This is a genomic window from Paenibacillus sp. FSL R10-2771 (genome assembly GCF_038000205.1).
In the GTDB taxonomy this organism is placed as follows: domain Bacteria; phylum Bacillota; class Bacilli; order Paenibacillales; family Paenibacillaceae; genus Paenibacillus_AQ; species Paenibacillus_AQ phytohabitans.
Genome location: NZ_JBBOBM010000001.1, coordinates 1,441,788 through 2,364,533 on the forward strand (window position 1 = coordinate 1,441,788; position 922,746 = coordinate 2,364,533).

General features: G+C 51.3%; 768 protein-coding genes, 4 pseudogenes, 4 riboswitches and 1 other annotated feature (2 of these 777 running past the window's edge). Of the genes and pseudogenes, 587 read left to right on the forward strand and 185 right to left on the reverse strand.

The features are described from left to right. The 5 genes from NSU14_RS06175 to NSU14_RS06195 all read left to right on the forward strand — a co-directional run. Positions 1-294: the 3' end of a carbohydrate ABC transporter permease gene (locus NSU14_RS06175; protein WP_042139075.1), read on the forward strand. The gene continues 576 nt to the left of window position 1, outside the view; the window shows 294 of its 870 coding nt (coding positions 577-870); its start codon lies beyond the left edge, outside the window; it ends in the stop codon at positions 292-294. A 61-nt stretch (positions 295-355) separates the two neighbouring features. Beyond that, a complete protein-coding gene (locus NSU14_RS06180) occupies positions 356-1,936 on the forward strand; it encodes an ABC transporter substrate-binding protein (RefSeq protein WP_042139074.1) in 1,581 nt (526 codons plus the stop codon). A 112-nt stretch (positions 1,937-2,048) separates the two neighbouring features. Beyond that, the gene (locus NSU14_RS06185; RefSeq protein WP_042139072.1) at positions 2,049-4,712 is read left to right on the forward strand and encodes a glycosylhydrolase-like jelly roll fold domain-containing protein; all 2,664 of its coding nucleotides are present in this window, start codon (positions 2,049-2,051) and stop codon (positions 4,710-4,712) included. A gap of 33 nt (positions 4,713-4,745) precedes the next feature. Further along, on the forward strand, positions 4,746-6,323 hold the full coding sequence (locus tag NSU14_RS06190; RefSeq protein WP_042139071.1) for a glycoside hydrolase family 43 protein: 1,578 nt from the start codon (positions 4,746-4,748) through the stop codon (positions 6,321-6,323). A gap of 5 nt (positions 6,324-6,328) precedes the next feature. Then, a complete protein-coding gene (locus tag NSU14_RS06195) occupies positions 6,329-7,672 on the forward strand; it encodes a GH1 family beta-glucosidase (protein WP_042141469.1) in 1,344 nt (447 codons plus the stop codon). Between the two features lie 297 nt (positions 7,673-7,969). Here NSU14_RS06195 and NSU14_RS06200 read toward each other — a convergent pair whose 3' ends face one another. Further along, on the reverse strand, positions 7,970-9,301 hold the full coding sequence (locus tag NSU14_RS06200; protein ID WP_076243824.1) for an ATP-binding protein: 1,332 nt from the start codon (positions 9,299-9,301) through the stop codon (positions 7,970-7,972). Next, a complete protein-coding gene (locus NSU14_RS06205) occupies positions 9,298-10,011 on the reverse strand; it encodes a LytR/AlgR family response regulator transcription factor (protein WP_076243823.1) in 714 nt (237 codons plus the stop codon). Before NSU14_RS06205 ends, NSU14_RS06200 begins: the two co-directional genes overlap by 4 nt. A gap of 245 nt (positions 10,012-10,256) precedes the next feature. Here NSU14_RS06205 and NSU14_RS06210 point away from each other — a divergent pair, with 245 nt between their 5' ends. The 12 genes from NSU14_RS06210 to NSU14_RS06265 all read left to right on the forward strand — a co-directional run bounded on the left by NSU14_RS06210 (position 10,257) and on the right by NSU14_RS06265 (position 27,986). Further along, positions 10,257-10,874 carry a hypothetical protein gene (locus NSU14_RS06210; protein ID WP_042139067.1) on the forward strand — a complete coding sequence of 206 codons (618 nt, stop codon included), beginning with the start codon at positions 10,257-10,259 and terminating at the stop codon, positions 10,872-10,874. Positions 10,875-10,907: 33 nt separating this feature from the next. Further along, positions 10,908-13,856, forward strand: coding sequence for a glycoside hydrolase family 3 protein (locus NSU14_RS06215; protein WP_076243822.1), 2,949 nt, complete (start codon positions 10,908-10,910; stop codon positions 13,854-13,856). Between the two features lies 1 nt (position 13,857). Next, the gene (locus NSU14_RS06220) at positions 13,858-14,280 is read left to right on the forward strand and encodes a hypothetical protein (RefSeq protein ID WP_076243821.1); all 423 of its coding nucleotides are present in this window, start codon (positions 13,858-13,860) and stop codon (positions 14,278-14,280) included. Positions 14,281-14,299: 19 nt separating this feature from the next. Continuing rightward, positions 14,300-16,699 (forward strand): glycoside hydrolase family 2 protein, encoded by a 2,400-nt coding sequence (locus NSU14_RS06225; RefSeq protein WP_340943511.1) that lies wholly within the window; start codon positions 14,300-14,302, stop codon positions 16,697-16,699. Beyond that, positions 16,686-17,282 (forward strand): hypothetical protein, encoded by a 597-nt coding sequence (locus NSU14_RS06230; RefSeq protein WP_340943513.1) that lies wholly within the window; start codon positions 16,686-16,688, stop codon positions 17,280-17,282. The genes NSU14_RS06225 and NSU14_RS06230 overlap by 14 nt, the downstream gene beginning before the upstream one ends. A 26-nt stretch (positions 17,283-17,308) precedes the next feature. Beyond that, the gene (locus tag NSU14_RS06235; RefSeq protein WP_340943516.1) at positions 17,309-18,325 is read left to right on the forward strand and encodes a glycosyltransferase family 2 protein; all 1,017 of its coding nucleotides are present in this window, start codon (positions 17,309-17,311) and stop codon (positions 18,323-18,325) included. Between the two features lie 86 nt (positions 18,326-18,411). Further along, positions 18,412-19,518 carry a UDP-galactopyranose mutase gene (gene glf / locus NSU14_RS06240; RefSeq protein WP_340943519.1) on the forward strand — a complete coding sequence of 369 codons (1,107 nt, stop codon included), beginning with the start codon at positions 18,412-18,414 and terminating at the stop codon, positions 19,516-19,518. Then, a complete protein-coding gene (locus NSU14_RS06245; protein WP_042139061.1) occupies positions 19,515-21,902 on the forward strand; it encodes a beta-glucosidase in 2,388 nt (795 codons plus the stop codon). Before glf ends, NSU14_RS06245 begins: the two co-directional genes overlap by 4 nt. Before the next feature lie 700 nt (positions 21,903-22,602). Further along, on the forward strand, positions 22,603-24,189 hold the full coding sequence (locus NSU14_RS06250) for an acyl CoA:acetate/3-ketoacid CoA transferase (RefSeq protein ID WP_340943523.1): 1,587 nt from the start codon (positions 22,603-22,605) through the stop codon (positions 24,187-24,189). A 40-nt stretch (positions 24,190-24,229) separates the two neighbouring features. Next, positions 24,230-25,468, forward strand: a complete 1,239-nt coding sequence (locus tag NSU14_RS06255) for an L-lactate MFS transporter (RefSeq protein WP_042139059.1) — start codon at positions 24,230-24,232, stop codon at positions 25,466-25,468. 66 nt (positions 25,469-25,534) lie between these two features. Further along, complete coding sequence (locus NSU14_RS06260) at positions 25,535-26,494, forward strand: DUF561 domain-containing protein (RefSeq protein WP_340943526.1); 960 nt, start codon at positions 25,535-25,537, stop codon at positions 26,492-26,494. Positions 26,495-26,651: 157 nt separating this feature from the next. Continuing rightward, positions 26,652-27,986 carry a sigma-54 interaction domain-containing protein gene (locus NSU14_RS06265; protein ID WP_340948904.1) on the forward strand — a complete coding sequence of 445 codons (1,335 nt, stop codon included), beginning with the start codon at positions 26,652-26,654 and terminating at the stop codon, positions 27,984-27,986. Between the two features lie 59 nt (positions 27,987-28,045). Here NSU14_RS06265 and NSU14_RS06270 read toward each other — a convergent pair whose 3' ends face one another. Together NSU14_RS06270 and NSU14_RS06275 are read right to left on the reverse strand one after the other, a co-directional pair. Then, entirely contained in the window at positions 28,046-29,311 is a 1,266-nt protein-coding gene (locus tag NSU14_RS06270) for an MFS transporter (RefSeq protein ID WP_340943528.1), read from the reverse strand. 48 nt (positions 29,312-29,359) lie between these two features. Further along, positions 29,360-30,271, reverse strand: a complete 912-nt coding sequence (locus NSU14_RS06275; RefSeq protein WP_042139055.1) for a LacI family DNA-binding transcriptional regulator — start codon at positions 30,269-30,271, stop codon at positions 29,360-29,362. A 198-nt stretch (positions 30,272-30,469) separates the two neighbouring features. Between NSU14_RS06275 and NSU14_RS06280 the strand changes: the two genes are divergently transcribed. The 8 genes from NSU14_RS06280 (at position 30,470) to NSU14_RS06315 (ending at position 41,231) form a co-directional block, all read left to right on the forward strand. Continuing rightward, positions 30,470-31,612: a DUF1611 domain-containing protein gene (locus tag NSU14_RS06280; RefSeq protein WP_340943531.1), complete on the forward strand. Its 1,143-nt coding sequence runs from the start codon at positions 30,470-30,472 to the stop codon at positions 31,610-31,612. A 20-nt stretch (positions 31,613-31,632) separates the two neighbouring features. Further along, on the forward strand, positions 31,633-32,772 hold the full coding sequence (locus NSU14_RS06285; RefSeq protein WP_340943533.1) for a DUF1611 domain-containing protein: 1,140 nt from the start codon (positions 31,633-31,635) through the stop codon (positions 32,770-32,772). A gap of 2 nt (positions 32,773-32,774) precedes the next feature. Beyond that, positions 32,775-34,835, forward strand: a complete 2,061-nt coding sequence (locus tag NSU14_RS06290; protein ID WP_340943535.1) for an alpha-amylase family glycosyl hydrolase — start codon at positions 32,775-32,777, stop codon at positions 34,833-34,835. Next, positions 34,828-35,262: a hypothetical protein gene (locus NSU14_RS06295; protein WP_340943538.1), complete on the forward strand. Its 435-nt coding sequence runs from the start codon at positions 34,828-34,830 to the stop codon at positions 35,260-35,262. The genes NSU14_RS06290 and NSU14_RS06295 overlap by 8 nt, the downstream gene beginning before the upstream one ends. 21 nt (positions 35,263-35,283) lie before the next feature. Continuing rightward, positions 35,284-36,462: a glycosyltransferase family 4 protein gene (locus NSU14_RS06300; RefSeq protein WP_340943539.1), complete on the forward strand. Its 1,179-nt coding sequence runs from the start codon at positions 35,284-35,286 to the stop codon at positions 36,460-36,462. 18 nt (positions 36,463-36,480) lie between these two features. Next, positions 36,481-37,719, forward strand: a complete 1,239-nt coding sequence (locus NSU14_RS06305) for a Coenzyme F420 hydrogenase/dehydrogenase, beta subunit C-terminal domain (protein ID WP_340943541.1) — start codon at positions 36,481-36,483, stop codon at positions 37,717-37,719. Beyond that, a complete protein-coding gene (gene aroA, locus NSU14_RS06310; RefSeq protein WP_340943545.1) occupies positions 37,676-39,046 on the forward strand; it encodes a 3-phosphoshikimate 1-carboxyvinyltransferase in 1,371 nt (456 codons plus the stop codon). The genes NSU14_RS06305 and aroA overlap by 44 nt, the downstream gene beginning before the upstream one ends. Before the next feature lie 76 nt (positions 39,047-39,122). Continuing rightward, a complete protein-coding gene (locus NSU14_RS06315; protein WP_340943547.1) occupies positions 39,123-41,231 on the forward strand; it encodes a serine hydrolase in 2,109 nt (702 codons plus the stop codon). A 193-nt stretch (positions 41,232-41,424) separates the two neighbouring features. Here NSU14_RS06315 and NSU14_RS06320 read toward each other — a convergent pair whose 3' ends face one another. Then, positions 41,425-43,410 carry a beta-galactosidase gene (locus NSU14_RS06320; protein WP_340943550.1) on the reverse strand — a complete coding sequence of 662 codons (1,986 nt, stop codon included), beginning with the start codon at positions 43,408-43,410 and terminating at the stop codon, positions 41,425-41,427. A 116-nt stretch (positions 43,411-43,526) separates the two neighbouring features. Between NSU14_RS06320 and NSU14_RS06325 the strand changes: the two genes are divergently transcribed. Together NSU14_RS06325 and NSU14_RS35940 are read left to right on the forward strand one after the other, a co-directional pair. Continuing rightward, positions 43,527-44,369 (forward strand): helix-turn-helix transcriptional regulator, encoded by an 843-nt coding sequence (locus tag NSU14_RS06325; RefSeq protein WP_340943554.1) that lies wholly within the window; start codon positions 43,527-43,529, stop codon positions 44,367-44,369. 18 nt (positions 44,370-44,387) lie between these two features. Next, a complete protein-coding gene (locus tag NSU14_RS35940; protein WP_445670083.1) occupies positions 44,388-44,531 on the forward strand; it encodes a PTS glucose transporter subunit IIA in 144 nt (47 codons plus the stop codon). Between the two features lie 72 nt (positions 44,532-44,603). On the opposite strand, the gene NSU14_RS06330 is transcribed toward NSU14_RS35940, so the two are convergent. After that, complete coding sequence (locus tag NSU14_RS06330) at positions 44,604-46,694, reverse strand: RICIN domain-containing protein (protein ID WP_340943556.1); 2,091 nt, start codon at positions 46,692-46,694, stop codon at positions 44,604-44,606. 401 nt (positions 46,695-47,095) lie between these two features. Between NSU14_RS06330 and NSU14_RS06335 the strand changes: the two genes are divergently transcribed. The 5 genes from NSU14_RS06335 (at position 47,096) to NSU14_RS06355 (ending at position 54,137) form a co-directional block, all read left to right on the forward strand. Then, complete coding sequence (locus tag NSU14_RS06335; protein WP_340943558.1) at positions 47,096-47,989, forward strand: ABC transporter permease; 894 nt, start codon at positions 47,096-47,098, stop codon at positions 47,987-47,989. A gap of 2 nt (positions 47,990-47,991) precedes the next feature. Continuing rightward, complete coding sequence (locus tag NSU14_RS06340) at positions 47,992-48,888, forward strand: carbohydrate ABC transporter permease (RefSeq protein ID WP_340943562.1); 897 nt, start codon at positions 47,992-47,994, stop codon at positions 48,886-48,888. Between the two features lie 61 nt (positions 48,889-48,949). Next, complete coding sequence (locus tag NSU14_RS06345; RefSeq protein WP_340943564.1) at positions 48,950-50,653, forward strand: extracellular solute-binding protein; 1,704 nt, start codon at positions 48,950-48,952, stop codon at positions 50,651-50,653. Between the two features lie 132 nt (positions 50,654-50,785). Next, positions 50,786-52,549, forward strand: a complete 1,764-nt coding sequence (locus NSU14_RS06350; protein WP_340943566.1) for a cache domain-containing sensor histidine kinase — start codon at positions 50,786-50,788, stop codon at positions 52,547-52,549. Next, a complete protein-coding gene (locus tag NSU14_RS06355) occupies positions 52,524-54,137 on the forward strand; it encodes a response regulator (RefSeq protein ID WP_340943568.1) in 1,614 nt (537 codons plus the stop codon). Before NSU14_RS06350 ends, NSU14_RS06355 begins: the two co-directional genes overlap by 26 nt. A gap of 38 nt (positions 54,138-54,175) precedes the next feature. Here the strand turns inward: NSU14_RS06355 and NSU14_RS06360 are convergent, their stop codons facing one another. Then, positions 54,176-54,709 (reverse strand): cupin domain-containing protein, encoded by a 534-nt coding sequence (locus tag NSU14_RS06360; protein ID WP_340943571.1) that lies wholly within the window; start codon positions 54,707-54,709, stop codon positions 54,176-54,178. 188 nt (positions 54,710-54,897) lie between these two features. Between NSU14_RS06360 and NSU14_RS06365 the strand changes: the two genes are divergently transcribed. Then, positions 54,898-56,061 (forward strand): hypothetical protein, encoded by a 1,164-nt coding sequence (locus NSU14_RS06365; protein ID WP_340943573.1) that lies wholly within the window; start codon positions 54,898-54,900, stop codon positions 56,059-56,061. Between the two features lie 60 nt (positions 56,062-56,121). Here the strand turns inward: NSU14_RS06365 and NSU14_RS06370 are convergent, their stop codons facing one another. From NSU14_RS06370 to NSU14_RS06380, 3 genes are all read right to left on the reverse strand, one after another. Further along, on the reverse strand, positions 56,122-58,161 hold the full coding sequence (locus NSU14_RS06370; protein WP_340943574.1) for a serine hydrolase domain-containing protein: 2,040 nt from the start codon (positions 58,159-58,161) through the stop codon (positions 56,122-56,124). 123 nt (positions 58,162-58,284) lie between these two features. After that, positions 58,285-59,583 (reverse strand): ATP-binding protein, encoded by a 1,299-nt coding sequence (locus NSU14_RS06375; RefSeq protein ID WP_340943576.1) that lies wholly within the window; start codon positions 59,581-59,583, stop codon positions 58,285-58,287. Then, a complete protein-coding gene (locus tag NSU14_RS06380) occupies positions 59,570-60,325 on the reverse strand; it encodes a LytR/AlgR family response regulator transcription factor (protein ID WP_336103282.1) in 756 nt (251 codons plus the stop codon). Before NSU14_RS06380 ends, NSU14_RS06375 begins: the two co-directional genes overlap by 14 nt. A 196-nt stretch (positions 60,326-60,521) precedes the next feature. Here NSU14_RS06380 and NSU14_RS06385 point away from each other — a divergent pair, with 196 nt between their 5' ends. Further along, on the forward strand, positions 60,522-61,208 hold the full coding sequence (locus NSU14_RS06385) for a hypothetical protein (RefSeq protein ID WP_340943581.1): 687 nt from the start codon (positions 60,522-60,524) through the stop codon (positions 61,206-61,208). Positions 61,209-61,401: 193 nt separating this feature from the next. Here NSU14_RS06385 and NSU14_RS06390 read toward each other — a convergent pair whose 3' ends face one another. Further along, positions 61,402-62,355 (reverse strand): aldo/keto reductase, encoded by a 954-nt coding sequence (locus NSU14_RS06390; protein ID WP_340943584.1) that lies wholly within the window; start codon positions 62,353-62,355, stop codon positions 61,402-61,404. Positions 62,356-62,513: 158 nt separating this feature from the next. Between NSU14_RS06390 and NSU14_RS06395 the strand changes: the two genes are divergently transcribed. The 18 genes from NSU14_RS06395 (at position 62,514) to NSU14_RS06480 (ending at position 87,268) form a co-directional block, all read left to right on the forward strand. After that, on the forward strand, positions 62,514-63,179 hold the full coding sequence (locus NSU14_RS06395; protein ID WP_042139044.1) for a TetR/AcrR family transcriptional regulator: 666 nt from the start codon (positions 62,514-62,516) through the stop codon (positions 63,177-63,179). Between the two features lie 241 nt (positions 63,180-63,420). Continuing rightward, complete coding sequence (locus NSU14_RS06400; RefSeq protein ID WP_340943587.1) at positions 63,421-64,581, forward strand: iron-containing alcohol dehydrogenase; 1,161 nt, start codon at positions 63,421-63,423, stop codon at positions 64,579-64,581. A 74-nt stretch (positions 64,582-64,655) separates the two neighbouring features. Next, entirely contained in the window at positions 64,656-66,407 is a 1,752-nt protein-coding gene (locus tag NSU14_RS06405; RefSeq protein ID WP_340943589.1) for a PrpR N-terminal domain-containing protein, read from the forward strand. A 72-nt stretch (positions 66,408-66,479) separates the two neighbouring features. After that, a complete protein-coding gene (locus NSU14_RS06410; protein ID WP_340943592.1) occupies positions 66,480-67,844 on the forward strand; it encodes a four-carbon acid sugar kinase family protein in 1,365 nt (454 codons plus the stop codon). A gap of 4 nt (positions 67,845-67,848) precedes the next feature. Beyond that, a complete protein-coding gene (gene pdxA, locus NSU14_RS06415; RefSeq protein WP_340948905.1) occupies positions 67,849-68,853 on the forward strand; it encodes a 4-hydroxythreonine-4-phosphate dehydrogenase PdxA in 1,005 nt (334 codons plus the stop codon). Positions 68,854-68,905: 52 nt separating this feature from the next. Next, positions 68,906-69,823, forward strand: a complete 918-nt coding sequence (gene dapA / locus NSU14_RS06420) for a 4-hydroxy-tetrahydrodipicolinate synthase (protein WP_340943594.1) — start codon at positions 68,906-68,908, stop codon at positions 69,821-69,823. A 183-nt stretch (positions 69,824-70,006) separates the two neighbouring features. Further along, positions 70,007-71,578, forward strand: coding sequence for an extracellular solute-binding protein (locus NSU14_RS06425; protein ID WP_042139039.1), 1,572 nt, complete (start codon positions 70,007-70,009; stop codon positions 71,576-71,578). A 155-nt stretch (positions 71,579-71,733) separates the two neighbouring features. Next, the gene (locus NSU14_RS06430) at positions 71,734-72,627 is read left to right on the forward strand and encodes an ABC transporter permease (protein ID WP_218639446.1); all 894 of its coding nucleotides are present in this window, start codon (positions 71,734-71,736) and stop codon (positions 72,625-72,627) included. Positions 72,628-72,639: 12 nt separating this feature from the next. Next, complete coding sequence (locus NSU14_RS06435) at positions 72,640-73,515, forward strand: carbohydrate ABC transporter permease (protein ID WP_052421997.1); 876 nt, start codon at positions 72,640-72,642, stop codon at positions 73,513-73,515. A gap of 87 nt (positions 73,516-73,602) precedes the next feature. Continuing rightward, positions 73,603-74,715 (forward strand): sialidase family protein, encoded by a 1,113-nt coding sequence (locus NSU14_RS06440; protein ID WP_042141464.1) that lies wholly within the window; start codon positions 73,603-73,605, stop codon positions 74,713-74,715. 152 nt (positions 74,716-74,867) lie between these two features. Then, positions 74,868-75,722 carry an AraC family transcriptional regulator gene (locus NSU14_RS06445; protein ID WP_340943601.1) on the forward strand — a complete coding sequence of 285 codons (855 nt, stop codon included), beginning with the start codon at positions 74,868-74,870 and terminating at the stop codon, positions 75,720-75,722. A gap of 32 nt (positions 75,723-75,754) precedes the next feature. Next, positions 75,755-76,717, forward strand: coding sequence for a carbohydrate kinase family protein (locus NSU14_RS06450; RefSeq protein WP_340943603.1), 963 nt, complete (start codon positions 75,755-75,757; stop codon positions 76,715-76,717). A 13-nt stretch (positions 76,718-76,730) separates the two neighbouring features. Then, entirely contained in the window at positions 76,731-78,200 is a 1,470-nt protein-coding gene (gene gtfA, locus NSU14_RS06455) for a sucrose phosphorylase (protein ID WP_340943606.1), read from the forward strand. A gap of 1,183 nt (positions 78,201-79,383) precedes the next feature. Further along, positions 79,384-81,600, forward strand: a complete 2,217-nt coding sequence (locus NSU14_RS06460; protein ID WP_340943608.1) for a helix-turn-helix domain-containing protein — start codon at positions 79,384-79,386, stop codon at positions 81,598-81,600. A gap of 623 nt (positions 81,601-82,223) precedes the next feature. Beyond that, positions 82,224-83,189, forward strand: coding sequence for an ABC transporter permease (locus NSU14_RS06465; protein ID WP_042139033.1), 966 nt, complete (start codon positions 82,224-82,226; stop codon positions 83,187-83,189). Positions 83,190-83,210: 21 nt separating this feature from the next. Further along, on the forward strand, positions 83,211-84,083 hold the full coding sequence (locus NSU14_RS06470) for a carbohydrate ABC transporter permease (RefSeq protein WP_231575194.1): 873 nt from the start codon (positions 83,211-83,213) through the stop codon (positions 84,081-84,083). A gap of 80 nt (positions 84,084-84,163) precedes the next feature. After that, positions 84,164-85,735, forward strand: coding sequence for an extracellular solute-binding protein (locus tag NSU14_RS06475; RefSeq protein ID WP_340943610.1), 1,572 nt, complete (start codon positions 84,164-84,166; stop codon positions 85,733-85,735). Between the two features lie 9 nt (positions 85,736-85,744). Further along, the gene (locus tag NSU14_RS06480; protein WP_340943613.1) at positions 85,745-87,268 is read left to right on the forward strand and encodes a glycosyl hydrolase family 28 protein; all 1,524 of its coding nucleotides are present in this window, start codon (positions 85,745-85,747) and stop codon (positions 87,266-87,268) included. A gap of 393 nt (positions 87,269-87,661) precedes the next feature. On the opposite strand, the gene NSU14_RS06485 is transcribed toward NSU14_RS06480, so the two are convergent. Then, complete coding sequence (locus NSU14_RS06485) at positions 87,662-89,743, reverse strand: RICIN domain-containing protein (RefSeq protein WP_336103355.1); 2,082 nt, start codon at positions 89,741-89,743, stop codon at positions 87,662-87,664. A 290-nt stretch (positions 89,744-90,033) separates the two neighbouring features. Here NSU14_RS06485 and NSU14_RS06490 point away from each other — a divergent pair, with 290 nt between their 5' ends. Beyond that, positions 90,034-96,051, forward strand: coding sequence for an S-layer homology domain-containing protein (locus NSU14_RS06490; RefSeq protein ID WP_340943617.1), 6,018 nt, complete (start codon positions 90,034-90,036; stop codon positions 96,049-96,051). Between the two features lie 172 nt (positions 96,052-96,223). After that, the gene (locus NSU14_RS06495; protein WP_340943618.1) at positions 96,224-98,287 is read left to right on the forward strand and encodes an S-layer homology domain-containing protein; all 2,064 of its coding nucleotides are present in this window, start codon (positions 96,224-96,226) and stop codon (positions 98,285-98,287) included. A 126-nt stretch (positions 98,288-98,413) separates the two neighbouring features. On the opposite strand, the gene NSU14_RS06500 is transcribed toward NSU14_RS06495, so the two are convergent. Continuing rightward, a complete protein-coding gene (locus NSU14_RS06500; protein WP_340943620.1) occupies positions 98,414-99,196 on the reverse strand; it encodes a class I SAM-dependent methyltransferase in 783 nt (260 codons plus the stop codon). 273 nt (positions 99,197-99,469) lie between these two features. After that, positions 99,470-100,432: a hypothetical protein gene (locus NSU14_RS06505; protein WP_340943623.1), complete on the reverse strand. Its 963-nt coding sequence runs from the start codon at positions 100,430-100,432 to the stop codon at positions 99,470-99,472. A gap of 179 nt (positions 100,433-100,611) precedes the next feature. Between NSU14_RS06505 and NSU14_RS06510 the strand changes: the two genes are divergently transcribed. Then, complete coding sequence (locus NSU14_RS06510; RefSeq protein WP_340943624.1) at positions 100,612-103,311, forward strand: response regulator; 2,700 nt, start codon at positions 100,612-100,614, stop codon at positions 103,309-103,311. Between the two features lie 126 nt (positions 103,312-103,437). After that, positions 103,438-103,716 carry an ATP-binding protein gene (locus tag NSU14_RS06515; RefSeq protein WP_336103359.1) on the forward strand — a complete coding sequence of 93 codons (279 nt, stop codon included), beginning with the start codon at positions 103,438-103,440 and terminating at the stop codon, positions 103,714-103,716. A gap of 230 nt (positions 103,717-103,946) precedes the next feature. Here the strand turns inward: NSU14_RS06515 and NSU14_RS06520 are convergent, their stop codons facing one another. After that, the gene (locus NSU14_RS06520) at positions 103,947-104,171 is read right to left on the reverse strand and encodes a hypothetical protein (RefSeq protein ID WP_336103360.1); all 225 of its coding nucleotides are present in this window, start codon (positions 104,169-104,171) and stop codon (positions 103,947-103,949) included. 192 nt (positions 104,172-104,363) lie between these two features. Here NSU14_RS06520 and NSU14_RS06525 point away from each other — a divergent pair, with 192 nt between their 5' ends. From NSU14_RS06525 to NSU14_RS06565, 9 genes are all read left to right on the forward strand, one after another. Beyond that, positions 104,364-104,996 (forward strand): universal stress protein, encoded by a 633-nt coding sequence (locus NSU14_RS06525; protein ID WP_340943629.1) that lies wholly within the window; start codon positions 104,364-104,366, stop codon positions 104,994-104,996. Between the two features lie 45 nt (positions 104,997-105,041). Continuing rightward, positions 105,042-107,894, forward strand: a complete 2,853-nt coding sequence (locus tag NSU14_RS06530; protein WP_340948906.1) for a Na+/H+ antiporter subunit A — start codon at positions 105,042-105,044, stop codon at positions 107,892-107,894. Then, the gene (locus NSU14_RS06535; RefSeq protein ID WP_042139027.1) at positions 107,882-108,214 is read left to right on the forward strand and encodes a Na(+)/H(+) antiporter subunit C; all 333 of its coding nucleotides are present in this window, start codon (positions 107,882-107,884) and stop codon (positions 108,212-108,214) included. Before NSU14_RS06530 ends, NSU14_RS06535 begins: the two co-directional genes overlap by 13 nt. Then, positions 108,211-109,686, forward strand: coding sequence for a Na+/H+ antiporter subunit D (locus NSU14_RS06540; RefSeq protein ID WP_042139026.1), 1,476 nt, complete (start codon positions 108,211-108,213; stop codon positions 109,684-109,686). Before NSU14_RS06535 ends, NSU14_RS06540 begins: the two co-directional genes overlap by 4 nt. 5 nt (positions 109,687-109,691) lie before the next feature. After that, the gene (locus tag NSU14_RS06545) at positions 109,692-110,174 is read left to right on the forward strand and encodes a Na+/H+ antiporter subunit E (protein ID WP_076244458.1); all 483 of its coding nucleotides are present in this window, start codon (positions 109,692-109,694) and stop codon (positions 110,172-110,174) included. After that, entirely contained in the window at positions 110,174-110,467 is a 294-nt protein-coding gene (locus NSU14_RS06550; protein ID WP_042139024.1) for a Na(+)/H(+) antiporter subunit F1, read from the forward strand. The genes NSU14_RS06545 and NSU14_RS06550 overlap by 1 nt, the downstream gene beginning before the upstream one ends. Then, positions 110,457-110,816: a monovalent cation/H(+) antiporter subunit G gene (mnhG, locus tag NSU14_RS06555; protein ID WP_340943639.1), complete on the forward strand. Its 360-nt coding sequence runs from the start codon at positions 110,457-110,459 to the stop codon at positions 110,814-110,816. Before NSU14_RS06550 ends, mnhG begins: the two co-directional genes overlap by 11 nt. Further along, a riboswitch (cyclic di-AMP (ydaO/yuaA leader) is annotated at positions 110,815-110,948 on the forward strand. It overlaps the preceding gene by 2 nt. Positions 110,949-110,955: 7 nt before the next feature. Next, positions 110,956-111,315: an alpha/beta fold hydrolase gene (locus NSU14_RS06560; RefSeq protein ID WP_336103364.1), complete on the forward strand. Its 360-nt coding sequence runs from the start codon at positions 110,956-110,958 to the stop codon at positions 111,313-111,315. A gap of 385 nt (positions 111,316-111,700) precedes the next feature. After that, on the forward strand, positions 111,701-112,102 hold the full coding sequence (locus NSU14_RS06565) for a MerR family transcriptional regulator (protein ID WP_042139022.1): 402 nt from the start codon (positions 111,701-111,703) through the stop codon (positions 112,100-112,102). 162 nt (positions 112,103-112,264) lie between these two features. On the opposite strand, the gene NSU14_RS06570 is transcribed toward NSU14_RS06565, so the two are convergent. Beyond that, on the reverse strand, positions 112,265-113,452 hold the full coding sequence (locus NSU14_RS06570) for a histidine kinase (protein ID WP_081970093.1): 1,188 nt from the start codon (positions 113,450-113,452) through the stop codon (positions 112,265-112,267). A gap of 903 nt (positions 113,453-114,355) precedes the next feature. Here NSU14_RS06570 and NSU14_RS06575 point away from each other — a divergent pair. The 3 genes and pseudogenes from NSU14_RS06575 to NSU14_RS06585 form a co-directional block, all read left to right on the forward strand. Further along, a pseudogene (locus tag NSU14_RS06575) lies at positions 114,356-115,024 on the forward strand (glycoside hydrolase family 43 protein); the annotation flags it as partial. Positions 115,025-115,297: 273 nt separating this feature from the next. Further along, positions 115,298-116,254 carry a glycoside hydrolase family 43 protein gene (locus NSU14_RS06580; protein ID WP_042141453.1) on the forward strand — a complete coding sequence of 319 codons (957 nt, stop codon included), beginning with the start codon at positions 115,298-115,300 and terminating at the stop codon, positions 116,252-116,254. Between the two features lie 200 nt (positions 116,255-116,454). Further along, a complete protein-coding gene (locus tag NSU14_RS06585) occupies positions 116,455-118,032 on the forward strand; it encodes an alpha-L-rhamnosidase-related protein (RefSeq protein WP_340943643.1) in 1,578 nt (525 codons plus the stop codon). Between the two features lie 57 nt (positions 118,033-118,089). Here the strand turns inward: NSU14_RS06585 and NSU14_RS06590 are convergent, their stop codons facing one another. From NSU14_RS06590 to NSU14_RS06600, 3 genes are read right to left on the reverse strand one after another with little or no spacing between them, the layout of a single operon-like run. Beyond that, positions 118,090-119,082 carry an AraC family transcriptional regulator gene (locus NSU14_RS06590; protein ID WP_340943645.1) on the reverse strand — a complete coding sequence of 331 codons (993 nt, stop codon included), beginning with the start codon at positions 119,080-119,082 and terminating at the stop codon, positions 118,090-118,092. After that, positions 119,063-120,643: a response regulator gene (locus NSU14_RS06595; protein WP_340943646.1), complete on the reverse strand. Its 1,581-nt coding sequence runs from the start codon at positions 120,641-120,643 to the stop codon at positions 119,063-119,065. Before NSU14_RS06595 ends, NSU14_RS06590 begins: the two co-directional genes overlap by 20 nt. A 20-nt stretch (positions 120,644-120,663) precedes the next feature. Continuing rightward, a complete protein-coding gene (locus NSU14_RS06600) occupies positions 120,664-122,457 on the reverse strand; it encodes a cache domain-containing sensor histidine kinase (RefSeq protein WP_042139015.1) in 1,794 nt (597 codons plus the stop codon). Positions 122,458-122,607: 150 nt separating this feature from the next. Between NSU14_RS06600 and NSU14_RS06605 the strand changes: the two genes are divergently transcribed. The 9 genes from NSU14_RS06605 to NSU14_RS06645 all read left to right on the forward strand — a co-directional run bounded on the left by NSU14_RS06605 (position 122,608) and on the right by NSU14_RS06645 (position 131,692). Further along, the gene (locus NSU14_RS06605) at positions 122,608-123,990 is read left to right on the forward strand and encodes an ABC transporter substrate-binding protein (protein WP_340943651.1); all 1,383 of its coding nucleotides are present in this window, start codon (positions 122,608-122,610) and stop codon (positions 123,988-123,990) included. A gap of 81 nt (positions 123,991-124,071) precedes the next feature. Then, positions 124,072-124,953: a carbohydrate ABC transporter permease gene (locus tag NSU14_RS06610; protein WP_336103370.1), complete on the forward strand. Its 882-nt coding sequence runs from the start codon at positions 124,072-124,074 to the stop codon at positions 124,951-124,953. Then, complete coding sequence (locus tag NSU14_RS06615; protein ID WP_336103371.1) at positions 124,950-125,852, forward strand: carbohydrate ABC transporter permease; 903 nt, start codon at positions 124,950-124,952, stop codon at positions 125,850-125,852. The genes NSU14_RS06610 and NSU14_RS06615 overlap by 4 nt, the downstream gene beginning before the upstream one ends. Positions 125,853-126,007: 155 nt before the next feature. Beyond that, on the forward strand, positions 126,008-128,200 hold the full coding sequence (locus NSU14_RS06620) for an MMPL family transporter (RefSeq protein ID WP_340943655.1): 2,193 nt from the start codon (positions 126,008-126,010) through the stop codon (positions 128,198-128,200). 138 nt (positions 128,201-128,338) lie between these two features. Beyond that, on the forward strand, positions 128,339-129,538 hold the full coding sequence (locus NSU14_RS06625) for a sensor histidine kinase (protein WP_042139010.1): 1,200 nt from the start codon (positions 128,339-128,341) through the stop codon (positions 129,536-129,538). After that, positions 129,535-130,188, forward strand: coding sequence for a response regulator (locus NSU14_RS06630; protein WP_042139009.1), 654 nt, complete (start codon positions 129,535-129,537; stop codon positions 130,186-130,188). The genes NSU14_RS06625 and NSU14_RS06630 overlap by 4 nt, the downstream gene beginning before the upstream one ends. Before the next feature lie 156 nt (positions 130,189-130,344). Continuing rightward, positions 130,345-131,106 carry an SDR family oxidoreductase gene (locus NSU14_RS06635; RefSeq protein WP_042139008.1) on the forward strand — a complete coding sequence of 254 codons (762 nt, stop codon included), beginning with the start codon at positions 130,345-130,347 and terminating at the stop codon, positions 131,104-131,106. Positions 131,107-131,153: 47 nt separating this feature from the next. After that, entirely contained in the window at positions 131,154-131,297 is a 144-nt protein-coding gene (locus tag NSU14_RS06640) for a hypothetical protein (protein WP_340943659.1), read from the forward strand. Positions 131,298-131,440: 143 nt separating this feature from the next. After that, complete coding sequence (locus NSU14_RS06645; protein WP_340943661.1) at positions 131,441-131,692, forward strand: hypothetical protein; 252 nt, start codon at positions 131,441-131,443, stop codon at positions 131,690-131,692. Between the two features lie 68 nt (positions 131,693-131,760). Here NSU14_RS06645 and NSU14_RS06650 read toward each other — a convergent pair whose 3' ends face one another. The 4 genes from NSU14_RS06650 to NSU14_RS06665 all read right to left on the reverse strand — a co-directional run bounded on the left by NSU14_RS06650 (position 131,761) and on the right by NSU14_RS06665 (position 138,995). Continuing rightward, positions 131,761-133,422 (reverse strand): ribonuclease J, encoded by a 1,662-nt coding sequence (locus NSU14_RS06650; RefSeq protein WP_231575193.1) that lies wholly within the window; start codon positions 133,420-133,422, stop codon positions 131,761-131,763. Positions 133,423-133,556: 134 nt separating this feature from the next. Further along, complete coding sequence (locus tag NSU14_RS06655; protein WP_340943663.1) at positions 133,557-135,443, reverse strand: PAS domain S-box protein; 1,887 nt, start codon at positions 135,441-135,443, stop codon at positions 133,557-133,559. Between the two features lie 155 nt (positions 135,444-135,598). After that, entirely contained in the window at positions 135,599-137,206 is a 1,608-nt protein-coding gene (locus NSU14_RS06660) for a response regulator transcription factor (protein ID WP_340943666.1), read from the reverse strand. Between the two features lies 1 nt (position 137,207). Continuing rightward, positions 137,208-138,995, reverse strand: coding sequence for a sensor histidine kinase (locus NSU14_RS06665; protein WP_340943668.1), 1,788 nt, complete (start codon positions 138,993-138,995; stop codon positions 137,208-137,210). 192 nt (positions 138,996-139,187) lie between these two features. Here NSU14_RS06665 and NSU14_RS06670 point away from each other — a divergent pair, with 192 nt between their 5' ends. From NSU14_RS06670 to uidA, 4 genes are read left to right on the forward strand one after another with little or no spacing between them, the layout of a single operon-like run. Next, positions 139,188-140,132, forward strand: a complete 945-nt coding sequence (locus NSU14_RS06670) for a carbohydrate ABC transporter permease (RefSeq protein ID WP_340943669.1) — start codon at positions 139,188-139,190, stop codon at positions 140,130-140,132. Between the two features lie 11 nt (positions 140,133-140,143). After that, complete coding sequence (locus NSU14_RS06675) at positions 140,144-140,974, forward strand: carbohydrate ABC transporter permease (RefSeq protein WP_042139001.1); 831 nt, start codon at positions 140,144-140,146, stop codon at positions 140,972-140,974. 28 nt (positions 140,975-141,002) lie between these two features. Beyond that, complete coding sequence (locus NSU14_RS06680) at positions 141,003-142,346, forward strand: ABC transporter substrate-binding protein (RefSeq protein ID WP_336103375.1); 1,344 nt, start codon at positions 141,003-141,005, stop codon at positions 142,344-142,346. 32 nt (positions 142,347-142,378) lie between these two features. Continuing rightward, on the forward strand, positions 142,379-144,178 hold the full coding sequence (gene uidA, locus NSU14_RS06685) for a beta-glucuronidase (protein WP_340943672.1): 1,800 nt from the start codon (positions 142,379-142,381) through the stop codon (positions 144,176-144,178). Between the two features lie 96 nt (positions 144,179-144,274). Here uidA and NSU14_RS06690 read toward each other — a convergent pair whose 3' ends face one another. The 4 genes from NSU14_RS06690 to NSU14_RS06705 all read right to left on the reverse strand — a co-directional run bounded on the left by NSU14_RS06690 (position 144,275) and on the right by NSU14_RS06705 (position 150,453). Then, entirely contained in the window at positions 144,275-145,156 is an 882-nt protein-coding gene (locus tag NSU14_RS06690; RefSeq protein ID WP_039297582.1) for a carbohydrate ABC transporter permease, read from the reverse strand. A 12-nt stretch (positions 145,157-145,168) separates the two neighbouring features. Beyond that, positions 145,169-146,125 (reverse strand): ABC transporter permease, encoded by a 957-nt coding sequence (locus tag NSU14_RS06695; protein ID WP_081970090.1) that lies wholly within the window; start codon positions 146,123-146,125, stop codon positions 145,169-145,171. 71 nt (positions 146,126-146,196) lie between these two features. Further along, on the reverse strand, positions 146,197-147,789 hold the full coding sequence (locus NSU14_RS06700) for an extracellular solute-binding protein (protein WP_340943674.1): 1,593 nt from the start codon (positions 147,787-147,789) through the stop codon (positions 146,197-146,199). 288 nt (positions 147,790-148,077) lie between these two features. Then, complete coding sequence (locus NSU14_RS06705) at positions 148,078-150,453, reverse strand: helix-turn-helix domain-containing protein (protein ID WP_340943677.1); 2,376 nt, start codon at positions 150,451-150,453, stop codon at positions 148,078-148,080. A 320-nt stretch (positions 150,454-150,773) separates the two neighbouring features. Between NSU14_RS06705 and NSU14_RS06710 the strand changes: the two genes are divergently transcribed. The 7 genes from NSU14_RS06710 to NSU14_RS06740 all read left to right on the forward strand — a co-directional run bounded on the left by NSU14_RS06710 (position 150,774) and on the right by NSU14_RS06740 (position 158,779). Then, positions 150,774-150,959: a hypothetical protein gene (locus tag NSU14_RS06710; RefSeq protein WP_340943679.1), complete on the forward strand. Its 186-nt coding sequence runs from the start codon at positions 150,774-150,776 to the stop codon at positions 150,957-150,959. A 67-nt stretch (positions 150,960-151,026) separates the two neighbouring features. Continuing rightward, positions 151,027-152,568, forward strand: a complete 1,542-nt coding sequence (locus NSU14_RS06715) for a sensor histidine kinase (protein WP_340943681.1) — start codon at positions 151,027-151,029, stop codon at positions 152,566-152,568. Continuing rightward, positions 152,561-153,826 (forward strand): response regulator, encoded by a 1,266-nt coding sequence (locus tag NSU14_RS06720; RefSeq protein WP_042138995.1) that lies wholly within the window; start codon positions 152,561-152,563, stop codon positions 153,824-153,826. The genes NSU14_RS06715 and NSU14_RS06720 overlap by 8 nt, the downstream gene beginning before the upstream one ends. Before the next feature lie 99 nt (positions 153,827-153,925). Continuing rightward, on the forward strand, positions 153,926-154,873 hold the full coding sequence (locus tag NSU14_RS06725) for a carbohydrate ABC transporter permease (RefSeq protein ID WP_042138994.1): 948 nt from the start codon (positions 153,926-153,928) through the stop codon (positions 154,871-154,873). Next, on the forward strand, positions 154,866-155,705 hold the full coding sequence (locus tag NSU14_RS06730; protein ID WP_042138993.1) for a carbohydrate ABC transporter permease: 840 nt from the start codon (positions 154,866-154,868) through the stop codon (positions 155,703-155,705). Before NSU14_RS06725 ends, NSU14_RS06730 begins: the two co-directional genes overlap by 8 nt. A 95-nt stretch (positions 155,706-155,800) precedes the next feature. Continuing rightward, a complete protein-coding gene (locus tag NSU14_RS06735) occupies positions 155,801-157,153 on the forward strand; it encodes an ABC transporter substrate-binding protein (RefSeq protein ID WP_083705550.1) in 1,353 nt (450 codons plus the stop codon). 42 nt (positions 157,154-157,195) lie between these two features. Then, on the forward strand, positions 157,196-158,779 hold the full coding sequence (locus tag NSU14_RS06740; protein WP_076244499.1) for a glycoside hydrolase family 43 protein: 1,584 nt from the start codon (positions 157,196-157,198) through the stop codon (positions 158,777-158,779). Here NSU14_RS06740 and NSU14_RS06745 read toward each other — a convergent pair. Further along, a complete protein-coding gene (locus tag NSU14_RS06745; RefSeq protein ID WP_340943690.1) occupies positions 158,776-159,804 on the reverse strand; it encodes an alpha/beta fold hydrolase in 1,029 nt (342 codons plus the stop codon). The genes NSU14_RS06740 and NSU14_RS06745 overlap by 4 nt on opposite strands. A 227-nt stretch (positions 159,805-160,031) precedes the next feature. On the opposite strand from NSU14_RS06745, the gene NSU14_RS06750 reads away from it, so the two are divergent. The 12 genes from NSU14_RS06750 (at position 160,032) to NSU14_RS06805 (ending at position 175,962) form a co-directional block, all read left to right on the forward strand. Beyond that, entirely contained in the window at positions 160,032-160,178 is a 147-nt protein-coding gene (locus NSU14_RS06750; protein WP_340943693.1) for a lmo0937 family membrane protein, read from the forward strand. Between the two features lie 210 nt (positions 160,179-160,388). Next, complete coding sequence (locus NSU14_RS06755) at positions 160,389-160,952, forward strand: 5' nucleotidase, NT5C type (protein WP_042138991.1); 564 nt, start codon at positions 160,389-160,391, stop codon at positions 160,950-160,952. A gap of 1,054 nt (positions 160,953-162,006) precedes the next feature. Continuing rightward, positions 162,007-164,115 (forward strand): cellulase family glycosylhydrolase, encoded by a 2,109-nt coding sequence (locus NSU14_RS06760; RefSeq protein WP_445670084.1) that lies wholly within the window; start codon positions 162,007-162,009, stop codon positions 164,113-164,115. Between the two features lie 438 nt (positions 164,116-164,553). After that, positions 164,554-166,455, forward strand: coding sequence for a cache domain-containing sensor histidine kinase (locus tag NSU14_RS06765; protein ID WP_336103381.1), 1,902 nt, complete (start codon positions 164,554-164,556; stop codon positions 166,453-166,455). Between the two features lie 32 nt (positions 166,456-166,487). Continuing rightward, entirely contained in the window at positions 166,488-167,747 is a 1,260-nt protein-coding gene (locus NSU14_RS06770; RefSeq protein ID WP_042141448.1) for an ABC transporter substrate-binding protein, read from the forward strand. A gap of 117 nt (positions 167,748-167,864) precedes the next feature. After that, positions 167,865-168,632 carry a response regulator transcription factor gene (locus NSU14_RS06775; RefSeq protein WP_042138988.1) on the forward strand — a complete coding sequence of 256 codons (768 nt, stop codon included), beginning with the start codon at positions 167,865-167,867 and terminating at the stop codon, positions 168,630-168,632. A 318-nt stretch (positions 168,633-168,950) separates the two neighbouring features. Then, positions 168,951-170,321: an ABC transporter substrate-binding protein gene (locus tag NSU14_RS06780; protein WP_340943699.1), complete on the forward strand. Its 1,371-nt coding sequence runs from the start codon at positions 168,951-168,953 to the stop codon at positions 170,319-170,321. A gap of 130 nt (positions 170,322-170,451) precedes the next feature. Then, the gene (locus NSU14_RS06785) at positions 170,452-171,333 is read left to right on the forward strand and encodes a carbohydrate ABC transporter permease (protein ID WP_042138986.1); all 882 of its coding nucleotides are present in this window, start codon (positions 170,452-170,454) and stop codon (positions 171,331-171,333) included. Positions 171,334-171,336: 3 nt separating this feature from the next. Next, positions 171,337-172,170, forward strand: a complete 834-nt coding sequence (locus NSU14_RS06790; RefSeq protein WP_042138985.1) for a carbohydrate ABC transporter permease — start codon at positions 171,337-171,339, stop codon at positions 172,168-172,170. A 65-nt stretch (positions 172,171-172,235) separates the two neighbouring features. After that, positions 172,236-173,219 (forward strand): glycoside hydrolase family 130 protein, encoded by a 984-nt coding sequence (locus tag NSU14_RS06795; protein WP_197074406.1) that lies wholly within the window; start codon positions 172,236-172,238, stop codon positions 173,217-173,219. Between the two features lie 28 nt (positions 173,220-173,247). Further along, entirely contained in the window at positions 173,248-174,210 is a 963-nt protein-coding gene (locus NSU14_RS06800; protein WP_340943703.1) for an acetylxylan esterase, read from the forward strand. A 162-nt stretch (positions 174,211-174,372) separates the two neighbouring features. Continuing rightward, positions 174,373-175,962, forward strand: a complete 1,590-nt coding sequence (locus NSU14_RS06805; protein WP_076244512.1) for a sensor domain-containing diguanylate cyclase — start codon at positions 174,373-174,375, stop codon at positions 175,960-175,962. Positions 175,963-176,052: 90 nt separating this feature from the next. On the opposite strand, the gene NSU14_RS06810 is transcribed toward NSU14_RS06805, so the two are convergent. The 3 genes from NSU14_RS06810 to NSU14_RS06820 form a co-directional block, all read right to left on the reverse strand. Continuing rightward, on the reverse strand, positions 176,053-177,819 hold the full coding sequence (locus tag NSU14_RS06810; RefSeq protein WP_218639449.1) for an ABC transporter ATP-binding protein: 1,767 nt from the start codon (positions 177,817-177,819) through the stop codon (positions 176,053-176,055). Continuing rightward, positions 177,819-179,576, reverse strand: coding sequence for an ABC transporter ATP-binding protein (locus NSU14_RS06815; RefSeq protein WP_042138979.1), 1,758 nt, complete (start codon positions 179,574-179,576; stop codon positions 177,819-177,821). Before NSU14_RS06815 ends, NSU14_RS06810 begins: the two co-directional genes overlap by 1 nt. Positions 179,577-180,127: 551 nt before the next feature. Further along, positions 180,128-180,685 carry an SMI1/KNR4 family protein gene (locus tag NSU14_RS06820; protein ID WP_042138977.1) on the reverse strand — a complete coding sequence of 186 codons (558 nt, stop codon included), beginning with the start codon at positions 180,683-180,685 and terminating at the stop codon, positions 180,128-180,130. A gap of 200 nt (positions 180,686-180,885) precedes the next feature. On the opposite strand from NSU14_RS06820, the gene NSU14_RS06825 reads away from it, so the two are divergent. Further along, positions 180,886-181,950, forward strand: a complete 1,065-nt coding sequence (locus tag NSU14_RS06825; protein ID WP_042238254.1) for a suppressor of fused domain protein — start codon at positions 180,886-180,888, stop codon at positions 181,948-181,950. Positions 181,951-182,023: 73 nt separating this feature from the next. Here NSU14_RS06825 and NSU14_RS06830 read toward each other — a convergent pair whose 3' ends face one another. Together NSU14_RS06830 and NSU14_RS06835 are read right to left on the reverse strand one after the other, a co-directional pair. Beyond that, complete coding sequence (locus NSU14_RS06830) at positions 182,024-183,094, reverse strand: sensor histidine kinase (protein WP_197072965.1); 1,071 nt, start codon at positions 183,092-183,094, stop codon at positions 182,024-182,026. After that, a complete protein-coding gene (locus tag NSU14_RS06835; RefSeq protein WP_340943707.1) occupies positions 183,091-183,762 on the reverse strand; it encodes a response regulator transcription factor in 672 nt (223 codons plus the stop codon). The genes NSU14_RS06830 and NSU14_RS06835 overlap by 4 nt, the downstream gene beginning before the upstream one ends. 177 nt (positions 183,763-183,939) lie before the next feature. On the opposite strand from NSU14_RS06835, the gene NSU14_RS06840 reads away from it, so the two are divergent. Further along, positions 183,940-185,046 carry an AI-2E family transporter gene (locus NSU14_RS06840; protein WP_042138974.1) on the forward strand — a complete coding sequence of 369 codons (1,107 nt, stop codon included), beginning with the start codon at positions 183,940-183,942 and terminating at the stop codon, positions 185,044-185,046. Positions 185,047-185,331: 285 nt separating this feature from the next. On the opposite strand, the gene NSU14_RS06845 is transcribed toward NSU14_RS06840, so the two are convergent. Next, entirely contained in the window at positions 185,332-186,147 is an 816-nt protein-coding gene (locus tag NSU14_RS06845; RefSeq protein WP_340943710.1) for a helix-turn-helix transcriptional regulator, read from the reverse strand. A gap of 132 nt (positions 186,148-186,279) precedes the next feature. On the opposite strand from NSU14_RS06845, the gene NSU14_RS06850 reads away from it, so the two are divergent. Beyond that, positions 186,280-189,903, forward strand: coding sequence for a glycosyl hydrolase 115 family protein (locus tag NSU14_RS06850; RefSeq protein ID WP_340943712.1), 3,624 nt, complete (start codon positions 186,280-186,282; stop codon positions 189,901-189,903). A 1,099-nt stretch (positions 189,904-191,002) separates the two neighbouring features. Here NSU14_RS06850 and NSU14_RS06855 read toward each other — a convergent pair. The 3 genes from NSU14_RS06855 to NSU14_RS06865 are packed head-to-tail and all read right to left on the reverse strand — an operon-like array spanning position 191,003 to position 193,185. Next, positions 191,003-191,746 (reverse strand): amino acid ABC transporter ATP-binding protein, encoded by a 744-nt coding sequence (locus NSU14_RS06855; RefSeq protein WP_340943715.1) that lies wholly within the window; start codon positions 191,744-191,746, stop codon positions 191,003-191,005. Between the two features lie 15 nt (positions 191,747-191,761). After that, a complete protein-coding gene (locus NSU14_RS06860; protein ID WP_042138968.1) occupies positions 191,762-192,421 on the reverse strand; it encodes an amino acid ABC transporter permease in 660 nt (219 codons plus the stop codon). Positions 192,422-192,450: 29 nt separating this feature from the next. Then, positions 192,451-193,185: an amino acid ABC transporter substrate-binding protein gene (locus NSU14_RS06865; protein ID WP_371916279.1), complete on the reverse strand. Its 735-nt coding sequence runs from the start codon at positions 193,183-193,185 to the stop codon at positions 192,451-192,453. A 294-nt stretch (positions 193,186-193,479) separates the two neighbouring features. Between NSU14_RS06865 and NSU14_RS06870 the strand changes: the two genes are divergently transcribed. After that, on the forward strand, positions 193,480-194,520 hold the full coding sequence (locus NSU14_RS06870) for a GNAT family N-acetyltransferase (protein ID WP_340943717.1): 1,041 nt from the start codon (positions 193,480-193,482) through the stop codon (positions 194,518-194,520). 26 nt (positions 194,521-194,546) lie between these two features. Here NSU14_RS06870 and NSU14_RS06875 read toward each other — a convergent pair whose 3' ends face one another. Beyond that, the gene (locus tag NSU14_RS06875) at positions 194,547-196,169 is read right to left on the reverse strand and encodes a response regulator (RefSeq protein WP_340943720.1); all 1,623 of its coding nucleotides are present in this window, start codon (positions 196,167-196,169) and stop codon (positions 194,547-194,549) included. Then, a complete protein-coding gene (locus NSU14_RS06880; RefSeq protein ID WP_340943722.1) occupies positions 196,162-197,994 on the reverse strand; it encodes a cache domain-containing sensor histidine kinase in 1,833 nt (610 codons plus the stop codon). The genes NSU14_RS06875 and NSU14_RS06880 overlap by 8 nt, the downstream gene beginning before the upstream one ends. Positions 197,995-198,309: 315 nt before the next feature. Between NSU14_RS06880 and NSU14_RS06885 the strand changes: the two genes are divergently transcribed. The 8 genes from NSU14_RS06885 (at position 198,310) to NSU14_RS06920 (ending at position 208,172) form a co-directional block, all read left to right on the forward strand. After that, positions 198,310-199,659, forward strand: coding sequence for an ABC transporter substrate-binding protein (locus NSU14_RS06885; protein WP_197072964.1), 1,350 nt, complete (start codon positions 198,310-198,312; stop codon positions 199,657-199,659). Positions 199,660-199,996: 337 nt separating this feature from the next. Continuing rightward, positions 199,997-200,872: a carbohydrate ABC transporter permease gene (locus NSU14_RS06890; RefSeq protein WP_042138964.1), complete on the forward strand. Its 876-nt coding sequence runs from the start codon at positions 199,997-199,999 to the stop codon at positions 200,870-200,872. 20 nt (positions 200,873-200,892) lie between these two features. Then, a complete protein-coding gene (locus tag NSU14_RS06895) occupies positions 200,893-201,717 on the forward strand; it encodes a carbohydrate ABC transporter permease (protein WP_039308352.1) in 825 nt (274 codons plus the stop codon). A 52-nt stretch (positions 201,718-201,769) separates the two neighbouring features. Next, positions 201,770-204,028, forward strand: a complete 2,259-nt coding sequence (locus NSU14_RS06900) for a glycoside hydrolase family 65 protein (protein ID WP_340943725.1) — start codon at positions 201,770-201,772, stop codon at positions 204,026-204,028. Then, complete coding sequence (gene pgmB / locus NSU14_RS06905; protein ID WP_340943728.1) at positions 204,006-204,713, forward strand: beta-phosphoglucomutase; 708 nt, start codon at positions 204,006-204,008, stop codon at positions 204,711-204,713. The genes NSU14_RS06900 and pgmB (NSU14_RS06905) overlap by 23 nt, the downstream gene beginning before the upstream one ends. Further along, positions 204,706-206,052 carry a DUF4432 family protein gene (locus tag NSU14_RS06910; protein WP_340943730.1) on the forward strand — a complete coding sequence of 449 codons (1,347 nt, stop codon included), beginning with the start codon at positions 204,706-204,708 and terminating at the stop codon, positions 206,050-206,052. Before pgmB (NSU14_RS06905) ends, NSU14_RS06910 begins: the two co-directional genes overlap by 8 nt. Positions 206,053-206,919: 867 nt before the next feature. After that, positions 206,920-207,234, forward strand: a complete 315-nt coding sequence (locus NSU14_RS06915) for a helix-turn-helix domain-containing protein (RefSeq protein WP_052421685.1) — start codon at positions 206,920-206,922, stop codon at positions 207,232-207,234. Between the two features lie 5 nt (positions 207,235-207,239). Then, on the forward strand, positions 207,240-208,172 hold the full coding sequence (locus NSU14_RS06920; protein ID WP_336103406.1) for an IS3 family transposase: 933 nt from the start codon (positions 207,240-207,242) through the stop codon (positions 208,170-208,172). A 370-nt stretch (positions 208,173-208,542) separates the two neighbouring features. On the opposite strand, the gene NSU14_RS06925 is transcribed toward NSU14_RS06920, so the two are convergent. After that, positions 208,543-214,128, reverse strand: a complete 5,586-nt coding sequence (locus NSU14_RS06925; RefSeq protein ID WP_340943732.1) for a CBM35 domain-containing protein — start codon at positions 214,126-214,128, stop codon at positions 208,543-208,545. A gap of 378 nt (positions 214,129-214,506) precedes the next feature. Here NSU14_RS06925 and NSU14_RS06930 point away from each other — a divergent pair, with 378 nt between their 5' ends. Both NSU14_RS06930 and NSU14_RS06935 read left to right on the forward strand, forming a co-directional pair. After that, positions 214,507-214,902, forward strand: coding sequence for a copper amine oxidase N-terminal domain-containing protein (locus NSU14_RS06930; RefSeq protein ID WP_340948907.1), 396 nt, complete (start codon positions 214,507-214,509; stop codon positions 214,900-214,902). Between the two features lie 424 nt (positions 214,903-215,326). Then, positions 215,327-215,929 carry a hypothetical protein gene (locus NSU14_RS06935; protein ID WP_340943734.1) on the forward strand — a complete coding sequence of 201 codons (603 nt, stop codon included), beginning with the start codon at positions 215,327-215,329 and terminating at the stop codon, positions 215,927-215,929. Positions 215,930-216,041: 112 nt separating this feature from the next. On the opposite strand, the gene NSU14_RS06940 is transcribed toward NSU14_RS06935, so the two are convergent. The 3 genes from NSU14_RS06940 to NSU14_RS06945 form a co-directional block, all read right to left on the reverse strand. After that, positions 216,042-216,608 carry a lysozyme gene (locus NSU14_RS06940; protein ID WP_340943736.1) on the reverse strand — a complete coding sequence of 189 codons (567 nt, stop codon included), beginning with the start codon at positions 216,606-216,608 and terminating at the stop codon, positions 216,042-216,044. Between the two features lie 148 nt (positions 216,609-216,756). Continuing rightward, on the reverse strand, positions 216,757-216,954 hold the full coding sequence (locus tag NSU14_RS35945; protein WP_418793968.1) for a helix-turn-helix domain-containing protein: 198 nt from the start codon (positions 216,952-216,954) through the stop codon (positions 216,757-216,759). Positions 216,955-217,018: 64 nt separating this feature from the next. Further along, positions 217,019-217,414 carry a sigma-70 family RNA polymerase sigma factor gene (locus NSU14_RS06945; RefSeq protein WP_340943737.1) on the reverse strand — a complete coding sequence of 132 codons (396 nt, stop codon included), beginning with the start codon at positions 217,412-217,414 and terminating at the stop codon, positions 217,019-217,021. Positions 217,415-218,104: 690 nt separating this feature from the next. Between NSU14_RS06945 and NSU14_RS06950 the strand changes: the two genes are divergently transcribed. Beyond that, positions 218,105-218,881, forward strand: a complete 777-nt coding sequence (locus tag NSU14_RS06950) for an NAD-dependent epimerase/dehydratase family protein (RefSeq protein ID WP_042138959.1) — start codon at positions 218,105-218,107, stop codon at positions 218,879-218,881. Positions 218,882-218,936: 55 nt separating this feature from the next. On the opposite strand, the gene NSU14_RS06955 is transcribed toward NSU14_RS06950, so the two are convergent. After that, on the reverse strand, positions 218,937-219,527 hold the full coding sequence (locus NSU14_RS06955; RefSeq protein WP_340943741.1) for a hypothetical protein: 591 nt from the start codon (positions 219,525-219,527) through the stop codon (positions 218,937-218,939). A 136-nt stretch (positions 219,528-219,663) separates the two neighbouring features. Here NSU14_RS06955 and NSU14_RS06960 point away from each other — a divergent pair, with 136 nt between their 5' ends. After that, positions 219,664-220,206 carry a thiol-activated cytolysin C-terminal domain-containing protein gene (locus NSU14_RS06960; RefSeq protein WP_340943743.1) on the forward strand — a complete coding sequence of 181 codons (543 nt, stop codon included), beginning with the start codon at positions 219,664-219,666 and terminating at the stop codon, positions 220,204-220,206. 309 nt (positions 220,207-220,515) lie between these two features. On the opposite strand, the gene NSU14_RS06965 is transcribed toward NSU14_RS06960, so the two are convergent. Both NSU14_RS06965 and NSU14_RS06970 read right to left on the reverse strand, forming a co-directional pair. Then, positions 220,516-221,187, reverse strand: coding sequence for an SOS response-associated peptidase (locus NSU14_RS06965; RefSeq protein WP_340943745.1), 672 nt, complete (start codon positions 221,185-221,187; stop codon positions 220,516-220,518). Between the two features lie 102 nt (positions 221,188-221,289). Next, entirely contained in the window at positions 221,290-221,931 is a 642-nt protein-coding gene (locus NSU14_RS06970) for a pectate lyase (RefSeq protein WP_445670085.1), read from the reverse strand. Positions 221,932-222,196: 265 nt separating this feature from the next. Here NSU14_RS06970 and NSU14_RS06975 point away from each other — a divergent pair, with 265 nt between their 5' ends. Next, entirely contained in the window at positions 222,197-222,880 is a 684-nt protein-coding gene (locus NSU14_RS06975; protein ID WP_076244547.1) for a GDSL-type esterase/lipase family protein, read from the forward strand. 68 nt (positions 222,881-222,948) lie between these two features. Here the strand turns inward: NSU14_RS06975 and NSU14_RS06980 are convergent, their stop codons facing one another. The 3 genes from NSU14_RS06980 to NSU14_RS06990 all read right to left on the reverse strand — a co-directional run bounded on the left by NSU14_RS06980 (position 222,949) and on the right by NSU14_RS06990 (position 226,231). Then, positions 222,949-224,148 carry an MFS transporter gene (locus NSU14_RS06980; protein WP_076244688.1) on the reverse strand — a complete coding sequence of 400 codons (1,200 nt, stop codon included), beginning with the start codon at positions 224,146-224,148 and terminating at the stop codon, positions 222,949-222,951. An 89-nt stretch (positions 224,149-224,237) separates the two neighbouring features. Next, the gene (locus NSU14_RS06985) at positions 224,238-225,269 is read right to left on the reverse strand and encodes an ROK family protein (RefSeq protein ID WP_340943752.1); all 1,032 of its coding nucleotides are present in this window, start codon (positions 225,267-225,269) and stop codon (positions 224,238-224,240) included. Positions 225,270-225,397: 128 nt separating this feature from the next. Continuing rightward, positions 225,398-226,231, reverse strand: coding sequence for a helix-turn-helix transcriptional regulator (locus NSU14_RS06990; RefSeq protein ID WP_042138949.1), 834 nt, complete (start codon positions 226,229-226,231; stop codon positions 225,398-225,400). A gap of 175 nt (positions 226,232-226,406) precedes the next feature. On the opposite strand from NSU14_RS06990, the gene NSU14_RS06995 reads away from it, so the two are divergent. The 5 genes from NSU14_RS06995 to treR all read left to right on the forward strand — a co-directional run bounded on the left by NSU14_RS06995 (position 226,407) and on the right by treR (position 233,619). Continuing rightward, positions 226,407-227,066: a ThuA domain-containing protein gene (locus tag NSU14_RS06995; RefSeq protein WP_042138948.1), complete on the forward strand. Its 660-nt coding sequence runs from the start codon at positions 226,407-226,409 to the stop codon at positions 227,064-227,066. A gap of 23 nt (positions 227,067-227,089) precedes the next feature. Beyond that, positions 227,090-228,193, forward strand: coding sequence for a Gfo/Idh/MocA family protein (locus NSU14_RS07000; RefSeq protein WP_340943754.1), 1,104 nt, complete (start codon positions 227,090-227,092; stop codon positions 228,191-228,193). Positions 228,194-229,120: 927 nt separating this feature from the next. Beyond that, positions 229,121-230,833 (forward strand): alpha,alpha-phosphotrehalase, encoded by a 1,713-nt coding sequence (treC, locus tag NSU14_RS07005; protein WP_445670000.1) that lies wholly within the window; start codon positions 229,121-229,123, stop codon positions 230,831-230,833. 11 nt (positions 230,834-230,844) lie between these two features. Then, the gene (gene treP / locus NSU14_RS07010; protein ID WP_340943757.1) at positions 230,845-232,827 is read left to right on the forward strand and encodes a PTS system trehalose-specific EIIBC component; all 1,983 of its coding nucleotides are present in this window, start codon (positions 230,845-230,847) and stop codon (positions 232,825-232,827) included. Positions 232,828-232,899: 72 nt separating this feature from the next. After that, positions 232,900-233,619 carry a trehalose operon repressor gene (gene treR / locus NSU14_RS07015; protein WP_042138944.1) on the forward strand — a complete coding sequence of 240 codons (720 nt, stop codon included), beginning with the start codon at positions 232,900-232,902 and terminating at the stop codon, positions 233,617-233,619. Positions 233,620-233,637: 18 nt separating this feature from the next. Here treR and NSU14_RS07020 read toward each other — a convergent pair whose 3' ends face one another. The 4 genes from NSU14_RS07020 to NSU14_RS07035 all read right to left on the reverse strand — a co-directional run bounded on the left by NSU14_RS07020 (position 233,638) and on the right by NSU14_RS07035 (position 237,478). Beyond that, positions 233,638-234,705, reverse strand: a complete 1,068-nt coding sequence (locus NSU14_RS07020) for a sensor histidine kinase (RefSeq protein WP_052421985.1) — start codon at positions 234,703-234,705, stop codon at positions 233,638-233,640. Beyond that, positions 234,706-235,404 (reverse strand): response regulator transcription factor, encoded by a 699-nt coding sequence (locus tag NSU14_RS07025; RefSeq protein ID WP_039302528.1) that lies wholly within the window; start codon positions 235,402-235,404, stop codon positions 234,706-234,708. A 402-nt stretch (positions 235,405-235,806) separates the two neighbouring features. Next, positions 235,807-236,562 (reverse strand): ABC transporter permease, encoded by a 756-nt coding sequence (locus NSU14_RS07030; RefSeq protein ID WP_340943760.1) that lies wholly within the window; start codon positions 236,560-236,562, stop codon positions 235,807-235,809. Then, positions 236,540-237,478, reverse strand: a complete 939-nt coding sequence (locus NSU14_RS07035; RefSeq protein ID WP_042138942.1) for an ATP-binding cassette domain-containing protein — start codon at positions 237,476-237,478, stop codon at positions 236,540-236,542. The genes NSU14_RS07030 and NSU14_RS07035 overlap by 23 nt, the downstream gene beginning before the upstream one ends. A gap of 331 nt (positions 237,479-237,809) precedes the next feature. On the opposite strand from NSU14_RS07035, the gene NSU14_RS07040 reads away from it, so the two are divergent. The 14 genes from NSU14_RS07040 (at position 237,810) to NSU14_RS07105 (ending at position 265,949) form a co-directional block, all read left to right on the forward strand. Next, on the forward strand, positions 237,810-239,330 hold the full coding sequence (locus NSU14_RS07040) for a glycoside hydrolase family 43 protein (RefSeq protein ID WP_340943764.1): 1,521 nt from the start codon (positions 237,810-237,812) through the stop codon (positions 239,328-239,330). Next, positions 239,327-240,328, forward strand: a complete 1,002-nt coding sequence (locus tag NSU14_RS07045) for a glycoside hydrolase family 43 protein (RefSeq protein ID WP_340943766.1) — start codon at positions 239,327-239,329, stop codon at positions 240,326-240,328. Before NSU14_RS07040 ends, NSU14_RS07045 begins: the two co-directional genes overlap by 4 nt. 755 nt (positions 240,329-241,083) lie before the next feature. After that, positions 241,084-246,123, forward strand: a complete 5,040-nt coding sequence (locus tag NSU14_RS07050) for an endo-beta-N-acetylglucosaminidase (RefSeq protein ID WP_340943769.1) — start codon at positions 241,084-241,086, stop codon at positions 246,121-246,123. Between the two features lie 202 nt (positions 246,124-246,325). Beyond that, the gene (locus NSU14_RS07055; protein WP_042138939.1) at positions 246,326-248,152 is read left to right on the forward strand and encodes a cache domain-containing sensor histidine kinase; all 1,827 of its coding nucleotides are present in this window, start codon (positions 246,326-246,328) and stop codon (positions 248,150-248,152) included. After that, complete coding sequence (locus tag NSU14_RS07060) at positions 248,145-249,662, forward strand: response regulator transcription factor (RefSeq protein ID WP_042138938.1); 1,518 nt, start codon at positions 248,145-248,147, stop codon at positions 249,660-249,662. The genes NSU14_RS07055 and NSU14_RS07060 overlap by 8 nt, the downstream gene beginning before the upstream one ends. A gap of 195 nt (positions 249,663-249,857) precedes the next feature. Further along, positions 249,858-251,363, forward strand: coding sequence for an ABC transporter substrate-binding protein (locus NSU14_RS07065; protein WP_042138937.1), 1,506 nt, complete (start codon positions 249,858-249,860; stop codon positions 251,361-251,363). 90 nt (positions 251,364-251,453) lie between these two features. Then, complete coding sequence (locus NSU14_RS07070) at positions 251,454-252,380, forward strand: ABC transporter permease (RefSeq protein WP_042138936.1); 927 nt, start codon at positions 251,454-251,456, stop codon at positions 252,378-252,380. Between the two features lie 29 nt (positions 252,381-252,409). Then, positions 252,410-253,333, forward strand: coding sequence for a carbohydrate ABC transporter permease (locus NSU14_RS07075; RefSeq protein ID WP_042138935.1), 924 nt, complete (start codon positions 252,410-252,412; stop codon positions 253,331-253,333). A gap of 33 nt (positions 253,334-253,366) precedes the next feature. Next, positions 253,367-255,661 (forward strand): glycoside hydrolase family 3 N-terminal domain-containing protein, encoded by a 2,295-nt coding sequence (locus NSU14_RS07080; RefSeq protein ID WP_076244691.1) that lies wholly within the window; start codon positions 253,367-253,369, stop codon positions 255,659-255,661. Positions 255,662-255,663: 2 nt separating this feature from the next. Further along, positions 255,664-258,876 carry an alpha-mannosidase gene (locus tag NSU14_RS07085; RefSeq protein ID WP_340943773.1) on the forward strand — a complete coding sequence of 1,071 codons (3,213 nt, stop codon included), beginning with the start codon at positions 255,664-255,666 and terminating at the stop codon, positions 258,874-258,876. Positions 258,877-259,131: 255 nt separating this feature from the next. Then, on the forward strand, positions 259,132-260,451 hold the full coding sequence (locus NSU14_RS07090) for a glycoside hydrolase family 125 protein (protein ID WP_042138934.1): 1,320 nt from the start codon (positions 259,132-259,134) through the stop codon (positions 260,449-260,451). Between the two features lie 82 nt (positions 260,452-260,533). Beyond that, positions 260,534-261,532, forward strand: coding sequence for a glycoside hydrolase family 130 protein (locus NSU14_RS07095; RefSeq protein ID WP_042138933.1), 999 nt, complete (start codon positions 260,534-260,536; stop codon positions 261,530-261,532). A 5-nt stretch (positions 261,533-261,537) separates the two neighbouring features. Then, positions 261,538-264,378 (forward strand): alpha-mannosidase, encoded by a 2,841-nt coding sequence (locus NSU14_RS07100; RefSeq protein ID WP_336099993.1) that lies wholly within the window; start codon positions 261,538-261,540, stop codon positions 264,376-264,378. A 65-nt stretch (positions 264,379-264,443) separates the two neighbouring features. Further along, positions 264,444-265,949, forward strand: coding sequence for a beta-N-acetylhexosaminidase (locus NSU14_RS07105; RefSeq protein WP_340943780.1), 1,506 nt, complete (start codon positions 264,444-264,446; stop codon positions 265,947-265,949). Between the two features lie 411 nt (positions 265,950-266,360). Here the strand turns inward: NSU14_RS07105 and NSU14_RS07110 are convergent, their stop codons facing one another. Then, positions 266,361-266,939 carry an NAD(P)H oxidoreductase gene (locus NSU14_RS07110; protein WP_340943781.1) on the reverse strand — a complete coding sequence of 193 codons (579 nt, stop codon included), beginning with the start codon at positions 266,937-266,939 and terminating at the stop codon, positions 266,361-266,363. Positions 266,940-267,141: 202 nt separating this feature from the next. On the opposite strand from NSU14_RS07110, the gene NSU14_RS07115 reads away from it, so the two are divergent. The 8 genes from NSU14_RS07115 (at position 267,142) to NSU14_RS07150 (ending at position 273,439) form a co-directional block, all read left to right on the forward strand. After that, positions 267,142-267,513, forward strand: a complete 372-nt coding sequence (locus NSU14_RS07115) for a winged helix-turn-helix transcriptional regulator (RefSeq protein ID WP_340943784.1) — start codon at positions 267,142-267,144, stop codon at positions 267,511-267,513. A 194-nt stretch (positions 267,514-267,707) separates the two neighbouring features. After that, positions 267,708-268,412, forward strand: coding sequence for a hypothetical protein (locus tag NSU14_RS07120; protein ID WP_336099998.1), 705 nt, complete (start codon positions 267,708-267,710; stop codon positions 268,410-268,412). A gap of 23 nt (positions 268,413-268,435) precedes the next feature. Next, the gene (locus NSU14_RS07125; RefSeq protein ID WP_336099999.1) at positions 268,436-269,152 is read left to right on the forward strand and encodes a CD3324 family protein; all 717 of its coding nucleotides are present in this window, start codon (positions 268,436-268,438) and stop codon (positions 269,150-269,152) included. Positions 269,153-269,191: 39 nt separating this feature from the next. After that, positions 269,192-270,118 carry a phosphotransferase family protein gene (locus NSU14_RS07130; RefSeq protein ID WP_336100000.1) on the forward strand — a complete coding sequence of 309 codons (927 nt, stop codon included), beginning with the start codon at positions 269,192-269,194 and terminating at the stop codon, positions 270,116-270,118. Between the two features lie 73 nt (positions 270,119-270,191). After that, entirely contained in the window at positions 270,192-270,566 is a 375-nt protein-coding gene (locus NSU14_RS07135) for a hypothetical protein (RefSeq protein WP_042138925.1), read from the forward strand. A 281-nt stretch (positions 270,567-270,847) separates the two neighbouring features. Then, the gene (locus NSU14_RS07140; RefSeq protein WP_336100002.1) at positions 270,848-271,447 is read left to right on the forward strand and encodes a TetR family transcriptional regulator; all 600 of its coding nucleotides are present in this window, start codon (positions 270,848-270,850) and stop codon (positions 271,445-271,447) included. Next, positions 271,429-272,883 (forward strand): cardiolipin synthase, encoded by a 1,455-nt coding sequence (gene cls, locus NSU14_RS07145; RefSeq protein WP_340943792.1) that lies wholly within the window; start codon positions 271,429-271,431, stop codon positions 272,881-272,883. Before NSU14_RS07140 ends, cls begins: the two co-directional genes overlap by 19 nt. Positions 272,884-273,295: 412 nt before the next feature. Next, entirely contained in the window at positions 273,296-273,439 is a 144-nt protein-coding gene (locus NSU14_RS07150) for a hypothetical protein (RefSeq protein ID WP_336100004.1), read from the forward strand. A 242-nt stretch (positions 273,440-273,681) separates the two neighbouring features. Here NSU14_RS07150 and NSU14_RS07155 read toward each other — a convergent pair whose 3' ends face one another. Then, positions 273,682-276,135: an MMPL family transporter gene (locus tag NSU14_RS07155; RefSeq protein WP_340943795.1), complete on the reverse strand. Its 2,454-nt coding sequence runs from the start codon at positions 276,133-276,135 to the stop codon at positions 273,682-273,684. A 35-nt stretch (positions 276,136-276,170) separates the two neighbouring features. Beyond that, positions 276,171-276,788 (reverse strand): TetR/AcrR family transcriptional regulator, encoded by a 618-nt coding sequence (locus NSU14_RS07160; RefSeq protein ID WP_336100009.1) that lies wholly within the window; start codon positions 276,786-276,788, stop codon positions 276,171-276,173. 263 nt (positions 276,789-277,051) lie between these two features. Here NSU14_RS07160 and NSU14_RS07165 point away from each other — a divergent pair, with 263 nt between their 5' ends. Next, complete coding sequence (locus NSU14_RS07165) at positions 277,052-277,183, forward strand: hypothetical protein (protein ID WP_336100011.1); 132 nt, start codon at positions 277,052-277,054, stop codon at positions 277,181-277,183. Between the two features lie 257 nt (positions 277,184-277,440). On the opposite strand, the gene NSU14_RS07170 is transcribed toward NSU14_RS07165, so the two are convergent. Together NSU14_RS07170 and NSU14_RS07175 are read right to left on the reverse strand one after the other, a co-directional pair. Continuing rightward, positions 277,441-279,735, reverse strand: coding sequence for an alpha-galactosidase (locus NSU14_RS07170; RefSeq protein WP_340943798.1), 2,295 nt, complete (start codon positions 279,733-279,735; stop codon positions 277,441-277,443). A gap of 104 nt (positions 279,736-279,839) precedes the next feature. Further along, the gene (locus NSU14_RS07175) at positions 279,840-280,826 is read right to left on the reverse strand and encodes a LacI family DNA-binding transcriptional regulator (protein WP_076244599.1); all 987 of its coding nucleotides are present in this window, start codon (positions 280,824-280,826) and stop codon (positions 279,840-279,842) included. A 192-nt stretch (positions 280,827-281,018) separates the two neighbouring features. Between NSU14_RS07175 and NSU14_RS07180 the strand changes: the two genes are divergently transcribed. The 5 genes from NSU14_RS07180 (at position 281,019) to NSU14_RS07200 (ending at position 287,728) form a co-directional block, all read left to right on the forward strand. Next, positions 281,019-282,851 carry a sensor histidine kinase gene (locus tag NSU14_RS07180; protein ID WP_231575187.1) on the forward strand — a complete coding sequence of 611 codons (1,833 nt, stop codon included), beginning with the start codon at positions 281,019-281,021 and terminating at the stop codon, positions 282,849-282,851. Then, positions 282,829-283,941: a response regulator gene (locus NSU14_RS07185; protein WP_042138915.1), complete on the forward strand. Its 1,113-nt coding sequence runs from the start codon at positions 282,829-282,831 to the stop codon at positions 283,939-283,941. The genes NSU14_RS07180 and NSU14_RS07185 overlap by 23 nt, the downstream gene beginning before the upstream one ends. A gap of 655 nt (positions 283,942-284,596) precedes the next feature. Next, on the forward strand, positions 284,597-285,916 hold the full coding sequence (locus NSU14_RS07190) for an ABC transporter substrate-binding protein (protein ID WP_042138914.1): 1,320 nt from the start codon (positions 284,597-284,599) through the stop codon (positions 285,914-285,916). Between the two features lie 72 nt (positions 285,917-285,988). Continuing rightward, entirely contained in the window at positions 285,989-286,867 is an 879-nt protein-coding gene (locus NSU14_RS07195; protein WP_042138913.1) for a carbohydrate ABC transporter permease, read from the forward strand. 15 nt (positions 286,868-286,882) lie between these two features. Next, the gene (locus NSU14_RS07200; RefSeq protein WP_042138912.1) at positions 286,883-287,728 is read left to right on the forward strand and encodes a carbohydrate ABC transporter permease; all 846 of its coding nucleotides are present in this window, start codon (positions 286,883-286,885) and stop codon (positions 287,726-287,728) included. A gap of 106 nt (positions 287,729-287,834) precedes the next feature. Here NSU14_RS07200 and NSU14_RS07205 read toward each other — a convergent pair whose 3' ends face one another. Both NSU14_RS07205 and NSU14_RS07210 read right to left on the reverse strand, forming a co-directional pair. Continuing rightward, positions 287,835-289,466 (reverse strand): helix-turn-helix domain-containing protein, encoded by a 1,632-nt coding sequence (locus NSU14_RS07205; RefSeq protein ID WP_336100019.1) that lies wholly within the window; start codon positions 289,464-289,466, stop codon positions 287,835-287,837. Positions 289,467-289,998: 532 nt separating this feature from the next. Further along, positions 289,999-291,777 carry a sensor histidine kinase gene (locus tag NSU14_RS07210; RefSeq protein WP_340943806.1) on the reverse strand — a complete coding sequence of 593 codons (1,779 nt, stop codon included), beginning with the start codon at positions 291,775-291,777 and terminating at the stop codon, positions 289,999-290,001. A gap of 274 nt (positions 291,778-292,051) precedes the next feature. On the opposite strand from NSU14_RS07210, the gene NSU14_RS07215 reads away from it, so the two are divergent. The 4 genes from NSU14_RS07215 (at position 292,052) to NSU14_RS07230 (ending at position 302,170) form a co-directional block, all read left to right on the forward strand. Continuing rightward, on the forward strand, positions 292,052-293,395 hold the full coding sequence (locus NSU14_RS07215; protein WP_076244606.1) for an ABC transporter substrate-binding protein: 1,344 nt from the start codon (positions 292,052-292,054) through the stop codon (positions 293,393-293,395). Between the two features lie 169 nt (positions 293,396-293,564). Continuing rightward, positions 293,565-294,455 (forward strand): carbohydrate ABC transporter permease, encoded by an 891-nt coding sequence (locus NSU14_RS07220; RefSeq protein ID WP_231575186.1) that lies wholly within the window; start codon positions 293,565-293,567, stop codon positions 294,453-294,455. A gap of 15 nt (positions 294,456-294,470) precedes the next feature. Next, a complete protein-coding gene (locus NSU14_RS07225) occupies positions 294,471-295,310 on the forward strand; it encodes a carbohydrate ABC transporter permease (RefSeq protein WP_081970085.1) in 840 nt (279 codons plus the stop codon). 152 nt (positions 295,311-295,462) lie between these two features. Then, the gene (locus NSU14_RS07230; protein WP_340943809.1) at positions 295,463-302,170 is read left to right on the forward strand and encodes an immunoglobulin-like domain-containing protein; all 6,708 of its coding nucleotides are present in this window, start codon (positions 295,463-295,465) and stop codon (positions 302,168-302,170) included. 579 nt (positions 302,171-302,749) lie between these two features. On the opposite strand, the gene NSU14_RS07235 is transcribed toward NSU14_RS07230, so the two are convergent. Next, on the reverse strand, positions 302,750-303,586 hold the full coding sequence (locus NSU14_RS07235; protein ID WP_340943812.1) for a helix-turn-helix domain-containing protein: 837 nt from the start codon (positions 303,584-303,586) through the stop codon (positions 302,750-302,752). A 121-nt stretch (positions 303,587-303,707) separates the two neighbouring features. On the opposite strand from NSU14_RS07235, the gene NSU14_RS07240 reads away from it, so the two are divergent. From NSU14_RS07240 to NSU14_RS07260, 5 genes are all read left to right on the forward strand, one after another. Continuing rightward, a complete protein-coding gene (locus tag NSU14_RS07240) occupies positions 303,708-304,850 on the forward strand; it encodes a DUF2264 domain-containing protein (protein WP_042138908.1) in 1,143 nt (380 codons plus the stop codon). A 78-nt stretch (positions 304,851-304,928) separates the two neighbouring features. Next, positions 304,929-306,743 (forward strand): heparinase II/III family protein, encoded by a 1,815-nt coding sequence (locus tag NSU14_RS07245; RefSeq protein WP_340943814.1) that lies wholly within the window; start codon positions 304,929-304,931, stop codon positions 306,741-306,743. A 264-nt stretch (positions 306,744-307,007) separates the two neighbouring features. Further along, entirely contained in the window at positions 307,008-307,412 is a 405-nt protein-coding gene (locus NSU14_RS07250) for a hypothetical protein (RefSeq protein WP_340943817.1), read from the forward strand. Continuing rightward, positions 307,409-308,545, forward strand: coding sequence for a glycoside hydrolase family 88 protein (locus NSU14_RS07255; protein ID WP_042138905.1), 1,137 nt, complete (start codon positions 307,409-307,411; stop codon positions 308,543-308,545). The genes NSU14_RS07250 and NSU14_RS07255 overlap by 4 nt, the downstream gene beginning before the upstream one ends. A 6-nt stretch (positions 308,546-308,551) precedes the next feature. Beyond that, positions 308,552-310,450: a DUF2264 domain-containing protein gene (locus tag NSU14_RS07260; RefSeq protein WP_340943819.1), complete on the forward strand. Its 1,899-nt coding sequence runs from the start codon at positions 308,552-308,554 to the stop codon at positions 310,448-310,450. Between the two features lie 284 nt (positions 310,451-310,734). Here the strand turns inward: NSU14_RS07260 and NSU14_RS07265 are convergent, their stop codons facing one another. Together NSU14_RS07265 and NSU14_RS07270 are read right to left on the reverse strand one after the other, a co-directional pair. Beyond that, on the reverse strand, positions 310,735-310,857 hold the full coding sequence (locus NSU14_RS07265) for a transposase (RefSeq protein WP_076244614.1): 123 nt from the start codon (positions 310,855-310,857) through the stop codon (positions 310,735-310,737). Beyond that, entirely contained in the window at positions 310,848-311,015 is a 168-nt protein-coding gene (locus NSU14_RS07270) for a winged helix-turn-helix domain-containing protein (RefSeq protein WP_246354365.1), read from the reverse strand. The genes NSU14_RS07265 and NSU14_RS07270 overlap by 10 nt, the downstream gene beginning before the upstream one ends. Before the next feature lie 148 nt (positions 311,016-311,163). Here NSU14_RS07270 and NSU14_RS07275 point away from each other — a divergent pair, with 148 nt between their 5' ends. Continuing rightward, a complete protein-coding gene (locus NSU14_RS07275; protein WP_156118682.1) occupies positions 311,164-311,313 on the forward strand; it encodes a hypothetical protein in 150 nt (49 codons plus the stop codon). Between the two features lie 410 nt (positions 311,314-311,723). Here NSU14_RS07275 and NSU14_RS07280 read toward each other — a convergent pair whose 3' ends face one another. Continuing rightward, entirely contained in the window at positions 311,724-312,230 is a 507-nt protein-coding gene (locus NSU14_RS07280) for a hypothetical protein (RefSeq protein ID WP_042138904.1), read from the reverse strand. Positions 312,231-312,510: 280 nt separating this feature from the next. Continuing rightward, positions 312,511-313,392, reverse strand: coding sequence for an SDR family NAD(P)-dependent oxidoreductase (locus NSU14_RS07285; RefSeq protein WP_340943829.1), 882 nt, complete (start codon positions 313,390-313,392; stop codon positions 312,511-312,513). Positions 313,393-313,508: 116 nt separating this feature from the next. Between NSU14_RS07285 and NSU14_RS07290 the strand changes: the two genes are divergently transcribed. Together NSU14_RS07290 and NSU14_RS07295 are read left to right on the forward strand one after the other, a co-directional pair. Further along, a complete protein-coding gene (locus NSU14_RS07290; protein ID WP_340943831.1) occupies positions 313,509-314,021 on the forward strand; it encodes a MarR family winged helix-turn-helix transcriptional regulator in 513 nt (170 codons plus the stop codon). 131 nt (positions 314,022-314,152) lie between these two features. Continuing rightward, positions 314,153-316,996 (forward strand): glycosyl hydrolase 115 family protein, encoded by a 2,844-nt coding sequence (locus NSU14_RS07295; protein ID WP_340943835.1) that lies wholly within the window; start codon positions 314,153-314,155, stop codon positions 316,994-316,996. Between the two features lie 37 nt (positions 316,997-317,033). On the opposite strand, the gene NSU14_RS07300 is transcribed toward NSU14_RS07295, so the two are convergent. Continuing rightward, complete coding sequence (locus NSU14_RS07300; RefSeq protein WP_340948909.1) at positions 317,034-318,623, reverse strand: response regulator transcription factor; 1,590 nt, start codon at positions 318,621-318,623, stop codon at positions 317,034-317,036. Positions 318,624-318,783: 160 nt separating this feature from the next. Then, a complete protein-coding gene (locus NSU14_RS07305; protein ID WP_340943838.1) occupies positions 318,784-320,565 on the reverse strand; it encodes a sensor histidine kinase in 1,782 nt (593 codons plus the stop codon). 209 nt (positions 320,566-320,774) lie between these two features. On the opposite strand from NSU14_RS07305, the gene NSU14_RS07310 reads away from it, so the two are divergent. The 5 genes from NSU14_RS07310 (at position 320,775) to NSU14_RS07330 (ending at position 327,495) form a co-directional block, all read left to right on the forward strand. Beyond that, positions 320,775-322,121, forward strand: coding sequence for an ABC transporter substrate-binding protein (locus tag NSU14_RS07310; protein WP_340943839.1), 1,347 nt, complete (start codon positions 320,775-320,777; stop codon positions 322,119-322,121). A 77-nt stretch (positions 322,122-322,198) separates the two neighbouring features. Beyond that, on the forward strand, positions 322,199-323,089 hold the full coding sequence (locus NSU14_RS07315; protein ID WP_039306468.1) for a carbohydrate ABC transporter permease: 891 nt from the start codon (positions 322,199-322,201) through the stop codon (positions 323,087-323,089). 12 nt (positions 323,090-323,101) lie between these two features. Continuing rightward, positions 323,102-323,926, forward strand: coding sequence for a carbohydrate ABC transporter permease (locus tag NSU14_RS07320; protein WP_042138900.1), 825 nt, complete (start codon positions 323,102-323,104; stop codon positions 323,924-323,926). Between the two features lie 151 nt (positions 323,927-324,077). After that, positions 324,078-326,087 (forward strand): beta-galactosidase, encoded by a 2,010-nt coding sequence (locus NSU14_RS07325; protein WP_340943841.1) that lies wholly within the window; start codon positions 324,078-324,080, stop codon positions 326,085-326,087. Positions 326,088-326,157: 70 nt separating this feature from the next. Then, entirely contained in the window at positions 326,158-327,495 is a 1,338-nt protein-coding gene (locus tag NSU14_RS07330; protein ID WP_340943845.1) for a glycoside hydrolase family 30 protein, read from the forward strand. A gap of 27 nt (positions 327,496-327,522) precedes the next feature. Here the strand turns inward: NSU14_RS07330 and NSU14_RS07335 are convergent, their stop codons facing one another. Then, positions 327,523-328,302 carry a helix-turn-helix domain-containing protein gene (locus tag NSU14_RS07335; RefSeq protein WP_052421981.1) on the reverse strand — a complete coding sequence of 260 codons (780 nt, stop codon included), beginning with the start codon at positions 328,300-328,302 and terminating at the stop codon, positions 327,523-327,525. Positions 328,303-328,717: 415 nt separating this feature from the next. Here NSU14_RS07335 and NSU14_RS07340 point away from each other — a divergent pair, with 415 nt between their 5' ends. Beyond that, on the forward strand, positions 328,718-329,365 hold the full coding sequence (locus NSU14_RS07340; RefSeq protein WP_042138897.1) for a FusB/FusC family EF-G-binding protein: 648 nt from the start codon (positions 328,718-328,720) through the stop codon (positions 329,363-329,365). Between the two features lie 83 nt (positions 329,366-329,448). Here NSU14_RS07340 and NSU14_RS07345 read toward each other — a convergent pair whose 3' ends face one another. The 4 genes from NSU14_RS07345 to NSU14_RS07360 form a co-directional block, all read right to left on the reverse strand. Then, the gene (locus NSU14_RS07345) at positions 329,449-329,871 is read right to left on the reverse strand and encodes a DUF4362 domain-containing protein (protein ID WP_052421980.1); all 423 of its coding nucleotides are present in this window, start codon (positions 329,869-329,871) and stop codon (positions 329,449-329,451) included. Positions 329,872-329,963: 92 nt separating this feature from the next. Further along, on the reverse strand, positions 329,964-330,581 hold the full coding sequence (locus NSU14_RS07350; protein WP_042138896.1) for a hypothetical protein: 618 nt from the start codon (positions 330,579-330,581) through the stop codon (positions 329,964-329,966). An 11-nt stretch (positions 330,582-330,592) separates the two neighbouring features. After that, a complete protein-coding gene (locus NSU14_RS07355) occupies positions 330,593-331,114 on the reverse strand; it encodes a matrixin family metalloprotease (RefSeq protein ID WP_042138895.1) in 522 nt (173 codons plus the stop codon). A 242-nt stretch (positions 331,115-331,356) separates the two neighbouring features. Further along, positions 331,357-332,703 carry an MFS transporter gene (locus NSU14_RS07360; protein ID WP_340943853.1) on the reverse strand — a complete coding sequence of 449 codons (1,347 nt, stop codon included), beginning with the start codon at positions 332,701-332,703 and terminating at the stop codon, positions 331,357-331,359. 175 nt (positions 332,704-332,878) lie between these two features. Between NSU14_RS07360 and NSU14_RS07365 the strand changes: the two genes are divergently transcribed. Then, positions 332,879-334,090, forward strand: a complete 1,212-nt coding sequence (locus NSU14_RS07365; protein WP_340943855.1) for a helix-turn-helix domain-containing protein — start codon at positions 332,879-332,881, stop codon at positions 334,088-334,090. Between the two features lie 264 nt (positions 334,091-334,354). On the opposite strand, the gene NSU14_RS07370 is transcribed toward NSU14_RS07365, so the two are convergent. The 5 genes from NSU14_RS07370 to NSU14_RS07390 form a co-directional block, all read right to left on the reverse strand. Next, positions 334,355-336,106: an ABC transporter substrate-binding protein gene (locus tag NSU14_RS07370; protein ID WP_042138892.1), complete on the reverse strand. Its 1,752-nt coding sequence runs from the start codon at positions 336,104-336,106 to the stop codon at positions 334,355-334,357. A gap of 76 nt (positions 336,107-336,182) precedes the next feature. Beyond that, entirely contained in the window at positions 336,183-337,085 is a 903-nt protein-coding gene (locus NSU14_RS07375; protein ID WP_039306448.1) for a carbohydrate ABC transporter permease, read from the reverse strand. Between the two features lie 9 nt (positions 337,086-337,094). After that, positions 337,095-338,051, reverse strand: a complete 957-nt coding sequence (locus NSU14_RS07380; RefSeq protein ID WP_039306445.1) for an ABC transporter permease — start codon at positions 338,049-338,051, stop codon at positions 337,095-337,097. An 87-nt stretch (positions 338,052-338,138) separates the two neighbouring features. Next, positions 338,139-339,743 (reverse strand): response regulator transcription factor, encoded by a 1,605-nt coding sequence (locus NSU14_RS07385; protein WP_340943864.1) that lies wholly within the window; start codon positions 339,741-339,743, stop codon positions 338,139-338,141. Further along, positions 339,736-341,526: a cache domain-containing sensor histidine kinase gene (locus NSU14_RS07390; protein ID WP_052421979.1), complete on the reverse strand. Its 1,791-nt coding sequence runs from the start codon at positions 341,524-341,526 to the stop codon at positions 339,736-339,738. The genes NSU14_RS07385 and NSU14_RS07390 overlap by 8 nt, the downstream gene beginning before the upstream one ends. A gap of 424 nt (positions 341,527-341,950) precedes the next feature. Here NSU14_RS07390 and NSU14_RS07395 point away from each other — a divergent pair, with 424 nt between their 5' ends. Next, a complete protein-coding gene (locus NSU14_RS07395) occupies positions 341,951-345,511 on the forward strand; it encodes a DUF5695 domain-containing protein (protein WP_340943868.1) in 3,561 nt (1,186 codons plus the stop codon). 127 nt (positions 345,512-345,638) lie between these two features. On the opposite strand, the gene NSU14_RS07400 is transcribed toward NSU14_RS07395, so the two are convergent. Continuing rightward, positions 345,639-346,529, reverse strand: coding sequence for an AraC family transcriptional regulator (locus NSU14_RS07400; RefSeq protein WP_171721139.1), 891 nt, complete (start codon positions 346,527-346,529; stop codon positions 345,639-345,641). A 170-nt stretch (positions 346,530-346,699) separates the two neighbouring features. On the opposite strand from NSU14_RS07400, the gene NSU14_RS07405 reads away from it, so the two are divergent. From NSU14_RS07405 to NSU14_RS35950, 6 genes are all read left to right on the forward strand, one after another. After that, positions 346,700-348,664 carry a glycoside hydrolase family 127 protein gene (locus NSU14_RS07405; protein WP_340943875.1) on the forward strand — a complete coding sequence of 655 codons (1,965 nt, stop codon included), beginning with the start codon at positions 346,700-346,702 and terminating at the stop codon, positions 348,662-348,664. Between the two features lie 543 nt (positions 348,665-349,207). Further along, positions 349,208-349,771 carry a TetR/AcrR family transcriptional regulator C-terminal ligand-binding domain-containing protein gene (locus NSU14_RS07410; protein WP_156118680.1) on the forward strand — a complete coding sequence of 188 codons (564 nt, stop codon included), beginning with the start codon at positions 349,208-349,210 and terminating at the stop codon, positions 349,769-349,771. 32 nt (positions 349,772-349,803) lie between these two features. Next, entirely contained in the window at positions 349,804-351,036 is a 1,233-nt protein-coding gene (locus NSU14_RS07415; protein WP_340943879.1) for an MFS transporter, read from the forward strand. A 219-nt stretch (positions 351,037-351,255) separates the two neighbouring features. Beyond that, positions 351,256-352,635, forward strand: coding sequence for an MFS transporter (locus NSU14_RS07420; protein WP_340948910.1), 1,380 nt, complete (start codon positions 351,256-351,258; stop codon positions 352,633-352,635). Then, entirely contained in the window at positions 352,604-353,182 is a 579-nt protein-coding gene (locus NSU14_RS07425; RefSeq protein WP_076244649.1) for a TetR/AcrR family transcriptional regulator, read from the forward strand. The genes NSU14_RS07420 and NSU14_RS07425 overlap by 32 nt, the downstream gene beginning before the upstream one ends. Before the next feature lie 157 nt (positions 353,183-353,339). Beyond that, positions 353,340-353,534 carry a DUF6199 family natural product biosynthesis protein gene (locus NSU14_RS35950; RefSeq protein WP_039306418.1) on the forward strand — a complete coding sequence of 65 codons (195 nt, stop codon included), beginning with the start codon at positions 353,340-353,342 and terminating at the stop codon, positions 353,532-353,534. Between the two features lie 383 nt (positions 353,535-353,917). Here the strand turns inward: NSU14_RS35950 and NSU14_RS07430 are convergent, their stop codons facing one another. Next, the gene (locus NSU14_RS07430) at positions 353,918-354,808 is read right to left on the reverse strand and encodes a hypothetical protein (RefSeq protein ID WP_076244651.1); all 891 of its coding nucleotides are present in this window, start codon (positions 354,806-354,808) and stop codon (positions 353,918-353,920) included. Between the two features lie 486 nt (positions 354,809-355,294). Between NSU14_RS07430 and NSU14_RS07435 the strand changes: the two genes are divergently transcribed. The 16 genes from NSU14_RS07435 to NSU14_RS07510 all read left to right on the forward strand — a co-directional run bounded on the left by NSU14_RS07435 (position 355,295) and on the right by NSU14_RS07510 (position 375,636). Further along, positions 355,295-357,205: a sensor histidine kinase gene (locus NSU14_RS07435; protein ID WP_076244653.1), complete on the forward strand. Its 1,911-nt coding sequence runs from the start codon at positions 355,295-355,297 to the stop codon at positions 357,203-357,205. After that, positions 357,202-358,779, forward strand: a complete 1,578-nt coding sequence (locus NSU14_RS07440; RefSeq protein WP_340943885.1) for a response regulator transcription factor — start codon at positions 357,202-357,204, stop codon at positions 358,777-358,779. The genes NSU14_RS07435 and NSU14_RS07440 overlap by 4 nt, the downstream gene beginning before the upstream one ends. Positions 358,780-358,909: 130 nt before the next feature. Further along, positions 358,910-360,676 carry an EndoU domain-containing protein gene (locus NSU14_RS07445; protein WP_340943889.1) on the forward strand — a complete coding sequence of 589 codons (1,767 nt, stop codon included), beginning with the start codon at positions 358,910-358,912 and terminating at the stop codon, positions 360,674-360,676. Between the two features lie 29 nt (positions 360,677-360,705). After that, positions 360,706-361,119: a hypothetical protein gene (locus NSU14_RS07450; protein WP_336101494.1), complete on the forward strand. Its 414-nt coding sequence runs from the start codon at positions 360,706-360,708 to the stop codon at positions 361,117-361,119. Between the two features lie 355 nt (positions 361,120-361,474). Further along, on the forward strand, positions 361,475-362,785 hold the full coding sequence (locus tag NSU14_RS07455; protein ID WP_336101493.1) for an S-layer homology domain-containing protein: 1,311 nt from the start codon (positions 361,475-361,477) through the stop codon (positions 362,783-362,785). Positions 362,786-362,797: 12 nt separating this feature from the next. Beyond that, positions 362,798-366,073, forward strand: coding sequence for a DUF5704 domain-containing protein (locus NSU14_RS07460; RefSeq protein ID WP_340943896.1), 3,276 nt, complete (start codon positions 362,798-362,800; stop codon positions 366,071-366,073). Positions 366,074-366,111: 38 nt separating this feature from the next. Continuing rightward, positions 366,112-368,109: a hypothetical protein gene (locus tag NSU14_RS07465; protein ID WP_340943897.1), complete on the forward strand. Its 1,998-nt coding sequence runs from the start codon at positions 366,112-366,114 to the stop codon at positions 368,107-368,109. A gap of 48 nt (positions 368,110-368,157) precedes the next feature. Beyond that, positions 368,158-368,739 (forward strand): hypothetical protein, encoded by a 582-nt coding sequence (locus NSU14_RS07470; RefSeq protein WP_144026241.1) that lies wholly within the window; start codon positions 368,158-368,160, stop codon positions 368,737-368,739. Positions 368,740-369,077: 338 nt separating this feature from the next. Further along, the gene (locus NSU14_RS07475) at positions 369,078-369,161 is read left to right on the forward strand and encodes a hypothetical protein (protein ID WP_256704081.1); all 84 of its coding nucleotides are present in this window, start codon (positions 369,078-369,080) and stop codon (positions 369,159-369,161) included. Positions 369,162-369,168: 7 nt separating this feature from the next. Continuing rightward, entirely contained in the window at positions 369,169-369,600 is a 432-nt protein-coding gene (locus NSU14_RS07480) for an SMI1/KNR4 family protein (protein ID WP_076248972.1), read from the forward strand. A 128-nt stretch (positions 369,601-369,728) separates the two neighbouring features. Then, complete coding sequence (locus NSU14_RS07485; RefSeq protein ID WP_083705782.1) at positions 369,729-370,289, forward strand: CdiA C-terminal domain-containing protein; 561 nt, start codon at positions 369,729-369,731, stop codon at positions 370,287-370,289. A 35-nt stretch (positions 370,290-370,324) separates the two neighbouring features. Next, positions 370,325-370,762: a hypothetical protein gene (locus NSU14_RS07490; protein ID WP_340943904.1), complete on the forward strand. Its 438-nt coding sequence runs from the start codon at positions 370,325-370,327 to the stop codon at positions 370,760-370,762. Positions 370,763-370,944: 182 nt separating this feature from the next. Continuing rightward, entirely contained in the window at positions 370,945-371,373 is a 429-nt protein-coding gene (locus NSU14_RS07495) for a MarR family winged helix-turn-helix transcriptional regulator (protein ID WP_340943906.1), read from the forward strand. A 124-nt stretch (positions 371,374-371,497) separates the two neighbouring features. Then, positions 371,498-372,976: an MDR family MFS transporter gene (locus tag NSU14_RS07500; protein ID WP_336101488.1), complete on the forward strand. Its 1,479-nt coding sequence runs from the start codon at positions 371,498-371,500 to the stop codon at positions 372,974-372,976. A 187-nt stretch (positions 372,977-373,163) separates the two neighbouring features. Next, positions 373,164-374,465: a GntP family permease gene (locus tag NSU14_RS07505; protein WP_076248968.1), complete on the forward strand. Its 1,302-nt coding sequence runs from the start codon at positions 373,164-373,166 to the stop codon at positions 374,463-374,465. Between the two features lie 28 nt (positions 374,466-374,493). Continuing rightward, the gene (locus NSU14_RS07510; protein ID WP_340943909.1) at positions 374,494-375,636 is read left to right on the forward strand and encodes a glycerate kinase family protein; all 1,143 of its coding nucleotides are present in this window, start codon (positions 374,494-374,496) and stop codon (positions 375,634-375,636) included. Between the two features lie 320 nt (positions 375,637-375,956). On the opposite strand, the gene NSU14_RS07515 is transcribed toward NSU14_RS07510, so the two are convergent. From NSU14_RS07515 to NSU14_RS07530, 4 genes are all read right to left on the reverse strand, one after another. After that, a complete protein-coding gene (locus NSU14_RS07515; RefSeq protein WP_340943911.1) occupies positions 375,957-376,301 on the reverse strand; it encodes a transposase in 345 nt (114 codons plus the stop codon). After that, positions 376,298-377,086 (reverse strand): transposase, encoded by a 789-nt coding sequence (locus NSU14_RS07520; RefSeq protein WP_340943913.1) that lies wholly within the window; start codon positions 377,084-377,086, stop codon positions 376,298-376,300. Before NSU14_RS07520 ends, NSU14_RS07515 begins: the two co-directional genes overlap by 4 nt. Positions 377,087-377,524: 438 nt before the next feature. After that, positions 377,525-378,553 carry a CdaR family transcriptional regulator gene (locus NSU14_RS07525; RefSeq protein WP_076248864.1) on the reverse strand — a complete coding sequence of 343 codons (1,029 nt, stop codon included), beginning with the start codon at positions 378,551-378,553 and terminating at the stop codon, positions 377,525-377,527. Between the two features lie 194 nt (positions 378,554-378,747). Beyond that, complete coding sequence (locus NSU14_RS07530) at positions 378,748-379,683, reverse strand: dihydrodipicolinate synthase family protein (RefSeq protein WP_336103636.1); 936 nt, start codon at positions 379,681-379,683, stop codon at positions 378,748-378,750. Between the two features lie 95 nt (positions 379,684-379,778). Here NSU14_RS07530 and NSU14_RS07535 point away from each other — a divergent pair, with 95 nt between their 5' ends. The 3 genes and pseudogenes from NSU14_RS07535 to NSU14_RS07545 all read left to right on the forward strand — a co-directional run bounded on the left by NSU14_RS07535 (position 379,779) and on the right by NSU14_RS07545 (position 384,152). Then, positions 379,779-380,534, forward strand: a complete 756-nt coding sequence (locus tag NSU14_RS07535) for an IclR family transcriptional regulator (RefSeq protein ID WP_336103635.1) — start codon at positions 379,779-379,781, stop codon at positions 380,532-380,534. A 68-nt stretch (positions 380,535-380,602) separates the two neighbouring features. Next, a pseudogene (locus NSU14_RS07540) lies at positions 380,603-382,569 on the forward strand (YjhG/YagF family D-xylonate dehydratase). Continuing rightward, positions 382,566-384,152, forward strand: a complete 1,587-nt coding sequence (locus NSU14_RS07545) for a glycoside hydrolase family 43 protein (RefSeq protein WP_340943918.1) — start codon at positions 382,566-382,568, stop codon at positions 384,150-384,152. Before NSU14_RS07540 ends, NSU14_RS07545 begins: the two are co-directional and overlap by 4 nt. 260 nt (positions 384,153-384,412) lie before the next feature. Here the strand turns inward: NSU14_RS07545 and NSU14_RS07550 are convergent, their stop codons facing one another. Then, positions 384,413-385,621: an IS110 family transposase gene (locus NSU14_RS07550; protein WP_340943920.1), complete on the reverse strand. Its 1,209-nt coding sequence runs from the start codon at positions 385,619-385,621 to the stop codon at positions 384,413-384,415. Between the two features lie 378 nt (positions 385,622-385,999). Between NSU14_RS07550 and NSU14_RS07555 the strand changes: the two genes are divergently transcribed. From NSU14_RS07555 to NSU14_RS07575, 5 genes are all read left to right on the forward strand, one after another. Beyond that, entirely contained in the window at positions 386,000-386,104 is a 105-nt protein-coding gene (locus tag NSU14_RS07555; protein ID WP_218639469.1) for a cold shock domain-containing protein, read from the forward strand. Positions 386,105-386,302: 198 nt separating this feature from the next. Continuing rightward, the gene (locus NSU14_RS07560) at positions 386,303-386,746 is read left to right on the forward strand and encodes a hypothetical protein (RefSeq protein WP_340943924.1); all 444 of its coding nucleotides are present in this window, start codon (positions 386,303-386,305) and stop codon (positions 386,744-386,746) included. Positions 386,747-386,843: 97 nt separating this feature from the next. Beyond that, positions 386,844-387,302, forward strand: a complete 459-nt coding sequence (locus NSU14_RS07565) for a hypothetical protein (protein WP_336100028.1) — start codon at positions 386,844-386,846, stop codon at positions 387,300-387,302. 340 nt (positions 387,303-387,642) lie between these two features. Then, positions 387,643-388,677 carry a DUF1835 domain-containing protein gene (locus NSU14_RS07570; protein ID WP_052421971.1) on the forward strand — a complete coding sequence of 345 codons (1,035 nt, stop codon included), beginning with the start codon at positions 387,643-387,645 and terminating at the stop codon, positions 388,675-388,677. A gap of 109 nt (positions 388,678-388,786) precedes the next feature. Continuing rightward, positions 388,787-389,068: a hypothetical protein gene (locus NSU14_RS07575; protein WP_042138869.1), complete on the forward strand. Its 282-nt coding sequence runs from the start codon at positions 388,787-388,789 to the stop codon at positions 389,066-389,068. Between the two features lie 121 nt (positions 389,069-389,189). Here the strand turns inward: NSU14_RS07575 and NSU14_RS07580 are convergent, their stop codons facing one another. Both NSU14_RS07580 and uxuA read right to left on the reverse strand, forming a co-directional pair. Beyond that, positions 389,190-390,806 (reverse strand): mannitol dehydrogenase family protein, encoded by a 1,617-nt coding sequence (locus NSU14_RS07580; RefSeq protein WP_340943928.1) that lies wholly within the window; start codon positions 390,804-390,806, stop codon positions 389,190-389,192. Then, positions 390,807-391,883 (reverse strand): mannonate dehydratase, encoded by a 1,077-nt coding sequence (gene uxuA, locus NSU14_RS07585; RefSeq protein WP_039304050.1) that lies wholly within the window; start codon positions 391,881-391,883, stop codon positions 390,807-390,809. A 223-nt stretch (positions 391,884-392,106) separates the two neighbouring features. Here uxuA and NSU14_RS07590 point away from each other — a divergent pair, with 223 nt between their 5' ends. Beyond that, complete coding sequence (locus NSU14_RS07590) at positions 392,107-392,760, forward strand: GntR family transcriptional regulator (protein ID WP_042138866.1); 654 nt, start codon at positions 392,107-392,109, stop codon at positions 392,758-392,760. An 82-nt stretch (positions 392,761-392,842) separates the two neighbouring features. Here the strand turns inward: NSU14_RS07590 and NSU14_RS07595 are convergent, their stop codons facing one another. Next, the gene (locus NSU14_RS07595) at positions 392,843-393,748 is read right to left on the reverse strand and encodes an AraC family transcriptional regulator (RefSeq protein WP_340943933.1); all 906 of its coding nucleotides are present in this window, start codon (positions 393,746-393,748) and stop codon (positions 392,843-392,845) included. Positions 393,749-394,040: 292 nt separating this feature from the next. On the opposite strand from NSU14_RS07595, the gene NSU14_RS07600 reads away from it, so the two are divergent. The 4 genes from NSU14_RS07600 to NSU14_RS07615 all read left to right on the forward strand — a co-directional run bounded on the left by NSU14_RS07600 (position 394,041) and on the right by NSU14_RS07615 (position 402,513). Continuing rightward, positions 394,041-396,125 (forward strand): alpha-glucuronidase family glycosyl hydrolase, encoded by a 2,085-nt coding sequence (locus NSU14_RS07600; protein WP_340943935.1) that lies wholly within the window; start codon positions 394,041-394,043, stop codon positions 396,123-396,125. Positions 396,126-396,159: 34 nt separating this feature from the next. Beyond that, positions 396,160-396,954, forward strand: coding sequence for a Nif3-like dinuclear metal center hexameric protein (locus NSU14_RS07605; RefSeq protein WP_340943939.1), 795 nt, complete (start codon positions 396,160-396,162; stop codon positions 396,952-396,954). 403 nt (positions 396,955-397,357) lie between these two features. Then, positions 397,358-398,968 carry an extracellular solute-binding protein gene (locus NSU14_RS07610; protein ID WP_340943942.1) on the forward strand — a complete coding sequence of 537 codons (1,611 nt, stop codon included), beginning with the start codon at positions 397,358-397,360 and terminating at the stop codon, positions 398,966-398,968. Between the two features lie 53 nt (positions 398,969-399,021). Then, entirely contained in the window at positions 399,022-402,513 is a 3,492-nt protein-coding gene (locus NSU14_RS07615) for a glycoside hydrolase family 2 TIM barrel-domain containing protein (protein ID WP_340943944.1), read from the forward strand. Between the two features lie 56 nt (positions 402,514-402,569). Here NSU14_RS07615 and NSU14_RS07620 read toward each other — a convergent pair whose 3' ends face one another. Both NSU14_RS07620 and NSU14_RS07625 read right to left on the reverse strand, forming a co-directional pair. Continuing rightward, positions 402,570-403,895: a sugar phosphate nucleotidyltransferase gene (locus tag NSU14_RS07620; RefSeq protein WP_336100038.1), complete on the reverse strand. Its 1,326-nt coding sequence runs from the start codon at positions 403,893-403,895 to the stop codon at positions 402,570-402,572. A gap of 14 nt (positions 403,896-403,909) precedes the next feature. Then, positions 403,910-404,725 carry a DUF6492 family protein gene (locus NSU14_RS07625; RefSeq protein WP_340943947.1) on the reverse strand — a complete coding sequence of 272 codons (816 nt, stop codon included), beginning with the start codon at positions 404,723-404,725 and terminating at the stop codon, positions 403,910-403,912. Between the two features lie 212 nt (positions 404,726-404,937). Here NSU14_RS07625 and NSU14_RS07630 point away from each other — a divergent pair, with 212 nt between their 5' ends. Further along, positions 404,938-405,693 carry a YheC/YheD family protein gene (locus NSU14_RS07630; RefSeq protein ID WP_336100040.1) on the forward strand — a complete coding sequence of 252 codons (756 nt, stop codon included), beginning with the start codon at positions 404,938-404,940 and terminating at the stop codon, positions 405,691-405,693. 54 nt (positions 405,694-405,747) lie between these two features. Here NSU14_RS07630 and NSU14_RS07635 read toward each other — a convergent pair whose 3' ends face one another. Both NSU14_RS07635 and NSU14_RS07640 read right to left on the reverse strand, forming a co-directional pair. After that, positions 405,748-406,326 carry a TetR/AcrR family transcriptional regulator gene (locus NSU14_RS07635; RefSeq protein ID WP_340943950.1) on the reverse strand — a complete coding sequence of 193 codons (579 nt, stop codon included), beginning with the start codon at positions 406,324-406,326 and terminating at the stop codon, positions 405,748-405,750. 90 nt (positions 406,327-406,416) lie between these two features. Next, complete coding sequence (locus NSU14_RS07640; protein ID WP_340943952.1) at positions 406,417-407,250, reverse strand: SDR family oxidoreductase; 834 nt, start codon at positions 407,248-407,250, stop codon at positions 406,417-406,419. Between the two features lie 369 nt (positions 407,251-407,619). Between NSU14_RS07640 and NSU14_RS07645 the strand changes: the two genes are divergently transcribed. Together NSU14_RS07645 and NSU14_RS07650 are read left to right on the forward strand one after the other, a co-directional pair. Continuing rightward, a complete protein-coding gene (locus tag NSU14_RS07645; protein WP_197074262.1) occupies positions 407,620-408,051 on the forward strand; it encodes a MarR family winged helix-turn-helix transcriptional regulator in 432 nt (143 codons plus the stop codon). A 44-nt stretch (positions 408,052-408,095) separates the two neighbouring features. Next, positions 408,096-409,484: an MATE family efflux transporter gene (locus tag NSU14_RS07650; protein ID WP_340943954.1), complete on the forward strand. Its 1,389-nt coding sequence runs from the start codon at positions 408,096-408,098 to the stop codon at positions 409,482-409,484. A 966-nt stretch (positions 409,485-410,450) separates the two neighbouring features. Here the strand turns inward: NSU14_RS07650 and NSU14_RS07655 are convergent. Further along, positions 410,451-410,579: a hypothetical protein gene (locus NSU14_RS07655; protein ID WP_340943955.1), complete on the reverse strand. Its 129-nt coding sequence runs from the start codon at positions 410,577-410,579 to the stop codon at positions 410,451-410,453. Positions 410,580-410,988: 409 nt separating this feature from the next. Here NSU14_RS07655 and fabZ point away from each other — a divergent pair, with 409 nt between their 5' ends. The 10 genes from fabZ to NSU14_RS07705 all read left to right on the forward strand — a co-directional run bounded on the left by fabZ (position 410,989) and on the right by NSU14_RS07705 (position 421,441). Beyond that, positions 410,989-411,417: a 3-hydroxyacyl-ACP dehydratase FabZ gene (fabZ, locus tag NSU14_RS07660; RefSeq protein ID WP_340943957.1), complete on the forward strand. Its 429-nt coding sequence runs from the start codon at positions 410,989-410,991 to the stop codon at positions 411,415-411,417. A gap of 111 nt (positions 411,418-411,528) precedes the next feature. Next, positions 411,529-412,548: a LacI family DNA-binding transcriptional regulator gene (locus NSU14_RS07665; RefSeq protein WP_039310015.1), complete on the forward strand. Its 1,020-nt coding sequence runs from the start codon at positions 411,529-411,531 to the stop codon at positions 412,546-412,548. Between the two features lie 183 nt (positions 412,549-412,731). Next, positions 412,732-413,712, forward strand: coding sequence for an ABC transporter permease (locus tag NSU14_RS07670; protein WP_231575181.1), 981 nt, complete (start codon positions 412,732-412,734; stop codon positions 413,710-413,712). A 15-nt stretch (positions 413,713-413,727) separates the two neighbouring features. Next, positions 413,728-414,615: a carbohydrate ABC transporter permease gene (locus tag NSU14_RS07675; protein WP_039310017.1), complete on the forward strand. Its 888-nt coding sequence runs from the start codon at positions 413,728-413,730 to the stop codon at positions 414,613-414,615. 66 nt (positions 414,616-414,681) lie between these two features. Then, positions 414,682-416,322, forward strand: coding sequence for a sugar ABC transporter substrate-binding protein (locus tag NSU14_RS07680; protein ID WP_340943962.1), 1,641 nt, complete (start codon positions 414,682-414,684; stop codon positions 416,320-416,322). A 61-nt stretch (positions 416,323-416,383) separates the two neighbouring features. After that, complete coding sequence (locus NSU14_RS07685) at positions 416,384-417,739, forward strand: glycoside hydrolase family 30 protein (protein WP_340943964.1); 1,356 nt, start codon at positions 416,384-416,386, stop codon at positions 417,737-417,739. A gap of 238 nt (positions 417,740-417,977) precedes the next feature. Next, positions 417,978-418,574 (forward strand): RNA polymerase sigma factor, encoded by a 597-nt coding sequence (locus NSU14_RS07690; RefSeq protein ID WP_042138850.1) that lies wholly within the window; start codon positions 417,978-417,980, stop codon positions 418,572-418,574. Next, entirely contained in the window at positions 418,510-419,295 is a 786-nt protein-coding gene (locus NSU14_RS07695; RefSeq protein WP_340943968.1) for a hypothetical protein, read from the forward strand. Before NSU14_RS07690 ends, NSU14_RS07695 begins: the two co-directional genes overlap by 65 nt. 1 nt (position 419,296) lies before the next feature. Then, positions 419,297-420,202: an ABC transporter ATP-binding protein gene (locus tag NSU14_RS07700; RefSeq protein ID WP_340943970.1), complete on the forward strand. Its 906-nt coding sequence runs from the start codon at positions 419,297-419,299 to the stop codon at positions 420,200-420,202. Beyond that, positions 420,203-421,441 carry an ABC transporter permease gene (locus NSU14_RS07705; RefSeq protein ID WP_340943973.1) on the forward strand — a complete coding sequence of 413 codons (1,239 nt, stop codon included), beginning with the start codon at positions 420,203-420,205 and terminating at the stop codon, positions 421,439-421,441. It abuts the gene before it with no gap. 108 nt (positions 421,442-421,549) lie between these two features. Here the strand turns inward: NSU14_RS07705 and NSU14_RS07710 are convergent, their stop codons facing one another. After that, positions 421,550-423,160 (reverse strand): response regulator, encoded by a 1,611-nt coding sequence (locus tag NSU14_RS07710; RefSeq protein WP_076245788.1) that lies wholly within the window; start codon positions 423,158-423,160, stop codon positions 421,550-421,552. Continuing rightward, a complete protein-coding gene (locus NSU14_RS07715) occupies positions 423,157-424,896 on the reverse strand; it encodes a sensor histidine kinase (protein WP_340943979.1) in 1,740 nt (579 codons plus the stop codon). The genes NSU14_RS07710 and NSU14_RS07715 overlap by 4 nt, the downstream gene beginning before the upstream one ends. Before the next feature lie 318 nt (positions 424,897-425,214). Here NSU14_RS07715 and NSU14_RS07720 point away from each other — a divergent pair, with 318 nt between their 5' ends. The 7 genes from NSU14_RS07720 (at position 425,215) to NSU14_RS07750 (ending at position 434,100) form a co-directional block, all read left to right on the forward strand. Further along, on the forward strand, positions 425,215-426,822 hold the full coding sequence (locus NSU14_RS07720) for an extracellular solute-binding protein (protein ID WP_340943981.1): 1,608 nt from the start codon (positions 425,215-425,217) through the stop codon (positions 426,820-426,822). A 49-nt stretch (positions 426,823-426,871) separates the two neighbouring features. Continuing rightward, entirely contained in the window at positions 426,872-427,498 is a 627-nt protein-coding gene (locus tag NSU14_RS07725; protein WP_052421969.1) for a LacI family DNA-binding transcriptional regulator, read from the forward strand. 17 nt (positions 427,499-427,515) lie between these two features. Then, positions 427,516-428,799, forward strand: coding sequence for an alpha-amylase family glycosyl hydrolase (locus tag NSU14_RS07730; RefSeq protein ID WP_340943984.1), 1,284 nt, complete (start codon positions 427,516-427,518; stop codon positions 428,797-428,799). Further along, entirely contained in the window at positions 428,789-429,457 is a 669-nt protein-coding gene (locus NSU14_RS07735; RefSeq protein WP_340943988.1) for a hypothetical protein, read from the forward strand. Before NSU14_RS07730 ends, NSU14_RS07735 begins: the two co-directional genes overlap by 11 nt. A 316-nt stretch (positions 429,458-429,773) precedes the next feature. Continuing rightward, positions 429,774-430,697 (forward strand): ABC transporter permease, encoded by a 924-nt coding sequence (locus NSU14_RS07740; protein ID WP_042238062.1) that lies wholly within the window; start codon positions 429,774-429,776, stop codon positions 430,695-430,697. Between the two features lie 16 nt (positions 430,698-430,713). Continuing rightward, positions 430,714-431,637: a carbohydrate ABC transporter permease gene (locus NSU14_RS07745; protein ID WP_042138840.1), complete on the forward strand. Its 924-nt coding sequence runs from the start codon at positions 430,714-430,716 to the stop codon at positions 431,635-431,637. A 36-nt stretch (positions 431,638-431,673) separates the two neighbouring features. Beyond that, complete coding sequence (locus tag NSU14_RS07750) at positions 431,674-434,100, forward strand: glycoside hydrolase family 31 protein (protein ID WP_340943991.1); 2,427 nt, start codon at positions 431,674-431,676, stop codon at positions 434,098-434,100. A 334-nt stretch (positions 434,101-434,434) separates the two neighbouring features. Here the strand turns inward: NSU14_RS07750 and NSU14_RS07755 are convergent, their stop codons facing one another. Continuing rightward, positions 434,435-435,940 (reverse strand): alpha/beta hydrolase family protein, encoded by a 1,506-nt coding sequence (locus NSU14_RS07755; protein ID WP_340943994.1) that lies wholly within the window; start codon positions 435,938-435,940, stop codon positions 434,435-434,437. A 226-nt stretch (positions 435,941-436,166) separates the two neighbouring features. Between NSU14_RS07755 and NSU14_RS07760 the strand changes: the two genes are divergently transcribed. The 15 genes from NSU14_RS07760 (at position 436,167) to NSU14_RS07830 (ending at position 458,067) form a co-directional block, all read left to right on the forward strand. After that, positions 436,167-436,682 carry a hypothetical protein gene (locus NSU14_RS07760; RefSeq protein WP_340943996.1) on the forward strand — a complete coding sequence of 172 codons (516 nt, stop codon included), beginning with the start codon at positions 436,167-436,169 and terminating at the stop codon, positions 436,680-436,682. Between the two features lie 204 nt (positions 436,683-436,886). Further along, positions 436,887-438,680, forward strand: coding sequence for a sensor histidine kinase (locus NSU14_RS07765; protein WP_340943999.1), 1,794 nt, complete (start codon positions 436,887-436,889; stop codon positions 438,678-438,680). Next, entirely contained in the window at positions 438,658-439,731 is a 1,074-nt protein-coding gene (locus NSU14_RS07770; RefSeq protein WP_340944001.1) for a response regulator transcription factor, read from the forward strand. The genes NSU14_RS07765 and NSU14_RS07770 overlap by 23 nt, the downstream gene beginning before the upstream one ends. A 106-nt stretch (positions 439,732-439,837) precedes the next feature. Next, the gene (locus NSU14_RS07775) at positions 439,838-441,160 is read left to right on the forward strand and encodes an ABC transporter substrate-binding protein (RefSeq protein WP_336103884.1); all 1,323 of its coding nucleotides are present in this window, start codon (positions 439,838-439,840) and stop codon (positions 441,158-441,160) included. A gap of 32 nt (positions 441,161-441,192) precedes the next feature. Further along, positions 441,193-442,080, forward strand: a complete 888-nt coding sequence (locus NSU14_RS07780) for a carbohydrate ABC transporter permease (RefSeq protein WP_336103883.1) — start codon at positions 441,193-441,195, stop codon at positions 442,078-442,080. Between the two features lie 11 nt (positions 442,081-442,091). Beyond that, positions 442,092-442,949, forward strand: coding sequence for a carbohydrate ABC transporter permease (locus tag NSU14_RS07785; RefSeq protein WP_340944007.1), 858 nt, complete (start codon positions 442,092-442,094; stop codon positions 442,947-442,949). 15 nt (positions 442,950-442,964) lie between these two features. After that, a complete protein-coding gene (locus tag NSU14_RS07790; RefSeq protein WP_340944009.1) occupies positions 442,965-444,794 on the forward strand; it encodes a glycoside hydrolase family 5 protein in 1,830 nt (609 codons plus the stop codon). Between the two features lie 1,108 nt (positions 444,795-445,902). Next, positions 445,903-446,781 (forward strand): ABC transporter permease, encoded by an 879-nt coding sequence (locus tag NSU14_RS07795; RefSeq protein ID WP_083442607.1) that lies wholly within the window; start codon positions 445,903-445,905, stop codon positions 446,779-446,781. Then, complete coding sequence (locus NSU14_RS07800; RefSeq protein WP_340944011.1) at positions 446,775-447,635, forward strand: carbohydrate ABC transporter permease; 861 nt, start codon at positions 446,775-446,777, stop codon at positions 447,633-447,635. Before NSU14_RS07795 ends, NSU14_RS07800 begins: the two co-directional genes overlap by 7 nt. A 79-nt stretch (positions 447,636-447,714) precedes the next feature. Next, entirely contained in the window at positions 447,715-449,259 is a 1,545-nt protein-coding gene (locus NSU14_RS07805; protein WP_042138833.1) for an extracellular solute-binding protein, read from the forward strand. Between the two features lie 80 nt (positions 449,260-449,339). Next, complete coding sequence (locus NSU14_RS07810; RefSeq protein WP_076245765.1) at positions 449,340-451,094, forward strand: sensor histidine kinase; 1,755 nt, start codon at positions 449,340-449,342, stop codon at positions 451,092-451,094. Next, a complete protein-coding gene (locus NSU14_RS07815) occupies positions 451,072-452,607 on the forward strand; it encodes a response regulator transcription factor (RefSeq protein ID WP_340944016.1) in 1,536 nt (511 codons plus the stop codon). The genes NSU14_RS07810 and NSU14_RS07815 overlap by 23 nt, the downstream gene beginning before the upstream one ends. A gap of 139 nt (positions 452,608-452,746) precedes the next feature. Next, entirely contained in the window at positions 452,747-453,784 is a 1,038-nt protein-coding gene (locus tag NSU14_RS07820; protein ID WP_336103878.1) for a LacI family DNA-binding transcriptional regulator, read from the forward strand. A gap of 275 nt (positions 453,785-454,059) precedes the next feature. Continuing rightward, positions 454,060-457,245 (forward strand): alpha-mannosidase, encoded by a 3,186-nt coding sequence (locus tag NSU14_RS07825; protein ID WP_340948912.1) that lies wholly within the window; start codon positions 454,060-454,062, stop codon positions 457,243-457,245. A 270-nt stretch (positions 457,246-457,515) separates the two neighbouring features. Continuing rightward, positions 457,516-458,067 carry an SMI1/KNR4 family protein gene (locus tag NSU14_RS07830; RefSeq protein WP_340944019.1) on the forward strand — a complete coding sequence of 184 codons (552 nt, stop codon included), beginning with the start codon at positions 457,516-457,518 and terminating at the stop codon, positions 458,065-458,067. 76 nt (positions 458,068-458,143) lie between these two features. On the opposite strand, the gene NSU14_RS07835 is transcribed toward NSU14_RS07830, so the two are convergent. Together NSU14_RS07835 and NSU14_RS07840 are read right to left on the reverse strand one after the other, a co-directional pair. Next, a complete protein-coding gene (locus NSU14_RS07835) occupies positions 458,144-459,883 on the reverse strand; it encodes an ABC-F family ATP-binding cassette domain-containing protein (protein WP_042138829.1) in 1,740 nt (579 codons plus the stop codon). A gap of 105 nt (positions 459,884-459,988) precedes the next feature. Then, positions 459,989-460,912 (reverse strand): AraC family transcriptional regulator, encoded by a 924-nt coding sequence (locus NSU14_RS07840; protein WP_052421963.1) that lies wholly within the window; start codon positions 460,910-460,912, stop codon positions 459,989-459,991. Positions 460,913-461,062: 150 nt separating this feature from the next. On the opposite strand from NSU14_RS07840, the gene NSU14_RS07845 reads away from it, so the two are divergent. Further along, a complete protein-coding gene (locus NSU14_RS07845; RefSeq protein ID WP_445670002.1) occupies positions 461,063-463,723 on the forward strand; it encodes a family 78 glycoside hydrolase catalytic domain in 2,661 nt (886 codons plus the stop codon). A 539-nt stretch (positions 463,724-464,262) separates the two neighbouring features. Here the strand turns inward: NSU14_RS07845 and NSU14_RS07850 are convergent. Continuing rightward, positions 464,263-465,150 (reverse strand): LysR family transcriptional regulator, encoded by an 888-nt coding sequence (locus tag NSU14_RS07850; protein WP_042138827.1) that lies wholly within the window; start codon positions 465,148-465,150, stop codon positions 464,263-464,265. 152 nt (positions 465,151-465,302) lie between these two features. Between NSU14_RS07850 and atoD the strand changes: the two genes are divergently transcribed. Genes atoD through NSU14_RS07865 form a run of 3 tightly spaced genes read left to right on the forward strand, consistent with a single transcriptional unit; the run spans position 465,303 to position 467,822 of the window. Beyond that, positions 465,303-465,962 carry an acetate CoA-transferase subunit alpha gene (gene atoD, locus NSU14_RS07855; protein ID WP_076245753.1) on the forward strand — a complete coding sequence of 220 codons (660 nt, stop codon included), beginning with the start codon at positions 465,303-465,305 and terminating at the stop codon, positions 465,960-465,962. Between the two features lies 1 nt (position 465,963). Then, the gene (locus NSU14_RS07860; RefSeq protein ID WP_042138826.1) at positions 465,964-466,635 is read left to right on the forward strand and encodes a 3-oxoacid CoA-transferase subunit B; all 672 of its coding nucleotides are present in this window, start codon (positions 465,964-465,966) and stop codon (positions 466,633-466,635) included. Then, a complete protein-coding gene (locus tag NSU14_RS07865) occupies positions 466,632-467,822 on the forward strand; it encodes an acetyl-CoA C-acetyltransferase (RefSeq protein ID WP_340944025.1) in 1,191 nt (396 codons plus the stop codon). The genes NSU14_RS07860 and NSU14_RS07865 overlap by 4 nt, the downstream gene beginning before the upstream one ends. A 588-nt stretch (positions 467,823-468,410) precedes the next feature. Here NSU14_RS07865 and NSU14_RS07870 read toward each other — a convergent pair. The 3 genes from NSU14_RS07870 to NSU14_RS07880 are packed head-to-tail and all read right to left on the reverse strand — an operon-like array spanning position 468,411 to position 472,115. Then, complete coding sequence (locus tag NSU14_RS07870; protein WP_340944027.1) at positions 468,411-470,588, reverse strand: serine hydrolase domain-containing protein; 2,178 nt, start codon at positions 470,586-470,588, stop codon at positions 468,411-468,413. A 43-nt stretch (positions 470,589-470,631) separates the two neighbouring features. Next, positions 470,632-471,717, reverse strand: a complete 1,086-nt coding sequence (locus NSU14_RS07875; RefSeq protein WP_340944031.1) for a DUF5808 domain-containing protein — start codon at positions 471,715-471,717, stop codon at positions 470,632-470,634. 2 nt (positions 471,718-471,719) lie between these two features. After that, the gene (locus NSU14_RS07880) at positions 471,720-472,115 is read right to left on the reverse strand and encodes a GntR family transcriptional regulator (protein WP_340944033.1); all 396 of its coding nucleotides are present in this window, start codon (positions 472,113-472,115) and stop codon (positions 471,720-471,722) included. 337 nt (positions 472,116-472,452) lie between these two features. Between NSU14_RS07880 and NSU14_RS07885 the strand changes: the two genes are divergently transcribed. Further along, positions 472,453-472,809, forward strand: coding sequence for a hypothetical protein (locus NSU14_RS07885; protein WP_340944037.1), 357 nt, complete (start codon positions 472,453-472,455; stop codon positions 472,807-472,809). Positions 472,810-472,881: 72 nt separating this feature from the next. Here NSU14_RS07885 and NSU14_RS07890 read toward each other — a convergent pair whose 3' ends face one another. Beyond that, positions 472,882-473,667 (reverse strand): 3-hydroxybutyrate dehydrogenase, encoded by a 786-nt coding sequence (locus NSU14_RS07890; RefSeq protein WP_171718173.1) that lies wholly within the window; start codon positions 473,665-473,667, stop codon positions 472,882-472,884. 26 nt (positions 473,668-473,693) lie between these two features. Then, positions 473,694-475,073: a GntP family permease gene (locus tag NSU14_RS07895; RefSeq protein WP_340944044.1), complete on the reverse strand. Its 1,380-nt coding sequence runs from the start codon at positions 475,071-475,073 to the stop codon at positions 473,694-473,696. Between the two features lie 348 nt (positions 475,074-475,421). Between NSU14_RS07895 and NSU14_RS07900 the strand changes: the two genes are divergently transcribed. From NSU14_RS07900 to NSU14_RS07910, 3 genes are all read left to right on the forward strand, one after another. Continuing rightward, on the forward strand, positions 475,422-475,823 hold the full coding sequence (locus NSU14_RS07900; RefSeq protein ID WP_039295309.1) for an RrF2 family transcriptional regulator: 402 nt from the start codon (positions 475,422-475,424) through the stop codon (positions 475,821-475,823). Positions 475,824-475,900: 77 nt separating this feature from the next. Further along, the gene (locus NSU14_RS07905; protein ID WP_340944047.1) at positions 475,901-476,806 is read left to right on the forward strand and encodes an SAM-dependent methyltransferase; all 906 of its coding nucleotides are present in this window, start codon (positions 475,901-475,903) and stop codon (positions 476,804-476,806) included. 168 nt (positions 476,807-476,974) lie between these two features. Further along, a complete protein-coding gene (locus tag NSU14_RS07910; RefSeq protein ID WP_052421962.1) occupies positions 476,975-477,403 on the forward strand; it encodes a GreA/GreB family elongation factor in 429 nt (142 codons plus the stop codon). A 325-nt stretch (positions 477,404-477,728) separates the two neighbouring features. Here NSU14_RS07910 and NSU14_RS07915 read toward each other — a convergent pair whose 3' ends face one another. Further along, entirely contained in the window at positions 477,729-479,666 is a 1,938-nt protein-coding gene (locus NSU14_RS07915; RefSeq protein WP_042138818.1) for an NAD(+) synthase, read from the reverse strand. 542 nt (positions 479,667-480,208) lie between these two features. Continuing rightward, positions 480,209-480,550, reverse strand: a complete 342-nt coding sequence (locus tag NSU14_RS07920; protein ID WP_042138817.1) for an antibiotic biosynthesis monooxygenase family protein — start codon at positions 480,548-480,550, stop codon at positions 480,209-480,211. 302 nt (positions 480,551-480,852) lie between these two features. Between NSU14_RS07920 and NSU14_RS07925 the strand changes: the two genes are divergently transcribed. Then, complete coding sequence (locus NSU14_RS07925) at positions 480,853-481,704, forward strand: MBL fold metallo-hydrolase (protein ID WP_336102299.1); 852 nt, start codon at positions 480,853-480,855, stop codon at positions 481,702-481,704. 167 nt (positions 481,705-481,871) lie between these two features. Here NSU14_RS07925 and NSU14_RS07930 read toward each other — a convergent pair whose 3' ends face one another. Next, the gene (locus tag NSU14_RS07930; RefSeq protein ID WP_039295325.1) at positions 481,872-482,642 is read right to left on the reverse strand and encodes a DeoR/GlpR family DNA-binding transcription regulator; all 771 of its coding nucleotides are present in this window, start codon (positions 482,640-482,642) and stop codon (positions 481,872-481,874) included. A 339-nt stretch (positions 482,643-482,981) separates the two neighbouring features. Between NSU14_RS07930 and NSU14_RS07935 the strand changes: the two genes are divergently transcribed. The 4 genes from NSU14_RS07935 to fucU are packed head-to-tail and all read left to right on the forward strand — an operon-like array spanning position 482,982 to position 487,395. Continuing rightward, positions 482,982-484,748, forward strand: coding sequence for an L-fucose isomerase (locus NSU14_RS07935; protein ID WP_336102300.1), 1,767 nt, complete (start codon positions 482,982-482,984; stop codon positions 484,746-484,748). A 29-nt stretch (positions 484,749-484,777) separates the two neighbouring features. Further along, complete coding sequence (locus tag NSU14_RS07940; protein ID WP_340944052.1) at positions 484,778-486,265, forward strand: rhamnulokinase; 1,488 nt, start codon at positions 484,778-484,780, stop codon at positions 486,263-486,265. Next, positions 486,262-486,915 (forward strand): class II aldolase/adducin family protein, encoded by a 654-nt coding sequence (locus NSU14_RS07945; protein WP_231575179.1) that lies wholly within the window; start codon positions 486,262-486,264, stop codon positions 486,913-486,915. The genes NSU14_RS07940 and NSU14_RS07945 overlap by 4 nt, the downstream gene beginning before the upstream one ends. A gap of 39 nt (positions 486,916-486,954) precedes the next feature. After that, positions 486,955-487,395 (forward strand): L-fucose mutarotase, encoded by a 441-nt coding sequence (gene fucU / locus NSU14_RS07950; protein WP_340944058.1) that lies wholly within the window; start codon positions 486,955-486,957, stop codon positions 487,393-487,395. A 527-nt stretch (positions 487,396-487,922) separates the two neighbouring features. On the opposite strand, the gene NSU14_RS07955 is transcribed toward fucU, so the two are convergent. The 6 genes from NSU14_RS07955 to NSU14_RS07980 all read right to left on the reverse strand — a co-directional run bounded on the left by NSU14_RS07955 (position 487,923) and on the right by NSU14_RS07980 (position 495,129). Next, positions 487,923-488,765, reverse strand: a complete 843-nt coding sequence (locus tag NSU14_RS07955; RefSeq protein ID WP_042138811.1) for a sugar phosphate isomerase/epimerase family protein — start codon at positions 488,763-488,765, stop codon at positions 487,923-487,925. 95 nt (positions 488,766-488,860) lie between these two features. Beyond that, entirely contained in the window at positions 488,861-489,547 is a 687-nt protein-coding gene (locus tag NSU14_RS07960; RefSeq protein ID WP_042138810.1) for a rhamnogalacturonan acetylesterase, read from the reverse strand. A gap of 2 nt (positions 489,548-489,549) precedes the next feature. Beyond that, positions 489,550-490,986 (reverse strand): glucuronate isomerase, encoded by a 1,437-nt coding sequence (gene uxaC, locus NSU14_RS07965; RefSeq protein WP_340944063.1) that lies wholly within the window; start codon positions 490,984-490,986, stop codon positions 489,550-489,552. A 36-nt stretch (positions 490,987-491,022) separates the two neighbouring features. Next, entirely contained in the window at positions 491,023-492,510 is a 1,488-nt protein-coding gene (locus NSU14_RS07970) for a UxaA family hydrolase (RefSeq protein WP_042138808.1), read from the reverse strand. A gap of 33 nt (positions 492,511-492,543) precedes the next feature. Further along, entirely contained in the window at positions 492,544-493,956 is a 1,413-nt protein-coding gene (locus NSU14_RS07975; RefSeq protein WP_083705619.1) for a tagaturonate reductase, read from the reverse strand. A gap of 177 nt (positions 493,957-494,133) precedes the next feature. Beyond that, positions 494,134-495,129 (reverse strand): LacI family DNA-binding transcriptional regulator, encoded by a 996-nt coding sequence (locus tag NSU14_RS07980; protein ID WP_042138806.1) that lies wholly within the window; start codon positions 495,127-495,129, stop codon positions 494,134-494,136. Positions 495,130-495,316: 187 nt separating this feature from the next. Here NSU14_RS07980 and NSU14_RS07985 point away from each other — a divergent pair, with 187 nt between their 5' ends. Beyond that, entirely contained in the window at positions 495,317-496,312 is a 996-nt protein-coding gene (locus tag NSU14_RS07985; RefSeq protein WP_340944066.1) for a pectinesterase family protein, read from the forward strand. Positions 496,313-496,456: 144 nt separating this feature from the next. Here NSU14_RS07985 and NSU14_RS07990 read toward each other — a convergent pair whose 3' ends face one another. Then, on the reverse strand, positions 496,457-496,684 hold the full coding sequence (locus NSU14_RS07990; protein WP_052421961.1) for a hypothetical protein: 228 nt from the start codon (positions 496,682-496,684) through the stop codon (positions 496,457-496,459). A gap of 258 nt (positions 496,685-496,942) precedes the next feature. Between NSU14_RS07990 and NSU14_RS07995 the strand changes: the two genes are divergently transcribed. The 4 genes from NSU14_RS07995 (at position 496,943) to NSU14_RS08010 (ending at position 499,558) form a co-directional block, all read left to right on the forward strand. Further along, positions 496,943-497,473 (forward strand): hypothetical protein, encoded by a 531-nt coding sequence (locus NSU14_RS07995; protein WP_336102305.1) that lies wholly within the window; start codon positions 496,943-496,945, stop codon positions 497,471-497,473. Positions 497,474-497,508: 35 nt separating this feature from the next. Beyond that, a complete protein-coding gene (locus NSU14_RS08000) occupies positions 497,509-498,021 on the forward strand; it encodes a GNAT family N-acetyltransferase (RefSeq protein ID WP_340944072.1) in 513 nt (170 codons plus the stop codon). A gap of 131 nt (positions 498,022-498,152) precedes the next feature. Beyond that, positions 498,153-499,280, forward strand: a complete 1,128-nt coding sequence (locus tag NSU14_RS08005; RefSeq protein WP_340944074.1) for a hypothetical protein — start codon at positions 498,153-498,155, stop codon at positions 499,278-499,280. Further along, positions 499,277-499,558, forward strand: a complete 282-nt coding sequence (locus NSU14_RS08010) for a Dabb family protein (protein WP_042138801.1) — start codon at positions 499,277-499,279, stop codon at positions 499,556-499,558. The genes NSU14_RS08005 and NSU14_RS08010 overlap by 4 nt, the downstream gene beginning before the upstream one ends. Before the next feature lie 183 nt (positions 499,559-499,741). On the opposite strand, the gene NSU14_RS08015 is transcribed toward NSU14_RS08010, so the two are convergent. The 3 genes from NSU14_RS08015 to NSU14_RS08025 all read right to left on the reverse strand — a co-directional run bounded on the left by NSU14_RS08015 (position 499,742) and on the right by NSU14_RS08025 (position 502,739). Beyond that, positions 499,742-500,644 carry a manganese catalase family protein gene (locus NSU14_RS08015; RefSeq protein WP_039295366.1) on the reverse strand — a complete coding sequence of 301 codons (903 nt, stop codon included), beginning with the start codon at positions 500,642-500,644 and terminating at the stop codon, positions 499,742-499,744. Positions 500,645-500,730: 86 nt separating this feature from the next. Further along, on the reverse strand, positions 500,731-502,089 hold the full coding sequence (locus NSU14_RS08020; protein ID WP_340944077.1) for a metallophosphoesterase: 1,359 nt from the start codon (positions 502,087-502,089) through the stop codon (positions 500,731-500,733). An 89-nt stretch (positions 502,090-502,178) separates the two neighbouring features. Further along, positions 502,179-502,739 carry a hypothetical protein gene (locus NSU14_RS08025; protein WP_042138799.1) on the reverse strand — a complete coding sequence of 187 codons (561 nt, stop codon included), beginning with the start codon at positions 502,737-502,739 and terminating at the stop codon, positions 502,179-502,181. Positions 502,740-502,896: 157 nt separating this feature from the next. Between NSU14_RS08025 and NSU14_RS08030 the strand changes: the two genes are divergently transcribed. From NSU14_RS08030 to NSU14_RS08045, 4 genes are all read left to right on the forward strand, one after another. Then, positions 502,897-503,478 (forward strand): TetR/AcrR family transcriptional regulator, encoded by a 582-nt coding sequence (locus NSU14_RS08030; RefSeq protein ID WP_340944080.1) that lies wholly within the window; start codon positions 502,897-502,899, stop codon positions 503,476-503,478. A 157-nt stretch (positions 503,479-503,635) separates the two neighbouring features. Further along, positions 503,636-504,301, forward strand: a complete 666-nt coding sequence (gene rnhA, locus NSU14_RS08035; protein ID WP_076245699.1) for a ribonuclease H — start codon at positions 503,636-503,638, stop codon at positions 504,299-504,301. A gap of 70 nt (positions 504,302-504,371) precedes the next feature. Continuing rightward, on the forward strand, positions 504,372-505,040 hold the full coding sequence (ung, locus tag NSU14_RS08040; RefSeq protein ID WP_039295373.1) for a uracil-DNA glycosylase: 669 nt from the start codon (positions 504,372-504,374) through the stop codon (positions 505,038-505,040). Between the two features lie 31 nt (positions 505,041-505,071). Next, positions 505,072-505,476, forward strand: coding sequence for a hypothetical protein (locus tag NSU14_RS08045; RefSeq protein WP_039295375.1), 405 nt, complete (start codon positions 505,072-505,074; stop codon positions 505,474-505,476). Positions 505,477-506,278: 802 nt separating this feature from the next. Here NSU14_RS08045 and NSU14_RS08050 read toward each other — a convergent pair. Beyond that, on the reverse strand, positions 506,279-507,418 hold the full coding sequence (locus NSU14_RS08050; RefSeq protein ID WP_336102307.1) for an AI-2E family transporter: 1,140 nt from the start codon (positions 507,416-507,418) through the stop codon (positions 506,279-506,281). A 210-nt stretch (positions 507,419-507,628) separates the two neighbouring features. Here NSU14_RS08050 and NSU14_RS08055 point away from each other — a divergent pair, with 210 nt between their 5' ends. Continuing rightward, positions 507,629-508,102 (forward strand): general stress protein, encoded by a 474-nt coding sequence (locus tag NSU14_RS08055; RefSeq protein ID WP_340944085.1) that lies wholly within the window; start codon positions 507,629-507,631, stop codon positions 508,100-508,102. 13 nt (positions 508,103-508,115) lie between these two features. On the opposite strand, the gene NSU14_RS08060 is transcribed toward NSU14_RS08055, so the two are convergent. Then, positions 508,116-508,415 (reverse strand): hypothetical protein, encoded by a 300-nt coding sequence (locus tag NSU14_RS08060; RefSeq protein ID WP_042138795.1) that lies wholly within the window; start codon positions 508,413-508,415, stop codon positions 508,116-508,118. A gap of 401 nt (positions 508,416-508,816) precedes the next feature. Between NSU14_RS08060 and NSU14_RS08065 the strand changes: the two genes are divergently transcribed. The 6 genes from NSU14_RS08065 to NSU14_RS08090 all read left to right on the forward strand — a co-directional run bounded on the left by NSU14_RS08065 (position 508,817) and on the right by NSU14_RS08090 (position 515,409). Continuing rightward, positions 508,817-509,578 carry a DeoR/GlpR family DNA-binding transcription regulator gene (locus tag NSU14_RS08065; RefSeq protein ID WP_171716821.1) on the forward strand — a complete coding sequence of 254 codons (762 nt, stop codon included), beginning with the start codon at positions 508,817-508,819 and terminating at the stop codon, positions 509,576-509,578. A 40-nt stretch (positions 509,579-509,618) separates the two neighbouring features. Next, the gene (pfkB, locus tag NSU14_RS08070) at positions 509,619-510,530 is read left to right on the forward strand and encodes a 1-phosphofructokinase (RefSeq protein WP_042138793.1); all 912 of its coding nucleotides are present in this window, start codon (positions 509,619-509,621) and stop codon (positions 510,528-510,530) included. A gap of 44 nt (positions 510,531-510,574) precedes the next feature. After that, positions 510,575-512,524 (forward strand): PTS fructose transporter subunit IIABC, encoded by a 1,950-nt coding sequence (locus NSU14_RS08075; protein ID WP_336102308.1) that lies wholly within the window; start codon positions 510,575-510,577, stop codon positions 512,522-512,524. Positions 512,525-512,667: 143 nt separating this feature from the next. Continuing rightward, positions 512,668-513,168: a Crp/Fnr family transcriptional regulator gene (locus NSU14_RS08080; protein ID WP_042138790.1), complete on the forward strand. Its 501-nt coding sequence runs from the start codon at positions 512,668-512,670 to the stop codon at positions 513,166-513,168. 316 nt (positions 513,169-513,484) lie between these two features. Then, complete coding sequence (locus tag NSU14_RS08085) at positions 513,485-514,171, forward strand: YitT family protein (protein ID WP_076245687.1); 687 nt, start codon at positions 513,485-513,487, stop codon at positions 514,169-514,171. A gap of 440 nt (positions 514,172-514,611) precedes the next feature. Continuing rightward, positions 514,612-515,409, forward strand: coding sequence for a TIGR00266 family protein (locus NSU14_RS08090; RefSeq protein WP_039295387.1), 798 nt, complete (start codon positions 514,612-514,614; stop codon positions 515,407-515,409). A 488-nt stretch (positions 515,410-515,897) separates the two neighbouring features. Here the strand turns inward: NSU14_RS08090 and NSU14_RS08095 are convergent, their stop codons facing one another. After that, a complete protein-coding gene (locus NSU14_RS08095) occupies positions 515,898-516,632 on the reverse strand; it encodes a class I SAM-dependent methyltransferase (protein ID WP_340944091.1) in 735 nt (244 codons plus the stop codon). A 171-nt stretch (positions 516,633-516,803) separates the two neighbouring features. Between NSU14_RS08095 and NSU14_RS08100 the strand changes: the two genes are divergently transcribed. Next, entirely contained in the window at positions 516,804-517,502 is a 699-nt protein-coding gene (locus NSU14_RS08100) for a response regulator transcription factor (protein ID WP_039295391.1), read from the forward strand. 1 nt (position 517,503) lies between these two features. Then, positions 517,504-518,478 carry a sensor histidine kinase gene (locus NSU14_RS08105; protein WP_076245682.1) on the forward strand — a complete coding sequence of 325 codons (975 nt, stop codon included), beginning with the start codon at positions 517,504-517,506 and terminating at the stop codon, positions 518,476-518,478. A 23-nt stretch (positions 518,479-518,501) separates the two neighbouring features. Here the strand turns inward: NSU14_RS08105 and NSU14_RS08110 are convergent, their stop codons facing one another. The 3 genes from NSU14_RS08110 to NSU14_RS08120 form a co-directional block, all read right to left on the reverse strand. Next, positions 518,502-518,777 carry a PQ-loop domain-containing transporter gene (locus NSU14_RS08110; RefSeq protein WP_039295394.1) on the reverse strand — a complete coding sequence of 92 codons (276 nt, stop codon included), beginning with the start codon at positions 518,775-518,777 and terminating at the stop codon, positions 518,502-518,504. Positions 518,778-518,905: 128 nt separating this feature from the next. Then, positions 518,906-519,340, reverse strand: coding sequence for a MarR family winged helix-turn-helix transcriptional regulator (locus NSU14_RS08115; protein WP_042138786.1), 435 nt, complete (start codon positions 519,338-519,340; stop codon positions 518,906-518,908). 95 nt (positions 519,341-519,435) lie between these two features. After that, positions 519,436-520,473, reverse strand: coding sequence for an NADH:flavin oxidoreductase/NADH oxidase (locus NSU14_RS08120; RefSeq protein ID WP_042138785.1), 1,038 nt, complete (start codon positions 520,471-520,473; stop codon positions 519,436-519,438). Between the two features lie 249 nt (positions 520,474-520,722). Here NSU14_RS08120 and NSU14_RS08125 point away from each other — a divergent pair, with 249 nt between their 5' ends. From NSU14_RS08125 to metE, 5 genes are all read left to right on the forward strand, one after another. Next, positions 520,723-521,493 (forward strand): ABC transporter ATP-binding protein, encoded by a 771-nt coding sequence (locus NSU14_RS08125; protein WP_042138784.1) that lies wholly within the window; start codon positions 520,723-520,725, stop codon positions 521,491-521,493. Continuing rightward, entirely contained in the window at positions 521,468-523,417 is a 1,950-nt protein-coding gene (locus tag NSU14_RS08130) for an FtsX-like permease family protein (protein WP_042138783.1), read from the forward strand. Before NSU14_RS08125 ends, NSU14_RS08130 begins: the two co-directional genes overlap by 26 nt. A 15-nt stretch (positions 523,418-523,432) precedes the next feature. Next, positions 523,433-524,056, forward strand: coding sequence for a DedA family protein (locus NSU14_RS08135; protein WP_039295402.1), 624 nt, complete (start codon positions 523,433-523,435; stop codon positions 524,054-524,056). A gap of 27 nt (positions 524,057-524,083) precedes the next feature. Further along, positions 524,084-524,944: an undecaprenyl-diphosphate phosphatase gene (locus NSU14_RS08140; protein WP_042138782.1), complete on the forward strand. Its 861-nt coding sequence runs from the start codon at positions 524,084-524,086 to the stop codon at positions 524,942-524,944. Between the two features lie 253 nt (positions 524,945-525,197). Next, positions 525,198-527,498 (forward strand): 5-methyltetrahydropteroyltriglutamate--homocysteine S-methyltransferase, encoded by a 2,301-nt coding sequence (gene metE / locus NSU14_RS08145; RefSeq protein WP_042138781.1) that lies wholly within the window; start codon positions 525,198-525,200, stop codon positions 527,496-527,498. A 186-nt stretch (positions 527,499-527,684) separates the two neighbouring features. Here metE and NSU14_RS08150 read toward each other — a convergent pair whose 3' ends face one another. Further along, the gene (locus tag NSU14_RS08150; RefSeq protein WP_076245672.1) at positions 527,685-527,837 is read right to left on the reverse strand and encodes a DUF1540 domain-containing protein; all 153 of its coding nucleotides are present in this window, start codon (positions 527,835-527,837) and stop codon (positions 527,685-527,687) included. Between the two features lie 371 nt (positions 527,838-528,208). Here NSU14_RS08150 and NSU14_RS08155 point away from each other — a divergent pair, with 371 nt between their 5' ends. Together NSU14_RS08155 and NSU14_RS08160 are read left to right on the forward strand one after the other, a co-directional pair. Continuing rightward, the gene (locus NSU14_RS08155; protein WP_052421960.1) at positions 528,209-529,354 is read left to right on the forward strand and encodes a DUF4349 domain-containing protein; all 1,146 of its coding nucleotides are present in this window, start codon (positions 528,209-528,211) and stop codon (positions 529,352-529,354) included. 50 nt (positions 529,355-529,404) lie between these two features. Next, positions 529,405-529,812, forward strand: coding sequence for a GNAT family N-acetyltransferase (locus NSU14_RS08160; RefSeq protein WP_340944103.1), 408 nt, complete (start codon positions 529,405-529,407; stop codon positions 529,810-529,812). 109 nt (positions 529,813-529,921) lie between these two features. Here NSU14_RS08160 and msrA read toward each other — a convergent pair whose 3' ends face one another. Next, positions 529,922-530,908 carry a peptide-methionine (S)-S-oxide reductase MsrA gene (gene msrA, locus NSU14_RS08165; RefSeq protein WP_042138779.1) on the reverse strand — a complete coding sequence of 329 codons (987 nt, stop codon included), beginning with the start codon at positions 530,906-530,908 and terminating at the stop codon, positions 529,922-529,924. A 91-nt stretch (positions 530,909-530,999) separates the two neighbouring features. Then, the gene (locus NSU14_RS08170; RefSeq protein WP_042138778.1) at positions 531,000-531,608 is read right to left on the reverse strand and encodes a TVP38/TMEM64 family protein; all 609 of its coding nucleotides are present in this window, start codon (positions 531,606-531,608) and stop codon (positions 531,000-531,002) included. A 147-nt stretch (positions 531,609-531,755) separates the two neighbouring features. Here NSU14_RS08170 and NSU14_RS08175 point away from each other — a divergent pair, with 147 nt between their 5' ends. The 4 genes from NSU14_RS08175 (at position 531,756) to NSU14_RS08190 (ending at position 534,572) form a co-directional block, all read left to right on the forward strand. Further along, positions 531,756-532,691 (forward strand): Gfo/Idh/MocA family protein, encoded by a 936-nt coding sequence (locus NSU14_RS08175; RefSeq protein WP_042138777.1) that lies wholly within the window; start codon positions 531,756-531,758, stop codon positions 532,689-532,691. A 32-nt stretch (positions 532,692-532,723) separates the two neighbouring features. Further along, positions 532,724-533,053 (forward strand): hypothetical protein, encoded by a 330-nt coding sequence (locus NSU14_RS08180; protein ID WP_042138776.1) that lies wholly within the window; start codon positions 532,724-532,726, stop codon positions 533,051-533,053. A gap of 126 nt (positions 533,054-533,179) precedes the next feature. Beyond that, the gene (locus NSU14_RS08185; protein WP_042138775.1) at positions 533,180-533,497 is read left to right on the forward strand and encodes a winged helix-turn-helix transcriptional regulator; all 318 of its coding nucleotides are present in this window, start codon (positions 533,180-533,182) and stop codon (positions 533,495-533,497) included. A gap of 352 nt (positions 533,498-533,849) precedes the next feature. Next, positions 533,850-534,572 carry a hypothetical protein gene (locus NSU14_RS08190; protein ID WP_052416607.1) on the forward strand — a complete coding sequence of 241 codons (723 nt, stop codon included), beginning with the start codon at positions 533,850-533,852 and terminating at the stop codon, positions 534,570-534,572. A gap of 157 nt (positions 534,573-534,729) precedes the next feature. Here NSU14_RS08190 and NSU14_RS08195 read toward each other — a convergent pair whose 3' ends face one another. Both NSU14_RS08195 and NSU14_RS08200 read right to left on the reverse strand, forming a co-directional pair. Next, entirely contained in the window at positions 534,730-535,173 is a 444-nt protein-coding gene (locus NSU14_RS08195) for a hypothetical protein (RefSeq protein WP_336102319.1), read from the reverse strand. Then, positions 535,160-535,375, reverse strand: coding sequence for a helix-turn-helix transcriptional regulator (locus NSU14_RS08200; protein ID WP_042138773.1), 216 nt, complete (start codon positions 535,373-535,375; stop codon positions 535,160-535,162). The genes NSU14_RS08195 and NSU14_RS08200 overlap by 14 nt, the downstream gene beginning before the upstream one ends. A gap of 233 nt (positions 535,376-535,608) precedes the next feature. Here NSU14_RS08200 and ric point away from each other — a divergent pair, with 233 nt between their 5' ends. Then, positions 535,609-536,304, forward strand: a complete 696-nt coding sequence (gene ric, locus NSU14_RS08205) for an iron-sulfur cluster repair di-iron protein (protein WP_336102328.1) — start codon at positions 535,609-535,611, stop codon at positions 536,302-536,304. Positions 536,305-536,570: 266 nt separating this feature from the next. On the opposite strand, the gene NSU14_RS08210 is transcribed toward ric, so the two are convergent. Further along, positions 536,571-536,654, reverse strand: coding sequence for a putative holin-like toxin (locus NSU14_RS08210; RefSeq protein WP_336102329.1), 84 nt, complete (start codon positions 536,652-536,654; stop codon positions 536,571-536,573). Positions 536,655-536,851: 197 nt separating this feature from the next. Between NSU14_RS08210 and NSU14_RS08215 the strand changes: the two genes are divergently transcribed. From NSU14_RS08215 to NSU14_RS08235, 5 genes are all read left to right on the forward strand, one after another. Then, positions 536,852-537,553 carry a hypothetical protein gene (locus tag NSU14_RS08215; protein ID WP_042138772.1) on the forward strand — a complete coding sequence of 234 codons (702 nt, stop codon included), beginning with the start codon at positions 536,852-536,854 and terminating at the stop codon, positions 537,551-537,553. Positions 537,554-537,743: 190 nt separating this feature from the next. Next, the gene (nirB, locus tag NSU14_RS08220; RefSeq protein WP_336102320.1) at positions 537,744-540,170 is read left to right on the forward strand and encodes a nitrite reductase large subunit NirB; all 2,427 of its coding nucleotides are present in this window, start codon (positions 537,744-537,746) and stop codon (positions 540,168-540,170) included. Positions 540,171-540,195: 25 nt separating this feature from the next. After that, complete coding sequence (gene nirD / locus NSU14_RS08225; protein ID WP_042237941.1) at positions 540,196-540,537, forward strand: nitrite reductase small subunit NirD; 342 nt, start codon at positions 540,196-540,198, stop codon at positions 540,535-540,537. 24 nt (positions 540,538-540,561) lie between these two features. After that, positions 540,562-541,380: a formate/nitrite transporter family protein gene (locus NSU14_RS08230; protein ID WP_039295420.1), complete on the forward strand. Its 819-nt coding sequence runs from the start codon at positions 540,562-540,564 to the stop codon at positions 541,378-541,380. A gap of 103 nt (positions 541,381-541,483) precedes the next feature. Beyond that, positions 541,484-541,966 (forward strand): NUDIX hydrolase, encoded by a 483-nt coding sequence (locus NSU14_RS08235; RefSeq protein ID WP_336102321.1) that lies wholly within the window; start codon positions 541,484-541,486, stop codon positions 541,964-541,966. A 134-nt stretch (positions 541,967-542,100) separates the two neighbouring features. Here the strand turns inward: NSU14_RS08235 and NSU14_RS08240 are convergent, their stop codons facing one another. Beyond that, positions 542,101-542,820: a Crp/Fnr family transcriptional regulator gene (locus tag NSU14_RS08240; RefSeq protein WP_216626496.1), complete on the reverse strand. Its 720-nt coding sequence runs from the start codon at positions 542,818-542,820 to the stop codon at positions 542,101-542,103. A gap of 455 nt (positions 542,821-543,275) precedes the next feature. On the opposite strand from NSU14_RS08240, the gene NSU14_RS08245 reads away from it, so the two are divergent. The 27 genes from NSU14_RS08245 to NSU14_RS08375 all read left to right on the forward strand — a co-directional run bounded on the left by NSU14_RS08245 (position 543,276) and on the right by NSU14_RS08375 (position 580,860). After that, positions 543,276-545,579 carry a glycoside hydrolase family 65 protein gene (locus NSU14_RS08245; protein WP_336102322.1) on the forward strand — a complete coding sequence of 768 codons (2,304 nt, stop codon included), beginning with the start codon at positions 543,276-543,278 and terminating at the stop codon, positions 545,577-545,579. Continuing rightward, complete coding sequence (locus NSU14_RS08250) at positions 545,579-547,918, forward strand: glycosyl hydrolase family 65 protein (RefSeq protein ID WP_063779803.1); 2,340 nt, start codon at positions 545,579-545,581, stop codon at positions 547,916-547,918. The genes NSU14_RS08245 and NSU14_RS08250 overlap by 1 nt, the downstream gene beginning before the upstream one ends. Before the next feature lie 49 nt (positions 547,919-547,967). Next, positions 547,968-548,597, forward strand: a complete 630-nt coding sequence (pgmB, locus tag NSU14_RS08255) for a beta-phosphoglucomutase (RefSeq protein ID WP_042138768.1) — start codon at positions 547,968-547,970, stop codon at positions 548,595-548,597. Between the two features lie 79 nt (positions 548,598-548,676). After that, entirely contained in the window at positions 548,677-549,477 is an 801-nt protein-coding gene (locus NSU14_RS08260; protein WP_042141373.1) for an alpha/beta hydrolase, read from the forward strand. A gap of 40 nt (positions 549,478-549,517) precedes the next feature. Next, positions 549,518-550,027 (forward strand): GNAT family N-acetyltransferase, encoded by a 510-nt coding sequence (locus tag NSU14_RS08265; protein WP_336102323.1) that lies wholly within the window; start codon positions 549,518-549,520, stop codon positions 550,025-550,027. An 18-nt stretch (positions 550,028-550,045) separates the two neighbouring features. Continuing rightward, positions 550,046-551,008 (forward strand): alpha/beta hydrolase, encoded by a 963-nt coding sequence (locus NSU14_RS08270; protein WP_340944115.1) that lies wholly within the window; start codon positions 550,046-550,048, stop codon positions 551,006-551,008. A 163-nt stretch (positions 551,009-551,171) separates the two neighbouring features. Further along, the gene (locus tag NSU14_RS08275) at positions 551,172-552,965 is read left to right on the forward strand and encodes a cache domain-containing sensor histidine kinase (protein WP_076245646.1); all 1,794 of its coding nucleotides are present in this window, start codon (positions 551,172-551,174) and stop codon (positions 552,963-552,965) included. 13 nt (positions 552,966-552,978) lie between these two features. Then, entirely contained in the window at positions 552,979-554,307 is a 1,329-nt protein-coding gene (locus tag NSU14_RS08280) for a response regulator (RefSeq protein WP_042138764.1), read from the forward strand. A gap of 116 nt (positions 554,308-554,423) precedes the next feature. Continuing rightward, positions 554,424-555,347, forward strand: coding sequence for a carbohydrate ABC transporter permease (locus NSU14_RS08285; protein WP_042141372.1), 924 nt, complete (start codon positions 554,424-554,426; stop codon positions 555,345-555,347). A gap of 1 nt (position 555,348) precedes the next feature. Then, complete coding sequence (locus NSU14_RS08290) at positions 555,349-556,221, forward strand: carbohydrate ABC transporter permease (RefSeq protein WP_042138763.1); 873 nt, start codon at positions 555,349-555,351, stop codon at positions 556,219-556,221. A gap of 133 nt (positions 556,222-556,354) precedes the next feature. After that, a complete protein-coding gene (locus tag NSU14_RS08295; RefSeq protein ID WP_042138762.1) occupies positions 556,355-557,821 on the forward strand; it encodes an ABC transporter substrate-binding protein in 1,467 nt (488 codons plus the stop codon). Between the two features lie 443 nt (positions 557,822-558,264). Then, on the forward strand, positions 558,265-560,886 hold the full coding sequence (gene adhE, locus NSU14_RS08300) for a bifunctional acetaldehyde-CoA/alcohol dehydrogenase (protein WP_042138761.1): 2,622 nt from the start codon (positions 558,265-558,267) through the stop codon (positions 560,884-560,886). Positions 560,887-561,147: 261 nt separating this feature from the next. Beyond that, on the forward strand, positions 561,148-563,409 hold the full coding sequence (gene pflB, locus NSU14_RS08305) for a formate C-acetyltransferase (RefSeq protein WP_039295439.1): 2,262 nt from the start codon (positions 561,148-561,150) through the stop codon (positions 563,407-563,409). A gap of 120 nt (positions 563,410-563,529) precedes the next feature. After that, entirely contained in the window at positions 563,530-564,267 is a 738-nt protein-coding gene (gene pflA, locus NSU14_RS08310; protein ID WP_039295441.1) for a pyruvate formate-lyase-activating protein, read from the forward strand. A gap of 340 nt (positions 564,268-564,607) precedes the next feature. Further along, on the forward strand, positions 564,608-566,011 hold the full coding sequence (locus tag NSU14_RS08315) for an ABC transporter substrate-binding protein (protein WP_042138759.1): 1,404 nt from the start codon (positions 564,608-564,610) through the stop codon (positions 566,009-566,011). An 84-nt stretch (positions 566,012-566,095) separates the two neighbouring features. Then, positions 566,096-566,980 carry a carbohydrate ABC transporter permease gene (locus tag NSU14_RS08320; protein ID WP_042138758.1) on the forward strand — a complete coding sequence of 295 codons (885 nt, stop codon included), beginning with the start codon at positions 566,096-566,098 and terminating at the stop codon, positions 566,978-566,980. Then, the gene (locus NSU14_RS08325) at positions 566,980-567,807 is read left to right on the forward strand and encodes a carbohydrate ABC transporter permease (protein ID WP_039295446.1); all 828 of its coding nucleotides are present in this window, start codon (positions 566,980-566,982) and stop codon (positions 567,805-567,807) included. The genes NSU14_RS08320 and NSU14_RS08325 overlap by 1 nt, the downstream gene beginning before the upstream one ends. 27 nt (positions 567,808-567,834) lie before the next feature. Next, positions 567,835-569,688, forward strand: a complete 1,854-nt coding sequence (locus tag NSU14_RS08330; protein WP_042138757.1) for a cache domain-containing sensor histidine kinase — start codon at positions 567,835-567,837, stop codon at positions 569,686-569,688. Beyond that, on the forward strand, positions 569,666-570,457 hold the full coding sequence (locus NSU14_RS08335; RefSeq protein ID WP_076245640.1) for a response regulator transcription factor: 792 nt from the start codon (positions 569,666-569,668) through the stop codon (positions 570,455-570,457). The genes NSU14_RS08330 and NSU14_RS08335 overlap by 23 nt, the downstream gene beginning before the upstream one ends. A gap of 344 nt (positions 570,458-570,801) precedes the next feature. Then, on the forward strand, positions 570,802-573,111 hold the full coding sequence (locus NSU14_RS08340; RefSeq protein WP_340944127.1) for a copper amine oxidase N-terminal domain-containing protein: 2,310 nt from the start codon (positions 570,802-570,804) through the stop codon (positions 573,109-573,111). A gap of 233 nt (positions 573,112-573,344) precedes the next feature. Beyond that, entirely contained in the window at positions 573,345-573,806 is a 462-nt protein-coding gene (locus NSU14_RS08345; RefSeq protein WP_039295454.1) for a Fur family transcriptional regulator, read from the forward strand. A gap of 2 nt (positions 573,807-573,808) precedes the next feature. Then, positions 573,809-574,072: a membrane protein insertion efficiency factor YidD gene (gene yidD, locus NSU14_RS08350; protein ID WP_039295456.1), complete on the forward strand. Its 264-nt coding sequence runs from the start codon at positions 573,809-573,811 to the stop codon at positions 574,070-574,072. A 441-nt stretch (positions 574,073-574,513) separates the two neighbouring features. Beyond that, a complete protein-coding gene (metG, locus tag NSU14_RS08355; protein ID WP_340944132.1) occupies positions 574,514-576,547 on the forward strand; it encodes a methionine--tRNA ligase in 2,034 nt (677 codons plus the stop codon). Between the two features lie 226 nt (positions 576,548-576,773). Then, positions 576,774-577,742, forward strand: a complete 969-nt coding sequence (locus NSU14_RS08360) for a metal ABC transporter solute-binding protein, Zn/Mn family (RefSeq protein WP_340944135.1) — start codon at positions 576,774-576,776, stop codon at positions 577,740-577,742. A gap of 34 nt (positions 577,743-577,776) precedes the next feature. Further along, positions 577,777-578,526 (forward strand): metal ABC transporter ATP-binding protein, encoded by a 750-nt coding sequence (locus NSU14_RS08365; RefSeq protein ID WP_042138751.1) that lies wholly within the window; start codon positions 577,777-577,779, stop codon positions 578,524-578,526. A 730-nt stretch (positions 578,527-579,256) separates the two neighbouring features. Continuing rightward, positions 579,257-580,060 (forward strand): metal ABC transporter permease, encoded by an 804-nt coding sequence (locus tag NSU14_RS08370; RefSeq protein ID WP_042138749.1) that lies wholly within the window; start codon positions 579,257-579,259, stop codon positions 580,058-580,060. Positions 580,061-580,146: 86 nt separating this feature from the next. Next, entirely contained in the window at positions 580,147-580,860 is a 714-nt protein-coding gene (locus tag NSU14_RS08375; RefSeq protein ID WP_336103065.1) for a cytochrome c biogenesis CcdA family protein, read from the forward strand. Positions 580,861-580,869: 9 nt separating this feature from the next. Here the strand turns inward: NSU14_RS08375 and splB are convergent, their stop codons facing one another. Then, the gene (gene splB / locus NSU14_RS08380; protein ID WP_171716778.1) at positions 580,870-581,946 is read right to left on the reverse strand and encodes a spore photoproduct lyase; all 1,077 of its coding nucleotides are present in this window, start codon (positions 581,944-581,946) and stop codon (positions 580,870-580,872) included. A gap of 192 nt (positions 581,947-582,138) precedes the next feature. Here splB and mntR point away from each other — a divergent pair, with 192 nt between their 5' ends. The 3 genes from mntR to NSU14_RS08395 all read left to right on the forward strand — a co-directional run bounded on the left by mntR (position 582,139) and on the right by NSU14_RS08395 (position 585,465). Next, positions 582,139-582,564: a transcriptional regulator MntR gene (mntR, locus tag NSU14_RS08385; protein ID WP_039295471.1), complete on the forward strand. Its 426-nt coding sequence runs from the start codon at positions 582,139-582,141 to the stop codon at positions 582,562-582,564. Positions 582,565-582,739: 175 nt separating this feature from the next. After that, positions 582,740-584,416, forward strand: coding sequence for a family 10 glycosylhydrolase (locus tag NSU14_RS08390; protein WP_336103064.1), 1,677 nt, complete (start codon positions 582,740-582,742; stop codon positions 584,414-584,416). A 68-nt stretch (positions 584,417-584,484) separates the two neighbouring features. Next, positions 584,485-585,465: a patatin-like phospholipase family protein gene (locus NSU14_RS08395; protein ID WP_076245617.1), complete on the forward strand. Its 981-nt coding sequence runs from the start codon at positions 584,485-584,487 to the stop codon at positions 585,463-585,465. 81 nt (positions 585,466-585,546) lie between these two features. Here NSU14_RS08395 and NSU14_RS08400 read toward each other — a convergent pair whose 3' ends face one another. Both NSU14_RS08400 and NSU14_RS08405 read right to left on the reverse strand, forming a co-directional pair. Continuing rightward, a complete protein-coding gene (locus tag NSU14_RS08400; protein ID WP_039295475.1) occupies positions 585,547-585,888 on the reverse strand; it encodes a hypothetical protein in 342 nt (113 codons plus the stop codon). A 7-nt stretch (positions 585,889-585,895) separates the two neighbouring features. Then, complete coding sequence (locus NSU14_RS08405) at positions 585,896-586,849, reverse strand: DUF1385 domain-containing protein (protein WP_152679709.1); 954 nt, start codon at positions 586,847-586,849, stop codon at positions 585,896-585,898. A 207-nt stretch (positions 586,850-587,056) separates the two neighbouring features. Between NSU14_RS08405 and NSU14_RS08410 the strand changes: the two genes are divergently transcribed. The 4 genes from NSU14_RS08410 to NSU14_RS08425 all read left to right on the forward strand — a co-directional run bounded on the left by NSU14_RS08410 (position 587,057) and on the right by NSU14_RS08425 (position 590,800). Further along, positions 587,057-587,548: a YqhR family membrane protein gene (locus tag NSU14_RS08410; protein ID WP_171716775.1), complete on the forward strand. Its 492-nt coding sequence runs from the start codon at positions 587,057-587,059 to the stop codon at positions 587,546-587,548. 75 nt (positions 587,549-587,623) lie between these two features. Continuing rightward, on the forward strand, positions 587,624-588,694 hold the full coding sequence (locus NSU14_RS08415) for a M24 family metallopeptidase (RefSeq protein ID WP_042138741.1): 1,071 nt from the start codon (positions 587,624-587,626) through the stop codon (positions 588,692-588,694). A gap of 45 nt (positions 588,695-588,739) precedes the next feature. After that, complete coding sequence (efp, locus tag NSU14_RS08420) at positions 588,740-589,297, forward strand: elongation factor P (RefSeq protein WP_039295482.1); 558 nt, start codon at positions 588,740-588,742, stop codon at positions 589,295-589,297. A 249-nt stretch (positions 589,298-589,546) separates the two neighbouring features. Next, positions 589,547-590,800 (forward strand): aspartate kinase, encoded by a 1,254-nt coding sequence (locus tag NSU14_RS08425; protein ID WP_039295541.1) that lies wholly within the window; start codon positions 589,547-589,549, stop codon positions 590,798-590,800. A gap of 494 nt (positions 590,801-591,294) precedes the next feature. Here NSU14_RS08425 and NSU14_RS08430 read toward each other — a convergent pair whose 3' ends face one another. The 3 genes from NSU14_RS08430 to NSU14_RS08440 form a co-directional block, all read right to left on the reverse strand. Continuing rightward, positions 591,295-592,227: an IS3 family transposase gene (locus NSU14_RS08430; RefSeq protein WP_336103406.1), complete on the reverse strand. Its 933-nt coding sequence runs from the start codon at positions 592,225-592,227 to the stop codon at positions 591,295-591,297. A gap of 5 nt (positions 592,228-592,232) precedes the next feature. Further along, positions 592,233-592,547, reverse strand: a complete 315-nt coding sequence (locus NSU14_RS08435) for a helix-turn-helix domain-containing protein (RefSeq protein ID WP_052421685.1) — start codon at positions 592,545-592,547, stop codon at positions 592,233-592,235. A gap of 723 nt (positions 592,548-593,270) precedes the next feature. Beyond that, positions 593,271-594,137, reverse strand: coding sequence for a YitT family protein (locus tag NSU14_RS08440; RefSeq protein WP_042138739.1), 867 nt, complete (start codon positions 594,135-594,137; stop codon positions 593,271-593,273). Between the two features lie 341 nt (positions 594,138-594,478). Here NSU14_RS08440 and NSU14_RS08445 point away from each other — a divergent pair, with 341 nt between their 5' ends. The 28 genes from NSU14_RS08445 (at position 594,479) to NSU14_RS08580 (ending at position 617,214) form a co-directional block, all read left to right on the forward strand. Next, positions 594,479-594,742, forward strand: coding sequence for a YqhV family protein (locus NSU14_RS08445; RefSeq protein ID WP_042138738.1), 264 nt, complete (start codon positions 594,479-594,481; stop codon positions 594,740-594,742). Positions 594,743-594,824: 82 nt separating this feature from the next. After that, on the forward strand, positions 594,825-595,826 hold the full coding sequence (gene spoIIIAA, locus NSU14_RS08450) for a stage III sporulation protein AA (RefSeq protein ID WP_340944152.1): 1,002 nt from the start codon (positions 594,825-594,827) through the stop codon (positions 595,824-595,826). Further along, complete coding sequence (gene spoIIIAB, locus NSU14_RS08455; protein WP_039295486.1) at positions 595,819-596,337, forward strand: stage III sporulation protein SpoIIIAB; 519 nt, start codon at positions 595,819-595,821, stop codon at positions 596,335-596,337. Before spoIIIAA ends, spoIIIAB begins: the two co-directional genes overlap by 8 nt. Before the next feature lie 13 nt (positions 596,338-596,350). Next, complete coding sequence (gene spoIIIAC, locus NSU14_RS08460) at positions 596,351-596,554, forward strand: stage III sporulation protein AC (protein ID WP_020426549.1); 204 nt, start codon at positions 596,351-596,353, stop codon at positions 596,552-596,554. 9 nt (positions 596,555-596,563) lie between these two features. Next, positions 596,564-596,953 carry a stage III sporulation protein AD gene (spoIIIAD, locus tag NSU14_RS08465; RefSeq protein ID WP_039295491.1) on the forward strand — a complete coding sequence of 130 codons (390 nt, stop codon included), beginning with the start codon at positions 596,564-596,566 and terminating at the stop codon, positions 596,951-596,953. A gap of 46 nt (positions 596,954-596,999) precedes the next feature. After that, positions 597,000-598,271 carry a stage III sporulation protein AE gene (gene spoIIIAE / locus NSU14_RS08470; RefSeq protein WP_340944156.1) on the forward strand — a complete coding sequence of 424 codons (1,272 nt, stop codon included), beginning with the start codon at positions 597,000-597,002 and terminating at the stop codon, positions 598,269-598,271. A 73-nt stretch (positions 598,272-598,344) separates the two neighbouring features. Next, entirely contained in the window at positions 598,345-599,148 is an 804-nt protein-coding gene (locus NSU14_RS08475) for a stage III sporulation protein AF (RefSeq protein WP_076245606.1), read from the forward strand. A 54-nt stretch (positions 599,149-599,202) separates the two neighbouring features. Beyond that, complete coding sequence (spoIIIAG, locus tag NSU14_RS08480; protein WP_039295496.1) at positions 599,203-599,841, forward strand: stage III sporulation protein AG; 639 nt, start codon at positions 599,203-599,205, stop codon at positions 599,839-599,841. A gap of 78 nt (positions 599,842-599,919) precedes the next feature. Then, positions 599,920-600,810: a SpoIIIAH-like family protein gene (locus NSU14_RS08485; protein ID WP_340944160.1), complete on the forward strand. Its 891-nt coding sequence runs from the start codon at positions 599,920-599,922 to the stop codon at positions 600,808-600,810. A 108-nt stretch (positions 600,811-600,918) separates the two neighbouring features. Beyond that, positions 600,919-601,065 carry a hypothetical protein gene (locus NSU14_RS08490; protein WP_340944163.1) on the forward strand — a complete coding sequence of 49 codons (147 nt, stop codon included), beginning with the start codon at positions 600,919-600,921 and terminating at the stop codon, positions 601,063-601,065. Positions 601,066-601,081: 16 nt separating this feature from the next. Next, on the forward strand, positions 601,082-601,591 hold the full coding sequence (gene accB, locus NSU14_RS08495) for an acetyl-CoA carboxylase biotin carboxyl carrier protein (protein WP_039295500.1): 510 nt from the start codon (positions 601,082-601,084) through the stop codon (positions 601,589-601,591). Positions 601,592-601,647: 56 nt separating this feature from the next. Then, complete coding sequence (accC, locus tag NSU14_RS08500; protein WP_039295502.1) at positions 601,648-602,991, forward strand: acetyl-CoA carboxylase biotin carboxylase subunit; 1,344 nt, start codon at positions 601,648-601,650, stop codon at positions 602,989-602,991. A gap of 119 nt (positions 602,992-603,110) precedes the next feature. Then, positions 603,111-603,527 (forward strand): Asp23/Gls24 family envelope stress response protein, encoded by a 417-nt coding sequence (locus tag NSU14_RS08505; protein ID WP_039295505.1) that lies wholly within the window; start codon positions 603,111-603,113, stop codon positions 603,525-603,527. A 72-nt stretch (positions 603,528-603,599) separates the two neighbouring features. Further along, positions 603,600-604,139, forward strand: a complete 540-nt coding sequence (amaP, locus tag NSU14_RS08510; RefSeq protein WP_039295507.1) for an alkaline shock response membrane anchor protein AmaP — start codon at positions 603,600-603,602, stop codon at positions 604,137-604,139. Between the two features lie 15 nt (positions 604,140-604,154). After that, on the forward strand, positions 604,155-604,388 hold the full coding sequence (locus tag NSU14_RS08515; protein ID WP_042138734.1) for a DUF2273 domain-containing protein: 234 nt from the start codon (positions 604,155-604,157) through the stop codon (positions 604,386-604,388). Between the two features lie 144 nt (positions 604,389-604,532). Then, complete coding sequence (gene nusB, locus NSU14_RS08520) at positions 604,533-604,982, forward strand: transcription antitermination factor NusB (RefSeq protein WP_042138733.1); 450 nt, start codon at positions 604,533-604,535, stop codon at positions 604,980-604,982. Between the two features lie 31 nt (positions 604,983-605,013). Continuing rightward, complete coding sequence (folD, locus tag NSU14_RS08525; protein ID WP_042237848.1) at positions 605,014-605,871, forward strand: bifunctional methylenetetrahydrofolate dehydrogenase/methenyltetrahydrofolate cyclohydrolase FolD; 858 nt, start codon at positions 605,014-605,016, stop codon at positions 605,869-605,871. A gap of 9 nt (positions 605,872-605,880) precedes the next feature. Continuing rightward, positions 605,881-607,266, forward strand: coding sequence for an exodeoxyribonuclease VII large subunit (xseA, locus tag NSU14_RS08530; RefSeq protein ID WP_076245595.1), 1,386 nt, complete (start codon positions 605,881-605,883; stop codon positions 607,264-607,266). Then, positions 607,238-607,495, forward strand: coding sequence for an exodeoxyribonuclease VII small subunit (gene xseB, locus NSU14_RS08535; protein WP_039300434.1), 258 nt, complete (start codon positions 607,238-607,240; stop codon positions 607,493-607,495). Before xseA ends, xseB begins: the two co-directional genes overlap by 29 nt. Further along, positions 607,482-608,429 carry a polyprenyl synthetase family protein gene (locus NSU14_RS08540; protein ID WP_076245592.1) on the forward strand — a complete coding sequence of 316 codons (948 nt, stop codon included), beginning with the start codon at positions 607,482-607,484 and terminating at the stop codon, positions 608,427-608,429. Before xseB ends, NSU14_RS08540 begins: the two co-directional genes overlap by 14 nt. A gap of 94 nt (positions 608,430-608,523) precedes the next feature. Beyond that, a complete protein-coding gene (gene dxs, locus NSU14_RS08545) occupies positions 608,524-610,437 on the forward strand; it encodes a 1-deoxy-D-xylulose-5-phosphate synthase (RefSeq protein WP_042138729.1) in 1,914 nt (637 codons plus the stop codon). A 41-nt stretch (positions 610,438-610,478) separates the two neighbouring features. Then, positions 610,479-611,378 (forward strand): TlyA family RNA methyltransferase, encoded by a 900-nt coding sequence (locus tag NSU14_RS08550; protein WP_076245589.1) that lies wholly within the window; start codon positions 610,479-610,481, stop codon positions 611,376-611,378. A gap of 97 nt (positions 611,379-611,475) precedes the next feature. Continuing rightward, entirely contained in the window at positions 611,476-612,069 is a 594-nt protein-coding gene (locus NSU14_RS08555) for a hypothetical protein (RefSeq protein WP_179093558.1), read from the forward strand. 28 nt (positions 612,070-612,097) lie between these two features. After that, complete coding sequence (gene ahrC / locus NSU14_RS08560; protein WP_039300423.1) at positions 612,098-612,547, forward strand: transcriptional regulator AhrC/ArgR; 450 nt, start codon at positions 612,098-612,100, stop codon at positions 612,545-612,547. A gap of 56 nt (positions 612,548-612,603) precedes the next feature. Then, positions 612,604-614,331 (forward strand): DNA repair protein RecN, encoded by a 1,728-nt coding sequence (gene recN, locus NSU14_RS08565; RefSeq protein ID WP_042138727.1) that lies wholly within the window; start codon positions 612,604-612,606, stop codon positions 614,329-614,331. 138 nt (positions 614,332-614,469) lie between these two features. Beyond that, positions 614,470-615,579 carry a SpoIVB peptidase gene (spoIVB, locus tag NSU14_RS08570; protein WP_256703938.1) on the forward strand — a complete coding sequence of 370 codons (1,110 nt, stop codon included), beginning with the start codon at positions 614,470-614,472 and terminating at the stop codon, positions 615,577-615,579. 171 nt (positions 615,580-615,750) lie between these two features. After that, complete coding sequence (gene spo0A / locus NSU14_RS08575; RefSeq protein WP_042138725.1) at positions 615,751-616,569, forward strand: sporulation transcription factor Spo0A; 819 nt, start codon at positions 615,751-615,753, stop codon at positions 616,567-616,569. A gap of 204 nt (positions 616,570-616,773) precedes the next feature. Beyond that, complete coding sequence (locus NSU14_RS08580) at positions 616,774-617,214, forward strand: copper amine oxidase N-terminal domain-containing protein (RefSeq protein WP_076245583.1); 441 nt, start codon at positions 616,774-616,776, stop codon at positions 617,212-617,214. 66 nt (positions 617,215-617,280) lie between these two features. Here the strand turns inward: NSU14_RS08580 and NSU14_RS08585 are convergent, their stop codons facing one another. Next, positions 617,281-617,652: a hypothetical protein gene (locus NSU14_RS08585; protein WP_340944179.1), complete on the reverse strand. Its 372-nt coding sequence runs from the start codon at positions 617,650-617,652 to the stop codon at positions 617,281-617,283. A gap of 268 nt (positions 617,653-617,920) precedes the next feature. Here NSU14_RS08585 and NSU14_RS08590 point away from each other — a divergent pair, with 268 nt between their 5' ends. Further along, positions 617,921-618,580, forward strand: a complete 660-nt coding sequence (locus NSU14_RS08590; RefSeq protein WP_039300411.1) for a helix-turn-helix domain-containing protein — start codon at positions 617,921-617,923, stop codon at positions 618,578-618,580. Between the two features lie 119 nt (positions 618,581-618,699). Next, positions 618,700-619,008, forward strand: coding sequence for a hypothetical protein (locus NSU14_RS08595; protein ID WP_039300408.1), 309 nt, complete (start codon positions 618,700-618,702; stop codon positions 619,006-619,008). 108 nt (positions 619,009-619,116) lie between these two features. Here the strand turns inward: NSU14_RS08595 and NSU14_RS08600 are convergent, their stop codons facing one another. The 5 genes from NSU14_RS08600 to NSU14_RS08625 all read right to left on the reverse strand — a co-directional run bounded on the left by NSU14_RS08600 (position 619,117) and on the right by NSU14_RS08625 (position 624,029). After that, positions 619,117-621,684: a bifunctional 2',3'-cyclic-nucleotide 2'-phosphodiesterase/3'-nucleotidase gene (locus tag NSU14_RS08600; RefSeq protein WP_340944182.1), complete on the reverse strand. Its 2,568-nt coding sequence runs from the start codon at positions 621,682-621,684 to the stop codon at positions 619,117-619,119. 251 nt (positions 621,685-621,935) lie between these two features. After that, a complete protein-coding gene (gene sda / locus NSU14_RS08605) occupies positions 621,936-622,115 on the reverse strand; it encodes a sporulation histidine kinase inhibitor Sda (RefSeq protein WP_039300400.1) in 180 nt (59 codons plus the stop codon). A gap of 261 nt (positions 622,116-622,376) precedes the next feature. Then, positions 622,377-622,715, reverse strand: a complete 339-nt coding sequence (locus NSU14_RS08610) for a LytTR family DNA-binding domain-containing protein (protein ID WP_340944184.1) — start codon at positions 622,713-622,715, stop codon at positions 622,377-622,379. 143 nt (positions 622,716-622,858) lie between these two features. After that, positions 622,859-623,377: an accessory gene regulator ArgB-like protein gene (locus tag NSU14_RS08620; protein ID WP_197074261.1), complete on the reverse strand. Its 519-nt coding sequence runs from the start codon at positions 623,375-623,377 to the stop codon at positions 622,859-622,861. Beyond that, complete coding sequence (locus tag NSU14_RS08625; RefSeq protein WP_340944186.1) at positions 623,358-624,029, reverse strand: hypothetical protein; 672 nt, start codon at positions 624,027-624,029, stop codon at positions 623,358-623,360. Before NSU14_RS08625 ends, NSU14_RS08620 begins: the two co-directional genes overlap by 20 nt. Before the next feature lie 130 nt (positions 624,030-624,159). On the opposite strand from NSU14_RS08625, the gene NSU14_RS08630 reads away from it, so the two are divergent. Beyond that, positions 624,160-624,678, forward strand: a complete 519-nt coding sequence (locus NSU14_RS08630; protein ID WP_042138713.1) for a DinB family protein — start codon at positions 624,160-624,162, stop codon at positions 624,676-624,678. A 31-nt stretch (positions 624,679-624,709) separates the two neighbouring features. Then, positions 624,710-624,964 carry a hypothetical protein gene (locus NSU14_RS08635; RefSeq protein WP_039300390.1) on the forward strand — a complete coding sequence of 85 codons (255 nt, stop codon included), beginning with the start codon at positions 624,710-624,712 and terminating at the stop codon, positions 624,962-624,964. 284 nt (positions 624,965-625,248) lie between these two features. Here NSU14_RS08635 and NSU14_RS08640 read toward each other — a convergent pair whose 3' ends face one another. Then, positions 625,249-625,818, reverse strand: coding sequence for a thymidine kinase (locus tag NSU14_RS08640; RefSeq protein ID WP_042138712.1), 570 nt, complete (start codon positions 625,816-625,818; stop codon positions 625,249-625,251). 181 nt (positions 625,819-625,999) lie between these two features. On the opposite strand from NSU14_RS08640, the gene NSU14_RS08645 reads away from it, so the two are divergent. From NSU14_RS08645 to NSU14_RS08655, 3 genes are read left to right on the forward strand one after another with little or no spacing between them, the layout of a single operon-like run. Beyond that, positions 626,000-626,209, forward strand: coding sequence for a hypothetical protein (locus NSU14_RS08645; RefSeq protein ID WP_144026123.1), 210 nt, complete (start codon positions 626,000-626,002; stop codon positions 626,207-626,209). An 18-nt stretch (positions 626,210-626,227) separates the two neighbouring features. After that, positions 626,228-628,006 (forward strand): ABC transporter ATP-binding protein, encoded by a 1,779-nt coding sequence (locus NSU14_RS08650; RefSeq protein ID WP_340944194.1) that lies wholly within the window; start codon positions 626,228-626,230, stop codon positions 628,004-628,006. Beyond that, positions 627,987-629,834 (forward strand): ABC transporter ATP-binding protein, encoded by a 1,848-nt coding sequence (locus NSU14_RS08655; RefSeq protein ID WP_340944196.1) that lies wholly within the window; start codon positions 627,987-627,989, stop codon positions 629,832-629,834. Before NSU14_RS08650 ends, NSU14_RS08655 begins: the two co-directional genes overlap by 20 nt. Before the next feature lie 540 nt (positions 629,835-630,374). Here the strand turns inward: NSU14_RS08655 and NSU14_RS08660 are convergent. Next, the gene (locus NSU14_RS08660) at positions 630,375-630,680 is read right to left on the reverse strand and encodes a DUF2627 domain-containing protein (protein ID WP_042138708.1); all 306 of its coding nucleotides are present in this window, start codon (positions 630,678-630,680) and stop codon (positions 630,375-630,377) included. A 167-nt stretch (positions 630,681-630,847) separates the two neighbouring features. On the opposite strand from NSU14_RS08660, the gene lpdA reads away from it, so the two are divergent. From lpdA to lipB, 5 genes are all read left to right on the forward strand, one after another. After that, complete coding sequence (lpdA, locus tag NSU14_RS08665) at positions 630,848-632,269, forward strand: dihydrolipoyl dehydrogenase (protein WP_340944198.1); 1,422 nt, start codon at positions 630,848-630,850, stop codon at positions 632,267-632,269. 269 nt (positions 632,270-632,538) lie between these two features. Further along, a complete protein-coding gene (locus tag NSU14_RS08670; RefSeq protein WP_039300370.1) occupies positions 632,539-633,570 on the forward strand; it encodes a thiamine pyrophosphate-dependent dehydrogenase E1 component subunit alpha in 1,032 nt (343 codons plus the stop codon). Between the two features lie 3 nt (positions 633,571-633,573). Next, positions 633,574-634,560 carry an alpha-ketoacid dehydrogenase subunit beta gene (locus tag NSU14_RS08675; protein ID WP_076245571.1) on the forward strand — a complete coding sequence of 329 codons (987 nt, stop codon included), beginning with the start codon at positions 633,574-633,576 and terminating at the stop codon, positions 634,558-634,560. A gap of 381 nt (positions 634,561-634,941) precedes the next feature. Next, a complete protein-coding gene (locus NSU14_RS08680; protein ID WP_340944203.1) occupies positions 634,942-636,366 on the forward strand; it encodes a dihydrolipoamide acetyltransferase family protein in 1,425 nt (474 codons plus the stop codon). Positions 636,367-636,427: 61 nt separating this feature from the next. Beyond that, positions 636,428-637,144 (forward strand): lipoyl(octanoyl) transferase LipB, encoded by a 717-nt coding sequence (lipB, locus tag NSU14_RS08685; protein WP_445670005.1) that lies wholly within the window; start codon positions 636,428-636,430, stop codon positions 637,142-637,144. Positions 637,145-637,217: 73 nt separating this feature from the next. Here the strand turns inward: lipB and prli42 are convergent, their stop codons facing one another. Then, entirely contained in the window at positions 637,218-637,319 is a 102-nt protein-coding gene (gene prli42 / locus NSU14_RS08690; RefSeq protein WP_099052488.1) for a stressosome-associated protein Prli42, read from the reverse strand. A 97-nt stretch (positions 637,320-637,416) separates the two neighbouring features. On the opposite strand from prli42, the gene NSU14_RS08695 reads away from it, so the two are divergent. Beyond that, positions 637,417-638,544, forward strand: coding sequence for a M20/M25/M40 family metallo-hydrolase (locus tag NSU14_RS08695; protein WP_042138704.1), 1,128 nt, complete (start codon positions 637,417-637,419; stop codon positions 638,542-638,544). 154 nt (positions 638,545-638,698) lie between these two features. Here NSU14_RS08695 and NSU14_RS08700 read toward each other — a convergent pair whose 3' ends face one another. Further along, complete coding sequence (locus NSU14_RS08700; RefSeq protein WP_156118672.1) at positions 638,699-638,872, reverse strand: hypothetical protein; 174 nt, start codon at positions 638,870-638,872, stop codon at positions 638,699-638,701. Between the two features lie 77 nt (positions 638,873-638,949). Here NSU14_RS08700 and NSU14_RS08705 point away from each other — a divergent pair, with 77 nt between their 5' ends. From NSU14_RS08705 to NSU14_RS08750, 10 genes are all read left to right on the forward strand, one after another. After that, the gene (locus NSU14_RS08705) at positions 638,950-639,522 is read left to right on the forward strand and encodes an NUDIX hydrolase (protein ID WP_042138703.1); all 573 of its coding nucleotides are present in this window, start codon (positions 638,950-638,952) and stop codon (positions 639,520-639,522) included. Then, complete coding sequence (locus tag NSU14_RS08710) at positions 639,513-640,709, forward strand: endonuclease Q family protein (protein WP_042138702.1); 1,197 nt, start codon at positions 639,513-639,515, stop codon at positions 640,707-640,709. Before NSU14_RS08705 ends, NSU14_RS08710 begins: the two co-directional genes overlap by 10 nt. A 71-nt stretch (positions 640,710-640,780) precedes the next feature. Further along, on the forward strand, positions 640,781-641,416 hold the full coding sequence (gene spoIIM / locus NSU14_RS08715; protein WP_340944208.1) for a stage II sporulation protein M: 636 nt from the start codon (positions 640,781-640,783) through the stop codon (positions 641,414-641,416). A gap of 196 nt (positions 641,417-641,612) precedes the next feature. Continuing rightward, on the forward strand, positions 641,613-642,080 hold the full coding sequence (fur, locus tag NSU14_RS08720; protein WP_042138700.1) for a ferric iron uptake transcriptional regulator: 468 nt from the start codon (positions 641,613-641,615) through the stop codon (positions 642,078-642,080). A 208-nt stretch (positions 642,081-642,288) separates the two neighbouring features. After that, entirely contained in the window at positions 642,289-642,522 is a 234-nt protein-coding gene (locus NSU14_RS08725; RefSeq protein WP_039300347.1) for a DUF4227 family protein, read from the forward strand. 145 nt (positions 642,523-642,667) lie between these two features. Then, a complete protein-coding gene (gene xerD / locus NSU14_RS08730) occupies positions 642,668-643,561 on the forward strand; it encodes a site-specific tyrosine recombinase XerD (RefSeq protein ID WP_042138699.1) in 894 nt (297 codons plus the stop codon). 200 nt (positions 643,562-643,761) lie between these two features. Next, positions 643,762-644,940, forward strand: a complete 1,179-nt coding sequence (gene deoB / locus NSU14_RS08735; RefSeq protein ID WP_340944212.1) for a phosphopentomutase — start codon at positions 643,762-643,764, stop codon at positions 644,938-644,940. 243 nt (positions 644,941-645,183) lie between these two features. Next, positions 645,184-646,008: a purine-nucleoside phosphorylase gene (locus NSU14_RS08740; RefSeq protein ID WP_076245560.1), complete on the forward strand. Its 825-nt coding sequence runs from the start codon at positions 645,184-645,186 to the stop codon at positions 646,006-646,008. A 51-nt stretch (positions 646,009-646,059) separates the two neighbouring features. Further along, complete coding sequence (locus NSU14_RS08745) at positions 646,060-646,923, forward strand: purine-nucleoside phosphorylase (RefSeq protein WP_042138696.1); 864 nt, start codon at positions 646,060-646,062, stop codon at positions 646,921-646,923. Beyond that, positions 646,923-648,254: a pyrimidine-nucleoside phosphorylase gene (locus NSU14_RS08750; RefSeq protein WP_042138695.1), complete on the forward strand. Its 1,332-nt coding sequence runs from the start codon at positions 646,923-646,925 to the stop codon at positions 648,252-648,254. The genes NSU14_RS08745 and NSU14_RS08750 overlap by 1 nt, the downstream gene beginning before the upstream one ends. Positions 648,255-648,620: 366 nt before the next feature. Here the strand turns inward: NSU14_RS08750 and NSU14_RS08755 are convergent, their stop codons facing one another. Continuing rightward, a complete protein-coding gene (locus tag NSU14_RS08755; RefSeq protein WP_340944220.1) occupies positions 648,621-649,667 on the reverse strand; it encodes a serine hydrolase domain-containing protein in 1,047 nt (348 codons plus the stop codon). 295 nt (positions 649,668-649,962) lie between these two features. Here NSU14_RS08755 and NSU14_RS08760 point away from each other — a divergent pair, with 295 nt between their 5' ends. The 18 genes from NSU14_RS08760 to NSU14_RS08845 all read left to right on the forward strand — a co-directional run bounded on the left by NSU14_RS08760 (position 649,963) and on the right by NSU14_RS08845 (position 670,130). Continuing rightward, on the forward strand, positions 649,963-650,913 hold the full coding sequence (locus NSU14_RS08760) for a DUF1177 domain-containing protein (RefSeq protein ID WP_042138693.1): 951 nt from the start codon (positions 649,963-649,965) through the stop codon (positions 650,911-650,913). Between the two features lie 110 nt (positions 650,914-651,023). Next, positions 651,024-651,695, forward strand: coding sequence for an AroM family protein (locus NSU14_RS08765; RefSeq protein WP_042138692.1), 672 nt, complete (start codon positions 651,024-651,026; stop codon positions 651,693-651,695). A gap of 16 nt (positions 651,696-651,711) precedes the next feature. Then, entirely contained in the window at positions 651,712-652,656 is a 945-nt protein-coding gene (locus NSU14_RS08770) for an aminopeptidase (protein ID WP_340944224.1), read from the forward strand. Positions 652,657-652,767: 111 nt separating this feature from the next. Then, complete coding sequence (locus NSU14_RS08775; protein WP_042138690.1) at positions 652,768-653,421, forward strand: aspartate/glutamate racemase family protein; 654 nt, start codon at positions 652,768-652,770, stop codon at positions 653,419-653,421. A gap of 1,537 nt (positions 653,422-654,958) precedes the next feature. After that, positions 654,959-656,485, forward strand: coding sequence for a PucR family transcriptional regulator (locus NSU14_RS08780; protein ID WP_336103504.1), 1,527 nt, complete (start codon positions 654,959-654,961; stop codon positions 656,483-656,485). 254 nt (positions 656,486-656,739) lie between these two features. Further along, complete coding sequence (locus NSU14_RS08785) at positions 656,740-657,750, forward strand: ABC transporter permease (protein ID WP_340944227.1); 1,011 nt, start codon at positions 656,740-656,742, stop codon at positions 657,748-657,750. A 30-nt stretch (positions 657,751-657,780) separates the two neighbouring features. Continuing rightward, positions 657,781-658,680: an ABC transporter permease gene (locus tag NSU14_RS08790; RefSeq protein WP_039300310.1), complete on the forward strand. Its 900-nt coding sequence runs from the start codon at positions 657,781-657,783 to the stop codon at positions 658,678-658,680. A gap of 147 nt (positions 658,681-658,827) precedes the next feature. Continuing rightward, on the forward strand, positions 658,828-660,432 hold the full coding sequence (locus NSU14_RS08795; protein WP_179093475.1) for an ABC transporter substrate-binding protein: 1,605 nt from the start codon (positions 658,828-658,830) through the stop codon (positions 660,430-660,432). Between the two features lie 120 nt (positions 660,433-660,552). Continuing rightward, positions 660,553-661,836 carry a M20 family metallopeptidase gene (locus NSU14_RS08800; RefSeq protein ID WP_340944230.1) on the forward strand — a complete coding sequence of 428 codons (1,284 nt, stop codon included), beginning with the start codon at positions 660,553-660,555 and terminating at the stop codon, positions 661,834-661,836. Between the two features lie 213 nt (positions 661,837-662,049). Further along, positions 662,050-663,027: an ABC transporter ATP-binding protein gene (locus NSU14_RS08805; protein ID WP_042215690.1), complete on the forward strand. Its 978-nt coding sequence runs from the start codon at positions 662,050-662,052 to the stop codon at positions 663,025-663,027. Beyond that, complete coding sequence (locus NSU14_RS08810; RefSeq protein ID WP_340944233.1) at positions 663,024-663,986, forward strand: ABC transporter ATP-binding protein; 963 nt, start codon at positions 663,024-663,026, stop codon at positions 663,984-663,986. The genes NSU14_RS08805 and NSU14_RS08810 overlap by 4 nt, the downstream gene beginning before the upstream one ends. 273 nt (positions 663,987-664,259) lie before the next feature. Next, positions 664,260-665,285, forward strand: coding sequence for an acyltransferase family protein (locus NSU14_RS08815; RefSeq protein WP_340944234.1), 1,026 nt, complete (start codon positions 664,260-664,262; stop codon positions 665,283-665,285). A gap of 99 nt (positions 665,286-665,384) precedes the next feature. After that, positions 665,385-665,810, forward strand: coding sequence for a hypothetical protein (locus NSU14_RS08820; protein ID WP_052421953.1), 426 nt, complete (start codon positions 665,385-665,387; stop codon positions 665,808-665,810). A 140-nt stretch (positions 665,811-665,950) separates the two neighbouring features. After that, the gene (locus NSU14_RS08825; protein ID WP_144026039.1) at positions 665,951-667,183 is read left to right on the forward strand and encodes a D-alanyl-D-alanine carboxypeptidase family protein; all 1,233 of its coding nucleotides are present in this window, start codon (positions 665,951-665,953) and stop codon (positions 667,181-667,183) included. Positions 667,184-667,368: 185 nt separating this feature from the next. Beyond that, positions 667,369-667,722 carry an anti-sigma F factor antagonist gene (spoIIAA, locus tag NSU14_RS08830; protein ID WP_042138682.1) on the forward strand — a complete coding sequence of 118 codons (354 nt, stop codon included), beginning with the start codon at positions 667,369-667,371 and terminating at the stop codon, positions 667,720-667,722. Next, the gene (gene spoIIAB / locus NSU14_RS08835) at positions 667,719-668,174 is read left to right on the forward strand and encodes an anti-sigma F factor (RefSeq protein ID WP_039300287.1); all 456 of its coding nucleotides are present in this window, start codon (positions 667,719-667,721) and stop codon (positions 668,172-668,174) included. Before spoIIAA ends, spoIIAB begins: the two co-directional genes overlap by 4 nt. An 11-nt stretch (positions 668,175-668,185) precedes the next feature. Next, entirely contained in the window at positions 668,186-668,941 is a 756-nt protein-coding gene (gene sigF / locus NSU14_RS08840) for an RNA polymerase sporulation sigma factor SigF (protein ID WP_039300284.1), read from the forward strand. A 634-nt stretch (positions 668,942-669,575) separates the two neighbouring features. Further along, positions 669,576-670,130 carry an RNA 2'-phosphotransferase gene (locus tag NSU14_RS08845; RefSeq protein WP_340944240.1) on the forward strand — a complete coding sequence of 185 codons (555 nt, stop codon included), beginning with the start codon at positions 669,576-669,578 and terminating at the stop codon, positions 670,128-670,130. Positions 670,131-670,494: 364 nt separating this feature from the next. Here the strand turns inward: NSU14_RS08845 and NSU14_RS08850 are convergent, their stop codons facing one another. Next, positions 670,495-672,672: a YDG domain-containing protein gene (locus NSU14_RS08850; RefSeq protein WP_340944242.1), complete on the reverse strand. Its 2,178-nt coding sequence runs from the start codon at positions 672,670-672,672 to the stop codon at positions 670,495-670,497. A gap of 309 nt (positions 672,673-672,981) precedes the next feature. On the opposite strand from NSU14_RS08850, the gene NSU14_RS08855 reads away from it, so the two are divergent. Together NSU14_RS08855 and NSU14_RS08860 are read left to right on the forward strand one after the other, a co-directional pair. Beyond that, positions 672,982-674,562 (forward strand): sigma-70 family RNA polymerase sigma factor, encoded by a 1,581-nt coding sequence (locus NSU14_RS08855; RefSeq protein ID WP_336103074.1) that lies wholly within the window; start codon positions 672,982-672,984, stop codon positions 674,560-674,562. Between the two features lie 200 nt (positions 674,563-674,762). Then, positions 674,763-675,491: a metallophosphoesterase family protein gene (locus NSU14_RS08860; RefSeq protein ID WP_340944245.1), complete on the forward strand. Its 729-nt coding sequence runs from the start codon at positions 674,763-674,765 to the stop codon at positions 675,489-675,491. Between the two features lie 12 nt (positions 675,492-675,503). Here NSU14_RS08860 and NSU14_RS08865 read toward each other — a convergent pair whose 3' ends face one another. Then, positions 675,504-676,439: an aldo/keto reductase gene (locus NSU14_RS08865; RefSeq protein WP_336103076.1), complete on the reverse strand. Its 936-nt coding sequence runs from the start codon at positions 676,437-676,439 to the stop codon at positions 675,504-675,506. A gap of 152 nt (positions 676,440-676,591) precedes the next feature. Here NSU14_RS08865 and NSU14_RS08870 point away from each other — a divergent pair, with 152 nt between their 5' ends. The 10 genes from NSU14_RS08870 to NSU14_RS08915 all read left to right on the forward strand — a co-directional run bounded on the left by NSU14_RS08870 (position 676,592) and on the right by NSU14_RS08915 (position 687,341). Continuing rightward, on the forward strand, positions 676,592-677,206 hold the full coding sequence (locus NSU14_RS08870; protein WP_336103077.1) for a TetR/AcrR family transcriptional regulator C-terminal domain-containing protein: 615 nt from the start codon (positions 676,592-676,594) through the stop codon (positions 677,204-677,206). 135 nt (positions 677,207-677,341) lie between these two features. Then, the gene (locus NSU14_RS08875; RefSeq protein WP_336103078.1) at positions 677,342-679,036 is read left to right on the forward strand and encodes an oleate hydratase; all 1,695 of its coding nucleotides are present in this window, start codon (positions 677,342-677,344) and stop codon (positions 679,034-679,036) included. A 153-nt stretch (positions 679,037-679,189) separates the two neighbouring features. Next, a complete protein-coding gene (locus NSU14_RS08880; protein WP_039300264.1) occupies positions 679,190-679,411 on the forward strand; it encodes a hypothetical protein in 222 nt (73 codons plus the stop codon). A 122-nt stretch (positions 679,412-679,533) separates the two neighbouring features. Further along, the gene (locus tag NSU14_RS08885) at positions 679,534-679,845 is read left to right on the forward strand and encodes a hypothetical protein (RefSeq protein ID WP_039300260.1); all 312 of its coding nucleotides are present in this window, start codon (positions 679,534-679,536) and stop codon (positions 679,843-679,845) included. Between the two features lie 251 nt (positions 679,846-680,096). Beyond that, entirely contained in the window at positions 680,097-681,155 is a 1,059-nt protein-coding gene (locus NSU14_RS08890; protein WP_076243374.1) for a FecCD family ABC transporter permease, read from the forward strand. Positions 681,156-681,157: 2 nt separating this feature from the next. Next, positions 681,158-682,192, forward strand: a complete 1,035-nt coding sequence (locus tag NSU14_RS08895) for a FecCD family ABC transporter permease (protein WP_042138674.1) — start codon at positions 681,158-681,160, stop codon at positions 682,190-682,192. A 27-nt stretch (positions 682,193-682,219) separates the two neighbouring features. Further along, a complete protein-coding gene (locus tag NSU14_RS08900) occupies positions 682,220-683,260 on the forward strand; it encodes an NAD(P)/FAD-dependent oxidoreductase (RefSeq protein ID WP_042138673.1) in 1,041 nt (346 codons plus the stop codon). 169 nt (positions 683,261-683,429) lie between these two features. Beyond that, entirely contained in the window at positions 683,430-685,013 is a 1,584-nt protein-coding gene (locus NSU14_RS08905; RefSeq protein ID WP_081970067.1) for a spore germination protein, read from the forward strand. After that, entirely contained in the window at positions 685,003-686,208 is a 1,206-nt protein-coding gene (locus tag NSU14_RS08910; protein ID WP_340944251.1) for a Ger(x)C family spore germination protein, read from the forward strand. Before NSU14_RS08905 ends, NSU14_RS08910 begins: the two co-directional genes overlap by 11 nt. Positions 686,209-686,243: 35 nt before the next feature. Beyond that, the gene (locus tag NSU14_RS08915) at positions 686,244-687,341 is read left to right on the forward strand and encodes a GerAB/ArcD/ProY family transporter (protein WP_340944254.1); all 1,098 of its coding nucleotides are present in this window, start codon (positions 686,244-686,246) and stop codon (positions 687,339-687,341) included. A gap of 13 nt (positions 687,342-687,354) precedes the next feature. On the opposite strand, the gene NSU14_RS08920 is transcribed toward NSU14_RS08915, so the two are convergent. The 3 genes from NSU14_RS08920 to NSU14_RS08930 all read right to left on the reverse strand — a co-directional run bounded on the left by NSU14_RS08920 (position 687,355) and on the right by NSU14_RS08930 (position 690,426). After that, on the reverse strand, positions 687,355-687,570 hold the full coding sequence (locus tag NSU14_RS08920; protein ID WP_076243372.1) for a hypothetical protein: 216 nt from the start codon (positions 687,568-687,570) through the stop codon (positions 687,355-687,357). 147 nt (positions 687,571-687,717) lie between these two features. Then, on the reverse strand, positions 687,718-688,734 hold the full coding sequence (locus NSU14_RS08925) for an ABC transporter substrate-binding protein (protein ID WP_256703803.1): 1,017 nt from the start codon (positions 688,732-688,734) through the stop codon (positions 687,718-687,720). A 102-nt stretch (positions 688,735-688,836) separates the two neighbouring features. Then, positions 688,837-690,426, reverse strand: a complete 1,590-nt coding sequence (locus NSU14_RS08930; protein WP_042138668.1) for a helix-turn-helix domain-containing protein — start codon at positions 690,424-690,426, stop codon at positions 688,837-688,839. A gap of 146 nt (positions 690,427-690,572) precedes the next feature. On the opposite strand from NSU14_RS08930, the gene NSU14_RS08935 reads away from it, so the two are divergent. The 6 genes from NSU14_RS08935 (at position 690,573) to NSU14_RS08960 (ending at position 695,675) form a co-directional block, all read left to right on the forward strand. Beyond that, positions 690,573-690,932 (forward strand): (2Fe-2S) ferredoxin domain-containing protein, encoded by a 360-nt coding sequence (locus NSU14_RS08935; protein ID WP_039301636.1) that lies wholly within the window; start codon positions 690,573-690,575, stop codon positions 690,930-690,932. A 113-nt stretch (positions 690,933-691,045) separates the two neighbouring features. Beyond that, positions 691,046-691,855: a GNAT family N-acetyltransferase gene (locus NSU14_RS08940; protein WP_340944260.1), complete on the forward strand. Its 810-nt coding sequence runs from the start codon at positions 691,046-691,048 to the stop codon at positions 691,853-691,855. A 44-nt stretch (positions 691,856-691,899) separates the two neighbouring features. Then, the gene (locus NSU14_RS08945; RefSeq protein ID WP_076243368.1) at positions 691,900-692,631 is read left to right on the forward strand and encodes an SDR family NAD(P)-dependent oxidoreductase; all 732 of its coding nucleotides are present in this window, start codon (positions 691,900-691,902) and stop codon (positions 692,629-692,631) included. A gap of 117 nt (positions 692,632-692,748) precedes the next feature. Further along, a complete protein-coding gene (locus tag NSU14_RS08950) occupies positions 692,749-692,904 on the forward strand; it encodes a hypothetical protein (protein WP_179093474.1) in 156 nt (51 codons plus the stop codon). Positions 692,905-693,019: 115 nt separating this feature from the next. Beyond that, complete coding sequence (locus tag NSU14_RS08955; protein ID WP_039301649.1) at positions 693,020-694,177, forward strand: AI-2E family transporter; 1,158 nt, start codon at positions 693,020-693,022, stop codon at positions 694,175-694,177. A gap of 19 nt (positions 694,178-694,196) precedes the next feature. Next, a complete protein-coding gene (locus tag NSU14_RS08960) occupies positions 694,197-695,675 on the forward strand; it encodes a carboxylesterase/lipase family protein (protein WP_336103081.1) in 1,479 nt (492 codons plus the stop codon). Between the two features lie 216 nt (positions 695,676-695,891). On the opposite strand, the gene NSU14_RS08965 is transcribed toward NSU14_RS08960, so the two are convergent. Further along, positions 695,892-697,070 (reverse strand): PstS family phosphate ABC transporter substrate-binding protein, encoded by a 1,179-nt coding sequence (locus NSU14_RS08965; RefSeq protein WP_340944267.1) that lies wholly within the window; start codon positions 697,068-697,070, stop codon positions 695,892-695,894. A 227-nt stretch (positions 697,071-697,297) separates the two neighbouring features. Then, positions 697,298-697,446: riboswitch (FMN riboswitch) on the forward strand. A gap of 129 nt (positions 697,447-697,575) precedes the next feature. Here NSU14_RS08965 and NSU14_RS08970 point away from each other — a divergent pair. Further along, positions 697,576-698,547 carry a DMT family transporter gene (locus tag NSU14_RS08970; RefSeq protein ID WP_042138662.1) on the forward strand — a complete coding sequence of 324 codons (972 nt, stop codon included), beginning with the start codon at positions 697,576-697,578 and terminating at the stop codon, positions 698,545-698,547. A gap of 203 nt (positions 698,548-698,750) precedes the next feature. On the opposite strand, the gene NSU14_RS08975 is transcribed toward NSU14_RS08970, so the two are convergent. Further along, positions 698,751-699,926 (reverse strand): hypothetical protein, encoded by a 1,176-nt coding sequence (locus NSU14_RS08975; RefSeq protein ID WP_042138661.1) that lies wholly within the window; start codon positions 699,924-699,926, stop codon positions 698,751-698,753. A gap of 187 nt (positions 699,927-700,113) precedes the next feature. Here NSU14_RS08975 and NSU14_RS08980 point away from each other — a divergent pair, with 187 nt between their 5' ends. From NSU14_RS08980 to NSU14_RS09000, 5 genes and pseudogenes are all read left to right on the forward strand, one after another. Continuing rightward, on the forward strand, positions 700,114-700,773 hold the full coding sequence (locus NSU14_RS08980; RefSeq protein ID WP_076243365.1) for a stage V sporulation protein AA: 660 nt from the start codon (positions 700,114-700,116) through the stop codon (positions 700,771-700,773). Positions 700,774-700,775: 2 nt separating this feature from the next. Further along, positions 700,776-701,201 (forward strand): stage V sporulation protein AB, encoded by a 426-nt coding sequence (locus NSU14_RS08985; protein WP_042138659.1) that lies wholly within the window; start codon positions 700,776-700,778, stop codon positions 701,199-701,201. 1,379 nt (positions 701,202-702,580) lie between these two features. Next, a pseudogene (locus tag NSU14_RS35955) lies at positions 702,581-704,110 on the forward strand (spore germination protein); the annotation flags it as partial. Positions 704,111-704,303: 193 nt separating this feature from the next. Continuing rightward, positions 704,304-705,638 (forward strand): diaminopimelate decarboxylase, encoded by a 1,335-nt coding sequence (gene lysA, locus NSU14_RS08995; protein ID WP_042138658.1) that lies wholly within the window; start codon positions 704,304-704,306, stop codon positions 705,636-705,638. 141 nt (positions 705,639-705,779) lie between these two features. Beyond that, positions 705,780-706,211, forward strand: coding sequence for a peptidylprolyl isomerase (locus tag NSU14_RS09000; RefSeq protein WP_039301672.1), 432 nt, complete (start codon positions 705,780-705,782; stop codon positions 706,209-706,211). A gap of 473 nt (positions 706,212-706,684) precedes the next feature. On the opposite strand, the gene NSU14_RS09005 is transcribed toward NSU14_RS09000, so the two are convergent. Beyond that, positions 706,685-707,446 (reverse strand): YwaF family protein, encoded by a 762-nt coding sequence (locus NSU14_RS09005; protein WP_340944280.1) that lies wholly within the window; start codon positions 707,444-707,446, stop codon positions 706,685-706,687. Positions 707,447-707,721: 275 nt separating this feature from the next. Between NSU14_RS09005 and NSU14_RS09010 the strand changes: the two genes are divergently transcribed. The 22 genes from NSU14_RS09010 to glpK all read left to right on the forward strand — a co-directional run bounded on the left by NSU14_RS09010 (position 707,722) and on the right by glpK (position 732,461). Continuing rightward, the gene (locus NSU14_RS09010) at positions 707,722-711,222 is read left to right on the forward strand and encodes a collagen binding domain-containing protein (protein WP_340944283.1); all 3,501 of its coding nucleotides are present in this window, start codon (positions 707,722-707,724) and stop codon (positions 711,220-711,222) included. A 177-nt stretch (positions 711,223-711,399) separates the two neighbouring features. Beyond that, the gene (gene mscL / locus NSU14_RS09015) at positions 711,400-711,801 is read left to right on the forward strand and encodes a large conductance mechanosensitive channel protein MscL (protein WP_179093478.1); all 402 of its coding nucleotides are present in this window, start codon (positions 711,400-711,402) and stop codon (positions 711,799-711,801) included. 106 nt (positions 711,802-711,907) lie between these two features. Then, a riboswitch (FMN riboswitch) is annotated at positions 711,908-712,080 on the forward strand. A gap of 223 nt (positions 712,081-712,303) precedes the next feature. Then, the gene (ribD, locus tag NSU14_RS09020; protein WP_340944286.1) at positions 712,304-713,404 is read left to right on the forward strand and encodes a bifunctional diaminohydroxyphosphoribosylaminopyrimidine deaminase/5-amino-6-(5-phosphoribosylamino)uracil reductase RibD; all 1,101 of its coding nucleotides are present in this window, start codon (positions 712,304-712,306) and stop codon (positions 713,402-713,404) included. A gap of 125 nt (positions 713,405-713,529) precedes the next feature. Continuing rightward, a complete protein-coding gene (ribE, locus tag NSU14_RS09025) occupies positions 713,530-714,198 on the forward strand; it encodes a riboflavin synthase (protein ID WP_042138655.1) in 669 nt (222 codons plus the stop codon). 60 nt (positions 714,199-714,258) lie between these two features. Continuing rightward, positions 714,259-715,512 carry a bifunctional 3,4-dihydroxy-2-butanone-4-phosphate synthase/GTP cyclohydrolase II gene (locus NSU14_RS09030; protein WP_042138654.1) on the forward strand — a complete coding sequence of 418 codons (1,254 nt, stop codon included), beginning with the start codon at positions 714,259-714,261 and terminating at the stop codon, positions 715,510-715,512. 42 nt (positions 715,513-715,554) lie between these two features. Next, entirely contained in the window at positions 715,555-716,022 is a 468-nt protein-coding gene (ribH, locus tag NSU14_RS09035) for a 6,7-dimethyl-8-ribityllumazine synthase (protein WP_036727378.1), read from the forward strand. Positions 716,023-716,258: 236 nt separating this feature from the next. Next, on the forward strand, positions 716,259-717,050 hold the full coding sequence (locus NSU14_RS09040) for a segregation and condensation protein A (RefSeq protein ID WP_042138653.1): 792 nt from the start codon (positions 716,259-716,261) through the stop codon (positions 717,048-717,050). Beyond that, positions 717,019-717,621, forward strand: a complete 603-nt coding sequence (scpB, locus tag NSU14_RS09045) for an SMC-Scp complex subunit ScpB (RefSeq protein ID WP_039301691.1) — start codon at positions 717,019-717,021, stop codon at positions 717,619-717,621. The genes NSU14_RS09040 and scpB overlap by 32 nt, the downstream gene beginning before the upstream one ends. Positions 717,622-717,804: 183 nt before the next feature. Next, entirely contained in the window at positions 717,805-718,500 is a 696-nt protein-coding gene (locus NSU14_RS09050; protein ID WP_340944295.1) for a DUF2953 domain-containing protein, read from the forward strand. Positions 718,501-718,582: 82 nt separating this feature from the next. Continuing rightward, positions 718,583-719,071 carry a GerW family sporulation protein gene (ytfJ, locus tag NSU14_RS09055; RefSeq protein WP_336102626.1) on the forward strand — a complete coding sequence of 163 codons (489 nt, stop codon included), beginning with the start codon at positions 718,583-718,585 and terminating at the stop codon, positions 719,069-719,071. A 176-nt stretch (positions 719,072-719,247) separates the two neighbouring features. After that, a complete protein-coding gene (locus NSU14_RS09060; protein WP_340944298.1) occupies positions 719,248-720,486 on the forward strand; it encodes a D-alanyl-D-alanine carboxypeptidase family protein in 1,239 nt (412 codons plus the stop codon). A 731-nt stretch (positions 720,487-721,217) separates the two neighbouring features. Beyond that, the gene (locus tag NSU14_RS09065; protein ID WP_039301699.1) at positions 721,218-721,889 is read left to right on the forward strand and encodes a nucleoside recognition domain-containing protein; all 672 of its coding nucleotides are present in this window, start codon (positions 721,218-721,220) and stop codon (positions 721,887-721,889) included. A 52-nt stretch (positions 721,890-721,941) separates the two neighbouring features. Then, the gene (locus tag NSU14_RS09070) at positions 721,942-722,430 is read left to right on the forward strand and encodes a spore maturation protein (protein ID WP_445670087.1); all 489 of its coding nucleotides are present in this window, start codon (positions 721,942-721,944) and stop codon (positions 722,428-722,430) included. Positions 722,431-722,436: 6 nt separating this feature from the next. Beyond that, complete coding sequence (locus NSU14_RS09075) at positions 722,437-723,033, forward strand: hypothetical protein (protein ID WP_340944304.1); 597 nt, start codon at positions 722,437-722,439, stop codon at positions 723,031-723,033. A gap of 875 nt (positions 723,034-723,908) precedes the next feature. Then, on the forward strand, positions 723,909-724,253 hold the full coding sequence (locus tag NSU14_RS09080; RefSeq protein ID WP_039301711.1) for an N-acetylmuramoyl-L-alanine amidase: 345 nt from the start codon (positions 723,909-723,911) through the stop codon (positions 724,251-724,253). A 20-nt stretch (positions 724,254-724,273) separates the two neighbouring features. After that, a complete protein-coding gene (locus NSU14_RS09085) occupies positions 724,274-725,032 on the forward strand; it encodes a pseudouridine synthase (protein WP_039301714.1) in 759 nt (252 codons plus the stop codon). Positions 725,033-725,144: 112 nt separating this feature from the next. Beyond that, entirely contained in the window at positions 725,145-725,669 is a 525-nt protein-coding gene (gene resA, locus NSU14_RS09090) for a thiol-disulfide oxidoreductase ResA (RefSeq protein ID WP_042138648.1), read from the forward strand. Next, a complete protein-coding gene (resB, locus tag NSU14_RS09095; protein WP_076243354.1) occupies positions 725,666-727,354 on the forward strand; it encodes a cytochrome c biogenesis protein ResB in 1,689 nt (562 codons plus the stop codon). Before resA ends, resB begins: the two co-directional genes overlap by 4 nt. Beyond that, positions 727,351-728,613, forward strand: a complete 1,263-nt coding sequence (gene ccsA, locus NSU14_RS09100) for a cytochrome c biogenesis protein CcsA (protein WP_042138646.1) — start codon at positions 727,351-727,353, stop codon at positions 728,611-728,613. Before resB ends, ccsA begins: the two co-directional genes overlap by 4 nt. 76 nt (positions 728,614-728,689) lie before the next feature. Next, positions 728,690-729,406, forward strand: a complete 717-nt coding sequence (locus tag NSU14_RS09105) for a response regulator transcription factor (protein WP_039301726.1) — start codon at positions 728,690-728,692, stop codon at positions 729,404-729,406. After that, on the forward strand, positions 729,407-730,846 hold the full coding sequence (locus tag NSU14_RS09110; RefSeq protein WP_042138645.1) for a HAMP domain-containing sensor histidine kinase: 1,440 nt from the start codon (positions 729,407-729,409) through the stop codon (positions 730,844-730,846). A 121-nt stretch (positions 730,847-730,967) separates the two neighbouring features. Continuing rightward, positions 730,968-732,461 carry a glycerol kinase GlpK gene (glpK, locus tag NSU14_RS09115; protein WP_042138644.1) on the forward strand — a complete coding sequence of 498 codons (1,494 nt, stop codon included), beginning with the start codon at positions 730,968-730,970 and terminating at the stop codon, positions 732,459-732,461. A 196-nt stretch (positions 732,462-732,657) separates the two neighbouring features. Here the strand turns inward: glpK and NSU14_RS09120 are convergent, their stop codons facing one another. The 6 genes from NSU14_RS09120 to NSU14_RS09145 all read right to left on the reverse strand — a co-directional run bounded on the left by NSU14_RS09120 (position 732,658) and on the right by NSU14_RS09145 (position 739,413). Next, positions 732,658-733,650 (reverse strand): 3-oxoacyl-[acyl-carrier-protein] synthase III C-terminal domain-containing protein, encoded by a 993-nt coding sequence (locus NSU14_RS09120; protein WP_042138643.1) that lies wholly within the window; start codon positions 733,648-733,650, stop codon positions 732,658-732,660. 101 nt (positions 733,651-733,751) lie between these two features. Next, entirely contained in the window at positions 733,752-734,102 is a 351-nt protein-coding gene (locus NSU14_RS09125) for a hypothetical protein (RefSeq protein ID WP_076243406.1), read from the reverse strand. 200 nt (positions 734,103-734,302) lie between these two features. Further along, positions 734,303-734,665: a carboxymuconolactone decarboxylase family protein gene (locus NSU14_RS09130; protein ID WP_042141354.1), complete on the reverse strand. Its 363-nt coding sequence runs from the start codon at positions 734,663-734,665 to the stop codon at positions 734,303-734,305. Between the two features lie 51 nt (positions 734,666-734,716). Further along, positions 734,717-736,360, reverse strand: coding sequence for a thiamine pyrophosphate-binding protein (locus NSU14_RS09135; RefSeq protein ID WP_340944314.1), 1,644 nt, complete (start codon positions 736,358-736,360; stop codon positions 734,717-734,719). A gap of 118 nt (positions 736,361-736,478) precedes the next feature. Continuing rightward, a riboswitch (cyclic di-GMP riboswitch) is annotated at positions 736,479-736,575 on the reverse strand. Positions 736,576-737,079: 504 nt separating this feature from the next. Continuing rightward, on the reverse strand, positions 737,080-738,330 hold the full coding sequence (locus tag NSU14_RS09140) for a methyl-accepting chemotaxis protein (protein WP_042138642.1): 1,251 nt from the start codon (positions 738,328-738,330) through the stop codon (positions 737,080-737,082). Between the two features lie 123 nt (positions 738,331-738,453). Beyond that, positions 738,454-739,413: a helix-turn-helix transcriptional regulator gene (locus tag NSU14_RS09145; RefSeq protein WP_042138641.1), complete on the reverse strand. Its 960-nt coding sequence runs from the start codon at positions 739,411-739,413 to the stop codon at positions 738,454-738,456. 216 nt (positions 739,414-739,629) lie between these two features. On the opposite strand from NSU14_RS09145, the gene NSU14_RS09150 reads away from it, so the two are divergent. Then, positions 739,630-740,475: an SDR family NAD(P)-dependent oxidoreductase gene (locus NSU14_RS09150; RefSeq protein WP_336102619.1), complete on the forward strand. Its 846-nt coding sequence runs from the start codon at positions 739,630-739,632 to the stop codon at positions 740,473-740,475. A 127-nt stretch (positions 740,476-740,602) separates the two neighbouring features. Here NSU14_RS09150 and serA read toward each other — a convergent pair whose 3' ends face one another. Continuing rightward, positions 740,603-742,195, reverse strand: a complete 1,593-nt coding sequence (gene serA, locus NSU14_RS09155) for a phosphoglycerate dehydrogenase (RefSeq protein ID WP_042138639.1) — start codon at positions 742,193-742,195, stop codon at positions 740,603-740,605. Positions 742,196-742,435: 240 nt separating this feature from the next. Further along, positions 742,436-742,662, reverse strand: a binding site (T-box leader). A 113-nt stretch (positions 742,663-742,775) separates the two neighbouring features. Further along, on the reverse strand, positions 742,776-743,681 hold the full coding sequence (locus NSU14_RS09160; RefSeq protein ID WP_042138638.1) for a hypothetical protein: 906 nt from the start codon (positions 743,679-743,681) through the stop codon (positions 742,776-742,778). Between the two features lie 65 nt (positions 743,682-743,746). Between NSU14_RS09160 and NSU14_RS09165 the strand changes: the two genes are divergently transcribed. From NSU14_RS09165 to NSU14_RS09175, 3 genes are read left to right on the forward strand one after another with little or no spacing between them, the layout of a single operon-like run. Then, positions 743,747-744,340, forward strand: coding sequence for a CPBP family intramembrane glutamic endopeptidase (locus NSU14_RS09165; protein WP_039301751.1), 594 nt, complete (start codon positions 743,747-743,749; stop codon positions 744,338-744,340). Next, complete coding sequence (locus NSU14_RS09170) at positions 744,337-744,714, forward strand: hypothetical protein (RefSeq protein ID WP_042138637.1); 378 nt, start codon at positions 744,337-744,339, stop codon at positions 744,712-744,714. Before NSU14_RS09165 ends, NSU14_RS09170 begins: the two co-directional genes overlap by 4 nt. Then, a complete protein-coding gene (locus NSU14_RS09175) occupies positions 744,705-745,541 on the forward strand; it encodes a metallophosphoesterase (protein WP_340944321.1) in 837 nt (278 codons plus the stop codon). The genes NSU14_RS09170 and NSU14_RS09175 overlap by 10 nt, the downstream gene beginning before the upstream one ends. Before the next feature lie 735 nt (positions 745,542-746,276). Here NSU14_RS09175 and NSU14_RS09180 read toward each other — a convergent pair. Further along, positions 746,277-747,203, reverse strand: coding sequence for a polysaccharide deacetylase family protein (locus NSU14_RS09180; protein ID WP_231575173.1), 927 nt, complete (start codon positions 747,201-747,203; stop codon positions 746,277-746,279). A gap of 85 nt (positions 747,204-747,288) precedes the next feature. Here NSU14_RS09180 and NSU14_RS09185 point away from each other — a divergent pair, with 85 nt between their 5' ends. From NSU14_RS09185 to NSU14_RS09445, 54 genes and pseudogenes are all read left to right on the forward strand, one after another. Next, positions 747,289-747,660, forward strand: coding sequence for a hypothetical protein (locus tag NSU14_RS09185; RefSeq protein WP_039301760.1), 372 nt, complete (start codon positions 747,289-747,291; stop codon positions 747,658-747,660). Between the two features lie 286 nt (positions 747,661-747,946). Further along, complete coding sequence (locus NSU14_RS09190; protein WP_039301763.1) at positions 747,947-748,561, forward strand: genetic competence negative regulator; 615 nt, start codon at positions 747,947-747,949, stop codon at positions 748,559-748,561. Positions 748,562-748,712: 151 nt separating this feature from the next. Then, entirely contained in the window at positions 748,713-749,408 is a 696-nt protein-coding gene (gene prsW, locus NSU14_RS09195; RefSeq protein WP_039301765.1) for a glutamic-type intramembrane protease PrsW, read from the forward strand. A 76-nt stretch (positions 749,409-749,484) separates the two neighbouring features. Continuing rightward, positions 749,485-749,631, forward strand: a complete 147-nt coding sequence (locus NSU14_RS09200; RefSeq protein ID WP_171716693.1) for a hypothetical protein — start codon at positions 749,485-749,487, stop codon at positions 749,629-749,631. A gap of 151 nt (positions 749,632-749,782) precedes the next feature. Next, positions 749,783-751,141 carry a germination protein YpeB gene (gene ypeB / locus NSU14_RS09205; RefSeq protein WP_340944328.1) on the forward strand — a complete coding sequence of 453 codons (1,359 nt, stop codon included), beginning with the start codon at positions 749,783-749,785 and terminating at the stop codon, positions 751,139-751,141. Between the two features lie 186 nt (positions 751,142-751,327). After that, a complete protein-coding gene (locus tag NSU14_RS09210; RefSeq protein WP_171716691.1) occupies positions 751,328-751,981 on the forward strand; it encodes a flagellar brake protein in 654 nt (217 codons plus the stop codon). A gap of 213 nt (positions 751,982-752,194) precedes the next feature. Next, on the forward strand, positions 752,195-752,905 hold the full coding sequence (gene cmk, locus NSU14_RS09215; protein ID WP_042138633.1) for a (d)CMP kinase: 711 nt from the start codon (positions 752,195-752,197) through the stop codon (positions 752,903-752,905). Beyond that, positions 752,902-753,489 (forward strand): lysophospholipid acyltransferase family protein, encoded by a 588-nt coding sequence (locus NSU14_RS09220; RefSeq protein WP_042138632.1) that lies wholly within the window; start codon positions 752,902-752,904, stop codon positions 753,487-753,489. The genes cmk and NSU14_RS09220 overlap by 4 nt, the downstream gene beginning before the upstream one ends. 156 nt (positions 753,490-753,645) lie before the next feature. Further along, a complete protein-coding gene (gene rpsA / locus NSU14_RS09225) occupies positions 753,646-754,959 on the forward strand; it encodes a 30S ribosomal protein S1 (protein ID WP_081970066.1) in 1,314 nt (437 codons plus the stop codon). Between the two features lie 173 nt (positions 754,960-755,132). Continuing rightward, positions 755,133-756,458: a ribosome biogenesis GTPase Der gene (gene der / locus NSU14_RS09230; protein WP_042138631.1), complete on the forward strand. Its 1,326-nt coding sequence runs from the start codon at positions 755,133-755,135 to the stop codon at positions 756,456-756,458. Positions 756,459-756,470: 12 nt separating this feature from the next. Next, complete coding sequence (gene plsY / locus NSU14_RS09235; protein WP_039301782.1) at positions 756,471-757,088, forward strand: glycerol-3-phosphate 1-O-acyltransferase PlsY; 618 nt, start codon at positions 756,471-756,473, stop codon at positions 757,086-757,088. Next, positions 757,081-758,121 (forward strand): NAD(P)H-dependent glycerol-3-phosphate dehydrogenase, encoded by a 1,041-nt coding sequence (locus NSU14_RS09240; protein ID WP_039301785.1) that lies wholly within the window; start codon positions 757,081-757,083, stop codon positions 758,119-758,121. Before plsY ends, NSU14_RS09240 begins: the two co-directional genes overlap by 8 nt. Before the next feature lie 66 nt (positions 758,122-758,187). Further along, positions 758,188-758,463: a stage VI sporulation protein F gene (locus NSU14_RS09245; RefSeq protein ID WP_039301788.1), complete on the forward strand. Its 276-nt coding sequence runs from the start codon at positions 758,188-758,190 to the stop codon at positions 758,461-758,463. 191 nt (positions 758,464-758,654) lie between these two features. Continuing rightward, positions 758,655-758,834: a DUF2768 family protein gene (locus NSU14_RS09250; protein ID WP_039301791.1), complete on the forward strand. Its 180-nt coding sequence runs from the start codon at positions 758,655-758,657 to the stop codon at positions 758,832-758,834. Positions 758,835-758,914: 80 nt separating this feature from the next. After that, positions 758,915-759,532 carry a hypothetical protein gene (locus NSU14_RS09255; protein WP_076243348.1) on the forward strand — a complete coding sequence of 206 codons (618 nt, stop codon included), beginning with the start codon at positions 758,915-758,917 and terminating at the stop codon, positions 759,530-759,532. 25 nt (positions 759,533-759,557) lie between these two features. Beyond that, entirely contained in the window at positions 759,558-759,926 is a 369-nt protein-coding gene (locus tag NSU14_RS09260) for a 2Fe-2S iron-sulfur cluster-binding protein (RefSeq protein WP_042138629.1), read from the forward strand. Between the two features lie 51 nt (positions 759,927-759,977). Continuing rightward, positions 759,978-760,730: a hypothetical protein gene (locus NSU14_RS09265; protein ID WP_445670007.1), complete on the forward strand. Its 753-nt coding sequence runs from the start codon at positions 759,978-759,980 to the stop codon at positions 760,728-760,730. Between the two features lie 755 nt (positions 760,731-761,485). Further along, entirely contained in the window at positions 761,486-762,964 is a 1,479-nt protein-coding gene (gene spoIVA / locus NSU14_RS09270) for a stage IV sporulation protein A (protein WP_039301803.1), read from the forward strand. Between the two features lie 364 nt (positions 762,965-763,328). After that, positions 763,329-763,601 carry an HU family DNA-binding protein gene (locus tag NSU14_RS09275; protein WP_019909963.1) on the forward strand — a complete coding sequence of 91 codons (273 nt, stop codon included), beginning with the start codon at positions 763,329-763,331 and terminating at the stop codon, positions 763,599-763,601. Between the two features lie 110 nt (positions 763,602-763,711). After that, on the forward strand, positions 763,712-763,960 hold the full coding sequence (gene mtrB, locus NSU14_RS09280; protein ID WP_042138627.1) for a trp RNA-binding attenuation protein MtrB: 249 nt from the start codon (positions 763,712-763,714) through the stop codon (positions 763,958-763,960). A gap of 107 nt (positions 763,961-764,067) precedes the next feature. Beyond that, positions 764,068-764,607, forward strand: coding sequence for a hypothetical protein (locus tag NSU14_RS09285; protein WP_340944340.1), 540 nt, complete (start codon positions 764,068-764,070; stop codon positions 764,605-764,607). Positions 764,608-764,720: 113 nt separating this feature from the next. After that, entirely contained in the window at positions 764,721-765,590 is an 870-nt protein-coding gene (locus NSU14_RS09290) for a heptaprenyl diphosphate synthase component 1 (RefSeq protein WP_336102613.1), read from the forward strand. Positions 765,591-765,617: 27 nt separating this feature from the next. Continuing rightward, positions 765,618-766,346, forward strand: a complete 729-nt coding sequence (locus tag NSU14_RS09295) for a demethylmenaquinone methyltransferase (RefSeq protein WP_039301884.1) — start codon at positions 765,618-765,620, stop codon at positions 766,344-766,346. Continuing rightward, positions 766,339-767,214 carry a UbiA-like polyprenyltransferase gene (locus NSU14_RS09300; RefSeq protein ID WP_039301813.1) on the forward strand — a complete coding sequence of 292 codons (876 nt, stop codon included), beginning with the start codon at positions 766,339-766,341 and terminating at the stop codon, positions 767,212-767,214. Before NSU14_RS09295 ends, NSU14_RS09300 begins: the two co-directional genes overlap by 8 nt. Further along, positions 767,211-767,813 (forward strand): UbiX family flavin prenyltransferase, encoded by a 603-nt coding sequence (locus NSU14_RS09305; protein WP_076243346.1) that lies wholly within the window; start codon positions 767,211-767,213, stop codon positions 767,811-767,813. Before NSU14_RS09300 ends, NSU14_RS09305 begins: the two co-directional genes overlap by 4 nt. Before the next feature lie 3 nt (positions 767,814-767,816). Beyond that, entirely contained in the window at positions 767,817-768,677 is an 861-nt protein-coding gene (locus tag NSU14_RS09310) for a menaquinone biosynthetic enzyme MqnA/MqnD family protein (protein WP_042138623.1), read from the forward strand. Beyond that, positions 768,674-769,642, forward strand: a complete 969-nt coding sequence (locus NSU14_RS09315; RefSeq protein ID WP_039301818.1) for a polyprenyl synthetase family protein — start codon at positions 768,674-768,676, stop codon at positions 769,640-769,642. Before NSU14_RS09310 ends, NSU14_RS09315 begins: the two co-directional genes overlap by 4 nt. A gap of 136 nt (positions 769,643-769,778) precedes the next feature. Continuing rightward, positions 769,779-770,222 carry a nucleoside-diphosphate kinase gene (gene ndk, locus NSU14_RS09320; RefSeq protein ID WP_039301819.1) on the forward strand — a complete coding sequence of 148 codons (444 nt, stop codon included), beginning with the start codon at positions 769,779-769,781 and terminating at the stop codon, positions 770,220-770,222. A 27-nt stretch (positions 770,223-770,249) separates the two neighbouring features. Then, entirely contained in the window at positions 770,250-771,053 is an 804-nt protein-coding gene (locus NSU14_RS09325; RefSeq protein ID WP_039301821.1) for a CheR family methyltransferase, read from the forward strand. Positions 771,054-771,161: 108 nt separating this feature from the next. Then, a complete protein-coding gene (locus tag NSU14_RS09330) occupies positions 771,162-771,338 on the forward strand; it encodes a hypothetical protein (RefSeq protein WP_171716680.1) in 177 nt (58 codons plus the stop codon). A gap of 186 nt (positions 771,339-771,524) precedes the next feature. Beyond that, positions 771,525-772,694, forward strand: a complete 1,170-nt coding sequence (aroC, locus tag NSU14_RS09335; RefSeq protein ID WP_340944349.1) for a chorismate synthase — start codon at positions 771,525-771,527, stop codon at positions 772,692-772,694. A 1-nt stretch (position 772,695) separates the two neighbouring features. After that, positions 772,696-773,799 carry a 3-dehydroquinate synthase gene (gene aroB / locus NSU14_RS09340; RefSeq protein WP_076243344.1) on the forward strand — a complete coding sequence of 368 codons (1,104 nt, stop codon included), beginning with the start codon at positions 772,696-772,698 and terminating at the stop codon, positions 773,797-773,799. Then, the gene (gene aroH, locus NSU14_RS09345; protein WP_042138621.1) at positions 773,793-774,164 is read left to right on the forward strand and encodes a chorismate mutase; all 372 of its coding nucleotides are present in this window, start codon (positions 773,793-773,795) and stop codon (positions 774,162-774,164) included. Before aroB ends, aroH begins: the two co-directional genes overlap by 7 nt. A gap of 351 nt (positions 774,165-774,515) precedes the next feature. Further along, entirely contained in the window at positions 774,516-776,072 is a 1,557-nt protein-coding gene (trpE, locus tag NSU14_RS09350) for an anthranilate synthase component I (RefSeq protein WP_340944351.1), read from the forward strand. A gap of 133 nt (positions 776,073-776,205) precedes the next feature. Continuing rightward, complete coding sequence (trpD, locus tag NSU14_RS09355) at positions 776,206-777,246, forward strand: anthranilate phosphoribosyltransferase (RefSeq protein WP_340944353.1); 1,041 nt, start codon at positions 776,206-776,208, stop codon at positions 777,244-777,246. Continuing rightward, positions 777,236-778,066, forward strand: a complete 831-nt coding sequence (gene trpC / locus NSU14_RS09360) for an indole-3-glycerol phosphate synthase TrpC (protein ID WP_340944355.1) — start codon at positions 777,236-777,238, stop codon at positions 778,064-778,066. The genes trpD and trpC overlap by 11 nt, the downstream gene beginning before the upstream one ends. Further along, the gene (locus NSU14_RS09365; protein ID WP_340944357.1) at positions 778,059-778,739 is read left to right on the forward strand and encodes a phosphoribosylanthranilate isomerase; all 681 of its coding nucleotides are present in this window, start codon (positions 778,059-778,061) and stop codon (positions 778,737-778,739) included. Before trpC ends, NSU14_RS09365 begins: the two co-directional genes overlap by 8 nt. After that, positions 778,736-779,932, forward strand: coding sequence for a tryptophan synthase subunit beta (gene trpB / locus NSU14_RS09370; RefSeq protein ID WP_039301842.1), 1,197 nt, complete (start codon positions 778,736-778,738; stop codon positions 779,930-779,932). The genes NSU14_RS09365 and trpB overlap by 4 nt, the downstream gene beginning before the upstream one ends. Next, positions 779,932-780,753, forward strand: a complete 822-nt coding sequence (gene trpA / locus NSU14_RS09375) for a tryptophan synthase subunit alpha (protein ID WP_039301845.1) — start codon at positions 779,932-779,934, stop codon at positions 780,751-780,753. The genes trpB and trpA overlap by 1 nt, the downstream gene beginning before the upstream one ends. A gap of 56 nt (positions 780,754-780,809) precedes the next feature. Next, a complete protein-coding gene (gene hisC / locus NSU14_RS09380) occupies positions 780,810-781,907 on the forward strand; it encodes a histidinol-phosphate transaminase (RefSeq protein ID WP_042138616.1) in 1,098 nt (365 codons plus the stop codon). Between the two features lie 57 nt (positions 781,908-781,964). After that, complete coding sequence (locus NSU14_RS09385) at positions 781,965-783,059, forward strand: prephenate dehydrogenase (protein WP_039301851.1); 1,095 nt, start codon at positions 781,965-781,967, stop codon at positions 783,057-783,059. A 636-nt stretch (positions 783,060-783,695) separates the two neighbouring features. After that, positions 783,696-784,283: an RNA polymerase sigma factor gene (locus NSU14_RS09390; RefSeq protein ID WP_039309865.1), complete on the forward strand. Its 588-nt coding sequence runs from the start codon at positions 783,696-783,698 to the stop codon at positions 784,281-784,283. A gap of 5 nt (positions 784,284-784,288) precedes the next feature. Then, a pseudogene (locus NSU14_RS35960) lies at positions 784,289-784,384 on the forward strand (anti-sigma factor family protein); the annotation flags it as partial. Between the two features lie 51 nt (positions 784,385-784,435). Further along, on the forward strand, positions 784,436-784,879 hold the full coding sequence (locus NSU14_RS09395) for a hypothetical protein (RefSeq protein WP_052416585.1): 444 nt from the start codon (positions 784,436-784,438) through the stop codon (positions 784,877-784,879). Positions 784,880-785,036: 157 nt separating this feature from the next. After that, a complete protein-coding gene (locus tag NSU14_RS09400) occupies positions 785,037-785,624 on the forward strand; it encodes a histidine phosphatase family protein (RefSeq protein WP_076243341.1) in 588 nt (195 codons plus the stop codon). A 90-nt stretch (positions 785,625-785,714) separates the two neighbouring features. After that, positions 785,715-786,803 carry a hypothetical protein gene (locus tag NSU14_RS09405; protein ID WP_076243340.1) on the forward strand — a complete coding sequence of 363 codons (1,089 nt, stop codon included), beginning with the start codon at positions 785,715-785,717 and terminating at the stop codon, positions 786,801-786,803. An 11-nt stretch (positions 786,804-786,814) separates the two neighbouring features. Further along, positions 786,815-787,321 carry a gamma carbonic anhydrase family protein gene (locus tag NSU14_RS09410; protein ID WP_171716670.1) on the forward strand — a complete coding sequence of 169 codons (507 nt, stop codon included), beginning with the start codon at positions 786,815-786,817 and terminating at the stop codon, positions 787,319-787,321. 18 nt (positions 787,322-787,339) lie between these two features. After that, entirely contained in the window at positions 787,340-787,519 is a 180-nt protein-coding gene (locus NSU14_RS09415) for an IDEAL domain-containing protein (RefSeq protein ID WP_039309877.1), read from the forward strand. Positions 787,520-787,599: 80 nt separating this feature from the next. Then, positions 787,600-788,025: a DUF2487 family protein gene (locus tag NSU14_RS09420; protein WP_042138611.1), complete on the forward strand. Its 426-nt coding sequence runs from the start codon at positions 787,600-787,602 to the stop codon at positions 788,023-788,025. Positions 788,026-788,246: 221 nt separating this feature from the next. After that, the gene (locus NSU14_RS09425) at positions 788,247-788,801 is read left to right on the forward strand and encodes a ubiquinol-cytochrome c reductase iron-sulfur subunit (RefSeq protein ID WP_042138610.1); all 555 of its coding nucleotides are present in this window, start codon (positions 788,247-788,249) and stop codon (positions 788,799-788,801) included. Between the two features lie 5 nt (positions 788,802-788,806). Next, positions 788,807-789,478: a menaquinol-cytochrome c reductase cytochrome b subunit gene (gene qcrB / locus NSU14_RS09430; protein WP_020427667.1), complete on the forward strand. Its 672-nt coding sequence runs from the start codon at positions 788,807-788,809 to the stop codon at positions 789,476-789,478. A gap of 98 nt (positions 789,479-789,576) precedes the next feature. After that, complete coding sequence (locus tag NSU14_RS09435) at positions 789,577-790,452, forward strand: menaquinol-cytochrome c reductase cytochrome b/c subunit (RefSeq protein ID WP_042138609.1); 876 nt, start codon at positions 789,577-789,579, stop codon at positions 790,450-790,452. Positions 790,453-790,641: 189 nt separating this feature from the next. Next, a complete protein-coding gene (locus NSU14_RS09440; protein ID WP_076243338.1) occupies positions 790,642-791,289 on the forward strand; it encodes a DUF1405 domain-containing protein in 648 nt (215 codons plus the stop codon). Between the two features lie 55 nt (positions 791,290-791,344). Continuing rightward, the gene (locus tag NSU14_RS09445; protein ID WP_340944369.1) at positions 791,345-792,250 is read left to right on the forward strand and encodes a sporulation protein YpjB; all 906 of its coding nucleotides are present in this window, start codon (positions 791,345-791,347) and stop codon (positions 792,248-792,250) included. A gap of 398 nt (positions 792,251-792,648) precedes the next feature. Here the strand turns inward: NSU14_RS09445 and NSU14_RS09450 are convergent, their stop codons facing one another. Further along, entirely contained in the window at positions 792,649-793,521 is an 873-nt protein-coding gene (locus NSU14_RS09450; RefSeq protein ID WP_042138607.1) for a YitT family protein, read from the reverse strand. 167 nt (positions 793,522-793,688) lie between these two features. On the opposite strand from NSU14_RS09450, the gene NSU14_RS09455 reads away from it, so the two are divergent. The 24 genes from NSU14_RS09455 (at position 793,689) to NSU14_RS09570 (ending at position 817,870) form a co-directional block, all read left to right on the forward strand. After that, a complete protein-coding gene (locus tag NSU14_RS09455) occupies positions 793,689-794,018 on the forward strand; it encodes a nucleotide pyrophosphohydrolase (protein ID WP_039309889.1) in 330 nt (109 codons plus the stop codon). Positions 794,019-794,077: 59 nt separating this feature from the next. Then, positions 794,078-794,599, forward strand: a complete 522-nt coding sequence (locus tag NSU14_RS09460) for a tetratricopeptide repeat protein (protein WP_042138606.1) — start codon at positions 794,078-794,080, stop codon at positions 794,597-794,599. A gap of 33 nt (positions 794,600-794,632) precedes the next feature. After that, positions 794,633-795,436: a 4-hydroxy-tetrahydrodipicolinate reductase gene (gene dapB / locus NSU14_RS09465; protein WP_340944378.1), complete on the forward strand. Its 804-nt coding sequence runs from the start codon at positions 794,633-794,635 to the stop codon at positions 795,434-795,436. A gap of 15 nt (positions 795,437-795,451) precedes the next feature. Then, positions 795,452-795,874 (forward strand): methylglyoxal synthase, encoded by a 423-nt coding sequence (mgsA, locus tag NSU14_RS09470; protein ID WP_039309895.1) that lies wholly within the window; start codon positions 795,452-795,454, stop codon positions 795,872-795,874. Beyond that, entirely contained in the window at positions 795,874-796,578 is a 705-nt protein-coding gene (gene bshB1 / locus NSU14_RS09475; RefSeq protein WP_042138603.1) for a bacillithiol biosynthesis deacetylase BshB1, read from the forward strand. Before mgsA ends, bshB1 begins: the two co-directional genes overlap by 1 nt. Before the next feature lie 92 nt (positions 796,579-796,670). Continuing rightward, positions 796,671-797,828 (forward strand): N-acetyl-alpha-D-glucosaminyl L-malate synthase BshA, encoded by a 1,158-nt coding sequence (bshA, locus tag NSU14_RS09480; protein ID WP_042138601.1) that lies wholly within the window; start codon positions 796,671-796,673, stop codon positions 797,826-797,828. 22 nt (positions 797,829-797,850) lie between these two features. Further along, on the forward strand, positions 797,851-799,281 hold the full coding sequence (locus NSU14_RS09485; RefSeq protein ID WP_340944383.1) for a CCA tRNA nucleotidyltransferase: 1,431 nt from the start codon (positions 797,851-797,853) through the stop codon (positions 799,279-799,281). After that, the gene (locus tag NSU14_RS09490) at positions 799,271-800,071 is read left to right on the forward strand and encodes a biotin--[acetyl-CoA-carboxylase] ligase (RefSeq protein ID WP_076243336.1); all 801 of its coding nucleotides are present in this window, start codon (positions 799,271-799,273) and stop codon (positions 800,069-800,071) included. The genes NSU14_RS09485 and NSU14_RS09490 overlap by 11 nt, the downstream gene beginning before the upstream one ends. 319 nt (positions 800,072-800,390) lie before the next feature. Beyond that, positions 800,391-801,257, forward strand: a complete 867-nt coding sequence (gene panB, locus NSU14_RS09495) for a 3-methyl-2-oxobutanoate hydroxymethyltransferase (RefSeq protein WP_039308791.1) — start codon at positions 800,391-800,393, stop codon at positions 801,255-801,257. A gap of 1 nt (position 801,258) precedes the next feature. After that, on the forward strand, positions 801,259-802,149 hold the full coding sequence (gene panC, locus NSU14_RS09500) for a pantoate--beta-alanine ligase (protein WP_042138600.1): 891 nt from the start codon (positions 801,259-801,261) through the stop codon (positions 802,147-802,149). Beyond that, positions 802,142-802,525, forward strand: a complete 384-nt coding sequence (gene panD, locus NSU14_RS09505) for an aspartate 1-decarboxylase (RefSeq protein WP_039308797.1) — start codon at positions 802,142-802,144, stop codon at positions 802,523-802,525. Before panC ends, panD begins: the two co-directional genes overlap by 8 nt. A gap of 114 nt (positions 802,526-802,639) precedes the next feature. Next, a complete protein-coding gene (locus NSU14_RS09510) occupies positions 802,640-803,281 on the forward strand; it encodes a tetratricopeptide repeat protein (RefSeq protein WP_042138598.1) in 642 nt (213 codons plus the stop codon). A 116-nt stretch (positions 803,282-803,397) separates the two neighbouring features. Beyond that, positions 803,398-806,256, forward strand: coding sequence for an ATP-dependent DNA helicase DinG (gene dinG, locus NSU14_RS09515; protein ID WP_042138596.1), 2,859 nt, complete (start codon positions 803,398-803,400; stop codon positions 806,254-806,256). Positions 806,257-806,475: 219 nt separating this feature from the next. After that, positions 806,476-807,129, forward strand: coding sequence for a redox-sensing transcriptional repressor Rex (locus NSU14_RS09520; protein ID WP_039308806.1), 654 nt, complete (start codon positions 806,476-806,478; stop codon positions 807,127-807,129). Continuing rightward, positions 807,116-808,417: an amidohydrolase gene (locus NSU14_RS09525; protein ID WP_076243335.1), complete on the forward strand. Its 1,302-nt coding sequence runs from the start codon at positions 807,116-807,118 to the stop codon at positions 808,415-808,417. Before NSU14_RS09520 ends, NSU14_RS09525 begins: the two co-directional genes overlap by 14 nt. A gap of 27 nt (positions 808,418-808,444) precedes the next feature. Beyond that, complete coding sequence (locus NSU14_RS09530; protein ID WP_339302340.1) at positions 808,445-808,966, forward strand: cell wall elongation regulator TseB-like domain-containing protein; 522 nt, start codon at positions 808,445-808,447, stop codon at positions 808,964-808,966. A gap of 311 nt (positions 808,967-809,277) precedes the next feature. Then, complete coding sequence (locus NSU14_RS09535; protein WP_042138591.1) at positions 809,278-810,045, forward strand: aminoglycoside adenylyltransferase domain-containing protein; 768 nt, start codon at positions 809,278-809,280, stop codon at positions 810,043-810,045. A 525-nt stretch (positions 810,046-810,570) separates the two neighbouring features. Continuing rightward, complete coding sequence (locus tag NSU14_RS09540; protein WP_042138590.1) at positions 810,571-811,113, forward strand: hypothetical protein; 543 nt, start codon at positions 810,571-810,573, stop codon at positions 811,111-811,113. Then, a complete protein-coding gene (locus tag NSU14_RS09545) occupies positions 811,106-812,608 on the forward strand; it encodes an AAA family ATPase (protein WP_340944395.1) in 1,503 nt (500 codons plus the stop codon). Before NSU14_RS09540 ends, NSU14_RS09545 begins: the two co-directional genes overlap by 8 nt. Before the next feature lie 132 nt (positions 812,609-812,740). Then, complete coding sequence (locus NSU14_RS09550; RefSeq protein ID WP_042138587.1) at positions 812,741-813,613, forward strand: 3-hydroxyacyl-CoA dehydrogenase family protein; 873 nt, start codon at positions 812,741-812,743, stop codon at positions 813,611-813,613. Then, positions 813,610-814,818, forward strand: coding sequence for an acetate/propionate family kinase (locus NSU14_RS09555; RefSeq protein WP_039308826.1), 1,209 nt, complete (start codon positions 813,610-813,612; stop codon positions 814,816-814,818). The genes NSU14_RS09550 and NSU14_RS09555 overlap by 4 nt, the downstream gene beginning before the upstream one ends. A 21-nt stretch (positions 814,819-814,839) precedes the next feature. After that, positions 814,840-816,135, forward strand: coding sequence for an asparagine--tRNA ligase (gene asnS, locus NSU14_RS09560; RefSeq protein WP_042138584.1), 1,296 nt, complete (start codon positions 814,840-814,842; stop codon positions 816,133-816,135). Positions 816,136-816,158: 23 nt separating this feature from the next. After that, positions 816,159-816,926, forward strand: a complete 768-nt coding sequence (locus tag NSU14_RS09565; protein ID WP_042138582.1) for a DnaD domain-containing protein — start codon at positions 816,159-816,161, stop codon at positions 816,924-816,926. 143 nt (positions 816,927-817,069) lie between these two features. Further along, positions 817,070-817,870, forward strand: coding sequence for an aminoglycoside N(3)-acetyltransferase (locus NSU14_RS09570; RefSeq protein ID WP_076243333.1), 801 nt, complete (start codon positions 817,070-817,072; stop codon positions 817,868-817,870). Between the two features lie 102 nt (positions 817,871-817,972). Here NSU14_RS09570 and proC read toward each other — a convergent pair whose 3' ends face one another. Genes proC through proB form a run of 3 tightly spaced genes read right to left on the reverse strand, consistent with a single transcriptional unit; the run spans position 817,973 to position 821,272 of the window. After that, entirely contained in the window at positions 817,973-818,839 is an 867-nt protein-coding gene (gene proC, locus NSU14_RS09575) for a pyrroline-5-carboxylate reductase (RefSeq protein WP_042138578.1), read from the reverse strand. 53 nt (positions 818,840-818,892) lie between these two features. Beyond that, positions 818,893-820,140, reverse strand: coding sequence for a glutamate-5-semialdehyde dehydrogenase (locus tag NSU14_RS09580; RefSeq protein ID WP_042138576.1), 1,248 nt, complete (start codon positions 820,138-820,140; stop codon positions 818,893-818,895). A 28-nt stretch (positions 820,141-820,168) separates the two neighbouring features. Beyond that, positions 820,169-821,272: a glutamate 5-kinase gene (gene proB / locus NSU14_RS09585; RefSeq protein WP_042138575.1), complete on the reverse strand. Its 1,104-nt coding sequence runs from the start codon at positions 821,270-821,272 to the stop codon at positions 820,169-820,171. Between the two features lie 440 nt (positions 821,273-821,712). Between proB and NSU14_RS09590 the strand changes: the two genes are divergently transcribed. Continuing rightward, positions 821,713-821,910 carry a hypothetical protein gene (locus NSU14_RS09590; protein WP_042138574.1) on the forward strand — a complete coding sequence of 66 codons (198 nt, stop codon included), beginning with the start codon at positions 821,713-821,715 and terminating at the stop codon, positions 821,908-821,910. 83 nt (positions 821,911-821,993) lie between these two features. Here NSU14_RS09590 and NSU14_RS09595 read toward each other — a convergent pair whose 3' ends face one another. Then, positions 821,994-822,905: a LysR family transcriptional regulator gene (locus NSU14_RS09595; RefSeq protein WP_039308847.1), complete on the reverse strand. Its 912-nt coding sequence runs from the start codon at positions 822,903-822,905 to the stop codon at positions 821,994-821,996. A 243-nt stretch (positions 822,906-823,148) separates the two neighbouring features. On the opposite strand from NSU14_RS09595, the gene NSU14_RS09600 reads away from it, so the two are divergent. The 9 genes from NSU14_RS09600 to NSU14_RS09640 all read left to right on the forward strand — a co-directional run bounded on the left by NSU14_RS09600 (position 823,149) and on the right by NSU14_RS09640 (position 833,987). Continuing rightward, complete coding sequence (locus NSU14_RS09600) at positions 823,149-823,541, forward strand: hypothetical protein (RefSeq protein WP_042138573.1); 393 nt, start codon at positions 823,149-823,151, stop codon at positions 823,539-823,541. Positions 823,542-823,738: 197 nt separating this feature from the next. Then, the gene (gene leuC / locus NSU14_RS09605; RefSeq protein WP_340944407.1) at positions 823,739-825,163 is read left to right on the forward strand and encodes a 3-isopropylmalate dehydratase large subunit; all 1,425 of its coding nucleotides are present in this window, start codon (positions 823,739-823,741) and stop codon (positions 825,161-825,163) included. 30 nt (positions 825,164-825,193) lie between these two features. Then, positions 825,194-825,796 carry a 3-isopropylmalate dehydratase small subunit gene (leuD, locus tag NSU14_RS09610; RefSeq protein WP_039308853.1) on the forward strand — a complete coding sequence of 201 codons (603 nt, stop codon included), beginning with the start codon at positions 825,194-825,196 and terminating at the stop codon, positions 825,794-825,796. Between the two features lie 217 nt (positions 825,797-826,013). Then, the gene (locus tag NSU14_RS09615) at positions 826,014-827,588 is read left to right on the forward strand and encodes an N-acetylmuramoyl-L-alanine amidase family protein (RefSeq protein ID WP_076243331.1); all 1,575 of its coding nucleotides are present in this window, start codon (positions 826,014-826,016) and stop codon (positions 827,586-827,588) included. Positions 827,589-827,751: 163 nt separating this feature from the next. Then, positions 827,752-829,194 carry an N-acetylmuramoyl-L-alanine amidase family protein gene (locus tag NSU14_RS09620; protein WP_340944411.1) on the forward strand — a complete coding sequence of 481 codons (1,443 nt, stop codon included), beginning with the start codon at positions 827,752-827,754 and terminating at the stop codon, positions 829,192-829,194. Between the two features lie 108 nt (positions 829,195-829,302). Next, the gene (locus NSU14_RS09625) at positions 829,303-829,959 is read left to right on the forward strand and encodes a GerMN domain-containing protein (protein ID WP_042138566.1); all 657 of its coding nucleotides are present in this window, start codon (positions 829,303-829,305) and stop codon (positions 829,957-829,959) included. 22 nt (positions 829,960-829,981) lie between these two features. After that, positions 829,982-832,792 carry an S-layer homology domain-containing protein gene (locus NSU14_RS09630; protein ID WP_340944415.1) on the forward strand — a complete coding sequence of 937 codons (2,811 nt, stop codon included), beginning with the start codon at positions 829,982-829,984 and terminating at the stop codon, positions 832,790-832,792. 215 nt (positions 832,793-833,007) lie between these two features. After that, entirely contained in the window at positions 833,008-833,718 is a 711-nt protein-coding gene (nth, locus tag NSU14_RS09635) for an endonuclease III (protein ID WP_042138565.1), read from the forward strand. Between the two features lie 2 nt (positions 833,719-833,720). After that, entirely contained in the window at positions 833,721-833,987 is a 267-nt protein-coding gene (locus NSU14_RS09640; RefSeq protein WP_039308864.1) for a hypothetical protein, read from the forward strand. 146 nt (positions 833,988-834,133) lie between these two features. Here the strand turns inward: NSU14_RS09640 and NSU14_RS09645 are convergent, their stop codons facing one another. Further along, positions 834,134-834,691 carry a DUF2812 domain-containing protein gene (locus tag NSU14_RS09645; protein WP_340944417.1) on the reverse strand — a complete coding sequence of 186 codons (558 nt, stop codon included), beginning with the start codon at positions 834,689-834,691 and terminating at the stop codon, positions 834,134-834,136. Continuing rightward, a complete protein-coding gene (locus NSU14_RS09650; protein ID WP_042138563.1) occupies positions 834,678-835,031 on the reverse strand; it encodes a PadR family transcriptional regulator in 354 nt (117 codons plus the stop codon). The genes NSU14_RS09645 and NSU14_RS09650 overlap by 14 nt, the downstream gene beginning before the upstream one ends. Positions 835,032-835,400: 369 nt before the next feature. Between NSU14_RS09650 and NSU14_RS09655 the strand changes: the two genes are divergently transcribed. From NSU14_RS09655 to NSU14_RS09745, 19 genes are all read left to right on the forward strand, one after another. After that, complete coding sequence (locus tag NSU14_RS09655) at positions 835,401-837,026, forward strand: dynamin family protein (RefSeq protein WP_340944419.1); 1,626 nt, start codon at positions 835,401-835,403, stop codon at positions 837,024-837,026. 84 nt (positions 837,027-837,110) lie between these two features. After that, on the forward strand, positions 837,111-839,051 hold the full coding sequence (locus NSU14_RS09660) for a dynamin family protein (RefSeq protein ID WP_340944421.1): 1,941 nt from the start codon (positions 837,111-837,113) through the stop codon (positions 839,049-839,051). Positions 839,052-839,199: 148 nt separating this feature from the next. Then, positions 839,200-840,390, forward strand: a complete 1,191-nt coding sequence (purT, locus tag NSU14_RS09665) for a formate-dependent phosphoribosylglycinamide formyltransferase (protein ID WP_076243330.1) — start codon at positions 839,200-839,202, stop codon at positions 840,388-840,390. Further along, entirely contained in the window at positions 840,380-840,844 is a 465-nt protein-coding gene (locus tag NSU14_RS09670; protein WP_042138559.1) for a GNAT family N-acetyltransferase, read from the forward strand. The genes purT and NSU14_RS09670 overlap by 11 nt, the downstream gene beginning before the upstream one ends. A gap of 539 nt (positions 840,845-841,383) precedes the next feature. Beyond that, positions 841,384-843,033 carry a response regulator gene (locus tag NSU14_RS09675; protein ID WP_336103899.1) on the forward strand — a complete coding sequence of 550 codons (1,650 nt, stop codon included), beginning with the start codon at positions 841,384-841,386 and terminating at the stop codon, positions 843,031-843,033. A gap of 3 nt (positions 843,034-843,036) precedes the next feature. Next, positions 843,037-844,863, forward strand: coding sequence for a sensor histidine kinase (locus NSU14_RS09680; RefSeq protein ID WP_340944431.1), 1,827 nt, complete (start codon positions 843,037-843,039; stop codon positions 844,861-844,863). Then, entirely contained in the window at positions 844,860-845,882 is a 1,023-nt protein-coding gene (locus NSU14_RS09685; RefSeq protein WP_340944433.1) for a substrate-binding domain-containing protein, read from the forward strand. The genes NSU14_RS09680 and NSU14_RS09685 overlap by 4 nt, the downstream gene beginning before the upstream one ends. 146 nt (positions 845,883-846,028) lie before the next feature. Beyond that, positions 846,029-847,111 carry a galactose ABC transporter substrate-binding protein gene (locus NSU14_RS09690; protein ID WP_099052481.1) on the forward strand — a complete coding sequence of 361 codons (1,083 nt, stop codon included), beginning with the start codon at positions 846,029-846,031 and terminating at the stop codon, positions 847,109-847,111. Between the two features lie 151 nt (positions 847,112-847,262). Further along, positions 847,263-848,774 carry a sugar ABC transporter ATP-binding protein gene (locus NSU14_RS09695; protein WP_042138554.1) on the forward strand — a complete coding sequence of 504 codons (1,512 nt, stop codon included), beginning with the start codon at positions 847,263-847,265 and terminating at the stop codon, positions 848,772-848,774. Positions 848,775-848,826: 52 nt separating this feature from the next. Then, entirely contained in the window at positions 848,827-849,834 is a 1,008-nt protein-coding gene (mglC, locus tag NSU14_RS09700) for a galactose/methyl galactoside ABC transporter permease MglC (RefSeq protein WP_039307739.1), read from the forward strand. 125 nt (positions 849,835-849,959) lie between these two features. Beyond that, entirely contained in the window at positions 849,960-850,376 is a 417-nt protein-coding gene (locus NSU14_RS09705) for a hypothetical protein (RefSeq protein ID WP_340944437.1), read from the forward strand. Positions 850,377-851,148: 772 nt separating this feature from the next. Further along, on the forward strand, positions 851,149-853,113 hold the full coding sequence (locus tag NSU14_RS09710; protein ID WP_340944439.1) for a WG repeat-containing protein: 1,965 nt from the start codon (positions 851,149-851,151) through the stop codon (positions 853,111-853,113). Between the two features lie 341 nt (positions 853,114-853,454). Next, on the forward strand, positions 853,455-854,303 hold the full coding sequence (locus NSU14_RS09715) for a CAP domain-containing protein (RefSeq protein ID WP_340944441.1): 849 nt from the start codon (positions 853,455-853,457) through the stop codon (positions 854,301-854,303). Positions 854,304-854,841: 538 nt separating this feature from the next. After that, positions 854,842-855,771 carry a GDSL-type esterase/lipase family protein gene (locus NSU14_RS09720; protein ID WP_340944444.1) on the forward strand — a complete coding sequence of 310 codons (930 nt, stop codon included), beginning with the start codon at positions 854,842-854,844 and terminating at the stop codon, positions 855,769-855,771. 72 nt (positions 855,772-855,843) lie between these two features. After that, positions 855,844-856,824 carry an ABC transporter ATP-binding protein gene (locus NSU14_RS09725; RefSeq protein ID WP_256703800.1) on the forward strand — a complete coding sequence of 327 codons (981 nt, stop codon included), beginning with the start codon at positions 855,844-855,846 and terminating at the stop codon, positions 856,822-856,824. After that, on the forward strand, positions 856,817-857,806 hold the full coding sequence (locus NSU14_RS09730; protein ID WP_340944446.1) for an ABC transporter permease: 990 nt from the start codon (positions 856,817-856,819) through the stop codon (positions 857,804-857,806). Before NSU14_RS09725 ends, NSU14_RS09730 begins: the two co-directional genes overlap by 8 nt. Positions 857,807-857,878: 72 nt before the next feature. After that, positions 857,879-859,861 carry a DNA topoisomerase IV subunit B gene (gene parE, locus NSU14_RS09735; RefSeq protein WP_042138544.1) on the forward strand — a complete coding sequence of 661 codons (1,983 nt, stop codon included), beginning with the start codon at positions 857,879-857,881 and terminating at the stop codon, positions 859,859-859,861. Between the two features lie 611 nt (positions 859,862-860,472). Then, positions 860,473-862,914 carry a DNA gyrase subunit A gene (gene gyrA, locus NSU14_RS09740; RefSeq protein WP_340944449.1) on the forward strand — a complete coding sequence of 814 codons (2,442 nt, stop codon included), beginning with the start codon at positions 860,473-860,475 and terminating at the stop codon, positions 862,912-862,914. Positions 862,915-863,461: 547 nt separating this feature from the next. Further along, positions 863,462-863,899, forward strand: coding sequence for a MarR family winged helix-turn-helix transcriptional regulator (locus NSU14_RS09745; RefSeq protein ID WP_039309191.1), 438 nt, complete (start codon positions 863,462-863,464; stop codon positions 863,897-863,899). Between the two features lie 55 nt (positions 863,900-863,954). Here NSU14_RS09745 and NSU14_RS09750 read toward each other — a convergent pair whose 3' ends face one another. Beyond that, entirely contained in the window at positions 863,955-864,701 is a 747-nt protein-coding gene (locus NSU14_RS09750; protein WP_076243323.1) for an RluA family pseudouridine synthase, read from the reverse strand. Between the two features lie 3 nt (positions 864,702-864,704). Continuing rightward, positions 864,705-865,568 (reverse strand): class I SAM-dependent methyltransferase, encoded by an 864-nt coding sequence (locus NSU14_RS09755; protein WP_042138537.1) that lies wholly within the window; start codon positions 865,566-865,568, stop codon positions 864,705-864,707. Positions 865,569-865,729: 161 nt separating this feature from the next. Between NSU14_RS09755 and NSU14_RS09760 the strand changes: the two genes are divergently transcribed. From NSU14_RS09760 to NSU14_RS09770, 3 genes are all read left to right on the forward strand, one after another. Further along, a complete protein-coding gene (locus tag NSU14_RS09760; RefSeq protein WP_076243322.1) occupies positions 865,730-866,239 on the forward strand; it encodes a hypothetical protein in 510 nt (169 codons plus the stop codon). Positions 866,240-866,293: 54 nt separating this feature from the next. Next, positions 866,294-867,166 carry an AraC family transcriptional regulator gene (locus NSU14_RS09765; RefSeq protein WP_340944454.1) on the forward strand — a complete coding sequence of 291 codons (873 nt, stop codon included), beginning with the start codon at positions 866,294-866,296 and terminating at the stop codon, positions 867,164-867,166. Between the two features lie 110 nt (positions 867,167-867,276). Continuing rightward, positions 867,277-867,642, forward strand: coding sequence for a VOC family protein (locus NSU14_RS09770; protein ID WP_042138533.1), 366 nt, complete (start codon positions 867,277-867,279; stop codon positions 867,640-867,642). Here the strand turns inward: NSU14_RS09770 and NSU14_RS09775 are convergent. After that, positions 867,617-867,913, reverse strand: a complete 297-nt coding sequence (locus tag NSU14_RS09775) for a hypothetical protein (RefSeq protein ID WP_340944456.1) — start codon at positions 867,911-867,913, stop codon at positions 867,617-867,619. The genes NSU14_RS09770 and NSU14_RS09775 overlap by 26 nt on opposite strands. Before the next feature lie 91 nt (positions 867,914-868,004). Between NSU14_RS09775 and NSU14_RS09780 the strand changes: the two genes are divergently transcribed. The 3 genes from NSU14_RS09780 (at position 868,005) to NSU14_RS09790 (ending at position 869,685) form a co-directional block, all read left to right on the forward strand. Further along, positions 868,005-868,457, forward strand: a complete 453-nt coding sequence (locus NSU14_RS09780; RefSeq protein WP_039309205.1) for a flavodoxin — start codon at positions 868,005-868,007, stop codon at positions 868,455-868,457. A 35-nt stretch (positions 868,458-868,492) separates the two neighbouring features. Then, positions 868,493-869,239 carry a hypothetical protein gene (locus NSU14_RS09785; RefSeq protein WP_156118668.1) on the forward strand — a complete coding sequence of 249 codons (747 nt, stop codon included), beginning with the start codon at positions 868,493-868,495 and terminating at the stop codon, positions 869,237-869,239. Between the two features lie 77 nt (positions 869,240-869,316). Then, entirely contained in the window at positions 869,317-869,685 is a 369-nt protein-coding gene (locus NSU14_RS09790; RefSeq protein ID WP_042138530.1) for a winged helix-turn-helix transcriptional regulator, read from the forward strand. Positions 869,686-869,729: 44 nt separating this feature from the next. Here NSU14_RS09790 and NSU14_RS09795 read toward each other — a convergent pair whose 3' ends face one another. From NSU14_RS09795 to NSU14_RS09805, 3 genes are all read right to left on the reverse strand, one after another. Next, complete coding sequence (locus tag NSU14_RS09795; RefSeq protein WP_042138528.1) at positions 869,730-870,800, reverse strand: SDR family oxidoreductase; 1,071 nt, start codon at positions 870,798-870,800, stop codon at positions 869,730-869,732. A 220-nt stretch (positions 870,801-871,020) separates the two neighbouring features. Next, positions 871,021-871,872 (reverse strand): GNAT family N-acetyltransferase, encoded by an 852-nt coding sequence (locus tag NSU14_RS09800; RefSeq protein ID WP_042138527.1) that lies wholly within the window; start codon positions 871,870-871,872, stop codon positions 871,021-871,023. A 12-nt stretch (positions 871,873-871,884) separates the two neighbouring features. Beyond that, positions 871,885-872,160, reverse strand: a complete 276-nt coding sequence (locus NSU14_RS09805) for a GNAT family N-acetyltransferase (RefSeq protein ID WP_042138525.1) — start codon at positions 872,158-872,160, stop codon at positions 871,885-871,887. Positions 872,161-872,371: 211 nt separating this feature from the next. Between NSU14_RS09805 and NSU14_RS09810 the strand changes: the two genes are divergently transcribed. From NSU14_RS09810 to NSU14_RS09865, 12 genes are all read left to right on the forward strand, one after another. Then, positions 872,372-873,274, forward strand: a complete 903-nt coding sequence (locus tag NSU14_RS09810) for an ArsR/SmtB family transcription factor (protein ID WP_042138523.1) — start codon at positions 872,372-872,374, stop codon at positions 873,272-873,274. Between the two features lie 240 nt (positions 873,275-873,514). After that, positions 873,515-875,284, forward strand: coding sequence for an ABC transporter substrate-binding protein (locus NSU14_RS09815; RefSeq protein WP_042138521.1), 1,770 nt, complete (start codon positions 873,515-873,517; stop codon positions 875,282-875,284). Positions 875,285-875,342: 58 nt separating this feature from the next. Beyond that, positions 875,343-876,296: an ABC transporter permease gene (locus NSU14_RS09820; RefSeq protein ID WP_340944463.1), complete on the forward strand. Its 954-nt coding sequence runs from the start codon at positions 875,343-875,345 to the stop codon at positions 876,294-876,296. A gap of 15 nt (positions 876,297-876,311) precedes the next feature. After that, on the forward strand, positions 876,312-877,235 hold the full coding sequence (gene opp4C, locus NSU14_RS09825; protein WP_042138518.1) for an oligopeptide ABC transporter permease: 924 nt from the start codon (positions 876,312-876,314) through the stop codon (positions 877,233-877,235). A gap of 12 nt (positions 877,236-877,247) precedes the next feature. Further along, positions 877,248-878,231 carry an ABC transporter ATP-binding protein gene (locus NSU14_RS09830; protein ID WP_042138517.1) on the forward strand — a complete coding sequence of 328 codons (984 nt, stop codon included), beginning with the start codon at positions 877,248-877,250 and terminating at the stop codon, positions 878,229-878,231. Beyond that, positions 878,224-879,189 (forward strand): ABC transporter ATP-binding protein, encoded by a 966-nt coding sequence (locus NSU14_RS09835; protein WP_076243316.1) that lies wholly within the window; start codon positions 878,224-878,226, stop codon positions 879,187-879,189. The genes NSU14_RS09830 and NSU14_RS09835 overlap by 8 nt, the downstream gene beginning before the upstream one ends. A gap of 293 nt (positions 879,190-879,482) precedes the next feature. Further along, on the forward strand, positions 879,483-880,097 hold the full coding sequence (locus tag NSU14_RS09840; protein ID WP_042138514.1) for a 50S ribosomal protein L25: 615 nt from the start codon (positions 879,483-879,485) through the stop codon (positions 880,095-880,097). 197 nt (positions 880,098-880,294) lie between these two features. Beyond that, positions 880,295-881,626 carry a vWA domain-containing protein gene (locus tag NSU14_RS09845; RefSeq protein ID WP_042138513.1) on the forward strand — a complete coding sequence of 444 codons (1,332 nt, stop codon included), beginning with the start codon at positions 880,295-880,297 and terminating at the stop codon, positions 881,624-881,626. 306 nt (positions 881,627-881,932) lie between these two features. Further along, positions 881,933-883,771, forward strand: a complete 1,839-nt coding sequence (locus NSU14_RS09850) for a fibronectin type III domain-containing protein (protein ID WP_340944468.1) — start codon at positions 881,933-881,935, stop codon at positions 883,769-883,771. Between the two features lie 859 nt (positions 883,772-884,630). Next, on the forward strand, positions 884,631-885,260 hold the full coding sequence (locus tag NSU14_RS09855) for a YhbD family protein (protein WP_076243315.1): 630 nt from the start codon (positions 884,631-884,633) through the stop codon (positions 885,258-885,260). A 14-nt stretch (positions 885,261-885,274) separates the two neighbouring features. Continuing rightward, the gene (locus NSU14_RS09860) at positions 885,275-885,961 is read left to right on the forward strand and encodes a hypothetical protein (protein ID WP_340944473.1); all 687 of its coding nucleotides are present in this window, start codon (positions 885,275-885,277) and stop codon (positions 885,959-885,961) included. Then, a complete protein-coding gene (locus tag NSU14_RS09865) occupies positions 885,951-886,631 on the forward strand; it encodes a hypothetical protein (RefSeq protein WP_076243313.1) in 681 nt (226 codons plus the stop codon). Before NSU14_RS09860 ends, NSU14_RS09865 begins: the two co-directional genes overlap by 11 nt. Here NSU14_RS09865 and NSU14_RS09870 read toward each other — a convergent pair. Next, positions 886,628-887,263 (reverse strand): GyrI-like domain-containing protein, encoded by a 636-nt coding sequence (locus NSU14_RS09870; RefSeq protein WP_340944477.1) that lies wholly within the window; start codon positions 887,261-887,263, stop codon positions 886,628-886,630. The genes NSU14_RS09865 and NSU14_RS09870 overlap by 4 nt on opposite strands. Positions 887,264-887,423: 160 nt before the next feature. Between NSU14_RS09870 and NSU14_RS09875 the strand changes: the two genes are divergently transcribed. The 7 genes from NSU14_RS09875 (at position 887,424) to NSU14_RS09905 (ending at position 897,000) form a co-directional block, all read left to right on the forward strand. After that, a complete protein-coding gene (locus NSU14_RS09875) occupies positions 887,424-887,576 on the forward strand; it encodes an SMP-30/gluconolactonase/LRE family protein (protein WP_340944478.1) in 153 nt (50 codons plus the stop codon). Between the two features lie 693 nt (positions 887,577-888,269). Then, a complete protein-coding gene (locus NSU14_RS09880; protein WP_042138501.1) occupies positions 888,270-889,229 on the forward strand; it encodes an ABC transporter permease in 960 nt (319 codons plus the stop codon). A 15-nt stretch (positions 889,230-889,244) separates the two neighbouring features. Further along, positions 889,245-890,138, forward strand: coding sequence for a carbohydrate ABC transporter permease (locus NSU14_RS09885; RefSeq protein ID WP_076243310.1), 894 nt, complete (start codon positions 889,245-889,247; stop codon positions 890,136-890,138). Positions 890,139-890,168: 30 nt separating this feature from the next. Further along, positions 890,169-892,016: an ABC transporter substrate-binding protein gene (locus tag NSU14_RS09890; protein WP_340944481.1), complete on the forward strand. Its 1,848-nt coding sequence runs from the start codon at positions 890,169-890,171 to the stop codon at positions 892,014-892,016. Between the two features lie 130 nt (positions 892,017-892,146). Continuing rightward, positions 892,147-893,892 (forward strand): sensor histidine kinase, encoded by a 1,746-nt coding sequence (locus tag NSU14_RS09895; protein ID WP_340944483.1) that lies wholly within the window; start codon positions 892,147-892,149, stop codon positions 893,890-893,892. Beyond that, the gene (locus NSU14_RS09900; protein ID WP_340944485.1) at positions 893,885-895,297 is read left to right on the forward strand and encodes a response regulator transcription factor; all 1,413 of its coding nucleotides are present in this window, start codon (positions 893,885-893,887) and stop codon (positions 895,295-895,297) included. Before NSU14_RS09895 ends, NSU14_RS09900 begins: the two co-directional genes overlap by 8 nt. Before the next feature lie 8 nt (positions 895,298-895,305). After that, positions 895,306-897,000 carry an ABC transporter substrate-binding protein gene (locus NSU14_RS09905; RefSeq protein WP_336101891.1) on the forward strand — a complete coding sequence of 565 codons (1,695 nt, stop codon included), beginning with the start codon at positions 895,306-895,308 and terminating at the stop codon, positions 896,998-897,000. Between the two features lie 754 nt (positions 897,001-897,754). On the opposite strand, the gene NSU14_RS09910 is transcribed toward NSU14_RS09905, so the two are convergent. Together NSU14_RS09910 and NSU14_RS09915 are read right to left on the reverse strand one after the other, a co-directional pair. After that, complete coding sequence (locus tag NSU14_RS09910; protein WP_340944489.1) at positions 897,755-898,987, reverse strand: MFS transporter; 1,233 nt, start codon at positions 898,985-898,987, stop codon at positions 897,755-897,757. A gap of 2 nt (positions 898,988-898,989) precedes the next feature. Continuing rightward, positions 898,990-899,499, reverse strand: a complete 510-nt coding sequence (locus NSU14_RS09915) for a YbaK/EbsC family protein (RefSeq protein WP_340944491.1) — start codon at positions 899,497-899,499, stop codon at positions 898,990-898,992. Between the two features lie 155 nt (positions 899,500-899,654). On the opposite strand from NSU14_RS09915, the gene NSU14_RS09920 reads away from it, so the two are divergent. Further along, positions 899,655-900,299: a DUF1796 family putative cysteine peptidase gene (locus NSU14_RS09920; RefSeq protein WP_042138487.1), complete on the forward strand. Its 645-nt coding sequence runs from the start codon at positions 899,655-899,657 to the stop codon at positions 900,297-900,299. Between the two features lie 148 nt (positions 900,300-900,447). On the opposite strand, the gene NSU14_RS09925 is transcribed toward NSU14_RS09920, so the two are convergent. Further along, positions 900,448-900,891: a MarR family winged helix-turn-helix transcriptional regulator gene (locus NSU14_RS09925; RefSeq protein WP_076243302.1), complete on the reverse strand. Its 444-nt coding sequence runs from the start codon at positions 900,889-900,891 to the stop codon at positions 900,448-900,450. A 174-nt stretch (positions 900,892-901,065) separates the two neighbouring features. Between NSU14_RS09925 and NSU14_RS09930 the strand changes: the two genes are divergently transcribed. The 3 genes from NSU14_RS09930 (at position 901,066) to NSU14_RS09940 (ending at position 904,288) form a co-directional block, all read left to right on the forward strand. Next, a complete protein-coding gene (locus NSU14_RS09930) occupies positions 901,066-902,520 on the forward strand; it encodes an MFS transporter (RefSeq protein ID WP_042138483.1) in 1,455 nt (484 codons plus the stop codon). 316 nt (positions 902,521-902,836) lie between these two features. Beyond that, complete coding sequence (locus NSU14_RS09935) at positions 902,837-903,283, forward strand: carboxymuconolactone decarboxylase family protein (protein ID WP_340944494.1); 447 nt, start codon at positions 902,837-902,839, stop codon at positions 903,281-903,283. Positions 903,284-903,325: 42 nt separating this feature from the next. Continuing rightward, a complete protein-coding gene (locus tag NSU14_RS09940) occupies positions 903,326-904,288 on the forward strand; it encodes a sigma-70 family RNA polymerase sigma factor (RefSeq protein ID WP_445670009.1) in 963 nt (320 codons plus the stop codon). Between the two features lie 119 nt (positions 904,289-904,407). Here NSU14_RS09940 and NSU14_RS09945 read toward each other — a convergent pair whose 3' ends face one another. Next, positions 904,408-905,763 carry a PFL family protein gene (locus NSU14_RS09945; RefSeq protein ID WP_269323278.1) on the reverse strand — a complete coding sequence of 452 codons (1,356 nt, stop codon included), beginning with the start codon at positions 905,761-905,763 and terminating at the stop codon, positions 904,408-904,410. Positions 905,764-905,796: 33 nt separating this feature from the next. Further along, complete coding sequence (locus NSU14_RS09950; RefSeq protein WP_039293974.1) at positions 905,797-906,066, reverse strand: ACT domain-containing protein; 270 nt, start codon at positions 906,064-906,066, stop codon at positions 905,797-905,799. Positions 906,067-906,312: 246 nt separating this feature from the next. On the opposite strand from NSU14_RS09950, the gene NSU14_RS09955 reads away from it, so the two are divergent. The 4 genes from NSU14_RS09955 (at position 906,313) to NSU14_RS09970 (ending at position 912,814) form a co-directional block, all read left to right on the forward strand. Continuing rightward, positions 906,313-907,947 (forward strand): GGDEF domain-containing response regulator, encoded by a 1,635-nt coding sequence (locus NSU14_RS09955; protein WP_042138478.1) that lies wholly within the window; start codon positions 906,313-906,315, stop codon positions 907,945-907,947. Between the two features lie 48 nt (positions 907,948-907,995). After that, on the forward strand, positions 907,996-908,367 hold the full coding sequence (locus NSU14_RS09960) for a response regulator (protein WP_042138476.1): 372 nt from the start codon (positions 907,996-907,998) through the stop codon (positions 908,365-908,367). Further along, entirely contained in the window at positions 908,354-911,617 is a 3,264-nt protein-coding gene (locus NSU14_RS09965) for an ATP-binding protein (RefSeq protein ID WP_076243298.1), read from the forward strand. The genes NSU14_RS09960 and NSU14_RS09965 overlap by 14 nt, the downstream gene beginning before the upstream one ends. Before the next feature lie 222 nt (positions 911,618-911,839). Next, entirely contained in the window at positions 911,840-912,814 is a 975-nt protein-coding gene (locus tag NSU14_RS09970) for an aldo/keto reductase (RefSeq protein ID WP_042138474.1), read from the forward strand. Between the two features lie 126 nt (positions 912,815-912,940). On the opposite strand, the gene NSU14_RS09975 is transcribed toward NSU14_RS09970, so the two are convergent. Then, complete coding sequence (locus tag NSU14_RS09975; protein WP_076243297.1) at positions 912,941-913,645, reverse strand: DUF421 domain-containing protein; 705 nt, start codon at positions 913,643-913,645, stop codon at positions 912,941-912,943. Positions 913,646-913,844: 199 nt separating this feature from the next. Between NSU14_RS09975 and lspA the strand changes: the two genes are divergently transcribed. The 4 genes from lspA (at position 913,845) to NSU14_RS09995 (ending at position 918,773) form a co-directional block, all read left to right on the forward strand. Continuing rightward, positions 913,845-914,321 carry a signal peptidase II gene (gene lspA / locus NSU14_RS09980; protein ID WP_076243296.1) on the forward strand — a complete coding sequence of 159 codons (477 nt, stop codon included), beginning with the start codon at positions 913,845-913,847 and terminating at the stop codon, positions 914,319-914,321. A 238-nt stretch (positions 914,322-914,559) separates the two neighbouring features. Then, complete coding sequence (locus NSU14_RS09985; protein WP_076243397.1) at positions 914,560-916,431, forward strand: assimilatory sulfite reductase (NADPH) flavoprotein subunit; 1,872 nt, start codon at positions 914,560-914,562, stop codon at positions 916,429-916,431. Between the two features lie 84 nt (positions 916,432-916,515). Beyond that, entirely contained in the window at positions 916,516-918,231 is a 1,716-nt protein-coding gene (cysI, locus tag NSU14_RS09990; RefSeq protein WP_076243295.1) for an assimilatory sulfite reductase (NADPH) hemoprotein subunit, read from the forward strand. A 224-nt stretch (positions 918,232-918,455) separates the two neighbouring features. Then, positions 918,456-918,773, forward strand: a complete 318-nt coding sequence (locus NSU14_RS09995) for a hypothetical protein (RefSeq protein WP_231575170.1) — start codon at positions 918,456-918,458, stop codon at positions 918,771-918,773. Between the two features lie 15 nt (positions 918,774-918,788). Here the strand turns inward: NSU14_RS09995 and NSU14_RS10000 are convergent, their stop codons facing one another. After that, a complete protein-coding gene (locus NSU14_RS10000; RefSeq protein WP_340944502.1) occupies positions 918,789-919,868 on the reverse strand; it encodes a glycosyltransferase WbsX family protein in 1,080 nt (359 codons plus the stop codon). A gap of 59 nt (positions 919,869-919,927) precedes the next feature. Beyond that, the gene (locus tag NSU14_RS10005) at positions 919,928-920,992 is read right to left on the reverse strand and encodes a CgeB family protein (RefSeq protein ID WP_042138465.1); all 1,065 of its coding nucleotides are present in this window, start codon (positions 920,990-920,992) and stop codon (positions 919,928-919,930) included. A gap of 191 nt (positions 920,993-921,183) precedes the next feature. On the opposite strand from NSU14_RS10005, the gene map reads away from it, so the two are divergent. Together map and NSU14_RS10015 are read left to right on the forward strand one after the other, a co-directional pair. After that, a complete protein-coding gene (map, locus tag NSU14_RS10010) occupies positions 921,184-921,930 on the forward strand; it encodes a type I methionyl aminopeptidase (protein ID WP_042138464.1) in 747 nt (248 codons plus the stop codon). A 179-nt stretch (positions 921,931-922,109) separates the two neighbouring features. Beyond that, positions 922,110-922,746: the 5' portion of a SpoIIE family protein phosphatase gene (locus NSU14_RS10015; RefSeq protein WP_197074257.1), read on the forward strand. The gene runs 794 nt beyond the window's last position; only the first 637 of its 1,431 coding nucleotides appear in the window; it begins with the start codon at positions 922,110-922,112; its stop codon lies off the right edge, out of view.

The following is a 922,746-nucleotide window of genomic DNA, read 5'->3' on the forward strand; positions in this document are numbered from 1 at the left end:
GTACTGGCTACCCTTGCTTTGTTTTATGGGGTGGTACTATGGAATCAGTTCCAGCATCCGTTATTATTCCTGCAGGATACAAACTGGTTTCCTCTGCAAATCAAAATCCGCCAATTTATTACCGACGATAGTGTCATCATGTCGGGTGCCGCATCGACAATGGACCTTAACTATAATACGCGAACCTTAAGAGCAGCGACTGTTATCTTTGCAATTGCTCCGATTATTGCAGTATATCCTTTCCTGCAGAAGTATTTTGTTAAGGGAGCCATGATCGGTTCTGTTAAAGGATGATTCTTTTACACAAACTAATCAGGATGCAATCCGAAACAAAGAGCTTTTGAGGGGGAGAAATATGAGTCTCAAAAGGGTTGGTTTATTACTAATAGCAAGTGTTTTTGCCTTTACTTCTATAACCGCTTGTAGTGGAAATGCTAACAATTCTGCTGGTTCCAACGTTCCTAACCAGAACCAGGATTCCAACGGAGATGACATTGTTGATATTGAAGTATGGGGTACCAACATCGGCTATCAACCGGTTACCAAAGGCAGTAAACTGTACGAACTTTATAAGGAAAAGCTGGGTGTAGGCGTTCTTAATCCGTATGTAGAATGGAATGGAGGGACCAATTACCTCAATCAGCTGAACCTTAAGATCGCTGCTAATGAAATGCCTGATTTGTTCGTACCTCAACAAGGACTCGAGGACAGTCTCGCTAAGAACGGAGCGATTGCCAATCTGACTGAATTGCTGCCTAGATATGCTCCGAACGTGTGGGAGGCTATTCCGGAGGATATTTGGAAAGTAGTAAAGGCAAATGACCCTACTGGCCAAGGGGGGATCTATTATATTCCCAATGTGGTTGAGTACGGCAGATACGCTGCTCTGATCCGACAGGATTGGCTCGATAATTTGGGGCTGGAGATGCCAAAGACTCAGGATGAATATGTAAAGGTGCTGGAGGCTTTCCGGGATAATGACCCTAACGGCAACGGCCAAAGGGATGAAATTCCAACCGGTGGCCGGGAGCAGGTGCGCTGGATGGATCAATTGTTTGCTATGTATGGCGTGGCAATGTTCGAGGGTTATCCGGACTGGGATATTTACAATGGTGAGCTGACATATTCTGCGGTTACACCAAACATGAGAGCCGCATTAGAATTCATAGCCAAGCTATATAAGGAAGGCTTGATTGATAAGGAGTCGCTTCTAAATAGTAAAGACAAGTGGGAAGGTAAAATCCAATCGGATAAGGTAGGGGTTTATTTCCACTGGGTTGAGCAGGGGAATTTGGTGTTCGAGAACCTGTATAAGAACACTGGTGTGCAGGCAGAGTTCTCTGTACTTCCTGTACCTGAGGTGGAAGGCTATAAAGGCTTTTATACGATGAAGAAGTTTGCCTCTCCTCTGTGGGTCGTTAAGAATAACAAGGATGAGGAAAAGCTTATGGCCACGCTAAAACTGCTTAACAATATGTACGACAAGAAAAACTGGAAAGACCTGTTCCTTGGTGTAGAAGGAATGCACTATACAATGAAAGACGGCAAAGCCATTAAGCTTCCAGATGACAAGAGCACACAGCAGAATCAGATTCTGAATCCGGCTACAAGCATATCGACACTGGATCTTACAATAGACCTCTTCAATAGCACGGTATCAGAAGATTCTAAGTGGGCCATTGATCAGGTCACCCGGAATATGCAGGAAGCTCAGAGATATGCCAAAGTCATTGCCGGTGATGGTATGCCAGTCAGTGTATACGATGGCTTCCCGGACATTAATAATCGCACGCTTTACACTGAATATGCAGCCAAAATTATAATTGGACAGTATCCGATAAGCAAATTTGACGAGTTTATAGAGAACTGGAACAAATCTGGCGGCGAAGAGGTTACAAAGCGCGCCAGAGAATGGTACGCCAAAGTACAGCAGTAAACTCAAATGCGATAAATTTCCGCTCGGCCATTTACAGGCCGGGCGGAAATTCTAATCCGGACTTTGCTGCAAGGAGCACATAAGACAAAACTAGATTATGCAGGAGGTAAACATGAGCAAGCGTTTAACGGAAGTGCTGCAAGGCCATGAGGATAATTACATTCTTCCTTTTCTCTGGCAGCATGGTGAAGAGGAACTGGTAATCCGGGAAGAGATTGCCCGTGTCCATGAATCGGGGATCGGGGCAATCTGTGTTGAGGCGCGGCCTCATCCTGATTTTCTCGGACCAAAGTGGTGGCAGGACATGGATATTATCATGGATGAGTCCCGAATGCGAGGCATGAAGGTATGGTTGCTGGATGACGATCATTTTCCGACTGGACATGCGGCAGGCAAGGTGAAGGAAGCTCCGGAAGAGCTTCAGCGTAAATTTTTGGGTGAACACTATATTGATACCCTTGGTCCTGCAAAGGGTGCTTCGCTGCTGCTCGATACCTTGCTGATGACCGGACTCCGGCCGACATTCTCCCTGCGCAGCAACGCCAGTGGCACAAATAAGCTGATCTCAGTAGTTGCGGTCCGCCGTGACCCATCTAATGGAGCATTAGTTGGGGACTGCGTAGACATTACTGAATTCGAGCATGATGGAACCCTTTACTGGGACATCCCTGAGGGTTATTGGCGGATCTTTATTATTTCAGAAAATAAGGATGGCGGCAGCAAGCAGCAGGAAGATTATTTGAACCCGCTTGTCCGGGATTCAGTCCGCATTCTGCTGGATACGGTCTATGAGCCTGTCTATGAACGCTATAAAGCAGATTTTGGCAAAACCTTTGCCGGATTCTTTTCAGACGAACCCGGATTTTATAACGATAAGACTACCTTCGACTTTAATTCGAAACCAGGAAAACAAGGGGTGTCGCTTCCCTGGAGCAGTGAAATGCCAGCCTTGCTTGAGCAGGCGCTCGGTGAGGATTACCGCAGGCAACTGCATCTTCTCTGGCATGATACGGGGGGACAATCACATATTGTCCGCTACACGTATATGAACATTGTCAGCAAGCTTTATGCAGAGAATTTCTGCAATCAAATCGGAGATTGGTGTAGAGGCCGCGGGGTAGAATACATTGGGCATGTTCTTGAAGACAACAATGTGCATGCAAGACTTGGACCGGGCACCGGACATTTCTTCCGTTCACTCTGGGGACAAGATATGTCTGGCCTTGATGTGGTGCTGTGGCAAATTGTTCCCGGCTTTGATCAATTGTCTTTCCGCCAGCCAATGGGGGGAGAGACGGATAGTGAATTCTTCCACTATGGCCTCGCTAAGCTTGGTGTGTCGCTCGGGCATATTGATCCTAAGAAACAAGGCCGGACAATGTGTGAAGTATATGGGGCATATGGCTGGACAGAAGGCTTAAAGCTGATGAAATGGCTGACAGATCACATGCTCGTCCGCGGCGTAAACCATTTTGTTCCGCATGCGTTTACCCAAAAAGCTTTTCCGGAACCGGATTGCCCGCCGCATATGTATGCAGGCGGACAGAATCCACAGTACCGCTATTATGGCTATCTTAACCGTTACATTAACCGGATTAGCCACCTGATTTCAGGGGGGACACATGTAGCGTCTGCGGCCGTCGTCTATCATGCTGAAGCTGAATGGTCAGGGAACGCGATGTACTTTCATAAGCCGGTTAAGGCTTTGATGCAGCATCAAATCGATTGTGAAGTGATTCCTGTTGATGTTCTTCTGGAGGCAGCTAGTGTGAAGGACCATAAATTAGTGGTGAACCGCGAGGATTATAGCTGCCTTATTATACCTTATGCGGAAGCACTCCCGGCAGCGATGTTAGAGCGTCTGCTCCAGTTTGCCGAACAAGGCTTACCCGTCTGTTTTGTTGACGGATTCCCGGAACGCTCGAGTGAGGGTATAGATGTATCCGGTGAACTGTCATCACTATCGGCTCATCCGAATGTTAAGACTTGCGAATTAGGCAAGCTTGCGCAAGGGCTTATTGCAGACGGTTATTATGAGGTCAGAGCTCAGCAATACGAGCCCTATCTCCGGAATTATCATTATACTCATGATGATTTAGATGTTTTTATGTTTTTTAACGAAAGCCCGAATCAGGTGATATCCACGAAGATTGTTCTACCGGTTCGAGGAGATGTTTATGCTTATAATGCTTTTCTTAATCAGATAAGAAGGTTAGAGGTAGTTGGGCTGTCAGGTGCAAGAACTGTAGAGCTTGTTTTGCATCCGTATGAATCGATTGTCCTGCTGCATGGCCCTTCCCTAAAAGATTACCCTGCCGCTCCGCTGCAGAGGGCAACAGGCTCAACCTTTGAATTAAAAGAAGAGTGGACAGTCTCCATTGCCGATGCAGATCATTACCCGCAGTTCAAGGAGTGGGAGACATTAACAGTATTGAAGAATATGAGCGGTCGTGGAGACCTGCCCAGCTTTTCTGGCACGTTCCGTTACGAGACGGAATTTGAGTGGAACAATTCTTGTAACAGCGCATTGCTTGCACTAGGAGAAGTCTATGAAACGGCAGAAGTATGGATTAATGGTGAGCATGTAGGTATGAACCTTTGCCCACCGTATCGGTTGGAGATAGCTGGTCAGATTCGCCAAGGGACCAACAGCCTAGTGATTGAGGTTACAAATACGCTTGTTAAAGACCAGCGGGACTTCTTGTCTTCCTTCTCCCAGCAAGAGCCTAGCGGCCTTATTGGTCCTGTGACAATTACACCGGTGACTGGCAGCTGAGCTACTAACTAGACCTGATGAGGAGGTATTTAGATGAACACCATTACTAATCCCATACTGCGGGGATTCAATCCTGATCCGTCTATTGTACGCGTAGGAGACAATTATTATATTGCCACCTCTACTTTTGAGTGGTTCCCGGGAGTTCAGATTCATCATTCCAAGGATCTGACTCATTGGAGATTACTGAATCGGCCATTGGACCGGATATCACAACTGAACATGCAGGGGAACGGGGATTCCGATGGTGTCTGGGCACCTTGCCTGACGTATGATAACGGTCTTTTCTATTTAATTTATACAGATGTTAAATCTCATAAAGGTGCCTTTAAGGACACCCATAACTATCTGGTGACAGCAGCAGATATAGAAGGTCCATGGTCGGAACCGGTATATTTGAACAGTAGTGGATTCGACCCGTCTTTATTTCATGATGACGACGGCCGGAAATGGTTGCTCAATATGTTGTGGGATTTCCGCAAGGGGAAGAACAAGTTCGGCGGCATTGTCATTCAGGAATATTCGCAGGCCGAAGAAAGACTGGTTGGTTCGGCTACTACAATCTTTGTTGGAACAGATATAGGATTTACGGAAGGTCCGCATGTATATAAGCGGGACAGCTATTACTATCTGGTTATGGCGGAAGGCGGAACCCGTTATCAGCATGCCGTTACTGTTGCGCGATCCACTTCGCTTCTCGGACCGTACGAGGTTGATCCGCTCAATCCGATGCTGACTAGCAGCGGTAATGCAGGGCTGGAACTGCAAAAAGCAGGGCATGCTTCCCTGGTTGAAACTCAAAATGGTGAATGGTATATGGCCCACTTATGTGCAAGGCCGGCGGACGGCCATCATTGTACGTTGGGCAGGGAAACAGCTCTACAGAAATGTTACTGGGACGACAAAGGCTGGCTTCGTCTGGAAGGGGGAGGAAATTCTCCTTCTGCTACGGTACAGGCACCAGTCTTGCCGCTTCATCCGTTTGAACCGGAGCTGGAGCGGGATGATTTTGACGCACCCATGCTGGGTAACCAGTGGAACACCCTGCGGATACCTCCGGACCAGGGTTGGATCTCGCTTAGTGAGCGGCAAGGCTTTCTGCGGCTAAAGGGAATGGAATCATTAAGCTCCTGCCACAGGCAGAGTTTGGTTGCCCGCCGGCAGCAGTCATTTTGTATGGTAGCGGAGACGGTAATCGAATTTGATCCTGAGAGCTTTCAGCAAATGGGCGGCCTGATCCTTTATTATAACACAGAAGATTATGTGTACTTAAGGATTACTCATCTTGAGCAGCAAGGCAGAGTGATTGGGATTATCCAATCGAAACATGGAGTATACGATGAGCTGCTAGTGGCTGATCTGCAGTTGCCGAATTCCAGTCCGGTCCGATTAAAGGCTGTTGTCAATCGGGATAGTCTGCAGTTCTACTATGCAATTGAAGCTGGGAGTTGGTGTTCTATTGGCGGGGAGATCAATATTCTGCATCTTTCGGACGAAGCTTCGGAGCCATTGCGTTTTACCGGTACATTCGTAGGAATGTGTGTGCAGGATTTGGGAGGCAACAGGCAGCATGCTGATTTTGATTACTTTATTTATAAGGAAAGTGAGTGATCGGATTGTCTATAATACAGTTTCCAGAAGATTTTTATTGGGGAGCAGCCACGGCAGCTTATCAGATAGAAGGAGCGTGGAATGAGGGGGGACGTGGCCAGTCAATTTGGGATACTTACGCGCATGCTCCCGGGAATATCCGTAATGGTGACAACGGGGATATCGCTTGTGACAGCTATCACCGTTATGAAGAGGATATTGCTTATATGAAGGAGCTCGGGCTTCGTACCTATCGGTTCTCAATATCCTGGTCCAGAGTTTTCCCCAATGGTACGGGAGAGCTTAACAAGGAAGGACTTGCCTACTATCACCGTCTGGTGGACAAGCTACTTGAGAATGGAATTGAACCTTTCTGTACCTTATATCACTGGGATCTTCCGCAGACACTACAGGATATAGGAGGCTGGAAGAATCGTGAGACTATCGAGGCCTTTACCCAGTACTCCGAGATAATGTTCCAGTCATTCCAAGGGAAAATTAAATACTGGACTACCTTCAATGAGCCATGGTGTGTCTCTTTCAAAGCCCACTACATAGGAGATTTGGCTCCCGGAGAGAAGAATCTGCAAAGTGCGCTTGATGTTGCCCATCATCTGATGATCGCCCACGGCAGGACCGTCAAGCTGTTCCGGAAGCTGGGAGTTCCCGGGCAAATCGGCTATGCACCGAATGTAAGCTGGCGCACACCATTTAGTCCTAAGCAGGAGGATGTCGATGCATGCCGCCGTAGAATAGGCTGGATGGTAGAATGGTTTATGGACCCGCTTTTCAAGGGAGAGTATCCTGAGTTCATGGCCGCAGCTTTTGAGGCCGCGGGAGCGAAGGTTGAAATTCAGCATGGGGATATGGAAGATATTAATCAACCCATCGATTTTCTTGGAATCAACTATTATACGGGCTCATTAGGACGATATCAGAAGGATAATGGATTATTTGATCTTGAGGATATTGATGAAGGCTATGAAAGAACCGACTTTAACTGGCCGATTTACCCTGAAGGACTGTACAAGGTACTCGTCCACATTACAGATCGCTATGGGCCGATTCCAATCTATATCACCGAGAACGGAGCATGTTATGATGGCAATCCTGTCCAGGGAAAGGTTCAGGACACCAAGCGTATTGCATATCTAAGCAAACATTTAACTCAGTTAAACCGGGCGATTGAGGCGGGGGTTTCTGTGAAGGGTTATTTCGCTTGGTCTTTACTTGATAATTTTGAGTGGGCTGATGGCTACAGCAGGCGTTTCGGCCTGATTCATGTGGATTTCAACACATTGAAAAGAACGCCCAAAGACAGCTTTTTCTGGTATAAAAAGGTTATAGCAAATAGATGGATGACCATTTGATAGCTTAAGTTAGCATTGATTATGGATAAGGTTGATGAAAATTAAGAATTTCGGGTTGAGGACTATATAAAAACAGGGCGTGCAGATAATTTTATCAGCACACCCTGTTTTTTAATGTTTTGGAAGGTCGGAACGAGCGTTATCCGGATGAAGAAGACATCGATCAGAATACCAAAGGCTTGCGTGAAGCTGATCTGTTTGAGCATCGCATTAGTCGTGAAGATGGAGCTTGCGAAAACAGAAAACATAGTTACGCCGCGTCCAGCATGACAGACAAGGCTCTCAAGAAAGATTGGTTCAGGAATTCGGAAAATAAATATGAAGATAAAAAATATCATCCTCTGTCTGAAATGATAGTGTTCCGTTATATTGTTCAGCAATATGGCGCATGCTTTTGATCCCAAACCCGTGGCGGTCCTTATCTTTCTTGCTGGTTTGCGGCAAATGGTCACTAATTGTAAGATCATCATTGAAATAGTTGGTGACGTGAATTCCGGTCAAACCGTTTACTTTACCTATTGATATAGAAATTGTCCGTTTCTTGTCATTATTGACGGCTTGCACGGCTTCCAAAGCATTTTCTATGGCATTGCTTAGCAGAGAATATAAATGAGTAGAGGAGATAAAAGTTAAGCAGCGGCCATCTGCCATACAACTCATCTTAATCCCATTTTTTTCACAATAAAGCTGCTTCTTGTAGAGAATCACATCCAGAATATCGCTCCCAGTTTTGTGGGTTGTATCGTAAACCTCAATAGCGGCCTTCAAAGATTCAATTTCTTTATTAGTCAGCTTGTAGCTGATATTTGCCAGCTGCTGACGCAGGTCATGAGTTTTCATGTTAATAATGTCAATTTCACTGCGCATGTTGTCAAACTGCTTTTTCTCCGCATACAGCAATTCATCCATGATTAATAAATCCTGCTTAAGCTTGCTAGTCTCCAGTATTCTTGTACGCAGTAATAGAGTAAGCAAAGCATACAGAATTGCAAAAGTCCGGATGATAAAATCCAGGACATTGTTCTCGCCCTCAAAGGTACGGCTGACCGAGGTAAGTATCATTGTAACAAGAATAAAGATTAACGAAAAAGAAATGATTAACCGCTTGTTAGCCCTGTCATGGTCATACACCCTCTTTCGGCGGAAAAGAAGAGCAAGTAAGGAACAAAAAATAAAATGAATCAAATAGTATAATGCCCAATCACGCAATGGAACCATTTCTTGAAAAAACGAAAGAGTTTCATAGGGGTTTTTGTCTAATATGATAATCAAAATTTCGTATAAACGCCCAACAATCACCTGGATCGCTACTGCGCCGCAAAGACACAGCAACAGCTCAGTAAAGGTTTCCCGGTAAAGAAGGTATAGAGCGGTCAAAACAAATAAATACATGAAAATATTCGTCATACTGGAAAACAGTTGGGGATAGTGCGAATTAATTACCGACATCAAAAAAATAAGCGGCAAGGTGAATGGAGTGATGATACTTAATCTAATACCAAAGTCGTTTTTCTTTTGAAAAGGCAGTGTTAGTAGAAACACACAAAATACAAACTCAATCAGAGTAGCTGAACGAATAATAAACTGTTTAGAGTAGACACCTAAAAAATTATTGATGAGTTCACTCATGAGTTTTTCTTGCTTACATACAACATTAGTTTTTCCACAAACGCTTTTTTCCTCGGCTGACTGATACGCAAATCTACACCATCCAGCACAACAGTATAACCCTGAATTCTTTGTACATAGGCCAGATTAACTAAATAACAATTGTTACATCTGTAAAAATCATATTCCTGCAGTTTCTCCTCAATCGATGAGATTGTGGCATACTGCCGTAAGTCACCTTCTGCGGTGTGGTAAATGACGTGGTGTCCTTCTGTCTCAATATACCGGATGCTTTTGGGCGATATTTTTCGTATGCCCTTGTCTGTTGCTATTAACATATCATGTCCAGGCTTCTCATCAATTCTGCGGATGGCACGGGACATTTTCAATGCGAAATCATAATATTCAACGGGCTTTACGATATAATCAAGCGCTTCCACTTCATAGCCATGAATCGCATATTGGGTGAGATTAGTAATGAAAATTAGGATAACCTCCTTATCAAGGGCTCTGAGGCTTCGGGCAGCATCCATTCCGTTCATATAAGGTAACTGAATATCCATAAATATAATATCAAAATTGGCAGTGTAATTTTCCAGCAGTGCAACAGCATGCTGGAAATGCATGATGTTGAAAGAAACTCCTTTTTCAATGCCAAAGATTGTCAGATGACTTTCTAACAAACGGGCTTGATTAATATCATCTTCCACAATGGCGATTGTGATTATCATCTTTCATCTCTCCAGTTGTTGATCTAGGGTCTTTTTTACTATAGGAAGCGTTTTCTCTTTTGTCAATAAGATAACTCTGGTATCTCGCAGACTAAAAAAATACCGCATAAACTAAAATCCACCTTACTGAATTTGCTTGAATTATATGAGCCTATGCTAAAAGCCACACAAGACAAACGTGATCTTATACAATAATCATGCGCTTTAGAAAGCGTATACAAAATTTATTTAAAGGGGTAATTTTCGTGAAAAACAAAACGGTGAAAAAGGCTTTTACTGCAATTTGTGCGATGGCATTGTTGATAGGAATCACAGCATGCGGAAATGGTGAGAAGTCTTCCGGATCCAGTGAACTGACAGGGTATTATGCTTCTGGAACTAATGTTGAATTTATGAGTGCTTACCCGGAGCATACCTTCAAGCAGGCAACTTTCGGTGTGCAAAATATTGAGACCTTTGCAGATAATACGTATTGCTTAACGAGCACTGAAACGTTCTACTCCGGAGCCTTGGAATTCGCTGATGATGGTAAATACGATGTAGTACCCAGAGGGGCGAACATCACTAAATACTATGGAACCTTAACTTCAACCGATGAAGGAGGACTAATCACGCTGGAATTATCCAAACCTACAGCAGTCATCGCGAACAGTTCCTACTCAGCAGGCGCAAATCCGATTGGTTATGTAAATACTAAAGCTTGGACTGATGAAATGGGTACAGCTGTTGGCGGTGAAGGACCTGCGTTGACTGCTGAAGAGTATCTGGAAACCGTGGCTTTCCCTGAAGCTTCAATTATTGTTGATGGTGCCAAAGCGAGCTTCGACTATACCGTATTAACCAGTGGTGAAACAGCGAATTAAGATAACTAGCGCTTGTGCGGGGGAGGTAACACATTGAAAAGCAAATCGAATGTATGGCGCGGGTTTACTGCAGTTACTGCAGTCCTCTTAACCTTTAGTATTCTCATGACCCAACTGCTAATCAGCTGGAGCGGTCAAGTTAATGTCTTTCTTAATGTCACAGCACCTGTACTTGAAGCGGATGCCAGCTCGATGCATTATAAGAGCGATTACGAGCTATCGGATGCAGGTTTGCAGGCAATGTTAGTGGATTCTGATAAACATGACATACAGACTATGGAAGAGGGTACAGTTTTATTAAAAAATGAGCAGGCGGCTCTGCCATTAAGCACAGAAGAACGTAGTGTTACCTTATTTGGCCGTTCGACAGCCGATCCTGTGTACAGCGGGAATGCTGGCGGACCGGGTATGGATGAGACACGTAAAGTCAGTTTGCATGGCGCACTTGAGGCAGCGGGTTTTAAGATTAATGACCCGTTATTCGATGCTTATGCAAAGAGTGAGGTGTCCAGAGTAAAAGCAGCTCCTGACTGGTTCATTGGTGAGGTTGATTCAAGCTTCTACACCAGTGAGCTGCAGGCCACATACCAGAATGATTTCAACGATGCGGCTATAGTCATGTTGTCGCGTGATGGCGGAGAGGGCAAAGACTTGGCGACATCGGACAGGGATGGAATCTCTCACTTGGCGCTTCATGACACCGAAAAAGATTTATTGAAGATGATTAAGGACAGCGGCAAATTCGCCAAAACGATTGTGCTGATCAATAGTGCGTTTGCCATGGAACTTGGCTGGATTGAAGAAGAGGAATATGGAGTAGACGCCGCACTCTGGATTGGCAATCCCGGATTAATAGGCTTCACCGGTGTCGCCAATGTACTGTCAGGTGCTGCAGATCCCTCAGGCCGGCTGGTAGATACCTTCGCCGCAGATTCACTGTCTGCCCCGGCGGTCAGAAACGCCGGCGACTTCCAATACGGTAATGATGACGGTCATTATATTGTTGAAGCGGAAGGTATCTACCAAGGATATAAATACTACGAAACAAGGTATCAGGATGCTGTTCTAGGACTCCATAATGCAGACAGCAAAGCGGGGGCATTTGTTAATAAAGACAGCTGGAGCTATGCAGATGAAATGGTGTATACCTTTGGATATGGCAGCTCTTATGCCGAGTTCTCCCAAGAGTTAACATCTCTGAAATGGGATAGACAAGCAAAAACGGTGACGGCGACCGTGAAAGTTACCAATCAAGGATATCCGCAAGAATCAGCTTATACCGGAAAGTCGAAGTCCGTAGTGCAGGTATATGCTCAGCTCCCCTACGAAGAAGGTCAGGCTGAGAAATCAGCGATCCAGCTGATCGGCTTCGGAAAAACAAGTGAGTTAGCCGCAGGCGAATCGGAAGAAGTAACAGTCACTGTAGATGAATATTTATTTGCTACTTATGACGCTAATGCTGACAATGGTGCTGATCCAAGCAAGAAAGGTACTTATGTTTTTGATCCGGGCGACTATTATTTCGCCATTGGAAATGACAGTCATGATGCTCTGAATAACATACTGGCTAATAAGGAAAGCGCCAATGTACAAGGAAAGCTAATTGCCGCAGACGGTACTGCTGTAGCTGGAGAGCCGGACAAGGCAGTCGCTGTTCCTCTGGAATCATTGGACAATGTAACCTATGCCAAGTCAGCGTATACGGACGAAATCGTGTCCAACCAATTCACAGAGGTTGATATTAACCATTTTGCCGGGGATACGGTAACGTATTTAACGCGCAACGATTGGAACACTTATCCTGAGCCCTATAATAATATTACGGCAACAGATCAACTGAAAGATGTAATGTACAACGAAAAATATGTAAAACCAGCTGATGCACCTGCATACGACAGCATTACTCAAGGTGCAGAGGTTACGCTCAAGCTGCTGGATATGAAGGATGTTCCATTTGAAGATGATACAACATGGAATAAATTCCTTGATCAGTTAACGCTAAGCGAGTTAAGTGCCACAATTGGCGAGAATTTTGGCCAACCAGCAGTTAAGTCGATTAATAAACCGGTCAACAAAAATACGGATGGCCCATCGGGCTCACAATCTAATTATTTGTATGGCGGCAATCAGCCGGCAACCTTCCATGTTGTTCAAGTCGTGGCAGCTGCAACCTGGAATAAAGAATTATTAGCAGAACGAGGCAAATTTATTGCAGAGGATTGCCTATTCAGCGGCACTTCACAGCTATGGTCACCAGGCGGGAATTTACACCGGACACCGTTTAGCGGACGTAACTTTGAATACTACTCTGAGGATAGTATTCTTGCTTATCTTTTGGGAGCTAATCAAACTGAAGCGATGCAAGCCAAGGGGTTAACAGCTGCCATTAAACATTTCGTAGCCAACGATCAGGAAACGAACAGACAAGAGCTGTCTACATTTATGACGGAACAGGCGTATCGCCAAGGTCCGCTGAAAGCTTTTGAAGGCGCCTTTACCCAAGGAGGTTCGCTTGGCACGATGATGTCATTCTCCCGGATTGGTGCCCGGCTGGCCTATGCAGATTCGGCAACGTTGAAACAAGTCCTCAGAAATGAATGGGGCTTCAAAGGCGTAACCATTACGGACTCTGTCAAAGGCAATCCGAATATTCCAACGATTGAATCGCTCGTGGCGGGAACAGACACGTTCAATGCAGACACTAACCGTGCGAGCGAAGTTCATAAGTACCTAGCAAGTAAGAAGGACGGTTATGTTCTGCAGGAGTTGAGACGGGCCAATAAACATTTCTATTATTCACTGGCCAAATCGAATCTGCTTAATGGATTAACGGATGACACTGAAGTTGAAGGGTTTACACCATGGTGGCAAACCTTGCTGAAAGTGATTAATTATACACTTGGTGCATTACTGCTGATCAGTGTATTGCTGTTCATCAGATCCAGTCTCAGAAGAAATGTAAAGGTAAAGGTGGGAAAATAGAATGGTCTTATTTAAAGATCGGACGTCAGGTTTCTGGATTGGCTTTCTGGCTGCCTGCCTGATGCTTGCAGCAAATATTGCATTTATCATTTTTGATTATGGCGATCGGACCTTTTCCTTTGTAACCTTTGGTCTAATCATAGCAGGTGTCTTGGGAGAACTGCTGGTTTTGGTTAAAACCTATAGTTTCGCGCCGCTTCTACCATCGATCTGTTTTGGCGTAGCGCTCTCTATGCATCTGTATTTAGGATTTCCAACGCTGTCTGATGTTATCAACGGGGTTAATTTCATCGGAGGAAACCCGCAGGCTGTTATTATTTTCGGGATTGCCTTTGCGATCGGAACGGTTGCCTCCCTGGTTTCCTGCTTCATGAAACAATCAAGGTCAGAAGGCTTAATCTACATCGTAAATACTTCAAAATGAACAAGATGGAGAATCGGAAATGAAAAAGATTAGTATCTGTGACGGATGGGGTTTTATAGAGAATATAACTGATGAATTCTTTAACTTTACAGGAGAGGGGACAGCCGTAAGGCTGCCCCACACTTGTAAAGAAGTACCTGTGCACTATATGGAGGAAAGCTCCTGTCAGATGATATGCGGTTATAGACGTAATCTTGAGGTTCCTGAGTCCTTAAAGGGTCGGCGTCTGTTCCTGCAGTTCGATGGTGCTGCTCATGTGGCAGAGGTGTTTGTCAATGGCGAGCAGTTAATGACTCATAACGGTGGCTATACTGCATTTCGGGTAGAAGTAACAGATAAGCTGGTATACGGGCAAGAGAACAGAATTGTCGTTCGTCTAAATACACGGGAAGATGCCAATGTACCGCCATTCGGCCATGTTATTGATTACATGACCTATGGCGGACTCTATCGTGAAGCGTGGCTACTGCTTGCGGATCAAAGTTACATTGAAGATGTGTTTGTACGGACACCGGATATGAATCAGGCAGTTATTGATGTGACCATCAGTCAGCCGGATATAGCCCGCACACTGGAATTGAGCATACTTGATCAACAGCAAAAGACAGTCGGCCAACAGAGCCTCAAGGTATCAGGGGCAGTAGTCAGTACATGCAGCATCGCTGTTACAAGCCCCCACGAGTGGAGCCCGGAAACACCATATTTATACACACTAATAGCCTCGTTAAGAAATAGGAATGGGGAAATTATCGATGATTACCATGTATCTTTTGGTTTCCGGCAGGCAGATTTTCGAAGTGACGGGTTCTATTTAAACGGAAAAAAATATAAGATTCGCGGATTAAACCGCCATCAGAGCTATCCTCATGTAGGCTATGCTATGCCGGCATCCATGCAGGTGGAAGATGTAAGAATATTGAAAGAAGAGCTTCATGTGAATGCGGTCCGCACCTCCCATTATCCCCAGTCCAAGCATTTTCTGAATGCGTGTGACCGCCTGGGATTGCTTGTGTTCACAGAAACACCGGGCTGGCAGCATATCAAGAACGATGAAGAGTGGAAGCGGATCGTCTGTGATAATGTTGAAGAAATGATCCTGCAGTATCGTAACCATCCCTCGATTATTCTCTGGGGAGTCCGTGTGAACGAATCGCAAGATGATGATGTCTTGTACTCCAAGACCAATGAAATTGCCCGCCGTCTGGATCATAGCAGACAGACAAGCGGAGTCCGCTTTCTATGGAGAAGCAGTTTATTAGAAGATGTTTATGCCTTCAACGATTTTTCTCATACAGGGAAGAATGGCGGATTACTGCCAAGGTGGCTGATATCGCCTAATAAGAATAAAGCCTATCTCATTGCCGAGTTCAATGGTCACATGTTTCCGACCAAGGCGACGGATACGCCGACCCACCGGCTGTCCCACGCTATGCGCCATGCCAATGTGCTAAATGAGGTATATAAAAGAGAAGATATTGCAGGAGCCTTCGGGTGGTGTATGTTCGATTATCAAACTCATGGTGATTTCGGATCAGGTGACCGGATATGCTATCACGGCATCATGGACATGTACCGCAATCATAAACTGGCTACGAAAGTCTATGCCAGCTTCTCAGAGGAAACCCCGGTTCTGGAAGTCGGTTCAGATATGCATATCGGCGATTACCCGGGAGGTGCTGTCGGTGAAAATTATATTTTCACTAATGCCGATTCGGTTCGTCTATACAAGAATGAACGGATGATCCGGGAATTTAAGCCGGTCAACAAAAAATACCGCTATTTACCGCATCCGCCAATCGAATTCTACGACACCGTGGGCAATGTGATTGAAGAAGGAGAAAAGTATTCACACCAAAAAGCCGAAGCGATTAAAGAATGTCTCTTGGCTATTCAGCGGTTTGGTACTGCCTTACCTCCAAGGTACATTTTTAAAGCGCTGTGGGTGATGCTCCGTCATCTGGTGTCACCGGTAACTTTCTACAAGCTATTCTTCAAATATATTGAGAACTGGGGTGTGTCTGCACCGGTCTACCGCTTTGAAGCGATTAAGAATGGCCAGGTGGTTGCAGAGGTAGTGAAAGCCTCTAATGCGAGTATTCATTTAGAAACGACCGTTAGTGGAACGGAGTTAATTGAAGCCGATACCTTTGATGTGTCATCTATCCGTATTCGGGTTGTAGATGCGAATAACAACAATGCCACGTACTCACATCTGCCTGTCTTCTTAAAAGCAGTAGGTGCAATAGAAATCGTAGGTCCGGATTGTGTCACTGCCGAAGGGGGCATGTGCGGCACCTATGTTAAAACAACAGGGATAGCTGGAGAAGGGACATTGACGATTACTTCCAATCAGACAGAACCAGTCCAGTTGCGCTTTAGTGTGAAAATAGAAGGAAGTGGTATTAGTGAGCGGTATTAAAGCGTTCTGGAGTAACTACAGTCTTAAACATCCCCAAATCGCGCAATTTATTATGTTTTTGTTATTAAGCAATGGCATTACGGTGTTTCAGATGATCCTTATGCCGGTTTTGAAGGCAGTTTTTAGCGGATCTGCTTTGGAAGCTCATGATTTTCAGATTTTACCGGTTGGACATAATACTGATGGATCTCCCTACTATATTTTCAACTATCCTTCAGGGTCAATCGCCTCTGGTGGAGGCGGTGGACTATCCTACTTCCTTGCTGTTCAACTGACGCTGGGGATCGCCCAGGTGATTAACTTCTTTGCTCAACGGAATATTACCTTTCGATCCAAAGGCAATATTTACAAAGCGGCTGTCTGGTACCTTATCGCCTACATCCTGATAACCATTTGTGCGGGTGCCCTTCAGGGGTGGTACAAGGACCCGATCTACCAGTTCTTTATTGATAGGTTTGGAGGAACCGGTGAAACGGCTGCAGATTTGATTACGATGATTATTAATGCTGCCATCTCGTTCTGGGTGTATTTCCCGATCCTGAAGATCATTTTCAAAGAAGATAAACAGCAAAAGGTGGCCTAAAAAAGAATAAAAAGAGGTTAGTAATAATGAAATTATTGTCATTCATTGTACCCTGCTATAACTCACAGGATTATATGGACCGCTGTATGAGCAGCCTGCTAGTTAATGACGAAGAAATTGAAATCATTATTGTTAATGATGGCTCCAACGACGGCACTAGGATGATTGCAGACAGCTACGAGAGCATGTATCCAACGATGGTCAAAGTGGTGCATCAAGAAAACAAAGGACATGGCGGTGCGGTGAACACGGGGATTAAGGTTGCTGCCGGCTTGTTTGTTAAAGTGGTGGACAGTGATGACTGGGTGGATCGGGAGGCATATCAACAAATCCGGATGAAGCTAAAAGCGCTGGTCGCTGAGGGCAAGGCCGTCGATATGGTTGTCAGCAATTTCGTATATGAGAAAACAGGTAAACGGCACCGGAAGGTAATGAAGTATGACCGGAACCTTCCTGAGGGACGGGTGTTCACCTGGGATGAAATTAAATCCTTCCGTAAAGGCCAGTATATTTTAATGCATTCCATTATCTATCGCACGAATTTGTTAAAAGAATGCCGCTTCACACTTCCCGAGCATACCTTCTACGTGGACAATCTGTTTGTGTTTAAACCGCTTGAAAAAGTGAAGCGGATTTATTATGTGAACGTCGATTTCTACCGGTATTTCATTGGACGAGAAGATCAGTCGGTTAATGAGAAAGTGATGATTGAAAGAATAGACCAGCAGCTTAAAGTGAATAAGCTCATGATCGATGGAATGAACATTGAACAGATTAAAAGTCCTAAGCTTCGCCAATATATGCTCAATTACCTTGAGATTATCACAATTATTTCTACAATCCTGTTAATCCGTTCACGTAAGAAAGAAAATCTGCAGAAGAAAAAAGAGCTGTGGAAGTATATGAATGAAAAAGATATTGAGTTATACAATACGATCAGATACGGAGTCATGGGAAGAATGATGAATATTCCGGGGTATTTGGGCCGCAGTATAACGGTATCTGCCTATAAAGTCTCACAGAAGATTGTGGGATTCAATTGAAAGCTGCAAACCTGTGGATGTGACCCTTCATCTGCAGGTTTATTTTTTTACGTCGCAAATTTTGATAAAAGGCAGGGTGAACCTATATGAAATACGACTATCTGGTTGTGGGCTCCGGACTATTCGGCAGTATCTTTGCCTATGAAGCAGCCAAGCGGGGAAGACGGATAAAGGTAATCGATAAGCGGGATCATCTGGGCGGTAATGTATACACCAAAAATATTGAAGGTATCCAGGTACATCAATACGGGGCGCATATTTTCCATACGAATAACAAAGGGATTTGGGACTACATTAATGAGTTTGCCGAATTTAACCGCTATACCAACAGTCCCATTGCCAACTATAAAGGTGAAATATATAGCTTGCCTTTTAATATGAATACATTTAATCAATTATGGGGGACGATTACGCCTGACGAAGCACAGTCAAGGATCGCTGAACAAAGATCAGCCGCTGGAATTGGGGATCCGAATAACCTGGAAGAACAAGCTATTTCATTAGTTGGACTCGATATCTATGAGAAACTGGTAAAGGGTTATACCGAAAAACAATGGGGGCGTAAAGCAGCAGAGCTGCCTGCCTTCATTATCAAACGGATCCCTGTCCGTTTCACCTATGATAATAATTATTTCAATGACCGGTATCAGGGAATTCCTATCGGCGGCTATACGCAAATCATTGAAAAAATGCTGTCTAGTGAATTGATTGACCTAGAGTTGAATCAAGACTTATTTGCAAATAAAGCGGCTTACTTAGAAGAATACCCCAAGATTGTTTATACAGGAATGATCGATCAATTGTTTGATTACAGGTACGGTGAATTAGAATACCGGAGTTTAAGATTTGAATCCGTTACTTTGGACCGGCAAAACTATCAAGGAAATGCAGTGGTCAATTATACGGATGCAGAAACCCCATATACGCGGATTATTGAGCATAAACATTTTGAATTTGGCGAACAGCCAAAGACCATCGTTACTCGAGAGTACCCGCAAACATGGAAAAAGGGTGACGAGCCGTATTACCCTTTAAATGATGACGGTAATAATGAGAAATATAGAAAGTACCGTGAGCTAGCGGAGGATCTGCCCAATATTGTGCTCGGGGGACGACTGGGTATGTATAAATATTTCGATATGCATCAAGTCATTGCAGCAGCATTAAGCTTAGTCAAAGAAGAATTCAGATGAAGTATGAAACTTTAATTAACCAAATGAGTGTAGAAGAGAAAGCATTGTTAATGTCAGGTAAGGATTTCTGGACGACTCAAAACATCGACCGTCTGGGAATCCACAGCCTGTATCTGGCGGATGGGCCACATGGTGTTAGAAGGCAGGCAGCAGCAGCAGACCATCTTGGACTAAATGCCAGCATTCAAGCAACTTGTTACCCAACCGCTGCGACTGTAGCTAACAGCTGGAATGTGGAGCTTGGTGAGAGGATTGGAGAGTATCTTGGAGAGGAAGCTGCTTCGCAGCAAGTCAATGTTCTTCTCGGGCCTGGTATTAATATGAAGAGAAACCCTCTCTGCGGAAGGAACTTCGAGTATTTCAGTGAAGATCCGCATCTTGCCGGTAAAATGGCTGCTGGTTACATCCGGGGCATTCAATCACAGGGAATATCAGCATGTGTAAAGCACTTCGCAGTAAATAATCAAGAAGAGAGACGGATGTCAATAGATGCATGTGTAGATGAAAGAGCGCTTAGGGAAATCTATCTGACTGCATTTGAAATCGCTGTTCAGGAAGGCAAGCCGAAGACGCTTATGTCTTCCTATAACCTTCTTAATGGAAGTTACACGAATGAGAACATCCATTTAATGAGGGATATTTTGCGTGATGAATGGGGTTATCAAGGGGTTGTTGTCACTGATTGGGGCGGCAGTAATGACCGCTTAGCAGGATTGTTAGCTGGCAATGAACTCGAGATGCCGACAACCGCAGGCGAGACGAATGCTGAAATCATCCGGGCCATCCAGAGCGGAGAAATCGTGGAAGAAGGATTAGATGAATGTGTGAACAGACTACTTGAGCTTATTTTTACAACAAGAATAGCTTCCAGCAGACCTGGGAAATTTGATGTGGAAAAGCATCATAAGCTGGCAAAGAGAGCTGCTGAAGAGTCTGTGGTGCTTCTTAAAAATGAAGGGAATATATTACCCCTTAGAAAAGGTATGAAGTTAGCCGTAATCGGTAATTTTGCGGAAAATCCAAGATACCAGGGGGCTGGATCTTCTATTGTAAATCCAACAATTACCGGTAATCTGTTAGATGATCTAGAACAATCAAATTTGATCAGTATTGGATATGAGCCCGGTTTTGAACGTCAAGGCAAGAATAATATGAAAAAACTGAATAAGGCTTGTGCTCTTGCCCAAAAAGCTGATGTTGTTCTTCTATATATGGGTCTGGACGAAGCTTCTGAAACTGAAGGATTAGATAGACGAAGCATGGAGATCCCCCGGAATCAGATTAACCTATTACACGCATTATATAAAGTTAACCCCAACATTGTAGCAGTGCTCGCTTGCGGCTCTGTGGTAGAGATGCCGTGGATTCATAAGATTAAAGGATTAATCCACGGTTATCTATCGGGGCAAGCAGGAGCGGGGGCTATTGGGAGGGTTTTAACGGGAGAAGTGAATCCTTCAGGGAAACTGGCAGAAACCTATCCCCTGTGTTATGAAGATACGCCTTCCTATCACCACTTCCCGGGTAAGGAAGCCACCGTAGAATACAGAGAGAGCATTTATATGGGCTACCGCTATTATGATACAGCAAATAAGAACGTGCTTTTCCCGTTCGGTTACGGACTAAGCTATACCCAATATGAGTACTCCAACCTTGAGGTTTCCAGTAAAGGGGTAACATTTGAATTAACGAATACCGGAGATGTTCCCGGAATGGAGATTGTTCAGCTATATGTAGGCTGTAAATCGCAGGAAATATTTAGAGCGGTTAAAGAATTAAAAGGATTTGCCAAAGTGTGTCTGGCTGCGGGAGAGACCCGGAAAGTAACGCTGCCTTTTGATGATAAAACATTCCGCTATTTCAACGTGAAGACAAATAAATGGGAAATCGAAGCAGCGGACTATGAGATCAGTATCGGTGCTTCAAGTGCAGACATCCGATTGGCAGACACCCTGTTTGTAGAAGGGACAGGTGCACACACTCCTTATGATAAGGACATGCTTCCCGCCTATTATTCGGGAAAAGCCAACAATGTCAGCTCAGCTGAATTTGAATATCTGCTTGGATATAAAATACCTGTCTCTAAATGGGACCGGTCACAGCCTCTGGGGTACAACGATACGATTGCCCAGTGCCAGTATGCAAAGGGAAGAAGTGCGAGGTTTGTTTACCATTTAATAGTTTTTGTTCATTGGTTTTTAATAAAGATCGAAAAGAGAAGCACAGCTAATATCATCATGATGTCTATTTATCATATGCCCTTCAGAGGTATTGCGAGAATGACAGGCGGAATTGTGAATATGAAGATGCTGGATGGGATTTTGATGATGGTAAATGGTCGTTTTTTTAGAGGATTAAGTCATGTATTAAAATATACAAAGTAGATTTGATCCATGCATTAGGATGAACAAAATCATTCAACAAAAATTAAGTTTTCAGATTTTTATATTAGGGGGCATTATCAGCGGGCGTTCATTTTTAGGACATGCGCATGGTAATGCCCTTTCTTTGACTACAGTCTGGTGCACCAGTGAAAAGGAAGGTTACGTCCACATAAAAAGGATTTGAATTATTTTTTGAATACTTCCGCAACAATCCGCTGTTGCAAAAATGCAATTTACGCAATATCGGAAAAATATTTTATTTTTTCTGGATAGGTACCCATATCTTAATGTAGCTTCTGCATCCATTTGTATTATCCGCCGGTTAGGAAAGGCCGCCTCCGCGTTGTTGTCACTAACGGCGAGACTATGGGGGATGAAATAGTGTGGTTATTTTGCGACTCATACCTCTAGACCGGGTGGGGGATATTCAGCCGTGTATTTCAGCTGTTTGTTCAGGCCTGCTAATCAGGCATTGCAGACAAAACGTGCTTGAAGGGGATGCGTTCAACAGTGCCAGTCGCAAAAAAACAACAGAAAAAAACCTTGAATTAAAGCCATTTTGGGCCGGTTGACCGGTCCTTTTTTCTGTAATACGATGACATTGCGAAATATTTCACAATACTTTTAAGACGTATCAATCAAGCGTTTTATTTTTTTAATCAGCGAAGTGAAATTATTCACATACAAGGGAGCAGATGAAATGACCAAAGTAATTTCAGCCGCCAAAGCAGCGGAACTCATCAAAGACGGAGATACAGTGGCAGCCAGCGGATTTGGATTGTCCTGCTGGGCAGAAGAGATGGGGATAGCCATTGAGGACCGCTTCATGCAAACGGGGCTGCCGAGAAATCTGACGGTCATGCACGCCAGTGCAGTCGGCAACCGCCGCGACAAAGGGATGAGCCATTTAGGCCATGAAGGATTGATTAAACGCTGGATTGGCGGAATTGCCATTGCTTCCCCCGGGATGGCGAAGCTGATCGAAGAAGACAAATGTGAAGCGTACAATTTGCCCCAGGGTGTAATTACTCAGCTCTACCGGGAAATTGCCGCCAAGCGTCCGGGTGTGATTACCAAAGTAGGCATGGAGACGTTCGTTGATCCCCGGGTCGAAGGCGGCAAAATGTCCCCGTCCACGAAGGAAGACATTGTAAAGGTTATCGAGCTAGAGGGCGAGGAGTGGTTATTCTATAAATCCTTTCCTATTCATGTCGGCTTGATCCGCGGAACCGTGGCTGATGAGAATGGCAATCTGACGCTGGAAAAGGAAGGCCTGCATATGGAGGTTCTGCCTATCGCCCAGGCAGTCCGCAATTCGGGAGGCATCGTGATCGCCCAGGTAGAGACGGTTGCCAAGCGCGGCACCCTTAACCCTAAGGATGTTAAAGTTCCAGGGATTCTAGTAGATTATATTGTCGTGTCCAAGCCGGAGAATCATTACCAGACAGAGAACACCCAATATAATCCGGCATTCTCCGGTCATGTTAAGGTGCCTACCGAATCTATTGAATCGCTGCCGCTGGATGAGCGCAAAATCATCTCCCGCCGCACAGCAATTGAGCTTCAGCCGAATGCGATCCTGAATCTTGGGGTTGGAATTCCGGTTAATGTTGCCAACATAGCAGAAGAGGAGGGAGTAAGTGACCAGCTGATTCTAACCACGGAGGCCGGTTCTATCGGGGGTGTTCCCGCAGGTCTGAAGGACTTCGGCCATGCTTATAACTCTGAGGCCATTGTAGATCATGACGCACAGTTCGATTTCTATGATGGAGGCGGTATCGATTTATCTGTCCTTGGCCTCGCTCAAATGGATGAGTCCGGGAACGTAAATGTCAGCAAATTTGGTACCCGGGTAGCCGGATGCGGCGGATTCATTAATATCTCTCAGGCAGCCAAAAAGCTGGTATTCGCAGGTACATTTACCGCTGGCGGTCTGGAGATCAAGGTTGAAGACGGGAAATTGCACATCCTTCAAGAGGGAAAAGTGAAAAAGTTCATTAAGAAGGTGCAGCAGATCACGTTCAGCGGTTCTTATGCGGCCAAAGTAGAGCAACCGGTTGTATATGTTACGGAGCGTGCGGTATTTGAGCTGCTGGATGGGAAAGTAACCTTAACTGAAATCGCACCGGGTGTTGACCTGCAGACGCATATTCTGGATCAGATGGACTTTGTACCGGTGATCTCGCCTGCGCTCAAGCAAATGGATCAAGCCATGTTCCACGAACACTGGGGGAAGCTGAAATCTATCATTGCCGAGAAAAACCGGGTCTTATTGGAAGTATATTAATCTATCACTGCTTCAATACACTATGAAAAGGGATGATCTCATGAATATTCAGTTAAACCGCTGGAGGATACTGATCGCATCGGCCATCATTAATATCTGTGTAGGTGCAATATACGCATTCAGTATTTTCGCCCTTCCATTAACCAAAGTGTTTGACGTCTCGATGCCTGATATTATGATGGCCTTTACGATCAATGCAGCGATCTCTCCAATTCCAATGATCCTGGGAGGGAAACTGGTCGATAAAGGGGGAGCGAGGAAGGCTATCTTTATCGGCGGAGCCATGTTCGGGATTGGCTTCATTCTGTCGGGACTGGCAACCGCACCCTGGATGCTGTATATCACTTACGGTGTTATTACCGGGATCGGCCAGGGGATTGTATATTCCTCTACCATTGGCAACAGTGTGAAGCTCTTTCCGGATAAAAGAGGCTTGGCTGCAGGAATTGTTACAGCGGGCTACGGCGGCGGAACCATCGTTATCGCACCTATAGCCAACGCGTTAATCAGCGGTCAGGGTGTCCAGCCGGCCTTGATCATGCTCGGTGCCGTCTTCCTGGTAATTATTCTGAGTCTGGGTCTGCTCGTTAAACCTGCTCCGGCCGGTTATGCCCCTGAGGGCTGGGCGCCTCCGGCTGCCGGAGCTGCCAAGGGTGGCGTGAATGTACAATGGCACGAAATGATCAAGAAGCCGCTATTCTATGTCATCGCCTGCCTGTTCCTAATCGGTGCCTTGTCAGGAATGATGGTAACCGCCAACGCATCTGTCATTGGACAGAAGATGTTTGGCCTCTCCGCCGCAGCCGCAGCACTATATGTAAGTCTGTACTCACTCAGTAACTGCATCGGCCGTGTATTCTGGGGCGCTGTATCCGACAAAATCGGCCGGGTAAAATGTCTGCTCATGATCTACCTGGTCATTGCGGCCATGATGCTGACTATAGCATTATCGACATCCATCGCCGGATTTGCGGTAGCCATTGCAGGCATTGGCTTGTGCTTCGGCGGAACCATGGGCATCTTCCCTTCGATTGTCGGCGAGAAATTCGGGATGAAATATTACGGTGTCAACTATGGTGTAACCTTTATCGGTTATTCAGGAGCTGCCTTCTTCGGACCGAGAATTGCCGGTAAGGTGGCAGCAGCCAATGACGGAATGTTCACGAATGCTTTTTACATCGCGCTGGTGATCTCTTTGGTTGGCTTTGCTCTAACCTTTGTGTACAAAGCAATGGATAAACAACAGCCGCCACAGCCTGAAGTTACCCAAGCCGCTTAAGAAACTGAGTTACATTAATGAATAACTGAGTTACATTAACGAACAATATAAATGGAGGTTAACACAATGTCGATTATACAATTATTAGGGATTAAATATCCGATTTTTCAGGGAGGGATGGCTCAAATCGCAGTTTCTCCTCTGGTAGGTGCTGTGTCTAATGCGGGAGGTCTGGGCATTATCGGTTCAGGCGGATTTACTGCGGACCGTCTTCGTGACGAGATTCGTAAGGTGAAGGCAAGCACCGATAAACCCTTCGCAGTAAATCTGATGCTGATGATGAACAATATCCCTGAGCTTATTGAGGTCATTATCGAAGAAGGCGTGAAGATTGTGACCACAGGTGCAGGCACACCTGCTCCATACATGAAGACACTCAAAGAGCATGGCATTATCGTCATTCCGGTAGTTCCTTCGGTCAAAATCGCCAAGAAAATGGAAGCCTTAGGTGTGGATGCAATTGTTGCAGAGGGAACCGAAGCAGGCGGACATGTGGGTGAAACCACGACGATGGCCCTTCTGCCTCAAGTCGCCAGTGCAGTGTCGATTCCGGTAATCGGAGCCGGTGGGATTGCGGATGGCCGTGGCATCGCAGCGGCATTTGCACTCGGAGCACAAGGCGTTCAGGTGGGAACCCGGTTCCTGGCTACCGTGGAATGCCCTACTCACGAGAACTTCAAACAAGCCGTCATTGCTGCAGATGACACGAGCACAACAGTGACTGGCCGCAGCCTGGGCGGTCCGGTAAGAAGCATCAAGAATAGTATGATTGCTGAATTCCTGAGACTTGAGAATGAGAAGGCTTCACGCGAAGAGCTGGAGAAATTAAGCCTGGGATCTTTGCGCCGGGCCGTATTTGAAGGAGATACAGATACGGGCTCCGTAATGGCTGGACAGATTTGCGGGATGGTGAACAAGATTACTACGGTTGAAGAGATGATTACCACCATGTTCGAAGAGGCGCAGGAAACCCTCGGGAAGCTGGGGCATTTACAGCTGGGAGCATTATCAGTTGTAGGCGCATAATAAAGTGTCATATCATAAGCCAAGTGGTATCATTTACGTAATGATATCGTTTGGCTTTTTTTCTAAATAAGGATGTAAGCGTTAATATAATAGTATAGGACTGATAAATTTGACTAAAAGAAATAAAAAATCAGGTAAACGTACGATAGACGAAATTATGGAAGAGCTGCCGTCCACTTTATTTGTGACCGATCCACACGGAAATATATTAATCTCCAATGAATTTACCGCTTTAACCATCGGAGTTCAATTGGAGGAGCTGCTGAAGGCGAATGTCCAGGACTTGGTGAAGGCCGGCTATTATCCTCATTCGATTACGATGGAGGCCATTCAAAGTAAACAAAAGGTTTCGAAGAATGTCATCACCTCAAGAGGATTCCATATCTTCTCAACAGCGATTCCTATTCTGGATAAGGATGGGGAGGTGCAGCTGGTAGTCACCACTTCTAATGAATTCAAGCAGGAGCACGCCTATTATGAAGCAAATGTACCTGTAACCCAGCAGATCAGCAAGCAGCTCGGTGAATCAGCGGCGGGGGAAGGCAAAGGGATTGTAGCCGAAAGCCTGGCCATGAAACAGATCATTAAAGTCTGCAACCAGATCGCGTCCTACGACAGCAAGGTGTTAATCTATGGTGAATCCGGGACCGGTAAAGAGGTTATAGCCAAATATATTCATCTGAGAAGTGAAAAGTGGAAGGGGCCCTTCATTGCGATTAATTGCGCAGCTATAGCTCCGGCTCTATTCGAATATGAATTGTTTGGATACGAAAAAGGAGTCATGGAAGGACAGACGGAAGTGAAGGCGGGCATGATTGAAATTGCGAGTGGCGGGGTTCTTTTTCTGGATGAGATAGCGGATTTGCCGCTTGAGATGCAAGCCAAGCTATTGCGGGTTCTGGAGAATAATGAAGTAAGACGCGTCGGCGGCATCGTGAATATACCGGTCCATTGCCGTGTGATCTCAGCTACGAACCGGGATCTGTGGAGTATGGTGAAGAAAGGGCTATTCCGCGAAGATCTGTATTACCGGATTAATGTGATTCCGATTCATATTCCTCCGCTCCGTAACCGCAAGCTGGACCTTGTAGGGCTAATCTCCAGTTATATCGCCAGCTTCAATCACATGTACGGGAAGAAATATGTCTTAAGTGCGGAAGAGTTTGAGAAGATGCTGAGTCAGCCCTGGCACGGAAATGCGAGAGAGCTGAGGAATTATATCGAACGGCTTGTGGTTACGGAACACATGGGAACTAGCCAGGAGGAAGAGGATCAGGTGGCGGACTGGTTTGCAATTGACCACTTCATAGCCAAGAACAAACATCACCTGTCTGCGCTGAAAGACTTCACTGCAGTAGCAGAGGGCCGTTATATTGTAAAAGTGCTGAAGGATTGTTATGGAAACGGTACAGAAGCGGCCAAAAAATTAAGTGTGGACCGGTCGGTTATTTACAGAAAGCTGAAGAAAATGGAAGAAGTGCTGCGGAATTAAGTAGTCAAGAATGGCAAGACGGTAATTGAGGAGGGCTTCGGCTACGCAGTTTTGCTGCTTTATTTATAACCTCGAATGATCTTGAGCCTGGTGGAAGCATATAAGGCGAACAGGAACAGCAGCAGACCAATGGAACCCATGACCGGACCCGGACTGAAATAATCCGAGAGGTAGGAGACAAGTGTTAGACCGATCGACGGAGCGACACTCATAATCGACCCAAGTACTCCGAAGACCCGGCCCTGAATCTCTTCCGATATTTCCAGCCTGAGGATGATATTGATCAGCAGCGTGCAGAACGAGAACATGAATCCAATCAGCAGAACGACAGGAATGGCTGTGGCCGCAGAAGTGATGAAGGATAACAGGATGTACATCGGGCCCAGGCAGAACAGACCGCTCATAATAAATAATCCTCTCCGTCTGATTCTGGAGCCCAGGATCATAATCAGGCCTGAGCCGATCATATAGCCGAGCGGGATACAAGCTTCCATGAGTCCGAACTGGAACGGGCTTGCCTTCCAGACGTTGACGGCCATAACCTGGGTCAGCATCAGCGAGGGCATGAAGAATAGAGTGAGCGTCGGAAGCATAATGATGACGGCCTTGGCAAAAGGGAATTTCCAGATATACCTTATGCCTTCCCCAAGGTCCTGAATAAAATTCCTCTTCTGCCCGGGCTCAGCATTCACGCGTGTCGGCACGGGAAGGGAACGGACCGCAAGAACCAGCAGGAAGGAGACTACAAACGTGACTCCATCGAATAAAATGGCATCCGCCGCACCAAAGCCCGCTACAAAGATTCCGCCCATGGAAAAGCCGACTGTCCGGCAAATATTCTCTGACAGGTTAAGCATGCCTACGGCTTGCTGGACATGCTCTTTGCCGACCACGGTGATAATGGAGGCCTGGTAGGCGGGGGACTGGAAAAGAGCAGATGCAGTGGTCAACGCAGTAAGCAGGGCCACGATAATGAAGGAAGCGGAAGGGAGAGAGAGGACCAGGGCGAGTGATACTACCAGTATGCAGCTAATCAGATCCGTGACCAGCATGATTGTTCTGCGGTTGGTTCGATCCGCAAACGTTCCTCCTATTGATCCGAGCAGCGAGCTGAGTAACAGATTAATGATCGTCAGTACAGCCACCAGTTTGGCACTGCCGGTGGTCTGAAGCACCCAGAGACTGAGAGCGATACTGTGAAAGGTGTTGCCGAACAGGGAAATGGAAAAGGAGCAGAGCAGCAGCATGAATTTTTTGTTGGCCCATAGTTTTGGATAGGAGTGAACCGCAGGGGCCGCCTGGCTGGCTATAACGGGTTCTGGCATAGTTACTCTCCTTTCAACTTAAACGCTTAAGTTAACCCTCAAAAAAAATTAGTCGACATAATAACAGTTATTCACTTGCTCGGAATAGTCTGTATGGTGCAACAGCTCTTGCATGAGTTCATAGGCAATCTCCGCTTTGTCTCCTTGAAAAAGAATCTTCTTCACATGCACACCCAGCATTTCCGGGGAATTACATGTGCAGATTACCGTAAGATGCTCGAACTTTCCAGACTTCTCCACGTAGCTGCCAATGAATTCATTGATCACAATTGCCTGCTTGAAGCGGTGATGCTCCATTGCCGGAAGCAAATCCTGAAGTTCACGGATCTCAAAGACAGCATCATCAGCCAGAGGAACACTGCTGCGGATATAGCGGGTGAGGAGCGAATTATTGAAGCCCTCCATAATCAAGCAGACCTGCGACAGATCGCCCGGAAGAGCTTTTTCAAGCGCTGAGCGGTAATTAAACACCACCTGCTTGAACAGCTTATCCTCTATCATGCTGTCGATCAGAATCAGGGGGATGCCCTCGACAAAGTGTCTGGAGATCGAGTAGAAGGAATGGTCTTGTGCATCAATGAGAAACACGGCTTCCAGCTTGCGTTCAACGATAATATCCAGCGAAGGGGTGTCGGTATCCAGAGAATAGAGGAGCGTATGATAACCGGCCGCTGTAAGCCGCTGCTCCAAAGCATGAATGAAGGCGAGCTGGGCATGCAGCTTCCAGTAGGGCAATGACTTGGATTTGTGGACCAATACACCTATCAGACCGGTTTTTTGGTTTGCCAGTGAGCGGGCTGCTAAGTTTGGAATATAGCGGAGCTCTTTAGCCAGTTCCATAATCTGGCGGCGCGTCTTCTCAGGAATGGTCTGATTATCCACACGATTCAGCACATAGCTTACGGTGGCAACGGATACGTTAGCACGGATGGCGATGTCCTTCATAGTCGTTTTTTTCAACGCACCAATCTCCTGTCTGTTGATTTCCTAAAGATTAACATTAGCTGGATCAGTCGTCAATCCTGGATGTGATGTGTCATAATAAACCTTTTATTTCTTGTTGTTGATATAATATGTAAAATATTGTAGTATCAGCTTAATCGGTTAAGTCTACCGGTTGTTGTCTATTCTTTACTCTATTATGGGAGGCGGTTATGCATGGACAATGTAGTGTTGTATCCCTTCAATAAGATTACGCAAGGGATCATCAGGTTCAGGGATCTAACGGATTTTACAGTAAGGGCGGTTGTTGATTTTGTCCTGCATAAGGGCAAAGATGCAGCAGAGCTGGTGGAAGGGCGTGCGGCGGGCATTCCGGTCACGGACAATTTTGAAGAGGTATTTGGCTTAGCGGATACTCTTATTCTGAATGATCCAGGAACCTCCTTCGGAAATAACGAGGGTGTGTATGGCGAGCATAAGCTCAGCCAGCTGTGGAGAATGCTGGTTGTCTCTGCCCATGAGCACAAGCTGCGGATCATCAGTGTGCACGAAATTATTGACCGTCCGACCCTGGAATGGCTGCTCGAGAATGGAATCACGATTGAAATTCTACCGCAAATCCCCGCAAGTCTGCAGCGCCGGCTTCATACAGAATATGTTTTTCCTTCCCCTGGAGATGAAATAGCCACTTATTTATCTTATTTTGATATGGACGCACAAATAACCGCTTATAACCGCAATATATGCAAGGTAGGGATATTCGCAACAAGAGGATGCCTCGGGAAATTCACTGCCCAAATGTCATTATTCCGGGCGCTTAAGCAGGCAGGAGAGAAGGTTCAGGCGATTATAACCGAGCCTACAGCCGCACTCTTCAATCAACCGGGCGGCGATATAATGAAATTTATTGCCAATAAGCCGCTGAGCCAATATCCGTACTACATTCACGCGGCTGTCCGGGAAGCAGAGAGCGAAGGCTGTGATTATGTCCTGCTGTCAGGTCAAGGCTCCTTGCTTCCGAATGAGAATTTCGTGATTGCAGCGACCAAGGTCTCCTATTTGCGCGCTTTACAGCCCGATTTGACGATCCTGATCGCAGGCTACGATGATGATGAGCAGATTAGAGACAGCCTCGATATTCTTCGCGTTTACGGCAATGGCAGCCGGCCGTTTGCCATTCTGATTCCGGATAAATACGAAGTTGATTTCGGAGAATACATCTCGAAGACCCCGGAAGAAATAGAACAGCGCAAGGAAGAGATCCGCAGCCGGTTTGCAGCCGAGAATGTTGAATCGGTGCTGGACATTGGCAGATTGGCTGCCAAGCTGGCTGGCTATAAGCGGACTGTCAAATTATGATCCGGGCGGAGGCGGTGAATATGGAAAGGGTTGTCCTGTATCCCTTCAATAAAATCACGCAGGGTCTGCTTCGCTTTCGTGACCTGTTGAGTGTGGAGATTGTGTCGGTAATCGACTTCGTGCAGGAAGACGGACAAGATGCCGGAGAGCAGGTGGACGGGAAGCATTCGGGAATTCTTATTCATTCGTCTATGGAAGCTGGTCTGAAGGATGCGGACACTCTGATTCTCAATGATCCCGGCACTACTTTTGGGGGTAACAAAGGTGTATTCGCTGAACACGATCTGGCGGAATTATGGCGAAAATTGGTCTTGTATGCTTCAGCCCGGGGCTTAAGGGTAGTCAGTGTTCATGAAATTTATGACAGGGATACCCTGAACTGGATGGCAGAGCAGCAATTAAAAATCGACGTGGTTCACAGTCCTCAGGAGAAGCTTTTTCAGGAGATGGATGAGCGTTACAGCACGGGCGGAACAGATATTGAGTGCTATCTGGGACAGTTCGAGAAGGAAGCCTTGATGTTTGCCCGCCCCAGAACGATTAAGAGAGTTGGTGTTTTTGCTACGCGGGGGTGCATTGGCAAGTTTACCGTGCAGATGAATCTCTATCGGCAGTTCGGAGCGCTGGGCATTCCGGCTACAGCCTTTATCACAGAGCCAACCGGATTCCTGTTCGGGCAGCCTGAAGGGGATATCTTCAAATTCCTGGCGCACCGTCCGTTGGAGCAGTACCCGTATTATATCGATACTGTTATTCATCAAGCCCAGCAGAGCGGCAGCGATTGGATCGTTATGGCGGGGCAAAGCTCCATTCTTCCCACAATGAATATTGCTTTCAATTCTCTGCGATACGCGATGCTGCGGACATTTGATCCGGAATATGTTCTGCTGATTGCCGGTTATGATGATGACAGCGCTATACTTGATGCGATTGAAATCTTAAGAATCTACTCCAGGCGGCCGATTGCCCTGCTGCTGCCGGATAAGCTTGAAACCTCTTATGGGCATTATGAAATCTATCCCCTTGAACAACGATTGGCCCGCAAGCTTGAACTGGAACAGAAATTTCATATTCATGTCCTCTTTACCGAACAAGCAGAAGCAGCGGTGAATCTTCTCTTGGAGGAAGCGAATGCTATTCCGGCCGCTTCTGGTAAGTAAACATGCTGAATCCGGGCGAATGCATCTATCAGATTGTCACCGACCGGTTCTGCGAAGGCAACCCTGCCAGCCGGCCGCGAGCGGAGCTCTTCAGCTCTGGCGCAGGCAATCTGCGAAAATATCTCGGCGGCGACTGGACAGGAATTATTGCCAGGATACAGGACGGATATCTTACCGGTATGGGGGTCAGCGCGATCCTGATTTCCCAGCCGGCAGAGAACATTCATGTGTGCACGGACGATGAAGAAGGCACGGCTTCTTATCATGGCTATTGGCCCAGAGACTTCCTGAGGCCCAATCCTTATTTCGGTTCTATGGATACATTCAGAGCCCTGCTGAGCACAGCGCATGAGCACGGACTTAAGGTAATCATTGATTTTACTCCGAATCATACGTCCCCGGCACTGGAGCTGCGGCCGGATTATATGGAGAATGGCGCAATATACCGCGCGGGCCAGCTGGTAGCTACGTATTCGGGAGACCTGGAGCGTGTATTTCTGCATAATGGCGGCACTGCTTTTCGGGATGCCGAAGATTCGCAGTACCGGAATTTGTATGACCTGGCCGGATTGGATCAGATGAACCCGCAAGTGGATGAGCTTTTGCGGGAAGGGATTGCCTTCTGGCTAGATCTGGGGGTGGACGGTGTGAGGATCGATGCGGCCAAACATATTCCCCCAGGCTGGTTAACCGCCTTGAGCGGCTTCATCCATGCCAGGAAACCGGCTTATGTGTTCGGGGAGTGGTTTCTTGAAGCACATGGCTGCACACAGGACAATGCTGCTTTTGCCAATGGGACCGGAATGAGTCTGCTGCATTTTATGTTCACCCATGCGATCCGCGAGGCCTTTCATGGGCCGCAGGGCTTCGGTGCTTTTGCCGAAATGCTATGTGAATCCTCCGGCAGCTATAAGCATATGCATGACCAGCTTATTTTTCTGGATAATCATGATATGAGCCGGTTCACCCGGAATTCTGACCATTGGCTTACAGATTTGGCGCTTGTGCTGCTGTTGACTTCTGCAGGCCTGCCTGTGGTGTACTATGGAACCGAGCAGTACATGAGCGGCGGGGATGATCCCGGCAATCGTGCCATGATGAGCTCCTTCAGCAGGGAGACAACGGCCTACCGGTTAGTGGCTCAGCTTAATCGTTTAAGAGCATGTAATCTTGCGATTGGTTACGGTAATACGAAGCTGCTGTATGTGAATTCGGGGGTGCTCGTATTCGAGCGCAGCTGCAAGAAGGATGTTGCACTTATTCTAATTAATCAGGGTGAAAGCGGACATACACTGCCTCCTCTGCTAACTTCCCTGCCGCAAGGCGCTTACTCCAGCCTGCTTAAGGACATTTATCCAGACCGTCAGGCAGTTGCCGGAGCCGAAGGGGACATACAAAATGTAATACTGGCACCTCAGTCTGCTTATATCTATGTTCATGAGTCAGATCTGGAGGAGCCGGCCGCCTTACACTTCTATCCCAAAGCAGCGGCGCCGCGAAGTGAGCTTATTATCCGGGGCAGACATTTAGGTAACAACGGCCGTCTGATGGTTGGCGGTTATGAGGCTGAAGTAATCTCATGGCAATCGGAGAAGATCGTAGCCAGGATTCCGGCGGTCCCGGCGGGAACACATTCTGTACAAGGTCTGACAGGCGGGGAGAGCGAGTTCCAGCTGGCGGAAGAACTGACGGTGTGGACAGGAACGCTGGTCACGGTAAGGCTGGTAGTTAAGAATCTGCATACCGAATATGATACTAGGGTCTATGTGACGGGGAACGTGTATGAGCTGGGAGAATGGAATGCAGAGAGGGCCGCAGGGCCATTTTACAATCATATCGTCTACCGGTATCCAACCTGGTATTGCGATATCAGTCTGCCCGCAGACTGCCGGATCGAGTTCAATTTTCTGCTAAGGGGTGACTCTGGTATTGTGCGCTTGGAGCAAGGGGAGGTTCATTACATCCATACGCCTGCGGAGGGTGTATCGGAAATGATCGTGGAGTGGCAGGGATGTCACCAGGAGTCTAATCAGCTGTCCGGAGGAGATGCTGCGTATGGATGAGAGATTGCAGTTTGACGGGACGCGCCTGATCTTTCGAACGGTGCTGGACGAAGAGACAAGGCGGCTGATTGCCTGGCATTTCAAAAGTGGCTGGCTTGAGCTGCAGCAGGCTGTCCGGCTAACCACCCTCTCTTCCGATAACAAATTTGCCCAGTTCCTTTTCCCTGTGTACAAGCCGCTCGGGCAAACGCTGGAGATGCGCATTCCCAGGCCGCTAGAACGTTACTATTATGCAGATTTAGGGATTATTAAAAAAGTGCAAACGTTTGTACCAATTTTAAGATCTAATGTGTTATTTGTTTGTGATGACGGCAGCCTCGAGTATTCTGACTGGCTTTCCTTCCAAAGAGACCATTCTTCACCTCCGCTGCTGGAGCAAAATACATGGTGGGAATTCTTCACAGGATATTCACTTTCTGCACATTGAGAGATTAGGAGGGGACAACCTATGAAGTCCAGCGCATCTGTCTTAATCCTGTCCTGGGAGTATCCGCCTGTGGTGATCGGAGGGATGGCCCCGCATGTCTATGAATTGTCCAGGCATTTGGCAAGCGGGCAGACCGAGGTTCATGTAATCACCAACAGCGCTCCCGGGCGGCCCGTTCTGGAAGTGGAGAACGGCGTATACGTGCATCGTGTGAATTCTTATGAGAATTTGACCGATTTCGAGGATTGGGTACTTCAGTTCAATCTGGCGATTGTAGATTACGTTGTATCCCGGCTAATCGGGAACGTAAGACTCGATCTTATTCACGCGCATGATTGGCTGGTCGGCTACGCAGCCCTTCTTCTCCGTCAACGGCTGTCGTTACCGCTTGTTACAACAATCCATGCTACAGAGTTCGGTAGGAACCAGGGAGTATTCACACCTCAGCAGCATACGATTCATGCCATTGAGAATGAACTGGTCTCTACATCGGACAAGGTTATTGTATGCAGCCTGCATATGCAGCGGGAGGTCTGCACTGTGCATGGTCTTGAGGAGTCAAGGACGGAGATTATTCCGAACGGCATTGATCTCCGTTCACTGGAGCTGATTCCCGCACATCCCTTCAGAAGAGAGCAGTATGCGCGCAATGGCGGAGAGATTATTTTGTTCATTGGAAGACTAGTGAAGGAAAAAGGGGTACAGGTGCTGCTGCAAAGCATGCATGAGGTAGTGCGGGAATTCCCGCAATGCACCTGTATTATCGCAGGCCGGGGACCGATGTTCGCCGAGCTTGAAGCCAGTGCGGCTGAGCTGGGTACAAGCATACACTTCACCGGCTTCGTGGACAGCCTGGAGAAAAGCTATCTGTTCCAGATTGCCGATGTCTGTGTATTTCCCAGCTTATATGAGCCCTTCGGCATTGTGGCACTGGAAGCGATGGGGAGCGGTACACCGGTAATTGTGTCTGAAGAAGGGGGATTGGCCGAGATTGTTGAGCATGGGCGGACTGGACTCACCAGCATATCCGGAGATTCTGACATGCTTGCGGGCCGGATTCGACAGTTGCTCCGTGAGCCGGATGAGGGGAGCCTGCTTGCAGAAGCAGCGCGGCGGGAGGTGCTGCTGCGGTATGACTGGAACCCCATTGCTGACAGAACCAGGGAAGTCTATTCCGCGCTGAGCGGCGTGAGATTATGAGGAAGGGAAGATGCCGGTATGACATCTTTTATAACACTCAAGGAAGAGATTCTAGATCTATCGTTATGCGCCTCTTGCGGATTGTGCGCTGCAGTGTGTCCCCAAGGTCTGCTTGCGATGAACGGAGATTCCATCTCGCTCCCGGTCTTTCAGGGTCTGGAGAGCCAGGCGGCCGACACCTGCGGAAGCTGCAATCTCTGCTCGGAGGTGTGCCCGGGCTATGATACAGGCGTTATGGAATCTGAGCGGCGCATTTTCGGCCGCAACCGTTCAGAGCTTGAACGCTGGACCGGCATCTACTTGTCTACCTGTCAATTGTCAGCGGCAGACCCGGAGATTCTCGGCCGGGCGGCAGCCGGCGGGGCGGGGACGATCCTGGCGGTTACCGCGCTGGAAGAGAAGCTTGCTGACGCGGTGATTGTTGTGGGAAGAGATAAGGAGCGTCCCTGGGTGCCGAAGGCCTACCTTGCCGATTCAGTGGACAAGATTATCGAGTGTGCCCAGACCAGCTACTGCATCACTCCCAATCTGGATCTGCTGCAGGATCGCAGATATGACAAGATCGGCATTATAGGCGTACCTTGCCAGATTCAAGGCATCCATAAGCTGCTAAATCTGCCGGAACACTCGCCGTCCACTGTACTGGCAGACAAAGTGGCGTTCACGATTGAGCTGGGATGCGCGTCCAACACTTCATTGGGCGGTACCGAGCATCTGATTACGGAAATCTTGGGGATCGACTTGGCTGACGTAGTTTTGATGAAGTACCGGGAAGGAGAATATCCGGGGCAGTTCATGGTTAGAACCCGGCAGGGGCAGGAGCATTATCTGCCCTTTTACCGGCTGGTGGAGGAATTCAAAAAGTTTAAAACCTTTCGCTGTCTTGCTTGTCCGGATTGGTGGTCAGGCCTTGCTGATATTTCGATTTCGGATGGAGATCCCAATATTTTTGATTCCAGCAGAGAAGGGATATCTGCCAAAGCCTCATCCACGGTAATGGTGCGAACGAAGACAGGTGCTGACCTGCTTGAGCTTGCGGTGCGCCGGAACGCGGTCAAGCTGTTCGATTACACCTTTGAGAATAACCTTGGACTGGAGCGGAAACGGCAGCGGTACCGCAGCTATGCAGCAATGGGCGACCGGAGGATTCCGCTGGCTCCCGGAAGAGATATGGATTACTCGCAAATACTCTCCGATGACGAGGTGATCAGAATTGGAATTGGTACGAAGCAGGGCCGGGCTACCGGCCAAATGTGATTTGCGGATTAAGGCGAAGCGGGAGTTGTGTTCCTTCAAATTCGATTCGGTTCCCGGAGACAAATCAATTTCCCAGCGGGCCATTGTTCTGAACGCTATCGCCGAAGGCCAAGGCACGGTGTACAATGTGCTGCGTTCCCGTGACATTGAGAGCTGTATCGCGATTCTCCGCCAATTAGGTGTAACGTTTGCATGGAATGGGGATGACCTGTCAGTGAATGGAAGAGGGCTCCGGGGCTTACAGGCACCGGCGGGCAGACTTGAGGTCGGGAATACGGCCACCTCAGCCCGGTTGATGTTGTCTGTCCTGGCAGGACAGTCCTTTGCTGCGGAACTCGGAGGGAACCCACTGCTCTCGGCAAGACCGATGGACTGGGTTGTTCAGCCGCTTACAGACATGGGGGCTGTGATTGAATATCTTGGGGTGAAAGGCTGTCTGCCTCTGCGGATTCAGGGGGCATCACCATTGTCCCCCATAGAAATGGAAGCCACCGTATTCAGTGCACAGGAAAAGTCCGCCCTGCTGTTCGCGGGATTATATGCGGACGGAATCACATGTTATCGGCAAAACTGTCAAAGCCGGGATCACACCGAACGCCTGATGCAGTATTTCGGCATAGATATTCGTTCTGATCATGATGTTACTTTCCTGAAGGGAGGAAGTGCCTTTTCCGCCAGGGATGTAATGGTTCCGGGGGATCTGTCCTCAGCGGCTTTTCTGCTGGCTGCATATGCTATCCGGGGAATGGGGCGCAAGGGCAGCTTGTTGATTAAGCGGGTAGGTGTTAATCCAACCCGGAGCGGATTCATCCGTCTGCTCACAGAGATGGGGCTTCCTTTGACGCTGCAAGCGGAAGAGGAACTGATATCCGGGGAGCCAATCGCAGATATCTATTGCACCCAGGGAACCCGGTTGTCGCCTGTCTGTGCTGAAGGCAACGGGCGAATACAGAGCTTGATAGACGAGGTTCCTCTGCTCGCTGCGGTATCGGTATTCGCAGAAGGGGATTCTGTGATTAGGAACTGCCGGGAATTGAGAGACAAGGATACGAACCGGATTCAGACCACTGCAGGGGTGCTAAGAGCCTTTGGCGTGGAAACTACCTGCAGTGAGGATGAAATGGTCATTCATGGCGGCCAGCGTCTATCGCCTGCCATTGTAGACAGCTGTGGCGATCACCGGATCGCCATGACCGCCGCTGTATTGGCCAGCAGCCTGGAGGAGCCTTCGATCATCCGTAACTGCGGCTGTATCAATATTTCGTATCCAGGCTTCGTAGAGGATCTCTCACAGTTTGCGCATATTGATATTTTGCGTCCGGATTGATATTTATCTGAACCCATTTCCATGAAATGCCGTAGAAACAACTATATCTACTATTTCATGGAATGGAGTGAAGTGAATGAAGTTGTCATTATTGCGTAACCGTTCTGCCTTTTGGACGAGGACAGTGCTTGCTGCTGCCCTGATTCTGACTCTGGCTGCCCCGGCGGTACAAGCATCTGCCGCTCCTGCGGCATCTGCACCTCCGGCGTCTGTAACCGGACAGGCCAAACCGTTAACAACGGAGAATGCGGCAGCATTCCTCAAGCAATTCTTCAGTGCGGATGAGGTGAAAGCGCAGCTTGCCGGTGCGGTTGTTATTGTGGTCAAGGATGGCAAGACGGTGATAGAAGAGGGCTTCGGCTACGCGGACAAGGCTGCCAAAACAGCGGTAGACCCGGATGAAACGGTCTTCCGCATGGCTTCGGTATCCAAAACCTTCACTGCCGCTGCCGCCATGCAGCTGGTAGAGCAAGGCAAAATCGATTTGAAAGCGGATTTCCAGACCTATACCGGACCGATTGTCTTCGACAATCCCTTCGGCGTTCCGGTAACGGTGGAGGATCTGCTGACCCACACCACCGGGTTCCGGATTCAAGACCCGCAGCCGGAAGATATCAACGATGACTTCGAAACCAAGGTATCAATTGAGGATTATGTGCTGCGGAATATGCCGCCGGTTGTCCGTGAGCCGGGGACTTCCTATATGTATGACAACTTCGCCTCACTGCTGCTGGGTCTGGTGGTAGAGAAGGCCAGCGGCATGCCTTATGAGGATTATATGGAGAAGTATGTGTTCTCCCCGCTGAATATGGATTCAAGCGGCTACCTGCTGGAAGGCAAGCTGAAAGAAGAGCTGGCTACCGCCTATGATGCCACCGGCAAGGCGCTTGATCTGTATACAGTAACTCCCACTGTTATGCCGCACGGAGGTATGCTGTCTACTGCAGATGATATCGGCAAGTTCATGACTGCTTTTCTGAATGGGGGCGCTTCCGGGAATAATCGTATTCTGGCTGCAAGTACCGTAGATGCCATGGAGGAATACCGTTCCTCCATCCACCCGTTGCTGCCGAATACGACCTATGGCTTCGAAGCGCCGATTCAGCTTCCCGGTGCCGGCAGCAGCTCCAAGATTATCACCAAAGCAGGCGATTTAATCGGCTTCAGCACTTATATGTTCCTGATCCCTGAGCAGAACACGGGGGTGTTCATTGCCTATAATCAGCAGAGCGCACTGCGGGAAATGTTCTATCCGGCGTTCATCCAGGCGTTCTTCCCGCAATACGCCGCACCGGCGAAGCTGGACACCTTCCAGCCGTTGAGTGCAGAAGCTCTGGATGCGTTCACCGGATACTATGCGGATCTCCGTCTCAAGAGCCTGGTCTCCACAGTTGCTGTGCATGAGGGTGCGCTTACCATTAGCGATGCCTTGCTGGGCACCCGCCAGCTGCGCCAGGTAGATGATAATCTGTTCATCGATGAGCTTACCAAGAAATTTACCGGCTTTGAATTGACGCCGGGCGGACAAGGAGCTTATCTGAAAGAGCCATACCTTAATCCTTACGGCTATGAGCAGAAAGGGCCGGATGGCGTTGGTTATGTGGATGTCTCTGCAAGCCATCCGTATGCGATTCCGGTTATGATGCTGCAGTCGCTGGGCTATCTGCCGAATGATGCGGCGCTCCGCTTCGAGCCTGCGGCGGGAATTACGCGGGCTGAGTATGTACGGCTGATGCTGGAGAGCAGCGGTGTCAAAGAGAGCAAGACCACAAAGCTGGCGTTCCCTGATCTGCAGGGCCATCCGGATGCCGGCTATATACAAATGGCTGTAGAACTCGGAATGGTAGAGGGAACAGCAGGCGGAGAATTCCAGCCTGACCGGATCATCTCCCGTCAGGAGGCGGCGGTCATGGTATGGAGACTGCTCAGTGCACAATACCCGGATAAGCTGTTCCAGGATGTGAAGCTGGCCGGTAATACGGATAAATGGGCAGTTCCGGCAGTGAAGATGGCCGTGGCTCTGGGCTTATACGGACCGGACATCAAGGCTGATGCCAAGGGCGCTGTTGACTTCAAGTCCAGAGAAGCCCTGAGTAAACAGGAGAATGCTGCCATTCTGTATGCCCTGTTCACGAATCCGATAGATCAGATCGTGGCCGGACTGGCGGAGAAATCCGCCGAATGAAAAGAATCTAAGTATGAATCACTCTGGATATTCCAGTAATGGCCGTTGGAAGGCTTGATGAGATTCTAAAATACAAAATTGGCTCATTTTAACATACGTCCATCGACACTTCTGTTGAACAGCAATAAAGAGCTGTCCCTCAAGGTATTCCGCCTTGTGAGACAGCTCTTTGCAATGAAGTAAGCTGCTGTTCCTATAAAGTTAGAATATCTACTCCCATAGCCGGCAGCATCACCTTCTGCTCCGATCTCTTGCTCGTCAACAAGCTGCGATAGGGAACGTCAAGCGTAACCTCTCGTTGCTCATTCGTCAAATTGATCAGGAACAGGAAGCTTTCCTTACCCTTCGATCGAATCGACAGCTCGACACCTTCCGGCAGCTGGAGCTTGGGCGCAAGGTCCTTTTCCTTCATTATTCCTTCGAACAGCTGATAGAAATACGATGGCTCCGGCCAAGTGCCGACATAATACACTTCACCCTCACCAAGCTTATTGACAGTAACCGCCGGCACCCCCTCGTAAAAGTCGTTGTCATACCAGGCAATCGGTTCTGCTCCTCGCAGTTCCAGCAGATCGCACCATTGCTTCGCAGCGAATGTCTGGCCCGCCGCGTTCCGAATCCGATGCTCGCTGTTGCCAATCGCATCATACTCACTAACGACAACCCCCGCTGCTTCCGCCAGCAGCCCCGGCAGAGGCAGCATCTCACATACATTCCTCATGTTCTTCACACCTGTCCGATTGGTGAGGACAACCGTGCCGCCCCCGGCTGCGAATCGCTCCAGCCGCTGCACTATTGTTTCATTTAACAGAAAGAGGGAAGGGACAATGACCAGCTTGTAGCCATCGAGCGCCTCGGTCCAGTTGATAACGTCCGTACCGACGCCCATTTTCAAAAATGCATTGTGCATAGAGGACAAGTTGTCCATATAATGCATTCCCCCCTCCGCTTGCGGCTGGAGGGAAAGCGCCGTATGCTGATCATGCGAATGCAGAATCGCAACCTGGGTAACGATTGTTGAGCCGGCCAGCAGTTCTCCCAGCCGGTTCACCTCGCGAGTAAGCTCTGCGAACTCCCTGAACCTCCGTCCAGGAACATTGCTATGGTCGATAAGCCCATGCCAGAACTGTTCGGCTCCGAAGGCAGCACTCCGCCAGCGGAAATGAACGACCATGTCGGCGCCGCGGGCGATTGTCTGCCAGGATCGGGCTCGGATCAGTCCGGGATAAGGGGTGCGCTGAATTGGCATCCAGGCGCCCTGCGCTCCGCTCAGTTGCTCCATTACCCAGAAATTGCGGCGCTTGATGCCGCGAACCAAGTCCAGTGACAGCGCTCCGTTCCTCGGAAACCGGTCGCCATAATCGTGGTACAGCTCATTCGGATAATAATCAACAGAAGCGAAGTCCAGCTCTTTGTAAAGGTCATAATAGTCCAGACTATTCGGGTATTGCCACATGTTATGCGTCACGAAATGGCCCGGACAGTTGCTGCGCAGAATTTCAAGCTGCCATCCCAGCAGATAGCCTACGCTGTCCGAGCAGAACCGCTTGTACTCGAGAAGATAGGAAGGATTCATCGGCTTGCTGCCGCCGAGCGGCGTCGTTACCTCGGCCCAGCTGCTGTACTCCCCGCTCCAGACGACTGTGCCCCACTCCCGGTTCAACTCTTCCAGACTGGAATAACGCTTCTGCAGCCAGGTGACAAATGCACGATTGCAAGTATCACAATGGCATTCCTGGTAGTGCATTTCGTTATCGATTTGCCAGCCAATGACGGCCGGATGCTTCGCATAGTGTTGTGATATCGCTTCCACAAACTTGGAGCCCAGCATTCTCAGAGAATAGCTGTTGTTGCAACGATGTCCACGTACACCCGGCCGGATGATTTGACGTTGCTCATCCATTGGCAGCACATCCGGATAACGGGTTGTCATCCAGTTCGGCGGGGTATTGGTAGGGGTGCATAATACGATCTCCATGCCGCGCGCGGCGAATACATCTATAGCCGCATCCAACCATTCAAACCGGTAATCACCCTCGGTCGGTTCCATGCGGCTCCAGGCGAATTCCGCCATTCGCACAACAGCAACACCCGTCTCTTGCATAAGCGCTGCATCCTTCTCCCACAGCTCGGGAGTCCATTGCTCTGGATAATAATCAATTCCAATCTTAATCGTCATCCTGTAATCTCCTTTGTTCATCAATATATTGCGATTATATGCTATATTAATTGGAGTGAATATCTTAAATAATTAATACGATATAACAATATTAAGATAGCAGGAGAGTGGGTCGCATGCCTCATCCCAATCGCGTTTTTCCCGTTCTATCCGCCCGAGACAAGCTGCTCCCTTTTTATTTGCTTGGTATTGGTCTGCATCATGAACAGGAGCATATACGCCGAGACACGGGCATTCAGGATTATCAGTGGATTCAATGCCGCAGTGGCGAGGGCAAACTCAAGCTGAGTGGAACGGAGCATGTCGTCAAGCAAGGCATGGGCATGCTGCTGTTCCCCGGCCAGCAGCATGAATACTATGCTTTATCGGGGAGCTGGAAAGTTGACTGGATCATCTTCGACGGCAGTGGATCAGCGGGGTTGTTTGAAACCGTCGGCATTGTAGACACAAGCGTATTTACGCTCGCATCGCCCGAATACCTTCTATCCCGAATAAGGGAGCTGCTGCAAGCGGCACTTACGCCGCAAGCACAAACGTTAAACAATTACGCCTGCTCTGCCATCCTTTATACCTTATTGACGGAGATTATTCAGCGTGTCTCTGTCGAGGGCAGCGATACCGTCGGGCGGCAGTATGAACGGTTAAAGCCGGTCCTGGATTATATTGACCAGTATTATGCTGAAGAGATTACTTTGCAGACGCTTGCCGGACTGATGGGCGTCACACCGGAACATTTCTGCCATATGTTCAAGAAGACGACAGGCATTCGTCCAATCAGCTATGTCAATCAGGTAAGGATCAATAAGAGCAAGGAACTGCTGCTCGACAATGTGCAGTGCGGGATGCAGGATATTGCTCATCAAGTCGGCTTCGAATCTGCCAGCTATTATGGCGCAATCTTCAAGAAGCTGGAACGGCATACACCCGGCGCCTTCCGCCGCACCTACCAGAAGTCGTAGCATATATACGATCTTCATCTGACATACTATAGAAATTCAGGACGGGGGTTTACTCCTCGCGTTAAGACTGGTGATAAAATCAAAAGGGGACAGTTGCTTCTAGAGTTTGATATTTCGGAAATTGAGCACGGTGTTCCGTTACTGCGTGTCCATTTGCATTAATTAACAAGCAGGGCTTGAAATCATGAGATTTCAGGCCCTGCTTTCTGTGTTCCTTAAACTTCTGGTTACATTTTACTTCGAACCCCAAATCGACTTGTTGTTGGTACCGATCAAGGAGAAGGTCATCACTTCATTGTGGCTGGACAGTTCATTGCGCTGCTTAAAGAACACTCCTTTATAAGTTATACCGTCAATGACCATCGTACAGTAGTAGGTTCCTGACGTATTGGACCATGTACCTGTCGCAGAACCGGAAATGGTTCCATTGCTGTTCAGGGTCACACTCTGGGTGGTCAGCATGCCAACATTAGCCGTAGAAGCATCCAATCCCATGTTGATGAATTGATAGGTCCCAGCCATTTCACTGGAACTATACCCGGTGGAGGCGATACTGCTGCCCAGAAATTCATAAACCGCAGTTACCGGCCACTTGTCCTGATTCATAAATTGCTGATGCACGCGAACCTCGTGCGCCTCGGTGCCGTTATTGAACCGGGTGTGGTACACCAGATATCTCCTGCCGTCCGTATCGATCAGTGCAGAATTGTGGCCACCCGATTTATACCCCTGACTAGCTCCCGATAAGTTATAATTCCCAAATAGCTTGATGCCGTAACCCGACTGGTCTACGGAAGCGGAGGAATAGACAGCCGAATTGCCGGCGGCATCGGTGTAGGTTCCGTCGATGGTGGTCGAGCGGTACAGACGGATATGATACCCTCCCGCATTGGCCAAACCGCCATAAGTGACGTAAAGGTAGTAATAGCCTGATGAGGAATCATACACGATGTAAGGAGCTTCGCCCGTCTTACCGTACCCTCCGGCAATCCGCTTGCCAAAATAACGGTCGACATTGCCATTGTCGGAGCCTGGGTAGTACGGCTTGCCGGTGGCTGGGTTAATCTGCAGAATATAAATCCCTCCAGACCAGGAGCCGTAACTCATCCACAGCTTGCCGCTGTTGTCATACACCAGCGCCGGATCTATCGCATTCGGGAAAATGCTGTTGTTGAATCCGCCACTGTTGTTAAACCAGCCGCTTCTGGTTCCAGATAAGGTGCCGTTGTCGATCAGCTCGGGGATATTGGTGTTCTTGTACCATATATCCACCGTTTTGCTCCCTAACGACGAGGTTGTTGTAATCGGGTTGCTTCCACTAGTGAAGCCGGAATAGATAATGGTATCTACATATTCATAAGGTCCGGAGACCGACTTGGATACACTGTAGGCGATAGCTGAACGGATATAAGTCGAGGAGGTGCAATAGTAGAGCATATAAGCTCCCGTCGATCCGTCTGCCCACACGTACGAAGAATTATATACCGGTCCCGGCGCCCATACGGATTGTCCGCCTGAACTGTCCTGATCATTATACCCGGCCCAGGCAAAAGGCACCGCGAGCGCAGAATTTAGTGCTGCTCCGGCGCTTCTGGCGGAGTTGCCGGTTCCCCCTGCCTTGACCAGCTCCCATTTCTGCATATCGCCGCCCCAGTAATTCCATTGCTGGATGTTCGCGCCATTCGCTGTGCTGCCGTCCGCCACATCCATTGCGGCAGTATAGTTGGATGCCTTGGTTAAGAACGCGACCGTTCCGTCGGCATTTTGCTGGATTCTAAATAGCTGCATAGTGCCGCCCCAGTACGTCCATTGATCAATGTTGGCACCGTCGGCGGAAGATCCTTCGAAGACGTCAATACCGCTTGCATATGCGGTATTGCCTGTAAGGATGTAATAATCCCCGCTTCCGTAATACATAATTCTGAACTTTTGCGCATCCGAGCCATTATACGACCATTGCTGAATATTGGTGCCGTCAGTCGCCGAGCCGTTGACTACATCCAGATATAATCCGCTGTTCTTGTTCTTGATATAATAATAGCCTTCAAAAGTTGAAGGGGCATACAGGCTGGTGTTCGTGTAGCCCTGTGTCCCCATGTAGGACCAGTTCCTCAGATCTGTGCTTGAGGCCTGCGCCAGGTGTGAGCCAAATATATAATACTTATTCGTAGAAGCATCATAGGAAATCGAAGGGTCATGCACAGATACTCTTGTGGTGTTAGAGGTAGTGGATGAACTTGCTGCCCCGAAAATACTGCCGCTACCTACGATCGCTGCCAATAAAGCGAATACAATAGTCAGAATAATGATTTTATGGCTCCTCATTTTGTGGATCAGCTGCATATTGATCAAATCTCCTTTTGGTTGCCATTTAATTAACCGCTTACATTCTGCTGGGCAGATGAAGTTTTTTATTTACTCTGTACTTTACTAGCTCTCACGTATCCCTCCTCACCCTGATAAATACTTTACAGTATGGAAATTCTCCTTTGTTTCTTAAGCTAATATTAGTCCGAACGCGGTGTCTAAGTAAGGCTTATTTTGTCGTCAAACATAAAATAATTTAAAAAGGTTTAGGTATATATTGATATAAGAAAAATGCAATAAATCCTATAAATGTAAATATGTAAATAATATACATCCAATTAAAGTGATAGAAATCCAATCGTTGTTATCTCGTCTTTGCTTACAAGCCGTTCTATAATAACTTTACGAGGAGGATGGTTATGTACTCAAAATTTTATAAGTATCGTTGGCAGTATCTCATGATTTTGCCGGGCGTAGTGTTATTATTTGTTTTTAATTACATTCCTATGGCGGGTATCCAGGTTGCTTTTCGTGACTTCCGGATCGGCGGCTCAATATGGAATAGCCCATGGGTTGGATTTAGTAATTTTGAGTTCTTGCAGGATCCGCAGTTTTTAACCATTGTAGAAAATACACTCTTTATTTCTGTTCTGAAATTTATATTTGGTTTTCCGGCTCCGATCATACTCGCTCTTCTCATTAATGAAATTAGAAGTTCTAGGTTCAAACGATTTGTGCAATCCGTCAGTTATTTACCCCATTTCTTCTCTTGGATTGTAGTCGCTTACATTCTTCATTCGTTCTTATCACTGGATGATGGACTCATCAACCAATTCATTACGTGGACCGGAGGAGAGCCGATCTTCTTCCTTGGGTCGGATGATTGGTTTAGACCTATGGTTATCGTAAGCGGTCTATGGAAAGAGACGGGGTGGAACACAATTCTCTTTTTAGCCGCGATTACCACGATCGATCCTCAGCTCTACGAAGCGGCGAAGGTAGAGGGGGCAGGCAGACTGGCGCAAATTCGGCACATCACGCTGCCGGGCATGATTCCGACCATAACAATTATTTTGATTTTGAGCATACCCGGATTAATCACAATTGGCATGGATCAGATTTATCCATTGATGAATTCCGCAAATATGGGAGTCGCGGATGTGTTGGATACTTATGTATTGCGAAGCGGCCTGCAACAAGGGTACTTTGGAATGGCGACTGCCGTCGGCCTGCTATCTTCGGTGATTAGTTTGTTACTGGTTATCTCATCGAATCAATTTTCCCGGAAAATTAACGGCGAAGGGTTGTGGTGAAGATGAGATTATCCAAGTCCGAAAAAATCGGCCAAATCATCATCGTTGTTATGCTTGTCTTGTTATGTGTCTCCGTTATTTATCCGTTTCTATACATGATGGCTATATCGCTTAACGAAGGATCGGATGCGGCCAAAGGGGGCGTATATTTATTCCCGCGCTCTTTTACACTAATTAATTACGAAATCGTACTTGGCAACGAGGTCATCCGCCATTCGTATTTGATTACCATCGCTCGAACAGTCATTGGTACGATAACCGGTCTCATTGTAACGTTGTTAGTTGCCTTCGGTTTGTCCTATAAGGGACTTCCGATGAGGCGTATCATTATGACTTACATTTTAATTACGATGTTGTTTAGCGGGGGGCTGGTCCCCTTCTATATCCAATTGAACAATTTGGGGCTGGTGAACACATTTTGGGTCTACATTTTACCGGGGATGTTCTCGGTCTGGAATATGTTCGTTATGCTCAAATTTATACAGGGTATACCCGAAGCACTCATTGAATCGGCTGAGCTGGACGGAGCCGGTCCATTACGGACTCTATTGCAAATCATCATTCCTCTCTCAAAGCCGATGCTTGCTGCCCTTGGTTTGTTTACGGCTGTAGGTCACTGGAATGATTGGTTCTCTGGCGCTTTTTACGTAACCGACCAATCGCTCATCCCGGTGCAGACCTTCTTGCAGCAGTTACTATCCGCTTCTGATTTGTCTGCCATCTTTGGCTCGAACACCAATCAGGAAGCAATAGCAAGAAACTCCATGATGCAGAGCACGACGCTTATGTCCATCAAGATGACTGTCGTTATGGTCAGTGCACTTCCGATTCTATGTGTCTATCCTTTTCTGCAGAAGTATTTCGTGAAGGGCGTACTCATTGGTTCTGTCAAAGGATAATCCATGAACCTAAGTGTTGGGAAACAAATGAATTACAATATATTATAGGGAGGGTCATCTCATGGTTATTAACAAAAGGAACCGGCGTTTGATTGCTTTAGTGATGGCAGTACTGCTCGTCACTCTCGTCGGCTGTTCAAGCACGGGCAAGGAGAAAAACAGCTCTGGAATTCCTGAAAGCGCTGCTAATTCCGGGACGTCAACATCTGGTAGTGGATCGTCCGCGTTCGATCTTTGGTTAGGTTGGGCGGCAACGATCAATAACGACAGTCTGGTGCAACAATATTGGAGGGATAAAGAACCAGGGGTTGAGGTGAAGTTGGAAGCAACCCAAGGGGATGCGATGACTGCGCTCAATTTGAAACTGAATGCGGGCGGTTTTAAAGACGCAGCCATGTTCAGTCGCAATGATACGGTGTTAACGGCAATGACCCGGTCCGGAATGATTATGCCTCTTGAACAATATTTCGATATGCCTGACAAATATCCGGGATTGGCTTCCATCCCCAAGGTGTACATTGACCGGTTGAAAGATAAGGATGGTCATATTTGGTCCATTCCTACATGGTTCGACCAAAATCCCGATAACCCTTGGCCAGGCTGGTCTTCAAACTCATGGGTGGTTCGGACGGATGTTGTTGAAAAGGCAGGAATGACCCTGGACGATTTAAGCACAATCGAAGGTGTGGAGGAGTTTCTTCGCGAAGCAGCCAAGATCAAGGATGATTCTGGCAAACCCTTACTCCCGCTTTCGTTCCTGATGGATCAGAATGATAATTTAGGCTATAGCGACGAGAACGCCGTACTTAATGCCTTTGGCGTGTCTACAGGCGGAGCAGGTATTGAGAAAAAAGGCGAAGAATTTATATTCGCCTATGACAACCCGAATTATAAGAAAGCATATCAATGGATGAATAAGATGTACCGGGAAAAGTTAATCGATCCCGAAGTCGTCACCAGCAAGAAAGAACAATACCAGGAAAGAAACCAATCCGGACGCGTAGCGATGAATGTCGGATCGTTCTTTAATATTCCGTCTTCTGCTTGGGAGGCTCTAGATGGACCTACGGCTCCCGGGTGGTATTATCAGGTTATTCCGATCCCTAAGGTTCCAGATGTGGATCAGGTCGGCATCAATCAAGTCGTGAATCCTTATCCGGGTTATGATGTCTTTGTCAATAAAGATACTAAGAATCTGGATGCCGTCTTAAAATTCTTCGATTACACCTTGCAACCGAATCCCGAGCAGCAGCATGTTGTTAATGAAGGACCAGCCGGACTGTATTGGGACTGGGTTGACCAACCACTCGGCAAATGGAATTTCACCGATCCGGAATATGACAAGGCTCGTAACTCGGGGGATGTGGCTCTAAAATCCAAAGTTACGCCTGAATTGTACATGACGTCTTCCTTTAGTAATGAATGGTACCCGTGGTGGAATGTCGGCAATCATCCGCATGCGGGTTATAAGAAGACAACTGAGTTTACGGAAGCTGTCGGCAAAATGGGTGCGGTGCGCTCCGTGCACTCTTATGATATGGTGAAGATGAAGACAGGCGGAGTTTGGGAGAAAAGTGCGCCGACTGTCGAGAACCTCCGTAAAGAGTACCGGGCAAAGTTATTGATGGCACAGGACGATGGAGCTTTCGAGAAGGTTTGGAATGAGTTCCGAGGGGCGCTTGAAAAGCGAGGGCAGTGGAACGAAATGAAAGCCGAATGGCATGAAACCTATCAGGCTGAAATTCAAGTGAATGGAGAGTTTTAGTATAATGAAGGAGCATTCTTGAACAAGGGGTGCTCCCCTTCTTGTTGCTAAGGCCCGGGGAGTCGGAAATGGGGGGTCCTGTTGAGTCTACCGCGTCGAGTTCAAAATTTCGTTATCAGAATAACCCAATCGATGAATATTAGGAAAAAGGTCATCATTTTATACGCATTCATCGTATTTATTCCGACTGCGTTGCTTGCAGTGGGGGCGGGTTACGTTGTTCTTTACCTGGTTCGTGAGAATTATTTGATTACGATACAGGAAGCCGTTCGCCAAAATGCCCAAAGCATCGCATTCAAAAAGCAAAGTTACGATTTAATCGTTACCCGTGCCGCCACCGATGGAGAACTGATCTCCAGACTTTCCCGTGAATACAATGATATATACGAGCAACTGGACACCGTGCTGTATGTGGACCGCTCTTTTCAATATACAGATCAGTATTTACCGGGAATTAAGTCGTTTCGTATTTACCATTCGAACAGCACGCTCGTTCAGGACGGGGGGTTCCTTTGGAGACCGGAAAACCGGATGATATCCGGTGAAAGAGAGGAAGCATGGTTTGAGCGAACAATTGAGACTCCGGGAGCGCTTAAATGGTCCAATGTCGTTGATAACGAACGCGAGTTGGTGGTCTCTCATAAGATTTCAAACCATATCGGCGGGTATTACGGAATTATTTATATGCGACTGGATTATAACGAGGTCTTTGCGGAATTCCTCCATCGTCCATTCGATGGAGCCGGCGATTTGTATATCGTGGATGAAAGAGGAAATATCATAGCTTCCTCGAGTCAAGAACAAATCGGAATCCGGTTGGACGAATCTTCGATACAGCCATACTGGAATGATTCATTTGAAATGAATGCCGTAATGAACGGCAAGCTGTTTGTGACCAGCAAACTGGATTCTGGTTGGACCGTAGCCGCGCTGGTACATTTGGACCGAATGGAAGAACAATCTCGGCTCATTTTCATCTCTGTGGGAGCAGGCATCGTTTTCTTCTTGATGTTATCCATTTTCTTGCTGTATGCCTTTTTAAACAACTTCGTGTGGCGGATTCACAAACTGGGGAAACGAATGAATGATATTTCCCGTGGTGATTTCGAGGTAAGCGTAAAAAACAGAGTGCAAGACGAGCTTGGTGAACTAGAATTGCTGTTCAATCATATGACAGGCCGCTTAGGCAAGCTTGTCGAAGAGAATGCGCAAGTCGGAATAAAGGAGAAAGAACAATCGTTTAAAGCATTACAGGCCCAAATCAATCCGCATTTCATCTATAACTCCTTAGGGCTGCTACGCTGGCGCGCACTGGATCTGCATGATGAAAAGCAGATTAGAATCATTGATGCGTTAACGACCTTCTATCGAATTGCCCTGAATAATCGGGAAAATGTGACCGCAATTCGCGACGAGCTAGAGCATGTAAAGGCCTATCTTGAAATTCAACAATTGCGTTACCCGGATCGGGTTTCGGTGGATTGGGACATAGATCCTGAGGTTTTGGACTTGTATACGATCAAACTTTTGCTTCAGCCGATTGTGGAAAATTGCTATTTACATAGCGGAATTACGCAGGTTGTCCATGCGCAGATCCGTATATCCATTGTTCGATTGGATGGAGAAGTCCACTTTGAAATATTTGATAATGGCAAAGGCTTACGTCCAGAGATATTGGAACTGGTTCGCATGGAGAAATATGAAGGCACCCGAAACGGGTTTGGGCTTAACAATATAAGAGAGCGGCTGCGTTTGTATTTCGGTTTGCAAGGACATTTTGCTATAGACAGCATCGAAAACGAGTGGACATGCATCTCCATTCGCATTCCCGTCTGCACGAATAAGCCCCAAATTATGAGAGGTGAGGGTTATGATTCAAGCGTTAATCGTGGATGACGAACCGCTGCATATCGAAGGATTGACAAAGTATATTGATTGGAACGATATCGGTTATGAGCGGCCGCTAACTGCAGAATCGGCTGAAGCGGCCTTGGTGACCTTGGCTGAAACCCCTGTAGACGTTCTGATTACGGATGTATCAATGCCTGGAATGACAGGGATCGAACTGCTTGCTACGATTACGGCAAATTATCCGAGATTGTCATCTATGCAGACATTGATAATCAGCGGGTACAATGAGTTCGAATTCGTCCAAGAAGCGATTAATCTAGGCGCAAAGGGATATGTGCTGAAACCGATCAAGATCGAGGAACTGGTAGCAAAGTTGATTTCGTTCCGAACAGTTATCGAAAAGAAACGGATGATCGAAAATGAAACTGCAGCATTGAAGGAGAGAGTCATTGGAAGCATTGACGTTCTCCATGATCGATTCGTTAATGAACTGCTAGAAGGAAGAATTCAAAACGGGGAGCAAGCCAACTCATGGAGGCATCTTCTTGATTTGCCTCCCGGAGACCGGGAGAATCGATTGTTCCTATTTACTTATGACAAATTACACGGATTGCCCATGCAGGATGCCGAGCAGCGAATTCTTCTAAGTGACTCGTTAGTTCGTACCGTTCGAGTGGGAATCTCGGGGTATGGTCAAATTTACATCGGAAGAACAGCTACCGACGAAGTGGCTGTCTTGCAATTGAACGCCTCTCCAGGTGAACGGGCCCAGTTGGAAAAGCAGTTCGCTTTCGTGCAGGAAGTCATCCGTGAGCAACACGATGCTACGATCACGATAGGTGTGAGTAGAGAAGTCATCGGTATAGGGGAGGTTCCAAGACTTTATAAGGAATTGAAACATATGCTCACTCAATTGAAATCTACCGGAAGTGAACAAATTCATTATTTCGATCAAATCCAAGCGACCGAATACCGCGAATTCCAGTTACGGGATGAGGAAATTCCGGAAATCGTCAGGCTTCTAGAAGCAGGCGAAGAGGAGCGGGCCGTTGCGCAATTTAATCATGCTTTTGATATGCTGTTGATGCAAGATGACATTTCTATTACCTATGTAAAGGCCTTTGCCATGGGTTTGATCAGCGAAGTGGTGCGAAGGTTTAATCGTTTGAACGACAATGACAACACTCACTATATGATGGTCTGGCATGACTTGCTTGAATGCGTCCGTACGTTGGAAGTTCGTGAGGTTGTCTTGGAGTACATGACGAGGTTCGCACAACTTGAGCGCAAGGAACAGGCTACGCAGCAGCATCATCTTATTCGTAACGTTGAAGCTTATTTGGAAAAAGGTCTTCAAGCACAACTGACCGTCAAACAATTGGCCGAACACTTTCAATTGAACGCAAGCTATTTAAGCGTTTTGTTCAAGAAGGAAATGGGAAGAACGATATCCGATTTTATATTGGAGAAGCGTTTGGAAAGAGCGAAGGAACTGCTGAAGGATCCTAATATAAAGGTTTATGAGGTAGCGGAACAGGTAGGGTATCAGACTGCTGCGTACTTCACATATATATTTAAGAAAGCTAACGACGTCACTCCTCAGGAATATCGGGATTATTATTATGAGGATTAGGTGCATAGCTTACGAATCATTTGTACTTATAGCATATTTTAAATGCCCTCCCACACCCTCAACAACAGTCCCCCATCACCATAAACAGGATCACTATCCGGCAGCGGCACTTGGCCGATTTCAGGGAGCGCCGCTGCGAAGTCGTCCGGCGTGGCCCGGCGGGTGTTGTAATCTGCTCCGCCGGGATAAGCGCCGGCGATGCGGAAGTCCTGCGAGGAAGTGAGCCGCTTATGCGCTGTACCGGCAGGCAGCACCAGTACGTCTCCGGCCGACACTTCAACCCTGCAGCCGGCATCGCCGCCCAGCTGCAGGCTGGCGCTGCCGGACATCACACCGAGCACCTCATGCGCATTGCTGTGGTAATGGTGATAGCTGAATACCCCGTTCACCCAGCTGTTCCGCCAGCCGTTGTCATTGAAGATCTGTTCTGCGCTTTCCGGATTCTTCTTAAATGCACCTTTATACAGAACTGCCGGAAGCTCCGGGTTATTCGGCAGCAGCTTGTCGGCCTTGAAGGCGAAGGTTTCTATAGAGACCTCCTGCTTCGGTTTGTCATGATGAGATTCTGGCATCCCTAATCAACTCCTTTTCTTTAGTTGTCATTACCCAAACCATTTAGATTGCACATCATAGAGTACCCGCTTGCCGTTAATTTTCTCCAGAGTCTTGATAATCTGAGGGTCTATCTGACAACAATAGGGTAATTCATGGCATACAGTGTAATATATCTGTTGTAGATGGCATGAGAGGGAGGTCCATTATGATACGTAAAATAGGTACACTGCTGGCTGTCGCGCTGCTGCTGCCCGCACTCATTATCCCGGCGGCGGCTGCCGCTCCGGTACAAGACAAGGCTGCTCCGGTTCAGGTGGCGGCGGCAACACAGAGTCCGGCTACGAACGGACTGGTGCCGCTGACCGGTGCAATCAACGGGAATCTGCCGATTCATATGTCCGTCAAGATTGAGAGCAGCGGAAAGCTGACCGGCAGTTATTATTATGACAAATACAAAAAGACGATCAAGCTCACAGGTAATGTCAGCGGCAAAATAGTCAATATGTATGAATACGATGCCAAAGGCAAAGAAACGGGCCGCTTCGAGGGCTGGTGGATTGCCGGCACCGGCTTTGCCGGGGTATGGAGCAATCCGGACGGTACCCGCCAGCTGCCGGTAGAGGCGTTGACGGCAACAGCCGCCAAGAGTGTTAAGGTTCCGGCAGCTGCCGAGTGGAACGGCGAATGGTATATGGCGAGCAAATCGCCTTTCTATGGGGGATATGTAGAATTCAGCAACGTCAAAAGCGATAAGCTGACCTTTTCCATCGATGCATTTGATGGCGGCCATTCCGGCCAGCTGTATGAGGAGTCAGCCGTGGTCCGCAAACGGATGGCTGTATACAAGGAAGAGGACGGTTCAGTTGTCTTTTTCTACCTGTTGAACGGCCAGTTGTATGTAACCAGCCCTTCGCCAGTATACTCTGCGGGAGCGAATGTAACCTACACCGGCGAATATGCCCGAGGTCCGTACAAAGAGGGCGTCTACACGCTGAAGGATACAGGTGTATTCAAGACAGCGGCAGAAGACAAGGCCTTCCGCACAGTGGTAGGCGATGATTACGATCTGTTCCTGTACAGCATGCAGCTGCTGGATAAGCCGAAGGATCTGGATGGTCTGGGTGCAAGCGTAATCTCAGGCGGCGTGCGCGGACTGTTTACACTGACAGAAGCGATTATTATGTATGACAAACAGGGCCACTATTGGGCAGCGGTACTCGACACGGATGAGGAGAACAGCCTGGAGGAATTCGATATTGCCATTGTCCGGTTCTACACCAACGTGCCGAATACAACTGAACTGCCGAAGACGATTGCCAAATGGACGGAGGCTTTTCCCGAATACGGGGTTGTCTTCATGAATAATTAATCATGAACAAATAACAGCCGCAGAGTACCGTCATCATACCGGTGCCCTGCGGCTGTTCTGTTATTTGATATTAATCTTAAATACATCTCCGGCTTGACCGCCAAACACAACCATACCGCCTTGCGGCAAGACTGCTGAAGGGTCCTTGGTCACCACAGAGAAGTTAACGATCATCCCGTCGGCATCATAGACAGCGAAGCCGCCGCTTGCCGGAGCAGTTACAGTCATCGTTTTGCCGGCTGACTTCTCACCGATCTTGAACCATATCCCTTGACCATTAGCGGGTACCGTACTGATTGATGACCGGCCTCCATAGATAGGCTGAACCGCATCTTCGCTGATATAAGCATTGCCATCGATGGTTAAATACTCCGCTTCGTTCTTCGTATAGAAATTCAAGTCAAACGCATCTCTTCCGTTCATGACCGGTATTTCAGCTGCATTGACGGACTTGTGCTCATCCACAATCCGGGTGCCTGAGGCATACCCCTCATCCACAGCGATATTCTTCATTAGGATCGCAGGGGACAGATAAAATAATGAATTGATCTTCTCATCCAAAGCATAGTAATTTTTCCCGTTTCTCTTTTCCCAGGCCTGCTTCGTCACGGGGGTTAGAGGATTGGACTCCAGCTTCTGATATTCGTAGGTTACCATCACCATCTGGCCGGCTCCGGGGAAATCCAACTCGGCATTAAGCTTTAGGTAGGTTATGCCGTTCTTCTGCAGATCGAAGCTTACGGCGGAACGGCCATCGCTGCTCTTGAATTGCCCGTTGCCTGTATAGATATATTTCTGTGCAGGGATCAGTCCGCCTTCCAGGGCAGGCAGGTCAAGCTCCCCGTCCTTAACCGTTATGGCTGTTGTAGCGCCTACTGTGCCGTATAATCCCGAATAGGATTTCAACTCAGCGGGCATGGCCGCCTTTACCGGGGGTTCGAAGGTTGAGTCCGGCAGGAGCTTGTCAATCTTCCCGGTATCCTTCAAGTACTCCAGCAGGATATTCGAGGCGAAAATCGTATTGAAGATCGAGCTCCCGCCGGAGGAAAGTACAGCAATTGAAATATCGGAATCGGGTATTGCAGTTAGCGCAGCATGATACATAATTGTATCCCCGCCTTTGGTTAGAGCAGTGATTCCGTAATCGCTGAACGGGGCCAGGCTCACAGCATCCCAGCCCAGACCATAGCTGAAGGTGTTTCGTTCATCCGGTACCCAGATTCCATTCTTATATTCAGGCTTCTGCATAGCCTTGACGGAGGCTTCGGATAAAATATCCGTACGGTTTCCGATCAGCACTTCAGCAAACTGGGTCAATTCTTCTGCCGTGGAATAGATTCCTCCGGCTCCAATGACGTTGGCGTTCTCTACGGGGAGAGCCTGCTCCAGCGCCGGGAAATAGGTTTTGGCCAGCTGCTGTCTGTCAAACGTATCGAGCGGCGTTTTGGTCGAGCTTAACTGCAGCGGACGGCTCAGGTACCGGTCCAGGAATTCGGAATAGCTTAAACCGCTCACTTGCTCAATCATGAGCTCCAGCAGCTGGAACCCATCGTTGCAATACACGGAATATTCTCCGGGATTGGATTTCAGATGTTCGGACTCCAGCCTTGACAGTAATTCATCATGATTCTGTGTATCGTTGTCATCCAGCAGCATGCTGTTGCCATAGTGGCTGCCGTAAAGACCTGACGAATGATTCATTAGCATCCGCGGTGTAATGTCCTTATATCTGGCATCGGCCATCTTAAACTGCGGTAAATACGTAGTGAGGGGCTTGTCGATATCAATGGCCTTGGAATCCGCCAAGATCATCGCCGCGGCAGAGACATGCATTTTGCTGACCGAGCCAATCCCAAACATTGTATCTTTCGTTACCGGTGACTGAGTGGCTTTATCGTACACACCGGCACCCCCGGACAGGGTGATAGAGCCTTTATCCCTGATGGCATACTGTAGTCCGCTTACCCCATAATTGGAGATGATCTCTGAAGCCAGCGCGCGGGCCTTTTCTTCCACGGTTGTCCCCTTCTCCTGTGCCGAGGTCTGAGCCATGGGGATCACTAACACCGAAGCCAATACTGCTGCAATCAACTTCTTCATCCTTATTTCCTCCTTCTGTTGCTGCTCGAAATGTAATCCTGGATTCATCATACAAGCAAGAAGGAGGGAGAAGGTCCGAAGTACCCTGAAACGAAAAAAACAATCCCTAAACAATGGTTTTGTCTAAGGATTGTCTGTGTGAAAGGGGAGGACGACCATATTGTTAAAGACTTTATGTCCGGACTCGATGGTCATGTTGCCGCCGTACTTATCGCATATTCTGGCTATATTGGTTAAGCCGATGCCATGATACTCCGGGTCCGGCTTCTGGCTGTGCAGGGGGGCGGTCACTTTGTCCATATGATTAAGGATGTGGATGAACAGCGCAGATTCATTCGAATGAAGCTGGATGAGCATGTACCGGTCCTCTGCCACCTTAACCTTCTTAGAGGCTTCTATCGCATTATCCAGCATATTGCCAAGAACGACACAAAGGTCATAACGGTCAATATTTACTTCCAGCGAATAGAGCTGAAGCCTGGTATCTATTCTAATTCCGTTGGCCTGTCCAATATTAAGGGTATTCGTGACCAGAGCATCTATAACGAGATGTCCGGTGTTCACCCGCTGATAGGAATCCTCGACTTTATTTAAGGTAACCCTGATATGCTCCAGTGCCGCCGCTGAATCATTACGTTTAATACACTCTTCAATGTAGAGAAACTGCTGGTGGGTGTCGTGAATAATCCGCTTAATGGATTTGAAGCTGTGCACTGTTTTCTCATAGTTCGCATCCTGATAGTTCATCTGGTGCTGCAACTGTGCATTCTCATGCATGAATTGAAATTTATCAATAATCGTATCGAAAATATAGACGACCATCACATTCAGGAACAGGAATCCGATGATCGCCATGAAATAATAGATGTTTTTCTCACTGGTGACAGTAAGCACATTGATCTGATAGATACTGATCAGGGGGACGATCAAGAAGAAAATATAGTAACGGTAAGGCAAAGAGAAGCTTCTGCGTTTGGAAATGAATCTGATCACCTGAATAACAGCAAACATAATCACACAGCTAAGGATTAATGCCTTCGTAAAGGTCAGCCGGTCCTGCCCGTTACCCGAATCCAGGGTAGTGAAATCTATGGAATCTAGACTTGAGAAAATATAAAGCGAGATAAAACTGACCATCGTCATCAAAACCGCATACAGGATAGAAAAAATGACCTTGGTCTTGATCTCCACATCATAGGATTGAGCCAAACCAAAGATCATCAGCAATGCGACACAAGAGGCTATATAGGAATTCATCGGTATGACTAGATACATGAAACAAAGCAATCCGTAAATGATGAAGTAAACGATACGGTTAGTCTTCCTGGCAGACTTGTCAAAGACGGAATTGAAGAAAAAGTTGGTTTGAAAGCACATCACCAGCAGCACACAGAGGACTATCGGCAGGTTATATAGAATCATACGAATTACCCTTCATGATCATATATTTGGTGTAGTAATCTTTAACCTCTTTGATCTTGGACCGGCCTATAGGAAGCTCCATCCCATTCGACATGAGAACGGAGCCGCTGGCGAACTTCTTCACATGCAGCAGGTTGATAATAATCGAACGGTGGATGTGCAGGAAGTTACTGTCTTTTAGAGCTGCGGCATAATCTGCAATAATGCCCTTGCTCTCATAGATTTGGGCTTTGGTGATCACATGCAGCTTGCTTTTTATCGTTAGGCTTTTGGCAACCTCAATCGCAATAATATCATCATATCTTAATACAACTTCATCATAACCGGATTTAATGACCATGAATTTCTTATCTTGGGCCTGAAAATATTGGCATAGCTTGGTGATCTTCTCTTCCAGGAGGAGAGGCGCTACCGGTTTGATTAAATACTGGAATGTGATGACATCGAAGCTCTCCACCATATATTGAGGGTAGCTGGTAAGGAAAATAATCTGTTCATCAAAGTGCTTCAGCTCGCGGATTCTCCGTGCCGTCTGAATCCCATTCATTCCGCCCATCTCCACGTCAAGAATTAGAATATGGAAGGGCACTTCGCCACGCTCATAATGAGCGGCCAGCTGCTCTCCCGAGTGGAATAACTCCATCTGGAATTCTATATTTGTCTTGATGGATAAGCCTATCAGAGTTCTCTTAACAAGCTCCCGCTGCTTCTCCTCATCATCGCATATTGCAACTCTATACATGAATGCTACCCCTTTCGTTCCGGCGCAATGACCTATAAATAGATTCACAACAGTATATAGCATTTTTAATGAGAACAAACAACTATGGGGATCAAATGCAAATTGGAATCCTTGGAATGCAGTCGGACCGGGGGCTCTGGGGGGAGGGATTGCAGGTTTTGGGTAATAACTATTATCCAGATAGAGGAGGTATACAATGAACAAACAATTATTTACGGCAGCTGCCACTATTATTCTATCCGCCTCAATTTTAGGCGCATGCAGCAACAATGAAGTTGCAAATGAGACAGAGCCAACAGCAACAAGTATAGCGACTACGCCAGTTATTGAAGCTACAGCCACTCCAGTACCTTCGGCCACTCCCTCCGCCACGGAGGCACCAGCGTCCGCAGCTCCTGACCCTACTGATCCTCAGCCCTCTGAACGGCCAGAGACCCGGGAATTCGGTGAACAGGAGGGAGGGGTTAGCGGGCAAACAGCTACACTGGAGCAAGGTGATGGCTATTCCCTATATATCACTGGGGATTTCATATTGAATGCACAGACTAACCGTTTATCACTTACCGAGGACCCGGCCTACTATGCGGAAATTGAAAGTTTGGCTTCTGAATACGATCTCACTGCGCTGAAGCAACAAGGTGAAACTGAGCTTTCCGCTACAGGCAGTGCCAAAGATTATAGCGGGGAATTGGTTGAACATCCGCTCGGGTTTGCAGAATTGTATTTGCAGGCTACTGGCGATAAAGGAGTAGTAGATTATATGGTATGGAAGAATCAGGCGGGGGAAGCCTTTCTTTTCCGGATACACAATCCTAAAGGCGCATTGTCCAATAAGTTTTCTCCCTGGGCAATGGTTTCCCTGGCGACACTTGAAAGAAATTAAAAGGTTGCCCGGATAGTCAGGGTGTCTTCCATGAGGAAGAATCCGAAGGGCTTGCAGGCAAAGTCCTAGGTCAGGATGGATGGAATAGAAGGTGCAGATAACTGAGAGAAGTCTCGTAGTCTCCTTGAGGTAAACGCGGTAAGCTCAAACAGCCCACACCTTGACACCAAGATGAGGGCTGTTTGAGCTTACATTAATAACGACCACCAAACGCATTTGGACTAACAGCATCAATACGGGCAAAATCATCAGACGTAAGATGAATATCAAGTGCCTTGATATTATCCTCCAAATATTTACGGCGTTTCGTACCAGGAATCGGCAATGTGCCTCTTTCTACTGTCCATGCAATTGCTAGTTGAGGTACCGTACAGTTCTTTTCTTTGGCGATTTCCGCTAGTTTATCAACGATTTTAATATTCTTTTGGAAGTTCTCACCTTTGTAACGTGTAAAAAGATTGCGCATATCATCAGCTTGGAAGTTCTCATTCATATGACGTTCCCCCGTAATAAAGCCTCTGCTTAGAGGACTGTAAGCTACAAGGGTGATTCCTAATTCTTTTACGGTAGGTAGAGCTTCTTCTTCAATTTCCCGGCTCCAAATGGAGTATTCCGATTGGACTGCGGAAATAGGGTGTACTTCATGCGCTTTACGAAGTGTAGATGCACTAATAACTGATCCATTTAGGCCATTAGAAAGACCAAGATAACGTACTTTACCTGCTTTAACTAATTCAGCCATAGCACCAACTGTCTCCTCAATTGGAACATTAGGATCTACCGCATGTTGATAATACAGGTCGATATAATCGAGACCAAGACGTCGAAGGCTTTCGTCAATAGCTTTCTTTACATAGTCCGGGTGTCCTCCGATGAATTCCCAATTTGGACCATACGAGAACTTGGTAGCGACAATTGCCTGTTCTCTTCGTCCCTTCAACGCTTTTCCTAATAGCTCCTCATTATGGCCGTTGCCATATGTATCCGCAGTATCAAGCAAGGTTACCCCGAGATCAAGCGCCCGATGAATGGTTTTAATGGACTCCTCATCATCAATGGTGCCATACATGCCGGGGGACATGCCCATCATACCCAATCCAATAGAAGAAACGGCAATATCGCTGTGACCGAGCTTTTGCGTTTTCATATTAGTTACCTCGCTTTTTATATGTTTTAGCTTCGAGTTACATCTTAGCATAAAGAAATTTACAAAGTAAACACTTTTAATCATTTTTGTATAATTTGAAAATAATGTTTGTGACGAAAGCGGGATTCCGGTTATAATAAAGGTAAGGGGGGCTTTATGTGAATAGCCAGATATCAGATAAAAAAAACGAAACACGAGTTAAGCTTATGAATAAGCTGCTTCCTTATTTACGAAAAAATGGCCTTCAGTCCGTTCGGATGGACGAAATTTCTAGAGTAATGGAGATAAGCCGAGTAACTTTATATAAGTATTTCTCAACCAAGGAAGAAATTGTCGAGTTCATCGTAGATGGTTTTATTGAATACATGAAGGAACTGACCCACAATCCTTTGGATTCGGTTCAAAGTTTCGGCACTCGCTTTTTGCAAATATTTGAACAAACCATATCTCTAGTCGTTTATTTCTCGGATATTATCCTTCAGGACCTCGAAACCAGTTACCCTGATTTATTTGATCGCTTTAATGAAGCTATGAGGGAGCGAGAAGAGAAGATACTGGCTTTCTTTGAGGAAGGTAAACAAAAAGGGGTTTTCAATCAACTTAACGGCAGGCTCTTAATAAAGCAGGATGAAATTCTAAGAGGGATGTTCGATGTTAAATATCTGATGACCAATCAATTCACGGTTCAACAAGTTTTATATGATTATTTTCAATTAAAGAGGATTCAGTTGTTTAAGCCCGAAAAGCTGACAGCAATTGATGATGAAGTGTTGATGCCGAAAATAGAACATTTAACTCAAAAAGTGACCAAAAACCTTTTTTAACCTTCACTAAATCCTCTTCTCAAAAAAAATTGCTTGTGTGATCCCCGCGGAGTACTCCGCGGGTTTTCTTGTTTAATGGATCACACAGTAAGCTTTGTATTCGTCATTTTCGCTTTAAAATGTTGCAAAAAGCAACGATATTTTATTTAAACTTTATATAACCAATTAAATGTTGAATTATTGCAACGATATGCTATACTAAATTCGAATACGATGTATCAAGATATCCAGAGGAGAAGATATGATGGAACAGTATTTCTTTCAAACGGCCCGCAGCATTATCGCGGGCTGCGGCTCCTTGGAGCGGATTGTGGAGCATCTGCAAAGACTGGGATCTCTGAAATCGGTACTGCTTGTATCCCAGCCCTTTCTTCAAAGCAGCGGCACGCTGGATGAAGTTACAAACCGCCTGAAGAGCGGCGGAATCGACGTGCACTGGAATACCGATGTTCAGCCAGAACCGACCATCGCCCAATTGGAAGCGCTCTCTGGCGCAATAGCCGAAGTTCCCTGCGATGCGATTATAGGTATCGGCGGAGGCAGTGTGCTGGATGTTGTCAAGCTTCTGTCTGTCATGAAAACCAACAGCCTCTCTGTCCGTGACATGCTGGGGACGGATCTGATCCCGAATCCGGGCATTCCGACGGTCCTGATTCCCACCACCTCGGGCACAGGCTCGGAAGTGACACCCAACGCTATTGTGACTTTACCGGAGGAGGAGCTGAAGATCGGTGTTGTCAGCCGGTATCTGCTCCCGGCATTAGTCATTCTGGACCCGCTGTTGACGCTTGGTTTACCTCGTGATATTACAGCCGCGACAGGAATGGATGCCTATACTCATGCGCTTGAATCATTTATTTCCAACAAGGCCAACCGGTTCAGCGACATGTTCGCACTTGAATCCATCCGCAGCATTTCTGCCAGTATCCTGCAGGCCTATCACCACGGAGACGACAGAAAAGCGCGGGAGGATATGCTGATCGGTTCCATGTACGGCGGAATGGCATTGACCTGCGCCGGAACGGCAGCTGTACATGCCTTGGCTTATCCGATTGGCGGGAAATTTCATGTGCCTCACGGAGTAGCCAATTCCATGCTTTTGCCGCATGTAATGGAATTTAATTTCGATGCGATTGTGGAACGGCTGGCTCTTGTAGCCGGAGCGATGGGGCTTCAGACCGGAGAGGGAAAACAGCGGGATGCGGAGCAGGTGATCGGGCAAATCCGGCTGTGGACGCAGGAGATGAGCATTCCTCAGGATTTGACACTCTTCGGAGCTGCGCGCGGCGATATTCCCGGGCTTTCACTCGCGGCCTCGCAGGTTACCCGGCTGATGGCTAACAACCCGAAGGTGATGACGCTGGATGACATCGGTGCGGTATACGGCAAGCTGTTTCACTAAGAAATGGTTTGATGCTGCTTAATGAACGGTGGCTGGGTTATAATGGCATTAAAAAAACAAGGATGAATAGCTGCATGAAAATTAAAGCGATTGTCATTGCTCCTTACCCGGGGTTATCTGAATTAACGTTAAGCTTACAGAATGAGCTGCAGGAGTTTGAGATTGTAGTGGAGCATGGAGATCTGTCGAGGGTGCTGCCGCTGATCGGCCGCATTCACTCGGAAGGCTACGATATCATTATCAGCAGAGGCGGGACGGCAAAGCTGCTGCAAAAGCATTCCTATCTGCCCGTTGTGGAAATTCCCGTTTCCGGATTCGACATATTACGGATCCTGACGCTGGTACAGGGATACAATGCCAAATGTGAAATGATCGGATTTCCCAATATCATCGAAGGCTTTATGTCCGTGTCCAGCTTGATGGAGGTTGATATTTCATACACGGTTATCCATCAGGAGCAGGAAGTCAGTGCTGCCCTGGCAGACGCCAAAGCGAGAGGCATCCAGGTTATCATTGGCGACAGCATTACGGTCAAGATCGCGGCTGAAAGCGGTCTGCAGGGCGTATTAATTACCTCCGGCAGGGAGTCATTAATGGAAGCGTTCTCGCGGGCCGGACAGCTCTATAAATCAGCCCGGAAGCTGAAGGTCAAGAATGAAATGTATGAAGCCATGCTCGGTAAGCTGGAAGACGGGTATGCGGCGGTGGATCAAGGCGGCAAGCTGGAGTTTGCCAATCCTTCGTTCAAGCAGCTTCTGCGGCTTCCTGAAACAGCAGATACGATGTATACCATGTATCCCGGTCTGCGGGAAATGCTCAGGGACGCCGGCCGGGGGGCAGACTTTGACACGGTGACATCCGTTTATGAACCGGAGCAGGGCTTGTACCTACAGGCGCAAATGCTGCCTGCCGCGGATGAACGCCTGCTGTATATGCTGCATTCATCGGAGGAAGAACCGGAACGCAGCGGTCTTGCGGCCAGTTACCTTCTGACGGCAGCCCCTTTTTTCTCCCACCGGGAAGACGGCGGGCTGGAGACGGACTTTCAGGCTTATCCTGCAGCTGTATATGGCGAAAAGGGCAGCGGGCGCAAGCGGTACGTTATCAACGCCGCCCTCTCCGAATCAAGGGACGGCATTCTGTACCTCAATATCCGGAGATCATCGGAAGAGGTGCTGAAGGCCATGATGGAGCTGATGCTGTACGGCGGCGGGCGCGTTACTGCCATAGAAGGAGCGGAATTGCTCTCTGCCAAGCAGCAGAGAGAGCTGGCTGAGTTCATTATCAAGCGTAAGATGAAGACGGTATTTCTGTTCGACAGGGATCCGGAGGTGCTCGCTGCTGAGGACCGGCTGGCCGGCAAGCTGCTGCGCAGCTTACAGGACCGGAGAATCCCGCTTCCGGCCCTGCGGGATACGCCGTGGCTGGAACGCAGCATCCGCGCCTGCCTGATCTGGACGAATGAACGCCAGGGCAAGCAGATTGCCGGTATCCGGAGCGAGGTCATGGAGGTGCTTCTCGCGCATCCGTGGCAGGGTAATTTTACCGAATTGCGCACGGTGATGGATCTCTTTGTAACGGCATCAGCGGGGCCGTTCATTGAACCAGAGGCGCTGGTGCTGCTGGAGGAAGGAAGCCGGAAGGCACGCAGCGGACTTACCCCGGTGCCCGGCAGGGAAGAACTGAACCTGTATCAGCCGCTGGAGGACATTGAACGGGATATCATCCAGACGGTTCTGGAGCAGGAGAATATGAACCAGTCGCTGGCCGCCAAGCGGCTTGGCATCAACCGCTCAACGCTGTGGCGCAAATTAAAAGAGGATTGACAGGGCGGCTGCTCCCTGGAGCAGCGTTCTGCTGTATATGTGTAATTGCTGTTGTATGGAGGGGGTTAGGAAATGAACATCGCCGTCATCGCGGATGACTTGACCGGGGCGAATGATACGGGGGTGCAAATGGCCCGTCAGGGCCTGTCCACTTCTGTACTCCTGGAGCTTAAGACGGGCGGCGGGAAACAGGAGGCGGTTGTGTTTGATACCGACAGCCGCTCTCTTCCTCCGCAGGAGGCTTATCAGAGAGTCAAGGATGTATGTCTGTTTCTGGGGCGCGGCGGAGAAGCTACCTCTCCTGTCATCTATAAGAAGTTTGATTCTACGCTGCGCGGAAATATCGGCAGTGAGCTGGACGCGGTTTATGAGACGCTGCAGCCTGATTTCATTGTTATTGCCCCGGCTTTCCCGAAGGTAGGACGCACGCTGACAGAAGGAGTTGTGTATGTGAACGGGATGCCGCTGCACGAGACGGAGATGGCCCATGATCCCAAGCATCCGGCCACGGAATCTGCTTTCTCTGCCATTCTTGAGCGGCAAAGCCGTTATCCGGCCGCCCTTATTCCGCTGGAACTGCTGAGAGGCGGGCGGGCTGCGCTGGATAAGCGGATTGCCGGCTGCCTCCAGTCAGGCATTCCTTACCTTGTGTTCGATGCGGAGCAGGAAGAGGATCTGGCCTTGATCGCTTCCTTGTTCCCCGGAGGACCGGGATGTCCGAAAGTGGTATGGGCCGGTTCAGCGGGTTTGGCCGGCGCCTTGACAACGCAGATTCTCTGCAGCATCAGGGAAGCCCCGAAGCAAGCGGGAGCTGGTGCTATACTGGAGAGGCCGGACAAAAGACAGGCAACACACTGGGAAAATACCTTGTATTCAGATCCGAAATGTGTGCTTATTGTCGTGGGCAGCGTCAATCCGTGGTCGCGCCGACAGCTGACCGAGCTGGTCAAAGAAGACGGTGTCTCTGCTCTCGTGGTTGAATCGGATAAGCTGCTCTTCCCGGGGACATGCGCTGTGGAATTGAACCGGGTCCGTGAGCTTGCAACCGGTCTCATCTCCCGGGAGGGAAGGCATGTGGCGCTCTATACGCCGGGCAATCCGGAAGAGGTCGACCGTGTCACTGAGCTTGGGCGCACCGGTGGCCTGAGTGCTACGGAAGTGGGCGAGCGCATCAGCGCGGCGCTTGGCCGGGTGGCTGCTGAGATTATCGCCGAGTGCGGTATCCGCCATATGGTACTGACCGGAGGCGATACCGCGAAGCAGGTCTGCCACCATTTAAGCGACGTGGAGATCAAGCTCATTAATGAGGTGGAGAACGGAGTCCCGCTTGGGCGGACGCCGGGTGAATCGGGCAGATATATCATTACGAAAGCGGGGGCTTTCGGAAGCGATCAGGTACTGGTACGCTCCGTGAAGGCTCTGCAGAGAGAGGTGTGACATGATGAAGCCGATTATTGCCATTACTATGGGGGACGCGGCCGGTATTGGTCCTGAGATTATTGTGAAGGCGTTATCGCATCCAGATATTTATGAGGTGTGCCGCCCGCTCGTTGTCGGTGACACCGAAACACTGGAGAGGGCGGCTGCCGTCTCCAGCCTGGATGCAATGAAGATTCGCCCGATAGAAGGAGCCGCTGAGGCGCTTTTCCAGCATGGGATTATTGATTGCATCAGCCTGAAGCTTCTGCCGGATGCCGTTCCTTTCGGGCAATTGTCCGCAGCGGCGGGAAATGCCGCCTTCCATTATATTGCCAAGGCTGTTGAGCTGGCGAAGTCCGGTGAAGTTCAGGCCATCTGTACCGCACCGCTGAATAAGGAGGCGCTGCATAAGGGAGGGCATCTCTATCCCGGACACACCGAAATTCTGGCCAAGCTGACAGAGACGGAGGATTTCTCGATGATGCTGTCCACCGGCCGCCTCAAGGTTATTCACCTGACGACCCATGTCGGGCTGATCAAGGCTGTGGAGTTGATTACGCCGGAACGGACGTATAAGGTGCTGAAGCTCGCGGATCAGGTGCTGCGGGCAGCAGGGAATAATAACCCGCGGATTGCCCTGTGCGGCATCAATCCCCATGCAGGGGAGAACGGCTTGTTCGGAAACGGAGAGGAAGAAGAGAAGCTGCTTCCGGCCGTAGAGAAAGCACGGATGGAAGGAATGGATGTATATGGTCCTGCTCCGGCGGACACCCTTTTTTACAGGGCCATGCGGGGAGACTTTGATATTGTTGTCGCCTGCTACCACGATCAGGGACATGCGCCCATTAAGGTGCTGGGCATAGAGGACGGCGTTAATATTACCGTTGGTTTGAAGGGCGGGATTATCCGTACCTCTGTTGATCACGGCACAGCGTTTGATATTGCGGGAAAAGGCATTGCGGATGAGAAAAGCATGCTGGAGGCGATCCGTTCGGCTGTTGAACTGGCCCCGAAGCAGACGGTTTAAGCATCAACATACCGGGAAGGTTTGCGCTTGAAATAGATCTGAATGAATCTGAATGAATAACAGGAAGGGACTGGGAATCATGCTGGAAGTGAAGGGAATTATACCTGCGATGGTCACTCCGCTGGATCAGCGGGAGGAGATTGACGAGAAGGCACTGCGGAAGATGGTGAACCGTTACATTGATGCCGGAGTACACGGGCTGTTTTGCCTGGGGACCAACGGCGAATTCTTTAATCTTTCTTTTGAAGAAAAGCTGGAGGTTGCGCAAATCGTCATTGATGAGGCCCGCGGCCGTGTGCCCGTATATGCAGGTGCAGGCTGTTCCGGAACAGGCGAGACCAGCCGTCTGGCGCAAAGACTGGAGCAGGCGGGAGCGGACGCACTTTCCGTGATTACCCCTTATTTTCTTACCTATACGCAGGCTGAGCTGCAATACCATTTTGAAGCCGTAGCAGGGGATACATCGCTGCCCCTTGTGTTGTATACGATTCCGGTCCGTACAGGCAATACCCTCAGTGTGCAGACTGTGGCCAGGCTTGCGGAATTGCCGAATGTGGTTGGCATCAAGGACAGCAGCGGCAGCTTCGATAACATTCTGCAGCTGATCGACCGCACACCTGAATCCTTCTCCGTGCTTGCCGGAACGGATTCGCTGATTTTGTCCACGCTGATGGCGGGCGGCACCGGGGCTATTGCAGCAACGGCCAATATTTTCCCGGCGACAGTGGTGGCCATTTATGAGCATTGGCGCCGCGGTGAATATGAGCAGGCAGAGCAGGCGCAGCGTGTCCTCCGCGATTTGCGGGCAGCCTTTGCGCTGGGTACCCTGCCTTCCGTGCTGAAAGCTGTGCTGGATGAAATCGGCTTGCCGGCAGGTCCGGCCCGGCGGCCGGTAGCTCCGCTCACCCCCCAGGCCTTGGAGGAGGTGCGCCGTATGGTGGCCGATTATACAGCGAGAGGGTTATTGTAATTTTTCGGCCTATTGTATTGCAAATTGCAACTCCTATTAAAAATCAGTAGCACAAAAAAGGTTTTGTGCGCAATTTTCCATGAGGTATAGCTATTTTTGCATTAATTTTATACTTGGGTCATGAGATACTACTTCTGAAGACACTCTTAGTATTTCAAATTACACTTCGAGGGGGAACTAATAATGAGAAAAAAGAAAGCGTTTTATTTAGTCTTTGCTGCTCTGCTTGCTTCAGGGTCTGTGCTGGCCGGCTGCTCACAAAATACAAAAACGAATACCGCTAACAACGGCAACAGCGGGGCGGAAGGAAGCAGCAGCTTTTCTTATTTGATGCATGATAAATTTATCAACTGGCTGAAGGAAGACAAGTGGTATCCGCATGTGGAAACGGCAACAGGCACGACCGTTGAATTTGTTCCCGGCGGCTCTAACGATGATGAGTATTACGCTTCCGTGGACCAGAAAATTATTAGCCGTACCTTCCCTGATTCAGGTATTGTTTCCGTTTCACAGGCTACCGTATACGGTGCCCAAGGCGCGTTTGTCGACCTGGCTCCTTATATTGAAGAGTTCGGGCCTAATATCAAGAGCTATATCGAGAAGAACCCCAGTTACAAAACGTTGATTACCGATAAGGACGGACAAATATTCGGACTGGTTGCCGAAGCTCCGCGTTTTGCAGACTTCATCTTCTACCGCGCCGATCATTTCGAGAAGGCCGGCATTACCGAGGCTCCGCAGACGATTGACCAGCTGACCGATGCGATGCGCAAATTGAAAGCGTATTACGGCAAGGAGGATAAGAATTACTATCCGATGGTCGGCCGTGAAGGCTATATCCGCTTCCAGAGCGCGTTCAATGCAGCCGCGAATTACGATGACGGCATATCCAGAGGGGTGTACGGCAACGGCAAAACAGGCACTGACCTGTATTCCGACGGATACAAGAAAATGGTGGAGTGGTATAAAACCCTTTACAGCGAAGGCTTGATCGACCCTGAATGGGTGGCAGGCTCCGGCACGGAGGAAAGCTGGGAATCCAAAATGCTGACAGGACAAGGCTCCATCAGCTATGACTACCTGACCCGTCCATCCTGGTTCATGGATAATGGAGGACCGGACAACGATCCGGACTACAAGATTGCCATCCTGCCTTATCTGAAGGACCTGAACGGAAATCCTTCCGTGCAGACAACGGAAACCCAATACAACACCCTAAGAGCGATGGTTATTAACGCAGACAGTAAAGACAAAGCAGAGACGATTATCAAATTCCTGGACTATCTCTATTCCGATGAAGGCCAGACGCTGGTTTCATGGGGCGTTGAAGGGGAAAGCTATAAAGATGAGGGCGGAAATAAGCAGTATACGGTGGACTTCACGGAGCAGGAAGCAACGCCCGCAGGAGAACCGCGCTGGTCTTTCCTTAACGACCGTCTCACCTTCGTCAAGCCGATTGACAACGACGCATTCTACTCCTGGAATACCGAGCTTGTACGCAATGCTGCACTGGAGCTGTTCACAGACGAAAGTCTGAAAACCGGTGTACAGGTGACATACTCGGCTGATCAGGCTAAACAATTGGCTGATCTTTCCGCCAAGGTCAATGAGGCGGTTACCGCAGGGGTGACGGAATTCGTCAACGGCAAACGCCCAATGAGCGAATGGGATGCCTTCCTCGGTGAAATGGAAACAGCAGGGTATAAGAAGATTGTAGCCCTACAGCAAGAAGCGTACGACGCCATGTACAAGTAAACAACAGCACCGGCCGCGCCTTCCCCCCCCCGGAAGGCGCGGCACCTAAATACAGGGTACAAATTCAGATCAAATGGGTGGTGGAGAAAGTGATAACAAGTGACAGAATGACGCCTCTTCCCCGAAAAACGGGGATGCGCCGTTTTCTCGCCTATATGAATACGAACAAGCTCCTGCTGCTCATGCTTTTGCCCGGTTTGATCAGCCTGGTATTGTTCAAACTGGCTCCGCTGGGCGGGATGATTATCGCTTTTCAGGATTTCAGCGCTTTTCGAGGGGTGCTGGGCAGTCCGTTTGTCGGTCTGGAGCATTTTCAGCGAATCTTTGAAGACCCGTATATATGGACCCTAGTCAAAAATACGCTCATTCTCGCTTTCTATTCCCTGCTATTCACGTTTCCCATTCCGATTCTGTTCGCCTTGCTGCTGAACGAGGTGCGGGTCCGCTGGATTAAAGGAAGCGTGCAATCCCTGAGCTTCTTGCCTTATTTCATCTCTTCGGCCGTTATGGTCAGCATTCTGTACACGCTGCTCTCGCCTTCGACCGGCCTGGTTAACGATATTCTGGCCCGTTTTGGCCTGGACACCATCTACTTTATGGCTGAACCGGGATGGTTCCGCAGCAATTATGTACTGCTCCAGGTATGGCAGACCTTCGGCTATTCGGCAATCGTGTATATTGCAGCAATGGCAGCTATTGATCCATCCGTCTATGAATCCGCTTCACTGGATGGTGCCAGCCGCTTTCAGCAAATGTTTCACATCACGCTACCTTCCTTGAAGCCAACGCTTGCCATTATGCTGATTATCAGCGTCGGCAACATTTTCACGGTCGATCTGGACCGGATTTTGCTTATGTACAATCAAAGCGTCTATGAGACGGCTGATGTTATTCAGACTTATGTATACCGCCTGGCCTTTGCCAGCACAGGATTCCCGGAATACAGCTACGGCACGGCAGTCAATCTGCTGAAATCGCTTGTTGCTTACGTTCTGGTTGTCGGAACCAACAAGCTGTCCACTAAATATTCCGATACACGGCTATTCTGAGAAAGGAGAAGGATGATGAGAACAAAGATCAGTCTGTTCGACATCTGCAATAATATTTTTCTGCTATTGATCGCTCTTGTCTGCACGTATCCTTTCCTGTATATATTCTTTCTCTCTATCAGTGACGGAAGAAGCATCGCCTCAGGAGACGTCGTGTTCTTTCCGAAGAACCCTAACTTTGAAGCTTATCAATATATTTTGACGAATTCCAGTCTTGGCATTTTCCGCGGGCTGCTGAATTCGGGCATCTATACGGCGATTGGTACAGTTGTTGCGCTTATGCTGACGTATATGACGGCCTATGTGTTGTCCCGCAAGCAAATTAAGGGCCGCTTTCTGATCATGAGCCTGTTCGTGTTCACCTGGGTATTTGAAGCGGGAATTATTCCGGCCTACATTGTCTTGAATAAGCTTGGTTTTGTGGACAATTGGCTGGTAATGATTATTCCCAATGCGATCAATGTACAATTTCTGATTATTACCAAGACCTTCCTGGATGGTCTGCCAACAGAGCTTGAGGAAGCAGCCAAAATCGACGGCGCCAACGATTTTCAGGTTATGAGCCGTGTCTTTCTTCCCATTTCCAAACCGATTCTGGCCACAATCGGCGTCTTCTATGCCGTATTTATCTGGAACCAGTATCTGATGCCGCTTATTTACCTGCAAAATCCGAACCTGCAGACGATTCAGGTTATGCTGAAAAGACTTGTCATCAGCTCGGGCGATTCCAATACGGCCTTCCGCACGATTATCCAGGACGGCATTATGCTGAACCCCGGCAACCTGAAGGCAGCGGCCATCTTCGTAGCGATGGTGCCGATTGTGCTGATCTATCCGTTTGTGCAGAAGTACTTCAAGAAAGGGATTCTGCTTGGCTCCGTGAAATAAGCCACTAATAGAGAAGGATATATTATCGAGTGAAACCTATGAATTATTATATTTTATCTAAAGGAGTGCATTATGTTAAATAATCCAATGATTGAATTAAATGACCTTACTGAAGACGGAAAGCTGTATTTCAACCGCCGCCTCGGCTTGGCGGAATCCCTATTGCCCTGTGATTTCGAAACAAGCCATGCCTGTGACCTGCAGGAGCTGCCCGGCGGCGATCTGCTCTGCGTCTGGTTTGCCGGCTCGGATGAAGGCAACCCGGATGTCAGCATCGTGATGTCCCGTCTGAACGCCGGGGCGGATGCCTGGACACCCGCTGTGAGAATTTCTGACGATAACGGCTTCAGCGAGCAGAATCCGTCCCTGTTTCTTCATCCAAACGGTGAGCTGTGGGTGATGTACACGGCCCAGCGGGCCCGTACCGCCGATGAGCCGCCGGAGTTCAATCTGCAGTACACCTCCAAGATTTACCGCAAGGTTTCCAGGGACAACGGGTATACCTGGGGGGAGGCGGAGGTTATGTTCCCGCGTGAAGGCTCATTCTGCCGCCAGAAAATTCAGATTCTCTCCAGCGGAAGATGGATCTTCGAGAACTGGATCTGTTTCAATGATGATACCCGCAACGGCAGCGATATTACGGTCATGAACATCTCCGACGATGAAGGCGCGACCTGGCGCAGCGTCGAGGTTCCCGGCAGCCGCGGCCGTGTGCACTGCAACGTGATCGAGATGGCGCCAGGGAAGCTGATCGGGCTCTTCCGCAGCCGCGCGGCAGACTATATTTACTTTGCCAAATCGGATGACAACGGGGAGACCTGGACGGAACCGGTACGCACCGAGCTGCCGAACAACAACTCCAGCATCTCCGCCATCAAGCTTGCGAGCGGCAAGCTCGCCATCATTTACAATGATCTGCGCTTCAATGACAAGCCGGATATTACCGTCTGGCCGTTTGAACGCTGTCCTGTTACTGTAGCCATTTCAGAGGATGAGGGCAGAACGTGGCCGTACCGCCGTCATGTGGAGACAGGTGAGGGCTTCAGCGGCCACAAAAATTTAATCCGCAACCGCCGCTACGAATATCCATGCATCATGCAGGCGGAGGATGGAAGTCTGCATGCAGCATATTCCTTCGGCAACCGCCGCACGATGAAATTTATCTCCTTCACGGAGCAGTGGGTTACCGGTGCCGAGTAACCGGAATGCTGCCGGGCTGAGCCCCTTTACGGGGCTCTTTTAAATATGAAAGGACGGCAGTGCTGTTTCCAGTTGGGCCGGTTGACAAAGAAAAAGCGGTGCGGTACAGTGAGAGACCTAAATTACGGCAACTTCATTGAGGTGAAGCAGAAATGGAAGAGCATATTGTACAGCATTTTTACACACCGGCCAAAACGCAAATGGAGCAGTCTGCCTATATAACCTGGGCCGGCCACCGGAAATGCGGCAAAGACCATGTCGTAGGCCCTCGCGTCCTGGAGACTTATAAAATGGTGTTTGTCCTCAGCGGCAAGGGCTATTTAACCCAAGGCGATCATGTCAACAAAATGCAGAACCAGGGAGACATGTTTATCCTGATTCCCAGAGAAAAGCATTTCTATTATGCCGACCCCGAGGACCCGTGGGAGATTATGTGGGTCTCCTTTGGCGGCCAGCATATTCCCTATTATCTGAATCTGATGGGGCTCGATATTAATCACTGCAGTCTGGAAGGAATTGCAACACATACCATTATTAACAAAATGCTGCTGCTGATCCAGGAGCTTCCGGAAGCGGGGAACGGGCAGCTGCTGTGCATTAGCTATCTGCTGCATATTTTCCACCTGGTTGAGCAGGGGGCAAAGCATTACGGCGAGGCCGGCCTGCGGACCGGCTCCGAAAGCGTGGTACAGCAGGCTGTTCTGTTCATCGAGCAGAACTACTACATGCATATTGATGTGGATATGCTGTGCAAGCACGTCAACTATAGCCGTTCCTACCTCTCCCGTTACTTTAAGCGGATCACTGGAATGTCTATCCCGGAATATATCAGCAAAATCCGCATCCAGAATGCCAAAATGCTGCTGCAGAAGACCGACCTTAACATTCAGGAAATTTCGGCTTCCGTTGGGATCACGGATTCACTCTACTTCTCCAAGATGTTTAAGAATGTAACGGGAGTCTCTCCCATGTCCTATAAGAAACACAACCAGGGGTTGTTGAACTAAAGCCATATTTATAGATGAATGGGGGAATACCCATGTTTGATTTTGAGCATAGCCTGAAGTTTAATGAGAAGGAGAAGGACTTGGATCTTTTAACGGTCGGGGAATTGCTGGTAGACATGATATCGGAGGGGTACAGTGATTCCTATGAGTACAGCAGGTACCACAGATATTTCGGAGGCTCGCCGGCCAATATCGCCATGAATACCAAGCGGCTGGGCATCCGCCCGTTAGTGGCGTCTGCGGTGGGGACGGATGGGCTTGGGCTGTTTCTGGTAGAGCATTTGCAGAGAGCGGGGATGGATACAAGCTGCGTACAGCATGTACACGAAGCAACCAGCCTGGTGGTCGTGACCAAGAGCAAGTCCACGCCGGTCCCGATCTTCTACCGGGGAGCTGATTACCGCCTCACCTACACCGAGGAGCTGCGCTCAGCCCTGCTGCGGACGAAGATTATCCATTTTTCCTGCTGGCCCCTGTCCAGACAGCCGGTGAGATCAGCGGTAGAACAAGTGATCCGGGATGCGCGCCGGAACGGGGTTCTGGTCTGCTTCGATCCTAATTACCATCCGGCACTATGGGAGAAAGGGGAGGACGGGGTTAAGTATATACAAACGATCCTTCCGCAAGTGGATATCGTCAAGCCTTCGGAAGACGATGCCGAGCGGCTGTTCGGGAAAGATACCCCGGAGAATCAGCTGCAGAAATTCCTGGACCTGGGCGTGAAGCTGGTCATTCTGACATTGGGCAAAGATGGTGTAATCGCCTCAAACGGGCAGGAAACGGTGAAGATGGGTACGCTGGCTACACAGGTGACAGATACGACAGGGGCAGGGGATGCCTTCTGGTCCGGCTTGTACACGGCGCTGATCAAGGGCTATCCGGTCCGCAAAGCGCTGGAGTTCGGACTGGCAGTCAGCGCGTACAAGCTGCAATATACAGGGGCAGTCGTAGAGCTGCCGGAACTTGAGACATTCAAGACGAAGTATCAAATCTAGGAGGGCGAGAGCTATGGCAATTCACAATCAAGTGCAGCTGATTACGTATCCCGACTCGCTGGGCGGGAACCTGCAGACCCTAAACCATGTGCTGGAGGAACATTTTTCAGATATTTTCAAGGGCGGCATTCATATCCTTCCCCCGTTTCCCTCCTCGGGAGACCGGGGCTTTGCTCCGCTTACTTATTTTGAGATTGAGCCTGCCTTTGGCTCCTGGGAAGATATTAAGAGGATTGGGTCGAAGCATGATGTGCTGCTGGATGTGATGGTTAATCATATTTCCCGGCAGTCTGAGTATTTCCAGGATTTCCTGAGACAGGGAAGACGCTCGCCGTACGCAGATTTGTTCCTGACACTCGACAAGGTCTGGGCAGACGGACAGCCTGTGCAGGCCGATATCGGCAAAATGTTTCTCCGCCGCCCCTTGCCCTATTCCACGTTCACGATCGGAGAGACGGGTGAAGAGGAGAAGGTATGGACGACCTTCGGCAAAACCGACCCTTCAGAACAAATCGACCTCGATATACATTCGGATAAGGTGAAGCAGCTGCTGACGGATATCTTCGGGAATTTCCGTAACAACGGCGTAAAGATTGTGCGGCTGGATGCTGTAGGTTACATCATCAAGAAGCTGGGTACAAGCTGCTTCTTCGTTGAGCCTGAGATCTACGGGTTCCTGGACTGGATCAGGGAGCTGGCCGATTCGCTGGATATCGAGTTGCTGCCGGAGGTTCATTCCCACTACAGCATTCAATATAAACTGGCGGAGCGCGGGTTCTGGATCTATGATTTCATTCTGCCTTACCGCATCCTTGATACCCTTGTCAACAAAAATGCGGAAGCGCTGAAGGAATACCTGACTACGCGCCCTGCGAAGCAGTTCACGATGCTGGACTGTCATGACGGTATCCCCGTCAAGCCAGATCTCGACGGATTGATCGACACGAAGGAAGCACGTAAGCTGGTCGATGCTTGCCTTGAACGCGGCGCCAATCTGAGCCTGATTGTCTCTGAGGGTCATAAGGCCGAGGACGGATTCGATGTACACCAGATCCGCTGCTCCTACTACTCCGTGCTGAACAGCGATGATGACGCTTATCTGGCAGCCCGTGCCATCCAGTTCTTCGCTCCCGGCATCCCGCAGGTGTATTACGCCGGACTTCTGGCCGGAGAGAACGATGACGAAGCGGTTCGCCGCACAGGAGAAGGGCGGGAGATTAACCGTCATAACTTCAGTATAGACGAGATTGAGCAGGCGCTTGGCAGGGGCGTAGTCCAGCGTCTCCTTGCGCTGATCCGATTCCGCAACGAATACGGCGCGTTTAACGGTGAATTCCGCGTGCTGGAATCGGCAAGTCATGAGGTCCGGCTGCAGTGGACCAAGGGAGATCTGCGCTGCACACTGCATATTGATCTGGCCATTAACCGGACGGTCATCGATTATGCGGGACCGGAAGGGTCGAGTGTTCAGTTTGAGGTTTGAGGTTTGAGGTTTGAGGTTTGAGGTATAGCATGATCAAATAGTAAAGCGGTGTCTGACAGGGAAGTGCAGTCAGAGACCGCTTTTTTTGTTATATAGGAAATTATGATATTCGTCTGTTGTGGATAACTTTCATGCCAAATGTATGCGAAAAACTGAATACAATTTGCCAATGATAGGGCAGATGAGCCAAATGTATGCGAAAAACCGAATACAATGTGCCAATGATAGGGCAGATGAGCCAAATGTATGCGAAAAACCGAATACAATGTGCCAATGATAGGCAGATGAGCCAAATGTATGCGAAAAACCGAATACAATGTGCCAATGATAGGCAGATGAGCCAAATGTATGCGAAAAACCGAATACAATTTGCCAATGATAGGGCAGATGAGCCAAATGTATGCGAAAAACTGAATACAATTTGCCAATGATAGGAAGATGAGCCAAATGTATGCGAAAAACTGAATACAATTTGCCAATGATAGGGTAGTGGAGCCAAATGTATGCGAAAGACCGAATACAATGTGCCAATGATAGGGTAGTGGAGCCAAATGTATGCGAAAAACCGAATACAATGTGCCAATGATAGGGCAGATGAGCCAAATGTATGCGAAAAACCGAATACAATATGCCAATGATAGGGTAGCGCAGCCAAATGTATGCGAAAAACCGAATACAATGTGCCAATGATAGGGCAGATGAGCCAAATGTATGCGAAAAACCGAATACAATGTGCCAATGATAGGGCAGATGAGCCGAATGTATGCGAAAAATCGAATACAATTTGCCAATGATAGGGTAGTGGAGCCAAATGGGGTATGAATTCCTTTGATTCCTTTGAACATTGGCTGTACGGGAAAAACAAAGGGATAAATCCTTCTGATCTCACCGGATAGTTAATTTACTTTTGATGTGCCACTTGATTCGCCCTCCGGGCGATTTTATTCTTGAAATATAAGAAGTTATATGTTTCACCTGATAGCTTATTCGCAGAATGGCCCGTTTTCGCAAATAAAATGAATAAATCGAAAGATTTTATAATAGTAAAGAAATTTAAAAAGCTGGTATCATGAAGAGAGCAGGATGCTTGCTTCCTTAGAGGTTATTGGAGGTTATTTATGAAAGCGTTTTATTTAGCGGATGCCAAAAAGTAAGCAGGTATACAGAGAAAAGGGGGAGCAGCATGAACAAATACGGTTATAAAAAAACCATATTCAATCACCTGGTTTTATCCTATACCATTCTTTCTGTTGTTCTAATCAGCACGATGGGCGGCTACTGGTATACCCAGGCCAACCGTATGATGGATCAGGAAATCGCCAAGGACAGTGTCACCCGGCTGAATGCCGTTCAGACGTTTATTGAACAGACACTGCTCAAAAAATATGAGGATAACCTGCAGAACAAGGCCTTGTCCATCAATTTTATCCAAAGCAACGCCAACCTGAGCCAGCTGCTGTATGGGGGCTGGAAGGGGAATCTGAGCCGGGCGGCTTCCTTTAATAATGATCTGGAGTTCTTCAAGGTGGAGAATACGGGTGTCACCAATGTGGCGGTATATTTCCCAGGGAATGATTATGTGGTGGATGCAGACAAGTTTTATATGAAAACGGCCAATTCGCTGGAATCGGGATTCTACTGGAAACTGGCCCATATGCCTTTGAAAAAATGGACAGTCCGGACCAACGCAAACGGTGAGCAGGTTATCAGCTATGTGATTAAGCTTCCTTATCAACTGCCGAGTGTGAAGGCTGCGGGGTATTTCATCATCGATGTAGGCGTGAACTATCTGCAGACCGTTGTGGCTCCGATGCTTAGTTCTCCGGAAGATAAGCTGCTGGTGTTGGATGGAGCGGATCATGTGCTGTTCTCAGCCGGCGGGGAGAACAGCAGAATCGATGAGCTTTTGCAGGAAGCGCTTGGTTCGGGATCTGCCCAGGAAAGAAGGATTAAGGAGGGCGGAGTGCCGGGAGTCTTATCACAGCTTCCATCCGTTCATTCGGCTCATCAATGGACCTATGCGATGTACCGGCCAACCAACACCGTAGAACTCTTCACCGAGCATCTAAAAACAGGGCTGTATACGGCCTCGGCCGTCATTATTCTGTTCGGACTACTTATCTCGTTCCTATTCTCCAAACAGCTCTATATTCCTATCAAACAGCTGATGGCCAAGATCGGCAGCTTCCAGCCAGCCCATTCTCATCTCTCCCGCGGGAATGAGTATATGATTATCGGGGATACCTTTTCCTTAATGAAAGACAAGATCGTGGATCTGGAATCCCAGGCGAGGAAAAGTGAGCTTATCAACCTGCTGCTGGGGGTCAGCCAGAGTGAGGAGCCTCAGGAAAGAGTACTGCCCGATACCGCTTATTGCGCAGCATACCTTCAGCTTACCGCAGGGGAGCCGGAGGGGTTGAAAGCCAGGTATGAGCTCTACAGCACGCTTCCGGGAGAATTCATCTCGCTCAATGCAAGAGAGGCGGTCATTCTTTACTACCTGGAGCAGGAGCATGGATTTGACCCGTCCTTCCTTATCAATGATCTGCAGGGGCTGCAGCGGATATCCGGCGAGGGCTTCACCTTTCAGGCGGCCATCGGACGGAAGGTGCACTCTGCTGAGGACATCCCGGATTCCTACCAGACGGCGCAGCAGGCCAGCCGGTATCATTTTATCTACGGCAGGCACACGGTTATTTCATTTCACAAGACGCAGTCCCTGAATGCGGAGCCTATGTTCTTCAATTTTGAGCATTACAGCAATGCACTGAAGGCAGGGGACCTTAAGGGAGTGAATGATTTCCTCGATACCTTTGTCTCTGCGCTGCATAAAGAGGAGGTGCAGATTGATGCCGCAGAGCTGGCCGTGCTCCAGCTGATTGCCCAGCTGTACCAATGTGTGATTGAGCTGAAGCTGCAGCATCTGCTTCCGTATTCCAATCTGTTTGAGGAGCTGAAGAAGGATACCCTGTACGAAACGATGACAAGCATCCGGAAGCTGTGTACAGAAATTACAGAACTGATGAATGCTGAAGGCAATCATGCCCATGCGGAGGTCATCCGTACGTTACAAGCTTTCATATCCAGTCACCTGCATGAGGATTTATCGCTGCAGATTCTGTCGAGGGAAGTCTCGCTGGCACCGGCTTATATCTCCACCCTATTCAGTGAAGTCACCAAAACCCCGTTCACCGAATATGTAACGAAGCTGAGGCTGGAGAAGGCCGCCGAGCTGCTGATTGCCGATTCGCGGCTGTCTATCGCGGTAATTGCCGAGCAGGTCGGCTACCGTAATCCGCAATATTTTCACAGCAAATTCAAAGCCCGGTACGGCGTTACCCCTGTCCAATACCGGAAATCGCATAAGGACCATGCGGATTGGATCACTTTGGAGAATTGAATGTCCTAGCAACGCCAGCCTTAAATATTAATTATCCCGAACCTTCACGCCAATGAAGGTTTTTTGTTTGTATAGGAAATGATGCAGTTTGAAAAGGTGAGGATAACGGTGAAGAAGCGGCTTATACGGCGTGGGAAGACACCTACGGGAGTCGAGATACCGCGGCAGCTGAAAAATAGATGGATATTCTACACTTGCTAAAGGGCGAAGGAGGCAATGTCAAACAGCAAGTGGAAAAAGAGCACTTAATATTAGGGAAATAGACAAGAGTAGGAGAAATATACGAAATTAAGATACGTTTATCCAATTAATAATCTCAACGATACTAAAATAGCAAAAATAAGATACGTTTTACCACTTAATTTCATAAGGGGAGGTAGCGCTTCAGCATTTTGAGTAGCGGCTATTATTCATAAGAAAGTGGCGCTGATTTGTTCATATTTCGGCCTAAAGTGGATAACCGCTTAAATAATTGAACTTCTGCAGGCGGTAAAACGAAAGAAAGTATAAGGAATTGAATGAAGTTGAACTAGAAAAAGCGCTTCCATAAATCTAAACTTACATTTGTGAGCGGCACATGATGAATATACCGAGCTTGTCTATTTTGGAAAGGAGCAACTGTAATGACCTCGCTAGTCACTTCGGACGGGAAAACCCAGGCCGGGAGGAAAACCTCAAAGATTGCAGCAGTATGGAAAGAATATAAAAAATGCAGGTATCTCTTTCTATTACTTACACCCGTACTGATCTGGTACGCCGTATTCGCATACTCGCCTTTGTATGGAATTCAGCTGGCATTCAAGGATTTCCGGATTATGGATGGGATCTGGGGGAGCCCCTGGGTCGGACTGAAGCATTTCAAATTTCTGTTCCTGCAATCGCCTGACTTCTTCAAAATTCTGGAGAATACGGTTGTCATCAGTATCTATCATATTGTATTCGGTTTCCCCGCGCCGATCATTCTTGCGCTGATGATTAATGAAATCCGGTCGTCCAAGTTTAAGAAGATCGCCCAATCGCTTACCTATCTGCCCCATTTCTTCTCCTGGGTCATTCTGGGCGGGATTCTGATCACCTTGCTCTCTCCATCCACTGGAGTGGTGAACTATCTTATTACATTGGTCGGTCTGGACCCGATCTATTTTCTTGGTGATCCCCATTATTTCAGATTTACACTGGTGACCTCGGCGATCTGGAAGGAAGTAGGCTGGGGAACGATCATCTATCTGGCCGCACTGACGGGAGTTTCCCCCGATTTATATGAAGCGGCTGTCATGGATGGGGCAAGCAGGTGGAAGCAGACCCTCAAAATCACGCTGCCGTCCATCCTGCCCGTTATTGTGCTGATGCTTATCCTGCGGATGGGCGGAATTCTCGATGCAGGCTTCGACCAGATATTGAACCTGTACTCACCCGCAACCTACGAAGTAGCTGATATTCTGGACACGTATGTCTACCGGGTAGGTCTGCAGAATTTTCAATTCAGCCTGACGACTGCGGTAGGGCTATTTAAGAATGTGATCGCTTTTATGCTGGTGCTGTTCACCAATTATATCTCGAAGAAGCTGGGGCAGGACGGATTATTCTAATTTTGAAAGGAGCACCAGGCAGTGAGACAAGGCAAAGGAAGTACGTTGTTTCAAATCTTTCTGATTTCGTTCATGGTTATTCTCTGCATAATCATGTTATATCCATTCGTTCATATGCTGTCGATCTCGTTCAGCAGTCCTGCAGAGTCGTTAAGACTGGGCATCCATCTCTATCCGAAGCAGGTATCGTTGTATGCATGGGAGCGGGTTCTCGGGAAACATGATATCTGGATCGGCTTCGGCAATACCGTCTTCAGAACCGTAGTAGGTACGGTATGCTCGGTTCTCTTCATGTCCATGGGCGCCTATCCTCTGTCGAGAAGATATCTGCCCCACCGCAATGTGTTTACGCTGCTGATCGTATTTACGATGTTCTTCGGCGGCGGGCTGATTCCAACCTACTTTCTGATCAAAAATCTCGGGCTGCTCGATACCCGGGCGGTATACATTTTACCGGGGCTGGTCAGCACCTTCTCCATGCTCATTCTGCGCAATTTCTTCCAGGCGATTCCGGATGAGCTTGAGGATTCGGCCAAAATTGACGGAGCGAACGACTTGCGGATTCTTTTCCAGATTGTATTACCGCTGTCCCTGCCGGTTCTGGCTACTCTGTCTCTATGGTCGGCAGTTGGGCACTGGAACGCCTGGTTTGACGCGGTGCTCTATATCCAGGACCCTGACAAGCAGGTTCTAACCACCTTTTTGCGGAGAGTTGTGATCACAGGCGAGGACCTGTCCATGTACGCCTCCAATACAACAAACACGGCTTTGGGATATCAGGAGCCGATTAAGGCGGCCACCCTGATGTTCACGGCTCTGCCGATTATCATTGTCTATCCGTTCCTGCAGAAATATTTCGTCAAGGGTACAATGGTAGGCTCGCTCAAAGGTTAACAGGATTTACTCAATCTGCTGTAGAGGCGGCATTGTTTAAATAACAAGCATCAGAGAACAAAAGGGAGGATATTAGAAAAATGAAAACAAAACCATGGTTGACCGGTATGGCAGCATTGCTGCTGTCCACCTCGTTGCTTGCCAGCGGGTGCAGCAATAACGGAAATAATAGTACTTCTTCATCCAATGCTCCGGCGAATCCGGGAACGGAAGCGCCAATTGAAATCACTTGGGCGAACAACTGGAACGCACCGGAAGCTGACAATAATTATGTGCAGAAATTCATTGAGCAGAAATTCAACGTCAAGATTAAAAATGTGAAATTTGAAACCGCGACCTGGAAAGAACAACTTGGGGTCATGCTTGCCTCCGGCAACATACCGGATGTTCTGGCTGTCGATGGAAGTGTCGGGGACATGGTGCAATGGGCGGATCAGGGCGTAATCGCCAGTATTCCGGTGGAGGATATTAAGACTTATATGCCTAAATATGTGGCAGACGTGGAGAGTGTTGATCCCAAGGCATGGGATGCGGGAAGCTATAACGGCAAGAACTGGGGAGTTCCAAAGGTATGGTCCAACGGCAGCACAGGCTTCATGCCGGGGTATAACGGACAATGGCTGAAAGCGATTGGTTATAGCGAGGCTCCCAAAGATCTGACGGAGCTGGAAGATGTCTTGACCAAGTTCACGAATGGCGATCCGGACGGCAACGGCAAGAAGGATACCTTCGGGATGTCCGGACGCGGTAAAGATGCGCAAATGCAGATGTTTAATCCCATCTTTGCCGCTTACGGTGTGAACCCGTTCCAGTTCAAGCTGGGAGCTGACGGTAAAGTGGAATACGGTGCGATCACCGAAGGTGCCAGACAAGGTCTGGCGTTGCTCAACAAATGGTTCGAAGCGGGAATTATTGATCCCGAATTCGTTACGGATGGCAATGGTGAAATTCAGACTAAATTTATCAGCCTGAGAACCGGCATGTTCGATACCGGGATGTGGCATCATCTGTACAAGGATGGATATTTCGGGCAGGTAGCGGCGGATAAAGGAATTGAGCTGGTGCCGGGGACTCCGCTTACAGGGCCTGACGGCAAGAAGTATGCGTTCTCCAATGGCGCCTTGCAGCCTCCGATCTTCTTCGGCGTTCAGCTTGAGAAGGATGAAAAGAAAAGACAGAGGATTCTGGAGATTCTGGAATATGCCGCAACGGATGCAGAAGGCTATCTGACCACCACTTTCGGCAAGGAAGGGGTAACGTATAATCTGGAGGGCGATTTGGCCGTTGCTATTGAGAATCCTGCGGAGACCTTGGCCGCATTAGGTGTAGGCTTCTATAACCCGCTTGGCGGCAAGGTAGAAGCGATGACCAAATATCATTTCTCTGCTGACAAAATTGCCTTCCGTGACAAGTACACCAAAATTGACGGACTCACTGTGTTGACAGACCTGATGCAATCGACCGTCATGACTACAAAGGCGCAATATGAGACGATTCTGACTACGCTTCAGACCCAATTCTATATTAAAGCTATCACCGGGGAAGCAGACACGGATAAGGCATTTGATGATTTCAAGGCCCAGTGGCTGAAGTCAGGCGGACAAGCGGAGCTGGATGAAGCCCAGAAGATTTACGAAGAGCGCAGCAAGTAACACTATTACATGCACGAAATCGTAAACCGGCTGTGCAGACATGGAGACATGTCTGAGCATGGCCGGTTTCATCATTTACTGACAGGAGTGGGAATATTGCTATCTGACAATTGGATTCATGTCTATCCGGCACCGGAGGGTGCCGTGCACAACCCGGATTTCTCTGTCCGCGTCCGGACGCCGGGTGAGGAGTGGAGGCCGCTCTTCAGCTACAACGTCAAAGTGGATATGCACAATGTACGGAACGCATCAATGGTCATGTTCGATTGCTCCGGAACAGTTGACATTGAAGTCGAGTATCATCCTGAGACGGTCCGCGAGGCTGTGATCCGGCCGCTATCAGCCGGTTTAGTGGGGGAAATAAGCGGCCGCAGCCTGTCGTTCACCATTGACGGGCCTAAGCTGCTGTCGGTTGAAGTCAATGGCGAACGGTTTCATAATCTTCATATTTTTGCGAATCCGCCGGAAGAGCAGCTGCCGGACATGGAAGGCAGTGAGCTTCTGATGCTGGAGCCGGGAGTCCATAATACAGAGAAGCTTCAGCAACAGCTGGGGCATACTACGGATGCGGGATTCCAGCGAATCGTTATCTTCAGACCGGGCATTCACCGGCTGGATGAACCGCTGCTGCACCTCCCATCCTGCAGCACGGTGTATATTCCGGGAGGTGCTGTCGTTTATGGAGGTTTTGTGTGTGACGGGGTTCATGACGTCACGGTTAAAGGCAGGGGGATCCTGTACATGTCGGATTACGAGAAGAATACCTTTTACCGGGGCTTCGAAATCAAGTATTCAAGTCATATCCACATCGAAGGGATAACCGTAATTGATCCTCCACACTACACCGTACTTCTCGGCCAGTCGGAGCATATCCTGATCCGCAACCTGAAATCGTTCAGTACGCGCGGCTGGTGTGACGGCATTGATATGATGGCCTGCAAACAGGTCACCATTGAAGGAGGTTTCCTCCGCACATCTGATGACTGTATTGCGGTGTATGCATCGCGCGGCGAATTCCGGGGCGATACACGGGATGTCACGGTCAGCGGCTCCATCCTGTGGGCGGATGTCGCCCACCCGGTCAATATCGGCACACACGGTGATTATGACGGAGACGGTGATGTGATTGAGAATATCCGGTTCACGGAGCTTGATATCCTGGAGCATCATGAGCCACAGCCCGATTACTGGGGCTGCCTGGCGATTAACGCAGGCGACAACAATACAGTCCGCAATGTATCTTATGAGGATATCCGGATTGAATCGTTTGAGCTTGGTGAATTGTTCAATCTGCGGGTATTGCAGAATGAGAAATATAACCCGGCTCCGGGCAAGCGGATCGAGCAGATTACGTTCAGGAACATTCACTTTAACGGTACCTGCACGAACCCTTCACATATTGAGGGTTATGATGAAATCCGGTTTATTCAGGACGTTACTTTCGAGAATGTAACGGTGAACGGCAGCGCCTTTCAATTAGAAGAGCCGTATGTCATCATCGGGAAGCATGCTCATGGAATAAAGGTGTTGTGAGGGTTGGGACAGATCTTATTTTTTGAGAAGGATCAACGTCAGCACTTGGATGGACGCTCCGTGAACGGACCGTTGTTCCAATCGCTGTGCTCTCCAGATTTTTTTCATTCCCCTTAACGGTGAAAATCCGGAGACCAAGGCGACCGCTGCCGCTTTTACACAATCAGTCCGTCCTCTCCGCTGTTTAAGCGGGGAAAGTGTTTCAGGACCAAAGAACAACCGGGGCTTTCGATTGCCCGCAATCTGCTGAAGCGAGCAGTCATAGACCAAAACGTAGAGCAGCGCTCCCCCAATAACAGGGGAAGCGCTGCTATGCGTTTTTGGTCAATCTGTGGCTTAATTCAATAAAAGAGCGTCCATCCAAGTGCTAACGGATATCCTTCTCAAACAGGCTTAAGGAGTGACCTCGGTAAAGGTAGCATCTGCGATAAATGCAGAACCGGACTCGGCCTGAGCAAATAACAGATAATTGCTGTGACGCAAATATTTGGTCTGGTCTGTCCACATCTGATAAGAGGATTTCTGCGGGTCGGCTAAACCGGCTACACGGCGGAAGGTCGCCTCGTTGTTAAAGGCTGCTGTGCTGTCATTCTGGTCCAGCCATACTTCGCCATTCGTCCGAACCCGCAGGAACCGTCCCGGGTAGTTGACGGACTCGAACGATACACCGCCAACACCGGCCAGGCCGGTAACCACCTTGAATTGTGAATCCTGGGCAGGGGAGACGCCGGCATCTATCCGGGCGCGGTAGCTGCTGTGCCGGAGGAAGCGGTCCGGATAGTTATAAGACTGCAGGCGGATATTCACGGAGACCGGTTCGAGTCTCCATTGCTGGTGGCTGCCGAGCGTGTACCTCCATTGATCAATCAGGGCAGCTTCACTAGTCGAGGCGTTAACCACGTCGGCCGGCTTATTCGAATGCACAGGGGTAATCCGGTAGTATCCGCTGCCCGTAGGGATGAAAGCGAACTTCTGATGGTCTCCGCCGTTGCCGGAGTAGACTTGGAATTTGGCTCCATGGTCCAGAGAGCCGCTTGCGACCTCCAGGAATAGCCCGCTCTGCACATTCTTAATGCTGTACTGGCCGCCGCCAAGATGGGTTACGGTCCATTGCTGGCTGACTGCTCCAGTATAGGTTGATTTCCTTACCGGGGAGTTGTTCGCCGTACCGGCGGCTTCCATAGCCTTGCCGTCCAAACGGACGGAGAAGCGGTACGTGCCATCCGGAATATTGCCTCCTGGAAGAGAGGCTGATTCCCCGGAGCCAGCCGGGCGGGTATAGAGCAGCGTGCCGAATCCAAGCTGGTCAAAGGTGGAGGGATACTGCGTATTCGCGCCACCTTCCGGTCTTGTCAGCGCGGCGCGGGCAGCAATATTGGGGACCGACAGTCCCTTCCGGTTGGCATAATGGTTATAGATCATTTCCCAGATGGGGCGGACCTCATTGCGGCTGGCATTGGAGACAACGGTCTGGGACTGGACGGCACCGTTCGTGCCGGTACCCCACTCGTAGGCGGCAAACGGCACATCTGCCCCGTTATTGTATTTGGCTACATATTCGGCGGCCCGCAGGAAGCGGTTGTTCGCCCAGCCGTACAGGTCGTCGCCCTGATGCCAGGCCATTTCGTTAATCACAGCCATCAGACCGACGCCGAGCTGGGTGTGCGCCTGGTCGCGCCCGGATTCCTGCCACTGGGCCAGCCCGTTCGGATGAAGGTAAGGAATCGCGTTGTAAATCGAGCCATTGCCGGCCCCATGCTTGTAATATTCAACTCCAATATTGTAGATATCCGCACGGTCGCAAAAGATCCCGATAGCCACAGCCGAAGCCATATTAGCCAGATCCCAGTTGGCCCAGTAATTCTGGATGTAGGCGTCATTGTGGTCCTGGCCGTATTCATTGCCGATCAGGAACCGTTCATTCAGCGGTTTATAGAAGACATTGATCAGCATATCCTGCATCTGCGTTAGATTAAAGCCGGGATAATCCCGCATGAGTTCGGCTGCATTGGCCAGTTCATAACCATAGAGGCCGGAAGCCAGATAACGGTCCGCATTGCCTGAGACGGCCGTAAGGGTGGACGACCAGGCGTTCAGAATATCGCGAGCGGTGTCTCCGTTGGCCGTGCTGCCGCTGATCTTCCAGCGCAGGGCATTCTGGTAAGCCCGGGCTGTATCGTTGTAGAGCAGAGCCACATTGTCCCCGGTGCCGCCGCGGATAATCGTGGCGGTTGCCTGCGGGGTCCAGCCGGCTTGCGACAGCGGGCTGTTCACGAGCTGGTTCCACCCATCCAGAACCGGCTGGGTTCCGGCATTCACCATCTGCCTCATGCGGTCGAAATCCGCCTGCGAATGGAGCAGGCCCGGATGTGCAAAGCCGCCTGCCGGAGCCGCCTCCGCTTGCTGGTCCGGTACGAGTCCGGTTAAACCTGCTGCAAGGGTGAGGATTAACAGGATCATCACAAACTTTTTCATATTATCAGCTCTCCTTCTTATTATGGAATCGCTTCCATCCCGTACTATAGCCCAATCCCGTCCGGGAATAAATTCCAATTATATTAGAAAGAGTGCATTTCTTAATGCTTTTTATAATCAGGATCTTTCCTGCGGGGGGATTGGAGCTTTCGTTAAAGTTTGAATGAAAACATAAGAAAACAAAAGAATTTACAATAGATAGCAAGTTGAGAATTTGCTATGATGAGCCGTGTTTCCGCGAGGAAATGGATTGTAGAACACAAAGTTATTCATTTACAAGGAGGTTGGATATGAGCATCCGGAAATCCCAGTTATCGAAAGCGCTTGTCATTATGATCTCAAGCATCCTGTTAGCTGTAACCCTGATTGGAGATATTGCCCTGCCTATGGCTAAGGCGGAGGCCAGTATTCCTGAACCCACGGATCTGGTTATTATTCATGAGACGGTCAGAGGCGGGTTTACCCATCCCGGGGTGGGAGTGACCAAGTCTGTTCTGGAAAATATGCGCGAGCAGGTGATCGCGGGGCAGGAGCCCTGGGCTTCGTATTACGCGGCCATGACGAAGTCGTCGTATGCTTCCAGAACCGTTACATCAAACCTGGCCAGCGCGGCAGATCCGTCCAAGCCAAAAAGCGTCGCCGTGAACAGCAAGGGAGCATTCGTTACAGACGGGTTAAGTGCGTATACGCAAGCTCTCATGTATTACATTACCGGAGATGAAGTTTATCGGGCCAATGCGATGGCTATTATCCGCATCTGGGAGCAGATGGACCCGGCCCAGTATACGTATTTTACGGACTCTCATATCCATATGGGCATTCCGCTGAACCGGATGGTGACCGCGGCGGAGATTCTCCGGTACACCGTTGCCCGGAACGGGGCGCTTAGCTGGACGGAAGCGGATACCGCCAAATTCACGTCCAATCTGATTGTGCCGATGACGGAGACCTTTCTGCACGGCAATAACTATTTCATGAACCAGCATTTGTATCCGCTGCTCGGGGCGATGTCCGGTTATATCTTCACAGACAATATGGACCGGTACAAGGAAGGCGTTGAATGGTTTACGGTTAATAAGACTGCCGTGGATCAGGGCCAGAACGGTGCGATCCGGCAGCTGTTCCGGCTGGTGACGGAAGACGCCGTAACCGGTGAACAGCTGGAGACGCCGAGAGTTCAGCATGTGGAGATGGGCCGGGACCAGGCTCACGGCGCTGGAGATCTTACCAATGTGGAGATTCTGGGACGGTTACTGGATGCCCAGGGCACGAAGGTTGATCCGGCGGATGGAACGCTGTCCACTGCGGATAATGCTGTAACCGCTTACGCCTTCCTGGGCAACCGGATTCTGAAGGCGGCGGATTACTTCGCCCAATATATGCTGGGTTATGACACACCCTGGACTCCCGTTGTGGCCCGCTACGACGCGGAAGGAAATCCGGTAATTTATAAAGTGCTGTCCGGTGCATACCGGGGGCGGATCGGCGGCAATGTATACGGCCAGTATTATTACTATAAATACAGCATGGGGCTGGATATAGAGAAGGAAGCTCCATACTATGCCGAAATGTTCAATAAGCGGACGCCGTATTACTGGGAATCACCCGATGGCGGGGCGGACTACTGGCTGTTCATCCCGAAGGAAGCGGCTTCCGAAGGGGCATCCACCTTGCCCGAAGTCTCGCCCAGCGCAGATTGGACAGAAATCGAGCAGCGGGCTACCAGCTTGGATTCCAATGCGGTGACCCGGCAAGAAGGAGACATTTCCTACGTGCAGGTTAAGGCTACAGAAGCAGGCAGCCGGGTTTCTGTGGTCGCTTCAAGCACAAGCCTGAAGACAGTTGCTCTCCGCATCCGGACCAATGGAACAGCGAGGCTGGAAGTTAACGGATGGACGGAATCAGAGCTCGTACTGCCGGATACGAAGGACCAGTGGAAATATATAACGCTGACCATGGATCAATATCATGGATTGGGCGATTTGATCTATTTCAAGGTTACGGGTCCCGGAACACTGGTCGACATCGATCATCTGCTGCTGGCGCCGGCAGCCGGATTGACCCCGCCGGTCTTAACTTCCGGACCGACAGATGTGAATGCATATGCCTATACGGGCTCTGAAGCTGCACTTCAGGTTGATCTGTCTGCCAAAGATGCAGCCGCAGGCGATACTGTGACCTATCAGCTGGACCCTAAACCTGAAGGGGCTGTATTCAATGAGAGCACGGGTGAGTTCTCCTGGATGCCGGAGCAGCCGGGGGTATATTCCCTGATCTTAAGCGCGGACGATGGAGCTGCCGTAACAGCCAAAGCTGTAACCGTTACAGTAGGCAGGAACCGGCAGGAGGCGGCAACGGCTGCTGCCGGCAGGTACAATCCGGAAACCAGCTACATCTCCACGACACTGGCGGAATATATGGCCATGATTGACGATGTGACGAATGCGCTACCAAGCGCATCCGATGAAGAGATGTACCGGAAGCTGGCCGGGCTGAATCTCGCCGCCCAAGGTCTGAAGGAATTGACACCCCTGATGAAAGACGGAAGCATGCGTTATTTCGATACGGTAGCTTCTTCCACTTTCGGTACAGAGATTGGTAATCTGATCGATAACGCGCCGGACAGCTTTGCCGGTTATTATCTGGCCGACAGTCTCAGCTATATTCTGGATTTCGGGGTGAACTTCAAGGTATCCGCCACGGCCTTCGCGCTTCAGGTCAGAACCGGATTCCCTGAGCGGATTGGCGGGGCTGCAGTATATGGCTCGAATGACAAGGAGTCCTGGACCCGGCTCACTCCGGGAGTAACTACGGTATCGGATGCAATGCAGACTCTGGAGGTCGGTGAAGCTCAGCAGGAAGGCCAGTTCCGTTTCCTGAAGCTTCAGATGATCGAGCCGTCAAGCACGATGTTCGAATTGTCCGAGCTTCGCATCTATGGCCTGCGGCATGAGACCCATAACAAGCTGAAGTCTGTAACGCTCAGCTCCCCGCAGAGTACTCAGAACAGGGTAGAAACCGGCAGCAGGGTGGACCTGTCCTTCCAATCTGCTGAACCTATTGAGGGTGTAGAGGTTACCCTACAGGGCCGGCAAGCCTCCGTTCACACCACAGACCGGATCAATTGGACAGCTTCTGTAATCATGGACAGCGCTATGCCGGCGGGCAAGATCAAATTCTCTATTAACTATACAACCGCAGGCGGATTGCCGGCCGCGCCTGCCCTGTTCACTACAGATCATTCAGTGCTCTACTATGTAAACAAGTCCAAATATGTGGATGTCACGAAGCTGGTCCGTGTGACGGCTTCAAGTGCCCAATACGGCAGTAATGGTCTGCCCGCAGACAAGGTCGGCTATCTGCTGTTTGACGGCAACACTGCAACCTATGGAGACTTGGCCAGCGGCAACGGGGCTTATTATACGCTGGACTTCGGGCCAGATGCGTCAATCAGGCTCAGCGGCGTCATTCTGCTGCCGAGAACAGGTTATGCCAGCCGGATGAACGGCCTGATCATTCAAGGCTCCAATGATGAGCTGAATTGGAGTAATCTCATCCCGGCTGTGTCTGGGGCGGCTGACCAATCCTGGACCTATATTAATGAAGAACAATTGAAGGACAGCAATCCTTACCGGTATTTAAGAATAGTGAACCCTGCTTCATGGAGCGGCAATGTAGCTGAAGCAGAAATATACGGCGAATATAGTATTCCTGCCGCAGTCCTTGAGTCGAAGGTGAAGGGGCCTGAAGGATACACCCGGCTAAGCTACTATCAGTACAAGCAAGAGGCGGACCGGATTGTGCAAGCTGCCGGAGATCAAGGCGCAGATATGCTGGCCTTGCTTAATGAGCTGTTCCAGACGGAGCGGCTGCTGGTTACGGTCACGGAGCTGCCAGCGGAGAGAATAGCAGTTACCGAACCGATGGTGAAGGCGTCCCATATCTCGTGGGACGGGAAATTATCCGAAGCTGTCAACGGCTGGAAGGCCTTCGACGGCGACAAGGCTACGTATACCGATACCAAAGCCAATCCGGGCTGGATTGTTACCGATCTGGGATCGGGCAATGACAAGGCGTTGTCCAGCTTCAAATTCTATCCGAGAAGCACTCAGGCCCATCTCGGAAGGGTCAATGGAGCGATTCTTCAGGGCTCTGCAGATGGAGAGCACTACACGGATCTATACACCATAAGCGGTATCACCACCGCTGAATGGCATACGGCTGCCATAAGTGAAGATACAGCTTACCGCTATCTGCGTTATTATTCCCCAAGCGGGAACGCCAACGTGGCGGAGCTGGAATTCTATCAGAAGACAGCTGACCGGACACTGCTGGAGTATCTGAGAGGGCAGGCCGAAGGTGTGCAGCGTGACCTCTATACGGAAGAGAGTCTTGTAACTCTGGATACGGCAAAAGCTGCCGCGCTGGACCTGGCTGCGGATGCGGCCCAATCCGCTATCGATGCAGCAGCCACCGGCTTGCTTACAGCTATGGAGCAATTGGTGGTCCAACCGGTCATTGTCAGTCTGAATAAGGTGGAAGTAAAAACAGCAGTAGGAACAGCTCCGGTGCTGCCGTCAGCAGTAAGGGCAGTGTATAGCGATAAGACGGTCAGATCCCTGTCTGTACTATGGCAGGATATCGATCCGGTTCAATACAGCTCCGTGGGAAGCTTCACGGTAACCGGCGCGGTCTACGGCACGGATGTGCCGGCAGTCGCCAATGTGGCTGTAATGGATGAAGATTGGCCAACGCCGCCGGTACTTCCGGCAGCACCAGCCGGATTAACGGCTTCCTCCATTACCGCGAATTCCCTGAAGCTGGGCTGGAATGCCCCGGCTGATCACGTCCGGGTGGCCGGTTATGAGGTCCTGCTGAACGGAGAAGTACATGGAACGGTGACAGGGGATACCTATGAGTATGGCTTCACCCGGCTATTGCCGGATACGTTATATACGTTCCGGGTGACCGCCTTCGATGATTCGGGTAACAAAGCTTCAAGTAATGACTATACGGTGAAGACACTGAAGGAGGAGGATCAATTACCGCCAACGCAATCACCGCCAACGCCGTCACCACCGGCTTCACCAGTTGACGGCGGGAATACAGGAGGGACCGCCATTCCGGCCCCGGTCCAGACAGTAATAAGCGTACATGGCAGCCGTATTCAGGTTGTTCCTGCCGTACATCAGGGAGCAGCGCTAATCACACTAAGTGAAGAGAGCCTGGAGGAAGTCCTCAAGCAGGCGATCCAGAATAAGGAGGACACCCTGCATATTCAGGTGCAGACGAACGCAGGGTTATCTTCCCTTGTGCTGGAGCTTCCAGCCAGTGCCTGGCTCAAGTCACAGCGGGAAGGAATCAGGTTTCTGTCGGTTGAGTCCAGTTTAGCGTCATTGTTAATTCCGCTGGATGCGGCCGGTAACCTGATGGAAACAGATAAGCTGACCGTGTCGGTCGGGCAGGCAGACCGGTCCGAATGGCAGGCATCGCTGTCTGGTCTGCTCAAGAACAAGCCGGTATATGAGCTCGGACTTTCCGTTAACGGACAGAGCGTGAACATCTTCGCCAACGGCAGTGTGGTGAAGGTAGTGATTCCCTATTCGCCGCAAGCGGATGAATCCGTATATGGACTGGTCGCTGCATCCCTGCGTGATGACGGAGGCCTGGAGGTGATCCGGAATTCCAAATATGACAGAATAGCCGGAAGACTTATCTTCAGCGTCAAGCACTTCAGCTCGTATGCGGTGCTCCCGGTTCCAACTGTTTATAAGGACATGGAGCCCTATTCATGGGCGAAGGATGCCGTTACAGCCTTGTCGGCCCGCGAAATTGTGCAGGGGACCGGGAATAATAGTTATGCTCCAGGGCGCGCGGTATCCCGTGCCGACTTCCTGAAGATGATGATGGAAGCCTTTGAATTAGTGCAGTCAGGCCAAAGCTCCTCTTTCCAGGATGTGAGATCCGGCCAGTGGTATGCGGATGCGGTTGCATCAGCGGAGGTCTTGGGAATTGTTACGGGATACGGGGACGGTACCTTCGGTGCAGACCGCAATATTACCCGGGAAGAAATGGCGGTCATCACCGTCCGCGTTTTGAAAGCGGCGGGAGAAGAACTGCCGAAGCATCATGAAGCCGTCAACTTCAGCGACACACCGCTAATCTCCGCGTTTGCCGTAGAGGCGGTGAATCTCATCTCTGAAGCGGGCTTCATCGAAGGCCGGAGCTCAGGTGATTTTGCTCCCAAGTCACAGGCTACGCGGGCGGAAGCTGCGGTGCTTGTGGCAAGAGTGCTGGGATTGATTTAGGCTGCTCCAGATGAGGAACAAATTCCCATTCATCTGCGTCTAACCTTATAGGACTAGCAAAACGCACTGGAGGGGAATAGATATGAGAGCAGCACCAATGAAATGGTTGATCAGGAAGACTGCACTTATTGCATTATGTATATTGCTGCTATTGATGGATGGAAGGGTAATAATGGCAGAACCGTCTGCAGGACCCAAGGCGACGGTGCATTTCACAGCGGAAATGCAGCAGCTGCTTGACAAGGCAGAGCGTGTTCTGCTGGTTGAACAGCCGTTTCCAGACGAAGCAGCCGTAGGTTTCTTCAAGAACGGGCGCAGTCTGCCCAAGGGATATTTGGAGAGGACCGCAGACCGGATTCTGGAGCAGCGGGGCAAGTTCGCCAAGGCGTCCGATCTGATTCAGACTGCGCTGGCTTATAGTGCTGCGGGCGGGAATATCAACAACACCGCCGGCATTGATTTGTATCCGCTGCTCATGAACCATGCCGGTCTTGATTCAGAAGGGGCAGCCGTTGTAGCTGCTGCTTATATTACTACGAATAACTCCACCTTCAATACTTATGAGCGGACGAACCGTTATCCCGATATGATCCTCTATCAGGTGCTCGGCATGCAGCTGGCGGACGGCAGCTGGTCCATGGCCGGCCGGAGTAATGGAGATCCGGTATCAACAGCCCGGGTGCTCACGGCGCTGGCTTCGGTAGCGGGAACGGAACTAACAGAGGAGCCTGTAGAGAAGGCTGTGCAGTGGCTGAGGGACAAGCAGCAGCCGGACGGCGGGTTGGACGGCAAGACTGAGACCACGGCGAAAGTGATTATTGCTCTATCCTCTCTGGGAATGGATGCGGCAGACTTTGCGCAAGCAGGCGGGCCATCGCTGCTGGACCATTTGCTGTCTGCGCAGCTCCCGGGCGGCGGCTTTGCGCAAATGGCGGGCGGCTCAAGTGACCTTTCAGCCACGGTGAACAGCTATCTTGCCCTGACCTCATACAAGCTTTTGGCGGAACAGGCAGGACTTCTGTACAGCGGACTGCATCATACCGGACCTGAGCGGGCGGTGATCCAGATTGAAGGCCCCGGCGGTACGCTTGCCGGCGGACGGATAACGGGAGGTGATGCGGTGAAGACGGCCGCCGCTTTTTTACAGTCGAAGGGTCTTGCTTATAAGCTGAATGCAGATGCCGCCAAGCCGGCCTTCACAGCTATTGAAGGAATTCAGAACGGACGGTACAACGGACGCGGAGAATGGAAAATTGCCGTTTACAGCGGGGGAAGCGCCTGGCTGTTTCCTGAGAACATTTCATCCAGGCTTACCGTTGGAGACGGCGACCAATTGCTGGTGTACTATGCCGATGACACGGAGCTATTAGACCGGATAACGGTGGAATGGAAGGACCAGTATGGCCAGCAGAGCGGAAGTTATGCTACTGCCAATACACCGTTTTCGCTGCGGATCACCAGATCGAACAGCCAGCTAGGCGGCCTTCCGGCCTTTGGGGTGACGGTAACTCTTCAGGGGACCAGCGTAGTCGCCGACAGCGCCGGAAAGGTATCCTTTGCCGGAATGAAGCCAGGCGTTTATCCTGTGCAGATTACCAAATACCGTAAAGATGGCGCTCCCGCGTTAGCCAAGCGTACGTTTGCACTGCATATTGCTTCCCCTGAGCTGGCCAGATTTATTGATGCCGGTAAAGTTGCCGCCTGGGCAAGGGGGGATATCGCTATGGCGCTGAGCAGCGGGTATATTCAGGGCGTGAGTGCCGGCGGCAATGTGCTTGCACCGAAGCAAAAGCTGACCCGGGCCGAATTTCTGACCCTGCTGCTACGGCTGCTGCATGTGTTCCCTGACGGGAAGACGGTCACCGGATTTACGGATGTACCAGCAGGCAAATGGTACAGCGGTACCGTCACTAAGGCCGTTGAACTCGGCATTGTTAGCCCCGCATCAGGCAAGTTTGAGCCGGACCGCGGCATTACGCGGGAAGAAGCGGCGGTCATGGTTGTCCAAGCTGCACAGCTGACCACGTACGGCAGTCCTGAACGTATGGGCTTAGCTGATGTTGCAGGCCTGACACCGGCCAGCCGCCAGGCGATTCAAGCTGTCAATGAATACGGAGTTATGACCGGCAGCGGCGGCCGCTTCGAGCCGAAGCAGGTTCTGGTGCGTGAGCAGGCAGCGGCCATTCTGGTCAGGCTGCAGAAGGTCAGTCCGGGAGGGAACATGTCTGGACTGTAAGGACCAGACATCAAGGCTGCCCCGTTCACGAATCCGTTTCGGGCAAGCGTGATTGGTTGTGAAACAAGATACAGAACAACAACAGGACCGGCCGCTGGGGCCGGTCCTGTTGTTGTTCCTGCCATGTTATTTGTCCATGGGGGCAACGCGTTTTTTTCGGCACACGGCGACCACGTACAAAGGATTCATATCTTTTACTTCTCCCAGAGCCACTAGCTCGTAGCCGCTAATGACAGGATTGGTATAAGGCGTGCTTGCTGCGCCCAAATTTCTAGACTTTCTGATAATCTGGGTGTGGAAGGCAACATAGTCCGTAGTGAAGGTTTGCCCGTATAGCTCCAGGATATCATATTCCTTCAGGAGTTCTCCCGCAAGCTCGACAATCGTATATTCATATTTGTGGTAATGATTTCTTGACTGCTCCACAAAATAAGCGGAAGGGTTCGCAATGCTGCGGTTAGGTGTGGAGACAATAAAGATCCCGTCATCTTTTAAAAGCCTGGAGGATTCTTTAATCCATACACTGCCGTCATCTATATGCTCAATGGTCTCAAAGGAAACAACAACATCAAAGCTTTTGTCCTCCAGTTCAAGCTTGTTTACATTGCCGTAGGCATAATCAATCTGATCATGACCATAAGTTTTGCGCGCATTTGACAAGCTGGCTTCATCGATATCTACGCCAAGTACATGGCTGGCCCTGGACGCCTGCAGCATTTTGGAGCCATACCCCGCTCCGCAGGCGGCGTCCAGCACCCGTTTATCCTTGACGTATTTTTGGGCTAACCTGTATCTGTTCAGATGCTCTTCCAGCACATCTCCGTAATTCTTTTTGACCACATCGTTAATGACGACACGTTCCCCCGTAAAAAGAACATCATTTTGTTCGGTGTCCAGGATTTCCAACACTTCATTTTTTTCCTGAATGGGTGAGGCGGGCAATACTCCCTTTTGGAACACCCGTGTAACTGTTTGATTAATTTATATGGCAATCGCTCATAAATATGATGAGTAACAGAAGAATATCGGATTTGCCGGACATTCTGGACATTCCGGACCTAAGTTGTGGAGGTGAAAGGAGGGACCAGACATCAAGGCAGCTGCTAAAGGTGCTGTTGATATCAAGTCCGGGGAAACAGGCAAGTGAGGGTGCGGATAGCGGCATTGTTCCCTGGAATGGGATTAGGAGGAAACAGATTTCCGCCTGAAAATATAAACAGCATTATCAGGCGAAGGAGGTAACAGGAGGGAGGACAATCGCTCGCTGAGCTCCATTGTGAACTTATCAGCGCTGTAATAAGCGTCGAAATCTCCAGTCACCGCAGGATCCTTTGTGCCAAGAACGATATATAAGTCAACCGAGCCGGTTTTAAATACATGTTTTTCATACGGGTTTTTAGGTACCGGCCAAGAGCAGAGTACTACTTCAGGACTGTATTTATGAAGAGCAGCTTTGGCATCTGCCTGTTCCACGAAGCCGGGGTAGTCGATATAGTGCTTCCAGCTATAGTCGTCTGTTGCTGTGCAGTTGATGTTTTTTTCGTTTAAAAACTTGGTTAACGTACCGTCGCCTGCAGCTATTTCAAGACATTTTTTATCGCCTATCAAGCTTGAGAGTTCGCTAATTAAAGGTTTTGAGTAGAAACAATAAATGCCTTTTTTATTGACGAGAGGCATTAATATTTTTTTATTGAGGAGAATCCGCCAACACAGCCTGAATAGGCCCAGAGAAACCGGCTTTCGTTCAAGCCCCTTTTTGAATAAAAGCTTTTGTAAGATCATGCCGTCCCAGAGGTTGAACTTTACATTTCCGGCAGGCGTTTTTGAAGAAGCCGTTATATTTAGCTGCTCCAGCAGATGGATGGCAAATCGGGCCTTAATCACATTGGGCAGAAAGGCATTAACTGTTTTTTCATTAAAGCCGCTTTTGGAAATTTTATGATTGGCCATCTTTGCACTTGCCGTATATTTATCAAGAATGGCAGGAATTAGATTAGAATTCCGGGTGCTTTTCAGTATACTTAGTTCTTGCAGTACCTCTGCCTGATACTCCGGATACTGTTGTAATAATGTTTCTACGCTAATTTCATTGGCTAAAATTTTACGGGCGGTATCATTCGTGAAATTTCTCATCTCATTCTCCATTACAAGTGAATTTCATATTGTTCTTCCTATTCGTATAATGTATCATGCCATTCCGGGGAATGGAATTGATAAGTAATGCAAAACCATGAGAGAAAAGAACTATATTAACTTCTGACAAAAGTGTAAACTTAACAGGCTAACCGACTTATACTTGGGTCAATTGAGGATGGAGGGCATTCGTGAAGAAATTTCGTTTTACGATTAAACAGAAAATTCTTTCTTTAACGATTCTGATTATTGCCTGCCTGCTGGCATTTGTAATCGTCATCCACTGGAGAATAAATTCCCTGCAGCAAGAAACCAACTTCATTACACATCAGGATCGGCAAATTACCAGCCTGACTAATCAAATCGAGAAAAATATACTGGATATGGAAACAGACCAGCGTGGATATGTCATTACAGGTGATGATAAATATTTGGAGCCCTTCCGCCAGGGGCTGGCTGAGTGGGAAACTAATTTTGATGAATTATCTATATTAAATGCTATGGATTCTGTACAGCAAAGCCGGCTTCAGAGCATCAAGAACAATATAGAGCAGTGGATTGAGCTATCTGCCCAGCATGTCATTCAATTGAAGAAAGCGGGAGAGGACGGTCAAGTCGGACAATTCTTCAAGACAGATTCCAGCATCGATCAAATGGATCATATCCGTAATCAGATCAGTGCGTTCCGTGACAACAGGAATGAGAATACCAATCGGTTAATAACAAACCAGGCAGACCGGAATACAGTGCTGTTGGAATTGCTGTATATCGTCTGGTTCCTGATCGCAGCAGCAGCAGTTTCTGCATCTGTGTTCATCGCCCGTTCCATCTCGCGTACGGCTTCCCAAATCACAGGCACGCTTACTGATCTGGTGAAAGTTGAGAATTTGAGCACACGGATTTCAATTACCAGCAATGATGAAATCAGTGACCTGGGACAAGCCGTTAATCTGTTGCTGGATAATCAGCAAGAACGGCTGTGGCTGCAGCAGCAGGAGAAGGAGATGCTGTCAGAATATCAGGGCATTACGCAGACTGCATTACTGGGAGATGTTTATCTAAGTAAGCTTGCCAAAATTATGGATTATCCCTATGGAACCCTGTATGTCCGCACGCAGGATAACGGCCAGGATTTTTTAACAAGAGTATCGGTATTTGCGGGTACTGCTGTGGATAGCGATCACGAACAAGTCAATTTCGGAGAAGGACTGGTAGGGCAATGTGCGAAAGAGGGCAGGCTGATTCATGTAGATCACTTGCCGGAGCCCTACATCCATATCCGCTCAGGACTTGGTGCTGCTTCGCCGCAGTCACTGGTTCTAATCCCTGTCATCTTCCTGGGAGAAGTGCTTGCCGTTGTGGAGATAGCATCTTTCAAGCCTTTATCCAGTCTGCATATTCTCTTTCTGGAGTCGACCTCCGGGCATTTCGGTGCAGCTCTCAATGGTGCTCTGAGCAGTATGAAGATCGACGGATTGCTGAAAGAATCACAAAGCTTGAACGAGGAGCTCCAAGTATATACAGAAGAGCTTCAGACACAGTCTGAAGAACTTCATATCCAGACGGAAATTCTGCACGCCACCAACAAGAAGCTGGAAGAGAAGCAGGTCCTGGCTGAGCAAAAAACGCTGGAAGCGGAGCAAGCCCAGGAAGAGCTCACCCAGTATGCTAAGATTCTGCAGCAAAGCACACAATATAAATCTGAGTTTTTGGCAAATATGTCACATGAGCTTAGAACTCCGCTGAACGGGATCTTGCTGCTGTCTGAATTTCTAATGGAGAACCAGTCAGAGCGCCTTGGAGACGAGGAGGTTGAATTCTCGCATGCCATTCATTCTGCAGGACAGGATTTGCTGGCTCTGATTAATGATATTCTTGACCTGTCCAAAGTGGAAGCCGGGAAGATGAATATCGAGATTGAAGCGGTTAATATCACTGAAATTCCTGAAATGGTACTTCAAAGCTTCGGGCAGCTATCGCGGAAAAAAGAGCTTCCTTTCCATGTACACCTGGAGGAAGGGGTGCCGGAAATCATCTATACCGATGCTCAGCGATTACGGCAAATTCTGAGCAACTTGTTATCCAATGCGTTTAAGTTTACAATGCAAGGTTCGGTTACGTTCAGAATTGGTATAGCTTCCATAGATGAGCTTGAGCCATTGGAAGATGCACAAGACAGCTATTATATCCGGTTTAGTGTTACAGATACAGGGATAGGTATCTCTGAGAATAAACAAGCCTTGATCTTTGATGCTTTTCAGCAGGCGGATGGGCATACGGAGCGTGAATATGGAGGCACCGGACTGGGGCTGTCAATTACCAAACAACTGGTTTCATTACTTGGAGGTAAGATCAGTCTGGTTAGCGAAAAGGGGGCAGGCAGCACCTTTAACGTCTATCTGCCGCCTGCCAGGCATGCTGCTGTCTATGAAGAACAGCATCCACTGCCGGAAAAGCTGGCGGAAACCCCGGATGAACTGGTTGCCGCAGCCGGGACCGGATATTATAACGACTACTCCCTGTTGGCCGATAAAGAAGTTCTGATCGTAGATGATGATGAAAGGAATTTATTTGCGCTAACGAAAATTCTGGAGAAAAATGGATTGAACGTAACCAAGGCCACTAACGGCCAAGAGGCCGTGGAGTACCTGCAGACCGGAGCAGCTGTTGATATGATTCTGATGGATATCATCATGCCTGTGATGAATGGCTATGATACGATCAAATGGATTAGACAAATGCCGTTGAGACAGGAGACGCCGGTCATTGCATTGACTGCAAAGGCGATGCAGGAAGACAGAACCAGAATTCTGGAGGCGGGGGCGACTGAATATTTAAGCAAGCCCGTTAATATGGAGCAGTTACTGACCCTGATGAAAATGATTATATAAGAGTGAGCTATTCAGTAGGCTGCGAAGGTCATGGATACTGCGAGCAAGCTAATCCCGGCGAATACGTTTGCATTGCCAATCTGGTAGGCAATGCGCTTAAATTTACTGAGCAGGGTGAGGTATATTGTGCAAACTGAGGCCGTTGCGGAAGACCGGATCACCTTCTCCATTGATGTTAAGGATACCGGCATTGGACTGCCTGTAGAACAGAAAGCCAACCTGTTCCGCTCCTTCTCGCAAATTCATGAAAGACGTTCACCGGGAAGCTATAGCGGAGCCGGACTGGAGCTCTCCATCTGTAAGCAGCTGGCTGAGCTAATGAACGGCAAAGTATGGCTTAAGGATACCAGCGAACAGGGCAGTACGTTTGCATTCGCGATTCCTTGCTTTGTGGCAGGTTCGTAACTTATTCAATTCCGTGTCAACGCTCCGGGCTCCATTGCCAAGCCATATGAAATGTTCCCATGAGTCAAGAAGGCATAATCTCGATTCAGGGATATGGTATTGTTCAATATCCTCTTGGCTGAACTGTTGCAAGACCTCAGGTACGGGAAGGATACTGAATGAAGGTACCATCTGCCGTAGCCAGCCCGCGAAGGAGTAATAATCGAATAGCCCTGCTCTAGCAGACCACTTTATTTAACCATACGTCTAATTCTCACATATTCCCGGGGGAGATAGGGTACGCTGATGGGGAGCGGATCAGTAAAGCTTCCGGTACGGAAACTAAATTCTTCAGTGGAGAAGCTGCTTATTTGTGATACTGCCGTATGAGAAATTAATAAGTTTTCCATTTTCCAGCCAAATATCAACATGGCGGCGAACAGGAAAATGCTGCATATTATTTTACGTATTAACATGGGGAATGCCTCCTTTTCACACAGGCTCTCCTGATGCTTCCCGGATTATTCACCGCAAATTGCCTTTACATTCTCCTTCGGTGACTATATAATTGCAATAATTGTATACGGAGTTAACCGGAGGAGCCTGCCAACAGCGGGCTCTTTTTGTGTTTTTATCTGGAATAAATTTACTGCTGCGGAGGTATTGGAATGGAAATGAACAATGAGAGCATTATGGTGTGTGTGCATTATGGCCCCCACGGGCAGAGGTTAATACAGCGTGGAGGACAATTGGCCAAATTGCTCAAGGCTCCGCTGATTGTGCTTACAGTAGATGCATCCGGAGACAATGAATATAACCGGGAGAAGCAGCAGTACCTGTCTGGATGGGAGAAACAGACCCAGGAGGTCGGCGGACAATTTGTGATCCGCAAATGTAATGGCAGGAAAACGGCTGATGTGATTGTGGAGACTGCAAAGGATAATAAAATAACGCAAATTGTACTCGGACAGTCAAGCCAAACGCTGTGGCAGGAGATTACACGGGGAAGCTTCATCAATGAGCTGCTGGAGCGGATGGGCCCGATTGATCTTCATATCGTTGCGGTGCAGCGCTATCCGGAGCTGCTCGAAAAGTCCCATGAGCAAGGATTCTCTGCTTATCTGGTCAAAGAGGGCGACCGCCATATCCTTATGGATGAACCGGATGGAGATGAAGCCATGAAGGGGGTCTTCTTCCGTGAGCTCGATACGGATTTCAATACCGGCCTGTTCAAAATCGTCAGAAACGGTGAAGCGCAATATTTGAGGATTGTACAGAACGAATGGGTTAAGCCCCGTTAAGCGGATTATACCAAAACTAGAAAGGGGGATTAAGCCTTGCTGCATATGATTATCCTGCTTCCGTTTTTGCTGGCTGCGCTAATGCTGCTGATGAAGCGAAATAAACGGTTCCACCTGGGCTGGATCGCTCTGCCCCTTCCCGCAGCTCTCTTCATTTATTTCCTGACGAGAATTCCAGCCATCCGGGCTGGCGAGCCTATTGTTAACAATATCAACTGGATGCCGTCCTTTGGGGTAAATATTTCTCTGGTGCTGGACGGACTCAGCTTGCTCTTTGTCCTGCTGATTACCGGAATGGGTGCCCTGGTTGTGCTCTATTCCATTTATTATCTCGATAAGCTGATGGAAGGAATCCGCCAGTTTTATATGTACCTGCTCATGTTTATGGGAGCAATGCTGGGTGTTGTCCTGTCAGATAATCTGATGGTGCTGTACGGATTCTGGGAACTGACGAGCATTTCTTCGTTCCTGCTCATTGCCTTCTGGCACCGCCGGGAAAGATCCTCCTATGGAGCATTGAAGTCCATGCTGATCACGGTGTTCGGCGGTCTGGCGATGCTTGCCGGATTTAATCTTCTGTATATAATGACCGGCACTTATAGTATCCGCGAGATTGTTGCACAGGCAGGGACCTTGACCGAAAGTGCCATGTTTATCCCGTCCATGCTGCTTATTCTCCTGGGTGCCTTTACGAAATCCGCCCAGTTTCCGTTCCATATCTGGCTGCCTGATGCTATGGAAGCGCCGACTCCGGTAAGTGCATACCTTCACTCGGCTACCATGGTTAAGGCGGGGATCTATCTGGTGGCGCGGCTCACCCCTCTATATGCCGGAGCATCCGAGTGGTTCTGGCTCGTTTCTGTCACAGGACTGGTAACTTTGATCTATGGTTCGTTCAAAGCCATCCGGCAAACGGATCTCAAGGCCTTACTCGCGTACTCCACGATCAGTCAACTCGGATTGATCATGTCTTTGCTGGGACTCGGGTCGGCGGCAGCCTTCTTTACCGGCACGGGGGATGCGGTTTTTTATACGATGGCTACTACTGCAGCGCTCTTTCATCTCATTAATCATGCTGTATTTAAAGGCAGTCTGTTTATGGTTGTGGGCATCATTGACCACGAGACGGGTACCCGTGATCTGCGCAAGCTTGGAGGGCTTATGTCTCTCATGCCAGTCACCTTCTCTGTCGCATTGATCGGGGCGTTCTCCATGGCTGGATTGCCGCCATTCAGCGGATTCCTTAGTAAAGAAATGTTCTTCACCTCTATGCTTAATATCCGGGAGTTTGACATCCTGAGCTCAGGATACTGGACGCAGCTCTTTCCGGTAATTGCCTGGATTGCCAGTGTGTTTACCTTTGTATATAGCATGATTTTTGTCTTCAAGACCTTCCGCGGCAAGCTGAGGGAAGACAAACTGGATAAAATTCCGCATGAAGCTCCACTGGGTCTCTTGCTGTCACCGGTGATTCTAATTTCACTTGCTGTAGTGTTTGCATTCTTCCCTGACCTGGTCTCTGCTACGCTGATTGAACCGGCAATGTCTTCCATCCATACGGGGATACTCGCACCGGAAGAAGCTTTTGAAGTTTCTATTCATTTCTGGCATGGCTGGACACCGGAAATCTTCATGACCCTCGGCGTTATAGCCGCAGGTACACTGTTATTTAGAATCTATACCCGGCTGCGGGTACTGGACCGCGAAGCAAGCGGACGCAATACGCTGAACCGTATGTATGACTTCTCGCTAAGACTGCTGGAGAATGGTTCAAGACGTTTGACTGATGCCTATATGACTGGTTCCAATCGCCATTACCTGCTCTATATTTTCAGCTTTTTCATCATTTCGTTACTCACAGTTCTGCTGCGGCAGTCAGGCATAAGCTTTGGCATGGATCAGTATGCCTCATTGTCTTTTTATGAAACGGCTGTTGTAGCAGCAATGCTGTTGGCTGCCTTTGCTGTTCCATTTGCCAAGTCACGTGTTAACGCGATTCTTTTCACCGGTGGTGTAGGGTACATGGTGACGCTGCTCTTCGTTCTTTTCCGGGCACCGGATCTTGCACTCACCCAAATGATTATAGAGACCGTATCGGTCATTCTGTTCCTTCTTTGTTTCCGGTATTTACCTAAGCTGAAGAAGCAGAGGGAGCCGCTGCGCTTTAAGCTGCCCAATCTGATCATAGCGCTTGGAGCCGGCATTACAATGACGTTGATCGCTCTGGCGGCTATGGGTACCAGTCCTTTTGAACCTATCTCCGAGTTTTTCCTGAAAGAAAGCTATAACCTGGCTGGCGGCAAGAATGTTGTCAACGTCATCCTGGTAGATTTCCGCGGGTTTGATACCTTGTTTGAAATCATGGTGCTCGGCATCGCCTCACTGGCCATTTATGGTCTGATTCATCTGAGAATGGAGGAGGAGCTCCCGCCGCTCCAACCCGCCAAAAAAGAAAAATTGCCGCTGCGCAGCAATGACGTTATTCTGCAGACGATGTCCAAGGGGATTGTCCTCATTATTCTGATATTCTCCCTGTATCTGTTCTTTGCCGGACATAATCATCCGGGGGGAGGCTTTATCGGGGCTTTGATGACTTCTGCTGCGCTGATCCTCATTACAATCGCATTTGGAATGGATCAGGTACGTAAGGTGCTCCCTGTGAATTACCGGCTGCTTACAGCTTCCGGACTCCTGCTGGCTATTCTAACAGCGTCAGGCTCATTCCTGTTTGACGCTCCTTTTCTAAGTCATGCTTTCGGCCATTTTCATCTGCCAGTGCTTGGCGATACGGAGCTGGCGACTGCCGTCCTGTTTGACCTTGGCGTATACCTGGCCGTGGTCGGTGTGACGATGAACATCATTTTATCGATCGGAGGGGAAAAGAAATGGAACTCCTAATGGCGGTTGCGGTCGGCATTCTCTTCACGATCGGTGTGTACCTGATTCTGTCCAAAAGCCTGCTGCGCATTGTGCTGGGAACCTCCCTGCTGACGCATGGTGTCCATCTGCTGCTGCTCACAATGGCCGGGCTCAAAAAGGGTGCAGCCCCTGTGCTGGGCAAAGCGGATACTTATGTTGATCCGCTGCCGCAGGCATTGATTCTAACCTCCATAGTTATCAGCTTTGGGGTTACAGCCTTCTACTTCGTACTCGCGTACCGGTCTTACCAGACGCTGGGTACTGACGAAATTGACAGCATTAAGGAGGACAACGAATGAGCAATCTATTGGTACTCCCGATTCTCATTCCGCTGACTACGGCTGTCATCCTGATTTTTCTCAAAGAGAAGATCCGGCTTCAGCGCGTGATTAGTGCGCTCAGCGGTCTGCTGAACATTCTGGTTGCAGTGCTGCTGGTTTCACGTGTCCACTCTGAGGGCATACAGACCTTGCAGATGGGGGGCTGGGCTCCTCCGTACGGGATTGTATTTGTAGGTGATATGTTTGCTGTGTTGCTGGTAATGATGGCTTCGATCGTCAGCTTTGCGATTCTGTGCTACTCTTTCAGCAGCATTGGAGAGAAGCGGGAGCGGTTCTATTATTATACGTTCTTTCAGTTTTTGCTGGTCGGGGTATACGGCTCATTTCTTACCGGGGATATTTTCAACCTGTTTGTCTTTTTTGAGGTTATGCTGATTTCTTCTTATGCGCTCATCTCACTCGGAGGGACCAAGCTTCAGCTAAGAGAAACATCGAAATACCTGCTCATTAATATCGTATCCTCGACACTGTTTGTAGCAGCGGTAGCTTATCTCTATGCAGCAGTAGGAACACTCAACATGGCACACCTGTCCCAGCGTATCGCTGAAGCGGGACAAGGCGGCGTGCTTAATGTGATTGCTGTTTTGTTCCTGATTGTATTTTCCCTAAAGGCAGGGCTGTTCCTGTTCTTCTGGCTTCCAGGGTCATACAGTGCGCCTCCGGCGGCTGTTAGAGCGTTGTTCGGTGCACTGCTGACCAAAGTGGGACTCTATGCAATCATCCGTACCTTCACGCTGCTGTTTGTTAACGATCCCGGCTTCACCCATGACTGGATTGCCTGGATGGCTGCTGCTACCATGATTCTGGGCAGCCTGGGGGCAGTCGCTTATAAGGATATCCCGAGGATTCTGAATTATAACATCATTATCAGCGTTGGATTTGTAGCCTTTGGACTCGCTGCAGGGACTGCAGATTCACTGAATGGGGCGGTCTTCTATCTGCTGCACGATATGCTGGCCAAGGGACTCATGTTTATTCTGGGCGGGATGATTATATCCGCAGCCGGAACTGACCGGCTAGGCAGTATGGGCGGGATGATTAAAAGGTATCCGTTCATCGGCTGGATGTTCTTTATCCTTGCTCTTGCCCTGACAGGTATTCCGCCGCTGAGCGGGTTTGCCGGCAAGATTCTGATCATCCGCGGAGCTCTGGCTGAGGGAATGCTGACGTTGTCCTTAATTGGACTAGGATCGAGCTTACTGGTGCTGTATTCCCTGATGAAGGTGTTCAGGCTGGCGTTCTGGGGAAATGAACCGGTGAATGAATTGCCTAGAGTGAACTTGAAGGCTGCATCGGCTATTGCCGCCGGACTCCTGCTGCTTGTGATTGCTATGGGGGTCGGTGCCGAGTCCGTCTATGCTTATGTATCGCAGGCAGGCGAGGTTTTGGCGTCACCTGCGCGGTACATTGAAGCCATAATGAAGGAGTAGAGAAGATGGCCCTACAATTCCTCTTAAATCTGTTGATTGCCTTTCTGTGGATGGCGATAAATAACGATGGCTCTGGCTCAAGCTTCATAGCCGGCTACGTCATCGGTATTATATTATTGCTGATTTTGACGAAATCCCTGGCCCGGACCCGGCCATTCTATCTCATACGTATATGGGCTATACTGAAGCTTCTGCTGATCTTTGCCCGTGAACTTACGGTCTCGAATTTCGTGGTCATCGGCCATATCATCCGTCCAAAGCTGGCTATACGTCCCGGTATCTTTGCTTATGAGACTGCCTTGACCTCGGCTTGGGAGGTTACGCTGTTATCGTGCCTGATCTGTCTGACGCCGGGAACCCTGACTCTTGATGTTTCGAAGGATGGCAGGACGCTGTACATTCATGCACTTGATATTAAAGATGCAGAGCTGCTTGTCGCGCAGATTAGAGGCACTTTCGAACAAGCGATTATGGAGGTGACCCGGTAATGATCCAAGTTATGCTAACCGTGGCAATGATCATTCTGGCGCTGGCGATGCTGGCATGCCTGTTCCGTCTCCTGAAAGGGCCAACCCGATCAGACAGGGTTGCCGCGCTCGATACGATAGGCATTCATGTACTCGCAATGATCACTGTTTTCTGTATGCTGCTGGATACCCAGGACTTTCTTGAAGTTATTCTGGTTATCGGTATTCTGACGTTTATTGGAACAACGGCACTGGCCAGATATATTGAACGGGGAGCCGTTATAGAGGATGGAGGGAACCCGAATGACAGGTGAACTGATTAGCTCCATTCTTGTGGTGATGGGTGCAGTCTTCTGCGGCTTAAGTGCCTTCGGCTTGGTCCGGCTGCCTGATGTGTACCTGCGTTCACATGCGGCCACCAAAAGTGCAACCTTCGGGGTGCTGTGTCTGCTGACAGGAGGCTTCCTGTACTTTTGGTTTAAAGACGGAACGGTTAATATCAAGCTGCTGCTGGCGATTGTTTTTGTATTCATCACTTCACCGGTGGCAGGCCATTTAAATGGCCGGGCAGCCTACCGTTCCGGAGTTCCCTTATGGAAGGGAAGCATACAGGATGATCTGAAGGTCCTGGGGGAAGAGCGTCAGGAAACGTCTGCAAAATAATACTTAATCGCTGAATTCCTTATAGGAAGCGGGGGAACCAGGTTATATGGGGTGAATCTCGGGATAGACGAGTAGGGCTACTTTCAGGCCCGAATCCGGCAGCTAACCCCGCAAGCGTTCATGAGAGGATGCACTGTTTATGCCGCATATTGAAGTGAATGGAACGTCGCTGTATTACGAGATGTCGGGCAACGGTCTGCCCATTGTTTTTATTCATGATTATTCGACCTCCCATCATCTGTTTGAGCCGCAAGCGGATTATTTCAGCAAGCGTGCGAAAGTAATCGTATTCGATTTAAGAGGGAACGGGCAGTCCGGTAAAATGGATGTGGAGATTAGTCGGATCGTAGACACACAATGTGAAGATTTGAAGCTGTTATTGGACGCTTTATCTGTAGAGAAGGCTGTGATCGTAGCTTGTTCCAGTGGTGCTGTGCTCGCCCAGCTCGACAGACCGCACGAAGGAAATTGCAGCAGAGTATGGTGCGGTCATTTATGACTTTGAATGGATCGGTTGTTCAAGGAACTGAACAGTGAGGGAAGGGTAACCTCAAGCCTCCGGCGAAACCGGCGGGTCCGGCGGGACTGCAATATCCAGTGGATCGGCCCGTTGCATAAGTATTTGGCGGCGGAGGGCCCACGCTGGAGAGCAATATATGTACCACGCACTTCATGAAGAAGCACTCAAATATTACGACAAGTTTCTGGAGACCGGTCAAGGCAGGATCGAGGACAATATCCGGATGGATCTACGGCCAACTGCCTTCGCAGGCAGTTGGCCGTTTTTGATGCGAAAAAACGCAAATAAGTAATTTCACACATTTATTTCGTGGAACACGAATACTATTAAAATATATAAGTCCACTAGAAAGAGGAGAGATGTTATGGTTCGCCATTACACGCAGCTGGAATTGATCACGATATCGAAATTACCTCCGACCACAGTGAAGAGATGGCTAGAGTATTTCTCTTATTTTGTAGCCGCGACCCGTCAGGGAGACCAGGTGCTTTACCCTTATGAAACTTTGAAACTACTGAAGCGGATCAGTGAACTGCGTGCAGAGCGTTACCATCTCAGTACCATTGTTCGTCTGCTGATTGAAGACGGCTTTCCGATGTATGGCAAAGAGGACAAGAAGGAGTTGCAACCTCCTCCGCCAATGGAGAAAATCAGCGCCGAGCCGAAGAAGCCGGACAGACAGCAGCTGCTTGTTGCTTCCCTGGCGGCGCTTGCCGATGAGCTTAACCGGATTGCGGATCATCTTAACCACTTGAAGGTGCAATAAATACATTCCGGACCGAATTCAATGAGCGGCAGCTTCATGGTTTGAGCTTGTCCATTTTGCTTAGACTCAGCCACTGCCCCCGCGTAACCGAGGTATCGGGAGTAATGCCCAGATGCGCGGACATTAGACGTGATTTATGAGGTGGTGAAATCCGGTTGGAACTTAAGATACCGGATGATTATCAAGAGGAATCATGAACGATACTGTCGTGCCCCTGCCCGGTTCACTCTGGATAAGAAGACCCTGGCCATACCGCTGAACCAAACGGCGGTTGGTATTCCTTAAGCCGATTCCCCCGGTGTTATGCCGGGTAAGGCTTAGGAGGTTCTCAATCTCGGCAGCCGGAATCCCTTTGCCATTATCTATAATCTGTACACAGGCGCCAGCTTCCGCCTGATATATGCGCACCACCAGTTCGCCGCCCTTCGCCCGGCTCAGCAATCCATGTCTTACTGCATTCTCAACGAGCGGCTGGATGGACAGCGGAGGAAGCTTGAAACGGAGAGCGGGCTGGATCTCCCACACCACAGTTAACCTGTCTCCAAAACGGACTTGCTCAATGAATAAATAGGATTTCACCAGGGAAATTTCATTCTCCAGATCCACCAGCTGATTCGTATTAATGAAATCAACGCTATACCGCAAGTAATCTGCAAATGCACCCGCTACATTACGCATCTGTTCCATATCAAATTCACTCAGGGCCATAATGGAGTTGATGGTGTTGAATAAGAAATGCGGTTTGATCTGGGCCTGCAAGTAGGCTGTTTCCATCCGCAGACTTTGGTCAATCGATTGTTTCAACGAAATTAATGCCTGCACTCTGTACTTCAGCTCTAATCTTTCAACAGGTTTGGTTACATAGTCATTGGCTCCATGTAAGAATTCTGTATATGACTCTTCTGAAATCGAATGGGTAATTAACAAGAGTATCGGCAGCTCCGTAATATCAAAATGTTGTCTGACCTGCTTGGTAAGCTCATATCCTGACATTTGCGGCATTTTCACATCGGCAATTAACAAATCCCAGGAAGCAGAGCGGATCAGTTCAAGGGCTTCATCGGCACTGGAGACCGCAGTTAATCTGTAATTTTCTTCATAGAGAATATCAGCCAACACTTTCAGGTTCACCGGATCCTCGTCCACAATTAGAATATTGGGTCTTGCCATCTCATAGAGAGGCCCGGACGATCCTGCACGGACCACTTCAGCAGATCCTTTATCTTCGCTAATGTTGCGGCGTTGTTTAACCCTAGAGGCTTCAATAATAATCTCTCCTTGCTCCGTTATACTTAATTGCGTTATGCAGCAAATTAAATAGAATTTGGGATAATCTTTTTTCATCTGCATATACGTGTGAGAGTTTTGAAGAGATAGTTATTTCTTAACTGCAGAGGTTTGCCTTCCATTGAGTAAGTGAGCATGTTGATAACATCTGTGATAACTTTCCGGAGCTCTACATGGCTGAAAGGAGATCAATCGGGTAAAACGGGAGGTTTTTTTCGCTCGTAAACCATTTTCCCGTATAAAATAAAACCAGACAGCCGGGAGATTATATAATCCGCCGGCGATCCAATAGGCGTGATTCAATACATCCTTAACCGGGAAAATCAACATATAAATGCTATAAATGGAGAGGGTTGTTATATAAAACCGAAAGTCCTTCCAATAATGTTGCTTGCACATTCCTTTGGCGTAATGGTTGTTAGTGCAGCTACCTCACTCACATTTCCGTTTTTCTTCTGCTCGCTTTTTTCCCAAGGTTAGATGCCTCCCTCGAGCATAGTGTAAACGTCTTAACTGAACAATAAATGAACAAATTTTGTGGGCTTTGATGGCGAAGGCAAGGCTGTAACCAGTCTCAGGCGCAACCGGCTGGTGAAACGAAGCTGTAATTTTGAGTGGATAGGCGCAGTGTACCTTACTTGAACAAGGATGGAGCCCGACTGGCCCCGGGTGAAGATCAAAGCGGTGATCCCGTAAACGTGAGAGATCCAGCAGGTTGATTTTTATTGCCCAGCTATCATTAGGCGGCAGACATTGCAGCCATGTAAAAGGTAATGAAGCCGCTGAATCCGTTCAGCGGCTTTTTTTCTCAGGTGAATTTCAGCAGAAACAGCATTGACTCTATCTATGTTCCCTAACTATAATATTAATATAATAGTAAATAGATTAATATTTGTGTTAACTAAATGACACGAAGCCGGACTGGAAGATTTGTTCGGTATAATAATTCCCTAAGGAGGGCTTAGCTTGTCTCAATCTATACCCGCATACACCGGTTATCTCTTAGTTCATTTCATCGGGGAGCAGCCGGATGGCGAACAGGTCTATTTCTCCTACAGTGAGGACGGCCTGCACTTTAAGGATCTGAACGCGGGTCTGCCTGTTCTGCGCTCGGAGCTCGGGGAAAAGGGAGCCAGAGATCCCTTTATCATCCGTTCGCCGAAGGAAAGCAAATTCTATCTGATTGCCACCGATCTGCGCATTGCCAGCGGCAAGGGCTGGGGTGCAGCAGTGGAGGCCGGCAGCCGCGATATTATTGTCTGGGAATCTGCTGATCTGGTGAACTGGTCACAGCCGTGGGCAGTTACGGTCGGTGTGGAGGGCGCCGGATGTGTATGGGCTCCTGAGGCGATTTACGATGAGGCTGCGGATGAATTCCTGGTATTCTGGGCTTCGGCTACTCAGGAGCCGCATGAGAGTGAACGAAAGCATAAAATATACAGCGCGCGCACGAAGAATTTCCGGGAATTTACGGCAGCAGAGAAGTACATTGAGCGCGACAATCATATCATTGATACGACAATTATCGCTGCTGGCGGGAGTTACTACCGTTTCTCGAAGGATGAGACAACTAAGAATATCCGGGTGGAGCAAGGTGCGTCGCTGGATAAAGACGCCTTCAGCTTTGTGGATGCGCCGGTTCTGGAGGCCATTATGGGCGTGGAAGGCCCGGAGATTTATAAGCTGAACGGCCGCGGGGAATGGTGCCTGATTGTGGACCGTTATGCGGAAGGGAAGGGATATCTTCCCTTGTTAACGTCTGACCTTAGCAGCGGCGATTTCCGCGTGCTTGCAGACAGGGAGTTCGACCTTGGTGTAAACACCAAACGCCACGGCGGAGTCCTTCCGGTTACTGCCGGGGAACGCAGCCTGCTGCTGGCGGCCTTCGGGGACGGACATAGCTACATAATGAATGAAACAATCACCAACCCGGTTGTCCTGCAGCGGGCAGACCCCTGCATTTACCGGCATAGTGACGGCTATTATTACTTCACCGCTTCGGTTCCCGAATATGACCGGATTGAGCTGCGGAGAGCCCGGACGATCGGCGGACTTACAGCCAGCGAGCCTGTCGTCATCTGGACGAAGCATACCACCGGTATTATGAGCGGTTATGTATGGGCGCCGGAAATTCATTACATCAGCGGGAAGTGGTACATCTATTTCTCCGCCGGCAGTGATGATGCACCTTTTGCACAGCGTCTGTATGTACTGGAGAATGCTTCTGACAATCCGCTGGAAGGAAGCTGGGAGGAGAAGGGGAGAATCTATACCGCATGGGATACGTTCTCGCTGGATGCCACTACCTTTGCGCATGCGGGATCGCAGTATCTGGTGTGGGCGCAGGAGGACCCTTCGGTTCAGGGGAACTCCAGCCTGTTTATCTCGAAGATGGCTAATCCATGGACGCTGGAAGGTGAGCAGATCCTGCTGACCCGGCCGGACTATGAGTGGGAGACGATTGGATACCGTGTAAATGAAGGGCCTGCTGTTATGAAAAAGAACGGAAGAGTTCTCCTGACCTATTCGGCCAGCGCGACCGATCACCATTACTGCATGGGCCTGCTTACCGCACCGGATGACAGCAATCTGCTGGACCCCGGCTCGTGGACGAAATCCCCGGTCCCCGTCTTTACGACCAGCGAAGAGAACGGCCAGTACGGTCCGGGACATAACAGCTTTACGGTAACGGCAGATGGAACGCAGGACCTGCTTGTCTATCACGCCAGAAATTATAAGGAAATAGAGGGAGATCCCTTGAATGACCCTAACCGTCATACCCGTGTCCAGCCTGTGGCATGGGGAGAAGACGGACTGCCGGTATTCGGATTGCCGGTGCCGGATGGCCATGAGCTAACTTTATAGAATGAGGAAGGGGTACCCGGCATGCGCCAAGCAGCCGGGTGCCCCTTCTTGCTGAGCAATGGATTATCCAAATAGTGTTCCCTAATAGGGAAGCAAACTGTAATAAGAGCAAAATTTGCTGTATTCACTGCATGTTCAAACGGACTGGAATACGGTTTACTAGAGGAGGAAACAAGCTAACCCGAGGGAGGAACTACAGTATGACACAAGCTATGCAGCGTCAGGAAGTCGTATCCATACGCAAAAATGAGGCATTTGCCGCAGTTGCCGCGCAGCTGGAGCCCCGGCTTATTCACAGGGAATGTACGCCGAAGCAGATCGTCCGGATGATAAGGAATGAACAGCTGATCCATGGCTGGCAGGCAGAAGCGGTGCAACACGTGCAAGACCTGCCCGGCATGTCATTCGGCCAAGGTGAAGAGGTGATTCTAGATTTCGGCGAACATCTGGTCGGAGCTCTGGCAATCCGGATCGTTCCCGTCGGCAGCCCGCCGGATGCCCCGCTGCATCTGCAGATTACACTTGGTGAAATGCCGGTGGAGATGGCGGAACCCTTCTCGGAATACAACGGATGGCTTAGCAGCTCCTGGCTGCAGGAGGAGCGGATTCATCTGGATGTACTCCCCGCTGCCCTGAAGCTGGAACGAAGATACAGCTTCCGGTATCTCAAACTAAAGGTTCTGGATACCTCGCCCAAGTACAAGGTATCCTTTGCCGACATCAGCTGCACAGCTGTAACCTCGGCCGACCGCTCTGCGTTATCCGCCACGCTCACCTCTGCGGACGCGGAGCTGCAGGTGATCGATGAAGTCAGCGTAAAGACGCTGGAGGAGTGTATGCAGGAGGTGTTCGAGGACGGGCCCAAGCGGGACCGCAGACTATGGCTTGGTGACCTGCGGCTGCAGGCGCTCGCCAATTATGAGACATTCTCAGGCAACGGTCTTGTGAAACGCTGTCTGTACCTGTTCGCGGCTTATCCGGATGAACGGGGCAGGATCACAGCCAATTTGTTCATGAAGCCGCAGGTCATAGCGGACGATACGTATCTCTATGATTATTCACTCTTTTTTGTCTCTGTGCTTCACGATTATTTCCTGGCTACCGGTGACCGGAATACGCTGGAGGAGCTGTGGCCGTCTGCTTACCGGCAGATTGAGCTGGGGCTGGAGCGGCTCGACGAACGCGGAATCGTTGCTGATGACGAGAGCTGGTGGGCCTTTATTGACTGGCACCCTAACCTGAACAAGCAGGCCCCTTCCCAAGCTATCTTAATCTATAATTTGAAGCGCGCGCTGCATCTGGCAGCTTTGCTCGGAGATGAGCGTAAGGCTACGCTGGAGCGGACAATCGGAGAGCTTACACAAGCGGCGGCGGAGCATTTATGGGACGCCCAATCCGGCTGCTTCATCAGCGGCAGGGACAGACAGATCTCCTATGCGTCACAGATCTGGATGGTGCTGGCTGAAGTTCCGGAACCGGAGCAGGCGAAGGCGCTCATGCTGAGGCTGCTGGAGGACAAGTCTGCGATTCCGATGTCCACACCTTATATGGTTCATCACTTCATTGAGGCGCTGATTCAGGTAGGCGAGAGGGAGACAGCCATCCGGGAGATCAAGAAGTACTGGGGGCAGATGATTAAGGACGGAGCGGATACGTTCTGGGAGCTGTATGATCCAAACGACAAGAGCTTTTCACCTTACGGCAGTCATCTGATTAACAGCTATTGCCATGCCTGGAGCTGTACTCCGGCTTATCTGATCCGTAAATATCAGCTGTAGAAGCAACTGGATAAGGCAGCATTGCGAACAACCTGAGCATCCGCAGCAAGCGGCGTCTCAGGTTGTTTGGTTATGCTTGCGGTAGAGCAGCGGAGTTAACCCGTAGCGCTCAACGAATTTCTTGTGGAAAAAGCTCAGGCTTTCATAGCCGCATTCACCGGCAATCTCTCCGATAGAGCGGCCGCTGCTGGTGAGCAGGAGAGCGGCATAAGCCATACGGTGCTCCTGCACCAGCTCCCCGAAGGTTTTGCCGGTGCTTTTCTTCAGCAGATTGCCCAGATAATTCGGATTGAAGTTAAAGTGAGCAGCCAGATCCTTCAGGGAACAATGACGGAAATGCCGTTCGAGATACTGCAGAATCTCCAGCAGATCGGCCCGTTTGGTTAACGGAAGCCCGCTTAAGGCAGGATCTTGGTTCAGTACCCGCATGAGTTCCGTGAATACGATGACCATATAGCCGCTGATCATATCCGCCGAGAACTCACGGGGATCGAAATACTCGCACATAAGGCTGGCGAGAACATGGTGAAGGTTCAGGCAGTGCTCCGAGCGGAAGAGGAGATAACGGTCATGGGCGGTGGAAGAAGACTGGGCATTGACCAGAAAGTCGGTTAATCTCCCGTCAATGCCGAGGCGTGTCAGAAATGCCGCGCTCAGCGTTTCCTTGCGCATCAGAATATTAATCAGAATGTCATCCTCATCCAGAATGGATATCGAATGGGGCATATCCGTATCGAGCAGGCAGATCTGGCCTTGAGTCAGCTCAATGTCAGAGCCGCCGATCCTCTGACGGCAGCGGCCGGAGTACATGTAATTAAGCTCGATAAAGGAATGGGTATGCTCCGGCATCGCCGCAAACCTGTGATGCTTGCTGATATGATAATCACCCTGGCGGAAGAAGAGGTGTCCCGGCAGACGCGGAACCCGTTCTCCGGGCGGCAGGGTCATTTCTTGGCCGCCGAACTCTTCGATGTTGCGGCGGGTGAGCCGCTGCTTGGCTTCTATGGTATTATGGCGGCGCAGAGCCTGTTCAAGCTCCCGGTGATCCATCCGGTCCGGTCTCCTTTCCGGCTACACTAAGCTTCCGGTATTCTTCAGGTGTGTGTCCCGTCATTTTCTTGAACAGCCGGAAAAAGTATTTGGCGTTGTCGATTCCTAAAGCTTTGGCGATCTTATAAATCTTATCCTCACTTGTGCGCAGCAGCAGCTTGGCACGTTCAATACGCTCTTTGTTGACATAATCAATCAGATTCTCACCGGTCTTTTCTTTGAACAGAAAACTCAGGTAGCTCGGGCTGATGTAGAACAGACCTGACAGATGCTCAAGTGTGACGGGAGAAGCTATGTTTTTGCGGATATACACCTTCACATTGTCGATGACATTTGGCGAAGAGTACACCGATTGCTCCTTGAGCAAGTCCGCTGCGGAGGTGAGCACCGTCAGGAAGTACAGCCGGATCTCCTCAGCATCGAACGAGATGCTAAGCACGGCTTCCAGGCTCGAAGACGGATGCTGTCCGTTCTGGGCCGGGAAGTAAGCAGCGATCAGCGTTTTGACCTCAGCGATGATATGCCGGCAATTCTCTTTGAGCTGATGAATGGTCGCCGCAGGCTGCCCGCGGTAATAGTCAAAATAATCGAGCACCCCTTCAGTAACCTTTCCGGTGTTGCCCGATTCAATGAAAAAGATCAGGTCCCGGCTGCCTTCCCACATCACGGGCGCGGTCTGGTAGCTGCCGGGATGGTAGAGGAAATACTGGCCCTGGTCTGCGATGGCCCGGCAGTTCAGGGCAGACATAGATTCCTCGCGTGCCTGCTGCAGCCCGGACACAGTGCTTATTACACTGCTGATGCCAATGCAGGCCTGGGGTCCCGTGCCGGCAATCAGCTTCCGGGCTTCGGAGGCGGCCAGTTCCAGGATCTCGGTCTCTGGAAGTGAACTGTCATAGAGCTGGAGAGAGAAGGCCACCTTCCTGCTCTGCGGGTGCAGAAGAAACAGGCGGGTCCCCTCCAAAGCAGGCTCCTGGGCAGCTAATTCTTCCGGTGTATAGAGAGTTAACAGGACCATTCTGCCGGCAGACATGAGATTCCGCATGGGGGCAGAGCGGAACACGGGCGGGTGCTCCACGGGATAAAACCCGGAAATATATTGCAGCAGGGCATGCATATCTCCAAGCAGACTGAGCTGCTCAGCTTCTCTGGTGATGCTCAGCGTCTCCGCCTTGGAGGACTGCTCACTTTCGATTGCGGTTACCGCTTTGGAGATGGCATCAAGGATTTCTTCTTTACTGAACGGCTTCAGCAGATAATGGACTACGCGCGCCGAAATGGCCTCCTGCATATATTCGAAATCAGAGTAGCCGCTGATTACGATAATCTTTTTGTCGGGATATTGGCTTTGCAGCTGCCGGAGCAGGGATTTGCCGTCCATTACCGGCATCCGCATGTCGGTGAAGATCAGATGCGGGTCCTGTGTACGGACGAGCTCAAGGGCATCCCCGCCGTTGTCTGCTTCACCGCAGAAGCTGAGCTCAGCAGTTACGCTGCAGATCTTCTTCAGCAGGCCTTGGCGGATCAAAGGCTCGTCGTCGACAATGATGAATTTGTACATGGTCCAGCCTACTTTCAGTGTTATTTGGAGGGGAGAGTCAAGGTTATGGCCGTACCCGCCGCAGGTTCGCTGGTAATCGCCAGTCCGAAGTCGGAGCCGTAGTAGAGAGCGATGCGGGAGTGCACATTCTTAATGCCGATGCTCTGTCTGCTGCGATGCCCCAGCCCCATGAACTCAGGCTGCAGCTCCAGCAGCTCCTGAATCTCATTCAGCCGTTCGGCGGGAATACCGATCCCGTCATCGCGGATTTCAAAGATAATCCGCCCGCTATCCGGCTCCAGGTAGCCTCTGAGCAGAAGCAATCCGCTGCCCTTCTTGTTCTCTAATCCGTGGTAGACGGCATTTTCCACCAAAGGCTGAAGAATCAGCTTGAGAATTCTGGCTTCCAGCACAGCCGGCTCCATTTCTTTGACATAACGGATTTTGCTGCCATAGCGGATCTGCTGGATGGTCATATAGTTATCGACATGCTGCAGCTCTTCCCGGGCAAGCACCAGCTCACTGTCGGTCTTGATGCTATAACGGAACATGTCCCCCAGGGATTTGGTCATCACTGCAATGCTGTCTACCTCCTCAATCTCGGCGATACTGTTGATAGATTCAAGTGTATTGTACAGGAAATGTGAATTAATCTGGGCTTCAAGCGCTTTCATCTGCGAGTCCATGGTCAGGATTTTATTCTGGTAGCTTTCCCTGACAAAGGTATCGATGTCCTTCATCATCTTGTTGTATTCCGTATACAGGAAGCCGATTTCGTCCACCCGCTGAGGCTCAATATCGGTCGTGATGAACTTTTGTGATTTGTTTTTGCGCATGATCCGGGCCAGACGGGTAATCGGTTTGGTAATCCAGTTGGACAGCAGGACAGAGAGCAGAATGAAAATAACGGCGCAGGTCAGAGAAATGTAAACGATCAGCTTCCGGGATATCCCGTATTTCTCATACAGCCCGCTTAGTGAGATATTGGCGATGACACTCCAGTGATAGACCGGAAGCTTTTGAATCACAGTTAACATGTCCCCGTCGTAAAATTCCAGCTCATCGCCCGCCATGGCCTCCGTTCTGCGGATTAAGGCGCTTGGCAGCCGGGTGTCGGTGTTCTTGCCGGTACTGTCATAGATAATGTTGCCGTCGTCATTCGCCAGGACAAAGTAGCTCATATTGGGTACGGCATCCTGGTTCAGGCCCTTGAAAATATCCAGGCTGCAGTCCAGCATGAATACGCCGAGGAACTCTTGGGTCTTCATATCGTAAAGCGCCCGGGAGAAGACAAGGGAAGGTTCAGAGTTAATGATATAGGGCTTTACACCGGGTTCTCCGATATAAAGCTGGCCTTTGCTGGCTATGGTCTGCTGATACCAGTCATCCTGGAACGGGACATAGCCGACCTGAAGCTCGGCGGTGCTGCCGTAGCTGATGTTTTTGCCGTCAGGGGCAAAAAGATAAATTCCGTTAACATAATCATAGCTGAGCAGCAAATTCTCGAAGATCAGCTTCAGCTTGTTCTGTATAATGAAAATGTCGTAGGAGTCGCTGGTAAGTGCCAGCTTCTTCAGTTCATCACTTACTGTACTGTATGCGGTTGCACTCGAGGACTGCTGCTGAATGGTCAGCGAGATGCGTTCAATATTTCCGAAAATGTCCTCAATGCCCTGAACCGTATTATGAACGGTGTTGGAGGCAACAAGTGAGGTCTGCTGGTTGACCAGATCGGTATAGCTCTGATAGGAGCTATACGTGACAATGACAATCGGAATGACGGAGACAAGAACCAGCGCCAGAAAAAGCTTTGTTTTGATACTGACAAATTTCATACTTGTTTCCTCCGATGTAGAAGACCGTAAAATAGTGCACCTTAAATGCAAAAGTAATTATACCGCTTTCACGATTAAGATATCAATACAGCCACCGGGAAGAAGGGCGGCCGGGAAATCGAAGGTATAGAAGAATAGGGAGGTTATTTAATGAAAACGCGATCAAAGAAACGGACGGGCACGCTGCTGCTGGCGTTAATGCTTACACTGCTTGCCGGCTGCGGATCAGGAAACAACGGGAATCAGCCGGCCAATAATGGGAACACTTCAACCACACCGGAGGCTGAGGCAACGGCCGCAGCGGCCACAGATACCGCAAGCAGCGCCAAGAAGGTGACGCTCACAATGATGGTATCCGGTACGAAAGCCCCGGACGGACAGGATTTTGCACTCGATATCATGCCTAAGCTCGTCAAGGAGAAGTTCCCTAATGTTACGCTGGAAACCTCGAAGCTTCCGGATGAGCAGTATTTCACTTCTATCCGTACCAAGCTTGCTTCAGGCCAAGGGCCGGATATTTACTGGGTTTTCCCGAGAAATGCATCCCTTGGAGTGCTGGATATGGCCAAAGCTGGTTATGCGGCCGACCTGTCCGATCTGGCCTTCTGGGATAACATCAGCCAGGGAGCGAAGGAGGATATGTCTTACGAGGGCAAGCCTTACGGAATCGCAGGCGGCCTGGATTACCTGGGGGTCTACTATAATCAGGACTTGTTCAAGCAGGCGGGCATTACGGAAATGCCGCAAGACTGGCCTTCATTCCTTGAAGCCTGCCAGAAGCTGAAGGACGCGGGTATTACTCCAATCTCACTGGCGGATAAAGACCCGTGGTTCCTGCAGTTCGGAATGTATCAGATTGCCGCGAATGTCGTTTACCCGGATGAAATGGATTTTGACACCAAGCTCCAGGCAGGCGAGAAATCACTGTCAGATCCGAAATGGGCAGCGACAATCTCCAAGATGAAGGAATTATACGACAAAGGCTATGTGGTCAAAAATTCACTCGGACTTGGAAGTGCCCAAGCAGCTCAGCTGTTTATTGACGGCAAATCGGCGATGATTTTTGACGGAACCTGGGATTATGCTACATTAACGGCCAAAGGTGCAGCTGACTTTACCCGCGGATTCTTCTCCCTGCCGGCGAATGAAGCAGGACAGCCGACTTACGTGTCCGCTGCAACTGCTGCCGGGTTCGCATTGAATGCCAAGTCGGAGAATCTGGATGTCGCCAAAGAAGTGATGAATTATCTGTTTGACGGCCAGTCTGACCTGTTCAAGGCCTGGACCGGAGCGAACAGCTCGATCAGTGTATATAAAGGTGTAGCCCTGAACCATGAACTCTTCAAGGAAGTCAACGATTCCTACCTGAATAACGGAAAGTCCGTATACTTCCCCAATCAGATGTGGCCGACAGGTGTAGCTGAAGAAATGGAAGCTAAATTTGCTGAAATTATCGGCGGACGCAAGACCACTCCGGAGCAGGTCACAGAGGCTATGGATGCGAAGTTCAAGGAATTGTGGAAGAACAAATAAGATATAACTGATCATTGTTCCGCCAGCCCGTCATCTATCAGCGGGAGGCGGAACAATTATGGACAGGAGGATAAGACAGAGATGAAATCTACCGTAATGAAAAAAACGATGTATTTTTTCGCAGTCCCGGCGCTGCTCTTTTATTTGACCTTTTGGATTTTTCCGATTACCAAGCTGTTTCAATATAGTGTGACGGACTATAACGGGTTTGCTCAGACCTTCAATTATATCGGCTTCGATAATTACAAGGCTTTGTTTAACGGAGGGACGCTCGGTAATTCGATCAGCAACACACTGGTTTATACCGTAGTCAGTGTAGTGGCGGGCAACCTGATCGGACTTGCGCTGGCGCTGCTGCTGAACATGAAGATCCGGGGGAAGGGCTTCTACCGCTCGATCTCGTACATTCCAACGTTGTTCAGTGCAATTGTGGTCGGTTTCATCTGGAGCTATGTCTATATGCCGGACAGCGGGATGATTGCCACATTCCTGGATAAGCTGGGCATTCCGAATGACAACTTAAACTTCCTGGGCAGCTATTCATCTGCGCTATACTCGATCATTTTCGTGGAAATCTGGAAGAATGTCGGCACAACGATGATTATCTTCCTCGCAGGGCTGCAAACGGTTCCGAATGATCTGCTGGAGGCTGGACGGATTGACGGCTGCGGCGGCTGGAAGCTGCTGCGTTATGTGAAGCTTCCGCTGCTTGCCACCTCGATTACGATCAATACGACGCTGAGTCTGATCAACGGGCTGAAAGCCTTCGACTTCCCGTTCATTATGACCAATGGCGGTCCCGGAACTTCGACTAACACCCTGATTTATTCAATTTATAAAATGGCCTTCACGGAGCAGATGTTCGGCAAGGCTTCGGCGCTGGGGATTATTTCGTTTATCCTGATTATCGCTGTTACTGCCGTCTCGGTACTGCTGATGAATAGAAAAGAGGTGTCAGCATGAACAGCGGAACCACTGCAGGTAAAATGCTGCAGCCTGAGCCTGCCTTAAAGACGCGTAAACCGTTCAATCCCGGAGCTTTGCTCAAAAAGACACTTCTTCAGCTGCTGGTCATCGTGATTATGGTGCTCAATCTGATTCCGCTGGTGATTGTGTTATCCACCTCACTGCGGTCTCCGGATAACAATACGAATCCGCTGAATTTGTTCAATGAGCTTTCCTTTGCCAGTTACCGGACAGCTTTTGAGCGGATGCATTTTGGGACTGCTCTCCTGAACAGTGTGGTGCTGACGGCCATTTCCGTACTGCTGGTAGTGGTCTTCGCAGCCATGGCATCCTATCCGATGGCGCGGATCAGAAGCAGATGGAGCCAGTTCCTGTACCTCTTCTTCCTGGCCGGTCTGGTTGTCCCGGGGCAGATGGTGCTGATCCCCATTGTGCAAATGATCAACAGTCTGGGGATTCCCAGCACGCAGTACACGCCGATTCTAATGTTTGTAACCTGCAGCCTGCCGTTCTCCACCTTCCTGTATACCGGCTTTATCCGCAGCGGTGTTCCGGAAGAAGTAGAGGAAGCAGCCCATATTGACGGTGCGGGACTCTTCCGCCGGTTCTGGACGGTCGTATTCCCGCTGCTGATTCCGGTCACGGTGTCCGTGATCATCACGCAGGGCATCTGGATCTGGAATGATTATTTCTTCAATATGACGTTTATCTCCAAGTCGTCGCAATCTCCGCTGCCGCTGGCTATGCTCGGCTTCATGGGCGATCAGCAGAATCCGACCCAGTGGAACGTGCTGTTTGCAGCCTGTATGCTGTGCGCACTTCCGCTCCTGATTGCCTTCTCTTTTCTGCAGAAGTATTTCGTAGGCGGACTTACGGTGGGTTCGGTTAAGGGATGAAATGAAGATTTCCGGTAAGGCCCCCTATCCGGGGCCTTTTCGGCGTCTGCCCAAAAGGGCAGATGCTTCCCGCCCGATCGGACGATGCCAGCAGGCTCACCCGTCTATAAGATAAGGGCATAGAGAAGAACTTACACAGAGGAGACGATACTGTTATGGCGAAATTATTATACCGGCTGGGATACTGGTCGGCGAAGAACCGGTTAAAGGTCCTCATTGGAAGCCTTATGCTGGTGGTGGCAGCAGCGATTGTAGCGTTGTCAATGGGGATCCATTTCGGTGAGGAGACCCGTATTCCCGGGCTTGCTTCACAGAAAACACTCGAGGTTATGAACAAGGAATTCCCGAATCCGCAAGGAAATCTTGGGACAACCCAATTGGTGCTGAAGGCGCCGGACAACGAAACCTTATCTTCAGAAGCATCCAAGGAGCTGATTGCCGGGAAGCTCAAGGAAGCGGCAGCGGACCCGGAGGTAGCTTCAGTTGTAAGTCCGTACGACAATCATTCATTGAATGCGGAGGGTACCATCGGGTATGCCACGATTACTTATAACGTTCCGGGTGATGATGTTACTGAGGAATCGAAGGATTCCGTTCTTGAAATCGCAGACTCACTTCGGGACACGGGCTGGCATGCAGAACTGATCGGGGACGGCTATGTAAAAATGGCAACCAGCAGTCCGGCTGAAGGACTTGGGGTATTGCTGGCTCTGGTGATTCTCGCTGTTGCACTCGGCTCCATCCTTACCGGTGTTCTTCCGGTGCTTACAGCAGGTCTGGGCCTCGGATTTGGCATTATGCTGATTATCATCGGAACAAGTATACTGGATATCCCTTCCTTTGCCCTGTCACTGGCCGGAATGCTTGGGCTGGCTGTTGGCATCGATTATGCACTATTCATTATTGCCAGATACCGCCAGCAGCTGGCGGAAGGATATGAGAGACGCGAAGCGATTGCCATCGCGAATGGCACAGCCGGAAGTGCGGTTGTATTTGCAGGAGTAACCGTCATTATCGCGCTGCTGGGGTTCTCCTTCGTTGGCGTCCCCTTCCTTACCGCGATGGGAGCAGCAGGTGCGCTCTGTGTGCTCACCGCAATATTGACATCCATATTCGTAGTTCCTGCGGTATTGGATTTGCTGGGCGGCCGGATTAAGGCTCCTGCTAAGCGTTCCCGGAATAGAGGCAGCAAGCAAAAAAACGCAGGCAGCGGGAATTTGTGGGGAAGGTTTGTTACCGGGCAGCCATTAATAGCTGTCGTGGCAGGTGTAGCGCTGCTGGCAACCATTGCGCTGCCGTTCTTTCACATGGAGACGGGTCTGGGGAATGACGGGCAGAAATCGCCGGATACCACTGAACGCCGGGCATACGATCTCTTGTCTGATACCTACGGTGCAGGCTACCACGGACCGTTGGTCATTCTGGCCGAAACGGATGGCGGAGAAGAGGCGGCGGCTAATCTTAATAAAGTAATGGAGGAAGTGAAAACCTATCCCAATGTGGTTGCCGTAAATCCGGCAGTCACCGGACCTTCCGGTAAAGTATCGCTGATTACCGTCATGCCGGCGACGGGTCCTAATGATTCCGAAACGATCGATCTTGTGCATCTGATTCGGGATAAAGCCCCGGCCATTGAACAGCAGGATCATGTCAAGATTGGTGTAACGGGCAGCACTGCCGTCAACATTGATATCACCCAGAAATTGAACCAGGCGTTGCCTAAATTCTGCCTGATCATCGTCGGCTTGGCTTTTGTGCTGCTGATGCTGGTGTTCCGTTCGATTCTGGTACCGGTCAAGGCTGTACTGGGATTTATTCTGTCGCTGGGGGCAACCTTAGGCTTTGTCACCTTTGTCGTACAGGATGGCTATTTCCAGAAGCTGTTTGGATTCTATGCAGAGGCACCGGTATTCAATTTCCTGCCGATCATCGTAGTGGGTGTACTGTTTGGGTTGGCGATGGACTACGAAGTCTTCCTGGTCAGCCGGATGCGTGAAGCCTTCAAGAAGAGCGGAGATGCCAAACAGTCGGTTCTTGCCGGTATCCATCACAGTGGAGGAGTGGTAACCGCAGCCGGACTGATTATGGTCGCTGTATTTACCGGCTTCATTCTGGCAGAGGAGCCGATGGTTAAGGTCATGGGACTGGCGCTTGCCTTTGGAGTTCTCTTTGATGCCTTTATCGTCCGGATGCTTATTGTTCCCGGCGTGATGACCTTGCTTGGGAAGTCGGCCTGGTATTTCCCGAAGTGGCTGGACCGCCTGCTGCCGAACCTGGATGTCGAAGGTGAGGAAGTAATGAAGGAAGTAGAGCTGAAGCATTCGCAGAAGGTGTCCAGATCGGCGTAGATACTCAATAACGATAATGAATATATAGATTACTGGCAGCAGGGATCGGCGGATAGCCGGTTCCCTGCTGCCAGTCTGTGGACCGGAAGATGTGAACCGATGCTTCAGTAATGTATAATTGCGTGGGAGGCCGATCCTATGGAAGAAAACAAACCAACGGTTAATCAGTTTATAAATGATTTGTTCGTAGCGAGACTGCCGACTGTCATCTGGACATCGGTCGTATATATTTCCACTGTGTTTCTTCAGTTTTACCATGATCCGCAGATATTGTCTCCCTCAGTATTCACAGGATTATTCTCAGTTCATGTACTGCTGCACTGGTTTTCATACAAGTTTACGAATAAACAATTCTGGCTGTATTTCTCTATACAAGGCGTTCTAATTTACTGGTGTGCAATTCTGATGCCGGGCGGATACCAGGCGGTTCTAATCGGACTGCTCCCCGTGCTTATTGCCCAGAGTCTCAACTCTTCTATTCAGATCAAAAGAATATCCATTGCTGCTATTGTCAGTGTGATCATCTTTTTTGACGCCGGTCTGACGGTTGGGGATACGAAAGAAATCATTTTTTTGCTCCCGATATTCGTGTTAATGCTGATCATTATGTTTGCTTTTGCAATTATGTTCTTCCGGCAGGTGCACGAGCGCCAGCGCATTCAGAGCTTTCTCCAGGATCTGCAGGAAGCTCATAAGAAGGTGGAGGAATTGACGCTCGCCAATGAACGGCAGCGGATGGCCAGGGATTTGCATGATACGCTGGCCCAGGGGGTGGCGGGGCTGATTATGCGGCTTGAGGCTGCGGATGCACACTTGTCACGCGGTAATACTGAGAGGACCGGGGAGATTATTAAACAGTCCATGCAGCAGGCCCGCAGGACCTTGGCTGATGCACGGGGAGCAATCGATAATTTACGGCTCAAATCAGCGCCGGAAATTGATTTCAAGGAGTCGGTTGAAGATGAAATCCTGCATTTTACAGACTCCACGGGTATTCCTGTAGTTACAGACCTTAAACTGACCAGACGTTTATCCAGATTGCTGATGGAGCACAGCTCCCATATCGTTAAAGAATGTCTGACGAATATCGCCCGGCATGCGCGGGCCGACAAGGTTTGGGTGTCATTGTCGGATGAGAAGGGCCGGCTATCGATCGGAATTACCGACAACGGAATCGGATTCAACACCGAAGCTATTGGCAGGGATGCCGGTCATTACGGGTTGTTAGGATTACAGGAAAGAGTAAGACTTCTTGGCGGGGAGTTGAAAGTATTCAGTAATTCTCAAGGGACAACGGTTACGATTGAGACACCACTGGTTAAGGGAGAATTCATATGAGCATATATAAAATTCTGATTGTGGACGATCATTACGTAGTCCGCGAGGGGCTCAAGCTTATCCTGGAGACGGGTGAGGAGTTCCAGGTTGTCGGTGAGGCCGGGAACGGGCAGCAGGCTCTGCCTTTGATAGACGAGCTGCAGCCGGATGTGATCCTGATGGACCTCAACATGCCTGTGATGAGCGGACTGGAAACGATGGAACAGCTGAAGAGCAGGAATAGTACGGTTCCGGTCATTATTTTGACCACCTACAACGAAGATGAATTAATGATTAAAGGTCTGGCGCTTGGAGCGAAAGGGTATCTGTTGAAGGATACCAGCCGGGAGAACCTGTTCCGGAATATAAAGTCGGCGGTACGCGGGGAGACTTTACTCACTGCCGATATCATGGAACGTGTCCTGTCTGTCCGTGACAAGCAGCAGGCTCCGGTCCCTTCCCGGGACGCCGGTTCCCTGCTCAGTGAACGGGAAGTGTTCATCCTGCAGAGTGTGTCCCGGGGGGACACCAGCAAAGCCATCGCCCTCGATATGGGTGTCTCTGAGCGGACAGTTAAAGCTCATCTGACCAACATATACAACAAGCTGGGTGTGGATTCCAGGCCGCAGGCAGTGGCTACCGCCCTGGAGCGGGGATTATTGAATATGTAACATGCGGAGACCGTTTCTGCATGTTTTTTTTTGCCCGAAAGGGCAGGCCGCTTTTCCCGTTAGGACGATGTTAAAGAATCCTGTGCTCTGTATGATTAAGGCATAAAAGAACATTACCCCAATCATTGCAGGATGGATAACAAGGAGGAATAGTATATGCGTTTGAATAATAAAGTAGCAGTCATTACAGGTGCCGCTTCAGGAATGGGCAAGGCCATTGCGGAGTTATACGCGGAAGAAGGTGCCAGGGTCATCGTGTCCGATCTGAACCTGGAAGGAGCTGAAGCCGTTGCGGCCGGTATCAGGACGAACGGCGGAGAGGCGGTTGCCATCCAGACTAATGTTGCCCTTGAACACGACATTCATGAGATGATCGATCTGGCAGTTTCCACCTTTGGTACGCTTGATATTCTGGTTAATAACGCTGGCATTATGGATAATATGGCGCCAGCCGGTGATGTTACAGATGAGAAATGGGAGCTGATATTTGATGTGAACACGAAAAGTGTGATGCGGGCCATACGCAAGGCATTGCCGATTTTTCTGGATAAAGGAAAAGGAGTTATCGTAAATACAGCTTCGACGGGGGGCTTCTGCGGTGCACATGCCGGTGTCGCTTATACCGCCTCCAAACACGCAGTGGTCGGCATTACGAAGAACACCGGATTTATGTATGCCCAGCAAGGAATCCGATGTAATGCAATCGCTCCCGGTGCGACAATGACGAATATCGTCAATACGATAAACAATGTAAATGAGCTTGGTGCGGCACGCACTAAGGTAATCAAAGGGGTAATTCCCCGCCTCGGGCAGCCTGAGGAAATCGCCAAGGTGGCTCTATTCCTTGCATCGGATGAATCCAGTTTCGTCAACGGTGCTGTAATTACTGCGGATGCAGGCTGGACAGCAGGCTTCTAACTCACAGTCTGCCGCCATATGCCTAAATAGAAATTGAGGTGTTTCAGGTGATCCGTCTGTCAGTCGTCGTACCGGTTTATAATGAAGAAGACAATATGAACGATCTGTATTTGAGTATTACGGAAGCGCTGAGCGGCAGAATTGAGAGTTATGAAATCTGGAGACCGATCCCCGGGATATATTCAGACTGATACCTTTTATAGAAAGGATCGATTTTGTAAACGGAAGACGGCTGGAGCGTAAAGACACGGGACTTAAGAGGATATCCTCACGGCTCGGCAATGGAATCCGCAACTGGATTACAGGAGAAGCGGTTTATGATACAGGCTGCCCAATGAAGCTGTTCACCCGGGAGGTCGGGGACAGCTTTCATTTATACAATGGAATGCACCGTTTTCTGCCGACACTGGCCAAGATGAACGGGTTCTCGGTCGTTGAAGTTACGGTAACCCATCAAATAAGAAAGCACGGCGTCTCAAAATATGGAATTTGGAAGAGCGGGTGTACCGGCTTGATGGATGCAATGGTGATTGGCTGGCTCAAAAAAAGAGGGATTCTGTACCAGATCAAAAACGAATCCAGGTGAATTCCAGGATTCCCTGAAAGAGGGGTAACGGCCTGTCTTTGGTAGAACACCAAAAGCAGGCCGTTATTTTATACTTCAATAATAATCGGAAGGATCATGGGACGGCGTTTCGTCTTCTCATAAAGAAATTTGCTTAATGTAACCTTTAGGGTCTGCTTAATAATATTCCACTGACCTAAGTCAGCCTCGCTCATCTTCTGGAGAGTTGCCTTGACCAGCTGATTGATCTCATCCATCAGATTGTCTGAATTGCGGACATAAATGAATCCCCGGGAAATCGTATCCGGCTCGTTCAACAGCCGTCCATCCGATTGACTAAGGGTAATAACCGTGATCAGTACCCCGTCAGCAGACAATTGGCGCCGGTCCCGCAAGACTACATTGCCAATGTCGCCAATTCCAAGGCCATCCACAAAAATCTGCCCGGCAGTCACCCTACCTGATTGGCGGACAACCCCTTCTGCCGACTCCACCAGCTCGCCATTTTTGAGCAGGAAGATATGATCCCCCTGTACCCCGACAGCTTCGGCCAATAAGCGGTGGTGATGCAGCATCCGGTATTCACCATGAATCGGAATGAAGTACTCCGGCTTCATTAAGGTCAGCATCAGCTTTAATTCCTCCTGGCTGCCGTGGCCGGACACGTGAAGCTCGCTGCGCGATCCATAAATCACCCGTGCGCCGAGGAGATAGAGATTGTCTACAATCCTGGATACATTGCGTTCATTGCCCGGAATCGGATTGGCTGCAAGGAGTACGGTATCTCCGGCACCGATTTCCATCTGCCGGTTGCTTGAATTTGCCAAGCGGGATAGTGCCGCCATAGGTTCGCCTTGACTTCCCGTGCACAGGACAGCTACTTCCTGCGGAGGCAGCTTGGCAGCCTCCGCAGGTTCGACCAGCATACCGTCCGGAATGCTCAAATATCCCAGATCACGGGATACGGCAACAACGTTCACCATACTCCGTCCAAGCAAGGCGAGCTTGCGTCCTGTCACAACCGCAGCGTCTACAACCTGCTGCAGCCTGTGCACATTGGAGGCGAAGGTGGAGACAAAGATTCTGCGCTCTGCTTTTTTGAAGGCATCTTCCAGATGAGCGCCAACAAGCTGTTCGGATGGAGTGAAGCCGGGACGTTCAGCATTCGTGCTCTCCGAGAGCAGAAACCGGACCCCTTTTTTTCCAATGTCCGCCATTTTATGTATATCCGGATATTGCTTGTTGACCGGGGTCATATCGAATTTGAAGTCCCCTGTGTGGACCACCGTTCCTTCGGGAGTATCAAAGACAACACCCAGGCAGTCCGGAATACTGTGATTGGTATTAAAGAAGCTAGTGGTGATTTGGCCGAACGTGAGGATCGAGTCTGAATTGATGCAGTTCAGGCTGGTTTGACGGAGAAGCCCGTGTTCTTTGAGTTTATTCTCGATTAATCCCAGGGTCAGGCGGGAGGCGTAGAGAGGAATGTTTAATTGTTTCAGCAGGTAAGGGATGCCTCCGATGTGGTCCTCATGTCCGTGAGTTACAACCAGTGCCCGTACCTTATCGATATTTTCTAATAAAAAAGCTACATCCGGAATAATTAAGTCGATCCCAAGCAGGCTCTCGTCAGGAAATTTGGATCCGCAATCAATAGCCACGATATCATCCCCATATTGCAGGAAATACATATTTTTTCCTATCTCGTGAACACCGCCTAATGCAGCAATCCGTAGCCGTTCTTTTGACATTGTGAGCACCCCTTCCATATATAAATCATCTTTATTATGTTTGGGTGTGCAGGATATTATCCAGATTTCTAATCATATACTAGACGCATTAGCAGACCTCCGGTATATTCTGCGAAGGTCTGCGCATCCATATCCTATTTTTGCACAAACTGGTTTATAAGCTTCAGAATGACTTCACGCTTTACAGGCTTACTGACATATTCGTCCATCCCTGCAGCCAGGCACTTTTCCCGGTCCCCCTTCAGCGCATTGGCTGTAACCGCGATGATAGGCGGACTCTTCTCCTTAAGCTCCTCTCTGATCCTCTTCACTGCCTCGAAGCCGTTCATAATCGGCATATGCAGATCCATTAATATGAGATCAAACGGCTCTTTGCATGCTGCTTCAACTGCATCTATCCCGTTTGTTACGGTAGTAATCCTGTGACCTATTTTTTCAAGTGTCTTGGTCATCACCAGCTGGTTAATATAATTGTCTTCGGCAAGGAGGATGCTCACTTCGCGTGAGGCAGGGAGTTTGTTCATGGGAGTCTCTTGGCTGTAAATGTCTTCAGCTTTCTTGGGCTTGATCGTGAAGGTGAAGGAGGAGCCTCTTTTGCCGTCACTCTCTGCATAGATCTCGCCGCCCATCATGCCGATAATTCTGCGGCTGATAGCAAGGCCAAGACCGGTGCCTTCATGCTGGCGGGACATAAAACTGTCAATCTGCGCGAAGGGCTCAAAGATCTCGTTAAGCCGGGAGGGATTAATTCCAATGCCTGTATCTGTCACCGTGAAGGCCAACATGAACGGAGCTTCCCGGACAAGCTTCACTTTTACCGATATACTGCCGCTCTGCGTGAATTTCACAGCATTGCCGAGCAGGTTCAGAAGTACCTGCTTTAAACGTTCGCTGTCACCGTATATATGGTCGGGAACATCATGATTTATGGTGCTGGAGAGTTCCAGGTTCTTTTGGGCAGCACTTATGGAAATGACAGCAAAGCTGTCCTTGATGCATTTGCGCAGATCAAATGTATGCTCCTGCAGTTCAGTCCGGCCTGCCTCGATTTTGGACAAATCAAGGATGTCATTGATAATATTGAGCAGGGTTTCTCCGCTTTTACGGATAATTTCCACATAGCTCTGCTGCTCTCCGGTAAGCTCCGTGGTGTCGAGCAGGATATCCGTCATGCCCACAACCCCGTTCATCGGAGTGCGGATTTCATGGCTCATCATAGCCAGGAACTCGCTTTTCGCCCTGTTTGTGGATTCGGCGGCTTCCTTGGCAAGCAGCAGCTGTCTCTGCTCGGAAATGTCTTTGCATATAAGGTAGAATCCGATATTTTGATTATTCACGTAAATCGGTGCAATACTGGTTAGCACTTCTATGACTTCTCCATTTTTGGTGTAAAGCGTGTTGATATGCTGATCAACCGATTCATCATATAGAGATCTGTCCAGAATGTTCTGGACACACTCCTGTCCAATCAGAAGGGCCAGTTCCATCCCGATCAGGTCAGACTCGATGGAGTAGCCGGTTATTTTTTCAGCCATACTGTTGGCGTTAATAATCCGGCCGTCCAGGCCAAAGGAAATGACGGAGTCATGGTTGTATTTTTTTAGCGATGTGTACCGCTCTACGGACTCCTGAAGGCGCTGCTCGGATTCCTTTTGCTTAGTGATGTCAACGATTTGACAAATGTAATACGATGGATGATCCTCTCCGCTGAAAAACTTGAGAGTGAGCATTCCCCACATCTGATCCCCTTTTTTTGAAAGAAACCGCGTTTCAAGCTGTATATCCGTCCGGTCACCCATGAGCTCCCTAAGATCATGTATATTTCCGAATTCATCATCGGGATTGAAAAGCTCTTGCAGCTTCATTCCGTCAAGCTCAGCCTTGGAATAGCCAAAGATCCGTTCCATGGCGGGGTTAACCGTCAATATCACACCTTCTGATCCAACAAGTGCGATTCCAAAGGAGGCATTATCTATGACCTGCTGGTTGAAACGTTCCTGATTCAGGTTTACGCGATGCATGGTGTCCTCCTTAAGTAAGTTTTTATGTCGTGAAAAATAGACCTTCTGCTTTGAAGGTCTTTTCGATACTTAAAATTTAATGAATATAACTTCGGATTTAATTTACCCCTTTGGTTTCTTATTGAATCAGAGTTGGCTTTGCCAAAAAGAGGGGCTTAGATCAATTTCCGGTATTCTACCGGAGTCATACCGGAGAAGTTACGGAAGAGCTTAATGAAATAGCTGACATTGTCATAGCCTAACTGCTCTGCTATATCTACTATGGTGATGTTCGTCTGATTCAACAGCTCCTGCGCACGTTCCATTTTTAGTTTGGTCACGAACTCTATATAGGTGAGACCGGTCTCGATTTTGAATAACCTGCTGAAATGGGTAGGGTTCAGGCCAAGCCGCCGGGCCATCTCATCCATGCCTACCTTCTCCCCAATATGATTCATGACATAACGTTTGGCCTCGGCCACTTCCTTCCGGACATTTTGCTTCCACATGGACCTCAGCATCAAGATCTTGTCTTTCAGGAACTGTTCCAGCCACTCCATTAGCTGATCCAGGGTTTCAAGCTCCCGGATGGAGCGCTGATGCATTTCACTATTGAAATTGTTCACGAAATTTTGCATGACGGTATATTTTAATTCCAGCTCCATTACCATTTTGAGCAGCCAGCTTTTTACGCTTTCGACCGGGTATTTCTTGTCCCAGATATGCTTCTTGATCTCTGTAACTGCAGCAGTAACCCGCGCACCATCCTCATTCTGAATACAGTCTCTTAACTGCTGAAGAATTTCAGCGTAATGAACAAACAGGTCCTCATTGGTTGTCTGAATAGGTTCAAGCTTCATTATGGCTCCCTCAGCCGTATAAAAGCGCAGGGCCTGTGAATCCAGTAAGGCCTGAATCTGCTTCTTGATGTCGATCAGACTTGACGTTGCCTCGCCGTAAAAGAATGAAATCCCCATTCGGAGATGCAGCTTCGACATCTTCTGGACATGCCGGAATTTATCCCTGAATTCCTCATGAAGATTCCGGATCAGAAGGCGCGGAAAGGGGATGAAGAGGATGAACTGCCGTTCTGTTAAGGCGAACTGTATAATGCCATCGATCTCAAGAAATTCCTGGAGCACATTATCTATCACGAACTGCATGTTCACAATGCCTCCGAAACGCCGTTCCAGCTCATGGGAGCGTTCCGGGATAGCCAGGACCGGCAGGTAGGGCATTCCCTCTTGCAGACGGATGCCCATAGCGGCGGCTTGTCCGAACCATTCAGCCTCATCCCAGACTGGCTGCTCGAGGAACATACGGATAAATCTCGTCCGGATTGCAGAGTGGTTCTGCGTGACCAGCTTCTGCATCTGGAGGTAATTATTCTGGGAGATCATTCTGATCTCCAGCCGGGAAACCGCCTCAGTCAATACTGAAACGACCTGATCAATTTGCAGGCTTTCTTTCAATATATATTCGGCAACATTCAATTTCACCGCCTGTTGGGCATATTCGAATTCCCCGTGGCAGGACAAGATAATCGCCTGAAGCTGGGGATTCACCTCCCGGACCTTCCGGATTAATTCCAGCCCGTCCATCGCCGGCATGCCGATATCTGTGAGCAGAATATCAGGCTCATGCAGCTGACAGGCTTCCCAGGCCTGTTTGCCGTCAGAGCATGAGGCCGACAACTCCAGGCCTAAGGTATCCCAGGGAATACTGGCGCTCAGATATTCCAGTACAGGATAGTGATCATCGGCTAATACTACTTTATATACCACGTTAGTCCACTCCTATCCGCTTCACAGGCAGTACTAATTGTACGATTGTACGGTGTCCGTGAATGCTCTCAATATTCATGTCGAAGCCGTCCCCGTAAATGAGCTTTAACCGCTGATAGACATTAATGAGTCCGATCCCGCGAGAGGACGGAGGTTCAGGGGACCCGGCAACATTCACCGGATCTGTCTCCACTTCCTGCTGTTTAATATGCTGCAATAACGCAGTCAGTGTAGGTTCATCCATTCCCGTTCCGTTATCCTCGACGCTTATGTTAAGCATGGATTTGATTTTTGTGATGGAAATTATAATCCTGCCCCCGCCTTGTACGAATCCGTGCTTATAAGCATTCTCAATAATCGGCTGCAGAATAAACCGCGGAACGGTCTCCAGCAGCAAATCTTTATTCACATGGACTTCAGAGCTGGTGGGATATCTCATTGTAAACCGCATGAGCTCCATATATTGCTTGGCGGATTCAAGCTCATAAGCCACCGAGACCCATTCATCCTGACTTGAAAAGCTGGCCCGCAGCATAGAGGATAAGGAGCCGACGATAAATGCATTCTCCTCATCCTGTTTCATCAGCAGCTTTAGCCGGATGGAGCTTAGCACGTTAAACAGGAAATGAGGATTAATCTGAGCCTGCAGCATCGCAATTTCCGCCTGGCGTTTCAATTCCTGCTCGGCTTCCACCTGCTGCAGCATGAGCTGGACACGGTCCAGCATTTTATCAAAGGAGAGGCCCAGGCTGCCGATTTCGTCGGTTCCCCGGATGTTGGAGCGGACCATCATATCCCCGGATTCCACTCTGCGGGCAACCTTCCCCAGGACAAGCACAGGCTTCGTGAATCTCCGCAGCAGATAAGTTAGTGCGAACAGAAAGCTGACCGCAAAAATAGCCTGAATGAACAAGCCGGTCCGGTTGATCCCGTTCAATCTTTCCGTCAGCTGTTCATAGGGGGCTACACTGACTAACCGCCATTTGGCATATTTGAGCGGCAGCGAGAGGAGGAGCTGATTCTCGTTCTTAAATTCTACGATATCCGGGAACGCCAGCTCATCGATTGGCAACAGGGTATTGAAATCAGACCCTATCAGGGCCTGGTTCCGGTTGGACAGAATCGTCTCCTTATCATTCAGCAGATAAACATCTTCCTCTAATGAAGCAAACCGCTCACGAATGGAGGCTTCACTGCGGCTGACAATAAGGTAGGCATAGGGCGGAGCGGCAATCCCCTCTCTTAATGCCCGGGCTGTCATGAATACAAACGGCTTCTCAGGCTCAAGGGAGGTCAGATAATTGGCTTCTGCCCCCATGAATAAAGTGTCATACGGTGTGAGCTTCTCCAGAGTTGGGAACCAGCCCTGTTCAATAAATTGACGCGGATCATAGTCGTAAAAGGAATAATCGGAATAGGCATGTCCTTCCTTGTCCAGAAGCGTGATGCGTAAGTCGAGGGTATCGCCGGCCACCTGCTCCAGCCGGCTCGTCAAGGTTCTTGCGGCAACCGGATTGGTCTTGGCATCCTCCAGCAGGGTCTTAATCTCCGGATCAAAGTGGACGAAATTCGAGACCGATACCATCTCTTCGAAGATCACATCGATCTGTGACTGCACAATCGTTAAGGATTGCGTAGCTTTTTCCAGAGAATGCTCCCGGATAATAAGCTTGGAATACACCATCGTTATATACAGCATCCCGATCGCTGGTATAACCAGGCAGGCGATAGAGGTCAGGATAAGCTTTTGCCGGAAGGATAATTGACTTAGCCTATTGTTCTTCTTCATTCATTTCCCCCTCCAGTAACAGAACTTCACTAGATCATGGTACTTTATTATGCCGTTAACCTCATCCAATAATTTTTTCATTTCAGAAAAAATAATGCTATACAAACTTTTCGCTATAGATAAATTCGTTGCATGTGCAATAAAACGGGCGATTTTATAATGAAGATACAAAAATAAAACGAGGTGGAAAACGTGGAGGTTATACCTAAAGAGGGGACGATGAAGCGGTTCGGGAAGCCGGGGACAGGCAGAATGCGCAAGCAGGCTTTGTATGACAATATTGCCGGGTATTTATTCATTTCACCCATGCTCATTCTGACCACAACCCTGGTGATCATTCCGATTCTCTTGTCCGGTGTGATTAGCTTCTCGGATTGGAATTTTGTGTCCGGGCTGGAGGGGTTTCATTTTGTCGGGCTGGACAACTACACCAGGCTGGTGCAGGATGAATCCTTTCACCGTTCGCTGATTAACAACCTTATTATGATTGCTGTAGTCCCGGTAGCGATGTTTCTGGCTTTGGTGCTGGCAGCATTAATTAACAAAGCAACGTATTTCAAGACATTTTTCAAAGTGATTTATTTCATGCCCTTCATTTCGAGCTTTGTTGCCATAGCCCTATTATGGAGAGTGCTGTATCATCCGAACAATGGCCCGATCAATGGATTTCTTAGATCCATAGGTGTGGACAATCCTCCCCTGTGGTTAGCAGACCCCAAGTTTGCGCTGATCTCGGTCATGATTATTATGGTGTGGACTTCGTTAGGCTTCAACATGGTGATTTATCTGGCCGGGCTGCAGAATATTTCACGGGATTTGTATGAAGCCGCTGATGTGGACGGTGCTTCACCGCTGAGACAATTCTTCAGAATTACATTACCTTTACTATCTCCAACCTCATTCTTCCTGTTAATCACGGGGATTGTCGGATCCTTCAAGGTGTTTGATCTGATTATGGTGTTGACGGGTGGCGGGCCGGCAGGGTCAACCTCGGTAATTGTATTTTATCTGTACGAGGTTGCATTCATTAACCTGGAGTCGGGGTACGCATCCGCGATGGGGATTATTCTGCTGATGCTCATCCTGCTAGTGACCCTGATTCAATGGGTCGGACAAAAGAAATGGGTCAACTACTAGGAGGTTTAAACATGCGATCAATCAAGCTTAGCCGCGTTATTGTGACATTGTGTATGGGAGTTGCAGGGATACTGTTTATTATGCCTTTCTTATGGATGCTCTCCGCATCCTTTAAGCCGGAGCTTGATGTCATGAAGTATCCGATTCAGTGGATTCCAACGAAATGGAATATGGTGGAGAACTACAGGCAGGTATGGGCTGGAGCCGTGCCGTTCTCCCTGTATTACTGGAATAGTGCGAAGGTAACGTTGATGTCGACAGCGCTTTCCTTGATTATTTCCGCCATGGCAGCCTATGGATTCTCGAAGGTTATTTTTAAAGGACGGGATATGCTATTCCTGCTTGTCTTAGCCACCTTTATGATTCCAACCCAAGCCATTCTCGTTCCGCAATTTATTATGTACCGCTGGCTTGGACTATTTGACAGTCATATCGGACTTGTGCTGCTTGCTGCTTCAGGTGTGCTGGGAACCTTTTTACTGAGACAGTTTTTCCTCGGCATTCATGATGAGATTATTGAATCCGCCCGGATTGATGCTGCAGGCCACTGGACGGTCTTTAGCCGGATCGCCCTGCCGCTTGTGCAGCCGGCCCTGGCAACCTATATGATTCTCCGCTTCATCTGGACCTGGAATGATTATCAGAATCCGCTGATCTTTCTTCGTTCTGATTCTTTATTTACCTTACAGCTGGGCATCCGGAAATTCGCTGATTTCAGCGGCGAGTTCTACTCCTTAATGATGGCAGGTGCGGTTTCAGCCATTCTACCTCTATTAATCATCTTCATGATTGGGCAGAAGCAGGTGATTGAGGGAGTTGCTATGGGAAGTGTCAAAGGCTAGACTAATTACACTATAGGGGGTTTATACAATGTTCAAAGCCAACAAGAAATTATTCATCCTGGTACCGCTGTTATCCTTGCTGATTTCGGGGTGCGGCGGTGCCAATTCGGAAGAAGGGGCTGCCCCGGGTACCGGAGAAGGAACGAATGAACCTGTAACGATTAAGCTGAGCAACTGGTATGCCAAAAAAATGGATAACTGGGATGTAGTAATTACAGAGTTCGAAAAGACGCATCCCAATATCAAAGTGGAGTTTGCCTCCGCTGAAGATAACAACTCCAACGAATTCTACAAGAAGCTCGATCTGGCCGTTGCCGGCGGCGATGATCTGGATATTATCATGTTCAGCAATATGACGTATCTGTCCCAACGGGCGGGGCTTGGCATGATCGAACCGCTGGATGATTATTTGGCTAAAGACGGAATTAATTTCGCCGATGAATATACGGCCGATACCTCAATTGACGGCAAGGTCTATGGACTGCCCGGCAAGTCCTCCCAGGGTCTCGTTATTATCAATGCGAATCATCTGAAAGAAGCGGGACTCGAGCTGCCCAAGGACTGGACCTGGGATCAGTATATGGAATATGCGAAGGCTATGACGAAAAAAGAGGGCGATAAAACCCGGTATGGCACCTATTTTCACAGCTGGATTCAATATGGGTACCTAGTGCAGAACTTCGGCCAATCGCTTAATTCAAATCTGACTACAGATGATGGAAAGACCGCCAATATTGACAATCCTTACATGCGTAAGTCGCTGGAGCTGCGTCTTCAGGGAGAGGCGGAAGGCTCCGCTACACCGTATTCGGAGGTGGTCAGCCAGAAGCTGAATTACAGACCGCAATATTTCAATCAGGATACAAGCATGCTGGTAACGGGCTCATTCCTTATTCCGGAAACCGGAGGGACAGACACGATTCCTGCCAGCTTCAAGACCGTATTTGCTCCGCTTCCCAAGCTGAATGCTGAAGATCCGATCTCTGCGAATGTCAGCGGTGACGTACTGAGCCTTTATAGCAAATCCAAGCATAAAGACGAAGCGTACACCTTCATCCGCTGGTTCTCCACGGAAGGCATTGTTCTGCAAGGGAAGAATATCCCGTCCTGGAAAAAAGCTGATCTGAATGATGTAGTCGACCGGATCATCGCCGGCAGCAAAAATCCGGAAATGATCGATAAAGAATCCCTGCTCTATGTTCTGGAGAATACCAAAGCTACTACGACAGCCACAGCGGTACCTTATCATGCAGAGCTTGAGAAAGTGCTCCTGGAGGAGTTTGATAAAATGATGCTCTCGGGTCAAAGCATTGATGCGACGATCCAGAATGCCCAAACCAAGATCCAGAAGATCATCGATTCCAAATCCTGAATGAAAACAGAGATTAGATAGGAGGGCTGCACGTGCTTTATCCAATAATGACGGAAACCCGCGGTCTGTATGATCTGGCCGGGGTATGGAATTTCAAGCTGGATCACGGCTTGGGATTCGAAGAGAACTGGTATGCATCCAAGCTGACAGATACGATCCCAATGGCGGTTCCCTCTGCCTATAATGATCTTGGCGTGAATCCGCAGATCCGCAATCATGTCGGCTGGGTGTGGTATGAGCGGGAGCTGATTCTTCCGCAGACCATCATGAATGAACGTCTTGTTCTCCGCTTCGGCTCGGCTACACATAAGGCCAAGGTATTCATCAATGGAAGCTTTGTGATAGAGCATTCCGGCGGATTTCTGCCCTTCGAGGCCGTGATTAATGAGTATATCCGGACTGGATCGAACCGGCTGACGGTTGCCGTCAATAATGTTGTGGATTACACGACATTGCCTGTAGGTCTATACACAGAGACTGAAGAACCCGGCGGGAAGACCAGGCTGAAGAATCAGCCGAACTTCGATTTCTTCAACTTTGCAGGACTGCAGCGGCCGGTGAAAATCTACTCTACGCCTCAAACCTTCGTGCAGGATATTACTGTCGTAACCGATTATCACGGCGGTAACGGGATTGTCCGTTACAGCGTGGATGTCAGCGGAGAAGCAGATATCCGGGTCACTGTTCTGGATGAAGAGGGAAACGCAGTCTCCTCGGGGACCGGAAGCTCCGGCCGGCTGGATATTCCCGGTGTTACCCTATGGCAGCCGTTGAATGCCTACCTGTATACCCTGAAGATTGAACTGCTGGAAGCCGAGCAGGTGCTGGATGTCTACGGGCTGCCGTTTGGCGTGCGGACAGTCGAAGTGCGGGAGGGGCAGTTCCTGATCAACAACCAGCCCTTTTACTTCAAGGGCTACGGCAGACATGAGGATACCCCGTTTCATGGCCGGGGCTTAGATGAAGCAGCGAATATCATGGATTTCAACCTGATGAAGTGGACGGGAGCCAACTCCTTCCGTACCGCGCATTATCCTTATGCCGAAGAAGTGATGCGGCTTGCCGACCGTGAAGGCTTCGTTGTCATTGATGAGACGCCGGCGGTAGGCCTGGATCTTAATTTCCTGGTGATGTTATCCGGGGGATCGAAGAAAGAGACGTGGAAGGAAGTCCAAACCTTTGAGCATCACCAGCAGGTCATCCGGGAGCTGATTAACCGGGATAAGAACCATGCCTGTGTAGTGATGTGGAATGTGGCTAATGAACCGGCATCCTATGAAGAGGGAGCATACGAGTACTTCAAGCCGCTGATCGAGCAGATGCGGGATGAAGATCCGCAGCACCGCCCGGTTACCCTGGTGACACATATAGAGGCTTCGCCCTTAAACGATAAGATCTCCGAGCTGATTGATGTGCTCGCCTTCAACCGTTATTATGGCTGGTATGTGGACGGAGGCGATCTCGAATCGGCCAAAGGCAAGCTGCGGCTTGAACTGGAGGCCTGGACCAAACGTTGTCCGGGTAAACCGATGATGATGACTGAATACGGAACAGATACCGTAGCCGGACTGCATGATGTGGAGCCGATCATGTTCACGGAAGAATATCAGGTGGAGTTCTACAGGGCCAATCACGGGATCTTCGACGAATTTGAAGATTTCGTCGGCGAACAGGTCTGGAATTTCGCAGACTTTGCCACGGGCCAGGGTATTATCCGGGTCCAAGGCAACAAGAAGGGGATCTTCACCCGGGAACGCAAGCCCAAAGCGGCAGCGCATGAGCTGCGCAAGAGATGGACGGCTATCCCGGATTTCGGGTATAAGCCGAAATAATGGAAGCTTGATACACACAGCATTAGGCCCGCCACAATGTACACCTGCGATTTATGCAGTGTTCATTGTGGCGGGCTTTTTGCGCATATTCTGAGACTACCCCTTCACCGCACCAATCATTACACCCTTCTCGAAATACTTCTGGACGAAGGGATACACACACAGGATGGGCACCGTTGCTACAATAATGGTGGCGTATTTAATCGTTTCTCCGATCATGAACTGATCCGCCGAGCTTGCTCCTGCCGACATGCTGTCTGTCGAATTGGCGATCAGGATCTCCCGGAGTATCAGCTGCAGCGGGAACAGGTCTCTGTCCCTCAGAAAGATGGATGCATAGAACCACGCATTCCATTTCTCGACGGCATAATAGAGCACCATTACGGCTATAACCGGCTTGGACAAAGGCAATACGATCCGGAACAGGATCGTCAAATGGTTAGCGCCGTCGATCTTGGCCGATTCCTCCAGGCTCTCGGGAATCGCCGAGAATGCGGTGCGCATGATAATCAGGTTAAAGGTGCTGACAGCGAACGGTATGATGGTTGCCCAGATGGAATCAATCAATCCGACACCCTTGACGATCAGGTACATCGGAATCAGGCCGCCGTGGAAGAACATTGTGAACACGATCAGCAGGGTGAAGGCGCTGTTCCACATTACATTTCTTCTGGACAGCACATAGGCTGCTATTGCGGTCAGCAGCATGTTAAGGGTGACACCGAAGACCAGAATGAACAGTGTATTGCCGTAACCCTTGATAATGCCGGGATTGCTGAACACGCTCTTGTAAGCTTCGAGACTGAAGCCCAGCGGCTTCCACAAGAATCCCTTGTTCGCAACCAGCTCCGCGGAATCGCTGAAGGAGGCGAACAGTACATATAGAAGCGGATATAACGTTACGATAACAAGTAGAATCAGCACGGTGTTAATGGTGTAATCAAAGATTTTATTTCTCAGGCCGGTGTCGGCATGCATAACGGTTTCCTCCTACCAAAGGCTGGTTTTATTAACTCTGCGGCTGATGTAATTGGCCGAGATCAATAGAATGAGATTCACAACCGAGTTAAACAAGCCGACTGCTGAACTATAGCTCCAGCCGAATTCCAGCAAGCCTTTTCTGTACACAAAGGAAGAAATGACGTCAGCTGTTTCATAGGTTACAGGATTGTAGAGCAGAATGATTTTCTCGAAGCCGACATTCAGCATATTGCCCATCCGCAGGATGAACATGATGGTGATCGTAGGCAGAATTCCCGGCAGGGTAATGTGCAGCATCTGCTTCAGACGGCTGGCACCGTCAATCCGGGCGGCTTCATACTGCTCCTGGTCAATACCGGCCAAGGCGGCAATGTAAATAATCGATTCCCAGCCGATCTTTTGCCAGATTTCGGACAGGATATAGACCGGGCGGAACAGGCCGGGCTTCTGCAGCATAGCGGTTCCGTCATACCCGAGCCAGGAGAATAGTGTATTAATAACCCCGTTGCTGTTGGTGAAATCGGTAATCATCCCGCAAATGACGACGAGTGAAATGAAGTAGGGCATATACGAGAAGGTCTGGACTATCCGTTTGAAGCTCTGATTTCTCACTTCATTGATCAGCAGAGCCAGAAGGATCGGGGCCGGAAACATGAACAGAATCGAATACACGCTGATAATCACGGTATTACTCAGAATCCGCCAGAAATAATAGCTGGAGAAGAAATCCCTGAAGTGCTGGAGTCCTACCCAGTCACTGCCTAGAATCCCTTTCATCGGCGAGAAATCCTTGAAGGCAATAATCGCGCCATACATCGGTGCATAATGGAATACGACATAGTAGAGGATGACCGGAATCATCATGATATACAGCAGTCTGTTCAGCTTGAAATCCCGGAGGAAACGGTGCTTAAAGCTGTTGTTAACAGAAGTTTGAACGCCGGTCATAGGAGCTAATTTGGACATGGTTTCTCTATTCCTCCTTACGGGAGCAGCTCTTCAGCCGATCAACGATCTGCTCCCGGCTTGACTGTAATTTAGCGCTTCAAGTACCGCTCCAGTGCGGCCTGTTTAATCTCAATGGCACGCGGGAGCTTGACGGAATTCAGCTTCTCCAGATACTTGTCATAAGCCTCAAGCGGCTCCGTTCCAAGGATAATCTTCAGTGTCATTTCATCGACCAGCGTGTTCACATCCGCCATGATGTTGGCATATTCAGCGCTTTCCTCCGGAGTTGGAGTTACCAGCGGAATCTGGTATTTGGCCATGTCCGTCTTCTGCCAGATAGGTATCGCGGCCTGCTGCTCCGGCAGGTTCAGGTACTGTTCGGAGACCCGGTTATCGGAGACAAAGGGACCCATCGTATTGCCACGGATATATAGAGACATGGCTTGTGCAGGGGCCAGCTTGTCGGGATTGCTCATCAGCAGATCCGTGAATTTCGGATAACCGTCTTCCATCGTGTAGCTGACACCCTCTGTTCCGAAGTTAAACAGCTTATTGCCTTCTTCGCTGTAGCCATAATCAAGCAGCTTGACCGCCAGCTCCGCATTCTTGGACGTCGCCGAGATCGCTACCATCCCGCCGGTGGAGAAGGCATAATCCCGTTGGCCGAACTTTGGTGAAGTGCCCTTCTCCAGCACCGGATAAGGAGCCGCGACAATGGAAGCCTGCGGATCGGCTCCCTTAAGGATCGGCTGCCATTTCCCGATACCGCCGCCAGCATTGGCCCAGGTTGCCCCGGTCTGGCCCGAAGTAATATTGGCATCCATCACCTTGGAATCGACGGTGGCCACATCTTTATCCAGCAGTCCGTCCGCATACCATCCCCGGAATAAGCTCAGGAAGTCTTTATAACCAGGTTCTGCCGGACCGAATTTAACCTTCCCGTCCTCCAGATAGAAGTCGCGGGTAACGCCAAACGCCCCGATGAAAGCGCCATTGCCCAGTTCATTGAATACACGCGGTTTGGCGACGAAGGAGATCGGTGCAGCAGCCCCTTTTTTCTCTTTAAACGCTTTCAAAGCAGTGGTCCATTCATCGATGGTTTCAGGTACGGGCAGACCCAGCTCATCCAGCCAATCCTTGCGGATCACCGGCCCCTGGAAGGTAAGCAGCGATTCATCCCCGCGGATGAAAGGAAACGAGTAATAGCTTCCTTTGTCTGTCTTGACCATTTTCTCAACCTCGGGATGCTCCTGGAGATATTTCTTGTAGTTCGGGGCGTATTTGTCGATCAGGTCATTCAGCTCCAAGATGTATCCGTCCTTGATTGCTTTTTCCGGACCGCCCGGGAAGTTGAAGAAGTTGTACTCCAGCATATCAGGCAATTCACCGGAGGCGAGCATCACGTTGAAGGATTCGTCGATCTGGTTAGCCGGAGGGGCGGTGAAATCTACTGTAACCCCAGTACGTTTCTGCCATTCCTGGTAAAAGGGAACCTCCGCATGCGCTGATTTTACTCCCGTCAGATTATTAGGTAATGCTCCCCAATAAGTGAGTGCAGTGTCCGTTTGCATCGGGTATACCGCTGCTGATTCTGATGCTGTGTCTGAGCCGGATGGGGAATTGTTCCCTGCCTTGTTCTCCGAGCATCCTGCCAGCGTGCTGCCTGCCAGCAGAGATGCCATGAGCGAAAACATTATTTTTCTGCTTGTTCTCCTCATTCCTGTTAACCTCCTCAAATGATTCCATTAGTAGTTGTAAGAACCTGCTGTGCTGCCGGGTTCATGCCCTAACTATACGGTCCGCCCCGGTTTGGTGTATATGTGCAGTACATCCAATGTAATTGAAAAAGCCGCTGCGGGTATCGGCAAAATGCACAAAACGATAGGCGATTGCTCTGCGGGAGCGGCTTAAGCCCTTGCTGCGCAACAAAAAAGCCCGGCCGCCACGGTGGGGTGACGGGCAGGGCATTGTTAATCTTCGATGGTTTCTTTGTATTTGCCGGGTGTAATTCCTTCGATCTTCTTGAAGGTGCGGATAAAGGTCCCAACATCATTGAAGCCTGACTTCTCGGCCGCTTCGTTGATCGTCAGCCGCTGCTGCTGAATCAATTGCTTGGACCAGTCAATCCGCCGCTTGTTGATCGTATCCAGAAGCCCTTCCCCCGATTGCTCCTTGAACAGCTTCGACAGATAAGTAGGCTTCATATCAAAATGCTGCCCCAGCAGGGAGACGTTCAAGCCCGGATCCGTGAAATGTTCGTCTATAAATGCAGATACCCCGCTGATTAAATCATTCAAGGCGCGGTGACGGTTCTCCTGAACATTCTGCAGCCGTCTGGCCCCGGCATATTCACAGGCTTCCTTAAGCATGGACTTCAGCTGCTCCTGCATTTCAGCTAACGTCTCTGCAGAAGAGAGCCTGTCAATGCGCTTCGGATTCTGCAGCAGGATATTATCCTGCGCGGGTCCGAGTTCACCGATGCTCTTGATCAAAGTTCCCACCAGGTCGAGCATAAGGCAGCGGGCTAAAGGTACCTTCACCGGGTGCTTCGACAGGTTCATCTGCAGGATATCGTCCAAGGAGGTTACGGCAGACTGGAAATCGCCCACTTTGACATAATTGATTAACTGCTGCTCCAGCTGAAGGGGATAGAAGTAACCGGAATCCGTATCGGGACGGATGTTATTCCGCTCAATCTCTTCATAGGACAGAATCTCCTGTTTGCCCATCACCAGCTTATATTCCATGGCATCCAATGCCTCCTGATAAGCCTGATGAATCTGATCAATACCGTGATGAACCCGGCTGACCGACACTGTAAGGTAGATATTATACGTCTGTGCAAGAAACTCTTGAGCGGAACGGGCCACCTGCAGCAGATCGCTATTGTGCTCATCCGATGAGACAGGAGACAGGCTGACCAGACAAGGCATGGCATCATCCGTTTCGGCCATATAGCCCCTGTGCTTAACGTTGACCAGCTCTTCAATTACATTATTCACAATGAAATGCAGCAGCTGCAGCTTCTGGGCGGCGGTTTTGCCCTGGACACGCTCCAGGAAGACATCGAGATCCTCCAGGTAGAATAGAAGAATCGCACAATCCCCGGAGAGGAGCTGAATATCGAAGGCGCTTAAGGCTTCGGCCAAAGGAAGCTCATCGTCCAGCCTGCCCTTGAGCAGCCGCAGGATGTAATTGGAACGCAGCGAATAATTCTGCCGCTTCCTCTCCAGCAGCATATGGTCCAGTTCACTCAGCGTACTGTCCACAGCCTGCTGGATAAACAGGAATTCATTGGAGCCTTTCTCCCGGATGGCTGTCTTGCTGCTGAAGGCACGTACAATCCGCTGGATCGGATTATAGTTTTTCCTCAGGAAAATATAAGTCAAGAACCCGCCTCCCAGCAGGCTGGCCATGATACTCAGCAGCGTCAGCCTGCGGACCAGCTCCGCCTTTTGCCAATAGACTTCACTAGGAATCATGGAAATATAGCGGAGATTGGATTCATTAGACTGGATCGAGAAGACTTCATACCGCTCCCCGCCGAATTCCCAGAGGAACATTCCGCTGTCACCGGTCAGCTTGCCGAAGGGCAATTGTGCCGGAAGATCTGTATTGGAGCTGGATACCAGCACCTGGTTGTCGGAGTCTGTGATGAGCACATGCCCTTTGCTGAACGCTTCAATATTCATGAGGGAGGATAATATTTGGTCGTTGTCGATCATGATCACATTGGCTCCGGACGGCTTGCCGTCCTCGTAGTCATAGGTGCTGACATATGCGAGCGCTTTCACGGAAGTGCCGTTCTCGGTTGTACGGTTCATCGGTACATAGCCCTTGAATTTGTTCTGGCGGAGGATATCTAACCATGCTTCATAGCTTAAGTTGCCGGAGGCGTTATGCTCGGCATAGGCGAATCTCGTATTCCGGTAAACGCCGGGGAGCAGAATCGTATCCCGTGAGGCCAGATAGATATAGAACAGGCCGGTTTCGGCATAAGCCGATTGATATAAGGACATATCCTTGGTCGCGTCGTACAGATCATACATATAATCTTCCGGGAAAATGGAGTACTTGTGCTGATCGACCAGTTCCCTGAACTTGGTATTCCAATTCAGCTCGAAGTTGAGCCGGTTGACCGCTTCCAGCTGTTTATCCATATTCTCCCGCAGCTGCTTAAGCAAGGAGTTGTTCGCCAGATGAATCTCATCAGCGAGCATCTTGCTGGACTGAAAGTAAACGATGGAACTCAGAATGACCGGAAGCAGCAGAACGGCCATATAAGATAAGGTCCAGGTCAGCAATACACTCTGGCTGCCCAGCCATTTGCTTCTTCTTTTCTTCATCCGCATTCTCCTGTCCGGGCTGCAATCGATAGCTTCGTATATTGTACATGCATCCCAGGGTTAGCACAATTGCCATTACAGGGAAATAACGGTAAGCTCCTGTTTGTTCGGCTTTTAAACACTCCGAATAGTGCCGCGGACGCTTCGCTTCCTGCTGGTGCAAGAGCTTGCGCGTTCCTGCTTCCCCGTGTAATCAGGTGATAAGTTATGTTTCCAATTGCCCGGTTCTGTGCTAGACTCAGTCTTTATTAAAGCCCTTACATCTGCGTCAGCAGGCAAAAACATCCGCTGTGCTGCGAGACAGGGGAGAGGAAGAGTCCATGAAACGTTATTTTCTCGATAAGCCCATACAGACCAAATTGCTGATTACCTTCCTGCCGGTCATGATTCTGTCGGTTATTGCAACAGGCTCGTTCTCCTACTGGTCCGCCAGTGATCAGCTCCGCAAGAACTCACTGTATTCGCTGGCCGATACAACCTATCAGACCGCCTTGTTCCTGGAATAAATTTCTGACGATCTTCGAACAGCTGGTTAATCTGGAGGATACCACCTCGCTGCGCAATCTGTTGTCCGTGAACGATCAGGGTGACACTCCCCAGAAATTCAATGACATTATTGAACTTCATAACCGTCTTGAAAGCGTATACCACTCCTATAATGCCATGGTCGATTCCATCTATGTTGCCTTCAACAACGGCCGTTCTTTCAACCTCCAGCAGGAATACGTGCCCCGGAGCGTCTCGATCGATCTTCCGGCGTGGCAGGAACGGTACAACCATTCAGATAAAGGCTACTACTGGCTGAACAGCCACAAGGATGCCATCTTCGATACGGTGGAGGACAGGCGGGTGCTCAGCAGCTTCAAAATGATCGGCACGCCGACTTCCTCCTCCAGCGGAATTGTGCTGATCAATCTGCGTGAAAGCTACTTCCTGGAGATTATGCAGAATGTACAGATCAGCCCGAACGGCGCGCTGGCACTGATCAGCCCGGACGGGGAGCTGTTCTCCAAATCCCTGAAGAAGGATTATGGGGTGAAGCCGGATACTATTGCAGAATTGCGGCAGCTGGCAGGCGGTAACGGCAGCCTTGCTGTGGACAGTACAGCAGGCCAGAAGCTGGATATTGCCTATCAGACACTGCCGCTGAACGGCTGGGTGCTGGCCGCTATTGTGCCGGAGAAGGATATCCTCGCAGGCGCGTCGCGCATCCAATGGATCGTTCTGGCGGTCACGCTGGTTATCCTCGTGCTGGCCCTGGCAGCCGCGACGCTGGCAGCGCGCAATCTGAGCAATCCGATCCGTTACCTGTCCAAGCAGGTGAAGCGGTTCGAGCGCGGGGATTTCAGTGTCAGCTTCCAGATTGACCAGCGCAATGAAATCGGCGTCCTGGCCACCGGACTGACCCGGCTCTCCGATTCGGTGGAGCAGCTGCTGAATGAGGTGCGCGAGGAGCAGGAGCAGAAGCGTAAGGCCGAAATGCGGGCGCTGCAGGCGCAGATTCAGCCGCATTTCCTGTACAATACGCTCGGTTCAATCAAGCATCTGATTGATCTGGAGGAGCGGGAGCGGGCCTCTGTGATGGTGGGAGCGCTGACCCGGTATTTCCGCATCGGCATCAGCAAAGGCGCCGAGCTGATTACTGTCGCGGAAGAGATTGAGCATGTGCGCAGCTACCTGCTGATTCTGAACATCCGGTATAACCAGGATTTCGATTATACCATCCAAGTGGATGAAGAGCTGCTGCCGCTGCGCATCCCGAAGCTGACGCTGCAGCCTATCGTGGAGAATGCCGTCTATCACGGCATCAAGAACAAGCGCGGCAAAGGAATGGTGACGATAACGGGTTATGCAGATGAAGCTGCCGCAGTGCTGGAGATATATGATAACGGACAAGGCATCAGCCCTGAGCGGCTTGCGCAGCTGCGCAGTTCACTGCAGGCGGACAGCACAGGCGACAATGCGCTGAGCTTCGGATTGTGGAACGCCCACCGCCGGCTGGTGCTGCAATACGGGCCGGTCTACGGCCTTGTCCTGGACAGCGAAGAGATGAAGTTTACCCGGGTCACGGTACAGCTGCCCCGGGTGCAGAAGAAAGGAGATTCCCATGATTAAACTGCTTATTGTGGATGATGATATGTGGATCCGGGAAGGCCTGCGGCGCAATATCCGCTGGGAGCAGGCCGGCATTGAGGTAGCCGGCACAGCCGCTGACGGGGAAGAAGCGCTGAAGCGGATGGAGGAGCTGCGGCCGGATCTGGTGCTGACTGATATCCAGATGCCTTTTCTGGACGGGCTGCAGCTGGCTGAACGAATTAACGCAGATTATCCGGGAACCAAGGTCGTCTTCCTGACCGGCTACGATGACTTCTCGTATGCCAAGCAGGCGCTGCGGCTGCAGGCGGCCGATTACATTCTGAAATATGAGGATAATGAAGTGATTCTAAATGCGGTTGCTTCTGCCGCCAGCACGCTGCTGGCCGAGAAGAGGGGGGCCGAGACAGCCCGGAAGAGCCAGGCGCTGATCCAGAACAAGTTCTTCGCAGAGCTGTTCGAGGGCTGCGCCAACCCGGAGTGGGCGCGGCAGGAACTGGACAATCTCGGCATAGCTGCGCCGGAGGCCTGCTTCCGGGTAGCGGTGATTCAGCCGGAGGACAACCGCCGCTTCGCCCGCTCCGGAGAAGGGGATAATGCGGAGCTGCTGCTCTTCTCCATCCACAATATCTGCTCGGAGCTTGTGTCTGAGCCATTTCCTTACCGGTATTCGGCAGTCTATAACAACCGGGTCAACCTTCTCTTTAACCTGCCTGCTCCGGCAGGCCGTGAAGGCACTGCGGAACACCTGACTGAACATCTGGAGGAGATCCGCCGGACGCTGGAGAACTGTCTGAAGCTTCAGGTCAGTATTGGTCTGGGCAGCTGCAGGGAAGGGATTGAGCGCATCGCAATCTCCTACAGCGAGGCTCTGAACGCTGCCCAGCTGAAGCCGATCATCGGCGGGGCCGGTGTATTCGTCAGCGGTGAGATCCGCCATTCGCAGAATTCGCATCATACGCTGCTGAAGGAGATGGAGCAGTATATGCGGATGCATTTTCATGAGGAGGAGCTGAACCTGACCGCCATCGCGGACCATGTCCATATTTCATCCGCGTACGCCAGCACGCTCTTCAAGAAATACAAAGGCATGAACTTAAGCGAGTATCTCATTCAGCTGCGCATAGACAAGGCAGCGGAGCTGCTGTCTACCACAGATGCGAAATCCTATGAAGTGTCGGAGCAGGTGGGCTACCGCAATCCCCAGTACTTCAGCGTGCTGTTCAAGAAGCATTACGGCAAATCGCCTTCGGAGTACCGCAGGGACCAGCAGCATTAATAGAGCAAACAAATGAGTTAATGAAAACAAACAATCTTCGAAAGATAGTGTATTCAGCATGTTCACGCGCTGGTTTAAGATAAGCGTGGAGGTGCTGTTATGGAATTATCCCAATCAACCGGCGGCAAGACAATGTCCGTCAAATCTAAATCTTCCCGCAAAAAAATGGGCGACCGCTGGTTTCCCTACCTGCTGATCGCACCGACAGTCCTGCTGATCGCTGGACTTCTGGTCTTCCCGATCTTCAGGGTGTTCGACCTCAGTGTGCAGAGCTATGATTTCACCCGGCTGCAGAAAGCGGGTTACATCGGACTAGAGAACTTCAAGAATATATTCACGCAGGACGATATGTTCTACTCTTCACTGTGGATCACGGTGAAATGGGTGCTGATAGAAGTAGTGCTGCAGCTCGTATTCGGACTCGTGGTTGCGCTGCTGCTGAACCAGGCGTTCAGGCTGCGCGGTCTGGTCCGTTCCCTGGTGCTTGTTCCCTGGGCGGTGTCCGGTGTACTGACCACCATGCTATGGTCGCTGATGTTCAACCAGCATATAGGAATCATTAACGATATCCTGATGAAGCTGGGCGTGATCTCCGAGCCGGTCGCCTGGCTGGCCAATATTCATACCGTCTTTGGTTCTGTGATTGTCGCCGAGCTGTGGCGCGGCATTCCGTTCTTCGCCATCACGCTGCTGGCGGCGCTGCAGACCATTCCGCACGAGGTCTATGAATCCTGTGAGGTGGACGGTGCGGGGAGCGTGAAGAAGCTCTTTTTCATCACACTGCCTTTCCTGAAGGAAAGTATTGTGTTCGCAACGCTGCTGCGTGCCATCTGGGAGTTCAACTCCATTGATATGATCTTTACGATGACGAACGGCGGACCGATGGATATGACCACCACGCTGCCGATTTATATGATGAAGACTTCCATCCTCGAAGGAAACTATGGCTATGGTTCCGCCATTGGTGTGGTCACCTTCGCGTTCCTGATGATCTTCGTTGTCCTGTACCTCAGACTGAACCGGTCAGGAGGGATGCAGGATGAATAGCAAATGGCACCGCAAGCTGGGTTCGAAGCTGCTGTTCTACATACCGCTGGCTCTGACACTTGTGTTCGTGCTGGTTCCGTTCCTGTGGGCCATCTCCACCTCGCTGAAGCGGGAGGGGGATGTACTTAGCGGCACGGTCCGGTACATTCCAAGTCCGGCGACCTTCGAGAACTTCGTACATGTGTGGAATGACAACAATTTCTCGCAATATTTCATGAACAGTGTGTTCGTGTCTGTATTGTCTGTAGTGGCAATTACGGTGTTGTCCGTATTGAACGGCTACGCCATGAGCCGCTTCAAGTTCAAGGGCAAAGGGGCCTTCATGCTGGTTCTGCTGGCGACCCAGATGATGCCGGTCATTCTGTTTGTCATTCCGCTCTTCCTGATCTTCAAGAATCTCGGGATGATCAACACGCCGTACGCGCTCATCTTGTTCTATATCGTGCTTCAGGTTCCATTCAACACGATTCTGATGCGCGGCTTCATCTCCTCGACACCGAAGGAAATCGATGAAGCGGCGATGGTCGACGGAGCCGGACGATTCCGGATTATCTTCGCGATAATTATGCCGATCGTGCTGCCGGGAATAGTAGCAACAAGCGCATTCGCCTTCATCGGGGTATGGAATGAATTCCTGGTTGCCTTCTCGTTCATTACGACGCCGGACCGCTTCACCATCCCGATCGGCCTCAAATTCATGGTTGGCGAATTCAGCGTCCAGTACGCGTCGCTGGCGGCCGGCAGTATTATCGGGCTGATTCCGCCCGTGCTGCTCTTCATGTTCATCCAGCGTTATCTGGTCGAAGGACTGGGCGGCGCAGTCAAAGGCTAGTGTCCGGTATCGCAAGGACGGACACGGCCAGGCAGAATACGCCGGGTTCGTCCTTTGAGGTATATACAAGAAATTCAATTAGGGAGGATCACAGAATGATGGGGAAACACAAAGCGAAACGCACGGCGCTAGTATCGGCAGCATTGCTGCTGCTGCTGGCCGGCTGCGGCGGAAATAATGGCGGGAATAACGGGGGGGACAGCGCGGCAGCGGCGGATAACGGGGCAGGTAAAGCAGCAAGCGGAGAGAAAGCCAAAATCAGCTTCTGGGCTGCAGCTGTAACCACAGAACGCAATGCCTTCTTCGAAGAGATCGTGAAGCAGTTCGAGCAGGAGAATCCGGATATCGACGTGGATTATCTGGGCGTACCGGGAGACCTCGCGGCTTATGAGCAAAAGGTTAACGTGGCCATCTCTGCCGATCAGGCGCCGGATGTGATGAATGACTTCAAATCCGATCTGCTGGCCCGGGGGGTGCTGGAGCCGCTGGACACCTATTATGAGCAGTGGGCGGACAAGGACCTGCTCAACCCGGAACTGATTGCAAGTAACCGCAAGCTGGATACGGCAGAAGGTAAATTGTATGCGCTGCCATACAGCTCACAAACCTGGAATCTGTGGGTTCGTCCGGATTGGTTCAAGGAAGCCGGACTGACCTTGCCCGATACCTGGGACCAATTCTTCGATGCTGCCGCCAAGCTGACGGATAAATCGAAAGACCGTTACGGGCTCAGTATCCGCGGCGGCGCAGGCAGTGCCAATACGCTCGAAATGCTGATGTATGCTTACTCCGGCATTACCGATTATTTCACGGCAGACGGCAAAGCAACAATTAATGACCCGCTTAATGTTGAATTTGTAGAGAAATACCTGGGCTCTTACAATGTCTATACACCTGAGGATGACCTCAATAAAGGCTGGAGTGAACTGGCTGCAACCTTCCAGTCCGGCAAAGCCGGAATCGTTGTGCATAACTTAGGCTCGGCCAGCTCCCATGAGAAAGCCTTCGGCGGTGACTATACGAAGTTCGAAGCTGTACCTTTTCCAAAGAGCGTGAAGGGCTACCGCGAACACCCTGGCCTTATGCCGCTGGGGCTGACGATGAGCAAATCAGCGAAGAACAAGGATGCGGTCTGGAAATTCATGACCTTCTACCTGTCGCATGATATCAACAGCAAATACGGCAAGCTCTATGGCGAAATTCCTGCCAATACAGAAGCTGCCGGCGATGAATGGGTGCAGAGCGTGCCTTACATGAAATCAGCCTCCGATCTGCTGAACAGCCAGGAGACGAAGTTCTCCGATGTGCCATACTATCTCGCGGGATATTCCAATGTGCAGAAATCGGTGGAACCGCTGATCCAGAAGGTAATGGCCAAGCAGCTGACCGCACAGGAAATGCTGGATCAATGGGCATCGCTGCTGGAACAGGAGAAGGCGGCACAATAAACTGCCCGGGCGGTAGGCGTCCGGCGCTGAAGGAGTTATTCAATGGAGACAATTAATACGCCCTGGGTATCCGACCTTGGCAACGGCCGGTACCGCAATCCGGTGTTGTATGCAGATTATTCCGACCCGGATGTGATCCGGGCCGGGGATGATTATTATATGACCGCGTCGAGCTTCAACCACATGCCGGGCCTGCCGATTCTGCATTCCCGTGACCTGGTGAACTGGACGATCGTCAATCACGCGCTGGACAGGCTGGATCTGCCGGGATATGACCAGGTTCAGCACGGTAAAGGCGTATGGGCACCCAGCCTGCGCCATCATGACGGGAAGTTCTGGATCTTCTTCGGTACGCCGGATGAAGGAATCTTCATGACGCAGGCCGGGGACCCGCTCGGGAAGTGGACTGTACCCCATCTGGTCAAAGCAGCCAAAGGCTGGATTGACCCTTGCCCCTTCTGGGACGAGGACGGACAGGCTTACCTGGTCCATGCCTTCGCGAAGAGCCGCAGCGGCATCAAGCATATTCTGCATGTGTGCGGGATGAGCCCGGACGGCAGGGAGCTGCTGGATGAAGGCCGGCTGATTATTGACGGAACGGTCGATCATCCGACACTGGAAGGTCCCAAAATGTACAAGAGGGACGGATGGTATTACATTCTTGCCCCTGCAGGCGGTGTGTCCACCGGCTGGCAGGCTGCCTTCCGCTCCAGGTCCATCTATGGCCCTTACGAAGACCAGATTGTGCTGGAGCAGGGCGATACGCTGGTGAATGGCCCTCATCAGGGCGGCTGGGTAGAGACGCCGGAAGGAGAAAGCTGGTTCCTGCATTTCCAGGACAAGGGGGCTTACGGACGGATTGTCCATCTGCAGCCTGTAGAATGGATTGACGGCTGGCCGGTAATGGGGAAGCAGTCTGCGGGAAGTTTGACCGGAGTGCCGGTATCCGAATGGTGCAAGCCGGGGTCTTCCGGCACCGGGACAGCGCTGCCGGCGGCTCCCCGGACCTCCGATGATTTCGCGGACGGGCGTCCGGGGCTGCAGTGGCAGTGGCAGGCCAATCCGCAGGACGGCTGGCTTGCCTCCGGCCACCCGGGTCCGGGGCTCCGGCTCCGCTGCGCGCCGCTCGGAGCGCAGCGGTTATACGATGCGCCGCAGCTCCTGATGCAGAAGTTCGCTGCGCCTGCATTCACGGCGCAGGTACAGATCAAACCGCATTTCGGAGCATTGTCTGAACGCGCAGGCCTGGTAGTGCTTGGGCATAAAGCGGTACATTTAAGCCTGTTCTCCGGTGAAGACGGCGGCCTATGCCTGGGCCGGTTCGAGAGCCTGCCGGCAAGCCCGGAGGAAGAAGCGGAGCAGGAGTGTGCGTTTACGGATGATTTTGTGAAGCTGGACTCGGACGCTGTATACCTTCAGCTTACGGTCTTGGAAGATGCTGAATGCCGCCTGGCGTACAGTCTTGACGGAGAAGCTTACACGGATTTGGGAGCTCCTTTCCGGTTGAAGGAAGGCGAAGGAGCCTGGGTAGGTTCCAAGTTCGGCCTGTTCGCGCTAGCTTGCGGTCCGGTTAACGCAGCGGCGGAGAACGGCTACGCTGAGTTCGGGCGGTTCGAGGTGCGTTAAGACTTCTCTTCGAGTACACTCAGAATTGCCCTGACGACCAGCTCCGGCTGATCGTGAATCACCATATGTCCGCTCTTCCCGGCGACGATAAGCTCACTATTGGAAGAAAGGTTCAGCATGTTGCGCTGTCCTGCCTGCCAGATGGCTTCCAGCCGTCGGCCCGATTCTTCGGACATCCCAAAAGCAGCGTAATCCTGCGGCATTCCCCGGGCGATGATCTTCACCGGAAGTGTGCCTAAGGTCTGTCCGCGGATAGCATCCTCGGTAGAGCTTGCCAGCGCTGCTTCCTGCTCCTTGGCGGCAAAGTAGCTTGGTGTAGAGATGACGTTAATGAATTGCCCGCGGTCTTGTTTCGCAACCAGACCCTCCAGCAGCTGGTTCTGGAACAGTCGAAGCGCACCCGAGCGCTTGAGTAAGGTAAGCATGGAAGCGCTCGGGTTGCCGGCATAATTCTCGGCCTCCAGAATCGGCTTCGTCTCCCGGTCGTCATTCTCGGGTCTGGCATCAATAAGCACCAGCCCGGTTACTTCCTCCGGGTAGGTCTGAGTGAAGAGACGGGCATACATGCCGCCCAGGGAATGTCCGACCAGCAAGTAAGGGCCGGGGATGCCTGCATTCTGAAGTGCGTTATGTAGTTCACGGACAATATTGACGCCTGAGCGTTCCGTATCGGCCTGCTCACTCCAGGCATATCCCGCCCGGTCGTAACTGACAACGGTAGCTGTTTCGGCTAACTGTTCAGGAATATTTCTCCACGACAGGCTGGTTTCCCCGCTTCCGGCTTCCAGAATAATAGTGGGAGCTCCGGCTCCTTGTTGCAGGAGATGCAGGTTGTACCCTCCGGCATCCGCCAGTTTCCCCGGTGCAGGATAATCTTTTTTGGCGGATGCGGAGGCAATGGCTTCATACAGGAACCCCAACCCTGTAATAAGAACAGCTGCGGATATAAGAATTAGCAATAGCTTCATCAGCTTGCTCCGCAGTTTGCGGGAAGCGGAATTCTTGATACTGGCAGAATTTATCATGGTGTTTGATTAATCTCCTTTTTAATACATTTGTATTGTTTAAAACAGTATAGCAGCATGCCCGCTATTCAAGCAAGCTACGGGGCCATGGGAATTGCACCATGCGGAGCGGCATCTGCCGGTTGGGCACAGGATCACGGCCTCCGGTCTGCTAAGCGGCCGTTTGAACCTCCTTCCAGAAGGGTAAAAAGAGAGAAACACCCCTCGAGGAGAAAGGCGGTAAGCTTATGCTGTGGGGATTAATCGGACTCGTTGTCGTAGTATGGCTGTTCGGCTTTATCTTTGATGTTATGGGCAATCTGATTCACCTTCTGCTATTTGTCGCTGCGGTACTGTTTGTGATTAACCTGTTGCGGGGACGATCCCGGAGTTAACAGGACATAAACAAGAGCTGGTTCAAATACTTAATTAAGCAGTTCACACACAAGCACGCGGTACCCTAATAGGGACGCGTGCTTTCGTGCGTAATCCTTGAATTCTCCCGCAGAGGAGACCTTAAGGAATAGTCCTGCTTCCGGCAAGTCTGGACACGTCCCCTCCGGATGCCTATAATGTAATCACTATGCAACCCTGGAGGAGAATCAATGAATAAGCCGATCATCGCCGTCGATATGGATGATACCATCTGCCATCTCGTCAAACGTGCGATATACCACAACAACATTGAGTTTCCTACGCATCCGCTCCGCTACGAGGATATGATGGACTGGAACACAGACCACCTTCGCCATCCGGACAGCACGATGGACCTTTTCTTCGGCAGACCCGGTCTGTACGAGGAGCTGGAGCTGTTCGATGAATATGTGACCGAAGAGATGGAGAAGCTTCACAACGCGTATGATGTCATTATTGTTACAGCCGCTGTGCCCAAAACGGTGCTTGAGAAATGGAACTGGCTGCAAAAGCACATGCCGTATATCCCGGCCGAGAACTTCTTCACCTGCAAGCGCAAGCATCTGATCGGCTTCGATCTGCTGATTGATGACGGTCCGCATAATTTGCTGCCCGCTGTACAGGCAGGGAAGAAGGTGCTCTGTATCCCGCACCCCTGGAACCTGCGGGCCCGGGAGGAATATGCCTTCCCGCTGATGACCTCCTGGCAGGGGGCGAAGGAGCGGGTGGATGAAATTCTGCAGGCACGGCAGTAGCCGAAGTCCGGAGACTGCATCTCCTATAAAGGGCTGTCCCAGAAAGCCATGAAATGGCTGCCTGGGATAGCCTCTTTTTATTGTTAAGGAGATTGTAGAGTTTCCGGAAATGTGGAGAGGAACTTGCTTATGAACGGAGGCGCCCTTGCCGGGCAACAGTTGGATAAACAGCACTTAATAGGCCGGGAATCACTCCCAGTAGGGTGAAAGCATGAAATTAAATGACGTTTATACAACTAATTACCTTAAAACATCCAAAACCTCTGAATTAAGATACGTTTTTCCAACTAATATTTGCGGAGCCAGCGCCAGCGCCGGAGCCGGAGCTAGAGCCAAAGCTAGAGCTAGAGCCGGAGTCAGCGCCGGGGTCACTGGAGGTGTCTTGGCCAAGCACCCGCAGGAAGCCTGCGGGAAGTGCTGACCGCAAACGTTACTCACCCGTTAGGGTGATTTTTCTCTAATAGGATTATTTTGAGCGCATGGTATACGCCGCACGCAATTCCGTATTCCACACTCCTAAGGTGAGTACAAAGTCCCGGATGCTGAAAAAATGTAATCCAGTCATACTAACAAAAATCTAATATTTATATAAATGTTGCAAAATGAGTGTCTTAAACTACAGCTCTTGTGTATAGAAAGGATTTTCTTTCCCGTCAATGACAGCGCCCATAAGGAATGGGCTGAATTTCATGTATCGGGATAAGCGGCGAAAAAGGGGAGAAGTTGTCCTTCATTTTCCGTTAATCGAAATAATAAGGAGGAGATGTATTATTTTTTTGCTTTTTTATAAGAAGAAATTGGGTTTGTGTATATAATTTGCTATTAAGCGAATGTTCATCTTGATAACAAAATAAATAGGCGGAAAGAACCAAAAGTTATAATTATGTTATTGAAACCATTGACAGTTATGCTAACGAAACAATATTCTGTAGTCGTTAGAGGGCTACTGAATCCATTACGAGAAAGGAGGACGGGGCTGGGTCTAAATCCATTCAAACGAAAGTGGAATTAATGCAGGGATTATCCATTACGGGAGGGATGTTGCTTGAAGAAAATGTTGTCATTAATTATGGTGTTCGGATTGCTTATTGGGGTGGTACCGCCCTTGGAGGCAAGTGCAACGGCCAACCTTGCAGGGAACACAACCGCAGCTGCAAGCTCAAGCGAGGATTCAACAAAAACACCGGATATGGCCGTTGACGGAAATTCTTCCACCCGGTGGTCCTCTGCTTATGCAGATCCGCAGTGGATCAGCGTTGATCTTGGAAGCGCAAACAATGTGAATGGGGTTAGGCTAAACTGGGAAGCTGCCTACGCAAAGGCGTATCAAATTCAGGTCTCAACAGATAACAGCAGCTGGAGTACGGTATACTCGACAACAACAGGTGACGGCGGGATTGATCAAATTTCATTTGAACCCAGAAGTGCCAGATATGTGAGAATGTATGGAACGCAGCGGGCAACCCAGTACGGGTATTCCCTCTGGGATTTCGAGGTGTATTCGGATAGCGGCCCCGTGGATAACGGCATTACTTCCGGAGCGGTGTATAAGCTTACCGCCCGTCATAGCGGCAAAGCCCTTGATGTGGCTGGAGGTGCAGCCGCAGACGGAGCCAATGTGCAGCAGTGGACAGATAATGGCACCCCCCAGCAAAGGTGGAAAGTGATGGATGCGGGGGATGGGGCCTATAAATTGATCGCCGAATCCAGCGGCAAGGCGCTGGATGCCGCAGGCCCTGCAAATACAGACGGAGCCAATGTCCGCCAGTGGACGGACAACAATGCAGCCAGTCAGAAGTGGAGCATTATTGCTGCAGGCAACGGATATTACAAGTTAATATCCAAAAGCAGCGGTAAAGCCCTGGATGTAGAAGGAGGCTCATCTGCAGATGGAGCTAATGTACAGCAATGGACAGATAACGGGAACGCACAACAGAGATGGAAATTTACACAGATCGTAACTACCCCGGACTCCACTCCGCCAACTGCACCAACAAATCTCAAGAGCTCCTCAAAAACGGAAACCAGCGTAAGCCTTACCTGGACAGCATCTACAGACAACGCGGGAGTAGCAGGGTACGACATTTATAATGGAACGGCTCTGGCTGGAACGAGTACAACCACAAGCTATACGGTAACCGGCTTGACTGCCAATACAGCATACAGTTTCACAGTCAAGGCGAAGGACGCAGCAAGGAATGTATCTCCGGCAAGCGCAGTTTTGAGCGTAACCACCGCTTCGACTTCTGCTAACAAGGGATTTTATATACAAGGAACGGCCTTGTATGAGTCTAACGGAACTCCGTTTGTGATGAGAGGAATTAACCATGCTTACACCTGGTACAAAGGCCAGGACGCCGTTGCCATCCCTGCAATAGCGCGGACAGGAGCAAATACGGTAAGAATTGTTCTCTCCGATGGGCAGCAGTGGTCGAAAGACAATCTGGCAGCTATCCAGAGTCTGATTACCTTGTGTGAACAGAATAAACTGGTAGCCGTCCTTGAAGTCCATGATGGAACCGGCTCGGACAGCGAGACTGTTCTGAATAATATTGCGAATTATTGGATTGAAATGAAGAGTGCGCTTATCGGTAAAGAAAAGACGGTTATCCTCAACATCGCCAATGAGTGGTACGGCACGTGGGATGGGGCCAACTGGGCTAAAGGATATACAGCTGTAATACCGAAGCTTAGAAATGCCGGTATCCAGAATACCCTTATGGTTGACGGAGCAGGCTGGGGGCAATATCCGCAATCCATAGTTGATTATGGAACACAGGTATTTAATGCGGATCCCCTGAAAAATACGATGTTCTCGATTCATATGTATGAATACGCAGGCGGGAACGCGGCAACGGTTAAGACTAATATTGATAATGTGCTGAACAAGAATTTGGCGCTGGTTATCGGTGAGTTCGGAATCAGACATACGAATGGTGATGTCGATGAAGCGGCTATTATGAGCTATTCCCGGCAAAAAGGCGTCGGGTATCTCGGATGGTCCTGGAAAGGAAATGGCCCCGGTCTGGAGTATCTGGATATGTCCAATGACTGGGCAGGAACCAGCTACACCGAACAAGGAAATGCACTCATCAACGGGCCGGACGGAATCAAAGCAACCTCGAAGCGGGCTGCGGTTTTTGATGCAGCAGCAAACAATTAAGCAACTGCCATTCATGTATCTTTCACCACTCAAAGACTGTATACCCGTTATCGGGTTGCAGTCTTTGTTTTTTACAGCTTTTTTTAATGGAATACAAATACAGTTATATAAATGTAAACACAGCCCCTGTTCATTAAAGAATCTGCTGATAAAATAATAATAAATCGCTTTCATGACAATTATTTAGTTTGTTTTAATAATTATTTACAGGGAATAGAACCGCAATCATAATCACGTGAGCTTTAACTTTGCTGCCCTTTCACTTCCCGGTAAGAAGTGAAAGGGTATTTATTAATGTTTCCGCGGCATTACTAGTTAATAGAAGCAGCAGGCAGTTTTCCTTGTGTATGCTAAAGCTAACAAGTATAATGATTTTGTTAGTTAAATGTTATGATTTATTGTAAAAAGTTAGGTAAAGCTGATGAAGGGGAAGACCGAATGATGGATCAACACAAACACAGCAGGTGGTCTTTTATCAGGGACATGGGCATGGAGCGTAAGCTGCTGCTCGTCTTTCTGGTTATTATCACGCTGCCTCTTTCTATTATCAGCATCATCAGCTTTAAGAGCTATTCCGAGTCGATTCAAGCGAATACCGTCGCTTATTCAGAGAAGCTGATTGATCAAATGATGGACGGGATCGATGACTACATAGAAGATATGAAAAGGATCTCCTCAATGCCGGCTTATGTAAACGATATCAAGCAGAATCTGATCGCGTCCAACCGGTATTATGAACAGAAGAAAATGACCCAGGGGGACCATGGAAACGCCGGAGTAGCGCCGGGTGATTTCGATCTGCTGCTGTCTATCCAGAGGGGAATAGAGGGCAACATCTCCTTCATTAACAATATCAAGCGGGGGACGAACTCCGTCTATATTTTTGACGCCTACGGTAACGGTTATTACTCTGCCAAGGATGGCGGCGTGCGGCTTGATCTGGATCAGAGCTACGCCTTCTGGACCGAGCAGGCCAAGGATTCCAGCGGTGAAGCGCTGCTATTCGGCACACAGGCCTACATTACCAATCTGCAGAGCACCCGTTATGCTTATACCGTTGTCCGCAAAATTGTCGACAGTCTCTGGAATCCGGTCGGACTGATTGCGGTGGAGGCTAATATCAGCAATATGGAGACTCAGGTAGCGGAGCTTGACCGGGTAACCCGCGGTAAATCGCTGATCGTTGACGAGAAGGGCAAGGTCATTTATGACAGTGACCAGAAACTGCTGACGAAGGATATCTCGCAGACTCCGCTATTCCGCAGCGCTCAGGGCGCGGCCGGAAGCTTCTATGATACAGTCTCGGGCAAGGAGCGGCTGAATATTTACTCCAGCTCCTCCAAGACGAGCTGGAAGGTGATTATCTCCATTCCGGTCGATGAATTAACCCGTGATGTGAAGCTGACCCGCAACGCGACCCTGGCGGCGACACTGATTATTATTGTGCTGGCCTTGTTCATTTCCATTGTGCTGTCTTTCGCGCTGACCAAACCGCTGACGCAAATGATTCAGCTGATGAAAAGGGTGCAGGGCGGTGATCTGGATGTTAACTTCCGCGTGAAACGCCGGGATGAGATTGGCCTGCTCGGCCATCAGTTCAACCGGATGCTGGCCCGCATCAGGCAGCTGATTCAGGATATATACCGGATCGAGGAGCAGAAGAAGGAAGCGGAGCTGCATGCGCTGCAGAGCCAGATTAACCCGCATTTCATCTATAACACACTGGAGTCCATCCGGATGACGGCGGAGATTAACGATGATGTAGAAGCCGCCGATATGATCTCAATTCTGGGCAAGCTGCTGCGGTATAGCACCAGTGAATTGTCAGGCCGGACAACGATGAAGCAGGAGCTGTTATATGTCCGCAACTATGTTGAGCTTCTGGGCTGCCGTTATCCGGGACGGTTCGTGCTGCAGATCGATGTACCTGAGGAGCTGGATCATTATTCGATCATCAAGCTGGTGTTCCAGCCGATTATTGAGAATGCCGCGTACCATGGGCTTGATGACAGTAAAGAGCATATGCATCTCAGCATCAGCTGCGAGATCACCAGCCAGAAGCTGCTCTTCCATATCCGCGACGACGGCTGCGGGATGGAGCAGGCGACCCTGGACAAGCTGAACGATGATCTGAAACGGGAATCGCCTCCGAAGAAAAGCATCAATGGCGGGATCGGCATGAAAAATGTGCATCAGCGGTTACAGCTGAACTACGGGGCGGCTTATGGCATTGAGGTGTTCAGTAAGCTAGGCGAGGGGACGGATGTTATCCTCTCGCTGCCGCTTCCCCCGTACCGCTCGGCCAGTGAATCAGAGACAGAAGGGAGTCAACCGGATTGAAAAAGACGAACGCACACCGGCCTCTGCGTGCAATGTTATTAGTGCTGCTTCTGCTGTCTGCGGGCTGTGACAGCTCCGGCAGCCAGCCGGCCGTTCCGGCAACGCCTGCAGCAGACCATGAACAGCAGAGCCTGTCCGGTACCATTCTCATGCTGACGAACCGGATTGATCTTATTGAGAACGGTACAATGCAGGGGTATGCCGACCAGTTTATGAAGAAGTATCCGGAAGCAAGCGTAGAATTCGAAGGCTTATCCAACTATGCGACCGATATTATGGTGCGTCTCTCCACCAAGGATGCCGGTGATGTGCTGCTGCTGCCGGTCAATCTGCCGGCGAAGGAGCTGGATTATTTTTTTGAGCCGCTTAGTGCGGAGATGTCTGCGGGGGAGAGGTTCACTACCTTTGCTGCCTATGACGGCAGAAGATACGGCTTGTCTACCGGGACAACGACAAGCGGGATTGTCTACAACAAAAAGGCGTTCAAGCAGGCGGGCATCACGGAAATTCCGCAGACGCTGGATGAATTCTACGCCATCTGCGCCAAGCTGAAGCAAGCGGACATTACGCCGATCTATATGAATTACGGTGCAGTCTGGCCTCTGCGGGAATGGGGCAATAATATGGTTAATTACATGACCGGGAATCCCGATTACCTGAACGATATGGTTCATGAGAATGCTCCCTGGCAGCTTGATAATGAATGGGGCCGATTACTCGGAATTACCCGTACCATCATCGCCCGCGGTTATGCAGAGGATGAGCTGTTCTCGAATAATTGGGAGATTTCCAAAACCAAGCTGGCTAAAGGGGAGGCCGGGATGTTCCTGAGCGGCAACTGGACGATCCGCCAGATCCTCGATGCCGGAGCGGCTCCGGAGGATATCGGTTTTTTCCCGTTTCCCTATGATAACGGGCTGAAGCATTATGCACCTCTGAATCCCGACTGGTTCATCGGCGTCAGCAAATTCAGCAGAAACAAGGAGCTGTCGATGGCCTGGGTGGACTTCCTGGTCCATGAAACCTCTTATACCGCAGAAGGATTTCTTCCGCTGGACGGTAACGCAGAGCCTTCCATGGAACAATACCGTGAATTTCTCTCCTATCAGCCTGAGCTGGTAGAGGCGACCGTACAGACGGACACCTTTATTGATATGGCCAACCGCTCGAAGCTGTCCTTTGCCTCCGGAGACTATATCCAGGAGCTGATTGCCGCGCCGGATTTACAGAAGGCCTTTGACGGACTGAATGAGAAGTGGGAGGAAGCACGCGCTTTAACGGACACAAAGTAAAGAGAAGACTATAAAAAAGCAATACAGCACATTTTATATTGCCGGGATGAAGCCTATAATTGAAATGGTAACGCAATCATTGTGCAAGCGATAATAAGGCTGGAGGCGGTTTGCCAAGTGATCAGAATCATGATTGCGGATGATGAGGAAGTGATTCGCCGCGGGCTTGAGAAGATTACTTCCAGAATGGATGTGGAAGTGGAGGTTATCGGCTCGTATGGTAACGGTCTGGAGGCGTGGAATCACCTTTCAGCGATGTCATCAGGGGATCTTGATCTGCTGATTACGGATATCAAGATGCCTAGAATGGACGGCTTTAAGCTGATTGAAGAAGCCAGAGGCCATATGAAGAATCTGCCCATTGCGGTACTGAGCGGGTTCAACGATTTCGAATACGCCCGGCGGGCGATCCGTTTCGGTGTGATGGATTATCTGCTGAAGCCAATCGAGAAAGCCCAGTTATACGAACTGCTGAAGCGGGTAGAGGAGAACAGGCTGCTGAAGTCTTCCGGAACGGAACAGCCGGTATTGCAGGCTCCGGGAGGCAGGGAACATCACGTGGTCGAACAGACCAAAGTGATCCTGGAGAAGGAATACAGCCATAACTTCGAGCTGGAGCGCCTGGCGGAGACGGTCGGAATGAATGCCAGCTATATCAGCCGCCTGTTCAAATACAAGACCGGACAGACGATTACCGATTATCTGATTGGTATACGGATTGCGAAGGCCAAGGAGCTCCTGACCGCGCAGCCTGAACTCAAGAATTACGAAATTGCTGAACGGGTCGGCTATAATGATCCTGTATATTTCAACAAGCTGTTCAAAAAAATATGCGGCATGACTCCCAAGGATTATAAGAGCGGCTGCAGAATTCCCAAAGAATAAGCGGTACGGATAACTGCATGTTAACAGGATGAAATGAATGGCGGAGGGCGAAAGCCCTCTTTTTTGACGTTTTTTTGTATTGAATAACAAATTAATAAAAACAAAAATAACAAATTGAAGACCAGAAAAAACAATTCAAACCATCGTTTTAGGGTTGGATACGATCTATAATTAGTCTGTAAGCGATACCAACACTCTTTTTCACGAGAATAGGCATTAATTAAGCTCTTGTGTGGTGAATTAATCTTTAATCCCGTGAAAGTTTGTTAGTTTATTGTTATTATGATCTGTGAATCGGAGAGAGGGGTCTAACCAGCAATGAAGAAGACAAAGGCAGTTACAAGTTTAGCAGCATTGACGCTGATGGCGGGTTTATTCGCAGGCTGTTCGAGCAATAACAATGCGGATAATGCAGCAGCAACTAACGCAGGCAATACGGGGACAGGCACGGAGGCTACTGCTGCTCCTGAGGGAGATGCAGCCAAGGATATTAAAGGCAAAATCACGGTAATCACCCAAAGAACGGATATCGTTGATACCGTATTCAAGGATTACGCAGCCAAGTTCAACGAGAAATATCCGGATGTCAAAGTAAATTTTGAAGCGCTGTCGAACTATGAGGACCAGATCAAAATCCGGATGAGCACGAGCGATTACGGTGATGTGCTGCTGCTGCCAACCAGCGTGGCGATCAAGGACCTGCCGGAGTTTTTTGAGCCGCTGGGTAAAATGTCCGATCTGGAGCAGCAATATACGGGCCTGGAGGAACGCACGATTGACGGCATATCCTACGGAATTCCGGTCACTGTTAACTTCTCCGGTGTGATCTACAACAAGCAGGTATTCAAAGATGCGGGTATCACTGAGGTTCCAAGAACCTTTGAACAGTTCCAGACCGCTCTGCAGAGCATCAAAGACAAGACGGATGCAGTTCCGCTGTACACGAACTATGCAGCAGGCTGGACGCTCACCCAATGGGAATCCGATCTGGCTACGGTTGCCGGAGACCGCGATTATGTAAATATCGCTCAGGTTGCCTCGGATGATAACTTCGTGCCGGGACAACCCCACTACGACCTGTACAAAGTAATGTACGACGCCGCGAAGAACGGACTGATTGAAGAAGATCCTACGACTACGGACTGGGAATCCTCCAAGGCTGATCTGGCGAACGGTAAAATCGGGACGATGATGCTCGGCTCCTGGGCCATCGGCCAGATCAAAGGCCTGGCTGCCAATCCGGATGATGTCGGCTTCATGCCTTTCCCTACCAACGCAGACAAAATTCTGGTTCCCCTGTCCGACGATTATAACCTGGGTGTAAGCATCCACAGCCAGAACAAGGAAGCGGCAAGAGCCTGGGTAGACTGGTTCATTAATGAATCCGGCTATCCGACCACTGAAGGCGGAGGCATGAGCCCGGTTAAGGGCGCTGAGCTTCCGGAAATCCTCAAGCAATTTGAAGGCACGGACGTAACCTTCGACACCCTTGCACCCGCCAAAGCCGGTGAAGAGGGCTGGGTGGATGCAATCGATAAAGAGGCAGAGATCGGCCTCTGGCAGCCTGACTTCAAGAAGGTAATCATTGAAGCCGCCATCGGCAACCGCAAGGATTCCTATGACGATATCATGAAGGACCTGAACGACAAATGGAAAGCGGCAAGAGCTAAGATTACAACTGCACAATAAGCTTTAAACCTCGCAGAGTGAAGACAGATTCAAGAGAACGGGGAGATGCGTCAGCGCATTTTCCCCTTCGCTTTTGCGGGTACAGGCAGGGTATGGATATGGAGTAATAAAGCTAGTGTTCTTAGGAGGTGTGGAGAGATTGTCCAACTTAAGCTATAAAAATCAGCGGATATTGATCATCCTGCTGTTCTCGTTAGTTCCGGTACTGCTGCTGTTGACGTTCTCATATTTACCCGTATTCAAAATGTTCCAGTACAGCTTCACAAGCTGGGACGGCTTCAGCAAGAAAATGGATTATGTCGGTTTCGACAACTATAAGACGATCTTCACCAAACCGGAGTATTTCGCCGTGTTTAAGGTCAGTCTGTATTATTTCTTCGCCACCTTTGTGCAAATGGGACTGGCCCTGTATTTCGCGACCATCCTGAGCTTCAATGTCCGTCTGAAGAACTGGTTCAAAGGCATTCTGTTCTTCCCGACACTGCTCAACGGGGTAGCCATCGGGTTCATCTTCCTGTTCTTCTTCAAGCCGGAGGGAACCCTTAATACACTGCTTGACCTGGTTGGACTCGGCGCATGGCAGCAGAAGTGGCTGCTGAATCCGCATCTGATCAATATTTCCCTCGCCTTTGCTTCCGTCTGGAGATACATGGGGATGAACTTCATCATCTTCCTCGGAGCGATTTCCTCGATCGGCAGCGATATTTATGAAGCTTCGGAAATTGATGGTGCGAACCGCTGGCACCAGTTCAGACATATTATCATCCCGAGCATCAAGCGTATTCTGCAGCTCAATCTGATCCTCGCGGTGAGCGGAGCGATCGGTGTCTTCGAAATTCCGTATGTCATGACCGGCGGCTCTAACGGCAGCGGTACCTTTGTCATTCAGACCGTCGATGTGGCCTTTAAATACAGCAAGCTGGGTCTTGCTTCGGCAATGGCTGTAGTGCTTCTGGGTATTGTTATTGTCGTGACCATTCTGCAGCGTGTGCTGATTAAGGAGGAGAAGTAAGAGATGCAACCATTCAAATACAGCGCAGCTTCTTTCTTCAAGTACCTCACCTTAGTCTTAGGCGCGCTTGCCGCCCTAATTCCGATCATTGTCGTCTTCTTCGCCTCGCTCAAAACCAATGCGGAGTATGCCAGCACCGGACCGCTTACCATGCCGGAGAACTGGCTGAATTTCACCAACTATACCAAAGCTTTTGTCGACGGCAAAATGCTGCTGGGCTTCATGAACACCATCATCATCGTACTGATCTCCATTGCCGGCGCTACCCTGACCGGATCGATGATGGCTTATATTCTCGCCCGCTTCAAATTCAGAGGCAGCAGCCTGCTGATGGGCGCTTTTCTGTTGGCAACCCTGATTCCGGCGGTAACCACACAGGTTGCTACCTTCCAGATCATCAACTCGCTGGATTTGTTCAATACGCGCTGGGCGCCCATTCTGATGTATCTTGGAACAGACATTATCGCCGTATATATTTTCATGCAGTTCCTTGACTCGATTTCCGAGTCGCTGGATGAATCGGCCATGCTGGACGGGGCATCGTACTGGACGATTTACTGGAGAATTATTCTGCCGCTGCTGAGCCCTGCCATTGTTACGGTCATTATCGTGAAGGGCGTTAACATCTACAATGACTTTTACACGCCTTTCCTGTACATGCCAAAAAGCAGCCTGCAGGTCGTTTCCACCGCGCTGTTCAAATTTAAAGGGCCTTACGGCTCGCAGTGGGAAGTCATCTGTGCGGCGATTATGATTGCGATCATTCCGACGCTGGTTGCCTTCGTCTCCTTGCAAAAGTACATTTACAACGGCTTTGCACAAGGTTCAGTAAAATAAAAAACATTTGGAGGAATCCTACATTGAAAGAAGTTAAGCTGACTACTGACCAGAATATCCCGAACATGCCTTGGCAGGACAGACCCGCAGGCAATGACCATCCGGTGTGGAGACACAGTGACAACCCGGTCATCAAACGTAATCCGGCCAAAGGCGTTGCCCGGATCTTCAACAGTGCCGTTATTGCCTATGAGGGCAGCTTTCTCGGCGTGTTCCGTGTAGAGGACAACACTACCCGCCCTCACCTGCGGATGGGCCATAGTGCGGACGGTCTGGACTGGACAATCGATGACGGGCCGATTCAGTTTATAGACGAAGCGGGCCAGCCGTATGCACCGCGTTATGCCTATGACCCGCGTCTGGTGAAGGTGGAAGACACCTATTACATCATCTGGTGTACAGATTTCTATGGTGCTGCCATCGGGGTAGCCAAGACACAGGATTTCAAAACGTTCATCAGCCTGGAGAATCCGTTCCTGCCGTTCAACCGCAACGGCGTGCTGTTCCCCAAGAAGCTGAATGGCAACTTCGTGATGCTGTCCCGGCCGAGCGACAGCGGACACACGCCGTTCGGCGATGTCTTCCTGAGCGAAAGCCCGGACTTCGTATACTGGGGCAAACACCGTCATGTCATGACCAAGGGCGGACAAGGCTGGTGGCAGAGCACCAAGATCGGCGGCGGTCCAGCCCCCATCGAAACGAGCGAAGGCTGGCTGATGTTCTATCACGGGGTTACAGGAACCTGCAACGGCCTCGTGTACAGCATGGGTGCGGTGATTCTGGATAAGGACGAGCCGTCGAGAGTCAAATACCGCTCCAGAAACTTCGTGCTTACCCCGGAAGAATGGTACGAGGAGAGAGGTTTCGTTAACAACGTATTGTTCCCTTGTGCAGCGCTGACCGACGCCGAAACCGGCCGCATCGCCATCTACTACGGCGCTGCTGATACCTATGTAGGCGTAGCTTACACCACTGTGCAGGATATTGTGAACTACGTCATCGACACCCATGAGGAAGTGGGCGATGATGCCGGCCTGGGCAAGATCTAGGACATCATCAACCCTAAGGAGAGTCAGCATGAACGAAAGATCACTGCCGCAACTGCAGGCATACGAAGGCAGCAGCCCGAGGCCCGTGGACTTTGAGGACTACTGGGATCGTGCGCTGCGCGAGCTGGATGCGCAGCCGCTGGGTTATGAGCTGGTGCCGGCGGAATTTACGAGCCCGTTGGCGGATTGCTTTCATCTGTATTTCACCGGTGTCGGCGGAGCCAGAATACACTGTAAATATGTAAGGCCCAAGACCCTATCCGGCGGGAAGGGCGGTCCGGGAGTGGTCATGTTCCACGGCTACGCCTGTGACAGCGGCGACTGGCTGGAGAAGGTGGGGTATGCCGCCCACGGGATCAGCGTACTTGCCATGGATTGCCGCGGCCAGGGCGGGTTGTCCGAGGATAACCTGAGCGTTCAGGGCACAACGGTCCGGGGGCATATCATCCGCGGGATCGATGATCCGGACCCGGATCATCTGTACTACCGCAATGTATTTCTCGATACCGCCCAGACCGCGCGTATCCTGATGGCCATGCCGGAGGTTGACCCGGAGCGGGTCGGCGCCTTTGGGTTATCGCAGGGCGGCGGGCTTACTGTTGCCTGTGCCTCGCTGGAGCCTCGCATTAAGGTGGCCGTACCTGTATATCCGTTCCTCTCCGATTATAAGCGGGCCTGGGAGACGAATATTACAACCTCTGCCTATGAGGAGCTGAACTATTATTTCCGCTTCTTCGACCCGCATCATCTGCGCGAGGAAGAAATTTTTGGCCGCCTGGGCTATATCGATATTCAGAATCTGGCAGACCGGGTGCAGGCTAAGGTGCTGTGGGTAACCGGGCTGACAGATACCATCTGTCCTCCTTCGACCCAATTTGCTGCATATAATAAAATCACGGCGGACAAGGAACTTCTGGTATATCACGAATACGGCCATGAGTACCTTCCGTATCTTGCCGACCGGACACTGCATGCATTTATGGTGTTGTGAGATGAACAACAGCCCGTTCACCATTGTGAACGGGCTGTTTTTTGTTGTCTTTTTTCTGAAACTAATCATTAATTCTCCTGCAAATAATCCATTCTCGAACAATACTATAATTCATTGTAATATTAAGTAACTATGTTTTCAGACACCAAGGAGGATTGCAGGTTGCTTAATAGGTTAAATAATGCGCTTCTCATAAGTAATAAGCTGAGTCTCACAACGCTGCTAACGGGGCTCGTGACGCTGGTAATTCTGCTAACTTCGGGTATTCTTCTGGTGGGTTCATATGAGTCCAAGAAACGATCATTGACGGAGACGACGCTCCATCTGAATTATATTAATGCTGACCGTATGTCGAGGACGATGGATTCCTTATTTCTATCCATGCAGGGCAGCTTGAAATACAATGCCGGTATATTGTCCGGTATCGAGACCATGGCACCGGAGAAAGTGAATGAATATTTAGATCTGATGCGCAGCAGCAGCAATTTCTTCAATTCTATGACAGTGGTCGAAGCAAGCGGATTAATCCGCAATGTATCACCTGTCAGCTTGGGAACAGCAGGTAAGCACATCACCTCCAGCAATAGTCTGGAAGCCTTAGCGGTCCAAAAACCGTATATATCCTCCCCGTATCTGACAGCAAACACTAAGCGGCTGATCGTGTTTTTGAGCCAACCGATCGTTGGTAACACCGGTACATATCTCGGAATGTTAAGCGGCACGATCTATCTGCAGGAGAATAATGTCCTGTCTGAAATTTTTGACAACGGCCAGGAGGAGGATTCCGGCGCTTATTATTATATTGTGGATTCGGACGGGCATCTGGTGTATCACCCGGACAAGCAGCTTATCGGAGAGAGTGTCAGCAGCAATGCAGTTGTCCAAAGATTGATGAATAAGGAGAGCGGGGAGCAACAGGTGCGGAATACCCGGGGCACCGAGCTGCTTGCCGGCTACTCGAGCGTTCCGTCCAATGGATGGGGAATAGTGGTTGTCTCACCGATTGGTCAAATCCATAAGGAACTGATCGGCCACATTCGTATCCTGATCGGGTATTCCTTATTCCCGTTTATCATCATGCTGCTGGGCGTTATTCTCCTGGCGCGCAAGTTTGCGAGCCCCTTTGTCTACCTGGCCAATGTGGTGAGCAAGATGGGGAAGGAAAAGATAGAATTACGGGAAGCGAAGCAGTATTGGAGCCGGGAAGCTTATTTGCTGACCAATGGTGTATTGCTTGCCTTGGCCAATATTCAGGAGCAGACCGATCAACTGACCCAGGAAGCTGCGACGGATGCTCTGACAGGCCTGATGAACCGGAGATCCCTTGAACAAACGATAAATCAGTGGATAACCGCAGATTTACCCTTTTCACTTGTCATGCTGGATGTAGATAAGTTCAAACGCGTTAACGACACTTATGGCCATAACAGTGGTGATGAAGTGTTAATACATATTGCCAGGGTGGTGGCGGCCTCTCTCCGCCCGGACGATATCTGTTACCGCTATGGCGGTGAAGAATTCGTTATTCTCCTGGCCCGCACCACGCCTGAAGAAGCCTTTAACGCAGCTGAACGCATTCGCCGGGCAGTAGAACAAAGCGAGGCACCGGTTCCTGTGCAGGTTACGGTTTCTCAGGGCGTCGCGCATTATCCATCGCATTCCCCTGAACAGGAGGGCTTGCTGGAGAAGGCGGATCAGGCGCTGTATCTGGCGAAGAGCGGGGGGAGGAACCGAACGGTTATCGCTGAATGAACACGAAACAACGGCAGGCTCATTTACGAGCCTGCCGTTGTTTTGCGGTTTTTATGTGAAGGAAGCTCCACATTGCAGGGCAAGCTCCGCTTAGGAAGCCTGCTCAAACTGGCTGTTATACAGCTCGGCGTAGAATCCGTTCTTCGCCAGCAATTCTGTATGGCTGCCGCTTTCCAGAATATCGCCGTCCTTCAGGACCAGAATCACATCGGCGTTCTTGATCGTGGACAGCCGGTGGGCGATGACGAAGGAGGTTCTGCCCTCCATCAGCTGATCCATCGCCTGCTGAATCAGCAGCTCAGTCCGGGTATCCACGGAGCTGGTAGCTTCGTCAAGAATGAGCATCGGTGCATCCTTCAGCATCGCGCGGGCAATGGTCAGCTGCTGCTTTTGTCCGGCGGACAGGTTGACCTTATCGTTCAGGACGGTATCATATCCGTCGCTAAGGCTCTGAATGAAGCGGTGCAGGCCAACCGCCTTGCAGGCTTCTACAAGCTTCTCGTCTGTGATATTCTGCTGATTGTAGATCAGGTTCTCCCTGATTGTGCCTTCAAACAGCCAGGTATCCTGCAGCACCATGCAGAACAAATCGTGGATGTTCTCCCTCGTCAGACTGCTGATCGGTGTGTCATCGATGTAGATTTCTCCGCCGGTCAGCTCGTTGAAGCGGATGAGCAGATTGACGAGCGTAGTTTTGCCTGCGCCGGTCGGGCCGACGATGGCCACCTTTTGCCCCGGCTTCACTTCTGTCGAGAAGTTTTTGATCACCAGGTTCCCGGAATTATCGTAAGCGAATTTCACCTGGTCAAAGCTTACTTTGCCTGCCGCTGTTGCCAGTGTGTTCTCTTTGCGGGTCTCGTCTTCCATTTCTGCTTCTTCGAGGAATTCAAACACGCGTCCGCCTGCGGCCGATGCCGATTGCAGGTTCTGCGCGGCCTGGGCGATCTGGGATAACGGCTGGGTGAAGTAACGTACATACATAATGAAGGCGACGATAACCCCGAAGGAGATAGTTCCATCCAAGGCCAGTACAGCGCCAACGACACAGACGGCGACGAAACCGAGATTACCGATAAAGCCCATCAGCGGCGGCATCAGTCCGGAGAGGAATTGCGCTTTGAAGGCGCTGTTCTTCAATCCCTGATTTAATTCCTGGAAGGTGGTGCGCATCTGCGCTTCACCGTTGTAGGCTTTTACAACGTTATGTCCGGTATAGACTTCCTCAACATGACCGTTGATTTTGCCCAAGAATTCCTGCTGGCTGGCAAAATACTTCTGCGATTTCTTCATAATAACCGCCATCAGGCCGAAGCCGATGATTGTCGCTACGATAGCGGTAAGGGTCATAATTACATTGGTCCGGAGCATCATGATGATCGAACCGATGAACATGGCTACGGCAGTTACGACTGTACCTATGCTCTGATTCATTGCCTGGCCGATGGTATCCACATCATTCGTTACCCGGGAGAGGATATCCCCTGTGGCCGACTTATTATAGTAGGAGATCGGAAGCCGGTTCATCTTATGAGCCAGATCGGTTCTTAATTTCTTGGAGACCTTCTGGGTAATATTCGACATGATCAGGCCCTGCGAGAGTGAGAGCACCGCGCTGATGGCGTAGATCACGACGAGGGTAATGCCGATGGCTGCAATGCCGTCCATATCGATCCCGCCTGCGAGACCGGCAGTGATTTTGTCCGTAATCTCGGAGAGCATATCCGGACCGAGCAGGGTGAGCACGGTTCCGGCCGCCGCGCAGATCAGCGCAATGACGATCACCGGAACGTATTTACGGCAGTAACGGAGCAGCTTGCTCCAGGTATTCTGTCCTTTAGCTTTGGTTTTCATCTTCATTAGGCGAGCTCCTCCTTGGTCAGCTGTGAGTAAGCAATTTCCTGATAGACGGCGCAGGTTTGCATTAATTCGTCATGCGTGCCCATACCGGCAATTTGCCCGGCTTCCAGCACGATGATTTTGTCGGCGTCTTTAATCGTGCCAATGCGCTGGGCAACGATCAGCATCGTGGACGCATGAGCGTCTTTCTTCAGCTCGCTGCGCAGCTTGCGGTCCGTCTTATAGTCAAGCGCCGAGAACGAATCATCGAAGATCAGAATTTCCGGGCGCCGGGCAATCGCTCTGGCAATCGACAGCCGCTGCTTCTGTCCGCCGGACAGATTGGAGCCGCCTTGGGCGATGTGGGCCTCATAGTTGCCCTCCAGCTTTTCCACAAATTCAGAGGATTGGGATGTGTACACCGCATCTACAATATCGGAGCTGAGCACCTGACCGGCACCATTCTCGCCAAAAGCGATATTCGAAGCCACCGTTCCGCCGAACAGTACCGCTTTCTGGGAGACATAGCCCATTTTATTACGCAGCACCTGCTGGTCGTATTCTTTGACATTGATGCCGTTCACGAGCACTTCGCCTTCGGTAGCATCATAGAAACGGGGAATGAGGTTAACGAGCGTACTCTTGCCGCAGCCTGTTGAGCCGATAAAAGCAACCGTCTCGCCCTGCTTCGCGGTAAAGCTGATGTTCTCCAGCACATAATCCTCTGCGTCCGGATATTTGAAGCTAACCCCTCTGAATTCAAGCTCATCCTCACGCTTCACAGGGAAATGAGTGACTGATCCGTTCTTCAGGCTAGGCACGGTTTCCAGCACTTCATTAATACGTTTGGCCGATACCTGGGCGCGGGGCAGCAGAATGAAGATCATGATCAGCATCATAAAAGCCATAACGACCTGCATCGCGTACGATGAGAAGACAATCATATCCGAGAACAAGCCCATCTTGGCGGTGCCGTCGGCTGCTTGAATAATTACAGCACCAATCCAATAGATGGAGAGGCTGAGTCCGCTCATAATCAGGGAAATACTCGGCATCAGCGTTGTCATTACATTGTTGGCAAACAAATTGGTGCTGGTTAGCTCGTTGTTGGCGGAGGCGAATTTCTCTTCCTGGTATTTCTCGGCATTGTAAGCCCGGATGACCCGCAGACCGTTCAGATTCTCTCTGGATACGCGGTTCAGATTGTCGGTTAACTGCTGCAGTTTCTTGAATTTAGGAAGAACGAGAGTGATGCAGACGGCGACAATCAGCACCAGCAGCCCAACAGAGGCCCCTGTCGCCAGCGTCCACTGCCAGCTTTTACCCGTAATCTTAAGAATAGCCCATACGGCAAGGATTGGCGCCTTGACCAGCAGCTGCAAGCCGATAACAATCAGCATCTGGACCTGGGTGATATCATTCGTGGAGCGGGTAATCAGGCTGGCGGTCGAGAAGTTGCTGATCTCCTCCATCGAGAAGGACTGCACCTTATCGAACAATTTGGCGCGTAATCTGGCTGACAGGTCGGCCGCGATTCTGGCGGCAATCCCTGCCACGACGATCGAGGTCGCCAGACTGCCCAGGGCACAGAGCAGCATCCAGGCTCCGGCCGTAATGATCTCACTCATTTCGCTTCCCGGGGTCTGGATCAGCCGGGTGATGTCACTCATGTAGCCGGGCAGCTCGAGATCCAGCCAGACCTGCGCGATAATGAACATGAGGCTGATGCCGAATAAGAACCATTCTTTGGGCTCCAGATTCTTCAGTAATTTCAACATAAGAATGACTCCTTTGCGTGTTTGTTGCTATGATCGTACCGGAGAATGATAAACTGAAAATTAACTTTTGCTGAAACAAGCTGAAAATACTATGAAAAAGAGGCCGTCCCAGGAGCGGCCATGAGACTTGCTATGATAAAGAGGCTTTCCCGGGAGCGGCGAGGAGACCGGCTATAACAAAGAGGCCGTCCCGGGAGCGGCCATGAGACCGGATATGACAAAGAGGCCGTCTCGGGAGCGGCCATGAGACTTGCTATGACAAAGAGACCATCCTAGGAGCCGCCATGAGGTGGCCGTTCAGCTTGGGATAGCCTCTAGTCTGGTAAGAGTCATCAAAATCCTGTACAAAATACAACAATTCCCTCGTCAAATCGGCCAAAATTCGAAATTGTTGTACAAAATACAACATTCCACTTCCATTTAAGCGTTGTAGCGGGATAATTGTTGTATTTCATACAACAATCCTTCTGAACACCTGTGGTTCTTGGGATCAAAGTTGCAATTTGTACAACAATTAGCAAGTTCGGCGATGCGATTTATACCTCACTGCTTCAAGAATTATAAAGGACATCTTCCGCCGAGACGGTTCCCCGGCATAGCTCTTCGAAGCTGCCGGCAATCCATGCTGCGTCGTCATAACCCAGGTTGCCGGAATGGGCGATGAGGATGGGATAGGCACCGTCTTCCCGGGCCGTGCGCATATCCCAGATATAGTGATGGCCGCTGCCGTCCATGGCAAAGGGAACCCCGCCCGGCATGTATTCAGGGAATTCGTATGCAAGCATCATGGAGCGTAACTGGTCCGTACCGAACAGCTGGACATACCGTTCACCGTTGCCGAATTCTCCGCCGTTGGAGTAACGCAGGAAATGCAGGTAGTCAGCAGGCAACGGCATGTCCGGAATGGTCCAGAGTGCCGGATCGAACGGCCGGTATACGGCATGAAGCGGATCGGTAACCGGAAAAGGATTCCGCTGCCGTCCGGTAATCTCCGCGATTTCCTCTTGCGTCAAAGGCTTGTGCCACTCCTCAGCGAAGCGTGTCAGCTCAGGCTGAGGCGCCCCCGGATGCTTCTGGTAACAAATCTCAAACAACGACTCTACATTCATCTTCTGGTAGCCCTCCTTAAGTCTTGTAGATTTAGTGTAACATGAACAAGAGCGGTGGGTTAATCAGGGCAATCACCTGGAGGCAGTTGAACATTGCACTGGTTATAGCTGCTTATGATAGAGAAATTCCGGGTAATGAACGGGAGATTAAGGGCTTGAATGGGCTAGTTATACATAAATTTGAATCCGGAGGGAACATAATGAGCGAAGAAGAAGTGGAAGCAACCGGTTGGGATGCCATTGAGGAACAGATGTCGGGTTTGTATGGACAACAGGAGCCGAAGCATTATGCTGCCTTGTTGCCTTACATGCTGGGGGGAAAGGACCCGCTGAACGGAATCAGTGCCTATAAGGCGGAGCTGCCTTATCCCCATTGGCACTTTGTAACCTTCGGATTCTCTGAGCTATATGACAAGGAATCAGAGGACCCGGAATACAGCGGCTACGGATTTGAGCTGACCTTCCGGCTGGCACGTACTGCCGGAGAAGAGGAGCCTCCGGCCTGGGCGATGAATCTGCTGCAGAATATGGCCAGATATGTCTTCAGCAGCGGTAATATTTTTGCTTCCGGGCATTACCTGGATGCGAACGGTCCTATCTGTCTGGGTGCAGACACGAGGCTGACCGCTCTGGCTTTTACCGGTGATCCGGAGCTTCCGGCTATGGATACCCCGAATGGACGGGTAGAGTTTCTGCAAATGGTGGGGATTACCGCCGATGAACTTGAAGCCATGATGTCTTGGAATACCAACGCATTCCTGCAGGCCAGCCAAGAAGTACTACCTGCATTTATCACCGATCTTGGACGGGATTCACTGCTGCGGCTTCCGGTAATAGAGGATGCAGTGCGGCAGGGGATTGAACGTGACGGGTCCCAGACAGGCATCCTGTATGTGGATCAATTGGACTTCGAGCCTGGCAGAAATCGTCTGCTCAGCAAAGCACCGGCCGTCCTGGCTATGGGGGCACAGCAGGCAGCGACGGTAGCCAGGCTGCTGCGCGGCCGTCTGCTGAAGGGCAGGAAGCTGACGCTCACCAGCCCTAAGCTGCAGGTTGTGCTGGAACCGGCACAAGAGACTGGCTGCAAGGAAGACGGCGGGAACATCCGCATCAGCCTAAGTGAAGCTGCTGTTCTGGAGCTGGAATCGAAGCTTAAGCCTAAGGAAAGCGAGTTCAAGCTGTCCACTGCCAAAGAACTGATGATACGGGTGAGAAAGACGTATATCAAAGACCAGGAGGGCAAGGTAGTGGATACCATCGGCTAATAGGGGGGCGGTCATGTGGACCGCCCTTTGTTGAGTAATCATCGAAGATAAGGCCCCACTTTGTGGGGATGTTTTATTTGGTGGACGGCAGCTTCTTTGAGGCAGGGAGCAGCAGGGTAAAGGTGGTTCCTTGCAGCGGAACACTATCACAGGTGACGGTTCCGCCGTGCAGCTCAGTGATTTTACGGACAATGGTAAGCCCCAGCCCATTACCGGCGGTGGAGTGGGAAGTATCCTGCTGATAGAACTTGTCGAACACCCTGGGAAGTGCAGCCGCACTGATCCCGGCACCGTTATCCCGGAAGCTGATTTCAATCATGTCTTCGGCCTGCCTCATCGAAACTTCAATTTCGCCATGCTCCGGAGTGAACTTAATGGCATTGTCTAGCAGATTCAGCCAGACCTGATTCAGCATCTCTTTATTTCCCGGCACCTCATAGTCCTGTACGTTGGCTGTGATGGATATATGCTTTTTCTCCATTTTGGGATGCAGAAGTAAGACACATTGGCGGATCTGTTCGCCAACGTTGAAGGGCTCGCGGCCCGTTAATATCGTCTGAGCCTCCACTTTGGACAGGCTCAGGACGTTGGAGGCGAGGGCGGCCAGACGGGTGGATTCCTCAATGACAATATCCAGATATTCATTCCGTTCTTCCTTGCTCAGCTCATCATCCTTGAGGATTTCGGCGAACCCTTTGATCGACACAATCGGGGTGCGGAACTCATGCGAGAAATTGTTGATGAAATCCGTGCGCAGAATCTCAATGCCGCCCAGCTCATCCGCCATCCGGTTGAAATTAGCGGAGAGAATCTTGAATTCTGGCGGATTATTGAGCCGCAGCCGGGTGGTGAAATCTCCTCCTGCCAGCTGGTTGGTGGCATCGATGAAGGTACGGATGGATTTCAGCATCCTCCGGCTGGCCAGACCCGAGGTGACGGTGCCGATCATGATGCAGGCAATTAATGTGATAAAGGTAAGGACTTTGAAATCCTGAATGATACGTTCATTGAGCACACCGAAGACCGTCAACAGATAGACCAATACACCGGTAATCAGCACGGTAATGAGGAAGATGATAAATACAGCAAGCGAGAAGTAGAGCGACAGGCCGATTTTACCCGTCAGCCTCTTGATCATGTTCATGTTCTCACCGCCTTATATCCGAGCCCGCGGACAGAGACCAGCTCGAACTCCGGATAGGCTTCAAATCGTTTGCGCAGGCGGTTGATATGCACATTCACTGTAGTATCCGTGCTTTCGCTGTCCATCCCCCAAATCTCGTCCATCAGCTGGATGCGGGTGAAGATGCGCTCCGGATAGGATAAAAGCTTATAGAGCAGATAGAATTCCTTCTGCGGAAGCGTCTGCTTGTCCTCGTCCCGGGTCACGGTTAATGTGTCATAGTCCAGATGAACCCTGCCGATCACCAGCTTACGGGCACTCGCAATCTGCGAGCGGCGGAGAAGGGCCTGGATTCTCAGCAGCATTTCTTCTGTATCCACAGGCTTGGTCATATAATCATCGGTTCCGAGCCGGAAGCCTTTTTTCTTATCCTCAGGTAGCTGTTTGGCTGTGGCCATTAGGATGGGAATTCGATTGTCCGCTTCCTTGAGCTCTTCGGCAAATTCATACCCGTCCATCTCCGGCATCATAATATCCAGAATAATCAGATCGATATGCTGGACTTCAAGAGCCTCCAGAGCTTCTCTTCCATTCTCAGCCGTTACCACGTCATAACCTTCCCGTTTCAGGACAGCGTTCATCAGCTTGCGTACATGCTTATCGTCTTCTACAACAAGGATCTTTATCATGGTTTCACTCCATAGGGTGTCGGATTTGACCGCGTTTCCCCATCATTCTAATGTAAAAAAAGGCTAAAGACAAAATCTTTAGCTTTTCTTTAGACTCGATTTAGTCTGAATTAAGAATGACGCACTATATTATAGGGAAAAGAACCGCCGGTTCAAATATGAAAACGGGAGTCACTCATGGCCAAACTGAATTTGTTTATCCGCATTTGTATTGCAGTGCTGCTGGTGCTGGGAATTATCTATGTAAGCTCACTGGTGGACTTTATTTTCACACCTATTATCTCGCTGTTCAGTGTTGTCATTGTGCCGTTAATGCTGGCCGTCTTCTTCTATTATCTGCTGCGTCCCTTGATTGATTACCTGGCCTCCCGCAGGCTGAACAGGACAGTTGCTATCTTGCTGGTCTATCTGGTTATCGCGGTGCTGCTGCTGGGATTCACGGTAGGCGTCTGGCCGTCGCTGCAGAATCAGCTGGTGAATCTGGCTAATAATATGCCTGGCGTATTCAATGCCGTGGGAGAGCAGCTGACGAAGCTGGAGGACAGCGATTTGTTGTCGAAGCTGATTCCTGCGGATATGAATCCGGCCAGCCAGCTGATGGATTATTTGAATAAAGGCTTTTCGCTATTGACGGTCTATGTGTCGGGGCTATTCTCCTTCGTCTCCAATTTCGCCATTGTACTCTTTACCTTTCCGATCCTGCTGTTCTACATGCTCAAGGAAGGCGGGAAGTTCGGCGACAAGCTCGTTAGCTTCTTTCCAAAACGTTATCATGAGGAAGGTGCGTCCGTTGTTGCTGAAATCGACGGGGTGATGAGCAGCTTCATCGTCGGCAGGGTGCTGGTCAATCTGGCGCTGGGCGTGCTGATGTATTTCGGTTTTCTGCTGATTGGGCTGCCGTATGCGCTGCTGCTGACACTGGTGGCTGTGCTGATGAACTTCATTCCATTTATCGGGGCGATTCTGTCCACGGTACCGATCTTCATCTTCGGTCTGATCGAGTCGCCGTCCACGGCCATCTGGTCGATTGTAGTTGTGCTGGTGGCGCAGCAGATTCAGGATAACCTGGTGGCGCCTTATATCTTCGGGAAAAGCATGGATATCCATCCGCTGACCACGATCATTCTGGTCCTGGCGGGCGGCGATTTCGGCGGAATTATCGGCATTCTGCTGATTATTCCCGTCTACATGATGCTGAAGATTATCACAGTCAAGCTATATCAGCTGTTTGTCCGGCAGCGCTGGGAAAAGGAACCGGAGGTGCCTGCGGAAGCGGGGGATTAAGCTGTGTGCGGGTAAGACCGGGAGGCCGTTTTTAGGCTTTCCGGTCTTTTTGGACTTGATGATGCTTAGTAACTGAGCCGGGATTGGCTCTGATGGTGAGAGATAGAGGGATAAATCCCACTAACGGCGCCGGAAATGGTCCGAATGGTGAAAATAGAGGGATAAATCCCACTAACAGGGCCGGGAATGGCCCAAATGGTGAAAATAGAGGGATAAATCCCACTAATAGCACCGGAAATGGCCCAAATGGTGAAAATAGAGGGATAAATCCCACTAACAGGGCCCTTACTGCGCGGCCTGTTTTCTGAACTCGCTGGGCGTTACCGATAGTGCCTGCTTGAAGATTTTACAGAAATACATAGAGGAATTGAAGCCACAGGCATTCCCGACCTCCAGAATGGACAGAGTGGAATTCACAAGCAGATTGCAGGCATGCTGGATCTTGATATTGTTCAGGTATTGGATCAGGGTGAGACCGGTCGCTTCTTTAAAGACATGGCATAAATAATATTTGGACATAAAAAACTCTTCGGCGATTTCTTCGATTTTGCTGATCCGGTTATAGTTCTGACTGATGTATAGCAGGATCGGGGCGAAGTTTGCGTAGGCCGCAGGCACATGCTCCACTCTGGGTGATCTTACATTCTCATTCAGGATATTCAGGATATCCGCTAAATAGATGAAAATCCGGTTAGAGGGATCATCAATGTTCTCCTTGTCGAGCAGCAGCAGCAGCTTCTTAATTCTCGGAAAAGTTTCTTTGCTGGTGGAGATGATTTCTTTGTCGAAGCAGCTCAGCAGCGACTGAATCGAACGGTCCGTGAAGTGCAGCCGCAGAAAGCGGTCGGTGAAATACAGGCAGGTCCTGGCGCAGGAGTGGTTGCCCCGGCTTTTGTGAAAGGAATTGGGCTTGAATAAGGCCACGTCATGCATCGTGATGTCATACAAGGCGTCATTGACCACGAAATGATGATAGCCGTCTTCAAGAAAATATAGCTCATAAGAGTTGTGATAGTGGAACGCCGGCATCTCGTAGTTGGAGTCATGTTTCTCGTATTCCATGGAGAATAACGGATGGGCTTGATATAAATCAGCTTTCATAATGACGCCTCCCTTATCTATAGCAATATAATACAACAAATCGTGAAATGAACAATATACTAAAAGATTATTGCTGTGATTTGCTGTATATTCGAGTCAATAAATATAGAGTTGATATAGGAGGCAAGCAACTTGTCGTACGAATTAGTTAAGAGAAACACCACAATCCAAATCTACATGTCCGAAACAGAGAATAGCGCGGTACATATAGCGGTTAACAATCTTATCCGTGATATTGCGGCGGTATGCGGCTGCAAGGCAGAGTTGTCACAAGAGATCGGTCAATGCAGTATTGTAATCGGGACGGCAGTTAACGAGGCGGTGGCTGAGAGCCTTGCAGGGAAGCGGTTATCGCTCGACAAGATTAAGGCTGAAGGCGCTTACCGTTGGGAGGCTTTTCTCCACGAGATAGTGGATGGGGTATTGTACATCATCGGTGCAGACAGAAGAGGAACGATTTTTGGAATATACGATTTATGTGAGCAACTCGGCGTTTCTCCGTGGTATTACTGGGCGGATGTTCCGGTTAAAGTTAAAGACACCTTCAGTCTCCCTGCGGATTACTCCAAGGCGGATTGGCCGTCTGTGAAATACAGAGGCATCTTTCTGAATGATGAAGAGGAGCTGAACGATTGGGCGAAGCTGCATACCGCTGACGATACGATTGGCCCTGAGGCATACGAGAAAATATTTGAGCTGCTGCTCCGCCTGAAAGGGAATTATATCTGGCCGGCGATGCATGTGAATTTCTTCAATGGCAACCTGCGGAATGGCGCTCTTGCTGAAGAGATGGGGGTTGTTGTCGGGACTTCCCACTGTGATATGCTGCTGCGCAGCAACCAGAACGAATGGACACCGTGGATCATGAGCAAAGGGTATACGGATGCCGTCTATGACTATTCTATTGAAGGAAGAAACCGCGAGATTCTACTGGAGTACTGGCAGGAAAGCGTGGAACAGAATAAGGATTACGAAGTCAGCTTTACGATGGGCATGCGCGGGATTCATGATTCCGGATTTCATACGAAGGCGATCGATGAAGATGATTCCTTAAGCGCGGAGGAGAAGACTGCGGCTAAGGTTCGCCTGCTCGGTGAGATTGTTAAAGATCAGCGGGAAATTCTGACGAAAGTACTCGGGGAAGCTAAAGGGGCGGAGGTGCTGCAGACTTTTGTCCCCTATAAAGAGGTGCTGGATCTGTACAATCTCGGTCTTGAAGTGCCGGAGGATGTCACACTGATCTGGGCGAATGACAATTTCGGGCATGTGCGCCGTTATCCGAATCAGACGGAACGGGGGCGCAGCGGCGGGCACGGGCTGTATTACCATTCATCCTACTGGGCGCACGGGGGAACAGCGATGAGCTATTTGTTTATCAATTCGATCCCCCTGGCCCACACCGGCAATGAACTGCGGAAGTCCTACGAATCGGGAATCCGTAATATATGGGTGCAGAATATCGGCGGACTCAAGCCGCTTGAGCAGGATATGGAATTCTTCATCCGCTACGGCTGGGAAGCAGGTAGAGAAACAGGAATCACCAGGAACACCCGGCAGTTCACCGAGCACTGGGTTAATATGAACTTCACCGGCAATCACGGTGCTGAAGCGGCTGAGTTATATGAAGTTTTTGCCCAGGTAACCAATGTGCGGAAGATTGAACATATGAATTCGGATGTTTTCACGCAAACGGTGCTGGGTGATGAGGCCGGACGGAGGCTGATGAAGCTTGAGGATATTTATAGACGGGGAAATGCCATTCTGGATAGCCTGCCGCCGGAGGAGCGTGCTGCATTCTTCCAATTGTTCCTGATGAAGATTCACGCATCCTACTATACCAACCATGAGTTCTATTATGCTGACCGGAGTAACCTCTCCTACGCGCGGGGGAATATGCAGGCAGCAGACCAGTACACGGAGCTATCCGGTAAAATGCTGGATTACAAGCGGACCATGCTGCATTTCTACAATTATAAGATGAGCGAAGGAAAATGGGAGGGCATCCTCACGCCTGAGAGCTTCCCGCCGCCGCCGACAGCGATGTTTCCGGCAAGAAAGCCTGCCCTGAGTATTTCCGGAAGCGGTGTAAAGGTGAATCTGTGGAATGATGATGAGGTGCTCTCATTCTCAGTTTATGGGATGACGCAGAAGTGGATCGAGCTTGGTAACCAGGGTGCAGGCAGCATTCCTTATTCTATCGAAGTCACTGAAGGTACGGACTGGATTACCCTCTCTGAGAGTGAAGGGACGATCCATACCGAGAAAAGGATTCTCGTATCGGTATTGAACCCTGCGGAGCATGCGGGTAAGCAGAGAGTTATTAATGTCCATGATCACAGGGACGGCAGTGTGATTCAGGTTAAGATTCAGGTTGAGGAAGCCGTAGAGCTACCCGAAGGAGCTGCCGCTTATATTGAAGCGGACGGGTATGTATCCATCCCGGCAGCGTGTTATGACCGGAATATTTTCCATGATGGTGTAGCAGGGGATGAAGCGAAGTTCGGCTGGATAACCGTGCCGGGCCTCGGAAGACATGAAGGGGATGCGGTAATGGCCTGGCATTCTGGGCTCCGTCCGCTGGATGGCCTGGACAAGGAGAATCCTCATCTGGAATATGATCTGTATTTGCAGCATAGCGGGAAGTTTGAGCTGGAAATATACCGTTTCCTCACACTGGATTCCACGGGGCAGATCCGCTTCGGCGTCGGCATGGATGAAGAAGTGCCTTTTATTGTAGAGAGTGAGACCCGTGACGAATGGCTCGGCAACTGGAAGGAAGCTGTGTTCGATAATGGCGAGAAAATCATGGTGGAGCTTCCGTTCCTCTCTGCCGGAGCCCATACCCTAAAAATTTATATGGTGGACCGTTATGTGACCCTTACCAAAGTTGTGCTCTATATGACCGAGCAGAGCGGAAGTAATCTGGGTCCAATTTACAGCAGACATGGCGAAACACTGGTTCCCGCGTATGGACTGGAGGGTCCAGATGTGCAGTGGGATGAACTGGAACGGTTGCGTAGCGGGTTATACTTAACCAGTATAGATGAGGTTCCGCCTCCCAATGTCTTGTATGCGGACCGGGAGTTCTTCCAGACGATGAACACTCAGATCTTTAATACGCTTGTGAATTCCCCGCAGACTGAGCTAGGTGAGCCGCGTTATGCTAATATCAGCGGAAATGACGGGAGTAAGGATTGGCTTCAGGAATTTGGTTCGGGTGTCTTCGTTGAACAGGACGGGGTTCTGGCGATTGAAGCGGAGTATGCCCTGGAGAATTCAGCGAATGCTTATCTTACAACGGCTGCGGACGGAAGTGGCCTGAGCTGGAGCCATCTGCAGGCGGAAACGAACGGACGGACCGGGCTGGCGATGCACGTTGCCATGCCGGGAATCCGCTGGGATCATCCGGAGCAGGCTCCGGCGATGCATTACCGGCTGAGCGTCAGCACACCGGGAGCTTATCAGGTATGGATGCTGCTCCGGCATTATAACGACAAGTCGGACTCCTGCTATCTGGCGCTGGATGGCGAGGTGCAGCCGATATCCGAACAGTTCGGCGGAGGTACGCTGCATACGTACAACACCGCGTATGTATATTACTGGTGTGCGATATCTGACCTTGCGCTCACCGCCGGTGAGCACGTGCTCTCCGTCTTGGCCAGAAAGTCGCAGCTGCGGATCGACCGGATCTACTTGACCACCGGTAACGAGCTGCCGCCAGTTGATGCGGAGTGGAAGGACTCGGAGCGAAGATAGCTACGGGGAATCGAGGAACTCAGGGAACTCGAGGGAATCAAGACAATCAAGGGAATCAAGGAATCAAGGAATCAAGGAATCAAGGGAATCAAGGGAATCAAGGGAATCAAGGGAATAAAAGCGGCAGCCGGGAATTGGAATTCCCGGGCTGCTGTTTTTTTGTTACGGATATAGAGGGATTCCTCTGAATCCACCGATAGCGGGCAAAGAAACTGAGGAAATGAGGGGCATAAGTGCCCCTGAATCCGCTGGAATTGGGCACTATGCGGAGGCAAACGAACCAAATGTATGTAAAAAACCGAATACAATGTGCAACTGCCAGGGTAAACGAACCGAATGTATGCGAAAAACCGAATACAATGTGCCACTGCGAGGGTAAACGAACCGAATGTATGCGAAAAACCGAATACATTATGCCGCTGCGAGGGGTAACGAACCAAATGTATGCGAAAAACCGAATACAATGTGCCACTGTGAGGGTAAACGAACCGAATGTATGCGAAAAACCGAATACATTATGCCGCTGCGAAGGGTAACGAACCAAATGTATGCGAAAAACCGAATACAATGTGCCACTGCGAGGACAAGCGACCCGAATGTATGCGAAAAACCGAATACAATGTGCCACTGCGAGGGGTAACAAACCGAATGTATGCGAAAAACCGAATACATTATGCCGCTGCGAAGGGTAACGAACCAAATGTATGCGAAAAACCGAATACAATATGCCACTGCGAGGTTAAACGACCCGAATGTATGTGGAAAACCGAGTACAATGTGCCGCTGCGAAGGGTAACGAACCCAATGTATTCGAAAAACCGAATACAATATGCCGCTGCGAAGGGTAACGAACCAAATGTATGCGAAAAACCGAATACAATGTGCCACTGCGAGGACAATCGACCCGAATGTATGCGAAAAACCGAATACAATATGCCGCTGCGAGGGGTAACGAACCCAATGTATTCGAAAAAACGAGTACAATGTGCCACTTTGAGAGCAAACGAAAAAGAGAAAAGAGAAAAGGGACAGTCCCAAGTGGCCATTGTATGGCTGATGGGACAGTCCCTTATATAAAATCCACATCTGTTTACTCCCGTTACTCCCGGTTCAGAAATGTCCGGGTCCGCTCCAGCTGCGGGTGGCCGAAGATCTCCTCCGGTGTGCCGGATTCGGCGATTTCGCCGTTATCCATGAAGAAGACGCGGTCGGCCACATCGCGGGCAAAATTCATCTCATGCGTGACGATAATCATCGTCATATGCTCCTCGGCAAGCTGGCGGATGACCCGCAGTACCTCGCCGGTGAGCTCGGGATCGAGCGCCGAGGTCGGCTCGTCGAACAGGAGAATGTCCGGACTGAGCATCATCGCTCTGGCGATTGCGACCCGCTGCTTCTGCCCGCCGGACAGCATGGAGGGATACACGTCTGCTTTATCGGCAAGACCTACTTTGGAGAGCAGCGCCTCGCTTTTGGCCGTAATATCCTGAATACTCTCCCGCTTCAGCGTTCTTGGGGCAAGCTCCAGATTCCCCCTTACGGTGAGATGCGGAAACAGATTAAAGTGCTGGAACACCATGCCCATGGTTGAGGTGATTTCCCTAATCTCCGCACCGCTGGCATATTTGCCTTTGTCCACGAGCGCCCGGCCGCAGATCAGGATACTTCCGCCGGTAACCTCTTCCAGATGCACAAGACTGCGCAGCATGGTGCTTTTGCCGGAACCGGAAGGTCCAATCACCGCAACGACTTCTCCGGGGTTAACGTCAAAGGTAATCTGTTTCAGCACATCGAGGCTGCCGAAGGATTTCTGCAATTGCGATACTTCAATCATACTACTCATAGCGAAACAGCCCTTCTACTCAAATTTGAAACGTTTCTCCAGTGTCTTGAAGAATAGCGTAAGCACCAGTGTCATCAGCAAATAAATTACGCCCGCTACGACAAAAGGGGTGACCGTGAAATCACGGTTTACCGCCGTTTTGGCGAAATTGAGCAGCTCAGGTACGGCTACGGCATACAGCAAGGCAGTGTCCTTGACCAGGGTTATGGACTCATTGGCTACCGCAGGCAGCGCCACCCGGAACATCTGGGCGAGAATTACCTTGCGCAGGGTCTGCCATTTGCTAAGCCCGAGTACCTTGGCGGCCTCATGCTGGCCTTTATCGATGGAGAGCATTCCCCCGCGGAAGATCTCAGCGAAATAAGCGCCATAATTCAGAATGAATCCAAGGCTGGCCGCGACGAAACGGTCCATGACCAGATATTGCCCAATCACGGGAATCTGCGGCAGGCCGAAGCAGAAGAACAACAGCTGCAAGAGCAGCGGAGTGCCGCGCATCACATAAATATAAGTATGTGCGATCCAGGCCAGCGGCTTGACGGAACTTTTGGCCATTAGTGTGACCACCATCCCGAGCGGAATGGACAATACGATCACGATCAGGAACAGCAATACCGTTGTCCGTGCCCCCTCCAGCATCGGTCCGGAAATTTTAATAATATAGTCAATATTCATGTCTTCACCCGACTCCTAAAGGAAACCATCTAGTTAAGTACTTTGTTCTCTCCGAACCATTTCGTGGAAATCTCGGCCGCCGTTCCGTCACTGCTCAGCGCATCCAATGCCTTCTGCAGCTCCGTCAGCAGGTCCTCATTGCCCTTCTTAATCCCGATACCATATTGCTCTGGGGCCAGCGATTCATCCATCAGCTTGTAAGTCTCCGGCTCCTTGGATATGTAGTATCTGGCCACCACTTCATCAATGACTACTCCATCCAGACGTCCCGACTTCAGGTCTGTCAGGGCAAGCACATTATCGGTGAATTCGGAGACACCTTTAAGCTCCGCCTTAATCGGATTAGCATCCAGGGCATCGGCAGCAGAGGAGAGGCTTTGCAGTCCGACCTCTTTGCCGGCCAGATCCTTAAGCGTAGACAGCGCTGAATCCGCAAGCACGACTACAACCTGGCTATTCTCCAGATAAGGTTTGGTGAATAACACTTTATCCTTGCGCTCGTCCGTGATGGTGTAGCCGTTCCAGATCATATCAATGCGTCCGCTATTCAGCTCAGATTCCTTGGCAGACCAGTCAATCGGCAGAAAGGTAACCTCTTTGCCCATTTTCTCAGCAGCCGCTTTCGCATAGTCAATATCGAACCCGACAATTTCATTGTTATCATCCCGGAAGCCCATCGGGGCAAACTTATCATCTATACCGATCACCAGCTTACCGTCATTGCCTCCAGAACTGGAGCAGCCGGCTATTATAGCAATCGCCATAATTACCAATAAACCCAATATCCCTTGTCTCTTCATCTCTCTATTCCCCCTAGTAGATTACACGCAGCAGCCTGTGCTTTAGTTCGTTAATACGTTATCAGTTTATCATAATAACATATCATGTGAGTTACTGTCGATAGAGTAGGGGAACACAATTGTGTCGAAAATAAATCAAAGCATGCCGCTCAGCAGACTCTTACTTTATTTATTTTTTCCATTTTATCTCAATTCGTAATCTGATACGATTCCTGTAACAGGTACACAGGTGGCCTGAAATAAGGAGGAATGTCATAAGTGATAGAATTGAAGAATGAGCAATACGGCAAGGCAAAGGAACTGGTAACCAGTCACAATGAGCTGTCAGTGTTCACGGTTCTGGAAGGGCTGATGGAGGGCGAGGTTCATGTGGATTCGGCAGAACATCCGCAAGTCCTGATGATCGAGTCCAGTGAGACTACTTTGCTGGCTGGACGTGCAGATAACGATGCTTTTAACCAGGCGCTCACAGAATCACTGGGGTTCTGGGAACAGGTCACACCGGATAATGAAGAGTGGAGATTGAAGATACCAGAGGTTCATCCCAACAAATACATACGGGAGTATACAAGACACCGGTACATTGTAACCCGTGAGACGTTCACGCCAATCGAACTATCGCTGCCTGAGGGGTATGTGCCGGAGAAGATAGATTTGCCGGAGCTGCGGAAGAAGAGCTATAAGAATGCTGATAAAATTTACAAGTGGGCTGCGGAGTGGGGGAGCGATGAACATTTCGCTATTGCCGGCTGCGGCTGCTATATCCGTCATCTGGACAAGATTGTCAGCTGGTCGTTAAGCGACTGCTATAACGGAGGCCAAGTGGCTATTGGCATTCTAACAGCCCGCAGCTACCGCAAAATGGGCCTGGCCAAGCAGGTCGTTTCGGCAGTTGTCCAGCAATGCTGGGACAAAGGATATGGCAGTGTAGAGTGGCTGTGTGTATCCACCAACCGCGGCTCCCGGGCCGTAGCGGAACGGGTAGGCTTCATGCAGGCGGATACCTATCCCTCTTTCACCTCCTATGCTCCAATTGAGAATTTTGCGGATCTTAATGATGACGGCTGGTATGAGTGGGGGGCTTATCTGCAGCAGGCTTCACAGAAAGAGCCCCGGCTGTATCTGGAATGCCTGCACTGTTATGTCAAGGCAAATGCCGTGGAGAAGGCACAAGAAATCGTGCAGGAAATGACTAAGGCAGAGATTGAATGCGATCTGGAGGAATTGAACGGAGCCATTGCGTACTACCGGAGCGAAGGATTATGTTCGGCCTTCAAGGCTCCGGAGTGGACAATATGATCAACAGTCTGGTGTACTTCTTCCGGTTATCCCAATTCGGTCTGTGAATAATTCAGCTTATATTCCTTGGGGCTCATCCCCGTGTATTTGGAGAACACATGAGTGAAATAGGCAGGTGTCTCAATGCCGACGGCTTCCGCGACTTCGAATACTTTACTTGCCGGGTTCCGGAGCAGCTTCTTGGCCATGTCAATCCGGTACTTGTTGATCACATCGATAATGGACTCACCAGTGACCTTCTTGTACAGGCGGCTGAGGTAGCTGCTGTTGATATGGATATGGTCGGCAATAATCTGCAGGCTCAGGTTCTGATTGTAGTGCTCTCGTATATATTTCTGGCATTCAATTACGATGTAATTAGGCTGTCTGTCACTCCGCGCCACGGCCCTTGAGCAGCTTAGAATCAGGCGCTCCAGAATATCTGCCAGCAATTGGATGCTTTTGCTCTCCTGAATCTGTTTATACACGGCGGATTGGCTCTCCTCCATCTCCGGTGCGAAGGGCTGGCTTGTGCTCAGCAAGCGGAAGCAATAGGAGCTGATCAGCAGACAGGCTACCTTCACATTCTCAATCGGCTCTTTAATGCTTTTGTAGTTCTCCAGCAGCTGGTCCAGCTGACGGATGGCAGACTCGCTGTCTCCCTGCTGCAGATGTCCGGCAATCTGCTCGGCGGCATGATGGGGAGGGGCTGCAGGCGTAAGGGCCTGGTTCGCATGAGGGATATATACAGCCACATAATTATCATTATAAAAGCTGCCCTGCAGCGCCTCTCTCGCTTCAAGATAGGCCGTTGACAGCGTTGATATATCCCGGTGCCGCAGGCTGATGCCGATATTGACATGATATTGCCTGAAGTTCTCCGCCATGGCGAGGATTTCATTGCTGATCGTGAGCAGGGCCTGGGTGGAGACCGCGGTATTGCCGCCGGTCATGGAGACAAGCGCCAGCAGGGTGTTTTTCTCCATGGCCATAATATAAGAGGGATGCTCCCCGAAGGCCAGGGCAAGGAAGTGGCGGATGGAGGCCAGGAAGCGGTAATGGTCATTCGCCGGGCTCCCGGCAGAGCCGTGGGGTCCGGGTATATCTTTTACCTCCATATAGATGGCGAAATAGTCCTCCAGCTGCAGCCCCAGCTCGCTTGAGCGGCTGTACAGACCGGCTTCATCGCTAATCAGGCCATAGACGGCTTCCCGGAGGAATTTTTCGCTGATTTCGGACAGATTATCGTTGATTTTGCTCTCCAGCTGCCGGACCTTCTGCTTCTGCTCCCGTTCTTTTTCCAGCAGCAGCGTGGCTTTTTCAATCGCCCGGGGAATCTGTTCTGTGGGATTGGTCTTGACTACAAAATCGACAACTTCATATTGAATGGCCGTTTGGGCATAAGAGAAGTCCGCGAAGGCCGTAAGTATAATAACCTTCGTCTGCGGAAAGTGCTGGTGCAGATAATCCGACAAGGCAAGGCCATCCATTCCCGGCATGCGGATATCCGTGACAACGATATCGACATCGTAGTAGCCCAGCAGCTCGACCGCCTCCAGCCCGTTCGACGCCTCACAAACAACCTCGCACTCAAGAATACTCCAATCGATGAAGCACTGCAGCCCTTTTTTGATCACAGGCTCATCGTCTACAATCATAACCTTATACATGTGTTAGTTCCCCCTGATCTGCCGGTATATGTAGAGTGACTCTCGCGCCTGCCCCAGGCTCGCTCTCGACCTCAATGCCATAAGGCTCGCCGTAGAGCAGCTTAACCCGTTTATGCGTGTTGATCAGGCCGATATTGTTGTGGCCCTGCTTGCGCATCGTGTCGCTCTCGAAATGATTCCAATTCTTGGGCACATGCTCAAACCCGCTGCCGTTATCGGTGATCTCGAAATAGACCGAATCATTATCGCGGTAAATGCGGATGTTGATGTTTCCTTTGCCGAGCTTCCGCTCCACCCCGTGCACCACAGCATTCTCGACCAGCGGTTCGACACTGAGCTTGGGCAGCAGCAGATTCAGTATGGCCTCATCCTCGATCTGGATCGTGTACTCCATTTTGTCCTCGAACCTTTCCTTCTGCAGATAAAGATAGAATCTGATGAAATCGAGCTCCTGCCGGATCGGGATTTTGGCCAGGCTGTTGGAATAGATGCTTGCCTGCAGCAGCTCAGTGAGGGATGTTACCATTTTGTAAACGGTCTCATCTTTGGACAGCTTTGCCTTATAACCGATGGTAATCAGCGTATTGAACAGAAAATGCGGATTCATCTGAGCCTGCAGAAATTTGAACTCTGACTCTTTGACCAGCAGATGCTTCTCATAGACTTCCTTGATCAGATAATTGATTTCGTCAGTCATGTTGTTGAAGGTAGAGCTGAGCTGGTTGAGCTCTGCATCCTTGAAAGCGGGCATTCTGGTGTTGTAATCCCCTTTCTTGACCTTACGGATACTCCGCAGCAGATCGCGGATAATCCGGGTGAAGCGGAGCGACAGCAGGACACCTGCTGCAAGCGAGACGAACGCAATCAGTGCGATAAACCAGATATAATTGTGCATGCTTCCCGATAATTTGGCGAGTACCTGCTTCCTCGGAATGCCGGCAATGAAGGTAAGCCCGGTAGTACCGATGCTGCGGGAAGCGGCCAGATAAGTCTCCTGATTAAGCTTGACCTCACTTACTTCCGTATGATCCCTCAGCGCGAGCACATCGGGAGGAACAGTTGAACCTAATTCCTGCTTACCCGCACTAGAATAGATGACTCCCTGGTTATCAATAATGTAGGCTATGGCACCCGGGTATTCGAGCAGTCCGGCATATTCCTCTGCTAAATCAGCTTCATTCGTGCCGAAGATCAGCACCAGGCGCTGCTCGGGAAGATTAATATTGGACATCACCCGGGTGAAATAGAGCGTGGGATCGCCGGGACTTGGCGTCAGGATTTCTTTGCCGCGGACCATTCTCCCGTTAACCGACTGATAGACTGCGAGATTGTTCCGGTTAATCTGCTCAATGTTAGGCGGGGACTTCAGAACGGATACATAGTTGTCGTTATCAAAAAATACATAGGCCGTTGACAGCAGGCTGATATTCCAAGCATTGTTGAACATAAGGCTGTACTTCAAATCTTCTTCCATTTCGCTTTTATTGACGAATTTCTTGTAGAAGTCATCACTCAGCGACATATCGTCGATTAACCAGTTTCTTAACATTTTAGTAGAGAGGAAATGCAGGGAGGTATTATCGATAATTTGAAAGGACTTCTCGATATTGTCGTTGGTCTGGCGGATCAGCAGGGACAGATTATCATTGGCATTCCTCGTTAGAATCTGGGAGATGCTCCAATAGAAGTAGCAGCCGGCGAATGTCATCGGAAGCAGAATTAGCAGGAAGATAATAATGACCATTTTATTTCGTACCGGAATTAGGGAGAAACGTCCGAGTAGGGGACGAAGGCTGATCCGCTTCAGGATATGCTGATTGGACATGTTGGTTGCTCCTTGCTGATGAGTCTGTAGTACAGCCATTATATATTCATTTCTTGGCAGCGAATAGCAGAGCCGGGTGAAATCGGGCCGTTTCCGGCCAGATGGTAAAGAAAACGATACAGAGTTAAAGAAATCTGAAAACCCTTACACCCGCCCCGCTGCCAAATCACATTTGCTCAAGATATTATAAAAGATCATGCGGAAAAACGAATTCATAACTTTTTTTCTATGTTCTACAATGAGAGCTGTAAACAACTGTAATTGGCTGCAGGGTGATACCCTGGCTTAAGCCATCATTCTAAAGGGGGATTTATTGTGCAAAAGTCTTTGTACAAAGCGGGCTGTACCTTAGCAGGCATGCTGATGCTGACCATGTCCATTACGGCATGCGGATCAGGGAATTCAGCAGAGAATAATGGAGCGGCCGCAACGGCAGGCTCAGGAAATGCAGCAGCACCTGCGGCTAAAGCGCCGGTCAAAATTTCTTATCTTACGTTCCGGGTCGGCACGCATGCATCAGCCAAGATGGAGGAAGAGCAGATCAAGCAGTTCAATGCCAAATATGGCAATGAAGTGGAGGTTGTGGTTGAAGAGATTCCAAGTGATGCCGCATACGTGGATAAGATTAAGATTCTGGCAGCCTCCGGGGATGTGCCGGATGTCGTAATGGGCAAGGACGGAATTAATGATGTCCTGATCAAAGGGAATCTTGCAACCCCTTTCAATGATTATTTAGACAAGGATGCGGAATGGAAGGCAGCTATCGGAGAAGATGCACTTGCTTCCAATACCCGGGACGGGAAGATCTGGTCGATCAGCGATCAGAAGCAGAATATCGGCTACTTTTACAATAAAGAAATGTTTGAGAAGGCAGGCATTAAGCCGGCGGAGACTTGGGATGAATTCATGAGCAACAACGAGAAGCTGAAGGCTGCAGGCTTCGTTCCCCTCGCACTGATGACCGGGGAGAATGCCTGGACATCCAACCTGATTCTTGCCGCGATGATCGGCACTAACGGGGAGAACGGCAAGACGTTCATGAACACCCTGCACCCTACCGACTTCAATACGCCCGAAATGATTCAGGCGCTTAATATGATGAAGGAGTTGCTGGAGAAGTATACAACGAAGGATGCGCTTGGAGCGGGATATGCCAATGCAGCGAACGCGTTCAGCCAGGGCAAGGCAGCGATGATTGCTAATGGTCCCTGGATGATCGGAGACTTCAGCGATCCGACCAAATCCAGTGAAGGTTTCGATGCAAAAGTGGGTGTGGCAGCGTATCCGAATAACAGCCTGATTTCCACTTATGAGGTTGGCTATATGATCGGAGCCAAAACGCCGGAAACCCGCGATGCTGCTGAGAAATTCATCAAATTCAAAACAGGGCTTGAAGGACAGACCCTCGCTCTTGAATACGGCAATGTTATGCCGGTATCGAGTGAAGTTCAGCCATCAGATGCACTGAAAGAGAAATATCCGATCATGGTCGAATCGATCACAGTCGCTCAAAAGTCACAGCTGCATTACCGGACCCTGGACTCCATCGTCTATCCGAACGTAACAGATGCCTGGAAGAACCTGTATCCGAAGCTGGCAGCGGGCCGGGCAACGGCTGAAGAGATTGCCAAGGAACTGACGGAAATTGCCGCTAAGAATAAATAAAGAGCAGGATAGGCTGGATTTAAGAATCTCTATATAGATTGAACTAAAGATTTTTAGAAAAGGAAGAAGCAGCGGAGGGGGATTTTGGAACTGTAGGAGCGGTAGCAACCGCCTGAAAGCTTTCCGAAGGAAAGCTCACTCAGGAAGCATAAGCAGTCACCGGATTTCTACCGCTAGCAGCGGTAATAGAATCAAGAAATCTGGGGGCGGGCAGCGGCCGGAAGTCCAAAACTCACCGTAGTGGCGAGTATTCCTTTTCCAAAAATTCAAGTTCAAACTATATTGTTAAATTCTTAAATTCACTCTATGCAGCTGAGGATTGGGGAGGACCATATGGATGGTTAGGAAAAATAGAGGGTATATCACGCTTTTCCTGCTACCGACTGTAGCATTGTTTATTATTGTCTATGCCGTCTCACTTGTCATTCTGTTCGGCACATCCTTTACGGAATGGTCGGCCGGACGCAGCCCGGTGTTCATCGGTCTCGCTAACTATATCAGGCTGTTCACGGACGATGCCGATTTTCGCCAAAGCGCACTGAATACGGGGATCTGGGTCGTGCTGCAATCTACGGTCCACGTGGCCATCGGCACCCTGTTCGCGGTTATTCTCAGTATGAAGGAATTCTACTGGAAGTTTGCCCGCACGGTGTACATGTTTCCTAATATTATCTCGGGTGCAGCCGTAGGTATGCTGTTCCTGTGCATGCTCAATCCTGAATTCGGTGCGGTGAACAGTATCGTCCGTTTATTCGGCAATGCGGATTACTCCCAGAACTGGTTCATGGATTATGCCACGGCTTTTCTATCCGTTACGATGACCTGGCTGCCGTATGCGGCAGTCGTCACGATTCTCATTCTGGCCGAGATTGCGGCCATTCCGGAAAGTCTGTTCGAATCGGCACGTATCGACGGGGCCAGCAATTTCAAGATCAACCTGTACATCATCATTCCTATGCTGCGCAACATTATCGGGACCTGCGTGATTCTGTCGGGAACAAGCATGCTGCAGAAGATGGATATTATTCTAATGACAACAGGCGGCGGACCCGGCAATCAAACGATGAATTTACCCATTTACATTTACAAAACCGCTCTCATGGACAATAACTTCGGTTATTCCAACTCAGTGGGCGTTTTCCTAATCGGCTTTGGCTTGATCTTTGTCCTGCTATGCCGAAATCTGTTCAGAATAGGCAGCTCCCAAAACTGAATGGAGCGGATGGGGTGAGAATGTTGAAAAAAAGTTTGGGTGTACTTAAGTATGGATTTGTAATCCTGATTGTCCTGTTGTCGCTGGGTCCGTTCCTGTGGGTGCTGCTGGCATCGTTTAAGACGAATGCCGAGATTCTGAGCAATTCCCTCGGCTGGCCAAGCAGCTTCCGCTTCTCCAATTACACGAAGGCCTTCCAGATCGCGCCGATTTCCCGGTTCTACATCAACAGTGTAATTGTAGGGATTTTTGGAACACTGCTCAATCTGCTTCTGCTCGGAATGGCAGCTTATGTACTGGCGCGCTTTCAATTCCGCGGTAAAAAGCTGCTGATGGGAGCCTTCTCCCTCTCGCTGCTGATTCCCGGCGCTGCGATGCTGCAGCCGCTGTACTTAACAGTTAACGCGCTCGGGCTATATGACAAGCTGATCGGACTTATTATTGTCTATACCGGCTTTGGGTTGCCGGTCTCGCTCTACATTCTATCCAGCTACTTCCTGACGATACCCAAGGAGATGGAGGAATCAGCTTACCTGGATGGTGCCAGCTTCATTCAGACCTTCTTCCGGATTATACTGCCGATCTCGAAGCCGGGCTTCGGCACGGCGGGAGTCATGCAGTTCCTGCTCTGCTGGAATGAATTTCAATTCGCGATCATTCTGACGACAGGCAATCAGAGCCGGACCCTGCCGCTGGCGCTCTATTATTTCAAAAGCCAGTTTGCCAGTGATTACGGCGTCATGTTTGCCGCTACGATGGTCGTCATCATTCCGAGTATTGTAGTCTATATCCTGCTGCAGGAGCAGGTAGTATCCGGACTTGCTGCGGGAGCGGTCAAGGGATGACGGAGTTGACGGGAACGCCATGGAAAGATACCGGAGAATTGAGGGGTTGCAGATGAATGAGGAACACCTGTGGTGCCTGAAAGAAAACGGGTATGAGGCCGGACTGCATAAGCATTATGAGGGGCTGTTTACCCAGGGGAACGGCTATATGCATGCCCGTGGAAGCTTTGAAGAGGGATGCAGCGATGCCCCTCAGGATGAGGAATATCTGCGTTTTCCGGATAACGTCACGCTGGAGAAGCCGCGGCATCCGAAGTCCAAGCAGGGGACATTCATCCCGGGCATTGTCGCCCGGCATCCGCTGCTGAAGGAGGAGATTGTTAATCTTCCTTATATGCTGGGGCTTGAATTGCGCTCTGCAGGCGAGAGCCTGGATATGGACCGCTCCCGGATCAGCGGCTACAGACGCTGGCTGGATCTGCGCGATGGAAGCCTTCATCGTACATTGATCTGGGAGACAGCAGAGGGCATGCAGCTACAGTGCACCTTCGAGCGCTACATCAGTATGGCGGATACCCATCTGTGTATCCAGCGCATACAGGTTGAGGTGCTGGCAGGCGAAGGCAGGCTGGAGGCTGCTGCTTCTCTCCGGGGAGATGTACGCACCAATGGGATGAATCATTTTGATAGTGTAGTTCCCACGGCGGAAGTTGGGGGTTGCCTGTCGCTTGAAACGCTGACGGAACAGGGGAACCGGATCTTCATGCACTCTGCGCTGGAAGCCTCTGAAGCGGTGATCTGGCAGGAGGAGAATAGTCAGGTGACGGCTGCGCTCCGGGGTGAATTCGCTGTGCAGACCGGGGACCGGCTGACTGTCAGCAAGCTGACGGCGGTGACCACGGACCGGGATATGGAGGAAGGCGAAGCAGGCAGCAGAGCGCTTGCGCAGCTTAGCCGTGCACGTGAGATAGGCTGGGACCAGTTGTATGAACGGCATGCAGCTTGCTGGAAGAGCAAGTGGCAGGGGGCCGATATCCTCATCAAGGGAGATGATCTGGCGCAATTAAATGTCCGCGCTTCACTCTATCATCTGTTTCGTGCCAATGCACCGGAGGATGCCCGGGTGGCGATTTGTGCCAAGGGGTATGCCGGTGAGGCCTATTTCGGACGGTATTTCTGGGACACGGAGATCAACCTGCTGCCCTTTTACCTGCACACCAACCCGCAGGCGGCCCGCAATCTGCTTCTGTTCCGCTACAATACACTGGACGGAGCCAGACGCAATGCGCAGAGTTATGGCTACCGGGGAGCAAGGTATGCCTGGGAGTCATCGTTAAGCGGGGATGAGCAATGTGCCAACTGGCAGTACGCCGACCATGAAATTCATATAACAGCGGATATAGTGTATGCTCTCTACCATTATGTGCGGGCAACAGGCGATCAAGATTTCCTGGAGCACTACGGCATTGATATTCTGGTGGAGACGGCCCGGTACTGGTGTGACCGGGTAGACTGGAACCGGGAGGGAGTGGGCGAGCTGCTCGGCGTGATGGGACCGGACGAATATCTGCCCTTTACCCGTAACAATGCCTTCACCAACCGCATGGTCAAATTCAGTCTGGAGCAGACCGTAACCTGTCTGGACAGCCTGCAAGGCAGCAAACCGGACAGCTATGCAGCTGCTGTAGAGCGGCTGGGTATTCGCCCGGAGGAACAGGAGCTGTTCCGGCACACGGCGGAGAAGCTGCGGCTGCCCTATGACAGCGGGACGGAAATTGTTCCGCAGTCTGACGATTTTGCTTCTTATGCGGATGTGGATTTTGCCGGGATCTGGACTGACAGATCCAGACCCTTCGGCCACTTCATCTCCCAGGAGCGCAATTACCGCTCCAAGGCGCTTAAGCAGGCGGATGTGCTGGAACTCATGCTGCTGTTCCCGCAGGAATTCTCCAGGGAGCAGCTGAAGGCCTCCTATGATTATTATGAGCCGATCACAACCCATGATTCCTCCTTGTCCGTGGCGGTTCACGGCATTGTGGCCTCCTGGCTGAATCAGGCGGAAGCGGCGGCGAATTTCCTGCAGCGGGTGATGGCTATCGACCTTTCGCTGGAGAAGAAGGGTGCTGCAGAAGGGATTCATATCGCCAATTGCGGCGGCTTGTGGCAGCTGATCGTATACGGGTTAGCCGGTCTGAAGAGTGCGATGTGGAGCAAGGACATTAAGCTTGAGCCGCGGCTGCCTAAGGGCTGGACGGAGCTGAGCTTCCAGCTTGCCTGGCAGGGGGAGCGCTACCGGATCACGATTCATCCGGATGCTCATGAAGTGCACAAGCTGGAAGGGAGGGGCTATGTTGCGGGCACAACCCTTTGAGGCAGCTATCTTTGATCTGGACGGTGTCATTGTCGATACCGCGAAATTTCACTATCAGGCCTGGAAGCGTCTAGCCGGTGAGCTCGGCTTCGATTTCAGCGAGAGCACCAATGAGCAGCTGAAGGGCGTCAGCCGTATGGAATCGCTTGAACTTCTGCTGCGCTCCGGCGGAATCACAGATCTGACGGCGGAACGTAAGGAGGAGCTGGCTTCCCGCAAAAATGAGTGGTACAAGGAGCTGCTCGATACGCTTACTCCGGGTGATGTATTACCCGGTGTAAGCGGCTTTCTTGGGCTGCTGCGCTCACGCGGAGTCAGAACAGCGATTGCCTCGGCGAGCAAAAATGCTCCGCTGATTCTGGAGAAAGTGAACATCAGACCGCTGTTCGACGCAGTGGCGGACGGGAACACCATCGGCAGGGCGAAGCCGGACCCGGAGGTGTTCCTGCAAGCAGCCAGGCTGCTTGGAGTAGCCCCGGCCGCTTGTTTTGTCTTTGAGGATGCGGCCGCCGGTGTAGAAGGGGCGATCCGGGCGGGCATGCGGGTTGTTGGCATCGGAGACGGGGCACTGCTTGCCCGCGCCGACCTTACCATCGCCAGCTTTGAACAGCTTGACCCCGTGTTCCTGCTTAGCCACATTGGTTTGAACGGTCCCTCCGGAAGGGGGGATTGTTCGAATGAGTAATGAGTGGAAAAGTGATGAGCTAATAAGCAAAGGGCGAGTAAGTGATGAACGAATAAGCGATGAGCTAATAAGCAAAGGGCGAGTAAGTGATGAACGAATAAGCGATGAGCTAATAAGCGAAGGGCGAGTAAGTAATAAACGAATAAGTGATGAGACGAATAGCAACGAGCAAAAGAACTATCAGCGAATAAGCAATGAGCCGAACAGTGATGAGCAAAATAGCAATCAGCGTATAAGCGAATTGACGCTGGAGCAGCTGAAGCCGGGCACTCCCCAGGTGCTGCCTGGAGGAGGCTTTGTCACCCTGACGCTTGTTACAGACTCCTTCGGCTCGCACCTACACCTTTTGACTATATCCAATGGCAGGCTTGTATTTACCGTGATACTGGAGCGGGGGATGGATATTGGGGAAATTAGGCTGGATGCGGAGAAAATCAGCTGGGAGCGTGAAGAGCGGTACCTGCTCCATCCGGATCATGTAGATCTATCCGACAATGAGCATTCGGGCTGGGATTCAGGCTTCTATGCAGCGGTGGCTGCCATTGGGCCGGAAATATTCGGTACCCCGGATGAGGTAAGAACCGTCCACGGGACGGGGTCCTATTCCCCGGCGCTGCCGGAATCGGAGCGGCTGACCTGGGATGAGCAGCAGATCTGCCTGGAGGGTAATGTTCCGGTAAGGGGATACGGGCCCTTGCCTGTGTATGCCAAAACAGTCCGGATCGTAACCCGCTACGGGGCAGCCAACCTGTTCCGGGAAGACACGGTACGGAATTTAACGGAGGTTGCGCAGCCAGTGGATGACGGGTACCATATTCAGCTGGCAGGAGCTTATATGTCGGGAGGCGGAAGTTATATTCTGCCGGTCTCCACCGCAAAAATGCTGCTCCGTGACTCTGCCCCGCCTGAGGTGGACCCGTTAGCTGTCTACGATTCCGAAACCAGGCTGGACCCGATCCGCTGTTATCAATACGTTCCTGAGCCGGTAGAGGGGCTTGCGGATCTGCCGCAGGTCCGGGACTATTGCGCAGATGGGGGCGGGGAGCAGCTCACGGCCGAGATGCTGGTGAACGCCGGGCAGGATACGGCTGCCTATGTCATTCGTTCCCTGCAATGTTATCCCCGGTCACTAATCGCCAAGCGGGCGGTCACTGACCGGATGTATGCGCTAGAGCCTTGCAAGACCAGACCCAATTCACTGGAGCAAAAAACGATAGACGGCGAAGTGGTCTATATCGGCCCCCGCGGCCAGAGCATCGGCTGGATCATCATCGGGGCTTCGCGTGATCCGAAGGAAATCACAACCCTTGCGCACATGATCCGTAGCGCAGCAAAGTGATGGGTGTATGCCGGGAGCGCAGACACCGTTCACTTTCAAATGAAACTAGAAATAACCAGCCGCCGGTAGATTTCGGGCGGCTGGTTATTTTTTTGGTTTCTGCCAGGTTCGGCTTCTGCTCAAAGGTTACTTGCTTAGACAGCTGCTGCGAGATATGGCAGGCCAAATGTATGCGAAAAACCGAACACAATGTGCTACCGCGAAGGTAACCGGGCCGAATGTATGCGAAAAACCGAATACAATGTGCTACCGTGAAGGTAACTAGACCAAATGTATGCGAAAAACCGAACACAATGTGCTGCTGCGAAGGTGTCAGGGCCGAATGTATGCGAAAAACCGAATACAATGTGCTGCTGCGAAGGTATCAGGACCGATTGTATGCGAAAAACCGAATACAATGTGCTGCTGCGAAGGTATCAGTGCCGAATGTATGCGAAAAACCGAACACAATGTGCTACCGCGAAGGTAAACGGGCCGAATGTATGCGAAAAACCGAATACAATGTGCTACTGGGAAGGTGTCAGGGCCGAATGTATGCGAAAAACCGAACACAATGTGCTAAAGCGAAGGTATCAGGGCCGAATGTATGCGAAAAACCGAACACAATGTGCTACCGTGAAGGTATCAGGGCCGATTGTATGCGAAAAACCGAACACAATGTGCTACCGCGAAGGTAACCGGGCCGATTGTATGCGAAAAACCGAACACAATGTGCTGCTGCGAAGGTTTAGGACCGATTGTATGCGAAAAACCGAATACATTGTGCCAGCGATAGGGTAAATGAACCGAATGCTCCACAGCCCCCTAATGAAGTTGGAGTCCTCCCCCATAAAAATGTAGACTGAATACAGGAGGAGGATGAACACAATGGGACACTTAACGGGAACAAGAGAGAAGGCAGCGCAAGAGGTGTTGTCTGGCATTAAGGCAGCGGTGGTTGCCCGAAAATATGGGGTGACCCCAGCGACGGTGAATCAGTGGGTGAGAGATTACCGAGGGGCCCATGGGGAACAAGATCATCCGTATCCCCAGGAGCAGGTGGAGGAACTGAAGCGCCTCCTGGAAGTGGAGCAGAAATACGAGAAGGCCGTCAAGATACTCGGCGAAAAGGAGTTAGAGATTGAGATTCTGCGTGAACTGCTAAAAAAGCCAACCCCTGCTTATCCGAAAAAATCGAGGTAGCCGACATGTTCATTAAGCAGGGGAATACCGCAGCTTTGGTACTGCGTCTCATGGGGCTAGCAGAGTCCACGTACTACGACCGTAAGAAACGCAGGTCACTGTCCCCAAAGGCCGTTCAAGGGGGGCGTGGAAGACCCCAGCCAGGCTACTCCTTTAACGAGTCTGGGGAAAAGATTAGTGACGAGGAGATCCAGGAATGGCTGCTGGAATTAATCGCTGGAGAAGAGCACGTGTACGGGTACAAACTCCTGGCCAAGTGCTTGTGGAACCAGCACCGGTTGAAGCTCAATCACAAGAAAAGCTACCGGCTGTGTCAGGAGCTGGATATCCTGCAGCCCCAGCGTCAGAAGCGCTTTAAGCATCCCCGGAAGCTGCCGGAGAACCGAGTCATTACAGGAGCGAGCCAGCTCTGGCAGATGGACATTAAATACGGGTATGTGGAGGGACGTGACCGGCATTTCTTTGTCCTGAGCATTATCGATGTGTTTACCCGTGTCATCGTCGGCTACCACCGGGGATCGTCGTGTGAGGCCAAGCACGCCTGCCAGACGCTGGCGCGCGCCATGGAGCATCACTGCGCCCCTGACAGCGCTCGCCCTGTGATCCGCACCGACAACGGCCCACAGTTCGTCAGCCACCTGTTTGGCGACATGTGTGAAAGCTGGGAAATGACCCATGAACGTATTCCGCCTCGAACGCCGGATTTAAATGCTTTTATTGAATCATTCCACAGTAATATCGATCGGGATTTGTTCCGCAAAGAGGCATTCGAAACGTTCGAAGAGGCCTATGAAGCGGTGGACCGGTACATGGACTTTTACAACAATCGCAGAATGCATACGAGCCTTCGTAACCTGCCGCCAGCTACCTTTGCAGAGTGGGTGCTGACCCTAGAAGACCGCTCCCGCTTCTTCTGGCCGAGAGAAAAAGCGAAATAAAGAGCATATCTACAACAAGTACTGATTTTATACGGAGGACTCCGGGATAAGGGGGTCGCACCGAATGTATGCGAAAAACCGAACACAATGTGCTACCGCGAAGGTGTCAGGGCCGAATGTATGCGAAAAACCGAATACAATGTGCTGCTGCGAGGGTATCAGGACCGATTGTATGCGAAAAACAGAATACAATGTGCTGCTGCGAAGGTTTAGGACCGATTGTATGCGAAAAACCGAATACAATGTGCTTCTGTGAAACTACAGGCGAATAATTGCAGGATAAACAAAAGGCGCTCCCCCGGATACAGTTCCAGGGGGTGCGCCTTGTTTATGCCTTGCAGAGCCGGCAATATCCGCTTCCGCGCAAAGCCTATTTCAAATAATTCAGCAGAATCTGCGCAGCTTCTGCACGGGTGGCGGCAGCCTTCGGAGCAAAGGTTCCATCCGCCCGTCCGTTCACGAAGCCAAGCGAAGCGGCTGCGGCTACCTGATCCGCTGCCCAGCCGGAGATGTCCGCAGCATCCTTCATAGAAGTGATGTCTACAGCGGCCGGGATTGCACCATGCTGGAGCTTATAAGCCCGCATCAGAATGACAGTCATCTCTTCGCGGCTGATCTCTGCATTCGGCTGGAAGGACACCGGACTCCGTCCGGTAATCAGCCCTGCCTGCACCATGCCGGATAGAAAATCCCTGTACCAGGCATCTTGCGGAACATCAGCGAATGCGATGCTGCCACTGCTGTCGATGTTGCCGCTGGTGCCGCTGCCGCCGTTCCTGCTGTCGTTCCCGCTGCCACTGCTGTCGCCGTTCCCGCTGCCGTTGCCGCTGGTGTCGCTGTCGCCATTCCCGCTGGTGCCCATGCTGTCGTTCCCGCTGCCGTTGCTACTATTGCTACCGCTGCCGCCCAGCTGCAGCGCACCGGCCATCAGCTGCACGAATTCAGCCCGGGTAATATTCCGGCCCGGCTGATAAGCCTGCTCCGAGATTCCCTTGATCAGATGTTTCGCAGACAGCTCACGTAAGGCTTCGAAGGCCCAGTGTGTAAGCGGAACATCGCTGAATTGCTTGGAATACTCCAGCAGCGCGTATGTGCCGCTGCCGTCAAGAAGTCCCGTCAGCCCGCCCGCTTCAGCTGCTCCGCCCAGATAAGTGAGTGTACCGTCACTGCCCACACGGTACAGGCCAAGCAGCCTCGAGTCAAGTCCATCCGCTGGCCAGCTGACGCTTACCGGAACCGGATAATCATCCTCCAGATAGAGCGCTGTCCCGTCTGCCCTTACCAGACTCAGGTCATAATCCATCAGCTTTCCTGCCAGCGCTACGCCAGCTTCTGTCTTCAGCTTCGCAGCATCCAGTGTCTTAGGCTGCGCCTTCAACACAATCTTGGCACCGCTGCTCCCGCCAGCAGGCAGGGCTTCGGCCAGCTGCTTCAGCAGCTCCGGCGCCAGTACCAGCTCTATTCCGTCTCCCTGTACACGCAGGGAATGGGTTCCCAGCAGCGTCCCGGCATTCACCGGAAGCTCAACCGCAGCCGCTTGACCTACCTGCACTGTAACCACACCGTTCACCGCAGGGCTGCTCAGCTGAGTGGCAGTAATGACTGCAGCCGAAGGACTCGGCGTTGCGTTAGCCTGTGGTGTTGCCGCAGGCTTCGCCGTAGATGACGGCGGACTTGTTGCTGTCACCGGCGGGTCCGTTGGTGTCGCCGGAGGATCTGTTGGTGTTACCTGCCGACGGCTGACAGTCAGCTCAATCGTCTCTGTAGGGACCGCATCCACATAAGCATACTCCCCGATCATACGGGTGTTCATAACCTCAACCTTGTATGCCCCCGCATCAGATATAGCAGCCTTATCCAGTGTCAGACTGCTCCCGGCCGCACCGTCCAGCACAAGATCGTTCTTCAGCCAGCGGTAGCTCAGCTCTCCATACACAGAATTGGCTACAACGTTAAAGGTAACTGAAGCCCCTTCGATTACCGGATTTACACTTGCCGTGAACGACTGGACCACTGGTGTTTCATGTGCCGGATAGACCTTGAGCACCAGCTCTGTTCCGGTGATACGTTCCGGATTCACCTCCGCTTTGCCGGTCAACACCACACGGTACTGTGTTCCGTTATCTTCCATTCCCGGCGTGAAACGGTATACTGCACCGGTAACACTCGTTAGCGGCAGCCAATCGCCGCTGTCCGGCCGCTTCATTTCCCAGCCAATAGAATCCACGTCACCTGTTGCATTAACAAGCAGCGTCAAGGGTTCACCCTCAACGGCGTCCATGTCAGAAGGTAAATCTACCGCGAAGGCAGGGGTAATCCACTCTACTGCAGCCGGGAGCACTTGCAATATATATTCCTGCTCGCCGGTTAAGCCGCTATCGTCTGCCACAACCGCCTTATAACGGTAGCCGCTCATCGCTTCCGTCAACGCCGCCAGCGTCAGGCTGTCGCCCGAACCGACCGGCTCACCATAACCATAGCCATCGCCCTTGTCGAGGTACCAAGTGAAGGACAGGGTTCCTTCTCCTTTACCGGCGGCGCGGAGTACTCCAGCTGAACCCGCCCGCATCAAGCCTTCACTGACAATCTGCACCTCCGGCGCCTTTTGGTTCCATTTCGCCGTCAGCGTCATTACTCCCGGCACGGTCTGATTGGCAAAATCCCATTTTTCTGAATCGTTGTACCAGCCCTCCAGCACATAACCTTTATTCATTACAGCCGGAGCCGTTAACTGTTCGCCGTATGCAGCCTGAACGACTGTCTGTCCCGGACTTCCGCCATTCGCGTCAAAAGTAATATCATAGCGTCCGTTCAGCTCGGTCAGAGCACTGATTTCACTATTGCTGAGGTTACGGACTTCAATTTTCATCCGCTGGTTATCCTTTGCCTGATCATCTGCTACTCTCACTGCTGCACCGTCACTCTTGGACGCCCCTTCTACAGTGATTACTTTATTATTGCTTTTGTTAATGATCTTGTAGTAATCTCCGTCTTTCTCCAGCTTCCACTGCTGCGTATCCGGTATCGTTCCAGCAGCTTTGATATTCTGGCAAAGCTGCTGGATCGCTGAACCGGGAAGAATATCGAGCACATGGCCGCTTTGAACCGACTGAATCTGGTAATAGCCTGTGCCGAGATCCAGGAATCTCCACAGCTGATTATTACCGTCACCGTTAGACCACTGGTTAATCACCGCCAGCGGATCACTGGAGACTCTGTCCACATCCAATGCTTTTCCGCTGTGCTTGGGCTGGATTTTGACCATTTTCTCCGGAATGATCTTGCCCGCAATCGAGCTCATAAATCCGCCGCTCGTCTTATCAATCGTGAGACTGTCGACATTGAATCTGCCGGTATCTCCCTGTTCGCGGATGAATTCAATCGTATTCTTGCCGGCTTTGAGGTTCACGGACTCCGTACTGTTAGCCCAGATATCCCAATTCGCTGTCGGAGTTAAGGACACTTGCTTGATTCTCTGTCCGTTAACCATCATCGACATGGTAATATTCGAGCTTTGTACCCCGGAATAACGCAAAGTTGACGTATAGTCAGCCGTATTAGGGACATTTACTTCAAACTTCAGCGTGTCCCCGGTCTGCTCGAATCCGCCTACGAACCCGTTGCCTTCATACCATAAATGATCCCTGACAACCTTGAGGCTTCCTTGCCGGGTGGCATCCTCGGCCTGATACCTCCACGGAGTACGCTTGTTAAGATGAATACTGTCCATATTTAGAATGCCGGAGTTTCCTGTTTCATTCTTATAAGTAATAGTGTTTTTACCCGCCTTCAGGCTTAACGTGTCAAGATGCTCCTTCCAGACGGTAAGTCCGCCGGTAGAGGGGAGGGTAATATTCTTAATCTTCGTGCCGTTCAAATACAGGCCATAGGTTGTGCCTGCTGCTTCTTTGGCATATCTCAGCTTCACATCATAAGAGGCTGCATTCTCCACATTTACCGCAAACTCCACGGACGAGCCCGCTTTGGACAGCCCGGTGACATAACCGGTTCCCAGATTGCCGTCTTTGGTGTAAACAACTGCAGCATCGTTCCCGCCAGCCAGCTTGGCATCTTCAGCTCCATAATGCCAGGTTGTGGCTTCGGTCACTGTTATAAAGTCCAGATTGACGTTGCCGGTGTCGCCTTCGTCATATTTATAAGTGATTGTATTTTCCCCTTCTTGAAGGAAAATATTGTCATAGCGGTCGGCCCAGCGGTCCCAGCTTTTTAGGCTGAAGAAATCGACCTGCTTAATCTTTTGCCCGTTCACATACATAGTCAGCGTCCGGTCATCGTTGAATCCCAGGCTGTAGCCCAGCTTAACCGAATAGCTGCCGGCAGCAGCGGCATTTACTTTGAAGGAAACTGCAGAGCTAGAGGTCCAGAGCCCTCCGGCAAATCCCGTTCCGCTGTAACCCGGATGATCTGCATCAACCTTTGCATTTCCGGACAGCACGGCATTTTCTGCTTCATACAAGGTGCTGCGCTTGATAATCATGGCATCCAGAGCCAAAGCACTCTTGCCGGACAGGCGGATTGTGTTGCTTCCGGCGTTAAGCTGAAGGTTATAAACGGATTTCAGATCGAAATTCGCCTCAAATCCGGCATTCGAAGGGAAGGAAAGATCGCGGGTTGCTCCCCCATTAACGCCTAATTTCATGGTAACCGGATTCGCCGTGTTATTGTTGTATCTGAAATCCAGCGAGTAGGTCCCGCCAGCAGTAGTGTTAACTGTAAATTCTATATAGTCATTAGTGCTGCTGTTATTGTATTTTTGGTATACGCCGCCCGAAGCATAAGCGGTTCCTCCGGGGATTCTCGCTACTCCCGACAGCTTTGCCTCCTCGGCTTCATAGATTTCGCTTCGCTCTTCTCCGGAAGGTCTGTTCAGGACTGTGCCGGGGTTGGAAGGAATGCCAAGATTGATGAAATCATCATCATCCCAGTGAATCCGCTGCGCTCTTATACCTCGGTTCCCGCCGCCTTGCCCGTGGGTCGGTATGCCGTGATACAGAATCCAATCCTCGCTGTCGTCTTCGGACTTCAGGAACAGGGGAGAGCCGGGGCCATACGAGCTGTTCTCATCCGATCTTTTCATCACAGGCTCAGGATATTTGACCCATGAATCCGCATTCATCACATCCGAGGATGCTTCCGCAACGGATACGCCAACTGCATAGTTATCATTCATAAAGCTGCTGGCCGAGTAGGCAAAATAAATTTTACCGTTTCTCTCGACTACCGCAGCGCCTTCGTTGATATTATCGTTTTTCTTTTCCCAATCATATTCCGGTTTGGCCACCGTACCTTCCGGGCCCTCCAGGGTCCACGGGTTCTTCATTTTGACAATCGTCGGACTTTCATCGAATTTCGTATTCTCAGGGTTCTGCGGGACCTCGAAATAATAGTATTTGGTATAGGTGAAGTAGGGTTCCCCTTTAATCGTAACCACGCCGCAGGCCAAACCGTAGCCTTCCGTGTTCAGCAGTCCCTGCTTGACCGTAACCTGGCCGTCGCTGTCTTCATTGGCAGATTCGCCCTTCAGCTCCCAGGTTCCTTCAAAAGGATCGGGTGATGCGTTCTCCAGAACGTAGGAGCTTGGATGCCCATATCCGAAGCTGTCCTCCGGGCCGGAAGAGAAATACAGATACCACTTGCCGTCCAGCCGGTAGACATATGGACCCCACACATAGCCGAAGTTATCGGGCTTCTTCCAGACCACTTTGCTTTTGGCCGTAGATACGCCGAGAATGGTTTCATGCCTCTTTAAGGTGATGTTATTATCGCCTGAAGATGCAGAATAGTAATAACCGTCCGCAGCCCTGGCCACTGTAGGATCAGCACCGCCCATAAGCGGGTTAACGTAATTAGAGGTTACATCCGCGTAAGAGATGCCTGACAGCAGTAATGAAAGTATCAACACCAGGGGGAGCAGCTTTAAGCTTTTTTTCCTCATAGTAATCTCCTTTTCTAAGCAATTTCTGATCATTTTGGCAAAAGTTATGTTCACTTGCCCTCCTCCGCAAAGATATGACCCTGCTTTTTTTGAAACCGCTTACCAATAATTGCAGCGCTACGCATCCATTATAAAATAAGAGCGGAACTGTTTTTCCGCATCATGTTTTGCGATATTTTGAGGGATTGGCTTAGCCGGAGAAGGAGCGGGGAGAGCAGCCTGGTGTTCTTGCTATATTTTTAGCTTTCTTATGTTATTTTGACGCTGTATAATTACGCAACAAATGTTTACATTCCTTGTATAATCATAGTGGGAAAAACTGAGAGAAAAATGAAGTTGACTGGAAGCCAGATTCGGATAAAAAAAGTGTTGGCTAAAGTGAAAAAAGCTCTTGCAGGAATGATGGTTGTAGTATGGTTAGCGGTTTCTTCCGTTTCTTCTTCACATGCCCATGCGGCAGCGGATAAGCTGCAAATTAAGATTGACGGTGTTGTAATTTCCTACGATACGGGCGCCGAGGTCAAAAACAATCATACGATGGTTCCTCTGCGTGTAATCAGCGAGAATCTGGGAGCCAAGGTCGCCGGGACTAACTCTGAAATTATTCTTACCAAGAACATGACCCAAGTGAAATTGAAACCGGACAGCGGTACCGTGACGATTTTTCATTCAGAAGCCTTTGGCTGCCAGGTTGATTTCAAAAGTCCGACAATTACTGTCAATACAGCTGCCAAGAATGGTTTCCTGCAAATTATCAGTAATACAATTGTATAGTTAATCATCAGCTATGGAGGTCCAGTCATGAGTGAGATTGCAGAAACGGACCTCTTTGGGCTACCGCATGATCACTCGGAGAACAACAGCCCATACAATTAGCGGTCTGTTGTTCGGGTTAGGCATGATTGTTATTATATCGAGTCAATCTGTTCTTGTATTGAGGTTATGGGATTAACGCAATAATTGTTGTTTCTGATTTAGATAACATAAAGTTAACTTTTTTCATAAATAATGTTATTTTTATGTCATTCATTGCTTCAAATGCTCTGATATAATTTCTGCTAGGTAGGCAAAAAAGGGGAATATAGTGTTCAAAAATGAACTTGTGTAGTAACAACTTAACCGAAAAAAATACCGTGAGTACATGGTGATATAAAAACGATGGAACTGGGAGACTTTAATCCATACGGGGGGATGAGATATGAAAAAAACATTAATGGCTTGTATGATGATAATGTTGATGCTGGCATCGGCTTGCGGAAATGTTGAAACGACATCAAATCCAAATACTTCTAGAGAACCTAAAGCTGAAACGGAAGAGTCTATTATTCCAAAAAACACATCCGAATATTGTACTGATGACCGTATAAATTTGGATAGTGAAACTGAAAAATATTTCTATGGAACTTGGAAAGTTGAGAAGCATTTAGGATTTGCCAATTCATATAATGATGCTTCTGAATATCCAACAGGGCAAAAATTTATCGGGGATGAACTTGTAATCGAAAAAGACTTTTTTTCATCAAAAGGACTAAAAAAGTATAAGAAATATCAATATGAACTAAAAAATCCAGTATATCAGATTACAGAAGCATGCTATAACTCGGACTCTTTTTATAGATCGTACAAAATACTTATCCCAGACTTAAATATAAATGATGAAGTAAAAGTCATAGATATAAGTGACCCTTCTACAAAACTTAGAATACCTGTAAGTGTAACTTTTTTTGTTGTTAATAACGATAGGGTTATCTTGTTATCAGAGGCAACTATTTTTGAGCTAAAAAAATTACTGATTAAATGAATTAAGATTATATTTTCCAAACAAGAAAGGTCAGCCTTTAGGCTGACCTTTCTTGTTTATGCCCTAAAACAATTAAACTATAGTGTATATACTGGATACTTGTGAGTATACTTCATGCCTGTACAAAATAAAGTTGCTTCATCATTTCTTCGTCTTTGTAAATTTCTATCGTATGAAAATGCTTTGCTGACCAATCTTGAACAAGTATCAATTTCATTTGTTGAAAGTGGCCATTAAAAGATGGATATATTTGCTGATATTCAAGCATAGCTTGAACATCACCGGTTGCTAGCACCCCGGAACCTCCATTAAAAGTGAATGAAACAAGTGCATCAAACTGAGATTGTGAAAATGTATGACCATTAGGGGGTACTAAATTATTTACAGCCTTTATAGCTTTTGCAGTATCCTCAGTAAAAAAAGTATTTGCCTTAGACTGAGAAATTGGTGATGTATAACCGAGGCTCAAAGAGCTTGATAGAGCATCAGCTTGTGCTTGGGTAAGAAGGGAATCATTTGCATTACCTGTTGTATTTTTAGTATATGTTTTAGTATTTGTTATCAAATGACCCCATCCAACAGTTGGAAACCCATAAAGATCTCCATAAAATTTCAAGGAAAATCCCTCATACGATTTGATAATGTTTGCTCCACTGGTGCCTAAAGAAAAATTCGACATATTAATCACTCCTGAAATTAAGATTAGGAGAAGAGCAATAGGAGGAATCATAGACAGAGCGCCATTCCCAAGTTTTCTGCAATGCCGTATTGTCTTCACAGTATATAAAGAGAAATGAGTTTCTTTTTTTACAACCACTCTCCATATTTTATTTCAATTCACTAATATTAAAAGTTTGTATAACCTCTATCATTTTGACATAGAGTTCCTGTTTTAAATCATCCCGATAATCGGCGGGTACTTGTCGCAAGGAGGCTTTGATCTTTGGTGTGAAAGATTCTAAGACCTGTAATGTTGCCTCCTGATCGTGGTATTGCTGAGCTTGAACTAAAAGTTGGGCCCACATAAAATCACCGCTTTACGTTTTTTTGTATTTCATTCTTCAAGTCAATGTTACCCTTCCTCATAATTCATTCCCCTTCCGTTATCAAGCTGCGCAGTTTAGATAGAGCTTTTAAGCGGTGTTTCGAGACATTTTGTTGGGATACTCCCATTAATCCGGCTATTTCCTTGTCATTTAGTGCTTGTACGTAAGCAAAAGATAAAATCTGTTGTTGTTGTGCTGAGAGAGATTCATAAGCTTGATAAAGTGAGTGATCCGTAATGTGATCTTTTAAATTTGGTGGCACAGATTCTGAATCATGAACAGTAAGTAAGACAGATTCCAGGTTTTCATCGTTGTCGAAAGTCAGCGGGAATCGGCTGTCCTTCATTCGTCTCTTTTTGTCATAATTGATAGAGTTATAATGAATAAGATTGGCCATATACTTGATAAAACGACGATTTACCTCATCATCCTTATTCAATATAAGCCCCCCTTCTTTATGGAGAGATTGCTGCTATGCTGCGCTCCCATTAAGCAGCCATACATATTAGGCAGCACCATAAAAAAAGAATCGGCATACGGATACGCCAGTTCTTGAAATAGTCTGCACTTGGTGATAGCGGCGCCGGTACTCCGCCAACAAAGAAGAAAATAAGCAAAACTTATAAGATATTTACTTAATTTTAGTTCTCATAAAAAAAGTACAGTTAAATCAGATCGATTCAACAGTACAAGGTTTTTGAACTATGCCATCTAGACTACGATCTCTACGCCAACGGGAATCCCTGCAACTGTTAAAATAGTAGTTAACGGATCTAACGGCATTTTTGTCTGCGAACCATAGCTTATTATTGTTGCCATCTATCATCACTCCATTTCAAAGGTATTCGATATTATATTGTGAACCGCAATGATAGAGTGGACTAAGCTCCTGATGATTATATACATTTAATCGCTATTGCTGTTCTTGCAGGCGGCAGCGAAAAACTCAGGTAAACGCTTCACTTAATCTTAAGTTTGGTAAGTATATTCATTAAGAAACGACTGTTATCATAACTTTGTGAGGGGATAAGCAGGATGACTTCCGGAAAATTCAAGCCCTTTGTAATCTTTTCCCCTCCAGAGGTTAATAATGCTTAGGACTAGCAGGCTGGAAAGGGGCATGGGATGAATGAAACGCAAACTTTTACTGACCGGAGCGGCTGGAAGGATCGGCAATGCACTCTTCAAAGGGCTGAACGAAGACGGCAGATACGAGGTTACCGGCGCAGATATACAGGCAGACGAAGAGCAGGGGATCGCCCAACTGGACATAAATGATGAAGCACGGCTGGCGGAGCTTACTAAAGATGTCGATACGGTGCTTCACTTTGCCTGGATTAAGGATGAAGACGATTTCCTCGGTAAGGTGCTTCAGGGGAATGTAGCGGGTGCGTATAAGCTGTTTGAGGCGGCGGTGCAGAATGGGGTGCGGCGCATTATATTCGCCAGCTCCAATCATGCGACCGGTTATTATAAGTCGGATGAGACAACGGGACCGTCTGACCCTTACCGGCCGGACAGCTTCTATGGATTAAGCAAATGTTATATCGAGCTGCTCGGCCGCCTGTACTCAGATCAGGGCAAGATTTCTTCACTGAATATCCGGATCGGCAACTTCCCCGGGGATGACCGTCCCCATTCGGAGCGGGCAGGGCATATCTGGATCTCGGAGCGTGATTTGCTGCAGCTGGTCAACTGCTGTATTCAGGCGGATGAGGACCTGCAATATTTGAATCTGTACGGGACCTCGGCGAATAGTGACAACTATTATACCATTGGTTATCTGGAGGAGCTGATCGGATACAAGCCCCAGGATGATGCGGCGGAGCTGCTCGAACAGGCCAAGGCGGAGGGCTGGGAAATACGCAAGGATGAAACCGAATATCAGGGCGGGCAGCAGGAGTAAGAAGCAGCGCAATCCGCGATTTCTGTTACCTGTATATAAAGAAGGCATGCGAAGATTATTTTTCGCGTGCTTTTTTTGTGCAAGCCATATACATACCTATACATACAAAGAAAAGGCTGAAACCCATCCCGAGCAAAGCACTGCTGTCCAGGGCTCCGGGGGAGTGCTGCATAGTCAGCAGGGTGTATTGAGTGACTACGATGGATACTAAGGCGTCGGTGAAGCTGAATATTTTGAGTGTGGATACAATGGGACCCTTCAGATGCCGGTTAGCCGTCATGCTGCAAACCGCCATCCCAAGCTTGGTGAATGAAACGGCAGCGACGAGATAGACAAGGTTTCCGCTGAAAATAAGGGCATCCCCGAGGACATACATCCGCAGGGAAACGAGCAGATAACTGATGCCCAGCAGGCAAAGGAACAGGCCGCTGCGCCTGTAAATGTTATGCTCCAGCTGGAGCCTCTCGCCGGGTTGTTCGATTTGTTTGACGGCTGCGAACTTGTGGAGCGCCTGACCTCTTGCCGCACTGAGAATCAAATAATAAATGGCGTTGGTGATCAACCAGCCGGAAAGGAGGTACACGCCAAGAATCAGCTTGCCTGCGCCAATCACCGCATTAACAGCAAGCGATACAGTATTGACCATGGCGGTACGCTCCTGATTTGATATGACATTTAGTTTCAGCACCACGGACCTGCGGTATCCCTTCATCGGGTCGGATGAGCTTTTTTCGTATTTCTCCCTATGGTAAACTTTAGGTAAATTATCTAGGGGGCTGGACATGAGAAAGAGTATAATGGCATTATTATTTCTGTTCTGTTTGACTGCTTGTGGATCTTCAAATGGAGGACTCACCACGAAAGACTTAGGCATAAAAAAGGCGGATGATGATAAAGCGGTTGTTCAGTATGGAATGAGTCGTGTGGATGCGGAAAAAGTGCTTGGTGAAGGCGAAGATATAAAAATCGGCAATTCATTCGCTTACAGCTCCGGAGTAAGGATTATGTACCGTGAGGATAAAGTGGCGGGTATTAATTTGACTGAAGAATCGGAGGATATGTATGAGACGGTCGGCGGTTTGAAAATCGGAATGTCCAAAGAGGATGTTAAGAAAATTTATGGGGATCAATATCTGGCGGATATTGAGAAAAATTTGGATTATGCTTACGATTCAGACAGCAAACAGTTTGTAAAAGAATCTGAGTGGGCTAAAAATATTGAAGATAACACAAAAATTCATCTCATTTCAGTTATGTTTGATGGTAGCGGAAATGTACGTAATATTCTGTTAACAGATAAGCAAATGGCCATAACGTATAGATGAATTGATAATGGTGTGTTCCCCTGCTTGCATTCAGTGGGGGTATTTACCTGCGAATATACATAATGTTCCAAGTGATTTGTGGTTCTGGATTGTACCGAGAAGATCCATACTCTATTCGCCAACTCATGGATTATGGCGGAGTAGTAAGGGGATACACGTCGCAATTATAATAGCCGCTGCCCGTTTTGTTCGGCAATTTGAATTTAGAGCATACATAAAGTAGCCCATTAACTTTTAATGATACATAATAAATAATCCCTGCTAACCCATCTGGTCGGCAGGGATTATTTATTGTCTGGCATGTTCAATTCATCCAATATCCTCAAGCAAATCCTTAGAATTATTACGTACATTGCCTACAGCCGAAGGAACCTTATAAGCCCGCATTTTCGCTGCATCGTAGGGCTTCAGCAGTTTTAATAATGACTCTACATCATCCTTGTCTCTCCCCAGCCAATCGGCCTCATCTTCAGGTCTCAATATAACCGGCATGCGGTCATGAATATCCTCCATCAAACTGTTCGGTGTAGTGGTAATGATGGTGCAGGTACTTAGTTTCTTTCCCTCCGGATCTTCCCAGGTGTCATACAATCCGGCGAAGGAGAAGAGGCTGCCATCACTCATGAGGATCCGATAGGGCTGCTTGCTGGTCCCGTCCTTCTTCCACTCATAAAATCCATCAGCCGGAATGATACAGCGCTTGGTTTTAAGCAGCCGTTTAAAGGCAGGCTTATCGGCCACTGTCTCCGCGCGTGCATTGATCATCTTACTGCCGATCTTCTCATCCTTGGCCCAAAACGGTACCAGCCCCCAACGTAGTTCCCCCAAGCGTTTCCCCGCGTCACTGGCAATTACCGCTGGAACATTATGCATAGGAGCTACATTATAATTGGGTTTCAGCGTAGCTATTTTGCTGTCATCGATTAAGTAGTGCGCAATTAGTTCTTCCAGGGTGACCGTAATGGTAAAGCGTCCACACATATAATCAACCTCCTCATCCAATTATAGCGCTTGGCTTCTATGGATAGAGGAGGTAAGTGTTGGATTGATTATTCAGTTGCAATTATGCCAGCTGACTTCACCTTAATATTGCGTGTTGCCCGACTGGCTGGTTTTACCTGAGGCAAAGCCCTTAAACAAGGTGGGCACATTGTGATAGCGGGTGTTGGTGATTTTTGCGGCGCTGCTGCTGCTGTCTGTACGGAAGATGGAATCTTTGACATTCGAGATGTCAGAGCTGTCCAGTGTGAAGTTCACGGCGTAGGAGGTTCCGCCGTTCTGGCGGGCCAGCTTGCCGATGTCGTCGGCTCTGAAGTTCTTAATGTTGATTGTCCCCGAAGCGTTTGCCTGGAACACTTTATCGTAAGCTTTATATGCACCTCCGCCTGTAATATTGACTGTACCGGAGGCTTTCAGCGTCAATGCATCCTCGCCCACATCCTGCCAGGTTACATTAGAGATTGTAGCGTTTCCATAACAGTGCACCCCGTCTGCGCCGGGAGCACCGATAATTACATTTTTGAGTGTAGCATTCTTCTCCAGCCGGAAGATTGGCTTCTGGTTCTCTGCCTGGCTGCCATCTCCAAGTGTACTCGCATTGGCGATATAAGTCTGGCCATTGCCGTTAAAGGTCTCTCCTGCTGGAACAACAATCGTTGTACTAACAACAATTGGCGTTGCAGCGGATACCTTGGCCGGACTGGCAACATAGAACGAAGACAACATAACAACCGACAGGAGTAAGCCCACAACCTTTTTCAATAATATTCCGCCCTTCAACTGTAGAGTATAGATCCGGCGAACCGGTATCTTGCAGGTGTCCTGACCAGATGTGCACCTCTGCCCGCACCCGATATATAGGATATTCGGAACACGTGTGCATAGAACAAATTAGTTCTGCTGAGATCAATTACCATATTTTCGACACAATTTGGAGGGAGCTGCAAGCTCAGTTATAGTGTATAACAATAGTAGAATGGAGGAGATTACATTGACGCAGGAAGAACTTATCCACGAGATTATGAACAATAATATGACAAGAGAGAAAGAAGAGAAAGTAAGAAAGTATAAGATTCTGAATACATATGCCAAGAAAGGACAGACCGTAATGGCCGGCTCCTCACTGATGGAGTATTTTCCGGTTAATGAATTACAGCAGACGCTGGAGAAGCAGACGATTATTTACAACCGCGGAATTGCAGGCTATGTAACCAGTGAGCTGTTAAATTCCCTGGAGGAATGTATTGTTGAGTTGGAGCCTTCTAAGCTGTTCATTAATATTGGCACCAATGACATCAGCTCAGCAGACGGCGAATATCATGTCGGGCATCTGCTTGCGAACTATAATGAGATTCTGACGCAGATCGGAGCAAGGCTGCCGGAATGCAAGGTGTATGTCATGGCGTACTATCCGGTGAATGCTAAGGCTGATTTCAGCGGAGTGGATCAAGAGATGAAGGCGGGAATGTTCAGCACCAGAACAAATGCCGCGTTACGCGAAGCCAATGCCGAAGTGGAGAAGCTGGCAGCGCAGCATGGGTATGCGTTCATTAATGTGAATGAAGGGTTGACGGATGAGGAAGGGAATCTGAACGAAGAGTGCACGATGGACGGGATTCATATGTATGCGAATGGTTACGCGGTGGTCCTTAATAATCTAAAAGAATATCTATAAGCGTAGGATAGAATGCAAAGCAGCGGTCCTCCGGAGCAGGAGAGCCGCTGTTCAGTTATAACGAGCCCTCAGATCAGTTCCCCTCTCCGCTTCAAATACACATACAGCACAATTCCCGACACGGAGCAGACCGCAGCACATAACCCGATGAAGCCATAGCCCGCCTGCAGGCCGCGCAGCAGACCAAGCTCGCTTGAACGGCCATAGACCGTCTTAACGAGTTCAATCACCCAGCCGATAATATAGTTCCCGATAACACTGCCGAGACCCATCAGCGTGACTACAAAAGTAATCGCAGTATCACTCCCGTTAGGATAGCGGCGGGCAATAAAGGCCATGACGGTAGGGTAGATGATCGCGATCCCTGCCCCGGACAAAGCGAACAGAAAAGCCAGACTTTCCCCGCCGGCCAGCGCTACAAAGGTACAACCTGCCGAGAACATTGAGAAAATAATCAGCGAGAGCACGAAGCCGATCCGGTCTGTCAGCGGTCCGATAACGAGTCTTCCCAGCGAGAACAGGAGGAAGAAGGCGGACAGCATGCCGGAGGCCTTGACGGTATCCCAGGCGTAAGCTTTTTCCAGAAAATTAACCAGCCAGCCGCCAACGGCGAGCTCGGAGACAACCCCGAAGGACAGGATCATTACCATCATCCAGAGCGCAGGATCGCGCATCAAGGTCTTGAAGGAAGTGCGGTCCTCATGCGGCAGATCATCCCCGGGAAACGTACTGCGCAGCGCCGACACAATCGGCAGCAGGCAGAGCGACAGCATCACCAGATACATCCCCCGCCAGTCCAGCATATGTCCAAACACACTCAGCGACATAACCCCGGTGGCCAGCAGCGGCGCTATAGTCGAACTCAGCCCATAGAAGAAGTGGGATAAATTCATCATCATCCCCGTGTTTTTTACAAAAATACGTGCTCCCAGAATCGCCAGGCCAATCTCCAGCATCCCGTTGCCGATGTACATCAGGAAGTAGGAGGAAGCGAATAGAGGGTAGGTATGCGACAGGAAAATCAGTACTCCGGAGAGAACCATTGAACCAAATGAAATAATGCTGACCGCCTTGATGCCCCATTTGCGGACGAGAATAGCAGTGAACGAGCAGGCGATCAGGTAGCCCAGCGCATTCAGCGAGAGCAGTGTACCCAGCTGTCCTTCATCCAGGTTGAAAGCGAGCTGAATCCGCGGGATTGCGGGTCCTTTAATATTTTCCGAGATTCCGAAGACGACAAAGCCCAGAAAAATGGTTACGAGCTGCATAATATAGATAGTGTTACGTTTGCCAGCAGAATTGCGTGCTTGAGCCTTCAAAGTGATGCCTCCTGAATGATGATAAAATAATGTTTGGCTTACTTCCGTTCCACCAGCTGAAACCGGTAGGTGAGGCTTTCCATGGTTGTTGTAATCAGTCCTGCCATGTATTCCCGGCGGGTGTCATTCTGGATGATCAGCTCTGGCATATGCTCGGGCGGAATAATCTCCTGGCACCCGCTGCGCAGATCCTCCAGCATCTCAGGCGATATATTGTCACCGGTGACAACGATCGTAGCAGGGTTAATGATGCTGATAATGGATACCAGTGCATGTATAGCCAGCTTGCCGGGATCTCCGCCCTTCTTCAGCAGCTGCAGCTGCTGCTCCCTCGGAATGCCATAAGGCAGGTAAGACACTTCTCCGCTGAAGAAGCTGTTCCCGTTAAGCAATCGTCCATTCACCATAAAGCCGGCTCCCGGGAAATGATCCTTGGGGAAGGTCAGCACGGCAAAATGGCTCTCCGCATCCGGAAACAGCCGCTGATACAAGCCGTAAACCGTCAGATTCATATCGTTCTCGATAATAATCTCAACCTCTTCATAGCGCTCCTTCAGCAGAATGCCAAGGGGCTGATCTGCGAGCGCCGGAACATCACAGATTCCAATCTGGTCCTGCTGGACTACACCGGGAATGCCGATGCCGACCGCCTGAACATTCGGGTGAACCTCAATAATCTGATCCAGCCAGTCCGTGAGGGTGTCTATGGTAATTTGCTCATGCACCTTGTCCGTTTGCTCCATGATCTCACCATTCAGATTCGCCAGCGCATAACTAATGGATTGAATTCCGCCCTCCGAACGCACGATCATACAGATCATGAGGGAATAATTGGCGTTGAACTGATATTTCCGTGCCGGTCTGCCGCCGCTGGATTCCTCCCACCCAAGCTCCAGAATCTCCCCGGTCTGAACCAGTTCATTGAGAATGGTGCCGCAGGTGGCTACACTCAGCCGGGTCTGTCCGGCGATGGAGGCTTTGGTGCCTGTGCCGGATGAGCGGAGTATATTTTTCACCAGTTCCACGTTTATTTTCTTCACCAGCTGTGTGTTATGAGACGGATTTACCATAGCGCAACCTTCCTCCCGGATGATTATAATCCTATTATTAAAAGAGTTGTAATAAGTGTATTGTAGTGACTTCCCGGCAAATAAGCAAGCGATGATTAGCAGAACCGCACCGCAGCATTAACACATGATCAACGCAGTTCACTCGGTGTCCGCTGCTTGACCTGTTTAAATACACGGTTGAAGGTGCGGATGTTGGAGAAACCGCATTCCAGCGCGATATCGAGTATGCTTGTGTCTGTATTCAGCAGCAGCCGTTCGGCCTGATTGACCCGGATACTATTGAGGTACGAAATGTAACTCATGCCCGAGATGCTTTTGAAGAAGCGGGAGAAATAGAACAGGCTCATGTTGGCGTGATTGGCGGCGTCGGCAAGGGTGATGGGATGCATGTAATTGACGTCAAGGTATTCCAGAACCTCCTGCATGATCTTCATATTCGTAATGCGCCGTTTATCCTTATGAGGATTGACTAATCCCAGCGGCATATGCCGCAGAATCAATGCGCACAGCTCGTGCAAAAGGCCGGTCATCAGCTGCTCGTGATGCGGAGGCTTCAGAAGATGCTCCTGCAGCAGCTCCTGCATAATCGCGGACAGACGCCGGTTAATGACCTCATCCTCCGGTGTGGACGGCCGGTTCTCCCGGAAAGGGGAGGTGAGCCGCAGATTCAGGGGCCAGCCTGCAGGGAAGCCGATCAGCGCCGGGTTAAAGATGACAAGAATAAGCTTCGATGTGTTGTCCTTGCTGTCATAGTAGTGAATATCTCCGCTGCTGCATACGGCCAGATCGCCTGCCTGAAGCACCCGTGTTTCAGAGTTGATCCCCATCCGGATCGAGCCTTCCAGTACATAGATGATCTCCAGATCATTATGCCAGTGGGCCAGGAAATCTATATTGTGACTCACAAATGCAGTGAAGGGAAAAGCTGTTCCATACGTTCTGTTCTCGTGAAAAGCTCTCATGATATCTCCTGTTCTGTTCTTCGCTATTTAGATCTAAACATAGCAAAAAATGACCATTCATACAAGCAAAATGGCGAGCATCCCCCACCGGTTTGGATTACAATTTCTTCAGGGTATAGACGTGCTATTCAATCCAAAACCAAATTTGATTTCAGGATAAAAAGGAGAACTTGATATGGCGAAGAAGGCATTGATTGTAAAAGGCGGATGGGATGGTCATGAACCGAATGAGGTTGCGGCGATTTTTGCCGGCATTCTGGAGGCTGAAGGGTTCGAGGTAGAGGTGTCGGATACGCTGGACAGCTTCAACAATGCCGAGGCGCTTAAGGAATTAAGCCTGATTGTGCCGGTATGGACAATGGGTGAAATTGCGGGTGAACAGGTGTCAGCGGTGCTGGCGGCTGTGGCTTCCGGGGTAGGCATTGCCGGTTGTCACGGCGGGATGTGCGACTCCTTCCGTAACAATACAGAATGGCAATTTTTGACCGGGTCACAGTGGGTGGCGCATCCCTTCAACGACGGGGTGGACTATGAAGTGAACATCGTAAGATCCGGCTCCAGCCCGATTGTGGAAGGCATCCCGGATTTCAAGGTGAAGTCCGAGCAGTATTATCTGCATGTAGATCCGGCGGTAGATGTACTGGCTACTACGACTTTTGTGCTGAGCGAAGGCGACCATTCGGCGAACGGTGTGATCACCATGCCGGTTGTTTATACGAAACGCTGGGGCCAGGGCAAGGTATTCTATAATTCGCTTGGACATCATGCGGATGTCTTCGATATTCCGGAAGCCAAGGAACTGATGCGTAAAGGCTTCATCTGGGCAGCAAAATAAACCGAGACAAGGTGGGACTCATTGTGCATAAAGTGAAGGTAGGCATCGTCGGCTGCGGGAATATCAGCGGCATTTATTTTGAGAATTTGACCGGAACCTTTGTGAATACGGAGGTCTACGCCTGTGCCGATCTGGACCCTGAACGGGCCGCGCAGGCAGCGGAGAAATATGGAGTTCCTCATGTATGGACGACAGAGGAATTGCTGGCTTCGGAAGAAATAGAGATTGTCGTGAATCTGACAACGCCTAATTTCCACTTCGATGTCTGTAAGCAGGCTCTGCTGGCCGGCAAGCATGTGTACGTGGAGAAGCCGCTGTCACTAACGCTAGAGAATGGAACCGAGCTTGTTAAGCTGGCAAAAGAAAAGAATCTGTTCGTCGGCTGCGCGCCGGACACCTTCCTCGGAGGCGGCCTGCAAACCTGCGCCAAGCTGATTGCGGACGGCTATATCGGAGAGCCGGTTGCCGCAACCGCCTTCATGCTCTGCCATGGTCACGAGAGCTGGCATCCGGACCCTGAGTTCTACTATCAGGCGGGCGGCGGACCGATGTTTGATATGGGGCCGTATTATCTTACGGCGCTGGTATCCTTGCTCGGCCCGGCGAAGACGGTATGCGGGATCACCAAAACCTCATTCGCCACGCGGACGATCACCAGTGAGAAGAAGTTCGGCAAGGTGGTTGATGTCGAAGTCCCTACACATGTGGCCGGAACCATCGGGTTCGCGAGCGGTGCCGTGGCTACGATGATTACGAGCTTCGATGTCTGGCACAGCACGCTGCCGCGGATCGAAATCTACGGCTCGCTCGGCACACTGATCGTACCCGACCCGAACACCTTCGGCGGGCCGGTCCTGCTGCGGCCGGCGCACAGCACGGAATTCCAGGAGATTCCGCTGATCTACAATTATGCCGGGAACAGCCGCGGCATTGGCGTAGCGGATATGGCCCGCTGTATCGGGACAGGAGACACCCCGCGCGCGAATGGCGAGCTGGCAAATCATGTCCTTGAGATTATGCATGCGTTCCACACCAGCTCGGACACTAAGCGTTATGCGGAGCTGGTGACCAGCTGCGAGCAGCCGAAGCTGCTTCCGCTGGGGTTGGTTAAGGGTTACTTGGAGTAGTTAATGTATCTTGTATAGTCAAAAAACGGCGATCTGTCCCCGGGTTATGGGGATGAATCGCCGTTTTCGTGCGTGGCTCAGCTACCCTAGTAAGTACCTTGTCGCGCCAGCCGTCCGACTAACCTGCTCCGTACCTTGTCGCGCCAGCCGTCCGACTAATCTGCTCCGTACCTTGTCGCGCCAGTAGTTTGACTAACCTGCTCTGTACCTTGTCGCGCCAGTAGTTTGACTAATCTGCTCCGTACCTTGTCGCGCGCGCCTCCAATGCTGACCAATCGAAATAAGTGGAAAAACGACGTTTAATATCTCATCCAATACTAAAAATAGGATAATAAGTGGAAAAAGTACAATTAATTCTGCCGAATCTGCCTTTCACTAGAGAAATGGAGTAATTAGATGCTCTTTATCCACTTATTGTTTATAGCCTGTTTGATTATTGGAATTTAGATGTACATTTTCCACTTAATTAATATTGGACTAGAGACAAACCTATCAAAATGAGCCACAACTGCGATACATGTACAATTTCCCGCTGCAGATTGCTCACGCACCCTTGCTTTAACCCAATATTACTGTTACTTATGCATAACGAGAGACTCTCTGGAGTGACGCGGCCAATTAGTGTTAAAGATACTATTCAGTAACTATCACCGCTATTAGTGCAGTTCCCGCTACACTTTCAATATCATCGCAATCACGGCTATTGCCGCTACATTCCCCCTTATACCTTTCCCCCTGTCTTAATATCATTTATCTGTACTACGCAAACATCTGTCTTACGCACACCGCATACGGCACACCGCACACCGTTAACGGATAAGCGCTATTGACAACCTGTATATACAGGTTTAAACTGTGTGAAGTGTTTGACCTTGTATATACAAGTTTAATGATTGAAAGACAGCAATTCTTTTGGAGGTGCTTAATTTGACCCAGTCCCGGTATTCAGAATGGTGGCGCCGGTCCACAGTGTATCAGGTGTACCCGAAGAGCTTCAAGGACACGACAGGCAATGGAACGGGAGATATAAAAGGCCTTACTGAGAAATTGGATTATTTGCAGGAGCTTGGGATTGATATCGTCTGGCTGCAGCCGGTCTATGTCTCGCCCCAATATGATAACGGTTACGATGTTGCGGATTATGAGAATATTAACCCTGATTTTGGCACGATGGAGGATTTCGATGAGCTGATAGAGGAGCTGCACCGGCGCGGCATGAAGCTGATGACCGATATCGTAGTCAATCATACCTCGACGGAGCATGAATGGTTCAAACAGTCGATTTCAGGCAAGGACAACCCGTATCGTAATTATTATATCTGGAAGGACCCGGCACCAGACGGCGGCGTGCCGAATAACTGGCAATCGAAGTTCGGGGGGCCTGCCTGGCAGTTCGATGAAGCTTCAGGACAATATTATCTTACCTTGTTCGACAAGACTCAGGCCGATCTGAATTGGGAGAATGCGGAGGTCCGCAGAGCGGTCAGCGATATGATGCTGTTCTGGGCACGCAAGGGTGTGGACGGGTTCCGGATGGATGTCATTAATTTAATTTCCAAGGACCAGCAGTTCCCTAATGATGACGGGAGTGTACCGCCAGGGGATGGACGGAAGTTCTATACAGACGGACCACGGGTTCATGAATACATCAAAGACATGTATAAAGAGGTATTCGGCCCGTTTGAGATGGTGACGGTCGGGGAGATGTCCTCCACTACCCTTGCACATTGTATCCGCTACTCGAACCCTGAAGAGCGGGAGTTCTCCATGACCTTCAATTTCCACCATCTGAAGGTGGATTATCCGGGCGGACGGAAGTGGGAGCTGATGCCCTATGATTTCGAGGCATTGAAACGGCTGTTCAGTGAGTGGCAGACCGGAATGCAGCAGGGCGGAGGCTGGAACGCTTTATTCTTCAACAATCATGATCAGCCGCGGGCGCTCTCCAGATTCACCGATGATGATGTCTACCGCGAAGAAAGCGCGAAACTCCTGGCTACAACGCTGCATGGACTTCAAGGAACACCATATGTCTATCAGGGCGAGGAGATCGGCATGCCGAATCCGAAGTGGAAGGGCATCGAAGAATTCCGCGATATTGAGTCCCTGAACATGTACCGCATTCTGCAGGAACAGGGCAAGAGCCCGGAAGCGGCCCTCAGCATCCTGCAGGAACGTTCGCGCGACAATTCCCGTACGCCGATGCAGTGGGATGACAGTCCGAATGCCGGATTCACCAGCAGTACGCCCTGGCTTAAGGTCGACGAGCGGTACCCGGACATTAATGTGCAAAAAGAACTGGAGCGGCCGGATTCGATCCTCCATCATTACCGCACGCTGATTGCGCTGCGCAAAGAGCATGCTGTATTTATCGACGGTGTATTCCGCAGATTGGATGAAGGTCATCCCGAGGTGTTCGCTTATGCCCGGACAGGGATAGGGGAGACCCTTGTTGTGGTCTCGAACTTCAGCAGTAAGGAGATTAGCTTCCGGTTCGCGGACAAGCATTGGGCAGACTTAAGCCAAGCGGGTAAGGACAAGCTTCTAACCGGTAATACAGCCGATGCACCTGCATTAACACAAGAGCTTCAGCTGAGTCCTTATGCTTCCTATATGTGGTTAACAACATCTAATACTTAAGGAGTGATGATATGGCTATTGACCGCAAGAATGTAGAGGATATTGTACGGGCGGTTGGGGGCAAGGAGAATATTGAGGTCGCGACGCATTGCGTAACCCGGCTAAGATTCTCGCTCTATGACGAGAGCAAGGTCGATTCAGCAGCGCTGGACGCCAATGACCTTGTCAAAGGACAATTTTCCAGCCAGGGCCAGTTCCAGATCGTAATTGGTCCGGGAACCGTTGATAAAGTGTATGACGAAATGATTCAGCTGACCGGCGGTGCCCGTTCTTCCAAGGATGAGGTGAAATCGGCAGCAGCCCGTAAGCAGAATCCTCTGCAGCGGGCGATTAAGACGCTGGCCGATATCTTTATTCCGATCCTTCCGGCCATTGTAACCGCAGGTTTGCTGCTCGGGATCAATAATATACTTACTGGACCGGGTATCTTCTTCAGCCAGTCGCTGGTCGATGTCTATCCGCAGTGGAAAGATATTGCGGCGATTATCAATACGATTGCCAGCACAGCCTTCACGTTCTTACCGGCCCTGATCGGCTGGGCGGCAGTGACCCGGTTCGGCGGCAGTCCGCTGCTCGGGATTGTGCTCGGACTTATTCTCGTTCATCCGGATTTATTAAGTGCCTACGGTTATGCCAGTGCTTCTACGGAAGGAACGGTTCCAACCTGGAATTTGTTTGGCTGGCATCTGGAGAAAATCGGTTATCAGGGACAGGTATTGCCGGTGCTGGTCTCGGCCTATATTCTGGCCGGTATTGAGAAGTTCCTGAACAAGAGGGTACATGACTCGATTAAACTGCTGGTTGTTGCGCCAGTGACTCTGCTGATTACAGGTTTCCTGGCGTTCACAATCATCGGACCGGTTACCTTCGGCATTGCCAATGCGATCACTTCCGGACTGGTCTATGTGTTCGATCATTTCGCGATTCTAGGCGGCTTAATCTATGGCGGATTCTACGCGCTATTGGTCATCACAGGGATGCATCATACCTTCCTGGCGGTTGACGTTCAGCTTATCGGCAGTGAAGGAGGCACGTTCCTCTGGCCGATGCTCGCTCTCTCCAACATTGCACAGGGGGCTGCGGCACTGGCGATGATGTTCGTCATCAAAGAACAGAAGACGAAGGGACTTGCGGTGACCTCTTCAATCTCTGCCTTCCTCGGAGTCACCGAACCGGCGATCTTTGGGGTCAATATCCGCTACCGTTATCCGTTCATCTTCGGGATGATCGGCTCTGCACTGGGCGGGGTTCTGCTCACGATTAACCAGGTCCGCGCTTCTTCCATTGGCGTTGGCGGGGTTCCCGGCTTCCTGTCCATCTTCCCGAACCAGTGGGGCGTATTCTTCGTGGGTATGGCGATTGTCCTGATCGTGCCGTTTGTGGCTACTGTGCTGTATGGCCGTGCTGTCGTCAGCCGTGCCGAGAAGAGTTCAGTTGTAGCCGCAGGCGGAACAACAACGGTCAGCCCTCCGGCCGTACAAGATGAACTCAGCAGCCGCCAGTCCGTTCAAGGCTCACAGGAGCCGGTGAACATACTGGAGCTGGCTGCACCGCTCAGCGGTACGGCAGTACCGCTTGCGCAGGTACCCGATCCTGCTTTTGCCGAGGGGCAGATGGGTCAGGGGGTTGCAATTGAACCCTCCGAAGGGAAAGTATATGCACCGTTTGATGCGACAGTCGCCCATGTAATCAAGAGCAAACATGCGCTTATTCTGGAGCATGCCAGCGGCGTGCAGGTACTTATTCACGTAGGGATAAATACGGTGTCGCTCAAGGGCAGCGGGTTCACCCAGCTTAAGAATATTGGCGATAAGGTGAAAGCCGGCGAGCTTCTGCTGGAATTCGATATGGATGCTATCCGTGCAGCCGGTTACCCGGTGATTACCCCAATCATCATTCCTGCGGGGCAGGAGATGGTGGAGAAGATTGAGGAGAAGACGGGACCAGTGGCGGCAAAGCAGACCAGTATTTTGACTATTCATCTTAAGGGTTGATCCGGCCCGCCCCCGAATTGAATCCATGCGTCCAGAGCCACGGCGTGATACAATATAGGGCGGTGATCTATAATGAGAGAAAATATATATTTGCAAATCTATAAAGAATACAGTAGCCAGATCCATTCCGGCCAGCTGCTGCCGGGGACCAAGCTGCCTTCTGAAAGTGAGCTGGCCGAGGCGTACTGCACTTCGCGGGAAACGGTGCGCAAAGCGCTGAATCTGCTGTTTCGTGAGGGTTATATTCACAAAATCAAAGGCAGAGGCTCGTTTGTGCTGGATATGACCCGGATGGATTTTCCCGTTACCGGCCTGATCTCGTTCAAGGAAATGGCAGGTACTCTCGGTGCTCCCTCACGGACACTGGTAGAGGAAACGGTGATGGAGCCGGCCGGCTCTGCGCTGGCCAGACAGCTGCAGGTTCCGGAGGATACCCCGGTATGGAAGGTGATCCGCGCCAGAGAGATTGAAGAAGAACGGATCATTCTGGACAAGGATTATTTCCGGGCGGATATTGTGCCGTTCTTAAGCGCAGAGATCGCGGCAGGCTCTATCTATGAATATCTGGAAGTGGAGCTGGGGCTGAAAATCAGTTATGCGAAGAAGCTGATATCCGTTGAGCCTGCAACGGAGGAGGATCACCGCCTGCTTGATCTGAAGAAATATACGCATATTGTCGTAGTGCGGAACTATGTGTATCTGGAGAATACGGTGCTGTTCCAATATACCGAATCCAGACACCGGCTGGATAAGTTTCAGTTCGTGGATTTTGCCAGACGGGTGCGGCGGTAATATGTCTGAAACGAGCGCCTAGGTAATTAACGGCAACGTAAAGAAAAACACATTGCCGTCCCCCGGCAAGGTGTGAACTCCGATGTCCCCGCCATGTGCTTCAATAATGTATTTGCAGATGGCAAGCCCCAGGCCGGCTCCCCCCCATTGGCTGGAGCGTGATTTATCCCCGCGGTAGAACCGCTCAAAGAGATGGGGCAAGTGCTCGGGTGCGATTTCTGTACCGTTATCACTCACACTAACCTTCAGCCGCTTCCCGGTATGGGAAGCGGCTATAGTTATATGTGCCTCTTCACCAGCGTATTTGATGGCATTGCCGACTAAGTTGTTAAATACCTGCGTGAGGCGGACCGCGTCTGCCCGCACCCTTCCAGCCGGAAAGGGACGGACCACAGTTAATCTGGCCCTGGCTTCAGTAAATTCATATTCCAGCGGCCGCACGATGGACTCCAGCAGAAGATCGCATTCGATCTCTTCGTAGTTCATTTGCAGCTGCCCCGACTCCAGCTCCGAGAAACGGAACAAATCCTCAATCAGATCGTTTAGCTTGTCTGTCTTGTCCCGGATGATCGATAAATAACGCTCGAATTTGACCTTATCCTGTGCGACGCCATCCTGCAGACCTTCCACATATCCCCTGATGGAGGAAAGAGGGGTCCGGAGATCATGAGAGATGCTCGCTATGAGTTCATTGCGTGCTTGTTCATAAGCGTCCTGGTTCACCTTGGATTCCAGCAGACGGGTTCTCATTAGCTCGAACACAGTGCTGAACCTGCCCATTTCGTCATTGGCCCGGTATGTGATCGGGCAATCCATGTTGCCCTGCACAATCTGTTCAGCCGCGAGTGTAAGCTCCCGGAGAGGCAGCAGAATTTTGCGGGTTATCGTTCGGGTCATCCAAATTGTACAGCAGATCAGCGGGAGCACCAATAGGACCACAGGAATCATTTCATTATAAAATTTATCTGCGGATGAGCTGGTATTGCTTCCGGTGCCGACTGCTACAGAGCAAACGAGAAGCAGCGGAAGCAGGATAATGATAACCATCGAAGTAACCATCGTAAAGCGGAGGCCCGGCTTCTTCATTTAGTTCCCCCCGTAAAATTTATAGCCTATACCCCGAACGGTAAGAATGTACCGGGGATTGGCCGGATCTAATTCGATTTTTTCCCGTATCTTTTTGACATGCACTGTTACCGTATTCAGATCCCCGTATTCGTGTATTCCCCAGGCACTCCCGAAGATCTGTTCACGGGTAAACACCTGATTGGGATGGATCGCGAGGAAGCGGAGTACCTCGAATTCCCGCGCTGAGAAATGAACGGTCTCCTTGCGTACCCGGACCTCATAGGCTTTGAGATCAAGCTCCAGGCCGGGATATACGACTGTACTTTGTTGTTTTGAAGGTAAGGTTAATCCGTTGAAACGCCTCAGCTGAGCCTTAACCCTGGCCACAATTTCACCTGGACTGAAGGGCTTTACCACATAATCATCCGCTCCCAGACCTAGCCCCAGGATTTTGTCGGAATCCCGTTTTTTTGCGCTGAGCATAATGATGGGAACATCGGACTCCGTACGTATCCTGCGGCATACCTCCATTCCATCAAGCAGCGGCAGCATAATATCAAGGACTACCAGCTGCGGATGAAACTGTCCGAAAGCCCGGAGCGCTTCTTCACCGTCAGGGCAGATGATCACCTCATACCGCTCGATCTCCAAATAATCCTTGATCAGCTCGGCGATCTCCAGCTCATCTTCGACAATCATAATCCGTTCACTTGCCATAGTAAGGACACACCCGTTTTTTGTAGGATATAGTTCTATATAAGAAGCACTTATGGTTTGAACTTGAAGCTTAGTCGTCACTGCGGTGAACATTTGGACTTCCGGCCGCTGTTGTCACCAGATTTCTTGATCTAATCCGCTGTTCGCGGTTGAAATCCGTTGACAAAGGCGGTCGCTACCGCTCCTACAGTTCCAAATTTCCCCTCCGCTTCTTTCGCTTTTTGTTTATATCTTTAGTGCATCTTATATAGTGACCATCATATATGATTTGGATATTTCCGTAAATCAGGACGTTTCAAAACCGATCATGGAGAATAAAATCAATACTGCGCCAGCAACAATGATCAACAGATAGAGAATACGTTTTTTCATAGTCAGGTCTCCTTGGATTTAATTTATTGATTATTTAATTTCCATGTTCCGGAAGCTCATGATCCCCACCCAGGCAAATACGAGAATGGTTGCAATGGGAATCGAAATTAAGAGAGTAAGCTGATACGTTGTCGGCTGTGGGATGGTGATATCCATCACAAGCTTAAATACGGAATGCTCATAAAATTCTCTGTACACGGCCCATTTGCCGCTCAGCCACTCTGAGAGAGTGTCGAAGAATAGCATTACCAGCAGCACCGCGCCAATCGTTACGCCGCTTATTGTTGTTGTGACAGCGAACACGGCAACCATGGAGGCAAAGGCAGCTGCATATAGTATCGTGAAGGCAAGTGTACGAAATAAATATAGGGCGGCAGGAATTTCCGGGAGGCTTCCGAAGCCATTCAGCAAACTGCCGGCTATCACACATATGACAGGGACGATTAAAGACAAAATGATGATTCCGATAGAATAGGCCGTCAACTTGGCAGTATAAATCTGTCTGCGGCTGTACCCCGAAGCAACCGAGATTTTCATAATCCCAAGGCCATGCTCACCTGAGAGAAAGAAGCCTCCTACTACGGCTAAAGAGACTTTAAGCACAATCGTATTCACTTGAACACCTTGGCCGAGCCCTGATATCCCGCTGAAAACCTTCTGACCTGAGCCCATAAAATGGATAACTCCGGATAAGATGACCGCCACGAAGATAAAAGTGAAACAGAGAATCCGGAACGAGGGCTCTTTGTATAATTTGTACAGCTCAGACCGTAACAGATTTGCCATTTGCCGCCCCTCCAATCAGCTTGGTATAATACCGTTCCAGCTTTTCGCCCTTCGGCATGAACTGCTGGACTTCCAGACCTGCTGCAAACAGCTTAGCCGAGAGCGCACCGGGAGGGCCGAACGGTTCATATAAGCGGATGATACCGTCAGCATCTAATTCATATTCCGTTGTCTGCCATTCTTCCTGTATAATTCCTATGGCCTTCTCTGGTGAGTCTACCTTGATGTGCAGGTATTGCCTGCACTTGGCCTGAAGCTCGCTTACAGACAATTGCTCCAGCATTCGCCCGTTGTGAATAATCCCGTAATCCGTTGCCAGCAAATGCAGCTCACTCAGAATATGGCTGGAAATCAGAATGCTGATGCCCTTGTCCCTATTTAAATGAAGCAATAATTCTCTTAATTCAACAACCCCCACAGGATCGAGTCCGTTGGTAGGTTCGTCAAGAATAAGCAGCTCAGGGTTGCCGAGCAGTGAAACCGCCAGACCCAGCCGCTGCTTCATACCCAATGAGAAGTTGGCAGCGATTTTGCTGCCGGCCTGCTCCAGTCCTACCAGTGCTAAGGTTTGGCGGATCTGCGTTTTGTCACGGATACCCTTTTGCAGCCGGAATACCTCCAGGTTCTCTGCGGCTGATAGATGAGGGAAAAGGGCGGGTGTCTCAATAGTCGTGCCAATCCTTTTTCTCGCCTGCACAAGCTGTGCGCCTTCCTTATATCCGAATAATTCGATTTGGCCTGAGGTTGGCCTGGACAGTCCTGCCGCTATCCGCATAAGAGTTGATTTTCCGGCGCCGTTCTGGCCTATGAACCCATAGATGCTGCCCCGGCGTATCGACAGGTCGACACGGTCCAGTGCTGGGTGATGCTTGTAATGCTTGGATAATTGGTGTGCCTGTAGCACATATTCGCTCATGCGTTCTCCCACCTCATTAGATTTCTATGTACTTAAAGTGTCTGCCGGCTTTCTCTCATTCTAGCGGCCCGTTATAAACGTTCACCCCGTCTAATCTGAACAGGCCATAAAGATTTCATTAACATTTGATAAACATTCCGCAAAAAATGACCAATCCTTCAAGTAAAATGGCGAGCAGCGGCTCTTTGTTTAAATTACAATTTCAGTAGGATGGCAATTCTCATAATTTTCGGGGTAAGTCCTTTATTCTGCGTATGGGAAAAAATAATATCGGCTTGTAGAATGGTACTGAGGATTGTAAACGCTTGCGCACAATTTCAGGGAGGCTATTATGCACTCAACAAATGTCAGGAACCCCGTGATCTCCGGCTACTATCCAGATCCAAGTGTAGTCCGCGTAAATGATGATTACTATTTGATTAACAGCTCTTTTGAGTATTTTCCCGGCGTCCCTATCTTCCATAGCAAGGATCTGATTCACTGGACGCCGATAGGACATGTATTGACCCGGAAGTCCCAGGTGGACCTGCGGACAAGCGGCAGCTCTGACGGTATATATGCCGCTACGATACGCCATCATGCAGGCCGCTTTTATATGATTACTACGGATGTGAGGGGAATCGGTAATTTCTTCGTGACAGCGGACAAGCCGGAAGGTCCCTGGTCAGAGCCGGTCCTGCTGCCTTATGGGGGGATTGATCCGTCCCTGTTCTTCGATGAGGATGGGCGCGCTTACGTGACTGTGCAGAATGGAGCCGGCTATGAATCCCATATTATCCAGTACGAGATTCATCCGGAGTCCGGTGAAGTGCTGTCTGAGCCTGTGGAGATCTGGCGGGGGGATGAGGGTCCATGGGTAGAAGGGCCGCATCTGTATAAAATCAAAGGCGTCTACTACCTGATGACGGCATCGGGCGGCACCGCCCGGGATCACCGGGAGATCATTGCCCGCAGCAGCAACCCTTACGGGCCGTTTGAGAATAAGCCTGAACCTATACTGACCCACCGCGGGCTGAAGGAGCATCCGGTTCAATGCCTGGGCCATGCGGATCTGGTAGAGGATACGTCCGGGAAGTGGTGGGCCGTCTTTCTGGGCATGCGTCCGGTGGACGGCAAATACTCTCCGCTGGGCAGAGAGACCTTCCTGGCTCCGGTTACCTGGACGGAAGAAGGCTGGCCATTGATTGACAACAATGAAGGAACCGTTGTCTCCGCTGAAGATTCCAGTCCGGATGACGTTACTCAGCGTATGGAGCTGAGCGGAGGCTTCGGCCCGGAATGGGCTTTTCTGCGCTGCTACGAGCAGGAACGGTATTCCTGGACAGAGCGCGATGGCAAGCTTGCCGTCCGGGGGAATGCCTACACGCTGGATGATGAGGCGCCGGCAGTGTTGGCCTGTATCCGCCAGAAGCATCACCGGATGGAGATAGGCGTAAGTCTGGATTTTGATCCCGCGAAGGATGGGGAGTATGCCGGACTGGCCGCCCGCCTGAACAACCGGGGATACATCTTCTGGGGACTCGCCGGCCGGAGTGGCAGACGGGTTATGGAGCTTACCGTCAAGGACGGGGACCAGAAGCAGATATATCATTACCCGGCGGGGAGCACCGGAGAGGTACGGCTCCGCCTCCGTTCGGACGGAGAGGTCTATACCTGCTCGTATTCTGAGGATGGCATCTCCTGGCATGACGCAGAGCAGAAGGTACATGTATCCGTCCTGTCACCTGAGGTGAACGGCGGATTCACCGGTGTCTGCCTGGGACTTCACGCCTCGGGAGAGGGTGCGGATGCTGCGGCTCCGGGTTATTTTGCAGAATTCTATTACACAAATACAAAAGGAGATGTCTTATGACACATTTGCCGAAACCTAATGAACCGCTCGTTACCCACATCTATACTGCGGACCCGTCCGCCCATGTCTATGAAGGGAAAATCTACATTTATCCTTCCCATGACCTGGATCACGATGGACCGGATAATGATAACGGGGACCAGTATGCAATGGAAGACTATCATATTCTGTCACTGGATAACTTTGAATCACCGGTAGTGGATCATGGCCAGGCGCTCCATCTGGATCAGATCCCCTGGGCCTCCAAGCAGCTCTGGGCTCCGGATGCAGCCTATAAGAATAATACCTATTACCTGTTCTTCCCGGCCCGTGACCACGACGGAATATTCCGGATTGGTGTGGCTACCTCTGCTTCACCGGCAGGCCCGTTTGACCCGCAGCCCGATTACATCGCTGGCAGCTATAGTATCGATCCGGCTGTATTGGTGGATGACGATAACCAGGCTTATATCTATTTCGGCGGTCTTTGGGGAGGGCAGCTGGAGAAATGGCAGACTGGCACATTCGTGGCGGATGCGGAAGGGCCTGCTCTGGATGCGCCGGCGATTGGGCCGCGTGTGGCTCTGCTGAGCGAGGATATGCTGTCTTTTCAGGAGCAGCCTGCGGAGATCTCGATTGTAGATGAAGAGGGCAACCCGATTCTTGCCGGGGATGAGCAGCGGAGATACTTCGAAGGACCCTGGGTCCACAAGTACAACGGGTATTATTATCTCTCTTACTCGACAGGAACACAGCACACGCTGGTGTATGCCGTCAGCCGGAATCCGCAGGGTCCCTTTACCTTCAAGGGAGAAATTCTCTCCCCGGTCATTGGCTGGACCACCCATCACTCCATCGTTCAATTCGGGGACAAGTGGTATCTGTTCTATCACGACAGCTCATTATCAGGCGGCGTGAACCATAAGCGCAGCGTGAAATACACCGAGCTTAAATATAATGAAGACGGAACAATTCAGAAGATTGATCCATACCCGGCTTCTGCTGAATCAGCGGAGTAATCCGCAGACTCAGCAGCTTCCAGTACAGCAGACTGTATGACAGCAGAACAAACGGCAGCTTCCCCGCGGAGGCTGCTTTTTTGCTGTATGTAGACTGAATAATCCGGCAATGTGAACCGCACGTTAGCACGTTAGAATAAGCCCGGACAAGCTGCCGATTCACGCGTAAGAGACAGGGAGAATTTTCCGCTTCCCCATTCCGGATTCGTGCCGGCAGCGCTGAGGTTCTTAAGTTCACATCGTATTCGTGTTAATGTTGTACGTAGTACAACTTCGATACCCGGATATCCGCGTGTTTGGCAGGATTGTTGTACGAAATACAGCAATTATCCTGCTAAACCGTCTGGAGGCAGTGAAATGATGCCTTTTGTACAACAATTTCGGATTTGTGCCGGGATAGTGAGGGAAATGTTGTATTTGGTGCAGGATTTTATAAAATAAGCTGCTCCTGCTTCTGCTCGAAGGGAATCTGGACAGTAAAAAAGTAAGATGTACCGTCAACTTAAACAGAGCATGTCTCAGGACTATTGGAGATGTGCTCTATTTGGTTATAGGCTGTTGCAGACTTTCCTTTAATTTGGCCAGTGTATCTTTAATTTCGCTTCTACTTGGACCGGCAGCTCCTGCTATATATTAAATTTGGATAAAGAATAAAAGGGGGGTACAGCAGGATTTTTTATGAATGCGTTTCCAATAATACACCGTTTGAACTAGCAGTATCGAAGATCATCCCCATTACATGAGGAGAGTGGACAATGATATCTCATACCCAAACACGCAAACTTCGCAGACTGACTTCAACCGTAATAAGTGCGGCGCTACTTGCAGGCTTGCTGCCGCAGACCGCTCTGGCCGGAGATACCTGGCCGTTCAAAGGGGACAGCGCGCATGGAGCTAACCAGCCGAGTATACATGGCTACACCAGCAATCAAATCGCGGGTTGGAGTCCTGAGACCGATCCGGATGCGGAGCTGCTTCGTTCCCGCGTGCCTTTACAGAAGCGGATTTCATCTTTCACGGCTACACAGGCCAATCCTAAGCTGAGTCCGGATGTCAAGATGATGAATGTCGCAGGCGATTATGGAAATGCCTTCATTGAAAATGCTCCTTATACCAACAAGTTTGCCCAATATCACTTCAATTTCTGGCAGTATGTTGATTATTATTCGTATTGGCATGGTACTGCAACGGCATATACGCCGCCGGAATATTACGATGATCTGGCCCAGTCCGACTGGCAGCAGAAGTGGTTTGAGTTCGGCATGCTTAATATTCCGAATCCAACCTATACGGATGCCGCGCATAAGAATGGTGTCATGTCGCTGGCCGGTGTGTTTTTCTCCAACAATGACCGCGGACAGCAAACCTACAAACAAATGATTGTGAAGGATGAGAACGGTGACTTCCCGGTCGCCAGGAAAATGATTGAAATGGCAAATTACTTCGGCTTCGACGGCTATTTCCTTAATCAGGAAGAGGTGAGCCCGAATGTTGCTACAGCCGATATTCCCGATTACATTGCTTTCATGAAGGTGCTGCAACAAGGCGGGTTATATGTCCAGTGGTACGATTCATTAACTACAAACAACGGCTCCAATACCTTTACAAGAACCTTTAGTAATAACAATATTTCGATGCTGTATGATAAAACGGCAAAAGAGCCGGTTTCAAACTCCTTTTTCTTCGATTACGGAGTGAATAGCACCCATATTAATACAGCTATAGGCTATTTGGCTGGAATGAATGAGGATGAAGGGACAAATTACAATCTGTTTGATATTGGCTTTGCCGGACTTGAAGCAGGCCGTGACCGTTTCAAGAGCGTACAGGGAACTGCTCTGAAAGACAAGTTGACAGCAGGCGGAGCTCCGCGTTTAAGCATCGCTACGCTCGGAGCTGATTTCGTCCATGCCGGTCTTGACGAGGATATGGGACAAGCGTGGCCTGTCTCCAAACGCACCGACAATGATTACCAGTGGATGACCCATCTGCGGGAGCAGCTCTGGTGGTCAGGTCCGAATGTGAACCCCGGCAATACAACCGTTTCGCCCGCGAATACGGTGGCGGATGTCTATGCGGATAACCGCTACTGGCCGGGAATTTCTTCGGTCATTGCGGAACGCTCAGTGGTTCAGAATTCCAACTTCTATACGAATTTCAATACCGGGCATGGTATTTCCTATTATGTTAACGGGGAAAAGTCGAATAAGGAAGAATGGTCCAACATGAGCCTTCAGGATATTCCTGTAACGTGGCAATGGTGGCAGGATACCCTGGGCAACCGCTTGACGGTTGATTACGACTACGGTCCGGAATATACAATGACAGACAATTCACGCATGAGCTATAAGCAGATCGGCGGCTTCAACGGAGGCAGTTCACTGGTTGTGAACGGGGCGCTGGACAAGGAGAATTTCCTCCGCTTGTACAAGAGCGACCTGTCTGTACAGGCAACGTCCCAGCTGTCGATTGCTTATAACAAGTCTTCAGCCGACGATGCTTCTGTCTTGAGTGCAGGCCTGATCTTCAAGGACAATCCGTCCAAGGTAGTCAAGGTACCTGTGGAGAACAGCGGCAAACAAACCATGGGCTGGGCAACGGCAGAGCTAGATCTGGGGGCTTACGCAGGTAAAGAAATCGCGGCCTTTGGCCTGGTATTTACACCGGGTGCAAGCACAATCCCAGGTTATCAGGTAAACATCGGCCAAATCCGCATCTCTGACGGTTCAGCCGTGAAGCCGGCCGCGCCAACCCGTCTGGTGGTTACGCAGGCCTTGCCGAATACGAATGAAATGATTCTGAAGTGGGATCTGAACAGCGATTATTCCCAGGTGAAGCAATACAATGTATATGTGAACGACATCTTTATGGGCGGCAAATATGACGAAACGTTCTACATCAAACAGCTGCCAGCCAAATCCGGTATAATTAAAGTCATTCCTGTAGGAGCGGACGGAGTAGAAGGGGAAGCGGCTACAGTGTCCTTTAATTTGTACTCGGCGGTATCGGGTATTGAAGCCGAATCAAGCGAGAACGGCGATCTCCTGGTCAAGTGGTCCGGTTCAGACGCTGCCGGAAACGTTAAGGTGACGGTGAAATCGGTAAACTGGATTACAACCGCAGAGCCTGTCTCCAGACAATTGATCCTGCCGCAAGGGACAACCTCGGCATTGTTCAGCGATATGCCAATTAATGGGGACGAGTTCACTGTAACCATCCAGGCAGGCAACTCGGATATTGTAACCTATAATGGTACGTTCATTGATAAGCTGTCGGAGCCTTATGCGGAAGCATGGTCCTGGAATGGAAATACACTGAGCCTGCCAATGCCGAACACACGGGACTGGAGGTACATGTACGTCTATGAAGACGGAGTTCCTAAGTCTTTTGCGGTAACCTATTTATCAGGGGCAGCAGCGCAAAAGCCGATGATTATCCGCGGCCGCACCACGAAGGCGAGCCTTAGCTTTACGTCGACCAAAGCAGTAACAGTGGTGATGGAGGATTACAGCGGGAACAAATCCCAGCCGCTGCAGCTGGATAAGCGGTACAATGTAACCTTTAACAGTAACGGCGGCCAGCCGAAAGCGAAGGTTGTTCAGGTTATGAACGGCGCGTTTGTGACTGCACCGAATGTAGCGAGAGAAGGTTATGTGCTGGAAGGCTGGTATAACGGTAATGCGAGATGGCACTTTGCCTCTGACACGGTGAATGGTCCGCTTACGCTGCAGGCGAAATGGACCGCGCTGCCGCCGGATGTACAGGTGGTCAGTGAAGGCTCGTTCCGAGCAGGACAGGATGGGGTGCTTCGCGCTGTAGGTAAAGGTTCCGGCACATTAGTCTATGCCTGGTATGCCGATCAGGGAGAAGGATACGGTGAAGTTATTGCCGCTGGCGATACGCTGACACTTACAGATCTGACAGAAGATATGAGCGGTTACCGCTATAAGGTCATTGTGACCGGCGAAGGCGGCTTGACCGCAGAGAAGGAATATAACCTGCAGGTCTTTCCGGCGGAAATCCAATGGATGACCCCGGCCTTTGTGATGGACTTGCCATCGGTACTTGAGACGGTTGCCGGGGAGCCGATCGCGCTTGCCGTCGATACATCAGGAGATATTGCCTCGATTGAGTGGGAAAGGAAGCGTGCTGCCGATGAGGAATGGCAGACGGTTCCGAACGTTACCGGCGCGGTATACCGGTTCAATCCATTATTCGAAGAGGATGGAACGAATTATCGTGTTGTGCTGACCGGCAAAGAGGCCACAGACCCGGTGCGTATTGTTGGCTCACCACTGGCACTGAAGGTCTATCCGCAGCATGAAGCTCCGGCGATTGCTTCATTTACGGCGACAAGCCAATCGGTAATGGAAGGTAACGATGTGACCTTTACAGTTGTCGCCGATTCCGTATATGGTGAACTGGGCTACAGCTGGTTCAAAGATGATCTGGTTATAGAGGATGCTCTTGGCAGCAGCCTGACCCTTGCCAAGGCGCAACTTTCTGATAAGGGCGTTTATAAGGCGCGTGTAGAGAATACCCGCATCGTTGGCGGCCGCCCTTATGTGGACGCGGCGGATACAGAGGTTATTACTCTGACTGTAAACCGTCAGCCGGTGACGCCGACTAATCCTCCGTTGACGGCAACCAATCCTCCGGTGGCTGCTCTGCCAACAGCAACACCTGTACCGGCTGCAACACCGGCGCCTGCGACTGCAGCTGCAGTGATATCAGCCGCACAGCTGGGCAGTCAGGCAGTGAACGGTGTAGTTACCGTGCAGATACAGCAAGCGGTCACAATTGAGCTTCCGGTTAACGCCGGTGAGCTGCTGGGAACGAATTCCCTGCGTGTGCAAGGAGACAGAATCGGGCTGGTACTGGCACCGGAGCTGCTGAAGCAGCTGGCCGAAGCCGTACCTGCTGCCCAGGGTAACGGTGCAAAGATCGTGCTGCAAGCAGAATTCAAGACACTTGCGCAAGCTTCGCTGAAGACGGAAGCAGGTGTATCGCTTAAGGGACAATTCCTGGACTATGATCTGAGACTGTCCCTGGCAGATGGAACCGTTAAGCGTCCCGGCAGTTACGCTTCTCCTGTTAGTATTAGCTGGCCGGCTGGTGAAGGACTTAATCCGAAGCTGCTTGGCCTGTACCGTGTAGGCAGTGACGGTACACTCACTTATCTGGGAGGATCTGCTGCGGCCGGCAGTCTTACAGCCGAACTTGACGGCAACGGCACTTACGCACTGCTGGAGTATACGAAGCAGTTCAACGATGTTCCGGTTACGCACTGGGCCTTCGAAGCCTTGCGTGAGCTGTCTGCGAAGCATCTGATCAAGGGGATATCGGAGCAGGCTTATCAGCCGGGCCGGGATATTACCCGGGCTGAATTCGTGCAGCTGATGGCCGGCACGCTGCAGCTAAGCGGCAGCGGCACCACTTCCTTCAGTGATGTTCCGGCAGGCGCCTGGTATCAGCAGGCACTCTCCGGCATGGTTCAGGCCGGTCTGATTACCGGCCGTACGCCGGAGTCCTTCCAGCCGGCCGCAGCAATCAGCCGGGAGGAGATGACCGTCATTCTGATGCGCGCTTACCGGCTGCAGCAGGGTTCAATCCCGGCCGCAACGGGCAGCCTGTCTATTAAGGATGCTGGAGACATCTCCGGCTGGGCAGCGGATCAGGTGGCTGAAGCCGCTGCGCTTGGCCTCGTGAAAGGGCGGGCTGACGGAACCTTCGCGCCCAAAGCTCCCGCCACCCGGGCAGAAGCTGCGCAGATGCTGCTGAATTATTTGAAATAAGCCTGGCGGGCGGTAAGGAAAGACCGCCGGCTCAAGCCATAAACAAGGCGCTCACCCCCTGAACAGTATTTAGGGGGGAGCGCTTCTTGTGTATCATAATGATAAGCGTAGGCTGACAAACTTGAAGCCAATGCTTCCGAAGTGAGTTTGTACGAAGTGGTTTCACAGAAGAGTAGGCTAACAAACTTTAGGGAGGTGGACTATGCGGAGTAATTCCCTGTACCGCAAGTATTTTAAAGATAATATGTTTATGCGCTTCACCCTTATTGTCTCCTGTATCTTCATTGCAACGATTATTGCCTTCTCGTATCTGGTGCTGATGCTGATCTCGGATTCTGCGGTGCAGCGGCAGATGGATATCCAGCGCAAGACGATGGAGAGCATCAGCAACTATGTGGAGAACAAATACCAGTCCGTCCAGGACATGATGCGTGATGTCTACCGGGACGGGAGTCTGGCGAGCAACACCACATTTCTGCTGGAGCATCCCTTCGGCGAATATGTCGAGCACCGGCTGGACCGCTACTTGCTCGGGGATCAGACAACGTCTAACGCCGTACAGTATTTCCAGAACAAGATCGACGATGATCCCGATATCCGCAGCCTGATGCTGTACAGTGCCAATCAGCAGGTGATGTACTATTATGACAACCGCAGGCAGTTTGAACGGGTATCCACCAACGCGGCCCATTCCTTTGTCCCGGATTCGATGGTTCTGGATGAGGAGAGCCTGGTGTCCGTGCCGAATATTTGGGTGCTGAAGAGCATCGGCATGCAGAGAACCCCTATGTTCTCGGTGAAGATTCCCATTACCAATAAGTCATCGCTGCTCAATATCGGCCAGCTGCTGGTCTACTTCGATTCCGAATCGATCTGGCAGGCGATGAATAATTATAAGCAGGATTTCAAAGGCGAGATTCTTGTGCTCTCTGCCCAGAATGAAGTCATCTTTGACACTTCGGGTCAAGGGTACGGCCGCAAATATTTGCAGCTGCAAGGGGCGAACTCCGGGGAGGAAATCTCCATGGGCGGAATGCTGGTCACCAGCCTGACCCAGAGCCAGGCCGGCTACACGGTGGTCAGCCTGATCTCCAAGAAGGAGCTTGCCGAAACCTATAGCAGCGCACGCAATACTATTGTTACGATTGCCCTCGTCTGTATTCTGTTCGCCGTGCTGCTGCCGGCGATGTTTATTTCGAATTTTGCCAAACGGACGCACCGCATTATCCGCTTCACCCGCAAAGTGAAAAACGGGGATTTGAACACCCGGATTATAGACAACCGTGAGGATGAACTGGGCCAGATTGCCAAGAGCTTCAACAGCATGCTGGATGAACTGAACCAGTACATTGATCAGGTGTACAAAGCTGAAATCAAGCAGAAGCATACGGAAATCGCTACCCTGGAGGCAAGGGTGAATCCGCATTTTCTCTATAATACGCTGGAGGTTATACGGATGCGGGCTATTTCGAGCGGCGCGAAGGATGTGGGCGAGATGATCTACAGCCTGTCTGTGCTGTTCAAATCGTATGTCCGTCCGAAGGTGAAGTATACGTTCAAGGATGAGCTGGAAGCCTGCCGCATGTACCTGGAGCTGTTCCGGATCCGTTACAAGGACCGGTTCTCCTATACCATTGAATGCAGTAAAGAGCTGGAGCCTATTCCTGTACTCAAAATGTCCCTTCAGCCCGTGATCGAAAATTATATTCTGCACGGCATGCGCACCGGACAAACCGGCAACGTGATCAGCATCAGGGTCCATCCGGATGATCACAACAATATACGGGTTGTTGTCACGGACAACGGCCTGGGGATTGCCGGGGAGAAGCTGAACCAGCTCCGGCTGGGACTGGAGGATAACCGGGAATTGTCCGGATCAGAGTCGTTCGGGCTGCGGAGCATTCATGAGCGGTTAAGGCTGATGTACGGCAAGCCGTACGGGGTTGAGCTGGCCAGTGAAGCGGGGGCCGGAACCGAGGTCACTATTACTTTTCCATATCCCGTCAAGGAGGAGACAGATCATGTATAAGGTGTTTATTGTCGATGATGAGCCGTTCATTCTTAGCGGCCTGCAGGATATATTGGACTGGGAGCAGCTGGGCCTTACGATTGTGGGACAAGCCGAGAACGGGCAGGAGGCGCTGGAGCAGCTGCGGGAGGTGCCTGCGGATATTCTCATAACCGACATTTCCATGCCCGTGATGACCGGCCTGGAGCTGATCCGTGCGGTCCAGGAATTCCGTCCGGAGCTGAAGGTGGTTGTGCTGAGCGGATATGATGAATTCATGTATGTCAAAGAAGGCCTGGCTCTCGGGATTGAGAATTATCTGCTCAAGCCGATCAATCTGGAGGAATTCCAGAGCACGCTGGAGACGATTGCCGAGAAGCTGAATGTCTCCAGGCTGGATACAGAGTGGTCGGAGTATACGAACTCCGTACTGAAGGATAATGTGCTGCTCCGCTGGCTGCGGAAGCAGATTGACCCGGACGAACTGTCCGAACGGCTGAATCTCCTGGGCTTGTCAATCAGCAGCCGGTATGTGGAGGTTGCTCTGGTCCAGGCAGACCCGGAAACGGAAGCCTTCCGGAAGAATGCCGCCGCTCTCCTCGGTACCCGCGCTTCGTTCTTCATGTTCTGGGACTCGGACAATGATCTGGTGCTCATACATAATTTCGCGGACGAACGCAAAGGGAAGGAAGAGATGGCTTCCATTCTGGAGGAAATCACCGGCCTGGGCTCTCCCGGCCAGCGGCTGCGCGCTGCGGTTGGAGCCGTCATGGACGGGGTGCAGGCTGCTCCGGCCAGCTATGAGCAGGCGAAGCAGGCTCAGGAATTTCTGGAGATCTACCCGGAGCGCAGCCTGATCTATTATGAACAGCTGAAGGAGCGCAAGGAGGATATTGAAGCCGCTTTGCCGGAGGACTGGAGCGAGTATTCGAAATTAATTATGGCCAAGAATCTTCCGGCGCTGACCGAGCGGCTCGAATTGTATTTCTCTGCGAAATGTATGGAAGGGTTGACCCCTGAGCTGCTCCGGGAGATTTCCCTGGAATGGATTCTGTATTTCCGCATGCTGATTAAAGAGATCCGCAGTGAAATGGAGCGGGAGCTTATTGCGCAGGGGCTGAACGAGATCCACAGGGCGAATTCGCTGCCGGGTCTGTCCGCCGCAGTCATGCAGACGGCCGGAAGCATCATCGAACTGCTGGACCGTGAGCTGAAGAGTCCGGTTGTGAACCAGGTGCTGAATTACATTGAGAAATCCTACAGTGAGGATCTGTCACTGAAGAAGCTGGGCTTCATGTTTAATATTCACCCCGTGTATCTGGGCCAGCTGTTTCACAAAATGACCGGTGATTCCTTTGCAGAATATTTGAACCGTTACCGGATTGAGAAAGCAAAAGAGCAGCTTCGTTCGACAAACAACAAGGTACATGAGATCGCACGCAGTGTCGGCTACTGGGAAATGGGCTATTTTTATAAACAATTTAAGAAATACGTTGGCATCTCACCGACAGAATTCAAGGGGCTGCTCTAAGCAGCTCCTTATTGATAGATATATGTTATGTTTTGGGGTTAATTTCTTTATTTCATACCTGAATATATATAGTTTCTCTTCTATTTGAAAATGCTTTCATCTTATAAAGTAAAGGTATAGCTCATGGAAACCTGCAGCCGGGAAGGCCCGGCAGGCCTGGATTTCCGGACGGCTAATTAAAAGGGGGTACGGCAAATGAGTAAGAAAAAGAAACACTTCTCCTTGTTGTTGACAACGCTTTTAACCGTTTCACTGGCGCTTAGCGCATGTGGGGGGGACAGTAAGAACAATGCAGGCGGGGAAGCGGCTTCAGGAGGCAACAAAGCTGCCGAGTCTACGGAGAAACCTGTAGAGCTGATCTGGTACACTATCGGGCCACCGCAGAAGGATATGGATAAGGTGCTCACAGAAGTCAATAAATACACGCTTGAAAAAATTAACGCAACACTCGATATCAAAATGCTCGACTTCGGGGACTATACGCAAAAAATGCAGGTCATGGCTGCTTCGGGCGAGCCTATGGACATCCTGTTCACCTCTTCCTGGGCCTTCGATTATGTGCAGAATGCACGTAAGGGCGCGTTCCTGCAGCTCGATGATCTGCTGAAGAACCAGGGCAAGGGAATTGTGGACACTATTGATCCGGCGTTCCTGGAAGGCTCCAAGGTGGACGGCCATAACTATGCCATTCCTGCCAATAAAGAGCTTCCGGCTCAAGAAGTCTTCCGCTTCAACAAAGAGCTGCTGGACAAATACAAGCTGGATCTGACCAGCGTGAAAACGATGGCCGATCTGGAGCCGCTGCTCAAAACCATCAAGGAAAACGAGCCTGGAGTGACCCCGTACGCTATGGTCAAGGACTTCATGCCGATTATGCCATTTGACTATGTGATCGAGAAGATGCCGATGGCTGTATATATGGACACCAAGGACTACAAGGTCATCAACATCCTTGAGACTCCTGAAATCAAGGAAGCGCTTAAGACCGTCCGCAAATTCTATCAGGCGGGTTACATCTCTCCTGAAGTAGCCACTACATCTTCGGTGGATGACTTGTACAAAGCCGGCAAATGGTTTACTGACCGTGCCTCCACCCAGCCGATGGCCGACAATCTGTGGTCAGTAAGCTACGGGTATCCGGTTGTGTCGACACCAGCCAGTCAGCCTTATATCTACAACTGGTCCGTCATGGGCTCCATGCAGGCGATCTCCGCCAACTCTGAGTATCCTGAGAAAGCCATGGAATTCCTGAACCTGCTGAATACAGACCCTGTATTGCGCAACATGATTGACTCAGGCATCGAGGGCGTACATTACGAGAAAATCAGCGACAACATGATCAAGAATCTCCCGGATGCGAAGAACTACGATATGCCGACGTTCTCCCTGGGCAACATTATGATCAACTATCTGAATGAAGGCGACCCTGAGAACAAATGGGAAGAATTCAAGAAGTTCAATGATGCCGGTATCAATGCACCACTGCTTGGCTTCAACTTCGATACTTCCAAGGTGACGAACGAAATCGCCGCCGTTCAGAACGTGAAGGAAGAATTCTGGGCACCGCTGATGACCGGATCTGTAGATTCGGAAGAGTACCTGACCAAGGCCAATGAGAAATTAAAAGCAGCCGGTTTGGATAAAATCATCGCAGAAGCCCAATCACAGATCGACGCCTGGAAAGCAGCGAACAATAAGTAGCATTCAATTCAAGACCGGGCGGGTGATTAGACTTGGCCTGGTCTTTTTGTATCAACGGAAGAACTTTCCGGCATAGGAGGAACTAAGAGTATGGGGAAAATAGGGAAGTCCGCCAAAGATGTGTTGAAAAATAAAGTGCTGCTGTTTATGGTTCTCCCGGGCACGCTGTGGTTTTTATTCTTCTCCTACCTGCCGATGGTGGGTACGGTAATTGCATTTAAGGAGTATCGCTTCAGCCGGGATGGCTTCTGGGCCAGCATCATCAACAGCAAATGGGTCGGCTGGGATAATTTCAAGTTTCTGTTCAGCACCAATGATGCCTATCTGATCACACGCAATACTCTTTTATACAATATAGCCTTCATTGTCCTTGGCTTGATCCTGTCAGTGCTGCTGGCGGTGGTGCTGTCCGAGATAGCCAACAAGAAGCTTGCCAAGCTCTATCAAACAGGCATGTTCCTGCCATACTTTCTGTCCTGGGTCGTTGTGGGATACTTCGCGTTCAGCTTCCTTAGCTCGGAGCGGGGGCTGCTCAACGCAATGTTCGGCAGCAATATTTCCTGGTACTCGGAATCGAAATACTGGCCGTTCATTATTATATTCGTATTTCTATGGAAGGCCGTCGGTTATAACAGCGTGGTCTATCTCGCCGCAATTATGGGTATAGACAAGTCCCTCTATGAAGCGGCCATGATCGACGGGGCGAGCAAATTCCAGCAGATCCGCGGTATTACGCTGCCGATGCTGAAGCCGATCATCACCATTATGACCTTGCTTGCTATAGGGAAGATATTTTATGCCGACTTCGGGCTGTTCTATCAGGTGCCGAGAGATTCGGGGACGCTCTACAGTGTGACCAACGTAATCGATACGTATGTGTACCGTGGACTCAAGACTACCGGCGAGATTGGAATGAGTACGGCTGCAGGCTTATATCAATCGGTGGTTGGGTTCGTTCTGGTGCTTACCTCCAATTACATCGTGCGTAAATTCGATAAGGACAGTGCATTATTCTAGGGAAAAAGAAGGAAAGTGAGGTCATCCAAATGTCTGCTAATGCTAATCCTGTGAAATCGCGCGATTTTCACCGGCTGTCGTCCGTGTGGAATATCATCTTCAACTGTATTGCCGGAGGCTTTGCCATACTGTGTATCTTCCCGTTCCTGTTCGTAGTCCTCATCTCCTTCACTGACGAAGGGGCGCTTGCGCGGGACGGCTATCAGTTAATCCCGGCCAAATGGAGTCTGGAAGCCTACAAATATGTATTTGGCTCAGGGGACACGCTGCTCCGTTCCTATGGGGTAACCATTGCCGTAACGGTCATTGGCACGCTTGTCAGCCTGATCATTATTTCACTTTATGCCTATGCCATTTCACGTAAAAGCTTCAAATACCGCAATTTCTTCGCGTTTTTTGCGTTTTTCACCATGCTGTTTAACGGCGGGCTGGTTCCTACCTATATTGTGGTGACACAGATGCTGGGTCTAAAGGACACCATTTGGGCGCTGGTGCTGCCGCTGGCCGTTAATGCTTTTTACATTATGATCCTGCGGACCTTCTACATTACCAGCGTGCCGGATGCCCTGATTGAGTCGGCCAAAATTGACGGCGCCGGAGAGTTCCGCACCTTCCTGGGAATCGTGCTGCCGCTGTCCTTGCCGGGCCTCGCTACGATCGGGCTGTTCAGCACCCTGGGGTACTGGAATGACTGGTTCAATGCCCTGCTCTATATTGATAATCCGAATCTGGTGCCGCTGCAGTCGATGCTGATGCGGATTGAGACCAGTATGCAGTTCATTATGCAGAATTCGCAGAACAGTTCATTAAGTCTGGAAGCCCTCCGCAACATGCCGCAGGATACCTCGCGTATGGCGATGGTGGTACTGGCTACCGGGCCGATTATTTTTGCGTATCCGTTCTTCCAGCGTTACTTCATCCAGGGTCTTACCGTGGGTGCCGTTAAAGAATAGGAGTACAACAGGAGAAAGGGTGTGGGAGCCAAAATGTTATATAAAGACTCTGCGAAGCCCGTCAAGGAGCGGACTGAACATCTGCTGGGGCTGATGACGCCGGAAGAGAAGGTTGGCCAGCTCGTTCAGCTATTCGGGTGGCAGACCTATGATCATACAGAAGGAACGATAGAACTGACAGAAGACTTCAAACGCCAGATCCGCGAAGGCGGCATCGGCGCATTATATGGCACACTGCGGGCAGATCCCTGGACAGGGGTCACCCTGGAGAGCGGACTTGGGGCGCGGGCCGGAGCCGAAGCGGTGAATACCATCCAGCGTTATGTGCTGGAGCATTCCAGGCTGGGCATCCCGCTGCTGATCGGTGAAGAATGCTCGCATGGGCATATGGCGATCGGGGCGACGGTATTTCCGGTTCCCCTGCTGATTGGCAGCACTTGGAATGTCGATCTGTACCGGGAGATGTGCCGGGCAGTAGCTTTGGAGACCCGGGCTCAAGGCGGTGCAGTTACGTATTCGCCTGTGCTTGATGTGGTGCGTGATCCGCGCTGGGGCCGGACCGAGGAATGCTACGGGGAAGACCCGTATCTCATAGGCGAATTCGCCGTAGCTTCTGTGGAAGGACTACAGGGCGACCGGCTTGACAGCGGGTCCAGTGTCGGGGCGACACTGAAGCATTTTGTCGCTTACGGCAGCTCGGAAGGCGGCAGGAATGCAGGTCCGGCGCATATCGGCAAGCGGGAGCTGCTGGAGGTCGATATGTACCCGTTCCGCAAAGCGGTGGAAGCCGGTGCGGTATCCATCATGCCAGCCTATAACGAGATTGACGGAGTGCCTTGCACAACCAATCAGGAGCTGCTGGAGGATATCCTGCGCGGCGAATGGGGCTTCAAGGGCATGGTCATTACCGATTGCGGCGCTATCGACATGCTGGCCTCGGGCCATGATACAGCGGACGGCGGGGAAGACGCGGCTGTGCAGGCGCTCCAGGCCGGGATAGATATGGAGATGTCCGGCGTCATGTTCGGAGGCTATCTGCTGGAGGCGCTCCGTTCCGGGCGGCTGGATGAGAAGCTGGTGGATCAAGCGGCTGCACGTGTGCTGGAGCTGAAGTTCCGGCTGGGCCTGTTCGAACAGCCGTTTGCCGATCCGGACCGGGCAGAGCAGGTGATCGGCAGCCCGGAACATGCGGAGCTGGCACGGAGCATTGCGGCAGAAGGAATTGTCCTGCTGAAGAATAATGGCATCCTCCCCTTGTCTGCGGGCACAGGAAAAGTGGCTGTCATCGGACCCAATGCGGATACCGGCTATAATCAGCTCGGGGATTACACCTCCCCGCAACCGCGTGACCGGGTGGCGACGGTGCTGGCCGGAATACGGGCCAAGCTCTCCGCTGAGCCGGAGCGGGTACGTTATGCGCCCGGCTGCCGGATCAAAGACGGTTCCACCGAGGGATTCGAATCCGCGCTTCAGGCAGCGGCTTGGGCGGATACGATTGTACTCGCACTGGGCGGGTCGAGCGCCAGAGACTTTGGCGAGGGCAGCATTGATCTGCGGACCGGAGCCTCGAAGGTGACAGAGAATGAGCTTAGCGATATGGATTGCGGTGAGGGCATCGACCGGATGTCGCTTCATTTGTCCGGCGTTCAGCTGGAGCTGCTGAAGGAGCTGAAGACGCTCGGCAAGCCGGTGGTAGTCGTATATATCAACGGCCGTCCTATTGCCGAGCCCTGGATCGATGAGCAGGCGGATGCCATTCTGGAAGCCTGGTATCCCGGGCAGGAGGGCGGCCATGCCATTGCGGACATCCTGTTCGGCGATGTGAATCCGTCCGGCAGGCTGACCCTCTCGCTCCCGCTGGATGTAGGACAACTGCCCGTCTATTATCTGGGCAAACGTTCACGGGGTGTACGTTATCTTGAAGGGGATTCGCAGCCGCGTTATCCCTTCGGCTTCGGGCTCAGCTATACCGAATTCAGCTATAGCGGGCTGCAGGTAGAGCCTGCTGAAATCCAGGCGGACGGAAGTGCTGAAGTTACGGTGGAAGTGGAGAATACAGGCTTACGCGGAGGCGCGGAGGTCGTTCAGTTATATATTTCCGACCGGGTCAGTAAGGTGACCAGACCGGCCAAGGAATTGAAGGGCTTCCGGAAGATTTACCTGGAACCGGGAGAGAAGCAGACGGTCACTTTCAGGCTCAGTGCAGAACACTTGAGCTATATCGGGGCGGAGTACAAGCGGGTCGTTGAACCGGGGAGCTTCCGGATCGGAGTAGGAAGGAACGTCAACGATACGCTCGATATAGAGCTTGCCGTCATGGAGGATTAGGGATGGAACGATTAAATACGGAACGAATAGACAGGTTTATCCGTGAATGTTCACAAGCGCAATGGCTGGAATATCGGGCGATTGAAGACTGGAAGGTCTTCTCCACAACCTACCGGCAGCCGGGGCAGTATGACGAATTACAGCCGTATTCGGGCAGCGAAGCCTTCGGATTGTTCCCGAGCGTACAGGGAACGACTTATATGTTCCGCACGGCGCTTGATATTCCGGCGGACTGGACGGGTGCGGACACAGGGATCATCTTCCACTCCGGCGGAGAAGGGCTGCTGCGTGTAGGCGGAGCTTCCCGGCAGGGGCTGGACCGCAATCATACCTTCGTTTCACTTGACCCTGTTGCCGACGGAAGAAACCCGGAGCTTGAGATCGAACTCTACGATCCGGTTCCCGAGCCGGATGATCCGCTGAACAAGCAGGCGGTGATTCAGCCGCCGGTCCGGTCTATAACCGCTGCGCTCGTCAGGGTTAACCTGCCGGTGCAGTCGCTGATGTATACCGTTACTGTGATCCGTGATTCGGCGCTGCTGCTGCCAGAACAGGATTTCCGGCGTGTCCGTATCCTGGAGGCGCTGTATCAGGCGATGGATGCGTATGTGTCTATGGGACCTGAGAATGGACGGGACGGCGGCAGGATCAGAGACATTGAGCAGGCGCTGACCGGGAAAGTCCGGGAAATCGGCGGCAACAGCGAAGGCTTCATCCATATGGTCGGGCAGTCGCATATCGATATTGCCTGGTTATGGCCCACGAGGGAAACTGTTCGCAAGACCAGCCGGACCTTCTCGACGGTTCATGCGCTGATGGAGGAATACCCGGAGTACCGCTACGCCCAGAGCCAGCCGCAGCTGTTCGCTTATCTGAAGGATAATGATCCTGAATTGTACACGAAGGTGAAGGCGCGGATTCTTGAAGGGCGCTGGGAGCTTGTTGGCGGTATGTGGGTGGAGCCGGATCTGAATATTCCAAGCGGGGAATCCCTGATGCGGCAGATGCTGTATGGGCAGCGGTTCTATCAGGAGGAATTCGGACGGCAATCCGAGATTGAATGGCTGCCGGACACCTTCGGGTATTGCGCTTCCCTGCCGCAGATTCTGAAGCATGGCAAGGTCCGCTATTTCATGACGACCAAACTCGGCTGGAATGATACGAATCTGTTCCCTTATGATTTGTTCCACTGGGTAGGCATCGACGGAACGGCACTTCTGTCTTATATGAACCACGGAGTGAATGAGAGTACGCTGCCGAAGGATATTCATGAGCACTGGCAGTCTTACCGTGAAAAAGCCGTGCACAGCGAACAAATGCTGCTGTACGGACACGGGGACGGGGGCGGCGGAGTGACCCGGGAGATGCTTGAATATCTCTCGCGCTCCGAGCTCATGGTGGGCCAGCCAGCCTCCGGCTACAGTACGGCGGCAGATTTCTTCGCAGGCATCGAGCAGGCGAAGCCTGAGCTGCCGGTCTGGCAGGGCGACCTCTATCTGGAGCTGCACCGGGGAACCTATACCACACATGCCCGGAACAAGCGCAATAACCGCAAGGCCGAGATTCTGTACAGGGAAGCGGAACTATGGCAGACGCTGGCCGGACACCAGCTGCAGCCGCAGCAGCGGGAAGAGATCGGGGAGGACCTGAATGAAGGCTGGAAGCTGATTCTGCTTAACCAGTTCCATGATATTATTCCCGGCTCGTCGATTCCCGAGGTCTATCAGACTTCGGACAAGGAGTATCAGAGCATCTTCGCTCTTGGAGATAGCAGCCTAAAGTCGGTTATGGAGGCCGCCGTATCGGATATCGATACCCGTGGAGAGGGCCAGCCTTATGTCGTCCTGAACGGTCTGGGCTGGGCCCGGGATATGGTGGTTGAGCTCCCGGCTGCCGGAGACGGAGCGGATAACACTGCTGCCGCCGTATATGACCGGAAAGGAATGCGGCTGGCCGCGGAGCCGGTTACAGCAGACGGGCCAGCTGCTCTCCGCGTGCGGGTGCCGGAGGTTCCGGCATTCGGGTATGTTACCGTGTGGCTGAGAGATGAGGAACAGCCAGCGTTGCGCGAAGATGGCGGAGTTGACGGTAGCGGCGAGGTTGGCAGAGATAGCGGAGATATGCCGACACCGATTGAAGCATCTAATGAAGCTTCGGTTGCAGCTTCGTTCGGCCAGGACTGGGAGACGGAATATTACCGGCTCCGGTTCAATGAACAGGGCGAGATCATCAGCCTGTACGATAAGGAAGCCGGGCGTGAGATTGTCAAGGCCGGAGAGCGGCTGAACCGGTTGCATTTCTTCCATGACCGCCCTATCCTATGGGATGCCTGGGATATAGACAGCCGGTATGAGGAGCAGCCTGCCGGAGAAGCTGTTCTGCTGGAGCAGAAGCTGCTGTCCTCAGGCCCTGTCTGCGATGTGCTGTACTTCCGCTGGAGCATCGGCCAATCCGAAATAGAGCAGGAGCTGATCCTGTATCACAGTGACCGGCGGATTGACTTCAAGACGAAGGTCCAATGGAATGAAGCCCATAAGCTGCTGAAGGTCGGCTTCCCGGTAGATGTAGTAACCAGCAAGGCGACCTATGAGATCCCGTTCGGCGCGCTGGAACGGTCAACGCACCGCAACACCAGCTGGGAGCAGGCGCAATATGAAGTCTGCGGGCACCGCTATGCCGATGTGTCTGAGCATGACTATGGTGTCAGCCTGCTGAATGACTGCAAATACGGCTATGACACGCAGGGCAGCACGATCCGTCTGTCGCTGCTGCGCGCGCCGCGCTGGCCGGATCATTCCGCGGATCTGGGCACACATGCATTCACGTATTCACTGTATCCGCATACCGGAGACTGGCGCGGGGCGCATACCCTCCGTAAAGCCGCTGAGCTGAATCACACTTCCTATGCGGTTGCCTGTAATTCAAGTGCAGGACAGCTGCCGCCTTCAGGCTCATTCCTCCCCTATGACGGGAAGCAGGTTATCCTGGATACAGTCAAATTGGCGGAAGACGGAAGCGGCAGTATTCTGCGGCTGTATGAATCCGCTGGCGGACGCGAGACCGTCAAGCTCGGCTGGCCGCTGCCGCATTCAGCGGTATACCTGTCCAATGCACTGGAAGAAGAGGCAGAGCTGCTGGCGGAAGAGGCGGGAGAGCTGACGCTAGACTTCCACCCGTTCGAGATCAAGACCCTGAAAATTATTCATTCTAAATAGATTGAACTTGAAAAATACAGACAGGGAAAAGTGGCGGAGGAGAATTTTGGCACTGTAGGAGCGTCAGCGTCCGCCTTTGTCACCGGATTTCCACCGCGATTAGCGGTTAAAAATCAAGAAATCTGGGGACAACAGCGGCCGGAGGGCCAAACATTCTCTGGAGTCACGGCAATCCCAGAACAGAAAACTTACAAGTACAATCTATATAGCTTCAGTTCAGGTACCCTATAGATTAAGCCGAAGGAGACTATCACCTTGGAACAATTCAGACTTCCCCAGATTCAAATGCCGGAGCTGCCGCTCCCGTCATCCATTCAGGCCGTATTGGCCGAGGCCGAAGAGAAGCTGGCCCACCGGCCCAAGCTGCAGCGCCTGTTCCGGAACTGTTTCCCGAACACGCTGGAGACTACTACCAAGCTGCTTGACGATGGAACCACGTTTGTCATTACGGGCGATATCCCGGCCTGCTGGCTGCGCGATTCGGTCGAGCAGGTGATTCATTATGTGCCTTTTGCCGCCAAAGATCCTGATCTGCAGCGAATGATCGGCGGGCTGATCAAGCGCCATACGCAGTACGTGCTGATTGATCCTTACGCCAACGCGTTCAACGAAACGGCTAACGACTGGCACTGGAATGCCGGGGATGTGACGGAGATGTCGCCCTGGGTGTGGGAGCGCAAGTTCGAGATTGACTCGCTGTGCTTCGTGATCCGGCTGGCCCATGCCTATTGGGAGGAGACGAAGCGAACGGATATCTTCACGGCTGATTTCAAAAAAATGCTGCGCACCATTACCGATCTCTTCAAGCGGGAGCAGCATCACGCTGAACAATCCCCGTACCGCTTCACCCGGAACAACGGGATTATGGAGGATTCGATCCGGGGCGGCGGTCTCGGCATGCCGGTCAACTACACAGGGATGATCTGGTCCGGCTTCCGCTCCAGCGACGATGCCTGCGATTTCCATTACAACATTCCGGGGAATATGTTCGCTGTGGTGGCTCTGCGCCAGATGCAGGATTTCGCCGAGTGGGTGTTCCGCGATCTGGATTTCCTGGCCGAGCTGAAGGCGCTGGAGCAAGAGGTGGATCACGGCATCAAGCTGTACGGTATCTATCGCCACCCTGAATTCGGGCCGATCTATGCGTACGAAACAGACGGCTACGGCAATTACTGCCTGATGGATGACGCCGGAACACCGGGCCTGATGTCCATTCCGTACCTCGGGTATTTGAAGAATGACGATCCCATCTATCAGAATACTAGACGTTTTGCGCTGAGCAGCGAGAATCCGTTCTATTACGAAGGCCAAGCCGCCAAGGGCATCGGCAGTCCGCATACCCCTCCGGGTTATATCTGGCATATGGCGCTGTCCATGCAGGGAATCACGGCAAATAGTAAAGAAGAGAAGCTGGCGGTGATTGCCATGCTCGAAGCAACGGACGCGGATACCGGCTATATGCATGAAGGCTTCCTGGCCGACGATCCGTCGGTGTTCACCCGCAAGTGGTTCGCCTGGTCGAATAGCCTGTTCTCCCAGCTGGTCTGGCGGGCGCTGCAGGAAGGGATTCTCTAGGTCCGGCCTGCATGGATACAGAATACAGGAAGCTAATTATGATTGTGTAAAGCACTTTTTCATATACAAAGGAGACCTGAGCATGAATACAATTATTGGAGAAACATTGTCAAATATCCCTTGGCAGGAGAAACCGGCGGACAGCAACGCGCCTGTATGGAGATATTCCGCCAACCCGATCATTAAGCGGGATGCGATCCCGAACTCGAACAGTGTGTTTAATTCGGCGGTCATTCCCTTTGAGGGCGGCTTCGCCGGCGTGTTCCGCTGTGATTCCAAATCGGTCAGCATGGACATCTTTGCCGGGTTCAGCGAGGACGGGGTGAACTGGAAGATCAACCATGAGCCTATAGAATTCGAGGGCGATGAAGAGATTATCAAACGGGAATACCGCTACGATCCCCGGGTATGCAAGATCGATGACCGTTACTATATTTCCTGGTGCAACGGCTATCACGGGCCGACGATTGGACTGGCGTATACGTTTGATTTCAAGACGTTCCATCAGCTGGAGAATGCCTTCCTGCCGTATAACCGGAACGGGGTGCTGCTTCCGCGCAAGATCGGCGGCAATTATGCTATGCTCAGCCGTCCAAGCGATACCGGGCATACTCCGTTTGGCGATATCTTTTACAGCGAGAGTCCTGACCTTACCTTCTGGGGCAAGCACCGCTATGTGATGGGCACGGTGAACGGCGATGCCTCCGCCTGGCAGTCCAAGAAGATTGGCCCGGGTCCGATTCCGATTGAGACCGATAAGGGCTGGCTGCTGATCTACCACGGCGTAATCAACACCTGCAACGGGTTTGTCTACCGCATGGGCTGCGCGCTGCTCGATCTGGATCAGCCATGGAAGGTGAAAGCCCGCTCACGCAACTATATTCTCGGCCCTGAAACCTTGTACGAATGTGTGGGCGATGTGCCGAATGTGACCTTCCCCTGCGCGGCTTTGACGGATGCGGCTACAGGACGGATTGCCATCTACTACGGTTGTGCAGATACGGTTACGGGTCTGGCCTTCACCACCGTGGACGAATTGCTTAACTATATGGAGGAATATCCTCTGGAGACTGAGGTGTAACAGCCATGGACAAACAACAAACGGCGCATATCATCTCCCATACGCACTGGGACCGGGAATGGTATCTTCCTTATGAACGCCATCATCTCCGGCTGATCCGGCTGGTCGACAGCCTGCTGGACACGCTGGAGCAGAATCCGGGATTCCGGAGCTTCTTCTTCGACGGACAGACGATCATTATCGAAGATTATTTGCAGGTCCGCCCGGAGAACCGGGAACGGCTGGAACGCCATATCCGTGAAGGACGGATCTATATCGGGCCTTGGTATATCCTGCAGGATGCCTTCCTGACCAGTCCGGAAGCCAATGTGCGCAATCTGCAGATCGGGCATCAGGACGCGGGAGTCTACGGGGAGGTATCGAAGATCGGTTATTTCCCCGACACCTTCGGCCTGACCGGACAAATTCCGCAGCTCATGGTACAGGCCGGAATCACCAATGCCTTCTTCGGGCGCGGGGTGAAGCCGACAGGCTTCAACAATACGGTCTCTAGCGACGGCTATGAATCCTCGTTCTCGGAGCTGGTCTGGGAAGGGCCGGACGGGTCCAAGGTGCTGGGCATCCTGTTCGCCAACTGGTATTCGAACGGCAATGAGATCCCGGCAGAAGCAGATGAGGCGAAGACCTTCTGGGAGCGCAAGCTGGCAGATGCGAGGCAGTATGCGGCCACGGATCAGCTGCTGTTCATGAACGGCTGCGATCATCAGCCGCTGCAGACCGATCTGCCGGAGGCCATCCGCACCGCGGAGCAGCTGTACCCGGAGATATCCTTCGTTCATTCAAACTTTGCCGATTATATTAAGGCTGTGCAGCACTCTCTTGCCGGCCGCAGCCTCTCCACGGTTAAGGGCGAGCTGCGAAGCCAGCGTACTGACGGCTGGGGGACACTGGTTAATACAGCGTCCGCCCGGGTGTACCTGAAGCAGCTGAACCAGCGGGGCCAGGCGCTGCTGGAGAAGGTAGCCGAGCCGCTGGCCGTTATCGCCAGGCTGCACGGCGGGGAGTATCCGCAGCATTTGTTGACCTACGCGTGGAAAACGCTGCTGCAGAACCATCCGCATGATTCCATCTGCGGCTGCAGTGTGGATGAAGTGCACCGGGAGATGGTAACCCGGTTCGACAAGAGCCGTCACACCGCCGAAGGCATCGTGGCGGACAGCATGCAGGCGATCACCGGAGCGGTGGACACATTGGGCTTCGCCGCGTATGGTGAAGCTGCTATTCCGCTCGTTGTGATGAATACAAGCGGCTGGAGCCGCACTGGTACAGTCAGCGTGGAGCTGGACGCAGCCCGGCTGTATCTGCGCGAAGGCCACACACTTGAAGAGACCGCCCGCCGGATGAAGGCGGTTGACCTGGGCGGACGGGTCCTGGTGGATGAACTAGGCAACGAAGTGCCTTGTACGATTCAGGACCTGGGGCTGTCATTCGGCTATGATCTGCCGGATGACCGGTTCCGGCAGCCGTACAGCTGCCGCAAGGTGCAGCTGATCTTCGAAGCGGCGGATGTGCCAGCGCTGGGGCTGCGCACTTATGCCTGGGTCCGCCCGCTGGCTGGGGCCGCTGCCGGTCAATCCGGCCAAGGCATAGCAGGGTCCGCCGCAGCGGGTGGTGCCGCAACGAACGGGACGGAGCCTCGGGCAGGTGCCGGGGCCTCAGCGTCGCTTGTCCACGGCGGACGGATACTGGAGAACGAATCGCTGCGGGTTGAGATTATGGCCGACGGTTCCTTCACGCTGGAGCATAAGCCAAGCGGCAAAGTATACCGTGATCTCGGTGTCTATGAGAATACCGGGGACATCGGCAACGAATATATGTACAGACAGCCTGCGGGGGAAGTTCCGCTGACTACCCGGGGGCTGACGGCTGATATCCGCATCATAGAAGATGCGCCATACCGGGCATCTATAGAGATCGTCCATGAATGGGAGATTCCGGCTTCCGCCGATGCCGTGCTGGAAGAAGAACAGCGTGCGCTGGTCTATTATCCGGAGCGGCAGGCGCAGCGCTCAGCGGACAAGGTTCTGCTTAAGCTACGGACAGTGTTAAGGCTGGAACGCAGCGGCAAAGGCCTGGAAGTCAAAAGTTATATCCATAATACGGCGAAGGATCACCGTCTGCGGATGCTGTTCCCTGCAGATCTGGCCGCAGCTTCCCACCGTGTAGACTCGATGTTCGAGCTGGCGGAGCGGCCGAATGAACCGGCGCCGGAGTGGCTGAACCCGAGCAATGCGCAGCATCAGCAGAGTTTTGTGGATGTGGCGGAGGAGCATGCGGGGCTTACGGTCGCTAATCTCGGACTCCATGAATATGAAATACTGCGTGACGGCCGCAACACCATCGCCATTACCCTGCTCCGCTGCGTCGGGGAGATGGGCGACTGGGGCTGGTTCCCTACGCCGGAAGCCCAGTGCCAGGGGGAACATACGGCGGAGCTGCTGCTTATTCCGCACAGCGGGGACGCGGTAGCTTTTGGTGCCGCGGCTGCGGCCTACCAGTTCCAGATTCCCTGGACCTGCGCCCAGGCGGAGGTTCATACAGGAACCATTCCAGCCGTGTACTCGGCTGTCCGCTGGAGCGGCACGGCTGCCGCCTTCTCTTCGCTCAAGATGAACGAAGAGAGCGGGGATCTGCTGCTCCGCTGGTTCAACATGACGGGCCAGCCTTGTGAAATGAAGCTGGAAACAGACCTGCCGGCAACGGGCTTCTACACATCGAATGTGCTGGAAGCTAAGGTTGCGGATATTGCGGCTGAGACTGGTCGACTGGAGCAAGGCGGAGCAAATACGCTTCGGCTTCAGCTGGGCGGACATGAAATACTAACCGTTGGCATCCGGCTTGACTGACCAAGGATGAGGTAGAAGTAGAAGTAGAAGTAGAAGTAGAAGTAGAAGCAGGAGGTGACCCTCAGATGGATAGGCTAAGCAGTGATCAGAGTCCGTTCCCGGGTGTGCAGCAGTATATGAAGGCCTCTCAGGGGCAATGGAGACTGTCAGCACAATCCCGGGTTAGGATTGTAGACAATATCAGATCAGAGGGAAACAGGGTTCTGAATGACACGATTTTCATTGTTCTATCGGAATATGCAGACAGTCTGGCTCCATCCGGCCATCTCCTGTCTGTACTTTATGGAGAGTGTGAGACACCGTCTTCTGGAGATATTGTCATTGAATTGAACGACAGCGGAGCGGGCGGTGGTATGGACAGCCGGGAAGGTTATGTCATTGAAATCGGCGAGTTTGTTCACATCACGGCCCCAAGCGAAACTGCTGTGATGTATGGATTGCGGACAGTGATACAGCTGCTGTTGGCTGACGGCTTCATGCCGTACGGTAGAATCACCGATTACCCTGTGATGCCGGAGCGGGCGCTGCATATTGACATCGGGCGGAAGTTCTATACCGCCGAATGGATCATGGAGAGGATCAGGGAGATGTCCCGGCTTAGACTGAATACGCTGCAGCTGCATTTCTCCGAGAATGAAGGCTTCAGGCTGATGAGCGAGAGCCATCCTGAGGTAATGTCGGACGAATATTTAACCAAGCAGGAAATGAAGGCGATTATTCATACGGCCGCAAGATATCATATTGCTGTTATTCCTTCATTGGATTCGCCGGGCCATCTGGGACAAGCCCTGCGGACACATCCGGACTGGCTGCTTAAGAATTCAGCGGGAGCCGTTGCCCCGGGCGCGCTGGATATTACGAATGCCGCTGCGCGGCAATTCGTGCTGGAGCTGATCGACGAATACGCGGAGTTATTTGCCGGAAGCACGCATTTTCATATCGGCGGCGATGAGTTTATCAACTTCGGGCAGTTCGGGGAATATCCCCAGCTTGAGCAGTATGCCCGGGATGTTCTGAACATCGGCGGCGGGACGGGTGTGGACACTTATATTGACTACCTTAACGGTGTGGCTGAACATCTGGAGTCCAAGGGGTGGATCGTCCGCGCCTGGAACGATGGACTGTACCGTGGGGATCAGATCCAGAGAATAACGCCTAAATCCTCCATCCAAATTACGTATTGGACGAAATGGCATGAAATGATGGCCCCGGTTGAAGAGATCATTGCGCAGGGACATCAGGTGATTAATTTCAACGATGCCTACTTTTATTACGTACTGGGTGAGCATGCAGGCTATACGTATCCAACAGGAGAGAAAATCTGCAATTCATGGCATCCGGGGTTGTTCCCGCAGCGGTCCGGCGGAGCGAAGCAGGAATATCCCGCGGGTTCTTATCCGCGTGAGTTAATCGGCTGTTCCTTCTCCATCTGGAGCGACAAGCCGGAAGCGCAGACCGAAGCAGAAGTGGCAGTCGGAATCCGCGGGCCGCTTAGCGCTATGGCGGAGAGAGCGTGGCTGGGGAAGCAGAAGCTGGCCGGTTACGCGGAGGGTAGCGAACGAAGTCAATAGTTGAAAAAAAGTGCTGTCCCAAAGCCGAAAGGCTAGTAGGGGCAGCTTTTTTCATTGTTGAGAACTACACTGTTGGGGGAATGATACTGGTTGAGAAACCGCACTATGAAATTCCGTCGAGGACTCAAACCCTCGAGTGAAGCGGACTGAGAATCCGTTATATCTCTCAAAAGCCTTAAAATCTGGGTGAACCGGAGAATCGCTTATCTTGTTTATTCGGGCCTGAAATGGAGGGAATTCGTCCATATAAGCGATTCTGAGTCCGTTTAGCTACTGAATCCGCCTGATTTGCTCCAATAGCGGATTCTCAGTCCTCCTAGCTGGCTGTCGAGTCGGAGTCATAATGAGTACGCCAAGTATCAGTTGGGAAAATGAATACCGGTGGGCTCACCTTGTTCACCAAACAGGTCATTATTCCTCCGCATAATTCAAGCCTAATTGATAGGCCTGGTTAAGCAGCAGCTCATAATGCCGGGGATTAGAATCTAAGGTTGTCTCGTATAGAAACTCAACCCTGGAATTGGAGATACCGCAATAATCAGCGATTCCTACATTGAGCAGGTGGGTAATTGTTTCATCATAGTTGCGCTTGCGCATCTGTTCCCGCGAAACGCCGGCCAGACCCATCCACAACACCTGCTGATGATGAAGTTGGTTCTTGCCATATGCAAATCCGTTGTTCCACACCCGGTCGATATAACCTTTCAGCATGGCCGGCAAATGCCACCACCAGACGGGGAAAATAAAGGCCAGGGCATCATGCTCCTTCAACCGCTTCATTTCCCGTTCCACCTCAGGTGAGAAGGATTGCTCCTCAAGGGACATGTCAGGCTCATCTACTCCTTGCAAAAGAGGATCAAAGCCAATCCCGTGCAAATCTAATATCTCATAGCCATGTCCGGCCTCCGTAAGACCTTGTGCAAAACGGCGGGCAACCGCAAAGGTCAGGGAATCTTGTCTCGGATGCGAAACAACGATTAATACGTTCATCTGTATCTTCACTACCTTTCTGAACCGCCAATTTGTAGCCATGATCAGTGGCTGATGCTATTATAAACAGTAATAAAATTGTCTGGAAGTACGCACTTTCATGTTCTATAGGATGAGAAAGGTACCATAGGTACATTGAAGTGCCCTACACCCGATAGTATATTTCCGGTATATACACAGCCTTTTGACGGAGGAATAAGCAATGACAGAACAGAGTGATAATAGCACTCCAAAGAAATATAAAGTCGGCGTAGAAGCGGCATTAGAAGTCATGGGCGGGAAATGGAAGCCTCAAATCATCTATCATTTGATGACAGGCTGCAAACGAACATCCGAGCTGCGGCGGCTAATCCCCGGCATTACACAAAAAATGCTGACCACCCAGCTAAGAGGCCTGGAAAAGGATGAGATTATTGCCCGGAAAATATTTAAAGAAATCCCGCCTAGAGTGGAGTATGAATTAACGGCCTACGGCTGGGGATTAAAGCCCGCGCTGGACCTTTTATGTTACTGGGGAGAGGATCACCTGGACAAGGTTTATGGTGATAAATCCAAGGTCTTGGAAGAGTTTTAAGCTGTGTGAGGGGAGGACCGTCAGACCTGATAAGGGGATGGCGGTTTTTCTATTAGATCGTGACCGGTATGGCAGCCTATGCAAAGTTACCTTAAGGAATTCATTGCCTATCTCCCTGGAATTTCAGGGTGTATGATTCTATTATCAGATGCGCAGCTGGTATATTCTAGTGTATGGGAAAAGGTGAGATGAACATGGGGAAAGATAATTTTCTTAAATCGCTCCTGTCTGACAAGGTGAATATGACACCGAAGGGGTTTGTTGCCGAGCAGCTGAGTGCGGCGGAGTTCGCGGAATGCCATGAGTTATTTTTTGACCAGTTGCTGGAGATTTCTTCATCTGATATATCGGGCATAGCAGGCTACGGCTGGCTGGATGAGGAGGGCGAGACGGAATTTTCCACCTGCCGGGAGTTCCTGACCGAGACATTCTCGGAGAAGAGAGAGGGGTACTGGTTCAATTGGCGTGAGATGTTCGAGACTACCGTGCTGGACCGTGACTTTTTCGAGAAGTACTATAAGGAAATGGAGGACCGAATCCATTATTGCGAAGGCCAGCGCTACCTGGTTTATAATAATGCGTACTTCAAAAATATGATCACAGACGGCCGGGCAGTGCTTGGTTTCCCGGATTGGAGCAAGTGCGGGATTTTCGATTGTCTGGTAGATATCGCTAATATGGATCTGAATGAGCCTTACTTCAAGATCCCGGAGCTGTTCACTGAATACTGCAAGAGAAGGAATATCATCATCCCTGATTTCAAGGAACGGTTCTTATGCATGGCGTATTACAGAGGAATCGATACCTTGCGCTGGCATGCCTCTATCGATGATGAGTGCTCCTGCAAGTCCATAGTCAAATCCATAAGTGAGCTGAAGGAACGCATCTATGCCCTTTAGCCCTGCAGAAGGTGAATGAAGGTATGAAATATGAGCATGCCGGCGATGTGATCCCGGAGGAGCTATTAAAAGAAGTCCAGAAATATGCGGCAGGAAGGCTGCTGTATTTCCCGGCAGGGGATGAGAAGAAGACCTGGGGCGAGTCGACCGGATACAGAGAGCGGCTGCAAAAGCGTAATCTGATGATTCGCAACAAGTATGCGCATGGAGTGACGATTGCGGAAATTGCCGACGAGTATTATTTATCCCTGGATACGGTCAAGAAGATCATCTACTCGAAGAAAAACGACCGGCACTTAACGTATGCTCCGACTGTGGAGTCGGCTGTACGGTACATGGATGCCGGAATGATCGAAGAATGGATTCAGTGTTATTTGCTGCTCACCCGCAAGGCCTTAACCGGGCAGGAAGAATCCGGAAAGCAAGAGAAGCAAGAGAAGCTGTACTTCGGAGTCGTTAAATTTCCGCTGCGGCTTATAGGGCGTGATGAGCTTACGGGCAGCAATAATGACCCGGCTCATGTACAAGATGAGGATGCAGCAGCACTCCCTCCGCTGGTGATCGAGTATACAGAAGGCAAATTTCATTGCCCTATCCAACAGGAAATACTGGCTGCACTTAAGCAGCGTAAGGTTAATGCTTATCCGGCGGTCATCGGGATGAATGGCAGTGACGATTATCGGCGGTTCATGAAATACTACGGAACTGTGCTCCATTACGTTAATGATGTTGAAGGTTGAGGTTGAATTCACAAAAGATATGTGAGGACGGATGCCGCAATGACTGCATACGAGAAAGCAAGATTAGAAATTGGCGGGGTAGAAGATATATTGAAGCAGCATTTTGGTTCAAGTCCGGCCGGGGTAATGCCCGTAGAAGGGGGGAACCTGAGCAGCGTATTCTCCTTTGAATATGAAGGCCGGGGATGCATCATTAAGTTGAGTGACATGGACGGAGCCTACGATACAGAAGGTTATGTTGCGAATCTGCTGACCAGCCAGGGCATCCCGTTTGCCAAATGTCTTGGGCAGGGTAAATCGGGGACATTGAGCTATTCCATCTCTGAACGGATTCGTGGCGGCAATCTGACCGATTGTTCTGATCATGAGAAGCAGAGCCAGCTCCCTGAGCTTATCGAAATACTGACCCGGATGAATTACGCCGAGCTGGGCGATACAAGCGGCTACGGATGGATACAGCCCAGCGGAGCCGGCGCTTACCCGTCATGGCGGGAATATATCACTTCATTCTTCGCCGAGGATCAGAGTGGAACCTTCTGGGAAGGCTGGCACGGCTTATTTCAGTCGACCTGTCTGGAAAAGGATGTATTCGAAGAATGTTACCACCGCCTGCTGGCGTATGCCAAATACAACGAGCCGCACCGCTATTTTATCCACGGGGATTTTCAGCCCTGGAACATCCTGTCGGATGGCCGGCAGATCACCGGAATCATCGACGGCAATTTTGCCTATGGGGATTTTCTGATCGATCTCGCTACGCTGAATGGGACCTTGGGAGAGCTTGATGTGGTTCAGGCTTATCAGGATTACCAGAACAGGGAGGGGATCATCATCCCGGACTTTCATGAACGGCTGACCGGTGCGCGGTATTTCAAAGGGCTGGATGCGCTCCGCTTTTATGCCAAAATGGGCTGGGATGATGCTTATCGTCAGCTGCGTGATGAGCTGCTTCAGCTGCCGGAGTGAGCGGGTGAGTGAATAATAACGGACATAAGCCTATCCAACGGATAGACTTATTGTCCTGAAAGCAGGCGGCCTATTGAAATTTAAAATTCTATTAATCAGCATCCTTACACTGGGGATATTAGTTGTTGCGTGGAATTACAGGTGGGAATACCGTGAATCAGACGAAGTATTCAGCTATAAATATGACAGATGGGCCAAACAATTATGGGCTGAATTCACTCCCGAAATAGGAACCAACGATATTATTGATATACCGCTGGTCTACGGTGATAAGCTTACTACAAAGGGATTGGAACCCTATTTAATGAAAATGGGGGTGTCGGGTGAAATTGTTAAGCTATGGGTACACCGGACCCGTTTATCGGATGCTTATACTGGCGTGCTGATAGCAAATATAGCTATTATTATACTTAGTTGTCTGAATATAATTATTAGAAAAAAGCGATAAGATATTACCCTGTCAAGGGATGTCTTACCGCTTATTTCTGTTACGGCTACCCTGAATCCGTTCTCCCCGAATTTTTTGGCTAACGACAGACCTAATCCGGGCCCTGCACCGACGATAACAATAGTTCTATGGTTTAAACTCTCCCTCGTTGTGATATATTAAATTAACGCGTGTTGCTTTAATCAGAATATACCGCTGATCAGGCAGCGCAACAATCAACAAAACAGGTGCAGATGTTGCTATAGCAACAAGACGTACCTATTGTCGGGCGGGAGGATGCTATGGCGAATAAAGTAATGAATGTACGGGTGACGCATACGAAGGAGTCTTTGGCGGGTGCTTTTATCGAGCTGGTGTCCGTGAAGGATTTCGAGAAAATCACGATTGCCGATATCACCCAACGGGCTAAAGTGAACCGGGCTACCTTTTATGCACATTTTAATGACAAATACGAATTACTGGACTATATGATGGGGGACTCCGCATCGGCAGCTATCAGACAATACACTGCAGGGCAAGTGAAGGTTGATCCGGACAGCATCGGGCAGCTTGTTCTGGCCGTGTGCGATTTCTATGACCAGCCGGAGATGAACTGCCGCAGCAGCTATGTAGCATTCGTCGTACCGCAGCTCAGAGATAAGATGCTAACTGCGCTCAAGGCTTATTTGCTGGACGGTCTGGATAGGCTCTATACGGAAGATGAGCGGAAAATAATGGCTTCTTTTGCTGCCCAGGCTATCCATGAAGGAGCTGTTCAATGGGTGGCCGGGGAGATCCGCATGGACAAAGAGGAAGTCGCCCGTAAGGTGGCAGTATTAGTCACGGGAGGGTTTGAGGCTTACGCACGAGAGGGGGACAGGGCATGGAATTCGCAAGTATAACGACACTTATTATTTCAAGCATCACATTCATAAATATTCTGCTGGCGCTGGGGTTCCTGTTCATTGAGCGGAGAGAGGCGGGTTACACCTGGGCCTGGCTGATGGTTCTGTTCTTCATTCCTATCCTGGGGTTCGTTTTGTATATCTTTTTCGGGCGGAATCTGAAGAAGAAGAATTTCTATCATTTGTTCATTGAAGAGCAGGAATTTGTCCAGGCTGAGACAGACCGGCAGCTGGCTTCGCTGCATGACGAAGTCCAGGAGATATCTCCCTGGCTGCAGAAATACACAGAGCTCATCACGATGAATATCAGATCGTCGCATGGTCTTTTATCCAGTGATAATGACATCGTTATCTACAGTGACGGACACCAGAAATTCGACGCATTATTCGAGGATATCCGGTCTGCCCGGACAGAGATCAATATTCAGTATTACATCATTCAGCCGGACACGCTGGGGAAGAAGCTGAGGGATGCATTAACCCGCAAAGCAGAGGAAGGCGTGAAGGTGCGGCTGCTCTACGATGAAGTCGGCTCCAAACGGATTGCCCCCGGGTTCTTCAAAGAATTACGTGCAGCAGGAGGAGAGGTGGAGGTGTTCTTCCCGTCTCTGCTCAGACCGCTGAACTTCCGGATCAACAACCGGAATCACCGCAAGCTGTGCATAATTGATGGCATGACCGCCTATATCGGCGGGTTCAATGTCGGAGATGAATACCTCGGGCTGGATAAGAAATTCGGCTATTGGCGCGACACCCACCTCAGGATCACAGGGAATGCTGTCAATCATATTCAAGGCAGATTTATTCTGGACTGGCATCAGGCCGGGAAGCATAAGCGCGGGGATTACGAGGAATTCTCCTTTTTCACAGGGGGACATACGGGGACAAGCCCGGTTCAGATCATCACCAGCGGTCCCAATTCGGAGACTGAGCATCTGAAGAATATGTACATCAAGCTCATTTTATCGGCCAGAAAAAGTGTATATATCCAGACGCCCTACTTCATTCCGGACACCAGCTTCATGGATGCCTGCAAAATCGCCCTGCTCTCAGGGGTAGATCTGCGCATCATGATCCCGAACAAACCTGACCACCCGTTCGTGTATTGGGCTACCTGGGCGTATGCCGGAGATTTACTCAATTATGGAGCCAAAATCCTGCTCTATGAGAACGGCTTCCTGCACGCCAAGACCATTGTGGCAGACGGGGAGGTCGCCTCCGTAGGGACGATGAATATCGACTCCCGCAGCTTCCGGTTGAACTTCGAAGTCAATGCCATTGTGTATGACAGGCAGGTCGCCGCACAGCTTGAGGACCTGTTTCTGCAGGACAGCCTGTTAAGCTCTGGGCTTACGCCCGAGCGGTACAAGGAGCGTTCGCTTATGATTAAGCTGAAGGAGGGAATCTCGCGGTTGCTGTCGCCTATTCTATAGAAGACGGTGTAAGGATACTATTGAATACCACATTGATAAATCGCTAACTGAGGGTTTGCAGTGACCCGATTACGGTATACGCAGTATGCTTAATTGCACTTTGTACAACTAAAAGTTATGTTTTTCAACCGATTCTCCGTTTAGTTGTATTTCGTACAATTAAACTACGATTATGCCCTGGTTCTCACTCATTCGGACAAATTTAGTTGTACAGACTACAGTTATAAGACTCAAGCCTGCCTTTTCACTGTTTTTAATTGTACAGTATACAACTATTACCGAATTCCCACTTGGAACTGAATCCGTCAATTGCTGCATTATTTACTGAACTCACTTCTATAGTTCTGATGTTGTACTAGTGTAATAGTGATATTAGTGATATACCGTGCAGGAAACTTAGGAGGAGAAGCAGATGGGGATGCTTGGTCAATATGTAATGGTAGATGAGGATACCTTGGAGAGCATGATGGCGATGGATGGAGCAGCGCTGATGGATACGCTGGAGCCGGGTTACGGAACGGAAACGCTGAGACAGGAATTAAAGGGTGAATTGTAGGTCTTCTTCTGGGTTTTTACGATAAGGCGCTGGCAGCTGGGAAGTATGTGATTTTCATTGTAGCTTGAGAAGAGCTGTTGTATAGAAAAGAGGGCCTGCGGACAATGTCTGCAGGCCCTCTTTTGTTTGGGGGCGGACGGCGGAGATGCCGTCCATTATTTTAGATGAATTAAAATATGCTGGGGTCCCCGCAAATTAACTGAGTAATTATCGAAGCTAAGGCTCCGTTTTGTGGGGTTGTTCTAGTGCTTCTGTCCGCTCTCGGCATTCAGCTTGGCGATTAGCTTATCGCCTTCAACATCGAGATTCGGCAGCAGGCGGTCCAGCCATTTCGGCAGCCACCAGGCTTTGTCGCCGAAGACGGCCATGACGGCCGGAACGAGCGTCATGCGGATGATGAAGGCATCGATCAGGATGCCGAAGGCAAGTGCGAAGCCGATCTGCTTAATCATCGCATCAGGGGCGAAGATGAAGCCGAAGAAGACGGAAACCATGATTACGCCTGCGGCAAGCACAACGCGGCTGGCGAGATCATAGCCGTGAACGACACTGTCATTGCCGCGGCGGCCGTGGACATAAGCTTCACGCATGGAGCTGACCAGGAACACCTGATAATCCATAGCCAGACCGTACAGAATGCCGGTGACCAGAATCGGCATGAAGCTGAGCAGCGGTCCTCCTGTATCGAAGCCGAACAGGGAATGCAGCCATCCCCACTGATAGACAGCGGTGGTCACACCGAAGGTGGCAAGGATACTGAGAACAAAACCGATGGTTGCCTTGATTGGTACGATAATCGACCGGAAGACCAGCAGCAGGATGATCAGCGAGAGAATAACAATGATGCCGATGTAGACAGGGAAGGCATCAGACAGCTTGGAGGACATATCAATATTGATGGCGGTGAAGCCGGTCACACCAAGATTAATATTATTCCCTAAGGTTAGACTGGAAGACGGATCGCGCAGTTCCTGCACGAGATCTCTTGTAGATGTATCTGTCGGACCCGTTTTCGGGATCAGGCTGATGATGGCAATATCGCCGGTGGCATTCACGCCCATCGGAGATACCTGTGTAACGTTATCATGCATTTGCAGCTCTTGAGTCAGCTTGCCCAGCAGCTCCATCGAAATTTTGTCGGACGGGTTCTTCGGCTCTGCTACCAGCAGCAGCGGTCCGTTGAAGCCCTCGCCGAATCCCTTGGAAATAACATCATAGCTCTGGCGGGCCGGAGTATCCAGGTTTGCCGAGGCGCCCGAAGGAATGCCCAGCTCCATTTTGGTTACCGGAATCGCTGCTGTTCCAAGAACAAGTATAACGAGAATAATGATCACCCAGCGGTATTTCACCGTGGCATTTGCCCAGCGGTGCGAGAAGCCGTGCTGTGCTTTTTTAGCGGCAGCGGTATTCTTCGTCCGGGCCTTGGCGGTGACGATCTTCTCACCGACCAGTCCGAGCAGTGCAGGCAGCAGGGTCAGCGCCAGCAGGACGTTGATCAGAACGCTGGCTGCAGCTACAAGTGCCATGGTCGACAGGAAGCCGATGCCGATAACGAGCATGCCGCACAGGGCGATGATAACAGTCAGACCGGCGAAGAATACGGCGCTGCCGGCGGTGCCCAGTGCCCGGCTGGCGGATTCGTCGGCACTTAACTTCTCATCGAGAATCAGACGGCGCTGGCGGTTAACAATGAACAAGGAGTAGTCGATACCTACAGCCAGACCGATCATCACGGCGAGAACCGGTGTAATGTCATTCATTTGGATCAGACTGCCGAGGGCAAACGCACCTCCGACACTGATTCCGACGCCGAGGAGTGCAGTGATCAGCGGCAGACCGGCAGCAACGACCGAGCCTAGCGTCATGAACAGTACGACCGCAGCGACGACAACACCGACTGCTTCGGTTGAGCCGATGGCCGGGATGCTCTTCAGGGAATCACTCGGAATCGCAGTGATGCCGGAGCCTGCCTGCTCAACTTCAGTCACGGTATCAATGATATTATCAGGTACATCCGATGGAAGGGATGTCTGCTGAACCGTGAACTGGAACTGGAATAGGGCAATATTGCCGTCGGCAGACAGCATAACGCCGGGAACCGGAGCGCCGTCAACCATTAGCGGACCGTAAGGAGCTGACTGTGCGGCGGCAGCTTGGCCCGCGGCAGCAGCGGAAGGATCGGCAGCGGCGGCTTGGCCGGCGGCAGCGGAAGGATCAGCAGCGGCGGCTTGGCCAGCAGCAGCGGAAGGATCAGCAGCGGCGGCTTGGCCGGCAGCAGCGGAAGGATCGGCAGCGGCGGCTTGACCGGCAGCAGCGGAAGGATCAGCGCCGGCGGCTTGAGCTGCAGCGGCAGCCTGTGCTGCCAGTTCCATAGGATTGATGACGTATTCCATATTGTAGACGTCATTGATAGCTTTCTGGAGCAGCGCTACACGCTCCGGCGTATCCAGACGTTCCCCGTCTGGTGCGGTGAAGGCGACGCTCGCCTGGCCGCCGGCAGCAGCAGGAAGCTCCTGGGTCAGCTTATCCAGCACTTTTTGCGATTCGGTGCCTTCAATTTTCATTTCGGAGCTGGACTGGATGCCATTGACACCCAGCAGGGCGCCTATAACACCGAGCACGACGATCCACGCCGCGATGAAATACCAGGGCTTGGAATAAGCCGACTTCCCTAAGCGGTACAGAAATGTTGACATGTATTGGTTTCTCCTCTTTATCTCTGAATTTATTATTAGAAGCCGTTGCGTAAGTAAGCAAACATGGAATTCAAATATTGATCAAACGGCATGGCACTGGAGGGTTCATCCTGTGTTTCGCCCGGCAGCATGACGTTGAGGCGTCCGTCCAGTATAGGGATAAATGCCCCGTAGACGGCACCGGCGAGAAGGTGGGTATATCCATCGTCATAGCGTCCATGGGAGAACTGTTCGAGTACTTCCTGGGCGGCAATCTGAAGGCGGCGGAATACGCTGAGGATATATGGCTCCAGCGACGGATACTGATTCGCGAGCGATACGAACTGCCGCAATTTATGCAGAAACTCTGATGTGAACTGCAGCTTGAGCAGGTTATACAAAGCTTCCAGCGGTGTAGCATCCTGAGGCAGAACAGCAAGCAGCATATTCTTATCTTCATTTGCAGCGCTGCTGATGAAATACGCCGCCACCGCTTCCTCCTTGCATGAGAAATAGTTGGCAAAGGTCCGCCGCGAATAACCGGCCTTCTGGACAATGTCATCGACGATGAAGCCGTCCATGCCTTGCTCCAGCGCAAGCTCGAAGGCAGCTACGGCCAAAGCGTAGGCGGTTGCTTCTTTTTTTTGGTCCCGCAGTGTCAGTTTGGGATTCAAGTTGTATGCTTCCTCCTTTCTTATGTATAGGATGAATGCTGAATTGTAATCTACAGTCTATATTATTGCTCAAAGAGCAAGATTGCACAATGTGCAATTAGTGTCTGAAACGTGAATATTTAAAATTTAACTGAATAATTCAGTTTCCGTAGCTGGTGGTTGGTTGCCGGAGGAACCTTGCTGGCTTGGAAAATGAGAAATGTTGTACATATTACAACATTGATCCGCATATATCCGGCTGTTCAGGCAGATTGTTGTACTAAATGCAGGAATTATCCGGCTTAGCCGCCTGGAAGGGCAGAAATATTGCAATTTGTACAACAATTTCAGATTATGGCCGAGATATCGAGGAAAATGTTGTATTTGGTGCAGGATTTTTAAAAGCAGCCGCTTAAACCGGGAATTTACCGTAACAGCAGCAGCATCAACAGCAGCATCAACAGCAAGCAGCAATAGCAACAACCGCAACATCAAACGCAGCAGTAACAACAGTCTCAGCAGCAAGCAGCAACCACAACCGCAATCGCAAACTCAGCTGAAGCCAACTTTTCACTAAATGAATAGCCATTCTTTATCTATATAGCCTCGCCGATCCATATAACAAAAAGGCTCCAGTCCCCGGGGAGACTGAAGCCTTCTCAATAGTTAAGGATTAACGCTGTACTGCTCTCAGGCGATAGGTGCAGCTCGCGTAATCGCCGCGCAGATCGGAAACGACCAGGCCGATACGCATCAGGCGGTCGCCGCCGAGAGGGGTGCCGTCAAAGGCCGTCTGGAACGGAGTGGAGCTCTGCCCATCAACAGATGCAGAAGCTTCCCCGCCGCCGTGGCCGTTTGTGGTAACACCGGCTGCGCCAGTCTCAATCACATAATCCAGCTCAGGATCGAGCCCCTTGAGCGTAAGACGCGAGATTGGTGCATTGGGCTTAGCCAGCACCCGGAAGTAGGCAACAAAGGCTTCCGTCTTATCTTCGCTGACGAACATCCAGGCTGTGTCGCCGTTACCTTCAAACGGACTCTGCAGACGGTACATATCGCCCTGCTGCACCAGCGTGCGGATCTCCTTGTACTGTGCAATCTGCCGGGCAGCCAGATCCTTCTCGGCTTCCGTGAACTTGGTAAGATCCATCTCGTAGCCGAAGTTGCCGCTCATCGCTACATCCCCGCGGGTGGCAAGGGAGGTGATGCGGTCAACCTGATGGTTCGGTACCGCCGACACGTGAGCCCCCATGCTGCTGGCCGGATAGACAATACTAGTACCATATTGAATTGCCAGGCGTTCAATCGCATCGGTGTCATCACTGGTCCAGGTCTGCGGCATGTAGAAAAGCATTCCCGGATCGAACCGGCCGCCGCCGCCGGAGCAGCTCTCGAACAGGATATCAGGGAAACGCGAGGTCAGGCGCTCCAGCAGGTTGTACAGGCCGAGCATATAGCGGTGGGCGGTTTCTTTTTGCCGCTCAGGGCTGGCGTTGGCAGAGGCAATCTCCGTCATGTTGCGGTTCATATCCCATTTGACATAGGTTATGGGTGCGCTGGAGAAGACTGCGCTGAGTGTCTCGTACAGATAATCGCATACTTCCGGGCGGGAGAGATCCAGAATGAGCTGGTTGCGGGCCTCAGTGCGGCGGCGTCCTTCGGCGTGCAGGCACCAGTCCGGATGCTTACGGTATAAATCGCTGTCCGGGGATACCATCTCCGGCTCAACCCAGAGACCAAACTGCAGACCTTCCTTGTTGACTCTGCCAGCGAGATCGGCCAGACCTTCCGGCAGCTTGCGGCGGTCTTCGAACCAGTCGCCCAGCGAGCTGTTGTCTTTGTCGCGCTTGCCGAACCAGCCGTCGTCAAGGACGAACAGTTCAATCCCGAGCGGGCCAGCTTCCTTGGCGATCGCAGCGATTTTGTCGGCGTCGAAATCGAAATAGGTCGCTTCCCAGTTATTGACGAGAATCGGACGGGCCTGGTCGCGGTGAACGCCGCGGCACAGCCGGGTCCGGTAGAGCCGGTGATAGGTGCGCGACATGCCGCCGAGTCCTTCACTGGAATAGACGAGCACAGCCTCCGGGGTCTGGAACGATTGGCCCGGTTCCAGCAGCCAGGAAAAGTCGAACGGGTTAATTCCGATGCTTACCCGGGTCTGTCCGAACTGTTCAACCTCTGCAGTTGCGGCGAAGCTGCCGCTGTAGACCAGATTGAAGCCGAATACATCACCCTGGTCTTCATCCGCGCCCGGACGGAGCAGGGCAAGAAACGGGTTGGTCTGGTGGCTGCTTGAGCCGCGGCGGCTTTCCAGGGACAAGGCTGCGCCCGGGGTAAGCGGACGGCGCTGAACATGGCGTTCTCTCGCCCATGCACCGCTCAGGTGCAGGGTATCGTAGGAGGAATCTGCGAAATCAACGGATGTGCTAAGCGCCTGTTCCAGCCGCAGCGGTGCCTTACCGTTATGCTCAAAGCGGACAGAACGGGTAACTGCACTATGGCCCGCGAAGACGGTATACATAAGCTTAACGGTCAGACCCGCGTAATCATCCTTCAGTGTAAGCTCCAGTGTCTGGGCTTCCGCTTCATTCTCTACATAGACCGAAGGCAGTCCTTCAAGGGCCGGCTTGCCCGCTGTGATTGTGTAGCCGGCATATTGGAGTTCAGAGATCCGCGTGCCGTCAGCCAGCTGAACCTGATAGGCAGGCCGACGGAAATCACTTGTTCCATACTGCGGATATTCCTGGGGCAGAGCATCCAGAGAGAGGGTAGGCTTCTGCAGCAGCGGGGTTGGAGAGAAGGATGCGCGCTCGCGCAGCTCAAGCGCCCCGGTCAGGCTGTTGTCATGGCGGAGCCGTGCACCCCAGTATACATGGGCAGGATAGCCGTCCACCAGTTGGATAATATAGCTGGTATCTTTGGACTGAAGGTGGAACAGGCCTGACGTTTCATCTGCGATAATGTTCATATTCATAACTCTCCTTGTCGGATGTAATGCGGCCGGTGATCCGGTCCGTTAATGCAGCTGCAATATATAGTTTCTGCTTACATAGATTCAGCCTGCGAATTTAGTCAGGCGCTTCCGCCGCTGGTCTCCCTGACGATCAGCTTCGTGCCGATAATCGTATGCGACGGCACTTCGCGTCCTTCGAACCGCTCGGCGAGCAGCTGGACGGCCGCTTTGCCCATCTGCTCGGGATAGGCGCGCACCGTTGTCAGCGGAGGCTGGACGTAGGCGGCCATCTCGATGTCATCGAAGCCGACAATGGCCATCTCTGCAGGCACCTGCACGCCGTGGTCGTGCAGGGCGCGGAGGGCGCCGACCGCCAGCGGATCACTGGCTGCGAAGCAGGCTGTCGGCCGCTTGCCACCGGCTAGCAGCTCGTCCATCATCCGGTAACCGTCAGCACTGCTCCAGCTGCCCTTGCGGACCAGCCCCGGATCGTAACAGCCCTGGCTCTGCATTATACGGCTGAAGTGATGCGCCCGGCGCTCGCCTTCACCGCCGCCGCCGATGAAGGCAATATCCCGGTGGCCAAGGTCGAGCAGATGAGTAAGCGCCTGACCGACAGCCTGACGGAAATGCGTCCGCACGGAGTCGTACTCCAGGCGTTCCTCGTACTGGTCAACCAGCACGGTCGTGCTTTTGTCGGCATGCAGCCTCTCGAATTCCTTGGGGTCGAAGCCGCCTACGACGATAAGTCCATCATCGGCCCGGAGCGGGGGCAGCGGGTTACGTCCGCGCAGCGTCTGGCCGAGCACAATCCCGAGCTCCTCGCAGCGCAGCTCAACCCCGCGGCGGATTGAGCCGTAATACGGATCTTCCCGTTCTTCTTCCGCCGAGCACCAGAGCAGAAGCGTAATGGCCTTGCTGCTCAGCTCGGTCTCCCGCTTCAGCTGCCTTAACCGGGAGGGCTTGTAGCCAAGCTGCTCTGCAACCGCGAATACCCGGCTCCGCGTATCGTCACTGACAGCCAGGGACAGGTCATTATTTAGCACTCTCGATACGGTGGCGGCGGATACGCCGGCCTCACGGGCGATGTCTTTAATCGTTGCCAAGCTGCTTCACGCCTTTTTAGTTAATATATTTACTAAAACTTCGCTTTTATCCTACCACCTGCGTCCTTTTCTTTCAAGTGGCTTTTTAGAGGCGCTTACAACCCGGATATTTAGCTGAATCTTACAGCTTCTAAACCTGTGGTGATTATGTTACCATGTTGAATATTCATTCGAGGGCGGAGGAGAACAAGCTTGAAATATACCGCATTCATCAGGAAATGGTTTGGCCGGCTGCGCTTCAAAAGCAAGGTAATTGCCATATTTCTGCCGCTGCTTATCCTGTCTCTGCTTATTCTGGGCGTACTGTCCAGCCATTTATTCAGCCGCTCTCTGATTGACCGGACTACACGCAATGTGGCCGATGAATCCCAGCTGATTCTCTCCCGGACGGACTATATCCTCCGCAGCGCAGAGACTGCGGCCAATATTATGGTTACCAACATCAACCGCCTCTACGAGTCTTATCCGGGCGATCAGGCCCTGCCGCTGGAGAGGGTGCGTTTTGCCAATCTGATGCAGAGCCGTCTATCCACAGACCTGTCAATCTTCCGGGAGGTGGATGCAGCCGTATTCGTCGGCACGGACGGGACGGTATATCCTTCTTATACTTCCGGAGGGGATGAGGGAGGCATCGCGTCAAGCGGCATGCTGGAGCGGGTTAAGGGAGCGGACAGCTACGGTATCTCGCATTGGTTCGATATGGACAAGCGGAGCTATCTGACGCCTGATCCGGCTGCAGCAGTGCTCACCCTGGGGAAGATGGTCATCAATATTGACAGCGGCGAGCCCTTGGGCACCCTGTTTCTGATGATAAAAGAGGAACAGCTGTCGGCATTCCTGCAGTCCAGCGATCCGGCTGCACCGAAGGCCTATTATTTCATAGATGGACAAAAGCGGGTTGTGGCAGCGGCGGACAAGAGCAGTCTGCTGCAGCCGGTGGAGCCGGGGATAGCAGCCGAAATCGGGGAGGACGGCCGTCTGCCGGACGCGGCAAGCTTCTCGTACAAGGACAACGGCAATCTGGTCACGGTCAGCCATTACGGCCGGATGGACTGGGAGCTGATCAATGTCGTCTCGCTGAAGCTGCTGACAGCTGATGTACGGCAGAATGTCAGACTGACAGCGCTGGTCGGAGCCTTGTGCCTGGTCTTCTCCCTGTTCGGGGCCAACATTCTGTCACGGATGGTGGCAAGTCCCCTGGAGAGGCTGACACGGGCGATGCGCCAGGTGGTGAGCGGTGATCTCCGGCCTGTTGCGGCAGCGAGAACGGAGGATGAGATCGGTACGATTGCCGAGGCGTTCAATTTCATGGTCGGCCGGGTAGGAGAGCTTCTGGACGAGGTGACTGAGGAACAGAACCGCAAGCGGGAGTATGAGCTCGCCCTGATCAGCGCGCAGATCAAACCGCATTTTCTGTATAACACACTGGATACCATTTATGTCCTGAACGAGCTTGACCGCAATGAGGAAGCACGGGATACGACCAAGGCGCTGGCAGATTTCTACCGGATGGTGCTTAACAAGGGCAGGGAGCTTATCATTCTGGAAAAGGAGGCGCGGATTACGGATGATTATCTGGCGATTATGCAGATCCGTTACCCTGATGTGTTCCGCTACGAGATCGATATTCCGCCTGAGCTGTCCGGTACACCAATTCCGAAGCTGTCGCTGCAGCCGCTTGTGGAGAATGCGATATATCATGGCTTGAAGAAAAAAGGGAGCAAGGGCTTCATCCGCATCCAGGCCGGCATTATAGCAGGCAAGGTCATTGTTCAAGTAACGGATAACGGGGTAGGCATGGACGGGGAACGAACCGCAGCCATCATGTCCGGAAGTTCGCAGGAGGACGAGGCCCGGTCGATCGGCACGTATAGTGTCCGCCAGCGGCTAAGCCTGTATTTCGGCGAGGAATATGGCTTAACGGTCCGAAGCACTGCCGGTGAAGGTACTGTAGTAGAGCTGTCACTGCCAATGCTTGCAAATGAAAAGAGGGATGAGCAGGATGTACAAGGTGATGATTGTTGATGATGAGCCGCTGTTCCGCGATTATCTGCGGCTTAAGATGGACTGGCAGCGGCACGGGTTCCGCGTATGCTGTGAAGCCAGGGACGGCCAGGAAGCGCTGCTTGAAGCGGAGAAGCATCAGCCCCATCTGGCACTGGTCGATATTAATATGCCGTTTATGGACGGCATTGAGCTGGCGGGCAAGCTGAAGGACCGCTTCGAGCGGATTGTCATTGTATTTGTTTCAGGACATAACGAATTTGAATATTTGCAGAAGGCGGTGCGTACGGGCGTGCAGGATTATCTGCTGAAGCCGTTCAACGAAGAGGAAATGCTGGAGATGCTGACCCGTGTCCGGACGAAGCTGCCCGGGCTGTCCCGTGAGCGGGAGGCTGAGCAGCAGGCGGCTGAAGGAGGCGGAACGGCGGCAGGCCAGACGGGACAAGAGGCGGCAGATCTCAGCTCCATCCGTGATACCATTGTGCTGGGACTGCGGATGAAAGACGCGGATATCCTGGAGGAGGTGCGCAAGGCCATCCGCCAGCTCCGCGGCAGCAAGTGGGGAGACGAATATCCCGATGCGATGATGATGGGGCTTCTGTCCCTGGTGTTAACCTTCGCGGGTGAACGGGGGTTTCCTTTTCACCGGGTATGGAACAACGATGAGGAGAAGGCACCTTATGACAGGCTGAAGGAATGCGGCTCCTGGGATAAGGCCGAGGAATGGCTGATTGGCCTGTACCGCCGAGTGATTCAACTGACGGAGGATGTGAAGCCGACCAAGGCGTCGAGTCTGTTTGCCGCAGCGATCAGCTATATTGAACAGCATTACGCGGATGAGAATCTGTCAGCCGAACAGGTGGCGCGCGGTGTATACGTGGATTCCAGCTATCTGCGCCGTGTCTTCCGCAAGGAATCCGGCTATTCGATTGTTGACCATATTACCCATATCCGGATGAAAAAAGCCCGGATACTGCTGCTGGAAGGCAACCGCAAGCTGGCGGATATTTCGGAGAGTGTCGGATACGCAGATCCGAATTATTTCAGCAAAAGCTTCAAAAAGCGCTTCGGCGTGACACCCACGGAATACGAGCAGCTGGTCAAAAAGTAATCGTGCACCGGAAGCTGTGAAACCATGGCGGCCGAAATTTCTTATCCGTTTAAGCCGGATGCCCCGGCTGGGCGGCAGAGGCGGTTCCCGGCAGGGGACCGCTTTTTCTCAAATATAAGAATTAATTTGTTGTGGGGTTATTTTGTAATTGGCGTGTCAGTATTCATATGTTTCACGCTGAATGGATACCGCCCCTTGGAGGATGGTGTAGCCGTTTCCGCATGAAGGGGAGTTGTGATCTTACTCTAATGTGGATAAGATGCGCATGCCGTTCGGGATAGGTCGTAAGCCGAGTGAAGCGGACTGAGATTCCGTTATCTTGTTCATATGAGCCCGAAATGGGGTGTGATTGGCCCATTAACGGAATCTGAGTCCGCTCCATTGGCAGCCAGCTTATACAAAATTTCACCAGGGCTCCGCCAAAGTCCTGCCAAGGTTCCCGCCAGTCCCGCCAGTCCCGCAGACCAAGCACCCGCTCGCAGAAACAGCGCCGTCCTTATAGAAGAGGGCCAAGCCTCTGCTGCTTTTGTCCCGTTTTTTACGGGTAAGGCCCGTTTTATGCCTTAAGATAAGCGTTGCCGGGAAGATATAATGTGAAAGTAGCAAGCAGATCAGAGTCTTAGGACAACATACTCGCATGAGGGGGATTCACATTATGAAAGTCCAGCACAAACGTTTAAGCGCACTAATGATAACGCTTTCCATGGCTTTACTGCTGTCTGCCTGTGGCGGCGGAAATACAGCTTCGGACAACACGCCTGCTGCGGACACAGCCGCAGAGGGAGGTACAGTCAAAATTAAGGTATACGCCCAGCATTTTGACGATGATACCAAAGGCCCTTTCGACTATGCGGTGGAAGAGCTGAAGAAGGAAATGCCTGAGGTTGAGATTGAGCTTGATCCTGCGGTGCAGGATGGCTATCAGAAGCTTAAAACTTACGCTGCTACAGGGAACATGCCGGATATTTACTTCACAGACTGGGCCACCCTGCAGACCTTTGCCAAATCGAAAAATGTAGAGCTTCTGGATGACTATGAGACTACTGCGGAGTACAAGAAAAATCTTAATCCGGGTGTAGAATCGCGCCTTGTCGCACCGGACGGCCATGTTTATGCCTATCCCGATACCGGCATCGAGTTCCAGCTGATCTATTATAACAAAACCATCTTCGATGAGGTTGGTATCGCCACACCGATCAAGACGATTGATGAGCTGGCAGCTGCCGCCGCGAAATTGAACGCAGCAGGGTATGTGCCCATGTCGATTTTCGCCAAGGAAAAGTGGATCAGCGCCGCCTTCTATAACGGACTCGTGACCCGTGAAGAGTCTCAGGGCTTCGGTGCACTGGGTGAACAGGGAATGACAGAGCTGTCGCAGCCGTTCGTTACCGCAGCGGAGCAGCTTGAACAGCTTCAGCAGGCCAAGCTCTTCGACGCCAACGCCACGAACACGAACTATGATCAGGCTTCCTCGCAGTTCTATCAAGCCAAGTCCGCGATGTTCGTGAACGGCCAATGGGAAATCTACAGCGCAGCGGAGAAGCTGGGCGACCAGGTGGACTGGATGTACTGGCCGGCCAAGGACGAAGCGACCTATGAAGCGTCCAAATATTATATTGATGGTGCAGGCTCACCGCAGGGCTATGCCGTATCTCCGGCTAGTGCCAACAAAGAAACGGCTGTCAAGGTAGCAGCATTCCTGGCAGCGAAATCAGCCGAATATAAATACACACAGCTGGGCAGCCCGATTATTTCACCAAAAACCGACAAGCCAATCGCTTCAGACGTGCCTGTCATGATGCAGCGGGTTGCCAATGAACTGCTGCCTAATGCCAAGGAATACGCGAAGCTGCTGAGCAATACACAAATTCAGAATGCGATTAATGACAACGCACAGAACATGCTGGTAGACGGATTCACTACAGATCAGTTCGTAGAGAATTTGAACCGTACGCTGGATAAGGAAAATAAATAGAGGGTAGCAGCCGGACTCTGTGGCCTTCGCCCCGGGGCCCGGCTGTAATGATGCAAGGAGGAGAAGAACCGCATGAATAAATACTTGGGAAACAAACCGGCGCTGGCGCTGTTTCTGCTCCCTGCCCTGTTGTTATACAGTGTCATCCTTATCTATCCGGTCCTGCAGACGGTCCTGCGGAGCTTCTACGACTGGGATGGGCTGAGTACGGCTGCCTTCACGGGTCTGGCTAATTACCGCGAGCTGTTCAGCGATCCGCTGTTATCCACTTCACTGAAGAACGGGCTGCTGTTCGCCATTGTGCTGGCCGTATTCCAGATTGGTCTGGGGACAATCCTGGCGCTCGTCTGTGCCAATCCGCAGATCCGCGGCCGCAAGCTGCTGAAGACGGCGTATTTCATCCCGGTAGTGCTGTCTGTTACTGTAGTGTGCCAGCTGTGGATTGCGATGTACGATCCGACGAACGGCCTGGTGAACAAGCTGTTCGAGCTGCTGAATATCCCTTACCGCCAGAACTGGCTTAGCTCACCGACCCAGTCTATTATTGCTATTGCTTTTGTCAATGCCTGGCAGTTCATGGGCTATCAGTTCTCCCTGCTGTATGCCGGAGTTAAGGCTGTGCCTGAGGATTACTTCGAGGCTGCTACGATTGACGGCTGCGGTAAATGGCGGGCCCACCTGCATGTAACACTGCCGCTGATGCGCGAGACCTTCAAATTCTGCTTCACCATCGCCATTACCTCCGGGATCGGGGCATTCGTGCAGATGCTAATTATGACCAATGGGGGTCCGGGGACCACCAATTATACGCTGACCTTCATGATTTACCGTTATGCTTTTATGGAGAGCAATTATGGATATGCCTGCGCAGTATCCGTTCTGCTTGTGATGATCTCACTTGTGGCTACGCTTGTCATTAACAAGGTATTCGACCGTGGACAGAACGCGTAAGGAAAGGAGAACGACATGAATTCAAAAACTACATTCCGGTCCATCGGCCAAATCCTGCTGCAAATACCGCTATGGCTGTATTTTATCGTATCCATTTATCCACTGTTCTGGATGATCTCCTATTCCCTGAAAAATAATGACGAAATCTTCGTGACCAATCCGTTCGGCTTCCCGACACACTTCCGTTTCGAGAACTACGTGAATGCCTGGACACAGTTCAATATTCCGCGGTATTTCATGAACAGCTTCGTCGTTTCTACCATCTCTACGCTGTGCATTCTTTTACTGGCGCTAATGTTCGCCTTCGCCGTGGCACGGATGCAGTGGAAATTCCGCTCGGCTGTCCGGACGTATATGATTGTCGGGATGTTCATGCCGCTGCAGGTCATTATGATTCCGCTGGCTATCCTGGTCCGCGACTTCCATCTGACCAACACCTTCGGCGCGCTCATTATCCCGTACATTGCTATTGGCCTTCCATTCTCCACGATGGTATTCTATGGTTTCCTGGTCAGCATTCCCCGGGAAATTGAAGAGGCAGCCTGTATTGATGGGGCGAGCATCTACCGCCTGTTCGGCGGGGTTATCCTGCCGCTGGCTCTGCCAGCCATCGCTACGATAGCCATCTTCCAGTTCCTGAACAACTGGAATGAATTCACTTTGGCGTACATTCTGATCTCGGACGAGAACATGAAGACACTGCCGCTCGGCCTGCTCTTCTTCCAGGGCTCATACAGCACCGACTGGGGAGCGATGGGAGCGGTAATGACCATTGCCTCGATTCCGATGGTGCTGGTCTATCTGCTGCTGAGTGAGCAGGTGGAGCGTGCCATGACCGTTGGGTCTGCGGTGAAGGGTTGATATTGATAATTGTATTATGTGAAAAAGAGCCTCAGGCTGCCGTGTAACGGCTGCTTGGGGCTCTTCGCATATATAGGCATCCGTCATCCGCCCAACCACGTTCAGCTCAATGACTCCGCACATCCTCCGTACCTGATTCGATCTGCTGCATGTAATCCCGGGGGGAGAGCCCGGTGACCTTCTTGAATACCTTGCTGAAGTAAAAGGCACTCTCGTAGCCGAGCTTCTGCGAGATCTCGTAGATCCGGCCTTCCCCGCGGACCATCATTTCCTTGGCGGCGGTGATTTTGATCTCTGTGATATACTCTACATAGTTCACCTTGGCGACCTTGGAGAACAGATGGCTCAGATAGTTGGGACTGAAATTGAACACATCCGCCACCTGATTGAGCGAGAGCTTGCTGCCGAGATTTCTTTTAATATATTCCTGGACATTCTTCACGACCTGCTCCTTATAGCTCTGTCTGCGGGTGGAAAGAATGTTCGAGCATCCGTCCCGGAACTGGATCAGCCAGCCGGCGATTTCTTCTATAGTATGCATCTGATAAATGGCCCGGTAGCCCTCCGGCTCATTCTCAAATATCTGCTCCACAATGTTCTCCCCGTCCGCAAGCAGGGAAGTGGCCATATACAGGATATTGCAGGCGGCATCGGTGGCGGGGACCAGCAGGTCGGACCGGCCGTCGAAGATTTCGATCATTCTGGAGATAATGGTGTACAAGGCCCGGGTATCCATCTCTTCAAAAGCCCGGCGGATCTCCGAACGTGATTCGGAGAAATCGAACAGCAGATGCTCCTGCGCCAGTGCCTCGCCCTCTGTGAAGAAGACGAAGGAGCGCTCTTTAACCGCGGCCGGCAGCGCCTTCCGGGCGGCAAGATAGCTCTCCCGCAGCAGATACGGATCTTCGACGGCGAACCCGATGGCTCCAATGATCGTCACATTGAAGTAGTTGTGCAGCACGGAGGCCATGTCCCCAAGCAGCTTCTGGATGTCAGGCATCCAGAGCCGCGGATCGGTGCCCGGGACCGGCAGCGCCACGGCGAAATTGCGCAGATCCAGACTGGTTACATAACACGGGCTGACGGAAGAGAGCGTATCCTTAGCCATCTGTACGGTGCTGGAGCATAAGGCAACCAGCTTATCCCCGCGCGGCGGAACCGTATCCGGGCCCAGAATGCGGCAGGTGCAGACGAGATAGGCAGCCCCTGGCAAATCCAGGTCCAGATCCTCTTTCTGCAGGAGATACTGGTTCTTGTTCTCGAACAGGTTATTGAACAGGCGGATGAAGAATTTATCGCGCTGGGCCTGGATATTCCCGCGGTGGACCAGCTTCGGGTAGCTCTCCATCGCCTGGTAAGTCTCAAGTATGCCAATCGCTCTGCGGATGGATTCAGACAGCGCCTCCGGGGTCAGCTCCAGCTTGACCAGATAATCCGTGGCCTGCACTTCAATCGCTCCGCGGGCGTATTGGAATTCTTCATAGCTGGTCAGCATAATGAAAAGCGGCAGCCGGCCGTACTTTTTGCGTACCGAACCGGCTACCTCAAGACCGCTTTTAATCGGCATTTTGATATCGCTGATGACGATGTCCGGACGGAGCGTGTCGATCATCTCTTCTTCCTGTGCGCCGTTGTGGGCAATGCCGACAATCTCAATATTAAACTGCTCCCATTTCAGCATGGACTGCAGGCCGATACAGACCAGGGCTTCGTCATCTGCGATTAATAATTTGATCACGTTCATCACATCCTTGCTAAGTTTGCTAAATATAAGAGTTTATATATGTCATATGATAACTGGGACGTCAAAGCTGTTACTCTTTGATGTAAACACCAGAATGGAATGATAGCAGTTGGATTTTCTCCACTTGCTGATGAGCGAGGGAGCCTTGCAATAACAGCAGTTGGATAAAAAGCACTTAAATGATCTCATTTCATTCAAAGTAGCTAAAACCTCAAGTAGTAGATGTCATTTTTCCACTTAATTGCCCCTAAACCTGCGAAATCGAACAATTAAGATGCATTTTTCCACTTGCTTGAGGGAACCGCTGGTTTCCGGCTCTTCAGTCAGCAGTCAGCTCTTAGTCAGCAGTCAGCTCTTCAGTCAGCTCCAGCCGCTAGTTCCCTAATCTACAGCAGCTCCCCAGCTTCACAGCCAGGGCGGTTCTGCTTAAGCATAGCAGCACTTTTATATACAGTTACTGTTACTGGGCAACGTCGAGCGGATAAGGTATAGTCCTAAAAGGGACTGTAACGCAGTTTGTACTTAGCTACTCTCTCTGCAGGAAGGGCAGGAGCAGCTTCATGATGGTATATTGTCCAAGTTCACTCTCAATAGACAAGCCGTAATTCCCGCCAAAAGCCAGCTGCAAACGTTCATTCACGCTGCGCAGTCCGACATTCTCCAGCATTCCCTTGGATTCGTCCTCGGGAGTGGACAATATAGTAGAGATTTGCTCTTCCTTCATGCCGACACCATTGTCTTCAATGGTGACCAGGATATCGGCGAATCCGCTTTTGGACACCGTGATGATAATATCGCCCCGGCCCTTGGGCTCTATGCCATGGAAGATCGCGTTCTCCACCAGCGGCTGAAGCGTGAAGCGCGGAATCAGGCCGGTGAGCAGCTCTTCATTCTCAATGTCTTTGACCATGGAGACCGTGCTGCCATAGCGGTATTTCTGTATCAGGAAATAGTCATCCAGCAGGCTTAGCTCATCCTTCAGCGGCATCAGCCGCCGGTTGTCCTTGGCAATACTGCGGAGGAGTCTGGACAAGGAGGTCGTCATCTCCGCAATGCCTGTAGCATTCTGGATCGTGGCCATCCATTTGATCGAATTCAGTGTATTGTAGAGGAAATGCGGATTGATCTGGCTCTGCAGCATCCGGTATTCCAGCTCCTGCTTCTGCTTTTCGTCCGCGAGCCGGCTGTCCATGAGGGCCACGATATCCTGAGACAGGCGGTTAATGCCGCGTCCGACGTCGCCAAGCTCGCTTTTCCACTCAATATTGCGGTCTATCAGGAAATTACCCTGGGCAATCTTATCGATGCGCTTCTTGAGCTTCTCCACCGGAAGACTGATTGTACGGGTCAAATACAGCGTAATGATAGCGCTTAAGACAATAACGAGCAGGACGACGCCAAGCATGACCAGAATCCAGATATTTGCCTTAGGTGCGAACAGGTCGTTCGAAAGAGTCTGTGATAGTATGACCCCGCTGCGTACGGGATAAGATACCACGATATGGCTTTCTTCATCGTTTGTCAGCTTGACCATGGACAGCTCGGTCTGCGGGCCGACAGGTTTTTCATTGGTATAGGCCACCGGTTCATACGGTTCCGTAATGGCGGTGACCTGGTCGCCGATGAGCTGATAATGATGATTGCCGAGTGTCAGCAGCAGCCGGGAATTCTTCGGCAGGGAGTATCCCTTCAGTTTGTCGGTAATGACAGAGGTATTCGCTAACAGGTATACCGTCCCAACCCGGGTTGCCCCTTTGCCGTAAATCGGAAACACAAAGGGGATTCCATTCGAGGTGGAAAGCGGGTCCTTGATCACCCGGTCCCATTTCTCCTCGGCATCCTCGCTAAGGCCGGTAATCTGCCCGATATTGTGTATCGTAAGCGGAACGGAGGTGCCGGTTTTATCCACCTGCAGAAACTTTCCGTTGCTATCCGTAACAATCAGGCGGCGGGCGTAGCTGTTGGAGCGGTTGTTCAGGAATTCCTGCTGCATCGAGTTGAAGACATTAACAGCTTGCTTAGGGCTTGCCTGCGGTGATCCGAAATATTCCGTAAGCAGGGTATTAGTAGAAGAGTTCGTACTGCAGGTCATGGCCAGGGCCGTCAGGTCAATCAAATCCTGTTCAATAATATGGGATACCAGCTGCAGGTTGAACTCGGTCGCCTGTATGGTTGTTTTACGCTGATAATAAGTAATCAATTCATAGCTGAAAAAAGACAGCAGCGTTGCAATCAGCAATGCGAATACGGCCATGAGCAGAATGATGCGGCTTTTAATAGTAGATTTTCTTACCGTCGTGAACACTCCTTTGTAAATGGTGAAAACATATTAAGCGTTTTCATCTACCTTATCATATTCCTGCGTTTCAATACAGGGCAAGGAGTATAAGCTGAGAATTTTACATGTTTCGGATAGGATATTACAGGTTTAACCCGGACGAGGGGGAGAAGAGCACAGAAAAGTGAATGATCTGTGTTTGATATTGCATCCCAATCCCGCCTGAAAAGGCTTACACTTTGAACTAAGGCCGGATAAGCCGGTCGCCGCTAGAACAATAGAAGGAAAAGGGGATATTTAAATGAACTTAAAAAGATTCTATGGCATGACCCTTGCCACAGCGCTCTCCGTGAGCATGCTGGCCGGATGTTCCGGGAACAACGCCAATAATGAAGCTGCTGCAACAACCGCACCTGCGGCGGGTAACGCTGCAAACGCTTCCGCTGAACCGAGCCAGGAGCCTGTGACTTTGAAATGGGCGCTGTGGGACTGGGAAGCAACCGCTTACTACAAACCGCTGATCGATGCTTATAAAGCTGCACATCCGAATGTAACGATTGAATATGTAGACCTTGGCTCCACGGACTATATGACCATGCTCAGCACACAGCTCTCCGGCGGTGCAGACCTGGACGTTCTTACCATTAAAGATATTCCCGGCTACTCGAACCTGGTGAAGCAGAATCATCTGGAGCCGCTTAAGAGCTTCATGAGCACGAATTCCATTGATCCTTCCGTATACGGCGGTACTGTAGAGCAGATTGAAGTGGGCGGCGAGGTGTATGCGCTTCCTTTCCGCAGTGACTTCTGGGTGGTCTATTACAACAAAGCTTTGTTCGACAAAGCAGGCGTAGAATACCCGAGCAACGATATGACCTTCGACCAATATGATGAGCTGGCCCGCAAAATGACCTCCGGCAGCGGTTCCGAAAAAGTATACGGTGCCCACTACCACACTTGGCGGAGCGCGGTTCAACTGTTTGGGATTCTTGACGGCAAGAACACAGTGGTCGGCGGCAACTATGACTTCCTGAAGCCTACCTATGAGCGGATTCTGAAAGAGCAGGAAGACGGTATCGTGATGGATTACGCTACATTGAAGACTTCCAGCACGCATTATTCCGGCGTATTCTACAACAACTCCGTTGCCATGATGAACATGGGCAGCTGGTTCATTGCCACCCAGATCGAGAAAGTGAAGAGCGGCGAATCCCAATCGACAGAATGGGGCATTGTGAAATACCCTCATCCTGACGGTGTAGAAGCCGGTACAACTCTGGGTACGATTACTTCCCTGGCTGTAAACCAGAAATCCAAGCACAAAGAAGCCGCACTGGAGTTCATGAACTTCGTAACCGGTGAAGAAGGCGCGAAGGTTATTGCTTCTACCGGAACCATTCCGGCCATCAAGAACGATGAAGTTATCAATTCCATTACTTCCATCGACGGTTTCCCTGCAGACGAGAACAGTAAGGCTGCACTAAATACTGTTCAGACTTATCTGGAAATGCCTATACATGAAAAGAGTGCAGATATCGAGGTTATCCTGAATGAAGCCCACGATAACATCATGACGAAGAACGCTTCGATTGATGAAGGCCTGAAGGATATGAACAAACGTGTAGGAGAGCTCTTGAACAATTAACCGTTCTGAGTAGGGCGGTGGATATAAGGGCGGGCGAAGGCCCGCCTTTTATAAAATATAAGAATCTATCTGCTTCGCATAATAGATTTGGGAAAGCTTTAGAAGGTTTGGAGGAGAAACAATGCAGAACGAAACCATATTGCATACAAATAAGAGCCCAAAAAGACGTATGTCAAGAGGGGTTAAAGATAACCTGATTGCCTACAGCTTCATTGCGCCGAACTTTATCGGATTTGCCCTGTTTACACTGGTACCCATGATATTTGCCTTTGTCCTTGCGTTTGTGAAATGGGACGGGGCCAATCCGATGAAGTTCATCGGGCTGGACAATTTCACCCGGCTGCTCAAAGATTCAACCTTCCACAAAGCCTTGTGGAACACCATTGTCTACACCATCGGAGTTGTACCGCTGACCATGATTGTGGCGCTGGCGCTGGCCATTCTGCTGAACCAGAAGATTATGGGCCGTAATTTCATGAGAACCGTGTTCTTCTTCCCTTATGTGGCCTCCCTGGTAGCCGTTGCGGCGGTATGGAACTTCATTTTCAGTCCTACCATGGGTCCGATCAACAACATTCTGCATACCATTACCGGTATCCCGCTGGAGGATCTTCCCCGCTGGGCGGCAGATAAACAGTGGGCCATGTTTACCGTAGTTCTTTTCACAGTGTGGAAAAATATGGGTTATTACATGGTTATCTATCTGGCAGGACTCCAGGGAATTAATCCTGAGCTGTACGAGGCTGCTGAGCTGGACGGCGCAGGCCCGTGGAGAAGATTCCGCAATGTCACCGTGCCACAGCTGGCACCTACAACCTTCTTTGTTCTGATGATTCTGGTCATTAACTCGTTCAAGGTCTACGATATCTTTATCAACCTATTTGCCGGCGCCGATAACCAGCTCAACGACTCTACGAGGGTTATGGTCTATCAAATCTACAATACGGCATTCCGTTCACTTGATTACGGATATGCCAGCGCAATGGCGATTGTACTCTTTCTGCTGGTACTTGGCATCACCATCGTCCAGTTCCGCGGCGAGAAGAAATACGGACAATAGGAGGATTCAAAAGATATGGTTGGAAAAAGTAAAGGACTTAGAATCAGCCTTATGGTTCTTGTGTATATTTTGTTGTTTGCGACCGTGCTGGCGATGCTGGTTCCGTATATATGGATGCTGTCCTCCTCGCTCAAGCTTAACAAGGATGTCTTCTCCTTCCCGATGCAGTGGATTCCGGCGAATCCGCGCTGGGAGAATTTCACGGATATCTGGACGCGGATTCCGCTCGGACGGTTTATTTTTAACACTGCGAAATTATCGATTATCGTAACGATTCTGCAATTGCTGACTTCAAGCTTCGCGGCCTATGCGTTCTCGAAGCTGCATTTCCGGGGCAAGAACTTTATCTTCCTGGGATATATCGCAACGATTGCAATCCCTTGGCAGGCCTACATGGTACCGCAGTTCATCCTGATGCGTTACATGGGACTGAACAATACCCACCTGGCGATCATTCTGCTGCAGGCGTTCTCGGCATTCGGTGTGTTCATGATGCGCCAGTTCTATCAGGGAGTACCTGATGAATTATGTGAAGCCGCCCGGATCGACGGACTCAGTGAATACGGCATCTGGGCAAGAATCATGCTGCCGCTGTCCAAGCCGGCGTTATCCACACTCACCATCTTCACCTTCGTTGCCACCTGGAATGACTTCCTGGGGCCAATGATTTATCTGACAGATACGAAGCTTAAGACCATTCAGATCGGTCTGCGGATGTTCATCTCGCAATATTCTGCGGAGTACGGGCTGATCATGGCAGCAAGCGTAGTTTCTATCATTCCGGTAGTAATTGTATTCCTGGCCCTGCAGAAGTACTTCGTGCAAGGTGTTGCAGCATCGGGGATTAAAGGCTAGAACAAGTAACGCGCCTGGCAGTTGCATCTTTTCGTGGCTGCCGGGTTTTTTATAACCAATCATGGAGGTAAGGCAAAGGTCTGTCCAAGGAATTATTCTTATAACAACGTAGTAAATGCGCTTACTCATTTGAACAAGAGGAGGATGAATGAATGAACAGCACAACCCGTGTCAAGAAAAGGCTATTCTCAGTGTTGATGTCAGGAGCGCTTGTAGCCGGAATGTTTCCGGCACTAGGTATGCCGGCCGCATCTGCTGCTACTGTAAATACGGTCTATGCAGCGGCCTATATGGGGGCAAAGACAACGGCAGGTACGACTCTGCCGGCAAGCGTCGATGTTGGCGGCCAGAGTGCACTTGTGAACTGGAGCATTGGCGAAGATACCTTTGATGTGCCGTATGACACCGTAACCGTGAACGGAACCGCGAACGGCGGGCCGGTGGTGGCGAATGTGGAAGTGATTCCGCCGGCTGATAGTCCGCTCGTCTACTTCGTGGACAGCGGCAGAGGCGGCGATTCCTTGGGGAATCCTCCTGGAGCTTCTCCCCTGTACGAAGCGGTCAAAATATTATCCGGCGGCAGCCTGCTTAACGGGTTACCGGATCAGAAATATGTCAGCGGAACAACGGATTGGGGCTTCGATGATACCGGCAATAAGGTAAAGAACTCCAAAGACGGGGGACTTGCCGATCCGGCGACGGAACCGTCCATATGGAAGGTTGGCCTGCGGGCAGATCCGTCCGGCAGTCATATCGTTTATAAATTGAAAGCGCTTAATGCGGGCACTTATACACTCAGCAGCGGTTTCTATGAATGGTACTCCGGCACGCGCAACCGCGGGATAGAGCCACACCTGGAGTATAAGAATAGCGCCGGGGACAGCAAGACGATCACGTTCACGCAATTTGACACCTCTACGACCAAGTTTATTTCCGGTGAATTCACCATTCCCGGGGATATTGATACTAACAGTCCTATGACCTTGACCTATGCTTCTGTATCCGGTGAGAAGCCGATCCTGAGCTGGTTCGCTATTGCCGAAGGTGCGATCAAGCAAGAGCTTGATGATGCCCGGCAGACCGCAGCCTCTACGGTCAAAGTTCTGCTCGACGGCAACGATATTAAGGAAGACAATGTTAACGGCCTGACGTTCAAAGGCTTCGGCGTGCTGAGCGGCAACAGTACCAGCGCCCTGCTGATGGACTATAAGTCTGAGCAGCCAGAGGCTTATGCGCAGCTGCTGCAGGTCCTGTTCGGCGGCGACCGTCCGCTGATCGACCATGTCAAGATTGAGATGGGGAATGACCGCAATAACTCGACAGGTCCCGACCCTTCGACGATGCGTACGGAGAATGAAGAGGCCAATGTTACCCGGCATCCCGGCTTCCAGCTTGCGGCCGATGCCAAGGCCATCAATCCTGCGGTTAAGGTAAGCTTCCTGCGCTGGAATGCTCCAGCCTGGGCCAATAATAACAACGATAAAATTTATACATGGTACAAAAATACGATTCTGGCCGCTTACCGTGAATACGGTTATATGGTCGATTACGTCAATCCCGATGTCAATGAGCATGCATCAGATTTGAACTGGATCAAGCAATACAGCGCCAAGGTTAAAGCGGATACTGTAGGCTTCGAGAGCACTGAGGAGGAAGCGCTGTATCACAACATCAAGCTGATTATTTCCGACGAGGTCGGAATCGGCACCTTCGGCGATGCTATGGTCAGCGATCTTTCGCTGCGGGAGGCGGTAACGGCCGCCGGATATCATTACAACACCGATGATGACAGCAAAGGCAACTTCAAACGGCTGGCCGAAGAATTCGACAAGGAAATCTGGAACAGTGAGGCGCAGGCGACCTTCAGCAACTCGGCCTTCCGCCCGAACAACAATATGAAGGACCCGTCAGCGGCCGGAACGGGGATCGGAGGCACCGGCGGTCCGCTGGAGATGGGCAATACCATCATTAAGGGCTTCGTGAATTCCCGCCGGACACACTTCATCTACCAGCCGGCGATCGGCTCTTTCTATGAAGGCGGACAGTATTCCTTCAAGGAGCTGGTCAGCGCGCGGGACCCGTGGTCGGGCTTCATACACTATGACGCAGGGCTGGTTATTCTCCAGCATTTCAACGGTTTTGCCAAGACGGGCTGGGAGAATGGGGATAATACAGCAGGAGTCTGGAGAGCGGTGCCCAAGGCCAGCTACACCGGAGCATCCGGCACGAACCCGGTCAGCGGACGGAACGGGACTCCGAGCTACATGACACTTGCTGCTCCGGGCAAGCAGGATTTCTCGACAGTCATCATCAATGACAGCGAGTATGAGAAGATCTTCAAGCTTCAGGCGGTGAACATGGGCTATACAGGAAACCCTTCCCTTGAAGTATGGGAGACCCGTGCAGCTGATGAGGGTCAGGCTTTTAACAGCAATTATATGAAATATCTAGGCGATGCGGCTGCAGACGGCAGCGGTGTATACACGGTGAGAGTGAAGCCGTTCTCGATTGTAACTGTAAGCACACTGGATAATCACGCTACAGCAGAGTCACCCGCACCGCTTCCGGTTGAGGGAGAACGTACGGTGCTTGATACCGATGCAACAGGTTCCGTACAGAATACGGAAGACGGAATTCTGTATGCGGATGACTTCAATTACGGCAGCAAAACCGTTCCCGTCATCGGCAAAGACGGAGTGATTGCCGGCGAGCAGAGCTATGTCAGCTCCCGCGGCGGTGAGCAGAGCGTCATTCCGCGTTATACCCAGGACCTTAACGGTGCCTTCGAGGGGTATCGTATCGGCGATACGGATAATTATGTCCTGCGCCAGCAGCTGGACCAGATTACTACAGGAGTTGGCGGTGCCTGGAACGGTGGAGACCCGGTCACAGCAATCGGTGATAACCGCTGGACCAACTATAAGGTCAGTGCCGATGTGTCTTTTGAGCAGAACAGCACTTACAGCGGCAACAATTACGCAGCAGTCGGAGCCCGCTATCAGGGCGGGTCACAGACGCTAAGCGGAACGCCATACGCACTGAAGTTCTGGTTCGACGGCGGCTGGCAGCTGCTGTCCAGCGGTACTGTTGTCGCCAGCGGCAATGCCGCTACAGGCACCGGCGGTGTGAAGCTTGAGGGTTACGATACCGCACATAACGCATGGCATAACATTGCTCTTCAGGTTGCAGGTGATAGAATCACTGCCTATCTGGATAATGTTGAGCTTACAACCTATACGGACCCGAATCCGAAGCTGTCAGGACGTGTACAGCTGGCAAGCGGCTTCTATCATGTCCGCTTCGATAATCTGAAGGTGGAGAAGGTAGACGGCTATACTCCTTATTATTCAGAGCTGCTGGATAATCTGGAGATGTACGATCTGGCTGCGGTTCCGCAATCCAAGCTGGTTTACGAGGGTGCATGGACCCATGAGAATGGCAAAGGGATGTATGTGTACCAGCGTTCCCTTTCGACCAGTCAGGCTGCGGGTGCGGTACTGAAATACACATTTACCGGCACCGGACTCGATATTCTGGGCCAGAACGACGGCTCAGCCAAGCTGGAAGCGAGCGTGGACGGCCGGACTGTAGTGCTCTCGGGCGCTGCTGCAGCATCGAAGGAGCTGTACCAGACCTTCATGCTCCGCGGGCTGGAATACGGAGAGCACACGGTCCAGATCAAGGTGCTGAGCGGGACATTAGCTGTGGATTCTGTGGGGGTTATCGCCGTTGGAGCTGCAGGTAACGTGAACACTGCTGCGCTTCAGCAGGCCGTGAAGGACGCGCAGGAAATCACACGGCAGGATGTATTCCCGGAGAGTGACTGGAAGTTATTCTCAGATGCGCTAGGTGCAGCTGAGGCAGCACTGAATAATCCCGTGCTGTACAGATTGGATCAGGAAGGAGCAGCGCAGCTGGAAGCGCGATTGACATCTGCCTATATCGGGCTGGTTGTAGGCGATGTGAGGGAACTTGCCGCTCCTCAGGATACGGCTACTTATGCCGGGAAGAAGCCTAACCTGCCGGCCAAGCTGGAAGCAACGCGCGCTGACGGCAGCAAGGTGCAGGTGGCTGTGAAATGGAATATAGACGCAGTCAGCTTCGACACTCCATATGAGCGGGTAGCTGTAACCGGTACTTTCGGGAATTTGAAGACAACAGCGTATGTGGAAGTGGTGCCTGCTGGTCTCGTATACTTCCTGGACCCTGGTGTCTCCGCTGACGGGGTAACACCGCCATTTACAACCATCAGGAATTTCGTCGGCGACAGCCTGCTGAATGACAAGGCGGATCAGTTGTCGACAGGGGATACGGTCTGGGGACATACCAATATTACGGCAAACTACAGTCCAAAGGGACTTGGCGGAGCAGTAGTTGCTACAGACAAAGCCCAGACTGGGGTATACAGCTTGAATACGAAGAATACACCTCTGGTCTACAAGCTGCCTCTGAATGCAGGCAAATATACGATTACGTCCTATCATCTGGACTGGTGGAACAACAGCAGCCGGACGATGGATATTACACTGAGTTATGCTGATGCAGAAGGAAAAGCCGTATCTGAAAAGGTTCGTACCGGCCTGGTTGCAGGTCCTGCGGGTACCGCAGTCAATCATGACTTCACGCTGCCGGTGAACGGTACCGTGACCTATTCAGTGTACAATACGTTCAGTCAGGCTGCGGTAATCAGCTATGTAGCTGTAGCAAGAGACAAGGTCAGCGTTGCCAATGAACAGGCAGTCAACGAGGCCAAGAGCATTATTGAAGGCGCAGCCTACAATGTAGGGAAGGAAACGGCAAACAGCGAAGAGGCTGTTCAGGCCTGGCTGGAGCAGACCATCGGCGGTTTGCCCGGCTTCAGTGAAACCGGGGTTACCATGGGTGACATTACCTTGTCGCCTTTCCAGCAAGCAACAGACGACAAGGATGGCAGCTTCACCTTCTCGGTTACGCTGAGCAAGGGAGAGGCGAAGGCGGATAGCTCGGCCAGCGGAGCAATTACGCTGCCGGTACCGGATACCGATCTGCCGGTGATTACCCTGAATGGCGAGGCGACAGTTAATCTGCCGGTTGGCTCGGAATATACGGATGCCGGTGCAACGGCTGCTGATGATCAGGACGGCGATATAACTGGCCATATCGTTACAACAGTGACCAGTGAAGTATACGGCCTGACAGAGCTGGATACGGCGGTAGAGGATATTTATACCTTCCATTATAATGTCAGTGATACCGCAGGGAATGCAGCGGAGGAAGTAACAAGAACCGTAGTGGTTGCCATTGATCCGGATGTAACGAAGCCGGTGATAACCCTGCTTGGGGAAGCATCCGTTCAACTGGAGAATGGCGCAAGCTATACCGATGCCGGAGCTACTGCGGCAGATGACCGCGACGGCGACATTACGGAGCGCATCGTGGCGGCGATTACGAAGGATGGGGAGTCAGTATTGACGCTCGATACATCGGCTGCTGGCACCTATTTGTACCATTATAATGTGACGGATACAGCAGGCAACGCAGCTGCTGAGGTGACCCGAACGGTGACTGTAGGCGAAGCAGAACAGCCGCCGGTGACACCAACACCTACGCCGACGCCGGAACCGGAGCCGACAACAGCTCCAACGGCAACACCGGCCCCTACGGATTCGCCAGTGTCTACGGTAGCACCAACACCAGCGGCTACACCGTCACCGGCGCCCCAGCCGCAGACCGAGAAGGTTCTTGCCCCTGGTGATTTCGCGGCTCCGGCAGGCGGGACAATAACGGTTCAGCTCAGTGATGCTACAGAATCCGTGCTGCTTCCGGCAGGAATATCGGGAATTACAGGAGAGAATACCCTGCGTCTCGCCTGGAGTACGGTTGCGGTCGACCTGACACCGGAAGTGCTGCAGAGCATTCAGGAGAAGGTTGCGGGTGTAGGAGGACAACCGGAGGGGGCGAGAATTAAGCTTTCAGCCGTGAAGACTGCGAAGGCTGCTGCGGAGCAGCTGATGAACAATCCGGCTGTCAACGGTTCCGTTCAGCTGTCGGCAGCAAGTGATGTAATCAGCTTCAGCCTGGAGGTAGTTGCTGCGGACGGCACGGCCGTGCCGGTAACCGCTTTTGACAAGCCGCTGACCCTTACATTCACTGTAGATCCTAATGCGAACCGCAGCCTGCTCGGCGTCTACTATATTGCTGCCAGCGGTGCCCTTGAATACATGGGCGGAACACTGGCTGACGGTAAGTTTACTGCCGATGTACAGCATTTCAGCCAGTATGCAGTACTGGAGTATGACAAGAGCTTCTCGGATGTCAGCAACAGCAGCTGGGCGGCCGGTGTCATTAAGTCCATGGCTGCGAAGCATATTATCGAGGGCATTTCGGCTACAGAATTCAATCCGCAAGGTGAAGTAACCAGGGTGCAATTCGCCGCTATGATTACACGTGCGCTTGGCCTTAAGGCGGGAAGCACACCGGCATTTGCTGATGTGGATTCCAAGTCCTGGTATGCCGGAGCTGTTGCGGCTGTAAATGAAGCGGGGATCGTACTCGGACGCAGCAAGGATGCCTTCGCTCCGGATGAGCGCATTACCCGTGAGGAAATGGCGGTCATGATCGTCCGCGCTTATGAGTACTTGCAGGGAAGCCAGGCAAGCCAGGCAAGCCAGGCAAGCAATGCAAGCAATGCAAGCCAGGGTATAGCTGCCGGAGCGTTCAGTGACTACGCCCTGATTCATGACTGGGCGAAGAACGCAGCCGGCATCGCCGGACAGGCGGGGTTGATCAAGGGCCGCGGCAATCAGCAATTCGCTCCGCAGGAGAGCATGACCCGCGCCGAGAGTGCGCAAGTCATCGCTAATCTGCTGGGAGATTTGTAAGAGGTACTCAAAGAACCTGGCAGCTGCGGGAAGCGGGCTGTCAGGTTTTTTATACGAATGTGAAATTTGCCCTCAATTTCTAGACACCCCTGGATTAGAGGGATAAATCCATCAGATTCGGCCTGATTGGCCGGAAATGAGGAAATCAGAGGGATAAATCCCACTAAAACCACCGGAAGTGGGCAGAACGAGGAAATCAGAGGGATAAATCCCACTGAATCCACCGGAAGTGGGCAGAACGAGGATATTAGAGGGATAAATCCCTCTAAATCCACCGGAAGTGGGCAGAACGAGGAAATCAGAGGGATAAATCCCACTAAATCCACCGGAAGTGGGCAGAACGAAGATATTAGAGGGATAAATCCCTCTAAATCCACCGGAAGTGGGCAGAACGAGGAAATCAAAGGGATAAATCCCTCTAAATCCACCGGAAGTGGGCAGAACGAGGAAATCAAAGGGATAAATCCCTCTAAATCCACCGGAAGTGGGCAGAACGAGGAAATCAGAGGGATAAATCCCTCTAATTCCGCCAGCCAGCGTACCCTTAGTTCAATAGAGCGCTCCGTCATAAGGGAGGCCTCAGCTTTTTTTACCATATTTGCCGGGCGGGATGCCGGTGATGTTCTTGAAGGTGCGGATGAAGTTAGCATAGTCGTTGAAGCCGGACAGATAGCAGGTATCGGATACGGAATTTCCGGCGGCCAAGAGCTGCTTGGATAAGGCTATTTTTTTGAGCAGGACATAACGGTAGATGGTTCCGCCGGTCTGCTGCTTGAACAGGTGACTGAGATAGTATTTATCAACGTTCAGCTCCCCGGCTATGTGCTCGAGCGAGAGGTTCAGATGCAGGTGGTTGTCGATATAACTCATGGCTAATTGTATATGCGAAGAAATAATGCTGGGCACAGCGGAACGGGTCCGGCTGTACAGCTCATTGACGATCACCAGAATTTGAATCAGGTAAGTCAGAGCCAGCACTTCGCTGCCGTATTGCTCACTCTCCAGTGCCACAATCAGAAGTGAAGCTAGTGTCATATACTCGGTAAGCAGCGGCTCATCCATGTGGGCCAGATTATGCTCACCGGGCTGACGGTTCTGGAAACAGGCGAGCAGATTGGTGGTGGCTGTGCAGAAAGGATAGATAAGCGGCGCCTTGAAATGAATCGTCAACCGTTCGTAAGGCTCCGGGGACAAATTGATGATTTTGTGAATCTCGTGATTGTTGAACAGGAGCACATTGCCCCGCTCCAGCGGATAGCTGTACTGGTCGACGAATCCGTTCACACTCCCGCCGAGAAACAGGAAGATTTCGTAGTGGTCATGAATATGGAAATCCCTTGTCGGTGAGATTGGGGAATTGCCGATACCAGCCAGAATATCGCCGTTGAATGTTTGATGATAACGGGCATGTTTCATAGTCATTGCCCCTTTCAGATTGATCGCAACAAACGCAATAAAACATCATTATTCGCAAAGACATTGCAATAATACCACACTACACTAGAGAAGAAGAATACCTGAAAGGGTGGAATTGTAGATGAAGGGTAAGGAACAGCGAAAATACTGGCTGGATACGATGCTGCTGATCGGGGGACCGGTGCTGGAGGCTTTAGCGAAGCGGCAGCTGAAAGAGCAGCTGCCTACGGAGTTTCATAGTGACCGGAGCCGGTTTGCCCATCTGGAAGCTTTTGCGAGACTGGCCTGCGGGATGGCCCCCTGGCTGGAGCTTGAAGGACTTGAAGGAGAAGAAGAACAGCTTAGAGCCCGTTATGCCGCGCTGATGCTGGAGGCTATCGGTGCAGCTGTCGATCCGCAGTCGCCTGACTATATGGAGTTCAAGACGGAAGGGCAGCCGCTGGTCGATGCCGCCTTCCTGGCCCACGCGCTGGTGCGCGCACCGAAAGCGATTACAGGCCGGCTGGATGAGCGGGTCAAAGGCCATTTAATTGCAGCGCTGAAGCAGACGCGCCGGACGGCTCCAAGCGGCAGCAACTGGCTGCTGTTCAGTGCAATGGTGGAAGCGGCTTTATATATACTGGGCGATGCCGACTATGACCGGATGCGTGTCGGTTATGCGGTTCATATGTTCATGGACTGGTATAAGGGCGATGGTGTCTACGGGGATGGCAAGGATTTTCACTGGGATTATTACAACAGCTTCGTGATCCAGCCGATGCTGGTTGATGTCGTGGCCATCTTTGAACAGGAGTCGGAGCAATATGCTGCACTTAAGCCGGTGATTATGGAACGGGCACAGAGATATGCCTCAGTGCTTGAACGCAGCATTGCACCGGACGGCACCTATCCGTTCCTCGGGCGCTCGATTGTGTACCGTTTCGGTGCGTTTCAGCTGCTGTCGCAGGCGGCGCTGCAGCATTTCCTGGAGGAGGCACTGCCTCCGGCACAGGTACGCTGCGCTTTGACTGCCGTGATAGAGCGGATCATGAATGCTCCGGGTACGCTGGATGAGAAAGGCTGGCTGCGGCCGGGGATCTATGGCTATCAGCCGGAGCTTGCGGAGAGCTACATCAATACGGGCAGCCTCTATTTATGCGCTGCCGTATTCCTTCCGCTGGGGCTGCTTCCGTCCGATCCCTTCTGGTCGGGAGAAGAGCTGAAATGGACTGCGCTGAGGATAGCAGACGGTGAGAATGTCATGCGGGATCATGCGCTGGAATAGCGGGTGTTCAGCCGCTTTAACGATTATGAGGTGCGGCACTAATCAGGGTGGAGCACCGATAAGGAGGAAGAAGAGGGCATGAACAGACAGGAGCTTGCCGGTATTGTGCAGGACATGAAACCGGCGGACTGGAGCTTATATTATCCGCAGGGAGATTCGGCGGGTTTTTGGACCCGGGCGTTATCATCCGGAGGATTACAGGCAGACATTAGCGAGATTCGCGCAGAGGCGCAGAGGCTGGACGGTCAGCCTATATCCGCGCTGACGTATACGCTATTTTCTATTTTTGCGCGTACAGGCTCGAGACTGGAATATGAACGGGTCTATTTCGAACGGAGAAGAAGACTGAATACCTATGCATTCCTAAGCCTGCTGGAGCCGGATAATACGGGGGCTCTGGAGAAGCTGGAGGATATCCTCTGGGTCATCTGCGATGAGTACACCTGGTGTCTTCCGGCCCATCTTCCCGCAGACCATGACGCTGCTGAGATCAGCCGGCATATTGACCTGTTCTCCTCCGAGACGGGATTCACCTTAAGTGAAGTGTTACTGTTGCTGGGGGACCGGCTTCCGCTGCTGCTCCAGTCCCGGATACGGCATGAGGTAGAGCGCAGAATCTTCCGGCCTTTTCTTGAGCAGGGGCCATATTTCTGGGAGACATCACGCCATAACTGGGCGGCAGTCTGTGCGGGCTCCATCGGGGCAGCTGCGCTGCTGCTGGTGAAGGAACCGGCCATGCTGACGGATATTCTGCTGAAGACAGAGAGCAGCATGAGCTATTATCTGGAAGGCTTCGGGGACGACGGCGCTTGTCTGGAGGGGCTGGGCTACTGGAATTATGGTTTTGGCTATTTCACTTACTATAGCGATCTGCTCCGGGCAAGAACCGGAGGCAGGCTGGACTGGTTCAAGCAGGAGAAGGTATCGCAGATTGCCCGTTTCCAGCAACAATGCTTCATCGACGAAAGTCATGTCGCCAATTTCTCGGATTCGGTGCCTCAGGTACGTGTGCATATGGGCTTGTCCCATTATCTGGCGGATGCCTATGCGGATGTCCTGCGGCCGCCGTCCGCTCTGCGTGCGCCGTTCACTGAAGATCACTGCAGCCGCTTCGCACCGGCGCTGCGTAATTTGATCTGGACCAGAGCCGGCCGGGAGAATGTGGCTTGGGAGGCTGCGAGCTGCTATCTTCCCGATGCCGCTTGGATTGTCTCGCGTCATGTGCCGGCAGCAGGCTCCTTCGGGTTCGCCGCCAAAGCCGGCCACAATGATGAGCCGCACAATCATAATGATCTGGGCCACTTCATTCTTAGCGGCCGGGGAGAGATCTACGCTTCCGATCTGGGCAGCGGAGAATATACCGCTGATTATTTCGGTGCCGGACGTTACAGCTATGACTGCAATGGATCACAGGGACATTCAGTGCCGATCATCAACGGCCAGTACCAGGGCGCAGGGCGGGAGTTCAGCACGGCAGTACTGCATGCATCTGCGGCGGCGGAGAAGGATGAGCTGACGCTGGAGATGGCGCAGGCTTATCCGGTGTCAGGCTTGCAGTCCTTGGTGCGTTCGCTGGTCTGGCACAAAGAGGAGCTGCCACGTCTGGAATTGACAGACACCTACCGGTATGAGGGAGCTCCGGCGAGCTGGACGGAACGGTTTGTAACCTGGCGCAGGCCTAAGCTTCTTCACCCGGGCAGCGTACTGCTGCCGGGCACTGCGGAAGGTCACGGTGTTGCGGTCACTTATGATCCGGAGGCAGTCCGGCCGGAGATTACCGCGCAGGTGTACCTGGATCATTATGGCCAGGAGACACTGTGGCATAGTCTGGACTTCCATGTTCTTCAGCCGGAGGCGGAGGGAACATTAGCATTCACTTTTCAATTTCTGTGAAGATTGAACAGGCGGCCCGAATTCCAGGTAATCTCATCCGCCGGAGTTACTGCTTCTCTGCTGGGGGAAGCTCTAATCTAAACTAAATATTGAGGGCATATAACCCGCATAGTAGACGATTCCAACAAAACGGCCGGTCCAGCGCGGGTGTTCAGACGGAATCCGGCAAAATGTTGTATGAAATACAACTTAGGTGCTGCTATACCGGGATGTGTAGGAGGATTGTTGTAGGAAATACAACAATTTCTTCATTAAACTGCCTGGATGAGAAGAAATGTTGCCTTTTGTACAACAATTTTGGATTTGGGCCGGTTTATTGTGGGAAATGTTGTATTTTATGCAGGATTTAACAACAGAGCGGAGAAACTCGGAACTTCTGCGGCGATAGCATCCCCGGGAAAGCTGCTGCGCACGCCGCCTGGAAAGCTGCTGCGCACGCCGCCTGGAAAGCTGCTGCGCACGCCGCCTGGAAAGCTGCTGCGCACGCCGCCTGGAAAGCTGCTGCGCACGCCGCCTGGAAAGCTGCTGCGCACGCCGCCTGGAAACTGCTGCGTACGCCGCCCGGAATCCCCACATTTACCGCATTTAAAGCAAATTATTCGTAGAAATCTTTCGTTCAGCTTATATAGATCAGAACTTATCATTCAAACAAAGGCGGGATTCAGATGAGTGGAACAATACAGCAGGCATGGGTAGAAGAGGCCTGGAGCAAGGCACTGGAGAAAACGCGAGCAAACAGCTTGAGAATCGGCGCGGAATTCCCCCATGCCAGCCAAGGCGGCAAGTACGTACTGGAGACACCGAGCTGGTGGACAGCCGGCTTCTGGCCGGGTATGCTCTGGCAGCTCTATGCCGGGAGCGGGGACGAGAGCCTGAAGGCGATTGCCGAACGCTGCGAGCAGCGGCTGGACGAGGTGCTGGATGGTTATGTGAAGCTGGATCATGACTTAGGCTTCATGTGGCTGCTGACCAGCGTAGCCAACTTCAAGCTCACGGGCGCAGAGGAATCACGGGTCCGGGCGCTTAAGGCTGCCAACTATCTGGCCGCCCGCTTCAACCTCAAAGGCCGCTATATCCGTGCCTGGAATCCATGGAGAGAAGGCGAAGACAACAGCGGGGTGGCTATTATCGACTGCAGCATGAATACCAGTCTGCTCTTCTGGGCTTCTGAAGTAACCGGAGACCCGCGTTACCGGCATATCGCCGAGGCCCATATGGATACGGTGCTGGAGCATTTCATCCGGCCGGACGGCTCTGTCTATCACATTGTCAATTTCAACCCGGAAACGGGTGAAGTGGTAGAGAAGCGCGGCGGACAGGGTTATGCACCGGAGTCGGCCTGGTCGCGCGGCGCGGCTTGGGCACTTTACGGGTTGTCGCTGGCCTATCATCATACCGGCAAGCAGAGCTACCTTGATGCATCCAAGCAGGTTGCCCATTTCTTCCTGACGCGTCTGCCGGAGGATCAGGTTCCGCATTGGGATTTCCGGGCTCCCGGTGAGATCGGCGAGATTCGTGACAGCTCCGCCGGTTCTTGCGCGGCGAGCGGCCTGCTGCTGCTGGCGAGCCAGGTGGATGAATCGGAGGCACATGTCTACCGGAACGGCGCGCTTAGAATTACGGAATCCCTCTACCGGAATTATGGGACCTGGGATAATGCGGAGGAAGAAGGGCTGCTGCTTCACGGTACAAGCAACTACCCGGAGAACCGGAATATCGATGTTCCTCTGATCTACGGTGATTTCTTCTATGTTGAAGCGCTGGCGCGGATCAAAGAAGCCGGCCCGTTTTACTGGGAGTAGGGGGATATGATGACTAACGGGAGAGCAGCATCAGACAAATTATCCTTGCGGATTGCAGACAATCCGCTGAAGACGCGGGCGGACCTTGTGACCGCTCTTGAACAGCTAACGGGTCCGCTGCGTCCGCTCTACAGCAAAGGCGGCGCAAGACTTGAGATCGGCAGAACCGGAGCGAGCTATCCGGCAGCAACTGCCGGGATGGAGGGTTTTTCCCGGGTATTATGGGGGCTGGTCCCCTTGCTCGCCGGAGGCGGAAGCAGTGAAAATTGGGACATCGTGCTGGAGGGCATCCGGCATGGCACCGACCCTGCCCATGAAGAATATTGGGGAGATGTAAGGGATTACGACCAGCGTCTGGTCGAGATGGCGGCTTTCGGCTTCGCGCTTGCAGCGGTTCCGGAGCAGATCTGGTCACCGCTTGCTTCACAGGAGCAGGATCACCTGTACAACTGGGTGAATCAGATCAACTCGCATCCCTGCTATGACTGTAACTGGCTGTTCTTCAATGTACTTGTTAATGTTGGGTTCCGCACCATCGGCCGCCCGTATGATGCGGTGCAGCTGGAGAACAATCTGCAGCGGATGGATGCATTCTATCTGGGAGAGGGCTGGTACAGTGACGGTGTTGACGGGCACTGCGATTATTATGGACCGTTTGCGATCCATTACTATTCGCTGCTCTATGCGAAGCTGATGGAGAAGGAGGACCCAGAGCGTTCCCGGTTGTTCAAAGAACGCGCCCGGCTGTTCGCCGCTGAATTCCTGGGCTGGTTCGCCCCGGACGGCTCCGCGCTTCCTTACGGGCGAAGCCTGGCATACCGCTTCGCCCAATCGGCGTTCTGGAGTGCCTTGGCTTATGCGGATGTTGAAAGCTTCCCTGCTGGTGTGGTGAAAGGCATCGTTCTGCGCAATCTGCGCTGGTGGTTCAGCCAGCCCATCTTTGATGCAGCAGGCGTATTGACCATTGGATATACGTATCCGAATCTGGTCATGGCGGAGAATTATAATGCACCCGGCTCACCCTACTGGGCGCTGAAGACTTTCCTGCCGCTCGCACTTGGTGAAGAGCATCCGTTCTGGAGCGAAGAGGAGCTTCCCCTGCCGGAAATCCCGGCAGTTATGGTTCAGAAGCCTGCACATCTTGTTCTGGTCCGCGAGCCGGCCTCCGGTCATGTGGCGGCGTTCAACAGCGGCCACCTGTACACGAATGAGCATACCCATACCTCGGCCAAATACGAGAAATTCGTCTATTCCACAGGCTTTGGGTTCAGCGTACCCCGTTCTGAGTGGGGGCTGTCGCAGGGGGCATTCGACTCCATGCTTGCGCTCAGCGAAGGCGGGGACAATCTGTACCGCGTGCGGCGCCGGAATGTGGAATCCGAGATCACGGACAACGTCCTCCGGTCGGTCTGGAAGCCATGGACTAATGTGGAAGTCCGTACCTGGGTGGTAGCAGGGCTTCCCTGGCATATCCGGATTCACCGGATTGAGACGGGCCGGGCACTTGACGCCGCTGAAGGCGGGTTCGCCCTGGGCCAGGAAACGGAGCTTGCGCAGCAGACCGACAACTCAGGCACAGCAGTATCTACAGCTTGGGGAACCAGCGGAATCAAAGGACTGACGGGTTACGGAAAGGCAGAGCTCATCTGGCCCAATGCCAACACGAACCTGCTGCGTCCCCGGACGGTACTGCCAACATTGACGGCTACGCTTGAGCCCGGAATTCACTGGCTGGCTTCGGCTGTATACGGTGATCCTTTGGCTGATTCTTCAGCTCATCAGGCGAACGGAGTCAGTAATATTCTGGAGCAATCTCCCGAGTCCTTGCTGAAGGTTACTTTTGCTGAGAATGGCATCACGGTTCAAACTACGGGCGGAACGGAAATTTTTATCCCGATACAATAGAAAAGGCTGCATCTTCACGTGATTGTGAGGGTGCGGCCGTTTTTGATTATATGCATCCCATATGACCTCATCTAACGTGTTTGGAAATCGGCTAATCCTTATTCATCACGCGGAAACTATATAGATTGAACCGCAAATCTTTACGTCCGGACCAGTAGCCGATCAATCAATTCAAGAGGGCTCTTATGGATCCGTTTCATGAAAGCTGCGACATGAGTACGGATGACGTAATACTTATGAAAAAAGACATTGTTTATTACTTCGTGTTTTAGCCATTTCCACAATCATTCAACAGGATTAAGTTCAGGGCTATATTTGGGTAGAAAAACAAGCTGAAGTCTCGGATTCTCTCGCAGAAACGGCGGAATTGCATCTGCATGATGAGTGTGAGCGTTGTCTAACACCATGATTCATCTTCAAATAAAAGATGGTCAATTTTTCCTTGGTTCAGTTTCTCCTTCAGCTCAGGTAAAGTGACCTCGCGGAATTGTTTTTGTTCCTCTTTGCTGGCTCGTACCAGCGTATAGGTGGCTTTTGTGTAGCTAAAACCAAGCCGATTCAGCATTTTAGAGATTCCTTATAGGGCATATTTCTCGCTGAACTCGCGAAGGATCCATTTTATGAGTTCAAGTTATATAGTATTTTTAGTGAATATAGTGAATATAGTATTTTAAAGTAGGAATAATCGTTGGTATAGAAAGGATGGAAATAATATGTTTAAAAAAATATACTTAATAGCCCTTGCATTGACTATTATTTCAGGAGTGGCATTAATATCCAATTCAAAAGCAGGCTCCTATCCAGAAATGGTAACCGCAAATAAGACAGATAAAAATCCTGTTAACACTAATTTTTCAGAATAACGTGAAATCTGTAGAATCAGTGAAATCCGTAGAATCAGTAAAAACGATGAAATCCGTAGAATCAAGACTCGCAAAAATGTATTTTAGTCAACTCTATACACCTTATGGCATTTTCGTGCCAGTAATGAACAAAGTATATTCAAGGAATCTGAGCTAGCAAGAAAGTTAGATCAAATCGGATCTAATACGAATCAACTAATTTTTGAAAACAAGTTCTTCTTAAAAGTAGATGAATCAACATTAGATAAATTGTATCCCAGTGCGTTACTCACAAATGAAACAAATGAAAACCCGGCTGACTGATCCTTATCCACTAACCTCTGTATTTCCAATATTTCGTATTTGCAAAGGATAAATATCCGCTTGAACACCGTAAAAGGTTTCAAGTTCAATCTATATATTTCGGAATCTCACATGTTATACGATAATAAATAAATTCTATTATTATCAAGATTCATAATTCCGATCATTACGTTGTCGAAGCTGGAATTAAATACATTAGTTCCTGTAATAGAAGCATTCGTTTGGTTATTTCTAATCATATAGTACCCCCGTGCAGCATCAAGCGTTATTAGCTTCGATGTTGTCTCGTCTGTGATCGCCCTAATTTTCTTGGAGAATGAAGCTGTGAAATCTGATGGAAGAGGAAGTTCAGACCAATGATTTGCGTGGCCCTTTTTCACTATATCATTCATGCTCTTAGAAGTGACCTGATAGATATATAACCGGTATCCATCGCCCAATGCTCCATATGATTTATAACTGTATATAAGTTTGCTTTCTTTTGGGAGCGGTATTCCAAACTTATCGTGGAAAAATTCAATCTCTTTATTATTTTTGAAATAACCTCCGTAAAATACTGCTAATACTATTATTAAGGAAATGAATCCAATAATAATTTTTTTTGTGTTTTTCATCTCATACCTCAATTTCTATCATTTATATAGTAAGAGTAGGGTTAGGATATATCTCCACGTAAAATAACTCATGCACAATATGGAAAACTGATTGTCCATGAGTAAACTCTAATTTATATTCCTAGTATTCATCCCGAGTGTTGAGCAAGATACATTAAGTTAACAACTCTGAACCACACAGGTAAAGACAAAAATTATGATTGAATCCTCCGTATGGTATTTACAACCATTTGGCCCCTTCACATTATCAACAATGGAATATAAAGTCAATCTATTCATCCTAATCCCGGTTTTCTCCCAGTATCTCCCCCAGCAACTCCCGTGTATCTGCCCACAACCTGCGCTGCATCGCTTCATCGCCGCCAGGGGATACCGGTACAATGGACTTTCCTGTGCCCACGTTAAAATAACCTCCGGTTACTGTCCCATAAAACGGGTCCACGATTAACCGGGTGATAATCTCTGCTCCTCTTCGCGGGTCTCCGAGCCGGACAATCTTCAGGATCCGTTCGATCACAGAAGCGAACCGCAGCTCGCGTCCCAGTCCGGTTACATTGAAGCCCGGGTTCAGGGCATTGACGGTTATTCCGCTGCCGGCCCATTGCCGGGCCAGTTCTGCCGTGAACATGATGTTTAGCAGTTTGGTTTTGCCGTAGACGGGAGAGGAGCCCCGGGCAGTAAAAGCAGCAGTATCCGTTAAGTCCCCGGGCAGGCGGAGTACACCATGACGGCGCGAAGCCTCAGATGCTACGTTGACTACTCTGGCCTGGCCTGCATTGCGCAGTGAAGTCTCCAGTCTATGCGTCAGCAGCCATGGTGCCAGATAGTTCACAGCCATCATCTCCGGCAAACCTTCGGCAGTGGTGCGGGGCTCGAAGGCGTGGATTCCTGCATTGTTCAAAAGCACGTCAATGGAAGGGCAGGCAGCGGCAATTTCAGCGCCAACCCGGTTCACATCCTGCATCAGCGACAGGTCCCCATAGACAAAACGGATATTTGCAGCAGGCTGACGGGCCTCGATGATGGTTCTGGTAGCTGCAGCACGTTCTTCACTGCGGGCAGTCAGGACAAGCGCATAGCCTCTTTCCGCCAATTGGACGCCTACAAGCTGTCCCAGTCCGCTAGTGGCTCCGGTGATGACAACGGTTCGTTGTTTGGGCATGGTTATTCTCCTTTAAGTAACGTATAATTGATATATGTCCACTATAATTATATGATGGATATATGTCAACTATATTTGCGGCAGTTATCTATAAAGCAAAGGACTGGTGAATGAATATGAAGCAGAACCCAATATACGATAACGAAGTAAACAATCACCAAGTAAACAATGAACCAATAAACATTGATCAATCAAGGCTTGACTCAAGAGAACAGCTGGAGCTGGCGCTGGGAGAGCAGCTTAACGCACTGATCAGCGCAGCCCATGCGCTGAATGTCAAAGCCGCCGCGCGGTTCGATTCCTCGTTGCAGCCGGCTGCCTTCCATATTGTCCGCTGGCTCTATTCCTATGGGCCGGCTAGTGCTGCCGCCATTGCGGAAGCAACAGCTATGGATCGCAGCGCGGTCAGCCGTCTGATCAAACAGCTGGAGTCTCTGGGCTATGTGAGCCGGGAAGCCTCACCCGATGACGGGCGGGCCATCCTCCTCTCACTTACAGAGCAGGGACAGCAGCAGACAATAGCTGCCCTTAACGAGAAGGGTTCCGTGTTCTTCGGGCGGACTGCGGCATGGAAAGACGACGAGCTGCATCAGTTCATTCACATGCTCAAGCAGTTCAACGGGCTATAAGCTGGTGACGGCTTAGCGCCTCCTTTACTAATTACAAAAACTTGCTAGTTAGACCATGGAGCCTGTAACCGCTTTCCCGCTATAATGTGCGTAGGCATACGAAATCGGACAATCCGGGAGGAAGCTATTCCATGAAATCGAATGAGGACTTTATACTTGCCGCACCAGACCAGGCGGTTCATATTTATCTGGACCCGAAGGGGACAGATTATAACGGACTGCGCCGGGTGGCGGAGTCTTTCGGCGCGGATATCGAGCTGGTGAGCGGTATAGCACCTGTGATTCTGACACGAAAAGAACAGCTCTCAGAAACCGTCGTCATCGCCGGACCCATAGGCGGAAATGAGCTGATCGACAGGCTGATTACAGAAGGCGCCCTCGACGTCACGTCGATTCAAGGCAAGCGGGAATGCTACCGGCTGCAGCTGGTTGAGGCTCCAATGCCTGGCGTGGGCCGGGCGCTTGTCATTGCGGGCAGCGATAAACGCGGGACAATCTATGGCATTTACTCCATATCTGAGCTGATTGGGGTCAGCCCGTGGGTGTATTTTGCCGATGTGATTCCGGAGCAGAACACCACACTGTCCATTCCAGTAAGCAGACTGAATCGCAGCTCCAGAGAACCCTCCGTTAAATACAGGGGGTTCTTCCTGAATGATGACTGGCCGTCGCTCGGCTCCTGGGTCACGCATGCTTTTGGCGATTTCAATGAGGATTTCTACGACAAAGTGTTCGAGCTGGTCCTGAGACTGAAGGGGAACTTTCTGTGGCCGGCGATGTGGAGTGCAGAATTCAGTCTGAATGGTACAAGCAGTCCGATTGCTAACGCGGTTCATGCCGATGAATACGGCATTGTTATGGGAACGTCGCATCATGAGCCGTTGTTCCGGGCCGGCAGCGAATGGCAGAAAGTGTATGCGCAGTACGGGACAAGCAATCTGTGGGATTTCGCCCGCAACCCGCAGGCGATTACCGCCTTCTGGGAAGACGGAATTAAGCGCAACCGACACTATGATAATCTGGTTACACTCGGCATGCGCGGAGAGAGTGACTCTGCCCTCGAAGGCTCAGACCAGGAGAATATTGAGCTGCTGAAGCAGATTATCCTTACCCAGAAGGCCCTGCTGAAGAAATACAATCTGGAGCATATGCCGCAGGTTCTGGCTGTGTACAAGGAGGTCGAGAAGTATTGGTACGGTACGGCGGAAGCAGAAGGGCTGAAGGATTGGGAGGTGCTGCAGGATGTGACGATTCTGCTCTCGGATGACAATTTCGGCAATCTCCGCAAAATCCCGGAAAAACATGAGCAGCAGCGGGAGGCCGGCTGGGGAATTTACTACCATTTTGACTACCACGGAGGCCCGCATTCCTACGAGTGGGTGAATGTGACTCCGCTGGAGAAGGTCTGGGAGCAGATGACCATGGCGTTCGATTACGGCATCCGCGATATTTGGGTGGTAAATGCCGGCGACTTGAAGCCGATGGAGCTGCCGCTATCCTACTTCATGGATTTAGCCTATGACTTTGAAGCCTGGGGAACCGGAGCGATTAACCAGACAGAGGAGTACACCCGGCGTTGGGTGGAGCAACAGTTTGGATCAGACCTTACACCTGGGACGGTTGACGAAATTGCGCAGGTGTTAGCGGATTACACCCGGATGAACGGGCGGCGCAAGCCGGAAATTATCAGAGCGGGCACCTTCAGCCTGCTGCATCATCAAGAGGCGCAAAGAGTGCTGGAACAAGCGCTCAGCCCGGAGCAGGCGGCGGCCAGGTATGAGTCTGAGCTCCCAGCGGCGCTCAAGGATGCCTATTACCAGCTGGTCTATTATCCGGCAGTGGCCTCGGCGAATGTGGTCAAGATGCAAATCTACGCCGGACTGAACAGGCTGCATGCCGGACGCGGCAGTGTACTTGCCAATACCTATGCCGATCTGGTACTGGAGTCTATTGAGCGGGATAAGCAGCTGGAGCAGCACTACAATACCGGCATCTCGGACGGCAAATGGCAGGGCATGATGAGCTCCCCGCATGTCGGCTATGTGAACTGGAACGCGGACGGCTGGAGTTATCCGGAGGTCAGCAGAGTGACCCCTGCCAAGGAAGCCATCATGATTGTTGGTGTAGAGGGAACGGAGCAGGGTTACACAGCAGGGACAGCGGGTCTCACTCCGTTTACGAATCTTCAGCAGGAGACTTATGAGATTACGGTCAGCAGCGGCGGAGCCGGGTTCGGATATAAGGCAGTCAGAAGTGCGGAATGGATCAGGCTGGACCGGACCCAAGGCTGGGTGGATACTGGAGCGGCGATCCGGGTTTCAGTAGATTGGGAGAAGGTGCAGGGGGCGGCTTCAGGCCATATTACCCTTTCAGGTGCCGGTACAATCGTAACCGTTCAAGTAGAAGTGGTGTGGACTGACATTACTAATGTGCCGCCGATGACCTTCATCGAGACGCAAAATACCGTTTCTATCGAAGCGGAGCATACTCTAAACCGCGTGGCGAAATCCGGAGCCGAGTGGAAGACTATTAACAACTACGGACGGACCTTGTCTTCGGTCAAAATGTTCCCCGCCGGCAGCTCCTTTGATCAGCCGGAGGAAGCGCCTTGTCTGGAGTACCGGCTGCTCGTCCATCAGGACGGGGAATACAGCCTGACCGCCTATATTGCGCCGACTAACCAGTTGTCTCCAGTCCGCGGCCTGAAGTATGCCGCCGGATTCGACGGAGAACCGCCGGTCACCGCAGATGCGCTGCCTCCGGGTTATGAAGGCGGCAACCATGACAATGAGCCGTGGTGCCGTGCGGTGATGGACAATATTCATACGCAGGTTACCCGTCATGTTCTGGCCAAGGGGCAGCATACGCTGCGCTTTTACGGACTGGATGCCGGACTTGTCCTGCAGAAGCTGGTATTGTCTGTCGGACCGCTGCCCTATTCCTATCTGGGGCCGGTGGAGAGCTATCATAGCTGACTTCCAGCGGGTTGCCGGGACCGCCCATCACTCCACGTTACTCCGCGTTGCTGCGGAACTGATTCGGAGTAATCCCCTTATACTTTTTGAACACCTGATAGAAATATTTCGTATCATTATACCCGGACTGCAGAGCGATGTCCTCGATCCGCATTCCGGGATCTTTGAATAGCAGACATGCATGCTCTATGCGTATCTTATGCAGGTAATCGGTGAAGCTGATTTTGAGCTGCTGCTTGAACAGCAGGCTTAAATAGCCGGGTGTAATATAGATTTCCCGGGCGACAATCTCGCGGTTGATATCCTTCATGTAATTTTGCCCGATATAGAGCTTGGCTGCTTCCAGCAATTTGTTGCTGTTCTTCTTGGAGGTCAAATGCTCACTGACCAGAAGGGCAGTCTCAAGCAGAGACTGAAAAATGTGATCCAGACTGGAGCGGGACAGAACCTGGATCAGCTCGGTCAGGTTTTGTCCGAACACCTTGTTCACGTTGACGTTATTCTCAATGCATAATTTATACAGCGCGAAGAACAGGGCGAAGCTCGACTTGATCACCTGGTCCCTGGATACCGTTTCGGGCTGCAGGGCCACGTTGAACAGGGTAAGCTTCCCGGCAATTTCTTCAGGGGAGCCGTTCCGGACAGCCTTAAGCACCTCCTGCTCCTCATGCAAAGGGTAGGAGGATTGGGAGGCTTCATCATCAAATTCCCCGCTGAACTCCACGATTTTGCCGGTGCCTGTGTAGTTTCTCGTATTCAGCGCCTGGGATGCCTCCAGAAAAGAACGCCGTAAATGCTGAAGATTCTTATCTATACTTCCGATTCCGGCAGAGACCGTGAACCGGAGATAACTCAGGATATTATCCTGAATGATCCGGATATATCCGCTTAATTCCTCATGATCCAGCAGCTCATCCGTATTAAGGATCAGGACAATATCATCCTGATGTTCAAAGGCGATACATACTATTGTCTCCGGAAGGGATTCCTCGCAAATATTCTTCAGTCCGTATTTCAGCAGCTCCGTATCCTCATGCAGATATTTCTGGTGCAGCTGCCGGAAATTATCAATCCGCAGCAGAATCACGCTATACAGCAGATAAGGAAATATTAGATTGTTCATCTTCAGGTTGGCCAGCAGCTGCGGATATGCAGGACTCTCGGTGAGAACCAGCTGGCTTAAGGTCTTCTCCTTCAGCAGGGGGAGACTCTCCCGGAAGCCCTGCCGCAGATGCTCCAGCGATTTGATCTCCAGCTTCTCCGATTGAATCTGCTCGGTGATGTCCAGTATTGTATTAAGAATCTCCTGTCTCCGGCTTGGTTTCAGCAGATAGTTGCTGGCTCCGACTCTAATGGCTTGTTGGGCATAGGCGAAATCATCATACCCGCTCATAATCACCGATTTGATATGGGGATACTTCCCGGAGACAATGGAGATTAACTCCAGACCGTCCATCTGCGGCATCCGGATATCCGTCAGCATAATGTCGACAGGGTGGATACTCAGAATATCCAGCGCTTCCTGGCCGTCTCTGGCCTCGGCAACAATAGTAATTCCGTGCGCCTGCCAGTCGATTAAGGTCCTGATCCCGACACGGGCCCGTTCTTCATCGTCCACGATAATCATATTAAACAAGTGATAATCCCTCCGGTCCTCTGCGCTTCTTGTTATATTCTTAAAATATAAGAATTTATATGCTTTGCATGATAACTTATCCTTCTATTTTTGGAGAAACGGATGCCGCCTCTTTCAGAGGACGGCGAAGCCGTTTCTTCTTATATTCAGCCTAAATATCATTCAGGATAGCCGGAATTACGATCTCCACCCGTGTACCCTCTCCCGGGACGCTGGTGTAATGCAGTGTGAAATCCCCTTTATAGAAATGCTTCAGTCTGGCTTGTACATTCTGCACTGCATAACCTCCGGTATCCCGGGCCGTATAGATATCCGATTCATCCGGCAGGGTGAGAATCTTCTGCAGGGTCTCGCTGCTCATGCCGCCCCCGTTATCTTCAATCACGAACATCAGTTGATCTCCGGTCCGTTGTCCGCTGATACTCACACAGCCGCCGCCGCGTTTACGTTCAATCCCATGAATCAGCGCGTTCTCAATAAAAGGCTGCAGGCTGAGCTTCAGAATGACATAGGGGTGCAGCTCATCAGGGATATCAATCACGAAATCCAGAGAGTCTTTAAATCTCATTTTCTGCAGGGACAGATATAGCTCGATAAGCTCCTTCTCTTTGGCTACGCTGGTGAAGCTCTTGCCCTGGTTAAGACTTAATCTGAACAATCTGGAGAGGTTGATCACCATCTCACTGATCTTGTCCTGGCCCGCAGCTTCGGCTTCCCAGAAAATCGTATCCAGCATGTTGTACAGAAAATGGGGGTTGATCTGGGACTGCAGCGCCTTGAGCTCCGCTTCCTGCTCTTTAAGCTTGAGCAGATAAGCATCGTCCACCAGCGCCTTAATATTGGCGACCATGTTGTTGTACCCCCGGCTTAACTGGCCGATCTCATCCCAATATTTAATGTTAACCTTCTCTTCGAACTGACCGTTCTGGAAGCGGCGCATCGACAGCAGAAGGGTCTTGATCGGTGCAGTCAGGAATGAGGAGAAAAACATCAGCAGGGGTATACTAAGGAGCAAACTGGCCAGAATCATGATCAGCACAGCCGACTTAATCGAGTTAAGCTCCTCGGTCAACGAACTGAGCGGCACACTGTACAGTGTAATCCAGCCATTGGCATTGATATTATAGTTCAGCAGCGTATCTCCGCCTTGCAGGTTCACGATGGTATAACCGGACAGAATACCGGCTTCAGCCCGCTTCATCACGAAGTCTACTGCCTTCTTGTCATACGTTTCTTTACCTGCGGCCAGGAGCTGCTTACCGCTCTCATTCAGAATTAGAATACCGTGGTCCTGATCATAGAGATCCGTCAGATAGGTTCTGCGGATCGTCTCCAGATTAATGCCGACAAATACAAATCCGATTCTGTTTCCGTTTACAATATCGCGGATAATCCGGGTCATGCCGAGCTTGTCATTGCGGTTGCTCTGAATGAAGACATTATTCTCTTCCGTCAGCGGGAACCAGTAGGAGGCGCCGTTCAGGGCAACGGATTCCTTATAAATATTGTGCGGAGTGATCTTGTCCAGGCTGTAGGCCCCGCTGCTGTCATCGGTGGCAACCTGAAACATGGGTGCAGACAGGCTGCCGTACAGCGCCAGATAATCGAAATTACCGGTTACCAGCATCTGGTTCATCATGGACGCGGTTGGTCCGTTATAGAACTGATCCTCGATCTCGACAGAGTCGGGGGTATTGCTTCTTAACGTCTCCTGTACAACGGAAGCCAGGCTGAATACCGTAACCCAGTCGGCAATCGTCTTCTGCATCCTGGAGAGATTGCTGTCAATCTGCTTAAGCACGCTCTGATTGGAGTTGCTTACTTTGTTAATGATCTGTTTTTTTGAGATGGTATACGAATATCCGCCTATAGCAAAAGTTACTGCGGTGATCAGAAGGAAGATAAGAATCGTTATCTTATATCGCAGATTCATATTTAGATAGAAACGCAGCACGTGATCACTAACCTTTTTGTTTTTTATCTTATGCGTATTGCTGCATTTAAACAAGGGTGCCGGAAGAGGAGTCGACAATTTTAAACTTTACTCTCTTTTTCTCTACTGACCCCGGATCAGGTTCTCTGTTACGATGTGGTCACAACAAAGAAGGCGAGCACAATCAACAACAACTAGGGGGAGATTAAATGGTTATGAATACAAAAGCTACACGGAATCTACTGCTGATTACAGCGCTGGCAGCTGTCTCGGTACTCAGTGCATGCGGAGGCAACGATCAGAATGAGAGTGCAGGCAGTACAAACGGCAACGCAGCCGATCCCGCCGCTGAACAAGTCACACTGCGCGTGTTCTCCAACCTTCCGGACCGTAAATCGGGCCAGGGCCTGGCCGAGCAAATGGTGATCGACAACTATACCAAAGAGAACCCTAATGTGAAAATTGAACTCGAAACGCTGGCCGAAGAGCCTTTTAAGAACAAATTGAAAGCCTATATGGCCTCAAATGAAGCGCTGGACATCACTATGGTGCACGGGGGAGCGGAGCTTAATACACTGGTTCAGGCTGGTTATGTGAAAGAGTTGGACCCGGCCGGGTACGAAGGGGAGACCTACAACTTCCTCCCGGGCGTATACAAGTCATTCACTTTCAATGATAAATTGTACGGATTGCCCCGGAACAGCGACTATGAGGTCATCTACTATAACCAAAAAATATTTGCAGACAATGGCGTAAATGTACCCGCTACCTACGCGGAGCTGCTGGATGCAGCCAAACAATTCCGCGATAAAGGCATTGAGCCAATGTCGGTGAACGGTAAAGACCTGTGGAGCTTCGCGGCATTCTTCCAGGACCTGGTCATCCGGGTGAGCGGAGATCAGAGTCTGATGCTGGATGCGGTGGAGCAGAAGAAGAACTTCACAACCGATGAGAGCTTCATCACGGCGGCCAAGCTGCTGGGTGAGGCAAGAGATGCCAAGCTGTTCCAGGAATCATTCATGACCGCAGACTACGGCGCATCCCAGAATTTATTCACTCAGGGAAAAGCGGCAATGTGGTACATGGGCTCCTGGGAAGCGGGAATGGCTACGAATGAAAGTCTGTCCGAAGACTTCCGCAATAATGTGGCTGTGCTGAAATTCCCGGTAGTGGATGGCGGCAAAGGCAAGGATACAGACCTTCTGGCCTGGAACGGCGGCGGCTATTCACTGATCAGCAGCTCGAAGCATCCGGAAGAAGCCAAGAAATTCTTCGATTATTTAATGAAAGCAGATCAATGGGCCAAAACCGTCTGGGATACCGGCGCGGCTGTTCCTGCCCAGAAGTATGAGCTGACCGGCACGGAGAGCGGACTGCAGAAACAGCTGACAGATGTTCTTACCGGAGCAACCACTACTGCAGGTTCACTGGGTCTTGATTACGGAACTCCGAAGTTCAAAGATGACGGCCAGAATGCGTTCGGCAAGTTCTTCGCCGGCGGATCGACACCTGAAGAGCTGCTCGCAGACCTGCAGAAAGCAGCGGAATCCCAATAACAAATATAGAGAGTGAAAGGGGACGGGGCAGGAATCTTCTTGCCCTTCTCCAATCTTAAGGATGGAGTGAGACTTCCATGCAAAAAGTATTCAACAATAAAATGGCCATCTTCCTGTTCGTCTTTCCGGGAATTCTCTTATTCTCCCTTACCTTTCTGGTCCCGATTGTACTCAGCGGATATTATTCGTTCCGGGATACCCTGGCACCAGGCACACCATCTGCATTCATAGGGTTCGCTAACTATACGGAGCTGCTGTTTCACGATACCCGTTTCTGGCTGGCGCTGAGAAATGCCGTCCTGCTGGGTCTGGGCTTCATCTTCATTCAGCATCCGATTGCCATCTTCTTTGCCATTATGCTGGACCGCCTGGGCGGGAAAGCGGAGAAGTGGTTCAGAACGATCTTTTTCATTCCATGCGTGATTTCAGTAGTGGTTATCTCCAAAATGTGGCTGTCGCTGCTCGACCCTACCTTCGGTGCATTCAACAAACTGCTGGATACACTGGGCCTTGGGTTCCTCAAGCATGCCTGGCTGGGGGATAGCAGTACGGCACTTGTTACGATGCTGTTCATTCTAATCTGGGCCGGATTCGGCTGGGGGCTGCTGTTCTATTATGCCGGCCTCAAAGGAATCCCGGATGAAATGTATGAAGCCGCTTCCCTCGATGGAGCTTCGGGCTTCAAGCTGCACCTGCGGATCACCGTTCCGCTGCTGTCACCGGTCATTACGGTGCAGATCACACTGGCTATGATTACCGCCTTGAAGCAGATGGAAACCGTGTTCCTGACCACCAACGGCGGTCCCGGCGATTCCACCCAATTCCTGGCTGTGTATCTCTATAACAAAGCATTCTCGGCCAGCCAATACGGCTATGCCAATGCCATTTCGATTCTCTTCATCGTCGTCTGTCTGCTGGCTACCTACCTCAGCAACAAACTTACCCGCAGTGATGCTACGGAATTCTAAGGAGGAAACACCATGACCAAAAGCACTAAAACCATACTATGGGTGTTCTTCCTTTTTGTCGCCCTGGTTCAACTGTTCCCGTTAATCTGGCTGTTGGATTTCTCATTCCTCAGCAGCAATGAATTCTACTCTTCAAGTATCCTGAAATGGCCAAGCGCACCGCAGTGGCAGAATTATATCAATGCCTGGGTAGACGGCAAATTCCTGCGCTATTTCATTAATAGTGCGTTCATTACTACGGTTACAATCCTATTAACGGTTGTGCTATCCTTGACGTTAGGGTATGCGTTTACACGGATGGACTGGAAGTTCCGTTCGGTATTCTTCACCATCATCCTGCTCGGGATTATGATTCCGATCCATGCCACCCTGCTGCCCAACTTCGCGATCTTCAAAGCGCTGGGCTTGACCGATTCCTATCTGGGGCTGATTCTACCCTACACTGCGGTGTCCGTGCCTATGGGGACGTTCATCCTGACCGGGTTCCTGCGGAGTATCCCCAAAGCGCTGGAAGAGTCGGCGATTGTGGACGGGGCGAATATTTACCGGATTGTGTTCCAGATCATCGCACCGCTTACCGCACCTGCTCTGGTAACAGTAGTCGTAACGACTTTCCTGAACTGCTGGAATGAGTTCATTATGGCTTCGACCTTCCTCAGCAAGGATGCACTGAAAACGCTGCCTTTCTCGGTCATGAATTTCGCCGGCCAGTATTCCTCTGATTATGGCTCACAGTTTGCCGTCATGGTGCTGACCTCCATCCCGGCGATTGTCATCTATGCGATCTTCAATGAGCAGATTACGAAGGGCGTTACTGCCGGTGCTGTAAAAGGTTAATATCACACTGCGTATGCTTCCGAAGCGAGTTTTGTACGAAGCAAATTAGGAAGGTTATGCTATCAAAACTTAAGCATATGCTTTCGAAGCGAGTTTTGTACGAAGCAATCACAGGGAAGTAGATGCTCACAAAACTTTTAGGAGGACAACAATGGATCACTTGCTATACGGTGTTGCTTATTACGACGAATACATGCCTTATGACCGTCTGGATGAAGACATCCGGATGATGCAGGAAGCGGGAATCAATACCGTCCGTATCGCGGAGTCCACCTGGAGCACCCATGAACCCCAGAACGGCGTATTTAATTTCAGCCCGGTGACAAGAGTGCTGGATGCGATGCATGCCGCCGGAATTCATGTCATTGTGGGCACGCCGACTTACGCCATTCCTGCGTGGATGGTCAAAGAGCATCCGGATGTGCTGGCTGTAACTGCCAAGGGGGAAGGCCGGTATGGCGCGCGTCAGATTATGGACATTACCCATCCCGTGTATCTGTTCTACGCCGAACGGATCATCCGCAAGCTGATGGCCGTGGTCCACAAGCATCCGGCAGTTATCGGTTATCAGATTGATAATGAAACGAAGCATTATGAGACCGCCGGAGCGAATGTCCAGCTTAAGTTCGTCAAATACATGAGAGAAACCTATGGAACCCTTGAGGCAATCAACCATCAGTTTGGCCTGGATTACTGGAGCAACCGGATCGACAGCTGGGAGGACTTCCCGTCGATGGTTGGCACGATTAACGGCAGTCTGGGTGCGGAATTTGCCAGGTTCCAGCGCGGGCTGGTGAATGAATTTCTGGCGTGGCAGATTGGAATTGTCGGGGAGTATAAGCAGCCGGGGCAGTTCACGACACATAATTTTGATTTTGAATGGAGAGGGCATTCGTTTGGGGTGCAGCCATCAGTGGATCACTTTGCCGCAGCCGCTCCGTTCGACATTGCCGGTGTAGATATCTATCATCCGTCGCAGGACAACCTTACCGGTACGGAGATTTCGTTCGGGGGAGATATGACCCGTTCGCTGAAGCAGGACAACTACTTTGTCCTTGAGACACAGGCGCAGGCTTTTCCTGAGTGGACGCCTTATCCAGGGCAGCTGCGTTTGCAAGCCTTCAGTCATATAGGCTCGGGTGCCTCCATGGTTGCCTACTGGCATTGGCATTCAATTCATAATTCGTTCGAGACCTACTGGAAAGGGCTGCTTAGTCACGACTTCCTGCCTAATCCGGTGTATAAGGAAGCCCGGACGATTGGTGCTGACTTCAAGCGGCTGAGTGATCGGCTGATTGGGCTCAAGAAGACCAGCAAAGTGGCTGTTATGGTCAGCAACGAAGCACTGTCGGCGATCGAGTGGTTCAAGCTGCCCGGCGGCGTGATTTATAACGATGTGGTCCGCTGGATGTATGACGAATTGTACAAGATGAATATCGCCTGCGATTTCATCCAGCCGTCCTGCACACGTTTGAGCGACTATGAGCTGATTGTCGTGCCTGCCCTGTATGCCGTATCTGACGAGGCGCTGCAGCGGCTGAATGAGTATGTGCGCAGTGGTGGTCATGCCGTCTATTCCTTCAAAAGCGGATTCACCGATGAGCAGGTGAAGGTGCGGCATACGGCGCAGCCGGGCGTAATTCATGAGGCCTGCGGAGTGGCTTACAGCCATTTTGCCACGCCTAATGCCTCTGCCGGACTTACCGGCAAGCTGTTCCCGGAGGGGACGGAAGCAGGCGTTCATACCGTCAAAACATGGATGGAAATGCTTGTTCCAGGCTCGGCCGAAGTGCTTGCCAGCTACGATCATCCGCAGTGGGGCGAATATGCGGCGGTTACCAGAAACTCCTTCGGTGACGGTACGGCCACCTATATCGGATGTATGACGGAGCCTGCCGCGCTGGCGATCATCCTGCGGGATACGCTCCAGGTTGCCGGATTGTGGGGGGAAGATCAGCAGCTGTCCTTCCCGTTAATCGTCAAATCCGGTGTGAACCGGCATGGCAGTACCATCCGCTACTACTACAATTATTCGGCGGAGTCCGTGACATTCCAGTATCCGCATGGCGCGGGGCAAGAGCTTCTATCCGGGAATCCCGTAGCGCATGCTGAGGAGCTGAAGCTGGAGGCTTGGGGCGTATTTATTATTAGTGAAGATTAATAAATTGCTTTAACTATGAGGAGTAAGTAACGATCCTCCCCATAGGGAGATAGGATGAGGAGGCAGCAATATGGACGTTAAAGATATAGTCTGGGTATCGAGTACGGAGAGTGAGCCTTGGGTGTCCCGAAGCGTGGAAAGTGCAGCAGCAGAGGGCGCGGCGGATCTGGCGTTCACCAGAGAAATCCATCAGAATATTGAAGGGTTCGGCGGCTGCTTCAACGAGCTTGGGTTCGAGGCGCTGAACCTGCTGGCTGCAGAAGACAGAAGCGCGGTGCTGCACTCGCTTTTCCATCCGGAAGGGGATCATAAATTCAGCATTTGCCGGCTGCCGATCGGGGCGAGTGACTATGCGCTTGAATGGTACAGCCTGAATGAAACCGACGGCGATTACGCCATGGAGCATTTCTCCATCGAACGGGACCGCAAGTACCTGATTCCGTACATCCGGGAGGCGCTGAAGCTGAATCCGGAGCTGAAATTATTCGCCTCGCCCTGGAGTCCGCCCACCTGGATGAAGTTCCCCCGGGCTTATAATTACGGCACGCTGCGCTGGGAGAAGGAGATTCTGGAGGCGTATGCTTTATACTTTGTGAAGTTTGTACAGGCGTATGCCGGGGAAGGCATCACCATCCATCAGGTTCATGTGCAGAACGAAGTGGTTGCGGATCAGAAATTCCCCTCCTGCGTATGGACGGGCGAGCAATTGCGTGAATTCATCCGTGACTATCTGGGACCGGCTTTTGAACAGCATGGACTGGATACGGAGATTTGGCTGGGTACGATTAATGCGCCGGAGCCCTGGGATGAATGGATGAAGCAGAAGGACAGCGGATTCGATGCTTATGCGCACACGGTGTTAAGCGATCCTGAAGCATACAAATATGTGCAAGGCGTTGGCTACCAGTGGGCGGGCAAATATGGCATTCAGCGTACGGTGCAGGCTTATCCTGAACTGCGCTATATGCAGACGGAGAATGAGTGCGGGGATGGGGAGAACACCTGGTTTTATGCCAAATATGTGTTTAACCTGTATCAGCATTACTTCACCAACGGCGTGAACGCCTATATCTACTGGAACATGGTGCTTCAGCCGAAAGGGCGCAGTACCTGGGGATGGGAGCAAAATTCCATGATTACTGTAGATCCGGATGAACCGAAGGCCGTGCATAATCCCGAGTTCTACGTCATGAAGCATTTCGCTCATTTCATTAGCCCCGGCTCCCGCAGAATCGGACTGAAGGGCAGATGGACAGGCAATGCACTGGCATTCGGGACGCCGGAAGGCAGACGGGTGCTGGTGATCGCGAATCCGTTCAAGGAAGCAAGAAAGATTCTTTTGGCTAACGATGAGACGCATTATAAGCTGATGCTGGATGCGGAATCTTTTAATACCATTATTCTGTAAAATAGACTAACATGACTCCATCCGCCGTCATTTCAAAGCAGCTGACGGCGGATACCCCTTCATGCTTTTGAACACATTGCTGAAGTACGCCACATCATGATATCCGCAGTGCTCCGCCACCTCAGACACATTGAACCCGCCCGCAGACAGAATCATCTCGGCATTATTGACCCTGACCCTGTTCAGGAATTCTTTGCAGGTGGAGCCGGTATTCTGTTTGAACAGCTTACCCAGGTAGACGGGATTCAGTCCGATCCACTCCGCCAGAGCTTTAATCGTAACCTCCTCCGCATAGTGATCCATGATATAAGCCATAACTTTATGGATTCTCGGATCAAGCAGCGGCGTTTCCTGATGATGGGTAATATTAAGAAGGCGGTAGACAATCAGCTGGAAGATGGCCCGGGCCTTCATTCTATAAAAAGGCTGGCCGCCCATCCAGTTATGCGAGAACTCCCTGATATCATCGAGGATCTCCTTGGTCATCCGGTGCTTGGTTACGGTCTCAAACGGCAGGTGTACATGATTATCCGCCCCCGTCCAGAAGAAGTTGAACGCAAAGGAATGCATGGGTGCCTCGGCAAAGGTATGGGCCTCCCGGACACTGCCGGAAGGGACATAGAGCATATCCCCGGCTTCTACAGTGAATTTCTCCCCGTTAATGAAGTAATCCGCTTTGCCTTCCACAATGAACGACAGATCATGGAAATCTATGGTGCTGCTGATAATCTCCCAGTCGGCAAAGGATCTGCGGTCCACAAACAGAAAGACATCCGGCACAAGGTGCTCGTATTTGTGGATGTCCATGACGATCCTCCTTCCTTGCAGCTGAAGCGCTGATAAACACCAACCTATCTTATCATCTTTATAAGCTGAACTTAAGAGTGATGTAAGCCGGATGCTTAAGATCACAAAACTCCAAATGGTATCGGGTACAATATGCTGGTGCGGTGTATCAAGGGGAATGATAGATAAGAGATTATCAATTGTAGGCTCCGCAATTTCCTGCTATACTTTTTGCATGTTATTGGATAGGGGGTTACACTGATGGCAACGAATTGCTCATTAGCTAGGAAGTCCTCATGCAGAGCCTGATCTGGGGCGATACTTTGCGTGGGGTGCGGCAGGAAGATCTTGATCGCCCAAACTGATTTTATCGTTTCTAATTAGCAGGCTCTGCACCTTATTGGATTGACCAATATGAATAAGGGGCTGAAGAGCTGTGACTACAACATTTATTAGAAACCATCAATATAATTATATTAAGAAACAATCGGATTTCGTGCTCAAAACACTGCGGTCTGTAGCAGATCGCCGTGTCCTGGAGACCGTAAGGTACAGTGCTGAGGTGAATGTGACGGAGGCATTTTCTTCGCTGACTACCGAGCAGGAGCAGATGCTGAAGCCTATCTCCACCCTGGAGAAAGCCGAGGATTTCCAGCAGTATATCAGCGGCTTCGAGCCTTATCTGGAGCCATTTCCGCCGATTACACTGAAGCAGATTCAGAAGCTGTTTCCCAAGAATAAGAAGATGAAGCTACCTGATCTTGCATCGTTTGATTTCCGTTATGTAACGTATCTGGCCTGGGCAGACATTGCCACGAATAAGCTGTTCATTGTCTATCCGTACGAAGGACAATTCATCGGTGTAGAGGGCAGAATAATACCGACCCACAAGAAAGGCTATTGCCTGTTCTGCAACCGACAGCAGGATCTTGCCTTCCTTACAGTCAAGACCAAACCTGAGCTTGCTTCAGCCGATAACATTGCTTCTGTGGGGCAATACGTCTGCATAGATAATCATGGATGTAATCAGAGTATCACCAATATAAGCTCGCTGGAGAGGTTCGTGCTCTCGGTGCAGAAATAGCATGATATAGCTGCAAAGGGACTGCCCATAGGAATACGGGTCAGTCCCTTTGTCTTAGTCCATGCCTCCAGCACTTGCATGGCTTACTTAGATGGCTGCTTTGCACTAAACCACTTACCCGTTTCATCGTCAGCGCAATCGGCTAAGTGATAGACACCATCGACATTTGTGATACTGCTGCACAGAGTATTTGCCTGCAATTTATCTCCATTTTCATCCTCGCTGTTGTCATAGGTATAACTGATTTTTTTCTGATCCCGTTTATATTCAAGCGTGTGGAAGATAGGATCTCCTTCATCTGTATATTTTGCGATTTTAACAGTGGCATCCTGACCATTGTTGTAATTTTCCACGAATTGTTCGAAATACGTATAGTTAATAATCTCACCTTGAACATATACAACATAACCTTTCTTTGCAGCCGCTTCATAATGCATTGAATTTGAGCAAGCTACTATAATTAACGACATCAGCAACATATATATACATACTCTTAACATCTTCATTCTGTAGCCCTCCATTAAACCGTTTAACAAAAAGACGATAGAACGTCAAAGAATGTTTCTGACGTTCTACCGTAAAATTGTACTAATTTATCCTATTCCAAATTCAAATCTGTTAGTGCTCTGACTTCTTTTAGTTCCTCTTGATCTACGGCAGCAGGAATCAATGAACCATTAGCTTCATCAATTTCAAATTTCCCTTGATAGGCACCTGTAACTACATATGTTCCTTGTGCTTCGGGGATGGGTCCTTCATATTTCTCCAAATAAACTATAGCTTTATCTCCAATTTTCAAAACACTTGAATCCTCGAACACATATTCCGTATTGTTGTAATTACCACCAGTTTCCAGAATATTCACTGTGTCAATGGAACCGCCTTTATAATGTTCATTTACATTGGCATTTGATACGGTAAATATTACACCCTCATATTCAAAAGATTTAGAATCATTCACCTCAACTTCATAAATAGCATCTGAACCATAAGTGAGTTTAGACACTGTATTGAAATTTTCGGCCAGGTCTCCATGATATTCTACAACCTCTTTTGGGGAAGCTGTAGAAGTTACTTTATCCGTTACATTATCTGTTTTATTGTAACTCGACTCTGCGTTAGTAAGCGTTTTGTTATCGTTAACAACCATTACAACTCCCAATAATAATACAACTGTAATTATTGAATAAAAATATTTGTTTCTGAATTTTCTCATAATAACCTCCATTAATATAGGGACTGAACCCCTTGAATATCGTCAAGCTGTGGAGTTACAACTACTCTTCCATCTTCGAATGTGCACATTAAAGTCCAGGTGTTTGTAGTATGACCTAATCCAAAGACATGTCCTAATTCATGTCCAAAGACTCCTTCTCGTGTCACTGCACTCATACTACCCATGTAATATCTGTTTGCTCTTACCTCATCTAAATAGTCGTAACTGCTAAAATTGACATGATGATGAGACGTCTCAGCATTCCAGCCTGTATTACCGTAATCATTATCTGAGAACTGTATTTCATTATAGGTGGGTGCAACAGCGGTATATGAGGCTCCCACGGCACCAGCCCAGTCGTTCATTGCTGCTGCAGCTGGACCACTATAATTAGCCGATAATATCGAATAATACGTAAAGTTCATATCCGGAAACGGGTTTGCATTAGCAGAATAGGTATAAGCAAAAGTGCTGGATGGTAATACTGCAAAAAATATGAGAAGGGTACACACTATTGGAGCTATTTTTTTCATATTCTATTTCTCCTTTTATTATGTGGTAGCTTAAGAAAACTAACAGCGCTGTAAATCAAGTATATCATCCTAAAATAATATATATATTATATTATTTTCCTATTAATTTCGAAAATTTTCAATCTTTTATAATAATAAAATGAAAATTTAGTATTTTATTGTCTAAAAATGTTTCTTTATCTCTGGAAAGGTAGCATCATTGATGGTACAAGTTACTATACCTGCTATGTCTCCTCAAGGAGTTACGCCCCGGCCTGCTCCACCTCTGCATGAATTCCTTGCTGCTCATCAGCATTACTGCTGATTAAGCCTCTCCGCCCGATCAGAGTTACCGCCAGAATAGCCGCTCCGGAGGCCAGCAGAATAATGGACCCTGGAATCCAGTCAAGCAGCACTCCATAGAGCAGCATGCCCAGCGGAGCGATGGAACCGGCGATACCTTCAACCAGCCCGAATACCCGCCCGCGATACTCTTCTTCTATACTCTGCTGTAAGTACACTTGAATCGGAATATTGATGATCATAATGACGACACCGACCAGAATCAATAGCGGCAGGAAGAAAAAGAAGGTAACGGCAGCGGTGAAATGAAGCAGCAGCGGAAGCGCCATCGCAAGGAACAGCAGCCCCAGTGCGCCTAGACCTCCGATAATTGTATTTACCGGATTGTTGCTCTGGCGGAGAACGGTGAGGAGCAGGGACATCAGCAGCATGCCCGCTGCCAGCATGGCTTCAAGTATACCGTATTGCTTCGAAGACAGCCCCAGGGTCTGTACGGCCACAAAGGGCAGCACAATATTCAGCGCGACTACAAAGAAATTAATCCAGAACACGATAATTAGGAGGGAGCGGATAACGGGACGGCGGATTACATAGGAGAAGCCTTCTTTCAGATTCGTACGGACCTCAGCAGCAACGTTGCCCAGGCGTTCGCGAAAGGGCGGATTCCCGGTTTCGGCAGGCCCATCTGTAAGCCTAGCTTCAGATAAGGCTTCCGGAGCAGGTTTAAACTCCAGCATGCAGCCCATCACGGTCGAGATGGTAAGCCCTGCCGCGTTCAGCAGCATGAATTCTTCAAGCGGGAGGAAGGCGTAGAGCATACCGGCGAGAATGGGAGCCAGCAGGTGGCCGACAGAACTGGCAATTTGATTCAGGGACCCGGTACGTTGGATGGAATCACGGTCAACGAGCATCATCATGGAAGAGGAGGCGGAGATACTGTAGAAGGTAGCGCAGATTGACAGAAGGATCAGTGAGATATAAATCGGTAAGAGGGACATACCCTCAATGGAGACGGCGGCAAAGGAAAGCAGCATAATTAAGACACTTGCAGTATCTGAGCCGATCAGCAGCTTGCGGCGGTTCACCATATCGGCCACCACGCCGGCGAAGGGCGACAGAATAATACTGGGCAGCATACCGCACAGCAACGTAACCGCAAAGCTGCTTCCTGAACCGGTGAGCTGCAGAATATACAGGCCGACAACAAAGGTGTACATACTCGAGCCGAGAACAGAAGCGAATTTTCCGCTGAAGAAAAGAATGATATTGCGGTTGGATGCTGCTGACACCGGCGTTGGTTCAGACATTACAAGCACTCCCTTTTCCGAAAGTTAAATTATATTAAACTTATTGTAGAGGCTGGATCTGATTATTGCAACAAAAAGTTTAATTATATTTAACTTTTGCCATGATGCGGCTTTTTCTCGCTTGAATATTAGGCTATACTGGAAGAAAAGCAACCAAAGAAAGTTGGCACAGCAGATGACGACTAAACTGACAATCGGTGACAAAGTCAAACAAATGCGTAAAGCCAAGGGCCTTACGCAGACTGACCTGGCCGGAGAACATATGACCAAAAGCATGCTTAGCCAAATCGAGAACGGACGGGCGTTGCCTTCGATGAATACGCTGCAATTCCTTGCCGGGCGGCTGGGCACAGATGCGGGTTATTTCCTGGAGGGCGAGCACGAAGCGGAGCTGGGCCCGCTGGTCCGTAAGATCGAGCAGCAGTACAAGGCGAAGCAGTATAAGGAGATTGTCGCGGAAATCCAGCCGCTGATGAAGGACACGCTTCCGATGGCAGTGGATGCCGCACGGCTGATGGAGTTTTATGTGGGCTCCTGTTACCATACCGGAACAGAGGGCGGAGAAGAAGGTATTGAACGGGCCGTTGAAATCTATGAGCGTTTCGGTTTATTTGTAGAGCGTGCCAAGATTCAGTATTTGGCATATGCTTTAATGTTTGCCAAGAGCAGATACCAGGATGGCCTGGAACTGATTCGCCGTGTCCGTAAGGAATATGTGAGCAATAAGGTAGGCAACGATTTTTTATTTGAAATCGATCTTTATTATGCGGAAAGTGTTACGTTGTCTGCACTGGCAGATTACTCCGGCAGCCGGGAAGCTGCCTTGTCGGCACTTAAGCTGTCGCACGAAGAAGGAGTCTACTCATTGTCTGATCATCTGTACCGTCTACTCTCCCATCTGGCCCTGCTTCACAATGATCTTGAGCAGGCAGAGGCATATTTAAGCAAGGCAAAGCTGTTCGCACAGTTCACAGAAGCTGCGGAATCACTGGAGCTGGTACACCTGGGCGAAATCAGACTGGCTCTTGCCAAGCAGAGTTACGGGGAAGTGCTGACGTTGGCGGAGAATTATCCGGCGAAAGACAGCCAGTTCATGCCTTTTGTCCATATGATGACGGGGACCGCGCTCTACCATCTGGAGAGGGATGAAGAGGCACTGGCGGACTTGTCCAAAGTAGTCTTGAACGACCAGGTCTATCATCCGCTTGACCGGGTCGACCTGCTCACTGCCTATGCATACAAAGCGAAGATATTCGCGAAGCAAGGCCTGATGGAGGAAGCCCGCTATGAGGTAGAGCTTGCCTATGATCAGGTGAAGGATTATCCGCCTTCCGAATATGCGGACTTAATTAGACAGACCTACCACGAGCTGTATAATGCCCAGTAAAAAACCAACCGTGCAGCTTCCCGCACGGTTGGTTTTGCTTGTGAACTATTGGTTGGACTTTAATTCTTTAGCAAAAAGAAGGAGTAGCGGAGGGGATTTTGGAACTGTAGGAGCGTCAGCGTCCGCCTTTGTTACCGGATTTCCACCGCAAGTAGCGGTCTAAATCAAGAAATCTGGGAACAACAGCGGCCGGAAGTCCAAAATCCCCGCAGCAGCGACACTTTCTTTTTCTAACAAACTTAAGGTCAAGCAATAATGAACACCCTATTTGGCACTCCACAGCTCCACGCGGTCCTGCACGTATTTGGTGTAGCCTGCTTCCATTTTCTTAACGCCGGCTTTCTCGAGGTCGGCCATGTAGTCATCCCAGATTTTATCGAATTCAGCCGGTTTGGCCAGAATAGCCTGCGGGATGCGTTTCCACGTAATATCTCTCATTTTATTGCCCAGAATGGAGACTTCATCTTCACCGGGGAGGGCAATGTTCCAGGCTGCCCCGTACGCTTTCTCAGCGAACTCCTCCTCTTTAGGGAACAGATCCTTCCAGGTAGTGGCATTGTAAGCTGCCAGCGTTTCTTTCTCGACGTCGCTGTAACCGAGCACCAGCTGCTCAGGGAAGTTCTTGGTGTAATAGTTGCCGGTAGAATCCTTGGCTCCGTCGCCATAGTGAACCATCATATTCCAGTAGAAGCCGATGCCGGTCTCCTTCGTGAAGGCCGTGTTATCATTGTTAATGCGGTCCTGCACTTCGGCAGGGACAACGCGTTTGCCGTTCTCTACTACATAATGTTTGCCCTCAATGCCCCAGTTGTTCAGGATCTGTCCTTCATCGGAAGCCAGGTAATCCAGGAACTTAATCGTCCGGACCGGATCAGGGTTGGTGGTCGAGATGGAGATTCCGTAGCCGCCCATGAAGCCGGTAGGCCAGAAGCTGGTTTCTTTGTATTCACTGGTCAAGGTCACAGGATAATGGCCGTAGGTTTGATCGAATTTACCGGCAGTCTTCAGAGCCTGCTGCGCGTCATTGTAGTCCCAATCCTGGTCAATCAGGCCAAGCACACGTCCAGTGGCCACTTTCGCTTTGTACTGGTCGTATTTCTGCACGAAGCTTTCTTTATCCAGCAGGCCAATGTCATTCATATGGTTCAGCCAGCGGAAATATTCTTTCTCTTCGGGACGGCGGAAGTGGTAGATCGCTTCATGCGTCTCCTGATCAATGAAATATTCCCCGTCATCGGAACCGCCGGTAGTCGCCACTGCAGGATTGGTTACGGAAATGTACATATGCCAGTCATCTGCGTTCAGCGATACGCCGATATTCTTGTTGCCGTTCTCATCGGTCGGGTGTTTCTCCAGGTAGGCCTTGATTACATTCTCATAATCCTGTACCGTCTTGATCTCCGGATATCCGGCTTCCTTCAGCACCCTGTGCTGCAGCTCAAAGCCTCCGCCGGCAACGAATTTCTTCTCATTCACAGCAGCCCAGGTAGGGATGGCATAGATGGACTGGTCTTCGTTCGTGTATTTGGCCCGGGCCAGATTGTCTCCAAGCACCCGCTTGATATTAGGCGCGTATTTGTCGATCAGTTCGGTCAGGTCAATGACAGCGCCGGCATCCACCAGCTTCCCGATATCCGCTTTGGCCGAGATGATGTCGGGATATTCCCCGCCGGCAGCAATCAGCGCGATCTTCTGCTGCGGATCGCCTACGGCGAATTCGGCATCGAGAGTGACGCCTGTTTTCTCCGTAAGGACGGTACTGACTTCATCCTTCATATTATTCCAGTTCGGATTGGGATCTTCCGCGAAGAAGGAAAGTGTCAATGGACTTAAATCTTCGGCTGCTGCCGTAGCTTCTGCTGTGGCCGCCGCATTAGTGCTATTGGTAGCTTCAGTACCGGTATTCCCAGCCGTATTCTTGCTGTTATTATTGCCCCCGCCGCAGCCGGCCAGTACACTGAGCAGCAAGGTCAAGACCATTAGCGCCACATACGGTTTCGCTGTCTTTCTTGTCATGAATAGAAACCCTCCCTTTGTCTGGTGAGAACATATTGTATACACAGGCGTCAGCCTGATGATACCGGTGAGCGGACTAGCTTTTGACCGAGCCCAGCGTCATGCCTTTGACGAAGTAGCGCTGCAGGAACGGATAAACAATCAGAATAGGTACGGTGACAACAATCGTGATTGCCATTTTGACCGATTCCGGGGAGATCTGCGCCATCACTTCGGTCATATTCCGGCCACGGAAGTTATCCGCATTGGTGGTGGTGCTCTGAATGACCTTCATCAGCTCAAACTGCAGCGTCGTCAGTGCGTCATTCGAGCCGTTATACAGGTAGGTGTCAATCCAGGCATTCCACTGGCCGACAGCCAGGAACAGGGCGATGGTTGCCAGCGCAGGTTTGGTCAGCGGCAGAATCACCCGCCAGTAGATGGTGAAGTCATTGGCCCCGTCCAGCTTGGCAGATTCCTGCAGGGCGTAAGGCAGGCCGTCGATGAAGGAGCGGATGACGAACACATTAAATGCACTGACCAAGCCGGGCAGGACATACACGCCGAAGGTGCCCATCATATGCAGATTCTTGATCAGAATATAGAAGGGAATCAGTCCACCGGATACGTACATCGTCAGCGCCAGAAAGGTGGAGACGAACCTGCGGCCCTGAAAGTCCGCCCGGCTTAAGGTGAAGGCCAGCATCGAGGCGCTAATCAGTCCGAGCAGGGTTCCGATAAGGGTACGCAGGACAGAGATCTTGAATCCGGTAATGAGACCGGAGAAGGCGAAGATCGTCTCATAGTTCTTGAAGGTGAACATCCGGGGGTAGACCGTAATCCCGCCCTTGATGCTATCCGTGGAGTCATTGAATGAAATCGCCAGCACATTGAGAAAAGGGTACAGTGTGGCCACAGTCACCACCGTAATCGCAATATAGACTACCAAATCGAAGATGCGGTCCGACCAGGACGCGGCGGCCAGTTTTTTGATCAGCATAAGGGCCTCCTAAATGATGCTTTCCTTGGTTATTTTTTTGAAGATACCATTGGCCGTAAACAGCAGAATCACACTGACCACCGAGTTGAAAATATTAATGGCCGTCCCGAAGGAGAACCGTCCCATACCGAGCCCGTAGTTCAGCGCATATAAATCCAGTGTCTGCGAATAGTCGCGTACCAGATTGTTGCCGAGCAGGAATTGCTTCTCGAACCCGATGCTGATGAGATGGCCGATGGAAATGATCAGCAGGATGACGATCGTCGCCCGGATGCCCGGCAGTGTAATGTTCCGCACCTGCTGCAGCCGGCTTGCCCCGTCCACTCTGGCGGCTTCATACAGCTCAGGGCCGATCCCCGATATTGCGGCGAGATAGATGATTGTGTTCCAGCCCGTTTCCTTCCAGACATCAGAGGCGGTCACGATTCCCCAGAACAGATTGCCTTTGGCCATGAACTGGACCGGTTCACTAATAATATGGAGACTCAGCAGCAGGTCATTCACTGCGCCGTTGTCGGTGGAGAGCATCTTGGTAATGATCCCGGCGGCTACCACCCAGGACACAAAGTGGGGCAGATAAGACACCGTCTGGACGAACCGTTTCAGCACCTGCAATCTAACCTCATTCAGGAGAATGGCGAACAGGATAGGAATGATGAATCCGGCCAGCAGCCCCATGAGGCTCATCGCCAGAGTGTTGCGCAGGGCATTGAAGAATTGCTCATCCTGGAAGAGCTCCCTGAAATACTGCAGGCCGACCCATTTCTGCTCAAAAAAGGATTTGCCCGGCTTGTACTTCTGGAAGGCCATCATCCATCCCCATAACGGCAGATAGCTGAAGACAAAGGCCCACAGGACAAAAGGAACCGCCATCATATAGAGATATTTCTGCTGCCGGAATTTGGCCCAGAAGCGTGAAGCGGGTTTCTTGAGCTCCGGCTTCATTGCGGGGGTAATCGCTTTCATTTATGTCCCTCCTTCGATATGGCTTTATCATAATCTTCCGGGAAACGGGGAAACACCCGAAGATTTAAGCGGGAAAACAGGGGGAAATCAGTTCTTTTCGTAAGCGCTTTCTGAAAAATCATCCTCCTGCAGTGAATCCTTCCGGCGGTAGACGGAGGGGGAGAGGCCTGTGATTTTTTTGAACTTCTCACGGAAATAATCCACATCGCTGAACCCGACTTCGCTTGCGGCCTGATGGATTTTGCAGCCCTGGTCCAGCAGTTCCTTGGCTCTCCCGATGCGTACATTGTCCAGATAGCTGTTGAAGGAGCTGCCCGTACTGCACTTGAACAGCTTGCCGAGGTACGCACTGCTGTAAGAGAACACGTCAGCCAGGGTTTCCAGCTTCAGATTCTCGTCATAATGCCGGTGAATGAGGTCCAGCATCCGCTTCATTAATACATCCATCTCATCGCGGATAATTCCGCCTGCATATTGCTCCAGCAGATCCGTGATATAGCGCTGCAATTGGGGAAGCGAGGTATGCCTGTAGATTTGCTGGATTTGCCCGTCCACCCGGCTCTGCGCCTGGCCCAGCTCCTTAAATTCCAGAGAGAGCTTATTGAAAAGTGCCGTAACCGTCCGGACGTAATAGGATTTCACAGCCATCTCCGATAAGCCTGCGGCAGTCATGATATCCCCGGCTTCCTGGATCAGGGAAGGGATTAGGGTGAGGTTCCCGGTATCCATGGCAAAATACAGCCGGTCCATCACCGGTGCGAGGCTGCTCTCCGCATCCGGGAGCTTAGCCGGAAGTCCCGTCTTCATCTTCAGCGAGTCCGGACCGATCATCCCCGGCTCATCATAGAAGAAATGATCCTTCATCCGGGCCAGCGCCGATTGATGGGAGACGGAGAGCTCATCCAGGCTGTCCACCATGTCTCCGGCGGTAATAATACATTCCAGTCCCTCGGCGGCGGATGCTTCGCGGATATTCTGCACGATTAATTTGCGGACCAGCTCCTTCTGATAAGAGGGCTGCAGCAGCACGCCCAGATAAGAATCCAGCGAGAAGACAATGCCCCAGCTGTTGTTCTCGAAGCTTGCCGTCAGCCTGGCCTTGACGGCGGTGGAAGGTCCGTTATCCGCATGATCCTGGAGCAGCAGCCGGATCAGGACTACCTGATAGGAATCCCAGAGCAGGCCGGATTCCATTGCCGGGTCCATCAGTGCTGGCGCTGCTGGGTGCAGGCGGCTCTCCATCAGCAGGGACTGGACGAGCATCTCCCGGCTCCATACCTTGACGGCGGCATGATTCCTGCGGTCTATAGTCCGTGCATTCAGCACGTCAGACAGGCTGGACAGATACTGCTGCAGTTCATCTTCATCGACAGGCTTAAGCAGATAGTTATCGATGCCGTAAGACAGCGCACGCTTGGCATAGCTGAAGTCGGCATAGCCGCTAAGGATGATAATATGCATATCCGCCTCGTCATCCTCCCGCAGCTCCCGGATCAGCTCCAGTCCGTCCTTACCGGGCATGCGTATATCGATAATCATCAGATCCGGGGAATACAGCTCAACCTTATACCGCGCTTCAATCGCGTTGGCCGCCGTATCCACCACCCGGTAGCCAAGGCTCTCCCAGTCCAGCAGCGTGACAAGTCCTTCACGGATAGACAATTCATCATCAACAATTAATACACTATACATAAGAATCACTCCTTAGGGGGATGGCGAAGCTGATCTGCGTGCCGTATCCGCTCTGACTGGCCAGGTTCAGGCCGCATTCCGGGCCATAGGTCAGCTGAAGACGCAGGTGGATATTGCGCATTCCGATATTATTGGTTTCATAATCATCCTTGTTGTCCAGCATTTGCCGGATTTCAGCGATCCGGGCAGCTGAGATCCCTATTCCGTTATCCGATACCTCAACCTTGAGCAGGGCATTCTCGACCCTGATGTCTACTCTGACCATTCCGCCGTCCATCCGGTTTTCCAATCCGTGAATGACGCAGTTCTCTACCAGCGGCTGAATAATCAGCGGAGGTATTTGTATGGCATTCGCTGCCGGATCTACATACAGCTCATAGGCGAGCCGGTCATTATAGCGGAATTTCTGGATGATCAGGTAGCAGCTTACGGTCTCCAGCTCACTTTGCAGCGCTATTCTCCCGTTGCCTACCTCCAGATTCTTGCGCATCATCTTACCCAGCAGCCTTACCACCTGGGAGATGTCGGTCTGGCCCCGGGAATGGGCTTTCATCCGGATCGATTCCAGGGCGTTGAACAGAAAATGAGGGTTGATCTGGCTGGCCATCATCTTGAATTTAATCTCATTCTGCTTCAGCAGGGTGGCGTTCTTCTGGCGGTTCGATTCCTGCACCTCGCTCATCAGATCGTTGATATTCCTTACCATATGATTGAATTGCCTTGCCAGCTGGCCGATCTCATCCTTGCCGTCTATCACCAGCCTCGCCTCCAGATTCCCGGACGCGACCTTGGAGATATGCTTGCTTAAGTGCAGCATGCGTCCGGTGAGCAGCCGTGAGAAGTAATAGATCAGGATAATTGCCAGAATCAGAGCCGAGATAATGACCATAGACGCCAGTGAGATAATCCGGTTGGGCTCACCCACAATGCTCTCTACCGAGAAGATGGAGATAATCCGCAGGCTGTTCAGGCTGCCCCCGGGATGCCAGTCATCGATCAGCATTTTGGAGGGCTTGCCGTCAATTCTTACATCGGCCGGCCCTTGTCCGGGAAGGGGAGACAGCGGTTTGAAGTCGATGTCCTCCAGCGTCTTGCCCAGCGTATCTGCACGGTTCGAGGCAACAATGTTGTCGTTCTCATCAACGATAATTGTCTCGAAGGTCTCCTGATCCAGAATGGAGTTGAGCCTCTCCGTATTCACATTCACAATCAGCACGCCGGTCGTCCGCTGCTTCAGGAAATCGATCTTGCGGATCAGGCTGAGATAATACTTGCCGTTACGGTTGTCGCGGATATAATTCCAGCAGACCAGCCCTTTCTGGGCAAGGGCGGTCTGATACCAGGACTCCTGCGTTACTGCGGCATCTGCCTGGAGGAACTCCCAGTTGTCCAGCACCGTCGGGTTGTCAATGTACAGCCGGATGCTCGAGATTTCTTTGTATAGCCGGACGAATTCCCGGAAGTCCGGATAGTCCCAGTAAGCCTGCACCACATCATAGACCGATTCATAACGGTGGTTGGCGGCTTCCTCCAGCCGGCTGTCATTGGACAGCCGGTAGGCGATATCGAGCGGGACATTCAGCATCTCGCCGGTTCTTTTTTTCACCCGGTCTACATTGGCTGTAATCTGCTCCAGTGCGTTGTCCAGAGCCATATTCCGCAGTTCACTCGTCAGGAACACCCCCACAATCAGCACCGGAATCAGGACCACACAGCCAAAGGATAGAAAGAGCTTGGTCCTGAGCTTCAGATTGTTCATCAGGGTGATGATACGGGTATACACGAATACAATCCCCTCCGTCAGACTATAATTGTTAACGCTTACATAAGAGTATATCTGCAAACTGTAAACCAATATATGTAATCTATTTGGTTTTTATTGTCTTCATTTATGGAATTTGAGGAAATCAGCGTTTCCCCTTACTGCAGATTCAGCCGGAGGGTGGGAACGGGAACTACGGTAACGGCCGTCAATCCCTGTGAAGCAGGTTGAAATGGTTAAAAATGAGGTTGTAATCCGCGATTTTTTTTCGCCGGATAGCATGTATTATTGTAGGTGAATTACTATAATTTTGAAATACATCGACGGGTGCAAGGCCTGGCCGGGAGGGGAGGAAGAGTCCGCAAATTCGAAGATTAATAGAGGAATTCCAGTAAAGTGGAGGAAGAGACATACTGTACATTCCGCTTTTCAAGGAGGAACCGCAATGCCGGGAAGAATGAAATCCCCATTCGTGAAAAAGACGCTGCTAAGCGCCGTATTCACCACAGCAGCCTTAAGTTTACTGTGGTTTGCCCAGCCCGCCTTTGCTTATGATCTGTCGAACAGCAATTTTCAGGTCAGTACCGGTACCAACGGCGACATTACCAGCCTGAAGCTGACCGGAGATAACTTCCCCACAAACTATGTCATGAATGCCACCAATGCCCCCAACCAGAATACGGCAGACCACCAGTGGCTCGGAGAGCTGATGTTCACTTACCGGCTGAACAATGGCGCCTGGACCAAAGCCTTAACCAATAAATCAGCCGACGGCCGCACGCAGAGCCAGACCGGCAATACGGTCAACATCATCTACCAGAATTCCGCGAATGCCGAGGGCATCCGTAATTTCCGGGTGAATGAAAGCTATTCTCTCTTAAGCGATTACTTGCTGTGGCAGATTCAAGTGACCAACACCAGCACACAGACTCTGGAGATCGGTGATTTCGGCCTGCCGCTGCCCTTCAACGAATTCTGGACCGGCGGAGGCAATGAGCAGATTTATGAATCCAGGGTAGTTACCCAATCCTTCATCGGCAATAACAGCTCCTATGTGACTGCACAGCGCCCAAGCGGCATTGGCCCTTCCCTCCTGCTGGTGCCGGATGCCACCACCGGCGCAGGCTTCGAGTATATGGATAACTGGCGCATCCAGGATCATGCGGGCAGCAAATGGGCGGGCGATCAGGGCGGCTGGGTGGAAGGCCTCTCGGTCTACTACATCCACTCTAATGTGATTAAGAGTACGGGGCGCGGCTACCTGCCGAACAGCAGCCTGACACTTGCCCCGGGAGCAAGCAAAACCTATGCCTTCAAATTCTTCAAATCAGCCAGTGAGCAGGCTACCAAGGACCGGCTGTACTCGGAAGGGCTGATTGATACCACGGTAGTACCGAGCTTAGTCGTGCCAACTAACCAGACGGCCAAATTCGACCTCCGCACGTCCAAGACTATCACTTCCGTAACTGCGCAGTATCCGTCCGAAACGACGGTGACTTCCCTGGGAACAACGGCGGGGGATCACAAGCTGTACTCCCTGCAGATGAATCATCTGGGCCCTAACAACATCACAGTCAATTATGGCAGCGGAGAAAAGACGACCCTGCAGTTCTACGCCATTGAACCGGTAGATACGGCGCTCCAGCGCCATGCCACCTTCATGGTGAACAATCAGCAGTGGAACGTGCCTGGGGATATCCGGGACAAGGCCTTCGATGACTGGATGATGCAGACCAATAGCAAACGCAATAATTTTGCCGGGTACTGGGGCTGGGGGGATGACTGGGGATATACACATGCCCAATTCCTCGCCGAGAAGAACGTCCAGAAGCCTGTAACCTCAGAAATAACCGCACTCGACCAGTATCTGGAGACCACGATCTGGACGAACCTGATGGCCGGCCATCATACCGATTACCTGGTGCCTGACTTCCTCATGGCCGCGCCGAACACTACACCGACCTACCGGGGGTACGCTTACCCGCATATCTACAATACGTATTTCAGCATGTACAAGATTTCCAGGCTGTACCCCGGCCTGATCACCTATACGCAGCCCAGCAATACTTATCTGCTGCGGGCATATAACATTATGAAAGCGCTTTATGATGGTCCTGTAGCCTACAACTGGAATACGGGCCTCATGGGCGAGGTGACTACTCCGGAGATCATCAAGGCTCTGCAGGCAGAGGGCTATACTACCCAGGCCAACGATATCATTGCCAAAATGAATACCAAATACAACAATTTCGCCAGTACCGCATACCCTTACGGCTCCGAATACAACTATGACAATACCGGAGAAGAAGCCGTGTATATGCTGGCGAAGATGAACAACAACAATACGATTAAGAGTAAAATTAACACCAAAACCCGTGCCGTCCGCGGGAAAATGCCGGTCTGGTATTTCTACTCCGATCCGGTAACGATCAACGGGGAGCCCTGGTGGCAGTTCCAATACACCGCAGCGCTTGCCGGAACGGCAATGGATGACTGGGTGCGCAATAATTCCGCCACTCCTGAAGTAGAGCAGCGCTTAACCTATGCTGCCAAGCTCGCGAATCTGACTGCGATTAACTCCGGACAGATCAGCTCCGATCCGGCGGATATCGGGGCCGTATCGTGGACGTATCAGGCGATGAAGGGCAACAACGGCGCACTGGGCCTTGACGGCGGACCGCTGTTCAATGGCTGGCGCGGCATGTCCGGCGAAGCAGATCTCGGCCTGTTCGGCGCGATCAAGCTGCTTAGCTCCGATGTGGCAGTAGACCCGATCTTCGGGCTGTACGGCTACGGCTGCGAGGTTACGGAGAGCGGCGGGAACTACATCGTTACACCCAAGGACGGCGTATACCAGCGCCTGAATCTGATCACGGAGAAATGGGGCATGAGCCTGGAGCGGGACAAATACACTCTGGCAACCGTCGCTAAGGCGAAGACCAGTGCCAGCTTCACGCTCAGCAATGCAACACCGGGGACCGCACATGTTACGAAGGTGGCCTTTAACGGATTTGCCCCCGGAACTTATAACGTAACGGTGAACAATGTGGCATCCGGCAGCTTCACGGCAGTGAACGGGCAGACTGCAACCGCCAGCCTGAATATCGGCACGGGGTCTTCCTATGAAGTGAAGATCCAGCAGGGAACTGCCGCCCCGGTCTCCTCCATCGTTGTCAACTACAACATGAACCAGTCCTCCGGAACAACGGTTACGGATTCCTCTTACGGCTTGAACCATGCGGTGCTGACCGGAACTTCCACCTGGGTTACCGGCCGCACAGGCGCAGGCAACGCGCTGAATCTCAGCGGAACCAGCGCTTATGCCTCACTGCCGGCAGGCGTGGTCAGCCAGCTGAACGACTTTACGATCTCCGCCTGGGTTAAGATTACGTCTAATAGTGACTGGGCGCGAATCTTTGATTTCGGCACGGGAACAACCGCTAATATGTTCCTGGCACCCCAGATTGGCGGCGGCGGGATGCGCTTTGCCATCACCACCGGCGGCAACAGCACCGAGCAGCAGCTTACAGCAACTGCACCGCTGGCCACCGGAGCATGGAAGCATGTCGTTGTGAGCCTGTCCGGCACGACAGGCCGTCTCTACCTGGACGGCGTACAGGTTGCCGTCAACACGGGCATGACACTGAAGCCTTCCAGCCTGGGCAATACCACGCAGAATTATATCGGCAGATCACAATACGGTGATCCGAATCTGAACGGCGCTGTCGATGATTTCATCATCTTTAACCGTGCCCTCAGTGCTTCGGAGATTACCGCACTCTTCGGAGGGACGATGCCTGCGCTGTCGGCTTCCGCTTCCATGGAGGAACTGGATGCGCTGCAGCCGGATTCCGGGCTTGCCCTGCCGCCGCTTGACGAAGCGGATGGACAGCAGCCGGACGGCGAAGTCACTCCGCTGCCGGATAGCAGTGCTCCTGATCCAGGTGCACCGGAGGTTCCTGTGACACCTGAAGCACCGGTAACACCTGAAGTGCCTGTAAGCTGATCTACGGAAGTCTTCCAGGAGAAATGCATATCGCAAAGAGGGAGAACCCTTGAGATAGGGGACTCCCTCTTTGGTGTTTATGAGGCGGACTGAACGGCTGTCCTGGAATGGGGCCGTCTGTGCACGCTCAGCGTTTCCGGATAAACCTGCTGCGGAAGTCCGACGGGGACAGGCCTTCCTTCTTGGAGAAGCAGGAGGAGAAATGGGAGACATGATGGAAGCCGACCTCTTCGGCAATCCGGGTCACAGACCAGGAGGTCTGCAGCAGAAGACGCTTCGATTGCTCGACCCGGTAGTTCTGGAGATAAGCCATAGGCGTCATGCCGTAAGCTTTCAGCATGCTTTTGGCCAGATAGTTGGAGTGGTAATTCAATTCCTTCTGCAGCAGCGGATTGTTGATGTCCTGGGTATAATTGCGGCGGATATAGAGCTCGATGCGTTCGGCAAGCTGGATGGCGGTAGCGTCAGAGGGGGAGGCGAGGTCGCGGTCCAGATGCTGGAGGAAGGATTGAAAGGAAGCCTGGCGCTTCCAGTTCCGCAGGGACTGCGGTTCATGCTCCTGCTCGAAGAACAGGTCCAGCACCTCCATTGCCTTGGCTGTAATCTTCATATGCTTGGGGATGTAAATGGAACAGACGTCGGCATGATTGAGGTAGGCCTTCTGCTTATGGCTCTCAATTAAGGCACTCTGGTTGTCCAGACATTCATCCATGCTCTCACATTCCTTCCAGCTGCCAAAGGTCTGGAAATGAATCCAGATAATCTTCGTATCCCCGGTGCAGGGAGCGCTGCCGTAATGATGCCCGTCCGGACGGAGAATGAGGATCTCGCCTTCCTTCAGCTGCCACTCCTTCCCGTCCTCAACGACCGGCAGGGTTCCCTTCAGCACAACAATCAAATCGAATACCCCGATGCAGTTGCGGTCGATGTGATAATCACCAGCCGTATAAGTGGCGTGTCCGCAATCTATGAAGTAAGGAATCGGCGGGGAAATGAAATGGAGTATCGGTGAGAGCATTTGATAAGCCTCCAGTAGGTTGAAATGATGAAAAATAAGGTTGGAAATCCTCGTTTTTTCTCATGATACAACATGTATTATTATTAATAAAGCGCTTTCTTTGAAGTTGGAAAGATGAAAGGAAAGGGCTCGGCAATAATTGATGAATCCTGAGAGGAGCGTTCCATATAATGAATGAAATTACTACAGCCGCATCCGGCAAGGTTCAGATCCAAGATGTGTTCTGGTCCGAATATATCCGTCTGGTCCGCGAAGTTATGGTTCCTTATCAGTGGGAAGCGCTGAATGACCGTATTGAGGGGGCTGTTCCCAGCCATGCGATCCGCAATTTCAAGATTGCTGCCGGACGGGAGGAGGGCGGGTTCAACGGAATGGTCTTTCAGGACAGCGATGTCGGCAAATGGCTCGAAGCGGTTGCTTATCTGCTGGAGACCCGGCGGGATTCCGCGCTTGAGGACATTGCCGATGAGGTGATTGAACTCCTGATTGCCGCCCAGCGGGCTGATGGCTATCTGAACACCTACTTTCTGCTGAAGGAACCGGGGCAGGAATGGAGCAATCTGGCGGAATGCCATGAATTATATTGCGCCGGACATCTGATTGAAGCGGCAACAGCTTACTACCGGGCTACGGGGAAAAGAAAGCTGCTGGATGCGGTCAGCCGCTATGCCGATTACATAGCTTCCGTATTCGGAACCGGACCCGGCAAGCTGCACGGGTATGACGGGCATCAGGAGATCGAGCTGGCACTCGTGAAATTATTCCATGCGACAGGGAAGCGGGAGTATTTGGAGCTGGGGCGTTATTTCCTGGAGCAGCGGGGGCAGCAGCCATCTTATTTCGAAGAGGAATGGGAGCGGCGCGGCCGTACCTTGCATTTCCCGGAACTCGACATAGTGCATGATCCCCTCTACAACCAATCCCATGTTCCGGTCAGGGAGCAAGCCACTGCAGAGGGACACGCGGTCCGCCTGGTGTATATGTGTACAGCGATGGCTGATATCGCCCTGGAGACGAAGGACGCGGGACTGCTTGCCGCCTGCCGGAAGCTGTGGGATAACATCGTGAATAGAAGGATGTATATTACGGGCGGCATCGGGTCCATGGAACAAGGGGAATCCTTTACGGCCGATTATGATTTACCGCCTGATCTGGCTTATGCCGAGACCTGTGCATCTGTAGGGCTGATCTTTTTTGCCCGGCGTATGCTGGCCCTGGATCATCACCGCAAATATGCGGATGTGCTGGAGAGAGCCCTCTACAATACCGTAATCAGCGGCATGTCGCTGGATGGGACCAAGTTCTTCTATGTCAATCCGCTGGAGGTGTACCCGGAGGTTCTGGGCAAGAACAAGAATTATAAGCATATACAAGCAGAGCGCCAGGGCTGGTTCACCTGCGCCTGCTGCCCGCCCAATGTCGCGCGTCTGCTGGCTTCGCTGGGAGATTACATGTATTCTGCGCAAGGGGATACCTTATACGTGGAGCTCTATATCGGCGGACAGCTGGAAACGGTGGTGAACGGGCTGCCGTTAAGGCTCGAACAGCATTCCAGTTACGTTACGGATGGCAAGGTCCGCTTTGTGGTCGATCCGGAGCAGGAGCGGGAATTCACCATAGCCCTGCGCATGCCGGAGTGGAGCAATGAGGCGATAGTATCCATACAAGGCCAGGCCCGTACATACAGCGGCGGAAGTGCTGACGGGTATATTCATCTCACCCGCAGCTGGGCGTCCGGCGACGCCATTGAGGTGTGCTTCGCGATGCCGGTGCACCGGATGAAGGGACATCCGCATATCCGCCAGATTTTCTTCAAAGTCGCCCTGCAGCGCGGTCCGTTCGTCTATTGTCTGGAGGAGGCAGATAACGGAAAGCGGCTGTACCAGCTGCGTCTGCCTGCCGGGCAAGCCTATACTCTTGCCGAAGAACCGGGATTCCCGGCGGGCATTCAGACGCTGAGCGTCCCGGGGATCAGGGCACAGCCGGAAGGGGAGTGGGTAGCGGAGGGATTGTACAGCAGCGGAGCCTCCTGGACCGGCCGGGAGGTGCAGCTGAAATTCATCCCTTACTTTGCCTGGGCCAACCGCGGAGCTGGTGAAATGTCCGTCTGGGTTGAGGAGGAAGCTGGCAGATAAGTGGATATACTATTCCTGCTGCTGTAGAACAGAATTTAACGGTGTAGCTTAATAGAGTAACCAGAGTAATCAGAGTAATCAGAGGTGTCCTCCGAGCCGTTGCATGGCTGGCCGGGGCATCTCTTTGTGTATGGGTACCCCTCACACTCCCTGCGGTCCATCAGCGGCAGCACCTTTGCGGACTGAAGGGCCGTTATTTCACCAAACCAGGCCTTTTTGCAGGCTATGCGGACTCAGATGCACTGATCAGACCCGGCTTCCCTCATTTTAAGCCCGAGAGAGCAATATAACGGCTCCACTGAGTCCGCAACAGGCAGTGAAACAGGTTTTTCCGCGAAATAAGGTCCTCTGAGTCCGGATAGCTCTGCGGGAGGACGCGTTCGTTTGCACTCCGCCGGCTAATCTACTCCTCATGAATATTATTTTAAATTTACAAATATGAATTTTTATTAGATAATATAACGAAACGTATCGTATCGTTTATTCATAGGCAATAACAGCGATTCAGGGGGTGAACCATTGAACACGGACATACACATAAATGTGAAGCACAAGGAAGCCCGCAGCAAACAGGGGATTCTGGAGGCGACGATTGAGATGCTCGCTGCAAACAATTATTCCTCTTTAACTATTGAGGCAGTGGCGTCACAGGCCGGAGTAGGCAAATCAACCATTTACAGATGGTGGAACAATAAAGCGCGTCTTGTACTGGATGCGTTTCTTATGACCGCGGAATCCGAGTTTGATTTTGACGCCGATAAACCGGTTCAGGATAACTTCAGGCAGCAGCTTGAAGCTTTGGCGCGTATTCTGAACAGCCCGATCGGGAAGTCCACCTTAACCATCGTTACGGAGAATGATGGGATTGCGAAAGATTTTTACAACCTATTCTTGATCACTAAGCGAAATACAGCCAAACAAGCGCTTCAGGCAGCCATCGATAAAGGTGAAGTGAAGTCGGCGCTTAACCTGGATGTCGTCCTGGATCTGCTCTATGGTCCCATTTACTTTCAGATTCTGATCTATAAAAAAATCCCGGATGAGGATTACATCAACGATCTGCTGATCCATGTGATGAATGGAATCGCTGCTGCTACGGCAAATTAAACAAACTATTAAAACCGGGGGAGCTTTACTTCATGAATCAGACGATAAGCAAGCAGAGCGGCAATTCAAGCTACTCTTTAATGACGGTCATATTATTCTGGTGCGGATTGGTCATCTTAACCAGCATGTATATCACAATTCCTTTGGCCGATGTATTTACGCAGGCCTTTCAGATCAGCCCGGGTGAGGCCGCCTGGATCGGAAGCTCGTTCTCACTCTGTTATGCGCTGGGCTGTCTGCTCTATGGACCGTTCTCAGACAGATACGGACGTAAAATATTCCTGGCGGCAAGTATTATCGGGTTAACTTTAGTCACCGTTGCGATCGGATTTGTGGATAGCTTCTACGGGCTCATTGTCCTCAGAGGGGTTCAGGGGCTTATTGCCGCTGCATTCGCGCCGATTTCACTCGTGTATGCCGGGGAAATGTTTCCTCCCCATAAAAGACTCACAGCTCTCGGATTTATAAGCTCCGGGCTGCTGATGGCAGGCATTGTAGGCCAGGTGTTCAGCGGGCTGGTTAACGAATATTGGGGCTGGCACGAAATTTTCTTCATTCTCGGAGGGGTGTACGGGATTACGGCAGTCATTGTCATTCGCTTTCTCCCGAAGGATGAATTGCACCGCCCGAAAGAAAATGTGCTGCTAAAGTTCAAGCAGATGGCCGGGCTGCTCAAACAAACACAGCTGCTGCTGGCTTTCGCCATAACCTTTGTGCTGTTGTTAGCCTTGGTCGGGATGTATACCGTATTAGGAAGTTATTTAAGCTCAGCCAAGTTTGGACTCTCCGCACAGGCAATCCTTTCGATTCGTGCAGCGGGCATCGCCGGAATGCTGTTGTCACCCTTCTCGGGAAGAATTGCCGGGCGGCTGGGGATGGCTGCCGTTCTGCGGGGCGGATTAGCTTTAGCTTCAGCAGGGCTGCTTGCCTTAGGCTTGAACCCGGGCCTGCCGGTTATTGTCCTGATGAGTGTTGTTTTTGTGGCGGGGATTGCCCTGGTAACTCCCGTGGTTATTTCCATCGTCAGCCAGCTGGGCGGGAGTGCGCGCGGATCGGCAATTTCATTCAACGCTTTTATTCTGTTCTTAGGCGCCAGCACGGGACCCTTGTTAGCCCTGAAATTATTAAAGACGGAGAACTACCCGCTTTCCTTCGGGATTTTGGGGTCAATTATATTCCTGGGATTCCTGGTTTCTCTTCTATTTAAACTGCCATCCAGAAGGCCTGTCACAAGTGAACAGGTGTCTGCTGTACCGGCAGAATAACAGTTACTGTGCGAAGGCATGCGATGATTCCATCGTATGCCTTTTTAAGTTGATATTCTTGAACTAGCCGCTATCCGTTGACAATTTATAAAAAAGTAAGCTATTATCTATTTAAATGTCAGTAAGCACTGACAGTCATTAATGAAAGTAGAAACGAGGCGAATGAATGTAATGGACGATAACGTTCAATCAAAGGATAGTATGCGGACCAATCATGGTATGCCATTAATGCGTATTCTTGTTTTCACACTGATCATCTCCGTGATGAATGGAACGATGTTCAATGTGGTTCTTCCGGTGATCAGCAGACAGTTTCAGCTTTCGCCATCGCAGGTGAGCTGGATCGTGACCGGTTATCTGATTGTATACGCCATTGGCACAGTGACCTTCGGCAAACTGACGGACAAATACAGCTTGAAGAATCTGCTGACATTCGGTCTATTGTTCCTTTCTGCCGGCTCCATAGTGGGGCTACTGGCTACCGAGTATTGGATGATGATCGCCGCCCGAATTCTGCAGGCTGTTGGAGCATCGGTCATTCCTGCGCTGGCCATGATCATTCCCATCCGTTATTTTGCACCGGAAAAGCGCGGCCGGATGTTAGGCACCAACGTAATCGGGACTTCTCTTGGCGCAGCACTAGGCCCGATTATTGCCGGCTTCGTGTCCACTGCCTGGAACTGGCAGGTGCTGTTTGTGATTCCTCTATTGTCGCTGTTTACACTGCCGTTGTACCGCAAATATCTGGATGATGAGAAAGGGAAAGATAGCACAATCGACTTCATCGGCGGAGTTCTGTTGGCAGGAACGATTGCTGCCTTATTGCTTGCGTTGACCAACGGAGGGAATGGGTATGCAATGACAGGGGTTGTTATGCTGATCCTGTTCATGGTGCGTATCCGCTATGCTGCTGATCCGTTCGTCAAACCTGCTGTGTTCCGCAACAGACCGTTTACCTTCGGTTTAGCAATATACTTTGTAACGGCGGCTATAGGCTTCGGGACTCCGTTCACTACACCTCAAATGTTATCCCAGGTAAACCAGCTCTCACCAGCCGTTACGGGGATCATTATGCTGCCGTCGGCTCTTGTCACTGCATTTATGGGACGCAAAGGGGGCAAGCTGGCGGATGAGAAAGGCAATCCTTTTCTTCTATATACAGCGGCCAGCATTCTTATCTTTGGTTTCTTATGCTTGTCTTCTGTTGTGGGGATGTCACCGGTCTTTATCTCGGTCTTTCTTATCTTCAGTGTGCTCGGTCAATCTTTGATGCAGATTGCTTTGACGAACACCGTTTCACGGACGCTGCCGAAGGAGCAGATCGGAATTGGGATGGGCCTCTTGTCCATGTTTAATTTCATTGCCGGGGCGGTCTCTGCCGCTGTCTTCGGGAAGATCCTTGATATGGGCACAACTGCTATTCATCTGAACCCGTTCCCGCACAATAGCACTGCCTTCGTATACAGCAATATTTTCCTGGCGCTCGCGTTATTGGTTGCTGTAATGGTCTTGCTCTTCTTCCTTCAATTCGGGCGCAGTGCTAAAATACAAAGCGGAGGTGGATTAAGTGAGCGAAGACAGCAGTATAAGCAACAGTGACAAATTGCTGCTCGCAGCAATCGATTTAATTGCAAGCAAGGGGTATAAAGGGGTAACTACCCAGGAAATAGCTGCCGCAGCCGGATTCAGTGAGAAAACATTGTTCCGCCACTTTGGAAGTAAACAGAACCTGCTCGAAGCTGCCTTTGACCGTTTTCATTATGCTGAAGAAATGACCAGGCTGTTTGATGAGAAACTGATCTGGGATTTGCAGACAGACTTGCTGCTGATCAGCCGGACCTACCATGAAATCATGAACCGCAACCGGAAGATGATTATGATCAGCGTGAAGGAAGCGGATAATTTACCGGGGTTCAGTGAAAGAACATTGAAGCATCCCAGACAATTTATAAGTATTTTGACGAATTATTTCACGGTGATGGCCGGCAAGGGGAAGCTGACCGATGTCAATCCGGAGATTCAGGCCTATTCCTTCATCTCGATGAATTACGGGGTTTTCGCCAACAATCTGGATATTGGCACAATCTCACTTGAGGCATTCATTAAGGAGAGTGTACAGACCTTCACCAGGGGGTTAACCCCTTAAGGAGGAGGTTTACCAGTTCACTTGAAGGAACAAACGGCGGGAATTATGGAAAAGGATCAGTTACATGAAACAGAAACATACAAAATTAATTCTTTTACGTTACAATATAAATAACCAGGGAAATATGGGAATATATATATAATTATGGAGGTGTATAATGTGGATTTTCATAGTTGTATTCACAGTGTTGGGGATTGTAGCTCTTATTAGCCCGCGAAGTTCATGGTATATGTCAAACTGGTGGAGGTTTGAAGGAGAGGTTGAACCAAGTGCTGGCTCTTTGATTTTTTATCGATTGGGAGGGTTTATCTTTCTTGTAATTGGTATTGTGTTGCTATCGAAAGTTCTCTAACGAAAGCCGATCGTATCCATTAGGAATACTTAAAAAACACGCTATTAAACCTCCACTAAAATGGAGGTAATTGGATTCAATTAAAGAGTGAAGATTCCCCCTCTTATAATTATAGCCGTACACGTGATGGTGTGATTTCTTGAAACAAGGAATTACGGTTATTTTATCGGGATTTCCTTCACTCTTTTCTTCTGCCATAAAACACTATGTCCGAGGATAAGTTCTCCCCTAAACGCTCATGTCATCTCCCAATAGGGCGCTCGTCGCAGTGGATTGGAACCTCATTCAGTGAAATTATTCAAAACAGATATAAAAAAAGGCCCACTAGTAATTTCTAGTTGACCTAATACAAAGGGGGTTAATTTGGAATTTTCTAAGAGTGATTAGTTACCAACATCAACTGTATCATATACCGTATAGCCCAATGGTACATTTTTTACAAGGGCTGTCACGGAAGTTTGAGCTACAAATTTACCTTTGGTCGCATCAATATCCCATTGTCCACTAACGCTCGTTTGACCGGCTGCAGGCCATGCTGGTGAATGATATGCTTGAGTACTGTTCATATAGTCATACCATAACGAAACGCCATCAGAAGGCCAGTTGTAAGCGATATTATAACGTAGGTTACTCACTCTAAAGTATTGTTGCGTTGTATGTGTAGAGAAAACCCATCCTTCCGACATTCCGCTAGATAGTAAGAAAGGAATGCTAGTCCCGCTTGCTAAAACATGAAGATCACTCGCTAGAAGACGAGAGTCGCTAAAAGACTTCTTTGCTGGCAATGTATGAATACTCTGTACGGATGATTCTAGAATTTCGCTGTTTTCGATTTGTGCTTGTTGTATTGTTTGTTCCAGTTCCGCTTGGCTCACACTTTTAGAAATAACAAAACCAAAACTTTCTTCAACTGTTTGATTAATTGGTGATATTTTTGTATTTGAAATTACACCTGTAACAGAACCATTAGATTCGAGAAGGTTAAAAGAAACACCATCTGCAGTTTCAGTTGTAGCATATTTCCTTCCATTTTCATCCTTCCCGAAGCTTACAGCATCAATATCGTATTCTTTACCGTTTAGCTCGAAGCTTACAGATAACTTTTCTTTCTCTTGGATGAGTGCAATCTTAGATAAGCTTCCAACCTCACTTAAATCAACTTTACTGTAGGCAACCCCTTCATAAACTGATTGTTCTGAAGCAGCAGATGCGTTTGGACCAAAAGATAAAATCGTTACCATTAAAACGCCAGAAACAAATGATTTTAACCTCATGAAAACTCCTCCTAATTTCTTAAAATATATTAATGGAAAATAATTCATTTTACTTATATATTGAATCATATATTCCAATATATAGCAATGATTAATTAGTATATTTTAACAAAATTTCAGAGTCTGAAGAATATCTGGGCGAAGAAATGAAATACAACTATGATAAAACGATTACGGCTGGCGCGACAATCAGATAACGCAGATCTTGCTTTGTTCGGGGCAATCAAGCTACTCAGTTAAAGGTTATAAGTGGATGACAGCACCGCACATGTTAGCGGAATTGCTCCTAATGAACAGCTAGGCGTTAAATCTGCAGGAAACGTTGCGTTTTTTACAGGTGGGGAAGGAAAGAGCCGTGATTGGTGCCAGCATTAAACGAATATAACTAAAATTCTGCAACCCTGACTGAAATTTGCTGCCTTATGAATTCAAACATGATGAAATATAATTGAGAGAACGGAAGCTGTTGAAGAAAAGGGGCGGGAGATGGCCAGGGTTAGGAGCACAGCAGAGCAGCTTAAGAGGTGGTTTGCGGATCTATCCATCCAAATCAAGCTGATTGGGGCTTATATCGTGATTATTCTGGTTCCGGTTATTGTGATTTCCAACTATTTGTTTACCGGGTTCTATCAGAATACGATCCAAGACATCATCAAGGAGAATCGTTACCAGACCGATAATGAGAAACAAGAGATTATGAGCAAAATCGGAGTCATGGAGCAGTCAATCGGATTACTGGTTTCGGATCGGCAGCTGAGGGAGTATGTAACCGTTGAATCGGAGCCCGGGTTGAACGATATCAAGCGGTTTCAGGAATACTCCTTCACCTATTTACAAACCGTGTTGTTCAATAATTCGGATATCGCAAATATTCACTTTTTCGTGAACAATCCATGGATTAGTGAGCTCTGGCCAATCATTTATCATGAAGAAAGGATTAAGGACAAGCCATTTTATACTAAAATGATGAATCAAACCAGAAACGATCTATGGGAGATTCAATCTGAAGATGCACTATTACAGGACAGCAACGATGCTGTGAACCCAAGCTCAAGCTCTATAGTCTCCTTGATGGCGGGAGTTAATCAAATGAACAGCCAGAATCTTATCCAGCATCTTGGAATCGTCAAAGTCGATATGCCCATCGGGAATTTCTTCAAAAAGGCTTATAACAACAGCAGTGACCGTGATTCCCGGTTCTACATACTTGATCAGCAGGGCAATCTGCATGCCAACAGCACAGACCCGCTACCGGGATTGGATGAAGCTGATATTCAGCAGGCCGTCGCTAAGTACAAGCAAGCAGGCAAGTCATCATTGCTGCTCTCCCACAAAGGGGAGGATTTCATATACCTTGTTGAACATATCGATAAAATAAATGCAGAGCTTATCAATGTGATTTCCTTACACACTACATATTCCAAGATAGATCGAACCCGAAACACCGTTATTGTGGTCATTCTAATCCTGCTGATGCTTCTGGCCATTACAACCTTCTTCATGCAGTCCATCATATTGAAAAAACTGAATATTCTGCGGGACTCCATGAAACAAGTGCGCGGCGGTGACTTTGGCGTAGACATTGATGTCACAGGCGGCGATGAGATCGGAGAGCTGGCCCACCATTTCCGGCAGATGCTGAATACGATCAATGGAATGATCGCCGATGCGGTGAAGCGCAGCGCAGCCACGAAAGAAGCCGAGCTCCAGGCGTTGCACAATCAGATTGATGCCCATTTTTTATACAACACCCTGGAAAATTTGAAGATGCTTGCAGAGGTTGAGGGACAATATACGGTATCGGATGCGCTCACTTCCCTGGGCAGCATGATGCGTTACAATCTCCGATGGACAGGTGACCGGGTGCAGCTGAGAGATGAAATGGGGCATATTCAGCATTACATAGCAATTATGAGCATCCGTTATGATGAGAAGCTGAAACTGGAGATTGAGGTGGAGGACAGATTTTGGGATCACGAGATATTGAAGATGTCGCTGCAGCCTATTGTGGAGAATGCCTTGAAGCACGGGGTTTATTCCGCTCTGATGAGAAGTGACGGCCTGATTGTGGCTATCCATGCTTTTGAAGACGGGGATTTCTTCTATATTGAGGTCACTGACAACGGTATCGGAATTGCCGGGGATAAGCTGCAGGAGCTGAATCGTAAGCTGATTATGAGTGAAGAGGAATTCAATGCATTGCCCCGGGAGACGGCGGAAACAACGGAACTGAATAAAGGCAGCGGCATCGGGCTGCGAAATGTGAATCAGCGGATTCAGATGGTGTACGGTAATGAACATGGACTCCGGATAGAGAGCAAGCGGGGAAGCTATACCCAAGTGACCGTTAAATTGCCTTTATTAACATCAGGTAGAGGAGGAACGCAGATTATATGAGAAAGCTCCTGATTGTAGATGATGAAAAGAATATCCGCCGCGGGCTTCAGGCCATGATTGAGCGGGAATATACAGATGTATATGACATTCACTTGGCTTGCGATGCTTTTGAGGCGCTGGATATACTGAAAGCTGTGCATATAGACCTTCTGATTACAGATATTCGTATGCCGGAGATGGATGGGATCGGATTAATAAAATCGATTCAAGACTTCCATCTGAAGCCTGTAATTGTAATAGTCAGCGGCTATGATGATTTCTCTTATGCCAAAGCGGCTATCCGCTATGAAGTGAAGGAATATCTGCTCAAACCGGTGATCCGCGAGGAATTGGCTGCTGCAATTAAGCGCGCTGAAGAGGAGCTTGGACGAAGAGAAGAAGTGATAGATGCACTGTCCGCGTCCTCTGAGCAGCGGGAGGAGTACATGGAGAGCCAGCTGAATTACTACGCGGGCTATCCATCAGCGGAGGCGGAAGAGGTTAGAGAGCGGCTGACCCAGCTGGAGCTGAACTGGATGGATCACGGTTTTCATGCAGTGATGATTAAATATGCCGGAGATTTGCAGGCACTAGGGACGGTTACCTTTAAGGCGCAGATCCATGCGTTAATAGAACAGCTTCAGCCTGCATTTCATTTTCGCTTTGTACGTTTTTTTGGCCGGAATACGCAGGCTGTTATCCTGACGGAAGGGATGCATGCTGCCCGGATAGTAACCGGACTGCTGATGCAGGCAGATTCTCACCTGAACATCGCCGTAAGCGGGCTGAATTATGGGATGGAGAAGCTGTACTCTGCTTATGAGGAGGCGGTTGTTTCTTTGAAGCATACTTTCATGCTGCCCGCACCCGGTATCGTAACATTCGAAGAGGTTTGCCTTAAGGATAACGGCTATCAGGTGCCGGCAGATACAATCAAAAGGGTTGCGAATATGCTGGGTTCAGGGCGGGAGAAGGAGATGCTGGGCCTGCTGCATGAGATATTAGACGCTGCGGATATTAGCCCGAAGAATATCGGGTATCTTGAGGAAATCAGCAGAGCCTTGAACGAAATTGTATTTGATCAAACCAAGCAATCTTATGGTAAAGAAGAATCATCAGAAATACTCCAACAGTACAGCAAGGTTAGCGATTTATATCAGTTCAGCTGTTTCCAAGACTATTACCGTGAAGTAGAGAGCTTATTCCTGCTGCTGGATGGCAACCTCCAAACCTTGAAATCCGTGCAGATCGATAATAAAGAAATGAAGAAGGCGATCCAGTACATTCATGAGAACTATGCGCAGAATATTAATATGACCATTATTTCTAATCTAGTGTCCTATAACTATTCTTATTTCAGCCAGGCCTTCCGGGATTACACGGGAGAGAACTTTGTAACCTACTTGAAGAAGTACCGGATCGGTAAGGCCAAGCAGCTGCTCCAAACCACAGATGATATGATTTACGAGATCGCCAAGAATTCGGGGTTTGAGAACACGAAGAACTTCAACCGGGTATTTAAAGAAAGTGAAGGTGTAAGTCCGGTAGAATACCGTAATCAGCAAAAAGTACTGTCTGTGTCAATAGATCAATAGCCGAAGTGTTTACCATCTCTTACTCTTTCATCTCAATGGTTATCCCTTAAATTTATGGAAGATTAATCCGATAAATAAGGAATCTGCATAACAATAATGGATATATATTGATAAGGAAGCAGGGATGATATTGTCTTCCAGGAAGCTTATCTTTAACGGAGATGAAGTCCAGCGCCTGCAGACCAGAATAGGTCATTTAAGCCAGGACACTAACCGGCTGTATTTGCAGCTGAAGGGCCAGTCCAGCGGCTGGGACGGGATTCCCCTAGGAGACCGCCTGGTGAAGGCCCAGGTCATGATCAATGAATTAACCGTAGAAGCAGAGAAATTGGAGGATATTATCCGGGTAGCCCTGAAGGGGGTCACAGGACTGCAAGAGGAGAATAAACGGCAAGCCGACAAGCTTACGCAGCAGTTTAGTCTTCTCGCGGGTGCATTCGGAAGCTTTGGGACACAAGGTCCTGCCGGGCGGATTTCCATTCCTGCCATTGTGCAGAAGAGTGTAGCGTATCTGATCATTTCTGTTACCGTCCTGCTGGGAAAGGATGAGCTGAATAACGATCCGGCAGTGCAGAAGCTGCGGAATATCATCCAAACGTCCGGGCTTTTGACCGTAGAGAGTATTGCGGCCCTAAGCAAGCTGAAGGATATCTTCGCGGCGCGGGATGGGATCGCGAAGGCGCAGATGGCCTTCAAGGTCTATGAAGCGTTCGGGAACAAGACGCAGATGGAGGCCGTCCACGTGCAGGCCGAAGAAGCACGCCGGAAGCTGGCTTCGCTGGGAGTAGGCAAGGTCCAATATGAAGCAGGGAAGGATCTAAGCGGCTATTTCAAGCAGCCGGCTGTCAAGGCCTGTGATTATGATCCGTCGATCACGGCGGAGAGTGTACCGCTCATACATAACGAAGAATATCTCCTGCTGCTGCGGATGGCGATGGAGAAGAGTGCCGCTGGAGCCTATGTGCGAAGCCAGTTGGAAGTGAAGCGGCTGCAGATTGAGGCGGCTGAACGTAAGTTGGCGCTGGATAGCAATACGGAAGCGAAGAAATATAACTTTGAGGAGTACAGCAAAACACTTATAGGAAACACATGGGTACTCAGTAAAAATGGCATAACAGACCAGGAGGCGGCGCAAGCATCCATAGCGTATCAGGAAGCCGTCAGGAATGGAGAAATCAAATCTAATCTGGACAATGTGCCCGTTGATATCATGCAGGAGCAGATTCTGGCAGCAAAAGACGGGACCAACTACTGGACCGGTGCGAAATTATCGAAGCTGCAGGCCTATGGTATAATCATTAGCAGTGTAGTCGCCAGTTTTCAAGGGATTGAAGGAATGCGCGGCAATGTAAAGATAAAGAGAAGCCTTCCGCTGAACCCCGGTGCGGGTGAAATATCTGCGTCTAGGGTGAAGAAGCTAAATGTTCCGGTATCTGAGGGAACGGGTGAAGTTCGTTCTTCTATAATTAGTTCAGAAATGGAGAAGAAAATATTAGATGGACAAAGAAAACTTCCTACGAAGAATGAATTGATAGGTGGTCATTCTCCTAAAATCAACAATGCAAATCCTAATTATGCAGTTCAAGAAATAACAGTTAATGTAGATGGAACAAGAAAAGTTAAGTTTACTACTCAATTTCCTGATGGTAATTTATCTAACATTAAAACAAGCACTTTATTCCCAGAATCATGGAGTGATTCGCAAATTATTAATAGTATAAAAGATACTGGTAATACAGCACCTATTGGAGTTCGTGCCTCGGATGGTGCAACACTTCATAGAGGAACTGTTAATGGTGTTCAAGTTGAAGTAATTAAAATTGGTGACAATGTTGTATCGGGCTATCCAACAGGTGGGGGAGCTACACAACTTCTAAGTGGTTTTAAAGCACCTTAACTTGTAATCTGATCCAAAGGAGATTTTTAATGTTTAGAGAATTTGACGACTATCTTTCAGGATATTTCTCAGATGATTATTGGTATGATGAAGGGTTTTCAATTGCGCAGGAGATGCTGGTGAAATTCTCCCAACGGGATTGGGAGGAATTGTCAAGTGAATCGTTAAATAAGCCAATCGAGTGGCAAAGAAAATTAGCATATTGTTTGCATAATGAATCTAGTATGGATGAATTGAATGTGTTGTTGAAATTGCTGATTAGTAATGATGAAGAGTTATTCGAAATATGTATTGATGCATTAAGAAGCTTTACAAGTACTGAAGGTAAAAAAATGATTTTAAAAAATCCTGCAATTCTACAGAGGGTTGATGAGTTAATTCCCAATTCAGGTGAAGCGACAAAAAAAATATTTGAAGATTTTCTGGAAAAGATACAAAGCTGACGATATTATTTGTGAGGACTAGCCAATGCTGAATGAACCCGTCATTCAACCAATGGCTCAACTGGTCCATACAATACCCGTATAAAGACACATCAAATGGTTTAACTTCAAATCCTGAAAATGCTATTCCGTTACAATGAACAGGTCCACTATGGTCAGATAATACCATGGTTGACCTGTTTTTTGTGTGGGAACAGAAGAGGAATCCTACATCTTTGGATAACTCTAAATGATATGGAAAATAAAGCCGATAATAAAAAGGCAACTTATATATCAAGTAATAAATTACATATGAAATATTGCTTTGCGGGCGAAGTGTGAATTATCAATAAGATAGAAATGAGGAGCGGATATTATGAAAAAAAGACCTTTATTTTATTTATCCACTGCAGTTCTGGCAGTTAGTATATTTGCGGGTGTAGGCAACGCCGTACAAGCAGAGGCACCTGCAGCTGCATCATTTACGGATACGACAGGACATTGGGCAGAGGCTAGTATTCTGGCTGCGGTGCAGAAGGGCTATGTGTCAGGCTATCCGGAAGGAACATTTCAGCCGGAGAAAACGGTGAGCCGCTCCGAATTTATAGCTATGCTGGTTCGTTCCCTGGGACAAGCCTCAGATACGAGTACAACCTCCCCTTGGTATATTCCCTATGTTAATACAGCGACTGAATCAGGCTACTATGTAACCGGGGATTTCAGCTCAGATGATTGGAATGCGCCTCTAAGCAGACAGGAGTTAGCCAGAATTGCAGTGCGTGTCATCGGGAAAACGGCAAAGGATAATACGGAATATATGTATATGGCGACCTCGAACGGGGTGTTATCGGGAACAGGAAACGGAGCACTGAACGTAACAGGAACAACGACAAGAGCCCAAACGGTGACCGTGATTGAGCGAATCTCCCATATCTTACAAGGAGAGACGCTGCCCGTGGATACTCTGGCTGTGGCCAATGCGCAAGAAGCGATGAATGCTCCCAAAGATCCGTGGGGAAGAGCGGTCCGGACAACGAATCTTCCCAAAAATGCAAAGGATTTCCCATACATACTGGAAGAGTACCCGAATGAAATGTACGAGTTGGAGCTTCCCTTCAAGGGGATAACAGAGCCGGCATTTAAGATCAGCACACCAGCAGAATTATATAAAACAGATACTCTTATTCAGAATAAGAAGGAAATGGAAAAGTGGAAGGATAATGCTGAGGCGTATTACAAGCTCCTTCTAAATGTAGATTACCGGACAATCAACGGGAAATGGGCTACGGACTTATATAGTCACAAGAATCAGTGGAATAGTGTTGGACTTGAAGAGGTCATGGATTATGTGGTATGGGCTAAAAAGAATAAAATTGTAACGGAGGGTTCACTTGTCGTTGAGCCTTCAATGATATTTCACTCAAGAATTGGCAGTTATTTCATCCGGGCAGAATTTTCTTTTAGAATTAAGGAATATACTGAATACAATGAAATTTTTGATGATATTCGTTTTAATAGTCACCAAGGGTTTGATAACCTCAAGGCTCTGGGGAAGTTTCAAAAGGGACAATGGTACCATGGTTATGCTGATATTGTTCTTGGTACAAATATACAAGATGGCATTAAAAGAGTATCTAGTAATGCAACCTTATTTAATTTAAGTACCATTATTCACAAAAAGAACTAAGGCGATAAATATATGACTATATCCAAGAGATTTTGCTCGAAAATCTTAATTATCCTTATATTCTGTTCATTTTTAATAAACATGTTTTCAACTCAAATTTTTGCAGCTAATGATGTGATAGTTGAAAGTAATGGTTCAATAACATTCAATACAACCGGCAAAGAGGCAACATCAGGAATAAAATATCGAACGGTTGGATTTACAGTCCATCGTTCTCCGGCATGTACAAATTCTCAATGTGATCCGCAATCAGGAACTCATGGTGAGATAAGGATTCAGCAAGTGGGTCCTGATGTACCTGTTGGGAATGGAGACGTCCAGACATTTTTTGAAGTTCCGGAAGAAATGGTATCTAAGGCTCTAGAAGATGCGGGTCTAGAAGATATTTCCTACGGTGGAACCATCTATCTATCTGCCATTTTCCATGTTCTGCACTATAGCAACAATGTACTTGTCTCAGAAAGTGGGGATTTTGTTGACCTTCAGCATATAAAAAATGCGGAGTCATGGGCAAGTCCCGGCGACTTCAGGCAATATTTCGATGTGCCTGTGCCGTATACTGCAAAGTTTCCTGTAACCTTAATGCTCAAAAAAAGTACAGGGCAGTTAATTTCTCAATCTGCTGTGGTCAATCCGGATGATCCATCACACAACTGGAAACCTGGTCAGACCATCACGGTTCCTCTTCAGGCAACACTTACTGGTGCAGATGGTAAAACATACAGATTAATTAAATCATACTTACAGTCTAAACATCATTTAAGCGATATGAACCATATTGTAACGGGTGTTATAGCCGAGCGTAACTTCACAACTTATCTCGGGGGAACCAACGTCATAGCCGTTTATGAAGAAGATGAGGGAACTCCTCCAACAGACCCGGCACCACAATGCAGCGTGGTAATTAATCCTCCGTCAAGAGGAACAGTCCTATCAAATGCTGTACTTGACCCTGCAGCGTCAGGTGTTATTCGTGCAGATCATAGGGACGCCGAGCAGTTTGATGTTACGCAGGGAATACCAACTACAGAGAGCCTGTATGCGAATGTACTTGACAACAATTATCTTCATCAATATCAGTTTGTAAATATGACCGGAACCGTTACGTATACAATTCAGGTGCAGAAAACGTATAACTTGACTTGGACTATACCCGCCACTGCGGGTGTGCCTCCTGCAGCTGGAACCCCAGCCCAGCCGAAGGAACGCCCGGAAACCGTAACCAAGGATATAACCGTAACGAGGCCCTATTCTTATTGGCAAATCGACAATTTGGAGATCTACAAGCTTTCCAAATCGACGTTATCCAATTACGCGCTGCCGGGCGGTTCCGTACAATTGAATCCTGCCGGATATACAGAGCCTTCGCTTTCATCTGAATATAGTACGGACGTAGATGATCACGTAAGGCCATTTGCCTGCGAACCCATTAAATTGGATCCGGAAACGGTTTCCGGAACTACAACGGAGCCTCAAGTTCCTAACCAGACTGCCGCTTTCCAAAGTGAAGCAGAATCGAGTGTGGGCAAGAATACAGTGAATAATGATTCTGTCGTTTTTAATGAGATGACCATAATGGATCAAACAGAGGTACCGGAGTCAGCGCCTGCCCCATCCGCCTTACCCGTGCCAACTCAGATCGATCGGAATGTTCTATATGGCACGAATTATTGGATAGGGTCAACACTGCAGAACCGGGCGAATACATTAAGCTCCGGGTCCATCTATTACAACCTGATCCCTGGAAATGTGAACGGTGGCTCCGATAAAAGTTTTGCAATAAACGGTATTAATTCTATAACAGTTCATACTCCTGTGGTCAATTACTCTGTTATTCCGGATGACAACCGGCCATATGATCAGCGGATGTCCCCGGACATGACAAGGACGGTGCTGATCCTGGACCGGCCGTTTACCGTTCATTTTACGGAGAGCGGGCAACATCTTAATATTCCGGGTTATGGCAGCAGAGATTACATGAAATATACCCTGAATAAAAGGATACAGTTTCCGTTTGGTGTGTTTGAAGGCAGCGAGTACTATTCCGAAGGCACCTGGATTAATATCCCTGTTGGAACGCCAGAAATGACTTTTACAATGCCGACTTGGGTGAATGAAGGCAATTATACTGTTCATACGCAATCGTGGGCCATTAATGGCACACCTGCAGATCCAACCGGTCTCTGTGAACTGAACAGGAACGGAGATCTCAATAATTATTGCGCCTCAAATAGCTTTGATGTAGGGGTGGTAGGACGCCTGTTTGATTTTCGCATATGGGATATCGGGGACTTCAGGTTTGAGAAGGTCTTCCGTACCGCAACGGGAAGCACTGATCACAGCCCGGCCATGTACTATACAGGGGGGAACGATGAGAACGGAAACCCAACAGCCTTATATGGACACAAGCAATGGTTCCTGCCGATCCGCAAGGGCTCCCATCCGGCCGAGCAAAAGACGGTTCCGCATAACGGGTATTCCTTCTTATTTGATTTCCGGACTATAGGGAATTTGTGGGAGCCGGGTGAGGGGATACGGATTGAACCTACGTTTTGGTTTGTTCCAAAGACTGGGGGTTCACCCGCTCCTGTGGATCTGTACTATGATATCTCTGGAACTGCGAATAAAATGATAGGCGTTGGTTCACCCAAGGATACTCTGAGTTATAAGCGTACCTATCGTCTGGCAGACAGCATGCGAAATATTCCAACCGGCGAGCTGTCTACAGCGGCCAGTTATGAATACAACTATATTCTGTCGGATGCAGAGCGGGCAGAGACTTCATGGACCAAGTTCTATAGGCTATACCTGAAGCGTAAAACGACAATAGGGAACGGGTACAACCTGGAGATACTCCCTTTTAAATCCAGAACTTTAGTAGGTCCCACGGTAATCCCGGCCTCTGTGAATCCGGTTACGGCGGTACGGAGTGTACAGCATTGGTATGGAGAATATCATTTGCCGATTGCTCCTTACATTCTCCCTAAGGGCACTAGTATTGTTTCACTCGCCAATCACTATGGAGGAGCCTTGGACGGGCATGAGCCGGAGTTTTTAAGAGGGGGATATATCCTCGTGAAATTCGAAATTTATACGATAAAAAATGGCGATGCCAATACACGCATTCTCGGATATAAGGCACCGATTGCTAATATGTGGGCCATTGAAGGTCAAATGGCGGGGGATACCGATGAATTGGGGCAGATGTTTTCATTTTCCTCAGGGGATATCATAATGTTCGAATCAGACTATTCCGTACGGAATGATTATCAGGGACAGAGCAAATAAAGAGCAAATAAAATGTGGGGATAAGCGGGAGGGTGGACATGGCGTCAACGAAGCTTATATTTAACGAGAATGAAGTTCAGCGTCTGCAGACCAGAATAGGCCAGGTAAGCCAGGACACCAACCGGCTATATCTGCAGCTGAAGGGCCAGTCCAGCGGCTGGGACGGGATTCCCCTGGGAGACCACCTCGTGAAGGCCCAGGTCCTGATCAATGAATTAACCGTAGAAGCCGAGAAATTGGAGGATATCATCCGGGTAGCCCTGAAGGGGGTCACAGGACTGCAAGAGGAGAATAAACGGCAGGCCGACAAGCTTACGCAGCAGTTTAGTCTTCTCGCAGGTGCATTCGGAAGCTTTGGGACGTCAAATACTGCTGGGCGGGTTTCCATTCCAGCCTTTGTGCAGAAGAGTGTATCGCATCTGATCACTTCTGTTACCGTCCTGCTGGGAAAGGATGAGCTGAATAACGATCCGGCAGTGCAGGAGCTGCGGAATATCATCCAAACCTCCGGTCTTTTGACCGTAGAGAGTATTGCGGCCCTCAGCAAGCTGAAGGATATCTTCGCGGCGCGGGATGGGATCGCGAAGGCGCAGATGGCCTTCAAGGTCTACGAAGCGTTCGGGAACAAGACGCAGATGGAAGCCGTCCACTCGGAGGCCGAGGAAGCACGCCGGAAGCTGGCGTCCTTGGGTGTAGCCAAGGTCCAATATGAAGCAGGGAAGGATCTGAGCGGCTATTTCAAGCAGGCAGGAGTTAAGGCCTGTGATTATGATCCGTCGATCACGGCGGAGAGTGTACCGCTAATACATAACGAAGAATATCTCCTGCTGCTGCGGATGGCGATGGAGAAGAGTGCCGCTGGGAACTATGCGCGAAGCCAGCTGGAAGTGAAGCGGGAGGAGATCAGGATTGCTGAGGCTGTGAGGCAGGTCCAGGAGCAGATCGAAGCTGCAAGACGGCTAAACGGTCCGCCGCTGGAACTGCCGGATGGCACTCCGATTACCGCTAGCAACAAAAGAAATGAGACGACCTTTAACTATTATATAGAGCGGATTTCTGATCCCAAAGTAACCAATCAGGTGCTAGCCTATGAAATGTGGCTGGAAGACACGTACGGTATGACGGAATGGCGGAAAAAAGTCGTACAAGCGGACGCGGTAGTAAGGGCTTTTGGGGAAGGCTTGATCACAGAGGTCGTCATGGGTGTAGCGGATACGGCTACGTTTGCCTTCAACCTTGTGGTCCACCCGGTAAAAACAACGACGGAGATGAAGAATCAAGCAGTGTATATCATGGAGCATCCGGAAGTACTGGTGGAAGCGGCCAAGATGGCTTATCATAATTTTAACGAAGGAACGCCGGAAGAGAAGGCAGCGATGCTGGGCTCGGTAGCGTCCATCCTGGTTCCGGGACTGCAGGTTACCAAAATCGGCAAAGCCGGAAAAGTGATTGGCGGGGTGGAAGACGTTGTCAGTCAAGCGGCGAAGGATGCTTTGAATGGGATCAAGCAGAAGCTCCCGGATCTGGGTCCGGTATTGCAGACGCCGGAAGGGCTGGCCTTCAAGGCAGGGGAAATACCCGATACCCCAGCTTTGCCGAAGACATCCGTGCAGCAGCAATATATTGATGCGATGGATGAAATAGGTGGTGGCGGGATTAGGATTGAGGGGCCGGGTGAAGCTAGTGACGTTTTTAAACATCAACAGTTCAAACAAGCCCTTATCAAAGAAGATGTTGTATCTCACTCCGATGTTATCATAAAGGGGGAAGATCTTTGGGATGATAAAGCCCGAATGTTACTAACAAAGGACGGTAGTAAAATAGAAGATTGGGCTAAAATGACATCGAAGCAACAATATGAAACTCCTTACGGGAAAGGAGAAGTACATTTTTATCAAAATCAGAAGACAGGAGAAATTAGTGTGTTTGATATAAAACTAAAGGTCTCCAAACCAAAAAATCTTAGAACAAATGAAAATGACCTGTTTTGGATAATTGAATTAGATGAAGACTTTAATATAAAGGGAGTAAGATAAATGAGGGTAAGTCTTAAAGCGAGCTCAGAGAAAAAAGAGAACCTATCAATGAATAATAAGTATATAGTATATTCTGTTGAAACTAGTAGAAACGGTGAGGAATTTTATAGAATAGAAAATGATGCTAATCAAGTTGTTCCTTACCCAAGTGCATTATTCGAGAGTGTTTCGGATAAAGTTAATTCTGATTGGATATTATGGAACAAGCCTAATAATAGTTCAGCATTATTACCCAGACAATTTGCTTATCTAAGTTTTTGGGAGGACTATTATAATGAAGAGTTAAAAGCTATAACAATATTTAATTCGGTCAAGGAACAGCTAATAAGTGAAGAGCTAGAAGAGAATGAAGTGCGTGAGTTTTTTGAAAATGAGGATGAAGAAAAGATAATTTTCATTCTTAATGGTCTTATTAAGACCGGGGATAACAGATTTGTTAATCAAGTAATACGGTATATGAAATCAAAATTGGAAGAAGGTCTAAGAGAAGATAATACTGCAATCCTTGCTTTTCGTTACCTGAGTCAATTCAAAGATAGTGAAGTAGAAAACTATTTCCTTTATTATTTAATGAACATTGAGCTGGGAAATGACCAGTTAACTGAAATAGTAAGTAAGTATTTTGAATAAATAACAAATCGTTTCCTTGTATCACGCTAAAGTGTTAAATATATAGGGCGATTTTGGTCGGGTCCATCAGGCAGATGCGTTGGCGTTGGTTTTTACCGAGGAATTGGTTAAAGAGGTAGTCATGGGCGTGGCAGATACGGCTACGTTTGCCTTTCTAAATATTTTCATCCTAATGTCAAGCCAGTAAAAATTGAGTATGCACAGCCGGAAAACTATCCAAAAGATTATGAGGCAGCAAATATAGAGGCAGGACTTAGTAAAACATCTAACCCATCTGTACATGAAAAAATAAACCTCCAGAAGGATATACCTGACATCATATGGAGGATGGAAATACAATGGTACTAGTTGAAAAAGATATTCACGACGAATATAAACACATGGGCGGACAGTCCATTGTAAATGGAACAGGAGGAGATTAAGTTGGAGATGCAAGGGGATATTGAAGTTTTAACAGAATCAAGACTTCAAGACTTTGAAAGAATGAATGGAGTTCAACTTCCCCGACAGTATCGAGAATTTTTATTGAAATACAATGGGGGTTATCCCAAACTATATTACTTTACCATCTCAAAAGAGCAAGGCATTGGTATGGTAAATATTTTTTATGGTATTGGTGAGATGTATGACAATTTAGAAAAGAAAATTGATATCTTTGACGATATAATAGATATAGGTTTTTTTCCAATCGCAGATGATTCGGGTGGAAATCAAATTTGTATAGGTCTTACTGAAAAGTATTCTGGCAATATTTACTTTTGGATTCATGATGAAGACCCCGAAGATATGAGTAATATGTATTTCATTGCTAAGGATTTCAAAGAATTTTTAGAGAAGCTGTATGATGAGACAGAAGAATAATTAGATAATAATAGATGAATTGATTATGCAGAGGCTACCCAATGCAGAATGAATTCTTTATTTAACTAGGAACATACTTAACCCTTGTAATACACAATTAAACAGGTCGATTATGGTCAGGTAACACCATGATTGGCTTGTTTTTGTTATGTTCGCTTTTTATGTTTTTTAAATTAATTGCAACTGTAGCGGATGCGGTAGTAATAGGATTGAGAGCTTGGGTGAGGCTTCAAAGCTTAAATTTACAGAACCTTCTTTTATCCAAGGGTAGCAAACCTAAAGGGAAGTATGGTGAAGGCGACTCCCATGGAATCAAAAAACAAAATGAAACAGCCGATGTATTGGCTGTTAATGCCTATGACATTGAAATGTTAGATGAAATTGATGGTGGAAATGGTCATGGCATTGTTGAGGGGTCGAATCCGGACTTTCTAATCGAAGGAAATGTATTTGATTGTTATGCTCCAAAACCAGATGGAAAGATACAAAGTATAATTAAAGAAATAGCAGGAAAGACAAAGAAACAATCTGGAAGAATTGTTTTGAACTTAGACAACTTTCCAAATGAAAAAGTTACCGAAATTATCGAAACAATCTTAAGAAAAGCAAATCCGGATGGAGATTTAAAAAGACTAGAAGAATTAATTTTAGTGAAGAATGGAAAGATTACAAGGGTATTTGGAGGTTAGAAGTGATGGATTGTACATTATACTTGGTCTCAAATTTGGATAAAGAAACACTTAAAACAACAATCTATGAGATAGTTTGCGATGCAGTTGAAGGTAAAGTAACAAACTACGAAAATTCTTCTCGTCTTAGCTGTAAATACTTCACACTTGATATTGAATTAGAAGATATTAATAGTATTGATTTTTTAAGAGAAGAATATGGATTGGAAATTAATGTGGAGATTGGGATTCAATTATTCGGGAAATTATTTTCTGAAGGATTAGTAGTGTTGTTTAAAATTTTTGGTAATATGTTGATGGCTTTTAATCCTGACATGGTGTTTGTAGAAAATGGTACAGATCAAATATTCAGAAAAGAAGATGCTACTGTAATCATAAATTCAAAGTTAGATCAATATCAGCAAAAGTATCTATCAGAAAAGATGATCACTTTACTACGACTTCCATATTTTTTTCAGGAGTTACCGAACTAAAGATGGAGGCCGGGGTATACCCGATGCCCCAGCGTGGCCAAAGACATCCGTGCTGGATATCAGGATGTTGTTATTTAGCAGCAAAGTAATCGGAATGGGGAGCATCTATATTTTTTGACGGCGCTTCTTCTCCTGCTTATAATGAACAAATATAACGCAGCAACAACGACGGGAGACGCGGAATGGATCAATATACGGAAGATATAGGTTATATCATGTGGAGAGTCACGAACAATTGGCAAAAGTTAATGAAAGCTGAGCTGCGGGAGGTGGATCTGACACATGTCCAGTTTGCGCTGCTGCGGTCCTGCCATGCACTGAATGAGCGGGAAAGCGCGTCCGGTGTGACGCAGATTCAGATTGCCCACAATTCTGATATCGATCCGATGATGGCTTCAGAAGTGCTGAGAACACTGGAGAAAAAAGGGTATATCAGCCGTGTGCCGCATCCGCAGGATACCAGAGCCAAGCTGATCTCACTGACCGAATCTGGTGTAGCTGTTATGGAACGTGCCAGCCGGATAGTTATGAGCGCGGACCAGATGTTTTTCTCCAAGCTGGGGCCGGATATGCATGATTTCATTGCCCGATTAAAGATGCTGTCGACATAGACCTGGAATGAATTTGCCCAAAGAAAGGTTAAAGAAAAACCTTGACTCCATTTAATAAGTGAACATATAATAAGCGGACATATAGATAATATGGATAGGCAATTCGAGAGGAGAACGTTAGTACATGAATGAGGCATCACAAATCAAGGTGAAATACAAGGTAATCCCTGTGCTCGTAGCGCTATTATTGGGGGGATTCATCGGGTTGTTAAGTGAGACCATGATGAACGTGGCCCTGCCGGTGCTTATGGCGGAGTGGAATCTTTCCGCTTCAACCGCACAATGGATCACCACAGGTTACATTCTGGTCATCAGCATCATTATGCCGGTTTCAGCCTTACTGCTGCAGTGGTTCACAACTAGAAAATTATTCGTGACTGCCATCAGCTTATTTATGCTCGGAACCTTGGCCGCAGGACTTGCCCCGGGCTTTGGGATGCTGCTTATCGGGCGTTTGGTTCAGGCGGCGGGTACCGCAATCTTGATGCCGGTCATCTTCAATACGATCCTGACTATTATTCCACCCGCCAAACGCGGGGCGGCTATGGGTATGGTAGGTCTTGTGATGATGGTAGCTCCGGCGCTTGGACCTACCGTGTCCGGGCTGATCATCGACAAGCTGGATTGGCACTGGATGTTCTGGGTGCTGGTTCCTTTCCTGGTGATCGACTTTATTATCGGGCTGCTTAATATTGAGAATGTGGCAACGATCACCAAACCGAAGATTGATATTTTGTCGCTTGTCCTGTCCACCATCGCCTTTGGCGGTATCGTATACGGGCTTAGTGTTGTGGGCGAAGGAGACGGAGGCTGGGGCAGTCCGAAGGTTATTGCCTGCCTTGTTATCGGACTTGCAGCGCTCTTACTGTTTATCTTGCGCCAGCTCACGATGAAGCACCCGATCATGAATCTGCGGGCGTTCAAATATCCGATGTTCACAGCAGGTACGTTATTTATTGTTATCGGCTTCCTGACGATCTTTGCGACATCCTACCTGTTGCCGATCTTCATGCAGGGCTCGCTGAGATTGTCAGCGCTGTATGCCGGACTGCTCATGCTTCCCGCAGGGCTGGTCAATGCCATACTGTCACCCATTATCGGACGGAGCTTTGATAAAGTCGGCCCCCGGGTACTGGTTATTCCGGGTATGATCATTCTGTCAGCTGCCATGTGGATGTTCACCAGCGTTGACGTAAATACTCCAGTCTACATGATCATTCTTATGCACTGCTGCATGACAGTGGGTCTGGCGCTTACCCTGATGCCTGCGCAGACGAACGGGCTGAATCAGCTGCCTCGGGAACTGCATCCGCATGGTACAGCCATCATGAATACCCTGCAGCAGTTAGCCAGTGCAGTCGGAACAGCTCTGATTGTAAGTGTGATGACTGCCGGCCAAAGTACTTACATCAGTACTCATTTGGATACCGCAGCAGCGGATATGGGATCACTAAGTCTGGCGGCAGGCGTGCATAATGCGTTCATTCTGGCGGCAGTTATCACGCTGATTGGTGTGATTGCCGGGTTCTTCGTGAGACGGAGTATCGTTCACAGCCATGCTGCACCACAGCCGGATACGCCAAGACGACAGACGGCTTCCTAATATTCGAGAGTTAATAAGGGGATTTCCGGCATTTGCCGGAGGTCCTCTTTTAACAATGGAGTACAAATATAGCGGGTTTCTATTGGTCACTTGCACAATGCATTTCGTCCGATCATCAATATTCTTTTGCTCCCCTAAGACCTTATAATGAGAGCGTGTTCAACAAGTACTTAGGGGGATATTCGAAATGGAAGGATTAATCATTGGTTGGTACGGAGCACTGGCAGGACTGGCAATTGCCATTATTCTGATCCTTAGAAAATTGAATCCGGTATACGCACTGTTCCTGGGAGCCATTGTAGGGGCGCTTATTGGCGGAGCCAATCTGGAACAGACAGTAAGCGTTCTTGTAAGCGGTACACAAAGTGTAATGGGCACGGTTCTGCGGGTGCTGGCCGCCGGAGTCCTGGCTGGTGTCATGATGGAATCGGGGGCGGCTGAAGCTATAGCCCAGGCTATCGTGAGAAAGTTCGGCGGGAGCAAAGCGATTCTGGCGCTGGCGCTGGCGACGATGGTCATCACGGCCATGGGGGTTTTCATTCCGGTAGCGGTATTAATTGTGGCTCCAATTGCTCTATCGGTCGGTAACAAGATGGGGATTTCCAAGGTAGCGCTGCTGCTGGCACTGTCGGGCGGAGGGAAGGCCGGGAATATTATCTCCCCGAATCCGAATACCATCGCAGCCGCACGGGGCTTCGACCTGGATTTAAGCCATGTGATGCTGGCGGGTCTGATCCCGGCCGTCTGTGGATTGATTGTAACCGTTATCCTTGCCTCAGTGCTGAAGAAAAAAGGTATAATGGTTACCACTGAAGAAGCTGCTAACGGTACCGACACTGCGAATACAGCTGCTTATCCGCCGCTCAGCCGAGCAATTGTCGCTCCTCTGGTTGCGATTGTCCTGCTGATGATTAATCCAATCGGTTCGATCTCCGGGATCGAAGCACTGGCCAGACTCAAAGTGGATGCGCTTTATATTCTGCCGCTGGCCGGAATTATCGGTATGCTGGCGATGGGGCAGGGGAACAAGGTTCTGCAGTATACTTCCTCCGGTCTCAGTAAAATGACAGCCACCGTCCTGATCCTGATCGGGGCAGGCGGAATTGCCGGCTTGATCTCTGCTTCGGATTTATCGAATCAGGTGGTCCATCTCATTGAGCTGTCCGGAATCTCCGGCACGTTCCTGGCGCCGATCTCCGGTATTCTGATGGCTGCGGCAACCGCCTCCACTTCGACTGGGGTTATTGTGGCGACCGGCTCCTTCGGACAGGCCATTCTGGATATGGGCACGGCTCCGCTGGCTGCAGCCGTTATGGTCCACACCGGAGCAACGGTCATCGACTCGCTGCCGCAGGGCACTTACTTCCACGTTACTGCGGACAGTATGAAGATGACGATTAAGCAGCGTATGGGGCTCATCCCTTACGAAGCGCTTGTCGGCGGAACGATGACGATTGTGGCTACGCTGGTTTACGGATTTTTATTCTAAATATCAATATCATATACGGGGTGTGGAAATGAGAGAGAAAACCTTTGTACTGGCACCGGATTCTTTTAAGGAGAGTATGACTGCGAAAGAAGTCTGTCTTGCGATGGAGAGCGGACTGCGGAAGATTTATCCGGAAGCGGCTTACATCCATGTTCCTATGGCAGACGGCGGAGAGGGGACTTTACAGTCCCTGGTCGATGCTTCCGGCGGGGAGATTCATTATAAAAAAGTCGTGGGGCCCCTGGGACAGCCGGTTACAGCGAAATACGGAATCCTCGGCGACGGAGAGACTGCGGCGATCGAGATGGCTTCTGCCAGCGGCATTCAGCTGGTGGACAAGGCGGACCGGAATCCGCTGATCACAACGACTTACGGTACAGGTGAGCTAATTCTGGAGTGTCTGGAACGGGGAATCCGGAAGATTATTATCGGCATCGGCGGGAGTGCGACCAATGACGGCGGCGCAGGCATGGCCGAGGCGCTGGGTGTGAGATTCATCGATGAGGCGGGGGAGTTGCTGCCGCGCGGCGGCGGTAGTCTGGGCCGGCTGAACAGCGTCGACATCAGCTCGCTTGATGCAAGACTGCAGCAGGTTCAGCTGATTGTGGCCTGTGATGTGACGAATCCGCTCTGCGGCGATCACGGGGCATCCGCTGTATTCGGCCCGCAAAAAGGCGCTACACCTGAAATGGTGCAGCAGCTGGATGCCAATCTCGCTCATTATGCGGCGGTGGTGAAGCAGCAGCTTGGTAAGGATGTGCGGGATCTTCCCGGTGCCGGTGCGGCCGGCGGTCTGGGGGCAGGCCTTATGATCTTCACGCAGGCCACACTCCAGAAGGGGATCGAGATCGTAATTGAATACACGGGTCTAGGCCGGAAGCTGGCGGATGCGGACTTCGTATTTACCGGTGAAGGCGGGATCGATTTCCAGACGAAATTCGGCAAAACACCGTATGGCGTAGCCCGTACCGCCAAGGCAAACGGCAAGAAGGTGATTGCCTTGGCCGGCTACATCGGCGAAGGAATTGAAACGCTGTATGCAGAAGGTATCGACGCCATCTTCGGCATAGTCCCGGGCGCTTCCAGCCTGGAGCAGCTGCTGGCCGAAGGCCCGGCCAATGTTGAGCGGACCTGCGAGAATATTGCGAGGTTGCTGAAGCTTAGCGAATAGTGGAGCTGGGCGGTTAGTGTAGCAAGGTGAATAGTGGAGCTGGGCGAATAGTTGAGTTGGGAGAATAGTGGAGCTGGGGGATTAGTGTAGCTGAGTGAATAGTGCAGCTGGGCGAAAAGCTGAGTTGAATTGGATTGAGTTGAGTCTGATTGAATAGCCCCTGGGATAATTCCCAGGGGCTATTGGTTTTGTGCAGGAGATAAGACACTATAAGTAATCCCCGCAGAGGTGAAATCCTGCACGAAATACAACATTCTTCCCGTGATATCGGGTCTAATCACAGATTGTTGTATGAAATGCAAGCCTGTTGATTCCCCATATTATGGTATGGATATAATTCCCAAAACAACCTTGTTCCTGAGCAGACTAAGTTGAACCTGCCACTCCAGCGGAAGACTAAATATACGCCAATGCTGCATAAATTCCCAAAGGGTCAGTTGAGCAAAGGCAGGCACGTTGGGGTGGATTTCATCATAAACACGTCTCAGAAGTACATAGACCGCAAGGGCCACAAACAATTGGCTGTATACTGCATTTTCAGTGGTTCCAAATAGACATGGCACGTTCAGATGCTGTTTAATCCAGCGGAAAAAGACTTCAATTTCCCAGCGTGCCTTATAGATTTCAGCGATCACATAAGCAGACTCTTTTCTCAAATCGGTCACGACCCGTACGACTTCCCCCGGTCATTCTCAAATTCTACGACCCGGTGGCGCTTAGCGGATTGGCACTTCCCTTGACCGATATAACAAGTAATATCACGAACAATGTTCGTTTCTCCCTCTGCGGGTCGCTGGAGGTTTCTCGGCTTCACCAAATGGAGATTGTCTTTGAGTCGAATCACAAACGACTGGCCCTGAAGCACATATTGATCCAATCTGCTGATTTTTCCGTACGCCCGATCCTGTACCAAAATGTAGTCCGTATCTGCCAAGACTTCTCCAAACGGAGCGTCATTGCGCTTCGCGATCGATTCCTCCACGTTCACGGGTGAACGCTGACCCTGCGAAAGAGCAACATGCAGCTTAATGCCCCCTCTGAATTTTTTGTACGAGGCCCAAGGCATTCGGGAGTTCGCCGCCGTGACCGTAGTCGAGTCAATCAGCAGAAGATCTTTAGGCAGATTCAGATGCCGCCGGGTTTGACGGTTACATTTCGTGACGAGCATTTGAAAGATACGTTTGAAGATTTCGTAAGGGACTTCACCGGCCTTGCCGGAAAGGGTGGAGTAATGAATCTCAGGCAAGTCAAAGTTTGGGCCTAAGCGGGCACTTTGCCGGAAGCCGTCCCATTTGTGGTAGCAGGCTTGGACAAAGTAATCGAGTAGCAACCCGACGGTCATTTTGGTTCCTCTATCCACGTAGTCCTTGGTTTGTCCGGTCACCATTTCGACTTCATCCGATGTTAACACTTGTTTGAAAACAGCTAAGAATGGGGTATATTTATTCATGAGGTCGCCTCATTTCGGTTTGGTTTGGTCGTACTTACCATTACCCGAAATGGCGGCCTTTTTTGTCCCTTTTTTTGGGAAATCAACACGCCTATATGAAATGCAACATTTCCCCGTGTATAGGCGGGTAAGCGGAGAAATTGTTGTATTTCATACAACAATCGTTACGAAACTGCCTGAATTTACGCTTCCGAGTTGTATTACGTACAACATTTGGAAACGCGGGGCAGTAATTCAACGCACGGGAGGCCCCGCAATCCGCACCCGCCCGCACCCGAGCCCGAGCACCCGCCCGCCTACACCCGCATCCGCCCGCCTACACCCACATCCGCCCCCTCGCACCCGCACCCCGCCGACGCACCTGCCCGCCTGCCCGCACTCGCACACCCCTACCCCCACCCGCACCCCCGCTAGGACATAACAACACGAGAAGCTGCTCTACTTATAAAGCGCCAGCAGTTCATACGTAAGCTCGAAGAGCTGCAGCAGATTCCTCGGGTCTTTGCCGGTAATACTCTCGATCCGCTTCAGGCGGTATTGCAGAGTATTGCGGTGAATATTGAGATGATCCGCCGTTTGCGAGACGCTGCAGTTATGGTTGATGAAGCTTCTAAGTGTCTCCAGCAGATCGGCGGTATCCTCCAGCTTGATCGCCCTGCCGGGTTTGTCCGACAGCTTCGCATGGCTGAGCTTCACCAGAAATTCAGCTTCTTCGAAGGTAATGGCTTGTGAAGCAGGCTTCAGCGCAAGCAGTATACCCAAGGCCGATTTGGCCTGGCGGTATCCCTCGGCAATGCTGGATTCCAGTCTGCCGGAGGCCAGCAGCAGGAGCGGCTGGTTATGCAGCAGCTCTGCAATCAGCGGGCTGCAGTCGGGACGGTTCTGGATCAGCAGCAGCCAGGTATCTTCATCCAGCTGGAAGGACGGGTAACGCAGCAGGAGCTTCGCAGCATCCTTTTCCGGATTGAAATGCTTGAGATAGAGTACCGTAGTCTTCAGCAGCAGATCAATATTGTAGGCAGCAGCTTCTTTTCTTAATTTCTGGGAGTACGCTCCCTGATGGGCGAGCAGCATTTCCAGCATAGCCTTCTTGCGGTTTGCCTCATTCGCGAGATTCTCCAGCGTGTTCCGCTGTTCGATGAGCAGGGATACCGTAGTTCTCACGATGTTGCAAAAAGGCCGGACTTCCTCAGGGCTCCCGGAAATCCCGATCACACCAACGCGGGTGTTGCCGATGACAATCGGTTCGTTGGTCCCTTTTTTCTCATACAGACCATCCTCCAGCACCTCGACCATTTGCCCGGTGGATAATGCCTTGACTGCCCCCTGGTGAACGGTGCCGACCCGTTCTTTCTTTCCGCTGCCGACAATAATCCCCTGATGATTCATAATGTTGATGTTATAAGGAATATCCATCATCATTTTGTCTACAATTTCCTGCGCCTGCTTCTCGGATAGCTGAAACAACCGGAATTTCCCCCTTCGCCGTGCCCGGATGGCTGCCTAGGCAGCCTCAGTCTCTTCCATTGTGCATCTGAACAAAAGTATAGAGCATTCTGCACGGAGAATAAAGACTGAACCGGTGTGCCGGATCTAAGGGGCGGCCAAACGGCCCAGGCAGAGTAGCGCAGCCATGTATTACGGATTATGCGGACTATGGACTAGATAGAGACTTGGGAGATTCCCGCCCGGTTGAAAATCTCTTTCAAAGTAACCTCCTTGTCTGCGTTCCAGGGATTTGCGGGTGCAAGGCTGAAGGTGGACACCGGTACACCAGCCAGACGAATGGCTTCTTTTATTGAAGGAATGAAAGGATCATCGATACTATACAGCGGAGGGATCTCTATGATTCTCCGGTGAAACTCAAGCACCTCTGCCATATCATTCTTCAGGAAGCTGCTGAGTAACCCGAGCATCAGCTGCGGTGCGAAGTTGGCACTGGCGGCAATCGCCCCGTCTCCACCGGCAGCAAGCGTAGGCAGCAGATATTCATCGAAACCGCAAAATACCGAGAAGTCCGGTTTAACCGCCTTCACCTGCATAATCATCTGCCGGATATGGCTGAGCTGGTCTACGGTTTCCTTAATTCCAGTTACATTTGTATATTTGGCGGCAAGGCGGCTGACGAAGGCCGGACTCAGATCCTGGCCAGTCAGCGCCGGGAAGTTGTACAGCATTAGAGGCACATCAACGGCTTCCAGAATAGAGGCATAATGCGAGAACAAAGCCTCTTCGCTAAGCTTGTAATAATAAGGATTAATGACAACGATGCCTGTCGCCCCTTGCTCCGCAGCATGCTTGCTAAGGCGGAGGGTCTCTGCTGTCGTATTGCTGCCGGTGCCAATCCATACGGGAAGACGGCCATTCGTGTATTTAACGCATACCTCAGCGATTTCCTCGCGCTGCTCGGTGCTGAACAAGCTGAATTCTCCGGCTGTCCCGAGGAAAAAGAGTCCCTGAACCCCTTGCCGGATCAGGCTGTCGATTAGCAGCTTCATTCCGCTTGGGTCGAATTTTCCGGATTGATCCAGAATCGTCGGAACCGGGGGAATGATGCCTGTATGATGCGGTCTCATGGTCATGTTAGAAATTTTCATTTTATTCCGCCTCCAGGTTTGTTATTATAAACATAAGATTATTATAGTGAACTAAGAGAGCTTAATCAATTGATTTATGAGAGGGGAATGAAGGTTTGGACCGGAAATATTGGGTTCCAGCTTTAGAACGGGCCGATCTGATTCTTACGGCAATCTCCAGGAAGCCCGGAGAACATAAAATGACCGACCTGTGCGATGAAACGGGCATTAACAAAAGCTCCATGTTCTCGCTGCTGCGTACAATGGAAACCCTGCAATGGGTGGTGAAGGATGACAGGGAGGCTTACGCGCTGGGGGCTGGGGTTTCTTACTATAATACGGTTTACAACGAATCCCTTAAGCAGAATACGAATCTGGTGGAGCGCTTCCTGGCAGGCTCTGCACAGAGCGTCAGGGTCATCGGGGAAACCTTTCAGTTATCGGTTCTTGACCGGGATGAGATTATCTATCTGGCCAAGCAGGAAGGCCCCTCCCTTGTGAGGCTGGAGTCCAGTCCAGGGATGCGGTTCCCGGCGCATGCGACCGCCATGGGCAAGATGATGCTGGCACTGCTGCCGGACGGCGAGCTCATAAGACGTTATTCCGGCAAAACCTTAACTGCGGTTACGTCTCACACGTTGACGGATTGGGCGGAATTCACGGCTGCATTGTCTGAGATTCGCGAGGCCGGTTACGCAGTGGACCGGGAAGAAATTATTCAGGGCATCAGCTGCGTGGCTGCGCCGGTTCTGGATGCTGCGGGAAATGCCGTTGCCGCTGTAAGCACCACGATGCTGCAGCATGCTTTTGCCGATAAACAGGAGGCTGCGGTCCGGGAAGTGATAGAGCTGGCGAGGAAACTATCCTTGTGATAATCATCTGGGCAAGTTCATTCTGAAGGAGAGAAGGGTTAAGTGTGAAGCTGACTTTGCATGAGATTATGAAGGATGCCATAGAGGATACTGTTCCTGTACATACCGCTGCGGAAGGTCCCGCAGGCAAGCTTCCGATTACAGGTGAGGTGCTGCGAAATGCCCCAAGCGGGGAAATCTTCGGAATGACCCAGAATGCGGGGATGGGCTGGAATCCGCTGCAACTGAACAGGCCGCAATATCTGATTCTCGGCACGATGGGCGGAATCCGGCGGGAGGACGGCAGTCCGCTTGCGCTCGGATACCATACCGGACACTGGGAAATCGGCGTGATGATGGAAGAAATCGCTGAGGAGCTCACCGCCAATCAGGGGATTCCGTTTGCCGGTTATGTCAGTGATCCCTGTGACGGGCGCTCCCAGGGAACCACGGGCATGTTCGATTCTCTTCCTTACCGGAATGATGCAGCCGTGGTTCTGCGGCGGCTGATTCGTTCCCTGCCTACCCGCAAAGGCGTTCTGGGCGTAGCCACCTGCGATAAAGGTCTGCCCGCCATGATGCTGGCACTGGCCGGAATGCGGCATCAGCTTCCGGGGATTATCGTGCCTGGCGGCGTTACACTGCCGCCGGTTAACGGCGAGGATGCCGGCAAGGTGCAGAGCATCGGAGCGCGGTTCAGCAATGGTGAACTTTCGCTCGAAGATGCAGCCGATCTGGGCTGCCGGGCTTGCGCTACCCCGGGAGGCGGCTGTCAATTCCTTGGCACGGCCGCAACGGCCCAGGTGATTGCTGAAGCACTGGGCATGTCGCTGCCTCATTCGGCTCTGTCACCATCGGGGCAGCCGGTCTGGAAGAATATCGGCCGCCAGTCGGCCCGCGCGCTTCAGCATATGGAGCATAGCGGAATAGTGATGAGTGATATTCTTACAGATCGGGCCATTAAGAACGCGATGATCCTGCATGCCGCGTTCGGAGGCTCTACGAATCTGCTGCTGCATCTGCCGGCCGTTGCCCATGCCGCCGGGCTGAAGATTCCTTCCGTTGATGACTGGAACGAGGTGAACCGCCAGGTTCCCGGCTGGTCAGTGTGCTTCCGAACGGACCGGTGCCGCATCCGACGATCCGCGTGTTCCTGGCAGGAGGTGTTCCGGAAGTCATGCTGCATTTACGGCGGCTGGGGCTGATTGACGAATCCGTATTGACCGTGACAGGGCGGACGCTGGGCGAGAATCTGGACTGGTGGGAGACCTCGCAGAGACGGGCGGACATGCGGCGGAGACTGCAGGAAGCGGATGGCATTGACCCGGATTCTGTGATCATGAGCCCGGAAGAGGCCAAGCGGCAGGGGATGGCTTCCACAATGACGTTCCCCACAGGGAATCTGTGCCCCGAAGGTGCAGTAATCAAATCGGCAGCCATTGACCCTTCCGTCTTGGACAGCGAAGGAGTCTACAGGCATACGGGAAGAGTGAAGGTGTTCACTGCCGAGAAGGATGCGATCCGTAGCATCAAGAACGGTAAGGTGCAGGCCGGGGATATTCTGGCCATCATCGGCCGGGGGCCCAGCGGAACAGGGATGGAAGAGACCTACCAGCTGACATCCGCGCTCAAGCATCTGCCTTACGGCAAATATGTCACGCTGATCACGGATGCCCGGTTCTCGGGGGTATCCACGGGAGCCTGTATTGGTCATATGGGACCCGAAGCACTGGCCGGCGGTCCCCTCGGGAAGCTGCGGGATAATGACTGGGTAGAGGTTCTGATCGATACCGTGAAGCTGGATGGGAGCGTGAATCTGGTCGGGGAAGGCGGAGAAGGCGGACAGCCGCTGTCGAAGGAAGCGGGAACGGAGCTTCTGAACGCAAGGACTCCGCATCCGGGCCTTGCCGTTGATCCGGGCCTGCCGGATGATACCCGGCTATGGGCTGCGCTACAGGCGGCAAGCGGAGGGACCTGGCAGGGCTGTGTCTACGATACGGATAGAATTATTGCCTTACTGGAAGCAGGACGGCAAGCACTGGGGGAGACAAGATGAGCACAACACTGATTCACAATCCGATTCTACGCGGGTTTCATCCGGACCCGTCCATCTGCCGGGCGGGAGAGGACTATTATATTGCCACCTCCACCTTCGAGTGGTTTCCCGGCGTACGGATTCATCATTCCCGCGATCTGGTGAACTGGCGGCCGCTTACGTATGCACTAACCCGCAAGTCGCAGCTGAATATGGAAGGTGACCCGGATTCCGGAGGCGTGTGGGCACCTTGCCTGACTTACGATGATGGACTCTTTTATCTGATCTATACCGATGTCAAAAGCAGACAGGGTGCCTTCAAGGATACGCCTAACTATCTGGTGACTGCCGGGAATATCGAAGGTCCCTGGTCTGAGCCTGTATACCTGAACAGCAGCGGCTTCGACCCTTCGCTGTTCCATGACGATGACGGGCGCAAATGGCTGGTCAACATGCTGTGGGATCACCGCACCGGCAATAACAGCTTCGCCGGGATTGTGCTGCAGGAATATTCTGCAACAGAGCAGCGGCTGACCGGTCCGGTCATTCCCATCTACAAGGGAACCGAGCTGAAGCTTACGGAAGGGCCGCATCTGTACCGGAAGGACGGCTGGTATTATCTCATCACAGCTGAGGGCGGTACACAGTATAATCATGCGGTGACGGTGGCCCGGTCGAAGCAGATTGAAGGTCCGTATGAGACAGCTCCGAATCATCCGCTGCTGACCTCTGCCGGAAACCGTGAACTGGAGCTGCAGAAGGCGGGACATGCCAGTCTTGTACACACGCATACAGACGAATGGTATATGGTGCATCTGTGCGGCCGTCCCGTGAAAGACCATTACTGCAATCTCGGCCGGGAGACAGCGATTCAGCGCTGCGAATTCACGGAGGACGGCTGGCTCGCCCTGGCCGGAGGCGGGAACGCCCCGGCGCTTACTGTGCCGGGTCCGGACATTCCGGAGCATCCATTCTCCGCTCCGGCTCCCCGTGATGATTTCGATGCCCCGCAGCTGGATGTCCGCTGGAACACCCTGCGTGTGCCTGCTGAGGAAGCGTGGCTCTCACTACAGGAGCGCCCCGGATATTTGCGCCTCCGGGGCAGAGAATCCATGAGCTCCATGCACCGCCAGAGTCTGGTTGCCCTGCGCCAGCAGGCCTTCAGCTGCAGCGCCGAAACCGCCATTGAATTCGAGCCGCAGCACTTCCAGCAGATGGCCGGATTAATTGTCTATTATGATACGAAGGATTATCTCTACCTGCGGATCACTCATGATGAGACCCTCGGGAAATGCGTGGGCATCATCCGCTCCCGGGACGGGGTCTACGAGGATACCCTTACGGCAGATATTGCGCTGCCGCCGGGAGCAAGCGTAGCATTAAAGGTAGTGATCGACCGGGAATTCGCCCAATTCTATTACCGGGCCGGAGAGTCTGACTGGGAGAAGATCGGCGGGCCCATGGAAATCTATCATCTGTCCGATGATTTCCCGGCCTATATCCGGTTTACCGGCACATTTATCGGCATGTGTGTGCAGGATTTGAGCGGAACGCTGCGTGCGGCGGATTTTGATTATTTTGAGTACCGGGAGCTGCCCGAGTAGAAGGCAATGAAATAAGGCGTATATTTTATTTAGAGGTAGACCCGCAAGCCGTAAATCGGCTGTACGGGGATCTGCCTCTTTTGTTGTCAAAAGGAATTACAGCTCTTGACTGACGATGCCATGATTAAGCTATACCAGCTAATAGCTTGTCAACATTACCAGTAAAGTGATTCTAAATCATGTGGTATAGTTAAAATGAGGCATGCCAAAAAACCCTCCAATTTTCTTTGTGTCTTGGAAGGTTATGCCAATAATATTTTTTAAATTGGACGAAATTCCTTTTTATTTTTTAAGATCGCATAGAGCCAATGGACGAGTTTATTTGCACATGCGATTAGAGCTACTTTATGTGGTTTTCCTTCAGCTCTCTTACGTTCATAGAACGCTTTGATTCGCATATTTCGGGAGCGTATAAGTCCACACTGAACAGCCATCACCAGTGCGTAACGCAGCTGCCTGGAACCACGTTTCGTGATTCGGTTTCGAGTCGCTGTAAACTTACCGGAAGCAAAGACACTCGGGTCAATGCCTGCGAAGGCGACTAACTTCTTAGGATGATCAAATCGTTCGACTTCTCCTATTTCGGATAAAATTGTTGCAGCAATTTTATGCCCAATCCCGGGAATCGACTGAATTAATTCATACTCTTCAATTTCTTCAGCCAGAGCATCTATGTTCTGTTCCAGTTCAGCAAGATGCTCTTGGTATTGAAGAATAAGGGTAATAAGAACTCTCATATTGATTAAATGACTTGCATACATGGTTTGCTGAAATGGATTTTGTTTTGCCGCATCTACTAATCGTTGAACCCGTTGGTTAATCCAGTCCTCTGAACGCCCCCGTTTCGAAGAAAGCAGTTCTTTCATCTTAGCTCTAAGTGTATCTTCATCCGTCTGTAAAACTAAATATGAGGTTGGGAATTCACTTAAAAACCGCAGTGAAACACCGGAATACATAGCTCCAAACACGCCTTTATAACCCGGGAAAACCTGATCTAAAACAGCTTGGAATTGCAGTTTAGTCGATACACACATCTTTGAAAGAGTCTCATATTGCCTTGTAAGATAGCGCAGATTGAGAAGTTGCACACCTCTTTTCTTAAAAGGTTCAAACTCTTCCCTGTAGTACAACTCACCCAATAGGTAAGCGTCAGCAGCATCCGTCTTTACTTTACGAAGCTGAGACTTTCTAAGCCGATTGGAGATTAGCGGGTTAATGACAATGTAAATATAGTGATGTTCCTCTAAGAACTGAACAATAGGGCTTTGGTAATGTCCTGTTGCTTCTAGAATAAGTAAAGGACGTTGTTTGGATACCGATTCAACGTCCTTTAAAACTTGATGTAGATTTGCTAGGCCATCACGAGTGTGCTCGAAGTGGAATGTCCCTCTGAAGAGCTTTCCGCGCGCTAAAAAGGCTTGTCCATGACTTTCTTCTTTTGAAATATCTAGACCGACAACTGGATTCATTTCATCTCATCTCTCCCTGTAAGTTTAAATTCACCGGCATCCCTACGGTTCTTCTTGTCGCTCCATAGCATCGCTTGTTATACGGGATCTTACGTCCCAACCAGCCTCAATCATGGTCATGACAAGTAGGGTGAACATTATAGCGCTCGGGATCAAGTCCCACGGGCAGGTACGTTCGACCAGGCTACTTTAATCCTCTATGCAAATGAAAAAAGGATCAACCAGAAAGAACTGGTTGATCTCATAATACGAACGGGCAGGTTAGTGGAGAAAGTATCAGTCTTTATATTCCATTATATGTTAATATATAAAGATGATCCTTTCTAGGAAAAACTCAATCTCCATAATATCTAATGAAGTGACGGAGGAGATGCATAAATGGGAGAAAGACGATGGGGGATTGTCAAATGGTTCAAAGAAGATAAAGGTTATGGACGGATAATGCTAGATGGGCATATCAGATTCCCGGCGAAGAACCGCTAAGAATGTGCTGATTTTAGAGGATTGAAGGTATCGCGCCGTACTTAATGAAAGTATGGGATTCAGATCTCATCATTAATTTTTTGGTTGCGATGGTGGAAGAGAGAAGCATTCGCATCTCTTCTTTTCTCTATTAAGCTAACAGACAAGAACGTGCGGAATCTAATTATACTGGGTGTCTATACAATAGGAGGTGAACAAATGAAAAGGGTTTGGTTAAATAACTTGTTTGTTTATTTGGGATTCTTAGTAATCGTGATTTTAGTTTTTATATTCGGATTAAAATATCAACATCATTTAGAGGTAGAAGCAAGCACAACGTATCAACCTCTAACTAGTGCGGTCTTTTCTGTCCTTTTTCCGATTTCCTTAGGATTATTACTCGGTTTGCTAAGATTCTTTGAATTACTGCGAAAGACTGGAGAATGGAAAATAAATTGGATCAAGCTCTGTATTTTCGGCTTACCTTCACTCTATGTCTCCTTATTTCCACTATTATTTTGGTCTGGTCTGTCTATTTCATATTACGATTTACCTTTGGGCTCCATTTTGATCACTTCGGGAACAACAGCTTATACAATTAGCGGTCTGATATTCGGTTTTTTATTATTTTACGTAATCGAAAGGGAAATCAAAGAAAGTTAGAAACGGGGATTATAGTGTATTAAATCTTCCTTCTTTAAAGCGCATAAAAACACCAATATGTGGAATTCTTAGGCATGGAGATTGAACAGGGGGGGCAATGTTGAGGGAAATAAAACATCCAGTTAAGAGTCCATCAAGAATTGGAACCATTATTGGTATGATAGTCGTGATATCAAGTCAATCTATTCTTGTATTGAGATTTTGGGATCAGAGGGGTGTATTTTATGCTTCTTTTACAGTGGTTCTTATGTGTTTAGTTATAGCGCTATTCGCAGTGTACAGAACATTTTTTAAGAAGCCAACTGAGTTATGCCTATCTGATGAGAAAGTCACATTAGATGGGAATACAATCAATTCAAGGGATATTAAAGTGATAATGATCCGAGGATATTTTAAACCCGTTATTGGGATATTACCTTATAGGAAGAAGATCGTTCCATTGGATATGGCATTTAGGTATTCAAGGGATGAAGATAAAGGTATCTCGGATTTAAAGAGTTGGGCAAACATGAACAATGTAAAGATGGTCAATAAATCGTTTCAGACGTGGTTATAAGTGTATTTAAACGCACTATCCGGTACGTTCATTATGTTCAGAGGATGAACTTAACCAGGATGACATGCTTGTTTGGTAAGCTAACGGAAAACTTTAGTTCAACGGTAAAAGCGGCGACTAAGACTTGGGTAATAAAGTCTCGGTCGCCGCTTCTTCTTTTATTGAAGACGCAAATAATGAATTGCTGAAGGGCTTTAGATTTTCTCACACAGATGATCTCCCGTCCCTATTTCTACAGGGCGCCAATTCGGCGTTGGTTGTGATGATTCGTTTAAACTAAAGGGCAGAATTATTACAATATATGGTATTATAGTGGATATGTCCTGTGAGGAGGATATCAATGGAGAAGTTTTACGATAGCTTATATCAATTTGATGGAAATGACCTGCGGTTGTTCTTTTACAATTTGTTAAATACAGTAGATCGTTATGGTACGGACGGCAGTATTGAAGAAAAAAAGTTAGCAGCAGGACTCGTTAATATACTTCAAACCCAGTTAGAGGCGGTTCACAACCATAAACTACAAATGAATGAACTCCAACAATATGTCTATCTTGTTTTCAGTCTCTCAGATGCAGGATCATTAAAAGTAACTCTAAGTAAAATCGGCAAACGGGAGCTATGCCAAGTCTTAGCATTTAATGAATTGTTTTCAGTTGGGCCAATATCTAACTTAGATACGAAAACTGGGCAGCAGAATAGACTTTTTTGGTTGACGGAAAACGATGGGGACTTCAGATATACCCCAGAGCATCTGCTTGTTAAAATGGTAGAGGCAGTAAAGAATATTCCAGAAAATAAAACCATTGTCATTTGGTGTGCGGATAACGCACATGATCAAACAGGCTTACGTTTCGTATTGCATTTGTTGAGAGATCGAAAACAGCCAGTTAATGTTGTCAATGTGACAGAGCTCTTTAATACTACTGGGCTTCATAACAAAGAAGGATTTAATCCCTATTTTAGTGGTTTAATCGATCGGGAGCATTTTCAGGAAATCGTAAAAAAGTATTATGAAGGTGTGCCTCTAGATCCTAACCAAAGAAGAAGGTATGAATCAGAATGGCTAATCCTCTCGAATGAAAATCATATGCTCCGCTTGTGGAAAGAAGGTTCAGTTAAAGGTACTGATGAAACTGCTCTGGACGAAGTGATAATAAGGTCAATTATTGAACTAGAGCAAGAACAAGATGAGAATGGGTTTATCAAGGCGGGGAGTGTCGTCGCGAGAGTATGTGATACGTCGCACCAACTCGTAGGGTATTCATTTATTACCAATAGAATATGGATCTTAGTTAACCAAGGAGTTTTAGAGTTTAGTGGAATGCCGAGGGCCTTGTATCAGTTCTCTGTTAGACTTGGCACCGTAGGTTGAGCTAACGGAAAACGATAGCACCATTACAATAGGCAGCCGAAATCATTGACTGCTTTAAGCTAACGGGTAGATATACGTGATTGTTATAACACTAGCACAGGGGGGCACTATGAAAAAAACATTAATTCGAAGCCTGATTGTAGGACTAATCTTTGCATTTGTTTATTATGCTATTCAGATTATTAGGGGGATGTATCTTTCAATGAAATATGTTCCGGAAATTGTAAATAAGAATACGACTATGGATTATCTACAACATAAAATAACATTTGGGCATGAATATAGTTCAATGTGGAGAATTATTGAGTTCTCTAGTCTAATGCTACTTGGAATAATTGTTTATTTTTCTTGGAGAATAATGAGAAATATTACCACGGCTACATCTAAGTAGATAAAAATAATGAAGGGGAAGGAACGGAATGGCGGGAGAAATCCGGGGCGCTGGAACTACGCAACAAAAGACCGGGAGCCATGCTCCCGGTCTTTCTCTTTGCTATCGCAGCTGTCAATGATCAGCCGACATACTTCTCCAGCGTAGCCCGCACAGCACCGGGTCCCGCCAGCATCTCAGTGAACATCCCCTGGATGACTTCGCCGAGTCCGATGGCGTACAGGTCAACGCCGAAGATGGCTTGATCCTCGAGAACCGCCCGCACCTTCGCTGCCTGCTCTGCATTCGCGCCAAGCGTAATTCCTTCCAGCCGGGTCTGCAAGGCTTCCAGCAGCGGATCAGGACTTAGTGCGAACACACCGCCTTCATTGTTCACGCCGAGCAGATACCGGCACCAGGCCGCGATCGCCAGCGGTATGGCGGTCAGCTGCGCCGGATCAAGATCCGCGCGGCGGATGTACGACTTGATCGTCTCGCCGAAGCGGATGCCGACCTTCTGCGAGGTGTCGGTAGCAATCCGCTGCGGGGTATCCGGAATGAACGGATTGGCGAAGCGTTCCTGCAGCACTTCATCGAGGAACTGCTTCGGACTCAGAATGCCCGGGTCTACCACAACCGGCAGACCTTCTTTGTAGCCGATGATCTCCACGAGCTTCCGCAATGTGGCGTCCTTCATCTCATCGGCGATCAGCGTGTAGCCGAGCAGACAGCCGGTTACAGCCAGCGCTGTATGCAGCGGGTTGAGGCAAGTGGTTACCTTCATAGTTTCCACATTGTTGACCGTATCACGGTCCGTGAAGATTACACCGGCTTCTTCCAGCGCCGGACGGCCGTTGGTGAATTTGTCCTCAATAACCAGATACTCGCTGATCTCGGCGTTGACGAAGGGGGCGGTGTACGTATTCTTGGAGGTGACGATCACATCCATGCCGCCGATTCCCTGCTCCAGCAGCGCAGCCTGCACCGATTCGGACGGGCGCGGCGTGATTTTGTCTATCATGGACAGCGGGAAGGTAATCTTCTGCTCATCCTCAAGATAAGCTACGAAGCCTTCTTCCACATGGCCTTTGGCCGCCCATTCCTTGGCGATGGTAACCATGCCGTTCTTCAGCTTGTCGCCGTTATGCGAGCAGTTGTCCATGCTGACGAAGGTCATCGGGTACTGTCCCTTCAGATAACGCTTGTAAGCGAAGGAAGCGACGATGCTCATCGCATGGACCGGCTGATCCGGACCGCCGGCGATATCCTTCTCGACGATACCCAGATACTGACCGTTCGGACCAGTGAGGGAATAGCCTTTTTCGGTAATGGTGAAGCTGGCCATCTGCAGGCTGGGATTCTCGAACACTGCGGTCAGGCGGCTGTAATCCGCTTCGCGGGTCTTGTCCGCTGTGAGGCCTTCCACGATGCTGCTGATAATTCTCTTCTGGAAGTCGCCGCGCGCATTCATCAGTACAAGCAGAGTCAGATTATCATAAGGCTTGTAGACCTTGTCGATCATCTCGAAGTCGAAGGTCTCGGCAGCGATGATGCCTGTATCTGCCTTGCCGCTGTCGAGCAGCTTCTGGTGGGCATTGGCTACGAAGCCTCTGAAGATATTTCCGGCGCCAAAGTGAACCCACTCCGGCTTATCCAGTGTATTCTGTGCTACCGCTGCGAAATCGAACTGCGGCAGCTCTACACCTGCGGCTTCCCAGGCTTCACGGTCCGCAATGCTGCTTCTGGTGAGGCTCAGCATTTATTTCGCCCCCTTGGCATTCTCCAGGCTGTCCCATACGCCCAGCAGATACATAATGCCCATCGCTCTGTCGTACAGGCCATAACCCGGACGGCAGTTTTTCTCCTCGCCCCAGAGATGTCTGCCGTGGTCCGGACGCACATAGCCGGTGTATCCGTTCTCGTGGTAAGCTTTGACAACCTCAGCCACATCCACGCTGCCATCTTGCCCCCGGTGGGATACTTCAATGAAGTCTCCGTTCTCAAATACCTTCACGTTGCGGATATGGGCGAAATAAATCCGGTCATGGAATTCGCGGATCATCGCCGGAAGGTCATTCTGCGGATTGGTTCCAAGCGAACCTGTGCAGAAGGTAAGGCCGTTATACGGGCTGTCGACCATGTCCAGGAAACGGCGGATGGAATCGCGGCTGCGGATGATGCGCGGCAGTCCGAAGATCGGCCAAGCCGGATCGTCAGGGTGAATGGCCATTTTGATATCCACTTCTTCACACACCGGAATAATGCGCTCCAGGAAATACTTCAGGTTGTCGAACAGGATATCCTCGGTAACATCGGCGTAAGCCGCGAACAGATCATCCAGCTTCTCCAGCCGCTCCGGCTCCCAGCCCGGCATTGTGAATTCACCGGCACCCTTGAGAATCCGGTCCACCATTTCGCGCGGATTATCCGTAATGGCAGCCTTTTCATAAAAGAGTGCATTCGATCCGTCCGGCAGCTCCTTATACAGCTCAGTACGGGTCCAGTCGAACACCGGCATGAAGTTGTAGCAGATGACCTTAACGCCGACCTTGGCCAGCTTGCGGATGGTATCGATATAGATGTCAATGTATTTGTCGCGGGACGGCAGCCCGATCTTGATATCATCATGAACGTTAACGCTTTCTACAACCGCTGTGCTGAAGCCTTTGGCTGTAATCTGATCGGCAACCTTCTGGATTTCTTCCATTTCCCATACTTCACCCGCTACCTTGTGATGCAGCGACCAGACGATGCCCATTACTCCCGGAATTTGACGTACATGATCAAGGGTAATATTGTCGTTGCCCTCGCCATACCATCTCCAAGTCATATTCATTGTCATTTCCTCCTTGGTATTAAACATAAATACAAATACAATCATTCTGAATGCTTGTGACAATTGACCTTACGGATAAAACGTTTTGTGATATGATCATCTTGTATACAAGTTAGGATTCGTATTGATCATAGAATAAGCTTTATGCTTTGTCAATGAAATTCCTATCTGTATTCTATATAATGAGTGGAGAAGAATATCGTACAGAAAGTTGGTCCATTCCATGACTTCCAAGAAAGAAATAATGTCGTATCTGAAACAGGAGATCCTCTCGCTTGCGCTGAAGCCCGGGTCGATGATCAGTGAGACCGCGCTTTCCGAACGCTTCCAGCTGTCGCGGACGCCGATCCGGGATGTGCTTAAGCAATTGTCCCTGGAGCAGTACGTTGACATCTATCCCAAAAAAGGCAATCTGGTCTCGTACATAGATCTGGAGTCGGTGGAGCAGATTATCTACCTCCGCAATGTGCTGGAGAAGGAAATTATGAAGTCGCTGGCCGGTAATATTCCGCTGAAGGGTCTGCATGAGCTGAGGGGAAACCTTGCGCAGCAGCAGCAATGCATTGAGCAGGCGGAGGGGGCCGAGCTTTTCCTGCAGCTGGATGATCAATTTCACCGCACCATGTTCGGCCTGGCCGGCCGTGAATTCCTGTGGGGGGTGCTGCAGCAGTTCAATGTGCATTACATCCGCTACCGGAAGCTGCATATGCTGAAGGACGAGAAGCTGGCTACAATTCAGCAGGAGCATCAGCAGCTGCTGGATTATATCGTGCAGGGGGATACGGCGGGGATCGATGAGCTGCTACATCATCATCTGCGGGCAGATATTGATTCGACGAACTTTCAGGAGCATTTTGCCACTTATATCAAGAAATAAATCCGTATTCTGGACCGTCTGGCAGATGCCAAATATCCCTGCACTCATGTGACATGAAGGCAGGGATATTTGGCATGGAGGCCTATTGTCCGGACTCGCGGTATTCGCGCGGTGAGGTGCCGTGCCAGCGCTTGAACTGCCGGCTGAAATGGGCAATATCGCGGTAGCCGAGAATGCCCGATATCCGGCTGACAGACAGGCTGGGATCATCCAGCAGGACCTTGGCTTCATGGAGCATCTGTTCGGACAGAAATTCCCGGGGCGAGATGCCGAACACCTGGCGGAACACCCGGTAGCAGTGTGAGGCGCTGATCCCGAGCTCCGAGGCAATATCATCAATTCCGTAATGGCTGTCATAGGGCAGCTCCAGCTTGAATTGCTGGTAGACCAGCCCCTGAAGGCGGCCGCGGATCTGGTGGGCCAGCTCAATCTTCTCATAGGTGGCGGGGGAAGACAGATCAGCTTCAATAGAGAAGGCTTCCCACAGCTGGGCGAACAGATCGAATACGGCGGACTGCAGCCTCATGCGCTGTGACATGGTGATGTCTCCCGAGATAGAGCCTGAAATATCCACCAATTTGGAGAGAATGGGCCCTAGCTTATGGGCAATATTGCTTGCGGAAGGGAAGAGTACGTGATTCAGGCGGCTGAGCAAGGAGATCAGGAGCTTGTCATCGATATCAAAATGAATGCAGAAATACGTAAAAGCCTGGCCGTTTCCGCTGCGGCTGGCATGAGAATCTCCCGGCCGGAGCAGCACTAAGTCTCCGGCACGCTGGATATAGCTGCGGTTATTAACGGTAAACAGCTGCTCCCCTTCCAGCACATAGTTGAATTCATATTGCGGATGGGCATGCAGCGGATAATCCCATTCCCCGCTGACCTTGCGCAGATGCATGCCAAACAGGTTAAGTGTGGTTTTCACATCCGGGATGATCGTTTCACTAAGGCATTGTCCCAGAACAGGCGGTAAAAAAGCGGAAACCATTAGATTCTCCCCCTGACGCTTGCGTTAGAATTAATGAGTGTATTCGTTTTACGCGATCCATTATCCCGTTTTTAGTATAGCTGAAACCTGCTTGATTTGGGTAAATAATTGCTTGATTTGACAATGTTCCCGTCCGGCGGCTGCGTGGTAGGATGAACCTGAACAGGAACTAGTATACAAGATGGGCGCAGAAGCCCGGGCTTCACCGGCTGTGTTAATAACCGTGGCTCAGCGACACCTGCCCGGTCATACGCCCGCTAAGCATGAATAATACACTGGAGGAGATGTTGGCATGAGACAACAACCGGACAATCAGACTGCCGCAGTAGCCGGCAGCGGATACGACGCCTGGTTAAGCTACCCGAAGCTGCCGCAAGGCAATCTATATACGCAATATGTGAAATGGTGCGGAGCCGTATCCGTGACGGAAGAGCAGGAGACGGTGCAAGCCGCGCTGCGTGAATGGCAGAGAGGGATTGCCTCGATGCTGGACATTGAGGCAGGGGCTTCACCGGCTGCGGACGGATTCAGTGTGGCATTCGGCACCTTTAACGGCGGCAATCCGCGGGTCGAAGCCATATTTGACGAAGCAGCCGGACAGGCGGTGGGACCGGAAGGGTTCGCGATCCGCACCAGCCTGACCCATAAGTGTATTGCTGTAGGAGCTTCCTCACCGGCAGGTGTGCTGTATGGTGTCTTCCACCTCCTGCGCCTGATCGGAAGTCTGAAGGACATTGAGCATCTGGATGAAACCGTGAATCCGGTGAACGCGCTGCGCATGATTAACCATTGGGATAATTTCGACGGCAGTGTAGAGCGGGGATATTCGGGGAGATCCTTCCTCTATGAGAATAACCGCTTCACGGATGATCTTAACCGAATTACCGATTACGCACGGCTGATGTCCACCGCAGGCATCAATGCCATTGCGATCAATAACGTGAACGTTCATGCGCTGGAAACTTTGTTTATCTCCACCTACCTGCCTGATGTTGCCCGGATCGCTGATGTATTCAGAACGTACGGCATCCGCCTGTTCCTGAGCGTGAACTTCGCCGGTCCGATGCATGAAGGGGAAGTGGGAAGCGCAGATCCGCTGGATGCCGGAGTCCGGGAGTGGTGGAAGACGAAAGCGGCTGAAATCTATACGGTGATTCCCGATTTCGGCGGATTCGTGGTCAAGGCCGATTCAGAGAACCGGCCAGGCCCGTTCACCTACGGGCGGGATCATGCCGATGGCGCGAATATGCTGGCGGAGGCGCTGAAGCCGTTCGGCGGCATCGTCATCTGGCGCTGCTTCGTGTACAACTGCAAGCAGGACTGGCGTGACCGCAAGACAGACCGGGCGAGAGCAGCCTATGATCATTTCAAGCCGCTTGACGGTAAGTTCCATGATAACGTAATTCTGCAGATCAAGAACGGCCCGATGGATTTCCAGGTCAGAGAGCCGGTATCTCCGCTGTTCGGGGCGCTTGAACAGACCAATCAGGTGATTGAATTTCAAATTGCCCAGGAGTATACCGGACAGCAGCGTCATGTCTGTTACCTGGTTCCGCAGTGGAAAGAGATTATGGAATTTGACACGCTGGCCCAAGGTGGAACCGCTCCGGTGAAGCATATCGTCGACGGCTCGCTATGGGGCAACCGTTACAGCGGTGTGGCTGCAGTATCCAATGTGGGCAATGACCGGAATTGGACCGGGCATCTGCTGGCCCAGGCGAATCTTTACGGATTCGGGCGGCTGGCCTGGAACCCGGAGCTTAGCGCGGAAGAAATTGCTGCGGAGTGGATCGCCCTGACGTTTGGTACAGACGCTGCGGTTGCCGGCGTAATCAGCCGGATTTTACTGGATTCCTGGGAGATTTACGAATCCTATACGGCACCGCTTGGCGTGGGCTGGATGATTAATCCTGAGCATCACTACGGCCCTAATGTGGACGGCTATGAATATTCACAATGGGGTACCTACCATTATGCCGATCATCAGGGAATCGGTGTAGACCGGACTGTGGCCACAGGCACCGGCTACAGCGCCCAGTATATGGGCAGCAATGCACAGCGATATGATTCGCTGGGAGAATGTCCGGATGAGCTGCTGCTGTTCTTCCATCATGTGCCGTATACCCATGTGCTGCATTCCGGCAAAACTGTGATTCAGCATATCTACGACACCCATTTTGAAGGTGCGGAACGTGCTGCCGGGCTGCTGGCTGCCTGGAGCGGATTGAAGGGCAGGATCGCAGAGGGGCTGTATGTACAGGTAGAGGAACGTCTGCGGGGACAGGCTGCACATGCCAAGGAGTGGCGCGACCAGATCAATACTTACTTTTACCGCAAGAGCGGCATAGAAGATTCCGGAGCACGCAAGATTTATTGAGAGTTAATAGGGAACTATTAGGAGGGGCAGGTTCATGACGCTCACTTTCGGACAGGTTATCGGACATTTAACAGCAGGCATCCGCAAGCCGGATGGAACGGTAGACAGGCTGGAGCCGGGAGCTCCGGAGTCGGAGGTGCAGGGGATTGTGACCGCCTTCTCGGCTTCGCAATATGTAATTGAGCAGGCGGCCTTGCTTGGCGCGAATCTGATCATTACGCATGAAGGTATTTATTACAGCCATCAGGATAACCGGGAGGGGCTGGAGAATGATCCTGTCTACCGGCAGAAATCTGAACTGGTCGCCAGCACCAGTGTAGGTATCTACCGCTTCCATGATTATGTGCACCGCTATACACCGGACGGGATCATAGAAGGGCTGCTGCGGGAGCTGGAATGGGAGCCGTATGTCGAACGGCATCTGCCCCATGTGTCTATTCTCTCGGTCCCTGCTGCGGCAGTTTCAGAGATTGCCGGATATTTGAAGCAGCAGCTGCATATCCCCTATGTCCGCGCAGCAGGCAATTTATCCGCTGTATGCAGCAGAGTGGGCGTGCTGGTTGGCTACAGAGGCGGTGGTGCAGCTACCATTCCCCTATTTGAGCAGGAGTCACTTGATCTGATTATCGCCGGTGAAGGCCCGGAGTGGGAGACCCCGGAATATATCCGGGATGCCGTCCGGCAGGGCCGAAGCCGGGCATTAATTATGCTGGGCCATGCGGAGAGTGAAGCGCCGGGGATGAAGCTGCTGGCGCAGCGGCTGGCCTTGCAGTTTCCGGATGTGCCGGTGCATTACATTCAGGAACAGCCCGTTTATCAGATTGTATAATTAACGGAACCTCTTTGAAGGTATGAAGACCAAGGGACAATGGCTGTCCCTTCAGGACTCCTGCCGGCAAGGGGGTTTTGAACGTTCAGCTGGAACATCCCGCCGGATTGCGCTGGACAGCGGCATTGTATGCAGACTGCCGGTCTGGTTCATATTGCGGATTGCCCCCCGGGCGCAACTATCATATAGTGGAATTCTATATGAGGTTAGGCAGTGCAGAAGATGAAGCGCCATCTGGATAGCCAATTTCACGACAGGAGGATAGAATCAGGCTTATTCTATTCTCCTTTTGCGTTTTTAACCATTGATTCCGCATTTTGAATATTGTTTGTATACAAGATTCAGCTTACATTGTAGAGGCATCAAGCCGTCAACTACACCTATAACGGAGGTCGTACCAGTGATGAATTCATCCAGATCGCAAAAGCTGCATAAACCGCTTATCGTTGTGTTAGGTCTCACATTGCTTGCTGCAGGCTGCAGCAGCTCCAAGAAGGATAATTATGAAAGCGCTTCTGTCACTCCTGCCGGAAATGCCCCGGCTTCCAATGAAGCCGCTGCAGCTTTCACTTATCCGATGACGGGCGGCATAGAGCTGACTTATATGAATGAACAGCTGGGAGGTACGCCGGAACGGCTGCCGGTCGATGACGAATATGAGAAGCGGACAGGAATCGCAATCAGACAGCTGGGCGGAACACCGATGACCGACCAGAAGTTCAGTCTGCTGCTGGCCTCGGGCGAGCTGCCGGATATCTTCCTCAATACCTGGCTGCAATACCCGGGCGGACCTGATAAAGCCGTGGAGCAGGGGTACATTCTGAAGCTCAATGATCTGATCGATCAATATGCGCCTAACCTGAAGAAGACCCTTCAGGAGAACCCGGATATCGACAAAATGATCAAAACCGATGACGGTACGTATTACGCCTTCCCGTTCATCCGCTCGGAGATCGGCCGGGTCTACGGGGGGCCGATTATCCGCAAGGATTGGCTCGATGAGCTGAATCTCGGCATCCCGGAAACGATTGAGGAGTGGCATACCGTACTGACTGCTTTTAAAAACAAGAAAAATGCAGCCTCACCCGTAACCTTCCGTACGATATTCCTGGGAGAGCGGACTGGAGGGTTCGCCGGAGCGTTCGGTGTGATGGGTAACTTCTACGTTAACGACGGCAAAGTAGTCTATGGCTATCTGGAGCCTGGCTACAAGGAATACCTCAATACCATGAGCCGGTGGTACAAAGAAGGGCTGATTGACAAGGATTTCGCTTCGATTGACGGCGCTACCGTTGACAAGAAAATGACCTCGAATGTAAGCGGAGCAACGATCGGCTGGCAGTACTATATTGAGAAATATAACTCAGCCGTGCAGGAATCGGACCCGGAAGCCGATTTTGTAGCCGCTCCATACCCGTCTGCGGTCAAAGGCGGCCTTCCTGAGTTCGGCCAGCTGGATAATGCCTATGCGGGGACAAGCTCGGCAGCCATCTCAGCCACAACCAAAAATGTCGAAGCCGCTATGCGCTGGCTGGATTATGCTTTTACCGAAGAAGGCAGCAAGCTGAATACCTATGGGATTGAAGGCATTACCTATACGCTGGAAAACGGCAAGCCCGTCTATACCGATCTTGTGGTTAAGAATCCCGAAGGCCTCGGCAGCGACCAGGTCATGTCCAAGTATTCGCACGGCACCAACTTCCCGATGATTCAGCAGGACAACAATCTGCCGGCGAAATATCCGACAACCACAGAATCTATCGGCATCTGGAAACAGACCAATCATGAGAGCCACCTGCTGCCTCCGGTAACGCCAACCGCCGAAGAAGCGGATGAAATGAGCAGCATTATGAACGACATCAATGCTTTTGTGAAAGATATTGAGCTCAAGATCATTCTGGGCACCGATTCCGTAGACAATTACGATAACTATGTGCAGCAGATGAGGGACCTGGGCATCGGGCGCGCGCTGGAAATTCAACAAGCGGCCTATGAACGTTACCTGAACCGTTAGACGATGCTCATATTTCCAGGCTTATACTACCAAACCTTTAGGAGGAATTATCCATGAGTCAAAAAAGGAAACTCAGCAATGGCTGGCAGTTCAGCAAGCAGCCGCTTCATTCGGAGCTTGCCGAGGTGGCCGCAGGTGCAGACTGGATGACGGTTACGCTGCCGCATGACTGGCTGATCTATGATACCCGCAATCTCTACGAGAACGGGGAGGGCTGGTACCGCACCAGCCTTACGTTCGAAGAAGTACCTGCAGATGAGCTTGTGTCCTTGCGTTTCGAGGGAGTGTATATGAACTCGACGCTGTACGTGAACGGACAAGTGGCGGGTGAGTGGAAATACGGATATTCCACCTTTGAATTCGATATCACCCCGTACCTGATAGCGGGAGACAATGAAGTCTATATGCGTGTGATCCACGAATCGCCCAATTCCCGCTGGTACTCCGGCGCCGGAATTTACCGGCCGGTCTGGCTGAAGACAATGCCGAAGACGCATATGGCTGCTGACGGAATTTATATTGCGGCTAGAGCAGCGGCGGAGGGTGAAGCCTGGACTGTAGACGTGGATGTGGAGCTGCATACTGCTGAAGCTGGGGCGTCAGGCAGGGAGCTGAAGCTGCGGCATAGCATTCTGGATGCGCAAGGAACGGTAATTGCCGCAGGAACCTCTGAGGTGCCTGTGATGCAGAGCGGTTCAGCCGTACATAACCACATCCGCCTGACGGTTGATCACCCGTTGCTATGGGATATTACCAGTCCCCATCTCTATACTCTGCAATCTGAACTGCTGGCAGACGATGAGGTCATTGAAGTGGAGAAGGAGAGCTTTGGCTTCCGGACGATGGAGCTGGACAGTGACAAGGGCTTCTTCCTCAACGGCCGTCATGTCAAAATATACGGAGTCTGCCAGCATCACGACCTCGGTGCTCTGGGTGCTGCTGTGAACAAGGCGGCGCTGCGCCGCCAGTTCGTCCTGCTGCAGGAAATGGGCGTCAATGCCATCCGCACCGCGCATAATATGCCCGCTGTAGAGCTTATGGAGCTGGCCGATGAAATGGGGCTGCTGATTGTGTCGGAAGCCTTCGACATGTGGGAGCGCAGCAAGACGCCTTATGACTATGCCCGGTTCTATCCGGAGTGGTGGAAGCGCGATATTGCCAGCTGGGTGCGGCGGGACCGCAACCGGCCAAGCCTGCTGATGTGGAGCATCGGCAACGAGATTTATGATACCCATGCAGACAGCCGCGGCCAGGAGCTCACCCGGGAGCTGCAGGAGGAAGTGCTGGTCCATGATCCGCGCGGCAATGCTTTTGTTACCATTGGCTCGAACTATATGCCCTGGGAGAATGCGCAGAAATGCGCCGATATCGTCAAGGTGGCAGGCTACAACTATGCGGAGAAATATTATGAGCAGCATCACCGGGAACATCCGGACTGGATAATCTACGGCAGTGAGACCTGCTCGACAGTGCAGAGCCGGGGAGTCTATCATTTCCCGCTGGCTCAATCTGTTCTGGCCGATGATGATCAGCAGTGCTCTTCGCTAGGGAACAGTTCTACCAGCTGGGGTGCCAAAAGCACGGAGGCCTGCATCACCGCAGACCGGGATGCTTCCTTCTCGCTGGGACAGTTTCTCTGGACGGGCTTTGACTATATCGGGGAACCGACTCCTTATCACACCAAGAACTCATACTTCGGGCAGCTGGATACCGCCGGTTTCCCTAAGGATTCCTATTATATCTATCAGGCAGAATGGACGGATTACCGCACGCATCCGATGATTCATATTTTTCCTTACTGGGATTTCTCGCAGGGCCAGCTGATTGATGTACGGGTCTGCTCGAATGCTCCGCGCATTGAGCTGTTCATGAATGAAGTCTCACAGGGCAGTGTAGATATCGATCATGTCCACGGACATAAGCTGCTTGGAGAATGGCAGCTGCCTTACGCGGACGGTGTCCTGCGTGCAGCTGCTTATGATGAGCAGGGGAATGTAATCGCCACGGTGCAGATTTCCTCCTTCGGGGATGCAGCTTTGCTGGTGTTAACTCCAGATAAGCAGGAGATTGCCGCAGACGGTACGGACCTTATCTTCGTAACGATTAGCACGCTGGATCAGTTGGGGCGTCCGGTAGCGAATGCCAATAACCGGGTTCACCTCAGTGTTGAGGGCCCCGGACGGCTGATCGGTCTGGATAACGGGGACAGCACGGACTATGATTCCTACAAAGGCGTAAGCCGCCGCCTGTTCAGCGGTAAGCTGCTGGCAGTGATTGCCGGTACATTGGAGCCCGGAACGATTACGCTGCGTGCGGCTTCGGCGGATCTGGCTTCGGCTGAGCTTACGCTGCGGTCGGTGCTTCCCGCCCCGGGAATGATCGCCGAAGATGAGCTGTATCTGTATGCGCATAACCCGCTGGAGGCAGAGGCGGCATCCGGTAATCCGGAGAGCGGCAAGGAAGAGGAGATCCCGGTCCGCAAGCTGGAGATGATCTGCCCTGAGGGTAATATTCTGACGCCGGCGCAGCCGTCACTTCCGGTCCGGGTGAAGCTGCATCCGCAGGGTGCCGCCTGGCAGGATGTCGAGTGGCGGATCACCAACGCCGCCGGAATTGATGCCAATATTGCCACCATTGAGACCAGCGGGCATGAAGCCGTAATCACGGCTTTGGGTGATGGCGATGTATACATCCGCTGCGGGACAGCCAATGGTGCAGACGGCATCCGGCTCTATTCGCAGATGGAATTCAAGCTTACAGGGCTTGGCCAGGCTTATCTGAATCCGTATGAATTTATCTCCTCCGGATTCAACAGCAGCCATAGCCGGAATCTGACCAACGGCAATGAACGCGGTGTGGCTACAGCCCGGGAAGGGGAGAGCCGGATCTGCTTCGAACGGATTGACTTTGGGGATGATGGAGCCGATGAGATCGTTCTGCCAATCTTCTCGCTGGATGATCAGGAACTCCCGATTGAGATATGGGAAGGCATTCCCGGAGAGAATGGTGCCGAATTACTCACCACAGTCACTTACCAGAAGCCGTCCCGCTGGAATGTGTACCAGGAAGCAAGCTATACGCTGCCCAAAAGGCTGACAGGCATCACTTCACTGTCCTTCGTCCTGCGGAAGAAGATTCATCTGAAGGGCTTCTCGTTTGTCCGCAGGCACAAGGCGTATGAGCGTCTGGCTGCACAGGCCAACAGTGCCGTTTACGGGGATGCCTTCACCATTACGGAGGATGCCATTGAAGGGATCGGCAACAATGTCTCGCTTATATTTGCCGGGATGGACTTTGGCGGGACGGAATGCTCACGGGTTGTCATCAGCGGACGCTCAACGCTTGCGAACAATACGCTGCAGATCCTCTTCAGCGGTCCCGGCGGCGAATCCAAGCAGCTGATTGAATTTGCCGGGAGCGGCAGCTATACGGAGCGTGAATTCATTCTGGAGCCGCCGGTAAGCGGCAGCCAGACGGTCACCTTCCTGTTCCTGCCGGGCAGCCGGTTTGACTTCAAGTGGTTCCAGTTTCTGCCGTCCGTATAGCAATCAGGGATATCCCAAACAGCCATTCTAAGGCGTTTGAGATATCCCTTTTTCTATCAGCTGCCATATACCCGCCCGTCATCGCCTGCTTCACTGATCCGTACCTCAATAAGCTTCATTGTGCTGACAGCCCTGACCGCATGCCGGTCTCCACGGGCTATAGTGAATATTCCGCCTGCCGATGCTGCGGCTGCGGCTCCGTTCACCGTGACCTCACCGTGACCCGATACAATCATCCATGTCTTGGCAGAATGCTTACAGTCCATTTCCGGGATGTCATGCTCCGGCAGCAGTGTTAACATCATCGTAAGTACAAGGCGGATGCCATTTGTTGCCTGGTCCAGAAGGGTATAGCTGCCCCAGCCGGTCTCCCCGTATCTCGGCTCCTGAACAGAATGCTCTTGCAGGATGTCCTTGATCATGTTTGCTTCCTTCCTGGCTGCAATCAGGATGCCTTCGGGGCTCGCTATGGCGACTATGCCGGATACACCGATTACATGCAGCGGAACCTTCAGCTCATTGACGATATGGGTATCCCGGCATTCACCCCATAGGCCTCCTTCGCCAGTCAACGGAGAGTCCAGCCGGGCAGCGAGCGTATCCCAGCTTCCCAGATCAGACCACTCCCCCTTATGCCGTACAACGACTGCTTTGGTGCTGTGCTCCGCCACTTCCTTGTCGAAGCTGCGGACCGGAAGTCCGGCATATTGCGCAACAAATGCCGCATGATCAGTGGGCAGCCCCACCTTCTGGAGATGCGACAGCAGGAAGCTTAGCCGAAACGCGAATACCCCGCAGTTCCATAAAGCATGCTCCTTCATCAGCTCCCGGGCTTTGGCGATATCCGGCTTCTCTGCAAAAGAGAGCACCTGAGCATACGCCTCCGTGCCCCCTTGTGCCGGGACAATATAGCCGTATTGATCGGAAGGATAGGCAGGCTGGGTTCCAAGCAGGAGGAGTTCTGCCTGTGAGGATGCCAGAATATCCGGAAATTGAGGAAACAGCCGGAAGAAGTCTTCGTCCGCATACATATCAGCCGGAGCCACGCAGATGATGTCCTCCGGTCTAGCCTTTCCTGCGGAGTACAAATGCAGGGCGCCATAGGCGGCTGCCGTAAATGTGCCGCGCTTGTAAGGCTCCCCGATTACCGGAAACTTGTTTCCGGTATAGCGGCGGGTGATGGCCAGCTGGTCCTGATGTGCGACGAACAGCACGGATTCGTCAAGTCCCGCTTGACTGAGCTGCCGGCATACGCGTCCGATCATGGACTCTGTGCCCCCGTCAGGTGCAGGAAGCAGCGGCAGGAACATCTTGGAACGGATGCTGCCGGAGAGGGGCCATAGCCGCATACCGGAGCCCCCGCTTAGAAGAATAGTATGCAAGGCGGTCTGCCTCCTTAAGGTTTGGGCGGAGTGGAATATCCCTTGCGCTGATGGAAGGACAGCGAACGGTACGTACGGGCATACTTCTGAAGCTGCGCTTTGCCCAGAGAGCCCGCCGGAGTCTTCAGAGCTTTATTGTTGGCGTTCCTGAGCAGCACAGCAGCGCTGTTCCTGCTGTACACATAGTTGGCATAGGTTTCGAATTCGGAGAAGCCGAACTGCTTCGTTTTGTCGATGGAGCGGAGAATGGCGGCATGCCAGGGCATCCCGTGCCGGGCTTCAATAGTTCTTTTGAGACTGGCCAGCTTCGCGGACTCGAACAGCATATAGTGTGTAACAAAAGACTTAGGGGAAGGAGCGGCGGCGCCGAGCAGCTTCCGGTAGGTGCGGAAATATTCCGGCTGGCTCCAGCTACGGCAATAAAAGATGCTTTTCCCGCCGGAACGGAAACGATGGGGGCGAATCAGCACCGTATCCGCATCAACCACCAGGAAAAATTTCTCGCGGCAAATATGATCCCCGTTCATCTTAAGCAGCTGCTGGTACAGCCAGCCGGAACGGTTCCAGCGGGAAGAGGAGTAGCGGATAGCTTTCTTGGTGAACGGCAGAACGGTGGTTTCATTGACAAAGACACAATTTTTGCGGGAGCACAGCCCTCTGATCTTGCTGCTGTTCGGCGAAACAATATAAATATGGCTGATAGGGTGGCGGACGTAGCGGCGGAGACTGTCGATCACATGGGGGAGGGTGGCAAGATCCTTTTCAATAGCCGGGATCAGAACATCGATTGGAGGGCCGTTTTTCGTTACATTTTCCGAAGTATCTGACATGGGTTCATCTCCGTACCTATATTGACACTTGAGCGTCTGCACTAGGGTATGCCTGCGGATTAACGGTTGACAGGGCAATGATCCTGCTGAAAGTTTATCTTCCCATAGGGGGCAGATGCTTTATTCAAATACGCCTTCTTCCGCATAGAATGCAGCGACTATGCAAATCAAGGGAGGATGGAAAGCTCCTTCCCGGACAGGAGAGTGCATGCGTGACAGCCAAACAGGTTCAGTCAGGTCAGAGCAAATGGTACAAGACCCAATTGTTGCTTAAGAACCAAACCATTACCCCCTTCATCCCGGATACCCGGAGGTTTAACAGACGCAATCTGGAGCAGATGATTCACAGCTATGGAATGATTTATGTCAAGCCGGAACGGGGAACCTATGGCAATGGAGTAATCCGCGCTGAGCGGGGGGGACGGCAGGGGTATACGTATCAGTATGAGGAAACGCGGCGCCATTTCGATACGTTTGAAGCTTTTCATAAAAGTCTGGCGAAGAAGATCGGCAGAAGGAGCTATCTGGTTCAAAAAGGTATCCATTTGCTGAAGCAGGGCGGGCGCCGTTTCGACATCCGGGTGATGGTGCAGCTCAGCCCCAAGGGCGTCTGGGAGGCTACCGGAATCATTGGCCGGCTGGGGCATCCGCGCAAAATAGTAACCAACTACCACAGCGGCGGCAAACCGACCGCAGTGGATCAGTTGCTCTCTACCCATCTGTCGGCCCACCAGCTCGTGCAGCTGAAGGGAGAACTAAACCGGCTGGGTACACGCATCGCAGTTCAAATGCAGAAGACCTATCCGCGCCACCGGCAATTCGGTGTAGACATCGGTCTTGACCGGACGCTCAAGCCATGGATTATTGAAGTGAACATGAATCCTGACCCGTATATTTTTAATCAGCTTAAGGATAAATCCATGTACCGCAGAGTGATGAGGTACCGGCGTTTTAGCCTGAAGCCATAGAGCATACAAAGAAGGCCTGCCAACGTGCAAGGCCTTTCTTTTGTGATCATTTTTTTATAGGCTTACGCTTTGCCAGCAGGAGTCAATTAGACCGTCGATCTCCTCGTCCTTAAGGTCCAGATAATGGTTCAGTGCGCTTTTCACGACATAGACGATGGAGCCGTAATGCATCTGCACCATGAACTTGGGGTCCATAGCGGTAAACAGCTTCTGTTCAACGGCTTCGGCGTAGAGCTTCTCCAGCGGATGACACCAGCCGCCTTCATAGGCCGCTTGCTTGACTTCATCATAGATATAGGGCGAGAACGAATACTGTTCGATAAATTGAAAGCCCTGCGGATACTCCAGTGACAGGGTGATCAGATTCCTCCAGGCCCGCTCCAGACGGGTGCGCAGAGTTTCACCGGTATATACGCCGTCAAGCACCTTATGCCCGTTAAAAGTAACGATACCCCTATACAGCTCATTGATGATTGCTTCTTTACTCTCAAAATAATGATAGATGCTTCCGGTAGAAATCCCGGATTTCCTGGCAATCAGCGACATGGAAGTCGCCTGAAGCTCCTTCTCAATAATCAGACCCAGCGTCGTTTCCAGAACGGCCTGCTGCACCTTATTATAGCTATCGAACATAAACCCGCCTCCAATCGAACATTCATTCTAATGTAAGGCAAGAGGTTCCGGCTTGTCAAGGCACGCAGGGGGCGGCATTATGACTGCGTTTTAGCGGTTATTCTGCGCCATGGTCTCCAGATACTCTTCAATCGGCACGGAATTACGCAGCGCCATTAAGCTGTTCCCTGTATCGCCGATCACCGTCCGGAATTTGCTGCTTACCCCGGTGGCCAGGTCTGCTATCGTATCTACAATTACTTGCGGGTCATCCAGCTGGCTGTTGTCGCGGTTTCCCATAAGCGCACTCAGTTTATCCATCATCTCATCGTACACTGTAATCTTCTCATCTCTGTTCCAGATGATATTATTCGTGAAGTTATTGCCGGAAGAACCGCCTTGCTCGATCAGCCTCAGCTCAATATTCAGCGGCTTCAGCTCGTAGTACAACCCTTCGGTTAATCCTTCCAGCGCGAACTTGGACATGTTGTAGAGAGAGCCGAGCGGCACCGCAGTAGTCACACCCATGAAGGAGCTGATGTTGATGAACATCCCGCCGCCATTGGCCCGGAAGTGAGGCAGGAAGCGGCGGATCACATTGATCGGTCCCCGGGTATTGACAGCGAATTGCCAATCGATATCCTTCTCAGCCGCCAGCTCCAGCGGTCCATAGGTGCCCATTCCTGCGTTGTTAACAACAACATCTATCTTGCCAAAAGCGTCTATAGCCGCATCCACAGCCGAACTCACCTGGTCCGGATTTGTAACATCCAGTTTGAACAGCCTGATATTGTCGTACTGGCGCAGCTCCTGCCCGTTCTCCGGTGTACGCATAGTGGCCGCCACATTCCAGCCCATTTTGGCGAAATGAATCGCCGTTAGCTTTCCGAGTCCCGAACTGGTACCTGTGATGAAAATCGTTTGAGCTGCTGTGTTAGTAGACATGAATATTCCCTCCTATTATTAGATCGAACGATCATTCTAATGCGTGATAAAAAAATATACCATCCATTAGAATGATCATTCTAGGGACATTATTATCCTTTCGGCGGGGATTGTCAAGGATGAAGATACTTGCTGGTTAGATTCCGTTTAAACTCAGTTTACATTCCCTAAGTACATTAGGTCTGCAGCAGGGATCAAGGCTATGCCGAAAGGAGGAGAGGCTTAGGTCTGCTTCGGTATCCAGTTAGCTAAAAGATATCCAGATAATTAGAAGATGTCCAGATAGTTAGAACATTGACAGTTAGGATTCTATCTACTATGCTTGCTATATTACTTAGAATTCTATCTAATTGACAAGGGGACATGAAGATGACCGAACCTATTTTGCATACACCGTATTCAGATTTGATCCGTGAGATTGGCTTGAAGCTTAAGAGCTCTGCCGATGCCCGGCTGAACGAGCTGGGACTGAATTCCGCGCAAGGCCGGATGATCGGATATATCTATGAGAATCAGGACAAAGGCGTGATCCAGAAGGATCTGGCGGAGCAGTTCAAGCGGCGCGGGGCCAGCATCACCAGCATGCTCCAGGGCCTGGAGAAGAAAGGCTATATCGCCCGCGTCACCCATGAGAAGGATGAGCGTCAGAAGAAGCTGACCGTATTGGAGAAGGGAGTTATCCTGGTCGAGGAGTTCAACCTTATGTTCTCGGATGTTGAAGCCGGTATTACCCGGCAGCTCAGCAAAGAGGAGGCATCAACCCTATTGTCGCTGCTGTCCAAAGTTAATCAAAGCTTGTAATGGAATGAATTGGATTATGAAAGTATACGTTTGGAGGAATGAATATGAACAAGGAAGTATCCAACCAATATTACCTGGAATCCGCTCCAATGAAAAAGGCGATATTCCATTTGTCGGTTCCCATGATGATCGGCATGTCAGTCGGAACGGTCTACAATGTGATCAACGCGTATTTCATCGGCCTGCTGCATAATACGGGGATGCTGACGGCGATCACGCTGGGCTTGCCGATTTTCACCGTCCTGATGGCCTTCGGCAATGTGTTCGGAGTGGGGGGCGGAACCTTCGTCACCCGGCTGGCCGGGGAGAAGAATACGGAGAAAGGCAAGCGGATCGCCGGATATACCTTCTATGCAAGCATCATTGCCGGAATCGTTATCGCGCTGCTGGCGCTGCTGGCGATTAATCCGCTCACCCGCCTGCTCGGTGCGGATGCGGCAACCTTCGATTACACGAAGACCTATGCCCTGACGATGTTCGCCGGGGGCTTCGCGATTGTGCTTAATTTTGCGCTCGAACAGCTGGTCCGCGCTGAGGGGGCGTCGAGGGAGTCCATGTATGGTATTTTTATCAGCACGGCGCTCAGTCTGATCTTTGACCCGCTGTTTATTTTGATTCTGGGCTGGCATGTAGCCGGAGCGGCGCTGGCCATGTGCCTGGCTAACCTCGGATCGGCACTCTATTATCTCTATTATCTGGAGAAACGGAGTGAGAATCTCAGGGGGTTCCTGAAGCATTTCAGAATATCCCTGCAGGATAAGCTGGAGATCTATAAAGTCGGCATCACGGAGCTGCTGCAATGCGCTTTTCTGATTGTGACGACACTGCTGCTTAATAACTATTCCATCCAGTATGGTGATAATGTGGTAGCCGGGTTCGGGGTGGCGCTGAGAATTGTGCAGATTCCCGAGTTCCTGTCGATGGGACTGTTCCTGGGCCTGATCCCGCTCTTCGCCTTTAACTATGCCAGCAGGAACAGAGCCAGACTTACCTCAAGTATTAAGTATGCTTTTGGCTATATCGCCAGCATTGCGGTGGTATTTGTCAGTCTGGTCTATGTGTTCCGGGGACCTATCCTGCATTTGTTCTCCAATGATAACTCGGTGATCAGCATGGGGATTTACATCCTGGCAGCCATGCTCATCTCCGCGCTGTTCAATGGTTTCACCGGTCTGTTCATGAGCATCTTCCAGGCTACAGGCCAAGGCGCACAGGCGGGGATTATGGCAGTTACGCAAGGCGTGCTCTATATCCCGGTGATTATCGTGCTGCATCATTTCTTCGGCCTGCATGGCGTGATCTGGTCCATGACCGTTACCGAGGTGACGACAAGCCTCCTGGGCGTGAGTCTGTTCATCGGCTTCAACCGGAAGCTGGGGAGATTGGGTAGTGTAGACGATCCGGAGGGGGCTGCTCCGGTGGCGTCGGTGTGACGCCCTGAAGCACTGACGCCTTGAAGCCTTGAAGCCTTGAAGCTCAGAAGCTCAGAAGCCCTAAGTAAATTACTTAGATTTCTTTAAAAACCTTGAATCTATATAGGGTAAACTTAGAATCTGAATTGCTGCATGTACGAAACCTTGCTTTGCAGGAGGTTCGTACATCGGCTGGTCAACATTCTTAAGTTGCGCTTATATACAAGGTTTTTTGGCGTTTAGGAAATTATACGATGTATTCATGGGACCCCCGAAGTAGGCTATGAGATGAAATGAGGGGCAAAAGTGCCCCTCATTCCTGTGGAGGTGGGCCTGGAGGGGGAAATGAGGGGCAAAGGTGCCCCTCATTCCTGTGGAGGTGGGCCTGGAGGGGGAAATGAGGGGCAAAGGTGCCCCTCATTCCTGTGGAAGTGGGCCTGTAGAGGGAAATGAGGGGCAAAAGTGCCCCTGATTCCGGTGGAGGTGGGCCTGGAGTAGGGAATGAGGGGCAAAAGTGCCCCTGGTTCCGGTGGAAGTGGGCCTGGAGGGGGAAATGAGGGGCAAAAGTGCCCCTGATTCCGGTGGAGGTGGGCCTGGAGTAGGGAATGAGGGGCAAAAGTGGCCCTGGTTCCGGTGGAAGTGGGCGTGGAGTGGGAAATGAGGGGCAGAAGTGCCCCTGGTTCCGGTGGAAGTGGGCCTGGAGTGGGAATTGAGGGGCAAAAGTGCCCCTGATTCCGGTGAAAGTGGGCCTGGAGTAGGGAATGAGGGGCAAAAAGTGCCCCTGGTTCCGGTGGAAGTGGGGCGCAGATGAAAAATATAGGGATAAATCCCACTAATTACGCCGAAAGTAGGCAGAATGAGGGGAATAGAGGGATAAATCCCATTAAATACGCCAAAAGTAGACGGGACGAGTGAAATTAGAGGGATAAATCCCTTTAATTCTGCTGCAAGTGGGCTTGTGAGTGGAACGAAGGGGGACAGCGTCTCTCAATACGCCTCATCATCGCCTGCACCTATAACACTCCGTCCGCACTCACCTCCCAACTCGCCCCCGCCCGCACCCCGCCAGTCATCAGCACCCACCGCCCCCGCCGCACCACCGCCAGTCATCAGCACCCACCGCCCCCGCCGCACCACCGCCAGTCATCAGCACCCACCGCCCCCGCCGCACCACCGCCAGTCATCAGCACCCACCGCCCCCGCCGCACCACCGCCAGTCATCAGCACCCACCGCCCCCGCCGCACCACCGCCAGTCATCAGCACCCACCGCCCCCGCCGCACCACCGCCAGTCATCAGCACCCACCGCCCCCGCCGCACCACCGCCAGTCATCGGTACCCACCGCCCCCGCCGCACCACCGCCAGTCACCGGCACCCACCGCCCCCGCCGCACCACCGCCAGTCACCGGCATCATACTTCACCCTGGTTACTTGCCGCCCGCATCCGCCCGCCCAACTCCTGCATAGCTAAATCCCGCTGCTTTATAGTAAAATGAGATAAATTTAATCACAGAGGAGTAACTGTATGCTGGACGTCAATGAAATTCAGGCGCGGATTCCCCACCGTTATCCGTTTCTGCTGGTAGACCGGATCACCGAGCTTGAAGAAGGCAAGCGTGCGGTCGGGATTAAGAATGTGAGTATAAACGAACCATTCTTCCAGGGGCATTTCCCCGGATATCCGGTGATGCCGGGTGTATTGATCGTAGAGGCATTGGCCCAGGTAGGCGGTCTAGCCATGTCCAAGCAGGAAGAGGGCGGAAGCACGATCGGACTGCTCACGGGAATCGACAATTGCCGGTTTAAGCGTCAAGTGAAGCCGGGAGATCGGCTGCGCCTTGAATTTGAGGTCACCCGCGTCAAAGGGATGATTGTAAAAGGAACCGGGACCGCCACTGTAGACGGTGAGCGGGTGTGCGAGGCAGAGATTATGTTTGCCTTCAGCGGGCAATAACTAGCGGAAAAGGTGGCTGGAGAAAGATCATGAGAAAAAGTGTTGTGTTTAAAACGGTTTCATGCTATTTTATAAACTATAAAAACGTTTTTATTGCAGAGGAACAATGATATGGGAAAGATAACAATCAAAGACGTGGCCAGAGAAGCAGGCGTCTCCATCTCCACGGTCTCCAACGCCTTGAATGACGTGGATGTACTCAACCCGGAGACCAAATCCCATGTGCTGAAGGTAGCGCAGCGCCTGAATTATGTTCCGAACCTGAACGGTAAGCTGCTGAAGTCCGGTACGACCAAGATGCTGGGGTTCTTCACCACAAGTGTGTCAGGTCCATACTTTTACAAGCTGGTAGAATCCATGGCCCGTCAATGCGACCGCCTGGGTTATGGCCTGAATGTATTTGTCACCAAGGACAAACAGGTGGTCATGAGCAATATTCTCGGACGGCGCGTGGATGGTGTCATTATCTACGAGGAGCTGGGCATCGACGAGAAGGATATTGCCGCGATGAAGAAAGACAAGATTAAGGCGGTATTTCTGGACCGGGTGCTGGAGGACGAGGGGATGGGGAGCATCATTTTTGATTCTTTTGAATCAGGCTATGAGGCTACCAAGTATTTAATCGGCCTGGGGCATAAGAAAATTGCCTATATCTCCGGCGTAGATACGATGTTCGACAGCGTACAGCGGCGGGAGGGTTATCTGGCAGCGCTCCGCCAATATCAGCTTCCGGTGGATGATGATTATATTCTTCAGGGTTATTTTGAGGAAGACAGTACCTATAATGCCGTGAAGTCCTTTATCCGCGTGCATCCCGAGAAATTGCCTGACGCCTTCCTGGCCGGTAATGATATCAGTGCGATCGGCTGTATCCAGGCGCTTAAGAGCTACGGGTATGAGGTGCCGGAGGATGTCAGCGTAATGGGCTTCGATGATATTGATATCGCTCCATACTACTCGCCGCCGCTCACGACAGTGAGGAATCAGATCGCAAGGCAGGGCATGCTGGCTATTGACCATCTGGTGCGCATGATTCAAGAGAAAGAGCAAGGCGCCGTACAGAAATTGCAGGGTGAACTGGTAGTAAGAGGCTCAAGCCATGTAAAGATGGACCGGAATGACCGCCCTTAGAGAGCAGGAGTGGTCGTTTCCAGATATAAGCATCCATATGTTTTCACACGATTAGGTTTCCTTCTGTTTCTACTTCATTGTTATATAAAAATATGCACAGCAGGGGGGCTTTTTTTTGCACGGAAATAAAAACGTTTTTATTGATTTGAACATCTGATTTCTTGATTTGGAGGGGAGAAGAACGTGAATAAAACAGCTGTAGTACCGCCAACTTCAATGCCGCCGAACGCCAAGAAGCCTATGGGGCAGCGGATCAAAGAGTTTGTAATCGATTACAAAAGGCAGTGGGAGATTCAATCCATGATTCTGCCGGGCATTATTTTTATGATTATTTTTTGCTACATACCGATTTACGGTCTGACAATTGCCTTCAAGAACTACACGGTCATAGACACACTATCTTCCGCACCCTGGGTGGGGCTGGATAACTTCAAGATTATTCTGTCTGACGAATACTTCTGGGATGCAGTCGTGAACACGCTGGGCATCAGCTTCCTGAAGCTTGGGATCGGGTTTATCATTCCGATTATTCTCGCCATTATGATTTACGAGCTGAATATGGGGCGCTTCAAAAAATTCGTCCAGACCATCTCCTACCTGCCGCATTTCCTGTCATGGATCGTTCTCGGCGGGATGCTGATCACCTGGTTCTCTACTTCCGGCTTGTTCAATGAGCTGCTGCTGAATCTGGGACTGATCTCGAAGCCGTCCAACATTCTGCTGGATTCCGGCAAGTACTGGTGGATTGCCACGTTGTCCGATATCTGGAAAGAAGCCGGTTGGGGCACAATTCTGTACCTGGCCATTATGTCAAAAATCGATCCGACCTACTACGAGGCGGCCAAAATAGATGGAGCCAGCCGGCTCCGGCAAATCTGGAATATCACGCTTCCGAACATGAAGTCGATTATCAGCCTGAATCTGATTCTGACTGTAAGCGGTTTACTCGGTTCTAATCTGGATCAGACGCTGGTCCTCATGAACTCCCAGAACCGGGCCAGAGCGGAGGTCATCAATTCGTATGTATACCGTATGGGGATGACGCAAGGTGACTTCTCGTATGCGACCGCCGTTGGTTTGGGTGTCTCCATCGTTTCAGTGATCCTGCTGGTTACGGCCAACAAAATCACCAGTAAGTTAAATGATAATCAATCCGTGTTATAAAGGGAGGCATGTGCTGTGAACCGAAAGGTGGTTAAAGAAGATATCGACAGCCGGATCTTTGACGCGGTCAATATGGTTCTGCTGATAATCTTCATGGTTATTATTCTCGTTCCCTTATGGAACGTCATTATTTCATCCTTGAGCTCAGGCAAGGCGCTTGCCGAGGGCGGGTTTATTTTCTGGTCCAAGGAGTTCTCCCTGGAGAATTACCGCGCGGTATTCAATGACAGTAGTATCGGGCAGTCCTTCCTGGTCTCCATCTCCAAAACCTTTGTCGGGGTCTTCACCCATGTATTCTTTTGCGCCATGATCGGCTATGGTCTCAGCAAAAGATACATCCGCGGCCGCAAGCTGTATGTGGCGATGGGCGTAATTACGATGTTTTTCTCCGGCGGGATGATTCCGACTTACCTGCTCATTAAATCGCTCGGACTCCTGAACAGCTTCTGGGTGTACATCATCCCCGCATTATTCAGCTATTACGACGTTGTCATTCTGATGAACTTTTTCCGGAATGTCCCGGATTCGCTGGAAGAATCGGCCAAGATTGACGGCGCAGGCGACTGGCATATTTTCCTCAAAATCTTCATTCCGCTCTCCATGCCCGCTATGGCGACAATCGCCCTGTTCAACGGGGTGGGGCAATGGAACGACTTCATGACAACGAAGCTATATATCACCAATCAGGCCCTTTATCCGCTGCAGATGAAGCTGTATGAGATTATCGTGCAGTCACAGACCCAGTCGATGCAGAACATCGGGGGCTCAGCCGTGATTGAAACCACCACCAAAGGGGTTCAGCTAGCAACAATTGTCATTACTACCCTGCCTATTGTTGCGATGTATCCAGTTCTTCAAAGGTACTTTATCTCCGGCATGATGATGGGGGCGGTCAAAGAGTAGAGAAGAAGAGGGGGCGTATTTTTCAAAAGAAATCGGTTTCTACATCATATTATAGGAGGTTTATCAATGATTAAAATGAATAAAGTCCTGGGGAATAAGGGTGTTAAGCTCGCTCTGCTGCTGATGGCGGCAATGCTGGTGGTGGCAGGCTGCAGCTCAAACGGCGGTTCGAAGAAGGGCAGCGATGTCTCAATAGAAGACCGCTACACGGTGGACCCGGAAACTCCGGCCTGGCAGCTGGATAAGAAATCGGAGACTACGGAATTGACCTGGTATGTCAACGCGGACTGGTGGAATACGGACTTCGGCAAGGATGTGGTGACCAAGAAGATCAAAGAGGATCTGAACATCGACATCAAGTTCATTACGGGGGACGACACCAAGCTGAATACATTCTTCGCGGGCGGCGATATGCCGGATCTGCTGACGATCTTCGACTCGAACTCACCAGTAGTACAGAAAGCTGCTACCTGGGCGCTCCCGCTGAATGATCTGGCCGAGAAATATGATCCTTACTTCAACAAGGTCGCTGCGGCCGACACGCTGAACTGGTTCCAACTGAAAGACGGCAAAACCTATGGCTATCCTAACTATTCCAATACACAGGCTGATTATGACAGCGGTAACATTCCGGCCAAAACGGCTTTTGTTATCCGCAAGGATGTCTATGAAGCACTGGGCAGCCCCTCCTTCGGGACCCCGGAAGAATTCAAGAATGTCATGAATCAGATCAAAAGACAGTTCCCTGACATGATTCCCTTCGGTTTCAACTCCATTGGGGAAGGCACCGGCTCACTAGGGGATGTGCTGCAGGATTTCATCGGCGTGCCGCTGGAAACCGAAGACGGCAAGTTCTACAACCGCAATCTGGATGAGGATTACCTGACCTGGCTGCGGACGCTGAATGCCGTATACAGAGACGGGGCGATCAGTGACGACAGCTTCGCCGATGACGGTACAGGTTTTGAGGAAAAAGTGAAATCCGGTAAATATGCCACGATGCTGCTCGACGGTACTCCACAGCAGGGCGGGAATCTGCAGATCTTCATGAGTGCTAATCCGGGAAAAGAGTACATTGCCATCGATGGTCCGCAGAGCACAGTGGGACATCAGCCGACCCTCAATCAGTCCGGGATTACCGGCTGGATGATCAGCTACATCACCAAGGACTGCAAGGACCCGGCCAAAGCGATTCAAATCTTCACGTACCTGCTTAGCGAAGAAGGCCAGAAGCTGATGAACTATGGTATTGAAGGCGAGACCTACAAGGCAAATAGCGACGGTACGGTAGAACTGCTGCCGGAAGTGAAGGATCTGCAGCTGAATAATGCGGATAAGTTCAAGAAGGATTACCGGATGGGCGAATTCATGTTCTTCGGGCATGACCGCCACAAAGCGCTGAGCAAGGATGCCTTCCCTGAATCGATCAAGCAAATGCAGGAATGGGGCCACGGCAAGCTGAAACCGCATTTCATCCTGGAGAACATCAATCCCGATCAGGGTACAGCCGAAGCACGCGGCCTGACGGCGATTAACACCACCTGGAATACAACAATGGTAAGTATGATCCGTGCCAAGGATGATGCAGCCTTTGACAGTACCTTGGCTGATTATAAAGCCTTCCTGGACAAAAACAGCTGGGATAAGATCGTAGAAATCCGCAGCGGGAAGATGCAAGCCAACAAGGAAAAGCTGGGCATTAAATAAGCAAGGCACAGGAAGGGGCCCGCTTTGGGCCCTTTTGCATAAAAAGATGGAGGGATAACACATGCGGGAAATTATCATGTATCAGTCTAACGGAGAAGACGAGCTGTTTGTGGAGCAGTCAGTTGCACAACTGCCGCAAATTTCTGCTGATACGGTTACTGCCACAGTTGAGATAGATGCCAGTCATACGTATCAGGAGATGGATGGGTTCGGGGCCTCCTTCACGGACTCGGCCGCTTATCTGATTCATCAGGTGCTTGACGAGGAGCAAAGAACGGAAGTAATGAGCAAGCTGTTCCACCCGCAGGACGGGATAGGATTGTCCTTCCTGCGGAATCCGATGGGGGCATCGGATTATGCCAGAACGGTCTACAGTTATAATGATCTGCCTGAGAACGAGACAGATCCCGGATTGTCCGGGTTCTCCATAGCCCATGATGAAGCGGATATTATTCCTTTATTGCAGCAGGCGTTGAAGCTGAATCCGGAAATCAAGCTGATGGCTTCACCCTGGAGCGCACCGGGCTGGATGAAGACCAGCGGGTCGATGATTACCGGTCAGCTGAAGCCGGAGCACTATCAGGTGTATGCGGACTATTTCGTCTGCTATATTCAGGACTTCGCGGCTCATGGTCTGCCTACCTATGCCGTCACTGCGCAGAATGAGCCGCTCTATGAACCGCAGCATTATCCGGGCATGCTTATGCTGCCGGAGGAGCAGCTGGAGTTCATCCGCAGGTTTCTGAAGCCAAGCTTCAGGAAGAATGGAATTGAAGCCAAAATCCTCTGCTACGATCACAACTGGGACCGGCCGGATTATCCGCTGACCGTTCTTGAGCAGGCCGAAGCGGAAGTGGATGGTGTAGCCTGGCACTGGTATGGCGGTGAACCGGCTGCGCAGTCAGAAGTGCTGGCGGCTTATCCCGGCAAAGAAGTACACTTCACCGAAGGCTCGGGCGGGGAATGGATTCCGCCGTTTGAGCAGGCGTTCTCCAATGTGATGCGCACGGGAATTGAGATTTTGCGGAATCACAGCAAGTCGTTCGTGCTGTGGAATATGGCGCTGGATGAACAGAATGGTCCAACCGTTCCCGGCTTCGGCAAGAGTACCTGCCGCGGAGTAGTGACGGTCAACCAGCAGACCAGGGAGCTTACATATACCCTGGATTATTACGCGCTGGCGCATTTCAGCAAAGTCATCCGGCCCAAGGCGCTGCGCCTTGCTTCTGCCGCTAGCAATGAGCAAGTACGCTCCGTTGCCTTCCGCAACAGTGACGGATCGTTTGCGGCGGTTTTGTTCAACGATGGGGATACGCAAGAGAATGTAGCTGTGAAGCTGCAAGGGGATGAGGTACTGACCTTCCCCATGGCGCCTAAAAGTGCTGTATCATTGAAGGTGGACGGCAGTAGGGAGTAGCAGGCTCCCGACAAGTTCAGCCAGATCAGCTTGTGTCCAGTCACGTTATTTATTTACAATAAAAGGAATCGAATAGATTAAATGAACAAGGCGTTCCACAAAGCCATGAACTGGCTGCCGGGACGCTTCTTTTTTGCCGGAAATGTAAAAAATATCAATCTTCATCAAAAGGTCACAAATATACTTCACTTTTTATCTGCCAAATACAGTTATATAGAGTAGAAAGGAGAGGACGCAAGTGGATGAAGGTGAATGGGTTCGTCGCATCCAGGAGGGGGAGACCAGGTATCTGACGCCGCTGATTGAGCGGTATTACGCCGGAATACAGAAGTACTGTTATTACCGGCTCCGCAGTGAGGAAGAGTCCAAGGATCTGACCCAGGAGACCTTTTACCGGTTCTGCAGGCATATCGCAAGGTATTCGAATAGCGGGAAATGCCGTGCTTACTTATATACGATTGCCCGGAACTTATGTAATGACCAACTGCGGAAGAGAGTGCAGTTTCCCTCCATGGAGTTTGATGAAGCTGTCACCGGGGAAGCTGTCTGGCAGGGCCTTTCTATAGAGGAACAGGTGGAGAAGGGGCAGCTGGTCGATGAACTGCTTCACTTGCTTCCGGAGGAGCAGCGGGAGCCGGTATTTATGCGTTTTTGCCTGGATTTGACCTTCCGCGATATCGCCCGTATTACGGGAGTGAATGTATGTATGGTACAGTACCGTGTTAAGCGCGGGCTGAACAGTTTAAGGAGTCATTTGGAGAGGAGTGATTATGTTGAACAAGCATCAGCAGTCCATCATCGGAATCCTGCAGAACTCCCCCTCGTTCCCCGTTGAGCGGAAGCGGCTGGAGGAAACCATCGGGGGAGCTGAGACAGAGCTAAGACAGGCGCTGGTCGGACGGAGAACAAGTTTAGCAGATTTCTATAAGCTGCAGCTCCGCTTCATCAGCCGGAAGGTATGGGCGGCGCAGCTGCTGATTGTTATGGGAATGGCATTCTTACTGCACAACTCTATGCAAGGGCAGAGGGCAAATATACAGCTTATGATGCTGGCCTCTCTGGCTGCACCTTTCCTTGTAATCACAGGGATACAGACCATGACCCGGTCATTAAGCCGCTCTATGCTGGAGGTTGAACTCAGTACCTATCATCTGCTTGATAAGCTGACAGCTGTCCGGATGAGCCTGCTGGGAATGGCCGATCTGCTTGGATTAACGCTGCTTGGGGCCTTACTGGGTACATGGACAGATGCCGGAGTCCTGGAGATGGTCCTATACTTGCTGATTCCCTTTAATCTGGCTTGCTTTGGCTGTCTGTGGCTGCTAAACCGGGTGCGCACACCAAACTGCGGTTACTATTGCCTCTTATATTGCTGCCTGCTGGTGTTGTTGCAGCTCATTGTTTCGTTTAACCCCCCGCTCCTGCTGCTCAATTCATCGGCTGCAGGAAGAGGTCTGGTGTTGCTGCTGCTCTCGGCAGCAGGATTGGTCTATGAAGGTTACGGTATACGCAAGACCTGCCGGAGTCTGGAAACGGCCGCACAAGGAGGAGTATAGGATGCTGGAGCTGACTTTGAACCAGGTACATAAACATTTTGCCGCGAGGCATGCCGTAAACGGAGTTTCAATCAAGCTTAACAGCGGTGTATATGGTCTGCTGGGAGCAAACGGGGCGGGCAAAACAACGTTGATGCGGATGATATCAGGCATTCTGATACCAACCTCAGGGAGTATTCAAATGAATGGCCGGGACATTAGCCGGATGGGCGAACGATACCGTGATATACTCGGCTATTTGCCGCAGGACTTTGGGTATTACCCGGATTTCAGCGCACAGGAATTTCTCTGGTACATAGGGACATTGAAAGGCTTGAGTCTGCCGGCGGCAAAAGGAAAAACAAGGGAGCTTCTGCAGCTGGTAGCTCTGTCAGAGGTTGCGCGCAAGAAAATCCGTACCTTCTCCGGAGGAATGAAGCAGCGGCTCGGCATTGCCCAGGCACTGCTTAATGACCCCTGCGTTCTTGTGCTGGATGAGCCGACAGCAGGACTTGACCCCAAGGAACGGGTACGCTTCCGTAATCTCCTAGCCGATCTGGCCAAGGAGAAAATCATTATTCTTTCGACGCACATTGTTGCGGATGTAGAATACATAGCGGATCAGATTCTGGTGATGAAGCAGGGAAGCCTGCTGATGACAGGTACGGTGCAGCAGCTGACAGCTGCGGCTGAGGGCTGTGTATGGTCATGCCGAATTCCGGCCCGGGAGGTTGAAGAATGGAATGCCCGCTACTGCATCAGCAATCTGCGGCATGAAGGGGAGTGGGCAGAGCTGCGTATAGTGTCTCAGGAGAGGCCGGGGGATCAAGCAGTAGCTGTTGTGCCTACGCTGGAGGACTTCTATCTGTATCATTTTCAAGATGATTTGACTGTTGCAGCTGGTGCAGGCATACGGGAGGTGCAGTGAATGGATATATTAACCCGGTTTGAGTTGCGGAAGATTATTCGGAAGAAATCATTTTATGCAGGAGTCGCGATCATAGCGGCTGTGGCAATCTTAATGTCGGTTATACTGGTGAACAATGCGCAGATCACAGGCCGGGACGGCAATTTCTTAAATGGGGTTCGCGCGATCCGGCTAGAAAGAGAGTATGAACGACAGCTCGCGGGTCCATTAACCACAGACAAGCTGGAACAAACGATAATCCGGCATCAGCGCCTGCTGCAAGATCCTGATAATCTGGATGGGAAAGGGGAGCTGACCGTTAGTGCCTTTGCTAAGAATGAGGTCCAGTATGAACAGCTATATTCTTTAATTTCCCGGGCGTTCTCTCCTTTGAATGAATACGATTATTATATCCGCGATAAATTGCAACCTGGTGACGCCGCTGCCTTTTATCAGAGACGCATGGAGAGGGTACACGAATATTTGAATGCAGAGCATCCCGAGGGCAATTATTCGGCACAGGAGAAGGACTTCTTTATCCGCATGAATGAACGTATCCCGGTTCCTTTTGAGATGAACTACGTCACAGGCTGGGCCAATGTGTTTGAGAACCTGCAGTTTATTTTTCTGTTCACTGCCTTTGTCATCGCAGTATGTCTGGCCCCTGTCTTCGCCGGGGAATATCAGAGCGGAGCCGATGCGCTCCTTCTATCCTCCCGTTATGGGCGCAGCAGGCTTATAGCCGCGAAACTGAGGGCAAGCCTGATTGTTTCAGTAATGCTGCTTATCTTTGGCCTGGGCCTCTATACGTTCCTGCTGCTTGGCCTATGCGGTTTTGAGGGCGGAACCGCCAGTGTGCAGATGATTCAGTTTAGAGCCCCGGTTCCCTATACCGTCCTGCAAACTTATATGTGGGCAGTCCTGATCGGCAGTCTTGCGTGTCTGCTGGTTGGCGGGATAACCCTGTGGATGTCCAGCCGTATGCGAAGTCCCTTCCCTGTGATCATTGCCGCCGGGATGCTGCTGTTCGTCCCCATGGCTATTCCGGCAAGTGAGAGCAGCCGGCTGTTCAATCATCTAATGGCATTATTGCCAAGCAATATGTTTGACAGCTTCCGGAAAATAACGGATTACGAGGTTATTCATATTTTTGGTCAATTGATTCCGGAGTATAAGGTTATACCTGGGTTTGCCGTTATCGTTATAGCTCTGCTGCTGCCATTTACGTACCGGGCCTTCAAAAACCATCAGGTTGCCTGAAAGTAAGCTGGTTTGAGCTGCGGGTTTATGGAGTATTGTTTAAAAAATAGGGGCTATCCAAGCAGCCAATGCACGGCTGACGGGATAGCCCCATTCTAATGGGAAGTCTTACTGCACCGGTTGAGAATGCTGATCCTTCTTATATTCATTCGGCGGCAGGCCGACCTCCTGCTTGAACAGCTTCGAGAAGTAGGAGTAGTTAGTGTAGCCTACCTTGTTCGCAATGGTATAGACGGAATGGTGGGTCGTTTCGAGCAGATGCTTGGCGGCGGCGATACGGACCTGAATGACATAGCTGCCTAAGGAGATGCCGGTCTCCTTCTTGAACAGCCGGGCCAGATAATCCGGATTCAGGTAGACGATCTCCGCCAGATCGCCCCGGGTCAGATCATCGCCGTAATGGGTATGGATGTATTGCTTGATCTCTTCGGCAATTGACTGGGGCTGCGAGGTGAAGTCCCGGTATTTCATCGCCGTGCTGACCAGATAGTTCAGGTATTCCTCCATATCCTCAATGGAAGCCAGCGAGTGCAGCAGCAGCTGGTCATGGGTTTTGCCGGTATATAATTTGTGAACCTGAATGCCCTTCATTTTGAGGAAGGAGTAGACGAGCTGCACGATATCAAGCCGGAACAGACTGAGGACAGAGGTGTCCAGCGCCCGGCCCCGGAGCATCCCCCGCAGGTATCCGGTCACCTCGGCCAGAAAGGCGGAAAGGTTGTTCTGGCTGAGCAGCTCCTCCAGCTGCGTCAGATCCGGCGGAATATAAGCGGGTTTGCTGTGCTGAAGATACGTCTCCACCAGGAAGGTATGATTGCGGCTGCGGGTAATCTCTTCATCCATCGTGAGGGTGGCTTTGAAGATATTGCCGACGTCGCCGAGTTCACCGGCTAAGCCGATGGTGCAGCAGGCATCGCATTTTAAATACGGATTGGCTTTTTGAATAAAAGAACCGCATAGCCCTTCCAGCAGGTGAAGCTCAGGTGCCCTGTTCCATTTCAGAATGGCGATCCAGTTCGATTCCTTATATTCAAGAATGCTCTCGATTGAGAAAAACGGGCTCTTGTACAGCTCATACAGCACGTTCAGCAGCGCGAAATCAAACAGGTATTTCTCTTCCTTGCCCATGCTGCCGTTATGGGGGAACAGATTGAAGAGCACAGGCTGAATGATCTCATTCATCTGATAGCTCAGATTCTGCTCCTCCATGGCATGGAAGATGGCAGAGGTCCGGATGGGGAAGGCCGTGCTGTCATTGACCAGCTTGCGCCAGAAGTGCTCGAGAATTTTTGCCTGATTCTTTTGCCAGAAATGACCTTCCTGAATGGCCTTCTCGTTATGCTGCTGCTCCCGGGCACGGGCAATCGCTTTCTGGATAATCAGCATCAGCTTGTCGAATTCGATCGGCTTCAGGAAGTACTCGAAGCTCTGCAGCTCAATCGCCTTCTGGGCATAGTTGAAATCGGCATAGTTGGTCAGCAGGATCGTCTGGATCCTGTATTGCCGCTCTCTGATCCAGGCCAGCAGCTCCAGCCCGCTCCCCTGCGGCATCTCGATATCGGAGATGAGAATCTGTACAGAATGGTTCTCCAGGATGTCCTGGGCCTGTGACACATTGCTCGCAGTGAACACGGTTTCGATCTGAAGCAGCGCCCAGTCAATTCTCTTTTGCAGCGCGGCAATTACATAGTAGTCATCATCAACCAGTAAAATATTCATAAGAGTTGCTCCGTTCCTGTTGAGAGTTCCGGCAGATCCGGGAGGCAAAGGGTGATGCATGCGCCGCCTTCTGCGGGATTGGAAAAGCTGACGGTTGCTCTGCTTAAATATAGGTATTCCAGCCGTTTAAGCGTATTCATAATGCCGATCTGATTGCCTTTGGACTGGTCCAGCGGCTTACCCTGCACAAGCTTATCCAGCACCTCTGCGGGGAATCCGGGACCGGTGTCGGAAATCTGGATCACGGTCATTTCTTCATCATCTACTCTGCGGCGTTTCACAGTAAGCCGGATCTGCATCTCGTTAGCTCTGGAGATCGCGTATTTGACAGAATTCTCGATAAAGGTCTGCAGCACCAGCGGAGGGATCTTCATGTCCGTGGTCTGCGCTTCCTGTTCAATCTGATAAATGAAGGCGTCGCGGTAGCGGCTTTTCTGGATATCGAGGTAGATCCGCACATGCTCAATCTCATCCGCAAGCAGGACAAAGTCCTCGCTGCCTTGAAAAATATATCTGAAATATTTCGAGGTGGACATCGCCATCTGCTCAATCTCCTCGTACATTTGAATCTGCGCCATGCTGTAGATGCTGGTCAGGCAGTTCAGGAAGAAATGCGGCTTGATCTGCTGCTTCATGAAGTCCAGCTGGATATTTTGCTTCTCCAGTTCCTGCTCGTACATGGCGATTTTGTAGTTGCGGATCTGTTCAACCAAATCCTTGAACTGCGCGCTGGCCTCTTCCAGCTCGATGATTTTGCTGTTTTTGAACCCGGCAGGCTGGCCGTCTTCATTAAGGTGCGTCAGACTCTCCGAGAAGCTCTGGATCGGTCCGAGCACCCTGCGGTTGAAGAACAGCATTACGGCGCAGAGCGTAGAGGTGACCATGAAGAAGAGCAGCATGATGAGCAGCTGGGCGATCATTATTTTCTCAAAAGCCCCGAATTTGATCACCATCTTGGCGCTGAAAGCCGTACCTGAGAATTCGCTCTTAATGATGGTACGGGACTGGAACAGGTTCCGGATGCCCGTCTCTTCCTGCAGAGGCTTGCCGCTGTTCGTAACCAGTGTGGATAGGTCTGTCCCGTTCTCATCAACAAGTGAAGCGTAGCCGTTCGCGCCCAGATTAATCTGGCGGAGCGGGGTAATGAGATTATCGGCCGAGATCATCCCGATGAAATAACGGTTGTGGTACGGAACAATGTTGATAATGTAATATTTGCCGTTCACGAGTATAGGGGTCCAGCGGGAATAGAACTTCTCATACACCTCTTTATCATCGATAAAAGAAATAATCTGCTTCTTCAGCTCCCGGTAGACGGTATAATCGATGCTGATGGGGGCGCAATTAAGGAAGAAGGACTGGTTTTTTAGATAGTAGAAGAAGTTATATTCCTGACCGTAATTCTTCTGCAGCTCGGTGAACCTTTTATGCAGATCCTCGTTTGAATTAATGAACTCCTTGCTGGTCTTGTCGTGGGCATTCATCATATTCAGGCTCTCATCGTTCGCGAGCGTCCAGCCCATATAATGATTAATGTAGGCAAAATCATGATTAATCCGGTTGATATACAAATCGGCGGTATCCTGCAAATACCGGGTGGACTGCTGCTTGACGATGGAAATGGAAGCAACGCTGATGACAAGATCCAGAATAAGCACAATAAATGAGATCAGAATCGTGATTTTTACATAATGGCGTATCGGGTAGGGTTTGTTTCTTGCCGGTTTTTTGGCCATAGTTGTCTGGTGAAGTCCTTTCCTGTATGTCCGTTTCCGGACGTACTACTTGCGAGTAGGTAACACAGTCATTATAAAACCCCGGGATCAAAAAAACATGGGGAAATCCCGGCTTTTCACCCCAAAGTCCGGATACAGCAAGTAAAAGTCTGAATAGCGTCATGAAAACTGCCTGAAACCGGGGGCTGGCTTCCCTAAATAATGTAAGCGGATGCATAGGTCCGAATAACAGGGCGTTATTGTCCGGAATGCGGAGAAGCAAGAAGGTATCATTAGGGATGTCAAAAGGATCTAATACACCGAAACGGGGGATTATGAATGGTTAAACAGAACAGGAAACCGGTGGCCAAGAAGTGGGCTATCTCACTAATGGCGGCAGTGATGCTTGTCGGACTGGCCGGATGCGGCGGCGGCAACAAAGAGAATAACACGGCGGCTGTAGAAACGGACAGCTTCAATAAAGAAGGCCTGCCGATCGTCAAGGAGCCGGTTACGCTTAAGGTACTGACGGTACGCTGGGGCAGCATGGGGGATACCTTCACCAAGAACCAATGGCTGATTGATCTCGAGAAGAATACCAATGTCAAAATCGACTGGCAGGTCATGTCCTCCAACGACTGGGCAGAGCAGAAATCCATTCTGCTGGCCAGCGGCACCTTGCCGGATGTCGTGCTGGGTGATCAGACCTTCACCGACTCCGATATCGTGAACAATCTCAGCTATTTCCGTCCGCTGGATGATTATATTGATCAGTACATGCCTAATCTCAAGGCCGCGATGGAAGAAACACCGGATATGAAGAAGATCAGCACCTTCCCGGACGGTAAAATCTACTCCATGCCGACCCGCCTGCCTTCGCGTCCGAAAAGCTCACGCCAGCCGGTCATCAACAAAACCTGGCTCGACAAGCTGGGCCTGAAGGTTCCGGAAACGATTGACGAGCTCTACACTGTGCTCAAAGCCTTCAAGGAGCAGGACCCGAACGGAAACGGTAAAGCGGATGAAATTCCGTATATCGAAGTAAGCAATGATATGATCAGTCCGTTTGGAATTGCCGATCTGAATACCAACAACATGCTGGTTAAAGACGGAAAGGCTGTGTATTATCCGATAACGGAGGAGTACAAGGAAGGCATGAAATGGGAGAATAAGCTGTATTCCGAAGGTCTGCTCGACAAAGAGCTGTTCACCCAGGATGCAACGATGATCTCGGCCAAGTTCCAGAACCCGGATGCGCCAATCGTCGGCTTCACCTACCAGTGGACACCGGATGCCGTATTCGGCAAATGGAGTGACCAGTATGTAACGATTCCGCCGGTTGCCGGACCGGATGGTAACCGCTACACCATCGGCAATCCGATCGGGATGAGCCTGAACCGCAACGAGCTGCTGATCACTTCTTCCTGCAAAACACCGGAGATTGCCGCACGCTGGGCAGACCAGTTCTACACGAACGAAGCGAGCATTCAGAACTTCTGGGGTGCGATTGGAACGGTTATCCAGAAGAATGATAACGACACCTATACGCTGATGGACCCTCCAAGCGGAACCAGCGCAGATGCCTGGTACTGGGATCAGTCCCTGCGGGACTTCGGACCGAAATATGTCAGCCCGTCCTTCGAACAGAAGATCGTGCTTAACCCGGAAGCGGGTGACGGTCTTAAGCTGGAGCTCGACAAGCTGGGCAGTGAATATGTAACGACACCGTTCCCTAACGTAATGTACACTTCCGAGGAGTTCGAAGAGCTTCCGACGTTGACCACGGATATCGATACTTATGTGAACACCATGCGTGCACAGTTTATCAGCAAAGGGGATATCGACGGGAACTGGGATGCTTATGTGAAGAAGCTGAACGATATGGGTCTGGATAAGCTGGTGAAGATCCGCACGGATGCATACGGACGTTACAACAGCGTGAAATAAAGACCATAGCTCTAAAGATTCTACTGATCCGCGGAAGGAGGCTTCTACAATGACGGTTACGATGAAAAAAGTCGCCCGGAGAGCGGGAGTCTCCATCTCCACGGTCTCCCGGGTGCTGTCCGGCCGGCCGGTGGTCCGGGAGGAAGTCTCCCGCAAGGTGAAGCAGGTGATGGAGGAGCTGGGGTATACGCCGAATATCATCGCGAAGAGCCTGGTGTCGAAGTCAGCCCGCTGCTTCTGCATTCTGCTGCCGGGACCTTCAGAGCAGGCCATCTTAGGCCTGATGTTCATGGAGACCCTGCGCGGAATTATAGCGGAGGCGGGCCGTTTAGGATATGACACGATCATCTGTTCAGGTGCGGATGAGCAGGAGGAACTGAAGGCCGTCTCCGGTCTCTTGAAGGGGCACCGCGCAGACGGAGTCATTCTGCTGCGATCCAGCAGGGAAGAGGCTGTGATGGGGTATTTGCAGAGCAGCGGCTACCCTTTTGTCCTGGCAGGCCGCTGCGGCGGTGATGAAGGGATCATAAGTGCGGGTATACAGCAGAATATGGCTGATTTTGAGGCTGCACAGCAGCTGGTCAGGGCCGGATATGAGCTGGGCACTCTTGCTGTCCGGACATTAACCGGGAAGATCAGGCTTCCGGAGCATCTCAAGGTAAGCAGAATCGTGTAACCAATAGGAGTGTAAGTATGGCTAAATTAACGGAAGTGACTCTGCGGAACCAAGTGGTCTATTCCATCTATGTGCGCAATCACAGCGAAGAAGGAACCTTCAAGGCAGTAGAGAAGGACCTGGAGCGCATTAAGGAGCTTGGTGTGGATATCATCTGGCTGCTGCCGGTGCATCCGATTGGCCTTGCTGCCCGCAAGGGCGGGCTCGGCAGTCCTTATGCCAATCAGGATTACCGGGAGATTAATCCGGAGCTTGGCACTCTGGCGGATTTCCGGAGTCTGACGGAGGCCATTCACAGGCTCGGGATGAAATGCATCATTGATGTGGTCTATAACCATACCTCGCCCGATTCCTGGCTGGCAGCGCACCATCCTGAATTCTTCTACAGAACTCTGGAAGGCAAGCTCGGTAACCGTGTAGGCGACTGGGGCGACATTGTGGATCTGGACTATAACAATCAGGAGCTGTGGGATTATCAGATCGAATCGCTGACAATGTGGGCGGGAATGGTGGACGGCTTCCGCTGTGACGTAGCCCCTCTGCTGCCGCTGGACTTTTGGCTGCGCGCCAGAGAAGAAGTAGCTGCGGTCAATCCCGGCTGTCTGTGGCTCGCCGAATCGATCGAACCGGACTTCACGATGCATCTGCGTTCCCGGGGCATGGTCAGTCTGTCCGACAGCGAGGTGCTCCAGGCGTTTGATGCCTGCTATGACTATGATGTGTACCCGTATTTCACGGGCTATCTGAACGGCAGCGTTACGCTGGGCAGCTATATAGAGAAGATCAATGCGCAGGAGTATATCTATCCGGGCAATTATGTGAAGCTGCGGTTTCTGGAGAACCATGACCGGCCGCGGGCCAAGGCACTGTTCCCGGAGGAGAATGAGCTGATCAACTGGACAGCGTTCATGTATTTCCAGAAGGGAATGCCGCTGATCTACGGCGGGCAGGAGACGGAGAATGAAATCTGTCCCGATCTGTTCGACAAGAATACCGTTAACTGGAATACGGGCAAGGACCTGTCCTGGCTGTTCAAGGCGCTGTACCCCATTAAGCACAAAGCAATTATGGCCCATGGTGTCTGCCAGTTTACGGCACATGAAGAAGACGGAATTGTCTGCGGCATGCATACCTGGGGAGAGCAGAAGCTGGCAGGTGTGTTCAGCCTGAGAGGCAGGCAGGGAGATGTGGAGCTGGAGCTTCCGGATGGAGCGTATGTCAATCTGATTGACGGCAGCGCGGTAACCGTGGCCGAGGGCAGATTGCACTGCAGCGGCCGGCCGGTGATTATTGAAGCATGAAATAAGCAGTAGGAGCAAGCTTCAGGCTGGCTTTGGTAAAATGCCGTCCCGCACCGATGTCTGTTGCAGGGCGGTATTTTTGTTGGCAAGGGAAAGTCCCTTTGCTCCCGCCGGAAGTGGGCGGGAAGAGGGAAACAAAGGGATAAATCCCTTTAATCCCGCTGGAAGTAGGCGGGAAGAGGGAAATAAAGGGATAAATCCCTTTGCTCCCGCCGGAAGTGGGCGGGAAGAGGGAAACAAAGGGATAAATCCCTTTAATCCCGCTGGAAGTAGGCGGGAAGAGGGAAATAAAGGGATAAATCCCTTTAATCCCGCCGGAAGTAGGCGGGAGGAGGGAAATAAAGGGATAAATCCCTTTAAATCCGCCAGAAGTGGGCGGGAAGAAGGAAATAAAGGGATAAATCCCTTTAATCCCGCCAGAAGTAGGCGGAAAGAGGGGAATAAAGGGATAAATCCCTTTAATCCCGCCGGAAGTAGGCGGAAAGAAGAAAATAAAGGGATAAATCCCTTTAATCCCGCCGGAAGTAGGCGGAAAGAAGAAAATAAAGGGATAAATCCCTTTAATCCCGCTGGAAGTAGGCGGGAAGAAGGAAATAAAGGGATAAATCCCTTTAATCCCGCCGGGAACGCTGGATGGGTTAAGCCTAATTCGTCTTAGCTGCCGGATTAGCCTTCCGGGTGATTTCGTACTCCAACAATTATCCAAAATATGGGTTTATGCCCCGAAAGTCCGGATAACGTTAGCGGAGGTCTGCATACCGTCCGGTTTAGTGTCTCCCGGGTAACGGACCGCGCGAAGCTCTCTCCTACGGACAACGAAAGTCCGGTTTACGCTGGTAGGAGGTCCGGCTGGCGCGGCGGGGGGCAGGTATACTGAATGAAAATATAGATAAGCGTATGCTACCGGAGCGGGTTTTGCCGAAGTCGATCATGAAGCTTATGCTAACAAACTCAAACTTTTAGGAGGGGTCACAATGAAATCCGGTCAGTCCAGTCCGGCAGCAGCCATCGGACAGATCAAACGAAATTGGGGACTGTATTTATTGCTGCTTCCCGCAGTTGTGCTTACGTTATTGTTCGCATACAAACCGATGTACGGGGTGCTCATCGCCTTCAAGAATTACAGCCCGGCGCTGGGAATTGACGGCAGTCCGTGGGCGGGATTCAAGTATTTTGACAAGTTCTTCAATTCCTATCAATTCTCGAACACGATTAAGAATACGCTGATTATCAGCGTGTACAGCCTGATCACCTTCCCGATCCCGATTATACTTGCGCTAATGGTCAATCAGATGCGGCCGAACCGGTTCAGACGTTTTTTCCAGACCGTGTCGTATATGCCGCATTTCATCTCCACAGTCGTAATGGTGGGCCTGATGATGATTCTGCTCTCGCCAAGCACCGGGCTGGTCGGTAATCTGTACAGCCTGTTCGGCGGGGAGGCTCCCGATCTGATGGGCTCGACCTCGCTATTCAGCAGTGTGTATGTCTGGTCGGATGTGTGGCAGCATGTCGGCTGGGACAGCATTATTTTCATTGCCGCGCTCTCGTCGGTCGATCCGAGCCTGTACGAAGCTGCTACGGTGGATGGGGCCAGCCGCTGGAATAAAGTCCGTTATATCGATATCCCGATGCTGATGCCGACGGCAATCACGCTGCTGATTCTGCGGGTGGGCGGCCTGCTCGGTGTAGGATTTGAGAAGGTCTATCTGATGCAGAATGATCTGAATATCACCTCCAGTGAGATTCTGTCCACCTATGTCTACAAAATCGGTCTGCTCAGCAGCCAATACAGCTTCTCGTCGGCCATCAACCTGTTCAATACGGTCATCAACTTTATTCTGCTGATCATGGTGAACCAGCTTTCCAAAAAACTTAGTGAAAACAGCCTGTGGTAGAAGGGGGAGCAGCACAATGGGAGTACTAGAGCCTGCAGCCAGCAAGAGAACTGGCAAAATCAAAAATAACCGGTCCTCGGATTCGGTAATGGAAATTATTATGTATGTTATCGCCATCCTGTTTCTGATCATCCTGATCTATCCGCTGTATTTCATCGTTATTGCTTCATTCAGTGATCCGTCTGCGGTGGCGGGCGGCAAGGTCTGGCTGTTCCCGAGGGGGTTCACGCTTGACGGTTATCAGGAGCTGCTGCGGCATAAAAACATCTGGATCGGCTACCGGAATACCATCCTCTACACGGTGGTGGGGACGGCCATCGGTCTGGTTGTGAATATATCGGCAGCCTACGCGCTGTCCAGAAAAGATCTGGCGGGACGCAAAATCCTCTCGCTGTTCTTCATCTTCACCATGTTCTTCAACGGAGGGCTGATCCCGACCTTCCTGACGATCCGGGACTTCCACATGTATGATACCTTCCTGGTTATGGTGCTGCCGTTCTCGGTTGGCGTCTACAACATTATCGTAGCCCGGACCTTCTTCCAGACGAGCCTTCCCGGAGATCTGTGGGAAGCGGCGCAAATTGACGGCTGCGGGAATCTGCGTTATTTCCTGCAGGTGGTGCTGCCGCTGTCCAAAGCGATTATTGCCGTGCTCGGCTTATGGATTGCCGTCGGATATTGGAATTCTTATTTCAATGCCCTGATCTATCTGAAGAATCCAAATATGTATCCGCTGCAGCTGATTCTCCGTAACATTCTGATCACGAATCAGATGCAGTCGGGCATCGGCAGTGGTGAAGCGGCACAGATTGCGCTGCGTCTGGCTAATATGATGCGCTATTCCGTTATTATCATTGCTACCGTTCCCATCATGTGTGTATATCCGTTCGTTCAGAAGTATTTCAATCAAGGCGTCATGATCGGTGCCGTGAAGGAATAGACAGATTGCTTATCTACGCAGAAATGAGGTTTATCGATGAATACAACAACTCAAGAGCTGCTGCCGCTTCCGGAGCACTTACGGTTCGCATCTGAACCAGCCGCAAGTGCAGGAGCAGTCATTCAGGGCGAATGCTACCGGTTCACGGTGCTTACTCCGGCGCTGATCCGGATGGAATACAGTCCGCAGGGGGGCTTCGAAGACCGGGCGACCCAAATGGTGATGAACCGTAAGTTCCCGGTTCCTGACTTCCGGGTGACCGATCTCGGGAACAGGCTTGAAATCATGACGGACCGCCTGCAGCTCACCTATGACAAAGCGCCATTCTCCCGGCATGGGCTGAGTGTGAAGGTGAGGAATGAATCCGGGCATTTGCTGAGCGTCTGGCACTATGGGGATGAGGTGCAGGATCTCGGCGGTACCGCGCGCACGCTGGATAATGCCGACGGTGCCATTCCGCTGGAGCCGGGACTGCTGTCAATTGCCGGGTATACGGTGGTTGATGACAGCCGTTCTCTGCTCATGGAGGCAGACGGCACGGTGCAGCAGCGGGAGCAGGACGGGCTTGATCTGTATTTGTTCGGCTATGGCCATGAATACCTGAAGTGCCTGAAGGATTTCTACCGGCTGTGCGGCAGCACTCCGCTGCTGCCCCGCTATGCGCTGGGCAACTGGTGGAGCCGGTATTACCGGTATTCAGAGGAAGAATACATGTCGCTGATCCAACGCTTCGGACAGGAGCAGCTTCCGTTCTCGGTGGCTGTAATGGACATGGACTGGCATCTGGTCGATATTGATCCGAAGTACGGCAGCGGCTGGACCGGCTACACCTGGAACCGGGAGCTGTTCCCGGACCCGCAGCGGTTTCTGACCTGGCTGCATGGCAGGGGCTTGCGCGTAACGCTGAATGTCCATCCCGCTGACGGGGTACGGGCCTTCGAGGAGCCGTATCTGGCAATTGCGGCGGAGCTGGGCATGGACCCGGAGCAAGGGGAGGCAGTGGAGTTTGATATTACCGATCCGCAGTTCCTGCAGGCCTACTTCAAGTTCCTGCATCATCCCCTGGAGGAAGAGGGTGTAGACTTCTGGTGGATCGACTGGCAGCAGGGCGGGATGACTAAGGTTCCGGGTCTTGATCCGCTGTGGATGCTGAACCACTATCATTATCTGGACAGCGGGCGGCGGGGGAAGAGGCGGCTTACCTTCTCGCGTTATGCAGGTCTTGGCAGCCACCGTTATCCGGTAGGGTTCTCCGGCGACACGATCATCACCTGGGAGTCGCTGGACTTCCAGCCGTATTTTACGGCAACAGCGTCGAATAGCGGGTATGGCTGGTGGAGTCATGATATCGGCGGCCATATGGGCGGGTATCTGGATGATGAGCTGGCACTGCGCTGGGTGCAGTTCGGCGTATTCTCCCCGCTGCTGCGGCTGCACAGCTCAGCCAGTCCGTTCAACAGCAAAGAGCCATGGCGGTTCAATCGAATTGCCGGGGAGGCTATGAAGGATTCCCTGCGTCTGCGGCACCGCCTGCTGCCTTATCTGTATACGATGAACCGTTATGCCAGCCGGGAAGGGTCTCCGCTGGTCCAGCCGATGTATTACCATCACGCAGAGCAGCGGGAAGCTTACGGGGTGCCGAATCAGTATTATTTCGGCACCGAGCTGATCGCTTGCCCGATTACCCAGCCTGTACATTCCAAGACAGGCGTGGCGGAGTTCAAGGCCTGGCTGCCGGAAGGGCTGTGGACCGACTTCTTCAGCGGAAGAGTCTATGACGGCGGCAGAAGGCTATCCTTGTACCGCACGCTGGAGCAGATTCCGGTGCTGGCGAAGGCGGGGGCCATCGTGCCGATGGCCGATCTGAGCGGGCATACATCAGCGGTAGACAATCCGCAGCAGCTGGAGGTAAGGGTGTTCGCCGGAGCGGACGGCCAGTTCCAGCTCTGGGAGGACGCAGGTGACACTGCGGAAGACCTGGACGGGAACTGGTGTGTTACCGGGATGGCCCTGGCATGGGAACAAGCCGGACAGTCGGCGGTCTTCACCATTCAGCCTGCGCAAGGTAATACTGCGGTGGTGCCGGAGCGGCGGAGCTGGAAGCTGGTCTTCATGGGCTGTGCAGAGACGGAGGTGACAGTCCAGGCTGGAGGAGCAGCGGTTGCGGGCGAAACCAAGTATAATGAGGCTTCGCATACTTTGACCGTGACTGTGCCGGAGCTGGAGGTGACTGAGGAGCTGACGGTAACGCTCACTACGGCGCGGGTTGCGGTGAACCGGGTGGAGGAAGAGGTATTTGCGCTGCTAAACCGTGCACAGATCCGGTTCGACCATAAGGAACAAATCTATCAGCTGGTGAAGGAGAGCTCAGGTCCTGCGGCTACGCTTGCCGCGCTGACTTCTCTGGAGCTGGAGCCGGCGCTGTATGGGGCGATATGTGAGATTGTGACGGCCCGGCTGTAAGCGGGCTGCGTCTCCGGATGCGAAGCGCGGAGTATAATGTGAAGCGCGAAAGGTGAAGCATGGAACATGAGGAATGAACATGAGCGTGAGCATGAACATGAGCATGAACATGAGCATGAGCATGAGTATTGAGCATAAGCATTCAGCATGAACATAAGTATGAGTATGGGTATGAGTATGAGCATGAGTATGAACACGAACATTAAGCATAGAGCGTTCAGTGTTGTCCCCCTGAGAATTCCCCGTCTGCATAAACGGGGAATTCTCAGGGGGACTTTTTGAAGCCGGGCAGGTGGAGCATTCAGGATGGAGAATTAGATTCTGATAGGGGAGATTAAGGCCTAACCACCTCCACATACCCGGCATTCGTCCCGGCATTCGTCCCGGCAGCGGTCCTGGCAGCGGTCCCGGCATCCGTCCCGGCAGCGGTCCCGCCATCCTCTCCATCCTCTCCATCCTCATGGATTTCCTTCAAATGCCTGTTGAAGAAATCCAGCACAAGCTGATTCACAATTTCGTTGCTTCGCCCGCCGTCAATGCTGCCCGTCATTCCGGTGTACTTCAGCAGGCTTGAATAGAGCTGCAGATCTGTAAAGTTGAAGTGCGCTGTGCCTTTGATATAGAGCTTGCCGCCCCCGCTTAGCCTGGCATTATTCATTATTTTTTCCTCGGCATCGATATCCGGAACTGCAATCCGCTTCTTCCGGTTATAGTAATCCTCCGACTCTATGAACAAAAACGGTTTACCCAGGGACGGACCTGTGAGGGTATACAAGCTTCCATCCAGATCAATTCCCGCTTTAAGCTCAGGAATGGAGAACATCGCCTCGTACGCAGCCGCTCCACCGAAGGAGTGTCCAGCTATCCCAATGTGATCAGTATCTATGTAATCTGCGAATTGCTGCTTCAATTGGCTGAGGACAAAGCGGTTATCGTCGTTCCATACGTTGCCCAGCTGCGTTCCTGTTGCAATGAAATGATCACTGCTTAAAGACTCACTGAAACCGGTAACTGTGCCGTCTGGAAATAAAGTAGCCGCTGTACTGTAGGTATGATCTACGGCCGCTACAATATAACCGTTCGATGCCAGGTTCTCTGCAAGTGTGGTATGCAGCAGGCTGGAGGTGCCGTTACCATGATTGATCAGGATCAGCGGATAAGGTCCTTCTGAGCGCAGCCAGTCCACATTAGGATAAGCATTCATATGAATGTACTGCCAATAATCCAGGGAGAATGGTGGGATGCCCAATGATCCGGCAAAAGCGGACGTCAGCTTCCGGTTGCTTTGTCTATCACCAGGCAGCAAAGGTGCGGTCTGGCGATCATTCTTTGCAGTGGCCGGATACCAGACATAAACCATCAGCTCCCGTGAATCCCCGGGGTCAGGTGTCTGAGGTTCAGGCCGGCTGCTGTCGGTGAGATGTAGAGTCTGGATGCCAACGGCATATGGCCCTGCCGGAGCGGGGAACTTCACAACAGGAATCGTGGAAGACAGTACTGCCGAGCCGATCACCATAAGTATACCTGTTGCAGTACCTGCAACTACACAGAATCGTTTCAGCGAGCGGAATGCAGATTCCCCGGTTTTTTGGCCAGCGGATAACAGCTTCTGCGAGCGGCCTCTGATTATGCCTGCCATGCGGAGGATCATGCCAAGCAGCACAATTACATACACACCCGCCATTTGCCAGCGGTACCCTTCGATCCAAAGCTGTGCCGCGCACAATGTAATACTAATAGAAGATAATACCAATTTTACCTTGAGAAATAACTTGCCTGACACGAAGCTGAACATTAATAATAATGCTGACACGGTCAAAATAATCTCCAATACTCTCATATGTACCTCCTATATTTATATCCACAGTAAGACCGCATGCTGCGTACCTTCGCCTCTCTAAAGTGTACAGACTGAAGGTTAAACTCAGGTATCCGCCGGGTTTAAATTTGGGTTAAAAGGTTCCTTCGGCCAGGCACATCCCACGAAATCAGCGCCAAAGGGCGGCACAGGCCGCTGTAAAATGATAGAATAGTAGTCATAGTCTTTGACGGGGAGTGAATTTCTTATGAAAAAGATTGCTGCCGGATTCATTGCCGGGGCGATACTGATGGTGGGTGCGCAGGCGCTGGGCGCTTCGGCAACACTGGTAGGAAAGGCAATTCAGGCGGAGTATACCGTGAAGGTGTATGGCAAGAAGCTGGCCGATCCGGCCATCGTAATTGACGGCAAAAGCTATGCGCCCGTACGCGCAATCGGTGAATTAGCCGGGTTCAAGGTTTCTGTAGAGGGCAAAACGATCAGCCTGGATGAGAAGTCAGACGGAGGCGCTTCTTCCTCAAGTGATAAGAATGCTATTCTCCGCCCGGTGCCGGTGATTACGCCTGATCCCGCCTTAACCGTTACCAAAAGCAAAATCGAAGTCATTGACGCTAAAATTGATACCGCAGTCAATAATATTCTGGCCACCAGCAGCCTGCTGAAAGCGAGTCCGGACAGCGCCGAGCTGAAGCAGAAGCTGGAACAGTATAAAGATGAATACGCTGACCTGCTGAAGCAAAAGGATCTCGAACTGCAGAAATAAGCAGGAGCACGCGCAAAGCAACAGGAGCAGGATGCCCCATACGCCGTGAATGAAATGAATCATGGCTGCGGGGCATCCTGTTTGGTGTGCATGGACCTAACAACAGTAACCCGCAATATTCTCAGCACCGTATTGTCTGGCCTGATCCGGCATGCTATATTTTGACGGTAAAAGCAATCCAGCTTCGCAGAAAGGAATCAGCCTATGATGAAGCGGACAAGTCTCCGGGTCCGGCTCCTGGTCATCATGATTTGCCTGACCACATTGCCGGTGCTCACTGTTACCACCATTGCCACGTACAATACGCGGCAGTCTGTGGAGAAGGAAATGATCAATGCGAATAACTCCCGGATGCAGTGGGCGGACCAGTATCTGGATGAGCTGATTGAACAGCTGGATACCCTGTTCTATACCCTGCAGATTAACCCGCAGCTTATGGCGGGGCTAACGGGTACGGACAGCCCGGACATTAGTGTCCAGTACCGTTCACTGAACAATATCCGCGAAGCCATAACCTCGCAGTTCTATACGAACTCCCGGAAGGTAGACGAGCTTACACTGTACATGCATGACCAATTGAAAGCCATTTCCGTTGACTTCGTGAATAGTGGAAGCGTTTCCCCGCTGGATATCGGTGAGGGGCCCTGGAGCCGGCTGCCCTACGGGCCGGTCAACATGTATTTCAAGCAGAACGTCAGCGGCATCTATGCCTACCACGGCATTAACCGGTTCGAGGATCACCGGCTGCTCGGAGGCATCGGCGTGCGGATCAACCGGGAGGTATGGGAGGAGGTCAGCCATATTCTCCAGTCCGAAGACGAGAGCTCGGTCTTCCTGCTGAATGATGAGGGCGAGCTGCTCTCCGGCTCGAGCATTTCCGAGAGCTCCGGTGATATCGGCAGGCGGCTGCAGAGCCTTGCCGTCTCTGAGCATGAACTGGAATTCCGGCAGGAGGACGGCTATTTCTTCTTCATGAAAAAAGTGGCCGACGGCCAGCTTACCGTTGTGAAAGCCATTCCCTTATCCACTGTCGCTAAGAGCGCACGGCCTACGATTGCTGCCGGTTTTCTGACCGGAGGCTTGTTCATGATTGCCTCCATTCTGCTGTCCATCCTGTTCTCGCTGCGCATTACCCGCCCGATTGTCAGTCTGGCGGTGTCGATGCGCAAGGCGCATGTCAGCAACTTCGAACAGCACTCGGTGCAGAGCCGTGATGAGATCGGGCTGCTGGAGCGCGGCTACAACTCGATGATGGAGCGGATCCGGGAGCTGATTGAGGTGGAATACCGTCAGGAGATTGAAGTCAAGAATGCCCAGCTGCTCGCCCTTCAAGCACAGATCAACCCGCATTTCCTGAACAATACGCTCCAGCTGATCGGGGGAATGGCCTTATCGAGGAATGCCGATGATATTTATAACATCACCCGGGTAATTGGCGACCTGCTGCGTTATTCGATCAGCAATGAAGGCGGGCTGGTGAAGCTGGAGGAAGAGCTTAAGCATGTGCGCAACTATGTGTTCATTCAGGAGAACCGCTTCCTGGGGCGCTGCAGCGTGGTGATTGAGGCGGATGAGTTCTCCCGCGCCAGTCTGCTGCCGCGCTTCACGCTGCAGCCGCTGGTGGAGAACGCTTTTGAGCATGGGCTGCAGCCGCAGCGCGGGCACTGGAGGCTGCTGATCCGGATCCGGACCGTCGGCAGCCGCACCGTATTCATAGTTAAGGACGAAGGCGTCGGCATGACGCCGGAGCGGCTGGAGGAGATCCGTGCGGCACTCCGGGGGAATGTCACGATGCTGGCCGATCCCGGGGCGGGAGAGCTTCCCCGGCGGAGAAAGGGCATCGGCCTGCACAACGTCCATTCGCGGCTGGTGCTGCAATTTGGAGAGAAATATGGAATGCGTATATACAGCAAGGCCGGGGCGGGAACACTGGTTGTGATCCAGTGGCCTGCGGCCGCAGAGGGGGGAGAGCGGAATGCTGAAGGTTCTGATTATTGACGATGAGCCCTGGTCCAGACAGGTCGTGAAGTCGCTCGGCGCCTGGGAAGAACACGGAATGCAGGTAATCGGTGAAGCGGAGGACGGAATCGAAGGACTCGAGCTGGTGGAGAAGCTTCATCCGGGGCTCGTAATTACCGATATGCGGATGCCCGGACTGGACGGGGTAGAGCTGCTGGAAAGGCTGAAGCATCAGTACCCGGAGGTGCAGATTATTGTGATGAGCGGATATGATGACTTCGTCTACCTGAAGCAGGCGATCCGCTCGAAGGCGGTTGAATATCTGCTGAAGCCGGTGGACCGGGCAGAGCTGAATAACGTTCTCTCAGAATGCGCGAAGGAGCGGGAACGGCAGCGCTTAACCGGTTCACCGCTGATGCTCATGGATCAGCCGCTGATGGAGCGTTATCTCGCCTACCGCCAGCGGATCTACGATCAGCTGCTGGCGCTGAACAAGCCGGCGGCAAGAGAAGAGCTGGAGAAGCTGGGACGGGAGCTGGAACGCTCGGTGCCGCAGCATCAGCTGGAAGCAATGATCGAGCGGACTGCCCGTGATTTGCTCCTGCTAGCAGGTGAAGCCGCGAAGACAAACGGGGGGGTGACGGCAGCGGATGCGCCGGATACGCCCGATAGACCTGATAAGCCATGGCCGTCGGTTCAGGCCATGGTGGCGGGGATCGGGGATCACTTCACAGAGCTGATCAACACGCTTCTGGAGCAGCGCAAGAACCGCGTTAAGCTTGATCTGGCGGAGGTAGAGGGCTATATCCGGAATCATTACCTGGAGCAGGTGTCTCTGGAGGGCATCGCCGCACATTTCCTGGTGACGAAGGAGCATCTCAGCCGCGCTTTCAAGGCCGCAACGGGAGATACGGTACTCGACCGGATTACCCGGCTGAGAATGGAGCGGGCCAGAGAGCTGATCGCAGGGCGTGACATGCCGATCAAGGAGGCTGCCGGACTCTGCGGGTACGAGGATCTGGCATACTTTTACCGTGTCTTCAAGAAGCACTACGGCATTACCCCCGGAGAGCTGCGCAGCGAGAAATGAAAGCGTATCAATATAATGCAACTCCCGATGTTAATATCCTCAAAAGACGCTGCCCCTTATATCCCCTAGACTAAAGAGGCAGACATAACAGAAGGGGGTAACAGAAATGAAGAAAGCGCTTAATACAGCAATGACACTGATGCTTGTTCTGGGGATTGTATCGGGGTGCAGCTCCGGTTCAAATGGAAATACGCCAAGTGAGAGCGCAAGCAGCAAGCCGCAGGAAAGTGCGGCGGCAGCAGCGACAGAAGGCCCGGCCCAAAAAGTGGAACTGAAGGTATTCATGAGCTTCCCGCGTTTTAAGGATCAATTCGATAAGTATTTCGAGCAATTCAAGGCCAAGGAGCTGGCGGAGAAAAATATTGATGTCACCGTCAAGCTGGAGATGCCGAACCCGGATCAGGCCAAGCAGATTCTGGAGACCCGGATGGCCTCAAATGATGCGCCGGATGTATTCACTCTCCATGCGATTGCGGATGTGCCCCGGTATTACAAGGCCGGCTATCTGAGCGATCTGTCGGATCAGGACTTCGTACCGAAGCTGTATGACAGTGTCCGGCAGACCGTTACCTATGATGATAAAGTTGTAGCCCTGCCGCTGGAGAGCCTGTCCTGGGGTTATCTGTACAACAAGCAAATCTTCAGCGAGCTCGGCATTCAGCCGCCGCAGACACTGGATGACATGCAGGCAGCGATTGACAAGCTTAACGCAGCCGGGATTAAGCCGTTCGAGCTGAGCTTCCAGGAATCGTGGATTCCGCAGCTGATGATGGCGCTGTCTCTTGGAGGCATCGTATCCTCCGAGCATCCGGACTGGGTGGAGAAGATGAACAAAGGTGAAGCCTCCTATGCCGATGTGAAGGATGTCTTCAACATTATTGATCTGATTATGGCTAACGGCACGGATAAACCGTTTGAGGTGGGCAGTGCGGCAGGGTCAACAGATTTTGCTAATGGCAAAGCGGCGATGTGGGTGCAGGGACCGTGGCAGGCGGAATCCATCCTCAAAGCCAATCCTGATATGGAATTTGGTGTGGCTCCGCTGCCAGTCAGTAACGATCCCGCGGCTACACAGATTAATCTGGCGACCTCGACATCTCTGGCGGTATCCCCTAACAGCAAGAACAAGGATGTGGCGCTGGATCTGGTGAATTATGTGCTGGATGACCAGGATTCTTCGGCGCTGTTCGAGGAGCTGAAATTTAATCCGGTGGCGAAGCAGCACACCTACAATACCTATCCGTGGGTGACCGAGGCCAGCTCTTATGTCTCCGAAGGCAAGGCTTATCTGGATCTGTCGCTCCCGAACGGCGTAACCGATGAGACGGCCAAGCTGCTTCAGAGCTATTACACCAAGGGTGTAACTCAGGAGGAATTCATTAAAACGCTCGACAAGACCTGGGCCAATGCGGTAAAAGCAGGTAACTAAGGAAACCCAGAAACAGCATAGGAGTGATAGAGATGAGTGGAAGCAATAAAAGCAAACAGTCGCTCATTCTGCTGGCCTTCGTGTTTCCCGCCCTGCTGTTCTACGCCGTATTCATGCTTGCTCCCGCCTTCGGCGGGGCATGGTACAGCTTCACGGACTGGAACGGATTGAATCCCGCCTACCATCTGGTGGGATTCGCCAATTACATCGAAGCGCTGACGGATGATGCTTTTTTCATTGATTCAGTCTGGTTTACCCTGAAATTTGTAGTGTTTATGGTCGTGCTGCAGAATGTGCTGGCCGTCCTGCTGGCGGTACTGATCGAATCACGCCGCCGCAGCAAGGCCTGGTTCCGGACGATCTTCTTCATGCCCAACATGATCAGCATGATTATCGGCGGCTTCATGTGGCTGTTCATCTTCACCAAGGCGCTGCCTTATATCGCTGAGCATGCGGGCCTGGCTTTTCTGGACCAGTCGTGGATCGGCGACCCGAAATACTCCTTTCTGGCGATTGTCATTGTCTCCTTGTGGGGCGGCGTAGGTTACCTGATGGTGATCTATATTGCGGCTCTGCAAGGGGTGCCGGATGCGCTCAAAGAAGCGGCTGCAATCGACGGCGCGAACAGCTGGCAGACCTTCCGCAGCATTACGCTGCCTATGGTCTATCCGGCTGTAACGATCGGTATCTTCGTGACGCTGAACAGCTCGTTCAAGGCCTTTGATGCCGTGTTCGCGCTCACCGGGGGCGGGCCGGGAAGAGCGACGCAGGTGCTTGCGCTGAATATTTTTGAGGAAGCGTTCAAGATGAGCGGCCGTTACGGCTACGCCAGTGCCAAGGCGATGATCCTGTTCCTGGTGGTCCTGGTGATCACGCTGATACAGCTGAGCATCATGAAACGAAGAGAGGTGGAGGCATGAGTACCGTCCGGTTGAATTCAACATCTAAGTCCGGTATTGCGGGGCGGCGCAGAGTGTCTTCGGTGATCATATTTCTTTTTCTGCTGGCAGGTGCCGTAATTACGCTCTTTCCGGTCTACATGGGGGTGCTCAACTCTCTGAAGACGGAAGGGGACATGATGAATAATATTCTGGCTATTCCGAGTAAGCTGGAATTCGGCAACTATAGTGATGCTTTTGAGAAAACCAATTTCCTGCGGAGCCTCGGCAATACCGTGGTGGTCGCAGCTACCGGCCTGGTCGGCATTATTCTATTCTCGTCCATGGCCGGCTATAAGCTGTCCAGAACACCCGGCAGACTGAGCACGTTCCTGTTCAACCTGTTCGTCCTGTCGATGCTGATTCCGTTCCATTCGATCATGATCTCGCTGAACCGGATCTCCATGAAGCTGGCGGTGCAGGGCACAACGGTCGGCCTCGGCCTGATCTATATCGGGCTTGGCGTGTCGATGGCCATCTTCCTGTACCACGGATTCGTCAAATCGGTCCCCCGGGATCTGGATGAGGCTGCGGTGATCGACGGCTGCGGGGAGGTCAGGCTGTTCACTACGATTATTTTTCCGCTTCTGCTGCCGATTACGACAACTGTGGCGATTCTCAACCTGCTGTGGATGTGGAATGACTTTCTGCTGCCGCTGCTCATGCTCACGGATGCCGATCAATATACGCTGCTGCTGTCCACCAACATGCTGTTCGGACAATATGGCAATAATGACTGGTCGGCGATTCTGTCTTCGCTGGTGCTGACGATGCTGCCCGTTGTAATTCTATATCTGCTGCTGCAAAAATATATTCTGAATGGCATTGCCGAAGGCGCCGTCAAAGGGTAAAGGGAGGAAATACAAATGATTCACCCGGACCATCATGAAGTAAGCGGGTTTCTCTATGCAGACGGACACCGCTTAAGAAACGGGGAAGGGCGCGAGCTGCTGCTGCGCGGTGTAGGGCTTGGAAGCTGGCTGCTGCCTGAAGGGTACATGTGGCGTTTCCCGGAACAGGGAGACCGTCCGCGCCGGATCGAAGCGATGATTATAGCGCTTATTGGTGCTGACAGGGCGGAGGCGTTCTGGGAGACCTATTATGACCGCTATGTGGCCGAAGCGGATATTGCGCGGATTGCCGCAGAAGGCTTCAACTCGATCCGGATTCCGATTAACGCCCGCTATATCCTGCGGGAAGAAGAGGGAGTGTCCGGCTGGCATGAGGAGCATCTGGTGCGGCTGGATCAGATTATCGGCTGGTGCAGGGAGCACAGAGTCTACGCCATTCTGGATCTGCATGGAGCACCCGGCGGCCAGACCGGAACGAATATCGACGACTCCGCGCAGGATCTGCCGGAGCTGTTCACGGATGAACGCAACAAGCAGCTGACCATCGCCATCTGGCGGATGCTCGCCGGGCGGTACAAAGACGAGTGGATCGTTGCGGGCTATGACCTGCTGAATGAGCCGCTACCGGACTGGTTCTCGCAGTACAATGACCAGGTGATGCCGCTGTACCACGAGATTATCGCGGCTATCCGGGAGGTTGATGCCCGGCATATGATAATTCTGGAGGGTGTGCACTGGGCGACGGACTGGTCGATCTTCGAGGGATTGCCGGATAATAAGCTGCCGGATGATAATGTAATGCTGCAGTTTCACAAGTACTGGAACAATCCCGATACGGAGAGTATTCAGAAGTATCTGGACGCAAGAGAGCGGCTAAATCTGCCGCTGTTCATGGGCGAGGGCGGGGAGAACAATAAGGACTGGTACGCCGGTGCATTCCAGCTGTTTGAGGATCACGGCATCTCCTGGAACTTCTGGACCTGGAAAAAGCTCGACACCGATAATTCCCCCTGTTCCATCGTTCTTCCGCAAGGCTGGCACAAGCTGGTCAGCTATCTGGAGGGAGGCGTGAAGCCGGAGCGTGTGGAGGCACAGGCGATTCTGGATGAATATCTGCACAACCTGAGTCTGGACCATTGTGTGTACCATTCAGATGTTGTCCATTCGCTGTTCCGGCGGCTGCCGGTGCGGATTCCTGCTATCTTTTATGGCTACAAGGGGAGCGGTCTGAGCTTCGGGAGAGCTCCCGGCAGGCAGGCTGCGGCAGGCATCGGCTTCCGGGAGGAGGACGGAATGGACTTCCGCTTCGTGGAGGGAGACCGGACGGTACCCAATTTCCAGCATGGCCGCGGGGAAGTCTGGCTGCCTGAGGAGAGGCTGTGTGTCGTACTGGCCGAGGGCGACTGGGCGGCGTATGAATTTACGGTTGCGGACCGGGATTCGGAGCGGCTGAGCCCGGAGGATACGGAGGGCTTGCGGGAGCGGCAGGAGTCACGGGACCCGGAGGATGCGCCAGAGTTGCAGAGCTTGGAGGAACCGGGGGACACGCAGGAGTCGCAGGACACGCGGGTCTTGGAGGAGTCGCAGGACACGCAGGGCTCGGAGGATAGGCAGGATTCGCTGGCTCTGGAGCTGCGGGTCCTGATGAGCGGGCCGGACAGTGAGCTGATGGTGAAGCTGGATGGTCAGGAGATCGGCCGGATTCACGGTAATGCCTCGGACTCCGGGCAGGACTGGCGGACGGTGCGGATTCAGAGTGATCAGCAGCTTGAAGCTGGAGCACATGAGCTGACAGTCAGCGCTGCGGCTGGTGCGGCATCCCTGGAGTGGCTGGATTTGCGGTAGTGCAAAGGTGCTGTAAAGGTACAACATGAAGGTACAGTAAGGATGCAGCGAAGGAACAGTGTGGGTACGGTAAAGGTACAATGAGAGTGCAGTAAAGGTAGAGTAAAGGTACAGTAGATGTACAGCAAAGGTACAAAGAAGGTATAGTATGGATACAGTGAAGGTACGGCGAGAGTGCAGTAAAAGTAGAGTAAATGGTAGGGTAGAGGTAATGTAAGAATAGAATATAATTAGAGTGAAGGTAAAGTAGAGGTACAGCGAAAGTACAGCGAAGGTACAGCGAAGGTACAGCGAAGGTACAGTAAAGGTACAGTATGGGAATGCAGACAAGCATGCCCGCCTGCGCTAACAGGATCATTCAGCTAATGTGATAAGGCTCGTAAATTGCGTTTCCGCAGTTTGCGGGCCTTTTTGTATGCAATAATACTTTGTTACCTTTGTTACCTTTGTTACCTTTGTTACCTTTGTTACCTTTGTTACCTCAGGAATTTCCTCATTCATCCGCTTTCCGTGGCAGGAGCGGGTGACTTTTTGTGAAATCCTGCACAAAATACAACATTTTCCTCCTAATATCGATTCAAATCCAATATTGTTGTATCAAATGCAACATTTAGCCTATTTCAGACGGCTTAGCCGGATTATTCTTGTATTTTATACAACAATCCTCCCGAACACTGAGCTATCCGTGAATCAAAGTTGTAAAACGTACAACAATTTTGTCTTCAGTACTTCTAGAGTGTCTCCATTCAGCCGGCAACGAATCACGCGCATGGAATTGACGTATTCCGCCAGTCCTACAGCGATCATTCGGTAAATTGTCGGGTTGTTGTCTATAGTGCGGCCCAGATAGACTGGAGTTGAAACTGTAATGCAGGTTATTGCTGTTTCATGTCCCCCTACAGACCGGCTCAATCCGAATAGTAATATTGTTCTATCAATCCCTTAAATCCGTTCATGGCTGCGCCGCGGTTCCCTTGTTATTCTTATCTTGTAAACGATATCAATGCAAAGAGGTGAATTCCTTGTGGCGCATTTCCCGGCTCCCCTGAACACTGCTGCAACGCCGAAGAGCGCATACAGAGCTAAGGTGTGGAAGCGCATATGGAGTATGCGTACCCTGTATCTCATGCTGCTTCCCGGTGTGGCCTACTACATTATTTACAAGTATATACCCATGTACGGAGTGCTGATTGCCTTCAAAGATTATGACATTTTGAGCGGAATTGTGCGCAGTCCGTGGGCAGACCCCTGGTACAAGCATTTTCAGTTTTTTTTCGAATCGCCTTATTTCAGTCAATTGCTCACGAACACATTCCTGATCAGTCTGTATAAAACAATCTGGGGAACGATTCCTGCCATCGGCGTGGCTCTGCTCATTCATGAAGGCCGCAGCCTTTGGCTGAACCGGATCGTACAAACGCTGAGCTATATGCCCCATTTTCTGTCCTATGTCATTATCTACGGCATTGCAATTGCCTTTCTGTCCGAAACCTCAGGCCTCGTCAACCGCTGGGTGGTGGAAGCGGGCGGGAACGGCATTCCGTTTCTGACCTCGACAGCGTATTTCCGCAGTGTGCTGGTGGGAACCGATGTCTGGAAGGATCTTGGCTGGGGGGCTATCATTTATCTGGCAGCCATGTCCAGCATTGATGCTACGCTTTATGAAGCAGCCCGCATCGACGGCGCGGGAAGGCTTCGCCGGATCTGGCATGTGACACTGCCCGGCATACGTTCCGTGATTATCCTGCTGCTGGTGCTGAAGGTCGGATCTGCACTGGATGCCGGTTTCGAGCAGATTTACATTATGTACAATCTCCAGGTAATGCCGGTGGCAGATATTATTGATACCTGGGTATTCCGGGTAGGCCTGGAGCAACTGAATTTCAGCCTGGCGACAGCGGTCGGATTGTTCAAATCCTTGATTGGACTTGTGCTTATCTTCCTGTCTAATAAGCTGGCCCGGAGATGGGGGGGCAATCTATGGTAAACCGCGGAAACGAACGCTATTTCGATTATTTCATTAATATCCTGCTGATATTGCTGGCCGTGATTTCCGTCTTTCCCCTGCTGTATGTGTTCGCCGTATCCATTACACCCTACAGCGAAGTGCTGCGCAACGGCGGTTTTGTGCTGATTCCCCGCCGGATTACCTTTGAGGCCTATAAGGCGCTGTTTGGAATGGATGCTATTCCCCGCGCCTTCCTCGTGACCAGCTTCGTTACGGTAATGAGCACACTGATCAATCTGGTCCTGACAGTGCTCATGGCCTATACCTTGAGCCGTAAGCATCTGGTCGGCCGCAGCTTCTTCATCTTCCTGATCGTGTTCACCATGATGTTCGGCGGCGGCTTGATCCCGACCTACCTGGTCGTAAAAGGAACCGGCCTGCTTAACACGGTCTGGGCGATGATTATTCCCGGGGCGATGTCTACCTGGAATGTGCTTGTGGTCAAAACGTTCTTCGAAAGCCTGCCCGAAGAACTGTTCGAATCGGGACGGATCGACGGTGCGGGCGAATTTACAGTGCTGCTGCGGCTGGCCCTGCCGCTCTCCATCCCGGTACTGATGACCATCGGCTTGTTCTGTGTCGTAGGCAGCTGGAATACCTTCTTCAGCGCCGTCTACTATATTACTGACCCCGGCTTGAATCCGCTTCAGGTCATCATCCGCGGTCTGTTATTATCCTCCGAGCAAATGGAATATAATGCGGACATTGTACTGCCGACAACGACCTTGCAGATGGCTTCGGTAGTGGCGGCAAGCCTGCCGGTCATCGTGGTCTATCCCTTCGTGCAGAAGCATCTGACCAAGGGCATGCTGATCGGCGCCGTGAAGGGTTAACGGATTGTTCCCGGCGCTGTTCAAACGCCGGCAGCGCCGACTCAATACAACATTTGGTATACGAAAGGGGAGCATCATCATGAAACAAAAGAAGCGTATTCCTGCTGTACTGGCCTGTGTATTAACAGCGGGCCTGCTGCTGGCCGCCTGCGGAGGAAGCCCACAGTCAGATTCCTCCGCTACGGAGGGGCCGGGTTCATCTACAGACGCTCCGGCGGACGCCCGGGCGGAGAAGGTAGCTATCGAGGTCATGCGGGTCGGCTGGAACACCACCACCCAGATGCCCAAAGAACAAGATAACTTCGTGAAGAAGACGCTGGATGAGAAGCTCAATATTGATCTGAAAATGACGCTGACCTCTTCTGCGGATGAATTCATTCAGAAGCTGAATATCCGGGCGGCGGGCAGCGACTTGCCCGATGTGATCCTCTTCAATGGACGGAATGAGTTCCAGGAATATGTCAAGAAGAACATTCTGCTTGATCTGGAGCCGTATAAGGAGAAATTGAAGCCCGCAGCGGATGCCATCGGAGACAATGTGTACAGCCGGGTGGAGGTTAACGGCAAGCATTACGCCATATCGCTTAATCCCCAGAGTAACTGGAATTTATTCTGGCTGCGCAAGGATTGGCTGGATAAGCTGCAGCTGCCGGTTCCAGAGACCCTGGATGAAGTATTTGAAGTTGCGAAAGCGTTTACCGAACAGGACCCGGACGGGAATAACAAGAAAGATACTTTCGGCATCACAGGCAGTCTCGGCACTCTGGTGCATTTGATCAACCTGCAGCATGGCGTCGCCGACGCGCTGTATATCAAGGACGGGAAGATGGTCAACGGCATGTTCGAGCCGGAAATGAAGGAAGCGCTGGCTTATACTCAGAAGGTGCTGAATTCCGGCGTGGTCGATCCGGAGATTGCCAGCAACAAGGGCGACAACGCCAAAGATAAAGCGTTCCAGGGCAAGGCCGGCATTATCATCAGTGACTGGACGCAGATTATGAAGGACAATGAAGTGGAGAAATGGAAGGGCGCCAATCCGGATGCGGAATTCCTGATGCTGAACAAGCTGCAGGGACCCAAAGCGAATATCCTTGCCGCCATGGATAAATCCAGCGTATCCGGCATCGTAGCCATTTCACGCCAGGCCGCCCAAGACGAAACCAAGCTGAACCGCATTTTTGACCTTATCAATTATACAGCCTCCGGTGAAGGCTCCGAGCTTGTTCAGTTTGGCCAGGAAGGTGTACATTTCACCAAAGAAAACGGTAAGCCGGTGATTACGGACCGGTCCGCAGAGGCGGCATTCACCTGGGTCTACCAGCTGGCCGGCCGGCCGGAAGCGGAATATCTGAGCACCAAATTTGCCAAACAGATTGACTATATTCAGGCTAGCGAACAGGTTGAAGTGCTGGATACCTACAACGGGTTTGTTGTCTTCCCTCAGAACTACAACGCAGCTGATGCCGACCGCTTCAAGAACGAGGAAATGCTCAAATTCCAATACGGCAAAAACAAGCTGGAGCAATACGACAGCTTCCTGGAGAAGCTGAACACGACCTTCAAGTACCAGCTCTTCCAGGACAGCGCAATGAAACAGCTGCAGGAGCTGGGTTATGCGGAATGAGCAGGATAACCCTGTGGAGGCCGGCAGTTGTGATATACTGTAGCATGAATTTACGGTAACGATAACCGGGAGGGAAGACGATGGGAGGCTGGAAACGCATATGGCCACAAAAGTTCAGAAACCGCTTGTTTGCCGCTGTTGTGATCTTCCTCCTGCTGCCCTTTTTCCTGCTGCAAATCTATAATTACCGGATGATGGAACGGACCGTGTCCCGCGAGTTTCAGGAAAAGGCAATCGAGCAGCTCAACGTGGTTAACGACGCCTTGAACAACGAGATCAATAAAGCTTTCCTCTATTATGTGTACCTGGAGCGGGACCCTTATACCCGCTCCGTATTGCTGTATCCGGGCCAACTCAATCCTGCGGAGAAAGCGGTATTCCTGCAAAGCACCGCCCGTCCGGCATCGCTGGAGCTGCCCGCCCAGATTACCGTCACCCTGGCCGACCGGTCCGGCACGCTGTACCACACCGACGGGCTTGTGCAGACCGGGCAGGAGCATGCCAATTTTGTCCGGGAGAGCGGGTTTGCCGGACTCGGTGCTGAGGGAGACTCCTTCCGCTGGGTGACCGGCAAGGATTTGTCCATGTATGCTGTATTGCTCGATAACCGGCAGCAGCCGTTCGGTTATCTGCGGATTAATTTTTATTATGACGGCTGGCTTGCCGAAGCATCGCGGGATCTGCTGCTCCAGCAGCATTATGTATTGATGGACCAGGGAGGCCAGCTGCTCAATTCCTCCGATTACTTCCGGGCGGTGGACCGCACGGCCATCCAAGAAATGATCCGCGTTCCGGAAAGAGAGGAACCTATGCAGCGGGTTGATTATGAGAGCTCGTCAATTCTGACGATCAGCCCGCTCTACAATCTGGATTGGTATCTGGCCGCGTCCATGCCGCTGAATACTTATCTTGGGAATATGAAGGAACTGCGGGAGCAGAATTTCAATTTCTCCCTGCTGTTGTCCGGCGGCTTCCTCCTGCTTACCTTCCTCATCGCCGGTGCCATGTCCCGGCCCATCGCGCTGCTCCGGCGTAAGATGGCATTATCCGCACAGGGGGAATTGAATACACGGGTGGAAGAATCCTTTTTCCATGGAGAGATGAGGGATTTGGCGGCCACGTTCAATACGATGATGACGGATATCGGCGGATTGCTGCAGAAGCTGAAGCTGGAGGAACGGCAGAAGGAAGCGCTGCATTACCAGATGCTGACCGCCCAGATGAATCCGCATTTCCTGCTGAACACGCTGAACACGATCAAATGGATCGCCTATGAAAAGGAAGAGGATGATATCGCGGAAATATCGATTTCTTTGGGCAAATTGCTGGAAACAAGCCTGTACTCGGATGTAGAGCTGATTCCCTTGCAGAATGAGCTGGATCTGTTGCAGGCGTATGTATATATCCAGAATATCCGCTATGAAGGCAAAGTAAGGGTCACTCTGGATGTGGAGGAAGGGCTGGCCTATGCTCTTGTTCCGAAGCTGGCGCTGCAGCCGCTGATGGAGAATGCCTTCAAACACGGCTTCTCCACGCTGCAGGAGGATGCCCGGGTCTCAGTCCGGGCAAGGAGATCGGGACGCTCGCTGATTCTGGAGCTGGAGGACAACGGTGTCGGCCTTGCCCGCGCCGGGGAACACCCGGAGCTCCGCTCGCGCAAGAGCATCGGAATCGCCAACATCCGCCAGCGCCTGCAGCTGCTGTTCCGGGAAGATGGCAGTCTCGTTCTTCTGGAGGGGGAGAAGGGGACAATGGCACGCATCACCATCCCGTTATTGATTGCAAATCCTTTCCAATCCGGAGGTGCAGAGCATGTGGAAAATTCTTCTGGTTGAAGACGAGCCGTTTGTCCGGCGCAAGCTGCTTAAACTGGTGGACTGGGAAGCTTATGGCTTCAGTGTGGCAGGGGAAGCTTCCGACGGAGAGGAGGCCTTGCAGCTGATGCATCAGCTGAGACCCGATCTCGTCATTGCCGACATTCTTATGCCCCGCATGGATGGCCTGGAATTGCTGCGGCAGACGCGCCATGCCGGGCTGGACAGCCGGTTTGTCATGCTGACCTGCATGGGCGAGTTCGAATATGCCCGCAAAGCGCTGGAGCTCGGAGCCAGCGGATATGTGCTCAAGCTGTCGCTGAGCATCCCGGAGCTGCAGGGGCTTCTGCTTAAGATCGGCGAAGAATTGTCAGCCTCGCGCAGGCAGCGGCATGCGCTGCTGGGACAGGAATTCAACCGTTATTATGGCCTCGTCTGGGAGGCGGTGAAGGCGGGGCAGGAGACAGCGCCGCCTGCGCCTCCGGCATCCTACCGGTGGCTGCTCATGGTCTCCTGCATCGGGACCGCCCGGCCGCTGCTGGCAGCCGTCCTGGAAGCCTGTCCGCCAGACACCTGGATGGAGGAGGTCTGGACCGGTTCTTTTACGGCAGACGGCTGTACGACCTGCTTCTTCTGGTCTGACGGCAGCCTTAGGCTGCCCGGTAACCTTACGGCGGGCATGCCCGTTCAGGCCGTGGCCTGCGGCGGTCCGGTTCCGCCCGGTCTCATCCATGCGGAGTGGACCCGGCTCTATCGGCAGCTAAACGACCTCTGGTACGAAATTAAGGGCGAAGCTCCGGCAGACGGCAGCGGAGCAGAGTCCGCCTCTACATCTGCCGCCGGGCCCGAGGCGGCCGGAGAGCCGAAGCTTCCGCCTATATGGGTCATGGAGAAGGAGATTGTTCTGGCCTTTGCCCAGCGGCGGAGCGCGGATATGCAGCGTACGGCCTGCGCGATGTGGGAAACGCTGCGGGCAAGCCGGCTGCCCTTCTGCCTGGTGATGGAGAAGGCGGAACGCCTGGTGCGGACCTTTGCCGAAATCGGCAATCAGCCTCCGTCCGGGCCTGTTCAGCAACTGCGCGAAGTGGCCACCCACCGGGAGCTGCTCGCTTGCTTTTTGGCGGCCGCGGATGAAATGCAGGTGCGCATGGCCGCAGCGGAGGGAATAACAACCAATCATCCCGAAATCAACCGTGTGCTGGAATACATCCACAGCCGTTTTGCCGAGAACATCACTCTGCGGGCGGTCGCCCGTTATGTCGCCATGGAGGAGCATTATCTCAGCGGGCTTTTCCGCCTGAAGACAGGGGAGACGCTCATCAACTACCTGCAGCATGTGCGCGTGAAGAAAGCCCGGCGCTTACTCCGCGAGACAGACTTAACCGTTAATGAAATCGGCCGCAGCGTCGGGTTCCCGAACGATAATTATTTTATCAAAACGTTCAAGAAATGGTCCGGACAAACCCCCGGGGCCTACCGCAGGGACAGAAGGGAGGCGGAGACGGCGAACCCGCCTTCTGAGAGGCCAGTTTAGATTCCAAGCGCTCTTAGCGGAGGCCACGCGGCGGAGTATATTGCCAAAGGCTTCCCCTGTTTAACCAGATATAAAAATGAAAGAAAGCGCTGTACAACTTTTTATAACACGTGTTATACTCTCGGTGAGGTGCTGATATATGGGCAAAAAAAGAGTGACCAGCTTTGACGTAGCCAAGCGGGCAGGCGTGTCCCGCAGTGTGGTATCTGCGGTGCTGAATGATACTCCCGGCATCGGGGTTGGAGCGGAGACGCGCGAAGCCGTGCTGGAAGCCATCCGCGAGCTGAATTACCATGTGGACGCCGGAGCGCGCAGCATGAAGACGGGAAGAAGCATGACGCTTGCCGCTTTCGGTGATACGCGTCATCCGCTGTTCACCCGGCTGCTGGAAGGCATGCAGCGGGAGTGTGAGCTCAGCGGGTATCATATTCTGCTCTGCTCTCCGCGCCATAAGGGGAACGCCAACGGCAGGACCGAGCTGCTGGAGCTATATCACCGGCGGAAGATCGACGGGATTGTGACGCTGGATCATACCAGCTACCACGATGAGGAGTGGGCTTCCCGCATAGGGAATGCCGGAATCCCCTATGTTTCTGTGGAAGGGTACGCAGAAGTGCCCGGTGTGTTTTCCGTGCTGGCCGATTATTCGGGCAGTGTGGAGACGGCGCTGAATTATTTGCTGCGGGAGGGTACACCGCAGCAGCCCGGCCCGGTCTATGCCGAGGTATACCACGGGCATAGCGCGGATAACTGGGCGGAGCGGAACCGCCGCGATGCCTATACCGGCTGGTGCAGCGCACATGGGATGGAGCCAATCGTGATCCGTCTGGAGGAACACCATGGCGACTGGACAGCGTGCCTGCAGAGGCTGGCGGATAGCGGGCCACAGCATGCGCCGCTGCTGGTCAACTGGTCAAGCGCAATTCCCGATCTGTACCGGGCGGCTCACAAGCTTGGCCTGCGTATCGGTGAAGATGTGCGGATCATGGCGGCAGATAATACGATTCAGGGTCACCGTCTTAGCCTGCCGTCTCTAAGCTGCGTAGAAATCCCTTATGTGAGTATGGGGGAAGAGGCGGTACGCTGCTTACTTACGCAGATGAACGGCAGGAACGAAACAGGACAGGCGGACAAAATCTGGCTTCCAGCAGTATTAAGGGCAGGAGAAAGCGCGTAACCGCGCTTGGTATGAAGGGGAGGCTAAGCCATTCATGGTGTTGCACTTGCTGCCGGCACTGCCTGAACAGCTTCTGCTGGGGGACGATGTAGCTTTAGCTTGCACATAGTCTGAGCCGGCTGAGCTAACAGGCAATATGCCTTAAGCAGCGATTCACTTTGTAGTGGCAGCTTATCCTAATTAGCAGGGAACGGTACCATCCTTACACGGATGGACCGTCTTTCTGCCCATTTGATAACACGTGTTATACAAAAGGGAGGAAAATCGGAATGGGAATGTTTTGGACTGAAGAGAAGCTTGCACTGCGGTTGAAGGAGCTGGAGGGTTACCGGTACCGTGAGGTTATTACGCTTGATGAATGGCTGGTTACAGAGGATCAGGAGGGTGACAATGGTGTCTATCCATCCGCCCCGGAAGGAGACAAGAAGCTTCGTATAGGGGATTACTGGACCGGCAGTGATGTATATTTGTGGCTCCACAGAAAGATCACAGTGCCAGCTGCTTGGCAGGGGAAACGTATTGTAGGTATATTCGATTTCGGCCGGACAGGCGGAGGGAACAACAGCGGCTTCGAATCCCTGCTGTTTCTGGACGGCAAGCCGTATCAGGGCGTGGATTCCAATCACCAGGAGGTGTTTCTTGAGGATGCCGCTGGCAGGGAGCTGGACTTCACCTTCCGCTTATGGTCAGGCCTGAACGGAGACGGCCAGCTGATTGCTCAGGAACACCGGATCAAGCAGGCTGAGCTGGCTTATCTGGATGAATCAACCGACAACCTCTATTATACAGGCCGGGCGGCACTGGATACTTTCAAGCAGCTTGCCGACAGCCAGATCGAGAAGCATGAATTGCTGATGGCATTGAACCGCTCGTTTAACAAGCTGGACTGGTCAAGGCCCGGCAGCGCAGATTTCTATGCTTCAGTCCAGGAGGCTGAGGAGAGCCTGCTCGAGGCCCTGGCCCTGCTGGAGCAGCAGCATCCGGTTACGGTAACCGCGATCGGCCATACCCATATTGATGTGGCCTGGTTATGGCGGCTTACCCATACCCGGGAGAAAGCGGCCCGCTCCTTCTCCACAGTGCTTCGGCTGATGAAGCAGTTCCCGGAGTACATCTTCCTGCAAACCCAGCCGCAGCTCTATGCCTACATCAAGCAGGATTATCCGGAGATTTATAGCGAAATTAAGCAGCGGGTGGAGGAAGGCCGCTGGGAAGCCGGAGGTGCAATGTGGCTGGAAGCGGACTGCAATCTGACCAGCGGCGAGTCGCTGGTGCGCCAGATTCTATACGGGACAAAATTTTTCCGCGAGGAATTTGGCGTAGACTGCAAGTACCTATGGCTGCCGGATGTGTTCGGCTACAGCTGGGCGCTGCCGCAGATTCTGCGCAAGTCGGGCATTGACACCTTCATGACGACCAAGATCAGCTGGAGCCAATATAACCGCATGCCGCATGATACGTTCCAGTGGAGGGGCATTGATGGCAGCGAGGTACTGACCCACTTCATCACCACACCCGAGGCTCCTGATTCCAGTGCCTGGTACTATACGTATAACGGCCTTATTGAGCCTTTCTCTGTGCAGGGGATCTGGGACCAGTACCGCGACAAGAACCTGAACCGTGAGCTGCTGCTCTCCTACGGGTATGGCGACGGCGGCGGCGGTGTGAACCGCGAGATGCTGGAGATGCGGCGGAGGCTGGATACCATGCCGGGGCTGCCGCAAGTGAAGCCGGGCCGTGCGGATGACTATTTCGAGCGGCTGCATGAAACGATAGAAGGCACCGATCAATATGTGCATACCTGGGACGGGGAGCTGTATCTGGAGTTTCACCGCGGGACTTACACCAGCCAGGCTTATAACAAAAGAATGAACCGCAAGCTGGAGCTGCTGTACCGCGAGGCGGAGTGGCTGCAGATACTCCTTGCTGCGGAGACAGGCGGATATGCACAATATCCTGCGGAATCGCTCCTGGCAGGCTGGCAGATTATTCTGCGTAACCAGTTCCATGATATTATCCCCGGCTCCTCCATTCATGAGGTCTATCAGGATTCACGGCTGGAATATGCCGAAGCAGAGCAGCTGGGCCGGGCTGCCCTTGATGCTGCGGCGGATGGACTTGTCAAACTGAAGAGCCCTGATGCTGCATCAGCGGGTGAGGATGACCCGGCGGATACCGCGTCACACAAGGAGTACACGCTGTTCAACAGCTCCCTCTTTGGAGGTCCCCGTCTGGCAGCCGTCCCTCACAGCGCAGAGATTGCCGTCTGGACGGATGCCGCCGGCAACCCGCTGGCCGCCCAGCGCTCCGGCAGTCAGTGGCTGGTCGGGGTAGAAGCTGTTCCGGCGATGGGGAGTGTAGTGATCCGCGCTGCACAACCCGCCGCTTCCGGAGAGAATCCGGAACCGTCCGTTCCTTTTACCTGGCAGGATTCAACACTAACAACACCTTATTATATTCTCGAGTGGAATGCAGCCGGACAGCTGAGCCGGATCTATGACCGCAAGGAAGCGCGCGAGGTGCTGGCAGCGGGCGAATTCGGCAATCTGCTACAGGTCTTTGAGGATAAGCCGAAGATGTTCGACGCCTGGGATATCGATCTGTATTACCAGGAGAAAATGCGGGTAGTAAGCGATCTGCGCTCTGTAGAGCTGACCGAATGCGGCCCGCTGCAGGCAGTGCTGAAGTTCACCTGGAAGTACATGGATTCCTCGATCACCCAGAAGGTTAAGGTATATGCCGGAAGTGCACGGATTGACTTCGAGACCCTGGTGGACTGGCATGAGCAGCATCAGCTGATGAAGGCGGCATTCCCTGTTGCCGTCCGGGCTACAGAAGCTACCTATGATATCCAGTTCGGCAACGTGAAGCGGCCGACCCATTGGAATACAAGCTGGGATTATGCCCGGTTCGAGAGTGTCGGCCACCAGTGGGCTGACCTGTCGGAGCGGGGCTATGGCGTCAGCCTGCTGAACGACTGCAAATACGGATACGACATCAAGGATCACACGATGAGGCTGTCGCTGATCAAATCGGCAACCAGCCCGGACCGGCTGGCTGACCAGGGCGAGCACCGCTTCACGTATGCCTTGCTTCCGCATAAAGGGGATTGGGCTGCGGCAGGCACGGTGCAGGAAGCGTGGGCGCTGAATAATCCGCTCCTCGCTGCCGAAGGGGGTTATGCCGCCGGTAACGGCAAGTCGCTGATCACCTGCGATGCCCCGAACATTGCCGTCGATGCCGTCAAGCTGGCTGAGGATGGCAGCGGATGTATCGTTAGGCTGCATGAGTACACGGGAACACGCAGCACGGCGAATATCGGCAGCGATTACTCCGCCGTCTCCTGGCAGCTGCGCGATATGATGGAGCGTCCGCTGGAGACTGAAGCGGTGGACGGACCGGCCATCCGCCTTGATTTCAAACCGTATGAGATTCATACGCTGCATATTGTTTTTGCCTGATGTGAGCGTTAATTATGCATTGATTGACCGAAAGATCCCCGGACTCCGGGGATTTTTTGCTTTTTTGCGGGAGAAAAGCCGCCCTGCCGAATAATGGTAAGCCGGACCAAATCAAACCGAAAAGAGGCGATCCCCTGATGTTCAAAGGACAAAAGTATTAGATTGCGGGTACTTTCATTAAGGGCAGGATTGTTTAAATACTAAGCGAATACCCTAGATATGATGGGTTTTACAAATCAATTGGTGGTTTTTTTATGAGGGGGAGGGCAAATGTCAAAATTAATAACCGCATCCTTAGAGGCTTTAAAGAAGGTAATTTACAATAACAAAAATTTATCTATACAAAGAAATTTAGGATTTCAGCTTACATGTAGATTTTCATTTTCTAAGCCCGTCTTATTGAAAGAAATCGAGGATTTTGAAGCGGAGACGGAGTTAAAGCTGCCTGAGGATTATAAGTTCTTTTTGTCTCTTCATAACGGAATGGAATTATATAAGGATGTTGAAGAATCGGCACCTCATTGGCATATTTTTGGAGTGGATGAAATTCTAGATGCATTGGAAAAGTTTCCAACCCCTGAGCACGTATACGTTATAGCAAAATTCAGTGAGACTTTAATATGTGTAAATAGCGATTATGTAAAGCAAGGCAGAAAAGACTATCTGTTTGACCAGTCAATCTATACCTCAGCTCGTGATAATGGTGAGCCGCTTAATTTAAGCTTTGAACTATGGCTCGATCGATTACTTGTATCGCAGGGGGATCAATTTTGGTTATGGAACGGCATCACACCAGAGAATCTTAATAAATATTTTCCATAAAACAGCAAAAGAAACCTTAAATATAAGGCTTCTTTTGTCGTTTTTTTCTGACAGGTGAATCCTATTTAGTTATCATTTACAGCTGCTTAATCAGCTCTTCCAGCTCATCCATCAAACCTTGTGCAAGTTCAAAATTAGCAGCTTTCAAAGCCAGCTCGATTTTCGTTTCCACTGCTTTTTTATTTTGTTCCAGTTCCAGATAGTCCTTATCAAAGTGCCGGGCATAAATCATCTTTTTGAATTTCTTGATCGTCATCTTTCTAATCGTCTTGCCGTCAATGATCAGAACATAATCCATCCCGTTTACCACGGAATAGAAATCATGAGATATCATTAGAATCGAACCCTTATAGTTCTGGATTGCGTTCTCCAGTGCGATTTGTGTATAGGTGTCCAAATGGCTTGTCGGTTCATCAAGCAGCAGTACGTTCGCTTTACTGGCCGAAACTTTAGCCAATTGAAGCATATTTTTTTCGCCGCCGGATAAAGATTCTATCTTCTGATTAAGGATTTCTCCCTCAAAGCCGTAGCTTGAAAGATGCGATCTAATCTCATCATACGTTGCGAACCCGGCATCGATGAATTCCTCCAGTATGGTATTAGAATCCTTCAGCATTTCACCTTGAAGCTGAGATAAATAAGTCACTTTAGCATCCGGATTTACTTCTATTGCATCATGATTATTTCTATAAATCTCCCGGAGTAATGTCGTTTTCCCGGTGCCGTTTGCACCGATAAGGGCTACTTTATCCGTAGATTTGATCTCAAAGGTAACATTTTCTAACAGCAGTTCATCAAAGGAAACGCTATAGTTATTAACAGTTATAACAGTGGTGTCTTCCAGTTCATGATCGATACTGAAACGGATATCCGGCTGCTTAATCTCGACGAATGGAGCTTTAATTCTGCGCGCTTCCAGTCTTTCCTGAAATTTAACTCTGGCTTTTAGCGCTCTCCCTCTGGAGGCTTCTGAATTATAAGTTGCGATTGCTCTAAGGTTATTGACGATGCTCTCGTTTCTCGCAATTTCTTCCTCTTCAGCGATGGCGAGCTCCTGCAGCTCAATTTTGGTTTGCAGCAAGGAGAAGTTGTAATCAATATACCGCCCGTCAAACTCCTGGATCTCCTTGTTTTCAAGGTGCAGGATTTTGTTGAAGCAATGATTGAGCAGATAGCGGTTGTGCGTAACCACCAGCAGTATGCCTTTGTGGGCATTAATAAGATTCTTAAGTGAATTTAGGTTGTCAAAATCTAAAAATACATCGGGCTCGTCCATAATCATGAAGTCCGGACGGCTGAGCATTTCCTTCATTACTTGAATGAGCTTGAATTCCCCGCCGCTCAGGTCAGATACCCTGACATCCTTTAGCTTCATGAGGTTTGCCAGATTTAGCTTCTTATTAATATTGCTTTCGTAATCATTCCCGTCCATAGCATCGAAGGCGTCCAACGCTAACTGATACCTTTCCAGCAGCGAATCCATATCCGAGGAGGTTTCCATTTCAGCCAAAATAGAATTTATTTCATTCTGTACCTTAATAAATTCTTCGCCGATATATTCAAAAACGGTTGTATCTTTAGTTTTTTCCGGTTGGGAGAACTGGCTTACATACCCGATGCTGCAAGTAGGATCTATCTCTAACCTGCCCTCAAACAGATATCTTTCCGGGTCCATCAGAATATCGGTCAGTGTACTTTTCCCGCTGCCGCTTGTTCCAATGAAAGCACAATGCTGTGCGGCTTCAAGCGTAAAGGAAATATCTTTATATAGTTCTTTTTGCGGGAATGAGAAGGATAAGTGTTCTGCTTTTATCATAGTGTTACCTTTCTTTCTAACTAAATTTGTGACTATTTTAGGATGTATTGAAGAGCACAGATGTTGAGTTTACCGTTGATAGCCTAACACTATTTACAAATAACATCAATCATTCTGCGTTAAAGTTGTTTCTCCCGGCTCCGGCCTCTTCAGATGCTTCCTCCCGGACGCCTGCCGGTAGCTCCCCGGAGTGGTGCCGATAATCCGCTTGAACACCAGATTGAAGGTCTTCGGGTCATGGTAGCCGACCTGCTCCGCAATGAGCTGAACGGGCGCCTTGGGCTGCTGAACCAGCAGCAGGCAGCTTTTCTGAATCCGGACATTCTGCAGGTAATGATGGAAGGTCTGCCCGGTATTCGCCTTGAACAGCCGCTGAAGATGCCTTTCACTCCAGTCAAAGCTGCGTGACAGACGCTTCAGGGTGATTTCCTGCGCGTACTCCTGGTTGACATAATTCAGAATCTGCAGGAATTGCGTCTGCTTGTTCAGCGGAAACTGGACCTCGTCATGCCTGAGCCGGTAGATACTTATCAGCAGTTGAATGAACAAGGTCAGCAAATAGCTGCCCGCGCCGGTCTGCGGAAGATGAACCTCCCGGTGAAGCGCCAGAAACAGGCTCTCGATGGAACCGTTCAGATCCGTCACGGAGAATGCGGGCAGCTGATGATTGCGGATCTGCTCCAGGTAGGAGGCAATCGGCGGGTCCGGGATCAGAGCGGCAAGGTTGTCCAGCAGCTCCGGCTTAAACAAACAATTGTACACCACGAGCGGCTCACGGAGCGGGCTGGGTGAAGACGGACGGAAGACATGGGAGACTCCTACGGGAATATAGTACAGCTGGCCCTTGCCGGTCTGCTGAGCCTGCTGCCCGATATAATGGAAGCCTTTGCCTTCGGCAACGAAGGTCAGCTCCATGAAGTCATGGGAGTGAAGCGGAAGATCATAGTTCTCGGTAGCGCGGTTCACATATAACTGGAGATTGTTCTGGAAGAAATACTCTCCTTTTAGCGTATGATTGGCTGAATGCATCAGTTCACTCCTCTAAACAACAGAATGTCCTTTTTACCCCGGTGAAATGTCCATATTGCAGGTCATTTAAATGCTGCGGAATTCTATAATTGTAATAGAAAGCGTTTCATATTTATAGGGGCAATCCCAGAAAAGACGGGGTGTAATGAAATGATAGCTGTTCATAAATTACGTGTGGAGTACAAAGACAATCCGCTGGGGCTGGATGTCCGTTATCCAAGAATCAGCTGGCAGCTGGATGCGGATGAGCGGGATGTCATGCAGCAGGCGTATCAGCTTCAGGCAGCAATGGATCAGGACTTCGGAAGCACGGTATGGGATTCGGGCAGAGTGGAGTCCGGACAATCCCTGCATATTGAGCTGAAGGAGCTGCAGCTGCAGCCTAAGCAGCGCTATTATTACCGGATCAGAGTATGGGATCAGCAGAACCGGCCTACAGAGTGGTCGGATACCGCCTGGTGGGAGACGGGCCTGCTCTCGCCGGAGGATTGGGAGGCAGAGTGGATTACAGCGCCGCTGGCTTGCCTGGATGTCCAGGCAGAGCAGGCTCCGCTGCTGCGGCGGAGCTTCCATTTAGACCGGCAGGTCACCCGGGCCAGAATGTATGTGACCAGTCTCGGTCTCTACGAAGTTGAGCTGAACGGTACAAGAGTCGGCGGGGATTATTTGACCCCCGGCTGGACCAGCTACAGTACCCGCCTGCAGTTCCAGACCTATGACATTACAGGGCAGCTGGCAGTGGGGGACAATGCGGTTGGCGCCTGGCTGGGGAACGGCTGGTACAAAGGAAACCTGGCCTGGGATAACAAAAAGCATGTGTTCGGCGACCGCACGGCCCTGCTGATGCAGATTCATCTCATCTATGCGGACGGGGTGGAGCAGATCATCGGAACGGATCAGGGATGGACAGTTTCGCCCGGGCCCCTGCTGATGTCGGAGATCTATCACGGCGAAACCTATGATGCCCGTCTGGAGCAGACCGGTTTCAGCAGGGCGGATTACGATGACAGGGTGTGGGTTCCTGCGGAGATCCTTCCGTACACCAAGGATATTCTGCTGGCCCAGGAGAATGTTCCTGTGAAGGCTGTAGAGGAACTGATACCTATAGCAATCATGCGCACTCCGGCCGGGGAGACTGTGCTCGATATGGGCCAGAATATGGTCGGCTGGATGCGCTTTACGGTGGAAGGGCAGGCAGGACAGGAATTTCAGCTGCGGCATTTCGAGGTGCTGGATCAGGAAGGCAATGTGTACACAGATAACCTGCGGGCGGCGAGACAGACGGTTACGTATATTGCCAAAGGTGGAGGCCGGGAGAGCTTCCAGCCGCGTTTCACCTTCCAGGGCTTCCGGTATGTGCAGCTGACCGGCTTCCCGGAGGACCTCAATCTGCAGGATTTCGCAGGTGTTGTCCTGCATTCGGATATGGAGCCGACCGGCAGCTTTACCTGTTCAAATCCGCTGCTGAATCAGCTGCAGCATAACATTCTCTGGGGGCAAAAAGGCAATTTCGTCGATGTGCCGACAGACTGCCCGCAGCGCGATGAACGGCTCGGCTGGACCGGGGATGCGCAGATGTTCATCCGTACGTCGGCGTATCTGATGAATGTGGCCCCCTTTTTCAGCAAATGGCTCAAGGATCTGGCGGCCGATCAGCTGGATAACGGCGGTGTTCCGTTCGTAATTCCTCATGTGCTGGATGAGAATTCCCATTCTTCCGCGGCCTGGGGCGATGCGGCTGTCATCTGTCCGTGGACGATTTATCAGTGTTATGGCGACAAGCGGATTCTGGAGCAGCAGTACAGCAGCATGCAGGGCTGGGTGGAGTATATCCGCCGGCAGGGGACGGATGAATTCCTGTGGAATACCGGTTTCCATTTCGGAGACTGGCTGGGCCTGGATGCCAAGCCGGACAGCTACATCGGCGCTACGGACAGGGACTATATCGCGACTGCCTTCTATGCCTATTCTGTAGAGCTTATGGGTAAGACTGCGGCAGTGCTGGGCAGAACAGAAGATGAGCAGTACTATTCACAGCTGCATGCGCGGATCAAACAAGCTTTTAACCGGGAATTCATCACGCCTGCCGGACGGATAAGTGTAGCTACACAGACGGCCTGTGTGCTGGCGCTGATGTTCGGTCTGGTGGAGGGTAAGGCGGAAGAACGCACGGTTGCCAAGCTTATAGAGCTGCTGGAAGAGAGCAAATATCATCTCACCACAGGCTTCGTCGGCACGCCTTATCTGAATCTGGTGTTGGCTGGAGCGGGGCATTATGATGCTGCCTACAAGCTGCTGCTGCAGACCGATTACCCTTCCTGGCTGTATCAGGTTACCCGGGGGGCGACGACCATCTGGGAGCATTGGGACGGGATTAAGGAGGACGGCAGCTTCTGGAGCAAGGATATGAATTCGTTCAATCATTATGCGTATGGGGCGATTGGTGATTTTCTGTACCGCTGTGTTGCCGGCATCGAGCAGGTGGAAGAGTATCCGGGTTATAAGCAGTTTCTGATTCAGCCGCATCCGGGAGGCGGACTGACTTCGGCTGCCGCCGGGCTGGAATCCATGTATGGGGAGATCCGCTCCGAGTGGACGATTGATTCCGGCAAAATAGAGCTGGTGACCGTAGTTCCGCCGAATACCTCGGCTACTGTACTGCTCCCGGACGCTGTGCTGGCGGGTGTGCTGGAGAACGGGCAGGAGCTTCAGGCGGTCCGCGGTATTCATTCTGCCGAGCAGCTGGAGCAGTCGGTGAAGATTACGCTCGGCTCCGGTGAATACAGATTCGGATATGCCTTACGAAAGTAAGCGGTATAACAGAGTTCCTGTGGAATGAAGGGGCTCTGCTTTTTGTTGATTAGGAAATTATGAAATTCGTCTGTTGTGGATAAATTTCATTGGAATTTGGTTGGATCATTCAATTTCTGGTGTGTGGTTTGATTTGCCCTTATGAGGAATTTGTTCTTATGCAGCTATATAGATTGAACTTGGGGAATAACCTACTCCACAGAACTCTGCATTTGCAAGTCTATTGGAGAGTAACTAGCGTGATGTGCATAGCATTTAATTGTATTTTCTGCAGTTAAAAGACGGCGAGATTCCGGATTTTCCGGTTTAACTGTATTCTGTACAACTAAAAAAGCGGTGAGTCCCCTTTTACGAAATATGTGGATTTTTAAGTGTAGAAAGTGCAATTAAAACCCTCGCAGCGCAATAATCGCCCGCTTTAGTTGTACAAAATACAGTTATAGCTTAGACGGCGCGAATCCCGGCACAGCCAGCTGTCCATGCGGTGAGCCCGGGACTGATCCGAAAGTCAAGCTATCAAGCTATATAGTCACATTGCGCTATACAACCAGGGAATGATCCTCCAGGAAGCGGATGAATTCCCGCATGCATTTACTGATGTAACGCTCCTTGTTCCAGATCAGCACAACGTTCCACGGAATGGACGGATTCCGCAGCGGCAGAATGCGCACATTCTGGTTAGATACCTTCTCACAGAGCGGCTCAGGCAGGAAGGCGATGCCCAGATTGGCCGACACTAGCTCGACCAGCAGATCCCATTGAGCACTTTCATAAGCGATATTGGCTTCAAACCCTGCGCTGATGCAGGCTTCGATAATATGCTGCCGCATGGCGAACCCCTTGGCGAAAAGGATCAGCGGCTCTTCCCGGAGATCGGTCAGCGAAGCCTCTTCAAGTGCCGCCAGCGGATGTGACTTATGGACAACAATTGCCAGATTCTCACGGACAAAAGGCTTGATTCCGAAGCTGCCCTCCCGGACGGGAAGCAGGACGGCGCCCAGATCAATGCTGCCCTCCAGCACCATATTCTCAACATTCTTCGAGCCCTGTTCAATGAGCTCGAAGGAGATGTTGGGATATTTTTTTTGGAATGGAGTCACGACTTTGGGGACAAAAACGGAGCTGATCACCGGAGGAAGGCCAATCTTGATCGTACCGGTCTTAAGGTTGCTGATGTCGTCCAGCGTCATATGCAGATTGTCCACTGCGGCAATAATCAGCCTGATCTGCTCCATCGCCGCTGTTCCGGCATCGGTCAGCCTGACATATTTGCCTGAGCGGTCAAACAGGATGACGCCAAGCTCGTCCTCCAGGCTCTTAACCATCTTGCTGAGGGTGGGCTGGGTCAGGTGAAGCTTCTCCGCCGCCTTGGTGATGTTGTGCAAATTGGCCACTTCCAGCACGTATTTCAGGTTCCGTACATCCAAAAGTAAGCGCCTCCAATCTATGATATATTTTCATGGTTTGCATGCGATGTCTGAATTTTACCCCTAAAAAAGCGCGTTGTACACTGTATACATAAAGACATCCGCATCACATTTGTCAATGGGCTGCAGCAAAAAAACAGGAGGGGTTCGGTGTGGGGAAAGTAACGACGCTTGAAGAAATAGGCGAACTTGTGCATGACGGTATGACCATTATGGTTGGCGGTTTCATGGGAACCGGAGCACCTGATGCACTGGTAGGCATTCTGATGGACCGGGATATCAAAGACATTACGCTGATCTCCAGCGACACGGCTCTGGTCGATACAGGAGTAGGCCCGCTGGTCTTGGGCCGGCGGCTGAAGAAGGTGATCGCTTCGCATATCGGCACCAACCCGGAGACGGGCAGACAGATGCTCGCCGGGGAGCTGGCGGTGGAGCTGGTGCCACAGGGTACGCTTGCCGAGCGGGTGCGGGCCGGCGGTGCAGGGCTCGGCGGCATTCTGACGCCGACAGGAACGGGGACGATGGTCGCCGACAACAAGCAGACGCTGACCATTGAGGGCAGGGAATTTCTGGTGGAGCTGCCGCTGCGGGCGGACGTTGCCCTGCTGAAAGCACACAAAGCGGATAAGTCGGGCAATCTGGTGTACCGCAATTCGGCGCGCAATTTCAATCCGCTGATGGCGCTGGCCGCCGATCTGGTCATTGTTCAAGTGGATGAAATTGTGGAAACCGGGGAGCTTGACCCCAATATTGTGGTTACGCCGGGTGTCCTGGTCGATAAAATCATCTGCTATAAGGAGAGTGAATAACATGGATACGAAAGAGCTGATCGCACGCAGAGCGGCAGTTGAACTGCATGACGGGGACGTAGTCAATCTGGGCATCGGGCTGCCGACGCTGATCCCGGATTATCTGCCGGCAGGCATCAACATTATTCTGCAATCCGAGAACGGCTATATCGGACTTGGACCGGTGCAGGATACGATCATTCCCGATCTGGTCAATGCAGGAGGCAAACCGGCTAACATTCTGCCCGGGGGTTCCTTTTTCGACAGTGCCACTTCCTTTGCGCTCATCCGCGGCGGACATGTGGATGTTACCATTCTTGGCGGGCTGGAGGTAGACGCGCACGGCAATCTGGCCAACTGGATGGTTCCCGGCAAAATGGTGCCCGGCATGGGCGGCGCCATGGATCTGGTCACAGGTGCAAAAAAAGTTATTGTCGCTATGGAGCATACCTCCAAGAACGGTGCTTCCAAAATCGTAAGCGACTGCACCTTGCCCCTAACCGCGCGCGGCGCAGTATCGATGATTATCACGGAGCTGGCGGTATTCCGTTTCACCCCGCAGGGGCTGGTGCTGGAAGAGCTGGCTCCGGGCGTTGAATTGGAAACGGTTACAAATAGAACGGGTGCAGCGTTTACGGTTTCTGCGGATCTGTCTCCCATGCGGAATATCCCTTCGAATGAGGTGTTGTTATGAATACAGCCCAAGAAATTGTCATTGTCAGTGCGGTGCGGACGGCACTCGGCACCTTTGGCGGAAGTCTTGCCGGAATTGCCGCTGTAGATCTGGGGGCGCTGGTCATCAAGGAGGCGCTGCAGCGGGCGGGTGTTGCTCCGGAGCAGGTCGATGAAGTCATTATGGGCAATGTGCTTCAGGGCGGGCTGGGCCAGAATCCGGCGCGTCAGGCGGCAATGAAAGCGGGCATTCCAGTAGAGGCCTCAAGCCTGACTATCAATAAGGTCTGCGGTTCGGGCATGAAGGCGGTTCACCTGGCTGCGCAGAGTATTATGGCGGGAGACAGTGAGATTATTGTAGCCGGCGGGATGGAAAATATGTCGAAAGCGCCTTATGTGCTGGATCAGGCCCGTTACGGCTACCGCATGGGCAACGGCACACTGATCGATACGATGGTAAGTGACGGCCTGACCTGCGCGTTCAACCAATACCACATGGGGATCACGGCTGAGAATGTCTCCGAACAATTCGGGATCAGCCGCGAAATGCAGGATGCCCTGGCGGCGTCCAGCCAGGAGAAGGCCGTGCGCGCCATTGAAGCAGGCCATTTCAAGGAAGAAATCGTGCCTGTAGTCATTCCGCAGCGAAAAGGCGATGCCATCATCTTCGATACCGATGAGTTTCCGCGGAAAGGAACAACGGCCGAGAAGCTGGCAGGCCTGCGCCCGGCCTTTAAGCAGGACGGCAGTGTTACCGCCGGGAACGCCTCGGGCATTAACGACGGTGCTGCGGCGCTGGTCATTATGTCGGCGGAGAAAGCAGAGGTGCTGGGGCTGAAGCCGCTTGCGCGCATTCTGTCTTACGCGTCCGGCGGTGTGGATCCTTCCATCATGGGGATGGGGCCGGTACCGGCAACGAAGAAGGCGCTGCAGCGGGGCGGCCTGACGATCAGCGATATCGATCTTATCGAGGCTAACGAGGCGTTTGCCGCACAGATGCTGGCGGTAGGCCAGGCCCTGGACTTCCCGGAGGAGAAGGTCAATGTGAATGGCGGGGCCATCGCCCTGGGCCATCCCATCGGTGCGAGCGGCGCTAGAATTCTCGTAACACTGGTACATGCACTGAAGCAGCGCGGTGCACGCACCGGTCTTGCCACGCTGTGCATCGGCGGCGGGCATGGCGTCACGACAATTATCGAGCGGATATAGAGCAAAGATTCGCGAAGATAGAGCAAGGATAGAGCGGATATAAGCTGCAGACATCCGAGAAGGCGGCATCCTTGCCAGGATGATCAGAAGGTTTGTGAAATATAGAACAATATTATTGCAGGCAAAGCTCCTATCACTGGAGCTTTGCTTTTTTTGAAATATTACGCCAGAATTTATATGCTTCTCATGATAACTTATCCTTCTATTTCTAGCTGAAACGCACCGTCCTTTATAAGACGACGGCGTAGCCGTTTCCACTTGATAGCAAACTGTCAGGCCAGCTGCCCCTCCCCAGGTTCATATATCCTGAAGCGGACTGAGATTCCGTTATCTTGATCTATGTAACCCGAAAGAAGGCATTCCAGGTCAATTAAGCGATTCTGAGTCCGATTAACCGGCAATTTCGCCGAATTTACTCAAATAACGGATTCTCAGTCCTCTTCGGTGAAGGACTAGTGCTCACAAGACTACTTTCATTTCTCGAAAAAAATACAAAACGCTTTACGGCCGGCCGGGCACACGTAACATCAAGACGCATCCGCGGTGCCGGGCCTCCAGAGTAATGATGAAGAACTACCCGATACGATGTTATTGCACTGAAACCTCAAACTTCGTGCCGGCATCCCCTGCGAACACAATCGATCCTCCCGCAGGCAGCGTGATCTGATCCTTGCCTCCGATGACACTGAAATAGATGCATGTTCCCTTGGCATCATAAACGGCGAAGGAGGCTTTCGAGGGCATACTCACCTTGATGTTCTTGCCCCCGTCTTTGTCGCTTATCGTATACCACCTGGCGTATCCGCTCGGCGGAATCGTTACGGTTGACTTCTTAGCGAAATTAGTAGGCTTCAAGGCGTCCTCGTTCACTAAGATGAATCCGGCAAGATTCAAGTACTCAACGCCATCTTGTGTAAAGAACGTAAGACCGGAGAGATCCCGCCCGCTGTTTCCCGGAATTTGCAATTCGGAGACGGCTGAATCCGGACCGGTTATTCGCTTATCGAGCACGTACCCCGGCAATTGCTCCGACACATTCAATTCGGTGGGAGGCAATACGAGATAACCGAGCGACGTATACTTCGCATTCAGCAGATAATACTTCTTGCCGTCGCGCTTCATCCATGCTTCCCTGGTTTCTGCCGGAAGCTCTTGGGGCTGGAGCTTCTCGGAAGTGTACTCTGACGATGCGGTCTGCCCAAGACCCGGCACCGAAACGTATTGACGAATCCATAAGTAAGTGCGGCCGTTCTCCTCTTTCACGAAGCTGACCATCGCATTTCCATCCGAACTATGAAACATGCCGTCCCTTGAATAGTTGAAGATCTGTTTCGGATTATTGGAGGGCTGTTCCGAAGTAATGGACAAGACGCCGCCTGCGGATATTTTGATATTCATCATTGTACCAGTCGCGCCATAGATTCCCGAATACTGCAGCATGGACTCCGGGATGTCAGCTTGTACCGGCGCACCGTATGACTTCTCAGGCTTAAATTCAGTAATTGTACCTTTTTCCTTCAATGCCTGCAGCAGAATTTCGTTCGCCATGAGCTGATTGTACATGCCGCTCCCGCCGGAAGAGACAACAGCTGCCGCTATGTCCTGTCCGGGAAGCACAACGAGCGACGCTTTATAGAGAGTGATTTCCCCGCCTTTGGTCAGCGCCTTTATTCCGTATTCACTGAAGGGATACAGATCGACACTGTCCCAGCCGAGACCGTATCCGATGGAGTTGTCCGCATCGTCAGGCCAGAGTGGCGTCTTATACTCGTCTTGTGCCATGAGCGCAGCCGATTTGCCGGCCAATACTTCTTCCGCTTCTCCCGTGAAAAGTTGCGAGAACCGGGCCAAATCTTCCGCTGTGGAATAAATGCCGCCCATTCCGATCGCGTTGACCGTCTGGTCCGGAAGTTGTCCGGGATATGCAGGATAATAGAGTCCCGCCATCTTTGCCCTGTCCGGTGAATCGAGCGGCGTCAGCGTATTCATCATACTCAGGGGTTCCGTAATATACCGGTGGACATAAGAGGTGAAGTCCATGCCGCTGACCCGCTCGACCAGAATCTCGGCCAGTGTAAATCCGTCATTGCAGTACACCGAATAAGCGCCCGGGTCCGCTTTCAAGGTCTGACCGGACAGTTGCTTCAGCAGTGTGTCGTGGGCATAAGTATCGTTGTCTTCGAATAAATCAGCGTTCACGTTCGACGATCCGTTCAGCCCGGAGGAATGATTCAGCAGCATGCGCGGCGTAATCTGCTTGTAGCGTTCATCCGTCATCGTAAACTCCGTGATATACCGGATGACCGGCGTGTCGAGACCGATTTTCCCTTGTTCGGCCAGCTGCATAACGGCAACCGTGGTAAACATCTTACTTATCGAGGCGATCCCGTACATCGTGTCTTTCTTGAGCGGGTTCAGGCCCTGCTCATCATTCTTGCCGGATTGGCCAGATACGGTGATGCTGCCATGATCGATAAGGGCGTATTGCACGCTGTTCGTGGCATATGTAGTTGTGAGAAGTTCTGCTTTCTCCTGTGCGGCTTGCCGGGTAATTTCGTAAGTGGGTTCAGCTTGCTGTGGAGGCGAGTCCGCTTCCGCCGTTGACACGGCTTGCGGAGCAGCACTTGACAGGGTTACCTCAGCCGTATTCAGTGCTTCTGCTACGTTCTGCATTTCAGCCACTGGTGTGTTGTCATTGCAGGCGGTTAGTAGGAGAAGCAGACACAAGAATAGTACAGCTGCGGTTCTCCACCGATTTCTTATCATTTGAACTCCCCCTCTCCAGGATTTCTTTATTTATTGAAGATATTTATTGAAGATATTTATTGAAGATAGGATAGCAAATTATAAATTCGATCACCAGAACGGCTAGGATGGCGGAGATTATGATCTTGCTGCGCGAATTGGCCCAATTGATCGTCCAGCCGAAACCACGGGTGTTCGGAACGATCAACGCCGGATCTTCAGGATTCACGTAGAGGCGGCCAAGCCACTTCCAGTGCTTTTCCTCCAGCGACGGAACGTCCCTCAGCTGATCAATACCCTTGATTCGCATATACAGGATGACGCCGAACAGTGCGACTAAGAGTGCTGTACAGAGCGACATGCCGGAGAGGAAGAGCAGATTTCCCTTCCAGCCGTACAATGTTATGGCTTGCGTCACCCCGTAGAATATAACCATCAGGAGCGACGCGCTCCAAGCCAGAAGCGAATGGATTCTCTTGTGCTTCAACTGTTTCTGCAGCGAACCTTCCCGGTCCTGGGGGTCCAGCGAGGTTCTGGCACGGCTAATCAGCAGGTTGTAGCAGACGAACACGGTAATATTCAGTACTTGCACGAAGTTTAAAGAGAACACCGTCCAACCGGTTTTGTAAAAGCTACAATTTCCGAGATGCAGCACTTGTGGAATCGTATCCCACCTGGCAATAGCCAAGAGGATGCATAGCGACATAACGCCGGCATTTGCCGAGTACCACCAAGAGCTCAGCACCGGGCTATGCATCCGGCCGGCCGTAAGGCTGGCTGTGCGCTTCTTCTGCACTACAGCCTTCCAGCCTCTGGCTGCCTTCAAGTGTTGCGCGGATATCCGGCTTAGCCGGGCTGCGAAGGATGAAGCAATCATTAAAAGCAAGATGGATGACGTCAAAATCAGGAGACCCCGCGCCGGTTGTTGGCGTAGCCAGAACAAGCAGGCACCCCCGATGACAACCGCAAAACCGCAGGTCAGCAAAGCGTAATTCCGGCGGATGGCACGAACGGACGGGTCCTTCAGGGCCTCCTCCGGCAGCACAATGCCGAATAGAACGGTCTGCAAGCCGATGTAGACCTGTAAGCAGAGCATCAGAGCAATCATCAAATAGCTGCTGGATATAATAATCATCGGTTCTTGTGTCAACGTTATTCCCCTCCGCGGTTCGTAATTATATCCCGGTATACTGTTTTGCTCTCCTGCGCGAATACCTCTTCCGCCATGCCGCGTACCGCAGCCGCTGCCGCAAGAGAGCGCAGCTGCCGCCGGAGCTTTGCCTCGAACGCCTCCGTCACACCGGGCATCCCGTCCGGCTGAACAATAACGCCCGTCTTCCGGTGCACTTGAAGCAAGCCTTCCTGCTTAAGCAAATTGTAGGCTTTGTTGACGGTATGGAGATTGATCCCGAGGTCCTCAGCCAATCTCCGGATCGACGGAAGCGGATCACCCGGCTTCAGCTCGCCTGACGCGATCCCTTCGGTCAATTGATCGGCCAGCTGCGTGTACAGCGGGGTGTCCGATTGCAGATCGAGCTCTATGAACACGAATATCCCTCCTTATGGTCATTTCTGTATTCAAAATACATTTTGTTTGTTATATTACATATATAACATATATGTTGAAAGTGGTGCAAGATTCAGCAGAAAATTGTTCCACTACCGTGTGATTAATGCTGATGCATATGGATATATAAGGTAATAGAATTATCTCTTAAAGGGGGTGTTTATCTTCTTTAAAGCCAAAAGGAGAAGAAAAAAATTTGATGAATTAAAAAGAGAGTTGAGATTCTACCAACCGATATTCGAATACGTCTCGTATGACGTTCACTGGGTGATGCTAAACAGGCGCCTGTTAAGGATCCTGGTAAGAAGAATCGAAACTATGTATGAAATAGAGCAGCAAGCTCTGGAAGCAGCAATTGACTTAGACAACAATACGATTGAATACATTGAACTGCTGACCCTTTTTTTTGAGAACAGAATTACTGCATTACGTGACTATTTTGATCAGTGTTACATGTCCATTAATCCGTTAATACGAGAATCTCCTGATTTTTTTTACGGTCATTTTGATTACATTACAAAGATTTTAATAAACATCAAAGCTGAAATTAAAAGAAAGCAAATCTCCATGCTTCAGCTTCGATATTTAAATAATTATGTATTTTTCTTTTATATGGAAATAGTCCAAGGTATAAACAGATTTGAACAAGTCTCTAAGGAGCTTGAGCAGCTATAACACAAAGCAGCGGTCCCCCAGTTAAACGGGAGGACCGCTGCTTAACTTTGTATGAGGACTGAATAAACTGGCCTACTGCGCAGTATACCCGCCATCGATCAGCAGGGTAGAGCCGGTGACGCCCCCGAGGCGCTCGCTGGCGATCAGCATGGCGTAGTCGGCGATTTCTTCAACGGCCAGCAGGCGTTTCTGCGGGACGAGCGGATAGATGACCTCCTCCAGCACGCTTTCCAGCGGTACATTGCGGGTTCTGGCGAGGTCCTCCATTTGTCCGCGCACCAGGGGGGTATCCACATAGCCCGGGCAGAGGGCATTCACGGTAATGCCGTGGGCAGCGCCTTCCAGAGCGGCGACCTTGGTCAGCCCGATCAGGCCGTGTTTGGCGCTGTTGTATGCGGCTTTACCGGCAAAGCCGATGACTCCATTGATGGAGGCCATGTTGATAATGCGGCCGTAGCCTTGCTCCTTCATAATCGGGAAGGCATGCTTGATGCCGATAAAAGCGCCGGTCAGCATCACCTTCAGCATGAACTCGAATTTCTCCACGGGGAAATCCTCAATCGGCGACACATGCTGCAACCCTGCGTTATTCACCAGAATATCCAGTCTTCCGTAGACTTCTTTAGCTTTGGCAATCGCCGCGCTGTATTCCACCTCCTGGGTAACATCGCATCTGAGGCCATAGGCTTCATAGCCCTGGGCTTGCAATTCTTCGGCGGCGTTGACGGCCAACTCCTCACGTACATCGGAAATGACTACCTTGGCGCCTTCATGGGCGAACTTGCGGGCAATCTCCAGACCGATGCCGCTGGCAGCGCCGGTGACGAATGCTACTCTATTTTCCAAAAATCTGCTCATTTCTGCATAACCTCCATGGGGATGAATTAGAAGATGGATAGAACGATGGCAAGGGTGAATACGGCAATTGTCTTCAGGCAGGTGATGGCAAAGATATCTTTATAGGATTGCTTATGCGTAAGTCCGGTAATCGCCAGCAAAGTGATGACGGCACCGTTGTGTGGAAGCGTATCCATACCGCCGGATGCCATGGAAGCGATGCGGTGCAGCATTTCCGGGCTGATCCCCAGCGTCTGGGCCATGGACAGGTAGGATTTACCCATGACCTCGAGGGCGATGGACAAACCGCCTGATGCGGAGCCGGTGACTCCGGCGAGAATGTTGACGGACAATGCTTCGGAAATTAGCGGATGATCGCTGATATTCATAATCCATTCCTGGATGGATTTGAAGCCTGGAAGTGTTTTGACGACGTTACCGAAGCCAACTTCAGATGCTGTGTTGAAAATGGCCAGCAGGGAGCCCATAGCTGCAGCGGTCAGGCCAGCGGCCATTTTGCCTTTGACCTGGCGGATATTGATGCAGCCGGCAGCGACAACCCCGATGCAGAGGGCAATAATCAAGGCCCAGCTTGAGGATACAGTTTTGACATTAGCGATATTGAACGTTTCCAGCAGCTCGCTGCTGTACCAGTTGGTCACCGACATGGACGTCCGGCTGAGCAGGAAGTTGAATACGAGCACGAGCAGAAGCGGCAGAACAGATATCCAGATGTTTGGATATTTGGCGTTCTCCAGCACCTCCGGTTCGTTCTTATGGCCGGTGCCATAGCCTTCCCCGTTAGCAGCTGCCTGCTTGCGGCGGCGTTCCAGCCACCACAGGCCGCCGATGAAGACGATCAGCGCGCCGGCAATACCGACGAGGGGAGCAGCATAGGCATCTGTACCGAAGTAAGTGGTCGGGATGATGTTCTGAATCTGCGGCGTACCCGGCAGGGCATCCATCGTGTAGGTGAACGCTCCAAGTGCGATGGTGCCGGGAATGAGCCGTTTCGGGATATCGGCTTCACGGAAGATCGCTACAGCGAACGGATAGACCGCGAAGGCCACTACGAATAGGGATACGCCGCCATAAGTCAGCACGGAGCAGGCGAGAACAACAGCCAGCATAGCTCTCTTTGAGCCGAGCGCTTTGACAATCGTCTGGGCGATGGACGAGGCAGCGCCGCTAAGCTCCATCATTTTACCGAAGATAGCTCCCAGCAGGAAGATCGGGAAGAAGTTCTTTACGTAATTTGCCGCATTCAGCATGTATACTTCGGTGTAGCTCGGCATCAGGGCGACCCCTGAGATAACTACCGCAAGCAGTGTGAATATTGGTGCAAAAACAATAACCGGAAACCCCCGGTAAGCGAAGAACATCAGCAGGCCAAGCGCCAGAACGATGGCTAAAACCTGAATAACCATGAGAACCCCCCTAATTAAATGTGTAACCTACTTTTTGCTTAAACGGAACCATAGCTCTGTTCCAGAAACATCGAATAGGCTTTCGTCCCTTCCAACCTTGTGCGCGCAGGTCATTTGTTATGATGGTAACGCTTACATTCAAAGTGTACAACAGCATTCTGCAGGCGTAAAATTCAAGCGGTGCATGCAATCCATGAAAAAATTTTATGGATAAGCGGGGACTATACCGCCATTTTCGCTTTATTCAGGAAATCATTTCTGCACTTGCATTTTTGCTGTATAAAATATATTATAGATAAATAAAGTCTTTGATTAGAAACAAAGTCCATACTTAAGGTGGAACAAGACATGAAATACTCAAAAGCAACGAACTACGCGCTGCACACGATGCTGTTCCTGGTGGCGTATGCTCCGGATAAGCCGGTAGGAGTGCAGCAGCTTGCCGAACGGCAGAATGTATCCCCTACTTATTTGTCCAAAATCCTGACCAAGCTGGTGAAGGCGGGGCTGGTGGAATCCGCATCCGGCGCGAATGGCGGGTACCGGCTGAGACGCAGGAAGGAAGAAATCTCGTTCCTGGATATTATCCATGCGATCGAAGGCACGGCTTCGCTGTTTGACTGTACGCTTAATCATTCCAGCGAGTGTCTCATCCAGCAGGAGATGGTGAAGGCAGAAGGGCAGATGGAGGAGTATTTGCGCAATAAAATGATGTCCGAGCTTGCCGGAAAATTAACGGAGAGCCATTGAGCTCCGTTATTTTTTCGAGAATTTCATAGATATTCAAAGTCTGTTAAGTCTGCGAAATACGAGAGGATGGATTAGAGATGAACAACGGATTATTTGAGGCAACAGTATGGGAGACGGCCTGGAAGGAAGATCCCAAGGCAATGGCCAACAAGTTCAAAGCGATGGGGATGGACCCGCATCACAGCTTTGATCATAAGGCGAAGGTGTTCAATGAAGAGGTATTCAGCAGTGCGGGAAGAGACAGAAGTGAGCGGATTATCAGCTGGATGGAGGGCCAGGGAGTAGATTTCAATGGGCTCACTGTCCTGGATGTGGGCGCGGCTTCGGGCGGCTTCACCGTACCTTTTATCGAGAGAGGGGCTAAGGTAACGGCAGTAGAGCCTAACATTCCGCTGTCTGAACTGTTTCTGCACAACACCGCAGGCTACGCCCCCGGTCAAGTGGAGCTGGTACGCGAAGCCTTTGAGGATATCGATATTGCGGCAAAAGGCTGGCTGAACGCCTTCGATCTTGTGTTTGTGTCCATGTGTCCGGCGGTATTTGACTGGGAGAGTGCGGAGAAGGTCATTAGCTGTGCCCGGCAATACTGCTATATCAGTACATCGGCGGGGGTTCAGGAGCATAGCCTCATGAATGAAGTGCTGCCTCTGCTGACGGGCCGGGCGGTGCATGCGGAATCTTCGGATATGGCCTACCTGATGCAGCTGCTGTATTTGAAGGGATATTCCTACGAATCGATTGTGACCCGCGAGACGAAAAGCAAGGAGCTATCCGTTGAAGCGGCGCTTGCTGAAGTAATAGAGATGCTGCCTATGCATCATTTGGACGGGAAAGAGGCTACCCTGAAGGTCGTTACGGATTATTTGCATACTGCTTATCCTGATCAAAAGGTAGTGATCCGCCAAGGCGGACGGTTCGGCAAGGTGCTGATCAAGCTGCAGGATCTCAACATGTACAGCAGAGCAGCTGCAGCCAAGCAGTAAATCACAACAGCATATATACATGACATTGTCTTTCCATAGAAAGATGCTATCATAGAGAGTAGATCCCCACGCGGGATCTATTTTATTATCCGGGAGGACTGAGGGCTATGAGTTTGAGCAAGCGTATTTTCGAGCATGACCTGATGAAGAAAGTGGGTGAAATCTACTATGAGCCATAGTCTCATAACGATTTCCCTGCGCCAGGAGCTGGTGCAGCAGCTGGTCTATCTCGATGAGCATAAATTCGTTATTCTGGACCGGGGCACATGGGAGTCGCCGGCCGAGCGGGCGGAGATTCAGTCCATGATCAGGAAGTATCAGGAGGCGGTGGAGCAGATTCTGTCCGGCGGGGATGAAGCGCTGGAGCAATCCACTGTTCTGGTCGGGTCGCGGGTATCACTGCGGATCGGGCAGGAAACGCTGAAGGATGCCTATAGAATTGTAATTCCGGGCGAAGCTGAGCTGGATGAATTCTGCATCTCCCTCTGGTCTCCGATGGGCAGGGGGCTTATTCTGGCGCGTCCCGGCGATACCGTCACGATCCAAACCCCGTTTGGCAGTGATGAAGTGCTGATTCTGGATAATGTGTATGATTGAACGGGCAGGAAGTGCAGTAACTGACTAGGGCGGTTAATAAAAAAGGGGCTTTCCAAAAAGTGCATTCTAAATAAACTGTAAAAAATCAGCAGAGCAGCGATCCTCCAATAACGCGAGGATCGCTGCTCTGTTTTAAGATTGAAGATACGATTCCCGCTTAAACAGCGGAGAGGACAGAACGATTGTGAACGATTGTGGAAAAGCGTTAGCGGTCGCTTTGGTCTCCGGATTTTCACCGCTAAGGGGAATAAAAAAAATCTGGAGAGCACAGCGATTGGAACAACGGTCTGTTCGCGGAGCGTCCTCACGAGCGCCCAGGCGGTGATTACAATTCTTCGATTTCCCGCAGCCAGAGTGCAGCGGATGCATCACTCGGCATACGCCAGTCGCCGCGCGGCGAGAGGCTGACCGTACCGACCTTTGGTCCGTCCGGCAGGCAGGAGCGCTTGAACTGCTGGGTAAAGAAGCGAGTAACGAATACCTTCAGCCAGGCAACAAGCTGCTCTTTGGGATAAGCCTCACCGAAGGCGTGCTGGGCGAGGTAGAGCATCTTGCCGGGCGAAGCCCCTGTACGCAGCATGTAATACAGGAAGAAATCATGCACGATGTAAGGTCCCAGAATGTTCTCTGTGAGCTGAACGATCTCTCCGGTAGCGGAAGGCGGCAGCAGCTCCGGACTGATTCCGGTCTCGATGATGCTGTAGAGGAACTTGCCCACCGTCTCATCGGCTTCATGATCCGCATACCAGGCGACGACATACTGAATCAGCGTCTTCGGAATGCCGGAATTCACGCTGTACATGGACATATGGTCGCCGTTATAGGTACACCAGCCAAGCGCCAGCTCGGATAAGTCGCCGGTGCCGATGACAATGCCGCCGTTCTTATTGGCGAGGTCCATCAGAATCTGCGTACGCTCCCGGGCTTGGACATTCTCATAAGTTAAGTCATGCACATCTTTGTCATGGCCGATGTCCTCGAAGTGCTGGAGGCAGGCAGCCTTGATATCAACGACCTGAAGCGAGGCGCCGAGCGCTTTGATCAGGCCGACAGCATTGTCGTAGGTCCGGTTCGTTGTGCCGAAGCCCGGCATTGTGACGGCAAGCACATCGCTGGCCGGACGGCCGAGCAGCTCCATTGCCCGCACTGCGACCAGCAGCGCAAGCGTAGAGTCGAGGCCGCCGGAGATGCCGATCACGGCCTGCTTGGTGCCGATGTGGCGGATGCGCTTCATCAGGCCGGAGGTCTGGATCGAGAGGATCTCCTGGCAGCGTTCTTCACGCTGCAGCGGGTTACCCGGAACAAACGGATTGACGCCGACCGTCCGTTTGAGCTCACGCTGGCTGTTCTCACGGACGGGTGAAACGTAGAGCAGCTCGCGGTAATTACGGCCGCCCTTGCCGGCCCGGAAGGTGCCCATCACGGTGCGGGAATACTGAATCCGCGGAAGATCAATATCGGCGGTGATCATCCGGCTCTCATGGGTGAAGCGTTCAGACTCGGCCAGCAGCTGGCCGTTCTCTGCGATCAGCGAGTGCCCGCCGAAGACAACATCCGTTGTGGATTCGCCGGTATTGCAGCCGGCATAGACATAACCGGCTACGCAGGAAGCGGACTGGCTGCCCACCAGCTGGCGGCGGTAATCGGCTTTGCCGACCAGCTCATTGCTGGCAGACGGGTTGAACAGAAGCGTTGCCCCTGCCTGGGCCAGCAGGCTGCTTGGAGGCACCGGCACCCAGAGATCCTCGCAGATCTCCACGCCGAAGGATACATTGCCATTGCTCTCGCAGGCAAAGATGAGATCATTGCCGATGGGTACAACGGCTCCGCCGATCCGCAGCTCGGACACTTCCAGTTCTTCCGCACCGGCGAACCAGCGCGGCTCGTAGAATTCGCTATAACCGGGAATGCAGGTCTTCACGACAATTCCGAGAATATGACCCTGCTGGATGACGGCAGCGCAGTTGAACAGCCGGCTCTTGATGGAGATGGGCAGGCCGGCGATAACGATCATTGTATGTTCTGCCGTTGCGGCAGTGATCCGGAGCAGTGCCTCCGTGGCGGCGTCCAGCAGCCTGGGCTGCAGGAACAGATCCGCACAGGTGTACCCCGTGATGCACAGTTCCGGGAGTACCAGGTACTCAACCTCCTGTGCCGCGGCATTATTTATGACTTCAATAATTTGTTCGGAATTGAATACGCAGTCGGCCACCTTGAGCTCGGGGGAAGCGGCAGCGACTCGCGCGAATCCGTGATTCTGCATGCATTTCACCTGTCCTTTACCTGTCCTTTAGTAGAAGTACACTATCTAAATATTGTACCCATCAAATGGCATTGGTAACAAGCGGGGATTTGCAGCAATAAGCAGCAGCCGAACGGGACGCGCTTTTTGGTAGATTAGGAAATCATTCAATTCCCACAAATGTGAATAACTTCGAAGAAGCACCTGAAGAAACGGGGAACAGCATTGGTAGTTGGCAGGAGTGTGGCAGCGTTGGCGGTAGGCAATAGCAGTTGGATTTTCTCCACTTGATCATGAACGGAGGCGCATTTGCCGGGCAGCAGTTGGATAAACAGCACTTACTTTGCCGGAAATAGTCTGGAGTAGGGATTATGCCCGAAATTAAATGACGTTTCTCCAACTAATCACCTCTTAAGCTCCAAAATGTTCAAATTAAGATACGTTTATCCAATTGCTACTATGATGCAGAGCCAGAGTGGATATGACCAATGATCACCATTTAAGCAGCTGCTAATTTCAATGCGGGATTCAGCCGGTACCTAACCATTAATTTTTGGGGTGGACTAACGGACCGGGGGGCTCCCCTTTTCAAATCCATAGTCTCTTTCAACCTTGCAGATTCTTGTCTTATAAGTCATATACCAGTCCGCAATCCCTTTCCGTTGGGCGACCAGATGCCGTTCGTTGTGTTTCCATTGCTGGATAGCCTCGAGAGAATCCCAATAAGAGACAGTAATCCCTACACCATCTCTGGCGCTCTCTACTCCAAGAAATCCTGGCTGGGCGGCTGCGAGTTTGTCCATTTCCTCGGCCATCTCCGCATATTGGTTATCCCCGTCTGTCCGTTCGGATGTGAAAATCACTGCATAATAAGGGGGCGCTGGTGTGTTGGCAATTTCACTCATGACTTTCCCTCCGTTTGATTGGAATGTTGCTATTTCATTTATCTATTTTATTATCTAATTCTTTATCTATAGTAGTGCATCAATGATCCGGATGTATAGCCTGGCGGACGAACCGGCCTGTCAGAGCTGCATGAAGCACGCGCCGGTCCACAGAAGCGGGATGGCAGGGAAGGGATTATGCAGCGGTAAGACAACGGGCAGAGGAGCAAAATCCGCGATTGAAGCCAGGGACCTGCGGGCCGCGTTTGCGTGCAAGCTGGTTTTGGGTTAGAATTTTGCCGAGAAGAAGGGAGGGCATGTACATGCCGTTAACAGGAAAAGAATTGATCGAGGAAGTCCGGGCGACCGAGGTGCCCTATGGCTGTCTGGCCGTCTGGTTTCTGGGACAAGCCAGTGTGATTATCAAAGGGGCAGAGGTGACCGTTTATATTGATCCATATGTCTCTCCTGACCCGGACCGGACGTTCCCGCCGCCGATTCCGCCTGCGGAGATTACGAACATGCAGGTATGCCTGATCACCCATGACCACTCGGATCATCTGGATGAGCGGGCGTTGCCGATGCTTGCAGAGCTCAATCCCGCAGCCCGGTTTATAGCTCCGGCGGTCTGCCTGGAACGGTTGCAGGGACTCGGAATACAGAAGGAGCGCCTAACCGCAGCGTTGCCTGCTCATGCAGCAGAACCCGCACCCGGCCTGCAGGTGTTCCCGGTTGCTGCGGCGCATGAACAGCTGGAGCGCGATGAACAGGGCAACCCCAAGTATGTCGGCTACATCCTGCAGCTGAACGGGGTCACGCTGTATCATGCCGGAGATACGGTTCTGTTCCCTGAGCTGATTGAGGAAGTCGGCAGCCGGAAGATCGACCTGGCGCTGCTGCCGATTAACGGCCGCGACTACTACCGGGGAAGCCGCAATATTGTCGGCAATATGAACTACCGGGAAGCGGCGGAGTTTGCGGCGACCAGCGGTTTTGAGACCGTCGTTCCGCTGCATTATGATCTGTACGCCGGTAACGCCGAGAATCCGGGGTATTTCGTCGATCACCTGTACCGCCACTTCCCGGAGCAGAAATTTCATATGATGGCCAGAGCCGAACGGTTCGTCTATGTGTCGGCGCAGGCTTTTAAGAACAGCACTCCAGACTCCGAGTAAGCGCATTCAAAAAGATCAGCCGAATTTCTTGAACACCATCCACAAAAGCGAAATCAGACCCACGCCGACGGCGGCGAGAACCAGCGGAAACCACAGCGGAGCGGAGGTTGCAGCAATTTGGATCATCCCCATTCTGTGGTTCACCTCCTTCCGGTGCAGAGTTTGCGCTACTGCAGCGCAGGATAGAGTAGAGACACCTGATATTTGCTTAAGAAGTCAATCCATTCTTCGGACGGCCGCTGATCGGTGACGATATAATCGACTTTGTCGAAGCTGAACAGCCGGATGAAGGCGATCCGGTCGAACTTGGAATGGTCGGCCAGGAGCACAACTTTGTTCGCCTGCTGCTGCATCAGCACCTTGAGCTCGGTCTCCGCTTCATTCGAATCGCTGAGTCCGCCGGTCATGGAGAGCGCCTTACAGCTGAAGATGGCCACATCCACATTATATTTCAGGATCGTCTGCGACGCCGTCGGCCCAACAAAAGAGCTGGTCTCTGGACCCAGGATGCCTCCCGTGGAAATGAGCTTCTGTCCGGAATGCTGGAACTCTGACAATACCGCCAGGGAATTGGTGATGATTGTCAGATTTTTTTTGTCCTCCACGATTCTCCGCAAGCCTTCAAAAGCCGTTGTGCTGGTATCAGTCATCACACTGTCCCCGTCACTGATCAGCTCCAGCAGACATGCGGCAATCATCCGCTTCGCTTCAATGTTGACCTGATGCCTGTGGGAGTAGGAGGGGTCCTCGTTGGTATGGGCGTTCAGAATCGCCCCGCCGTAATTCTTCTTGGCAATACCCTCTTTATCCAGCCGGTCGAGATCGCGCCGGATGGTCTCCTCCGATACACCAAATTTCTGCGCCAGGTCCGCTACGTGAACCTTCTTATGCCTGTATAGCTCGTTGATTACCAGATCCCGCCGTTCAAAAGCCTTCATCCCGTTGCCCACCCTTGATTAAATAGTTCTAGCCATAGTATATCAACTAGTTTACTACATATTTCTCCAAAACTTAAATTATTAAAACGAGCATGATCCCACATTATATTTGAATTATATCACATAATACCACATAAATATCAAATAAAAAGTGTGGAATATTGTTGACTTTATGGGTTATGAAATCTATGATGGAGAAGAAAAGGATTAGTCGGCGGAGAATGCCCAGAGTTTGCAGACAGTAGCAGGCTGTATTTGATAGCGCTTACTAATCGGAGTGTACTGCTCCAATGAAATTATTTTATCCAAATCAACCATTGATTCCGGGGAGGAACGGCAGTGACAGCAAATTATCCGAAGATTGGTATCCGGCCTACGATTGACGGCAGAAGACGCGGGGTGCGTGAATCGCTTGAGGCCCAGACTATGGGGATGGCACAGCGTGTGGCGGCATTTTTGCAGGAGAATTTATTTTATCCGGACGGTTCGCAGGTGGAGTGTATTATTGCTGATTCTACCATTGGCGGTGTGAAGGAAGCTGCGGCGGCAGCGCAGAAGTTCGCAGGTGCGGGTGTAGGTGTATCAATTACGGTCACACCTTGCTGGTGTTATGGATCAGAAACGATGGATATGGATGCTTCTATTCCGCATGCGGTATGGGGATTTAACGGAACGGAACGCCCCGGGGCGGTGTATCTGGCGGCAGTGCTGTCTGCTTATGCGCAAAAAGGCATTCCTGCCTTTGGCATCTACGGCGAAGATGTTCAGGAATCCAGCAGTGAAGAGATCCCGGCGGATGTACAGGCCAAGCTGCTCCAGTTCGCGAAGTCGGCACTTGCGGCTGCGCTGATGAAAGGGAAGTCTTATCTGTCGATGGGCTCCGTATCCATGGGGATCGCCGGTTCCATCGTCAACGAGCAGTTCTTCCAGGAGTACCTCGGCATGCGCAATGAGTATATCGATATGTCTGAATATGTCCGGAGATTCGAGGAAGAGATCTATGATCCTGAGGAATTGGGGCGGGCACTGGCCTGGGTGAAGGACAACTGCCGGGTGGGAGCGGACAATAACCCGCAGCATCTGCAGCTCAGCGAAGAGGTTAAGGAAGAGCAATGGGAGACCTGTGTCAAAATGGCGCTGATCGCCCGCGATCTGATGATCGGCAATCCGGAGCTGGCGAAGCTCGGCTTCGAGGAAGAAGCGGACGGCCACAACGCTCTGCTGGGCGGCTTCCAGGGCCAGCGCCAATGGACGGATCACTTCCCGAACGGTGATTTCATGGAGACGATTCTTAACTCCTCGTTCGACTGGAACGGCAGACGGGCGCCTTATATTGTCGCGACCGAGAATGACAGCCTGAACGGGGTCACGATGCTGTTCAATTATCTGCTGACGAATACGGCGCAGATTTTTGCCGATGTCCGTACCTTCTGGAGTCCGGCTGCGGTGAAGCGTGTAACCGGATACGAGCTGGAGGGGGCGGCGGCAGGCGGTCTGCTGCATCTGATTAACTCCGGTTCAGCGGCACTGGACGGAACCGGTGAGCAGAGCATTGACGGCAAGCCGGCGATCAAGCCGTTCTGGGACATCACGGATGAGGAAGCGGCTGCCTGTCTCGCACAGACCCAGTTCCGCCCGGCCTCGCAGGAATATTTCCGCGGGGGCGGCTTCTCAACAGACTACCTGACCAAGGGCGGAATGCCGGTCACCATGGCCCGGCTGAATCTGGTCAAGGGCCTCGGGCCTGTGCTCCAGCTGGTGGAAGGCTTCACGGTGGAGCTGCCGGGAGAAGTGCATGATACGCTGGATCAGCGAACGGACCCTACCTGGCCGACAACCTGGTTCGCACCTAAGCTGACAGGCAAGGGCTCGTTCCAGTCTGTATATGATGTGATGAACAATTGGGGCGCCAACCACGGTGCGATCAGCTACGGGCATATTGGAGCCGATCTGATTACCCTGGCCTCGATCCTGCGGATTCCGGTCAGTATGCATAACGTGGAGGAATCGCGTATTTTCCGGCCGCGTGTCTGGTCGCTGTTCGGCACAGAGGATCTGGAAAGTGCTGACTACAGAGCCTGCCGTAACTTTGGGCCGCTCTACTAAATCTTCAAAGTGAAGCGGGTGCGGAGAACATGGGCGAAGAGATAATCAAGCTGCTGGCCATCGATCTGGGTGCCAGCTCAGGCAGGGTCATGCTGGGAACGTATGCTGAAGGGAAGGTGGAGGTGGAAGAAATCCGCCGCTTCCCTAACGGGCCCGTAGAGGCTGACGGGCAGTTGTACTGGGATGTCCAGCAGCTGTTTCATGAGATGAAGCAGGGGATTCTGGAGGCCGTGAAGTCCCGCGGCCCATTGCAGTCTATGAGTGTCGATACCTGGGGAGTCGACTATGGCTTCCTGGATGCAGAGGGAGAACTGCTGTACTCCCCGCATCACTACCGGGACCAGCGGATGGAGGGGATTGCTTTGGCGTTGGAGGCAGCCCTGCCCCCTGAGGAGCAGTTCAAGCTGACGGGCAACCAGTCCAGCCCGATTAATACGGTGTATCAATTATTTGCCGATCTGCAGGCTAATCCGGAGCTTACACAAAAGGCCAGTCTGCTGATGATGATGCCTGACCTGTTCAATTATATGTTCAGCGGCACGGCGGTCGCCGAGCAGACCATCTGGAGCACCAGCGGCCTGCTGAATCCGGATTCGTCTGCTCCGGCAAGCGAAGTGCTGCGCAGGCTGGAGCTGCCGGTGAAGCTGATTCCCCGGCTGGTGCCGGCGGGCACTGTAATCGGCGAGCTTCGGCCAGGCCTGCAGGAAGAGCTTGGTTCCGGCCCGCTCAAGATCATTGCCGGGGCTTCGCATGACACTGCTTCCGCTGTGGCTTCCATCCCTTACGGGCTTGGAGGCTCGAACGGCGTTGAGGGTTCCGCCGCCTTCATCAGCTGCGGAACCTGGTCGCTGGTCGGCCTGGAGACTGAGGAGCCCGTACTTAGCGCCGAGGCCGACGCCTACGGCTTCACCAATGAGAGCTGCTTCGGCGGCACGAACCGCCTGCTGAAGAATATCACCGGCCTGTGGCTGCTGCAGGAGACCCAGCGCGGCTGGGCAGAAGCGGGAGAACCGCTCAGCCATCAGGAGGCGGCAGAGCTGGCTGAGGGGCTGGACCGGTCGACAGCGCGCATAGCCGTTCTGGACCCGAACGATCCCCTCTTCAGCACCCCGGGGGATATGCCGCTGCGGATTGAATCGTATTGTATCCGCACAGGCCAGCCTGTACCGCAGAGCCGGGCGGAGATCATCCGTACCATTCTGGAGAGCCTGGCCCAGTCTTACGCCAGCACGATCCGCGAACTGGAGACACTCACAGGCAGCCCGGTCAGCTGCATTCATATGGTCGGCGGAGGCATCCAGAACAAGCTGCTATGCCAGCTTACAGCGGATGCCACAGGCAAAGAAATCATTGCCGGACCGGTAGAGGCGAGTGCAATCGGCAACGTATTGGTGCAATTGACGGCACTGGGAGCGATTGAAGCATCCGAAGCCAGAACAATTGTAGCCCGTTCCAGTGCCCCTGTCCGGTATCAGCCGGCTTTATCAATTATCCATAGCGATCAAGGAGGACAATGATGAATACGAAGGAAGAGGAATTGCGGCGGCTTATCTGTGATATCGGCCGCAATCTGTTTAATAAGGACTTTATTGCCGCCAATGACGGCAACATCTCGGCACGCCTGTCGGCTACAGAGGTAATCACCTCACCAACAGGAGTCAGCAAAGGCTATCTGCAGCCGCATATGCTGGTCAAAGTGAATCTGCAGGGAGATATCCTTGAAGCTGCGGAAGGCTACCGGCCATCCACGGAAGTGAAGATGCATCTGAAGATTTACAATGAGCTGCCGGAGATGGGCGGCGTAGTGCATGCGCATCCGCCGTATGCTACCGCTTTTGCCATCAAGGGCGAAGCGCTCGACAAGATGATGATGCCTGAGTCGGTGATTGCCATGGGGGATATTCCACTGGCGGTATACGGAACGCCTTCAACCGAGGAGATTCCGGATTCGCTGATCCCCTTCCTCGGCAAGAAGACGGCGGTTCTGCTGGAGAGCCATGGTGCATTGACCTGGGGCAAGGATGTCATGGCTGCTTATATGAATATGGAGCGGCTGGAATATACGGCGAAGCTGACCTTCCTGACCCGGATGATCGGCGGAGAACGTGAGCTTCCTCAGCACCGGATCGAGGAGCTGGTAGCTTTGAGATCGTTCTACGGCATGTAAGCCGTGGCTTCGACACAGGAATGAAGGAGGATAGTAGTCATGCTCAAAAAAATACCCAAGCTCCTCTCCCCCGAGCTGGTCCGTACCCTGATGGAAATGGGCCATGGGGATGAACTGGTCCTGGCGGATGCCAATTACCCGGGCCACGGGCTGCATTCCAGAGTGCTCCGGGCGGACGGCATTGGCATTCCCCGGCTGCTGGACGCGATCCTGGAGCTGCTTCCGCTGGATCATTATGTGCCCGCACAGGCGGCATTCATGGCTATGGTGGAGGGTGATCCTACCGTTCCGGTGATATGGGAGACGTACAAGGAGATCCTGTCCAAACATGACGCTGCGGTACAGGTGGAGTATGAGGAGCGTTTTGAATTCTACAACCGCTCGAAGCGGAGTTATGCGATCGTGATCACCGGGGAAGAGGCGCTGTACGGGAATATTATTCTCACCAAAGGCGTGATCCCGCCGGATGCAGGGGTATAACAACAGGTTCAAGTCTGCGTATTATCGCAGGATAAAGGATAATCCTTCAGTTGTCTAATACAAAATTTAAAAGATAAGACCGCCCGGCATTGGAGAGCGGTCTTATTGCTATATCAGTTGCTCAAATGTAGAAACGTCACATGAAATGTTATATGTTGTGTAATTTGGATCCACTGACCCTGCGTTTGCAAATATTTTGAGAGTAACTAGTGTGAAGTGAATAGATTTAATTGCATTTCGTGCAATTAAACAGATGGTGAAAAACCGGATTGTCCGTTTAACTGTATTCAGTACAATTAAAAACAGCGGTAAGTCTACTTTTGCGAAATATGGGGGTTTTTAACTGTACAAAGTGCAATTAAAACCCTCGCAGCGCAAAAATTGATCACTTTAGTTGTACAAAATACACTTAAGACAGGAGCGAAGGACCGGTTACTATAAATTGCTCATTTCTAGTATTGAACCGGCCCCTAAACCGGGTCGAACATGAACAAGTGCCCCGTACGCCATATGGCCGGGGCATTTATTCATATTTCGTTATACATCCGCCGGAGCAGCTCTGCACTGCCGCGCATATGCTCTTCGGGAGTGCTCTCCAGCAGGCCCTGAATATGCGGACGGTTATATTTCATGTAATGGAGCAGCGGAGCGAAGTTCAGCAGTCCCTGTCCTGCAGGGACGATCTTAATCCGCCCATCCCTGACCGTGAAATCCTTCAGATGCAGCACCGCGATCCGGTCACCCAGCAGCTCAAGAGCCTCTGCAACAATACTCTCCTGCTGCAGGTAGTTATCCGGCGTCATCAGATTGGCTGCATCGAATATAATCTGCAGATTACTGGAGGCCACTTCGTCCAGCAGCCGTCTGGTCAGCTGAGCCGTGTGAAGCGGGTGGTTAATCCCCGCCTCGATGCCGACCGTCACCCCGAAACGCTCTGCTTCCGCAACCATTGCTTTGACAGAAGCCGCAACTTGTTCAAAAGCTTCCTCCGTGAAATTATCCGGCGTATATCCCTTTCCCACACTGCCTGTCTCGGTACCTACCAGACTTGCCCCGAAATCACGGGCCAGCCGCAGATGGGTACTGAAGTCATTTAATGCCTGTGCGCGCCGGGCGGGATCAGGATCGATGATGTTTACATAGCAGCCGAGCACAGCAATCCTGATGCCGGCCTGCCTGAAGGCTTCGCCATAATAGGCAGCCGTTCCCGGACTGAGTGCGCCAAGTCTGGGCGCACTCTCAGGAAAGGACTTATGCAGCGCGAACTGAATAGAGGAGAAGCTGTGTTCTTCCAGCTTCTCAATCAGCTGCGGCAAAGCACATGGGTTGAAATCATGGGCGCGGACGCCGAGGTGAAACGGTACGGTCATATGTTCTACTCCTTTGCTCTGCAATTTCCCGCAAATAAGGCCGCCTGTGTCCGCAAGGGCACAGGGCGGCCAAGTCAAGCGATGAGGTTACCGCGCTATACCCGCAAGTAAGGCTGCAGAGCCGAGAGTCCCGCAGTCTGTTCCATCGCTTCCGCTACCAGCGAGGCGATCCGCTGCGCGCCTGCCTGCGAGAAATGGGTGTCATCCGCGATCCCGTCAGGGTAATTGGGATGGCTTCCCGGCGGCAGATGCATGAACAGCTGCTGTGAGCCTTCGATTCCCAGCGAGCGGTAGAGCTGCTGCGAGGAGGCGAAGATATCGAGCAGCGGTGTTCCGGTCTCCGCTGCAACCTCACGCATGGCCTGCGGGTAAGGCCCCACGGCCTCAGGATCAGGTTCACCCTCCGCGGTGAAGCGGCGGCGGCTCACAGAGGTCAGCAGCAGCGGGAACCCGCCGCGGCTGCGGGCGGAATCGATGAACACCTTGAGATTCTGGCGGTATTCAGTATCCGGATCGGTATAACGCGCCGGATCTTCAATCTTCTGGTCATTATGACCGAACTGAATCAGCAGGAAGTCTCCAGCCTGGAAGTCCTGCTCGATCTCTGCAAGCCTGCCTTCAGTCAGGAAGGAGCGTGTGCTCCGTCCGTTCACTGCCCGGTTCTCAATCCGCACCTCCGGTCCCACATGCCCGTGCAGAAATTCTCCCCATCCGGTCATCGGCGATTCGGAGGCCGCCTTCCGGGCTGCGGTAGAATCTCCGGCAATATAGATAGTCGGCATCTTCAGCGCTCCTTCACCCGGGCGGTAACCTCCACCGGGCTGCCGGAGGTCTGGAAGCCGAAATAGCCTGCTGCATTATTGTAGGAGATATCCTCTACCATTGAACCCAGTAAGTCTATGTCATCCGGTGCCTCACCGCGTTCCACGAGTTCACCGATCAGCTCACAGAGCACCCGGCGGAAATATTCGTGCCGGGTATAAGAGAGGAAGCTGCGTGAATCGGTCAGCATGCCGACGAAGTTACCCAGCAGGCTGTTGTCAGCCAGCAGCGTCAACTGCTGGCGCATACCGCTGCGCGTATCGTTGTACCACCAGCCGGAGCCGAGCTGGAGCTTGCCGGCGGTATCCTTCTGGTAACAGCCGAGCAAAGCCAGGAGGGCAGGGTAGTCGCCGGGATTCAGCGAGTACAGGATGGTCTTCGGCAGCCCGCTGCCGCTCTCGGCACGGTCAAGCAGCTGCGACAGCGGTGTGGTCAGCGGCAGGTCGTTAATGCCGTCGTATCCGGTATCCGGCCCTAGCTTCCGGAACATTGGCGTGTTGTTGTTGCGGTAGGCATGCAGATGAAGCTGCATGGTCCAGTCTTTGGCCTGGTAGAAGCCGATCAGTGCAGTCAGCAGCTCTGTACGGTAGAGGGTGATTTCCTGCGGTGACAGGGAAGCACCCTGCAGTCTTTTGGCGAAGACCGTCTGGGCAGCTTCCGGTTCACCGGCTTCGTAACGCAGCACATCAAGGGCATGGTCCGACAGGCGGCAGCCATTCTCATGGAAGAAGTCCACACGGTTGCTCAGTGCCTCAAGCAAGGCCGCATAAGTCTTAACCTGCTGACCTGTAGCCTGCTCCAGCTTGCCGATCCAGGCGCTGAAGCCTTCGGCATCGATGTTCAGTGCCTTGTCGGGACGGAAGGTCGGGAACACCTGGAACGCGGTCTCAGAGTCTCTGAGCAGCTTGTGGTATTCCAGCGAGTCTGCCGGATCATCCGTAGTACAGATTACCTTGACGTTCGAACTGCGGATCAGACCGCGGCGGGTGAACGCCGGTTCGGCCAGCTTGCGGTTCACCTTCTCCCAGATGGCCGGTGCAGAAGCTTCGTTCAGCAGCTCATTAACGCCGAAGAAGCGGCGGAGCTCCAGATGGGTCCAGCTGTACAGCGGGTTGCCGATGGCTTTCGGGAGTGTGCGGGCCCAGGCCAGAAATTTATCATAATCGGAGGCATCCCCGGTAATATGCGATTCCGGCACACCGTTCGCGCGCATCAGCCGCCATTTGTAATGATCTCCATAAAGCCAGGCTGCCGTGAGGTTCTCGAACGGTTTATCCTCATAGATTTCGCGCGGGTCCAGATGGCAATGGTAATCGACAATCGGCATTGTTTTGGCATGCTGATGAAAGAGCTGGCGTGCGGTATCGCCGGATAACATGAAATCTTCATTAAGAAACATGGATAAGATCTCCCTTTGCATGAATTTGGATAGGGTTTATAGCGTAACGCCGGTTTTGAAAATAGCCAGCTCGCGCACTTCATTCTGCTCGTTCCGTGTTTTTTGGCCGCTGGCGACATCAATGATATAAGTGATGAATTCCTCCAGCACATCGGCCATCGGTGTTTCCAGCAGAGGACCGGCATTGAAGTCCATCCAGTGGCCTTTTTTGGCAAAAAGATCGTTGTTGGTGGCCACCTTCACCGTAGGTACGAAGCTGCCGAACGGCGTTCCGCGTCCGGTAGTGAACAGCACCAGCTGGCAATCCGAAGCAGCGAGAGCGGAGGCGGCTACCAGATCGTTGCCGGGAGCCTGAAGGAGGCTCAGCCCTTTTTTGCGCAGCTTCACGCCATATTGCAGCACATCGACCACCGGCGAAGTTCCGGCCTTCTGGGTGCAGCCCAGCGATTTGTCCTCCAGGGTGCTGATGCCGCCGGCTTTGTTGCCTGGAGAAGGATTCTCGTATACAGGTTCGCCGTACGAGAGGAAATACTGCTTGAAGTTATTGATCAGCGACACGATCTCTTCATAGACCTCATGGCTTTCTGCACGCGCCATCAGCATCTTCTCTGCACCGAACATTTCCGGCACTTCCGTCAGCACCGAGGTTCCGCCCTGGGAGATGATGAAGTCGGAGAATGCCCCCAGCAGCGGATTGGCTGTGATCCCGGAGAACCCGTCGGAGCCGCCGCATTTCAGGCCGATATTCAGCTCACTGAGCGGAACCGGCTCACGGACATCGTTCTTCGCAGCCTCATACAGCTGCTCCAGCAGCTCAAGGCCGGCTTCTACCTCATTGCCCACCTCCTGGGCAACCAGGAATTTCACCCGTGACTCGTCATAATCCCCCAGCATGCTGCGGAATTCAGCGACAATGTTGTTCTCGCAGCCGAGCCCGAACACGAGCACCCCGCCGGCGTTCGGATGGTTGACCGCGTCGAGCAGAATGCTGCGGGTCATGCGGTGATCATCGCCGAGCTGCGAGCAGCCGTATGGATGCTTCAGCACCGTGAAGTTATCGAAGCCGCCAAGATCGGGATGCTCAGCCTTGAACTCCTGCAGCATTTGCTCGGCAATCCCGTTCACACAGCCCACGGTCGGGATAATGAACAGATCATTACGGATGCCGACCTTGCCGTTACTCCGGCGGTACCCCTGGAAGGTCAGATCACGCCGGGGGTAGGTAACCTGGTGAACATCCGGCACATACTCATATTCCTCTTCGCCGGACAGATTGGTCTTGATATTATGCGTATGAATCCAGTCCCCTGCGGCAATCGGAGCGATGGCATGGCCGATAGGATAACCGTATTTGGTGATAACCTCATCAGTCTGGAAATCAGTCAGGGCAATCTTGTGGCCCTGCGGAATATCCTGTGCTGCCTGAAGCGTCAAGCTGTCTATGGTGAGCTGCTCCCCGGCCGATATCGGCCGCAGGGCTACAGCTACTGTATCTCTGGGGTTCATTTTCATTAAGTGCTTCATGTTGGACCCTCCTAAGTTTTGTTAGTTATTGCTTTAGCCGACAAGCTGCTGCAGAGCGGCGCGGGAATCCTGCTTCTCCAGCTGCTGCAGATGGGCGTTAATTTCAGCTTCCAGTCCGGGCAGCAAGGACAGATCCTGTCCCCACAGGCTGGTGTTGCTGAGAATAGTGCTTGCGAAGGTTGCCGGATCACTCCATGCCTGTGTGAAAATCTCCAGGATTTCCGGACTGTCCTGCAGCGGCACACGGTCACCGCGGTAGCTGAGCAGGAGAGCGGCGAAGGCGAGCGTTATGCGCTCCGGAAGCTTGCCGCGTTCCTGCTGATAGCGGAGCAGCACCGGGAGCAGCCGGGTTTTGAATTTGGAGATGCTGTTCAGCGAGATGGAGGTCAGCTCATGGCGGATGAACGGATTTCTGAACCGTTCCTGCACGGCATCCGCATAGGACAGCAGCTCTTCAGCAGGCAGATCCAGCATAGGAATCAGTTCATCTTCGATCAGCTGCTTCACGAAGCGGGAGAACGTTTCGTCATTCATAATATCCTCAACGGTTTCCAGACCCGCCAGCAAACCCAGAGGAACCATAGCCGTATGAGGCCCGTTCAGCAGATGAACCTTGCGCTCGCGGTATGGAGTCATATCAGGGGTGACCACAACGTTCAGTCCGGCCTTGGCCAGCGGCAGCCGTTCAGTAAGTGATTCCGGTCCTTCAATGACCCAGAACAGGAATGGCTCAGCCGTAACCATCACATTGTCCAGATACCCCAATTCAGCTTCCAGCTCAGCGGCCTTATCACGCGGGTAACCCGGAACGATCCGGTCAACCAGACTGCAGCAGAAGGTATTCTCCTCCTTCAGCCATTGCAGGAATTCCCCGCCCAGATTCCAGTCAGCGGCGTATTGCTGTACAATCTCCTGCAATTTCTCGCCGTTGCGGTCGATCAGCTCGCAGGGGATGATGACGAAGCCTTTTTTGCCCAGCTCGAAACGGCGGTGGAGCAGCGCAGTCAGCTTGCCCGGGAAGCTCTTCGGCGGCGTTCCGTCTGCACGGTCGCCCGGTAGATAGGCAATACCGGCTTCCGTCGTGTTGGAGGTGATGAATTCCAGCTCATCATTCTCAGCGAGCGCAAGGTAACTCCCGTAATCGCTATAAGGGTTAATCACGCGGCTGACGGAAGAGATGATTTCCCGCGAGTTGACTGTCTGGTTATCCATAATGCCGTTCAGCAGCACGGTGTAGAGATTATCCTGGGCGGCCATGAATCCGCCAAGCCCCTGTTCAATCGGCTGTACCAGCACTGCGCTTCCGTTGAACAGGCCTTGGTTGTTCATCTGCTGCAGCTGCCAGTCCACGAAGGCGCGCATGAAATTGCCTTCACCGAATTGGATCATTCGCTCGGGATGCAGGGTTAACTCCGGGTGAGTGCTTCTGGATAAACGGTTTGTCATAATGGTCATGATCTCCTTTTAAAATATAATGTCATAAATGCACACGTTAACATTTTATTTTAAGCAAACCCGGAAATGACGTCATTGTAGACGTTATTCGTGTCTGCTGAAAATACAAAACGGGCAAGCCGGATAACCCGGTACATACCGTTAATTCACTGCGGCAGAACCCTGCGCTCAGATCTTGGCGACAGTATCGCGTACCATGAGGCCGGTCTTGACGAATAGCTGCTGCGGCTCTGTTTCGGGCTGGATCAGCAGCTGAATCAGCATTTTCATACCGAGTTCACTGATCTCTGCAATGGGCTTGCGGACGGTGGTCAGGGCAGGATTCGTATAGCGGGCGAACATAATGTCGTCGAATCCGATCAGGGATATCTGTCCCGGCACATCTACCTTATGGGCATAACAGGCGTTCATCGCGCCAATGGCCATATCATCGTTGGAGCAAAATACAGCGGTAGGCTGATCCTCAAGGCTGAGCAGCGCCGTCATCGCCTCATAGCCGCTCTCGATGCTGTAATCCCCTGAAGCGAAATAATCGGGATTCAGCTCCAGACGGCCTGCAATCAGGCTGTCCATGAACCCTTGTTTGCGTTCGCTGGACGATTTGAAGCCGGGCTTCCCTTCAATAATAGCCAGCTTCCGGTGCCCTTGAAGCACAGCGTAATCAATGGCTTCCTTCACGCCTTCGCGGTCATTGGCTACAACATTCATAATGCCCGGGTCCTCCAGCTGGCGGTTCAGCACCACAAGCGGTATGCCCATCTTCTTCACATGATAGATGAAGGCATTATCCTCATCGCTCTGGCTCATGACCAGAATGCCGTCGAAACGCTGGGGCTGAATATTGCTGAAGTTATGGACACCGTCTATTCCGTTAACGGTCAGATTGTAGTTCTCATCCAGGATATGCGTAATGCCTTTGATAGCATCAACCAGGAAGCTGGCTGAAGTACCCTGCTCAATGCTTGAGAAGAACAGCCCGATGGTGAACGATCTCTTCGTAACCAGACTCTTGGCGCTGTAATTCGGCACATAATTCATTTCCGCGGCGATTCGCTCAATCTTATCCCGGGTGACTTTCTTGATCAGCGGGCTGCCGTTCAGCGCTCTGGATACAGTCGTGTGGGAGACGCCGGCGACGCGTGCAATATCTTTGATGGTAATCATGACATCTCTCCGGGAAAATAGAATTGTTAACGATTTCAGTTTAGTGCTACAGCCGCGTCAAGTCAAGACTTTATTGAAATGCACACGTTAAAATTTTATCTGGAACATTGCTGCGGCCGGCGGTATAATTTACGTGTCAAGGACTGCCGGTTTGAACAGAACCTATTTCTTAAGGGGGACGATAGCAATGCTGGTGGGCAAGCGGGAATTTTGCGATTACCAGAGTATCCAGGCAGCGGTAGATGAACTTGAACGGGATCTGCTGGAAAAGCCGGTGACCCTGTATATTATGTCAGGTGTATATGAAGAGGAGGTAAGAATATACCGGTCCAATCTTAATATAGTGGGCATCGGGGAAGTGGTAATCACCATGAACAGACATGCCAAGGAGCCGGACGAGTCAGGAGAAGAGCAGGGAACCTTTGCTACACCGACACTGTTCCTCGGCGGCCGGAGGCTGATGCTTGAGAACCTGATTATTGCGAACACAGCAGGGCAAGGAAATGACATCGGGCAGGCTGTAGCGGTGTCGGCCCATTGTGATGAGACCCTATTTCGTAGCTGCAGCTTCAGGGGCCATCAGGATACACTATTCACCGGACCGTTGCCGCCGTATACCAAAGATGGGAAGGCCTTTGGAGGCGTTCCGCTTAAGGAGCAGCACGCCGTTTGCCGCCAGCTGTACACGAATTGTTATATCGAAGGAACGATTGATTTTATTTTTGGCGGAGCAGCAGCTTATTTCGAGCATTGTGAGATCCGCAGTCTGCGTCATTATAACGACGGGCCGGGTTACATCACAGCGGCATCCACGCCGCAGCATCAGGAGTATGGCTATCTGTTCAACGAGTGTTATTTTACGTCGGACCCGGGGGTTAGCGGTGTCTATCTGGGACGCCCGTGGCGCGGATACGCCAGAACGGATATTGTGAATTGCCGGCTGGGCGGGCATATTCATCCCTCCGGTTGGGACCCCTGGGGGAATCCCCGGAATATGCAGACGGCCATTTACCGGGAATACGGCATAGCCGGTGATGATCCGGTGCGTTTCAGGCGTGCAGCCTGGGCATTTATTCCGGAAGAGAAGGAAGCGGCGGCAGGCAAAGAGCGGTTTTTTACCGGGACGGATTTCTGGACAATGGGAGGCGTGGAGTCTTCTAAGCGCGGAAGCAGCATGAAATAAGTTGACTACCCGGAAGGCGATTCTGCGGCCTGCTATCAGGCAAAAGGCGTATACATGAGCAGGTCATGTATACACCTATTTTGAAATTCACTTCCCCCAGGCAGGAGAACTCCGGCCAGAAGGGGAAAGTACAGCATAGGCCTGTTAGCGGCGTGAGGCTTGATTGTGCTGGAATTTGGTAATATCACGGGCATAATGCGAGACAGTGCCGTCGAATCTTTTGAGCCGCACATATTCCTCGGAGAACTTCTCTACAATTCCGACTCCAACCTGGGAGTACATTCCATCGGGGTCAAGCTGCAAGGCGGACACGAAGGTCTGCGATAAAGCGGCAACCCAGAAATCAGCATTTTGGACAAGTGTCTGCGGCATAATCCCAGCCCCTTCCATGTGTAGTATAAATATAACGGTGCAGAATCTTAAACACTATTCTACGACAGACAGCGGATTTTGAAAATAGGATTTCCTTTCTGAAATAGTTGAAAATTTTCCCCTGGATTGTGCTTGAAGGCCGGACGAAGGATGAAGGTGGCTGTTCCCTCGTGAGTGTTGGGAGAAAGACGGTTTATACTACGCTGGCGGTACTGGTTATGGTGAACAATAAATATAGGAAATAAGGTGGAGGGCAGTATGGAAGCAGAAACGCGGCAAGCACGGGAGATATTCATCCGGTATCTGGGCAGCCCGGCCCAAATGCACCGTGAAGGTGCCCTTAAGCAGTACAAACAATATGGCATTGTCCGGGAAATGGAGCTTCAATGGTTTCAGGAGATGATCGCGGAAGGGTGCGGGCGCCTGTCGATCAGGGACTGGGAGGCTGTTGCCGAGCTTGAAGCCTTGTCCAAGAACTATCAGGACCCGGTCATTGTGGACAAGACAACTTCTTTCGCCTCCCGCAACCTGATGAGCGCAGACAGTATAGTCAGACTGATGTATGCCGAAGCTCTGGTAGAAATCATCCGCGCCCATAAAATGGTGATTAACCGCGAGCTGCTGTTCAGCGCCTGCCGGGTCGCCGTGCAGCTGCTTGAAAGTGTGGTAACACAGCCGCTGGTGACAGACCCCGGCCATGAGCTGCAGCAGCTCGGACTCAAGGACAAACGGGCGCTGAACAGCCGGGCGAAGAAAGGCATTGAAGAAGTGGAGCGCCTGATTAACTGACCGGCATAACCGTTATTATGGAAGGGGAAACTCAGATGCAGATAAGAACCGAGACAGCGCAGGATTATATTCAAGTATTTGAACTGAATGTCAAGGCGTTCGGGAACCGTGAAGATGAATCCAGGCTGATTGAGCGGATCAGAGCTTCGGAGGAGTTCGTGCCGGAGCTGTCCATTGTTGCCGAGCAGGATGGTGCTGTAGTTGGGCATATTTTATTAAGCCGTGCCAAGGTATTGGACGGGAATCATTCACAAGAAGTAATCGTACTTGCCCCCATCGCAGTCGATCCGCAGATGCAGCGTCAGGGAATTGGCGCAGCACTGATCCGCGAAGGCATAGAACGCAGCAGGCGGCTGGGTTATGAAATAATTCTGCTGATCGGGCACCCAGGCTATTATCCCCAATTCGGCTTCACGCCCGCACGCGCCTATGGCCTTGCGCTGACGCAATTCACTGTACCGGATGAGGTGTTTCAAGTTTATGGGCTGCAGGAAGGGGCGCTGGAGAAGGTGAAGGGCGAGCTGATCTATCCGGCGGCATTCTTTTGATACTTGAAGACCAATCAGCCTCACACAATACAATACATTACCGAACTTAACGTGACATAAGGCTGTCCAGTTTGTTATGTTACGCTGTTCTGACAAGTGATCTGAACACAATCAGCAGGAGGAATCATAGGATGGCGGAACCATTAAAAGCAATGTACAACAAGGAATTCCTGCGCAGCCTCGGCACTAAGATCCATGCCGTATACGGTTCGTTTGATGCGGAGGACTTCACCGCTGCGGCGATGAAAGAGCCTTGGGAGGAACTGGAGCTTAAGGCGCGGATGCGGCGGATCACGGAGACACTGGGGGCATTCCTGCCATCATGTTATGAAGAAGCATTAGATATTTTGTACGCCATCGATAAAGACTGTGTCGGATTTCCCTATCTGATCTTCCCTGATTTCGTCGAGGTGTTTGGCGGCAGGGAGGAGCACTGGGAGTTGTCCATGGCGGCGCTGGAACGGTTCACGCCGAAATCCTCGGCAGAGTTCGCCGTCAGGCCGTTCATGCTGCGGGACCCGCAGAGGATGATGATTCAGATGCTGGCCTGGGCAGAGCATCCGGATGAGCATGTGCGGCGTCTGGCCAGCGAAGGCAGCCGGCCCCGTCTCCCATGGGGCCAGGCGCTGCCGGTGTTCAAGCGCGATCCGTCCCCGGTGCTGCCGCTGCTGGAGAAGCTGAAGGCGGACCCGTCGCTCTATGTACGCAAGAGTGTCGCCAACAATCTGAACGATATCGCGAAGGATCATCCGGCCGTCGTCATTGAGACAGCCCGCCGCTGGAAAGGCAACAATGTGAATACGGACTGGATTGTGCGGCATGGCTGCCGCTCGCTGATCCGTAAGGCGGACCCTGAGATCATGGAGCTGTTTGGTTATGCTCCTGAAGCGGGCGGTGCTCCGCTGGTTGCCGCCGCTGTACTCGCTGTTCAACCGGCTGAGGTGCGGATCGGTGACCACTGCGAACTGCAGTATGCCCTCACGATCCGGGAAGGTGAACCGGTGCGTATCCGCATTGAATACGGGATAGACTTCGTGAAGGCAGGAGGAAAGACCTCCCGCAAGCTCTTTCTGTTGTCAGACAAAACCGTCCCCGGCGGTTCCAGACTGGCTGGTGTACGGACGCACCGCTGGGCCGACCTGACCACACGAAGGCATTATCCCGGACAACATACCGTGACGCTGCTGGTAAATGGCCGCGAAGCGGCAAGCACAACACTGCTTCTCGAACCTCAGAATGAAAGGGGAACGGTTCAATGATTACGAACAATCTGTTAATCAAGCTGAAGGATGGCAGCCCGGAGCGCATTGCTGAAGCCCGTGAAGTGCTTCTGGGCATGCGTGGTCAAATCGCGCATATCCATGAACTGAAGGTGGAGGTGGATGTCCGCAGCGGCGCTTACGATCTGATGCTGATTGTGCAATATGAGAGCATGGCGGATCTGGAAGCCTATCTGGTTCATCCGGTGCATGTCAGGGTTTCGGAATACATTACTGGTGTTCTGCAATCGGCAGCTTCCTTTTGTTACGAATCCTGATTCTCTAAATGTCAGAGATTCAGCGAATCTTGAGGTTTATGCGGATTATCCGCAACACCGCCTGCACCTTCCCGCACAACAAAGCGGATGTTCCGCAGCCTTTCACTCAGGGCTTCCGGAACATCCGCTTCTTTATTTCAGCCAGCTGTGTCCGCCGCATTATTTATGCGCAGACCCTAGCCGCTAATCCTTGATATTACCGGCCATCTTAAGCCGTTTGGCAATCTCCTTGAATTCCTCGGCCGAGATCCCCGGTGCGAATTCCTCCTTGGACTCAGGGGCCTCAGGAATCGGAACACCTTCAGGCACGCCCTGAATAACCTCAAGCGGAAGCCCGTCCTCTGGATGGGTGCCCTTCCAGATCTGGTCAATGGAGCTGAAATCCTTATCGCTCCAGGTGTACAGCTTCGTATGCACGCCTTTTTCTTCATACTTTCTGGCTTCATTGAACGATTTATTGTCCAGGGAAGGGATCGGCACAAGCTTGGTTACATTGACGCCTGTGGCAATCTCCAGTGCCTTGGCATAAGCGACCACATGAACGCCTCCACGGACAAGGAGGAAACCGACAACAGCACGCGCAGCCGGATGGTCGGTCATTTCGTAGACCTTCATTTTATGTGTTCTGGCCCCGCATTCCAGGAAGAAGTTATGCAGCAGATCTTCCACCAGGTTGCCGCTGTTGAACACATTGGCCCCGGTCCAGGGGTTACCCATCGAATCGAACGGCATGGCACCCTGGGCTCCGGCCAGGAAGTGATAGGACAGCCGGGCATCTTTTACAGCATCCAGTGGAGTAGAGTCCGGCTTCTTATAATCCGTGGAGCCTCTTAGACATTTGTTTACAGCATGAGAGACGAGTTCGACATGGCCTAACTCCTCTGCAGTAATGCTCATAACCAGATCGTAAAAGGGCTTCAGCTTCTCCTTGGAACGGAAGTTAAAGGACTGATACAGATAGTTGTTGAGTGTTGACATCTCACCAAATTTACCGCCAAGCAGTTCCTGTACAGCCGCAGCAGCATTCGGATCTGGTTTCTCGACGTCCGGGATTTCAATCATAATTTCATCCATGCGTTTGAACATTGGCTTGTCATCCTCCTTAGCGCTTCAGCAGTCTTGATATTGCTGTACAGCCCTAAATTAAACGCAATCCTTCATGCTCAAACACATCAACGGGCCGGAAGCTGTACATGCAGCTCATGATTGTTCTTCGTTTCCCGCGCAGCCATTCCCAGGACATAGCTTCTAGTCCCGCTGGCGGGGGCCTTCTGCCAGAGGCGGTAGCCTTCCGTGGCGATTACAGCTGCATTGTCAGTACTGGCGGTCCCTGCAAAATAAATCTCATTCAGCCGGCCGACCACATCCGCCATCGCATTCAGCTCGGCATCCGTGTAATTAGCATACGCTGTGTCCGCGGTCAAACGGGAATAACTGCGGGTCGCGGAGCGCTTGCGGAAATTCGCTTCACTGTAAGTGTTGAACTGCAGCAGATTCTGATCTGTGCTGCCCGATGCTGCGGCCCACAGCTCCATCCCTAATTTAGCTGTATTGTAATCCAGGGTCTGATTGGCGGCTGAATAGTTTAAGATGCCGTATTGATGCGGGAATACCGATAATGCACTGTCTGCGATGTCATAGATGCTGTTGCCGTCCTTCTGATATTCACTTATATCCTGAATATGAATGTGGCCGCTGAGTGTGGTATGGATATTATTGCGCAGCAGGGCGTCAATAACCTGCCCGTTATCATCGACAGTGAAGCCCTCCTGGATGAAGTCACTGTGATCCAGCAGGCTATGGTGCATGACCGCTACGATCTGCGCACCTTGTGCCGCAGCCATTTCACCACACGCATCAATCCATTTCAGTGTCGAAGCGCTCACCTTGCCCTCCAATTGTGGATTTCCCAGATCCTGATTATTTTTGTATTGTGCAGTATCGAGCATGAGCAGCCAAAGATCATCTGACGGGGCAGCCAGATAGCTCAGCGAGTCCTTATCCTCCAGCAGCGCTTCATCATAACCGAAGCTGCCGTAGATCTTGCGGAACTGTTTGGCGGTAACGGAATCTGCAGAATATTGGCGCTTACCCTTAAATTTACGGGCCCAGGGATTCTGGATATCGTGATTGCCGGGTATCACATATACCCGGGTCCCGGTCTCCTGTTCAATGTTCTTCAGATGTTTGGCCAGGTCCTTATGGCTGGCTTCTTCACCGTTGTTGCTGAGATCTCCGCTAATGATGACGGCATCGGGCTTGCGGATGCCAATGTCGTATCCGAGGGCTTCCATCATTTCGTTGCTGTATCCCAGCTGTTTACCATCCCCGGCAGCCAGAAACTGATTGAAGGCAGGCCCGAGATCCCTCAGGCTTTGCGATAAATAGTGTGTGTCGGTAGTCGTAAGAATACTAAGATCATGGCCGGACTGTATACGGTATTGCGGTGGATGTTTCTCTTCTTGCCCGCTGCAGGATGATGTGAGCAGCAGCAATAGGGAGAGTATGACGGACTTACGGACGGATAACATGGGTTCTGCACCTCTTTTCCTGGTAAAAACCGCAAAAAGGTGTCCCCGGCAAGATTGCCCTGAAGGGAACACCTCCTGTACAGAATAACTTATTTCTTGACTTCAGTCACACCGGTTACCTTACCTTGGTCAGCGGCCGTGTAGGTAGCCTGGTATTTGGCATCCGAGAAGTAGACATTGCCTTCAATGGTAGCATTCACAACGGCGAAGCCGTCAGCTTCTACGTAGACATCCCCGACAAAGGTGCCGCCCTGAATACGGGCATTTTCACTGCGGATTGTCATTTTTGGAGCGGTAAGTGTGAAGGAATTGGTGATGTTGTGATCTGCATCCTGGGTATAGAGCGCGATTTTGCGGGCCGGCTCTTCCTTATTGATGAACTGTCCGTCTACCACAAGCTCTTCCGTGAAGGTCAGGTCGTTCAGGACTGCGGCGATCCAGTGGCCGTCTTTGCTGATCGCCTTCTTGAAGGCTTCATTATTATCAACGACGGAGACCGATGTTACAGCATCCGGTGCTTCGGTGGCCGTGGCCGTATTGCCGTTATTTGCGGACGTGTTTGTATTTGCCGCATTGTTGTTTGCCGAGTTGCCGCATCCGACGAGCAGGGTCAGAGTGAATACGGCTGCTATTGCTGCGAGCTTTCTCATGTAAATAACCTCCTTGGGGTGTGTGTTGCTGCAGATTTGTTTTTCCTTTAAAATTAATATAGAATGATTAGTGCGGAATTAATGTGATTTAATTCACAATAGCATAATAATATTTACCGATCGTTCTATAAATGGTAAAATTGACCCAGAAAGGAGCATGATGATGGCGAGAAGCAAAGAATTCGACATTGATGACGTACTATTAAAGGCGATGAATATCTTCTGGCAGCAGGGCTATGAGAAAACCTCGATGCAGGATCTTGTAACCGGCATGGGGATTCACAAGAGAAGCATGTATGACACATTTGGAGACAAGCATACTTTATATATAAAAGCACTGGAGCGGTTCGCAGCCATCAACGCCTCCCGGATGGAGGGCCGTATCGAAAGCATTTCCTCGGCCAAAGCTGCAATCACCCTGCTGTTCGAAGCAACGATCCACAGGAGTGAAGACGAGCCCAAGGGCTGCCTGCTGGTGAATACCGCAGTGGAGCTGTCCAATCATGATCCGGAAGCAGCAACCAAAGCGAATGATGCTTTTCTGAATACCGAACATCTCATCGAACGGCTGATCCGGCACGGACAGGCTAGCGGAGAGATCTCCGGCCGGCATGAGGCCTCTGCGCTTGCTGCTTATCTGCACAATGCCCTCGTCGGGCTGCGGGTCATGGTCAAAGCCACCCGGGATATTGACAAGCTCCAGACTATCGTCAACACTACGCTTGCTGTACTGGAATAATGCGGCCTTAATAGTATGAACGCGCCTGCTGGGAATTATCCAATTTATATTTCGGCTCACAGCAGGCGCTGGGCTTATTTGCACTTCAATATCGCCGCGGTTTGGATTACAATATGATTTTGATGATTCATGAGGCGTGCAGGAAGGAGCTGTATTCATGGCTAAGCAGAAATACTATGTAGTGTGGGAAGGCAAGCAGCCGGGAGTGTACAGCACTTGGGCAGAATGCCAGGCGCAGACCGATCATTATACCGGAGCGAAATATAAGTCTTATGAGAGCAGAGCGGCAGCGGATACGGCTTATAAGGCGGGCTGGAAAGGCAACTGGGGAACAGGTGCGGCATCAAACGGCACGGGTGCCAAGAGTAAAACGGCAAACAGCTGGAGCCGCAGTGCCTCGGTAGAAACGTCGGAGGAGATTGATTATGACAGCATCTCTGTAGATGTCGGCACCCGCGGCAATCCCGGACCGGTAGAATACAAAGGCGTAGACACGCAGACCGGGGACATTATTTTTTCCTGCGGTCCAATCAGTAAGGGGACGAATAACCTTGGGGAATTTCTGGCGATAGTCCATGCGCTGGCTCTGCTTAAGAAGGAAGGCAGCAGCCGTACGGTCTATACCGACTCCGTGAATGCTATGAAGTGGGTGAAGCAGAAAAAGGTTGCTACTACCCTGCCCCGGGATGCTTCCACAGAGGAAATCTGGACGCTGATTGACCGGGCGGAGAGCTGGCTGCGCAGCCATACATATGAGAATAAGGTGCTGAAATGGCAGACTAAGGTATGGGGCGAGATCAAAGCAGATTACGGGCGCAAATAAATTCTGCGGGATCTGGTTAATAACAGGTAATGAATGAATACTACAGGGAAGCAAGCAGGAGGAGAACGGGATGTTCGGCAATGATTGGGATGAGGTTCTGCAGGAAGAAACGCATAAGCCCTATTTTGAAGAGCTGCGTTATGCGCTGGCACGTGAATATAAGCAATATACAGTCTATCCGCCAAAAGACAAGCTGTTCTCAGCGCTGAAGCTGACGCCTTACAGCAAGACCCGGGTGGTCATTCTGGGTCAGGACCCCTATCATGGGGCGGGACAGGCTCATGGCCTGAGTTTCTCGGTCGAGCCGGGAGTGCGGATTCCTCCGTCACTGCGCAATATTTATACCGAGCTGCATAATGATCTGGGCGTACCTGTGCCGAACCATGGTTCTCTGCTCCACTGGGCAGAAGAAGGGGTGCTGATGCTTAACGCAGTGCTGACCGTACGTGAAGGCCAGCCGAACTCGCATAAAGGCCTGGGCTGGGAGACGTTTACAGATGCTATTATGGAGAAGCTGAATGAACGGACAGAACCGATGGTGTTCATCCTGTGGGGCAGTCATGCCCAGCTCAAAGGGGCTTCGATTGACCGCAGCAGACATAAGGTTATTCAGTCTCCGCATCCAAGTCCGTTCTCGGCCCACCGCGGATTTCTCGGCAGCCATCCGTTCTCTCAGGCTAACTCCTATCTGGAGTCGCACGGGCTTACAGGAATCGATTGGTCCATACCGAATGTATAAGTAGCACGGACACAGCGAAGGGGGTGGAGCCATGAAGCATTGGGTAGGCAGACCGGTCATTATGTACTGCGGAGAAGAGCCATATACGATCATGAAAGGCGTGCTGCGCAGATGGGACCCTGCAGCTTCAGTAGCCGTAATCGGACATCAGGAGATTGCCGTCCCTTTTCGTGACATTGTGTTCATCAAGGCATTGGCTCCCAAGGAGAGGGCATTGCCCCCGGTCCTCCATTCCGTAGGGTACGTGATGAGGGAACGCCAGCAGTTTGACAACGCGGTATATTTCAAGTCGGCGGTCACAATCTGGAAAGGCGATCAGCTGGTTGCCCTCAATACGACCATAGTAGCGCACACCAAGGGTTCAGTTACGCTCCGCGACGGGCAGAACCTGCTGAAGGGCAATCACATTTTTGTAGTGCGCTCTCTGCGGGGCTGAGATAGCGGAACGGAAGGCTTCGGAAGGTTCAGCAAAACGGGCAAACCTCTTATTTAGAGATTTGCCCGTTTTTTTGTTTTTGTTATTTGGATCATATGATGTTTGACTGTTGTGGATAAGATCTGCGTAGCAGTTATGGATAAGATTCTTTGGAATTGTGGCAGATCCGTCTAAATTAATCCCTCTGATCCCGCCGAAGTGAGCGGAACGGGAAAATTAAAGGGATAAATCCCTCTGATCCCGCCGAAAGTGAGCGGAATGGGAAAATTAAAGGGATAAATCCCTCTGATCCCGCCGAAAGTGAGCGGAATGGGAAAATTAAAGGGATAAATCCCTCTGATCCCGCCGGATGCGGACCAAATGAGAAAATAGGAGCATTAGTGCTCTTGATTTCATCGGATGCGTTCCAAATGAGCAAATGAGGAGCATTAGTGCTCTTGATTTCATCGGATGCGGACCAATTGACCAAATGAAGAGCATTAGTGCTCTTGATTCCACCGGATGCGCCTCAAATGAACAAATGAGGAGCATTAGTGCTCTTGATTTCATAGGAGGCGCCCCAAATGAGCAAATGAAGGGCATTAGTGCTCTTGATTCTACCGGAGCTACCCCAGCGGTAGTCTGAGTGGAGCGATGTGTGGTTGCCTTATAAGCTTCATGGCCTGCATGAGCTTGTATTAGCTTGCACAGGCCCCATCGGCTCCAGCCGGACGCGCCCTTTGGGCGAATTCAGTCTTGAAATTTAACACTCAAAGCAGGTTTAACTCAACTACAACAGAACTACAACAGAACTACAACAGAATTAAAACTGCTCTTCCTTAACAATCTCAGCCTCAATCCCTGCCGGTGCTATAGGCCCGGGACCGCCCGGATCATCCTCACGCTCAGCGATAATGATTTCATAAATCCGCAGGAAGAGGATTTTGAGAATCATATATACAGGCAGCGCAATGAGCACACCGATAATGCCGAAGAAGTCGCCGCCTATCAGGACAAGCACAACGGTTGTCAGCGGATGTACATCCAGGGATTTACCATAGATAATCGGTGACAGCACATTGTCCTGAATCTGCTGGGCAACGACGATGATGATCAGAGACCAGAGTGCCATTGAAGGGGATTCAATGAATCCTACGATAATCACCGGAATCGCTGCCAGCAATGAGCCGACATAAGGAATGAAGTTAAGCGGAATGGAAATAACGGCTAGCAGTAGTGAATACGGCAGGCCGATAAACAGAAATCCGATGTAGAGCATGATGCCCAGCACCACATTCAGCAGGACGCGCGTAACAATGAAGCCGCTTAGCGCACTGTCGATATCCTTCAGCATATCCTGGCCTTCCTTGCGGTACTTTCTTGGAATCAGGCCTTGAAGAATCGGTGACAGCTTATATCCATCTTTCAGCATGTAATAGAGAATAATCGGCAGTGTAGCAATGACTACTACAATACTGGAGATGACACCGATCAGGTTGGACATGGAATTAGTCACCCAAGTGATGGCGCTATTTACGTACTCTGTAAGCCTTGTTGTTAAATCGGTATCGCCTTTGAAGAAACGTGAGAAGGACGGATCATTCTGGATTTTGTTGAACTGATTCTGCAGCCCCTCTACCAGATACGGCGTATTATCGATGAAATTCTGGATTTGTTCACGCAGGGTCGGCCAGACCAGCACCCAGAACAGTACGAACAAACCGATGAAGACGAGATAGATTAGGAGAATCGAGAGTGCACGTCCAAGTTTTTTGGTCTCCAGGAAGTTGACGAGCGGGCGGAGCAGATAATACATGAAGCCCGACAGCATCATTGGCACAAGCAGCAGATTAAAGATGGATACGAGCGGCGTAAATAGGAAAATAACTTTGGAACCCAGATACAGTATCGTCAAAAAGGCGATAATGGCCAGGCATGTCCGGAAATATTTGCTTTGAAGCACAGCAGCCCCCCCAATCTCTTGATTTATGTTTATGTATACGCATCAGGAGCAGCAGCGTTCTATCTTATTTTAAAAGACTGCTGTATATCATTTGCCTGATTCTATCTTTATAACCGAATTAGGAGAGAATGATTCACTAACGCAGAGACTTCCCGTCAGGTTCAAGCTGCAGGCAGAGTGGTAATATCGCAATAACAGGAGGGATGTTAGATGCCTACATTGGTACTCGGGATTTTTGGACATCGGAGCGATGCTGCACTGGCGATTGGGGAATTGAAAGAGAATGGAATCAAATCGAAGAATATATCTGCAGTCACGAAGCAGAAAAATACGCTGGAGATCATCACCCATGATACCGGAATTGGTGCTACGCAGAGCGGGGAAGGCAATGAGGGCTTGTTCGGTACAGCCCGCGGGTTAGGAGTGGGACTGGATATGCTGGCCGATACTGTTGTGGCTGCGGGTCCGGCTGCACGCAAACTGGCTGGAGCCGATATTGAAACGGATGGTCTTACTGTAAGTCTGATCGGTATTGGCATTCCGCAGGAGGATGCGGAGGCTTATGCCAGGCATGCCGAGCTGGAGCATATTATAGTCATTGTCTTCCTTGATGAGGAGGAGCAACGCGGGAAGGTGGACTCTATATTCGCCAAGCATCAGGTTCTCCCTTTGAAGATTTCATAAGCAAAAGAATATATCAACGCGGCCGGCGGGATTTTCGTCTGGCTGCTTTTTTTTTTCGTGATTGTACGAATAGAATGGGGTCCACTTCAAAGCCTGCCTGTCCTCCGGTTTCTTTGGTGACCTGTTTGGCTTTGACCAGGGAGAGAAAAGCAAAGATTTCACCTAATGCCCCAAAACCTGCGGCAATGATTGCATAGTCTTCGGCACTGAGTTCTTCCGCTTCTGCAGGGGAGGATTTGTCCGCACCTCCGCTAGTGTTATTGTTGTTACCGCCTGTATAGCCGGATCCATAATTATTATTGTTATAGGCCATCTCCTGTTCACCCGCTTTTCCCCATATGTAATATAAAATATGTCGCTGACCGCGTTTGTGAAATAGGCGTTCGGGTGGTTATTTGCTGCAGCCGTTATTTGCCCCTTTCCGGATGAAATGAGCAGAGATGAGCATCCATGCAGCCATTCGATCAGCGGATAACGGAAAAAGCCGCTGTATAAGGCATATTATAAGCTTTTTCCGTAAAAAATAAGCGGATAAAAAAGCACTTTACAGTTTATGAAAACGCTGTTACAATCATAAATGAGCAGAAATGATCAATATCAGTCACGAATGAGCTTTTATTCGAATTTAATTACCAATAAATCGCGAACGCAAATAGACGATTGTGTATAAAAGGAATCCGGCAGCAGGTGCTGCAAGTCCGAGGAGTGAGGCGCATGTTTGAAGAAGAACGGAAGCTGAGTATTCTGCAGTTTATTGAGAACCATACAAGAGCATCGGTTCAGGAGCTGAGCCAGGAGCTGTCCGTCTCAGAATCAACGGTCCGCCGCGATCTCAAGGAGCTTGAGGAAGCACGGCTGCTGAAACGTACGCATGGCGGGGCGGTATCCCTGCAGAGTGTGAACTTTGAAGCGGCTGTTCCGGATAAGGAAGACCGGTTCCTTGATGAGAAGCTGCGGATTGCCCGCAAGGCCGTGGAGATGATTGAGGAAGGCGATGCTATTCTTCTGGATGGCGGAACGACTACGCTGCATATTGCCCGGGCGCTGAAATCATTCCGTAATCTCAAGGTCATCACCAACTCGATTATGGCGCTTAATGAGCTGAAGGATTGCCGCCATATCGAAGTTTCGATTACAGGCGGAATGCTGCGGCCGGACACGATGGCTTTTGTCGGACCGATGACAGAACGCTCACTGGATATGGTTCGGGTAGACAAAGCCTTCCTTGGAACCAACGGGCTGGATATACGTGAAGGCATCACGACTCCGAATATGCTGGAGGCTGCAACCAAGCGCAAAATGATTGCTGTCGCAAAGCAGACCATTCTGCTCGCAGACCATAGCAAGATCGGGCAAATCTCCTTTTGTAAAGTGGCGGATCTGCAGGAGATGGATCACTGCATTCTTGATACGGATACGCCGGATAACTTCCGCCGGGAGCTGGAGAAGATGGACGTCGATTATACATTAGTGTGAGTGTGTTAAGAAGACAAACATTATAAATGAGGGATGAATGATGATTTATACAGTGACACTTAATCCTTCCGTCGATTATATCGTGGAGGTTGAAGAGTTTACACTAGGCGGGTTAAACCGGATGAAACGGGATATGAAGCTACCCGGAGGGAAGGGAATCAATGTATCCCGCGTACTGAAGCAGCTGGGGGTCGAGAATACGGCAACCGGATTCCTTGGCGGTTTTACGGGCGGATATATTGAACAGTGGCTGCGCCAGGAGATGATTGCAAGTGATTTCGTTCATATAGCGGATGATACCCGGATCAATATCAAGCTGAAAGCCGGGGAAGAGACGGAAATTAACGGAGCCGGACCGGAGATTTCGCTGCCCGAGACCGCTTCTCTGCTGCACAAGCTGGATGCCCTGAAGCAGGGGGATGTTGTTATTCTGTCGGGAAGTACTCCACCGTCACTTGGTGGAGATTTCTATAGCAGGCTGATCGCAGTATGCAAACAGAAGGGGGCGGAGTTTGTAATTGACACAACGGGACAGGCGCTGAAAGACGCGTTGCCCTTGGGACCGCTGCTTGTCAAACCGAATCACCATGAGCTGGCAGAGCTGTTCGGCGCTCAGATCAGCACCAGGGCGGAGATTATCACCTACGGGCGTAAGCTGCTGGAAGCGGGGGCCAGGCATGTGCTGGTATCGATGGCCGGTGAAGGCGCATTGTTTATTTCCGAGCAAGGTGTCTACCATGCGGCTGCTCCTGCGGGGCAGGTGAAGAATTCAGTAGGTGCTGGAGATTCCATGATCGCCGGGTTTGTGGGGACCTTGTCGCTGACCGGAGATGTGCTGGAGGCATTCCGTGCCGGCGTCGCCTCAGGAAGCGCAACGGCATTCTCGGACGATCTGGCAGACAGACAGAAGATTGAACAGCTTCGGCCGCTCGTTGTAATTTCCCAGCTGTAAACGAGATAATGAAAGATTTTAAGTAAAACGGGGAGTTGAGATTAATGAAAATTACAGATTTGATGATACAGGAAACTATGATTATGGAGCTGCAGGCTACAACGAAGGAAGCGGCGATCGACGAACTGATTGCCAGCCTCGCGGCCAGCGGACGCATTAATGACGTGAAGCTGTTCAAAGAAAAGATACTGGACCGTGAAGCCCAGTCCAGCACCGGAATTGGCGGAGGCATCGCCATGCCTCATGCCAAGACCAAAGCTGTGAATGAAGCGACGGTTGTGTTCGCCAAGAGCAGCGCCGGACTAGATTTTGCTTCCCTGGATGAAGCGCCGGCTCATTTGTTCTTCATGATCGCTGCGCCGGACGGAGCTGGAAATATGCACCTGCGCACACTGGCTGCGCTGTCAAGGCTGCTCATTGAAAGCGAATTCATCGAACAGCTCATGAGTGCCAAGACTCCTGCTGAAGTAACGCGCTTGTTCGATGCCAAGCAAGCTGAGGCCGAAGCTCAGGCGGAAGCGGAAGCTAAGGCAGCTGCGGAGCAAGAAGCCCGGAAGACAGCGGCGCCGCAGGATGAACCTGCACGGATGATCACCGGGAACCCGGATTCGCAGAGCTTTGTTGTGGCTGTGACAGCATGTCCTACGGGAATTGCCCATACCTTCATGGCTGAAGATGCCCTGAAGAAGAAAGCCAAAGAGATGGGAGTTAACATCCGTGTAGAGACGAACGGTTCTGAAGGTGCGCAGAATGTGCTGACTGCGGATGAGATTGCCCGGGCGAGCGGAGTTATTATCGCTGCAGACAAGAACGTAGAGATGGACCGCTTCAACGGCAAGCCTGTACTTCAGCGTCCGGTAAGTGATGGAATCCGCAAGTCAGAGGAATTAATCCGCATCGCAGTCCAAGGCAATGCGCCAATCTACCGCAGCTCCGGCCGTAATGAGGATGGTGCCGCATCGGCGAAGTCCGGTACAATCGGAAGCAAGATTTATAAAGACCTGATGAATGGCATCTCCCACATGCTGCCGTTCGTAGTGGGCGGCGGGATTCTGCTGGCGATCTCCTTCCTGATTGAACAGGTAGCTAGTGTCGATAATCCGCTGGTGAAGCTGCTGCAGACGATCGGCGGAGGAGACGGGGCGTTCCACTTCCTGATTCCAATCCTGGCCGGATTTATCGCACTTAGCATCGGCGACCGCCCGGCACTGATGCCTGGTATGGTCGGCGGCATCATGGCCCTGAATGCCAATGCGGGTTTCCTGGGCGGCCTGGCTGCCGGTTTCCTGGCCGGTTATGTGGTTGTTATGCTCCGCAAAGCCTTCTCTGGCCTGCCGCGTACCCTTGACGGTCTGAAACCGATTCTCCTGTATCCGGTATTCAGCTTGCTTATTACCGGCGCAGTTATGTTCTATCTGTTCAATCCGGTATTCAGCTGGATCAATGAAGGTATGATCGATGCGCTTAATCATCTGGGTACAGGCAACAAAGTACTGCTGGGATTGGTGCTTGGCGGTATGATGGCCATCGATATGGGCGGTCCGTTCAATAAAGCAGCATACACCTTTGCGATCGGTGTGTTCACCTCAAGCGGCAACACGAACGGCTTGATGATGGCCGCTGTTATGGCCGGAGGGATGGTGCCTCCGCTGGCAATTGCGCTGGCCACTACGTTCTTTAAGAATAAATTTACAGAGACGGAACGCAAATCGGGAATAACCAACTACGTGCTGGGCTTGTCGTTCATAACCGAAGGTGCCATTCCGTTTGCTGCAGCAGATCCGCTGCGTGTGCTCACTTCCTGTATCGTGGGTTCAGCCGTAGCCGGCGGACTGACCCAGCTGTGGAATATCAATGTTCCTGCGCCGCATGGAGGCGTGTTCGTAGCCTTCTTATCCAGTAACGCGCTGCTGTTCCTGCTGGCCGTCCTGATCGGCTCCGTCATTTCCGGGCTGATGCTGGGCCTCTGGAAGAAGCCGCTCGCATTGAAATAACGTAATCATTCCTGTCCTGAACCGTATGGAAGCAGAGCAACATTCTGCATTCATACGGTTTCTTTGTTTGCACGCTCCATTTTATTGTCGTATTTCGGTATAATTAAAAATATATATAAAGAGAAGGCAAAGGAGAATGCGAAATGATTCTGCACAAAGGGGAAGTCTTGTTCCGTCAGGGTGACGGCGGCCAGAACCTGTACCGGGTGAAAAGCGGACTGTTCAAGGTGACAAGACTGCATGAGAACGGGAACATGGTGCTGTTCAACCTGCTGTATCCGGGTGAGACAGTTCCCCATCATTCCCTCATTTCGCCGAAGGAGGCGCATGGAACAGCGGTGGCGATGATGAAAAGTGAAGTCGAGCTCATTCCCGCTGCGGAATGGTACCGGGAGCTGCGGGAGGACCCTGAGAAGGTGATGGAGATCGCGCTTCTGCTCCAGGAGAAGGTGCGGTTCATGCAGACACGGCTCGACCATCTTACAGTCGGAACGCCCGGGGAACGCATGGCGCTGCTGACCCGCTGGCTGAACGAATACTCTCATGGCGCACAGCTGACAGATCTGCTGACACAGGAAGAGATCGGGCAATTAATAGGTGTACGCCGGGAAACTGTCAACCGTTTGCTGCGGAATCAGGGCTGATTGCTTATTTTTAATGGAAACTGTTTAGACTGCCCCTTCCGCGTGGTATAATCTATTCAGAACATATCAAACTAAAGAAAGGATCAGGATACCATGTGTCCCCGAAGGACGATTCCCCAAAGGACGATTTGGAAACGTTATGATCTGTCTTATACTTAGCTTCCCTGTAGAATGTGCGAGTACCGTTGTTAATTGACGATGGCCGCCTCTATGAGGGAAGGGAGTATTGTATGCGAAGGAGCAACACCTCCGGTTTAACCCCTCGTAGAGGCTGGTGGGACGTCTAGCCGCCATTTACGATAAGGGGAGACCGAGTATGAGGAAACAAGACAGTGGCATGAGTATGCCGCTCCGATTAGCCGTTATTTTGTCCGGAACACTATTGCTTGCATTTACGTATTATCACATCAATTATCAGAACCATTTGACTGAGGGCGGGTTCGTAGGGCTGTCGCTGCTCGGCAAATATGTGCTGGGGATTTCACCATCACTATCGATCCTGATTTTAGACATTCCAGTACTCTTAATCGCAATCATATTCAAAGGAAAATCGTTCGTGGTAAACACCTTCATCTCTGTAGCAGCCTTCACGGTATTCTACGGACTGATGGAACGCTATTCCGGATGGGTTATTGATCTGCAGGATAACTTGCCGCTTGCGGCATTGTTGTCAGGTGTACTGACAGGTCTAGGAGCAGGTATGGTCCTGCGAGGCGGCGGGGCGAGCGGCGGGGACGATATTCTGTCGCTGCTGATCAGTGAATGGAAAGGAATTAAGGTAGGAACCGTATTTATCCTGATGGATGTAATTGTTCTGGCATTGTCCCTCTTCTATATGCCGTTAAGAGAGACCCTGTACACAGTGATGGCTGTAGTTGTGGCCGGATATGTGATTACTTTTACAACCTCTCTGGGCAGACCGAAGCTGGTCAAGGCTCCGAAGATTTCATCTCCACTAGCCAAGACTCAGGATGGCGCGGTGAATGTGAACAATGCAATGTGAACCCCGTATACGGGGATGATGAAAGGTCAGCGGACTTAAGTCCAGCTGGTCTTTTTTTTTTTTGAGAAATCCTGCACAGAATACAACATTCCGCCCGTTATATCGACCGTAACCGGAAATTGTTGTATGAAATGCAGCATTCTGCCCCCCTCCAAGCCGATTACCGAGAGGATTCTTGTATTTCCTACAACAATTCGTCCGCACACCCCAGTATCAGTGAATCGAAGTTGTAATATCTGTAACATTTTTGCATATTATCCTCTGTTAATTTGTTTTCGGTAAAATGTGTACATATTCGTCTGCGCCACAGTTCGCACATTCACCTCCCGGGTGTCCCCGGATACTGAAACCGTGAGGTGTGAGCGCGCGTATATATTTCATTCAAACTGCAAGGCCCGAGGTTACACTATGCTCAGAATGTAGAGGGAGGATGTAAGGGAATGAGTGCTCACGAAATTGACTATGCGATTATGGGTGAGGAAATTCAGTGTGTGGAGGTGCAGCTCGACCCGGGGGAGAGCGTGATCGCCGAAGCGGGCAGCTTCATGATGATGGACCCGGAGATTACGATGGAGACGATCTTTGGTGACGGCAGCGGCAACTCGCGGGGCGGAGGCGGACTGATGGGCATGCTGAAGGGTGCAGGCAAACGGCTGCTGACCGGGGAAAGCCTGTTCATGACCGTCTTCACGCACAGCGGGGCATATGGACGGAAAAGCGTAACCTTTGCCGCTCCGTACCCGGGCAAGATTATTCCGCTGGATCTTCAGCAATACGGCGGCAAAATCATCTGCCAGAAGGATTCCTTCCTCTGCGCAGCCAAAGGCGTGTCGATCGGCATTGAATTCCAGCGCAGGCTGGGGGCGGGTTTCTTCGGCGGTGAAGGCTTCATCATGCAAAAGCTCGAAGGAGACGGACTCTCCTTCGTTCACTCCGGAGGTCATGTGCTGGAGCGGACGCTGCAGCCTGGAGAGACTATCAAGCTCGACACCGGCTGTCTCGTCGCCATGACATCCTCTGTCGATTATAATATCGAGATGGTCAAAGGTGTGAAGACTGCGCTCTTCGGCGGCGAAGGCCTGTTCTTCGCCACCCTGCGCGGACCGGGCAAGGTGTGGGTGCAGTCGCTGCCGTTCAGCCGGATGGCTGACCGTATTCTGTCGGCCGCCGGACCTTCCGGGCGCAAGGAAGAGGGCAGCATCCTCGGCGGGTTGGGCAATCTGCTGGACGGCAAGTAAATGGAGCGGCGATGAAATAAGCCGGCAATCCAAATTCAACCGTAACAATTTGCCGCCTCGCAGGGTTCCGCGGAACGCAGCAGCAGCTTCACGGGATTCCCTGGTAAGTGCAACAGCCGCCTCGCCGGATTCCCCGGGAGGCGGCTGTTTGGTCTGTGGAGGGAAGCGGACTGAGAGGCCGCTATTTCCCGGAAAGGCTTTCTTTTGCGGATGAAACGGACTGGAATTCCGTTATCCTGTGAATTTCAGCTCAAAAGGAGGGATAACAGGACCCATAACGGAATCTGAGTCCGCTTGCCCTGTGAAATCACCCGTTTTGCACAAATAACGGAATCTCAGTCCTCCCCACATGCTGATGAGTGAGTTATGAAGAACCCACCGGCCTCTGCTGGAGCAAATGCGCGCATACTGAGCTCAGCCTCGCCTCTGGAGCTCCATCCAGCCTCGCCTTCGAAGCAACTTTGTTTCTCAAACGCACGCTATACCCGCTAATTCTTCACCGCAGACAGCAGCAGGAACATCGGACGCCGGGTTTCCTCCTGCCAGGCAGCATTGTTCTCCAGCATATCCGCAGTCGGCTGCAGCTCGGAGATCCGGGTCAGGGTGAAGCCGGAACCGATCAGCGTATTAATGTAGGTAGCAACATTACGGTGGTACTTCGTGACTGCATGATCAAGGAACTTGGCCTGCCTCGGCCCTTCGAGATGATAATTGTCAACAGGCCAATGCTGCTTCCCGCCTTCAGGACCGTAATGCCAATCCTGCGCGGCGAGCGCGGTGAAGATGGGATGCTCGACCGAGAACACGAAGGCTCCGCCAGGCTTCAGGCAATAGTATACCAGGCGGCAGAGGCTGGCGAAATCCTCTACATAGTGAATGGCAAGTGAACTGATGACTGTATCGAATTCATCCGCACCGAAAGCGGCATCTTCAATTGCCAGCTGGAGGTATTCAATCTTCGGATCGCGGGTCATTGCCCTGGCCCGCTCCAGCATATTCGCAGAAAGATCGATGCCCACTACAGATACGGCCCCTTGCTCACGGGCATACCGGCAGTGCCAGCCGAAGCCGCAGCCCAGATCCAGTACCCGCTGACCCTGCAGGTCAGGCAGCAGCGTGCGGAAAGTCCCCCATTCTCCGGCGGACTCAAGTCCGCCTGTGGAGCGCGGCATCCGGCTGTAATTTTCAAAAAAGCTGGCCTCATCATATTTGTTTTGCTTCATACGGTGTACCTCCGTAACGGTCGTTAAGCCCGTTGTTTTTTCGAAACAGGAATTGCACTGGCATTCACCGCTTCCCGGAAAGTATACCGCAGATTTGACTGGAACGCAGGTACTGTATATATTATGGGGCAAACCCCTTAGACTACCTAAGGCGGCAACCGGAGGGCTATGATGTTCAAAATATTTATCATTGAGGATGACAAGGGACTGGTAACCCTGCTCCAGGACTACTTACATAAGTTTGGATACGAAACACGGGCGGTGCATGATTTTGAAGCGGTACGGACCGAGTTCGAGGCGTTCGCCCCGCAGCTGGTGCTGCTGGATGTGAACCTGCCCAAATTCGACGGATATTATTGGTGCCGCCAGATCCGTGCGGTCTCAACCTGTCCCATTCTGTTCATCTCCGCACGCGACGGGAAGATGGATCAGGTCATGGCGCTGGAGAATGGCGCGGATGATTATATTACGAAACCCTTTGATTACGAGATTGCGATGGCCAAAATCAAAAGCCACCTGCGCCGCGCTTATGGCTCCTATGCCGGGGGCGGCACGGAACGCAGCCTCACTGTCTCGGGACTGATGCTGGATGTAGAACGGCTGATCCTGACGCGGGGCGGGGCCAGAATCGACCTGAGCCACACCGAGGCCAAGATTCTCGATGAGCTGATGCAGAAATCCGGTACCCTCGTTACACGTGACCGGCTGCTGGAGAAGATTTGGGATACCGAAGCTTTTGTGGATGACAACACGCTGAACGTCTACGTAACCCGGGTACGCAAGAAGCTGGCTGCGCTGGACATTATGGAGGGGCTGCAGACGGTGCGCGGTCAAGGGTACAGGCTCACCGGGAATTGGGAGGAGGGGTAACATGAAGCTGTTCATGCGGGAACAATCGCCTTTGATCATAGTCTATCTGGCCCAGCTTATGATGATTACACTTGTCTACCGTCTGGACGGGGGAAGCGGAGTCACGGTGAGCCTGTACGCGGCGCTGCTCAGTACAATTCTGCTGCTGGGTTATCTTGCCTACCGGTATCTCGCAAACCGTACGTTCTATGAGCGGCTTATGACGGTGCCGGTATCGCTCGAGGAATCCGGCGGGCCGGCGCAGAACACGCCTTTAGCCGGGAGTCTGCGTATGCTGCTGGCCCAGCAGTTCCGGCTATACCAGAACGACCTGCACAACTACCGCCACAAGCTGGAGGAGCATATTCACTTCATCAACCAATGGGTGCATGGCATGAAGACGCCGCTTTCGGTGATTCATCTGATGATACAGGATAAAGACGGGCCTCCGTTCACGGCCATCGGCGATGAGCTGGACCGTCTGAAGAAAGGTCTGGAAACGGTGCTCTACAGCGCCCGGCTGGATACCTTTGAGCATGATTTCTATGTCGAGCGGCTGGAGCTCTCGGCAGTGGTGCGGAGCGTGACCTCGGAACAGAAACGGCTGTTCATCCGTAAGCGGGTGTTTCCGGTGATTTCTGTGGAGAGCGGGATTTCGATTACCTCAGACGAGAAATGGCTGTCCTTCGTCATAACCCAGCTGATAACCAATGCCCTGCGCTATACAGTGGAGGAGGGGAAGTTTGTGCATTTCCACGGGTATTTAGAGGAGCAGGGCAGGGCTGTGCTGGAGGTGCGCGATGAAGGCGTGGGCATCCCTCCGGGTGACCTGCCGCGGGTATTCGATCCTTATTTTACCGGCGTCAACGGGCGCAGCTTTCAGGAATCCACCGGCATGGGGCTGTATCTGGTGAAGCAGATCTGCGGCAAGCTGGAGCATGAGGTGGAGATTACCTCGGAGGTGGGCAAGGGGACGGCAGTGCGGATTATATTTTGATACAAGCGGGAGGCAGTTCGGCTCTACCTGCTGCCGGCCCGGTAGCGGATAATCAGGAGGACGACCGTTGATACGACCGCCAGCGACAGGGTATTGGTAATCAGAAAAGCGAGCCCGACCCCCTGAGCGGCCAGGTTAACCGCATAGGCTTCCATAAGGGCGATGCCCAGCAGCATCAGCAGGTAGGACTTCAGGCTAAGGTCTGCGACAGACCGGGTCTTGATGATTTGCAGAATTTGTGGAATCCAGCCCACAGAGAGAATGATACCGCCAATCAGCTGCATAACCGTGAACAACATGCGTACACCCCGCTATTCTTCGTTTAGTACGTTGTATGCTCAATGGGCGTATCAGGTTCGGTGCATATCAAAAACCCGCCGCCCCTGTAAGGGACGGCGGGTTCACCCGGCAGGCGCTCTGCCCGGGTCTATTGCTGTTTCAGCTGCACAAGCTGTTCCAGCAGCTGCTGTATATCGGCTACAGGAAAGGCTTCCTGCAGCACTTCATTTACGGTCACCTGCGCCCGGTCGACCTTATTCTGACCGATGTCAGTCAAAGAGGTATAGATGCTTCTGCGGTCATCATCACAGACCTTGCGCTCCAGCGCGCCGCAGCCTTTGGCTTCGAACCGGCTGACCAGCCGGGATACGGCGCTCTGGCTCAGCCCGACCATGGACTCAAGCTGCTGCAGCTTCAGCTTCTTCTCGGGTGCCTCGGACAGAAACAGCAGTACGTAGAACTCCTTGAGCGATAACTGATAGTTCTCCACCAGCTCTGCTTCAAGTGCAGCGGCAACATTCATTTGTATATGAGAGAGTGACAACCAGCTGGTTATCAGGTCATTTGCAGGGGTGTTCTTCATGTCATCAATCCTCCCGGTGCATGCCATTCATGAATATAAATTTCACTTTAGTATATCATCTGGAAGAAGAGAAGGACACCGCAGGGAATGCTCAATTATTTGGCGGCACGGGGAAACCCGAACTCATACTGCTTGGGAACACCCGCGTCTTTGCCGAGCACTACACCAGCTTCCAGCGTCCAGTAAGGATTTCTCAGCATGCCCCGTCCAACCGCTACGAGATCAGCCTCTTCATTGCCGATGACCGCATTGGCGAGTACCGCTTCATCCAGCCGGCCGACGGCAATCACCGGAACATTCAGCTCCTGCTTGATAGCTCTGGCCAGCGGCACCTGATAGGCAGCATGGGTGCCCGGTCTGCCGGCTGCAGCTATCGGGCCTTCACCCCCTGCACTGATGTGGAAGATATCCGCTCCGGCTTCCTTATAAGCTCTGCTGATTTCCAGGCTCTCGGTGAGCCCGTAGCCGCCCTCAACGTATTCCTGCGCGGAAATGCGCATGATCAGCGGCATACCCTCAGGCATTACGCTCTTCGCGGCAGCAATCACTTCCCGGCCGAACAGCGTCCGGTCCTGTCCGTACTCATCCGTTCTCTGGTTGGTCAGCGGTGAGTGGAACTGGTGAATCAGATAGCCGTGGGCACCATGCAGTTCAATAACATCGAAGCCGGCCTGGACTGCCCGCTGCACACCCAGCTTGAATTTGCCTACCATAGCTTTCACTTCTTCCGTAGTCAAGGCATGCGGAGTAGTGGACTTATCGTCAAAAGGAATAGCGGAAGAGGAGACAGGAAGCACGGCATCCTCGGCCTTGCGTCCGGCATGGGCGACCTGAATCCCCACTTTGGCACCGTAGGCATGGCTGGCCTCCACGATCCGGGCCAGGGCAGGGATCTGTTCATCGGACCAGAGTCCCAGATCATAGTCGGTGATACGGCCATCCGGGTCAACATCAGCCATCTCTACAATAATCAGTCCGGCACCGCCGACTGCACGGCTCACATAATGGTTATAATGCCAATCTGTAGCGATTCCATCTTTATTGGTGACCGAATACTGGCACATGGGCGGCATAACTACCCGGTTCTTCAGCTTCAGGCTCTTAATCTCATAGGGGGTGAACAGATCCTTCATTATTCGTCGCGCTCCTTCGTTCAATCTGGAATTGGCATGCGGCAGGGGGGGATTATGTGACAAATCGGCTCTCCACAAAAATACATGCATGCTCATGCATTTAAATATAAGGCCTTATCTCTGCACTGTCAACTGTCAACTACAACTGTGCTTACAATACTGTAAGGTAGCTGTAAGTTTCAGAAATAGCAGCATTAGTTTACAGTTTGTATAATGTAAGCAATCCAGGTGAAAGAGGAGCGGTAGCCCTTGCCCCTATTAGACGTACACAATCTATCCAAAATATATGAAGGCAAGGTATCCATTCACGCGCTGAACCATATCCGGTTCGCCGTAGAGAAGGGGGAATTCGTCGGAATTATGGGCCCGTCCGGCAGCGGCAAAACCACGCTGCTCAATGTCATCGCGACGATTGATGAACCCACCTCAGGCCAGGTAATGATCAGCGGCAGGGACCCGAATCTGCTGGCCCGCAAAGAGAAGGCACTGTTCCGCCGCAAGGAGCTGGGCTTTGTGTTCCAGCACTTCAATCTTCTTGACACACTTACGGTGGAAGAGAATGTAGTACTGCCGCTGACGCTAAGCGGGAGTTCCGTTGCGGAAATGGAAAAGCGGCTGGCTGAAGTAGCTTCCAGGCTGGATATTGCCGGGCTGCTGCACAAACGCACCTATGAAATCTCCGGAGGCCAGATGCAGCGTGTAGCGATTGCCCGGGCGATGATCCACCGCCCTTCGCTGATTCTGGCGGATGAACCCACCGGCAGTCTGGATTCCAAGGCGTCGGAAGAAGTGATGGGGCTGCTGGCTGAAGTGAATGAAGCCGAAGGAGCGACAGTGCTGATGGTTACGCATGACGCGGTGGCAGCGAGCTTTTGCCACCGGGTGATTTTTATCAAAGACGGCCGCTTCTACAGCGAGATATACCGGGGCAGCAGCAGAGCCGCCTTCTTCCAGAATATCATCGACATGCTGTCACTGCTGGGAGGAGCCGGCCATGACCTTTCGGCAATTCGCCTATAGGAATGTAACCCGGAGCAAGCGCAAGTATGCTGCCTACTTTGTCAGCAGTGCTTTTTCGGTGATGATTTTCTTCCTGTGCGCTTTGTTTATCTTCCATCCGGTAATTTCAGGAGCTCTCATCCTGGATACTGCGGCTAAGACAATGATGATGGCAGAAGGGATCATCTATGTTTTCTGCTCGCTGTTTGTCCTGGTATCCGTCGGCTCCTTCCTGCAGTCCCGCAAGCTGGAGTTCGGTATCCTGCTGATGCATGGCATGACCAAGCAGCAGCTCAACAAGATGGTGTTTCTGGAAAATATGCTGATCGGCGGCTCGGCGATCTTCAACGGCACACTGCTCGGGATGCTGCTCGGCAAGCTGTTCCTGATGATAGGCTCCGCCTTTCTCGGCATTCCCCCGCTGGATTTCCATCTAAGCTGGCAGGCACCGGTGCTGACTATTATCAGCTTTGTGCTGCTGTTCGTCCTGATCTCGCTGTCCACCTTCTTTTTTATCGGCAATGAGACGCCGCGGGGAATGTTCCAAGGCGGACGCAGAGGAGATGCGGAGCCGCACGTTCACCGCTGGCAGGCGCTGCTCTCCGCACTGCTGCTGCTGGGCGGTTATGTGCTGGCAGTGCTGACTACAGCCACCACGGTGGAGGTGATGATGTTCCCGGTAGTGGCTATCACGGTTGTGGGTACCTACCTGTTCTATACACAGCTGAGTTTATACGTGGTAGAACAGCTGAGAAGATTCCGGCACTTCTATTGGCAGCGGATGCGGATTATCACCTTCTCGGGTTTATCGTACCGCTGGAAGGATAACGGGCGGATGTTCTTCATGGTGACCATTGTCTCGGCGGTATCCTTCACTTCGGTGGGTGTTTTCGCGTCGATCCATACCCTGTCACGGGAGCTGAAGCTGGATTATCCCGCAGCCGTAGGCTACGTCGCCAAAGGCGGAGCGGCCAGTTCCACGGCAGTGCAGGATTTGGACGGCATCGAGTCGGAGCTGAAGCAGTTGGGACTAACGTATGATACCTTGTCGATCCCGGTGAAATATGTCGATGTGGCCGCGCAGAGCGGACCGGACCATACTGAACGGTTACCGCTCATGGCTTACAGTGACTACAGGCTGGCTCTCCAATATGCCGGCTTCGATTCCTCTGAACCTCCGCTGGAAGGACACGACGGTCTGGTGATGATCGGCTCCCAGCGGGACCGCAGCCTGATCAGTGAGCGTGTCAAAGCCACTTATACGCTGGAGCAGGGAACAGATATCCGGGAAGTTGGCTACACACAGCATGTACCGGTTGCCGAATATCTGCTGCCGGAGCTGGACGGGCGGGGCGGAGGAGATTTCAGCGGCCTGGTGGTCAGCGACAGTCTCTATAACACCATCGTTCCGGTCCAGCAGGACATGTACTACGGCTTTTACATGGAGGATTTCCCCCGGACGGTAGGCATTGCTTCAAGTCTTGCGGACGGCGGCAAGGTCGCCTATGAGCAGAAGGCAAATTACGCTGTCGTGGTCAGCGGAACACTATTTGAGATTCAGCGGACGCTGTACAGTACGATGCTGTTTGCTTCCCTCCTGGTGGGGACCGTCTTCTTCATCGCGGCAGGAAGCTTCCTGTATTTCCGGCTGTACATGGATCTGGAGCATGACCGTTTCCAGTATTCTGCGTTGTCCAAAATGGGCTTCACCGATCAGGAGCTGGACCGCAGCGTCACCCAGCAGCTGGCCCTGATGTTCTTCGTTCCGGTGCTGCTGGCCATATTGCACAGCGTCTTTGCTTTCATTGCCCTGCAGCGCCTGTTCTATCTGTCGATTGCAGCCGAGACAGGGGCAGTGCTGGCCGGATATCTGGCAGCCCAGGGAATCTATTTCTTCTTCATCCGCAGCCGTTATTTACGCAATCTCAAGAAAAATCTGCTCTAAACAGGAGGCCCGCATATGCAAACATGGATTACGGATTTTATGGAGCAGTTCGGATACTTCGGCATCTTTCTGATGCTGGCGCTGGAGAATGTATTTCCGCCCATTCCCTCAGAGGTCATTCTCCCCTTCGGCGGATTCATGACCACTACGACTGACATGACGATTCCCGGCGTGCTGATCGCTTCAACCGCCGGTTCACTGCTGGGTGCAGTGATTCTGTACTGGATCGGACGGATGCTGGATGTGGACAGACTGGAGCGGATCGTAGACCGCTGGGGCGGCCTGCTGCGGATCAGCGGGAAGGATATCCGCAAGGCGGACGCCTGGTTTGACAAATACGGCTACTGGACCGTGCTTTTCTGCCGGATGATTCCGCTCGTACGCAGTCTGATCTCCATTCCCGCAGGGATGTCCGGGATGAAATTCGGCGTGTTCATGCTGTTTACAACGATCGGAACATTAGGCTGGAATGTGCTGCTGGTGCTGCTGGGGGCCGCGCTTGGAGAGTCGTGGGAGGATATTGCCGGTATTATCGGCACCTATTCCAGTGTAGTATATGCCATCATTGCTGCAGGACTTTTGTTGCTCGGATTCCTGTATTACCGTAAAAGACTGAATGCCGGCAAGGTCCGGGGATAATTTTTCAACATTCAAAGGAGGATAACCATGGAGCTGCTGACCATTGTCAAAGCAATCATACTGGGAATTGTAGAAGGACTGACTGAATTTGCTCCGGTATCCTCAACAGGTCATATGATCATTGTGGATGATATGTGGCTTAAATCTCAGGAATTTCTGGGAAAATATACGGCGAACACGTTCAAGGTTGTTATTCAGCTGGGCTCCATCCTTGCTGTAGTGATCATTTTCCGTAACCGGTTCATCGATCTGCTCGGGCTGAAGAAATTCAGCCGCAAGGAGCTGACGGTGGTGCCTGAGGGGCAGCCGCAGGCGCCTGCCGAAGGCCGTCTGAAGTTAGCCCAGGTAATCGTAGGTCTGATTCCCGCCGGAATTTTCGGTTTTCTGTTCGAGGATTACATTGATGAGCATTTATTTTCCACTTCTACAGTGCTGATCGGACTGGTCGTTGGTGCCATATTTATGATCTGCGCCGACCGGTTTGCACCCAAAACCATCAAAACAGAGAGTGTTGACCAGATTACATATAGGCAGGCGCTATCGGTCGGACTGATCCAGTGTGTCTCCCTGTGGCCGGGGTTCTCACGGTCCGGCTCGACGATTTCCGGCGGCGTGCTGCTGGGGATGAGCCACCGCGCGGCTGCCGATTTCACCTTCATTATGGCTGTGCCGATTATGGCCGGAGCGAGCCTGATTTCGCTGCTGAAGAATTGGCAGTACTTCACGCTGGATGCCCTGCCGTTCTTCATCGCCGGCTTTATCAGCGCCTTCCTGTTCGCGCTGTTGTCGATGCGTTTCTTCCTGAAGCTGATTAACAGAATCAAGCTGCTGCCCTTCGCCATCTACCGGATTATTCTCGCCGGTGTAGTCTACCTGATCTGGTTCTGAGCCGTCTGCACGGTTGCCACAGCCGCACCTCCTTCATTGGAGCGTGCGGCTTTAATTATGTTCGGGGTCCCCGGGAAGTAAATGAGTGACCCCCGAAGCTATAGCCCAGCTTTGTGGGGGGATTTGCTTTTGTTATAAGGAATCTGTATAGCCAAACTCCCCGGAATCTGTTGCGGACCGCAGAAAATGTGAAGTAAGATGGCAGCAGATTAAGGATGCAGCACCTAACTTAACCCAAGAGGAGCGGACATAAATGAGCAAAGGAATTAAGACAAGCAGCCTCGGCTATCCGAGAATCGGCAAGAACCGCGAATGGAAAAAGACATTGGAGGCTTACTGGGCCGGGAAAATAGATGAGCAGAATTTCCGCGCACAGATGGAAGAAATTCAGCTCCAGCATTTGCAGACCCAGCAGCAGGCCGGCATCGAGCTGATTCCGGTGGGCGACTTCACCTTCTATGATCATGTGCTGGATACCGCAGCGATGTTCGGCATTGTACCGGCGCGCTACGGTTATCAGGGCGGAGAGATTCCGCTCGACCTGTACTTTGCCATGGCCCGCGGCAATGCGGGAGCTACGGCCTGCGAGATGACCAAATGGTTCAATACGAATTACCATTACATCGTGCCTGAGATTGGCAGCATTACACCTGTCCTGACAGAGAATAAGCCGCTGGCTGCCTACCGGTTCGCCAAAGAACGGGCAGGCATTGAAGGCAAGCCTGTTATAGTAGGGCTCTATACCTTCCTCAAGCTGTCTAAGGGATTCCCGGCTGCCGAAATAGCCGCAGTTGCTGCCCGCTTCCTGCCGGTATACGTACAGCTGCTGCAGGAGCTGCAGCAGGAAGGCGTGGCCTGGGTACAGATCGACGAGCCGGCAATTGTAACGGGCTTAACGGCAGAGGATATCGCGTTGCTTAAGACTATCTACGGGGAGATCGCCGCTTCAGTACCGGGCCTTAATGTTATTCTGCAGACCTATTTCGAAGCTGCCGAGCCGCTGGAGGCATTGCTGGAATTGCCAGTGCATGGCCTGGGCCTGGATTTCGTCCATGACGGAGGCAAGAACCTGGAGTCCATTGCCCGCCTGGGCTGGCCTCAGGATAAGACCCTGGCTGCCGGAATTATCGACGGACGCAATATCTGGCGTTCGGATATAGATGCCAAGCTGGAGCTGGTTGCTGAACTGCAGAAATATGTGCCACAAGAGCAGCTGATTCTCCAGCCCGCCTCGAGCCTGCTGCATGTGCCGGTTACAGTCGAAGGGGAAGACAAGCTGAAATCTGCGGTCAAGAATGCATTAGCCTTCGCCAATGAAAAGCTTGCGGAGCTGGTTCTTATTGCTGCAGCTGCAGACGGGGGCACTGAACGTTATGCAGAGGAGCTGGCCGCAACCCGTGAAGTGCTTGCTGTATTCCGTGCCCTCCCGGAACGCGGGCGTGAGGATGTAGCTGAGCAGGTACGCTCGTTGGAGAAGCTGCCGGACAACCGCGGTCTTCCTTTTGCTGAGCGGGTGAAGGTTCAGCAGGAGAAGTGGCGTCTGCCGCTGCTGCCTACAACCACCATCGGCAGCTTCCCGCAGACGGCTGAGGTCCGCCAGGCCCGGCTGAAGTGGCGCAAGGGGGTATGGACCCAGGAGCGTTATGACGGGTTCATCAAGCGTCAAATCGCTGAGGCTATCACCCTTCAGGAGGAGCTCGGGCTGGATGTGCTGGTACATGGTGAGTTCGAGCGGACGGATATGGTCGAATTCTTCGGAGAGAAGCTGGCCGGTTATCTCTTCACCGGGGGCGGCTGGGTTCAATCATATGGCTCACGCTGCGTGAAGCCGCCCGTTATCTATGCCGATGTTGCTTTTATCGAGCCGATGACCGTCAAAGAAAGCCTGTATGCCCAGTCGCTGACGAAGCTGCCGGTCAAGGGGATGCTGACGGGTCCGGTCACGATCCTGAACTGGTCCTTTGTCCGCGATGATCTCAGCCGTGAAGCCGTTGCAGGGCAAATCGCACTTGCGCTGCGCCATGAGGTGACAGCCCTGGAGGAGGCGGGCATTGAGATGATCCAGGTCGATGAACCGGCCATCCGCGAAGGCTTGCCGCTGAAGGCGGGAGATCATGAGCATTACCTGAATTGGGCCGTGAAATCGTTCCGGATCGCGACGAACCATGTCAAGGATACGACCCAGGTGCATACGCATATGTGCTACAGCGAATTCAACGACATGATTGGTTCGATCTCGGCGATGGACGCGGATGTTATCTCAATTGAGACCTCCCGCAGCCACGGGGAGCTGATCGTCAGCTTCGAGGAGCAGGAATATGACAAGGGCATCGGACTCGGAGTGTATGATATCCACAGTCCGCGGGTTCCAGTTGTAGAGGAGATGACTTCAGCTATCGAGCGGGCGCTCCGCGCTCTGGATGTGCAGCAGTTCTGGATTAATCCGGACTGCGGATTGAAGACTCGCGGATGGGAAGAGACCACAGCCGCACTGCGTAATATGGTGAAGGCGGCGGTCCTTGTACGGGAGAAGAGCGGGGCAGTCAGCCGGTAAACGTTTCTGCTAATCTGTGGTAGCTGCCTGACATAAATAAATCACTATATTCAGGGTAAGCCACTCTGGTTATAGTGATTTATTTTCATTTTTTTGCAAGAAACACTTGATAATAATTATCATTCTTGATAAAATGAAAAAAGAAAAGAAGGAACCGTGGAGGGTCCCTTCGATATTCTTCAGACCTTATTTGCTTTCAAAGGTTTTGCAATCTGTTTCTTCAGAATGAGTAGGTTCTTTGGAGCTGTGGTAAGCAACGAAGATGGACTCAGCGTTGCATTTGTTTTCTTCAGCCCAGTAAGTACAGGAGTTAACTGCACACAATACGTCTTTTGCCATGAGGGTTCACCTCCTCTTATAGTAGTTGGCATCATAAATCAGTTAGCAATTGAATAGATCTGTCCGGCAAGGTGGAGCTTGTCCGAACAGCACCTTACCCTTATTCCTTGAGAATGGAGGGTATTTGGTGCTTTTTGTCTTTTACAGACACTACAATTGTAACAAATAAAGAGCTATTACGCAAACGGGATCATTCAGCTGCTGAGTGTCCTGTTTGGCATTTTTACCGATATGGGAAAAAACACAAAAAAAGGCTGCTATCCTCCTAATTGTCTGCAACCTTCCAGCTTTTGGAACGTCAAAGGGTATAAGCGCGGAAGAGATCTATAGATAAAACGGCCTTTCGCCATTACACTATTGGAGGAATGAACATGCGAAAATGGGGTCTGCATTCTTTGTTGTGTTTAATTGTGTTGGCAGTGGTTCTGGCAGGTTGCGGGGCAGGCAATAACAATGCCAATTCGGCGGCAGATACAGCGGATAATGCGCTGACCGCTGAGTCCGCGGCGGCAGTGGAAGACGGCTCAGTTGCCAGTGTGCCGGCAGCGAAGGAAATGACCGAAAATTTCAACTCCACCACCGCGGTGGCTGTGAATGATCAGAATGCGGTGCAAGGCGGAGGTGCGAATCCTGCGGTCCCTAATCCGGGGGCAGAGCAGGCGGCAGACGCTTCAGCCGGGTTCACGGGAACTGATGTGGTGGCAGGTCTGAACAAAAAGCTGATCTATAAGGCTAACCTCAACATGGAGGTAGCTGATTACGGGGCGGCACAGACCGAAGTACGGAATATGATCACACTGGCAGGCGGTTACATTATTGAATTTTCAGAGAATATGTCTGAATATGAACAGGGCGGAACCTTCATCCTCAAGGTACCGGCGTCGGGCTTCTCTTCTTTTCTGAACAATCTGGAGAAGGTCAAACATGAGAAGCTGCAGAGAAGTATTCAGGGGCAGGATGTCTCGGAAGAGTACGTGGATCTGGAGTCACGCCTCAAGGCTAAGCAGATGATGGAGACGCAATATATCGATTTCATGAAAAAAGCGACCAAACCGGCAGATCTCGTGCAGTTTGCCAACCAGCTGGGTGCAATCCAGGAGCAAATCGAACAGATCAAGGGCAGAATGCGTTATATTGACCAGAACGTATCCTTCTCGACCGTGGAGCTTCGCCTTTACCAGACAGAGGAGAGCATCGCCGTCACCCAAGTGAAAAAACAAGGACCGCTGGGTGAACGTGCTTCGGAGGCGCTGCAGGGCAGCATGAAGGCATTATCTGTAATGTTCCAGTGGCTTGTAGTTGTGCTGGCGGCTGCACTTCCGGTGCTGATCGTGGCTGCAGTGGTTGTGGCGGTTGTGATCTGGTTCCGCAGAATCTTTAAGCGCCGGGAGCGGGAGCACTTCGAACAGATACGCCAGGGCAACCGTGAACAGAACCGGGAACTGCTGGACCGTGACGTTGAGGCGCCTATCGCACCAGCTGAAATAGAGAATGATACTGAGAAAGATAATAAATAAGCAGTTGAATGGTCAGGTTCAGAGTTTGAAGTGATTAAGGGGGAAGCGGAGTGGGCTTTACTTACCGCACAGATATTCCGGACATGGATGAGTATTACAGCTTATATCAATCCACCGGCTGGAATGCAGATAGGCTCTGGACGAAGGAACATATGCACATGGCGCTGAAGAATAGCTGGCATATTCTCACGGTGTATGAGGATGACCGCCTGGTGGCCTCCGGCCGGATCGTTTCCGATGGTGTAATCCAGTGTTATGTGTGCGATATGATTGTGCTTCCGGCTTATCAGAAGCAGGGACTGGGACGCGCAGTTATGGATCAGCTGATCAGTCATTGCCTCAGCCGGGGGATCCGCTGGATTCAGTTGTCATCAGCGCAGGGGAAATCGGGCTTCTACAGTCAGTTCGGATTTCTGGAACGGCCTGCCGGGGCACCGGGGATGAGTTTGTTTTTATAAGGGCTATAACACTCATGTGAAAAGCCTCCAAACCTGTTATTACCGGTCTGGAGGCTTTCTGCTGTAGCGATGACTTATGGGTGGATGAGGCGGCCGTTATCGACCTGCGTCAAGCATGCTGGAAAAGAACGCGGTACTCGCCGTAGCCTTCCTTCTCCAAATCTTCTTTGGGAACAAAACGTAAAGCCGCCGAATTGATGCAATAGCGCAGCCCGTTTGCCCCGGGACCATCATTAAAGACATGGCCGAGATGGGAATCGGCTGTTTTGCTGCGCACTTCGGTGCGGATCATCAGATGGCTGAGGTCAGTTTTCTCCTTGACTGCATAATCGCGGATCGGACGCATGAAGCTCGGCCAGCCGCAGTCGGAATCGAATTTATCCTGTGAGCTGAACAGGGGCTCGCCGGAAACAATATCCACATAGATTCCATCCCCGTGATGATCCCAGAATTCGTTGCGGAAGGGGGATTCGGTAGCGCTGTTCTGCGTAACTTCATACTGCAGCGGAGTCAGGCGCTCCTTCAGGATTTTTTTGTCCTCCTTGTGAGTCCAGTGTGCTTCGATAAAAGCTTCCCGCCCGGAGCCCTTGCGGTAACGCTTGTAATGGCCGGGATTCTTGTGGTGATATCCCTGGTGGTATTCTTCGGCCGGATAGAAAGGCTTGGCCGGAAGAATCGGAGTCACAATAGGAGCAGAGAAACGTCCGCTGGCTTGCAGTGCTGTCTTAGATGCCTCAGCCTGCAGACGCTGCTCTTCCGAATGGGTGAAAATCGCTGTTCCGTAAGAGGTGCCGCGGTCATGGAATTGCCCTCCGGCATCGGTAGGGTCAATCTGCTGCCAGAACAGCTCAAGCAGCTTGGTATATGGGAAAATATCCGGATTAAACGTAATCTGCACAGCCTCGACATGTCCGGTCGTTTCCGAGCAGACTTCCTCGTAAGTCGGATTAACGGTATGACCGCCTGTATAGCCGGAGATTACCTCGACAATACCGGGAAGTTCTTCAAACGGGGATACCATGCACCAGAAGCATCCTCCGGCGAACGTAGCTTTTTCCGTCTTGACGTTTATAGAATCAGATTGAACTTCACTCATTAATATCCCTCCATCTATAGAATGCAATTAAATAGATCACAATTTAATTATAAATCAAATAGCTGCACTCTGCCAGCTTGATGGATACCCCTCAGATTTTAGCGGACCGCGGCCGCATGGAGAATCCGGCAGCTGCAAGCACGGCGATGTAGAGAATCACGGCAATGGCAGCATTGCGCGGATGCTGGAACATTTGGCCGCCGAGGAAGGCGTACAGGGTGATCCCCGGGATTTTACCTAGGCCGGTTGCTGCAAGATAACTCCAGAAGGGCAGTCCGGCAGCACCGGCGTAGATATTCACGGCCATTTGCGGAATTACAGGCGCCAGCCGGGCGAGGACTACAGAGGCAAACGGACGCCGCTGCACGGCCCCGGTGAATTTATCCAGCGCTGAAATTGAGTTCAGATAAGTCATGGATTTGCTCTGGAACATATATTTAACCAGACCATACACGATTGCTGCAGCCAATGTGGTTGCGCTCCAGCATATTAACGCTCCCGCCAGGCTTCCATAGGCGTATCCGAACAGACCTATGATCAGCTTGTAGGGGATTACCGGAAACAAGGCCAGAACAGTGGCTGCAAGCATGGACAGAAGCAGATTATGGTCCTCTTTGAGCCAGGCCAGAATCTCATACCTGTAGATAAACGCGAGGATTATACACGAAACATACAGAATTACCGTCAGCCATTTTCTCATTTTACTATGCCCCTTCTTTACTCCATACATTTCATCATACTGAAAAAAAAGTGATTATTGAAGCAAAGATCATTGTCGCCGCCGCTTGTCACGGTATAATACACCTATAAGGGATAGAAATCCCCAATATTTAAGGGAGATACCTCAATGAATATACCTGTACGCAAAAGAGTGGCATTAATCGGCATCGGCGATATTGCCCGTAAAGTCTATTTGCCGCTGCTCTCCCGTCATGATCAGGCGGAAATTGTAGGGGTACTCAGCCATTCCTCTGCGACGGTGCAGCGGGCAGTTCAAACCTATCGTCTTCAGAAAGGGACAACTGACCTGAATGAGCTGTTATCCTGGGACATAGATGCTGTATTCGTGCATAGTCCAACACCTACACATTATGAACTTGTAACCCGTTGCCTGGAGCATGGGGTCTCCGTATATGTGGACAAGCCGCTGTCTTATGATCTGGAAGAATCCCGGCGGATGGCCGAGCTCGCAGAGAACAAGGGACTGCTGCTGGGGGTTGGCTTCAACCGCCGCTATGCTCCGATGTATATGGCGGCCAAGTCCTGGCTGCTGAAAGCCGGTGGCATTAGCCAATGCAGCGCAATCAAGCACCGGACGAAGCTGCAGCAGGGTACAAGCCATGAAACCATTCATGATGATCTGATCCATATGCTGGATCTGCTGCTATGGCTGTGCGGCGGCGATTATGAATTGCTTCACAGCAGCCTGAAGACAGATACAGAAGACAGATTGCTGCAGTCATTGGGGCAGCTGGACTGGAAGAGCGGAGCAACCGGAATATACAGTATGGTGCGCGATGCCGGTGCTGATCTGGAGAAGCTGGAGCTGCACGGAAATGGCAGATCAGTCGAAGTGACGGATATGGAACGGGCGACATTATATGAGCAGGGTTCCCTGCCGCGCACGCAGAATTTCGGCAGCTGGGACACTATACTGGAGCGCAGAGGCTTCAGCGGAGCCGTCAGCCATTACCTGAGTAATATCGCGACCCCGGAGCAATGCGGCATTTCCGCTTCAGCCGTATTGCCGAGCCATGAGCTGGCAGCGAAGCTCAGCCGTTGAATTTTCAGATTAGCAGCAGAGAGGAGAACAACATGGAAGATCAGGATTACGGCAAGTCAATGGAAGAGAGAATTATCGAAAGCTACAAACGGGATGAGGAAATGATGATTCTTGTTTTTGCCCAGTGGTGCGTGAATAACAAGCTGGACCCGCACGCACTGTATTTACAGGCATATCCGCAGCAGGAGGGCAATCAGGCGCTGAGCAATGCGCTGGCACTGACTGTATCCGAGGAAGAGGCCGGTTTTATCTCCGATGACACCGTACTTGGTGTACTGTCGCTATATAGCAATGATGACCTCGCTTACGTGGTAACTGAAGCGATTCATCAGCGGGAGCAGAAAGCAGACACAAGGGATTGACAACGAAGATATAATAGTTATGGTTAATGAACTTTTTTTTGGTAAACGATGTTCATTACAGAATAAATGTGGTAAAATTATATATACTAACTAATAGTAAGTTTCACAAGTGAGAGGTGAAAAACAATGGAAGAACATCAACTGACGATGTGCCCGAGATTCGAGACGGCCTTTTCTTTTTTAGGCAAACGTTGGAATGGACTTATTATTCAGACATTGATGAGCGGCCCTAAGCGGTTCAAGGATATTTCCGGACTGATTCCGACAATGAGCGACAAGATGCTGTCCGAGCGTATGAAGGATCTGGAATGTGAAGGCATTCTGGTACGTCATGTATATCCGGAAACACCGGTGCGCATTGAGTATGAATTAACGGTCAAAGGCCGGGCGCTTGAGCCGGTTATGCAGCAAATTCAGTTCTGGGCCGAGAGCTGGGTTGAGTAGTTACGTTTCATATTCCTAATGACAGCCCCTTACCGGTCTCCGGTTTAAGGGGTTTTTGCTTCGGTTTTGCTAAATAAAACTTGCACTGTGTCCAAACCTGTGTAATATAATAGAACAAACTAAAGTTACGGATGTGTGGAAGCGTTGACAAAACTGGGAAAAGCCTAAGGAGAATGTGAATAAGCCGAAGTTAAGGCAAGTAAACTAAGACGATGCTTTCGAGGCAAGTTTTGAACGATGCTGATTCAGGGATGTTTAGGCTCACAAAACCTAGCGTATGCTTTCGATGCAAGTTTTGCCGTAGTGGACTCTTATGAAGTAACGCTCACAAAACTTTTAGGAGGCGAGGATCATGACCATCACCTTGTTTTCCCGCGAAATAGCCTATGGAAAAAAGGATGTCGCTGAACTGGAGACTGCGTCAATTAGAGTGCAGCTGATTTATGACAAGGTGTTGTATATGCTTCATAGCCATCTTCCCGCTTCATTATGGGATGCCTGGATTGGCGTGCCTTATGAGATCATATCCTCTCTATACAAAGGGGACAATGATAGCGGCAGTGTGTTTCAGAAGTGGATTCAAAGCCCCTCCGGCTGGAAATGCATCGGTTGTGAACGGCATTGTCTGGAGCCTGTGACAGCTGCGGATAGCGATACCTCCGGCCCGCCGCGCCGCTTCACCTTTCATAACGGCATTAGTCAGAGTATGGTGCTGCAGGCGGTAATCTGGTCGATGTATGAGAATACGCTGCTGCTCCAGCCTTACTTAGGTGAAGAAGCTTTTCTTAGCGAAGATGATTTGGAGCTTATTTCTGTATATTTCGTGCCTACCTATATGACACAGACCCCGTTAATGGAAATGAATAAACAAGCCAAAGAATATAAGGATAAGAATATCAGAGTCTATCAGGAATGGATCTCTGCCCCGGATCTGGTGCTGCAGTGGAATGGAGGTCTGACCGAAGGCAGGTGGATGACTGGAGTGTATGTGGATCATTCGCGGTTTGCCGGGCTTGGACCCTATTTGAAGGATGCGCAAGGCAAGCGGACATATATGCAGGCGACTGTTCAATAAATCATACTATGCATACATTGAAGGGTTAAAGGTTGGCTTTGAGAATGATTTAGAAGACAAACAAGAAGGAAAGTGCTGCTGAATAATTTGTTGAGCTCCTTGATGCGGCAGCACTTTGGGAATGATTGAGTATCATTAGGAATCCGCCAGGTACTTTTTATGCCTCATCACGGTTATTCCTTCTTCTGATCCAATAAACCAAACTTAAGATCACCACTCCAACTGCTGCAGATATGATCAGAATTGCGTTTCCGCTTGCACTACCGTCTGGTATTATCGGGGATGGACTCATGCGCGCGGCAATAATGATGCATACTGCAATCAGAATTGCTAGAAGGATAACGGCTGCGCTTCTGCTATTAGCTGTCAGGCCCTCCCGTCCAGGTCCTACATAGGAACCGTTCCAGATCAGACGTGCCAGATAGGAGCCGACACCAATCATAAAAATAACATAATTACTCAATGGATACTTGAGCCACTGTATTCCGTAATTATGCAGGCCCATATCCGCCAACAGCAGGAAGGCCAGTAACATAAATGACTGATTCCCCGCTTTGTTCCGCTTCAACAGTTGTCTTTCGTCCAGGTTAGCTTTGCTCATACTCAGTTCCCTCCCAAAAAAGTTGATCCAGCGTCTTACCCAGTGTTAGGCAAATATCAATACATAACCTGATTGTGGGATTGTAGTCACCGTTCTCAATTGCAATAATCGTCTGTCTGGTGACTCCCACAGCATCCGCCAGCTGCTTCTGCGACATGTCTTTTGCCGCTCTTGAGGCCTTAAGCCTCAGGTTTTTCCCCATTCCCTCACCTCGCGTAGATTGTAATATATATTTAACATTATGTCTACTATATTATACATGGTGGATTTTTTTATAATCATTCCGTTCAATAAAATTTTATATATCCAGTGCGTACAATCACTAGTCCATCCTCCTGCCGGTGTTAAGGTGTAAAGGTGATCAGCAACTAAAAACCTATACCCATAACATGAGGAGGGGCCACAATGGCGTCCAATCAATTAAACGATATAACAATTCAATCAGGTTTCACCTCTGAAGCAATGGTCAGAGACATCGTCCTGCAGTTCCCTAAGGCTGCGGATTATTTCAAGGCTAAGCGCATTGATTTCTGCTGTGGAGGCGCGAAGCCGCTGGCTGAAGCTGCTGCCGAGAAAGGGCTTGATCCGGAAGCGATGATTCAGGATCTGAACAAGCTGCAGGAAGAGCATCCGGTACTGGAAGAGGATACAGCCTGGAACGAGGCCTCCTCTGAAGAGCTGGTGAATTATATTGTGAACAAGCATCACCGCTACCTGCGTGAAGAGCTTCCGCTAATCAGCCAGAATGTAACCAAAGTCTTCCGCGTGCATGGCGAGGATTCTCCGCATCTGGGCGAGATGCACCGCCTGTTTAATCTTTTGCGCGAAGATCTGCTTCAGCATACGGCGAAGGAAGAAGAGAGCGAATTCCCTAAAATGCTAGCCTACACACAGAACCCGACTGAAGAAGGCCTATCGGAGCTGCGCGGCCTGCTGCATAATCTGGAAGCCGAGCACGATGGTGCCGGTGAGATCCTCCGCGAGCTCCGCCGGGTAACCAATGATTACACACCGCCTGCGCATGCCTGCACGACTTACCGCCTGACCTATGCACGCCTTGAGGAGCTGGAAGGTATGACCTTCGAGCATGTGCATCTGGAGAACAATAACCTGTTCTTGCGTTATCAATAAAATGTATTGCTACGGAAAGTCCCTCCGGGGACTTTTTTGTTATATAGAATGCGATAATAATGCAAGATTTAGGAGGCACAGTTCTAATGCCGGTCAGCCGAGTTAACTTTCATCGATCTCTGTGGTATACTCGATTCAGAAACAGCGTACAATGCAAAGAGAGCCGTGCGACCAACACGACTCCCCATTTGCAACAGCCGCTTTTAAGGGCGGAGGATTGGAATATGGTTTAGCAGAAACAGACCGCATCCTTTGACCAGGGCGGTCTATTTCTTTTGGAGGTAGTTAAGCAGAGCAATAATGAACATGCCGAACATGAACATCATTGACAAAGCTTGATAAACCTCCATTGGCCCCACCTCCCTTCCGGGAGAATAGCCGACCGCCCTTGTAAGCCTTCTATTGCTTCTGTGATTATAGCATGAGACCTTTTAACTTGGAAGATTATACCAATGATTGCTACATGACAGAAATAATTTGAGAACAGGTCTTCTATGCGGTATCCTTAAAGAGTCAGGGATATTACATAAGAAGGCGGTGCCGTGGAATGTCCACGAAATGGATGGGGCGCTTACTGCTGTGCCTTGTTTTTATAATCACAGCCAGCGGCTGCAGCTCGGTTCTGGGACCGGGAAACACCGGGGGCAACACCGGAAGCGGAAGCACAGGACTATCTTTTTCAATTCTGGTGGGTGAACGTGAAATGGCAGGAACCTCCGGCAGACTGCTTAACGAAGCTTATAAAGAAGGTAATTCCATCATAGAACTGCTGAGAAAGAGCGGGATCGTTACTTTTGCTGCAGACGGCTATAGTATTCTTGAGGTCAATAGAGTTGCGCTTAGTCAGGATATGATGTGGGAAGTACAGGTGAACAGCAAGAAGCTTACGGATTTGAACAGTAAAATCGAGGCTGGAGCGGCGATTCTCTTCTCTGCACAGCCGGCCGCAGCCGGGGCGTTATTTCAACCGGTTATCCTTACGGTGAACGGCGGGAGTGAACAGCCTGAGCTGACGCATTCGCATGTGCTGTCCTTTACGGAAGATTTGTCAGTGAAGGGACTTATGAAGAACAGCGGGATGATTAAGCTGGCAGAAAATAACAAGACGATTCTTACCGTAATGGATTACACGCCACTCAGCAGTGAGGAGTGGAAACTGAAGGTTAATGACAAAGCGCTGCTGGGCAATGGGGTGGATATGAAGCTCAGACCGCAGGACAAGCTGGAGATATCACTGGTTCTGAGGTAATTACGATAGCGGATACAAGGATTTCTGTGCCGAGTGCGCGGAGGTCCTTTTTTGTGTGTCTAATACTTTATGTGAAATGTTTCACATTTAATGTGACTGGAATCACAAATGCCGGGGAATTTTGGGCAGTATAATTTCACTATAAAGCAAGTTTGTGAAGAAATCTGAGTTCTGAAGGAGGGTCCTACCAGTGACAGCGAACAGAGAAAAGTTAGTGCTGATTGGCAATGGCATGGCGGGTGTAGGCACTATTGAACAGATTTTAAAGCTGGGCGGCGCTTATGATATCACGATCTTCGGCAGTGAGCCGCATCCCAATTACAACCGGATTATGCTGTCCTATGTTCTCGAAGGCAGTAAAACCATTGAAGATATTATCCTGAATGACCGTCAGTGGTATGCGGATAACAATATTACCCTGCATACTGGAACGACTGTCACCCGGATTGATGAACAAACCCGGCAGGTGATTACAGATAACGGACAGGCGGTTCATTACGACAAGGTTATCATTGCTACGGGTTCTAATTCGTTCATATTACCTGTTCCGGGCAGTACAAAGGACGGGGTAGTCGGCTTCCGTGATATCGCAGATTGCGATGCCATGCTGGCCGCAGCGAAGCAGTACCGCACGGCAGCTGTTATCGGCGGCGGTCTGCTTGGTCTTGAAGCAGCCAAAGGCCTCGTGAATCTGGGGATGGACGTTACCGTTGTGCATCTGCTTGAGGATCTGATGGAACGGCAGCTGGACCGAACGGCATCTTCCATGCTGCAGGCGGAGCTTGCGCGTCAAGGTGTGAAATTCGCCATGGGCAAGCAGACGGTCGAATTGACTGGAGAAGAGCGGGTTACCGGGCTGCGCTTCAGTGACGGCAGTGAGTTGCCCGCAGAATTTGTGGTAATGGCAGTCGGAATTAAACCTAATGTTCAGCTTGCCAAGGATAGCGGCATCGAGGTTAACCGCGGGATTGTCGTCAATGACTATCTGCAGACCTCCATGGCTAACGTGTATTCTGTCGGTGAATGTACGGAGCACCGGGGGACCTGCTATGGTCTGGTAGCGCCGCTTTTCGAGCAGGGGATGGTACTGGCTAAGCATTTGTCTGGTGTGCAGACTCCGGGATACGAAGGTTCGGTTGTCGCGACGAAGCTCAAGATTTCCGGTGTTGATGTTTTCTCGGCCGGAGAGTTCACCGAAACAGCGGAGCATACCGTCATATCCGCCAAGGATGAGTGGAAGAGAACCTATAAGAAGATTTTGCTCAAAAACAATATTATTGTCGGTGCGGTTCTGTTCGGTGATGTAACGGAATCAGCGAGCCTGCAGAAGCTGGTGAAGCAGGGAACAGAAATGACCGATGAGATCTATGGAGAGGTCATGGGCACAGGCTGCTGCGGCGGAGGCGGAGCCAAGAAAGGTCTATCCGTTGAAGCAATGGCCGATGAAGAGATTGTCTGCGGCTGCAACGGGGTTACCAAAAAGGCGATTGTTGATGCCGTTACGGAGAATGGCTTCACTACAGTGGATGAAATCAAAGCCTGCACCGGAGCTACCCGTTCCTGCGGCGGCTGTAAGCCAGTTGTTGAGCAGATTCTGCAGTTCGTATTAGGGGACAGCTTCCAGCAAAGCGCCAAGCAGGGGATCTGCAGCTGCACCCCGCTTAGCCGGGATGAGATTGTAGCCGAAATTACGGCTAAAGGGCTCAAAACCACCAAAGAAGTTATGCATGTGCTGGACTGGAAGCAGCCGGAAGGCTGTTCTAAATGCCGTCCTGCTGTGAACTATTATCTGGGTATGATCTATCCGGACACCCATGAGGACGAGAAGGAATCGCGCTTCGTTAATGAACGGATGAGCGCTAATATTCAGAAGGATGGAACTTATACGGTTATTCCGCGGATGTACGGAGGGGTTACCACTCCCGAGGATTTGAAACGGATTGCCGATGTTTCCCTGAAATATGATGTGAAGGTTGTGAAGGTGACCGGCGGGCAACGTCTGGATCTGATCGGTGTCAAAAAAGAGGATGTACCGAAGGTGTGGGAGGAGCTGGATATGCCGTCCGGCTATGGCTATGCGAAATCCCTGCGCACTGTGAAGACCTGTGTAGGTTCGCAGTTCTGCCGTTTTGGCACACAGGATTCCATGGGCATGGGCGCTATGCTTGAGCGCAAGTATGAGCGCCTGGATATGCCGGCCAAGTTCAAAATGGCGGTTAACGGCTGTCCGCGTAACTGTGCAGAATCCTGCACGAAGGATATCGGCATTGTCGGCAATGACGGCGGCTGGGAAGTATTTATCGGCGGAAACGGCGGCATTAAGCCACGGATCGCTGATGCCTTCTGCAAGGTAAGAACCGATGAAGAGCTGGTCGAGGTCTGCTCCGCCGTAATGCAGTATTACCGTGAAACCGGCAATTACCTGGAGAGAACTTCAGAATGGGTAGAACGTATGGGCCTTGAGCATATCCAGACCGTTATTCTGGGCAGTGATGACAACCGGAAAGAACTCGCTGCACGGATTGACTTCGCCCTGGCACAAGTCAGCGATCCATGGAAAAAGATGCTGGATGACAACGGTACCCGCACAGCACTGTTCGAACAGACACGGGTCTAGCCTGAAAGGAGAGGGAGAGAAAATTATGGAACTCAGTAATCGAGAGTATGCAGTAGGAGCCGCAGACGATTTCATGCTGCAGATTGGCAGGGTAGTAAATGCAGGAGAGGTGGAGTTAGCTATATTCCGCACATCGGATGGCGCTTTCTATGCCGTGGAGAACCACAGTCCCCACCCGAAGGGCGGTCCGCTCGCTGAGGGGATTGTATCCGGCTATTATCTGTATGACCCGCTTCATGACTGGAAAATCGATCTGCGGACCGGAGAAGTTCAGGCTCCGGACCGCGGTCAGGCAGTAGTCCATCCGGTTGTTGTGGAGGACGGAGTCGTCAAGGTTAGTCTGCCTGCGGCAGTGGCAAGGCTATAAATTAAAAGAAGAGCAGGTGTAGATATGTTTACGCAGAGCGTAGAGAATATCGTTGAGACAGCCGTAGGCAAACGCGACAAGATGAATGAGAGCCTGCCCAAATATTTCTTGGCGGCACTCCTGGCAGGAGCTTATGTAGGTATTGGTATTATTCTGATCTTCTCGCTGGGGGCTCCGCTGGCAGCGATCAAGTCACCGTTCCAGCCGCTGATTATGGGCGCATCCTTCGGGATTGCCTTGACCCTGGTTGTATTCGCTGGCTCGGAGCTGTTCACAGGAAATAATATGTTCTTCACGGTAAGCACGCTTGCCGGGAGAACTACGGTCTGGGATACCGTGAAGAACTGGGTCCTGGTATTCCTCGGCAATGTAGCCGGTGCAGTGGTTCTTGCCCTGCTGATTCAGGGATCGGGTCTCTTTAAGGCGGCGCCTGCCGAGCATCTGATCTTCGCGGCAGCAGCCAAGAAGATGAGCCTGCCGTTCTCGGAGCTGTTCTTCCGCGGTATTCTCTGTAACTGGCTGGTCTGCCTGGCGCTGTGGATGTCCTCCCGCGCCAAGAGTGAAGCGGCGAAGCTGGTGCTGATCTGGTGGTGCCTGTTCGCCTTCATCGCAAGCGGCTACGAACACAGTGTAGCGAACATGACGCTGCTCAGCGTGGCAGTACTGTTGCCGAATCATCCCGAGACCGTGAGCATTGCCGGCTGGCTGCATAACATGATTCCGGTTACGCTAGGCAATATCATCGGCGGCGGTGTATTCGTCGGCATGGCATACTGGCTGATCTCACCTGTGCGTAGTCCCCGTAAAGTATCAACTGCCATGCAGACTAAGAAAATAAGTTAATTTAGAAGCCCCGCAGTTTAATTACTGCGGGGCTTTTTTGTCACTGAAAGGAGCATCTATCTGTGGTAAGCTGTTTAGGACTCGAATCAGGGAGTGGACAGTCATGAAGAGCTTTAACCATTTTGGCGTATATGGAATTTGCCAGCGTGACGGCAAGCTGCTGGTAATTCATAAGGGAAGAGGGCCATACACCGGAAGATACGATCTGCCTGGCGGAAGACTTGAAGAGAACGAATCTCTGCTTGACGGCCTAGTCAGAGAATTCATGGAGGAGACCGGATTTGCAGTCAAGGCAGAACGAAACCTGGGCATATTCGATTTTTTTGTCCGTTATCAGGAGGAAGACTTCACGCATATGCATCATCTGGCAGCGTTGTACCAGGTTGAATTGGACGGGGAGCAGGAGCCAGCAGCTATTTCAGCTTTTGCAGAACAGGATTCGAGCGGGATGGAATGGGTGGAATTAGCCCGGATCACGCTGGATTCGGCTTCACCGGGAGCTGTACTGGCAGCGAAGTGGCTTAGCGGGGATGAGCTGACTATGAGGACAGAATACTATGATTTTTGGGAAATAAAGACCTTGTAGAATTGCTGGCAGCGCGGGAATCACTTCAGCAGACAAGAAAAAAAGACGCCGGACAGGGCGCCTTCGACCACTCTATTAATTTATTGGGTCATATATGTTTCATTGAGGTGAATAGAGGGTATTATTATTAGGAATTAAATCCGGCAAATTTCATTAGGGCATAATTCACAGTGGCAGATGTCCTGAAGCATCGACAGATCCTTGATGACAATCATGCCGTTCTCATACTCTACAGCGTCTTTTTTACGCAGATCGCTTAGCATACGGTTAACACTTTCGCGGGTAGCGCCAATCATGTTGGACAGATCAGTATGCGTAATTTTTTTATTGATCAGAATGCTGTCGCCGGTCTTCTCTCCATAGGTGTTGCCCAGACGGATCAGCGTAGAGCAGAGTGCACCCGGTTTGCCGTACATCATCAGGTCGCGGAATTTCGTCTGCGTGAGACGGTGATGAATCCCCATCCATTTCATGAAGTCAATCGCGAAATCACAGTGCTGGCAGATCAGAATCTCCAGATCCTTCTGCTCGATGACGCCGACTTCACTTTCTTCAATTACTTCGGCAGTGAAGCTATGCTTCGTGCTGAAGAAAGGGTCTGCCTGACCAACCATGTCACCGGCCTGATACATATACAGGATTAGTTCCTTGCCTTCGTCAGTTGATTTGGTTAGTTTCACACGTCCACGTTTGATATAAAACAATTTATCCGAATAGTCGCCTTCCCAGAATAGGTGAGAGCCTTCAGGGACCATGCGCTCCTTCATTGTGACCAATAGCCGGTTAAAGTTCTGTTCGGAGAAACAGTTTGTATTGCCGCGGGCTTCGATAACATTATAATGTTCCTTTATCATAATCGACATCCCCTTTATTCCCTCAGTTTTTCAGTAAATTTTAAATTAATTATACATGTAAATTCCTCTTTATGGGTAAAAATTTTCGCGAAAAAGTGTCGAATTTTTTACATTGTGATAATTTTCACTTCATTTGTGTGAGATATGATATGTTTTCGCGCCAAAAGCGGGTCCATAACCTGTATTACAGGATATTATAGCAGCTGCCTCCTAATCTGGAAAGATCCTGGGAGCTTGCGGCTTTTTTTGTTTTTGCGGGAAAAAGCACTGAATTGTCTAAAATATTATACCCCACACTGCAGGATTTCCCCATTTCCGTAAAAATGCACATAACTCCGTTATAAGCAGACCTTGGTCCTGAAGGTGCTTAGAGATACTCTGGAACTGAACGTCCGTACCTCCGAGGACAACTGCGGGAAGGGCGGAACATTCCCCTAGAGAAGGAGAAATCAAATATGGCAAAAGTGGCGGACAAATATCTGAAGGTCGATCCGTGGGCGATTATAGAAGAGGGCTTTGATCCGGAGCGTAACCGGACCTCGGAATCCATTTTTTCGCTGGGCAATGAGTATATGGGCGTGCGGGGGTATGCCGAAGAAGGGTACAGCGGAGATTCGCTGCCTGGCAGCTACTTGAATGGGCTAAACGAGCAGATGGATGTCGGCAACCATTACAAGGGCATTATCCGGACACTCCGTTATATGGTAAATGCGGTGGACTGGCTGTATACCCGGATATCCGTTAATGGCTCACAGCTCGATCTGGCCCATAGCAAGGTTACGAATTACTCCCGCAGACTGGATTTCCGTACCGGGACATACCGGAGGGGATTCATCTGGCATCTGCCGGACGGCAAACAGCTGCAGATCAGCTTCACGCGCCTGGTAAGTATGACATTGTCTCATCTGGGTCTGCAGCAGATCACCTTTGAGCCGCTTAACTTCACGGGGAGTGTAGATATCTGTACAGGTCTTGATTTCAACATGATCCACGAAGAACACGGCCAGAGCATGTGGAAGCAGCTGCGCAGTGGAGACGAAGGAGCGGTTACAGCTATTCTGGGAAGTACGCTGACAACCGGGAACAAGCTGTTCTCCGGTTTTATGCTTCAGTCCTCCCAGCCTTTAAATACAGAGCTTGTGGAGCGTGACCGGTTCATCGGACGGAAATTCTCGCTTAAACTGTCTCAAGGAGAGCCGGCTTCTTTCACCAAGCTCGTCGTGAATGCGGCGGACAACAAAGCTTCCCATACGGCGGATAGCCTCTGGGCTGAAGGTATGGAGCTTGCAGCAGGGGTAAGCGGGCTGGATGAGCAACAGGTGTTTGCTGACCAAGCTTCTTACTGGAGCGGTATCTGGGCAACCAGCGATATCTCTATTGAAGGCGATCCCGAGAACCAGCAGGGCATCCGGTTCTGCATTTTCCAGCTGTATCAGACCTATCATGGAGATCATCCGGGCTATAATATCGGTGCCAAAGGGCTGACAGGTGAAGCATACCGCGGTCTGGCCTTCTGGGATACGGAATCCTACTGCCTGCCGTTCTATATGTTCAATAATCCGAAGGCGGCCCGCAGCCTGCTGGAGTTCCGCTATAAGACACTGCCGGAAGCCATGCAGCGCGGGAAGGATGTGGATTGCCAAGGCGCTTTTTATCCCATTGCCACGATTGACGGGACTGAGAGCTGTGATCTGTGGCAGCACTCTAACCTTCAGCTGCATGTCGGAACAGCCGTTTCCTATGGCATCTGGCATTATGTGAAGAATACAGGTGACCGGGAATTCCTCTACAGCAAAGGCGCCGAGATGCTGATTCAGATCAGCCGCTTCTATGCGACCCGCGGCCAGTGGGGTCAGCGCAGCGGAGAATACGGTTATTTCGGCGTCATGGGACCTGACGAATTTCAGCTGATGGTCAACAATAACTGCTATATCAATCTGATGGCTAAGAAATTATTTGAATTCACGCTCGAAACCATTGCCGGGATGAAGGTGAAGGCACCTGAAGCATATGCGGACGTTGTTGCCAAAACAGAGCTCCGCGAAGAGGAATTGGCCGATTGGGACAACAAACGCGAGCATATGAAGATTCTGCTGGATACAGAGAGTGGTGTGTATGAGGAGCATGACGGATTCTTTGATATGCCTCATATCGATATTCACTCGATTCCGGTGACCGAATTCCCGCTCTACTCGAATTGGTCGTATGACCGCCTGTACCGTTATGACATGATCAAGCAGCCGGATGTGCTGATGTTCATGTTCTTATATAACGGACAGTTCTCCAGAGAAGCCAAGCTTGCGAATTATGAATACTACGAATCCAGATGTATCCATGAATCCTCACTCTCGCCGTCCATTCATTCCATTCTGGCCAGTGAAGTCGGCAAACATGAGGAAGCTTATCATTTCTTCGAGTTCGCAACCCGTCTGGATCTGGATAACTACAACCGCAATACCAGAGAAGGATTGCATACAACTTCGATTGCAGCAGCCTGGATGAACATTGTATACGGCTTCGGCGGCATGCGTTCTGATGGTACCCGTCTGTCCTTCCAGCCTACACTGCCGCAGCGCTGGACCTCCTATAGCTTCCAGGTGAGGTATGAGGGTGTGCTGCTCGGAATTATTGTGAACAAAGATTCGGTTAGCTTCAGAGCCATAGAGGGTGGAAGCACTGAAGTTACTATTTATGGTCAGCTGGTTCTAGTGGATGCTGCAGGTACGAGGCTTCCGCTCGGTGAAGGGATGATGGCATAATGAACTGGACCGTAAGCGAAAGCAGCTTCGAACCTGGCAGGATTACGACCAACGGGAATAAATATATGACCGGTAACGGGTATATGGGATTCCGGGGTGTGCTCGAGGAGTTCGGCAAGGAGCAGCTCACGGCTGTTACCTTGGCCGGGTTATACGACAGAGCGGGAGATAAGTGGCGTGAGCCGGTGAATGCCCCCAACGGAATGTTCACTATGATCAGCTGTGACGGGAAAGTGCTTAGCGTTCTGCAGACGGAGCCGCAGGCTCATATACAGAGCCTGGAACTCCGCACAGCAGTCCACCGGCGGGAGACGGTGTTCAGTATCCGGGACGGCGGGCAGGTGACCCTCACAGCTGAGCGGTTCGTCAGCATGGATCAGCTGCATGTGCTGGCCGGTAAATGGACAATTCATAGTACGGTGGATTGCCGGATAGAGATTAAGACAGGGATTGACGGTGAGGTCTGGGATATCAACGGCCCCCATTTGTTTGAGCAGCGGATTCAGCTGAAGGAAGGCGTGCTACTGGCAACGGCTGTTACCGGTGAACTACAGCTGCCGGTGGCGGTTGCTGAGCAGGCGGATTTCGCATTTGCAGAGCAGCTTATCCATGGAGAGGCAGCGCTCCGTACGGTTTCTTTTGACGCCAAGGCTGGAGAGACTTATGAATGGTACAAATATGTGGCCGTGTTCACCGGGCTGGACATGGAGGAGGAACCTGCTGTACAGGCGGTACGAACAGTCAGGGCTGCGGCTGCGGCAGGTTATGCAGAGCTGCTGGCAGCCCATTGCCGGAAATGGGAAGAGCGGTGGTTAAGCAGCGATGTGGTGATCGAAGGAGATGATGATGCGCAGTTCGCTCTCCGGTACAGCATTTATCAGCTGCTGATTATTGCGCCAACGTTGTCTGAGAAAGTATCCATTCCTGCTCGCGGCCTATCCGGCCAAGTCTATAAAGGGGCTGTGTTCTGGGATACGGAAATGTTCATGCTGCCATTCTTCCTGCATAGTGATCCCGGCATTGCCCGCAATCTGATGATGTACCGCATCCATACACTGGACGGTGCCCGCCGTAAGGCAGCTGAGTATGGGTATCTGGGTGCTTTTTATGCCTGGGAGAGCCAGGATTCGGGAGATGATGCCTGCACACTGTTCAATGTGAATGATGTGTTTACCGGACGGCCAATGCGGACCTATTTCCGGGATAAGCAAGTGCATATCAGCGCAGATGTCGTGCACGGGATCTGGCAGTATATCCAGTTCACCGGAGATGACAGTATGCTTGCCGATGGCGGCGCTGAGGTCATCTGGGAATGTGCGCGCTTCTTGTACTCGTATGCTTATTATAATCCGGTGAAGAAACGTTATGAGATTCTGGATGTTACCGGACCGGATGAATATCATGAGCGGGTCAACAATAATGCGTTCACCAATGCACTGGTGCAGGAGACACTGGAAATTGCACTGCGGACAGCGGGTCTGCTGCAGGACAAATACCCTGCTGTGTATGCGGAGCTGGCAGGGCAGTTTGCTGACGGACCGTTCCTGGCTGAGTTCACAGATATGCTGGAGCATTTCTATGTTCCGCAGCCGGACCCGGACACTCTGGTTATTGAACAGTTCGACCGCTATCTGAAGCTGGAAGAGGTTGCGCTGGCTGAGCTGAAATCACGGGTGATCAACAAACATGAATACTGGGGTGGAGGCAACGGGCTGGCCACCTCCACAAGAATATTGAAGCAGGCTGATATCGTGCTGATGCTGAACCTGTTCAAGGGCAAATTCAGCAAGGAAGTGAAGCAGGCCAACTGGGAATTCTATGAGCCGCGTACCGAGCACGGATCAAGCCTCAGCCCGTGCATCTATGCACTTGTTGCCGCAGATATCGGCTCACCGGACTGGGGATATCCGTATTTCATGCGCACTGCCACTGTAGATCTCACCGGAGAATCGAAGCAGTATGTCGGCGATCTATATATCGGCGGAACCCATCCGGCTGCGAACGGCGGTGCATGGATGGCAGCGGTGCTCGGCTTCGCAGGTCTGCAGTTTGATGGCGTGACCGCTGTGATGAATCCGGCGCTGCCTAAGGAGTGGAAAGCAGTGGAGCTGCCGGTTGTGCTGCGCGGAGACAGCTTCCGGCTGCAGATCAGCCGGGAAGAGATCACCGTTACCGCAGCGCCGGACAACAGCGAAGCTGTAGCATTCGCCGGCTTCGGCGGCGAACCGGAGCTGTGCCGTCCGGGTATGCAGCTGCGGCTGCGGGCTAAGGGTAAAGCGCAAGAGGCTGAACTTCAAATATTATCTGAAATGCAGGGCGGATTTACGCAGAAGTCTTAAACTCAGCTTGTATAAGCAAACAAGAAGCAATAAGGAGGACATATAACAGATGCTGGAGCAAATGAAAGGTGCAATTTTTGATCTGGACGGTGTAATTGTAGATACGGCCAAATATCATTATCTTGCGTGGCGCTCGCTGGCAGAAGAGCTTGGATTCCAGTTCACGGAAGAGCATAATGAACGGCTCAAGGGTGTAAGCCGGATGAGATCACTGGATATCCTGCTGGAGATTGGCGGGCTGGAATTCAGTGAAGCGGAGAAGCTTGTCATGGCAGATAAGAAAAACCGCCTTTACGTGGAATACATCTCCGGACTGGATGAATCGGAGCTGCTGCCTGGTGTCAAGGAATACCTCAGCGGTCTTAGAACGCGCGGTGTAGGGGTTGCCCTCGGTTCAGCCAGTAAGAATGCCGTATTTATACTGGATAAGCTGAATATTGCAGGGCTGTTCGATGCCGTTGTTGACGGCAATAAGGTATCCAGGGCAAAGCCGGACCCGGAAGTGTTTCAGACTGCATGCCGGGAACTGGGCCTGCAGCCGCAGGACTGCGTGGTATTCGAGGATGCCGAGGCCGGTGTAGCCGCCGGGAAAGCTGCGGGAATACAGGTCGTTGGCATCGGGAAACGGGAAGTGCTGAAGGAGGCTGATCTGGTAGTATCCGGATTGCATGAACTGTAAGACCTTGATAGAATTGCCTAGAGGAACTTATTTCCTCTACTACTTATTCTATTATAGAAGGAAAGCTTGAGGGATGATGATGGAAACGTTATTGCTATGGCCTGAGGGTGCGCCTGGAGCGCTGGGAACCAGTGATGAGGACCAGCCCGCGATTACACCTTATTTAGTTGAAGGCAAGCAGAATGCCGCTGTTGTGATTTGTCCGGGAGGCGGCTATGCGATGCGTGCCGATCACGAGGGAGGGCCGGTTGCAGAATGGTTGAATACACTCGGGATTTCAGCGTTTGTGCTGCGCTACCGTGTTGCACCTTATAAATACCCGAGTGCGCTGCAGGATGCGCAAAGAGCGCTGCGCACGATCCGCTTCCGGGCGGATGAATTCGGAATTGATCCGGACCGGCTGGCCATTCTGGGCTTCTCCGCCGGTGGACATCTCGCTTCTGCAGCCGGTGTGCTGTATGATCTCGGGAATGCGGATCACCCGGAGCCGCTCGAACGGCTGTCCAGCCGGCCGGACCGGCTGATTCTATGCTACCCGGTCATTTCCATGACCGAAGGGGTAACGCATCAGGGCTCGAAGGAGAACCTGCTGGGAGCAAGCCCGGATGAGCAATTGCCGCTGCGGCTTAGCAGTGAGTTCCAGGTGAGCGCAGAGACTCCGCCAACGTTCCTCTGGCATACCTCGGATGACGCTTCCGTTCCCGTAGAGAACAGCCTGCTGTTCGCCGCAGGGCTGAGCCGTCACCGTGTTCCGTTCGATCTTCACATTTATTCACATGGGATACACGGGATTGGTTTAGGAGCCGATGAGCCGCATACACGGACGTGGACCGATGCCTGTGCATCCTGGCTGGAATTGAACGGTTATACCAAAGCGTGAGCGTCTGCTTCTATGTCCGCGCCCAAAGGAGGTACATATAATGAAGCTTAGATTTTCACATGTGCATACAGCGGAAGAAACCGCTGAGGTTGCCCGAATGGCGGCGGAAATATGGCGCGAATACTATGTTTCCATTATTACCGCCGAGCAGATCGATTATATGCTACGAAAGTTCCAATCGGTTCCGGCGATTACGGATCAGATCCATCATCAGGGTTATGAATATTACTTAATCCATAACGGTGAAGGCTCCACAGCCGGTTATATCTCGGCCAGACAAGAGGAAGGAAAGCTCTTCTTGAGCAAGTTTTATATAGGCAAGGAGTACAGGGGGCGCAGCTATGCCAGCCAGGCGTTGGCCTTCCTGGAGAAGCTGTGCCAAGACAGAAACCTGACTCATATTTGGCTAACGGTCAATCGTGATAATGAATCCAGTATTGCAGTCTATAAGAGAAAAGGCTTTCGGACCCTAAGGGAACAAATGGCGGATATCGGGAATGGATTCGTCATGGATGATTATATTATGGAAAAAGAAATTCCGGTCCCCTGAGAGAGGAACGGCATATTTATGAATAAGGATTCTTCCTATAATCAGTCGGTGACCTATTGGAAGCAATATCAAAAGTTTTTCCCTGATGACATGCAGATCAATGAAAATCACTTACCCACAGAAGAGTGGATGACCTGGAACAATGCTCATATTCACCTGGATCGTATGCCTGTTCCTGATGCACAATTGAAAATTATTTTCATTCATGGAGCTGGCGGCAATGGCAGGTTGCTCGCTCCTTATGCACGAATGCTGCAAACCTACGGTTATGAAGTAGTGTCGCCGGATCTGCCGCCTTATGGTCTAAGCTATACCGATTCAGCGGAATCATTGGATTATCAGCTCTGGATTGACATCCTTAATGAATTGATCGAACAGGAGCTGAAACGGGACGGCAAGCCTATCATTCTGCTGGGCTCCAGTATTGGAGGCATGTTAGCTTATCACACGGCTGTACAAAGTAAACGGGTCAAAGGGTTAATTGCAACAACATTTGTAGATACGAGTGATTCAAAAGTTCGTGATCAGTTAGCTCCTAACAAGCTTATTAGCCGGTTAGGGGGATGGTGTATGAATCAATTCCCTTCCCTATTAGACTCCTTGCAGATCTCTGTGAATAAAATATCCCGGATGAAATGGATCACGAACAACGCTGAACTGACCAGACTCATTATGAAGGATCCCCTTGCGGCAGGCACATCTATTCCCTTACGCTTACTAAGAACGTTCTTGAATATGAAACCGGTAATTAAACCTGAGGATTTTGAGGGTTGTCCGGTATTGCTTGTTCATCCTCAATTAGACCCTATGACTCCTTACCGCTTCAGTAAACCGTTTTATGATAATCTCAAAAGCAGAAAAGAATATGTGAGTTTAGAAGGCGCCGGTCATTTTCCGATTGAACAACGGGGGCTGGAGCAGATGATTGTTGCTGTGCTTGCTTTTTTGAGAACGATTGAGAACGAACCCGATAGAGAATGATTGTGATAAAACCAGTCTGACACGGTAGCTTCGTGTTATGGCTGGTTTTTGTTTAAATAAAATAATGGTGAAACTCCATACAAATGAACATAAAGAACTTTGAAATAAACCTATGTAAGCGCTTGTAGGTTTGTTATATTATTGAAACTGGAGGTGTATCCAGATGTTGTCGATGCTTATTAAACCTATCGTTAAGCTGAACGTCAAGCAGCAGCTGATTCTGCTGTTCCTGATTATGATCTCGCCCATCCTGATTCTGAACAGCTACGGCAACTATAAGGCGGAAGAGATTCTCAAGCGCCATGTGACCAATGCCTATGTGGAGCTGAACAAGCAGAATTTCGCCATCATTAACAGAGACATTGATACGGTTAACAAAATAACGACGACCGTCATCCAGAATCCGATCCTGCAGCAGCTGAATATGAGCGGGGATGATCCGGTGCTTGAACGCGTCGAACGGTACGAAACCATTGAGAAGCTGCTGGGCAGCTACTCCCAGGGAGCCGAGCGGGGCGACGGGATTTACTATTCGCTGTACGTGTATGATCCGGACAACTATTACTTTTTCGCTCCCAATTTCCCGCAGGTGAAGAAGGCGGGGGTTTATTTTTTCTCCAAGGGTGAAATGCCTTATTGGTTCGAGCAGGTGGTGCAGCAGAAAGGCCACGGGTATCTAATGTTCACGGAGAAGCTGAGCCCGCAGGCCGAGGATCTGAAGACCCTCACTTATGTCAGGGCAGTTAATAATATCTATAGAGGTGCAGGCACAATCGGCGTGCTGGTGGTGACCAAGATGGAATCGAAGATCGGAGAGTCGCTGAAATCCATCTCCCTGCCGGACGGGGAAATTTATTTGACGGATATGAACAACCGCGTGCTTGCCTCTACTACGAATTCAACGGGGGAAGTTATTGCTCTTCCAGAGGGTTCTGAAGCCGGTGACCCGGAGGGGACCGAGGATATCATCACAGATGACTTCATATATGTAGTCAACAACAATCACGCCTTCGAGCAGAAGCTGGTGTATAAGGTTCCCGTCAAGGCGCTGCTGCAGCAGCAGAACGAAATGAAACGTGTCATTCAATACATAACCGTTGCTTACGCGCTGTTTGGGCTGATCATTATCACCTACTTCTGGCGTTCGCTGATGACTCCTTTGCAGAAGCTGGCTTTTTTTGTGCGCAAGTATGAGCCTGGCAACCGCGTTCCCGAGACTCCCCGGAGAGGCAGCAATGATGAGGTCAGTGTGCTGATCGCTTCCACCTATGATATGGCCCGCAGGCTCAACAGCCTGATTATGTACAAATACCAGATGGAGATCAAGCAGAAGGAAGCCCAGCTACAGCTGCTCTATCAGCAGATCAATCCGCATTTACTGTACAACACCCTGGAGAGTATTTATTGGAAAAGCTCGCTGGAGGGCAATGTGGAATCCGCGGAAATGATCAAGGAATTATCCAAGCTGATGAAGATCAGCTTAAGCCGGGGGAGAGAGCTGATCACGCTCGAGGAGGAGCTGGAGCATGCCAGTGCCTATATCAAGCTGCAGCAGCACCGGTATGACTATGTGTTCGCCGTTATCTGGAATATTGCCCCTGAAACCAAAAGTAATCTGATTCCCAAGATCACCCTGCAGCCGTTAATCGAAAATGCCATTATTCACGGTGTCAAAAATATGGATGAGGACGGCGAAATCATCATCACCTCCGTTCTGCAGAATGACAGGATTCTGATTACCATTGAGGATAACGGCTATAAGCAGGTCGATTATAAGGCAATCGACTATGTACTGAATGATGAAAGCCCCAACCCGGCCAGCGGATATGGTATACGCAATATCAATCAGCGTGTGCATCTGCATTTCGGCCAGGATTACGGGATCAGCTACGGACCGCGTACCGGCGGAGGAACCGTGGTGACAGTGACGCTTCCGAAATCAGAGACTATAGAGTAGAGGAGAGATCAAGGTGTTCAATATACTGGTTGTTGATGATGAGCCGCTTATTTGTAAAGGGCTAAGCAGTCTGCTGGCCGCTTCAGGCCTTGATATTGACCATATTTATACCGCGAACAGCGGATTTGAGGCACTGGATTGTATCCGGATGGAAGAGATTGATCTGCTCGTTACGGATATTCAGATGGGAGCGATGAGCGGCATCGAGCTGATGCAGCATGCCAAAATGGCCAAACCCTGGGTGCAGACGATCGTCATCTCTGCGCATGAGACCTTTCAGTATGCCCAGATGGCCGTCCGGCTGGGAGCCAAGGATTATCTGATCAAGCCGCTGAACAGTGAGCAATTCCTTGATTCGGTGCGCAGTGTAGTCCTCAAGATGGATAAGCCGTCACCGGAGCTGGCCACCTACATGGACGGGATCAGTGAAAGCTTCCGCCTGGAGGAGCCTCTACCGGAGTATAGCGAACTGCTGAATACGCTGCTTGCCGAAACCGCTTCAGTGCTGGGGAGGGAGGAGGAGCTGCGTAAGCTGGATGAGCTGAAGCTGCAGGGACCATTTTTTGCCGTCATCAAAATCAAGCTCCCCATGCCGGAAGAACGGCGTGAGCAGAAATATACTTCCCGTGACCGCAGTCTGCTGCGTTATGCCGCCCTGAATATTGCCAAGGAGCTGCTCGATCAGGAGTGGAACTCTACAGCCTTCTATTCACCGGACCAGGAGATTACAGTGATTATCCAGTGGGATGAGAAGAGCTACGAGGAATCGGCCACCGGCCAGGTAGGACGGCTTGATGTGCTCGGGCGCAGTCTGCATTTCAATATCCACCGCTATCTGCATCTGAATGCTGTAATCGGCATCAGCCAGATTCTCAAGGGGATTAGCTTCATGGATGTACTGAACCGCCAGGCCTCGAAGGCCATTCTATGGAACAAAGAGCATGCCGATCACTATGTGTTCTACTATGGCGATTTCAACTGGAACAACTATGCCGCTGATCCGTCACCCGAGGAGCTGCATACGCACAGCAATCTGATTGTGCAGAAGGCCAAGGAGTATATTGACGGGAATTACGCCCAGAAGGGCTTAACGATCCATGAGGTTGCCAAGAAGAACCATGTCAGCCCCAACTATCTGAGTTATCTGTTCAAGAAAAATACAGGCCATAACCTGTGGGAATATGTCATCAAGCTGCGGATGGAGGACAGCCGGGAGATGATTCTGAATACCGATCTGCGCCGGTATGAGATTGCCGAGCGGGTGGGGTATGAGTCGCCGGAGCATTTCAGCAAGATTTTCAAAAAATACTACGGAATCAGCCCCAGTGAACTGAAGAAGTAAGAACGCTTACGATTGCCATAGATATAGACATGTTCAGCCTCCCCCTCATTTTCTACAATTAAGGTAGGAAGCACTTTGCGAAAGTGCTGAAAGACGAAAGGAATGAGGGAGCCAGAATGAACCAGTCTGCTGCGTTACATGATCACCTGCCAGCGGAGCTCGAGAGCAAGCCGTATAAACAGAACCGCTGGAAAAAGAATTTTTGGGGCTTTATGTTCCTCGTCCCCGCGATCATCATCTTTATTATGTTTATGTGGGTGCCTATCTTCAAAGGATTCCTGTACAGCTTCTACACGGTCGACTTCGTCAAAGGAAATACATTCGTAGGCATGGACAATTACGCCAGAGCACTCACGGATCCGGATGTCCTGATCGCTGTGAAGAATACCCTGTATTACATGCTGCTCTGCCTTGTGATCGGCTTCTGGGTACCGATTGCTTTTGCAATTGCGATCTCCGAGCTGAGGAAATTCGGCGGATTCGTACGCGTAGCGGCGTATTTGCCTTATGTAATGCCAGCGGTTGTCTTGTACGGACTATGGAGATGGCTGTATGATCCAGTCGGGCCGATTAATGCCCTGATTGGCAGCACGGGGGCAGATCAGATCGCTTTCCTGACGGATACCAGGTGGTCGATGATCTCGCTTGTCTTCATGGAGACCTGGCAGCAATTCGGCTCGGGGATGCTGATCTATCTCGCTGCGGTGCTCAGTATTCCCAGGGACTGGTATGAAGCCGCTGAGATTGATGGAGCCGGAGTCTGGGCCCGCATCCGCCATATTACGCTGCCGTCGCTGCGCAATCTGATTCTGCTCATGCTGATTCTGCAGATCATTGCTACCTCTCAAGGGTACCAGTCGCAGATGGCCCTGCTTGACGGAGGACCGAACAATGCTACGCTGACCTATGCGCTGCTCATTGTGAAATATGCTTTTACAAGACTGGATTATGGTACGGCGACTGCGCTGGGAATGCTGATGTTTGTTGTTCTGGGCGGTTTGGGCATCTTACAGTTCAAGCTTAACAAGGAGGACAACTAGGATGAAGAGCGCAGACAGAGGGATTCTCTCCGAACATGATCTTAAGAAGACCGGCAACAAAATCGTATACGGAATCATGGTGTTTTTTATTCTGTTAATGATTTTTAGCATGCTATATCCTATTTTGATGACCATGTTCAACGGACTTAAGTCTAATGTTGAGGTTAACTCATTCCCGCCGCATTTTTTCCCGCAGGAGTGGCATTTCAGCAACCTTAAGGATGCGCTGGATTATATCAATCTGCCGATGTTCCTGCGGAACACGCTGTACATCTTTGTCGGAAACATGGTAGCTACCCTGGTTGTACTGGGCCTGGCGTCCTTCAGCATCTCGCGGATGAATGTGCCTTACCGCAAGGCCTTCTACTTCTTCTTCCTGATGACGCTGTTTATTCCGGCCACGAGCTATATGATCCCGAACTTTGTCAATCTGAAGGAACTCGGGCTGCTGAACCAGTATGCGGCTTTCTGGCTGCCGGCTGGGGCGAATACCTTCTTCTTCCTGCTGCTTAAGAACTTCTTCGACGGGATTCATCCGGAGATTCTTGAAGCCGCACGGATTGACGGGGCCTCTGAGCCGAGAAGCTTCTTCACCATTGCTGTTCCGCTGTCCATTCCGATTTTTGCAACACTGGCGATCTTTATCTTCTCCACAGCCTGGAACGACTGGTTCTGGCCGTCGCTTGTCATGCACAGTGAGGAGAAGTACACGCTCGCTACAGCGATCTATAAATACGTTATTAATGTAAAAGCACTGAACACTAACATCAAATTTGCCATTCTGTTCCTTGTTTCTTTGCCGCCTATTCTGGTCTTCCTTGTTTTCCAGAAGTTCATTATGCGCGGCGTTTCCCTGTCGGCTGTCAAAGGGTGATCAGAATTATGCTGCAGGGAGATACGGATCGTAAACCTGCACATGAAAGGAATATAAATACACCTCGTTTGTAAACGGTTTCTCTTTTATGATGAATTTGTAAGCTAATTATGAATTGAAAAGGGGAGTTTCAATGCGTAAATTTTCCAGCGTATTAGCATGTCTCCTGGTGACGGGATCGTTATTGTCCGCTTGCGGCGGCAATAATAACGGGAACAAACCGGCGGCAAATGGAGGAGAGGCGACGCCTGCACCAGCAGCTACTAATGCAGCAGAGGAGACCGCTGCTCCGACAGAGGCACCGGTAGATGATATCACCCAGAGAAAAGTAACGATCAAAATTCACTATCCTACCCCTGACCTTACCGAGGTAAGAGCACAGGAGGATGACAAGATCAAGCGGTTCCAGGAGGTCTATCCGAATGTAGAGATTGTCAAGGATGACTGGCAGTACAATGTAAGCGAAATCGGGGTGAAGATGGCGGCGAATGAAGCTCCTACCTTCTTCAACACCTATGCAACTGAAGCGAAATTCCTGGTCGAGAAGGGCTGGGTCGCTGATGTTACGGATCTGTGGAACAACTATGAATTCAAGGATCAGATTAACCCTGTCCTGCAGAATCAGTTCATTATTGACGGCAAAGTGTATGGCGTAACGCAAAAGGGTTATGTCACTACAACAATGATTAATAAAAAGATGCTGGATGAAAAAGGTGTAGCCGTCCCTCCAATGGACTGGACCTGGGATGATATGCTGAATACCGCCAAAGGGGTAGCGGATACCAAGAAGGGGATCTCCGGTATTGCTCCAATGGGTAAAGGCAACGAAGCAGGCTGGAATTGGACCAACTTCCTGTTCGAAGCAGGCGGTGAAATCCAGAAGATTGAAGGCGGTAAGGTTGTGGCTACATTCAATTCGGATGCCGGTGTGAAGGCGCTGGATTTCTATAAGAAGCTGAGATGGGAAGCCAAAGCAGTTCCTCAGGACTGGGCGCTTGGCTGGGGCGATGCTGTCGGCGCGTTCCAGCAGGGACGTACTGCTATGGTAATGGCCGGATCTGACGGTGTTATCGAGCAGGCGCTCAACCAGGGCGGACTCAAGCCTGAAGATGTACTTACTTACCCGATGCCAGCTGCTGAAAAAGGCGGCAAGCATACCGGCGTACTCGGCGGTGACTATCTGGTTATCAATCCGAACGCCAGCAAAGACGAGCAGGAAATGGCCTTCCGCTATATTACTTTCGATTACTTCTCTGACAAAGGCCTTGAAGCTCTTGATGCGATTATCAGCCAGCGCAAAACGGACGGCAAATACTACATCCCGCCGCTCCTTGATTACTATGCTGCTGATTCCGACTTCGGCAAGAAGACCAAAGCTGTCTATGACAAGTACGACATCGTTTATCAATACAGCCCTGAAATTATGGCGCTGCTGGATGGTAAGCCTGAAGCGCAATACAATACTCAGGATTACTATGCAACCATGTCCAATGTAATCCAGGAGCTGTTCTCTAAGGATGGTACAGATTCCAAAGCCCAGCTCGACGCTGCCGCCAAAACTGTTCAAGAGAAATTCTTCGATACTATCAAAGTGGAATAGTCACTTGCTGAATGAGTGGTTACGATGCTTGATAAAGGATTTATAACGCTAAGGCAGGAGACCCGGTCTCCTGCCTTTTTGCTTGCTCTGATTTATATTTATACTTCTATGTAAGAGAATGCGGCAGGAGAGTAGAGTTGACGAAGATTAGGAAGAACATCAGATAGCACCATTATTCTGGGGGAAAAACAAGGCTGAAGAGCTGGATTCAAGAAAAGCAGGGGAGGCTAGAGGGCGGGCGTTCGCAAATCGGACAAATATAAATGAATTATCACACAACAAATGGAAAATAGACTAGAATATGATCGAATGAAAGCGCTTTGAAAACAAATCAAAAAAAACTTTATACTTTGTGAAAGATTTCACTATACAAGGTGAAAAGGATATGATAAGATAAATGTGTAGAGAAAAACAACCTAAAAATTGACAGGAGGACGAGGGAGATGGCAGTTAAAAACGAAGTCGCCGCCCAAGTGAAACAAACCACCGCTGAAGAATATATTCAGACTTTGGTGGATAAAGCAAAGAAAGCTCATGAAGCGTTCATGGGACTGGATCAAGAGCAAACTAACACAATCGTTCATGCAATGGCGTTGGCCGGACTCGACAAACATATGTACCTGGCTAAGCTGGCCGTTGAAGAAACAGGACGCGGTGTCTATGAAGACAAAATTACGAAGAACATCTTCTCAACTGAATATATCTGGCACGGAATTAAGTACGACAAGACAGTAGGCGTTATTGAGGATAACGCTTATGACAACTTCCAGAAGATTGCTGAGCCTGTCGGAATCATTATGGGTATCACACCGGTAACCAACCCAACATCCACCACGATGTTTAAAGCTTTGATTTCCGCTAAGACACGTAACCCTATTATATTCGGATTCCACCCTTCAGCGCAAGAGTGTAGTGCGGCAGCCGCCAAAATTCTACATGATGCAGGTGTGAAGGCTGGCGCTCCTGAGAACTTCATCCAATGGATCGAACTTCCGACCATGGACAAAACAAACGCACTGATGAACAATCCTGACGTTGCACTGATTCTGGCAACCGGCGGATCGGCAATGGTTAAAGCGGCTTACAGCTGCGGCAAACCGGCACTCGGCGTAGGTCCTGGTAACGTTCCTGCTTTCATTGAGAAGAGTGCTGACATTGATCAGGCAGTGACAGACATTATCCTTTCCAAAACATTTGATAATGGTATGATCTGTGCTTCCGAGCAAGCGGTTATCATTGAAGAAGCGATTTTTGACCAAGTGAAGAAGAAAATGATTGCGAACGGCTGCTACTTTGTAAACAAAGAAGAAGCTGCCAAGCTGACAAGCGGCGCAATGAATGTAGAAAAATGTGCGGTTAACCCGGCTATCGTCGGCCAATCCGCTGTGAAGATCGCTGAAATGTGCGGAATTCAGGTTCCTGCCGGCACGAAGATCCTGGTAGCTGAACTTGAAGGCGTAGGTACCAAATATCCGTTGTCCGCTGAGAAGCTGAGCCCGGTTCTGGCTTGCTACAAAGTGAAGAACGCAGATCAGGGTATCGAACGCGCAGCTGAAATCGTTGAATTTGGCGGCATGGGCCACAGCTCGGCTATCCACTCGAACAACGAAGAAGTAATCATGAAGTTCTCCAACCGTCTGCAAACCGGACGTATTCTCGTCAACTCGCCATCCACACACGGCGCAATCGGCGATATTTACAATACTAATATCCCTTCATTGACACTGGGCTGCGGATCTTATGGACGCAACTCTGTATCGCAAAACGTGACTGCAATCAATCTGATCAACGTGAAAAGGGTGAACCGTCGTACCGTGAATATGCAATGGTTTAAAGTACCTGACAAGATTTACTTCGAAAAGGGATCCACACAGTACCTGGCCAAAATGCCTGATATCACTCGCGTAGCTATTATTACTGACCCTATGATGGTTAAACTGGGCTATGTGGAAAGAGTTGAGCATTACCTGCGTCAACGCCAGACTCCGGTAGCGATCGAAGTGTTCTCGGAAGTTGAACCGGATCCATCGACAACTACTGTAGAAAAAGGCGCTGCAATGATGAACAGATTCCAGCCGGACTGCATCATCGCACTCGGCGGCGGTTCCCCAATGGATGCTGCAAAAGGAATGTGGTTGTTCTACGAACACCCGGATGCAGACTTCAACGGCCTGAAACAGAAGTTCATGGATATCCGCAAACGGGTATACAAATTCCCTAAGCTCGGCAACAAAGCGAAATTCGTTGCGATTCCAACAACTTCCGGTACAGGTTCTGAAGTAACTTCGTTCGCAGTTATCACAGACAAGACAACTGGCAATAATACTAAGTATCCGCTTGCTGATTATGAGCTGACTCCAGACGTAGCTATTATTGATCCGGAGTTTGTATACAGCTTGCCGAAAACTGCTGTTGCCGATACAGGTATGGATGTATTGACACATGCAATTGAAGCTTATGTATCTGTAATGGCTAGTGACTATTCCGATGGTCTGGCAATCAAAGCCATTCAACTGGTATTCCAGTGGCTGGAGAAATCCGCACTGCAAGGCGACAAGCTTGCCCGCGAAAAAATGCACAACGCTTCGACTCTGGCAGGTATGGCTTTCGCTAATGCATTCCTGGGTATCAACCACAGCTTGGCGCACAAATGGGGCGGACAGTATCACACAGCACATGGCCGTACCAATGCCATCCTGATGCCGCATGTTATCCGTTACAATGCCAAGAAACCTACGAAGTTCGCTTCGTTCCCTAAATATTCGCACTTTGTAGCTGACGAACGGTATGCTGAAATTGCCCGTATCCTGGGATTGCCAGCACGCACTACCGAAGAAGGCGTAACCAGCCTGATCAATGCAATCCGCGACATGAACAAAAAACTCGGTATCGAAGAATCCTTCTCGGCTCTTGGCTTTGATCCTAAGGACTTCGAATCCCGTGTAGATTACCTGGCTGACCGTGCATTTGAAGACCAATGTACAACTGCCAATCCAAAAATGCCGCTGGTATCTGAACTTGCTGATGTATACCGCAACGCATTTTACGGAAGATTCGACAACTAATCTAAGATTGTCTGGCAAAGAATAAGGTTAAAGGTTAATATGGAACTGGATGGAAGTGACAAATATCACCGAAAGAGTGATATTTGTCACAGTCCTTTTTCAGAAAATAAACTAAAATGTTTATATAAACAACGATCCCAGTTATGAAGCCGCGATTGTGAATTTTATAACAACCAATAGCTATGGGATCACGAGACACGGGATTAACCTTCAAGCCCGCGATCTCTACAAATATACTAAATATAAATGGAGGGATTTAGCATGTCGGTGATTGAAAGAGAAGTACAAGAGGTTAAGTCGGGTTGGAGAAGTTTTACTAAGGGTACATGGGCTAAGAAAGTTGACGTTAATAACTTTATTGCCAAGAACATCAAGCCTTATGAAGGAAATGAAGAATTCCTGGTAGGTCCTACCAGCAACACCACTGAACTGTGGAAGATTATCTCCCAGCTTAGCAAGGAAGAAAGAGAAAGAGGCGGCGTATGGGATGTATCCCTCGATACTGTCTCCACGATCACTTCCCACAATCCAGGCTACATCGACAAGGACAAGGAACAAATTGTCGGCGTTCAGACTGATGCTCCTTTCAGACGTTCCATTCAACCGTTCGGCGGTATCAAAATGATGATCGACGCTACTAAAGCTTATGGCTTCGAGCTTCCGCAAAATATCGTTGACATGTTCACGAACATCCGCAAAACGCATAACCAAGGCGTATTTGATGCATATACACCAGACATGAGAGCTGTGCGTAAATCCGGCGTAATTACAGGTCTTCCTGATGCTTATGGCCGCGGACGTATCATCGGCGACTATCGCCGTATTGCCCTGTATGGTATTGATTTCCTGATTAAAGACAAGAAACAACAATTGACTGAACTTGAAGTAGATTCCATGACAGAAGAAGTGATTCGTCTGCGTGAAGAGCTGTCCGAGCAAATGCGTGCTCTGGGCGAACTGAAACAAATGGCTGCTGCTCATGGTCTTGATATCTCCAAACCAGCTAATAACTTCAAAGAAGCTACTCAATGGGTATACTTCGGTTATCTGGCTGCAGTTAAAGAGCAAAACGGTGCGGCAATGTCCCTCGGACGCGTATCCTCTTTCCTTGATATCTATGTACAACGTGATTTCGAAGAAGGTACTCTTACTGAAGAGCAAGCACAAGAAATCGTTGACCATTTCGTAATGAAACTGCGTATCGTGAAATTCCTGCGTACGCCTGACTATAATGATCTGTTCTCCGGCGACCCTACTTGGGTAACTGAATCCATCGGTGGTATGGCTGAAGACGGAACAACACGCGTAACTAAGAACAGCTTCCGTTTCCTGCATACCCTGTACAACCTGGGTCCTGCACCAGAGCCGAACCTGACCGTACTGTGGTCCGAAAAGCTGCCTGAAGGCTTCAAAAAATATTGTGCTAAGGTTTCCATCGAAACCAGTGCGATCCAATATGAGAACGATGATGTAATGCGTCCATACTGGGGTGAAGATTACGCAATTGCCTGCTGCGTATCCCCAATGCGTATCGGAAAACAAATGCAGTTCTTCGGTGCCCGTGCCAACCTGGCAAAAGCCCTGTTGTATGCAATCAACGGCGGTAAGGATGAAAAATCCGGCGCTCAGGTAGGTCCTGAATATCCGGCGATCACTTCCGAATACCTTGATTACGACGAAGTAATGAAACGCTTCAAACCAATGATGGAATGGCTGGCTAAGACTTATGTCAACACGCTGAACATCATTCACTACATGCATGACAAATATTCTTACGAACGTATCGAAATGGCACTGCATGACCGCGACATTCTGCGTACTATGGCTTGCGGTATTGCCGGTCTGTCCGTTGCTGCCGACTCCCTGAGCGCAATTAAATACGCTAAGGTTAAACCGATCCGCAACGAAGAAGGTATTGCTATCGACTTCGAAACTGAAGGTGAATTCCCTTGCTACGGTAACAACGACGACGCTGTTGACAACATCGCGGTTGAACTGGTTGAAACCTTCATGAGCATGATCCGTAAAAACAAAACTTACCGTGATGCTGTACCGACTCAATCGGTATTGACTATCACTTCGAACGTTGTTTATGGTAAGAAGACTGGTACTACTCCTGATGGACGTAAAAAAGGCGAACCGTTCGCACCTGGTGCTAACCCAATGCACGGACGCGACAAGAAGGGTGCACTTGCTTCCCTGAACTCTGTTGCTAAACTGCCTTACTCCGATGCACAGGATGGTATCTCCAACACATTCTCAATCGTTCCTAAGGCTCTGGGTAAAGACGAAGAATCCCGTAAGTCCAACCTGGTATTCATGATGGACGGATACTTCCACAACAACGCTCAGCACTTGAATGTTAACGTATTTAACCGTGAGCAGCTGATTGATGCAATGGATCACCCTGAGAACTACCCACAATTGACCATTCGCGTATCCGGCTATGCAGTTAACTTCATCAAGCTGACCCGCGAACAACAGTTGGATGTTATCAACCGTACGTTCCACGATTCCATGTAAGATTTGTTCTTACAGATCAAGAATTAAAATAAATCAAAGAGCTGCCGCCCTTGCAAGAGGGCGGTACACTCTTGTTTAAAAGTAATTAAAATTTTAAGCTTTTTGAAAGGATGACATCTCATGCTTAAAGGACATATCCACTCCTTAGAAACTTTTGGAACGGTGGATGGCCCGGGTATCCGCTTCGTGCTTTTTATGCAGGGCTGCCTACTTAAGTGTCAGTATTGCCACAACCCGGATACCTGGGGATTGAATGAAGGCAAGGAAATGACCGTTGAAGAAGTGCTGGCGGAAATTGAACCTTACCTGAATTATTATAAAACATCCGGCGGCGGTCTTACCGTATCCGGCGGGGAACCCACGCTGCAGGCGCATTTCGTCAAACAGCTGTTCACCGAAGTGAAGAAACGCTGGAATTTGCATACTACGCTTGATACTAACGGCTATAATGATGGTTCGAAAATCAGCGACTTGCTGGATGTTACCGATCTTGTACTGCTGGATCTGAAGCATATCGATGATGAAGCTCATATTAAGCTGACTGGCAAATCCAACGACCGTACCTTAAAGCTTGCCCGCTGGTTGTCAGATAATAACCGTAAAATGTGGATTCGCCACGTATACGTTCCCGGCATTCATAATAAGGAAGAGGATCTGCAGAATCTCGGCCGGTTCATTGGCACCCTTAATGGAGTAGAGAAGTTCGAAATCCTGCCTTATCATGTAATGGGGATTTATAAATGGAAAGAGCTTGGCCGTCCCTACGAGCTTGAAGGGGTGGAGTCACCGGACGAAGAAGAAGTGCAGCGTGCATACCGGCTGATTGAAGAGGGCCGTAAACAGTCTGCTCTGGTATAAATTCATACACAATATATAACGTAAGCGGAGCTTCCAATCTGAGGAGTTTCGCTTTTTTGATGTACGGTGAAATGAGTTCAACATACATAGTAAAGTGTGAAATTGATGAAAATGCAAATTGTATGTATAAGTAATCTGACGCAAGAAAATAGAAAAATACCTCTTTTCAAGTTGTCGTGTAATGAAATATAACTCATTTATGTCACTAAATACAACTGAATTCGCTTACATTAGAGTATTTTATCCCTATTGTAGATGAATCTTAACCTTACGATTACAATCAGGGTTTTCTATAATAAGAGTTGTAAGGGAAACAATTAAATAGGGAGGGTCACCCGTAATGAGAAAAAGCTTAACTATGCTGTTGTCCCTGATGTTCGTTACCTCAGCGCTGCTGACAGGTTGTGGAGGCAACAATAACAATGCTGCTGCAACGGAAGAACCGGCTGCAACGAATGAGGCCGCTGCAACCAATGCTGCCGCAACCGAAGAACCGGTTAGTGCTGAACCTTTTGAAATGACGGTCCGTCATACTCAGGTAGGTGCAGATAAACAGAAACGTCTGGCGATCCTGGAGGATGTAGTCGGCAAGGTACAGGAAGAAGTACCGGGACTAACCTTCAAGCTGGATGGAGTAGATTCGGATGTAAACCGTAAAGAGAAGCTGCGCGGGGAAATGGCGGCCGGTAATCCGCCGGAGATCTTCGACCTGTTCGGCAGTCCGGATTCCAAGATCTATGCCAAAGAAGGTAAGCTGCTCGATCTGACCCCGATCCTAGATGAACTAGGCATTAAAGACAAATTCTCCAATCTGGATCCATTTACTTACGAAGGAAAAATCTACGGCCTGCCAATCGGCGGCTCAGGTGAAGGGTTCTTCTACAATAAAGAATACTATGACAGCAAGGGCTGGAAGGCTCCGGCCACCTTCGCTGAGCTGGAACAGCAGCTGGCTGATATCAAAGCAGACGGCAAAGTGCCGCTTGCCGGTGCTTCCAAGGCTGGCTGGGTACCACTCATGCTCGCCAACCATCTCTGGTCACGTTATGCCGGACCGGATGTTACAGCGAAGTTCGCTACTGGCGAAGCTAAGTGGAATGATCCTAATGTAGTCAAAGGCTTTGCGAAATACAAGGAATGGGTAGACAAAGGCTACTTCAAGAAAGGCGAGCTCGGCTTCGAGTATGCTGAATATACAACCCAGTTCACCAGTGGTGAAGCGATCCTGATGTATGACGGCACATGGAAGTCCTCTGTATTCAAAGCCGGACAATCCGGTGAAGGTCTGATCGGTAAAGTCGGTTTCTTCAACATTCCGGCGGTAGACGGCGGAGTGGGTGATCAGACGGCACTCATGCGTGATGTGAACAACGGCTATGGCTTCTCGGCATCTGCAGGTGAAGATGAACGTCAACTCGCTGCAGTGAAATCATTCATTAAGAATATGTTCAATGAAGAAATGCAGCTGCGCGGTCTGGTGGAAGATGGCGTGCTGCCGGCTATGAAGATTGATCAGGCGGTACTGACTGAGAATATCACCGATGATCTGATGAGTGAGATTGTAGCAGTACTCAACAGCTCCCAGTCCTCCTTCCCGGCATTTGACTCTCTGGTGCAGGCAGATGTGACTACCGAGATCAGTAATATCCAGATTCAAAGCCTGATTGGCGGACAGACCACTCCTGAGAAGATGGGCGATGCGCTTCAGAAAATTCAGGAAGAAGCCAACGCAGCAGTAGAATAAGAGGCGGTAAATTGAATGTACCCTGGTGCTTGCTCCAGGGTGCATTTTTAAAGTGAGAGATGTCTAAGCAATTTGGAGGTAGTCATGAATAAGGCACTAAGAAATCCTCTGGTGTTCATTCTGTTCGTTATACCGGCACTGGTTCTGTTCATTATGTTCTTCATTTACCCCATTTTCAGTTCACTCTACTATAGCTTCACCAGCTGGAACGGTGTATCCGATACAGTGAAATACGCCGGACTGGACAACTTCAAAAAAGCCCTGGGGGATGAACGCTTCTGGGTTTCTGTTAAAAATAACGGCTGGTTCATTCTGTTTTCCGTATGCATTCAGGTGCCGCTGATTGTCTTCTTCTCCTTATTAATCGCTAATGTGAAGAAGCTGAAGGGCCTTTACAAGACAGCAGTATTCATGCCATCCATTATGTCTACTGCAGTTATCGGTATTCTGTGGGGCTTCATTTATGAGCCGAATATCGGCTTGTTCAACAAAGTGCTCGGCCTTGTCGGCATTGAGCCTGTCTACTGGCTATCAGATGAGCGGTTCGCCATGCTGTCAATTCTTATAACGAATGCCTGGCAATGGACCGGATTCTACATTGTAATGGTGCTGGCGGCCATTCTCTCCATCCCCGGTGAACTGGATGAGGCTGCGGCCATCGACGGCGCTACGGGCTTCCAGCGCGCTACACGCATCACTTTGCCGCTGATTGTACCCATTATCTCGGTAGTAATCATGCTCTCTATTGCCGGAGCGATGAAGGCCGCAGATATCGTCATTGTTATGACCAAAGGCGGCCCGGCAGGTTCAACTGAGGTTATGGCCACCTATATGATTAAATATGCGATCACCAATTTCAAATATGGGTACGGCAATACCATTGCAATTCTGATCTTTATGTTCACGCTCGTGGTTACAGCTCTCTATCAGCTGCTGTTTGCCCGTCGTAATGAAAGGATTGAATACTGATGCCGCGCCTCAAGAAAAGCTTACCTCACGTTGCCCTGCTGGGATACCTGATCGTTGTACTCTTTCCGTTTCTCTTTGTCCTGTTCTCCTCGGTGAAGAAGGATAACAATGCGATCGCCCTGAATCCGTTCGGGATTCCGAAGACATTCGAATTCTCGAACTACGTTGAAGCATGGGTGAACGCCAAGATCAGCACATACTTTTTTAACAGCTTATATATTTCGATCCTGTCATCGGTGGTATCCATTCTGTTGGCTTCTATGTTTGCCTTCGCGGTTACGCGGATGCGCCAGGGAAAATGGAACAAGATTCTGTTCTCGCTGGTCCTGATCGGCATGCTGATTCCGAACAATGCACTGATGCTGCCTATTTACACGATTGTCCGCAAGCTTCATATTCTCAATACACACTGGGCACTGATAATTCCCTATATCGCCAATGCAATTCCATTCACGATTATTATCCTGGCAGCATTCATGCGCTCACTTCCCAGTGAAATTGAAGAGGCGGCGGTCATGGATGGCTTGAAGGCTCCGGGTATCTTTGCTAGAATTATTGTACCTTTGACAGTTCCGGCCATGGTTACAGTCTTCATTGTTAATTTCCTGGGAAATTGGAACGAGTTCCTGCTGGCTAACTATTTCCTCTCTAATGACGAGCTGCGCACGCTTCCGGTGGGCATGGTTCAATTCCGTGATCAATATCAGATGAACTACGCGCAAATGTCGGCGGGTATTGTCTATAGCGTGGTTCCGGTCATCGTCATTTATGCTATTTTGCAGGAGAAGATTATTGAAGGCGTAACGGCAGGCAGTGTAAAAGGATAACCCTATTCATGTCAGGAGCATGGGCCGATGAATTTGCGCTACAAATTATTTACGGCATTTCTGGGCCTGATTATCATTCCCTTATTCATTCTTGGCATGATTATGTTCTTCGTTACTTATAATTCGATAGAGAAGAAGTACAGCCAGCAGTCCGAATATTCACTTAAGGCGATCAGTTACAGCATTTCGAATGTGTTTAAGGATATGGACAATGTGACAGACAACGGAATTGCCACCTCGGTCTTTCATATGGCACTCAGCGCGGATGATCCCTCCAAACAGGATTTGACCGATGCCGAGCAGCTCAGCCTGAACGCCAGCCAGCGCAATTTCCGTAGTCTGCTCTATAATCATCCGTCGATCAGCTATGCCTTTCTCTATAATTTTAATGGAAAAGGCAGCTCGGAGATCGTATCGGTCTTTAACAAAGAAAATTTCCGCACTCTCCCCTACGACAAGTTCAAAGGGAGCGATCTCTACCAGGAGGTTATGAAGCTTAACGGGGTTCCGAAATGGCTGGCACCGCATGAGTATCCCGAACTGACGGGGACGGAGGCTGTGTTTACGCAGATCCGGCTGGTTAAGGAGCTCAGCTTTTTTCAGAACATCGGCATCCTGGTAGTCCAGATCAAGAACTGGGAGTTCGAATCCATATTCCGCAACCTCAAGATCGGGGACAGCAGCCAGAAGGTATCCTTTATGCTGGTCAACGATGACGGGATGATCCTGCTTGACCCGGACAGGCAGCTGGACGGACAGGATTTCCGTGACTTTACTACGAAGGATATTACCTTTAAGCCGGGCTTCCAGAGCTACAGAACACAGTTTGACGGCGAAAAGAGCATTCTGTCAGTCTACCACCTGAAGGGCTATCCCTGGAGCCTGGTTTCTGTGACCTCCTGGGGCTCGCTGTCCCGTGAAGTAACTGTGTTTGCCCGCTGGTTTGTGGTGGTTATGTTTCTGTGCCTGCTCGGTGCAGTGATCTTCAATCTGTTCTTCATGAACCGGATTACAGGGGGGATTGCTGTGATCGTCCGCTTCATGCGCCGGGTGGAGGATGGAGACCTGACAACCCGGGTCGAGGAGAAGGGCAGTGACGAAATGACGCTGCTCGCCAGAGGCTTCAATGACCTCATGGACAAAATCAATTCATTATTCAACAGGATCAATGAAGAGCAGCGGCGCAAAAATCAGGCGGAAATGCGCGTGCTGCAGGCGCAGATCAAACCGCATTTTCTGTTCAATACGCTGGAATCCATCAATGTGCTGGCTGTGCAGAATGAAGGGCGCAAGGTCAGTGAGATGGTCTACAGGCTGGCCAGTATTCTGCGGATCAGTATCCAGGACAGGGATGAAATAACGCTGGAAGAAGAGGTTAAGCATCTGCGCAACTATCTGGATATTCAGAAATTCCGGTTCGAGGACTTGTTCGATTACGAGCTTGAGGTTCCGGAGGAGCTGCTGGGCTGCGGGATTCTGAAGCTTACGCTGCAGCCGCTGGTTGAGAACAGCATTCAGCATGGCTTTGAAGGGATCAGCTACAAAGGTCTGGTAAGCGTTAAGGTCTGGGAAGAACGGGGGAATCTGATTCTGCGGATTCAGGATAACGGGATCGGCATGACTCCGTCCCAGCTGTCCATGTTTCAGTATATGGTTAATGATCCGGCGGAGCAGAAGCCTGAAGGCAAAGCGCAACACGGAATTCATCTGGAACGGAGGGGGCTTGGCGTTCGCAGTGTAGCTGACCGAATCCGTATAGAATACGGAGGCAGATATGGGATTTTCATCTGTGCGAGTCCTGGCGAAGGAACAATTATCCAGTGCGTCATACCTAAATACGGGCAGGGGGAAGATCATTATGCTAAAGGTATTATTGGTTGACGATGAGGCGCCTATCCTGAACAATCTCAACAAAGTGCTGCCTTGGCATGACATGGGGATGGAGGTTACGGGGATGGCCCGCAGCGGAATGGAAGCTCTGCGTATCGCTGAAGAGGAGACGCCCGATCTGGTGCTGTGTGACATCCGTATGCCGGTCATGGACGGACTTACATTCATCGGCAAGCTGCGTGAGATGGGGCTGGAGAGTGAGGTGCTGTTGCTAAGCGGCTATCAGGAGTTTGATTATGCGCGCGAGGCCATCCGCCTTGGTGTGAAGGAATATATCTGCAAGCCGATACATTATGAGGAGCTTGGCAACAAGGTGCGGGAGATCGGAGCTCGGATCCGCAGCAAACAGTACAAGGATAAACTGTATAACAGTATTCCCTTGTTTCAGGAGATGCCTGTACCCGAGGATTCCGCCAAAAAAACACCGGATCAATTGATGAGCCAGGCGGCGAATTATATTACTGAGCGGCTGAGCTATGACCTTGGCATTGAAGAGGTGGCGAACCGGATCGGCATCAGCAGCAGCTATTTCTGCCTGCTCTTCAAGAACCGCTTCGCGATGACCTTCGTGGAGTATGTAACGTTGCAGAGGATTGAAGCCGCCAAATTCATGCTGGCCAGCAGCGACAAAAGCATTACTGCGATCAGCTCGGGAGTGGGTTATCAGGAGCGGCGTTATTTCACCAAGGTATTCCAGAAACAGACGGGGATGTCCCCTAAGGAATACCGCGATAAACACAAGGCTGCCGAAGCCCGCTAAGGGTAAGGGTAAAGGGAAGCCGGAGATTATATCCTGTCTGGTACAATAACTGAATTCAATGCTGCTTGTTCTGGCGGCGTACACCAAGATTGTCCCGGGATGGGGATGATCTTTTTTTGTGAAAATGGATTTCTAATAGAAATAAATGGATAATCTTTGATTTTTCTTTACACTGAATGAAACTTTTCGGAGTTGCCTGCGTCTAATACTATGTTTTGTAAAATGAACGTGGCAAATAATTCTGCCGTCCTGTAGAGGGCGGTTGCGTTTTTGCGGGGAATATAAGGTGAAGAAAGAAAGATAACGCCTTATACACTACAATTGGGAGCAGAAGGAGTCGTACAATGAATTTGAAAAAAATGATCTTAGTGGCAGTATTGGCCGTTTCACAAACCGCAGCAGCGGTTCCGGCCTTTGCAATTCCTGCCAGCACACAAAGTATCACAGGCAATGTTGCCGCAGCGGTGAATACCACGCAGACGGTTGTAACACAGGAGGAGCCCTCGGCTACAGATCCATTGCCTCCATTAGTTACTGAGGCGCCTGCAGGTACAGTTACGCCAACACCAACACCGATCCCGGCAGCAACAGCAGTTCCTGCAGCGACAGCAGTTCCGGTAGTGCCGGCAGCAACACCAACACCACTTCCGGCAGTAACCCAGGCTCCTGTTGATGGTGTTGTACCAACAGATGCGGCTGTTCCAACGGCAACTCCGCTTCCTGGCAGTACTCAAGTGTTGCAGCCGACAACTGCAGGTCTGACCACTTCCGCCACTGGCGGCGGCCAGCTCATCCTGATGATGAACAGTAACAAAATGTACAGAAACGGTACACCGTATACTGCCAACCAGCCGATGGCTGTCAAGAACGGGGTCTCGTATGTATCGATCCGTGCAATGGTGGAAATGGTCGGAGTAAGCTATACCTACGACTACAAAACCAAGGAAGTTATCGTTACTAAAGGCACCAGTATTATGCGCTTCAAGACCGACAGTAAGATCTATACGGTAAATGGCGCCAAGAATACTATGAAAGGCCCGGCCTACCAGTTCAAAGGCACCTTCATGGTTCCTTTAACCTCCATTACCTATGCGCTGAATATTCCTTATACGGTGGACAATGTGCAGAAGCGTGTCATTCTTACGCTGAACACGAAGCCGACAGCATCCTTTACAGTCCAACCGACTGAGATTTATGCAGGTCAAACGACTGTGAATTATGTTACTTCGTATTCTTCACCGAATGGTACGCCGATGGCTGAAGAACAATGGGGCGGCAACAAACTGGATATGTACGATCAGCCGGGATTCTATACCGTAACTTATTCTGTGCGTGATGCGAATAATTTGTGGAGTGATCCTTACTCTGTAACGATCCAGGTGCTGCAGCCAAATCAGCCTCCTGTGGCCCAGTTCACGACTGATAAAGATGAATACAAAATGGGTGAGCCGGTAATTCTGACAGATACCAGCTATGACCCTGAGTATGAAGAATTAACGACCACCTGGAGCAACCGTGGCCTGGCCTATTTCAACCCCGGTCCTACGTCCATCCAGCTGACAGTAACTGATAAGCATGGTCTTAGCAGCACTTTTGAGAAGACCATTAACATTACAAGCGAACAACTGTATACCCAGGATGAAGTAGCGAAGCTGTTCACTATTCCAGGGGATGTTCTGACGTTTGACGGCGGATTGATCCCGGGACTTCCTAACCTGCCGTACAATCTTTCATCTGACAGTTATACGCTGATCCGCAGTAACAGCCCTGAAACGGTTAATACAGAGGGTGTGCTGTACCGCGAGACTTCCGTAGGGAAGACACGTTTCCTGGTACATCATATGAACAATATGACTACACGACAGAAGCTGTATGTGATCGCCACGAACAACGGCATATATCCGGCGACGATTTCGACCGAATACTCAGGTATTGCCGGTCCGGTAACTTCTCCGGAATATACAGGCAGAATTTCGATTCAGAAATACTACAATTCCATGATTACAGGTTCAAGTGCATCCCAAATCGTCCTGCAGCCGGGACAAAGTGTGCCAATCCTGACAGATCTGAACAAGATTGCCATGAAACCGAAAGAGGTGCTCTCACTCAGCGCCGATCTGATTAGCGATTATCCTATTCTATATAATGTGGTAATGGTTGAGCAGACTAAAGATCCGGTAGCTGTGCTGCCGACACTGCCAATTCTTGACCGCGACGGTGTGCATAACCGGGGAACGTATCCGGATTCAACACGCATCATCAACGTGACTGATGTTGTAGGCACAACGCAATCCAAGCTGATCCTGGGGGATAATAAAAATGACCTCAATCTGATTGGTATTGATCCGATGACTGGAACAGAGGCTTCTAATTCCGGCAACTTCGGTGTACTGTACAAAATCGTTCTGGACCGTGTGGCAGCGAACACACTGATCACCTTCAACCCGCGTGGAGGTAATTATCTGGGTTCGTTAATGGTGAACGGAACGATTGTGAATCTGCCGAACAAGGGAAGCTTGTCCAGCTCGGACATGAATGCAGTAGTCTTCCGTACCGGCGAATATGAAGGTCCGGTCGATATTACCTTCTCCGTAGCATCCGGCAGCAATCTGCCTGTAAACTTTGTGTTTACTCCGCTTCCGGCCAAAAAATAAATATAACTTCAATGCAAATGCAAACGGCAGCGTTCCTGAGGGGACGGCTGCCGTTTTTTTTAGTGTGAAATCATGGAATATAAGCTTCTGCTTTGCGGCGTTATTTTGCGCTATGCACCCGCAGGAATGTGGAGAAGGCTGCAGGACAGGCACACTTCATTGACGGGGCAGTACTTTTGGGGCATTATAAAGAGAGTGCAATACAAACGACCTATGTTATGGGAGATGAGCGAATGCTGTCGACAGAACAAATACTGGAAGCCATGTCGGGGCAGGGACTGCGAATCACCGATCAGCGCAAAACGCTTGCCAGGTTATTCGGCGAGAATACGGGGTATTTGTCTGCGAAGGATGTATATGAGCATATGGGCCGCAAATACAGCGGACTCAGCTTCGATACGGTCTACCGCAACCTGCGTGTCATGGAGGAGCTTGGTGTGCTGGAGCAGATTGTCTTTGAAGACGGCGTCAAATTCAAAGCAAGCTGCAGTCAGGACCACCATCATCATCATATGATTTGTCTTCAGTGTATGAAGACTTACCCGATTCATTTCTGTCCGATGAATTTAACGGATACACCGGATCAATTCCGGGTGGTCAAGCATAAATTTGAGGTGTTCGGTTACTGCAAAGACTGTGAACAGGGCCGCGAAGAAGAGTCCGCCGTAGCTGCTCACGGCAAAGAAGGCCGCTGAATATGGCTACCTTAAGAAGAACGGTCCAGGCTCCAATCCGGGTCTACCGCAGGTTCATATCGCCGCTTAAGCCGGCAACCTGCCGGTTCTATCCGACTTGTTCAGCCTATGCGCTTGAAGCTATTGAGGTCCATGGACCGCTGAAGGGTTCATGGCTGGCTGCAAGGCGGATCGCCCGCTGCCATCCCTTTCATCCGGGAGGGCTGGACCCGGTGCCGCCGCGCAAAGAGCAATCACCAGGAGATAAGCCTGTTCATACGACTTGACATGAGCCGCTGTGATGGGTATATTTTGAATAATAAGCAATATTCCGAGGAACGGATGAGTAAATGTGGACAACCATTACAGAGAGCCGGGGCTGCTGGAAGCCGGTATGGGATGCCAGATTGAATATGGTCCGGGAGGAACTGTGTTCGAGCGGGAGCCGGTAGTTACGGCTTGCGTAAGATAACGGCGTGTTCCAGCGTTAATGGACAGTTCCGTAAGGGACTGGCGAAGCCTGTGCTCTGTGAGGAGCCGGGGAACTTTGGGTGGTATCGCGTGAGTTTACTCTCGCCCCATATAGGGGCGGGAGTTTTTTGTTATTTAAGAATTTATAAGTTTTGGGGCCCCCGCAAAGTACTTGAGTAAGCGTCGAAATTAAAGCATCACTTATGGGGCTATTTTGTGTCAAAATGAGAAGGTATAACGAAGGGATGACAACGTAAATGAGTGAGAACAAAACCTTTTATTTAACTACACCGATCTATTATCCGAGTGATAAGCTGCATATCGGACATGCGTATTCAACGGTGGCCGGTGATGCGATGGCCCGCTACAAGCGTCTGCGCGGCTATGAGGTCCGTTATCTGACTGGAACGGATGAGCATGGGCAGAAGATCGAAGAGAAGGCTGGCAAGGCCGGTAAGACCCCTCAGGAGTTCGTTGACGGAATTGTCGTAGGTATTAAGGATCTGTGGCGCAAGCTGGATATCTCCAATGATGATTTCATCCGTACTACTGAGGAGCGTCACAAGAAAGTGGTGGCGGATATTTTTGACCGCCTGCTGAAGCAGGGCGATATCTACAAAGGGGAATACGAAGGCTGGTACTGTATTTCGGATGAGACCTTCTACACCGAGACACAGCTGGTGGACATTGAACGGGATGCTGACGGCAATATTACCGGCGGCAAAAGTCCGGATAGCGGACATCCGGTTGAACTGGTCAAGGAAGAAAGCTACTTCTTCCGCATGAGCAAGTATGCCGACCGCCTGCTGCAGTTCTACGAAGAGAATCCGGAATTCATTCTGCCGGAATCGCGCAAGAATGAGATGATTAACAACTTTATCAAGCCGGGCCTTGAGGATCTGGCCGTATCCCGTACGACCTTTGACTGGGGCGTTAAGGTAAAGGGCGATGAGAAGCATGTAGTGTACGTATGGATTGATGCACTTACCAACTACATTACGGCTCTCGGTTATGGCTCGGAAGACCGCAGCCTGTATGATAAGTTCTGGCCTGCGGATGTGCACATTGTCGGTAAGGAGATTGTCCGTTTCCACACGATCTACTGGCCGATCATTCTGATGGCGCTCGGTGAACCGCTGCCGAAGAAGGTGTTCGCGCATGGCTGGCTGCTGATGAAGGACGGCAAAATGTCCAAATCCAAAGGCAATGTCGTTGATCCGGTTACTTTAATCGACCGCTATGGTCTGGATGCCCTGCGTTATTATCTGCTGCGCGAAGTTCCGTTCGGTTCGGATGGAACCTTCACACCGGAGAGCTTCGTGGACCGCATCAACTATGATCTGGCCAACGACCTGGGCAATCTGCTGAACCGGACCGGGGCGATGGTGGAGAAATATTTCGCCGGTGAGCTTCCTGCTTATGCAAGCCAGGTTACGGCATTTGACGGGGAACTGGAAGGGGTAGTGCAGAGCACCTATGTCAAAGTAGAAGAAGCGATGGAGAAAATGGAATTCTCCGTAGCCCTGACCGCGATTGGCGCCCTGATCAGCCGTACGAATAAATATATCGATGAGACCCAGCCATGGGTACTGGCTAAGGATGAGAGCAGAACCGGTGAGCTGGCTTCGGTGATGAGACATCTGGTCGAAGGACTGCGCACGGCGTCCATCCTGCTGCAGCCGTTCCTGACCGGTGCTCCCGCGAAGATATGGGAGCAGCTGGGCATTCAGCCGGGCGAGCTGACCACCTGGGAGAGCGGCAAATCATTCGGCCTGATTCCAGCGGGAACCAAGCTGGCCAAGGGCGACCCGATCTTCCCGCGCCTGGACGTGGCGCAGGAGGTGGCGTACATCGCCGAAGCGATGGGAGCCGGCAAGCCTGCAGAAGCAGCTGCTGAAGCTGCGCCAGCAGGGGCTGCAGTGACGCCGGATGCGGCAACTGCCGATCCGGAGGAAGAGGAGCATAAGGAAGAAATCGGCATCGACGATTTCGCCAAAGCAGAGCTGCGCGTAGCCCAGGTCATCGCCTGCGAGCCGGTGAAGAAGGCGGACAAGCTGCTGAAGCTGCAGCTCGATCTTGGATACGAGCAGCGCCAGGTCGTATCCGGCATTGCCAAGTTCTACACACCGGAAGAGCTGGTGGGACGCAAGGTGATCTGTATCGTGAACCTGAAGCCGGTGAAGCTGCGCGGCGAGCTGTCGCAGGGTATGATCCTGGCAGCCTCCAAGGGCGACCAGTTGACGATCGCCACCGTGCCGGACAGCATGCCTAACGGAGCTATTGTGAAATAAGACAAGCTGCATAGTTGAATGATCTGAACGATCCCCGTGTGCCTTAATGCAGCGGGGATTGTTTTAGTGTAAATAGAGAATATACGTTATTAGGTGCTGGTCTTAAGGATAAGCGGCTTCAGTCTAATTATCGGGAGGCTGGCTGGAAGATCAGAGTTGACTTATCGTAACGATTACTATTATAATTCTCATAGTAAATTTTACGATTTAAGGGGTCGATAGAGAAATGTTATATAAAAGCTTGCACAAAGGGCTTTTGCTTGTTGTTACCATACTGCTGCTAATGATGCTTGCCGCATGCGGTTCTAAGAGCAGCGGAAGTATCGTCGAGGGAAAAGTGAATGTCATCACTACTTTTTATCCTATATATGAATTTGCCAGTGAAATCGGCGGGGAAGATATCAACGCGATCAATCTGCTTCCGGTGGGGGTAGAGCCGCATGACTGGACGCCGCGCAGCCAGGATATTATTAATACCTCGAAGGCACAGCTGTTCCTGTATAATGGAGCAGGACTGGAGGGCTGGGTGCCCAATTTCCTCAAAAGCCTCGACAGTGACAGTGAAGCCAAGGCTGTAGAAGTCAGCCAAGGGGTTGATTTGATTATGACCGACGAGGAAGACGGTCATGATCATGGTCATGAGGAGGAGGAAGCAGAACACAGTGATAGCCTGCACACGGACCCGCACACCTGGGTAAGTCCGAAGTCGGCGCTCGTGATGGCGAAGAACATCAAGGAAAGCCTGCAGTCCGTTGATCCTGAGCATTCCGCAGGTTATGAAGAACGGTACCAGAAGCTGGTTGAACGCTTGAGTGCGCTCGACAGCAAGTTTACCGAGGAACTGGGCAAGCTGCCGAATAAAGAGATCGTAGTCTCTCATCAGGCCTTCTCATATCTGGCGCGTGATTACGGTCTGTCACAGCACGCTATTATGGGGCTGTCACCGGATGCCGAACCAAGGGGACAGGATCTGCTTGATCTGGCGGCATTGGTCAAAGAAGAGGGCATCCGATACATTTTCTTCGAAGAACTGGTATCCGACAAGCTGGCTAAGACACTGGCTGGTGAAACAGGCGTGTCCACGATGGTGCTGAATCCGGTAGAGGGTCTGACTGAAGCCCAGGAGAAGAATGGCGACAACTATTTCACACTAATGGAGAAAAATTTGCAAAATCTCATTCTGGCTTTACAATAATAAGGAAAGTATAAGTTGAAAGGTGGTACTTCACATGCAACCGGTATCCCTGGACTGCCATCAGCATATGATCGAAATACAGGATTTGTCCTTCTCCTATGGCGAACAGAAGGTAATCTCCAATCTGGATTATACAGTGAAAGAACGCGATTTCCTGGGCATCATTGGTTCCAACGGCGCCGGCAAGACTACGCTGCTCAAGATGATTGTCGGTCTGCTGCCTGCTACCAGCGGGGAGATCAAATTATTCGGCCAGCCGGTCCGGAAGTTCAAGGACTGGGAACGGATCGGTTATGTTCCGCAGAAGAATGCCTTCAATCCGCTGTTCCCGGCTACCGTGCGTGAGGTAGTATTGTCAGGCCTGTACAATAACAAGAATCTGATCCGCCGCGTATCCAAAGCCCAGCACCGCCAGTGTGAGGATGCGCTAGAAGTGATGCGGATTCAGGATATCGCGGAGAAAAGAGTCGGCCAGCTGTCCGGCGGCCAGCAGCAGCGGGTCTTCCTGGCCCGCGCCCTGATCAACCATCCGGATCTGCTGATCCTCGATGAGCCTACCGTCGGTATTGATGCCGAGACGCAGGCCGGATTCTTCGACCTGATCATGCATATGCATGCCCATCACCACATGACCTTCCTGATGGTATCGCATGATATCGACATGATTAAGAACTATCTCGGCAACGAGCCGGTGCAGAAGAACGGTAAGATCAATTTCTATTGCCGCCATTCTCATGATGTTCAGGACTGCGTTGTCGATAACCTGCAGCATACACTCTCTTGAAAAAAGGGAGCGCAGAGGTGTTTCAGACATTCTGCAAAATCAGCTTCTCATGCATCCTAAAGATAGCTGTATTTCGTACAGTTATTTTTAGATTGTAGGCGCGGATTTAAGCTATAACTGTAGTTTGTACACTTATATTTGCGGAAAACAGGCGATAATCCGCTTACTCCTCTTTATAATTGTATGAAATACACTTATTTTCCTGATCTGGTTCTAAATAAGACAAATAGTTGTACAAAGTACATTTAAACGGCTTGATTCCAACGGACAAGGCTCTTCTGCCCTGCTCTTAGTTGTCCCCTGGGTCGTCCATTGTACAACATCGGACGGCCTTCGCTTCGCTCTTATCTTTTGAACTTGATTTTGACTTGAATGCGTAATTAAATCCCGCCAAATGTTAAGCATATCCCGCAGGGAGGCAAAGCGGTCCTACCTCAACGTCCCCAAGCAGCGAAAGTCTGCTGTCCCACGCCAATTGCACTTAAACGGGTGTCCAGAGGGCAGAGCCCTTGGGGCCCTCCCTTGGAAGGGAGGGTTTGGGTGGGATCGAAAGGTTTGGGATCGAAAAGGTTTGGGATCGAAAAGGTTTAGGATCGAAAAGGTTTGGGATCGAAAGGTTTGGGATCGAAAAGGTTTGGGATCGAAAAGGTTTGGATCTAAAAGGTTTTTGATCGAAAAGGTTTTGATCTAAAGTCTCGAAAAGGTTTGATCATAAAAGGAGAAAAATATCTTGGAAATTCTATTTAGTGATTTTTTCCAGCGGGCGCTGGCCGGCGGGCTGATGATTGGGATTACCGCGCCGCTGATAGGCGTGTTCCTGGTGCTGCGGCGCCTGTCGATGATCGGAGACACGCTGGCCCATGTGACCATCGCCGGGGTAGCGCTTGGCTTCCTGACGGGCTTCTACCCGCTTGGAGCGGGGCTGATCTTTGCCGTAGTGGCCTCGTTTGCGATTGAGAAGCTGCGCAAGGCATACAAAAGCTACGCCGAACTCTCCATTGCCATCATCATGTCGGGCGGGGTGGCGCTGGCTTCGCTTTTTTTCACCCTGGGCAAAGGCTATAATGCGGATGTGATGAGTTACCTGTTCGGCAGTATTTACACGCTGAATAACACCGATCTGATTGTAGTAGGTATCGTTACCATTGCGGTTGTGGTTGTAGTTTCGCTGTTCTTCAAAGAGTTCTTCCTGCTCAGCTTTGAGGAGGATGCGGCCAGTGTCAGCGGACTGCCGGTGAAGCTGCTTAATATGCTGATAACCGTGTTGACCGCGCTTGTAATCAGTACGGCGATCAAAATTGTCGGCTCACTGCTGGTATCTGCACTCCTGACCATTCCTGTGGCGATCAGTTTGCTGCTGTCCCGAAGCTTCAAGTCTTCAGTCATTCTGTCCGTAATTATTGCTGAGATCGCTGTAGTCGGCGGACTTGTCATTGCCGGTGTGTGGAATCTGGCTCCCGGAGCCACGATTGTTCTGCTCCTGATTGCACTGCTGACACTAACACTCATCGGCAAAAAAGGGCTGCCAGCCTAAACCTAAAGCTCCCAGCGGCCTAAACTACATATGCTTGAATACTGCCTTCGTGAACTGAACCCGAGTAGGGAAGGAGAGATACGCCAGTGTCCAACCTGAATGCAGGAATCGCTTTTGCCGCCGGAGTGGCGTCGTTCATATCGCCTTGCTGTCTGCCGCTCTACCCGTCCTATCTATCTTATATTACCGGATTATCGGTGCAGGAGCTGAAGAGTGGGGGGGACAGCAAAGAGGTCCGTTTCCGGACCCTCTCGCATACGCTGGCCTTTATATTGGGCTTCTCGGCTGTATTCTATACCCTTGGTTTCGGGGCCGGACTGTTTGGTGAATTCTTCAACGGCCAGCGGGATCTGATCCGCCAGTTGTCGGCTATTCTGATTATTGTGATGGGGCTGTTCCTGCTTGGTGTTTTTCAGCCGCAGTTTCTGCTCCGGGAGCGCAAGCTGGAGCTGAAATGGAAGCCTGCGGGATATCTGGGCTCGTTTATCTTCGGCATCGGCTTCTCAGCGGGCTGGTCACCGTGCATCGGTCCCATTTTGACGGCGATTATTGCCCTTTCTGCCAGTGATCCGGGAACCTGGTTTACGTTGATTACGGCTTACAGCATCGGGTTTGCGCTGCCGTTCTTCGGACTCGCTTTTTTCCTGGGCGGCGCGCGGAAGATCCTGAAATATTCCAATCTGCTGATGAAGCTTGGCGGCACACTGATGGTGTTCATGGGCATTCTGCTGTTCACCGACCAGATGTTCCGGATAACGATCTGGCTGCAGGGGGTTACGCCGGAGTGGCTGATTTTCTAAGCCTAAATGTTAAGTGAAATAATCAATAGCCGCTTCCGGAAAATGTTCGAAAATCCGCTCTGTGATGAATTCGCGCAGGGCGGTTTGCTGTTCATCAGGGTAGACATATTTGTTCTGGCCCCACTTGCCCCATTTCTTCTTGCGCTTCTCAATATCCATCTCCAGCTTGGATTTCGGATAACGTTTCTCGATCACGGTCTTGGCCGTTTTGGTGAACCTGTGCTGGATCATTTCAAAAGTAAGACCCTTGCCAATTCCCGGCGGCAGCGTACGGGCCAGCTTCTCCAGCAGCTCGGCATAGCCTTCTTCCCAGCCGTCATGCCAGATGATCGGAGCGATGATGAAGCCAAGCGGATAACCGGCACGGGCAATCTGACCGGCAGCCTCAATCCGCTCCTCGAACCGGGAGGTGGCCGGCTCAAAATTCTTAATTACATAATCGGCGTTCACGCTGAAGCGTACGCGGGTATGGCCGTTATGCTTCAGTCCAAGCAAGGGCTCAACATGTTGATACTTCGTCACGAAGCGCAGCCGCCCGAGCGGCTCTTCGGCCATGAATTCAATTAGCTCCGTAAGCGAACCGGTAATATGCTCCAGCCCCAGCGGGTCCGAGGTACAGGCAGCTTCGAAGGTGGTAATCTCCGGGGCACGCTCGCCGATATATTTTTTGGCCGCATCGATGATGTCTCCAGTGTTTACATATACACGGATGTAAGGCTTGGAACCCAATGTAGTCTGAAGGTAACAATAATGACAGTGGCCCATACAGCCGGTAGCAATCGGAATCGCATAATCGGCAGACGGCTTGGACTGGTCAAAAGTCAGCGTTTTGCGGAGACCGACGACAAGTGTTCTTTTAGCGATTTTGTATTGCTCCACTTCGGTTTCGCCGGGCAGATTGGTGATCCGGTTATGCGAGGTGGTCATACGGAAGGGAATGTTGCGGGCCTTGACCCACTCCATAATCCGCTCCCCTTTGGGATAATTCAAGGCATCCGGTTCGAAAAAAACCAGCTCCGGAATGAAGAGACCCGTCGGCTTCCGCGGTCTTTTGGCAGGAGGGCGTTCAGGGGTAACTACGTTCATGAATTCACGCTCCTTATAGATGAGGATACCGTTATTGTGCCGTTAAGCGGGTGAATGAAATCATGGTAAACATCGCTAAGCGGAGAAGCGGCAGACCTGTAGGACTTGCCAAGGAGCGGCAGAAACATGTATCATTGTTAGAGCAAGGCCCGGCCCCATCGCCACGCTCAATATAGAAAAGAGGTAAAGTTAATGCCAACACCCAGCATGGAGGATTATTTGGAGCGCATATACAAGCTCATCGATGAGAAGGGTTATGCGCGGGTCTCGGATATTGCCGAGGGACTGGAAGTACACCCCTCCTCTGTGACCAAGATGATCCAAAAACTGGATAAGGACGAATATCTCATCTATGAGAAATATCGTGGGCTTGTCCTAACAAGCAAAGGAAAAAAAGTGGGAAAACGTCTTGTGGACCGCCATCAGCTGCTGGAGGAATTCCTCGGGCTTATTGGAGTTCAGCAAGAACATATTTATAAGGATGTTGAAGGCATTGAGCATCATTTGAGCTGGGATTCTATCACCCGGATCGAGACACTAGTGGAGTACTTCCGCCGGGATGAAGCGCGTCTGCAGACCTTATACGATATTCACCATGAAATGGTCAGTGATTCATAATTTTGGCTGTTTTTGTTTGATTAGCGCAACCTTTCCAGTTTTATTACGTCAAAACGGATACCGTTCCTTTTTCACCTAAGGAAGGACTCCGTTTACTAAAGAAACGGCCTTCTCCCTGATTCAAGGACGAGAAGGCCGTTTCTTTGTTATATCACTACAACATTTGGGAGGAATTATGAATTACCGTAAATGGATATTAGGGTTGCTGGTGGTTATGCTATGTCTGCCTGTGTGGACAACAAGTGCACACGCTGCTTCGGTGCAGATTACCATTGAACTGGATGGAGAGAGCTTAAGCACGGATGTTCCGCCTTATATTACGCGGACCAATGTTACTATGGTCCCTGTCGGGGTAGTCAGTAAAGGACTAGGTGCCGGTGTGGTCTGGGATCAGGCCAGTAAGACCGCTACAATCAGCAAGGGGAATAATGTGCTGAAGCTGACTAGCGGAAGCAAAAGTGCAATCGTTAACGGTGCTTCAGTCCCTCTGGATACCTCTGTGCAGATTACACAGGGCAGAGTGATGGTGCCGCTGCGGTTCGTCAGTGAGCAGCTCGGGCTGCAGGTAGTCTGGAATCAGGCTGCGAAGCATATTGCCTTATATTCAAATGTAGAGATTGGCGGGCCGTCTACACCTTCGACACCGTCTGTTCCGACAGTGCCGACACCATCCGTGCCAACGCCTGTAGTGCCGGCACCGTCCGTGCCAACGCCAACCGTACCTTCAATTCCCGGGGCCAAGACCGGAAAGGCGATGAAGGGCGCGTGGGTGTCCACCGTATTTAATCTGGACTGGCCGTCAACGGCTTCGGCCGGTAATGCAGACAAGCAGAAGAAAGAGTTCGACAGCATGCTGGACAAGCTGCAGGCTGCCGGTTTCAATAGTGTATTCGTACAGGTCAGACCCGCCGCAGATGCCCTGTATTCCTCACAGCTCGTCCCCTGGTCCAAGGTGCTTAGCGGTACCCAAGGGAAGGAGCCCGGCTATGATCCGCTCCAGTATATGGTCAGCAGCGCCCATTCACGCGGCATGCAGCTGCATGCCTGGTTCAATCCGTTCCGGGCAACTACCGATGCCTCCACTACAGGACTTGCCGCCAATCATGTGGCCAAGCTGCATCCAGAGTGGATCGTCAAAGCTGACAGTAAGCTGTACATAAATCCGGGTATACCGGAAGCGCGGCAGCATATCATTGACACCGTAATGGAAGTGGTCAGAGGGTATGACATTGACGGTGTGCATCTGGATGATTATTTCTATCCTTCCAACGTAACCTTTGCCGATGATACGGCATTTAAGACCTACAACTCTCAGGCAATTGCCACCAAGGGTGACTGGCGCCGGGATAATATCAATCAGTTCATCCGGCAGCTGGGGGCAGAGATTCATGCGGTGAAGCCGGCAGTTTCGTTTGGCGTCAGCCCCTTTGGGGTATGGCGCAATAAAAAGGCGGACAGCACCGGTTCGGATACCACGGCAGGCGTATCTGCGTATGATGACATGTATGCGGATGTACGCACATGGATTAAGAGCGGCTGGGTCGACTATGTGGCTCCGCAGATATATTGGAGTCTCTCTTTCAGCGCCGCCCGTTATGACAAGCTGGTTGACTGGTGGGTGAACGAGGTCACTGGCACGGGCGTCAAGCTGTATATCGGCCTGGCCTCCTACAAAGTAGGGGATACCAAACAAACCGCGGAATGGCAGAGCGGCGATCAGATTATCAACCAGCTGAAATATAACGAGAAATACGACGAGGTTTCCGGCAGCATTCTGTTCCGGGCCAATGATATTGTGGTCCGTGATCCATTTGGCCTGGCCAGCCTGCTCAGCTTTTATTTCAAATCATAGTCAGTCATGAATAGTCCCCCGTGCTCATAGATAAGCAATAAGATCTATGGAACGGGGGACTCTTAGGTATGGAGATTAACGCAGTTTTTGAAGGCGGAGGCGTGAAGGGGATTGCGCTCGCAGGTGCGGTGGAGGCAACGGAGCGGGCGGGCCGAACCTTCAGGAGAGTAGCCGGAACCTCTTCAGGCTCCATTATTGCTTCGCTGCTGGCCGCCGGTTATAACGGGGAGGCGATGAGCCGGATTATCAGGGAGACGCCCTTCACATCCTTTCTCAAGCGCGGAGCGCTATATAACACCGCTGTAATAGGACCGGCAATCCGTGTGCTGATCAAAAAAGGCCTGTACTCGGGCCAGGCTCTGGAATCTTGGATCCGTGGCATTCTGCTGGAGAAGGGAGTGGTTACGTTCAGCGATTTGCCGCGCGGCAGGCTGACTGTTATCGCTTCAGATATTACTAACGGAAGGATTGTCGTCTTGCCGGATGATCTGGAGCTCTACGGGATTTCACCGGACTCCTTTGAAGTCGCCAAGGCTGTGCGGATGAGCTGCAGCATTCCCTACTTCTTCGATCCGGTGATGCTGCGGCTGAACGGAGAGGCAGCCCGGAGAAAGTCTTTTGCCGAGCAGTTTGTGTATATGGTAGACGGGGGGATGCTCAGCAATTTTCCGCTGTGGCTATTTGATGAGAAGAAGGATGGCTTCCAGTCCCCAGAGCGGCGTACGCCCACGGTAGGCTACCAGTTGATCGGTAAGACACAGCCGCAGCCTCACCGCATTACCGGGCCGTTCAGCATGCTTCAGGCCATGGTAGGGACGATGCTCTCTGCCCATGATGAACGTTATATCGAGACGGATAAATTCGTACGCACTGTCAAAATTCCCACGCTGGGCATTTCCACCACCCAGTTTCATATCTCCCCGGAACAGAGTGAGGCGATCTATACTGCAGGGCTGACGGCCGGAGCGGATTTTTTCAAAAATTGGCGTCCGCCGCTTAGCACACGTCCATATTTTACCCGGCCTAAGTGCGCCGGACCTGAATTATAACCAAAAAAGCCATCCCGCATGTCGTAACGACAATGCGGAGATGCCTTTTGTTGCTTGAATCTTAGCGGATAGCCTGGAGTTTCAATGATATTTGGGAAGCTGGTCGTCGTTCTTACCCTTGCTGCCTTCAATCACCTGGAATGGATAGGTTTTACGCTTGCCGGGTGAGGCGGCCTGGGTTTTGCGGATACCCGCAACCTTGGACATCGTCTTGGCCGAAGGCTTGACTTTGGTACGCGGCCGTCCGGGACCGCCGTTTGTTCTGCCGGGAACGATCTTGTACGCATAATACAGCAGCGCCAGCAGGACTAGCGGAAGAATAAAGATAGATAGGGCAGCAAGGCCGCGTATCATAAATTCCGTTACCAGCCCCCATGCTGCGAGAGCTATTGAAATCCAAAAAATCAAAGCATGTCTGATCATGGGCTAATCATCCTTTCGCAGGATCCAAAATGCCGCCTGACACACTTGCCTCCGAATATCCTCTTGCTTCAATTGCGGCATCCAGCTCCCGCATCCGGTTGAACGAGGCGATGGACACCTCAACCATATCGTCTTTAGGTTCTTTGGTCGTCAGCAGCTGCAGCCACAGACCCGGATACCCCAGATACTTGAGCCCGGGAATATCTCTCACGGCATTGGTGCCCTTCAGCACCTCAAAGGAGATCCCGATAACTACCGGCAGGAGAATAATCCGCTGCAGTACCCGTTCCATAAGATTATCCCATGGGACAACAGAGTAGATAATCACACCGAGGATAATGGTCAGCATCATGAAGCTGCTTCCGCAGCGGTAATGCAGACGGCTGTATTTCTGTACATTCTTAACAGTCAGTTCTTCGCCGGCTTCAAAAGCACTGATTACCTTATGCTCGGCACCGTGATACTGGAACAGCCGTTTGATCACCGGAGTCTGTGAAATCGCAAACAGATAAACGAGCAGGAGAATCAGCTTAATGCCGCCTTCAACAAGGTTGTGCAGAATATAGTTATCAAATGCATTCTTGAATAAAAAATCTTCTACGAATACCGGCACCAGTGTAAAAATAATCTTGCCGAAAAGGAAAGAAAGAATACCCATGACAGCTACGCCGAAAATCATACCGAGGCTCCAGCCTTCATCTTTCTTCTTGTCTTTATCTTTCTCTTTCTGCTTGGCAAGCTCTTCAGGCTCTGTCTCATCCTCGGCATACGATTCCGCCGAATAATTCAGGTGCTTCGAGCCTTTGGCGCTGGAATCTATAATACTGACAATGCCGCGAAGCAGCGGAATCTTGCGCAGTTTAAGGACCCAGCTCTTATCGCTCTTCGGCACCTCCAAAAATGTGATTTCCTGATTCTTCCTTCTTACGGCTGTTACGTTGATATGCTTGCCGCCGAACATGACGCCTTCAATGACGGCTTGGCCGCCGTAACTGGGAGTTTCCTGGGACAACCAATTCACCTTCCCGTATTTTAATGTGATTTATATAATACATTGTAACTAATTTTTAAGCACATTACTAGTTGGATTGCCGTTTGCTGTACATACTAGTCTATAGAGAGCGGAGTGGAAACCGGATTAACCCTATATTGAAAGTGAGGCTGCTCTATGAGTTCTTCCAACAAGCAAAAGTCAGTCCATACGAATCCGTTTTATTTTGCCATTGAACTGGGCTTTTTCGCCGGCATCATCTGGGGAGGAGCTCGCTGGCTGATGTATGTCCTGCATTTCACCAAGGTGATTCCGGGATTTTTGGCGGAGCCCTTCTTTAAACATGAATTTTTGGTGTCGCCCGCCGGGCATCTGCTCGGATATTTATCCTTTATCGTCTTCTCGGTGATCGTTTCCCTGATCTATGTGCTTATCTTCCGCAAGCTGAAGGGGCCTTGGCCGGGGATGATTTACGGTGTGCTCTGGTGGTCGGCCCTGTTCCTTGCCGGCTCCTGGCAGTTCCTGATGCAGCCGCCTTTCAGACTGCCCTGGAACTCTGTAATCAGTGAATTTTGCCTCTTTTTGCTCTGGGGATTATTCATCGGATATACGGCGGCGATTGAGTACACCGATGAGCGGAAACGGGAGCAGCAGACAAAGCTGGCTTAAGCGTCCGAAAAAACTTCTCAGGTGGCATGCCACTATGTTAAAATACAATGTGGCTATTTCGAGAGGAGAATGAAAATGAGCAACAAGCGCGTCTCCAAGCTGCGTAAGGTTTTGCAGGAACAGGGACTGGATGCGATGTTAATTACCAGCGGCTATAACCGCCGCTATTTGAGCGGATTCACCGGCTCCTCCGGTTATGTGCTGGTTACCGGTGATGACAGTTATCTGCTGACTGACTTCAGGTATATGACACAGGCCTCGGAACAGGTAAACGGCCTGAAGGTTGTTCAGCATGCTTCGAAATTCATTGACACCGTACGCGAGCTGCTGCCGCAGGGCGGACAAGTCCGGGTTGGATTCGAGCAGGATGATGTAAGCTTCAGCGCGTACACTGCCTATGCGGCGGCTCTGCAGCCGGCTGTTATGGTGCCGGTATCCAAAGCCGTGGAGAATCTGCGCATGTTCAAGGACGAAGAAGAGCTGGCTGTCATGCAGCGGGCGGCCGATCTGGCCGACGCCACGTTCAGTCATATCCTGAATGTGATCAAACCAGGCATGACTGAACGTGATGTCGATCTGGAAATGGAATTCTACATGCGTACCCATGGTGCAACCTCGTCTTCATTCGATACGATCGTTGCTTCCGGCGAACGCTCGGCCATGCCGCATGGCGTAGCCAGCAGCAAGATCATCCAGAACAATGAATTCGTAACCTTCGATTTCGGCGCTCTGCTGGACGGATACTGCTCCGATGTAACACGTACGATTGCTCTGGGATCGCCAGATCCCAAGCTGAAGGAAATCTATGATATTGTGCTTGAAGCGCAGCTGCATACGCTGGCACATATCAAGCCGGGCATGACCGGCCGCGAATGCGATGCCCTGGCCCGTGATATTATCACCCGTTACGGATACGGGGAGTATTTCGGCCACAGCACAGGCCATGGCCTGGGCATGGAGGTTCATGAATCTCCGCGTCTGTCCAAGCTTGCCGATGAAATTATGGAGCCGGGCATGGTTGTTACCGTTGAACCGGGAATTTATCTCTCCGGCCTCGGCGGCGTGCGGATTGAAGATGATATTGTCATTACCGAAAGCGGCATCGCGCTGCTGACACATTCGTCTAAGGAATACACGGTACTGTAAGACAAACTTATTCAGTTAATTCATCGATTCCAGGAGGGATTTTTAGTGATTTCAGTTAATGATTTCAAGACAGGCTTGACCGTAGAAGTAGAAGGGGATATCTTCACCGTCATTGATTTCCAGCACGTGAAGCCGGGTAAAGGCGCGGCATTCGTCCGCTCCAAGCTGAAGAACCTGCGTAACGGCAATACCGTTGAGCGCACATTCCGTGCAGGCGAAACAATCGGCCGCGCGATCATCGAGAACCGTGGTGTACAGTACCTGTATGCCAGCGGTTCCGAGCATGTATTCATGGACAACGAAACATATGACCAGTTCGAGTTGACTGAGAAGCAGCTGGAGTGGGAGCTTAACTTCCTGAGAGAGAATATGACGGTAAATATCGTCAGCTACCAGGGTGAAATCCTCGGGATCAACCTGCCTACAAGTGTTGAACTGAAGGTTACTGAAACAGAACCGGGCGTTAAAGGCAACACGGCTCAAGGTGCAACTAAAGCGGCTGTTCTGGAAACCGGACATACTGTACAGGTTCCATTGTTCATTAATGAAGGCGATGTTCTCCTGATCGATACCCGTGAAGGTAAATACATCTCCCGCGCGTAGTAGCTTACGTAGCTCCGGTTTCAACGTTATTCAAGACGGCCTCCCCGCAGTATGCGGCGGAGGTTTTTTGTACAGCTTCAGCTGAATATAATTTGCCGTGCCAGGCATAGAGGAATGGCCATGTTCGGAAAATTGGGCGCTTTTTTTGTGAAACCATTAACGCATGTTATGATTTTCGTATTATACTGTGTTAAAGCGAAAACCAAATAAAAGCTACTACTTACAGCGAAATAGGGAGTGAATGGGACTTTGTCACTTTATGTCATGAAATTCGGAGGCAGCTCCGTCGGCGATATTGAACGTATGAAGCGTGTCGCCAAGCGCATCGCAGATAAGCAGGATGAGGGACATCGCTGCGTTGTGGTTGTGTCCGCTATGGGGGATACAACAGATGAACTGATCGATCAGGCTAAACAGCTGAACGGGCAGCCTCCCGCACGGGAAATGGATATGCTGATGACTACGGGGGAACAGATCTCTGTAGCGCTTCTGTCCATCGCTCTTCATGGAATCGGCCGGAATGCTGTATCCTATACAGGCTGGCAGGCCGGGTTCCGAACCGATGAGACCCATGGCCGTGCGCGGATTAGTGAAATCGTTCCACGCCGTGTTCTGGAGTCGCTGGAGCGTGAGCAGATTGTTATCGTTGCCGGGTTCCAGGGGATGACACTGGACGGTGAGATTACCACGCTGGGCCGCGGAGGTTCGGATACAACGGCGGTTGCGCTGGCTGCTGCGATCAAAGCGGATGTCTGCGAAATCTATACCGATGTAGACGGCATCTATTCCACAGACCCGCGGATTGTGAAGACTGCGCGGAAGCTGAAGGAAATCTCGTATGACGAGATGCTGGAGCTGGCTAATCTCGGTGCAGCCGTGCTGCATCCGCGTGCAGTGGAATATGCCAAACGATATCAAGTGAAGCTGGTCGTCAGATCGAGCTTTAACCATAATGAAGGAACTGTTGTGAAGGAGGAAGCAAGTATGGAGCAGGGTGTAGTAGTTAGCGGCATCGCGTATGACAAGAATGTGGCCCGTATCAGTATTCTGGGAGTTCCGGATGTTCCGGGTGTACTCGCCCAGGTCTTCGGCAAGCTGGCCGAAGAGGGTGTGGACGTCGATATCATCGTACAGAGCGGCGTTCAGAATCAGACCGCAGACTTCTCCTTTACCGTAGCCCTTAGCGATCTGGAGAAGGCTAAGCAGGTCATTGAAGGATTGCACAGTGTGCTGCCGTACCGTGAAGTGACTTCCGAGGATAGTCTGGTCAAGGTGTCCATTGTCGGCGCCGGCATGGTCAGCCATCCGGGGGTGGCGGCCCAAATGTTCGAGGTGATCTCGAACGAAGGTGTGAGCATCAAGATGGTCAGCACCTCGGAGATTAAGGTTTCCTGTGTCATTGAATCCGGCAATCTGCAGCAGATTATTCAGGCGCTGCATACGGCTTATAATCTCGACACCGCAGAGCAGGCCTTCGTCGGAGGCCCGCAGGACCGCCGGTAAGCTTCTGGATTGTAATTCTACAGCATGGACAACATCGGGGATGTTTCTTTGGCCGGAAGGCTGGAGGGCATCCCTGTTTGGCGTCTGGCGGCAGGTGAGCCCTGAATTAATTTGGGGCTTGAGCGAAAAACCGACTACATTGTGCCATCGATAGGGTAGACGAGCCAAATGTATGCGAAAAACCGAATACATTGTGGCATCGATAGGGTAGATGAGCCAAATGTATGCGAAAAACCGAATACATTATGCCATCGATAGGGTAGATGGGCTCAATGTATGCGAAAAACCGAATACATTATGCCATCGATAGGGTAGACGAGCCAAATGTATGCGAAAAACCGAATACATTATGGCATCGATAGGGTAGACGAGCCAAATCTATGCGAAAAACCGAATACATTGTGGCATCGATAGGGTAGACGAGCCAAATGCGGTGCGACCCCCTTATCCCGGAGTCCTCCGTATAAAATCAGTACTTGTTGTAGATATGCTCTTTATTTCGCTTTTTCTCTCGGCCAGAAGAAGCGGGAGCGGTCTTCTAGGGTCAGCACCCACTCTGCAAAGGTAGCTGGCGGCAGGTTACGAAGGCTCGTATGCATTCTGCGATTGTTGTAAAAGTCCATGTACCGGTCCACCGCTTCATAGGCCTCTTCGAACGTTTCGAATGCCTCTTTGCGGAACAAATCCCGATCGATATTACTGTGGAATGATTCAATAAAAGCATTTAAATCCGGCGTTCGAGGCGGAATACGTTCATGGGTCATTTCCCAGCTTTCACACATGTCGCCAAACAGGTGGCTGACGAACTGTGGGCCGTTGTCGGTGCGGATCACAGGGCGAGCGCTGTCAGGGGCGCAGTGATGCTCCATGGCGCGCGCCAGCGTCTGGCAGGCGTGCTTGGCCTCACACGACGATCCCCGGTGGTAGCCGACGATGACACGGGTAAACACATCGATAATGCTCAGGACAAAGAAATGCCGGTCACGTCCCTCCACATACCCGTATTTAATGTCCATCTGCCAGAGCTGGCTCGCTCCTGTAATGACTCGGTTCTCCGGCAGCTTCCGGGGATGCTTAAAGCGCTTCTGACGCTGGGGCTGCAGGATATCCAGCTCCTGACACAGCCGGTAGCTTTTCTTGTGATTGAGCTTCAACCGGTGCTGGTTCCACAAGCACTTGGCCAGGAGTTTGTACCCGTACACGTGCTCTTCTCCAGCGATTAATTCCAGCAGCCATTCCTGGATCTCCTCGTCACTAATCTTTTCCCCAGACTCGTTAAAGGAGTAGCCTGGCTGGGGTCTTCCACGCCCCCCTTGAACGGCCTTTGGGGACAGTGACCTGCGTTTCTTACGGTCGTAGTACGTGGACTCTGCTAGCCCCATGAGACGCAGTACCAAAGCTGCGGTATTCCCCTGCTTAATGAACATGTCGGCTACCTCGATTTTTTCGGATAAGCAGGGGTTGGCTTTTTTAGCAGTTCACGCAGAATCTCAATCTCTAACTCCTTTTCGCCGAGTATCTTGACGGCCTTCTCGTATTTCTGCTCCACTTCCAGGAGGCGCTTCAGTTCCTCCACCTGCTCCTGGGGATACGGATGATCTTGTTCCCCATGGGCCCCTCGGTAATCTCTCACCCACTGATTCACCGTCGCTGGGGTCACCCCATATTTTCGGGCAACCACCGCTGCCTTAATGCCAGACAACACCTCTTGCGCTGCCTTCTCTCTTGTTCCCGTTAAGTGTCCCATTGTGTTCATCCTCCTCCTGTATTCAGTCTACATTTTTATGGGGGAGGACTCCAACTTCATTAGGGGGCTGTGGAGAATGTATGCGAAAAACCGAATACAATGCGCCAACGATAGGGTAGATGGGCTAAATGTATGAGAAAAACCGAATACAATGCGCCAACGATAGGGTAGATGGGCTCAATGTATGCGAAAAACCGAATACAATGCGCCATCGATAGGGTAGATGAGCCGAATGTATGCGAAAAACCGAATACATTGTGGCATCGATAGGGTAGACGAGCCAAATGTATGCGAAAAACCGAATACATTGTGGCATCGTCAATGTTAAGCGAATAATGTATAACACAAAGACACAAAGACACAAAGACACAAAGACACAAAGACACAAAGACACAAAGACACAAAGACACAACCTATTAGTAACTAACCATCATTAGTCAAAAAGAGTGCTGTTCCCCGCGCGAGCGGAGAGCAGCACTCTTTTTGCATAGTAAATGTGGCTAGCAACGGTATAGGCGATATGCTTAATTGTAATTGTACTTTGTACAACTAAATTGTCTGATTTACTAGCGATTATACATTTAGTTGTATTTCGTACAATTAAACTGACTTTGTACCTTGGTTCCGGCCCATTTAGGCAAATTTAGTTGTACGGAATACAGTTATAAGATGTTCGCATCCCTTTTCGCTGGTTTTAATTGCACATTATACAACTATCCTCGTTTAACTCAATCGTCTGAACCGGCCCATAATCTCCACCGTCTCCAGCACGTTGACGAAGGATTTCGGATCTGTCTCAAGAATCGTCTTGCGCAGGTCAGCCAGCTCGTAGCGGGTAGTTACCGTCATCAGCATCGTATTGCCTTCATGACTGTACCCGCCCTCCGCATTTACGACGGTGACGCCGTGCGGCAGACAGGTCAGGCGGTTCAGCATTTTCTCGCGCTCCTTCGTGACAATGAAGCAGGTCAGCTTGACGTGGCGGATGTGGATCATGTCAACTACACGGCTTTTGACGAAAATACAGAGCATCGCGTACAGCGCCGAATCCCAGCTTTTGAAGAAGCCCAGGCTTAGGATGACCAGACCGTCCATCACGAACAGCACGGTTCCCATAGGAATGTCCCGCTTGCGGGTAATAATGGAGCCCAGAATATCGAATCCGCCGGAAGATCCCCCCGCACGCAGCGAGAAGCCGACACCGCCGGCAATGATCACACCGCCGAAGATACTGGCCAGAATCGGGTCCTTGGTAAGCTTCACCACAGGGATGATATTCAGGAACCAGGTAGTGGAGATAACCGACAGCATGCTATAGCAGATGTATTTCTTCCCCACGGCTACGAAACCCCAGATCAGGATTGGCAGGTTGATGGCGAAATAATACAGCGAGATATACTTAGGATTCGTTAGGTAGCCAATAATGGATGCCGTCCCGGCCACGCCGCCGCTGAGCAGCTGATGCGGAATCAGGAACAGCCGGAGCCCGCCCGCTACCAGAAAGGCTGAAAAAATGATAATGGCTACTTCTTTTACCTGTCTGGCTACTGTTCCCGATACGAGCGGTACTACGAAATTACGAACTTGCATGACTGTGATCCCCTCTTTTTCCGATGTCTTTATCTACATTTCTGCGGCGCTCGGACCCATTCCAGAAGCAGTTAGGAAGGCTTAGTTTCTCCAGCAGCCTGCCCTTCTATTTTCCAAAGCTCCATTTTTTTGCACGCGCAAAATTAATTTTATCATACCGATGATATTTTTTTATAGAGGAGAGCACTATGATTTCTTTCACACCTGCTTAAATCTCTGCTAGCTTCCTGCATTTCTTCTTGTCTAAAGTGGACAGCTTCTGCATATCCATGGATAACAGCTTGTTTATTGCGCAGCGGATTCTTTGGTATCCATAGATTTGTACAAGGGAGTTGAACAGTTTGGACAAGTATGTGAGCTGGATGGCGGGACTTCGGCTGCTGTCAGGCAGTGTAGAGATTGCTGCTGCACTGATTATGCTGAGGCTGAACCAGGTGGATAAGGCGCTTGCGGTTAATTCCGGGCTGGCGCTGGTCGGGCCGACAATCCTGATTCTGACCACAGCGGTCGGCCTGACGGGGATGGCCCAGCAGCTGTCGTGGGGCAAGCTCGGCTGGATCGGCTGCGGCGTGGCCTTTCTCTTAATCGGCATTCTGAAGAAATGATAGATGATAGTCATAAAGTACAAGTACAAGCATAAATATGGAATAAAGCTATTAAGTAGAGGACAACTTGGGGGTACTTTGTATGGCAAATGATTGGCTTCTATTGTTTCCCGAAAAAGTAAGAGCGCTGCTCAGCGGCCTCCCCGCTGCGCTCCTGGACAAGGTGGAGGAAGTGCGCGTCCGTGAAGGACGGCCGCTCGAGATTAATTACTCCGGCAAATATCATTTTGTCGGCGTGGACGGCAGTCTGACACAGCTTCCCGTTGAAGCCTACAAGCCGGACCGGGAGGATACGCACCGGCTGCTGGACCTGATCAGCAATCATTCGCTGTATACGATGGAAGAGGAGCTGCGCAAGGGCTTCATCACGATTCCCGGCGGGCACCGCATCGGCTTATCCGGCCGGACAGTCTTAAGCGGCGGGGGGGTTGAGCATCTCCGCGATATTACCGGCTTCAATGTGCGGATTGCCCGCGAAGTGCACGGGCTGGCAGACGGCGTGCTGCCTTATCTGCTGGACCGGGGACGGCAGCGGATTATGCATACGCTGATCCTCTCGCCGCCGCAGCATGGCAAGACCACGCTGCTGCGCGACCTCGCCAGGCAGATCTCAGCCGGAGGGCAGGGCGGACGCGAGGGCAGCCGCCCCGGTCTCAAGGTCGGCATCGTCGATGAACGCTCGGAGATTGCCGGCAGCCGCCGCGGGATCCCCGCCTTCGATGTCGGCCCGCGCACGGACATTCTGGACGGCTGTCCCAAAGCGGAAGGCATGATGATGATGATCCGCTCGCTGTCGCCCGACGTGCTGATCGCCGATGAGATCGGCCGCCTGGAGGATGCGGATGCAGTAACCGAGGCGCTGCACGCCGGCATCTCGGTAGTCGCTTCCGCGCATGGCAAGGAAGTGTCCGAGCTGGCCCGCCGGCCCGGCCTTGGCGGTCTGCTGGAGCACCGGATGTTCGAGCGGTATGTAATCCTGCACCGTTCGGAGTCAGGCCTGTCCTTCCGCATCCTGGACGCCCAGAAGCGCGGGCTGCTGCTGATCTCTCCGGAAGAGCGGATAGGCGGTGACCGGCATGCTTAAGCTGCTCGGGGCAGTGCTCATCGTGCTTGCGGGCACGCTGGCCGGCTTCAAGCGGGCTGCCCAGTATGCTGACAGGCCCCGGCATATCAGAGGCCTGATCGCAGCGCTGCAGCGGCTGGAGACGGAGATCCAGTACGGCTATACCCCGCTGCCGGAGGCGCTGCGCCGGATCGGGATGCAGAGCAAGGAACCGCTGAGAGCATTCTTCCTCACCGCAGCGGAAGAGATGAGCCCGCCGCATAACTGCAGCGCCGAGGAAGCCGTGCAGCGGTCCATGGAGATTCACTGGAGCAGCGCTTCCCTGAAAGGAACAGAGAAGGAAATTTTCCGGCAGCTCAGCTGCACACTCGGAACCAGTGACAGATCGAATCAGAGCACGCATATTGCACTGGCTTTACAGCAATTGAAGCAGGAAGAGACAGCGGCCAGAGAAGATCAGGGCAAATATGAAAAAGTGAGCAAAAGCCTGGGTCTGCTGCTTGGAGCATTGATCGTCATTTTGATCTTTTAGCGAGGTGCCAGGAATGAATATTGAAGTCAACGCGATCTTTCAGATTGCCGGCATCGGCATCATTATCGCCATGATCCACACGGTGCTTAAGCAGATGGGCAAAGAGGACATAGCTCACTGGGTAACAATTGTTGGTTTTATCATCGTGCTGTTCATGGTCATCCGCATGCTGGACGGACTGCTTCAGGAAATCAAAACGATCTTTCTTTTTCAATAGGCTGGGGTTATGGAAATCATTCAAGTAGTGGGAATAGGAATTCTGTCGACCGTCCTCATCCTTGTCCTGAAGGAACAAAAGCCGATGTTCGCTTTTCTGCTGACTACTGCGGCAGGTATACTGATTTTTCTGTTCCTGATCGGCAAGATCGGAACGATTCTCGGCACGCTGGAGCGGGTGGCAGAATCCTCCGGGATGGAAATGATCTACATCAAAACCGTGTTTAAAATCATCGGCATTTCGTATATCGCGGAGTTCGGGGCACAGATCGTGCGGGATGCCGGACAGGAATCGATCGCTTCCAAAATCGAGCTGGCCGGCAAGGTGCTGATCATGGTGCTGGCCGTACCGATTATAAGCATCATTATAGAAACGGTGATGAAGCTGCTGCCTGCCTGAGATTCAGACGGAGTAGCGGAAGGCCACAGGAAAGCGGGGTGAGGGTGTGCAGGAGCGCAGTATTTTTCGTCCGCCAAAAGGGTGCAGGCTGCTCGTTCTGCTCCCCTGTCTGCTGCTTCTGCTGTGTGCAGGAACCGCTTATGCAGCTCCGGCTTCTCAAGCGCAGACACAGACGCAAACGCAAACGCAAGCGCAAACGGGAGGCAGCGGAGTCTCCTCATCCCCTGTAGACCAGTGGGTGAAGGGGCAGGTAGAGAACCTTCCTACAGACGGGGTAGAGACGTACTGGGATCAGCTGATGAAGGACTACGGGGGCTTCTTCCCGGAAGGCAAAACTCCCTCGCTGATGGATATGCTGCTGCCCGGAGAAGACGGATTAAGCTTCAAAAGCGTATTGTCCGGCCTGACCCGCTTCATGTGGCATGAGGTGCTCTACAACGGCAAGCTGCTGGTTACGATTGTGATGATCAGCGTGCTGAGTATGATTCTGGAGACGCTGCAGACCGCTTTTGAACGGAAATCCGTCAGTAAAATCGCTTATATGCTCTGTTACATGGTGGTACTGGTCATTGCCGTGAACAGCTTCAACATCTCCATCGGCTACGCCAAGGATGCCATTGACCGGATGATCGACTTCATGATGGCGATGATTCCGCTGCTGTTCGCACTGCTGGCTTCGATGGGCAATATCGTAACGGTGTCGGTGACCCATCCGCTGATCGTGTTCATGATCCATACAGTGGGTACGATGATTCACACCATAGTGTTCCCGCTGCTGTTCTTCTCGGCGGTGCTGCATCTGGTGAGTGCGATGTCGGAGAAATATAAGCTGACCCAGCTGGCCAACCTGCTGCGCAATATCGGGGCCGGATTGCTCGGAGTACTGCTTACTGTCTTTCTCGGGGTAATCTCGGTCAGAGGAATTACCAGCTCGGTCACTGATGGTGTAACCATCCGCGCCGCCAAATATATCACAGGCAATTTCGTGCCGGTTATCGGCAAAATGTTCGCAGATGCCACTGATACCGTAATCTCGGCATCACTGCTGGTGAAGAACGCCATCGGGCTCTCAGGGGTCATTATCATCCTCTTCCTTTGCGCCTTCCCGGCAATCAAAATCCTGGTGCTGGCCCTGATCTACAACGTAGCCGCCGCCGTTATGCAGCCGCTGGGTGAAACGCCGATTGTGACCTGCCTGCAGACGATCGGCAAAAGCATGATCTACGTGTTCGCCGCGCTGGCTGCCGTATCGCTGATGTTCTTCCTGGCCGTCACCATCATGCTGACCGCCGGCAATGTCACCGTAATGATGCGGTGAGGCGGGTAACATCCAGGTCCGGTTGTATGAGATATGAGGCAGGTTGTGTAAACAAACTTTCAGGAGGTGCGCCATGAGCTGGCTCAGCGGATGGCTCCATGAACTGATTCTGGTGGTGCTGATGGCCGCGTTTGTCGAGATGCTGCTGCCCAGCAAATCCATGGAACGCTATGCCAGGCTGGTGCTCAGTCTGCTGGTTCTGCTGACGATGCTTAGTCCGATCGTCTCCATGCTCAAGGGGGACGCCAGCAAGGAGCTTAGTCTGGCCATGGAGCAGCAGGAGCGGAGCGGCGGGCTGCTCTCAGGTACTGGGGACGGCGCGGACTCGCTGGAGAAGATTCTGGCGGACGGGCGGATGCTGGCAGAGGGGGCGCGTGATCAGAGCCTGAAGCTTGCCGCCGAAGAAATAGCAGGGCAGATGCGCGATCAGATTGCCGGCAGCACCGGCATCCGTGGTGTGAATGTTACGGTGACGCTGGGCATGGGGCCGAATCCGAGTGCGCCTCTGGGCGAAGAGGTGCCGGTGATCTCTTCGGTCACAGTAGATATGCCGGTGGCGGGAGCGGTTGCTGCAAGCGGCATACCGGGTTCAGCAGAGGGCTCACAGCCTGCTGCAAGCCCGGCACCCGAACCGATACGGATTACCCCTGTAGAACCGGTCCAGGTCAGCCTGGACAAGGACGGGGCAGCAAGTGAAGGCTCTGGAGCCGCAACGGGTGCTTCGCAGCCTTCAGCCGCAGGAAACGGGACGCAGGAGGAACAGGCGGCAGCGGTTATAGAGGCCGAATCGGTCAAAAGGCTGCTCGAGCAGAACTGGAACCTGGACCCGGATTCGATACATGTGCTGAGCGGCGGCACCAGCGCCGTGAAATCATAAGACAGAGACCAGGGAACACAAGGCAGAATGCCATATACAGAAGGAGGGAAATCAATGGCCAATTGGCTGAAAAAGCTGGAGCAGTGGGCCGGCGGCGGAAGCGGCAACCCGAAGAGGAGTCATACGTTCCGCTGGCTGATCATTATTGGCTTGCTGGGCGTTGCTATCATGCTGTTCAACTCCTTCGTGAATGTGAAGAAGCTGGACAGCGAGAATACGGGACGTGAACCGCCCGTAAGCGAGACCTCTCAGGCGGTCCTGCAGCAGGAGGCGGTGCAACCCAATTCTTTTGACAGCATCGAGCTGGCGATGGAGAACCGGACGAAGGAGATTCTGGAGAAAATCGTCGGGGTCGGCACAGTTGACATTATGGTCACCGTGGATTCCACAGAGGAAATAGTCGTGCAGCGCAATATGAATGATTCTCAGGCGCAGAGTGAGGAAACCGATGCCAGCGGCGGTAAACGCCATACTACACAATACACCAGGGACGGCGAAATCGTAACCTACAGCCAGTCCGGCGACGAAACCCCGATTATCACCAAACGGATCAAACCCCAGGTGCGCGGTGTGCTGGTTGTCGCCAAAGGGGCAGAGAATAAAGTGGTGCGTAACCTGATCGAGCAGGCTGTCGAGAAAGGGCTGAACGTGCCGAGCTACCGGATCTCCGTCGTTCCGCGCAAGCAGGAATAGGCGTTCAGCTTACTATCCAGACATACGCAAGCGAATTCGTAGAGGCATATTCAATAAAACTTTTAGGAGGAATCACAAATGAAGGGCAAAAGACAAACGATTTGGCTGGTTTCGATGCTCAGTTTAATGGTGGTGCTCTCGGCTTATTACCTGTTCACGGAAGACACAGGAGCTTCCATTCCCAAAGAAACCGCGGGCAGCATTCAGGTGGACACCGTGAAGGACGGGACGGGCGGCGGGACCGCTACTACGCTTGACAGCGGGCTCGTGATCAACGAAGTAACAACTGATGATTCCGTTACTGCCGATGCGGGAGCCCAGACAGATGACAGCAAAACTGCTGCTGTAACTGAGGATGCCGGCAAAGATGCTGCAGACAAGACCGCAGCCGCTGCCGTGACGGATGACAGCACAACCGCAGCAGTAACAGATGACAGCAGCGCAGCAGCTAACAGTTCCAAAGCTGACAAGGATACGGCCGCAGCAGATACAGCGGACAAGACAGAGAAACCGGCTGCAAGTGCCGACAAATCAGCAGCAGCTTCCACAGAGAAGACTCCGGCCAAGGATGATGCGGCTATTCTGGATGAAGTAGCTTCCCAGAGCGTATCGGCCAGCAGCATGTTCACGAATTACCTGTATGAACGCGAGCAGCAGAATCTTAAGGACCACAATGATCTGCTGGCCCTGATTAATGACATGGATAAGACACCTGCGGAGAACGCGGTTGCCCAGGAACAACTCAGCAAGCTGGAGGAAAAAGAATCCAAAATCACCGGAATTGAAGAGCAGCTTCAGCAGAAATACGGTGAAGCTATTGTGAAAGAGGAAGCCGGAGATGCGTACACAATCGTAGTGCTCAGCGATAAGCTGGATGTGAAGCAGGCCGTGGGCATCGTTGACCTTGTAATGAAAGAACTGAGTGTGTCCCAGGACAAGATTAAAGTCCAATACGTATCGGAACAGTAAGCCCTCCTGAATTAAATGAAAGAAAATAGAATAAAATGCCGAAAGAGCCCGGGCACGTCCCGGGCTCTTTCCATTTCTAGCGTTTGTGATATAATACATAAAGTTATCTTGAAATATAAGAAGAATACGCAGGCAGCGGTTATCCTGAAAGCGATTCTAAAGAACCGCAAGCAGACCGAATCACAGGTTTCCCGGGAAGAACGGAATATCGTACCCTGCTTATCTGCGTCCAAAATGGCTTCGAGAGAAAGCTGAAGGAGTGAACTACCCAATGTTCAAGTTAAGCGAGATTAAGGAATTAATTAAATTGCTGGACCAGACCTCTTCCGTACATGAGCTGGAGATTGAAAGCGAAGGTATGAAGCTGGCTATCCGCAAACCGGATCGCCCTGAAGCTGATGGAACAGCAATCCAGGCGACTCCTTATGCCTACCCCTTTACGCCAGCACCGCAGCCGCAAAGTCCGCAGCATGTTGCTCCTCCGGTTGTCAGTGAAGTTCCTGCTGTAACGCAGCAGCAAGCATCCTCCGCTGAAGGCGCATTACATAAAATCGTCTCTCCGATGGTAGGGACCTTCTATAGTGCTGCTTCTCCGGAAACACCGTCCTTTGTAAGTGTGGGAGACCGGGTTCATGAGAAATCAACGGTCTGCATCATTGAAGCCATGAAGCTGATGAATGAGCTGGAAGCGGAAGTGAAAGGCGAAATCGTCTCCGTCCTGGCCGAGAACGGCCAGTTAGTGGAATACGGCCAGCCGCTGTTTCTGGTGAGAGCGGAATAATTGCCGCGAGAATCATGAGAAGCCTGCAAGCTTCGCTAAACTTTGGGAGGAAAAGCATGAACATTCAAAAAGTGTTGATTGCCAACCGCGGCGAAATCGCGGTCCGCATTATCAGGGCCTGCCGTGAACTGGGCATTTCCACCGTAGCAGTCTATTCGGAGCCGGACCGGGATTCACTGCATGTCCGTCTGGCTGATGAAGCGTACTGTATTGGTCCGATGCCCGCCAAGGACAGCTATCTGAATTTTACAAATATTATGAGCGTAGCTACGCTCACCGACTGTGATGCCATTCATCCCGGTTATGGCTTCCTGGCCGAGAATGCGGATTTCGCGGAGATTTGTGAATCCTGCAATATTACATTTATAGGCCCTTCTCCGGATGCGATCACACGGATGGGTGACAAGGCTGTAGCCAAAGAAACCATGAAGCTGGCCGGAGTTCCGATTATTCCGGGCTCTGACGGGCTTGTCGGCGACATAGAGGAAGCGGTTATGCTGGGCCGTGATATTGGTTATCCGATCATCGTCAAGGCCACAGCAGGCGGCGGAGGCAAAGGCATCCGCATTGCCGAGGACGAAGCATCACTGGTGAAGCAGATTACAGCTGCCCAGCAGGAAGCGCAGAAGGCTTTTGGCAACGCTGGTGTGTATCTTGAGAAATTCCTGACTGGCATGAAGCATGTGGAGATTCAGATTATCGCCGATAATCATGGCAATGTAGTCCATCTGGGTGAACGGGACTGCTCCGTGCAGCGCCGCCGCCAGAAGCTGATTGAAGAAGCGCCTTGCTCCGTGCTTACCCCGGAAGTCCGTGATGCAATGGGTCAAGCGGCTGTACGGGCTGCGCAGGCGGTTAATTACTCGGGAGCGGGTACGCTGGAATTCCTGCTGGGGCCGGACGGACAGTTCTACTTCATGGAGATGAACACGCGTATCCAGGTTGAGCATCCGGTAACTGAGATGGTCACGGGCGTAGATCTGATCAAGGAAATGATCTCTGTGGCGGAAGGCAACCCCTTGTCCTTCACCCAGGAGGATATTGTGATCAACGGCTGGTCAATCGAATGCCGCATTAACGCCGAGGACCCTGAACGTAATTTCATGCCGTCTCCGGGCAAAATCGGCTTCTATCTGCCGCCGGGCGGACTTGGAGTGCGGGTGGACAGCGCGGCTTATCCGGGCTACACCATTTCACCTTTTTATGACTCGATGATCGCCAAGCTGATCGTCTGGGCGCCGACGCGCTATGAAGCCATTGCCAAGATGAAACGGGCTTTATCCGAATTCGCTGTGGAAGGCATACATACAACCATACCTTTCCATCAGAGATTGCTGGAGCATCCGGTATTTTTGGACGGGAATTTCGATATCAAATTCCTGGAAGAGTATGAAATTTAGGACGACTTCTCATTGTTTGTCATAAAGTTCGTCAAATGATATAGTATGTTTAATAAGAGACGTGCTGCCTGCTTGAAATGCCCGAATAACTTTTTTACCGGAAAGGTGTGAAGTCCAAAATGAGTACATTGCCGACAGAATACGAACGTACGGAAATTGGTGAGATCCAGATTGCTCCTGAAGTGATCGAGGTTATCGCAGGTTTGGCAACCGTAGAGGTTAAAGGCGTGGCCGGAATGAGCGGCGGTTTCGCCGGAGGAATCGTGGAGCTTCTCGGACGCAAGAACTTGTCTAAGGGCGTTAAGGTTGAAGTTGGACAACGCGAAGCTGCAGTGGATGTATCCGTAATCATTGAATACGGTAACCGTCTTCCTGAAGTGGCTGCTGAAATTCAGCGCAACGTTAAGCGTTCCATCGAAACCATGACCGGCCTGACGGTTGTAGAAGTGAATGTGCATATCCATGATGTGCAGTTCAGAAACGCCACAAGTGTTGACAAAAGCGAAGATACAGACGCGGTTATCCGCGTGAAGTAAGGGCCTTGTGTTTTCCATAAACCCCCGACGTAGGTCGAGGGTTTACCTTAATTTAAGGAGGTTATGTGACTCGTGGCCAAAATTCTGGACAGACTTCTGCTGTTTCTTTACAGCTTAAGTATCGGAATATTATCTGTAATTGCCATCCTCCTCTTGAGCGGCGCCATTCCGGACACGTTTGAGATTCCTGACGGGCCGGGGGCCTATATCGCTGCGATTACAGCTGCGGTTATTCTTTTCCTGCTGAGCATCCGTTTCTTTTACATCTCCCTGCGCCGCGACCGTGCTTCCCTGCCATCCGTGGATCAGCGTACAGAGTATGGGGACATTCAGATCTCCATGGAAACCATTGAGAACCTCAGCCTCAAGGCTGCAGGCAAAGTGAAGGGCATCCGTGATCTGAAGTCGCGCATCCGCGTCTCGCAGGCCGGACTTGAAATTATGATCCGGGCAGTTGTGGACGGCGAGCATTCCCTGCCTCTGCTTACTACGGAGGTGCAGCGCCAGGTGCATGATTTCGTGCAGGAAACAACCGGAATTCCGGTAGCGGATGTATCTGTATATATTGCTAACCTCACACAGTCACCAAGCTTCAAAAGTCGAGTGGAATAGAGGTGAGTTTCCCTTATGTCTTGGAGAGAAGTATGGGAAAGTCACGGGGGTAGAATTGCCGGAGTTACCTTCGGGGTCGTTCTCGGTCTGATTTATCTGATTAGCGGTTTTTGGGATATGCTGTTCTTTGCACTGGTAGTGTTCATCGGATATACGCTTGGCAAAAGAAAGGATACCGCACAGGCTCCCCTGTTTCAGTGGCAGGAGCTCGTGAGCCGGCTGTCCGGACGCTGGCGTCCCTTCAAATGAACCGCGATAGTCTTTCTCCCGGAAGCCTGGAACCCGTTACTTTGAGTTGCTGACCTGCGGAAGAACGGCTGCGCGGTTTTTTGGTAAGAAGATTTAAGAAATTCAAATACAAAGTATGCTAGTTAAAGACTGTAGGAGGAACAAATGAAAAGACGTTTAGCGAGAGAAATTATTGTCCAGAGCCTGTACCAGATGGAAATGAATGATGTGGAAGTTACTGAGGCTGTAGAAATGCTCATTGAGGAAGCTGCAGATGAGAACGAAACCGAACGCGTCATCACTGACGAGACCGAGCTGAAGGCTTATGTGATCGCCCATGTAAACGGAGTCTGGGAGCACAAAATGGCCATCGACGAAATGCTGGAGCATTACCTCAAAGGCTGGCAGATGAGCCGCCTGTCCCGTGTTGACCGTCAGATTCTGCGTCTGGCCACGTTCGAGATGATCTTTGCCAGTGATGTGCCGGCTAAGGTAGCTGTCAATGAGGCAATTGATCTGGCCAAGCATTTCGGCACCGATGATTCCGGTAAATTCGTGAACGGCGTACTCGGCAAGATGATTCAGGATGTAGATACGCTTAGAGCGGATCTGTAATCGTTAAATAGACAAAAGGGGAGAGACTTACATGACAGCAGCGATTATCAGCGGTAAACAGGTATCGGACGAAATTCGGATCAGCATTGCCCGGGAGGTTGCAGAGCTTACGGAACGTGGCGTTAAGCCCGGTCTTGCTGTCGTTCTGGTCGGTGAAGATCCGGCTTCTCAGGTCTATGTGCGTAATAAGGAGAAATCATGTATTGAGCTGGGCTTCCATTCGGAGGTTCACCGGCTAGATGCGGCAACCAGCCAGGAGGAGCTGCTCGCTCTGGTGGCTGATCTGAACGGCCGTGATGATATTGACGGCATTCTCGTGCAATTGCCGCTTCCGAAGCATATTGAAGAGAAGGCAGTCATTAATGCCATTTCCGTGGAGAAGGATGTTGACGGGTTCCATCCCGTCAATGTAGGGAACCTGGTGATCGGTGATGACAGTCTGCTCCCTTGTACCCCTGCGGGAGTCATCGAATTGATCAAACGGACAGGCACTGATATTTCCGGCAAGCATGCTGTGGTTATCGGCCGCAGCAATATTGTCGGCAAGCCGGTGTCCCTGCTGCTGCAGCGTGAGAATGCCACGGTTACCATGTGTCATTCACGCACCGCGAATATGGCTGAACTCAGCCGCCAGGCCGATATTCTGGTAGTTGCCATCGGCCGGGCTAACTTCATCGATGCTTCCTTCGTGAAGCCGGGTGCAGTTGTCATAGATGTCGGAATGAACCGCCTGGATACCGGCAAGCTTGCCGGTGATGTCGATTATGAGAGTGCCCGTGAAGTCGCCGGGTTTATTACGCCTGTGCCGGGCGGAGTAGGGCCGATGACGATCACGATGCTGATGAGCAACACGCTGATCGCGGCCAAACGCCGCCACGGCCTGAAGTAGGCTAAGCTTATGGCGGCAGAGCGGCAGGTCTACTCCATTAAGGAACTTAACAAGTATATCCGCATGAAGCTGGATTCGGATGCGGTGCTCTCCGATGTATGGATCCGCGGTGAAATATCGAATTTCACCCACCACGGAAGCGGGCATATGTATTTCACGCTGAAGGATGAGAGCAGCCGGATCAAGGCGATCATGTTTGCTTCACATAACTCGCGGCTGCCTTTTGTACCGAAGGAAGGAACCAAGGTCATCGCCAGAGGCAACGTGACGGTCTATGAACGGGACGGGCAGTATCAATTCTACGCCACCCACATGCAGCCGGACGGAATCGGCAGCCTGTATCTGGCTTACGAACAGCTGAAGAGCAAGCTGGAGCAGGAGGGGCTGTTCGCAGCGGCGCGCAAGCGTCCGCTGCCGCGGTTCCCGCGCGTGATCGGTGTAGTTACCTCGCCGACAGGAGCGGCAGTGCGGGATATTATCATCACCCTGCAGCGCCGTTATCCGCAGGTGGCGGTGGTGCTCTATCCCGTGCTTGTACAGGGTAAAGGCGCCGGCCCTTCCATTGTGAAGGCCATCGAGAACCTGAACGCCATGGGCGAGGCCGATGTGCTGATTGTAGGGCGCGGCGGCGGCTCCCTGGAGGAGCTCTGGGCCTTCAATGAAGAGGCCGTCGCCCGGGCGATTGCGGCCTCCAGAATTCCGGTCATCTCGGCCGTCGGCCACGAGACCGACTTCACGATCGCCGACTTCGCCGCCGATCTCCGTGCGGCAACCCCTACGGCGGCAGCGGAGCTTGCCGTGCCGAGCGCAGCCGAGCTCGCCGGGCAGCTGCGCACCGCCCAGCAGCGGCTGCGCCAAGGGCTGCTGCGCCGCTCCCAGCGCAGCGGCGAGCGCCTCGCGGCGCTGCAGCGCTCGCTGGTGCTGGCCGGCCCGCGCCGGCAGCTGGCCCAGCACGCGCAGCGGCTGGACATGCTGCGCGCGGCCCTGGTCCGCGCAGCCGAGGCAAGGCACAGCCGCGCGCAGGGGCGCAGCGCGCTGCTGCATCAGAGCCTGCAGCGCTTCCATCCGCAAGGCAGCATCAGCGCTGCCCGCCGGCGCACGGATAGCCTTACCCGTGAGCTGACGGGGGCGATGCAGGCGCGCTTCCAGGATAAGCGCGCGCGCTATGTGGCTGAGCTGCGCCATCTGGATGCGCTCAGCCCGCTCAAGGTGATGTCACGGGGCTACAGCCTCGTGTACGACGAGAACGAAGAGCATTTAATCAAATCGCTGAAGGAAGTTGAAGTAGGCGATAAGGTGAACATAAAGCTTAATGACGGACAGCTAAACTGCCAGGTATGGGGAATGAAGGAGGATGTTGAAACGAATGGCAAAAGAAGCGGAACTGGATTTTGAGGGAGCCATGGAGCGCCTGGAGGGAATCGTACGCGAGCTTGAGCATGGCGACGTTCCCCTGGAGAAGGCGATTGATTTATTCCAGCAGGGAATGAAGCTGTCGCAGCTCTGCGGCAGCAAGCTGGAGCAGGTAGAGCGCAAGATCGAGATGATTACGGTAGAGGATGGCGAGCTGCGCAAGAAGCCATTCGGAGCCCGGCTGGAAGGCGATGGCGATGAGTCGTTCTGAGCTGGAACCGGGCAGCAGCGAAGCGGAAGCGCACGGACGCGAACCGCTTGAACAGTACATTGCAGAGGTGGGCCACTGGGTCGCTGATGCACTGACGGCAACCCTGCCTGCGCAGTGGACTGTGCCTCAGGTGCTCAGGGAGGCGATGGACTACTCGCTGCAGGCTGGAGGCAAACGCCTGCGCCCGCTGCTGGTCATCGCCGCCTGTGAGGCCCTGGGCGGCAGCCGTGAGGCTGCGTTGCCCGTAGCGGCAGCGATTGAAATGGTGCATACCTATTCATTGATTCATGATGATCTGCCGGCCATGGATAATGACGACTACCGGCGCGGCAAGCTCACGAACCACAAGGTCTTCGGGGAAGCTGCGGCGATCCTGGCCGGGGATGCACTGCTGACGCATGCATTCTATAGTGTGGTACAAGCTTCACGCAAATTTGGCGTTCCGGCGGAGAATGTGCTGTCCATCGTTGAGGATCTGGCCGAAATGGCCGGGCCGCGCGGAATGGTCGGCGGGCAGGTTGCCGATATGGAAGGCGAGCAGGGCTTAACCGATCTGCATCAGCTTCAGTATATCCATCTTCATAAGACAGGCGATCTGATGATCTTCTCGCTGCTGGCGGGAGGCAGAATCGCCGGTGCGGATGAGCGTCAGCTGGAGGCGCTGCGCCAGTTCGGTACGCAGATTGGCCTGGCTTTTCAGATTCAGGATGATATCCTTGATCTGGTCGGCGATGAGAGCAAGCTGGGCAAAAAAACCGGCAGTGATATCAAGCAGCAAAAGGTGACCTATCCCTACTTCATCGGCCTGGAAGCCTCGCGTGAAGAGGTGAAGCGGCTGACCGCTGAAGCGCACAGCGCGGTCCTTGAGGGCGGATTTCAGGATCATACCCGGCTGCTTGAAATTGCAGATTATTTGATGTCACGCGATCATTAGGTACATTTCGGAAACGGCTGTGTTTCGACAGCCGTTTCGTTTGTGTTATAATGGGGTTTATATTTTACAACATCTAGGAAAGCGGGGAATACTCGTGCTGCTTCCACAAATAAATGATCCTCAGCAACTTAAATCTTTGTCAGTCGAGGAGCTGGCAGCCCTTGCGGAAGAAATCCGCCGGTTTTTAATAGACAAACTTACAGTTACCGGAGGGCATCTCGGATCCAACCTGGGGGTAGTGGAGCTCACGCTGGCCCTGCATTACTGCTATGACAGTCCCCGGGACAAGATGATATATGACGTCGGTCATCAGGCGTATGTACACAAGATACTGACTGGCCGCCAAGACCGGTTTGATACACTGCGCAAGCAGGGCGGCTTATGCGGCTTTGTGAAGCGTTCGGAGAGCGAGCATGATGTCTGGGAAGCCGGACACAGCAGTACCTCTTTGTCTGCCGCAATGGGTATGGCTATGGCCCGGGATTTGAAGGGCGAGGACAATAGGGTCATCGCTGTGATCGGGGACGGTGCGCTTACCGGGGGGATGGCCTTTGAGGCGCTGAACCATATTGGACATGAACGCCGCAAGCTGATGGTTATCCTCAATGACAATGAGATGTCTATTGCACCGAATGTAGGAGCCATGCATAATTATTTGAGCAAAATCCGCTCGGACCGCCATTATCTGCGTGCGAAGGATGAAGTGGAAGGCCTGCTCAAGAAAATCCCGGCGATTGGCGGGCGGCTGGCCAAGACGGCGCAGAATGTGAAGGACGGCCTGAAGAACATGCTCGTTCCCGGTGTTCTGTTCGAAGAGCTCGGATTCACGTATCTGGGACCCGTGGATGGTCATGATCTGGAGAAAATGATTGACACCTTCCATCAGGCAGATAATGTGTCTGGTCCTGTGCTGGTACATGTGCTGACGACGAAGGGCAAAGGCTACAAGCCGGCCGAAACGGACTTCTATAAATCACATGCGATCTCACCCTACAAAATTGAATCCGGCCAGTCCCTTAAGGCTGTGAAGGCTGTCAGCCACCCGATGTATACCGAGGTATTCGGGGAGACGCTGATTGAACTGGGCCGTCAGGATTCAAGACTGATTGCGGTCACACCGGCAATGCCGGGCGGCTCGGGCCTGTTCCCGTTCGCCAAGGAATTCCCGGACCGGATGATCGATGTCGGTATCGCTGAGCAGCATGCGGCAACGCTGTGCGCCGCTCTGGCCATGGAGGGGATGAAGCCGGTCTATGCCGTCTACTCCACTTTTATGCAGCGTGCCTATGACCAGATTGTCCATGATATCTGCAGACATAACGCCAATGTAATGTTTGCCATCGACCGTGCCGGTTTTGTCGGAGCGGACGGGGAGACCCATCAAGGGGTATATGATATAGCGTTCATGCGGCACATCCCGAATATAGTGCTTATGATGCCTAAGGATGAGAATGAGCTGCGCCATATGATGAAGACGGCACTGGAATACAATGACGGACCAATCGCTTACCGTTATCCGCGGATTGAGGGCACCGGGGCGGCTGTAGATGCCGAACTGCGTTGTCTGCCTATCGGCTCCTGGGAGCGTCTGCGTCCGGGGGATGATTACGCAGTGCTGGCCTGCGGCCCGATGGTTCAGTTAGCCGAGGAGGCAGCTGAGCTGCTGAAGCGTGAAGGCATTCAGGTTAGCGTAGTGAACGCCCGATTCCTGAAGCCGCTGGATAATACCATGCTGCTTGAACTGGCTCATGCCGGAACCAGCATGGTTGTGCTTGAAGAAGCCAGCCAGGCTGGCAGTCTTGGCAGTGCTGTGCTCGAATTCTATGCGGAACATGAGATTTATGATGCACGTGTCCACTTGATGGGCGTGCCGGATATCTTCGTTGAGCATGGTTCGATCAAGGAGCAGCGCCAGGAAACCGGCCTCACCGTTGAAGCCTTGTGTACGCGGATCAAGGCGATGAAGGCGCTAAGCACTTATACTTACAAGTCGACTTCCAATTCCTGAGTACAGGGTGGAAGCCGGACCCAAGTGACCAGGAGATGAACATGGAACACCCTAAAGAACGTATAGATGTACTGTTAGTAGAGCAAGGCTTCTACGACAGCCGTGAGAAGGCCAAGGCAGCAATCATGGCGGGTCTTGTGCTGGCGAATGAAGAACGGATTGAGAAGCCGGGAATGAAGGTGCTGCGCAGCTCTGTCTTAAGAGTCAAAGGAGCTGTGCATCCCTACGTCAGCCGGGGCGGCCTGAAGCTGGAGAAGGCACTGCGGCAGTTCGGCATTGACCTGAACGGGAGGAATATGCTGGATATCGGCTCCTCTACAGGAGGCTTCACCGATTGTGCGCTCCAGAACGGGGCAGCACATGTGTATGCTATTGATGTCGGCCATAACCAGCTGGACTGGAGCCTGCGCAACGACGAGCGGGTAACCGTAATGGAGCAGACCAACTTCCGCTACATGACCCCGCCTGACCTGAAGGGGCCGGTACCTGATTTTGCCAGTATTGATGTGTCCTTTATTTCACTGAAGATTATTCTGCCGCCGCTGATGGCGCTCCTGAACCGCCCGGCCGATATCGCTGCGCTGATCAAGCCGCAGTTCGAGGCTGGACGGGAAAAGGTGGGCAAATCCGGTGTAGTCCGCGAATCCGCCGTTCACAAAGAGGTGCTTGTTAATGTGATGTCTATGGCGGCCGGGCTGGGCTATAAGCTGGAAGGGCTGACCTTCTCTCCAATTACGGGAGGGGAAGGAAATATTGAATTCCTGGCTCACTGGAAGCTGCTGCCTGAAGCAGTAGATAACTCTCCGGATGAACAGCACGAACAGCAGCTTTTACCGGCTGAAGCACAGCCGAATCCTTTCGCCGCGCTTGCCGAATCCGTAATTAAGGAAGCGAATGCAACCTTTAGCGCTACGAACAATGGAAACTCATCTAAACGATGAGTTTCTTTTGCTGCAAAAATAAAGAATTAAATCATCTGCCGTTTTCTGCCTGCAATATACATGCTTCAAGCGGTGTTATACGTTATAATTAATGAACTTGAGCAGGCAACGCTTCATCTGCAGTCAGCTTCAACCTTTTGCTGCCGGATCAGGCTCTGTTATTCCCCTCAAGCAGGATTTCGCCTGCCTTCACGCGAATAGATTCACCGAGGTGATGGGAGTGGCGAGCTCTGACAAGGCCGTTGTAGCACTCATTGGACTGGCAGCGGCAATCTTTATCGTTTACCGGATCTACATCTGGCTCCAAGGTTCCCCAAGATCGTTCATGAAGGACCGGGTGCCGATCAATACCATTATTCAGCCTCATCCGTCCATCGGATTATTAGAGGATGCCGGTTACGAGGTCATTGGCGGCAAGCTGAAGATTCCTTTGTCCTTTCAAGTGAACGGGGCACCAATGTACAGCAGGCTGTTCATTGATTATGTGGCCAGCAAAGATGAGGAGCATTTCTATCTGGTTATTCTGTCCCGGCCGCGCAAAGGGCTTGAGTACACCGGCAGCGGACTTCGCGACACTCTGCTTCCTTATCTGCTAATTTATCCGGATTGCAGCGGTGTGCTGTACGTGGATACGGTGAATTCAGCAATTCATGTGATTAAGTTAGGCAAAGACGATGGTGAATCCAATTGAGATCAACTTATAAATACGGGAGGCAACAATGAAGGGACACAGGCACATCAAAATAAGAGAAATTATTACGCAGAGGGAGATCGAGACCCAGGATGATCTGGTGGAGGCTCTGCGTGAATCCGGATTTCAGGTTACCCAGGCTACAGTATCCCGTGATATCAAGGAACTGCTGCTGATTAAGGTGCCGATGGATGACGGGCGCTACAAATACTCCCTGCCGACTGACCAGCGCTATAATCCGACCCAGAAGCTCAAGCGGGTGCTGGTGGATAATTTTGTGCAGATCGATTTCTCCGCCAACCTTGTGGTTATGAAATGTCTTCCGGGAACAGCCAATTCTGTGGCTGCACTGATTGATAATATTGACTGGCCGCAAATTATGGGCACCATCTCGGGCGATGACACTATTCTGATTATCTGCCGCCAGCCTGAGGACAGCAAAGGCGTTATTGCACAAATTATGGGCTACATCTCGTAACTTCATCACACTTTTACACTTAAATAAGGGATCATCTTTTCGGAGGTGCTGTATTCGTGTTAGACACGTTATCAATCCGCAATCTGGCCGTCGTTGAGGCGGTGGATGTGCATTTTTATCCCGGCTTTCATGTTCTTACAGGGGAGACGGGGGCAGGGAAATCGATTATTATCGATGCGCTTGCACTCATTGCCGGGGGCCGCGGTTCTGCGGACTCTATCCGGTATGGGTGTGAAAAGGCAGAAATGGAAGCGCTTTTCAGCTTGCCGGGAACCCATCCGGTCTGGGATACGCTGGAACGGCTTGGCATTGGAGCAGAACGCGAAGAGCACCTGGTGATCCGCCGGGAGATTACCTCTCAAGGCAAAAGCACTTCACGGGTGAACGGCCAGATGGTCAATCTCAGCATGCTGCGGGAAATCGGTGAACAGCTGGTGAATATCCACGGGCAGCATGAGCATCAGAACCTGCTGAAGGCTGAACGTCATCTGGGGCTGCTGGATACTTACGGCGAAGCTGTGATTGGCCCGCTCAAAGCTGACTACCAGGAGAAATATACGGCCTTCGCCAAAGTGGAAAAAGAACTCCGGGAACTTCAGGAATCCAGTCAAAAAGCGTATCAAATGCTTGATTTGTACCGTTTTCAGCTGGAGGAAATTTCTGCTGCAGGATTAAAACCGGGAGAAGATGAATTACTTAACGAAGAAAGGGTCAAACTATCCCACAGTGAGAAAATGATGGATTCAGTATCCGGCGCATACGAGCTGCTGTATGACAGGCAAGGGCTGGAATCCATCGGGAGTGTCATCTCCAAGCTGGAGGATGCGATCCGTTATGACGAGAAGGGCCTGAGGGCTGTGTTCGAGCAGCTGCAGTCGTCGTATTACCAGCTGGAGGATGCGGCTTTCCAGTTGCGTGACTACCGCGAAGAGATCGAGTTCAATCCGGCGAGGCTGGAGGAAATTGAGAACCGTCTGGATCTGATCACAGGGCTGCGGCGCAAATACGGGGATAGTGTAGAGCAGATTCTGGCGTATTATGAGCAGATTCACCGGGAGACCGATCTTCTGGAGAATAAGGACGAATACATTGAGAAATTGACGGCCAAACGCGATGGCCTGCTCGGCACTTTAATGAAAGCCGCCGGAGCGCTCAGCACGGCACGCCGCCAGTGTGCCACGGATCTCGCTTCCCAAGTGGAAGGTGAGCTGAAGGATCTGCAGATGGAGCGGACTTCGCTTCAGGTCAAAATGGATACGCTCGAAGACCCGCGCGGTATTGAGTATCAGGACCGGCGTTACCGTCTGACCCGGCAGGGGATCGACAGCGCAGAGTTCATGATCTCCCCGAACCCGGGCGAGCCGCTGCGGCCGCTGGGCAAAATCGCCTCCGGCGGTGAGCTGTCCCGCATCATGCTGGCGATGAAGAGCATTTTTGCCCGGCATGACGCCATTCCTGTCCTGATCTTCGATGAAGTGGATACCGGTGTCAGCGGGCGCGCGGCACAATCCATTGCGGATAAATTATACAAGCTGTCCTCCACCTGTCAGGTGTTCTCCATTACTCACTTGCCGCAGGTGGCCTGTATGGCGGATCATCAATATCTGATTGTCAAAAAAGTCGAAGACGGACGCACGATGACCGAAGTGGACTCCCTCTCGGCGGAAGGCCGGGTGCTGGAGCTGGCCCGTATGCTGGGTGGTGTGGAAATTACCGAAAAAACATTGCATCACGCACAGGAAATGCTCGGTTTGGCTGAGGCCAGCAAAGCTGCTGCTGGGTAAGCGGGACAATGATTGACAGTAATAAAAGCCTGGGGGCAAGGTTATCTTATAGGTACGCAATTGGCGACCACCTTTTTCGTCAAGCGAAAGAAGCAAAAGGGAGCGTGACAGCCATTGAAGCCGAACCTCAGGAAGTTAATGCCCGGCCTTTTATTTGCCTTCTTTCTCAGCTTATCAGGCATAACGGGACCTCAACAGAGCTTTGCAGCACCGCTGGAACATCAGCCGCATAAAGCGGTTCAGGGGAATGACAACGAGCTTAGAGTCATCCCGGGAGGTCAGACGATTGGCGTGAAAGTGAAGTCAGCAGGGGTTCTGGTTGTGGGCCATCATCTGATTGAAGTATCGGAGCAGTCCAAGATTTCACCCGGCGAGAACAGCGGACTGATGCCTGGTGATCTGATGACCTCCATTAATGGGGTCAAGCTGGACGAGGTATCGAAGGTAGCAAAGCTTGTGGAACGTGCCGGCAAAAGCAATGATTCCTTAAGTATTGTGTACAAACGCAGCGGCAAAGAGCACAAAGCTCAGCTAAAACCCGCGTATGACCGCAATGACAAGGTATGGAGACTGGGGCTCTACATTCGCGATTCCGCGGCAGGTGTGGGTACCCTGACTTTCTATGCTCCAAAACAAGGCGTATACGGTGCTCTGGGGCATGTCATTACCGACATGAACACCGGCACGCCGATTGTTGTCGGCAGCGGCCATATCGTGCAGTCCAGTGTCACCTCCATTTCCAAAAGCCAGGATGGCGATCCTGGGGAGAAACGGGCTCATTTTCTGAAGGAAAGCCAGGTTCTCGGTAATGTGGAGAGCAATACGGATTTCGGAATTTTCGGCAAAATGACCCGCAATCCGGAGCACAGCCTGTACCAGGAACCGATACCCGTTGCAATGAGCGCTGAAGTGAAGGAAGGCCCGGCACAGATTCTTACAGTAGTCGATGGTCAGCAGGTGGAGCGTTTCAATGTGGAGATCATTCATGTGGCCCGCCAGCAGACTCCGGCGACCAAAGGCATGGTCCTGCGCATCACCGATTCCCGTCTGATTGATAAGACCGGCGGGATTGTTCAGGGGATGAGCGGCAGCCCGATTGTCCAGAATGGCCGGCTGATCGGTGCAGTTACCCACGTATTCGTCAATGATCCCAAGTCGGGTTACGGCTGCTTCATCGAATGGATGCTTCGTGACTCCGGTGTGGTGCAACAAGAGAATTTGCTTCCCTACAATCTTAAGGCGGTTTAGCCTTAAGATTTTTTTGTCGAAGGCCAGCGATAAACCTCGAATCGTGAAACAAAATATTTAATTATAAATCAACACCGAAAAAAAATAAAGAAAAATAATTTTCGACAGAAGGATATTCAATCTTCATGTCGAAAACTTAAGGGAGAGAAGATAATAAGGAGGAAGCAGCCAGTGCAGAATATTGAAGTGTTGTTGGCCGATGATAACAGGGAGTTCACTAACTTGCTTGCCGAGTACATTACCGAACAGGAAGATATGACCGTGACAGGCATTGCCTATAATGGTGAAGAAGTGCTTCAAATGCTGAGCGGAGCACGCAAAGTTCCCGATGTCCTTATTCTTGATATCATCATGCCGCATCTGGACGGCCTTGGCGTTCTGGAACGCCTGCGCGATATGGATCTGAACCCCCAGCCGAAGATCATCATGCTGACCGCTTTCGGCCAGGAGAACATCACCCAAAGAGCTGTTCAGCTAGGCGCATCTTATTATATTTTGAAGCCGTTCGATATGGAGGTTCTGGCGAACCGCGTGCGTCAGCTTGTGGGCGCCCAAGGCAGCATGAGCACTTCTGCCAGCATGTCCGGCTATTCAAGTTCCAGATCTTCCAGTAATGTGGTACCTTTGTCCAAAGGAAAAAATCTGGATGCCAATATTACATCGATCATTCATGAAATCGGCGTACCTGCGCATATTAAAGGTTATCAGTACCTGCGTGAAGCCATCACCATGGTCTACAACAATATCGAGATTCTGGGTGCCATAACCAAGACACTCTACCCTGCCATTGCCGAGAAATTCAAGACAACGCCTTCACGCGTGGAGCGTGCCATCCGCCATGCGATCGAAGTCGCCTGGACCCGCGGTAACATTGACAGCATCAGCCATCTGTTCGGCTATACCATTAATATCTCCAAATCCAAGCCAACTAACTCGGAATTTATTGCCATGGTAGCCGACAAGCTGCGGATTGAGCATAAGGTGTCTTGAAGGGGTAAGGATCAGGATACGTGAAAGGGTTAACGGGGAACCGATGAGTCAATCAGTTTCTGCAGAGAATATGTACAAAACACTCCTTCATGGGTATGCAAATCCCTTGAGGGAGTTTTTTTGGAGCAATGATATAAAATAAAATGATGGATATGGAAAATAAAGGTGTAATTATATAGTATTCTTAAATTAAAGGAGACTATTATGAAAACATTAAGATTATTCATGTGTATAACAGTTCTTTCAATGGTATTTGGTGTAACAAGTACATTTGCTTCAAGAGAACATCCGGGCATTTATATTAATAATGATAAATTAGATATTTATGCTAATGTATCATCTCTGGGCACGACACTGGTCCCTATGCGGCCGATCTTTGAGAAATATGGAATGAGCATTGAATGGGATAATGTTACGAAAACAGTAACTGCAACGAAAGAGGGGACGGTCATTAAATTAACACATAATTCTCATGATGGAGTTATTAATGGAGAAAAAGTTGCTTTAACTCAGGTTCCGACCTTAGAACCGAGCAACAATATATTTTACGTTAATCTGAGGTTTGTCTCTGAAGCATTAGGGGCAGCGGTTCAATGGAATAAAACAAACGATGATGCCTCAATCTACATTAGCTTTCCTGAATAATTGTTTAAATTAAAAAAAAGGTGATCCCCAACCCAACCGGTCCGGGATCACCTTTTGTCTGTTTTTTTAGTGGATCGACTGGTTAGACAAGCCGTTCAGGTAAGCATCTGCTTCTTCATAGGTCGGGTAGTGAACAGCGAATTTGCCGAACAAGCGCTTCATCTGCATTTTCCATACCGGGGAATCTGCAACGTAGACCCAGCCGCCGACACCTGCGGCAATTGCCAGGTCGCCCGTCGGAGCAAGCAAAGCTGCTACTTCCGGAGACAGTACAGTCGGGGAACCCGTTACATCCGTTACGCCGGTGAATCCCGGTTTCAGTTTCTTCAGAGCATTATCGAAATCAGCTATGTATGCAGGCACGTCACCTTCGGTGAGGCCATAGGCTCTAACAATCACCTGATTTTTTGCTACATTTACTTCCATGGTGTAAGACATGATAATTCCCCCAGTAGTGATTTTGATTTTACATTAGTCTTTATCGGATAATAATGCGGGGTATTTGAGAGAATAAGGAAATCAAAACAGATCAGTTCACAGTTATGGGAATTACCTCCATTTAGAGCGGATTTAGCCTTAGGTTTAGCTGCTCTGAGTGCTAATAATGGAGTTTTTATTGATTCTGCCTAAAGAATTTACACAAACAATTGTTATAATGAAACACAAATTGTTATCTTGTGTTATGATATAGGTAGAGGTGGCTCCTATGAACGATTTCGATAACTATCCCGATGAGCTGGGGAATTTCATCCGGCACTTCCGCAAAGCTCGAGGTTTGACCTTACGAGGGCTTGAAGAGAAGAGCGGCATCAGCTATTCACAGCTTAGCAAGATTGAACGGGGAGAGAGTATTCCGCTTAAAGATAACCTGGACAAGATCATTGAGGCGCTCGGGGGGGATCTTAAGAACCGGATGTATCATTTGGCGGACTACATGCCTGACATTGAATACATTAAGACTCTCAAGCAGGGCTACAAGCTGCCGCAGCATAATCAGTCCCAGGATTACATCTATGAAACGGCGTTTAACAAGCTGAAGGAGTTCCGGGCTAAGGAAGACAAAGAAACGTCATATGTTTCGTTTGATTCTGACGAAGTTATCGTTTATGAAACGGAATATGGGGCAGGAATGGTAATAGAGAAGATCGAGAAATATAACCTGACCGATGTCCTGAACGATAAATTCGAGGGAAGTCTGGACAGCCTCCGCAAACAGCCCCGCAAAGGGCGTCAGGCCTATTTGTTCGGAGAATGGCTGCGCGAATGCATCTATGAGCTGAAGGAAGAAGAGCAGGACCAGGTTATCCAGTCATTGAAGGAATTCACCCAGTTCAAAGTTCAGCAGATCAAGGGCGTGTATAAGTGAAGAAGGGCTTAGCTCAGCTTGTTGTCAAAAATGAATAATGTTGCCCTTTCTTGCAGCCATCTATTCATCTTGATCCATAAACAACTACAAATGGTTAGACAGAAAAGGGGATACGAATCATGAGAATCAATATGAAGTTTACCAGCAAAGGTAAAGCTGCAATCGAGAATTTCAATAACGATGAGCTGTTGGAGATCTTTGCAAGATACATCAAAACACTTACTAAGAAATACGATATTGAAGTGGATGTGCCTCTTGAAGTGAATCAGAATATCGTAGGCGACGGTACGATCATTGCCCTGGCGCAGAATGTGAAATGCGATGTGGATACGTTCTTCAAAGAGCTGGGCCGCGATATCAAGGTTCCGCTGAAGAAGAGACTCGGCGGCAAGCTGGAGAATGTCTTCAAAACAGAATTCATCGAGTAGATCCTTGCGTACCATCATAAAAAGCCATCCCCGCACGTATGTGGAGGATGGCTTTTTTGCGTCTGTGTATGCTGGTCAGGATAGCCTTTCAGCCCTCGCAGCTGAGGGTTACTCTACAGAAGCAGACAGCAGGCTGGAGATTACTTTGGCGGCTTCAGCGCGGGTGGCAGTAGCCTTAGGGGCGAAGCTGCCGTCTGTGCGTCCGGCGATAATCTTCTTATCGACAGCAACAGCTACAGCGGATGCTGCCCAAGCGCTGATGGAAGCCGAATCGTTGAAGCTGACTGCTGTGGAGGCAGTCAATATTTTACCGGCACGAAGATCCAGCCCCTGCTTCACCATAACCGCCATCTGTTCACGGGTGATGGAAGCATTAGGTGCGAAGGTGTCGGCGGTTACACCGCTTACCAGCTTGTTCTCATGAGCTGCTGCAACGGCACCTGCATACCAGGCGGATGCAGGTACATCTTTGAAGACTGGAGATACATTGACTTGCAGCTTCAAAGCTTTGGTCAGCAAGCTGGCGAATTCGGCGCGGGTTACCAGACCGTTCGGATCAAAAGTATCGGCTGTTTTGCCGGAAATGATCTTATCCGCAGTGAGGCTATTGATGTAACCAGCCGCCCAGTGTGACACGGGAACATCCTTGAATACTGCAACGGCGGGCTGTTCCGTAACCGGATCAGCAGCGGGCACAGATGGCGTTACGGCCTTGCTCACGTCCAGTGTGAAGACACCAAAGCCCTTCTCATCCACTTGACCTGTATATGCAATGTTGTCCGTTGTTTTGGCATAGGCCTCTGCTTTGGGAGATGAGGTGAAGGTGACCTTTACATTCCCGGAGATTGGTGCAATCGACCAGTTGTTATCGGCGGACGGATTAATGGTTTTGCTGGCCGTGATATAATCCATCAGGATCTGGCGGTTCTCATCCGGTGAGTCGATGATGTATTTGCTGCCTTTGACACCAGGGAAGTTACCACCGCCGCTTGCGCGGTAGTTATTGGTTGCCATGATGAAATCCTGATTCGGATCAATCGCTTTGCCATTATACTGCAGATTGATAATCCGGCTGGAGGAGGCGTCATTCACGGTACCATCCGGTTTGTACTTGGCTGGTTTGGTAACATCGACCTGATAAGTTACACCATCAATTACGTCGAAGTTATAGACGGCGAAGGAGGAATTAAGCAGCTCCTGTGCTTCTGTTGCGGACGGGTTAATCTGATTGAATTTGCCCGCAGACATTTCCAGCCATTCCTTGACCACAGACCCCTTCACGAGAATCGCCTTCAGCGTATTGTCGTACAGGTACAGGTCGCCTGCGCTCTTAATGGCCAGTGGTCCCTGAGCAATATCAGTATATTCTTCCGGGCCGTTACGTCCGGCTTTAAATGGAGCACCGACGGACAGAACCGGGATACCTGCATATTGCGGAAGATTAGCTTTAATGTAATTTTCTACATACTGCTTCTGTGCAGTGGTAACGATCTGTACGGATGGATCATCCTGAACCAGTCCGAAGTAGCTGTAGATCGGTGCGGTCGTTGTGCCAATTGGACTGTTCGCATAGGCAATTGTTGCTTCATGATCGGCCTGCACGGCATCCACAATGGCCTGATCCACGTCTACCGTAGATTTTTTGGCAACAGCATCATAGATTGCCTTGGTGGAGGATTGCGATGAAGCGACCTTCCACTTGCCATCTGTTTTTTCCAGAGTCAGATCGATGAGGCCCAGATTACTGCCGCCGTAGCCGGCCTGTACTGCAGGGACACCGTTGATGGTTCCTTTGGCATTGTCGACACCAGGCAATACTTTGCCGGATGCATCCTTGAAGAGGACATCCAGCGACTTCTCATCTGCAGCAGGGAATACTTTATGCGTATGAGAGAAGGTAATCGCATCAATACCGGCAACCTTACTCAGCGGGAAAATAGCATCCTCTGCCTTCACGTAAGCTTCGGCACTGCCGTTAAACCCGGAATGGGTCATGGCGATAATCAGATCTGCACCGGCTGCGCGCATCTGTGGAATGAATTTCTCAGCTGTAGCTACGATATCCTTGGTAATGACTTTGCCTTCCAGATTGCTCTTGTCCCATTCGGTAATCTGCGGAGTGACAAGGCCGAGTACACCAATCTTCAGCGTCTGCATATTGCCGGCTTCATCCTTATAGGATTTTGTAATGATCTGATAAGGGCTGTATTTGTTAACATCGTTGTCCGGATTGCTGTCTTTGTCATCTACATATACATTGGCGTTAATATAAGGGAAATTGGCGCCTTTGATCGCCTGATCCAGATAATCCAGACCATAGTTGAATTCATGATTGCCGAAGGTGGCTACATCGTACCCCATCAGGTTCATTGCTTTGTACACAGGATGAATCTCGGTGCCCTTTATCGGGTTCACCAGCGCTTTGTATGTGCCAAGAGGTGTCCCCTGGATCAGGTCTCCGTTGTCTACCAGCAGCGTATTGCCAATCTCTTGGCGGGCTGCCTTCACAAGATTAGCTGTGCGGGCCAGTCCGACGGTCAGCGACGTAGCACTCTTATAATAGTCATACGGGAGCAGGTTGGTGTGGATGTCTGTAGTCTCCATGATGCGCAGCTTCATTGTGGAGTCAGCCGGCGCAGCTGCCGCGAACATTCCACTGAATGGCAATACAGTCATAGAAATTACGAGTGAAGATAGAACAGTTTTGTGCAATAAGTGCTGGAAATTATGCCTCATGCAATCTTTCATCCCTTCTATTGTCAAGTTAGGTAACAAACACAAAGAATATTATATAGGAAAGATATTGAAATTGAAATTAAAAACTAAAATTTGATTATCTTAAAATGACAAAAAAGTATATTGCCCGGCAGGCCGGGTCAATATACCAATAAGCAGAATGGTTTTATAGGAGGGCTTGAAAATAGGGATTAGGCATCATAATGATCTGAGCCTAACAGATTTCGGCCAGAGAGGACATTTCTGATGATTTCGATAAAATCAGCTGAAGCTTTAGCTTCCAGCGCCAATTCATAGATGTTAATTAATTGTTCGTCAGACAATAGCTCAAGTGATGAGGGGCGCGGAGAAGGATGAAAATAATATTCCATTAGATTCCTCCATCTGTAGTTGAGAGTGCTAACAAATAAGTGAATTGTTTTAAAACATTACGAATCTATCAAAATGGTACCATTTGGAAGCTAATCCGTCTGCTGTCATTCGCCCTCTGAATTCATCTTTACAAAAGATGGGTAATATGGGATAATGATTGGCTTTGGTTTGGGATCTTCATATCTACCTTTCTGACGCAATATAAATAATCCCGGAACCTGTAAGGTTCCGGGATTATTATTCTGAATCACGAGCGCTAACTAGGACTCAGAGACGTTAGATTGGCGAGCAATCAAATACTTCTTGATCCGGGATTCATTGGACTCCGAAACATGAGCGAATTGTTCTCCTTGATTAAATAGAACGACCTTACGTTCTATATCATAGTTTTCTATATTGCTGAGACTGACTACATTACTACGGTCCAGACGTTCGAATCCGTTATCCTTGTATGCAGACAACAGATCGGAAAGGGTGGTGGGGAGAACGAATTCGCCTTCTTTCGTATGGACGAATATTGTATTCTTATAGTTAGAGAAATACAATATTTCTTCTTCCTGAATATCCCGGGAAGAGCCGTCGTTTAGTAGAACACGCATGTTGTCCCCATCCTTGTTCGATTACTTACGTAATTCTTGTGGAGCTTCTGGACTGTGGAATCCTAGCTTCATAACAGCTGCAAAAAAGCGGGCAGATACGTTAAGGGCAGAAGAAGCATGTTTTGCGACCTGTCTTTTCATGATTAGCACCTCCTTTTCCAAGGAATTATTGTAACTGACTGGACTAAAAATGCCAGTCCGATGACAGAGGATGCAATAAAAAAATTTAAACAAACCATTATAACTGAAATTAATTTTAGTGAAGGGTACCATTTCACTGGGATTTGGGTATTTTTATCTGGATTTGGTGCAAATAGAAGCACTAGAATTAAAGAAATAGCTGTAACGAACCAAAGGATGGTATCTGTAAGCTGAAATAAATAAGGAGTCATGGAGCAAATTAAGATCGTCACAATATTACATGCTGTTGCGGATTTTAGGTGAACTCCTCCTGAAAAAACACGAAGTAATGAAAGGCTTATATAGAATATCAGGGTTTCTTTGAGATTGTTCAATATTAATCCAATAGACAGTGAAACGATGAAGGTCAAGAGTGTATTCAAAATAATACTTAAAGCATATTGCATAACTTCAACTGATACTGTTTCTTCAGGGTTAGTTTTCTTTATGGCGAGTGAAATTTTAAGAGCCAAACTGTTCACAATCATCACCCCGATTTTTTTTGTCTGATTGATACAGGTATCCAAATAAAAGTAGAGCATAGATTAAAGGTATAATAAAGAAAAATCTGAATAGATGTTCTGCAAAAAATAGCATTAGCATTGCAAAAATAATCGAAGGAATTGTTAGAATAAACATAATTTTCTCGCGTTTTCCGATAGTGATTTTTTCATCAGGTTTATCCGGAATAAAGTCAAATCCTTTTCTTCTTTTACCCACGTAATTAGCAATGATAATAGTAGTTGTTGCGGTCAGGATTTGTAATATATAGATTCCTGTAGAAATCGTTGGATAGTTAAGTCCGTATATCCCTGTATAATCAATGATTAAATATAGAAGAGACTGTATTAACAAATAGGATTGGTAAGCAATCGCTGTCATTATAAATGCATAAAAAATATGAATGCGAAAAAGTAACCATAAAAAGCAAATGATAAGAGTGTATTGTACTAGAACATCTAGTTCTGCAAGTTGGTAATCGTAGCGGAGGACATAAGAAAAAAACGCCATAATAATACCCGCAAAGATAATCTCTTTAGAATAAAGATCAATCTTGAACAATTTGAATCCAAGATAGAACAATGCAGAGCTTTCTAATACGGATAGGATTATAAAGAGCACAAAATCCAGCATGCCTACACTCCCAAATACCAAAGTAGCTAATCTTGGTGATATTATACATAATAGGATAAAATGCAACAACAGGTTTTGACACTTTCCGGCAAATATTTCTTAAAAAATGTATTTTGAGAGGAGTTTTACCATGCAGAAGCGTCCAGAGCAGGGAGAATACACCGAATTCCAGTCCAGATATATTACTTTGGTGCCGCCAGAAGGAGATTTGAGGGTCATTCTAAGAGAGCAGACGCAGCAAGTATTGGCTCTGTTTGGAGGACTTACTGAGGAGCAAGGCGCATACCGGTATGCACCAGGGAAGTGGAGCATCAAAGAAATGATAGGGCATCTAACGGATAACGACCGGATTATGTCCTACCGTCTGCTTTGTTTTGCCAGAGGAGAGCAGGCGCCGCTGCCCGGCTATGAAGAGAATGATTACGCTGCTGCTGGCGGATTCGACCGCTTCTCGCTACAGGAGATGATCACGCATTACCGGATCGTCCGGGAGTCCACCCTGACGCTGCTGGATAGTCTGCCGGAGGATTCCTATACACGCAAGGGGAGCTTCGGGGGTATAGCCATGTCGGTTCGGGCGCAGGCCTGTCTGATTATCGGACATGAGCTGCATCATCTGCGGATTCTTCATGAACGTTACTTGAACTAAAATGCTGTAATTAGGCTGGAGAGGAGCGCTTATGAGCTTGCTAAAAGGCATCTGGCATTTCTTCATTCCGAGAGAACGCACATTAGTATATACCACTTTTGACCAGGGACAATATTTTAAGGTAAAAGGTCTTTTGACGGCGGCAGGAGTACGGCACCGCTCCAGGATTAACGGCGGAATGAAAGCGACCACCCAGCGTGCTAATTATGGAGGAAAGGCTACGGTTCAGCATGATCTGTATGTACGTAAGGAAGATGAGCACAGTGCACTGAAGGCTATTCATTAGAATAAAACACAAAAAACGCATTTTAGCCTTACAATGGCTGGAATGCGTTTTGGTGTTTTCTATCTATAAAGTGATTAAAGGAAATAACAAAAGGCTAAATAGGATTGGAAGGGGATTTAGGAACTGTAGGAGCGATAGCGATCGCCTTTGTCTCCGGATTTCAACCGTAGCAGCGGATTAAATAATAGAAATCAGGAGACAACAGCGGCCGGAAGTCCAAATATTCACTGTAATGACGACCATGCCTTCAGTAAAAACCTTTTAAGCCTTTTATACATTCTTTTTTACAATGGAGGATTCTTGTGGCATTTGCGGCAGACCGGGTAATAGGCTTCATTGCCGCCAATCTGAATCTGTTTGCCGCTGTATACAGGCTTGCCGTCTTCGACCCGCAGTGCCATGGTGGCTTTCCGGGCGCAGAACCAGCAGATGGTCTTCATCTCTTCGATCTTGTCGGCGTAGATCAGCATGTATTTGCTGCCTTCGAACAGATTGTTCTGGAAATCATTTTTGAGGCCGAAGGCCATGACCGGAATGCCGAGCTCATCGACAATGCGCACGAGCTGGAGAATGCAGTCCTTAGTCAGGAACTGGCACTCATCTATCAGCACACAGTGGGGTTTCGGCAGATTGCTGCTGACAATGCTGTAGATATCCGTATTCTCGTCGATAGGGATGGCCTGCTTGCGCAGTCCGATCCGGGAAGAGATGTAACCGACTTCGTCCCGGTCGTCAAGGGATGGAGTGAAGAGGAGTACCGACTTGCCCTGCTCCTCGTAATTATGTGCAACCTTGAGAATCTCAATGGATTTGCCGCTATTCATTGCCCCATACTTGAAAAATAACTGTGCCACGTCCATCTATCCTTTCGCTGTTCAGCTTGGTTAATAGTATCCGAAAAATGCGACCTTATTAGAGTATCATATTCGGGGCCGGGGTAGCCAGTGAAAAGATTGCTCCAGCGGGGATGTGATATAATGAACGCAATTATGTCTTCAGCAGGAGAATCTTGTGAACAGAAAGGAAGTTTATCAGGTGACAGAGAAATTGGAGCAATACAAGGAACGGCTGAACCTACTTCAGGAGAAGGGGGAACTAAGCCCTGAGTCGGAGGATTTACTGGTTCAAATGCTGGCAGAAATGACGGAGCTTCACCGGAGCAATAAGGCATTGCGCCGGGTCATCCTGAAATCGGGACAAGGCTCAGCGATGTCTACCCGTCTGCGGGATGCGCTCTACGAATAAATAAATGGGGTATAACCGATGAAGCTAACCTTCTCTTATCTTAAAAAATACCGTGTCGCAGCCATTGCCGCGCTGGTAATGATGCTGATCGAACTGGCAGTAGAGCTGTCGCAGCCTTTGCTGATCTCCAAAATCATTGATGAAGGCATCCGGGAAAAAGATACAGCGGTAGTCTGGCTGTGGGGCGGTGTGCTAGTGGGAAGCGCGGCAGTGGCGTTTCTTGCCGGAGTGCTCAGCTCCTTTTTTGCATCACATGCCAGCCAGGGGTTCGCATTTGACCTGCGGGACAAGCTGTATGAGAAGGTGCAATCCTTCTCTTATGAAATCTTCAGCCGGTTCCCTACTTCGTCGCTGATTACAAGGCTTACGGGTGATGTGTCTCAGCTGCAGGATACAATATTCATGGGTTTGCGGTTCATGACCCGTATCCCGCTGGTAGTGGTGGGCAGCGTAATTATGGCGCTCGTGGTGCATGTCAAGCTGGGGCTGCTGCTGACGGTGACGCTGCCGTTTTTGGTGATTTTCCTCCTATGGCTGATGCGGAGAGCCTCTGTTCTGTTCCGCAATGTGCAGAACCGGCTGGATGATGTCAATGGTGTCATTCAGGAGAATCTTACCGGTATCCGCCTGATTCGTGTATTTGTGCGCATGGGTCATGAGATTGGCCGGTTTGCCTCGTTCAGCGGGAAGCTGATGCAATCGACCGTCGCCGCGCTGCGGCTGACGGAGACCTCGACACCGTTCATTATGATCATCGTGAATGCTGGAATTCTGGCTGTGTTATGGTTTGGCCGGATTGAGATTTCTTCGGGAGATGCGACGCTCGGGCAGACCGTTGCAGTCATTAACTACTCCCTGCGCACCATGGGTGCACTGTCTGCGCTGTCTTGGATCATGGTAAGCTTCTCGCGCGCCAGAGCTTCTTCCGTGCGCATCGATGAAGTGATGTCAGCAAGTGAAGGTCCGGGGGAATTGGGAATGGCGCCCCTGAACGGGATGGGGCCAGCGCAAAAGGGTCCTCTGAATCAGAATAAGGTGCCAGCCATTAAGGGGAAGGTCGAGTTCCAGCAGGTCGGCTTCAGTTATCCCGGCAGTGAGATTAAAGTGCTGGAGGACATTTCCTTCACGGTGCAGCCTGGAGAACGTGTGGCGATTATGGGTGCAACGGGCTCAGGTAAATCCTCTCTGGTAACATTGATCCCCCGTCTGTATGAGTGTGGCAGCGGTGTCATCAGGATTGACGGGATGAAGCATACGGAAATTGGCATACAGGCACTGCGGGGATCGATTGGTTATGTACCGCAGGAGGTACTGCTGTTCACCGGCTCGATCCGAGAAAATATTGCCTGGGGTAACGGGCAGGCGGGTCAGGCGGACATTGAGCAGGCAGCCGCAGCGGCACAGATTCATGAGACTGTTACAGGACTGCCGGAGGGGTACGATACCCGGCTTGGGCAACGCGGAGTCAATCTGTCCGGTGGACAGAAGCAGCGTCTGACCATCGCGCGGGCACTGGTACGCAAACCGGCGATTCTGATTCTCGATGACAGCACCAGTGCGCTTGATGCGGTGACGGAGGGGTTTTTACTGGCGGAGCTGAAGACGATGTCCTGCACAACGTTCCTCATCACCCAGAAGATCAGTTCCACTGTGTCGGCCGATCTGATTCTGCTGTTGGACGAAGGACGGCTGATTGCCCAGGGGACGCATACAGAACTGATGGATGCGTCCCCGCTGTACCGCAAAATCTATCAGTCACAGACAGGGGAGGCGCAGCATGTTCAAAGCACTCATTGAGCCGTTCCGCCATCCGAAGCTGGAGGTCGGACTGGGAGAAGGGAAGGTCTTCGGGGCAATGGGCGCCCGGAAACCGAAGGCCAAAGCCAAGAACTGGTCCGGTACGCTTGGACGGATATGGAGTTACCTTGCGGAGCGCAGGGCTAAGCTGTTATTGGTACTGTTTATGGTCCTGCTCAGCTCAGGACTGTCCCTGCTTGGACCTTACCTGATCAGCCGGGCGGTGGACCATTATCTTGAAGGGGACGGGGGCAGAACCTGGGTGATTTTTCTGGTCACACTGGCGCTTGTCTATCTGCTTAATTCTCTGATCTCCTGGCTGCAGAATATCTGGATGATCGAGATTGCCCAGGAGACCGTATACCGGATGCGTACGGATCTGTTCTCTCATCTGCACCGTCTGCCGATCTCCTTCTTCAACCGCAGGCAGCAGGGGGAGATTATGAGCCGGCTAACCAATGATATTGAGAATATCAGCTCGACGCTGAACAGCTCGGCGATTCAGATTTTCTCCAGTATCCTGACGCTGGTGGGTACGGTGGGGGTAATGCTGTGGCTCAGTCCCTTGCTGACGCTGCTGACCTTCATCGTTGTGCCGCTGATGATGCTGGGTATGCGCTGGATTACCCGGCGGACCGGCCCGCTGTTCAAGGAACGGCAGCGCAATATGGGGGAATTGAACGGTTTTATAGAAGAAACGTTGTCCGGGCAGCGGATTATCAAAGCGTTCTCGCAGGAGGAGCGGGTCATTACCGGCTTCAGGGAGCGCAATACACGGATTATGCTGTCAGGGTACTGGGCGCAGGCGATATCCGGTTTCATTCCCAAGCTAATGAATGGTCTGAACAACCTAAGCTTTGCAATCGTTGCCGGAGTCGGGGGGCTGCTCGCCATCCGCGGACTCGTAACAGTAGGGATAATTATTGCTTTTGCCGAATATGCACGTCAATTCACCCGCCCGCTGAATGATCTGGCGAACCAGTGGAACACGCTTCTGTCGGCAATTGCCGGAGCGGAGCGGGTATTCGAAGTACTTGATGAAGAAACCGAAGCCAGGGATGAGGGGGCAGCGGTAAAGCTGCAGCATGTGGAGGGCGCGGTGAAGTTCTCGGGCGTATCCTTCTCCTATGATGGAGGCGCAGATACACTGCAGGATATTTCTTTTGAAGCTAAGCCCGGAGAGATGATTGCGCTTGTTGGACCTACAGGAGCCGGCAAAACCACCCTAATCGGCCTGCTGTCCCGCTTCTACGATCCGAGTATAGGAAGTATTACGCTGGACGGAAGAGAGCTCTCCACGATTACCCGGGAAAGTCTGCGCAGCCACATGGCCTTCGTATTGCAGGATTCCTTCCTGTTCAAAGGAACGATCCGCGACAATATCCGTTACGGCAGACTGGATGCATCCGATGAAGAGGTGGAGGAAGCCGCGAAGCTTGCCAATGCCCATGCCTTCATTATGAGGCTGCAAGGGGGCTATGACCGGATGCTGTCCGTAGACGGCAGCGGCATCAGTCAGGGGCAGAAGCAGCTGCTAGCTATTGCCCGGGCAATTCTCGCGAATCCGTCTATGCTGGTGCTGGATGAAGCTACGAGCAGTATTGATACAGTGACCGAGATTAAGATTCAGGAAGGCCTTCAGGCGCTGATGAAAGGGCGGACGAGCTTTGTGATTGCCCACAGGCTGGGCACGATCCGGGCTGCTGACCGCATACTGGTGCTCCAAGGCGGACGGCTGATTCAGCAGGGTTCCCATGAGGAGCTATTGCGGCGGGGCGGTCTCTATAGCGAACTGGTACAGGGGAGCAAGGGGGCTGCTGCGCAGTAAGTTGCTGCCGGCAAGGATGGGATAGGGAAGATGCTTTGCTGAAATGGGCGGTGCAGGATGGACTTCCGGGCTGCTGCTGTTGCTGTGGCCGCACGAATGTCCCGACTATATCCGCTTTCCGGGGACAGAGATCGGGCAACTTTAATGAAATCCTGCACAAAATACAACATTTCCCTCTTCCTACCGGCCTAAAACCAAAATTGTTGTAGAAAATGCAGGATTTCACCTTATTTAAGCGGCTTAGCCGGATTATTGTTGTATTTCATACAACAATCTATCTGAACACCTGGCTATCTAGGTATCAAAGTTGCAAAACGTACAACATTTTTGTCTGCAGCGGCCTAATAGACAGTGCTTCCGAGGTCCGAAACGAATCAAGTATAAGAGGTTGTCGTATTCCGGGTGCGGATCGGGATTTTCTCCGGCTCAAGTTACATTGCAGTTGGTTTCAGAACATTCGAACGACAAAAGGGGATGCCTCTGCAGCCATTTCAATCCTGGCTTGGGACATCCCCTGCTTATTAGTGTTATTGATTATTATTAGGGTGTGGCATTGGTGGACGGGGGCTGCTGCGCTTTCTGTTTCTCTCTGAACCGTGGTCCTACGTAGTTCTTCTTGCGGTCCCGGGTCAGAATCCAGCCGCCGAGGAAGCTCATCCCGGCCAGGAATAGCAGTAATCCTCCGCCAAAATGCAGCCAGGCGAAATCCGGAGTGACGGACTCGTCGCCATGCATGGAGATAAAGTTGAAAATATCATCTTTCATCATCAGGAAACCCTTCATGGCCAGAAGGCCGGGGATCACCAGGATAAGGATGGCAATGAAGCGTGAAATGAGCAGTTTCATAATCGTCCCTCCTCTTCGCAGCCGTTTGAATTCACCCCTATGATAACGCTTCAATTGGCAAAAGTCCATGGATACATGACGTTTATAAGTTTTGTAATAGAATCAAAAGAGAGTACAATATAATAGGTTAAACTGAACTTTAGAGGAATGACTGGAGGATACATATCATGACAATTACCTGTGACGTGGCGATACTTGGTGGAGGTACCGGTGGTTATGTGGCGGCGATCCGCGCCGCGCAGCTCGGCAAATCCGTCGTCGTTATCGAAATGGACAAGCTGGGCGGAACCTGCCTGCACCGCGGCTGCATTCCCAGCAAATCACTGCTGCGCAGTGCCGAGGTATTTGCTGAAATCAAGGAGAGCGAAAGCTACGGTATAGAGACAACTGGCGTTGAGCTGGTGTTTCCCAAAGTGCAGCTGCGCAAGGAAGCGGTAGTGGAGCAGCTCCATCAGGGTGTGCAGTATTTGATGCGCAAGAATAAAATTCAGATTCTCAAAGGCAAAGGCCGGATCATCGGCCCGTCTATCTTCTCTCCGCGAAGCGGTGCAGTTGCCGTGGAGCTGGAGGATGGCGAGATGGAGACTGTAGTCTCCACCAATCTCATCATTGCTACCGGATCACGTCCGCGTGTACTGTCTGGCCTGAAGCCTGACGGCAAGGTGATTCTAAGCAGTGAAGAAGCGCTGACGCTCGAAGAGCTTCCGGCTTCGATTATTATTGCGGGCGGCGGGGTTATCGGCGTGGAATGGGCTTCGATGCTGGCCGATTTCGGTGTGCAGGTAACTATAGTTGAGGCTGCAAGCCAGCTGCTGCCGCAGGAAGACGAAGAAGTGGCCCGAGAACTGCTGCGTCTGCTCAAGAAACGCGGAGTCAAAGTGTTGACCGGTACTACCGTGGATGCAGAGACCTGTAGTATATCGGAATCAGGAATTACAATTGAAGCCCGCAAGGGTGAGCAGAGCCAGAGCCTGTCGGCCGAGAAGCTGCTGGTATCCGTAGGGCGCGTAGCGAATATCGAGAATATCGGCCTGGAAAATACAGATATCCGCTTCGACAAAGGTGTCATCGGAGTGAATGCCAGCATGCAGACGGGGGAGCCGCATATCTACGCTATTGGCGACTGCATCGGCGGACTGCAGCTGGCACATGCGGCCAGCCATGAAGGCATCCGTGCCGTGAATCACCTGGCGGGCGAAACGCTCCATCCGTATGAAGCCCATCTTGTTCCCCGCTGTGTCTATACGCGGCCGGAAGTAGCAAGTGTCGGTTATACCGAGAAGGAAGCGAAGGCGCTGGGACATGAGACTGTAACCGGCAAATTCCCGTTCTCGGCTATCGGCAAAGCGATTGTCTACGGCATGAAGGACGGCTTCGTAAAAGTGGTCGCCGACTCGAAGAGCAGGGATATCCTCGGCGTGCAGATGATTGGCCCGCATGTGACGGACCTGATCGGTGAAGCAGCATTGGCACAGATTCTGGATGCAACACCCTGGGAGGTTGGCGAGGCGGTCCATGCCCATCCGACACTTTCGGAGATCATCGGGGAAGCGATGCTGGCGGTGGATGGAAGAGCAATTGGATTCTAGGATAAGATGAAAGGGCTAAAGTGAATGCCGGACGGAGCTGAGGGCGCTTGATACGCCTAAACAGCTCCATAGCGGCATTTCTTGGCTTTTCTTTTTGTATGGAAAGGGATTATAATGAACTTAGAATGAAATTAGTACCTGGTTTTAAGATCAGGGCATATACTTTGTTGAGTCATGCTTAACAAAGTTAGCGAACGCTTCCGGAGCCGGGTTGTACGACCTGAATTCTGGAAGCTATGCTTACAAAACTTTTAGGAGGTACCTCTTATATGGAATCCCAAGGTACTGTAGAAACCGTTAACCGACATAAACAGCTTGGACTCAGCGACGGCCAGGTTATCGATATGTACAGATTCATGCAGCTCGGGCGCAAATACGATGAGCGCAGTCTGCTGCTTCAGCGCGCAGGCAAGATCAACTTCCATGTGTCCGGCATCGGACAGGAAGCGGCGCAGGTCGCGGCGGCTTTTGCGCTGGACCGGGAGAATGATTATTTCCTCCCGTATTACCGTGATTATGCGTTCGTGCTGACGGTAGGAATGACCACGCGTGAGCTGATGCTGTCCGTATTCGCCAAGGCGGAAGATCCGAATAGCGGCGGCCGGCAAATGCCGGGCCACTTCGGAAGCAAACGCCTGCGTATCGTAACGGGATCAAGTCCGGTTACGACCCAGGTTCCGCATGCTGTAGGCTTCGCGCTGGCGGCCAAGATGCAGAAGAAAAAGTTTGTTTCCTTTGTCACGTTCGGTGAAGGCTCCAGTAACCAGGGTGATTTTCATGAAGCGTGTAACTTCGCCGGTGTGAATAAGCTGCCGGTCATCATCTTCTGCCAGAACAACCAGTATGCGATCTCCATTCCTGCCCACAAGCAGCTTGGAGGCAAGGTCAGTGACCGCGCCCTCGGCTATGGCTTCCCGGGTGTCCGGGTGGACGGCAATGATCCGCTTGAGGTCTACCGTGTGGTCAAAGAGGCGCGGGAGCGTGCGCTCGCCGGAGAAGGACCCACCCTGATTGAAGCGATGATGTACCGCCTGTCGCCGCATTCCACCTCGGATAATGATCTGGCTTACCGGACCAAGGAAGAGGTTGACGAGAACTGGAAAAAGGACGGCATCGCCGCGTTCCGCACATACCTGACCGGACTGGGTCTGTGGAGTGACGAGCAGGAGCGTGATCTGGTTGCCGAATATAATCTTGAATTGAAAGAGGCCATAACCTACGCCGAAAATGCACCGTTCCCGAAACCGGAAGATACGCTGCTGCATGTGTACGATGAATCCGGCCTTAAGGGAGGAGCATAAGCCATGGCGATGATGGAATATATCGATGCAATCCGGCTGGCAATGAAGGAAGAGATGGAGCGCGATGATTCGGTGTTCGTGCTGGGTGAGGATGTCGGCGTGAAGGGCGGCGTATTCACGACCACCAAAGGACTGCAGGATCAGTTCGGCGCAGAGCGCGTGCTTGATACACCGCTTGCGGAGTCAGCGATTGCCGGCGTGGCGATCGGCGCGGCGATGTACGGCATGAAGCCGATCGCCGAAATGCAGTACTCGGATTTCATGCTGCCGGCAACGAACCAGATTATCAGCGAGGCGGCCAAAATCCGCTACCGTTCCAATAACGACTGGAACTGTCCGGTGGTAATCCGCGCGCCTATCGGCGGCGGGATCTTCGGCGGATTGTACCACTCTCAGTGTCCGGAATCGATCTTCTTCGGTACTCCGGGACTGAAGATTGTAGCCCCTTACTCTGCTGCCGATGCCAAGGGACTGCTGAAAGCTGCTGTCCGTGACCCTGATCCGGTGCTGTTCTTCGAGAACAAGAAATGCTACAAGCTGATCAAGGAAGATGTGCCGGAGGGCGACTACATTGTGCCAATCGGTGAAGCGAATCTGCTGCGTGAAGGCAGCGATATTACGGTGATCGGGTACAGCCTGCCACTGCATTTTGCGATGCAGGCAGCGGAAGAGCTGGAGCGCGAGCAGGGCATTACTGCGCATATTCTGGATCTGCGCACCCTGCAGCCGCTGGACCGCGAGGCGATTATTGCCGCTGTCCGCCAGACCGGCAAGGTGCTGATTGTCCACGAGGACAACAAGACCGGAGGCATTGGCGGCGAAGTGGCAGCAATTATCGCTGAACACTGCCTGTTTGATCTGGATGCGCCAATCTTCCGCCTGTGCGGACCTGATGTGCCGGCGATGCCAATCTCCCCGCCGATGGAGAAGTTCTTCATGCTGAGCAAGGACAAATTAAAGGCGGAGATGCTGCGTTTGGCGCAGTACTGATATATGTGAACAACAGGTGAGGTCTTTATGTTCAGCCTGTATGTACATTGGGCATGAATGTTGCAATTATTGCAGCTCAGATTCGAAATTAGCGGTGGGTTGGGCAGGATTGCTGTATGAAATACAACAATTTGCACGCTTATCCGCTTGGATAAAGAGAAATGCTGCCTTTTGTACAACTTTTCTGATTTTTGGCCGATTTAAGTGGTGAAATGTTGTATTCTGGGCAGGATTTCGTGGCTACATGTTTCCGAAGCCAGTTTTGTACGAAGCTGCTTCAGGAAGCTTGTGCTTACAAAACATAAGCGTATGCTTTCGAAGCCAGTTTTATCGAAGCTAACTCAGGAAGTATGTGCTTACAAAACTTTAAGGAGTGACATTATGTCTGACAATACAAAGCTGACGGATGTAATCATGCCGCAGCTGGCAGAATCGCTGGTATCGGCGACGATCGGAAAATGGCTGAAGCAGCCGGGCGATACGATCGAGCAATATGAGCCGATCTGTGAGCTGATTACCGATAAGGTAAATGCTGAGCTTCCGGCTACCGTAGACGGTACGCTGGTGGAGCTGCTCGCCGAAGAAGGCCAGACGGTTAGCGTCGGCGAGATCATTGCCCGCATCGCAGTAGCGGGTGCAGCCGCTGCGGCATCCGCAGCGGCCCCGGCCCCGGCAGCTGCCCCTGCGGGACCTGCCAATGCCGCAGCCCCGGCGGTACCCGGCGCAGCGCCGCAGCCTGCCCACGCCTCCGTCCGGCCGTCTGTGCCGGCTGCGGCTTTTGACGCGGATGCTCCGATGCGTTCCCGTTACTCTCCGGCTGTGCAGACGCTGGCCGCCGAGCACGGCATCAACCTTGCGGCCGTGCCGGGCACCGGCCTGGGCGGACGCATCACACGCAAGGATGTGCTCGCGTTCCTGGAGAGCGGTGCAGCTGCGGCTCAGCCAGCAACTACAGCCCCAACTGCTGCTGCTGCGCCGCAGCAGCCTGTATTCCAGCCTATTCAGGAAGAAGTGCGCGGAGAGCTTCAGCATTTGCGTCACTCCGGCCTGCACTTAAGCGAGTCGCCGAAGATTCCGACGATCGAAGTGGAAGGCGGGCGGGGCAGCAGCTCGGAATACCTGATCGACGTTACGCCGATCCGTAATACGATCGCTACCCGTATGCGCCAGAGCGTCTCGGAGATTCCGCATGCCTGGACGATGATTGAGGTCGATGTGACCAATCTTGTCGTGCTGCGCAACAAGCTGAAGGATGAGTTCAAGCGCAAAGAGGGCATTAATCTGACCTATCTGGCCTTTTTGATGAAGGCGGTTGTCAGTGCAATCAAAGATTATCCGATCATGAACTCCGTCTGGGCCGTTGACAAAATCATTGTCAAACGCGATATCAACATCTCGCTCGCTGTAGGCACAGAGGACTCTGTAATGACACCGGTCATCAAAAAAGCCGACCAGAAGAACGTCGCAGGCTTGGCCCGCGAGATCGACGAACTGGCGCTGAAGACCCGTGAAGGCAAGCTGCGGCTGGAAGATATGCAGGGCGGCACGTTCACGGTTAACAATACCGGCTCGTTCGGCTCGATTCTGTCCTACCCGATCATTAACTATCCGCAGGCGGCGATTCTAACCTTTGAATCTATCGTGAAAAAACCAGTGGTCATCAATGATATGATCGCCGTCCGCTCGATGGCCAATATCTGCCTGTCGCTGGATCACCGGATTCTGGATGGAGTCATCAGCGGGCGTTTCCTGCAGCGCGTGAAGGATAATGTGGAAGGTTATACGCCGGACACCAAGCTGTACTAATGTTTTAACAAGGCAGCTGCGGAACCCTGTGACAGGGAGAATATGAAGCAAAGGGGACCTTATGACCATGGACAACCTGAACTTAAGCAAACTGGAAGTTTCCTATCTCCCGCTGATGGAATACGGCGCGGCCTGGGAGCTGCAAAAGGAAGCGGTGCAGGGGATTGACGCAGGCACCGCTTCCGAGCGGCTGATCCTTCTGCAGCATCCGCCTACCTATACCATCGGTTCACAGAATCATCCGGAGCATCTGCTGCTTAGCGTGGAACAGCTTGGGAAACAAGGGATTGCGCTGTTTGAAATCGACCGCGGAGGAGATATTACATATCACGGACCGGGCCAGCTTGTAGGTTATCCTCTCCTGAAGCTTGGCGAAGACGGCAAGGTCGATCTGCACGGATATCTGCGCAGGCTGGAGGCCGTTATTATTGCCTATCTGGCTTCACACGGGATATCAGGAACCCGCAAGCAGGGATATACGGGCGTATGGGTCGGCGATGAGAAAATTTGTGCGATCGGCGTCAAATTCAACAAGAGTAAATTCCGCAGAGGTTTTATTACCAGCCATGGCTTCGCGTTCAACATCTCAGCCGGAATCAGCCAAAGCGGCTTCTCGGGAATTATACCCTGCGGCATTGCCGAGTACGGGGTCACTTCACTTGAGGAATGCACCGGGCGCTCCTTTGGCCTGGAGAGTGTTGCTTCCGAGCTGGTGCCTTATTTCCTGCAGCAGTTTCCGTATGAAGCGGTTGCCGGGGCTGTAAGTGCTTCAGAATAAGGAATGCTGAATCCAGGCAACGTCAAACAGCGCCCGGAGAACCCGGACGCTGTTATTCAAGTACTAAACGTGACTAACCGGCCATAAACGGCTCGATGACGAACAGCACCGTAGAGGCGATCATAGCGATCAGCATGATGTAGATAATGATGCGGAACCATTTTTTCTGTTGCATGAGTGACTCCTTTGAGATTAGTTTAAGTTAAGAACGTAGGCGTAAATGAACGCAGTACAACCATTGTAACGTATCCGCGAAAGAGAGGGAAGTCCAAGTGATATCACAAGACCGGTTGATCAATGAATTCATGGAGCTTGTCCGTATTGATAGTGAGACCAGAAATGAACGGCGGATTGCCGATGTACTCAAGGAAAAATTCAGCACTCTGGGACTGACAGCAGTTGAAGATGATTCCCAGGAGAGAACGGGACACGGAGCTGGTAATCTGTTCGTGACCTGGCCTGCGGACAGCGGCGTGAGCGCGCCTAAGCTGCTGTTCACCTGCCACATGGATACAGTGGTTCCCGGGCAGAATATTAAGCCTTCCCTTGGGGAAGACGGCTGGATTACCAGCGACGGCAGTACAATTCTCGGAGCGGATGACAAAGCGGGGCTTGCCGCCCTGTTCGAAGCGATCCGGGTGATTCAGGAGCAGAAGCTTCCGCACGGGCAGATTCAGTTTGTCATTACGGCAGGCGAAGAATCCGGGCTGATGGGCGCACGCGCAATGGACCCGGCGCATCTGGATGCCGATTTTGGCTTCGCGCTTGATTCCAATGGTGAAGTAGGAGCAATTGCCATTGCTGCGCCGACACAGGCGCGGGTAACGATGCAGATCTTCGGCAAATCCGCTCATGCCGGAGTTAATCCGGAGGATGGAATCAGTGCGATTCAAGTGGCGAGCAAAGCGATTTCGGCGATGAAGCTTGGACGGATCGATAATGAAACGACAGCGAATATCGGCAAATTTGCCGGCGGCGGCCCGACCAATGTGGTCTGCGACCATGTGCAGCTGGATGCGGAAGCCCGGAGTATCGTGCAGGAAAAAGTAGAACTGCAGATTGCCTCTATGCGTGAAGCCTTGGAGACAACCGCACGTGACAATGGCGCACAGAGTGAATTCCGCAGTGAAATCATTTATCCGGCGTTCAGCTTTAATGAGCATGATCCGGTGGTACAGCTGGCAGACCGCGCAATTACTTCACTGGGACTGACCACCCGGCTGTTCGCTTCCGGAGGCGGCAGTGATGCCAATGTGTTCAACGGCCTGAAGGTTCCTACTGTGAATCTGGCTGTCGGCTATGAGGATATCCACACAACGAAGGAACGGATCAAAGCCGAAGATATTGTCAAAGTAGCCAGCCTGGTTGTAGCTATTGTGGCCGAGAGCCAAAAAGGCTGATTTCAAAAACTGCGCAGATGCCTGCCGATCATGGGGCCGGCTGCGCTTAAATGTAACAAAAAGGAGCTGTTCCGGAATTCACCGGGAGACAGCTCCTTCTTGTTACTCGGTGAAGCTAATCTTCCTCACGGATATCCGGAAGAACGAAGCGGCATTATCCTGCCTTGGAAGCTGTGATCCGCGTTTCCGTCTGGAGCAGCAGGATATAGGATAGGGGCATATCGCGCCCGTACTGCTTCATCCATCCGGCCATTACGGCCATGATCTGCTCCGGTTTACCTACCATTGTAACTGCGGATGAGCTTGCTCGGACAAGACAATCATTCATGCCTGCATTCCTTCTTTCCTTTTAAGTTTGCTATAATACACCCTATGCATAACCATGCCAAAGGAGACCACAAATCTATGAAAAACGATGAAATCAACCGCAACCCCGCATTGGATGAAGAAACATTGTCGACGAAGCCGATCTTTACTGGCAACATTATTTCGCTGCAGGTAGATACGGTGAAGCTGCCGGACGGCAATACAGCAACCCGTGAGGTCGTGAAGCATCCGGGGGCCGTAGCTGTGCTGGCACTGAATAACGGTAAAATGCTAGTAGTGGAACAGTATCGCCAGCCGATGCACCGGACTGAGGTGGAGATACCGGCAGGCAAGCTGGACAAAGGCGAGGATCCGCTGGCGGCTGCGGGCCGTGAGCTTCAGGAGGAGACCGGATTTCACAGCGGCGGGCTGAAGCTGCTGAAGTCCTTCTATACCTCTCCCGGCTTCGCCGACGAGATCATTCACCTCTATGTGACCGAAGATGCCCAGCCGGGTGAGATGGCGCTGGATGAGGATGAATTCCTGGAGGTTTCCGAGCTGACGCTGGAGGAAGCTTACCAGTATATCGCGGATGGACGTATTGCCGATGCCAAGACCATGATGGCTGTCTACGCCTGGCATCTGTATACGCTGACTGGGCAATGGCACTAGAGTCCACGCTGCAGAGCGTTTACTGCGACCTGCATGTGCATATCGGGCGGACTTCAGAGGGACAGGCGGTCAAAATCAGCGGCAGCCGCGAGCTCACCTTCGCCGGGATTGCCAAAGAGGCGGCGGAACGCAAGGGAATCGGTCTGATCGGCATCATCGACAGCCACTCCCCGGGGGTGCTGCGGGATATTCATGCGGCGCTGGATTCCGGCGAGATGACGATGGCGGAAGGCGGAGGTATTGCCTACAGGGGGACTACGATCATTCTGGGAACCGAGATTGAGATCCGTGAGCCCGGGCGAAAAGAGTGCCACGTCCTGGCCTTCATGCCGGACCTTGGGACCATGGAAGAGTTCAGCAGCTGGATGAGCGCCCATATGCGGAACGTGAATCTAAGCTCCCAGCGCCTGTATGCACCCTCCCGGGTGCTGCAGGACGAGATTACAGGACGGGGAGGCCTGCTGATTCCGGCACATATTTTCACTCCGCACAAAGGGCTTTACGGCTGTGCAGCGGAGCGCATGGCTGACTTATTTGACCTGGAACGCATTGCGGCAGTAGAGCTTGGACTCAGTGCGGATTCGGAAATGGCCGGGTATATTTCAGAGCTTGACCCGTACAGCTTCCTGACCAATTCTGACGCTCATTCCCTGGGCAAAATCGGCCGTGAGTATAATGTGATTGAGATGCAGCAGCCCTCTTTCCATGAGCTGAAGCTGGCGCTGGAACGCTCGGAGGGACGCCGGATCAGTGCCAACTTCGGGCTGAACCCCCGGCTGGGGAAATACCACCGCACATATTGCGGCGGCTGCGGCAGCATTATCGATGAGGCGTATGCGACTTCAGAGCGCTGTCCGTATTGCGGCAGTCCGAAGCTGGTGAAAGGAGTGCTGGACCGTATTCTCGATATTGCTGATCGTAAGGAGCCGCTGGTTCCGGCGTACCGTCCGCCCTACCATTACCAGGTGCCTCTGGAGTTTATTCCGGGACTTGGCAAGCGCAAGCTGAATGCCCTGCTGCAGGCGTTTGGCACAGAGATGAATATACTGCACAAGGCGGGTGAAGCCGAGCTTGCTGCTGTTGCCGGACAAGAGCTTGCAGAGCTGATCGTACTAGCCCGTACCGGCAGGCTTGCGCTCTCTTCAGGAGGCGGAGGGACGTACGGCAAGGTCATTAAGGGGAAGTAACCAAGGACAAGTCATAGAGCGGGACATTCCTTCATAAGGTGTAACATGTGACCGGAAAGGAGAATGTCCTGATGCGCAGTTTAAGGCTGATGATGAAGGAACAGACGCCTCTTTATATTTTTGTCGCGGTATTATTCCTGGTCGGGGTCGTATTTGGAGCGCTCATTGTCAGTGCGTTAACGCTGGATCAGCAGCAGGAGCTGGGGGATTATCTGGGTAATTTCTTCATGACCGTGGATCAACAGGGACTGCCTGCCGCGCAGGATTCGTATTGGGGGATTGCCGCATTCAATCTCAAATGGGTCGGACTGATATGGATACTCGGCTTGTCGGTTATCGGACTTCCGGGGATTCTGATTCTGGATTTCCTCAAAGGCGTGCTGATCGGCTTCACCGTCGGCTGTCTGGTCAGCCAGTATTCCTGGCATGGCATGCTGTTTTCCCTGGTCTCTGTGGCCCCGCATAATCTGGTGCTGATTCCGGTACTGCTTGTATGCAGCGCGGCCGCGATTGCTTTCTCCCTGCTGATGATCCGCAGCCGGGTGCTGGGACAGCAGCGGCGTACCAAGGTTACCCGGCCTTTTGTAATGTACACCCTGCTGTCACTCGGCATGGCCCTGCTGGTTATGGGAATCTCCGGATTTGAGGCTTGGGTGACCCCGGTGATGATGAGATGGGTGACGCCGATGCTGGTGTCAGCCGGATGAGCGTAGAATCTTCAGGAAGCATAAGCCTGTACTGAGAACATGCGGTGGAATGAATTTCCATTCGGGCACTTCCTTGAACGTTGGGGTCCTGCCTCCGCGTAAGCTAAAAGCGTTTGACTTCTCAAAGTAACTCCCCCTATAATGGAAGAAGTGGCTTGAAGCCCGGTGCGGTAATTTTCCAAGGGGGAGGCAGACAATGGAAGCCCGGATAGACAAGATTAAGCAACAACTACAATCCCAAGGATACAAGCTTACACCTCAACGGGAAGCGACCTTAAGAGTTCTACTGGAGAACGAGGATGATCATTTAAGCGCTGAAGATGTATTCATGCTGGTGAAAGAAAAGGCTCCGGAGATCGGTCTCGCCACCGTATATCGTACCCTGGAACTGCTCAGCGAGCTTCATGTCGTGGAGAAGATTAATTTCGGAGACGGTGTTGCCCGTTATGATCTGCGGACCGATACAGCGAAACATCATCATCATCATCTGATTTGTGTACAATGCGGAACCATGGATGAGATTCGTGAGGATTGGCTGGGTCCGCTGGAAGAGCGTCTTGAGAAGGATTATAATTTTACGGTGCTTGATCATAGACTTGATTTTCACGGAATTTGCCACCGCTGCAAGGATAAGAATCCTGCAGACGGCAATACTCCCGAATAAGCTAATATAGAGCATGAACTCTTATACAGATGAGGAATTACCGCACAAGCTCTCCCCGGCTGAATGGCCGGAGGGGGCTTTTTAACTGATTATTCAAAGAGCAATACATAACACCACCCTCCGGCGCATAAAGTGAAGGACGAGTTCTGCGAAGTGTAATAGTGAAGCAGATGCTGCCATAACTTTTACTTTTAGGAGGTTGCCTAAGATGATTGTCTCCATTCCCAAAACCGTACGCCGGCTGTATTTCATGACCTTGCTCGTTGCGATCAGCTGTGTGCTGTACTATGTCCTAAGCTGGGTCAGTGCCTGGATCAGCCCCGCTCAGAACTATGATATTCCGGAGGGCACAGCCATCCGGGCATTTCATGATGTGAAGCAAAGCGATGAAGGGCTGAGTGCAGGTCAGCGCCTGCGGTTCTACTATTGGTACGGGGAGTGAGCGCTCCGCCGGTTGCAGGAAAAAGCTAGAAGCCTGTCGAATGAATCTAGAGCATGTAAGGGACGCCCCGCGTTCTGACTGCTGCCGGACCCCAACCGCTGCAGAGCGGCATGAAGCAGCCTGAGTATGACAGGAGCGTGAATAGATGAAGTCACACTTGCAGCCGTTTATGCAGTATTTGTCCGGGGACAAAGGATTGTCTCCTAGTACGCTGGAATCCTATGGACGGGATATTTCGCAGTTTCTGGAGTTTACCGAAGAGCGCGGCACGGCTGCGATGGAAGAAATCAGAAGATCACATATTATGCTCTACCTCGGCGCTCTGCGCGGAGCGGGCAAGGCAACGGCAACAGTCAACCGGAATACGGTATCGCTGCGCGCCTATTTTCATTTTTTGCTGAAAGAACGGCTGATCGGGCAAGACCCGACACTGGATATGGAAACGATTAAACCGAGCAAGAAACCGCCGATGATTCTTAGTATTGAAGAAATTGAACGCCTGCTGGCCGTCCCTGATGAATCTGCTCCCCAGGGGATGCGCGATAAGGCGATGCTTGAGCTGCTCTATGCTACGGGTATCCGTGTTACAGAGCTAATCTCGCTGAATGTGGAGGACGTGAATACCGGGCTGAAGTTCGCACGCTGCAGCGGGGCCTCCGGCAAGGAAAGAGTGGTGCCGATTGGTACGATTGCTGCGGACTGTGTGGCCCGTTATGTCTCCGGTATGCGGGACAAGCTGCTCCGGGTGAATCTGGAGGAGCCTGCGCTGTTCCTGAACAGTCTGGGCGGGAGGCTGACCCGTCAGGGCTTTTGGAAAATAATCAAGAAACATGCGCGTGAAGCCCACATCCAGCAGGACATCACACCGCATACCCTGCGGCATTCCTTCGCCGCTCATCTGCTGGAAGGCGGGGCAGATCTGCGCTCCGTGCAGCAGATGCTGGGCCATTCCGATATTTCGACCACTCAGATTTATAGCGGAATCGCCCGCAAGAATATGAAGGAAGTCTATGAGAATCACCATCCCCGGGCAAAATAGTTTTTTATTCAGAGGTATGGTGTAACCGTGGATAGAACGGGTAATGGGATGGATTGGACCGAAAAGATGCTTTTTGTGAGTAAGAAAGTTATGATGGAATCATACTGAAAGGATAGCTCCCGGGAGAGGTTCTCCCGGAGTTTCTTCCTGTTTTGAGCAGACTTTACGATTATGCAAACTACGAAGGAGTGAAGACGGCAATGTCCTCATTTAAACGCATCGGATTTATTGTTCTGGATAGTGTAGGTATCGGTGAAGCGCCGGATGCCGCTAATTTTGGAGATACAGGCTCCCATACGCTGGGCCATATTCTGGAGCGGGTTCAGGGTCTTAAGCTTCCGAATCTGCAGCAGCTGGGACTTGCGAATATTGCTCCGCTGCCGCCGCTGGAACCGGTAGCTGCCCCGACAGGCTATTACGGCAAAATGCAGGAGGTTTCAGTAGGCAAGGATACGATGACCGGCCACTGGGAGCTGATGGGCCTGAAGATTGAGGTTCCATTTAATACTTATTTTGACGGATTCCCCGCAGAGCTGATTGAGAAGTTCGAAGCGGCAACCGGACGCAAGGTGATTGGCAACAAGCCGGCTTCCGGCACGGAGATTCTCGTAGAATACGGCGAAGAGCAGATGAAGACCGGCGCATGGATTGTGTATACTTCGGCAGACAGCGTATTCCAGCTTGCCGCGCATGAAGATATCATTCCTCTGGAAGAGCTGTACAGCGCCTGCCGGATCGCCCGCGAGCTGACGATGGCTCCCGAATTCTCCGTCGGCCGTGTCATCGCCCGTCCTTATGTCGGTGAGCCGGGGAATTTCGTGCGTACCCCGAACCGTCATGACTACGCGGTGAAGCCGCCGGAGCCGACCGTTATGAACGCTCTGGAGGACATCGGCAAAGACGTGATTGCGGTAGGTAAAATCAATGATATCTTCACCGGCGAAGGTGTAACAGCTTCTTACCCGACGAAGAGCAATGAGCACGGCATCCAGATTACCATTGACGAGCTGCGCAAGCCGTTCAACGGATTCCTGTTCACTAATCTCGTTGATTTCGATTCCCTGTACGGCCACCGCCGTGATCCGGAAGGCTACGGCCGGGCGCTGGAGGTATTCGATCAGGCGCTGCCTGAGCTGCTCTCCACCCTGGATGAAGATGATCTGCTGATCATCTCTGCAGACCACGGCAATGACCCGATCCATGCCGGAACGGATCATACCCGCGAATATGTGCCGCTCCTGATCTACAGCCCGCGATTCAAGACTCCGGGCAGCCTGGGCATCCGCCAGACCTTCTCTGACGTTGCTGCTACCATCGCTGATAATTTCGGAGCGAAGGCACCGCAGTACGGGACGAGCTTTTTGTCTGAATTAATTTAATTTAAATAATAAATCAAGATGAACTGAAGGATATAACTAAAAGTGAGAAGAATCGAAGGGGAAATTTGGAACTGTAGGAGCGATAGCGACCGCCTTTGTCTACGGATTTCAATCGCTAAGCGGGTCATAATTGAAGAAATCTGTAGACAACAGCGGCCGGAAGTCCAAATATCACCGTAGTGACGGCTCAGCTTTACGTCGATGACTAAAGTTCATCCCACCCACCTCAAGGAGGAACCAACCATGACCGCAGTTACCCAAAGCAATATTCAAGAAGCAGCAGTATATATCAAAGACAAATGTACCGTCGCACCCGAAATCGGGCTGATCCTCGGCTCCGGCCTCGGCGTTCTGGCCGATCTGATTACAGACGAAGTAGTCATTCCTTATAATGAAATCCCGCATTTCCCGGTGTCCACTGTTGAAGGACATGAAGGTGAACTGCTGATCGGCATGATTGAAGGCCGCCGCGTCGTAATGATGAAAGGCCGCTTTCACATGTACGAAGGCTACGGACCGGAGACTACTGCCTTCCCTGTACGTGTTATGAAAGAGCTGGGCGTAACCAGCCTGCTGGTAACTAACGCTGCCGGCGGGGTCAACACCGATTTCACACCGGGTGATCTGATGCTGATTACTGACCATCTGAACCTCACAGGCCGCAATCCGCTGACCGGACCGAATGATAATGCGCTGGGCGTACGTTTCCCGGATATGTCTTCGGCTTACAGCCCGCGCCTGATCGCAGCCGCCAAAGAAGCTGCAGCAGCGCTGAACTTCGAGTTCAAGGAAGGCGTATACGCCGGCCTGCTCGGACCCAACTACGAGACTCCTGCTGAGATCGTTATGCTGCGCCGCCAAGGGGCAGATGCAGTAGGGATGTCCACGGTATCTGAGACGATTGTGGCCCGTCATGCCGGGATTGAAGTACTTGGTATTTCCTGCATCACCAACATGGCTGCCGGAATTCTGGAACAGCCGCTGAACCATGCAGAAGTGATGGAGACAGCGGAACGTGTGCGCGAGCAATTCCTGAAGCTGGTGCTGGCTTTTATTCCGAAGATGTAGTTCCTGCTTCAAGCTATTTACAAGACAATTCATATCCGGGAGGATCAACCTATGACAACACCATCAACAGTCCCATACGGCACTCAGGTAAAAGAAGCTGCTGAATATATTCAATCCAAATTCGGTTCTTACACACCGGCTATCGGACTTATTCTGGGCTCCGGCCTCGGGGATCTGGGTGACCAGATCGAAGATGCGGTATATCTGCCTTATGAAGAAATTCCGCATTTCCCGCGTTCCACGGTAGAAGGTCATGCGGGACGGTTCGTGATCGGTAAGCTGGAAGGCAAGGATGTTATTATCATGCAGGGCCGTTTCCACTACTATGAAGGTTATGAAATGCGCAAAGTGGTGCTGCCGGTATACGTAATGGCTAAGCTTGGCGTAGGCACACTCGTGATTACCAATGCAGGCGGCGGAATGAACAGAGCGTTCAAAGCCGGTGACCTCATGCTGATTACCGACCACCTGAATATGACTGGCGACAACCCGCTGATCGGACCGAATGATCCGGAGCTGGGTGTACGTTTCCCGGATATGTCCCGTGCGTATGACCCGGAATATATCGAGTTGGCGAAGAAGCTGGCCGGTGAAGTTAAGGGTGCCGATGGTGAAGCACTTGTGCTGCAGGAAGGCGTATATGCCGGCATCAGCGGACCTACCTATGAAACTCCGGCTGAACTCAAAATGCTGGCCTACCTCGGCGGCGATGCCGTTGGAATGTCCACTGTGCCCGAAGTGATCGTAGCCAGCCACAGCAAGCTGCGTGTGCTCGGCATTACCTGTATCACCGATATGGCGATCGGGGACGAGCTGGAGCCGCTTACTCATGAGCAGGTGGTAAAAGTAGCTAACCTGACCAAACCGAAATTTATCGGCCTTGTGCGCTCCTTTGTCCGTGAGGTACAGGTATAATGCGTGCAGTTGACCTTATCCAGAAAAAACGAGACGGCGGAGAGCTCAGCCGTGAAGAAATAGCTTACCTGATTCAAGGCTACAGCAAAGGTGAAATTCCTGATTACCAGATTTCCGCCTGGGCGATGGCTGTCTATTTCCGGGGAATGAACGCACGGGAAACCGGCGATCTGACCCTGGAAATGGCGATGTCCGGTGACCAGGTGGATCTCAGTCCGATTGCAGGTATCAAGGTGGACAAGCATTCTACCGGCGGTGTTGGCGACAAAACGACGGTTGTTCTTGCCCCGCTTGTAGCTGCAGCCGGAGTTCCGGTGGCCAAAATGTCCGGACGCGGCCTCGGCCACACCGGCGGTACGCTCGACAAGCTGGAGTCGATCACCGGATTCTCCGTGGAGATGGACCGGGAGCGCTTTTTCACCCAGGTAGGGGAGATCGGCGCAGCTGTCATCGGCCAGTCCGGCAACATTACGCCTGCGGACAAGAAATTGTACGCACTGCGTGACGTGACTGCGACCGTGGAATCCATTCCGCTGATTGCCAGCTCCGTAATGAGCAAGAAGATCGCCGCAGGTGCGGATGCCATCGTCCTTGATGTGAAGACCGGCAGCGGCGCGTTCATGAAGACGCTGGATGATTCCATTGCACTCGCACAGGCGATGGTGGATATCGGCACACATCTTGGCCGCAACACGGTCGCTGTGATCAGCGACATGGACCAGCCGCTCGGCTTCGGCATTGGCAATGCGCTGGAGATCAAAGAAGGCATTGAGACCCTGAACGGCCACGGGCCGAAGGATCTGCAGGAGGTCTGCCTCATTCTGGGCAGCCAGATGCTGGTGCTCGGCGGCAAGGCGAAGGACGAACAAGAAGCGCGCTCCATTCTGCTGTCCCATATTGAAGACGGCAGTGCGCTGGACAAGTTCAAGCAGATGGTATCTGCCCAAGGCGGCGATGCCGCGCAGATTGAGTCGCCGGATACTTTGCCGGCAGCGCGCAAGTTCATCGAAGTGAAGGCAGAAGCCGCAGGGTATGTGGAGAGCATTCAGGCTGAAGAGATCGGCGTAGCGGCGATGCTGCTCGGCGCCGGACGCGAAACGAAGGAATCCGTCATCGACCTGGCCGTTGGCATTCAGCTGGCGATTAAGGTTGGCGATGCCGTAGCCGCAGGCGATACGCTTGCTGTGCTGCATGTGAATGATGCCAGTGAGAGCAAAGTGCAGGAAGCCGAAGCCAAGGTGCTGGAAGCTTACCGCATTTCCGCTCAGCCGGTTCCGCCGCAGCCGCTGGTATTTGCACTGGTGACTAAGAATGGCGTAACTCGGTACTAAAGCGGGTGCCGGTTACTCAAACAATTCAAAAGCCGTACATCAGCAATTCGCTGATTGTACGGCTTTTTTGGATTGTTCAGGACCGCCCCCGTAAGACAAGTGGAAAAAGGGCATTTAATTATCCTTGAATCGCTGATATTTGGGTTTTAGTTGGAAAAAGTACATTTAATTTTCCGATTTACTGACTTGGCGGCGGAATCAGCAAATTTAGGTGACGTTTATCCACTTATTTTTTGGTATGCGGTCCACACGATGAAAATAAGTGTACGGAATCCACTTATTCCGTAACCCGTAACCCGTAACCCGTAACCCGTAACCCGTAACCCGTAACCCGTGGAAGAACGGGGCTCCTGCTTGAGCGCGCAGCTAGTCCAGCAGCAGGTTCTTCTCAGCCACCTGCATCATCCGGTAAGCCCCCCTACTGCGGTTGCAGAGAGCGGTGAAGGTTACGCCGCTTGCCGGATAAACTGCTGAGCGAAAGGAGACCCCGGGATCGGAGCCCATGAGATGGTATTTTAACACCCCGCCGTTTCTGATCGTAATCCATACTCCATAGCCATAGTAAGTATCCTCATCCTCATGAATATGCGGTGTGAGCAGCAGGGCAGTTGTCTCTGGCTGAAGCAGCTTGTGCCCGAGCAGGCATGTCCACAGCTTCTGCATATCCGCTGCCGTGACAAAAGCACCTCCGTCGCCGCCGCCCACTACCGGAATGGAGTAGATGTTGCTGATATTCTCTCCGGTCTCACTGTCGATATAACCGAGAGCTGTATTGGCAGGGAGGGCATCCAGGGCGAAGTAACCGGAAGCCTTCATCCCGCAAGGCCGGAAAATATGCTGCTCCACATAATCCATGAAATTCATTCCGCTGACCGCTTCGACAATCAGGCCAAGCATGATATAACCCGCATTGTTATAGTGGAAACGATCGCCGGGAGTGAATTTCATCGGCAGCGATGCAAATAGTGGCAAGAAATCACCCGGTCGCCTGAGCGTATACATCGGTATGTCCTCCCATAGTGCTGCGAAATCGTCCATAACCTCCTCATCGAAATAATCCGGAATGCCCGAGCTATGCGTCAGCAGCTGATGAACCGTGATCTCCGGGCTGAACAAGGGGAACTTCTGCTCATGTAAGACCTCCAGCACCTTGCCGTCAAAAGAAAGCTTCCCCTGCTCGGCCAGCTGGCAGATAGCTACTGCTGTGAACAGTTTGCTGCCGGAAGCAATCCCGAAGCGGGTGTTAAGCTGATTGATCCGTTCCTCCGCTACGTTGGCTTGTCCGCAAGCAGCCGCTGCGAGGGTCTGATCGTGTTGCGTAACCAGTACCGTCCCCGAAAATCCGGAGAGCAGAACCTCCTGATCGATGATATGTTGGAGCTCTTTTTGATGCTCAGTCTGTTTCTGCTTCATGTAGTAACCCTCTTCCATAACTTGATGATGTGTAATCTTCTTGTAATTCGCCAATATGGAATAATTAACCTTTATTTATATTTCTGTATGATATGGAGCGGGGAATTTAGGGGTTTAATGGATGCCGGATGCTGCTGAAAGGCCGAAGAGTGTACCTTGCGCGTAAGGTTTATGTGCAAAGGACAAGAAAAACAACTTAGTTTTGGCAGGGCGGTACATTGTGGACGTTTCGAATTTTAAGATAGTATGAATTCAAACATCACAATCATGAGCATGCATCCGGGGAGGAATTATAATGGCACTTCATCAGACGATTACAGTTTTGAACGCACTGGACAGCGCTTATGTTAATGGTGAGCAGGTCAGGCAGTTATTCGCAGCATATCCTGCGGTTAAGGTTGAGGTTCAGAAAGTGGAAGGTGAAAAAGGCAGTACGGAATTCGTCAAAATCACCATTCCGGGCAGTCAAGGCAAGCTTGGAGGCGGAAGCGCGCCAACCTTCGGAATTGTCGGCAGACTTGGCGGCATAGGGGCGCGCCCCAGCCGGATCGGCATTGTCTCTGATGCAGACGGCGCAGTAGCGGCAATCGCAGCGGCACTGAAACTGGCAAACATGCAGACCAAAGGGGATGTGCTGCAGGGTGACGTCCTGGTTACGACACATATTTGTCCGGATGCTCCGACACTGCCGCATGAACCCGTTGATTTCATGGATTCCCCGGTGGATATCCTGCAGATGAATGAGCATGAGGTATTGCCGGAGATGGAAGCGATTATTTCTATTGATACGACTAAGGGCAACCGTGTGGTGAATCACAAAGGCATTGCAATCTCACCTACGGTCAAAGAAGGGTACATTCTGCGGGTCAGTGAGGATCTGCTGCGGATCAAGGAAATGACGACAGGACAGTATCCGGTAACTTTTCCGGTAACTACGCAGGACATTACTCCTTACGGTAACGGACTATATCATATCAATTCCATCCTGCAGCCCGCAGTAGCGACTTCGGCTCCCGTTGTAGGGTTGGCGATTACTGCCCAGTCCATGGTGCCCGGCTGCGGTACAGGGGCAAGCCATGAGATTGATATCGCCCAGGCGGTGCGTTTTGCCATTGAGACAGCCAAAGAGTTCACTCAAGGCATATGCTCCTTCTACAACGAAGCTGAATTCGCACAGATTACCGAGCTGTACGGTTCGATGAAAGTGCTGCAGACGCTGGGTAAACCGGCTGTAACCTCTCACTAGGAATAGAACGGAATAATGGCAGGCGCTGAGCAAGGTTCAGCGCCTGCTCAATGTATACAGGCATGAGTTGCCATGATTTCAATCCGTATGGAGAAGCGGGAGGGAGCAAGATGAGTAAAAATATAGGGTTAATCACGATCGGACAAGCTCCCAGGAACGATGTTGCACCGATTATTGAGAAGTATCTGGAGGGTAAGGCAGGACTGGTTCAGTCCGGGGTGCTTGACGGGTTCACTGCTGATCAGGTACGCGAATTCTATAGTCCTGGTCCTGGAGAGTATGTGCTGACTACCCGCATGGCGGACGGATCAGCTGCGGTGATCTCCCGTGAACGGATAAAGTCAGTTCTGCAGGGGAAGGTTGATGCTATGGAAGCTGCTGGAATTGAGACGATTCTGCTGGCCTGTACCGGTGTTTTTCCGGGACTTCATACGGCCAAGGCCCATCTGATTGAACCGGACCGGATTATCCCTCCGGTCGTAATGGCGATGCTTGACGGACGCCGGCTGGGGCTGATAGGTCCTCTGCCCGAGCAGGAAGAGAGCATGAATGAGAAATTCGCGGGAGCCGGAGCACGGCTGCCGTTTGCAGCTGCTTCTCCGTATACCGGTACGGAAGCGGATTTCCGAGCGGCAGCTGAGCGTCTGCGAGACTTGGCGGACGTGATTGTGCTTGACTGTATGGGATATGTGGAGCAGCATAGACAGTGGGCGGCCTCCGCAGGAGTGCCTGCCGTGCTGTCCAATGCCCTCGTGGGCAAGCTGGTAGCAGAAATGGTGTAACCGGGAGGAAAAGATAATGAATGAGCAACGAATATTGATCAGCATGAATGTTCTTAAGGACTGTCTGGGGCTTGGCAGCGGCGAATTGCTGGCTGTAGTGGCCGATGACGACAAGCGGGAGCTTGCCGAATCCGTCTATGAAGCAGGGAAGCGGATCGGAGCGGAATCGATGCTACTGATTATGCAGGCGCGGAGCAAATCCGGCGAGGAGCCGCCGGCTCCGATTGCCGAAGCTATGGCCAAAGCGGATGTGGCAGTATGCATTACGACACATTCGATGACACATACGGCGGCGCGCAAGCAGGCAGCCGCAGCGGGAACACGGGTGGCGACCATGCCGGGCATGACAGATGACATGTTCAGCCATGGCGCGATCACTGCGGACTATGCGCAGGTGAAGACATTAACGAAGCAGGTAGCTGCGCTGCTGTCTGAGGGAAGCCAGGTTCGTGTGGAGAAGGATGGACTGAGTCTGAGCTTTTCGATTGAGGGCCGGGATGGCGTGCTGAGCACCGGATTATATCTGAATCCGGGAGAATCGGGTAACCTTCCTTCGGGCGAGGCTTATATTGCGCCGATGGAAGGTACAGCCGCCGGCCAGATTAAGGTGGACGGTTCGATTGCAGGTATTGGCGCGCTGAACAGCCCGATGGTGCTGACAGTGGAGCAGGGCCGATTAATTAGTGCAGAAGGCGAGAGCGGTGACAGGCTGCTGGATATGCTTGGTGCCGGTGACGGCAGGCTTCTGGGCGAGTTCGGCATTGGTACAAACAACAAGGCCAGAATTACAGGTGTGGTGCTGGAGGATGAGAAGGTCTACGGGACCATCCATGTCGCTTTTGGCAGCAATAATACGTTCGGCGGGGTTGTAGCGGCTGGCGTTCATATTGATGCTGTAGTTATGAAACCGGATGTGTATATTGATGATAAGCTGATTATGCGTGCAGGAGAACTGCTCTAGGCTGCGCGGTTGCTGTGTTGTTGTCAGGGTTATCGCGGTACGGGATGAAGCAAAAGTATATGGTGAGGATATTCAGAACGCCCAACAATGGCTGACCAGGGGGAGACAAGGATGCTTGGAATTATACGTGTAATCACACTGCAAGAGGAGTCTGCAATTCATTTGCACGGAGAATTGATTGAACACCGGTATGGCCTGCCGGTAATCAGCCGCTGCATTCCGGATCAGCCTCAGGGCGTATACAATGACGAGACCGAAGCGGAGTCAGTGCCGAAGATTATCAGCCTGGCCCGGGAACTGGAGCAGCAGGGCTGTACGGCCATCGGCATCAGCTGTGCCGCAGATCCGGCGCTGCTGGAAGCCAGGATGGCAGTGAACGTACCGGTGCTGGGTGCAGGCTCGTGTGCAGCCCATATGTCGCTTGCATACAGCGATAAGATCGGCGTGCTGACGATTCTGACCGAGGTGCCGCCGCTGATCCGCAGCATTCTAGGCGATGCTTACCTCGGCATGGACCGGCCAGATGGGGTAACGACCACACTTGATTTGGGTACACCTGCCGGACGGGCAGGCGCACTTGCCGGAGCAGCCCGGCTGGTGGAGCGCGGTGCGGAGGCCATAGTCCTCGCCTGCACCGGGTTTGCCACCATCGGGCTGGCGGCGGAGCTGGAAGAACAGCTCGGCATCCGTGCGTTTGATCCGATTCTCGCGCTTGGAGCAGCGGCCGCTGCGTCTGCTTCCTTGCCTGGGGGTGTGCGGCGCTGATTGCGCTGTGCAAATCTGCTCTTGGAAGTACGAAGTATAGTAATTCAGGAAATATAGTTAAGCGTTCTTCCGGATGTAGGTCCGGGGAACGTTTTTTTGTGTAGCTGATTTGGCTGGCTGGCTGCTACTGCAGGGTGTTTCTGAGCTGCTGTGGGGAGTGCGTATGAGTATGTGGAGCGGGAAGTTGGGGAGGTGGGGAGACGTGAGAGGTACGGGGGAGGTGGGTGTGGGAAATAAGGAAGGAGGAGTTGGGATGGAGAAGTGAGAGATACAGGGGGGGAATGGGAAGTGGGGGAAGTAAGGAAGGGAGGAAGGGAGGAAGGGAGTGAGGGAGGAAGGGAGTGAGGGAGTGAGGGAGTAAGGAAGTAGGAAATGAGAAAGTGAGGGGATGAGAAGTGAAAATTGAGAAGTGGAAATTGAGAATTGAGTATGGGGAGTGGGAAATGAAGAGTATGGAGGTGGAGGTGAGTGGAAAGGTGAAGAGATGAGAAGCAGGAGAGTGTGCAGATTTAAGTACATACTGAAATGGACAGTTGGTCGGGCACCAGACAGAAAGTATAGTAGCAATCATTTTAAGTGGCTCACAGCAGGAAAGTAAAGGTATAAATCCCTCTGATTCCGCTAAACGTGGCTCACAGCAGAAAAATTAAAGGTATAAATCCCTCTGTTTCCGCCGAAAGTGGCTCACAGCACCAAATTAAAGGTATAAATCCCTCTAAATCCATCGAAAGTGGCTCACAGCACCAAATTAAAGGTATAAATCCCTCTAAATCCATCGAAAGTGGCTGATAGCACCAAATTAAAGGTATAAATCCCTCTGTTTCCGCCGAAAGTGGCTCACAGCACTAAATTAAAAGTATATATCCCTTTGTTTCCGCCCCGAAGGTAAGAAGTTGAAATGAGAGGCAAAAGTGCCCTTGATTTCAGCCGAGGGAGGCTAGAAGTGGTAACGAGGGGCAAAAGTGCCCTTGATTTCAGCCGAGGGAGGCTAGAAGTGGAAATGAGGGGCAAAAGTGCCCCTGATTCCGTCCGAAGGAGCCCGTTAGCACCAAATCAAAGGTACGAATCCCTCTGATATCGCCAGCAGCACCAAATCAAGGTACACCTCCCTCTCATTTCACCAGAAGTGGCCTCCAGCACGGAACGAGAAGCACTAATGCCCCACCCGTCTAATAGCGGCCATTCCTCACCAGCTTCACGCGTACCCCTCATACAGGCCGGCGTAGCCGTCAGATAAGTTACTTTGTTCAATAAGGACATGTTGTGTCCTATTTGCGTACTACTCGCGTCCTATTCACAGTCACCGGATCAGCTTGTTAACCAGTGTTTTCCCTCCCACACTTACGTATAAATCCGAAAAAATATCTTCAATTTTATATATTTTTCCTGTGGCTGGGCGGGAATGTCTGATAAACTATCGGGAATGCGAATGTAAGCTGGTGGCATACGAGTGGCTATGGGTGCATACGGGTACGTACAAGTGGCATATTTCAGGAAAAATCATGAAATACTGAAGATAGTAGAGGGAGGCAGAATGTTGAATACACGAGGAATTACTCTAAGGGAGCTGATGGAGCTCTCTGTTCTTGGGAAAGCGAAGGTTATTAGCGGCCAGCAGGGGCTGGACCGGGTGGTGCGGTTCGTAGATATTATGGAGGTTCCGGATCTGAAGGGCTGGATCAGTGAAGGCGTCATGCTGCTGACTACGGCGTATTCCATCCGCCATGATCCTTCGCTGCTGACGGAGCTGATCTATACGCTCGACAATCTGGGTGCAGCGGCGCTGGCGATTAAGCCGGCCCGCTTCCTGAAGGAAATCCCCCAAGGGGCGATCGAGGCCAGCAATGCCTGCGGTCTGCCGATTGTGGAGATCCCGCCGGAGATTCCGTATACGGATATCACCCAGCCGGTGATGGAGCTGCTGCTCGGACGCCAGGCGATGCTGCTGCGCCGTGCGGAGGAGGTCTACCGCACGCTGACAACGATGGTGCTGGAGAACAGCGGCATTCAGGCGGTCAGCGATAATGTCGCTGATTTTCTGAAAGCGCCGGTTGCCCTTGTTGACACCGACCGGAAGACTATCGTGTCTTCGCCGGCTGATTTCGATTGGTCACAGAGAGAGGCGCCGCTGAACTGGAATATTCATGTGGACCGGCGGACCGTCGCCAGACTGCTGGTGGACAAGGAGCAGCTGGACGATATGGAGGAAGTAGGCATCGAGCAGGCCCGGCTTGTCTTTGCCCTGGAGCTGATGCGCCGCAAGGTTGCCGAGGATACCGAGTTCCGGCTGCGCGGCAACTTCATCGATGAGCTGCTGACTCCGCCGCTGCCTTCGCGGCATGAGGTGGAGCGGCGGGCACGCCAGCTCGGGATGAATCCCGAGCATAAGTGGGAGGTTGCTGTAATCGAAGGGGAGACAGCGCCGAGTGAGGAAACGGTGAACCGGCTCTTGGAGCGGGAAGCGAAGAAACGCGGAGTTACACCCCACGTAGAGTACCGTTCCAGCCGGGCTGTGCTGTTCCTGCCCACGCAGGAGGGCCGTAAATTCACGCCGGGCGGAGATGCACAGGAGCCCTGGGAGAAGACGCTGGAGGGCTGGCTGAAGGACAAAAGCGAAGGCCTAAGCAGCTACAGAAGCGGAATTGGCACCTCGGAATACTTGTGGGACATCCACACCAGCTACAATGAAGCGCGCAAAGCCTTGTCTATCTCCAGAAGGCTCGGACAAGGTACAGGCGGTGTCACCCGCTATGAAGAGATGGAAGTATACCACTTGCTGGAGGGCCTTGGCGGTCCGGGCTTCGAGCGGCTGTTCGGGCGTAAGCTGGGCAAGCTGCTGCAATACGACCAGGAGCATGACAGTAATATGATGCTGACGTTCTATCATTATCTGGAGTGCCGGGGCAGCCTGATTGAGACGGCGAACAGCCTGTACATTCATCGCAACTCGGTCAAATACCGGCTGGAGCGGATCCGCGATATTACCGGCTTCGATTTGAACGATCCGCGCGAGCAGTTCGTGTGCCATTTGTGCCTGATTTACTACTACCTGCAGGAAAAATAGGCGGGACTGGAACTTTTATGGAATTGTATGTTAGGAAAGATTACATATAGAGGTGTTGATAGTGCACAATCGACAAACGGTTGTGCTTTTTTTTAGCTGAACGGGACGTAGAGTGGTGGTCAAATTCTATGTAGAATTAGCACAACTACTAAAGAGGACAAAGAAACCGCACAGTACCTGACATGGGAAGCGCGTTTCCGTCAACAAGAATGTCACAGCATGGATGGCACAGAAGCCGTAAGGGGGTTGATTCATTGTTTGCTTACACATTAAAAAGACTTGTGCAGATGATTCCAGCCTTGCTAGGTATTATCGTCATCACCTTCATTCTCTCAAGAGTGCTGCCGGGTGACCCGGCGATCATGCTGGCCGGAGAGCAGGCTCCGGAGGAGATTGTGGACAAGATCCGTCAGGATATGGGGCTCGACAAGCCGCTGTATATCCAGTTCTTCACTTACATCGGCCAATTGCTGCAAGGCAATATCGGCTACGCGTATCACACCGGACATACGGTAGCCAGCGATTTGGCTTCGCGGTTCCCGGCCACCATTGAGCTGACCCTGGCCAGCATTCTGATCGCGGTCCTGGTGGCCATTCCCGTCGGGATTGTCGCCGCTACCCGCAAAGAATCGTTTCTGGATCACATTTCACGGGTGTTCTCGCTGATAGGTGCATGCGTGCCGATCTTCTGGCTGGGCCTGATGTTCATTTATGTCTTTTATTCCATCCTTGGCTGGGCTCCGGCACCGATGGGACGGATCAGCGGAGACTTGAATCCGCCGGTGCATATCACCGGGCTGTATGTTCTGGACAGCATTCTCTCAGGCGATACCGCTGCACTCAAAAGCAGCCTCTCGCATCTGCTGCTTCCGGCAATCTGCCTCAGTACCGGAACGATGGCGATCATCGCCCGGATGACCCGTTCCAGCATGCTGGAGGTTGTGGATCAGGACTTCGTCCGCACCGCCCGGGCCAAAGGGCTGCGGGAATCAGCCGTCATCTACAAGCATGCACTCGTCAATGCACTAATACCAACCTTGACCGTTCTCGGTCTGCAGTTCGGCTTTTTGATGGGCGGCGCGGTCATTACGGAAACGATCTTCTCCTGGCCGGGTATCGGCGGTTATGTCACAGACTCCATTCTGGCTGCGGATTATGCGCCGATTCAAGCCTTCACCCTGGTCAGCGCCGTGCTCTACTGCGGAATTAACCTGGTGGTAGACCTGATCTATGGCTTCATTGACCCGAGAATCCGCTATGAATAGAACAGCTTGTGTGAGAGGAGGAGATTGCTTGTGAGCACTGCAGCACATTCAGCACAGGGCAGCCCGGCCAAACCCGCTGCGGCGGCAAAACCCAAAACGTTGTTGTCCTTGCTGCTGCATAACCGGCTGGCTGCCCTGGGGCTAACCTTTATTCTGATCTGGACCGTGGTAGCCATTATTGCACCCTGGCTTGCACCGCATGATCCTTATGTAACGGATATGGCGAACAAACTCCAGGCGCCTTCGGGCAGCCACTGGTTCGGAACCGACAACTTCGGGCGTGATATTCTCAGCCGGGTACTGTACGGTGCGCGGATCAGTATCTGGACCGGCCTGATCGCCGTCTCGATTTCCTTTGTCATCGGTGTGCCGCTCGGCGGAATTGCCGCTTACTATGGCGGCCGTACCGGCACCATCATCATGCGGCTGATGGATGTACTATTGTCCTTCCCGTCACTGGTCCTGTCAATGGCGATTGCCGCTTCGATTGGAGCAGGCCTCAGCAGTGCGATGATCGCCGTCGGGATTGTCGGCATACCGGAATTTGCCCGGCTGATGTTCGGGCAGACCGTCTCACTCCGCGAGAAGGAGTATATAGAAGCAAGCCGGGCGATCGGCGTGAAGAATACAGTCATCCTGTACCGCCACATCCTGCCGAACGCCCTGGCTCCGCTGATGGTTCAAGCTACACTCGGGATGGGCTTCGCGATCCTGACCGCATCCAGTCTCAGCTTCCTCGGGCTTGGCGTCAGACCCCCGATTGCCGAATGGGGAGCGATGATTTCAGAAGGCCGGGAATACATCATTTCCGGGCAATGGTGGCTGGTTACTTTTCCAGGGTTGTCCATTGCCACATCCATCTTAGGCTTTAACCTGCTCGGAGACGGTTTCCGGGACGTTCTTGATCCGCGGTTGCGCTCGGGTAAATAAGGCGGAGCAGGGGATCACTCCCCCGAAGCTCCGCAGTATCCCGATAAATATAGATCAGAGCCTGCTGGAGCAGTTGCGGCATGGTAGATCACAAGCAGCACCAGTACTACCAGTGCAGGCAGGATATAGAAAAGGGAGGAACTACTGATGAAAAGAGTTAAACTATTGTCCACACTCGTCGCTTTTTCAGTCATGCTTGCCGGATGCGCCAGCAGCGCCAATCCGCAGACACCTGCTGCTACTACAGCAGCTTCAGGAACTACAGGGACGGCTGCTCCTGCTGCCAAGTCAAATCTGACGGTTGCTTATTCCGAGGGCGGCACTACGCTCGACCCTGCAGAAGCTAACGATTTGACCTCCGATACACTCGTGCTTGCCGCTTATGATCAGCTGGTCACCTACGGCATCAAAACCGAAAATGGCGCAAGTATCGCCAACACCGAAGACATTCAGCCCATGCTGGCAGAGAGCTGGGAAGTGAACGCCGACAACACGGTGTACACCTTCAAGCTGAAATCCGGCGTGAGCTTCCAGAGCGGCAATCCGGTGGATGCCGAGTCGGTTGCGTACTCTTTTGACCGTGTGGCTAAATCAAGCTCCGGCAGCTTCCTCTATGGAATGGCGAATATCAAGTCCGTTGCGGTCAAAGACGCTTCGACCGTTGAAGTTACACTGACTAACGCCAATCATAATTTCCTCCAGATTCTTGCTATGTACACCTTCTCCATCGTGGATCAAAAGACTGTAGAAGCGCAGGGTGCCGACTACCTCAAAACGAATGCTGCCGGCTCCGGCCCGTTCACGCTTGAGAAGTGGGACCCGGCGACCGAAGCTGTCTTCACCGCTAATGAGAGCTACTGGCAGGGTGCGCCTAACCTCAGCAAAGTAACCCTGAAATTCACCAAAGAAGCCTCTAACCGCGTATTGCTGCTGGATAAAGGCGATGTAGATATGGCAATCGAGATTCCTCCGAAGGATGTTGCCTCCCTGCAGAGCAACACGGATCTGACCGTCGCCTCCAATGCGAGCAACCGGATTCTGTTCTTCGCAATGAACAACAAGGTGAAACCTTTTGACAATGTAAAAGTCCGTCAGGCGATCAACTATGCGATTCCTTATGATGAGCTGCTGAGCGGGGTAATGTACGGCCAGGCCAAGCAGATGAAGAGCTCTGTGGCGAGCAACACGCCGGGCTTCACCGATGCAGGCTACGTATATGAGCACAACCTGGATAAAGCTAAAGAGCTGCTTACAGAAGCCGGCTATCCGGACGGGTTTACCTTTGACTTCACGCTCGGTTCCGGGTTCGATGACTGGGAGGATGATGCGGTCCTGATTCAGGCGGAGCTGGCCAAAATCGGTGTAACCATGAACATCAACAAGCTGGCCCGCGCCCAGTTCCTGGAGCAGCAGAAAACCAATAATCTCACCTCTTATATCTCCAAATGGACATCATTTGTCAATGATCCAGGCTACCACCTCGGCTTCCTGCTGTACGGCAAAGGCTCCTCCAACTACATCAACTATTCAAATGCTGAAGTAGACAAGCTGTGGGATGAGGCGAACCTGGAGACAGACGCAGCGAAACGGACGGCACTCTATGAACAGGCACAGGAAATCATTACAACCGAAGCGCCTTGGGCTTATCTGTACGAGTACAACCGTATTGTCGGCATGAGCAACAAGATTAGCGGTTATGCGTTCTACCCGGATGAAGTTATCCGTTTCTATCCGCTTTCGATTACAGAATAAGCAGGTTTGGCTAAAAGAGAGCGGACGGGCCATTGGCTTTGTCCCTCTTTTTATCAAATTCATAAAGCCCCAAGCCAGCCGCAGGGCAGGCAGCAGGGAACGCAAAGGAGAATTACAACCATGACTGACTGGAAAAGCAAAGTGCTGGCGGCGATTGATGCTGAGCAGGATCAGCTGCTGGAGCTGTGCTCACAGCTCATCCGCTTCCCCTCGGAGAATCCGCCTGGAGATTCGCGCGACATCAGCGCTTTTATCATTGATTATTTGAAGCAGGCCGGCATTGATACAAGTATCCATCCGGCAACCGATACGATGCTGAATCTGGTGTCTACACTGGGTACAGGGGCTGAACAGCCGTCCGGCAAAAACCTGATCTTCTGCGGACATACCGATGTCGTTCCTGCCGGAGACCGCTCGCGCTGGGATTTCGATCCGTTCTGCGGCGATATCGTTGACGGCTATCTGCTTGGCAGAGGGGCCTCCGATATGAAAGCCGGCCTGGCCGGGCTGATCTATGTGACAGCGCTGCTGTCCAAGCTCGGCGTTCCGCTCAAAGGCGACTTGTCACTCCTGATCGTGCCGGATGAAGAAACCGGCGGCCATCTGGGAGTGCCTTGGGTGCTGGAACGCGGCTTGATCAGCGGAACGGCAGCGGTTATCGCCGAGCCGTCAGGCCCGCTGAATCCGACGATCGGGCAAAAGGGCAGCTGCTGGTTCGAATTCACCGTCGAAGGCACGCCGGGTCACGGCAGCCTGTCGCCGGTTGTCGGCGACAGCGCGATTGTCAAAGCGGCCAAGGGCATCGAGGCCCTGCAGCGTCTCTGGGATATCAAAGTCGATATTCCCGATGAAGTGAAGGAGATTATCCGCATCTCGCAGGATTATGTGAAGGAGCGCGAACAGGACGGCTCGATCGCCTATCAGGTATTCGATCATGTGACGGTGAATATCGGAACGATCCAGGGCGGAACCAAGGTGAATGTGGTGGCGGACCGCTGCACGATCCAGGTCGATTCCCGTGTACCGTTCGGCGTAGACTACCGCGATGTGCTTGACCGTGCCCGTTCCCTGCTGCTGGAGGCAGGCATTGAATCTGAAGTGAAGGGCTTCGGCTTCCAGGGCAACGCCAACTGGACCTCGAATGAGGAGCCGGTGGTTAGCGATCTAGTAGAGAGCATCTGTGAAGTCAGCGGGGAAGAAGCTTACGGTGTGCTGCAATGGGCATCCAGTGATGCCCGCCATTTCCGCACGCATAACATTCCTGTACTGCAATACGGCCCGGCCGAGCTGTCAACGATTCATAACTTTAACGAGAAGGCACCGGTCTGGCAGATCATCCAATGTGCGAAAGTATATGCCCTGACGGCACTTAAATATCTGGGTGTGGAAGATACAAAGAACTGATTTGCAAACTAATGAGATCAACGAAAAGCGAAAAGAAACGGAGGGGGAATTTGGAACTTTAGGAGCGATAGCGACCGCCTTTGTCACCGGATTTCCACCGCGAACAGCGGATTGGATAAAGAAATCTGGGGACAACAGCGGCCGAAGTCCAAATGTTCACCGCAGTGACGACTATGCTTCAAGTTCAAATCTTAAGTTAGAGGAGGGGCAATCATGACAGAACTGCTGGAAGTATCAGGGCTATGCACCGAATTTCAGACAGCGGCCGGAACAATCCGCGCGGTGGACGGCATCAGTCTGTCAGTGCGCAAAGGGGAGACGCTGGGCATTGTCGGCGAATCCGGCTGCGGCAAAAGCATCACTTCACTGTCAATTATGCAGCTTCTGCCCAAGCGGATTAGCCGGATCGCCTCCGGCCACATCAGGTTTGAAGGCAAGGATATGCTGGAGATGTCGATGAAGGAGGTGCGGGGCATCCGGGGCAACCGGATTGCGATGATTTTTCAGGAGCCGATGACCTCGCTGAATCCGGTATTTAAGATCGGCCGCCAGATTTCTGAATCTGCCCGCTACCATCTGAAGCTGAGCAAGAAGGAGGCGGCGGAGCGGGCGGTGGAGATGTTGCGCAAGGTTGGGATTCCCCGGCCGGAAAAGATCGCGCAGCAGTATGCCCATCAGCTCTCCGGAGGCATGCGCCAGCGGGTGATGATCGCAATGGCGATGGTCTGCAATCCCCAGCTGCTGATCGCCGATGAGCCTACAACGGCACTGGACGTAACCATCCAGGCACAGATTCTTGATCTGATGCGCGAGCTGCAGGAGAAGGAGGGCATGTCCATTCTGATGATCACGCATGATCTTGGCGTAGTCGCCGAGATGTGTGACCGGGTTGTCATTATGTATGCCGGTCAGATCGTGGAGGAGACGGATGTCGCTACCCTGTACAGCAATCCGCTGCATCCGTATACCCGGGGACTGCTGGCTTCCCTGCCCCAGCTTGCTGGTGATGAGGACCGGCTCAGCTCCATCCCGGGCCAGGTGCCGAATCCGGCTAATCTGCCGTCCGGGTGCCGGTTCGCGCCACGATGTCCGGTGGCTGTAGAGCGATGTAGCGAGAAGCTTCCGGAGCTGCTTGAGGTGCAGCCGGGACACACATGCCGCTGTATCCTGCAGCAGGAGGGAGTCATATGAGCACAATCCTTGAAGTCCGCAACCTGAAGAAGCATTATCCGATCCGCAAAGGCTTCTTCTCCAAGCAGGTCGGCGCTGTAAAAGCCGTAGACGGCATTACGTTATCCGTCCGGCAGGGGGAGACGCTTGCAGTGGTCGGTGAATCCGGCTGCGGCAAATCGACCACCGGCCGGGCCATCCTGCGGCTGATAGAGCCGACGGAAGGCGAGATTATGTTTAACGGCACCGATGTGCGCGCTCTGAATACCGAACAGCTGCGCAGGTTCCGTACCGATATGCAAATGGTGTTCCAGGACCCTTATGCTTCACTCGACCCGCGCTGGACCGTCCAGCGTATACTGGAGGAGCCGCTCCGTACACACGAGTCCGCTCCGGCCAGTGAGCTCAAAAGCCGGGTAGAGCAGCTGATGGAGGTGGTGGGCTTGTCCCCCTATCAAGCCCACCGCTTTCCCCATGAATTCTCCGGCGGCCAGCGGCAGCGGATCGGGATTGCCCGGGCGCTTGCGCTGAATCCGAAGTTCATTGTCTGTGACGAGCCGGTATCTGCACTGGATGTCTCCATCCAGGCCCAGGTGCTGAATCTGATGCAGGATCTGCAGGAGCAATACGGCCTTACCTATATGTTCATTTCCCATGACCTGTCCGTTGTGAAATTTATCAGTGACCGCGTGGCAGTGATGTACCTCGGACGGATCGTCGAGCTGGCACCAACCAAGTCACTGTTCGCGAAGCCGCTGCATCCCTATACGCAGGCGCTGATGTCGGCAGTCCCGGTGCCGAGTCCGGGAGTAAAGAAGCAGCGGATTGTCCTGACCGGTGACGTTCCGAATCCGGAGACACCGCCGAGCGGCTGCGCCTTCCATCCGCGTTGTCCCTATGCCATGGACCGCTGCAAGAGTGAGGCTCCGGTGCTGCGCGAGCTGGACTCGGGCCATCAGGTCTCCTGCCATTTGTATTAATGCATATAATGTATAGTCAAGGGCCATCCGGCAGCGGGTGGCCCTTGCTGTGCGCAGGTGTGTGTCAGACTTTAGCCCTAGTATGGCAAGCTGAAACAGATTCGAGTGTCATCTAGGAGCAGCGCCTTATTTTCTACGTTGTTCGTCCGTTGTTAAGTGCTGTTATTTTCAGAAATATCACTGAAATTTTTCATTTAAAATTGAAATAAATCATGAACCAAACTATAATTATAATTAAATAACAACTGAAATGGGAGGAGATGGAAGGGTAAAGTGGAAAAAAGACGTGAATTATGGATTGATGCGGCCAAGGGCTTCAGTATTATTTTTGTAGTCATGGGCCATTCCGGCGATGCGGCAGCGAATCATTATCTGTCCTGGTTCCGGATGCCGTTGTTCTTCCTGCTTAGCGGGCTGGTGTTTAAACCGGTCGATCCCGGGCGTTATCGGGGCTGGGCCGCAAGACGGACCAAGGGGCTGATGACTCCCTATTTTGCCTACGGCCTCCTGATTGCAGGGGTACTGCTGCTGTTCAGCTTCAATATTAGAGGGTTTGCCGAAAATATAGCGAGGCTGCTCTACGGGGGGCTGTCGCTGACCGGTCCTTACGGGGTGTTCTGGTTCATTACCTGCCTGCTGTTTACGCAATTGCTCTTCGGATACATCGTCAGATATTCCCGCAGAACCCAATTTCTCCTGATCACCTCCGCCTACCTGGTCTCCCATTTGATCTCCCTGACCGCGCTGAAGAACTTCAATCTTCCCTGGAACATCGATGTTGCACTGCTCGCTGTTACGTATTATGCGATCGGGTTCTATGGCAAACAAGCCATACCTGCGCTAATCAGCCGCTATTCGGCCTTGCTGGTACTGCTGCCTTTGTCTGCACTTGTGCTGCTGCTGGAACGGACTGGCGTCATTCATTACAGTCTGAATATGAAATACAAAGAGTATGAGTCGCTGCTGCTGGATCTGGCGGTTCCGCTGCTGATTTCTTTGACGATCTGCGCGGCGGTCTACCAGCTTGCAAGACTGCTTCCGCTGGGCTGGATGGGCAGCCTTGGACGGAATACCATTACCATTATGTATTTGCATCTGCCATTGAATTACAGCCTTAAATATCTGCTTGGTGCGGATTACGGGCTGGTACCCTTCACTTTGATTGGGGTCATTGTGCCGCTGCTTGCCGCCAAGTGGGCTGTGCGTTACCCGGTATTATCGAGATTCTATCTGGGAAAAGCAGGTGTTCCTCCGGCTAAGCGGACAGGCAAGGCAGCATCTGTCTCTAGTAACGGGTGAATCTGCCGGATAAATAGGCAATGGTTCTAATAGAAGTGCACAAGCTCTTTTTCATAATGTTCATATACTTTAATAGAACATGAAAAGGAGTGATACAGCATGGTTAAAACGCTTTTGGACTATAATGCATCCGTAGTTACACCTATTACTAACGGGGTCGCCATTCCGGTCCCCATCTCCCCGGCTGGCGTGCAGATTGCCGGAACATCGGTATATATTGATCCCGCAGTTCCGGCCCATTTTCCGAACAAAGTAGAGCTCAAAGCAACGATCGGCGTAAATGTTACGCTGGATACCCCGAATATCCTGGTGCGCATCTGGCGTGCAGGCCACGAAATCTTTTATGCACGGGCAGAGTACGAGGATTTCTTCAATGACGACGGCATTATCTCGCTGCATATGGTAGATATCAATGCACCGGCTGGTGTCCAGAACTATCAGCTGATTGTTGAGAATCAGGATGCCAATTCTACGGCTGTTGTGGTTGGACCTGTTATTTTCAGCGCAATGGCCATCGGAGGCTAACTTTCATAAGGCAATTAAGAGGGGCTTCTCTCAAGTATCTGCGAGGATACCGGGAGAAGCTTCTTTTTTTGTGCGTAAAATGGAATAATTTCCTGCCTTTTTGACGAAACTGGAACACAGTACCTGTGAAATGAAGGTTAATGTTCAGGAGGGGAACCATTGTGAGAAAAATTCGTTATGTAACGCTTGCGCTGTGCATCGCTGTTTCGGTTCTGGGAGGGGCTTCCGGCGCTTTTGCCGAAGAAAAAGCTAAAGGTACTGCCAATACCGGCAATACCGGAAGTACTGCGGCCGCTGACCTGGCACCGGGGGCGCGCTCTGCCATTCTCATGGATGCCAGTACAGGCACGATCATCTACGAGAAGAACAGTCATGACAAGCTGCCGCCGGCCAGTATCACCAAAATTATGACCATGCTGCTGACCGTGGAGGCGCTGGATGAAGGCAGACTGCAGCTGACCGACAAAGTGCGGACCAGTGAGTATGCCGCGTCGATGGGCGGTTCACAGATTTTTCTGGAGCCGGGTGAGGAAATGACGGTGGATGAAATGCTGAAGGGCATCGCGATGGCTTCCGGCAATGACGCTTCTGTAGCTATGGCGGAGAAAATCGCCGGCTCGGAGAGCGCTTTTGTTGATCTGATGAACCAGAAAGCTGAAGCCTTAGGCCTGAAAGATACCCACTTTGCCAACTGCAATGGACTGCCGGCTGCGAATCATTATTCATCTGCGCATGACATCGCCGTAATCAGCCAGGAACTGCTGAAGCATGAGCGGATTATCAAGTATACCGGCTCCTATCAGGATTACCTGCGCAAGGATTCGGCCAAGCCGTTCTGGCTGGTCAATACGAACAAGCTGGTGCGTTTCTATACAGGCGCTGACGGCCTGAAGACGGGGTATACGGCTGAAGCGAAGTTCTGCCTGTCCGCAACCGCGGCCAGAGACGGACTCCGCGCTGTCGCGGTTGTACTGGGTGAGCCGAACACCAAAACACGCAACAGCGAAGTGTCGGCGATGTTCGATTACCTCTTTTCCCAATATAAGCTGCATACGATTCACAAGGCGGGGGACCCCATCGGCACAGTGAAGATTGAGAAGGGCGTGAAGAGAGAGCTGCCGCTGACGGCGAAGGAAACTTACAGTGTATTACTCAAAAAAGGAATTACCCAGGAGGGTATCCGGCATGAGCTGGTGCTGGAAGAACACTTGAAGGCTCCTGTGGCCGCAGATCAGACTGTCGGCAAGCTGGTCGTATACCAGGGGACTGACGTGCTGAAGGAATATGAGCTGAAAGCAGGCGAAGCTGTAGCCAAGGCAGGCTGGTGGAAGCTGTTCAAGCGTACAACGGGGTCGCTTTTTACGATTGATTAGAGCTAGCGATTAATTTCTTGTATTTTGTAGATTAGTCCCATGCTTTATGTAAGTTCTTAGGGGTTTTCTTCTAGTTTTGTCGTGAGGCAGGAATCCTCAATTGCGGTGTAGAAAACCTTGTCCTTGTAGGGGAAAGAAAGTAGTACAGGGCGGTTGTCCAAGCAACGAAGAGGAGAGTGGCAAGGATGAATTCTCATGTGGAGATGGAGCATCACCGGGGTGTACTGATCGTCCGTTTGTCTGGCGAACTGGATCATCACGCAGCCGATTATGTACGTATGGATATGGATGAAGCGATTATGCGGGGCCAGGTAGAGCATCTGATTCTCAGCCTGAAGGAGCTGCAGTTCATGGATAGCTCAGGCCTCGGAGTCATTCTGGGAAGGTACAAGCTGATCCGCAGCAAGGGCGGCAAGATGGCAGTCTGCGATGCCACCGCACCCGTGAAGCGCCTGCTGGAAATGTCTGGCCTGTTCAAGATCATGCCCCTATATGACAACGAGAGCGCTGCACTCTCGGATTTGGAGGTTGCGTTATGACAAATAGTGAAGCCCGTAACTTCATGAGCGTCCAGTTTGCCGCACTGTCGGAGAATGAATCATTCGCACGTGTGGTAGTGGCGGCTTTTGTCTCCAGGCTCGATCCGACCATGGAGGAGCTGAATGACCTGAAGACGGTTGTGTCGGAGGCGGTCACCAACTGCATTATCCACGGGTACGACAGTGATCCTGCAGGAGTGGTCAGCATCTCCGCTTCCATTGATGTTGAGACTGTGCATTTGACGATTGAAGATCAGGGTAGAGGCATTGAGGATTTGGAGCTGGCCCAGCAGCCGCTGTATACCTCCAAGCCGGAGCTGGAGCGGTCGGGCATGGGTTTTACCATTATGGAGAATTTCATGGATGAATTCGAAGTTACCAGTGAACCGGGACGCGGCACATCCATTTCAATGAAGAAAACCATCGTCTCGAAAAAAGCTTTATACAATTAGGGGTTGGAGCCATGGATGCAGAGTCAAAAAAAGCTCCGCCGACCTATTTGGACGATGCGGAGGTCAAACGTCTAATCGCGCTCAGTCAAGCCGGGGATAATACGGCCCGCGACACGCTGGTCAATTGCAATATCCGCCTCGTCTGGTCGGTGGTGCAGCGGTTTATGAACCGTGGATATGAACCGGATGATTTATTCCAGATCGGCTGTATCGGACTTCTGAAGTCCGTTGATAAATTCGACCTCAGCTATGAGGTCAAGTTCTCCACCTATGCGGTGCCGATGATTATCGGCGAGATCCAGCGGTTCCTCCGCGATGACGGCACACTCAAGGTCAGCCGTTCACTCAAGGAAATGGCCAATAAGGTGCGTAAGATGAAGGATGAAATGTCCAAAACGCTCGACCGCCTGCCGACCATCGGCGAAGTGGCGGAGGCGCTGGGCGTGACGCCCGAAGAAATCGTCTTCGCCCAGGAAGCCAACAAGCCGCCGACTTCGATCCACGAGACGGTCTTCGAGAACGACGGCGATCCGATCACCCTGATCGACCAGATCGCCGACGAGTCGCAGGAGCGCTGGTTCGACAAGCTTGCCTTGAATGAGGCCATCGGCGCCTTAACCGAGCGCGAGCGCCTGATTGTCTACCTGCGCTACTACCGCGACCAGACCCAGTCCGAAGTCGCCAGCCGCCTCGGCATTTCGCAGGTTCAGGTGTCGAGGCTGGAGAAGAAGATTCTCGCGAACATCCGCGAGCAGATCGCGCAGTAGGCCGGAATCAAGGGTTCAGCAGCGATGCAGCAGTCAAACAGCCCCGCCGTTGGCGTTAACCGTCAGGATGGCCGGACTGGCAGTACAGTTGAGCATGAATCAGGTATGAGGATGTACAGTGACGGGTGCAGGACGGCCGCCTCGGGAGGGGCGGCTTTTTGCTGCGGACAGGACTGACCAAGACAAAGGAACCGCCGCCGCTTATGTTGCCATTGTAGCACCGCCACCGCTACGTTCGCCTTTGCTCCACCGCCACCGCCAGTCATTCTCGCCGCTGATGTCACGGCTGCCACAACAGTCACTGCCACGGCTAATGTAACTGTCCCTGTTCCGCTGATGTCACAGCCATCTCTCTATTAAGCCGCCCCCGTCATCAATATCAGCTAACTTCTGCCTCCACCGCCCAAAATGTTGGCTAGAGCTACTTGCTTACAGCAGACATAACGGATTCTGAGTCCGCGTGCTCCGCAAATCTGCCTGATTAGCTGAAATAGCGGAATTTCAGTCCTCCTCGCCGGATGAAGGATCACATATGGCCATGCGTATTATTATGTTGGCAGCGTTACATATGATAAACTCATAATCATATATGTTACTTTGACGCCTATGAGGCGTTTTGGTAAGGAGGTCTGATATGGATTATTCGAAGCTCAGCAAAGAGGTTTCATATGCACTGCGTCACGCGCCTTGGGAATATGAACTGGAATTAGATGATGAGGGCTTTGTAGAGATGGAGCAGCTATTAAATGCATTGCACCTTGAGCAACAATGGAATTCAGTAACTGCAGATGATCTGGCTAAGATGATAGAGGGTTCGGCTAAACAGCGGCATGAGATTGTGGAGGGCAGGATAAGGGCGCTATATGGTCACTCTGTGCCTCAAAAGATAATTAAGCAGAATGAAACCCCACCCCCCGTTCTGTACCATGGGACAGCCAGGCAATGGGTGGAGACGATTCTGGCTGATGGGCTTAAACCAATGAAGAGACAGTATGTTCATTTCTCGGTGGATACGGAAACAGCAAAGCTGGTTGGAGGCCGGAAAGATCCCAATCCTGTGATCTTAACAATTGACGCCGGGCGGGCAGCGAACGAAGGGATTAAGTTTTACCACGGCAATCATAATATCTGGTTAGCAGACTACATTCCGCCTGAATTCATTGCAAAGGATGTATTCAGTTCCGAGTAATAATTCATTGATAGTTGTAGAATGTACAATTAAAAATAGCGAAAAGGGATACCTGCATCAAATAACTGTAATCTGTACAACTAAATCTGCCCGAATAGGTGATAAGCAATCTACACAGGCAGTTTAATTGTACGAAATACAACTAAACGAAGAATCGGTTGTAAATCAGACAATTTAGTTGTACAGAGTGCAATTAAGCAAGCATATACCATACTCCCAACTCCCAGGCATATACCGTAATTGGGTCACTGCAAACCATCGGGCAAGCGATTTACTACTCCCAACATCAAAAAGCGCCCCAGGCAGCCTGTTCACGGCTCGCGGGACGCTTTTATCTTTTAACAAGTGTTCATAATATCTCTGCCTAAGGCGCTACAATCACACCTGTGGATATCATATAATTCCCTGGTGCCAAATAGTTCGCGGCATCCTCCCCGGATAAGGTGTAGACTACGGTGATGATTTTGCCGCTGCCCACAGCAGCGTCACTGTAGGCCGCCGTTGCGCTGACCGTTACATCATCCCCCGGAAGGACTCCAATCAGAGTGCCTGGAGTGACTTGCGCTGATAGCGTTCCGTCAAAGAGCTTGGACTCCGTGATGGCTGGCGGGGTAATGTCTAACTGCAAGGCGGTGATAATCCCCGTGCTTATGGTGTAGCTAACAGGCGGGAGATAATTGCCAGCGTCTGGACCTGTTAAAATGTACGAAATAGTTATGATTTTATTCGTACCCACGTTGACATCGCTGTATTCACCAATACCTTCTACTGTGACGATATCACCAGGTTCGATTCCGGTCACAGCACCAGCAACCACTACCGCCGCAGTAGTTCCATCATAGACTCTGGAGCGTGTGATCTGATCCCGGTCAATTTCACCTGTGTTCACGACGTAGTTCGCAGGTGCAATATAATTTCCGGCATCTGATCCGCTGAGTGTATAGACTACAGTTATGGTTTTGTTCGTACCTACTGCAGAGGTATCATAATTGGCAACAGCGATCGCACTGACATCTTCCCCGGGGATTACTCCAATGAGCTGACCAGGGGTCACAGCTGCTGTGGTTGTTCCGTCCTTGAACTTCGCCAATGTCAGTTCCGGGGCACCGAGAGTCAATTGATTCAGCGAGATAATTCCCGTATGGACGGTGTATGGGGCTGGAGCAATATAGCTGGCTGCCTGGGCTCCGCTTATGGTATAGACAACAGTTATAGTCTTGTTAACCCCAAGCGCCGCGCTGCTGTAAGAAGCGGAGGCATTCACTTCTACCACGTCACCGCTCAGCACGCCGAGCAGAGGACTTGCGGTTACCGCTGCGGTGGAGGTACCATCATAGGTTTTGGATTCCGTCAGTGAGACCGGAGCATCCAGGGTCAACTCAATGGCTTTAACCTCAATAAGGCTCGAAGGAACCGAAATATTGCCGGCGCCATCTACAGCATACACGATATAATGATCTGCTGGCAGACCCTGCGTGTTCAGCGGGGAGTAGACAGAGGCGCTTACCGCCAGCTTTGTCCCGTGCGCAGCTTGGACGGAATCTTCCAGACCCGCCGGGGTCACTGCTACAGTGGAAGGAACCAGATACAAATAACCCGCTTCGTTACTTGTCCCGTATACATTCTCTCCTACAGTAACCGCTCCAAGAGTTACACCTGTTAGGATCGGGGCTGTCGTATCTGCCGGATCGGGAGTCGCAGCCGGAGTCGCTGTAGGTTCTGGTGTTGCTGTAGCTTCCGGTTCTGGCGCTGCTGTAGGTGTGGAGACAGGTTCAGGTGTGGCCGTTGGAACAGAAGGAATATCGGGGTTCCGGACAGGTGGAGGTGTAGCAGTCGGTGAAGCGGTTGGACTGGCTGCCGGTGAGGCAGTTGCCGAAGGGGTGACCGTGCCGGTATTATCCGGTGTACTGGCCGGAGCAGCCTCAATGGCCTTGGTCCGTGTTAAGGACACTACTGCTTCCGCGCGTGTAATATCCCTGCCGGGCTTGAAGCTGTTATCTTCGGAATACCCTTTCATGATTCCTGCAGAGGCTACTGCATTAACCGAGCCGAGAGCCCAGGCGGCAATATCCTTGGAATCGCTGAAAAGAGCGCTGGTCCGGGCTGCATCCAGCTTCAATAACCGGTTGATGATCACTGCGGCTTCCTGTCTGCTGATGGTCTTGCCTGTACCGATTGTGCCATCTGAATACCCGTTGATATATCCGGCTTTGACTGCTTTGGCAACCTCAGCGTAGGCCCAGTTGCTTGAAGACAGATCCGTATAAGAGACAGCCGCCGTTTCAGTGAATCCAAACGCTCGATTAATCAGCGCCATGAATTCGGTTCTTTTCAGACTGTTATCCGGCTTGAAGCTGCCGTCGGTGTATCCCTGAATGAACCCTTTTTCAACCCAGTCCGTCACTTCGTTCTGAGCCCAGTGGCCTGTGATGCCTGTTAATGAAGGTACTGCCGCGCCAAAAGCTGTTCCAGCCGAAGAAGAATAAAGTGCGGTAACTATCATTAGTGTGGAGAGAAGAAGCCTGCCGGGTTTAGGGTTCAATGTTATGCCTCCTGAAATTTGTATTGTCTCCGATGAATAGGCGAGTGTTATCGCTTGAATATCCTCCCGGCCTCCAAGATTTGCTAAATGAAATAATAGTATCACACATTGTTAAAAATTAATTAGAATAAAATTAATTTGTATAAATTTAATTTATCGAAATATAAACCTGACACTGGTCAATAAAATATAATCGTGTAGCATAGATAGGCTAACCCGGATCATGAACAATATTTTGTAACCTTTTCCGCGCGGAATGGCACTTATCCTTAGAACAGATGAAAATACAGAAATGAGGTTCGCAGGCGTATGCTGCAGTGGATTGAAGAAGCACAGAAGGGGGACGCCGGAGCTTTCAGGCAGCTGACAGAGCATGTCCGGGGGATGGCTTACGTAGTATCTTACAATATGCTGGGAGATGTTCAGCTGGCGGAAGACGCGGTACAGGAGGCCCTCATCGAGGCGTATATGAACCTTGGGAGTCTGCAGGAGCCGGCGGCGTTTCCGGGCTGGTTCAGAACCATTGTGGTCAGGCAGTGCCACCGGCTGCTGCGGCGCAGGCGCCAAACACTGCTGCCTCTAGAGGCAGCAGAGCATGTCGCCGTGTCTTCTCCGGGTGTTGAGGAAATTGCCGAACGCAGAGAATGGACACAGGTGCTGCATAGCTCGGTGGCAGAATTGTCCGCCAGGCTGCGGTTACCGCTGCAGCTGTTCTACTTCTATGGCTATTCGCTTCAGGAGATTTCCGTTTATTTGGGCATTCCGGCCGGAACGCTGAAGAAAAGGCTGTATGACGGCAGACGCAAGCTGAAGGGGGCTTTTCCTGTGGCAGATCTTGCGGCCGCATTTAATCTGTTACAAGAGGGAGGACAGCGTATGCTGCATATTGTGAACGGTGATTTCGTTGGAGATAAGCTGAAGCAGGGGATTGTCCAAGGGGATGTGCTGGTATGGAGAGAAATCTACACGGCGGGTCCGATATTCATGGATCCGGCGGCACAGGAGAAACGGCAGCTGCGGGCAGAGGTTCTTCAGGCCACACTGGGAATTCCGGCAGAAGAATATATGAAGGGCTGTGAGGAGCAGGAACGCATGCTCAGCGGATTCCACCGTTATGATGAAGTGGTCCTGTGGTTTGAGCATGATCTGTTCGACCAGAGTATGCTGGCCTACCTGCTGCACTGGTTCAGCAACCGGAAGCTGGGCAGCACGAAGCTGAGTCTGCTCTGCATCGGGGGATTTCCCGGAATTGAGCTGTTCCATGGCCTGGGCCAGCTTACGGCAGAACAGCTTCAGACCTTGTCCGGAACCTGGCAGAATATCGGCACGGAGGAGCTGCAGCTTGGGAGCAGGCTATGGCAGGCATATGCATCTCCAGATCCCCGGCAGCTGGCACAGCTCCTGGAGGAGAGTAAGCCCGAGCTGTCCAAATCCGCGTTTTCTTTTGCCTATGACGCCTTCAAGCTTCATCTCTCGCGTCTGCCTTCCGTTTATAACGGTCTTGGTATTGTCGAACAGACAACGCTTGAGGCTGCGGCTGGCGGGGCAGATACGCCTCTGAAGCTGTTCCGTCAAGTTACAGATGCACTGCACCGGCTGGGAATGGGAGATGTGGAATACTGGAAGGTTCTTCGCACGCTGACGGCTGGAGAGCATCCTCTCCTTATTATTGAGGGTACGGCAGAAATTACAGATTACAGAGAAGTACCGGAATTCCTGAAGCGTACAGTTATTCTGTCAGAGCTGGGGGAGCGGGTATTGGCCGGAACAGCGGATAGAGTGAGCATGCAAGGTGTAGATGAATGGTACGGCGGGCTGCATCTGCAGGGACATGAGGTGCCTTGGCGCTGGGACAGCGCTGCTGAATTACCGGTGCAGGTCAGAACGTAACACAGAGCGAATAGTATTGGATGAAGAGGTTTCCCGGCTGAACGGGATAGCCTCTTTTTTCTGCAGGCCGCTGTATCATAACTGCTTACTACCGGTTTTCAGCAGCCGGTCCGTGCGGAAATCCGGTTTTATCAGTATAATTAATATTCTGAGTGTAAGTATCTTAAGAAGAGGAGGAGGGAACGAGTATCAGAACATTAGTGATCAGTGACATTCATGGATGCGTGGAGGAATTCAACCTGCTGCTCCGCAGAGCCAACTATATCCCCTCCGAAGACCAGTTAATTCTGCTCGGCGATTATGTGGACCGGGGGCCGGACAGCAGGGCGGTGGTTGAGCAGGTGAAACGTCTTGCGGAGGAGCACGGTGTTGTCGTACTGCGGGGCAATCATGATCAGATGGCGTGTGATGCGCTGGCGGGTGAGGATGACAAGCGCGATACCCACTGGATTACCAATGGGGGATTTCATACCCTGCTGAGTTATTGCGGAGGCCGCGATTCGGTCCTGCTGCGCCCGGATTCAGGCTGGAAGGAGTATGCGGAGATGAAGGAATATATGCGCCGTGAGTATCAGGAGCATCTGGATTTCCTGGGTACGCTGCCTTTCTATTATGAAACGGACACTCATGTGTTCGTTCACGCAGGAATTGAACCTTCCCTTGCCGACTGGACAAGCCAGCGGGAGTATGATTTCATCTGGATCCGCGAGCCGTTCTACAATCATCCGGTAACCTCTACCGTGAAGACGGTCGTATTCGGCCATACCTCCACGGTAGATTTGCAGGACGGGGCAGGAGTCTGGTTCAGTCCGCACGGAGACAAGATTGGCATCGACGGCGGCTGTGTATATGGAGAGCAGCTGAACTGTCTGGAGATTAATGAAGACGGGTACAAGACCTATTCAGTCCGGCTTGGCGAAAAGGAATAACTGCAGCCCCGATTACCAGCCCAGCTGCTGATCCCGGATCTCCTTGTCCCACAGCTCCTTCAGCTTTACCACATGCTCCGCCGGCATCACCTCGCGGCTTGCGGATATATTCTCGGCCAGCTGTGCGCTGCTGCGTACTCCGGGAATAACGGTGGTGACCTCCGGATGAGCAAGGATGAAGCGCAGGGCAGCCATAGTCATGGTCGTCTCTTCGTCCGTTATGAACCGGATGCGATCCACCAGGGCGGCGCGTTTCGCGATCACCTCCGGCGACCAGCGGCTTCTTACCCCTTCGAAGGTGCTGCTGCTGTCATATTTGCCGGAGAGCCAGCCGGAGTCCAGAGGGACCTTGACGATGATCGCTATGTTTTTCTCATGGGCCAGCTTGAAAGCTTCCGCCGTTTCCTGGTAAAAGATATTGAACATAACCTCCATAACGCCGATATCCGTATGGCGGATGACCTCCAGCATTTCCGGCACGGAATCGACCGAAACCCCGTAAGAGAGAATCTTTCCTTCGGCTTTTAGCTTGTCCAGTTCGTGGTAGTGGCCGTATTTCCCGTCCAGCAGCTCAAAAGGCGGATTATGAATCAGCACGGAATCCACATAATCCGTCTGCAGACGCTGTAAGCTGCCTTCGACGGAGGCACGGATGTGGTCCGCATCAAAGCAGGTGCTGCCATCCGCCCCGTGGCCGAATTTGGTGTTGATCACAGCGCTGGAGCGTCTGCCGGATAAGGCGGTCCCGAGCAGGGTTTCACTGGTACCGTGCCCGTAACCCGGGGCGGTATCGAAGAAATTCATCCCGCGCTCCAGCGCTTCATGCACCAGAGAGACCGCTGCACGATCCTCCATAGCCTCCCAATCCTTCTTATTCCCCAGCTGCCAGGCACCGAAGCCAACCTCCGACACAGTCTTTCCCGTATTGCCGTACCTTCTTGTATTCAAGCGTATCCACTCCCGTAAGGTTATTATGAAAACCTGCTCTTAATTGGTTATAATTGGAACATATACACCGTATTGTAGAACCTTGAAGCCTATTAAGCAATGCAGTAAATCCAGAAATCAGGTTAAGTTTCTACTGCAGTAAGGGGGAAGTAATGTCCAATTCACTTTTAACCAAGAACGCTTTAGCCCGGTCACTCAAAAAACTCATGCTCGCAAGGCCGCTGAACAAGATTACGATCCAGCAGCTTACAGCGGATTGCGGCGTGACCCGGCATACCTTTTATAATCATTTTCAGGATATCTACGAGCTGCTCGGCTGGGTCTACAGGTCAGAGGTAATTGAAGATCTGGAGCCCTACCGCTGCTGTGCCGGCTGGAAGCAGGGATTCCTAAGTGTCCTGCGGTACACCGTGAGCAACAAAACCATCTGTCTGAACACCTTTCATTCACTTGGACGCGAGCATCTGGAGCAGTTTCTGTACGGAGTTATTTATGGCGTCATGATCAGGGTGGTGGAAGAACTGGACGGGCAGGAGCGGGCCCGTGAAGGACAAGAGCAGATTCCGGAACAGGGGAGAAGCCAGGCCAGGGAGGACATTGCCGATTTCTACACACTGGCTATCCTTGAACAAGTGATCCATTGGCTCAAAGCAGGGGCAAATACCGACCCGGCCGAAATGGTGGAGAAGGTAGCCCGGATTATGGAAGGAAGCATCGCCCGGGGCCTGGAACACTATCAGGCTGCCGCCGCCCATCCGGCCCAGTGAAATGACACAATCTGCGGCAGATGTGTAATCCCTGTACAGTTGCGCCAAGCTGTCCATAGAATTCAATGTTCACGGTGGGTATAGTGAAGGCAGTTAGCAGGCACTTATCCCCTGATCATGGAAGGAAGAGGACATATGGGTACATATCAAAGAATTCATCCGCTGGTACAGGAAGGCATCGCTTCACGTAAGGCATATCTGGTAGGAGGGGGGATCGGCTCGTTGTCGGCAGCCGCTTTCCTGATCCGTGACGGCCATATGCCGGGACGGAATATTCATATCCTTGAGCAATCAGCAGTCTATGGCGGCTCGATGGACGGGGCGGGGAATGCGAAGGACGGCTACAGCGCCCGCGGCGGACGCGAGATCGAAGAGCACTTTGAATGCTTCATGGAGCTGTTCGGCTTCATTCCCTCATTAACCAATCCGGACCGGACGGTGCTGGATGAATTCCGTGAGCTGAATCTGGCAGAACCGATCGAATCCCACTGCCGTCTGGTAGAAAAGGAAGGGCAGCCCGCCGATTTCTCAACGCTGGGACTCTCCACTGCGCATGCGCTGCAATTGGGCAAGCTGACCCTGGCGACCGAAGAAAGACTCGGAGCGGTGACGATTGAGCAGTTTTTTGACCCGACTTTCCTGGAGACGAATTTCTGGTATTTCTGGCGCTCGATGTTCGCCTTCGAGAATTGGCATAGTGTAGTTGAAGTGAAGCGTTACATGGAGCGCTTTATGCACCTGATCTCCGGGATGAACCAGCTGAAGGGAATCCTGCATACCGAATATAACCAGTTCGATTCACTGATTCTTCCTCTGATGAAATGGCTGGAAAGCCAGGGGGTCAATTTTGACAAAGGCCATCAGGTAACAGATCTGGAGCTTGATTTCACAGGCGGAGAGAAAACAGTAACCGCTATCCAGCTGCTCGTGAACGGAGAGCCAAAGACCCTCTCAACAGCACGCGGAGATCTGGTTATGGTCACCAATGGCTCGATGACAGAGAACTCGACCCTGGGCGATCTGGACCATCCGGCGGTTCTGAACCGCTCTGTTACGGAGCGCGGCTGCTGGAGCCTCTGGGAGAAGCTTGCCGCGAAATCTCCGGATTTCGGCCACCCGGAAGTATTCTGCGGGGACATCGACAAGTCCAAGTGGCTGTCGTTTACGATGACCTTTACCGATGACGATATTGTATTCCCGTATCTGCTTGAGCTGACCGGGGATGCTCCCGGTATGGGCGGCGTTGTGACCATCAAAGACTCCAGCTGGATGATGTCCTGGACCGCACCGAAGCAGCCGCATTTCATTAACCAGCCTGAGAATGTGAAGGTGCTCTGGGCCTACGGATTATTCCCGGATGCCGAAGGCGACTATATCAAGAAGAAAATGAGTGACTGCAGCGGACGCGAGCTTCTGGAGGAGCTGATGTACCATATCGGTCTGAAGACCCGCATTCCGGAGATTCTGGAGCATACGACCAATGTTATTCCTTGTATGATGCCTTATATCACTTCACAGTTCATGCCGCGTGTCGCAGGAGACCGCCCGCAGGTGGTTCCGCAGGGCAGCACCAATCTGGCCTTCCTCGGCCAGTTTGCCGAAGTTCCGGACGACTGCGTCTTTACCGTGGAATATTCGGTCCGGTCCGCGATGATGGCAGTATACAATCTTTTGGCGCTGGAAAAAGAAGTGATTCCTGTCCATCCGAGTAAATATGATGTCCGGGTGCTGCTGACCGCGCTCAGAACCTGCCTCGGCAACAAGCCGCTGCCGCTGGATAAGACGCTCGGACAGCTGCTGGCCGGAACGGTGATCTCCAAATTACTATAAAAGGTGTAAAAGCATAACATATAGCAGGGGGATGTACCGGAGCCGGGAAGCGGCTGCCCGGGACATCCCCTGTTTGTATAGTGCCAGCTTTCGACATATTCCTCCCGCAGAACATGGTACAGTAAGACTAAAATTTCTGCGGAGGAACCCCTGATGAGAAAAATCTTAAGCCGTATAGGCCTCGGACTGCTGCTGCTGATTATAGCGGCAGTTGTGCTTTGCTTCTACTTCAATCAATTCACTTATGCCTACACACTGCTTGTAGTACTGCTGTTCATATTTGGCGGGATGGGGCAGATGTACAAGCTGAAGAACGATGAGTACATGTATTCGAGGCATAACCAGAAAGATGAGTACGAGGAATACACAAGGTAAGAAGAATTACATAGATAAGCAGAATGGGTTCCGGCCGCTCAAGGCATGCTCAAGCTCCGGCTGACATAGGATGGTATTAAGCAAGCGCTTTAACCATTCAGTCACAGCAGGAGGGGAACCGCGTGAACGAGAGACTGGCAGCCTTAATTCTGCGGATTGACGCTATTGCCACGGATATCATTGTACCGCTGCGCCGCAAAATCATTAATGAAGCTGCCCTGCTTCAGCTATACGAGGCGCTGGATGAAACGTATCTGCTGATCGAGCATGAGAAGCAGATTGACCGCGAGCTCGCAGCTATTCTGTTTCTGATCTATTCACAGCTGGTCAGCCAGTCTAATTATGTGTATGACAAAAGCACCTTCGTGCCACATATCGGCAAGCTGCAGGGATATATCCGCAGACTATTCGGCGGTACGCTTCAGAATGTATAGTGCGAAAGCCCCGGACATTTCCGCCTATTCAGCAGCAATGGAACAAGGCAACCTGACTCTCCAGATACATCCCCTGCGGATGTAATCAGGATACAGGTTGTCTTTTTTCATGCCGGATATCCTCCGCGAAATGGATGATTAGAGACTTTCTATGTACAGGTTTATATTTGTCCATTGCCAAACAGTGACAAATTCATTTACAATATTACAATGATAATGAGAATCAATTTCATGGAAAACGGGTGACAGTCATGAATCAACAGGCAGTGTCCAGGAATGGGCTTGATCAGAGAGCAGAACCGCTCAAACTACGTTCGCGCCCTTGGGCGGCAACGCTGATCCTTATTGGCGGTTTGATTGCGCTGGCGCTGGGCATCGCTGTTTCAGTATCGTTTGGGGCAGCAGATATTAAGCTTTCTGTCGTGTGGACAGCAGTTTTTCACTTCAATCCGGAACTTACAGAGCATCAGATTATCCGCGAGCTCAGGCTTCCGCGGGTTCTCGGCGGCGTGATGGTCGGAGCCAGCTTCGCAGTGGCGGGAGCGATCATGCAGGGAATGACCCGCAATCCGCTTGCGGATTCGGGGCTGATGGGCATTAACTCGGGGGCGGGTTTTGCGCTGGCCGTCTGCTTTGCTTTTTTTCCGAATTTATCGTTTATGTATCTTATTCTATATTCCTTCATCGGGGCCGGAGCGGGAGCAGGTATCGTCTATGGCATCGGTTCACTGGCCAAAGGCGGACTTACCCCCGCCCGGCTGGTACTGGCCGGAGCCGCCTTCAGTGCGCTGCTCTCGGCGCTCAGTGAAGGCGTGGCGCTGTATTTCAAAATCGGACAAGACCTCGCCTTCTGGTATGCAGGCGGCTTGGCCGGAACGAAATGGTTCCAGCTTCAGGTCATGTCTCCCTGGGTGATTGCGGCACTCATCGGGGCGATTATCCTGTCCCGTTCCATTACGATGCTCAGTCTGGGGGAAGATATCGCCAGAGGACTGGGACAGCGAACCGGTCTGGTCAAATTGGCCGGGGCCTTAGTCGTCCTGATTCTGGCTGGCGCTTCGGTGGCTGTAGTAGGAGCGGTAGGGTTTGTCGGGCTGATTATTCCCCATCTGACACGTTATCTTGTAGGTGTGGATTACAGATGGATTATTCCCTGCTCCGCCGTGCTGGGTGCATTGCTCGTGGTAGGGGCGGATCTGACTGCCCGGATGATCAACCCGCCGCATGAAACGCCAGTAGGAGCAATTATAGCGCTGATCGGGGTTCCATTCTTCCTGTATCTGGCCCGCAAAGAAAGAAGGGAGCTGTAAAGATGCAGAGAACCAGAGTGGTTTCCTTCGAAGAAACAAGGCGTAAGCATGGCCTGACTGTACTTAGCGTTCTGGCTGTACTGATTATTATCATGTTCATTATAAGTGTGAATACAGGATACATACGTTTAACTCCGCTAGAGCTGCTGAATACGCTGTTCGGCAAGGGGACGGACAAGCAGGAATTGATTCTGTTCCAATTCCGCTTGCCGCGTATTGTAATTTCCATTCTGATTGGAGCTGCACTGGCAGTTTCCGGAGCGGTGATGCAGGGGGTCTTCCGCAATGATCTGGCCGATCCGGGAATCCTGGGCATTAATGCCGGAGCCGGGCTGATGGTTATGCTGATGGTGTCCTTCTATCCGACGACCTCTGCGGCACCTGTCTATCTGCTGCCGGTAGTTGCGTTTGTCGGGGCGGCATTTACTGCCGCACTGATCTACAGCCTGGCCTATAAGCGGCATCAGGGAATTGCACCGATCCGTCTGCTGCTCACCGGTGTCGCAGTTGCGGCTGGGATGAGTGCAGCGATGATTGTGCTGACGCTTCGCCTAGATCCGGACAAATATCAATTCGTCGCCACGTGGCTTGCGGGCAGCATCTGGGGCACCAGCTGGAAATTTGTATTGTCCCTGCTTCCCTGGATTGTGATTCTCCTGCCCTACGTCATCTATAAGGCAAGGGTCATGAATGTGCTGAATCTGGGCGAGCAGACGGCTACCGGTCTGGGTGCCCATGTCACCAGGGAGCAGTTCCGCCTGTTGGCAGCGGCGGTCGGACTTGCCGCTTCAAGCGTAGCGGTAAGCGGCGGGATTGGCTTCGTCGGACTGGTCGGCCCGCATCTGGCCAGAAGGCTCGTGGGACCGAAGCATCAGCTGATGCTTCCCGCTTCAGCGCTGCTCGGCGCGCTGCTCGTCATCACTGCCGATACGATCGGCCGCCGGATTCTGCAGCCGTCTGAGATACCTACCGGTATCGTTGTTGCCGTTATCGGCGCTCCTTACTTTCTGTATTTGCTGGCCCGGACCAAATCTTAAATACACCTAGAAGCTGGAGGGAAACAAATGAACGAATCCATGGAATTATATGATGTAACGATAATTGGCGGTGGCCCCGCAGGTATGTATACGGCTTTTTATAGCGGAATGAGAGATTTGAAGACGAAGCTGATTGAAGCGAAGGAAGAGCTGGGCGGACGGATGCTGATCTATCCCGAGAAAATGATCTGGGATGTCGGAGGTGTTACACCGACGCTCTGCCGTAAGCTGATAGACCAGCTGGCAGAGCAGGCGCGGACCTTCGATCCCACCATTGTGTTCGGACAGCAGATTGTGCATCAGGCGCGCCAGGAGGACGGGACTTACATCCTGACCTCGGCGACCGGTGAGCAGCACTGGACACGCACCGTTATCCTAACCATCGGTTACGGTATTCTGCAGATGGCGAAGCTGGAGATTGAAGGCGCAGACCGCTATGAAGTGACGAACCTGCATTATACGGTGCAGGAGCTGGAGCCCTTCCGCGGCAAGCGGGTTCTGATCTCGGGCGGTGGCGACTCCGCTGTAGATTGGGCGAATGAACTGGAGGGGATTGCCGCCAGCGTGACCATCGTGCACCGCCGGGAGCGGTTCGGCGGCCATGAGAAGAATATCGTTCGCATGAAGGATTCCTCTGTGAATGTACGTGTACCCTATGCGGTTAACCAGCTGCACAGCAGCAATGGCGAGCAGATTGACCAGGTTACGATCAGCCATATCGAATCCGGTGAGAGTGAGCAGCTTGAAGTGGATGCCGTTATTGTCAACCACGGCCTCAAGAGCGATTTCGGTCCGTTGAAGGATTGGGGACTGGACATGGGGGAATGGTGGGCCAAGGTCAGCGGCAAGCTCGAAACGAATCTGCCGGGTATCTTTGCGGCGGGAGATTTCGTAGATTATGACAGCAAGGTAAGACTGATTGCCGGAACGTTCACGGATGCGGTGCTTGCCCTCAACAGCGCGAAGCTGTACATGGACCCTGAAGCGGATAAGGTGGCTTATGTCTCCTCGCATAACGACCGGTTTAAGGAGAAGAACAAGGCGCTTGGCGTAGTTGATGATCATTAGTCTAAACACATACAGGCTGTTCCTTACACGGAAGATTCCGTGCGGGGAGCAGCCTTTTTTTTTGAGTAAGCTTTGCTCTGGCGCAGCTTAGCCCCGCGTTCCTCACACATTCCATAAGCTGCATAAAAAAAGGATAGCGGGCGAATAGTAAGTGCAGGAGGTGCTGATTATGGATAAGACAACCAAAGAATCCGGCCAAGCCGCACAAACGGTGGACAGCGCTGGCAGGAAACCCCACAATCCGCCTATCTCCCCTGATCTGGAAGAGAATATTACTCAAATCAAAGCCAGGCTGGGGAACAGCCCGGATCTTATCATACGTACTTATGAACTCATCAATCGGACGGCCCGGGTAGCAGCGGTATATATGATTGGTATTACGGACAGAGAAATGGTCGACCATTTCATTTCACATGTGATGTCCTTCGAATCTTTGAATGACGATGTACTACTCGCAGCAACAACAGCCGAAGTGTATTCCTATATTAAAGACAATGCGCTAAGCATCGGCAAAGAGAAGCTGGTTCAAGATATCAATGGACTGCTTGAAGCGCTGCTGTCGGGGGACACGATTATTATGGTTGACGGACTCGGTGAAGCGGTGAGCGGGAGCACCTGCGGCGGTGAGGTCAGACCGGTATCCGAGGCATCGACTCAAGTGGCGATCCGCGGCTCGAAGGAAAGCTTCACGGAGACTATCAGTACCAATATCGCCCTGGTCCGCAAAATCATCAAGAATCCCGATCTCTGGACCGAAACGATGAAGCTTGGCGATGTGACCCACACCGATATCACCATCATGTATATCCATGGGATTGCAGATGAAGAGACGATCAAGGTATTCAAAAAAAAGCTTCAGGAGATCAAGGTGGATTCAATTCTGGAATCAGGCTACATTGAGCAGATTATTGAAGATAACAAGTATTCTCCATTTCCGACACTCTATAATACGGAACGGCCGGATAGTGTGGCGGGAAACCTGCTGGACGGAAGGATTGCCATCTTTGTGGACGGCACACCGTTTGTACTGATTGCCCCGACTACCTTCTTTATGTTCTTTCATACCGTGGAGGATTACTATCAGCGTTATGATATCTCAACACTGATCCGGCTGCTGCGGTTCCTGTGCCTGCTTATCTCTTTATATGGGCCTGCAATCTTCGTGGCGGCGCTTAACTTCCACCAGGAGATGATTCCGACACCGCTGCTGATCAATTTGGCCTCGCAGCGGGAAGGGGTACCTTTTCCTGCTTTCGTGGAAGCCGTCATGATGGAGGTTACCTTTGAGATCATCCGCGAAGCAGGTGTACGTATGCCGTCTCCGATCGGTCAGACGGTTTCTATTATCGGAGGTCTGGTGTTAGGGACTGCAGCGGTTCAGGCGGGAATTGTATCCCCGGCAATGGTTATTGTTGTGTCGCTTACAGGTATCTCCAGCTTCGCCACTCCGGCATTCAATATGGCGCTCTCTATCCGGATGCTGCGGTTTGTAATTATGGTCATTGCCGCTTTTATGGGGCTGTACGGTATCGCCATCTTTACAATTATGCTGATTGCCCACATGTGCAGCCTGCGGTCTCTCGGAGTGCCGTATATGTCGCCTATGGGTCCGTTTGTGCCCGAGAATCAGAAGGACACCTTTCTCCGCTCTCCTCTGACTTTTATGAAGATCCGCAAACGGCTGCTGAATAAGGGCAACAGCTCCACAGCCCCCGGCAAAAAAACTGCGAAGAGGAACTCCTATGAACATTAAAGGCGTTATGCGCGTGATTTCTATGGGAGTCATTGTGCTGATGCTGAGCGGCTGCTGGAACAGCAGAGAATTGAATGACCTGGCTATCGTCAGCGGCATCGGTATAGATCTGGTACCGGAAACCAATGAATTCAAGGTGACATTTCAGCTGGTCAATCCATCCTCAACAGCTACAGGTTTTGGAGCAAGCGCGGGAGAGCCTTCCATTGTGATTGTTTCTGCTACCGACCGTACAATTTTCGGTGCTTTGCGCAAGGCCTCCAAGCGGGCAACGCGGCAGCTTTTTTTTGCCCACACCCAGCTTGTTGTCCTGGGAGAGTCCCTGGCCCGGAGCGGAATTAACGATGTATTTGACATCTTTGAGCGGTCGCATGAGCTCAGACTCAATTCGGCAGTGCTTGTTGCCCGCGACAACGATGCAGCATCTGTTCTGAAGATATTAACTGCAATAGAAAGTCTGCCTTCTTTGGGACTGGTCAAAAAGACGCAGAATACCTCGAGAGTATGGGGAGAGAACCGGACGATCGACGTATTCGATATTATTAACGGCATAACGGGCGAAGGGGATCTGACGATTAATGGAGTGTCTATTCAAGGGAATGCTTCTGAAGGCATGAAGAAATCCAATCTGGAACAAACCGTGTCACATGCAGGGACTGTTATGCATGGACTTGGTGCTTTTAGAGAGGGCAAACTGATCTACTGGATGAAGGATTCGGAAGCACGGGGTACGGAGTGGCTGCTTAACCGGATAGAAGAAACTATAATCAATATTGATTCTGCGGATAAGAAAGAGTCAATTGCCGTCAATATTGTGTATTCAAGAACGAAGGTGAAGATTGATATTCAGGACGGCCTGCCGGTCTTTCATGTAAGTATCAGTGAAGAAGGAATTGTGAATGAAACGGATGGGTTCGTTGACCTCAGCAAGAGGGAAGAAATTGTGAAGCTTGAACAGGAGCTGCAGAAGCAGACCGGTAACGAAGTGAAGCAGGCCTTGCAGATGGCACAGCAGATGGAGAGCGATATTTTTAACTTCGGTAATGAACTGAAGCGCAGCGATCCCCAAGGCTGGGCTTCACTAGATAAGAATTGGGGTCATATCTTCGCTCAAGGGAAGCTGGATCTCCATGTGGAGGCGTACATCCGCAGTACCGGAATGAGCCTGAAGCCGTATCACCCTGCTCCCGAATAATCAGCTTTTTATGCAGAAATAAGGTGAATAGGTTTATGAGAAAAGAAGCGATCGGTCCCAGTCAGCTTTTTGCGATGATTGTGCTGTTTGAGCTTGGAACGGCGCTGGTTGTACCCGTGGGCCTGGAGAGCGGGCATGCGGTCTGGCTCTCCATCCTGATGGCGCTCCCAGGGGGCATTCTGCTTTATCTGGTGTTTACACATCTGTATCAGCAGTTCCCGGATCTGATCATCAGCGGTTATGCCCGTAAGATTCTCGGCCCCTGGATAGGCTGGGTAGTAGGCCTGCTGTTTCTCCCGGTGCTGCTCTATAACGGCTCCAGAAATCTGCGTGAAGCGGGGGATCTGTTAATTTCAGCTTCATACGACAAAACTCCGATTCTTATTATTGATTCCATCATGATTATTGCGGTAATGTACATCCTGAGTAAGGGAATCGAGGTATTCGCCAGAACGGCGGAGATTTTCTTCTGGATCATAATCGTCATGGGATTGATTTGTATTTTTATTGTCATTGCTGCCGGACTGGTGGAGCTTAAGAACCTGTTTCCAATTCATATCAATGATCTCTGGGAGGCTCTGGGCTCTGCCTACCCTAACATTTGGATTTTTCCGTTCGGGGAGGTCGTGTGCTTCACGACTATACTTCCGCACTTTAACAAATCAAGGAAGATTAAGAAAACCGGCATCGTGGCCATCACCTTAAGCGCCTGTCTGCTTAGCTTCACCCATGCCATTGAGATGGGAGTGCTCGGAGAGAACCTCTACAGCCGGACAACCTTTCCGATGTTTACCACCATCACACTCGTGAATGTAGCCAACTTCATCCAGCGTCTGGATGCACTTGTTATGCTTACACTCATTATCGGGGTGTTCTTCAAGATGACTGTTTATTGCTATGCTGCTGTGGCCATAACTGCCGATCTCTTCAAGGTCCGCGATTTCCAAAAACTGGTGATTCCGGCGGCGGTGGTCATGCTGTTCAGCTCTTTCGTCAGTGCAGAGAATTATCCGGTGCATATGAGTGAAGGGAAGGTTTTTCTGGAGAATATCCTGCCGGTATTCTGTGCGTATATTCCTGTTCTGCTGTTTCTTGTTCACCGTATCCGGCGCAGATTCGGCCTATACCGTTAAGTTTCGCTGGAGATTAGCGGCTGCGTTTGAGGGCGCCGGCGACAACCTGGATTAAAGGGAGTGCCAGGAAGATCACCACACAGATCGTTTCCTGCAGTGTGGTTGTGGCAAAGATTACCGAAAGAGAATGCAACGATGCACTCACGCTGATTCCTGATAAGACATCAACCAGTGTGAGCATTAGCAAGGTGATGACGGCTAACAGGACATAAATAGCGAGAATTTTCATGGGCGATGCTCCTTAGGCTCCGCAAGCTGATTTGCCGGTTCCGGCAGGCGGGCTACAGGTATTATCTCCATTTATGGAAGGAGTAATCAGCAAAAAAAGCTGCCGGGAGCCGGTTAAGGCTGCCCAGACAGCTTCAGGAATATTCATTTATTGCCCCGAAGTCAGCCAGTCCGCAAGCTCTTCTGTCTGTGCCAGAACGGCGATCGGATCATAATACCAGGAACGTTCTTCTTTCCATACATAGATGTGTCCGTTCTTGACAGCAGGCAGGCTGCCCCAGATCGGATCTGCCTGGAAGTCTTCTACAGTCTGTGTATTATCGGTCACAACGAGATAATCACCCGCATATTTGCCCAGTGTCTCGGAGGATAATTCTGCCCACTGCTTCTCCATTATTTCAGCAGCCACTTCGGTTGGCGGCTTCCGTCCCAGTGCCTGATAGACCGGCTGTCCGCCCCGTCCGAAGTTGTCCCCATATACCCAGGTGGACTTGTCGGCATGCTCCAGGATGCTGAAGGTGGCATCAGCGGGAATCGCTGCATCCACACGGGCCTTGGCTGCGGCGATACGCTTATCATAATCTGCCAGCCAGTCCGCAGCTTCCTTTTCTTTGCCGAGCAGCTTGCCGAAATAAGTCAGCTCCGCGTGAGCATCCTTCAGATCACCGTACGGCACAATGACGGTAGGGGCAATCTGGCTCAGTGTCTCATAGCTGTCGGCATTGCCGGAGATGATGAGGTCCGGGTTCAGGGCGATAATATTCTCCGGTGACATCTTTCCGTAAGTGCCGGTATCGGTGACTCCGGTAAGTGATTCTTTGAAATACATATTCTCCAGCGTCAGTCCGGGAGCACCCACGGGGATTGTATTCAGAGCAATCAGGCTGCCCAGATACTCTTCGGCAACAATCCGCTGCGGTGCTGTCGGCACTTCAATATCTCCATTTACAGTTGTTACTGTTTTGAAGGCGGGAGCTGCGGTTGCGGCTGGAGTCTCCGGCTGCGGGGACGAAGCAGGAGCTTCTGTAGCATTAGCAGCAGCAGAACCGGTGCTATTATTGGATGTGTTGTTTCCACAAGCTGAGGCAAGAAGCGTCAGTGCCAGCAGCAACGGGAAGATGATCCATTGTTTCCGGGAATTAGAGCTTGAATACGGTTTTTTCAAGATGTATGCCTCCTTATGTAGAACGATTATCATTCTCAATAACACTTTACAGATTTTGTCCGGTTTACACTATGGCTGAATGTGATGTCCGGCTATGTAAATTTATGATGTCAGCGCCTGCAGGAGCACCCTGAGCTGGGCTTCGGAAGAGAGCGGATCAAATCCGTAGAACATGGCAGGCTGATTCAGGAAATAGATTCTGCTGCCGGAAGCGGACGCCTGATTCTGCTGTACTGCACGATGAAGAAAGGAACGGAGCGGCTCCCGCATCTCGGCCGTTCCGGCGCTGCAGGTAATAAATATATGATCCGCGGGGTAGCCGGCGAAGTCACTGAAGGCAACCTCCAGATAACCTTGGCGGAGGAGTCCCTCGCTTACAAGGCTGCTTGGGGGCCGGAAGCCCAGATCATTATACAGAATCTGAGATCCGTGGCCATAGCTGCTGCTGAAGCAGTATGCAGCGTCCCTGCCAATCTCCCAGACGACTGCGGTTCCCCGGGGACCGATCCGGCGGTTGAGCTGTTGGTTGGCCGCGTGGCATTGTTCGTCATAGACATTCAGCCAGGCTTCCGCCTGTGGTCTGCGGCCGGTGACCTCTGCAATCAGCCGGAATTGTTCCCGCCAGTCCATTTGCATAAAGGGGATTTCAATAACCGGAGCTAACGACATCAGCTGCTTATTCTTGTCAGGCAGGGAGTAGCTGATAATCACATCCGGCCGGGCAGAAGACAAGCGTTCATATAGACCTGTGGAGCTGCTTCCTTCATTTAGCAGCTTATGCTTGGACGGAATAGGCTTCAGGCTCTCCATCCAAGCCGAATATACTCCGAGCCGGGGAACAACCTCAAGCGCCTGCAGGCTGGCCGTGTGATTGAAGTTCAGCGATACCACGGATTTATTCTTGCTGTGATAGGCTGCAGGAGAAAGACCCACGACCTGTTTGAACTTGCGGCTTAAATAGGTGCCTTCACCATAACCGACTTCAAGCGCCAGCGTGCTCAGATTCGGGGCTCCTGTCAGAATGCGCTGCTGGGCTTTGCGGATGCGCAGCAGTGTTACATATTCATTAAAGGTCTGACCGGTGGATTTGCGGAAAGCGCGGGAGAAGTGCTCCGGGGTAACTCCGGCAAGCTCTGCCGCCTGCCCTCTCGTTAAGTCCTCATTATAATGGGATTCTATATATTGCAATACACGGTCCAGCCAATGAAGCGCCGGCTCCGTATTCTCAGCAGCGCTGTGATACAGCTCAGTGAGCAGTTCTGTGAACAGCTGCTGCACTGCAAAAGGCTGATGCTCTTCCGGCTGGCTCCAGCTGCCCAGCAGCCGCGACGCCACCGCGCAAATACGGGGCGCACAGCTGCGGAGCGGTACACCGTTGTTCAGCGGGCTGGAAGGATGGCTGGTGCCGGAGAGTGTGATATATTCGATCCACACCCCCTGCAGGTTATGGCTGTGCTGCAGGATGATGTGTGCGGAGCTGTCACAGCACAAGGTACTGCCGCTGGACACACGGGTAAGCGCTCCATCCCACTCCATCGTTGCGCTGCCTCCGGTAACTATAATCAGCAGGGAAGAGAAGGGCGGGCTGGAATTTCCCCGGTTAGAAGCGGCTTTGTCCAGTGCAGCAATCCGCACCGGGACATAAAAACTATGAGGATAAGGCAATGAACTGCCGGAAGGTGGTTTATGCATGTTCAGAGTCACTCTTTTCTTGGGTGATAATCATTCTCAATACAGTATAACAGTCTTTCCCCCTATTGACGATCCTCTGATTGGTAAGTAGAGTTTAGGGAGACAGACAAACAGGGTATTGTTGTACTAGAGGGGGCGGGAATTCCATGACGACCTGGAATCTGCAAGGGACGGTCAGCCATCTGCTGATCTGCAACGGAAGCGACTGCAAGAAGCATAAGGGTGAAGAGGTCGCTGACGCGATAGAGGATGAAATCGGGAAGCAAGGGGCAGACAGCCTGATTCATACTACAGTAACCCGCTGCAACGGAAGATGTTCGGATGCGTGTGTAGTCATCTCATATCCGGAAGGCGTATGGTACAGGGATATCACCCCCAAATCAGCCAAAAGCCTGGTACGCAAGGTGCTGAAGGGTGAACGGCTGGAAGAGAATGTTCTCTACACTTATGATGAAGGACTGAAAGCCGCAATTGAAAAAGGGGCAAAGGGTAAAAAGAAGAAATAAAATATGAAAGAAAAATGCAGTCCTCCACTGGAAAATTTTCGGTGGAGGATTGTTTATTTTTGTCAGACGGAGGATTATGATGGATAGAAAAGATAGAGTAAGGGGGAAGCGGGATGTTTGTGGATTTCGAGCCGGATGACCGAGTGCTGCACAGCGAAGCGTTCTTACAGGAAGAGGTGGAATATAATCTCCTTCACCTTATCACCGGAAACCCGGAATCGCTCCGGATCAAGACAGCCGAGGATCATCTGATCTTTGCGCACACGGAGGGGCATAACCCCTGGTTATGGATTGCACCGGAGGTAGGTGCAGATCAGGGCAGAGCCCTGGTTCGCCAGCTTGTGGAGCGGCTGAAGGGCCGCGGATTGTCAGGGGTTAACGGGACTAAGGAGACAGGCAGGCTGTTTGCAGAGGCTTATTGTGAGAATACAGGCAAGCTGTATCATGTTCATATGATCATGGAAGCCTATCATTGCCCGCAGGTGAAGAAGCCCGCTAATGTCAGCGGCAAGCTGCTGCAGGCAGATGCTGGCTATATCCCGGTCATTGCAGACTATTTGGCCGGCTTTGTGAAGGATGCGTTCGGCACCGAGAATGCACCTGAGAATTTCCTCGGCTACGCAAGAGATATTACGGAATCCGGCAAGCTCCGCCTGTGGATGGTACAGGATAGGCCCGTGTCCATGGCGAATCTGGCCCATCTGTCCTCCAGACATGCCCGGATTAATGAAGTGTTCACTCCGCAGGACTGCCGTAAGCAGGGCTATGCCAGTGCCGCTGTAGCAGAGCTGTGTGCTGAGCTGCTGGGCAAGGGCATTACTCCTATGCTCTATGCCGATGCTGCAAACCCGGATTCCAACAAGGTCTATCAGTCGATCGGTTTTGAGCGGACCGGCAGTATTGTTGATTTGCGGTTTCAGTAAGCCGGTTTGTCCGGTGGAGAATACAGGTGAGGGAGTGTCTAAGAATGCTGCAGGGAATGAAAATAATTGTGACCGGGGCCGCTTCGGGAATCGGTAAGGCTATCGTAATGCTTAGTCTGCAGGAAGGTGCTGAAGTGATTGCCTGTGATCTGGATGGCCGGGGGCTTAAGGAACTGCAGGCCGAGGCGGGTTCAGATAATCTCTGCTCCTTCCGGGTGGATGTGAGCAAATACAGCGAGGTGGAGCAATTCTTCGCATACATACAGCAAGAACATGCTGAGGTTAACGGTCTGGTCAACAATGCAGGCATATATCTGGGGCGCAGTCTGCTGGAGTATACCCCCGAAGATATAAGTAGGGTAATGGATATCAATATCAAGGGATATGTCTATTTCTCGCAGGGCTTCGGGCGCCTGCTGTTGGACCGGAAGCAGACAGGCGTCATCGTCAACATGGCCTCCGTCTCCGGTCAGGAAGGCAGCTCAGATGCGGTGTATGGCTTGACCAAAGCAGCTGTTCTCGGCTTGACCAAAAGCTGCGCCATGAACTTTGCCCCTCATATCCGGGTGAATGCTGTTGCCCCGACGATGACCAGCACTCCGATGATGGGGCATATCCCGGCCTGGAGGCAGCAGGAATATCAGGAGCATCAGCTAATTCCGGAGCCGCTGCTGGCGGAGGATATTGCGGATACGGTGGTTTTTATGCTAAGCCGCAAAGCGAGAGCATACACCGGGGCGACGTTTGATATTAATAATGGCTGTTATTTGCGCTGAGCCGCTGGCCTTCTTACCGGAGCTGCGGGAGGGCTGGATGACAGCCTGAATTGCAGGGATATTATCTGTCGGCTCAGGTGGTGCATCACGACCTGCCTGCAGCGATCCTGACAGAGTGTGAACCGGATTCCCTTTGTTGTAATCCGATCGATTTCAGACCATGCGGATGAGGATAGCGTAGAAGTTTTTGAGAGCAATGTTGAGGCGGTTTCGCTGAACTCCCTGGCTTTGGTGGAAGGTCTGCTGGTGGGCCTGCAGTCTTCACTGCACTAGAGCTTTTTTGGCGGGGCAGAAAATTTGACTTGCAGCCTCCGTGTTGACTATGCTAATACAAAGTGCAATTAATCACACTTATATCGTAAGTGTTGCAGCAGGGGGGCGGCAGTATATGGATAGACGTCAGGTCTGGCCGGATAAATTCAAAAAGTTTTTTCTGAATAACAAGTTTGTCGTGGGGCTTTTAATTGCGTTACTGATTGGTGTTACCGTGCTCGTATTCTCCAAGATTCCGTTTATATTCAAACCGTTGTCAGTGCTTCTGCATACAGTGGCAGCGCCGCTGCTTCTCTCGGGAGTTGCTTATTACCTGCTGAATCCGCTGGTTGACCGCCTGGAGCGGAGAAGCAAGGTGAAGCGCGCTTACGGAATTGTTACGATGTACCTCGTAATAGCCGGAATTATTACACTGATCCTGCTGATGGTTATTCCGATTATCCGTACCCAGCTGATGGGGCTGATTGACAACTTCCCGATATACAGCGCGCAGATTCAGGAGGAATTCTTACATCTGACGGGCAGTGAATTTTTCGGAAAGATTCAGGAAAGTGTGGGTACGGATCTCAGTGATATCACCGGCAAGGTGACTACCTGGGGCACCTCGTTCATCAATAATGCCGCCAGTGGCGTAGGCAGCTTTGTAGGCACTTTGACAGAGATTGTTCTGGCAGTGGTGACTACGCCGTTCATTCTGTTCTATCTGCTGCGCGATGGCAAAAGACTGCCCGACTACCTGATGCGGTTCATTCCTACTGCACTGCAGCCGCAGTCCCGGATGGTCATGCAGGAAATGAACAGTCAGGTGGCATCCTACATCCGCGGGCAGATTATTGTCAGCTGCTGTATCGGCGCATTGCTCTATATTGGTTATCTGATCATCGGGCTTGAGTATTCCCTGGTACTTGCTATCGTTGCCGCTTGTACTGCGGTAGTCCCTTATCTGGGACCGGCGATCGCGATTACGCCAGCACTGGTGGTAGCCATGGTAACCTCGCCGTTTATGCTGCTCAAGATGGTGATTGTCTGGACTGCTGTCCAGCTGATCGAAGGGAAGTTTATCTCTCCGCAGATCATGGGTAAAACGCTGAAGATTCATCCGATCACGATTATTTTTGTAATTATTTTTGCCGGCAAAATGTTCGGGGTACTCGGCATCATTCTCGCGGTACCGGGTTACGCCGTACTCAAAGTAGTGGTTACCCATATCTTTCAGTGGTTCCGTTTCCGCTCCGGACTCTATAAAGTGATTGAAGAAAAAGCTGAGGAATAAAGCGAAAAGGATGAGTGTAATGACAGGACAACTAGTGACTACAGCCTATGGGCAACTGCAGGGAGAAGAGAGCGGCGGAGTGAATGTCTGGCGCGGAATCCCGTTTGCTGCCCCTCCTGTCGGAGAGCTGCGCTTTCGTGCACCGCAGCCGCCGGAGCCCTGGAATGCTGTAAGGGAGGCGAAGGAATTCGGCCCGGTCAGCTTTCAGCCGGTAAGTACCAGCGGTACGCGCTTTGGCGGCAGCAATCCGGTGTACTCTGAAGATTGCCTGTACCTGAATGTCTGGTCACCGGCAGCAGCGCAGGAGGATGCCCTGCCGGTCATGGTCTGGATTCATGGGGGCACCTTTGTAACCGGTGCCGGTAGCCAGCCGATGTTTGACGGTGCCAACATGGCGGCAAGCGGCCGGGTTGTGCTTGTTACGGTGAATTACCGGCTCGGTCCGCTAGGATTCATGCATCTGTCCCCGCTGGGCACGGGGCTTGGCTCCAATCTTGGACTGCTGGACCAGATTGCCGCTCTGGAATGGGTGCGGGAGAATATCGCCGTATTTGGCGGTGATCCCGGGAATGTTACGGTGTTCGGGGAATCAGCGGGCAGCATGAGCATTGCCGCGCTGCTGGCGATGCCGGCGGCCAAGGGGCTGTTCTCGCGTGCAATTATGGAGAGCGGTGCGGGGCAGAGCCTGAGCGGTCAGCAGGGGGAACAGATTGCGGCAGCCTTCCTGGCAGAGCTCGGTCTTCAGCCCGGCGGTGACACGCAGCTGCTGCATACACTGCCCGCGCTGCAGATCATGGAAGCGGCCGGACGGATGGCGTACAAGCTGTCCGGGAATTCGCTGAGCATGTATTTCCAGCCGGTTATTGAGCCGCTGACCTTGCCGGTAGAACCGGCGCAGGCGGTACGCGAAGGAGCGGCAAGCGGCATCCCGCTGCTGATCGGGACGAATCTCCATGAAGGCAATCTGTTCTTCCGTGAAGGGCAGGCAGGCGAAAGCTTCGACCGCTCACTCAAGTCGCTGGAGCTGCTGATGGGCATCGAAGACCTCTCAGAGCTGACCTCCGATTACAGCAAAACCTGGGAAGGGCAAGCCGAAGTGCTGACCGATCTGTTCTTCTGGGCCAGCTCCATTTCGTTCGCGGAAAAGCAGCTGGATCACGCTCCGGTCTGGATGTACCGGTTCGACTGGACCGTCACCGGCCATCCGCTGCTGGAGAAGGCCATACACGGAGCGGAGATTCTCTACGTGTTCAACAACCTGCCGCTGCTGAAGCAATACGGACTGACGGTAACCCCTGAGATGGCAGGGGTGGCCGAAGCGATGCAGAGAGCCTGGACAGCCTTTGCCCACTGTGGAGATCCGTCTGCACAGGAACTTGCGTGGCCGCAGTACACACCTGAGCAGCGTGCTACGCTGCTGTTCGATCAGGTCTCGCGTGTAGTGAACGATCCGGACGGAGAGAAGCGCAGACGGATTTTTGAGCATTACGCAGGGTGAACGCGGCTTTTGATTTCAAGAAGGCGTGACATACCGGAATGAGGGGCAGAAGTGCCCCTCATTCCGCAGAATTGGCCTAACTACGGCAAACTTTATTGATCATGAAAAAAGCAGCAGCCCTTACCGGAGAGTCTGATTCTCCGGCATGAGGGCTGCTGCTTTTTAGGTTGAGTCTCACCGCAAGCCACCGAATAAGGAATGTGCAGCCCGCAAAAGTTAGTTCACCGGGGTATAACCCGTTTTCTCGACCAGCTCCTGTCCCTCCGGGGACAGAATCCACTCCAGAAATGGCTCAATATTGGGGTTGGTGCTTCCCGCAGTTACCGCGTAGAATTCTGCTGCGAAGGGGTATGCCCCGCTGCGGATGCTCTCCTTGGCGGGAGGCACACCCCCGATCTCCAGCAGCTTAATCTCATCGCTGGCGTTCATCTCTGAGGCGTAGAACAGGAAGCTGAAGCCGAGTGCATTATTGTAATTGCGGTAGCTGGCGGTCAGGCTGATAATCCCGCTCATGACGTCTGCAACATTCTCCTTCGGGGGGCTCATCAGCGTCCGGTCCTCCATGAGTTTCTCAAGCATGGTCTGGCTGCCGCTGTTCTCGTCCCGTTGAAACGCCCGGATGGATGCTTTCTTGCCGCCGACCTGCTTCCAATTCGTCAGTGTGCCGGAATAGATATCCTTCACTTGCTCAGTGGTCAGTCCATTAACCGGATTGCGCTTGTTGACAAAGAAGACGAATGCTTCGCGTCCTATAGGGGTAAGCTTCAGCTCACGGCCTGCCAGCTTCGCCTGCTTGGTCTGGGCAAGTGAGGGGCCCGCAGCAAAGATGATATCCGCATCTCCTTTAATCAGCCGTTTGTAGGCTTCGGAGGTGGTGGTACATAACACGAGATCATTACCGACCTCGTAAATGCTGTGATTATACGTATCCGGCGGATACACGGCTTGGGCAAAGGCGGAATACAACGGGTAAAGCGCAGTTGCGCCGTCCAGCCGGGGCATTTGTTCCTGAATATAATAGGCTACCTTATGATCCAGGCTGGCGGCTTTGGTATTTACTTCAAAAGGTGCGTACTGGAACAGATTGACCTCCTGCTCCCTTACTTCGGCAAGACTGTTCACATAAGCCTGCCTGATCTCATGACCGGCTGCGCTCAGCAGGCAGATTCCGGCAAAAGCCGCGAGCGCAATCAGGCGGAACCGTTTGCTGAAGAGTTCAAAGATAAAGATTACAGCGAATACTGCAAGTCCGGCCGAAGCGGCGAGGACGAGCGGTGCATAGAACAGCAGGCCTCCGGTAAATGTAGCCATGATATAAGCAATGAAGCCTATGATTGTGATGACGGCTAAGGCAAGGATAGAGAATAACAGCTTGGTTTCAAATGATCTTTTCACAGCGGCCTCCGTTAGGGTTACTATAATATGGATAAAAAGTGTATTCGTATCTTATTCTATAATAAGGCTCCGTTTCTGCCAAACTATGCAGTTCGTGTAATTGCGAAATGATGCATTTTCTCATAAAAATGATCGTTCGATGAAAAAAATGCGTATATTTTCATAAAAAGGCTAGACGAATTCATGAAACGGAGTTATCCTGAGATTGTGAAAAAAATAACAGAATACAAGATTCTCGGGGTAAGGTGAAATTCCTGACCGGCGGTGATGTTCCAAGTGAGCTAAGCCCGCGACTCGTTACTCTTTTACAAGGGAAAGCGACTGATCTGGTGACAATCCAGAGCCGACGGTAAAGTCCGGATGGGAGAGGATCATAAGGTAAAGGCAGCGGGTGTATTCCCTGATGTCTTTATTGATAATGGCCCCCGGTGTTTGCCCTGTTTACAGGTGACGCGGGGGCTTTTGGTCTCTTATCGAGGGTTTGTATCGACAAGGAGAATGAATGATGAGTAATGTATCTGCTTCATCTCAAGGAGTCCGTACCGCACCGCTGCGCAGCGGATTCTGGCTGGTAGTTCTGGGGGCAGCCCTATGGGGTGTTGACCCGCTGTTCCGTATTATCCTGCTGAAATCCCTGACCTCTTCACAGATCGTCCTGCTGGAGCATGTTGTGCTCTTCCTGGTTGCTGCACCTGTAATGTGGCGCCAGCGCGCCGAACTGAAGGGGATCCGCCTTCGTCAAGCCGGGGCCCTGCTGGTTGTGTCATGGGGAGGTTCGGCCATAGCTACAATCCTGTTCACCAAAGCATTGTCCAGCGGAGATTTCAATGCTGTACTGCTGCTGCAAAAGCTGCAGCCGCTCTTCGCCATTGGTCTCGCCGCTGTTATCCTTAAAGAACGCCTGCCTAAGAATTTCGCACCGCTTATCATTGTTGCACTATTAGGCACTTACCTGCTTACCTTTGGCTGGACGATTCCATTCGGCCATGTGAACAGCTTCATGGGTGTAGGCAGTCTAATGGCGCTGGGCGCCGCCGCATTATGGGGCGGGTCGACTGTCATGGGCCGCTATCTGCTGGGTTCCATGAAATATGAAACTGTAACTTCCCTGCGCTTTATTCTGGCTTTGCCGCTTTTATTCGTGATCACCAGCATGGAGGGAGCCCCGTGGCAGATTACCGGCGGAATCAGCGGTTCGGCCGCTGTTGCCATTAATCTCCTGCTGCAGGCTCTGCTGCCCGGATTGCTCAGCATGCTGCTCTATTACAAGGGCCTGAACACAACCAAGGCTTCTGTAGCCACGCTGGCTGAACTCAGCTTCCCGATGACAGGGATTCTGATTAACTGGATTGTATATCACCAGCTTGTGACTCTGCCGCAAATTATCGGCTTTGCGCTGATCTGGACGGCGCTGTTCTTTATTTCGAGCCAGCAGAGCCGTCAGGGACATCAGGCTGAGCTTATCAAACAGAATTAACAACTATTACCGCAGCCTGAGGGGACGACCCCAGGGTTACGGTATCACCAAAAGAGGATGTTCCCGCGAGCCGCAATGGCCCGGGACATCCTCTTTATTTTTTGTAGGGCTGATGACTCAAATGTGCGAGTGAACCGGACTTAGTCCGTTTGGCCGGCTCCCCCTGTCCGGCATCCGGAGAGGGGCTCGTCCTGCTGCCGTTATTACTGCTGCAGGTATGGAGTTATTACGATGGTGTTATAACCCAGCTGCTTCAGCTGTGCCTGCGAGATGTACAGCCTGTTTCCGGAATTGAAGCTGTTCGCAGGGGTAAGCTTTACACTCTTGCTGGCGCTTGTAATCTCAAAGCTGTAACCGGCAGAGGGGGCGTTTAAGTGGCCCCGGTCCTCAGATTCAATGCTCCACCCGAACGCGGCAGCGAGCGGCTTCACCGGAATCCAGTCTTGTCCCTCCCTGGAGAATACGGTAGATACATCGGCGTTCTGTCCGTCCAGGCTAACACTGTATTCGTATGTCATGGAGACAGGAATCTCGATGACCGGCAGGTTTTTCAGCACGGTATCCCGCGGCAGCGCTGCTTCCGGTCTGGAGGAGGGTGAAGCGGGAAACAGTGCTTCGAGTTCGCTATAGTCAGTGATCAGCCGTGACGTCCCGCTCTTCAGGTTATATACCCATGGCAGGCGCTGCGGCTCATTTTTCACATAATATATGATTCCTTTGCTAAAGTTCCGGTTATACATGCTGCCCTTCAGCAGTTCGTGCCGTTCCCCGGTGGACGGATCATAAGTACTGATCACATTTTGTTTAGCAGCTTCATTGTACCCGCTCTCCAGCAGCGTGTGCTGGTTCAGCCAATAGGCGCTGTAGTATCTCTGAGTGGAATAATATACCGAGACGGCACCTGTCTTCATGTTTTTAAGATAATAGTCATGGTATTTGCCGACATACCCGCTGCCCATCGGAGAATTTGGCATCAAGAGGTAACGTGAGCGCTCCAGATATCCCCAAAGCCCGTCCGGAGACAGAGTATAAGCGGTTTTGCGCAGGATGGATTGACTCCGGGTATCGTACACATAACTTTGCTCCGGATCATCAGTTCCCGTTAACTTCAGGTCATCACCGCCATAATTCCGGAAATAATGAAAAGGCTCCTGCCATTTGGCGTAGGTTCCGTCCGGTTGTCTGGCAATGACGGCATCGACAAACTGGTTTCCGTCCAATTGGCCCGCCGAATAGAGCTGGACGCCGCTGGTTTTGCTGATATACGAATCATAATAGTTAATTTCTTCTGCGGCATGTGCTGTAAGCGGAGCTGTGAATGCCAGTAAAATAGATGCGCTTATAGCCAGATGTAATGATTGATGCAGCACTCTTTTCATAACCTTCCATCCTCTCTATGTAAATAACTGTTAATATAGACGGCCGTAGTAACGAAAGGTTTCGGATGCCCGGCTCAATAAATATGAATTACAGGGTTAAAGAGTAAAAATAAACCTTTTCTCCCATACTACCGTTATTCTTGCATCTTCAGCTGCTTCACACTACAACCTTAGGAGGCCACCGCCAATGGACAATCCTCACCCGGCTCCCGCCATTTATATACAGCTCAAAAACCGGGTAACCGTGCCCAAAGGCAAAGGTGTGATGCTGCGCGATGTAGCTTTTCTGATCACCGAGCCGGAGTGGCGGGAGCCGCTGTATTCACTGCTGCTGCTTCAGCCGGAGCAAAGTGACGGCAATCTGATTCTGATTGATCTGCTGACGGTGATTCCCCGGATTCATGAGCTGCTTCCGCATGCGGATATCCAGCCGATTGGCGAAGGGCGGACGATTGTGCAGATTGAAGGCCCGGCAACGGCAAACAAACCTTCCATAGCTTTGTTTGTGCTGGTATGGCTGCTGTTGTTCTTCGGCTCGGCGCTGACGATCATGAATTTCCATGCCGATGTCAGCATGCAGGAGGTGCAGATCCGGATTGTCGAGATGCTGACCGGCCGCAGGGATGAGCATCCGTATGTATTCCAGATCGCTTATTCGCTGGGCATCGGGCTGGGAATGGTGATTTTTTTCAACCATTTGTTCAAAAAGAAATGGAACGAGGAGCCGACACCGCTCGAAGTGGAGATGTTCCTGTATCAGAAAAATATCGACCACTATGTCGTCAACGAGGAATACAGCAAAATGAAACGCCGCGGAGATGATACATCGGGACGCAGGGGGGAGTGAGCATGACTGCACAAATTTCACTCGGACTTAACCTGCTGCTCGGCATTGCCGGAGGAATCGCTGTCGGCGGCGGGGTAATCGCTCTTTTTATAGTGCTTGATATGGTGCCCCGGCTGGCGCAGCTGACCTCCTCCTACAATAAAGTGCACTGGTATGAAGGGGCCATGGTCGGGGGTTCGCTGCTGGGCACGATGAGTGATTTCTGGAACTGGAAAATAACCGCAGGCCCGCTGATAGAGCTGGGGGTCGGACTGTTCGACGGAGTATTCATCGGTATGCTGGCCGCTGCGCTGACGGAGGTACTGAACGTACTGCCGATTCTGGCCAAAAGACTGCATATGACACATATGTTGTTCGGGCTGCTGATGGCTATGGTATGCGGTAAAGTGGCAGGTTCATTGTTCGACTGGTTTGTATACCGACAGTAAAAGGAGGCTACGGGGTGGTTAGGTATATTCACAGCGGTGATCAGGTGGAAGCGGATAAAAAGCATGGCAAGCCGGAGCAGCAAAAGCCGCCGCAGCATGAAGGACAGGCTGCACAGCAAAGTGTTGCAGACGGGGGCCAACGGCAGGATGAAGGGTTAGCTGCACAGCGGGATGGTGCTGACAAAGGTCAACCGCAGGGTGAAGCGCAGGCTGCACAGCAGAATGGGGCTGATAGAGCCACGCCGCAGCAAGAAGGACAAGCTGTACATCAGGCTGATGCAGGCGGGGGACAACCGCAGGAGACGGAGGTTTCAGGTGAGCTGGGAGCTGTTACCCGGCCGATAGAGGGCGGTGCGGAAATCCGTTCCGGCATGGATGCGGGTCCGGGCGCAGAAGGCAGGCCCTCTGAGGCAGAGCCTGCCGGTAGTATAGCAGCGGAAGGCCGTGAAGCAGGAGACGCAGCGGATAGCGCGGCTGCAGGCAGCACAGCGGCGGACAGCCTTGAAACAGGAGGTGCAGCAGATAACGAAGCTTCCGGCAGCACCTCGAAGGACAGCAGCGCAGCCGGAGACGATTCGGATAGCCAGGAGTCCGGCGGCGGCGTCAAAGGATTTTTGAGCAGCTTGTTTGGAGATGATGCCGGACCGGGACAGGGAGCCGGAGCAGACTCCGGTGACGGACAGAATCAGGATGCTGAAGCTGCGGACGAGCTTGGCCAGCCGCAGGGAGATTCCGCCTCAGCTGGACAAGGAGATAAAGCTGCAAGCGGAGCAGAATCTGGTGAGGATAGCGGAGCGGAGTCCGGTGCGGATATCGGAGTGGATTCCGGAGCAACCGGTTACGGGGACCACGATTTACAGGCTTCCGATGGAGCCGGTACACCGGATCAGGAGGGCCCGGCCAAACCTGATCAAGGCACCCCGGATACAGAGAAGATTACCGCCCAGGGAGCAAGTGGCGGCGATGAGGACAAGCAGGAAGCCGAGGGACCCGCTGCAGACGATGGTGCAGGCACCGCTTCAGCATCCGGCGAAGACAACCCGCCAGCTCCGGCTTCGGGCAGCCAGTCACAGGATACGGAGACATCAGACGAACTGGGTGCGGAGACACCGCAGAAGAGCCACAAAGGATTTTTTGCCAGATTATTCGGAGATGATGAAGAGCCTGAGGAAGATGAGCAGAACGCTTCTGGTGCGGATAAGGGTGAAGAGGGACCGTCCAGGCAGGCGCAGAGCGGGGGGGCCTCAAGTAATGACACAGACAAATCTGGAGCCCCTCAGAAGGCCGGGGATCAGTCCGGCAGCAAGGCTAAGAAAGCCAAGTCCAGTCAAGGGGCGGACTCCGCCGGCAAGCCCAAAGATCTGCTGCAGCAGAAACGCGACAATGAACGTTCTGACTCTCTGGAGGAGTCTATTAAGTACTGGCAAGGCAATGATAAGGTATCGACCAACCTGGAGGATACCAAAAAAACCCTGACCGAAGTCATGGGCCTGGGTTCATCCTTTGATATCGTCTTCAGGGAAATGTCCTTTGGGGGCCGGCGCGTTGCGCTGCTCTGCATCAGCGGGTTCGCCAAGGATACCATTATTGACGAAATTCTGAAGCGTCTGACCTATCTGACCCCGGACAATATATCTACCGATGTATTCGCCAGCTTCATGAGCGAATATATTCCCCATGTCCAGGTAGAGAAGGGCGAGCTGCTCAGCGAGAGCATCAATAAAGTCTTGTCAGGCATGAGCGTATTCTTCATCGAGGGCGAGAGCCAGGTTATTATCATGGATACCCGTTCGTATCCTTCGCGCAGCCCGGATGAGCCTTCGATTGAACGGGTCGTCCGCGGAGCGCGAGACGGCTTCACAGAGACGCTGCTGAGCAACGTGGCTCTGGTCAGAAGACGGATACGCGACCCGGGGCTGAAATACGAGATGCATCAGATCGGACGCCGGACCCGGACCGATGTCTGCGTAGCCTATATTGACGATATCGTCGACAAGACTCAGGTGCAGGCCGTTACCGATAAGCTGAAAAGCGTCGATATCGACGGGATTCCCCTTGCTGACAAACAGCTCGAGGAGGCCATTGTCGGCGGAGGATGGAACCCGTATCCGCTGGTGCGGTACTCGGAGCGGCCGGATATTGTGGCCTCCCATCTGCTGGAGGGCAGAGTGGTGGTCTTCGTCGATACCTCGCCGAGTGTCATGGTTCTGCCGACAACATTCTTTGATCTCTGCCAGCATGCGGAAGAGAACCGCCAGACGCCTTTTATGGGAAGCTATCTGCGCTGGGTGCGCTTCATTGGTATCTTTGCCTCGATGTTCCTGCTGCCGCTGTGGATGCTGCTGGTCCTTCATCCGGAGCTGAAGCCGGCCATGCTGGAATTTATCGGTCCGCAAAAGACGGCGAAAATCCCGCTTATCGCCCAATTCCTAATCGTCGAATTAGGGGTGGATCTTCTGCGGATGGCCGCCGTCCATACCCCGACACCGCTCGGCTCGGCGATGGGTCTGATTGCTGCGATACTGGTAGGTGACATCGCCGTGCAGACCGGTCTTTTTGTCAACGAGGTGGTGCTCTACATGGCAGTGGCCTCCATCGGGATGTTCGCAACGCCGAGCTATGAGCTGGGGCTGGCCAACCGGATTGTCAGGCTTGCGCTTCTGCTGGCGGTGGCCGCGTTCCAGATACCCGGCTTCATGATCGGGACAACGCTGCTGATGGTGCTCTTGACTACACACCGTTCCTACAATTCTTCGTATTTGTGGCCGTTTATACCGTTTAATGCAAAAGCAATGGGTGAGATCCTCCTGCGCCAGCCGGTGCTCAGCTCCAAAACAAGGCCTTCCTTCAACAAAACACGGGATAATACCCGGATGCCGCCTGAGCAGGAGAAGGAACACAAATCGTAGGAAAATACAAATCAACTGCAAATTAGTCCATTCTATGGAGTTCCCTCTGTCTGCTATACTGAATACACTAAACAGCCCCGCAAGAAAGTGGAATTCCTCTCCTGAGGCCATACTTTGTGTAACGCTGCGGGGTTCTGTAACATATACTAGACAGGGTGGAACAGATATTCCACAGAAATTGGAGGACTGCGCAATGTTTTTACACGGGACGAGCCGAATTAACGATGCAGGGCATTTGGAAATCGGCGGATGTGATGTGACAGAATTGAAAGCGGAGTATGGTACCCCGCTATATATAGTGGACGAGCAATTGGTCCGGCGCCGCTGCCGCGAGTACATGGACGCTTTTACAGCTTCCGGACTCGGTTTCCAGGTTGCCTACGCCAGCAAGGCTTTCTCAACAATGGCCATGTGCCGGTTGGCGGATGAGGAAGGACTGTCGCTGGATGTTGTTTCCGATGGTGAGCTGTATACTGCGCTGCAAGCCGGCTTCCCGGCAGAACGCATTCACTTCCACGGTAATAACAAGACTCCGGATGAGATTGAAATGGCGATCGATGCAGGCATCGGCTGCTTTGTAGTCGATAACCTGGTTGAACTCAGCCTGCTGCAGGCGATTGCTGCCCGCAAGGAAGTAACGGTTAATATTCTGCTCCGGGTTACTCCGGGCGTAGAAGCGCATGCCCACCATGCCTACGCATCGACCGGACAGACGGATTCCAAATTCGGGTTCGATATCGGCAACGGCTCCGCGCAGGAAGCGGTAAGACAGGCAGACGGCAAAGCCAATCTGAACCTGCTTGGCGTTCATTCCCATATCGGCTCGCAGATTTTTGAGACAGAGGGCTTCCAGCTTGCAGTTGAGCGGATCGCCGAGTTCACCCGCAAAGTGAAGGAAGAGCTGGCCATCAGCTTCCCGGTCGTCAATCTTGGCGGCGGATTCGGTATCCGTTATGTGGATGGAGATACTCCGCTGCAGGTTTCCGAGTATGTTGCAGCCATTACGGATGCAGTGAAGACGCATTTCGCCGGTATCGGCGATGGGCTGCCGCAGATCTGGGTTGAGCCGGGCCGCAGTATCGTAGGTGATGCCGGTACGACCTTGTACACCGTAGGAACAAGCAAAGAAATTCCGGGTGTGCGCAAATATGTTGCCGTTGACGGCGGAATGACGGACAATCCGCGTCCGGCGCTGTATGAATCCAAGTACGAAGCCGTGCTCGCAAGCCGCGCGACTGAGCCTAACGAGGAGACCGTATCCATCGCCGGCAAATGCTGCGAGAGCGGGGATATGCTGATCTGGGATGTAGAGCTTCCGAAGGTAGAGAGCGGCGATCTGCTCGCTGTTGCCTGCACAGGAGCCTACAATTACTCCATGGCCAGCAACTATAACCGTATCCGCCGTCCGGCGGTAGTCTTCGTACAGAACGGCCAGAGCGATCTGGTGGTCCGCCGTGAATCGCATCAGGATATCGTCGCCAATGATATTGTGCCGGCACGTATTGCCAAACAGACCGTTACGAAATAAACCTTAACCGCTGTGCCGGCAGCGGGGGCAGTCCAACAGGGCAGGCGGGGATCGTTCCCGCTTGCTTTGCTTTGTGCCCCGTTTCATAGTAAACTAATAAAAGTGTTCTATATTTGTCATTTCGAAAGGGGTCATTTACATATGGCTAAGCAAGCGAAAATTACACTCGAAAACGGCGGTGTCGTGCTGATCGACTTGTTCGAACAGGATGCGCCTAATACTGTAGCAAACTTTGAGAAACTGGCTAAAGACGGATTCTACAACGGACTGTTGTTCCACCGTGTAATTCCAGGTTTCGTAGCTCAAGGCGGCTGTCCTAACGGAACAGGCTCCGGCGGCCCTGGTTATACCATCAACTGCGAAATCAACCCGAACAAGCATGAGCGCGGCTCCCTGGCTATGGCCCATGCGGGTAAGAACACAGGCGGAAGCCAGTTCTACATCGCTTATGCTCCACAGCCTCACCTTGACGGAGTACACACTGTATTCGGTAAAGTGGTTGAAGGTATGGACCAAGTCGATGCTTTCAAAGGCCGCGACAAAATGGCTACGGTTGAAGTCGTAGAAGTATAATACAAGCATCGTCAAAAGGGGCTGTCTCACAGGAAGAATTTCTTCTGCATGGGCAGCCCCTTTTTTATGAAAGAGTTATATGTTGTAGAGACCCTGGAAAGTACGCAGACTGGGTCCATCATGGTCTATTGAATGTGCAAAAGAAACCTCACCTTGGTTAACAATGGATGGTCGCACTTCCATTTTGTCAAAGAGAGGTTTCTTTTTGATTTTTAAAAGATTGACACAATTCCCGCTTAAACAGCGGAGAGGACGGAACGATTGTGGAAAAGCGACAGCGGTCGCCTTGGTCTCCGGATTTTCACCGTTAAAGGGAATGAAAAAATCTGGAGAGCACAGCGATTGGAACAACGTTCCGTTCGCGGAGCGTCCACCCAAGTGCTCACGTTAATCCTACTCCAAAATAAAGAGCTGTCCCAAGCAGCCATATCATGGCTTTTGGGACAGCCTCTTTTTTTTGCCCATATTAGCCTTTACCTCATACTGGTCCAGCCTCTGCGGCCGCGCCGGGAGGCATACAGCTCCGGCAGCTTGAAGAAGATCAGGAACATCAGCAGGAAGATGACAAAGGCAAAGGCCTCTTCGACGAGCAGATAATACGGATAAGGGCCGAAATAATCAAGTACGGAGAACGTGCTGGGCTTGTGAGCCAGAAACATATAGTTGGAATCCAGCAGCATATCGGCGGCATAGACACATGCGGCGATAACATTCAGGCAGAGCATGGTGAAGAACAGTGAGCGCCAGGCAGGCTTGTAGCCTTCAATCCAGGTCATGTACAGGGATGCCAGAATAATCGACCCGTGGGCAATGAAGAACAGCAGGAAGCGGAAATGCGGAAACGGGTAGACCAGATTAGGCGTAAGCAGGGCGATGAATGCACCGCCGATCCCGGCAAAGTAGAGAAAAGAATACAGCAGCCTGCTGCGTGTAAGAAGCATGATCACCGACAAGAGCAGGGTAATACCGCATAGTTCAAGCGGCAGGGAGGAACTGCGGCTCCAGATATCCTGGGAGACATACCAGACATGCAGCCCGCCCTCGCAGGCGATCAGCAGCAGTGCCAGCAGCAGGCGGACACTGCGCCTCAGACCGGAATGTGTACGCAGGGCGAAACGTGATAAGTAGAGCAGCAGACAGCATAGGACGACGATAGACAGGGCAATGAGATGCGGGGTTGAGAACATTGAGAAATCATGATTACGATGGCGGTCCCAAAAAAGATTAAGGTTCACTGTGCTCTCTCCTTGAATCCAGAAATAAATAAAAGAAAATAAAAGTTCATAATTTGAATATAACTGATTCTAAAGATCTACTCTTAGGTGATATAAGTATATATCGTTCGGGCTAGACAGAAAAGACAGGAGTATCGGTTTATTTACATAAGATGGACGCATATGCCCGTATACATAACGACCCATCAGGCGGAGTGTTTTTACCGGTGCGTTCGGCAGCCATCTTTTCTGCATGCTCGTTTCATATCAAACTTAAGAACGGGGGCTTCTGGGAAATGGTGAAAAAAAGAACAAGTCTGGCAATTGTAATAATCATGCTGTTTGTGCAGTATGCCTACGGACTGGGGTTCACCCAGCAGGTTAAAGCGGAGGGAATCGAGCAGGACAGAGATATTATTACCAGTGTATCAATGGCTGTGTATGGGCCGGACGGACAGACCGTAACAGGTAGTGTATATGATGTGGACTCTACTGTTACGCTGGATTATACCTGGTCGCTTCCCAACGGGCACGGATATACTCAGGGAGATAGCTTCACCTTCCAGCTTCCTGAACAATTCGAGCTGTTCAATGATATCCAGGGCGGTCTTGTGTCCGACGATGGAGATGTCGGGACGTTCACAGTGAGCCAGTCGACACATCAGATAGTCATGACCTTCAACGACTACATTGAGAGTCATGACAACGTACAAGGAACCCTGCGGATTAATACCAAATTCGATAAACAGGTGATAAGCGGCAGTACGGTTCAGCAGATTCTATTCCCCGTAAACGGCGGAATACAGACCATTAGCGTGGCATTTAAGCCATCCGTGGGTTCGACGATTGAGAAAAAAGGTGTGTCCAGCGGCTTCAATGCTGATCATATCTTCTGGACGGTGGATGTCAATAAGAAGCTGGAACCGGTCAGCAATGCGGTGGTGACAGACCCTGTTCCTGCGGGATTGTCGCTGGACAGCACGGTAACCCTTGCAGTGTACCAGCTGAATGTTCTGCTTGACGGTACAGTGACTCAAGGCCAGCTTGTAGACAGCAGCCAATATACCGCTGACGTTTCCGGCGGTGAACTTGTTCTCCGCTTCACAGACCCTGTAATCACAGGTGCGTACCGCATTGCCTATACAACACAGGTAGTCAGCGACAGTCTGACCAGCTTCACGAATACCGCTACCTTCACCGGTGATGGACGTGATCCGGTAAGCAGCTCGGCTACAGTCGTTATTGAACGCGGAGGAAGCATCAAGAAGAAGGCAGCCAGCTATGAGTGGGGGAAGCAGACCATCACCTGGGCTATTGAATACAACTACAATAAACGCACGATCTCTGCAGAGAATGCGGTGTTGACAGATGTATTCAATCAATCCCAGCAGCTGGTTGCAGACTCGCTGCGGATTTATCCGGTGACGCTGGATTCTGCAGGAGGAGCTACGAAAGGGACGGCTCTAACCGCAGGTGCAGACTATACAGTAACGCCGGTTGTTGAAGGCACAAACGCCGGATTCAAACTGGAGTTTGCAGATGCTGTGACCTCTGCATATCTGATCGAATATAAGACCAAAGCAGTAGACCGCGTATTCAGCGATACCACTATTACCAACACTGTCTCAGACAGTACTTATAGCGATAAGGCTACACAGCTTATCCGGCCGGCCATCATTTATAAGAATTTGTCAGGAGTCAACTACGCCACCCATGTAACGGATTGGAAGATTACGCTGAACGGCGATAATTATCCGATGAGCCAGGTAGTGGTTACGGATAGTTTCCCGTACGGCGGCCAGAAGTTTATCGCGGGTTCACTGGTCGTACGCAATGAAGCCGGCACCGTGCTTAATGCTTCAGCGTATACACTGATTGCCGGTTCACCGGCACAGCCTAACGAAGGCTTCAAGGTGAAATTCAATTCACCGATCAGCGGCACATACACAATCAGTTATCAGACTGAATTCAGTAATGACTGGCTTACAGGTACTACAGATAATTTCATTAACGTAGCGCGGATTGACTGGAAGGACAGCGCGAATAACGCCCAATGGACAGAAGCCAGAGGGCAGTTCATTCCGGGTCCTGAGGTGAAGAACAACGGCTTCAAATCCGGGGCATATGATGCGTCTGCCAAAGAGATCACCTGGACAGTGGGCGTCAATTACAACAGTAAGGCTATTGCTGATCCCCGGGTAACAGACATACTGAACGCGGGACAGTCACTGGTGCCGGGTTCACTGAAAGTGTACCGGATGAATATTGCTCCTGGAGGGGCTCACAGCTTCGGCACCGAACTTGCCGCCAGCTCCTATAGCTACACTGTCGGAAGCGGGAATGAGCTTCAGGTGGATTTTGACAATGCGATCAATTCGCCTTACTATGTTGTATTCAAAACAAGCCTTGCAGGGCAGTTGATTGGTACCACAGTTGCTAACACAGCTAATCTGCTGGATGGCACCAAGAAGGTCTCCAAAGCTCTGAAGGCCTCGGTGGATATTCCGCATGGCGACGAATATGTATTCAAAGACGGCGTTCAGAACGGTGATAAGCTGCAGTGGACGATCGCTATTAACCGGACACAGTCCCATGTGAAGGATGCCGTTATTACAGATGTGCCAAGTACCAATCAGATTCTGCTGCCGGACACGTTCCATCTGTACCGGACAGTTACAGCCGTGAATGGTGATGTAACGAAGAGCGGACCTGAGCTTGTAAAGGATACGGACTACACCTTGAATATCAGTGCTGATGCAGAGGGTAAGCAGACCTTCGTGCTTAGCTTCCTCCAGGATATCCATTCCGCATATGTGCTTGAATATCAATCACTGATCGTAGCGAATACGGGGGATAAGCTGGTCAATACCGTTAACTTCAGCGGTAATAATGTCGTACTGGTCAACAAGGATACCAGTAAAGAGATCATAGTCGGCGTATCCAGCGGCTCGGGAACAGGCAGCGGGGTCAGAGGAACGCTGAATGTCCACAAAATTGATGCAGGTGACAGCACCAAAGCACTTGCCGGTGCCACCTTTGAATTGTACCGCCTGAATGGCAGCGATCGTGTGCTTGTGAATACCCGGACTACGGATGCAGCGGGCAATGCAGTATTCAACAATATCTGGCTGGGCAGCTATGTCCTGATTGAAACTGCAGCACCGGCAGGTTATGTGTTAGATACAAGTGAGCATGCGGTCACCATCGGTTCATCCGCAGCAGTGAATCTGACCGTAGCGAATACTCCTGCGGAGCAGCCGACAGCCACGCCAACGCCAATACCGACGGCCACCATTGCGCCGACAGAAGCACCGACAGCCACACCGCTTCCAACGGTACCGCCTGTTGAGACAGCTGGGCCAACGGCTGCTCCAACGGCAACGAATGGACCGGAGGCGACGCCTAATCCTACAGCACCGCCAGTCACACCTGATATTACGCCGGTACCCACACCAGCGGGCACGGTGGTTCCGGGGATCATTATCGATGATCTGGAAATCCCGGCAGGTCCAGGCTTACCCGCAACAGCGCAGCCATCTGCGCCGGTAGCAGTGGTTACACCTGCACCAGTCACGCCGGCACCGGAAGTGCCGGTTGATGAGGACATTCCGCTCGGCGGTGTTGATATTGAAGATGAAGACATCCCGCAAGGGACGGTCACGGCAACAGACTCCGGCGGAACACTGCCGCAGACTGGAGAGAACAGCCCGCTGCCGATCTATATGGCAGGACTCGGTTTGATCCTGATCGGGTTCGTATTACACCGGGTGTTCAGACGGAACCGGAATCAGGGATAAACGGTAGTTAAACAGGACAGCTGATCATAGGATCAGCCTTCACCAAGAGCAGGCGGCAGAAAATAGCTGCCTGCTCTTTTGCCGTGACTTAAGAAAGGCTTAGAATAGATTGGTCATCTGCGGCGGAAATGCTATAATTACTAAAATTCAAAGTTTCGGAGGGATGCAGCAATGTCCATGTGGAAGGAATTCAAAAGCTTCGCCATGAAGGGGAATGTGCTTGATCTGGCAGTGGCGGTTGTAATCGGGGCGGCTTTCGGCAAAATTGTTACTTCTTTGGTTAGTGACATCATCATGCCGCTTATCGGCTTAATAAGTGGAGATACCAATCTGAAGGAGCTTCATCTGGGCAGCGGAGAAGCCGCCGTGAAGTACGGCCTGTTCTTACAGTCCGTACTGGACTTCTTCATCATTTCATTCTCTATCTTTCTGGTAGTGAAGCTGACCAGCAGATTCAGACGCAAGGAAACTGTTAAAGTCGAAGTTGTCGAGCCCCCTGCTCCGGCACCGGAGGTTGCGCTGCTGATCGAAATTCGTGATTTGCTGAGAGCGGACAAGCAGCGGGAGTCAGGGAATTAAGGGAACTAAGTTACATAAATAAAGTAAATTTCTGAAACACACTTGCATTTCCCGCACGTAAGTGATAATTTTGTTGTAGGCAAAACTTGTTATTCAACCGAATATATCAATCCTTCAGGGCAGGGTGTAATTCCCTACCGGCGGTGATGCTGTTAGATTGGCTGTTTCTGGCCAGTTCTGCTGCTCAGTCCGCTACCCGATCCGTATGCTGGTAATACGGACGGTGGACCTGGTGCAATTCCGGGACCGACAGTATAGTCTGGATGGAAGAAGGAGAGATTGACGTGCTGTGCTTATATAGGCGGCCGTGCTGCAGTATTTTCGAACATTACGTGCGAATTTTCACAATGCCATAAATCCGGCGTTTATTTACGCACCTATTTTTTGAGCTGCTGATACCTCTCGTATATCCCGTCTTGAACTCCTCCTGGAGATTGAGACGGGTTTTTCTGTTTAAACTGTGCACATTATGAATATAGCCGGCTGATTGGAGGGAAGTCACATGGATAAGATGAATGATGAGTTCTATATGTCTCTTGCGCTGGACATGGCGGAAAGGGCTCAAGGACAGACCGGAATCAATCCCGTGGTCGGATGTGTTGTTGTGAAGGATGGTGCCATGATCGGGATCGGCACGCATCTGCAGCGCGGCACCGGGCATGCCGAGGTTCATGCGCTCAATATGGCTGCTGGCAAGGCACAGGGAAGCACAGCGTATGTTACGCTGGAGCCCTGCAGCCATTATGGCATCACGCCTCCCTGCAGCCAGCGCCTGATCGATGAAGGGGTCGCAAGAGTTGTCGTTGCCTGTGAAGATCCTAATCCGCAGGTTGCAGGGCGCGGGGTTGAAATGCTGCGCGAGCAAGGCATTGAGGTTGAGGTAGGCCTGCTTCGGAGCCGCGCTATCCGGCTGAATGAGAAGTTTATCAAGTACATTCTGACGAAGCAGCCTTTCATTACACTGAAGAGCGCCAGCACCTTGGACGGCAAAATTGCCACCCGTACAGGGGACAGCAAATGGATATCAAATGCTGAATCCCGGGAGCTAGTACATACCCTGCGCCATCGCCATCAGGGAATCATGGTCGGGGTGAATACGGTGATTGCCGATAACCCTTCGCTGACGACCAGGCTGAATGTGCCCGGGCTCAATCCAATCAGGATTATCATCGACTCTACACTGAGGCTGCCTCTGGAGAGCGCCGTTGTCACTGACGGACTGGCACCTACGGTGGTCGTTACTACTGAAGCGGGTGATCCGGCGCGGAAGGCAGCACTGCTCGCTGCGGGTGTTCAGGTTGTGGCCGCAGGCAGCGGACCGCGTGTCGATCTGCAGGCCGCGATGACAGCATTGGGCGGAATGGAGATTGGTTCGATCCTGCTCGAAGGCGGCGGTACGCTGAACGGTGCGATGCTGGAGCAGGGACTGGTTGACCGCGTGGTTCTCTTCTTCGCTCCGAAGATTGTCGGAGGCGGCGCCGCTGCTGCAGGTACCTTCGACTTTCCGGGTGTGGAACTGATGCGGGATGCCATTACGCTCGATGGATTGGAAGTGGAAGTGCTCGGGGATAATGTCTGTATCAGCGGTACCCCGGCGCGCTAACAACGGATAAGAACAAGAAATCGGGTGGCGGGCAGCGGCGGAAGTCCAAATGCTCACCGCCGTGACGACTATGCTTCAAGCTCAAATCTTAAGTGCGTCTTATATAGTTATGAAGGAGGGATAGTATGTTCACCGGCCTGATTGAAGAGGTGGGTATCCTCCGCAGCGTCACCAGCGGAGGGGAGATGATGGTGCTGAATATCGGCGCCTCCCTCATTATGGGGGATCTGAAGATTGGCGACAGCGTCTCCGTCAATGGGGTCTGCCTTACAGCCACATCCATAGGCGACCATTATTTCACGGTTGATGTGATGCCTCAGACCTACCGCAACAGCAATCTCAGAAACTTACGGCCCGGGGGCAAAATGAACCTGGAGCGCGCGATGGCAGCGGGCGGACGGTTCGGCGGGCATATTGTCCAGGGTCATGTGGATGGAACCGGCGAGATCCGCAGCGTGAAGCGCGATCAGAATGCGGTCGTGTTCGAAATTGCGCCGGACCGTAAATCGCTGTTTAAGTACATCATCCCCAAAGGCTCCATTACGATTGACGGCATCAGCCTCACCGTAGTGGATACAGAGTCGTCCACGTTCACTGTCTCTATCATTCCCCACACCCTTGGAGAAACGGTGCTGGCCCATAAACGGCCGGGTGACAGTATCAATATCGAATGTGATGTGCTGGGCAAGTATGTGGATCATCTGCTGCATTATGGTTCACGTTCCGGCGATGAAGAAGATAAGAAGAGCTCGAAGATCAGCCACGATTTTCTGGCGGCCAACGGGTTTGTATAATTAAAGATTAGGCATACGGCAGCCGGTAAGGCAGCGTACAGCCATCAGGAGGACAGTAACATGAGCCAGCAAGACAAGAAGGACAGCGTCCTGGACCCGATTGAGGATGCGATTTATGATTTGATGCGCGGGAAGGTGATCATCGTTGTTGATGATGAGGACCGCGAGAATGAAGGAGACTTCATCGCCCTTGCCGAACGGGCAACCCCTGAAGTTATTAACTTCATGATTACCGAGGGACGCGGCCTGGTCTGCGTGCCGATTACCGCGGAACGTGCAGAGGAACTGGATCTGCAGCCGATGGTGGCCCAGAATACCGATAACCACGGCACTGCTTTTACCGTATCTATTGACCACAAGGATACCACTACCGGTATTTCCGCCGGGGAAAGATCCATGACCATCAAGGCGATGCTGGACCCGAATGCGAAGCCTTCCGACTTCCGCAGACCGGGCCACATGTTCCCGCTGATCGCGAAGAAGGGCGGGGTATTGCGGCGTTCAGGCCATACGGAAGCTGCTGTAGATCTGGCCCGCATGTGCGGCGCCTATCCGGCGAGCGTCATCTGCGAAGTGGTGAAGGTTGACGGTACGATGGCCCGCCTGCCTGACCTGATTGAGATCGCGAAGAAACATGATCTCAAGCTGATCAGCATCAAGGACCTCATTCACTACCGTAATGAGAAGGAGCATCTGGTTACGCGCGAGGTTGCGGTGAATCTGCCGACTGATTTCGGTGATTTCCAGACGATTGCCTACACGAATGAAGTGGATGACAAAGAGCATGTTGCTCTGGTAAAAGGTGATATCTCCGGTGACGAGCCGGTGCTGGTGCGTGTGCATTCCGAGTGCCTGACCGGCGATGTATTCCATTCCCACCGCTGCGACTGCGGCCCGCAGTTTGAAGCGGCGCTGCGCCAGATTGAAGAAGCAGGCCGAGGGGTGCTGCTCTATATGCGCCAGGAAGGCCGGGGGATTGGCCTGATCAATAAGCTGCGTGCTTACAAGCTCCAGGAAGAAGGACTGGATACGGTAGATGCCAACCTGAAGCTGGGCTTCGCGGCGGATCTGCGTGATTACGGCATCGGTGCACAGATTCTCAAGGATCTGGGCATCCGCCAGATCAGACTGCTGACCAACAATCCGCGCAAGATCAAAGGGCTGGAAGGCTACGGCCTTGAAGTGGTGGAGCGCGTGGCGATCCAGATGCCGGAGAACAAGGACAACACTAAGTATCTTCATACGAAGCAGGCCAAGCTTGGCCATCTGCTGACTTTTGACAAGATCGAACAAAACGAGGATTCCAAAATTTAATTATAGAATCACTAACTTATACATGAAGGGTTGATGAGCATAATGCCGAATTATTTTGAAGGACATTTAGTATCTGAAGGATTGAAATACGGGGTTGTCGTAGGACGTTTCAACGAATTTATTACAAGCAAGCTGCTCTCCGGAGCGCTCGATGCCTTCAAACGCCATGGCGTAGCTGACGATGAAGTGGATGTTGCCTGGGTACCGGGAGTATTCGAAATTCCTCTGATCGCGCAAAAAATGGCCGAAAGCGGCAAGTATGATGCAGTAATCACTCTAGGTACTGTTATTCGCGGATCTACAACACACTATGATTATGTGTGCAATGAAGTTGCCAAGGGCGTTGCAGCCATTAATCTCAAGACAGGCGTTCCGACGATCTTCGGCGTGGTGACGACCGAGAATATCGAACAGGCCATTGAGCGTTCCGGAACCAAAGCGGGCAATAAAGGCTGGGATGCGGCAACTGCTGCGATCGAAATGGCGAACCTGAACAAGCTGTTTAAATAACACCCCTCTTGACGAATCAGCGTAAGTCGTGCTTATTTATATGTATGAGAAGAAAGCATGAACATAAGGAGCTGCGAGGAAATTGGTATCCGCTTTTGATGACAAGTCTCCATGGGTTTGGGAGTTTTGTCATCAAATTAGCGGTACTTTATTTCGCCGCAGTCTCAAGGATCTTTCTACTTGTGTAGCGTCCGTGCGGCGCTGCACTTTACTTTTTTTGGGCTGGAGGAAACCGCGTGACTGTATTGTACAAGCTGGAGACGTTCGAAGGTCCGCTCGATCTGCTCTTGCATTTGATTGACAAAGCGGAAATCGACATCCAGGACATTCCGGTCAGCGAGATCACCGAGCAGTACATGGAATACCTGCAGGGGATGCAGGAGCTTGAGCTGGATATCACCAGCGAATTTCTGGTTATGGCTGCTACCCTCCTGTCGATCAAGAGCAAGCTGCTGCTGCCGAAGCCGCCGGTGATCGAAATCGAGGATTTCGATTATTACGAGGACGACGGTTATGATCCGCGGGCGGAGCTGGTACAGCGGCTGATTGAATACCGCAAATTCAAGAGCATTGCTGTGCAGCTGCTGGATATGGAGAGCGAGCGCAGCCTGATTTTCACGAAGGAGCCCGAGGATCTGGGCCCCTTTGTTCCTACGCAGACCGATAATACGCTAAAGGGACTGCACACCGCTGATTTGATTGCCGCATTCCGTAAGGCGCTGAGCAAGGCGGCCCGGAGATCCTCTTATCAGCGGATTACCCGTGATGAGATTTCGGTGAAAGACCGGATTCGTGATGTATCGGAAGCACTGCAGCGTAAGGGGATGGGCGGCAGACTGCGCTTTTCGTCGCTTTTGCATGATGAGATGGCCCGGCATGAGATTGTAGTGACCTTCCTGGCCATTCTGGAGCTGATGAAGATGAAGGCGATTTTCTGCTACCAGGAGAAATTATTTGACGATATTGTGATGGAGTGGAGAGGAGGAGAGGAAGTCAGTGGACTACAACACGCTGAAATCAATTATTGAAGGCCTGCTGTTTCTCTCAGGGGATGAAGGTTTATCTGTACGCCAGATTGCCGAGATTACCGAACAGCGGCCCGATCTGGCTACACGGGCGCTGGAGGATTTGAAAGACGATTACAGCTCGCAGGGCCGGGGCCTGCAGGTAGTGCAGATCGCCGGGAATTACCGTCTGGCGACACTGCCGGAGCATGCGCAATATTTCGAGCGTCTGGCGTATTCCCCTTCCAGATCATCCCTGTCCCAGGCAGCGCTGGAGACACTTGCTATTGTGGCTTACCGCCAGCCTATTACAAGAGTGGAGATCGAAGAAATCCGCGGGGTGAAGTCCGAACGGGCCATTCATACGCTGGGGAATAAGGATCTGATTCATGAGGTGGGCCGGGCAGAGGCCGTCGGCCGTCCGATCCTGTACGGAACGACCAAGTCCTTCCTGGACAGCTTTGGCCTGGCCAGCCTGAAGGAGCTTCCGGAGCCGTCGAGCTTCGACACCTCAGAGGGCCTGGAAGAAGAGACGCAGCTGCTGTTCAGCAAGCTGGACAGCCAGATGACCTTTGAAGAGGTAGAGACAGAATAAACGCAGCGGATACGCGCTGTTCCAGCAATGCCGTTGTCCCCGCCGGGACAGCGGCATTTTTTTTGGCGGCAGAATCTTTTGGAGATGTTTGCTGAAATGCCGAATTTTATCCAGCGGGATTTGCCATACTAAACCAGAGGCTCCACTATTCACATTACCTGAGGCTGCTTGGAGGTTACGATTGTGACGTTATGGCTTGTGATACCCTTATCCCTGCTGCTGCTGGTTATTCTGCTGTGCCTGCTGGTTCTGGCTTCATCGATTCATTTTCATTTCCGTCTATGCAGGCTGGGAAAGGATGACCGTATTGAATTTGATATTAAAGCTGTATACGGGCTGGTCCAATTCCATTATGAGCTGCCTGCGCTGGTTTTTGACAGCCTTGAACAAGGCATTAAGGTTAAGCTCGAAAAAAGCGGAATCGCCCCGGTGAAAATGGACAGCGACAAAGAAGAAAAAATCGACCGGGAATCCGTGACGGAATGGTTAAAGAACATCCGTACTGCACTCAAGGCAACCCGCGGTCTCAAAAAATGGCTGGTTGGCACATTATCGCATGTCCGGATTACCAAGCTGGACTGGTCCACGGATTTCTCGCTGGGCGATGCGGCAGATACGGCAACCGCGGCTGGCGCTTTATGGGGAATGAAGTGGACCATGATCGGCTGGGTATCGCGTTTCGTCAGACTGCAGCGGAATCCGCGGATGTTCGTTGCCCCGGTGTTCAGCGACGAGCCTTGTTTCTCAACGGAAGCGGTCTGCACAGGCAAGCTTTCTGCAGGCTATGCTTTTTATGCGGGACTGTTATTATTGCGGCGTGTTTCGAAGGTGGAAGGCGGCCTCGGGAGATGGAAGAAACTGCTTAGCCGGGGCCAGTGATAAAAAGACTACATACTCCCTTCCATAGTGGGCAAGATAAGACTGCAGGTACACTTATATACACACGAGGAGGAGAAAAACAATGTCAGATCATCCTATTCAAGGTCTCATGCAGACGGCTATGGAAAATATCAAAGGCATGGTGGATGTAAATACCATTGTCGGAGATCCAGTAGAAACACCAGATGGCAGTATCATTCTGCCGATCAGTAAGGTCGCGTTCGGTTTTGCCGCAGGCGGCAGTGACTTCCGGGTGGAAGACGATGCTCCGGGCGTGAACGGCAGCGGAACCGGAGTCAAAATGCTTCCCTTCGGGGGCGGTAGCGGGGGCGGTGTATCCATACGGCCAATCGCTTTTCTGGTAGTGGGCAGGGATGGGGTACATATTGTGCCGCTTGACAATCAAACCCATCTGTTCGAGAAAATTATTGATGCCACACCTAACCTGATCGATAAAATCCAGAATATGTTCCAGCCGAACGGTATTCCGGTGGGAGCAGACGCAGCAGGTGCTACGGTGACCAAAACCGTAGTGAAAACCGAGCCGGCTACGCATACATCAGCACATTAACACACCGGCAGAAGGCGGCAGGATAAGAATAAGCAGGGGTATCGCCTTTCAAAGGTGATATCCCTTTTTTGACGGACAGAAGCGGATGGGACATACCAGTCCCCCGTACCGCATACACTTGTACAACCAGGCAAGACGGAAGAACCGCTGCCCTAGACCTGATAAGAAGCCGGAGGATGAACATGAAGACATTAACCCGAAAATCGTTGATTTCCTTAATATTGTGTTTACTGCTGCTTGCACTGGTGCCGCTGTCTTCTATCCGGGCTGAGAATAGTTCCATATCCACTCATGCCAGAGCGGCGGCGCTGATTGATGTGGAGTCGGGAAGACTTCTATACAGCAGCCGCGGGGATGAGCCGATGCTGATTGCCAGCTTGACCAAAATAATGACAGCACTTGTAGCGATAGAGAACGGTGACTTGACCTCAAAGGTCAAGGTCGGCAAAAATGCTTTTGCCAAGGAAGGTTCTTCGCTGTATCTGAAGCAGGGCGAAGAAATGACGCTGGAGGATATGCTGTACGGATTAATGCTGCGTTCGGGTAATGATGCGGCCACCGCGATTGCCGAGCATGTCGGAGGCTCAGAGCAGGGCTTCGTCTATCTGATGAATGCCAAGGCGGAGGCGCTTAACTTAACCCATACGCATTTTGCCAATCCGCACGGGCTCGATGCCGAAGGGCACTACTCCAGCGCAAATGATCTGGCTGTATTGACTGCTTACGCGATGCATAACCCTGTGTTCAAGGAGATTGTAGCTACCAAAGAGAAGACGGCGGACAATCCGTATGAGAAATGGGATTACAAGTGGAGCAATAAAAATAAAATGCTGCGCCTCTACGAAGGGGCGGACGGTGTGAAGACGGGTTATACCAAAAAAGCGCTCCGCTGCCTGGTCAGCTCCGCTACCCGAAACGGCCAGCAGCTTGTCGCTGTTACGCTGAATGACGGCAATGACTGGAATGACCATTCGGCGCTGCTGGATTTCGGCTTCAACCACTATCCGCTCAAAACATTAGTGGAACGCGGAGAAACCGTCAGCGGCTACCCCCTGGTGACCGGCAAGGATTTCGCCTATCCGCTCGGACAAGGGGAAGAGGCAAGGCTTGTTACCAAGCTGGTATTAAGCGAAGAGAAGAGTACCGCAGGAACAGAGGCGCGTGCCAGTGCCGGCACTAAGACCAGCACCAACACCAGCAGCTTCGGGCTGAAGGGTGTAATTATAATGCAGCTGGGCGGCAAGGAAATCGGCCGGGTTCCGGTGTATACGCCAAGCCAGCTGCCGCCGGAAACATCACCCTATCAGAAGAAATACAGTCCTGCAGGAGGTACGGCTTATCCGGCGGACAACTGGCTGCAGGCATTCGGCAGTGCGCTGCGTGCTTTGTTCCAGAGCGGTGAAGATCTGAGATAGTTGTATCATGTGCAATTAAAAACAGCGAAAAGGTAGGCTTACAACTTTTAACTGTATTCTGTACAACTAAATTTGCCCGAATCGCTGGAAATCATCTACACCTGGCAGTTTAATTGCACGAAATACAACTAAACGGTTAATGGGTTGAGAATCAGACGTTTTAGTTGTACAAAGTGCAATTAAGCCTCCAGCATATACCGTAGTATGGTCACTGCAAACCCTCCGCAAGCGATTTTACCAATAGGTTTCACTACTTTAAAGCTGACGCTAAACTAATGCTCAATTGGCGCTCATACAGCATTCAACTTGCAGTCAAATAGAACTCAACTAGCGCTCACTTGGCATTCACCTAGCTACGTAGTAAGACCGTCTTATTGTATCTTGCTCATGCCGTGAGGGGATTAATTGGAGAAAAGGCATCTGTTAATGCGGAAAGCTGAATACTAGAAGACGTAGTTGGATAAACAACACCTAATTTCATTCAAATTGGCGGATCACTAGGGTATGGGCAGAATAAGCAGCAAAAAACCCTCTAAAATCCATAAAGCAGCTGAAATCCGGAGAATAAGTAACATAAATCCCACTATTTCATCCGCAAAATATATCGTTAAGTAAGAAGTCATACTCAGACAGTAGCATCTGTACAGATATACTTTAATCAGCATTTCAAAGTGGGCTATGCAGAGAACTAGAGCAGGTAAGAAGAAATAGAGCTGGAGGAGGGGATAAGCATGTTAAATGGTATCTGGCTGGGGATGATCCTGATCGGGTTTGTATTTGCGGCGGTAAACGGACGGATGAACGAATTCACAGCTGCCGTGTTTGACGGTGCCAAAAGCGGGGTCACCGTAAGCTTCGGGCTGATCAGTGTGCTGGTGTTCTGGCTGGGGATTATGCGGATTGCGGAGGATGCAGACCTGCTGAAGAAAATCTCCAGAGTATTGGGACCGGTAGTATCGTTTCTTTTTCCGGATGTGCCCAAAGGCCATCCTGCGATCGGCTATATCCTCTCCAATATGAGCGCCAACCTGCTGGGACTTGGAAATGCCGCTACACCCATGGGCATTAAGGCAATGCAGGAGCTGCAGACACTCAACCCGGATAAGGAAACAGCAACGCCCGCCATGTGTACCCTGCTTGCTCTGAACACTGCCAGTATCACGCTGATTCCGGCAACCCTGATTGCGATCCGGCTGAATTACGGATCGGCTGACCCGGCGGCAATCGTCGGCACCACGCTGGCGGCGACGGCGGTGGCTACTCTTGCCGCCATTGCCGCGGACAGGCTGTGCCGCCGCCTGACACTGCTGCGCAGGCCGCCCGGACCGCCGCCTGCGATAAGGTCCGGCACCGCTGCAGCGAAAGGGAGTGCTACGCTCCCGCATTCTTCAGTGAAAGGGTGAGCCTTCCGTGTTCCAGTTAATCAGTCTAATATCCGCCTGGGCAATTCCGGTAATGGTCACCTTTATTCCGCTGTATGCTTTCTCCCGCAAGGTTCCGGTCTACGAATCTTTCGTGGAAGGTGCGAAAGACGGATTCGGCACAGCTATTGCGATTATCCCCCATCTGGTCGGTATGCTGGTGGCGATCAGTGTCTTCCGCGCTTCGGGTGCGCTGGACTTCCTGATGGGCTTTGTAAGCCCTCTTGTGCACAGGCTTGGGATTCCTGCTGAAGTGCTCCCGCTCGGTCTCCTGCGCCCTCTGACGGGCACTGGATCACTTGCCTATACCGCAGATCTGATCCGGGTCCACGGCCCGGACTCACTGATAGGCATGATTGCTTCTACTATACAGGGCAGCACGGATACAACCTTATATGTGTTGACTGTTTATTTCGGCGCTGTGGGAATCCGCAACGGCCGTTATGCCCTTAAGGTGGGCCTGTTCTCAGATGTCGTCGGCTTTATCGCAGCTATTGCGGTTTGTCTGCTGGTGTTCGGATAAGGTTTTTTGCGGAACAAGAAGGAGTATTGCAGTTCTGGAAAGAATTGTTCACTGGCAAGGATTTCAATGGATAGTTTCTGCTGTAGCATTGAACTTCCAGAAGGAGTAACGCCAGTGGGAGAAATGATTGTTATTTTACTGTTTCTTTATGCATTTGTTTTTATTCATTTGATCCGGCATGCGGCTGATGTTTTCCGCGAAGAGTGGGGGCAGGGCCGGAAAGATCTTGTCCGCAAGCTGTTGCTTTTATGGGGAGGATTTATCCTGCTTCTGCTGACTGACTTCCTGGTGCTGAATGTAAGCCGGGACCGTGCGGGAAGTGGTATCCTGCAATTCAATGCAGTGCTTGGGGTCATCGTGTTCTCAGGACTCTTAGCGCTTTTTGCCCGAAGGAAGATTCTGGCTGCCTTCATGGGATGCTTATACATATATGATCTGATTATGTTTAATTACGCAGCTAACATTCCCGGTAATGGTCTGGATGATTTCGGACTTGGCTTAAACAGCAGATTCATTTCATTCATGAATCTGATTGTTGTCGGTGCGGCACTTTTATTAGACCGAGCTGTTCCGCTGGAAGAGCCGGACGATAGGATATTTTAGTGAATGGGCACTGCTGTACATTGATAAGTTAAAGGGAGCATGTAGCAAAGTGGAACTTATTATTTTTCTATTGGCCTGTTACATACCCCTTTTACTGTATCTGCTCCATTTCGGGACAGATATTTTTGAGACAGCGTGGAATTTGGACCGCTGCGTCCTGATCCTTGCCTGCAACGTAAGACTATTCCAATTAGCACCCGAACCACCGCTGACCACCGGATACATGTAAAATGTTGTATGGATTACAACTCGCATCCGGTGAAAAGCCGCTGTGCGGGAGGATTGTTGTATGTAGTACAAGAATTTTTTCGTTTTTCTCCTAAAAGGAGGGGAAATGATGCCTTTTATACAACAATCTTCGATTAAGGCCGATATCTCGAAGAAAATGTTGTATTTCGTGCAGGATTTAGACTGCGAGATAATTGTACGGGTACTGCAGCCACCGCTTTCCACTACAGTCCTCACCCACCACCAAGGGGTGAGGACTGTTTGTATTAATCTGTTCAGGGGTGGCTTGGCGCTGGCGGAGTAACCGAGAGGAAGTTTGGAACTGGAGGAGCGTCAGCGACCGCCTTTAAAGCTGGATTTCAACTGCTGTATGGCAGTAGAATCAAGGAAATCCAACTTTAACAGCGGCCGGAAGTCCAAACATTCCCCGGAGTTACGATTAGCCCTCGCCCGCTGTTGCCCTCGCGTCCCGCGTCTGCCCTCGCATTCCCCGCGCTGCCCTCGCTTTCATCACGCACTGCCCTCGCGTCCTGCGTCTGCTCCAGCGCACCACGCCACGAGCCCCAAAGATTTTAATAACCGTTCATCACCCCGCACCTCCCCACTTCATATGCTATTTCAGCAATACGGAGGGAGGAGGGCAAGGGATGGAATACAAAGGCTTTATTCTTCATCATTCCCGCTGTCCGTCCATTAACGGCAAGGGGTTTGACTTCTGGGTCGGGCTGGAAGGGGGGATCTACGCTGCGCCCCTGCTGACAGATCCCGAACATATTCATATCTGCCTGGAGGGCAACTACGGTGAAGCGGATGAGCTTCCCGGCTTACCGGAACGCCAGCAGCAGCTATTTGCGGCAGGTAAACTCATTTTGGAGCTGGCAGGGCGCTATCAAATTGCGCCATTACTCGTTGAACCGCATAGCAAAACTTGTCCGGGAGCATTTTTTCCATGGAATGATCTTGTGATTTATCCCTCTGATGGTTATCATTAACCTGAGGTGAGTAGTCGAAAATGGAAAGATTACAGAAAATTTTGGCGCAAGCAGGTGTTGCGTCCAGACGCAAATGTGAAGAAATGATTTTGGCCGGTAAAGTGGAAGTCAACGGGGAACTCGTAACTACGCTTGGCACGAAGGTGGACCCCGCAACAGATATTATTAAGGTCTCCGGTAGACTGATCCGGGGCGAGAACAAAATCTACATCATGTTCAACAAGCCCAAGGGCGTAATTACAAGCGCATCCGATGACAAGGGCCGCAAGGTGGTAACCGACTACCTGAAAGGCATTACAGAGCGCGTATACCCTGTAGGCCGTCTGGATTATGATACGGAGGGGCTGCTGCTGCTGACGAATGACGGTGAGTTTGCCAATCTGCTCACGCATCCGAAGCATCACGTGCCGAAGACGTATCTGGCGACGGTCAAGGGTGTGCCGCACGGCACGGCACTGGACAAGCTGAAGGCCGGAATTAAGCTGGAAGACGGCATGACGGCTCCGGCGGAGGTTGAATACAAGGACGTTGATGAAGCGAATAAAGAAACGGTCATCAGCATTACCATTCATGAAGGCCGCAACCGTCAGGTACGGCGGATGTTTGAGGCAATTGCCCATCCGGTGATCCGCCTGAAACGGATTTCGTTCGGAGATATTCTGCTCCAGAATCTCAAACGCGGTTCCTACCGTCATTTGACCAAGGATGAAATCAATCATCTGCAGCAAATAGCCAAGGCCGGGGCGCTAAGAGAGAATACGACACGCAAAGACACATAAAGTTCACAATTCCCCCTCCTAAAACTGTGACAATATTCGTTATAATGTTCATAGGATGTTCACACCTAACAACTAAAGTAATGAGTTGCGTCACAGAAGGGGGCACCCTCGTATGGGCAAAGCCAGAAAGCCAATACAAATCGTGATACTATTTCTAATCCTTCTGCTCGGGGGTTATGCAATCGGTTCCTCCGTGTTCGGAGGGGATGGCAAACCCACGGAAGGCGGGAGAGCGCCGGACTTTGAACTGCTTGGGCTGGACGGCGTGACCCATACGCTGGAGGAGTACAAAGGGAAGTCGGTTGTGCTTAACTTCTGGGGCTCCTGGTGCGCCCCTTGTGTGAAGGAGATGCCTGCCCTGCAGGCACAGTGGGAGAAGTGGAAAGACCAGGGCGTAGTGGTCGTAGGCGTTAATGTAGGCGAGGATCAGATGACAGTGGACAATTTCGTGAAGCTCGTGGATATTGATTTCCCGGTTGTGATGGATACGGGGCGTGATGCCGTCCGCAGTTACGGGGTTTCCCCGCTGCCTACCACCTTCTTCATTAATACGAAGGGCAAGGTAGACAGCATTCATATCGGCCAGCTGGATTTGAGCTCGCTTGACGAGCAAATCGGGAAGCTGGTGGGAGAATGAAGGAGCACATGCCGCTAATCAGCAATACCAAGTGTGAATGCGGTCACCAGAATCCTGTGGGCACTGTTCTCTGCGAAGCCTGCGGCAAGCCGCTGGATGAGAAGGAATGGAACTCTTCCGAGAATCTGGAGATGCGTTACGATGGGGTAGCCCGCCGTTCACAGCGTGTAGGTCCCGGAGTGATCGACAGGGTATGGAACTTTTTTTCCTCGGTCAAAATCGCCATCTATCTGATTGTGCTGACACTGCTGGGCGCTATGCTGGGTACCATTTTTCCGCAAGAGAGCACTTTTCTGAATATTGACGCTTCAACATATTATCAAGAAACGTACGGAACAGCCGGGAATATATATTATAGACTCGGCCTTTCGCATACCTATGAATCCTGGTGGTTTGTGACGCTGCTCGTAATGATCGGAGCTTCTCTGGTCATCTGCAGCCTGGACCGTGTGCTTCCGCTGTACAAGGCATTAACCCGGCAAAAGATCCGCAAGCACCGCCAGTTTCTGACCCGTCAGAAGCTGACGCTCGTCACGCAAGTGGAAGAGGAGCCGGAGGTGTGGGTGGCGCGCATCGTCCAGCCGCTCAGGAAGAAAGGTTACCGCGTCCGGACGGAGGGCGGCGCTTTATTGGCCGAGAAACACCGTTTCAGCCGCTGGGGACCTTATGTAATACATATCGGCCTGATTATTTTTTTGCTCGCCGTGCTGGCGAGAGGACTTCCGGGGCTGAATATGGACCAGCATCTAGCTTTTCCGCAAGGGGAGACCGTCAAAATACCGGACACCAGCCTCTATCTTAAGAATGAGAAGTTCACCGTAGAATTCTACACGGAAGAAGAGATGCCTGAGGAGTTCCGCGGAATCAAGGTGCTTCCCAAGCTCTACGAGACCCGGGCGGTTCTCTATGAATGTACTGCCGATTGCACGGACCCGTCTAAGGAGCCGCAGCTTACGGAAGTGGCCCGGCATGACATTCAGGTGAATTCACCGCTCAGCTACCAAGGATTGAAAGCGTATCAGTTTGATTATGACCTGACCCCTGTGCTGCGTTCTGTGCAGCCCGGGCTGACGAATTCTTCCACAGGCGAGATTTACGGCAAGTTTGAACTGGATATGAAGAATCCGCAGCGCAGCTTCCAGGCAGGTCCGTATACGCTGGAGCTGAAAGAGAAATATATGGATTTCGGATTGAGCGATGAAGGCCAGCCGGTGTCCAAATCACCGTATCCGAATGCCCCTGCATTCCTCTTCCTTATTAAAGGGCCGGAGCTTCCGGCCGGGGGGCAGCAGTATTTCTATTTTCCGAAGCAGATTGACAAGGAGCAATTCCAGCAGTCAGCCATCAACGACAAGCTTGGCGGCAGCGGGCGGTTTCTGGAGCTTGAGGTCGGCAGCATGAGTGACGTTGACTTCTCAGAATCCACCACCTATCTCAATGTGCGGGTCGACCGGGCAATGCCATTTGTCTGGGTTGGTGCGGGTATTATCATGCTGGGGCTGATCCTCGGCTTCTACTGGCAGCATAGACGCATCTGGTTGACCGTCGACGGCGGGGAACTGGTGCTGGGAGGCCATACGAACAAGAACTGGTTCGGCTTCCGCCGTGAGATCGTTTCTATTCTCCAGAAGATAGACATGACAGTCGATGAAAAATCATTGGACAACGGAGGAGGCCTGGCATGAGCTTGCTCGATTTCAGCAGTGACGTCTTTATTGCCGCATTCTTTTTATACAGCGGAGCATTCATGTTGTTCACCATCGCCATTATGGGGCGCAGATGGTCCGGCAGGAAGCCGGAGGAGCATACCGCACGCTGGGGGAGAATTGCTTTTATCGCCTCCTCGCTCGGGCTGCTGTGCCATCTGGCATACTTCATTACACGCTGGATGGGATCGGGTCATATTCCGGTAAGTAACATGTATGAGTTCATGACTTTTTTATCGATGATGGTAATGGTTGCATTTACGGTGATCTTCGCGATTTACCGCAAAATTATTCTCGGTGTCTTCGCGGTTCCGATCTCGATTATTGTGATGGCGTATGCAGCGGTATTTCCGCAGGAAGTACAGCCGCTGATCCCCTCGCTGAAATCCATCTACCTGAACATTCATGTTACGCTGGCAGCACTGGGGGAATCGTTCTTCGCTGTAGGCTTTGCCGCCGGGCTGATGTATCTCCTGCGGACGGTCGATTTCAGCAGCAAGGAACGCAGTGACCGCAAGCAGCAGAGACTTGTCGAATTTACTCTGTTCTCAATCATTGTTATAATTGGTTTTCTTGGATCTGTATTTGCCTTCCGCGGTGCCGGCTATGAATCTGTTTTTGTCCGCACTAACGTTACGATTGACAGCCCCGGGCAGGGAGATAGTACAATAGAGAAAGTGAGTTATAAAATGCCGCCGATTGTGGCACCTTACCATAGCGAAATTGAGAGCTTCCAGTCGTTTCTTGGCATAAAAGAACCGCTCTTCGAAGCTCCATCCTGGATGAATGGTGTCAATGCCGGGCGCAAGTTCAATACCGTTATCTGGTCACTGCTGTCCGGGCTGATTCTATATGGAATTCTCCGCCTGGCTGTCCGCAAACCGCTGGGTAAGGCGATTCATCCGGTACTCGACGGAATTGATGAGAATGACCTTGATGAAATAACGTACAGGGCGATCGCCATCGGTTTCCCGATCTTTACACTGGGGGCTTTGATTTTTGCAATGATATGGGCTCAAGTGGCCTGGGGCAGGTTCTGGGGATGGGACCCTAAGGAAGTGTGGGCACTCGTCACCTGGTTGTTCTACAGTGCTTATCTCCATTTGCGGCTGGCCCGCGGATGGCAGGGACGCAAGTCCGCTTGGCTCGCTGTACTCGGCTTTCTGATCGTAATGTTTACCCTGGTTGGCGTTAATCTTGTGATCGCCGGACTTCACTCTTATGCGGGGACAGACTGAGTAGACTATATTCTCTGGCACGCACAAGATTTTAGGGTAACGTTCTACTGTATTTGATGAAGGGGTTGTTGTGTAAATGGCAGAGCACTTGAATAGAATTCTGGTGGTGGATGACGAAGAACGCATCCGCCGCCTGCTCAAAATGTATCTTGAAAAAGAAGGTTATGAAATTGACGAGGCAGAAGATGGGGAAATTGCTCTGCGCAAAGCTACAGCCAATGACTACGGTCTGATATTGCTGGATGTTATGCTGCCGGGCATCGACGGGATTGAAGTGCTGACCAGACTCAGAGGAGTCAAATCTACACCGGTCCTGATGCTTACTGCCAAGGGTGAAGAGATTAACCGGGTTCAAGGGTTTGAAATGGGCGCAGATGACTATGTCGTTAAGCCGTTTAGCCCGCGTGAAGTGATTTACCGGGTGAAGGCGATAATGCGCCGTTCTTCCGCAACTGCTTTTTTGTCCAAAGAGAGCAATTCAAGCAACAATATCGTGTTTCCGTTTCTTATTATTGAGCATGATGCACACCGCGTAACCGCCGGCGGCCAGGAGGTAAGTCTGACCCCTAAGGAATATGAGCTGCTGCATTATTTGGCGATCTCACCGGATAAGGTGTTCTCTCGTGAGGAACTGCTCAAGGATGTGTGGAATTACGAGTTCTTCGGAGATCTGCGTACCGTGGATACCCATGTCAAGCGTCTTCGCGAGAAACTGAATAAGGTGTCCCCGGAATCGGCGGCTATGATCACTACCGTATGGGGAGTCGGCTATAAGCTTGAGGTGCCTAAATAAGTGAACTTCTGGAGAAGTCTTGTCGGTAAGCTGTGGATCACGATCATCTGTCTGGTTGCTGTCGTGCTCATTACGCTGGGGCTGTTTCTGTTACCCTATATCGACAGTAATTTCGCCAATTCCGGGGCGATCAAGCGTTTATTTATGTATACCTGTATGATCGGGTTTTCCTTAACGACATTCTTTGCCTTATTCCTGTTTACGAAGATTACCCAGCCGATGCAGCAGGTGATTGAGGCGGCCAATGATATCCGCCGCGGCGAATACGGGACGAGACTGACGCTGGTTACCAGCGATGAGATCGGCCAGTTGGCGACATCCTTCAATCACATGGCAGAAGAGCTGGAAGAGAATATACGCAGTCTGAATAATGAGAAAGGGCATTTGTCCAGCGTCCTGCGCAGTATGAGCGATGCCGTGATCACCTTCGATATTGAGGGGCAGATTATCCTCACCAATCCGCATGGTCAGACGCTGCTGGAAACCTGGAGTGACCTTACCTGGGATCAGGAAGAGGATGGCGGGCTGTATCCGCAGGCTGGACCTGCCCGTGATGTGCCTCCGCCGCTGCGGCCGCTGTTCTTCAGTACGCTCAGCGTAGGAGGCGATCAACGCTCCAATATCCATGTCCGGCAGGGTGTATGGTCTGTGCATATGGCACCCTTATACTCCGAGGATAATCTCCGCGGTGCGGTGGCGGTGCTGCGCGATGTGACGGAGGAAGTGCGGCTGGAGAAAATGCGCCGCGATTTCGTCGCCAATGTCTCGCATGAGATCCGTACACCACTCTCGATGATGCAAGGCTACAGCGAGGCGCTGCTGGATGGAATGGCCTCCTCCCCGGAGGAGAGCAGCGAGCTGGTCCAGGTAATCCACGATGAATCGCTCCGTATGGGCCGGCTGGTGAAGGATCTGCTCGATCTGGCCCGCATGGAAGCGGGGCATACGGATATGCTGAAGGCGCAAGTGGATGCTGGAGAACTGCTGGAACGGGTGTACCGCAAGTTCTCGGTCAGAGCCAAGGAGCGGGATATCATTCTTGAGCTGAAGAAACCGGATACCGAATTGCTCCTTAAGGCTGCCGATGAAGACAAGCTGGAGCAGGTGCTCACCAATCTGCTCGACAATGCCTTCCGCCACACTCCGGCCGATAAACGGATATCCATTCGGGCGGATTCCACCGCGCTGGAAGGCCGGAGGGTTCTGGAGATTGAGATCCGGGACCAAGGGGTAGGCATTACGCCTGAGGATCTGCCGTATATCTTCGAGCGCTTTTACAAAGCCGACAAAGCACGCGTAAGGGGAGAATCGGGAGGAACCGGTCTGGGACTAGCGATTGTGAAGAACATCGTCGAGTCGCATCATGGGAGTATCCACGCCTCCAGCAAGCTTGGAGAAGGCACCGCTTTTACCCTGCGGCTTCCTGTCGAAAAACAGTAAATCCGGACAATGCATGACAGCGCCTCTGACAGCAGAGGTGCTTTTTGTTGAAACCACCACATTAATCTTGTTCAACGTGGAACATATCATAGAAGCTGAGGCTTGCAGGAGGCTGTGTATAATGATCTTATCCTTGGACCAAGGTACCACCAGTTCACGCGCGATCCTCTTTGATGAGGAGGCGGGAATGATCGCGCAAGGGCAATATGAGATTAGACAATCCTTTCCCCGGCCGGGCTGGGTAGAGCATGATCCGGAGCAAATCTGGGAGAGTCAGCTTGCCGCGGCCAGAGACGCTATCGCGGCAAGCTCCGCCCCTGCTGATAGCATTACGGCCATCGGCATTACCAATCAGCGTGAGACTGCACTGATCTGGGACAAGGCTACTGGAACGCCGGTCTATCCAGCGATCGTCTGGCAGGACCGCCGGACTGCAGAGCAGTGTGAGGCGCTTAAGGCGCAGGGAATGGCCGGAGAGATCGCTGAGAAGACGGGTCTTGTCATCGATGCGTATTTCTCGGCAACGAAGCTGGCCTGGATTCTGGACCATGTGCCGGGGGCCAGAGAGCGGGCGGACCGGGGGGAGCTGCTGGCCGGAACCATTGACAGCTGGCTGATCTGGAAGCTTACAGGAGGCGCTGTGCATGCTACGGATGTTACCAATGCTTCACGTACCATGCTCTACAATCTGCATGAGCGCAAATGGGATGACGGCCTGATTGAGGCGCTGCGCATTCCGCCCTCTATTCTGCCTGAAGTAAGGATGTCAGGCGGGGACTTCGGGGCTGCAGACAAGCAGTGGTTCGGTGCAGATATCCCCATCCGTTCTGTGCTTGGGGACCAGCAGGCGGCATTGTTCGGTCATACCTGCCTGGAGGCAGGCAGCGCCAAGAACACCTACGGCACCGGCTGTTTCATTCTGATGAACACAGGCACTGAGGCAGTGACTTCGAGTCATGGCCTGTTAACCACGGTAGCTTGGGGCATGGGAGACGAACTCTATTATGCCCTTGAGGGCAGTGTGTTTGTGGCTGGAGCAGCGGTACAATGGCTGCAGGAGGGACTTGGGCTGATTGTAGCTCCGGCCGACTCGGAAGAGAAGGCGAGTGAGGTGGAGGACAGTGAGGGGGTTGTGGTCGTGCCGGCCTTTACCGGCCTTGGTGCACCTTACTGGGATATGTATGCCAGGGGCGCCGTGTTTGGACTGACCCGGGGAACGACTGCCGCACATCTGGTCCGCGCAACGCTGGAGTCGCTGGCCTTTCAATCCCGCGATGTCATCGGGGCGATGGAAAAAGACGCTGGCATGCCGCTCAGCGGCCTGAGAGTGGATGGAGGCGCCGTGCGCAATAATCTGCTGATGCAGTTCCAGGCGGACATTCTTGGGAGCGACGTAACCCGTACAACGTATGCGGAGACCACAGCGCTCGGCGCTGCGCTGCTGGCAGGACTCACCTCCGGCATATGGACCCGGGAGCAGCTGGAGAGCTTCAATAAGGCCGAGAAGGTATTCTCACCGCAGATGGAGACGGAAGAGCGTGAACGCCGTTACAATGCCTGGCAGGACGCGGTGTCCCGGACTATGGGCTGGGAGAAGCATGAAGGGCAGAGGTAACAAGAACAGCTGCTGATATGGCAGACTGCGCTTACCGGATGAATCGGGTAAGTTCACCTCAGGCAGGATGAACGCTGCAGGTTCTGCCTGGGGAGAGTCGGGCCCAGATGTATACATAAAGAAACAGCCCGCTGGCAGGAATTCTGCTGCGGGCTGTTTGGATTTCAACTAGAAACTATAAGTTCAACAGCTAAGATTAATACTCCATTACAAAAGCGACATTCTGCCATCCGGCGCCTACTGTCCAGAACAGGACCTTGTCTCCGCGTTCAAGCTGTCCGGTAGTCACTGCTTTGTGCAGGGCGATAAACGGGCTGCTGGTGGAGGTGTAGCCGAATTCATCCCCGATGTAGACAGCTGCATCAGCGTCAATTCCGGTTTTGCCGGAAACGGCCTTGATGTTCGGAAGTGACAATTGGGAGAAGCAGGCGGCCTTGATGGATTCAGGTGCGATTCCGTTATTGCTGAGCAGGGTGTTAATTGATTCTGAAGCAGCATCCACACAGATGGAATCATCGAACGGGATGAACTTCACATTGAATTCTCCAGCAGCCACACCCGTACGTCCGAGATTGGCTAAACCTTCCGCCGGGAACAGCGAGTTGCCGTAGACGCAGGTATCGGTCTGATAGATCGAATCAATGAAGCCTACCGAATTCTCGTCACGCTCCAGAATGAGCGCGGCAGCTGCATCGCCGAAGTTGGCGTAATATACCGGGTCATTCTTGTCCGCATGCGGGGCAACGTAGTCAGAACCGATGACAAGTGCACGGCGGATTCTCGGGTTCGCCATCATTTGACGGCTGACCTGTTCAACCGAAGCGGTCATTCCTGCACAGTTGGCATTACTGTCGATACAGATCGTATGCGATGCACCATTAATCAGGCGGTGAATCATCAATGAGTTCGTTGGGAAAATATATTCAGGAGTCTGGCTTGCATAAGCGATCAGGTCAATGTCTGCGCCGGTCAGGCCGGTCTTGTCCAGTACATTGCTTGCGGCTTCAAAAGCCATCGTCAGGGAGTTCTCATCCTTGCTGTCGATACTGTAGCGGTTTTCACGGCCAAGAGCAGCCAGCAGGCCACGGATATCAATTCCCTTCTCATCGAAGTGCTGAATGAAGAAGTCATTGCCGATGCTTTTGCTTGGATGATAGATATCAATGTCCTTAATGCGAATCCCTGCCATAGTAAACCTCCTAAAAGTTTTGTAGCCCGTAAGCATACACTTAGTTTCGTGAGCGAATCTTGCGTTTCAAACCGCTAACAATGGTTTAAAAATAAGTTAACCTAAGCTTGTACCGTAGACGTGATTTCCAGGTTTTCGAGTCCAGCTTTGCGGCCCAGACGCGCCAGCTGCATTTTGAGAATAGGGTTATTCTCAAGGGTAAGGCTCACTTTTTGGAAGCCGTCTGCCTTGAACATAATGAAGCAGCCTTCGAGCAACGGCACAACATCAGGAGCGGTTACATTCAGCTTGCGGCAATCGATATCCAGTGCATATTCGGACGGGTTGATCGGATTGATGGTCTGCTGATAGGCTTGTATCGATTTAAGACCGTCCTCGTTCGAGAAGGTTCCTTCCAGCTCGATGTTAATTAGTTTCTTCGCAGTGTCCGTCTTCAAAATAAATTGTCCCATGTTCATCTCTCCCGTAATTTTAATTGCATGACTATTCAGAGTGATCTGATAATTCATCATGTTGATATCCCGAAAAACTACGTTCCTGCGACTAAATTCGACAACATGAACTTGGTTTTGGGATATTTTGCCTTCATTATAACCAGAACTTTCTTGAATACGCAACACAAAAGTCGAATGATGTAATATTATGTTGTTAATTAACGAATATCTTCCAGCGTCTCCAGCAGAACATTGAATGCCGAGATCACTCTGGGTGCGCCGATACAAGGTGTCAGATGAAGCAGGATACCTTTGATTTGATCAACGGTCATCCCCACGCGGAGAGCCATAACATAGTGAACACCCAACTGTTCAAATTGTCCCATGGTGATCAAAGAAGAGATGACAGCAATTTCTTTCCAGTCTGAACCGATGGTCGTCCGCTGAAAAATATCACCGTATGCATTGCCCATGATATACTCGGCTAATTCGGGAAAATGCTCTTTAATAGGAGCTAGGGCTTTGGCACCATAGTCCCCGGAAAGATTGGTGAAATGGTCCAGTCCGCTGTCTACGTTCATATTCACTTGTTTGCCTCCTGATAGTAAGTTAGAGAATCTGTAAGATACAGCCTAGTTGAGATCCAGTGTACGGTGGGCCGTAGGAGGCATTTCGTCACGGTCGGTCAACAGCTCAATAACGGCTACGCGGTTAAGTTCAACTGCTTGGCTGATTGCAAAGGCAAACTCCTCTTGCGTCTCTGCGCGGAAGCCGGTGGCTCCCAGGGACTCAGCAAACTTCACTGCATCCATAGGGACTTCAAAGATGGTTCCATCGATACGTCCGGTTGTTTTTTCCATTCCTTTAAGGGCCATATCCAGCTGCATATTGTTCACAACGATGAAAATAACCGGGATATTCTTGCAAACTGCTGTGTTAATTTCAGTTCCGAGCATCATGAAACAGCCGTCACCGGTAATGCAGAAGACCGTCTCTTCCGGCGCAGCCGCCTTGGCACCGATGGCCATGCCGATTGAATTCCCCATGCAGGCGAAATAGGCATCAAATACAAAGCTCCCCGGTTTCTTCACGTTGAACCATTTGACCGCATTGAAGCCGTGGCTGCCGTCATCAACAAACACGCTGCTGTTATATGGAATCAAATCGCTCATCGTGCTCATTACCGAAGCCAGCGAGAGCTTGGACAGCACAGGCAGCTCTTCAGTATAGTGATTGGAGATCTCTATTTCACGTCTGGTTATGGTGGACGGATCAATCTTGCCGAGGTACAGCTCCAGGTTGTCACGTAAATCGCCGCCGACGGAGATGGTATCGGAAGTCAGTATTTTACCGACAAAGGTTGGTTCGACATCAAACTGGATCAGCTGATCCGGATGATTCTCCCTCTTAAGATTGCATATGGTCATATCGCTCAGACGCGAACCAAGCACGATAAACAGATCACTGTTGTTCAACATCTCATCCCCATGCGTACATCCGCCAACGCCCACAGGACCGTGATAGAGCGGGTGATCCGCAGCAATGGCTCCTTTACCGCCGGGGGAGGTTACTACCGGTATGTTGAAGGTCTCGGCCAACTGTACCAGTTCCTTGTGCGCACCGGAGCGGTTAACCCCTTTACCGGCAATGATCAGAGGCCTGCTGGAAGCATTGATCGCTGAAATGACCCGTTCGTAGTTGGCGTAGCTGACGAGCCTTTCCCGCTGCGGAAGGACAATCCGGCATTCTTCAAGGCGCTCGGTCTGAACATCAAACGGAATACATAAATGAACAGGTCCTTTCTTGTCACCAAGGGCGATAGACAGGGCATGATTGAAAATCGTACTGAAATGGTCGCCGCGTTCTACCAGCTTGCTGAAAAGAGTGGCCGGTCTGAACATGTCCGCCAAATCGGCGAGATAGGATGTGGAATCCTGACACTGGGGAATCCCCAGCTCTTTAATAGACTGATGACCGGTAATGAAGAGCACCGGGAGATTGTTGGCTTTGGCGTGTGCTGCTGCGGTTAGCAGGTTCGTTCCGCCTGGACCGGAGGTGCCGAAGGCAACCCCGAGACTGCCTGTTTTCAGTGCATAGCCGCCTGCTGCGAAGCCGGAGCTGGACTCATGCCGGCCGGGAATAAACTCAATGCCATAGTCAACAAGTTTGAGAGCTATAGGACAAATGGACTTGCCAATAATACCAAAAGAATGTGTTACCCCAAGATCGCGTAATGCTTCCGCCATATAATCTGCAACTGTCTTCAGAACATCCACCCCACAAGTTGTTTTTTGATTGTATGCTAGCAATAGAAAACCTGTACTCGAAATAGGAGCACAGGCCTGTTGCACGAATCACCATAACTGAACGCGGATTCCCGGACGTTCATAGTTTTTCAGCAACCTGGCTGTCATGATCTCACCGGATAAGTGAGACTGTAGATCCATGGCTTTGCGTCATTCCCTTTCGGTGAATTTTGCCTCATATGTTGTTATCAATACAGCGAAGGATAATTTTCCTTTACAATATATTCCTCGCTCGCCTTTTGTCAATAAGCCGTTTGCAGCAAAACGCGAAATTTGGCGAATATTCAGATGTAATAGGAGATGAAATATTAGATATTCAAACTTTTGAAAATGGATGCGTCTGGAAGACCAAAGTCTTATAATGCAAATGCAGAAAAAGAGCAGAATTTAATCTGCATAAGCCATAAGCCTCATAACGTCGTAGGAACCTCCTGAAACTATGCAGATGTATTAGAATTATAGGCTGGGAAAACCTAGAAATAGGTCTTAAGAAATAGGTGATTAAAATTTAAAATAATGTTAGTTTATTAGTAATAAAGAATTAGCAGTAAAGAAGTGCAAAGGTGTTATTTTAGGGTTATGCACTATTTTAACACTTTGTGAATATTACATTACAATCTGCTTTTTCCATGCCAAAAAGAGACCCTTCCCGCATACTGCTCTGCGGAAATGGTCTCTTGGGGCTGCTGCTAGAATTTGAAAATATGGATTGTTTTTTGCAGCTGGAAGACAGATTGTGTCATCTTCTCGGTCTCTTCCGCTACGGACTGCAGGGCATGAATTTGTTCGTTCATCGCCGCAGATACCTCCTCGGTACCTGCTGCCGTCTCCTGGGTAATGGCCGAGATATTCTCGATCGCCCCGGAGATCTTGAGCGCACTCTCCAGCATCAGATCACTCTCTGCGGAGAAGGAGGAGATCTGCTCGGTTATGTATTGCACGCTATGTACGATCTGCGCGAAAATATGTGCTGTCTCCGTTATCATCTCGTTCTGCACCTGAACAACCTCTTCATTAATAGCGATGTTATCGATAGCCTGCTTGATATCGGCCTCGATGCTGCGTACCAGCCCGAACACTTCCTTGGTGGAGGCGGTTGATTCTTCGGCAAGCTTGCGGACCTCCTGTGCTACAACTGCGAAACCGCGTCCGTGCTCACCTGCACGTGCAGCTTCAATTGAGGCGTTAAGCGACAAAAGATTGGTTTGTTCGGCAATTTCCGTGATGGTCTTGGTGATCATGGTAATGCCGCGGGCATTCTGTGAGAGCGCTTCGATCGTATCTGCTACTTTTTGTGTAGCCTGGATATTCTTCCGCATGCCTTCGGCTTGAGTGTCCACGGACTGGCGTCCCTTTTCAACCAGCTCCAGTGTATGTGCGGAGCGTTTATTCATTTCCTTGGTAGAGTTTGTATAATTGGAGACTTTGGTTTCGATATCTTTGATCGATTCCGTCATATCGGCAATATCCACCGAGATTTCATTCGCACCCAGGGCAAGTTCGTTGGAAGAGGAGGCTACCTGTGCCATTACAATCTTCAGGTTCTGGTTCTTGTCCTCAATACCCCGGCTGGCATCCATAACCTGGCGGGTAAGCTGCGAAGCGTCGGTTAGGATCTTCTTCAATTTATCGATCATAGTGTTGAAGGAGCGGCTGATGTCGCCCATTGATCCGTTCTCGTCTGCACGGCTGGTGAAGTCGCCTTTGGCGATTGTATGCGTCACATTGGAGATATCCTCAAATGAAGATGTAAGCGTTCTCTCAATGAAGCGCGCAAGCGGGTAGGTCAGTGCAGCCAATACCGCAATCAGAATAATACCGATAATCACCTTTCCCATTGCAATGAGCGTAATTAACACAGGGACAGCGAATAAAGCGGCAACCAGGTAACATCCGGCAACGATTCTTTGTTTTAAAGGCAGCTTGTTCATCCAGTCCATAGACTATAGTTCCCCCTAGAAATAAATATTGTGCATTGTAATATTATAGGGGATTAAAGCGTAATCGGTCTATTGTAAGAACTGACATAAAACTTCTTCCCGGGCTGCTCCAAAAGAGTACGTTTACACATTGTCTTCATATAATGCAGCCCCTTCCCGCAGAGTGGCCGCAACATTGTCTGCAAGCTCCGCCGGAGCGGTAACTCTAATGCCCGGGCTTAGGGATAAGATGATCCGGCAGGCAGACTCCGGCGTATTAAATTCGGCTTCGACGGAGTGCCAGCCGGGTGAAGGTGAAGGCTCCTGGAATAGTACGGAAACATAACGTTCTTGTTGGAGAACCTTCATTATATTGTCCTTCACCAGCAGCCTGGCAGGGTAGCGGGGCAATGCAGATTTGAATGCCATGGTAGAAGCTTCCCAGTAATGTGCCAGATTGAAATCCTGAGGTCTGCTAAAATATTCATCCGTGACTTCAGCACTACTTATTCTGGATACCCGGTAGGTCCGCATTTCACCGCCTGTTTCGGCCACGGTGTACCAGACACCACGTTTGGCTACGAGTCCAAAGGGTGAAATCAGCCGCTCTGATCTCTCCTCCCCGCGCATGTAACAGATTTTCACTTTACGGTCTTCCCATATAGCCTCCTGTAATGCAGTTAGACTGGGATAGGTTTCGCCTGACGGATGCCAGCCCGCGCCATCAATATGAATACGCTCATTAAGAAGGCTGAAGGCGGCAGCGGGCTGTCTTGCACCAGCGGCCTGCAGCTTACGGACAGCGGAAGAGAACTCCTCCTGAATCCCAAGCGCCTGCAGAATTGCCGGGTCTGCCGGCAGCAGCAGCGCACCAATCTCTTTGGGGTTCATACCTGTCAGGGAGGTCCGGTAACCCTCGGCCAGCCTCCAGCCTCCCTCACGGCCGCGTTCTGCCAGCACGGGAATGCCGGAGATGCTCAGTGACTCCATATCCCGGAAGATGGTCCGTTCGGAAACCTCCAGCGTTTGTGCCAGCTCGCGGGAGCTTATTTTACCGCGGCTTTGCAGCAGCAGCAGAATAGATAATAGTCGGTCTGCTCTCATGGATAAAGGCCTCCTGGTTATAATGAAATTTTTCCCGATTATTCAAGAACGGCAAAGCCGTTTCCGCTTAAGCAGAACATATTTTAAGTTTATCATATATATATGTCAGTTGATGTCATATATAAGAGTTAATATTAATAAGGAGAGCCGGTTGGTGCAAGATAGCTTTTAGATAACTTCATGATCATCTGATGAAAGCTGAGAGGAGCGGATATAATGACAGATTTGCAAGGGAAAGTTGCATTAGTTACAGGCGGGAGCAGGGGAGCGGGCAGAGGCATTGCCCTGGAGCTGGCCCGGGCAGGTGCGTTTGTGTATTTTACGGGAAGAAACGCCGGTTCAATGCAGGAAGGGGGCGAACGGACACTTGCCAGTGTACTCGGTGAGATTCACAGCTTCGGCGGAGAAGGCGCGTATATCCGCTGTGACCACACCAATGACGCGGAGACGGAAGCAGTGATCCGGCAGATTGCCGGGGAGCAGGGCAAGCTTGATATTCTGGTCAATAATGTCTGGGGAGGCAATAATCTTCCGATTGAGAACAAGCCCTTCTGGGAGCTCCCGGCCGCTCATTGGGACCATATGTTTAATGCCGGAGTCAGGGCGCAGCTCATGACTAACTACTATGCTATTCCGCTGATGCGCAGAGAAGGCACTGGCACCGGGAAGCTGATCATTCATACCACCTTTTGGGACCAGTATAAATATGTAGGGAACTTCTATTATGATCTGTCCAAAAATGCGCTTGTGCGCATGGCCTACGGATTGTCCCTTGAACTGGCTGCGGATGGGATCGCTGTGATTCCCTTATCACCTGGCTGGATGCGTACAGAACTGGTGCTGGAGAGCATGAAGACGGATGAAGAGCACTGGCAGGAGGTAGAGGAGCTGCAGGCCAGTGAGTCTACGGCGTACATCGGCCGGGCTGCCGTGGCGCTCGCTGCTGATCCTGAGGTGATGCAGCTGACAGGCAGACCTCAGCAGGTGGGGAGTCTGGCGGAGAAATATGGGTATACAGACACAGACGGGCGGCGGGTCCCGGTATTTAACATTCCGGAATAACCCGTAAGCCGGAAGATGCAAAAACACTCTTTTGAAATGCCGGCAGGGCCGTCATTCCTCAAGAGTGTTTTTTGGTGCGCTTATATTGAACTCAGGTATTCCAAGAATATAAGCCCGCGTTCTTCAGTTACAGCAGAGTGATCTCTTCCGCAGTATTGATCTCCGGCAATCCGGCGAGCTTGACCAGTACATCCTGCGGAACAGCCTTGTCAGCGGTCAGCAGCATAATTGCAGCTCCTCCGACAATTTTACGGCCAACCTGCATGGAGGCGATGTTGACGTCGTTCTGGCCGAGCAGTGTACCGACGAGTCCGATGATACCCGGCTTATCGTTGTGGGATATAACGATCTGATGACCTTCCGGAGCGATATCTACCGGGAACTTGTTAACCTGCACAATCCGTTCGCCATAGCCTTGCAGCAGGGTTCCGGCAACCAGGCGTTCTTCGTCATGCTCAGCCTTAAGTGTAACGGTAATGAGGTTAGTAAAGCCCTTGGTCTTGGAAGCCTTGGTCACTACTACGTTAACATCACGCGTCTTTGCCAGGTGCATGGAGTTGACAATGTTAACATCCCCGGCAAAATGGCGGGAGAGCACGCCTTTGACAATATAGCGGGTCAGCGGCTGTGTATCCACGTCGGAGAGGTCACCGGCATATTCCACATGAATCTCGCGGATCGCTCCATCCGTAATCTGAGTCACGAAGCTGCCGAGCTTCTCGCCGAGGGTGAAGTAAGGCTGCAGCTTGTTCATTACACTAGGAGCAACCGGAGGGATGTTCACGGCGTTAATGAACGGTTCGTTGCGCAGAATATGCAGCACTTGCTCCGATACATCGATCGCAACATTCTCCTGGGCTTCAACGGTAGAAGCACCCAAATGCGGAGTCACGATAATCTTCGGATGCGAGAGGAACGGGTGATCCGCTTCCGGCGGCTCTTTCTCAAAGACGTCAAAGGCTGCACCGGCAACAATACCGCTGTCGATAGCTTCAACCAGCGCCATCTCATCAATTACACCACCGCGGGCACAGTTGATGATGCGCATTCCTTTTTTCATGACTTCAAATTGCGGACGGGAGATCATGTGGCGGGTTTCCGGTGTCAACGGTGTGTGAACAGTAATGAAGTCTGCTCCCCGGACGATGTCATCTACCGAAGCCAGCTTTACTTCCAGTTTCTCCGCACGGTCTGCAGTCAGGAAGGGGTCGTAGGCCAGAATATCCATTCCAAAAGCCTTGGCCCGTTTTGCCACCTCGCTGCCGATCCGTCCCATGCCGAGCACACCCAGCGTTTTGCCGCGCAGCTCTACGCCGAGGAAAGTCTTCTTGTCCCATACGCCGGAGATGGTCTTGGCATAGGCTTGAGGAATGTGACGGGCCAGAGCCATCATCATGGCAAAGGCATGCTCACAGGTGGTAATCGTATTTCCGTCCGGAGCATTAATGACCACCACACCGCGTTGTGTAGCTGCCTCCAGCTTAATATTGTCCACACCGACACCGGCGCGGCCAATTACTTTAAGATTAGTACCGGCTGCGATAATTTTCTCAGTCACGGTTGTCTGGCTGCGAACGAGTAAGCCGTCGTATTCGCCGATGATTGCAATAAGCTCGTCTTCACTAAGTCCAGTTTTTTTGTCCACAGTCACATCTCTTGCGTCCATTAATTGCTGAATGCCCAAATCACTGATCGGATCCGATACTAATACTTTAAACATGGTCTCTTGTCCTCCTTCAAATTGGAAAGCCTATTATATATGCCAAGGATTCCCTGGTGGGGTAATCCGCAGTACCAGATTCATACAAAAGAATGAAATTTGTCGGAACAACGGGGCAACGCGTTGTCGCATAAAAGAAAAGGCGTGCAAAAGTACTGATTCAGGCAGCGTATGGGCAGGGTAGGCAGATTTAGAGAATCCGCGTACAAAAAAAACTCCCTACCCCATACTACTGCCGTAGTAAGGGACGAGAGTTCTCGTGGTACCACCCTAATTCACTGCAACGGTTAAGAAGCAGCCTCATTGGCCTGAATAGGCCACACTGGTAACGGAGGTGATCCGATTGTATCTACTCAAGGTTCAATACAATATCTCAGGAGCGCTAAAGATTTCCGTCTGCCACCGGTTTGCACCATCCACCGGCTCTCTGAAGACATCAGTAATCTTTGTTCCATCATCGGTTTTGCTTGATTAATTTTTCATAATGTAACATGGTGATGCCAAGTGTGTCAATAGGCTTCTTCTGCGGCGGGCCGCCTTGAAGTGAGCCATGTTTTTCGTTATGATGCAATAACTGGTCCTACTCATAGAAGAAAGGGAGCTGAGGCATCGTTTCCTTGCCGTAATATTGCTCCCGCCATTTAATGAAGTCCTGCTCCTGCACGGCACCGGTAGAAATGAGCAGGCTGACCGACGACTGGATATCCCCAAGCTTCAGGGAACTGGCGGTTCCGGAATAGATCATATCGTCGATCTTGGCTGTAATATCCTGCGGGTCATAGCCGGCATAAATTCCGCGGTTCAGCATTATGTTTGCGATAGAAGCATTCTTGAGGAGCAAAGGCATCTTTTTCCACTGAATGAAAGTCAGTGTCTTCAGGTCCCCGGATGCATCGGGTATAGCAGAGTTGGCCTTGGCCCCCCACTTCAGCATAGAATCATAGAAGTTCTTCTGGGCCATCAGTCCGAATTTCACAGCGCTGGCGGTAAAATTATCACTTCTCAGCAGCTTGGCGGCTTCGGCTCCTGAAGATCCGGCAGTGACCTTCCCAGAAGCCTGTGAGAAGAGAGTCAGGCTCTTAAGGACGTTAAGCTGTGACTCATACAGCAGCGGCGAATTGGTGAAGAGGGAATCCTGCGTGACCTTGTCATACTGCTTGTCCGCCAGAAGGCTGAGGTTCTTCAACGTTGCCGCGTTCTGCCGTGCATCTGTGCTGCGTGCAAGGCTGTCCACCTGATCGTTCCAGTTGCGCTTGAATTCCCGATAGGGCAAAAATACGTTATGATAGAACGTAACAAGATCCTGTTGCTGGTAGGAGCCGGAGAATTCCTCCGTAACTTCATGCCCGGCCAGCTGTGCATATTTGGCCTCTGTTTTGTCTGCTCCAACCTTTACTCCCGTAAAAAATGAGGCGAATGCGGATATTAGAAACAATATAAAACCTAGTGTGTACAACATTTGAGTGCGGGAGGTACGGCTGTTCATAATTAGTGCTCCTTCGTATAGGGAAATTATCTTATGTAAAAATTTTAAAGAACAGGCAGGTTACGATGAAAAAATTCAAATTGGGTGAAATCAAAATCAAAAAGGCCGATCCTCAGCAGTTAACGGACAAGCTGCTGTTAATTAATCTGTATATTACTCAGGGCCTTACTCTATTTATCGGTTTGATATGGATATTATTACAGAAAAGAAATCCTATTCACATATTAAATTTTCCGGAGAATGCACATTTTGTGTTTTGGGGCCTTGGACTTGCAGCTGTTATGCTGGTTGTTGATTTCCTGCTGACCCATATTGTACCTGAGGACAGCATGGATGACGGGGGGATTAATGAGCTGCTGTTCGGCAACCGTCCTTTGTGGCATATTATTGTCATTGCGGCGATTGTTGCAGTATGCGAAGAGCTATTGTTTCGTGGTGCCATACAGCATTCACTGGGGCCGTACTGGACGAGCATTCTCTTCGCTGTTATTCATGTGCGTTATCTGCGCCACTGGATTCCAACAGGCTGGGTATTTCTCAGCAGCTACGGTCTCGGCTACATCTATATCCATTCCGGCAGTCTATGGGCACCGATCCTGTGCCACTTCCTCATAGATTTGTTCTCAGGAATGGTGATTCGTTACAGGAGGGCATCATGAGCGAAGAACTAAGCCGGGTAAGGTCCCGCCAGAAACAGTATAAGGGCGGAGGACAGTCTCCTGTCAAAGAAAATAATGGAAATGGTTCTTCCGAATCAGCTGCCGGACAGCTGGAGGCTCCAGTCCCTGCTCCAGGAACTTTATCGAGAAAGGTCCGACATGCTGAGAAGCAGACCACCAGGAAACCGAAGCGTGAAGTGGAGCAGCAGGAAGGAGAGGCAACTCCCTCCCGGGCGCAGAGTTATCCGTCAGAACGAATCCGTTTCAGCAAAATGTTTATTAACTCGCTGATCGTCATATTTGTAATGCTGCTCGCCTTTCTTTTGTTCTGGGGAATAAAAGGAGCACCTCCGCTGCATGAGCTATGGCAATGATGTGGCTGCTGATTCTCTTGAGCGTATGTGCTGGAGCGGCGGTGACTGCGGGTATAGTCATGGTTGCCGCAGCCTTCAAAAAACGCATTATTGCCGAGGAAATAGTGCTGGACAGACTGCCGGCTGCTTTTGACGGCTTCCGTATTCTGTTCATTACCGATATTCACCGCCGCCGTCTTCCGGCTGCTATGCTGGCACCGCTCCGCAGGAAGGTGGATGCAGTCTTCCTGGGCGGCGATCTGACGGAAAAGGGCAGTCCGGCGGAGCGCCTGCTGGATAATATGACGCTTACAGCATCTCTGGCGCCTGTCTACGCAGTTCATGGCAATCATGATTACCGGGCGAATATCTCGCTTGTCGATAATATCATCCGCGGCAGCGGAGCCAGACTGCTGCTTGATGAGAATGTGACTATTGAACGGTCCGGATCAAGGGTAATACTCACCGGCATGGATTTCCCGAGAAAAGGCGGCAAGAAGGCTTATGCAGCACTGCCGCCCGTGGCTGCCGCAGATACAGAGCTCCTGCGGATCATCCTGGTGCATGATCCGCTGTGGCTGTCCCAGCAGCAGGAGGTGCCCGCTGATCTGATATTGGCTGGACACACACATGGCGGACAAGTGGTGCTTCCCTTTATCGGAAGCAGGCATGGGGATGAATTCTACCGTCACTATAATGCCGGCATGTACGAAATTCCCGGGTACGGGACTGCCGCTCACCCGCTGAAGCTGCTGATCAGCCGTGGCTTCGGTACTGCGCACTTACCGCTGCGCTGGGGCAGCCCGGCCGAGATGCATGTACTTACACTCCGCTGCAGGCAGGATTAACACTTATAAACAATTAAGAGACTGCCTCAAAAGCCATGTAATGTCTTCTGAGAAGTCTCCTTTTTTTGAGTAAGATCAACGTTTGCACTTGATTGGACGCTCCGCGAACGGACCGTTGTTCCAATCGCTGTGCTCTCCAGATTTTTTTCATTCCCCTTGGCGGTGAAAATCCGGAGACCAAGGCGACCGCTACCGCTTTTCCACAATCAGTCCGTCCTCTCCACTGTTTAAGCGAAAAACGAATCTTCAATCTTAAAAAACACACATTAAAAGAAACCGCTCGGCAGCGACCCGACTTTCGTACGCTTAATTAATTGCTTCCGCTCTGAGCGGATGGATGAGGAATGTCCTCAAAGCGGTATATAACGCCATGCTTCGGTTTCTGGCGAGGCGAATGCCAATTGCTACACCTTTGTTTGGGCAAACGTTGCACCAAGTATGCAGGAAATGGGGGAGTGGTAGTGTATTTGGACAACTGAAGTATAATTGGGGCTTCCGGTGCGTTCTGCTTCGCACATGGAAAAAGTGACGCTTGGGGTCGGTTGGCTTTCGCTTGCCGATCCTATGCTAAAGCAAGCCACGGTGGATCAAAAATGCAAGGCCGTGATTCCCCAATAACAGGAGAATCACGGCCTTGCTGTCTTTTTACTGGCTTTTGAATAAATATGGGCTGTTTCTTTGTTGAAAATCTATTTATGAGACAGCCTCTTGCTGTTTTGCGGTTTTCAGATAGACTTAACGCATTTTCAGTTCAATGCTGCGTGGATCGACAAAGCTGTAGCCTTTGCCCTCGAGCGTAGTCAGCAGTTTATCCAGCGCTTCCACGGTCCACGGGAGCTCATGCATCAGAATATTGCTGCCGGAATGCAGCTGGCTGGTAACATTCGTGATCAGCTTTTCCGTTTTATTCGTGTCCTTTTCCTTCATCTCCCAGTCCAGCGAGCCGACAGACCAGGTCATATAGAGCAGTCCGTTGTCAGCGGCGATTTTTTTGCCGACGTCACCGCCTGCACCGTGCGGCGGGCGGAAGAACACGGGAGTCTCACCGGTGACCTCCTTGACAATATTCTGCACATCTTCAATCTGTTTCTTTACTTCCGCCTCGGATTTATCCTTCAGCACAATGTGATCCCAGCTGTGATTCCCGATAATGCCGCCGCGGTTATGAATCAGCTCAAGCAGCTCAGGATGCTCCTTCACCCGGTACCCGTTGACGAAGAAAATGGCTTTGGCCTTGTGCTTGTCCAGCGTATCCATCAGCGGATTTATTAGTTCCGCATCCTTGGGCCCGTCATCGAAGGTCAGCAGGACGACCTTTTTGTTGGTTGCGGCATCGTTCGGGATGATGTCGTAGTTTTTGTTCATATGGTACAGCAGCGGTATTTCCTCTGAAGCTGCTGCCCCGGTTGGCTGAGCGGTTGCTGTAACTGCCGCATCCGCTGTTGCGGCAGGCGTTGCCTGCGCAGCGGGGGATTCACCGGCAGGAGAGTCCGTCTGAGCCGGAGCAGAGGCAGGCTGGTCAGTGGCAGGCTGTACTGTAGCCGGAGGCTGTGACGCGTTCCCCGCAGCGGTGTTGCCTGTATTCACGTCGTTGTTGCTGCAAGCTGACAGCAGAAAAGCAGCCAGGAGCAGCAGTGTTGTTGCTTTACCCACTTTTTTCATCTCGCTTTCTTGTTGTTTGGCTGTATGAGCCGGAATCTTTCCGCGAACACTAAGCATGATTTTACCATACAAGGAGGTTAGAGATATGAATACTTCGTCATTTCTATGCGGAGTGCTGATGGGTGCGGCCGCCAGTATGATTATGTCCAAAAAACGCAGCGCCATGATGTCTTCACTGCTTCACACGGGCGGTTCTTCAGAAAGTGCCGGTGAGAAAGCCAAGGACAAAATTATGGGAATGGCTATGACCGGCTTCGGAAGTACCGCTGAGGGCAGCAGCCATGATAACGGCTCTCATGCTTCCGGCAGCAGCGAACACAAGAAGGAGGATTCACCGGTGAAGTCCAAAGAATCCAACTTGAATATGCTCAAAGACTTCATCCGCAGCAATCCCGATGTGAAACATGAAGTAGAACAGATTCTCAAGGATACACATACAGCCATACCGGGATTGTAACCGGAATAGGCCGCTGCAGAATCATTTTGGGGACACCAAAGTCGCCAGAATGATTCTTTTTTCTGCCCGCGAAGAGGTTTCGGATACATGCATGTGCATACAACGAAAAGGCGGTGAAGCCGGGCTTTGCAGATATTGGGCAGTTAATTGGGCCTTTTCTATATTTATTTACGTGCATTTGTAGCGTCAAAATGATAACATACATACATAGTAACCATTTTTGGCTCATTACTCGGGACTCATCATACATTAATACTAAATGAGCTTGCAAAAGGAGGATCCTGTCATGAGAATAGAGCGATTAAGTCAAGATAAGATACGGATTTTCCTCACTTTTGACGACCTGAGCGAGCGGGGCATCCAGAAGGAAGACATGTGGCAGGAAGTTCCCAAGGTGCACGACCTCTTTACGGAAATGATGGATCAGGCGTACAGTGAACTTGGTTTTGACGCTACCGGTCCGCTTGCCGTGGAAGTGTTCGCATTGCCCGCGCAAGGCATGGTCGTTATTGTGACCCGGGGGAAATATGATCACCATTCGTACGGTGGTCCCGGGGAAGATGAATTGCCTGAAGAGATTTACGAGATGGAAGTTACTCTTGAACAAAGCGACTCCATTGTGTATGCATTCCGCGATTTTGAGGTTCTGGTTGAAGCGGCCCATGTGCTCATCGGCAATATTACTTCTCAAGGACAGCTGTATTCTTATAATGATAAATGGTATCTCTACTTTGATCCGAAGGAATTCGAAGAAGCGGCATTATCGGGTCTTGTAGGCGTGCTTGCAGAGTTTGGAGATTCATCTCCGGTTACTCAGGCTGTTCTGGCTGAATACGGCAAGACAGTGATGGCGGAGAATGCAATCGAGACCTTATGCACTCATTTTAAACGCCAGGAATAAAGACGGAGAAGGGCAAGGAAGCATCGGCTTAACTGCCCTTCCCTGAGGTTTTGCTGACGGGAGACGATCGTATTTAAGGGACGGGCAGTAGTTCAGCCCTGGATTGAAATTCAGAAAGATACTAGTTTTTAGGCGCGGGGGAGGCTATTCGGTGCTTTTGTTATCGGTCATTTCGTCAGCAGTGGCACCGGGACTTGCGCTGCTGACTTTTTTCTATCTGAAAGACAAGTATGATCAGGAGCCGCTCCATATGGTGCTGAAGGTGTTCCTGCTCGGCCTGATTATAGTTCTGCCGGTGATGATTATCCAGAGAGGTCTTGTGCTTGGTCTGGACGGCGGCCCTTATGTAGATTCGTTTCTGATCTCCTCCGGCGTGGAGGAAGGTCTGAAGTGGTTTGTGCTGTACCATATGATTTACAATCATACCGAATTTGACGAGCCCTATGATGGAATACTATACGCCGTGGCGATTTCGCTCGGCTTCGCAACGATAGAGAATGTAATGTATGCCTGGTACAGCAATGCTTCAATCGGTTCAATGGTCATGAGGGCGCTGCTCCCGGTATCCGGCCATGCCATGTTTGGCGTGATTATGGGATATCATATGGGGAGGGCCAAGTTTTCAAAAGGAGTCAAGACCAGAGGGATTCTGCTTATTTCCCTGCTGCTGCCATGGCTCTGGCACGGGATTTATGATTTCATACTGACAACTACGGCTAATTATTGGATCTGGTTCATCGTGCCCCTGATGGCTGTTTTATGGTACGGAGGGATGGGCAAAGTGGCGCGGGCCAACAGCCGCTCCCCGTTTCGTTTTTTGAAGCGGGAGGAAGAGGTTAACCTATAATAGAGATGGACACACTTAATCCTACAGGGCAGTTCCTTAAGGCAAGGAATTCCAGAGAGGAGAGGGGTGTCTTTTTTTGCGTGTAAAAGTTCGGATTGTCTGCAAACAGTGCGGCGAAACCTACATATTAAGAGGAAACAAGGAGCAGGGAGTCATTCAGACCGGCTTCAAGCAATGCTTGTGCAGCAGTGTCAGCGGCTTCGATATTGAAGAGCGCGCCTGACTGCTGTTAATAGAATAGAAGAATTTCTATTTCTCCCTGAAACGCCCCGTCCTTTAAAGAACGGCGCAACTGTTTCCGCATGGGTGCATAAGACTTCTCAGTTATTGTCAAACTAACGGCAATAAGCTACTGAAAGGAGTTTGACGGGCCTATGTACAAAAGATTAAGCGCCATAATGTTCCCGCTGACCGCACTCTTGCTGCTTGGAGCACTGGTCTGGGGGTATCAGGAGAACCAGGAGAAGAATTCGATTCTGATCAAAGCGGAGAACCAATATCAGCGTGCGTTCCATGATCTGTCCTACCATGTGGAGCGGCTTCATGGAGAGCTGGGTAACACGCTGGCGGTCAACACCACTTCCAATGGAATGCACCGCAAGGGTCTGGTGAATGTATGGCGGATTACGAGCGAGGCGCAGAACGAGATCAACCAGCTGCCGCTTACGCTGCTGCCGTTCAGTGAGACAGAGGAATTCCTCTCGAAGATCTCCAATTTCTCCTATAAGGCAGCGGTACGGGATTTCACCAAGAAACCGCTGACCGAAGGTGAAATGGCTAACTTGAAGACACTTTATGCGAATTCGGCAGAGATCTCCAAGGATCTGCAGGATGTCCAGAACAAAGTCATCAGTAACAGGCTGCGTTGGATGGACGTAGAAACGGCACTGGCTACAGAGGAAGAAGCGGAAGACAACACGATCATCGACGGGTTCAAAACAGTCGACAAGCGGGTTGCTGCCTATCCTGAGCTGGACTATGGCCCTTCGGTAGCAAGTATATATGATAAGCGTTCTGTCAAGAAGCTGGGCGGCAAGCCCGTCACAGCAGAGCAGGTCAAAGCCAAGGCGCTGAAATTTGCCGGGTTGGGCGGGAATGCAAACGTGAAGATCCAGGAGAACGGTAAGGGGACCGAATGGGCATCCTACACAGCAACTATTACATCGGCAGACCACAAAGAGCCGTTCACCATGGATTTCACGGCAGAAGGCGGACTGCTGATCTCCTACAATGACAACCGTGAAGTGGGTCCGGCCAAGGTATCCATGAAGCAGGCCGTGGAGAAGGCAGGCAAGTTTCTGGAGAAGAAGGGTTATCCCGGCATGACCGCAGTTAGTGCAGACAGGTATGATAACCTGGGCAACTTAACCTTTGTTACCAGCCAGGACGGTGTTCTGATCTATCCGGAGAAGATGACGGTACGGGTCGGACTGGATACGGGGGAAGCCACCGGATTCCAGGCCAGTGATTATGTGCATGAGCATAAGGAGAAGCGCGTGATTCCAAAGCCGGAACTGTCCCTGGCCGAAGTCAGAACCAGGCTGAACCCGGAGTTCAAGGAGCTGTATAACAGGCTGGCCTGGATTGAGAATGAAGATGCTGAAGAACTGCTGACGTATGAATTCGGAGGCAAAATCAACGGCTCCCAGTTCCGGATCTATCTGAATGCCGCAGACGGGAACGAGGAATCTGTAGAGCAGATCCGTACCTCTTCCGGAGCACAGGACAAATAAGCCGAGATTCAGGCAGAGTAAGCTTAACCTTAAGAAAAGGCGCTTTCCAAAACAGGAAAGCGCCTTTTTTGCTGGCCGTATAACGGTATTTAACCGCTTAGCCCAAATAATATTTCTGACCGGGCATGAAAGGCCATGCTATAATCGGGTTAGCATTAATTACTAACTCAAGCGGCGGTGACAGGTTTGTATCCCAAAATCAACGAATATTTATACCTGCAGGTTGCTTCCAGCGATGCAGCGGAGTCAGAGGTCGAATACCGGGCAAGAATTGCTGACATGGAGGAAGATACCTTTCTGATAGAAATCCCCATGCAGGAGAGTAACGGGCGTCTGAAAAAACTGTTTGTCGGAGATGAGCTGTCTGTTTATTTTCTTACTGAAGGCGGCATTAAAAATTATTTCAACACCCATGTAATTGGCTTCAAGGAAGAGGTCATCCGGATGGTGCGCCTCCGCAAGCCTGCTGTGGAATCCATCTTCAAAATCCAGCGCCGCAGCTTTTTCCGCGTGAATGCCGAGCTGGAGCTTGCTGTTAAAGATTCCTTGGGCAGCCGCTTTCTGGTGCGGACTGAGGATATCGGCGGCGGGGGGACCTCATTCTTAAGCGATGCCAAAATTACTTTGAAGGTTGGAGATAAGCTAGGCTGCTGGCTGCTGGTAGCGTACCGTAACGGCAGCACGGAGCATGTTAATTTCGAAGGCGAAATTGTACGGATCAAGAAGCTCGAAACCGGACGTAATCTGGTCATGCTGAAGTTTTCGTCCATTTCCGATTCGGAACGCCAAAAAATAATCCGTTACTGTTTTGAACGCCAATTTGATTTCCGTAACCGGTGACAGGACTGTGCGGGGATTCCCCAAAAGGCATCAATATAAGCTTTTTTCTCCTCAAAAACCTCCGAGTCATTTTGCACTGAGGTATAAACTGTGGTATAATTTTATAAGTCGCAGGCAATGCCTGCTTTTTTCTTGATAATATCAGCAAGTCCCTAGAGAGATATGTCGATAGGCATATTTCCTGCGGAAGAGTGTTTGAGGAGGAATGCCCCGTTGGACAGGCAGGGGACACATACTTACGACAGAATTAACGTCGCCATCGACGGACCTGCCGGGGCAGGCAAAAGTACTGTAGCCCGATTGGTAGCACGGGAGCTGTCTTACATTTATGTAGACACGGGTGCGATGTACCGGGCAATCACCTGGTATATGATTCGTGAAGGCATATCTGCGGAGGAGCATGAACTGGTGCATCAGAGGATCCAGGACATGAATATTGACCTTCTTCCGGAGAAAGACGTGCAGAAAGTGTTGATTAATGGGGAAGACATGACCCCGCATATCCGGAGTCTTCAGGTCAGCGGCCAAGTGTCGCAGTATTCGAAGATCGAGGGTGTAAGATCCAGACTCAGCCAGCTGCAGCGCCAGATGGCACTCCGCAAGGGAGTCGTAATGGATGGCCGGGATATCGGTACAACCGTACTGCCGGATGCTGAAGTGAAGATTTTCATGACGGCAAGTGTGGAGGAGCGTGCTCTCCGTCGTTACAAGGAACTGAAGGATACGGAAACAGTGACTCTCCAGCAGCTTGAACATGATATTGCAGCGCGGGACCGTCTTGACGAGGGCCGTGAGATTTCACCGCTGCGCCGTGCCGAAGACGCTGTTCTTCTGGATACGACCCATATGGATATCGGTCAGGCCGTGGAAGCCATCGTCTCCCACTGCAGAACTTATGTTGACGGGGAGAGAAATCATCTATGATTTATGCAATTTGCTGTGGATTGCTTCGCTTTATTTATGCCATACTGTTCCCGCTTAAGATTGTGGGGAGAGAAAATGTGCCAAAGGAGGGCGGAGTCCTGCTCTGCGCAAATCACATCAGCCTGCTCGATCCGATGACGATTGGGATTAAGCTGAAACGACAGGTGAAATACATGGCCAAGGCGGAGCTCTTTACTGTTCCTGTATTAGGCTGGCTCATTAAGCAACTGGGAGCTTTTCCTGTCAAACGTGGCGGCGTAAGCAAAGAATCCATAAAAACGGCCCTTAATACGCTTCGCAGCGGAAATGTTATGGGCATCTTTCCGGAAGGCACGCGCAACTCTGACTCCGGTGCAGCTAAGAAAGGCGCAGCAAGTTTTGCCCTTCGCAGCGGCGCAGCCGTTGTACCTGCGGCTATTATCGGATCTTACAAGCCCTTTCGCCGGATGACTGTTGTTTACGGGGCTCCCATAGATCTCAGTTCGTTTGAAGGAGCAGGAAGTGAATCTCTGGAAGCGGTAACCGATGTTATTATGGGGCGTATCCACGAGATGATCCAAACAGGCAAGCCCAGTACGCGTTAAGCCCGGGCGCCTTGCATCTGCGAATCGCAGATGATTAATAGCATAACCGCTATTTTTTGGAACATACTAACGTACAAAGTGCAATTGATGATTGTTTTGAACTCTGCTATACGCGGGTTTAAATAAATGGGGTTTTGAATCGAGGAGGGTAATCACATGTCTGAAGAAATCAAAAATCAAGAAGCTGCGGATAACGTTGAGAACAACGAAACCGTGGAAGCAACAGAAGCTGTGGAATCCGCAGAAGCTGTTACGGGTACCGAAGAAGAAGTGACAAGCCAAGAAGGCCTGGAAATCATTTCTTTGAAAAAAGGCGATACCGTGAAAGGAACGATCGTCAAAATCGAAGATAACCAAGCTTATGTAAGCATTGGATATAAATACGACGGCGTCATTCCTATTCGCGAATTGTCTTCCGTACAACTGGACAATGCCGCAGCAGCGGTAGAAGTCGGACAAGAAGTGGAATGCAAGGTTGTCAGCATCAACGACAACAAGGAAAGCCTGGTTCTTTCCAAACGTGCAATCGACAGCGAAAAATCATGGGAAGATCTTGAGAAATACTTCGCTTCCCAGGAATCGTTCGAAGTTACTGTGGCTGACGTTGTCAAAGGCGGCCTCGTGGCTGACGTTGGCGCGCGCGGATTCATTCCGGCTTCCATGGTTGAACGTCACTTCGTTGAAGATTTCAGCGACTACAAAGGCCGCACATTGCGTGTGAAAGTGAAAGAACTTGACCGTGAGAACAGCAAGGTTATTCTTTCCGCCAAAGAAGTTCTGGAAGAAGAATTCGAAGCTAACAAGCAGAAGATCATGTCCGAGCTGTCCGAAGGACAAATCATCGAAGGTACTGTACAACGTCTGACTCAATTCGGCGCATTTGTGGATGTTGGCGGCGTTGACGGTCTGGTTCACGTATCCGAGATCGCCTGGAACCACGTGGAGAAGCCATCCGATGTAGTATCCGAAGGTGATAAGGTTCGCGTAAAAGTACTTAAGGTTGATCCTGAAAAAGGCAAAATCAGCCTCAGCATCAAAGCCGCTGCTCCGGGTCCTTGGGATTCCGCAGCTGGTCAGATCAACATCGGCGATGTAGTTACAGGCGAAGTTAAACGCCTTGTAAACTTCGGCGCGTTCGTTGAACTGCTTCCAGGCGTTGAAGGCCTTGTGCACATTTCCCAGATCTCCCACAAGCACATTGGCACTCCGCATGAAGTGCTCAAAGAAGGACAGGAAGTACAAGTGAAAGTGCTTGACTTCAATCCATCCGAGAAGCGCGTAAGCCTCAGCATCAAGGAAACCGAAGAAGCTCCGGCTCCTACGGCTAGACCTGAACGCAGCAACAGCAGAGACAGAGCGCCAAAAGAAGTGCTGAACAATCCTAACGTATCGCTCAGCAATGAAGGCCTCAGCTTCACACTGGCTGAACGTTTCGGCGACAAGCTGGACAAATTCAAGGGTAACAACTAATCCCTTTGTTATTTCATCATAACGGGTAAAGTAATCGGCGAGCCCTCGATAAGAGGGTTCGCCGATTGTGTTTTACAGGCAAGTATGGAGCGGCGGAACAGTTGTAAGACTGTTAGCCAATTGTATTGTTTTTTGCTATGATGAGTAACGTAAGGAAGACAGGAGGAATGAATATGGCAAGACCCGTTGTGGCCATCGTTGGCAGGCCTAACGTCGGTAAATCGACGATTTTTAACAGGCTGATTGGCGATAGACTGGCCATCGTAGAAGATAAACCGGGGATTACACGTGACCGGATATACGGAGTTTCGGATTGGAACGGCAAATCCTTCAGTGTGATTGATACCGGGGGGATTGAAATTGACGGTGAAGACGCCATTCTGAAGTCGATCCGCGTTCAGGCGGAGCTGGCGATCGAAGAAGCGGATGTCATCGTCTTTATGTGCGAGGCGAAGAGCGGACTTACGAGCTCGGATGAAGAAGTAGCGCAGATTCTTTTCCGTTCGGGCAAGCCGATCGTTCTGGCTATTAATAAAGTGGATAACATGAAGCGCACCGAGGATATTTATGAATTTTACAGCCTTGGAATTGGCGACCCGATCGGGATTTCAGGAAGCCACGGAACCGGAATCGGAGATCTGCTGGATGCGGTTGTTGAACGTCTGCCTGATAAAACCGATGAGGAATATGACGATGATGTCATTCGTGTAGCTTTGATCGGCCGTCCGAATGTAGGTAAATCCTCGCTGGTGAATGCTATTCTTGGCGAAGAACGCGTAATTGTCAGCGATGTTGCGGGTACTACACGCGATGCGATCGATACACCGTTTGAACGGGATGGCCAGCGTTATGTGCTCATTGATACTGCGGGCATGCGTAAACGCGGCAAGGTCTATGAAAACACGGAAAAATACAGCGTGATGAGAGCCATGAAGGCTATTGAACGTGCTGATGTTGTACTGGTGGTAATTAACGGTGAAGAAGGCATTATTGATCAGGACAAGCATATTGCCGGTTATGCCCATGATGCGGGCAAAGCCTCTATCTTTGTCGTCAACAAATGGGATGCCATTGAGAAAGACGACAAGACAATGCAGAATTTCGAACGCAATATCCGTGATCACTTCCTGTTCATGAGCTATGCGCCAGTGGTGTTCCTGTCTGCGCTTACCAAACAGCGGCTGCAGAAGCTGCTGCCGGTCGTACAGCATGTCGCACAGCAGCATGCACTCCGGATTACCACGCATCTGGTGAACGATGTGGTATCCGATGCAGTAGCGATCAATCCTCCGCCGACAGACAAAGGACGGCGTCTGCGCATCAATTATGTAACCCAGGTTGCTACGAAGCCGCCGACAATCGTGGTATTCGTCAACGATCCTTCGCTGATGCACTTCTCCTATGAGCGTTATCTGGAGAATAAGCTGCGCGCGGCATTCAATTTCGAAGGCACACCGATCCGTCTCTTTACACGGCGCAAATCCGAAAACGAAGGTTAGGGGAGAAGAGTAGTGGCGTTTGAACTTCTGGTTATCGTTGTAAGCTATTTGCTTGGCTCTATCAGCTTCAGTGTATTGCTCGCCCGGCTGCTTAAAGGCATCGACATCCGCCAATATGGAAGCGGCAATGCGGGGGCAACCAATACACTGCGGGTAATGGGGAAGGGACCGGCCATACTGGTGCTGTTTCTGGACGTACTGAAGGGAATTGCCGCAGTCTGGCTTGGAACATGGGCCGGCGGCTGGGGAACCTGGATTGCAGTGGGCTGTGGGATCGCTGCCATCATCGGGCATAATTGGCCGCTCTATTTTCACTTTCGCGGAGGGAAAGGCATTGCAACGACAATTGGCGTAATGGCTACGCTTGTATTCTGGCCTGCACTAATTGCTGGATTGATTGCTATTCTGGCAATCGTTCTGACCCGGTATGTGTCGCTGGGTTCTCTGATCTTCGTGGCATTGACACCGGTATTTCTGCTGTTTACCGGGTTCACAACGCCTGAGCTATGGGGTAGCCTGATTATCGCACTGTTTGCGTTCTGGCGTCACCGCAGCAATATACTTAAGATTTCACAGGGCCGGGAGAACAAAATCGGCTCCAAAGTTAAGGAGGCGAATCGCGTTGTCTGATAAAGTAACCGTGCTGGTCGCGGGCAGTTGGGGAACTGCGCTGGCCACTGTGCTGGCGGCTAACCACTCGGAGGTTTATCTGTGGACGCGAAAACCCGAACAAGCTGCCGAGATTAATGAAGCCCATACGAATCATCATTTTCTGCCGGGAATCACTCTTCCTGCGAACATTATTGCCACTACGGACATGGAGACGGCTGTTTCCGGTTCGAAGGCAGTAGTTATTGTTGCGCCTTCTTCCGGAATGCGCCAGGTTGCGCACAGCCTGAAGCCCTTCTGGAAGGAAGATATGCTCTGTATTCATGCTACGAAGGGCTTTGAGACGGAGAGCATGAAGCGTATGTCGACAGTGATCTCAGAAGAGCTTGGCTGCAATGAAAGTCAGGTCGTTGTCCTCTCCGGCCCGAGTCACGCGGAGGAAGTAGTACGGCTCTGTCCGACTACCGTTGTGGTGGCTTCACCTGACGATAGCCGTGCCGCTGCAGCGCAAGGACTGTTCATTAACAATGACTTCCGGGTATATACCAACCGCGATCAGGTCGGCGTAGAGCTGGCTGGCGCACTGAAGAATATTATCGCGCTGGGTGCAGGGCTATCGGACGGGCTGGGCTTCGGGGACAATGCCAAAGCAGCGCTTCTTACCCGCGGCTTGGCCGAGATTTCCCGTGTTGGCGTAGAGCTTGGGGCGAACCCGCTGACCTTCTCCGGTCTTGCCGGACTCGGTGACCTTGTCGTGACGGCGACCAGCCAGCACAGCCGCAACTGGCGTGCCGGTTCCATGCTGGGCCAGGGCAAGCCGCTGGCAGAGGTGCTGGAGTCCATGGGCATGGTAGTGGAAGGTATCCGGACAACGGAAGCTGCTTATGCGATATCGCTTAAATTAGGCGTGCAGATGCCGATTACGGACCAGATTTATCATGTGCTGTTCAAGGGAAGAACACCGCGTAATGCGGTGGAAGCCTTGATGGGCCGTGACCGCAAGACAGAGATGGAAGCCATTTCACAGGAAACCTGGGAGCAATGGCATTCCTGATCGCGTTCACCTTTTGCCGGAGAGCCTCATATGTTGTATTGGGGATTGACGGAGGAGGGATGAATAGTGAGCAGAGATTTTTCCAAGGATGCTTTGAACGCCATTAACAAGAAGGCGGGCAAGAACATTACGGAAGGTGCCATCAAGAAGCTGGCCGGGACGGTCAAGCCGGGCACCACGCAGAATGAAGCCCAGCTCCGCCAGTTAATTAAGCAGGTGTCAGCAATGGCCAAAGTGCCAGTCAGTGAAGCTACCGTGCAGGAAATCATCAATGCCGTTAAAAAAGGCGGCGCGGGTTCCGGTTCGATGGAGTCTTTAATGAAAATGCTGCTGAAAAAATAGCATATCATGCATAAAGGAGCCACCCCTCCAGGGCTGGCAAATTGCTTGTCTGCTTGTGTAGGGCAAAAACCCGGGAATCTAGCCAGATTCCGAGGTTTTTGCTCTTTTTTTAATATAAAGACTTATAATATCTAAGGTTTCACGCTATAATAGTCGCAATCCGGGTATAGTGAAATGGGGGCGCATGGACTATGGATCCAATGACGAAAATGTGGCTGTCTCTGATTGCGGTACTGATTATGGGTTTATCCGTTTTTTTGATTACATTTGCACGCAGCAGGACCAAGGGCTGGCTTAGAGGCGTACTATCCGTACTTGCATTTGTGATTATGCTGATCGGGATATTAGGCGGAGCCGCTTCAATTATGTAAGCATTTACAATACACTCAGACAGACGTATTTCTGACAGAATCGATTGATGATTTTACAGGAATGGAGCGTGTGTTGATCTATGACCGGTTCAGGAATCCCCTATGCACTTGAGACAGCGCTGGGCAGCATAGTAGAAGATTTAGAATACTACGGGCTGGGCAAGCCCCCTGTTTGGCTTCTGGGAGGGAGCTGCGGGCTGCTGCTGCACGGGGCCCAACTGGCTGTCCCGCCGCGTGATATTGATGTCTATTGCGACCTGAAGGATACCTGGCAGCTTCATCAATCCCTTCTCCGGTATGCAGTCAGTCCGCCGGAAGAGGATTTCAGCGGAAGCTGTTATTCACTGCGCGCTCTCTATTTCATGGGGGAGGCCAAGGTTGAACTGGTGGGCGGGTTCAGAATGGGCAGCGGCGAATGGCAATATTCAGTGGATGCCGGCATGCTGCAGCAGTATGCCCCGGTACGCAATTACGAAGGGATTGGCCTTGTGCGTCTGATGCCGGTGGTTCATGAGCTGATATTTAATCTGCTGCGGGGCAGGGACGCGCGCTGCCAGGCAATCGCGGGGCTGATCAAACAGGATAAGGCCGCCCATCTCCCGCTGCTGTATCAGTTAATTCAAGAGAACCATCTGGAAGATCACCTGCAGGCGAAGCTGGAGGCATTGCTGGAGATATCCACATCCATAGAGATTTAAGATGAACCAAGGAAGGAACAACATCATGGCATCTCATAAAAAAATAAATGTCACTTTCCTGCCCGACACCCGGCGTGTCTCCGTGCCACATGGAGTATCGCTGCTTGAGGCGGTACACAGAGCCGGAATCGTTCTGCCCACCCGCTGCGGCGGTAAAGCCGGATGCCTGATGTGCAAAGTGTCAGTAGATCCCGGAGAGTCAGCAGCGCTGAGACCTCCTTCAGATGCCGAGAGACGCAAGCTGGGCAGCCTGCTGGATCAAGGCGTCCGTCTGGCCTGCCAGGCCGCTGTCTGGGAGGATGTGAGCGTGCACATTCCCGAGGACCCGCTTAAGGCGGCCGTACGCCGCAGACTGGAAGCTGCGCGCCGTGGAGAAGCAGAGGACTTATGGTGACTGGGAAGGCTTAGCAGATAACCAGAGAAAGGGGGCGTATTTATCAACTCCATGTATCAGGTGAAACGCCGGCAATCACTGAGAAGAGCAGCCCTGCTGCCTTGGGTTGCCCTGCTGCTATGGTCACTTGGCGGCTGCATGTATCCCGGGGATTCTGAGCAGCGGCAGCCCGGCAGCGGGTACCGCGAGAGTGTGAAGCGGGTGCAGGCAGCGGTAGATGTCTATCAGGAGCAGGAAGGCCTGCTTCCGATTAAGACCAGCGATGAAGCAACGCCAAGATATGAGAAATTCGTGGTCGATCTGAATAAACTGCAGCAGGCAGGGTACCTGGATGAAATACCGGCAGCGGCTTTTGAGAAGGGCGGCAGCGCGTATTTTCTGATTCTGGACGAAGAAAGTGATCCTCAGGTGAAGCTGATGGACCTGGTGACCGTGCAGAAGGTTAACGATGTACAGCGCAAGGTTAACCTCTACAAGTCCGCACATGGTGGAGAACTGCCGGCGGAAAAAGAAGTGTATCCGGGCCTCTCTGCAATTGATGCCAAGAAGGCGGGAACAGCGTCTATTAAGCTGAACAGTGTGTATTCCGGCCAGGCCCTGCAGTTCCTTATGGACAAGGACGGTACGGTATATGCCGATTACGGTGCGGATATCAGCTCAGCTATAGATAAGAATGGCGGGGCGCCTGAGGCAGACCGCGACTTGCGTCTGGAGCTGGAGCAGGCGTCGTATTACGTGCCCGTTAAGTCATTGCCTTATTTGTGGGTTGACGGCCAGCCGGTTCCGCAGGCTCCGACGGAATAGAAGCTTTAGATCAGCACCGGATTATAATTTCGGTGCTTTTTTGTATTTGTACAGAATTTATTCAGTGTAAGTACCGCATTTAGATTCGCTCCCCCGGCAGTTGTCCACGGATTTCCTGATTATTTTGGCAGTCCGCAGCGGCAACCTGGTGGATCAAGGCGTAAATAGTTTGGAGTGCACGATGTTTAGTTGTATTTCGTGCAGTTAAAAGACGGTGAAAAAACGGATTTTTCAGATTAACTGTATTCTGTACAACTAAAATTAGCGGAAAGCCCTTTTATCGCGTTATGGGGATTTTTAGATGTAGAAAATACAATTAAAGCTCTAGTGGCATGCTAATCGACCGCTTTAGTTGCACAAAATACAGTTAGAGCGTGCACTCAAAACAAAATACCTGAGTCAAACCATATAGTGGTTCTAGGCGAAAACCCGGCTTCATAGGATTGATGAGAAGACTTCCGGGCGTCGTGACGCATTGGCGTGCTAGAGCGGGCATACAAAATTTCAACTGCAAAATGCACGGACGAGGGTCATAAATCCGTTCTGGATACATATGATGATACTAGTCCAAATGCATGTCCGAGCATTCGGAGTTTAGCGCGGGGCAACATGTTCCGCCTCAGGCAGTAGCTAGGCTTCGGGCGGGCAAAGCTTAGTCCGGTGGTTGTCCTGCAAGGGTCAGTTTGCCGGCGGAACGCGAAGTCGATGCTCTTCAGGCATTTTTTCTTCGGAGTAATATGAGGAGGGGATCTCTTTTGGAAAAAGTGGATATTTTCAAGGACATTGCCGAGCGTACCGGCGGAGACATTTATCTCGGCGTCGTCGGCGCGGTTCGCACGGGGAAATCGACATTCATCAAACGGTTCATGGAAACGATTGTTCTTCCGAACATCACAAGTGAAGCGGACCGGGTAAGAGCAGTGGATGAACTGCCGCAAAGTGCGGCGGGCAAAACAATTATGACCACTGAGCCCAAATTTGTACCGAATAACGCGGTGCAGATCAAGGTGGCGGAGGGTCTGGAAGTCAATGTCCGACTGGTCGATTGTGTGGGTTATGCGGTAGAAGGTGCCAAAGGCTACGAGGATGAGAATGGTCCGCGTATGATCTCAACACCGTGGTTTGAGGAACCGATTCCGTTCCAGGAAGCGGCTGAGATCGGTACACGCAAAGTGATTCAGGAGCATTCCACACTCGGTGTGGTAGTGACAACCGACGGTACGATTGCTGAAATTCCCCGGAACTCGTATGTGGATTCCGAAGAGCGCGTCATCGCTGAGCTGAAGGAGGTTGGCAAGCCGTTTGTGCTTGTAATCAACTCCACCCGGCCGCGCAGTGAGGAAGCACAGCAGCTGCGCAACGAGCTCGCACTCAAATATGATATTCCGGTAATGACACTCAGCGCCGCCAATATGACGGAAGATGATGTGACCGGGGTACTCCGTGAAGTGCTGTATGAATTCCCGGTACATGAAGTTAATGTCAATCTGCCAAGCTGGGTTATGGTGCTGGGCGAGAATCACTGGCTGCGCAGCAGCTATGAGAATTCTGTCCGCGATACGGTGAAGGATATCCGCCGCCTGCGGGATGTGGACCGGCTCGTCTCCCAGTTTACAGAATATGATTTCATCGACAGGGCTGGCCTCAGCGGCATGAACATGGGCCAGGGGGTAGCGGAGATCGATCTATACGCTCCTGAAGAGCTGTATGACCAGGTTCTCATGGAGGTGGTCGGCGTGGAGATCCGCGGCAAAGACCATCTGCTCCAGCTGATGCAGGACTTCTCCCATGCCAAACGTGAGTATGACCGCTTCTCGGAAGCTCTGGAGATGGTCAAAACTACAGGTTATGGTATCGCAGCCCCATCCCTGGCTGAGATGGCTCTGGATGAGCCTGAGCTGATCCGTCAGGGCTCCCGCTTCGGGGTCCGGCTGAAGGCTACAGCACCTTCGATCCATATGATCCGGGTCGATGTCGAATCTGAATTCTCGCCGATTATCGGCACAGAGAAGCAGAGTGAAGAGCTGGTGCGTTACCTGATGCAGGACTTTGAGAATGACCCGATCAAGATCTGGGAATCGGATATCTTCGGCCGTTCCCTGCATTCCATCGTCCGTGAGGGCATCCAGGGCAAGATTGCCATGATGCCGGATAATGCCCGCTATAAGCTGCAGGAAACGCTGGGCCGGATTATTAACGAAGGTTCAGGCGGACTGATTGCCATAATTCTCTAAATGTAAGCAGGCCTAGCGATAAGAGCGGAAGAATTTCCGCTCTTTTTTGCTGCTGATTTTTAGATTTCGAAGATAGCTTACCGGCGGGCAAAAGGGGGAATCTCCCAGGGAAGACTCCGATTTTACGGAATAAATGGTAGTAATAGACTGCGCGAAACCCCGAAAACATGTGGAAACATGCTACTTTCTGCTCCTTTTTTGAGTAACGCCTTGAAATTATGGGTGGGCTGTATTACTATAAGTTTGTTGCGCTTCTAGAAGAGAGGCGCCAGTATCCAGTAATAAACGGGATTATCACGTATATTTTGCGTTGAAACGGAAACAGTGTATGATACCGGAAATTTGCCCAGGGAGGTGAGAAAACATGAACAAATCAGATTTGATCAACGTAGTTACAGAAGCAACTGAACTTCCCAAGAAAGATGCTACTAAAGCGGTAGATGCCGTTTTCGAAGCTATCACAGGTGCACTGCAAAGCGGAGATAAAGTACAGCTGGTTGGATTCGGAAACTTTGAAGTGCGCGAACGTTCCGCACGTAAAGGCCGTAACCCACAGACTGGTGAAGAAATCGAAATTCCTTCGAGCAAGGTACCGGCATTCAAACCCGGTAAAGCGCTGAAAGACGGAATCAAATAGAGATTTCTACATATCTATCCCATAGTCTTTGAATAACAACTATGCCGCCCTCCAAGGCGGCATTTGTTTTTTAGAAGCTTAGGCATACCATACTTTAAGGAGGATCACAAATGACTGAGAAGCACAATGAAGTGAATCCTGCACCATCAGGCAGCGATTATATCGTAATCAAAGCCAAAGAGAACGGAGTTCAGGTCATCGGACTGACAAGGGGCCTGGATACCCGCTTTCACCATACGGAGAAGCTCGATAAAGGCGAAGTCCTCATTGCCCAATTCACAGATCATACCTCAGCGATGAAAATCCGCGGCAAAGCTGAAATCTGGAGCAAACACGGACAATTAGAGAGTGAAAGCTGAGAAGCAGGCATAGCCTGCTTTTTTTCAAAATATAACTAGATATAGGGCTGTCTGCGGTTCAGTATAATCCTGCTGCGCAGCGGAAATTCTGAGTAAGGGGGCTTGTCATGAACCGTAGCTGGCTGATTGGAACTGTCTTGCTGCTGACCGCGGCATCTACCATGCTGCTGCCTCAGCTCGCCAGTCTCGGGGCAGTCCCCCAGGGCGCCTATGGTACAGTGGAGACTATAAGCCGGGACAGCACCGTTCTGGGCGATGACAATCTGGTAGATAGGCTCGGGGAGATTCCCTTTAGCCTGGTTATAGACAAGGCAGGCTGGAAGGACCTGGTGTTAACCCTGGATCTTAAGGTGACCGGCAATGACCACGAACCGCAGGAGCTGTATCAGAACATGGCGCTGGCGATTGCTTTTGCCTTTCAGGAGACCGGTAATGTCAATCAGCTGCTGCTCCGAGTGGTGGCTGAGGATAAATGGCTGGATACCCGCCGCCTGCTGCTGGCTGGTGACATCCGCCGGGAGGAATGGTCTCACCGGCTGCAGGATGAGCTGCAGAATGCCGGCAATTCCCCGCTGCCCGATTCGCTGAAGAACGGCTTCCGCATTAGTGAAAGCGAGCTGTGGAAAAAACAGTTCATTTATCCCTGAAGTGGGTAAAAGAAACTAGAATGCACGACCGTGCGTGACCAAAAAACATGTGATATAATAGACAAGATTGTGAACAAAGATATAGTCAAACGTCAATGGCTTCGGAGGCTGAAATGAAACCGTACCGCATACCGCAACTGGCTAAACCCTACACCGACTACGACATGATTCAGCGGCATACGGAATTGCCGCCGTTCTCAGACGGGCGGGGTCATTTGTTATATATTTTTCTGGGTCACGGCCGGAGTGCCGGATTCCAGAGTGGAGAGCTGTTCACTCTGGTGACCGGGCTTGTGCAGCTCGGGCTGGACACACATGAGAGCATCGACCGTTATCATGATGAGCCCGGCGGTGATATGATGCGTTCCCGCCAGCTTAAGGTGCTGGCCGGCGATTACTTCAGCAGCTGGTTCTATCACCTGCTCGCCAAACACGAACAAATTGAGATGGTGGGTATTCTAAGTACGGCTATCGCTGATTTTAATGTGATGAAGGCTAATCTTTACGGCAAGATGAAAGGGCTGCTTTTCACAGCCGAACAATATTTGAAGCACACGGTACAGCTCAATATGAGGCTGTTTCTTTCTTTTACACCGATGATTGAGGAGCCGCTCCGGGATAGCTGGGAGAAGCTGCTGGTGGAGTTCAGCCAGTGCGAAACCGTAACGCAGGAGCTGCGCCGCGGCGCAGACCCAGTAAGTGCTCTGGAAGGCTACTGCTACTGGAAGGTGCTGGAGTCGGCGACGGAAGAGGAGCGCCAGCTGCTGGGAGAGCAGGAACTGGACATCCGGGACTGGAAGAAGCTTAAGCTAAGAAGCAAATGTGATGCCCTGCTGACAGACAAGCTGCATGCATCGCTTGAGTCCATTCAGGGCTTGCTGCAGAGTATCAAGGACGAGGAACTGATCAGTGAGCTGAGTGCTGCGCTGGACCGCCTTCTTCTGCAAATGAAAATTTCCGGACAAGCTGCCGTGGAGGGTTAGAGGATGACTGTAGATAAAACTTCCGTTATGGGTGACCAAGGCATCAAGCCGAAAGAACAATTCGTACATTCCGTATTTGAGAGCATTGCCGGCAAATACGATTTGATGAATGATATCTTAAGCTTCCGCCGCCACAAAGCGTGGCGCAAGTTTACAATGCGCAAGATGAACATGAAGCGCGGGGATTCGGCAGTGGATCTGTGCTGCGGGACCTGCGACTGGAGCATCGCCCTGGCTGAGGCCAGCGAGACCGGCTGTGTCATGGGACTGGATTTCAGTGCAGGCATGCTGGAGGTCGGCAAGCGCAAGGTAGAGGGGCGCGGACTCCAGGACCGGATATCCCTGATTCAGGGTAATGCGATGGATCTGCCCTTCGGTGATAATTCCTTCGATTATGCGACGATTGGCTTCGGACTCCGCAATGTGCCTGATCCCGTTCAAGTGCTGAACGAAATGAAGCGTGTGGTGAAGCCGGGCGGTATGGTGGTATGCCTGGAGCTTTCGAAGCCGATGAAGCAGCCGTTCAAGGGGATTTATTTTTTCTATTTCCAGCGTGTGCTTCCGTTGCTCGGCAAGCTTTTTGCCAAGCGGTATGAGCAATATAAGTGGCTTCCCGAGTCACTCGCCCTGTTCCCGGACAGAGAGCAGCTGGCAGTGATCTTCCGTGAAACCGGCTTGCAAAAAGTGGAATCCTTCCCCTTGACCGGCGGCATCGCGGCATTACATATTGGGCTCAAGGAGAACAGCAATGTTTAAGAAAATCGGCATCTTTCTACAAATGATTAAATTTGAACATACGGTTTTTGCATTACCCTTTGCTTTTATGGGCGCTTTGCTCGGATCGGTCGTAATGTTTGGTGAACTGCCTTCCTGGAGCCAGATCGGCTGGGTTGTGATTGCCATGTTCGGTGCACGCAGCGCGGCTATGGGGCTTAACCGGCTGATCGACCGGATCAGCGATGCGAAGAATCCCCGGACAGCCGGGAGAGCGATTCCTGCAGGACTGCTGAAGGTTGGAGAAGTATCGCTATTTATCGCCTTCTCGTTCTTTTTGCTGTTCTGGGCTGCTTTTAAGCTGAATCCGCTGTCAGCGAAGCTGCTCCCGATTGCTGTTTTCCTGCTGGTGTTCTATTCGTTCACGAAACGCTTCACCTGGGCTTGCCACCTGATTCTCGGTCTTACGATCGCGCTTGCGCCGCTCGGAGGCTGGGTTGCCGTTACGGGCACTGTAGACTGGACCTCCATGGTATTCTATTTCACTATCGTCTTCTGGACAGCGGGTTTTGATATTATTTATTCCTGCCAGGATGTGGAATTCGACCTTAAGGAAGGTCTTTACTCTATTCCTGTCCGCTTCGGAGTTGCCCGTGCGCTTCTTATTGCCAAGGTGTTTCATCTGCTTACGGGAATCGGATTTGTATCGCTGCTCTTTATTACCGAATTGAGCTGGTGGTATGTGGCAGGTATGCTGATTGCCTACATTATTTTATTTTATGAGCATTATATCGTATCCCCGAGCGACCTCAGTAAACTGCAGACGGCGTTTTTCACAATGAACGGGGTGCTTAGTATTGTAGTCTTTTCCTTTACTCTGATTGACCTGGTGGTGCAGTTCTACAAATGACCGAGCTTAAGCCTAAAAATTTCGTGGTTGGCATTACCGGCGCGAGCGGAGGGATCTACGGCATCCGGCTGACAGAAACCCTGCTCTCGCTCGGTTACACGGTACATCTGGTGGTTAGCAATGCTGGCTGGCGCGTCTTCAAAGAAGAATTAGGCTTCACGGCCTCAGACCGGGAAGGGTTTCTGGACGGGCGGTTCAGCAGCTATCCCGGTTCTCTTCTGTATCACCCTATCGCAGATATTGGTGCTTCGATTGCCAGCGGCTCCTTCCGGACGGAAGGGATGATCATTATGCCTTGCTCGATGGGAACACTGTCTGCTGTAGCGCAGGGCAGTTCTGACAATCTGATGACGCGGGCTGCAGATGTCATGCTGAAGGAAGGGCGCCCCTTGGTGCTTGTTCCCCGGGAGACACCGCTGCACGCGATTCACCTGGAGAATATGCTGAAGCTGTCCCGGATGGGAGTCAAGCTTATCCCGGCGATGCCGGCGTTTTATTTTGGACCCGCAACAATCGATGATCTGATTAATTTCATGGTAGGCAAAGTGCTGGACAGCTTTAATATTGAACATACTTTATTTCGCAGATGGGGGGAATGAAGGATGACACATCCAGAGCACACCGTTATCGGTAAAATCAGTTACACCAACTCATGGCCGGTATTTCATAATTTCCATCCTTCTTCTCTCAGCTTCCCGGCAGAGATGGTGAGTGAAGTACCCGCCATTCTCAATCAAGGCATGGCCGACGGGAGCATACATGTAGGCGCATTATCCTCCTTCGCGTACGCAGCGGCCAGCGACCGGCTTCTGCTGCTTCCGGATTTGTCCGTTAGTGCTGACGGGCCGGTCAAATCGATCCTGCTCTTCTCAAGAATGCCGGTGCAGTCTATCGGCAGCGGCAGGATCGCCGTAACGAATACATCGGCCACTTCTGTCAATCTGCTGAAAATTCTGATGGACAAAGCTATAGGTGCCACCCCTGAATACATCAGTGTCCCTCCTGATCTGAACGAAATGATGGATCAGGCAGATGCCTGTCTGCTGATCGGGGATCATGCCATCCGGGCATCCTGGCAGGATCAGGGATATTACGTAACGGATCTGGGTGAGCTATGGAAGGAATGGACCGGACTCAGCATGACTTTTGCCGTCTGGGCAGTTAACCGCAGGGCTGCTTTGCGTAATCCGGAAGCGATTGCCGAGATAGCGGAAGCCTTTGCGGTCAGCAAAAGACGAGGCCTGCGTGAGCTGGCGCCAATTACACATGAAGCCCGCTGCACCATCGGAGGTACTGCATCCTATTGGAATGATTACTTCCGTAATTTATGTTACGACTTTGGGGAAAGGCAGCAGGAAGGTCTGAACCTCTATTTCCGCTATGCCTATGAAATGGGCCTGCTGCCGCAGGAAGTGAAGATGGAGCTTTGGAGCCACAATCTGCTGACACGGGTGAAAGAATGAAGCGAATGCAAATATTCGGCTTGCTGAACAAAGATATGGATCAGATTGAAAAGGAACTGTACCGCAGTGTCCAGGGTGATGATGACCTGCTGACAGAAACCTCGCTGCACCTGCTCAAGGCGGGAGGCAAGCGCCTTCGTCCGGTATTTGTCCTCATGGGCGGCAAATTCGGACAGTATGACCTCGACAAGCTGAAGCGTGTAGCGATTCCGCTGGAGCTGATACATAGCGCTTCACTTGTCCACGATGATGTCATCGACGATGCTGAACTCCGGCGTGGAGAGCCCACCGTCAAGGCGAAGTGGGGCGACAAGATCGCCATGTATACCGGCGACTATATCTATGCCAAGGCACTGGTCATGACTTCGGAACTGAAGAATCCCCGGATTCATCAGATTCTCTCCAAAGCTATGGTGGAGATGTCGATCGGAGAGATGGAGCAGATTCGTGATTTCTTCAACAGCGGGCAGAGCGTGCGTCATTACCTGCGGAGAATCCGCCGCAAGACAGCACTGCTGATAGCCGTCAGCTGTCAGCTCGGCGCCCTGGCTGCAGAAGCAGAGCCGGAGACAGCAAGGCTGCTCTATAATTACGGATACAACGTGGGGATGGCGTTTCAGATCCGTGATGATCTGCTCGATCTTTCCGGAACGGAGAAGCAAATCGGCAAGCCGCCGGGCAGCGATATGCGCCAGGGCAACATTACATTGCCGGTGATTTACAGCCTGCAGGACTCAAGGCTGCGCGAAGGACTGATGGAAGAGCTGGAACTGATCCGCGGGGGGAATGGCGGGGTTGGCCGTGCAATCGACCTGATCCTTTCCGGGGACGGAATTGCCCGTGCGGAGGAGCTGGCTTCCCGCTACATCGCCAAGGCGCTTGAGGCGCTGGAGCAGCTCCCGGGCAACCGGACCAAACGTAATCTGCGCGACATCGCCTTTTTTGTCACAGGACGCGCTTATTAATCTGGCAGCTTCCGCAGATTAAGCGTTCACAGATGACGAGGTTTCTGATAATATCAGAAAATGAACAACCTTATTATGCAATCCCGTATAGACAACCTAGCATTCATTAAGAATTAGGGAAATGGAGAGTGACTCTATGGAACAAACGTATCTGATGATCAAACCGGACGGTGTACAACGCGGATTGATCGGGCGTATTGTCGCCCGCCTGGAGGATAAGGGATTCAAGCTGGTTGCGGCGAAGCTGATTACCATTACGGAAGCACAAGCCAAGAAGCACTACGCAGAGCATGAAGGTAAAGATTTCTTCCCGGAACTGGTAGGCTTTATCACCTCCGGTCCTGTGTTTGCCATGGTATGGGAAGGCGATGATGTGGTAACGTTGTCGCGTCTGCTGATCGGCAAAACCAAAGTGGGCGAGGCATTGCCGGGAACGATCCGCGGTGACTATGCCAGCCACACCCCGCTTAATTTGATCCACGGATCAGACTCGCCGGAAAGCGCAGCACGTGAAATTGCCAATTTCTTTGCTCCGTCTGAACTGGCCCAGTATAACAAAGACATCTCAGTCTGGATGTAAGGTCCGGCGGAAGACAGGAGAATATTTATGGCAGAACGTGAAGAACCCGCATTAACCCCAGACCCGGATTACACCGGATTTATTCATAATGTCAAACAGAGCACCGGAATTGATCTCGCCCAGTACAAGGAAGCGCAGATGAAGCGGCGTCTTACGACGCTCCGCATGAAGAACGGTTACAATTCTTTTAGTGATTTTTATGCAGCAATGATGAAGGACAAGGCTTTATTCTATGAATTTCTCGACCGGATGACCATTAATGTCTCCGAATTCTGGCGTAATCCGAACCGCTGGGAAGTATTAAGGGATGTTATTCTGCCTGATCTTCAGCGTTCCGGCCGCAGACTGAAGCTGTGGAGTGCCGCCTGTTCTACCGGAGAAGAACCGTATACACTGGCGATGATCCTGTCAGACAAGAATATTCTGGCCCAGACTGGTATTCTGGCTACGGATATTGATGACGGGGCCTTGGCCAAAGCGAAGCAGGGGTTATATCTGGAGCGATCCTTGAAAGATGTCCCTAAAGATGTGGCTGACCGGTATTTTACTCCGGAGGGACCCGTGTTCAAGGTCAGTGAAGGACTGAAGAAAAGTATCGATTTCCGCAAGCAGAATCTGCTGCTCGATAAGTTTGATGAAGGCTTCGACCTGATCATCTGCCGGAATGTAATGATCTATTTCACAGAAGAAGCCAAGAATAAGCTGTATCACAAATTCTCGGCCAGCCTGCGTCCCGGCGGCTATCTGTTCGTGGGCAGCACGGAACAGATTTTCACGCCTGCGCAGTATGGCTTCGAATCTACAGAAACCTTCTTCTACCGCAAGAAGTAGGCAGCTGCTGCTTATCCGCAGGGCCTGTCACTACAGGTATACTTTAACTTCTTTTCAGTGATACTGAAGAGTAGAAACCGTATGCCAAGTGAAAGGTCGTTATATTAGATGGACAAAAGCAAGGTTATAGCCGCGTATCGACGCGGCTTCCTCACAGTCCGCGAATGCGGACAGGTTCTCGGGATTGAGGAGCTGCAGCTGCAGAGCCTGCTTGCAGCGGAGGAGGGCAGAACCGGCAGCCTGCCTCCCGCACCGGGTGACCGGCAGCTGGAGACAGGCTCTTAGGGCGGGGATGCACAGCAGCGCCGTTTCTGCTCGAAAGAGCAGAAGCGGCGCTGTTCTTGTTTAGGAATAGAGTGGCTCTTTAAGGTGATCACTTTCTTGTCAAAGCCGATGGCCTATACTATAATAAGCAAAGACATTTAACATTTTAGCGGTTTACAGTCTAAAAGTATGAAGGGGGAACGCAGCATGAGTTTACGCTATTTAACAGCGGGGGAAACGCACGGCCCCCAGCTTACAGCCATTATTGAGGGATTGCCCAGCAATTTGACACTTGATTTCGAAGAGCTTAATTTCCAGCTGCACCGGAGACAGAAGGGCTACGGCCGCGGACGCCGGATGCAGATTGAGAAGGATACCGCCGAGATTGTAGGCGGCGTGCGCCACGGTTCCACAACGGGTGCCCCTGTAGCCCTGGTGGTGGAGAACAAGGACTGGACGCACTGGAAGAACATTATGAACATCGAGCCGATTCCAGGCAGTGATGAGGAGAAGCGCCGGGTCAACCGTCCGCGTCCCGGACATGCCGACCTGAACGGCGGCTTGAAGTATAACCTTACGGATCTGCGCAATGTACTTGAGCGCTCCAGCGCCCGTGAAACGGCTGCCCGGGTTGCAGTAGGCGCAGTAGCCCGCCAGCTGCTGGCGGCATTCGGGGTGAAGATTGCCGGACAAGTGATCCGCATCGGTGAAATCGAAGCACCTGCCAACCAGCTCACGGTAGATGAGTTGATCGTGCAGACCGAAGAGTCCTCTGTGAGAGTCGTCGACAAAGAGACGGAACAGAAGATGGAGGCTTACATAGACAAGATCAAGGAAGAAGGCGACTCCATCGGCGGGATTGTGGAATGTATTGTCGAGGGTCTGCCGATCGGCCTTGGCAGTCATGTGCAGTCTGACCGCAAGCTCGATGGAGCCATCGCCGGAGCTGTTATGTCGATTAATGCCTTCAAAGGCGTGGAGATCGGCATCGGCTTCGAGGCCGGTAAGCTGCGCGGTTCTCAGGTTCATGACGAGATTATGTATGAAGCCTCACAGGGATACTACCGGGCGAGCAACCGGCTGGGCGGATTTGAAGGCGGTATGACCAACGGGATGCCGGTGGTGGTCCGCGGAGTAATGAAGCCGATTCCGACCCTGTACAAGCCGCTGCAAAGTGTGGATATCGATACGAAAGAACCATTCACTGCCCAGGTGGAGCGTTCGGATGCCTGTGCGGTTCCGGCAGCCTGTGTTGTACTGGAGAATGTGGTGGCCTGGGAGATTGCCAAGGCTTTCCTGGATAAATTCGGCGGCGATTCAATGGAAGAGATCCAAGCCAACTATAATAATTACCTGGCGCAGCTGGAGAGCTATTAAGATGCGCAGCATTACGGTAGCTCTGGGTGAACGCTCTTATCCTATTTATATCGGCAGCGGACTGCTGCAGAATATTGGTGAACGCTGCATAGAAGCCGGTTTCCCGCAGCGCAGTCCGCTGCTGGTTGTCACGGACAGTGAAGTGGCTCCGCGTTATCTGGATCAGGTAGAGGCATCCCTGCGCGGCAGCGGATATACGGTGGTCAGCCATGTGATTCAGGCTGGTGAAGCTTCCAAATCTCTGGCCGTCTATGAAGAGGTCATTACGACAGCCATTCAGGGCGGGCTGGACCGCAGCTCTGCAGTGCTGGCGCTTGGCGGGGGGGTTGTAGGGGATCTGGCCGGATTCGTCGCCGCCTCTTATATGCGGGGAATCGGATTCATGCAGATTCCCACCACGATTCTCGCCCACGACAGCAGTGTAGGCGGCAAGGTTGCGGTCAACCATCCGCTGGCCAAGAATATGCTTGGCGCCTTCTACCAGCCGTCCATGGTGCTGTACGATCTGGACACCCTTGCTACACTTCCTCCACGCCAGGTTGCTTCGGGACTGGCTGAGGTTGTGAAGCATGGTCTGATCCTTGACAAAGAGTTCGCGTACTGGTGCCGTGAGCATGCCGGAGAGCTGCTTGCCCTGGACCCGGAGGCTCTGGGTTACGCGCTGGAACGCGGCTGTGCGATCAAGGCTGACGTTGTTTGCAATGATGAGACGGAGCAGGGGCAGCGTGCGATTCTGAACCTGGGACATACCATTGGACATGCTATTGAAGCAGTAGGCGGCTACGGCGTATTTCTTCATGGTGAGGCTATTGCTATTGGAATGGCCGGATCAGCACTGCTGGCCGCGAAGCTGGGCCGGGACAGAGCGATCTATGAAGATACGGTATCTATGCTCACCGCGTTGTCTCTGCCGGTCAGACTTCCGGCGGACTACGGTGAGGATGAGCTGATGGAAGCCATGATGCATGACAAGAAGTTCAAGGAAGGCAGAATGACCTTTATCGTGCCGGACGACATCGGCGCTGTCAGTATTGTGGGCGATGTGCAGGCAAGTGATGTGCGCGGGGTTATCGCCCAGCTCAAGAAGGAGGAAAGCCCATGGTGAACCGGGGGATACGCGGTGCAACAACCGTAACGAAGAATGAGGAAACCGAAATTTTACGCGAGACTGTTGTGCTGCTGAGGGAAATTGTTGAGCGCAACGATGTTATCGCCGAGGATATCTGCAGTGTCTGGATCACGATGACCGCAGACCTGGACGCCACTTTTCCGGCGCGTGCCATCCGTGAGATTGAAGGCTGGGAAATGGTGCCGCTGATGTGTTCGGTGGAGATTCCGGTCAAAGGCAGCCTGCCGCAGTGCATCCGCCTGATGGTTCAGGTGAATACGGATAAATCACAGCGGGACATCCGCCATGTGTATCTGAATGAAGCCCAGCGGCTTCGTCCGGATCTCTCACAGGGCAAGTAATAAATTACATATGCGGGGTTGTCATGAACTGCCGTCATCATGTATAGTGTAGTTAGCCGAGTGAAGCAGAGTATAGTTTAGTTTAGATGAGTATAGTTGAGCAGAGTGCAGGACTTTTTTTGAAGAGCAGACCATTGATTATCAGCATTCTTTTTTTGGCATACCGTATAGAGTTTGTGCAGCAGCTGCCCATACGCTATAAGTGTATCCTCTGAGGGGATGATCTGTACTCGATTTGGTTTTTGCCGGTCCCAGGCGCTTATTCACATACTTGCTAACACAAACCTCTACTCCGGTAGAGGTTTTTCTGTATTTCGGACATTACCTATAGAATCCCAGGAGGTTAGCCAAGTGACGAATCCGAGCATTGAAGAAGTAGTGTCGCTGTCGCGGAAGTATAATCTGATCCCGGTAGTGAAAAGGCTGCTGGCCGATATGGAAACACCCATCCGCTTGTTCCAGCGTTTTGCGGAGCAGGATCGTGCATTCCTGCTGGAGAGTGTAGAGGGCGGCAGTCAATGGGCACGTTATTCCTTTATCGGCAGTGATCCGTTCCTGATGATTTCAGGCAAAAAAGGCCTGATTCACGTTGAAGTGGGCGGTGAAAAAAAACAGCTGCCCGGCAAACCTGTCGAGGAGCTTAAGGCGCTGCTGCGCTCCTACCGCAGTCCCAAGCTGGACGGGATGCCGCCGTTTACGGGCGGTGCTATCGGATTCTTCGGGTATGATCTGCTGCAGTATTACGAGAAGCTGTCCGCGCATGCCGTAGATGATCTGAATATGGATGATATCCGCTTCATGTTCTGTGACCGCATCATCGTCTTCGATCATGTGAAGCAGCAGATTCTGCTGGTAGGCAATCTGCACATCAAGGATGGCAATACCGATTCCGAGATTCGCGCAGGTTACGAGGAACTAAGCTGCCGCCTGGAGAATATGGCTGAAGAGCTGCAAAAGGAAGGACCGAAGGAGAACGTCAACCGCCGCAGCATCCCTCAGGACATTGAGCTGGGTGAGATTCACTCCAACCTGACCAAGGAACAATACATCAGCAACGTGGAGCAGGCCAAAGAGTACATCCGCGCCGGTGATATCTTCCAGGTGGTGCTGTCCCAGCGGCTGCATATAGAAACCGAGGTGTCTCCACTGCATGTGTACCGGATGCTGCGGACGCTGAACCCTTCACCTTATATGTATTATCTGAAAATGGACGAAGAGATCATCGTAGGCACTTCACCGGAAGCGCTGGTTAAGGTGGATAGCAGCGGAAGGGTTGAGACCCGCCCGATTGCCGGAACCCGGCCGCGCGGGGAGACCGAGGCGCAGGACCGCCAGCTCGCCGCTGAACTGCTGGAGGATGAGAAGGAACGCGCAGAGCATCTGATGCTAGTGGATCTGGGCCGTAATGACCTGGGCCGTGTGTCGAAGTTCGGCACGGTGAAATGCGACTCGTTCATGGAGATCGAGAAATACTCGCATGTGATGCATATCGTCTCGAACGTGTCCGGGACGCTGGCCGACGATAAAGATTTCTTCGATGCCTTCCTCTCCTGCCTCCCGGCAGGGACTGTATCGGGGGCACCGAAGCTGCGGGCGATGGAGATCATTGCCGAACTGGAAAAGGAAGCACGCGGTGCTTATGCCGGCGCCATCGGTTATCTCGGCTTCTCCGGGAATATGGATTCCTGCATAACCATTCGCACAATTATTTTCCGCAAAGGCCGGGCTTATGTGCAGGCTGGAGCGGGAATTGTCTGGGACTCGGTTCCGGAGAAGGAATATGAAGAGACTCTCAACAAGGCCAAGGGCATGCTGAAGGCGATCCGGATGGCCGAAGCCATGTTCCCCGCCGAGGTTAAGGAGAAGCAGGTTATCAACCAGGATTATATGTACGAATATACCCCGTGAGCCTGGGATAAGCAGAGATGAGCTAAGACGAGCAGAGAATGCTCCATACTATTTTTGGCGTATGCTTCCGGAGCCGGTTTGTAAGAAGCTGATTCAGGAAGTCCGCCTACAAAACTCTTAGGAGGGAATCAATATGGAAGCAAGCCAGTTAATACAATCAGGAATTGCCGGATTAATCGAAGGAAAGGATCTTACCCGCACCCAGGCACGGGAGGTAATGGGGATTATTATGGAGGGGGCGGCAACACATGCGCAGATCGGAGCACTGCTCACGGCGCTGCGTATCAAGGGTGAAACAGTAGAGGAAATCACCGGGTTCGCGGAAGCGATGCGCGGTTTCGGGACTCCGGTACTTACGGAACGTAGCCAGCTGCTCGATACCTGCGGCACCGGAGGCTCCGGTATCCATAAATTTAATATCTCCACCGCCTCGGCAATCATCTCCTCAGCCGCCTCTGTAAGAGTTGCGAAGCACGGCAACCGTTCGGCTTCCGGCAGAGCGGGCAGCGCCGATGTACTGGAGGCTCTCGGCGTCAATATTCATCTGAATGCGGAGCAGGCCCGGCAATGTCTGGACAGCATAGGGATCTGCTTCCTGTTCGCACAAATCTACCATCCGTCAATGAAGCATGCTGCTGCTCCCCGCCGTGAGCTGGGTGTGCGTACTGTATTCAATATGCTTGGCCCGCTGACGAATCCGGCAGGAGCTGACCGGCAGCTCATGGGCATCTATGACCGCAACAAAACGGAGACTGTGGCCAAAGTACTGGGCGAGCTGGGCTCCAAGCGGGCAATGATTGTCAGCAGTCAGGACGGTCTGGATGAAATCAGCATTTCGGCGCCGACCCAGGTCTCCGAGCTGAGAAATGGTGTGGTCACAACCTACGAGGTTACACCGCAGGAGCTCGGGCTGAGCCAGCATCCGCTGGAGGATGTGCTCGGAGGTGATGCGGCCGAGAATGCTGCAATTATAACTACAGTGCTGGAAGGACAAATCAATCCATACCGTGATATCGTATTAGCGAATGCAGGGGCATGCATCTATGTTGCCGGTCTTGCAGATACACTGCGGGAAGGCGTAGACCGGGCAAGAGAGGTAGTGGATTCAGGAGCAGCACTGCGCAAGCTGGAACAGTTAAAAGCCATGACGAAGGAGCTTGATTATGTATCTTGACCGGATTGTTGCCACCAAAGTGAAAGAGGTTGAGGCGTTAAATAAGACATTTTCATTGGAAGAGGCTGAACGGGCTATCGCTGCTCTGCCTGCAACGAGAGGGTTCCGCGCTGTGCTGACCGGACGGCGGAACCGGGACATGGGGCTGATCGCCGAGGTGAAGAAGGCTTCGCCTTCCAAAGGCCTGATCCGTGCCGATTTTGATCCGGTTGCGATTGCTAAAGGCTATGCAGCAGGAGGCGCGGACTGCCTGTCTGTGCTTACGGACCGGGAATATTTTCAGGGCAGCGGATCGTATCTGCAGCAGGTAAGGGAAGCGGTGGAGCTTCCTCTGCTGCGCAAAGACTTCATCATTGATGAGAAGCAGATCTACGAAGCGCGCCTGCTGGGAGCAGATGCTATTCTGCTCATTGCCGCTATTCTGACATCTGAACAGCTGAGCGCATTCACCGATACCGCTGCAGCGCTTGGCCTGGATATCCTGATTGAAGTGCATGACCGTGCTGAACTGGAAATGGTGCTGGCCACAGGCAAGGCTGTTCATCCCGGCGTGCTGCTTGGCATCAACAACCGGAATCTGAAGACCTTTGAGACCGCGCTTTCTGCCACAGCTGAGCTTGCGGCACTGCTTCCGGAGGGACTGCCGGTCATCAGTGAGAGCGGGATTACCGGTCCGGAGGACATCGCATTCTTAAGCAAGACCCGGGCTACCGGCGTGCTGGTAGGAGAATATCTGATGCGCCAGCCGGATGTAGAGCAGGCAGTGAATCAGTTGCTCGGACCGCTTCCTGCAGGGAAGGACCGTGCGCTGCATGGCTGATACACTCGTAAAAATCTGTGGACTTCAGGACGTTGAAGTGCTAAAATCTATGAAGAGTTTGCCTCTGGATTATATCGGATTGGTATTTGCCCCGAGCCGCCGCAGAGTGACTGCTGAAGCTGCTGCCGAGCTTGTTGCAGAGCTGAAGGAGTGGGAGACTGGGACAGCACCCCGCGTTGCGGGAGTCTTCGTCGATCCGCAGCTTACAGAGCTGACAGAGCTGCTCAGAACAGTACCGCTGGACGTCGTGCAGCTGCATGGGCAAGAGAGCCCGCTGTTCTGCAGCGGGGTCAAGCAGGCTTTTCCGCAGATTCAAGTATGGAAGGCACTTTCTGTAGCAGGCCATGACCCTGAAGCAGGAATAGACATTCGTGCTCTCCTGGAGAGCTACGCCGGCACAATCGATGCGCTGCTCCTGGATACCTATGATCCGCAGGGCAGCGGAGGCTCCGGACGTATGTTTGACTGGGAACAGATTCCGCTCTACCAGCAAGCGGCTGCGGACTATGCGCTGCCTTTATTTATAGCCGGAGGACTGAATCCGGACAACGTGAATGAGCTGCTGGACGGCTACGCTCCATATGGCGTGGATGTATCCAGCGGAGTGGAAAGTAACGGCCTTAAGGATATCGCAAAAATGACAGCTTTCGTGGAAAGGGTGAAGCAATCATGATACAAGTACCGGACAAGAACGGACGTTTTGGTTCTTTTGGAGGCCGCTTCGTTCCTGAAACCTTGATGAATGCACTGATTGAGCTGGAGGAGGCCTACCGTAAATTCTCGGCAGACCCGGCTTTTCAGGAGGAAATAGATTACCTGCTTAAGCAGTATTCCGGACGCGAGACCCCGCTGTATTATGCGGAGCGGCTAAGCAAGCATCTGGGAGAAGCCAAGATCTATCTGAAGCGTGAGGACCTGAATCATACAGGTGCGCACAAGATCAACAACGCTATCGGACAAGGCATTCTGGCCAAAATGATGGGTAAAACCAAGGTGATTGCCGAAACAGGAGCCGGCCAGCACGGCGTGGCTACCGCTACAGTTGCAGCCTTGCTTGGTATGGAATGCAAGGTATTCATGGGCGAAGAGGATACCCGCCGCCAGGCACTGAACGTCTTCCGTATGAAGCTGCTTGGTGCAGAGGTGATTCCTGTAACCTCCGGGTCAAGAACCCTGAAGGACGCCGGTAATGAGGCACTGCGCTACTGGGTGAGCAACGTTGAGGATACCTTCTATATTCTTGGCTCTGCGGTAGGCCCGCATCCCTATCCGATGATGGTCCGTAATTTCCAGCGGATTATCGGGGATGAGACCCGCCGCCAGATTCTGGAGGCTGAAGGACGCTTGCCGGATCTGCTGGTTGCCGCGGTAGGCGGAGGCAGTAATGCCATCGGCATGTTCTATCCTTTTATGGAGGATGAGCAGGTTGGTATGATTGGTGTTGAAGCTGCCGGTAAGGGAATTGATACTCCGTTCCATGCAGCAACTATGAGTAAGGGGAGTCATGGCGTCTTCCAGGGATCGCTCAGCTACCTGCTGCAGGATGAGCACGGACAGGTGACCGAAGCCCATTCCATATCGGCCGGACTGGATTATCCAGGTGTCGGCCCCGAGCACTCCTATCTCAAGGATATTCACCGCGCACAGTATGTGCCGGTTACGGATGACGAGGCGCTGGATGCGCTGAAGCTGCTCTGTCAGACAGAAGGCATCATCCCTGCCCTCGAATCTGCCCATGCGATTGCCCATGTGGTGAAGCTCGGCAAGACACTGACCAAGGATGATATTGTAGTCATCTGCCTGTCCGGACGCGGCGACAAAGACGTGGAATCGATCATGGCGTATACGGAAGGGGCGGGGAAATAATGACTACCGAAACTACAAACCGGATGGATCTGACCTTCAAAAAGCTGCGGGCAGAGGGCCGGGCAGCCCTGATTCCTTTTCTTACCGTAGGCGATCCTGATCTTGAGACTACGCTGGATATTATCGCTGAGCTGGAGGCGGCCGGTGCGGACATTCTGGAGCTCGGAGTTCCCTATTCCGACCCGTTAGCCGACGGTCCGGTCATTCAGCGGGCTTCCTCCAGAGCCCTGCGCAGCAACATTCATCTCCGCACCTGCATGGAGACAGCCCTTAAGGCACGTCAGGCCGGCAGCCAGCTGCCCTTCATCCTGTTCACCTACTATAATCCGGTGATGCAGATGGGACTGGATACCTTCTTCGCCGAGCTGGATGCCCATGAAATCAGCGGGCTGATTATTCCCGATCTGCCTGTTGAAGAGTCGGAGGACATGCGTGAGCGCAGCCGTGCAGCCGGAGTGAATCTGATTCCGCTGGTAGCCCCGACTTCCAGTGAGCGGATTGCACGGATTGTTTCCGGTGCCAGCGGGTTCGTCTACTGCGTATCTTCGCTTGGTGTAACCGGAGAACGTTCTACCTTTCATACCGGGGTGGATGACTTCATTCAGTCCGTCCGCCGCTCTACAGACCTGCCGATCGCTGTAGGATTCGGGATTTCCACTGGAGAACAGGTGTCCCGGTTTGCGAAGATTTGCGATGGTGTAGTCGTCGGCAGTGCCATTGTCCGCAAGGTGGAGGATGTTATTCCTCTGCTGGCCCAGCCGGAGACAAGAAGTGCCGGACTGTTGCAAATTCGTGAATTTGTGGCACAATTAAGACCATAACGGTCTGCATACTGACCTGATACTAGTCAATTACTTCTAGAGAGCGAGGATGGGCCATGAACCCGAAACCTAATATCGTCGACCTCCCTGTCTACAAGCCGGGGAAACCGATCGAAGAAGTCAAGAAGGAACTGGGCTTAAGCGATGTTATTAAGCTGGCATCCAACGAGAACCCTTACGGGGCAGCACCAAGCGCAAAAGCCGCTATTGTAGCGGAACTGGATAATCTGTATTTATACCCGGACGGCTCCGCTGCCGAGCTGACTGCAGCATTGGCCAGGCATCTGGGAGTAGCAAGTGACAACATTATTTTCGGCTGCGGGTCTGACGAGATTATTGCTCTGATCGCGCGTGCATTTTTCCTGCCCGGTGACGAGACCATAATGGCGGACCAGACCTTCTCCGTCTATAAGAGCAACGCTGATATAGAAGGTGCTGTATCTATTGAAGTGCCCTTGAAGAATGGTACCCATGATCTGGATGCCATGCTGGCGAAGATTACGGACCGTACCAAGGCAATCTGGATCTGCAATCCGAACAATCCGACCGGAACCATTGTGCCGGAGGATGCCCTGATTACTTTCCTGGATGCAGTTCCGGCTGGAGTTATGGTTATACTGGATGAGGCATATTTCGAATACGTGACCGATCTGAGTTACTCTGACGGGATTAAACTTCTGGATACTTATCCCAATCTCGTTGTACTCCGCACGTTCTCCAAGATCTACGGTCTTGCAGCACTCCGCATCGGTTACGGCGTGGCCAGCCCGCAGATTATCTCCTTGATCAATAAAGTGCGGGAACCGTTCAATACCACCCGCTTAGCCCAGGTAGGGGCGCTGGCTGCATTGGCTGATCAGCAATATGTCCAGCAGTGCCGGTCGCTTAACAGTGCGGGTATTGTCCAACTGCAGGCTGAATTCCAGCGCCTAGGCCTTGAGTCCTTCCCGGCACACGGCAATTTCATCATGGTGGATGTGCGCAAGCCGGCCTTTGAGGTCTTCGATGCCCTGCTGCGGCAAGGTATTATCGTGAGAGCAGGCCACCACCGCTACCCTACCTACATCCGGGTTACTGTCGGCTCTGCCGAGCAGAATACGGCCTTCATCGCTGCTTTGGAGAAGGCGCTTGAAGAACAGGGAGTACGCGCATAACCTATATCAGAAGAAGCAGGATTGACGATATCACAGAAGGCAGGTAGTTCTAAGAACATGACGACAAAAATAGCAATTTTCGGTGTCGGTCTGATCGGCGGCTCACTGGCCCTTTGCTTCAAAGGCAAGGAGGGCCTGACCGTAGTAGGGCATGCCCACCGTCCTGAATCAGCAATCAAATATGTCAGCAGAGGTGTAGTCGACGAGGCTACCCTATCGCTTGAAGAAGCGGCGCTTGGCGCCGATTATATTTTTCTGTGTGTGCCTGTTGGCATGATAGAGGATTATCTTCAGCAGCTAAGCCGCCTGCCGCTGAAGCCGGGCTGTATTATCACCGACGTCGGCAGCACCAAGGCCAGCATAGCCGCCTGCGCAGTTTCCCTTGACCTTCCCGGTGTGCATTTCATCGGCGGCCATCCCATGGCCGGCTCGGAACGCTCGGGTGTAGAGGCAGCCTCCTCCTTGCTGTTCGAGAATGCCTATTACGTGCTGACGCCTCCGCCCGGAGTTCCGGAGGAAGCTTATCATGCACTGGAATCCTTGCTTCTACATACCAGAGCGCATATTGTCCGGCTTGACCCGGAGCGCCATGATGAGATTGTCGGAGCGATCAGCCACCTGCCGCATATTATTGCGGTGGCGCTGGTCAATCAGATTCATGCTTACCATGATTCAGACTCTTTGTACAGCACACTTGCGGCAGGCGGCTTCCGGGATATTACGCGGATTGCCTCAAGTGATCCGATCATCTGGCGCGATATCCTGCTGAATAACCGCTCGGTTATGCTGCGTCTGCTCAAAGACTGGAATGACGAGGTTTCTTCATTCATTCATTTGCTGGAGCAGGGCGATGGTGCGGGGATCGAGTCGGCCTTCCATGAGGCGAATGAATTCCGCAGCCAACTGCCTGAACGCCGCAAAGGAATGATTGTCCCGTTGTTCGACCTTCATATTGATGTTCCCGATCATCCCGGGATTATCGGACGCATCACCACAGAGCTTGGCGACCAGGGCATCAACCTTAGCAACGTGCAGATTATTGAGAGCCGGGAGGATGTACCCGGGATCATGCGCCTGTCGTTCCGCCAGGAGCATGATATGGAGCGGGCTAAGGTTGTATTGCAGCAGAATGATTATACGGTATATGTATAGCGAAGAGCCGGGGCATGATGCCCCGGCTTTTTCTTAATCTAAGAATTTATTTGCTCTGCATGATTACTAGTCCTTCTATTTTTCGCTGAAACGCACTGTGCAGCCATCAGCCTGTAAAATACCCAATTGTTCGTAAAAATGGACAAAAAAAAGACCGCTTACATAATAAGCGGTTACAGTTCACAATGAATTGGAACCGTGCAGTGTTTGGATAGGAGTGGAGAGAAACCATACTGTACTTTTATTATATGTATACGGTTACATTCTGTCAACCCCTTTATCAAACTTAAATAATACCGCTTTCAATATTCGACTTCCCGCTGAATCTAAAAGTCTATTAATGTCATCCTGTTAGAATGTATGCTATACTGGGTTAAGTATGTTTATAGATTTCTTCCAAGTATAGGGAGCCATATGCCTATCTGAACAGTAATAGAAATTTGTAAAGATGCGAATTTCTTTCTGTATTTACATACAGTATGCCTTAATTAACGGCTGGTTGAATATACATAGGAAGTATTTCATTTAATCGTGCAAATTTGTAGCAATGCCGCAACTTTTTCTTACCTGACCGGTATAAATAGATACGGACCGGACGGGATTACACGTGCAAGGGCGAGGAGGGCCGAACTCACCATGACGGATTCCCAGTTGATCCAGCTTATTAAGCAAGGAGATACAGAATTATACTCGGAATTGATGCGACGTTATCAACGCAAGATACTGGCGTTCGTGTATCACATGCTTAAGAATTCCCATATGGAGCTGATTGCAGAAGACCTCTGTTCTGAGACCTTCTACAAGGCTTTCCGGAGTCTTCATTCGTTCCGTGAAGTGGATGCTTCTTTTTCTACATGGCTGTACACTATCGCCCGTAATACGGTGCTTAGTGAGCTGCGCAAGAACCGTGCCGGAAATGTATCGCTTGAAGAGAGCGGTTATACTCCTGTGGCACCGCTTGACGTTGCCCCGGAACAGGCGGCATTACGTAAGGAACGGATGAATCTGGTCCGTGAAGCAATTAACAATCTCCCGGAGAAGCAGCGTTCTGCGCTCATTCTGCGTGAATATGATCAGATGGATTATCAGGAAATTGCAGTGATTCTGGATCAGAGTGTTAGCTCCGTGAAATCACTATTGTTCCGCGCCAGGAGCAGTGTGAAGCTTCAGCTCGAATCCTATTTCTATGAGCCTGAATTTGATGAGCAGGCTGAGAGGGTGTAAGGCCAATGAATTGCAGGGAAGCGCAGGACTCCATTCCGCTCTTGTGGGACGCTCCCCCCACGGATCCCAGACGGATTAGGCTGGAGAAACATATCGCGACTTGTTCCTATTGCAGTGCCGAATGGGCGTTGTGGCAGGAGACAAGTGAGCTTATGCAGGACTCAAGATTTGAAGTCAGTGATGAACGCGCAGAAGCGATTAACCTCAAGGTTATGGAGCGGATCTATCTGGAAAGCCCCTGGCTTATGCCCGGAGACGGTAAATCTGCGGGCAGCTCCGCTGTTTTCCGCCGCCGTCTGAGCCTATGGATCGCCTGTTTTCTGGCTGTGTTCATCTCCAGCTTTTTATATTTCACCATGTTCAAAACACCCTCGAATACTACTGCGGCCCAGAGCGGGATTGTAGAAACAGGTGTGGCAGGACTGACACTGGATTGGTCATCTTCTTATCCGGTCGAGTCAGAGGGCGGTATTATTGAACCGCTTGTAGCCAATATGGGCCCTTCCCACCCGCAATACTGGATGGTGTTGTCGACGCTTGGCGTCGGGTTGTCTATATTCCTGTTGGTACGCCTGAACCGTTACCGCAGACAATGAAAGCCCCTTTACTTAAATAGTGAAGAGGGCTTTTTCGTATCCGGATATGAGCTTTAAGTGAGGAATAGACCTGTAATTTTGTTAAAAAAGAAGACATTTGTTTTCATTCGTGTTACATTATTAAGCAAACATAAATGGAAGGGAAAGGTGATAGGCAATGCTGATCGGCTTAATACGCCATGGGCTGACGGATTGGAACGCGGAAGGTAAGATTCAGGGACAAAGTGACATTCCGCTTAACGACGAAGGCCGCAGGCAGGCTGAGATGCTGGGTGACCGGCTTCTGCAGGAGCCCTACCACTGGGACTATTGCATTACGAGCAGTCTTTCCCGCGCAGCTGAGACAGGAAGGATCGTTGCCGCTAAGCTTGGAATTCCTTTACTGGAACCGGATCATCGAATCCGCGAGCGCGCTTATGGCCAGGTAGAAGGCATGACGGCTGCAGCCCGCGAAGCTAAATGGGGCAAGGATTGGAATCAGTTAACACTGGGGCAGGAGAGCGATGCGGCGCTTCAGGTCCGCGGGCTTGCTTTTCTTGAGGATCTCTCAGCCCGTTATCCGGATCAGAATGTACTGGTCATCTCCCATGGAGGGTTTCTTGCACAGCTGTATACCGCGCTATACAAAGACAAGTATTCAGAACGGCTCGGCAACCTCTCCCTGACGATTTTGGAGAAAAATGAGCAGGAATGGAATCCGTTATTGTACAACTGTACCCGTCATATCTTGCAGAATCAGCGTTAACCCGACCCTTCGGGTTATTTTTTTTGCGTAATAAGGAATAAAAAGGGCTGTATTTCCCATAATGGTAGTAAAACGGTGAGGCGATAAAAGATGAATCTGGCGGATATGCTCACTTACGCAGACATTGGTCAGCTTACCGCCATTGCGGGACGCTATGAATGTGAGTGCAAACGGAATTCCAAACATGATTTGATTCAGAGTATTCTCATTACCTTGGGCAGCCGTGAGTTTATGGAGTCTCATATCCGGGGGTGTACCCCGGAGGAACTGCGGTTCCTGAACACTTTGCTTTTTGATGAGCGCAGCCATTTCAGTCTGGAAGATCTTCTTGCCGCCGCAAGGCAGGCATGTTTTGACACACCCTCCGGTAAAAGCGGCAGCTACCGCGATATGGTCAGCAGGTTCAAAAACGGCGGCTGGCTCTTTACCGGTGCATCGCAGCAGAGCAGGTATCTGTTTCAGGTCCCGCTGGATCTGAAGAACCGCTTCCGCGACAGGATGGGGGAGCACCTGAAGGAAGGGATTACTCCCAGTCCTGAACCGGCAATGTACCGGGGCGAGGGCGATCTGCTGGCGGGTGATCTGCTGCTCTTCCTGCGCTATGTGAAGGAGAACGAGCCTGAACTTGGCCAGGAGGGGGCGCTGTATAAACGCAATCAGCAGGGAGTGATGAATGCCTTGCAAATTGCTGAGCCCCTGCTGGGCAAAGGCGGGTGGAGATTCGGCTACGGCAGGGCCTGTGAGCATTATCCGCCGAGATTTGCCCTGCTGTATGATTATGCCCGCCACCGCCGCTGGATCTCGGAGGAGGGCTACCGACTGAAGCTCACAGCCATAGGGGAACAATTCCTGGAGGAAGGGAAATCGGAAAAGCTGATGCAGTTATTCTCCTTTTGGTTAAGACTGTATAAAGGCGCAATTCCAAACCTGCCGTCGCTAGTCTATTGGATCAGTCTTAGTGCAGGCAGATGGGTTACAGTGGCTTCGCTATCCGAAGGGCTGGGCTGGCTGATTAAGCCGTTCTATTATGATGACGCCGGCGCCATACTCGAACAGCGTATTCTGCGGATGATGCTGCATCTGGGCATGATCAGACTCGGAGAAGGTGCCGAAGGACCGGTGGTCATGATGACGCCCTGGGGAATTGAAGCGGCCGTACCGAAGCTGCTGCTCAAGTAAGGGGGAGAGAGATGCGGATTGCTTATGGGAGTTACATACCGCAGCTTGATGAATCAGTCTATGTGGCGGAAGGCGCTAAGCTCGTTGGCGATGTAAGGATGGGGAAACAATCCAGTATCTGGTTCAATGCCGTGCTTAGAGGAGATTTGGCTCCGGTGATAATCGGAGAGCGCTGCAATATCCAAGATGGTACGGTGGGTCATGTGGCTGAGGGTGTACCGCTAATTCTGGGTGACGATATATCGGTTGGCCATTCCGCGATTATCCACGGCTGTCGGATAGGCAAAGGCACATTAATCGGAATGGGAGCAATTGTATTGAACGGAGCAGAGATTGGTGAATATGCTTTAATAGGAGCCGGCTCCATTGTAACCGAAAACAAAATCATTCCGCCGTACACGCTCTCCTTAGGCACCCCGGCCAAAGTGATCCGTGAGTTGACCGAACAGGATCTGCTGAGGATGGCACGCACCAGTGAAAGCTATGTGAAGAAAGCATTGGAATACGGAAACTCTTAAACAGCGGAGGTGTATCGAATGGACAAAATGAAGGCTACTTATGAAGTGATGCTGGGGCTTGCTGCAGAAATGGTTTGGGATGAAGCGTTAAGAAAGCGTCGTACCGACATCTTGTACCGGAAGATTGACACGGCGCTGGCTGCCGGAGATGAGGCGGCTTTCCGGAATCTGACTGAAGAACTGAAAAGTTTGGCATAGGGAAATGCGCCTGGCGCATTTCTTTTTTTACAATTATGATGTTCTAAATGCTGCATGAGCGGCAAGAAGGGGGCCAACCGATGAAATTCAGTGATTTTGACCGCGAGACTTGGGAAGCGGATGGACATTTCTACGATACCTGTGTAATCCCGTATACAGGACTTCAAGGGACGGAGACACCTCCCGAGACCGTTGCAGCGCTGGAGCGTCAGCGTGATTTTCTCGAGTTAGTCGAAAAGCCTTTTCAAGGGCGTGTGGTGACTTATCCGGCGGTACAATATGCAGGAGCAGAAAGTATAGCTTTACTTAATGCCCTTTGCCAAAAAGTCAAATCCATTGGTTTCCAGTATGTCATCGTGTCATCCGCGAATGAAGTGCTTTTAACAGAAGAGGTTTATGAAAGCGATTTACTCCTTTGCCAGCCTGAAATGAAGAGGAATTCCGATACTCCGGTGAGCTCCCGTATACGGGATGAAATCCAGAGATTATGGTTAAATGGAAAATGAGTTAAATGTGACGAAAAATCAACAATTATTCTGAAATCAGCCACAAATGCCTGTCACAATTTAGACAATATTCTTGACGGGTTTTGGAGCCTAAGCTATGATTAGGGTGAACTTATATGTCATGTGATTTTTTTCATTGAAAACGAATTAATTACCAGAATTGTCTTTGAACGGACTCTGCAGGTGCCTTCTCAAATTTTGAAAAGGGGGTTACACACAGTATGAGCAGCCTTAATGAAGAACAGGAACCGCTTCCGCAAGAACAGCCCCAACGGAAGGATATATCGCGTAGACAGTTTTTGGCCTATACACTAGGCGGTGCCACCGCTTTTATGGGAGCCGGAGCCATTCTGCCGATGATTCGTTTTGCCGTAGACCCGATATTACATAAAAAAGGCGAAGGAGACTTTATCAAGGTAGCGGAAACGTCCAAGATTACCGATGTGCCCCAGGAGTTCACCTTTGAACTGCCGCAGCAGGACGGATGGTATGCCAGTACAGCAATGCTGACGGCGTGGATCCGTAAAGATGAGAGCGGAGAAATTTATGCGCTTTCACCGGTCTGCAAGCACCTTGGCTGTACGGTAGGCTGGAACAATGATAAGGCTTTTCCGGATGAATACCACTGTCCTTGCCACGGAGCGCGTTATACGAAACTGGGCAAGAATCTGGCGGTAGCCCCGAAGCCGCTTGACCAGTACACCACCAAGATTGACGGCGGCTGGGTGTATCTGGGCGACATCGTTCCAAATACTGAAGCTAAGAAGGAGGCGTGAATCCAATGTTTAAAAATGTCTATAACTGGATTGACGAACGTCTGGATATTACGCCGATCTGGAGAGATGTTGCCGACCACGAGGTTCCCGAGCATGTCAATCCGGCCCATCACTTCTCAGCCTTTGTCTATTGCTTCGGCGGACTTACCTTTTTCATAACCGTCATTCAGATTCTGTCAGGCATGTTCCTGACGATGTATTATGTACCCGATATCATAAATGCCTATGCCAGCGTGGAGTACCTTCAGACCAAAGTCGCCTTCGGCCAGATTGTCCGCGGGATGCATCACTGGGGAGCGAGTCTGGTCATTGTCATGATGTTCCTTCATACGATGCGTGTGTTCTTCACCGGCTCCTATAAAGCTCCGCGCGAGATGAACTGGGTCGTCGGGATGCTGATCTTCTTCGTTATGCTGGGGCTGGGATTAACCGGCTACCTGCTCCCTTGGGATAACAAGGCGTACTTCGCAACCAAGGTTACCCTGGAGATCGCGAACTCTGTTCCGGTTATGGGGCCGGTGCTGAAGGAACTGATGCAGGGCGGTACGATTGTTGGCGCCGAGACGCTGACCCGCTTCTTCGCCCTCCATGTATTCTTCCTCCCGGCGGTCCTGCTTATACTGCTTGTCGGACACTTCATTATGATCCGCAGACAAGGAATTTCCGGCCCATTGTAATTGAGGCTCACCAAAACTTAAGAGTATGCTTCCGAAGCGGGTTTTGTAAGAAGCGGTTCGAGAAGCAAAGACTCACAAAACTTTTAGGAGGAACGGTCATGGCGCATAAAGACGACTCCAAAGAGAAGGTGGTATTCGTAGGGGATTCCCGGGTCCGCAGGGGCAACGGGTTCATTACTCCGCCTGACTATTCGGCCTATCCGGGCAAGTCTGAAGCTTTTATACCTAACTTTCTGCTTAAGGAATGGATGGTAGGCGTAGTGGTGCTGGTGGGTATTCTGGTTCTGACGATATCGGAGCCGGCTCCGCTCGGATTTCCCGCGAATGCCACAGCGACGGTAATTCCTATCCCGGACTGGTACTTTCTGTTTCTCTATCAGTATCTCAAGCTGCCCTATGCATCGGGAGATTATATCGTGCTGGGAACGCTTGGCGTGACCGGTGTGGCGTTTGGATCTTTGCTTCTGGCCCCTTTTCTGGATACGGGCCGTGAGCGCCGGTTCTACCGCAGACCGATTGCTTCCTCACTTATGTTCCTGTCCCTGGCGGCCATTGTGTACCTGACCAATACCGCCTGGACGGAATACAAGCACGAAATGGCGGAGACGGGACAGATTCCGGAGGATGTGCAGCGTGAGGAGAAAGCGGCCGAGAACAGGGCGGCTGGCTTGCCTACCACAACTGTCGTCCAAACGAAGGACATTGCCATTGTGGACAAGGATGATCCGGCGATGGCACTCTATAAGCAAGCCAGCTGTGTATCCTGCCATGCTGTAGATATGAAGGGCACCGGAGGGCCGCCTTCCCTGCGCGGGGTCGGGGATAAGCATGATAAGGCAGCGATTCTTACTATTATTAAAGAAGGCAAAGGACAAATGCCTCCGATGTACGAGACCGCTATGGGAGCGGGGCTGTCCGAACAGGATATTGATGATCTGGCCGGCTGGCTTGCCAAACAAAAAAGCGAACAGTAAAATAAAATTAACGCAAACCTGATCGTGCATGCGGTCAGGTTTTTGCTTGAATATAAGAAAGTATATGTTTTACGGTATACTTTATCCTTATATTCCTCGCTGATACGGAGTCCGTCCTATAAAGGACAGCAGGGCCGTATCTACTTGTTTTAGCATTGAAGCTGCTACAGTCGGGAGGAAGTTGTCTATATGCCGGTTCATTGGTTTGACAGATTATTCAGGGACAGAAGGATCATCTGGCTGTTGTTCATCGTGAATCTTCTGGGTACGGTTTACGGATACATGTGGTATGGCAATCAGCTTGCGTTCACGGCTGAGAATTATCCTGTCTGGCTCTTGCCCTTTGTTCCGGACAGTCCTACGGCCAGCCTGTTCTTTACAATTGCATTATTGCTGCTGCTCTACCCGCCGAAGGGGCTTACGGGAACCTTGGTTCGTCAGCTGATCGAGGCGCTGGCCGTAGTCACATCGGTGAAATACGGCATCTGGGCGGTCAGCATGATTGTGGCCGGCGGTTATCAGGGCGATACGGTCAACTGGAAAGACTGGATGCTGATGATTTCTCATACCGGAATGGCGGTTGAAGCACTGATCTATGCCCGCTACTTCTCCTTCCGCAGAATGCTGCCCGTTGCGCTGTTATGGACTTTCGCGAATGATATGGTGGATTATTCTGAAGGCGTATTTCCGTGGCTGCCATCAGTGCTGGATGATGATGTCAGTGCCGTACAGTATTTCACCATGGGCCTTACCTTGTTCAGCACAGCTGCCGCGTGGTTATTCGGCGGCAGGACAAGGCGTCCTGCACTTCCGGGCAAACCTGCTGAGAGGCACTGACAGGCTGTTCTAACTCTTGTCCTTCCGCCATACATTAAGGTGGGAGGGATGTCTCATGCCGCGCAGGAGAAGGTTCATACTGTCAGGGATTGTGTTGTGCTGGCTGCTGGCTGGCATGAATGGAGGTAGGGTTCTGGCCGGAGCGGAAGCGGCGGCGGCTGGTGCCAATTCTGGAACTGAAGCATACATAGAGGCAACAGGATTCACCGTCAGTGATCCCGCTGCCCTCACCGGCAGAAGCGGGGCGCAGCGGCTGGAGCAGGCAGCCGAAGCCCTATATGCTTATGTGCTTGATGGCGATGTGGTCAAGGCTAGGCAGGAGAGTGAGGAAATCTCGCAGATTTTTATCTCCTCTTCCTTCGAAGGGTTGACATCGGTAGAGGGAATCCATGCGCTCTCTACAGTGATTATGGACATGAAGTCTGCAGTGGCTGCTGTAGAGGCTTCTCCCCAGCGGTGGGAAGCTGCCGCAGCCAGGCTCCGGCTCGCCGCGAACAGTCTGAATCACCCCCGACAGCCCATGTGGCTACAGTATTACAAGCTGGTCCGCGAGGATCTGAATAATATGGAGCAAGGCGCTGCCGCTAATGATCTGAAGAGCTGGAAGGCCGCTCTGGCCAGACTGCAGAGCCGGTACGATAATATCCGGCCGGCGGTGATCATCTCCCGGCCGCCGGAGGCTGTCAATACGTTTGATTCCTGGATCTCGTATGCTCAGGGGATCGCCACCTCCGCGCAGCCGGTGGAACGGGCCCGGCTGCTGGAGATCGTGTCTTACGGGCAGGATGCAGCCCGGGTCATGTTCGGCAAAGAGCGCGATGAGCCGGCTTTGTCGCTTCCGCTCGCCCCGCAGCAGTACGGGGCCTGGGGGCTGCTGGCAGGCGCGTTCATCCTTACGGTGCTGGCCTACGCCGCTTACCGCAAGTACCGGGGCCAGAACGGCGATTGGAAGGCTGTATAGCCGGGAGGGTGGCATTCGCTGAAGCTGGTGTTCTTCCCCTCAGGTGTATGAATCCTCAATACTCACAAAAGCTCCCTTCCCGCTGAGGCGGATGAAGGGAGCTTTTTGAGTACATTTGAAACTGCAACTAACGAAGTAAGTACAATGTAGCTGATGGAACCTGAATTCCTCAGGTTTGCACAGTGTAAACAAAAATGTTGTACATATTACAACTTGAATATCAATATACCAGTGTATTCGGGAAGATTGTTGTATGGAATACAAGAATTCCACTGCTAATCCGCCTGGAGAAGGCGGATTGTTGCCTTTTATACAACAATTTCGGATTATGGCCAAGATTATAAGGGGAATGTTGTACTATGTACAGGATTTCATGTTAACAGCTTCCCCTCAGCTAATCAGGTCTCCCGGAAGCCCTCACCGTGCACATCATGAACGTCGCTGATAATGACGAAGGCCTTAGGGTCAACAGACTTGACCAGCAGGCTGAGCCGGCGGATTTCCTGTCTGGAAACAACGCAGTACACCATATGTTTGGCCTGTTTGGAATAGGCTCCGATCGCCGGGATCAATGTGACGCCGCGTTCCATCTCTGCGGTAATCAGCTCGGCAATCTGCGGAGCATCATCACTGATGATGGTGAACGCTTTGGCGGCATAAGCCCCCTCTTGAATGAAATCAATGACACGTGAAGCAATGAAGACGGCGACCAGGGTGTACAATATTTTTTCACGGGGGATATAGAGCAGGGAAGCGCCAATAATGATCACATCAACTGCCAGGATAATCTGTCCCATACTCCAGCCGAACTTGCGTCCGAGAATCCGCGCTACAATATCTACCCCGCCGGTGGTGCCGCCGAAACGGAAGACGATCCCCAGTCCCAGCCCCAGTGTTACCCCGGCATATAATGAAGCAAGAATAAAATCATGCTCCGTACTGAACGTTACAATCCAGCCTGCATTAATCATTCGTTCGAACAGCCAGAGGAAAAAAGACAGGGCGCCGATACCAACGCCTGTGTAGACGATCTGATTCGCCCCCAGCACCTTCCAGCCAAGCAGGAAGAGCGGGAGATTCAGCAGCAGTGTGGTCAAAAAGATCGGTATGCTAAAGGCGTAGTTGAGCAGGATGGTAATCCCGGTGACTCCGCCTTCCATCAGCTGATTGGGTACAATGAAGTACAGAAGTCCGAAGGCGTAGATTGCAGCTCCCAGCATGATGGGGGCAATGGTTTTGCTGATGGTGCTGAATTTAATTGACGATTTCATATAATCCCTCGCGTATGCCTCTAATGGGCAGTTTATAGGTAGTTATTCTCACGGATACAGCCGCAAATCCACAAAGACTTTCAAAAAAGATTTGTCTTCAAAACGTCTTTACGATAACATAGGGGCAAACAGAAGGCAAGAACATACGGGGGGTGAAACAACAATTTATGGATAAAAGTCTTAGTGACATTCAGCGTGAGGTTGATCAGTATATCTCACAGTTTAAAGAAGGCTATTTCAGCCCGCTGTCCATGCTGGCCCGGATGTCCGAGGAAGTCGGAGAGCTGGCGCGGGAGGTAAACCATCAGTTTGGCGAGAAACCGAAAAAAGCGGATGAAGCCGATAACTCGATCGAGCTGGAGCTGGGCGACATTCTCTTCATTACCGTTTGTTTCGCCAATTCACTGGGCATAGACCTTACTGAAGCCCATAACAAGGTTATGCACAAGTTCAATACCCGCGATGCCGGGCGCTGGACACTCAAAAACACCGATTAGGCCTTTACTACATATGCTGTACCAAACGAACGGGATTTAGCCGTGAGGATGGTGAGGATATGAATCATAACGATTATGTAAAAGCGGCATACCGCTCTATTCTGCGCAGTGACTTCGCTGAGGCCATCACTCTGTTCGAAGCGGCCATTGCGGCAAGTCCGGATGATGCTGAGGTAAGGTACCGCTGCTCCATCACCTATGCCCGCAGCGGAATGCTGGAGAAGGCGCTTGAACACGCTGTAGCCGCACGCAAACTGGATGGTTCCAAACCGGAATATGATCTGCACCTTCAGCATTTGCAGGCGCTGCAGCTCGTGCAGGAAGCGAAACGGCTGCTGGAGGATGAGGCAGCGGTGCCGGTGAATCCATACCATCCGGTTACCTTGCTGAAAGAAGCGGTATCGCTGGACCCCTTATATGGGGATGCTTATGTATGGCTGGCTATTGCACACAGCCGGATGAACGAGCATCTGCAGGCGATAGCTGTACTGAAAGAAGTGATGTCGCTGCACCCGGATGATACCGGTCTGCGTCAGCTGATGAAGGATCTGCAGAAATCGCTGCAAAAATATATACAATAATATCAGAGCCAGGGAAAGCGGGGAGGAATTAATTTGAGCGACAAGATCAGGGTTATTGTCTCCGGAGCCGGAGGAAGAATGGGCAAAGAAGTTGTGAAGCTGGTGCTGCAGGATGATGAACTGGAGCTGGCAGCCGCTGTCGACCGCTCTGCGGGCGACAGCGATGCCGGCCGGATGGTTGGCCTTGAGGATAGTGGTGTTCGGGTTACTTCGGACCTGGAGGCAGCTCTTGCAGGAGCTGCTGCAGATGTGCTGGTGGACTTTACCATTCCGCAGTCAGCCTATAGCAATACTGCCCTGGCCATCAAATATGGCGTTCGTCCGGTGATCGGGACTACCGGATTTACGCCTGAACAGATCGCCGAGCTGGACAAGCAATGCCAGGATCAGGAGATCGGCGGACTCATTGCACCGAACTTCTCCATCGGAGCCATTCTTCTAATGAAATTTGCGGCCCAGGCTTCCAAATATTTCCCGCACCTGGAGATAATCGAGTATCATGGAGACCAGAAGCTGGATGCGCCATCAGGAACAGCCATTAAAACGGCAGAGATGATCTCTGAGGCACGGCAGGAGCTTCGCCAGGGACACCCGGGGGAAGAAGAGATTATTGAAGGATCGCGCGGCGGTTACTACAACGGGTTCCGGATTCATAGCGTACGTCTTCCCGGGGTTTTTGCCCAGGAGGAAGTGGTATTCGGCGGGTTTGGACAGTCGCTTAAGATCCGCCATGATTCATACGAGCGTGCCGGGTATATGCCGGGAGTCAAGATGGGAATCCAGAAGGTGATGGGGTATACCGGTTTGATTTACGGATTTGAGCATTTTATAGAATAGACGGGGGAGAGCAACATGTTAAAAATCGCATTTATCGCACATGACCGCAAAAAAGATGAGATGGTGAATTTCGTAACCGCCTATGAGCATGTTTTTGAAGGGCATCAATTATATTCCACCGGAACGACAGGACAACGGATCATGGAAGCAACCAAACTCGTCATTCACCGCTATATGTCCGGCCCGCTGGGCGGAGATCAGCAGATTGGCTCCATGGTGGCAACGGATGAGCTTGATTTGATTATTTTCCTGCGCGATCCGCTTATGGCACAGCCGCATGAACCGGATATCACGGCACTGCTCCGTCTGTGTGATGTATATGGAATCCCGGTGGCTACCAATATTGCCACAGCTGAAATTCTGGTAAAGGCAATCGACCGCGGAGATTTCGGCTGGCGCGAGCTGGTACATAAATACAAACCGGGTGTGGATGAATAATGAAACTCGACATTCTGGTATTCGGCGCTCATGCCGATGATGCGGAGATCGGCATGGCGGGAACCATCGCCAAACACACTGCTGCCGGCTTCAAAGTGGGGATGTGTGATCTGACACAGGCGGAAATGTCTTCGAACGGAACGGTGGAGCTTCGTAAACTTGAGGCTCAGCAGGCTGCAGACATGTTGGGGGCTGCGGTACGTACGAATCTGGGACTTCCTGACCGGGGGCTCTATATGACAGAGCACCATCTGGCGGCAGTAACTGCAGAAATCCGCCGCTATGCCCCTTCCATCGTGTTCGCCCCTTACTGGGAGGACAGGCACCCGGATCATATCGCGTGCAGCAAGCTGGTGGAAGAGGCCGTATTTAACGCCAAGCTGCGTAAGTATATGCCGGACATGCCTTCTATCCCTGAACCGCAATTATATTTCTATTTCATTAACGATCTGGGCCGTACCGATCTGATTGTCGATGTAACGGAACAATATCCGCTCAAAGAGCAGGCGTTATCCTGCTACCGGTCGCAATTTGGCATACTCCCTGGTGAGGATGCTGTGAAGACTCCTTTAACAGAAGGGTATATCGAGCGCGTCCGTTCGAGAGATATGCTGCTCGGACAGCGGAGGCTCATTCCTTATGCAGAAGGGTTCGCCGGCAAGGTGCCGCATACGGTGGATTACTTCGGTGCTGCCGGTAAATAAGGCGCAGATTTGAAAAAGCCCGAAAAACAACTATAATAAATTCATGTCATTACTTGAAGTAATAGATTTATGTAAAATGAAGGGGCGGAGCTATGGACCGGCTGAAGATAGGCATCACTTGTTATCCGTCTCTTGGCGGCTCGGGCGTAGTGGCGACTGAACTGGGCAAGCTTTTGGCCGAGAAGGGCCACGAGGTCCACTTTATTACACACAGCATCCCGTTCCGGCTGGGAACGTTTCAAAAAAATATATTTTATCATGAGGTAGAGGTTAACGATTATTATGTGTTCCGTTATCCGCCTTATGATCTGGCACTGGCGACCAAGATGGCCCAGGTAGCCAAGATGCAGAAGCTGGACTTGTTCCACGTCCATTATGCGGTGCCGCATGCGGTCTGTGCTTTTCTGGCCAAGCAGATCCTTGGCAACGACATTAAAGTGGTTACGACCCTGCATGGCACAGATATTACTGTACTGGGCCAGGATGAATCCCTGAAGGATCTGATCCGCCTGGGCATTAACGAGAGTGATGCGGTGACTGCCGTCTCCCAGGATCTCATCAAGGAAACACGTAAGGCGCTTGATATTACACGGGAAATTGATCTGACCTATAATTTCGTGGACAAACGGGTGTATTATCCACGCGATGTAACGGACCTGCGCGGTGACTACGCTGCTCCGGATGAAAAAATCCTGATGCATATCAGCAACTTCCGTCCGGTTAAAAGGGTAAGTGATGTGGTGGATGTATTCGCGAAGGTGAATAAACATCTGCCTTCACGTCTGCTTCTGGTGGGGGAAGGGCCTGATCTGCCGAAGATTCAGGCCAAAATCAGCGAGATGGGCCTGGAGGACAAAGTGCGGTTTCTGGGTAAGCAGGATGAAATTGCCCAGGTGATTTCACTGGCTGATCTGCTGCTGCTCCCTTCGGAGAAGGAGAGCTTCGGGCTCGTTGCCCTGGAGGCGATGGCTTGCGGCGTTCCGACCATCGGGTCCCAGACCGGCGGGATTCCAGAGCTGATTCAGCATGGCAAAACCGGATTCCTCGCGCCGGTAGGCGATACTCAGACTATGGCTGATTATGCGGTTCAGCTGCTCTCGGACGACGCGATGGCAGAGAGCTTCAGACGCGCCTGTCTGGAACGGGCCTGTCATGATTTCAGCAGAGATATGATTACGAATCAATACGAAGATATATATTACCGCGTGCTTGGACGCAAGGTACTCGGACTGGATCCTATCCGGGGGTAAGGAGTAAGGCATGGAATGGACAATGGCATCATCCGGCATGGCGGAAGCCGCCGGCACCGTCATTACCGGTCTGCTGGCGGGTGGGCATGAAGCTTATTTCGTGGGCGGCTGCCTGCGCGATGAACTGCTGGGCAGACCGGTGCATGACATGGACATTACCACCTCTGCACTGCCGGAGGAGGTTATGGCCCTGTTTCCGCGCTGTGTTCCTACCGGGCTGGCTCATGGCACGGTTACTGTGCTGCAGAATGGTTATAGCTTTGAAGTTACGACGTACCGGACGGAGAGCGGCTATGCCGATCACCGCCGTCCGGAGCACGTCTTTTTTGTGAGCGATGTGAAGGAGGACCTCCTCCGCCGCGATTTCACGATCAACGCCATGTGCTCCGGGCTTAATGGTGCGCTGATTGATCCCTTTGGCGGTGAGCGGGATCTTCAGCTCCGCCGTATCCGCTGTGTGGGCCAGGCGGAGGAACGCTTCGGCGAGGATGCGCTGCGGATGCTGCGCTGTGTGCGCTTCGCCTCCGTGCTGGATTTCGCCATCGCCAAGAATACGTGGCGCGGCCTGATGCGCCAGCGGGATAAGCTGGCGCATATTGCTGTGGAGCGGGTGCGCGCGGAGGTCGAGCGCATCGTAGAGGGCCCGCATCCGCAGCGCGGGCTGGCACTCTTGCTGCGCAGCGGCCTGCTGCCGCGCGGCAAGGCGCCGTTCCCCTGGACCGGCAGTGACCTGGCGGCAGCCGCCGCCCGTACAGCCGGTCTGGGGAACCTGCATGACGCCCGCCTGCGGTGGGCGCTCCTGCTGCATGCCCTGGGATCGTCCGCCGCTGCGGCGGATGATCTCCTGCGGGCATGGACGTTCCCGGGGGCGACGCGCAGCAGCGTCGTCGCCGTACTGCGCGTCCGCGAAGCCTGGGACGCGGCGCTGTCTTCGGTGGCGCCGGATGCTCCAGGCGCCACGGAGGGCCTGCGGCGGCGGTGGATCGCCGCCGTGCTGGCCCATGGCCAGTCAGCCGCCGAAGGGTGGCTGACGCTGCTTGCGGCGGCGGAGGATGCCGCCGCGGGGCCTGTCCCTGCGCCGGATCTGGCGCAGGGTTCAGCGGGCGCGGCTACAGCGCCGCCTGCCCTCGGTCCTGCCGCCACCGTGCCGCCTGCCCTCGGTCCTGCCACCGCCGTGCCGCCAGTCCTCAGCCCCGCCGCCGGGCAGCAGCCCGTTTACGCCACGGTCCAAGCCCGGCTCCTGCGCTCCTGGACCGCAGCTATGCCGCTCCGCAGTCTTGCGGAGCTGGCGGTGACGGGCAACGAGCTGGCAGAATTGCTGCAGAAGCGGCCCGGGCCATGGCTTGGCGTGCTGCTGAACAAGCTGCTGCTGGCTGCCGCAGCCGGCGGCATTGCAAATGACAAACAATTATTGCTGCAGGAAGCACAAAGGATGGATAAAGATGAAGAGTGATGATACGCTGCCGTCCGGCCGTATGAAGCGGGAGGACTTCGTTTCAAGCTGGCCTGGCGAAATCGTACGGATGGATTCGGTGGCGTCTACACAAGAGGAAGCCAAGAAGCTGGCCGAGAACGGTGCCCCTGAAGGCACCGCGATTATGGCCGAGGAGCAGACCGGCGGCCGGGGCAGAATGGGCCGCAAGTGGCATTCCCCGCGCGGCAAGGGAATCTGGATGAGCCTGGTGCTGCGTCCGAATCTCCCGCTGTCCCTGACCCCGCAGCTGACTCTGCTGGCAGGTGTAGCTGTCTGCACGGCGATCCGTGAGGTTACCGGTGTTCCCGCCGGCATCAAGTGGCCTAATGATCTGCTGGCCGGCGGACGCAAAATTTGCGGCATTCTGCTTGAATCCTCCCTTAGGGAAGGCGGCCTTCATTACTGTATAGCCGGAATCGGCATTGCCGTTAATCTGACCCGTGAAGATTACCCGGCTGAACTGCAGGAGGTGGGAACCTCCCTGCTGATTGAAGGGGGCGGCATTCCCGTTGACCGTACCGGGCTTGCGGAAGCGGTGCTGGCTGAGCTCGAATATCTGTATCTTCAATACATAGAGCAGGGCTTCCGGCCTATTCGGGAGCTCTGGGAATCGATGTCGGTAACGCTGGGCCGCCAGGTGTGTGTGAACACGCCGCTAGGCCGCACCGAAGCCACTGCAGTAGGTCTGGATGACAACGGAGGACTGCGGCTGCGCAATAGCGCCGGTGAGATTACCAGCGTGCTGTCAGGGGAAATCGAAATGATCTGAGCGTCAAGACATGCCGCCTTATGTCATATTTTTAGGTGTAATTGTCTGCAGATTTTGTTATAATAGCTTCAGAGGCGGCATCGCTATGGCGAGCTGTACTTAAGCAACTGAACTTTTATAGAGTTGTTTTACCGGATTTACCTTCATAACTGTATGTAACGGTTACGTTGGATTCTGCTCTGAGCCGTAAGGACCGAGACAGAAGGGACGATCGCGAGTGACTCTTTTTTGCCCTTCGGACCTTTTTAGCGGACCATGCTAAAAGGTTTTTTTGTTTGCGCGGTAACGCGTATTTTATGGAAAAGGGGAATGAGAGCTAATGGCAGAGAAACATCCGCTGAATATTATCAAAATGAAAAAAATGAAAACGGAAGGTGTGCCGCTGAGCATGCTGACCGCGTATGACTATCCCTCAGCCCTGCTCGCCGAGGAGGCAGGTGTCGACCTGATTCTGGTAGGCGACTCGCTCGGGAATGTCGTGCTTGGTTACGATACCACCCTGCCGGTTACCATAGACGATATGGTCTACCATACCCGTTCGGTGAAGCGCGGGGCGCAGAACACATTTATCATCGCGGATATGCCTTTTATGACCTATCACGGAAGTGTGGATGAGACCTTGCGCGGAGTGCGCAGGCTGATGCAGGAAGGTCAGGCCCATGCCGTTAAAATGGAAGGCGGCCTTGAAATCTGCAATGCGGTATCCGCTGTAGTTGCCGCCGGAGTGCCTGTTCTCGGACATATCGGCTTGACTCCGCAATCGGTGAATATGATCGGCGGCTACCGGATCCAGGGCAAGGATGCCAAGGATGCACAGCGGCTGATCGATGAAGCGAAGGCGCTTGAAGCTGCCGGAGCCTTCGGCATCGTGCTTGAACTGGTGACGGAAGAAGTGGCCGCAGCCATCTCCAAGGCAATCAGTATTCCGACCATCGGCATTGGTGCGGGCCGCTATTGTGACGGACAGGTGCTGGTGTTCCATGATGTGCTGCGCTATGCCTCCCCTTACCGGGAGAAACGGTTTGTCAAAACCTATGCCGATGTCGGCAGTCTGATCCGTGAAGGCATCAGCAGCTATGTGCGGGAAGTGAAAGACCGCTCCTTCCCGGCGGAGGAACATGTGTTTAACGCGGATGAAACGGTACTGGAATCCCTATACGGCGGTGCCGGCAAAGGAGCGAAATAAGATGAGAGTAATCAGAACAATTGCACAGCTGCGTGAAGCGCTGGAATATATGCGTCAAGGCGGCCATGGGCCGGTCGGTTTTGTACCTACCATGGGTTATCTGCATGAAGGCCATGCCAGCCTGCTGCGCGCAGCAGGTGAGAAGAGCGGCACAGTGGTGATGAGTATATTTGTCAATCCGCTGCAGTTTGGTCCTAATGAAGATTATGCTTCCTATCCCCGCGATGAGCAGCGTGATCTGGCGCTTGCTGAACGCGAGGGTGCGGATATTGTGTTTATCCCTAGTGTCGAGGAAATGTACCCTCAGCCGATCCGCACGGGAGTTTCGGTGTCTTCCCTTACAACACAGCTCTGCGGAGCTTCGCGTCCGGGTCACTTCGACGGAGTGACTACGGTGGTCAGCAAGCTGTTCAATATTGTACAGCCGGATTATGCCTTCTTCGGATTGAAGGATGCCCAGCAGGTAGCTGTTCTCCGCCGGATGGTGGCGGACCTGAATATGAATGTTGAAATTATCGCCTGCCCGATCGTGCGGGAAGAAGACGGACTGGCCCTCAGCTCACGCAATGTCTATCTGAGCGCTGAAGAGCGCAGACAGGCACTGGTGTTGTCCCGTTCCCTGCGCGAAGTCCGCCAGGCACTGGAGAACGGCAAGGTGAGAACGGTGGAGGAGGCCCGGGCGCTGCTGGTTTCAGTTATTGCTGAATCCCCGCTTGCGGTCATCGATTACGCGGAAATCCTGACTTTCCCGGATCTGGAGAGCCTGGAAGGCGGCGGTAAGCTGAGTGCTGCCGGCGGAGAGGTGATTATGGCACTTGCCGTGAAATTCGGCAGAACCCGCCTGATCGACAATAATGTATTTATTCCCAAGGAGGCTCACGCTCTTGTTTAGACATATGATGAAATCCAAAATTCACCGTGCTACCGTCACCGAAGCCAATTTGAATTATGTCGGCAGCATTACCATAGATGAGAATCTGATGGAAGCCGCGGATTTGCTGGAGAACGAGAAAGTGCAGATCGTGGATAACAACAATGGTTCCCGGCTGGAAACCTATGTAATCCCAGGCCCGCGCGGCAGCGGCGTTATCTGTCTGAACGGTGCAGCCGCTCGCCTCGTGCAGCCGGGGGATACCGTTATCATTATTTCTTACGCCATGCTGTCATCCGAAGAGCTGGCGGACCATAAGCCGACCGTTGTATTTGTAGATGCCGACAATCAGCCGGTGAAGCTGGCGGATCATGAGATTCACGCGACGATTGCCTAAAACCCACTGTTTGAGCCATGTAATCAATGGCAGGGATGAAGACACCCCGACTTGTGAAAAATGAAGTCAGGCAAGCTTAAGCTGAATTCATTATCAGTAAGGGTGGGATGTCCGGTGTTTCAACATTTATTTGCTGAGATGAACAAGATGCTGCAGGAGATCAGTGCTGACTATCCTACTGCGGAGGGTGCCCGCCGCAACGACCTTTTATCCAAATATAATATGCTCCACAGGATCAGCGATGATGTAATGGATGAATGGCTGGCCTTTGCCGAGAAGCTTAGCCAGTTCCGCAATCAGGCAGATTTTCAGCCGCAGCCGGAGCAGGAAATACCTGAGGAGGAAGCGCCAGAGCTTGCTATGGATGCTTTTGTCAGGGGACAGGGTTATTATAAGCTGCTTATGTACCGCAAATGTATCGAACAGTTCAAGGAAGTCACTGCCCGGCACCCGGACAGTCTGGCTGCCCGGCTGTATCTGGCTATGGCTTATCTGCAGGAGGGTGAAGGGGAGACGGCTTGGGGGCATCTGAATCATATGCTCGGCCTCATCCGTGAAACGAAGCTGAAGGCGATGATTTATAATGCGCTTGGCTGCATCAGAGCTTCTCAGGAACGTTTTAATGAAGCAAGTGAGCTGTTCAGCCTTTCTCTGCTGCATGATCCCGCTCTTCCTGAGCCGAACATTAACCTGGAGGTTTGCCGCAAGCGGGGCGGGAAGCTTCAGTTCGGACAACAGCTGGTCTCGCTTTTATAATTAATTTTCATCCGTTTAAGCGATGCAACCTACTTCACCAGGGGTGTGCATCGCCTTTTTTCGTAACTTCTGTTATGCTGATAAAGAGTCTCAAGTGAAAGGGAATAGAACTTATAATGAAATTTGCCGTGCTTGATTTTGAAACTACGGGAACCCAATCTGTGGGAGAGATCATCCAGGTTGGCCTTGCCATTATAGAGGAAGACAGGTCCATCTCCCGGGTGTATGGTTCCTATGTCAAGCCCGGAGCACCCATTCCTCCTTTTATTACGGGCTTGACCGGAATTACAGACAGTGATGTGCAGGATGCGCCGGAACTTGATGAGATGATGATGGAACTGGTGCCGCTGCTCGATGATGTTGTGCTGGTTGGACATAATGTGGCGTTTGATTTTCATTTCTTGCAGAATGCGCTGGACCGCTGCGGTTATTTGCCGTTTCAGGGCCGGATTCTGGATACTATCGATTTTCTCAAAATATGCTTTCCCTCGCTGACTACCTATCAGCTTGGGTCCGTGAGCAGCCATTTCGGCCTTACGCATGAGCGTCCCCATCAGGCGGACAGTGATGCCCTCGCAACTGCTCTTGTGCTGCTGAAATGTCTGGAGGAGCTGGACAGCCTGCCTCTCCTGACCATCCAGCGGCTCAATGAGCTGTTCGCCGATGAAGACAGTGACCTGGCCTGGTATTTCGATGGTCTGCAGCGTGAGCGCGAAATGGAGACCTTCCAGCCGGAAGGAGACCTGACCTTCTACCGGCAGCTGGCCCTTGCTGTAGGCGACTGGGCAGAGCTGGCTCCGCCTCGGGAGGAAGGATCTGACAACCCGCTGCAGAATATTACCTTCGGGGAGTATATGGAAGAGGTAACCAAACGTCTGAAGGACACCCTTCCGCAATATGAGAGCCGTGAAGCCCAGGAACTGATGATCCAGGAGGTCATGACGGCGCTTGATCAGGATAAGCATCTGCTGATTGAAGCAGGAACCGGCACCGGCAAATCGCTGGGCTATCTGCTTCCGGCCATTTATCACAGTGTCCGCAGTAATCAGAAGGTCATGGTCAGCACGCATACGATCAACCTCCAGGATCAGCTGCGTGAGCGCGACATCCCTCTTTTGACGAGTGTTGTGCCCTTTCCGTTCAAGGCAGCGATCTTTAAGGGGAGAGGACACTATTTGTGTCTCCGTAAGTTTGAACATAGAATTAATAAAAGGGACTTCACAAGTCCCAGGGAAGAAGCGCTTACGGCCGCGCAGATGATGGTCTGGCTGACCCAGACGGAGACCGGCGATGATGAAGAGCTGAACTTAAGCGGGCGCGGCGGTGATTTCTGGGAGACCGTAGCCAGTGATACCGACTCTTGTCTGGGACGCTCATGCCCTTGGTTCAGGAAATGTTATTATCACCGGGCCAAGCATGAAGCCGGGATTTCCGATGTGGTGGTGACTAACCACTCCAAGTTATTCGCAGATGTTAAGGCCGGGCATCAGCTGCTTCCGGCTTACGAGCATCTCATCATTGATGAGGCGCATCATCTGGAGGACATTGCCGGCAAACATCTCGGAATGCAGATGAAATATTTCACCGTGGCGCATACGCTCACCCGTCTGTACAAGGACAGCCGGAGCGGACAGCTGCCTGCCCTGCGCCAGACCCTGCAGTCGTCCGGCAGTGAGCAGGCTTCGGAATGGAGCGGTGTTATCGACCGGATCTATCCGGATCTGCTTACCGTCAAGGAGTCCTGGGATACACTTAGCGACAAGCTCTTCGGCCTGCTGCCTGAACGCAGCGATGCCGGAGCCGGTGAAGCCGGCCAGCTTGTCGCACGCCTGCAGCCGGGCAAGAAGCCCAAAGAGTGGGAGGAGCTGGCTGCTCTGGAGAATACACTCCATCTCAGCTTGAGTGATATCATCCGCAAGGGTGATAAAATGCTCAGTGAGATGCGTGATACGGACAGCCAGTCCTCTTCGGACAGTCTTGTGACGGATATCGGCGGGTTGTTCAAGGACCTGGCCTCCATCCGGGAGCAGATCCGTTTCTTTATGGGACTGAATGACGAGAATATCGTCTACTGGCTGGAGGGGAGCGGCAATTACCGCGGCAAATCGCTGCAGATGTATGCCGTTCCGGTGGATGTGAGCACCCAGCTCAGGGAGCTGTTCTTCGACAAGAAGAAGAGTATCATCCTGACCTCGGCCACCTTGTCTGTGGATAAGTCATTCCAGTTCATGATAGATAATCTCGGTCTTGGTGAGGCTGCAGAGCAGGGCCGTCTGATGACAGCCCTGCTTCCGTCGCCGTTCAAATACCGTGAGCAGGCACTGCTTGTCATTCCCCGTGATTTCCCGAGTGTCAAGGGAAGCATAGGGGATGCCCGCTTTGTGGATACACTGGTCCATTCTCTGGCAGAAACTGCCGTGGCTACCCGCGGGCGGATGCTGGTGCTCTTCACCTCCTACAAGATGCTGCGCCAGGTCTATGATCCGCTGAAGGAGGCCCTGGCTTCGCAGGATATCGCGGTGCTTGGACAAGGCGTAGAAGGCGGCAGTCGGAGCAAGCTGATCCGGCGGTTCCAGGACAGTACAGCGTCAGTCTTGCTGGGTACGAGCAGCTTCTGGGAAGGTGTAGACATTCCCGGTGAAGCTTTGACCTGTCTGGCCATTGTCAGACTTCCGTTCCAGCCGCCTAATCATCCGCTGGCTGAAGCGAAGTCGGAGCTGCTCCAGGCACAGAAGAAGAATCCGTTCATGAAGCTGTCCGTCCCGCAGGCCGTAATCCGCTTCAAGCAAGGCTTCGGGCGGCTGGTCCGCACCGCGCAGGACCGCGGAATCGTTATTGTATATGATACCAGGGTAATCGAATCTTATTATGGGAAGTATTTCCTGTATTCGCTGCCCGGTCCCAAGATGGAGCATATGCTGACGGATCAGATCGTTCCGCGGATTGCAGAATGGCTTGAAGAAGGCGGGGTTTAATAATCCGTCTCCGGTTGATATTATGTATAAGTAATTATTGTTCTGAAGTCCCGTGCTCCACTGCTGCTGCCCAAACGGGCAGTAGTACCCGGAGCATGGTTCCTATAACCGGCTTATCAAGCAGCATATGCTATCAAACCTAAGTGAATGCTTACGAAGCGAGTTTTGCGAAGTTGAATCAAGCAGCATATGCTATCAAAACTTTTAGGAGGAGAAAACATGAAATCGGATAAAATATCGGAGGCCGTCGTTCGCAGACTCCCAGTGTACCTGCGTTTCCTGAACGATCTCCAAAAACGTGAAATCTCAACAGTTTCTTCTCAGGAGCTGGGACAGAAGCTTGATCTCAACCCCGCCCAGATCCGCAAGGACCTGGCTTATTTTGGTGATTTCGGCAGAAAAGGCATTGGTTATGATGTCTCTTATCTGATTGAGAAGATCAGGCATATTCTCAAGCTGGACCAGCAGATTAATGTAGCTCTGGTAGGTGCAGGTAATCTTGGCCACGCCTTGTCGAATTACAATGCTTACTTGAAGGATACGATGAAGATTACAGCTGTATTTGATGCTTATGAGCCTAAGGTAGGCCAGCAGATCAACTCGTTGACTGTTCAGCCGATGAGTGAGCTGGGGGATACCATCCGTGCACAGGGCATCCGCATCGGGATTATTACCGTTCCGGACAGTGAAGCACAGAACGTTGCTGACATTCTGGTGGATTCGGGCATTGAGGCGATCCTGAATTTTGCGCCTGTCATTCTGAAGACTCCGGCCAATATCCGGATTCATGCCGCCGATTTCACTACGGATCTGCAGAGTCTGGCTTATTATTTGCATGACGGAAAGGACGAAGCTGAAGATGAGCAGCAATAAAACCATTATTAAAAACGGGCGTTTTCTGGTGCCTGGCAGCGAAGAGCCGGTGCTGAGCGGTTATATGACCATCGAAAATGATCTTATTACTTACATAGGTGAAGATAAGCCTGTAATTGAAGAGGATGCCGAGGTTATTGACGGCAGCCGGCTGCTGTTCATGCCGGGTCTCGTCAACACCCACGGCCATGCGGCGATGTCACTGCTGCGCGGCTACGGCGATGATATGGTACTGCAGGCTTGGCTGCAGGAAAAAATGTGGCCGATGGAAGAGAAATTCACCGGTGATGATGTGTACTGGGGAACCTCTTTGTCCGTTCTTGAGATGCTGAAGGGCGGCACTACGACCTTCCTCGATATGTATGACCATATGGACCGGGTTGCTGAGGTTACCGAGCAGTCAGGCATCCGTGCTGTACTTATGCGCGGTGTTATTGGCCTTTGTCCGGAAGAGGTGCAGAATCACAAGCTCGCGGAGGCGATTGCTTTTGCCCGGAACTGGCATGGCAAGGCTGACGGCAGAATTACTGCAATGCTCTCGCCGCATGCGCCTTACACCTGTCCTCCGGAGTTTTTCATGAAGTTTGTCCAGGCGGCTCATGATCTTGATCTGCCGATGCACACGCATATGTCCGAAACGCGTCATGAAGTGGAGCAGAATGTGGCCGATTACGGCCTGCGTCCGGTCGCTCATCTGGAGAAGCTGGGAATGTTCACCCGGCCGTCCCTGATCGCCCATGGTGTTCATCTGAACGATGAAGAGATTGAGATTCTGGCCCGCCACAATGTTGGTGTATCCCACAATCCCGGCAGCAATCTGAAGCTGGCCAGCGGAGTAGCCCGTGTTCCTGAGCTTCTTAGAGCAGGAGTTAAGGTCTCCCTGGGTACGGACGGTGCGGCAAGCAACAACAACCTGGATATGTTCGAAGAAATGCGGCTGGCCGCGCTGATCCACAAAGGTGTAAGCGGTGATCCTACAGCAGTACCGGCTCCAGAGGCGCTGCTGATGGCGACCGAATATGGTGCACAGTCTATTTTCCTGAACCAGGTAGGCCGGCTTGCAGCAGGGATGAAAGCCGACTTCATTGCGATTGATATTGATCAGCCGCACTTGCTGCCGCATACCGATCTTTTGTCCCATGCGGTATATTCAGCCAGTGCCAAGGATGTGGAGCATGTCTGGGTGAACGGCAAACAGGTTGTGAAGCACGGACAATGTCTGACACTAGATGAAGAAGCTATCCGCCGCAAAGCGCAGGAAACGTTCGAGGGACTGCTTAAACGGTAATACAGGTTTAAAGGGAAAGGAAGCTGCATGTTGAAGAAGAGGAGAAAATGGCTTCCGCTGGGGATTTCCCTGGTTCTGCTCCTTCTGTTCGGACTAAGCCAGTTTTATGCCTACATTATGAAGGATCAGTGGAACGAGCGGAGTGAAGCCAAAGAGATTGCCAGAGCGCGGGCCGGCTTAACTGAGGTAACCAAAGCACAGAAATCCGTCTGGGATGAAAATGCGATATACTGGGTGCTTACCGGAAAAAATGATGCAGGAACCGAGCTGATGGTTTGGGTCCGTTTTACCAAGGAAGGCCAGCCAGCCGGAGGCGCCAACGATTTATACGCGGAGGAGCTCAGCAAAGGGACTTCTGAGGCGCAAATCCGTGATATTATAGCTGCCCAGCTTCCGGGTATTACGATTAAGCGGCTGCTGCCGGGAGTGTATAACGGAGAATATGCCTGGCAGCTGTTCTACAAAAAGGACGGCAGGTTCTATTACAGCTTCTATCGCTTCACAGACGGCAGTGCCATCGGTGAAGGGTACAGCCTGCCCAACCGGTAAGCGGCAGCAAGAATGGTCTACAGCAGGAGCGGGAGGACAGTTGAACTGTTCTCCCGCTTTTTATATTAATATAAGCCGTAATTTAAAAGGTTCTTCAAGGGAGAGAACAATCAATAACTATTCTTGGACTTGTGGCCTACTTGGAGCTATGGCTTAATAATAGGGGAGGAATAGATGAATCCATTTCGATGGCATGACAGCTGGATAGCATTAATCAGTATATACGATGATGCATACCGGATTGTCATATCGGAAGTATTCATTCCCGGCATCTGCTTCATACATAATTGACATTCAGGAGGATCATAAATTTGGAAATTCTAGCCTATTTAGATCAGGCGGTAACGTTGTTCAAAGAGGAGCTGGGGGCAAATTTGTCCGGGATTTATCTGCACGGTTCGCTGGCCATGGGCTGTTTTCATCCGGATAAAAGTGATATTGATCTGCTGATTGTCGTACACGACAAGCTGCCTGTAGAGGTCAGCCGGAAACTGGCCAAGAAAGTGATAGCTTATCACGACAGTCTGCCGAACCGGCGCGGGGTTGAGCTAACTATTGTATTGAAGAAATATTTGAAGAACTTTGTGCATCCGACGCCCTTTGAGTTTCACTTCTCGGACTTTCATCTGGACCGGTACAGAAATGATGAGCATTATCTGTGTGGCGGGTTTGAGGACAGGGATCTTGCGGCTCAATTTGCCGTAGTCTATCAGCGGGGATTTATTCTGTACGGCGAGCCTATCCGCGAAGCGTTTCTGCCGGTAGACCGCCAATACTACCTCGATTCTATCCTTGGTGATATCGGAGATGCTGCTCAGCAAATCATAGATTCTCCAGTGTACTACACACTGAATTTGTGCCGTGTGCTGTATTTTGTGCGGGAAGAAGTTGTGTCTTCCAAAAAGGAAGGCGGGGAGTGGGGCCTGCAGCATTTGCCGTCCAGCTATCACGGGCTGCTGAAGCACTGCCTTGAAGAATATAGCGGTGTGGCGAGTGACAGCAGTTACGACCCGGAGTTATTAATTGATTTTGCAGAATACATGGCCGGCGAAATCAGACAGCACCAAGCCAAGGTGTAAATTCAAACTAACAATGAGTGAAGCGGACTGAGATTCCGTTATCTTGTTCATTTAAGCCCGAAATGGGGTGTATTTGTTAATTAACGGAATCTGAGTCCGCGCCAGCGGCAGACCAGCAAAAGGCGGATTATATTGAAGGGTCGACCTTAATAAAGAGGCAAAGCCCCTTCAGCTTTGGAACTGGAGGAATTAATGCGACTCCTAAGTCCATGTCCTACAAAAGAGAGCACCGCAGGCATTTATTTGCCTACAGGGTGCTCTTTTTCGATATCCTTACCGGCAAAGCTAATTCTGTACACATTTATTGCCGATAAGAAAGATAATCTACTGAAACATCCAGAAATTAGTATCAAAAATTTTAAATATATTCACACTTTTATGTAAAATCGTATATACACCTGTGATATACTACTACTTGTATCAGGACATGCTTAAGAGCATGTCAGTCTCGGAAGGGCGCTAGACACGCTAGATTGGTCATTATTATAGATTTATGTTCGGTCATTTTTGAGAGGAGGACGTTTCTTGAAACTGCGTCTTATGCCTGTACTGCTAACGTCTCTGCTGTCCGCTGCATTGTTATTCGGTGGCTGGTATTCGTACCGCCAGTTCGCTGTGCAGGAGCCGCTGCAAAAACTTGTATCATCCTATGAGGGAGTGAAGGATTCCCATATTAGTATTAAACGCAATGAGGTCACTTTGAAACTTGATTTGCAGCCGGGCACGAAATTACGTGAGCTCGTGCAGTATGTATCCAAAGAGGGCAGCTCAGCTATCAACGGCCGCACGCTCAAATTGGATGTCGAACAGAACTCCAGCGCTTTGCTGGATGAGTATTGGGATAAAGCCATGTTCTCGGTTGCAGAGGCGATGGAGAGCCGGAAGTATACATTAATCCCTGCCAAGCTGGATGGTCTGAAGACGCAAGACAGCAAGTACAGCGGGGTTATAGCAACAACGGAAATTGATGACAAGAATGTGTATGTGAGTCTGAGCAACGGTAAAGAGAGTAAGTTCATCATTCTGCCGCGTGCGGCGGCTACGATGGGAGTGTGGAACAATGCCTAAGTATTGGAAAGAGGTCCTGGCCGGATTTGTTCCGGTCATGCTGATTTTTATGGTTTTTGTCGGGATTAACATTTTCCCTGTAATTATTGCCTTCGGCATGGTCGCTGCCCTCCTGTTTATTGCCCACGCACGCGGCGGTCTGGCGGTAAATGCAGGTGCAGATAAGAAACGTAAGAAGAATGGGCCGTCCAAGCTGACTTTTGAGGAAATCGGCGGCCAGGACAACGCTAAACAGGAGCTGCGGGAAGCACTGGACTTTCTGATCCGGCATGAAGAAATCAGCAAATTCGGGATTCGCCCGCTGAAGGGGATTCTGCTGACAGGGCCTCCGGGAACCGGTAAGACGCTGATGGCCAAGGCTGCGGCACATTATACCAACTCAGTATTTGTGGCTGCATCAGGCAGTGAGTTTGTGGAAATGTATGTCGGTGTCGGTGCAGGACGTGTCCGCGATTTGTTCAAGGATGCCCGTACCCGTGCGCTTAAGGAAAATAAGCAAAGTGCCATTATATTTATTGATGAGATTGATGTCATCGGCGGCAAGCGTGAAGGCGGGCAGCAGCGTGAATACGACCAGACGCTTAATCAGCTGCTGACCGAGATGGACGGGATCTATAACAATGAAGCCCCGCGCATTCTGCTGGTAGCAGCAACGAACCGCAAGGAAATGCTGGACTCCGCACTGCTGCGTCCGGGCCGGTTCGACCGCCACATCCAGGTGGACATGCCGGACAAGAAAGGCCGCAAGTCGATTCTCGATCTGCATGCCAAGAACAAACCGCTGCATGAAACGGTAAGCTTGGATAAAATCGCCGAGGAAGCTTATGGCTTCTCGGGTGCACAGCTGGAAAGCGTGATGAATGAAGCAGCGATTTACATGATGCGTGAGAATCTGACCCAGGTAGAGCAGCGTCATCTCTCGATGGCGATTGATAAAGTCATGATGGGTGAGAAGACCGACCGGGAAACGAATCATGAGGAGAAACAGCGGGTAGCGATTCATGAGCTGGGACATGCTATTATGGCTGAGCTGCTGCGTCCGGGAAGCGTTAGCCAGGTTACTCTGACTCCGCGCGGACAGGCTCTCGGGTATGTAAGACATAATCCGCAGACCGAACAGTATCTGTACACGAAGGATTATCTGGAGAATCAGATTATGATTGCCCTGGGCGGAGCAGCTGCCGAAGAGATGTATTACGGCGGACGCAGTACCGGTTCACGCGGAGACTTTGACCAGGCGCTGAATATTGTCGAAACAATGATGAAATCGGGACTTACCTCCCTCGGGATTGCTAATCTGCAAATGGTAACCACTGAAGAGCTGATGAAAGAGAATAGTAAAATACTGGATGAGCTAATGGTCCGCACGAATGACCTGCTGATTAAGCAAAGAAATGTATTTGATTACTCTCTTGACATTTTAATGAAGGAAGAAGTTCTCTCCGGGGAGCAATTTCGTTGTCAATTTCGTGACAGTGTCCTTTTACCGGCATAATTCTTTATGCCGGTTATTTTTTTTTACTTTTCAGACATGCTAAGATATCATTATATGTCGGGCTACATATTTTTTTCGACAGACAAGGTACAATACAAAAGTATAGATACCTGAAAGGATGGAGACTTTTAAATGAATTTTAAAAAGATCGGTGTCATCGGCGGTGGCACAATGGGACAAGGGATTGCTGAAATGCTGGCAGCCAAGGGCCTGGATGTAATGCTGGTGGAGAAAACTGCAGACAGACTGAACTACTCCTACGAAATGATCGAGACCAGTCTCGACAAACAGCTGGAGAAATGGGCCATTACCCAAGCGGAGAAGAAACTGATTCTTAGCCGTATCCAAAAAGTGACACATTTTGCTGAACTGAGCTCCTGCGATATGGTCATTGAGACCATCGTTGAAGATCTGGAAGCGAAGCAGAAGGTATTCAATCAGCTCGATCAGGTGTGTCCGAGCCACATTATCCTTGCCAGCAACACGTCAACTTTAAGCTTGACTGAGCTTGCAAGCTCGACAATGTATCCGGAACGCGTAATCGGCATGCACTTCATACATCCTGTAGCGAAGGTTGATCTGGTTGAAATCGTGCGCGGATTGAAAACTTCCGACAGCACCTTTGAAGATACCAAAACCTTTGTTGATGAGATCGTTGAGAAAAAAGGCGTAATGATCTATGAATCCCCGGGATTTGTAACCTCACGCCTCATTTGCCTGTTCATTAACGAGGCTATGCATGTGCTGCAGGAAGGTGTCGCTTCTCCTGAAGATATTGATGATGCTATGCGCATTGGCTACCAGTTCCAGAACGGACCGCTTGAAATGGCAGACCGTTTCGGTCTGGATTCTGTTCTTGCTGCACTTGAGAACATGTTCCGTGAATACGGCGAACTCAAGTACCGTCCTTCCACGATTCTTAAGAAGATGGTACGTGCAGGACAACTGGGTGCGAAATCGGGCGAAGGCTTCTTCAAGTATGACAAGGATGGTGACCGTGTATGAATATCTTAGTTATTAACTCCGGCAGTTCTTCATTGAAATACCAGCTGTACAACATGACAGATGAATCTGTACTGGCCAAAGGTCTGGTAGAACGTATCGGGATGGATTCCTCCATTCTGAACCACAAACCAACCGGCAAACAGGAAGTAACTGAAGTAAGCGAAATTCTTGAACACAACACGGCAATCCGCAAAGTGCTTGCTTGTCTGACTGACAAGGAACATGGCGTAATTGCTTCCACCGACGAGATCAATGCCGTAGGGCACCGCGTAGTACACGGGGGAGAATTCTTCAAGGCTTCCGCACTTGTAGATGCAGATGCGAAGACGAAGATCCGCCAGCTGTTTGACCTTGCGCCGCTGCATAACCCGGCTGCTATGATGGGGATTACAGCGACTGAAATTAATATGCCAGGTGTGCCTCAGGTTGTTGTATTCGATACTGCCTTCCACCAGACGATGCCTGAGAAGGCTTATATGTATGCCATTCCGAGAGTGCTGTACAACAAATACAAAGTCCGCCGCTACGGCGCGCATGGTACCTCCCATGATTTCGTCAGCAAAGCTGCTGCAGATTATCTGGACCGTCCGCTGGGCGAACTGAAGATTATCACTTGCCACATCGGTAACGGAGCCAGCGTGACTGCAGTTGATGGCGGCGTGTCGGTGGATACTTCCATGGGTATGACTCCGCTGGAAGGCCTGATGATGGGTACACGCAGCGGTGACCTTGACCCGGCAATTGTTCCTTATGTGATGAACAAGGAAGAGCTGTCTGTCGGTGAAGTGAACTCCATGCTGAACAAGCACAGCGGACTGCTGGCTATTTCTGGCGTTAGCAGTGACATGCGTGATATTATTGACGGTGCGGAGAAAGGCGAGGCTAATTCTACGCTTGCTTTTGAAATGTACGAGTACCGTTTGCGTAAATACATCGGTTCTTACGCAGCTGCAATGAACGGCGTAGATGTAATCGTGTTTACTGCCGGTGTGGGCGAGAATGCTTCCCTGCTGCGTGAAAAAGTACTGAACAATCTTACGTTCCTCGGAATCGAACTGGATGCAGAAGCTAACAAGGTCCGCTCCGGCGATCCGCGCCGCATCTCTACGGCTGGTTCCAAGGTTCAGGTGCTTGTGGTTCCGACAAACGAAGAGCTTGTCATTGCACGTGATACTTACAGTATTGTGCAAGGAATTAACGGCTAAATTAGAGGAGAGATCTTAGGCATGGCTAACAAGAGTGTAATCAAGAATGTGAATGAGCATGTTGGAGAGAGTGTTGTTATCGGATGTTGGGTTAACAACAAGCGCTCCAGCGGTAAAATTCAGTTCCTGCAGCTTCGGGATGGTACAGGCTATATCCAGGGCGTTGTGGTGAAATCGGAAGTACCTGAGCAGGTCTGGGATGATGCCAAGAGCCTTACCCAGGAAAGCTCGCTGTATGTTACCGGAATTATCCGTGAAGAGCCCCGCAGCCAGTCAGGTTATGAAATGACGGTTACAGGTATAGAGGTATTGCATCTTACTGAGAATTATCCGATTACGCCCAAGGAGCATGGTGTTGACTTCCTGATGGACCACCGTCATCTCTGGCTGCGTTCTTCCAAGCAGCGGGCAGTAATGGTGATCCGTGCAGAGATTATCCGTGCGGTTCAGCAATTCTTCAATGAGAGTGGATTCACGAAGGTTGACCCGCCAATTCTGACTCCAACGTCAGCTGAAGGCACGACCAACCTGTTCCATACGAAGTATTTCGAAGAGGATGCGTATCTGACCCAGAGCGGACAGCTGTACATGGAAGCTGCAGCAATGGCTCTCGGACGCGTATATTCCTTCGGACCTACCTTCCGTGCGGAGAAATCCAAAACCCGCCGCCACTTAATCGAGTTCTGGATGATTGAACCGGAAATGGCGTTCACAGATCATGAAGAAAGCTTGCGTGTGCAGGAAGATTTCATCAGCTTTGTGGTGCAGTCCGTACTTACGAACTGCCGTGCCGAGCTGGAGGCGGTTGGCCGCGATGTCTCGAAGCTGGAGAACATCAAAGCGCCGTTCCCGCGTATTTCCTACGATGATGCAATCAAGTTCCTGAATGAAAAAGGCTATGAAATCGCCTGGGGCGATGATTTCGGTGCACCTCATGAAACGGCTATTGCCGAAATGAGCGACAAGCCGGTCTTCATTACCCACTATCCGGCTTCGTTCAAAGCCTTCTACATGAAGCCGCATCCTGAGCGTCCGGAAGTGGTGCTGTGCGCGGATATGATCGCTCCTGAAGGGTATGGAGAGATTATCGGCGGATCACAGCGTATCGACGATCCGGCGCTGCTGGAAGCCCGTTTCAAGGAACATAATCTTTCGATGGATACCTACAAATGGTACATGGATCTCCGCACTTACGGTTCTGTTCCTCACTCCGGCTTCGGTCTGGGGCTGGAGCGTACCGTGGCCTGGATTTGCGGTCTGGACCATGTGCGTGAAACGATTGCCTTCCCTCGTACGCTGTACCGTCTTTACCCGTAAGGATGGGCAAAGGGGGCTTAAGTATGGACGGAAAAGGATGGAATACCTGGGGCGAAGGCGTAGCCTTCGGCCTGGAGAACGGAATGGCCGTCATTCCTTATGCACTCTTGAAATATTACCGGAAGCTGAATCTGACTGGCAGTGAGGCAATGCTGCTGATTCATCTGCTCTCGTTCCGGCAAGTGGAGGGAATTGATTTCCCTTCGCTTGAGGAGCTGCAGGCCGTAACCGGACGCAGTATCTCGGTTATTGCCGGAGAGCTGCAGAAGCTCATGAAGGAAGGATTCATCAGCATCGACGGAGACAACGACGAGCTGCGCGATATCCATTATGAGCGCTACAACTTCTCCGGACTGTATGGCAAGCTCGGTGCTTATCTGGCCGAAGTCTCGCAAGAGCATTCGCAGGAGAAGCGCAGCCGTGCTGAGAGTGAGCCGGGTTCCCGGGCTGCCGCCCATTATTCCGGATCACCTGCTCCGGAGGGCGGTTATGGCCGGCCGGCCGCGCCGGGGGGCACGGAAGCTGAGGAGAGCCGCAGCCTGTTCAGTATTTTCGAGAAGGAATTCGGCCGTCCGCTGTCTCCGATGGAATGTGAGTCCATTTCCGGCTGGGTCGATGAGGACCGGTATCCCGAAGAGCTGATTCTGCTTGCACTGAAGGAATCTGTCTTCGCCGGGAAAGTTCATTTCCGCTATATTGACCGCATTCTGCTGGAATGGGCCCGCAACAGGGTGAAGAATGCCCAGGATGTCAAAGCCTATTCCCAGAAGTTCCGCAGCGGCGGAAGATGAAATCATAACGTTACGATGCCTGTCATAGAATGAATTAAATTCAAGGGCAATGCTTTCCAGGGTACACCGGAGACAACCCCGCAGCTTACTGCGGGGTTGTCTTTTTGTATTATATATTGAGTTCAGAAAAGGGAGTGGAGCGTATGACCGAACGTAAAGAACCCAGGCAGATTCTTACGAAGGAAGAGCTGGTGGAACAATTAAGGGCTTGCGGGATCAAGGAAGGGCAGAGCTTGATAGTACATGTATCCCTCAGCCGTCTGGGTTTCGTGATTGGCGGGGCGGAGACGTTAATTCGTGCGCTGCTGGAGCTTGTCGGTGTGGACGGCACCCTGATGATGCCTTCGCAGACCTGGAAGAATCTCGACCCCCAGACGGGAGTGCACTGGGAAGAGCCTGCGGAGTGGTGGCCGCTTATCCGTAAATATTGGCCTGCGTACGACAAGGAGGTTACTCCGGCGATCGGGATGGGAGTAGTGGCTGAAATGTTCCGGAAATGGCCGGGAGCCACCAGGTCGGATCATCCGGCCCGTTCTTTTGCCGCGCTCGGCAAACATGCGGAGTATCTGGTAAAAGACCATGATCTGAGCAATATCTTTGGCGCCGGTTCACCCCTGGACAAATTGTATCAGCTGAACGGGCATATTCTTCTGATTGGCGTAGGCTACGACAAGAATACATCGTTGCATCTGGCCGAGACCCGTGCTGACTATCCGGGGAAGCAGATGGTTAATGAGAGCAGTGCTGTTCTGGTGGAGGGTGTCCGCAAGTGGTTAACTTACCCGACACAGGCAGTGGATGACAGTGACTTTGTCCCATTGGGGCAGGAGTATGAGCAGGCGGTGAATCTGCAGATTCACCGGGCCGGGAATGCAGAGGTAAGATTAATGGAACTCAGGTCATTGGTAGATTGGGCAACGGTTTGGATGGAGCAGCATAGGTAGGGGGAAGGCAGACAACAAATAGCCCGCAGCTGCTTCGGGGAAGCGGTCTGCGGGCTATTTTGTGGAGATAGGGCTAATGTAACATGAACAAATGCTAAAGAATTATTGCAGCTCTTTCTCCAAAGCCGATCCCATTTCACGGGAACGCTCGGCACAGCGGTTAACTGCAGCGATGACCGTTTCGAAGAAATCTCCGCGTTCCAGCACTTCAATCGCGGCTTGGGTAGAGCCGTTCGGCGAGGTGACCTTCTTGCGGAGCGCGGCAGGTTCTTCACCCGTCTGCTGCACCATCCGGGCAGCTCCCAGCACGGTCTGAACCGTAAGCTCGCGGCTCTGTTCAACCGGCAGTCCGCCGCGGATGCCGGCGGCAATCATGGCCTCCATCATGTAGTAGATATAAGCCGGTCCGCTGCCGGAAATTCCTGTTAAGGTTTCCATCCGCTCCTCATCAATAACGGCCGTTAACCCGACAGCTTCGAAGATATTAAGGGCTGTGCGGCGGCCCGGTTCGTCAACCTCCTTGGAGAAGGCTATGCCGGTTGCACCCAGGCCGATGGAGCTGGAGGTGTTAGGCATCGAGCGGACTACAGGCTGTTGTGTACCCAGCAGACCCTGCATAGTACGGATTGTCAGTCCGGCAATCACTGAAATTACGAGCTGATCCGGCGACAGCAGCGGACCCAGATTACGTAATGCTTCTGCGGCATCCTTGGGTTTCATCGCAAGCACAATTACGGGTGCTGTACGCAGAGCATCTGTTTTTTGTTCGGGATCATTGTAGCCCAGAACGCCATAACGGCTGCGCAGCTCGGCCAGACGTTCGCTGCTGCTGCGGTTTAGCATGATGATTTTGCCGGATTCCACTACGTTCCGGGCGATCATTCCGCGCACAATTGCCTCAGCCATCGAGCCTGCGCCATAAAAAACGATATTATGATTAATAAGTGGTATGGATGGTTGCTGACACATGGCTGGTAGTCCCCCTAAAAAGTTATGTTAACATATGAAGCATGAATACTTGATTATCCCCTAATTTGGCCGGAGCCATGGATAATATACTTGCTTGAAGTCAGCGCAGGCAACCCCATCGGGCCGCGGGCGTGCAGCTTCTGGGTGCTGATCCCGATTTCAGCACCAAAGCCGAATTCAAAGCCGTCAGTGAACCGGGTGGACGCATTATGATATACAGCGGCGGCATCCACTTCCTGCAGGAAGCGGGCAGCATTATCGGCATCCTCTGTCACAATACACTCGGAATGTTTGGTACTGAACTCGGCGATATGCCCGAGAGCCGCTTCAAGAGTGTCCACGATTTTGACGTTGAGAATATAGTCATTGTATTCTGTGGCGAAATCCTGCGGAGTAACCGGCAGAGCCCAAGGGACAAGAGCGACCGTATCCGGACACCCGCGCAATTCCACATGGACACCGCGGAAGGCCTCTGCCAAAGCCGGCAGATGACTGGCTGCGAATTCACGGTGGACAAGCAAAGTCTCCATGGAGTTGCAGACAGAAGGCCGCTGCGCTTTTGCATTCAGACTGATCCGCTGAGCCATACCGGGTTCGGCACTTGCATCCAGATAAGTATGGCATATGCCTGCACCTGTTTCAATTACCGGTACAGTGGCATTAAGCACCACATTCTGTATTAGTGAGCTTCCGCCGCGCGGAATGATGACATCCAGCAGGCCGTTCAGCTTCAGCATTTCATCTACGGAGGAGCGGTTGGGATCTTCGATCAGCTGCAGGGCATCAGGCGGCACTGCTGTACCCGCCAGTGCGCGGTGCAGAACCTCTGCAATCGCACGGTTCGAGGACAGGGCGGATGAGCCGCCGCGCAGGACCACGGCATTGCCGGTTTTGAGACACAGGCCGGCAGCATCAACGGTTACGTTCGGACGGGCTTCATAGATAATGCCGATAACGCCAAGCGGAACGCGGACCTTCTCAATAAACAGGCCGTTCGGGCGTTCGATGGTTTCCAGATTGTCACCAATCGGATCAGGCAGCACGGCAATCTGCTGCAAGCCCTCGGCTATGCTGTCAATCCGGCCTGCATCCAGTGCCAGCCGGTCGAGCATAGACTCCGGAGTGCCGTTTAGCCGCCCGCGCTCCAAGTCCTCGGCGTTGGCGGCAATAAGGTAATCCGCTTCGGCGCGCAAGGCTGCGGCCATGACAAGCAGAGCTTCATTCTTCTGGCCGGTAGTCAAGCTGGCGAGTACCCCTGTGGTCGCTTTGGCCAGCGTCGTTTTGTTTACCACTTCACTCATGACGATTCCCCCTAAAAGTTTTGTTGGCTTAACGCAGTGTAATCCATTCGTCGCGGTGGATAACCTCGAGCCGGTGCACTTCACCGAGCCTTGGGACAACCTCGCGGCTGGGAAGGCCCTGGATGCTGCGGAGCTGGGTATCATCATAATTGACGATGCCCCGTCCAAGCAGTTTGGCATCCGGGCCAAGTACTTCTACAACATCTCCGGAATGGAAGCTGCCCTCGATTCGTCTGACCCCGACCGGCAGCAGGCTATGCCCTCCATGCAGCAAAGCTTCTACCGCGCCGTCGTCAACATACAGGGAGCCCAGCGGGGTGGACATGAATCCAAGCCATTGTTTCTTGACGGGCAGGGAGGAGAGGGTCGTGGCAAAATATGTGCCTTTGCCAGTACCTTCAGCTGCCAGTGAAAGATCACCAGGCTCGGTAACTCTGCCCACAAAGACAGGAACGCCTCCCCGTGTGGCAATCTTGGCAGCATCGATCTTCGAACGCATGCCGCCAGTACCTACGCTTGAGCCTGCGCCGCCTGCGATAGCATAGATTTCCGGTGTAATCTCTTCTATATGCTGATACCGGACCGCATCCGGATGCTTGCGCGGGTCCCCGCTGTAGACGCCGTCCATATCCGTCAGGACCAGTAGCCGCGAGGCCTTCAGAAGATTGGCGACCAGCGCCGACAGGGTATCATTATCACCGAATTTCAATTCGTCCACCGATACAGTGTCATTCTCGTTGAACACGGGTACAGCGCCCAGCCGGAGCAGCTCCTCCACAGTCATCATGGCGTTGTTCATGGCGCGGCGGCTGCAGAAGTCCGTGCGGGTCAGAAGGATCTGTGCGGTAGGAATACCGTGCCGGGCAAAGGCCTCCTGGTAAGCCTGCATGAGCATAACCTGTCCTACCGCTGCTGCGGCCTGCTTCTCGTGCAGCAGCTTGGGGCGGGACGGGTAGCCGATAGCACGGAATCCTGCCGCCACCGCTCCTGAGGTAACCAGCAGGACTTCACAGCCTTGCTTGCGGAGTGCGGCAATCTCGGCGGCGAAGAAGGCGACCGCAGACCGGTTCAATCCGCCCTCAGGGCCGCTCAGTGAGCTGCTGCCGATTTTGACCACGATTCTTGTCGTCATTGTCTTTCACTTTCCTCTCCAATTTCAATCGCTGTCAGCCCGAAAATGACAAAAAGCCCCCATCCTTAGACTTAGCAAAGGACGAAAGCTTGGTTAACTTCCGCGGTACCACCTTCATTGATGAGGGTTCATCCGACTTCATTCTCGTAACGGGAGTATCCGTCCTGCAGGGCAGGCCGCTCGGGGGTAGGATTCGGAATGGACATCCGCGGTAAATTCTCCCAGCCTTCCGGAATTTACTCTCTGCACGCGAATCATTGTCAATTCTTACTGGTCCCGTCTGCACGTTTCACTATTTGTCATTTAGAATACCATGGGAAAGCAGGGTTTGCAAAGAGCCGTCCGGCGAATTTTTTGGGATGGAGGGAAGCAAATTTAATGTTTGACCTTCAGGGGGACGGGTAAAGTATTTATAATCTGTTACCAGGAGGTGGATTGATTTGAGTAAGAGCACTAATGTCCAGCAGGAACAGAATCAAAATGCCAAAGAAGCCGCCGAAATTCAAAACAAGGCGATCAGAGAGTTTGTCGAGGAAAAAGCCGGAGATTCCCGTACTAAGGGACCGGTTGATGAGAGTACAGCCCGTCTGCCGGATGATCAGAACCGTCTGATCACGCAGCATAATTTGCGCAAATAAATAATTGTTTTCCGGGAAAATACAGCAAATGCCCATCCGGCTTCAAGACAGGAGCCGGATGGGCATTTGCATTTTTCTGCTGTTTATTCGTCCGCCAGTCCGGCAACCGTTGCTTTGAAGGTTTCAATGAAAGCTTCGGCGGCCCGGGATAAGTAGCGTCCGCGCCGGTAAGCGACCACCAGGGTACGGCTGGGAACCGGATCAGCCAAAGGCAGGTAGACAGGTACGAATTCACTCCGCGGAGCACGTGCGATGAAATGGGGCACCAGCGTTACACCCATCCCGGTGGCTACAAGCGACTGAACGGTCTCCATATTATTGCTTTCAAAAACAATCTGCGGCTCAAAACCGGCTTCACGGCAGAGTTCAACGGTCATTTTACGGAAGCCCTGACCTTCTTTGAGCACGATAAACGGTTCATTCTTAAGCTCATGCAGTGAGGTACGGATACCCAGAGCACTCCGCGCTGCCAACGGATGCTCAGGCGGGACTGCCAGATCAATCCGTTCCTCGCCAAGCACCTCATAGGCCAGAGTCGGAATCTCCAGCGGCAGGGAGAGCAGGCTTAGATCCGTCTGGCCGCTGGCGGTCAGCTTCTCCAGATTCATTGAGGAGTCCTCCAGAAGGGTGATTTCAACCTCGGCATATTTGCTTTTGAATACCGGCAGTACATGCGGCAGCAGATGCGCACCGGTGATCGGCATGCTGCCAACCACGACCCGTCCGGTCCGCAGCTGGGAGATATCGGACATTTCCTGGCGCAGCAGCTCCACGGCATCAATGATCGCCTGGGCCTGCTCAACGAATTTCTCCCCGGCATGGGTCAGCTCAACGGAGCTGGTATTACGCTGGAAGAGAAGAACACCCAGCTCTTTCTCCAGTTTGGAGAGCTGCTGGCTCAGTGAGGGCTGGGCGATATGCAGCTTGTCTGCTGCACGTGAGAAGTTTCTTTCTGCAGCGATCTGAAGTGTGTATTGCAATTGTCTGAGTTCCACGGACAGGCTCCTTTAATATAAAGAATGGATAATCTATTTATAAGTATAACCTATAGATATCCGATTTAGTATAGGTGGTTGTTTGACAGCGAAAAGAGTGGTGTGCTTCAGCAGGTTGATAATCTTACATAATCTGCATATTAAATATCTTTATTTTGAACATAAGGATATACTTAAATTATTCTTCAGGAGCCCTTATGCATGCTCTAGGCATACGTTCTTCGAAATAAACGGGGGTGTATTATGGGTGTTCTGGCAAGATTAATACAATCATTTGACGAGCTCGAAGAACAGCTGGGGTATTTTATTCATAATAATTCGGCCATCGAGCCATTGGATGAGAATCATGACTATCTATACGGGGAGACCGGCTTCTGGTCTAAGCCACAGCCTCATCAGGCCTATATGCAGAAGCATGTGCTGGCGGATTACCTGCAATTAACCGCTCTCTGCAGCCAGGTTCTCGTCAATGTCAAAAGCGAACATTATCACAAGTTCGAGCGGAGCACCGCTGTCGTACTCAGTCATATCAGGCAGAACACACTGCTTCCGAGCAGGACACTGGAAGATGTTTTTAATGAGATTAAGCTGGAAATGGACATTCAGCGTGGAATCATTGCGGGTACGTATCAATAAGGAAACAGCAGAAGCTTAAAGAGTAAGGAACTACTTTCGGCGGTTGTACTGCAGGCGCGCGCTATAGGATGAACCTATAAGTGCTATAGAAATCATATCTTGGAATTATAAACGTACTGATGTTATATTTAGAACATTCAAGAGAGACTCCACGCTCTCATCCAAATGGAACGATTCTACTATATGAGGTGAAATTCATGGGCAACAAGACAATGTTTGAAAAGATTTGGGATAATCACGTTATTCATCAAGAGGAAGACAAGCCAAGTATCATTTATATCGATCTGCATCTGGTTCATGAGGTTACTTCTCCGCAGGCCTTTGAAGGATTGCGCTTGAGCGGCCGTCCGGTCCGCCGTCCGGGACTTACTTTCGCGACTATGGATCATAACGTGCCTACCAAGGACCGCTACAATATTACAGATCCGATCTCCAAGCAGCAGATAGATACCCTTTCACAGAACTGCCGTGATTTCGGTGTCAGACTGTTCGATCTCAATGATATTGACCAGGGCGTTGTACACGTTATGGGGCCCGAAATTGGTCTGACACATCCCGGCAAGACCATTGTCTGCGGGGACAGCCACACCTCCACACACGGAGCGTTCGGTGCGCTTGCCTTCGGGATCGGCACCAGCGAAGTTGAACATGTGCTTGCAACCCAGTGTCTGCAGCAATCCAAAGCTAAGACGATGGAAGTGCGCTTCACGGGTAACCGTAATCCGGGAGTGACCGCCAAGGATATGATTCTCGGCGTCATCGCCAAATACGGTACCGATTTTGCGACTGGTTATGTTATCGAGTATACAGGCGAAGCAATCCGTGAACTGTCGATGGAAGAACGCATGACAGTCTGCAATATGTCGATTGAAGGCGGAGCTAGAGCCGGCCTGATCGCACCGGACGAGACTACGTTCAACTATCTGCGAGGACGTCAATATGTGCCGCAAGGTGAAGCTTATGACGCTGCTGTAGAGATCTGGAAGGGTCTTGTAAGCGATGAAGGCGCACAGTATGACACTGTCGTAGAATTCGATGTAGAAACGCTGATTCCGCAGGTTACCTGGGGTACCAGCCCGGGAATGGGTACGGACATCAACTCAAGGGTGCCGAATCCTGCAGACTTCACCACTGAAAACGAACGTAAAGCCGCTGAAAAAGCGCTTGAATATATGGATCTGGCACCAGGTACGCCTATCTCTGAAATCGGTATTGATTATGTCTTTATCGGCTCCTGCACCAACGGCCGGATTGAGGATTTGCGGGCTGCGGCTCAAGTTGCCAAAGGCCATAAGGTATCCGATAAGGTGACGGCAATTGTTGTACCGGGCTCCGGACGCGTTAAGCTGCAGGCTGAGAAGGAAGGTCTGGACAAGATCTTCACAGAAGCCGGTTTTGAATGGCGTGAAGCAGGCTGCAGTATGTGCCTGGCCATGAATCCGGATGTTCTGCAGCCTGGACAACGCTGCGCATCGACCTCCAACCGTAACTTTGAAGGACGCCAGGGACGCGGCGGACGCACGCATCTGGTTTCTCCTGCCATGGCGGCTGCGGCTGCAATTAAAGGACGGTTCACCGATGTCCGTGACTGGAATTACAAGACGGAAGCCGTCAACTCATAGAATAATTGAGAGAGCAGGAGGACACAGCAAATGGAAGAATTTAAAAAATTAACAGGTATTGTAGCCCCGGTAGACCGGGTTAATGTAGATACGGATGCAATCATTCCGAAGCAATTCCTGAAACGGATCGAGCGTACCGGGTTTGGACAATTTCTTTTTTACGAATGGCGTTTTGATGAAGCAGGAAATGATAATGCAGCGTTTGAGATGAACAAGCCGCGCTATCAGGGAGCATCCGTGCTGATCTCGCGTGCGAACTTCGGCTGCGGTTCCTCCCGGGAGCATGCGCCTTGGGCCATCATGGATTACGGGTTCAGAGTGGTAATCGCCCCGTCCTATGCCGACATCTTCTATAACAACTGCTTCAAGAACGGCATTCTGCCGATCAAGCTGTCGGAAACGCAGGTGGATGACCTGTTCAGCCGTACCGCAGAGCATGAAGGCTATACACTGACTGTAGATCTGGAGAACAACAGATTGAGCGATGAATACGGCCTTGCCATTACGTTTGAGCTGGATGAGCACCGCCGCCAGTTTCTGCTGCAGGGATTGGATGATATCGGTCTGACGCTTCAGCACGCAGATGAGATTGCCGCGTACGAAGAACGTCATGCGGCCAAGCTTTTCGGCTAAGCAATGCGGGGATGTTTGCAGGGAAGTGAGTGAACATCTGGCGAAGAAATTCGTAAACTTTACAAATTTTACACAAAACTTCTATTTCCGGGTGTCGGAAATAGAAGTTTTTTTGCTATAATCGATATATTCATTGCCTGTGAAGGCAACTTTTGGGGATTTCTGTCGTCTTAATCTTATCTATGGTTCTATCAATTGACAAAAGGGAGAGGAAAGGATGAAGAAAGCCGGACAACGGATGTTATTCCTACTGCTGCTGCCGCTCTTGTTACTGTCATTCGCCGGCCATGAAGCTGCCGCTGCCGCAAGCAGCCAGGGAAGGATTGTGATGGACAGTAAGGAGCTTGCGCTGCCCAAAGGAGTCATCCTTGAGAACGTGAATGGAAGCGTTATGATTCCGATCCGGGTGGTGGTGGAGAACCTTGGTTTTGAAGTGCTCTGGGAGCAGACCACCCGCAAAGTAACCGTCCAGCAGGACGGCAAGACAGTACAGCTCGCAGTAGGAAGCAAGACGGCTGAAGCCGATGGCGTAAGTCTGCTGCTGAATGCCGCACCCAAGCAGAATGGCGGTACTGTACTGGTTCCTATCCGTTTCGTGAGTGAACAGTTCGGACTCAGTGTCGGCTGGGATAATTCCGACAAAACAGTCTACTTAAGCGGCGGAATTCCGCTTGAATCCCCTGTATCTGCAGATCCGCTGCCTTCAGCTACCGTGGCACCTGCAGCCTCTGCAGGCCCTGTGGTGGCAGTGCAATCCCCTGCTCCGACACAGCTGCCTCAGACCAATACAGAGAATACTGAAGAGGTCGAGGGCAGTATTACGGCCTCTCCGACTCCTGCAGTTACGTCCCCGACAGTGAAGGGGGCTGTATTCAGCGAGAACCGTCTTATTGTAGCGGTTGCCGGAGGTGCCAAGCCTACGGTGACCAAGATTACCGGACCAGACCGGATTGTAGTTGATTTTCAGGGAGCAGCGTTTGCCTCTGATTTCAGCGGCAGCTTTCCGGGGGTATCTGCCAGCGGCAGTCCGCAGGGAAGGCTGGACGTAAGCGGCTACCCGCTGGTATCTGAAATACGCTATGCACTGTTCAGCACCAGTCCTTCTACGGTCCGGTTCGTAATCCAAACCGCAGGCAGCCAGAATTACCAGCTGAGTACGGATGACAGCACAGGGCTGGTGACGGTAGATCTCAACACGGTGAATAGCGGAACTGGCACACCGGTGAATACAGGATTGACTGGCAAGCCTATTGTAGCGCTTGATGCAGGTCATGGAGGCACGCAGCCGGGAGCAATCAGTCTCACTGGCAAAGCGGAAAAAGACTTCAATCTTGCAGTTATCCTTAAAGTTGGAGCGATTCTCACACAAGAGGGCTGGGCAGATGTTGTATACACACGAACGTCGGATGTTACTCTCGGTCTGCAGGACCGTGTAAGAATTGCTGAAGCTGCAAAGGCTACGCTGTTTGTTTCGCTGCATGGGAATTCGTTGGATGTAGGGTATCCGAACCGTGACAAAGTCAATGGCAGTGAAACCTATTACAGCCGCAGCGAAAGTCTTCCGCTTGCCCAAATCATGCAAAAGCATCTGGTAGCCGGTACAGGGTTCAAAGATAACGGCGTCAGATCGAAGAGTCTGCATGTCACCAGAGAAACAAGCATGCCAGCTGTTCTGCTGGAGGCAGGTTATCTGACGAATCCGGGAAATGAAGCGGCTATGTACAGCGAGCAGATGCAGAATAATCTGGCACGGGAAATTGTAGCGGGAATTAAGGAATATCTTGGGCTTTAAGTAACGCGGCAAGGGAGCTGCGTGTGAACAGTCCTGATTTTTAATGGTATTTATTCGCAACTTTTAAGTTCATCAGGCGTCTAAACTATGTCGAAGGTTGTCAGTAGGATTGCACCAAGAACGCTCGTTTGGGGGCGGAATACTAGAGTCTTAGAGGTGAAGAATGAAGAAATTTGCTTGTATGCTGTTGCTGCTGTTGTTCTTTGTTGTGATTCTGCCGGGGCATGGACAAGCTGCTGCGGCTACCAACAAGATTTTCCTGGATGGACAGGAACTGACCGCAGGGCAGGATGTTCCGGTGGAAAATGTAAACAACTCCATTATGGTGCCGCTAAGAATGATCGCTGAGAACCTTGGATACAAGGTGGACTGGAATCAGACAAGCAAGACCGTTACGATTGAACAGCAAGGTAAGACTATGCAGCTGATCGTGAATCAGACTGCAGCCTCCGTAGACGGCAAGACCGTGGTCTTGACCACGTCACCGCTTCTGCGGAACGGTACAACTCTCGTGCCGATCAGATTCATCGGAGAGCAGTTTGGCCTTACAGTCAAATGGGACAATACGAAGAAGATTGTAGATCTTATTACCCCGGAAATCCCGGATACTAACACGGAAACAGGTGGAAGTAACGGAGACGGGGGAACCGTTGTAGTACCGCCGGATGATGCGGCAAGCGGCCTGAGCATGATTAACGGAATCAGCTTCAACGAGAACAGGCTAAGCATTGCACTTGAGGGCAACACCCAGCCGAAGGTTTCCAAAGTGAGCGGACCGGACCGGATTATAATTGACCTGCCGAATGCCACTTTCTCGGATGTATTCGGTACAGGACAACAGCTGGATCCCAACCTGAACGGTATGCTTACGGTTACGGATTATCCGGATGTAACCGGTGTGCGTTACTCGCTGTATAGTACCGCCCCGTACACTGTACGTTTTGTAATTGACCTTACTACCTCGAGAAATTATAGCTTTGAAGTTTCGGGCGATGTCTCCAAGCTGATTGTCATTGATTTGAATGCGCAGAGCACTGGAGATACTTCTACACAGCCCGGCAACAGCGGGCGTAAACTGGTGGTGCTCGATGCCGGGCATGGCGCCAAGGATTCCGGGGCCGTTGGGGTTACCGGTAAATACGAGAAGAATTTCAATCTGGCTGTTATTCTGAAGGCGGCGGAGCTGCTGAAGCAGGAGAACAAAATTGACGTGGTTCTGACCCGCAGTGATGATACCTTCCTTGAACTGAAGGACAGGGCGGCAATTGCCAACAACCTCAAAGCCGATTTATTCATCTCTGTCCATGCCAACAGCAGCGGCTCGTCCGCAGCAAGCGGAACAGAGACCTACTATCAGCGCGAAGCCAGCAAGGCTCTGGCAAAGGTGATGCACAAGTATCTTGTACAGGCTACCGGACTTAGTGACCGGGGCGTACGTTACGGCAACTTCCACGTTATACGCGAGACAACGATGCCTGCGGTACTGCTTGAAGTTGGCTACCTCAGCAACAAGAATGATGAGGCACTTCTGTTCACGGAATCACTTCAGAACAAAGTTGCTGCATCAATGGTCAGCGGGATTAAGGAATATCTCGGGGTTCAATAACAGCGGGCGGCAGCCAGGGCCGCAAAGTCGGATTTCGGCCATAGATTGGGGTCAGAGGACTTTGCGGCCCTGTCCTGCCCGTATTCATATGGAGGGGGTTATTTAGTGATGAACAAGAAATTGACATATGCAGGTATAGCAGTATTACTGCTCGCAGTAATTTCGGGATGCGGTGACAAACCAGCCGCCTCACCGGCAGATGCAGCGGGACAGGATTCATCCTCCGTATCGAGCGGAGCTGAAGGAAACGCAGGGAACGACAGCAGCGCTAATAGCACTAGTGCACCTCAGGCTACAAGTACGCCGGAGCCGGCAGCCACGGAAGCTCCTGTAGCTACTGAACAGCCGGCAGCGCCAGAGAAGCAGAGCCAGACTATCAAGGTCTATTATACAGATCCGCAGCAGACAGATCTGGTGGCGGCCGAAGTCTCTGTCAGCTTCACAGATGCCAAAGACAAATATACAGAGGCCTTTAAGGCTCTCCAGAGCAGCAAGAATGCCGACCAGATTCCGCTGTGGAGCAAAATCGAGCTGAAATCACTGGAATTTACGAATGGACAGATTGTCCTGGATATTCATAAGCCGGATGAGGCACAGCTTGGTGCAGGGGGTGAGGCCCTGGCAATCAGCGCATTGTCCCAGACCTTCTTCCAGTTTGAAGAAGTGAAGAATATCGATGTGCTGGTAGACGGAGAACAAGTGGAGAGCCTGATGGGGCATGTGGATCTCGTGCATCCAATAACGCGTGAGAACAACGGATTGTAAGCATTGCGCAGGAAATAGGCCAATGGCTGACGAAGTAGGCAACATAGAAATTCAGATGAGCCATAGAGAGGGGAATATCGAATTGTCCGGTCACAAAAAATTAAAGCGTAAGGTTCAATCTTATTCTGCTAAAGCGGTGTCCGCCGTTCTGGCCGGCACTATGGTGCTTGGCGGCACGGGAGCGGCTTTTGCCGAAACCACATCAACCGGAACACCGGCAGCTGCCGTAACTCCCCAGTCAGCAGCAACAGCTGCAGGGATATTCAGTGATGTCAAAACAGCCTTCTGGGCCGAGAAACATATCTACAAGCTGGCAAGCCAAGGCATCGTTGTGGGGAATAACGGTTTATTCCGTCCGGGTGACTCCGTTACCCAGCAAGAAGCTGTTCTGATGGCGCTGCGCTTTATGAAGCTGCAGGGTAACGTGAACACAAGCACAGATGTGGTTCTTCCTGCTGATTTCATTGTAACTAACTATTACAAGCCTTATGTTGTGCTGGCTTTTCAGCAGGGACTGCTGGATAAGACGGTAGAAATGGCTGCAGATAACCTGAAGACCTCCTGGGGAGAGCGCAAGGCCAGCCGCGAGTGGGTCGCAGAATTACTGGTCCGGTCACTGGGTAAGAGTGCATCTGCAGCAGCGGCAGCGGGTGAACCGACCGGTTTTGCCGACGATTCCAAGGTATCTGCGAATAAGCGCGGCTATATTAACACCGCAGTTGATTTGGGCCTGGCCAACGGACTGGACGGCAACCGCTTCGACCCGCAGGGAGCAGTTACCCGCGCCCAGCTAGCCACCTTCTTCAGCCGTGCTGAGGCACACAACACGCTTGACTACGATAATACTTTCAAAGGAACGGTAAGTTCACTGAAAGACGGCAAGCTGACGCTATTTAGTAACGGCAGCACTACGGACTTCACACTGAATGCGAACACTGCATATTTCACAAGTACCTCGGAGACCCGCATCTCTCTGAACGAGATACAGCCCTACACCAAGGTGACTGTTATCGGAGCAACCTATAACGCAGCATATGTAGAACTGACTGACCCTACACAACAACTTGATCAGGCGGAGGGGACGTTTGCGAAGCTGTCTACAGGTATAATTTGGGTTGATTCTGCTAACGGGTATGACCAGTACGCCTATGACGCTGCTACTACCTTCCATGATGTTAACGGAGCGGTGATTCAACCTTCTTCAATTACAGCAGGAAGCAAAATATCGCTGCTGCGCGAAAGCTATAGCGGTGCGCACAGGGTTGTTAAAGTTCAAGTCACTTCTGGTGTTGTCAATAAAACAGCAACCGGTACGATCCAAAGTGTGGATACGGCTTCCAAGAGCATAACGTTCAAAAATGCAGACGGGACTACAGAAAGCTTCAAATGGGAGGATGGTACTTCACTATTCAGCTCCCAGAACTCTATTCTTCTCCCGGCGGAGCTGAAAACCGGAGCTGCAGTCTCGTATACGATTAAGGATAATGTGATCCGTACAGTCGAAGTAACCTCGGGCGTAGAACGTACAGTCAAGGGCTTTATCTACGAACTGACAGATACTACAATCGTCTATCAGAAGACTGACGGCAGCCGTGAAGTGAAGCTGCTTGCAACAACACCTGCTATTGTTATTCCTAATGCCTCCAGTCCGGTTATTGGAGATCTGATTGCAGATAAGACAGCCGGGGACAATGTTCAGCTTACGCTGAACAGCAGCGACCAGGTGACTAAGATTGAAGTGATCAGCCGGCAAATTGAACAATATACTGCAGCCACAGTAGTAGATTATAATTCCAAAACACAGTTTCTCACCTTTACAGACAACAACGGCAAAGCACATGTCATCAAATTGGATGAAAAAACAAAGCTTGCCTATGGCGGATTAATTACGACCTCACTGACTACGATGGGAGCCAAACTGGTTGAAAACCGTAAGATCGACGTGACTTCCATTAATGAACGCGCGATGTCTGTAGAACTGTCAACGAAATATACAGGAACATTGACTTCAATCAATGCTACTACACGTACAATTGTGATTAAGCTGAGCAATGGTCAATTGCTGACTATGGCTTATCCGCTATCCGTAGATATGTTCGGTAAAAATAGCGCGGCCATTACCGACGTAGCACTGAATGTTCCGGTAACGGCTGTGCTCTCCACCAACCAGGATATTATCTCGGTTCTCCGGGTGACTTCGGCCAGCCAGCTTGAAATTGCAACCGTTAATGCCAACACTAACAAGATGACTGTAAAATGGGCCGGCGGCAGCAGCGAGCTCTATCTTGCCGCAGTTCCGCTCACCAATGAGGCAGGACAGAAGATATCGCTTAGCGAGGTAAAAGCAGGGGAATACGTAAACGTAAGCTTTGAAGGCTCCACGCCATTATCGCTGCAGTCGGTTAAGCAGTATTCCGGACAAATCTCAGCAGTGGACGCTGCAGCAAAAACCTTGACCGTGAAGGATTATTCCGGAGTGTCTCAGAATTTCACCGCCAGCGCAGGGGTGAGAATTACCCGGGACGGTGTAACCACTACTGATCTGAGCGGCCTTACTACAGCGGACCGGGTATTAGCGCGTAAGGACGCCAGCGGGGTAATCATAATCTCGGTATTCAGTCAGCTTAGCCGTACCTTCTCGCGTTATGAGACAGCGACCAATGAAGTCATGACCAAACGCGCTACTCTGAATGAAAATTATAAGTTTGTGCTTGCGCCAAACGCATATATTCATCAAGGTGACACGACTTTACCCGTGCAATCTCTCAAAGAAAATGATAATATTATAATGTATTTCAACAACGACAAGATCGTGGAAATAGTGAAACAATAATCGTTTTGGTGATTTTCCGTGTGAAACACCGTCTTGATTCAGGCTTTTGCCCTGAATCAAGACGTTTTTTTTGAAATATAAGGACAGCGCTGTGTTCACTTGAACGCTAAGGAAGTATACGATATAATGTATTCTTTGCTTATATTTCTTTTTATTTAGAGATGTTATGCCCGAGTGATCAACTTCGGGTGTAAGTACTCCGTGGAGGGGACGCTATGAAAGTTGCAGAAGTCCGCCACATCCTGGATACCATCGGAGGCATGTTCCCTGATGCGCATTGTGAGCTGAACCATAGTAACGCTTTTGAGCTAACTATAGCGGTGCTGCTCTCGGCCCAATGTACGGACGCAACGGTGAACAAGGTGACCGAGGACCTGTTTCAGAAGTACAAAGCTCCAATCGACTACATTTCAGTGCCGCTTGAAGAGCTCGAGCGGGATATCCGGCGGATTGGCTTATTTCGCAACAAGGCCAAGCATATTCAGAACCTCTGCTCCATTCTGATTGAGCAGTATGGCGGAGAAGTGCCTCAGGCCCATGATTTGCTGGTAACCTTACCGGGTGTCGGCCGCAAGACTGCGAATGTGGTCATATCCAATGCTTTCGGCGTACCGGCCATTGCCGTGGATACTCATGTGGAACGGGTAGCCAAACGGCTCGCGCTTGCGGGCTGGAAAGATTCGGTGCTGGAAGTGGAGAAAAAGCTGATGAAGGCGGTGCCGCGTGACGAATGGACGTTAACGCACCACCGGCTGATCTTTTTCGGGCGTTATCACTGTAAGTCGCAGAATCCGCAATGTCAGGTCTGCCCGCTGCTGGATGTATGCCGGGAAGGCAAAAAACGTATGAAAACCGCTGTAATCAGGAAAGATAAGGTTCATACGAAATCAAACAAAGATTTAGAGATGAAGAAGAGGATGGGATAGAGATGAAGTGCATTTCTGTATACACCGATAATTTTGAAGCGTTCTCCGATATTTTTGACCGTGTGGTGGACAGCCCTATGGAAGAAAATGAAGAGCAGGAAGTAGAGGGCATCACAATCAGCCATTCCGGCGATGTGCCTGAGTTCTACCTGGAGCGTATGTCCGTGAAACCTGAAGTGGTTGTAATGAAGGACAAAGCCCGCGGCCTTACCATTCTGCAGCACGGTAAAGTGTTCGAAATCCTGCTTCCAGTCCTGGAAACAGCTTAATAGCAATTCATATGTACAAAGAGCCGGCCCTTGGGCCGGCTCTTTGCGTTAAACGATAAGAATATATAGGTTTGGGGCCCTGGCAAATTCCTGAATAATCATCGAAGATTAGGCCTTAGTGTGTGAGGTGTTATATGCGTGTTTGGCTAATCTGAGAACGCTCTAAGCCTTAGAGAATAGGCAATGTAAACCATAAGAGAAGGCAGGAAGAACACGGCACACAGCAGCAGGGAAACATGCGAGATGTTTTGAAGCAGCTGATGGTCCCACACCTGCCGGGAAAGATATAGCAGCACACAAGTGATGAACGTCAGCAGCATGACTACAATAGCGAAAATTTTGCTGGTACGGGTGATTTTGCGGTATTTCTCATAGAGTGTTGAGCGGTCTGTATGAATGGGAACGGTTCCTGGTTCAGCAACGAAGATATGCATATCCCCGGCGGAACACACATAACCCCAGCCGCTGTCAGCGAACATTTCACGGTACTCATTCTCGTCCTTCTGCGGCACATGCTGGATGTCCAGACAATAAATTTGCTTATGCGCTGGACCTATGCGGACAATGAAGCCAGAACCAAACAGGGAGAACCGCTCCAGCAGCCAGCCTTTCTCCGACAACCTGCTTAATTTATTCATTTCATTCTGCTCGGCAAAAGCCAGTCCTTTAGACGGAATGTACCGTGTCTGCTTATTCGTTTTCATGAGTCAACGCCTCCTTAGCATTTAGCTGTGCTATGTTCCCGTGCCTCGACATGCGCAGTCTCCGTTCAATCTCAGCCTCCACCAGAGCCGTTCCGCTTGAAGTAATCTGATAGGTCTTGCGCCGCTCATCCTCATCCTCGTTCAATAGAATGTAGCCGGATTTCTGCAGTTTCTTAATTAGTGTATAGAGTGTAGCGGGTCCCATCCTGACCTCGCCTTCGGTTAGCTCTTCGATGTACTTCATGATTGCATAGCCGTGCTTCGGAGTGAGCAACGCGAGCAGAATATAATAAGCTGAGTCAGATAATTGCTCCATTTGCAATGGGTTATTCTTGGTCATTACACACCTCCTGTCCGATAATAGAAGATCCTTAGTTATATATCCAAGTTGGTTATATCCACTTGTGATATATCCGATATGGATATAGTAATAAATCTGGAATCATCTGTCAAGGGGGGGATTAGTCCAGCGAAGTCTTGTTTTTCGTGAAGGATTATAGCTGATTTTGTAAAAGCGGCTAGTTGATTTGTGACAATCTGATGATAAAATGTAATTATTCTATTCTTGCTGATCAGATAAACATACTAATGTTATAGCTTCTCATAAGTGGAAGCCCGAAGCCTATAAATTCTTATCTATAAATAAAATTGGATGCACATGTTGTAGATTGCAGAAGGTGGGGTTGTCGTGGGAGCAGAACGGAGCAGGATGAGAGAAGTAATATCCGGTACATCAACGCTTATGCTGCTGAAGCAGCAGCTGGAGAGCTGGGGCGAACAGAATAGTGCGCAGATAGCAGCAGATCTGATGCTCAAAGAGCAGGCGGGGGAGCTGACCCTTGCCTTCTGCGGACATTTCTCCGCGGGGAAATCTAGTATGATCAATGCCCTATGCGCAAAAGCAGTGCTGCCTTCAGGTCCGGTTCCGACCAGCGCCAATATAGTATCGATCCGCAGCGGGGCTCCGCGGGTAGTGCTTCATGCAGAGCCGGAGGCACCTGGGAGTTCTGCACCGGCAATAGAGACTACACCAGACCGGCTGCAGGAGTACTGCCGCCAGGGCGCTGAATATTCAGCGATTGAGGTCTGGGAGGAAGTCCCGCTGCTGGGGAAGCACGGCGTTCTAATGGATACTCCCGGGGTGGATTCAACCGATGAGGGGCATCAGGCAGCGACCCACTCGGCGCTGCATTTAGCTGATGCCGTGTTCTACGTCATGGATTACAACCATGTGCAGTCGGAGAATAATCTGGCGTTTGCCAAAAGTCTCAGCGACTGGGGCAAGCCGCTGTACCTTATCATCAATCAGATCGACAAGCACAGAGAACTGGAAATCTCCATAGTGGAATACCGGCAGCAAGTAGAAAGCGCTTTCCGTGAATGGGGAATTCATTTCGCGGGTCTGTTGTTCACTTCACTCAAAGTTAAGGATCATCCTCTGAACCAATGGGATGATCTGCTCGCGGTAATTGCAGCTCTGCTGGAGCAGCGCGGAGAACTGCTCGGCTACAGTCTGTCCCGTTCCATGCACCATACGGCAGCTGCGGTGCTTGCAGCTTACCGCGAGGAGCAGCAGGAGGAGCGCTCTCAGTTACTGGAAGCGGCCGGGGGTGCCGGTAAGGAAGAAGTGGAGGCAGAGATCCGGGCAATTTCGCAGGCTGAGGAGCTGCTCGTGCAGCTGCCGGAGCAGATGCGGCTGGAGCTGCGGAGTAAGCTGGATGCCCTGCTGGGCAACAGCAATCTGATGCCAGCCGATGTAAGGGATGCTGCTGGAGCCTATATCGAGAGCAGCAGCCCGGGTTTCCGGCGCGGGTTATTGTTCACCGCGGCGAAACGGGAGAAGGAGCAGGCAACGCGGCTTCTCCACTGGCACGGGCTTCAGCAGAGAGAGATCACTGCCCAGCTGGAGTGGCATATACTCCAGCTTGTGCGTGACTGGGCTGAAGGCGCAGGGCTGTGGCAGGAAGGGGCAGAGCCGCTGCTGAAGCAGGCGTTCCCGGCGGTGAGCCAGCAGTGGCTGGCGGATCAGGTGAAGCCGGGAACCGGGTCGTCAGGCGAGGCGCTGCTTAATTTCTGCCGCGCGCTTGCGGCAGAGATCAAGGCACAATTCCGCCGCGCGGCCCTGGCCTTCGGCGAGCAGCTGCTGGCCCAGCTGCCGCCGCTGCTGGACGAGCGGCGCGCGGAGCTCGCGCGCCGCGAAGCGGCCCTGCAGCGGCAGGCGCACGCGCACGCCGCGCTGGCCGCCCTGGACCGCGCGGCTGCCGCCCGCGCGGACGAACTCGCGGCGCTGCTGCCGCCGCGCCGTACCTCACCCCCGGCGTCCTGCCGGAGGTGAGGGCCCTTACGGCTGGCGCGCCAAGCGCCGCCAGCCCCGTGAAGCCGCCGCGCAGCGCGCGGCTTCACACCCCGCCGCCGCAACGTGGGCGGCGGGTACGCACAGCCGGCGGGCGGACGCCGCCGGCTGACGCAGGCCGCAGCGGCGCTGCACGCAGCGGCCGGGCTGCTGCGCCGCGAGCCGGCCATGGCCTCGGCTGCGCGCAGCCTGGCGGCGCGGGCGGAGGACCTCGCCGGCGGCCGCTTCACGATGGCGCTGTTCGGAGCGTTCAGCGCCGGCAAATCCTCCTTCGCCAACGCCCTGCTGGGTGAAGAGGTGCTGCCCGTGTCTCCGCATCCCGCCACGGCTGCCGTCGGCCGCATTCTGGCCCCGGAGGGCGGATTCGCCCACGCGACTGCGGCCGTGACCATGAAGTCTGCGGAGGATTTCTGGGACGATATCCTCCATTCCTTCAGTGTGCTTCAGCTGGCACCGCCGCAGCACTCAACCTGGACTGCGGCGGTGGCCCGCCTGCAGACCGGCGGGCTTCATCCGTCCTCGCTGCCGCATGCCGGATTCTTACGCGCAGCGGCAGCGGGCTGGGAGGAATCCGGCCCGCTGCTCGGAACAGAGCGTACGGTCAGCCTGCAGGAATACCGCAGCCTGGTAGCCGATGAGAAACGGGCCTGCTTCGTGCAGAGTACCGACCTCTATTATGACAGCCCTCTGACACGGAGCGGCATCGTATTGGTTGACACCCCCGGAGCGGATTCCTTACATGCCCGGCATACCGGTGTAACCTTTGGCTACATGAAGAATGCGGATGCGATCTGCTTCGTGACCTACTATAATCATGCCTTCTCCAAAGCCGACCGCAGTCTCCTGGCCCAGCTGGGAAGAATCAAGGACAGCTTTGCCCTGGATAAAATGTTCTTCATCATCAATGCGTCCGACCTCGCTTCAGACGAGGCAGAGCTGGAAGATGTGAAGCAGCATGTGACGCAGAATCTGCGTGCCGGCGGCCTGACCTCCCCGCGGATCTATGCCTTGTCCAGTCTGCTCGCGCTGGAGGGCAAGTCGCGCGGGGTACGGGAGTCCTACGAGGCTTCCGGATTCAGCAGCTTCGAAGAAGCGCTGTCTGAATTTGCGGGTGAGGAGCTGCCGCGCCTGTCACTGGCGGCGGCGAGGGATAGCCTTAGCTCGGTCCGGCTCCGCGCGGAGGAATGGCAGCATATGGCGCTTATGGCAGCGGACCAGCGGGAAGAAGGGCTCCGGCGGTTCCGGAAGCGCCGGGATGACGCAGGCCTCCGGCTGGCACAGCTTGAGCGGGAAGAGCGGCCCATCCGGGATCTGCGCCGCGAGGGTGAGGAGCTTCTCTATCATGTCCGGCAGCGCCTGTCCTTCTCCTTCGGCCGTTCCTTTCAGGAATCGTTCCATCCCTCTATCCTGCGGGAAGAGGGCGGTCATCTGAAAGACATCTTCATTGCCTGCGGCCGGGAGCTGGAGCGCAGTATCCTGCGTGAACTGGAGCAGGAGCTGTGGGCGACCACCCTGCGGCTGGAGGCGGCAGGGCGCAGGCTGGTAACTCAGGCGGCTGCAGCTGCAGCCGCAGAACTTTCCATCCCGGGACAGGAGCTTCAGCTACTGGAGAATCCAGACGAGCGCTGGCCCGCCCCGGCAAAGCTCGATTGCTCCCTTGCCCCGCTGGATTGGGCAGCACTGTGGAGCCGCTTCAGATCACCGCGTTATTTCTTTGAAGGCCCTGGACGGGCAGACATCCGCACAGCTGCCGAGCACTGGTTCAAAGAAGCTATTGCTGCTGCGGCTGTAAGCCAGGAAGAACGGCTGCTGTCTTTCTATACCGGTGCGGCAGCGGCGGCACTTTCCCTTGCCGCAGAGCAGCTGCGTGAAGGTCTGGCCGAGCAGGAAGCGGCCATGTCGGAACTCCTGAAAGGGGGTGATTCAGCGCAGCACTGGGGCCAAATTGCCGGCGAATTATCGCTCATGGAGCAATCTTTCGTCAATATGGTGGACAGTCATCTGTGAAGTTTGTAGGAAAATGTCGAAGAACGCTTGCAATCTGCTGGTTGATGGATGAAAATAAAGAAGCCTGAAAATTTACAATGAAACTGCGACAATTTACAGAAATAGAGAAGTCGGCAGTCAAATTTGCGAAAAGAGGTTGGAGTCGACAATGTGGGGAGCTCCTTTTTCAGCCCGGAGCAAGAAGCTGCTGCTGCTCGGCAGCGGTGAACTGGGTAAGGAAGTCATTATCGAAGCTCAGCGCCTTGGCGTAGAGACCGTAGCTGTGGATCGTTATGAAGCTGCACCGGCGATGGGTGTAGCCCACCGCTCTTATGTACTGGATATGCTGGATGCAGAGGCACTGAAGCAATTAATCCGTTCAGAGAAACCGGATTTGATTGTCCCCGAGATCGAAGCTATTGCTACCGGAGCGCTGGTGGAACTGGAGGAAGAAGGTTTCCTCGTGGTCCCGACCGCACGTAGCGCCAGACTGACGATGGACCGGGAAGGCATCCGCCGCCTTGCGGCTGAAGAGCTGGGTCTGCCGACCGCCGGATACCGGTTCGCTGACAGTCTGGACGAACTTCGCCAGGCCGTAGGTGAGCTTGGAACACCGTGTGTGATCAAGCCGATTATGAGCTCTTCCGGCAAGGGACAGAGTATTTGCAGGACACCTGAGGATGCCGCAGAATGCTGGAATACGGCTCTGGAAGGAGCACGTGCCAAAGGTACACGCGTCATTGTAGAGGCTTTTGTCACTTTCGAGAGTGAGATTACATTACTTACCGTCCGCTCGGTTAGCGGAACCGTATTTTGTCCGCCGATCGGCCACATCCAGAAGGATGGCGATTATGTGGAATCCTGGCAGCCGCATCAGATGAGTGAAGCGCTGCTTGCCGAAGCACAGTCGATGGCCCGGGCCGTTACGGATGAGCTTGGCGGATATGGGATTTTTGGAGTGGAGCTGTTTCTGACCACGGACGGGGTACTGTTCAGCGAAGTATCACCCAGACCGCATGACACAGGTATGGTTACAATGATTACGCAGGATTTGTCGGAATTTGCTCTGCATGTCAGAGCCATTCTTGGATTTCCGCTGGAATCGGTACGTTTGTTGACACCGGGTGCTTCAGCTACCCTGAAGGCCGAAGGAACTGGACAAGCTTTTGCGGTAACCGGGATAGATAAGGCACTTACTTTTCCCCGAACGCAAGTCCGTGTATTCGGCAAACCGGAGATCCGCCCTGGACGGCGGATGGCAGTAACACTCAGTTCAGCGGAAGATGTGGAAATCGCGCGGACGACGGCCAAGCAGGCGGCGTCTATGCTAAAAGTGGAGGTATACGAGGATGAACAGTAGTACTCAGGAGCAGGTACTGCAAATTCGCAAATGTGGCATGAATGATCTGGAGAGAGTTACAGCCCTTCTGCGGGAATTCGGCTATCCGACGACGCTTAGCGTGATGAAAGAGAGAATGGAAGGCATGGAGCATGATCCGCTCCACTGCACAATGGTCGCAGAACTCAATAACGAAGTTGTGGGAATGATCGGACTCCGGCAGGTGAAGTCCTATTACAAACATGCAGATTGTATTACGGAAATTACCGCGCTGATCGTATCAGAGGAACTTAGAGGACAGGGCCTTGGCAAAAGACTCGTATCCGCAGCGGAAGAATGGGCACGCCATCAAGGCTGCTGCCAGCTGTTCCTGCGAAGCGGCAACCGCGTCGAACGTGCACCGGCGCATGCTTTTTACCGCCATATCGGATTCGAAAAGACAGCAGGCTACCGCTTTAACAAAGCATTGCTATAATTCCTATACGTAACCGAACATCCCCATCCCGGCATAAGCGGGATGGCTTTTTTTTATTTCCGCCAGAATAGAGACTACTTAGTAAGCACTGTAGACATCAATGTTGTACGTTGTACAACATTGATTCCCGGATACCGGGGTGTTTGGACAGATTGTTGTACGAAATACAAGAATTATCGTACTAACCCGTCCGAAGGAGGAGAAATGCTGCATTTCGTACAACAATTTTGGATTAGGGACGAAATCTTGAGCAAAATGTTGTATTATGGGCAGGATTTCCCTGTAAACGACAGCAGCCGCCCGGAAATTCAAAAATGCACAGGGTGAAGAATGGGTTGTATGTTAAGTTGTTAAGTTCAGCCTATGTAAATACATAATATTTACTTGCAATAAATGCATTCAGCCTATATAGTGAATTGCTCCCCGTATTTGACTTGATCCGCTGCTACAGCTTTCATTATTTAAACATAGATTGAGCTTACTGAATCAGCTATTATAATGCTGTAAAACTCCAAACCATATCCGAAGAGGGATGAAGCATGTATAAATTAATTCTCGCCGAAGACGAGGAAGATGTAAGAGAAGGCATTATCGCCCAGATCGACTGGGAGAAATACGGATTCGAAGTGGTGGAGCAGGCAGAGAACGGCCGTGAAGCAGCCGATGCGATAGACCGGCTGCTGCCGGATGTGGTGGTTACCGATATCCAGATGCCGTTCATGAACGGACTGCAGCTGGCGGAATGGATCCGCAGCCGTCACCCTAACACGAAGATAATCATTCTGACCGGCTATGATGAATTCGAATATGCCCAGAAGGCGATTAAGCTGCAGATTGATGAATATATTCTTAAGCCCTTCTCTTCCCAGGAGCTGATTGATGTCCTGCTGAAGGTTAGAGCTGCGATTGAGACCGAGATTGCCGAGAAGGAAAATGTATTCGTGCTCAGCGAGCATTACCGTAAGAGCCTGCCGGTGCTGCGTGAGCAGTTCCTGTCCTCCCTGGTGTCACGCCGTCTGCGCTCCGCGGAAATTGCCGAGAAAAGTGCAGAATACGGCATTAACCTGAGCGGGGAGCTATTCCAATCCTCTGTTATCAGTATTGATTATATCCGTCCGGACAGAAGCTCCGGCGTGCCTGAGGCGGGGCCGGTATCCCTGCGTGACACCGGGGACCGTAATCTGCAGCTCTTTGCCGTGCTGAACATTGCCGAGGAAATCTGCCAGAAGCACAGCTTCGGCAAGGTGTTCATCCACCGCGATGATGTGGTGCTGCTCTCTGTCAGCCAGGAAACCGATGAGAGCGAAATCACAGGCAGAACCTTCGCTATCCTTGAAGAAATCCGCCAGAATGTACAGCGTTTCCTGAAGCTTACAGTGACTGCTGGTGCAGGAACGGTATGCCGGATGCCGTCCATGCTGTTCAATTCCTTCGGAGATGCACTGCAGGCACTGGATTACCGGCTGATTCTCGGCAACAACCGCGTGATCTGGATTGAGGATGTGGAGTCGAGATCCAGCCAGATGCTGGCCTATGATGAGCTGACCCAGCAGTCGCTGATCCGCACGATCAAGCTGGGTACAGTCCAGGAGCTGCGGGAAGTGGTGGACGAGCTGTTCGGGGGACTGGATACGGCGCAGGTCTCGACACAGGATTATCAGATTTTTCTGCTGGAGATCATTACATCGATTCTGCGGGTGGCCAAGGAATCCGGCAGTGAAACGAATGACTTTATCGGCTCCGGCATTTCATCGCTGACCGAGCTTAATAAGTTCAACAATATGGGGGAAGCCAAGCAGTGGATTATCACGGTGTGCAGCCGGCTGATGGATACCATCGCCTCCGAGCGGCAGTCGAGCTATAAGCAGCTGATTGACCAGGCCAAGGATTATATCCGGGCCCATTATGAGGAGTCCGACATTTCCATCGGCAAGGTATGCCAGCATCTGCATATCAGCACAGGCTATTTCAGCAGTATTTTCAAGAAAGAAATGAAGATGACCTTTGTCAGCTATCTGCTGCAGATCCGGCTGGAGGCGGCGAAGGAAATGCTGCGCTCGACCGAGCTGAAGGCATTTGAAATCGCCGAGCGGATCGGTTTTGCCGATCCGAACTATTTCAGCTTCTGCTTCCGCAAGAAATACGGACAGTCACCCAAAGAGTATAAGAACAGCTCGCGGGGAGGATAACTCATGACCAAGCCGAAGGGTACTTTCTTTCCGCTTCGCCCGCAGCCCCGCAAGAGAGGCAAAATCCGCCTGTCTTCCAAGCTGCGGAGCATCCAGCTCATTATTACCCTGACCTTCACAGCGGTGACGGTAGCCGTTGCAGTGATCGTCAGCATTATGCTGTACGGCAAGTTTGCCAACACGGCGGAGGAGAATGCCAATCTCAACATGCAGCAGATTATTGAGCAGGTGAATTATAATCTGGAGCTGTATGTTAAAGGGATGGGCAGCATTTTTGAGACGGCGGAGAAGCAGATCACCACGAGTCAATCCATTGACTCTCCGCTGCTCTATGAACGCATGGACACACTAATGAGCAGCCGTGAGGACCTGGTATCCATGGCTGTTTTTACACCGCAGGGCAAATATGTGGTGGGTACGCCTGGTCAAAGCATGCGTCTGAACACTCAACTGGAGAGCCAGAGCTGGTTCACCACGGCCAAGCGGACCTCGGAAATATCCTATTCAGCCCCGCATATTCAGAATTTGTTCAAAGGACGGTATACCTGGGTCGTATCGATCAGCAAAATGATTCAGTACAGGGAGAAGGGCGAGCTGAAAACCGGTGTCCTGCTGCTGGATTTCAATTTCAGGACGATTGATGAGCTAAGCCGGCAAGTGAAGCTCGGTAAAAGAGGATACGCTTACATTCTCGATCCGCTCGGGAATATCGTCTACCATCCGCAGCAGCAGCTGATCTATGCCGGCCTCAAATATGAGAATGTGGAACCGGTGCTGGAATATGCCTTCCGCAGCTATCTGGATGAGTCCACCGGAGAGAAGCGGTTTATTACCGTGCGCACGCTGGCCCAGACCGGCTGGAAGATCGTCGGGGTCGCTTACTACGATGAGATTGTAACGACCAAACGCGACCTGAACCAATTTCTGTCCTGGTTCCTCGCAGTTGTCCTGGTGTGTGTGGTTGCCGTATCTGTGTTCCTGTCCTGGCTGATTGCCAGTCCGATCCGCAAGCTGGAGCGCACGGTCAAGCAGGTGGGCGAGGGAGACCTCAATACCCCGATCAATGTCAGCGGCGCCTATGAGGTGGAACAGCTGTCCAAACGCTTCAATATGATGCTCCAGCGTATCCGGCAGCTGATGGATCAGATCATCTATGAGCAGGAGACGAAGCGCAAGGGCGAGCTTGAAGTCCTGCAGTCGCAGATCAACCCTCATTTTCTATACAACACACTGAACTCGGTCATCCGGCTGGCAGAGCGCGGCAAAACGGATGAGGTCGTCACGATGATTCAGTCGCTTTCGAAATTTTTCCGGATCAGTCTGAGCAAGGGCAAGAATATTATTACTATCCAGGAGGAGCTGGATCATATCCGCCATTACCTGGTGATTCAGAGCTTCCGTTTCAAAAATAAGTTCCGTTACGAAATAACGGCACAGGACGAAGTATTGAAGTACCAGACGGTTAAGCTGATCCTGCAGCCAATCGTTGAGAATGCACTTTACCATGGGATCGAAATGATGCCGGATGAAGGGCTGATCTCGATCAGCGCTGAGCTTCAGGATGGGCTCATTATTATCAGGGTCAGTGACAACGGCCTCGGGATGTCTGTAGAAACGATGAACGTGATTCTGAGCGGAGGCGTCAAAAGCGGAAGCGGCTCAGGAGTCGGCGTACGGAATGTTCATGAACGGATCGGGTTATATTATGGCCGCGAATATGGACTAACCTTTCAGAGTGAAATTGAAGAAGGTACTATCGTGACCATTGTGTTCCCGGCCCGGCTGGCCGGAGAAGACATGGATGAGCAGAAGGAGGAGACAAACCGGTGAGAAGCATACGTTTTTGGCTGACCTTGCTGCTATGCGGGGTGCTCTGGATCTCCGTGTCCTCCTGCTTTAATTCGTCGCCTGCTTATATCAATACGAGCAAGACACGTAATATCCACCTGATTGTCAAGATGAACAAGGGGGATTACTGGAATACAGTGAAGCTGGGTGCGGAAGCGGCAGCGAAGGAATTCAATGTCAAGCTGATGTTCAAAGCGCCGGACTCGGAAAGTGATATCGATGAGCAGGTGGGGATGGTGGAGGACTCCATTAAGGAGAAAGCGGATGTGATTATTCTCGCTGCCAGCAGCTATATGGGACTGGCCCAGGTCGTAGACCAGGCTGCATATTACAAAATCCCGGTGATCTCAGTCGATGCGGAAGTCGGATCGGCCAGGGTTCAAGCCTATGTAGGTTCGAATGGTTATGAAGCCGGACAGAAGTCCGCGGAGCGGCTGATTCAGCTTTTGCAGGGATATGGCGAGATTGGAATTATTAACTTCACCAATTCCTCTTTGAATGTTGCGCCGGACTCCAGCGGCAGCATTGATTACGGGGCCAGGGATGCGGATGAGCGCGAAAAAGGATTTCTCAATTACGCAGCCCGTTATCCGAATGTCAAAGTGGTGCAGATTTCCTACACTTCCTCAAGCACGGTGGAGGCCGAAACCCTGACCCGGGAGATGCTGGAGAAGCATCCTAACCTGCGCGGGATTGCCACGTTGAATGAAATTGCTTCCCAGGGAGCAGCCAAAGTCATACAAAGCTTAAGATTGGACAACATAAAGATGGTTGCGTTTGACAGTTCCCCCTCCATGATGGAATCGCTGCAGGATGGCACGGTGCAGGCGACCGTGATCCAGAACCCTTTCAGCAACGGGTATTTAGCCGTGAAATACGCCGTAGAAGCGCTTGAAGGTGTGACTATTCCGGAGCGGGTGGACACAGGCACCAAGCTGATTGATCTGGAGAATATGCTGTGGCCCGAGAACCAGAAGCTGCTGTTCCCGTTTGTCAGATAGGAGAAAATCAGATTTTAAACATTAGAATTTTCATGAAAATGAGTAGTATTTTATATTCGCAACCGTTTTCATGTAGGGCATAATAAGGATGTACCCGGGACACACCGGGATAACAAAAAGAAATATCCTCAGGAGGTCAATTGATTATGAAAAAAATCACTTCCGTTTTACTTGCTAGTGCATTGCTGGGTGCTGCTCTTGCAGGCTGCGGCGGCAACAACAACAACGCTGCTGACACTGGTAACAAAGCTAACACAGGCAACGCTGCTGCAACTGCAAACTCCGGTTCCGCTGCTGAAACTCCAAAGGTTGGCGTAGCGATCTACAAATTCGACGATACTTTCATGACGGGTGTCCGTAACGCCATCGATACTGCTGCCAAAGGCATCGCTACTGTAGATATCGTAGACAGCCAGAACTCCCAGCCTACACAAAATGATAAGGTGGATTTGTTCGTCACCAAAAAATATGACGGCATGCTGATCAACCCGGTTGACCGCACAGCTGCAGGCGTTATCATCGACAAAGCAAAAACAGCTGACATTCCGGTTGTGTTCCTGAACCGCGAACCGCTTCCAGAAGATATGAAGAAATGGGATAAAGTTTACTATGTAGGCGCCAAAGCAGAAGAGTCCGGCACAATGTCCGGCCAGCTGATCGTTGACTACTGGAAGGCTCACCCTGAAGCTGACAAGAACGGCGACGGCGTGCTGCAATACGTAATGCTCAAAGGCGAACCGGGACACCAGGATGCTGAGCTGCGGACCACTTACTCCATCCAGGCTATCGAAGATGCAGGTATCAAGGTTGAGAAATTGGCTGAAGATACTGCAATGTGGGATCGCGTAAAAGGACAGGAAAAAATGGCAGCCTTCCTCGGCTCCCACGGCGACAAGATTGAAGCCGTTCTTGCCAACAACGATGACATGGCTCTCGGTGCAATTGAAGCTCTGAAAGCCCAAGGATACTTCACTGGCGACAAATACATGCCGGTAGTAGGCGTTGATGCAACTGCTCCAGCGGTTCAAGCGCTGCAAGACGGAACTATGCTCGGTACAGTGCTGAACGATGCCAACAACCAGGGTAAAGCGGCAATCGTCCTGGCTTCCCTGCTGGCTAAAGGCGAAACACCTACCAAAGAAAACGTAGGCTTCGACATCACTGACAACCAATACGTATGGATCTCCTACAAAAAGATCACTAAAGACAACGTAGCTGACGCTCAATAATAGTTAGATTGCTCCAGATACAGATAAGCTTCATAAACAAAAATCCCGGAGGGTGGTCACCCGCTCTCCGGAATTCCTTTCGGGTAGGGAACAGGATGGAACCGCTGTGCCTCTCATGGAAAAAGAAAAAAAGCGTAGGGGGCGTAACAACATGGCAAATGCTGAGTTTTTGCTGGAAATGAACGGCATTACTAAAGAATTTCCCGGCGTTAAGGCGCTGGACGGAGTCAGCATAAAGGTTAGACCGGGTTCGGTTCATGCACTTATGGGCGAGAACGGTGCAGGCAAGTCGACACTGATGAAATGTCTCTTTGGGATCTATTCACCGGATGCCGGTGAGATCTTCCTGGATGGCCAAAAGGCCACCATCTCTAACTCCAACGATGCACTTAAGCACGGAATTTCGATGATTCACCAGGAGCTGCACCCGGTACCTTTCCGCAGTGTCATGGAGAACATCTGGCTAGGACGTTTTCCGACCAAGGGCATCGGGCCGATTCAGTTCATTGACCACAAAAAAATGTTCACGGACACGGAAAATTTATTTAAAGATCTGGATATCGATCTGAATCCCGAAACTTTGGTGGGCAAGCTGTCCGTATCCAAGGTCCAATCCATTGAAATCGCGAAGGCTGTCTCTTTTCATTCACGCGTCATTGTCATGGATGAACCAACCTCTTCCTTAACCAGCGTAGAAGTTGAGCATTTGTTCCGGATTATCCGGGATCTGCAAAAAAGAGGCGTAGCTATTATCTATATATCTCACAAGATGGAAGAAATTCTTGAAATCTCTGATGAAGTAACCATCATGCGTGACGGCAAAAAGATCGGTACCTGGCCGTCGGCCGAGCTTACCACGGACCTGATTATCTCCAAAATGGTCGGCCGTGACCTTACTAACCGCTTCCCTGAGCGCACTAATGTTCCAGGCGAAGTCTATATGAAGGTGGAAGGCTTGACCTCACCGGAGCCAAGATCCTTTAAGGATGTATCCTTTGAGCTGAGACGCGGTGAAATTCTCGGTGTCGGCGGTCTGGTCGGTGCGCAGAGAACGGAAGTTATTGAAGCATTGTTTGGCCTTCGTGCAATCAAATCCGGCTCCATCTCAATTGAAGGCAAAAAGGTGAAGATCAATTCGCCGCAGGATGCCAAGAAACATGGCCTGGCGCTGTTAACCGAGGAACGCCGTGTAACCGGTATCTTCCCGGTACTGTCCGTTCATGAGAATGGCGCAATTGCCAACCTTGACCATTATAAGACGCCTTACTTCCTGCTGAACGGCAGAAAGAAGAAAGCTGAAGTCGATAAAATGATTGAGAAGCTGCGCACCAAGACACCAACCACCAAAACGCAGATTATGAATCTCTCCGGCGGTAACCAGCAGAAGGTGCTGCTGGCCAGATGGTTGCTTACAGAGCCTGAAGTCCTGCTGCTGGATGAGCCGACACGCGGAATTGACGTTGGTGCCAAATTCGAAATCTATACCATCATTGCCGACCTGGCCAAGCAGGGGAAGAGCATTATCATGATTTCTTCGGAAATGCCTGAGCTGCTGGGGATGTCTGACCGCGTAATGGTCATGTCGGAAGGACGGCTTACAGGAATACTAGAAGGCGAGCAAGCTACGGAAACCGAAGTTATGCGTCTCGCTGCACAGCATTAAGGAGTACGGATAGGAGAATATGCTCGCGTAATTTTAAGGGGGATCACTACTAATGAACGTTAAAAAAGCTCAGTCCTTTGTGACTCAAAACGCAATTTACATCGTGCTGGTACTGCTGATTATGGGGATCATCATATATGAACCAAGCTTCATGTCCATCAACACCCTGCGTGACGTACTGATTCAGTCGTCTACACGCGTTATCATCGCGCTTGGGGTTGCCTTTATCCTCATCACAGCCGGTACCGACTTGTCGGCAGGCCGCGTGGTTGGTTTCACAGCTGTTATCTCCGCTTCGATGCTGCAGATACCGGATTACTCACGCCGCTTCTTCCCTGATCTGCCGCAAGTACAAGTATGGCTGCCCATCCTGATTGCCATCGTTGCCGGTCTGCTCTGCGGTCTCATCAACGGGGTCATCGTCTCCAAGCTTAATGTTCCGCCATTTATCGCAACCCTGGGCACCATGCTCATCGTGTACGGTTTGAACTCCCTGTACTTCGATATGGACCCTAACCAATCGCAGCCTATCGGCGGTCTGCGTCCTGACTTCACCAAAATCGGCTCCGGCTTTATCGGCAGCGGCCAATATTCAATACCTTACATCGTTCTCATAGCCCTGGCGGTCGCGGCCGTCGTGTGGGTACTCTTTAACAAAACTAAGCTGGGCAAAAACATGTACGCTATCGGCGGCAACATGCAGGCTGCCAAGGTTTCCGGTATCAACGTGTCCAAGAACCTGATCTACATCTACGCTATCGCTGGTGCCCTTTACGGTCTGGCGGGTGTGCTTGAAGCTGCAAGAACAGGCGGCGCTACCAACAACTATGGTAACATGTACGAGCTTGACGCCATCGCGGCTTGCGTAGTCGGCGGCGTATCCACTACCGGCGGTATCGGTACAGTTCCAGGTGTTCTGGTCGGTGTTATCATCTTCACCCTGATCAACTACGGTCTGACCTTCATCGGCATCAGCCCTTACTACCAGCTGATCATCAAAGGCCTCATCATCATCGCGGCTGTATCGTTCGATATGCGTAAATATTCTTCGAAGAAATAATTGTGGTTCGGTGATTAGCCGTAACTGCGAATGTTTGGACTTCCGGGTGCTGGTGCACCCGGAGTTTTTGCGTTCAATGTACCGATGTAAGAGGTAAAATGAACTGAGAAACTTTGATATCAGGTATGATCGTAACTGCGGTGAGTTTTGGACTTCCGGCCGCTGTTAGGTTTGGATTTCCTGATTTTTATCCGCTGTCTGCGGTAGAAATCCAAACAAGCGTATGCTTACGAAGTGAGCTTTCCTACGGAAAGCTTTTAGGCGGTCGCTATCGCTCCTCCAGTTCCAAAATCCCCTCCGTTACTCTCACCTTATATGGGGTTTATAGTTCATCTTACATTTCGATTGAAAGCAAGAACCCTCCGGGTGCTGCCGCTCCTCCAGTTCCAAACTTTACCTTCGTTACTCCCATCACCTCACCCAGGTGGGGGTGGTGCAAATTAAGCGTTTGCGGTATTTCGCAAACGTCTTTTGCTTGGGGCTTGTTGATTTTGTCGCAACTTTTCTCCAAAACCATGCCCAATATCTCAACCCTTAAGTGAGCAGCAAACGCAGCAAACCCCAAAGTAACCAGGTGTATAAATGTTGTACGTAGTGCAACTCGCAGGCTTAAATATATAAGTGTTCGGGCGGATTGTTGTACGAAATGCAAGAATTTCCTTGCATTTTGCCTTGGAGAAGGCGGAATGATGTATTTCGTACAACAATTTTGGATTTAGGGGTGTTATGATGAGCGAAATGTTGTATTTAGTGCAATATTTTAGGTTGAAGTAGTGAGGTTTCTCTTATTGCCCTCCAATTCCAGCGCATGTAGCTGCAGAACCCCAATAACAAGTGACAGGGCAGGCGAAGCAGCCCTTGAACATCCTGCTAACACACTCTGAAAGGGTGTTTTTGTGCTGCTTTTAGGTTGCAGTTTATGCCTTTGATGTAGTTTGTGTCTGTGACCTTGGTTATGCTGAAGAAAGGTGGAGAGTAACGGAGGGGAAGTTTGAACTGGAGGAGCGGGAGCGTCCGCCTTTGTCTCCGGATTTCCACCGCGTTATAGCGGTTCAAATCAAGAAATCTGGAGACAACAGCGGCCGGAAGTCCAAACATTCACCGCAGTTACAGCCTCACCTTTCCTAGTTTGCTTTTAAGCCCTCACGCTCCTAACGCATTCCACGCTCCTAACGCATTCCACGCTCTCAACGCATTCCACGCTCACGCTGACGCCCATACTCACGCGTATCGGCAGCTCTGGGCACATAAACACCCTTTCCCCCTCACTCTCATATTCTATAGGCAAATGCCTTTGTAAGGGAGAGCGACTGAATGCTGAGGATTAAGCTGAACGAGCTGGGAAAAGAGAATGACAATGGTCTGATTCAGACGGAGGTATGGCGGTGGGACGGAATCGGCTGGAATGAGGTTATTCCGCAGCAGGAGGAGGATTTCATCCGTGCGGATGATGATCTGTTCGTGACGATCCCGGCAGAGGCGGGATTATACCGCGTAGACTACTCCAAAAAACCGCTGGAGGCGCTTATCGTGCTTCCGGAGGTAGATGCCAGCGGGCTGCGGGCGGAGATGCTGCATCCGGCTCCTTTTAAGCTTAAAGACGGAACACTGTGGGGTTACATTAATAACGACGGACGGACTGTGATCGAGCCCAGATATGACTATGCGGAGGATTTCCAGGAGAATGGCCTGGCGGTAGTGCAGCGCAAGAATTACAGCGGCCTGATTGACAGCTCCGGGCGTGAGAAGGTCAAACCGCTATATTCCTTTATTGCTCCGTTTGCCGAAGGGCGGGCTGTGGTTTCGGATGCCAAGGGCTACACTTTTATTGATGAGAAAGGTAAAGAGGTCACGTCCGCGCGGTATGACTATCTGAATTCGCTGCATGAAGGCCGCGCGCTGTTCTCCAAGCAGAATACAACCGGGGGGAACTCATACTACGGATATCTGGATGCCCAAGGCAAAGAGGTGCTGCCAGCGGTGTATCTGGATGCCGGGGATTTCAATGACGGAACGGCTCTGGTCAAAGTCGCTGAGGGGGAGTACGCGCTGATTGATCCCCAGGGAACGGTGCTGCATACGTATAAATATCCATTCGTGGGGTATCCGGGGGAAGGTCTGCTTGCTTTTCAGGCTACGGAGAACGGGAAATACGGTTACCTCCATACAGACGGCAGCATTGCCATCCAGCCGCAGTTTACGGCAGCCTTGCCTTTCTCGGAAGGGCGTGCGGTAATCAACACAGCTGAGGATTACGGTAATGCATACGGTCTGATTGACAAGCAGGGCAAAGCCATTATTCCGGCGACTTACTATGAAGTCCAGCAGCTGGGTGAGAACCGGGTTGCGCTGGGAACCCCGCTTTATGCCGATCAGCCGTACCGGGGTTCACGTTATGTGATTGCCGATGCGCTTACAGGCAGAATTCTCAGCACCCATCCGCTGCTCGGGGTGAACAATTATCAGAACGGGCTTGCGTCGGTGTATGATGCCAAGGACACGTATTTTATTGATAAAAGCGGTAAAAAAGCCGCCCAGCCGCCGGTCATTGCCGGCTCAGGATCTCTATCCTTCAGCGGCAACCTGATCCGTGCGGATGTTGACCAGCGTACTGCCTACTATGACCGCAAAGGCAAGCAGGTATGGCGGCAAAATGGGGTCATTCCGCTCAGACCGCCGTACTCCGTGCTGGAGAAGAAATATAAACCGAACAGGGATTATCTGGTCTACTATCCGGTAGTAGAAGGGATTGCTGTCGCTGAGATATCCAAATCAGTCAATGATAAGCTGCGCAGTCTCTCACTCGCAGAAGGTGCGGGGACTGGGGGAGCGGGGCAGGATTTTAGCTATACGGGGGATTTTGCCGTATCCTTCTTCCGCAAGAACCTGCTGGTACTTGAGCTCAGCGGATACCGCTTTCCGTTTGGAGCGGCGCATGGAATGCCGACTATGATCTATGAGCATATCAATTTGCGCACCGGCAAATTTTACACGCTGAGTGATCTGTTTAAGCCTGGCAGCAAATATGTGCAGAAACTCAGTGATATTGTCGGAAAACAGATTGCGAATGATCCGCAGTATTCCTATGTTTTTCCCGATACGTACAAAGGCATTACGGCTGACCAGCCTTTTTATGTAGATGGCGAAGCGCTGTATCTCTATTTTGCCCCTTATGAAATTGCTCCGTATGCTGCGGGCTTTCCTACATTCCGGATTCCGTATGCCGAAATTATGGGCCTGATCTCGACAGAAGGGGATTTCTGGCAGTCCTTTCATTAAGCGGGGGGCCGGTGAATGCCGATATTAACTGTAAGAACATGTGACCGTTCTGAAGAGGACGGTTTCTTAAATATAAGAATATATATGCTTCGCGTTATGAATTATCCTTCTATATCTCGTTGAAACGGTACCGTCCTTATTACAGGACGGCAAAGCCGTTTCCACTTTTTGAACAGAAGCGGACAAGCCTCAGCCGTGAAGAAAAATGTCATAATTTAGAAGCGCACAGCCTGGTTTTTTATGTTACAATGACTGAGGAACAAATTACAACTTTGTAACAATTGATGTCCGCAACTCTCGGCAGCCAGGTAATTCTACAACAAGAATAAGGAGATGGCAGAATGAAAAGCAAGACTTTAAGAGCAATGATAGGTGGAAGTGTAGCCGCTGTTATGGCACTTAGCATTTCACTTCCATTACAGGCAAGCGCAGCAGCTGGAGCCACTACGGCAACCGCTTCAGATACGAATTTCGCAAAATTCATGGAATATTTCACACAGTACAATTCGAAGTCATTTGTATTTGACGGGAATACGTTCACCGTATCCAAGACCGTTATCTATAAGAATCCTGTAGCAACAGTTCCGGCAGCAACAGCTAAGCCGGTGGCTACCGCTGTACCAGTAGCGACAGCTAGACCAGTAGTCACAGCCGCGCCAGTAGCAACGGCTAAGCCTGTTGTTACACCAGCACCGACAGCCGCGCCAGTAGCAACGGCTAAGCCTGTTGTTACACCAGCACCGACGGCTGCGCCAGTAGCAACGGCTAAGCCGGTAGCTACACCAGCTGCAACTGCAGCTCCAGCTGTCGCAGACAGCGCTTCAAGCTACATTCAGCAGGTTGTAGCCCTGGTGAACAAAGAACGCGCAGCAGCAGGACTGGCTCCTGTCTCCGCACTGGACAGCCTGAACAAAGTGGCAGCGGCTAAGGCTACTGACATGCGTACGAACAACTATTTCTCCCATACTTCCCCGACCTATGGATCGCCTTTTGATATGATGTCCGCGTTCGGTATTACTTATCAGGCAGCCGGAGAGAATATCGCGATGGGCCAGAAAACGCCGCAGGAAGTTATGACTGCCTGGATGAACAGCCCGGGCCATAAGGCTAACATTCTGAGCACGAATTTCAACTACATCGGCGTAGGCTTCGACAATAATTACTGGGTTCAGGAATTCATCGGCAAATAATATAACGCAGCTCTTAAGCTTCACTCGTCCTCCGGCATTGCCGGGGGGCTTTTTTTGAGGTTTAGTAAATGAAGATAATCTACGAGAAACACCACTAATAGTTGTTGTTTTTATTCTGGATCGGGAAATGAAGGTTTTTGTCAGACGAAGATAAATCAATTTGCAGTTTCGAAGTTCTGCACTGTAGTTTCGCTTTTTGGACTTTGCAGTTTCGCAGTTTCGCATGATCAGAGCAGTGCTATAGTGCCGCCCTGGCTGCTCCACACTGTTTAGGTGAAAGCGGCGGAGGGGATTATGGAACTGTAGGAGGGGGAGCGACCGCCTTTGTCACCAGATTATCACCGCGAAGAGCGGTACAGATCAAAAAAAGCTGGGGAAAACAGCGGCCGGAAGTCCAAAATCACCGCAGCCGCGCCTTTCACCAAAACCCCCGCTTTATTTGCAAATTAAGCAAAGAAGAATTATGTTTATCTACATAGTTAAGAAGTTTGTAAAATGTGGAACAATGGAGAATAGAACGGCATACGGAGGGATAGCATTGAACGATTCCAAATGGACCTGGAGGGCAGTGGGCCTGGTATCCATCCTGGCAACTTTACTTTTAATTACAGGGTTTGTGTATGCGGTAAGCGATATTATCAACCCCAAGGGGGAGACACTCCTATCATCCCTCCCGCAGGAAACAGCTGCACCGACAGCCGCGGCAACGGATGAATTGAAGATACTGGCGCTGGGGGATTCTCTGGCCAAAGGGACCGGCGACAATTCCGGACAGGGGTTTGTGAAGCGTACGCTGGAGGCGTTATCGGCGGACGGAGGCAAGGCGGAGCTGCTCGGCAACATGGGCATTAACGGCTTAACCACAGCCGGACTGCAGAGCAAGCTTCAGGAGGAGGGTGTGCAGTACGCGCTCCGCCAGGCGAATGTAATCCTGATCTCTATAGGCGGCAATGACCTGTTCCGCGGCTCGGATATTCTGGGGACAGGCAGCAGCAGCGGAGAGGCAGTATCGTCAGCAGATACGGAGAATCCTGCGGACGGAATAGCGCCGCTGGAGACTGAATCCGCTGCGAATAACACGGTAGAAGGTTCAGCGCCCGTGCCTACAGCCTCCACCGACGAATTAACCCCCGAATCTCTGCTCTCGGCTCTGCCTGATGCATCGGGGCGGCTGGGCAGTATTCTTGACACCATTGCCGGGATTAATCCGCAGGCACAGATTTATTACGTGGGATTGTATAATCCCTTCGGAGATATTGCGGACCTGATGGTTCCGGGTAATCAGGCTGTAACCGCCTGGAACAATGCAGCGATGGATATCATCAACACCCACAGCAATATGACGCTCGTTCCGACCTTCGATTTGTTCAACCGGCATCTGGACAAGTATCTCTCGAATGACCACTTCCACCCGAACGGGGACGGTTATCAGCGGATGAGTGAGCGGATTGTACAGGCTGTACATTAACCTGGGACAGGGAATGGAGCAGGGCAGGGAACATTCTGAACAGAAATGACCGCAGCAAGGAGTTGTATAGAGATGGCTAAACCAATGCAAGAAGCCTCCGTGGAGGTAGTCCTGTCCGTACAAGGGGTCCGCAAAAAAATCGGCCGTAAATGGATCATAGATGATGTTACGTTTGACGTCCGGAAAGGTGAGATTTTCGGCTTCCTCGGTCCTAATGGGGCCGGCAAAACCACAACAATCCGCATGCTGGTTGACCTGATCCGGCCAAGTGAGGGCACGATTACCGTCTGCGGCTATAATGTGAACCGTGACCCGGAAAAAGCATTGCAATACGTTGGCTCCATCGTCGAAAACCCCGAGGTGTATACGTATCTGACAGGCTGGGAGAACCTGCAGCATTTCGCCCGCATGCAGCCCGGTGTGGACAAGGCGAGGATTGCCGAAGTGGTGGATATTGTACGGCTGGATCAGCGTATTCATGACAAGGTAAGTACGTATTCACTGGGGATGCGGCAGCGGCTGGGCATTGCCCAGGCACTTTTGGGCCGGCCACGGCTGCTGATTCTGGATGAGCCGACGAACGGCCTGGACCCGAAGGGCATCAAGGAGCTGCGCGAATTCATCCGCAAGCTGGCGGATGAAGGGCTTGCCGTGTTCGTCTCCAGCCATCTGCTGAGCGAGATTCAGCTGCTGTGCGACCGTGTGGCGATCATCAGTAAAGGGCGGGTACTCGCCGTAGGCGGTGTGGACGAGCTGGTTGCCCGCAATTCTCCATACGTCCTGTGGGAGCTGGAGCCGCTGAATCGGGCTAGAGAACTATTAAACGGCCGGCCGGATATCCATCTGCTGGAGCTGGATGAGGTAACACTGGACGACTCCATTATCGCAGGCATGGGAGTGAATTCCCTGATCACGGTTATGGAGGAGGATTTAATCCCGGAAATTGTCGCCGTACTGGTTACTAGAGAGGTTGAGGTCCGGGCTGTGCATAAAATCAACCCTACACTGGAACAGCTATTCTTGAAGCTAACGGAAGGTGAAACTATTGACTAACCTGCTGCCGCTCATCCGCAATGAGTGCCTCAAAATCATAAAAAAGAAACGGTTTTATGTCATCCTGCTCATTCTGCTTGTGCTTGTGCCTATGTTTACCTATGCACAGATGCGTATAGCGGAACGCAGCCGGGATAAGTTTAACTCTGACTGGAGGCTGGAGGTCCAGCAGCAGATTACAGATAACCAGAACTCCCTCGGCAGCGACCGGATTCCGGAAGAATGGAAGTCGTACCGGCGGATTTTTGTCCAGCAGCTGCAGTATTATCTGGATCACGATGTGAATCCGAACGAGCCGAGCGGCGTTACCTTTACCCGTGAATTTCTGGACAATTCCGTGTCCCTGTTCATTCCGCTGCTGATTATGGCGGTGGCCTCGGATCTGGTCTCCGGGGAGAGAACGACAGGAACAATCAAGATGCTGCTGACGCGTCCGGTCAAACGCTGGAAGGTGCTGTTCAGTAAAATGACGGCCCTCATGATGTTTGTCTCCTTAATCGTCCTGTCTGCTTTTATCATCAGCTATCTGGTGTCGGGGCTGGCCTTTGGATACAAAGGATTCAATGTTCCGGTGTTCACAGGCTTCCAGCTGAGCGGGGATACGGTCGATATGACCACGGTTCACGCTGTGCCGCAATGGAAATACCTGCTGATGCAGGGCGGTTTGATCTGGTTCGTCAGCGTAGTTGTTGCTCTGCTGGCTTTCATGGTGTCGGTTCTGGTACGCAGTACGGCAGCCAGTATAGTGGTGATGATGGCGGCGCTGATTGCAGGCACGATCCTGACGAATATGGCTTCTGCCTGGACTGCGGCCAAATATTTATTTATGGTTAATATGGAGCTTACCGGGTATTTAGCAGGTACTCCAGCACCGATTGAGGGCATGACACTGGCATTTTCGATGGCGGTATTGGCGATTTGGGGACTGACTGCAGTAATCATTTCATTCGCCGTCTTTACGAAACGGGATATTTTGAATTAGAATGTACAAAGTGAACGAAAACGTTTGTTTGCATTTTATAGAGATAGTAAGACACAAGAAGGAGGAGCATGAATGCTCGAACAGATCGATATGTTTGCAAAAGTCTCTAAGAACGCCGAAGTGGGCCGGACTGGATACGATGCTGACGACATTCAGGTGCTCGAAGGTCTGGTTGCGGTCCGCAAACGGCCCGGCATGTATATTGGCAGTACGAGTTCCTCGGGACTGCACCATTTAGTATGGGAAATAGTGGACAATGCCGTAGATGAGCATTTGGCCAAGTTTTGCTCGAAGATTGATATTACACTCCGCAAGGACGGATCGGTCACCGTAATTGACAACGGACGGGGGATTCCGACCGGAATGCACAAGACGGGAGTGCCGACTCCGCAGGTTGTTTTCACCATTCTGCATGCGGGTGGTAAATTCGGAGGCTCCGGCTACAAGAAATCGGGCGGTCTGCATGGCGTAGGGGCATCAGTAACCAATGCTTTGTCCGAGTGGCTGGAAGTGGAGATTTACCGTGAAGGCAAGATCCACCGGCAACGCTTCGAATATTGGGTCGACAAAAGCGGGAAAGAACATGTCGGCGAGCCTGTGACAGGCCTTGAGGTACTGGGGAATACGAATAAGACCGGTTCGAAGATCACCTTCAAGCCGGATATTCGCGTCTTCCCGACTGGCATTTCACTGAATTACGACACACTCGCGGAACGGGTGCAGGAGATTGCCTTCCTGAACTCGGGCCTGCGGATCAACCTCAGCGATGAGCGGAGCGGACGGCAGGATGAGTTCTTTTATGAGGGCGGCGCGAGCCAGTTTGTACAGTTCCTCAATGAGGGCAAGGATGTCTTGCATGATGTGGTTCATTTCAGCTCCGAGAAGGATGAGATTGAAGTGGAAATTGCGCTGCAATACAATGCGGGGTACACGGAGACCATTGCTTCTTTCGTCAACTCGATTCCTACGCGCAGCGGCGGGACGCATGAGACCGGCTTCAAGACAGCCTATACCCGTGTGCTGAATGACTACGCCCGGCGGACGCAGCTGCTTAAGGAGAAGGATAAGAATCTGGAGGGTAATGATCTCCGTGAGGGAATGATGGCGGTTATCAGCATTAAGATGTCGGATGTGGAATTTGTCGGACAGACGAAGGATCAGCTGGGTAGTGCTTCTGCACGCAGTGCCGTGGACTTTATTGTCTCGGAGAAAATGGCGCGCTTCCTCGAGGAGAATCCCCAGGTCGCGCAGAGCCTGCTGAAGAAATCGATCCAGGCGTCCAAGGCGCGCGAAGCGGCCCGCAAAGCCCGCGATGAAATCCGCAGCGGCAAGAAACGCAGCGAGAGCTCGAATCTTGGCGGTAAGCTGTCGCCTGCACAATCCAAGGATGTTACGCGTACCGAAATCTTCATCGTAGAAGGCGACTCCGCCGGAGGCTCAGCCAAGCAGGGCCGTGATTCGAAGATTCAGGCCATTCTTCCTCTGAAGGGGAAGCCGATGAATCCGGAGAAGGCCAAGCTGCTGGATATCTTGAAGAACGATGAATACAAGGCGATTATATCGGCGATTGGTGCGGGCATTGGTCCTGATTTTGCCGTGGAAGACAGCAATTATTCCAAAATTATCATTATGACCGATGCCGATACGGACGGTGCGCATATTCAGGTGCTGCTGCTGACCTTCTTTTACCGCTATATGAAGCCTCTGATCGATGCCGGCAAGGTCTTCATTGCCCAGCCGCCGCTGTATAAGCTGACGCGTAAATCGGGTAAGCTGGAAACAGTCCGCTACGCCTGGAGCGATGAGGAGCTGCAGAATTACCTGAAGGAATTCGGTAAGAATTTCGAGCTGCAGCGGTACAAGGGACTCGGTGAGATGAACCCTGATCAGCTGTGGGAAACAACGATGAATCCGGATTCGCGCACGCTGCTGCAGGTGCAGATCGAGGATGCCGCCAAGGCGGAACGCCGCGTCTCCACACTGATGGGCGACAAGGTTGATCCGCGTAAGCGCTGGATTGTCGAGAACGTCGACTTTACAGAAATAGTAGAGTAGGGGTTAGTGGGGAAGTGACGATTACTTCCGCTGTTTTTAATTTTTTGATGATCGTTTTAAGCACAGCGAATGGGATATTCGCGGATTGCCGCCAGAACTTTAGAATAAAGCGAAGCTAAATAAGGTGGTTAGTAACGGAGTGTGAGTTTGGAACTGTAGGAGCGTCAGCGTCCGCTTTGGTATTTAGATTTCATCCGCTATAGCTTGAACTGAATAAGAGAATAACAGATGAGAATAACGGAGGGGGATTTTGGAACTGTAGGAGCGACAGCGACCGCCTTTGTCACCGGATTTCTACCGCTAAAGGCGGTAACAATCAAGAAATCTGGTGACAACAGCGGCCGAAAGTCCAAATATCCACCGCAGTTATGAACAACATCCCCATTGGAATTATTTTAAGTTCAATCTATATTAAGCGTATGAATCAGAAATCTAAATACAATAGCGGCCGGAAGTCCAAAACTCACCGCAGTTACGGCTTAACACTGATTTGTTAAGTTTTATTCTTAAGAGCCTTGAGGCAATACGAATCGAATATCCCAGGCGCGCAGCAGTCAGATCATCAATCATTACAAACGTGGACAGATTGAGGAACAGAAGGTGAAAAGTGAATGAGCAGTTTATCAGAGCAATTTTTGCCGGCTTTTCTGGAAGAGGTCGTTGGTGACCGATTTGGCCGGTATTCCAAATATATCATTCAGGACCGGGCGATTCCGGACGTCCGCGACGGGCTGAAGCCCGTGCAGCGCCGGATTCTGTATGCGATGTACGACTCTGGCAACACGCCGGATAAGCCATACCGCAAGTCGGCCAAAACAGTCGGTGACGTCATGGGTAACTACCATCCTCATGGAGACTCCTCGATCTACGACGGGATGGTCCGGATGGCTCAGCCCTGGAAGATGGGACATGTGCTTGTCGACGGACACGGCAATTGGGGTTCGATGGATGATGACCCTGCAGCAGCTATGCGTTATACAGAAGCGCGCCTGTCTCCAATCGCTTTGGAGATGATGCGTGATATTGAAAAACGCACCGTACTTTTCAAGGACAATTTCGATAATACGGCAAAGGAGCCGGTCGTGGTTCCATCCCGTTATCCGAATCTGCTTGTCAACGGGACAAGCGGGATCTCTGCCGGGTTCGCCACGGAAATTCCGCCGCATAACCTGCGTGAAGTCATCGATGCCTGTATCGCTGTCATGCAGAAGCCGGACATCGCACTGGAGGACATCATGACCTTCATCAAAGGTCCCGACTTCCCTACAGGCGGAACGATTATGGGCGGCGACGGCATTATGGACGCGTACCGTACAGGTAAAGGCCGCATCTATCTGCGCTCGAAGACGGAGATTGAGAACCTGCGCGGCGGCAAGCAGCAGATCGTTATTACCGAGGTTCCCTTCCAGATTGTGAAGTCGCGGCTCGTGACCTCCATGGAGAATATCCGCCTGGAGAAGAAGATCGAAGGCATCGCCGAAGTCCGCGACGAGAGCGGCCGTGAAGGTCTGCGGATAGTGGTGGAGCTGAAGAAGGAAGCCGATGCGAATGGTATTCTGGCCTACCTGCTCAAAAAAACCGATCTGCAGATCACCTACAACTTCAACATGGTGGCCATCGTTAACAAGGCTCCGCAGCAGCTCGGCCTGAAGTCGATCCTTGAAGCCTATATCGCCCATCAGCGTGAAGTGGTTACCCACCGCACCCAGTTTGATCTGGAGCGGGCAGAGGACCGGGCCCATGTCCTGGAAGGGCTGGTTAAGGCTCTGAACATTCTGGATGAAGTGATCGCCGCAATCAAGGCGTCGAAGAACCGCCAGGATGCCCAGAATAATCTCGTGTGGATGTTCGGCTTCAGCGAACGCCAGGCCGATTCCATCCTTACCTTGCAGCTGTACCGGTTAACCAATCTGGAGATTCATTCGCTCCAGAAGGAGCTTGATGAGATGCATGCCAAGATTGCTGTCCTGCAGGGCATTCTGGACAGTGACAAGAAGCTGATTGCGGTCATCCGCAAAGAGCTGCTGGAGATCCGTGATAAATACGGGATCGACCGCCGTTCACTGATTCAGGGTGAAGTGGAGGAATTGAAGGTCAGCATGGAGGTTCTCGTGAATGCGGAGGATGTGCTGGTCGCCATTTCAGAGGGTGGCTATATCAAGCGGACAGGCATGCCATCCTTCACCCGTTCAGGCGGAGAGCGCCACTCATCGGGTGTCAAGGACGGCGACCATATCGTCAGGCTGCTGGACCTGAATACCCGGGACAGCCTGCTTGTGTTCACGCGCAAGGGCCAATACTTCCTGCTTCCGGTTCATCAGATACCGGAATTTAAATGGAAGGAGCCTGGTACCGCGATCGTGAACGTGATCGGCCTCGCCAAGGGCGATGGCATTGTCAGTGTGCTGCCGGTCGGCAACCTGGAGGACCCGCTGGCAAGTCTGGTCTTTGTCACCCGTAAGGGACAGGTGAAGCGTACAGAGCTCAAGGAGTACTCTACAAGCCGTTCCGGAGCCGTGGCCGCCTGTAAGGTAGCTGACGGTGATGAGATCATTACAGTGGCGCTGAGCAGCGGAGACAAGGACATCGTGCTTGTGACCCGTGAAGGGATGAGCATCCGCTTCCGGGAGAGTGAAGTCAACCCTATGGGCCGTGTGGCCACAGGGGTAAGAGGGATTCAGCTGCGAGAAGGCGACGAGGTCGTCTCCAGCTTCTGGGTCAGTGAGGACGAAGGGGAGATTCTTGCGGTTACCGAGATTGGCTACGCCAAACGCTCTCTGCTGCTGGATTACCCTTCCCAGAGCCGCGGAGGCAAAGGGATGCCGACATTCGAGTTCAAAGAAGGCAAACGGGTTCGCCCGAATGGCAGCAGGCTTGTGGGGGCCTTCTACTGCAAGGAGCCCCTGGAGCTGACCGCCATCACCCAGAGCGGTGCGGTTCATGCCTTCTCCTCCGAATCGGCACCGCTTGGTGAGCGCCGTTCCATCGGCAAGCAGCTGGTTGCTGTCGAGAAGAAGGATGAGATCATCAGCCTGTACCCCGCAGTTAAATAGCCGGGGCAGAAGCTTAGAATATTAAATAATTCAAACGGCGTTCGGCTGCTCTGGTCTACAGAGCTCCGAACGCCGTTTATTTGTATTAGCGGGATTTACAAGTATGGTCAGGCAGCGGAGAATTACACGGTTCGCTCCGAGTCACGTCAAGTAGTGTATAGAATGCCTAATGTTGCAGGTATTACAACTTTGATTCATGGATACCAGTGTATGCATAGGTATTGTTGTATGAAATACAAGAATAACCCCCGCTAAGGTTCTTTATAGATGGGGAATGCTGCCTTTTATACAACAATTCTAGATTTAAGGCCGAAATCATAAGGGGAATGTTGTATTTCATGCAGGAATTGGTGCGGAGTTTTCGTTAAACCAGCAGTCACTCCATCTCCACCACAAACAGCGGGTTCATTAAGAAATCTGTAAGTACATACCTCAAATTCACTAGCGCCCGTGATTTTATTTTTTTCTTTTGCAGGAAATGGAATTTTTTTCGCGAAAATGTTTAGGTATACCGGATAGAGATCCGCAGGGAAAGGAAGGAATAAGTGTGCACTCCACTGAATTCAGTAAAATCTGGCATAAGATATTAAAGGACTATAAGCTACATATGGATAGCAAGCTTGCCCCTACACTGACCGATGCCCAGCTTACCGTACTGGAATTGCTGCAGGAACGTGACGCGATGAAACCTTCTGATTTGGCTCCGCATCTGGCCACCAGCCCGGCGGCTGTAACTATGCTGCTTGACCGGATGGAGAAGCATAATCTCATTATCCGTGAACGAGATGCCTCCGACAGGCGGATCGTCTGGGTGAGCATCACCGAGACAGGCAAGAACGAGACCTCGCGCGGACTGAAGATCCGCAGTGATTTTTTTGCCGAAGCGCTTGATCCCATTTCATCTCATAACCAGCAGCTGCTGCTCTATCTGATGGGGAAGATGGCGGTAGCTCCCGCTCCGGCACCGGAAGGTTCGACTCCTTAATAGATGTCCAGTGTTGACCTCATATATATGCATACACACAAAAGCAGGCTGTCCGTTACCGGATAGCCTGCTTTTGGTTCTGCGGGGTCCACAGATTCCAGGGATGGGTCTGTGGAGGCAGGGAGATTAATTCAACTTCCTCTTTGGTCACCGGATGCGGGAACCCGACCAGTGCTGACCACAGCGCAATCTGCTGTCCGGGTCTGTTCACTGCGGCACCATACTTCTGATCTCCGTACAGCGGGCAGCCGATGCCGCTCAGCTGTACGCGGATCTGGTGGGAGCGTCCGGTAAGCAGATCGATCTTGAGCAGGGTGTAGCCCTCAGCGCTGCCGAGTACCGTATAATCGAGAATCGCTTCCTTGCCGCCCGGTGTTCCTGGGCGGACAATACTGACCGTGTTGCTCCGCTCATCCTTCAGCAGCGTATTAATCAGCCGTCCCTGGGATGCAGGGGGTTTGCCATGAACGACGGTCAGGTACACCTTGTGGAAGGCGTGGGTGCGGACGCTCTCAGACAGCCGCGAGGCTGCCTTCGAGGTCTTGGCGAAGATCATCGCGCCGCCTACAGGCCGGTCCAGCCGGTGAACGAGGCCCATGAAGACATTCCCCGGCTTGGCGTAACGTTCCTTAACATCTTCCTTCAGCAGGGTCAGCAGATCCGCATCGCCTGTAGCATCCTCCTGCACCGGAATGTTAACGGGCTTCACGATGCCCAGAAGATGGTTGTCCTCATATAAAATCTCGAACCGGGACTGTCCGCTGCCGGACTTCCCGGTTGTTTCGTTGTTCTGCGCGGTCATGGCTTACGCCTCCCAGCGGCCCAGAATTCCGCAAGGCAGATTCATGCCGGAGGATGTAATCGGCAGTCCGATCTCACCGGAGGTAAGCTTGCCGCCGTAGCGCTTGCCCATGGTCATTGACAGCATATTGCGCAGTACGGTAGGCGAAATGCCCGTTGTGTAAGAGTTAATCAGCATGAACAAAGGCCGGTCGCTCATAATCTCCATGCAGCTCTCCAGGAACGGATAGAGACTGGCTTCGAGCTTCCACATTTCACCGCCCGGGCCTCTTCCATAGGAAGGCGGGTCCATGATAATTGCATCATATTTGCTGCCGCGGCGCTGTTCACGCTGCACGAACTTGAACACATCATCTGTAATGTAGCGGACCGGCTTGTCGGCAAGCCCGGACAAGGCTACATTCTCCTTCGCCCACTGAACCATGCCCTTAGCGGCATCGACATGAACTACGGAAGCTCCGGCACTTGCCGCTGCAACGGTTGCTCCGCCGGTATATGCGAACAGGTTAAGCACGGAAATCGGGCGGTTAGCCGCAGCGATCTTGTCCATCATCCAGCGCCAGTTGGCTGCCTGCTCAGGGAAGAGACCCGTGTGCTTAAAGTTCGTTGGACGGAGATGGAACTTCAGCTTGCCGTAGGCGATTTTCCAGTCATCCGGAATGCTTTTCTTCATTTCCCATTGTCCGCCCCCGGCGGAACTTCGGTGATAGTGTCCGTGAACATCACGCCATTTGGCACTCTCGCTGGCCAGCGGCCAGATGATCTGCGGGTCCGGGCGGCGCAGCATAATATCGCCCCAGCGTTCTAGCTTCTCTCCGCCTCCGGTATCAATCACTTCATAGTCCTTCCAGTCACTTGCTAAATACATTATTAATCCATCCTTCAAAAAGTCATTTAGCCTTTATTGTACAACATATAAGCACGCTGCTACAAACATAATGGTTGCAAAGCTGCGACTATTCTCATTTTAGCCAAGAGTTCGCCGGTGTATAATATTACCAAAAAAAGTATAGGAGAGCAGGCTGAACCATGAAAATTACTAAGGTAAAGTACAGGGTGATCGGGCTGGTAGTACTGCTGGCACTTCTTGCACTGATTGTGTATGATCAGATTACACTGCACAGCGGGCTTGAAGAATACCGGATAGATGTCGTTACAGAGGATTTCTCCGTACAAAATATAAATCTGGCCGCAGCGCCTCATGCTGTCTATTTGGCCGGAGGCTGGTTTCTGGAGCTGACCGGCGGTGATACTATGGTTGATAATGTGATACTTAATGGAGCCATTGACGGGGTCGAAGTTATCGATTTAGCTTCAAGCAAGCCATTCATTGTAAGTGATGTAATGCCTATAGAAGGCGGAGGCGTTATTGAAGATCTGAGACTTACCGGACGGTCGGTGCTGCATATGAACATATCTTATACGGCCAGCGGAATTAGTAAACAGTTCTCTGAAGATATCAGGCTTCATGACAAGATCAAACCAAATAATGAAGTTACTACAGGCGGTTATAAAATATATGAGCTTAGGCGCAGATGAACGGCTAATTCCGTCCTCTGCTGCCTAAGCATTACGAAGGTGAGGCCGGATGTTATGTTCAACCTCTCGGAGCTGTATTACCCGATCACCGCGAACCCGGCCGGGGGCGGCGAGTATCTGCCCGGCAGGCTGCTGGAGCCGTACATCCGCTGTTTCTGGGGGACTGTACCGCCGCCGGGTGAGCAGCAGGAAGCGCAATCCGTTGAAATTGCACAAGGGCATAACGGAGCAGATATAAGTAAGCGGACGGAAACGATCATACCGGACAGTTGTATGGATATCATATGGGAATGGGATGAGCGTACAGGGGAGGCTGACGGAATATTTTGCGGCATTAATGACACCCCGTTTGAGGCGGGACAAGCCCGGCAGCCTGCGGGGAGACAGCGTTTCGCTATCCGTTTTCATTTCTGGGCGGTTCATCTGTTTGCAGATGAGCAGCTGCAGGATGTGCTGAATGTCCACGTTCCGGTGGAGCAATATTTCCGTTCCTTCCGCAGGGAGCTGGGAGACAAGCTGCGGGGGACACAAACGATGTCGGAACGCATTGCCATGGCAGAATTGTTCCTCCTGCGCAGGCTGGAGAATGCCGGCCGCAGCAGTGACGGGATGATGAACGCTGTCCACAGGATGCTTAAGTCCCGCGGGGTGGTGAGTGCAGGGGAGCTGGAGCTTAGCTCAGGCTTCAGCAGCCGCCAGCTTGAACGCCTGTTCCGCCAGCATATCGGACTTCCGCCCAAAAAAGTGGCAGATCTTGTCCGCTTCCAGAATGTCTGGCTGGATCTGTACCGGACACCGCTGCACAGAGGCGGGCTGCAGGATATTGTATTTGCTTACGGCTACAGCCACCAATCGCATTTCATCAACAATTTCCGGAAATTTGCCGGCAGAACACCGCTGGATGCGCTGAGCTATGCGCGGAACTGAATGTCGTTTTTTTGCAATACAATCCCGGCAGGGCAGAAGTACAATGAGGTCAGACAGGCTAACCACAGCCGGATCATACTACAGCTATTGAGCGGAAGGAGATTTAAGTTATGATTACAAGTTTTGACGGTATCAATCTGTACAGCAAGGACCCGGCGGCGCTCGCGGCATTCTATTCCGAGGTACTGGGAGTCCCTATTCCGTTTGAAGGCTATGGCCAGTATGACGGGGCGAAGATTGGTTTCGACCGCAGCCAGCCGGGGATCATTATATGGGATGAGAGCAAGTGGGAGAAGCTCACGACGGGAGCCGTGAATCTGGTGTTCTCCTGCAGCAGCCTGGACGAAACTTATGAGCAGCTGAAGGGGAAAGGACTGGATTGTCAGCCTCCGGTAACGATGGAATACGGCGGGAAAGAAATGAATTTCCGTGATCCGGACGGCAACGGCATTACCCTGCTGGAAGGTGGATATTAATCCATTTGCGGTGGAGTACAACTGAACCGTATGGACTGCGAATCTGTTTTATCGCTGATCCGGAGGGGAATCTTATCGAAATTTGTTCGGACGGCAAAGGTGAATAGGTTTGGCATTCTTCTATGCATTTCATCTGAAAATATGGATAAAGATCAGCGGCAATGCCGGACAGCAGTTCAAGTCCGGCATTGCCGCTGCTTCTGTTATCGGGGACAAGTTTGCCTAATTTCCCGGAGCGGCCAGCTTTTAAAATATTGACAATGATAATCATTATCAAATAGAATGAGATTAGTAAAACATGGTTGCCTTTTGAGATGAACTATACAGAATACATTTCATATTTACCTTGGGAGGACAGAGTGATGGCTAAGGTGCTAGTGGCATATGCCAGCCTGACAGGCAATACGGAGGAAATCGCTGAATTGATTGTGGAAGGAATACGCCAGGCAGGCGGAGAGGCCGTACTGAAATCGGTCACTGACTGCAATGCGGATGAGATAAAGGCTTACGAGGCTGTACTGCTGGGTGCGTATACATGGGGGGACGGCGAGCTGCCGGATGAATTCCTTGACTTCTATGAAGAGATGGATGAGCTCGACCTCAGCTCCTGCAAGGCTGCCGCCTTCGGAAGCGGAGATACTGGTTATGAAATCTACTGCGGAGCGGTTGATCAGATTGAAGAGAAGCTGAAGGAACGCGGTGCCGAGATCGTACAGGCCAGCCTGAAGATTGAGTACGGGCCGAACGCAGCAGAGAAAGACGCCTGCCGCAGCTTCGGACGCCAGTTCATCGAGACCTGCGCGGCGGTTTCTTAAGGATGGGCGCCGGGGCAGGATGCTTCGCAGGAAAGATGCAGGATGCAGGGACTGTCCGCTACAGCCGGCTGAATGATTTCCGGATGGAGCATATCATGCTGGGCGGAGCGGAGATGAACGGCAGCGGAGCTCCGGCCAAGGGAGTTCCCCGCTGGAGACAGCAGGTCCAGTACGCGGTCGGACATACGCTTAATGACTTCTACAGTCTGCAGCCTGAGGTGCGCCGGGAGACGCCTGTGCAATTTCTGCTGGAGCGCCGCTGGCCGCCGAAGGGTCATGCTTTTCCTTCCCTGATGCATTATTGGGATATCAAGCAAGCGGTTGCCGATGAGCTGATGCGGATTGTTGCCGGCAATCACACCGGAGAGATTCCGGTGATGCTGTATGAACAGTGGCATGTTCCTGTGCCGGAGCTTGAAATTGAACTGGCGATGATTTTTCAGCTCGCCTGGAGCTCGTGGCAGGAGGGGCGTTGTCTGAATATCCAGAAATTCATGGTGAGCGGGAATGAAGATGTCATCACCGGATTTCTGCATATGGCCAGCGTCTTCTGTCATCAGGCCTACGGGAAACCGGCAGAAACGATCGGAATCTATTCGCTTCTGGATGGACGGCGGCACATCTTTGACGGAGCAGGTATCCCGCTTCAGGAGTCGCTCGACTATGTGCGCCTGCTGTCTGTGTTCCTGGAACGGGAAGAGCATGCGGAAGGCTGCATGAAATACGGCAGCCGCCGCAATGACCGGGATGAGCCTATCCTTCGCGGATACGGGCTGATGTAGAACGGGAACTTCGGCGTAATCCTTGCAGGGGGCGTTCAAAGAAGATATGGTTAAGCCACAGGAGGTGTCCTTGGCTTATGTCTGAAGGAATTAGAACCTACAACACCGGAGTGGAAGCGACACTCGAAGTGATTGGGGGCAAGTGGAAGCCGGTCATTTTGTTCTTGCTCACCTTTGGGAAGAAGCGCAACGGGGAGTTCATCAGCCAAATGCCGTTCATTACACAGAAGGTGCTGACGCAGCAATTGCGGGAGCTGGAAGCGGACGGAGTGATCACAAGAACCTCGTATAATGTGGTGCCTCCCAGAGTGGAGTATGAGCTGACCGACTACGGCTGGAGCCTCAAGGAGATTCTGCATCTGATGTGCAGATGGGGCGATACCCATGTCGATAGAGTGTACGGAGACACGGCAGTCGTGCTCTCTCAACCGCAGAAGGAAGAATAGAACAGCCGGTCTCTGAATTTCAGAGACCGGCTGTTCTGCGCGGATCAGGGAATGATCCGGCGGCTGCGGAGATCCGCGAAGATGTCCATAAACATGGCTTCCGTATCCATAAACTCAAGGAACCCTGCGCGGCGGGATTTGGTGCTGTCGGCAAAGAAATCATAGTCCCAGGAGAATACGAAATCACCGAATGCCCACGAGGAGACACTAGCATAGCTGTTCGGCTCCAGCCCGTATTTCCCGACCATCCGGTTCCAGAGCGGCTCTTTGTCCTGCATGGCATCAGACAGGGACATCTGGAGCGGGGGGGCCGTGTCCAGCCCGAAGCTGGAGGCAATCTTAGGCCACAGCTCGTTCCAGCGGAACAGATCACCGTTGGTGATATTGAAGGCCTGATTGGCACAGCGCGGTTCCGTTGCTGCCCACACCGTTGCTCTGGCCAGCAGACCGGCATCTGTCATCTCAAGCAGGCTGTGATAGGCGCCCGGCTTGCCGGGGAAGCGCAGCGGAATTCCCAGCTCCTTCGACATGGAGGCATAAATAGCGATTACCATCGCCAGGTTCATGGGATTGCCGAGAGCATATCCGCAGACGACGGAAGGCCGCAGCGCCGACCAGGTCCAGCTTTTGCCAGACTGCTTCTCTTCCAGATAATCCTGCTGCGCAATATTGAATTCCGGCGGCATATGATTGGCATCAGTTTCGCGTGCCGGTGTTTTGAACGGGCCGAGATGCGCGCCATATACCTTATATCCCTGCATGAGGCTGATGTGCCGGAGCCGTTGCGCCGCAGGTTCAACAGCTTCAACCGCGTGAACAAGCATAGCCAGATTAGGAGCGACCAGCTCTGCCCAGGTAGGCCGGTCCTGATAGGCGGCATAGAAAATATGCGTCACCTCCGCCAAACCGCCAAGCTTCCGCCGGCTCTCCGACGGGTCAAGTAAATCCGCAGCTATATAACGCACACGGCTGGTGTCCAGCCCTCCGCGGCGTGACACGCCGATGATATCCCAATCGGGAAGCGCAGCCAGATGATCGAGCAGGTTGCGCCCAATGACGCCGTTCGCGCCGATTACAAGTGCTGTTTTACGTAAGTCTGAATCCATAGGGTTCATGTGCAGCTCTCCTTCGCCATAGTATGCCATCATTATGTATTGCCTCAGGAGTGCTGAACAGTACGCACTTTGAGGTCATATAGGTACCTTGAGGTAACATAAGGACAACAAAAAGCATCCTTTCCTGAGGGCAGGTCGGCCCGGAGGAAAGGATGCTTGACAGTCAGATTACTGTAATTCGGAACAGTTATTCAGCCGGCTAACAATGATGCTTCAAGGTTCAGAGTGCAGCACGGTAGTAATCCTGCTGGTTCAGAATAACGAACCCGCAGCTCTCGTAGAGCTTCAGCGCATTCGGATTATCCAGGGCAACCTCAAGGTTCACACCGTTGTAATTCCGCTGTTCCCGTTCAATAGTCTGCATCAGGGCACTCCGGCCGATGCCGAGGCCGCGCAGATTCTTGTCTACGGTAAGGCCATAGATCCAGGTTTCGTTGTCTTCGGACCACAGCCGCATTTTGCCGGCAGGCTGGCCGTTCATCTCGATGATGATATGCTCCTGGGAGCCTTCGAGCTCAAGCTGCGTGTACGTTTCGGCGGCGTCTTCCTCCGTCATGTTGAATCCGTCGCAATCGAAGGCGATTAGCACCGGAGTCTCGTCGGCACGTGCAGGCCGGAGCATAACGTTACCGGCGGCTGAACTTGCTTCAGAGGCCCCATGATTCTTGGCTGCGCCATCCCATTTCATCTGAAATTCCGCGTGGCTGAATTCCAGCGGCAGTGTCTTCAGATAAGCAGTACCTGAGGCTGAGGCCGCGGGCGTATTCAACAGCAGCGTCTTAATCTTACTTCGTGAGATGAGGGTCTGCGCCCGTTGCCAGAGCGAGCTGAAGATGCCCCGGCGGCGGTATCCCGGCCGTACCATGCCGCAGACTTCCATGTCTCCGCCGATATTGTATAACCCGATGAAGCCGACCAGCAGCTCCTCTTCATAGGTCACCAGCCATTCCACTCCGCCTGTTCCGGCCGGCAGCCGCAGCATGTCCCAATTCAGCTTGAGTGTGATGCCTTCGTATTGCTCGCAGCGCTGCTGCAGTTCTTCTATTTCTTTCAGTGTATCAGCCGTAGTCAATCTATCTTCCCCCTATGTCAGCAGATCCCGGTACTCCGTGTGCTTCTCGAATTGATGGGCCGCATACGGGCACTCAGGCACAATTTTAACTTTCTCTTCCCGGGCCAGGTCAACGACCGCCCGCACAAGCTTCTCCCCGGCACCCTGACCGCGCAGCTCTTCGGAGACATAGGTATGATCAATCACGAGGTTACCTGTAGTCTCTTCCGTTCTGTATGTAATCTCGGCAAGGTCCTTACCGTCACCAGCTATATAGAAACGTCCTTCTCCCTTAGCAATCTGTTCCATGTTTCTTCACTCCATTCCGGTGTATTGCCTATATTTTACTACCCTGCCCGGCAAAAAGCGAGAAAAGGCATGGCAGGAATGCCAGCAATATAACATACGTATTCCATACAAGGTCAGTAAAAGCGGAATGACTTGCACATTGGCTTCCCGATGCCCTAAGATTAAGGCACTAACGCTGTAACGAATAGAAGTTGCATCAGGAGGAATAGCCATGGATTACGAGGTTGAGGTTCATTTTCAGCCGGTATATGAATTAATCAGCAGCATACATACGTTTATATGCAAGAAGGGAAGTAAAAAGATAGATCTGGGTACACCCTGGGCGGCAGAAGTATCACGCGGCTTAAGCCCCGAACTGCTGGAAGCACTGGAAGAGACAGATCTCGACAATGACTGGAAGCTGCTTAATCTGCTGATCTATCTGTGTCCGGACAAAGACAGCGTGGAGCGTGTGCTGGAGTGGCTGGAAGGCCTGTCCGTAGGAGAGATGTACGAGGCTCTCGCAGGTTATGTCAGTGTATTCCCGGTACAAATGGAGCAGTACCGCAGCCGCATGGTCTTCCTGCTGTCGGAGTGGAACCGGCAATACTTCAGCAGCTGTAGTCCGGATATCATTAAGAAGCTGCAGCAGCATGCGGAGGAACGGAGACAGGCGCTGGCCGGCAGCCCGGTAGCCGATTTTGTGAATAAGACTACAAACGGATTCTATTTCATGCCGGGTGACGGTCTGCGCAGGCTTGTGCTGATCCCGCAGTTTCACTTCCAGCCGATCAATATTATCTATAATTTTGGTCCGCTGACGATATGTCACTATGCCGGGAAAATTCAAATTGCCGAAGAGGAAATCCCGCCGTCCATGCACCGGACGCTCCGCAGTCTGGGCGAGAAGAGCCGGCTGAAGATCCTGAAGTCACTGGGCGGAGAACGCAAATCGTTCACGGAAATTGCCAGACAGGCCGGCCTGTCCAAGGGCATTGTCCATGATCATATCTCCAGTCTCAGGAGCGCCGGTCTGCTCAATGCTTATATCGAAGGAGAGAACGTCACCTCTTACAGTCTGCGGCTTGAGGGGATTCAGCAGATGAATGAACAGCTGTTTGCTTATTTGAAGTAAATATAGCGTTGCCTAATATTCCTGTGCCTCGCCAAAGCCAAAGTCTACTTCTGTTATGGAGAAGATTTTGGCTTTTTTGCTGCGATCATCCAATTTTATTCTGTTTGGGAAGAATTAATTTCAAGTTCTCTCTTTACAGAACAACTTTTACTTTCTATAATGTGAACTATCGGTCTTTAATCATACTTAGTGGGTAGGAATTGTTAGTATTTATAAAATGGAGAGAAAAGAGATGATGTCATGAGAAAAAGTACGCTTGTATTATCCTCATTGTTAATCGCCGGTTCACTGCTGCTGTCCTCCTGCTCGGAGAACGGCAACACGGATGCAGCATCCACGGGCACCCCGGCAAACACGGCAGCAACAGCTGATCCGGGTGCAGCGGCTGGCGGTACGGAAGCAGCGGTATCCCCGGCGGTTGTACCTGCCGGTGCGCTCAGCGAGCCTTTTACAGCAACCGATCTTACGAAGCTGCCCGCAGTCGCCCAGAAGCGCACCGATACAATCATCGTCGGTCTTACCGATCCGAGCGGTGCGTTCACCCCTTATTTCCAGGAGAGCGGCTATGACGGCAATGTATCCTCACTGCTCTATGCGTCTCTCGTGACGGTAGATGACAAGGGTGTGCCAACCCCGGAGCTTGCCGGGAGCTGGGAGGTGGCGGCGGATCAGCTTACATATACGTTCCACCTGCACAAAGACCTGAAGTTCAGCGACGGCTCACCGCTCACTGCGGATGATGTGGCGTTCACCTGGACGATCCAGTACGACAAAGCCTATGACGGAGGCTCATCACTTCCATCGCTGAAGGTGAAGGGCGGCGAAGCTTACAAAGCGGGAACTGCCCAGACTATAGAAGGCATTAAAGTCATTGATCCGCAGACAATATCGGTTACGCTGGAACAGCCTAATGCTACGGCGCTGGTGACTCTCGGCTCCAATGTGCTGTCGAAGGCTTATTATGGCAAGGACTATAAGTTCGGCCAGCTGGAGTACATCAAGAAGCTGCATGAGAAGCCGCTGGGCGACGGCCCTTATAAGCTGGAGAAATTCATTCCCGGACAAGAGGTCCGTCTTGTAGCCAATGAGAACTACTTCAAAGGCAAGCCAAAGACAGAGCATTTTATCTACAAAACAACGACCGGCGATGCCTGGCAGTTCCTTGAGACGGGTGAGGTGGACTACGCGTCCTTCCCGGCTACGGAAGAAAATATCGGGAAGCTGAAGGAACTGGGTTATGTAAACATTCTTCCTTATACCCCGAGCACTTACGGCTACATGCAGGTCAACCTGAAGCATGAGCAGCTGAAGGATAAGCGGGTCAGACAGGCGATTGCCTATGGACTGGACCGGCAGAGCATCTATGTAGATGCTGCTGAAGGCGCGGGTGCTGTGGCCAACATTCCGGCTTCGCCGATCTCCTGGTCCTATACAGAAGAAGGGATCAATCCTTATAAATATGATCCGGACCAAGCAAATAAGCTGCTGGATGAGGCAGGCTGGACCGTAGGGGCAGGCGGTATCCGCGAGAAGGACGGGAAGCCGCTGAGCATTCATTATCTGGCGAGCAAGAGCAAGAACTCGGATATTTTCATCGCGGTGGCCAAAGAGAACTTCGCTGCGCTCGGCATCGACTTCCAGCCGGAGATCTTCGCTGACTTCAACTCGCTGGTCTCCAAGACGGAAAGCGGGGATTATGATCTCGTATCGTACTCCACCAGCATGCTGACGGATCCGGCGGACGGCTTCATGCAGTTCTTCGACGGCGAAATCACCGATTATGAGAATCCGAAATTCGTGGAGCTGTACAACAAAGCGCTGGCAACTACAGATATTGAACAGCGCAAAGCAGTCTATAAAGAGCTGTATCAGCTGTTCAACGATGAACTGCCGATTATTTTCACCAATTACAAGAAAACAGTATATGCCTATAACGGCCGCATCCAGAATCTATCGGTCAGTCCGTTCATCGGTCTTGCCGGCAGCCTGCCAAACTGGACTCTGAAATAAAGAATTGTTCATCCCCTGCCTGCGTCATGGGCAGGGGATGAATCCTAAGGAGCCGATCATGAGCACTTATCTGACCAAAAGAATGCTGTATATGCTGATCATCCTGTTTGCCGCATCGCTGCTGATCTTCTGCCTGTATGCACTTACCCCGGGTGATTTCATTACCGGAAATATTAAGCTGACTGCAGAGCGCAAAGCGGAGCTGCGGGAGATTTACGGCCTGAACAAGCCGGTGCTGGAACGTTACGGGACTTGGATGAACAATGCTTTTCACGGGGATTTCGGATATTCACTTGCCCAGCAGAAGCCGGTGCTTCAGCTGTTCGGTGATTATATCTGGAATTCTTTTTTGCTGTCCGCTGTCTCTACGTTCCTCACCTGGCTGATTGCTGTGATCATCGGTGTCATTTCTGCCTATAAGCAATACTCCTGGTTCGACACGCTGGTAATGATTGCGATCTTCGCGGCGATGTCGCTCCCGTCGTTCTTCATCGGCCTGTTCCTGATCAAGATTCTGGCCGTTGACCTGAAATGGCTGCCGCCGGGGGGAATGATGACTACAGGCAGCAATGCCACCGGGTTCGCCTACTTCAAAGAAGTGGTGCATCATATGACCCTGCCGGTCATCGTCATGACGCTGCTGGGTCTGGGTTCATTAACCCGTTATTTCCGCAGCAATATGATCGATGTGCTCAAGCAGGACTATATCCGTACGGCCAGAGCCAAAGGGCTGAAGGAGCGGAAGGTGCTGTTCACCCATGCACTGCGCAATGCGCTGCTGCCTGCGATCACCCTGGTCGGCTTCGAGCTGCCCGCGCTGTTCGGGGGTTCCATTATTATTGAGCAAATCTTTAACTGGCCGGGCATCGGCCAATTGTATATGAAGTCCTTCGGACTGAGGGATTACCCGCTGCTGATGGGCTTCACGATGTTTCTGGCTATTCTGACCGTAATCGGAACACTGCTCTCGGATATTCTGTACAGGGTGGCTGATCCGCGTGTCCGGTTATAGGAGGGGGAGGATCTTATGGCAGCTGACAGCAGAGTAAGCGAAATAACGGGACCACAGGCTAACCTGAGGAAATCTTCCCTGTTCCGGCAATCCCTGCTGAGGCTTCTGCACAACAAGCTGGCGGTGGCGGGCTTCGCGGTGGTCTTATTTATGTTTGTGTTATGTTTCATCGGACCGTTCTTCTCGCCGTATACGGATAACAAAATCAATATGGCGATGATGAACAAGGCCCCGAATTTACAGCATTGGCTGGGGACAGACGCGCTGGGACGGGATATCTTAACCCGGGTCATGCAAGCCGGGCGTATCTCTCTTACGGTGGGTCTGGCTTCCATGGTGCTGTCTGTGTTCCTGGGAGCGCTGCTCGGTGCGGTTGCCGGATATTACGGCGGTCTGCTGGACCAGATCATTATGCGGATCGCCGATCTGCTGATGACCATTCCCGGCCTTCCGCTGCTGTTCATCTTCGGTGCGCTGCTCTCGGAATGGAAGATTCCAACGGATTACCGGATGTACATTGTCATGCTCATGCTGAGCATGGTGAACTGGCCGGGGCTGGCGCGGATGGTACGGGGACAGATGCTCAGCCTGCGGGAACGCGAATTCATGCAGGCCGCCGTGGTGCTGGGCCTGCGCGACCGCAGGAAGCTGTTTGGCCATCTGCTGCCGAATATTGTTCCGCTGCTGATCGTTATGGCTACGCTGAATATTGGCGGTGCGATTCTCAGCGAATCGGTGCTCAGCTTCTTCGGGCTGGGGGTTATGCCGCCTACGCCGACCTGGGGGAACATGATTGATGCGGCGAATAATATCCTCGATTTCCAGGACCGGCCATGGCTGTGGATTCCGCCGGGGTTATCGATTTTTGCCACGGTTATTGCGATTAATATCTTTGGTGACGGCCTCAGAGACGTGCTTGATCCTAAACAGAAGAGGTAGGTGGCCATAACGATGAAGCCTTTAATGAATATAGACCGTCTAAGCACCGTGTTCTTCACAGAGGACGGGAAGGTGACCGCAGTTGATGAGGTAAGCTTCAGTATCCGGGAAGGCGAGACGGTCTGCATTGTCGGTGAATCCGGCTGCGGCAAAAGTGTCACCGCCATGTCGATTATGGGGCTGGTGGAAGAGCCGGGCGGTAAGATTGCCGGGGGAAGCATTGATTTCCGGGGAGAAGATTTACTCCGGCTGGACAAAAATACACTGCGCAGCATCCGCGGCAATGAGATCGCTATGATTTTTCAGGAGCCGATGTCGTCACTGAATCCGGTCATGAGAATTGGCGAGCAGATTATGGAGCCGCTCCTGGTTCATCTCAGAATGAACAAGAAGCAAGCCCGGGCCCGGGCCATTGAACTGATCACCCAGGTGGGGATATCCCGTCCGGAACAGATTATGGGCAGCTATCCCCACGAGCTGAGCGGAGGCATGCTGCAGCGGATTATGATTGCAATCGCAATCTCCTGCGGGCCCAAGCTGCTGATTGCGGACGAGCCGACGACCGCACTGGATGTGACGATTCAGGCGCAAATCCTTGATCTGCTGCGCGGGTTCAAGGAGCACTCGGGCATGTCAATCCTGCTGATTACCCATGATCTTGGCGTAGTGGCCGAGATGGCCGATTATGTCATTGTCATGTACTCCGGCCAGATCGTTGAGGAGGGCGGTGTGGTAGAGCTGTTCCGGAATCCCAAGCATCCGTATACGCGGGGACTGCTGAAGTCCAAGCCCGTTATGGGCCAGCGCCTGGAGGAGCTCTATTCCATTCCCGGCCAGGTGCCCAGTCCGCTTGCGCTTGAGCCTTCATGCTACTTCCATGACCGGTGCGGACATTGCATGGACGTCTGCCGCACCCGCCAGCCGCAGCTGCAGGAAACCGGAAGCGGGCAGAAGGTAGCCTGCTGGCTGTATGAGGAGGCGGAAGTGTATGTCTGAAGCGCTGCTGGAAGTTAAATCTCTGAAGAAGTACTTCCCGGTAAAACAAGGGCTGCTGGGCCGCACAGTGGGGCATGTGAAGGCTGTGGACGACATCAGCATTACGCTTCAGCCGGGCGAGACCTTCGGCCTTGTCGGCGAATCCGGCAGCGGCAAAAGCACGGTGGGACGGACAGTGCTGCGGCTGACGGATAAAACGGACGGTGAGGTAAAGTTCAAGGGAGTGGACATCCACAGCCTGTCCGCTGCGGACATGCGCCTGATCCGGCCGCAGATGCAGCTGATCTTCCAGGACCCTTACAGTGCGCTTAATCCGAGAGTGAGGGTTGGCGATGCGATAGGCGAAGCGCTGCTGGACCATGGATTATGCACGAGGGGGGAGGTGCGGGATCTGGTGCTGGAGGCCATGAAGGCCTGCGGCTTATCTTCTTATCATATCGACCGCTTCCCGCATGAATTCTCCGGCGGACAGCGCCAGCGGATCGGCATTGCCCGGGCGCTGATCCTGAACCCGGAGCTGATTATTGCGGATGAGCCGGTGTCGGCGCTCGATGTGTCTATTCAGGCGCAGATTATCAATCTGTTCAGCAAGCTGCAGCAGAGCAAAGGCCTTGCCTATCTGTTCATTTCCCATGATCTTAGCGTAGTGGAGCATCTATGCTCCAGGATCGGCGTGATGTATCTGGGATCGATGGTGGAGACCGCCTCCAGGGACGAGCTGTTCCAGCATCCGCTGCATCCCTATACGAAGGCGCTGCTGTCTGCCGTACCCGTGCCGGTCCCCCGGCTGAAGCGGGAGCGGATCGTGCTGAAAGGCGATATTCCAAGCCCGGCGAATCCGCCTTCAGGCTGCAAATTTCATACGCGCTGCCCTTTTGCCGTAGAGGTCTGCAAGGCGGAGATTCCGCTGTTCCGGGACGCTGGCGCAGGACATTTTGTAGCCTGTCATTTAGTATAATAAATATTAAATATGGATTTAAATTGAATATCAACCTATTTTGACTTGCCTACTTCCCAGTGCTATACTGATTCCACAGCAGGCAAATATGGTTAATAAGAGACTGATTAGACTTAAGACATCTAATTGGTCTTGTTTTTTATTACCTGAGCAATAAGCCAGTTTTGTACGAAGAACCATCACTTGCAGCTATGCTGACACCACTTGGCGGATGCTTGCAGGGCCAGCTTTGTTCAGCATTAGGAGCAGCCCCTGAAAGTATGCACCGCTAAAAAACCTTTAGGAGGAATATCATGAATACCACAGTACGCTTGACAGAAAGATCCGGCTCTACCTCTTCCCAGCGCAGCAAAGGCCTTGTACCGGTCGTCGTCTACGGTGCAGGTTCAGATACCCAGTCCTTTACAGCAGAAGCCAAAACACTCAATGAGATTCTCGGCAAAAACCCGCGGGCGATCCTGAAAGTGGAATTCCCCGGTTCAGGCTCCAAAAATGCGGTCATTCAGGAAGTACAGCGCCAGCCGCTGTCACGTTCTTTGCTCCATGTAGATTTGCAGCAGATTGATATGAAGGCAGAACTCGACACCAAGGTTGCATTCCACTTCACCGGCGATCCTGTCGGTGTCAAGAGCGGCGGCGTCCAGCAGGTAGAGCTCTATGAGCTGGATATCCGTACCTTGCCGGACAAGCTGACCGCTTCCTTCGAGGTGGATATCAGCGGACTCGACATCGGTGATCAATTGCTGGTCTCCGATCTGCCGAAGCATGATGGCTGGGAGATCCTTACCCCTGAAGATACGCTGATCGTGCGGATCTCACCTCCGCTTGTTCTTGAAGAGCCTGCTGATACAGATGCTGCTGAACCAGCAGCGGCAGAAGCAGCTGACGAAGGCAAGACAGAAGAGTAACTTATTATGTATTTTATAGTCCAGTTCATTGGACAAGCCGCACCACAGCCCGTTTAGACCGGCTGATATGCGGATCATAAGCTTGATCAACCGGGAGCAGACATATCCTCATCAGGGAGTTGTCTGCTCCTTTTTGCTAAATAGCGGAATCCTGCAATCATCTATTATACATTGTGAAAGTAAGGGAGAGTGCATTCATGAATCTGAATATCGTTAAGCTGGTCACCGGCTCTAATGCCAAGCTGGATGAAGCCTCGCCGCAGGCGACGGTGAAGATTTCCTGCAGCAGTTCGCCGGCGGAGCTGGATATCAGCTGTTTCATGGTCGGGGAGAACGGCAAGGTTACGTCCGATGATTATTTCATCTTCTACAACCAGCCCGCCGATCCCAAGCGGATTGTAGAGTTCAATGCCATCGACAAGTACAGCGGCGAGTTTGCCATCGATCTGCATGCGCTGCGGCAATCTGCGGTTGCCAAATGCGTTTTCGCAGCCACGCTGGACGGCCCGGGGACTTTTGCCGATGTCAGGGGCTGCAGAATCAGTGCGGCTGCGGCCAACACAGAGCTGGTGTATGAAATAAATCAGAGTAATGCCGAGACCTCGCTGGTGCTGGCAGAGTTATACCGTCACGGCGAAGGCTTCAAGCTTAGAGCCGTCGGCCGGGGATTTCACGGCGGCCTGAAGCCGCTGGCTGAAGCGCACGGAGTCGAGGTGGAGGATGAAGAGCCGGAGAACAGCAGCAAGACGGAGGCTGAAGTGATGCAGGGTCACACGGAAGCTGCTGCTACATATAGCGGAACCGAGGGAAGTGTGGCGGAGGAGACGGCTTCCCGGCCCACGCTGAACTTAACGAAGATTGACCTGCTGAAGCAGAAGGTCGGAATCTCGCTGCGCAAGAAGAATCTGGAGCAGGAGAAGGCCAGGGTGGCCGTTGTGTTCGATGCATCAGGTTCCATGTCCGGCTTGTATTCGAGGGGCGTTGTTCAGCGGGCATTTGAACGGATTCTGGCCGTGGCAGCCAGCATGGATGACGACGGCAGGCTGGATGTATGGTTCTTCGCGACTAAGAGCAAGCGGATGCCGAGTGTAGATGAGCACGGGTACGAGGATTATGTGAAGAGAACATACCCGGGGCCGAAGATGTTCGGCGGGCTGGGCATCGGCAATAATGAGCCGGTGGTTATGGCTGATATTATCAAGAAGTATACGAAGGAAGAGCCGGGCGCTCTGCCTGCTTACATTGTGTTCTTCAGTGACGGCGGAATTTATGAGACACCGAAGATCTCGAAGCTGCTGATCCAAAGCTCGAAGCATAACATCTTCTGGCAGTTTGTCGGGCTCGGCAATGCGGACTATGGTGTGCTGCGTGAGCTCGATGATCTGCAGGGCCGTTATGTCGATAATGCCGATTTCTTTGCGCTGGACGATCTGGATGAGGTCAGTGATGAGGATTTGTATGACCGCCTGTTTAATGAGTATCCCAAGTGGCTGCGTGAAGCCCGGGAGAAGGGTGTCCTGCGCTCATAGAGCTCAGCTGAAATAAGAGTAAGGCTCCGGAGCGTTAATCAACATTCCGGAGCTTTTTTTGCATGCCTTGCTGTCAAAAAATGCATATTAACGAATTCCGCAGAAACCTATTCAGGACTTTCGCTTTGTCGAAAAAAGGGGCGAACGGGTGTTTCGCCTCATTTAGTAAAAATGTCCCAGTTTTAGATTGACGAAAGCGCTATCAAAGCTGAGAATGAGGATAAATACCATGGTATGGCATAGCATCACCCGCTTATTCGCCCTTTGAAAACGCTTTAGTAATAGATCGACCAAGGAGGAATATGGATGAAAAGAAAGCTGATTCTCTTCCTGATGACCGCCGTGCTGATTCTGGGCGCTTCGCTGCCCGCTGCCGGTATTGCCCGCGCGGATGCGGTAAGTGATGCTTCAAACCGGGCGCTGACCTGGCTGCAGGTGCAGCAGGATGCAACGGCCGGCTATGCTTTTGACGGATTGGTTGACAGCTTCGAGGATTTCTGGAGTCCGAACAATCCCAAGCAAATTGTCTATACGTATGATCAGGCCGTCGCAGCCATCGCTTTCATCGTCAAAGGGGAACGGACCCGGGCCGAGAAGGTGCTGAACAAAATGCGTGACATCCAGGACCCGTCCGGCTATTGGCTGAACTCCTACTGGTATAACAATGGCTATGGCGAAGAAATCCGCAAGCATGTCGGACCTGTATCCTGGATGGCCATGGCGGCTATGGCTTATGAGAAGCAGTATAATGATACCCGCTATCGTCCGATGGCGCTCAAGGCGCTGGACTGGTGCCTGACATACTCCAAAGCAAACGGCGGGATCGCCGGTGGCTGGAGCGCATGGAGCAATTCGGATGAGCCCTGGAGCTCGACGGAGCATAATATCGATCTGTACCGCGTGCTGCAGTACTATGCTTCTGTTGATTCCAGCAAAACGGCATCCTATACAGCAGCGGCAACAGGTGTGAAGAGCTTCCTGGACAATGTGGTCTGGGATGATGCGGCTAAGCGCTTCAAGGGCGGCTGGAAGAATGATACGAATCTGATCGATCCCAAAATCCCGCTGGATGTAAATCCCTGGGGAGTGCTCGCCCTCGGGCTGAACGGAACGCGCAACTACGGGGCAAGCCTGACCTATGTGGAGAACGCGGCCGGTACACCGGGAACACTGGCTAATCCGCGCTATAAGCAGACCCTGACCTATAACGATGCCGGAAATACACTTTCCGGGTATGATTTTGACTGGACGGATGAAGTGCTCCCGGCGTATGACGACAACGGCAATCAGATTGGCAATACGGGGGCGGATGTGTGGCTGGAGGGAACGGCTTTTATGTCGCTTGCCTACTACATGCAGGGAAATACAACGAAGGCGAATGCCATCAACACGGAGATTATCAAAAAACAGGGAACCAGCGGCCCGTCGCTCGGCGGAATCCCTTATTCCCTCAAGGGTACAAGCAACAGCTACTGGGTGATGGCCCAGCAGAACTGTGTATCAAGCACCGGGTGGCTGATCCTCTCGCTGCACCGTTTCAACCCGTTCACCGGCCAGTATCTGACCGGGGGCAGCACTCCTGGAGATACTACAGCACCTACGGTACCAGGGAATCTGGCCTCAACAGGTAAAACGGACACTACGGTCAGCCTAAGCTGGTCGCCATCCACCGATAACACCGGAGTCACCGGATATTACGTGTACCGCGGCGGCACCCAGGCGGCTTCTGTTACCGGAACTACAGCAACCGTCAGCGGACTGACGGCTTCAACGGCATACACCTTCACGGTAAAAGCGGCCGATGCCGCAGGCAACCTCTCCGCTGCTAGTAATGCCGTGACCGTAACCACGAACGCTTCCGGCGGCAGCGGGAATCACGTGACAGCGGATTATACGGCAGGCGTAACGAAGGTGTCGGCTGCTGAGGCCAGCATCTTCATCACACCGGTAACGTCCGCGCTGTATGTGGATGTCCACTATAAGGTGAACGGCGGCGCACAGCTGAATTACCGCATGACGCTTGCCTCGGGAACCTGGCGCCAGACCGTAAGCGGCCTCAGCACAGGCAGCAGCATTGAATATTGGTTCACCTACGAGAAATCCGGCCCGCAGTATGATTCGCCGCATTACACTTATGTGCAGTAAGCAGCATTAGCGGCGGTGCGGAATAGAGCTATTGTCATGAAGTGAGCAAGAATAGCCAGGCAGCCAATGGGTTGCCTGGTTTTTTGATGCCTTTGTCACCGGATTTCCACCGCGAACAGCGGTAATCATCAAGAAATCCGGGGGCGGGCAGCGGCCGGAAGTCCAAAAGTTCACCGCAGTGACGACTAAGCTTCATGCTCAAATCTTATGTGCGTCTTCTCTATATGGGCTATATTTAAGGGTTATCATAAGATATCAATCCTTAATGCTTGCAAATAATTGCGCTTCCGGGCGGCTGCTTTTGCCGCGGGAATTTCCCCGTTTATCCGCTTTCCGGGGCAGGGAGCTGGCAGCTTCTCCTAGCCGGATGTTTCTAGCTGACTTTTCCTGAAATCCTGCACATAATACAACTTTTCCCTCCATATGCCGGCCCAAATCCAACATTGTTGTATAAAATACAGGATTTCACCTGATTCAAGCGACTGATCGGGAGGATTGTTGTATTCCATACAACAATCCTCCCGATCAACCGGCTTTCCAGGAATCAAAGTTGCAAAACGTACAACATTTACGTCTACAGTGCTTCCTGACTCTAAGAAGTCCCAAGTCAGCCGGTAACGAATCAAGTGTAAGAAATTGAAATTGATCCGCCAGTCCCATAGCGGCTAACCGGCAACTTGTACTGACAGGGAAAAGCGGTGGAGAATTATGGAACTGGAGGAGTGGGGTGTCAGTCCTTGTCTGCTGAATTCCACTGTGAACCTCAGTATGAATTCAAGAAAGTATATAAAGCGAAAGCGATGCTTGTTTATTTACAACGTAACAGTGTTATGTTACGATGGTTGCAAGGAGTGATCGTATGGAAGAGGATTTAATCTCCAAGAAGGAGCTGCTGGATGAAACCGGCATCTCATACGGCCAGTTATACCGCTGGAAGAGGAAACAATTGATTCCTGAGGAATGGTTCATCCGCAAGTCCACGTTTACCGGACAAGAGACTTTTTTCCCGCGGGAACGAATACTGGGACGGGTGCAGCATATTTTGCAGAAGAAAGATGACCTTTCTCTCGATGAACTTGCCGGAAAGCTGTCAGAGCCGTTGTCTCAGCACCAGCTCATATTAACAGTAGCACAGCTAAGGGAACGTAACATTGTTTCGAACAGTAGCCTGGAGCGGTTCGGCAGGCCGGACAGTGAAGGGATGCAGCTAACCTTTGAGCAGATTCTGAATCTGTTCACTGTAGATCTGCTGCTGAGTAAGGGGGAGCTGAATCTGGAGGAAGCAGACCGGCTCTATCTGACACTTGGAGTGCATACCCCGGGATTTGCGGGAAAGAACTGGGAGCTGTTTTTTGTACGGAAGATGGGGGTCAGTTTCTATCTAATGGCGCTGTCCGGGGCAGAGCTGGCCTTCGATGAAGGAGTCCGGGTAGTCAGCAGGCTTAGTCTTGCCGACCTGACAGAACAATTGAAAGTAAGATTAAGCTAATGGGAGGACTGGCAATGGAGAAGAATGAGCTGCCGGATTTGCAGATGGATGGGGTCAATACAGCCGCCGGAGGCAAATATAACAAGGTGAATATCAACGGCGTAAGCAAGATTAACGGAGCGCTGAGCGCGCATACCTATAAATGTGACGGCGTAATGAAGATGAACGGTGATCTTACTGCGGAAGAGATGGAGATTAACGGTAACTTCAGACTGAAGGGCAACCTCCAGGCTGGTGTAATGAAGCTGAACGGTGTGCTGACCGGAGACGGCAATCTGCGGGGAGAGCGCTGTGAGCTGGACGGCATGTTGAAGCTAATGGGCAATTGTGAGGTTGAGGAGCTGATCGGTGAAGGGGTATTTACTGTAGGTGGGCTGCTCAGTGCAGGGCGGATAGAATTCGGGCTTCATGGTTTGGCAGAGGCGGGCGAAATTGGGGTGGAGAGCCTGATTATCCGCAAAACCGGCTCTGCAGCATGGGGCAGGCTGTTAGGAGGGATCATTCCCAAGTTCAAACTGGAGCTGCGGGCCAAGCTCATTGAAGGCGATTATATAGATCTTGAATATACAACGGCGGATGTGGTCCGGGGCGGCATCGTCATTATCGGGGAAGGCTGCAGCATCGGCCGGGTCGAATATAGAACGGGACTGACAGTACATCCCGGAGCCCGTGTGGAGAAGGAGGAGAAGAATGGTGCATGATTCCGTAACGCGCAATGATCTGAAGATATTGGGGACCTCCAGTTCTGTTGGCGGGCATTTCAAGGATGTCAAAGTGACCGGAGAATGTAAATTTACCGGGGATGTGGATTGCCTGAAGTTCAGCCAGACCGGAGAGATCAAAGTGGACGGCAATCTGCGGCTGCAGCATATGAAGATTACCGGAGAGTGTGAGGTTAAGGGGCGGATCGACGGAGCCAGTCTGCGCGGACAAGGTCAGCTTACGGCAGGCGGCGGGCTGCGTATAGAAGAAATCAAACTAACCGGCGGGATTATGGTTACCGGAGATTGCGAGGCAGAGGAGCTGCAGCTTACCGGAATCATTGAGGTGAGCGGACTGCTTAATGCGGGGAAGCTCGAATTGGGATTGTTTGGCCCCTGCAGAGCGGATGCGGTCGGCGGCAGCAGCATTTCTATCAAACGCAGCCGGACCGGAGCGTTGCTGAGGCCCGGACAAGGCAAGAAAATGAGCTTTCAGGCCCGGCTGATTGAAGGGGACCAGATTGAGCTGCAGAGTACGCAGGCGCAGACTGTGCGGGGCGGAAGGGTTATCATCGGCACAGGCTGCGAGATCGATACAGTGGAATACCGTGATACCCTAGAGATTCATAAGAGCGCAACGGTACGGAATCCGGTGAAATTACTGCGTTAATTCTGGCGTGATACCTTGAACCTCAGCACTGTTCTCAGCTTCTCCGGCTGGACCCGGCGGGCATCCGAAATATAGATTTCCCGGTGAAGATGAGAAATCCGCTGCAGCCCCTGTTCCGCACAATATTGTTCCATCCTTGCGAAGCTGTGCGGTTCATCATCATAAGGTCCGGTATGAAGCATTTGTACACTGAGGCCGTCTTCGAAGCTATCGAAGGCGGCTTTGTGCAGCAGCGGATGCGGCTTGCTGTGTTTGACCTTCTCCAGCACTTCAGCGGCAAGCTCCGGGGTTACAAAATCCGGCTGACGGATCATCAGGGTGTACACCAATTCGTCTTTATCAAGAACCGTTTTCTTACGGCCGGCTTCGCTGAGATCCCACACACCTTCCAGCGGGAAGACCGTATAGTCGTAATACCCATCCGGTTCCGGCCCTTTTTTGGGCAGCATCTTAATGGCATAAGAGAGGGAGTACAGTACGCCGACGGCTTCAGCGAAAGGCGCAGCATTCGGATTGCCTTCACCCCGCAGTATGAAATAATTAAAGGCGGGCACTTGAATCAGCGCGGGTTCGGCAGCGGGCAGGTAAAGAGACTTGTCTTGTTTTCTCCATTCAACTTTCAACCGGATCACCTCATCATTATTATTCTGCTATATGAAGAATACCATGCTGAACTGGACAGGTGTATGTCATGTTGGCAGGCAGCCGGTAGTACAAATAGCGCTGCGGAGGCAAGGGCTGGGAGGGTTTCCGTTGACCGGATAAATTGAATTAGTTACCGATGCCAAGTCTGTGCTTGGTGAAGTACCGCATTGGGATCTGGTAGAAGGCAAGCTGTATTGGGTGGATATTGACAGCAGGGAATTGCGGGTATATCACCCCGCTGCGGGTTCGGAAGACATCCATTCCTTTGATCAAAGAGTAGGGGCAGCAGTACCGGACTAATGTATTACATAGATACACTGACCTTCACGGTCGATGCGATGGACTATTCGCTTCAGGATGGCTCGGTAAGCGGCGCAGACCGGTGATCAGGTTCGCCGGATAGTATAACATCAGGTTTAAACTTGTGAGAACACTTAGGTAAATCGCTTGCTGAGGGGTTGAAGTGACCCTGATTACGGTAGTTCCTCCGGTAGACTTAACTGCACTTTGTACAACTAAAACATCTGATTTACAACCGGTTATCCGTTTAGTTGTATTTCGTGCAATTAAACTGCCATATGTTGAACGATTAGCACCCATTCGGGAGATTTAGTTGTACAGAATACAGTTAAAGGATGCCAGCAAGCTTTTTCGCTGTTTTTAATTGCACATTTTACAACTATTACATGCTGCGATATTGGATCAACTTCAACTCACATCTCCAGTTCTGATATTGTGCTAGTTGGATATGGATACCATGAATATCTCTATTCAATTCAGGTAAGGTCAGGTGTTGTCTATCGGCAGGAGTGCTGCTGATGGACAACATCTTTTTTGGCTGCTGGTTTGTGAAAATGGTCCGCTGCGCTGTGAAAATGGTCCTATAGCCTCCTACCGCTGTCACGTGCCGGGCGCCGTTCCTCTCTCCTGATAGCAGGCTGCTTTCTGCTAGACTGAAAGCGCAAACAAAATCTGGATATAGGAGATTTCGATATGGGAGTACCCTCTGGTGAACTGCTGCATGGTGTGGAGCCGGCCCCGCCGCCCCGCAGGAAGCTGCAGAACAAATACAAGCTCTTTTTCATGGCGCTTCCGTTTCTGGCGGTAACTTTTATTTTCTACTATTTGCCGATAAGCGGATGGATTTACGCCTTCTATGATTTCATTCCCGGCATTCCCCTGTCGGACACGCCCTTTGTCGGCCTGAAGTGGTTCAGGACCATTGTTGCTAATCCGACTCAGACAGCTGAGGTGCTGCGGGTGCTGAAGAATACGGTTGCGATGAGCTCACTCGGGCTGGTGACCTCAGTGTTTCCCGTAATCTTTGCCATTCTGCTGACCGAGGTCCGGTCAGGCTGGTACCGCAAGCTGGTGCAGACGCTGACCACGATCCCGAATTTCATCAGCTGGATTCTTGTCTATGCGCTGGCCTTCTCACTGTTCTCCGTAGACAGCGGCGTGGTGAATCACCTGCTGGTCCAGTTCGGCTTCGCAGATGAAGGCTTCAACTTTCTTGCCTCCAGCTCTCATGTCTGGATTACGATGATCGCCTGGTACTGGTGGAAGTCGCTGGGCTGGGGAGCGATCCTGTACCTTGCGGCCATTGCCGGAATTGACCAGGAGCTGTATGAGGCGGCGGAAGTGGATGGAGCGAGCAGGTTCCGCAAGATCTGGCATATCACGGTACCCGGCATCATTCCTACCTTCTTCGTCCTGCTGCTGCTCTCGATCGGCAACTTTGTGAATAACGGCATGGAGCAGTATTTCGCCTTCCAGAATGCGATGAATAAGGACACGATTGAGGTACTGGACCTCTACGTGTACAATATCGCTTTTGCCAACAACTTCCCGTTCGCAACGGCGGTCAGCATGCTGAAGTCGGTGGTCAGCGTTATCCTGCTGTTCGCGGCCAATACCCTCTCGAAGATTGTGCGTGACGAATCCATTATTTAAGGGCGGTGATTCCACATGCGGAACAAGCTTAAACCGGGCAATGCCCTCTTTCAGGGAATCATCTATCTGCTCTTCGGATTATTCACCCTGAGCTGTATTTATCCGTTCTATTATCTGTTCATTAACACGATCAGCTCCAATGATCTGAGCGCCGGAGGGTATATCAAGTTCTATCCGCGGCAGATTCATTTCGACAACTACTTCAAGGTGCTGAAGATCAGCGGGCTAAGCCACGCGGCACTGGTCTCGGTCTACAGAACAGTAGTCGGCACGTTCCTGACGGTTGGGGCATCGGCTTTTCTCGGCTATCTGTTTACCAAGAAGGAAATGTGGGGCCGGCAGATCTGGTACCGCAGCATTGTGGTCACGATGTATTTCAGCGCGGGGCTGATCCCCTGGTACATCACGATGCACAATCTGCATCTGACCAACAATTATCTGGCCTATATTCTGCCGACGATTATTACCCCGTTCAACATTATTCTGGTCAAAACCTTCGTGGAGGCGATCCCGCCTTCCCTGGAGGAATCGGCAGCGATGGACGGTGCTGGATATCTGCGGGTATTCTGGAGCATCATTGTGCCGCTGACCACGCCGATTCTGGCGACGATTACGATTTTCTCGGCGGTCAACCAGTGGAACTCCTTCATTGATACAGCGTTCCTGATGACCGACACGAAATATTACACGCTGCAGTTCCTGCTCTGGCGGTATTTGAACGAATCCAGCTCGCTCGCCGCGCTGATCCGCAATTCACCGGATATGGCGGCCAGCATTCAGAATATGCAGACTCCGACGTCGGTACGGATGACGGTCACCATGATCGTAGTGATGCCGATTCTGATTGTGTATCCGTTCTTTCAGCGTTTCTTCGTCAAAGGCATTATGATCGGGGCCGTCAAAGGCTGACCGAACTAATATATCAGGGGGTATGAAGCAATGAGATTCAGATTTAGACAAGTATCGCTACTTCTGCTAAGCACGATAATGGTGCTGGTTCTGGCAGCCTGCGGCGGAGGCAACGGAAATTCAGGCAATTCGGGCACTGAGGCCAGCACGGATAAGCCGGCGGCCGAAGCCACGCCAGCCGCCGGCACAGAGGCCACAGCGGCTCCGGCAGACGGGGCGCTGGACCATTCCAAGCCGCTCAAGCTGACCGTATTCTCGACAACGGCCAATTACGCCGGCCCGCAAATCGGCTGGTTCGCCAAAGTCATCAAGGACAAATTCAACATTGAGCTGGATATTGTTGCCTCCAACCTGACCGGCGGGGATACCAAAATCTCAGCCATGATGGCCTCGGGTGACCTCGGCGATGTCATCATCTTCGGGGATGACAAGAACCATTATCCGAACGCGATCAAAGGCAAGCTGCTGCTGGACTGGACACAGGGCGGCCTGCTGGACAAATACGGCGCGGATATTGTGAAGCAGTTCCCCAAAGCGGTAGAGAAGGCTAAAGTGGCCTTTGGCGGCGGAAGCTCCGTCTTCGGTATCGGCAATAACGTGGCAACCAACCCGTCGGGACCTTCCGAGGGCAAGGACATGACCTGGGGACCCGACTTGCGCTGGGACCTGTATCAGCAGCTAGGTGCACCTGAAATCAGCAAGATCGAGGATTATCTCCCGGTGCTGAAGCAGATGCAGGAGCTGGAGCCGAAGAATGAGCAGGGGAAGAAAACCTATGCTTTCTCCTTATGGTCCGACTGGGACGGCAACTATAAAATGACGCTGGCGAAGCAGTTCGCCAACATGATGGGCTATGACGAAATAGCGGATACCGCGCTGTATGTCAAGGCGGATGAAGAGAAGTACTATGACTTCCTCTCCGAGGACAGCTGGTATATGAAATCGCTCAAGCTCTACTTCGAAGCGAATCAGATGGGCCTGCTTGACCCGGACTCGCTTACCCAGAAATTCGATGATGTGGTGGCGAAATACAAGGACGGCCGCCTGCTCTTCTCCTGGTTCCCGTGGCTGGGCGCAGCCAACTACAATACACCGGAGAGAACCGCAGAAGGCAAAGGGTTCGCGCTTGTACCGTTCAAGGATGAGCTGATGTACTCCACAGGCTTCAACGTATACGGCGGCAACGGAATTATCGCCATCGGTGCCAAGGCCAAAGAGCCGGCACGTATCATGGAGTTCATCAACTGGATGTACACACCGGAAGGCGCAATGATCTCGGCAGGCAGCGGAACGGCAGTCTCCAATGGACCGCAGGGACTGGCCTGGGATATTGACAGCAGCGGCAAGCCGGTCGTGACCGACTTCGGCTGGAAGGCTTATGCCGATCAGCAGAACACGCAGGTTCCCGAAGAATACGGCGGCGGTGACTACTATTACGGCTCGAATCAGATGAACTTCTCCTTCGTGGTTCCGGCGATGGTGAATCCGGCTACGAATGAGCCGTATGACCACAATCTGTGGCAGACCACACTGGAACGCAATCCGTCGAAGCTCGACAGTGACTGGAGAGCGAAGATGGGCGTGCTTACGGCCAAGGAATATTTCGAGAAAAATAATCTGCTCGCCGTAGCTCCACAGGGCTTCACCGGCAAAGAGCCGCTGACGATGGACAAAACGCTGGAGCAGAAGAACAAGCAGATCGGTACCGTGATCCAGCAGATCTCCTGGAAGATGGTCTTCGCCAAAAACCAGGCGGAATTCGATAAGCTGAACAAAGAAATGCATGACAAAGTTAACGGTCTCGGCTATCAGGACGTGATGGACTTCTCCGTTAAGAAAGCGGAAGAGCTGTTCGAAGCCCGCAAAAGTGTGAAGTAAGCGGAAGCGGATAGGGAATAGGCAGGGCAGCGACCGGGCTGTTCTGCCTTCTTATTTTCAGAATAAGAAAAATCTGGTATTCTGATTCTATATATTGAAACGCTTTCATTAAGAGATGAGGTCCGGCCCCATGCCTGGAAAGAAGCAAGCAGGCCATCCGCCGAAGGGGAAGTCCCTGCGGACTACTTTGGTGATTTATTTGCTGATCGGTACGCTGCTGCCGCTGCTGATTGTCGGCTTCATATCCTACACTTCCATCTATTCCATTCTGTCCGGCAAAATCGGCAGCGGCATCAGTGCCAGTCTGCGCCAGGAAGCGCTGAGCCTGGAGAATGCCATCGACAATCTGGATTTCGCCTCCAAGCAGTTTGCGCTGGACGGACAGATTGTGGAGGAGATGTCTTCTTTTCTGCAGGAGAAGCAGATCTACCGCAAGTCGCAAATGATGAATTCGATTAATCAGAAGATCAACCTGGTCAACTTCACCAATCCCTATATCGGGCTGACCGCCTATATCATGCCTGACAGTGATGATCCGGTGCTGTTCACCAACATGAGTACGCGAAGGGGCTTCGATCTCAGCAGCCTGCCTTCGTTCATGCGCTATAACGGGGCTGATTATTATGGTCCGCATGGCACGATGTATGCTGTCGGCGATAATGTCGTCTTCTCGGAGCGGCGGATCGTACGGGTGAGCGGGCAGCATGAGCTGTATATCTATCTGGAGACCAATTACAGTCTGCTGCGCAAAATTTTCAATCAGGAAGCCTACGGAATGAAGGTTAATCATCTCCTGGTGAATCAGAGCGGCACCCTTACGCATGTCATTGACGGTGAAGTGCCGGAAAGGATCGTACAACAGGCCGGCCGGAGCGGCGGATCTGCGCATGAGGTGCTGAATGGCTATCATTTGTTCCGCTATGAGAGTCCGCAGGGCTGGAAGCTTGTAGCCGTGGTCAAACGGTCGGTGTTCAACAGCGAGATTTACACCTGGATCTACAAAATGATTCTGCTGGCGCTGCTCACCCTCCTGTTCGCAGGATTTCTGGCCTGGCTGATCTGGAGAAGGGTCTATGGTCCGCTGCGCAAGGTCAATCTCGAAATTATCCGCATGGCGGAGAATGTCACTACGCCGGTAGCATTCACGAATGTGGAGGAATTCGATTCTGTCCTGAGCAACTTCCAGCAGATGAAGGATCAGGTGAATGAGCTGATTCTGGCTGTGGCCCGCAATGAGAAGCAGAAAAGCCAGTTCGAGATTGAGAAGCTGCTCAGCCAGATCAATCCGCATTTCCTGCATAATACGCTCAATACGGTGCAGTGGCTCGCCCGGCTGAACGGACAGAAGGAGATTGACAAGCTGGTTACCCTGCTGGTGAAGGTGCTGCATTATAACCTCGGCAAGCAGAGCATCATCGTCACCATCGGGGAGGAGATTGAAGCGATCCGTAATTACATGGAGCTTCAGCGCATCCGTTACGATTATGAATTCGAGTTCAATGTAGAGGCCGATCCGGAGGTGTTGTCCGCTGCGGTTCCCCGGTTCCTGCTGCAGCCGCTGGTCGAGAATTCCATCTATCACGGACTGAGTGACAACGGCAAGGTCGATGTAATCATTACCGCGCAGGGTACGAGTGAAGTGCAGCTCATTGTGCAGGACAACGGTGCGGGAATGGATCAGGCGAAGATTGAGGAGCTGCTTGCGGAGGAGACCGTACGGAGACGGGGGCTTGGTATCGGCTTCGCTTATGTGATGCGGATGCTGCGCATGTATTACGGGGAGCAGATGAGTCTGGAGATTCTCAGCGGGGAGAGCGGCGGTACAACGGTATCCATCATCATACCCATTATGAGCAAGGAGGACTTCAATGATTAAAGCTGTGGTCGTGGATGACGAGCGGCTGGTGCGCAAAGGCTTCATCTCGCTGATTGACTGGCCGTCCTTCGGGGTGGTGATTACCGGTGAAGCGGGGGACGGCAATGCTGCATTGGAGCTGCTCCGCCAACAGGAGACGGATCTGCTGTTCGTGGATCTTACAATGCCGGGCATGACCGGGTTCGAGCTGATCCGCCAGGTCAGGCTGCGCTTTCCGGCTGTCCGCTGTGTGGTGCTCACCTGCCACCATGAATTCGATTATGTGCAGGAGGCACTGCGGCTGGGAGCGGTCGATTATATTGTTAAAACGCTGCTGGAGGTGGAGAATGCCGACGAAACCATCCGCAGGCTGGTGGAGCGGATCAGGTGGGAGGACGGCAACCGGGGCGCCCTGGTATCCGGCGAACTGAAGGTTATGTCTGCAGACAAGGCTCTGCTCTATCTGCCCCTGGAGCCTGAAGGGAAGGAAGCGGAGCTGTTTGAACTGTCACTGGTCAAGAACCATCCGCTGATCTCATTCCAGAACCTGTGGATGACCCCGCTTCCCTGCCGTGTGGCCGTGGAAGAAATCCGCCGTGAGCTGGAGGCCGTGCTTGGAGCAGGCTGGGCAGCTGTACTTGTAGAAGGGGTGCGTGATCAGCCGCTGAAGGAGCTGGAGGAGGTTCTGGAACGGACGGTTCCGCAGGCGCTGTTCTATTATACCGGTGAATATGAGCTGCCCAAGCTGATCTACGGCGAACTCAAAACGGTTGCCGGAAGGCATCGTCCCGCTGCTGCTGCAGAGGAACCGGAGCCGCTGGTGCGTGCACTGAATCTCCGGTGGACGCTTGAGCGGGGAGCCTGGGAAGACTTCAATGCAGCCGTTCTGTCCCGGCAGCCGCGCCAGGAGGCGGTTGCTGAGTTTGGAAGGGTGCTGCTGCGCAACTGGAGCGGGCTGCTGATGAAGCCGGAGGAGGCAGCGGAGCTTGCACTATCGGCACACCGCAACCGGAGCTGGTGCCAGTGGAGAAGCTGGCTGCGCCAGTTCTCCGCTCAGGTTCAGCAGCGGATGATTGAGCTGGGCATGAGCAAAGAAGTGATGTTCTGCCTGATCAGCGCTGTGAACTATATGAAGAGCCATGCCGGGGATAAAATCAATCAGGGCGATGTAGCCGCCGCCATTAATATGAGCCGCGGCTATTTCAGCCAGTGCTTTGCCCGCTTTGCCGGGGAGACCTTCGGGGACAGTCTGCGGAGCATGCGGCTGGAGCTGGCCAAATCCCTGCTGCGCGATACCCATGTGCCGGTCTGCGAAATTGCCTGCCAGTCCGGCTTTGAGGATGACCGCTATTTCAGCAGGCTGTTCCGTGAGCATGTAGGCAAGCTGCCCAGTGAATACCGTGCAGAAGGGATGGGGGAGCGGTGAACCGGGTCATGAGATATTCCTTGCCTCTATTGCTGCTGCTCAGTCTGTCCGCCTGCCGCAGCAGCGGTGCAGGGGGGCCTGCGGAACGGACAGCGCCGGCCGCTAATGCTGCCGATGCCGCTGCTTACGGCCGGTATGAGGAGCCGGTCGTGATGCGGATCGGCTTCAAGGTGCCGGATTCCCGGCTGACTACAGGCGACAGCAATGATAATAATCCGATCTCCCGCTATCTGGAGAGCCTGACGAACATCAGAGTCATTCATTCCTGGGAAGCGAAAGGCGAAGAGCCGTTTACACAAAAGGCGCAGCTGGCCATTGACAGCAATGATCTGCCGGATGCGATGGTGGTGGACCGGGATCAGCTCAGCAAGCTGATCGCAAGCGATATGATTGAGGATCTGACCGATACGTATGAGCAGTACGGCTCCGGACTGATCAAGGATATGTACGATTCTACGCATGGCGAAGCTCTAGCCGATGCGCAGCGGGGCGGAAGATTGTACGGACTGCCGAATGTAGCCATTCATGCAGATTCGACCTCCCTGCTGTGGGTCCGCCAGGACTGGCTGGACCGGCTGGAGCTGCCGGCTCCGCGAACGCTTGGGGATATTGAAGCGATCGCCAGAACTTTTATCGACAAGGACCCGGACGGCAACGGCAAGCGTGATACCGTGGGCATTAGCGCCTACAAGAATATTGTGTACGGGACCAAACCGTATGTGAACGGTCTGGACGCAGTGTTCAGCGCCTTTCATTCCTTCCCGACCAACTGGATTAAGGACAGCAGCGGTAACGTAGTCTATGGTTCGGTTACCCCGGAGACACGCAAAGCGCTGGGCCAGCTCGCCGCATGGTACAAACAGGGATTAATTGATCCTGAGTTTGCGCTGTACAAAGAAACCCAGGAGCCGATTATTGCCGGCAAAGCCGGAATTTTCTTCGGGCCCTGGTGGATGCCCTTCTATCCGTTGTCGGAAGCGGTTGCCCAGGATACCAAAGCCGAATGGCGGGCCTACGCCGCACCGCTGGATGAGTCCGGCAAATTCGTAGCCCATATAGCCCCGGTCACGGACCGGTATCTGGTTGTCCGCAAAGGATACGCGCATCCCGAGGCTGTAGTGAAGCTGCTGAATGTGTTCACCCGGCTGGAAAGAAGACGTGATCCGAACGTGGAGGAGGTCGGGAAGCTGGATGATTTCGCAGCGCAGACCGGTATTCAGCCGCGGGCCTATTACCCGTTCGATCTGCTGATTGATTATAGCGATGCCATCGAGAAGCATTATGCGGATATTCAGCAGGCGCTGCACGGCAAGATCGACCCGGATGCGCTCGACCCCGATACCCGGCTGATCTATGACCGCTGGCAGGCGGAGGAAGAGCAGCCGAAGAAGAATCTGGAGGGCTGGAAGGCGGCCAACGCCTACAAATACGGGGTAGCCGTATTGTCCACAACAGCCGTTGAGGGAGTGCGCAGCGTGTATTACGGAAGTACGCTGCATATGGCGGCGAAGTGGCCGGCGCTGCAGAAGCTGGAGAGTGAGACGTTCCTTAACATTATCGTTGGCGATGCGCCGCTGAGCTCTTTTGATCAATTCACCGTGAAATGGATGAACATGGGCGGCGGACAAATCACGCGGGAGGTCACGCAAATTGTGAACATCCGGGAGGCAGAGAGTAAGCAGGATGACAGCAACAGCCAGTGAACAGGAATCGTAAAGAGGAAACGGTGAACAGGGATCAGCATATCCGCAAAAGATGCAGGTAACATAAATTAGAGGCTGTCCCAAAAGTAGATATTATACTGACGAGTCAGATTCTCGAATTTCTCTTGCTATTCCTGCTTTTCGGCTGCTTCAATTTCAGCGAACAGGGAACGTACCTTATCCTCCAGTTTGGCTTTGTGTGTACTGACCGCTTTCCCCAAAACAATGTGTAACGATTGGAGTTCACCTCAATTTTGGTGCCGTTTACAAAGTAATACTCAAAGGAAACGTATTTTTCGTCTGTCACGGCCACCCCCAGGGAAAACCGCGTTAAAGATAGAGTTGTCCAGCCGGTTGACGAAGGTATTTACAATACGAACGAGGTGATCTTCCGTGATATCTTCATCGGGATCCATTGGCAAGCAAAGTTGGCCCAGGGATTATTGAATGTACAAAGGAATCGCTCCTCTGAAAATGGTTGGGGGTACCTCCATTTTACCAAAACGAGCAATTTCTTTGTTTGTTTTTAAGGTTAAAAATACAATTCCCGCTTAAACAGCGGAGCGGACGGAACGATTGTGGAAAAGCGAATGCGGTCGCCTTGGTCTCCGGATTTTCACCGCTAAGGGGAATGAAAAAAATCTGGAGAGCACAGCGATTGGAACAACGGTCCGTTCGCGCAGCGTCCACCCAAGTGCTCACGTTGATCTTACTCCAAAATAAATAGCTGTCCAAGGATAAGCCTGTGGCTTCCTCAGGCAGATTTGCCGATCTCAGCAGCGAGTCCATGCTCCGCCCGATTCGCCCGGGTGGAGCGATAGCTGAGCCATGCTCCGCACAGGGCCAGAACGGCAAGGCCCGAGGCCAGCCACGGAATCGTGGCGATTCCCAGTGTGTTGATGGTCACCCCGCCGAGATAAGCACCGGCGGCATTGCCCAGATTCAGCGCCGAGTGGCTGGAGGTGGTGGCCAGCAGCGGTGCTTTATGTGCCAGATTCATGATCCGCAGCTGAATGCCGGGCATTATTCCGAATGCGGCGATCCCCCAGAGAAAGACGTTGGCAACGGCAAGGACCGGATGATGCAGCGTCAGCGGGAATAATGCGATAATGCCGGCCAGCACGGCGAAGTTGACGATCAGGGAAGGCATCAGCTTCCAGTCGGCCAGCTTGCCGCCGGCGATATTGCCAAGGGTAACGCCAACTCCGAACAATACCAGAATCCAGGTGACACTATGCTCGGCGAAGCCGGTGATGTCTTCAAGAATTGGCGTGATATAGGTGAACAAAGCGAACAGGCTTCCGCAGCCCAGCGCTCCCGTAAGCAGAATCAGCAGTACCTTGGGATTCATCAGCCCGCGCACCTGCTCGGCAAGATTGGCTGTCTGCTCCTGAATAATGACAGGAATGAAGCGGATAATCCCAAAGAGAGAGATAATGCCCAGCACGGTGATGGCGCCGAAGGAAGCCCTCCAGCCGAGTTGCTGCCCGATGAAGGTTCCGAACGGTACACCAATGATATTGGCGACGGTAAGCCCGGCCAGTACAATAGACACGGCGCCTGCCCGTTTCTCCGGCCGGACCAGCCGGGAAGCGATAATCGTCCCGACTCCGAGGAAGGTTCCGTGGGCGAAGGCGGTCAATACCCGGGCAATAATCAGCAGCGGATAGGTAGGCGCTATAACGGATACGGCGTTGCCGAAGATGAAAATACCCATGAGGATGACGAGCAGCTTTTTCTGCGGCAGCCGGTGGGTGAAGACAGTCAGCACAGGCGCTCCGATGGCTACGCCTAGCGCATAGCTTGTAATCAGCTGGCCGGCCTGGGAGATGGTTACGCCGAGATCACTGGCGACATTGGGCAGCAGCCCCATGATGATGAATTCGGTCATGCCGATGGCGAAGGCGCCAAGTGTAAGGACCAGCAGGGATAACGGGAAACGTTCCTTGCCGGGTGAAGGTACAGATTTAGTTGCAGCGTGTTTCATAATCAGGTGTTGTCTCCGATCTGAGATGGTGTAGGTTCTTCCTTCCAGCCTTTGCAGACATCGACCCATGCCCGGCTTCCGGAGTATTCGGCAAGTTCAGCGCAGGTTAGTTCAATGGCGGAATTGGTGCTGCCGCAGGCCGGGAAAAGCGTGCTGAACCGCTTCATGGATTCATCCAGATATACATCCAGCGGACGGGCCAGCCCGAAGGGACAAACCCCGCCGATCTCATGTCCGGTCTGTTCGAAGACTTCATCCGGACTTAGCATCCGTGCCTTGAACCCGAAGGTCTCGCGGAATTTCCTGTTGTCAATCTTGGCATCTCCAGCCGCAACGATGAGTATGGCATCTTCCTGTGCCCCGCGGAAGGAGAGGGTTTTGGCAATTCTGGCCGGAATGACGCCAATCACAGCGGCTGCCATCTCTACAGTAGCGCTGGAGGCAGCAAACTCCTGTACATCCTGCTCGCGGGAGAATTTACGAAAATGTTCTTTAACATTGGCAATCGACATGATCTTGGCATCCTTTCTGAAATTACATGGTTTTCATATTGGGTTACATTCTAACCTGTTTCACCAGACTCTGCAAAACATTCCTCATCTATGATCCAAACATTTCAATTACCGGCGGCATTTAATATAGAAATAAGGGTGAGAGGTGAGCGCGGATGAAATTTGAGGAAATCAGGGGAGGATATGATTGCATTGTCAGTCTGGGAAGCTCATGCGAGCCTGCAGCCCATTTGCGCCGCAGAGGCCTCCGGGTATTTTCTTCGCCGCTGGACTGGGTGGTGTCGTTATCGCTTACGGATGTGAACCGGCTGCTGGGCCAGCGTTTCTCGGGGTATATGGAGCTTCCGAATATGGGTGTGATCGATGGCAATGATGTGTTTGTGGACAATGAAGTCGTCCAGCCGGTCAAATCCTATTTTGTGAAGGACTTTCATTATAATGTAATTTCAGTGCATGACTTTCCGGTGCTGGAGGGGCTGGAGTGGAGCCACGTCTACCCGGATTTCAAGCAAAAAATTAATATGCGTTCCCAGCGCCTGCTGGACACCCTGCTGATGAGCCGGAAGGCGCTGTTTATCCGCTGGGGGAGCACGTATGAGGAAGCCTGTGAGCTTCAGACAGTGCTGCGCACCTTAACCGGCGGGGATTTCCATATTCTGATTGTAAACGGTGCCGATGGACTGGAGTCCGTGCTCGACCGTGACTGGCCGCTGCCCGGTATTGCGTCTCTGGGAATTCCGAACCGTGCGGGGGATGCGGAGAGCTGGGATTATATTCTGGACGGTATATATCTGCTGTAGGGATTATAAGCAGACTATAATATAAGCGAACAGCAGAGCAGCGGCTCCCTGGAAGACGGGAGAGCCGCTGCTCTGCTGTGTTTTACGGATAATAACATCCTATTTACCCTGAGCTGGATAACTTGCACAGCCGCTGGAGAAGCTGCTGTCAATTCTGCCCGTTCAGCAGCTCTGAATTCCGCGTGACCTTATGGAGCAAAGTAATCAGAGTGTCGATTTCTTCCCCGGTTAAATCCGCAGACAGCTTGCGGTTGAAATCATTTAACAGTGACTGGAATACCGGGGCGAATTCGAGCGCTTTGGCCGTCGGGTAGAGCAGGGAGGAGCGGCGGTCCCTGGGATCGGTCCGGCGTTCGATATATCCCGAGGCCTCCAGATGTTTCACGGAGCGGGCGGTGGTGGCTTTATCACATTTTATTTCACTGGTCATCTGATCCTGTGTGATCCCCGGGTGGCTCAGAATCAGCTTAAGAAAGCTATGCTGCCCTCCGCTGCCGATACCATAGGGCAACAGCTCTTTGGCCAGGATTTTTTGATTCTGGCGGTGCAGATGGGAGATCAGCTTGCCGATCGGTTCTTTGTTTGAAGTCACAGGCGGACACCTCTTCAGGGGATAATGACGTCTTCCGGATAACCTGGAATATCGTCTGCCTCAAATACTACAACAATATGGTTGCGTGCGCAACTAATTTGCAGTACACTGGGATTGGCTGTTTTGTTGCGCATGCAACTAGTTTTGAAATATGACGCAAGAGGGTGTTTGCAGATGAGCAGTATAGGTGCTACATACCAGGAGGATGCAGTGATTCAGAGGAAACGCTGGATTATTCTGATCGTCCTGAATTTATTTACATTTATGTCAACACTGGACGGAAGTATTGTGAATATTGCGCTGCCGGTGCTGGTGAAGGAGCTGCAGCTGCCGGTTGCTCAAGTAGAATGGGTGACTACCGGATATTTGATGGCCATCTGCACTGTCATCCTGTTCTTCGGGAAGCTGGGCGATATTGCCGGGAAGATCAGGATTTTTAAATTAGGCATGATTATATTCACCGCCGGCTCCCTGCTCTGCGGTCTAAGCCACAGTCTGCCGCTGCTGATTGCGGCGCGCGTGGTTCAGGCGGTCGGCGCTTCGATGACTATGGCGAACAGCCAGGGGATTGTTACGGATATTTTCCCGTCCACCGAACGGGGCAAGGCATTGGGACTGATCGGAACCTTCGTATCACTGGGCAGTATAGCCGGGCCAAGTCTCGGGGGGATCATTGTATCCACTATGGGCTGGGAATATATTTTCTGGGTAAATGTTCCGATTGGACTGATTGCGATTGTGCTCGGCTGGAAGGTGCTGCCGAAGGATCTCGTCCGGGTGAAGTCCAGAATCGATCTTCCCGGCAGCATGCTATTTGCTGTCTTTATTGTTACTTTATTCGCCGGTCTGCTGCTTGGCCAGCAGCTTGGATACAGGGATAACCGGATTCTGGCCTCCCTGATCGCGGCTGCTATAACCTTTATTGCTTTTGTGATGGTGGAGCTGCGCCGCAAGCAGCCGCTGCTCCAGCTGTCGCTGTTTAAGAATCCGCTGTTCTCACTGAGTATTTTCTGTGCTTTTCTGGTATTTGTCTCCAACTTCTGCTTCAACATTATTGCGCCGTTCTATGCACAGAATATGCTGAATATGTCACCCTTCAGTGCAGGCTTCCTGCTGATGCTCTTTCCGATCTCGATGGTCATTGTCGCGCCGCTTAGCGGGGCGTTGTCCGATAAGATTGGTTCAGAGCTGCTGACCTTTGCCGGGCTGATTGTTATGGTCATTGCCCAGTTCGGGCTGGCCCGGCTGCATGAAGGCAGTCCGGTTCTGCTGGTCGGCGTATGGATTGCCATGCTCGGAATCGGCAGCGGTTTGTTCGGCTCGCCGAACAATTCACTTGTGATGTCGACCGTGCCGCGTACCCAGCTTGGCTCCGCAGGCAGTGTGAATTCGCTGGTCCGCAATGTAGGGATGGTCGTGGGAATCACTGTTGCTACGTCCATCCTGTTCAACGTGATGAGCAGCAGGGCAGGCTACCGGGTGACCGGACTGATCGAAGGACGACCGGACATTTTCCTCTCGGGGATGCATGTTGTCTTCATGACTTCGTCTTCCATCTGTCTGTTATCGGCGCTGCTGACCGGCTGGCGGCTGTTCTCGTCCCGCAGGGCTAAGAGGTTGAACGCGTGAAGCTGACTACTCCTTTTTAGAATCCTGCACAAAATACAACATTTCCCTCATAATCTCGGCCATAATCCATAATTGTTGTACAAATGGCAGCAATTTTCATCTTCCAAGCTGCTTAGTGCGAAAATTCCTGTATTTTCTGCAACAATCCTACCAAACACACAGATTTCTATGTGTCTAAGTTGCAATATGTACAACATTAATGCTATTTTGATTGAACTTGACCGGGTGTAATCCAAAATAACATTTAGATATCTGTCACAAACCACAGCCCCGTCTTGTCTACAGTAATGTAGAACATTAATGGAGGCGATTGGACATGAGTCTGAGAATGAATTATCGTGAGGTTAACGCGCCGGCTTTCCGGGCAATGATGACACTGGAGCAGCATGCAGGAAGCCGCAGCAAGGATAAAGTACTGTATGAACTGGTCAAAATACGGGTCTCCCAAATTAACGGCTGTGCGTTCTGTCTGGATATGCATGCCAAGGATCTGATGAAGCTGGGCAACTATGCCGATCATATTCTGCTGCTGAGTGTCTGGCGTGAAGCGCCGATATTCACTGATAAAGAACGGGTGCTGCTGGAATTCGCCGAGCATGTAACCCTGATCAGCCAGGCAGGTGTTCCGCAGGAGCTGTATCACAAGGTGCTGGAGCATTTCAGCGAAGAGGAAATGGTAGACTGGATTATGGCGATCAATACGATCAATAGCTGGAACCGGATTGCCATTACCACGGGAATGTTCCCCGGATGTTTCAGCTGAGCTTGAGTTAGGATAGCCGTAAGGGTGAAGGAGGGGCAGCGCGTGGAGGTCCGGGATAAAGAAGGCTTAGAGGCTGAGAGTCCGTCTGCAGAGAGTTTAGGTATGGAGGAGCTGTATCAGAATTATAAAGGTTATGCATTCTCCATTGCCTACCGGATGTTAGGTGTGGTTGCGGATGCGGAGGATGCTGTTCAGGATACGTTTGCTGAGCTCCAGCGCCGGGACCGGAGCGGTATCCAGAATATCAAAGCCTATGTGGCCAAGGGCGTAACCAACCGCTGCCTGAATATGCTGAATTCTGCGCGGAGCCGGAGAGAGACCTATATCGGAGAGTGGCTGCCGGAGCCGGTCTGCACAGGGTATGATGGTCCGGAAGCGGAGGCGGAGCGGAAGGATAGCCTATCGTATGCTTTTCTGGTGCTGCTGGAACGTCTGGCGCCAACGGAGCGGGCCGTATTTGTGCTGCGTGAGGCATTCCAGTACGACTACGAGGAAATTGCCGGGATGGTGGGCAAGACGGAGAGCAACTGCCGGCAGATCTTCAGCCGGGCGAAGCGCACACTGCAGGCGGAGCGTGCGGCTACATCGCCTTCCCCTTCTCCCGGTTACGGAGCTGTCAAAGAGAATCTGCTGCGGAGCTTCACTGCCGCATTCACCTCTTATGATGTCGGCGGCATGCTGAAGCTGCTGGGGGAACATCCTGTGCTGGTTGCTGACGGCGGCGGACAGGAAGTGCATACGATTCTCCGGCCGATGACCGGCCGCAAAGGCGTGCTGGCGCTTCTGACCTCACGCAGGGTGATGCATTATCTGCGGGAATGGGAACAGCATTATGGAATAGTCAATGGCGAGCCAGGCCTGATCTTCACCCATCAGGGGGAGATCAAAGGAGTGATCTGTCTGATTCCGGACCGGAGCGGCGAGCAGATCCAGAACATCTACCTAATGATGGACCCGGCCAAAATGAGCCGTATTACAGTTCATCCGGAGACGCCGCGGAGTTAATCCGGGGGCAGAACATAAAGACCCGTTATCCATCCCTGCCGGGAGAGGTAACGGGTCTTTATGTTCTTAAGTTCTTAAGGGCGGTGCTCAATCAGCCGTCCTGTCTCTATTAGGGTGTACTAGTTCTTGAAGCTGTGGATCGGCGCCGGAATACGTCCGCCGCGGTTAACGAAGCCTGCACAATTGAACGGGTTGACCGCCATGACCGGTGCATAACCCAGCAGGCCGCCGAACTCAACCATTTCGCCGACTTCCTTGCCGATAACCGGAATGACGCGGACCGCGGTTGTCTTGTTATTGACCATGCCGATCGCCGCTTCATCGGCGATGATACCCGAGATGGTCTCCTTGCTGGTGCTGCCCGGAATGGCAATCATGTCGAGGCCGACGGAGCACACGCAAGTCATTGCTTCGAGCTTCTCCAGCGTCAGTGCACCGCGCTGAACAGCCTGGATCATGCCGTGGTCTTCACTGACCGGGATGAACGCGCCGCTTAAGCCGCCGACATAGGAGGAGGCCATGACCCCGCCTTTTTTGACATTGTCGTTAAGAATGGCCAGCGCAGCCGTGGTGCCGGGAGCTCCAGCTTCTTCAAGACCCATGACCTGAAAGATCTCGGCGATGGAGTCGCCGATTTCAGGTGTAGGAGCCAGCGACAGATCGATGATGCCGAAGGGCACATTCAGCCGTTTGGAGGCTTCCTGGGCAACGAGCTGCCCGACGCGGGTAACCTTGAAGGCGGTACGCTTAATGGTCTCGCACAGCGTCTCGAAGTCCTGTCCCTTCACCTCTTCCAGCGCCCGCTTGATTACGCCGGGACCGCTGACGCCTACATTAATGACACATTCCCGTTCGCCGACACCGTGGAAGGCTCCGGCCATGAACGGGTTATCCTCAACGGCGTTACAGAAGACGACCAGCTTGGCGCAGCCGATGGAATCGCGGTCTTTCGTGCGCTGTGCAGTCTGGATGATAATATCGCCCATCAGCTTCACGGCGTCCATGTTGATGCCGCTGCGCGAGGAGCCGACATTCACGGAGGAGCAGACACGTTCCGTCACTGCCAGCGCTTCCGGGATGCTGTCGATCAGAATCCGGTCGCCTTTGGTACAGCCTTTCTGAACCAGTGCGGAGTAACCGCCGATAAAGTTGACGCCAACCTCCTTGGCCGCCTTGTCGAGAATCTGTGCTACAGGAACATAAGTATCGGTATGTACGGCGCCGGCAGCAATTGAGATCGGAGTTACGGAAATACGCTTGTTCACAATCGGCACGCCGAATTGACGCTCCAGATCTTCACCCGTCTTCACGAGCTTTTCGGCGGAACGGGTAATTTTGTCATACACATTGCGGTTAAAGATCTTCATATCCGTATGCGCGCAGTCCATCAGACTGATGCCCATGGTAATCGTACGCACGTCCAGGTTCATTTCCCGGATCATTTTATTGGTTTCCTGTACTTCTCCAATTGAGATCATAGTATGGTTGTTCCTCTCTTTGCCGCCCGGCTAGATCCGGTGCATAATATTGAAGATATCTTCATGCTGAAGCTTGATTTCCACACCGATGTCCTCACCGACATGCTGCAGATCCCGTGCGATTTCCTCGAAGGACTTAGAGGGTGCGGAAATGTCCACAATCATCATCATATTGAAATAGTCCTGCACAATCGTCTGGGAAATATCCAGAATATTCAGATTGTGTTCTGCGAGGTATGTACATACTTTGGCAATAATTCCGACTTTGTCTTTTCCCAGTACCGTAATAATCCCCTTCAATTGAAAGCCTCCTATTATAGATTACTCTGTTTTCTCCGCCCGCTGCCGCTTTAACGGAATGAACGGTTTCAATTATTATGTCAAATGAATAGAAGGTTATCAACCAAAGCTTTTTTGTAGGGCTGATCAGAGATTTGAGCTTGCAATTCGACAAAAACAGATTAAAATTGACACCGCCTTAAAAATATGATTAATTGAAGGTTTGAATGAACTATTGATATGAAGGAACGAACTGAAGGAGCTATTATGACAACGAGAAAATATAAAGAGCTGGTTGAACAGCGAACCAGACAAACCTTGCAGAAGTGGTCGCAGCAGCCGGCAGTTGAGGAAAGGGATATCTATCGCTTTCTGCATAATTTAAAAGGCACTTCCGGGACAGTGGGCCTTGACGCGGTGGAGGCGTTCTCCGGCAATTCTCTGCTCTATTTCTCGGATGATAACCATAGAAGCTGGACGGAAGCCGAGTGGGGGGATTATTTATATCCGCTGCTGGAGCTGTTTGATGAGCCTGAAATTACAGGTGCAGTGCCTCCCCAGATTCCGGGAATTGCTTTGTCCCATGGCAGCACCCACCAGCAGTACGAAATTCTGGTCATTGACGATGATGTGGAGCTGGTGGCTTTTTTGCGCGAGTCGCTGGAGAAGCAGTCATACTATGTAAGCATTGCCCTGTCCGCTGAACGCGGACTTAAGATTTTTTATGAGACCAAGCCGGATTTAATTCTGCTGGATATTCTGCTGCCGGACCGCAGCGGGATTGATGTGCTCAACCAGATTATCGGCAAAGCCAAAAAAGAGCGGATTCCGATCATTATCATCAGCGGTGAACACTCCAAGGAAGTCCAGAAATATGCCTATTCGCTCGGTGTGATGGATTACATCCGGAAGCCGGTGGATATCGACCTGTTCCTGGTGCTGATCAAGAACCGGTTTGAACTGAAAAAAGAATGGCAGGAGTCCATCATTGTAGATGAGCTGACGGGTGCTTTTAACCGGAAATATTTCAATCAGACCCTGAAGATGCTCTCATCTGACTTCAGACGGACGGGCCGGACGTTCTCGCTCGCGCTGCTGGATCTGGATTACTTTAAGCATGTCAACGATACGTATGGTCATCTTGTGGGGGACGAGGTCCTGCAGACTTTTTCGGAGCTGGTCAGAGATTCAATTCGTACGGAAGATACACTGTGCCGCTACGGGGGAGAGGAATTCGCCCTGTTCATGCCAAATACCTCTGCGGACTCAGCGCTGCTTGTCATTGAACGGATTCAGGAGAAATTCGCTTCCAGGGAATTCTGTGCCAAACGGGAAAACTTCCATGTTACCTTCTCCTGCGGCATTACAGAGATAAGCGAACGGCAGCAGGATACCGATAAACTAATTGACGAGGCAGACCAGGCTTTGTATTCCAGCAAGTATAGCGGACGAAACCAGACAACCTTGTACAGCGAGGGAATGTTAACGGGCCAGAGGGAAACAGTACTCAATGTAATTATTGTTGATGATGATCCGCTGATCCGCAGAATTATTACCGGCAATTTCGCCTCCTGGGAGCCGGGGAATATCGCCGGAATGAAAGTGAACAGTTATGCCGACGGCGAGCTTTTTCTGAAATCGGACTGGTATGTTCCGGAGGAGAAGTACATTATTCTGCTGGACGGGGTGATGCCCGGCCTCGACGGGCTTGAGGTTCTGGAGAAGATCCGCAGCGGCTATCCTGAAGTGAACATCCTGGTGATTATGCTGACAGGCCGCAATAATCAGCGCGATATTATCCATGCCCTGCAGCTGGGGGCGGACGATTATGTGATTAAGCCGTTTCATGTGCCGGAGCTGCTGTCCCGGATTGAGCGCCTGGCCCACAGATTCTTGTTCTAATAGCAATGTATCCAGCCGTGGATGAACTGAAAGTGAGAGTGAGTGTTTATGCAAAAAATACTGATTGTGGACGACGAAGATGTACTGCGCATGCTGATTGAAGATACGCTGGAGGATCTGGAGGACGTAGAGATTCATACCGCCGAGAATGGGGTTGAGGCGCTAACGCGGCTTACTTCAGACCCCTATGATCTCGTGATTCTGGACTATATGATGCCGGAAATGACCGGAATTGAAGTGCTCGGTGAGCTGAATGAAGAGCTGAAGAACAAGACCCCTATTATGATGCTGACAGCCAAAGCACAGGAAATGGACCGTAACCGGGCGAGGGAAGCCGGAGCGCGTTATTTCATGCCTAAACCGTTCAGCCCGATGGAGCTGCTGCAGATCGTGGAGGGCATTCTTAGTGAGAAACCATAAGCTTGCGGATGTGAGCATCAAAACCAAGTATTTCCGGATTATCTTTATCCTGTTTATTGCAATTATGTTATCTGGTATCGGCCTGTTCTTCTACATCAATAACCAGCAGGACAAGCTGAAGCATGACCGCGGTGTATTGCAGCATAAGACTGAGACCATCAATGAGCTGGCGGCGACGCTGAATGATGTCTTTTTCCGGGCCAGAGGTTATGTTGCCCTCAAAAGCGACGGTGAGCTTAAGCTGCTGAATGCTGCACTCACGGGCCTTGACGGAATTCTGGAGCAATATTCGGCTCTGAATCTGTCGCCTGAAGAAGCTCAATACCGGGATGATCTGAAGTTATTCTATGAGCAGTACAAAACCAAGACCCTTCCTGAAGCGATCCGGCTGGTGGAGAACGATGATTATACCGGTATCCGCAATCTCTCTCAAGGCGGCAGCACCCAGGCTCTGAATGAATTTCTGGCCTATACCCAAGAGTTCAAAACAAGCTCGGACAGCAAGCTGAACGCCATGGCTTCTCAGTCCATCAGGCAGGCGGATACCTTCACATTTATCGCCTTCGGGCTCAGCGCTGTACTGCTGTTATTCTTCACCCTGATGATCTGGCGGATGCTTAGAGTGGTGCTTGATCCGATTGTTAAGCTGGAAGAAGCAACGAATTCGCTGGCGGCAGGCGAGGCTGTTCTGCTCGGTAAGCTGCATAAGCAGGATGAGATCGGCCGCCTTTATGAGGCCTTCCTTAATATGGCCCGGAGTATCCAGGATAAAGAAGAAGAGCTGATGATGCAGAATGAAGAGCTGCATGCCCAGCAGGATGAGCTGCAGGATCAGCAGTTCAAGCTGGAGCGTTCACTCAGCGAAATCGAAAGTATGATGAAGGCGCTGAACCAGACCTCCGCCGTAGCCATTCTGTCCAGCAAGGGCGTATTCACGTATGCCAATGATAACATTAGCGTCTACACCGGCTACAAGAACGCCGAGATTGTCGGATACACCTTCCGTTTGTTTGAGCTGCATAATATTTCGGATACTTCGATGGAGCAGATTATACGCAAGCTGTCGACTGGCGGTGTATGGAGCGATGAGTCGCAGATTGTGGCAAAAGATGGTTCTGCTGTCTGGCTCCAGCTGACGGTCATGCCGTATCTGAATGATGAGGGTCAGATTTACCAGTACATTCTGATTGCCAACAACATTACCTCCATGAAGAGTGTCCAGCAGGAGCTGGCCGAGACGCTGAAAAGCACGGAGCAGACCACCATCATGCTGGAGCTTAACAACCAGCTCAATCATGAAATTACCTACACGCTGGACAAGCAGGAATTTGCCGAGAAATTCAGCAGGTTCATGAACCGGCTGTACTCGTTCGACAGCAGTCTTTTCCTGCTGGTCAAAGATAAGATATCGGTGGTCAAAGGGGTTCCGCAGGAGAATGTGGAGCGCTATATTGATGCAAACAACAAAGATATGTTATACCGGATGAGCACGGAGAAGTCCTATATTGTGAAACGGACCGGAGTCCCGAGAGAGCAGGGGATCTCCGCCAAAGAAGTTTACTGCTATGATTTCTATACAACTGTAGTCAATGCCGAGGATGAGATCCTGGCGATCTTCTGCGGTACACGAATCGGGCATTCCTTCACCGAAGAGGAAATCAGCGAAATTCAAGGGATGATGAACCGGGTGGCGCTGGCCATCGAGCGTTTGTTCATGTATGAGGAAATCGAGAATGGCCGCAAGCTGAACCGGGATATTGTCAACAATGTCAATGAAGGCATCCAGTTCGTCAACACGGAAGGCGTCATCCAGCACATCAACAAGGCTCTCAGCCAATTGTTCGACTATGATGAATGGACCGAGGGGATGCTGATTCCCAAAGAGCGCTGGATGGACCACTTCATAGAGCGCGTTAATGAATCGGAAGAGATGGGGCAGTTCTATCAGAAAGCGATGTCCTTGCACTCCGTGGATTCCAGCACGATGAAGTATTCCCTGGGCAAGGAAGCGATGAAGCATGTCGACGTCTATGCGATTCCCGTGTTCCGCCGCGAAGCGCGGGTGGGAACTCTGTTTGTACACCGGGATATCACCCGTGAATACGAGCTGGATCTGATGAAGTCGGAGCTGGTCAGTACCGTCAGCCATGAGCTGCGGACACCGCTGTCCAGTGTTCTGGGCTTCACCGAGCTGCTGTTATCCAAGACAATGAAGCCGGAGAAGCAGCTGAAATATCTGGAAACGATTCATAAGGAAGCCAAACGTCTGACCGAGCTGATCAATGATTTCCTTGACCTGCAGCGCATGGAATCCGGCACACAGCTGTACAATGCAGAGCCGGTCAATCTCAGCGAGACCGTTCTAAGTGTAATTGACCAGTACAAGCTTAGCGGTACCCACCATATCCTTCTGGAGGATGAGGCGCTGAACGCCGAGGTCGAGGTGGATAAAGACAAGATTATCCAGGTGCTGACCAACCTGCTGAGCAACGCCATCAAGTTCTCTCCAGGCAGCAATGAGATTAAGGTAACGCTGCATAATGAGCGGGATTCGGTTATGGTCCGGATTCAGGACCATGGACTCGGGATTCCGAAGAATCAGATCGGACAGCTGTTCCAGAAATTCCGCCGGGTGGATAACAGTGCATCCAAGCGGATTGGCGGAACGGGTCTCGGACTTGCGATCTGCAAGGAGATCATTGAGAAGCAGAAGGGTATGATCGGAATTGATTCGGTTGAAGGGGAAGGCACCACGGTGTGGTTCAGCCTGCCGGTCCTCCATGCGGAGAGCAGCCGTCATGAAGAGGAGCCGCATAAATGGAGTGCCGACAAGGAGCAGAAGCCGAATGTGATGATCGTCGAGGACGATTACAGCCTGTCCCTGCTGCTCTCTGAGGAGCTTAAGGGCAAAGGCTTCAGAGTGACTCACCACTATCATCCGCAAAAGGCATTTGATCAGGCGGTGAAGACGCCTTTTGTAGCTATCGTCGTGGATCTGATGCTCGGCGAAGAGCTGGACGGCTGGGATCTGATCCGTATGCTGAAGAATGATCCCCGCACGGAGAATGTGCCGATTGTCATCTCCTCGGCGCTGGATAAGGAAGATAAGAGCATGATGGATAAAGTGCAGAAATATCTGACCAAACCGTATCCGCCGGGCGAGCTGTCGAATACCTTGCAGGATATTGTGCAAATCGAACTGAAGACGGGTGAGGTTCTTTTCCCGGACAGCGGGGGAACTGAGCAGTAGGCGTATAATAGAGAACATAGTTATATAGAGTGAATGCAATCTTAAGCTGATTATATATATTCATTGAACAAGTCCTTCTTCGCGGAGGGCTTATTTTTTGTCCGGCCCAGTCATACTGCATTTTGAAGTTTGTTCAACAAAAAGCTTGCCTTAGAGCCTACTCTATGGATTATATTAGACCCGATGCAGACAACCTAACCGAAATGAATGGGAGGAAATGCGATGAAGTACAGCTATTTGGGTAAATCCGGTTTGAAGGTCAGTCAATTATGTCTGGGCACGATGAATTTCGGGCCGGAAACCGAGGAGAAGGAAGCGTTCAGGATTATGGATGCCGCATTGGATGCGGGAATCAATTTCTTCGATACGGCCAATGTGTACGGCGGCCAGGACCGCCGCGGCTGGACCGAGGAAATTATCGGCCGCTGGTTTCAGCAGGGGGACGGACGGCGCGAGAAGGTTGTGCTGGCCACCAAGGTGTACAATGACATGTTCGACGAGCAGGACGGACCCAATTCCGGCTCCGGCTTGTCCGCTTATAAGATCAGACGGCATTTCGAAGGCTCATTGAAACGTCTGCAGACGGATCATATTGAGCTTTACCAGATGCATCATATTGACCGGAATGTATCCTGGGAAGAGCTGTGGGGCGCATTTGAAATTCTTGTCTCCCAGGGCAAAGCTGATTATATCGGCTCCAGCAATTTCGCCGGCTGGCATATCGCCGCTGCGCAGGCTAAGGCCAAAGAACGCCATTTCCTCGGCCTTGTGTCCGAGCAGCATTTGTATAACCTGCTGGAACGGACACCGGAGCTTGAAGTGCTGCCGGCATCCAAGGAGCTGGGGCTGGGCGTCATTCCATGGAGTCCGCTGGCCGGAGGCTTGCTCGGCCGCAACGCCTTGTCCAAGACGGGTGTGCGCAGCGCCCGCTCGGCCAAGCTGGAGCAGCACCGCAGCCAGCTGGAGCAATTCTCCGCGCTCTGCAAGGAGCTTGGCGAGCATGAGGATCAGGTTGCTCTGGCCTGGGTACTCGCCAATCCGGCTGTAACAGCGCCGATTATCGGGCCGCGTACGATAGAGCAGTTCGAGGATTCGCTGCGTGTTACGGAGATAGTACTGGAAGAAGCTGTGCTGAAGAAGCTGGACGAGATTTTCCCCGGACCGGGCAAGCCGGCACCGGAAGCTTATGCCTGGTAAGATTGTAATTGCCATAATTCAATACAAATTCAAGTTATTAAAGTAAAAAGGGCCGGACTATCCTTTGGGAGGTAGTCCGGCCCTTTTTTGTTAAAGTCTTTTCACTGTTTGGGTCTAAGAAGCTGTTCAGAATTCACCGGGTTTTGCCTGATGCGTGGCGGCTTCGATGACGCACAGCTCCCCTTCTTCATTCAGTTCGGCATAAGCCACTGACGTAAGCTCAGGATAACCCTTCTTCCGCAGCTCCTGCAGCAGCCAGCTTTCGTGTTTCCCGAGACTCTCAAGCGCCGGACGCTGAATGCTGCCGGATTCAACGAGGCATTGCGGAAGACAAACTCCCTTCGCGTCAATATCCAGATCTTCCCGGGTTACCGGTTCATATTGCGGCTTCTTCAGAATGCTGAGCGAGCCGTTCGTTTCATAGATCGCATAAGCGACCTCATTGATAGAAAAGGTGTCCTTCGCCCGCAGCATCATCCGGAGCTGCTCGAAGTCCAGATTGTTCTTGCGCAGCTTATGGAGATCAATGGCACCATCCCGGATGAGAATCTCCGGCTCCCCCTCCAGCGGCTTGCGCAGCTTGCTGACATGTTGGGTAATCTTCTCGAAGGTGATGGACAGTACCGTCCAGACGGCTAGCGCAAACAGCAGCTTCAGTACCGAATGATCCTTCTCGTAAATCGTGTCACCGACCAGATCGCCTAGAATAACTGCAGAAATGAAGTCAAAAGGCGTCAGGGCGGAAATCTCTTTCTTGCCCAGCAATCGGGTCATTGCCCATAGTCCGATAAAACCGGCAATCAGCTTAACCAATATCGATCCGTACTCCATTGGCTACCACCCTCCAGATATGAATGAATCTAAGAGTGTTTAACCAATGCACCATATCGTGTAACAAGCAACTTCTGGCCGGGACAGCGGCCTGTCCGCTGGAGCTGGCAGGATGATTCCCGGCTCCGACCTGTGATAGACTAGAAGGTGAGAAGTGAAATCATTCTGATGATATCACAGGGGGATGAGGTGGCGGCAAATGCTTTTTTATCTGATTTCCATATTGGTAGTGCTGGTTGACCAAGCCGCCAAATGGCTGGTCCGCACTCATATGGAGCTTGGGGAGAGGATTCCCTTCTGGAGTCCGCACCTGCAGTTCGTCTATTATGAGAATAGCGGGGCAGCCTTCAGCTCCTTTCAGGGCTACGGAAAGTATTTCTCCATAATCGCTGTTGTTTTTGTAGCGGCAGTGTTCTATTACCGGCGGCAGGGCAAGATTCGCGGGCCTTTGCTTGAGGCAGCCAGCGGTTTTCTGGTCGGCGGAGCGCTCGGCAATGCGATTGACCGTGTGATCTACCATCAGGTAACGGACTTTCTAGTATTCGGTAACCGCGGGGGGATTCTCAATCTGGCGGATCTGGCGATTAATGCCGGGGCAATTCTGATTGCAGTCTACCTGCTGGTCGACCACTTTGGACACAAAGCTGCCCGGTCAGGGGAAGAAAAGCGGTCCTAAGGCTATTCCGGTTTATCATTTTATCTAATACAAGTTATCATTATTTGTAATGAACCCGCCTAAATCAGAGCTTTTTACTATGATTTAGGCGGGTTTTGTGTGTTTTTTACCTTTATTATGCTTTGTGACCATGAAATGCCTGTTATCTGCTTCGTTGATCGTTTCTTATTAATGTGTTAGCCTGAATTCATGATGTTAAGAGGATAGAAGATTGCACGTTAAGGAGAGGTCGATATTGTTGCAATTACAAGTTACGAACAGTCCCTTTAATGAGAGCCAGGCTGAGCTTCTGAACCGGCTGCTGCCGACGCTGACCCATTCGCAGCAGGTATGGTTAAGCGGTTATTTATCCGCGTTGTCTCTGCTGGGAGACACCGGTCAAGCAGGCCCGGCGGTGCTCCCCCTTGCTGCTGAAGCGGCAGCAGGAGTGTTAATGTCCACAGCCACAATACCACAGCCGGAGGTATCCCGTGAGGTGACCGTATTGTTCGGCTCCCAGACCGGCAACTGCCAGCGGCTGGCGGCGAGCCTCTCGCGCAAGCTGGAAGAGCAGGGCTTCAAGGTTACGGTTGCCGCAATGAACAGCTTCAAGCCGAATGGACTGAAGAAGATTGAGAATCTGCTGCTGCTGGTCAGCACCCATGGTGAAGGCGAACCGCCGGATAATGCCCGCGCCTTCCATGAATTTCTCTACAGTAAAAGAGCCCCGCAGCTTCCGCAGCTGCGTTACTCGGTACTTGCACTCGGCGACACTTCCTATGAATTCTTCTGCCAGACCGGGAAAGATTTCGATCAGAAGCTGGAAGAGCTGGGCGCACAGCGCTTAACGCCGCGTGCGGACTGCGATCTCGATTATGATGAGCCTGTGGCCGAATGGTTCGGGCATGTTATCCGCTCGCTAAGCGGTTCCGGTTCGCAGCAGGCTGCGGCGATCGCGGATGATGCTGTACTGGCAGCCGAGAGCGCAGAATCGCTGGAATCGGCATATTCACGGAATCATCCGTTCCATGCCGAGGTGCTGGAGAATCTGAATCTGAACGGACGCGGCTCAGACCGTGAGACCCGCCATCTCGAGCTGTCGCTGGCCGGTTCGAATATTACGTTTGAGCCGGGTGATTCGCTCGGAGTCTATCCGGAGAACCACCCGCAGCTTGTGCAGGAGATCATTGCTGCCATGGGCTGGGAGGCGGGTGAATCCGTTCCCCTGAACAAGAAGGGGGAAGAGGGCACGCTGCATGAAGCATTGCTGCGGCATTATGAAATTACCGTACTGACGAAACCGCTGCTGGAGCAGGCAGCCAAGCTGAACTCTGCGCCTGCCCTGCAGGAGCTGCTGTCCCCGGACCGGCAGCAGGAGCTGAAGAATTACATCCATGGGCGTGATCTGCTGGACTTGATTCAGGATTTCGCACCGTGGGAAGTTCCGGCCCGCAGCTTCGTGACGATTCTGCGCAAGCTGCCGGCAAGATTGTATTCCATTGCCAGCAGCTACAATGCCAACCCGGATGAAGTGCACTTCACGGTACGGGCTGTGCGCTATGAGTCGCATGGACGTGAACGCTACGGGGTCTGCTCCGTACATTGTGCGGAACGTGCAGAGCCGGGAGCTACACTGCCGGTCTACATCCAGAGCAATCCGAACTTCAAGCTTCCGGCAAATCCGGATACGCCAGTGATCATGATCGGACCAGGCACTGGAGTCGCCCCGTTCCGCTCCTTCCTGGAGGAACGGGAAGAGCAGGGGGCACAGGGCAAGTCATGGCTGTTCTACGGCGACCGGCATTTCGTCACAGACTTCCTCTACCAGACGGATTGGCAGAGAATGCTGAAGGACGGTGTGCTTAGCAGGCTGGACGTTGCCTTCTCACGCGATACGGACGAGAAAGTTTACGTACAGCACCGCATTCTGGAGAAGAGCCGGGAGCTGTACACCTGGCTGCAGGAGGGTGCACATGTCTATGTATGCGGAGACGAGAAGCATATGGCCCATGATGTACACGCAGCGCTGGTTACAGTAATCCAGCAGGAAGGCGGACTGAGCCCGGAAGGGGCAGCCGCTTATCTGGAGACTCTGCAGCAGGAGCAGCGTTATCAGCGTGATGTCTATTAAACGATATTCAGTGGAGGGATCTCCGCTGGGCTTACGATACAATTCTTGAAGAGCGCGAGGCAATGCGGAAGGAGAGGATCAATAGTGGCAAACAATGAACCAGCGGTGAAGCCGATTGGCGGACCCCCGAGTGATGTAGAACATATTAAGCTGGAGAGCAATTATCTGCGGGGTGCGCTTGTCGAAACCCTCAGCAACCCGATCACCGGAGGGCTGCCGGAGGATGACAACCGCCTGCTGAAATTCCACGGCAGTTATATGCAGGATGACCGGGATTTGCGCAGTGAGCGTGAACGCTCCAAGCTGGAGCCTGCTTACCAGTTCATGCTGCGTGTTGTAGCGCCAGGCGGAGTGGCGACACCGGCGCAATGGCTCGTAATGGACGATCTGGCCCAGAAATACGGCAACGGCACACTGCGAATTACAACAAGACAGGCTTTTCAAATGCACGGTGTACTCAAGTGGAATCTGAAAAAGACGATCAAGGGAATTAATGATACGCTGATGACTACGCTCGCAGCCTGCGGTGACGTCAACCGCAATGTCATGAGCGGCCCCAATCCGTATCAGTCGGAGGTTCATGCCGAGGTAAACGAGTGGGCCAGAAAAATCAGTGACCACTTAGCCCCGCGCACCGCGGCTTACCATGAAATCTGGCTGGATGGCGAGAAGGTAGTGGACAGCAAGGTCGTTGAACCGATTTACGGGCCTGTGTACCTGCCCCGCAAGTTCAAGATCGGCCTGGCGGTGCCGCCCTCCAACGATGTAGATGTATTCTCCCAGGACCTGGGCTTCATTGCCATTCTGGAAGACGGGAAGCTGGCCGGCTTCAATGTCTCGGTCGGCGGCGGTATGGGGATGACGCATGGTGATACCAGCACATATCCGCAACTGGGACGGATTATCGGCTTCTGCCGTCCGGAGCAGATGATTGATCTGGCGGAGAAGACCGTCACCATTCAGCGCGACTACGGCAACCGTTCGGTCCGCAAGAACGCCCGCTTCAAGTACACGATCGACCGCCACGGTCTGGACTGGTTCACGGGCGAGCTGCATGAGCGGCTGGGCTGGACGCTTGAGCCGGCACGTGAATATCATTTCGACCACAACGGCGACCGCTACGGCTGGGTGAAAGGCTTCGACGGCAAATGGAATTTGACGCTGTATATCCAGAGCGGACGGATTCAGGATGTCCCGGGGTATCCGCTGATGACAGGCCTGCGGGAGATCGCCAAGATTCACGGCGGGGATTTCCGCCTGACGCCGAATCAGAATCTGATCATTGCCGGAGTCAGCCATGCGAAGAAACGCAAGGTAGCCGAGCTTGCCAAGCATTACGGGCTGACCGACGGAGCTCATCATTCCGCGCTGCGCAGAAGCGCTATGTCCTGCGTGGCGCTGCCGACCTGCGGTCTTGCGATGGCGGAGGCTGAGCGATATCTGCCGCTTCTGCTCGATAAGCTGGAAGTCATCATTGATGAAGCCGGCCTGCGTAATGAAGAGATCATCATCCGCATGACCGGTTGCCCGAATGGCTGCGCCCGTCCTGCGCTTGGCGAGATTTCGTTCATCGGCAAAGGCCCGGGCAGATACAATCTGTATCTGGGTGCCGGCTTTACCGGAGACCGGCTGAACAAGCTGTACAAGGAGAACATTGACGAGAAGGAGATTCTGGACACTCTCGGTCCGATCATTCACCGTTATGCCAAAGAACGCAGTACCGGTGAGCATTTCGGAGACTTTGTGATCCGCAGCGGATATGTCAAAGCCGTTACTTCGGGACTTAACTTCCACGACTAATTTTCCATATAATAAAAGAACCTGTTCCCTAATGACTTAGGGACAGGTTCTTTTATTATTTCTATGAAATGTATGGTTGTACCATACCCATCTACTGATTATCACATATAGTATAGTATCACCAATTGAAAGGGATGATAGCCTTGCCAACCTTCGACAGCATACTTGTCACAGGGAATCAGACAATTCAGCAGGACCTGCAGGTCAATGGAAATCAAACAATAATGGGAGCCTTAAACATTGTAGGCAATGAAACAGTTTCGGGAGATATGCAGATCAACGGCAACCAGTCCATTGTCAACAGCCTGGCAACCGGCGGAGATGTCGATGCAGGCGGAAATGTGCTGGCGGTAGGCCGGCTGTCAGCCAGTAACCAGCCCTCCTTACCAGCAGGCGTGGCAGTAATCCAGCAGGTCAGACATTATTTCCTGCCAGTGCCGAATCAGCCGGGTCTGGTGCTAAAGGGCACAGATGGTCTGGATTATGTTGTTTTTATCGATGTCAGCAGCGGGACACCGAGCCTGGCTATTCATCTGGCGTAGTGTAATGCAGGCTGCCTAGCTGCGGGAATTTATAGAAGGAAGGCTCCCCGTCTGCTCCAGCGCTTTCTTGACCTCTTCTAGATAGCGGAAGCGATGCTGCTGGTCCGGTTCCAGAAACGCGCCTTCAGCCCATTCATTCCATGCATTAATGAAGAGGAATTCACTCTGATACAGGGTTCTGGCTCTCTCGATCTGCTTCGCTAGATACCATCCGAACTTGTGCGGCGAAGCCCCTATACAGCTCTGTCCCCTTTTGCCAAGCCGCGGGGTGTTATCCCAGTTCACGTAGGCTCCCGGAAATATTTTACCTCCGTTCCGGTGGGGTGACCGACTTAGGATTGACAGCCAGACCTGGTCATAGTCGAAGACGAGATGCTCCTGACCGTCGATAATCATGTAATTCCACAGACGTTCTGTATTGCCGTGGGCAAAGGTGTAATGCGGCTCGAATTCCACATTGGCATCGAAGCCGCCCTGGCCCGGAATTTCGAAGCCGCCCAATGTGCGGACAAAATAAATGCCGTCCAGGCCATTCTGCAACGCGAGTGTATTCCAGAAATGCAGCATCTCTTCGCAGCGGGGAATATTTCCCGGTCTGTATATGATGAATAACGGTTTGTTGCCGATGCGGATATAACGCTTATCCCTAAAGGCGCCCAGCAGCTCATGAAAGTGATTCTCCCAATCCTGTTCATCTCCATAATCCTGGCGGATCAGCACCTCATGCTCTCCGCCGTCCCATTTGCGGGTCCAGGATTCATTAGCCCAGGAGAGGCAGAACGGAAAGTCCGGCTCGCCGGATTTCATAATCTGCTTCAAGGGCTGCTCCAGAAGCGGCTTGCCTCTGAACCAGTAATGGTAGTAGCAGAACCCATAGATACCGTAGGCTTTGGCTACTTCTGCCTGCCAGTTTCTCGCTGCAGCGTCCGTCAGGTCATAATAATACTGTTCAAGCGGTTCCTTGGGCTGCTGATGTCCTGAGTAGAGCGGAACAGCTTTCCTGGTGTTGGTCCATTCTGTGAAGCCTTCCCCCCACCACAGGCTGTTCTCGGGAATCACATGAAATTGCGGCAATAAAAAAGCGATGAGCTTCAATCCACCTACCTCCCAATTCTGCTGCAGGTAATCACTGGTTATTGTTGCAGGCTCCCCGTTTAGCTGTTAAAAACAGTATGCAGCAGCTTCGCTGCCATTTGCATAAATGAGTAATCGTAGGTGCTCCTCCATAAGGCACGGGTAGCTAACGCCCTTGCGGACTCCGGGTGATTTCGGTAGTAGCTGACCTTCTCATTCAATTCCTGGCCGGTGTGAAATGTGATGATGTCTTCACCGGGATTCATATATGCATACAGATTGGAATGATCCTCCGCCAGCTGGACAGCCCCGCAGGAAGCGATTTGAAAAGCCCGAAGCGGCGGCTGCCCCCAGTGGATAATAATCTCGGCGCCATTGTAATAATCCTGCAGCTCTATACCAGGAGACACTGGGGTAATTCCGGGATATTCCTCCCAGCCTTTGCCGGCTGCATATACCTTACAGCCGCTGAGCAGCGGAGAGAGCTCGTGAAGGTAGGCTATACCGGCTGGAAGTGCGTCGCCAAGCAACAGCACATCGCAGCGGCAGGCTTCATCCACATATTTTGGACTGAACAGGTTCCGGTCTGCAGCAAAAGGCAGATACATAACAGAACTGCTGCCGGAGTGCTGATAAAATGGGATATGGTACATATTTTGCGTAAAGACATAGTTAAACAGAGCTGCCAGACGCCCGGTTGAGCTGCTCGTGCCGGAGCTGTCGGTGAGCCAGATTGCCTTTTGGAGAGTGGCTCTGCGGATCACCTCCAGATCATTGTCCGAGAAGTCTGTATCGCCTCCGACGACCAGCAGCAGATCCGGATTGAGCTGGACCAGCGCTGTAGAGAAGCTCTGGAATGCCTTAATGGCTACAACTTCTTTGGTAAGCAGCCTGAACTGGTCGGCAATCAGCTGTTCGGTCTGCCACAGCTCCTCTTCCGGCATGGCGGATACGAGTAGAACCCGCAGTTTTTTGAACTCAACAGCCTTGGCAGGCTGCGGAAGATTAGCGGATACATTCTGTTGATTTATATTTATATTTTTGAGTGCCCGGATTACCGTATGAGCAATAAGCTTTCTGGATCTGGGATGCAGCCGAATGGTTTTGCCGGTGGTTCTGATACGGTGTTTCGTTTTCTTGTTCATGCGCTGCCGAAATCCCTCCCTACACAACCCTGCACTGTTTTATTTTATGAGAAAGCAGTGAATTTGCTACAATTCACAGAATGAATTTGGATTTCCGGCGGTTTTCTTACATAATATAGAGTAGCACTACAAAATCATAACCAAGAGCCATTGCTGTGAGTAGTGGCTTCTGTACAGAAGAGGCGAATTTAATGATCATCATGAAAACGATGGAAGAGATCGAAAAAATGCGTGCGGCCGGCAAAATATTGGCCGAATGCCACCGGCAAATCGCTCAGATGCTGAAGCCCGGAATTACGACCTGGGAGATTGACCAGTTTGCTGAGAAGTTCATTCTCTCCCAGGGGGCTACCCCTGAACAAAAAGGCTATCATGGTTATCCATATGCGACCTGCGCATCTGTGAATGATGTCATCTGCCACGGCTTCCCCAAGCACGAGGAGCTGAAGGATGGAGATATTGTAACAATTGATATGGTAGTCAACTTGAACGGGTGGCTGGCAGATTCAGCCTGGTCCTATGGCATTGGCACCATTAGCGAGCAGGCGGACAAATTGCTGGCTACCACCAAAGAGGCTATGTTCAAAGGCATTGAGCAGGCTGTGGCCGGCAACCGGATTGGTGATGTCGCTCATGCCATCCAGGTATACGCGGAAGCTAACGGCTTCTCCGTAGTCCGTGATTTCATCGGGCATGGCATCGGCTCTGAAATGCATGAAAAGCCTGATGTGCCTCACTATGGCCCGGCAGGCAAAGGCCCGCGCATCAAGGAAGGTATGGTGTTCACCATTGAACCCATGCTGAACACCGGCAGCTACCGGACCAAGGTTGATGCGGACGGGTGGACAGCGCGTACCTTTGACGGCGGATTGTCGGCACAATATGAGCATACGCTGGCGGTAACTCCGCAGGGCACCATTATTTTGACAGAGCTGTAAGAATCAGCTGATGCCTGCTATTTTAATGAAGGATGTTAGGTTAGAACCCGGACTGTGGTCATGTTTTCATGCCGCAGGCCGGGTTTTTCTGTCTAACTGTGTCGGAATTCACGGCTTATCTCCATTTTATTGAATATAATGGGGAGACTTTAAAGCTGAATAGAATAGAGGCTTGTGAAATGGCAACAGATAAACCGTGTAAGAATCTGCATCGCTCCCCCAGTCCGGCGCAGTGCATGGAGCATTATGGCTGCATCTATGAGAATAATCATCTCATTACATTGCTGGTGGACCCGGAGAACGGCGGAATTGCTGATGCCAACCGGGCAGCATGCGAGTTCTACGGCTACAGCATCCGGCAATTCAGGCAGCTTCTGATCTGCGATCTGGCGGCTGACCCGAAATCAGGGGTTCAGGAATTTGTAGAGAAGGCGCTGCCTGAGGGCGGTGACCAGAAGAACCGTGTGTTCATTGACCGGCATGTTCTGGCCAGCGGGGAGCCCATTGATGTGGAGGTTCATACCGGCATGATGACGATGCTGGGCAAAAACTGTGTATACACCGTAATTCACGACATCAGCGAACGGGTCCGTTCCGAGCAGCGGCTTCGAGAAAGTGAAGAACGGTACAGAGATCTGGTCGAGCTGTGCCCCGAGGCTATTCTGGTCTATAGCAGCGGCACTATCCTGTTCGCCAATAAGCAGACAGAGCGGATGTTCGGCGCCAAGAAGCAGGAGCTGACCGGCAAAAGAATTGAGGATTTCTTCAATGAGGTGTACTTCCAGAGTGCAGAGCATAACAAGCTCAAGACAACAG

What these genes read in the sequence shown, in the direction of transcription:
- NSU14_RS06180 (WP_042139074.1), top strand. Translation starts at nt 356, where the DNA reads ATGAGTCTCAAAAGGGTTGGTTTATTACTAATAGCAAGTGTTTTTGCC.
- NSU14_RS06185 (WP_042139072.1), top strand. Translation starts at nt 2,049, where the DNA reads ATGAGCAAGCGTTTAACGGAAGTGCTGCAAGGCCATGAGGATAATTAC.
- NSU14_RS06190 (WP_042139071.1), top strand. Translation starts at nt 4,746, where the DNA reads ATGAACACCATTACTAATCCCATACTGCGGGGATTCAATCCTGATCCG.
- NSU14_RS06200 (WP_076243824.1), bottom strand. Translation starts at nt 9,301, where the DNA reads ATGAGTGAACTCATCAATAATTTTTTAGGTGTCTACTCTAAACAGTTT.
- NSU14_RS06205 (WP_076243823.1), bottom strand. Translation starts at nt 10,011, where the DNA reads ATGATAATCACAATCGCCATTGTGGAAGATGATATTAATCAAGCCCGT.
- NSU14_RS06220 (WP_076243821.1), top strand. Translation starts at nt 13,858, where the DNA reads ATGGTCTTATTTAAAGATCGGACGTCAGGTTTCTGGATTGGCTTTCTG.
- NSU14_RS06225 (WP_340943511.1), top strand. Translation starts at nt 14,300, where the DNA reads ATGAAAAAGATTAGTATCTGTGACGGATGGGGTTTTATAGAGAATATA.
- NSU14_RS06235 (WP_340943516.1), top strand. Translation starts at nt 17,309, where the DNA reads ATGAAATTATTGTCATTCATTGTACCCTGCTATAACTCACAGGATTAT.
- glf (WP_340943519.1), top strand. Translation starts at nt 18,412, where the DNA reads ATGAAATACGACTATCTGGTTGTGGGCTCCGGACTATTCGGCAGTATC.
- NSU14_RS06245 (WP_042139061.1), top strand. Translation starts at nt 19,515, where the DNA reads ATGAAGTATGAAACTTTAATTAACCAAATGAGTGTAGAAGAGAAAGCA.
- NSU14_RS06250 (WP_340943523.1), top strand. Translation starts at nt 22,603, where the DNA reads ATGACCAAAGTAATTTCAGCCGCCAAAGCAGCGGAACTCATCAAAGAC.
- NSU14_RS06255 (WP_042139059.1), top strand. Translation starts at nt 24,230, where the DNA reads ATGAATATTCAGTTAAACCGCTGGAGGATACTGATCGCATCGGCCATC.
- NSU14_RS06260 (WP_340943526.1), top strand. Translation starts at nt 25,535, where the DNA reads ATGTCGATTATACAATTATTAGGGATTAAATATCCGATTTTTCAGGGA.
- NSU14_RS06265 (WP_340948904.1), top strand. Translation starts at nt 26,652, where the DNA reads ATGGAAGAGCTGCCGTCCACTTTATTTGTGACCGATCCACACGGAAAT.
- NSU14_RS06270 (WP_340943528.1), bottom strand. Translation starts at nt 29,311, where the DNA reads ATGCCAGAACCCGTTATAGCCAGCCAGGCGGCCCCTGCGGTTCACTCC.
- NSU14_RS06280 (WP_340943531.1), top strand. Translation starts at nt 30,470, where the DNA reads ATGGACAATGTAGTGTTGTATCCCTTCAATAAGATTACGCAAGGGATC.
- NSU14_RS06285 (WP_340943533.1), top strand. Translation starts at nt 31,633, where the DNA reads ATGGAAAGGGTTGTCCTGTATCCCTTCAATAAAATCACGCAGGGTCTG.
- NSU14_RS06290 (WP_340943535.1), top strand. Translation starts at nt 32,775, where the DNA reads ATGCTGAATCCGGGCGAATGCATCTATCAGATTGTCACCGACCGGTTC.
- NSU14_RS06295 (WP_340943538.1), top strand. Translation starts at nt 34,828, where the DNA reads ATGGATGAGAGATTGCAGTTTGACGGGACGCGCCTGATCTTTCGAACG.
- NSU14_RS06300 (WP_340943539.1), top strand. Translation starts at nt 35,284, where the DNA reads ATGAAGTCCAGCGCATCTGTCTTAATCCTGTCCTGGGAGTATCCGCCT.
- NSU14_RS06305 (WP_340943541.1), top strand. Translation starts at nt 36,481, where the DNA reads ATGACATCTTTTATAACACTCAAGGAAGAGATTCTAGATCTATCGTTA.
- NSU14_RS06315 (WP_340943547.1), top strand. Translation starts at nt 39,123, where the DNA reads ATGAAGTTGTCATTATTGCGTAACCGTTCTGCCTTTTGGACGAGGACA.
- NSU14_RS06320 (WP_340943550.1), bottom strand. Translation starts at nt 43,410, where the DNA reads ATGACGATTAAGATTGGAATTGATTATTATCCAGAGCAATGGACTCCC.
- NSU14_RS06325 (WP_340943554.1), top strand. Translation starts at nt 43,527, where the DNA reads ATGCCTCATCCCAATCGCGTTTTTCCCGTTCTATCCGCCCGAGACAAG.
- NSU14_RS06330 (WP_340943556.1), bottom strand. Translation starts at nt 46,694, where the DNA reads ATGAGGAGCCATAAAATCATTATTCTGACTATTGTATTCGCTTTATTG.
- NSU14_RS06335 (WP_340943558.1), top strand. Translation starts at nt 47,096, where the DNA reads ATGTACTCAAAATTTTATAAGTATCGTTGGCAGTATCTCATGATTTTG.
- NSU14_RS06340 (WP_340943562.1), top strand. Translation starts at nt 47,992, where the DNA reads ATGAGATTATCCAAGTCCGAAAAAATCGGCCAAATCATCATCGTTGTT.
- NSU14_RS06345 (WP_340943564.1), top strand. Translation starts at nt 48,950, where the DNA reads ATGGTTATTAACAAAAGGAACCGGCGTTTGATTGCTTTAGTGATGGCA.
- NSU14_RS06350 (WP_340943566.1), top strand. Translation starts at nt 50,786, where the DNA reads ATGAATATTAGGAAAAAGGTCATCATTTTATACGCATTCATCGTATTT.
- NSU14_RS06355 (WP_340943568.1), top strand. Translation starts at nt 52,524, where the DNA reads ATGATTCAAGCGTTAATCGTGGATGACGAACCGCTGCATATCGAAGGA.
- NSU14_RS06360 (WP_340943571.1), bottom strand. Translation starts at nt 54,709, where the DNA reads ATGCCAGAATCTCATCATGACAAACCGAAGCAGGAGGTCTCTATAGAA.
- NSU14_RS06365 (WP_340943573.1), top strand. Translation starts at nt 54,898, where the DNA reads ATGATACGTAAAATAGGTACACTGCTGGCTGTCGCGCTGCTGCTGCCC.
- NSU14_RS06370 (WP_340943574.1), bottom strand. Translation starts at nt 58,161, where the DNA reads ATGAAGAAGTTGATTGCAGCAGTATTGGCTTCGGTGTTAGTGATCCCC.
- NSU14_RS06375 (WP_340943576.1), bottom strand. Translation starts at nt 59,583, where the DNA reads ATGATTCTATATAACCTGCCGATAGTCCTCTGTGTGCTGCTGGTGATG.
- NSU14_RS06380 (WP_336103282.1), bottom strand. Translation starts at nt 60,325, where the DNA reads ATGTATAGAGTTGCAATATGCGATGATGAGGAGAAGCAGCGGGAGCTT.
- NSU14_RS06385 (WP_340943581.1), top strand. Translation starts at nt 60,522, where the DNA reads ATGAACAAACAATTATTTACGGCAGCTGCCACTATTATTCTATCCGCC.
- NSU14_RS06390 (WP_340943584.1), bottom strand. Translation starts at nt 62,355, where the DNA reads ATGAAAACGCAAAAGCTCGGTCACAGCGATATTGCCGTTTCTTCTATT.
- NSU14_RS06400 (WP_340943587.1), top strand. Translation starts at nt 63,421, where the DNA reads ATGATGGAACAGTATTTCTTTCAAACGGCCCGCAGCATTATCGCGGGC.
- NSU14_RS06405 (WP_340943589.1), top strand. Translation starts at nt 64,656, where the DNA reads ATGAAAATTAAAGCGATTGTCATTGCTCCTTACCCGGGGTTATCTGAA.
- NSU14_RS06410 (WP_340943592.1), top strand. Translation starts at nt 66,480, where the DNA reads ATGAACATCGCCGTCATCGCGGATGACTTGACCGGGGCGAATGATACG.
- pdxA (WP_340948905.1), top strand. Translation starts at nt 67,849, where the DNA reads ATGAAGCCGATTATTGCCATTACTATGGGGGACGCGGCCGGTATTGGT.
- dapA (WP_340943594.1), top strand. Translation starts at nt 68,906, where the DNA reads ATGAATAACAGGAAGGGACTGGGAATCATGCTGGAAGTGAAGGGAATT.
- NSU14_RS06425 (WP_042139039.1), top strand. Translation starts at nt 70,007, where the DNA reads ATGAGAAAAAAGAAAGCGTTTTATTTAGTCTTTGCTGCTCTGCTTGCT.
- NSU14_RS06430 (WP_218639446.1), top strand. Translation starts at nt 71,734, where the DNA reads ATGAATACGAACAAGCTCCTGCTGCTCATGCTTTTGCCCGGTTTGATC.
- NSU14_RS06435 (WP_052421997.1), top strand. Translation starts at nt 72,640, where the DNA reads ATGATGAGAACAAAGATCAGTCTGTTCGACATCTGCAATAATATTTTT.
- NSU14_RS06440 (WP_042141464.1), top strand. Translation starts at nt 73,603, where the DNA reads ATGATTGAATTAAATGACCTTACTGAAGACGGAAAGCTGTATTTCAAC.
- NSU14_RS06445 (WP_340943601.1), top strand. Translation starts at nt 74,868, where the DNA reads ATGGAAGAGCATATTGTACAGCATTTTTACACACCGGCCAAAACGCAA.
- NSU14_RS06450 (WP_340943603.1), top strand. Translation starts at nt 75,755, where the DNA reads ATGTTTGATTTTGAGCATAGCCTGAAGTTTAATGAGAAGGAGAAGGAC.
- gtfA (WP_340943606.1), top strand. Translation starts at nt 76,731, where the DNA reads ATGGCAATTCACAATCAAGTGCAGCTGATTACGTATCCCGACTCGCTG.
- NSU14_RS06460 (WP_340943608.1), top strand. Translation starts at nt 79,384, where the DNA reads ATGAACAAATACGGTTATAAAAAAACCATATTCAATCACCTGGTTTTA.
- NSU14_RS06465 (WP_042139033.1), top strand. Translation starts at nt 82,224, where the DNA reads ATGACCTCGCTAGTCACTTCGGACGGGAAAACCCAGGCCGGGAGGAAA.
- NSU14_RS06475 (WP_340943610.1), top strand. Translation starts at nt 84,164, where the DNA reads ATGAAAACAAAACCATGGTTGACCGGTATGGCAGCATTGCTGCTGTCC.
- NSU14_RS06480 (WP_340943613.1), top strand. Translation starts at nt 85,745, where the DNA reads ATGCACGAAATCGTAAACCGGCTGTGCAGACATGGAGACATGTCTGAG.
- NSU14_RS06485 (WP_336103355.1), bottom strand. Translation starts at nt 89,743, where the DNA reads ATGAAAAAGTTTGTGATGATCCTGTTAATCCTCACCCTTGCAGCAGGT.
- NSU14_RS06490 (WP_340943617.1), top strand. Translation starts at nt 90,034, where the DNA reads ATGAGCATCCGGAAATCCCAGTTATCGAAAGCGCTTGTCATTATGATC.
- NSU14_RS06495 (WP_340943618.1), top strand. Translation starts at nt 96,224, where the DNA reads ATGGCAGAACCGTCTGCAGGACCCAAGGCGACGGTGCATTTCACAGCG.
- NSU14_RS06505 (WP_340943623.1), bottom strand. Translation starts at nt 100,432, where the DNA reads ATGGAGAATGAGATGAGAAATTTCACGAATGATACCGCCCGTAAAATT.
- NSU14_RS06520 (WP_336103360.1), bottom strand. Translation starts at nt 104,171, where the DNA reads ATGTTAATACGTAAAATAATATGCAGCATTTTCCTGTTCGCCGCCATG.
- NSU14_RS06525 (WP_340943629.1), top strand. Translation starts at nt 104,364, where the DNA reads ATGGAAATGAACAATGAGAGCATTATGGTGTGTGTGCATTATGGCCCC.
- NSU14_RS06530 (WP_340948906.1), top strand. Translation starts at nt 105,042, where the DNA reads ATGATTATCCTGCTTCCGTTTTTGCTGGCTGCGCTAATGCTGCTGATG.
- NSU14_RS06535 (WP_042139027.1), top strand. Translation starts at nt 107,882, where the DNA reads ATGGAACTCCTAATGGCGGTTGCGGTCGGCATTCTCTTCACGATCGGT.
- NSU14_RS06540 (WP_042139026.1), top strand. Translation starts at nt 108,211, where the DNA reads ATGAGCAATCTATTGGTACTCCCGATTCTCATTCCGCTGACTACGGCT.
- NSU14_RS06545 (WP_076244458.1), top strand. Translation starts at nt 109,692, where the DNA reads ATGGCCCTACAATTCCTCTTAAATCTGTTGATTGCCTTTCTGTGGATG.
- NSU14_RS06550 (WP_042139024.1), top strand. Translation starts at nt 110,174, where the DNA reads ATGATCCAAGTTATGCTAACCGTGGCAATGATCATTCTGGCGCTGGCG.
- mnhG (WP_340943639.1), top strand. Translation starts at nt 110,457, where the DNA reads ATGACAGGTGAACTGATTAGCTCCATTCTTGTGGTGATGGGTGCAGTC.
- NSU14_RS06560 (WP_336103364.1), top strand. Translation starts at nt 110,956, where the DNA reads ATGCCGCATATTGAAGTGAATGGAACGTCGCTGTATTACGAGATGTCG.
- NSU14_RS06565 (WP_042139022.1), top strand. Translation starts at nt 111,701, where the DNA reads ATGGTTCGCCATTACACGCAGCTGGAATTGATCACGATATCGAAATTA.
- NSU14_RS06570 (WP_081970093.1), bottom strand. Translation starts at nt 113,452, where the DNA reads ATGCAGATGAAAAAAGATTATCCCAAATTCTATTTAATTTGCTGCATA.
- NSU14_RS06580 (WP_042141453.1), top strand. Translation starts at nt 115,298, where the DNA reads ATGAATGAAACAATCACCAACCCGGTTGTCCTGCAGCGGGCAGACCCC.
- NSU14_RS06585 (WP_340943643.1), top strand. Translation starts at nt 116,455, where the DNA reads ATGACACAAGCTATGCAGCGTCAGGAAGTCGTATCCATACGCAAAAAT.
- NSU14_RS06590 (WP_340943645.1), bottom strand. Translation starts at nt 119,082, where the DNA reads ATGGATCACCGGGAGCTTGAACAGGCTCTGCGCCGCCATAATACCATA.
- NSU14_RS06595 (WP_340943646.1), bottom strand. Translation starts at nt 120,643, where the DNA reads ATGTACAAATTCATCATTGTCGACGACGAGCCTTTGATCCGCCAAGGC.
- NSU14_RS06600 (WP_042139015.1), bottom strand. Translation starts at nt 122,457, where the DNA reads ATGAAATTTGTCAGTATCAAAACAAAGCTTTTTCTGGCGCTGGTTCTT.
- NSU14_RS06605 (WP_340943651.1), top strand. Translation starts at nt 122,608, where the DNA reads ATGAAAACGCGATCAAAGAAACGGACGGGCACGCTGCTGCTGGCGTTA.
- NSU14_RS06610 (WP_336103370.1), top strand. Translation starts at nt 124,072, where the DNA reads ATGAAATCTACCGTAATGAAAAAAACGATGTATTTTTTCGCAGTCCCG.
- NSU14_RS06615 (WP_336103371.1), top strand. Translation starts at nt 124,950, where the DNA reads ATGAACAGCGGAACCACTGCAGGTAAAATGCTGCAGCCTGAGCCTGCC.
- NSU14_RS06620 (WP_340943655.1), top strand. Translation starts at nt 126,008, where the DNA reads ATGGCGAAATTATTATACCGGCTGGGATACTGGTCGGCGAAGAACCGG.
- NSU14_RS06625 (WP_042139010.1), top strand. Translation starts at nt 128,339, where the DNA reads ATGGAAGAAAACAAACCAACGGTTAATCAGTTTATAAATGATTTGTTC.
- NSU14_RS06630 (WP_042139009.1), top strand. Translation starts at nt 129,535, where the DNA reads ATGAGCATATATAAAATTCTGATTGTGGACGATCATTACGTAGTCCGC.
- NSU14_RS06635 (WP_042139008.1), top strand. Translation starts at nt 130,345, where the DNA reads ATGCGTTTGAATAATAAAGTAGCAGTCATTACAGGTGCCGCTTCAGGA.
- NSU14_RS06645 (WP_340943661.1), top strand. Translation starts at nt 131,441, where the DNA reads ATGAAGCTGTTCACCCGGGAGGTCGGGGACAGCTTTCATTTATACAAT.
- NSU14_RS06650 (WP_231575193.1), bottom strand. Translation starts at nt 133,422, where the DNA reads ATGTCAAAAGAACGGCTACGGATTGCTGCATTAGGCGGTGTTCACGAG.
- NSU14_RS06655 (WP_340943663.1), bottom strand. Translation starts at nt 135,443, where the DNA reads ATGCATCGCGTAAACCTGAATCAGGAACGTTTCAACCAGCAGGTCATA.
- NSU14_RS06665 (WP_340943668.1), bottom strand. Translation starts at nt 138,995, where the DNA reads ATGAAGAAGAACAATAGGCTAAGTCAATTATCCTTCCGGCAAAAGCTT.
- NSU14_RS06675 (WP_042139001.1), top strand. Translation starts at nt 140,144, where the DNA reads ATGCGATCAATCAAGCTTAGCCGCGTTATTGTGACATTGTGTATGGGA.
- NSU14_RS06680 (WP_336103375.1), top strand. Translation starts at nt 141,003, where the DNA reads ATGTTCAAAGCCAACAAGAAATTATTCATCCTGGTACCGCTGTTATCC.
- NSU14_RS06690 (WP_039297582.1), bottom strand. Translation starts at nt 145,156, where the DNA reads ATGCATGCCGACACCGGCCTGAGAAATAAAATCTTTGATTACACCATT.
- NSU14_RS06695 (WP_081970090.1), bottom strand. Translation starts at nt 146,125, where the DNA reads ATGTCCAAATTAGCTCCTATGACCGGCGTTCAAACTTCTGTTAACAAC.
- NSU14_RS06700 (WP_340943674.1), bottom strand. Translation starts at nt 147,789, where the DNA reads ATGGCATCTCTGCTGGCAGGCAGCACGCTGGCAGGATGCTCGGAGAAC.
- NSU14_RS06705 (WP_340943677.1), bottom strand. Translation starts at nt 150,453, where the DNA reads ATGAAGAAAAGAAGAAGCAAATGGCTGGGCAGCCAGAGTGTATTGCTG.
- NSU14_RS06710 (WP_340943679.1), top strand. Translation starts at nt 150,774, where the DNA reads ATGAAACGTTATTTTCTCGATAAGCCCATACAGACCAAATTGCTGATT.
- NSU14_RS06720 (WP_042138995.1), top strand. Translation starts at nt 152,561, where the DNA reads ATGATTAAACTGCTTATTGTGGATGATGATATGTGGATCCGGGAAGGC.
- NSU14_RS06725 (WP_042138994.1), top strand. Translation starts at nt 153,926, where the DNA reads ATGGAATTATCCCAATCAACCGGCGGCAAGACAATGTCCGTCAAATCT.
- NSU14_RS06730 (WP_042138993.1), top strand. Translation starts at nt 154,866, where the DNA reads ATGAATAGCAAATGGCACCGCAAGCTGGGTTCGAAGCTGCTGTTCTAC.
- NSU14_RS06735 (WP_083705550.1), top strand. Translation starts at nt 155,801, where the DNA reads ATGATGGGGAAACACAAAGCGAAACGCACGGCGCTAGTATCGGCAGCA.
- NSU14_RS06740 (WP_076244499.1), top strand. Translation starts at nt 157,196, where the DNA reads ATGGAGACAATTAATACGCCCTGGGTATCCGACCTTGGCAACGGCCGG.
- NSU14_RS06745 (WP_340943690.1), bottom strand. Translation starts at nt 159,804, where the DNA reads ATGATAAATTCTGCCAGTATCAAGAATTCCGCTTCCCGCAAACTGCGG.
- NSU14_RS06750 (WP_340943693.1), top strand. Translation starts at nt 160,032, where the DNA reads ATGCTGTGGGGATTAATCGGACTCGTTGTCGTAGTATGGCTGTTCGGC.
- NSU14_RS06755 (WP_042138991.1), top strand. Translation starts at nt 160,389, where the DNA reads ATGAATAAGCCGATCATCGCCGTCGATATGGATGATACCATCTGCCAT.
- NSU14_RS06760 (WP_445670084.1), top strand. Translation starts at nt 162,007, where the DNA reads ATGTTGTCATTAATTATGGTGTTCGGATTGCTTATTGGGGTGGTACCG.
- NSU14_RS06765 (WP_336103381.1), top strand. Translation starts at nt 164,554, where the DNA reads ATGATGGATCAACACAAACACAGCAGGTGGTCTTTTATCAGGGACATG.
- NSU14_RS06770 (WP_042141448.1), top strand. Translation starts at nt 166,488, where the DNA reads ATGTTATTAGTGCTGCTTCTGCTGTCTGCGGGCTGTGACAGCTCCGGC.
- NSU14_RS06780 (WP_340943699.1), top strand. Translation starts at nt 168,951, where the DNA reads ATGAAGAAGACAAAGGCAGTTACAAGTTTAGCAGCATTGACGCTGATG.
- NSU14_RS06790 (WP_042138985.1), top strand. Translation starts at nt 171,337, where the DNA reads ATGCAACCATTCAAATACAGCGCAGCTTCTTTCTTCAAGTACCTCACC.
- NSU14_RS06795 (WP_197074406.1), top strand. Translation starts at nt 172,236, where the DNA reads ATGCCTTGGCAGGACAGACCCGCAGGCAATGACCATCCGGTGTGGAGA.
- NSU14_RS06800 (WP_340943703.1), top strand. Translation starts at nt 173,248, where the DNA reads ATGAACGAAAGATCACTGCCGCAACTGCAGGCATACGAAGGCAGCAGC.
- NSU14_RS06810 (WP_218639449.1), bottom strand. Translation starts at nt 177,819, where the DNA reads ATGAAGATGAAAACCAAAGCTAAAGGACAGAATACCTGGAGCAAGCTG.
- NSU14_RS06815 (WP_042138979.1), bottom strand. Translation starts at nt 179,576, where the DNA reads ATGTTGAAATTACTGAAGAATCTGGAGCCCAAAGAATGGTTCTTATTC.
- NSU14_RS06820 (WP_042138977.1), bottom strand. Translation starts at nt 180,685, where the DNA reads ATGAATGTAGAGTCGTTGTTTGAGATTTGTTACCAGAAGCATCCGGGG.
- NSU14_RS06825 (WP_042238254.1), top strand. Translation starts at nt 180,886, where the DNA reads ATGAGCGAAGAAGAAGTGGAAGCAACCGGTTGGGATGCCATTGAGGAA.
- NSU14_RS06830 (WP_197072965.1), bottom strand. Translation starts at nt 183,094, where the DNA reads ATGAACATGATCAAGAGGCTGACGGGTAAAATCGGCCTGTCGCTCTAC.
- NSU14_RS06835 (WP_340943707.1), bottom strand. Translation starts at nt 183,762, where the DNA reads ATGATAAAGATCCTTGTTGTAGAAGACGATAAGCATGTACGCAAGCTG.
- NSU14_RS06840 (WP_042138974.1), top strand. Translation starts at nt 183,940, where the DNA reads ATGGCCAAACTGAATTTGTTTATCCGCATTTGTATTGCAGTGCTGCTG.
- NSU14_RS06845 (WP_340943710.1), bottom strand. Translation starts at nt 186,147, where the DNA reads ATGAAAGCTGATTTATATCAAGCCCATCCGTTATTCTCCATGGAATAC.
- NSU14_RS06855 (WP_340943715.1), bottom strand. Translation starts at nt 191,746, where the DNA reads ATGAGTAGTATGATTGAAGTATCGCAATTGCAGAAATCCTTCGGCAGC.
- NSU14_RS06860 (WP_042138968.1), bottom strand. Translation starts at nt 192,421, where the DNA reads ATGAATATTGACTATATTATTAAAATTTCCGGACCGATGCTGGAGGGG.
- NSU14_RS06865 (WP_371916279.1), bottom strand. Translation starts at nt 193,185, where the DNA reads ATGGCGATTGCTATAATAGCCGGCTGCTCCAGTTCTGGAGGCAATGAC.
- NSU14_RS06875 (WP_340943720.1), bottom strand. Translation starts at nt 196,169, where the DNA reads ATGTATAAGGTTATGATTGTAGACGATGAGCCTGTGATCAAAAAAGGG.
- NSU14_RS06880 (WP_340943722.1), bottom strand. Translation starts at nt 197,994, where the DNA reads ATGTCCAATCAGCATATCCTGAAGCGGATCAGCCTTCGTCCCCTACTC.
- NSU14_RS06890 (WP_042138964.1), top strand. Translation starts at nt 199,997, where the DNA reads ATGGTTAGGAAAAATAGAGGGTATATCACGCTTTTCCTGCTACCGACT.
- NSU14_RS06895 (WP_039308352.1), top strand. Translation starts at nt 200,893, where the DNA reads ATGTTGAAAAAAAGTTTGGGTGTACTTAAGTATGGATTTGTAATCCTG.
- NSU14_RS06900 (WP_340943725.1), top strand. Translation starts at nt 201,770, where the DNA reads ATGAATGAGGAACACCTGTGGTGCCTGAAAGAAAACGGGTATGAGGCC.
- pgmB (WP_340943728.1), top strand. Translation starts at nt 204,006, where the DNA reads ATGTTGCGGGCACAACCCTTTGAGGCAGCTATCTTTGATCTGGACGGT.
- NSU14_RS06910 (WP_340943730.1), top strand. Translation starts at nt 204,706, where the DNA reads ATGAGTAATGAGTGGAAAAGTGATGAGCTAATAAGCAAAGGGCGAGTA.
- NSU14_RS06915 (WP_052421685.1), top strand. Translation starts at nt 206,920, where the DNA reads ATGGGACACTTAACGGGAACAAGAGAGAAGGCAGCGCAAGAGGTGTTG.
- NSU14_RS06920 (WP_336103406.1), top strand. Translation starts at nt 207,240, where the DNA reads ATGTTCATTAAGCAGGGGAATACCGCAGCTTTGGTACTGCGTCTCATG.
- NSU14_RS06925 (WP_340943732.1), bottom strand. Translation starts at nt 214,128, where the DNA reads ATGAGGAAAAAAAGCTTAAAGCTGCTCCCCCTGGTGTTGATACTTTCA.
- NSU14_RS06935 (WP_340943734.1), top strand. Translation starts at nt 215,327, where the DNA reads ATGAAAAAAACATTAATGGCTTGTATGATGATAATGTTGATGCTGGCA.
- NSU14_RS06940 (WP_340943736.1), bottom strand. Translation starts at nt 216,608, where the DNA reads ATGTCGAATTTTTCTTTAGGCACCAGTGGAGCAAACATTATCAAATCG.
- NSU14_RS35945 (WP_418793968.1), bottom strand. Translation starts at nt 216,954, where the DNA reads ATGTGGGCCCAACTTTTAGTTCAAGCTCAGCAATACCACGATCAGGAG.
- NSU14_RS06950 (WP_042138959.1), top strand. Translation starts at nt 218,105, where the DNA reads ATGAAACGCAAACTTTTACTGACCGGAGCGGCTGGAAGGATCGGCAAT.
- NSU14_RS06955 (WP_340943741.1), bottom strand. Translation starts at nt 219,527, where the DNA reads ATGGTCAATACTGTATCGCTTGCTGTTAATGCGGTGATTGGCGCAGGC.
- NSU14_RS06960 (WP_340943743.1), top strand. Translation starts at nt 219,664, where the DNA reads ATGAGAAAGAGTATAATGGCATTATTATTTCTGTTCTGTTTGACTGCT.
- NSU14_RS06965 (WP_340943745.1), bottom strand. Translation starts at nt 221,187, where the DNA reads ATGTGTGGACGCTTTACCATTACGGTCACCCTGGAAGAACTAATTGCG.
- NSU14_RS06970 (WP_445670085.1), bottom strand. Translation starts at nt 221,931, where the DNA reads ATGTTGTCTTCGTTCTATGTTGCCAGTCCGGCCAAGGTATCCGCTGCA.
- NSU14_RS06980 (WP_076244688.1), bottom strand. Translation starts at nt 224,148, where the DNA reads ATGCAGCTCGTAACCATTTTTCTGGGCTTTGTCGTCTTCGGAATCTCG.
- NSU14_RS06985 (WP_340943752.1), bottom strand. Translation starts at nt 225,269, where the DNA reads ATGGTAAATCCGTCTCATAACACACAGCTGGTGAAGAAAATAAACGTG.
- NSU14_RS06990 (WP_042138949.1), bottom strand. Translation starts at nt 226,231, where the DNA reads ATGAGAGCTTTTCACGAGAACAGAACGTATGGAACAGCTTTTCCCTTC.
- NSU14_RS06995 (WP_042138948.1), top strand. Translation starts at nt 226,407, where the DNA reads ATGGCGAAGAAGGCATTGATTGTAAAAGGCGGATGGGATGGTCATGAA.
- treP (WP_340943757.1), top strand. Translation starts at nt 230,845, where the DNA reads ATGGCTATTGACCGCAAGAATGTAGAGGATATTGTACGGGCGGTTGGG.
- treR (WP_042138944.1), top strand. Translation starts at nt 232,900, where the DNA reads ATGAGAGAAAATATATATTTGCAAATCTATAAAGAATACAGTAGCCAG.
- NSU14_RS07020 (WP_052421985.1), bottom strand. Translation starts at nt 234,705, where the DNA reads ATGAAGAAGCCGGGCCTCCGCTTTACGATGGTTACTTCGATGGTTATC.
- NSU14_RS07025 (WP_039302528.1), bottom strand. Translation starts at nt 235,404, where the DNA reads ATGGCAAGTGAACGGATTATGATTGTCGAAGATGAGCTGGAGATCGCC.
- NSU14_RS07030 (WP_340943760.1), bottom strand. Translation starts at nt 236,562, where the DNA reads ATGGCAAATCTGTTACGGTCTGAGCTGTACAAATTATACAAAGAGCCC.
- NSU14_RS07035 (WP_042138942.1), bottom strand. Translation starts at nt 237,478, where the DNA reads ATGAGCGAATATGTGCTACAGGCACACCAATTATCCAAGCATTACAAG.
- NSU14_RS07040 (WP_340943764.1), top strand. Translation starts at nt 237,810, where the DNA reads ATGCACTCAACAAATGTCAGGAACCCCGTGATCTCCGGCTACTATCCA.
- NSU14_RS07045 (WP_340943766.1), top strand. Translation starts at nt 239,327, where the DNA reads ATGACACATTTGCCGAAACCTAATGAACCGCTCGTTACCCACATCTAT.
- NSU14_RS07050 (WP_340943769.1), top strand. Translation starts at nt 241,084, where the DNA reads ATGATATCTCATACCCAAACACGCAAACTTCGCAGACTGACTTCAACC.
- NSU14_RS07055 (WP_042138939.1), top strand. Translation starts at nt 246,326, where the DNA reads ATGCGGAGTAATTCCCTGTACCGCAAGTATTTTAAAGATAATATGTTT.
- NSU14_RS07060 (WP_042138938.1), top strand. Translation starts at nt 248,145, where the DNA reads ATGTATAAGGTGTTTATTGTCGATGATGAGCCGTTCATTCTTAGCGGC.
- NSU14_RS07065 (WP_042138937.1), top strand. Translation starts at nt 249,858, where the DNA reads ATGAGTAAGAAAAAGAAACACTTCTCCTTGTTGTTGACAACGCTTTTA.
- NSU14_RS07070 (WP_042138936.1), top strand. Translation starts at nt 251,454, where the DNA reads ATGGGGAAAATAGGGAAGTCCGCCAAAGATGTGTTGAAAAATAAAGTG.
- NSU14_RS07075 (WP_042138935.1), top strand. Translation starts at nt 252,410, where the DNA reads ATGTCTGCTAATGCTAATCCTGTGAAATCGCGCGATTTTCACCGGCTG.
- NSU14_RS07080 (WP_076244691.1), top strand. Translation starts at nt 253,367, where the DNA reads ATGTTATATAAAGACTCTGCGAAGCCCGTCAAGGAGCGGACTGAACAT.
- NSU14_RS07085 (WP_340943773.1), top strand. Translation starts at nt 255,664, where the DNA reads ATGGAACGATTAAATACGGAACGAATAGACAGGTTTATCCGTGAATGT.
- NSU14_RS07095 (WP_042138933.1), top strand. Translation starts at nt 260,534, where the DNA reads ATGAATACAATTATTGGAGAAACATTGTCAAATATCCCTTGGCAGGAG.
- NSU14_RS07100 (WP_336099993.1), top strand. Translation starts at nt 261,538, where the DNA reads ATGGACAAACAACAAACGGCGCATATCATCTCCCATACGCACTGGGAC.
- NSU14_RS07105 (WP_340943780.1), top strand. Translation starts at nt 264,444, where the DNA reads ATGGATAGGCTAAGCAGTGATCAGAGTCCGTTCCCGGGTGTGCAGCAG.
- NSU14_RS07110 (WP_340943781.1), bottom strand. Translation starts at nt 266,939, where the DNA reads ATGAACGTATTAATCGTTGTTTCGCATCCGAGACAAGATTCCCTGACC.
- NSU14_RS07115 (WP_340943784.1), top strand. Translation starts at nt 267,142, where the DNA reads ATGACAGAACAGAGTGATAATAGCACTCCAAAGAAATATAAAGTCGGC.
- NSU14_RS07120 (WP_336099998.1), top strand. Translation starts at nt 267,708, where the DNA reads ATGGGGAAAGATAATTTTCTTAAATCGCTCCTGTCTGACAAGGTGAAT.
- NSU14_RS07125 (WP_336099999.1), top strand. Translation starts at nt 268,436, where the DNA reads ATGAAATATGAGCATGCCGGCGATGTGATCCCGGAGGAGCTATTAAAA.
- NSU14_RS07130 (WP_336100000.1), top strand. Translation starts at nt 269,192, where the DNA reads ATGACTGCATACGAGAAAGCAAGATTAGAAATTGGCGGGGTAGAAGAT.
- NSU14_RS07140 (WP_336100002.1), top strand. Translation starts at nt 270,848, where the DNA reads ATGGCGAATAAAGTAATGAATGTACGGGTGACGCATACGAAGGAGTCT.
- cls (WP_340943792.1), top strand. Translation starts at nt 271,429, where the DNA reads ATGGAATTCGCAAGTATAACGACACTTATTATTTCAAGCATCACATTC.
- NSU14_RS07150 (WP_336100004.1), top strand. Translation starts at nt 273,296, where the DNA reads ATGGGGATGCTTGGTCAATATGTAATGGTAGATGAGGATACCTTGGAG.
- NSU14_RS07155 (WP_340943795.1), bottom strand. Translation starts at nt 276,135, where the DNA reads ATGTCAACATTTCTGTACCGCTTAGGGAAGTCGGCTTATTCCAAGCCC.
- NSU14_RS07165 (WP_336100011.1), top strand. Translation starts at nt 277,052, where the DNA reads ATGCAGGAATTATCCGGCTTAGCCGCCTGGAAGGGCAGAAATATTGCA.
- NSU14_RS07170 (WP_340943798.1), bottom strand. Translation starts at nt 279,735, where the DNA reads ATGAACATTATCGCAGATGAAACGTCAGGCCTGTTCCACCTTCAGTCC.
- NSU14_RS07185 (WP_042138915.1), top strand. Translation starts at nt 282,829, where the DNA reads ATGTACAAGGTGATGATTGTTGATGATGAGCCGCTGTTCCGCGATTAT.
- NSU14_RS07190 (WP_042138914.1), top strand. Translation starts at nt 284,597, where the DNA reads ATGAAAGTCCAGCACAAACGTTTAAGCGCACTAATGATAACGCTTTCC.
- NSU14_RS07195 (WP_042138913.1), top strand. Translation starts at nt 285,989, where the DNA reads ATGAATAAATACTTGGGAAACAAACCGGCGCTGGCGCTGTTTCTGCTC.
- NSU14_RS07200 (WP_042138912.1), top strand. Translation starts at nt 286,883, where the DNA reads ATGAATTCAAAAACTACATTCCGGTCCATCGGCCAAATCCTGCTGCAA.
- NSU14_RS07215 (WP_076244606.1), top strand. Translation starts at nt 292,052, where the DNA reads ATGAACTTAAAAAGATTCTATGGCATGACCCTTGCCACAGCGCTCTCC.
- NSU14_RS07220 (WP_231575186.1), top strand. Translation starts at nt 293,565, where the DNA reads ATGTCAAGAGGGGTTAAAGATAACCTGATTGCCTACAGCTTCATTGCG.
- NSU14_RS07225 (WP_081970085.1), top strand. Translation starts at nt 294,471, where the DNA reads ATGGTTGGAAAAAGTAAAGGACTTAGAATCAGCCTTATGGTTCTTGTG.
- NSU14_RS07230 (WP_340943809.1), top strand. Translation starts at nt 295,463, where the DNA reads ATGAACAGCACAACCCGTGTCAAGAAAAGGCTATTCTCAGTGTTGATG.
- NSU14_RS07235 (WP_340943812.1), bottom strand. Translation starts at nt 303,586, where the DNA reads ATGAAACATGCCCGTTATCATCAAACATTCAACGGCGATATTCTGGCT.
- NSU14_RS07240 (WP_042138908.1), top strand. Translation starts at nt 303,708, where the DNA reads ATGAAGGGTAAGGAACAGCGAAAATACTGGCTGGATACGATGCTGCTG.
- NSU14_RS07245 (WP_340943814.1), top strand. Translation starts at nt 304,929, where the DNA reads ATGAACAGACAGGAGCTTGCCGGTATTGTGCAGGACATGAAACCGGCG.
- NSU14_RS07250 (WP_340943817.1), top strand. Translation starts at nt 307,008, where the DNA reads ATGAGAAGAAATGTTGCCTTTTGTACAACAATTTTGGATTTGGGCCGG.
- NSU14_RS07255 (WP_042138905.1), top strand. Translation starts at nt 307,409, where the DNA reads ATGAGTGGAACAATACAGCAGGCATGGGTAGAAGAGGCCTGGAGCAAG.
- NSU14_RS07260 (WP_340943819.1), top strand. Translation starts at nt 308,552, where the DNA reads ATGATGACTAACGGGAGAGCAGCATCAGACAAATTATCCTTGCGGATT.
- NSU14_RS07265 (WP_076244614.1), bottom strand. Translation starts at nt 310,857, where the DNA reads ATGGTGTTAGACAACGCTCACACTCATCATGCAGATGCAATTCCGCCG.
- NSU14_RS07270 (WP_246354365.1), bottom strand. Translation starts at nt 311,015, where the DNA reads ATGCTGAATCGGCTTGGTTTTAGCTACACAAAAGCCACCTATACGCTG.
- NSU14_RS07275 (WP_156118682.1), top strand. Translation starts at nt 311,164, where the DNA reads ATGTTTAAAAAAATATACTTAATAGCCCTTGCATTGACTATTATTTCA.
- NSU14_RS07280 (WP_042138904.1), bottom strand. Translation starts at nt 312,230, where the DNA reads ATGAAAAACACAAAAAAAATTATTATTGGATTCATTTCCTTAATAATA.
- NSU14_RS07285 (WP_340943829.1), bottom strand. Translation starts at nt 313,392, where the DNA reads ATGCCCAAACAACGAACCGTTGTCATCACCGGAGCCACTAGCGGACTG.
- NSU14_RS07290 (WP_340943831.1), top strand. Translation starts at nt 313,509, where the DNA reads ATGAAGCAGAACCCAATATACGATAACGAAGTAAACAATCACCAAGTA.
- NSU14_RS07295 (WP_340943835.1), top strand. Translation starts at nt 314,153, where the DNA reads ATGAAATCGAATGAGGACTTTATACTTGCCGCACCAGACCAGGCGGTT.
- NSU14_RS07300 (WP_340948909.1), bottom strand. Translation starts at nt 318,623, where the DNA reads ATGATTATCGTGGACGATGAAGAACGGGCCCGTGTCGGGATCAGGACC.
- NSU14_RS07305 (WP_340943838.1), bottom strand. Translation starts at nt 320,565, where the DNA reads ATGAATCTGCGATATAAGATAACGATTCTTATCTTCCTTCTGATCACC.
- NSU14_RS07310 (WP_340943839.1), top strand. Translation starts at nt 320,775, where the DNA reads ATGGTTATGAATACAAAAGCTACACGGAATCTACTGCTGATTACAGCG.
- NSU14_RS07315 (WP_039306468.1), top strand. Translation starts at nt 322,199, where the DNA reads ATGCAAAAAGTATTCAACAATAAAATGGCCATCTTCCTGTTCGTCTTT.
- NSU14_RS07320 (WP_042138900.1), top strand. Translation starts at nt 323,102, where the DNA reads ATGACCAAAAGCACTAAAACCATACTATGGGTGTTCTTCCTTTTTGTC.
- NSU14_RS07325 (WP_340943841.1), top strand. Translation starts at nt 324,078, where the DNA reads ATGGATCACTTGCTATACGGTGTTGCTTATTACGACGAATACATGCCT.
- NSU14_RS07330 (WP_340943845.1), top strand. Translation starts at nt 326,158, where the DNA reads ATGGACGTTAAAGATATAGTCTGGGTATCGAGTACGGAGAGTGAGCCT.
- NSU14_RS07335 (WP_052421981.1), bottom strand. Translation starts at nt 328,302, where the DNA reads ATGGACATCCACAAATACGAGCACCTTGTGCCGGATGTCTTTCTGTTT.
- NSU14_RS07345 (WP_052421980.1), bottom strand. Translation starts at nt 329,871, where the DNA reads ATGAAGATGTTAAGAGTATGTATATATATGTTGCTGATGTCGTTAATT.
- NSU14_RS07350 (WP_042138896.1), bottom strand. Translation starts at nt 330,581, where the DNA reads ATGAGAAAATTCAGAAACAAATATTTTTATTCAATAATTACAGTTGTA.
- NSU14_RS07355 (WP_042138895.1), bottom strand. Translation starts at nt 331,114, where the DNA reads ATGAAAAAAATAGCTCCAATAGTGTGTACCCTTCTCATATTTTTTGCA.
- NSU14_RS07360 (WP_340943853.1), bottom strand. Translation starts at nt 332,703, where the DNA reads ATGTCTGAACCAACGCCGGTGTCAGCAGCATCCAACCGCAATATCATT.
- NSU14_RS07365 (WP_340943855.1), top strand. Translation starts at nt 332,879, where the DNA reads ATGACGACTAAACTGACAATCGGTGACAAAGTCAAACAAATGCGTAAA.
- NSU14_RS07370 (WP_042138892.1), bottom strand. Translation starts at nt 336,106, where the DNA reads ATGACAAGAAAGACAGCGAAACCGTATGTGGCGCTAATGGTCTTGACC.
- NSU14_RS07375 (WP_039306448.1), bottom strand. Translation starts at nt 337,085, where the DNA reads ATGCTGATCAAAAAACTGGCCGCCGCGTCCTGGTCGGACCGCATCTTC.
- NSU14_RS07380 (WP_039306445.1), bottom strand. Translation starts at nt 338,051, where the DNA reads ATGAAAGCGATTACCCCCGCAATGAAGCCGGAGCTCAAGAAACCCGCT.
- NSU14_RS07385 (WP_340943864.1), bottom strand. Translation starts at nt 339,743, where the DNA reads ATGTATAGTGTATTAATTGTTGATGATGAATTGTCTATCCGTGAAGGA.
- NSU14_RS07395 (WP_340943868.1), top strand. Translation starts at nt 341,951, where the DNA reads ATGCCGGGAAGAATGAAATCCCCATTCGTGAAAAAGACGCTGCTAAGC.
- NSU14_RS07400 (WP_171721139.1), bottom strand. Translation starts at nt 346,529, where the DNA reads ATGCTCTCACCGATACTCCATTTCATTTCCCCGCCGATTCCTTACTTC.
- NSU14_RS07405 (WP_340943875.1), top strand. Translation starts at nt 346,700, where the DNA reads ATGAATGAAATTACTACAGCCGCATCCGGCAAGGTTCAGATCCAAGAT.
- NSU14_RS07415 (WP_340943879.1), top strand. Translation starts at nt 349,804, where the DNA reads ATGAATCAGACGATAAGCAAGCAGAGCGGCAATTCAAGCTACTCTTTA.
- NSU14_RS07420 (WP_340948910.1), top strand. Translation starts at nt 351,256, where the DNA reads ATGCCATTAATGCGTATTCTTGTTTTCACACTGATCATCTCCGTGATG.
- NSU14_RS35950 (WP_039306418.1), top strand. Translation starts at nt 353,340, where the DNA reads ATGTGGATTTTCATAGTTGTATTCACAGTGTTGGGGATTGTAGCTCTT.
- NSU14_RS07430 (WP_076244651.1), bottom strand. Translation starts at nt 354,808, where the DNA reads ATGAGGTTAAAATCATTTGTTTCTGGCGTTTTAATGGTAACGATTTTA.
- NSU14_RS07435 (WP_076244653.1), top strand. Translation starts at nt 355,295, where the DNA reads ATGGCCAGGGTTAGGAGCACAGCAGAGCAGCTTAAGAGGTGGTTTGCG.
- NSU14_RS07440 (WP_340943885.1), top strand. Translation starts at nt 357,202, where the DNA reads ATGAGAAAGCTCCTGATTGTAGATGATGAAAAGAATATCCGCCGCGGG.
- NSU14_RS07450 (WP_336101494.1), top strand. Translation starts at nt 360,706, where the DNA reads ATGTTTAGAGAATTTGACGACTATCTTTCAGGATATTTCTCAGATGAT.
- NSU14_RS07455 (WP_336101493.1), top strand. Translation starts at nt 361,475, where the DNA reads ATGAAAAAAAGACCTTTATTTTATTTATCCACTGCAGTTCTGGCAGTT.
- NSU14_RS07460 (WP_340943896.1), top strand. Translation starts at nt 362,798, where the DNA reads ATGACTATATCCAAGAGATTTTGCTCGAAAATCTTAATTATCCTTATA.
- NSU14_RS07465 (WP_340943897.1), top strand. Translation starts at nt 366,112, where the DNA reads ATGGCGTCAACGAAGCTTATATTTAACGAGAATGAAGTTCAGCGTCTG.
- NSU14_RS07470 (WP_144026241.1), top strand. Translation starts at nt 368,158, where the DNA reads ATGAATAATAAGTATATAGTATATTCTGTTGAAACTAGTAGAAACGGT.
- NSU14_RS07475 (WP_256704081.1), top strand. Translation starts at nt 369,078, where the DNA reads ATGGTACTAGTTGAAAAAGATATTCACGACGAATATAAACACATGGGC.
- NSU14_RS07480 (WP_076248972.1), top strand. Translation starts at nt 369,169, where the DNA reads ATGCAAGGGGATATTGAAGTTTTAACAGAATCAAGACTTCAAGACTTT.
- NSU14_RS07485 (WP_083705782.1), top strand. Translation starts at nt 369,729, where the DNA reads ATGATTGGCTTGTTTTTGTTATGTTCGCTTTTTATGTTTTTTAAATTA.
- NSU14_RS07495 (WP_340943906.1), top strand. Translation starts at nt 370,945, where the DNA reads ATGGATCAATATACGGAAGATATAGGTTATATCATGTGGAGAGTCACG.
- NSU14_RS07500 (WP_336101488.1), top strand. Translation starts at nt 371,498, where the DNA reads ATGAATGAGGCATCACAAATCAAGGTGAAATACAAGGTAATCCCTGTG.
- NSU14_RS07505 (WP_076248968.1), top strand. Translation starts at nt 373,164, where the DNA reads ATGGAAGGATTAATCATTGGTTGGTACGGAGCACTGGCAGGACTGGCA.
- NSU14_RS07510 (WP_340943909.1), top strand. Translation starts at nt 374,494, where the DNA reads ATGAGAGAGAAAACCTTTGTACTGGCACCGGATTCTTTTAAGGAGAGT.
- NSU14_RS07520 (WP_340943913.1), bottom strand. Translation starts at nt 377,086, where the DNA reads ATGAATAAATATACCCCATTCTTAGCTGTTTTCAAACAAGTGTTAACA.
- NSU14_RS07530 (WP_336103636.1), bottom strand. Translation starts at nt 379,683, where the DNA reads ATGAAAATTTCTAACATGACCATGAGACCGCATCATACAGGCATCATT.
- NSU14_RS07545 (WP_340943918.1), top strand. Translation starts at nt 382,566, where the DNA reads ATGAGCACAACACTGATTCACAATCCGATTCTACGCGGGTTTCATCCG.
- NSU14_RS07550 (WP_340943920.1), bottom strand. Translation starts at nt 385,621, where the DNA reads ATGAATCCAGTTGTCGGTCTAGATATTTCAAAAGAAGAAAGTCATGGA.
- NSU14_RS07555 (WP_218639469.1), top strand. Translation starts at nt 386,000, where the DNA reads ATGGGAGAAAGACGATGGGGGATTGTCAAATGGTTCAAAGAAGATAAA.
- NSU14_RS07560 (WP_340943924.1), top strand. Translation starts at nt 386,303, where the DNA reads ATGAAAAGGGTTTGGTTAAATAACTTGTTTGTTTATTTGGGATTCTTA.
- NSU14_RS07565 (WP_336100028.1), top strand. Translation starts at nt 386,844, where the DNA reads ATGTTGAGGGAAATAAAACATCCAGTTAAGAGTCCATCAAGAATTGGA.
- NSU14_RS07570 (WP_052421971.1), top strand. Translation starts at nt 387,643, where the DNA reads ATGGAGAAGTTTTACGATAGCTTATATCAATTTGATGGAAATGACCTG.
- NSU14_RS07575 (WP_042138869.1), top strand. Translation starts at nt 388,787, where the DNA reads ATGAAAAAAACATTAATTCGAAGCCTGATTGTAGGACTAATCTTTGCA.
- NSU14_RS07580 (WP_340943928.1), bottom strand. Translation starts at nt 390,806, where the DNA reads ATGCTGAGCCTCACCAGAAGCAGCATTGCGGACCGTGAAGCCTGGGAA.
- uxuA (WP_039304050.1), bottom strand. Translation starts at nt 391,883, where the DNA reads ATGAATATGACTTGGAGATGGTATGGCGAGGGCAACGACAATATTACC.
- NSU14_RS07590 (WP_042138866.1), top strand. Translation starts at nt 392,107, where the DNA reads ATGACTTCCAAGAAAGAAATAATGTCGTATCTGAAACAGGAGATCCTC.
- NSU14_RS07595 (WP_340943933.1), bottom strand. Translation starts at nt 393,748, where the DNA reads ATGGTTTCCGCTTTTTTACCGCCTGTTCTGGGACAATGCCTTAGTGAA.
- NSU14_RS07600 (WP_340943935.1), top strand. Translation starts at nt 394,041, where the DNA reads ATGAGACAACAACCGGACAATCAGACTGCCGCAGTAGCCGGCAGCGGA.
- NSU14_RS07605 (WP_340943939.1), top strand. Translation starts at nt 396,160, where the DNA reads ATGACGCTCACTTTCGGACAGGTTATCGGACATTTAACAGCAGGCATC.
- NSU14_RS07610 (WP_340943942.1), top strand. Translation starts at nt 397,358, where the DNA reads ATGAATTCATCCAGATCGCAAAAGCTGCATAAACCGCTTATCGTTGTG.
- NSU14_RS07615 (WP_340943944.1), top strand. Translation starts at nt 399,022, where the DNA reads ATGAGTCAAAAAAGGAAACTCAGCAATGGCTGGCAGTTCAGCAAGCAG.
- NSU14_RS07625 (WP_340943947.1), bottom strand. Translation starts at nt 404,725, where the DNA reads ATGTCAGATACTTCGGAAAATGTAACGAAAAACGGCCCTCCAATCGAT.
- NSU14_RS07635 (WP_340943950.1), bottom strand. Translation starts at nt 406,326, where the DNA reads ATGTTCGATAGCTATAATAAGGTGCAGCAGGCCGTTCTGGAAACGACG.
- NSU14_RS07640 (WP_340943952.1), bottom strand. Translation starts at nt 407,250, where the DNA reads ATGTCTACTAACACAGCAGCTCAAACGATTTTCATCACAGGTACCAGT.
- NSU14_RS07645 (WP_197074262.1), top strand. Translation starts at nt 407,620, where the DNA reads ATGACCGAACCTATTTTGCATACACCGTATTCAGATTTGATCCGTGAG.
- NSU14_RS07650 (WP_340943954.1), top strand. Translation starts at nt 408,096, where the DNA reads ATGAACAAGGAAGTATCCAACCAATATTACCTGGAATCCGCTCCAATG.
- fabZ (WP_340943957.1), top strand. Translation starts at nt 410,989, where the DNA reads ATGCTGGACGTCAATGAAATTCAGGCGCGGATTCCCCACCGTTATCCG.
- NSU14_RS07665 (WP_039310015.1), top strand. Translation starts at nt 411,529, where the DNA reads ATGGGAAAGATAACAATCAAAGACGTGGCCAGAGAAGCAGGCGTCTCC.
- NSU14_RS07680 (WP_340943962.1), top strand. Translation starts at nt 414,682, where the DNA reads ATGATTAAAATGAATAAAGTCCTGGGGAATAAGGGTGTTAAGCTCGCT.
- NSU14_RS07685 (WP_340943964.1), top strand. Translation starts at nt 416,384, where the DNA reads ATGCGGGAAATTATCATGTATCAGTCTAACGGAGAAGACGAGCTGTTT.
- NSU14_RS07695 (WP_340943968.1), top strand. Translation starts at nt 418,510, where the DNA reads ATGTTGAACAAGCATCAGCAGTCCATCATCGGAATCCTGCAGAACTCC.
- NSU14_RS07700 (WP_340943970.1), top strand. Translation starts at nt 419,297, where the DNA reads ATGCTGGAGCTGACTTTGAACCAGGTACATAAACATTTTGCCGCGAGG.
- NSU14_RS07705 (WP_340943973.1), top strand. Translation starts at nt 420,203, where the DNA reads ATGGATATATTAACCCGGTTTGAGTTGCGGAAGATTATTCGGAAGAAA.
- NSU14_RS07710 (WP_076245788.1), bottom strand. Translation starts at nt 423,160, where the DNA reads ATGAATATTTTACTGGTTGATGATGACTACTATGTAATTGCCGCGCTG.
- NSU14_RS07715 (WP_340943979.1), bottom strand. Translation starts at nt 424,896, where the DNA reads ATGGCCAAAAAACCGGCAAGAAACAAACCCTACCCGATACGCCATTAT.
- NSU14_RS07720 (WP_340943981.1), top strand. Translation starts at nt 425,215, where the DNA reads ATGGTTAAACAGAACAGGAAACCGGTGGCCAAGAAGTGGGCTATCTCA.
- NSU14_RS07725 (WP_052421969.1), top strand. Translation starts at nt 426,872, where the DNA reads ATGACGGTTACGATGAAAAAAGTCGCCCGGAGAGCGGGAGTCTCCATC.
- NSU14_RS07730 (WP_340943984.1), top strand. Translation starts at nt 427,516, where the DNA reads ATGGCTAAATTAACGGAAGTGACTCTGCGGAACCAAGTGGTCTATTCC.
- NSU14_RS07740 (WP_042238062.1), top strand. Translation starts at nt 429,774, where the DNA reads ATGAAATCCGGTCAGTCCAGTCCGGCAGCAGCCATCGGACAGATCAAA.
- NSU14_RS07745 (WP_042138840.1), top strand. Translation starts at nt 430,714, where the DNA reads ATGGGAGTACTAGAGCCTGCAGCCAGCAAGAGAACTGGCAAAATCAAA.
- NSU14_RS07750 (WP_340943991.1), top strand. Translation starts at nt 431,674, where the DNA reads ATGAATACAACAACTCAAGAGCTGCTGCCGCTTCCGGAGCACTTACGG.
- NSU14_RS07755 (WP_340943994.1), bottom strand. Translation starts at nt 435,940, where the DNA reads ATGAGAGTATTGGAGATTATTTTGACCGTGTCAGCATTATTATTAATG.
- NSU14_RS07760 (WP_340943996.1), top strand. Translation starts at nt 436,167, where the DNA reads ATGAAAAAGATTGCTGCCGGATTCATTGCCGGGGCGATACTGATGGTG.
- NSU14_RS07765 (WP_340943999.1), top strand. Translation starts at nt 436,887, where the DNA reads ATGATGAAGCGGACAAGTCTCCGGGTCCGGCTCCTGGTCATCATGATT.
- NSU14_RS07770 (WP_340944001.1), top strand. Translation starts at nt 438,658, where the DNA reads ATGCTGAAGGTTCTGATTATTGACGATGAGCCCTGGTCCAGACAGGTC.
- NSU14_RS07775 (WP_336103884.1), top strand. Translation starts at nt 439,838, where the DNA reads ATGAAGAAAGCGCTTAATACAGCAATGACACTGATGCTTGTTCTGGGG.
- NSU14_RS07780 (WP_336103883.1), top strand. Translation starts at nt 441,193, where the DNA reads ATGAGTGGAAGCAATAAAAGCAAACAGTCGCTCATTCTGCTGGCCTTC.
- NSU14_RS07790 (WP_340944009.1), top strand. Translation starts at nt 442,965, where the DNA reads ATGATTCACCCGGACCATCATGAAGTAAGCGGGTTTCTCTATGCAGAC.
- NSU14_RS07795 (WP_083442607.1), top strand. Translation starts at nt 445,903, where the DNA reads ATGCGTACCCTGTATCTCATGCTGCTTCCCGGTGTGGCCTACTACATT.
- NSU14_RS07800 (WP_340944011.1), top strand. Translation starts at nt 446,775, where the DNA reads ATGGTAAACCGCGGAAACGAACGCTATTTCGATTATTTCATTAATATC.
- NSU14_RS07805 (WP_042138833.1), top strand. Translation starts at nt 447,715, where the DNA reads ATGAAACAAAAGAAGCGTATTCCTGCTGTACTGGCCTGTGTATTAACA.
- NSU14_RS07810 (WP_076245765.1), top strand. Translation starts at nt 449,340, where the DNA reads ATGGGAGGCTGGAAACGCATATGGCCACAAAAGTTCAGAAACCGCTTG.
- NSU14_RS07815 (WP_340944016.1), top strand. Translation starts at nt 451,072, where the DNA reads ATGTGGAAAATTCTTCTGGTTGAAGACGAGCCGTTTGTCCGGCGCAAG.
- NSU14_RS07820 (WP_336103878.1), top strand. Translation starts at nt 452,747, where the DNA reads ATGGGCAAAAAAAGAGTGACCAGCTTTGACGTAGCCAAGCGGGCAGGC.
- NSU14_RS07825 (WP_340948912.1), top strand. Translation starts at nt 454,060, where the DNA reads ATGTTTTGGACTGAAGAGAAGCTTGCACTGCGGTTGAAGGAGCTGGAG.
- NSU14_RS07830 (WP_340944019.1), top strand. Translation starts at nt 457,516, where the DNA reads ATGTCAAAATTAATAACCGCATCCTTAGAGGCTTTAAAGAAGGTAATT.
- NSU14_RS07835 (WP_042138829.1), bottom strand. Translation starts at nt 459,883, where the DNA reads ATGATAAAAGCAGAACACTTATCCTTCTCATTCCCGCAAAAAGAACTA.
- NSU14_RS07840 (WP_052421963.1), bottom strand. Translation starts at nt 460,912, where the DNA reads ATGCATTCAGCCAATCATACGCTAAAAGGAGAGTATTTCTTCCAGAAC.
- NSU14_RS07845 (WP_445670002.1), top strand. Translation starts at nt 461,063, where the DNA reads ATGATAGCTGTTCATAAATTACGTGTGGAGTACAAAGACAATCCGCTG.
- NSU14_RS07860 (WP_042138826.1), top strand. Translation starts at nt 465,964, where the DNA reads ATGGATACGAAAGAGCTGATCGCACGCAGAGCGGCAGTTGAACTGCAT.
- NSU14_RS07865 (WP_340944025.1), top strand. Translation starts at nt 466,632, where the DNA reads ATGAATACAGCCCAAGAAATTGTCATTGTCAGTGCGGTGCGGACGGCA.
- NSU14_RS07870 (WP_340944027.1), bottom strand. Translation starts at nt 470,588, where the DNA reads ATGATAAGAAATCGGTGGAGAACCGCAGCTGTACTATTCTTGTGTCTG.
- NSU14_RS07885 (WP_340944037.1), top strand. Translation starts at nt 472,453, where the DNA reads ATGTATGAAATAGAGCAGCAAGCTCTGGAAGCAGCAATTGACTTAGAC.
- NSU14_RS07890 (WP_171718173.1), bottom strand. Translation starts at nt 473,667, where the DNA reads ATGAGCAGATTTTTGGAAAATAGAGTAGCATTCGTCACCGGCGCTGCC.
- NSU14_RS07895 (WP_340944044.1), bottom strand. Translation starts at nt 475,073, where the DNA reads ATGGTTATTCAGGTTTTAGCCATCGTTCTGGCGCTTGGCCTGCTGATG.
- NSU14_RS07900 (WP_039295309.1), top strand. Translation starts at nt 475,422, where the DNA reads ATGAAATACTCAAAAGCAACGAACTACGCGCTGCACACGATGCTGTTC.
- NSU14_RS07905 (WP_340944047.1), top strand. Translation starts at nt 475,901, where the DNA reads ATGAACAACGGATTATTTGAGGCAACAGTATGGGAGACGGCCTGGAAG.
- NSU14_RS07910 (WP_052421962.1), top strand. Translation starts at nt 476,975, where the DNA reads ATGAGCCATAGTCTCATAACGATTTCCCTGCGCCAGGAGCTGGTGCAG.
- NSU14_RS07915 (WP_042138818.1), bottom strand. Translation starts at nt 479,666, where the DNA reads ATGCAGAATCACGGATTCGCGCGAGTCGCTGCCGCTTCCCCCGAGCTC.
- NSU14_RS07920 (WP_042138817.1), bottom strand. Translation starts at nt 480,550, where the DNA reads ATGAGTGAAATTGCCAACACACCAGCGCCCCCTTATTATGCAGTGATT.
- NSU14_RS07925 (WP_336102299.1), top strand. Translation starts at nt 480,853, where the DNA reads ATGCCGTTAACAGGAAAAGAATTGATCGAGGAAGTCCGGGCGACCGAG.
- NSU14_RS07930 (WP_039295325.1), bottom strand. Translation starts at nt 482,642, where the DNA reads ATGAAGGCTTTTGAACGGCGGGATCTGGTAATCAACGAGCTATACAGG.
- NSU14_RS07940 (WP_340944052.1), top strand. Translation starts at nt 484,778, where the DNA reads ATGGGCGAAGAGATAATCAAGCTGCTGGCCATCGATCTGGGTGCCAGC.
- NSU14_RS07945 (WP_231575179.1), top strand. Translation starts at nt 486,262, where the DNA reads ATGATGAATACGAAGGAAGAGGAATTGCGGCGGCTTATCTGTGATATC.
- fucU (WP_340944058.1), top strand. Translation starts at nt 486,955, where the DNA reads ATGCTCAAAAAAATACCCAAGCTCCTCTCCCCCGAGCTGGTCCGTACC.
- NSU14_RS07955 (WP_042138811.1), bottom strand. Translation starts at nt 488,765, where the DNA reads ATGACCGTACCGTTTCACCTCGGCGTCCGCGCCCATGATTTCAACCCA.
- NSU14_RS07960 (WP_042138810.1), bottom strand. Translation starts at nt 489,547, where the DNA reads ATGCCGACTATCTATATTGCCGGAGATTCTACCGCAGCCCGGAAGGCG.
- uxaC (WP_340944063.1), bottom strand. Translation starts at nt 490,986, where the DNA reads ATGTTTCTTAATGAAGATTTCATGTTATCCGGCGATACCGCACGCCAG.
- NSU14_RS07970 (WP_042138808.1), bottom strand. Translation starts at nt 492,510, where the DNA reads ATGAAGCACTTAATGAAAATGAACCCCAGAGATACAGTAGCTGTAGCC.
- NSU14_RS07975 (WP_083705619.1), bottom strand. Translation starts at nt 493,956, where the DNA reads ATGACAAACCGTTTATCCAGAAGCACTCACCCGGAGTTAACCCTGCAT.
- NSU14_RS07980 (WP_042138806.1), bottom strand. Translation starts at nt 495,129, where the DNA reads ATGATTACCATCAAAGATATTGCACGCGTCGCCGGCGTCTCCCACACG.
- NSU14_RS07985 (WP_340944066.1), top strand. Translation starts at nt 495,317, where the DNA reads ATGCTGGTGGGCAAGCGGGAATTTTGCGATTACCAGAGTATCCAGGCA.
- NSU14_RS07990 (WP_052421961.1), bottom strand. Translation starts at nt 496,684, where the DNA reads ATGCCGCAGACACTTGTCCAAAATGCTGATTTCTGGGTTGCCGCTTTA.
- NSU14_RS07995 (WP_336102305.1), top strand. Translation starts at nt 496,943, where the DNA reads ATGGAAGCAGAAACGCGGCAAGCACGGGAGATATTCATCCGGTATCTG.
- NSU14_RS08000 (WP_340944072.1), top strand. Translation starts at nt 497,509, where the DNA reads ATGCAGATAAGAACCGAGACAGCGCAGGATTATATTCAAGTATTTGAA.
- NSU14_RS08005 (WP_340944074.1), top strand. Translation starts at nt 498,153, where the DNA reads ATGGCGGAACCATTAAAAGCAATGTACAACAAGGAATTCCTGCGCAGC.
- NSU14_RS08010 (WP_042138801.1), top strand. Translation starts at nt 499,277, where the DNA reads ATGATTACGAACAATCTGTTAATCAAGCTGAAGGATGGCAGCCCGGAG.
- NSU14_RS08015 (WP_039295366.1), bottom strand. Translation starts at nt 500,644, where the DNA reads ATGTTCAAACGCATGGATGAAATTATGATTGAAATCCCGGACGTCGAG.
- NSU14_RS08020 (WP_340944077.1), bottom strand. Translation starts at nt 502,089, where the DNA reads ATGTTATCCGTCCGTAAGTCCGTCATACTCTCCCTATTGCTGCTGCTC.
- NSU14_RS08025 (WP_042138799.1), bottom strand. Translation starts at nt 502,739, where the DNA reads ATGAGAAAGCTCGCAGCAATAGCAGCCGTATTCACTCTGACCCTGCTC.
- NSU14_RS08030 (WP_340944080.1), top strand. Translation starts at nt 502,897, where the DNA reads ATGATGATGGCGAGAAGCAAAGAATTCGACATTGATGACGTACTATTA.
- rnhA (WP_076245699.1), top strand. Translation starts at nt 503,636, where the DNA reads ATGGCTAAGCAGAAATACTATGTAGTGTGGGAAGGCAAGCAGCCGGGA.
- ung (WP_039295373.1), top strand. Translation starts at nt 504,372, where the DNA reads ATGTTCGGCAATGATTGGGATGAGGTTCTGCAGGAAGAAACGCATAAG.
- NSU14_RS08045 (WP_039295375.1), top strand. Translation starts at nt 505,072, where the DNA reads ATGAAGCATTGGGTAGGCAGACCGGTCATTATGTACTGCGGAGAAGAG.
- NSU14_RS08055 (WP_340944085.1), top strand. Translation starts at nt 507,629, where the DNA reads ATGCCTACATTGGTACTCGGGATTTTTGGACATCGGAGCGATGCTGCA.
- NSU14_RS08060 (WP_042138795.1), bottom strand. Translation starts at nt 508,415, where the DNA reads ATGGCCTATAACAATAATAATTATGGATCCGGCTATACAGGCGGTAAC.
- NSU14_RS08065 (WP_171716821.1), top strand. Translation starts at nt 508,817, where the DNA reads ATGTTTGAAGAAGAACGGAAGCTGAGTATTCTGCAGTTTATTGAGAAC.
- pfkB (WP_042138793.1), top strand. Translation starts at nt 509,619, where the DNA reads ATGATTTATACAGTGACACTTAATCCTTCCGTCGATTATATCGTGGAG.
- NSU14_RS08075 (WP_336102308.1), top strand. Translation starts at nt 510,575, where the DNA reads ATGAAAATTACAGATTTGATGATACAGGAAACTATGATTATGGAGCTG.
- NSU14_RS08080 (WP_042138790.1), top strand. Translation starts at nt 512,668, where the DNA reads ATGATTCTGCACAAAGGGGAAGTCTTGTTCCGTCAGGGTGACGGCGGC.
- NSU14_RS08085 (WP_076245687.1), top strand. Translation starts at nt 513,485, where the DNA reads ATGAGGAAACAAGACAGTGGCATGAGTATGCCGCTCCGATTAGCCGTT.
- NSU14_RS08090 (WP_039295387.1), top strand. Translation starts at nt 514,612, where the DNA reads ATGAGTGCTCACGAAATTGACTATGCGATTATGGGTGAGGAAATTCAG.
- NSU14_RS08095 (WP_340944091.1), bottom strand. Translation starts at nt 516,632, where the DNA reads ATGAAGCAAAACAAATATGATGAGGCCAGCTTTTTTGAAAATTACAGC.
- NSU14_RS08100 (WP_039295391.1), top strand. Translation starts at nt 516,804, where the DNA reads ATGTTCAAAATATTTATCATTGAGGATGACAAGGGACTGGTAACCCTG.
- NSU14_RS08105 (WP_076245682.1), top strand. Translation starts at nt 517,504, where the DNA reads ATGAAGCTGTTCATGCGGGAACAATCGCCTTTGATCATAGTCTATCTG.
- NSU14_RS08110 (WP_039295394.1), bottom strand. Translation starts at nt 518,777, where the DNA reads ATGTTGTTCACGGTTATGCAGCTGATTGGCGGTATCATTCTCTCTGTG.
- NSU14_RS08115 (WP_042138786.1), bottom strand. Translation starts at nt 519,340, where the DNA reads ATGAAGAACACCCCTGCAAATGACCTGATAACCAGCTGGTTGTCACTC.
- NSU14_RS08120 (WP_042138785.1), bottom strand. Translation starts at nt 520,473, where the DNA reads ATGAAGGATCTGTTCACCCCCTATGAGATTAAGAGCCTGAAGCTGAAG.
- NSU14_RS08130 (WP_042138783.1), top strand. Translation starts at nt 521,468, where the DNA reads ATGACCTTTCGGCAATTCGCCTATAGGAATGTAACCCGGAGCAAGCGC.
- NSU14_RS08135 (WP_039295402.1), top strand. Translation starts at nt 523,433, where the DNA reads ATGCAAACATGGATTACGGATTTTATGGAGCAGTTCGGATACTTCGGC.
- NSU14_RS08140 (WP_042138782.1), top strand. Translation starts at nt 524,084, where the DNA reads ATGGAGCTGCTGACCATTGTCAAAGCAATCATACTGGGAATTGTAGAA.
- metE (WP_042138781.1), top strand. Translation starts at nt 525,198, where the DNA reads ATGAGCAAAGGAATTAAGACAAGCAGCCTCGGCTATCCGAGAATCGGC.
- NSU14_RS08150 (WP_076245672.1), bottom strand. Translation starts at nt 527,837, where the DNA reads ATGGCAAAAGACGTATTGTGTGCAGTTAACTCCTGTACTTACTGGGCT.
- NSU14_RS08155 (WP_052421960.1), top strand. Translation starts at nt 528,209, where the DNA reads ATGCGAAAATGGGGTCTGCATTCTTTGTTGTGTTTAATTGTGTTGGCA.
- msrA (WP_042138779.1), bottom strand. Translation starts at nt 530,908, where the DNA reads ATGAGTGAAGTTCAATCTGATTCTATAAACGTCAAGACGGAAAAAGCT.
- NSU14_RS08170 (WP_042138778.1), bottom strand. Translation starts at nt 531,608, where the DNA reads ATGAGAAAATGGCTGACGGTAATTCTGTATGTTTCGTGTATAATCCTC.
- NSU14_RS08175 (WP_042138777.1), top strand. Translation starts at nt 531,756, where the DNA reads ATGAATATACCTGTACGCAAAAGAGTGGCATTAATCGGCATCGGCGAT.
- NSU14_RS08180 (WP_042138776.1), top strand. Translation starts at nt 532,724, where the DNA reads ATGGAAGATCAGGATTACGGCAAGTCAATGGAAGAGAGAATTATCGAA.
- NSU14_RS08185 (WP_042138775.1), top strand. Translation starts at nt 533,180, where the DNA reads ATGGAAGAACATCAACTGACGATGTGCCCGAGATTCGAGACGGCCTTT.
- NSU14_RS08190 (WP_052416607.1), top strand. Translation starts at nt 533,850, where the DNA reads ATGACCATCACCTTGTTTTCCCGCGAAATAGCCTATGGAAAAAAGGAT.
- NSU14_RS08195 (WP_336102319.1), bottom strand. Translation starts at nt 535,173, where the DNA reads ATGAGCAAAGCTAACCTGGACGAAAGACAACTGTTGAAGCGGAACAAA.
- NSU14_RS08200 (WP_042138773.1), bottom strand. Translation starts at nt 535,375, where the DNA reads ATGGGGAAAAACCTGAGGCTTAAGGCCTCAAGAGCGGCAAAAGACATG.
- NSU14_RS08210 (WP_336102329.1), bottom strand. Translation starts at nt 536,654, where the DNA reads ATGGAGGTTTATCAAGCTTTGTCAATGATGTTCATGTTCGGCATGTTC.
- NSU14_RS08215 (WP_042138772.1), top strand. Translation starts at nt 536,852, where the DNA reads ATGTCCACGAAATGGATGGGGCGCTTACTGCTGTGCCTTGTTTTTATA.
- nirD (WP_042237941.1), top strand. Translation starts at nt 540,196, where the DNA reads ATGGAACTCAGTAATCGAGAGTATGCAGTAGGAGCCGCAGACGATTTC.
- NSU14_RS08230 (WP_039295420.1), top strand. Translation starts at nt 540,562, where the DNA reads ATGTTTACGCAGAGCGTAGAGAATATCGTTGAGACAGCCGTAGGCAAA.
- NSU14_RS08235 (WP_336102321.1), top strand. Translation starts at nt 541,484, where the DNA reads ATGAAGAGCTTTAACCATTTTGGCGTATATGGAATTTGCCAGCGTGAC.
- NSU14_RS08240 (WP_216626496.1), bottom strand. Translation starts at nt 542,820, where the DNA reads ATGATAAAGGAACATTATAATGTTATCGAAGCCCGCGGCAATACAAAC.
- NSU14_RS08245 (WP_336102322.1), top strand. Translation starts at nt 543,276, where the DNA reads ATGGCAAAAGTGGCGGACAAATATCTGAAGGTCGATCCGTGGGCGATT.
- NSU14_RS08250 (WP_063779803.1), top strand. Translation starts at nt 545,579, where the DNA reads ATGAACTGGACCGTAAGCGAAAGCAGCTTCGAACCTGGCAGGATTACG.
- pgmB (WP_042138768.1), top strand. Translation starts at nt 547,968, where the DNA reads ATGCTGGAGCAAATGAAAGGTGCAATTTTTGATCTGGACGGTGTAATT.
- NSU14_RS08260 (WP_042141373.1), top strand. Translation starts at nt 548,677, where the DNA reads ATGGAAACGTTATTGCTATGGCCTGAGGGTGCGCCTGGAGCGCTGGGA.
- NSU14_RS08265 (WP_336102323.1), top strand. Translation starts at nt 549,518, where the DNA reads ATGAAGCTTAGATTTTCACATGTGCATACAGCGGAAGAAACCGCTGAG.
- NSU14_RS08270 (WP_340944115.1), top strand. Translation starts at nt 550,046, where the DNA reads ATGAATAAGGATTCTTCCTATAATCAGTCGGTGACCTATTGGAAGCAA.
- NSU14_RS08275 (WP_076245646.1), top strand. Translation starts at nt 551,172, where the DNA reads ATGTTGTCGATGCTTATTAAACCTATCGTTAAGCTGAACGTCAAGCAG.
- NSU14_RS08285 (WP_042141372.1), top strand. Translation starts at nt 554,424, where the DNA reads ATGAACCAGTCTGCTGCGTTACATGATCACCTGCCAGCGGAGCTCGAG.
- NSU14_RS08290 (WP_042138763.1), top strand. Translation starts at nt 555,349, where the DNA reads ATGAAGAGCGCAGACAGAGGGATTCTCTCCGAACATGATCTTAAGAAG.
- NSU14_RS08295 (WP_042138762.1), top strand. Translation starts at nt 556,355, where the DNA reads ATGCGTAAATTTTCCAGCGTATTAGCATGTCTCCTGGTGACGGGATCG.
- adhE (WP_042138761.1), top strand. Translation starts at nt 558,265, where the DNA reads ATGGCAGTTAAAAACGAAGTCGCCGCCCAAGTGAAACAAACCACCGCT.
- pflB (WP_039295439.1), top strand. Translation starts at nt 561,148, where the DNA reads ATGTCGGTGATTGAAAGAGAAGTACAAGAGGTTAAGTCGGGTTGGAGA.
- pflA (WP_039295441.1), top strand. Translation starts at nt 563,530, where the DNA reads ATGCTTAAAGGACATATCCACTCCTTAGAAACTTTTGGAACGGTGGAT.
- NSU14_RS08315 (WP_042138759.1), top strand. Translation starts at nt 564,608, where the DNA reads ATGAGAAAAAGCTTAACTATGCTGTTGTCCCTGATGTTCGTTACCTCA.
- NSU14_RS08320 (WP_042138758.1), top strand. Translation starts at nt 566,096, where the DNA reads ATGAATAAGGCACTAAGAAATCCTCTGGTGTTCATTCTGTTCGTTATA.
- NSU14_RS08325 (WP_039295446.1), top strand. Translation starts at nt 566,980, where the DNA reads ATGCCGCGCCTCAAGAAAAGCTTACCTCACGTTGCCCTGCTGGGATAC.
- NSU14_RS08330 (WP_042138757.1), top strand. Translation starts at nt 567,835, where the DNA reads ATGAATTTGCGCTACAAATTATTTACGGCATTTCTGGGCCTGATTATC.
- NSU14_RS08335 (WP_076245640.1), top strand. Translation starts at nt 569,666, where the DNA reads ATGCTAAAGGTATTATTGGTTGACGATGAGGCGCCTATCCTGAACAAT.
- NSU14_RS08340 (WP_340944127.1), top strand. Translation starts at nt 570,802, where the DNA reads ATGAATTTGAAAAAAATGATCTTAGTGGCAGTATTGGCCGTTTCACAA.
- NSU14_RS08345 (WP_039295454.1), top strand. Translation starts at nt 573,345, where the DNA reads ATGCTGTCGACAGAACAAATACTGGAAGCCATGTCGGGGCAGGGACTG.
- yidD (WP_039295456.1), top strand. Translation starts at nt 573,809, where the DNA reads ATGGCTACCTTAAGAAGAACGGTCCAGGCTCCAATCCGGGTCTACCGC.
- metG (WP_340944132.1), top strand. Translation starts at nt 574,514, where the DNA reads ATGAGTGAGAACAAAACCTTTTATTTAACTACACCGATCTATTATCCG.
- NSU14_RS08360 (WP_340944135.1), top strand. Translation starts at nt 576,774, where the DNA reads ATGTTATATAAAAGCTTGCACAAAGGGCTTTTGCTTGTTGTTACCATA.
- NSU14_RS08365 (WP_042138751.1), top strand. Translation starts at nt 577,777, where the DNA reads ATGCAACCGGTATCCCTGGACTGCCATCAGCATATGATCGAAATACAG.
- splB (WP_171716778.1), bottom strand. Translation starts at nt 581,946, where the DNA reads ATGAACGTAGTTACCCCTGAACGCCCTCCTGCCAAAAGACCGCGGAAG.
- mntR (WP_039295471.1), top strand. Translation starts at nt 582,139, where the DNA reads ATGCCAACACCCAGCATGGAGGATTATTTGGAGCGCATATACAAGCTC.
- NSU14_RS08390 (WP_336103064.1), top strand. Translation starts at nt 582,740, where the DNA reads ATGAATTACCGTAAATGGATATTAGGGTTGCTGGTGGTTATGCTATGT.
- NSU14_RS08395 (WP_076245617.1), top strand. Translation starts at nt 584,485, where the DNA reads ATGGAGATTAACGCAGTTTTTGAAGGCGGAGGCGTGAAGGGGATTGCG.
- NSU14_RS08400 (WP_039295475.1), bottom strand. Translation starts at nt 585,888, where the DNA reads ATGATCAGACATGCTTTGATTTTTTGGATTTCAATAGCTCTCGCAGCA.
- NSU14_RS08405 (WP_152679709.1), bottom strand. Translation starts at nt 586,849, where the DNA reads ATGTTCGGCGGCAAGCATATCAACGTAACAGCCGTAAGAAGGAAGAAT.
- NSU14_RS08410 (WP_171716775.1), top strand. Translation starts at nt 587,057, where the DNA reads ATGAGTTCTTCCAACAAGCAAAAGTCAGTCCATACGAATCCGTTTTAT.
- NSU14_RS08415 (WP_042138741.1), top strand. Translation starts at nt 587,624, where the DNA reads ATGAGCAACAAGCGCGTCTCCAAGCTGCGTAAGGTTTTGCAGGAACAG.
- NSU14_RS08430 (WP_336103406.1), bottom strand. Translation starts at nt 592,227, where the DNA reads ATGTTCATTAAGCAGGGGAATACCGCAGCTTTGGTACTGCGTCTCATG.
- NSU14_RS08435 (WP_052421685.1), bottom strand. Translation starts at nt 592,547, where the DNA reads ATGGGACACTTAACGGGAACAAGAGAGAAGGCAGCGCAAGAGGTGTTG.
- NSU14_RS08440 (WP_042138739.1), bottom strand. Translation starts at nt 594,137, where the DNA reads ATGCAAGTTCGTAATTTCGTAGTACCGCTCGTATCGGGAACAGTAGCC.
- spoIIIAA (WP_340944152.1), top strand. Translation starts at nt 594,825, where the DNA reads ATGGCAAATGATTGGCTTCTATTGTTTCCCGAAAAAGTAAGAGCGCTG.
- spoIIIAB (WP_039295486.1), top strand. Translation starts at nt 595,819, where the DNA reads ATGCTTAAGCTGCTCGGGGCAGTGCTCATCGTGCTTGCGGGCACGCTG.
- spoIIIAC (WP_020426549.1), top strand. Translation starts at nt 596,351, where the DNA reads ATGAATATTGAAGTCAACGCGATCTTTCAGATTGCCGGCATCGGCATC.
- spoIIIAD (WP_039295491.1), top strand. Translation starts at nt 596,564, where the DNA reads ATGGAAATCATTCAAGTAGTGGGAATAGGAATTCTGTCGACCGTCCTC.
- NSU14_RS08475 (WP_076245606.1), top strand. Translation starts at nt 598,345, where the DNA reads ATGAGCTGGCTCAGCGGATGGCTCCATGAACTGATTCTGGTGGTGCTG.
- spoIIIAG (WP_039295496.1), top strand. Translation starts at nt 599,203, where the DNA reads ATGGCCAATTGGCTGAAAAAGCTGGAGCAGTGGGCCGGCGGCGGAAGC.
- NSU14_RS08485 (WP_340944160.1), top strand. Translation starts at nt 599,920, where the DNA reads ATGAAGGGCAAAAGACAAACGATTTGGCTGGTTTCGATGCTCAGTTTA.
- accB (WP_039295500.1), top strand. Translation starts at nt 601,082, where the DNA reads ATGTTCAAGTTAAGCGAGATTAAGGAATTAATTAAATTGCTGGACCAG.
- accC (WP_039295502.1), top strand. Translation starts at nt 601,648, where the DNA reads ATGAACATTCAAAAAGTGTTGATTGCCAACCGCGGCGAAATCGCGGTC.
- NSU14_RS08505 (WP_039295505.1), top strand. Translation starts at nt 603,111, where the DNA reads ATGAGTACATTGCCGACAGAATACGAACGTACGGAAATTGGTGAGATC.
- NSU14_RS08515 (WP_042138734.1), top strand. Translation starts at nt 604,155, where the DNA reads ATGTCTTGGAGAGAAGTATGGGAAAGTCACGGGGGTAGAATTGCCGGA.
- nusB (WP_042138733.1), top strand. Translation starts at nt 604,533, where the DNA reads ATGAAAAGACGTTTAGCGAGAGAAATTATTGTCCAGAGCCTGTACCAG.
- folD (WP_042237848.1), top strand. Translation starts at nt 605,014, where the DNA reads ATGACAGCAGCGATTATCAGCGGTAAACAGGTATCGGACGAAATTCGG.
- xseA (WP_076245595.1), top strand. Translation starts at nt 605,881, where the DNA reads ATGGCGGCAGAGCGGCAGGTCTACTCCATTAAGGAACTTAACAAGTAT.
- xseB (WP_039300434.1), top strand. Translation starts at nt 607,238, where the DNA reads ATGGCAAAAGAAGCGGAACTGGATTTTGAGGGAGCCATGGAGCGCCTG.
- NSU14_RS08540 (WP_076245592.1), top strand. Translation starts at nt 607,482, where the DNA reads ATGAGTCGTTCTGAGCTGGAACCGGGCAGCAGCGAAGCGGAAGCGCAC.
- NSU14_RS08550 (WP_076245589.1), top strand. Translation starts at nt 610,479, where the DNA reads ATGGAACACCCTAAAGAACGTATAGATGTACTGTTAGTAGAGCAAGGC.
- ahrC (WP_039300423.1), top strand. Translation starts at nt 612,098, where the DNA reads ATGAAGGGACACAGGCACATCAAAATAAGAGAAATTATTACGCAGAGG.
- spoIVB (WP_256703938.1), top strand. Translation starts at nt 614,470, where the DNA reads ATGCCCGGCCTTTTATTTGCCTTCTTTCTCAGCTTATCAGGCATAACG.
- NSU14_RS08580 (WP_076245583.1), top strand. Translation starts at nt 616,774, where the DNA reads ATGAAAACATTAAGATTATTCATGTGTATAACAGTTCTTTCAATGGTA.
- NSU14_RS08585 (WP_340944179.1), bottom strand. Translation starts at nt 617,652, where the DNA reads ATGTCTTACACCATGGAAGTAAATGTAGCAAAAAATCAGGTGATTGTT.
- NSU14_RS08590 (WP_039300411.1), top strand. Translation starts at nt 617,921, where the DNA reads ATGAACGATTTCGATAACTATCCCGATGAGCTGGGGAATTTCATCCGG.
- NSU14_RS08595 (WP_039300408.1), top strand. Translation starts at nt 618,700, where the DNA reads ATGAGAATCAATATGAAGTTTACCAGCAAAGGTAAAGCTGCAATCGAG.
- NSU14_RS08600 (WP_340944182.1), bottom strand. Translation starts at nt 621,684, where the DNA reads ATGACTGTATTGCCATTCAGTGGAATGTTCGCGGCAGCTGCGCCGGCT.
- sda (WP_039300400.1), bottom strand. Translation starts at nt 622,115, where the DNA reads ATGGAATATTATTTTCATCCTTCTCCGCGCCCCTCATCACTTGAGCTA.
- NSU14_RS08610 (WP_340944184.1), bottom strand. Translation starts at nt 622,715, where the DNA reads ATGCGTGTTCTACTAAACGACGGCTCTTCCCGGGATATTCAGGAAGAA.
- NSU14_RS08625 (WP_340944186.1), bottom strand. Translation starts at nt 624,029, where the DNA reads ATGCTGGATTTTGTGCTCTTTATAATCCTATCCGTATTAGAAAGCTCT.
- NSU14_RS08630 (WP_042138713.1), top strand. Translation starts at nt 624,160, where the DNA reads ATGCAGAAGCGTCCAGAGCAGGGAGAATACACCGAATTCCAGTCCAGA.
- NSU14_RS08635 (WP_039300390.1), top strand. Translation starts at nt 624,710, where the DNA reads ATGAGCTTGCTAAAAGGCATCTGGCATTTCTTCATTCCGAGAGAACGC.
- NSU14_RS08650 (WP_340944194.1), top strand. Translation starts at nt 626,228, where the DNA reads ATGAAGCTAACCTTCTCTTATCTTAAAAAATACCGTGTCGCAGCCATT.
- NSU14_RS08655 (WP_340944196.1), top strand. Translation starts at nt 627,987, where the DNA reads ATGTTCAAAGCACTCATTGAGCCGTTCCGCCATCCGAAGCTGGAGGTC.
- NSU14_RS08660 (WP_042138708.1), bottom strand. Translation starts at nt 630,680, where the DNA reads ATGAAACTGCTCATTTCACGCTTCATTGCCATCCTTATCCTGGTGATC.
- lpdA (WP_340944198.1), top strand. Translation starts at nt 630,848, where the DNA reads ATGACAATTACCTGTGACGTGGCGATACTTGGTGGAGGTACCGGTGGT.
- NSU14_RS08670 (WP_039300370.1), top strand. Translation starts at nt 632,539, where the DNA reads ATGGAATCCCAAGGTACTGTAGAAACCGTTAACCGACATAAACAGCTT.
- NSU14_RS08675 (WP_076245571.1), top strand. Translation starts at nt 633,574, where the DNA reads ATGGCGATGATGGAATATATCGATGCAATCCGGCTGGCAATGAAGGAA.
- NSU14_RS08680 (WP_340944203.1), top strand. Translation starts at nt 634,942, where the DNA reads ATGTCTGACAATACAAAGCTGACGGATGTAATCATGCCGCAGCTGGCA.
- lipB (WP_445670005.1), top strand. Translation starts at nt 636,428, where the DNA reads ATGACCATGGACAACCTGAACTTAAGCAAACTGGAAGTTTCCTATCTC.
- prli42 (WP_099052488.1), bottom strand. Translation starts at nt 637,319, where the DNA reads ATGCAACAGAAAAAATGGTTCCGCATCATTATCTACATCATGCTGATC.
- NSU14_RS08700 (WP_156118672.1), bottom strand. Translation starts at nt 638,872, where the DNA reads ATGAATGATTGTCTTGTCCGAGCAAGCTCATCCGCAGTTACAATGGTA.
- NSU14_RS08705 (WP_042138703.1), top strand. Translation starts at nt 638,950, where the DNA reads ATGAAAAACGATGAAATCAACCGCAACCCCGCATTGGATGAAGAAACA.
- NSU14_RS08710 (WP_042138702.1), top strand. Translation starts at nt 639,513, where the DNA reads ATGGCACTAGAGTCCACGCTGCAGAGCGTTTACTGCGACCTGCATGTG.
- spoIIM (WP_340944208.1), top strand. Translation starts at nt 640,781, where the DNA reads ATGCGCAGTTTAAGGCTGATGATGAAGGAACAGACGCCTCTTTATATT.
- fur (WP_042138700.1), top strand. Translation starts at nt 641,613, where the DNA reads ATGGAAGCCCGGATAGACAAGATTAAGCAACAACTACAATCCCAAGGA.
- NSU14_RS08725 (WP_039300347.1), top strand. Translation starts at nt 642,289, where the DNA reads ATGATTGTCTCCATTCCCAAAACCGTACGCCGGCTGTATTTCATGACC.
- xerD (WP_042138699.1), top strand. Translation starts at nt 642,668, where the DNA reads ATGAAGTCACACTTGCAGCCGTTTATGCAGTATTTGTCCGGGGACAAA.
- deoB (WP_340944212.1), top strand. Translation starts at nt 643,762, where the DNA reads ATGTCCTCATTTAAACGCATCGGATTTATTGTTCTGGATAGTGTAGGT.
- NSU14_RS08740 (WP_076245560.1), top strand. Translation starts at nt 645,184, where the DNA reads ATGACCGCAGTTACCCAAAGCAATATTCAAGAAGCAGCAGTATATATC.
- NSU14_RS08745 (WP_042138696.1), top strand. Translation starts at nt 646,060, where the DNA reads ATGACAACACCATCAACAGTCCCATACGGCACTCAGGTAAAAGAAGCT.
- NSU14_RS08750 (WP_042138695.1), top strand. Translation starts at nt 646,923, where the DNA reads ATGCGTGCAGTTGACCTTATCCAGAAAAAACGAGACGGCGGAGAGCTC.
- NSU14_RS08755 (WP_340944220.1), bottom strand. Translation starts at nt 649,667, where the DNA reads ATGAAGCAGAAACAGACTGAGCATCAAAAAGAGCTCCAACATATCATC.
- NSU14_RS08760 (WP_042138693.1), top strand. Translation starts at nt 649,963, where the DNA reads ATGGCACTTCATCAGACGATTACAGTTTTGAACGCACTGGACAGCGCT.
- NSU14_RS08765 (WP_042138692.1), top strand. Translation starts at nt 651,024, where the DNA reads ATGAGTAAAAATATAGGGTTAATCACGATCGGACAAGCTCCCAGGAAC.
- NSU14_RS08770 (WP_340944224.1), top strand. Translation starts at nt 651,712, where the DNA reads ATGAATGAGCAACGAATATTGATCAGCATGAATGTTCTTAAGGACTGT.
- NSU14_RS08775 (WP_042138690.1), top strand. Translation starts at nt 652,768, where the DNA reads ATGCTTGGAATTATACGTGTAATCACACTGCAAGAGGAGTCTGCAATT.
- NSU14_RS08795 (WP_179093475.1), top strand. Translation starts at nt 658,828, where the DNA reads ATGAAAAGAGTTAAACTATTGTCCACACTCGTCGCTTTTTCAGTCATG.
- NSU14_RS08800 (WP_340944230.1), top strand. Translation starts at nt 660,553, where the DNA reads ATGACTGACTGGAAAAGCAAAGTGCTGGCGGCGATTGATGCTGAGCAG.
- NSU14_RS08805 (WP_042215690.1), top strand. Translation starts at nt 662,050, where the DNA reads ATGACAGAACTGCTGGAAGTATCAGGGCTATGCACCGAATTTCAGACA.
- NSU14_RS08810 (WP_340944233.1), top strand. Translation starts at nt 663,024, where the DNA reads ATGAGCACAATCCTTGAAGTCCGCAACCTGAAGAAGCATTATCCGATC.
- NSU14_RS08820 (WP_052421953.1), top strand. Translation starts at nt 665,385, where the DNA reads ATGGTTAAAACGCTTTTGGACTATAATGCATCCGTAGTTACACCTATT.
- NSU14_RS08825 (WP_144026039.1), top strand. Translation starts at nt 665,951, where the DNA reads ATGTTCAGGAGGGGAACCATTGTGAGAAAAATTCGTTATGTAACGCTT.
- spoIIAA (WP_042138682.1), top strand. Translation starts at nt 667,369, where the DNA reads ATGAATTCTCATGTGGAGATGGAGCATCACCGGGGTGTACTGATCGTC.
- spoIIAB (WP_039300287.1), top strand. Translation starts at nt 667,719, where the DNA reads ATGACAAATAGTGAAGCCCGTAACTTCATGAGCGTCCAGTTTGCCGCA.
- sigF (WP_039300284.1), top strand. Translation starts at nt 668,186, where the DNA reads ATGGATGCAGAGTCAAAAAAAGCTCCGCCGACCTATTTGGACGATGCG.
- NSU14_RS08845 (WP_340944240.1), top strand. Translation starts at nt 669,576, where the DNA reads ATGGATTATTCGAAGCTCAGCAAAGAGGTTTCATATGCACTGCGTCAC.
- NSU14_RS08855 (WP_336103074.1), top strand. Translation starts at nt 672,982, where the DNA reads ATGCTGCAGTGGATTGAAGAAGCACAGAAGGGGGACGCCGGAGCTTTC.
- NSU14_RS08870 (WP_336103077.1), top strand. Translation starts at nt 676,592, where the DNA reads ATGTCCAATTCACTTTTAACCAAGAACGCTTTAGCCCGGTCACTCAAA.
- NSU14_RS08875 (WP_336103078.1), top strand. Translation starts at nt 677,342, where the DNA reads ATGGGTACATATCAAAGAATTCATCCGCTGGTACAGGAAGGCATCGCT.
- NSU14_RS08880 (WP_039300264.1), top strand. Translation starts at nt 679,190, where the DNA reads ATGAGAAAAATCTTAAGCCGTATAGGCCTCGGACTGCTGCTGCTGATT.
- NSU14_RS08890 (WP_076243374.1), top strand. Translation starts at nt 680,097, where the DNA reads ATGAATCAACAGGCAGTGTCCAGGAATGGGCTTGATCAGAGAGCAGAA.
- NSU14_RS08895 (WP_042138674.1), top strand. Translation starts at nt 681,158, where the DNA reads ATGCAGAGAACCAGAGTGGTTTCCTTCGAAGAAACAAGGCGTAAGCAT.
- NSU14_RS08900 (WP_042138673.1), top strand. Translation starts at nt 682,220, where the DNA reads ATGAACGAATCCATGGAATTATATGATGTAACGATAATTGGCGGTGGC.
- NSU14_RS08905 (WP_081970067.1), top strand. Translation starts at nt 683,430, where the DNA reads ATGGATAAGACAACCAAAGAATCCGGCCAAGCCGCACAAACGGTGGAC.
- NSU14_RS08910 (WP_340944251.1), top strand. Translation starts at nt 685,003, where the DNA reads ATGAACATTAAAGGCGTTATGCGCGTGATTTCTATGGGAGTCATTGTG.
- NSU14_RS08915 (WP_340944254.1), top strand. Translation starts at nt 686,244, where the DNA reads ATGAGAAAAGAAGCGATCGGTCCCAGTCAGCTTTTTGCGATGATTGTG.
- NSU14_RS08920 (WP_076243372.1), bottom strand. Translation starts at nt 687,570, where the DNA reads ATGAAAATTCTCGCTATTTATGTCCTGTTAGCCGTCATCACCTTGCTA.
- NSU14_RS08930 (WP_042138668.1), bottom strand. Translation starts at nt 690,426, where the DNA reads ATGCATAAACCACCTTCCGGCAGTTCATTGCCTTATCCTCATAGTTTT.
- NSU14_RS08935 (WP_039301636.1), top strand. Translation starts at nt 690,573, where the DNA reads ATGACGACCTGGAATCTGCAAGGGACGGTCAGCCATCTGCTGATCTGC.
- NSU14_RS08940 (WP_340944260.1), top strand. Translation starts at nt 691,046, where the DNA reads ATGTTTGTGGATTTCGAGCCGGATGACCGAGTGCTGCACAGCGAAGCG.
- NSU14_RS08945 (WP_076243368.1), top strand. Translation starts at nt 691,900, where the DNA reads ATGCTGCAGGGAATGAAAATAATTGTGACCGGGGCCGCTTCGGGAATC.
- NSU14_RS08955 (WP_039301649.1), top strand. Translation starts at nt 693,020, where the DNA reads ATGGATAGACGTCAGGTCTGGCCGGATAAATTCAAAAAGTTTTTTCTG.
- NSU14_RS08960 (WP_336103081.1), top strand. Translation starts at nt 694,197, where the DNA reads ATGACAGGACAACTAGTGACTACAGCCTATGGGCAACTGCAGGGAGAA.
- NSU14_RS08970 (WP_042138662.1), top strand. Translation starts at nt 697,576, where the DNA reads ATGAGTAATGTATCTGCTTCATCTCAAGGAGTCCGTACCGCACCGCTG.
- NSU14_RS08975 (WP_042138661.1), bottom strand. Translation starts at nt 699,926, where the DNA reads ATGAAAAGAGTGCTGCATCAATCATTACATCTGGCTATAAGCGCATCT.
- NSU14_RS08980 (WP_076243365.1), top strand. Translation starts at nt 700,114, where the DNA reads ATGGACAATCCTCACCCGGCTCCCGCCATTTATATACAGCTCAAAAAC.
- NSU14_RS08985 (WP_042138659.1), top strand. Translation starts at nt 700,776, where the DNA reads ATGACTGCACAAATTTCACTCGGACTTAACCTGCTGCTCGGCATTGCC.
- lysA (WP_042138658.1), top strand. Translation starts at nt 704,304, where the DNA reads ATGTTTTTACACGGGACGAGCCGAATTAACGATGCAGGGCATTTGGAA.
- NSU14_RS09000 (WP_039301672.1), top strand. Translation starts at nt 705,780, where the DNA reads ATGGCTAAGCAAGCGAAAATTACACTCGAAAACGGCGGTGTCGTGCTG.
- NSU14_RS09010 (WP_340944283.1), top strand. Translation starts at nt 707,722, where the DNA reads ATGGTGAAAAAAAGAACAAGTCTGGCAATTGTAATAATCATGCTGTTT.
- mscL (WP_179093478.1), top strand. Translation starts at nt 711,400, where the DNA reads ATGTGGAAGGAATTCAAAAGCTTCGCCATGAAGGGGAATGTGCTTGAT.
- ribD (WP_340944286.1), top strand. Translation starts at nt 712,304, where the DNA reads ATGGATAAGATGAATGATGAGTTCTATATGTCTCTTGCGCTGGACATG.
- ribE (WP_042138655.1), top strand. Translation starts at nt 713,530, where the DNA reads ATGTTCACCGGCCTGATTGAAGAGGTGGGTATCCTCCGCAGCGTCACC.
- NSU14_RS09030 (WP_042138654.1), top strand. Translation starts at nt 714,259, where the DNA reads ATGAGCCAGCAAGACAAGAAGGACAGCGTCCTGGACCCGATTGAGGAT.
- ribH (WP_036727378.1), top strand. Translation starts at nt 715,555, where the DNA reads ATGCCGAATTATTTTGAAGGACATTTAGTATCTGAAGGATTGAAATAC.
- ytfJ (WP_336102626.1), top strand. Translation starts at nt 718,583, where the DNA reads ATGTCAGATCATCCTATTCAAGGTCTCATGCAGACGGCTATGGAAAAT.
- NSU14_RS09060 (WP_340944298.1), top strand. Translation starts at nt 719,248, where the DNA reads ATGAACATGAAGACATTAACCCGAAAATCGTTGATTTCCTTAATATTG.
- NSU14_RS09065 (WP_039301699.1), top strand. Translation starts at nt 721,218, where the DNA reads ATGTTAAATGGTATCTGGCTGGGGATGATCCTGATCGGGTTTGTATTT.
- NSU14_RS09070 (WP_445670087.1), top strand. Translation starts at nt 721,942, where the DNA reads ATGGTCACCTTTATTCCGCTGTATGCTTTCTCCCGCAAGGTTCCGGTC.
- NSU14_RS09080 (WP_039301711.1), top strand. Translation starts at nt 723,909, where the DNA reads ATGGAATACAAAGGCTTTATTCTTCATCATTCCCGCTGTCCGTCCATT.
- NSU14_RS09085 (WP_039301714.1), top strand. Translation starts at nt 724,274, where the DNA reads ATGGAAAGATTACAGAAAATTTTGGCGCAAGCAGGTGTTGCGTCCAGA.
- resA (WP_042138648.1), top strand. Translation starts at nt 725,145, where the DNA reads ATGGGCAAAGCCAGAAAGCCAATACAAATCGTGATACTATTTCTAATC.
- resB (WP_076243354.1), top strand. Translation starts at nt 725,666, where the DNA reads ATGAAGGAGCACATGCCGCTAATCAGCAATACCAAGTGTGAATGCGGT.
- ccsA (WP_042138646.1), top strand. Translation starts at nt 727,351, where the DNA reads ATGAGCTTGCTCGATTTCAGCAGTGACGTCTTTATTGCCGCATTCTTT.
- NSU14_RS09105 (WP_039301726.1), top strand. Translation starts at nt 728,690, where the DNA reads ATGGCAGAGCACTTGAATAGAATTCTGGTGGTGGATGACGAAGAACGC.
- glpK (WP_042138644.1), top strand. Translation starts at nt 730,968, where the DNA reads ATGATCTTATCCTTGGACCAAGGTACCACCAGTTCACGCGCGATCCTC.
- NSU14_RS09120 (WP_042138643.1), bottom strand. Translation starts at nt 733,650, where the DNA reads ATGGCAGGGATTCGCATTAAGGACATTGATATCTATCATCCAAGCAAA.
- NSU14_RS09125 (WP_076243406.1), bottom strand. Translation starts at nt 734,102, where the DNA reads ATGGGACAATTTATTTTGAAGACGGACACTGCGAAGAAACTAATTAAC.
- NSU14_RS09130 (WP_042141354.1), bottom strand. Translation starts at nt 734,665, where the DNA reads ATGAACGTAGACAGCGGACTGGACCATTTCACCAATCTTTCCGGGGAC.
- NSU14_RS09140 (WP_042138642.1), bottom strand. Translation starts at nt 738,330, where the DNA reads ATGGACTGGATGAACAAGCTGCCTTTAAAACAAAGAATCGTTGCCGGA.
- NSU14_RS09145 (WP_042138641.1), bottom strand. Translation starts at nt 739,413, where the DNA reads ATGAGAGCAGACCGACTATTATCTATTCTGCTGCTGCTGCAAAGCCGC.
- NSU14_RS09150 (WP_336102619.1), top strand. Translation starts at nt 739,630, where the DNA reads ATGACAGATTTGCAAGGGAAAGTTGCATTAGTTACAGGCGGGAGCAGG.
- serA (WP_042138639.1), bottom strand. Translation starts at nt 742,195, where the DNA reads ATGTTTAAAGTATTAGTATCGGATCCGATCAGTGATTTGGGCATTCAG.
- NSU14_RS09160 (WP_042138638.1), bottom strand. Translation starts at nt 743,681, where the DNA reads ATGAACAGCCGTACCTCCCGCACTCAAATGTTGTACACACTAGGTTTT.
- NSU14_RS09165 (WP_039301751.1), top strand. Translation starts at nt 743,747, where the DNA reads ATGAAAAAATTCAAATTGGGTGAAATCAAAATCAAAAAGGCCGATCCT.
- NSU14_RS09170 (WP_042138637.1), top strand. Translation starts at nt 744,337, where the DNA reads ATGAGCGAAGAACTAAGCCGGGTAAGGTCCCGCCAGAAACAGTATAAG.
- NSU14_RS09175 (WP_340944321.1), top strand. Translation starts at nt 744,705, where the DNA reads ATGGCAATGATGTGGCTGCTGATTCTCTTGAGCGTATGTGCTGGAGCG.
- NSU14_RS09180 (WP_231575173.1), bottom strand. Translation starts at nt 747,203, where the DNA reads ATGAAAAAAGTGGGTAAAGCAACAACACTGCTGCTCCTGGCTGCTTTT.
- NSU14_RS09185 (WP_039301760.1), top strand. Translation starts at nt 747,289, where the DNA reads ATGAATACTTCGTCATTTCTATGCGGAGTGCTGATGGGTGCGGCCGCC.
- NSU14_RS09190 (WP_039301763.1), top strand. Translation starts at nt 747,947, where the DNA reads ATGAGAATAGAGCGATTAAGTCAAGATAAGATACGGATTTTCCTCACT.
- ypeB (WP_340944328.1), top strand. Translation starts at nt 749,783, where the DNA reads ATGTACAAAAGATTAAGCGCCATAATGTTCCCGCTGACCGCACTCTTG.
- NSU14_RS09220 (WP_042138632.1), top strand. Translation starts at nt 752,902, where the DNA reads ATGATTTATGCAATTTGCTGTGGATTGCTTCGCTTTATTTATGCCATA.
- rpsA (WP_081970066.1), top strand. Translation starts at nt 753,646, where the DNA reads ATGTCTGAAGAAATCAAAAATCAAGAAGCTGCGGATAACGTTGAGAAC.
- der (WP_042138631.1), top strand. Translation starts at nt 755,133, where the DNA reads ATGGCAAGACCCGTTGTGGCCATCGTTGGCAGGCCTAACGTCGGTAAA.
- NSU14_RS09250 (WP_039301791.1), top strand. Translation starts at nt 758,655, where the DNA reads ATGGATCCAATGACGAAAATGTGGCTGTCTCTGATTGCGGTACTGATT.
- NSU14_RS09255 (WP_076243348.1), top strand. Translation starts at nt 758,915, where the DNA reads ATGACCGGTTCAGGAATCCCCTATGCACTTGAGACAGCGCTGGGCAGC.
- NSU14_RS09260 (WP_042138629.1), top strand. Translation starts at nt 759,558, where the DNA reads ATGGCATCTCATAAAAAAATAAATGTCACTTTCCTGCCCGACACCCGG.
- NSU14_RS09265 (WP_445670007.1), top strand. Translation starts at nt 759,978, where the DNA reads ATGTATCAGGTGAAACGCCGGCAATCACTGAGAAGAGCAGCCCTGCTG.
- NSU14_RS09275 (WP_019909963.1), top strand. Translation starts at nt 763,329, where the DNA reads ATGAACAAATCAGATTTGATCAACGTAGTTACAGAAGCAACTGAACTT.
- mtrB (WP_042138627.1), top strand. Translation starts at nt 763,712, where the DNA reads ATGACTGAGAAGCACAATGAAGTGAATCCTGCACCATCAGGCAGCGAT.
- NSU14_RS09285 (WP_340944340.1), top strand. Translation starts at nt 764,068, where the DNA reads ATGAACCGTAGCTGGCTGATTGGAACTGTCTTGCTGCTGACCGCGGCA.
- NSU14_RS09290 (WP_336102613.1), top strand. Translation starts at nt 764,721, where the DNA reads ATGAAACCGTACCGCATACCGCAACTGGCTAAACCCTACACCGACTAC.
- NSU14_RS09295 (WP_039301884.1), top strand. Translation starts at nt 765,618, where the DNA reads ATGGGTGACCAAGGCATCAAGCCGAAAGAACAATTCGTACATTCCGTA.
- NSU14_RS09300 (WP_039301813.1), top strand. Translation starts at nt 766,339, where the DNA reads ATGTTTAAGAAAATCGGCATCTTTCTACAAATGATTAAATTTGAACAT.
- NSU14_RS09305 (WP_076243346.1), top strand. Translation starts at nt 767,211, where the DNA reads ATGACCGAGCTTAAGCCTAAAAATTTCGTGGTTGGCATTACCGGCGCG.
- NSU14_RS09310 (WP_042138623.1), top strand. Translation starts at nt 767,817, where the DNA reads ATGACACATCCAGAGCACACCGTTATCGGTAAAATCAGTTACACCAAC.
- NSU14_RS09315 (WP_039301818.1), top strand. Translation starts at nt 768,674, where the DNA reads ATGAAGCGAATGCAAATATTCGGCTTGCTGAACAAAGATATGGATCAG.
- ndk (WP_039301819.1), top strand. Translation starts at nt 769,779, where the DNA reads ATGGAACAAACGTATCTGATGATCAAACCGGACGGTGTACAACGCGGA.
- NSU14_RS09325 (WP_039301821.1), top strand. Translation starts at nt 770,250, where the DNA reads ATGGCAGAACGTGAAGAACCCGCATTAACCCCAGACCCGGATTACACC.
- NSU14_RS09330 (WP_171716680.1), top strand. Translation starts at nt 771,162, where the DNA reads ATGGACAAAAGCAAGGTTATAGCCGCGTATCGACGCGGCTTCCTCACA.
- aroC (WP_340944349.1), top strand. Translation starts at nt 771,525, where the DNA reads ATGAGTTTACGCTATTTAACAGCGGGGGAAACGCACGGCCCCCAGCTT.
- aroB (WP_076243344.1), top strand. Translation starts at nt 772,696, where the DNA reads ATGCGCAGCATTACGGTAGCTCTGGGTGAACGCTCTTATCCTATTTAT.
- aroH (WP_042138621.1), top strand. Translation starts at nt 773,793, where the DNA reads ATGGTGAACCGGGGGATACGCGGTGCAACAACCGTAACGAAGAATGAG.
- trpD (WP_340944353.1), top strand. Translation starts at nt 776,206, where the DNA reads ATGGAAGCAAGCCAGTTAATACAATCAGGAATTGCCGGATTAATCGAA.
- trpC (WP_340944355.1), top strand. Translation starts at nt 777,236, where the DNA reads ATGTATCTTGACCGGATTGTTGCCACCAAAGTGAAAGAGGTTGAGGCG.
- NSU14_RS09365 (WP_340944357.1), top strand. Translation starts at nt 778,059, where the DNA reads ATGGCTGATACACTCGTAAAAATCTGTGGACTTCAGGACGTTGAAGTG.
- trpB (WP_039301842.1), top strand. Translation starts at nt 778,736, where the DNA reads ATGATACAAGTACCGGACAAGAACGGACGTTTTGGTTCTTTTGGAGGC.
- trpA (WP_039301845.1), top strand. Translation starts at nt 779,932, where the DNA reads ATGACTACCGAAACTACAAACCGGATGGATCTGACCTTCAAAAAGCTG.
- hisC (WP_042138616.1), top strand. Translation starts at nt 780,810, where the DNA reads ATGAACCCGAAACCTAATATCGTCGACCTCCCTGTCTACAAGCCGGGG.
- NSU14_RS09385 (WP_039301851.1), top strand. Translation starts at nt 781,965, where the DNA reads ATGACGACAAAAATAGCAATTTTCGGTGTCGGTCTGATCGGCGGCTCA.
- NSU14_RS09390 (WP_039309865.1), top strand. Translation starts at nt 783,696, where the DNA reads ATGACGGATTCCCAGTTGATCCAGCTTATTAAGCAAGGAGATACAGAA.
- NSU14_RS09395 (WP_052416585.1), top strand. Translation starts at nt 784,436, where the DNA reads ATGCAGGACTCAAGATTTGAAGTCAGTGATGAACGCGCAGAAGCGATT.
- NSU14_RS09400 (WP_076243341.1), top strand. Translation starts at nt 785,037, where the DNA reads ATGCTGATCGGCTTAATACGCCATGGGCTGACGGATTGGAACGCGGAA.
- NSU14_RS09405 (WP_076243340.1), top strand. Translation starts at nt 785,715, where the DNA reads ATGAATCTGGCGGATATGCTCACTTACGCAGACATTGGTCAGCTTACC.
- NSU14_RS09410 (WP_171716670.1), top strand. Translation starts at nt 786,815, where the DNA reads ATGCGGATTGCTTATGGGAGTTACATACCGCAGCTTGATGAATCAGTC.
- NSU14_RS09415 (WP_039309877.1), top strand. Translation starts at nt 787,340, where the DNA reads ATGGACAAAATGAAGGCTACTTATGAAGTGATGCTGGGGCTTGCTGCA.
- NSU14_RS09420 (WP_042138611.1), top strand. Translation starts at nt 787,600, where the DNA reads ATGAAATTCAGTGATTTTGACCGCGAGACTTGGGAAGCGGATGGACAT.
- NSU14_RS09425 (WP_042138610.1), top strand. Translation starts at nt 788,247, where the DNA reads ATGAGCAGCCTTAATGAAGAACAGGAACCGCTTCCGCAAGAACAGCCC.
- qcrB (WP_020427667.1), top strand. Translation starts at nt 788,807, where the DNA reads ATGTTTAAAAATGTCTATAACTGGATTGACGAACGTCTGGATATTACG.
- NSU14_RS09435 (WP_042138609.1), top strand. Translation starts at nt 789,577, where the DNA reads ATGGCGCATAAAGACGACTCCAAAGAGAAGGTGGTATTCGTAGGGGAT.
- NSU14_RS09440 (WP_076243338.1), top strand. Translation starts at nt 790,642, where the DNA reads ATGCCGGTTCATTGGTTTGACAGATTATTCAGGGACAGAAGGATCATC.
- NSU14_RS09445 (WP_340944369.1), top strand. Translation starts at nt 791,345, where the DNA reads ATGCCGCGCAGGAGAAGGTTCATACTGTCAGGGATTGTGTTGTGCTGG.
- NSU14_RS09450 (WP_042138607.1), bottom strand. Translation starts at nt 793,521, where the DNA reads ATGAAATCGTCAATTAAATTCAGCACCATCAGCAAAACCATTGCCCCC.
- NSU14_RS09455 (WP_039309889.1), top strand. Translation starts at nt 793,689, where the DNA reads ATGGATAAAAGTCTTAGTGACATTCAGCGTGAGGTTGATCAGTATATC.
- NSU14_RS09460 (WP_042138606.1), top strand. Translation starts at nt 794,078, where the DNA reads ATGAATCATAACGATTATGTAAAAGCGGCATACCGCTCTATTCTGCGC.
- mgsA (WP_039309895.1), top strand. Translation starts at nt 795,452, where the DNA reads ATGTTAAAAATCGCATTTATCGCACATGACCGCAAAAAAGATGAGATG.
- bshB1 (WP_042138603.1), top strand. Translation starts at nt 795,874, where the DNA reads ATGAAACTCGACATTCTGGTATTCGGCGCTCATGCCGATGATGCGGAG.
- bshA (WP_042138601.1), top strand. Translation starts at nt 796,671, where the DNA reads ATGGACCGGCTGAAGATAGGCATCACTTGTTATCCGTCTCTTGGCGGC.
- NSU14_RS09485 (WP_340944383.1), top strand. Translation starts at nt 797,851, where the DNA reads ATGGCATCATCCGGCATGGCGGAAGCCGCCGGCACCGTCATTACCGGT.
- NSU14_RS09490 (WP_076243336.1), top strand. Translation starts at nt 799,271, where the DNA reads ATGAAGAGTGATGATACGCTGCCGTCCGGCCGTATGAAGCGGGAGGAC.
- panB (WP_039308791.1), top strand. Translation starts at nt 800,391, where the DNA reads ATGGCAGAGAAACATCCGCTGAATATTATCAAAATGAAAAAAATGAAA.
- panC (WP_042138600.1), top strand. Translation starts at nt 801,259, where the DNA reads ATGAGAGTAATCAGAACAATTGCACAGCTGCGTGAAGCGCTGGAATAT.
- dinG (WP_042138596.1), top strand. Translation starts at nt 803,398, where the DNA reads ATGAAATTTGCCGTGCTTGATTTTGAAACTACGGGAACCCAATCTGTG.
- NSU14_RS09520 (WP_039308806.1), top strand. Translation starts at nt 806,476, where the DNA reads ATGAAATCGGATAAAATATCGGAGGCCGTCGTTCGCAGACTCCCAGTG.
- NSU14_RS09525 (WP_076243335.1), top strand. Translation starts at nt 807,116, where the DNA reads ATGAGCAGCAATAAAACCATTATTAAAAACGGGCGTTTTCTGGTGCCT.
- NSU14_RS09530 (WP_339302340.1), top strand. Translation starts at nt 808,445, where the DNA reads ATGTTGAAGAAGAGGAGAAAATGGCTTCCGCTGGGGATTTCCCTGGTT.
- NSU14_RS09545 (WP_340944395.1), top strand. Translation starts at nt 811,106, where the DNA reads ATGCCTAAGTATTGGAAAGAGGTCCTGGCCGGATTTGTTCCGGTCATG.
- NSU14_RS09550 (WP_042138587.1), top strand. Translation starts at nt 812,741, where the DNA reads ATGAATTTTAAAAAGATCGGTGTCATCGGCGGTGGCACAATGGGACAA.
- NSU14_RS09555 (WP_039308826.1), top strand. Translation starts at nt 813,610, where the DNA reads ATGAATATCTTAGTTATTAACTCCGGCAGTTCTTCATTGAAATACCAG.
- asnS (WP_042138584.1), top strand. Translation starts at nt 814,840, where the DNA reads ATGGCTAACAAGAGTGTAATCAAGAATGTGAATGAGCATGTTGGAGAG.
- NSU14_RS09565 (WP_042138582.1), top strand. Translation starts at nt 816,159, where the DNA reads ATGGACGGAAAAGGATGGAATACCTGGGGCGAAGGCGTAGCCTTCGGC.
- NSU14_RS09570 (WP_076243333.1), top strand. Translation starts at nt 817,070, where the DNA reads ATGACCGAACGTAAAGAACCCAGGCAGATTCTTACGAAGGAAGAGCTG.
- proC (WP_042138578.1), bottom strand. Translation starts at nt 818,839, where the DNA reads ATGTGTCAGCAACCATCCATACCACTTATTAATCATAATATCGTTTTT.
- NSU14_RS09580 (WP_042138576.1), bottom strand. Translation starts at nt 820,140, where the DNA reads ATGAGTGAAGTGGTAAACAAAACGACGCTGGCCAAAGCGACCACAGGG.
- proB (WP_042138575.1), bottom strand. Translation starts at nt 821,272, where the DNA reads ATGACGACAAGAATCGTGGTCAAAATCGGCAGCAGCTCACTGAGCGGC.
- NSU14_RS09600 (WP_042138573.1), top strand. Translation starts at nt 823,149, where the DNA reads ATGGGTGTTCTGGCAAGATTAATACAATCATTTGACGAGCTCGAAGAA.
- leuC (WP_340944407.1), top strand. Translation starts at nt 823,739, where the DNA reads ATGGGCAACAAGACAATGTTTGAAAAGATTTGGGATAATCACGTTATT.
- leuD (WP_039308853.1), top strand. Translation starts at nt 825,194, where the DNA reads ATGGAAGAATTTAAAAAATTAACAGGTATTGTAGCCCCGGTAGACCGG.
- NSU14_RS09615 (WP_076243331.1), top strand. Translation starts at nt 826,014, where the DNA reads ATGAAGAAAGCCGGACAACGGATGTTATTCCTACTGCTGCTGCCGCTC.
- NSU14_RS09620 (WP_340944411.1), top strand. Translation starts at nt 827,752, where the DNA reads ATGAAGAAATTTGCTTGTATGCTGTTGCTGCTGTTGTTCTTTGTTGTG.
- NSU14_RS09625 (WP_042138566.1), top strand. Translation starts at nt 829,303, where the DNA reads ATGAACAAGAAATTGACATATGCAGGTATAGCAGTATTACTGCTCGCA.
- NSU14_RS09630 (WP_340944415.1), top strand. Translation starts at nt 829,982, where the DNA reads ATGGCTGACGAAGTAGGCAACATAGAAATTCAGATGAGCCATAGAGAG.
- nth (WP_042138565.1), top strand. Translation starts at nt 833,008, where the DNA reads ATGAAAGTTGCAGAAGTCCGCCACATCCTGGATACCATCGGAGGCATG.
- NSU14_RS09640 (WP_039308864.1), top strand. Translation starts at nt 833,721, where the DNA reads ATGAAGTGCATTTCTGTATACACCGATAATTTTGAAGCGTTCTCCGAT.
- NSU14_RS09645 (WP_340944417.1), bottom strand. Translation starts at nt 834,691, where the DNA reads ATGAAAACGAATAAGCAGACACGGTACATTCCGTCTAAAGGACTGGCT.
- NSU14_RS09650 (WP_042138563.1), bottom strand. Translation starts at nt 835,031, where the DNA reads ATGACCAAGAATAACCCATTGCAAATGGAGCAATTATCTGACTCAGCT.
- NSU14_RS09655 (WP_340944419.1), top strand. Translation starts at nt 835,401, where the DNA reads ATGAGAGAAGTAATATCCGGTACATCAACGCTTATGCTGCTGAAGCAG.
- purT (WP_076243330.1), top strand. Translation starts at nt 839,200, where the DNA reads ATGTGGGGAGCTCCTTTTTCAGCCCGGAGCAAGAAGCTGCTGCTGCTC.
- NSU14_RS09670 (WP_042138559.1), top strand. Translation starts at nt 840,380, where the DNA reads ATGAACAGTAGTACTCAGGAGCAGGTACTGCAAATTCGCAAATGTGGC.
- NSU14_RS09675 (WP_336103899.1), top strand. Translation starts at nt 841,384, where the DNA reads ATGTATAAATTAATTCTCGCCGAAGACGAGGAAGATGTAAGAGAAGGC.
- NSU14_RS09680 (WP_340944431.1), top strand. Translation starts at nt 843,037, where the DNA reads ATGACCAAGCCGAAGGGTACTTTCTTTCCGCTTCGCCCGCAGCCCCGC.
- NSU14_RS09690 (WP_099052481.1), top strand. Translation starts at nt 846,029, where the DNA reads ATGAAAAAAATCACTTCCGTTTTACTTGCTAGTGCATTGCTGGGTGCT.
- NSU14_RS09695 (WP_042138554.1), top strand. Translation starts at nt 847,263, where the DNA reads ATGGCAAATGCTGAGTTTTTGCTGGAAATGAACGGCATTACTAAAGAA.
- mglC (WP_039307739.1), top strand. Translation starts at nt 848,827, where the DNA reads ATGAACGTTAAAAAAGCTCAGTCCTTTGTGACTCAAAACGCAATTTAC.
- NSU14_RS09705 (WP_340944437.1), top strand. Translation starts at nt 849,960, where the DNA reads ATGATCGTAACTGCGGTGAGTTTTGGACTTCCGGCCGCTGTTAGGTTT.
- NSU14_RS09710 (WP_340944439.1), top strand. Translation starts at nt 851,149, where the DNA reads ATGCTGAGGATTAAGCTGAACGAGCTGGGAAAAGAGAATGACAATGGT.
- NSU14_RS09715 (WP_340944441.1), top strand. Translation starts at nt 853,455, where the DNA reads ATGAAAAGCAAGACTTTAAGAGCAATGATAGGTGGAAGTGTAGCCGCT.
- NSU14_RS09725 (WP_256703800.1), top strand. Translation starts at nt 855,844, where the DNA reads ATGGCTAAACCAATGCAAGAAGCCTCCGTGGAGGTAGTCCTGTCCGTA.
- parE (WP_042138544.1), top strand. Translation starts at nt 857,879, where the DNA reads ATGCTCGAACAGATCGATATGTTTGCAAAAGTCTCTAAGAACGCCGAA.
- gyrA (WP_340944449.1), top strand. Translation starts at nt 860,473, where the DNA reads ATGAGCAGTTTATCAGAGCAATTTTTGCCGGCTTTTCTGGAAGAGGTC.
- NSU14_RS09750 (WP_076243323.1), bottom strand. Translation starts at nt 864,701, where the DNA reads ATGACCGCGCAGAACAACGAAACAACCGGGAAGTCCGGCAGCGGACAG.
- NSU14_RS09755 (WP_042138537.1), bottom strand. Translation starts at nt 865,568, where the DNA reads ATGTATTTAGCAAGTGACTGGAAGGACTATGAAGTGATTGATACCGGA.
- NSU14_RS09760 (WP_076243322.1), top strand. Translation starts at nt 865,730, where the DNA reads ATGAAAATTACTAAGGTAAAGTACAGGGTGATCGGGCTGGTAGTACTG.
- NSU14_RS09765 (WP_340944454.1), top strand. Translation starts at nt 866,294, where the DNA reads ATGTTCAACCTCTCGGAGCTGTATTACCCGATCACCGCGAACCCGGCC.
- NSU14_RS09770 (WP_042138533.1), top strand. Translation starts at nt 867,277, where the DNA reads ATGATTACAAGTTTTGACGGTATCAATCTGTACAGCAAGGACCCGGCG.
- NSU14_RS09775 (WP_340944456.1), bottom strand. Translation starts at nt 867,913, where the DNA reads ATGATTATCATTGTCAATATTTTAAAAGCTGGCCGCTCCGGGAAATTA.
- NSU14_RS09780 (WP_039309205.1), top strand. Translation starts at nt 868,005, where the DNA reads ATGGCTAAGGTGCTAGTGGCATATGCCAGCCTGACAGGCAATACGGAG.
- NSU14_RS09785 (WP_156118668.1), top strand. Translation starts at nt 868,493, where the DNA reads ATGCAGGATGCAGGGACTGTCCGCTACAGCCGGCTGAATGATTTCCGG.
- NSU14_RS09790 (WP_042138530.1), top strand. Translation starts at nt 869,317, where the DNA reads ATGTCTGAAGGAATTAGAACCTACAACACCGGAGTGGAAGCGACACTC.
- NSU14_RS09795 (WP_042138528.1), bottom strand. Translation starts at nt 870,800, where the DNA reads ATGAACCCTATGGATTCAGACTTACGTAAAACAGCACTTGTAATCGGC.
- NSU14_RS09805 (WP_042138525.1), bottom strand. Translation starts at nt 872,160, where the DNA reads ATGGAACAGATTGCTAAGGGAGAAGGACGTTTCTATATAGCTGGTGAC.
- NSU14_RS09810 (WP_042138523.1), top strand. Translation starts at nt 872,372, where the DNA reads ATGGATTACGAGGTTGAGGTTCATTTTCAGCCGGTATATGAATTAATC.
- NSU14_RS09815 (WP_042138521.1), top strand. Translation starts at nt 873,515, where the DNA reads ATGAGAAAAAGTACGCTTGTATTATCCTCATTGTTAATCGCCGGTTCA.
- NSU14_RS09820 (WP_340944463.1), top strand. Translation starts at nt 875,343, where the DNA reads ATGAGCACTTATCTGACCAAAAGAATGCTGTATATGCTGATCATCCTG.
- opp4C (WP_042138518.1), top strand. Translation starts at nt 876,312, where the DNA reads ATGGCAGCTGACAGCAGAGTAAGCGAAATAACGGGACCACAGGCTAAC.
- NSU14_RS09830 (WP_042138517.1), top strand. Translation starts at nt 877,248, where the DNA reads ATGAAGCCTTTAATGAATATAGACCGTCTAAGCACCGTGTTCTTCACA.
- NSU14_RS09835 (WP_076243316.1), top strand. Translation starts at nt 878,224, where the DNA reads ATGTCTGAAGCGCTGCTGGAAGTTAAATCTCTGAAGAAGTACTTCCCG.
- NSU14_RS09840 (WP_042138514.1), top strand. Translation starts at nt 879,483, where the DNA reads ATGAATACCACAGTACGCTTGACAGAAAGATCCGGCTCTACCTCTTCC.
- NSU14_RS09845 (WP_042138513.1), top strand. Translation starts at nt 880,295, where the DNA reads ATGAATCTGAATATCGTTAAGCTGGTCACCGGCTCTAATGCCAAGCTG.
- NSU14_RS09850 (WP_340944468.1), top strand. Translation starts at nt 881,933, where the DNA reads ATGAAAAGAAAGCTGATTCTCTTCCTGATGACCGCCGTGCTGATTCTG.
- NSU14_RS09855 (WP_076243315.1), top strand. Translation starts at nt 884,631, where the DNA reads ATGGAAGAGGATTTAATCTCCAAGAAGGAGCTGCTGGATGAAACCGGC.
- NSU14_RS09860 (WP_340944473.1), top strand. Translation starts at nt 885,275, where the DNA reads ATGGAGAAGAATGAGCTGCCGGATTTGCAGATGGATGGGGTCAATACA.
- NSU14_RS09865 (WP_076243313.1), top strand. Translation starts at nt 885,951, where the DNA reads ATGGTGCATGATTCCGTAACGCGCAATGATCTGAAGATATTGGGGACC.
- NSU14_RS09880 (WP_042138501.1), top strand. Translation starts at nt 888,270, where the DNA reads ATGGGAGTACCCTCTGGTGAACTGCTGCATGGTGTGGAGCCGGCCCCG.
- NSU14_RS09885 (WP_076243310.1), top strand. Translation starts at nt 889,245, where the DNA reads ATGCGGAACAAGCTTAAACCGGGCAATGCCCTCTTTCAGGGAATCATC.
- NSU14_RS09890 (WP_340944481.1), top strand. Translation starts at nt 890,169, where the DNA reads ATGAGATTCAGATTTAGACAAGTATCGCTACTTCTGCTAAGCACGATA.
- NSU14_RS09895 (WP_340944483.1), top strand. Translation starts at nt 892,147, where the DNA reads ATGCCTGGAAAGAAGCAAGCAGGCCATCCGCCGAAGGGGAAGTCCCTG.
- NSU14_RS09900 (WP_340944485.1), top strand. Translation starts at nt 893,885, where the DNA reads ATGATTAAAGCTGTGGTCGTGGATGACGAGCGGCTGGTGCGCAAAGGC.
- NSU14_RS09905 (WP_336101891.1), top strand. Translation starts at nt 895,306, where the DNA reads ATGAGATATTCCTTGCCTCTATTGCTGCTGCTCAGTCTGTCCGCCTGC.
- NSU14_RS09910 (WP_340944489.1), bottom strand. Translation starts at nt 898,987, where the DNA reads ATGAAACACGCTGCAACTAAATCTGTACCTTCACCCGGCAAGGAACGT.
- NSU14_RS09915 (WP_340944491.1), bottom strand. Translation starts at nt 899,499, where the DNA reads ATGTCGATTGCCAATGTTAAAGAACATTTTCGTAAATTCTCCCGCGAG.
- NSU14_RS09920 (WP_042138487.1), top strand. Translation starts at nt 899,655, where the DNA reads ATGAAATTTGAGGAAATCAGGGGAGGATATGATTGCATTGTCAGTCTG.
- NSU14_RS09930 (WP_042138483.1), top strand. Translation starts at nt 901,066, where the DNA reads ATGAGCAGTATAGGTGCTACATACCAGGAGGATGCAGTGATTCAGAGG.
- NSU14_RS09935 (WP_340944494.1), top strand. Translation starts at nt 902,837, where the DNA reads ATGAGTCTGAGAATGAATTATCGTGAGGTTAACGCGCCGGCTTTCCGG.
- NSU14_RS09955 (WP_042138478.1), top strand. Translation starts at nt 906,313, where the DNA reads ATGACAACGAGAAAATATAAAGAGCTGGTTGAACAGCGAACCAGACAA.
- NSU14_RS09960 (WP_042138476.1), top strand. Translation starts at nt 907,996, where the DNA reads ATGCAAAAAATACTGATTGTGGACGACGAAGATGTACTGCGCATGCTG.
- NSU14_RS09970 (WP_042138474.1), top strand. Translation starts at nt 911,840, where the DNA reads ATGAAGTACAGCTATTTGGGTAAATCCGGTTTGAAGGTCAGTCAATTA.
- NSU14_RS09975 (WP_076243297.1), bottom strand. Translation starts at nt 913,645, where the DNA reads ATGGAGTACGGATCGATATTGGTTAAGCTGATTGCCGGTTTTATCGGA.
- lspA (WP_076243296.1), top strand. Translation starts at nt 913,845, where the DNA reads ATGCTTTTTTATCTGATTTCCATATTGGTAGTGCTGGTTGACCAAGCC.
- NSU14_RS09995 (WP_231575170.1), top strand. Translation starts at nt 918,456, where the DNA reads ATGGGAGCCTTAAACATTGTAGGCAATGAAACAGTTTCGGGAGATATG.
- NSU14_RS10005 (WP_042138465.1), bottom strand. Translation starts at nt 920,992, where the DNA reads ATGAACAAGAAAACGAAACACCGTATCAGAACCACCGGCAAAACCATT.
- map (WP_042138464.1), top strand. Translation starts at nt 921,184, where the DNA reads ATGATCATCATGAAAACGATGGAAGAGATCGAAAAAATGCGTGCGGCC.